Here is a 922746-nt window from a genome sequence, read left to right as displayed (position 1 = left end):
GAATTACTCTTACATTCAATTGCAGTCCTATTAGTATACCTCATTTATTTATAGCAGGTTATACGCAGCCCGATCGATGAACAGTGAAATCATACGAGGAGGGATAACATGGAATGGTTTGAAAAATTGTATGACGAGAGTGAATCCGTAAATGTACGGTTTGTAGGTTTTACTACAGATACAGTAAGATATGATTTTGGTATTGTTTACACAAATATGTTTTTTGGCAAGCCTTTAGTGGTTTGTATGCAAACGGGAAGGTCGGCTTTATTAGATTCAAATGATATGAGGAACTTGGAATATATCCGACAGGTTTTTCATATTAAGACCCTTAAAGAAGCGGAAGATCTTGCACTTTTCTTTGAAGAAGCGGTCCCGCATATTCCTGTTATCGAACAATATGATTAATGAGCACATTTTTTTAATGTGTTATACTAAATGTATTGACAAACTAAATGTGACATAATAATATATAGGTATAAACGTAAGCGCTTTCAAAATGTGAAGGGAGATGGATCGGATGGGTGTAATCATTTGCCAAACGTGTGAAACAACAATAGAGCATTTTGAAGAGGAAAAAGTAACAACTTTGTATTCAAACAAATGTCCACATTGCCAAGAACAGGCTAACTTAGAAAAGTAAAAAAGAAGACCCTGCAGGGTCTTCTTTTTTTGTGGAAATATCTGTTACTAACGGATAGCAACTTGCTCTTGAATAACTTTTAAATATTTTATTTCTGCATCTTCCGGTCCTTGAACAGGGAGACCTGCTTCAAGGTTTTCTTTTATATAATCCAAGTTTTCTTGAGTAATAATTTCACCTGGTATAAAAATCGGGATTCCAGGCGGGTATACCATAACAAACTCTGCAATAATTCTTCCTGCTGATTCTTCAAACGGCACACTTTCTGTATTTGCGTAGAAAGCGTCTCGTGGGGATAGTGCAAGAACTGGAATATCAGGTACGTGTACGGGAATCGATTTAATTTCATCATTTTTAGATGAACTTTTTTCTGCCGAAAGTTTTGTTAATGCTTCAATAAGAACCATCGTATCTTTTTCATGATCTGCAGTTGTGATTAAACATAAAATGTTATACAGATCTGATAGCTCAACTTCAATATTGTAATTTTTACGAAGCCACGTCTCTGCTTCATATCCTGTAATACCAAGATCTTTTACAGAAATTAATAGTTTGGATGGATCGTAATCAAATGTAGCAGATGTACCAAGCTTTTCTTCCCCTACACAATAAAGATTGGGAATTTCATTAATTTTCGCTCTTGTATCATTGGCTAATGAAATCGTTTTTTCGATTAGCGTATATCCCTCAGTCGCTAGTCGTCTTCTTGCCGCATCTAGTGACGCAAGCAGGATATAAGAAGTTGAAGTTGTTGTCATCATACTTAAAATCGTCTGGACACGTTCAGGAGAGACAAGTCCTTCTCTTACATTTAAAATGGAACTGCCTGTTAAAGATCCTCCTAATTTATGAACGCTTGTAGCAGCCATATCGGCACCTGCTTGCATTGCGGATAGTGGCATGTGATCATGAAAATGAATCAAAACACCATGCGCCTCATCAACAAGTACAGGTACATTGAATCGGTGTGCAATATCGACAATTCCTTTTAAGTCAGCTGCAAAACCAAAATAAGTAGGGTTGATCACGAGTACAGCTTTTGTGTCTGGATGTTGATTTAAGGCCTTTTCTACGCTGTCAGGTGTGATACCGTGTGAAATCCCTAACTCTGGATCGATTTCAGGATGAATAAAGATAGGTGTTGCACCTGAAAAAACGATTGCTGTCATAATAGACTTATGGACGTTTCTTGGCACTAAGATCTTGTCTCCTGGAGAAACAACTGACATAATCATCGTCATGATCGCTCCGCTAGTTCCTTGTACAGAGAAAAATGTGTGATCTGCACCAAAAGCTTGTGCTGCTAGAGCTTGAGCCTTTTTAATCATCCCTTTTGGGTGATGAAGGTCATCAAGGGGAGTAATGTTAATTAAATCAATTGATAAAGCATTAGGTCCAATAAAATCTTTGAATTCTTCGTCCATACCTTGGCCTTTTTTATGGCCTGGAATGTGAAACTGCAGTGGATTTTTGTTTGCGTGTTCACGCAAACCAGTAAATAAAGGAGTTTCATGTTGAGACAATTTATACTACACCTCATCTATAGTGAACTTAATTTAAAGGCTCATTTCTAAAACATTGTTGATAGGAGCACCTGAAACGGAAATCAACCACTTCCAAAAGCAACAAAATTTGTGAAAACAGATATTTTATAAAACAAAAGAAGTATAACAGAAAATGCATGAAGATGTAAGTAAATGATTTAATTTTCAGGGAGGAATAAAATTGAACACTAGACTAACAGCATTATTAAATATTGAACTTCCGATTATACAAGGCGGACTTGCATACTTAGCTTATTCGGAACTTGCTTCAGCCGTATCAAATGCAGGGGGGTTAGGTCAGATTACAGCGATGTCGTTGCCGGATCATCACTCATTAAGAGAAGAGATCCAGAAAACAAAGAGACTAACTTCACGTCCTTTTGGAGTAAACTTCGCAATTGGCCAGCATGGCAGATCTTATGAAGAAATGCTGGAAGTTGCGATTGATGAAGATGTTGATGTAATTAGTATAACTGGGGGAAATCCTACCCCTGTTCTAGACCGCCTTAAAGATACAAATATAAAAACGCTTGTCCTCGTTTCAAGTGTGCGCCAAGCAAAAAAAGCAGAAAAGTCAGGTGCAGATGCAGTCATGGCTGTAGGACAAGAAGGCGGCGGGCATATAGGCAAGGATGATACAGGTACGTTTGTGTTAGTTCCTCAAGTTGCTGAGAGTGTAACCATTCCCGTTATTGCCTCTGGAGGAATAGCTGATGGTAAAGGACTCATGGCTGCGTTGGCTCTTGGAGCAGAAGGAATTGAGATGGGAACAAGATTTATCGCAACAAAGGAATGTGTACATGCACATTCAGAATACAAAAGACTCGTTGTCGAAAGCTCTGAAATCGATACGGTTGTTATTAAAAGGGTTTTAGGAATGCCGGGCCGAACGTTGCGCACGGAGTTTGCCTTAAAGATTTTAGAAGAGGAAATGAAAGATGGGACTTACGAACATTTAAAGAACTATATAAGTGGAGAAGCAAACCAAAAGTTTATATATGAAGGAAAAGATGATGAAGGCTTTGGCTGGGCTGGACAAATTGTAGGCAGGATTAAGGATATTCCAAGCGTAGAAGAACTGTTTCAAAGAATAATAGCAGAATCAGAAACCCTTAAACAAAAATTAAACAACCTTTTCTAACACTTTTCTAACAATAAGGATACATACCCATACATTTATGTTGTACGGCAATATACTAGTGGTAAGAAGCAGCTAAACTTCTGCTTCCTGCCACTATTTTTATTACAGCTTTTTCTTTAAGTTATATAGGGGTAAGAGCGTTTTAAAGGTTTCAGTAATACGCTCGTACCAGTCATCAGCACTCATCTTTACAGCTTCGTCTTTTTCAATACGGACGCCACAAAGCAATTCTGCTTTTTTTACGGTACTAAGCCGGTTTGCCATTTCTTCTAATCGTTCCTTCTTGACTTCAAGATGAGTATAACTTTCTGGTTTCATATGATCATCTGACCAAACAAAATCATTAGGAATGTCCTTTTTAATCTTGTTTAGGTTCTTGAGGAAGACTTTTCCGTACGAACCTTTTATAGGTGCTTCGTAAATGAGAGCAAACCAGATGAAAACATGTGTTTCCCAAAGTCCGATCTGAAAATGTGGCAGCATTTTGTAACCTCTTTTATTAGGAGCAAAAGCAACCCATGTATCCTTTGGAGGATTTACAGTTCTTCTAGCATGCTTAGCAACATGGAAAAACATCTCTTCTCCAGTGAAAGCAGTCAGTTCCTCAGAATATCTATTACCGAGTGTCTCCAACTTAGGCCTGATTTGGCTGATGATTTGTTCCATACGATCATCAAGGCCAGGTGTTTGGAAAACGTTAAAATCTTGGGCTTTAAATCCATTGAATGTCATGAAAATTTTCCTCCTGATTATCAAGTGCTACAAAGAAGTTTATCATATCGAACTGTTTTTAAAAAAATGTTTGCAATAGATTCTGCAAAGAGCCGTTTCCATATACATGGCTACTTCATAAAATAAAGAAACGAATAATAAGAGAAAAGAAAGGATGTGCCGGTAAAATGAAACAAGTAATGAATACATTAAAAAGAACGGATGCAGAAAGAAGAATTCCAGTTTTGAAACTTGAGATTGATTATGAGTTAGCTACTTTGTTTGATGCTTTGAAGTTAAAAGATCAGAAGCAGATCAATGAATCTAAACGTAAGCTCGAACGATTAAGGCTGGAGCTCGTGAGATTAGAAGCATGATGCAAACGGATAGCGGATAACAAAAACGAATCCATCATGAACGGATGGTTCGTTTTTTTGTGAAGAAGATGAAATTGACTTATACTAGTAAGAAAGGTAAGGGGTGATAACGTGACTAATGAGGAAATTAAATCTATAGAAAAACATCTAAAGACATGGACACTTGAAGCAGCACAGTTACTTAAGGATTCTTTTGAGAACACGTTAACGATTACATATAAATCACATATCGCGGATCTAGTCACGGATATGGACAAAAGCATTGAAAAGTTTTTTATTGATAAGATACAGCATACCTATCCGACTCATAAAGTTCTTGGTGAAGAAGGGTATGGCGATCAGATAGAAGGAAAATCGGGTATCATTTGGATTATCGATCCTATCGATGGTACGACGAACTTTATTCACCAACAAGCCAATTTTGCGATTTCAATAGGTATTTATGAAAACGGGATCGGAAAATTAGGATTAATTTACGATGTTGAGGGAAATAACCTTTACTTTGCTAAAGAAGGTGAAGGGGCATACTTAAACGATAAAAAATTACCGAGATTAGAGAATGTTACATTATCTGAGGCAGTAGTAGGTGTGAACGCTACATGGGCGGGACCTAACAGACGCATCAACCATGAGAATGTACAGCAGATTATTAGAAAATCCAGAGGAACTCGATCGTATGGTTCAGCTGCAATTGAACTTGCGTATGTTGCATCCGGAAAATTAGATGCCTATATGACGTTAAGACTGTCACCATGGGATTTCGCGGCGGGATTAATACTTCTGCAAGAAGTGGGTGGAATTGTTAGTAGAACTGACGGAGAGACGATACAGCTTCTCGAACAAAACAGCATACTTGCCGCTAAACCTGGTTTGCATAAAGAAATCGTAGAGCAGTTAACTCAAAAGTTTTAAATCGAACCTTAAAAGTCATAGTTTTAAAAGGCTCGTTCTAAAAGATTGTTGCATTTTGATTGTTTTTTTATTCTCTTCTATGCAGTTGATTGAAGCGCAAGGTGCGAGACTCCTATGGGACGATCTGTCAGGTGGAGACTCCTAATGGCGCAAAGCGGCAGGAGGCTCACCGCACGCCCCATGGAAAGCGAGCAACCTGGAGCGGAAATCAACAACCAACAAAAACAACCGTATATACAAAAACAGCCTAATGAAAAGAGAACGTTCAATTAAGAACGCTCTCTTTGCTTTTTTTTAAGAGAAAATCCATATCCCATAAGCAGAAAAACAGAAACGATTGATATAAAAAAGATTAACCAGCTTTTCTCGCCGATAGCGATCCCAATGCCGCTAATTGCAAGTGCGGTTAAAAGTGCAATGATAAAAAAAATAATATTCATGATGACCTCCAAGCCAAAAACTTGTCTATACTGTATTAAGTGTACCGAATTTAGATAAAAAGAAAAAGCCTTTATGTAATTTTGTGATATAATAGTCGAGTTGAACAAAAAATGATAAGAAAAAGAGATAGGATATAAGGAGAGAATACATTTGAATAGAAGAGATGATTTACGCAATATAGCAATTATTGCCCACGTTGACCATGGTAAAACGACATTGGTGGACAAATTGCTTCATCAATCAGGAACATTCCGTGACAATGAACAAGTTAATGAACGTGCTATGGATTCCAATGCTTTAGAACGCGAGCGCGGAATTACAATCTTAGCTAAAAATACAGCAATTAACTATAACGAGAAACGCATTAATATCATGGACACTCCTGGACATGCCGATTTCGGTGGTGAAGTGGAACGTATCATGAAAATGGTTGATGGTGTTCTGCTTGTGGTTGATGCATACGAAGGATGTATGCCACAAACTCGTTTCGTATTGAAAAAAGCACTTGAGCAAAAGTTAACACCTATCGTAGTTGTAAATAAAATTGACCGTGATTTTGCACGTCCAGAAGAAGTTGTAGATGAAGTAATCGATCTATTTATTGAACTGGGTGCTGAAGAAGATCAATTAGAATTTCCTGTTGTATATGCATCAGCACTTAAAGGGACTGCTTCAATGGACCCGAGCAAGCAAGATGAAGATATGACAGCTCTGCTTGATACGATTATCGACACGATTCCTGCACCAGAAGATAACAGTGCTGAGCCGCTTCAGTTCCAAGTTACGATGCTTGATTACAACGACTATCTTGGACGTATCGGTATTGGCCGTGTATTCCGTGGAACGATTAAAGTAGGTCAGGCCGTTTCATTAATGAAGCTTGATGGATCAGTTAAAAAGTTCCGTGTTACAAAGCTGTTTGGTTTCTTAGGCCTAAAGCGTATTGAAATCAACGAAGCAAAAGCGGGAGATTTGATTGCTGTTTCTGGAATGGAAGAGATCAACGTTGGGGAAACAGTTTGTCCTGAAGGCCAAGAGGAAGCCCTTCCTGTTCTTCGTATCGATGAGCCAACTTTGAAGATGACTTTCTTAGTTAACAACTCACCGTTCGCTGGCCGTGAAGGTAAATATGTAACAAGCCGTAAAATTGAAGAGCGCTTAATGTCAGAGCTTGAAACAGACGTAAGTCTTCGTGTTGAAAACACGGATTCTCCAGATGTATGGACAGTTTCTGGCCGTGGTGAGCTTCACCTTTCAATCTTAATTGAGAACTTAAGACGTGAAGGATTTGAACTTCAAGTATCAAAACCTGAAGTTATCGTTCGTGAAATTGACGGCGTAAAATGTGAGCCGGTTGAACATGTTCAAATTGACATTCCAGAAGAGTACACTGGTGCTATCATGGAATCTTTAGGTGATCGTAAAGGTGAAATGAAAAATATGGTGAACAATGGTTCTGGACAAGTTCGTCTTGAATTCATGGTTCCTGCTCGCGGATTAATCGGATATACGACTGAATTCTTAACTCAAACTCGCGGTTACGGTATCCTAAACCATACGTTTGACAGCTATCAGCCGATGGTAGCAGGAAACGTTGGTGGACGTCGCCAAGGTGTATTGGTTTCAATGGAAAACGGAAAAGCATCTCAATACGGAATCATGGGTGTTGAAGACCGCGGTACGATCTTTATTGAGCCAGGAACAGAAGTATACATGGGTATGATCGTTGGGGAGCACACTCGTGAAAATGATATTACGGTTAACATCGTAAAAGTGAAGCAGATGACTAATATGCGTTCTGCGAATAAAGACCAAACAGTAAGCATGAAGAAACCTCGTATCATGTCTTTAGAAGAAGCGCTAGAATACTTGAACGATGACGAGTATTGTGAAGTAACACCTGAGAGCATTCGTCTTCGTAAGAAAGTTCTTGATAAGAACGAACGTGAAAGAGTAGAGAAGAAAAAGAAGCTTGCTCAAGGCTAAACGTATTTCTTAACGATCGGGAGTGGGAATCGTGGAGAAACAAGAAATTATGAAAGCGACAGGGGAAGATTCATCATCCATGGCATTGCTGCTAGGGATTGAAAACGACCCTGTCAGAGCTTTTCTGCTGTTATATTTAATCATTACAGTGCTTAGTATAATTGTTTTTAAGCTAGGATTCGCAAAAAAACTGCCGCCTTTAAAGTCCGCAGTGATCTATCTCTTTTTAATAATCGGATGTATGCCTCTTGCGTTCTTTGGAATCGGCTTGCCGGTAGCAGAGGGACTTATTGTAGCTGCACTCATCTTGATTATTTACAAAGTCAGATTGTATCAAAGCAAAAAAGAAAATAGCTGACAGGGGGTTTTGTAATGCAGCTTGTTGACGCTCTTTCAAATTGGTTGAGCATTAAGAAAGTACATGAAGAAAGACCCCATGACCTAGCAGCTAAAGAAACATTTGAATTTTTTAGTGAAATTTTAAATGAGGACCACCATGTAAACATTTCTTCTATTTCGACTTCTGGCCCGTATTATATCGTGCTGTTTGAAGTGGATGGTATGGAAAGGTCGGAAAAGTTTTTTATAGACGTAATTGATGCTTTATATGAAGGAATTCAAAATGAACCTAGGTTTAATGAGGAGTGCTGATTTATTCAGCACTCCTTTTTTGCACGATCAGAAAGTCCAACTTGTTCATTTCGAATAGGCTGACGCTAAGGCTAGGCGTCAGCCGTGTTTTTTTTATGCATCTGATTTACAAAGAAACCAATTAGGATAGCAAAAAGTATGTGTCCGATGAGCCATAGAAAAAAGGGCATAGTCAATGGGGGCTGGAAAGGCTTTGAGACTGCTATATAGTAAAGAGGAAAGAAGGTAAGTGACATTATTATATTTATGAAAAGAGAAAGTAAATAAGGGTGATTAAACACAACGCAAATTAAATCAACACATGCAATTAAAGCAATTGCAATGAAAATGTGTAAAACAAATTGCAATGGTTCGTTAAAGATGATGTAATCCGGAAGAGGCAAAAAATCAATGTTTAACAAAAAAGTATAAAGTTTTATCTTAAAGAATAATTCCGTAATGTAAAAAAAACAAGCCAGCAAGATGCCGGCAACTGTACCATAAAAAATCCAAGAAATTATTCTTTTACCATTACCAATCATTATTTGTGTCCGGGCTTCGGTATAAATTAAAATTACCTGTTGATTCACGCTGGGCAGTTTTCCTTGTTATTCGTTCTCTGCATGGATCGCACATGAACGTGTGTATAGGTCGGTTTCTTAATTTTTTTGCAAGTGAGCATTCGTTTTCAATGACTTCTATAGTATCGCATAATACGCATTTTACACGCATCGTATTTCACCTCTTTCAAACAGTATAACATAAAGAAATTGGAAAATTAAATGAATGAGGTGCAATATCGTTTAGTGATAATTATGATTACATAGGAAAACAAAAAACTCATGAAGGCCAATATCCTGCCTTCATGAGTATTACCTATTTTTTAATCAGCTTTCATTCAATCGCTGTGGCTGGTTTTTTTGAGACTTTTCCTGTTTCTGCTGTTGATTCTTAAGCTGCTTTTCTTCCTTTTTATTTAACTGGCTGTTGTTTGTTTCTGTTGGTGACGGCTTTTTCGTTTGAATGCTATGTGGAACTTGAGGCATTAAGCGTCCCACAATACCTGCTAACTCTTTCATGATTCCGCCGATTGGATGGCCTTGGCGAATCTGTCTACCCATCTGACGAAGCCTTTCAACAGTGTCAGGATCAGCTGTAACAACCGCGTTTTTGCCATTTGGATCATTCTTTAATGATTCTGCTACTGAGTACTTAATAGATCCTACACGTGAATTATCAAGCTTTCGATCAACATCTATCCCAACGACTGCATAAGGTCCTAGTACGACTGCAGTTGCGTCCTCAACCCCAGGGATACCCGTAGCTAATCCTACTAGGTGTTTAGAAATTTCTTGAGATCCTTTTGGCTGTTCAGGCTTTTTGCTGTTTGCTGTTTGATTTACTTTTGTTAGCCGTGGTGTGTTCTGATCAGTTTGTGCATTATCGTTCTTATCGTTCATGCATCCAAACAGTACGAAAAACGCACTAAGGACGGCAACAATACGTAATATTTTCATCGGTATCAATCCTTCCAAGTCATTTCCGTTATTTTTTGTACATTCTTCTAACTTTATTCCTTCGTACATACATTTTAATAGGCAGTCCATAAAAAACGCTAAATGAATAGAACTACATTAAGTCAGGAGGCTAAATGTTGAATAAACGATACGTCCTTGATACGAACGTGCTGTTGCAGGATCCTTATTCAATACAATCCTTTGGAGATAGTGAAGTGATCATTCCTGCAGTTGTTTTAGAAGAAGTGGATTCAAAAAAACGTTACATGGACGAAATTGGAAGAAATGCTCGCGAAGTATCACGTTTAATTGATCGTGTGAGACAAAACGGCCAGCTGCATAAAGGAGTTCCACTTGAGAATGGCGGTACACTTCGAGTAGAGCTCAACCATAAATCATTTAAAAGACTTCAGGAAACTTTTGTGGAACCTACAAACGATAATCGGATATTAGCTGTTACATTGAATTTAAAACAAGAAGAAGAGGAGAAAAAGAGCGGTATAAAAGTCATTTTGGTCTCGAAAGATGTTCTTGTCCGAGTAAAAGCTGATGCTCTAGGAATAGAAGCAGAAGACTTTTTAAGCGACAGAGTAATCGATAAGAATGATCAGACGTATACGGGCTATAAAGAAATTTATGTGCAAGGCGACCTTCTGAATAAGTTTTATGAAAAAAATGAGCTTCAGCTGATTGAACTCTCAGGACATTCATTTCACCCACACCAATTCGTCATTTTAAAAGACGTTTTCAGGTCTTCCGTTTCTGCATTAGGAAAAGTTGATGAAAATGGTAAAACACTAAAACCATTGAGATATGATTCTGAGCAGATCTGGGGAATACGAGCAAGAAATGTTCAGCAGAAAATGGCGTTCGAGTTGCTTCTTCGAAAAGATTTGCCTCTTGTTACGCTCATCGGAAAAGCGGGTACCGGAAAAACGCTGATCACGCTTGCTGCGGCACTTCTTCAGACTGAGGATTTAAAAGACTATATTAAGTTGTTTATCGCCCGTCCTATCGTACCTGTTGGGAAAGATATCGGTTATCTTCCAGGAGAAAAAGAAGAAAAGTTAAAGCCTTGGATGCAGCCGGTGTATGATAACTTAGAATATTTATTTAACACAAAAAAGTCTGGAGAATTGGAGAAGATCCTTGCAGGTATAGGCTCTATTCATGTTGAAGCGCTCACTTATATTCGCGGCAGAAGTTTGCCAGATCAATTTATTATTATTGATGAAGCACAAAATTTAACCAAACATGAAGTGAAAACGATTTTGACGAGGGTGGGTGAAGGCAGTAAGATCGTTTTGCTCGGTGATCCGCAGCAGATCGACCATCCTTATCTTGATGAGTTTACCAATGGATTAACATATGTCGTGGAAAAGTTTAAAGATCAAGCGCTAAGCGGACATGTTCGTTTAGAAAAGGGTGAGCGTTCGTCGCTTGCTCAGATTGCAGCTGATTTGCTATAAAAAAGAAAACAGCCCGTGAATGAGCTGTCAAATTTTCCGATTTATAAAATTGTGATGGCAGAAATATACTTGATGGGATTTTCTTTGTTTCGTCCATCGGCAAAATAAAAATGTACCGGTCCATCTTCTTTTAACGGCTTACCGTTATTTGAAAAAGCAAAATATCCGTTTTGTGCTTCCTTAAGTGTGATTTCAACGTTACCGTCCCCTGACTCAATGATAACTTTCTCTGCGTCAGGGTTCGGTTGTGCATTATAGATAAAATATGAGAGAGACATAGCGAAAGATCCTGTCAAAAGCGTTTCTTTTAACGTGGTTTTCGGTTTCTTTTTTTCTTGTTCAGAAGGTGGGATGGCACCTTCTTGTAACTCTCTATCCCAATGAGCAGAAACCTCTTTTAAATATTTTTCCTGTTCACTTTCCGTTGATTTATCTGATTCAAATAATGTGTTTAAATCCTCTTTTCTATCATCAAAAATCCAAACACTTGGATCTAATGTAAGGGGATAGTTTACTTTCCCTTTTAGGGCAACGATGAATTCCATAAAAACCTCCTTGAAAATTGAAAACGCTATTAAAAGCATAGCACGATTATATGAATACTGTAATATGTTGATTTTTTTTATGCAAACCTTTATATTTAAAGGTAGAAATCGTGGCGAACGGAGGGATGATCATTGTCAGCTGAGATGGCAACTGGACATCGGGAAAGGGCATTTGAACTCTTAAAAGCAGATGCAGATAAAATCCTGAAACTAATTGAAGTTCAAATGGAAAACTTAACAATGCCACAATGTCCCCTCTATGAGGAAGTATTGGATACGCAAATGTTTGGTTTATCCCGTGAGATAGATTTTGCAGTCCGTTTAAACTTGGTCGAAGAAGATGCAGGCAAGAAGTTATTAGAGTCGCTCGAAAAGCAGCTTACTGCTTTGCACGATGCATCAATGAAAAAATGATACACACCCAGTCCGATAATACACTTGGACTGGATTTTTTTATATGCATTTTATAAAAAGCTGTTGTCGTATCATTGTTGATTTGAAAGTAGTTGATTTCCGTTCCAGGTGCTCGCTTTCCGCGGGGCAGGCGGTGAGCCACATTCGTACGTTTCACGTATAAGTGTCTCACCTGCCCGCCTGTCCCGCAGGAGTCTCGCACCTTCCACTCCTATCAACTGTCAAAAGTAGAAAAAAATAAAAAATAAAAAAGCAACAATCCTTTAGTAAACTGTCTATTAAAAACCGTGCTTCTTCAAGTAAATCCTGCGAACTCGGCTTTTCTAGTTGCATTTCTCCAAGATGCTTCTTAGGTGGCAGGTAACTCACCTTACACTTCAATTAATTTTTAACACTATTAAGCAATAAATTTAAAAAACAACAGCCTATTCAAAAACAAGACTCACCCATCGAAACATTATAAGAAGCTGATCTTATAGAGTTGAATCAGAAATAAAAAAGGTTTCTGTGATACAATATCTAATAATTATAAAGATACAGACTTCGACAGAGAGGAGAAAGGTGAACAACGTGAAAAAAGCAGTAAGACCCTATGACTATTCTTTGATAGTAGCCGTACTATTATTGTGCAGTGCTGGATTAGTCATGATCTACAGCGCGAGTATAGGGGTAACAATCAATAAGTATGATTACAGCAGCAGTTTTTTCTTCACGAGACAGCTAATCTTTTTGCTTGCTGGATTAGGGCTTATGTATTTTACGATGAGATTCAATGTCCAAATCTATAAAAAGATGATGATGCCGATTGTCTTAGTATCAATCCTTGTGTTAGTTGCAGTATTATTGTTTGGCCGAGAAGTAAATAACGCTAAAAGCTGGCTTTACATAGGTCCAATTGGTATTCAGCCTGCGGAATTTATAAAATTAACTTTAGCCATCTATTTAGCTGCGATCTATTCAAAGAAACAAGGTAAGATGCAAGACTTTAAAAAAGGGGTCATACCGCCTTTAACCATTTTCGCGATAATGTTTCTATTGATACTCAGACAGCCCGATTTAGGTACAGGCATAATAGTATCAGGAGTTGCAGGCATTATTCTTTTCTGTTCTGGTATTAAGTTTAAACATATTTTCTCAATGGTTGCATTAGCCGGTATTGCTGGATTAGGGATATTTCTCCGATTAAGTGATGAACAGTTATCCCGTTTTGACGCTGCATATGCTCCGTTTAAAGATCCTGCAGGTGATGGTTACCAGCTTGTAAATGGCTATATTTCTATAGCTGCAGGTGGAATGACAGGCTCTGGGTTAGGTGAGAGTGTTCAAAAATACGGTTTTCTCCCTGAACCGCATACTGATTTTATTATCGCAATCATTGCTGAAGAACTAGGGTTTATCGGAGTGTTTTTAATCATTCTGTTATTGGGGTATATCGTGTTAAAAGGATTCTGGATTGGAATGCAAAGTAATGATACATACACAAGTCTATTAGCGTTCGGTATTTCTGGCATGATTGGCATCCAAACGGTTGTTAATCTTGGAGCCGCTGTAGGGCTGCTTCCTATTACAGGAGTACCACTGCCGTTTATTTCCTACGGGGGTTCATCCCTTCTTTTGTTTCTAACATCGATGGGGATTCTTATAAACATATCTGCAAAAGTAAATCTGAACAAAAAAGTACCTGACAGACAGCCTGAAGTAAATAAAAAGATAAGAGCTATTATGTAAAGGTAAAAGGAGAGGAACTTGTATGAGCAGAAAAATCAGCAAAGTCTTAGTAGCAAACAGAGGAGAAATCGCAATCCGAATTTTCAGAGCCTGTACAGAACTGGATATTCGAACAGTAGCTATTTACTCAAAGGAAGATACGGGTTCTTATCACCGCTATAAAGCGGATGAAGCTTATCTAGTTGGTGAAGGAAAAAAACCAATAGATGCCTATCTTGATATTGAGGGTATTATCGAAATTGCTAAAACAAACGGTGTTGACGGTATTCATCCAGGTTACGGTTTTCTATCCGAAAACAAAGAATTTGCTGAACGCTGCCGTGAAGAAGGTATTGTTTTTATCGGGCCAGATGAAAAACATCTAGATATGTTCGGAGATAAAGTAAAAGCAAGACAGACTGCCATTGATGCAAACATTCCAGTTATACCTGGAAGTGATGGTCCAGTAAACAGCCTGTCTGAAGTAAAAGATTTTGCAGACGAAAATGGTTTTCCAATCATTATTAAAGCTTCTATGGGTGGCGGTGGACGCGGAATGCGCATCGTCAGAAGTGAGAACTCGTTAGCAGAAAGCTATGACCGTGCCAAATCGGAGGCGAAAGCAGCGTTTGGCAAGGATGAAGTTTATGTTGAGAAATTTGTTGAGAACCCTAAACATATTGAGGTTCAAATCCTTGGAGATCATGAAGGGAACCTTGTCCATTTATATGAGCGCGATTGCTCTGTACAAAGAAGGCATCAAAAGGTTGTAGAAGTAGCGCCAAGTGTTTCTTTAACCGACGAACTGCGTCATGAGATTTGTGAATCAGCGGTCTCACTAATGGAGCATGTCGGTTATATCAATGCTGGAACAGTCGAGTATCTTGTTACACCAGACGGCAAATTTTATTTTATCGAAGTAAATCCCCGCGTTCAGGTTGAGCATACCATTACAGAGATGGTTACGGGGATTGATATTGTACAATCGCAAATTATGATTGCTCAAGGATTCTCCTTACACGGAAAAGAAATTGGAATTCCAAAGCAAGAAGATATTTATTGTCATGGGTATGCAATCCAATCTCGTGTAACGACAGAAGATCCATCTAATCAGTTTATGCCGGATACAGGGAAAATTATGGCTTACCGTTCTGGCGGAGGTTTTGGGGTGCGCTTGGATGCAGGAAACGGATTCCAGGGCGCAATTATCACGCCGTTTTATGATTCCTTGCTCGTAAAGGTTTCAACTTGGGCTTTGTCTTACGAACAAGCGGCATCCAAAATGCTGAGAAACTTAAAAGAATTCCGTATTCGTGGAATTAAAACGAATATTGCGTTCCTTGAAAACGTTGTAACACACCAAAAGTTTTTATCTGGAGACTATGATACTTCCTTTATTGATACAAGCAGTGAACTCTTTGTTTTTCCAAAGCGTAAGGACAGAGGAACGAAGATGCTTTCATATATTGGCGCTACGACAATCAATGGCTTCCCAGGGCTTCAAAAACAGGAAAAACCGTTCTTTGACAAGCCGCGTATTCCAAAGTTTAAACTTTCAGAACCGATTCCTAATGGTACTAAACAGCTATTGGATGCTGAAGGACCAGAAGCAGTAGCACGCTGGGTAAAAGATCAAAAGAAACTTTTACTTACCGACACGACTTTCCGAGATGGCCACCAATCATTGCTGGCGACGCGTGTTCGTACGAATGACCTTCTGCACATTGCTGAACCGACAGCGAGATTATGGCCGGATATGTTTTCTTTAGAGATGTGGGGAGGAGCGACTTTTGATGTATCTTATCGCTTCCTAAATGAAGATCCGTGGGACCGCCTTATTAAACTTAGAGAAAAAGCACCAAATGTACTATTCCAAATGCTTTTACGAGCATCAAATGCGGTAGGCTATAAAAACTATCCAGATAATGTAGTTGAAGAATTTGTTAAAAAGTCAGCAATGGCTGGTATCGATGTTTTCCGTATCTTTGACAGCCTAAACTGGGTTGAAGGTATGAAAGTAGCAATCAGAGCCGTTCGTGAAACAGGAAAGATTGCTGAAGCGGCGATTTGTTATACAGGAGATATATTAGATCCGAGCAGAACAAAGTATGATCTAAACTATTATGTGAATCTAGCGAAAGAGCTTGAAGCAGAAGGAGCTCATATCTTAGCCATTAAAGATATGGCGGGTCTATTAAAGCCACAGGCTGCTTATGATCTAGTATCTGCACTTAAGCAATCAATCGATATTCCAATTCATCTGCATACACATGACACGAGTGGGAATGGAATCTATACTTACGCCAAAGCTGCTGAAGCTGGCGTGGATATCGTGGATGTTGCTGTAAGTTCTATGGCTGGACAAACATCACAGCCAAGCGCTAACTCTCTGTATTATGCATTAGCAGGTAATGAGAGACAGCCAGACTTAAATATTGATCATGCAAAACAACTTTCTTCTTACTGGGAAGATATTAGAAAGTATTATTCAGGATTTGAAAGCGGAATGCCTGCTCCCGATCCAGAAGTTTACGAACATGAGATGCCAGGAGGACAGTTTAGTAACCTTCAGCAGCAAGCAAAAGCTGTTGGCCTTGGCGACCGTTGGGATGAAGTGAAACAAATGTATCGCAGAGTTAATGATATGTTCGGCGATGTGGTAAAAGTTACTCCTTCTTCAAAAGTGGTAGGAGATATGGCATTATACATGGTTCAAAATAACTTAACTGAAGATGATGTTTATGATCGAGGAGAATCACTAGATTTCCCTGACTCTGTTGTAGAATTCTTTCAAGGGTACCTGGGACAGCCGTATGAAGGTTTTCCAAGAGAACTGCAGCGTATTGTACTAAAAGGAAGAGAACCTCTGACAGTGAGGCCAGGAGAGCTTTTAGAAGCTGCTGATTTTAATGATATAAAAGAAACCTTGTTTCATAAGATCAACCGTCAAGTTACAAGTTTTGATGTATTGGCATATGCGTTATACCCAAAAGTGTTCTTAGATCGTGAAAAGATGTATTCACAATTTGGTGATATTTCTGTCCTCGACACTCCAACTTTCTTCTATGGAATGAAGCTTGGGGAGGAAATTGAAGTTGAAATTGAACAAGGTAAGACGCTGATTGTTAAACTAGTCTCAATCGGTGAGGCTCAAACTGACGGATCTCGAGTACTTTACTTTGAACTAAACGGTCAATCACGTGAAATTGTGGTAATTGATGAAAGTGCAAAAGTAACGGTATCTGCCAAACAAAAAGTAGATCACTCAAACCCTTCTCAAATTGGTGCAAGTATGCCTGGAACTGTGATTAAAGTTTTAGTTGAAAAAGGGGAAAAAGTAAAAAAAGGTGATCACCTTATGATCACAGAAGCAATGAAGATGGAAACGACGGTACAAGCTCCATTTGACGGAACAGTTAAAGAAATATCTGTTCAAAACGGAGAAGGTATTGCGGCTGGAGATCTTCTTATCGAATTAATCAAATAAGCTATGTTGCTCTTGGAAGTAGTTGGTTTTCGTTACAGGATGCTCGCTTTCCGCGGGGCGTGCGGTGAGCCACTTTGGTGCTTTGCACCTACAGTGTCTCACCTGTCACGCTGCACCCGCAGGAGTCTCGCACCTTCCACTCCAACCAACTTGCCACTGAAGCAAAACATCAAAATAAGCAACATTACCCTTTTGATAAGTGAATTAAGAAAAAAATAAAAAGACCAAGGTGCAATTGAAGCACCTTGGTCTTTTTTTATTTCCGATAAACAATTAATACTAAATAGCTCAACGTACCAAACAGGAAAGAGATGATCAAACCATGTGATAAAGCTACAAACAAGTTCAGGTTTGAAAGTACAATCATAATCCCTGATACAGCTTGCAATATGACAAATAACAAAGCAAACTGAAAACCTTTGTTCACCACTTTTTGATCACTGTAATGCTTTCTTGCATGATACCAAGAGATCGCAATCCACAAGAAGAGTACGATAGCAGCGATTCTATGCATCAAATGTATGCTAGCTTGTGATCCTAATGCTGCGAGTACTGAACCGTTACATAGAGGAAACTCAGGACCGCAGCCCATGCTCGAGCCGGTATGTCTTACAAGAGCTCCTGTGTATACAACAGCGTACAAATAAACAAATAACCAGTAGATATTCTTTTTAAACCCTGGTGATACCTTAGCAATAAAAGGCCGGTCCCGATCCTCGAATGAAAGAATCGCTAGCAGCAACACACTTGCAAACGAAACTAGTGAAAATCCAAAGTGAGAAGCAAGTACGGCTGATGACTGGCTCCAAATAACAGCTGCTGCTCCTAAAAGTCCTTGAAGGACAATGAAGAACACTGCAGAACCTGCTAGGATTTTAATTTCTTTTTTATGGGGTTCTCGTCTCCAAGCCCATATAGCCAGTATAATAACTAAGATTCCGAGCCAAGCAGAAACAAAACGGTGACTTACTTCAATTATGGTTTCAAGTTTAGGTGCTGTTGGCAATAGTTCTCCATAACAGAGTGGCCAAGAATTTCCGCAGCCATCACCGGAATCAGTTTTTGTTACAACAGCTCCCATGAGTAAAACGAGCAGCATACCAAAGGTAGTAATAATAGAATAGATTTGATAAGCTCTTTTCAATTCATTCACCTGCTTTTTTTGTCCTATAACCGTTCACAAATTTGTAATATTTTCAACTAGTAATGCAGACACCCCGATAGTACAAATAATATAAGAAGTTGTCTATATTAGTCGAAGTATACAAAGCACTTGTTTTGTTTTATAATGTTAGAGGACATTTTCTTTATATATCACTATCCTATCATATAGGTAAAACGTTCTACTTTACATATTGTGAACAGATAAAGACATTTTTTTACCGTTGATTTTAGAGTCAAGCCCATATAGAATGAATGAGGGCTTAAATAACAACAAAAGAAAGATTTGGAACATTTTACTCTAAAAAAGGAGGTGTATCTGTTGAGCAAGACTTCAACTTCATATGAAGCCGCTAACAAAGTAATGGAACCTGGACCGCTTTCAGAAGCGAACCCGACAGGCACCTGGAAAGATTTTTTGACCATTGCAAAACTTGGAATCGTTATGAGTAATCTAATCACGACATTTGCAGGATTTTTCTTGGCCTTAAAATATAATGATTTATTATTTTCAGAGAACATCGTTACCTTAATTCTTTGTGTATTAGGTGCAGCGTTAGTTATAGCAGGAGGCTGCTGTTTAAATAACTATATTGATAGAGATATTGATCAACTTATGGAAAGAACGATTGAACGTCCGACAGTGACTGGCAGAATCAATCCGAGTCAAGTATTATGGGTTGGTATTATTCTTTCCGCAATCGGAACAGTTATGCTTGCCATGACTACTCTAACCGCAGCTGTAATAGGACTGATTGGACTCTTTGTATATGTTGTTGTATATACGATGTGGCTAAAGCGCACCCACTCTATTAATACGGTTGTGGGAGGTATATCAGGAGCAGTTCCGCCGTTAATCGGCTGGGCCGCAGTAGACGCTAATCTGCACTGGGTTGCTTGGATCTTATTTTTAATCATGTTCTTATGGCAGCCGCCTCACTTCTTAGCTCTTGCTATGAAGCGCTGCGAGGATTATAGAAATGCTGGTATTCCTATGCTTCCGGTAGTATCCGGTTTTGCACTTACTAAACGTCAGATGATCTGGTATGTGGCGGCTTTGCTGCCAGTGTCTCTTTACCTGTTTGACTTTGGTGTTGTCTATTTAATCTTGGCTGCCGTGTTAGGAACGGGCTGGCTAATCTTAGCTCTTTCTGGGTTAAAGACAAAAGATGATATTAAGTGGGCTCGCATGATGTTCGTGTATTCTTTGAACTACATGACCATTATGTTTGTAGCCATGATTCTAGTAAACATATAGAAATCCTTACCGGAACAGCGCCTTAATTGTGCTGTTCCTGTAATTGCCTTTACATAAAAGGGCTTTCATAAAAGCTATTTAGCTATTTCCATTCAAATAAATATTTATTTGAAGTGAATAGAAAGAACATTCAGTCAAAACAGACTACAACGAGAAAGTGGGGTATATGTAGTGATGAAAAAATGGCTACAAAAAGGGCGTTTTCTTTCCTTATTTGCCATGTTGGCTCTTCTTTTGATGGGGTGCGGAGATCCGACTCTATCGGCTTTAATTCCGCAAGGTGAAGTTGCTGACAAACAGTTCCAGCTGATGCTGATATCTATTAGTATTATGATTCTGGTGCTAGTGGTAGTTTTCGTTCTTTATGCATTCGTATTATTGAAGTTTAGAAAGAAAAAAGGTGATAACTCAACACCTAAGCAAGTGGAAGGTAACCACATGCTTGAATTATTATGGACAGTTATTCCGATTCTTTTGCTTATCATCCTAGCTGTTCCAACTGTAATGAGAACGTTTGAATTCTCTGCAGATGCTAAACCAGCGTCAAAGAATGAGTTAAGCATTAAAGTTACTGGACACCAATATTGGTGGGAGTTTGAGTATCCGAAAGAAGAACTTATTACATCTCAGGAGTTAGTATTGCCTGCAGATACAAGAGTACATGTTGAATTATCATCTGCTGATGTTATTCACTCTTTCTGGATTCCTTCACTTGCTGGAAAAACAGATACAAACCCTGGAGACAAGAACAAGAACTATATGTGGTTTGAAACTGGAAGCAAGACAGATGTTGTGTATAAAGGGAAATGTGCTGAGCTTTGTGGTGCATCTCATGCATTAATGGATTTTAAAGTAAGAGTAGTTTCAAAAGAAGACTATAAGAATTGGGTTGCGGGCTTTAAAGCGGCTGACGACAAATCTTCTGCTAATGCTAACGGACAACAAGTCTTTGAAAAGAACTGTTTATCTTGTCACGCTGTTGGACAAAACGGTGGTAATACAGGCCCTAGCTTAACTGGTTTCGGGGATAAAGACCGTATTGCAGGGATCTTAGAACATGACAAAGATAATCTGAAAGAATGGATCAAGGATCCTCAAGAAGTAAAACCAGGCAACAGCATGCCTAAGGTTAACCTTTCTGATGAGGAAATTGATGCAGTTGCAGATTACTTGTTAGGTCTTAAATTGAAATAGTCTTAAGCATTGCAAAAAAGGAGGTTACACCGTGGCAACTCACGAAAGTCACAAAAAGAGAAGTGGGTTAATGGATTGGCTCACTACCGTTGACCATAAAAAGATCGGTATTTTGTATCTTTTAGCAGGCGGGTTCTTCTTCTTAATCGGAGGACTTGAAGCTGTTTTAATGCGTATTCAATTAATGGAACCAGACAGCAAGATATTTACTGGTGAACTTTATAATCAATTATTAACGATGCATGGAACGACGATGATTTTCTTGGCAGCCATGCCGATCATCTTCGGATTCATGAACGCAATTGTTCCATTACAATTAGGAGCTCGTGACGTAGCGTTTCCATACGTAAACGCAGTCGGTTTTTGGTTATTCTTCTTCGGTGGAGTTCTATTAAACCTTAGCTGGTTCTTAGGTGGAGCACCAGAAGCTGGATGGACAGCTTATGCACCTCTATCAACCGTAGCTGAAGATACTGGGGTAGATTTCTATGTACTTGGTCTTCAGATCGCTGGGGCAGGTACACTTGCAGGGGGGATTAACTTCCTTGTAACGATCATTAACATGCGTGCACCAGGTATGACGTTTATGCGTATGCCATTGTTCACTTGGGCTTCATTTGTTACATCTGGACTTATCTTATTCGCATTCCCTGCACTTACAGTTGGATTCTTCCTTCTAATGTTTGAACGTGTATTTGATGCTAATTTCTTTAATCCAGATATGGGTGGTAACATTTTAATCTGGGAACACATTTTCTGGATCTTTGGTCACCCTGAAGTTTATATCTTGATTCTACCTGCTTTTGGTATTATCTCTGAAGTTATTTCTACATTCTCAAATAAGCGCTTGTTCGGTTACAGCGCGATGGTATTTGCGACAGTTCTAATCGGATTCTTAGGGTTCATGGTTTGGGTTCACCACATGTTTACAGTTGGTTTAGGACCTGTAGCAAACTCTATTTTTGCCGTAGCAACAATGGCAATCGCAATACCGACTGGCGTAAAGATCTTTAACTGGATCTTCACGATGTGGGGCGGACAAATCCGCTTTTCAACAGCAATGCTTTTTGCAGTAGGATTCGTACCAACTTTTGTAATGGGTGGGGTAACCGGGGTTATGCTTTCTGTTCCTGCGGCTGACTATCAGTACCACGATAGTTACTTTGTAGTAGCTCACTTCCACTATGTAATCGTAGGTGGTCTGATTTTAGGTTTATTCTCAGGGTTATACTATTGGTACCCAAGAATGTTTAACCGAGTTTTAAATGAAACACTTGGAAAATGGAATTTCTGGCTGTTCTTTATCGGGTTCCACTTAACGTTCTTCCCGCAGCACTGGTTAGGACTAATGGGTATGCCTAGACGTGTTTATACATATATGTCTGGACAAGAACTTGACGGAGCAAACTTTGTAAGTACGATCGGTGCCATTCTAATGGGTGCTGGAACAATTGTACTTTTAATCAACATCATTATTTCAGCATCATCTAAATATGCAACAACGAAAGATCCTTGGGATGGCCGTACGTTAGAGTGGGCTATGCCAGTTCCAACACCAGAATACAACTTTGCACAAACGCCACTTGTTCGTGGTCTTGATGCTTTGTATGTTGAGAAAACAGCTGGTAATGGAGAAATGACACCTGCAGAACCTGTAGGAGAAATTCACATGCCGAACGGTTCAATTCTTCCGTTTATTTTATCTCTAGGCATGTTCATTTCTGGATTTGGCTTCATCTATGCGAACTGGATCGTAGCAGGTGCTGGTTTAGGACTTGTATTGATTACGATGTTCCTGCGTTCAATTATTGATGATCATGGTTACCATATTCATAAAGAAGAAGTTGAAGCAGACATTAAAGGGGGTAGAGCTTAATGAATGCTGGAGAACGTTTAACAGATGCTAATTTCCCTGCTCATCCTGAAAAAGCTACCCTTGAAGGTAAAAATAAGTTTTTAGGATTCTGGCTGTTCCTTGGTGGAGAGACTGTTCTATTCGCAACACTTTTCGGAACATATCTTGGTCTAAGAAATATGCATTTAGATGGTCCATCTGGGGCAGAATTATTCTCACTGCCATTAGTATTTTTAGCTACGATGCTGCTACTAACAAGCTCACTAACGAGTGTGTATGCAGTACTTTCATTAAAACAAAACAAAGTACGTTCTTTGCAAGGCTGGTTCCTCGTAACATTATTATTAGGTCTTGGATTCCTAGGTTTAGAAATTTATGAATTCATACATTATGTTCATGAAGGGCATACATTTACTAGCTCTGCATTCGGTTCTGCTTTCTATACACTAGTTGGTTTCCACGGAGCCCACGTATTATTTGGGATACTTTGGATCACAACATTGCTAGCGAGAAACTGGAACAGAGGCATTACCTTATCTAATGCACCTAAGTATTACTTGTTTGCTTTATATTGGCACTTTGTCGATGTTGTATGGGTATTCATCTTTACAGTTGTTTATCTAATGGGAAAGGTAGGTTAAACTCATGGCTAATCACCAACAGAACCCTGAAACTACCGTTCATCGTCACGAGGAGATTCAGCGTAAACTTGCCTTGAAAGAGGAGCGTAAGCATCATAACGTTTCTTTTATCATGATGATTCTTTTAACGATCGTTGCGTTTTTTGCGATCTGGAGTGACAAAATCAGCGATTCGTTTGCTGTATTGTTTATTCTTACACTGGCAGTTGTTCAAGTTTTCTTCCAGCTATATGTTTGGATGCACTTAAGCCACAAAGGACATGACTTCCCAATCTGGGGGATGGCGAGTGGAATACTCGTTGCAGCTATTACAGTAGCATCCTTAATGGGACTAATTTGGACATCGTAAGAAAGAAGGGCTGCATACTCGTATGCAGCCCTTTTTACATGTTACAAAATTACGAATTGTCACTATTATTCCATTACAAGTACCCAAAAGACTGGTATAGTAGTATCGGGTACTTTCTTAAAGGAGATGACAGACATGCACCATAATCACCATGTTCATCATACTAGTTTGAGCGATTATAGCTGGTACGAACTATATCCGCCTTTTATATATGTTTTGGCAATTGTTCTTGCTTTAGTTTACTTCCGATGGATCATACGAGGGAAAAACGGGGAGAACTTAGCATCTGGATGGCAAAAAGCAGCTATGACAGCTGCATTAGTATTAATGATTATTATTAAAGGTACACCTGTTCAGGTATTAGGGCACAATTACTTATTTAGTGTACATATGGTACAGATGGCTGTACTATATTTAATGATTGCTCCACTCATAATTCTTTCGGTTCCCGAAGTAAGATGGAGCAGCTGGTTGAGTAAGGAATCTTTTTTAACTCGTATTTTTCATTTTCTAACAAAACCTCTAATTGCGTTACTCGTTTTTAATACCGTATTTTCTTTGTATCATATACCACTAGTGTTCGATGCGGCTGTTTCAAACCCAGTGATCCATTATGTTTATCATGCATTACTGCTTTTAACTGCATTTACGATGTGGTGGCCAGTACTTTGTCCGGTAAAAGATCTTGATTCTTTGTCGGACATTAAAAAAATTGGTTATGTGTTTGCCAATGGTGTATTAATGACACCTGCATGTGCTCTCATCATGTTTGCTGATTTTCAGCTATATGAAACGTACAGAAACGTTCCACAGTTATATGCTACGATGACTCCTAAGGAAGATCAGCATGTAGGCGGTGTTACGATGAAAATCTTCCAAGAAGTAGTATATGCTTTTGTTCTTGGTCTCATCTTTTTTAGATGGGTTAAAAAGGAACGTATTCGTGATAAAGCTGACTTAGATATGATAAAAAGACAAAACAACCGATTGAATCCTGAATTGAAATAACCAGCGCTTGCTGGTTATTTTTTTAAGGTCTTTTCTAAAAGATTGATGCTTTTGGGTAAGTTTGTTCTTTCTCTTCATGGATTAGTTGATTGGAGTGTAGGGTGCGAGACTCCTGCGGGACAAGCGGTCAGGTGAGACCCTTAATGGCGCAAAGCGGCAAGGGGCTCACCGATTGCCCCGCGGAAAGCGAGCGCCTGAAACGGAAATCAACTCTTTCAGACCAACAAAATTTGCAAATCAGTCTTCTGAAAAAAAAGAAAAAACACTGTTCATGTAGAATAATAAATAGAAAGCCAAGTAAAGAAGGGGAAGAGAAAATATGAGAATCAGCGCCAGACAAGCAGCCAAAAAATTTATAGAGTCTCACTATCCGAACTGTGAAGTCGCCTATTTGGCTGGAAGTGTTGTTAGAGGAGAAGAAACGGAAAGCTCAGATTTAGATATTATTATTATTGATAGTTCGGTAGGTGAATCATATCGTGAATCACTTACAGAGTATGATTGGCCGATAGAAGTTTTCGTTCATAATATGTTTACATACAAAAACTACTTTAAACAAAATATAGATCGAGCAAGACCATCTCTTCCGCAAATGTGTGCAGAAGGTATTATTTTATGTGATAAAGGACAAGCTTCACGAATTAAAAATGAAGCACTTCAATTATTAAAAGCAGGACCTACTCCGTGGAAAACGGTTGAGATCGAACAAGCGCGCTATCATTTGACAGATCTTCTGAACGACCTAGAAGGCTCAACAAATGCTCTTGAAGATTTATTTATCGTTTCCAAGCTTGCAGACCGCACACATGAATTTGTATTGCGTGTTAACGGACATTGGATTGGCGAAGGGAAATGGATTCTTAGAGCTTTAAAAGAATTCAATGAAACATTTGCTGAACAATTTGCTTTTGTATTTGATGATTATTATTCAAGTCGTTCGAAAACAGGAGTTATCCAATTTGTTGATGAAGTAATCGCTCCATATGGTGGCCGTCTTTTTGAAGGGTACTCCTCTCATCCTACCAATCGCGCAGCAGAATAGAAAAAATCCCTCATCGCTGAGGGATTTTTTTATACGTGCAATTCGCTATGCAGCGCTTCAATTAATTTGTTGCATTGTTTTACAACGTGCTTAGGAAATTCTTCGTCATATTCAACACCATGTGGATAATAGTGTTTTCCTAAATATGGTGTACCAAGTTCAACCTTTGCGTGAGGTGTTTCTGTTTCTGCTTCAATAACATGACATGGGAATCGGAAATAATAAACATCACCATTTGTCATATCTTCAAATTTGTAATCGTATGTAATTCGGTCATAATCCCATTGGCCAGCACGGATCATTCCATGGCTATCCATCACATGTTCTAAAAGTGAGAATTCAATAACCTTCCCGTTTAAGCCGCTTTCTTCAAATTTCATTGTGAAACCTCCTAGGAATTCAATAAAGAAATAATAATCACTTCTTAATGATATTATGAAAGCGCTAAAGATGCAATCATTGTCAAAACGATGCATATTTGTTTTTCTTTCGTAAAGCATAAGGAAGAAGAAATTAGATTGAGCTGGAGGTAAAGAATTTGAAGAAAATAAGCGATATTATGACAAAAAATGTAGACTTTGTTACGCCACAAGACAATGTGTACGAAGTAGCTGTTAAGATGAAGAACGACAACGTAGGCGTTATCCCTGTCTGTGAAAACGATCAGGTAATAGGTGTAATCACAGACCGTGACATCGTAATTAGAGGGGTTGCTGAAAAGCGTCCTGGTTCAGCTAAGGTTACAGACGTTATGAGTGAACATTTATATACAGGGTCAGCAGACATGAGTGTTCAAGAAGCTGCTGAACTCATGGCAGATAAGCAAATAAGAAGATTACCTATCGTTGAAAATAATAAACTCATCGGTATTATCTCTTTAGGAGACTTATCCTTATCTAAGGAAAGTAATTCTGCTGCAGGCCATACGTTATCGGAAGTTTCCGATCAAAGAGATCAAATACAATAATTTAATTATGTACTACACGCAGCAGCTCCAATTGTATTTGGAGCTGCTATTTTTTATAAACCTATAATCCAAAGCGAATCTCTCTATGCTAAACTATGATTAGAAGAAACACATAGGGGGAACCATTATGCGAGGATTGGTTACTTTTTTCCTATCCGTACTTATTTTAATCGGAATATTTTTTTATGATCTGTTGCCGGAATTTTCTCTTCAAGAACAAAAACCTAAAACGAAAATTGAATACATAGAAGAGTCTGTGAAAATTCCAGATGATGCAGTGTCTAATTGGATAGGCAAAGATATAGCTGCATTTGAAAAACAGTGGGGTGAACCTGAAAGGATTGATCCATCAAGTTATGGATACGAATGGTATATCTATGGAAATAAAAGTCCAAAAGGGTACTTACAAGCAGGTGTGGAAAACGGAAAAGTAGTTACCTTGTTTGTCATTGGCTCTGAAGTCAATACAAATCCATTTACTATTGGTGAAGATTCAAACAAAATCATTCAGAAATACCCGATCGAAAGCGATATTACAATTAATGATGGAGAAGATTTTTTTAGATTTGAACTGTCTGAACAAGAGATTATGCTGAGACCTTTAATCAAAGTAGGAGAAAAAGTTTGGGTCCAGTTATATTTTGACAAGTTTACTAACAAATTATCAAGTGTCAGGTACACCACTTCAGATGTTCTATTAAGGCAAAGACCCTATTCAATCGTTTATCGCGGAGATCTGCCGCCTGTTCAGCCATTAACGGAAGAAAAGCAGAAGGAAGTGGATCAATCAGAGGAACAGCAAGTATTTGAGCTAACTAACATCATTAGACTTAAATACGATAAAAACCCGCTAGAGTGGGATGAATTAACGTCAGAAGTTGCTTTTCTGCACTCTAAGGATATGCTGACCCAACAATATTTTTCACATGAAAGTAAAGATGGCAGGACGTTATCTGATAGGCTGCAGGAAAAAGAAGTGAAATTTTTACAAGCGGGAGAAAACATAGCAGCAAACTACACGGATGCAGCAGCGGCTGTAGAAGGCTGGTTGAACAGCGAAGGCCACCGAAATACGATGTTAAATGATGAATATACTCACTTAGGTGTTGGGGTAGACAATAAATATTACACTCAAAATTTTTTAGTTCCGATGAAGTAATAAAAGAGCCTTAATAAAAGAGCTAACTCATAAAAAATGAGTAAAGCTCTTTTTTGTGTTGTTCTTATGTTCCTTCATTAACGATTATTCAGATAGTTTAAAGAACGTACCTGTAGCAGAAGCGATCAATACGTCTTTTTCGTTTCTAACTTTTCCATCCATCCGGACTAATTGTCTGCCGTTATGAACCACTTCAGCTCGGCAAATGAATGTTTCGCCAACTCCAGGTGTTAAAAAGTCTACTTTTAGCTCAACTGTAACTGCCCCTCTTTTATTACCTGGTACTAGACTCGCCATAGTGCCCATCGCTGTATCTAACAGAGTAGCAGTCAGCCCGCCATGCACGATCCCAATTGAATTATCTAAAAGGGGAGAATTAGGCATCTCCATCTCAAGTATATGTTCATTGATCCTTTTCGTTTTCAGCTGTAATAAAGAAGCAATATGTGTAAGACTTGTTTTTTCTCTTTTTGCCTGCAGACTGTTTAAAAATAGTTTCATGGCCTTTTGTTCTTGTTCTGTACTGTTCTCTATAAACTCGATCCACTCTTTTTTAATATCCAATGGTATATCCCTCAATCTTTTTTATTTATTGTACCTTTTTAGGCGGATGAGAATAAAGTAAACAGAATTAGCTTTGCAATTATTTTAAAAAATGGGCGCACCAAATTATGGGCACTTATGTATCATGTAGTAAAACATGATTCGTCAGTGGATGGCTGGGGGTGGATTCTGTGGTAAAGACTGATATTGAAAGTTTCAAGGAATTTGTGCATAAACATCCTGAATTAATTAGGGAAGTTCAAAAGAATAAAAGGCCCTGGAAGGAAGTTTATCAGGATTGGATTGTTTTAGGGGAAGAACACGAGAGCTGGAATCAGTATGCAAAAGAAAAAACAGAAGATAAAGCAAAAGATAAAAAACAAGAGGAACGTTCTCATACACAAAATGCAAGAACCGATCTCACTGTAGGAGATATTGTTGCTGGTTTGAGCAAACTTCAAATCACGGACGTACAAAAATATTTATCGCAATTTGGAAGTCTTATGGACGCCGTTCAAGAACTATTACAGCAATTTAACAATCAGTCTGACAGATCGAACCAGCTGCCGGAAAATAGAATGAACGATTATCCTTCTTACAAAGATTAAAAGGATGTGTGCGGTGTGCGAAGAGAATTATTAGAATATTTAAATACGAGGCCAGATCTTAAATATTACATTAGAGAAAAGCCTGAATGGTATAGAAAGCTGAGTCGAAACCCTTTTTCAGTTTCTGAACTGGAAGAGGGTGCAAAAGTATTTTATGGTCGCACATTCGGTCAGAGAGTTGATCGTTTTCATCAGCAGCTGCAAAACTTTGGGCTTCTTATGGAACTGATCTCAGTAATGGGCGAAGTGAAACAAGATGATGCTCCGTTCCCAAATGATTTTCAGCCCATTCAAGACCCATTAAATAATGGGGAATGACGGATAATATGATATAAAATGGAAAAAACTATCTCTAGAAGGAGTGGTTTTTTTCATGAACAAAAAGAAAAAAAGTATTTATACAATTGGGTTGTTTGCTCTTCTCACCGTGTCAGTAATTACTTTAAATAATAAACAAACAGATACGGAAGAAGCTGAAATGATACAACCTGAAGCTGTAGCGGCATCATCTCTTTATCCTCTGATGGATAAAGATTGGGCTGTAAATTATCATGTAAAGAATCAACGCATCTATATTGAAAACATTATTCCACGCTTTTCATTTCAAGGCAGTCTCACGAAGGCACCAGATAATCAAGATGGATACATTGCCGTTTTTATCAACAACAAATGGAGAATGAATGCCAATCAGTCAATGTTTATTTTGAATAAAATGAGTCCTGGCAAACATAAAATTACTTTACAGCTAAAGAAAAAAGATGGATCTGATTATGGTTTAAAGAAAAATATAGTGGTGCACATTCATTAACTCTTCTTAACTTAGAAGAGTTTTATTTTTTTGTAATAAACAGCTATGCTTTTAAGTCTAATCATTATCCGCTATAATAGATAAGAAACCTCATACCTAAAGGGAGGTGTGACGTATGAGTTTAGACCAAGTTGTTTTGCTGGAAGAATCCTTAACATTAGCTGAAATGGTTTCAAATTCCAGTGTTGCAATAGCATATAGAGAGTCGAAATATATTTTGGAGCAAGATGATGAGGCACAGAAATTGATTGCCCGTTTTGCCAAAATGAAAGAACAATATGATGAAGTACAGCGATTCGGAAAATACCATCCTGACTTTCATACTGTTTCTTCACAAGTTCGAACACTGAAAAGAGAACTTGATTTCCATGAAAAAATAGCTCAGTTCAAAAAATCAGAAAAAGAACTTGAGAATTTATTAATGGAGTGCAGCAGGATTATTGCTGACAGTGTGTCACAGCAGATTAAAGTTCCAACAGGTAATCCATTTTTTGATGAGAGTTCATGCAGTGGTGGTTGTGGTTCTGGCGGATCTTGTGGGTGTGCATAAGCGAATTAACTATCTTTAAATCGTATGCAATCAAAGCACAAGTTTCCGCAGCAGAACATTTTTTCTTGAGGAACTAAAAAACGCATACGGTAAACATAAAGATTTTCTTCTGACCTGACAAAATAGAGGTTCAGAGTGAGCCGTTTCCCTTTCATCGCTTTTACAGCATGTTTTTTTACAGTGTCTGTTGATTGATCGATTGACATATGTGAAGAAACACTTACATATAAGAAAGGGATTCCGGCCATTAATTTCTTTTCAGCAAAAATGATTGCAGGATCGAGTTTCATTCTGTTAATAAAATCTTCCCAAATGGTGTTTAAGTCCAAGATACATCACATCCTAATGAGTGATTTGTTGATGTTTGAATACAGTATAATAAAAGGGGCTTTAATTATGATAGGTAATCGTCGTGGACTCTCTGTTTTTCTTCATTCTTTAAAGTTTTCTAAACAGCTTAGACGCTACGGTAATGTTCATTATGTGTCAAGAAAGCTAAAATACGCTGTTCTTTATTGTGATGGCAGCAAAATAGATGAGATTGCAGCAAAGCTAGAATCTTTGCATTTCGTAAAAGAAGTAAAAAGGTCTCATAAACAAGAGATTAAAACAGAGTATGAAAGCAAGATTGTTGATAAAGCAAAAGAGTATGATTATAAGATGGGGATTTAAAAGACAGGCAGGCTTATTAAAAAGCTGCCTGTTTTTTAATGTCTGTTTTCACGCTCTGGTAAGTAGCTGATTTCAGCTCCTCAGTCTGCAAACAATTGTTGAAGGATCTTCTTCTGTCAGTATTTACATTTATGGTGTCTTCAAAAAAATTTATAAGTCTTTACCCATTTATCAAACAAATGAATTTATAACAAAGGCGGGATTAAGTAATTTAAGCGTAAAATGCCAATCAGATAGTGAAAGAAAAGTTCCGTTTCTGCAAAATCTGTTGAAGGTTTTACATCAAAAGTGATAATTTCCTTATTTAACTGAGCGGCTTTTGATTCAAATAATTCATACCGTTTTGAAGGGAAAGGCACTCCTTCTCTGCATATGTATAGTGGCTGGAATTTTCCTTCAGAAGCAGGTTGCATGACAGCAACGAGTGAAGCATATATTTTATCTTCTTTCTTTACTTTTAGACATAATAGCTGTGTAATTCGGTCTTTGTTCGATTCCATAATCTCAAGTAGTTCATAGAGATCTGAATAACCTTCACCTAACTCAATAAATCGCTGAATCATCGTTCATTCCCCTTTCTATACAACAATGTAGCATAATCCGAAACCGCTATAAAGACTTTTAAGCATCAAAAAAACCTGCAGCATTAACTGCAGGTTGCCTTTAAAACAAAATCACTTCTGTTTAAAGGCGATGGGAGAGGAGAAACCGGATGAAGAACTTATGGGGAGTAAGTCTTCTCCGCGGTTGGCAACAACATCGTTCGTTGATGTTGTTATAAGTAGTATGACCTCATTTAATTTGCCTTATACTTATAAAGAAAAGATTTGATTGTTTGAATACAGGAATACTTGTGATAGGATTAGTAATGGAAATCGGAAAAGAATTGAGTGAAGAACGTGAGAGTAATAGCAGGTGAATGTAAAGGTAGACCCCTTAAAGCTGTCCCAGGTACAAACACTCGCCCAACAACTGATAAGATCAAAGAGTCTATATTTAATATGATTGGTCCTTATTTCGATGGGGGAATCGGTTTGGATTTATACGGCGGCAGTGGCGGTCTTGGACTTGAGGCGTTAAGTCGAGGCATGGAGCACTTCATTTTTATCGATAAAGACCAGAAAGCCATACATACGATTAAAGAGAATATCAAACAATGCAACTATGATGAGAAAACAGAAGTCTTTCGTAATGATGCAAAAAGAGCATTGAAAGCGCTTAATAAAAGAGAACTTCAGTTTGATATGATATTTTTGGATCCTCCGTATGCTAAACAAATGTTAATGAAAGACATGGAGGAAATCGACAAGCTGCAGCTGCTTTCTGCTGAAGGAAGCATTGTAACTGAACATGGGAGTGATGTTAAACTTCCAGAACAGATTGGAAGTTTTCATCAGATCAGACAGGAAACGTACGGAAAAACAACAACCATAACGATTTTTAAACGTTATTAAGACAATTTATGAGGTGAAGATTATGCCAACGACTGCCGTATGTCCTGGTAGTTTTGACCCTGTTACACGAGGTCATTTGGACATTATTAAACGAGGCGCAACAGTTTTTGATGAAGTAATAGTTGTAGTAGCCAATAATCAAAGCAAAGATCCATTGTTCACGGTAGATGAGAGAATCGTACTCTTAAAAGAAGTGACTAAGCAGTTTCCTAACGTGAAAGTAGATTCGTTTAATGGACTATTGATTGATTACGTGAAAAATATAGGTGCTAATGTAATTCTCAGAGGACTTCGAGCTGTATCTGATTTTGAATATGAGATGAAAATTGCTTCCATCAACAAAAAGTTAGATGATGAAGTTGAAACATTCTTTATGATGACAAACAATCAATACTCGTTCTTAAGTTCAAGTATTGTGAAAGAAGCTGCGAAATATCATGCGAATGTGTCAGATCTTGTTCCCGAAGTTGTTGAAGAAGCTCTAAAAGAAAAATACAACAGCCCCCGTTAAATGCGGAGGCTGTTTTTTTTCATTAAACTCCGGTTCCATAAAAAGATAGACAGCAGTAAGAAGCCTAATGTTATATAGTGGCTGTGTGCCAGGGCGATCATGCCGTATTCTCCGAAGTTCTCACTTTTTTCTGTGAGAAAGGCAAATGCCGGAGCAGCACTGCTTTTAACGTGATACAAATAAGGGAATACTAAAAGACATATAAAAGCAGATAAAAACCCGTGCATGATTCTGGCAACAAAGAACGGTCTGAATTTAATATCTGTATCAGCCAAAATACTGGCGACTTGTGCTTGAACGGAAAGTCCGCTAAATGCCAGGATAAAACTTACAATAATGGCTTGCTGAAGTATGGACGATTGTGCAAGACTGGTTAGATTGCTGCCTAATGTAATTTCAAATATTCCTTTAATCAATGGTAAACTCAGTGTTTCCGATAGGGAGAACAGCAAAAAGAAATAATTAGTTATGCTTGAAAGCAGCTCTGCAACATGCAGAAGATCCATCATTTTACTCAGTACGGAAAATAGAATAATAAATCCTCCGATCATAAGCAGTGTTTTAGTGGACTGCTGAACGGCATCGCCAAGCAGTTGTCCGATTGGTCTATTATCTGCTAATCGGGCTTCATGCATATGTTTTAAAGCATTTTTCAATCCTTTTCCTCTATATCTATCTTCGTTTGTCTGTGAATCTTTTTTAAAACCGTGAAATCTCATGATAAGACCAACGAAAAAGTTACCTAAATAGTGGCTCACGGCAAGAACAATACCGAGTGCAGCATTATGAAAAAAACCAACTGCAATGGCACTGAACATGAATAACGGGTTCGAACAGTTTGTAAACGATACGAGACGCTCTGCTTCAATGGTTGTGATTTGTTTTTGATGCCATAATCGGGCTGTTAACTTTGCTCCAGCAGGAAATCCTGACGAGATTCCCATTGCCCAAACGAATCCCCCTGCACCTGGTACACGGAAGAGGGGACGCATAAGTGGTTCAAACAATACGCCTATCAGATGAACGACTCCAAGCCCCATCAATACCTCTGATAAGATAAAAAAAGGCATTAGAGAAGGAAATACGACGTCCCACCACATTTTCAGTCCGTTTACAGAAGCCATGTACGTTTCTTTTGGGTATATTATAATAGAAATCGCTATGATGATTGCAGAAGATGACATTATCAATGTTTTTAAATAAGCTTTATTCATAAAGGGGAGTACTCCTCTCACCAAATTCCACATTGCTTACTTGTCCTCATCCTTATTTATACGTATAGCCACACTCTTTAGACCATATGTTAAAAAAAGACGGTGCTTCTAAAGGAGGAGCAAAGGATGAAAGAACCGAAAATCGGACTTGCTCTTGGATCTGGCGGTGCCAGAGGATTCGCGCATCTGGGCGTAGTAAAGGCTTTACGAGAAGCTCAAATTCCTATCGATATGATTGCAGGAAGCAGTATGGGCGCTCTAGTTGGAGCAATGGTATGTATGGGTCATAGCGACGAAAATTTATACCGTATGGCTACGCTTTTTAAAAGAAAATATTATATGGACTACACCGTCCCTAAGATGGGTTTTATTACGGGGAAAAAGATTAAAGAATTAGTAAGGCTTCTTACAAAACAAAAACATATTGAACAAACAGATATACCATTGGCAATAGTGGCAACTGATTTATTGCTTGGTGAAAAGGTTGTTTTCAGAACTGGCCCGATTGCAGATGCTGTTCGTGCCAGCATTTCTATACCTGGCATACTAGTTCCTGAAAAAATTAATGGAAAACTGTTAGTGGATGGCGGAGTAATAGATCGTGTACCAGTATCAGTAGCAAGAGAGATGGGGGCAGATCTCGTAATCGCGGTCGATATTTCACATTTTAAAGCAGAACTGCAAGTTTCTTCAATCTTTGATGTTATTATTCAAAGTATCGATATCATGCAGCGTGAGATGGTTCGCTGGCATGAAATTTCTGCAGATATAATGATTCGGCCAATGGTAGAGCAGTTCAGTTCTACAGCTTTTAAAGATGTAAATGATATAATGGCAATTGGGGAAGAAGCTGGAAGAAAACAGGTGCCTAAAATCCTAGAAAAGATCAACAAGTGGAAGGAGTCATCGCATGACCATTGAAAAGGAAGGGAAAAGGAAAAACTTTTTCTCACAAAACAAATTTATCATTTTGTCTTTACTAATATTTGCATTCATTGCATTTTATCCACTCCCTTACTATATAACCTCTCCAGGGGATGCAAGGATTTTAGATCCCATCATTAGTGTGGATGGCGGAGATAAAGACGAGGGAGTGTTCATGCTTACTACCGTTTCAGTTGGAACAGCAAACATACCGCAATACATATGGGCAAAACTTAGCGACTATCGTGAGGTAATTCCTGCTGAAGAGATTAGAGCAGAAGATGAAACAGATGAAGAATACAATCAAAGACAATTGCAGATGATGGAGGATTCACAGCATGCTGCAACGGTCGTAGCTTTTCAACAGGCAGGGAAAAAGGTAGATATTCAATATCACGGTGTATACGTAACAGGAATCATGTCAGGAATGCCTGCTGAAAAAAAGCTGAAAGTCGGAGATAAGATAATTGCAGTTGACCGTAATCCCGTTATGGAAACTAAAAAGTTATTAGATGTGCTAGCTCCAAAAAAAGCAGGAGATCCTGTAGAATTAACGATTCTTCGGGGTGAAAAGAAAATGAATGTTAGTCTAAACATCGAACAGTTTCCGAAAAAGTATATTCAGGACGAGGGACCTAAAGCAGGGCTTGGCATTACTTCACCAGTAGCTGATGTATCAATCGAGACGGATCCGAAAGTTAAAATAGATACATCACAGATCGGGGGGCCATCCGCTGGTTTAATGTTCACACTAGAAATACTAGATCAGCTAATAGATGACGATTTGACACATGGCAAGAAAATTGCAGGTACCGGTACAATGGATTTGCAAAAGAACGTAGGTCCGATCGGCGGCATTCAGCAAAAAATTGTAGCAGCAGATGAAGCGGGTGCAGAGATTTTCTTCGCACCAGTCGAAGGGGATAACTATAAAGATGCTGTAAAAGCACAAAAAGATATTGGATCTAAAATGAAGATTGTTCCTGTAAAAACATTGGATGATGCTTTAAAGTACTTGGAGAAGTTATAAAAAGTTAAAAGAGTAAAGAAAAGGATGCATTAGACCGTGTGAGCGGCTTCTGCATCCTTTTTTTGATTTAGTTTAAGCTCGTTCAGCAGGATTTATCCGAGCTGAACGAGCGATTCTCAGCATTTACGAGCGATTCTCAGCATTTACGAGCGATTCTCAGCATTTACGAGCGATTCTCAGCATTTACGAGCGATTCTCAGCATTTACGAGCGATTCTCAGCATTTACGAGCGATTCTCAGCATTTACGAGCGATTCTCAGCATTTACGAGCGATTCTCAGCATTTACGAGCGATTCTCAGCTTTTCACGATTACAGGCGGTGTATTAAATTCCTCTTTTTCAGCGGATATCTTATTCACTAGGGAACCTTGTGCATACACGAGTGACGTTTTGGCTTCCATTCGGAGTCCTGGAAAGTCATGCTTTGAAACCGTCGTCACTAATGGAAGTTCCAATGATTTTTTTACTGAACTTAAATATTCTTGTCCTTTTTCAGTCATTCCTAAAACACGTATATAAGCAGGAGTTGATTCTAAAAGTTTCTGCATCTCCTCTTTTTGTATTTTATTCAATACATGAAGGCACGCCCGCTGCAATCTTGTCCAAGTGTAGCGTTTCGTCTTTAAAAGGGTCATAAATGTTTTAAAACTGTCAGATGACTTTATTGCTTCAATCATTCTGTATTCTAATCCTTCTTCAACTTCATAGTAGCCGTTTATTTCTGAAGGACTTGAAGATAATAATTGATAACGGAGTAAGGGGAAGAAACGCTCCCAATTTATTAATGTGCCTTTTTCTTGCTGATCTTCTACCATTAAATCATAAGTGAAATCAGGCATATAATTTTGAGCTTTACTCATATCTTCAGAAAATACCGCTTCTCGTATTGCAGTAGCACTCGCGATATTTCCCTTGCCTAGCACGACATCATGATAATCTGCGTTCTTTCTCTTTATAGTCAGCGGCTTAATATTGTTACCAAGCTCGCGGCTAGCACGAATGTACTCAAAGCCCAATATATTGTTCGGTTTACTAAGGTCGAGCGGTAGATGTGTATGAAGAGCTTTATATGCCTTTGCTGCGGCCGCAGGATAAGAGAAGCCATCAGAAATAAAGTTTCGGATGTTTGATTGATAAGCATCTTGTTGTGAGTCTAAAGAATCATGTGTTTTGTTAAATACACTTATATCCCCGGACTCACTGCCAAAACAAAAAGATTCTGCACCTAAAGCCTGGAGTAAAGAGATGCTGCCGTGAGCAAAACGTGGTGCATGACTTGTTGCAAATGCATAAGGCAGTTCGATAACAAGGTCAGCTCCTCCTAACAGCGCCATTTTTGTTCGTTTCCATTTTGATAGTAGAGCTGGTTCTCCGCGTTGAAGAAAATTCCCGCTCATTACAGCGATCACACAGTCAGCATTCGTAAGGTTTTTCGTTTCTTGCAGATGATAATAATGTCCATTATGAAACGGATTATATTCTACAACAACACCTGTTGCTTTCAACAGTTCCACTTCCTTTTAAGCGTTCGATTATACTTGTTTACATTGTACTAAAAAGAGTTTAGAATCAAAAGTGTCACTGTAAAGATATAATATTGACATTTTATATTTTGACCGATATAATTACTACTGTTGCCTTGAGGTGATAAAGACATGAAATGGTCACTACAAGAATTAAAAAATTTTTACCGTAAACCGTTAACGTTTGAACAAAATGTTGATGCGAGCGGAGTGATGGAAAAAGACCCGGAGATCAGAAGCGTTGATCCTGTTCACGTAGAAGGACATGCAGATGTAACTCAGCAAAAAGCCACTTTTTACTTAAACATAAAAGGAAAAATGGTGTTGCCATGTGCCAACACATTGGTAGATGTGGAATTTCCATTCTCGGTAAAAACAACGGAAATTTTTGTTTTCGATCCGAACTATACGGAATACGAAGATGAAGAAAGCCTTCACAAAGTTGAAGGACATTACGTTGACCTTCTCCCTGTCATCGAAGAGCATATTTTGCTTGAAAAACCGTTGAAAATTACGGCTGCTGATGTGACAGACAGTCCGGCTCCTAAAGAAGGAAAAGGATGGCAGAGGGTTACGGAAGAAGACATGAAAAACCGGGTTGACCCGCGTTTAGAAGGTCTAGCTAAATTTTTTGACGAAGACAAAAAGTGAAAGAATAGGTTATAATGATTCTTTCTAGAACCTTTAAGGAGGTGGATACAAAATGGCAGTACCTTTTCGCAGAACTTCTCAAACTCGCCAAGCGAAGCGTCGTACACACTACAAGCTTTCCATGCCTGGTATGGTAAAGTGTCCACAGTGCGGAGAATACAAGTTATCTCACCGCGTTTGCCGTGAGTGTGGATCTTACAAAGGAAAAGAAGTAGTAAGCAAGTAATGAAAAACAGGGAGCTATAGGCTTCCTGTTTTTTCATATACATAAAAATAGAAGCGCTTTCTTTGAATTGGAGGTGTATGAGTTGAGTGAACAGCCAGTATTATGGGAGAAAAGGAATGGAATTGGGTGGATTACCTTGAATCGGCCAGAAGTTAGAAATGCTATCAATTTTGAAGTGATGAAGCTTCTAACTGATTTTTTGAATGCAGCCAAGCAGGATAATGATGTGAAAGTCCTCGTCATCACAGGAGCGGGTACAAAAGCGTTCTGTTCTGGAGGAGATTTAAGTGCTTTCCATTCTCTTAAGACTGAAGAACAAGCATATGGAATGCTTTCTAAAATGGGAACTGTATTAGATGAACTGTTTTTCTTTCCAAAGCCTACCGTTGCTTTAATAAACGGATCGGCGGTTGGCGGCGGCTGTGAAATTGCCGCTGCATGTGATGTAAGACTTGCGCGAGCTGAAGCAAAAGTAGGATTTATCCAAGGTCGTTTAGGCATCACAACAGGTTGGGGAGGCGGAAGTTATTTGCTAGAGAGAATGGGGCAGACTGAAGCGATGGATCTTTTATATAGCTCTACCCCTGTTACAGCCAAGCAAGGAATGGACCGCGGATTTATTCAATACGTGATAAAAGGAAACAGCTTAAAAGAAACAGAGCGGTTTTTACAGCGATATATACAGCAGCCTCTCGGAGTGATCACCTCTTATAAATCATTGCAGCTTCAAAGATATGATGGAGCCAAAATCAAAAAAAGTGTACAGCTGGAAATTGAGCGATGTGCAAGACTGTGGGCTTCTGATGATCATCATAAAAGAGTAGAGGCGTTTTTAAATAAATAAGTTTTCCCTCATTTTAGTAGAATAAAAAGTCTATCTTTTCTAGCACTAGCATATTCTTATTACAAACCACTAAAATGGGGGGATCTAAATGACAAATTTGCGCCAGGATGCCTGGACAAAAGACGAAGATGCAATTCTTGCAGAAGTTACACTCCGGCATATACGAGAAGGCAGTACACAGCTAGTTGCTTTTGAAGAAGTAGGAGAGAAGTTAACAAGAACGCCAGCTGCTTGCGGATTCAGGTGGAACTCACTTATACGAAAACAATATGACAAAGCGATTGCAGAGGCAAAAAAAGTTCGAAAAGAACGCAATAAAAGAAAAGTGAAACAGCATCTTTCTACAATAGAAGAAAGTGTTGCAGCTCATCACAGCCATTCCAATAACAGCAATCCAAATGAGAAGCCACTTACATTAAATGAAATCATACTATTTTTACAGCAGCTTCAAATCGAAGAACCTTCGGCAAAAAACTTAGAAGCCGAAAACAGTGCGTTATTATCAAAGCTTCAGCAATTAAAGAAGGAAAACGGCAACTTAAAAAGCAAACTTAGTAAAGTAAATAAAGAATATGAGACAGTTAACAGGGATTATAAAGAAGTTTTGCAGATTATGGATAGAGCGAGGAAACTCGTAGAAGTACCAGTAAGAAATTAAAAAAGATGGCGATTTCGCCATCTTTTTTTAATGCTTTTATGCAAGGCGTTGTTCACTTACACCTGTAGGATACCAAACATAAGGATTCTGACCCCGATCGCGATCTTGATTATACGTTACAGCTTCAAAGCCCATCTTTTCCCAGAAACCGCCTGATTGCTGTCGGCCATTCGTTTTGATTGGAAGCTGGAATGTTTTTGCAAACTCTACTAATGCCTTACCAAGCCCTTTTGTTTGATGGTGGGGCAATACCTCTAGTTTCCAAAGCTCCAAATAATCCTGAGGAGGATCAAAATACTGATCGTAAGCAGCTTCAATTTGATATAAGCTCATGCGTGCCACTAGTTTATCACCATAGTAAATTCCGTAGAACGGAGATTCACTGTCGTTTTCAATCATATTTTCTTGAAGATCCTCGAGCATTGACAGCTCTTGAACACCATATTCTTTAAAATGTTTAAACTCTTCAAGCGTTTTATAGTTAACTAATAATTTTTTTACTTCATACTTTGACATCTTCTCTCCCCCAGTCATCCTGTACTTTTCTCTATAGTTATAGTATATACTAATTATGCAAAAAATTCTTTAAAAATAAAATATTCGTTTAGTTTACGCTTACAAAAAAGGATATTTGGCTTTTTTGTCGAAAAACGTAATGTTGACAACAAGGAAGGAGGATTAACATGAAAAAAATCTTAATTGCCAATCGTGGGGAAATTGCTCTTCGAATTATCCAAACGTGTAAAGAAATGAACATTGAAACAGTAGCTGTATATTCTGAAGCAGACAAAGACCTCCCTTTTGTAAAAGCTGCTGATGAGGCTGTACATATTGGTGAACCACCGGTTGCCAAATCCTATCTGCAGAGTGATGTTATCCTTGAGGTCGCACTCAAACATAAGGTAGACGCCATTCATCCAGGATATGGACTTTTATCTGAAAATGATGAGTTTGCCAGAAAGATAGAGGATGCGGGTATCACATTCATAGGTCCCTCACCTCAGACGATTGAGTGGATGGGCGATAAAATTATGGCAAGAAAAACGATGCAGCAAGCAGATGTTCCGATTGTTCCTGGAACGATTGAGCCTATAGAAGATGTAGAAGATGGGGTCAAACTCGCTGAACAGATCGGTTATCCTGTTATGCTTAAAGCCAGCAGCGGCGGTGGCGGAATTGGAATGGTAAAGTGCCTGAATAACGAAGATCTTCGCAAGCACTTTGTATCTTCACAGCAGCGTGCCAAAAATTACTTTGGTTCTGGCAGAATGTTTATTGAAAAATGTATCGAGAATGCAAGACATATAGAAGTTCAAATTATGGGTGATTCACATGGGAATATCGTTCATCTCTACGAGCGGGATTGCAGTGTTCAGCGCCGTAACCAAAAAGTAGTTGAAGAATCACCATCACCATTTTTGACACAAAGTCTACGCTCAAAAATTACGGAATCAGCGGTGAAAGCGGCTAAAGCAGTAAATTATGTAAATGCAGGAACGGTTGAATTTGTTGTTAGTGAAAACGGTGAGTTTTATTTTTTAGAAATGAACACTAGACTTCAAGTAGAACATCCTGTTACAGAAAGTATTACGGGTCTTGATTTAGTAAGATGGCAGATTCAAGTTGCACAAGGTGAAAAGCTGCCACTGACACAAAATGAGATTGTGAGCAAAGGTCATGCAGTGGAGTTTAGACTTTACGCTGAGGATCCAATAACTTTCTTTCCGTCACCTGGCAAAATCGAGGAACTTCTTTGGCCGCAAATGGACAATGTAAGAATAGATACAGGTTATGAAAGCGGAAATACGGTTACACCTTTTTATGATCCTATGATTGCTAAGATTATTGTAAGCGATTCCAATCGTGAGGGATGTATTAAACATGGTGTTGAATTCTTTGAAAAGCTTGAAATAAACGGGCTTAAAACAAATGCCCCACTTTTTCAAATGCTGTTAAAAGAAGAGGATTTTGTAAAAGGCGACTATACGACAAGCTATTTAAGCAAACGAACAGTAAGTAAATCGTAATTAGAAAAAGGAGAGAGAGAAATGAAAGAAATTACAGCATCTATGGCAGGTACAGTATGGCAAGTATTGGTAAGTGAAGGTGAAGAAGTAACTGCGGGTCAAACCGTTATTATCTTGGAGTCTATGAAAATGGAAATCCCAGTTGATGCTGCAGACGGCGGAACTGTAGAAAGTGTTAAATTTGCATCTGGAGATTTTGTTAATGAGGGCGATGTACTCGTTACATTAAAATAATAGCTCTGCACAAATTCTGAGCGAGCGCTCACTCTCTTAAAGGAGGTATATCATGGTTACAAAATTAGAAAACCAACTAAAAGAAAAAATCGAACAAATCGAAGCAGGCGGTGCACAGAAGTATCACGAGAAAAACAGTTCTCAAAATAAGATGTTTGTGCGTGATCGACTTAATCTGCTTTTTGATAACGGTGAATATACAGTAGAAGATGCTAAATTTGCGAACAACCAAGCGGGCGATCTTCCAGCAGATGGAGTTGTAACAGCAATCGGTAAACTTGGCGGAAAAACAGTTTGCGTAATGGCTAATGATTCGACTGTAAAAGCTGGCTCCTGGGGAGCGCGAACAGTGGAAAAAATTATCCGAATTCAGGAGACTGCTCAAAAGCTAAAAGTGCCGATGTTATATTTAGTTGACTCAGCAGGTGCTAGAATTACCGATCAGATTGATATGTTTCCAAACCGCCGTGGAGCAGGTAAGATTTTTTACAATCAAGTGAAAATGTCTGGCATGATTCCCCAAGTTTGTATTCTGTTCGGTCCATCAGCCGCTGGTGGAGCTTACATCCCGGCGTTTTGTGATATCGTAATCATGGTTGATCAGAATGCATCCATGTATTTAGGAAGCCCGCGTATGGCCGAAAAGGTAATCGGTGAAAAAGTAACACTGGAAGAAATGGGCGGAGCAAGAATGCATTGTTCAATAAGTGGATGCGGAGATCTTTTAGCTGCAAACGAAACAGAAGCGATTGAAGAAGCTAGACGTTACCTATCTTACTTCCCTAGCAACTACAAGCAGAAAGCTCCTGTTTCCGAAGCGCTTCCTCCTAAAGCAGGCAGAGAGTTAGAAGCGATTGTTCCAGAAAATCAAAACGTACCATTTGATATGTATGAGTTTATCGACGGTCTTATTGATGAAGGAAGTTTCTTTGAAATGAAAAAGTTATTCGCGCAAGAAATCGTAACTGGTTTTGGCCGTATTGACGGAAAGCCTGTAGGCATCATTGCAAACCAGCCTAAAGTAAAAGGCGGCGTATTGTTTGTTGATTCTGCTGATAAAGCAGCTCGTTTTATAACGCTTTGTGATGCTTTCTCAATTCCTCTCCTTTTCTTATCAGATGTTCCAGGCTTTATGATTGGAACGAAAGTAGAACGAGCTGGGATTATACGTCATGGAGCTAAACTGATCGCGGCTATGAGCGATGTAACCGTTCCAAAAATTTCAGTTATTGTTCGAAAAGCATATGGAGCAGGTCTTTATGCGATGGCTGGTCCTGCTTTTGAACCAGATTGCTGTATTGCGCTGCCAACGGCGCAAATTGCTGTTATGGGACCGGAAGCTGCAGTAAATGCAGTATACTCAAACAAGATAAATGAAATTGAAGATGTAAAAGAACGGATTCAATATGTTCAGCAAAAGCAGCAAGAATACAAAGAACACATTGATATTTATAAGCTTGCATCTGAAATGATCATTGACGATATCGTTTCACCTTCTTCATTGCGAGACGAACTTACGAATCGTTTTGCTTTCTATGAAAACAAAGAGATGATTTTTAGTGAGCGTAAACACCCTGTTTACCCAGTTTAAACGAAACCCTCCCGCAAGTACGGGAGGGTTTTTTGAATGTTTCATATATATGGTAATATCAAGATAATCAAACGGCTATGGGGGTTGCTATGAAGGTAAGTATAATTGGTGGCGGGGCAATAGGCTTGTTGGTCGCATATTTTTTAAAGATAAATAGAAAAGAACCTGTTATCTATACACGAAGCGCTGAACAGGCTGAAGAGCTAGTGAAGTTCGGACTCACCTACAAAAACTTACATGGTGTAAAATCAAACGTCAGAGTTGAAGCAAAGCCTATTGAAGAATTTAGCGGGAACGAACTGGTTTGTATAATCTCAGTTAAGCAAACAGCAATTAAAGATCTAAAGTGGCTAGAAGATTATAAAGAGATTTCGTACCTCTTTTTACAGAATGGTATCAGTCATCTTTCTTTTATAGACAAATTGCCTCACAAACAAGTATGTGTAGGTGTAGTGGAACATGGAGCTGTAAAAGAAAATCATACAACTGTTCATCATTTGGGAGAAGGAAGAATTAAGCTGGCTTCCTATCGAGGGGATTCTCATTATGAATGGAAGTCGCTGCTAAACTCAAATACTTCACCTGTAAATTTAGAAGAAGAATGGGAAACGATGGTGTATGAAAAATTAATTATGAATGCCTCTATAAATCCTTTATCAGCTATTTTAAGAATAACGAATGGGGAACTGCTCACGAATGAATATGCATTTTCTATAATGAAAAAGCTGTATGAAGAAGCTGTTACCGTTTTGAATTTAATCGATCGACGCGAAGACTTATGGAAGGAATTGCTAATCCTTTGCAGAAATACATCATTGAACCGCTCCTCGATGTTAAAGAGTGTGGAAAGCGGTCAGCAAACGGAAATAGACAGCATAACGGGTGAAATTATCAATCGAGGGATCAGCCTTAAGATTGACACCCCCTATTCTCGGTTTGTATATGAAGCTGTAAAAGCATTGGATTGGAGAGGATGAATGATTGATTAGTATATTAGGTGCGATTATTGCTACGTTAATAACCGTTCCTTACATCGTCTTTTTTCTTGTTAATAAGAGTATATATAAGCTTACGAAAAAGAAAAGTAAGGCCTTTAAGGCGGGTATTGACAGTACAACATTTTTTTTGTTTTTCACAATTGAAAGAATGACAGTTGAGATCTGGGGCCAATCTTATTATGAGATCCTTCTCTTATTATTTTTATCAGGCTGTTTATTGTTTACATATGTTATTTGGAAATATGAGTTTGACCTATCCATTGGCAAAATTTTAAGGCTTAATTGGCGTTTGCAGTTTCTTATTCTAACTATCGGCTATTTTTCATTAATGTCTTATGGTATCGTTTCACGGATTTTGGACATTTAGAGCAAATCTTTTTTTGTCATTAACATTTCTTTGCTATACTCGTTAAGGATGTAATTGATACGAAGAAAGGAAGTACATAAATGAGACTGGAGGAAATGCAGCTTCATACATCACCTTTTCTTGAAAGGTACTCCAACGGAGATTCGGAAGTTGTCCGTTTTTTTGATTATAAAGCACATCATGATAAACATGAATGGACGAAACGACAGCAGGAATTGAAGCGTTATTCATTTCCGAGGCAAGGACTAACAAACTATTTGTCTTCTTATAATGATAAAATAGGCTCTTCGTCTAAAACTTTGGACCATATACAAAAACTGAATTCACCTGAAAGTTTAGCTGTTGTTGGTGGACAGCAAGCAGGTCTCCTTACAGGACCGCTTTTAGTTATTTATAAGTGCATTAGTACAATTCAATTAGCAAAACAAGCTCAAAAAGAACTTAACGTGCCGGTTGTTCCGATATTTTGGATCGCGGGTGAAGATCATGATATGGATGAAATTAATCATGTAATGGTACCGAAGAATAACACGGCTAAAAAAATATCTTTAAAAGCAGCTTCATCTGTTAAATCTTCCGCATCAATGTGGGGTTGGAACAAAGAAGATGTTAAGCCGTGGCTAAAAGAAGTATTTCGTGCTTTTGGTGAGACGGCATATACGAGTGATTTTTTAGCTGAGACAGAACGAATATTAGAGAAGTCTGATTCTATTGTTACTTTTTTTGCTCAACTGCTTTCCAAGTGGTTTGCAGATGAAGGTTTAATTCTTTTAGATTCTGGCGACCCGGAATTCAAGAAACTTCAATCCCATATTTTAAAAGATATGATCATTAAAAACAGAGATATTGATGGAGCTTTTATTTCTCAAACGAACGAACTTAACAAAAGCGGATACCGTGATCCGATAGAAATTCAAAAAAACAATGCTCATTTGTTTTATACGAAAGATAATGAAAGAATCCTTTTATATCGTTCTGAAGATGGCTTTTCATCAAAAGAAAACGATTTTTCAATCTCTGAGGCAGAACTTTTAGAGGAAGCAGTGAATCATCCTGAGAAATTCAGCAACAATGTTGTAACACGTCCTTTGATGCAAGAATTTATGCTGCCCGTTCTATCCTTTGTTGCAGGCCCAGGTGAAATTGCCTATTGGGCGGTGCTAGGGAAGGTATTCCATCAATTTAATAGAAAAATGCCCATATTAACTCCAAGGCTGTCTTTTACGCTTGTAACGAATCGCATCCTCGAGTTGATGAATTCTAAAAAGTTAACAGTGAAACAGGTTTTAGAAAATGGAACAGATGATTTCAAAAGAGAATGGTTTGCTAGTAATAGACCGATTGAAACGAATGAATCCATTGAATCTGTCAAAGCAGAATTTACTTTCTCTTATGGAAAACTTCTAAAATTGGCAGAAGAAATTGATTCGAAACTCCTTCCTGTTGCAGATCATAATCTAAAGAGAATCCTTTCAGAAATCGACTATATCGAGCAGAAGATGGAACAGCGTGTTCGGAAAAAAGTTAAAGAGCCACTAGCTGAATTTGACGAGATCATGCTTCAATTAAAACCTACTGGGATCTTGCAAGAAAGAATTTGGAACATCTACCAATTCACGAATGAAATCGGGCCACAACTCATAAAACAACTTCTACAATACCCTTATGAATTCAATGGAAAACATAAAATCATCTACTTATAAATAATAGAAAATTTTTTAGAAAAAATCCTGTGGTACAGCAGGATTTTTTTTTTTGTACACGAATAATACTTGTAGTGGTGAAAAGTGGAGCGTTGTGGTAGATTTAGGGGAGAAAGTGGGGTGATCATATGTTCATGGGAGAGTATCAGCACAACATCGACGAAAAAGGACGTATGATCATCCCCTCCAAGTTTCGTGAAGAGCTAGGCACAGAGTTTATTTTGACTCGCGGGTTGGATCAATGTGTATTCGGCTATCCTTTAAGTGAGTGGAAAGTGATCGAAGAAAAACTTAAAAGCTTGCCATTTACAAAGAAGGATGCACGTGCATTTACACGTTTTTTCTTTTCTGGAGCTGCTGAATGTCAGCTTGATAAACAGGGAAGAGTGAATATTGCATCTCCACTCAGAGATTATGCAAAACTAGAAAAGGATTGCGTAGTCATAGGTGTCTCGAATAGAATTGAAATTTGGAGCAAATCGATTTGGGAAGAATACTTCTCAAAGTCAGAAGACTCTTTTGGAGAAATTGCAGAAAGTCTAATGGACTTCGATTTATAGCCCTTAAGTTTACAGCAGAAAGGAATTTTCCATGTTTGACCATATAACTGTTTTAAAACAAGAATCTGTAGATGGTTTGCACGTTAAACCAGATGGTATTTATGTTGATTGTACGATGGGTGGGGCAGGTCATAGTGCTCTAATTTTGTCTCAATTAGAAACTGGCCATTTATATGCCTTTGATCAAGATGACAAAGCTATTGAAAACGCGCGTAAGGTACTGAAGGAACATGAAGGTAAGTTTACGATTGTTCGCAGCAATTTCCGTTACATAAAAGAAGAGCTTGCTAACCGTGGCATACATAAGGTGGATGGAATCCTTTTTGACCTAGGTGTCTCATCCCCGCAACTAGATGAAGCGGATAGAGGATTTAGCTATCAGCATGATGCTGAACTTGATATGCGAATGGATCAGTCAAGTGAACTTACAGCAAAAGAAGTGGTAAATGAATGGTCGTTTAATGATTTGATGAAGATTATCTCGAGATATGGCGAAGAAAAATTCGCTAAACAGATCGCTCGGAAAATCGAAGCGGCAAGAGAGAAAAAAGAGATTCAAACAACTGGAGAACTTGTCGAAATAATAAAGGAAGCGATTCCTGCTCCTGCAAGGAGAACAGGCGGACATCCTGCAAAACGGACATTTCAAGCCATTCGTATTGCTGTAAATGATGAGTTGAACGCCTTTGAAGATGCACTTCAAGACTCTATTGAACTGTTAAATGTCGGTGGAAGGATTGCAGTCATCACGTTTCATTCGTTAGAAGATCGTGCGTGTAAAAATATACTCAAAAAGGCTAGTACAGGCCCGGAATTACCTCCAGGGCTACCGGTCATACCTGAAGAATTCAAACCTGAATTAAAGCTCATTACAAGAAAACCGATCGTACCTACAGAAAACGAGCTTGAAGAAAACAGAAGATCACGTTCTGCGAAATTGAGAATTGCTGAAAAACAAAAATAGAGAGGAGAGCTAAAGTGAGTAATTTAGCCTATCAAGTTCAGAATCAACAAATGCAACGACAGCCTGAAAGAAACCCAAAACCGGTTCAGCAGCCATCCCGTAAATTATTTACAAAAGGTGAAGTGATTTTATGGGGGGCTATGGGCGTTGTATTAGTAGCAGGATTAATTTGGCTCATTTCTCTATATGCTTCTGTCTATCAAGCATCTGCAGAAGTTGTGGCGACTCAAAATAAAATCTCAGCTGAAACAAAAATTGTTGAAGATTATCACCTGCAAGTGACAGAACTGAGCAATCCAGAACGAATCATGAAATTAGCGAAGGAACAAGGGTTCATCTTTGACGATAAGAATGTAAAAGTGGTCCAGGACTAAAAAGCAGGTGTTGTTATGAAATTAAAAAGAAAAAATGTTGGAGCAGGTATTCTTATGGTTTTGTTTACCGTGCTCTTTTTTGTATTAACGAGTAAGTTTTTTCTCGTAGCTTCTTCTCAATCAGCAGAAGGGGTGGATTTAATTGAATATGGAAAAAGGAAATGGATGAAAAGCGATGTTCTAGATGCAAAGCGTGGAACGATGTTCGATCGAAATGGTGAAGTCATCGCGCAGGATATCCCTTCCTATAGTGTTATAGCTATTCTGGATAAAAACTACCCAAACCACATTAAAGATCCAGAAGAAGCTGCAGAAAAATTATCTGAAGTCTTAGACACAGAGAAAGATGATCTAGAAGCTTTATTGAGCAAAGAGGGAAGATTTCAAGTAGAGATTCCATCTGGTAGAAAAGTATCTTACCGGAAAAAAGAACAGATCGAAAAGATGAAAATTCCAGGAATTGATTTTTTGAGAGAGTCTAGAAGATATTATCCTAATCAATCCTTTGCTGCTCATGTTCTAGGTTATACAGGTAACGGAGAAAACGGAGTTCAAGCAGGATTGATGGGACTTGAAAAATCGCTGGATAAATATTTGCAGGAAAAAGACGGAAAGATTACCTTTTTAGGGGATGCTTTTAGCCGAGCGATACCTGCTAATAAAGAATCGATTACGCCGCCAAAACATGGTCAGGATGTTTACTTAACTCTAGATGAAAAAATACAGCTCTATCTAGATGAGGCTATACAAGAAGCAGCTAAAAAATATAAGCCAGAAAAGATAACAGGAATCGTTGCGGATCCAAAAACGGGGCGAATTCTCGCAATGAGTAACTCCCCAAGTTTTAACCCAAACAAAAAGGATATTAAGAACTATACGAACTTTGCTGTATCTTATCCGTTTGAGCCAGGTTCAACGATGAAAATCTTTACTTTAGCTGCAGCAATACAAGAGGGGAAATATAACGGGAACGATGTTTTTCAATCTGGTTCATACAAGCTTCCGAATATCAGCAGACCTATTTATGATCATAATAGAAGAGGGTGGGGTACGATCACCTATAACGAAGGGGTTCAGAACTCTTCTAACGTTGCCTTTTCAAAGCTTGTACGTGAAAAACTAGGTTATGAGAAATATAGAAGCTATATCTCTAAATTTGGATTGGATCAAAAGACCAATATTGATCTTCCTAATGAAAAAAATGGCTCAATCCTTTATAACTATGAAATTGAAAAAGTGACAACCGCTTTTGGACAAGGAACAACGATTACACCGATTCAGCAGATTCAAGCGGCAACCGCAATTGCTAATAACGGAAAAATGATGAAGCCGTATGTAATCGACAAAATCATGGATCCTGAAACAAAAAAAACAGTTATGTCAAATGAACCTAAAGTTGCGGGCAATCCAATATCTGAACAAACTGCTAAACAAGTAAGAGATATATTGGAAACAGTTGTTACGGATGGAACAGGTAAGCCTTATATGATCGACGGTTATAGTGTCGCAGGAAAAACGGGAACTGCACAAATCGTAGGAAAAGATGGAAAGTATATCTCAGGCTGGGGAGAGAATGTTTTTTCTTTTCTTGGAATGGCACCAAAAGATGATCCGAAACTATTAGTATATGTGGCTGTTGAGCGGCCTAAGGTTGAATTCCCTGAAATGGGTTCAACGCCTGTTGCTAATATCTTTACGAGTGTTATGAAAAGCAGTCTTCAATACTTAAACATTCAGCCTGAAGCAAAAGATAAGAACAATTCTGTTAAAGCTAAAAAGTCTTACGGAAAAGAATTGCCTGATTATACAGGTCAATCTGCAAAAGAAGCAAAAACAGAGCTGGAAAAGCTGGGTATGGAAGTCTCTGTGATCGGTTCTGGAGATGAAATTACGAAGCAGGAACCATATGAAGGTGCTTATGTCATGAAAGGCGAACGGGTAATTCTGAGAACTTCAGGTGATGCAAAAATGCCTGATGTTAAAGACTGGTCTTACATGGATATTTTAAGGATCAGTAAACTTCTCGGTGTGAAAGAAACGATAACAGGCAGCGGATTTGCTGTTAAACAAAGCATCAAACCTGGAAATCCTGTTAAGGAAGGGGACTTCTTCGTAGTTCAGCTCGAACCGCCAATGGAAACTGAACCAGAAACAGAAGAGAATAAACAAGAAAGTGATAATACGTCCGAAGAGAATACAGAAGAAGATCTGCCAATAACTGACTAATTGTTCTAAGCGCTTGTGTACAAGCATATATTTGAAACGAACCATACAAGGGAGGTATTGTGTGTGCGAGTTTCAAATGTTACAGTACGCAGGCGCTTAATTTTTGTTCTTGTATTTGGACTAGCTTTCTTTTTTGTCATTTCTGTGAGACTCGGCTATGTTCAATTTGTATTAGGAAATATGCTGACTGACCAAGCCCTCGATTCTTGGAGCAGGGATATTCCTTTTGAACCAAAGAGAGGAAAAATCCTGGACCGGAATGATGTAGTACTAGCCACAAATATTAGTGCTCCAACTGTTTTTGTAGTTCCTAGACAAATAAAAGAACCGGATGATACGGCAGAAAAGCTGGCTGCCATGTTAAATATATCAAAGACAGAAGTTTATCAAAGGATCACCAAAAAAGCGTCTATCGTTAGGATAGATAATGGCGGCCGAAAAATCAGTAATGAAAAAGCCAAAGAAGTAGAGGCATTAAACCTTCCGGGTGTCTTTGTTGCAGAGGACAGCAAGCGCCATTATCCGTACGGCTCATATCTTTCGCACGTGCTAGGGTTTGCAGGTATCGACAGCCAAGGACTTACAGGACTTGAATTATATTATGATGAGCAGTTGAACGGTGAAAAAGGACATATATCATTCTTCTCTGATGCACGTGGACGGCGTATGCCTTCTCTATCTGATAAATATGAAAAACCAAAGGATGGTTATGATCTTAGGCTCACGACAGATTCTCGCGTACAAACCATTATTGAAAGAGAACTCGATATCGCACAAGCGACGTATAATCCTGATGGAGCAATAGCCATTGCTATGAATCCAAACACTGGGGAAATCCTTGGGATGAGCTCGAGGCCTGATTTTGACCCAGAAGAATATAAGCGTGTTTCACCTGAAGTGTATAACCGGAACCTGCCTGTTTGGGCACAATATGAACCAGGTTCTACATTTAAGATCATTACGCTGGCAGCAGCACTTGAAGAAGGAAAAGTGGACTTAGAGAAAGACCATTTCCATGATCCAGGATCGATTGAAGTAGCTGGAAGGAAGCTGAAGTGCTGGAAAGCAGGAGGGCATGGCAGTCAATCCTTTTTAGAAGGAGTACAAAACTCGTGCAACCCTGGATTTGTTATACTTGGACAGCGGTTAGGCAAAGATAAACTGTTTGATTATATAAAAGACTTTGGTTTTGGAGAAAAGACGGGTGTCGATTTAGCCGGTGAAGGAAGAGGGATTTTATTCTCTTTAGATCGTGTAGGACCACTTGAGCTAGCAACTACGGCATTTGGCCAAGGTGTATCGGTTACACCGATTCAGCAAGTAGCAGCAGTTTCTGCGGCCGTAAATGGTGGCTATTTATACGAACCATATATAGCTAAAGAACTTGTGGACCCTATAACAGGAAAAGTTGTCAGTAAGCAGACTCCTAAACTAAAAAGAAAAGTTATTTCTGAAGAAACATCTAAAGAAGTAAGACATGCTCTTGAAAGTGTAGTAGCACAGGGAACGGGGAAAAATGCATTTGTAGATGGTTACCGTGTTGGTGGAAAAACAGGTACTGCTCAAAAAGCTGAGGGCGGAGTTTATTTAAAGAACAATCATATCGTTTCATTTATCGGTATGGCTCCAGCCAATAACCCAGAGATCGTTGTATATGTAGCGATTGATAACCCTAAGGAAACCTTGCAGTTCGGTGGAATCGTAGCTGCTCCAATCGTTGGGAATATAATTGAAGACAGCCTATCTGCTATGGGAGTTAAGAAGCAGAAAGGTCAGATTGAAAAGGAAAAAACATGGCTTGATGCAACTGAAGTTGTCGTTCCAGATCTGGTTGGCAAAGAAACAAAAGATCTTACAAATCTATTGTACAATTTAAAAATTGAAACTTCCGGAAAAGGCAGTTACATCGTACAACAAGCTCCCCGAGCAGGAGTAAAGCTTGAAGCAGGAAAGACCATTCGTTTATTTTTGGGTGACAAAAAAGACGTGGAAGATTAAAATAAAGGATGGACACATAGCCAAGCGCGGAATCTTGCCTTGGCTTATTTTTCTTAAACGCTGTTTATTTTGTGGGTTTGTTTTCGTAAAACAGTGATGTTCTTGGAAGTGGTTGATTTCCGTTTCAGGTGCTCGCTTTCCGCGGGGCAGGCGGTGAGCCACATTCGTACGTTTCACGTTTAAGTGTCTCACCTGCCCACCTGTCCCGCAGGAGTCTCGCACCTTTCACTCCAATCAACTTGCATTAGAAGCGAAAGTACAGCATTCACCACACTCGTGCTAGAAAAATTGGCTGCAATGTTCTAAAGTAGATGGAACAAAAGAACCTTGGCAGTCAGTCCGCAAAATAGGAGCGGACATTATTAATAATGAAATGAAAACAGATCCATTTTAAAAGTACTTTTTAACGATGATTAGAGGAGAGATCAGGATTAATGGAATTAAAAGAACTGCTTACATATTTAGTGAACTATGAAATGGATATTGAAGCCAATCCTGAAATTACCTCCATTGAAATGGATTCCAGGAAAGCTGGGAAAGGCTGTCTTTTTGTTTGTATGGAAGGACTTACTTTCGACGGCCATGATTTTGCCCAAACCGTTGCCAATAATGGTGCAGCGGCCATTTTAGCTGAAAAAGATATTGAAGTTAACATTCCAGTGATAAAAGTTAAAAACTCAAAAAAAGCACTCGCTGTTTTAGCTGATGCCTTTTATGGCCATCCATCTCAAAAGATGCACTTAATCGGCATAACGGGGACGAACGGAAAGACAACAACCTCTCATTTAATTGAAAAAGTGTTTAGAGATGCTGGTAAGAGTACAGGCATGATCGGCACGATTGAGATGAGAATTAAAGACCGCAAATATAAAGTAGCGAATACTACACCTGATTCATTATTTTTGCAGAATGCTTTTAATGAGATGACAAAAGAAAAAGTAGATGTAGCTGTCATGGAAGTTTCTTCACATGCCCTTGATCAAGGAAGAGTATGGGGCTGTGATTTTAACATTGCAGTGTTTACAAACCTGACACAAGATCATTTGGACTACCATAAAAATATGGAAGAATACCAGTTTGCAAAAAGTCTTTTGTTCTCTCAAATGGGGAATACTTATCAAAAGAATGATCGAAAAGTGGCAGTTTTGAACAATGATGATCCTGCTTCAAAAATTTTCGAGAGAGTAACATCAGCACAAGTAATCTCTTATGGAATTGACAATGAGAGTGATGTTCGAGCGACAAATATAACGATTGGATCTCAAGGTACGACATTTACTCTAAGTACACCGGTTGGATCTAGAGAAGTTACACTTAAACTTATCGGTAAATTCTCTGTTTATAACGTACTTGCAGCTACTACAGCTTGTTTATTATCTGGGTTAGAACTTGATCAGATCCTTTCCACACTGCAGGAGGTATCCGGAGTTCCGGGAAGATTCGAGCCAGTCATTGCAGGGCAGGATTTTACAGTGATCGTCGATTACTCACACACACCGGATAGCTTGGAGAACGTGTTGAGAACCATTAAAGAATTTGCAAATGGAAAGATAACTGCTATTGTTGGCTGCGGCGGAGATCGTGACAAAACGAAACGTCCGATCATGGCAGGCATTGCTGCGAATTTAGCTGACAATGCTATTTTTACTAGCGATAATCCACGTACAGAAGATCCTCTCCAAATCTTAAAAGATATGGAAGAAGGTGCTGACGAAGGAAATTATGTAACGATTCCAGATCGTAAAAAAGCGATTGAATATGCAGTTGAACGTGCAAAAACAGATGATGTTATACTAATCGCAGGCAAGGGGCATGAAACTTATCAGATCATTGGTAAAGACGTGTTAGAATTTGACGATAGGGTCGTTGCGAAGGAAGCGATTGAGGCGGTGAAAAAATGAAATTAGACATTAAAGAACTGATCACATTAGCAGACCGGTCGACAGGGAAAAAAGATAATCTGTTACTAGACGGAGTTTCAAAAGATACACGGCAAAAAAGCGAAAATTCACTATATCTCCCTATTGCGGGGGAGCGTTTTGATGGTCATGATTTTTTGCTTGATGCCATTCAGCGAGGCTGTACGGCTACCATCTGGCAAGAAGGAAAAGAACTTCCTGCTGGATTACCAGAAGATTTTCCGGTTCTTTACACGAAGGATACAGTAGAGTTCTTACAGAGAATCTCAAAATTTTATTTGAAAAAGATTAATCCAGTTGTCGTTGCTGTAACAGGCAGCAATGGAAAGACCACAACAAAAGATATGATTGAATGTGTGTCTGCAACAAACTTCAAAACTTTTAAAACGCAAGGGAATTACAATAATCATATCGGAATGCCTCTAACGATTCTGGCTATGGAAGAGTCGACGGAAGTTTTAATTCTTGAAATGGGTATGAGCGATTATGGTGAAATCTCTTTGTTGAGCAAAATTGCAGAGCCAGATGTTGCGGTAATCACAAATATTGGTGAGAGTCACCTTGAACAGCTTGGGAGCCGCGAAGGTATTGCAAAAGCAAAGCTTGAGATCGCAGATGGATTAAAGCAAGGCGGGTTGTTCATCATCGATGGAGACGAACCGCTTCTTTCTCATGTTAAAGGTGAAAATGTACTGCAAGTTGGATTTGGAGACTCATCTACTTTAAAACTGTCCAATATAAAAACAGATGCGAAAGGTGTTTCCTTTACTTTAGAAGAAGGTACTACCGTTTACCGCATTCCTATGCTTGGCCGACATAATATAAAAAATGCTGCATATGCGATTGCAGTTGGGCATTACTTGAATATAGAAGAAAATAAAATCTTAGAGGGTCTAGAGAGTTTAAAAGTAACATCGATGAGACTTGAAATGAAAAGCGGTAAGAAGGAAACACTCCTTATCAACGATGCTTACAATGCAAGTCCTACAAGTATGATTGCTGCATTAGAAACGCTCTCAGAGTTAAAGGACTATTCTAAGAAAGTTGCAGTTCTTGGTGATATGTACGAACTAGGTTCTAACGAGGAAGAAATGCATAGAAAAATTGCAGATCATGTGGATGATTCAATTAACCATGTAATTTGTGTAGGGCAAAAAGGTGCATGGATTGCAGATGAATTGAATAAACAAAAGCGAAAGAATCTTGAGGTTGTTCAATGTCTGACAAAAGAAGAAGCTATAAATCCAATCGAAAGTTTGTTATCGAAAGACACTGCAATTCTTTTTAAAGCATCCAGAGGGATGGTACTTGAAACCCTTATATCTACATTTTTAGAAGAAGAACAGGAGTCGAAAAAATGATTGAGCAAGTCTTATTATTTACTTTAGTAGCATCCTTCTTACTAGCGGTACTGAGTTCACCTTTTTTTATCCCGTTTTTAAGAAGATTAAAATTTGGGCAGAGTATTCGTGATGAAGGCCCAAAATCCCATCAAAAGAAGCAAGGAACACCTACTATGGGTGGAATTGTAATCGTACTGGCGCTAGTGATAGCAACATATGCGATGACAGCGAAGTTTTTTGCTATTACAGCTGAAACTCACTTGCTTATCCTTGTAACATTAGGATATGGACTTATTGGATTCTTAGATGATTATATAAAAGTAGTGAAGAAGAGAAACTTAGGGTTAACTTCTAAGCAAAAACTGATTGGCCAGCTGATTATAGCTGCTCTTTTCTTCCTGGGTTTAAGGGTAATCGATTTCTCAACTGTAGTTTCCGTTCCAGGAACCGATTTTTCGTTGGACCTTGGCTGGTTCTATCCGGTATTGGTAGTTTTCATGCTGATCGGTGCGTCAAATGCGGTTAACCTTACAGATGGATTAGATGGCTTGCTTGCAGGTACAGCTGCCATTGCATTTGGAGCATTTGCAGTACTATCTTCAACTGTTCTTCAGTTCGAAGCGGCAATTTTTTCTGTTGCGGTAGTAGGAGCAGTGCTCGGGTTCTTAGTATTTAATGCGCATCCTGCAAAGGTATTTATGGGGGATACAGGATCTCTTGCACTTGGAGGAGCCATAAGTGCTGTTGCGATTTTAACAAAGTTGGAGATCTTGCTTGTTATTATTGGAGGAGTTTTCGTTATTGAAACACTCTCTGTCATGATTCAAGTAACTTCTTTTAAACTAACAGGTCGGCGTGTCTTTAAAATGAGTCCGCTTCACCATCATTATGAATTATCTGGCTGGAGTGAATGGCGCATCGTTGTAACGTTCTGGCTTGTAGGACTTGTATTTGCTGCATTAGGAATTTATTTAGAGGTGTGGGTTTAGATGAAAAACACTGAGTTCTTTAAGGGAAAGAATATATTAATTGTTGGATTAGCCAAAAGCGGTTTTGCTGCAGCAAAACTGCTTCATTCTTTTGGGGCGCATTTATTTGTAAATGATAAAAGCCCAAGAGAAGGAAATATTGAAGCCGAAAAACTGGAACAGCTTGGCATTGAAGTCGTTTGTGGAGCTCATCCACTAACATTGCTTGATAATAATCTGGATTTTATCGTGAAAAATCCAGGAATTCCGTATGAAAACCCATTGTTAGCTGAAGCAGTAAAGCGCAATATTCCAATCTATACAGAAGTGGAAATCGCCGGAATGATCGCAGATGCTTCTATTATTGCGATAACTGGATCGAATGGTAAGACAACAACAACTACACTAATTGGTGAGATGTTAAAAAATAGTGAAAAAACACCAATAGTTGCTGGGAATATTGGTACGGTATTTTCTGAAGTTGCTGCTGAATCAACACCAGACGATATTTTAGTAGCGGAACTATCCAGCTTTCAGCTAATGGGTACTGAACGATTTAAACCGGAAATCTCAGTCTTTCTGAATCTTTTTGAAGCACATCTAGATTATCATGGTTCCATAGACGAATATGGAAAAGCAAAAGCAAAGATAACTGAGAATCAGAATTCGGATGATTATACGATCTATAACGCTGATGATGAAAAAGTATCAGCGTTAATGAAGAGTTCTCGTGCTAAGCACATTCCTTTTTCCGTTACAAAGAAGTGTACAGAAGGGGTTTACATACAAGAAGATGCCCTTTATTTTCAAGAGCAAAAGGTTATTGAATTAAAAGACATCGTTCTTCCTGGTAAGCATAATCTTTCTAACATTATGGCTGCGGTGGGCGCTTCAATATTAGCAGGAGCTAAAACAGAACAGATTCGTCACGTTTTAACTACCTTCCCTGGAGTGAAACACAGGCTTCAATATGTTGATGAAAAAAACGGCAGGCGCTTTTACAATGACTCTAAAGCTACGAATATATTAGCAACAAATGCAGCACTATCAGCATTTCATAATCCTGTCATTCTATTGGCAGGTGGGCTTGACCGAGGAAATTCGTTTGACGATCTAATTCCTGCACTAAAAAATGTTAAGGCGATGGTTACATTTGGCCAGACAGCTGAAAAATTAGCTGATGCAGGAAAACAAGCAGGAATAGAAACAATTAAACGTGCTGATAATGTGGAAGAAGCTGTTCCCCTAGCTTACAGCCTTTCTCATGAAGAAGACGTTATATTGTTATCTCCCGCTTGTGCAAGCTGGGATCAATATAAGACTTTTGAACAAAGAGGGGACATGTTTATCAACTCCGTGCATAAACTTAAATAAGGTTTGTACAAAAAATAAGAGTTGAGGTGTTTCCCTTTGCCTGCAACGAGATCAACCCCTGATATTATTATGATTGTGGTCACGCTATTGCTGTTATCCATTGGAATCATAATGGTTTATAGCGCGAGTGCGGATTTAGGTCTATACAAATTTGATGATGCTTTCTTTTTTGCTAAACGGCAGTTGTTGTTTGCCGGTGTAGGGATTGCAGCAATGTTTTTTATTATGAATATCAACTATATGACATGGAGAGTCTGGTCTAAGATTCTATTAATCATTTGTTTCGTATTGTTGATCGCAGTCCTCATTCCAGGTGTAGGAATGGTGCGTGGTGGTGCAAGAAGCTGGATAGGTGTGGGAGCTTTCTCCATACAGCCTTCCGAATTTATGAAACTGGCCATGATTACTTTTTTAGCTAAATATTTATCAGAGCACCAAAAAAAGATCACATCTCTAAAACAAGGCTTGTTGCCTACACTAGGATTGGTGATGGTAGCTTTTGCTATGATCATGCTGCAGCCTGACTTGGGTACAGGGGCGGTTATGGTTGGAACAAGTATAGTTATGGTGTTTGTGGCTGGTGCGCGCATCTCTCATTTTGTAGGTATGGGTTTGATCGGTCTTATAGGGCTTGCCGGATTAATCATATCAGCTCCTTATCGGATTAAGAGGATTACTTCATTCCTTGATCCTTGGAGCGATCCTTTAGGAAGCGGCTTTCAGATTATCCAGTCTTTATATTCCCTTGGACCTGGCGGGCTGCTCGGTTTAGGCTTAGGTCAGAGCAGACAGAAGTTTGGGTATCTTCCTGAGCCTCAAACGGATTTTATTTTTGCCATACTTTCTGAGGAACTTGGATTTATCGGTGCTGTCTTTGTTCTAATTCTGTTCAGTCTGCTGCTATGGCGTGGAATAAGAATTGCATTAGGAGCTCCAGATCTATTCGGCAGTTTTTTAGCGATTGGAATCATTGGAATGGTAGCCATTCAAGTTATGATTAACATCGGAGTAGTCACAGGATTAATGCCAGTAACAGGAATAACATTACCATTTTTAAGTTATGGAGGTTCATCGCTAACATTGATGCTTGCATCTATCGGAGTAATCCTCAATATTAGCCGCTATTCAAGGTATTAATACTTGAGTTTCAGTGGAATTTCTCTTATTCTAAACATAGCGATTTAAAGACAATACCCTGTCAATTATGGCAGGGTATCTTCTTTTTATTTATTCTTTTCGCAAAAGCTGGTTGCTTGTGAAAGCAGTTGATTTCCGTTCCAGGTGCTTCGCTTTCCGCGGGGCGTCCGGTGAGCCCCCTGCCGCTTTGCGCCTATAGTGGTCTCACCTGACCGCTCGTCCCGCAGGAGTCTCACACCTTACACTACAATCAACTTTCAATGAAGAGGATGAGAAAACATAAATAAGTAAACAGCAATTTTATAGAAATTACTCTTCTATAAAAATGACAAAAAGAGTAACAAAAAGAGAAATTCATTCGAATACTACTTTGTCGATGTTTATGAACATTGAAAACATGGAAAAGATTAACGCATAGCATATAAATAGAATGATGCGTATGAATGTAGGGGGTTTTATTATGTATAGCCAATTAGCGGAAGTATTAAAAAATGAAGATCTAGGAACAGTTCTTGTTAATGAACCATTAAAAAATCATACCACTTTAAAAATAGGGGGTCCTGCCGATCTTTATTTTGAGCCTAAAGACATTGAAAGTCTTAAAAAAGCTTTAACTTATATTAAAGAAGCTAATGCTCCAATTCGTGCGATTGGAAGAGGATCAAACCTTTTAGTAGCTGACGGAGGCATCGAAGGAGTTGTTATCAAAGTAGGGGAGGGGCTTAACCACCTTGAAAAAAATGATAATAAAATAAAGGTCGGTGGAGGGTACTCCTTGATTACTCTTGCAACTCTAATGTCTCGTGAAGCATTTACCGGTCTTGAATTCGCAGCAGGTATACCTGGATCAGTCGGCGGTGCCGTATTTATGAATGCAGGTGCACATGGATCAGATATGTCAAGAATTCTTGAAAAAGCTTTAATTCTATTTCCTGACGGTGAATTAAAATGGCTTTCAAATGAGGAGCTTCGTTTTTCTTATCGTACATCCGTACTTCAAGAAACAGGCGGAATTTGTGTCGAAGCCGTACTCACCTTAGAAAAAGGTGAAAAAGAAACGATTATGTCAGAGCTTAAAAAGAATAAAGAATACAGAAAAAACACTCAGCCTTGGAATTTTCCATGCTGCGGAAGTGTGTTCCGTAATCCTTTGCCGAACTATGCGGGTCAGCTAATTGAAAAATCAGGACTAAAAGGAACACAAATTGGTGGAGCTCAAGTATCTGAGATGCATGCAAATTTCATCGTAAATACAGGAGATGCCAAAGCGAAAGACGTACTAGATCTAATTAGCTTTATTCAAAAAACAATAAAAGAAAAGCACGATGTTGAACTTGAAACAGAGGTTGAAATCATCGGCCGAAATGATTAGCAAAAAATTGGATAAATAGTGCTGAAATGGGCCATATCCGTGCTATAATACAAAGAACAAGAAAAAATTAACTTTTGACGTTTCAAAACGAACTATTTATTTCGTTTTCTTCTGATAGTTGGACTGTTATCAGTACCTTTAATGAAGACTTGGCGTCTCACTGCCAAGTTCTTTTATTTCTGTCGGCAGTTAATGATTTCTTGAACTATATTTATAAATCGGAGGAAGAGGATGGACAAGGTAAAGGTTGTCAAAATTGAGGACCGAATTCCGAAGCTGAAAGAACACCGTAAACAAAAAGCAAATCGCCGTCTTATATTTTACTTGTCCTTTTTCTTCCTGTTATTGATGGTCGTTGTTTATTTTCAATCTGATCTAAGTCATGTGAAAAAAATTACGGTCACAGGCAACTATTTTGTAACTGATAAAGAAATTTTGAAAAAAAGTAAGGTCTCTACAAAAACAAAATACTTAAATGTTTCAGGAGACGACATCGCTAAAAAGTTAGAAGGCATCGAAGAGATCAGTTCAGTTTCCATTGAAAAAAAGTTTTTTAACCATGTAGTAATCAAGGTTAGCGAATTTCAGCGGGTTGGTTATTTTAGAAAAGAAGATACATATTATCCGATGCTTCAAAATGGTAAGATGTTAGAACCTCTTAAAAAGAGTGAGAGACCTGTTAACGCACCGATTATCGTGAGCTGGGAAGATCCTGAACAGCTTGAAACGATGGCGCAGGAACTCCAAAAGCTTCCTGAGGGAATCATTCATCGAATATCCGAAATAACGCATACACCCGCATCAAATAATTCAAATCAACTAACATTGTTTATGACAGATGGAAACAAAGTTGTTACCTCAATTTCGAAGTTCTCTGAAAGGCTTTCTGCATATCCATCTTTAGTGGATGAGCTGAAGCCTGATGAAAAAGGTACGTTTTATTTAGGAATCAGTACACGCTTTGAAAGTTACAACCGAGCAGTTACGGAGGAAAGTAATGAGCAAAATTAGTGGGAAGCATCTTTTCCTGTCTTTAATCCTTCTAGTTACCGGGTTCATATTATCCTTCTCCTATCAAAGAGCACAGATTGAAAAACAAAACGTTGTTCAAAACAATGAATGGAAAAAAGAAGATTCATTGCGCAGCCAGATTCTTAGTCTACAAAAAACAAATCGTGAATTAGCAGTTGAACTTAAAGGACTGCAGCAGGATGTTCAGAAAAAAGAAAGCAAACTGGCTAATCAAGAGGAGATATCTTCTAAACTAGTTGAAGATTTAAAAGAGCTCAGAATGGTAGTTGGAAACGTGAAAGTGAAAGGGGAGGGAGTAGAAGTTACTCTCCAAGACTCCTCTTATATCCCGGAAGGGGCGAATCCTAATGATTATATCGTCCATGAAGAACATATAAGGAGTGTTATTGACGAACTGCACGTATCAGGTGCAGAAGCGATTGCGATAAACGGCCAGAGAATTTCTCATGACACCTATATTGCGTGTATCGGACCCGTTGTATCTGTTGATGGAAACCAATATCCTGCACCATTTGTCATTACCGCTATCGGTAATTCTTCGACTTTGGAAAAATCTTTAAATCTATATTTAGTCGATAAAATTGTCAATGATGGTGTAGAAGTTAGGGTGGAACAAGAGGGCGCGATTGAGATGGAGCCATTTATTACAGAAGAGGGATGAGTGAGTTGAAAGAAAGACAATTCATGTTCGCAACTATTGCCCTCATTATCGGTGGAATGCTGGCGATCCAATTTGAGACCACAAACAACCCTGTCGTTCGAGACACAAGAGATCTATGGGATTTAAGAGCTGATTTGGAAAAAGAAAAACAGCGTCAGCAGGAGCTTAATGAGGAACTTGAACGTTATAGTGAACTTTTAGATCAGTATCAAGGTGAAGGTAAGGATGAAAAAATCCAGGCAATGGAAAATGCAATGACAGATTTAAAAAAACAGGCTGGATTAACGACAGTTAGCGGACAAGGAATCGTAATAACGATCGAACCTTTTAATAACGAGCTAATTGGAGTAGATCGCCCTCTGCCGAAAATTGATCCTGATATGCTGAGAAGACTTGTTAATGAATTAAATAGATATGATGCGAAAGAAATCAGTATAGATGGGCAGCGTATCGTATCGAAAACACCGATCCGGGAAGTAAATGGAAACATTTATATAAACAATGAGCCTGTTTCTTCATTTCCTATCGAAATCAAAGTGCTGGCAAAAGACAATGAAAAACTTCATCAAAAAATCATTGCATCACCTGCTGTAGAAGAGTTTATACGAGAAAATTTTCTTGTGGAATCGTCTCCAGCAGCAAAAGTAATTCTGCCAGCTTTTGATAAAAGTATGAAAGTGAAGTTTATGAAACCGGCAAAGGAGGAAACTTAAGATGTGGTTACCGGTACTTGGACTATTGTTAGGCCTTCTATTGGGTTTCATGTCTGATATCCGGGTCCCTCCTGAATACTCAAACTATTTATCAATAGCTGTTTTGGCTGCATTAGATACACTATTTGGAGGTATACGTGCACACCTGCAAGGCAGTTTTGAAGATAAAGTGTTCATTACAGGTTTTTTCTTTAATATTTTACTGGCTGCCGGGCTCGCGTATTTAGGAGTACATCTCGGTATTGACCTGTATTTAGCTGCAATTTTTGCGTTTGGTGTAAGGTTGTTTAATAATATTGCTGTTATTCGGCGATTAATTATTTCAAAATGGTCAGATTCACGCAAAAAGGCCTAAAAAATTTGAAAAAACGGTAAAAAAAAAGAGGGATAACCCGTTGTTTGTGGAATTTATTCCATAATTAAGCGAAAATCAAGGAATTTCGTTCATCTAATATGAACGAAGAAGATTTAATGGATGAAAGGTTAGGAGGTGCCACAGAATGAACAGCAATGAAATTTATGTAAGTTTAGACATCGGTACATCCAATATTAAAGTGATCATTGGAGAAATGACCAGTGAATCCTTTAATGTTATTGGTGTTGGCCATGCAAAATCAGCTGGAATCAGAAAAGGTTCCATTGTAGATATTGATGAAACTGTTCGTTCCATAAGAAAGGCCGTTGAGCAGGCAGAAAGAATGTTAGGTATTCCAATTAATGCTGTAATAGTAGGTGTGAAAGGAAACCATATTCAACTTCAGCCTTGTCATGGTGTAGTAGCAGTATCAAGAGAAGACCGTGAAATTGGTGATGATGATATTGCTAGAGTAATAGAGGCAGCTCAGGTAATGTCTGTGCCTCCTGAAAGAGAAATTATAGATGTGATTCCTCGACAGTTCATTGTTGATGGAACAGATGAGATTATTGATCCGAGAGGCATGCTGGGTGTGCGCCTTGAGATGGAAGGAACGGTTATTACTGGTTCCAAGACAATCTTACATAATTTATTGCGTTGCGTAGAGCGAGCAGGACTTACAGTGGCGGATATTTGTTTAGAGCCATTGGCTACATCATCTATTGCACTTTCACGAGATGAGATGGAACTTGGCGTGGCATTGATTGATATTGGCGGGGGTTCAACAACGCTTTCCGTTTTTGACCAAGGTACAATGCAGCTTACATCTGTTCTTCCAATCGGCGGAGACTTTATCACAAAAGACATTTCTATTGGATTAAGGACTTCGGCTGAGGATGCAGAGAAAATTAAACTAAAACATGGACATTCATTTGTGGATTATGCATCAAAAGATGAGACATTTACCGTTTCACAAATTGGATCTTCACAAGACCAGGAAATCTCTCAATATGAACTTTCTTTAATTATTGAGGCCCGCATGGCTGAAATATTTGAGATGATCGACGATGAATTGCATCAGCGCGGATATTCCGAATTGCCAGGCGGTTTTGTTATAACAGGTGGGGTTGCTGCTATCCCAGGAGTGCTCGAACTCGCTCAAGATATTTTTCAGCAAAATGTAAGAGTTTCATTGCCGGATTATATCGGAGTTAGAGAACCGAAATTTACAGCTGGAGTTGGATTGATTCAATTCACTCACAAAAATATTAAAGTTCAAGGTAAAGAAGTTGCTTCTGCATTAGCTGAAAATGCTGGGGAACCTTTACCAAAGAAGAAACAACAATCCAGCCAAAAGCCGGCTCAAGAAAAACAGCCTGGTGGCATGAAATCAAAAGTCAAAGACTGGTTTGGTTTATTTTTCGAATAACATTAAGGAACTAGTCATTAGGAGGAACGCTCATGTTAGAGTTTGATATGAATATGGATCAATTGGCGACAATTAAAGTTATTGGTGTTGGCGGCGGCGGAAGCAACGCAGTTAACCGAATGATCGAGCATGGTGTACAAGGTGTAGAATTTATTTGTGTTAACACAGATGCTCAAGCACTAAATCTTTCAAAAGCACCTGTAAAAATGCAAATCGGAACAAAACTAACTCGAGGATTAGGCGCAGGCGCAAATCCTGATATCGGAAAGAAAGCTGCAGAAGAAAGCCGTGAGCAGATTGAAGAAGCACTTAGCGGTGCTGACATGGTTTTCGTTACTGCTGGAATGGGCGGCGGTACTGGAACAGGTGCAGCTCCTGTAGTAGCTGAGATTGCTAAAGATCTTGGAGCTCTTACAGTTGGTGTTGTTACTAGACCATTTACATTTGAAGGACGTAAACGTTCTACTCAAGCTGTTGGCGGAATCTCTGTTCTAAAAGAAAAAGTAGATACCCTTATCGTCATTCCAAATGATCGTTTGCTTGAAATCGTTGACAAAAATACGCCAATGTTAGAAGCTTTCCGTGAAGCAGATAACGTTCTTCGCCAAGGTGTACAAGGTATCTCAGATTTGATCGCTGTACCTGGATTAATCAACCTTGACTTTGCAGACGTAAAAACGATCATGACTGAACGTGGATCTGCACTTATGGGTATTGGGGTAGGTACAGGTGAAAACCGTGCCGCTGAAGCAGCTAAAAAAGCGATTTCATCTCCGCTTCTTGAAACTTCTATTGATGGAGCAAAAGGTGTATTGATGAATATTACTGGTGGAGCTAACTTGAGTCTTTATGAAGTTAACGAAGCAGCTGATATTGTTTCTTCTGCATCAGACCCTGAAGTAAACATGATCTTCGGTTCCGTAATTAATGAAGAGCTAAAAGATGAGATTTTAGTAACGGTAATTGCAACTGGTTTTGATGAAACCGAAAAAATGGTGAACAACCAACAGAGAGCTGAGCGTCCAAGAATGCAGCAATCTCCTGCATCTAGCCAATCTCACTCTTCACAAAGCCAATCACAGCCACAGAGCCAGTCTCAAGGGCAACAGCGTGAAGAGAGTCAGTCCGAATCAAGAAGCACTTCTTATTCAAACGCTGATTCAGATACGTTGGATATTCCAACATTCCTGCGTAACCGCAGCCGTAACAGAAGAAGATAAGTACAAAAAATAAAAGCATGTTCTCAATAATACGAGAGCATGCTTTTTTTGTCATTTTTAAAAGCTGTTTGCATATCATTGTTGCATTTGATAGTAGTTGATTTCCGCTCCAGGTTGCTCGCTTTCCACGGGGCGTACGGTGAGCCTCCTGCCGCTTTGCGTCTTTAGGAGTCTCCACCTGACCGCTCGTCCCGTAGGAGTCGGCACCCTTGCGCTCCAATCTACATGCAAATGAAGAGAATGAAAAAAGATTAAAACATTCAAAATCAATAAACCTCTAGAAACAGCCTATCAAAAGAATTATTGCTTTTTTCTTTTTCTACAACAGTGATAATTGACAAGTAGAATGTTGCTGCGTAGAGATTTATCAGATGCTTCATTGAACAGTTGATTGTAGTGGAAGGTGCGAGACTCCTGCGGGACAGGCGGGCAGGTGAGACACTTAAGATTGAAACGTACGAATGTGGCTCACCGCCTGCCCCGCGGAAAGCGAGCACCTGAAACGGAAATCAACCACTTTCAAGAGCAGCAAGGATTACAAAAAAAGCGTTTAATTTTGTCATATTCTTGTCCTTAAAGCGTATATCTAACATATAAGTTTTTTTGACAAAAAAAGAGAAAATAAGAACAATACTTCTCTCATAAACTGACAGACTTTCAAACAACCTATACGTTATACTAATTTCAAAATTAAGAAAGGAGAAAACCAATGACCCTATATTTGGACGTCATTTGGTTTCTTAATTTCTGCATTGATTATGTATTGATTTCTTTAACAGCGTATGTGCTTAAGCGCAATGCATCGAAAACAAGAATCCTTCTTGCTTCACTATTAGCCTCTTGTTATGTGTTTCTAGTGATCTACCCAGAACTTATGTTATTTTCTCAGCCGGTTTTAAAGTTTCTTTTCTCAATCGTGATCATGATTGTCGCATTCGGTTTTAAACGGTTTAAGTTTTTACTAAAGAATATTGCCATGTTTTATTTTGTTTCCTTTGTAACAGGCGGTGGGATTTTTGCTCTTCATTACTTTATGCAAAGTGATGCAGTGATTATGAATGGAGTTATTACAACAAAAAGCACAGGTATGGGTGATCCGATAAGCTGGCTATTTGTTGCTGCTGGTGTACCTGCTCTTATGTTTTTCTCTAAGAGAAGAGTAGATGACATTACTGTGGAAAAAATGGATTCCAACAGTTTTGTCTCTGTGAAGATCTCAATCGGAGAAGTCATTATAACTGCAAATGGACTTATTGATACCGGTAACAAATTATATGATCCTATTTCAAAAATGCCTGTAATGATACTTGATATGAATATTCATGGGAATTCATTCCCCGAAATTATCCAAACTGCGGCTCAGGATGTACTGTCAATGGACACCGGTGAAAACGAGCACCCTTGGCTCAACAGACTTAGAATCGTTCCATACCGGGCTGTGGGACATCAGCAATTTTTAGCTTGTCTAAAACCTGATCACATTGAAATTGAGAAAGATGGAACGTCGGTTGTTTCTCCGCAAAGTTTAATTGGATTAAGCTGGACTGAATTATCTAGTGAAGGTCAATTTGATGCGATTGTGCACCCAAAGATGTACCTGCAACATGTACAAGCGTCTTAGTATGAAGATAAGGTGAAAGGGGAGTTATTATGTTCAATAAGTGGCGTCTTAAATTAACGATGTATTGGTATAAGTTATTATTTAAACTTGGACTAAAGTCTGATGAGATCTATTATATCGGTGGAAATGAAGCATTACCACCGCCGTTAAGCAAAGAAGAAGAAGCAATTTTGCTAGAAAAACTGCCTTCTGGGGACCAAGCAGCTAAATCACTATTAATTGAACGAAACCTTCGCCTTGTTGTTTACATCGCACGCAAATTTGAGAATACAGGAATAAACATAGAAGATTTAATCAGTATTGGAACAATCGGACTTATTAAAGCGGTTAATACGTTTAACCCAGAAAAAAAGATTAAACTTGCCACATATGCCTCAAGATGTATAGAGAATGAAATATTGATGTACTTGCGCAGAAATAATAAAACACGTTCTGAAGTATCTTTTGACGAACCATTAAATGTTGATTGGGATGGAAACGAACTTTTGCTCTCGGATGTTTTAGGTACAGAAGACGATATCATTACGCGGCGTATTGAAGCAAATGTTGATCGCAAGCTTTTATTAAAGGCACTGTTTACACTAAATGATCGGGAAAAACAGATTATGGAACTGCGCTTTGGTTTATCTGGCGGAGAAGAAAAAACGCAAAAAGATGTAGCAGATATGCTCGGAATATCTCAATCCTATATTTCCAGACTCGAAAAAAGAATTATTAAGAGGCTACAAAAAGAATTTAATAAGATGGTTTAGACATTATTCTATATAGGATGTTAAATCATTAGGTGCTTTAGTTAAAATTTACAATTGCATAAATTTCCCTCCGTTCGGTGATACTTAATTTGAAATTAGCTCCCGGCAGGAGGGAAAAGACTTGACAAGAAATAAAGTTGAGATTTGCGGAGTTGACACATCAAAGCTTCCTGTTTTAAAAAATCCAGAGATGCGAATTCTTTTTGATAAGATGCATAAGGGTGACCCTGATGCACGCGAAACTTTGGTTAACGGAAACCTCAGACTCGTTCTGAGTGTAATTCAGCGATTCAACAACCGCGGAGAGCATGTTGATGATTTATTTCAAGTTGGTTGTATTGGACTTATGAAGTCTATCGACAATTTTGATCTAGGTCAGAATGTTAAGTTTTCTACCTATGCAGTGCCAATGATCATCGGTGAAATTCGCCGTTATCTTCGAGACAATAACCCGATTCGAGTTTCAAGAAGCTTAAGGGATATCGCTTATAAAGCACTGCAAGTTCGTGACCAGCTTATGAACAAATTATCTCGGGAACCAACAGCACAACAAATTGCAGAAGCACTTGATGTTCCAAAAGAAGAAGTAGTGTTTGCTCTTGATGCAATCCAAGATCCGGTTTCGCTTTTTGAACCGATCTATAACGATGGTGGAGATCCGATATTCGTAATGGACCAAATCAGTGATGATAAGGCAAAGGATATGCAATGGATTGAAGAAATCGCGTTAAAAGAAGGAATGCGGCGCTTGAACGATAGAGAAAAAATGATTCTTACTATGCGGTTTTTCCAAGGTAAAACACAAATGGAAGTAGCAGATGAAATTGGAATCTCGCAAGCACAAGTTTCAAGGCTCGAAAAAGCAGCAATCTCACAAATGAATAAAAATATTCAAAGCAGCTAAAACCCGTTTTATACGGGTTTTTATTTTTGGTCATAAACATGAAACAGCTTTGTCCTTCATATAATGAAAACAGAAAGGCGGGTTGTGACATGAACAAAATATCAGACTTTCAAGTTAAAGACGTAGTTAATGTGGCAAATGGGAAAAAACTTGGCCATATAGCTGACCTGGAAATCAATCTGAATACCGGAAAGATAGATGCGATCATTATCCCAGGAGCTGGGAAGATGCTTGGTTTTTTTGCAAGAGAAAATGATATTGTGATACCATGGCGAAATATCGTGAAAATCGGTGCGGATGTTATACTGGTCAGACATATGGAAGCAAGTGAATTAAATGAATACGTAAAAGAACCGTTTGATCAAATGAAATAAACGGTTCTTTTTTTCTTTCTCAACGGAAAATGTGTTAAAATAAAGATAAAACTTTCCAGGAGGAGTACATACATATGAACACGTTTAAACAATCTGGAAAGCATCTTGAGATCGTTAAATGGCAAGAACAAAATTCTAAAATTGTTGCAGGTTTTACAACGCGCGAAGGCGGGAATAGTTCAGAGCCCTTTTACTCAATGAACATGGGTTTTCATGTAAATGATAATCCAGACACGGTTCGGAAAAATCGAAAAAAGTTTGCAGAGTCAATCGGATTTCCTGTGGAAAACTGGGTAGGTTCAAAACAAGTTCATCGTGCTAAGATCGTGAAGGTATCTATGAATAAGCGTGGTCACGGCTCCTTAGATTTTGAAACAGCTATACCAGATACTGATGCTCTATATACGTCAGATGAAGATATCCTATTAACATCTCTTTATGCTGATTGTGTACCGCTCTATTTTTATGCGCCCAATGAACAGTTAGTCGGTCTTGCTCATGCTGGCTGGAAAGGAACAGTCGCAAAGATCGGACCAGAAATGGTTAAGATTTGGTGCGAAAAAGAGAATGTAGATGTTAAGACCATTCAGGCTGCAATCGGACCGTCCATTGGAGACTGCTGTTATGAAGTAGATGATAGAGTAATAAATGAAGTGATAACAGCTTTGAATGGAATGGACGATTGTACAATCTTTAAGAAAAATGAATTCGAAAAATATCAATTAAACTTAAAAAGTCTAAATGAAAAGCTACTTCTGCATGCGGGAGTGCTTCAAGAAAACATAATTATTTCTGATCAGTGCACGAGTTGTAAGAATGATATCTTTTTTTCACACCGTAAAGACATGGGTAAAACCGGAAGAATGATGAGTTATATAGGCAGGAAAGGAGATTTATCTGAATTTGGGAATCGCTGAAAATAGAAATCATATTATTAAAGAAATACAAACTGCCTGCGAGAAAAAAAACAGATCTCCAAAGGGCGTTAATTTAATCGCTGTTACGAAATATGTAAGTAACGAAACAACGAAAGAGGCTGCTTTAGCAGGTGTTGAACATATAGGAGAAAATAGAGTCGAAGGCCTTCTGACAAAGAAAGAATTCCTAGATGACTTATCTGTTAAATGGCACTTTATCGGAACTCTGCAAACAAGGAAAGTAAAAGATATTATTGAACATGTGGATTACATTCACTCACTAGATCGATTAAGTTTAGCGAGAGAGATTCAGAAACGAGCAGGAAGAACCATTTCATGTTTTGTTCAAGTAAATGTAGCTGAAGAAGACTCTAAACATGGTCTTGCAGTAAACGATGTGCTTCCTTTTGTCGATAAACTAAGAGACTACGATCGTATTACAGTTGCTGGCCTGATGACCATGGCTCCTTTCACGGATGATAAATCTTTAATTAGAAAGGTGTTTTCAACATTGAAGCAGCTTCAATTGGAGATACAGGAAAAAGAAATGCCGCACGCTCCTTGCACAGAGCTATCAATGGGAATGTCAAACGATTATTTAATTGCCGTTGAAGAAGGAGCAACTTTTATTCGAATTGGGACGAACTTAGTGGGAAAAGAATTTTAGGAGGTGGAATAAATGGGAATTAAAACGAAATTCAAGCGCTTTTTTGATCTTGAGACCGATTATGAGTATGAAAACGAGTATGAAGATGACTCAGTAGCTGAAGAAGAAGAGATTACACCTTCTCATACGAAAAAAGGGAAGCCGAACGTTGTAAGTCTTCAAAGCATTCAGCAACAGGTTAAAGTTGTTCTAGTAGAGCCTCGTGTTTATGCGGAAGCTCAAGACATTGCTGATCAATTAAAAAATCGAAGAGCAGTTGTTATGAATTTGCAAAGAATTCCGCATGATCAAGCAAAGCGAATCGTAGACTTTTTATCAGGAACTGTTTATGCGATTGGTGGGGATATTCAAAAGCTAGGACCAAACACATTTTTGTGCACACCAGAAAATGTTGATGTATCCGGTACAATTTCAGAAATGATGGACGAAGATTAAATCAGGCAGGTGAAGATTATTGAACATGATTTATGCAATTGAAGATGTTGTACTAACACTTATTCAAATCTACTATTACATGATAATAGGATACATACTTTTATCTTGGTTTCCAAATGCTCGTGAGTCATCAATTGGCCAAGTTATTGCAAGGCTTGTGGAACCATATTTATCTCCGTTCCGAAAGATTATTCCGCCGCTTGGCATGATTGACCTTTCGCCTATCGTAGCTTTAATGGCGCTGCACTTTGCCCGTTTTGGAGTAAGTGCGATAGCAGACATGATCGCTCGTTCGCTATAAGGCTGCCGTATGAGTATTTACCAGCATTATAGACCAGAAGAACATGAGTTTGTTGATCGTGTATTAAATTGGAAGTCAGAAGTGACAGAGCGATACAGCCCAAAGCTGACTGATTTCCTAGATCCGCGTGAACAAGAAATTATTAAAACGATCGTTGGTCATGATACGGATGTTCGCCTCTCTTTATGGGGAGGCTCTTCTTTTTCTGAACGAAAACGTGCGTTTTTGTATCCAGATTATTTGGATGCTAAAAACGAAGACTTCCAAATGGTTTGTTATGACATTGAGTATCCCTCAAAGTTTTCTTCCATTGAACATAGAGACGTTCTAGGTGCGTTAATGAACATCGGTGTAAAACGAGGAAAGTATGGCGATATTTTAATTTCAGGGGATAACGTTCAGTTTATATGTGCTGCTGAGATTGCAGGATTCATTGAACTCAATTTAACAAAGATAGGAAAAACAGGTGTAAAGCTTCTTCCTATCAAAGAAAACGAATTAATTGAATCGAAAACAGAATATGACGAAAGAAACGGTACTGTATCATCACTGCGGCTTGACGTCATCGTGGCTGAAATATATAACTTGTCACGTGCAAAAGCGTCTCCATTCATTCAGCAAGGACGTGTGAAATTGAACCATAAAGTTACTGAACAAGTGGCAGCTGAAGTTATGGAGGGAGACGAGCTTTCAGTACGAGGATTTGGCAGAAGCAAGCTGATTGCAATAGAAGGAACGACAAAAAAAGAAAAATGGCGTATTCGTTATGGATTATTAAAATAAATTCCCGCTAAAGAAGGAATTTTAGAAAATTTGTCGAAATTAGGTAAAAAATAATGCATCTATGGAGGTGGCCGTTGTGCCTTTAACACCATTGGATATCCACAACAAGGAATTCACAAGAGGTTTCAGAGGGTATAGTGAAGATGAGGTTAATGACTTTTTAGATCAAGTCATTAAAGATTATGAAGCAGTGATTCGTGAAAAGAAGGAATTAGAGGAAACGGTTGCAAACCTTGAAGAAAAAATCTCTTATTTTAAAAACATTGAGGAAACACTAAATAAGTCGATTCTAATTGCTCAAGAAACAGGTGAAGAAGTAAAAAGAACAGCGTCAAAAGAAGCGCGCTTAATTGTTAAAGAAGCCGAAAAGAACGCTGACAGAATCATTAATGAATCACTTTCTAAATCTAGAAAGATCTCAATGGAGATTGATGAACTGAAAAAACAGTCATCTGTTTACCGCACGCGATTCAGAATGCTGATTGAAGCACAGCTTGAGATGCTAAAGAATGATGATTGGGATTCTTTAAATGCTCCTGAAAATCTTGACAGCTACGAACTTCAGGAAGTAAAGACGGAAGCTTGACATTCATTTAAAAAATCGCATATACTTTTCTAAGATTAATATGTGACGAAGACGGGGACAGTAAAATACTTTCTTTCTATTAAAGCGAACTGGGAAATGGTGCGAGCCTGGTATAGTGAAGTATTTGAAGATCACCCCTGAGTTCTTGGACTGAAATATTTGCAGTAAGTTCAAGCGCCTCATCCACGCTACGGATGACTAAGCGGGTTTTGTGATTATATCATGAACCTATTAGGGTGGTACCGCGGGTTAACCTTCTCGTCCCTACTGTTCGTTCAGTAGGGCTGAGAAGGTTTTTTTGTTTTCCGTGCAGTTACTAGAAAACCAAGTCATCTGTCACGTTTTATCGTAATGAAGGAGGAAAAATGATGAATTATAAAGACACGCTACTAATGCCAAAAACAGAGTTTCCGATGCGTGGGAATCTTCCGCAAAGAGAACCTGTTGTTCAGGAAAAGTGGAAAGAACTAAACATTTATGAAATGGTGCTTGAAAATACAAAGGATTTGCCGCCATTTATCTTACACGACGGACCTCCGTATGCGAATGGCGATATCCACATCGGGCATGCTGAAAACAAAATTCTAAAAGATATCATTGTTCGTTTCAAATCCATGACTGGTCATTATGCACCATATGTTCCAGGCTGGGATACACACGGATTGCCAATTGAAACGGCACTTACAAAAAGCGGGAAAGTAAAACGCAAAGAGCTGACTGTTGCAGAATTTCGTAAGCTTTGTGAAGAATATGCTCTTAAACAAGTTGATCATCAGCGTGAACAGTTTAAACGTCTAGGCGTTCGCGGTGACTGGGAAAACCCTTATATCACACTTGATAAAGGCTATGAAGCAAGACAGATTGAAGTATTCGGCGAGATGGCGAAGAGAGACTTGATCTATAAAGGGCTAAAGCCTGTTTATTGGTCACCATCATCAGAGTCCGCATTGGCAGAGGCGGAAATTGAATATCAAGATAAGCGTTCAGCTTCTATCTATGTAGCTTTTGATGTGAAAGATGGTAAAAGAGTTTTAGATACAGATGAAAAACTCGTAATCTGGACAACAACGCCATGGACGATTCCAGCAAACTTAGGAATCTCCGTTCACCCTGATTTGGATTATGTTTCTGTTCAAACTGAGAATGGTAAATATGTTGTTGCGGAAGCACTTTTAGAATCTCTTACAAAAGAATTCGAATGGGAACAGGCTGAAGTTGTTAAACGTTTCAAAGGTGCGGAAATTGAAAATGCCGTAGCAAGCCACCCGTTATATGGACGTGATTCACTTGTAATGCTCGGTGACCATGTTACAACGGACGCAGGAACAGGCTGTGTTCACACAGCTCCTGGACACGGGGAAGATGATTTCCTAGTAGGTAAGCGCTACGGTCTTGAAGTGTTGTGCCCTGTTGATGACAGAGGTGTAATGACAAAAGAAGCTCCTGGATTCGAAGGTCTATTTTACGATGAGGCAAATAAACCGATTACCGAACAATTACAAGAAAAAGGTGCTTTGTTAAAGCTTTCATTTATCACACACTCGTATCCCCATGACTGGAGAACAAAAAAGCCGGTAATCTTCCGTGCAACTGCACAGTGGTTTGCGTCCATTAAAGGTATCCGTGAAGATATGCTTCGCGCGATCGAAGAAGTGAACTGGGTTCCTACTTGGGGTGAGACGCGTCTTCACAACATGATCAAAGACCGTGAAGATTGGTGTATTTCCCGTCAAAGAGCATGGGGTGTTCCAATCCCTGTATTCTATGGTGAAGATGGGGAAGCAATCCTTACTGAAGAAACGATTGCTCATGTTGTAGAATTGTTTAGAGAACACGGTTCAAATGTTTGGTTTGAAAGAGAAGCGAAAGATTTGCTGCCTGAAGGGTTTACATCTCCTCACAGTCCGAACGGCCGTTTCTCAAAAGAAACAGATATTATGGATGTATGGTTTGATTCTGGAACATCACATTGGGGTGTGCTAGAAGAGAGAGAAAACTTAGTTCGGCCTGCAGACCTTTATCTTGAAGGATCTGACCAATACCGTGGATGGTTTAATTCATCCCTTTCGACATCAGTTGCGATCACTGGAAAAGCTCCTTATAAAGCAGTTCTTAGCCATGGATTCGTTTTAGATGGTGAAGGACGTAAGATGAGTAAATCAATTGGCAATACGCTTGATCCGATAAAGGTTATGAAGCAGCTTGGAGCAGACATCATTCGTCTATGGGTATCTTCAGTTGACTATCAATCAGATGTGCGTGTATCCGATGACATCTTAAAACAAGTGGCAGAAGTATACCGTAAGATCAGAAACACACTTCGTTTCTTATTGGGTAATCTTCATGGTTTTGATCCAAAGCAGCATTCTGTTGCATTTGATGAAATGCCGGATCTTGAAAAGTACATGATGGTTAAGCTTGATAAAGTTGTAGCCAAAGTAAAAAAGGCATATGAAGAATATCAATTTATTACGGTATACAATACAATTCATAATTTCTGTACGATCGAGTTAAGTTCTTTCTATTTGGATATGGCAAAAGATACGCTTTATATCCAAGCTGAAGATGATCATAAACGCAGAAGTATCCAAACGGTGCTTTACGAAACGTTAATGGCACTAACAAAACTTTCTGCTCCAGTCCTTTCTCACACAGCTGACGAAGTATGGGAGTACATTCCAGGTGCAGAAGAAGCAAGTGTTCAATTAACAACGATGCCAGAAGTGAAAAACTATCAAGGTACAGAACAGCTTGAAAAAGACTGGGATGTATTTATGGATGTACGTGACGAAGTGTTAAAAGCATTAGAAGAAGCGAGAAGCCAAAAAACGATCGGCAAATCACTTACTGCTTCAATCACTCTTTATCCTACCGAAGCGTTAAAACCATGGCTTGAGTCGGTGGAAGACTTGAATAAGCTCTTTATCGTTTCTAAAGCTGTAGTTGGAGGAGTGAAAACTGAAGCTCCTGAATCGGCAGGACAGTATGACCATGTTGCTGTTTCTGTAACTTCTGCTGAAGGTGAAACATGTGAACGCTGCTGGGTTGTTTCTGAAGATGTAGGTAAGAATGAGAGCCATCCTACACTCTGTGCAAGCTGTGCTGATATTGTTGAGAAGCATTACGCTTAACAGCTGTTTTCGTATTCATTGCTGTTTTTGAAAGTGGTTGATTTCCGCTCCAGGTTGCTCGCTTTCCACGGGGCGTACGGTGAGCCTCCTGCCGCTTTGCGCCGTTAGGAGTCTCCACCTGACCGCTCGTCCCGTAGGAGTCGGCAACCTTGCGCTACAATCAACTTTTCAGTTAAGCGAATGAACAAAATTAGCAAAAGCTTCAACTCTTTAAAATAAAGGTAATATAATAAAAGAAAATCCCGCGATTTGCGGGATTTTTTCTTGTGGTGGAGTACTTCATTGGTGACATGCGCAAATTAAATTGTAGAACGTCCGATGGCTGTGCTACAATTCATAAAGACATTAATTTCTGTATCGGAGGAGTTCTATTGTTTTATTATCTTGTAGCTTTGTTAATCTTGGCAGTAGACCAGGTGACAAAGTGGGTAATCGTAAAGAAAATGGAATATGGAGAGTCTATTCCTGTTATTGATCAAGTATTCTACATAACCTCTCACCGAAACAGGGGAGCAGCTTTCGGTATTCTGCAAGATCAGCGATACTTTTTTATTATTATTACGGTCATCGTTGTTGGGGTAGTGGTTTATTATCTGCAAAAGCACGCACACGATACATTGCTTAAAACAGCACTCGCTCTAGTATTAGGTGGAGCTGTTGGGAATTTTATCGATCGTTTGCTTCGCGGTGAAGTTGTTGATTTTCTAAATGTTTATATTGGAAGCTATGATTTCCCTATATTTAATGTTGCGGACAGCGCACTCGTTGTGGGTGTAGGTCTTATTTTTATTCAAAGTTTTATGGAAAGCAAAAAGAAGGAGACAGAAAATGAATAAATTCGAGTATACGGTAACTCCTGAACAAGCAGGAAACCGTATTGATAAGGTTTTGTCTGAAGTTCAGGACGATTGGTCCCGTTCACAAATTCAAAGCTGGATCAAAGACAAAATTGTGTTATTGAGTAACAGTCCTGTAAAGTCTAACTATAAATGTGCAGCTGGTGATGTGATTGAAATTGAAATCCCTGAACCAGAAGTGCTTGATGCTGTTCCAGAAGAGATGAATCTTGATATCGTATACGAAGATTCAGATGTACTCGTTGTAAATAAACCCCGTGGGATGGTGGTCCACCCAGCTCCAGGACATTACAGCGGAACACTCGTGAACGGTCTTATGGCTCACTGTAAAGATCTATCTGGAATCAATGGTGTGTTGCGTCCTGGGATTGTCCACCGTATTGATAAAGATACGTCAGGATTATTAATGGTCGCTAAGAATGACATGGCTCACGAATCTCTTGTTAACCAGCTTAAAGCGAAAACAACAACTCGTGTTTATAAAGCGATTGTTCATGGAGTTATGCCGCACGATCAAGGTACGATCGATGCTCCGATCGGAAGAGATAAAAGTGATCGTCAAAAAATGACGGTTACAGATGAAAACAGCCGTGACGCTGTTACGCATTTTAATGTTATTAAACGATTTGCAAATTATACGTTTGTTGAGTGTCAGTTAGAAACAGGTAGAACACACCAAATCCGTGTTCACATGAAGTATATTGGGTTCCCTCTAGCTGGTGACCCGAAGTATGGTCCTTCAAAGACGCTTACAATTGAAGGCCAGGCACTTCATGCAGAAACACTTGGTTTTGATCATCCGCGAACAGGCGAATATATGGAGTTTAAACGTGAAATTCCAGCTGATATGAATGATCTTTTAGATTTATTAGAGAAAAGAAGTTGACAATCAACTAGGAGTTTGTAATAATCAATGTAACTTAAATAGTCCTTTAACTTTAGTCCCGTGAGGCTGAGAAGGAAACGTTATTAATGAGAATCCAACAGGGATTACTCTATCCTCTCGTCATGCGTGACGGGAGGATTTTTTTTGAAAGATAACGGTTAAAGGCACCGAGTTTTAAAAGGAGGGTATGTTATGTCAAAGACAGTATTAATGGATGACCAAGCAATCAGAAGAGCATTGACTCGAATCGCGCATGAGATCATTGAGCGGAATAAAGGAGTCAAAGACATCGTATTAGCTGGCATAAAGACCCGAGGTGAATTTCTTGCAAAACGCCTTGCTGAGCGTATCGAACAGATCGAAGGAAACGCCGTATCAGTAGGTGTAATTGATATCACATTATACAGAGACGATCTTAAGATCAAAACGGATGATTCTGAACCTGAAGTGAAAGGAACTGACATTCCGGTCGAAGTTTCTGACAAAAAGATTATCTTGGTGGATGATGTTCTATATACAGGAAGAACAGTTAGAGCTGGTATGGATGCCATCATGGATCTTGGACGAGCCTCGAATATACAGCTTGCAGTCCTTATCGACAGAGGTCATAGAGAATTGCCGATACGAGCTGATTATGTAGGAAAAAATGTTCCAACATCAAGCGAAGAAATTATATCAGCTTCTTTAATAGAAGTTGATGGCTTTGATGAAGTATCGATCTCAACAAACAAATAAATTCCCTTTAAATTCAGTCCAGAGAGGCTGGCAAGGGAGGTATAAATCATGTGCTCACAAGGTTCCTAGTGTGCACATGTGCCTCCGCGGCCTCTTTTGCTAAAAAGCAGAAGAGGTTTTTTATTGCAGAAAAGAGCGTCTTAAAAACAGGAGGTATTTCTAAATGGAAAACAACACAAAAGCAATATTAGATGTAAATGAAAAACCGTCACCGGTTCAATGGCTGACACTAAGCTTACAGCACTTATTTGCAATGTTCGGCGCAACGGTATTGGTACCGTTCTTAGTTGGACTGCATCCTGGAGTGGCACTCGTATCAAGCGGACTTGCAACAATTGCATACCTTTTGGTAACAAAAGGCCAGATTCCCGCCTACCTTGGATCAAGCTTTGCTTTTATCACACCGATCTTGACGGTTAAAGCTTTTGGCGGACCTGAAGCAGCAATGCTAGGAAGTTTTCTAGCGGGACTAGTATATGGGGTAGTCGCACTTTTAATAAAAGGGTTTGGCTTTAAATGGCTGATGAGAGTGCTGCCGCCGGTTGTCGTTGGTCCTGTCATTATCGTAATCGGATTAGGGCTGGCAAATGTAGCAGTAGGAATGGCGATGAACGACCCTGAAACACAGAAGTATAGCTTAAATCACTTTACGGTAGCACTTTTTACACTTGGAATTACAATCATATGCTCGATTTTCTTTAGAGGAATCTTAGGGATTATACCAATCTTAATCGGAATTATCGCAGGTTTTAGCTTTGCTTACTTCAGAGGTATTGTAGATTTTACGAAAGTGGCAGAAGCAAAATGGATTCAAGCACCAGACTTCTTCGTACCTTTTGTAAACTACACTCCCGACTTCTCATGGAGTATTGCTATGATCATGATGCCGGTTGCTGCGGTAACCATTGCAGAACACATCGGACATCAGCTCGTTCTATCTAAAGTAGTTGGCCGAAACTTTATTGAAAAACCAGGCCTTCATCGCTCGATTTTAGGCGATGGAATGGGAGTGGTTATCGGTTCTTTAATCGGCGGGCCGCCTGTAACAACTTATGGTGAAAACATCGGAGTGTTAGCAATAACTCGAGTTTACTCGGTTTTCGTAATAGGAGGAGCTGCTGTGACAGCGATCCTGTTCGGATTCTCTGGGAAAGTTACAGCAATGATCAGCACAATTCCAACAGCGGTAATGGGTGGAGTTTCCATTCTCTTGTTCGGAATCATCGCTTCATCAGGATTAAGAATGCTTGTAGATAACAATATAGACTTTGGAAACAAAAGAAACTTGATTATCTCATCTGTAATCTTAGTAACCGGAATTGGCGGAGCAGCTCTTAAGATCAATGCAAACTTTGAGATTGCTGGAATGGCTTTAGCAACACTGATCGGAATTGTTCTAAACTTGGTGCTGCCAGGGAGAGAAAACGAAGAAGATCTAATGAACAAAATGTTTAAAACAGATGGTAACGACACAGCTGCATAATACACCTTTTAAATAAGTACGAGAGACTTAAAAGGGTGACGACTTAAGAGGAACGGTTTTCTTCTTCTGTTAAGAGCACCCTGAAAAAACTTTCAGGGTGCTATTTTTATGTCAAAAGGAGAGTTTAGAATGAATCATTTGCTGTCAATGAACGAGCTGTCTATTGAAGACATTCAATACATTTTAAACAAAGCAGAAGAATTTAAAAGCGGAAAGCAAGATAAAATCTTCAACGATAAGATGATCGCGAATTTATTTTTTGAGCCAAGTACAAGAACAAGGTTCAGCTTTGAAGCTGCAGAACACAGACTTGGCATGAAACCTTTAAACGTGGAAGTAAACGGTTCTTCCGTTCAAAAAGGAGAAACACTCTACGACACGTTAAGAACGCTAGAGGAAATAGGAGTTGAAGCATTTGTTATCAGACATCCAGAAAACCGCTATTTCGATGGCTTAGCTGAAAAAATAAATGTTCCTATTATCAACGCAGGTGATGGCTGCGGAAATCATCCAACTCAATCTCTTTTAGATCTACTAACGATTCAACAAGAATTTATCGTTTTGCAAGGATTAACAGTCGTTATTGTAGGTGACATCCTGCACAGCAGGGTTGCACGCTCAAACGCAGAGGTACTTCGAAAAATGGGTGCGAAAGTCATGTTCTCAGGTCCTGAAGAATGGTTTGTTGATGAGTGGAAAGAAGACTTTATTCCGATGGATGAAGCAGTAGAAGCAGCAGATGCTTTAATGATGCTCAGAATACAGCATGAAAGACATAGCAGTTCCATGCTGCTAACAAAAGAAGAGTATCATCAACAATATGGTCTAACGCTGGAACGTGAAAAGAAGATGAAGTCTCACAGTATAATCATGCACCCTGCCCCGGTTAATAGAGGGATTGAAATTGCAGATGAGCTTGTAGAGTGTGAACGCTCGAGAATCTTTCAACAAGTACAAAACGGGGTTTTTATCCGGATGGCTGTTTTGAAATGGGCTTTAACAACAAATCAGGAGGCGGTAGATCATGGGTTACTTATTAAAAAACGCTAACGTTTTAGATGGAAGCAATAACTTTATTCATACGGATATTTTAATCGAAAATAACATGATTAAAAAAATTGAAAAAGACATCCCTGTTGAGGAACACCAAGTGCTTGAAGCAGAGGGGAAACTTGTTACTCCAGGATTTGTAGATCTTCATGTTCACTTAAGAGAGCCTGGCGGTGAGCATAAAGAGACGATTGCATCTGGAACGAAAGCAGCTGTTAAAGGCGGCTATACAACTCTTGCTGCAATGCCGAACACACGCCCTGTACCAGACAGTGCTGAGACTTTAGAACTTGTTCAGCAAAAAATTAAGCAGACAGCGAGCTGCAGAGTATTGCCTTACGCTTCGATCACAACAAGACAAATCGGCAGTGAATTAACAGATTTTGAAACACTTTTAAAAGGTGGGGCATTTGCTTTTACGGATGATGGAGTAGGCGTACAGTCAGCTGGAATGATGCTGAAAGCGATGAAAGAGGCGAGCCGGCTAGGAGCAGTAATTGTGGCACATTGTGAAGACAATACACTTCTTCCTAAAGGAGGAGCATTTCATGAAGGTGAGTTTGCTAAAAAAGAAGATTTGCCGGGAATTCCTTCAGTCAGTGAATCTGTTCACATCGCACGTGATGTACTGCTCGCTGAAGCGGCAGAGGCAAGATACCATGTTTGCCACGTGAGTACTCAAGAATCTGTACGCGTATTAAAGGATGCAAAACGCGCTGGAATAAAAGTGACAGCAGAAGTTACACCGCATCACTTAATCTTGAGTGACAAAGATATAAAGGCTAACGATACACATTATAAGATGAATCCGCCGCTAAGAAGTGAAGCTGATCGAGAAGCGTTAATCCAAGGATTAAAAGAAGGCACACTAGACTTTATCGCAACAGATCACGCGCCGCATAGTGCTGAAGAGAAAAGCCAGAATGTTGAACTTGCACCTTTTGGAATTGTAGGTCTTGAAACAGCTTTTCCTCTTCTTTACACAGAGCTTGTCGTAAAGAAGAAATTATTCACGCTGCAGGAGCTAGTTGATAACATGACGAAAAAACCGGCAGAAAGTTTTGACCTACCTTATGGATCACTTAAAGAAGGCGCACTTGCTGATATAACAATTTTAGATTTAGAAAAAGAAGAAGCGATCAACGCTGGTGAGTTCGTATCAAAAGGGAAGAATACACCGTTTGACGGCTGGATCTGCAAAGGATGGCCGGTTGCAACAATTTTTGATGGAAAGCTTGTTTATCACAGAGAGGAGAGCTTAGTATGAAACGCTACTTAATTTTAGAGGATGGAACAATTTTTAACGGATTGGCATTTGGTTCACAGCGTGAATCAAGCGGGGAAGTAGTATTTACGACAAGTATGACAGGATATCAGGAAGTCATGACAGATCCTTCTTATTGTGATCAAATCATCTGCTTTACGTATCCGCTAGTGGGCAACTATGGAATCAACCGTTCTGATTATGAGTCTATTCATCCGGCTACAAGCGGAATCATCGTAAACGAACATGCTGAGTTCCCAAATCACCATGAAGGGATGCAGTCATTAAGCAGCTGGCTGACGGCTAAGGATATTCCTGGACTGTATGGAATTGATACACGTAAGTTAACGAGAAAGATCCGTCAGTTTGGTACATTAAAAGGGAAAATGACGAATTCCATTGAAAATGCTGAAGAGATTATTAACGAATTGAACAGAACAGGATTAACAACTGATCAAGTGAAAAAAGTATCTACAAAATCTCCTTACCACTTGCCAAACAGCGGATATCGAGTTGTAGTTGTAGACTTTGGTGTGAAAAGCGGAATGCTGAGAGAACTTTCAAGACGTTTATGTGATGTAATCGTTGTACCTTACAACACAACGGCGGCTGATATAATCCGCCTGCAGCCTGACGGTGTTTTACTCAGCAACGGCCCTGGAGATCCAAAAGATGTACACTCAGGCATTACAATGATTCAAGAGCTTTTAAAGAACAACGTTCCGATTCTAGGAATCTGCTTGGGGCATCAACTTCTAGCTCTTGCTTCGGGCGCTGATACAGAAAAGCTGAAATTCGGACACAGAGGATCTAACCACCCAGTCAAAGATCTTGCAACTGGAAAAATAGCACTAACTTCTCAAAATCACGGATACGCGGTAAACGAAAGTTCGTTATTAAATACAGATTTAGTACTTACACATCAAGCAGTAAACGATGGAACAGTAGAAGGCTTGAAACATAAAGAAAAGCCGGCCTTTTCCATCCAATATCACCCAGAGGCATCACCAGGACCACAAGATTCAAATCCGATTTTTGATGATTTCATGAACATGATAAAAACAACTAAGAAAGAAGGTTTGATGCAATATGCCTAAACGTCAAGATATCCGAAAAATTCTAGTAATAGGTTCTGGACCAATCGTAATTGGACAAGCTGCTGAATTTGATTATGCAGGTACACAAGCTTGCCAAGCTTTAAAAGAAGAAGGATATGAAGTTGTTCTAGTTAACTCAAACCCAGCAACAATCATGACAGATCCCAATATGGCCGATAAGGTTTACATCGAACCCCTAACACTCGAGTTTGTTTCTCGAATCATCCGTCAAGAGCGGCCCGATGGCCTTCTGGCCACACTTGGAGGACAAACAGGTCTTAACATGGCAGTAGAGCTTTTTAATTCAGGGATTCTCGAGGAATACAACGTAGAGCTATTAGGAACAAAGCTTCCCTCGATTCAACAAGCGGAAGACCGTGACTTGTTCAGAAATTTAATGAGAGAGCTGAACGAGCCAGTACCTGAGAGTGCAATCGTTCACAACATGGAAGAAGCAAGAGCATTTGTTGAAGAAAATGGTTACCCTGTAATCATTCGTCCTGCCTTTACGCTCGGAGGAACAGGTGGCGGTATTGTAACAAACGAAGAAGAGTTTTTAGAAATTACGCCATCTGGTCTGCATGCAAGTCCGGTTGGACAAGTATTGATCGAGAAAAGCATCGCTGGATTCAAGGAAATCGAATATGAAGTAATGAGAGATAAAAACGACACGGCGATCGTCGTATGTAATATGGAAAACATTGATCCAGTCGGTATCCATACAGGTGATTCAATCGTAGTAGCACCGAGTCAGACATTAACAGATAGAGATTATCAGCTTTTACGAAACGCATCATTAAAAATTATAAGAGCCTTAAAAATTGAAGGAGGCTGTAACGTACAGCTCGCCTTAGACCCAGAAAGCGCACAATATTATGTGATTGAAGTAAATCCGCGTGTAAGCCGTTCATCTGCACTAGCTTCAAAAGCGACAGGATACCCGATCGCAAAATTAGCAGCAAAGATTGCAGTGGGCTACACACTTGATGAGGTTAAAAATCCAGTAACAGGTACAACATATGCTTGTTTTGAACCTGCACTTGACTATATTGTTTCAAAGATTCCTAGATGGCCATTTGACAAGTTTGAAGGTGCGAACCGTAAACTTGGTACACAGATGAAAGCAACTGGAGAAGTTATGGCAATCGGACGCAACTTTGAAGAATCTCTTTTAAAAGCTGTGCGGTCGCTTGAAATATCTGCTTTCCATCTAGATGTAAAAGAAAAAAATCTAACTAGATCAGAAGTTGAAGAAAAGATCCTGCGAGCAGATGATGAAAGACTTTTCTATATCGCAGAAGCTTTTAGAATGGGTATTTCAGTAGAAGAAATTCATGAATGGACGAAGATTGATCTGTTCTTCTTAGAAAAACTTTACGGAATCATCTTATTAGAAAAGCGTGTGAAAGAGCGTAAAAAGGATGCTGTTATCTTAAAGAAAGCAAAAGAAAAAGGATTCAGCGACCGATGGATTGCAGAAGCTTGGGAGATGGATGAATACGAGCTTTATCAATTCAGACTGAACGAAAGAATCAAACCTGTGTTCAAGATGGTCGATACGTGTGCAGCTGAGTTCGAATCGGCAACACCTTACTACTACGGAACATACGGTGAAGAAGATGAATCCATTATTACGGATAAAAAGAGTGTTGTCGTACTTGGATCGGGACCAATCAGAATCGGACAGGGAATTGAATTTGATTACGCTACAGTTCACACGGTTTGGGCGATTCAAGAAGCAGGATATGAAGCAATCATTATAAACAATAACCCAGAAACGGTTTCAACTGACTTCAGTATGTCAGACAAGCTTTATTTTGAACCACTGACGGTAGAAGACGTTATGCATGTCATTGAACATGAAAAGCCAGAAGGAGTCATCGTTCAGTTTGGAGGACAGACAGCCATCAATCTTTCTGAAGAGCTTGAAAGAAGAGGAATTAAGATTCTTGGAACATCCCTTGACAGCATGGATTTAGCTGAAGACAGAGAGCGTTTTGAAAAAGTGATGCAGCAGCTTAACATCCCGCAGCCAGCAGGAAAAACAGCATTCTCTGTAACGGACGCTGTAACGATCGCAAATTCAATCGGTTATCCTGTTCTTGTTCGTCCATCTTATGTGTTAGGTGGAAGAGCGATGGAAATCGTGTACCAAGAAAGCGAACTTCTTCAATACATGGAGAACGCAGCGAGAGTAAATCCTGATCATCCTGTATTGGTTGACAGATACCTTGAAGGTAAAGAGATTGAAGTAGATGCGATTTCAGACGGAAAAGATGTGTTCATCCCAGGAATGATGGAGCATATTGAACGCGCGGGTGTTCACTCAGGTGACTCAATCGCGGTTTATCCTCCGCAAACATTGCCTGAAAGTATCAAACAAAAGATTATCGACAGAACCATCTCAATCGCAAAAGGATTAAAAATCATCGGATTGTTAAACATCCAGTTCGTATGGCACAAAGAGGAAGTATATGTGCTTGAAGTGAATCCGCGCTCAAGCCGAACAGTGCCGTTCCTTAGCAAGATAACGGGGGTTCCGATGGCAAACGTAGCTACCAAAGTTATTTTAGGAGAGAGCTTAGAACGTCAAGGCTATGAAACGGGCTACCAGAAGGAAGCGGATGAGGTTTCGGTAAAAGTACCAGTGTTCTCCTTCGCTAAACTTCGCCGCGTAGATACGTATTTAGGACCTGAGATGAAGTCAACTGGGGAAGTAATGGGAAGAGATAAGAATCTTCAAAAAGCTCTTTACAAAGGTCTTATCGCCTCTGGCATGAAGATTCCTGCATATGGAACAGTACTCTTTACTGTCGCGGATAAAGATAAAGAAGAAGCACTTCATATGGTGAAGAGATTCTACGAGATCGGCTACTCGATCATGGCAACAGAAGGAACAGCAAGCATTATCGAAAAAGAAGGCATTCCAGTTGATGTAGTTGGAAAGATTGGTTCTGAAGGAAGAAACCTGCTTGAAGTGATCCGAAAAGGTGAAGCACAATTTGTTGTAAACACATTGACTAAAGGAAAGCTGCCAGCTAGAGACGGTTTTAGAATCCGAAGAGAATGTGCCGAAAATGGAGTAGTGTGTCTGACAAACCTGGATACTTCTGTCGCTCTTTTAGAAGTACTAGAATCCATTTCGTTCTCAAGCCATGCCCTATCTTCTTTCACTAAAAAAGAAAAGGTGCTCGTATGATGAAACACTTGTTAAAGGTTACGTCGAATACGGAGATTGCACGAAACATATTTGAAATGAAATTGACTGGCCCTGGTGTAGGAAGTATGACTGCACCTGGTCAGTTTCTCCATGTCAGTGTTGGAAATCATACTTCTAAACTACTGCGCCGTCCTCTATCCATCTGTGATGTAGATTTTGAGAGAGAAGAAGTAACTTTGTTATATCGAGCGCAAGGCGATGGCACGAAACAGCTTAGTGAAAAACAAACCGGTGAAGTAGTGGATGTTCTTGGTCCGCTTGGAAACGGATTTGATATGGATGAAGTTGATGGAAAAAGAAGTGCACTCCTAATAGGTGGAGGAATTGGTGTACCGCCGCTTTACTACCTTGGAAAACAGCTTAAAAATGTTGGAGTTGAAGTTACCTTCATCTTAGGTTATCAATCTTTTAAAGATAGCTTTTATGTAGATAAGTTTAAAGAAATCGGTGAAACGATTGTAACGACGGTAGATGGTTCTCTTGGTATAAAAGGATTTGTTACAGATGCGATGGAAAGATGCATGGAAGAGGAACCAGTTATTTATTCTGTTGGCCCAGCAGTAATGCTAAAAGCTGTGGAAGATAGAGCGGGTAGTTTAGACGGTTATCTTTCTTTAGAAGAAAGGATGGGCTGTGGCATCGGAGCGTGTTTTGCATGTGTATGTCCGACCGAAACAAGGAAATCAGGTTATGTAAAAATTTGCAGCGACGGACCAGTATTCAAGATGGGGGAGGTTGTTTTATGAGTCGGCTAAGTGTTTCATTGCCAGGATTAAATATGAAGAACCCCATTCTGCCTGCATCAGGTTGTTTTGGATTTGGAAAAGAATATTCAAAATGGTATGACTTAAGCCTTCTTGGCGGTATTACGATTAAAGCAGCTACGCTTGAGGGGCGTTTCGGAAACCCGACACCCCGAGTAGCCGAAACTGAAAGTGGCATGCTAAACGCCATTGGGCTACAAAATCCAGGAGTTGCAAACATCATTGAAAATGAACTTCCTGCGCTAAAACCATACAACATACCGATCTTAGCTAATATTGCAGGATCAACAGAAGAAGAATATATCGAAGTAACCAGACAAATTTCTTCTTCACCTCTTGTATCAGCGGTTGAGTTAAACATTTCCTGCCCGAATGTAAAAGAAGGCGGCATTCAGTTTGGAACACATTATAAGTCAGCTGCAGATCTAACACGAAAAGTAAAAAACGCATCACAAAAACCTGTGTACGTAAAACTTTCACCGAATGTATCAAACATCGTAGAGATGGCTCAAGCAGTGGAGGACGCAGGTGCAGACGGCCTTTCAATGATCAATACACTTGTCGGCATGAAACTGGACTGGAGAACGGGAAATCCTATCTTGGCGAACAAAACAGGTGGATTATCTGGTCCAGCCATCAAACCTGTAGCGATACGTATGATTTATGAAGTTAGTCAAAAAGTTTCACTTCCGATCATCGGCATGGGCGGTGTGAGTACTGCTGAAGATGTACTGGAAATGATGTCAGCGGGAGCTTCTGCTGTAGCGGTAGGAACCGCAAACTTCGTGAACCCGTATGTGTGTCCAGAAATTATCGAAAAGCTTCCATCATTACTGGATGAGATTGGTGTTGAACATATAAGCGAAATGACAGGAAGGAGTTTTAAGCAATGGAAAACCCCGTTATCATCGCGCTAGACTTTGAAAATGCCAAAAAAGCAAAGGTGTTTTTAGCAAATTTTGATGGTCAGTCTCCTTATGTAAAAGTCGGTATGGAACTTTTTTATGCAGAAGGTGCTTCCTTTGTCAGGTGGCTTAAAGAACAAAACTTTCGCGTTTTCCTAGATTTAAAGCTTCATGATATTCCTACGACTGTTCATAAAGCAATGAAAGTTCTCGGTGGACTGAATATTGATATGGTTAATGTGCATGCTGCGGGAGGAGTAGCGATGATGAAAGCCGCTAAGGAAGGTCTTCTTGCAGCAGGTGCTCATCATACGAAATTGATCGCTGTCACTCAACTGACGAGCACAACAGAAAAAGTGCTGAAAGAAGAATTATTGATCAAGGATATCGATCTGAACGACTGCGTGTCACACTATGCGAAACTTGCGAAGCATGCAGGTCTGGATGGTGTCGTGTGTTCGGTGCAAGAAGCTGCTTCTATCAAGAACGTATGCGGAGAAGACTTCCTTACAGTAACTCCTGGTATCAGACTTTCTGGATCCGAGACGCATGACCAGGCGAGAGTAGCAACACCAGGGGAAGCAGCTATAAAGAAATCGGATTATATGGTTGTCGGCCGAAGCATTACAGGAGCTGAAGAACCAGTGAGTACTTATGAAGAAATTTTCAATGAATGGAGAGAAAGCTATGAAAACAACAGTTTCCCGACACTTGCTTAATATCGAAGCCGTAACATTATCACCAGAAAAACCGTATACGTGGTCTTCAGGGTTAAAGTCTCCTATTTATTGCGACAACCGTCTCATCATCGCGTATCCAGAAATCCGAAAACAAGTTGCTGAAGAGCTTGCTGCGTTAATTCAAAATCACTATCCAGAAGTGGATTTAATCGCAGGAACCGCAACAGCGGGTATCCCGCATGCTGCGTTTGTAGCTGAACAAGTGAACCTGCCGATGTGCTATGTACGCTCAAGCGCAAAAGCTCACGGAAAAGCGAAACAAATCGAAGGATTAACAGAAAAAAGCAGAAAAGCGGTTGTTGTTGAAGATTTGATTTCTACAGGAAAAAGCTCTATCCAATCTGTACTTGCACTTCGTGAAGCGGGGATTGAAGTGTTAGGTGTTGTAGCGATCTTTAGCTACGGATTGAAAAAAGCAGATGACGCACTTGGTGAACTAGATATTCCTTTTCAAACGGTTACAAACTTTAGTACATTAATAGAGGAAGCACAAGAAAGCGGTAAGATTAGTGCACAGGGGCTTTCTTTATTAAAAGAATGGCAACAAGACCCAGAACATTGGGGAGCAGCCTCTTTTTCCAAATAGTATTCTAAGGAGACTACGATTTTGAGAAAAATGAACGGTGAGGAATTTGACGAACTTGTTTCTTTTTTTGATGCAATGGCACGTACAACATGGCTGAAAGAAATACACGACACGCTAAAAGAAACAACAGGGTCATGGGTTGAAAAAGAAGTTTTAGATGTAGGGTGTGGAACAGGCAGGCTTTTGCTGCGAGGGGCAGAGGACGCGAAAAAATTAGTTGGTGTCGATTTGTCATCTGAAATGGTGAAGGCGAGTATTCAGCAATTCTTTTACCATGAATTAAGTGGTAAAAGTGAATTTGTAGTAGCAGATGCAGAAGATCTGCCATTCAAAGATGAGACATTTGATTTAGCGTTATCCACCTGTGTCATGTTTTTATTGCCAGACCCAGCTAATGGGATACGGGAAGTGAATCGTATACTTAAGCAAGATGGTATGATCGCTATGCTTAATCCAAGTGAAAAGATGAGTCAGGAGACTGCTGCTTCTTACGGAAAGGAACAGGGAATCTCGGGCTTTGAAAGAACGGCTTTATTAAAATGGTCTAATGTAAGTACGAGAAGACACCGTTACACGGAGGATGAGATGACAGCATTGCTTCAAAACCTTCGTTTTACGGAGATCAAACATAAAGAAGTATTAGGCGGGCTTGCACTGATTACCACAGCAAAAAAAGAGCAGAACAGCTAAATCATGCTGTTCTGCTTTTTTGTTAGTCATTTTTGTAGTCCTTTAGGGTAGTTGATTTCCGTTCCAGGTGCTCGCTTTCCGCGGGGCAGGCGGTGAGCCCCTTGCCGCTTTGCGCCCTTAAGGGTCTCACCTGACCGCTTTTCCCGCAGGACAAGGAAGGCTTCGGCAGCGTCGCATCGCACGAAGAAAATGTGCTTTTCATTTTCGAGGAGTCTCCCACCTTTCACTTCAATCAACTTTTCAATGATGAAAAATCCAAATTCTTTTACATGCCACTCTCCGTTAGATAAAACCTAATTCTTTAAACGAAAAACAAGATCTTCATCTGGTGTCACATAAAGCGTTTGCTGATTATCATAAATAACAAACCCAGGCTTTGCTCCGTTTGGTTTTTTTACATGCTTGACTAGCGTATAGTCAACGGGTACTGAGCTGGAATTCTTAGCTTTGCTGAAAAATCCTGCTAATATTGCAGCTTCTTGTAATGCTGAGTCACTTGGAGATGATGAACGGATCAGCACATGTGAGCCTGGAATGTCTTTTGTATGAAGCCATGTTTCATTCGCACGTGACAGTTTGAACGTGAGATAATCATTTTGTTTATTGTTCTTTCCAACTAAGATTTCGGTTCCATCAGTTGAAACAAATTTCTCTGGCTGAGGCGTCTTGTTTTGTTTTTTCTTATTTTTACTTTGCCGGTGTTTTAAATAACCGCCTTCACCGAGCTCTTCTCGAATTTCTTCAACATCTTTCATGGATGCAGAATCCATCTGAACAATCAGTCTTTCAAAGTAAAGCAATTCATTCTTTGACTTTTCGATTTGATCTTTGATGATTGAAACAGACTTCTTCAGCTTTGCATATTTTTTGAAGTAGCTTTGCGCATTATCTGCAGGTGTTTTAAGCGGATCGAGAGTAATCTTAACCAATGGCTGGTCCTCTGAGAAATAATCCTCAACTTCTATTTCTTTATCGCCTTTTTTCGCTAAATACATATACGCAGTAAGCAGTTCACCTTTTCTTTGATACTCTTCTGCGTTGACCGTTTGCTGAAGTTCTTTTTCTAGCTTGCCGATCTTTTTTGTGATCTTGTCATACTCGTTGGACAAGTATTTTTCGAGATCATTTGCCTGCTGTTTAATGCGATCTCTGTCAGCTTTGCCATAGAAAAAGCGATCGAGCATTTTGCTTACCGTATCAAAAAGGCGAATCTCACCTGTAACATGACTTAAAGGAATGACAGAAAAGTATTCTTTCTTTTCATTTGTTATCATTTGAGGTTCGTAGTTTTGCTGGGATAGCTGCTTCATTACTTCAAAGAACGCGTCCGCAACTTCCTCTTTAACGGATAGACCAGCTCGGTAAACGATTTCTTTTGCGATCAAGGGAGAGAACCCACTGAATCTCGCTACAAACTGTTTATCTAATTTTCCTTCGTTCCAAGAAATCCTTGATATTAATTCATCTTTATTTGTAATGGCAAAAGGATCTGTCTTTTCCTGTGCAGGAGGCATCACGTACTGAAAACCTGGAAGAATGGTTCTGTGACGATTTTGAAAGCTCGGAATATGTTTTATGCTATCTACAATCTTTCCTGATTTTTCGTCAACTAAGATAATGTTGCTATGTCTGCCCATGACTTCAACGTATAGGACCTTTGTTGTTTCGTCCCCGATCTCATCACGGTTTTTTACAGTGATCGTAATAATTCTCTCCAAATCAAGCTGTTCAATTTTTTCAATAAAAGCTCCTTCTAAATGCTTTCTGAGCAGCATACAGAACATGGGTGGAGTATCCGGATTTTCATATGTGTGCTCTGTCAGATGCACTCTCGCAAAAGAGGGGTTGGCAGATAATAATAGCTTATGGTTCTTTCCGTTCGCACGGATAGTAAAAACAAGATCTGTCTTATGTGGCTGATATACTTTTGAAATTCTGCCTGACGTAAGTGTGTTCTGTAATTCTGTAGTTATTGCACGTGTCATTATTCCATCAAAACTCATGATTTGGTTCACCTCTTATTTCTGATTCATAGTATAGCATTTTTGCGGACATGCCTGCATATAAATGCTATTAACTAATCTTATTAGAGGTGGAAGCTATGAATTGGTACCAGCTGCCGCAAGACGAAATTGAATCCATACTGAACAGCAGGATGGAAGAAGGGCTCACAAAAAGCGAGCAAGAACGACGGTTAAAGCTAGATGGACCGAATCAGTTAGAAGAAGGTAAGAAGCAGTCTGCCATTTTAATGTTTCTCGCACAATTCAAGGATTTCATGGTTTTAGTATTACTGGCTGCCACGTTGCTTTCTGGTTTTTTAGGAGAATATTTAGACGCGATTGCCATCATCTTGATCGTTGTAATGAACGGAATTCTAGGGTTTATTCAAGAAAGAAAAGCTGAAAAGTCACTGGCTTCCCTAAAAGAACTCTCTGCACCGACTGCACAAGTTTTAAGAGAAGGTAAATGGGTGTCAATCGCCGCTAAAGATGTCGTCACAGGAGATGTAATCAAAGTAAGAAGCGGTGATAGAGTAGGAGCCGATATTCGATTATTAAAAACGTCAGGTTTGCAAATCGAGGAGTCCGCACTTACTGGGGAATCCGTGCCTGCCCAAAAGCATAACAATCTTATTTCTGCTGATGACCTGAACCTCGGTGATCAAGAGAATATGGCGTTTATGGGAACAATGGTCACGAGAGGAACAGGACAAGGTATCGTTGTTGCAACGGGTATGAAAACAGAAATGGGCAAGATCGCACATTTGATTCAAACTGCGGAAAACATTGCAACACCTCTTCAAATGAAGCTTGAACAACTTGGTAAAATCTTAATCGCACTTGCTCTACTTTTAACCGTACTTGTTGTACTAGCGGGTGTGATGCAAGGACATGATCTGTATAGCATGATTTTAGCTGGGGTATCACTTGCTGTTGCGGCTATTCCTGAAGGACTCCCGGCAATCGTTACAATTGCACTCGCACTTGGAGTACAAAAGATGATTCGGAAGCGCGCCATTGTCCGCAAGCTTCCTTCTGTAGAAACTTTAGGCTGTGCAACTGTTATCTGTTCTGATAAAACGGGTACGCTTACGCAAAATAAAATGACTGTAACGCGTGTTTGGTCTCAAGGCACACAATGGACTGTCGGTGAAGAAGGTTTTGAAGTTGTTGGAGCGAATATCCAAGAAAGTAATAAACGCGAAGATAAACTGACAGAGGTTTTGGCATATGCGGCACTATGTAATAATGCTTCCATTGAAGAAGGAAAGAAAGGTTCACTGCTGGAAATCGGTGATCCAACTGAGACGGCCTTACTTGTTAGTGCGCATAAAGCAGGCATTACTAAAGAGTCTTTGAGTGAACAATTTACGCATCAGCATGAGTTTCCTTTTGATTCTACACGTAAAATGATGAGTGTCGTTGTTCAAGATACAGATGGAAATCAGATGCTCGTTGTAAAGGGAGCACCAGATGTTTTACTTGAAAAAAGTGATTACATTGTGTGGGACGACAAAAAGCAATTAATGAAACAAGCACATAAAGAAAGAATTAAAGAAGCGATCTACGCTCTTGGAAGTCAGGCCCTCCGGACGATTGCCGTTGCGATTCGGCCGTTAAAAGAGGGAGAGTATTATTCGCAAGCCTCTTTTGCAGAAAGAAACCTTACTTTTATTGGGCTGCAAGGTATGATGGACCCACCGCGCCCTGAGGTTGAAGAGAGTATAAGAGATTGTCAGACTGCTGGAATCAAAACGGTTATGATAACAGGTGACCACGTTGTTACAGCTGCAAGTATAGCAAAAAAATTAAACATGCTGCCGGACGGCGGAAGAGTTATGGAAGGTGCGGAACTCGCCCAATTAAGTGATGAAGAGCTCGATAAAGTTTCTGAAGATGTTTATGTATACGCAAGGGTATCCCCTGAACATAAGTTGAAAATTGTAAAGTCTCTGCAGCGTAAAGGTCATGTTGTAGCGATGACAGGTGATGGGGTAAATGACGCTCCAGCGATAAAGTCAGCTAATATCGGTATTGCGATGGGAGTAACAGGAACAGATGTTGCCAAAGAAGCATCCTCCCTCGTTCTCGGAGACGACAACTTTGCTACGATTCGCTCTGCGATAGAAGAAGGAAGAAATATCTATGAAAACATCAGAAAGTTTATTCGTTATCTTCTTGCATCCAATGTCGGCGAAATTCTAGTCATGCTGTTTGCGATGATTATGGGATTGCCATTGCCATTAGTGCCAATCCAAATTCTATGGGTAAACTTAGTAACAGACGGATTACCTGCCATGGCCCTCGGTGTCGATCAGGCTGAAGAAGATGTTATGAGAAGAAAGCCAAGACAAGCAAAAGAAGGAGTCTTCTCAAGAGGGCTTGGCTGGAAAATCGTTTCTCGTGGATTTTTAATAGGGGCTGCCACCATTTTAGCGTTTTGGGTGACGTTAAAAGAAAATCCAGATCAACTAATCGTCGCACAGTCCGTCGCATTTGCCACGTTAGTTATGGCGCAATTGATACACGTATTCGATTGCCGAAGTGAACGTTCCGTTTTCCATAGAAATCCGTTCCAAAACGGATATCTGGTACTAGCGGTCATTTCATCCATTCTTTTACTGCTTGTTGTTATGTATGTAGAGCCATTGCAAGACATATTCCATACTGTCCCGCTTTCTGTGAGACAATGGCTGCTCGTCATGGGCATGGCGTCCATTCCAACATTTGCATTGGCAGGTTTTCAGTTGTTTAAAAGAGAAGCACGATAAAATATAAGCTGGCTCTCGTGAACGGGAGCCAGCTTCGTTTGTTTTATGCTAAATTTGGCAACATCGGTGCTCGTCCAGCGGCTGGCAAGCACGCTGGACGAGCGATTCCAGACTTTTATGAGCGATTCCAGACTTTTATGAGCGATTCCAGACTTTTATGAGCGATTCCAGACTTTTATGAGCGATTCCAGACTTTTATGAGCGATTCCAGACTTTTATGAGCGATTCCAGACTTTTATGAGCGATTCCAGACTTTTATGAGCGATTCCAGACTTTTATGAGCGATTCCAGACTTTTATGAGCGATTCCAGACTTTTATGAGCGATTCCAGACTTTTATGAGCGATTCCAGACTTTTATGAGCGATTCCAGACTTTTATGAGCGATTCCAGACTTTTATGAGCGATTCCAGACTTTTATGAGCGATTCCAGACTTTTATGAGCGATTCCAGACTTTTATGAGCGATTCCAGACTTTTATGAGCGATTCCAGACTTTTATGAGCGATTCCAGACTTTTATGAGCGATTCCAGACTTTTATGAGCGATTCCAGACTTTTATGAGCGATTCCAGACTTTTATGAGCGATTCCAGACTTTTATGAGCGATTCTCAAGGTTCAACGAATCTACAAACATTTTTTCAAGCTACAGGGTTCAGAATTCAAGTTTTCACGTTATTTCCTTAAAAAAAGGGAAATTTGTTTAGATTTCAGGATTTATGTGCTAAAATATAAGAACATGTGTACAGTTTTTCACAATATCGTACTACTAGCGTATGACCCGTTATTCCATTTGGCTAGAATAGTAGCAGGTTAGGGGCGTTTAGAGATGAAATTAATTAATATTGGGTACGGAAATATTGTTGCTGCTCACCGGATTATTGCGGTAGTCAGTCCTGAATCTGCACCGATCAAACGATTAATCACGGTTGCGCGAGAAAAGAACATGCTGATTGATGCTACATATGGCCGCAGAACGAGAGCGGTTGTAGTGACTGACAGTGATCATGTCATCTTGTCAGCTGTACAGCCAGAAACTGTAGCTCACAGACTGATGTCAGTTGATGAGGGCTCAGAAGAAAGTTAGGTTGTGGAGGTTTTTATGGAAAAAGAAAGAGGCATTCTGTTTGTACTTTCCGGTCCGTCTGGTGTTGGAAAAGGAACTGTATGTAAAGCGCTGCGAGAACAAAAGCTGGACATTCAATACTCCGTTTCAGCCACGACGAGAAAGCCGCGTGAAGGCGAACGGCATGGGGTAGAATACTTCTTTAAATCAAAAGAAGAGTTCCTAAATATGATCGAAAATAAAGAGCTGCTCGAGTGGGCAGAATATGTTGGCAACTATTATGGGACACCGATTGAATATGTGAACCAAACGCTTGATGAAGGCAAAGATGTTATTTTAGAGATTGAAGTTCAAGGTGCACTTCAAGTTAAAAACATTTTTCCAGAAGGAGTGTTTATCTTTTTAACACCTCCAAGTCTGGATGAATTAAGAAGTCGTATTGTTGGTCGCGGCACAGAAACAGAAGATTTGATCAACAATCGTATGTCTGTTGCCAAAGAAGAAATTGAACTCATGAGACACTATGATTATTCCGTTGTGAATGATGAGATTGACTCAGCTTGTAATCGAATTAAAGCGATCATTACTACTGAACATTGCCGAGTGGACAGAGTTCGTCCAAAATACGAAAAAATTTTAGGAGATGACCAATAATGCTATATCCATCCATCGACTCTCTTATGGAAAAAATAGATTCAAAATATTCCCTAGTAACACTTAGTTCTAAGCGTGCTAGAGAAATCCAGCAGTATGACAATCAGCAGATCACAAAGCCAGTATCACACAAGTTTGTTGGAAAAGCTCTTGAGGAAATTCAGTCTGGCATATTAACAAAAGTTGGAGAAACACCTGAAGATTAATAGAACAGCGAAAAAATATACAACCTTGACAAAAGGTTGTTATTTTTTTGTTTAGAACATGTTTCATTAAATTTTTTAATTACATAGTAATGCTGTAAAATAGATGTGGAATGTATAAGATAAGAGCGGCGGAAGGGGTTTATTATGGAAAAGAAAAAAATATTGCTTGCCGTATCAGGCGGAATTGCTGCATACAAGGCAGCTACTGTTGCAAGCAGATTATATCAAAGCGGATATGAAGTAAAAGTAATCTTGACTCAATCTGCTCAAAAATTCATTACACCACTTACCTTTCAAACGCTGACACGGCAAGAAGTTTATACAGATACGTTTGAAGAGAAAGAACCTGCCGTTGTAAGCCATATTGATCTTGCAGATTGGGCTGATCTTGTCATGATTGCTCCTGCGACGGCAAATGTTATTGGAAAACTGGCAAACGGCATCGCTGATGATATGCTTACCACCACTCTGCTCGCAACAAAAGCAGATGTGCTGATCGCACCTGCCATGAATGTGAACATGTTTAATCATCCAGCTGTAATGAGAAACATGGAGACGCTCTCCACATTTGGCTGGCGTTTCATCGAACCGAACGAAGGACTTCTTGCGTGCGGGTGGATCGGTAAAGGGAGACTTGCAGAACCAGAAGAATTAATTCAATCCGTTCATACTTATTTTCATGAAAAGAAAGTAGAGCATACAGCACCTTTAAAAGGAAAGAAAGTGCTTGTAACGGCTGGACCAACGAGAGAGGAACTCGATCCCGTTCGTTATTTTACAAATCATTCGTCTGGTAAGATGGGCTACGCAATCGCGGCTGTAGCTAAAGATTTGGGTGCTGACGTTACGCTCGTAACTGGACCTACATCGCTTTCCATTCCTGATGGTATCGCAGTTGAAAAGGTAACTTCAGCAAGAGAGATGTTTGACGCAGTGCTTTCGCGTTTCAGCGAACAAGATATAGTAATCAAATGTGCAGCAGTCGCTGATTATACGCCGACTATTGTTCATAACAATAAATTTAAGAAAAAGAACGATACGTGGACGATTGAACTGAAAAAAACGGACGATATTTTACAAGCGTTAGGCGAGAGGAAAGAACATCAAGTATTGATCGGTTTTGCAGCAGAAACAGAAAATCTTGAAAACTATGCAAAAGACAAGCTCACAAGAAAGAACTTGGATATGGTTGTTGGAAATGATGTTTCAAAAGAAGGATCAGGCTTTGGCAGTGACACGAATGAAATTATGATGATTAAAAAGGATGGTTCGATGAAAACTCTTCCGATCCTTTCTAAAGAAAAAGCGGCAAGAGAAATTTTTGAAGAAGTGATGGAATTGATGAATCGATGATAGCCGCTGTTGTGGTAGACGTTCCATCTGGAAGTGTGAATAAAACCTTTGACTACAAGGTTCCTCCTGAATGGGAGACTTGGGCAGAGCCCGGAATGAGGGTTATCGTTCCGTTTGGACCAAGAAAACTTCAAGGATTCATTCTGGAGTTGAAATCGTCATCATCAGTAAAAGGAATGAAAAACATTTCTGAAATTCTTGATCCGCTTCCTGTTCTAACTACTGAACTTATAGAGCTTGGCAGGTGGCTTGCTGAGAATACGCTAAGCTTTTATATTACGGCTTATCAAGCTATGCTGCCTGCAGCGATGAAAGCAACATATGAGAAGAGCTTTCAAGTGTTACAACCGGAAAAGTTGCCAGACACAATTGCACCACTTCTTTCAGCAAACAATGAAATCAATGTAAGTGATGTAACAAAAGAGAATCCGGATTTATTGCAAACGCTGCAGACTCTCGCAAAAGAGGGAGTACTTGATGTTGTTTATAAAGTTAAGAACAAAGCAAATAAAAAGAAAGTAAAGTTCGTTGTAATTGCTGACAAATCATCAGCAGAAGAAACATTGGAACAAAATCAAAAGAAAGCGGAAAAGCAAAAAGCGTTACTTTCAGAACTGCTCAACAGACCACCTGGAGAGTATCCTCTCCAAGAAATCTTAGCAGAAACAGGTGCTTCTCTTTCAACTGCCCAAACTCTTTTGAAAAAAGGAATTATTTCTATAGAAGAAAAAGAGGTTTATAGAGATCCGTTCCAAGGGCGAACCATGAAACGAACTGAGCCTCTTACTCTTACGGAAAACCAAGAAAATGCGATAAAGCCCATACTTGATTCTATCGAAAAAAACGAACACGAAACCGTGCTTCTGCATGGTGTTACCGGAAGCGGAAAGACTGAGGTCTATTTACAGTCCATTCAGTCTGTTCTCGATAAAGGGAAAGAAGCGATCGTACTTGTACCAGAGATCTCACTGACACCACAGATGGTAAACCGTTTTAAAGGACGATTCGGAAGTGCTGTCGCTGTGCTGCACAGCGGATTATCCATTGGTGAGAAATATGATGAATGGCGTAAAATTCTGCGAAAAGAAGTTTCTGTCGTTGTGGGAGCACGTTCTGCTATATTTGCACCCTTTCAAAATCTGGGCATTGTAATCATAGATGAAGAACATGAAACAAGCTATAAACAAGAGGATCATCCCCGCTATCATGCACGAGACGTAGCGATTTGGAGAGGGAAGTTTTACTCATGTCCGATTGTACTTGGAAGTGCGACACCAGCGCTAGAGACCTATGCAAGAGCTCAAAAGGGCCGTTATCAGTTAGCTGAACTGGCCAATCGTGTACATTCTAATCCGATGCCTGAAGTGACAATCGTTGATATGAGGGAAGAGCTGAAGAATGGAAATCGTTCCATGTTTTCACTTCCATTAATGGACAAGCTAAAGAACGGAATAGAAAAAGGTGAACAATCTGTATTGTTTCTTAATCGAAGAGGATATGCCTCTTTCATACTCTGCAGAGATTGCGGGTATGTAGCACAATGTCCGCACTGTGATATTTCATTAACCTATCATAAAAGATTCGGTGAATTAAAATGTCACTATTGCGGCTATAAAGAGAGTATACCGTCTGCTTGTCCATCTTGTACTTCAGAGCATATCCGATTCTTCGGAACAGGAACGCAAAAAGTAGAAGAAGAGCTCGCTAAAGTACTTCCTGAAGCTCGTGTCATACGGATGGATGTGGATACAACTTCAAAAAAAGGAAGCCACGAAAAGCTGTTAACAGCTTTTGAAAATGGTGAAGCTGATATTCTTCTTGGTACGCAGATGATTGCAAAAGGACTCGATTTTCCAAAGGTAACACTTGTAGGTGTACTTGCTGCTGACACGATGCTGCACCTGCCCGATTTCAGAGCTTCTGAAAAAACGTTTCAGCTTCTCACACAAGTTAGTGGACGTGCAGGCAGACATGAACTAGAAGGTAAAGTAATCGTGCAGGGGTATGATATACAGCATTACAGCATTCAGCTTGCATCAAAGCATGATTATCAAACCTTTTATAATCATGAGATGCAAACGAGAAAGCTTCACCAATACCCTCCGTTTTATTATTTAGGGTTATTGACGTTCAGCCATCTGGATTTGATGCAAGTCGTCGAAGCAAGTGAAAAAGCTGCGAGTTTTCTATCAAAACGGTTATCGCCTGAGAGCTTGCTATTAGGTCCTGTAACATCGCCTATCGCACGAGTGAAGGATAGATATCGCTACCAGGTCATGATAAAATACAAAAATGAGCCGGAGCTTAGAATTTGGTTTGAAGAAATTATTGCTCATTTTCAAAAAGACAAAGATATGAAAGATCTGCAAATAACGGGGGATTTAAACGCCCAAACACTTATGTAGCCAGTTAAGGAGATAATAATGACAATTCGTAAAATCGTTGAACATCCAGATCCAGTTTTAGAAACTGAATGTAAGATCGTTAATAGATTTGATAAAAATTTGAAGAAGTTAGTACAAGATATGTTTGATACGATGTATGATGCTGAAGGTGTTGGCCTTGCTGCACCACAAATTGGCATAGCAGAGAGAATAGCTGTTGTAGATGTTGGTGATGAAAAAGGACAAATCGTTCTAATCAACCCTGTTGTTAAGAAAACATCAGGCAGCCAAACAGGTCCTGAAGGCTGCTTGAGCTTCCCGGGACTTTTTGGTGATGTTGAACGTCCTTTTGAGGTTACGGTAACGGCTCAAGATGAAAGTGGAAAAGAATTTACTATTAAAGCAAATGATTTTCTTGCTCGAGCGATTCTACATGAAATCGATCATCTTCATGGCATATTATTCACCTCTAAAGTAATCGCCTATTACGAGAATGAGGAATTGGAGGGATAAAGACATGAAGGTTTTATTTATGGGAACACCAGACTTTTCCGTACCCGTTCTTCGTCAGCTAGTTGAAGATGGCTATGATGTGGTTGGAGTTGTAACTCAGCCAGACAAGCCAGTGGGGAGAAAAAAAGAGATTAAACAAACCCCTGTTAAAGAAGAAGCGCTTAAACATGGGATTTCTGTGTATCAGCCTATTAAACTCCGTGAAGACTATGAAGAAATCATTGCTCTTAATCCTGATTTAATCGTAACAGCTGCATATGGACAGATCCTGCCAAAAGCAATATTAGAAACACCTCAACATGGCTGTATCAATGTCCACGCGTCATTGCTTCCAAAATATCGTGGTGGTGCTCCGATTCATAAGAGTATTATCGATGGAAACGACAAAACAGGTATCACGATTATGTATATGGTTGAAAAATTAGACGCAGGTGATATACTTACCCAAGTTGAAGTTCCGATCGAAGAAAAGGATCATGTTGGTTCCATGCACGATAAATTGAGCGCTGCTGGAGCTAAATTATTGTCAGAAACGATTCCTCTCCTTGTAGGAGGTAAGCTTACACCAATCAAGCAAGCTGATGAAGAAGTATCATTTGCTTGGAATATTACTCGTGAGCAGGAAAAAATTGATTGGACATTAACAGGTGAACAAATTTATAACCATATCCGCGGACTTCATCCATGGCCTGTTGCCTACACGTTTTTAAATGGACAACCCTTAAAAGTGTGGTGGGGCGAAAAGCAAGAAACGTCTTCTGATGCAGAGCCTGGTACCGTAATCGGGGTTCAAGAAAAGGGTCTGCAGGTTGCGACAGGAAATAAGACGAGTATCATTATTACAGACTTGCAGCTCTCTGGAAAAAAGAGAATGTTAGCAAGTGATTATCTTAAAGGAGCAAGCATTGCAAAAGGCTTGAAATTAGGTGAGTAGAGTTGGAAAACAACATTCGGGCAATCGCCCTGGACGTTTTACTTAAAATAGAACAAAATCAGGCATACAGCAATTTGCAGCTAAACCAAACACTGCAAAACACATCCATAAAAAGTGTGGATAAAGGCCTGTTAACAAACATCGTTTATGGAACGATACAACGTAAAAATACGATTGATTTTTATTTAGAACAATTACTAAATAAGCCTATTAAGAAAAAAGATCGCTGGGTATTAACGCTGTTAAGGCTATCTATTTTTCAGATGCTATATTTAGATCGTGTTCCTGATCACGCCATCATTCATGAAGCGGTAGAAATTACGAAACAACGCGGCAATCAAGGGTTGGCAGGACTTGTAAACGGTATTCTGCGCAAATTACAGCGAGAAGGTACAGAGGCTATGGATAAAAAAGCGAGTGAGGGCTCTGAAAAAGAGGCGCTCGCATACAGCATGCCTCAATGGCTATACAATCGTTGGAGCGAACAGTTCGGTCAAGAAGATGCTAAGAATATGGCTGAATCGAATCTGCTTGCTTCACCGGTTACAGCAAGAGTGAACGTGAATAAAACAAAAAGGGAAGACGTTCTCCAGCTCCTTGAAGAAGAAGGAGTTTTGGCTGAGGAAGGAGAATTGTCTCCTGAGGGTATCATTATCAAGGAAGGTTATCTGCCAGGAACGGAAGTGTATAAAAACGGTCTTGTAACCATTCAAGATGAAAGCTCCATGCTTGTTGCCCGAGCGGTTGCTCCAGTTCCAGGTGAAAACATACTTGATACGTGCGCAGCACCTGGCGGAAAATCAACACATATGGCAGAAATGATGCAAGGACAAGGAAAGGTTGTTTCGCTTGATCTTCATGCACATAAAATTGATTTGATTAAAAAACAAGCTGATCGTCTCGGCCTTGAAAATATTGAGTCATCTGTATTGGATGCTCGTAAAGTTTCCGAAAAGTTTTCGGCTGGAACGTTTGATAGAGTTCTTGTAGATGCACCTTGCAGCGGATTTGGTGTCATCCGCAAAAAACCAGATTTAAAGTGGTCAAAATCAGAAGAAGATGTAATGAGACTAACAACCATCCAAAGAGATATTTTAGATTCAGCTTCAGACATGGTTAAAGAAGGCGGATTACTGGTCTACAGTACATGTACTGTAGATAAGGATGAAAACGATAGAGTTGCTGATTGGTTTTTATCGAACCACCCAGAATTCGAGTGGGATCCTCATTTTGCAGAAAAAATGCCAGAAACCGTGAAATCCTATATAATGGATGGAAGATCAGACCTTCAGATCATGCCTCATTATTTTAATAGTGATGGTTTTTATATTGCAGCATACAGAAAAAAGACAACAGGTGGTGAGAAACATGCTTAAACCTTTAACAGAGAAACAAACAAAGCCGAATATTAAGCCTTCTATCTTTTCAGTAGAGCTTCATGAGCTTGAAGCATGGCTGACTGATATTAGAGAGCCTAAGTTCAGAGGAAAGCAAATCTTTGAATGGCTTTATAAAAAACGTGTATCATCTTTTGAGGAAATGACAAATCTTCCTCTAGGTTTGCGTGAAAAACTTGAAAAAGATTATTATATAAAGCCTCTTAAAGAAGTGGTCCGTCAAGAATCATCTGACGGTACGATCAAATTCTTATTTGAGCTGCAAGACGGCTATTCAATCGAGACTGTGCTCATGAGACACGAATACGGAAATAGCATTTGTGTAACAACACAAGTAGGCTGCCGTTTAGGCTGTACTTTCTGTGCGTCAACATTAGGCGGATTAAAACGAAATCTTCAAGCAGGTGAAATTGTTGCGCAAGTCCTTCAAGTTCAACGAGCTTTGGATGAAACAGAAGAAAGAGTAAGTTCTGTCGTTGTAATGGGGATTGGAGAACCTTTCGACAACTACGAAGGACTTATGTCGTTCTTGAAAATTATTAATCATGATCAAGGATTAAACATCGGTGCACGACACATTACGATATCAACTAGTGGTGTTGTACCATATATTTACAAGTTTGCTGACGAAGGTATGCAGATTAACTTTGCGATTTCACTTCATGCACCAAACACAGAAACTAGAAGCCGTTTAATGCCTGTAAACAGAATGTATCCATTAAATGAATTGATGGATTCTATCCGTTACTACATTAAGAAAACGGGCCGCCGAGTTACGTTTGAATATGGTTTATTTGGAAAAGTAAACGATTCAGTTGACCATGCTAATGAACTGGCTGATCTTATTAAAGATATCAAGTGTCACGTAAATTTAATTCCAGTAAACTATGTACCTGAAAGAGATTATGTACGAACTCCAAAAACACAAATATTTAAGTTCTTAGAGACGTTAACCTCAAGAGGCATTAATGCCACCATCAGAAGAGAACAAGGACATGACATTGACGCAGCATGTGGCCAGCTGCGTGCGAAGGAACGTAAAGAAGAGACGAGGTGACGGGGAAATGCAAATTGCCTTTCAAACAGACGTTGGAATGGTAAGGAAGCATAATGAAGACAGCGGGGAAGTGTTCACAAAGGGTGAACACTTTCTTGCAGTTATCGCAGATGGTATGGGGGGACATAAAGCTGGAGATATAGCCAGTCAAGAAGCCCTTAACGTAATAAAAGAAGCCTGGGGTCAGTTTGAGGAAAACATGGGCAGCGTGAAAGGCTGGATCCAAAATGTTCTCCGAGATGCAAATAAACATATCTTTGATTTTTCTCAACAAAACCCTGAAACAAGAGGGATGGGAACTACCATTGTTGCTGCACTTGGAACGAACAGTGAGGTTACGGTTGCGCATATCGGGGACAGCCGCTGTTATTTGTATTCAAATGGTGAGCTCAAAAGAGTAACTGATGATCACTCACTCGTTCAAGAATTGGTTAAGTCTGGTCAGATTACAGAAGATGAAGCCGAGATCCACCCGCGAAGAAACATGATTATGAAAGCTGTGGGTACTGATGAGACCGTAGAAGCAGAAGTAAATCATATCATATGGAACAAAGGGGATTATCTGCTGCTTTGTTCAGACGGGCTATCCGATAAAGTATCCTTTAAGCGGATTCAGGAAGTTTTAGACTATACTGGTGAGACCGTAAATGATAAGGTAGAAAAATTAATCACGTGGGCAAAAGAGGCCGGTGGAGAAGATAACATTACTGCTATCCTTATACAGAATAGTTCTGACACAGAAACAAAAGGGGAAGCAATAACATGATAGGAAAAAGAGTCAGTGGCCGCTACAAGCTTTTAGAAGTCATTGGTGACGGCGGAATGGCCATCGTTTATCGAGCAAAAGATTTAATTCTAGACAGGGATGTAGCAGTAAAGGTTCTTCGTTCAGAGTTTAATAAAGACGAGGATTTTATCAGACGATTTAAAAGGGAAGCTGAATCAGCTACGAGTCTTGATCATCCGAACATTGTAAGTATTTATGATGTCGGAGAGGATGAAGAAATCTATTTTATTGTTATGGAATACGTGCAGGGAAAAACACTCAAACAATACATAAAAGAGCACGGAAAGATATCTGTAGAAGAATCGCTGCACATCATGAAGCAGATCGTTTCAGGAATGGCTGTAGCACATGACCATGGCATCATACACAGGGATATTAAGCCGCACAATATTTTAATAACGGAAAACGGCACAGCAAAGTTAACTGATTTTGGGATTGCTTTAGCTATTACATCTGCAACAATTACACATACAAACTCTATTCTAGGGTCCGTTCATTACTTTTCTCCCGAGCAGGCTAGAGGTGGCATTGCAAACGCTAAATCGGATATTTATTCCTTTGGAGCTGTACTCTATGAAATGGTAACTGGCAGGGTACCTTTCGTAGGAGATTCACCTGTTTCTGTTGCACTGAAGCATCTTCAAGAGAATGTGATTGAACCAAGAAGGCTGAATCCTGAAATTCCACAAAGTGTTGAAAATATTGTTTTAAAGTCTCTCGCTAAAAATCCGTTAAGAAGGTATGACAGTGCTGAAGAGCTGCTAAGAGATATGAACACAGCATTAGATCCTGACCGGATGTATGAACAAAAGTGGAATGAAGAAAGTGAAGAAGATGAAAGAACAAAGTACATTCCTCCTATCGTTCAGCCAATTGAAACACAAGAAATGAACAATGTAAAAGAAGAAGAAAAAATTCCGGAAAAAACCAAGAAAAAAAGAAACTGGTGGCTTATCGTTTTACTTTCACTTCTATTGTTAGGTGGAGCTGGTATTGCTGCTTTCACGATGATGCCTTCCATTTTTTACGTTGAAGAAGTAAGCGTTCCTGATGTAGCGGGAGAAGAATATGTAGATGCGTTTGATAAGCTAAGAGCAGAAGGGCTTGAAGTGAAACGTGAGGAAGTATTTGATCCTGAAATTGAGGAAGGTCTTGTTGTGAGACAGGATCCTTCACCAGGTACAAAAGTAAAGCAGCAAGCAATCGTTACGTTGTATGTATCAAAAGGCCCTGAAAAGGAAAATATGCCTGATGTAGAAGGGTATAATATTGATGATGCTAAAGAACTTTTAAATGATAATGGCTTTACAAAAATCAATGTTAATTACGAAGAATCAGAAACAGAACTCGAAGGGACAGTACTCACTCAAAGTCCTGACAGAGATGAAAAGGTCACACCGGCAGAAACAACCGTTACTTTAACTGTTAGTTCAGGAACTCCTACCGTTCAAGTAGAGAACCTAATTGGAGCAACAGAGCAAGATGTTAAAACTTTTGCGGATAATGCAGGTTTAACCGTTGAGTTTTCAAGTGAATTTTCTGATACCGTTGAAAAAGGAAGAGTAATCTCACAGAAGCCTACTCCATTTACCCAAGTCGAAAAAGGTGCGACCATATCCGTTGTCTTATCAGATGGTCCAGAAGAAACGGAGGAGGAGCCGCCAGCTGATGACGATCAACCTGCAGAAGATCGCACAGTTACGAAGGATATTGAAGTAAAGCCGGATAAAAAGGACAAAAGACAGCCTGTTACTGTAAAGATTGTATATTCGGATAAAAACGCTTCAAATGCGGTTTTTGTAGAAGAACAAATTACCGATACAAAAAAATATCAGCTACCTCTAACGATTGCTGAAGGGGGAACTGCTTCTTATGTTGTATATATCAACGGAAAAGAAAAGAACGCTGAGACAATTAAGTACGATGATGTTAAAACTGCCAATGGAAGAATGGAAGATGAGGAAGGGGACGATGGTGATTAAGCATGCCTGAAGGAAGAATTGTTAAAGCCCTCGCTGGTTTTTATTACGTTAAGGAAAATGGAAAATCAGAAGTTTTCCAATGCAGAGGCAGAGGAAACTTTCGCAAAAAGAAAGTGAATCCGTTGGTCGGTGACTGGGTAGAGTATGAATCAACCAACATTACAGATGGATACATTCTTGATGTGAAAGAACGGAAAAACGAACTTGTCCGTCCGCCAATTGCTAACGTAGACCAAGCAATCCTTGTTTTTTCAGCAACAGAACCAGATTTTAGCACGCTTTTATTAGACCGATTCCTCGTTCACATTGAAGCAAATGATATTCTGCCTGTGATCTGTATTTCAAAAATGGACCTTGTTCAACAATCAGAAGAAATGGATGAGATTCAGAAATATATTGAAATCTACAAACAGTTAGGATACGAGGTAATTCCGACCTCAACGAAAACAGATGATAGCTTGGATTTGTTTTATCCGTTGTTCAAAGACAAAGTAACGGTCTTTGCGGGACAGTCAGGTGTAGGTAAATCATCTTTATTAAATGCTATAAATCCAGAATTAATGCTTGAAACGAATGAGATCTCAACCCATTTAGGCAGAGGGAAGCATACGACACGGCATGTAGAATTAATTCTGTTTGGCAACGGATTAGTTGCGGATACACCCGGATTTAGTTCACTGGATTTTATGAATATCGAGGCGGAAGATTTATCGATGTATTTTCCAGAGATGGATGAACTGCGCGGTGATTGTAAATTTAGAGGATGTTCGCACACATCTGAACCAAAATGTGCTGTAAAAAAAGGTGTTGAAGACGGAGCTGTTCCGCAATTCCGATACGACCATTACGTAAGTTTTTTACAAGAAATAAAAGAACAAAAACGGAGGTACTAATGATTAAAATAGCTCCTTCCATTCTTTCGGCTGATTTTTCGAAGTTAGGCGAAGATATTAAAGCTGTAGAAGAAGCTGGTGCGGATTACATTCATGTAGACGTTATGGACGGTCATTTCGTTCCGAATATAACGATTGGACCGCTTGTCGTTCAAGCCATTCGCCCAGTTACTAAGCTCCCTTTAGATGTACATTTAATGATTGAAAATCCTGACCAATATATCGAAGCATTTGCACAAGCGGGTGCAGACATTATATCTGTTCATGTTGAAGCAACTCCGCACTTGCATCGAACGGTTCAATTTATAAAAAAACAAGGAGTAAAAGCGGGTGTGGTCATCAATCCAGCTACACCGGTTGAACTCATTAAACACATCATCCAAGATGTTGATCTTGTTTTACTCATGACCGTAAATCCGGGGTTTGGTGGGCAAGCATTTATTGAAAGTGTTGTTCCAAAAATCAGAGAAGTTGCCGACCTTGTGAAGACACACGGGTTAGACGTAGAGATCGAAGTGGACGGTGGAGTGAATCCGGAAACCGCACAACTCTGCATAGAAGCAGGTGCTAATGTATTAGTAGCCGGTTCTGCCATTTATGGAAAAAAAGATTTAAAGGATGCAATTCAATCCATCCGTGGTGTATAATTGAACCAAATAATAAAATAAGCAACCACAGGGGGAGTCCTTTAAAGGGCTGAGAGGGGAGTGTTCTCCCGACCCTTTGAACCTGAAGCTGGATCATACCTGCGTAGGGATGTGGAGTCGTATGACTTTTTGTATTCAAATGAGATGAATCCTAAAGCAACCGCGCTCACATGCCGGTTGCTTTTTTTATTTGCTTTTATTGCAATCAAGTGTGGTTGATGCTTTGTAGCTTTTGAAAGTGGTTGATTTCCGTTACAGGTGCTTCGCTTTCCGCGGGGCAGGCGGTGAGCCCCTTGCCGCTTTGCGCCCTAAGGGTCTCACCTGACCGCTTGTCCCGCAGGAGTCTCGCACCTTTCACTTCAATCAAATTGCATGAAGGCATGAAAAAAGATTTTTGAAAAAGAAAAAAAGGAGGATAAACAATGAAGAACAACAATATTTCTTTACTAACAGAAATAGCTATTATGTCTGCTCTGTCATTGATCTTAGGCATGATTAAATTTGCTGGTCCGTGGCCGCAAGGCGGGTCTGTATCTCTTGAGATGGTTCCAATCTTCTTGATGGCCTTTAGAAGAGGCTTTAAAGCAGGTGTATTTACTGGATTAGCGGTAGGCCTTCTTCAGCTTCTTGTTAACCCTTATGTAGTACACCCAGCTCAAATGATTCTAGACTATCCGTTAGCGTTTGCTCTAGCAGGTGTTGCAGGTGCGTTTGCGCCGTCATTGGCACAAAATAAATCGAAAAGAACGATTCTAATGGTTACGGGTATCTTTGTCGGCTGTTTATTAAGAACGATCTCGCACGTTTTATCAGGAGTTATCTTCTTTAGTGATTTAGCGGAAGAAATGAACATATGGCTTTATTCATTTATGTATAATGGTTCATTCATGATTGTTATTTTTGTAATAACGTCACTTGTGGTCATTCTTTTAACAAACACGGCTCCTAAATTATTGCATGCTGCACGAAGCGGATACACCCGAGCAGCATGAAAATAAGAATCGTTGCAGGTGGCCCTGAGCATTTGATACCTGATCTAAATGCCTACCATAGTTCACCTGAGTGTGTGTGGGTAGGTGTGGACAGGGGCACATTGTATCTGATAGAAAAACATATCATCCCAAATTATGCTTTTGGGGATTTTGATTCAGTTACAGATATTGAAAAAAGAAAGATTCTGCAAACTCAGATTAATATAAATCAATATCGTCCAGAAAAAGATGCTACAGATATGGAAATCGCTTTAGAATGGGCGTTGAAACAGAATCCAGAGGAAATCTTGTTGTTTGGTGCCTCTGGAGGAAGGCTGGATCATGAGCTGATGAACATACAGCTACTATATAAGAGCCGGCATAACTCAGCTTCTATAAAACTAATCGATATAAAAAATGAAATCTCACTTCACATGCCAGGCAGCTACAAAATTGATCATGATGAAAAATACCATTATATTTCTTTTCTTTCACAGACTGATGAGGTAAAAGGAATAACATTGGAAGGTTTTAAATACCCTTTAAGACATGCAGTTTTAAATGCTGGATCGTCATTATGCATCTCTAATGAGCTTGTAAATAAAAGTGGTACTTATTCTTTCGACTCCGGCATAATATTGATGGTAAAGAGCCGTGATTAAAAAAATTACGGAATACAGGCCCCAATGCACCTTTTTATAAAAAGGGGAATAAAGTATTTTATTGTTTAGCTCTTATCATTTTTTATGGGCCTGGAGGAGGGGTAAGATGAAATTTTATACCATTAAACTTCCTAGATTCTTAGGGGGATTCGTACGTGCCATCTTAGGTTCTTTTAAAAAAGGATAACAAACAAAAAAAGCGCCCAGTGCGCTTTTTTTGTTTGTGTACAGATCCTGCTGATGAATGTGGTTACTGTCGGCTTGTGCAAAAATACTGTCCACTTAGATATTATGTACGAAAAGACTCTTTTCTAAAGGCTGTTTTCTATAAGATTGTTGCCTTCAAATATTGTCTTCTATGAAGGTTGATTGGAGTGCAAGGTGCGAGACTCCTGCGGGACAGGTGGGCAGTCCGAAAAGTGGAAGTGGCTCGTTCAGCCCCGACAAGCAAAAGGTGAACGGCAAGGAAGGCGCACTTTGCCTTTTTGGCCGTTTAACTTTTGACCTCGAGGGGCTAGCCACTGCAACTAGACAGGTGAGACCCTTATGGCGCAAAGCGGCAAGGGGCTCACCGCCTGCCCCGCGGAAAGCGAGCACCTGGAACGGAAATCAACTACTTCCAAAAAAAAAACAGCAGCGGCAGCTGCTGTTTTTATTTATACACGTTCAACTTTACCTGATTTAAGGGCACGAGCAGAAACGTATACGCGCTTAGGCTTTCCGTCCACAAGAATACGAACCTTTTGGACATTAGCTCCCCAGCTTTTCTTTGATTTGTTCATTGCGTGAGAACGCTTGTTACCAGTTTTAGGTCCTTTTCCAGTAATAAAACATTTACGAGCCATAGTAGGTGAACCTCCTTTACAGCAAAAAAGCTTTGCATCAATTCAATCGTATGTTAAATACTAAATAATATTAGCATGACTTCAGAAGCAATGCAACATATTAGTGAAAGGTTTTCAAGTAAATTTCCTTGACAATACTATTTACATAGTGTGAAATGTAGTAGTCCTTTCAAAAAAGACTAATGTATAGTAAAATATTTGTTAGCCATTTAACAATTTAAAGGGGGATGTAAGCATGTCCATTGAAATGAAAACAACCTATGGTCAAATTGATATTTCTAATGAAGTGATTGCCACTATCGCAGGTGGAGCCGCAATCGATTGTTATGGAATTGTTGGCATGGCATCAAGAAAGCAATTAAAGGATGGAATAACTGAACTTTTAGGACGTGAAAATTTCTCCCGAGGGATCGTTGTTCGCCAAGAGGAAGATGAAGTACATATCGACATGTATATCATTGTAAGTTATGGAACAAAGATTTCTGAAGTGGCTCATAACGTTCAGAACAAAGTGAAATATACCCTGGATCAAATGCTTGGTTTAGCGGTTGACTCAGTGAATATCTATGTTCAGGGTGTCAGGGTGACAACCCCTTAGTTAGGAGGAAGTTTTGTGTCTTTAAAAGTATTAGACGGAAAAAAGTTTTCAAAAATGGTGCTCGAGGGCGCTTCAAACCTATCAAGAAACGCAGCAATGGTCGATGCACTGAATGTATTTCCTGTCCCTGACGGAGATACAGGAACAAACATGAACTTAACGATTACTTCTGGTGCAAAAGAAGTAGAAAAAAACACTTCTAATAGTATCGGGACCGTAGCAAGTGCTTTTGCTAAAGGGTTACTAATGGGAGCACGAGGAAACTCAGGAGTTATCCTATCTCAGCTATTTAGAGGCTTCTCTAAATCAATTGAAGGGAAAGACTCTATCTCAGCAGCTGAATTTGCTAATGCATTTGATAAAGGTGTAGAGACAGCTTATAAAGCAGTTATGAAACCAGTAGAGGGTACAATTTTAACTGTAGCGAAAGATGCAGCTAAAAAAGCAGTAAAAGAAGCTAAAAAATCAGATGACATTCTATACATCATGAAAGAACTTGTAAAAGAGTCCAAAGCTTCCTTAAACAGAACACCAGATCTTCTGCCTGTGTTAAAAGAAGTTGGCGTTGTAGACTCTGGCGGCCAAGGTTTAGTTACGGTTTATGAAGGGTTTTTAGCAGTGCTTGAAGGTAAAGAACTGCCGAAAGTTTCTGTGAATGCACCTTCTATGGGTGAGCTTGTTAACGCTGAACATCATAAAGCACAGATGCATATGAAAACTGAGGATATTCATTTCGGATATTGCACAGAATTTATGGTAAGATTCGAAGACCAGAAAGTTAAGAAGAATCCGTTCGACGAAATTAAGTTTCGTAATGAATTAAGTGAGCATGGTGATTCTCTTTTAGTGGTTGCAGATGATGACGTAGTTAAGGTTCATATTCATACGGAACAGCCAGGTAACATGCTCACATTAGCACACCGTTATGGCAGCTTAATTAACATTAAGATTGAAAACATGCGTGAACAGCATTCAGCGATCTTAGAGAGCGAAAATGAAGTGGTTCCTTCTTATTCACAACCTGTTTCTGAGAAAAAGAAGGAATATGGTATTGTTACGGTTGCAATGGGTGAGGGCATTGAAGAGATGTTTTCTTCAATGGGAGCGTCTGTCATACAAGGTGGACAAACTATGAATCCGAGTACGGAGGATATTGTTAAAGCCATTTCTGAGGTTAATGCTGAAAAGGTATTTATTCTTCCAAACAACTCAAACATTATTATGGCATCTGAACAGGCTGCAAGTGTGGTTGAGCAGGAAGTGGTAATTATCCGTACCAAAACCGTTCCACAAGGAATTGCTTCTATCCTAGCTTTCAATCCTTCTGCTGATATGAAGGAAAATGAGAAGAAGATGAATGAAGCGATCTCCTCAGTGAAATCTGGACAAGTAACCTATGCGGTTCGAGATACTTCAATTGATGGTGTTGAAATCGCAAAAGGTGATTTCATGGGAATCTCTGAAGGGAAAATTATCTCTTCAAAGACTGACAAACAAGAAGTGACGAAAGAACTTCTAACGAAGATGTTAGATGAAGATTCAGAGATCGTAACGATTATTTACGGTGAAGATAGTTCGGAAGAAGAAGCACAGGAACTTGCTGAGTTTATTGAAGAAAAGTTTCCAGATGCTGAAGCTGAGATTCATAACGGAAAACAGCCGATCTATTCATTCATTTTGTCAGTAGAGTAAAAATGAAAAGTATTCTCTCTTAAACTTAAAGTATGATAAAGTTAAGAGAGGATACTTATTTTATTGGGAAAAAACGCATTTGAAGGAGATCATCATGAAATATAAAAGTGTGTTTGATATTATCGGTCCCATCATGATTGGACCGTCTAGTTCGCATACAGCTGGTGCTGCAAGGATTGGAAGAGTTGCAAGGAGCCTGTTTGGGAGAAAACCAAAATATGCAACGATTTCTTTTTATGGCTCGTTTGCAAAAACCTATAGAGGTCACGGGACAGATGTAGCGATTGTAGGTGGAATTCTAGATTATGACACTTTCGACACTAGGATTGTGGATGCGCTTACAATCGCAAAACAAGAAGGAATCAAAGTAACGATGACTGCTGAAGATGCAGTTACAGATCATCCGAATACAGCTCGAGTCATCATTGGTGATGAGAACGACAAGATTGAAGTTGTTGGAATTTCAATCGGTGGCGGAAAAATTGAGATTACCGAATTGAACGGTTTCGCTTTAAGGCTGTCTGGAAATCATCCTGCTCTTCTAATTGTGCATAATGATAAATACGGAGCCATTGCAGGAGTCGCAAATATTTTAGCTAAGCATGAAATCAATATCGGTCATATGGAAGTATCGCGAAAAGAAAAAGGGAAAGAAGCACTGATGGTTATTGAAATCGATCAAAATGCCGATAACATCATCATTGATGAATTAAGTTCTCTCCCTATCGTTCAACAAGTAGTAAAGATACACGATTAAGAGGTGAGAAGAATGTTTCGTAATGTAGCTGAATTAATAGAATTAGCTGTATCAAAAAAATGTAAAATCTCTGAGATTATGATCCAGCAAGAAATGGATGTAACGGGCCGTTCAAGAGAAGAAGTTCTTGGATTCATGGACAGAAATTTAAAAGTTATGGAAGAAGCAGTATTGCGCGGTATTACAGAAGATGTGAAGTCTCATTCTGGTTTAACTGGTGGTGACGGTAAACTTCTTCAAACGTACATTAAATCAGGTAAATCACTTTCTGGTGAATTGATGCTTGATGCTGTGAGTAAAGCGATGGCTACAAACGAAGTGAATGCAGCGATGGGTACTATCTGTGCAACACCGACAGCCGGATCTGCAGGGGTTGTTCCTGGTACGTTGTTTGCACTAAAAGAAAAATTGAATCCAACACGTGAACAGATGATTGAATACTTGTTCGCCGCTGGAGCATTTGGCTTTGTTGTTGCAAACAATGCATCAATTTCTGGAGCTGCTGGAGGATGTCAAGCAGAAGTAGGATCAGCAACAGGTATGGCAGCCGCCGCGATCGTTGAACTAGCAGGAGGAACACCTTCTCAATCTGCTGAAGCAATGGCTATCGCTTTAAAGAACATGCTAGGGCTTGTATGTGATCCCGTAGCAGGCCTTGTAGAAGTTCCATGTGTGAAAAGAAACGCGATGGGTGCAAGCAACGCGATCGTTGCTGCTGATATGGCTCTTGCGGGTATTGTTAGCCGTATTCCATGTGACGAAGTAATCGATGCGATGTATAAAATTGGTCTGACGATGCCATCAGCACTCAGGGAGACTGCACAGGGCGGTTTAGCAGCTACTCCTACAGGAAGAGAGCTCGAGGCAAAAATCTTTGGCATACCGCTAAACGAGAAGTAAGAGATGCTGACTCAATCCATTACAACCGTTACGGGAATAGGGGAAAAGAAAGCGGAAGAATTAGCAAGCATGGGTATTCATTCTGTCGAAGATCTTTTAGAATATTTGCCTTATCGATATGAAGATTACCAAAAGAAAGATTTAGCAGAGATTGCGCACGATGAAAAAGCAACGATCGAAGGGAAGGTTCACTCAGAACCTTCTCTGCGTTATTTTCCGAAGAAAAAATCCAGACTATCTTTTAAAATGTTGATCGGGAAGTATTTAATTACGGCTACTATTTTTAACAGACCTTTCTTAAAGAATCAAATATCATTAGGTCAGACATTAACAGTAACCGGCAAGTGGGATCGCAATAAAATGACTCTAACTGTAAGTGATGTGCATTTTGGAGCATTTTCAGATGACCGAAAAATTGAACCTGTCTATTCAGTTAAAGGATCTCTTTATGGAAAGACGATGCGTAAAATAATCGATCAAGCGTTTCGTCAATTTTCAGGATTGATTGAGGATCCGATTCCCAAAGAACTGCGAGATACATACCGTCTGCCTGATAAAGAATCCGCTCTAAAAATGATGCACTTTCCTGAAAGCTTTCAAGTCTTAAAAGCCGGAAGAAGAAGACTTGCATATGAAGAGTTGTTACTTTTCCAATTAAAGATGCAGATCTTTCGAAAATGGAACAGGCAGCAGTCAGAAGGAGCATCGCTAAAGTTTGACAGGGAAGAAGTTGACGCGTTTACTCGTTCTTTGCCGTTTCAATTAACAGAGGCGCAGCAAAGAGTAGTAGAAGAAATTTTAAGAGATTTATCTGACACAAGCCGTATGAACAGACTCCTTCAAGGAGATGTAGGTTCAGGGAAAACAGTTGTTGCTGCCATTGCTCTTTATGCAGCGGTAACAGCTAACAAACAAGGGGCATTGATGGTGCCTACGGAAATTCTCGCTGAACAGCATTTTCAATCATTAAAAGAACTCTTCGCCCCTTTTGGAATTTCAATTGCCCTTTTAACTTCTTCTGTAAAAGGAAAACTTCGCAAAGAAACATTGAGTCTATTAAGCCAAGGTGAGATTCAGATCATGGTCGGTACGCATGCTCTTATACAGGACGAAGTGAATTTCAATAACTTGGGCCTTGTAATTACGGACGAACAGCATCGATTTGGAGTAAACCAAAGAAGGGTGCTGAGGGAAAAAGGAGAAAGCCCAGACGTGCTCTTTATGACGGCAACTCCCATACCGAGAACGCTTGCTATATCAGCGTTTGGAGATATGGATGTTTCAACGATTGATGTTATGCCGGCCGGGAGAAAGCCGATCATCACCCATTGGGCCAAACATGGAATGTTAGACCGCGTTCTTGATTTTATAAAAAAAGAAATCGAGAACGGAAGACAGGCATATGTCATTTGTCCTTTAATTGAGGAATCTGAAAAAGTCGATGTTCAAAATGCGATAGATGTTCATGCACAATTGAGCAGCTACTTTCAAACATATGATGTTGGTTTGATGCACGGCAGACTTCATCCATCGGAGAAAGATGAAGTGATGAGAAGGTTTGCGGCGAATGTCTGCCAAGTTCTTGTTTCAACTACCGTTGTTGAAGTTGGAGTCAATGTGCCTAATGCTACAGTCATGGTCATTTATGACGCGGAAAGATTTGGATTATCGCAGCTTCATCAGCTAAGAGGCCGGGTTGGCCGGGGCAGTGAACAATCTTATTGTGTTCTTATCGCTGACCCGAAAACGGAAGAAGGGCAAGAGCGAATGAGGATCATGACAGAAACGATAAACGGATTTGAGCTCTCGGAGAAAGATTTAGAGCTTCGAGGACCTGGAGATTTCTTTGGAAACAAACAAAGTGGTGTTCCCAACTTTAAAGTAGCAGATCTTGTTCACGATTATCGCATTCTTGAAACGGCTAGGAACGATGCTGCAAGGCTAGTAAATACAGATGAATTCTGGAACGATGATTCTTATGAGCCAATTAGAGAGATATTAACTAGGCAAGGTGTTCTTGATAAAGAAAGGCTAGATTAATCTTGAAAGAAAAGAACTGATACTATATACTACTATTAGTACCAGCTCTTAATAGCAGAAAGATAATGATGCAGGTACGCGTAATGCGATACCTGCTTTTCTACGCGCTGCATATGGACTCAACTATCTTTCTCATAAATGAGACCTTTGTATGGAAGAAGGAAAAAATTTATGAAAAAATCAAAAAAAGAGCGGCAAGAGCTGCTAAGAGAGACAATTAAAATAACTCCTTTTATTACAGATGAAGAATTGGCAGATAAATTCAGCGTCAGTGTTCAGACGATCAGGCTTGACCGCCTTGAGCTTTCAATCCCTGAACTCAGGGAAAGAATTAAGTCTGTTGCCGAAACAAAACTGGATGATGTTAAAGCTCTGCCGATTGAAGAGGTTATAGGAGAGATCATTGACCTTCAACTCGATGAATCAGCAATTTCAATTTTAGACATAAAAGAAGAGCATGTATTTTCACGTAATAAGATTGCAAGAGGACATCACGTGTTCGCCCAAGCCAATTCACTTGCTGTGGCGATCATTAATGATGAACTTGCACTGACTGCAAAGGCCAACATTCGTTTTTCTCGTACGGTTAGAGTAGGAGAAAGAATAATTGCCAAGGCTAGAGTAAGAGAAACGGGTTCAGAAAGAACGATTGTAGAAGTAAACAGTTATGTTGAAAAAGAGCTTGTTTTTAATGGCGAATTTACGATGTACAGATCAACACATGATACAAAGGAAGGAAGTTAATTCAGCATGAATATCGCGATAGATGCAATGGGCGGCGACAACGCACCACAGGAGATCGTTAAAGGTGCCTTGCTTGCTGTTGAACAATACCCAGAGCTCTCCATTACACTAGTAGGAGACCAGGATCAAATTAAAAAGTATTTGCCAGAGAATCACTCATTCAACATTATACATACGGTTGAAGTGATTGAAACATCTGAAGAACCTGTGCGTGCCGTTCGCCGCAAAAAGAATTCATCAATGGTTCTAGCTGCAAATGAAGTGAAAACTGGAAAAGCGGATGCATATATCTCTGCTGGCAATACAGGTGCTTTGATGGCAAGCGGATTATTTTACGTTGGGCGTATTAAAGGTATTGAAAGACCAGCGTTATCTCCTACACTGCCTACATTGGATGGTAATGGATTTTTGTTCTTAGATGTAGGAGCTAATATGGATGCGAAACCAGAACATCTTTTACAGTATGCACTGATGGGTTCGGTCTATTGGCAGCAAGTTAGAGGTGTTGAAAAGCCAAGAGTCGGTCTGTTAAACGTTGGAACAGAGAGCGAAAAAGGAAATGCTCTAACGAAAGCGGCATTTCCCTTATTGCAAGAAGCAGATATTAACTTTGTCGGAAATGTAGAATCAAGAGATTTATTAATGGGTGCAGCGGATGTAGTCGTTTGTGATGGTTTTGCTGGAAACTTAGTGCTTAAATCCATTGAAGGAACCGCGATCAGTATGTTTTCCATGATAAAAGACCAGCTTACATCAAGCCTCACATCTAAGCTTGCAGCAGGCGTACTAAAACCTAAACTTCGCGGAATTAAAGAAAAGCTTGATTATACGGAGTACGGCGGGGCAGGATTATTCGGTCTTGCAGCGCCAGTTATTAAAGCTCACGGTTCTTCAAATGCTAATGCAGTGTTAAATGCCATTAGGCAAACAAAGAACATGGTAGAGAAGAACGTTGTAAGCACAATTCAAAATCATATACAATCTGATAATCAAAAGGAGGAATAACGGATGGGTAAAATTGCCTTTCTTTTTCCTGGACAAGGTTCTCAATTTGTAGGTATGGGTAAATCGTTAATTCATCAAGAATCTTCAGCTAAAGCTATATTTGAGAAAGCAGACGAAAAGCTTGGTATGAACCTTTCAAAGATTATATTTGAAGGTCCAGAAGACATTTTAAAGAAAACAGAAAACACACAGCCTGCATTATTAACTGTTTCAACTGCTGTTCTAGAAGTGTTAAAGCAGCATGGAATTACACCTGATTTTGTAGCTGGACATAGCCTTGGTGAGTATTCGGCACTGGTTGCTGCAGGCAGTCTGTCTTTTGAAGACGCTGTATATGCTGTAAGAAATCGAGGTCTGTTAATGGAAGAAGCTGTTCCTGCGGGAGTAGGAACTATGGCTGCTGTAATTGGATTTGATCAAGAGCGTTTAGAAGCCATAACTGCAGAAGTTTCAACTGGAGACGAAAGCGTTCAAGTTGCGAATTTGAATTGCCCGGGACAGATTGTTATCTCCGGGACAGTAGGCGGGGTTGAAAAAGCGAGTGCTTTAGCAAAAGAAGAAGGAGCAAAAGTCATTCCACTTCAAGTAAGCGGCCCTTTTCACTCATCACTTATGAAACCTGCAGCTGAAAAATTCAAAGAAATCTTGGATCAGGTTGCAATTAACGATGCTAAAACACCTGTAATTGCAAATGTAACCGCGAAATCTATTACGTCTAAAGAAGATATTAAACATAAGCTGATCGAACAGCTGTATTCACCTGTGCGCTGGGAAGAAACAGTGAGAGAGCTAATGGAACAAGGTGTAGATACTTTTGTGGAGATCGGACCAGGAAAAGTATTGTCTGGGCTTGTGAAGAAGGTAAATAGAAGAGCAACTGTTATTGCAGTTGGTGACTTGGAAACGATTCAGTCTGCTGTAGAAAAACTGAAAGGAGAATCTGTCGATGCTGGAAAATAAATCAGTTTTAGTTACAGGTGCTTCCCGCGGGATAGGACGTGCGATTGCCCTTTATTTTGCAAGAAACGGAGCAAAAGTAGCTGTCAATTATTCTGGCAGTGAAGCGAAAGCAAACGAAGTAGTAGAAGAAATTAAAGCAAATGGGGGAACAGCATTTGCTATAAAAGCAGATATCTCTTCTTCTGATGATGTAACAAACATGGTTAAGACGGTTGTCAGTGAATTTGGAAGTCTTGACGTGCTTGTAAACAACGCAGGAATTACGAGAGATAATCTATTAATGAGAATGAAAGAAGAAGATTGGGATGCTGTTATAAACACAAACCTAAAAGGTGTGTTTCTAACAACAAAAGCAGTTACAAGACAGATGATGAAGCAAAGACAAGGACGCATCATCAACATTGCGTCAATTGTTGGAGTATCAGGAAACGCTGGTCAAGCGAATTATGTTGCCGCAAAAGCAGGTGTGATCGGTCTTACAAAAACGGCAGCTAAAGAACTTTCTTCTAGAGGAATTACAGTCAATGCGATCGCTCCGGGCTTCATTGAGACTGATATGACTGGAAAATTAGAAGAAGGTATTAAGGAAGATATGTTAAGAAACATTCCGCTTGCACGTTTTGGACAGCCGGATGATATTGCTGCAGCTGCTGCCTTTTTAGCAAGTGATGCAAGCTCATACATTACTGGCCAGACCCTTCATGTTGACGGCGGAATGGTGATGTAAATCCTAAGAAAGATGTCTTTTAAAAGACTCTAAATCCCTCTAGTTTTTTAAAGGGAAAAAGCATATACTAATGAAAGGAGGTGACACACAAAATGGCAGACGTTTTAGATAGAGTTTCAAAGATTGTTGTGGACCGTTTAGGTGTTGACGCATCTGAGGTTAAACCTGAAGCTTCCTTTAAAGAAGATCTAGGTGCTGACTCTCTTGATGTAGTAGAATTAGTAATGGAACTTGAAGATGAGTTCGAACTAGAAATTTCTGATGAAGATGCTGAGAAAATTGCAACTGTTGGTGACGTTGTAAATTACATAAACAGCAAACAATAAGTGTATGACGGATAAAGTCCCGTGTAAATTAGCGGGGCTTTCTTCCCTTTTAAGAGCAAAAAACAAATTTAAGCAAAATAGCCCTTTTACGAGATTTTTGGAGGAAGTTTATGAAAGGTTCAAAACAACATTCAACACAAAAGAAAACGGTGAAAAACCGGTTTAAATCCGCTTCCAAAAAGGGCATGGATGACAAGGTGCGCATTCAGAAAGTGGCCCCGGTTCAGGAGCGTTTAAGCATTAAATTTGAAAATGAAAAACTGTTAGCTCAAGCATTTACGCATTCATCATATGTGAATGAGCATCGAGGAAGAACATTCGAGGATAATGAAAGACTTGAATTTCTCGGTGATGCCGTTCTGGAATTGACCATTTCTCAATATCTATACAGCAAATTCACTAATATGAGTGAAGGAGAACTTACAAAATTAAGAGCAGCGATCGTCTGTGAACCATCCTTAGTTTTGTTTGCAAATGACCTTCATTTCGGGGATTTTGTATTATTGGGAAAAGGTGAAGAGAATACTGGAGGAAGATCTAGACCAGCTCTTTTAGCAGATGTATTTGAAGCATTCATCGGAGCTTTATACCTTGATCAAGGGCTCGAAAAAGTAAAAGAGTTTTTAAATCAGTATGTGGTGCCCCGAATAAACGAAGGTGCTTTTTCTCATGTGATGGATTTTAAAAGCCAGTTACAAGAATATGTTCAGCGTGAGGGATTAGGTCATATCGATTATAGAATCATTCAGGAAAAAGGACCGGCACATAACAGGGAGTTTGTGTCTGAAGTTAGATTAAATGAAGCTAGTTTTGGAATCGGATATGGAAGATCTAAAAAGGAAGCTGAACAGCACGCAGCACAGGAAGCTATTGAGAAAGTTTCTAAAAAAAGCTAAACAAAACCCCCTTTAAATTGGCCCTTTGCCGTTTAAGGGGGGTTCTGTTATTTTGTTTTAAGCGATGCGAGTTCTTCTACGATTCCTTCCATGTCTCGAATGCTGAAGGATGGCATCTTCATTACCATGTCATATAGTTCTTTGATCTCATCGTACTTTGATAATTCATAGTCTTCTGGTTGAATAAGTCCGCTGTTAACAAGCTGTAGTTTCTTTTTTAATCCTTCAATCATAAATGATAAGTTTTCATGATTATGAGTTGTCAAGTCCATGAATGGGGCTCCTTTATTTACACAAATTTTCATGTGAGATTTGAATCGATCACATGACAGGTTTCTAAACACACTTCATTTTAGCACACTGCAATCTTTGTGACTATGTGAGAGTGAATCTATGATAAAATATAAAGGTTAGAGAATGAAATACATATCTAAAAAAAATTAAAATCTGGTAAACATAAAGCTGGAATAAAGGGGGATTTAATGATGTTCCTCAAACGAATTGATGTAGCAGGATTTAAATCATTTGCAGAGCGGATACAAGTTGAATTTGTACAAGGGGTTACGGCTGTGGTCGGACCAAATGGAAGCGGCAAGAGCAACATTTCAGATGCTGTACGCTGGGTTCTTGGTGAGCAGTCAGCTAAGTCGCTGCGCGGTTCTAAAATGGAAGATATCATCTTCGCAGGAAGTGATAATCGCAAAGCCTTAAATGTAGCGGAAGTCACACTTACCTTAGATAACGAAGATCAGCATCTGCCGCTCGATTATAATGAAATATCTATTACAAGACGAGTGTTTCGTTCAGGTGACAGTGAATACTTAATTAATAAACAACAATGCCGTTTAAAAGATATTGTTGAGCTTTTTATGGATTCGGGGTTAGGAAGAGAAGCTTTTTCTATAATCGGACAAGGGCGTGTTGAAGAAATCTTAAGCAGCAAGTCTGATGAACGAAGAAAGATTTTTGAAGAAGCAGCGGGTGTATTAAAGTACAAATCCCGTAAGCAAAAAGCGGAGGCTAAACTTTCAGAAACGCAGGAGAATCTGAATCGTGTTGAAGATATACTTCATGAACTCGATACCCAAGTTGAACCTCTTAAAATTCAAGCTTCAATCGCAAAGGATTACCTCGAGAAAAAAGAAGAGCTTGAAGTCGTAGAAACTGCTGTGCTAGTTCAAGAAATTGAAGATCTGCACTCTCGGTGGGAAAAACAAAAGACTCTAGTAGCCGAACTGCAAAGACAAGAAGCTGACCTATCGGTAAAAGTAAAACAAGGTGAAACAACCATTGAACGAGCAAGGCTTGACATGCAAGCGATGGATGAATCAATAGACGAATTGCAAGGTGCCCTTCTTTTAGCTAGTGAAACCTTAGAAAAGCTTGAAGGAAAAAAAGAAGTCTTAAAAGAACGGAAAAAGAATTACGTTCAAAATAAAACTTCACTCTTAGAACAGATTCAGCAGCTAAAGACCAAAAAAGAAGATTTAAAAACACAGTTGGTTGCTGAAAATGAAACGTTGCAGATGAAAGAAAAAGAGTTGAAAAACGTTAAAAAGCAAGTGAAAGATGAAGAAAGCCGTCTATCTGTATTAGAAATGGATGTAGAAGCTGAACTTGAAAAACTAAAGAGTGATTATTTTGAGCGTCTAAATGAACAAACAACGATTAAAAATGAGATGCGTTATATTGAGGATCAAGCTAAGCTCCAAAGTTTTAAAAGCAATCGTCTCGATGAGGAAAACACAAAATTTTTAGAGCAAAGAGAAGAGCTAAAGGCAACTAAACAAGAAGCAGAAGCAGCATATAAAAAAGCGGAAAAAGATCTGAAATTAAAACAAGAAGAATACCAATCTTTAAAAACTGAAATCTCAGCAGAAGATCAAGAGAACCGTGGCCTTCAAGAGAAATTGTACCAAGCTTATCAGTTTATACAGCAGTTTAAATCTAAAAAAGAAATGCTCGAATCTATGCAAGATGAGTACGCTGGATTTATGCAAGGCGTTAAGGAAGTGCTGAAAGCCAAACAAACTAAATTAGCCGGAATCGAAGGTGCTGTGGCCGAACTTCTGACTGTACCGTCTGAAATAGAAACGGCAATTGAAACAGCACTAGGAGCTTCCATGCAGCATATCGTTGTGGATCACGAGCAGAATGCAATGAAAGCTATTCAATACTTAAAACAATCAAGAGCAGGAAGAGCGACATTCCTGCCATTAAATGTTATAAAAAGCCGTTACGTCTCAAGTGTTGATGTCCAGCAAGCAAGTTCTGTAGATTCATTCGTAGGCATCGCTTCAAACCTCGTTCAGTTTGATCAAAAGTATAATAATATCGTCGGTAACTTATTAGGAAACATTATTATTTCTAAAGATTTAGCGGGTGCCAACGCAATTGCAAAACAGGTGAACTACCGGTATCGAATTGTAACACTTGAAGGTGATGTAGTCTCTCCAGGTGGATCGATGTCTGGAGGTAGCTTAAAACAAAAAAGCAGTTCCTTATTAAGCAGGCAAAGAGAAGTAGATTCACTTACCGAAAAAATTACAACGATGGAAAAGCAAACGCTTCAGTTAGAAGAAAAAGTTTCTGAACTGCGAAATAAAATTTCAAAGAAAAAAGATAGGCTTGAAACACTTCAAACGGAAGGTGAGTTTTTAAGAGAACAAGAGCAAGAACTCAAATCTTCTTTAAGGGAAGTAGAAATTCAGGAAAAAAGCTTAAATGACAGGCTTCAGTTATATGACCGCGAAAAACACTCTTTTGAAACGGAGAAATCTGCTGCTGATACTAGGATTGTTGATCTGCAAAGTAAACTCGATGCTGCTGAAAAATCCGGAAAAGAACTTGAAGAAACAATTGCAGATCTAACTGAGAAAAAGAAGAGTAATCAGAGTTCAAAAGAAGAACTAAGAGAAACACTGACCTTATTAAAAATAAAGGCAGCCGAACTAGAACAGCAAGTTGTTAACCAAAGAGAAAAAAGCTCAAGGTTACAAGAAGAGTTTCAGAATGTTGAAAGTAGGAGCAAGGAAACAGAGGAAGACTATTGGCTTCTTGAAGAGGAAATGAATTCTAGCTCATCAGGGGAAGATTCTCTTGATGAACAAATCCAACAAAGAAGACATGAAAAAAATAACGCTGTTAAACTAATCGCTGAGAGAAGAAAAGAGCGAACAGAATCATTCCAATCAATTGAAAGTATGGAAATTGGATTAAAAGAAGCAAAGCGACAGTATAAACAGTTGAGTGATGGTCTACAAACCGAAGAAGTCAGCATTAATAGACTTGATGTTGAATTAGAATCAAGACTTACTCATCTTCGAGAAGAATATGAGCTTTCCTATGAAGGTGCAAAACAAAAACACAGGCTGGAAGTTCCGCTAGAAGATGCAAAGCGTAAAGTGAAATTAATAAAAATGGCTATCGAAGAGCTTGGTGTAGTGAACATTGGGGCGATCGAAGAATACGACAGAGTGAGCCAGCGTTTTGATTTTCTTACAGAACAAAGGAATGATTTAACGGAAGCGAAGGATACACTGTATGGTGTGATCTCCGAAATGGATGAAGAGATGAAAAACCGTTTTGAAGAAACATTCACTGCTATACGTTCTCACTTTGGTGTCATTTTTAAAGAGTTGTTTGGCGGAGGACGTGCTGATTTAGTATTAACACAGCCAGATGATATGCTTGCTACAGGTGTTGATATTATGGCACAGCCACCAGGCAAAAAGCTGCAGCAATTAGGGCTCCTCTCTGGTGGGGAACGTGCTTTAACGGCGATCGCATTGTTGTTTGCAATCCTTAAAGTAAGGCCGGTGCCTTTCTGTATTTTAGATGAAGTTGAGGCAGCACTTGATGATGCAAACGTAAACCGTTTTGCCAAATACCTGCGTGCTTTTAGCAAAGAAACGCAATTTATTGTCGTAACTCACCGTAAAGGTACAATGGAAGAAGCAGATGTACTGTATGGAGTGACCATGCAAGAGTCAGGTGTATCGAAACTTGTTTCAGTAAGGCTAGAAGAAACAAAAGAACTTGTAACATCATAGGAGGAAATTGACCGTGAGTTTTTTGAAACGTTTAAAAGAGAAATTTTCAAATCAGCAGGCGGATGAATCATCCGAGAAATTTAAAAGCGGACTTGAAAAAACAAGAAATTCTTTTTCATTTAAAGTAAATGATCTTCTAAAAAGGTTTAGAAAAGTGGATGAAGAGTTTTTCGAAGAATTAGAAGAAATTTTGATTGGGGCAGATGTTGGAGTTCATACTGTTCTTGATATCATTGATGAACTTAAAGATATTGCCCGCACACGTAATATTCAAAATCCGATGGAGCTGCGTTCAGCGATTTCTGAAAAATTAGCTGAAATGCTTCAAAAAGATGAGGGTGACAATAAACTTAACCTGCAGACAGATGGAATGACAGTTATTTTATTTGTTGGTGTTAATGGTGTTGGTAAGACGACAACGATCGGAAAACTTGCTCATCAGCTCAAAAGTGATGGTAAGAAAGTGATTTTAGCAGCAGGAGACACATTCCGTGCTGGTGCTATTGATCAGTTAGAAGTTTGGGGAGAACGTGCTGGAGTAGATGTGATTAAGCATCATGAAGGTGCAGATCCTGCTGCGGTAATTTATGACAGCATACAAGCGGCAAAGTCCCGTAAAGCCGATGTTCTGCTCTGTGATACTGCTGGAAGATTACAAAATAAAGTGAACTTAATGAACGAATTATCTAAAGTAAAACGTGTAATCGAACGTGAAATACCTGGAGCTCCACACGAAGTACTGTTAGTGGTGGATGCAACAACAGGACAGAACGCGATGAACCAGGCGAAAACATTTGGTCAATCCACAGACGTAACAGGTTTGGTTTTAACAAAACTTGATGGAACAGCAAAAGGCGGAATCGTTTTAGCCATACGCCATGAACTTGATATACCAGTTAAGTTTGTAGGTTTAGGTGAGAAAATTGATGATCTTCAAGAGTTTGACGCTGATCAGTTTGTTTATGGATTGTTTGCGGGAACGGAAGAGGAAGAAGCAGAGTAAAATGAAGCAGAGTAAAATCTGCTTTTTTTTGTTTGGTGCAGAAAACAGATTCAATTCCACCTTAGACAGACACATTTTTAGGACATGTCTGATAATCACATAAAAAAACTGCATGATCACATAAAAAAACGTATTAATCACATAAAGAATCGGGACAATGACATAAAAACAGGGCGCAATCATATATTTTTGTTTTTCCCCTGTATTTGGGATACTGACACTATGATGTTAAGAAAAAAACTTGACATCTAAATGCAAGGGTTGTATAGTATTCACGTAAAGGCATTTCACTTAACAAGGGTTGTGAGAAAATGCTCGATAAAACAATGAGAATTAATTATCTATTTGATTTTTATCAATCATTATTAACCCCTAAACAAATGAACTACATGGGTTTATACTATTTGGACGATTATTCTCTCGGTGAAATTGCTGAACAATATAATGTCAGCCGCCAGGCCGTTTATGATAATATTAAACGGACAGAGGCGATGCTGGAAGAATATGAAGAAAAGTTAGGGCTTTTTGCAAAGTTTCAGGAACGTGAACAGTTGCTGTCATCTTTAAGAGAGCTTCTGAAAACTGAACCTGATAACGTAATTGCAATTATCGATCGCCTTGAAAATATGGAATAGGAGGCGTTCAGTGAGATGGCATTTGAAGGTTTAGCCGACCGTCTTCAGAATACTTTACAAAAAATTCGTGGAAAAGGGAAAGTAAACGAAGCAGATGTAAAGGAAATGATGAGGGAAGTACGCCTTGCGCTTCTTGAGGCGGACGTTAACTTTAAAGTAGTAAAAGATTTTGTGAAAAAAGTATCTGAACGTGCAGTAGGCCAGGAAGTATTAAAGAGCCTGACGCCTGGGCAGCAAGTCGTTAAAGTTGTTAATGATGAGCTGACGACACTCATGGGCGGGGAACAAAGCAAGATTGCGGTTTCCAATCGTCCTCCTACCGTTATAATGATGGTTGGACTTCAGGGTGCAGGTAAAACAACGACAACAGGAAAGCTTGCGAATCATTTACGGAAGAAGCAGAATCGAAAACCGCTACTGGCTGCAGCTGACATTTACCGTCCTGCTGCAATCAAGCAATTAGAAACAGTAGGTAAACAATTAGATATACCTGTGTTTCAAATGGGTGACCAAGTCAGTCCCGTCAAAATTGCTGAATCAGCCATCGCAAAAGCAAAAGAAGATCATCACGATTATGTCATTATTGATACAGCAGGGCGTTTGCATATTGACGAAACGCTTATGGATGAATTAAAACAGGTGAAAGAAACAGCAAAACCTGATGAGATTTTTCTAGTTGTTGATGCAATGACTGGTCAAGATGCCGTGAATGTTGCTCAAAGTTTTAATGATGCGCTTGGAATCACAGGTGTGGTTTTAACCAAATTGGATGGAGATACACGCGGTGGTGCAGCACTTTCCATTAAAGCTGTAACAGGTCTTCCTATCAAATTTGTGGGTCTAGGTGAAAAGATGGATGCTATTGAGGCGTTTCATCCGGATCGTATGGCATCACGAATTTTAGGAATGGGTGACATGCTGACTTTAATCGAAAAGGCACAGTCTTCAGTCGATGAAGAGAAAGCTCGCGATCTTCAAAAGAAGATGCGTGATATGTCATTCACGTTTGATGATTTTCTCGATCAGATGGGACAAGTTAGAAATCTTGGTCCATTGGATGAAATACTTGGCATGCTTCCGGGCGCGAACAAAATGAAAGGTCTTAAAAACGTACAGATTGATGAAAAACAGATTGGTCACGTTGAAGCCATCATTCGTTCGATGACTCTTCATGAAAGAGAACAGCCTGAAATTATTAATGCCAGCCGTAAGCGCCGTATCGCTAAAGGTAGCGGACGCACGGTACAAGAAGTAAATCGCCTGATCAAACAGTTCGAGGACATGAAGAAAATGATGAAACAAATGTCCGGAATGATGAATGGCAAAAAGAAAAAAGGTGGATTCAAATTCCCTTTTATGTAAACTGAATTTTCAGGTTTACAAACCTGTCAATTTATACTATTATATTATTTTGTGTGAACTATTTTCGGAGGTGCAAGTTATAATGGCAGTAAAAATTCGTTTAAAGCGTATGGGTGCTAAAAGAGCTCCTTTTTATCGTGTAGTAGTAGCAGATTCTCGTTCTCCTCGTGATGGACGTTTCATCGAAGAGATCGGAACTTACAACCCAGTTGCTAACCCAGCTGAAGTTAAAATTAATGAAGAAAAAGCTCTTGAGTGGATGACAAACGGTGCGAAGCCATCTGACACAGTTCGCAACCTATTCTCAAAAGCTGGTCTTATGGAGAAATTCCATAACGCTAAAAACCAAAAATAATTTTGACGAAGGGGAACTGATATGACAGAGTTGATCGAATCGATTGTGAAGGCTCTAGTTGATCACCCAGAAGAAGTTAGCGTCAAAGAGGTTCAAGAAGGGCACCGCCTTGTATACCAATTATCTGTTAACCAGACTGATATGGGGAAAGTGATTGGAAAGCAAGGAAGAGTGGCTAAAGCGATTCGTACTGTTGTGAATGCAGCTGGTACAAATCAAAATAAAAGGATTTCAATCGAAATCGTTTAGAAAAAGGATGAGGGGAACCTCTTCCTTTTTTTCTTTTACTCATAACCTCTTGATTTAAAATATTGTTGATGTAAAGTGGTTTTGACCATTTTCTTCAGTGACAGGTTGATTGTAGTGGAAGCTGAGAGACTCTAGGCTAGGACAAGCGGTCAGGTGAGACCTTAACGGCGTAAAGCGGCAAGGGGCTCACCGCCTGCCCCGCGGAAAGCGAAACAGCTGGAACGAAAATCAACTACTTTCAAAAGCAACAAAGTTTGGGAAACATTCTAACAAAAAGTATACATATCGAGTTTTATGCTAAAATTTAGACTAGGCAGTAATGTGGATGAATTTGTACGAAGGTAGGTTTATCGTTATGGATAAAAATTGGCTTAATGTAGGTAAGATTGTAAATACACATGGAATAAGAGGGGAAGTTCGAGTCATTTCCAGGACTGATTTTCCTGAAGAACGCTACAAGATCGGTAATACGTTATACGTGGAAATGGGAACTGAGCATGTACCTGTAACGATTGAAACGCACAGAAAGCATAAGCAGTTTGATCTTTTGACGTTCGAGAATCTGCATAATATAAATGACGTAGAACGTTTTAAGGGGAATCTTCTTAAAGTACCTAAAGATCAATCTGTTTCTTTAGATGAAGGTGAGTTTTTTTACCACGATATTATAGGCTGTTCTGTTTTCACAGTTGAAGGCGAAGAGCTTGGGAAAGTGAAAGAAATCTTATCGCCTGGCGCAAACGATGTATGGGTCGTGAAAAGAAAAGGATTTGGTTCAGATATTCTAATTCCATATATTCCATCCGTCGTAAAAACAGTTGATATTAAGGAAGCAAAGATAATTATCGAACCATTGGAAGGGTTATTCTAATGAAGATTGATGTTCTTAGCCTTTTCCCTGATATGTTTTCAGGTGTTTTTGGGCAGTCCATCCTAAAAAAAGCTCAAGAAAAAAGTGCGGTCAAGTTTCAGGTCATCGATTTCCGTGAGTTTTCAACCAACAAGCATAGGAATGTCGATGATTACCCATATGGCGGCGGAGCAGGGATGGTATTAACTCCTCAGCCGTTATTTGATGCAGTAGAACGATTATCAAATCAATCACAAGCAAAACCGAGAATCATTTTGCTTTGTCCACAAGGAGAGCGTTTCTCTCAACGTAAAGCAGAAGAACTTGCTAAAGAAGATCATCTCATTTTCCTTTGCGGTCATTATGAAGGCTATGACGAACGTGTGAGAGAGTACTTGGTAACAGATGAGATTTCGATAGGTGATTATGTTTTGACCGGCGGAGAGCTGGGAGCGATGGTCGTGATCGATGCTGTTACGAGACTGCTTCCAGGTGTGCTTGGGAAAGAAGAGTCACATCTACAAGACTCATTTAGCACGGGTCTATTAGAACACCCTCAATACACAAGGCCGGCTGATTTTAGAGGCATGAAGGTACCAGATGTGCTTTTGTCTGGCAACCATAAAAATATTGAGAATTGGCGTAAAAAAGAGTCTCTAAAAAGAACATATAACAGGCGTCCTGATCTTTTAGAGAACAAGGAACTGTCCAAAGAAGAAGAAAAGTGGCTCCAAGACATAAAAGATAATAAAACAACTTGAACACTGTTTGAGTTATATGGTATTATATTGTTTGTGGCTTATGCCCGTTTAATCCGGTGTTCCGCTGCTTCAACTATATTAGCAAGAACATCCATGGGAAGGGAGGCAATAAACTATGCAACAGCTTATTGCAGATCTAGCGAAAGATCAATTAAAATCAGATTTACCAAAATTCCGTTCAGGTGACACTGTTCGTGTACACGTGAAAGTAATCGAGGGTACTCGTGAGCGTATTCAGCTTTTTGAAGGTGTAGTTATCAAGAAGCGTGGATCAGGAATTTCTGAAACGTTTACTGTTCGTAAAATTTCTTATGGTGTAGGAGTGGAGCGTGCGTTCCCTGTACATTCACCTAAGATTGCGAACCTTGAAGTAGTTCGTCGTGGTAAAGTTCGCCGTGCGAAGTTATACTACCTGCGTGCACTTCGTGGTAAAGCAGCTCGTATTAAAGAAATTCGCTAATAATTCTCGAAAGGAGCTTGACTTATTCAAGCTCCTTTTTCCATATTATAAGTAAGGAATTTCTACAGATGGTGAGGATTAAGAATGGCACGTACAAAAAACGAAACGTGGGAATGGATTAAAGCATTAGCGGCAGCCTTATTATTAGCAGGGATCATCAGATTTTTCCTGTTTGCACCAGTCGTGGTTGATGGACAATCCATGATGCCTAATCTGCATGATGGAGATCGATTAATAGTAAGCAAATTCTCTTATATCATTGGCGATCCAAAAAGATTTGATATTGTAGTCTTTCATGCAACTGAAGAAAAAGATTACATAAAACGAGTTATCGGTTTACCTGGAGACACGATCGAATCCAAAAACGATATACTCTATGTGAATGGTAAAAAAGTAAAAGAAGAATATTTAGAAGCGTATAAAAAGAAAACGAAAGACGGAAACTTCACTTATGATTTCACGTTGCTTGAGGTGACTGGCAAGAAAGAGGTACCTCAAGGTCAATTATTTGTTTTAGGTGATAATCGCCGTAACTCCAGTGACAGCCGAAATATTGGAACAGTGGATGACGATAATATATTAGGTAAAGCCTCATTCCGTTTCTGGCCGTTGTCGGATATTGGATTTGTAAAGTAGGGTGAGATAAACATGACCATTCAATGGTTTCCTGGACATATGGCTAAAGCGCGCCGGGAGATAACTGAAAAACTTAAAATGATCGATGTGGTATTTGAGCTAGTAGACGCTCGAATACCTCTTGCATCTAGAAACCCCATGATTGATGAAATTCTTGGACAGAAGCCGCGTATCGTTCTTTTAAATAAAGCAGATCTGGCTGATCAAAAAGTAACGGCAATGTGGGAGAGTTATTTTTCTGATAAAGGTATTCCATCTCTTGCGATTAACTCGAAGGATGGAAAAGGAATTAAAGCGATAGAACCGTTAGCACATGAACTCGTGAAAGAAAAATTTGATAAGATGAGAGCAAAAGGCATCGTTAAACCGAGAGCAGTAAGAGCTTTAATCGTTGGGATACCGAACGTAGGAAAGTCAACGATCATCAATCGTATGGCTGGTAAGAATATTGCTGTAACAGGAGATAAGCCTGGCGTAACAAAAAAGCAGCAGTGGATAAAAGCGGGTAAGACATTAGAATTATTGGATACCCCTGGAATACTATGGCCGAAATTTGAAGATCAGACGATAGGTTTGAAATTAGCGGTAACTGGTGCGATTAAAGAAACGCTTTTTGATTTTACAGAAGTGGTACTATTCGCCATTAAATATCTAAAAGAGCACTACGAAGAGCGCCTCGTTGAACGCTACAAATTGTCTGACATACCAGAGGATTCTATGCTTCTATTTGAAGAAATTGGTAAGAAACGCGGCTGTATGATGAGCGGCGGAGAAGTAGATCTTGAAAAGACAGCAGAAATCGTTCTGCGGGATCTTCGTGCAGAAAAATTAGGACGTTTATCTTATGAACGCCCTGATACTGTATAATCATATAGAAGAGTATAAACAGGCGCTGTTTTCTTAGTGCCTGTTTTCTTTAAGCAGATTTTTAAATTTAAAATGTATTGGTTAAGCTTTATTGCTTTTGAAAGTGGTTGATTTCCGTTTCAGATGCTTGCTTTCCGCGAGGCAGGCGGTGAGTCACATTTGTACGTTTCACTGTTAAGTGTCTCACCTGCCCGCCTGTCCCGCAGGAGTCTCGCAACTTCACTCCAATCAACTTGCAATGAAGAGAAAGAAAAAACCAAAACTCAAAAAGCCTAACGATACAATGGATTAACAGCCATCTTACTTGGACCCTGGAATAAATAACTTAAGCCTTTAAAGAAAAACAATCCAAACCGATACAAAATACATAAAGAGTGTGAAAAATATGAGATTATCTATAAAAGAATGGGAACAAAAATTAAAAAACTGTGAGCAAGCTGATATACCAGACTTGCTGAAGGTACTTTCAGATGATGAAAGACAGGGCGCGAAAAAAATGGTTGAAACCTATACAAAGCGATTAGCACTAGCTGAAGCAGAACAAAAAAGATTAGAAGTTATGTCTATTTACGAAACCCAATGCTATAAAAATGGTAAAACGTTAATTGCAGGCGTTGATGAGGTGGGAAGAGGTCCTTTGGCTGGACCTGTTGTTGCAGCGGCTGTGATTTTACCTAAAGACTATAAACTGACAGGAGTTAATGACTCCAAAAAGCTATCTGAGAAAAAGAGAGAAGCATTGTATGATGTAATTGTAAGAGATGCCATCTCGTACAGTGTAAACTTAGTTCAACCTGAAAAAATTGATGAAATCAATATTTATCAAGCCTCTAAGTTTGCCATGACGGAAGCGGTTAGTTCGTTAGATGTTATGCCTGATCAGCTGCTCATTGATGCAATGGAGGTACCTTTAGCAATAGATCAGTTGAAAATTATTAAGGGCGATGAAAAAAGCATTTCTATCGCGGCAGCTTCAATCGTTGCAAAAGTGACGAGAGACCGCTATATGATGAAATTGGATGAGAGATATCCCGAGTTCGGCTTTAAATCAAATATGGGGTATGGAACAAAGGAACATTTAGAGGCGCTAAAGCAATTTGGCCCAACAAGTATTCACCGAAAATCATTTAGCCCAGTAGGTGAACTTATTCAAATTACAGGAAGTGAGTAACCTGTTACAACTAAACAATATCATTAGTCAGCAGCTTCATTCGATAAGACCATCAGAAGGAACGCTTTCATTAAAAATTAATCAACTAATAACAGCTAAGGTTTTAGAGATATTCCCTGATCAAACAGCTAAAATCTTATACAATGGAGCAGCTTTGCATGCAAAATTAGAGGCTCCGCTAACAAAAGGGAATGAGTATTTATTTGAAGTTGCAGAAAAGAATGGAAACATCGTCTTGAAAAAGATTGATTCTGACCCAATGAAATCAACTTCAGAACAGATTTTACAAAAATGGAATCTTACAGCTACTGATATAAACAAAAAAGCAGTAGACTTTTCTGTATTAGAAAAAATACCACTTACAAAAGAAAATATAAAAGTCGTCGCAGAGCTCCTTAAACAGACCACCGAGCTGCCGCTGCCTGATAAGAAGGCAATTATACATCGAATGTTAGAGCTGCAGCTCCCGCCTAGAATAGAATCTATTCAAGCAGTATCAGCAAGTTTCAAAATGAGTTCAGCTTTTGAAGAAATGAAGCCACTTTATGACGCTTTGATCCCGTATAGCCATAAAGACAAAATGATTTTAAAAACAGTAGAGACCTTAAAAAATATGTACGGATTTGATAGTGAAGAAATTTTGTCTAAACCATCAATACTTATGGAAAGTCAGCAAAAAACCGAAGTGAAGACTGCATCAGAATCTCCTACTCAAAACAAGTTAACTTTAACTGACCAAAGGAACCTTCAAAATTCAGATACTAAAGAACTACATAATCCTTTTTTACCCACCAATAAAACCGAGACTATACCAATTTCATCAGAAATGAAACGAAATCCGTCTCAAGAGTTTATCCAGGCGCTAGAAAAATGGCTTCAGAAATCAGGTTTATTGCACGAAAAAAACATTCTTGTAGATCCTGTACAAGTTAAAGCTGGAGAATCGTTAAAGTCCCAACTTCTTTACCTTCAGCATCATGCTGATTCATTAAATCTGCCTGAAAGTGTTTTGGTTAAGACAGAAAAAGCTGTAGCGTTAGTAACGAGTCAGCAGCTGCAGAACGTACAGATCACCGAAAACTTGCAGCAGTATATATTGCAGATTCCCTTTGGGCAAAGCAATAACCCTAAAGAGATGACGATTACATGGGAAGGGAAAAAACAGGATGGAAAAGCGATAAATCCTGCTCATTGCAGAATGCTTTTCTGGCTGGAAATGCAGAACCTGAATGAAATAGCTGTAGATGTTCAAATTCAAAACAGGATTTTGTCTGTAAAAGTATTTAATGAGCATCCATTTCTTGAGAAACTTTCAGCGCCATTTTTGTCCTCTTTAAAAAAACGCATGAAAGAAATGGATTATACGTTATCTTCCGTTACTTTTGTTCAGCAGCAAAAAAAGATGAAAACAGCTGAAAAGCCTAACTTTTATAAAGGATTGGATTTGCGCGTATGAAAGAAAACAACAAAAAAGAAGCCGTTGCTTTAAAGTATAATCCTGAAGAGTCAAGTTCTCCTATTGTAATCGCTAAAGGAAAAGGTGAAACAGCTGATCGAATCGTTCAAAGAGCTTCAGATTACAACATTCCCATTCAGGAAGATCCTTCCCTAGTCCATTTATTATCTAAATTGGACATAGATCAGAGTATTCCTGAAGAGTTGTTTGAAGTTGTTGCAGAACTCTTTGCTTTTATTTATCAATTGGATAAAGAAGCTAAGAAATCTACATAATTATTTCTCTATGGGGCATTGCTAACATAAAAGGAGTGTGCACAATGCCAAGAAATAAATTAGTTGTGAAACAATCTGAACAGCTTGTCAACCAATTTAAAGAAGAGATGGCTGAAGAGTTTGGGTTATATCGCCCTGCAGTAGAAAAAGAAACGATAACACCTAAAATTATAAAAAAACATCAAAACGAGAAAAACAAATGAATTAAAGCATTTAAATCCTTGTTTCAAAAAGATAGAAAACACTAAAATCAAGTCCGCAGTCATGTGGTCTTGATTTTTATTATTGTCTGAAAATGCTGTATGCGCTTGCAATTTTCTGAAGAATAGTAGACATAAAGAGCTTGGTCTTATACAATGATAACGGTACTTTAAGTTTTCACCATGATAGGAGGATGGAGAGTAAATGAATATCCACGAATACCAAGGTAAAGAGATACTTAGAAAATATGGTGTGGCTGTTCCAAACGGGAAAGTAGCATTTACCGTTGAAGAAGCAGTAGAAGCTGCTAATGAACTGGGGAGCACTGTATCTGTCGTAAAAGCACAGATTCATGCAGGTGGCCGCGGTAAAGCAGGTGGCGTGAAAGTTGCCAAAAATATCGATGAAGTGCGTACATACGCGAATGAAATTTTAGGAAAAGTTCTTGTAACTCACCAAACAGGTCCAGAAGGTAAAGAAGTTAAGCGCTTACTTATCGAAGAGGGCTGTGATATTAAAAAGGAATATTACATCGGGCTAGTACTAGATCGTGCTACATCAAGCGTTGTAATGATGGGATCTGAAGAAGGCGGAACTGAAATTGAAGAAGTGGCTGAAAAGACACCTGAAAAAATCTTCAAAGAAGTGATCGATCCTGCTATTGGACTTCAGGCTTTCCAAGCAAGAAGACTTGCATACAACATCAATATCCCAACTGAACTAGTAGGTAAAGCAGTTAAGTTCATGCTTGGACTTTATACAGCTTTCGTTGATAAAGATTGCTCAATCGCTGAAATCAATCCATTAGTTGTAACAGGAGATGGAAACGTTATGGCTCTTGACGCTAAAATGAACTTCGATTCAAACGCATTATATCGTCATAAAGACATCTTAGAATATCGAGATCTTGAAGAAGAAGATGCAAAAGAAATCGAAGCTTCTAAATATGACTTAAGCTACATTTCTCTAGATGGAAATATCGGCTGTATGGTTAATGGTGCTGGTCTTGCAATGGCTACAATGGACATCATCAAGCATTACGGCGGTGATCCCGCTAACTTCCTTGATGTTGGGGGCGGTGCTACAACGGAGAAAGTTACAGAAGCATTCAAGATCATTCTATCTGATCAAAATGTTAAAGGGATCTTTGTTAACATCTTCGGCGGAATCATGAAATGTGACATCATCGCAAACGGTGTTGTTGAAGCAACAAAACAAGTTGGTCTTGAGCTGCCTTTAGTCGTTCGTCTTGAAGGTACGAATGTTGATCTAGGTAAGAAGATCCTTAAAGAATCAGGACTTAATATTACAGCTGCAGATTCAATGGCTGACGGTGCAGAGAAAATCGTCGCTTTAGTTAAGTAATAAAGAAAACATTGCAGGAAGGATGGGAGTTTAAAGCATGAGCATTTTTATTAATAAAGACACAAAAGTCATCGTTCAGGGTATCACAGGTTCCGTAGGACTTTTCCATACAAAACAAATGCTTGAATATGGTACAAAAATCGTAGGCGGAGTTACACCTGGTAAGGGCGGAACTGAAGTTGAAGGACTTCCTGTTTTCAACACAGTTACGGATGCTGTTAAAGAAACTGGAGCTAACGCTTCTGTTATTTATGTACCACCAGCATTTGCTGCAGAAGCAATTATCGAGGCTGTTGACGCAGAACTTGACCTAGCTATCTGTATTACAGAAGGCATCCCAGTAATGGATATGGTAAAAGTAAAGCGTTACATGGAAGGCAAAAAGACGCGCTTAGTCGGACCGAACTGCCCAGGGGTAATCACTCCTGAAGAGTGCAAAATTGGTATCATGCCTGGATATATCCATACAAAAGGTCATGTAGGAGTTGTTTCTCGTTCTGGAACATTAACATATGAAGCTGTTCATCAGCTTACAGAGCGTGGAATTGGCCAATCTACAGCAGTAGGGATCGGTGGAGACCCAGTTAACGGAACAGACTTCATTGACGTTCTGAAGGCATTTAACGAAGATGAGGACACATATGCTGTAATCATGATCGGAGAAATTGGCGGTACTGCTGAAGAGGAAGCTGCAGAGTGGGTAAAAGCCAACATGACAAAGCCTGTTGTAGGCTTTATCGGCGGACAAACAGCACCTCCTGGGAAGCGTATGGGCCATGCTGGTGCGATTATCTCTGGCGGTAAAGGTACTGCAGACGAGAAAATCAAAACAATGAAAGCTTGCGGAATTAAAGTTGCAGCAACACCTTCTGTAATGGGTGAAACTTTAGTAGAAGCATTAAAAGAAAACGATTTATACGATCGTTGTGTAACACATAAAGCAAAAGCTTAATTACAACTTTTACATCGTGAAAAGCTCCCAGACCGGGAGCTTTTTATTTACATAGCTTTTTATTACGCTCTTTTTAAAACAGTTTGTTGCTTTCCTTCTATGAATTTTGATTGAAGTGCAAGGTGCGTGCCTACCACATGTGAAGCTTCTTGTAAGGCATGCGACGAGGAAACTTACTGCGATAGCTTAACTTGTAAACGCAGGAGCAAGAATACTTCCTTGAAGCGGGCAGGTGAGACACTTAAAAGTGAAACGTACAAATGTGGATCCCCGCACGCCCCGCGGAAAGCGAGCAACCTGAAACGGAAATCACCACTTTCTAACAAAGATTGCGAATGAAACTTGATTCATGAGGAGGAATGAAGTTTGGATAAAGAACGCTTAATCTTTCTTCATCATTGCGAAGCACTTACTTGGAATCAGATGAGATCTATTTTAAAAGTTGATCCCCATTTAATTGAAATTTTTTCAATGGACGTTCGCAGATTGATGATGTCGTTTAGTTTAAGTGAACAAACGGCAAAGCGTTTATACGACCACATGAATCAGAAAAAAAGTACATATATAATGAAGAATTTAATGAAACATTCCATTTCTGCTGTAACAGTATTTGACGACGATTATCCCATTTACTTAAAAACAATTTATGATCCTCCATGGGTTCTTTATGGCCAAGGCGATTGGAGTACACTGAATCAGGTTAAAATGATTAGTGTAGTCGGCACTAGAAATCCTAGCAAACAAGGAAAACAAGCTTTGCAAAAAGTACTCGAGCCCTTGGTGAAGAATGGCTGGATCGTAATTAGCGGATTAGCTAAAGGGATTGATACGTTTGCCCACGAGCTTTGTATTCGTAGCGGATCAGAAACTGCAGCAGTTTTGGGATCAGGTATTATGCAGGTTTATCCGAAAGAAAATAAAGAGCTTGCTAAACAGATAAGTTTGCAGGGAATCGTCCTATCAGAGTTCTCTCCATCCGTTACACCAAAACGCTGGCATTTCCCGATGCGTAATCGTATAATTAGCGGTCTCAGCAGGGCAACTCTAGTTGCTGAAGCTCGAACACAAAGCGGTTCGTTAATAACGGCTGATCAAGCATTAGAGCAAGGAAGAGATGTTTTTGCAATTCCAGGATCCATTTTAGAAGAGTGCTCTGACGGTACAAATTTTTTAATACAAAATGGTGCAAAATTAGTTATGAACGCAGATGATATTTTAAATGAAGGATTCTAACCGTTTTCATTTAAAGGATGAAACAGTTTGACAAATGCAGATACATTATTTAATAATAGGGAAGATTTCACTAAACCCTTAAAGGGGGATAAACTGTAAATGGAAAAATACTTAGTCATTGTTGAGTCTCCCGCAAAAGCAAAGACGATAAAAAAATATCTAGGGAGCAAATATGACGTAAAAGCATCTATGGGACATGTTCGTGATCTGCCTAGAAGCCAGACTGGCGTAGATGTAGATGCAAACTATGAACCTAAATACATTACAATCCGAGGAAAAGGTCCAATATTAAAGGACTTGAAGTCAGCAGCTAAAAAAGCGAAACAAATATTTCTCGCAGCTGACCCGGATCGCGAAGGTGAAGCAATTGCCTGGCATTTGGCTCACAGCCTGGATATGGATTTAGATTCAGAGTGCCGTGTTGTTTTTAACGAAATTACGAAGAATGCTATTAAAGATTCATTTAAAAGACCTAGAAAGATTAACATGGATTTAGTTGATGCCCAACAAGCACGAAGAGTATTAGACAGGCTTGTAGGATACAAAGTCAGCCCTTTATTATGGAAGAAAATCAAAAAGGGTTTGAGTGCAGGACGGGTACAAACGGTTGCAGTTAGACTAATCGTAGAACGAGAAAAAGAAATAGAAGCATTTCAGCCAGAAGAATATTGGAGAATTAAAGGTATCTTCAGTGCCTCAGGTGAAGATTTCGAAGCTCAGTTCTATGGCGTAAACGGCAAGAAAAAAGAATTATCAAATGAAGAAGAAGTAAAAGAAATATTAAATACGATAAAAGGCAAACAGTTTTCCATTAATTCTGTACAGAAAAAAGAAAGACGCAGAAATCCTTCACCGCCATTTATCACATCTTCACTTCAGCAGGAAGCTGCAAGGAAATTGAATTTCAGAGCAAAGAAAACAATGATGCTCGCACAACAACTATACGAGGGTATGGATCTGGGAAAAGAAGGTACAGTTGGTTTAATTACCTACATGCGTACAGATTCGACGCGTATTTCGGATACGGCAAAAGCTGAAGCTGCTGAGTTCATTGAAAAAGAATTCGGCAAACAATTTGTGAATAGCACGAGAGCGGAGAAAAAAGCAGGGAAGAACGCTCAAGATGCCCATGAAGCCATCCGTCCAACATCAGTTATGTACCATCCACGTGATCTTAAAAATTACTTATCAAGAGATCAGCTTAGATTATACAAACTTATTTTTGAAAGGTTTTTAGCAAGTCAAATGGCATCTGCTGTACTTGATACGATGACAGTTGATTTAGAGAACAACGGTATTAATTTCCGTGCGACTGGTTCAAAAGTAAAGTTTCCTGGATTTATGAAAGTCTATGTAGAAGGAAACGATGATGGTAAGAAAGAAGAAGACCGCATCCTGCCTGATGTTCAGGAAGGAATGGAGGTTGAGAAGAAAGATCTCGATCCTTCTCAGCACTTTACACAGCCGCCTCCTCGCTATACAGAGGCACGACTTGTTCGTACGATGGAGGAACTTGGAATAGGACGTCCATCTACTTACGCACCAACACTTGATACCATTCAAAAGCGTGGATATGTGGCATTGGATGATAAGAAATTTGTTCCAACAGAGCTGGGTGGACTTGTACTTGAAATGACATTGGAATTCTTTCCTGAAGTTTTTAACGTTGAATTCACCGCTAAGATGGAAAGTGATTTGGATGAGGTTGAAGATGGAAAAGAAAACTGGATTGGTATCATTGACGAATTCTATAAAAACTTCGAAAAGAAGCTGAAAATTGCAGAAGAAGAGATGCAAAAGGTAGAAATCAAAGATGAACCAGCTGGTGAAGACTGCGAAAAATGTGGACATGAGATGGTATTTAAGATGGGCCGATTTGGCAAGTTTATGGCTTGTTCTAATTTTCCTGACTGCCGCAATACGAAACCGATCGTGAAAGATATTGGTGTGACGTGTCCAACATGTCACGAAGGATCGATCGTTGAACGGAAGAGTAAGAAGAAAAGGCTATTTTATGGATGTAACCGTTATCCTGAATGTGAATTTGTTTCTTGGGATAAACCTATTGCCAGAACGTGTCCAAAGTGTAATAGTATGTTAGTAGAAAAGAAAACGAAAAAAGGTAAGGTCGTACAGTGTGTATCTTGCGATTATGCCGAAGAGGAAGCAAAGTAAGGAGTTTTTCTTCATGAAACATCAACATGTTAATGTAATCGGAGCAGGTCTTGCTGGAAGTGAAGCAGCTTGGCAGATCGCAAGCCGAGGAATAAAAGTAAAATTATATGAGATGAGACCGGTTAGACAAACACCGGCTCATCATACGGAAAAGTTTGCAGAACTGGTTTGTTCCAATTCTCTTCGTGCCAATACACTTACAAATGCAGTTGGTGTTCTGAAAGAAGAGATGAGAAAATTAAATTCAGTTATTATCTCATCTGCAGATGATTGCGCTGTTCCAGCAGGAGGGGCTCTAGCGGTTGACCGTCATGAGTTTGCAGGTCTTGTAACAGAACGAGTGAAAAATCATCCGAATGTGGAAGTAATAACAGAAGAAGTTACAGAAATTCCTGAAGGTCCTACTATAATTGCAACAGGTCCTCTAACCTCTGATAACTTATCAAAAGCATTGAACTCATTGACGGGCGAAGAATACTTATATTTCTATGATGCTGCTGCTCCTATCATTGAAGTAGATAGCATTAATATGGATAAAGTTTATTTGAAATCCCGCTATGATAAAGGGGAAGCTGCTTATTTAAACTGCCCGATGACAGAAGAAGAGTTTGATCGTTTTTATGAAGCATTAATCTCTGCTGAGACCGTTCCTCTAAAAGAATTTGAAAAAGAAATCTTTTTTGAAGGATGCATGCCGGTTGAAGTAATGGCGAAGCGCGGAAAGAAAACTTTATTATTCGGTCCCATGAAGCCAGTAGGCCTTGAAGATCCGAAAACAGGTAAAATTCCTTACGCGGTTGTTCAATTACGACAAGATAACAGCGCGGGTACTCTATATAATATTGTAGGATTTCAAACACATTTAAAATGGGGACCCCAAAAAGAGCTGTTAAGACTTATTCCAGGGCTAGAAAATGCAGAGGTTGTAAGATATGGCGTTATGCATCGAAATACGTTCCTGAATTCACCTAGACTGTTAGATGAGACGTACCAATTAAAATCAAGAAAAGATCTGTTCTTTGCCGGTCAGATGACAGGTGTTGAAGGATACGTTGAAAGTGCGGCATCTGGATTAATTGCAGGTATTAATGCTGCGAAACTAGTAAAAGGCGAAGAGTTAGCAGTCTTCCCAAAAGAAACAGCAATCGGAAGTATGGCTTACTATATTACGACTGCTAATCCAGATAACTTCCAACCTATGAATGCTAACTTTGGGCTCTTGCCTCCGCTTGAAAGAAGAATTAAAAACAAGCAAGAACGAAACACAGCTTTAGCTGATAGAGCGTTGGAAACAATTCAGAATTTTATAACAAATTTGTGAACATGTATTGATTTAGCCCCTAAATTGTGTTACGATTTAGGGGCTTTGTGAGGTGTGTGAAATGAGGTCAGAACGCCAGCATGTGGCAGATTTTCTGAATTATTTAATGATCGAGAAGAACTGTTCACCTTATACGATTGAACACTATGAAAAAGATATTAATGATTTTACTTCTTTTTTGAAACAGCAAGCAATCGAAGGATTCGCTGCTGTTTCTTATGTTTTAGTGAGGCAATATTTAGTAACTCTTCATGAAAAGAAATACGCAAGAAGCACAGTAGCTAGGAAGATCTCAGCGATGCGAAGTCTCTATCGTTTTTTAAATCGTGAAAAAATCGTTGAAGAACATAATCCTTTCGCTATGGCATCATTGCCTAAAAAAGCAAAAATGCTTCCTCAATTTCTTTATGAAAAAGAGTTGGAGAGGCTTTTCAATGTGTCCGATGTTACAACACCAATGGGACAAAGAAACCAGGCGATACTCGAACTACTTTACGGAACTGGAATACGTGTCAGTGAATGCTGCAAAATGCAGCTGAAGGACCTTGATTTATCTGTAGAAGTTGCGCTCGTAAAAGGAAAAGGGAAAAAAGAAAGATATGTACCGATCGGATCTTTTGCAAGAGGGGCCCTTGAACGATATATCAACGACGGGCGGAAACAGCTGCTTGAAAAAACAGAAAATAAGTCAAATTCTCTTTTTTTAAACTATAAAGGGGAACCTTTAAGTACGAGAAGCGTAAGAAACATATTAAATAAACTAATTGAGGAATCGTCGCTTACCATACATATCAGCCCGCACGTTTTACGTCATACGTTTGCGACACATATGTTGAATGAAGGAGCAGATTTAAGAGCCGTTCAGGAACTCTTAGGCCATTCAAATTTATCCTCTACACAAGTTTATACACATGTCTCAAAAAGCCATTTGAAAAAAATTTATAATAATGCGCATCCTCGTGCATAAAAACAAAAAGGGAGGGATTTTTCAATGTCAACATTTCATGCTACTACAATATTTGCAATCCGGCACAACGGTAAAGCAGCAATGACGGGCGATGGCCAGGTTACTTTCGGAAATGCGGTTGTAATGAAGCATACAGCCAGAAAGGTCAGAAAGCTATATGGCGGAAAAGTACTTGCGGGATTTGCTGGATCTGTTGCTGATGCATTTACGCTGTATGAAAAATTTGAGAGCAAGTTAGAAGAGTTCAGCGGCAACTTACAGCGAGCTTCAGTCGAAATGGCTAAGGAATGGCGCACAGATCAAGTTTTGCGAAAACTTGAAGCGTTGCTTATTGTTATGAACCACGAACATATGCTTTTGATTTCTGGTACAGGAGAAGTTATTGAACCGGATGATGGAATCTTGGCGATCGGTTCTGGGGGTAATTATGCTCTTGCGGCTGGCCGGGCACTGAAGAATCACGCTCCTGAGCTTTCTGCAAAAGAAATAGCTCTTGCATCGTTAAAGACCGCTGGTGAGATTTGTGTTTACACGAACACAGAAATAGTTCTTGAAGAATTGTAAAAAAGTAAAGGAGCGGTTGCAATGAATAGTCAATTAACTCCAAGGCAGATTGTTGAGAAGTTAGATCAATATATTATAGGTCAAAAAGATGCAAAGAAAGCTGTGGCAGTTGCACTTCGTAACCGTTATAGAAGAAGTTTGCTCGATGACAAACTGCGTGATGAAGTTTCGCCTAAAAACATTCTAATGATTGGTCCTACAGGTGTTGGTAAGACAGAAATCGCTAGAAGGCTTGCGAAGCTTGCTCAAGCTCCTTTTATAAAAATTGAAGCTACGAAGTTCACTGAGGTTGGCTATGTAGGACGTGATGTCGATTCGATGGTCCGTGATCTTGTAGAAACTTCAGTAAGACTTGTAAAAGAATTAAGGATGAACGAAGTAAAGGACAAAGCGGAGCAGAACGCGAATAAGCGTCTAGTCGAGCTTCTTGTCCCAGGTAAAAAGACTGAAACAAGTTTCAAAAATCCACTTGAAATGTTCTTTGGCGGCGGGAATCAAGAACAAGAACAGAAACCGCAGCAAGACGATGCTGCTGATCTTCGACAAAAGCGCAATCAGATGGCGCAAAAGCTTGCTCTTGGCGAGATGGAAGATCACCTCGTTACGGTTGAAGTGGATGAACAAAATCCGTCTATGCTAGATATGTTCCAAGGCTCAGGTCTTGAGCAAGTAGGAATGAACATGCAAGACATGATTGGCGGACTTATGCCAAAGAAAAAGAAAAAACGCAAACTGACAGTTCGTGAAGCTCGTAAGGTTTTAACGCAAGATGAAGCAGCTAAATTAATTGATATGGATGATGTTACGAGTGAAGCAGTTTACAAGACAGAACAAACAGGTATTATATTTATAGATGAGATTGATAAGATAGCTGGAAAGAACCAAAACTCTGCGGATGTGAGCCGAGAAGGTGTTCAGAGAGATATCCTTCCGATCGTTGAAGGTTCAACAGTTATTACAAAATACGGATCAATTAAAACAGATCATATCTTGTTTATAGCTGCGGGTGCTTTTCATATCTCGAAGCCATCAGATCTGATTCCGGAGCTTCAAGGAAGATTTCCAATCCGAGTTGAATTAAATAACTTGTCTGTTGAAGATTTTACACGTATATTAATAGAGCCTGATAATGCGATAATCAAACAGTATAAAGCTCTATTGAGTACAGAAGGTATAAATGTTGAATTTTCTGACGATGCTATTGCTAAGATTGCAAGTATCGCATATGAAGTTAATCAAGACACTGATAATATTGGTGCTAGAAGACTTCATACCATATTAGAACGCTTGCTGGAAGATTTATCTTTTGAAGCGCCTGATATAAGTTTAGATCAAATAACCATTACACCCGAGTATGTAGAAGAAAAACTGGCTAACATCGCAAAGAACAAGGATCTGAGCCAATATATTTTATAGGATGCAGTAGGAGGAAGAAAGACAATGAATTTATTAAACAAAGCAAGAAGCATTAACTCAATGCTACAACAAACAGGTGGTAAACAAGTAAACTTTAAAGAGATGGCCGAAACACTTAGCACGGTAATAGAAGCTAATATTTTTGTAGTTAGCCGCCGCGGTAAACTTTTAGGTCTTGCTCTTAAACAAGAAATCGAAAACGAGCGCATGAAAAAAATGATTGAAGACCGTCAATTTCCTACAGATTACACAAAAAATCTTTTCAATATTACTGAATCTCTTTCAAATATTGATGTGGAAAGTGACTATACAGCATTTCCGGTCGAGAACAAAGATCTTTTCTCTACAGGTTTAACTACGATTGTTCCGATCGTTGGTGGAGGAGAAAGACTAGGTACTCTAATCCTTTCAAGACTATCTACTTCATTTGAGGAAGATGATTTAGTATTAGCGGAGTATGGAGCAACAGTAGTTGGAATGGAAATCCTTCGTGAGAAAGCTGAAGAAATCGAAGAAGAAGCTCGTAACAAAGCCGTTGTGCAGATGGCGATCAGTTCACTATCTTACAGTGAGCTAGAAGCAATCGAACATATTTTTGAAGAACTAGAAGGCAATGAAGGGCTTCTAGTAGCAAGTAAAATTGCAGACAGAGTTGGAATTACTCGTTCTGTTATCGTAAACGCTCTTCGAAAACTAGAGAGCGCTGGTGTAATCGAATCTCGTTCACTAGGTATGAAAGGGACGTACATTAAAGTATTAAACGATAAGTTCTTACTTGAACTTGAGAAACTAAAAACTTCATAATAAGTAGCATGAATAAACCAATCCCATTAGTAGTGGGGTTGGTTTTTTTGTTTGGCTGTTTTCGAATTCATTGTTGCTTTCGAGAGTAGTTGATTTCCGTTTTAGGCAGCTCGCTTTCCGCGGGGCAGGCGGTGAGCCACATTTGTACGTTTCACTTTTAAGTGTCTCACCTGCCCGCCTGTCCCGCAGGAGTCTCGCACCTTACACTACAACCAACTGTTCAAAGAAGACAATAAAAATAAAAGAAACAATCATTTAGAATAGAGCCTTTTTTTAGTAATTAATTGCTGGTAGAAAGAATTTTATATCCTTTTTAAGAGAGATTTATGTTTGTTCATGAAAATTTGTGCTCGTCAGCGGCATTTATGAACGCTACGAGCGCCATCAGAGAAATACGCGCGAAGTAATACATAAAGACCTTTTATATGAGATAAATTGTAAAAATATGTCGATGAATGCGAATGTAGTATAGTCGTCCCGCATCAAGCTTGAATATAGGGATTTTATTACTAGAAACGAATTTAGGCACAAAGTCACGGTCGAAATATAGTTCTTTCTATCGAAAAAAGTCATTTTGGGAAAAAATACATAGACACTTTTTGGATATATCACTTAAAATATGATAGTGAGGTAAGAATTTACAATAGTTGAAACATATATAGTAAAAAAGAGGGAAGTGATGAACTTGTTCTCTAGCCCTATCATGAAAAACCTGGAAATGGCATTAGATGGATCGGCATTAAAACAAAAAACCATTTCAAATAATTTGGCTAATGTGGACACTCCTGGATATAAAGCGAAAGAAACGGTTTTTAATCAGGAATTAAAAAGAAGTTTACAAGCACATCGAACAGATCAACGTCATTTTTCATTTAGTACTGGATCGTCATCTTCTTATTATGTAAAAGAAAAAGCGAATACAGTGATGAATCATAACGGCAACAATGTAGATGTAGATAAAGAAATGGCAGAGTTAGCGAAGAATCAACTCTATTATCAGACACTTGTGCAGCGTATTAACGGAAAATTCAATTCGATTAAGATGGTTGTTAAAGGCGGGAGATAGATATGGGAGTTTTTGATGCAATGAATGTTTCGGCATCCGGTTTAACCGCTCAACGGCTTAGAATGGATGTCGCTTCATCTAATATGGCTAATGTCGATTCGACACGAGGGACATTTAAAAATGGTAAGTGGGAGCCTTATCAGCGCAAAATGGTTGTATTAGGTTCAGGTGAGTCTAGTTTTAAAACCATGTTTAATAAAGCGGTAAATAAAGGAGAACTTTCGGGAGTTAAAGTAAATCAAGTAATAAATGATCAATCGCCATTCAAGACGGTTTATCAGCCTGATCATCCTGATGCGAACGAAGATGGATTCGTTCTTCTTCCGAATGTGGATCCACTTAAAGAAATGGTTGATTTAATGAGTGCTACTAGATCATACGAAGCAAATGTTACTGCATTAAACGCAGCAAAAGGAATGTACTTAAAAGCATTAGAAATTGGCCGTTAGGAGTGGTGAGACATGGATAAAATTTCAATCGGAGCGCTTCAGAGTATAAGTAATAGTACTCCAACAGCAAAAACGACACCTTTTGAAGCTCAAGAAGACTTTAAGAGCTATCTGAAAGGTGCTTTAGATACGTTAAGCGAAACACAAGCACAATCAAATAATGCTACACAAGCACTGATGAATGGGAATATGGACAACCTTCATCAGGTTATGATAACAGCTGAAAAAGCAAGTGTAACCATGCAAACGACTCTTGAAATCCGAAATAAAGTTGTTGAAGCCTACCAGGAAATCATGAGGATGCAAGTTTAATAATTAATACATATTTCGAAAGATGCATTCTGTTTTGGGGGTAGCTTTTAAAATTTTTATTGTGTTTATCGGGGGAAAAAATGAAAGAAAAATGGATACACATCACCAAGCAAATTACCGAGCGATTTAAAACACGTTCAAACACACAAAAAGGATTAATTCTCGCAGGAATATTCCTTTTTATCGCAGGATTTATTTTTCTAACGGTCATGATGTCAAGACCTACTCTCGTTCCATTGTACTCGAATCTTTCCCCTCAGGAAGCAGGGCAGATACAAGAGAACTTAAATAGTAAAGGTGTCGCTAATGAAGTTCGAGATGGCGGCAAGACGATCATGGTTCCTGAAGAACAGGTGAACAACGTTCAAGTGCAGCTTGCGGCTGAAGGATTGCCTGAAAGCGGGAATATCGATTTTTCGTATTTTGGAGAAAAATCTGGGTTTGGGATTACAGATAAGGAATTCGGAGTTCTTGAAAGAGAAGCTACTCAAACAGAGATTGCAAACTTGATAAAAAGCATTAATGGAGTTGAAGATGCAAGTGTGATGATCACACTGCCTGAAAGCAGTGTCTGGGTGAATCAAGAAGAAGAAAAAGCGTCTGCTTCTGTCGTTCTATCCTTAGGTGCTGGAGCCAAGTTGAATGAAGATCAAGTAAAAGCGCTTTATCATCTTGTTTCTAAAAGTGTGGCGAACCTGCCTATGGAGAATATCGTCATTACAGACCAATACTTTAATTATTACGATTTGAATTCAGTAAGTTCCACTTCATCAGCTTCTAAGTATGAAGAACAGCGTAAAATTAAGCAGGATGTTGAAAGAGATCTTCAGAGACGAGTTCAACAGATGCTATCAACCATTATGGGGCAAGGTAAAGTAGTGGCAACTGTTACGACAGACATTGATTTTACTGAAGAAAAACGTGAAGAAACCATTGTAGAGCCAGTCGATCAAGAGAATATGAAAGGCATCGAAGTGAGTGTCGAGCGAATTCGTGAAACATTTACGGGTGAGGGAGCTCCGGCAGGCGGTGTAGGAGGAACGGGTGATCAAGAAGTTCCAACTTATCCTGGATCTACAGCTGGATCAAACGGTGACTATGAAAAAGTTGAAGAGCGTATCAACAATGAAGTAAATAAAATTCGTAAAGAAATTGTTGAAAGTCCTTACCAGATTCGTGATTTAGGAATTCAAGTAATGGTTGAGCCACCAACGCCTGATAAGCCAGATTCTCTTCCGCAAGAACGTCTGGACGATATTGAACAAATTTTGAGTGCGATCGTTAGGACTAGCATCTCCAAAGATATAAACAATCAGTTGACGGAAGAACAGATTCAAGAAAAGATATTCGTTTCAGCGCAGCCATTTAATGGCAAACAAGAAGCTGCTCCAGTTTCGACTGGAATCCCATATTGGATTTATGTTGTAGGCGGTATTCTGCTGATCGTTATCATTCTACTAATCTTCTTGCTTTCTCGTAAAAAGAAGACAGAAACAGAAGGTACGATTGAAGACTTTGAGATGGAGACGCAAGAAACGTTCTACGTTCCAGATGTAAATAAAGAACAAGGGTCAGAAGGAACGGTACGAAAAGAACAGTTAGAAAAAATGGCAAAAGAAAAGCCAGAAGAATTCGCAAAACTTGTAAGAACATGGTTATCAGAAGAATAGGAGCTAACGAACGATGGCAAAAGGTATGAAAGAGCTGTCAGGTAAAGAGAAAGCAGCGATCCTCGTTATCTCTTTAGGCCCTGATGTAGCCGCACAAGTATATAAACATTTAAGCGAAGAAGAGATTGAAAGATTGACACTTCAAATCTCGCAAGTTAGAAAGGTAGATTCAACACTAAAAGAAGAAATCATTACACAGTTTCATCAGCTGGCGCTTGCTCAGGATTATATTACGCAAGGCGGCATAGGCTACGCGAAAACGGTATTAGAAAAAGCAGTTGGTAAAGATGAAGCAATGCAGATCATCAACCGTTTAACATCAACTCTTCAAGTAAGACCATTTGATTTTGCTCGAAAAGCGGACCCAGGACAGATTTTAAACTTCATTCAAAACGAACATCCGCAAACGATTGCTCTTATCTTGTCATATTTGGATTCATCTCAAGCAGGACAGATCTTATCTGAACTTCCACAAGAGATGCAAGCGGATATCGCAAAAAGGATCGCGTTAATGGATCGAACATCACCTGAAGTGATTAATGAAGTGGAACAAATCTTAGAGCGCAAACTTTCTGCTACCGTTACACAAGATTTTACACAAGCTGGCGGAGTAGAAGCGGTTGTTGAAGTACTAAACGGAGTTGACCGCAGTACAGAACGAACGATTCTTGACGCCCTTGAAATACAAGATCCAGAACTGGCAGAAGAGATCAAGAAAAGAATGTTTGTGTTTGAAGACATCGTTACACTTGATAATCGCGCTATTCAACGAGTGATTAGAGAAGTTCAAAACGAAGACTTGCTTCTTGCTCTTCGTGCCTCAAGTGAAGAGGTTAAAGAAGTTATGTTTAAAAATATGTCTCAGCGTATGGCAGAAAACTTTAAAGAAGAGATGGAATTTATGGGTCCTGTCAGACTTAGGGATGTAGAAGAAGCTCAATCCAGAATCGTTGGGACGATACGCAGACTTGAAGAAGCTGGGGAGCTCGTTATTGCTAGAGGCGGAGGAGATGATGTGATTGTCTAAAGTAATTAAATCTTTTCACAATCACAAAGAAAAAAGTGAAGCTGAAACAGGGCGAGTGGTAATCGGAATCCAATCGATTTCGCATTTATCTCAAGTTAATGATTGTTTGTTAGAAGAAGATGATGAAACAAAAATTAACAGGTTGAAAAATGAGGCACAAAAGATACTGGATGAAGCTAAAAAAGAGGCAGCTATCATTACAGCTGCAGCTGAAAGATATAGAGAAGAACAGCAAGAGATCATGTCCGAAGAAGAGGCGGCTTGGCGAGTAAAATTACAGCAAGAATTTGAAAAAGCTAAAGCAGAAGGTTATGAGGCTGGTTTTCAAAATGGTATGGAACAAGGTAAAGAAAATTGGCTTGCTCAACTAAATGATGTGAAGCGTTACATGGACCAATTGAGAAACGATTATAACAGTGTTTTGAATGAGGCAGAGCCACAGATGGTTGTACTTGCGATTAAAGCAGCAGAAAAAATTCTGGGTAAAAAGCTTCAAGAAACTCCAGAAACTTGGATCTCAATTGTAAAACAACTTGTAAAAGAAGCTCGGGAATTTGAAGAAATAAAGTTGTACGTTCCGGCACATTGGTTTGAACTCACTCAAGAATATCGTGAAGAATTAAAAAATATGCTTCAGTCGACCGCAACTCTTTTTATTTATCCAGATGAATCGTTAACAGATAACGGTGCAATAATCGAGTTTCCGTTTGGAAAGATTGATGCGACTCTTGATGTTCAGCTAAAAGAAATAAGAGAAAAGCTGCTTGAACAAATTGAGGTGACAGAACATGAACGTTGATCAGCTGATCGACTCACTTCAATCCATTGATTCATATAAACGGTATGGTAAAGTCATTCGGGTTGTTGGGCTGATGATCGAATCAAAAGGCCCCAAAACATCTATAGGTGATGTTTGTTATATCCATACAGGAAACACTAAAAAACTAAAAATAAAAGCCGAGGTTGTTGGCTTTCAGGAAGAAAATGTTTTATTGATGCCTTTTACATATGTAAAGGAAATTGCAGTAGGAAGTTTGGTAGAAGCTACTGATCGGCCATTAGAGATTAAAGTAGGTCACTCATTAATCGGAAAAGTGTTAGACGGGATGGGGTTGCCTTTAGACGGTTCTTCATTACCTCGGGGGTTGTTCCGCTTTCCATCTGAGAACGAGCCTCCAAACCCGATGGAACGCCCAAGAATTCATGAAAGTATACAGTTAGGAATACGGTCGATCGATAGTCTTTTAACAGTTGGTAAAGGTCAGCGAGTAGGCATATTCGCTGGAAGCGGTGTAGGGAAAAGTACACTTCTTGGTATGGTGGCAAGAAATTCAACGGCTGATCTTAACGTCATCGCCCTCATAGGGGAACGCGGCCGAGAAGTGCTTGATTTTATTGAAAGAGATCTTGGAGAAGAAGGACTGAAGCGTTCGATTGTGGTGGTCGCCACTTCTGATCAGCCTGCATTAATGCGGATAAAAGGTGCCCTGACAGCTACAAGCATCGCCGAATATTTCCGTGATCAAGGCAAGAACGTCATGCTGATGATGGATTCAGTAACTCGTGTTGCAATGGCTCAGAGGGAGATCGGACTTGCTGTAGGGGAACCTCCAACAACCAAAGGGTATACACCTAGTGTTTTTGCGGTACTTCCAAAATTACTTGAACGATCAGGGACGAACAAGTTTGGCACAATTACGGCATTCTACACCGTTCTCGTAGATGGAGACGATTTTAACGAGCCGATATCTGATACAGTTCGTGGAATTCTGGATGGGCATTTTATACTTGATCGAAACTTAGCGAATAAAGGTCAGTTTCCTGCAGTGAACATATTAAAAAGCATCAGCAGGGTGATGAATGACATTGTTCCAAAGGAGCATCGGCAAGCGGCAGAGCGTTTGCGCGAACTATTGTCTTCTTATGTAGAGGCAGAAGATTTGATAAGCATTGGTGCGTATAAAAGAGGTTCATCTAAATCAGTTGATGAAGCGATTCAAATGTACCCTAGTATTTTAACTTTTTTAAAGCAGCAAGTAGATGAAGATGTTAGTTATGAAGACGCCATACAACGGCTGTTGATCGAATTTGGAGGGGATGAACAGTAATGTCATTTCATTTCTCTATGGAAAAAGTATTAACCGTTAAACAAAAAGAGAAAGAATCGATAGAACAAGAGTTAGGAGAAGCTGTTCAAGCATTCGAAAGCGTTGCAGAAGAAATATACAGTCTTTTAAAACGAAAAGAAGACATTGAAAATCTTTCGAATCATCAGTTTCAACAAAGAATTGTCGTCAATGACCTGCAAAATACGCAGCGCTTCCTTTTATCCATGACAAACAAGATTAAAGAATTACAGCCAGTACTTCAAAGAGCAAGAGAAAGAATGCAAATCATACAGCAGAAATTGGTTCAGCAGACGATCGAAGTAAAAAAATATGAAAAGCTGAAAGAAAAACAATTAACTGCCTATAAGGTTGAAGTAACTTCTTATGAAAATAAGCAGAACGATGAATTTTCAGTTTTGCGTTTTGCGAAGTCGTAAAAATCAGGTGATCACATGAAACAAAACGAAAAATCAAGCAAATTGGTTTGGTTTCTATTAGTTATCTTTGTCCCTGCGGTATTTGCACTTACCGTTTTTGGAATTGTGCTTTCATTTATGGGAGTAGATGTTGTCGAAGAGGCGAAAAACAAGATACCTGTAATCAATAGTGCCTTTAAAGAAGATGATGAGGTTGCTGTTACAAGTAACGTACAAGAAAAACAATGGAAATCAAAGTTCGATGAACAAGAAGATTACATTAAGATGCTATCAGCGGATCTCCAAAAGAAAGAAAAGGAAGTCACAGACTTAAAAACCAATATTGCATTGTTAGAAAAGCAAGTGGAAGATGCTGAAGCGAGTGTAAAAGACGAAGAGAATACGCAGTTAAAAAAGCTTTATGAGGCGATGTCAGCAAAAGATGCAGCCGCTGTTATGACAGAGATGAACAACAATCAAGTAATCAGCATTCTTGCGCTGTTACAAGCTGAAACACAAGCTTCGATCCTTGCCAAACTTGATGCAAAACGGGCAGCGGAACTTACAGTGTTAATGGCAAACAATTCTCTTTAAAAAGGAGGTGAACAACATGCAAATGATGATATCACAGCCAGCTGTTTCAACTCAGTCTTCACCGCTCTCTTCTAATTCTCAAAAAGCAACCAGCGCATCTTCATTATTTTCTCAATTACTTACATCAACAGGTGTAATTAAAGAAGAAAACGGAGACGGGTTGGGTGGAATAATTTTAAATCTGTTATCAGAAGTGCCTGAACTAGATTGGGATGCAGAAGCTATTGATTCAGAAAATGTTCAGGCAATATTGAACGAGATGCCGCCCGAAATGAAAGAAATGCTTGAGAAACTGCTTCAGGAACAAATCGATCTTTCAGAAGTCGCTGTTAATCCAGCACAAGAGATGAAGTTAGCTTTATTGTTACAAGCAATAGTTAACGATCAAAACGGCACATTATCTCCTACTGGTCAAAAACAAGTATCAGCCATCATTGAAAAGTGGTTTCCAGGCGTGAAGCTCGATCAAAAAGATTCAATAACGAAACAAGTGGAACAAATTCTCGGGCAAGTAAAGAAGCTTTTGAACGATGAAAGTACTCAAGATAAAGCAGCTTTTCTAAAAGTGACAGAAACTTTAACTGCGGTTAAAAAAGCACAAAGTTATGCAGACCAAGCATTCCAGAGATATGTACCAACAAAGCAGACTGAACAAACGGTTTCATCCATTAAAGAACTTCAAACAGTACAAAGTCCGCTTACGCCACTTGAACAATGGACGTTGAAAGTTCCAGTTTCACAAGGAGAAGGACAAAAAGAGCAGTTCGTCCGTGACGTTCAGAGAATCATAACTAGTGGGAAAATCATTGTAAATGAAGCAGGGTTTACAAAGATGAATATTCGGTTAACTCCTGAACATCTTGGAACAATTGAAATTCAGCTTATTCAAAAGCATGGAGAAATTGCAGCAAAGATTATTGCTTCTAATCAAGGTGCCAAAGAGGCATTAGATGGACAGCTTACTCAATTAAAACAAGCTTTTTCCAGTCAAAACATTGAATTTGAAAAGGTAGAGGTATTTGTAAAGAGTGATGAGCAAAACTTCGAATTTCATGATCAAGGAAATCAGGGGTATGAAGATCAGCAACAGACTTCAGAGAGCGGCAAAGATGAAACTGAATTAGAGAATTTGTCCTTCGAAGAACAGTTGTCACAATTGGTATTAAACGAAAAGGTGTGATGAAGTTATGACAAAAGTATCTGAAGACCTCATGCTTTCAAGTTACCAAGCAAAAACGAAGCAAACAGGTTCAAATATTTTAGGAAAAGATGATTTTCTGAAAATCTTAATGACACAGCTTCAAAATCAAGATCCTTCGAGTCCTATGCAAGATCGTGAGTTTATCGCACAGATGGCAAGCTTTTCTTCTTTAGAACAGATGACGAATATGAATCAGACTATGCAGCAGTTCTTAACTTTTCAAACAGAAGCCTCGCTTTTGCAGCAGAGTCAGATGATCGGCAAACACGTTACCTATGAAACGGAAACGGTTAATGCAGAAGGAAACAAAAAGATAGAAGAAAAAGAAGCGGTTGTGAAATCGGTATTGTTTGAAAAAGGTTCTGTAAAGCTCGAATTGAGTGATGGAACGAAAATTACAAGTTTTCAAGTAATCAAGATATCAGACCAGGCTAATTAAGGAGTTGATACTATGGGCGAACGGATACACGCTCATCAAATGTACCAGCCGATCCTTTATCCAAAGCAAAGTCAGCAAAAAGATATAAGTCAATCTTTTAAGTCTTTATTCGATAAAGAACTTGTAAATCAGCTCACTGTAAGCAAACATGCTCAGAAAAGACTTCAAGATAGGAACATTACAATATCAGAATTCAGCTGGAACAAGATAAGTGAAAAGATCATGGAAGCAGGACAAAAAGGTATTAAAGATTCTCTAGTTATCATGAAAGATGTCACGCTTGTCGTAAATGCCCCAAATCAGACGGTGATTACAGCGTTAGATCGAAACGAAAGTACATCTCAGATCTTTACAAACATCAATGGTGCAATCGTCATAGACGAATAAAAACGAGCTGGACCTTTACAGGAGGCTCACAAAAACTGCCGAATGACAGACGCAGTTACTAAACCAAGTAAGGGAGATAAAACAAATGTTACGTTCTATGTATTCAGGAATCAGCGGTATGAAAAACTTTCAGGTGAAGCTTGATGTAATCGGTAATAACATTGCTAACGTTAATACATATGGCTTCAAGAAGGGCCGTACAACCTTTAAAGATTTAGTGAGTCAGCAGATTGCTGGTGCAGCGGCACCTGGTGCAGGTCGGGGTGGAGTTAATGCAAAACAAGTAGGATTGGGTTCACAGCTTGCTACTATTGATACAGTTCACACTCAAGGTAGCTTACAAAATACAAATAGACCATTAGACTTAGGTATCTCAGGAGATGGTTATTTTATCGTGGGTACAGGCACAACGAATGGTGCTCAACCTTATAACTTTTCGGCTACTCCAGAAATGAATTTTACAAGAGCAGGTAATTTTTATTTAGATCAAACGGGTAACTTAGTTAATTCAGACGGGATGTTTGTAATCGGGCATCCTTCTACTGCACCTACTGGAACACCACTTTCAAATACTGTTACTACAGGCTATGGAAAAATAGTAATTCCAACTAATGCAAAAAGTTTTAGTGTAGGTTCTGATGGAGTAGTAAGTTATGTAGATGCAAGTGGGGCTTTACTTAATGCGGGGCAAATTATGATGGCTAAGTTCCCGAATAATGAGGGTCTTGAAAAAGTAGGCTCTAATTTATATAAGAATACAGTCAACTCTGGTGATATGAATGGTGATAACGATAATACAGGATTTGAAGCAGTAGACATGTATACACCAGGAGCTGGTGGTGCTGGTACTATCGTTGCAGGAACTCTCGAAATGTCCAACGTCGATCTATCTGAAGAATTTACTGAGATGATCGTTGCGCAGCGTGGATTTCAAGCGAATACAAGAATCATAACAACATCGGATGAGATCCTTCAAGAACTGGTGAACCTAAAACGTTAATGTGAAGGGAGGAAGGGTTGAGCAGAGAGCTGCTTAGCCCTGAAACCAAATGATTTCTTTAACCCAGTTAAACGGTAACACGTTTACACTTAATGCCATTTATATTGAACAAATTCAGTCTTTTCCTGACACAACAATCACGTTAACGACGGGAAAGAAGTTTGTTGTTAAAGAAAGCGAAGAAGAGGTTGCTCAAAAGGTTGCCTCATTTTATAGAGGAATCACGCTGTTTCCAATAAACAATCAAAAGAAGGAGGGTCTGTAGTTGGGTAACAATAAAGTTATAACCATTATGCTTTCGATGCTTTTAGCTATAGGCCTTGTTGGTGCGGCAGGCTATTTTGGATTTAAACAATTCTCACCAAAAACGGAAGCTTCTGAACCGTCAGCTGAAGAACTGGATAAGCTCATGGTACAAACGGATGAGATGACAACCAATTTAGCAGATCAAGCTTACGTGAAGATTCAGTTCAAGATTCAGGCGGACAATAAAGATGCCAAACATGAGTTAGAAAAAAGATTGTTTCAAGTGAACAACTTAATCATCTATGAGATCTCAAACATGAAGACCGAAGAACTTTCAGGACAAAAAGGATTGGTTTCTCTAGAAGATAAGTTAAAGACTGAGATTAATAAGGTTATGCAAGATGGAAAAGTAGTCAGAGTCTACACAACTCAAAAAATCATACAGTAAGTCATTTGGCTCTTTTTAAAAGGTTGTTGCTTTTAAGTCATTGAATTCTCTTCGTTTGCAATTTGATTGGAACGGAAATCAACTACTTACAAGAGCAACAAAGTTTGCGAGAACAGCCATTCATTAAAAACGGCATGAAAAGAGGTGAGACTCTTGGTTGATGTTTTATCACAAAACGAAATTGATGCTCTTTTATCAGCTCTTTCTACAGGAGAGATGGACGCAGAGGAGCTTAAAAAGGAAGAGTCAGAGAATAAAGTTAAAGTTTACGATTTTAAGAGAGCTCTTCGTTTCTCTAAAGAACAAATTCGCAGTTTAACTCGTTTGCATGAAAATTTCGCAAGGCTTTTAACGACTTATTTTTCAGCACAGTTAAGAACATATGTACAGATTGGTGTAGCTTCTGTTGATCAGCTTCCATACGAAGAATTTATTCGTTCTGTACCAAAGATGACACTGTTAAATGTATTCGAAGCACAGCCTTTTGAAGGACGAATCTTAATGGAAGTCAATCCTAACATTGCATACGCCATGCTTGATCGAGTAATGGGTGGCAGCGGGGCCGGAATGAATAAGATTGAAAACCTGACAGAAATTGAAACGAGAATTATGAGTCAGTTGTTTGAAAACACGCTTGATAGTTTTAAAGAAGCATGGACAAGCGTTATTGAACTAGATCCTTTCATGGTCGATCTGGAAGTTAATCCGCAATTTTTGCAAATGGTCTCTCCAAATGAAACGGTAGTTGTTATCTCGTTAAACACTACAATCGGAGAAACGAGCGGCATGATTAACATTTGCCTTCCGCATGTTGTAATCGAACCAATCATCCCAAAACTCTCTGTTCATCATTGGATGCAAAATAAAAAGAAAACTAGAATACCAGGGGAAACTGAATTTATTGAACAAAAGCTAAAAAATGCACTTTTGCCCTTTAAGGTTGAGTTAGGATCTTCAGAAATGTCGATAGAAGAATTTTTGCATTTATCAATCGGTGATTGTATCGAACTGAATCAAAGAATTAATCAGCCACTTGTCATTAAAGTGGAGAACAACCCTAAGTTTTATGGCCAGCCCGGTAAAGTGAAGAAAAAGCTAGCCGTTCAAATTATAGAAACCATTAAGGAGGATGAGGATCAATGGTAAGTGGAGATATGCTTTCACAAGACGAAATTGATGCTTTGCTGAATGGTGGAAGTGCTTCCTCGTCCGGAGTGACCGAAACCGAAGATTATTTATCTTCTATTGAGCAAGATGCGTTAGGTGAGATTGGAAACATTTCTTTTGGCAGTGCTGCAACTGCGCTATCAACCCTTTTAAACCAAAAGGTAGAAATTACGACACCTACTGTAAGTGTAGTGAAAAGGACGGAATTAAAAGACGAGTTTCCAATTCCTCATGTCGCTGTTCAAGTAACTTACACTGAAGGAATTGAAGGAGCAAACTTACTTGTGATCCGAAAAACGGATGCACAGATCATTGCAGACTTGATGCTTGGCGGTGAAGGAACGAATCCTTCTCCTGATTTCGGTGAACTTCAGCTGAGTGCAGTAGGTGAAGCGATGAATCAGATGATGGGCTCTGCTTCTACGTCCATGTCGACGATTTTTAACAAAAAGGTCGATATTTCACCGCCTAAGATTGATTTTCTGGACGTTGAATCAAACACAAGCTTAATTCCAGATGAAGAGATATTAGTAAAAGTATCATTCAGGCTCAAAGTAGGTGAACTGATCGATTCAAATATCATGCAGTTAATCGATGCAGATTTCTCTAAGAATCTAGTACATAAACTTATGAATCCTGAACCTGTGATGCCGAATGAACCTGTTGCAGATTATGTTCCTCAGAAAGAAGATGCTGCACCAGCGCAACCTTACACTCATTATGAGGAACCGGTTCAGCGAGAAACAAGACCGATGCCTGCACCTTCCTATCAGCCGCAGATGAGGGATGTTTCCGTTCAGCCTGCAAGCTTTTCAGACTTTGGAGATTTTGAATCGAACCAAACGGAGACAAAGAATCTAGATATGCTGCTGGATATTCCGCTTCAAGTAACAGTTGAATTAGGAAGAACGAAGAAAACGATTAAGGATATCTTAGAAATGTCTCAAGGCTCGATTGTAGAGCTTGATAAATTAGCAGGTGAACCAGTAGATATTTTTGTTAATCAAAAAATGATCGCAAAAGGCGAGGTTGTTGTTATTGACGAGAATTTTGGAGTTCGTGTAACAGAGATTTTAAGCCAGCGTGATCGCTTAGAAAAATTGAAGTAACTAACGGAGGTAAGTGTAATGGGAGAGCGTATTTTAGTTGTAGATGATGCAGCATTTATGAGAATGATGATTAAAGATATTCTAGTCAAAAACGGTTTTGATGTTGTAGGTGAAGCGGCAGATGGTGCGCAAGCCATCGAGAAGTTTCAAGAGTTAAAACCTGACTTAGTAACAATGGATATTACAATGCCTGAGATGGATGGAATCTCAGCATTAAAAGAGATCAAAAAAACAAACCCCGATGCAAAGATCATTATGTGTTCAGCGATGGGTCAGCAAGCAATGGTAATTGATGCGATTCAAGCAGGAGCAAAAGACTTTATCGTAAAGCCATTTGCAGCTGATCGCGTTATTGAAGCGATTAAGAAGACTTTAGGCTAAGAAGTTCAATGTATAGATGGTTAATCAGTATTTTTGCAGCAGTTTGCCTTTCGTTTGTACCATACAGCGTACAAGCGGAAGGCAGCGGTTCAGGAAAAAGCGTCTGGGACTCAGTAAATGACTCTAGTCAAAAAAGCGACAAAGAACAAACACCGCAAGTAAATACAGCTAACACTTCTGATAGCGGAAGCACTTTTATGATGCTTGTTAAACTAGTTTTTATGCTCGGAGTCGTTCTAGCGATCTTGTTTTTTGTATTACGTTTTATCCAAAAAAAGTCAGTTCGTTTTCAAGTTGGAAAGAACCTGCAGTCTTTAGGCGGGATCGGTATTGGGCAGAATCGTTCTGTTCAGCTTATCAAAACTGGAAATTCAGTCTTGGTAGTGGGTGTTGGGGATACGGTGAATCTATTAAAAGAGATTACAGATGAAACCGAAGTTCAAATGATGCTCGATCAGTACCAGGCTCAAAACACGGCTCAAAACGTCTCAGCGATAACGAGTCATTTAAAATCAAAATGGTTAAAAAGTAAAGATGAAATTCGTGATGAAGGTGGAAGCAGTCAGACAGTTTCCTTTAAAAATATGCTGAATTCGATTGTAGAGGACAAGAAGGAACAACAAAGAGAAATTCAGAAAGCACTAGAGAAAGGGAAACATCATGAATGAATTTATTCCTGGTTTAGATTTGGATTTTATAAACAATAGCGATCCAGCCAATATGGAAACAACCATTCAGCTTTTGTTGCTCTTAACTGTGCTTTCGCTGGCTCCTAGTATTCTGATTCTCATGACATGTTTTACGAGAATCATCATTGTCTTATCTTTCGTCAGAACATCGCTCGCAACACAGCAGATGCCGCCGAACCAGGTACTAATTGGTATCGCCTTATTCTTAACTTTTTTTATTATGGCACCTGTTCTGCATGAAGTGAACAAAGAAGCTGTTCAGCCTTTAGTAAAAGGTGAGATTACTCAGGAGGAAGCTTTTGATAAAGGAAGTCTTCCGATTAAAGAATTTATGGCAAAGCACACAAGGCAGAAAGATCTCATGCTGTTTATGGAATATTCTGGAGCAAAAAAGCCCGAAAGTATTAAAGATATCCCTTTAACCACTCTAGTGCCAGCTTATGCGATCAGTGAATTAAAGACGGCGTTTCAAATTGGATTTATGATTTTTGTACCATTTTTGATTATTGATATGGTCGTTGCTTCTATTTTAATGGCTATGGGGATGATGATGCTGCCTCCTGTTATGATATCACTGCCATTTAAGATTTTATTATTTGTACTAGTGGATGGCTGGTACCTCATCGTCAAATCATTGCTATTAAGCTACTAGGGCAGGTGGAAAGATGGATTCTCAATTTGTAATATCTTTGGCTGAAAAAGGGGTATACATGACTTTGCTTTTATGCGGACCATTACTCGCATTAGCACTGGTTGTAGGTTTGATCGTCAGTATTTTTCAAGCCACCACACAGATTCAGGAACAGACACTCGCTTTTATTCCAAAGATCGTGGCGGTTTTAGTAGGACTCGTTTTTTTCGGACCTTGGATGCTGTCACAAATTTTAGGCTTCACATCAAATATCTTTCAAAATTTACACAATTACATAGGATTATAAAATGATAGAGTTCACTGCATTTCCTGCCTTTTTATTGATCTTAACTAGAGTATCGGCATTTTTTTTAACAATTCCTGTGTTTTCGAATAAAAATTTACCCGTAGTTCACAAAATTGGACTTTCGTTATTTTTATCATGGATCGTGCTGTATGCGATAAACCCAGATCCTGTTTCTATAAATGGTTTGTTTCTTCTGTTGATAATAAAAGAAGCGATGATTGGGCTATCAATCGGTTTTGTTGCAGCGATTGTGTTTTATGCGATCCAAGTGGCTGGTGGATTTATTGATTTGCAGATGGGTTTTGCTATCGCGAACGTCTTTGACCCGCAGACTGGTATTCAAACTCCGCTCATGGGTAGGTATCTATACACATTTGCGATTCTATTCTTACTAGCTACTGATGCCCATCATATGCTGTTAGACGGTATCTTCTATAGCTATAAGTTTCTGCCGCTGAATTCGGCCATTGCTAATTTTGGGAATGGTGGCATGACTAGATTTGTAATAAGTGTATTTTCTGGAATGTTTCTAGTTGCTCTGCAGATGGCAATTCCGATTGTAGGAACTTTATTTTTAGCGGACTTAGCACTCGGTATTGTAGCGAGAACGGTCCCGCAGATGAACATTTTTGTTATTGGACTTCCTGTAAAGATTTTAATCGCACTTGTTTTATTTTTAGTGATAATGCCAGCCTTCTTCGTATCTGTTCAATTGCTGGTCGATCAAATGCGAGACAGTATGATTAATTTAATGAAATTGTTAGGGGCTGCTTAAGCTGATGAAATACCCTTTTCACCTGCAATACTTTTCTCAAGAAAAAACAGAAAAAGCGACTCCTAAAAAAAGACAGGAAAGCCGTAAAAAAGGTCAGGTTGCTAAAAGTGCGGACATAAATGCAGCTCTTGTATTGTTTGTTTCCGTTATGTCTTTAGCTTTTATGGGGAGCTGGATTGGAGAGCGTTTGCTTCATCTCTTTTCATACAGTCTTGAAAAAAAGCTTTTATATGACGTAACAGAAACGAGCATTCCAAAGCTTTTCTGGGAACTCTCAATGGAAGTTGCCCTTATTCTAGCACCTGTGATGATTGCAGCAATGGCAGGTGGGGTACTAGCGAACTATTTGCAGGTTGGGTTTCTGTTTTCAACAGAAGCGATTCAGATGAAACTTGAACGGATCAACCCTTTATCAGGCTTTAAAAGAATCTACTCTGTTCGTGCGCTAGTTGAACTTTCGAAATCGCTTCTAAAAATTTTGTTCATAGGCGGCGTGACTTTCTTTGTTCTCTGGATGGAGCGGGATGTTTATTTAAGAATGAGTCTTGTAAGTATCGAGGCGTCACTTCCAGTTTTTGGAGGCTTGGCAATAAAAATGGGGTTAGCAGCTTCACTCGTTTTACTTTTTCTTGCGTTTCTTGATTATATGTATCAAAAATACGATTTTGAAAAGAACATTAGGATGTCTAAACAAGATATAAAAGATGAATACAAAAAATCCGAAGGTGATCCAAAGATAAAAGGAAAGATCAAGGAAAAACAAAGACAGATGGCTATGAGGAGAATGATGCAAGAAGTCCCTAAAGCGGATGTTATCATTACTAACCCTACACATTATGCGATCTGTTTAAAGTATGACGATGGCAATATGGATGCTCCCGTGGTTGTAGCCAAAGGAGTGGATCTCATTGCTCAAAGAATTAAAGAGATCGCAAAAGAACATAACGTAGCAGTTGTAGAGAACAAACCTCTAGCCAGAACGTTGTATGCACGAGTTGATATCGGTCATGTGATTCCAGAAGATCTTTTTAAAGCAGTAGCAGAAATATTAGCCTTTGTGTACCGAGTTAAGAAAAAAGCGTAAGGAATGAATAGGAGAGTTAACAGATGAAAGCTAGAGACATGAGTGTTTTAGCAGGGGTAATTTTAATAATTGCCATGCTCGTCATACCACTTCCAACCTTTATGTTGGATTTCTTAATCATAACAAATATATCTCTGGCACTTTTAATTATATTGATTGCCATGAATACTACACAGCCTCTCCAATTCTCTATATTCCCGTCATTGCTTTTGCTAGTGACACTTTTTAGACTTGGGCTAAACGTTTCGACAACAAGAAGTATCTTATCTACGGGCAATGCCGGAAACGTTGTACATACATTCGGTGAATTTGTAGTCGGTGGAAATATTTTAGTCGGTATTGTTGTATTCTTTATCCTGATTATCATTCAATTTATCGTTATAACGAAAGGATCAGAACGTGTATCTGAAGTAGCAGCAAGATTTACGCTCGATGCAATGCCTGGTAAGCAAATGAGTATCGATGCGGATCTTAACGCTGGTATGATTTCTGATCGGGAAGCGAAAGAAAGACGTGAAACAATTGAACGCGAGGCAGATTTTTATGGGGCGATGGACGGTGCGAGTAAATTCGTAAAAGGTGATGCAATCGCTGGTATTATTATCGTTTTAATCAACATGTTATTTGGAATTATAATTGGAATGCTTCAAATGGGGCTTAGTTTTGGTGAGAGTGCAGAATTGTTTACGAGAATGACCGTTGGTGATGGATTGGTTTCGCAAATACCAGCACTTATCATCTCAACTGCAACGGGAATAATCGTGACACGAGCAGCTTCAGAAGGAAATCTTGGTTTTGATATCAGCAAACAATTACTTGCCTATCCGATCATGCTTTTTGTGGCTGGCGGAACGATTATTATGCTCGGATTGTTCACACCAATCAATGACTTTTTCACGATTACGATCGGAGGAATTCTAGCAGTCGGGGGTTATCTGCTTTTAAAAGCAGAACGAGAACAAAAAGAAAAAGAAGAAGTGGTAGAAGAAGATATTCAGACTGAACAACTGAAGAGTCCTGAATCTGTCGTAAACCTTCTTCAAATCGATCCTATTGAGTTCGAATTTGGATACAGCTTAATACCGTTAGCAGATACCTCACAAGGCGGGGACTTGTTAGATAGAATCGTCATGATCAGAAGACAACTAGCTCTAGAGCTTGGCATGATTGTGCCGGTAGTCAGAATCAGAGACAACATACAGCTGCAGCCAAATGAATACAGAATCAAAATTAAAGGCAGTCAGGTCGCAAAAGGTGAGCTGTTGCTGGATCATTATTTGGCGATGAGCCCTGGAATTGAAGATGAAGAAGTACAAGGTATAGAAACGATGGAACCTGCTTTCGGTCTTCCTGCTATCTGGATCGGTGAAGAGATGAAAGAGCGCGCCGAATACTCAGGGTACACAGTGGTAGACCCGCCATCTGTAGTTTCAACACATCTAACAGAAGTAATTAAAAAGCACGCTCACGAATTGATCGGCAGACAGGAAACGAAACAGCTGGTAGATCATCTAAAAGAATCATACCCAGCAATAGTAGAGGAAGTTACCCCAGATGCGCTTACGATCGGTGAAGTTCAAAAAGTACTATCAAAACTCTTAAGAGAAAGAATATCCATTCGAAACTTAGCAGTTATTTTTGAAACATTAGCTGATTTTGCAAAAATGACAAAAGATACAGATTTATTAACCGAGTATGTAAGACAAGGTTTGTCCAGACAGATTTCTAAAAGTTACACAAATGAAAATGAACCATTGCATGTGATTACCTTGGGCGGGTCGGTCGAAAAAAAGATAGCCGACGCGGTTCAGCAAACAGAACACGGAAATTATCTTTCTCTTGATCCTCACGATTCACAGTCCATTTTTGACAGCATCACAAGAGAATTGGAATCTGGCAGAAGCTTCGACCAGTCAGTTGTACTGTTGTGTTCTCCTGCAGTAAGAATGTACGTGCGTCAGCTGATTGAAAGATATTTACCAGATGTGGCGGTATTATCGTATAACGAATTAGAACCTGAACTCGAAGTGAAAAGTGTAGGGGTGGTGAACATCTGATGAAAGTGAAGAAATATACAGCACAAAACTTGCCGGAAGCTATGAAACTAGTTAGAGCAGACCTTGGCAGCGGTGCTGTCATCTTAAATACAAGAGAAGTACAAGTTGGGGGACTATTCGGTTTTTTTACAAAAAAGCAATTTGAAATCTTTGCAGGATTAGATCAGGACATCGATTATCAGCAAACAAAAAAACAAACAAAAAATAGTGTGAGAGAACATCAGCAAGTTCCTATCCAGGATGAAGAGCTGACTCAAGAAATTCGTCACTTAAAGAAAATGGTTCACACACTTACGATACAAACGAAACAAACGGAAACCAACGCTCCTTTAGTCGAAGAATGGGAAACGTTCTTAAAAAATCAAGAGCTTGATACTTTGATACTTGACGAACTTGTTGCAGCTTTTTCGAGTAAATACGATGGTCTCGAAGGAGATGAAGCCAGTCAATACGATTGGCATACATGGATTACAAACTACTTAGGTGCCCGTATGAAGAAAAGTGAGTTTGGTGGATTTCATTATGAAACGAAATTCTTAAACTTAATTGGCCCTACTGGTGTTGGAAAAACAACAACCATCGCCAAGATCGGAGCTAAAGCTGTTCTAAAAGATGGTAAGAGAGTGGCGTTTATTACGACAGATACGTATCGAATTGCCGCGATCGACCAATTGAAAACATATGCAGAAATCCTAAACATTCCGTGTGAAGTGGCTTATACTGCAGATGATTTTAAGAAAGCAAAAGAAAAATTTAAAGATTTTGATCTTGTGCTGGTTGATTCTGCGGGCAGGAATTTCTTGAATCGCTTTTATATAGAAGAATTGCAGCGTATTGTCCATTTTGATAAAGACATGAAAAATTATCTCGTTCTATCGTTAACTTCAAAGTACAGAGATATGGAAACCATCTATAACCAGTTTAAAAGTTTGCCCGTCCACAAGGTGATTTTCACAAAGAAAGATGAAACTAAGACCTTTGGTGCATTGATGAATCTACCCATTTTAAATGGTGTGGGAATCGGATATGTTACAAACGGACAGAACGTTCCTGATGATATGTTTGAAGCAAAGGCGGATGAACTGATCCAAATGCTAATAAAGGAAAAAGCGAATCATGATTGATCAAGCTGCAAGTCTCAGAAAACAAATAACAATATCCACCAAAAGTGCAAGGGTGATTTCTGTTGTTAGTGGTAAAGGTGGAGTTGGCAAAACAAATGTAACCGTCAATTTGGCACTTTCCTTAATACAAATGAAAAAAAGAGTACTCGTATTGGATCTGGATGTTGGAATGGGGAACGTCGATCTGATTCTTGGCAGAAGATCGAATAAGCACATTATGGATATGCTCCAAAACCAGCTGTCAGTATGGGAGATCATTGAAGAAGGAAAAGATGGTCTTCATACAATCGCGGGTGGGAGAAATTTCGGCTCACTTGCACAGGTCACAGAGGATATGCTGAATCATTTTGTGAAGCAGCTTGAAGAGCTTGAAAAATTTTATGACTTTATTTTCTTAGACATGGGTGCTGGTGCAACAGAAACAGCTCTGAAATTTGTATTATCAAGTCATGAAATCTTAGTCGTTGCAACACCAGAAATCACTTCATTGACAGATGCCTATTCTATGATGAAGTTCATCTATATAGAAGATAAAAATCTTCCCTTTTACTTGGTCATCAATCGTTATGAAAACGAGAGAGAAGGAAGAGAAACTTTTAACAAATTAAAACATGTATGCCAGAAGTTTTTAGATAAAGAGCTGATCTGTCTTGGAAAGATACCATTAGACCAGAGTGTATTGGAATCTGTAAAGAAGCAAGTTCCATTTACAATTTACAAGCCAGCATCTTCAGCTTCAAAAGCTATTTCCGACCTAGCACAAGCTTACGTTGGGGCTGCTGCAGATCAAAGAGCATCTTATACATCTTTTATCATCAGGTTAAAGTCATTATTTTTTGAGAGGTAGAAGCTGCGTGAAACAAATCAAAGTGCTAATTGTAGACGATTCTGCCTTTATGAGAAAACTTATAAAAGAATTTTTAAGTGAAGATCCTAGAATCGTTGTTCTTGATACAGCTAGGAATGGACATGAGGCAATCGAAAAAACGGAAAAATTAAACCCAGATGTTATTACAATGGATGTAGAAATGCCCATTATAAATGGCATTGAAGCAGTTAAAAGTATAATGAGGAGTCATCCGGTGCCGATTATAATGCTTTCGAGCACAACAAAAGCCGGTGCTGAAAATACCATGTTAGCAATGGAAGCAGGAGCGATAGATTTTATTGCTAAGCCATCTGGTGCCATTTCCTTAGATCTGCACAAAGTAAGGGAAATCTTAATTGAAAAAGTAATCGCTTCATCTAAAGCAAATGTTGCTGCGAAACGTTCTAGAACTGAAAACAGACTTGTTACTAAAATCAGCAGGAAAACGATAAAAAAGAACGATCTTGAAAAACTCATCCTAATTGGTACATCAACGGGTGGTCCGAGGGCTTTACAAGAAGTGATTACGAAACTTCCAGCAGATTTAGACGCTCCAGTTGTTGTTGTTCAGCATATGCCAGCAGGATTTACTCACTCGTTAGCCAATCGGTTAAATTCTTTATCTCAAGTGCACGTTAAAGAAGCGGAACATAATGAAACATTGAAAAAAGGTACTGTATACATAGCGCCAGGCGGAATGCATATGAGAGTTAACGAAAAAATTGGACAGCTTTTTATAACACTAGATCGAGAAGCCCCAGTTGGAGGACACAGACCCGCTGTAAATGTACTTTTTAGTTCTGCTGCTAAACTAAAAAACTATCAAAAGATTGCAGTGATCATGACAGGCATGGGTTCAGATGGAACAAATGGCATTTTAGATCTCAAAAAAAATGGGGAAACGATCGTGATAACAGAAGCTGAAGAATCGTGCATCGTATACGGCATGCCTAAAGCTGCGGCTCTAACCAAAAAAGTAGATGAAGTGGTTCACCTGGAATCTATTGCACTAGCTATTCAGAACTATTTGTAAAATAGGAGGATTTATACGATGGAATTGACGCAATATCTTGACATATTCATTGATGAAAGCAAAGAACATCTACAAGCTATCAATCAACAGGTGCTGCTGCTGGAAAAATCACCAGAAGAGCTGTCGATCGTAAATGAAATATTCCGGTCTGCGCATACATTAAAAGGGATGTCTGCAACAATGGGATATGAAGATCTAGCTAGTTTAACGCATTGCATGGAAAACGTTCTTGATGCGATACGAAATAAAAAGATACCTGTAACACCTGCTGTACTAGATGTCCTTTTTGTATCGCTAGATCACTTAGAAGCGATGGTAGTTGAAATTTCTGAAGGCGGTAACGGTAAACGGGACGTGTCAGATACGGTAAGAGATCTAGAAGCATTAGAAAATGGTGAATCACCAACGCCTGCGTCAAATTCCAAGAGAAGTGATACTGAGAGTTCACAAAGATATGATCAGTACGAAAAACAGATCATTCTTCAATCACTAGAACAAGGTTTTCACGCCTATGAGCTGTCAATATCATTACGTGAAGATTGCATTCTAAAAGCAGCAAGAGTTTATATGGTTTTTGAAGTGATTGAGCAAATCGGTGAGATTATTAAAACTATGCCAGCTGTTGACATGCTTGAAGCAGAGCAGTTTGAAACGAGCTTTAACCTTTCCGTCCTCGCGAAAGAGTCAGCACAAGATATAAAAGAACGTATTTTAAAAGTTTCTGAGATCGAACTGGTAGAAGTGTCAGAGATTGCTGCACATAAATTGAATGCCTCATCTGCTGAAGAAAGTAAAGAGAACCAAGAATCAGAACTAGTTGCAAACAATGAAAATAAAAAAGAAGAAACACAACAAAATGCAAGTGCTGCTGGGTCGGGTAAAACAATCCGCGTAAATATTGAAAGACTTGATCAGCTTATGAATTTATTTGAGGAACTCGTAATCGATCGCGGACGTCTAGAAGAAATTTCGAAATCCTTGAGAAGTTCTGATTTAAACGAGACAGTTGAACGCATGTCTAGAGTATCAGGCGATCTTCAAAATATCATCTTAACGATGCGTATGGTACCTGTAGAACAAGTCTTTAACCGATTCCCAAGGATGGTTAGAGGGCTAGCAAAAGATTTAGGCAAGAAAGTAAACTTGGAAATTGTAGGAGCTGAAACAGAACTAGATCGAACTGTAATTGATGAAATCGGTGACCCGCTTGTACATTTGCTTAGAAACTCTATTGACCATGGAATTGAAAACCCTTCTGTAAGGTCATCCAATGGCAAGAATGATACGGGAACCATTTACTTAAGATCGTATCACAGCGGTAACCATGTGTTTATTGAGATTGAAGATGATGGAGCGGGTATCAATAAACAAAAAGTAATAGAAAAAGCATTAGAGAACGGAATCATCACGAAAGAAATGTCTGAAAATTTGAGCGATAAACAGTGTTTTGAATTGTTGTTCGCTTCTGGATTTTCAACGGCTGATGTAATATCCGATATTTCTGGCCGTGGAGTTGGACTGGATGTAGTTAAGAACAAGATCGAGTCGTTAGGCGGATCGATATCTGTAGATTCAACGGCTGGGTTTGGAACAATCTTCTCGATTCAGCTTCCGTTAACATTATCGATTATGTCAGTCATGCTTGTTGAAATTCAACAAGAAAAATATGCGATCCCGTTATCGTCCATTATTGAGACAGCCATTATTAAAAAAGAAGAGATTCTGTCCGCGCATAATCAAAAAGTTATTGATTTCCGTGGAAAAGTCGTGCCGCTCGTTAACATGAAAGAAATTTTTGAAGTTCCGTTAACAAATGAAAAGAGCCAGCACGTACCTGTAGTGGTCGTAAGAAAAGGGGACAAAATGGCAGCATTAGTTGTTGATTCGTTTATCGGACAGCAAGAAATCGTTTTAAAATCACTTGGCCAATATTTAACGTCCGTGTTCGCTATCTCAGGCGCAACGATTCTAGGAGACGGACAAGTAGCTTTAATTCTTGATTGCAATGCACTTATAAAATAATTCTTTTCAAAATGCTCTTTCATAATGGCTCTTATCAATTAGAGTGTTGCTTTTGGATTGGTTTTGTAAAAAAACTTCAATGAAAGTTGATTGGAGCGTAAGGTGCGAGACTCCTGCGGGACAAGCGGTCAGAATGAAAAGTGGAAGTGGCTCGTTCAGCCCCGACAAGCAAAAGATCAATGGGCTAGGAAGGCGCACTTTGCCTTCTTGACCATTTAACTTTTGACCTCGAGGGGCTAGCCACTGTAACTAGACAGGTGAGACCCTTAAAGGCGCAAAGCGGCAAGGGGCTCACCGCCTGCCCCGCGGAAAGCGAGCAACCTGAAGCGGAAATCAACCACTTTCAACAGCAAAAAAGAGATTGCTAAATTAATCAAAAAGGTGGTTAATCCAGATGACGAACGAAGAAAAAGTAATCATTTTTCAATTAAAAGACGAAGAATACGCGGTCCCTGTTCAGCACGTGAAATCAATAGAACGAATGCAGCACATTACGAGAATTCCTAGAACTGTAGATTTTGTTAAAGGTGTAATAAACCTTCGAGGTGTTGTAACTCCGATTATCGACTTGCGTTTGCGTTTTGATATTGAAGAAGAAATATATACAGACACAACACGAATCATTATTGTTTCGGTTGGTACGATAGAGGCTGGATTAATTGTGGATGCTGCCAATGATGTTATTGACCTTGATAAAGAATCGATCGAACCGCCGCCTGAAGTCGTAGGTGGTGTTGATGCTGAGTACATACAAGGTGTAGCGAAGATTGAAAAAAGACTGGTTATCCTGCTAAATCTTGTGAAAGTTTTGAATCCAGAAAAGCTCGATGTTCAAACTGCTAAGGAAAGTCTTAATTAAAATGGATTTTTCAAAGATTCAGCCTATCCATTTAGATATTTTGCGTGAGATAGGAAACATTGGAGCAGGTCATGCGGCTACAGCGTTATCCAAGATGCTGAACAAAGCGGTTGATATGAAAGTTCCTTCAGTGAATGTAATCTCATTTGAAGAAATATCTGAGATGGTTGGTGGAGCTGAGAATGTTGTAGCCTCTGTTTTCTTACGAATTGTTGGTGATGCTCCGGGATGTATGTTTTTTATGCTGCCGATTGAACAAGCTGAATTACTTCTTGAAGACCTGTTAGGAGGACAGACGGTACAGTTGGCAGGCGGTAATGTTTCAGAGATCTCACTCTCTGCGCTTCAGGAAGTTGGAAACATTCTTTCCGGTTCATATCTTACTTCGTTTTCTGATTTTACAGGTCTGAATTTGCAGCCTTCTGTACCTGCTACAAGTATTGACATGGCGGGTGCAATCTTAAGCTTTGGATTGTTTGAAATTTCAACGGTAAGTGATTATGCCATTGTAATAGATACTGCTTTTACGGATATTGAAAAACATGATGATGTTAAAGGACACTTTTTCTTACTGCCAGACCCTGAGTCATTCTCAAAAATTTTTCTAGCATTAGGAGTTCCGTTGGATGAGTGAAATTATAAAGGTGGGGATTGCAGATATAAATGTAGTCTCCCCTCCAGACACAATTAGAACAACTGGTCTTGGATCATGCGTAGGAGTTATATTATTTGATCAAAAAAATAAAATTGCAGGGATGGCACACATCATGCTCCCAGATTCATCTCTATCAAAAGCAACAGCATTAACTGAAGGTAAATACGCAGATACGGCTATTAAGAGTTTATATGAAATGTTAATAAAACTAGGTGCGAACGAGAATACGCTTAAAGCGAAAATCGCGGGCGGCGCGCAGATGTTTCAATTTTCGTCAGGCAATGAAATGATGCGAATCGGTCCACGAAATGTAGAACGTGTAAAAGAAGAGCTTTTCACTTTAGGAATCCCGCTAATTGCAAGTGATACAGGCGGATCTAATGGAAGAACGATTGAATTTGATCCGAATAACACTTTATTAACCATTAAAACGGTGAATGCGGGTACTAAAGTAATTTAATCAGAGGAGGATTACCATGACGGAGCCATCTTTAGTAGAAGAACAATCATGCTGGCATAAGTGGAACACAAGTCGTGATCGAGAAGCAGGTGATGAATTACTTCGTGCCTATTTACCTCTGGTCAATTATCATGTACAACGAATATCCGTTGGGCTTCCTAAAAGCGTCAATAAAGATGAACTCCGATCCCTTGGTATGCTGGGGTTGTATGATGCGCTAAAAAAGTTTGAGCCGGAACGTGATCTTAAATTTGATACATATGCTTCTTTCCGTATTAGAGGTGCGATCCTGGACGGCTTAAGAAGAGAAGACTGGCTGCCAAGAAGCCTGAGAGAAAAAACAAAAAAAGTAGAAGCGGCTATTGAACGCCTAGAACAAGAAAACTTACGCTCAGTTAGCGCAAAAGAAGTAGCAGAAGAATTAGGTTTCTCCGAGAATGAAGTAACTACAGTTATGTCAGAAAGCTTTCTAGCTAATGTTCTATCAATTGATGAAGAAAACAAAGAAACAGAAAGTCGTGAGAAAGTCAGTTATACCATTGAAGATAAAAAGGCAATCACTCCAGAAAACAGCTTGCTTCAGGAAGAACTTCATAGAGAGCTCGCTCTCGTGATTAAAGAGCTATCAGAAAAAGAACAGCTCGTTGTTAGTTTATTTTACTTTGAAGAATTAACGTTAACAGAAATCGGACAAGTACTCGGGCTATCAACATCAAGAATATCTCAAATACATTCGAAAGCATTATTTAGAATAAGACAGGTTCTGCAACGCTATATGTAAGGAGTAATGATATGGATCAATGGTTTCATATAAAACGCGAAGAAAAAGATACAGTCGCTCTTTTGTTTAAAAAAGGAGTTGTGATTCCTGAAGATCAAATCACCTTTTCTGCATTAGCAGCATGGATTGAATCCAAAGGGATTAAACATGGTGTGCGAAATGAAATATTAAACTTAATTGTTGAAAACCTAGGTACCTATTCTTTTCCTGCAGAAATCGCGAAAGGAAAACTGCCTATTGATGGTATACCCGCGCAACTTATTCCTGCTTGTTTATCAGAATGTGATGTGCAAGTTGAAGAACATAAAAAAGTTGATTTTAAACGCTTATTTACCATACCTACTGCTAACTTTGGAGAAATCGTTGCAAGAAAACAAGCAGCGACAGAAGGAATACCCGGAATTACGGTTTTTGGTGAGCTTCTGCCTGCGAAAAAAGGGAAGGATCTTCATATAAAAAATGGAGAGAATACGGTTTTTAATGCTGAGGATTTATGTGTGTATGCTTCAACGAGTGGAGAAGTAACGTATCATAAAAACCTTGTCAACATCTATCCTGTTTATAAAATTCAGGGTGACGTTTCATTAAAAACAGGCCATATTGATTTTGTAGGAAATGTACATATTACAGGTGATGTCCCTTCAGGATTTAAGATCTCCGCACAAGGTGATGTGCGTATTGAAGGGGTTGTAGAGGCAGCAGAAATTGTTTCACAGGGTAATATTGTCATTGGCGGCGGAGTACTTGGTCAAGGAAAAGGCTTAATTCGCTGTGTTGGAAACTTTACTTCTCTGTACATTAGTCAAGGAACCATTTATGCAGGAGAAAACATTGAAGTCGCCCAGACGATCATGCACAGCAACTGTGAAGCGGGTAAACATGTTATATGCTTAAATGGCAAAGGAAATATTTCAGGCGGAACATGTATTGCTGGAAGTGGAATTTCAGCAAATGAAATCGGAAATGAAACGTATTCCAAAACGTTAATATATATAAAAATGAATGAAAATAATGATCGGATCAAAATCAACTATGAACAAAAGATTCTAGAACTAGAGCAAAACCTTAAGAAGCTGAACCAATTAAAAACGGTAATGGAAGACAAAAAGATGGATAGTGCGACAATCGAGAAAATCGTTAATACAATTCATCAAACTAACATTCAGCTAACAGAACTGAATGAGGAAAAAACAGCAAATCAAAACTCTGTACGATCGATTGTTATGATTAAAGGAATATTACATCCGAATGTAGAGATTGGGATCGGCAAGTACAAAAGAACAGTTCAATCCCAGTTTCAATCGGCTAAAGTATTTATGGAAGAAAAAGAAATCGTTATTCATTCCTTATAAGAAATGGATGTGGATGCTGTGAGTTTGAAATTAATCGAACTTCAAGTTGCTATTCCAAGGACAGTCGATGCAGCAAAATCAGCTACTGAAACTTTAAATAGAGGGCTTCTTCAGCAAGAACATAAATCAGAAACGATACGTAAGAAAGAAAAAATGGAATCGAAACGTGTCAATAAGAGGGCATCAGCAGAAGAAAGTATATTACATACAAAAAGTCAGCAAGAAAAAAATACAACAAGTACCAGTCATCCATTTAAAGGACAGAAAATCGATTATTCGGGATAAGGTGAAAAGCGATGTATGGATTAATTCTCTTCAGTTTATTACTAAACGTTGTTTGTTTTTATTTTTTATTTGTTTTATGGAAAAAGCTTCAAGAGCGGACTATAACTCAGGATTCAAATGTAAGTGAAGATGTAGTAGAGCTTTTAGAGCTGTTTTCTCAAGAAATGAAAGAAGAAAACGCACGATTGCATCAAATGATTTTACAATTTTCAAAACAAAATCATAAGAAGCATGATTCGATTTCCATTCAAGAAGAAGCTGAAGACGTTCACACAGACTTAGTAGAGGATATCGACCATTTACATTCTGATGAAAACAATGCTCTAAATAAGGTGTTATTATTAGCTCGACAAGGGTATAATGCTGAGGAAATTGCGAAAATGCTTAACCGAGGAAAAGGAGAAGTAGAATTACTTTTAAAATTTTACGCTTAACACCTTAAAAAGACTTGCAGAAATGGCACGAATCGTGATATATTATTTCTCGGTGTTAATCACACACGTTTGCGGATTTGAGTAATGTGGTGCTGCTAAGTCAGTTATTGCTCAAAGGTGAAACAAACGGAGGAAAAAAACCTAGGAGGTGCCATTATGGCAGTAATTTCAATGAAACAATTGTTAGAAGCTGGTGTACACTTTGGTCATCAGACTCGCCGTTGGAATCCGAAGATGTCTCGTTACATTTTCACAGAAAGAAACGGTATCTACATCATCGATCTTCAAAAGACGGTAAAGAAAGTTGAAGAATGCTACAATGTTATGCGTAACATCGCAGCTGACGGCGGAAAGATTCTTTTCGTTGGAACAAAGAAACAAGCTCAAGATTCAGTTAAAGAAGAAGCTCAACGTTCTGACATGTACTACATCAACCAACGTTGGTTAGGTGGAACTTTAACAAACTTCGGTACAATCCGCAAGCGTATCAACCGCTTGAAAGATCTTGAGAAAATGCAAGAAGACGGTACTTTCGAAGTACTTCCTAAGAAAGAAGTTATTCTTCTTAAAAAGGAAATGGAACGCCTTGAAAAGTTCCTAGGCGGAATTAAAGACATGAACAAGCTTCCAGATGCATTATTCGTAGTTGACCCTCGTAAAGAGCGCATCGCGATTGCAGAAGCTCGTAAATTAAACATTCCGATCATCGCAATCGTTGATACGAACTGTGATCCGGATGAAGTTGATCACGTTATCCCTGGTAACGATGATGCAATTCGTGCAGTTAAACTTCTAACTGGTAAAATGGCAGATGCTATCATCGAAGCTAACCAAGGTGGAGAAGAAGTAGCAGAAGCAGCTGAAGAAGAAACTACTGCTTAATTAAATGGAAATGCTCAAGGGTGGTAGAGGGGATGACCCTTTATCACCTTTTTTATGTAAAGCACACTAAAGCACTACATATCCCATAAGGAGGCAAAACACATGGCTATTACAGCACAAATGGTTAAAGAATTGCGTGAGAAAACTGGCGCAGGTATGATGGATTGTAAGAAAGCATTAACTGAAACAGATGGTAACATGGAGGCGGCAATCGACTACCTTCGTGAAAAAGGGATCGCGAAAGCTGCTAAGAAAGCTGACCGTATCGCTGCTGAAGGCTTAACTTCAGTAATCGTTGACGGTAACAAAGCAGTAATTCTTGAAGTGAACTCTGAAACTGATTTCGTTGCAAAAAACGAAAACTTCAAAAACTTGATCGCTGAATTAGGTAACCACCTATTAGCTACTGAACCAGCTTCTGTTGAAGATGCACTAGCTTCTGACTTTAACGGAACAACAGTTAATGACTACATTAACGCTGCAATTGCGAAAATTGGAGAAAAACTTACTCTTCGCCGTTTTGAAATCTTGAAAAAAGACGAGAACGCTGCATTTGGTGCATACCTTCACATGGGTGGACGTATTGGAGTTCTTTCAGTTGTTGAAGGAACAACTGAAGAAGAAGTTGCGAAAGACGTGTCAATGCACGTTGCAGCTGTAAACCCTAAGTACATCTCTCGTGACGAAGTAAGTGAAGAAGAAGTAGCTCGTGAGCGTAAAGTATTGACTGAACAAGCACTTAACGAAGGCAAGCCTGAAAACATCGTAGCTAAAATGGTTGAAGGACGTCTTGGCAAATACTTTGAAGATATTTGCTTAAACGATCAATCTTTCATTAAAGATCCAGACCAAAAAGTTGGTAAATATGTAGCTTCCAAAGGTGCTACTGTTAAAGCCTTCGTTCGTTTTGAAGTTGGAGAAGGTCTTGAAAAGCGTGAAGACAACTTCGCAGAAGAAGTAATGTCTCAAGTGAAAAAGTAAGCACAGTTTTAAAAGAGGGGAGCACGTTGTGTTCCTCTTTTTTTACAGAAATAACCTGAGTTTCTTAATGGCTGGCTATACTTTCAAAATGTTATTGCTTAAGTGATTTGCAGAACATCATTGACAAGTTGATTGGAGTGGAGGGTACGAGACTCCTGCGGGACGAGCGGTCAGGTGAGACACTTAAAGGCGCAAAGCGGCAAGTGGCTCACTGGTCGCCCCGCGGAAAGCGAGTACCTGAAACGGAAATCAACCACTTTCAGAAAGCAACGAAGCTTTTCGTTAACTAGTTAACAGCTGTTAAACCAGGTAAATACATTTTTTTAGGTGATGGAGGGACAAATGACTACTTCAAAATATAAACGAGTCGTCTTGAAATTAAGTGGAGAAGCATTAGCAGGTGAACAAACTTCAGGAATTGATCCGAAAATCGTTCAATCTATTGCTGAGCAAGTAAAAGAAATTGTTGAATTAGACGTAGAAGTTGCTGTAGTTGTAGGCGGAGGAAACCTATGGCGTGGTAAAACGGGCAGTGAGATGGGAATGGACCGTGCATCAGCAGACTACATGGGTATGCTTGCTACTGTCATGAATTCATTAGCCCTTCAAGACAGTCTTGAAAACATCGGGGTTCAAACAAGAGTCCAAACATCTATAGAAATGCGTCAGGTTGCAGAACCTTATATCAGAAGAAAAGCCATTCGTCACCTTGAAAAAAAGCGTGTTGTCATATTTGCAGCAGGAACAGGTAATCCATATTTCTCTACAGATACTACAGCCGCACTAAGAGCAGCAGAAATTGAAGCAGAAGTTATCTTAATGGCGAAGAACAATGTGGATGGTGTGTATTCAGCAGATCCAAAACTTGATGAGAATGCTGTTAAATATACAACATTATCTTATCTTGATTTATTGAAAGACGGTTTGGCAGTTATGGATACGACCGCATCGTCTTTATGTATGGACAATGACATCCCGTTAGTTGTTTTCTCTATTATGGAAGAAGGAAACATCAAACGAGCAGTTGCTGGTGAAAAAATTGGGACGGTTATAAGGGGGAAAAACTAATGGCAAAAGAAGTTTTAACTCAAGCAGAAGAAAAAATGCAAAAAGCAATTGGAGCACTACGACGCGAATATTCAACGCTTCGCGCGGGAAGAGCAAATCCTTCGTTATTAGACAGAGTGCAAGTTGATTATTATGGAACTCCAACTCCTATCAATCAGTTAGCTGGTGTAACAACTCCAGAAGCAAGACTTTTAGTTATCCAGCCTTACGATAAAACAGCTATGGCTGATATTGAAAAGGCGATTCTGAAGTCTGATCTTGGTCTTACTCCTTCAAACGATGGTCAAGTTATCCGTATTGCGATTCCTGCATTAACAGAAGAACGCAGAAAAGAACTTGTTAAACTCGTTAAAAAGTTTGCAGAAGAAGCGAAAGTTGCCCTTCGCAACGTTCGCCGTGATGCAAATGATGATCTGAAGAAACTTGAAAAAGAAGCAGAGATTACAGAAGATGAGCTTCGCCGTTATAACGACGACGTTCAAAAACTTACAGATAAATATACTTCTGAAGTTGATTCTGTAAGTTCAGTTAAAGAAAAAGAAATCATGGAAGTATAAAGCTTTTCCATGTACAATTAAATATAAAAAGCCCTCTATAAAGGGGGCTTTTTTATTAGACTTATCACCACTGTTTATCATGAGTATACGATGAACGAATGAAGTCTAGAAGATGGAGGCTTATACATGCTTGACAAGCTTTTCTTTAAGAAAAAAAGTTCTGAAACAAATACATTTAACGAAGAAAACATACCATCCCATGTAGCCATTATTATGGATGGAAATGGACGGTGGGCAAGAAAAAGAGCCCTGCCGCGTATTGCAGGACACCATGAAGGTATGAAAACAGTTAGGAAAATAGTTAAGGAATCAAATAAAATTGGGATTAAAGTACTGACACTTTACGCTTTTTCAACTGAAAATTGGAAAAGACCTCGCGAGGAGGTAGATTTCTTAATGAAGCTTCCTGGTGAATTTTTAAATACTTTTCTTCCAGATTTGATTAAAGAGAACGTACAAGTGCGAATAATGGGTAAAAAGGAACTTTTGCCGCTTCATACTATTAAAGCTGTAGATGAAGCGATAAACAAAACAAAAAACAACACAGGGTTAATTTTGAATTTTGCTCTGAATTATGGCAGTCGTGATGAAATTACAGCGGCGGTGAAAACACTTGCTTCTGAAGTGAAACAAGGTAAGTTGGAGCTCTCAGAAATCGATGAATCAATGATTGAAAAGCACTTGATGACCCACGACCTTAAAGATCCAGATCTACTAATCAGGACTAGTGGTGAAGTGCGATTGAGTAACTTTATGCTATGGCAGCTTGCGTATTCTGAATTTTGGTTTACAGATGTGTTATGGCCGGATTTTTCTGAGGAGCATTTACGAGAAGCTGTATCACAATTTGCCGGACGAGGCAGACGGTATGGCGGTGTTTAATTAAGGAGGACTTATGAAACAACGGATTATAACAGGTGTAATCGCAGCCGTTTTATTTATAGGGATTACCCTTTACGGAAGCTGGCCGTTCTCACTTTTAATACTTTTACTCACAGGGATAGGCATGTATGAATTATTGCGGATGAAAGGAATGGCGTTTTCCTTCATTGGAGGAATTGGGCTTCTTTTAGCAGTCCTGATCGCGCTTCCTCAACAATGGATGGAAAATCTTGAACCCTTTACTAAAACAGATGCCATTATACTTGCAGTTCTTCTATTACTAGTAGTAACTGTCATACAAAAAAACAAAACAGACTATAACCATATTTCTTTTGTATTATTTAGTTCGATTTATGTGGGCTTTGGTTTTTTCTACTTAGAAGAAACGAGAATCTTAGAAAATGGCGTCCAGATTTTATTTTTGATTCTATTTATGATATGGGCGACTGATTCTGGTGCTTATTTTGTCGGCAAGTCAATGGGGAAACGTAAACTATGGCCTGTTATCTCACCGAACAAAACGATAGAAGGCGCTGTTGGAGGCATTTTCTTCAGCTTATTAGTAGGTGTTATCAGCTATGCTGTACATTTTGTTGAGATGTCATTGCTTCATATATTAGTTATTTCTGTTATAGTAGGTATTTTTGGTCAAATTGGAGACTTAGCAGAATCAGCATTTAAGCGTATATATGATGTGAAAGACTCAGGTACACTCCTTCCTGGACATGGTGGCATACTAGATCGATTAGACAGTGCACTATTCGTGTTCCCGTTGCTGCACGTACTTCATTTGTTAGGATAATGGTTGGAGGTATAGAATGAAATTAGTCAGTTTATTAGGTGCTACAGGTTCAATAGGCGTTCAAACATTAGACGTGATTGCCTCTCACCCTGAACAATTCAAATTAAGTGCTATGTCTGTTGGTAAAAATATTGAAGCTGCTGAAAAAATCATTCGAGAATTCAAACCTGAAATATGTGCGGTTCAAAACGAAGAAGACGCGAGAAAACTTCAAACAAATGTTGGATCATCAACTAAAATTGTTTCAGGTATGGAAGGGCTCATCGAAGCGGCAGTTTCAACTGATTCTTCTGTTGTAGTAAATGCAGTGATCGGCAGTGTTGGGTTACTGCCTACTTTAAAAGCGATTGAGGCAAAGAAGACGATTGCTTTAGCCAATAAAGAGACACTTGTTACAGCGGGTCATCTTGTTATGGAACAAGCAAAGAAACATAACGTTTCAGTCCTTCCAGTAGATTCCGAGCATTCTGCGATCTACCAATGTCTGAATGGTGAAGATACCAACCGTGTTGAAAAACTAATTTTAACAGCTTCAGGTGGAAGTTTTAGAGATAAAACACGTGAACAATTAAAAAACGTTACAGTGCAAGAAGCATTAAATCATCCAAATTGGTCTATGGGAGCGAAAATCACCATTGATTCAGCCACAATGATGAATAAAGGTTTGGAAGTCATTGAAGCTCACTGGTTATTTTCCTTTGATTATTCCAAAATAGACGTCATTTTACATAAGGAAAGCATCATACACTCTATGGTAGAGTTTGTTGATACAAGCATCATCGCTCATCTCGGACAACCTGATATGAGAGTGCCGATTCAATACGCGCTTACATATCCCGACAGACTTGAATTAATAAATGGGAAAAGGTTAAACTTATGGGAAGTTGGACGATTGCATTTTCAAAAAATGGATTACGATCGTTTCAGATGTTTGAAACTGGCATTTGATGCAGGGATTGCAGGAGGATTAATGCCAACTGTTTTAAATGCAGCGAATGAAAAAGCAGTCGAGTTATTTTTGAACGGTCATATTACGTTTCTTGAAATAGAAGAAATGATTGAACGTGCGATGCATGAGTTGTCAAATGTCAGTACACCTGACCTTCAGACAATACAAGAAACAGATACGAGGACTCGAAAGTTTGTGGAGTCACTACTAAGTAAAGGCAGGTAATGGAAATGAACACTGTGATAGCCATTATCATCATTTTAGGGGCTTTAATTTTCTTTCATGAACTAGGACATCTTTTGCTAGCCAAACGTGCTGGTATCTTGTGCCGTGAGTTTGCAATTGGATTCGGCCCAAAAGTGTTTGCCTTCAAAAAAGGCGAAACGGTCTATACAATTCGTCTTTTGCCTCTTGGAGGATTCGTGCGGATGGCTGGTGAAGATCCAGAAGGCATTGAGCTTAAAGCAGGTCACAGAATTGGTTTAATCTTTAATGGAGCAAATGAAGTTGAGAAGATCGTCGTAAATCACCGTGATAAATATCCGGTTCAAAAAACGATTACGATCGAAAAAGCCGATTTAGATCGAGAATTATATATAACAGGTTTTGAGAATGAAGAAACGGGTTCTGAAACTTATCAAGTAAAAGAAGATGCATTATTTGTTGCAGATCATCAAGAGATGCAGATCGCTCCTTATAACCGTCAGTTCGGATCAAAGACGATCATGCAAAGAACACTTGCCATCTTTGCTGGTCCAGCAATGAACTTTTTACTTGCGTTTATTATCCTTGTAGCGTTTTCACTAATGCAAGGAATCCCAACAAATGAGTCAAGACTGGGTACTCTTCAAGAGGGTGCTGCAGCAGAAAAAGCTGGTTTGCTGCAAGGCGATAAAATCATTGCAGTTCAAGGTGAAAAGATGGATGATTGGAAAGAACTCGTTTCAGTAATTCAGCAGAATCCTGGAGAGAAGCTCATGTTTACGATCAACCGAGACGGGGAAGAAAAGGTCGTTCCTGTCACGTTGGGTACACGTAAAGGTGCTGAAAATCAAAACGAAGGTTTTATTGGAGCACATCCATTTACAGAATCATCTTTTGTTGGTTCACTTGAATATGGTGCGAAACAAACATGGTTTATGACAACAGCTATATTTACGGGGCTTGGACAGCTTATTACAGGACAGCATGGAATTGACCAGTTATCTGGACCACTTGGAATCTATGAATACACGGATCAAGCGGCAAAAGCTGGTGTATACATGTTATTACAATGGGCTGCTATTCTTAGTATTAACTTAGGAATATTCAACCTGTTGCCGCTTCCTGCTCTTGACGGAGGGCGACTCCTCTTCTTAGGAGTTGAGGCATTGAGAGGTAAACCGATCGACCCTCAAAAAGAGGGAATGGTTCATTTTATCGGATTTGCTTTTCTTATGTTATTGATGCTTGTTGTTACTTGGAATGATATACAGAAGATATTTCTTGGTTAATTAGGGATTATTTGAGGAGTAGAGATTATGAGACAAAGTCAGTTGTTTATGCCAACATTACGGGAAGTTCCTGCAGATGCTGATGTGAAAAGTCATCAGCTGCTTTTAAGAGCTGGATTTATCCGACAAAATGCAGCAGGTATTTATTCGTTCTTGCCGCTGGGGAAAAAAGTGCTCCATAAAATAGAGAACATTGTAAGAGAAGAAATGAATCGTGCCGGATCTCAAGAGATGATGATGCCGGCACTTCAGCTTGCAGAACTTTGGCAAGAAAGCGGAAGATGGTACAGCTATGGACCAGAACTGATGAGATTAAAAGATCGTCACGAACGTGATTTTGCTCTTGGAGCAACACATGAGGAAGTCATTACAAGCATAATTCGTGATGAAGTAAAATCTTATAAAAAGCTTCCACTAAATCTTTATCAAATTCAAACAAAATTCAGGGACGAGAAGCGACCACGTTTCGGTCTTCTTAGAGGAAGAGAGTTTATTATGAAAGATGCGTACTCTTTCCATGATAAACAGGAAAGTCTTGATGAAACGTACGAGGCGATGAAAGATGCATACTCCGCAATCTTCAGCCGCTGCGGATTGAACTTCCGCGCTGTTTTAGCAGATTCAGGAGCGATTGGCGGTAAAGACAACCATGAGTTCATGGTTTTATCAGATATCGGCGAAGACTTAATCGCTTATTCAAATGAATCAGATTTTGCGGCGAATATTGAAATGGCTCCTGTATTACTTAACGAAAAAAGTTCTTCAGAAAGTCCTTTAGAACTTGAAAAAGTTGAAACGAAAAATGCCAAAACGATAGAAGAAGTTTCTGAGTTCCTTAAATTTCCTTCTTCAAAAATCATTAAATCGCTGCTTTATATAGCTGACGAACAACCTGTTTTAGTTTTAGTAAGGGGCGACCATGAAGTTAACGAAATCAAGCTTAAGAATGAACTTTCAGCTTCAGATGTTGTTTTAGCTTCTGTAGAGGAAACGAAAAAGTGGTTGAACACAGAGCATGGTTCAATCGGACCAGTTTCTGTATCTGAAAAAGTAAAAATTATCGCTGATCAGGCGGTGCCTTTCATGGCAAATGCGGTTTGCGGTGCGAATGAATCAGGTTACCATTTCTTGAATGTTAATCCGAAAAGAGATTTCGAATATAGCCAATCAGCTGACATTCGTTTTGTCGTAGAGGGTGACTTGTCGCCGGATGGCAAAGGAACAATCGTTTTTGCCAAAGGAATTGAAGTCGGTCATGTGTTTAAGCTTGGAAAAGTATATAGCGAGCCGATGAAAGCTTCTTACTTAGATGAAAACGGAAAGAACCAAATTATGTCAATGGGTTGCTACGGAATTGGTGTTTCTCGTACACTAGCAGCAGTTGCTGAAGAGAATAACGATGATAAAGGCTTAATCTGGCCGTTATCTTTAACTCCATTCGATATTCACTTGATTGCTGTAAACAGCAAGAATGCCGAACAAGCAGCACTTTCTGATGAACTGTACAACCTGATAAAGAACGATGGATTCGATTGCTTGTATGATGACCGTCCTGAGCGCGCAGGTGTTAAATTTGCTGACAGTGACTTAATTGGATTGCCGATTCGTGTTATGGTAGGTAAACGAGCTTCTGAAGGTATTGTTGAAGTAAAGATCCGTAAGAGCGGAGAATCTTTTGAAGTACCTGTTTCAGAACTTAGCAGTTTTATTAAACAAGAGTGGGATAAACTTAAGAATTAATAGCATTTTTCGAAAATCTTTGTTGTACTTGTAAGTGGGTAATTTCCGTTTCAGATGCTCGCTTTCCACGGGGCGTACGGTGAGCCTCCTGCGGCTTTGCGCCATTAGGAGTCTCCACCTGACCGCTCGTCCCGTAGGACAAGGAAGTCTTCGGCAGCGAGACATCGCACGAAGAAAATTTGAAGTGCAATTTTCGAGGAGTCTCGCATCTTACACTCCAATCAACTTGCAAAGAAGCATTTAAACCATTTAATTCTAAATTTCTACCAATTACGAAAATAATAAAACGATATTTTCTAAAGGATTGTTGTTTTCGAATGTTGTCTTCTATGATTAATGATTGTAGTGCAAGGTGCGAGACTCCTGCGGGACAGGCGGGCAGGTGAGACACTTAAGAGTGAAACGTCTAAATGTGGCTCACCGCCTGCCCCGCGGAAAGCGAGCAGCCTGGAACGGAAATCATTTACTCCCAAAAGCAACATCGTTTGCGAAAACAGCCAAATGGAAAGAGGAGGCACCTCTCGTACAAGAGGTGCCTTTCTCTTTGTACTTTTACGATAATCTGGAAAAATCAATGTGATGAAAACGCGGTAATATCAATCATTCGTATAGTATAATAAAAGGGTACAAACGTATGGAAACGTACGTTAGTTGAGCTATCAAAATCTTAATAAACCCCTTTAAAAGGAGGTTCTTATGAGCGGAAATGATCAGCAGATCAGACAAGAAAGGCTGTCGCTTCTTTTAGAACAATTAGGAATTCCTGATGAGATGAAAACCGGTTTTTCGGAAGGGACAATCGAAAAACTCACTATAGATAAAACGAATCGAAGCTGGCACTTTTCCATCGCAATCAATCGTCCGCTAACAGCAGAAGGTTATGCGTGGTTTAGTTCTAGTCTTCATCAAACCTTTCAACATATTGCAAAAGTGACTTTTTCACTGCAAACGAAAGAGAGCTATCAGTCAGAAGAACTTCTTGGCTATTGGCCGTTATGTAAAGAAAAGTTAGTTGAGACCACAGGTCCAAGTCTGTCTAGTATGCTTTCTATTCAAGACCCGATAGCGGATGGGAATTTTTTGTGCTTAACGGTTCGAAACGATGCAGAAGAAACTTTAGTACAGAGAAAACTATCTCCAGTTATTAAAGAGTTGTACAGTCAGTTCGGTTTTCATTCAGTAATGGTGAAGACGGAAATAAAACATTCTGAAGAAGATTATCAGAAATTTTTAGAACAGCGGAAACAAGAAGATCAGAATAAAGTGATGGAAGCGCTCGTTGAAAAAGAAAAGTCAGCTAATAAAGCAGATGGTCCTGCTACAAGAACAGATATAATGATTGGTTACTCAATTAAGGATGAACCGGTACCGATCCAAACAATTCAAGATGAAGAAAGACGTATTACGATACAAGGTTACGTGTTTCATGCTGAAACAAGAGAACTTCGAAGCGGCCGTACTTTACTGACATTTAAAATTACGGATTACACAGATTCACTATTAATTAAGATATTTTCTCGTGATAAAGAAGATATCCCAATTCTCCAAGGAATACAAAAGGGCATGTGGTTGAAGGTACGAGGCGGTATTCAAAATGATACCTTTGTCAGAGACCTCGTTATGATTGCAAACGATATTAATGAGATCAAGCCTGAGTACAGAAAAGACTTAGCTGAGGAAGATAAAAAACGTGTAGAACTCCATCTTCACACACCGATGAGTCAGATGGACGCGGTATCTTCTGTTTCCTCGCTTGTGGGACAAGCCAAAAAATGGGGACATCCTGCTGTTGCTATTACAGATCATGCTGGTGTGCAATCCTTTCCTGAAGCTTATAGTGCGGGCAAGAAAAACGGAATTAAAATTCTCTATGGACTTGAAGCCAATCTGGTAGATGATGGTGTTCCTATTGCATACAATGAAGCGCCTAGAAAACTTTCAGAAGAGACATACATTGTTTTTGACGTTGAGACTACGGGATTATCAGCGGTTTATAATAAAATTATTGAACTGGCAGCGGTGAAGGTAAGAGGCGGAGAAATTATTGATCGATTTGAAAGATTTGCGAATCCTCATGAATCTTTATCAGAGACGACAATCAATCTAACAGGAATCACAGATGATATGGTTGAGAACGCGCCTGAAATTGAAGAAGTACTTCGAGATTTCCACGCATTTATGGGTGATGATATTCTTGTTGCTCATAACGCAAGCTTTGACATGGGGTTCTTAAACGAAGGCTTGCGAAAAATAGGCTTAGGTGAAGCGAAGAATCCCGTGATCGATACACTCGAACTTGCCAGATTCTTACTGCCTCAGTTAAAGAATCATAGACTGAATACGCTCTGTAAAAGGTTTGACATTGAACTTACACAGCATCACCGTGCGATTTATGATGCAGAAGCGACAGGGTACCTTTTATGGAAGCTGTTAAAAGAGACGTTTGAAAAAGAAATCTTCTATCATGACCGCTTGAACGATAACATGGGTCAAGGCGGATTCCAGCGCTCACGGCCATTTCACTGCACGCTGCTGGCTGCAACTCAAGAAGGTCTGAAGAATCTATATAGACTCGTTTCAGAATCACATCTTTCGTACTTTTTTAGAACACCGCGTATTCCGCGTTCACGACTCAGTAAATTGCGAGAAGGTATTTTAGTCGGATCTGCATGTGACAAAGGTGAAGTTTTTGAAGGCATGATGCAAAAGCCGATAGAAGAAGTAGAAAAGATTGCAGAGTTTTATGATTATCTAGAAATTCAGCCGCCTAGTAACTATTATCACCTTATTGAAAGAGAACTTGTTGCTGATGAGATGAACTTAAGAGATATTCTTTCCAACATCGTTCAGTTAGGCGAGAAATTAAATAAACCGGTTGTAGCAACAGGAAACGTGCATTATTTAAATCCTGAAGATGCGATCTACAGAAAGATTTTAATTTCTTCACAAGGCGGAGCTAATCCGCTGAACAGACAAACGCTTCCTGAAGTTCATTTCCGGACAACGGATGAGATGATTGATTTGTTCTCCTTCTTAGGTGAAGAAAAAGCGGAAAAGGTAGTCTGTGAAAACACTAGATATATTGCAGACAGTATTGAAGAGATCAAGCCGATACCTGACGATCTTTATACACCGAAAATCGAAGGTGCGGATGATGAAGTTCGATCGATGAGTTACGACCGTGCAAGAAGTATATATGGTGAAAACCTTCCTGAAATCGTTGAGAAAAGACTGGAAAAAGAACTAAAGAGTATAATTGGACACGGTTTTGCAGTTATTTACTTGATATCTCATAAGCTCGTTAAAAAATCGTTGATCGATGGATATCTTGTAGGGTCACGTGGATCAGTAGGTTCGTCATTTGTTGCGACCATGACTGAGATTACAGAAGTTAATCCGCTGCCTCCGCATTATGTTTGTCCGAACTGCAAAGAGTCACACTTCTTTAATGATGGTACCGTCGGATCTGGTTATGATCTGCCTGATAAAGAGTGTCCTGAATGTAATGTTCTATATATAAAAGATGGACAAGATATTCCGTTTGAAACGTTCTTAGGATTTAAAGGAGACAAAGTACCCGATATTGACTTGAACTTCTCTGGCGAATATCAGCCAAGAGCACATAACTACACGAAAGAACTGTTTGGTGAAGAATATGTGTATCGAGCGGGTACGATTGGTACTGTTGCTGAAAAGACTGCCTATGGTTATGTTAAAGGTTACGCGGGTGACCATAACTTAACCATTCGTTCTGCAGAAGTAGACCGTCTCGTATCAGGCTGTACAGGGGTAAAAAGAACAACCGGACAGCATCCGGGCGGAATAATTGTAGTTCCTGATTATATGGATATTTATGATTTTTGTCCTGTTCAGTTTCCAGCTGATGATAGCTCATCAGAGTGGAAAACAACTCACTTTGATTTCCATTCTATTCACGATAACCTGTTAAAACTTGATATATTAGGCCACGATGATCCAACCGTTATCCGTATGCTGCAAGATTTAAGCGGAATCGATCCGAAGACCATTCCAGCTTCTGACCCTGAAGTAATGAAAATCTTCTCGGGACCAGAAGTGTTAGGTGTTACGGATGAACAGATCATGTGTAAGACAGGTACACTTGGAATACCAGAGTTTGGAACAAAGTTTGTAAGGCAGATGCTTGAAGAAACAAAGCCAAGCACATTTTCTGAGCTTGTTCAGATCTCAGGATTATCACACGGTACAGACGTTTGGCTGAACAACGCCAACGAACTGATCGCAAACGGAACGTGTGTACTAAAAGATGTTATCGGGTGCCGTGATGATATTATGGTCTACCTCATCTACAAAGGCCTTGATCCTTCACTAGCCTTTAAAATCATGGAAAGTGTACGTAAAGGTAAAGGTCTTCCTGATGAATGGATCGATGAGATGAAACAAAATGATGTTCCTGACTGGTATATTGGGTCATGTTTAAAGATTAAATACATGTTCCCGAAAGCCCATGCGGCTGCATACGTTTTAATGGCCGTTCGTATTGCTTATTTTAAAGTGCATTATCCGATCTGGTTCTATGCTGCTTACTTCACTGTAAGAGCTGATGATTTTGATGTAGAATCCATGATTCGAGGCTCAAAGGCACTTCGTACAAAGATTGAGGACATCTCGGCTAAAGGCCTAGATGCTTCTACAAAAGAAAAGAATCTTCAAACTGTGCTTGAGCTGGCGTTAGAGATGTGTGAAAGAGGACTCTCCTTCCAAAAAATCGATTTGTACCGTTCAAGTGCAACAGACTTTTTAGTTGAGGGCGATACGCTTATTCCGCCTTTTAATTCGATAGCGGGACTTGGGACGAATGCAGCACTTAACATTGTGAAAGCAAGAGAGCAAGGAGAATTTCTTTCAAAAGAAGATCTTCAGCAGCGAGCTAAGCTATCAAAGACGATTATTGAGTATTTAGATGACCAAGGTTGTCTGGAAGGATTGCCTGATGCAAACCAGCTTTCACTGTTCTAATACGGGCTTTTGAAGCATTCTGAAAGTTGCAGTATTTTACTGGTTATGGTATAGTATTTTTGGAAATACTGTTGAATGAATAACTGTCGACGAAAGAGTGGGGCTCCCCACTCTTTCGTTACGTTTTAAGGTCATTCAGTTAGAAGGAGGGCAGCAATGAGTCAGAAGATTACAGAGCTCACATCTGAGCTTGTAACCCCAATCGTTGAAAAACTAGGACTTGAACTTGTTGACGTTGAATTTGTTAAAGAGGGTAAAAACTGGTTTCTGCGTGTTTATATCGACTCCACGAGTGGCGTAGATATTGAAGAATGCGGGACAGTTAGTGAGCAATTAAGTGAAAAATTAGATGAACTTGATCCGATCGAACAGCCCTACTTTTTAGAAGTATCTTCTCCAGGTGTTGAGAGACCGCTAAAGAAACCTGAAGATGTTAAAAATGCTATCGGCAAAAATGTAAACATTAAACTTTATGAGCCCATTAACGGTGAAAAGGTATATGAAGGACTTTTAAAAGACTTTGACGGTGAAACGCTGTTCATGGAGATTAGAGTAAAAACGCAAGTGAAAAAGGTAGAGTTGCCGTATACAAAAGTGGCGAATGCCCGTCTTGCGGTTGTTTTTTAATGAAGAGGGGAGAAGAAAAATGAGTACCGAGCTTTTGGATGCACTTACATTGTTAGAAAAAGAAAAAGGGATAAGCAAAGATGTTATTATTGAAGCGATTGAAGCAGCCCTTATTTCTGCTTATAAGCGTAATTTTCATCAAGCGCAAAATGTTCGTGTTGATTTTAACAGAGACACTGGAAGTATCCGTGTATTTTCTAGAAAAAATGTGGTTGAAGAGGTTGAGGACGACCGTCAGGAAATCTCTGTCGCTGAAGCACAAGCGATTAACCCTGGGTATGAACTTGACGATATAGTAGAAGAAGAAGTTACACCAAAAGACTTTGGCCGTATCGCTGCGCAAACAGCTAAACAAGTTGTTACACAGCGTGTACGTGAAGCAGAACGCGGAATTATCTTCTCAGAATTTATTGACCGCGAAGAAGACATTATTACAGGAATTGTTCAAAGACAAGACCACCGCTATATGTATGTAAGCCTTGGCAGAGTAGAGGCATTATTGCCAGCTGCTGAACAGATGCCTGGTGAATCGCATACAACGAACGATCGCATCAAGGTGTATATCACAAAAGTTGAAAAGACTACTAAAGGTCCTCAAATTTTGGTTTCAAGAACTCACCCTGGTTTATTAAAACGTTTGTTCGAACTTGAAGTGCCTGAAATCTATGATGGTACTGTTGAGATCAAATCGATCGCACGTGAAGCTGGAGACCGTTCTAAGATTGCCGTACATGCTGCAGATCCAGAAGTGGATCCAGTAGGTTCTTGTGTCGGGCAAAAAGGTGCGCGTGTCCAAACAATCGTAAATGAACTGAACGGCGAAAAGATCGATATCGTTCGTTGGAGTGAAGATCCTGTTGTTTATGTGGCAAATTCACTAAGTCCTGCAAAAGTATTAGAAGTTCAAGTAAACGAAGAGGAAAAAATGACTACGGTAATCGTGCCAGACTATCAACTTTCCCTAGCAATTGGTAAAAGAGGTCAGAATGCTCGACTCGCAGCCAAGTTAACAGGTTGGAAGATTGATATTAAAAGTGAAACAGAAGCAGTAGAATCAGGCGTATATGATCCTGCAAACGCTCGAAATGATTTCTTCGACGATACTGATGAGGATGAAGAGTAAGAGAAGACGAGGTGGAGACAATGAAAACACGCAAAATTCCTATGAGAAAATGCGTAGCCTGTCAAGAAATGAAGGCTAAAAAAGAATTAACACGTATTGTCCGCTCGCCTGAAGGAGAAGTCTCTGTCGATACGTCAGGGAAGAAATCCGGAAGAGGAGCCTACCTTTGTCATGAAGCTGCTTGCATCGAACAAGCAAAAAAGAAAAAGGTTCTTGAGTCACATCTGAAAGCGAAAATTCCAGCTGACTTATATGAACAGCTAGAAAAAGGAAGTCATACATCTTGAAACCATCTCCTTGGGAAAACTTTCTTGGAATAGCAGTTCGAGCCGGCAAAGTCATTTCCGGTGAAGAACTAGTTGTTAAAAGCGTACAAAAGCAAAACGCAAAACTTGTTTTGCTGTCTAAAGATGCTTCTGAAAATACAAAGAAAAAAGTTACTGATAAGTGCCTCTTCTATAAAGTTGATCTTGTATGGATTGAAGATCGCAATATTTTGGGCAAGGCTATTGGTAAAGAGCAACGAGTTGTAGTTGCTGTAAATGATCAAGGATTTTCTAAGCGTTTGAAGGAACTTCTTGATCACTAACTCGGGGGTGAACATATGAGTAAAATCCGCGTATACGAATATGCGAAACAGAAAAATGTTCAAAGTAAAGACATTATTGAAAAGCTGAAAACGATGGATGTCCACGTAGCAAATCATATGTCTATGATTGATCAAGCAGCTCTTAAGAAACTGGACGAAGCATATCGTCCTAAAACAAACAAAGATCAAGCAAAGTCATCCAATCAAAATCAACTCCCTAAAACAGATATGAAAAATAGCAACTCTGGTAACGACACCAAATCTAATAAAAAGGAAGTTCAAAAAGAGAGTAATATGAAAATAAAAAAAGAGAACAATAACTCGTCACAAACTAAAGGACCAAAGTCCACAAATACAAACAGCCAAGGCAGCCAAGGCGGCCAAAACAAGAATAATAACAATCAGAACAGAAACAGCAATAATAACAGAAATCAAAACAACAATAACAGAAACAACAACAACAAAAATCAAAACAACAGAAACAAACAAAATAGAGGCGGAGGGAACCATCAGCAGCAAGCTCCACAGAAAAAGGTTCTTGAAACGCCAAGCAAAATTACTTTTACAGATTCACTTCAAGTAGGTGAACTTGCAAAAAAATTAAACAAAGATACTTCTGAAATCATTAAGAAGTTAATGGGTCTTGGTATCATGGCTACAATCAACCAAGAGCTTGATAAAGAAGCGATCGAACTGATTGCAGCTGACTATGATGTTGAGGTAGAAGAAGAAATCATCGTTGATGAAACAGAATTTGAAAACTACGAAGTGGTTGACGATGAAAAAGATCTTCAAGTACGTCCTCCGGTTGTTACGATCATGGGACACGTTGACCATGGTAAAACAACACTTCTTGATGCGATCCGCAACACGAAGGTAACGGCTGGTGAAGCTGGCGGAATTACTCAGCATATCGGTGCTTATCAGATCACAAACAACGGAAAACAAATTACGTTCCTTGATACTCCTGGACATGCTGCGTTTACAACAATGCGTGCTCGTGGTGCCCAAGTAACGGATATTACGATCCTTGTTGTAGCTGCTGATGATGGAGTTATGCCTCAGACAGTCGAAGCGATCAACCATGCTAAAGCTGCTGGAGTGCCGATCATTGTAGCTGTTAACAAAATGGATAAAGAAGCTGCTAATCCTGATCGTGTTATGCAGGAGCTTACTGAACATGGCCTTGTTTCTGAAGCTTGGGGCGGAGATACGATCTTTGTAAACGTATCTGCAATTAAAGGCGACGGAATCGATGACCTGCTTGAGATGATCAACCTTGTGTCAGAAGTTGAAGAATTAAAAGCAAATCCAAACCGTACTGCAGCAGGAACTGTTATCGAAGCACAGCTTGATAAAGGCCGTGGATCTGTAGCAACACTTCTTGTTCAGTCTGGTACATTAAACGTAGGTGATCCAATCGTAGTCGGACACACTTTCGGACGTGTACGTGCGATGGTGAACGATCTTGGACGCCGTGTTAAAACTGTTGGACCATCAACACCTGTTGAAATCACAGGATTAAACGATGTTCCACAAGCTGGAGATCAGTTCATGGTCTTTGCTGATGAGAAAAAAGCACGACAAGTTGGGGAATCACGCTTTAAAAAGCAACAAGATGCTCAACGTAAAGAATCTTCTAAACTGAATCTTGATGACCTCTTTAACCAGATTAAAGAAGGCGACATTAAAGAAATCAATGTCATCATCAAAGGTGATGTACAGGGATCTGTTGAGGCACTTGCTGGATCGCTTCAAAAGATTGATGTTGAAGGCGTTAAAGTTAAGATTATTCACTCTGGTGTTGGAGCAATCAACGAGTATGACATCATGCTCGCATCTGCTTCAAATGCTATCGTAATTGGTTTTAACGTTCGTCCAGATACAGGTGCGAAGCGTACTGCTGATGCTGAAAAAGTTGATGTTCGTCTGCACCGCATTATCTATAATGTAATCGAAGAAATCGAATCAGCGATGAAAGGAATGCTTGATCCTGAATTCGAAGAAAAAGTAATCGGTCAAGTAGAAGTACGTACAACATTTAAAGTATCAAAAGTAGGTACGATCGCTGGCTGTTACGTTACAGAAGGTAAGATCACAAGAGACTCAACAGTTCGCTTAATCCGTGATGGAGTAGTATCATACGAAGGCAAGATCGACGCATTGAAGCGTTTTAAAGATGATGCTAAAGAAGTTTCAGCTGGATATGAATGTGGGATTACGTTAGAAAAGTTCAATGATATTAAAGAAGGCGATATCATCGAAGCTTACATCATGGAAGAAATTAAAGTTAAATGATCGCCTTATTAACGGTTGAGTTTTTCATATATGAAGCACAGTCGTTAAAAGATAAGCGTTCAGTCGTCCAAAAAGCGGTAAATAGAGTTCGTCAACGCTTAAATGTAGCTGTTTCTGAAACGGATTTTCAAGATTTGTGGCAGCGCGCAGAGATAAGTATGGTTACCGTTTCTTCGGACAAAATAATAGCAGAAAAAGAATTGCAAAGAGCACTTGCGATTATTACATCTATTGCTGAATTAGAAGTTACTGATTCTAACATTGAGTGGCTATAAGGCAAGTGGCAAGAAACGGGGTGTAGTAAAAAATGGGCACAATCCGTTCCAATCGTATTGGGGAACAGATGAAAAAAGAGCTTAGTGACATTATAGGCCGAAAAATCAAAGACCCCCGCGTAGGTTTTGTGACCGTTACGGCGGTTGATGTAACAGGTGATTTGCAGCAGGCTACAGTATATGTCTCTGTGTTTGGTGATTCCGACCAAAAGGAACAAACACTAAGAAGCCTTGCGAAAGCAACAGGTTTCATTCGTACTGAAATCGGTAAACGAATTCGCATGCGAAAAACACCAGACATCTTTTTTAAATTTGATGAATCCTTAAATTATGGAAGCAAGATCGAAAGTCTTTTGTCTGATATTAAACGAGAAGACGAAGACAGCGAAGAGAATGAAGATCATCCGAAACCATAATAGCAAATGGATAGGCAATTATCATAATTGTCTATCCATTTTTTGCTTGAAACGATATAAAGTGATTGAAGGAGAAGCTGTATATGACTGCAAGACAAGGAATACTAGCATTAAAAAAACCTGCCGGAATGACTTCTCATGATTGTGTGGCTAAAATCCGCAGAATATTTTCAACAAAAAAAGTAGGTCACACCGGTACGTTAGATCCTGAAGTTACAGGTGTTTTGCCTATTTGTATCGGAAGAGCAACAAAAATCGCCGAGTACATGTCTGACTATGGCAAGGAGTATATCGGTGAAGTCAGCCTAGGCTTTTCTACTGAAACAGAAGATGCTCACGGTGAAAAAGTGACAGAAAAAACGGTGGAGGCAGACATTTCAGTTGCTGCTGTTAAAGAAATTTTAAAGTCACTGACAGGAGAAATTGAGCAGATCCCACCGATGTATTCAGCAGTAAAAGTGAACGGCAAAAAACTATATGAATACGCAAGACAAGGGATAACCGTTGATCGGCCAAAACGCAATGTGACGATATATGAACTGGAACTTTTGAACGAAGATGAAACGATTAAAAAAGATAACCCTATATTTTCTTTCCGGGTTAGATGTTCTAAAGGTACTTATGTAAGAACGCTCGCTGTAGAGATAGGTGAGAGACTGGGATATCCCGCACATATGTCATCTCTCGTAAGAACAGCTTCAGGACCTTTTTCAATGGATGATTGTGTAACGTTTGAACAGCTTGAAAGTGGAGAAAAACCTTTAGAAGACTATTTGTTTCCATTAGAAAAAGGGATATCTCATTTTCCAAAATGGACTGTAAAAGAAGAACTTCTTTTTAAAATTAAAAATGGTTCGGTACTTGAAGCACCAAAAGAGTTGGAACAAAGTCCGTTTGGTGTTTATAATGAAGAAGGAAAATGTCTAGCCATTTATGAATTACATCCTTCAAAACCAGGTTTGATTAAACCGGTTAAAGTGTTAGCCATTGATTAACGATAGAAGTTAGTAGGTGAGTTTTTGGAAACGATTGTTATTAGTCATCCGCATCACTTTCAACAAGATAGCCTTCCGCCAACCATTCTGGCATTAGGTTATTTTGACGGAATTCATGTTGGCCATCAGCGTGTAATCCGCACAGCTGTGGAACTGGCAAACAAAAACGGAGCTGTTCCAGCTGTAATGAGCTTTCATCCGCACCCTTCAGTTGTCTTAGGTAAAGCGGATCATAATTGGACGTATATCACTCCTTTAGAAGAAAAGAAAAAAGTTTTAGAAAATATGGGAGTTGAACGTTTTTATCTTGTGAAATTTGATCATGTTTTTGCCGCTCTGGATACAAAGGACTTTGTAGATCAGTATATTATTGGTTTAAATGTTCAGCATGTTGTAACCGGTTTTGATTTTTCTTATGGAAAGTATGGAAAAGGCAACGTAGAAACTTTAGTGAAAGAATCAAACGGCCAGTTTGGGCAAACCGTTATTGAAAAGATAGAAAAAGACGGGGAAAAAATCAGCTCTACACTGATTCGCCACTTTTTAAAAGAAGGACTGGTTGAGGAACTCGTCCCTTACCTTGGACGCAGATATAAACTCAACGGAACTGTTATTCACGGTGATAAACGCGGCCGTACGATAGGCTTTCCTACAGCAAATCTGGATACAGAAGAATATTCACTGCCAAAAGTGGGTGTGTATGCAGTAGAAGTATACATCGATAATGAGAAATATTTTGCGATGGCAAACGTAGGGTATAAACCTACTTTTAAGGATGATCAAAAAAAACCGTCTCTAGAAGTACATGTCTTTGACTTCAACAAAGAAATTTACGGAAAGAGCATTAGTGTTACGTGGTTAAAGAGAATTCGAGACGAAAAGAAATTTAATGGGATTGAGGAACTGATCGCTCAGTTACATGCAGATAAAAGCAAAACATACGAAATCATACATTCTCTGCAGTAAAAAAACTTGCATTTGTTCCGTAAAAAGTCTATGATAATACTTGTACATTTTAATGTACACATAACCGTTGCTTGGCAAATCGAGTCACCGACGTTTGCTCGGTAATTGGTGTTTCTAATATTAAGGAGGTGAAAAGGATGGCTATTACTCAAGAGCGTAAAAACGAACTAATCAGCGAGTATAAGGTACATGATACGGACACTGGATCTCCAGAGGTTCAAATCGCTATCCTTACTGAACAAATCAATGAGTTGAATGATCACTTGCGTACACACAAGAAAGATCACCACTCACGTCGTGGTCTATTGAAAATGGTTGGTAAGCGCCGTAACTTGTTAACGTACCTACGTAACAAGGACATCACGCGTTACCGCGAATTGATCGGAAGACTAGGATTACGTCGTTAATCCAACAAAAAGCGGGATTTAATCCCGCTTTTTTTATTGCAGACAATACACAATCGGACAAATCAGAAATATTTTATACAGGTTACTAAATTCTTTACAGTTTTTCTTTTTAGGAAGGACTGCGATAGGATATAATAGAACCATAAAATACTAGGATTTTTTAAGTGTTGAGAGGAGTACCAAGTAAAATGGATCAACAAAAACGAACATTTACAATGGACTGGGCGGGCAGAACGCTTACGTTTGAAATTGGAGAATTAGCAAAACAGGCAAATGGTGCTGTAATGGTCAGATATGGTGACACAGCAGTGCTTTCAACAGCTGTTGCTTCAAAACAGCCGAAAAATTTAAGTTTCTTTCCACTGACTGTAAACTACGAAGAACGTTTATACGCAGTAGGTAAAATCCCTGGCGGATTCATTAAACGTGAAGGACGTCCGAGTGAAAAGGCGGTTTTAGCAAGCCGTTTGATCGACCGTCCGATCCGTCCTTTATTTGCTGATGGCTTCCGTAACGAAGTACAAGTTGTCAGCACTGTAATGAGCGTTGATCAAAACTGCTCTTCTGAAATGGCTGCGATGATTGGATCATCTCTTTCTTTATCTATTTCAGATATTCCATTTGAAGGCCCGATTGCAGGGGTTACAGTTGGCCGAATTGATGGCAATTTTGTAATCAATCCTACAGTTGAGCAAAATGAAAAAAGTGATATTCAATTAGTAGTAGCAGGAACGAAGCACGCGATCAACATGGTTGAAGCTGGAGCTGAGGAAGTTTCAGAAGAAGTGATGCTTGAAGCAATCATGTTTGGACATGAAGAGATTAAGAAATTAATCGCTTTCCAGGAAGAGATCGTTGCTGAAATCGGCAAAGAAAAGATGGAAGTTGTTCTTCATGAACTTGATAAAGATGTTGAACAAGAAGTTCGTGAGTTTGTCGGAAACGACGTAAAAGAAGCAGTTAAAGTTGTTGAAAAGCACGCACGTCAAGAAGCTCTTGATGCGGTAAGTGCAAACGTAGCTGCTCGTTACGAAGATGATGAAGAGAAAGCAAGCGAAGCAAAAGAAGTTTTACATAAACTCATCAAAGAAGAAGTTAGACGCTTAATTTTAAAAGAAAAAGTGCGTCCTGACGGAAGAAAAACAGATGAAATTCGTAAACTTTCTTCAAAAGTAGGCATTTTAGCAAGAACTCATGGTTCTGGTCTATTCACACGTGGACAAACTCAAGCGCTAAGCATTTGTACATTGGGAGCACTTGGCGATGTTCAAGTTCTTGATGGTCTTGGCGTAGAAGAGTCTAAACGCTTTATGCACCAATATAACTTCCCTCCGTTCAGCGTAGGGGAAACAGGATTTATGCGCGGACCAGGAAGACGTGAGATCGGTCATGGTGCTTTAGGTGAACGTGCGTTAGAACAAGTAATTCCAAATGAAGAAGAATTCCCTTACACTATTCGTCTTGTTTCTGAAGTATTAGAATCTAACGGTTCTACATCACAAGCAAGTATTTGTGCAAGTACGCTCGCATTGATGGATGCTGGTGTACCGATTAAAGCACCTGTTGCTGGTATTGCTATGGGTCTGATTTCTGACGGTGAAGACGTAACCGTGTTAACTGATATTCAAGGTATGGAAGATCATCTTGGAGATATGGATTTTAAAGTTGCAGGTACTCCAAACGGTATTACTGCTCTTCAAATGGACATTAAAATTTCAGGTATAAACCGTGAAATCCTTCAAGAAGCTTTAACACAAGCAAAAGAAGGGCGTATGATCATTCTAAAATCTATGCTTGCAACACTTTCAGAATCTCGTACACAACTTTCTCAATATGCACCTAAGATTCTTACAATGAAGATCAACCCAGACAAGATCCGTGATGTAATCGGGCCAAGCGGGAAAATCATCAATAAGATCATTGAAGAAACTGGCGTTAAGATTGATATCGAGCAAGACGGTACAGTCTTCATCGCTTCAACTGACGAGTCTATGAACAAAAAAGCGAAGAAAATCATTGAAGATATTGTTCGTGAAGTTCAAGTTGGAGAGTACTACATGGGTAAAGTTAAACGAATTGAAAAGTTCGGTGCTTTCTTAGAGCTCTTTAGCGGTAAAGACGGATTAGTTCATATTTCTGAACTTGCTGAAGAACGTGTTGGTAAAGTTGAGGATATCCTTAAACTTGGTGATGAAATCCTTGTTAAAGTTATGGAGATCGATAACCAAGGCCGTGTAAACTTATCACGCAAAGTAGTTTTAAAAGAAGAAAAAGCGAAGAACGAACAGCAGCAGAACGTTTAACATTCCAAACTGAAAAAGACTGTACAAAGGTGCACACTTAACGTGTCACTTTTGGGCAGTCTTTTTTTGCTGTTTGGGTAAACTTTGTTGTTATTGGAAGGTGGTTGATTTCCGTTCCAGGTGCTCGCTTTCCGCGGGGCAGGCGGTGAGCCACATTCGTAACGTTTCACTTTTAAGTGTCTCACCTGCCCGCCTGTCCCGCAGGAGTCTCACACCTTGCACTCCAATCAACTATCATAGAAGACAAAATTTGAAAGCAACAATCTTTTAGAAAAAAGCATTTTTGTTTTATGTTGTTAACGCAAGCTTTTCCTGCGACTACTCCCATAAGCTACCGATGTGAGATTACTCGTTGCATAGCTTGCTATAGCTTTCCAAGTGGTAGGTACGCACCTTGCTCTCTAATCATTATCTCTATCTGTGGAAACCATCAGATTGATGTATATATGCAGTCTATGGGTTAAATATTACAAAAAGCTACTTCTATCAGCAAAAGTGTAGGAATACGTACCGGGAAACCAACCGCTTACTCGATAACCTCAATTTGTAGCTCAGACTTCAGTGTGTTTATTTAAATCGTTCTAACCTGTCCAAAAGGTACATACCTTGGTACAGGGAGGGAGTTACGTGAAAAATACTATTCATCACTGGTCCATTGTTGTTTTAATTCTTACTGCTACTGCATTTTCGGTGCATAATCCTTTTACGAGCACCTATATTGAAAGTATTAAAGCCCAAAGTACAGCCGTGTCTCAAATGGAATCAAATTCAATCTATCAGCAGATCAAAGATAAAGCCAAAGAACTAAACAGTCCTCCAAAAAATGCTGAAATCGATCCTGTCTGGAAAGCCACTCCCGGTTATAATGGACTTGTTGTTGACATGGAAGCATCGTTTAAAGCGATGAAGAAAGACAATAAATACGACGGCAGTAAGCTAGTTGTAAAACAGATAGAGCCAACCGTTCACCTGGATAATCTTCCCGCATCACCTATTTATAGAGGCAACCCTGAAAAACCTATGGTCACGCTTTTAGTGAATGTAGCATGGGGAAATGAATATCTTCCTGGAATGCTGCAAACGATGAAAAAGAATAATGTGAAATCAACATTCTTTCTAGACGGTTCTTGGGTGAAGAAAAATCCATCACTCGCTAAAATGATAGCGGAAGAAAAACATGAAATCGGGAATCATGCATACTCGCATCCTGATTTAAAAAAGATGACAAATGCTCGCATTATTGAAGAATTAAAACAAACGAATGAAGTAATACACGCAACGTTGGATCTGTCTCCAAAATGGTTTGCGCCTCCTAGTGGAAGCTATCGCAACGATGTCGTTCAGATTGCATCAGACCTTGATATGAAGACCATTCTTTGGTCGGTTGATACAGTTGATTGGCGAGGTCCAGAGCCTGATGAAATGGTTAAACGCGTACTTGGCAAAGTTCATCCTGGCGCAATGATTCTAATGCATCCAACTGAATCATCCTCAAAGGGGTTAGAGAAACTAATCAAAGGAATAAAAGAAAAAGGATATAGCATCGGAACAGTTTCTGATTTGATGGATGAAAAAAGGCTGCTGCCAAAAACCATCAAGTAAAGTTGTGCAGGAGTTGTGATAATGGTATATTGTTCCTATGATTATTGTGGAACAACTGACAGCTAGGGGGAAACAAGTTTGATTAAAAGACATACGTGTTCAAACGGCGTCCGAGTCGTTTTGGAAAATATTCCGACCGTTCGTTCTGTAGCGATCGGAGTTTGGATTGGTACGGGCTCAAGGTTTGAGAATACAAAAAACAACGGGATCTCTCATTTCCTAGAGCATATGTTCTTTAAAGGGACAAAAACTAGAAGTGCTAGAGAAATTGCCGAATCATTTGATAGCATAGGCGGCCAAGTTAATGCTTTTACTTCTAAAGAATATACGTGTTATTACGCAAAGGTTTTAGATACACATGCACCTTACGCATTAGAAGTATTAGCAGATATGTTTTTTAACTCTACCTTTGACGAAGGCGAGCTTTTAAAAGAAAAGAATGTTGTCTTAGAAGAAATCAAAATGTATGAAGATACTCCAGATGATATTGTTCATGACATGCTTAGTCGGGCAAGTTATCAAAACCATGAACTTGGTTTTCCGATTTTAGGTACAGAAGAGACGCTGAACACGTTTACAGGTAATACTTTACGTGATTATATGAACAGTCATTACGTTCCAGAGGAAGTAGTCATTTCAGTAGCTGGAAATATTGATGAATCATTCATACAACAAGCTGAGAAGTGGTTCGGAAATTATAAAACGAGCAGCATCATAAAGCCTGAAATACAATCTCCTGTTTTTCATCCTGAAAAGCTGGCACGAAAAAAAGAAACCGAACAAGCTCATTTATGTCTTGGCTTTCCTGGACTTTCACTTAAAGACAAGCGCAGCTACAGTTTAATTATTCTTAACAACGTATTTGGTTCGAGCATGTCAAGCCGGCTTTTTCAAGAAGTCAGAGAGCAAAGAGGCTTAGCTTATTCTGTATTCTCCTATCATTCCGCGTTTCAGGATAATGGAATCTTCACAATTTATGGTGGAACCGCACCGCATCAATTAGATGAATTGTATAATACAATTTTAAATATTGTTGATGATTTGAAAGAGAATGGAATTACAGATAAAGAATTGAAAAACTCGAAAGAACAGATTAAAGGAAACTTGATGCTGAGTCTAGAGAGCACGAACAGCAGAATGAGCCGAAACGGAAAACACGAGCTGATCTTAGGATATCACCGTACGTTAGATGATATGGTTGAATCAATCGATAACGTTTCAAAAGAAGATGTAAATTCATTAATAGAATCCATTTTCAGTGAAGGATGTTCTGCTTCATTAGTAAGTCCTCAAGGAGAACTTCCAAAAGGGCTTCAATAACATATCACTATACGTGAAAACCCGGAATTTCCGGGTTTTTTTGTTGTTTAAGCAAACTATTTTTTTAAGGGGTGAGGGTATAAGACTGCTCGGCATTTGTCGAGCTTATCAACTCGCGGATATATTAGGAAAACTCGCGGGATTATGACCAAAACTCGCGGAATTAACTCCTGATTTTCAGGAATTATTCTTAAAACTTCTAGAATTAAGGGCTGTAATACCCCCTTGGTAAAAACGGGAATAACTTTTGATACCCGAAAAAGCATTAGTTTTGTTCTGTTTGCGTGTAAATCGACTAGATGTGCGCGGAAATGATCCATTTGTGCGAGAACAAACTATATTCTGCGAGCAAACTCGATTCTACTACGAGAAAATCTTGTACTTATGCGCGAACGGGTAAGAACACGTACCGTATCCACATTAAAAAATGGTGAGCCAGCCGCTGCTGGCTCACCATTTTCTTACCTCAAAAAACTAGGTCTCTGATAAAGATATCTAGTATTCGTCAATTCTGACTTACTCTCTTCCCAATCTCAAAAATCTGATGTGGAAAACAAGCACCCTGTAGGGAGCGGACATCTATTGCTTTTAAGAGCAAACATGTTTACGAAAACTGCCTTTTAAAAAATGGGCTCCACGTTTTCATATTGCCCCAAACATAGGAGATGCTCATGAATATAATGGTGTTGATTGAAACCTATTGTTCGTGTCAATAGCATTTTATTTCTACTTGAAAGTAAGTTATGCCGTTGTGAAAAGCGTATCTTGTGTAACCAGATAGGCGGGGTATTCATATTATGATGAACGTGGATAGCAATCCCCTGCAATATAGGAACAACGGAGAAAGGGGAGAAAGAATGTTAACGGATTTGCATATCGCTGTTTTTGGCGGCGATGCGAGACAGCTAGAAGTTATTCGGAAATTAACAGAGCTAGATGCTTTACTTACACTTATTGGCTATGATCAACTCGATCATGGATTTACCGGAGCATCAAAGATGGATATAGACGAAGTTGATTTTTCAAAGTTAGATAGCATCATTTTGCCTGTAAGTGGAACCGGGTTGCAAGGGGAGATTGATACCATATTTTCTAATCGCAAAATGATTTTAACAGAAGATCATTTGAAAAAGACAAAAAGTCATTGCCACGTGTTTTCTGGAATCAGTAACCCGTATTTGGACGGTATTACGAAAAATAGCAATAGAAAGCTGACAAAATTGTTTGAGAGAGATGATGTGGCGATCTATAACAGCATTCCTACAGTTGAAGGTACGATCATGATGGTGATTCAGCATACAGACATTACTATCCATCAATCCAATACGGTTGTTTTAGGTTTCGGACGTGTAGGAATGAGTGTAGCACGCACGTTCCAAGCGTTAGGAGCACGTGTAAAAGTAGGAGCTAGAAAGTCAGAACATATGGCTAGAATTTCTGAAATGGGAATGATTCCGTTTCATCTAGATAACTTAAAGAATGAAGTATATGAGACAGATGTTTGCATTAATACCATACCAACACAAATCGTCAACGCAGATGTTATTTCGAAGTTTCCATCACATACACTGATTGTTGATTTGGCATCTAAACCTGGGGGGACTGATTTTAGGTATGCTGAAAAACGCGGGATCAAAGCTCTGCTTGCCCCAGGGTTACCGGGAATTGTCGCTCCTAAAACAGCGGGGAAAATCGTTGCCAATGTACTTTCGCAGCTGTTAATCAATGAATTTAAAAAGCGGAAGGGGTAGTTATCATGAATTTTAAAGGGAAGCATATCGGTTTTGGTCTAACAGGCTCCCATTGTACGTATGATGCCGTATTTCCACAGATTCAAAAACTAGTAGATCTAGGTGCTAACGTTTCTCCGTTCTTCACCCATACGGTTCAGCATACGACTACACGTTTTGGAACAGAAGGAGAATGGGTTGAAAAAATAAAGCTGATCACAGGCAACGATCCTGTTGATTCGATTGTAAAAGCAGAACCATTCGGACCGAAAACTCCACTGGACTGTATGGTAATTGCGCCACTTACAGGCAACTCGATAAGCAAGTTTGCAAATGCAATGACTGACTCCCCTGTGTTGATGGGAGCAAAAGCTACACTACGAAATCAAAAACCAGTAGTGCTTGGTATATCCACCAATGATGGTTTAGGATTGAACGGTGTGAATATTATGCGCTTGATGGCAACCAAAAACATTTACTTTATTCCATTCAGTCAAGATGATCCAGTAAAAAAGCAAAATTCCTTAGTGGCTCATATGGATACGCTGATTGAAACCATCGAATATGCACTCGAAGGTAAGCAGCTCCAGCCTGTACTTAGGGTGGCAGATTAAAACAGCAGAAGAAAATCCGTTCATAACGTCAAAGTTTATGATAAAATATGATAAATTATATGGATTATTTAGGAGAAACCGATTCTTGAGTTTCTCCTTCTGTTGTAACTTGCTTACCTTAAACAATAAAGGAGTTAATAAAGTATGAGCCAAAAATCATTTCATGTAGCTGTAGTAGGAGCAACTGGCGCAGTAGGCCAGCAGATGTTAAATACGTTAAGTGAAAAGAATTTTCCGATCAAGAAGCTGTCCCTTCTTGCCAGTAAAAGATCTGCAGGACAGGTCATCACATTTAATGGAGAGTCTCATACCATTCAAGAAGCAACACCAGAAGCTTTTGAAGGTGTGGATCTCGCTTTGTTTTCCGCAGGCGGTTCTGTGTCAAAAGCGCTTGCACATGAAGCGGTGAAAAGAGGAGCAATCGTTGTTGATAACACGAGTGCATTCAGAATGGATCCGAATGTACCGCTAGTTGTACCTGAAGTAAACGAACAAGATTTATTAAAACATAATGGAATCATTGCAAATCCTAACTGTTCAACGATTCAGATGGTTGTAGCACTGCAGCCTCTTCACGAAAAGTATGGACTTAAAAAGGTTATCGTTTCTACGTATCAAGCTGTTTCAGGAGCAGGAGCAAAAGCGGTTGAAGAATTAAAAGAACAATCTAGAGCAATTCTTAACGATGAACCTTTTGAAGCTTCGATCATGCCATGTGCATCTGATAAAAAACATTATCAAATCGCGTTTAATGCTGTTCCTCAAATTGATAAGTTTGAAGATAACGGGTATACATTTGAAGAATTAAAGATGATGAATGAAACAAAGAAAATCATGCATCTTGAGAACCTTGAGATTGCTGCAACTTGTGTAAGATTGCCAGTTGAAACAGGACACTCTGAATCTTTATATGCAGAGTTCGAGAAAGGCAATCCTTCTGTACAAGAGATAAGAGACCTTTTAATAGCAGCACCAGGAGTAACACTGCAAGATCAGCCTGAAGAGCAGATTTATCCAATGCCTGCATTAGCAGCTGGATTGCCTGACGTATTCGTAGGCAGAATCCGCAAAGACTTAGACCGTGATAATGCCTATCATATGTGGGTTGTGTCAGATAACTTATTAAAAGGAGCGGCTTTCAACTCAGTACAGATTGCAGAAAGCTTAATCAAATTAAATCTGCTTTAATTTTATAAAGAAGGTGCATTCATGAAGATTATCGTTCAAAAATTTGGGGGAACTTCTTTAAAAGATGATACGGGCCGCATTGAAGCAGTCCGTCATATAAAAAAGGCCGTTGATGAAGGTTATAAAGTAGTTTGTGTTGTTTCAGCGATGGGGCGTTTTGGTGATCCGTATGCTACAGACACTTTATTAAGTCTTTTAGATGACAAAAACAAAATATCAAATCGAGAACAAGATCTACTTTTATCTTGTGGAGAGATCATCTCTTCTGTCGTATTTTCAGGCTTGTTAAATGCTTCAGGATTATCTGCTGCTGCGTTGACTGGTCCCCAAGCGGGATTCAGGACAAATGACGACTTTTCTAATGCCAGAATTGTAGATATGAAAGTGGATCGGATAAAGTCTGAACTACAGAACAATCAAGTTGTGGTTGTTGCAGGGTTTCAAGGACAGTCCAAAACAGGAGACATCGCAACACTTGGAAGAGGCGGAAGCGACACAAGTGCTTCGGCATTGGGTGCGGCATTGGAAGCAGAGTTTATCGATATTTTTACCGATGTCGAGGGCGTTATGACAGCTGACCCTAGGCTTGTTAAAGACGCAAGGCCGCTTTCCGTCGTAACTTATGCTGAAATATGCAACATGGCTTATCAAGGTGCTAAAGTCATCCATCCGCGTGCAGTAGAGATTGCCATGCAAGCGAAGATACCGTTAAGAATTCGTTCTACGTACTCAGATCTTCCTGGAACGCTCGTTACTTCAGCAATGAAAGGCCCTGCTGGAAAAGACATCCAAGAATCCATCATTACGGGTATCGCACATGTGTCCAACATTACTCAAATTAAAGTATATGCCAACGATGGACAATATGATCTGCATACAAAAGTATTTAAAGCGATGGCTCAAGAACAGATTTCTGTCGATTTTATCAACATCAGTCCAAAAGGTGTTGTATATACAATCATGGAAGATAAAACCGATATGGCTCTTAGAAAATTAAAAGAGCTGGGTTATGAACCAGAAGTAAATCGTGAATGTGCCAAAGTATCTGCTGTAGGGGCAGGCATAGCGGGAACACCAGGTGTTACAGCTGCGATCGTTGAATCTCTATCAAGCAAGAACATTCAGATCTTGCAATCGGCCGACTCTCATACAACGATATGGGTACTCGTTAAAAAAGAAGACCTAATAGAATCGGTAAATGCACTTCATTCTACATTCCGATTAAATGAAGAAGGAATATCAGCAAATCTTCAAGAAATTGTTCAGCAGCAGTTTAATGAGTATTGAGGAGTGAACGAAATGAATTTTGGAAGTATTAGTACTGCGATGGTTACGCCTTTTGACAGCAAAGGCAACATCGATTTTGCACGGACGACAAAGCTTGTAAACCATCTGCTTAACAATGGGACTGACAGCATAGTAGTTGCAGGAACAACAGGTGAGTCACCTACATTAACAACAGAAGAAAAGATTGCGCTTTTTAAGCACGTACTAAAAGTAGTAGATGGCAGAGTACCAGTTATTGCAGGAACTGGAAGTAATAATACGAAAGCATCAATTGATCTTTCAAAGAAAGCTGAAGAAATCGGTGTAGATGCCATCATGATCGTTGCACCGTATTATAATAAACCAAGTCAAGAAGGTATTGTTGCGCATTATAAAGCGATCGCTAGTGCGGTTAGTCTTCCGATCATGGCTTATAACATTCCAGGAAGATCTGTTGTATCTTTTTCAGTAGACACAGTACTTCGTTTAGCTGAAGTACCAAACATTGTGGCATTAAAAGATGCAGGCGGTAACTTGGATACGATGAGTGAGATTATTGAAAGAACTCCTGATGACTTTTTGCTTTACTGCGGAGATGATGGATTAACACTTCCTTCTCTGGCAATAGGTAGTGCAGGAATTGTATCAGTGGCTTCTCATGTAATCGGCAATGAGATGAAGGCGATGATTCAAGCATTTCAGAATGGGGAAAACAAAGAAGCTGCAAAACTTCACCGTAAACTTCTGCCTGTAATGCACGAGCTCTTTAAAGCGCCAAGTCCTGCGCCAGTAAAGACTGCATTGCAATTAAAAGGTCTTGATGTTGGTGGTGTAAGACTTCCTTTATTGCCTTTAAACCAAACTGAAAGAGAAGCACTTTCCTTACGATTAAATAGTCTATAAAGAAGCAGACCGGTGTTCATTCCGGTCTGCTTTTTATTTTGTCTAGTTTCAGAGGTAACGTGTGTTCTTATCTGTTATAATTTAGGCGGTTAACGTGCATGAAAGCTGTTGTTACGCTCGAAGAACTTGAAAAAACAACCTATTTCGTAATAATTTCTGTTGAATTTTGATAACCAGAACAAAATAGCTGCAAAGAAGGTTCTCATGACGGACTTTAATCTATACTGGGTGGGGTATCCCTACCGATAATTCCTGAAAGTTTTGGAATAATACTAGAAATTTCGGACTTATTCCAGCGAGTTTTAGCTATAATCCGGCGAGTTTTGCACATATATCGGCGAGTTGCTAATGCTCGACAATTATCGACTAACCCTTTAGCCTTAAACATCAGTCAACAAGCATATCAGCTCATATTTAATGCATTCATCAAATACAAACATCCACTTTTTCTTTGAGTTCGATTAAGTGTCATAAATCTATAAGGAATACATACAACATGCAGAACTTTAAAATCTAAAAAAGTTGTTGTTTTTCAGGCACTTTTTGTTAGAGGCTCTTTCTAAAAGATTGTTCCTTTCCAAAACTCATTTTCTATTTGCTTTTGTGACAGTTGATTGGAGTGGAAGGTGCGAGACTCCTGCGGGACAGGCCGGCAGTCCGAAAAGTGGAAGTGGCTCGTTCAGCCCCGACAAGCAAAAGGTGAATGGGCTATCAAGACGCACTTTGTCTTGTGGACCATTTAACTTTTGACCTCGAGGGGCTAGCCACTGCAACTAGACAGGTGAGACACTTATACGTGAAACGTACGAATGTGGCTCACCGCCTGCCCCGCGGAAAGGGAGCACCTGGAACGGAAATCGACCACTTCCAATAACAAAAAAGTTTACACAAAACAACTATCCTTCGAGATCTTTAGTTTTAAAAGCAAGCAGCAAGCAGCTGAAATCATTTTGATACAGTCTTTATTTTTATTTGTCCTTTGCTCAGTCTTGTTTTGTATTCCTCACATACGGTATAATGATTTTAAGTGACGTGATCGGGTTAACATTTTTTTACATACAACATAGGAGGAATATACACATTGTCAAAACAAAATAAAGATAAAATTAAAGTTTTTGCCCTGGGCGGAGTAGGTGAAATCGGCAAAAACATGTATGTAGTGGACACGGGTGAGGAAATTTTTGTTATGGACTCAGGTCTAATGTTTCCACAGGAGGAAATGCTGGGAATTGATATTGTCATACCAGATGTAACTTACCTGAAGGAAAACCTGGAGCGAGTAACAGGAATCTTTTTAACACATGCTCATGAAGATCATATCGGAGGACTTCCCTACGTTTTAAGACAAGTTCCGGTTCCGGTTTATGGAACGCGATTAACATTAGGATTAGTAGAAGCAAAATTAAAAGAAGCAGGACTATTACGTTCAACTGAATTAAATATGATTGAAACGAACCAAAAGCTGTCATTCAATAGTGCAAAGGTGAGTTTCTTCCATGTTAATCATAGTATTCCAGATGCAGTAGGTATTGCAATTCACACGTCACAGGGAATAATTGCAAACACTGGTGATTTCAAGATTGACCATACACCTATTGATGGACAGCATACAGAATTCGGAAAGATTTCAGCACTGGCTGAAGAAGGCGTTCTCTGCTTGCTTTCAGACAGCACGAATGCTGAGCGTCCAGGTTCTACAGGACCAGAGGCGCAAGTTGGACAAGAGATTTTAGATGTCTTTCAAGCTGCTAAAGGCCGAATCATTATTGCATCGTTCGCATCTAATGTGCATCGTGTACAGCAAGTAATGAATGCTGCTGCAAAGACAAACAGAAAAGTAGCTGTAAACGGAAGAAGTATGGTGAAGGTTGTTGATATTGCTTCACAACTCGGATACCTGACTTTTGAAAAAGATTTGCTAATTACGATCGATCAAGCAAACGATTACAGCGATGAAAAAGTTGTTATACTTACAACAGGCAGTCAAGGTGAATCGATGGCTGCGCTGTCTAGAATGGCACAAAAATCACATAAACAAATCGCACTTCGACCAACTGATACTGTCGTTATTGCCGCTACCCCGATACCTGGTAATGAAACGTCAGTAGCTAAAATGGTAGACAAGTTGATGAGAACAGGTGCAGATGTTATTTTTGGACAGAAAAAAGTTCACGTTTCAGGCCACGGAAGCGCCGAAGAGCTTAAATTCATGCTTAGCATGATGAGACCTAAATATTTTATGCCTGTTCATGGTGAATATAAGATGCAAAAAGCTCATCAAAAATTAGCGATTGAAGTTGGCGTTGAAAAAGACAACATCTTTATTGTTGATAAAGGTGAAGTTGTTGAATTCGCGAATGGCAAAGCTCAAAAAACTGGAAAAGTACCGTCTGGTAATGTCTTAGTAGATGGGCTTGGAGTAGGCGATATCGGCAACATCGTTCTTCGTGACAGAAAGCTGTTATCACAAGATGGAATTCTAGTAGTCGTTGTAACGATCAGCAAAGATTCTCATCAGCTAATCTCTGGGCCAGAAATAATCTCAAGAGGTTTCGTCTATGTAAGAGAAAGTGAAGCACTCTTGCAAGAAGCGAATACGAAAGTTCGAGATGTGCTCGAAAAATGCATGAACGAAAACATGAAAGAATGGTCAAGCTTAAAATCTAACGTGAGAGATACGTTAAGTCAGTATTTGTTTGAAAAAACGAAAAGAAGACCAATGATCATGCCGATCATTATGGAAATTTAACTCGCTGTTTCAGCGGGTTTTTTTTATTTTTTTCTCATATGAATGGAAATAAGGCCCATACTAAGAAGAACCTAACTTAGAAGGGGTATGAATGAAATGGATCAGACACCAGAAACAGAAACACCGCAAACAGATGCACCACCTAAAAAAGATGAAAACAGCTCGGGACTTATACAGAAAATACAATCATTAGGACAAACGAATGTGCCGACAATGGAAGGGTCCAGCATTCATTGTTTAACGATTGTAGGTCAAATAGAAGGACATATGCAGCTGCCGCCTAACAACAAAGCGACAAAGTATGAACATTTAATTCCGCAATTAGTAGCGATCGAACAAAATCATAAGATTGAAGGACTTCTTGTAATACTGAATACGGTCGGCGGGGACGTCGAAGCAGGCCTTGCAATTTCAGAAATGATTGCATCCTTATCAAAACCAAGTGTATCGCTGGTTCTTGGCGGTGGGCATTCAATTGGTGTTCCAATTGCTGTAAGCGCAGATTATTCGTTTATAGCTCCAACTGCAACCATGACAATTCATCCTGTGCGTTTAACAGGTCTAGTAATCGGAGTTCCACAAACGTTTGAATACTTAGACAAGATGCAAGATCGGGTGATTTCATTTGTTACGAGCCATTCGAAGATCACCGAAGACCGTTTTAAAGAACTGATGTTTTCTAAAGGGAACCTAACACGAGATATTGGTACAAATGTTATAGGTACAGATGCTGTTAGTGATGGACTCATTAATGAGGTCGGCGGTGTTGGACAAGCGATAAAGAAACTGAACGAACTGATTGAGCAGCATAAACAAGACAATAATGATAACAACGGGTTAAAACAATGATCTGGTATACGATGCAGCCTTATGAATTGATGTTTCCGGAAGAAGGAAACGAACAAACCGCGCAGAATGTTATACTTTATAATAATGTACCTGTACTCGTAGAACGCATGGGTGATGAAACAAAGATCGTTCAAGTTATGAGCACAGATCCCTCTCATTTTTTATTAGAAGAATGTCAACCTGGAATGGTGCTGCGAAACTTTTAAAAGTCACCTTAGAAATATGCTATACTATTTTAAAGCAGCCTTCTTTTTGCAGGGCTGCTTTTCTTTCCATTTCTACATACATACAGACATAAAATTGCAAGCTTGTGAGGTGATTACATGGCAAAAAACAAAAAAAAGAAAGCAAAGAATAAAGGCAGATGGAAAGAGCAGCTGACATTTGAAATTGCAGGTCTTACGATATTAGCACTCGCTTCGCTCGGACTAGCTAAAATGGGTAATGTCGGAATGGCATTCGTTCATTTACTTCGTTTTTTTAGCGGAGAATGGTATGGGATTTTATTGTTAGGCTGTATCTTATTATCCTTTTATTTGATTTGGAAAAGAAGCTGGCCTGTATTGTTTTCAAAAAAACTAGCAGGTGTTTATATCTTGTTTTTTTCATTCTTAGTCCTAAGTCATCTGACTTTGTTTGAACATTTAACGAACGGCGGAGATTGGAAAGATGCTTCTGTTATTCGAAACACGTGGGATCTGTATTGGATGCAGCTTCAAGGTGAAACTTCTACGAATGATCTTGGCGGTGGTTTAGCTGGAGCTATAGGGTTTGCTCTATTTTATTTTTTGTTTGGAGCGGGTGGGACAAAGCTCGTTATCTTTTTTCTGATTATCGGCAGTCTTTTGTTGATTTCAGGAAAATCTCTTTCCGTTTTACTTCAAAAACTTGTAGATATTACAAGTTCATCTTCTGCAAAATTTAAAGAATTCGTTCAGGAAAAGAAACAATCTTTGGCTGAAGAGCGTACGAAAAAAGCAAAAGAAAAGAAAATTCTCAAACCGCCCACTATGGATGATGAAGATGAAACAGAAGAGATCATTATCTCAGAAGAACCTGTTATCGAAGACTTTACAAAAAGAGTTCATCAGACAGAAAGTGGTGTGCAACTAAAATTCGCTCCGCAAGTGTACGGTGATGCAGAAGAGACGAAAAGTACAGAAGACAAGGATAAAACTTATGATGAATCGGTTCCATCACCTCTTCCAGCTAATTTTGGTGATGAAGTCATTCAGAACGAACACTACCAGCTACCTACGATGAAACATTTAAGAACACCTCAAAACAGCGGCCAGCATAAAGATAAACAATATGCTGCGAGTAAGAGCAACGCTAAGAAGCTGGAAAAAACGTTTGAGAGCTTCGGTGTAAAAGCAAAGGTTCTTAAAGTACACTTAGGACCTGCTGTTACAAAGTATGAGGTTTATCCGGATGTTGGTGTAAAGGTAAGCAAGATTGTAAACTTATCAGACGATCTTGCATTAGCATTAGCAGCAAAAGATATTCGAATCGAAGCGCCGATTCCAGGAAAATCAGCAGTAGGAATAGAGGTTCCTAACCAGGAAATTTCTATGGTAACTCTAAGAGAAGTGCTTGAAGCTCCTCAATTTTCGGGTCAGCAGTCACCACTTGCTATCGGCCTTGGAAGAGATATTTCGGGTGAACCGATTATTGCAGATCTGTCCAGAATGCCCCATCTGCTTGTAGCTGGAGCAACCGGCAGCGGGAAGAGTGTGTGTGTTAATGGAATCATTACAAGTATTTTGATGAGAGCAAAACCTCATGAAGTAAAAATGATGATGATTGATCCAAAAATGGTAGAGTTAAATATGTATAATGGAATACCGCATCTTTTAGCACCAGTCGTAACTGAGCCAAAAAAGGCAGCTCAAGCTTTAAAAAGAGTGGTATCTGAAATGGAACGAAGATATGAACTGTTTTCTCATAGCGGCACACGGAACATAGAAGGCTACAATGAATCCATTCGTAAGCAAAACGCTAAAGGGGATGCCAAACAGCCATTTTTACCTTATATTGTCGTAATCGTCGATGAACTTGCTGATCTGATGATGGTCGCTTCAGGGGATGTTGAAGATGCGATTACACGCCTAGCCCAGATGGCTCGTGCAGCAGGTATCCATTTAATAATTGCCACTCAGCGGCCATCAGTAGATGTTATTACAGGTGTCATTAAAGCAAATATTCCATCGAGAATCGCGTTTAGTGTATCTTCTCAAACAGATTCTAGGACAATCCTTGATATGGGTGGTGCAGAGAAGTTGTTAGGCAGAGGGGATATGCTGTTCTTCCCATCAGGTGCTTCAAAACCTGTTCGTGTTCAGGGGGCGTTCCTTTCTGACGAGGAGGTAGAAGCTATTGTTGAACATTGTGTTACTCAGCAAAGAGCTCAATATCAAACAGAAATGATTCCGACAGAGGAAGCAGAACCTGCTGTAATGGAATCTGAAGATGAATTATTTGGAGATGCAGTTCGACTCGTCGTTGATATGCAAACGGCATCTGTCTCTATGCTGCAAAGAAGGTTTCGGATCGGATATTCAAGGGCAGCAAGGCTGATTGATTCGATGGAATCAAAAGGGATCGTCGGTCCATATGAAGGGTCGAAACCTCGTGAAGTATTGATATCAGCGATGCCGGACGAAAAAGAAGCATCCAGTTCATAGGAAAACGGGCTCTACGGGGCTCGTTTTCTTTTGTTTATGTCATATTTTTCTAATAATGTTAAATCCAAAGAATACCTATTAAAAATTTGTAAAATTAGTATTTATTTATAGAACTAAAAATGGTATAGTAATGTCGATTCTACTAATAATTTGTCATACGTCGAACAACTAGTTAAGGTGGTTTATGTAATGTCCATAAAAGCTGACCATCGCTTGTTATATATTAAAGTGATTGAAAAGTTAAAAAAAGATATTGAAGAAGGTATTTATAAAGAAGGAGAAAAACTTCCTTCAGAGTTTGAACTATCTAAACAGCTTGGGATTTCAAGGGCTACGTTGCGTGAGGCACTTCGTATTTTGGAAGATGAAAACGTACTCATTCGAAAACACGGTGTCGGTACATTTGTCAGAACGCGTGCTTTGTTCTCATCTGGGATTGAAGAATTATACAGCGTTACCGATATGATAGAAAGAGGCGGAAAGAAAGCGGGTACGATTTTTCTATCATCACAAATGACGGATGTAACAGATGAACTACTAAGTAAGTTTAATGATTCTTTACCAGATGGTCTTATGATGATGGAACGTGTTCGTACAGCAGATGGAGAACCTGTTGTATTCTGTAAGGATCATATGCCAGCACATTTGTTTCCGGCAAAAGGTCTGCATGATTATGAATCCTTTTTAGAGATGTTAGAAAAGGAAACGGGCAGACGCGTTATGTATGCGGTAACAAACATCGAACCGATCGGCTATCATGACCGCATCTCAGAAATTCTCGAAAGTGATGCACAAGTGCCGTTACTAATTTTAAGGCAGATGCACTATGATCAGTTTGATGAACCTGTACTCTATTCTTGCAACTACTTTAGATCTGATAAGTTTTTATTCTCTGTTTTAAGAAAGCGCTTATAATTAAAGTCTTTTTTAGGGGGTGATCGGTACTTTTTTGCAGCATTGGTTTTAGTCATTAAAATGAAAACATTTACAGGGGGAAAATGACTTGAAAAAGAAATTAGGATTGATGGTAACTGCAATGTTAACTGCCGGTACGATTCTTGCCGGATGTGGATCTTCTGATGAAGGGAAATCTTCTGGCGGAGGAGACAAAAAAGACTTTAAAGTAGCGATGGTAACTGATACTGGCGGTGTAGACGATAAGTCTTTCAACCAGTCAGCTTGGGAAGGTTTAACGAAGTTTGGTAAAGATAATAGCTTAGAAGAAAATAAAGGTTACAAATACTTACAATCAACGGCGCAAAGTGATTACAAGCCAAACTTGAACTCTTTAATCCGTCAAAAATACGATGTTGTTTTTGGAATCGGTTTCTTAATGGGAACAGATGTAGAAACAGTTGCTAAACAACAGCCCGATGCAAAACTTGCTATTGTTGATATGGTTGTAAAAGGTGACAACGTAGCAAACATTACGTTCTCAGAGCATGAAGGTTCATTCTTGGTAGGTCTAGTAGCTGGGATGCAATCAAAAACGAACAAAGTAGGTTTCGTTGGTGGTGTTAACAGTGAACTGATCAAGAAGTTTGAAAACGGATTTAAAGCGGGAGTATTAACTGCAAACCCTGATGCTGAAGTGATGGTTCAATATGCAGAAGACTTCAACAAAGCTGAAAAAGGACAGCAGATTGCTAACACGTTCTATCAGCAAGGCGCTGACATCATCTATCACGCAGCAGGCGGAACAGGTATGGGTGTGTTCACTGAAGCGAAAAACCGTAAGAAAAATGGTGAAGAAGTTTGGGTAATCGGTGTTGACCGTGATCAGCATGAAGAAGGTATGCCTGAGGATGTAACACTTACTTCGATGGTAAAACGTGTAGACCAAGCGGTTTATGAAGTTTCTGAGCAAGCTATGAACGGTGAATTCCCAGGTGGAAAGATCGTAGAATTTGGTCTTAAAGAAGACGGAGTAGGTATCGCTCCAACTCAAGATAACGTTGAGCCAGATGCACTTAAATCAGTTGAAGATTTCAAGAAAAAGATCATCGGCGGAGAAGTAAAAGTTCCTAAAACAGATGCTGAGTTTGAAGAGTTTAAAAAGAACTTAAAGTAATTCTATGAAGCTAGCTTAATATTAGGCCAGGACTTGGCAGAAGCCAAGTCCTTCCTTATGTACATAAGGGGGGAGAGCAAAAGATGGAATATGTAATTGATATGCGTAATATTCGTAAAGAATTTCCCGGAATCGTAGCGAACGATGACATAACGCTTCAAGTGAAAAAGGGTGAAATCCATGCCCTTCTTGGGGAGAACGGTGCAGGAAAATCAACGTTAATGAATGTTTTGTTCGGTCTTTACGAGCCAGAACAAGGGGAAATCTTTGTAAAAGGAAATAAAGTGGTGAACAATGATCCGAATATTGCCAACTCGCTTGGTATTGGGATGGTTCATCAGCACTTTATGCTCGTTGATAAATTTACTGTTACTGAAAATATCATTTTAGGAAAAGAACCTACAAAAGGCGGAAAAGTAGATTTACAGACTGCTGCTAAAGAAGTGAAGGCTCTTTCTGATCAATATGGTCTTCGAGTAGATCCTTACGCGAAGATTGAAGACATCTCTGTTGGTATGCAGCAGCGTGTTGAAATTTTGAAAACGCTTTATAGAGGTGCAGACATTCTTATTTTTGATGAGCCAACAGCCGTGTTGACTCCTCAAGAGATTATAGAGCTCATTCAAATCATGAAAAAGCTTGTTAGCGAAGGTAAATCGATTATTCTTATCACCCATAAACTGAAAGAAATTATGGAAGTTTGTGACCGCTGTACGGTTATAAGAAGAGGAAGAGGCGTAGGGACGGTAAACGTTAGCGATTCTAACCCGGATTCTTTGGCAGCAATGATGGTTGGTCGTGAAGTAAACTTTAAAGTTGAAAAAATTGATGCGGAGCCAAAAGAAGCAGTACTGACGATCAAAGATCTTGTCGTTCATGACAGCAGAAAAGTACCAGCTGTAAACGGATTAAACCTGACTGTACATGCTGGTGAAATCGTAGGAATCGCGGGTGTTGACGGGAACGGACAATCTGAATTGTTAGAAGCGATCACGGGTCTTCACAAAGTTCACGAGGGATCTATACATCTTCGCGATAAAGAGATAACGAATAAATCTCCTAGAAGTGTAACAGAGAACGGACTGAGCCATATTCCGCAAGACAGACACAAGCACGGACTTGTATTGGACTTTTCAGTTGGTGAGAACATGGTTCTTCAAACATACTACCAAAAGCCATATTCCAAATCAGGAATACTTAACTTTAAACCGATCTTTGATAAAGCGAAAAAGTTAATTGATGAGTACGATGTGCGAACGCCTGATGCGTATACTCCTGCAAGAGCTTTATCAGGGGGCAATCAGCAAAAAGCGATCATCGCAAGAGAAGTAGATCGTGATCCGGATTTTCTAATCGCAGCTCAGCCGACACGCGGTTTAGATGTTGGAGCCATCGAGTTTATCCATTCTAAACTGATCGAACAAAGAGACAATGGTAAAGCAGTACTGCTCGTCTCATTCGAGTTGGATGAGATCATCAACGTAAGTGACCGAATCGCTGTTATGTATGAAGGAAAGATCGTTGCGATCGTAAACCCGAAAGAAACAACAGAACAAGAACTTGGTTTACTGATGGCGGGAGGAAAGAGGGGTACAGTTCATGCAGAATAATATTAACAAAATGAAATTTCTAGTGCCTCTTATCTCTGTATTATTAGGACTGCTTATCGGTGGCATCATCATGCTAATTAGCGGTTATCCTCCAATTGAAGCTTATGCTGCATTGTTTGAAGGTATCTTTGGCGGCTCCTACTATATGGGTGAAACGATAAGACAGATGTCACCTCTTATTCTATCAGGACTGGCTGTAGCGTTTGCTTTTCGTACAGGATTGTTCAATATTGGTGTTGAAGGTCAGCTTTTAGTTGGCTGGCTGGCAGCTGTATACGTAGGAGTATTTGTTGATGCTCCGGCAATCATTCATATTCCCCTCGCTGTACTAGCTGCAGGTGTAGCTGGTGCATTATGGGGATCTGTTCCTGGTATCTTGAAAGCGCGTTTTAAAGTGCATGAAGTTATTACAACGATCATGATGAACTATATCGCACTTTATAGCACGAACGAAATTATCCGTAATTTTATGCTTGCCCCAGGTGAACGGACGGAGAACGTAAAAGAATCTGCTTCTTTAGCTTCACCGTTTCTGCAAGAGCTAACTGATAATTCTACACTTCACTTTGGAATTATCGTAGCAATCGTTGCAGCAGTTATTATGTGGTTCTTATTATGGAGAACAACTTTAGGTTATGAGCTTCGTGCAGTAGGATTCAACCAGCATGCATCTCAATACGCTGGAATTAATGTTTCTAAAAATATCGTCCTTTCCATGGCGATCTCAGGAGCATTTGCAGGAATTGCAGGAAGTATGGAAGGCTTAGGCACTTATCAATATATGACGATTAATGCTGGATTTACTGGAGTAGGATTTGACGGGATCGCCGTTGCACTTCTAGGTGCGAACAGTGCGATCGGTGTAATTTTAGGTGCTGCACTGTTCGGTGGATTAAAGATTGGTGCACTGAATATGCAAGCTATGGCAGGTGTTCCAACTGAACTTGTTGGAATTGTTATCGCTTTAATCATCTTCTTTGTTGCGTGCAGTTATCTTGTTCATTGGTTGATGAACCGTGTGAACAAAGGAGGTAAGATCTGATGAGTTTTATGGATATTCTAGCACTAATCATACCTGCTGCGATCGTGTCAGCTGCGCCTTTAATCTTTACCGCTCTTGGTGGTGTTTTTAGTGAACGTTCAGGAGTCGTAAATATCGGATTAGAAGGTCTTATGCTTTTTGGTGCATTTACAGGAGCCGTAACAATTTATTACGGTGAACAGTTTGGATTAGATGGAGCAGCACCATGGGTTAGTTTTATTGTTGCTATGATCGTAGGAGCACTTTTTGCATCTATTCATGCAGTCGCAAGTATCTCTTTAAAAGCAGATCAAGTTGTTAGTGGTGTAGCCATTAACTTTTTAGCTGCAGGTCTAGCGATCTTCTTGACGAAAAAGATCTTTAATGCAGGACAAACACCTGTTATTTCAGAACGTATCTCAAAAAGTGATATTCCATTCTTGTCAGATATTCCGATTATCGGAAAACTATTTTTCTCAAATGCTTATCTGACTTCTTATCTAGCAGTATTTGTAGCCTTAATCGTTTGGTATGTTCTTTACAAAACACCATTTGGTCTTCGTCTTCGATCTGTAGGAGAACACCCGATGGCTGCAGATACGATGGGGATCAACGTTAAAAAGATGCGTTATGTTGGGGTTTTATTAAGTGGAGCTCTTGCTGGACTCGGTGGAGCTGTTTATGTGGCTTCTATTTCAGGTAACTTCACGCACTCCACGATTACGGGGCAAGGTTTCATGGCACTTGCTGCCATGATCTTTGGTAAATGGCATCCACTTGGTGCTTTAGGAGCTGCTTTATTCTTCGGTCTCGCTCAAGCAATCAGTATCTCAGGAGCGCAGATTCCAGGCCTGCAAGACATTCCGAAAGTATTCTTGCTTATCGCTCCGTACGTTCTTACGATATTAGCTTTGGCTGGTCTAGTAGGACGTGCTGACGCACCTAAAGCATTAGGTACTCCTTACGAAAAAGGAAAACGATAATAAAAAAGTCTGCCGATAGGCGGACTTTTTTTCTTTTACAAGAAGGAATGTCATGCCACGTATCGAAAATGGGTAAACTAGGATATAGGCTATAATGAAAGGGGTACTTATTCAATGGGAATAGTTAACCATAAAAAAACAGATCTTCATGGTATGACTGTACATACGATTGAAACAAAAAAGTATAAGACGACTTCGTTTATTCTTCAAATTAAAGAAGCCATCAATGAGAAAAACGTAACAAAGAGGGCATTGTTGGCTTATGTATTGCAGAGCGGTACGAAAGATTTTCCATCTTCAAAAGAGCTTAGGAGTGCTCTTGATGACCTTTATGGAGCTACGCTTTCAGCGGATCTTTCAAAAAAAGGTGAAAATCAAGTGATCAGCATCCGAATGGAAGTTGCCAACGAAAAGTTTTTATCTAATTCCGAACCCGTTTTAGATAAAGCGTTTCATTTATTATCTCAAGTATTGTTAGCACCTGCAGTCGAAAATGGTGTTTTTAAAGAAGGTATTGTAAAGAAAGAAAAACGCAGCCTCAAACAGCAAATCGAATCCATCTATGATGACAAGATGAGGTATGCGAATAAACGCCTATTAGAAGAGATGTATGAATCTGAACCATATCGTTTAAACGTTTATGGTAATGAGAATGAAGTTGATGGTATTACACCAAAAGATTTATTTAATTATTATCAAGAAGTTGTACAAAGCGATAAAGTAGATCTTTATGTAATAGGCGACATTTCAACAGATGAAATGGTGGAAAAAGTAAAAAAGCACTTCCGTTTCTCTAAAGACCGTAATGAAAAAGAAGAGCAAGCTTCAGCAGCAAAAGACGAAAAAAGAATTTCAGATATAAAGGAAATCTTTGAAGAACAAGATGTGCAGCAAGGAAAGCTGCATATGGGTTACAGAACATATACCACTTATGGTGATCCAGACTATTTTGCTCTTCAAGTGTTTAACGGTATTTTCGGAGGATTCTCACACTCCAAATTATTTATGAACGTACGTGAAAAAGAAAGTCTCGCGTATTATGCAGCTTCCCGATTTGAAAGCCATAAAGGGGCTGTTTTCGTAATGAGCGGAATTGAAACAGGTAACTATGAAAAGGCTGTTAAGATCATTAAAGAACAGCATGAAGAGATCAAGAACGGTAACATAACTGATGCTGAATTCGATCAAACAAAAGCAATGATCAACAATCAGGTGCTAGAAACCATCGACCACCCGATCGGCTTATCTGAAGTACTGTACCATAACGTTGTTGCAGGTACGAATCGATCTATTGAAGAATGGATGGAAGGAATTAAGAGTGTAACGAAAGAGGACGTTGTGAAAGTAGCTGAAAAAGTAAAGCTCGATACCATTTTCTTTTTGAAAGGAGCAGCCACAAATGGGAATGAAAACGTTTGATCAATTAGATGAAACCCTCCATTTTGAAGAACTTCAGAATGGATTAAAAGTGTATGTGTTAGAAAAGAAAGGGTTCAATAAAACGTATGCTACCTTCACCACACATTATGGTTCGGTAGATAATCATTTTAAGCCGCTTGGTAAGAATGAAGACGTAAAAGTACCAGATGGCATTGCCCATTTTCTTGAACACAAGCTTTTTGAAAAAGAACATGGAGATGTATTCCAAGATTTCAGCAAGCAAGGTGCATCAGCAAACGCTTTTACGACCTTTAACAGAACAGCTTACCTTTTTTCAACTACAGGTGACGTGAAAAAGAACTTAACGACGCTGATCGACTTTGTTCAAGAGCCTTATTTTACAGAAAAAACCGTTGAGAAGGAAAAAGGAATCATCGGTCAAGAAATTAGAATGTACGATGATAACCCTGACTGGCGCGTTTACTTTGGCCTGATTGAAAACATGTATCATCATCATCCTGTTAAGATCGATATTGCAGGCACAGAAAAATCAATCGCTAAGATTACGAAGGATGACCTTTATGAATGCTATGAGACATTCTATCATCCGAGCAACATGATTTTATTTATCGTTGGGCCCGTGAATGCTGAAGATATTCTAAACTTTGTAAAAGACAACCAATCACAAAAAACATTCAAAGAAAAAGCTCCTATCGAGAGATTCTTTGATGAAGAACCTGCAACGGTTGCCAAAGAGAAAAAAGTAATCGAGATGACTGTTCAAACACCAAAGTGCTATATGGGATATAAGGAAGCAGCACCGAACAGAAAAGGCAAAGAACTCATGCGTCATGAGCTCAGTGTCAACCTGCTTTTAGAAATGATGTTTGGAAAAAGTTCACCGAATTACGAAACGTTGTATGAGGAAGGGTTGATCGATCAGACATTCTCTTTTGATTACACAGAAGAAAACGGATTTGGATTTAGTATGCTTGGCGGGGATACACAGTCTCCAGATGATTTCGTCGAAAGAATATCTAACATGGTAGAGTCTTTTAAAGAACAGCCAATTGCTGAAGATTCATTTGAACGTGCTCGTAAAAAGAAGATTGGTGCTTTTTTAAGATCGTTAAATTCTCCTGAATTCATCGCAAATCAATTTACTCGTTATGCTTTCAATGAGATGGATTTATTTGATGTAATCCCTGTATTTGAATCACTGAAAGTAAGTGATGTAGAAGAAGTTCTTCAGAATCACTTTAAAAAAGATGCGTTGACGGTTTGCCAAGTTCGAAAAAAGAAGTCATAATGATTTAAAAAACATCCTAGTGTTTAGGATGTTTTTTTTAGCAATGAGGGATTACCATTGAAAAAAGTACTTGTTACAGGAGCTACCGGGGCTATTGGAAATAAAATCAGTCATATGTTAGCTTCTCAAGGATTTCAGTTATTTTTACACTACCATTCAAATGAAGCAGCTGCCAAAAAGCTGCAAAACGAGTTAATAAAAACATACAATAGTCATGTTTCTATTGTTTCCGCCGATCTGTCTCACTCAGAAGGTCCACAATACTTGTTGTCACAAATTCAAGAACCGATCGATGTATTCGTCTATAATTGCGGTGCGTCTCATTACGGACTGCTTACAGACTTTACCGAACGGTCCATCGCAGAAACGATGCAGCTTCATCTTTTAAGTGCGATATCACTTTCGAAAGCGCTTATTCCTTCAATGATTCAAAAAAAATCAGGCAAGATCATTATGATTTCTTCTGTTTGGGGTGAAGTAGGTGCTGCCTGTGAGACAGTCTATTCTGCTGCTAAAGGCGGTCTGAATGCGTTCGTAAAGGCACTTTCAAAAGAAGTAGCACCTAGTCAGATCCAAGTTAACTGTGTTTCACCTGGAGTCATAGCAACTCCGATGCTGAATCAATTTTCAGAAGAAGAAAAACGCGAACTTGCAGAAGATATACCAGCAGGTCGCTTTGGTGAACCTGATGAAGTGGCACATGCGGTTGAGTTTTTAATAAGCAAAAAAGCAGATTACATATCTGGTCACATCCTCTCGATAAACGGATCGTGGTATACGTAAAAAAACATGTATAAAAAGGTTAAAACTAAGAGATATTAATGCTGTATCAACCTTGAAGGAGGAGACAGCATGTCAGTATTAGACAACTTTGGTCAATGGAAAGATTTCTTGGCAGAACGCTTAAATCACGCGGAGCACGAAGGTATGAACCACGATACGATCTCAAACTTAGCAACTGAGATCGGTGGGTACTTAGCGAACCACGTTGAACCAAAAAACGAAGAAGAAAAAGTTCTTGCCGATCTTTGGAAAGTGGCCGATGAAAATGAAAGACACGCCATTGCTAACATGATGGTCAAGTTAGTTCAAAACGACGGAAGCCGCTAATGGTGAAGGATGTTAAGATTTTTTTCTTAACATCCTTTTATTTTGCTTTCATAATAAATTGAAATCATTTATTATTAGTAACAAGAATAAATGTAGAATTTTGTTTCATTTTGAAAGAATAAGGAGATGAATTATGGGAGAGCAAGAATGGTATTTAGAGTATGAGATACATAAAAACCGGCCGGGTCTCCTAGGGGATATATCATCCTTATTGGGTATGCTTGGAATTAATATCATTACGATTAATGGTGTGGATAACGAGCGCCGTGGAATGCTTCTGATTATCGATAACGAAGAAAAGATTAACCGTCTGAAATCGATTTTAGATTCCATGGATAACATTACGGTAACCAAGTTCCGCAAACCAAAGCTTCGTGACAGGCTTGCTGTTAGACATGGTAGGTACATCGAACGCGATGCAGATGACAAAAAAACGTTTCGCTTTATTCGAGATGAGCTTGGTATATTGGTTGACTTTTTAGCTGAATTATATAAAGTTGAAGGACATAAATTAATCGGCGTAAGAGGTATGCCGCGTGTAGGAAAGACAGAAAGTATCGTTGCATCGAGTGTCTGTGCGAATAAGCGGTGGGTCTTTATTTCATCGACTTTATTGCGCCAAACTGTTAGAAACATGCTCGCAGACGATGAATACGACTCTGATCATGTTTTTATTATCGATGGTGCAGTTTCTGCACGCAACATGAACGATAAGCATTGGCAGCTCATACGAGAGATCATGAGACTTCCTGCAGCGAAAGTTGTGGAGCATCCTGATCTTTTTGTTCAGCAAACAGAATATACTCTTGATGATTTTGACTATATCATCGAGCTGAAAAGTCATCGTGATGAAGAAATTACATATGAAGCTCTGAAACAAGATCAAACAGGATTTGGAAATTTAGAATGACGTAAGTGGGTGGGAAGGTTGACAGAACTCGGTAAACTATTAAAAGAAAAACGTGAAGAAAAAGGAATGTCCCTTGAAGAACTTCAAACAGCAACTAAAATACAAAAGCGTTATTTAGTGGCGATTGAAGAAGGAAAATATGAGGTGCTTCCAGGGGCATTTTATGCTAGAGCCTTTATCAAAAACTATTGTGAAGCTGTAGGACTGCATTACGAGACGATTTTTGATGAATACTCACATGAGATACCAAAATCTGCAAAAGAACCAGCGACGGAATTTGAACCACGCTCAAAAAGAGATAGAGCTGGTGTTGCAGAAGACAGTCCTTTATTAAAGAGGCTGATTCCGATTATTCTAGCAGGTGTATTAATCGTGTTTGTCTTATTTATTGTATGGAAGTTTCTTCTTCCTGATGGGAATGATCAGGCTAAGAGCGGGAATGAAGCTCCAGGTGTTTTGGTAGACGAAGATAAGGACAAGCCAAAGAAAAAAGAAGACCCGAAAAAAGAAGATATAAAAAATGAGGAAAAAGAAGAACCTGCACAAAAAGAAGAACCGAAAAAACAAACGTTAACGAAACTGGAAACTAACGGTAAAGTAACAACTTATGAATTAAGTGATACAGATCAGATGGTCGTCGAGTTAACTGCATCAGGTCCAAGTTATGTAGGTATTCAAGATGATACGAAAAAAAGCTATTTCAATAATCAGCTGAAAAAAGGTCAGACAGAAACATTTGATCTTTCGTCAGCAAAAGAGGCAACACTAAATATTGGCGCATCTCACGTTACATCGATTAAGATAAACGGAGAAGCTTTCACTTATCCTGTACCACCTTCTGACCTTGTTCACCAAAAGATTGTGATCAAAAAGATTCAGTAAGGTTGCAGATATTGATTTTGACCGTATTTTGGAGGAATTGCAGTGAATTTACCAAACAAGATTACTATTTCTAGAATTTTTTTAATTCCGCTTTTTATGATCGTTCTTTTAGGCGGATTTGATTGGGGTACATGGGAGTTAGCAGGACAAAAACTGCCTGTCACTCATTTTGCAGCTGCTCTGATCTTTATATTTGCATCCAGCACAGACTGGGTAGATGGTTATTATGCACGTAAATACAATCTAGTAACAAACTTAGGGAAATTTTTAGATCCTCTTGCAGATAAACTTCTTGTGTCTGCTGCCCTTATTGGTTTAGTTGAACTAGGTTTTGCTCCTGCCTGGATGGTCATCGTAATTCTCAGCCGTGAATTTGCGGTAACAGGAATACGTGCTGTCGCTTCTGCAGAAGGCGAAGTAATCGCAGCAGGGCAGATGGGTAAGTTGAAGATGTGGATACAAATTATTGCAATATCCGCTCTATTGCTTCATAATTTACCGTTCGCATGGATCGGATTGCCGTTTGCAACTATTAGCTTATGGGCGGCAACATTGATTACTCTCTACTCTGGATGGGAGTATTTTGTAAACAGCAAACACATTTTATTAAAATCTAAGTAATGACAAAAAACAGGAGCAAAATACTCCTGTTTTTTTAATCGGTGTTGATAAAATGTTTAAAAAGGGGAACAAAATACTGCGTTTTTACAGATGTTACGGTTTGGAACTCTTGAAATCACAGATTAAAATTAGGGAGAGTGTATGAGATGAACGCAGAAATTATTGCAGTTGGAAGCGAGCTTTTATTAGGGCAGATCGTCAATACGAATGCTCAATTTATTTCTAAAGGACTTGCTGATATTGGCGTGAACGTTTTTTACCATACGGTGGCGGGGGACAATCAGAATCGCCTCACATCCGTCATTCAAACAGCAAAATCCCGTTCAAATCTGCTCATTTTTACTGGTGGTCTCGGTCCGACAAAAGATGATCTAACAAAAGAAACGGTTGCGAATGTCTTTCAAAAAGAATTGGTTCATGATGAAGTCTCATTAACTTACATAACCAACTATTTTCTGCAAACAAACAGAGAGATGACACCGAACAATAAGAAACAAGCTTTAATCATCAAAGACTCTACAATACTCCCAAATGACAACGGAATGGCACCAGGTATGGCATTTATACATGGAGACGTCACGTGTATTCTTTTGCCTGGTCCGCCGAGTGAAATGAGACCGATGTTTAACAAGTATGCAATCCCATATCTTCATTCCAGGTTAGATGTTCATACAAAATTGCATTCCCGTGTCTTAAGATTTTTTGGAATCGGTGAATCTGTATTAGAAACAAAGCTGCAAGATTTAATTGAGAAACAGAGTAATCCGACCATCGCACCCCTTGCTTCAGAACATGAAGTAACGATTCGTCTGACTGCTTCTCATTCTGATGAATCAACAGCAAGAAAGCTTCTGGACGATACAGAACAAGAAATTCTTAAGCGGGCAGGCTCCTATCTTTACGGTTATGATGATGATACTTTGGAGAGGCAAACGCTAAATACTCTTCAAAAGCATAATCTGACGGTCGCTTCAGCAGAAAGTTTAACAGGCGGACTGTTCAGCAAGGCCGTTACTGATTTGCCTGGTGCGTCTTCTGTTTATAGCGGAGGTGTTGTTGTATATGCAACCGCTCTAAAACAATCGATGCTTCGTTTACCTGATACAATTGTTGAAAAGCATGGTGTAGTTAGTATTGAATGTGCAAAATGGATGGCAGAAGAGATTAGAAAACAAACAAAAGCAGATTATGGTATTAGCTTTACAGGAGTCGCCGGTCCGGAAGAACAGGAAGAAAAGCCAGCAGGTACAGTTTTTATTGCAATATCTGATAAAGATCAAACTTCCTCCTTTTCTCTAAAACTAGCAGGTTCAAGAAAAAGTATCAGAGAAAAAACGGTTAAGTATGGATTTCGCTACTTGAATCAATTGGTCAAAGAAGATCAATAAAAAAATCGAATAAATGTTCGTAAAATGATTGGCAAATTGATAAAAAAGAGATATGATAGAGAAGTAGCAAAGAACAGAATTAATGAAATAAAAATACATGAAAAATGAATTAGAGGAGTGAATGGAATGAGCGATCGAAAAGCGGCTCTAGATATGGCTTTACGCCAAATTGAAAAGCAGTTCGGTAAAGGTTCTATTATGAAGTTGGGTGAACAGACTGAACAGCGAATCTCAACAGTTTCCAGTGGATCCATTACATTGGATATCGCACTTGGAATTGGCGGATATCCGCGCGGAAGAATTATCGAAGTATACGGTCCTGAATCTTCAGGTAAAACGACGGTAGCACTTCATGCCATTGCAGAAGTTCAGAGAAACGGCGGACAAGCTGCCTTTATTGATGCTGAGCATGCGCTTGATCCTGAATATGCACAAAAGCTAGGTGTAAATATTGATGAGCTATTATTGTCCCAGCCTGATACAGGAGAACAAGCATTGGAAATTGCTGAAGCGCTGGTAAGAAGCGGCGCCGTTGATATTTTAATTATCGATTCAGTTGCTGCGCTTGTTCCTAAAGCCGAGATCGAAGGAGAAATGGGAGACTCTCACGTTGGTCTTCAAGCTCGATTGATGTCTCAAGCACTGCGTAAACTTTCTGGTGCAATCAATAAGTCCAAAACCATCGCAGTGTTTATTAACCAAATCCGTGAAAAAGTTGGTGTGATGTTCGGGAACCCTGAAACAACTCCTGGGGGAAGAGCGTTAAAATTCTACTCTTCAGTACGTTTAGAAGTGCGCCGTGCTGAACAGCTGAAACAAGGTCAAGATGTTGTTGGTAATAAAACAAAGATTAAAGTTGTAAAAAACAAAGTTGCGCCTCCGTTTAGAACGGCTGAGGTTGATATTATGTATGGAGAAGGAATCTCGTACCAAGGTGAGATTCTGGATATCGGTTCAGATATCGACATCGTTCAAAAGAGCGGTGCGTGGTATTCTTACGAAGGCGAGCGTCTAGGTCAAGGACGTGAGAACTCTAAGCAATTTCTAAAAGAAAACCCTGAGATTGCATCCGCAATCGTTGCAGAGATTCGAAACTATTATCAGTTAGAGGGTAAAGTGACGGTTGAAGCAGAAGCTCCTTCACTAGAAGAAGAGTTTGAGCTAACAGAATAGTAATCAAGTTGAAGACTGGTCAATACGACCAGTCTTTTTTTCCTCCTTTCTTAAAGCTCTTTTCTAAAGGATTGTTGCTTATTAATCTTTTTTTGTTGTCTTCTTTGATCAGTTGGTTGTAGTGTAAGGTGCGAGACTCTTGCCCCTCGGAAAGCGAAGCACCTCGAACGAAAATCAACTACTTTCAAAAGCAATGATGAATAAGAGAACAGCCTTTCTAATGAGCAAACAGTTCCCAAGTTAGCAGAAATGACAGGCAAAATATGCTCCTTGCTATTTTTAAGTCAACCTATTATTATAGAAGATTGACTCTCTTGACAAGCATTGGGCACACCTATAAAATGGAGATATATTTTGATTTCTTATGAAATTAAAAGATATGTATAGAATTTGTACGACATGAATGGTGCACAGCACATGTAACACGATTGACGCCAAGAAATGCAGTATGAAAAGCAGAAAGCAAGAGGAGGTGGGAATATGCCAAGTTTAGCAGTATTCATCTCCAGTTTGCTTGTCTCACTAGGTGTCGGTGCTATTGTCGGATATCTTGTTAGGAAATCAATTGCTGAAGCGAAGATTTCAAGCGCAGAAAGAGCAGCTGCGCAAATTGTTGAAGATGCAAAGCGCGATGCTGACGCTAGCAAGAAAGAAGCGCTGTTAGAAGCAAAAGATGAAATCCATAAGCTACGTACCGAAGCTGAACGCGAAATTCGCGAACGTCGAAACGAGCTTCAAAAACAAGAACATCGATTGGTTCAAAAAGAAGAGATCCTAGACAGAAAAAGTGAAACTCTTGACAAAAAAGAGGAATCTTTAGAACGACGTGAGGAGTCTCTCACCAAAAAACAGCGACAAATTGAAGAGATTGAAAGCAAAGTGGAGGAATTGCTGAAAGAACAGCAGCGAGAGCTTGAGCGCATTTCCAGTATTACCAGGGATGAAGCCCGCCAAATTATCATGACTGAAACTGAGAACGAAATGACACATGAGTTGGCGATGATGGTAAAAGAAATGGAAAACCGTGCTAAAGAAGAAGCGGACAAGAAAGCAAAGGAAATTCTTTCACTAGCTATCCAACGCTGCGCAGCCGATCACGTAGCAGAAACTACTGTTTCTGTAGTTAACCTTCCTAACGATGAAATGAAGGGAAGAATTATTGGACGTGAAGGACGAAACATTAGGACTTTAGAAACGTTAACTGGAATCGATTTGATTATTGATGATACTCCGGAAGCCGTAATTCTGTCCGGTTTCGATCCAATCCGCCGTGAAATTGCGCGAATGGCACTGGACAAGCTTGTACAAGATGGAAGAATTCACCCTGCACGAATTGAAGAGATGGTTGAAAAATCCCGCAGAGAAGTGGATGAGTACATCCGCGAAGTTGGAGAACAGACTACTTTTGAAGTAGGTGTTCACGGACTTCATCCAGATTTAATCAAGATTCTTGGACGTCTAAAGTATCGTACAAGTTACGGTCAGAACGTATTGAAACACTCAACAGAGGTGGCTTACTTAGCTGGATTAATGGCAGCAGAAGTAGGAGAAGACGTTCATCTTGCAAGAAGAGCTGGATTGCTTCATGACATCGGTAAAGCAATTGACCATGAAGTGGAAGGCAGTCACGTTGACATTGGTGTTGAACTCGCTACAAAGTACAAAGAACACCCAGTAGTCATCAACAGTATAGCGTCTCACCACGGAGACACTGAAGCAACTTCAATCATCGCAACACTTGTTGCAGCAGCAGATGCTTTATCTGCCGCTAGACCAGGAGCACGTCGTGAAACTTTAGAAACGTATATTCGCAGACTTGAAAAACTAGAAGAGATTTCAGAATCATTTGATGGTGTTGAAAAATCATTCGCTATTCAAGCTGGACGCGAAATTCGTATCATGGTTAAACCAGACATGGTTGATGATGTAGCCTCATACAGACTTGCACGTGATATAACGAAGAAGATCGAAAGTGAATTGGATTATCCAGGTCACATCAAAGTTACGGTTATTCGTGAAACGAGAGCAGTTGAATACGCGAAATAAACTGATAAAGCGGTGGGATTCCCACCGCTTTTTATTATGGCCGCGAATAAGCAAACAAATTTTATCTCATATGATTTTAGCTAAATGTTCATTTTAAAAGGCTCTTTTCTAAAGGATTGTTGCTTAGGAAGCATTTTGTTCAATTCTCTACTATGATAAGTTGATTGGAGTGCAAGGTGCGAGACTGCTGCGGGACAGGCGGGCAGGTGAGACACTTAAAAGTGGAACGTCACGAATGTGGCTCACCGCCTGCCCCGCGGAAAGCGAGCACCTGGAACGGAAATTAACTACTTTCAAGAGCAACAAAGTTTGCGAAAACAGCCTTTTTAAAAGATTGTTGATAAGCTCTTTTTTTATTCTGTTCATTGATAAGTTGATTTAAGTAGAAGATACAAGTTTTCAAGGGGAAAGAGAAGTAAATTGAAACTCTAATGGTGCAAAGCGGCAGGACGCTAACCTTCACGCCCCGTTGAAAGCGAGTACTTTCAAGAACACCAATGTATGCGAAAACAGCCTTGCTTAATGCTGATAAAATCGCATTTTTACTTACAAATTTCGGTAACCTCTGAGAAGTGGTTGTTTTTTGCTGAAATAACCACTTTTTGGTTTGAATGACGTTTGTTAAGGGTACATGTATACCGGGGTTTATTCATAGGGCGCTGCTTTAAACAAATAAAGAGATAGAGAGACGACCCAGAAATTTGTTTCGGCAGGAATACAAGCCTTAATCAATGAATATAGTAGAACAGGTATCTATCCTGAAGGAGGTTCAAAACAATGGAAATATTAAAAGTTTCAGCAAAATCCAACCCCAACTCTGTAGCTGGTGCACTCGCTGGTGTTCTCCGGGAACGAGGAGGCGCTGAAATCCAAGCAATAGGAGCAGGTGCATTAAACCAAGCTGTTAAAGCAGTAGCTATCGCACGAGGTTTCGTAGCACCGAGCGGAGTCGACCTCATTTGTATACCAGCATTTACAGATATCTTAATTGATGGGGAAGAAAGAACGGCGATTAAATTAATAGTTGAACCGCGATAACAGATGAAACCTGTTTACTTATCTAGATAAGTAAACAGGTTTTTAGTTTATAGTAAGAGTCTTTGAATTATTATATAAGATGGAGCATGAGGAGGAAATCGAGTTACTTTACTCGAATTTATTAAATAGTTTCATGTTGTTTATAAGAACTTTTAATTTTTACCTTTTTTTGCAATAGTTTGAATTATACTAGTCGAATACTTGCATTTTTATGAAGTTAAGTCTAGAATTGTAGACGTTTAGTACATAATTAATTTAAACGTGTAAAAGCGTAAAAATCAGCATGAAACCATACTAAATTTAGTTATTGGTTAAAAAATTAACGTTTGGGTTACTGAAAGGGTGGAGTACATGATTGATCAACTTTCTTGGAAAGTTGGCGGACAGCAGGGTGAAGGAATTGATAGTACAGGTGAAATTTTTGCAATGGCACTCAACCGCCTAGGCTACTATCTGTATAGCTATCGACACTTTTCTTCCAGAATTAAAGGCGGTCATACCAACAATAAAATTCGTGTAAGTACGAGTGAAACCCGTTCGATTTCTGATGATCTTGATATTTTAATAGCATTCGATCAAGAAACGATTGATGTAAATGTTCATGAGCTTCGTGACGGAGGAGTAGTGATTGGAGATTCTAAATTTAATCCTACTGTTCCAGAGGACCTTAATGTTAGATTGTATGCGGTTCCATTTACAGAAATCGCGAGTGAACTTGGAACATCTCTCATGAAAAACATGGTGGCGATCGGTGCTACGAGTGCTGTATTAGGTTTGCCTGTTGAAAGCTACCTTGAAGTAGTAGAAGAGATCTTCTCACGTAAAGGTGCAAAAGTAGTAGAAAAGAATATGGAGGCTATTCAAAAAGGCGCAGATCATTTTAACGAATTATCTGGCGGGCAGATTGATGGTTTTCAATTAAATAAAGCAGATGGCAAAAAAAGAATGTTCATGATCGGAAACGATGCGATCGCTCTAGGTTTTGTTGCAGGTGGCGTGCGCTTTATGGCAGCATATCCGATCACTCCAGCGTCTGAGATCATGGAATACTTGATCAAGAAACTTCCGGAGTTCGGTGGAACCGTTATTCAAACAGAAGATGAGATCGCAGCATGTACGATGGCAATTGGAGCAAATTATGCCGGAGTAAGAACCATAACGTCTTCAGCAGGTCCTGGTCTATCCTTAATGATGGAAGCTCTTGGATTATCAGGGATGACTGAGGTACCTCTCGTTGTCGTTGATACACAGCGTGGCGGACCTTCAACAGGTCTTCCTACAAAACAAGAACAGTCAGACTTGATGGCGATGATCTATGGTACTCATGGAGAGATCCCTAAGGTTGTAATGGCACCAAGTACGGTGGAAGAAGCATTTTATGATGCAGTAGAAGCTTTGAATATTGCAGAAGAATATCAAATTCCAGTTATCTTATTAACAGATCTTCAGCTTTCTCTAGGTAAACAATCTGTAGAACCACTAGACTTCAGCCGCGTGGAAATTCGCCGCGGAAAGCTGGATCCAAACCAAGAACTTCCTGTTACGGAAGATAAGGATGGTTATTTTAAACGCTATGAAGTGACAGAAGATGGAATATCCCCTCGTGTTATTCCAGGCATGAAAAATGGCATCCACCATGTAACGGGTGTTGAGCACGATGAGACAGGTAAGCCTTCTGAAGTGGCAGCAAACCGTCAGAAACAGATGGATAAACGTCTTCGCAAGCTTCAAAGTTTGCGCTTCAACGTTCCAGTTGTTAAACAAGCTCCACATGAGGAAGCTGACATCCTGCTTGTCGGATTCAACTCAACAAGAGGGGTTATTGAAGAAGCGATCCCTCGTTTAGAGGCAGAAGGACTGAAGGTAAATCATGCACATATTCGTCTAATCCATCCGTTCCCTGCTGATGAAATGAAATCGATGATTGATCGTGCAAAGAACGTTATTGTCGTTGAGAATAACGCAACAGGTCAGCTTGCTAATATTCTTAAAATGAATGTTGGGCAGCATGAAAAGATTAAGAACTTATTGAAATATGATGGGAATCCTTTCTTACCATCAGAAGTTGTCATGAAATGCAAGGAGCTGATTTAATATGGCTACATTTAAAGATTTTCGTAACAGCATCAAGCCGAACTGGTGCCCAGGCTGTGGTGATTTTTCCGTACAAGCTGCCATTCAAAGGGCATCTGCCAATGTAGGTTTAGAACCAGATGATCTTGCTGTAATTTCAGGGATCGGATGTTCTGGACGTATCTCCGGTTATATTAAATCTTATGGATTCCATGGCATTCATGGACGTTCCCTTCCAATCGCACAAGGTGTTAAGATGGCCAACCGTGATCTGACTGTTATTGCTTCGGGTGGAGACGGTGATGGTTTTGCGATAGGTATGGGTCACACAGTGCATGCGATTAGAAGAAATATTGATATTACTTACATCGTTATGGACAATCAGATCTATGGTTTAACAAAAGGTCAAACATCTCCGCGTTCTGATGTTGGTTTTAAAACGAAGAGTACACCAGAAGGTTCAGTAGAATCTGCGATCGGCATCATGGAATTAGCCTTAACAGCTGGTGCTACATTCGTTGCTCAAAGTTTCTCCACTGACCTTAAAGAGTTAACGTCCATCATTGAAGCAGGAATCAATCATAAAGGATTCTCTCTGATCAACGTGTTTTCACCATGTGTTACATATAACAAAGTGAACACATATGATTGGTTTAAAGAACATCTGATTTCTTTAAGTACGATTGAAGATTATGATTCTTCTAACCGTATGATGGCGATGCAGACACTTATGGAGAATAAAGGTCTTGTTAAAGGAATCATCTATCAAGACAAGGTGAAGCCTTCATACCAAGATCTTGCTCATGGTTACAGCAAGGATGCTTTAGCAAAAGCTGATTTGAAAATGCCGGAAGAAAAGTTCAATCAATTGATGGCAGAATTTATGTAATATCAAGCTCTTCTCCTGATTTAGGAGAAGAGTTTTTTACTTATAGAAAAAAATTTTAAAATTTTTTTCAGTATCTGCGAATGTCCGTGTGATGTGGACAGTGCCCTTTACCTCACTATTTAATCCATGTAAAATAATTGTGGATATGATATTTTGTGTTTAGTGAGGAGTGTTTTCTGTGCAAGGAAAAATGAAAGCAATTGTTAAGCATCATGCGGGTTACGGAGCTAAATTGGAAACAGTAGATATTCCTGAGATTAACGAGAATGAAGTTTTGATCAAAGTAAAAGCAACTTCAATCTGCGGGACTGATGTCCATATTTATACATGGGATGAGTGGTCGCAAAGCCGTGTTAAACCTCCATATGTATTTGGTCATGAGTTTTCTGGAGTGGTTGAGAAAATCGGGGATGCTGTAACAAATGTTTCAGTTGGAGATCATGTTTCAGCTGAAACACATATTGTTTGTCATTCTTGTCCACAATGCTTAAAAGGACAGTTTCATATTTGTAAAAACACCAAGATTATCGGTGTAGATACTCATGGCTGTTTTGCAGAATATGTTGCGATGCCAGCAGAAAACATCTGGAGAAATGACCCTAAGATGCCTTTCGAACATGGTTCGATTCAAGAGCCGATGGGTAATGCGGTGCATACCGTTTTAGCGGGTGATGTTGCTGGTAAGACAGTTGCAGTCATCGGTTGCGGACCGATTGGTGTCATGGCGGTAAATGTAGCCAAAGCTGCAGGAGCAAGCCAAGTGATTGCGATCGATCTGAATGAATATCGTTTAGATCTTGCGAAAAAAGTTGGAGCGACAGAAGTAATCAATCCTAAAACCCAAGACCCTGTTGAAAAAGTTATGAACTTGACAGATGGCAATGGAGTAGATGTCGTATGCGAGATGAGTGGTCACCCTGTAGCAATCGATCAAGGATTTAAAATGATTACAAACGGCGGCCGGGTATCTATTTTGAGTCTTCCTGTAAAACCAGTTGAGATCGACCTAACGAATGACGTTGTGTTTAAAGGTGTAACGGTTCAAGGAATCACAGGAAGAAAGATGTACGAAACATGGCAGCAGGTATCAGGACTTTTACAGTCAGGCAGCATGCATCCAGAAACGATTATTACACACACTCTTCCACTCGAACAGTTTGAAGAAGGCTTTGATTTAATGATTAAAGGGAATTGCGGAAAAGTAGTTCTTATTCCTTAAATTTGAAAGGAGCTTGAAACGAATGAAAGGTTTTGAATACTTACAAGAAGAATTGGACCACATGAAAGATGAAGGTACGTTTAGAAAATTAGTACCTCTAGAATCAGAGCAAGGTTCCAAAGTTGTAATCAACGGAAAAGAAGTGATTCAGCTTTCTTCTAACAATTACTTGGGCCTTACGAGCCATCCTAAGATGAAAGAAGCAGCTTTAGAAGCTGTCGAGAAGTTTGGTGTTGGGACGGGTTCCGTTCGTACGATTGCTGGAACACTCTCTATGCACGAAGAATTTGAACAAAAACTTGCTGAATTTAAACATACTGAAGCGTGTCTTGTATTCCAATCAGGTTTTTCTACGAATCAAGGAATTCTTTCTGCGATTCTTACTGATCAAGACGTTGTAATTTCTGATGAGTTAAACCATGCATCTATCATTGACGGTATACGTCTAACAAAAGCGAAGCGCAGAATTTACAAGCATGTGGATCTTGAAGATTTAGAAGCAGCTTTAAAAGAAACACAAGAATTTAGAAAAAGAATCGTCGTAACAGATGGCGTGTTTTCAATGGACGGAAATATTGCACCGCTTCCTGGAATCGTGGAGCTTGCAGAAAAATATGACGCTCTCGTTATGGTAGATGACGCGCATGCAAGTGGTGTATTAGGAACAAACGGCCGTGGTACGATCGACCATTTTAACTTGAATGGCCGCGTTCACATCCAAGTTGGAACGTTAAGTAAAGCGATTGGTGTTCTTGGGGGATATATTGCAAGTACACAAACACTAAGAGACTACCTGATCCATAAAGGCCGTCCGTTCTTGTTTAGTACCTCGCACCCACCTGCAGTTATAGCAGCAAGTTCAGCAGCGATTGATGTATTAGAAGAAGAACCAGAGCATATGGAAAGACTGTGGGAAAACACGAAGTTCTTTAAAGCTGGATTGAAAGAACTTGGGTTTAATACAGGAGTAAGTGAAACACCAATTACACCAGTACTTGTTGGTGATGATGCCTTAGCACATAAACTATCAGATACGTTGTTAAAATACGGTGTTTTTGCTCAAGGAATCGCATTCCCAACTGTAGCAAAAGGGAAAGCGCGTGTCCGTACGATCGTAACGGCTCAGCACACGAAAGAAGAGCTTCAAACAGCGCTAGATGCGTTTAAAAAAGCAGGGAAAGAACTAGGAATTATATAATCTAACGATAAAGTTGACTTATTAAGGGCTTATGAGCTTTTTAAGTCAACTTTTTTAAGCTGTTTGTAATTTGTTTTGCATCATACAAAAGAAAACAGCAATATAGAGAAAGCGCAACTAGGAATTTACTGTAATATCATTATGTTAACAAATAGATTGCACGTTTTACTATAACCCATTATTTGATATAATGTTACAGTTAGATGATTCATTAGATTCAAAAATTGGAACGGATAAGTAAGCAGTAGAGGCAATAAGGAGTGAAGGTGTCTTGGATACTACGAAAGACAATCTTAAAGAAACTACGAACGATAAAAAAAGAGACTACTCACAATACTTTCAAACTACTTATGCTCCACCATCGTTAAAAGATGCAAAAAAGCGTGGTAAAGAGCAGATTCAAATACTTAAAGATTTTTCCATTCCGGAAAATTTGAAAGATATTGGTGTTGGAAAAAAGTTTTATATTCGTACGTATGGCTGTCAGATGAACGAGCACGATACAGAAGTTATGGCTGGTATTCTAAATGAAATGGGCTATGAGACTACACATTCTACAGAAGAAGCGGATATTATCCTTCTTAACACTTGTGCGATTCGTGAAAATGCTGAAAATAAAGTGTTCGGTGAACTTGGGCATTTAAAACATACGAAAGCAAATAACCCGAATCTTCTTTTAGGTGTATGCGGATGTATGTCCCAAGAGGAATCAGTTGTAAATCGAATTTTATCAACGTATCCTCAAGTAGATATGATCTTTGGTACACACAACATCCATCGACTTCCGCAAATTATTGAGAATGCATTATTCTCAAAAGAAATGGTAGTTGAGGTTTGGTCCAAAGAAGGGGATATCGTTGAGAATCTTCCGAGAAAGCGTAAAGGAAACGTTAAAGGCTGGGTAAACATTATGTACGGCTGCGATAAGTTTTGTACGTATTGTATCGTTCCATATACAAGAGGAAAAGAACGAAGCCGCCATCCACAAGATATTATTGAAGAAGTTAGACAGCTTGCTAGAGAAGGATATAAAGAAGTTACGCTGTTAGGTCAAAATGTTAACGCATACGGTAAGGATTTTGAGGATTTAGAATACGGACTTGGCGACTTGATGGACGAGATCCGCAAGATCGATATTCCTAGACTTCGCTTTACAACAAGCCATCCTCGTGATTTTGATGACAGGCTGATTGAAGTTCTTGCTAAAGGCGGAAACATTGTAGATCATGTGCATCTGCCTGTCCAACATGGAAACAGCGATATACTCAAATTAATGGCTCGTAAATATACACGTGAACACTATTTAGAGCTTGTAAACAAGATCAAAGCTGCAATGCCGAATGTAGCATTAACAACGGATATTATTGTCGGGTTCCCAAATGAGACCGAAGAGCAATTTGAAGAGACATTATCTCTTGTTAAAGAAGTTCAATATGATGCTGCTTACACGTTCATTTATTCACCCCGTGAAGGTACTCCAGCAGCAAAAATGCAAGACAATGTACCGATGGAAGTCAAACGAGAGCGCCTTCAGAGATTGAACGCGGTTCTAAACGATATTTCTTTAGAAAAAAATAAGGCTTACGTTGGAAAAGTAGTTGAAGTATTGGTTGAAGGTGAAAGTAAAAAGAATCCTGATGTACTCACGGGTCACACAGGTTCAAATAAAGTAGTAAACTTTAAAGCACCTAAGCACCTGATAGGTGAAATCGTTAAAGTTCGGATTACCGATGCTAAAACGTGGAATCTTGGCGGAGAATGGGTAGTAGAAAAATCAGAGGTGGTAAGCTAATGAGCACTTATACAAAAGAAGATATTTTAGGAAAAGCGAAAGAACTTGCAAAAATGATCGCTACGACTGACGAAGTGGAATTCTTTAAAAAAGCAGAAGCACAGATCAACACGAATGCAAACGTAGCTAGACTTATGGGGCAAATTAAGAACCTTCAAAAACAAGCTGTAAATCTTCAGCATTATCAAAAGCATGAAGCTTCAAGAGAAGTAGAGGGGAAAATTGATGCGCTCATGGCTGAACTAGACAGCATTCCAGTTGTTCAAGAGTTTAAACAGTCTCAAAGCGATGTAAACGACATTCTGCAGATGGTATCTCATACGATCTCAAACAAAGTGACGGATGAAATCATCGAATCTACTGGAGGCGACCTTTTAAAAGGAACGACAGGTTCTCAAGAAGGCTGCTCACCTGGCGGCTGCGGCTGTCACTAAAAATCTTTCATATTATAAGCACGGTGTCTCTCCTAGGCATCGTGTTTTTTATTTTAGGCTCAGTTTTACTTTTTTGTTGATACCACTAAAATCTCACTGCAATTTCCAAAGCTCTTTTTTTATGGATCGTTTCTATTGAATCACTTTTTCTTCATTCGAAAGTTGATTGGAGCGCAAGGTGCGAGACTCCTGGGGGATGAGTGGGCCAGGTGAGACTCCTAACAGCGCAAGCGGTAGGTAGGCTCACCGCACACCCCCCGGAAAGCGAGCACCTGGAGCGGAGATCAACCACTTCCAAGTGCAACAACGATCGCGTAAAATAATTTCACGTACCGTATATAAATAATATTTTTAGAACATTGGACAACAAGCGCCCATATACTTAGAGTAATTGTGATTATAAAATTATTCAAGCACAATAGGCATCAGCCCAGCATACTATGTATGGAGATTGGTAGAGGAGGGGTTCATGTATGTCAAGACGCGTTGAACAAGACCTGACTTACAGAGAAATCATCACGAAAGCGGTTTGCGGGAAAGGCAGAAAATTTTCTCAGGCCACACATACAATTGCACCGAGCCATCGGCCGAGCAGCATTTTAGGGTGCTGGATTATCAATCATGCTTATAAACCAAACCGAAACGGTGAAGCGGTGGACGTAGAAGGAAGCTATGACATCAATGTCTGGTATTCGTACAATGATAATACACGTACCGAAGTAGTGACCGAAACCATTCATTTCGTAGACAAAGTGGATCTTAGTGTGAGAGATAAGAATGCTTTGGGGAATCAATATGAAGTTACATGCCGAGCACTTCAAGAGCCAAATACGTTAGAAGCTACGATTTCTCCAAACGGAAGTAAAGTTATTGTCCAAGTAGAAAGAGAATTTGTATGTGAGATTATTGGAGAAACAAAAGTATGTGTGTATGTAAATCCGGATGGTTTTGACGATGACCACAAGAGGGATTGGGAATATGATGTAGAAGATGAAAATTTCGAAGATCTAGATCCTAATTTTTTAATCGGTGATTTGGAAGAATAACGAGCGGGGAGAAAGCTTCCCGTTTTTTTCATGCAGAGAAAACGATAGAACTTATAAATTATGATATAATAGCGACATTGAAATGTTATGAAAAAGGTGAAATTATGGCTCAATATACTCCAATGATTCAACAATATTTATCAATCAAGGCAGCTCACCAGGATGCCTTTTTATTTTTTCGTCTAGGCGATTTTTATGAAATGTTTTTTGATGATGCCGTTTATGCATCACAGATTCTTGAAATTACACTTACAAGCAGAGATGGTGGATCTAAGGACAGAATTCCGATGTGCGGTGTGCCTTATCATTCTTCTGCAGGTTATATTAAAACGCTAGTTGAGAATGGTCATAAAGTGGCGATCTGTGAACAAGTGGAAGACCCGAAGCAGGCTGTTGGGGTTGTAAAGCGTGAAGTGATTCAGATCATTACGCCAGGAACAGTTATAGATGATCATCTGTTGCATGACAGAGAAAATAACTATCTTGTTTCAATCGAAAAAGAGAAAGAGTCCTATGCTTATATCCTTTGTGATTTGTCTACCGGTGAGTTGAAAGGCTATACATATTCCGGAAATGATCTTTCTTTTATTCAACTACTGTTAAGTCATGGTGTTAAAGAAATAGTAGGTAACAAAGAGTTATCCGATGCATGGACGAGCATCGTAGCACAAACTGGACAAGCATCAATTTCCATTCAAGAAGAAAACAGACTTGAAGACCAGTTCAGTCATCTTGTCAAAACAATTACCCATCCAGCATTAATACGTGCTGCAGGAAGATTGTTTTGTTATTTAACACATACACAAAAACGCTCTTTTCAGCACATTAAAACGGTTGAATTTCAGCAGAACGATAAAAGAATGAAGCTAGATGCGTTCTCTAAACGCAATTTAGAACTAACTGAATCAATCCGGGCAAAAGGAAAAAAGGGTTCATTGCTTTGGCTGTTAGATGCTACGATGACCGCGATGGGTGCCAGGAAGTTAAAGCAGTGGGTAGAAGAACCCTTGTTTGTAAAAGAGACGATTGAGAAGCGCCTTCAACTTGTTGAGAATTTAATCGGTGAGTTCTTTGTTCGTGAAGAAATAAAAGAAAAATTAAAGTCTGTTTATGATATGGAGCGTCTTATTGCAAAAATTTCATACGGAAACGCTAGTCCAAGAGATTTAGTTCAATTAAAACGATCTCTTCTTAGTGTTCCTGTACTAAAAGAAAAGATAAAAGACATTCAAGGAGTATATGCTGCTGAGCTGCACGCGAAGATGAACGATCATAAGGCACTTGCAGACTATTTAGACTCTGCGATCCATGATGAAGCACCTATCAACATTAAAGAAGGCGGCTTAATTAAATCAGGTTATAATGAAAAGCTTGATGAATATAAAGACGCAAGCAGCAACGGCAAAGCGTGGATTGCTGCACTCGAACAGCAAGAGAAGGCAGCTTCCGGCATTAAGTCGTTAAAAATAGGATTCAATAAAATTTTCGGCTATTATATCGAGGTAACAAAATCTAACTTATCTCAAGTACCTGAGCGCTATGAACGAAAACAAACACTGGCGAATGCTGAGCGCTACGTTACACCTGAACTCAAAGAGAAAGAGCGGATTATTTTAGAAGCCGAAGAGAAGATTTCAGGACTTGAATACACACTCTTTTTAGAAGTTAGAGAACATGTGAAACAATATATTCCAGGGCTTCAAGAACTCGCTTCAGCCATTTCAGAACTGGATGTTATTCAGTCATTTGCAGCGATTAGTGAACAATATAGATATGTAAGACCAACTGTTTCTGAGGATGGAAAAGTAAATATTCTCGGAGGAAGACACCCTGTTGTCGAAAAAGTCATGGACGCGCAAGAATATGTTCCAAACGACATCTATTTAAATCATGAACGAAGCATGCTCCTGATCACTGGACCAAACATGGCTGGTAAGAGTACGTATATGCGTCAGCTTGCTTTAACATCTGTTATGATGCAGATCGGCTGCTTTGTTCCGGCTGAAAGTGCAGAGTTGCCTATGTTCGATCAGATCTTTACGCGAATTGGAGCTGCTGATGATTTAGTAGGTGGACAAAGTACGTTCATGGTCGAGATGCTTGAAACGAATTTTGCTTTAACGAGTGCAACAGAAAATAGTTTAATTCTATTAGATGAAATCGGTCGCGGAACATCTACGTATGATGGGATGGCTTTAGCACAATCAATCATTGAATTCATACACGAAAAGATATCAGCCAAGACACTATTTTCAACTCATTATCATGAACTGACCGTTTTAGAAAAATCACTGCCGTCTCTTAAGAACGTATTTGTTAGTGCAGTAGAGGAAAATGGAAGTTTAGTATTTTTGCATAAAGTAATTGATGGGCAAGCCGATAAAAGCTTTGGTATCCAAGTAGCTGAGCTAGCTGAACTGCCAACAGAGGTCATATCAAGAGCTAAGACCATTTTACAAACATATGAGAATCATGAAAAAAGAGAAACACTCCCTATTCAAGAGGTTTCAGCTTCAAAAGAAGATGAGATGGAAGAAAGTCAGCTGAGTCTTTTTGCAGTCAAAAGTGAGAATGTAAGAAAAAAAGATTCAAAAGAACTCGACATTATTAAAGAAATAAAGGATTTAAATGTATTAGAGATGACACCTCTTGATGCGATAAATGCTTTGTATAAACTTCAGAAAAAAGTAAAATAAAGGAGGCACTCTGTTATGGGCAAAATCGTCCAGTTAGATGAACATTTATCAAATAAGATTGCTGCTGGTGAAGTAGTTGAACGCCCAGCCTCTGTTGTGAAAGAACTTGTTGAAAATTCAATCGATGCGAATGCAACAAGAATCGAGATCGAAGTAGAAGAGGGCGGACTGTCACTGATTCGTGTGCTAGATAACGGAGACGGAATCGAGCCAGATGACTGTGTACTGGCTTTTAACCGCCATGCAACAAGCAAGATTAAAAGTGAGCAAGACTTAATCCAGATTAAAACGATGGGTTTTCGAGGAGAAGCATTGCCAAGTATCTCGTCAGTCGCTCAAGTGGAACTTAAATCTTCTACGGGGGAAGGTCCTGGTGCATATCTGTTCATTGAGAACGGAAAGATCAAGAATCAGCAGCAGACGAATAGCAGAAAAGGTACAGATCTCACGGTACGGAATTTGTTTTATAACACACCGGCTCGGTTAAAGCATGTTAAAACAATACAGACTGAATTGGGTACAATCAGTGATTTAGTAAACAGACTTGCCTTAGCGAATCCTAACATTTCTTTTCGTTTAAAACACAATGGCAAAGAGCTTCTGCATACATCAGGAAATGGCAATCTTCTGCAGATCATTGCTTCTGTATATGGCATTCAAACAGCAAAGAATATGATCCCTGTTTCTTTTTCGTCACTGGATTATGAAGTGTCAGGATATATTGCAAAACCTGAGATGAACCGTGCTTCACGCCAATATATGTCTCTTTTTATGAACGGAAGATATATTAAAAACTATGCAATCTCTAAAGCCATACAAAACGCCTATCACACGTTCTTGCCGATCGGACGTTTTCCAATATCCATTCTAGCCGTAAAAATGGATCCGACCATCATAGATGTGAACGTCCATCCATCTAAACATGAAGCGAGATTAAGCAAGGAAGCAGAACTCGTTCAATTGGTAGAAAACGAAGTAAGAAAAGTTATAAGAAATCAGCAGCTTATACCGGATGTCCAGTATAAGAAGAAAGAGCAAAAGCAAAAAGATATTGATGAGCAGTCTTCGTTTTCTTTTGATTATCGAACGAAAAAAGAAGACATAGAAACCGATCCTATCCTCGATATAATGCCGGCTAGAAACTTGAACACTACTCTTATTAGTCAAACAAATCCTACTCATGTGAAAGAAGCGGCTAAACTTTTAGATGAGAATAAAGAAGTGCCGATTCCAGCTAATGAGCCAGAGCCAGACTTAAATCAGCTTCAAAATCTTTCAAAAACAGAGGAAATGCAAGAAAAAATACCGGTTATGTATCCCATCGGACAGATGCACGGAACATACATTCTAGCTCAAAATGAAAACGGACTTTATATGATTGATCAGCATGCCGCACAAGAACGGATAAAGTACGAGTATTTCAGAAAAAAAGTAGTACAAGTAGATCGAGAAGTCCAGCTTTTAACGGTTCCTTATACGTTTGAATTTACAGCGAGTGAAGCAGCATTTCTAGAAAATCATATACAAGCCTTAAGTGAAGTCGGTCTGTTTCTTGAATCGTTTGGACAAAATACATTTATTGTAAGAGAGCATCCACAATGGTTTCCTAAGAGTTATGAAAAAGAAATCATGATGGATATTATGCAGCAGGTGCTCGAATATAGAAAGATTGACATTGAAAAACTTAGAGAAGAAGCGGCCATCATGATGTCTTGTAAAGGATCCATTAAAGCGAATCATCATTTAAGAAATGATGAAATCTTTGCATTGCTAGAGTCACTAAGAGCATCTGAAGATCCTTATACATGTCCGCATGGAAGACCGATTACGATTCACTTATCAACTTATGAACTCGAAAAAATGTTTAAGCGAGTCATGTAGGAGTCTATGATGAAAGAAAAATTAGTAGTGATTGTAGGGCCAACCGCTGTTGGAAAAACGAAAACAAGTATTGAACTGGCAAAAGCGATGAACGGTGAAATTATTAGCGGTGACTCCATGCAGGTCTATAAGGGGCTCGATATTGGAACGGCTAAGATCACTGAGGAAGAAAAAGAGGGAATCCCTCATTATCTAATCGATATAAAAGATCCTTCAGAGCCTTTTTCAGTTGCAGAGTTTCAAGTGTTAGCCAGAGAACGAATCTCGGAAATCAACAAAAGAGGTAAAATTCCGATCATTGTAGGAGGTACAGGTCTATACATTCGAGCTGTAACACACCATTATGAATTCTCGGAAGCCACTAAAAACATTGAAGTACGTAATCAGCTGCAAAAAAAAGCTGATACTGAAGGACGAGATGCTCTATATGCTGAATTGCTGAAAATTGATCCTGAGCGTGCGAAAGAAATTCACCCAAATAATGTGCAGCGTGTAATCAGAGCGCTTGAAATCTATTATGAAACAGGAAATGCGCCATCAACCCAACAGGGAAACCGAAAGAATGAGGATGAATCTCTCTACCAATTAGCTTTAGTAGGTTTGACGATGGATCGTGAACTGTTATATGAGCGAATTGATGAACGAGTAGATCTTATGGTTCAGCAAGGCGTTATTGAAGAAGCTAAAATGCTGTTTCAACAGGACATTACAAACAGTCTTGCAGCAAAAGCAATAGGATACAAAGAATTCTTTCCTTATCTTTCTGGTGAAAGTACATTAGAAGAATCGATCACACTTTTAAAACGTGACTCGAGAAGATATGCTAAGAGACAATTCACATGGTTCCGAAACCAAATGGATGTAGAATGGTTTTCGATGGATGAAGCTTCATTTCATAAAAAATTTACAGAAATTCGTCACTTTGTTGAAGGGAAATTAAAAATTTCCGAGAATGTATAAGGGTAATGCCCAAAGAGGAGGATCTGTTCACATGAAGCAATCAATCAATTTACAGGATCATTACTTAAACCAATTACGTCGCGAAACCATTTATGTGACCGTATATTTGCTGAATGGTTTTCAGCTTAAAGGTTTAGTGAAGGGGTTTGACAACTTTACTGTTGTACTAGAGGCAGATGGTAAGCAGCACCTCATTTACAAGCATGCCATTTCTACGTTCACCCCGCACCGAAATGTCGATTTATCTTCTGCAAATACGAATGAATAAAAAATACTCCCTAAGAGCCTGGATTTAAGGTTGTTAGGGAGTTTTTATATAGTTTTATGCTTTTAAAGTCTCGTCTAAGAATGTCTCATACCGATGTAGGGTAAGATGCGATTTTAAACCAAACCACAACTGTACTTCTTCTTCATCTTTTCCTTTTTTTAACAGATTTAATATGGAAGTCCTCCTTAAATGGTGAGAACTAATTCCTTTTCTTAAACCCGAGCGCTGAATTTCTTGTCTAAGCATTTTTTGAATGGCAATAACCGTAAGTGGTTTTGGTTCATAATTTGCATAATCAAATCGGAAAGTTCCCCTCTGATAATCAAAAGCTATAAAGAAGCGGTCAGAAGAATAACTCCTCGGTCTGATAGCTTCAGGAATATCTTCTTTGTAATCGTAAATGAAACGTTGTGTTTCATCATCAAGAGGAATCAAACGTGTTTCATTTTTATTCACAACAGTTAACTCATGTTGAGTAAAATGTACGTGTCTCATCTCAATGTTTGTTATTTCTTGCAATGTAAGGCCGTAATGATACAGAAGTGAAACGATCGCTTTGTTTCTTTTAATCAGCAAGTGCCTATATTTTTGTTGTTTTTCAGTTAAACCTTCATAAGAAGACAGTGTATGAAAGAGAATTTGAAACTCTTCCTCTGAAATAAAATCCTCTTCTGTAAAATGAGTGTCTTCTTTAAGCTTTTGTTCGATTTCAACAAAAGGATTGTATGTAATAAATCTGTTTGCATGCAGAAAGTGAAATAGACTTTTTATCACGGTAAACACTCTTTTAGTCGTTGCGGTCTTGTACTCCCTTTGTTCGGTAAGAAATAAAAAATATTCTTCTAAAGCAGCAGCATCTAATTGTTGGATCACTTTCAAGTCATCTGTTTTCTTAATTACGCGAACCCAAGCAAAAAAATCACAAAGATCATAATAATAACGTTTAACTGTACTATTTTTTCTGCCTTTACTCTGTAAATGGGCAATAAATGAATCGGCATATTCGGGTAAGTGTGGATATTCTTCCATAATTGCCTCCTATAACCTCTTTTTCCCATTATAACAAAGGCTTATTTTTTTGCATATTTCAAACAAGTCCTATGGAAACTATGTAAAAAAAGGATGATGAATATGCGAAAAGTAGGATTGCTGCTGTTATGTGCTATTTTTACTGTAAGTGCTTGTTCTGGAAAAACGGGATCGGGTGATGAAACGCTCGATACGAAGCAAGTTAAATACGATACTTCAGAACGCAAACCGAATACTCAGATTGATTCACCGCTTGTTGTCGAAAAGTCTGATGAAGTTCATCAATCAAAAGATTTAGTTCAACTTGCCGAGAAAGTAAATGGAGTCGATAAAGCGCACGTAATTGTGAGTGGTATTTACACTTTAGTGGGGATTGTTCCGTCAGTACCGGTGGAGCCAGGTGAAGAAAACGATTCATTACGAAAAGAAGTATATAAAGTATTAAAAGGCAATGCACACGGAAGAAATGCTGCGATCACAACTGATCCTGTAAAGATAAAAGAAATAAAAAAAATAGGAAGTATCGCAGCTCAGAGTAAAAATGACTCAAAAAGCGGTGTTTACAATGAAATGGGAATTTTAATCGGGAAAATTAAGCCGGTGAAAGGACATTCACAATCAACTAAAAGGCAAGATATGCACGAAAATATGAATCAGCATCGTGATGATTTATACGAGTAGTAAACGGATAGGATATTTCCTAAGGAAGCGCAGAAAATGACAATGGTAGACATTTTGTTAACATAATAAATTTTATGTAAATTAAAGGTGTTTTCCAAATATTGTTGCTTTCAAAATTTCTTCTTTGACAGTTGATTGTAGTGGAAGGTGTGAGACTCCTGCGGGACAGGCGGGCAGGTGAGACACTTAAGAGTGAAACGTACGAATGTGGCTCACCGCCTGCCCCGCGGAAAGCGAGCACCTGGAACGTAAATCAACTACTTCCAAAAAGCAACATCGTATGCGAAAATAGCCCAAAAAAAAGCATTTTCCTTAATGGAAAATGCTTTTAGCTGTTTTGAACGGGTTCAGATTCAGATGTATGGTAAATCGTAGAAGAAGGTTTGACTGAAGTTTTTAATTTCCCCGTTAACAATGATGCAATTGCGATTGCGATTATTGATATAAGTGCATTTTTAAATCCAAACATAACAACCGCAGATGATACGATGATAAAATCAGTCACGAACAATGAAACACCTCGGTTGATGTCCGACTTTTGCTCCAAGTAAAGAGCCAATATGTGAATTCCGCCTAAGGAAGCCCCAGAATTCAAGACGAAACTTACACCTATACCGATTAACGTGCCCGCAATTACAGAAGCTGCAATCGGAGAAATGAGAGGAAGAGTTAAATAATCCATCATATCTGAGATTGCCGAAATTAATAAGATGCATAGAAAGGTCGATAAAGAGAAAGTCCATCCTAGTTTTTTTATGGATAAAATAAAAAAGGGCAGATTTACGATTAAGAACAAGATGCCCCACGACCAGCTCGTCATAAATGAGCCGAGAGTAGCAATTCCAGCTGTTCCGCCGAACGTTAAAGCGTGAAGCGTTAACAGTTTTATGCCGATCGCTGTTAAGAATAATCCTGATAAGATCAAGATGATTTTTTGAAATTTAATATGCATGATTTTTTCTTCCATTCGTAAGTAAACTTATTTCACATTATTTAACATAACACGGAAATCTTGCATACTTGAGTATTTTTATTCGTCTGAAAATAGAAAACGGTTTCAATTATCTAATAATTATTCATATTTAAAAACAAAGCTTGTCTTTGTAGTAGATCTAAAGAGTTCAACATAAATTGATAACAGTGATCAAGAAAGAGTATAGGCATTTGTCACGGAAAATGATGTTGCTGCGTATAATGATTCGACTGGCAAAGTGAGGTGATCCCGCTTGAATGAACCTATTGCGATAAAAAAGCAAAGGCAGATTAACATTGTCTTAAACCAAGGAAATGAAAAAACGAAGATTGACGATGGAGCAACCCTTGCTGGAAAAGAAAAGGCATTGGAGCAGCATCATCCGCTGCTTCGAATGGAAAAAGATTTAAATCGTTTGGTTGGAATGGAAGACTTAAAATATCACGTAAAAGAAATCTATGCATGGCTTCATATTAATAAATGCCGTCAAGAATTGGGATTGAAGGCTGAAAAACAAGCACTTCATATGTTGTTTAAAGGGAATCCAGGAACAGGAAAGACAACGGTAGCTAGAAAGCTGGGCACCCTTTTTCATGAGATGAAAGTACTCTCAAAAGGGCATCTGATTGAGGCGGAAAGAGCCGATCTTGTGGGTGAATATATTGGCCATACTGCTCAAAAAACAAGAGAGTTGTTAAAGAAAGCAAGCGGGGGAATTCTGTTTATTGATGAAGCGTATTCTTTAGGACGCGGCGGGGAAAAAGATTTTGGGAAAGAAGCCATTGATACACTTGTGAAAGCGATGGAAGATCAACAGCATGATTTTATACTCATCCTCGCAGGATATCCAAAAGAGATGGAACGTTTTTTGAAACTAAACCCTGGTTTGCCATCAAGATTTCCAATCAAGATTTCTTTTCCTGACTATTCTGTTGAAGAATTAATGGAAATAGCGAAAAGGATGATAATCGAAAGAGAATATGTTCTTACGAGAGACTGTGAATGGAAATTAAAAGCTCATATTGAAAGAGTAAAGAATTCGAACCCCGGCTCATTCTCTAATGGGAGATACATTCGTAACATGATTGAAAAGGCAGTCAGAAGGCAATCGGTACGTCTTCTAAACGAAACGAGCCAAGATAAAAAAACATTGATGACGATACAAAGTGACGACCTTGTGCTAGAAGAACGTGATTCGATTTGATATGATGATAGGAGACTATGGAAAGCAGGGATCGCGAATTTGAACAATAACAAAGATTCAGTTCAGGAAAAAGCGATTCTCGTCGGCTGTCAGCTTCCACGGCAGAACGACGAGCGTTTTTTTTATTCGATGGAAGAATTAAAATCATTAACAAAAACAGCTCAAGGAACAGTCTGTGCTGTTATCACTCAAAAAAGAGATAGATACGACTCAGCCACCTTCATCGGTAAGGGTAAGGTAGAAGAAATCATCACGCTTGAAGAAGAACTTGAAGCAGACATTATCATTTTTAACAGTGAACTCTCACCATCTCAAGTACGAAATCTATCGCAGCATTTCAACGCTCGAGTGCTTGACCGAACACAGCTGATTCTCGATATCTTTGCACAGCGTGCGAAAACACGTGAAGGTAAACTTCAGGTGGAGCTTGCGCAACTTGAATATTTGCTTCCGAGGCTTTCAGGAATAGGAACAAGTCTCTCTAGATTAGGGGGCGGAATCGGAACAAGAGGTCCGGGTGAGACGAAACTCGAAAAAGACAGACGACACATTCGTTTTCGTATTCATGAGCTTAAACAGCAAATCAATTCAGTAGTAAGTCATAGAGAGAGGTATCGTGAGCGCCGCAAACATCAAGGGGCATTCCAAGCAGCTCTTGTTGGCTACACAAATGCTGGGAAGTCAACAATATTCAATAAATTAACGGAAGCTGATAGTTATGAAGAAGATCAGTTATTTGCAACTCTCGATCCGTTAACAAGAAAAGTTAAACTCAAAAGTGGGTTCCAGATGCTTCTTACTGATACAGTAGGTTTTATCCAAGACTTGCCAACTTCACTCATTGCTGCTTTCAGATCAACACTTGAAGAGGCGGCTGAAGCAAATCTACTCATTCATGTGATCGATGGATCAAGCGAGGATCGAGCACAGCATGAAAAAACGGTAAAACGCATATTAAATGAACTAAATGCAAGCCATATACCTATGTTAACGGTCTATAATAAGAAAGATCAGTTTGCAGATGACTTTATACCAGAAAACCCTTCGATCTCCATTTCGGCTTTATCTGGTGAAGACATATCACAATTACAAGAAACCATTGAAAAAGAAGTAGTGAAGCAGATGACTTTTTATCAGATCAAAGTACCTGCTCACGATGGTAAGCTTCTTTCACAACTGCGTGGAGAAACGATTCTTATAGAGCAAGAATTTAATAAAGAAGAACTGGTTTATGAATGTAAGGGATACGCGCTATCAAATTCTTCCATTCCATCCATCAGCACCAAAGGAGAATAACATGTATTCGCAGTTTCAAAATGAAAAGATTTTAGAACAAACAACACTAACGGTTTCTGAACGAATTAAAGACGTACATGCATCCATTGATAAAATGAGTGAGTTTAATCAGCTAAAGGTTTTAATGGCCTTTCAAAACAATCAAGTTGGAGACCATCACTTTCATCCTTCAACAGGCTATGGCTATGATGACAATGGGCGTGACACACTCGAAAAGGTTTATGCAGATGTTTTTAAAGCAGAAGCAGCAATCGTAAGACCTCAAATTATTTCAGGAACTCATGCTATCACATTAAGTTTGTTTGGGATGCTTCGACCTGGTGACGAATTACTTTATATGACCGGAAAACCTTATGACACCCTTGAAGAAATTGTTGGTATCAGGGGTACTGGAGAAGGCTCTTTAAAAGAATATGATATTTCTTATCAGCATGTTGATTTAACTCCTGACGGAAATATTGATTTTGAAAATGTACAAAGAGCTATATCGGACAAAACAAAAGTAATCGGAATTCAGCGATCAAAAGGATATGCGGATCGTCCTTCTTTTACTGTTGATGAAATTGAAGAGATGATTACCTTTGTCAAAGAAATCAAAAAAGATGTAATCGTTTTTGTTGACAACTGTTATGGAGAATTCGTCGAACAAAGAGAACCTATTGAAGCGGGAGCCGATATCATCGCAGGTTCATTGATTAAGAATCCAGGAGGCGGCCTAGCAAAGACTGGAGGTTACATCGCTGGAAATGAAAGTCTGATCAATAAAATCTCTTATCGTCTAACTTCACCAGGAATTGGAAGAGAAGCTGGTGCGTCTCTTTACAGTCTTCAAGAGATGTATCAAGGATTCTTTTTAGCTCCTCACGTCACAGCTCAAGCGTTAAAAGGTGCCGTGTTTACAGCTGCGTTCTTAGAAGAACTAGGTATGCAAACGCGTCCATCATGGAATGCAAAAAGAACAGATCTTATTCAGTCCGTAATCTTCGAAGACAAAGAGCGGATGATTAAATTTTGTCAGTCCATACAAAAAGCTTCTCCGATCAATTCATATGCTGTTCCATATCCGGATTATATGCCTGGCTACGAAGACGATGTTATTATGGCAGCAGGAACATTTATTCAAGGAGCAAGTATCGAGCTAACTGCTGATGGTCCGATTCGTCCGCCGTATATTGCGTTCGTACAAGGCGGATTAACGTATGAACATGTCAAAATTGCTGTTGTTTCAGCAGTAGATGAACTTTTAACTCATGGACTCATTAATAAACCATTATAGAAAAAGAGGCAGATTGCCTCTTTTTTTATTTGATGTCATTTTTTCTAACATTAAGATTGACATGTGAGCTTTTGTGACATAAGATATAAAAAGAAGTTGAAAGGAGGTAGGCAAAATGAACGATATGAATCGTCGGAACTTACCTTTGTTCCCAATCAGTATTGTAATGCAGCTGACTGAATTATCCGCAAGACAGATTCGTTATTATGAAGAAAACGATTTGATTCATCCTGCACGAACTGAAGGGAACCGTCGTTTGTTTTCATTTAACGATGTTGATAAACTTCTTGAGATTAAAGCACTCCTTGAACAAGGTGTTAACTTAGCCGGAATTAAAAGAGTGTTTGAGCTCAATGAACAAGCAGCAGAATTTATCAAGAACCAGCCAAATGTGCAAGCTGCTCAACAAATTTCCGAATCTGCGCTTCATCGCAGGTTAAAAAGGGAATTAATTCATGCTGGGCGGCACGGAAAGACGTCTTTAATTCAAGGAGAACTTTCCAGGTTTTTTCATTGATAAGTTCTAAATAATACTTAATGAGTGAACAATCGCCATAAAAGGCGTTTTATATTCAAAAGGAGGAGAAAGATTTGTCTAAGTATACTAAAGAAGATATCTTAAGAATGGTAAAAGAAGAAAACGTAAGATTTATTCGTTTGCAATTTACTGATTTATTGGGTGTAATCAAAAACGTTGAAATTCCAATCGGACAGCTTGAAAAAGCTTTAGAAAATAAAATGATGTTTGATGGTTCTTCAATCGAAGGATTTGTACGTATTGAAGAATCTGATATGAATCTTTTTCCTGATTTAGACACATTTATGATTTTCCCTTGGACATCAGAAAAAGGCAAAGTAGCACGTTTGATCTGTGATATCTACATGCCTGATGGAAATCCATTCGATGGAGATCCGCGCGGTATTTTAAAACGAGTATTAAAAGAGATGGAAGAGCTAGGATTCTCGGACTTCAACATCGGACCTGAGCCAGAATTCTTCTTATTTAAAAACGATGAGAAGGGTGAACCTACTCTAGAACTTAATGATAAAGGCGGATATTTTGACCTTGCTCCAACAGATCTAGGTGAAAACTGCCGTAGAGATATCGTATTAGAACTTGAAGACATGGGCTTTGAAATCGAAGCTTCTCACCATGAAGTAGCTCCTGGTCAGCACGAGATTGACTTTAAATATGCTGATGCAGTAAGTACATGTGATAACATTCAAACGTTTAAACTCGCTGTTAAAACGATTGCGCGCAAACATGGTCTTCACGCTACTTTCATGGCAAAACCTTTGTTTGGTGTAAACGGATCTGGAATGCATGCCAACATGTCTCTATTCAAAGATGGAGAAAACGTATTCTACGATGAGAAATCAGAAACTGGTTTAAGTGAAACAGCTATGCATTTCCTTGCAGGAATCTTAAAGCACGCTCAAGATTTTACAGCGATTACAAACCCTACTGTAAATTCTTATAAGCGTCTAGTTCCAGGTTACGAAGCACCTTGTTATGTTGCTTGGTCTATGCAAAACAGAAGCCCGCTTATTCGTATCCCGGCTTCTCGCGGAATCAGCACTCGTATCGAGGTAAGAAGCGTTGATCCAACTGCTAACCCGTACCTTGCGATGGCTGTACTTCTAGCTGCTGGTCTTGACGGAATTAAGAATAAATTAAATGCACCAAAACCAATCGACAGAAACATTTATGTAATGGATAAAGAAGAGCGTGAAGCTGAAGGCATCAAAGATCTTCCTGCAACACTTAAAGAAGCTCTAACTTTATTCGCTAAAAACGAAGTACTTACAAAAGCTCTTGGAGCACATGCTACTGAGCACTTCGTAGAAGCAAAAGAAATCGAGTGGGATATGTTCCGTACACAAGTTCACCCTTGGGAACGCGAACAATATATGAGCATGTACTAAAATTAAAACCCCTGATACCAATGGTGTCAGGGGTTTTTTTATTTGTGGGCGAATAATTTTTCTTTTTGAACTTCTTAATATTTGGGTTTCACCTATTTTTCTAATAGCCCTTAACTTCTTGTACACTTCTGCATATACAAGCAATACAGGAGTTAATTCAAAATGTAAGGGAGAAACAAATGAAGGTTCTAATAACAGGATGTGCAGGTTTCATTGGATTTCATGTGGCTCAACGTTTACTTTCAGATGGATTTAAGGTTATAGGAATCGATAATATCAATGACTATTATGATCAAAACCTAAAGAGGGCGAGGTTAAGTCAGCTTACGAAGTGTGATCATTTCGATTTTGTTTATGGTTCGATTGAGAACCGTTCGTTGGTTGAAGATATATTTATCGAACGCGGAGTAGATATCGTCATCCATTTAGCTGCACAAGCTGGAGTTCGCTACAGCATCGACCATCCTCATGTGTATATTGAGTCCAATATTGTCGGGTTTATGAATATATTGGAGGCCTCGCGCCGCCACAAAATTAAACATTTTCTATACGCTTCCTCTAGTTCTGTTTACGGGTTGAATGAGCAGAATAGTTTTTCTGTTGATGATCGGGTAGACCAGCCTATCAGTTTATATGCTGCCACAAAACGGTCGAATGAACTGATGGCATTCACATATAGCCATCTTTATGGATTACCAACGACGGGCTTGAGGTTTTTTACAGTTTATGGACCGTGGGGGAGACCGGATATGGCTTTATTCAAATTCACTCAATCAATTTTAAAAGATGAGCCGATCCAAGTATTTAATTACGGACGTATGGAACGAGATTTTACCTATGTTGACGATGTAGTAGAATCCATTAGACGATTAATGGATCGACCTCCTTCAGGAGAAAAAAACGCACCATTCGTGCTTCATAATATCGGGAATAACGGTCCTGTTTCATTGGAAAATTTCATAGGAGCTCTAGAGAAGCTGCTTGGTAAAAAAGCTATGAAAGAGTATTTACCTCTACAGCCAGGAGATGTACCCAAAACTTATGCGGAGACAGGTTCATTAATTAAATCAATCGGATTTACTCCTCAAACACCGGTCGAGAAAGGTGTAGCTGCTTTCGTGAAATGGTATATGGATTACTTTCAAAGTCTTCCTCGTCAAAGGATGGGGGTCGTTGGTCTTGGTTATGTAGGACTTCCTTTAGCTGTGGCATTGAGCGAACAATACGAAGTAGTAGGTTATGATACGAACTTAAGACGGGTGAAGGATTTACGGAAAGGAATAGATGTAAATAAAGATATTAGTTCTGAGAAACTAGCCACTTCTTTCATGTCATTTACTGAAGACCCCTCCTCTCTCTCTTCGTGTGAATTTATTTTCGTTACGGTTCCCACCCCTGTAAATTCTGACAATAAGCCTGATCTCAATCCGTTGCGTTCCGCCTCTGCTGTCATTGGTAATCATCTGTCAAATGGGTGTATCGTTATCTATGAATCAACAGTTTATCCAGGTGCGACAGAAGAAATTTGCATCCCTATTCTAGAAGAAAAGTCAGGGTTGAAAGAAGGTCGGGATTTTTTTGTCGGCTATTCACCAGAAAGAGTCAATCCAGGTGATCATGAACACACTCTGAAGAATGTTGTGAAAGTCGTTGCCGCTGAGAAACCTGAAATCCTTGAGAAAATTGCTTCTGTCTATCAAAAAGTAATCGAAAGAGTTCACAAAGTAGGTTCAATAAAAGTGGCCGAAGCTAGTAAGATTGTGGAAAACACTCAGAGAGATATCAATATCGCTTTTGTTAATGAACTTTCTATGCTATTCACAGGAATGGGAATAGATTCATCAGAAGTGTTTGAAGCAGCAAAAACAAAGTGGAATTTCTCTCCATTCAAGCCTGGATTAGTAGGCGGACACTGCATAAGTGTTGACCCGTATTATTTAATTTATAAGGCAGAAGAATTGAATTTCACCCCATCATTGATGAAAGAGGCAAGGAACACGAACGAACGGATGCCTATTTTTATCGCAAATTCTATCAGATCTTATCTACTCGACAGAGGAATTCCGTTGAAAGAGGCAAGAGTGACTGTACTAGGAGTAACTTTTAAAGAGGGAGTCTCAGATATTCGTAACTCCAAAGTCTTCTCTATCGTGGAAGTATTGAAAGAGAATGGGATTCAAGTTCAGGTATCGGACCCACTAGCTAACCAAAAAGATGTTGAGGATCATTATAACATGTCACTGGATTCTTTTGCGGATCTTGAGCGGAGTGATGTTGTCTTACTCGCAGTTCCTCATGAACCGTATAAAATCCTCACATGGAAAGTAATTGAAAACCTACTGAAAGATGGAAAAGGTGGAGTCTTTGACTTGAAAAGAGTTTTGGACCACACAACCTGCCCTGATTCGATCACTTACTGGGGAGGGTAATGTGTATCGGAATACCTCATTTGAAAAAGGTGGAAAAATGAAATTTAATAAGAAAGACTTCGTTTCAGCAGGGCTTTACTTTTCTTTAATAATAGCTTTTGTGATAGTTGGGATGAGTGTACTTGGGTATCCATCGGAGGAGAGTCTGTGGATAGCCGTTTTATATGCTTTTTCTATTACAGGATCAATTTTCTTTAGAACCGTATACCACCATTTGGGAGCTTTTAAGCATCTCCGGGACGAAAAAGAAATGACGAAAGCCTTGTTGATCTCTGTCATGCTTGTTGTCGTGGTGACAGCTGTGTCGAACTTAACAGGATTTTATATGGTATCACTGGAACAGCTGTTGGTTGGAGGAGGGGGAGCGATATTCGGATTGATTATCTCACGATTTCTTTACAAAGTGAAAGTGGCTCCGTCTTATCCATTGAATAAAAAGGGGAAGCGGACGTTGATCATAGGTGCAGGTGAGGCCGGTGGAATCGTGCTGAATGAACTGAAAAAAGAATCTGAGCAATCATTGCTACCTGTCTTGTTTCTGGATGATGATGATTCGAAACAAAAATTAAAGATTCAAAGCATTCCGGTATTAGGAAAAGTGGATGACTTGGATTGGATTATCCACAAGTATAAGATTGAAGTAGTTATCATAGCAATCCCTTCTGCACCGAAAAAACAAATTTTCCGAATTGTACGCCTTTGTAAAGAACATAAACTGGAAGTAAGAATTCTCCCTTTAATCCGGGATATTATTGATGGCAAAATCAATGCGCAATCTTTGAGAGAGGTCAAAGTTGAAGAGCTGCTAGGGAGAAATCCGATTCAGTTAAATTTCATGGGGATTTTGGAATACGTGAAAGGTAAGGTTGTCCTTGTATCAGGAGCAGGAGGATCGATCGGCTCAGAGATCTGTCGACAAGTCGCGACATTTGATCCAAGTACTCTAATATTATTAGGACACGGTGAAAACAGCATTTACGCCATCGAAAAAGAAATCCAACAAAGTTTCCCTCGATTGACCGTTCACGCAGTCATCGCAGATGTTCAAGACTTTCTTCGCTTGAAAAATGTATTCTCTAAGTATCAACCTCAAGTTGTATTTCATGCAGCTGCCCACAAGCATGTCCCTTTAATGGAAGCAAACCCGACAGAAGCTATAAAGAACAATATTTTTGGAACTAAGAATATGTCGGAATGTGCTGATCAGAGTGGTGTAGAACGATTTGTAATGATTTCGACGGATAAAGCGGTCAACCCTACAAGTGTTATGGGTACAACGAAGAGAGTTGCAGAAATGGTCGTTCAGAACCTAAACAAAACCAGCAAAACGGAATTTGTAATTGTAAGGTTCGGAAATGTACTCGGCAGCCGTGGGAGTGTCATTCCGTTGTTTAAGAAGCAGATTTTGGAAGGTGGTCCTGTTACCGTCACACATCCTGAGATGACCCGTTATTTTATGACGATTCCAGAGGCGGTTCAGCTGGTGCTTCAGTCCGGGGCACTAGCAAAGGACGGAGATGTGTTTGTTCTAGATATGGGGGAACCTGTGAAAATTTATGACCTGGCCAAAAACTTGATTACACTTTCAGGTCTCGTACCGGAGAAAGACATTGATATCGTATTTTCAGGAATGCGGCCAGGAGAGAAGCTTTATGAAGAGTTGATGACACATGAAGAAGAGAGTGTGTCGTCCAAACATTCGCTTATCTTTATTTCAAAGTCTATGCCTGTTGATGAGAACATAATGGTGGAGACTTTAGTGGAATTGTATGAGAATCTTTATGTTAATGAGTCGATAGAAAAAGAAGATCATTTGAAACAACTTCTTCGCAAATTGGTACCTACTTTTAAATTATAAAAGTATTTAACCCTCTATTATTCTCGGTCTTTCTGACATAGATATAAATCAAACGTACAAGTTCCTAAAGGCTAAGGTATTATAGCTCTTAGTCAAAGGCAAGTATGCGCCTTTGAAATGAATGGCTTCAGAGGATTGGGTGTCGTAAAGTAAAAGCCACGAATAGGCGAAATCTATAAAAGGATAGGGGAATATCTCCGAGAGTCCAAACCTATACAAAACCCTAAACGATTCCTAACCGTTTAGGGTTTTAACATTTAAAATGACAATTCTTACATCACTCTTAAATAAACAGCTGTATATGGAAGGTTAAGTACGGTGGAGGTTTAGTCACCTCCTCTTACTCAATGATGATTTTTTCCTGTACATATCGGACGTTTGTATGATCTGAAGAGGTGTATTCATCGAGTAGCTTTAAGCCTCCTGTGCCATTTGCGACACCGACCAATTGTTTAGGTTGACTGATGTTATCGACTACTATATCCCCTTCGAACCCGATAATCCCACCAGCAACAATTCTGATATGATCAACAAAGATTTCTCCTTGGATGTGTTGATAAAAATTCTTAGTGTGCTCATTCAAGTAAAGGACAGTGTGCGGAAAGGCTGTACGAACATCAAGTCGGTAGCACTGTAGGTTGTAATCTGCAGCCTTTTGAATAAATTCCGGTGTGAAATTATCAATCCCGCCATCGATGGCAAGGCCGTTTTTCTTCATGAAGTGAAGAGAAGAAGCAGGGATCACATTAGAGGCAGAGGTAAAAGCGATAAAGACATCCATTTTACTTGAAAGTTCGTGTGGGTCCTGAACCGATTTAATGAAGTTCTTGGATTGACGAGGTAGTAGATAATTTAATACTCTCACGATTTCTATTGTTTTTGATTGATTTCTTGAATCAAGATAAACTTTAGACCCTCGTTCAGCTAACCGCAAGGCCAGTTTTGTTCCTAGGTTACCTGCCCCGTAAATGAGAATTTTTTTGTCTTTTAGCTGATCCTCGAAATAATTCCGTAAAAACATATCGGCAGCTTCTAATGTGGTATCGTTAGGCTTATAAGTGTGAATCTTCGATTGATGAATATGTGTTTTTGCAAGCGTCATCAAGTCAATGTTTTTCTTTAACTCGATATCAATCAACAGGTAACGTACTTTGCCATCAAGATATTTCATACAGGTCTTCGCACTTTCAGGGTCCTCGATTAGAAAATTGATCGCTTGAAAACCGAGCGCTTGCCTTCTAGGAAGAACAGCAAAGGACTGCGAAGTACGGGCAGTCGTACCAATCGTTGCGATACGTTTGTTCATTTGGCATGTGAAACTTTCAATTTCTTTCTTGATCTTATTTTCAATACTCACACCAATCACCCTGTTTCATTATTGTTGTCAATGTATTGAAAAGAACTGATTGATCATTTTGATGATTCTTTTCTGATCTTTTGCACTTAGGTTCGATCCGGAGGGCAGACATATCCCTTGCTTAAATAATTCATCGCTTACGCTTTTGTTTTCTGTATGGGAATAATAGAGGTACTGTCGATAAAGGGGTTGCAGGTGCATTGGTTTCCATAACCGACGCGTCTCGATATTATGATTTTCAAATTCGTTGATGAATTGATCAGGTGTGGCTTGTGTGTGTTCGGGTTTTATGGTGAAGCACGACAACCAATGGGTCGGTTCACCATATGTAGCAACAGGCATGAATGATATGGCGTCAAGATGAGACAGTTCTTTCTGATAAGTTTCGAAAATTTTCCTTCTCGCTTTAACACGCTGGTCTAAGACTCTTAGTTGACCACGTCCGATGCCGGCAAGGATATTACTCATCCGGTAGTTATAGCCGACTTCGGTATGTTGATAGTGATTTGCTTTTTCTTTCGCCTGGGTAGACCACTTGCGGATTTTTTCTAACGCTTCAAGATCATCAGAGACAATCATTCCCCCATTTGAAGTGGTGATGATTTTATTTCCATTAAACGAATAAATACCAAAATGCCCGTAAGTTCCGCTAGCGTGGCCTTTATACGTTGTACCCAGTGATTCCGCAGCATCTTCGATGATTGGCACATTGTATTGAGTGCACAGGTCTCCGATTCTTTCCATGTCGGCATTTTGACCGTAAAGATGGACTACGATGACAGCTTTAGGTAGCTTGCCTTCTTGATCGGCTTCAATCAGTGCTCTTTCTAAGGCTTTTGGACTCATATTCCACGTTGCAGGGTCCGAATCGATAAAGACGGGGGTGGCTCCTTGATACAAAATGGGATTGGCGCTTGCGACAAATGTAAAGGAAGAGCAGAACACAGAATCGCCGGCTTGCACACCAATTGCTCGGAGAGCCAGATGAATCCCTGATGTTCCTGAACTTATCGCAACCGCTCCTTTAGAACCCGTATAGGCCGCTAATTCTTGCTCGAATAAAGTGATATGAGGCCCCACAGGTGCAATCCAGTTATTCTGAAATGCTTCTCGTACATACTTCATCTCTAAGTTTCCGATGTGAGGAGGAGACAAGTAAATACGTTTTGTCTGATGATTCATCATCATTCACTTCTCTTCCATTAATAATAAATGCACTCATAAAATTTTAATTAATTGTTCTTCAATCCCAGACTGTTTGATGATTCCATCCCACAGGTATCGCTCCATGTTCAAGGAGGAGGTGACTGGGGATTGGTAAGATGTGAGCTGTTGTTCAAGATTGGATAACCTCTCATCAACGGTAATCAATTGTATTTCATTTTTCTCCATGAAGGTTCGTACCCACTTATAATCCGTTGTAATTACATCCAATCCCATCGCAAGGTACTCAAGCAATTTCGTGGATGTTTGGAGGTTAAAGGGGTATTGATCGGGAATATAATTTATCCCGAAACTGGCTTTGGTTGCATACTTTGGAACATCTTCATAAGGAACTCTTCCGGAAAAGTGAATATTAGAGATACCTGAGAATTCTTGGTGGATCTCATCAGGTACATCTCCGATTAACAAAATCGATCGTTTCTTATTTTCATTTTTGAAATACCTTAAAAGAGTGGGGATCTTTCGAGCTTTCGTGATTGAGCCGATATAAACAAAATCGTACTCTTTATTTCCACTGGAACGGTGAAAAAAAATATCGTCCACACCCATATCCCGGTAGCAGTACTTGATGTTATCTTGGAAACCAAATCCTTCTTTAACTTGGCTGTTAAGAAACACGCGCAAGTCCGGTTTTACATTGAATGTCTTTTTTATCCAGTTCTTGCTGTGGGGAAATGCCCCTGTTGATAAAGATGGATACTCATGGATAAGGGGAAGACCGTTTACTTTACTGAAGTGGGTTCCCATGCTTTTCCAAACACCATCAAAATCATTAAGTAGATAATGTTTAAATTGTGAGGCATCGTGAAATTTGATGCCAAGCTCTGGTCTTTGATCAAAGTATTTAATCATTGCCCATATACCAGGGGAATAGGATTTCCCTGTAGGTTCGACTAAAATATTTTTCATAAACAAAGCCTCTCCATTCGTTGAGTTTATCTACATGTAAGGGTCGCCAATTCTCCTTTTCCTCACTACTCTTGCTGGAGTACCATAGGCAGTACAGTGGGACGGAATATCTTTCAAAACTGTTGCACCTGCACCAATGATTGAATGGGGGCCGATCGTTCGTTCATGGATTACGTTTGCACCTAGGGCGACTGCACTGCAAAAGGACACCACTACTGATCCACCAAGCGTACAACCTGGCCCTATGCTCACAAAGTCTTCTAATATACAGTCATGGTCTACGTTTGCTCCCGTATTAACAATACAATGGTTACCGATTATCGTATCGTTTGTGATGGTCGTTCCGGCCATCACAACCGTTCCGCTGCCGATCTTTGTGCTTGGACTGATATCAGAAGAAGGGTGAATCAGGGGAGGGAATTGGAACTCGGGTACTTCCCTAGAAATTCTTTCAACAAATTGTTTGCGAATCCAGTTGTCCCCTATGGCCACAAAGCCGAATGGGATTTTTTTCAATAATGTTCGATCCAATTTATTAGATAAAATCTGATAGCCTCTGATCCTTTTTGTGACCTTTAATCGCTCATCCACTACGCCTGCAATATCGTAATGACCGCATTGTTCAATCATGTCGATGATGACCTTAGCCTGTGATCCTCCTCCAAAAATTAGAATACGCTGTTTCATATTTCACCTGCTTTTAATCGGCTTTATCTAAACAATCATATGCGTGTGGGATAAGAATATGAAGCCGCGTTTTTCATTCGTATATTTTCAGCTCTTTATAAATCTTGTCTAACTCATCCATTACATGTTCTAGGGAGAAATGATTTTGTATTCGTTTTAATCCTTGTTCACCAAATTCATTAATATTGTCATTCTCGAGTAAATCGCGGCATCTCTCAGCCACAACCAAAGGAGATTTTATAGGAACGAGATACCCAGTTATCCCATCTAGCAGCAAATCCCGGTTACCTCGGATATCAGTTGCCACTACGGGTAATTCCATGCACATCATTTCCATTACCGACCGAGGAAGACCCTCTCTCAAAGATAGTAATATCCCTATATCACTTATCTCGAGCAGGAGGGGAATATCCTTTCTGAAGCCAAGACACTTTACATGTTCGGTCAATTTTTCTTTATGAATGACATCCTGAATGTCTTGCATAAGCTCCCCAGTTCCGATAAGGAGAAGAAGTACGTCTGGATGAGTCTTTCGCAGTTCAAGTATGGAAAGTACTGAATCTATCTGTCGCTTATTTGCATTGAACTCTGCAATGTGGACTAGAATCGTACGGTCTTCTCCAATACCGAGCGATTGCCTGAACTGCTGCTTTTGATCCGTTGTCAGTTGACCTTTTGAATAATGGGATAGATCTACACCTACACCGGGAACGTATCGGATCAAGTGTCTTGGAACAAGTTCATTTGCCGCTACCAGGTCTTCAGTATTCGTTACGATAATCAGCGATGTTTTAAAACCAGCTATCTTTTCTGCACATCTGTAGATGAAATTGGTCAACCAATTTCCGTTTTCATTGAAATGAAAACCGTGAGACATATAAATTGTAGTTTGTCTCCTTGTTGAAGCCATTCTGGATAAAAAGCTTGAGATGGGAGTATGTGCATGAAGGATATCATAGTGTTTCATGCATTTTCTTAATTGGAGGAAGGCTCGAATATTGTCAAAATGCCAAGGCTTTCGACTGAATGGAATAAAGTGTACCGTCACCCCAAGCTCTTCAAGATCCTTCATGTCATCTGAGGTGGCATTTGTTGCAACACCAACATCAAAACCGCGTTCTAGAAAGAACTTCAAATGAGGGATGAGAAAAGATTGAATTGTCAGTCCTATGGTTGATGTAAATAGGATTTTTTTTCTCACTTATTCTCATCCTTTCTTGACTTTCGACCAGCAGATTTTGCGTAGACTAGGGGAAGAAGCAGGGTCAAGGCAGCTAAACGGTAACGGTAAATAGAGCCAAGGTTAGGCAGGCTGAAAGAAACGGCGATGAAAACAGAGAAGGCGTAAATAAGCAGAAAGAGGCCTGTTTTATTGCCTAGGAACCATGATTTGTTTTTCCACATATAGACATATATAAAATACCAGCCGATCATCTCAAAGGCGGTTAAAAAGTAAATCATCTGTCCAAAGTTGAACCATTGCCATGGAAAGGGAGCTAGAATAGAAAAGGGAAGCTGTGCGATCCATTTTACTTCTGCTGGCACTGTGGTGAGAAAATGAATGGCTGATCCACCTTTAAGTGCAATATCATTCGTATGTTCTACCCCTTCTGTAGTCGTTGAATCTTCAAGCCGGTCGCGAATAACTTCCCCACTTGCAGCCGCTCCGAAGAAACCTATACAACATAGAATCAGAATCATATTTCTTAAGAATGAAGTTTTTCCCTTTAAAAATTGATAACCGATGATAGTAAGCATAGGAAGCGCTATCGCCAACAAAAATTGGGGCCTCATGTAACTAACTAAAATGATGCCGCAGAAGCCTAGAAAGATATCAATCCTATTAAATTTTCGTTGACTTATTCCTAGGATGAGAAAGGCAGCAAGGACCATGCCCAAATTCAAAAAAGAGTCTTTGAGTAATGACACAGACCAATAAATGGCGCTTGGGAATACGGACCATAGTAGAGATGCGATCACACCTGCTTTTACTCCGTTGATTCGTCGACCTAGTTCAAACAATAAAGGTACAACTAGAACGGAGGCACCTAGATTAAATAATTGAGGGATGATCATATCAACACCGAGAGTTTTATAAAGGAAAGCAACGAAATGTGCATAAGGCAGGTTGCCTTCTAGCGCCTGTATCCATGAAGCCGATCGGATTGCCTCGAGTGCTTCCCGATGATAGGCGTATGCATCCACATCACCTGGAAAGAAACCATCCAACCCAAGTTGATAAGAGTGCAGCTTCAAGTATAGAAAAATAATGATTCTGACGGATAGGGCCAAAACAAAAATTTGGATAACGATTGGGGGGTGCTTGAATAGAATCGAAATGAATGTCGAAAGCGTGAGAGTTAGTAGTACGATAAGGAAGTAGATGTTCATAGACATATTGTTAAAAGAGACAAGTAATCCGATGGTAGAAGAAAGAAATAGAATTCCAATCATCCAAGAAAAGACTTGTATTTTGGGGAGTGTGGTGTACACAGGCATCACCTTACTTTCCGTTCAATTTAGCCATTATCGATTGAAAGGTAGCAGTTGGCAGATTGAATAAAAATGGTAGGAATCTCGAAGCTACGAACAAGAAAAAGCTGTAAAGCAAGACATAACATGAAATCAAGAGTAAAACGTGTCCCTCAATGTGAGAAAGGAAGAATAGAGTTACGACCATGAAGAGGAAGGGAAGTATAATAGTCCCCGCCTGTTTAAAAAAAATTTTAGTAGATAGACTCATGTCTCTGAAACATAGCCACATCAACAGAAGCGGGTAAACCATATACGAGATGGAGGTAGCTAAGGCGATCCCTTCAATGTATAACCCCTGAAGCACAAAGCCTATATTTAGAAGGATGTTTACGATTACTACGATAATCAATAATTTTAACTGTAGCCATTGTTTATTAACGACATTCAAGTAATGTGAAAAAAGAGCAGCCCATAATAAGAAAAACAACCCCATTGTAACGATCTGGGCCGAACGGGTACCTTCATCATACTGAGGCATGTAGTTATTAATAAAAGAAGGAAGTCCTAAATAGATGACACCAAGAGTGAAAGGACTATAGTAAGATAAGTAGACAGTAGGATTCAAAATTAATTTCTTTAATGCCTTTTTGCTTTTAACCTTTCCGTAGGTGTAGCTAATCTTAGGATAGGCAACCTGATGAAGGACTTTAGGAAGCACCATTATTCCTTGATAGACAAACGCTGTAATTCCGTAAAAACCAACGGCAGTCGAATCAAAGAAATATAATATTATTAATCGATCGAGTGTTGTAAACACACTGAGAAAAATTGTAACCATGGTAATCGGGAAACCGATACTCATCATTTTTATTAACAATTTTTTGTCTAGTGTAAATGTTAACCTGAATTTGAGTCGGAATCGCGCATACGTAATGGCCAGAATATTTCCTAATACGACTCCTATAAACAATCCAAGCAATCCTAAGTACACTGAGAAAACGGTCATTAGAATATATTGGACACAACCAATGATGAACTGAATCATAGCGACGCCTTTGAATTCCTGCATAGTTAAAAAAATTGCATTGTGGTAAAGGGTCATATTTTGAATAGGGATTAACAGGAGCGCAATCACCGCAAATATTTTTGTTGCCAGTGGCATGTACATAAATAAAACTATAACCACGGCCACTATAGATAACACGCCAGACAAAGCCATCCAGGAAAAGACGACGTTCCGTATATGGGCTACTTGTTCATGTTTTTTTTGGCCCGTAAGGAGTGGTATGTCACGGTTGAAGCTGTCTAGAATACCTAAATGCATAACATATCCATAGGTCAAGACCAGCGAGAAAACTAGCCACATTCCATATTCTTCAGGACCGAGAATGTTACGTAGCCAGATCCCAGATAAGAAAGCGATTAACGCTGAAAGAGCTGAAGTCAAAAAGAGTACGTAACTGTCTTTAATGAGATACATAAGCGTTCTCCTTCAATGTCCAATCGCTAAACAGAAGTTCTAATACGTTTGACGTTGTGTATAAGGAGCGTGATCCATACAGAAACGATGAGAGAAGTGATAAAAGTAATTCCCATAATTAAGATCGGATTAGGTTTCACAGGATCTTGGGATACAGTCGCATCGCTCAACAATTTCACGTTGGATTGGCTCAGATTCATGAGCGAATCGATATTGTGATTGAATGCCTTAGCTAGGGCATCTGCAATTTGCTTACCTATTTGTGGGTCTTCGTGATAAACAATAATACTGAATACTTGAGAATCGTTTTTTGTGACTATCTTCACATCTTCTTTTTTGATAATGATGTTTTTATTATTGGCAGTATTCAGTTCGGATTGGGCGTATTTCAGAATGAGAGGGCTAAGGACGATATCCTGATAGGTAGGTACTAGCTTTATCGATTCGTCAATGGTGGTATTTAATCCAATGTTCTCTTCTTCCGAGTTTTTCTCAGTTCCACTGATCAGAACGTCCACTTTAGCTTCATAGATAGGTGTGAGGGCATAATAAGAAACTAAAGCACTGACTAAAACAGAAATTAAAGTAAATAGAACGATGATCCAACCTCTTTCCCAAATAACGGCTAAGAAACCCCATAAACTTAATGAACCTTTATTCATAGATTCTCTCCCTTTCTGAAAATAAGTAACTTAACTAAATCACGCTGTAAATTCTTCATTCGAAGGGGTGTTTTTTGGGATCCTTACACTTTTTATGCCCCTTAAACTGATCTCGCGTGACATGGCCGGGATGGTTGATTCCTTTTGACTTTAATGCTATCGGGATGGTTTTTATAAGAATCTTTATATCGAGCCAAAGAGATTGGTTATGGACATACCACAGGTCTAAAGCAAAGGTTTGATCCCAAGAGTTTTGGTTTCGTCCGTTCACTTGGGCCCATCCCGTCAATCCTGGTTTAACATTATGCCTTTTACGCTGGTTCGTTGTGTACAAAGGAAGATATTCCAACAATAATGGTCTAGGACCTACAAGACTCATGTCGCCCTTCAAAACGTTATACAACTGAGGGATTTCATCAATGCTGAACTTCCGAAGCCATTTTCCATAAGGAGTGAGCCGTTCCTTGTCTGGGAGAAGTTCTCCGTCAACTCCTGTGATCGATTTCATGGTCCTGAGTTTATAAAGGAGGAATGGCTTTTCATAAAGTCCCGGACGCCACTGTGTATATAGAACAGGGGGACCAAGCTTTAAACGAACACCAATCGATGCCAGTAGAAGCAAAGGTCCGAGAATCACGAGAAGTATAAAAGATCCTATAACATCCATTAAACGTTTCAGCTGCTGGTTGTTCATTTCGATGATTTCCTGTTTACATCTCTTATAGGCATAAAAGGTTCAGCAACTTCCACACCGATAAGATTCCCCCAGGAGGCAGCGGTGTAGGGACGTAAATCGAATTGATAATGGGAGATCGCCTTCTGCTTTTTTTTCAGTTGATTCGTGATTTCGAGATTGACGTTTGGAATAAACCGGTTCTGTGCCTGCGTTTCCCATTCTGTGGAAGAGCCTTCAATGACTACGAACACGTAGATATCTTTTGCTTCTAAGTGGTTGATATTGGCACCGCCTACTCCTAAAACTTCATCATCTAGATGAGATGCAAATACCGATGCTTTCATCGAATAACCTCCATCCTATATGGGTTCATTTCGCAGATGAACAAATATGACCCCAGATTAGAAAACAGACACCTAAACTACTCCGGAACGCGACTTCCATATGCTCCTTTTAGCAAATTGAGCATATGTCACCACCTACACCTTTTGTATATGACCCGATAGATAAAGTGTGAATGAATAGTTACACGCAACAAGTTCTTTGTTCATATATCATAGCGAGGAGGGATTGCATGAACATCATTCGGTGGATAAGCGTCATTGTATTAGCAGTCATCTTATGTCTGGTCATTTGGAAAGGAGCTAGTGAGAATCAAAGACTTTCGGAAAGTCTGGACATTAATAACATAACACCTGGTTCTCTTGCAGATCGGGTGACATATCCTTTACAATTAACCGATTCTGAGTGGGAAAACTTGACGGAATCGTATCAGTACTTTCATGAGCAAGGCATTTTGGTTGAAGATACATGGATAAAGAGATCTGATAACAAACAATTGTCTTTGACAGATGTCCTTGTCAGTCATCAGGAGATACAAAAGGGATTGCAAAAGTATATTCAGGAATTGCAAGAGAAGAACCTCAAACATACTGATCAAATCCACTCGTTGCGTATTGATCTTACTGAACTGCAGGAAAGGATCGGGATGAAGAATCAGTCCAAGGAAGCTGAAACTAAAGCTGAAACTAAAGCTGATGGTAAAGGGGAATAAACCCAAGACAACTTAGCCTTAAAAGCAATAAGACAAAGGACTGAAGCGCCCATTGGCCATCTGGTGCGTTTGTGGAAGAATAATAGGAATAATTTTTTACATTTCACATCTATTATTAATCTAAATTACCTCTATTTTTATTGGAACAAATTCAGACCAAAATCGGGCCAAATTAATAAAATAGATCTTTAAATTGAAATGGCAATAATATCAGCTTTTTTAAAAGGATAAAAAAGACGGGATATGTTCCGTACACAAGTTCACCCTTAGGAACGCGAACAGTATGTGAGAATGTATTAAAACGTGTAAACCCCTGATACCATTAGTGTCAGGGGTTTTTCTGTTTTGGTCCATATCGTAATATTAGTATCAATTTGTCTCTGCCAAAATGTGACCAAAAAATATTATATTTATATACTCTTCTGTTGTAATTTGAATGCTGATATGTCCTAAAAAATGCTTAACATATCTCTTCATATCAGCGACAGATTCATCGTTTATTCCAATTGGCAACTATTTAACCTATTTGATTGTGATCGGAGTTCCGTCAAACTTAGTGAATGAGAAACCACAAAATTTCTCATTATAGGTCTCCCTGTAGTCCTTAAGAATACTTATTGCGACGGCTTCACCAAGTTTCATCCCCTCAATCCCATCAGAACGCCAATGAACGCCGGCTGTATCACGGCCGAGGGAGATATTGGCGGCAAGTTTATTCAATTCTCCGCCTATTGTCAAAGGTTCTCCTGAATAAGGAAGCAATGAGAGGCCATCCGAACTGGCGGCGACTGGTTTTGGAATCTCAAACGATTCTCTAAAGAATGCCTTGAGAATAGTGGCTCCAGCCCCAGCGATGGCTGCGTGGCCAGCTGGATAAGCCGAATGGATTGGGCAGCCTTCAGGATAGGCCATAGGAAGCAGGTAGCTGCGGAACTTTTTAAATACCTTACAAATTACCTTGGAATTGAGAAGTTCTGAGTTTATCGGGTAGCATTGTGTACCTATCATATGGTTGTGGACGCGTCCTCCGAACTCCTCGGGACGTAATCTACGGTGGACAAGGACTTTTTGGAACCAGGCTGCCTCAAGTGCGGCCCGCCCCACTTTTGTAACTAAATCAAGAATATGTGGGGCCCCGAAGGTAATAAAACCACCTTGGGTTACAGATTTATGGTAGGGGTTGGATTCATCTAATGCTCCTATGCCGTAACTCAACAGAACTAAACAAGCGGAAAGCGGACCCTGGAAGGAAAAGTCCTGATGAACATATTCACCTAAGTCCCTTCCATTGCGGATATAGCGGGGTTTAGGGTCGAATAAAGGTGCCGCTGGAGTTGAGCCGTTCTGGATATCCAACCATTTTTCATATGAGGTCATATGATCAGATCCTGTCACAGTTGTACGATATCGTTGAACGATTGTTGTAGCACCATAGGGGATGTCTTTCAATAGAAATTGGGAGATATATGGACCTGTTAATTCACCAGGTGTGTCTCCGCGGAATAGTGTACCAGTTGTGACTTTGCTGTTTGCTTTCGGTCCGCGAAAATCAGAAAATGAGGATAAATCTGAAGCAGCTTCCAAGGTGAGTGGATTGGTGCCGTACTCAAGAAAAGGCACATCGCGGGTCAGCGCTTGCCAATATAGTTCAGCCATTTCACCAGCCTCCCAAGCACTGTTAAAGGAAGGAGGTACAGCGATACCTAAGTTGTGGCAATCAGTTCCCGCAAGATCAAATGCGTAAGCGGCTTGAGGATTTGCAAGCTTGACGTCACCGCCGAGAGGAATGGATTCAAAATGGCGTTTCTTACCTGTCTTTAAGGCCTTGATAAGTTGGCTATATGCCTGGAGGTCGACCTCACCAAGGGAATTATGTGGCAACCCCTTAGAAAAGCTGCCAATTTTAGTTGGATACAATTGTTCGTCACCATTACATGGATGTTTAGTGAGAGGAAGTTTCATTTGGGAAGCCGCTGCCTCAAGACGAACTTGAAATGCTTTCTTATTGCGCTCCGTTGTATTTAAAGGACCGATTAAACAGTTTTTTTTATTATCAGACCTGTCGTTTTTTGTCATCTAATCACCTATTTATTTTATTTTATTTTGATACTAGGAATAAATCCTACTTTCTTCGATGTTAATATCTTTTTTTAATCTATTCTTTAGCCCCCTAATCTCTTACATCAATTGTTTCATTATATTCATTTTTTTTATATGAGAATAGGTTGTTCACCAATGCGATTTACCCAAATTACTCTTGTTAGACCGTGTACCTTAAGCAGGCGGAAGAAAAAGCCTATTCATATTTCGTGAAGGAAATCGGAAGAGAATGAAGGAAAATGAAAATATACTTAAATTGATTTTTTTTATAAAAAAACAAGCCGTTCATTTGTATTTACAGCTTGTCTAATCGCAAATATTCAAACTTAATGAATACTTCTATATACGCTTCACTTTAAAGGTGATCTTATTTGTTTAGATTTGTATTTTAATCCAATTTTCAACAATGGAATAATTTTTATCAAGTCAATAATCTTAGATATTTTTGATCCTATTGATTTTCAATTGAAAAGTGATTAATGAAATAACCCCTGACATATTTGTTGTCAGGGGATTATTGTTTATGCATTATAAGTATGAAAATGTTCCATTAAATTGGCATAATCGAAACGATTTGCTGGATACGAACAAAAAAAGTGGAGTCGTTACCAGCACTTAAAGCAATGTGATCGGGTTGTACTTCGACTAGTACACCTCTTATCGTATCTTTAGTTGTTTCTACAACTAGATCTTTACCTACTACGGATCGCAGGCGATTCACAACGAAGGGATCTACTAATGTCATATATTGAGTGTTACCATTTTGGTTTCTTGATTGTTCATAAGGATTATAGTACATGATTCATTCCTCCTATATGGGTATCCGTACACCTTATTCATACAGATGGCGAGTGGTGAGAGGAACTAACGATGATGCCATAAAAAAAGAGAAGCAGCTTAACATGAAGCTGCTTCTCTTTATGTTTAATTTTAATTAGTGAATACTTCTATATACTCCGATTACTTTACCTAGTATCGTACAGCTTTGCAGTATAATCGGCTCCATCGAGGAATTCTCTGGCTGCAGACGAATGTGATTACTTTCTTTAAAGAACCGTTTTACCGTTGCTTCGTCTTCATCAGTCATAGCTACGATGATATCTCCGTTATTGGCAGTAGGCTGTTGTTTTACAACAACTAAGTCCTTATTAAAAATACCTGCTTCAATCATACTGTCTCCGACTACAGACAGCATAAACACATTCTCGTCACCTACAACATGTTCAGGCAATGGAAAATATTCTTCTACGTTCTCGATCGCACTTATTGGAAGCCCCGCTGTTACTTTACCGATTACAGGGATAGAGACTGAACGAACGGAAGGAATATTGTCTTCAAGGCCTAATACTTCAATCGCTCTAGGTTTTGTTGGATCTCTGCGAATAAGCCCTTTTTTTTCAAGTCTAGCTAAATGTCCGTGAACTGTAGAGCTTGAAGCAAGACCTACCGCTTCCCCAATTTCTCGAACGGAAGGGGGATATCCTTTTTGTGAAACTTCCTCTTTTATGAAAGCCAGGATATCCAATTGTCGTCTGGATAACTTAGTCATTTTAAGCACCTCACCGAATTTTTTATCTATAAAAAGTATAGCATGGGGAATAAAGAGATACAAACATAAGTTCGAAAAATTAGTTGACACCGAACAAACGTTCCAGTTATTATAATATCATAAGATGCGAACAAACGTTTGTCGGAAGGGGATATCACAATGAAACAAGGGACAATGCATGTTATTGTATTTTTAGGGTTGTTAGGTGGTATATTTTTTACGTTATCAAATCTTGCATCACAAGAAGCTCAATATATTGAAGTAACCATACAAGAGGGAGATTCACTTTGGAGTCTTTCCGAAGAATATAACGCCAAACACCATTATTCCAACTGGGAGTTTATACAATGGGTCGAAAAGAAGAACAGCGTAAATGCGTCAGCTGTATTTCCAGGGCAGAAAGTAATCATACCAGTAAATAAATAGACAAAGCGGGTTTTGGGCAAATGAAAGCTATTATATACTGTAGAGTAAGTACTGAAAAAGAAGAACAACTCACATCTATTGAAAGACAGGAAGCTGAATTAAAAAAGTTAGCAAAACAATTTGGTTTTGAAGTAATAGCATGTTTTAGTGAGAGGGCAAGCGGATATTCGCTTGATCGCGAAGAATTATTAAACGTGCTTGATTTGGCAAGAGACGGTGAAATTAACTGCCTCCTCATTCAAGATGATACTCGGCTAGGAAGAGGAAAGGCAAAGATGGCTATTCTCCATCAGTTAATGAAATACAATATTAAAGTTTATACACTGTCCAATAACGGAGAATACACGTTGACTGAAGCAGATGAAATGGTGCTGGAGATCGTCTCCACTGTGGAAGAGTATCAACGTAAGCTTCACAATATGAAAATAAGGCGCGGCATGAGAAAAGCGGTTAAAGATGGTTATAAACCGCAGAGGAATTTAAGTAACAACACAAGTGGCGGGCGAGACAAAAAAGAAGTGCCAATTTCTGAAATTGTTCGCTTAAAGAACATGAAACTGACTTTTCATGACATAGCATTAACGCTAAAAGGATTAGGTTTCAATGTATCAAAAGCCACCGTACATAGAAGATACAAAGAACACATGGAAAATACAGATAACTAGAAATTCCTTTCATACTGCTGTAGGATAGAATGAAGAATGCTGCAAAAGGAGTTTTTAAATCATGTTATCAAAAGATAAAATGCAAAGAATAAATGAACTGTCTAGAAAGTCAAAACAAACGGAATTGACATCAGCAGAAAAAGCAGAACAAAAAAAGTTAAGAGAAGAGTATTTACAAGTCTTCCGCAAGTCTTTCGTTCAAGATCTGCACGGTATGACTTTTGTAGACCCTAACGGTGATGATGTAACACCTGAAAAATTAAAAAGAAGTAAAGATAATAAAAAGAACCTTAAACAATAATATAGAATGCCTATTTACTTAACTGTAAATAGGCATTTTTTTCTGTTGCAATCTATACATATTAGTATATACTGTTATATAACAACTTTGAAAGGGGAGAATATTTTGACTTTTTCAATTACAAGTGCAGCTGCTAATCTTTATAAGGATATTAAATTAGATGCTAAAGAGGGTTTGAGACTCTTTGTGAAATATGCAGGAAGTGGAGACTCAGGAGGTTTTTCACTCGGTGTGACACCTGCAGTTCCTGAAGAAAACGATTATATCCAAGAAGTTGATGGCCTTCGTTTTTTTGTTCGATCTGAAGAAAAATGGTTTGTTGAAAATATGGAACTTGATTACGATGAGCAAACGGATTACTTTTCTTGTCATATCCCAGGAATCGCATAAAACTTGAAACCGTCTGTACTACAACAACAAGAATGTTGGAAAGTATCAGGCGGTTTTTGTATGTTTTCATAGGGGAATGGTAAAATAACAATAGCTTATAAAGTGTTTATCTTGTCTAAATGGACATGAACGTTTATTATGAAAGTCAAAACTGTTTAGTACATATGAAGGGATGATTTTTTTGTCACGTAATATTGATGAATTAGCAATTAATACGATAAGAACACTATCTATTGATAGTATTGAAAAGGCTAACTCAGGACATCCAGGTATGCCTATGGGTGCTGCTCCAATGGCCTATAGCCTTTGGGCAAAATTTATGAATCACAATCCAGCAAATCCTGAATGGTTCAACCGTGATCGTTTTGTTTTATCAGCAGGACACGGTTCTATGCTATTGTACAGTCTTCTTCACTTAAGTGGATATGGATTAACAATTGATGACCTTAAGAATTTTAGACAATGGGGAAGCAAGACTCCAGGGCATCCAGAATTCGGTCACACTGTTGGAGTTGAAGCAACTACAGGCCCACTTGGTCAAGGAATTGCAATGGCTGTTGGTATGGCTATGGCAGAGCGTCACTTAGCAGCAAAATATAACCGTGATGGACATGAAGTTATCGATCACTATACTTACTCCATTTGTGGTGACGGTGATCTAATGGAGGGTGTTTCAGCTGAAGCTGCTTCTTTAGCAGGTCATCTTGCATTAGGCAGAATGATTGTACTCTACGATTCAAACGATATCTCGTTAGATGGCGATCTTCATCATTCATTCTCTGAAAGTGTTAAACAAAGATTTGAAGCATACGGATGGCAGGTTCTTTATGTGGAAGATGGAACAAATTTAGAAGAGATTGAAAAAGCATTAGCAGAAGCTCGTGAAGAATTAAACAAACCAACACTGATCGAAGTGAAAACCATTATCGGTCATGGTTCACCGAATAAGTCAGGTAAATCAGCTTCTCACGGTGCACCACTTGGTAAAGACGAGATTTTATTAACGAAAGAAGCTTACAAATGGACGTTCGAACAAGATTTCCACGTTCCTGAAGAAGTTAAATCTCACTTTGAGCAGTTAAAAAGTGAAGGACAATCAAAAGAAGAAGAATGGAATAAGCAATTTAAAGCTTATAAAGAAGCATATCCAGAATTAGCTGAAGAGCTAGAGCAATCAATCAAAGGCAACTTGCCAGAAAACTGGGATAAAGATCTTCCTGAGTTCGATAAAGCAATCGCAACTCGTTCATCCTCGGGTAAAGCGATTAACGTTCTAGCTAAAAGTGTACCATCACTTTTCGGTGGATCCGCTGACTTAGCGGGCTCCAATAAAACGCTAATTGAAGGAGAAGCTAATTTCAGCCGCAATGACTACAGCGGACGCAACATCTGGTTCGGTGTTCGTGAATTTGCTATGGGGGCTGCACTAAACGGTATGGCACTTCATGGAGGTTTGAATGTATTCGGCGGAACATTCTTCGTGTTCTCTGATTATGTAAGACCTGCTATTCGTTTATCTGCTCTAATGGGACTTCCGGTTACTTACGTTTTAACACATGACAGCGTAATGGTTGGTGAGGATGGGCCAACACACGAACCAGTTGAACAGCTTGCATCACTTAGAGCTATGCCTAACCTTAACTTAATTCGTCCAGCAGATGGATATGAGTCAAATGCAGCTTGGAAAGTGGCATTAGAAAGCAAGGATAAGCCTACTGCTTTAGTGCTTAGCCGTCATGATCTTCCGATTTTGGCTAATACGAAAGAAAAGGCTTATGAAGGCGTTAAGCGTGGTGCTTATGTGGTTTCACCAGCTGATTCAGAAGCAGATGTGCTTTTACTTTCTGCAGGATCAGAAGTGAGTATTGCAGTTGCGGCACAAGAACTTCTGAAAAAAGAAGGAATTTCGGCTTCTGTCGTATCCATGCCTTCTTGGGAAAGCTTTGACAAGCAAGATAATCAATATAAAGAATCTGTTCTTCCAAAGCATGTTACGAAGCGTTTGGCGATTGAAATGGGAGCTTCACTTGGCTGGCATAAATATGTTGGTCTAGACGGAGAAACATTAACGATTGATACGTTTGGTGCATCAGCTCCTGGAGAAGTGATTCAAAAAGAATTCGGTTTTACTCCTGAAAATGTTGTAAAACGCGTAAAAAATATGTTAAATCAATAATTGCTTATTTTGAAAGAAGGTTTTCTATGTGGAAACCTTCTTTTCTTTCTGTTTCGACAAAAATAGTTGCTTTTTACTCTCCTTTTTAGACAAGCTTTTCTTAAACTTTTGTATATACTTTCTAGAAAGCAGTCGGAAAGGAGCTTATTCATGAGAGAATTTTTTATTTATTTAATAACAAAAGAAGTTGCTCATTCCTACTATGGTAAAGAAAATAAACTGTTTCAATTATTTTTTGAAGAACAGCGATCAACAGGAATCTCTAAAACGATTTTGCAAAAACAGGTGAGTTACATTACAACAATATTAGCAGTGTCTCAAATAGAGAAGCATTTTTGGGAAAGCTTGAGCGGTACGCACGATTGGAGAGTAGAAGGAGAAACCTACTCTTTGTCATGCAAAGATAGTACTGTACATCTGGAACTGTCTGATCAATACATACATCTATACAGCATCGGAAATTTCGAAGCGGAAACCATCATTTTTGAGGCTTTGCGTCATTACGAATCCTATTTTTTAGCTATGGATTATGGAGAAAGAAAATACGGATGGCTCTCTCCGTTTAAATTGAATATGGTATATGCCACTTAAATCTCTATCAAATCTTGTATGTGATGGTAAACTTGTAGTAAACTAGTTCTAGACAACATGAAGGAGGAAGTTTTAACAATGGGTACTGGTATGATAATCCTTGTGTGTGCACTTTCACTGATTGCAGGTGTTGCGATCGGATTTTTTATTGCCCGCAAGTATATGATGAGTTATTTACAAAAAAATCCACCGATTAATGAAAATATGTTGCGTGTGATGATGATGCAGATGGGTCAAAAGCCTTCTCAAAAGAAAATTAACCAAATGATGCAGGCTATGAACAAGCAAATGAAGTAAGTGTTGTACAAGCACCCTGATATGAATCGGGTGCTTGTTTTCGTTCTACTATAGCTATTGATAGCAGCAACTAAAGGATGATGGCCGTGAACAATTTAGAGACGATTTCCATTAATGACTTGGATTTAGATAAATATTTGCTTTTTGATGTAAGGTCTCCAAAAGAATATGAAGAATATCATCTTCCAGGAGCTATTAACCTTAGTATATTTACAAATGAACAAAGAGCAGAAATTGGAACGCTCTATAAGCAAGAGAGCAAAGAGGCAGCGATAGAGCGTGGACTTGAAGTTGTTGGTCCAAAGCTGCCTGCTCTTTTTCAAAAGATAAAAACAGAAAAGAAGAAAAACCCAGATAAAAAAGTGGTAATCTACTGTGCAAGAGGCGGTTTACGCTCCAAAAGCATCGCTCAAACGATGAACATGATCGGAATTCAATGTTTGCAGCTTGAAGGCGGAATTCGTTCGTATAGAAAACAGATCGAATCCTTTTTTGAAAGATTTATAAAGACTCCTCGAAAGATAATCGTACTTGAAGGCCACACTGGCACGATGAAAACGAAAATTTTAGAACAATTGCAAAGTGAGGGATACCCGGTCATAAATTTAGAAGAAATGGCTGGGCATAAAGGATCGATCTTTGGAAGAATAGGTGAACAGCCTTCTTCGCAGAAAAAGTTTGAATCAAATCTTTTTGAACGCCTCAAAGAATTAGAAACATCACAATCGCTTATCATCGAATCAGAAAGCAAAAGAATAGGAAGAGTTGTTGTTCCAGATTTTCTTTTAGAAGGAAAATACAGCGGGACACGTATTCATGTTGAGATTCCGTTTCACTTAAGAGTTCATTTTATTTGTAATGTGTACAAGCCACTTCTGCATAAAGATGAGATTGTTGAGGCTGTAAATAAGCTATCTAAAAGAATACCATTACCTGTTATGGAGGATTTGCAGCATCGTCTTCAAAATCAAAATTATGAAAAAGTGGTATCTTTATTGTTAGAAAACTATTACGATCCAAAATACGAATTCGCCGAACAAAAGTATGAGAGTGAATGTGTAAAATTATATGGAGATTCGTTTGAAGAGATTTATATAAAAGTAAAAGAACAAATAAAACGTCTAATCCTATAAAGAAGACCCATTTAGAGGGTCTTTTTTTGTGAAACTTTTTCCTTTTCGGAATTTTCATATATTGGTAAACTATACTTGTTTTTGATTTGCTTACAAGGGGGAACAGGTGTTGAAAGTTTTTCTGCAGTTAATGTGGTATTTCAAACAGGAGAAATGGCGTTATATAGGCGGTATTATCATGCTCGCCTTCGTTTCATTAGGTTTACTAGTACCTCCGAAAGTTGTTGGACTCATCGTCGATCATATAGAGAGAGAAACGATAACTGAAGGGCTATTGTGGCAATATGGTGGGCTTCTCATCGGTATCGCTATCGGAATATATGTCCTGCGCTACATATGGAGAATTTTGATCTTTGGTGCTGCAGTAAAACTTGCGATGCTTTTAAGAAACCGGTTATATGAGCATTTCACAAAGAAATCTCAAGCTTTTTATCATAAACGGCGTGTGGGGGACTTGATGGCTCATTCTACAAATGACCTTCAAGCGATTCAGCAAACAGCTGGGGATGGTGTTTTAACACTAGTTGATTCATTAATGATGGGTGGATTTACACTAATCGCTATGGCCACAACGATCAGCTGGAAACTGACACTGGTTAGTTTGTTGCCTTTACCGATTATGGCGTTGGCTACTAACAAATATGGAACGATGCTTCATAAACGGTTTCATAGTGCTCAAGAAGCATTCTCCACTTTGAATGATAAAGTGCAAGAGAGTATTTCTGGAACTAGAGTAATTAAGGCATTTGGTCAGGAAACAGATGATATTAAAAGTTTTGAAGATCTTTCAAAAGATGCAGTTAAGAAGAATATGGCGGTTGCACGGATCGATTCTTTATTCGATCCAACAATATCGCTAATTATCGGTTTATCATTCTTCTTGGCTGTAAGCTATGGTTCTATTCTCGTCACTCGAAATGAACTAACAATCGGAGAGCTCATTTCATTTACGAGTTATCTCGGATTGTTAATATGGCCGATGCTGGCTTTCGGATGGTTGTTTAATATTGTTGAACGGGGAAGAGCGTCATATGACCGAGTTGAATCACTGCTTGCTGTAAAAGAAGAAATCGAGGACTCGGGCACAATTGAATCCAGTCCACATGGTGATATCTCTTATCAGTTGAAAGAGTTCTCTTACGCTGAAAGTTCACCAATACTAAAGGAGATCACTTTTACGTTAAAACGAGGGCAAACACTGGGGATTGTCGGAAAGACAGGAAGCGGAAAAACTAGTCTTTGTAAGTTATTGCTGCGTGAATATAACTTAAATCATGGTGATATTTTAATAGATGGCCATGACATTAGTGATTACAAGTTGCATGCATTAAGAGGAGCAATCGGTTATGTTCCACAAGATCACTTTTTGTTTTCGGCGACCATTGCTGAAAATATAGCTTTTGCCAAAATTGACTCGCCTTTTTCAGAAGTGAAAGAAGCTGCAGAGCTCGCTGCCATTCATAAAGATATCTCTCAATTCAAGTATGGCTATGAAACGGTAGTAGGAGAGCGGGGAGTAACACTTTCGGGAGGGCAGAAACAAAGGATTTCAATAGCTAGGGCTTTACTTAGAAATCCTGAAATTTTAATTTTAGACGATTCACTTTCTGCGGTTGATGCCAAAACTGAAGAATCGATCCTTCAGCATTTAAAAGCGAAACGGCAAAATCAAACGACTATCATTACGGCACATCGTCTTTCTTCAATCGCTCATTGTGATTTAATCATTGTTCTGGAAAACGGCACGATCTGTCAAAGAGGAACTCATCACAGCTTAGTTAATGAAGAAGGATGGTACAAAGAAACATATGAAAGGCAAGCTTTAGAAACGTTGATTTCAGAAGGAGGTGTGATGAAATGAGTGCACCAGAACTAGAACACCCGCAAGATGAACTGCAGCAAATGAAACAATGGACAGTGTTCAAGAGATTAATGTCGTACACAACCCCGCATAAAAAGCGGTTAGCGCTAGCATTCTTCCTACTATTGATTGCAACAGCTGCTGAACTGACCGGACCAATCTTAGTTAAGACGTTCATTGATGATTACTTAACGCCTCGTAATTTTGAACAAAAAGCATTGCTGATTCTGGCATCTAGTTATATAGGATTAATCTTAATCTCAGCGGCTGTTAACTATATTCAATTTGTTTTATTTCAATCTGTAGCATTAGACATCATACAAACATTACGGATCCAAGTGTTTTCAAAGGTGCATTCATTGGGATTAAAGTTCTTTGATCGCACACCAGTTGGAAGTTTAGTTTCAAGAATTACAAACGATACAGAAGCAGTAAAGGACTTGTATGTTAGTGTGCTTTCCACTTTCGTTCAAAATATCGTATTTTTATTCGGGATTTTCGGATTTATGTTCTACTTAAATGTGAAACTCGCACTGTTTTGCTTATGTATTTTGCCGTTTATTGTAGCAATCATGTGGATGTATCGTAAATATAGTTCAAAATCGTTTTACGAGATGAGAGAAAAGCTCAGTCAGTTAAATGCAAAACTGAACGAGTCACTTCAGGGCATGTCAATCGTTCAGGCATTTAACCAAGAGAGACGTCTTAGAAAAGAGTTTGCGATCATTAATAATGAACACAACGACGCCCAGATTCGAAACATCAAATATAACGGTTTGTTATTACGCCCAGCAGTCGATCTCGTTTATATGCTCGCACTGTTGATGATTCTATCCTTTTTTGGCATCAAATCCTTCAATTCGCCAGTAGAGATTGGAGTAATCTATGCGTTCATAAACTATTTAGATCGATTTTTTGAACCAGTTAACATGATGATGATGCGTCTCTGAATATTTCAGCAAGCCATTGTTTCAGCCGGCCGGGTATTTACCGTCATGGATGAAAAAGAGTTCGCTCCGGTAAAAGAAGGAAATCAAGAACCCGCCATTCAAAATGGAAAGATTGAATTCAAAAATGTTACTTTTTCCTATGATGGTGAACAAGATGTACTCAAGAATATTTCCTTCACTGCACTTCCTGGGCAGACGGTCGCACTAGTCGGCCATACCGGAAGCGGGAAAAGTTCAATCATCAATTTGCTCATGCGTTTTTATGATGTGAAAAAAGGACAGATCCTTATTGATGATGTTCTCCTTGCACATTATGAAAATAAGGAACTTAGGGAAAAGGTAGGTCTCGTTCTTCAAGATCCATTTTTGTTTGTTGGAGATATCACCCAGAATATTAGGATGTACAATAAACATATTTCAGATGAAGATGTGAAGTCAGCTGCTCGATTTGTTCAAGCATCAACGTTTATCGAAAAATTGCCTGAGGGGTATCAGACAGAAATAGGAGAGAGAGGCGCTACGTTCTCTAGCGGACAAAGACAGCTGATCTCGTTTGCAAGAACAATGGCTTTTTCCCCAAAAATTTTAATTTTGGATGAAGCTACAGCAAATATTGATACAGAAACCGAAGAAGAGATTCAGCTAGCTCTTAATAAGATGAGAAGCGGCAGAACGACGATCGCCATCGCACACAGACTTTCTACGATTCAAGATGCTGAGCTCATTTTGGTACTGCATAAAGGCGAGATCGTAGAACGTGGTACACATCAAGAGCTCTTAAGAGAGAGGGGACTGTATCATAAGATGTTTCTTCTGCAGCACGGTAAGGATTCAATGGATGAAGTAGGCTAAAATGCAGGCAGTTCCTAATCAGAGGGAGCTGCCTTTTTGTGTTTTGTTATGGTGGTTTATTTACTATGTCCTTTTCTAAAGGATTGTTTCTACTAATTAATTTGTTTATTCCTTCACTGACAAGTTGATTGTAGTGTAAGGTGCATGCCTACCACCTGAAAAGCTTCTTCGCAAGGCATACGACGAGGAAAATCACTGCGTTAGCATTAACTTGTAGACGCAGGAGCAAGGGAACTTACTTGAAGCGGTCAGGTGAGACCCTTAAGGGCGCAAAGCGTCAAGGGGCTCACCGCACGCCCCGCGGAAAGCGAAGCAACCTGGAACGGAAATCAACTACTTTCAAGAGCATCAGAGTTTGCGAAAACAGCTTTTCTATTTGTCTCTTCTCTATTAAGTAATTTTGTTTTGCCTTCATCAAAATAAGGATTGGAGACAGAGAGTTTCCTATTTATTGTCTTTAATTTTTCGAATATATGAACTTATGTCATATGTCATTGACTTATTTGCAAATTATCCTATGATAAGATAGCATACACATACAAACTGAATAAAAAGGATGAGAGTACTTTGAAGAACTATGTATTACCATCAATGCTAATTGGAAGCATGTTACTCCTAACGGCATGTAAACCTGTTGAATGGGCTGAAAAACAATGGAATGCTGCATTTAAAAATGAAACCTCTGAAAAACAAGAAAAAAAGATTTCAAATGAAAAATCAACTCCAAAAACGAACGAAAACGAAACAGAACCTAACGAAGAACAACCTTCTCCTGAAGCTGATCTACCATGGCTTGAAGAAACGGTAACCGTATCCGGTGATGGACAAGCAGTTGTTCAGAATCTAGATGATCTATTAATTGTTGCGAACAAAGAAAGAAATTTACCTGAAGATTATGAACCAAAAGATTTGGTAAAACCTAATGTTCCGTTTCCGTTTAAAGAGGATCTTCCTAAAAAGAAATTAAGAAAAGAAGCAGCTCTTTCACTGGAAGTCTTGTTTAAGGCAGCTGAGGAGAACGGGTTAGAACTTCTTGCTCAATCTGGTTATCGATCTTATGACACTCAAGTGTCGATCTTTGCTTATAATGCTGAGCAAAGAGGAGAAGAAGTTGCAAATAAAACAAGTTCTAAGCCGGGACAAAGCGAGCATCAAACAGGTTTATCAATGGACGTTACTTCTCCAGAAGTGAATTATGAACTCGTGGAGGCATTCGGAGAAACAAAAGAAGGTAAATGGCTTGCTGAGAATGCGCATAAGTATGGATTTATCATTAGATACCTGAAAGGAAAAGAACATATTACTGGGTATCAGTATGAACCATGGCATTTAAGATACGTAGGTGTAGATCATGCAAAGAAAATTCATGCACAAGGAATTACACTTGAAGAATATTTGCAAAAACCATAAGTGATAGGATTTGGACAGCTTTTCACGAAGCTGTCTTTCTTTATGTTTGAACAATTTGGCTATTCCCATTAAGATAGAGAGAGAACTGTAAAAAAGGAGCTTCTGCTAAATGAACGATCTCAATATTTGGCTTGCGTTTGGGGCCGGACTGCTGTCTTTTATATCCCCTTGCTGCTTACCGTTATATCCTGCATTTTTATCTTACATTACAGGTATATCGGTTCAGGAACTAAAAGAAGAAAACGCTATGCTTAGAAAAAGAGCGCTTTTACATACGACATTCTTTTTAATAGGTTTTTCAATAATATTTCTTTTCTTAGGATTATCTACTACAATTATTGGAGATCTTTTTGTAGAATATCAAACGTTGCTGAGGCAAATTGGCGCAATCGTGATTATCTTTTTTGGACTCGTTGTAATGGGATTCATAACTCCAACATTTTTGATGAAAGATAAAAAAGTAAGATTTCAATCGCGACCTGCTGGGTATGCGGGTTCTGTACTAATAGGAATTGGGTTTGCAGCAGGATGGACACCTTGTATGGGACCAATTCTAGCTGGAGTCATTGCACTAGGAGTATCAAATCCAGCAGCTTCATTAACTTATATGGTTGCTTATGTTTTAGGATTTGCTGTTCCATTTTTTGTATTAAGCTTCTTTTTGGATAAACTAAAGTCAATTAAACGATTTAATCGTCAGTTTATGGTGGTAGGGGGTACCTTGATGGTAGTTATGGGGATCTTACTTTACTTTGACTGGTTGACCCAGCTAACATCATTTTTAACAAATCGAGTTTTTGGTGGATTTAAAGGTTTTTAAGATTACTTACGAAAGGGGATTTACATCATGCATACACGTTCTAACGACCTTATCTTAAAAACAACAACGAATATCATTGTTTTTGTTATTTTAGCTTTTTCTGTAAACATGTTATTTTCAGGGCATAATGCACCTGGTGGAGGTTTTATAGGAGGATTGATGGGAGCAGGCGCCATTCTTCTTTTATATGTTTCTTACGGACTACAGCCTGTAAATAGAATTCTGCCTATTAACTATACATATATGATTGCAGCTGGACTTTTAATAGCGATTCTTACTGGTGCGGGTTCATTTGTTTTAGGAGTACCATTTTTAAGCCAAAGTTTTGGCTACTTTTACCTTCCGATACTAGGAAAGACTGAACTTGCAACTGCTATGCTTTTTGATTTAGGTGTATATTTCACTGTAATAGGGGTTACTATGACAATCATCCTCTCTATTGCAGAAGATAAGATTGAGAAAGAAGTAGGGGAAGGGAACTAATCGTGTTTTTTATTGCGAGTACATGCTTTGCCATTATCATGGCTGTAATTGTTTTTAACTTTCGTATGAAAGAAACAAGAGAACCTGTAACAGCAAAGAGAATTATCATACCTCCTTTAGCTATGAGTACAGGATTTCTTCAGTTCGTAATACCGGCTTTTCACATTACATGGATTGAAGCAGGGGAGGCCTTTGTGGTGGGTCTTATGTTTTCAATCTTCCTCATCATGACAAGCAAATTCGAAATAAAAGGTGATCATGTATACCTTGTAAGATCGAAAGCCTTCATTTTTATTATAATCGGATTGTTTGCCATTCGTTTAGCATTGAAGTGGTATATCGGCTCGACGATATCCATCTTTGAAACGAGTTCGCTATTCTTTATCGTTGCTTTTGGTATGATTCTTCCATGGCGGCTAGCGATGCTGTTCTTGTTCATGAAAAAGAAAAATGAAATCGCATTATAAGTTCTAGTGAAAAGGAAACCCCTGAATCTATTCGATTCAGGGGTTCTTTATGCGAGCAATGATTGATAAGGCTCGATATCAATATTCTTCTTCTTTAATGTCTTAATAAGCCACTTATGATCCCGTTTTGGTGTTGCGATAATATATCCTCGAATGATCAAATCCTGCGACATAGAACTAGCATTCTCTTCTAATGCTAATTCTCCAATCTTTCCAGCGATCTTTTCCTTTGCGACATCACGAAAAAGTTCAGGAACCGGAGCAACTAGTTCATTTAAAAGCTTCTTTTGATCTTCATTCCATAAATGAATGGTTTGATTAATATAATGTTCCTGCCAATCTAAGATCGATTTTCCATCTTCTTTCGGAAGACGTTTTAAGAATTTGCGAAACATAAAATATCCACCGATTGCAAACATAGTGAATAAAAAAATGGACCACAGCACGATAAAAGTGATGAACCATCCAGACAATGCGTCCACCTCGTATGTATAAATTTTTGGCGGGACCATGTGGGAATCGAACCCACCGGAGACGGCACGCGCCTCCCAAAAGGTTTTGAAGACCCAGGCAAGCACCAGCTACACATCTGGCCCCATAAGAATCTCTTGCTCGCTATTGCATTATACATGATTTTATACCGATTGGACAAGACTCTAGACTTAATCGATCGGATAGGGGAGGGGAATGCTGTCGAATCATGTTGCCGGTATACTGGTACAGCAGCATTTCGTACTGTAACAGACCTTCGTCTATAACAGCGAAATAAACGCACTATAACAGTTTGATCTGTGGACAAGTGTGAATAACTTGTTCTGTGGATAACCTGTGGGTATACATGTATGAATAAATATACATTTACGTATGAAGGTTCGGGAAATAATTGTTGTGGGCTAAAAAAGCTATACCATTCTCTTTAAAAATGCATTATCCTTGTTTTTTACATGTGCATTACATAAAGTGTAAGAAGTATGTAAGTATAGGTGGTTAAAACATATGACAGTTAAATATTATACGATTGGTATGGCGGGTCATATCGATCACGGTAAAACAACACTTACGAAAGCTTTGAGTGGAGTTGACACAGATACACTTAAAGAAGAAAAAGAAAGAAAGATAACCATTGAGCCAGGTTTTGCACCATTTCCATTAACTGATGAAATAAATACCTCCATCGTCGATGTTCCTGGTCACGAAAAATTTATTCGGCAAATGATTGCTGGGGTTGCTGGAATCGATCTCGTTCTTCTAGTAATTGCTGCAGATGAAGGAGTTATGCCGCAAACACGTGAACATTTTGAAATTCTTTCTTACTTAGGTATTGAAACTGGTGTCATAGTTGTAACAAAGTCTGATCTGATAGACGAAGAAATGAGACTGCTAGTTGAAGAAGATATTGGAGAGCTTACAAGGTCAACTGCATTTGCAACGTTCCCCGTTCATTTTGTAGATAGCATCTCTATGTCTGGAATTGATGATCTAAAAAACGAGATTGGTCAACTCTTGCAAGGGACCCAAACGAGATCTTCACAAGGGCCGTTTCGTATGCCTATCGATCACATCTTTACTGTAAAAGGACAGGGAACCGTTGTACGTGGAACTGTTTACGAAGGAGAAGTCCGTGAAGGTGATGACCTAATCATAGAGCCTGGAAATGACAAAGTGAAAATCCGTAAATTGCAAGTACATAAACAAGATGTGAATTCTGCAAAAGCAGGGCAGCGAGCAGCTCTTAATCTTTCAGGAGGATCCAGAACAGCTTGGAAGAGAGGACATGTTTTATTATCACCTCATGTATTTTCGACAACAGATATGATCGATATCGTGCTATCAACAGGAAATGGGTGGGACGGTAAAATAAAACAGAGAGCACCGGTTAAGTTCTACACAGGAACATCTGAAGTTATGGGGAAACTTGTCTTTTTCGATCGAAATGAACTTGAAAACAATTCACATCAAATATTTTGCCAAGTTAGATTAGATGAAGAAATTGTAACGAAACGCGGGGACAAGTACATCATAAGGCGTCCTTCACCAGAAGAAACGATCGGAGGAGGTGAAGTTATCGACCCGAACGGTTCAATTTATAAATTTGGTACGAACACGATTGAACTTTTAAAAAGTAAATATGAAGGGACTCCTCAAGAGAGAGTTCTTCATACACTCGAAAAAGAAGGGTCGTTAACGGAGATCGATTTAAAGAAACTTACAGGATTTGAAGAACAGGATTTTAATGAAGCGATCTATCAACTTTTGGAACTTAATTCTATTCATCAAATACAAGGGTATTATTTTGCGGCATTAACTCTTGAGAGAGTGCAATCTGAATGGATCGATCGACTTAAACAGTTTCATGAAGAAAATCCTTTACGTCAAGGTATTCCGAAGGCAGAAGCTGTTCAATATTTAAAAGGAAAACTCCATCCAAAAGTGGTTAATGGTCTTATTGACCAATGGATTGAAACATCCATTATATCTGTTACAGATCAGTTTGTTCATTTGTCAGATTTCAAGCCTGATTTCCCACAAAAATGGTCAATGAGAATGTCACAAGTTCTAGAGCGTTTAGAGGAAATGAAACTAGAGCCGGATGATCTTCTATCGCTTTTCAAATCGCAGCAATTACCAGAAGAGCTGTATAACGATTATAAATATCATTTGATTAAAACGAATCACGCAGTGGTTCTTTTTGACGAAGTGCTGCTGAGCAAATCTGCTTTTGATACAGCTGTGGAACAGTTACGAAGCAAGACGAACGGAAGTTTCACTGTACAAGAAGCAAAAGTAGCTCTTGATACATCAAGGAAATTTCTAATTCCATTTTTGGAATGCTTGGATACCAATGGTTATACTATTAGAGATTCAAATGTAAGGAAATGGGTGTAACTTTGAGAGATACTAACATAAAAGTACTGTTCTTCACACCGTATTATTACCAAAATCGAGGCAATGCCACTACTGCGAGACGAATAGAACATGGGTTATCTCGTGAAGGTGAAGTTGAGATGAATATCTTTTCATATGAAGAGATGTCTTATGATTCCGTAGTAAGAGAGAGAATGGAGAAAGCTGACGTTTTCCACATTCTTCATTTTGCTCGATTTGTAAAGTGGGCTGAGAGAAATCAAGTGGAATTGGACAAGCCCTATATCGTAACGTCTGGCGGTACCGATCTAAACCATTCTTTGATAGAAAATGAACAAAGGTATCTTCCACTATTAAAAAAGGCAAAAGCAGTTACTGTTTTCACTCAAGATGCAAAATGGATGCTAGTCAATCAATATGGCTTAAACGATGATTTTGTTCATGTCATACCACAGAGTGTGTATTTGCCAGCTCATGATCGTTCTAGTGAACCTCTTCCATTACCGATCGGAACACCAAAACTGTTACTGCCTGCTGGGCTTAGACCAGTTAAGGATGTTTTATACGCACTAAAGAGCATCTTAAAATTAAAGTTAGATTTTCCCGAAATTACACTTTTAATTGCGGGGGCAAATTTAGATCATGATGTTTATACCCAAGTACAAGTAGCAGTAGAAAAGTATGAGTGGCTGCATTATCTGCCGGAAATCGATTTATCTCGAATGAAAGAACTTTATGAATGGACAGGTCTTGTGTTAAACACATCATTTACGGAAGGTCAGTCTACCTCGTTATTAGAAGCGATGAGTCTTCATAAACCTGTAATTGCCCGAAGTAATACTGGGAATTGCAGCATTATTCGTCATAATGAAAACGGAATGCTCTTTCAAAATCATGAAGAGTTATATCAATCTTTGAAAAAAGTGTTATTAGACGAAAAATTTTATAAACATCAATGTGCTAATGGGTATCAAACGATCATTGAGAACCACACTATTGAAAAAGAAGTAGTTTCATACTTAAACTTATACAAAATATAAAGGAGAGAATAAAATGAAAAAGTTAGGCTTGTTATTAATGGCACTTATCTTGGTCCTCACAGCTTGCGGAACGAAGAAAGAGGATACAAAAAATAATAAAGCAAATAAAGATGATGTGCTTACGATCGGAGTCATACCAGCTCAAACAGAAGGTGAAATGAAAGGTGCACTTGATAAACTTCAGAATCTCCTTAGTAAAAAAATGGACAGAGAAGTTAAGATTACATCGTATCCGGACTACAATGGTGTAGTTGAGGCAATGAACTACGATAAGATTGATATGGCTTACTTTGGTCCACTTACATATGTTGTGGCACATGAAGAGAGCGGTGCTAAAGCAATCGTCACTCAATTGATTAAAGGAGAACCGTTTTATTACTCTTACCTGATCACACATAAAGACAGTCAATATGAGAGTATTGATGATATGATTTCTGATGTAAAAAATGTTAAGTTTGCTTTTGGTGATCCATCTTCAACATCTGGCTCTTTAATTCCAAGCATTAAATTAAAAGATGAAGGCGTTTATAAGAGTGAATCAGAAAACGAATTTAATAACGTAAGATTTACAGGTTCACATGATGCAACTGCACTTGCCGTGCAGAATAAACAAGTAGACGTCGGAGCAATCGACAGCGCCATTTATGACAAACTGGTTGAGGAAGGTTCTATAGACGGTGATCAGTTTAAAGTTATCTGGAAGTCTGAGAAGCTATTCCAATATCCTTGGGCAGTTTCGAAAAATACAGATTCAAAAACAATGAAAGAGCTGCAAGATATCTTTTTAGATATAAAGGATAAAGAAATTTTAGATGCTTTTGGAGCAACAGGTTTTACAAAAGCGGATAATAAAGATTATGAGAGTATCCGAAAGGCAGCTATTAAAGAAGGTACGATTAAAGAATAGAGGGGAATAATGGTTTGGTTTAAGAGGAGCCAATTGTTTGTATTTTTGTGCTTGATTGTCGTTGTCGGTTTAAGCATGAGATTAACAGAATTTGATCTATCAAAATTTAAAGACTTTCAAAATATGAGTGACTTCCTGTCAAAATGGTTTCCGATGAACACGGAAAGTCTTCCATATTTATTTCAAGAAAGTTTATTAACGATCGCAATCGCATTTTTGGGGAGCTTGTTTGGTTTAATCATTGGGCTGCCGTTAAGTTTTTTGGCAGCACGAAATACAAGTAGTAATCGGATCGTTTATGTTACCACCCGGTTCTTTCTAAGCTTTATGAGGTCGGTTCCGGAATTTGTGTTTGGTTTAATCCTTTTAACAACATTGGGTCTTGGTCCTTTCCCAGCCGTAATCGCTATCGTGCTTCATAATATCGGTGTATTAGGCAAGCTGATATCAGAACTAATTGAAGCGGCTGATAAAGGCCCTATGGAAGCCATGAGAGCTGTAGGGGCAAAGAAGTTGATCGGAAACTTGTTTGCTATTCTGCCTCAAATATGGCCAAATGTCCTTTCTCAATTTTTCTATCGTTTTGAAGTAGCGATTCGAACTTCACTTATTTTAGGACTGATCGGTGGCGGTGGAATCGGTCAGCAGTTATTTATCCATTTTAAGACGTTTCAATATCAGCTTGTGTCTGTAGACGTTCTGCTCATTATGGTCATGGTTATCTTGGTAGATTATATTGGCGGAAAAATACGGGAAAAGGTTATTTAGGTGATGAAATGATTGAATTTGAAAATGTTACTGTTTTATATCCTGGTACAACTGAACCTGCATTACAAGATGTGAATATTTCTTTTCAACGAGGCGAATTCGTTTGTGTCTTAGGAAGAAGCGGTGCAGGAAAATCAACGTTTATCCGTTGTATCAATGGTCTTCAGCCAGTTTCAAAAGGAAGCATAAAATGGGAAGATAAATCCTTAACAGAGATGACAAACAAAGAAAATTTAGAGGTTCGGCGCAAAACAGGAATGATTTTTCAGCATTTTAACTTAATTCCAAGAATGAGCGTCGTTCAAAACATTTTAACGGGTTTGTTCGGTTATAAAAAATCTTACGAAAATCTGATTGGTCTATTCAACTCCACTGAAAGACAGCATGCTTTAGAGGCAATTCAACAAGTGGAACTTACGGTTGAACCAACAAGGAGAGTAGAAAATCTTAGCGGGGGCCAAAAGCAAAGGGTAGCAATCGCCAGGGCACTCGTTCAAAACCCAAAAGTTTTCTTAGGAGATGAACCTGTAGCAAGCTTGGATCCAGGTACTGCGGAGAGAATTTTTCATCTATTAAAAGAAACACATGTAAAGCGAAACCTCGTTTCAATCATAAATGTTCATGATGTAGTTCTTGCTAAGAAATTCGCAACAAGAATTATTGCATTAAAAAACGGAAAGCTTGTTTTTGACGGGATGCCGGAAAAGTTTGACGATCAAATGTATGCAGAGGTTTATAATTATTAAAAGGCTGTTTTCATATTCTATGTTGCAATGAAAGAGTTTAATTTCCGCTCCATGACTCGCTTTCCGCAGGGTGTGCGGTGAGCCCATTCACCGCTTTGCGTCATTGAATGGTCTCACCTGTCCCACTTATCCTGCAGGAGTCTCGTCATTCCGCTCCAATTAACGATTCGATGATGAAGCTCTTGAAAATCTACCTTTAGTAAAAATCTTTAAGAAAAGTTCTTTTTGAAGGATGGTTGCTATTTGGATTCTTCCTTTCTTCATTTGCAAGTTGATTGGAGCGAAAGGTGCGAGACTCCTACGGGACGAGCGGTCAGTTCGAAAAGTGGAAGTGGCTCGTTCAGCCCCGACAAGCAAAAGGTGAATGGGCTAGGAAGGTGTACTTTGCCTTCTGGACCATTTAGCTTTTGACCTCGAGGGGCTAGCCACTGCAACTAGACAGGTGGAGACTCCTATTGGCGCATAGCGGCAGGAGGCTCACCGTACGCCCCGTGGAAAGCGAGCAACCTGAAGCGGATATCAACTACTTACTAGAACTACAAAATTTGCGAAAATAGGGTTTAGAAAAGAGCCGAATAAAAAACTCCGGAACCTGTCCGGAGTTTTTTTCATTTGGCTATGATTGATTTTTCAGTTAACTCAGAAACACTTCCTACGATGCTGGCATCTTTGTTTCCATTAGACTGAAGTCTTTTTAAGTATTCAGCCGCTTCGTCTTCAGAAAGGCTGACTAACAAACCTCCGGATGTTACTGCATCACATAAAATCAATTGCTGCCATTCATCAAGATTTTCACTATAGATTACGTCATCTTGAATCCAACGATGGTTCGCTTTTGAGCCGCCTGGTACAATTCCAGCTTGTGCCAGTTCATTCGTTCCGGGAAGGAGTGGTACGGATTCAAAATCAATGTGAATGGAGATACCGCCAGTTCCTTTAGCCATTTCAGCAGCGTGGCCAAGGAGACCAAAACCAGTTACATCTGTAACCGCATTTGGAGAGAGTCCCTCCAAACATTCTGCAGCCGTTTTATTTAATGCGGCCATTGTTTCGCTAACAAGCTCAACCTGCTTCTCTGAAAGTTTGTCATTTTTAATGGCGGTCGTTTGTATTCCGACACCGATTGGTTTGGTTAACACAAGAACATCGCCAGGTCTTGCTCCAACATTCTTAAACACCTTTGAAGGGTGAACAAGCCCTGTTACAGATAATCCAAACTTCGGCTCCGAATCATCGATCGAATGGCCGCCTACAAGTACGGCACCTGATTCTTTTACTTTATCAGCAGCACCTTTAAGGATTTCAGCGAGCACTTCATGTCCAAGCGTCTTAATCGGAAAACCAACAATGTTCATTACGGTAGTTGGTCTTCCTCCCATCGCATAAACATCGCTAAGTGAATTTGCAGCTGCAATCTGTCCAAACATATATGGATCATCAACGATTGGTGTGAAGAAATCGACAGTTTGAATCATGGCTAAATCCTCTGTTAGTCTGTATACTCCTGCATCATCAGAAGTATCTAGGCCAACTAAAAGGTTTGGATCATTTTCACGTTTAGGTAAATGACGCAAAACTTGCGCCAGGTCTTCTGGACCGATTTTACAGCCTCAACCACCTTTAGATGACAGGTGGGTCAGCCGTACTTTATCTTTGCTAGTCATATGGGTTTAGCACCTCCTATTGAGTAGTATAAACATTTTTTTTGTTAATTGGCTAAGGATATACTAAAATAGTCTTAAAAAAGGAGGATGAATGATGAAAGTAAGTATCGAATTCTGCATGATGTGAAACTTTGCACCCAAAGCCGCGAGTCTCGCGGAAGACCTTTTTAGCCATTTTCGCACCTCTATTTCATCACTTGAACTGATTCCAAGCTCTGGCGGTGTTTTTGAAGTGTCTGTAAATGGGAATAAACTTTATTCAAAAAAAGAAACCGGTGAATTTCCGGATCATGATTTAATCATTGAAGAGTTAGAGAAATTAAAGGCTTAAACGAAGTAATCCTCCTTATAGGATGATCTTTATAGCCTTAAGGAGGAGCTTCACCATGTTAAAAAGAGACCTTTTAAGACAGCTGCCTGCTGTTCATGAAATTGTTAAAGATATCAGTTCTGAAGTGAATGGCAAACCTGAGAAGGAAATTACACGTGCTGTTCAAGATGCGATCAAACTCTGGCGTAAAAATATTCTTTCGGAACAAAATGACATTGACTTGAAAGCTGATATTCAAGAACTTATAAAGACTTCTGCTAGAAAAAATTTATGTAATCCTGGGAATCAGATTCGCTCAATCATTAATGCAAGTGGAATCGTTATACATACTAATTTGGGCCGATCCAGACTTAGTGATAAAAGTGTACAGCGTATGTCTGAGACAGCTCATATGTATTCAAACTTAGAATACAACCTTGAAAAAGGAATACGCGGATCAAGGCATGACCTTACTGAAAACCTTATACAGCGAGTAACAGGAGCAGAAGCAGCAATGGTCGTTAATAATAATGCTGCGGCTGTTTATCTTGTGCTGAAGGCACTTGCAAAAAACAAAGAAGTCATTGTTTCAAGAGGAGAGCTTGTTGAAATTGGGGGCTCATTTCGTGTTTCTTCTATTATGGAAGAAAGTGGTGCAATCTTAAGAGAAGTTGGAACAACCAATAAGACTCATTATTTTGATTATGAAAATGCATTATCAGATCGAACCGGTATGCTCATGAAAGTGCATACGAGTAATTTTAAAGTAATTGGATTTACAAAAGAAGTTCATTCTACTGAGCTATTAAAGTTAAAACAAAAAAATCCAGAACTCGTCATTTATGAGGACTTAGGCAGCGGAGCGCTTTTCCCATTCCATTCTCACGGCATTGGAGACGAACCTTTAGTTTCATCTGTTATCGGTTCAGGCATCGATGTTGTTTCGTTTAGCGGGGATAAATTATTGGGCGGACCACAAGCTGGAATTATTGCTGGTAAAAAAGAAATTATCGATACATTGAAAAAACATCAGCTTGCTAGGGTTTTAAGAGTTGATAAATTCACGATTGCCGCGTTAAACGAAACTTTAAATGCTTACTTAAATGGTGAACATATGACAATTCCAACAGTAAGGGATATTCTAAAAACATCGGAAGAAATTAAAGAAAAGGTGATGGAGTTAATGATAAAGGTTGAAAATCATTCATCACTCACAGTTAAAATCGTAGAAGAGTATTCTCAAGTAGGTGGAGGTACAATGCCAGATGTGAAGCTGCCTACTTATTGTATCGGACTGACACATCCAAAAGGCGCTGAATATTTGGCAAAAACTTTCCGTGATTTTCAAACACCAATAATTGTACGTATTAAAGAGGAAGAAGTGCTTCTTGATCTAAGAACGGTTACAGAAGAAGAAACGCTAACGATCTTGCATGCCATTGATTCTATTCAATAATCAAAGGGAAGGGACTGACACAATCGTGCCAGTCCCTTCATTTTTGTTAACTTACAAACGGAATTTTTAGCTTTGGCTCTTTATTAAAAAATTGGTGCTTTCTAATCTCTTTTCTTCTATGAGAGTTGAATGGAGTGGAAGGTGCGAGACTCCTGCGGGACAGGTGGGCAGGTGAGACACTTAAGAGTGAAACGTTACGAATGTGGCTCACCGCCTGCCCCGCGGAAAGCGAGCACCTGGAACGGAAATCAACCACTTCCAATAGCAACAAAGTTTGCGAAAACAGCCTTAGTTTTTTACTTTAGCGGCCCTCGCCATGGTTTTGTCCGGTGTGATTTCTTTGTTTTACCTTTTTAGATCCGCTCATCGGAGCAGGCTGTCCAGGATTTTCTCCCTTAGGAGCATTCTTTCTAATATCTTTAAACGTGTTATGCTCTCCCATAAAAAGTCCCCCTTATTGAATAATTATGATTTAAATTGGAAGGTTAAAGATATCAAACCAAAAAAGGAAGGTAACTATGCCCTATAACAAAGATAAACAACAAGCTTATCAAGCAGCAGAACAAGGCTACAACCACACGATTGATGTCTCAAAAAAACTTGATTCCTCAAGCGATGAATATGGTGTATATTACTCCCAGTTTATGACCGAGAACGAAAAGGCTTGTCAACAAATTGAAAATGCTCTTGAAACAGCTTCAGAACATCAGCAGCCTCAGTTAAAGAGCTACTTAATCGAACTTCAGCAGTTGCAAAGTCAGTTTCCCAAGCCTTAGTGGCGCTTTTTCGTCTTTTTATTGTTTTGACGTTCTGCTTCACTTAACTTCTCGTTAGGCAAGCTTAGCGCCTCATTTCCAAATTCGGTATTGTAACCTGCACCCTTTCCTTGTGCTTTGGCTGCATTCATACCAGGACGTGTGTGATTTGCTTTATTTCTTCCCATAATTGTTTCACCTCCGTTGGTTTTAGTTTGCTCAATTTAAAAAAGAAGAAGCACTCCAAAAAAAGGAGTGCTTCTTTACATTCAGCATTTATATTTTGAAAGTAACAGCCAAACACCTGATAACCCTAAAAGGCTGTAAATAACCTTCGTAACCGTGGTAGCGCTTCCAAAAACTGCTGTAACAAGGTTTAAATCAAAAAGACCGATGAACCCCCAGTTTAACGCTCCGATTAAAACGAGTAATGCGGCTAATTTTTTTAACCAATCCATCATGTTTCCCTCCGATCCATATCGACATGTTACTAAAGTGGAAAACAAAAGATATATAACGTAATTCAATATATGCATATGGGAAAATGAAGGTGATTTTTTAATTGATAAGAAAAACTTATGTCGATTGATAACGATTAACTATTTTACTTATGAAAGGGTTTTACGTATGATAATAGAGGGAAAAAAAGATTTTGTGTCCGGTACTCTGAAATTGAACACATTTTTTCGACAATTTTTCTCATAATCGTGTATGATTGTTACTGAAGGGAGAGAGTGGAACATGAAAAGAAATGATGTATTTAATGCCCGTTCTACTTTTGATGTTAACGGTAAGGAATATAGCTATTACCGTTTAGGAGCGTTAGAAGAAGCGGGAATTGGTAACGTATCAAAATTACCTTACTCTGTAAAAGTATTATTGGAATCGGTTTTAAGACAGTATGATGGAAAAGTAATTAACAAAGAACACGTTGAAAACCTTGCAAAGTGGGGGACAAGTGAACTAAAAGATATCGATGTTCCTTTCAAGCCTTCACGTGTTATCCTTCAAGACTTTACTGGAGTTCCGGCTGTTGTTGATTTAGCGTCTCTTCGTAAAGCAATGAAGGATATGGGTGGAGATCCTTCTCAGATCAATCCTGAAATTCCAGTTGATCTTGTTGTTGACCACTCTGTACAAGTTGATAAAGCAGGAACTGAAGATTCTCTTGCTTTTAACATGAATCTTGAATTTGCCCGTAACGAAGAACGTTACAAGCTTTTAAGCTGGGCGCAGTCTGCGTTCGATAATTACCGTGCAGTACCTCCTGCAACGGGTATCGTTCACCAAGTTAACCTGGAGTATTTGGCTCCAGTTGTTCTTACGAGCGAATCAGAAGGAGAGACAGTTGCTTTTCCTGATTCACTAGTAGGTACAGATTCTCATACAACAATGATCAACGGTCTTGGTGTATTAGGATGGGGTGTTGGTGGAATCGAAGCGGAAGCTGGTATGTTAGGGCAGCCTTCTTACTTCCCAGTTCCAGAAGTTATCGGTGTGAAACTTACAGGTACACTTCCAAACGGAACGACTGCAACTGACCTTGCTCTTAAAGTAACGCAAGTATTGCGTGAAAAGAAGGTAGTAGGAAAGTTTGTAGAATTCTTTGGTCCAGGACTTGCTGAGATGCCTCTAGCAGACCGTGCGACAGTATCAAACATGGCGCCTGAATATGGTGCAACTTGCGGATTCTTCCCAGTAGATGAGGAAGCTCTAAACTACATGAGACTGACTGGAAGAACAGAAGAACAAATTCAACTTGTAGAAGCATACTGCAAAGAAAACGGATTGTTCTACACTGCAGGAGATGCAGACCCAGAATTTACATCCGTTGTTGAAATAAATCTTTCAGAGATTGAGCCAAACTTGTCAGGACCTAAACGTCCACAAGATTTGATTCCTTTATCCCAGATGAAAGACAGCTTTAACAAAGCGCTTGTTGCTCCTCAAGGAAATGCAGGTTTTGGATTAACCGCTGATGAGATCAACAAGGAAGTAGTTGTTAAGCATCCAAACAACGAAACATCTACGATGAAAACAGGTGCTGTAGCAATTGCTGCAATTACAAGCTGTACAAATACATCCAACCCTTACGTAATGCTTGGTGCAGGATTAGTTGCTAAGAAAGCCGTAGAAAAAGGATTAAAAGTTCCTGGTTATGTGAAAACATCTTTAGCACCAGGATCAAAAGTAGTTACTCGTTATTTAGAAGAAGCAGGTTTGATGAGTTACATGGATCAGCTCGGCTTTAACCTTGTTGGTTACGGCTGTACGACATGTATCGGTAACTCAGGGCCATTAGCTCTTGAAGTTGAAAATGCAATCTCTAAAAACGACCTGACAGTAACATCTGTTCTTTCAGGTAACAGAAACTTTGAAGGCCGTATTCATCCGCTTGTAAAAGCAAACTATTTAGCTTCACCTCCATTAGTAGTGGCTTATGCACTAGCTGGAACAGTTAACTTTAACCTCCAATCTGATTCTTTTGGAACAGATAAAGATGGCAATGAAGTTTACTTTAAAGATATCTGGCCGACTACTGAAGAAATTAATGAAGCGATGAACAAAGCAGTTACTCCAGAATTGTTCAAAAAAGAATACGAGCGTGTATTCGATGAGAACGAACGCTGGAATGCACTGAAAACTTCTGCTGATCAGCTTTATGGTTTTGATGCTGCTTCAACATACATTCAAAACCCGCCATTCTTTGAAGAACTTTCTGCAGAACTTAAAGAGATCCAACCTCTTAGAGATCTGAAGTTAATCGCTAAGTTTGGTGATTCTGTAACAACTGACCATATTTCTCCAGCAGGAGCGATTGGCAAGGATACACCAGCTGGAAGATATCTTATTCAAAATGGTGTTGAGCCTCGTGACTTTAACTCATACGGTTCTAGACGTGGTAACCATGAAGTAATGATGCGCGGAACGTTTGCAAACATTCGTATCCGAAATGCTGTTGCACCTGGTACTGAAGGCGGCTGGACAACATACTGGCCAACTAACCAAGTAATGAGCATTTATGATGCTGCTATGAAATACAAAGAGAATGGTACTGGCCTGATGGTTATTGCAGGAAAAGACTACGGAATGGGATCTTCCCGTGACTGGGCTGCTAAAGGTACTACACTGCTTGGTATTCAAACAGTTCTAGCTGAAAGCTTTGAACGTATTCACCGCTCTAACCTTGTGTTGATGGGTGTTCTTCCGCTTCAATTTAAAGATGGAGAGAATGCGGAAACATTCGGACTTACAGGTAAAGAATCGTTTACAGTTTCAGTTGATGAAAATGTAAAACCTCGTGATCTTGTTCAAGTAACAGCAACATTTGAAGATGGATCTGAGAAAACGTTTGAAGTAATCGCTCGTTTTGATAGTGAAGTTGAAATCGAATACTACCGTCATGGCGGTATCCTTCCGATGGTACTTCGCAATAAACTGGCTCATTCATCTCAAACTCAAAACTAATACAAAAAACCCTTTGCCTTAATGGCAAAGGGTTTTTTTATGCGTTTTTTGTATGTCTTTCATCAATCTTTTTTTCAAGCTGTTCAATATATGTCTCATCTTTAAGCAGCTGTCTTTTGTTTTCATTAACAAGCTCTCTAAAGCTCATTTTTCTATTTTTCCTCATCATGACACCTCTTCATTTGAACTATTATCAATATGGCCAATCGAATATCAAAATAATCAGATTTCATAAAAATATTTGCTGTTTCTCTGATGAATAGATGATTTTGATTAATGGAAAAGTAAAAAGAAGACGAAAGGGGGTAAGACCTTTGAGTAATCCAAAACGCTTTCCAGAAGATTTTGTACCAAATCATATCGGCACACAGCCGCGTGAGAGCAACAGCAACAACGGAAAGAAAATGGCCAACAAGTCGCATGACCATGCTGATTATGTTCCTCCAAAAGGAAAATAAATAAACTTATGTAAATATTACCTCTCCAAAATTTCACGATTGACTCCCATATATGAAAGATTTTGTCGAAAAAATGTATGTAGTGAAAGAATTAGGAGGGGTACGTTTGATTACGGCATCTGTCAAACCATTACCTGTATCACATAATAAAGATGATCAGGATTATTTATACCGACAATTAGAGATTGAAATGCAGCGATTAGGACACCTTGTTCCGTTTCGTGAAGAGTTGAATTGGGAAAAAGAAATTACTACAATTGAAGTTGGTAATGAGGAAACCCTTGATAAATTGAAAAAAGCAGCAGCAAAAAATGATGGAGTATTTTTGTTTTACGCTAAGCTTTTTAAAGGTACGGTTTATCAGCACATCATTCTTCATCCAAATACGGAAGGGTTTTATTTGCCGTTTCGATTTGAAGAACCATTTCAAATCACAGTTAAGAATAAAAGATACTGGATCGGTTCATCGATAAGACTTGCTGAAGAGTTGGCTTGGCTGGAGATCACGATGAAAAACTCAGAGGACGAAAGTGTCGTTGAATATTGGAAATATCTAACGGAACTCTGTGAAACCAGCATTCAGAACATGAGTCCAATTTTACTCCAAAAAAATTAAGAATAAGATGATCTGTTTTTTGCACAAACTATGATGGTATTACTTCAACGAAAAAAGGAGAATTCATCATGCAAAAACCAAACAAAGACGACCGCAGCAACAACGTTGAACGCTTAGAGCAAATGGTTCAAAACACAGAGCAAAACATTTCAGAAGCTAACCAAACGATGGATAACACCGAACTTACTGCTAGTCAAAAAGAGCAGATCAAAGAAAAGAACCAGCACCGCCAAGAATCTATCGAACAGTTCCAAAATGAAATTCAGGAAGAAAAAGCCTATAGAGAAGGCAATGATCTACAATAATAGAAAGACCGGCATTTTGCTGGTCTTTTTTTGATTTTTCTACTAAAGTGTAAGGAAAAGATTAAAAGGGGTACTGAATACATATGAATTTTGTCAAAACAAGCGTTGATGTCAGATATGCAGAAACCGATCAAATGGGAGTTGTTTATCATGCCAACTATCTTGTTTGGTTTGAAATAGGCAGAACGAAACTCATTGAACATTTAGGATTTAAATATGCGGATATGGAAGCACAAGGAATTTTATCTCCTGTTACAGATATACAAGCTTCATATAAAAAGCCGTTAACATATGGGCAAAAAGCAATTATTAAAACCGCTATAAAAGAGTATTCGGGCATAAAGGTTGTCTATCTTTATGAAATTTATAATGAAGAAAATGTGCTATGTGTCACAGGAGAATCCACACATGTCTGTGTAAGAAAAGATAACTTCAGACCGATCTCAATAAAAAAATATTTTCCAGAATGGCATGAAGCATATTTGAAAGCGAGTATGGTCGACTGATGGCTTTTGGGATAAATCGTTCACAGCTAAAAGATTGGAAAGCAGAAGTTGAATCAGGGAATATAGCTTTTCTCACACACTTTTGGTATGATCCGCGTTTTCCAAATGAGAAAAGTGTTACAAAAGTAGGGTGCAGAGATATTCAAAAATTAGTACGTTGGGGAAAGCAATATGGCTTAAAAAAAGAGTGGATTCATGAAAGAGATGCTTATCCCCATTTTGATTTATTAGGGAATAAGCAAAAAGAGATTATGAAAGTAGAAGGGCGTAGCGAAGAACTGAAAAAGTTTTTATAATGTTAATTGGTATTGATTGTGTTATGAAAGTCATATTGAATTTCTCCGTTTTTTACAGAAACGGTTAAATCATTACCATCAAAAAACCATTCATCTTCTTCTTCAATAAAAAAGGTTTGTTCGTTCATGGTTAGTTCTGCTGCAGGGTGTTTAGGTGTATCTTTTGTTATGCCTAATGAAAAGCCGTCTTGTACGGTACTGCAGCCTCCAAGTCGCACAAAAAAGCGGATAGAATCATCCGGAGTTGCTTGGAGATCGTTTATGACATGTTTAGCAGTATCTTCATTCATATTAATTTTCAAATGTATTTCACTCCTTGAGATGCATTTTAGGTAATGATGTTATTGTGGCATATGCTAGTTGTATTCACAATCAAAACGATTATGTAAAAGTTCTTTGAAGTTATTGATGAGAAGGAACAGGATGAACTAAAAGCAAGAATTGATTTGATAATAAGATTTCTATCGATTCTGTTATGTGAAATAGGGGGCTTTGTCATGAAAATCCATTCTTTTTTTACAGATGCTAAATCTTTATATAGTGTTCAAGACATTACAACAAAAGAAACAGAAATAATATTTATTTTAGAGTCACCACATAAAGAAGAAATAAAAGCGGGTGTCCCTCTTGCAGGGCTTTCAGGACGATCGATGGCTAAAGAACTGTTTTTAGAAGAAGAAATACTTCCCATGGGCAAATTTTTAAAACAAGCCATTTTAAACAAAAAGAAAACCATATATGGTATTGTGAATGTTTGCCCGTTTCCTCTTCAACAAACCGCTTTTCCTGATTCAGTATTTGTTGATAAGTATAAGGATGAAATACAAATTGCAGAAGCAATAAGGATCAGTTCAGCTAAACTTTATAAAGATGAAAACAAAGCTGCCTTTGACAAATTGCTTGTAGAGAATTTTGAGTACAGGCTTTCATCACTAATAAAAGAGAATACCATCATCGTACCGTGTGGAAGGTTTGCTGAAAAATATGTGAACAAGCTTTCTATTAAAGATGATTTAACCATTCTCTGCGGAGTTCCTCACCCTTCCTATAATTCATGGTCAAGGGAACGATATCGTGGTGTTATACACGAATTAAGAGAAGAAGGAAAAAAACGAACCTCCTAAGTGGAGGTCCAAAAGATTAGGCTCTTTTCTATAAGATTGTTACTTTGGAAGCGTTTTGTTCAATTATCTTCTGTAAAAAGTTGATTGGAGTGGAAGGTGCGAGACTCCTGCGGGACAGGCTGGCAGGTGAGACACTTAAGAGTGAAACGTTCGAATGTGGCTCACCGCCTGCCCCGCGGAAAGCGAGCACCTGGAACGGAAATCAATCACTTTCAAGAGCAACAAAGTTTGCGAAAACAACCAAAGTTTAAAAGAAAAACACTGTAGCTCCATAAAGTACTGCGGTTATTCCTGCTGCAATAAGAGCGGGTTTCAATTTATATCTCGCATACGTGATAACGGAGAGATTGAGTATGCGGGCAATCGTATTCGTATCATCGCTTAATGGTGAAGCGAATGCTCCAAATGTGCCGCTTGCAAAAACAGCACCAATTACAAGAGGCAGAGATACGTCAGCGACACCTGCCATCGAAACACCGAGAGGCATTAATATCCCCCACGTTCCCCATGCAGAACCTATAAAATAAGAAACGGCACAGCCGAATATAAACAGCAACGGAACTATGACTGAAGCCGGAATCCAGCCGGCATATCGTGTGACGAATGCAGAAAAACCAAGCTCTTCTGTTACTGAAGATAAGCCCCAAACTACAGCTAACAATACAATCACACTCATCAGTTCATTCCCGCCAAAAATGAATCCGTTCAACAAGTCTCCTATTTTCATTTTTTGAAACCGCAGGAAAAGAAACGTGAAGATTGTCGTGAACAAAAGAGCAATTAACATCGCATCCATTACATCAGCAGATATAAAGGCTTCAAAAAAACCGCCTTGTGTTTTCTTATACCCATCCCACCAAGTTAAAAATAGAGTAAGGGACACGACTAAAAAGAGAGGTATGAGTAAGTTAAACGGTTTGTTAGGAAGTTCACGGTTAACCGCAGGATCACAGCTATGCCAATCATCTTCTTCTTTTTCACCCACTGCTTTAGGATCACTTTCTTCTGTCGATTTTGAGTGATGAAAAAAACTTAAGTAGATTCCTACAAGAATCATGACAAAAGAAAAAAAGTTAAAAGGTATACTTTGTATAAAAAGGGAATAGGGATCAGCTTTTATATTTTCATTTTTTAATGAAATGTCCACGATTGACGTCATGTAACCAACAAACGCAGTTGCGATTGGAATTAAAACAATGATTGGGGTTGCTGTTGTTTCAATAACGAAACCAAGCTCTTGAGTTGACATTTTAACTTTCTTTAAGAGTGCTCTCATGATAGGAGCAATCGTAACAAAACGAAAACTAGGGGCGGCAAAGGTACCTATCGTTGAAACATATGTTAAAAACAATGCCCCTCTTTTTGTTTGAATTCGGTTGGAAGCTTCTTCAACAAAACCTTTTATTCCTCCAGAAAGTTTTATCATTGAGATTAGACCTGAAAATGCATACAAAAATACTAAAATTTTTATATTTTTAGGATCGATCAGTCCTTTTACTAAAAAAGAAACCATCTTTTCAAGTCCGCCAACAAGTGTTGGATGCAGAAGATAAGATCCTGTTAATAAGCCTGCTATCAACCCTGGTAATACTTGTTTTGTCTTGATAGCAATGGGAATTACAACTAAAAACGGTATGACTGAAACCCAGTTTTGATCCATAATGGTCCTTCTTTCACACAAAGGTAATACTGTTAGCGTGCGATGGTTTCAAAAATTTATTCTTTCTTATGTATCGAAATGATGTTTCATCTAAAACTCCATTGGTTAAAATAATACCGTTCTGCCTAAAATAACACATGTTTAAAAGATGTGTTAGAGAAAGATTCAATACCACTTGCAATGGAAAGAGTTGCATTTATTATAGTTACGTGATAAGTTTAACAACGGAATATATATGGACGGAACAAGTTTGAATTACGGATAGCCTTGTAACTATTAACGTTTAATTTTTACGCATATTCACATGGCTAAGCATTTCCAGTCAATAAAACCCGCGGAAATGCTATTTTATGTGCAAATCATGATGTATTTTGAAAAAACAAATTGGCCGGCAACTTTTGCAATTTATTCGAATGCCGAGTCCACGAGGTTATCGTAAAACCTTTTTCGTCACAGAAAAGGAGATAGAACATTGACAACATTTCAAGAATTAGGACTTAGTCCTGAGTTGCTTCAATCCATCAACAATATGGGATTTGAGGAAGCAACACCGATTCAGCGTGACACCATTCCAACAGCACTTAAGGGGACTGACCTTATTGGCCAGGCACAAACAGGGACTGGTAAGACAGCTGCGTTTGGTATACCGCTAATCGAAAAAATGGATACTAGATCACGATTAGTTCAAGGAATCGTATTAGCTCCAACTCGTGAGTTAGCTGTTCAAGTAGCAGAAGAACTTAATAAAATCGGTCAATTTAAAGGAATCAAAACATTGCCGATCTATGGTGGACAATCCATTGTTCGACAAATCAAAGCATTAAAAAATGGTCCACACATCGTAGTAGGAACACCTGGACGTGTGCAAGACCATATCAATAGAAAAACATTGAAGCTTGATAGCGTTCATACAGTTGTGCTTGATGAAGCTGATGAAATGCTTAACATGGGATTTGTTGAAGACATTGAAAAGATCTTAGAAAACGTTCCAACAGAACGTCACACGATGCTTTTCTCTGCTACAATGCCTAAGCAAATTCAAAACTTAGCTGCAAAATTCATGAAGGACGTATTGCTTATTAAAGTAAAAGCGTCTGAAATGACTGTTAAGAACATTGAACAAGAATATGTTGAAGTGAAAGAACGTCAAAAGTTTGATGCGCTTTGCCGCTTCATGGATATTCACTCTCCAGAGCTTGCGATCGTTTTCGGACGTACGAAGCGTCGTGTAGATGAATTATCTGAAGCATTAAGCAAACGTGGATATTCAGCTGAAGGGATTCACGGTGACCTTCCGCAAGCAAAACGTGACAAAGTGTTACGTGCGTTTAAAAACAACACGATCGAAGTTCTTGTTGCAACTGACGTAGCTGCTCGTGGTCTTGACATCTCTGGTGTATCTCACGTTTATAACTTCGATATTCCTCAAGATCCAGAAAGCTATGTTCACCGTATTGGACGTACTGGTCGTGCAGGAAAAACAGGTTATGCCTTAACGTTTATCACGCCGCGTGAGATCGATCACCTATACACGATCGAAAAAATCACAAAGCGTAAAATGGTAAAACGTGCGATTCCTTCAGTATCAGAAGCAATGGAAGGACAACAGCAGATTACTCTTGAAAAGTTGATGGAAGTAGTTGAAGAAGATAACTTTAACGGTTATAAGCAAACAGCTGTCGAGTTACTAGAAGAAAACGATTCAGTAACGCTTTTAGCTGCAGCTCTTAAGCTTCTTACAAAAGAACCTGATACGACTCCAATCAATCTTACAGATGAGCCGCCACTATCAGTTAAAAAGAGACGTCCTAATAATCGTTTCTCTGATCGCAGACGTTCTGGAGGCCCTAAAAGAGAGGGTGGAGGCGGAAGAGACAATCGCCGTTCTGGATATTCTAAAGGTGAGCGCAGTGGTTCTCGTGATGGCGGAAACCGCAGCAGCAGCGGCAGCCGTGATCAATCATACCGTTCACAAAAACGTGTTCGTGAAGATTTTAAAAACAGATAAGTATAACGAAAGCAAGGGGAATCTACCCTTGCTTTTTTTGCTCTTTTTATGAAGATAATGAAACAGATTAAGCGATAAAATTAAAAGATTAAGCGGTTATTCATACATATTAGGTGTTAAATGAGAAATAAAGGCGATGCGACATTACTCCGGTTGCAACGCTCAAACATAAAAAAGAGTGTAAATGAACTTGGGAAGGATGACTTCATTGAAAAAGATTTTAATTATCTCTGATACTCATATGCCGAAAAAAGGTACAACAATTCCTGAACCTATCCTAAAAGTGCTAAAAAATGGTGTGGATTATATTTTACATGCAGGAGACTGGACGACGGAATCTTTATATGTAGAATTACAATCGTTTGCGCCTGTTTATGGAGTAAAGGGTAACGTGGATAATGGAACATGGAGCACCAAACTTCCTGAAAAAGTACTTTTGAAGCTAGAAGAAGTAAAGATTGCTATGGTCCACGGTCATCTTGGAAAAGGAAGGTCCACACCTGAGCGTGCTTTTAGAGCGTGCAAAGATGACGATGTGGATGTAATAATTTTCGGACACTCTCATATCCCATTTCATGAAGTAAAAGATAACAAGATCCTCTTTAACCCTGGTTCACCAACTGATAAAAGAAGAGAAAAGCAGTTCTCGTTTGGGCTTGCTGTTGTTGAACAATCAACGATAAAGCTCAACCACCATTATTTTTCCTGATGAATGACAACATATAAACGAGACATAATAATACAATCATAGCAATGGAGGAATAATAGCATGCCAAATGGGGACAGCTTTTCATTTACAGCAAAAAATGGTGAAGAAATCATCTTAAGACCCGTAAAAGAACAAGATGCAAAAGACATTACAGCACATGTTGAGGCAATCGTAAAAGCAGGAAGGTACCTCCAAAAAGAACAACCTCGTTCTGTTTCTGAAGAAATTGAATTTATTAATGAGGTCAAACAAAAAGAAGACATGTACACAGCTGTTGAGCGTAAAGGAAAAGTTGTAGGAATAGCGAGAGTCCTTAAAGGTGAACTTCAAATGAAAAAGCATACCGGTGTGTTCAGAACATGGATCCATCCTGATGCGCAAGGTCTTGGAATTGGAAAAGAATTATTGAATTATACACTCCGTTGGGGTCAGAGTAATAACTTACATAAAATTTGGCTTACCGTTTTTTCCGGCAACGAAAAGGCTGTAACGGTGTATGAAAAAGCAGGTTTTATAATAGAAGGAAGACAAAAGAATCAAGCTATCATCGATGGTGAAATGGAAGATGAGATTTTTATGGCTTACTTTTTTAATAAAATGAAAAAATAACTCAATCGGAATCCGGGTTAAAAAGATAATCAATGGTGAAATCGCTATCATATATATGGTAAAGTGGATAGTGATACAGTATTGAAGACAGGTGGATACGATGAAGTCAACTCAAAAAGAACTGCTATATACAGAAAAACAACGTTTGATCTCTTTATATGAAGAGTTCCATGAAATGAAACAACTAAAAGAAGAAGAACAACTGAGCAAACTTTTCCTTAAAGTAGCAAAGGAAGAGTTTGCTATAGCTTTTTGCGGCCATTTTTCTGCGGGAAAATCAAGTTTGATCAACGCCCTTTCTAAGACAGGAATACTTCCATCCTCTCCGATCCCAACGAGTGCTAACATTGTTAAAATGATACAGGGTGTTCCAAAGGCAGTCGTTCAATTGAAGAGTAAAGAAATAGTGACATTTAATGACCCTTACGATGTAAATGAGATTAAAGCTCTATGTAAAGATGCAGAGCTTGTGGAAGCGATAGAAATATATTATGAATCCCATGGTGATCGATCAAATATTGCTTATTATGATACACCAGGTATCGATTCTACAGATCCTCTTCATAAAAAAGCTACTGAAAATGTGGTGTACTTAGCGGATTTAATCTTTTATGTAATGGATTATAATCATATTCTTTCTGAAACTAATATTGAATTTATTCAATCATTGATTCATAGAGGAAAAGCTGTTCGACTTATTGTTAATCAAATTGATAAACATAGAGAAGATGAGCTTAGTTTTCATAACTTTAAAGAAAATGTGTTTAAAACGTTTCAAACATTTGGGATCTCAAAAGAGCATATCTTCTTTACGAGTGTAAAGAAGCCAAGTTTTTCACACAACGACCTTACCGCTCTAATGGCATACATTAAAAAGATAGAGATGAACAAGGATGCCTTGCTATTAGAGCAAATCAATCGTCAGCTGCAGCACTTTGTAAATGACTTTATTGAAAAGACAGATGATGACCAGCCTGCATTAGATGCGGTAAATGAAAAGTTAAAGCTCCTTTCTCATAGCCGTGATGAGCTTGTACGACAGCTATCAATGAATGAGCAGTCTGTAAAAGAAAAGATAGAAAACATTCGAAATCATATGGTCAACATACTAGATTCCGCTCAGCTGATGCCTTTTGAGACGAGAGAAAAGGCAGGATTGTTTATCGAGTCAGCTAAAAAAGACTTTAAAGTCGGTTTATTCTTTTCTAAGCAAAAAACAGAACAAGAGCGGAAAGAACGATTAATAGCTTTTCAAGAAAAACTTCAAGAATCGGTTGATGCGCATGTCAATTGGCATGCTATAACGTATATAAGTTCACTGCAAAAAGAGATGAGCGAAGATTTGCCAGATTGGCAGCCGATACAAGTAAATGAAGAGATATTGTATTCATTTGTACAATCTGGTTTGTCATCTCAAGGACAAGGACTTTTAAATTATTGCAATAGCATCTCTAACGAAATAAAAAAATTAGCACGGCAGCAAATTAGTGATTGTTTAACATTTACTTCTGAGCAATTGAACCATTCGAATAGGGAAGAGTTATTAAGTCTTCAAACAGAATTGAAACGAAATGAACAGGAAATCGTTAATCTGCAGAATGAAAAAGAAGTTGCAGAAACATGGGAAGATCAAAAATACGAATTAAATAAAATCCTTAATACTGACTTGCCAGGTCATCATTCTGTAAGTGAATTTGAAAAGATGTTTCTAGCAGAATATCATCCTATCTCAGTCGAATTTTTCAAAACTAAGTTTAATCAGCAAACAGAAGTTGAAGATGAAATAGGGCCTAATACTGCTGTTAATGTAACAAGTAAGATTTCACAATCTGCATCACTTCAAAAGGAAACAGAGAATCTTTCAAAGACAGCTGCCATTTTAAAGCCTTTGTCAGGACTCACTCATTTAGCGGAAGAGATGGAGACGCTTCAGCATCGATTTGAAAAACGGTCATTTACGATGGTTCTTTTTGGTGCATTTTCGGCTGGTAAATCTTCATTTGCGAATGCTCTATTCGGTGAAAATATTCTTCCATCTTCACCAAATCCGACAACGGCTGCAATAAATGAAATCAGGTTCCCAGATCAAGATAATCAGCATGGTTCAATCGTAATTCAAATGAAGAGCGAGGAAGAAGTTCTTCAAGAAATAAATATCCTTTTAGAAACATCACAACACGATATAACGTTCATAACAGAATCAAATGATGAAAAGATAAATTCTTATAGAGAAGGATTTGGATGGGCGAACAAGCATTTGGGGAAGACTCTTCATTCAGATCTAACTGACATAAGCACGTATGCAGCAGATGAGACGAAAGCTTGTTTTATTAAAAAAATTACAGTGTATTATAACTGTCCTTTAACAGAAAAAGGATTAGTTCTAGTAGACACACCAGGAGCAAATTCAATTCATTCCCGTCATACTGAAGTAGCTTTTGAGTATATGAAGCATGCAGACATTATTATTTACCTGACTTACTTTAATCACGCGTTTTCATATGCTGATCGAGAGTTTTTAATTCAGTTAGGAAGAATCAAAGATACCTTCACCTCAGATAAGATGTTTTTTGCCATTAATGCTTCTGATTTGGCAGATAATGAAGAGGATAAGAAGGACGTAGTGAATCACGTTAAAAGTAATCTTCTTACTTTTGGGATTCGAAACCCGAGATTGTTCCCGGTGTCGAGTAAAAACGAATTAATTCACTCTGAGCGTGCTAACAGTGGTTTTGGTCCTTTTACGTCGAGTTTGTACTCGTATATTGAGCATGATCTAGAGCATAGCATGATAAAGAGTGCACAGGCTTCAATTACACATGCCAGCCTTACCATACAAAATATCATTAACGAGACAAAGCTGCGCATGGAAAAAGAAGATGAGTATATAGAATCCTTGCAAATAAGAGAACGAACTCTTATTGATTATGGAAAGAGTCATGTCACAGTTTCAAGAAAACAATTTGACCAAGAGCAAAAGGAACTTCTTTATTATATTAAACAAAGAGTATTGATTCGTTATCATGATTTTTATAAAGAGACGATTCATCCTGCTGCTGTGCAAAGTTCTAAAGCAGCTCTATCAGACTGTATAAAAGAGCTTTTCGCCAAACTTTCACATGACTTGAATCAAGAATTTAAAGCTTGCTCATTAAGGTTAGATAATTGGATACAAAAAGGTTTAAAAGAGAAAGTAGAACACATGATTGATAAAGCTAACGACGAAGGAGTAAGTCTGCAGCAATCCGATCATACGAACTTATACAGCACACCTGCATTTTCTTTAGCTATAGAAAGTAAAGATGAAACAATGCAAAAGAAATGGTTATCATATTTTAAGAATCCAAAACAATTCTTTGAGCAGAACGGTTCGATGGATCTAAAGAATGATCTTGTAAATGAAGTAGACAAAAAAGTGGAGAACTGGCTGATAGAAGCGAATAAGAAGTTATCCGAACATTATGATGCTATACTGTTAAGCGCGGAAACGAATGCAAGACAGCAAATCATCAATCAATTGACTGCTTATTTCGAGGAATTAAAGAAGCCTGGAGATTTAGAAGAACGATTGCAGCAGATGCAAAACAGCTTGAAACAATTACAGGAGCTGTAAAGTGAGAGGCTGTTTTCGAAAAAACTTTGTTGTCTTATGGAAGTAGTTGATTTCCGTTACAGGTGCTTCGCTTTCCGCGGGGCAGGTGGTGAGCCACATTCATACGTTTCACGTATAAGTGTCTCACCTGCCCGCCTGTCCCGCAGGAGTCTCGCACCTTGCACTCCAATCAACTTGGCAATGAAGCAAAAGAACAAAAAAATCTCGAAGTATTAAATCTTTTTAGTATTCATTGTTTGTTTACCTTACTGCGGTGAGATGTCCAATTCAATCGAAGCATACAGAAATGAATATATAAGGACTTCGTGTGTGATGCCAATGCGAAGTCCTTGTTTTTTGATCATTTTCATCCACAAATTTTTTATACAGAAAAAAGGGCTTAAACAACCTCGTCAATGCGAGAATGATTTAAGCCCTTTTGGCATTTGATAAAAACATGTAGTGATTGGAGCGGATGGGTACTGACTCCTGCGGGGCTCACCGCCCGCCCCGCGGAAAGCATGTACCCTGGAGCGGAAATCACCGCACCCAACCAATTAGTAAAGGTCATTTTTGCCTCGCTTACCCGATGATACAGACTTTTATTTAGATCAATGTTGGTTTATTCATCGATTGAAACAATTCGACAGTTTTAAGATCAGAATCAGACGGATGTGTATACGTTTCTTTATACTTTTCAGGTCCTTTTCCTGTAATGATCACTACAGAGTTCTCAGGAGCTTCTTCTAAAGCAAAGAAAATCGCTTCTGTCCGATCAGGGATGATGTCAGGCCGGAGGGAACCTTTTGGAATAGCTTCTTGTGTTTCTTGAATGAGCTGATCTCGATCCACACCGTTTAAATCGTCCACAGTTAAAATGGTTTTCGTCGTATATTCTGAAGAAATGCTAATCATTTCACTGCGTTTAGTTAGATCTCGGTTGCCTCTGAATCCAAACACATGATATAGTGGCCGATTACCTGCTTTTTTGCTTGCTGCTTCAAGCACTTGAGATACACCATCAGGAGTATGTGCATAGTCAACAATAACTTCTGTCCCATTATGAAGGGTGATTTCTTCAAATCGTCCTGGAATTCCTTCAAAACTTTTTAAATGTTCGACAGAGCTTTTAATAGGTATTCCATAATCTAAGGCTGCAGCAATTGCAGCGGTTGTGTTTAACGCATTATATTCTCCCGGCAACGGTAAAGGTACGGTTACCTGAAGCGTTTCATGTACCAAATTAAATGAATTTTTTCCTACATCTTCAATATAGAAAGAGTCAGTTTTTTGCTTGCCGTAAGTCCAAACTTGAAGATCATTTTTTGAATTCAGTTCTTCTGTTAGACGTTTCCCATAATGACCTTCACTGCATATAATAGCTGTTCCTTTATTTTTTAAATAGGAAAACAATTTAGCTTTACAGAGATAGTACGATTCCATTGTTCCGTGATAGTCGAGGTGGTCATGAGTTAAGTTCAAGAAGATTGCTTGATCATAAGTAATTCCTTCAATTCTTTTTTGTTCGAGACCATGTGAACTAACTTCCATAACAACCGCATCATCATTGCTTTCGCTTAACATCTGCTGCAGAGTAACAGGGTCAGGGGTCGTATGTGTACTCTTCACTTTATTACCATTGATATAGTGATATACGGTACCGAAAAGAGCGGCAGAAGTACCATGTGAAACAAGTATGTGCTGTAATAAAAAAGAGGTAGTGGTTTTGCCGTTCGTACCAGTTATACCTGTCATTTTATGTTTTTTATATGGTTCATCATAAAAGTAAGAAGCGGCAAGACTCAATAATCGCTTCGTATCTTTAGCATAAAAATAATGACCTGGTCCGATATCCTCATCATACTCTCCGATAATGGCTGCTGCACCATTTTCGAATGCTTCTTGTATGTACTGATGGCCATCCGCTTGCACGCCAGAAATAGCAAAAAACAAGTATCCAGGTTTCACTTTTTTTGAATGAGAGGTAATCCCTGTGATGATAGGATCATCCTCAGTAGTAATTGAAATATGCAAGTGGCTTAATAAACCGTTTAACTTCACAAAAACGCATCCTTTGAATAAATTAATTTTAGTTTTTTTCTAATTCAAGTTTCTATACAGAGACTTTGAATTAACCGTAATATCTTTATGTTAACTTATTCGAAAAAACTGCCCAATTTGAGGGCAGTTTAAGTAAGAGAATTTATAAAGTTTTCGATTCCATCCATACCTTTTTTTAACTGCTCCATAGAGGCAGCGTAAGAAATTCGAATATACCCTTCTCCAAGAGTAGTGAAAGCATCACCGGGAACAACCGCAACTTCTTCATTTTGTAACAGCTTTAATGCAAATTCATAAGAAGATAATCCGAATTTTTTTACCGATACAAAAAGATAAAATGCTCCGTTCGGTTTTTCAAAGGAAATTCCCATCTTATTAAGCCTGCTGTAGCAAAAGTCTAAACGTTCTTTGTATGCTTCACGCATTTCTGATGCATCATCTTTACCATTGGTTAACGCCTCAATAGCAGCTGCCTGAGAAATGGTAGACGCGCAAGTGACATTATATTGATGAACTTTTAATACATGCTGCAACAGGTTTTGAGGACCGAACAAAAGTCCAATTCGCCAGCCTGTCATGCTGTGTGATTTGGACAGACCATTTATGACAAATGTTTTTTCCCTCATTCCTTCAAAGTGAGCAATCGATCGATGCTTGCCGTTGTACTTAAGTTCGCTATAGATTTCATCGGATAGTACAAAGATATCTTTCTCGCTCAAATATTCCGCGAGCTCCTTTAATTCATGATCTTCAAGTACAACCCCTGTGGGATTAGATGGGGAAGGTATGATAATGGCTTTTGTTTTGTCAGTGATATGTTTGTCGATCAATTCTGGAGTAACTTTAAATCCAGTCTGTGTTGTATCCATATATATAGTGTTCGCACCACATAAAGTGATTACGGGTTCATAACCAGGATAAACAGGAGCAGGAAGCAGAACATCATCATGATTACTTAAAATCGTGCGCAATGTAATATCAATCGCCTCGCTAGCTCCTGCTGTAACTATAACTTCACTTAATGGATCATATGTAAGCTCATATTTTTCTTTTACAAATTCAGAAGCGGCTTCTCTCAGTTCAAGATAACCAGCGTTATGAGAATAAACGGTTTGATTGTTATGTATAGCAGCTATAGCGGCCTCTTTGACGTGTAATGGAGTAGGAAAGTCCGGTTGGCCTAATGTTAAGGAGATGGCGTTCGGAAACTGAGCAACTTCATTAAAAAACTTGCGAATCCCTGATATTTGAATTGATTTAGCTTGATCGTTTAGTAAATGTTCCACAAAGAATACTTCCTTTCATTTTCCTCAAAAATTGCAAAAAGTACGTTCCCATAAGTGTATCTTTAATTGCTTTCTTCAGTCAATGGGTGTATTTTCTTGTATGGTTTTATGACTTTTTACAATACTAATGAGGTAATAGTACGGTAGTGGAGGAAATTATGGAAGCAAAGAAAAAGTTGGACTTACTTGCACTCGCATCCATTCCCCTTGTAATGACACTGGGGAATTCTATGCTTATACCCGTATTGCCTGAAATAGGAAAAGAACTTAATATTAGTTCGTTTAAGGTTTCGCTGATTATTACCGTTTATTCGATTGTTGCCATTCTTTTAATACCGATTGCAGGATATTTGTCCGACCGTTTTGGCCGAAAAAAAGTAATAATACCTAGCCTTTTTATTGCTGGAATCGGTGGATTGATCTCGGGTTGGGCTGCTTGGCAAGCCGATCAAGCGTTTACGTTTATTCTAATTGGCCGTTTCCTACAAGGGGTTGGTTCTTCTGGTGCGGCTCCTGTTGTTTTACCGTTAGTAGGAGATATGTTTAAAGATGAAGAAGAGGTAAGTTCAGGTTTAGGGTTGATTGAGACTTCAAATACGATCGGTAAAGTTTTAAGTCCGATATTGGGTGCGTTTTTAGCAACAATCATCTGGTTTTTACCTTTTTGGCTCATCCCGGTATTCTGTATTCTTTCTATTGTTTTAGTATTATTTTTAGTTAAAGTACCTAAAAAAGATCAAGAACAGCAGCCTTTTAAGGAATACATCAAAAACATAAAGAAAATTTTTCATAATGAAGGCAGATGGCTTTTCGCTATTTTTATAATCGGCGGCATCATTATGTTTGTATTGTTCGGCATTTTATTCTATCTGTCCACGATCTTAGAAGAAAAATATGGTGTAAAAGGGATTATGAAAGGCTTAGTAATCGCTTTGCCTCTACTTGCTTTATCAATTGCTTCATTTATTGCTGGAAAAAAGATCAAGCAGAATAAAGTAGTTATGAAATGGTGTACATTTTTATCTATGGTCCTTTTAGGAGGATCAGTATTTTTAATCACATTTACTGAGAACGTGTATTTTTTATTAGGTGCACTATTCATAGCTGGTATCGGTATAGGTGCTGCTTTGCCAAGTTTGGATGCACTTATCACAGAAGGAATTGAGAAAGAAGCAAGAGGTTCCATCACATCGATCTACAGCTCGATGAGATTTGTTGGTGTAGCATTAGGACCGCCTGTATATGCCATTTTAATGAAATCTTCTCATGAGCTCGTGTTTTACACATCAGCAGGAGTTAGTATCGTTGGAGCGATTGCTGCATTCTTTGCTATAAAACCAGAAAAAGAAAAGGGCGGGGGAGATGAGGGAAAGAAAGATCCTCAAATAAGCAAGAAGTTAAAACCGGCATTAGAATAACATAAAACAAAAAAACAGCGGAATGTCCGCTGTTTTTTATTTGGCTCTTTTCTGAAGGATTGCTTTGGAAGCATTCTGTTCAATTCTCTTCTATGTTAAGTTGATTGGAGTGTAAGGTGTGAGACTCCTGCGGGACAGGCGGGCAGGTGAGACACTTAAGAGTGAAACGTACAAATGTGGCTCACCGTCTGCCCCGCGGAAAGCGAGCACCTGGAACGGAAATCAACCACTTTCAAGAGCAACAAAGTTTGCGAAAACAGCCTTTTATTTTACTGTTCAATTAAGACGATTCTTGCAGGTGATGCATCCAATCCTCTGATTTTAAGAGGAGCAGCTACCATCAAGTATTCACCTTCAGGTACTTCTTTTAATTGGAGTCCTTCAATAATTATTACGTTGTTTTGAAAGAGCTGCTTATGAGTAGGATGATTCTCTTGCGCTCGCTCAACACCTAGTGCATCAATCCCAACTCCAGCAATACCAATCTCGGCCAAAACTTTAGCTGCATCACTGTTCACATAGATAAATTCAAAGTTAAATTCAGTGTCCCAAGAATTTTTTGTTTTAAAGAGAACAAAGTCATCTTTTTGAATATCTTTTCCAGCAAGATCTTCAGCAGATATGAACTCGCGTGAACTTGTAAGATCAATTACTTTTGCTTTTCGAACAAGTTTTTCGATCGCCAGTGTTTCGATCGTATCACCGCCAGGTACCATGTGCAGTGGTGCATCTACATGTGTACCAGTGTGAACATCCATTGCGATCCTTGTTTCTGTAACATGACCGTTTTGTGCAGTATTAAACTCAGGCTGTTTTTCAGGTTTGTTTTTATATACCGGCATACCTTCATAGATCGGTAAAGAAACATCATAAATCTTCATGGTTAACATTCCTCTCTAACTTTTGTAGGTTCCCACCAAGAATGGCCGTCTCTATTCAACAATTCATCTGCTTCAATAGGACCCATGCTGCCAGAAGGATATTGTGTAATTGATGAACCTGTACCATCCTGCCAAGCTTTTGTAATGCGGTCAATAAAGTCCCAGCTAAGAGCTACTTCATCCCAACGAGTAAAATAGGTTGAATTCCCAAGAAGACAATCATGGAGAAGCTTTTCATATGCTTCTGGAGAGTTCATCTCAGCAGTTGATTTATTGTTATATGTCATATCGATCGGCAACAGATCAGATGTGTCACCTTTTGGTTTAGCATTAAGAGTCAGGCTAACACCTTCATCAGGCTGAACGTGAATTCTTAAAAGATTTGGCTGATATTTTTCTGTCTTTGCATGATAAAGAGCCATTGGACCTTGCTTGAATTGAATAACGATTTCTGTAGACTTTACAGCCATTCGTTTTCCTGTACGAATATAGAAAGGTACGCCTGTCCAACGGAAATTATCGATAAACAGTTTAGCAGCTACAAATGTTTCTGTTTTTGACTCAGGAGCAACATTTTCTTCTTGCAGGTATCCTGGAACTTTTTCACCGTTCATCTTTCCATCAGAATATTGTGCGCGAATCACATTCTTTTGTACTTCTTCTTCATTAAAGAAACGCAACGAACGAAGCACTTTAACTTTTTCATCACGGATATGTTCAGGCTTTAGTTCACCTGGCGGCTCCATGGCAACCATCATAACCATTTGAAGCATGTGGTTTTGAACCATATCAAGGAGTGCACCTGATTTTTCGTAATAAGCTGCTCGATCTTCTACACCTAAAGTTTCACTAGATGTGATTTGAACAGAGTCGATGTACTTGTTGTTCCAGATGGATTCGAAAATCGCATTTCCAAAACGAATCACTTGAATGTTTTGGACCATCTCTTTACCGAGATAGTGGTCAATACGATAAATATCATCTTCATTAAAACTTTGTTGGATCTCTTCATTTAACTTCGTAGCAGAAGGGAGGTCATGACCGAATGGTTTTTCAATTACGATGCGCTGCCAGCCTTCTGTGTTTGTTATACCTTCTGATTTTAAGAAAGTTGGAATTGTTCCAAAGAAACTTGGAGCCATCGCTAAATAGTATAAGCGATTCCCATTCGTCTGATAATCTCTATCAAGCACGTTCAATAGTTCTTCTAATTCATGATAGCTCGGTTCACTTGTTACATCCATTTTTAAATAATAAAAATGAGAAGAGAATTTTTTCACGATGTCTCGATCTGCATTTGGTGCGTGTTCGTTAATAGCTGAAGCCACTTCAGCTTGAAATTCTTCGTGTGAATACTCTTTTCTAGAAACACCAACAACAGAAAAGTTCTCTTTCATATGCCCCTTTTGATACAATTGATAAAGAGCAGGAAATAGTTTTCGGTGAGCCAGGTCACCAGTCGCTCCAAATAATACAATGGACGCGTTTGGAATACTATGTATCATTTTGTACGTCACTTCTTTCTATCTTTTCTAATAGTTACAGCTTTCCCTAGATGAAGTTAAAATAACGTATTACTTCTTAAATAGGAGGTTTAAGTATGTCCAATTTTGTAAGACCGGAATGGGTAGACAAAAATCTTAACAGAGATGATATTGTAATCTTTGATTGCCGGTTTTCGTTAACAAATCCTTCAGAAGGATTTGAGCTGTATAAACAGGATCATATCGAAGGCGCATATTATGCGGATCTGAACCAACATCTATCAGCACCAGTTTCAACTCATGGCGGTCGTCATCCATTACCTTCCGTAAACATACTATCACAATTTTTAAGCCGTTGTGGGGTTGACTCTGAAAAAATTGTTGTCGCATATGATGACCAATCAGGTGCTATGGCCTCCAGACTTTGGTGGCTATTGAAATACCTAGGACATGACAACGTATATGTTATGCAAGGCGGCTACACACACTATAAAGAAAAAGGTCATAGCATCACAAGAAAAATGCCTATAGAGAAGCAATCACACTTTAAGTCCAAAATTAGGGAAGACATGCTTGTCATGAAGGAGGATATTATATCTGTCATTAAAAACAGAAATAAAATGCTGATAGACGCTCGGGAGCCTAACAGATATAAAGGCTTGATCGAACCGATTGATCATAAAGCAGGCCATATACCAACAGCTATTAATATTCCGTGGGAGAAGCATTTTCAAAAAGCCGGCTGGTGGAAAGAAAAAAAAGATCTGCAGGAAATGTATGCAGTTCATCTTCGTTCTGACGAAAAAGCAATCGTATACTGCGGATCTGGCGTAACAGCTTGTGTGAATATTCTTGCTATGAATGAGGCTAGTATCACAAATACTGCGCTATATGGAGGCAGTTGGAGCGATTGGATAAGTTATCGTGATAACCCAGTTGAAAAAGAGCAGCAAGAATAAAATTTCACGTACCGTAATTAAATTATAAATTTTAGGAGAAAAAAATGAAACAAAGCGATCTGCATACCCATTCCACTGCATCAGATGGTACTTTTAGTCCAGCAGAAAACATTAAAAGAGCCCTTGAAAAAGACCTTGGAGCCATTGCAATTACTGATCACGACACGGTAAGCGGTATAGAAGAAGCGATGCTTGAAGCAAGTAAACATCCAAATTTCGAATGTATTCCTGGTATCGAAATCAGTACATTGTATAAAGGACAAGATATTCATGTCCTAGGATATTATATCGATTATAAAGATGAAGAATTTCTTTCTGTTTTAACAAGCCTTACTTCTGTAAGAGACAAAAGAAATGAAATGATTCTTCAAAAACTAAATAAACTTGGAATCAATATTAACAAATCAGAATTAGAAGCAAAAAGGCACGGGGATGGAAATGTTGGAAGAGGACATATTGCGGAGATTCTAATGGAGAAGGGGATTGTTCACTCTCTTCCAGAAGCCTTCGACAAATATTTAGGAAAAGGTAAAGCAGCATATGCTACACCTGAGCGCATTTCACCAATAGATGCGATACAAATCATAAAAAAGGCAAAAGGTGTGCCTGTTTTAGCACATCCGGGCATTTATGGTGCTGACGAACTGATTCCTTTATTAAGTGAGAACGGATTGATTGGGATCGAGTGCTGTCACCCAGATCATTCATCACACCAAGTAAATCATTACAAAAAGTTAGCTGAAGAATATTCGTTAATAAAAACAGCAGGAAGCGATTTTCACGGTTTTCGAAACGGAGAAGTTTTTCATGGAGATCTTGGAAGCTGCAGTGTACCGCTCAGCACTATAGAGAAGTTAAAAAGTTTTTGCAAATAATCCTTGCCAGTCGGTTCATAACCTTATAAGATTCAATACGGAGTATATTGTTTTTTAGAGAGGAAGAACGGGTTTGACTTGGGATTTATTAAATATCATTGGGACGATAGCTTTTGCGATTTCAGGTGCTTTAGTTGCAATGGAAGAGGATTATGACATTCTCGGTGTTTTTATTTTAGGTTTAGTTACAGCATTCGGTGGTGGTGTTTTGAGGAATGTATTAATCGGACTTCCGGTTGACACCATATGGGAACAAGGCCTTTTGTTAAAATCAGCACTTGCTTCAATGGGCATTGTTTTCTTTATGCCAGAAACTTTTATACAATACTCAAAAAGAAGTCTTCATTTTTTTGATGCAATAGGGCTTTCTGCATTCGCCATTCAAGGTGCGATTGCTGCCACAAGCATGAACCATCCAATAAGTGCAGTGATTGTTGCTGCAATATTGACGGGTATCGGCGGAGGCATGATTCGCGACGTGCTGGCAGGACGAAAGCCAGTCGTATTGCGTGAAGAAATTTATGCAGTATGGGCTTTACTTGGCGGGTTGATTGTAGGTTTAAATATTGTAAACAGTACCGTTGAATATATGATTCTGTTCATTTGCTTAGTTGCTTTTAGAATGCTATCTCTTAAGTTAAGATGGAGACTTCCTCATAGAGCTCTATAACAAATAGCAACAACTTAATCAAATTCTAAAAACCGCCTGAAGGAAGGTGGTTTTTTTTATGCAGGAATTTACTCTTGATTTATGGAAGTTAAATTATGTGATAGAACAGGAGGCGAAAAAACGTGCAGACGACCTATTATGAAAATCATAAGGTACAACAACCCCATTTCACTGCAGATACTTGCTTTGATTATTATAACGAGCGGCTTCGTATCGATGACTATCGAGGAAGCGTGAATCATTTAGTTATATGGTTAGAAGAAGAAGTGATAAAGAACAACTTTAACAAGGTAATTGTTAAATCTCGTTATGAAGATACAGCTCTCTGGATTCAGCAAGGTTACATCTATGAGGGGGAATTTACAAAATACTTCAATGGTGCACCTGCTATTGCCATGTGTAAATACTTTACCAATGAAAGAAGAAACAGCCAATACTGGCTGGATGAAGATAACCTATTAAAAGGAGTTATGAAGCTGCCGCAAGGAGCCTCTCAAAGTCCATTTCCAGAAAAATACTCTCTCCGAATGGCTGATGTTCAAGATGCAAAGTCACTTGCAGAATTATATGGGGAGGTCTTTGAAGTTTATCCTACACCCATGGATAATCCGGAATATGTACTAAAAATGATTCAATCTGGAACACTGTTTTGTGTCGTTGAACATGAAAAGAAAATTGTAAGTGCTGCATCTGCTGATGTAAATTCAACGTATCATAATGCTGAGATTACGGATTGTGCGACTCTCTCTAACCATCGGAAATTTGGGCTGATGAAGCACTTAGTTGATCAGCTTGAGAAAGAATTATTTAATCGTAGTATCTATTGTTCTTATTCCATTGCACGTGCATTATCTTTTGGCATGAATGCTGTTTTTTATCAAAAAGGATATGTTTATAAAGGAAGGCTTGCTAACAATTGCAAGATCTTTGATAAATACGAAGATATGAATATTTGGGTAAAAGATCTATCAAGTTAGGTGCCGACTTTTCGGCACCTGATGACGAAAATTAAGCACTCTTGGTGGTGAGCGAAGATGATCACTGGTTCAATGGAAACAGCCGAAACGTTAAATGCCATTTTGAAAACAATTGATGAAGGCATCCATGTAGTCGATGCAGATGGTATAACTATCTTTTACAATTCGGTTGCAGCAACACTTGATGGATTAACACCTGATGAAGTTCATAATTGTCATGTACTCGAAGCGTTCCCCTCACTGACAACAGAAACCAGCACTTTATTAAAGGTCATTCAAACAGGAAAACCGATTTTTAATGAACACCAATCGTATACGAACCGAAAAGGCAAACAAATAGATACGGTGAACTCCACTTTACCGCTTTGGCTGAATGGAGAGTTGATAGGTGCGGTAGAAGTAGCAAAAGACCTTTCAAAAATAAAACAACTGTCTGAACAATTATTAGATTTGCAGTCAAAAATGAAAAGATTAAATAAATCACATAAGAACCAAACGTTTGCCAGTTACCACTTCTCAGATATTATCACGAATGATTCAACACTTGATCAAGTTAAGAAGCAGTGTGAAAAAGCCTCACAAACCCAATCACCGATTATGATTTACGGAGAAACCGGAACCGGAAAAGAGATGTTTGTTCAAGCGATCCACAACTCTTCTAAACGCAGTTCACAACCTTTTGTTGTTCAAAACTGTGCTGCGATTCCAGGACCGCTGCTCGAAGGTATATTGTTTGGTACTACGAAAGGTAGTTTTACTGGAGCCATTGATCGGCCAGGAGTTTTTGAGTTGGCAGATGGAGGCACTTTATTTTTGGACGAGCTTAATTCAATGCCCGTTGAGCTCCAAGCTAAGCTCCTGCGAGTCGTTCAAGAAGGAGTCGTTCAACGAGTTGGGAGCCATGTTACCCGCAAGATTGATGTTAGGATAATCTCTGCACTCAATGAAAAACCTGAAGAGTGTATGAATAAAGGCAGTTTAAGACACGATCTATTTTATAGATTGAATGTTGTTTATTTCGAACTTCCTCCTTTAAGGGAAAGAAAAAGGGACATTTCGTTTCTGATTCAATATTTTGTTACGCATTTTAATGCTGTCTTCCAAAAAAAAGTTGAAGGCATTACAGATGAGGCAGAACAAGTGCTCCAAAATTATTCTTGGCCCGGTAATGTACGCGAACTTAAACACGCCATCGAACATAGTATGAACTTTTCCGAAGATTACTCGTTGATCGGACTAGAATTGCTGCCAAAGCATGTTGCACCTTCAAATGCTACTATCCGTATAGAAAGTACACCTGATTTATCTACTGTTCCTCCATTAAGAAAGGCATTAGGGGATTATGAACAACAAATTATTCAGATGGCACTAAAACAAACATCTGGAAACATTCTTCAAGCAGCAAAAATTCTAGGAGTACCTAGGCAAACCCTTCAATATAAAATTAAACAAAGATAAACTGCCGATTTTTCGGCAGTTTATTCTTTTTTGATAGATCTTTTCTAAATGCTTTTTTTATAGAAGATTGTTGCTTTCAAACCTCTTTTATATTTCTTCCTTGACAGTTGATTGGAGTGCAAGGTGGGAGACTCCTGCGGGACAGGCGGGCAGGTGAGACACTTAAGAGTGAAACGTTACAAATGTGGCTCACCGCCTGCCCCGCGGAAAGGGAGCACCTGGAACGGAAATCAACACTTACAAAACAACAAAGTAAGACTTTTATAGAAGGTATAATGGCCCACATTCAACATACTTTGCATAAACTAGGGTATATCACTAAATTTCTGAAATTTCTGTAACTTGGCATGCATCTTGCAAGAGTTTGAAGTGTAGAAATAAAGGAGGTCGTTGACATGCCTGTAGTGAATGGATTATTTAAACCTAAGAAACATTGGAAAGAATTTGAGTTATGGAAAGATGTTACAGACGAGCAATGGAATGATTGGTTATGGCAGCTTACGAACACCATCAGAAATTTAAAGGACTTAAAGAGTATCATCAACCTGACACCTGAAGAAGAAGAGGGAGTCAAAATTTCGACGATGACAATCCCTTTAAATATAACACCTTATTATGCATGGCTAATGGATCAAGATGATCCAAGGTGTCCGATTCGTATGCAGTCAGTACCAATCGGCAAGGAAATTTTAAAGACGAAATACGATTTAGAAGATCCTTTACATGAGGATGAAGATTCTCCGGTTCCAGGATTAACACATCGTTATCCAGACCGCGTACTCTTTCTCGTAACCAATCAATGTTCAATGTATTGCCGTTATTGTACGAGAAGAAGGTTCTCTGGGCAGATTGGTATGGGTGTTCCAAAGAAACAGCTAGATGCAGCTATCAATTATATAAGAAACAATCCTCAAGTTAGAGACTGTTTAATCTCAGGTGGTGACGGATTACTAATTAATGACAACATCCTGGAATATATTTTAAAGAACCTAAGAGAAATCCCACATCTTGAAATCATTAGAATTGGTACACGTGCACCTGTCGTTTTCCCACAAAGAATTACAGAGAATTTATGCAATATTTTAAAGAAGTATCATCCGGTTTGGCTTAACACACATTTTAATACTTCATTAGAGATTACAGAAGAATCTAAAAGAGCATGTGAGATGCTTGCTAATGCCGGTGTTCCGGTAGGTAACCAGTCTGTAATTCTAGCTGGCATCAATGACAGTGTTCCGATTATGAAAAAGCTGATGCATGATCTTGTGAAAATTCGAGTTCGGCCTTATTACATCTACCAGTGCGATTTATCTGAGGGTATCGGGCATTTCCGAGCACCTGTTTCAAAAGGGTTGGAAATCATCGAAGGACTGCGTGGTCATACGTCCGGTTATGCTGTTCCGACTTTTGTAGTTGATGCTCCTGGAGGCGGAGGTAAGATTGCCGTTCAACCTAACTATTTAATCTCTCAATCACCAGAAAAAGTAGTTCTTAGAAATTTTGAGGGTGTTATCACTTCTTATCCAGAACCACAAAACTATCAAGCTGGCAGGGCTGATGCTTACTTCAATGAAGTTATGGGCACAGACCATATAAAGCCTGCCATCGGTGTTTCAGCTCTTATGCGAGATGAAGCTTTCAATCTCGTTCCACAAGGATTAAAACGTCTTGAAAGAAGAGAAGATTATGGATCTAATCCAGAGCATAGTTCTTTAAAAGATAAACGGGATAAACGAGATGAACTTAAAGAGAAAAAATTTAAGTTTGAACAGCAAAAAGACGAAGGAGTTTCACCGTCTCCTGAAGAACAAAAGAATGCATAGAAAGGAGGATAACATGAAGTGTTTATGGTGTGAAAGTGAAAAAGCAGAACAGACAGGTCTAACGGGTTATTGGGAACTTCCAGATGGTTCGAGAGCCGTTGAAATAACTGTAATCCCTTCTGTTTCCTGCTCTTCTTGCGGCATGGAATATCAAGAGGACCATGTTGTAGATGAAATTGAGGATCAGCTTATGTTGATTGATACGAAGAAAATAGATTCAACGATTTCGTATACTGATTTAATGAGCATACCAAGGTTTTTAAAGAAAAACTACTTTAAGATTTAACATCATATAGAGGAAGGAAATGTCTGATTTCATAATGGGCGTTTCCTTTTTAACCTCAGGAGGAAGGAGCCTTTTTTATGAGAAAATCACATCTCATCAAACCGGTTCTAGGAAACAACTATCCTGTTATCAGTCATGGTAAAGGAATCTATTTATATGATAAAGACGGCAAGCAATATATGGATGGATCTTCTGGAGCAATAACAGCAAATATCGGGCATGGTGTCCGTGAAATTGCAGAAGCGATGTGGAATCAGGCACAGCATGTTTCATTTGTATACAGATCACAGTTTACTAGTGATGCAGCAGAACACTTAGCAGAAAAAATAGCTCAATACGCTCCTGGAGATCTTAATTCCGTTTTCTTTGTGAATAGTGGTTCTGAAGCAACCGAGACAGCATTAAAGGTTGCTATTCAGTATTTTCAAGAACAAGGCAACATGACGAAAACAAAAGTCATATCCAGATGGACCAGTTATCACGGAATTACTTTAGGTGCTCTTTCCATGTCAGGTCATCAGTTAAGACGGCAGCGCTTCACTCCGCTTCTAGAAGACTTTCCTGCCGCACCTGCTCCATATTGCTATCAGTGTCCGTTAAAAGAGACTTATCCAGGATGCGGGGTAAAATGTGCAGATGATTTGGAGACGATTATTCAAGCGATAGGCCCTGATCAAATTGCTGCTTTTATTGCAGAACCAATCATCGGGGCATCAGGGGGAGCAATCGCACCGCCTGACGAATATTTTGCAAAGATCAGAGCTGTATGTAATAAATATGATATTTTATTTATCGCAGATGAAGTAATGACAGGTATGGGCAGAACAGGAAAGATGTTTGCTATGGAACACTGGAACATCATTCCTGACATCATAGCGTTAGGTAAGGGTATGAGTGCTGGATATACACCAATGGCAGCAACAATCGTATCAGATCGTATTATGAACGTGATTGAAGCAGGCAGCAAAGTAGTGATGAGCGGCCATACATTTAGCGCCAATCCTCAATCAGCAGCAGTTTGCTTAGCTGTTATTGATTATATGGAAAAAAACAAACTTCAGGAAAACGCAGCTGTTATGGGCCAGTATTTAATCACTCATCTGCAACGGCTGCAATGGAAATATCCGTTGATTGGTGATGTAAGAGGAAAAGGATTATTATGCGGTATTGAATTTGTTAAGGATCCAATTTCTAGAGAGCCTTTTGAGTTAAGCACGAAAGTAACCGACCGGCTCCTTTCCATCTGTTTTGAAAAAGGTTTACTCGTCTATCCAGCGGTCGGAGGTGTAACTGGATTCTCAGGTGACTCCATACTTGTTTCTCCACCGTTAACCGTTACGAAAGAACAGATTACCGACATGATAGATATCCTCGACCAATCGATTAGTGAACTAACTACCCAATTAATCACAGACGGATTATACATTACAGAAGCGACAAGTTGAAAGAGGTGTTGAAAGATGGTCCAGAGCGTAAATAAACAGATTTCACTAGAAAGCGCTTCTAACTATTTCTTTAATGGAATGTCGCTAATGGTTGGTGGGTTTGGAGGGGTTGGCGCTCCTCCTTCTCTCGTTAATTTAATTCTTGATAAAGGCATTCAAGATATTTTTCTTATCAGCAATGATACGGGGTTTCCTTGGATCGGTCCTGGGAAACTTATTACGGAAAAACGAGTAAAAAAACTGATTGCATCTCACATTGGCTCAAATCCAGAGGCAGGAAAACAAATGCAAGAAGGGCTTTTAGAGGTGGAGTTTGTACCACAAGGAACGCTTGCTGAAAAAATAAGAGCAGGCGGGATGGGGCTTGGCGGTATTTTAGTCGATGTAGGTTTAGGAACAGTCGTTGAAGCGAACAAAGAGAAGGTTTTTGTAAACAAAAAAGAATACATGATCGAAACCGCATTAACAGCTGATGTATCTATTGTTTATGCCAAAAAAGCCGATTTGTACGGAAACCTTATATATGACAAAAGTGCTCGGAATACAAACCCATTAGTAGCAACTGCAGGGCAGATTACAATTGCTGAGGTAGAAGAAATTGTTCCAGTCGGTTCACTTGATCCTGAAGAAATCATCACACCAGGTGTCTTTGTCGACTACATTATTCAAAGTAAAGGAGTGGACTGGAAATGGGTTTGGGAACTGAAACAAGGCAAAGAATCGCAAGAAGGGCAGCCCTCGAAATAAAGAATGGAATGACCGTGAACCTAGGCATCGGTATCCCAACACTCGTTGCTGACTACATCTCTAGCGATCTACATATCATGCTTCATACTGAGAATGGCATTCTAGGTATGGGTGGTTCACCTATAGCTGGTAATGAAGATGGAAACTTATCAAATGCAGGTGGCTATCCTGTTACGATACAGCCTGGTGCCTCTTATTTTGATAGTGCAACGGCATTTGGAATCATTAGAAAAGGACTGCTTGATGTAACCATTTTAGGCGCACTTGAAGTTAGTGAGCGAGGAGATATCGCAAACTGGATCGTACCTGGAAAACGTGTCCCTGGTATGGGTGGTGCGATTGATCTTGCACAAAAAGCAAAAAAAGTCATTATTTTAATGAACCACACAGATAAGAACGGTAATCCTAAAATTGTAAAGAACTGCTCTCTTCCTCTAACGGTTAAAGAAGGAGCAAACATGATCATAACTGAAAAAGCTGTTTTTCAATGTGAGAACGGAAAGCTGTACCTTCGTGAGATTATGAATCCTTATACGGTAGAAGATGTTATTCAAACTACAGGTGCTTCAATTGTTATTGATGAACAAGTATCCGTTTTTCAATGAATGTTAAGGGAGGTTTCACATGCTAGTTAAAGAAAAGCTCTCAAATTGGCTGATGAAAGAACAAGATAACGCCGTACGATTTTTACAAAAAACAGTGCAAGAAGCAAGTACTACTGGTAACGAAACAGGCGTACAGCACTTGATCGCACAAAAATTGAAGGATATTGGTCTTGAAGTTGATATGTGGTACCCAGATGGTGAAGAATTAGCAAATCATCCCAACTTTTGTGCAAGCCGAACAGATTTCAGTACAAGTCCTAATGTTGTTGGCATTTGGCGAGGAACAGGAAACGGGCGCTCACTCGTTCTTAACGGACATATTGATGTTGTCCCTGAAGGTGATCTGACACAATGGGATGAACATCCTTATAGCGGAAAAGTTATTGACGGTAAGCTCTATGGTCGAGGATCCACTGATATGAAAGGTGGAAATCTATCACTTCTGCTTGCTATTCAAGCATTAAAAGAAACAGGTGCTCAGCTAAAGGGTGATTTATTCTTTCATAGTGTCATAGAAGAAGAAAGCGGAGGTGCAGGAACGCTTGCGGCAGTACTGCGGGGTTATAAAGCAGATGCAGCCATCATTCCAGAGCCTACGAACATGAAGATTTTTCCTGCCCAGCAAGGTTCTATGTGGTTTCGGTTAACGATAAAAGGAAAGGCAGCTCACGGCGGTACTCGTTATGAAGGAGTCAGCGCGATTGAAAAAGCTGGTGTTGTTCTTTCGGCAATCAAAGACTTAGAATCGATTCGTAATAAGAGAATTACGGATTCATTATACAAAGATATCCCCATACCGGTTCCAATTAATATAGGAAAAATTACAGGAGGGAATTGGCCGTCATCTGTCCCAGATTCTGTTGAACTAGAAGGAAGAATCGGTGTTGCCCCTAACGAAACACTCGAAGAAGTAAAAGCAGAACTAGAAAGCTATTTATCTAACCTTTCAGATTCATGGTTAAAAGATCATCCGATCTCTATTGAATGGTTTGGAGCGCAATGGCTGCCTGGATTAATTGAGACCGATCATACACTAATGAACACCCTCTGCAAGAATTTTGAAGGTGTTACAGGAAATGCACCGATCATTGAAGCATCTCCATGGGGAACGGACGGAGGTCTTTTATCACATGTTGGTGATACTCCATCTATCGTGTTTGGTCCAGGTGTTACGGCAGTCGCTCATTACCCAAACGAATATATCGAGATTGCTAAGATTATGGAAGCTGCTGAAATTATTGCTCTAACGATTTATGACTGGTGCGGAGGCGAGAATATATGAAGAAATCAGAGGAGTTATTAAGACGAAAAGAATTAAACGTACCAAGAGGACCGTTTAATACCGTTTTGAACTTTGTAGATCACGCAAGTGGAAGCACGATGACAGATGTTGACGGAAAAGAGTATATTGATTTTGCTGGTGCAATCGGAACCTTAAATGTTGGCCATTGTCCGCCGAGAGTTGTTGAAGCATTAAAGAATCAAATAGAAAAATACATTCATCCATGTTTTCACGTAATGATGTATGAACCGTATGTGCAGCTTGCTGAAAAATTAAACGAAATTACACCAGGGGACCACCATAAGAAAACATTCTTTTTAAACAGCGGTGCTGAAGCTGTAGAAAACGCAGTAAAAATTGCAAGAAAATATACAGGCAGAAAAGCAATCATCTCCTTCGAGCGTGGATTTCATGGAAGAACACTTCTTGCCATGTCATTAACAAGCAAGGTAAAACCTTATAAATTTGAGTTCGGCCCATTCGCACCAGAAACATATAAGATGCCATACCCTTACTATTACAGAGATGATCGAAATACAGAAGAAACAGACGCCGCCATCTTAGAAAAATTTGAAGACTTCTTCTTAGGAGAAGTACCACCAGAGGAAATTGCAGCCATTATTTTTGAACCTGTCCAAGGGGAGGGTGGTTTTGTTATTCCCTCCAAAACTTTTGTAAAAGGCCTTCGTCAAATTTGTGATAAATATAATATTTTATTGATTGCAGACGAGATTCAAACAGGATTTGGCCGAACTGGAAAAATGTTTGCCATGGAACATTTTGATGTTGTGCCAGATTTAATGACCATGTCAAAATCAATTGCCGCGGGTCTTCCGATTTCAGCTGTTACAGGCAGGGCTGAGATTATGGATGCACCAGCCCCGGGAGAGATAGGTGGCACGTATGGAGGCAGCCCGCTTGGCTGTGTGGCAGCGTTAGAAGTAATAACTATGATAGAGGAAGAAAATTTATTAACACGAGCAAATGAGATTGGTGAAACCATTCTCCAAACGTTTACCAGATGGAAGTCTCAATATGATTTTATCGGTGATGTTCGTGGAATAGGCGCAATGTGTGCACTTGAAATTGTAAAAGACAAAAAATCAAAGACACCTGATTCAGACCGTGCAAAGAAAATTATTGCACTTTGTAACCAAAATGGGGTTGCTATAATGGGTGCTGGTCTATACAGCAACGTTATACGGATCCTATCCCCGCTAGTTATAACAAATGAACAGCTTCTTCAAGGATTAAAGATCATGGAGCAGCAACTCAATAAAATAAGTGAAGCAGTCTCCACTTAATCCTGAAACCTCGTCTTATAGGCGAGGTTTTTGAATTCAATTGAATAGAACTTACTATCTACCTAATAACTGGATATTTTTAATAAAAATTCAAAATATTATGCTAATATGGGAGTACAGGGTTAAAGGAGTTGTCATATTTGCAGACATTAAAAAAAGTGTTGATCGGTACAGCGCTGATCGGCGGTTTTGCCATCTATACACAATACGAAAAAACTGCAGAGCCTGCTTGGTCTGTTAATGCAGAACAGTTTACAGTGGTCAAATCATTACATGAAGGAATGAAAAGAGAATATACAAAGTTTGAAGAACTTGAAATGGTTGATCAATATGGATTTCTTAAAGACGCCAATAAAACAGTGGCATTAGAAGAAGCTTATCGAACATTAACAATTGATAAGATTTGGAACTTGGAAGGCCGTTTGTATTTCTTATACAGTGTAGACGTAAAAGAGAGGGATAAAGACGAATATGATGTACCCCGTCTATCTGTAAAAAATATGTTGTTTAAAACGAAGGAAGGCAAAGAAATCGTCCTCAGAGCAGGGGAGAATATGGGAAGTCCAGGTTCAAGAGACGAAGGATTTGTATACAAACACAGACTTTATCGCTCAATGATGCTTATTCCCGGACCAATAGAAGACGAGGAAATCGACTGGTCGATTTTAGGACAAACGAACACGATACAACTTAAGGATCTTGCCATTTCCTATAAAAATGCCGGATCAAAAGCAATAAATGATATTTCATTAAAGGTAACCTCCGACAATCCTTATACGAAAGTATTAAAATCTGAAGCTATTAATCAGACCATTCCTTATGACAATCAATACGTAAAGATTAAATCAATTGATGCTTTGTTGTACGAACAACGGCTTTCATTAGAGATTCCAAAGAATGCTGATGACTTAATAGGATTTTCAGTTGCATCAGACAATTCTCCACAAACTCAAACATTAGGCATTATAGGGACACCTAGTACAGGGTTTTACATGCCTTTATATGAGATGCCGTTTTTGGAGTCTGTAAAAAATGAAAAATCCATTACATTCAATTCATCGGTACATAAAGATAACCGCTCTTTTTCATGGAAAATTCCTAAAGAAGACATTCAAACTTTTCTTAAAAACAAAGATCAACCTGTTGTGAAGAATGAAGTAATTGCGAATTTGAATGAAACGAAGGTTATATATGAAGGATTAACCTTGTTGGATGGCATACCTAGAATTATGTTCAGTGTAACGACTACTTTCAATAATTCACCTGATGATCGAGGATTTATCCCTGAACGTTATTATAATGGAGATAAAGTACCGGAAGAATATGTTCGCCAATTTAAAAACAATTTGATCTCCATAGAAGATGAAATGAAAGCGAAAATAATAAACTTTGACATTCATCGCTCAGATACAGAAGACAAAAGAACGTATTATATAACGTTTTTGCACGAAGAGGATATCAAAAATGGGGAGTGGAACCCAATTATGATTCCGCAGCAAGATCTAACGTTAACATTATCTAATCTTACTTATGAGAAGCCGCTCTCAAAACCAGTCAAAATAAAATATAAGAATCCCATCAAAAAAAGCAAGTAAAGCAATTTATATCCAAAGGGGAAATTTCGTTTGAACCACAAGTGGAAGAAAATCATCATTGGAGCTGTTTTATTAATCGGGTTCGTTCTATATACACAATTCGAAAAGAGTGCAGAACCTGCATGGAAAGTAAATAACGAAAATTTCCACATGGTTTCTGACTGGAATGAATTGATGGACATGGAAAAAATAAAATATAAGGAATTGCGATTTGTTGACCACTTCAATCTTTTAAAGAAAAGCCAAATATCGCTTCCAATCCCTAATGAGCAGAGAAAGTTTCATATCGAGAATACATGGAGTCATGGGCACCAGATGTATATCTTGTATAGTGTAGATCTTTTAGAACGAGATAAAGATGAATTTGAGGTTCCAAGGCTTTCAGTAGAAAGGATTAAATTAACTTCAAAAAAAGGGAAGGATTTCGATCTTCCAGTAGACCTTTTTCCTGGCGAGACTTCTAATAACGGATGGGTTTATAAACATAAATTGTATCGCTCGATCATGATCCATCCTTTATTTGATAGCCTGCAGAATCAAGAAGATTGGGATGAGGTTTCGAGCAGTGAACGTTATGAACTATCAGATCTTTCATTAAGCTCAAAGAAAAACTTTACAAAGCTCAAACCGATTGCTTTTAAGGTGAATCCGCCAAATAACCTTTTAAAACCTGAAACCATTGCTTCAGTAAATTTAAATCAAACATTAAATATTCCTAAGCAAGTGCCATTGCAATTAAAGGATCTTGAATTCTTTCAAATTGGCTCTAGAATTTCCTTGTCTACTCATATAGATAAAGATCTTGTATCACTTGCTGGGAAAGTTAAAAAAAATGATATAGACTATCCCGTTGATTTTGAAATAAGCGGTGATCATTTGAGTGGCTATTTTTTACAAATGTACGCTGTTGAAAACGAGTTAGTAACCCAAGAAAAGGCTGATTCTTTAGAGCTGGTGCTGACGCATTTCGTTCAAAGAAAACGGGATAGCTATACCTTTTCGGTTTCAAGTTCTGACATAAACAAGTTTTTACTTAACCCAACAAAAGATATAGAAAAAAATGAAATAATCGCAAATGAGAATTCGTTAAACATTGTGTACAGAGGGTTATCAATGGAACAGGAAAATAAAGTAGTTGGAATTAAATTTACGCTCGATGATAATCAAGAAGGCATTGAAGATCATTATCTATACCCTCAGCCGTATTATCATTTTGGAGACGAACCTGGGGATGAACGGCATGTTCGTAACTTAGTATCTGTAAAAGACAATAAAGGAATGGAGCTTAAAAATTTCGATATCATGAATTATTATGAAGATGATAAACCTTCATTTTTAATCGTTTTTCATGATGGTCTTCCAAAAGAAAATCTTACAATTACTTTTTCAAATCTCTCTCATATAGAACCTTTGCAAAAACAGGTGGTTGTACCATTAAAACTTCCTGCTCCAAAAAATCAAAAATAGACTGCCGGACTGGCAGTCTTTTCTTATGCTCTAGGATTGCTCTGAGCACGCTTGATATACATTTCTTCTTCTCCAACAATTCCGCATGCACCGCATTGAATCAATCTTTCTGATCCTCGATATGGCAGGTGGAACATATCTAATTGTCCATCTTCATACTGCTGAACAACGTCACCTGTTGAAGGGTCCAGTTTTACCGAAACCGGATTTTGTTCAATAACATTAAAACGGGTACGATTGGTTTTGCAATTTGGACATAAATAAGGATTTGCCATTGTTTTGACCTCCTTTTTAGTCTTAAGTTAACCAACCTAGGAAGAATTATGTAAGTTTTATTTTCAAGTGAAAAAGCCATAGTAAGAACAAGGAGGGATAAAACATGGGCAAACAGAAAAAAGGCAACGCAAATGCACAGCGCAACAACAATGTAAAAGAAAATGGAACTGAAAATCAAACTGAATTTGCATCTTACGCTGAGATGGAAGTAGAAAAGATGCACCACGGCAAAAAAACAAAATGATTTTACTTCTTAACAATCAGGTAGTATAATAAAAATCTGCGATGTTAGTGACTTTTCCATGTCTTTAACCTATGTGCTAATGACGGGAATCCAATATGATCTGTCAGACAGTCATGCCTTGCATTCGACTTGGAAGGCTGTAACGGCAGCTGCGGATACCCACCTGAGAGATCAGGTTCCAAAGGCATATAAAGTCACGGCAGAGCGGACTTTACTTAAACGACAACAAGCGTATTTTACATCACATGTAAAATGCGCTTTTTTAAATAACATATAATTAGCGGGGGATTTAAAGAACATGGACATGGAGAAGAAAGAAGTACTGCTTTTGATAGATGGATTTAATTTGTTAAGCAGATGTTATTTTGCTACAGCATATGGAAAAGAAATGCATGACCTGCCACGGAACTCTAAAGGGCAATTTATTAATGCGATTCGCGTAACGATACAAAAACTGCTTATGCTTGTTCGTGAACATGAACCATCACATATCGTTGTTGCGTGGGATGTTAAACGTGACGAAACGCTCAGAAGAGAGAAATTTGCAGATTACAAAGGAACAAGGAACGAATTGCCTGACCCTCTTATTCAGCAATATGAGACACTCGTCCAGCTTTTTGATGACATTGGAATCACTCAAGTTACGATCCCAAGATATGAAGCTGATGACATTATTGGAACACTCGCTCATCGCTGGCGCAATGAACGTGACGGAGAATGCATCATTTACAGCAATGACCGCGATTTGCTGCAGCTTTTATGTGAAAAAACGTCACAGCTGATTACGGTAAAACGCGATGAACTGAAGTATACGCTGAATCATTTTCAAGAGGAGTACGGCATCACACCTAATCAATGGATTGATGTTAAGGCTCTCTTAGGTGATAAGAGTGATAACATTCCAGGTGTAGCAGGTGTTGGTGATAAAGCAGCATTACCACTCATACAGCAATATGGAGCGGTTGAATCTATTTATGAGAACTTTGAAAATTTAGATCCGAGGTATAAACGTTACCTTAAAAAACTTGAAGCTGGCCGAGAAATGGCTGTTTTAAGTAAAGACCTATGTACGATTTTTACGGATGTGCCTGATGTAATTGACAGAGATTTAGAGGAATGCAGATATATTTTAGACAAACAAATCGTTCGAAGCGCTTTGCAAGAACTTGAGATACAAATAAGAGTGGGTTAAGAAAGATCCCACTCTTTTTGTTTGCGTTTTATAAATAAATCATTAAATTTGATTTCAGACAGAATCATACCCAGCAATATAAAGAAACACCCCGTTAACGCTTTTGGTCCAAGACGTTCACCAAGCATGAGGAAGGCTGTTATGGCTGCAAAAACGGGTTCCATAGCAAAAATGAGAGCCACCCTTGCAGGAGTAGTAAACGATTGAAAATATGTTTGTGCTAAGAAAGCTAAAGCTGTTGCAAACAATGCAGTGATTACTAGTGCAGTGATTACTTCGGGTTGAAGCACCATTTTTGCTGCAAACATCTCTCGCCAATTCTCTGTGAATAAAGCTGTAAAAAAACTTAAGACAGAAACGGTTGCAAGCTGTATGACTGTTAAACACAAGGCATTGAATGATCCAGCGAACTTACCGGTAAAAACAATATGAAGAGCAAAAGAAACAGCACATAACAGTACATAAGCATCGCCGACATTTAATGTTAAACTGTTGTGTATAGTCAGTAAGTAGAGACCTGCAACAGCAAGTAACGAACTTATTCCGACTTGCCAATTCAGCTTGTGTTTCAACAAGATATAGCTAAAAAGCGGTACTAAAACCACACTTAAGCCTGTAATAAATCCAGCTTTAGATGATGTGGTATATAATAGTCCAACCGTTTGAAGGCCATAACCTAGGAACAACCAAAATCCGAGAATAACACCGCTTATCAAAAGATTTTTATTTTTAAAATGAATGAGTGATGACGAGTTAAACAAAAATAGAATAAGAACCAAGATAAGTGCCGCAAAACTAAAGCGTATCGTATTAAAGGAATAAGGCTCTAAAAAAGCAATAGCTTTTTGCACGATAACAAAAGTAGTTCCCCAGATCAGTGCAACCAGTAATAAATTGAAATCCGCAAACCAAGGTTTTTTAATCATTTGGCTGGCTCCTATTCATTTGAATGGCTTGCCTTGCCAATTCATCTGCTATCTTATTTTGTTTGGATGGTATCCACTTAATGAAAAACAGGTCGAGCTGTTGTGATAAGTTTAACGCTTTTTCTAATAGTTCAGTATAACGTTTATCTTTTGCGTATCTTTTATCGATCGCTCTTTCTACGGCTTGAGAATCTGTGCGAAAGGATACAATTCTCCAATCGTTTTCAATACATAACTCTAATCCATGAATAAGCGCATGATACTCAGCTTCATGGTTAGACATAACACCAATTGGAAAACGATGAGAATGAGTTGTGCCATTTCCGATTTTTACATATACGCCGGCTCCAGAAAGTCCCGGATCACCTGCACTCGCACCATCAATGTATATCTCTATCAAATGCGTCTCTCCTCTATATAAATATATACGTATTATAAAGTACTTTATAAAAAACAAAAAGGAGAATACTATGAACTTCTCAATAGAGTATATGTACAAACACCCTAAATCACCATTAAAGATTCGGTTTGTTTCTGATCCAATGTCATTGAACGAAGCTCTCTTTATTACAGCTGACCTTGAAAAAACAGGAAGAGTGTCTGAATTGATCTTTATCGATACGAAGGGTGTTTCTTGGACAAAGAAAGAGCTTTTGAAGCTAACAGAGGTAAAAAACGAAGAACCTAAGAACATCTCGATCTATTTTGATGGAGGGTATAAGGCAGAAACGGGAGCGAGCGGACAAGGAATTATCATTCGTTACTCTCAAAACGGCGTGAACTACCGCATCAAGAAAAACGCTAGTTTGACAAACCTTGAATCCAATAATGAAGCAGAATATGCTGCATTGTGGATCGCTGCACAAGAACTTGAAGAGCTTGGTGTACAGTATGAGGAAGTAATCATTCAAGGTGATTCAAAGGTAGTTATAGAGCAATTGAAAGGTGAATGGCCTTGTTATGAAACAAACCTCCAGAACTGGGCAGACAAGATCGAAACACTATTTAAGAAGCTTCAAGTCGAACCTGTTTATGAGTGGGTAGCAAGAAATAAAAATAAAGATGCAGATCAGCTGGTTACTCAAGCATTAAACGGAAAGATCATTCAAGCAAAGAAAGAAGTCATTGATAATCTTTAATAACTACTGGTACAATTTACTAGAATCTTTTGATTTTGGGGATGAGGTAAAAAATGGAAGAAAATATCCTAGATGATTATGTAGCTTTGCTGGCTTCTAAAGGGTTTCGTTTAAATGATGGTGATCTTCATTTTATTGATTTTGGCAGACATTATACCGATGCTACAGAATCACAAGTGAAGATTGCATTAGAAGTTACGCTCATACAGCAATTATCTTTTGATGGAAGTTACTTTATTGCACTTCTTGAATCTTTTGTAAAAGAGAAAATCACTTCAAAGAAACGCGCCTATGCTTTACTGAATCGATTAAAATCAAGCAGAGAAAAGAAACATTCTTGTACAGTGGGGTAAGCATGAAACATACGATGATCGATCAAACAGAGAATTTTGTAAAGAACAAGCTAAAAGACGAAAGCAGCGGACATGATTGGTATCACATATACCGTGTAAGAAATCTAGCTGAAAAAATTGCTGAAAAAGAAGGAGCGAACCATTTTGTATGTGTAATGGCTGCGTTGCTTCACGACATAGCTGATGAAAAAATTGCTGGAAGTGAAGAAGAAGGGTTAGAAGAAGTAAAGCAATGGCTAGAGTCTATATCCGTTGAAGATCATTACATAACTCATATTTTGTCCATTATTTCTACTATGTCTTTTAAAGGCGGTAATCAAACTGAGATGAATTCAATCGAGGGGAAGGTCGTTCAAGACGCTGACCGGCTGGATGCACTCGGAGCTATTGGAATCGGAAGAACGTTTGCATATTCAGGAGCAAAAGGACAATTGATGTACGACCCTGAGATTCCTGTTCGAGAAAAAATGACTAAAGAACAGTACCGAAATGAAAAAAGTACGGCCGTTAACCACTTTTATGAAAAACTATTAAAGTTAAAGCATGGAATGAACACATCTTACGCAAGAAAGCTTGCAGATGATCGTCATGTATTCTTAGAGAGCTTTTTGGATCAGTTTTTCGGTGAGTGGGAAGGGAAATTATAAGCTTTTACTTTTGAGTTCTGCTCGATTTAAGAAGAAACAGTCTTTTAATGACAACTATTCTATTCAATTTCACCAGTTTTCATCTTTTATTGACGAGTTTTTCAATTATATTGACAAGTTTTTCAATTATATTGACGAGTTGTTGATTTATTTTGACAAGAAAAAAAAGCCCCATTTCAGGGCTTTTTTTCACTTTTGTCTAGTATTAACACTCTTCAGCAGGACGTGGACCAGCATCCAAACCTTCAGATGTTACAGTAAGGATTGGCTTAATGGAAGCGTCTTCCGTAACACAGATTTGGCATGATAATCGAACATTGCCAGACAGACCTTTTGTAGCGATAATATTTGCTTCATTTTCTCCTATAGGACCTAAATCTCCGGATAAAACCTCAACGCGGCATGTTGTACACTTTGCTTTTCCTCCACAACGGTGGAGAATGTCGATTCCGTTATCCTCTAAAGCGTTTACAAGTTTCTTTCCGTTCTCAATCTGATATGTACCAAAGCCTTGAACGTCAATTTTTGCCATTATACTGCCTCCTAATAAATCTCTTAGTATATCTTTCCATACCTATTATACGATATCCTCTTACCAAGTAAACTAAACGATTAAAACTTGTAATAGAAAAACTCGTCGCATCACATACTTGTTTCATATACAATAGATAGTGGAGACAATTTTACATATGGAGGGTTAAATCAACATGCTAGAAAAGGTTACGTATAAAAGTGATATCGAGATTGCCCAATCAGCTAAAATGCTGCGAATTGAAGAAATTGTAGGACAACTAGGAATTGAAGAAGATGATTGGGAGCCTTACGGAAGATACAAAGGGAAACTCTCATTAGATCTTTTTCAAAAACTTCAAAGTGTTGAAGAGGGAAAAGTAGTCTTAGTTACAGCAATTAGTCCAACACCTGCAGGAGAAGGTAAATCTACGGTAACAGTTGGACTTGGACAAGCACTTAATCGTGTAGGAAAGAAAACGATTATCGCTTTGCGTGAACCATCATTAGGCCCTAGCATGGGGATTAAAGGCGGAGCAGCAGGTGGTGGTTATTCACAAGTCATGCCGATGGAAGATATCAATCTTCACTTTACTGGCGACCTGCATGCCATTACTACTGCGAACAATGCATTAGCCGCACTTATTGATAACCACATTCACCAAGGAAACGAGTTGAATATCGACCCGCGGCGCATCGTATGGAAGCGTGCATTAGATATGAACGACCGCGCTTTAAGAAAAATCGTGATCGGATTAGGCGGACCCGTTCAAGGCGTTCCTCGTGAAGACGGGTTTGATATAACCGTTGCATCTGAAGTTATGGCGATCTTCTGTTTAGCGAACGATCTAGAAGACTTAAAAGCACGACTTTCTAGAATGGTTGTAGCATTTGATTATGACAATCAGCCTGTTACTGCAGGGGATTTGAATGCTCATGGCGCGCTGACATTGCTATTAAAAGACGCAATTCGTCCAAATATCGTTCAAACATTGGAAAACACACCAGCTCTTGTTCATGGTGGTCCTTTTGCCAATATTGCTCATGGATGCAACAGTGTAATCGCAACAAAACTTGCATCTAAGTTAGGCGATATGGTTGTGACAGAAGCTGGATTCGGTGCTGATCTTGGAGCTGAGAAGTTCTTAGATATTAAAGCGAGATATGCTGGTATCAACCCAAGCGCAGTTGTTATTGTGGCTACAGTTAGAGCGCTTAAAATGCACGGTGGCTTAGCTAAAGAATATTTGAAAAATCCAGACGTTGGAGCACTTGAAAAAGGAATGCCAAACCTTGAGAAACACTTAGAAACATTAAAACACTTTGGTGTTCCAGTCGTTGTTGCCATCAATAAATTTGTTACAGACACAGATGAAGAAATTGCATTTATTAAAGAATGGTGTAAAGAAAAAGGCGTTGCCGCTGAAGAAGCTGATGTATGGGCTAAAGGCGGAGAAGGCGGAGAAGCGCTGGCAAAAAGAGTATTGGAGACGATTGAAACAGAAAAAAATTCATACAAACCATTGTATGAATTAAACGTTTCTTTACAAGAAAAAATAGAAACCATTTGTAAAAAAGTATACGGAGCTGGCGAAGTGCAATTCTCTCCAAAAGCACTAAAACAAATGAAGCAGTATAATGACTTTGGATGGAATGAACTGCCTGTCTGCATGGCAAAAACTCAATACTCATTCTCAGATGATCCGAAAAAGTTAGGACGTCCCGAAAACTTTACCATTACGATCAGAGAACTGAAACCTTCAATCGGGGCAGGATTCATAGTAGCTCTAACGGGGGATGTTATGACAATGCCAGGATTACCTAAAGTGCCGGCTGCAAACAACATGGACGTTTCAGAAGATGGAAAAGCAGTAGGACTATTTTAAGAAATAGTATAAATGATCCTTACAAACTGCTATACTTCTGTAGGAGGGATGCATATGAAACCATTACAACTTTCAGCAGACACTGCTGTTAAATTAGCAAAGGCATTAAACGTGCCATTGGAGCAGTTGATGCACATGCCACAGCACATCTTAGTAAAAAAACTGATGGAATTGGAAGCATCCAAAGAAAATAAGGATGAATAATTAAGAAAAGAAGGCGAAAACCTACTATGTAGGTTTTTTCTTTTTTCTTATGTATCTTTTAAAAAAAGGAATGAAAATATGGAATCAAAAAAACCAGGTTTAGTATACTCTCTTAAAGTACTAAGGAATTCAGATTTGGGCTATGTTCTTGATTTAGAAGATGGCAAGGAAGTCCTTTTGCACAAAGCAGAAGCCAAAAGCAAGCATGAAGAGGGAAGTTTAGTTGAAGTATTTTTGTATCAAGATCATGAAGGAAGACTTGCTGCTACGGAAACAATTCCAAAAGTACAGCTCGATTCATTGGCTTGGCTTGAAGTAGCAGGTGTAAACCGTAAGTTAGGTGTATTTCTTCACATAGGAATCAAAAAAGATGTGCTGTTATCAAAAGATGATCTGCCTGAATCATGGGACGAGTGGCCACATCTTGGAGACCGTTTATATTCCGGTTTAAAGCTGGATAAAAAGGGACGCCTCTTTGCTGACCTGGCAACAGAAGAAGAAATGGTTGAACAAGCAGAGGCAGCAACTGAAGAAGCATTTAATCAACAAACGTCTGGATATGTTTATAAGATAAACGAAGCTGGTGTCTTGCTGTTTACCGATTCTCAGCACATCGGATTTATTCATAACGACGAATTAAAAGTTAAGCCGCGTCTTGGTCAAAAGCTGGGAGCACGTGTCGCATTCGTTCGTGAAGATGGAAGAATCAACTTATCGATGCGAGCAAGAAAAGAGATTGCGTACAGTGAAGATTCTGAGCGTATTTATCAATATTTAAGAGAAAACAAAGGACAAATGCCTCTTACGGATAAATCTTCACCCGAAGAAATTAAAGAAACTTTCCAGATGAGCAAAGCTGCATTTAAGCGTGCGCTAGGAAAGCTTATGAAAGAAGAGAAGATCATTCAAGAAGACGGGAAAACATACCTTCAAATCTAATTCTTGCAAGAACCTGATTATTCAGGTTCCTTTTTTGTTTCATAAAACATTTGCCAGTGGATGAAGCATCAACCAACAAGGTTAATGTAATCAAATCATGAAAGAACATTGATTAGGAGGAGGGTATAAGTCTTTTTATTTTTGTCACTTTATGTCGACTCGCCGATATATGAGGAAAACTCGCCGGATTAAGGTCAAAACTCGCGGTAATAACGTTGAAATTTCCGGAATTATTTTAAAAATTTCTTGAATTAGCCCTCTGGATACCCTACTCGGTATAAGAGGTAACCTGTTGAAAGAGCCAAAACAACTACTTCAAGGTTTGCGAAAATAGCTCTTTTTTTATATGAGTTACAACAGTTCTCATTGGGTAAAATAGTTTTAGTGGAAAGGTGGGTTTTGTGTTGAAAAGAAATTTAGGTTTTTGGGTTTTAACGGCGCTTGTCGTCGGTAACATGGTAGGTTCAGGTATTTTTATGCTGCCTCGCTCACTTGCAGAGGTAGCAAGTCCATCTGGTGTTCTTTCCGCCTGGATAATTACGGGGTTTGGCGTCTTAATGACAGCGCTTGTATTCGGTAATTTATCATTAAGGAAACCTGAGTTAAATGGAGGACCTCAAAACTACGCTAAAGCGTTATTTAAGAAAGATTCCAATTCTTCATTGTTAGCAGGTTACCTTGTAAGCTGGGGATATTGGGTAGCAAACTGGTCTGGTAACGTTGCCATCATCACAACTTTTGCGAGTTATTTATCTACTTTTTTTCCTGTTATGACTAACGGAAATCCATTATTTAAGATTCTGGGAACAACAGTTACAACTGGAGGCGTGATTACGTTTGCCGTTTGCACAATCCTTCTTTGGAGCGTCCACTATTTAATTCTGAATGGAATTGAAGGAGCAGGAAAAGTAAATTTTGTTGCAACCGCTGCAAAAGTTTTAGGCTTTTTGCTCTTTATTCTTGCATGTCTCTATGCGTTCCAAGCTAGTAACCTTATTCCTTTTTATGAACCGATCGAAGGAGAAGGCGGTGTTCAAACTGGTTTTCTTTCACAAATCAACAATGCGGCAATTGCTACATTATGGGCTTTTGTCGGAGTAGAATCAGCTGTAGTTTTTTCAACTCGAGCCAAGAAAAAGAGTGATGTAAAAAAAGCAACAATACTTGGACTGATAATCGCACTTGCACTGTACTTAAGTATCACGCTATTGGTCATGGGAACATTGCCACAGAATGAACTGGTTGAATCTCAAAAACCATTAGTTGACGCATTAAAAACTGCCATAGGTCCATCGGGAAGTATGGTGATGGCCACATTAGGAGTCATATCACTATTTGGTGCAACGGTTGGATGGGTCTTATTATCTGCTGAAGTACCTTTTCAAGCCGCTAAACAACGAATGTTTATACCTCACTTTTTAAAAGAAAACAAAAAAGGCTCTCCTGTTTTTTCACTCTGGATTACAAACTTATGTACGCAAGCCTTCTTATTTTCTGTAATCTCTCAATCCATGGCATCAGCATTCGATTTTATGATTTTTATTGCGACATTAGCTTTCCTGGTTCCTTATATGGTCGCTTCTCTTTATCAATTGAAACTTGTAATAAAAGGGGAGACATATGAAGGTTCAAGAAGGAGCCGATCAACAGATGCAGTCATCGCTTCACTTGCAGCTATCTATTCGATTTGGGTAATCTATGCCGGAACAGCTGATATTAAGACCTTTTTATTTGGTATTGCTCTGCTTGCTTCAGGAATACTATTTTATCCTCTCGTTCCAAAACAAGCTGCTACAAAAGAAAAACCGGCTCAAAAATAGCCGGTTTTCTCCCTTTCATTATGCACCTTTACGCAATCCTGAACCTGTATTAGCTTTTACTAATATTTCGTTAAACTTGTCGGCATCAGAAGGTTTTGTTAGCATCGTGCCTACAATTGCTCCTAAGAAACCGAGCGGAATAGATACAATTCCAGGATTCGCGAGAGGGAAAATTGCTTCGCCCGTTAATATAGCTGCTCCTTCTATAGGAGACCAAACGCTTGGCGAAATTGTTACCAAAACTAGTGAGCTTATTAATCCAACAAGCATACCTGTTACGGCACCAGCTGTATTAAAGCGTTTCCAGAAGATCGTAAGCAGGATGATTGGAAGGTTCGCACTTGCCGCAACTGCAAAGGCAAGAGAGACCAAGAATGCAACGTTCAGTTTTTGTGCAAAAAGGGCTAAAATAATCGAGATAATAGCTACGCCAACAGAAGCCCATTTGGCTGCTTTCATTTGCTCTCTCTCTGTCGCATGACCTTTTCGTACGATATGTGTGTAAAAGTCATGTGCAAAAGCAGAAGCTGCTGATAGCACAAGTCCTGCTACAACCGCTAAAATGGTAGCAAAAGCGACAGCTGAAACAAAAGCAAATAAAAACTCCCCTCCAAGCACTTCAGCAAGCAATGGAGCGGCCATGTTTCCAGCTGCATTTGCTGCTACAATTTTATCTTGACCAACAAAAGCAGCAGCTCCAAAGCCTAAAAAGATCGTCATGATATAAAAAGCACCGATCAGCCATGTGGCATATACAACTGATTTCCTTGCAGTAGGTGCATCTTTTACAGTGAAGAATCGGATTAAAATATGAGGAAGGCCGGCTGTACCTAAAACGAGTGCTAAGTTTAATGAGATCGTATCAAGAGGATCTTTAAACTTGTTTCCTGGATTTAAAAAGGACTCACCAAGTGGAGTAGCATTTTTTACTTGGTTAAACATTTCTGTAAAACTGAATCCGAATTTTGCGAATACCATAACAGAAATAATAAATGTACCGAGCATTAATAAAATAGCTTTAACAATTTGCACCCATGAAGTAGCAGTCATTCCGCCAAAAACAACATAGACAGTCATTAAAACACCCACGATAAGGACGGAATATATGTAATCAATACCTAATAACAGTTTGATTAAGGCACCAGCACCAACTAATTGCGCAACCATATAAAAGGTTGATATCGCCATCGTATTAAGTGCAGCAACACCACGAACTTTTTTATCATTGAACCTTGCAGCAATCATATCCGCCATCGTATATTTACCTAGGTTACGAAGTGGCTCTGCGACCAAATATAGAACAACCAGATAGGCTACTAAAAAACCAATGCTATAGAAAAAGCCATCAAAGCCAGAAAGTGCAATTGTGCCCGCAATTCCTAGAAACGAAGCTGCTGACATATAGTCACCTGCGATAGCAAGTCCGTTCTGCATGCCAGTTAGGCCACCGTCAGCTGTGTAGAAATCACTTGTAGTTTTCGTTTTTTTAGATGCAAAATAAGTAATGACTAATGTTAAAGCGACAATTCCTAGAAACAAAGAAAACGCTGTACCATTCATGAGGAGGCCTCCTTGTCCATTTCTGTTACAACTTTTTCAGCAAGCTCATCGAATCGTTTTGCTCGCTTCGTATAGATCATACATAACGACCACGTCATTATAAATTGTGCAAATGCAAAGATCCATGCCCACGAGATATCACCTATGGCCCGTTGGTTCAATACATCTGTGTAAGCTGTTAAAAGGGGAAGGCTAAAGTAAAACAGTAAAAAAAATACGGTCATCGGCATAATAAAACGTTTTTTCTCTTCCATTAACTGCTTAAATTGACTGGATTCAACGATTTCGCTATACCTTGGGTGTTCAAATTTTTGCTGTTTTTTAGGTAACAAGTCATTTCCTCCTCAATATTTAATTTTGTGAAGTAAAAATTTCAAACCTCCTTTTTAACTGAATAGTTTATATTTTCAGATAATAACATTTTCTATTATAAACTGAAAAACTTAATCCTTCAAATGCAAACCTATCGAACTTTAGAAGGATTTAATTCCCCTGTTTGCGTATTATTAAGTAAGGGCAAAAACAGAAGAGAGGTGTGAACATCATGAGTGTTGTCTTAGTTAAACTAGGAATGTCAGCATTTTTCGGACTTATCATCGGAATTGAACGAGAACTGAAAAACAAACCAGTTGGACTTAAAACAAGTCTTGTTATCTCAATAAGCAGCTGTTTGCTCACAATCGTAAGCATTGAATCTGCTAAACAATTTTCACTTGTTTCAAGTCAGACCGTTATGGATCCGATGCGTCTAGCCGCACAGATTGTAAGTGGAATCGGTTTTCTAGGTGCTGGTGTTATTTTAAGGCGCAGCAACGATGTGATTTCAGGACTCACAACAGCCGCCATGATATGGGGAGCATCAGGTTTAGGAATTGCAGCAGGAGCAGGGTTTTATAAAGAAGCAGCAGCTGGTGCATTTTTAATATTGATCAGCGTAGAGCTTATTCCTTTAATCATGAAATGGATTGGTCCGAAAGCATTAAGACAAATTGATATTAAGTTAAAGTTAGTTGTAAATCCTGACACAAATATGAGTGATGTCATGAAAGAGATTAACGAGCTTAAAGTCAAAATCGTTAATGTGAGAATTAAAGATCTAGAAAACGACAACAAAAAGATGGAATTGTCAGCATCCATTTACGAAAAAAGGTATACTACAGACCTTTATGATGATGTGAAGAAGATTGAAGGAATACGCAGTGTTGAGATTGAAACACTTGGTTAAATGGAGGATGGAATGAAAGCATTAATTGTAATTGATTATACGAACGATTTTGTAGCCGATGAAGGTAAGCTGACATGCGGAAAGCCTGGTCAGATAATTGAAGAGAGAATTGTATCACTTACAAAAGAGTTTTTGAGAAATGAAGATTATGTGGTTTTTGCAGTAGATGTACATGAAGAAAACGACCAATATCATCCAGAAAGCAAGTTGTTCCCTCCACATAATATTCGAAACACTGAAGGCAGGGAGCTGTATGGAAAGCTAAATGATGTTTATACAAAAAACCGTGCAGATTTAGCAAAGCAAATTCACTGGTTAGATAAGACTCGCTATAGTGCTTTTGCGGGAACTAATCTAGAATTAAAATTGCGAGAAAGAAACATACAAGAATTGCACCTTACAGGAGTGTGTACAGATATATGTGTATTACATACTGCTGTTGACGCGTACAATAAAGGCTTTTCAATTATAGTTCATGAAGATGCTGTTCAAAGTTTTAGTCAGGCGGGACATGAATGGGCAATATCACATTTTAAAAATACATTAGCTGCCGAAGTAGTCAGCAGCAGTAATAATTTAGTGTAAAGTAAGGGATGACAGTTTAGACTGCCATCCCTTTTAATACCTTTTCAAGTTATAATCACTTGCGTTGTTTTTGTAATATTGCACAATAGCGCCAACATATTCCTTAAATGGAGGACAAGTAATTTCAGTTCCTTGCAGGTCCCTAACTAGCTGAGTCGTATCATATTGCGCATCATGAGAAAAGTAAGAGAGCGTTTCATAAGGTACGCCTAGCCATTTAGAAAGGATAGATATGGACAATAATCGTTCTGCAAACATTCTAGATAACGTCCAACTAGGTTTTTTACCAGTAAGCTCTTGGCATAATAAAGAATATGCTTCCTGAATAGAAGGTGAATCAGGACTAAGCATGTGGTACGTTTTTGATTCACCTCTAGGGTCGTGCATTAAGAATACGGAGGCTTTAATTATAAAATCGACGGGAACGAGATGAATTTTCGATGTTGACTTGCCGATATTAGGAATTGGAAGACGAGCTAAACGGTTTAAAAACTGCATCATAAAATAAGGACCGTCAAACTTAATGGTTTCACCTGTTATCGAATCACCTACAATAATTCCTGGCCTAATGATGGTGGTTGGTATCCTATCCATAGATGCTCTAACAATACTTTCTGCTTCATGCTTTGTTTGTTCGTAAAAATTACGAAAGCTTTGAGGCTTTCTAAAATCATTTTCAAGGATTTCCCCTTGCTCGTTACCTGATACATAAGCAGTGCTGTAATAACAAAATCGTTTTAAATCCTTGCATTTCTCTACAAAGGATAAGACGTTTTTAGTTCCGATAACATTACAGGAATAAGCAGGATCATACGGAATGGTTAAATCGTATAGAGCTGCTAAATGAACACAATGTGTAATATGATTTGCAAGGTGTTCGATTTCTGTATAAGACAAACCTAAATTTTCTTTAGTAATGTCACCTTCTATAAGTTGTATATTTTCATGATGATTTTCTAGTTTTTTTTCGGCTATTTGTCTTTCTTGTTTTAAGATTAATAAGTAAAAAGAAGAAGATGGATATTCTGTTTGCAGAGCCTTTACAAGTTTTGAGGCTATAAAACCTGGATAACCAGTGATAAAATAAGAATGCTTCACCCAAATACACCTACCAGTCCGAATTATTATTAAAAATTTGCTTTCAAGAAAAAGAAAGGGTCATTAAATAATGAATAGTGAAACAGTTATTATTGCAGGATCAAGTGGTTTAGTCGGTCAGGAAGTCGTAAAACAGCTCCTTAATGATCCTATGTGTCAAGAAATTATTATGCTCGTTAGAAAAGCGACAGACATAAAACATGAAAAAATAAAAGAAATCATATTCGATTTTTCAGCACCTGAATACCGCTTAGAAAACATTAAAGCTGATGCAATGTTTATCTGTATCGGTACGACGATGAAAAAAGCTAAATCAAAAAGTGCTTTTGAAGAAGTAGATCTGCATATTCCAGTTAAGTTAGGCAGACTTGCTCAAAAATTAAACATCAAACATCTTTCAGTTATTTCAGCCCTAGGAGCTAATGCCAAATCAACATTCTTTTATAATAGAGTTAAAGGGAAGATGGAGTCACAGTTGATCTCAATGAACCTTCCTCATCTCACAATTGTTAGGCCTTCTTTATTGATAGGGGTCCGTGATGAGTTCAGGCTTGGAGAAAGATTTGCTGAAAAGCTCTATAAAGCTTTACCATCTGTATACCCTAAAAAATATGAACCAATTGAAGCAAGTTCAGTAGCTAATACATTAATAAAAGAAAGTTTCAAACCTCATTATCAAAAAGTAAACATACTTGAAAATAAGAAGATTCATGAGATAAGCCGAAATAGTTAAAAAGATGGCTTGTTTACGCTATAATAACATTGTATGTAAATGATTCGTTTTCAGGAGGAATAAATTATGAATGCCTATGAAGAATATATGAAACAAATGGCTCAACCTATGAGAGATGAATTAACGCGCGCTGGTTTTGAAGAGTTAAAAACACCTGAAGAAGTTAATTATTTTATGCAGGAAACAGAAGGTACTGCATTAGTTGTGATTAATTCTGTATGTGGATGTGCTGCAGGTCTAGCTCGTCCAGTTGCAATTGCATCACAGAACCACTCTGTAAAGCCTGATCAATTTGTGACGGTGTTTGCCGGTCAGGATAAAGAAGCTACGGCTCAAATGAGAGAATTCTTTGGTGATATTCCGCCATCTTCTCCTTCAATGGCTGTATTAAAGGATGGAAAAGTCGTTCACTTTATACATCGCCATAACATTGAAAACCATGCACCAGAGGAGATTCTTGAGAATTTGCTCGGAGCATATGACGAGCATTGCTAAGGCTTTTTATTCAGTATAATTGGACTATTTAAAAAAAGAAAGAGAGAAGCATAATTTGCTTCTCTCTTTCTTTTTTTATAAATATAATGACTTAATGAGAAGAGGATGAAGATTCGTCGCAGTCGTCATCTTTACCGTGGAACGCTGTCGCTCCGATAATGATTAGCAGGATGAATAGAACAACAATAATTAGAAACCCGCAGCCATGTCCATAACCATAGCCTCCACCATATCCACCATGCAACGGCATGTTTGCTACCGGCTTCATATTAATGTTCATATTGTCACCATAAGGCATATTCATTTTCTTGTTTTCCATTTCAGTCCCTCCAAATATTTAAGTCTAGGTCAACGTCACATTACACCATATGACCGAACCACCTAAACGGACACGGACAAATGCGGAGTTTTTAGTGAAATCGCCTGTACTTTTTTAGGAGAAAAGCCTATTTTTAATTTTATTAGTATTAATTTGATAATTAAGCAAAGAAAATAAGTTGAAAAACCGCTTAGCAAAACAGATCGACTGGAATTTATGAACAAGGTAGCTTTTGATTTGAAAATGGTGCAGTTTCGAGTATCGAAACTGGTCGTAACATATACCTAGCTAGGTATTCAGCTAATGCATTCCAAAAGTTTAGGCACGTAATCCAAAAATTTTGGCCGTTTATCCACGAATTTCGGCTGTCAATCCAAAAGTTTTTGCTGTTTATCCACGAGTTTACAACCCTCGACATATTTCGCGACATTTTTCTCGTCACATTAACATGCACCGTTGAGACCAAAGCATTTGAAAAAGAAATCAACAACTTACACGTGCAACGAAATTCTCTAAAATAGCATAAAAAAAGATCGTCCTTATAATAAGAACGATCTTAAATCCATTTTACTTTTGGTTCTGTTTTTTTAGCGATTCTGACAATGTTTTGTCTGTGTCTAAAGATTAGAAAAAGTGTAAAGCCAATTAAGATGTAGGTTGTAATGGAGTCGCCAGAAAGCAAGAGGCTTAAAGCGATTGAACCGACACCAGCCATAATAGATGAAAGTGAAACGTATTTACTTAAGTATAGCGTTAAAAAGAAGGTAAGCAGAACGAGAACAAATAAAAGAGGTTCTGCAAATAATAAAACACCGCCAGAAGTTGCTACCGCTTTACCGCCTTTAAATTTCGCAAATACTGGGTAACAATGTCCAATTACAGCTGGTATTCCCGCAATAAGTGGATGAAGGTCAATATCCAGCAAAACAGGCAAGCTTGCAGCTAATGTACCTTTTAAAACATCTGCTGCTGAAACAATAAAACCCGCTTTCTTTCCTAAAGTCCTAAACGTGTTTGTACCGCCTAAATTCCCGCTTCCATGTTCTCTGATGTCAATGCCATAACCTAGTTTTCCTACTAACAGGGCAAAGGGGATTGAACCTAGCAAATAAGAAATAAGAAGAATTATAATAATTTCAGTCATATGAACACCCCTAAAAATAAGACTAGCTATTTCTTATTATAGGATATAACGTTTTAATTTCCCACAATTAGTTTATAGAGAACTTGGTTGCCGTATAGCCTTTTGCGTCTGTCTTAGTTGCGGTCATACTGATCGACCTAAACTTGTTGCCTATGGCGAAAATCTTCATGCAAACAAGTTATACTTTCTGAATGTGTAAAAAAACGGCACCCCATTAGGAAAGGGCGCCGCGGTTTTTATTCTTCTTATTCTTTGAAAATGGCATCCACCAATTCCAGTCTCCGAGAAGCTTCATTAAAGACGGAACGAAGATCATCCTGACGATGGTTGCATCTATAAAAATAGCGAGTGCAATAGCAATACCTATTTGCTTTACAGGCATTACATTGGTAAAAGCAAAGGATCCAGTTATCACAATCATAATTGCAGCGGCTGAAGTAATGATTTTTGAAGTAGAGGTTAATCCCGATAATGTAGCGTGGTCATTATCACCGCTCTCCTCATAGATTTCTTGTATTCTAGAGATTAAGAAAACCTCGTAATCCATACTCAGTCCGAATACGATTCCGAACGTAAAGACAGGTATCATCAATCCAATTTCAACTGGGTCCATCAGCACGCCGCTTTGGAATATCCAAACAAGAATTCCAAAGGTAGCTGCCAGACTAAGCATGTTCATAAAGATTGCCTTTATCGGTATGAATACAGAACGGAATGCAATCATTAGTATGAAAAGGGTAGTAATAAGTACAATCGCTAACCCATATGGTGCTTTTTCGATAATTTCATCAAATATCTCTTGATTAAACTTTGTTACACCACCGATAGTTAATGAAAGTCCATCATGTTCATCTTCCCATTTCTTAACGAATCGCTTGGCTTCATCACCTGTAACATCTACTGATAAATAAGCTCTGATTACTGCTGTTTCTTTATTGATAAACGGCTTTAATGCAGGGGATAACTGCTGCTTTCCTTGTTCTGTCTGCAACACATCGTAAAGCTCTGAACCATTAAGCTGGTTAGTATAATTAAAAATAGATTCTGTTTTGGTTACTTCTTTTTCATTTTCAAGATTCTTTACTAATTTTTCTAACGCAAGCAGAGATTCTTTATTTGTAGTGTATGAATCATTTGATTCCGCCACGATGAGCACCGGGTACAATTCATCTTCACCAAAGGTTTTTTCGAATTTTTCAAAGGCAGTTCTAGACTCATATTCTGGAGGAAGGGCCTCAGCTTCCGGAATTGAAAGTTTCATATCTTTAACGGGGGTTACGGATAACCCTAAAATACATGCTGCCGTAATCGCCATTATAACGGGTCGCTTCATAACAAAAGCCGCAAATGAATGCCAAACTGATTTTCCATTTTTTTTCGGTTTAAACAATTTTAACGCATTAACACGGTCACCAAGTACTGCTAAAATTGCTGGCAAAAATGTAATGGCATTCAGTACGGATAGAATAACAACAACCATACCGCCAATTGCAACTGTTTTAAAAATATCGATATTAATCAGCAGCATACCTGATAGACCTAAGAACACACAAAGACCTGAAAAGGCAATGGATCGACCTGCTGTTTGAACAGAGATTATGGTAGCTTTTTCGATTCCTTGATGAAGTTCTTCACGAAAACGATTTACAAGAAGCAGGGCAAAATCTATTCCTAATGCTAGACCGATCATAGGAACAACATTTAGTAAGAAAATACTTACGTTTGTTTCTTGACCATAAAAATAAAGAAGACCAAGGGAGCTTACAACAGAGATCACTCCGACTATAATCGGTAATCCTGCAGCTATTAAACCGCCGAACGCCAGTAGAAGAATAACTAGTGCTGCAGGTATCCCTATGGCTTCTGCTCTTGCTAAGTCGTGTTGACTTGCAGTGTTCATATCTTCAGCAATAACCGGCCCGCCTGTTAATGAAACTGAGATCTCCTTGTCTTCAGGCAATCGGTCTCTTATTTGTTCAATGGAAGTCTTTAAATCTCCGAAGCTCTTATCAAACTGAATGGTAGCAAACGATACACTATCTTTTATCGTTTTTTCGGGAGCAGCATAGGGACTTTGAACGCCAACTACGTCTTGAACATCACCCATTTGCTCAATAGAATTCAGTACAAAATCTTTATATTCTTGATCTTGAGGGTTATATTCTTCAGAATCAAAGACCAGCATCACAGAAGACTTAGGCTGTTCGAACTTTTCTTGAAAAATATTCTCTACTTTAGAAAAAGAGCCATCCATTTCAAAACCGCTTCCACTTAATATTGAAGGAAGTTTGACAGCAAAGAAGCCTAATACAATGGTAGTCAGTACCCAAAATGTTATAATAAGAACACGGAAACGATATGTAAATTTGCCTAAGGCTTGAAACGATAAACCTTTTTTCATGGTGGTGCCTCCTCATACATATATCTTCCCATATTTTAGGTTTGTTCCAAGATATATGCAAATAATAAGAAGCCTTTTTTGAATTTGATTTTACTTCCTTGTTCATTTAGTTGGAGCGAAATCAATCACTTTCAGAATCAACGAAGTTTGCAAGAACAACATTAATTTATAAACAGACAGGTGAATACATTGATTGTTACAACAGCCGGAAAAAATGCATTGCGGTTACAAAATAAAGCAGAAGAAGTTGCCCTATCAATAGGAGGGACATTCGTGGAGCGAGAAGGCCTCTCCATATCATCCTTAACCGAAAAGTACAATAAAGATGTACTCATGATCGGGGTCGATAAAATTTCGTATCATCCAAAAGACGGGGGCACACCTTTCTTTTTTCATCCTAATTCTTCAATGTTCCGTGTAAAGCAAATACTTAGAGGAGAAAAAGATGCCTTTATTGAAGCTAGCCAATTAAGTGAAGGTATGACTTTATTGGACTGTACATTAGGACTAGCTTCTGACTCTATAGTAGCTAGTTTAGTCACGGGAGAGAATGGCTCTGTAACGGGGATTGAGAGCAGTACCGCTATTTCATTTGTCGTTCGCAGCGGCCTTAAAGTATGGGAATCAAAACTGCCAGAGATGAATGCAGCCATGAGAAGAATTGAAGTTGTACAGAGTAATCATTACGAGTTTCTAAAAAAACAACCTGATAATCGCTATGATGTTGTTTATTTTGACCCTATGTTCGAATCAACCATCGCTTCTCCAGGTATACAAGGTTTAAAAAGCAGTGCTGATTACGGGGAACTTACTAAGAAAACGATTAATGAAGCATTAAGAGTATCTTCACAGCGTGTAGTGATGAAAGATAATCGAACAAGCACGAAATTTAAAGATTTGGGTTTTTCTGTAATTAAAAGGAATGCCAGTACTTTATATGGAGTAATTAATAAGCCCCTTTACTAAAGACTCTATTCTAAAAATGCAACAGAGTTTTCGGAAACAGCCTTAAAAAATTTAGAATGAGGTGTAATATGATTGACCTTAGAAGTGATACCCTTACACAACCAACAAAAAAAATGAGAGAAGCCATCTATAATGCATCAGTCGGGGATGATGTTTACGGTGAAGATCCCACGATTAATAGACTAGAAGAATTGACTGCTGAAATAACAGGAAAAGAAGATGCTTTATTTGTTACTAGCGGCACACAAGGCAATCAATTAGCCGTTCTTGCTCAAACATCGCCAGGCGATGAGATTATCGTTGAAGCAGAGTCTCATATCTTTTTTTATGAAGGGGGAGCCACTTCAGCTTTAGCTGGTGTTCAGCCAAGAGTCGTTCAAGGTATCAAAGGCGAAATGAACCCTAACACAGTGAAAAGTGCTATTCGTTCTGATGATATTCATTTTCCTGATACTTCTTTAATATGTCTTGAGAACACACACAACCGTTCTGGAGGATCTATTGTTTCTTTAGAGAACATGAGCGCTATATATGATATTGCTTCTAACGCGGGCATACCCGTTCATATCGATGGAGCACGTCTCTTTAATGCAGTGGTAGCATCAAAAAGGGATGTGAAAGATTTTACCCAATATTGTGATTCAGTACAGATTTGCTTATCGAAAGGTTTAGGGTCCCCTGTCGGTTCCTTATTAGCAGGCAAAAAAGAAGTCATTCAAAAAGCGAGAAAATGGAGAAAGCGACTTGGCGGGGGAATGAGACAAGCAGGTTTCCTTGCAGCAAGCGGTATCATCTCGATAACAGAAATGGTAGATCGCTTAGCTGAAGATCATGAAAAAGCATTAAAACTAGCTGATGCCATAGAAGAAATGGATAAGTTAACTCTTGTTAACAGGCCTGATACGAACATTGTTATTGTTAATACAGAAAAAACCTTGCAAACCAATGAAGAATTCTTAAGTAACCTGAAGAAAGAAGGCCTGCTCGCCGTCTCATTCGGGGAAGGACAAATTAGATTTACAACACACTATGATGTAAGTGCTGAAGACATCGAACTTGCGATTTCTGCAATACACCGTGTTATTTAAAAACAGGAATGAATGAGTATAGTGCTGTTTTTCACATACAATCTTGCTCTTAACAGTATTTGATTTTCGTTCTAGTTTGCTAGCTTCAAACCATTTGCAAATGGAGAGAAAAAGGCCTAAAGCAATAGTCATTTAGAAAAGAACCAAATAATCGTAAAAAACCGGGTGCTATTCCCGGTTTTTACTTTTAACTATTTAAATACAACAGTTATCCTTTTTTGTGAAGCTTGTTCAAACGCATATGCCAACTGAATAAGCTTTTTCTCTGAGAAAGCAACACCTGTGAACATGACACTTAGAGGCAATCCAGCTTCATCAAAGCCTGAAGGGACGGAAATAGAAGGGTAGCCTGCTTTTGCTGGAATTCCGTACCAAACATCGTTCGGGCTAATAATAGCATCAAGTTGATTTTCGTTCATCACGAGATCAATACCTTTGTTCTGTGTCTTTTCCAAATCGTTCATTCTAGATTGAAGATATTCTGTACTAGTTAAAGTTCCATCTGTTTCGTTGCTCTCGATTAGTAACTCTTGATTATACTTAAGGCAGTTATCTTTATGTTCATTATTTAACGCAATGACATCAGATAAGGTTGAAATACCAATTGCAGGGGAGACAGACTTTAAATAATGATTAAGACCTGATTTGAATTCATGTAAAAGAACAGTATAGTTAGATCCATCTTTTTCTAATGGAGAGATCTGATCTAAATAAATAATTTCTCCGCCTTGCGTTTTTATTAATTGTAGTACTTCATCAAACACAGACCTTTGTTTTTCATTCAGATCACGAATACAAAACTCATAGGTTACTCCAAACCTTTTTCCATTTAATGACGATTGTTCTAAACCATCTGTATATGAGGATTGCTCAGGTGCAATATGGGTGGCTGCATCTTGAGAATCTACGCCTGCTATTACTTCAAGCAGTATTGCTGCATCCTTAACGGTTCTTGCCATTGGGCCTGCTGTATCCTGACTGATCGAGATAGGTATGATTCCTGTTCTCGATACCAAACCGACAGTTGGTTTGATTCCAACAATATTGTTATTACCAGCAGGGCATAATATAGATCCTGATGTTTCTGTTCCAATTGCAAGAGTGGCAAAGTTACATGCAACAGCCGCAGCAGATCCAGAACTGGAACCACTTACATCAAGTACGCCTGGGCCGTAGGGATTTAGAACTTGTCCGCCTCTCGAGCTATATCCATTTGGCATATTATAGGCCATGAAGTTTGCCCATTCGGTCATATTGGCTTTCCCTAAAATAACAGCACCAGCTTCTCTCAGTTTCTGAACAATAAACGCATCTTTTTGAGCATAGTGGTTTTGAAGAGCTAATGACCCTGCGCTAGTATGCATCTGATCAGCAGTATCAATATTGTCCTTAATGATAACAGGGACCCCGTGCAAAGGACCGCGTATTTTCCCGTTTTGCCGCTCATGGTCTAATTTCCTTGCTATGAATAATGCACCAGGATTAACTTCAAGAACAGAGTTGATTTGTGGACCTTGTTTATCATATCTTGATATTCGATCTAAATAATATTTTACAAGGTCAAAAGAGTTTAATTCCCCATTTTCAAAATGCATATGTAGCTGATTAAGTGTTATTTCTTCAATTTGTAACACGTTTATTTGTGACATTTTGCCACATCCTCTCTTAATTGCTCAATACTTATTATATAAAACTGTCGCAAAAAAAGGAATTTTCAAAGTATTCCTAGAATAAATAAAAAAAGGCCCGCATCATGCAGACCTATAAAGGTAAAACGCGATTATTGTATTATTCTTCAATCGTAACTTTCATAGGTGACCATTCACCGATGATGCCTTGTCCGTGAAGAGAAGTACTGCCTTCTGGTGCTAAATCTTTTTCGGTCATAAGTCCAAGAGCAACTGTAAATTCATTAAATTTGATTGGAACATTTTTTTCATTTCTTACGATTGATCCGTTTACAGCGAAAGTTACTTCGTCTGCTTCACGGTTGTAAGTAATTCGATATTCGTTCCATTCTCTATCGTTAAAATCTTTTTCTTCTTTAAAAATACAAAAGTATCTCGTTTTGTCGGTTTCAGGCACTGAAACACCTGGGAACGGAAGTACTGCATAAACACTTGCAAATTGTTCGTTCCCAGCAAAAAAATCAAGCGCTGCGCCAGTTGTAAAGTCCAATAAATTCACAGATACAAAACCATCGTATAAATCGTTAGCATGAGTACCGATTGGGCGAGAGCGCATTTTCCATTGAAAGGAGATGGTTCCGTCTTCAGGCACTTTAATCGATTCATTCGAATAATACATGTGTTTTGCATTATCTAAAAATTGCACAGAAGGGTGTGATTTAGTGAAGGGGTTAACCCTGACATACAACTCATCATTTCTTACAATAACAACTGCCTCTGGCTCTCTGAATTCGTGGAAAGATCCATCTGGAAGTGGAAAGCCTCCGATTCTCCACGTATCTGATTCAGTTAATATGGTGAGGAAATTTCCTAATACTATTTCTTTTTGAAGTTTTTTCATTAAACACAGCTCCTAGTTAATTGCTTATAAAGTTATTTAATCAAATATAGGTTGATGAGGCAAATGCTGGCTTTTCTATTAATACCCGTCCATAAAAAAACTAGATTTCTAATATGGACAAGTATATTTCAGAAAAAACTGAATAATAATGGTATTAAGAGCTCGCAAATTAAAGGGAGGGTGTTCTCTATGAAAACGGTATCTCAAATTAATTTACGAAAAGAAAAGGAAAAGACGTTCTCAAGTGATGATAGAATCATGCTTTTTATCACGAAGTTTCACTTAAAAGCAAAAAGGGATAAATGGTTAACGTTACGTCTTTTATTAAGAAAAGGATCTGTTGATCTTGTAGAACAAATCTTGATTAGTTCAGAGTACAGAAGGGATTTTCCTGAGCTTCTTGAAGATGATACGGTAAGAGACTTCTATTTAGACTTAAAGAATCCAAAAAAAGAAATGTGTCTAACCATTTAACCTTTTGGGGAACCAAAAGGTTTTCTTCTTGTCATTTTTGTGTGCAAAGTTTTTATCATTTGATATAATACGGACATGAAGGTGAAGGAGAACGATGTGATGAAGCGTTATACATTAGAAGAAGCCAACCAATTGCTTCCTGTCCTCTCAAAAGAGTTTGACTCTCTCCATAATTTACAAAGAGAGTTTGATCTTTGGTACGAATCATTTCAACAAGTTGAACCTCAGTTAAATGCTGAAGAAAAAGCAGCTTGGGAAAAGCGAATTCAATTCATGGAACTTGAAGCAGAAATGTTTATTTCTAATATATTGTCTCACGGCGTGTGGTTTGAAGATGCATTTTCTTCCACGCTGCATTTCCCAGCTATCTTAAATGGGAAAAAAGGTGTATTCAAATGGCATCCTGAAGAACCTGTCATCACGATCTATGAAAGCTCTGAAGATTCTCGTCATTTGGTAAATTAAGGAACAGTTATTTAATTGATGTAAAAAACACTTGTATTATTTTAAGAAATTGTTTATGATATTATTCGTGACGTAAATTAGCGCCTATAGTGAAATGGATATCACACGAGATTTCGGCTCTCGTATTCTGGGTTCGAATCCTGGTGGGCGCGCCACTTCCAATTGAATATATTGATTATCGGTTAGTTCCGGTACTCACCACGGGGATGGCTATTGGGACCGGTGGTTTTTTATTTGGCGTCGCAAAAAATAAACTAACGTTGCAGGTTGGTGAATAATTGTGTCAGAAAAAATGAGAGTACTATTGTATTACAAGTATGTTCCGATCGATGATCCAGAAAGCTTTAAAGATGAACATTTAAAGTTTTGTAAGGACTTAGGTCTTCTAGGAAGAATTATTGTAGCACCTGAGGGTATAAACGGAACAGTGTCAGGTACGTATGAACAAACTCAAATCTACATGGATCACCTTAAAGCAGATCCGCGATTTGAAGATATTGTTTTTAAAATAGATGATATTGAACAACATGCATTTAAAAAAATGTTTGTTCGTCATAAACAGGAACTTGTAACTTGGCGTTTTGAAGAAGACGTAGATCCAAACCAATTATCTGGTAAACGTTTATCTCCAAGAGAATTTTACGAAGCGTTACAGGACGAAGATGTTATTGTAATTGACGGACGTAATGATTATGAATATGAAATTGGGCACTTTCGCGGTGCGATTCGTCCAGATGTTAAAGCATCTAGAGATTTCCCTAAATGGGTCCGCGAAAACATAAGCCAATTTAAAGATAAAAAAGTTTTAACGTACTGTACAGGTGGTATCCGCTGTGAAAAGTTCTCAGGCTTTCTTCTACAAGAAGGGTTTCAGGATGTATCACAGCTTGAAGGCGGAATCGTAACTTACGGTAAAGACGACGAAGTTCAAGGGAAGCTTTGGGATGGAAAACTCTACGTATTTGATGAGCGTATCTCAGTTCCGGTAAACCGCACAGATGAAGATGTAGTTATTGCTACATGTTATTATTGCGGAAAAACAGAAGATCGCTACGTGAACTGTGCAAATCCAGAATGTAACAAACAACATGTTTGTTGTACAGAGTGTGAAGTGAAGCATAAGCGTTCATGTACGAAAGAATGTTTAGAACATCCTCGTAACCGCTACGAGACAGAACGAAAAGAACAGCAAACCGTTTAATGGTAAAGCCAGTGATTATACTGGCTTTTTTTATTTTCCTGTTTTAAAGTTAACGGTAATGATGAATATCAAATGAGGTGGAAACAGATGAGTAATCGAGCAGATGAAATTTCTGAAAAAGTAATCAGTAATTATCAAAAAGACGAAGGTATGATGATTATTATTTACGCTCAATGGTGTGTAAATAATGGATTAGATCCAAAGGAAGTTTATCTTAAAGCTTATCCAGAACAAACGAATAACGAATATGTGATGCATATGTTAGAGCAGACTGTTCCATTAGAAGAGGCGGAGCACATTAGCAATGAAACATTGTTGCAAGTCTTATCCTTATTCGGTAATGAAGATCTTGCCTTTGTGGTATCAAAAGAAATAGATGTAAAGCTGGAGGCGAAAAATGACTGAAACAGAAAAGTTAGTACTCGCAAGCTATAAAACAGGGCAATATATAGGAAAAGCAGAAGATGAAAGAAATCAGATGGTACTAGTCCATGTTTTAGCGGTAAAGTCACACCCACGGCAAGGTGATCTGCATCATCCTAAACAAGCTGACGTTCCTTTTTTTCAAGAAAGAAGAGCATTAAGTTATGGTGAGAAAACATGGGTGCCCGTCCATACAGTGAAGGAGTATACCGGTGACCTTCCAGCTTATAAAGACTCATTAAAAAGTGCTCTGATTGGATACATAGAAAAATTAGAAGAAGACAATAGTGAATGGGCAAAGCGTTCTTTACAGTGCCTATATGAGCTTAAAAAAGATTATAAATTAGATTAAAAACGAACGGTAAGTGGAACAGTTAAGTACAAAGTAAAGGTGGCGATTAATTTGGTACTTCAACAACAGATCATTAAAGAATTACAAGTAGAACCTGAAATTAATGCAAAAAGTGAAATTCAAGCTAGAGTTCAATTTCTAAAAGATTATGTAAGGAAATCTGGTACAAAAGGTTATGTTCTAGGCATTAGCGGCGGACAAGACTCGAGCTTAGCTGGTAAATTAGCTCAGATAGCCATGAAAGAGCTGCGGGATGAAACCAATGAGGACTATAAATTCGTAGCTGTCAGACTTCCATATGGTGTTCAAAAAGATGAAGAAGATGCCCAACGCGCGCTAAAATTTATTGATCCAGATGTTTCTCTTACTGTAAATATAAAACCAGCAGTAGATGCTTCAGTAAACTCTTTTATGGAAGCAACGGATAAGGAGCTTACTAACTTTCTAAAAGGAAATACGAAGGCACGCGAAAGAATGAAAGTTCAGTATGATATTGCAGGAGCATACCAATGTCTTGTTATTGGTACCGATCATGCAGCTGAAGCAATCACAGGCTTTTTCACAAAACACGGTGATGGTGCTTGTGATATTGTACCTTTGTATGGATTAAATAAGAGACAGGGAAGAGAGCTGCTAAAAGAATTAGGTGCTGAAGAACGCATCTATTTAAAAGTTCCTACAGCTGATTTAGAAGACGATAAACCGCTAATCCCTGATGAAACAGCACTTGGAGTTACGTATGAAGAGATTGATGATTACTTAGAAGGAAAAGAAATCTCTGCTACTTCAAAAGAAAAAATTGAAAAGAGATACTTACAAACCATGCATAAAAGAAACCATCCTGCATCCATCCATGATACTTGGTGGAAGTAATATGAAGCACCTGGGAAAACCAGGTGTTTTTGTTTTGCAGCTTTTAGGTTATACTTGTTGTTGGAATAAAGGGAAGGGGATACATACCGTGAGTAAAACAGCAAAAATCATAATATCATTAGGAATTGTATTTTTAGCTTATTTCGTTTTTGATACGATTAATCGTGAAAATGCTCGAAAAGATCGTCTAAATGTGATTGACGATCATTTCAAAAAACCTTTCAAAATTGAAGAAGAGCTAAAAGAACAATATGATGAAGACTTCCTGATTGAAATGGACGACGAATTTTATATGGTAACGGTAAAAGACAATAAAGTCGTAAAAACCGTTAAACAATAATGTATGAGGCATGGCTCAAAAGCAAAGTAACTTTTGGAGCTAAGCCTCTTTTTTTATAGACTGTTTTCGTAATCTTTGTTGTTATGTAAGTGGTTGATTTCCGTTCCAGGTGCTCGCTTTCCGCGGGGCAGGCGGTGAGCCACATTCGTACGTTTCACTCTTAAGTGTCTCACCTGCCCGCCTGTCCCGCAGGAGTCTCGCACCTTACACTCCAATCAACTGTCATAGAAGAAATGAGGTTTGAAAGCAATAATCTTTTAGAAAAGAGCTTTTTATAAGATGAGAGAAGGCTAGCGCACGGGTTATCTATACTGGGAGAAGAAATATTTCTATTTGTTTGTGATGAACAACTTAAATTATATTTACATTAGTTACACAGACTCTAATAAAGATAAACCACCCCATGGCCAAGCATACTACTTCCTCAGTAGGACCATCTGCTTAAAAATCTTCATAAAACTTTTATACATAAAGTTCTTTTGGATGAATTTTCTTTACAATTCAAAATCATTAATAAACTTCTACTGTTCCTATGCTATGATTTTTCATGGCTTACATAACATTACAAAAAGGGGTTTGTTTTATGAAATGGAAAAAAAGTATTTCCGCGTTTGTTTTGATGACTTCTGTTTTCTCTTTCAACTCACACCATGAACAAGTTGGTGCTGCCGGAACAGTTGAAGGACCTGTTATCTCTGAAATTGCCTGGATGGGGACAACGATAGATGCGAATGATGAATGGATTGAACTTTACAATCCTACAGATCAAACTATTCAACTTGATGGATGGACGTTAAAATCAGCAGATGGCACTCCTTCTATTCAGCTTAGCGGTTCAATCAACCCGGGTGATACCTTTTTACTGGAACGAACTGACGATTCAACAGTACCTGGTGTTACAGCAGATCAAATTTTCACAGGCGCTCTATCAAACACAGGAGAAAGTCTTCAGCTTCTAGATTCATCAAATGGAATAAGTGATGCTGTTTCCAAGTGGTATGCAGGAGATGCTGCTTCTCGAGCAACAATGGAGAAGAAAAACCTCTCGACCAGCGGAGATGACATTCAGAACTGGAAAACAGCAACAGCTAGCTACGATGCAGGATTCGGAACACCCGGGAACATCCAGGGCACATCAAACGGACAAGCAGAACAATTGAACAATGTTAGTAATGATGTTGGAGCGATCAATGTTTATTTTAATAAAAGTGCCTTAACACAATTCGCGACACCTGGTAACGCGGCCAATTATAATATTAATCTTGAAAACAGATTGTTAAGTAGAATTAATTCAGCTACAAGTTCTATCGATATTGCAACATATGAGATCAACCTTCCTAACATCGTAAACGCATTAATAGAAAAAGCATCTGCAGGGGTTTCAGTACGAATGTTAGCTGACTCAAAACCATTATCTGATGCAGAACATGATGCTCGATATGAGCTTATGAAAATATATCTAGAAAAATTAGCAAGAGGAAAAGATGGTGTAGTGAATACAGCGGATGATGTACACATTTTTTCAGACTCTATTATTTTTGCTGTAGAAGACAAGGCTAAAAGAACAGAATATAACCTTCCTTCAGATGGATTCAACGATTTTACACAACGCACAGTTACTGTAGGCAGTCAAAGTCAGACTGGACACATGCTAGTGGACGGTGAGGAAAAAGAAACAAACGCTTATTATTCTCCTGATACTCAAATGCACAATAAGTTTGTTGTTGTTGACGGGCAATGGGTCTTTACAGGCAGTTGGAATTTCACAACGACCGGACTATATGGGACAGATGAAAACAGGTCAAATGGAATACTAGACGGTAATTCTAATCATTCAATCGAGCTTCATTCAAATGAACTTTCAAGTACTTACAAAACAGAGTTTGATGAAATGTGGGGAAGCGGAGGTACGCAGCCTAATGCAGCTGTATCAAACTTCGGATCGCGGAAAACAGATAATACACCTCACCAAGTTACAGTTGGCGGTAAGACTGTAGAAGTTTATTTTTCACCTGGAGACAACGCCGTTCCAAAGATGAATGAAACACTTGAACAATCTGCTCACCAAAATACGTATTTCAGCATTTTTGCTTGGTCAGATCAAGCTTTAGTTGACACACTTAAAGTGAAGTGGGAAGGTTCCCCTAACGATTTAGAAGGAACGAAAACGGGTTTTGATATAAAAGGTGTTTTTGATGATTCATTTTGGAACATGTGGTGGTCTGCTTCCATTGACATGACAGGCAGAACCGCTACACAAACGAGCACTAATAATCCGAACACACGCTGGAAAAATCCAGCTCCTGTATTTATGGATAAAGAATCCAGAAAGCTGCACCACAAATATTTTATCATTGATGCTGATACTTCAAGTGACCCGCTTGTTATCACAGGCTCTACAAACTGGAGTACAAACGGCAATGATGTAAATGACGAAAATGCGCTATGGATTCATGACTTAGCTCTAACAAATCAATTTAAACAAGAATTTATGGCAAGATATGAACAGGCTGGCGGAACAATTAATTAAATTCTTCGTTCTTAAAAGTGACTCTTGATGGGAGTCACTTTTTCATTTACAGTAGATGAAAGCTCAATTGTATACATATCATATATATGAGGTGGTAAAATCATGGAAAATTCATATGTTTTATATCACGATCAAATTATTAAAAGTGGTTCTATTCCAGTAGATCCTGAAGACAGAGGTTACCTTTTTGGTGACGGCATCTATGAAGTTGTTTTTGTCTATAACCGAAAACCTTTTGGATTTGATGAGCATTTTGAAAGGTTTGAGCAAAGCGCTCAAAAGTTAGAACTTTCTATGCCGTATGATATCACAATGTTTAAGCAATTAACGGATGAACTGATCAGCAAGAACAATGTTGTGAACGGAATGGTCTATATCCAAATGACTCGTGGAGTTGCACCGCGAAATCACCTATATGAACGGAATATGCAAAGTGTTGTTACTGGTTTTGCAAAACCTGTTTCATTAGATTCAATTGCTGCCTCGCAATCAAACGGAATTCAGACGTACTTGACAGAAGATATCAGATGGCTTCGCTGTGACATTAAAAGCTTAAACCTGCTTGGAAATGTAATGGCTAAACGGAAAGCAGCTGATTATGATTGCCAAGAAGCGATTCAGCATAGAGATGGAACAGTTACAGAAGGTTCCTCATCTAACGTGTTTATTGTTAAGGATGGTACACTTAAAACACATCCTGCAACGAACCTGATCTTAAATGGAATCACAAGACAACTCGTGTTAAAGATTGCACAGGAGATTGGAGTTCCTTTCTCAGAAGCAGCTTTTTCTGTTGAAGAACTACTGAATGCTGATGAAGTTTTTATCACAAGTACAACCATGGAAGTCACACCTGTTATTAAATTGTTAGGTACGAAGGATCAAACTTACCAAATTGGTCCTGTCACAACAAAACTTCAAAAAAACTTTAAGCAAGTAATTGAAAAGAAAACATCTGCATTAAAATCTTAGTAAATGAATCTCTAGAGGAAAACATGAAAACATTACTTAAATACTTTATTAATGGATTGTTGACGATCCTTCCGATTGTATTGGCCGTATATATCATCTATAAAATCTTTGGATTTCTCGATAGCATTCTTGGCAATTTATTAAAGGATGTCTTAAAAGAAGACTATATACCGGGAATCGGGCTTATTACAACCATTGTTCTGATCACCGTTCTAGGGTGGATGTCAACACAATATATCTCTGGGAAAATATTCAGACTCATTGATCGAATCTTAGAAAAAACGCCTTTTGTCAAAACCGTTTATACGGTAATCAAAGATACTATTCATTCTCTTTTTGGTGAAAAACGATCTTTTTCTACCGTTGTTCTTATCGAATATCCAGAGCTAAATATGAAAAGTGTGGGATTTATTACAACAGATGATGTAAGCAGCTTAAGTGATGAATTGTCAGACCACGTTGCTGTCTATATCCCCCAAACTTTTCAAATCGCTGGATTCACGTTCTTAGTTCCTAAAGATAAAGTCAAAGTTCTTGATATCAAACCAGAGGACGCTATGAAGTTTTTATTATCTGGCGGAGTCGCAACAAAATAAGGCTGAATTTAACACCCTTTATCCATAAAGGGTGTTTTTTAGTTTCACTCTTCATACATTGAGAATAAAGGGAGGGTGTTAAATTTGAATTCTTCTAAGAGGATACTAACAAAATTTACACTCATTCCAATCCATTTCTTACTTCAGCCCTTTTCTTTATTAAGTAGAAAAAAAGTGTTATGGGAGCTGAGTTCAGAGCAAAAAGTGCAGCTTCAATTTCAATGGAAACGAATTATGAAACACAGAAATAGCGTAAGAATCAGTTTTCAAAACAATAAAGAATTAATACAAAAAATCAAATACAAAACAAAATTAAAAAATAAGGACAACATTACAAGAACAACTGCATATTTATCATTTTTCAAGAAACATCCTGAAATACAATGGGCATTTTTAGCTCATATGGTTTCAAGGAATGCAGGTTACTTTATGACTGATCTAAAAGGAGAATTCTTGCCTCACATCCTTGACGGTGTATTTGCGGAGAATTTATATACAATGTTAGAAAAGGGAAACAGTATGATATTCGAAGACGCATACCCTCAATTGCTTTTGTATGAAGAAAGTAAGATGAAGGGAATGTCGTTATTTTACCTTTGTCATTTTTTTAATGTATCTCCATTTATGGAAGGGGTTTGGGAATTGTATTTTCAAGGAGATCATAGCCCGCTGCTACCCATCGCACAAATTATAAACGAACAAAGTCACATCGAAAACCACCTTGTCCAAACAGCGGAATATCAGCAGTTATTAAAGCATTTGACTTATCGTATCCAAGAATGGCTTCAGCTTTCTCAAATTTTGTTTCCTGTACTTCCGTTAAAGAATTCAGTTGGTAAGAATATGTACAATTTTGAAAGCCTTAACGCAAGAATTGAATTAGGCCAGAATTTATACCACATCCTCTTTCATCCTAAACATTTTCATAACACCTATACGTTTGCTCTTAAAACTCCTCACACTGGATCTCGAAACGATTATGACAGAAGTGTTTTCACTCTAAAGGATGATCCACATAAAAAGAAATATCCGATAGAAAAACTTTCTTTCTTTAAAACGAAAAAAAACCAAAAAATATACAGCCCACATCTTTATGATGTTTGGAAGCAAAATTATCATGGACCTTTTTTCAAGTCGAACTGGTTTTCAGAACAAGACTTCTCGATTGAAAAGATAAGGTTAGTAAAAATGAAATCCGTTCCAATCTCGTTGTCTTATTGGGCGGGACTTCACAAATTAGAATCTGCTTTTCTTTTGAAACACTATTATCGTCTAATCAAAAAAAAATAGAGGCCATTTATAATGGCTTCTATTTAAAGAAGGAAAGGATGTTGCCCATTTGCTGTGCAAGCCCCATAACTTGATTTGCTCCGCCCATCATTTTACCGAAGTTTAACCCAGATCCTTGGTTATTCTGAAACCCTCCCATTTGATTCCCTTGCCCTTGTTTTTGGTTAAAAGGCATACCTGGCATCATCGGATGCGGCATTCCTGGAGGCATCATAGGCATCATATAAGGCATGTATGGCTGTTGGTTAAATCCTTGTGAATATTGTTGCTGCGGCATTGGAACTGGAGTTGCAGGCGCATATGGCGGTCTGTCGGGTACTTGTTGGCTGTTTGCGTAACCCTTTGCAGTAGGAGTGGAAAAAGGATCGTATCCGCCGTATGGGAACATTCTCATAGATTTCTCTTTCAAAAAAAATCACCTCAAAATAGTTTCCATATATGTATATTCAACGAATTAAAAAGGGACATAACCCTTCCTAGGAAGTGATGAAAACGCCCTGTCCAAATTTTTCTCACATCATATTTTATAAGTAGAGGTGTGTTGCTGAAAAGGAGGATAAGGGATTTATGGTTAAATATAATGCTTCTTATGATTGGTTATTAACTGCAATCGGGGATTCCTTAACCGTTGGAGTAGGGGCACCCGTATTTGGAAAAGGCTATGTAGGAAGGTATGTAGGGTTCACTGAAGATATTTTTAATAAACAGATCCTAGTTAATAACTTTGCGGTTACCGGTACAACATCTGAAGAAATTCTCCTTTCCTTAAAAGACAAAGCAGTAAGGAATTCAATAAAAAATTCTAAAATTATCCTAATTACAGCAGGAGGGAACGATCTTATTCAAGCTGCATTTAAATATGTGTTTACACACAAAGAAGAACCTTTGTATCGTGCACTTGAAAAATGCAAAAGAAACTTAAAAAAAATCTTCAAGGTTATCTTTAAATTGAAAAAAGATGATAAAGAACCTTTTATCATTCGAATATGTACGCTTTATAATCCATATTTTAAATGGAGTAAAGCAATTGAATGGGTAAACTTGTTCAATAACCATATTAAAAGTTATGAGTCGTTGCCGAATGTTAGAGTGGCTGATCTTTATCAGGTTTTTAAAGGGAGAGAGAAAGAGCTTGTTTCCTTTGACAGTGTTCATCCGAACAAAAAAGGGTACCAAGTGATAGCTGTTTCATTGTTTGAGCTTGGTTTTAAAGAGATTGAATAAATTAAAACAGCACATGCCGTGAATGATCTGAACCCAAAAAGTTAGACACTAGGATTTTAGGCAGCCTCTGAGGTATGAGTTCGGTATTGAACCGGGCTCATGCCTTTTAATTTTGCCTTAATCCGTTTGTGGTTATAGTATTGAATGTAATTCTCCAGTTCAATCTTAAAATGTTCCATACTCTCAAACTCGTTTAGATAAAGCAATTCAGATTTCAATAAGCCAAAGAAGCTCTCCATGGCTGCGTTATCCAGGCAGTTCCCCTTGCGGGACATACTTGGGGTAATCCCGTGCTCTTTCAGTGCCTGCTGGTATTCCTTCATCTGGTAATGCCACCCCTGGTCGGAATGAAGGATGGGGGATTCTTCTTCGTTCAATCGTTCAAAGGCTTTATCGAGCATTTTTGAAACCAGGGAATATACAGGGCGGTGTTCCATATTGTAGGCGATAATTTCGCCGTTGTATAAATCAAGTACCGGTGAAAAGTAAAGCTTTTCACCGTGTAAGTGGATCTCCGTCACATCCGTTGCCCATTTCTCATTAGGACTTGAGGCGAAGAAATTGCGCTTAATCTTATCAGATGCAATACGGCCTGCCTGCCCACGGTAGGAACGGTATTTCTTCAGCCGTACGAGGCTTTTTAATCCGAGCTGCCCCATGATGCGGCGGACCGTTTTGTGATTAATGCCGATCCCCCTGTTGCGCAGCTCGAGGGTGATGCGGCGATACCCGTAACGCCCTTTGTGCTCGTGGTAGATTTCCGCGATGACCTCTTTGATCTCCTTGTATTTATCCGGCCGGTCCATTTGTTTGACCCAGTAGTAATACGTGCTGCGTGGCATCCCAGCTGCTCTTATTAGATCCCTCACCTTATGCTCTTGCCTTAACTCATGGATTATTTGCGCTTTGTCCTGTTCGGTGATTTTTCTCTTTCTTGAATTAAGGCTTGTAACTTTTTTAAGTAGGCATTTTCCGCACGCAGACGCTCATTCTCAGCCTTCAATGCCTGTTCAGACCCCTCAGGTGGTGCTGAATTCTTTGGTTCTTGTGGTTTCTTTTTCATAGTCGGACGCCCCTTTTTCTTTGGTTTGAGAGCGTCCGGCCCTTCCTCCTCCACCTTCCTTTTCCATGAGAGGATGTTTTGTGGCGAAGGAATCTTAAAAACAGCTGCCGTTTGCATAAGGGACGCTCCATTGTCGTTCATGTATTGAAGTACGTCCATTTTAAATTGAATATCGTAATTTGTATAGTTGGTTAGAAGTCCTTGTTCTCCGTTTGCCCTATATTGGTTTACCCAGTTACGGAGAGAGAAGAGACTTGTATTGAACTGAGAGGCGATCTCCCTCAATGAAGCCTTTCCTTCAAGGTAAGCAAGGACAGACTGTAATTTCAACTCAAATGAATACTTAGACATGAAAAAAACTGCACCTCCAATTGTTAGTGGTGTCTAACAATTGGGGGGCAGTTCAGAAAGCATGTGCTGTCTTACTTTTAGTTAAAGTGCAGGAACTTTTTCAAATTCTTTTCTTAACGTCTTTGAACGCTCCGCTGCATTTTCAACCGCTCTTTCAATGGCTATTCCGCCTCCATTTTCTGCAAGAGCTTCAAGACCTGCTGCAGTTGTGCCATTAGGTGAAGTAACTTTTTTACGAAGCTCTGCCGGAGAATCGTCAGACTCCATTACCATTTTGCTCGCACCATATAATGTTTGAGCTGCAATATCCCGCGCCAACTCACGATCTAAGCCATTTTCTACAGCTACATCTTCCATGTGTTCTAAAAGATAATAGAAGTAAGCAGGACCACTTCCTGCGATGCCTGTAAAAACATCCATCTGTTTTTCAGAAATAATTTTTGCTTTGCCGATGGCTTTCGATAATTCTTGAGCTAAATCCAAATCTTCATTTTTCACATACTTACCGGCACTAATACCTGTGATAGATTCACCAATCATACTTGACGTATTCGGCATTACACGAATGATAGGAAGAGGCTTTTCCAAGATTTCCTCGATGTAACGTGTTGATATTCCTGCAAGTACGGAAAGAATCACATGATGATCTTGAAGTGCGGGTCTTAATTGCTGCAGAACTGCTTCTGCTTGTTTTGGTTTTACCGCAAGAATAATCACATCTGTGTTGCTTAAAGATAATTCGTTAAAAGCAACCGTTTGAATGTTATATTTTTCATTCAGTTCAATTCTTCTATTTTCATTGGAATGGTTTGCAGCAGTAATTCGATCTGGAGAAATCCCCGCTTTGTTGATCAATCCTGATATCATTGCTTCTGCCATTGAACCTGCACCAATGAAAGCTACGTTTCTGTATTTTAACATGCAACCCCTCTTTCAAAATTTGTTTTTTCATACTAACTCATTTTCTCATATTAACGAATAAATGAAGCTTATTTTTGTTTATATGAAAACTTGCCACCATGAATCGTTGGTTGAAGTGCAAGGTGCGAGACTCCTGCGGTACGAGCGGTCAGGTGAGACTCCTTTGCCGCAAAGCGACAGGGGGCTCACCTGACGCCCCGCGGAAAGTGAGCATCCTGAAACGGAAATCAACACATCCAAAAACAGCATTGATTAGCAAGCCGCATTTATATAAAGTACTATGTTAACATGTTCACAAATAGATGCAAGTTTATATATCCATTATTACGTAATTGTAATATGATTTTTACATAAGAAAATAGGGGAGTGTGTATGATGAAATTTTATATCGCCTCGGGTTTTGCAAACAAATTATTAGTAAAACAAGTTGGAGCTGAAGTAAAAAAAACGCTGAACTGGGAGCTTACATATGATTGGACTCAAAACGATAAGGCAGAAACAAATGAGGATCTTGCTGTTATCGGTATGAACGAATTTAAAGGGGTTATGGATTCTGATGTAACCATCGTGATTTTACCGGGGGGAAAAGGCTGTCATACTGAAATGGGAGTAGCGCTGGGCAATAGAAAGCAGGTTGTTTTGTTCGATCCGGAAAATACGCTGCGTGATCTGTCCAAAGCAACAACGTTTTATTTTTTGCCACAAATTAAACATTGGGGTGGGTCAGTAGAAGAGCTGCTAACTCTATGCAGCTCTTCTAACCCTTATTGTGCTTCTTTATAAGATTGATTTTGAAAAGTCGTAATGGTCTTATCGGCAATTCTTGCGTATCCTTCATCATTGGGATGTATTGAATCATAAAGCCATTTATCCATATCTTCAGTTTGCAGAGCATCACTCACAGGAACAACAAGCGCTGGTTTATGAGCAAGAGCGGTCTCATATGCAATTAAGTTCCAATCATTGAGCAGCTTTTCGGTTGCTGGATAGTATTTTTGCTCTGAATTTACAACATTGTATAGTTCATTTAATACTAATATGGCATCAGGATTTTGCTCTCTAATCGTCTCAAAGATTTCGTTTAAATTTTTCTTATAGTCTGTTTTCACTTCGTCATAGCTTTGAATTGCTTTAATTGGACCTTCTTCTTTTGCTATTTGTACAAGATCATTTCCGCCAATATTGATTGATATAATATCAGCAGATTTAACAGATTGCTGAACTGCAGGTATTTCTAGCTGATTTAATAAGCCTTTGCTTGTAGCACCTGACACACCTTGATTCTCCAAAATGAACGTTTTGCCAGTTAAATTTTGAAGGTTTTCATTAACTTTGTTTGCGAAACCGCCTTCTTCTGAGCCTCTTCCTTGTGCGACTGAATCACCCAAAACTAAGTGATTAAACGTGGAATCTGGACTATCCTTTAAATAATCTAAGTACGTAATCTGTTTTAGTTTTGAATTATCATTTTTATCAATAACAGATTCTTTCTTGATCTGATTTATCTTATACTGAGGATAGTAGTACCATCCAGCTGTACCGATTACCATTAGCAAAAGAAGCAAGGATATGATATATCTTTTCTTCATTTTATCCTCCTCCTGAAATTTTTACTTGTAATAACAAATTATCAGTTATTGATAATAACATAAATATGCCTAGAAAGTGTAAGGTGAGAACTTGAATAACGATTCACTTAAAATACCAGTAATTATACCCTTGATTATAGGGATTATCGCCATTTCCTTTTCTTCTATTTTTGTTAAGTGGTCAGAAGCCCCAGTTTCTGTTCAAGGGATGTATCGCTTATTGTTTACATTATTATTAATGCTTCCTTTTGTTTGGAAACAATTTAATTTTCTCAAAAAGATCTCGTTTAAAGATGCAGCTTTACTATTTTCATCAGGAACCTTTTTAGCATTGCACTTTTTATTTTGGATGGGGTCATTAAAATTAACGACAGTTGCAAGTTCCACAATACTCCTTTCATTACAGCCTGTTTTTGTAATGATTGGTGCTTTCATCGTGTTTAAAGAAAAAACTTCGAAAGCAGCAATGATAGGTATGCTTGTTGCTATAATAGGCGCGATTATGATTGGTTGGGGTGACATCGGTATTTCAGCTCAGCATATCCAGGGTGATCTGCTTTCCATTTTAGGAACAATAGTTGTGGCTTTGCATATGCTGATCGGTCAAAAGCTCCTTAAGTCGATACCTGCAACTCTTTATAGCTTCACTGTGTTTTTAACAGCTGTGATTGTTTTTGTTGTTTATAATACTTTCTTAAACATACCCATGACTGGATATCCTGAAAAGGAATGGGGAATATTTTTATTGCTTGCCATCATACCAACTGTTTTCGGACATGTACTTTTTAATTGGCTTTTAAAATATGTCACAGCAGCAACGATATCAATGGCCATTCTTGGTGAGCCTGTTGGAGCAACGATGCTTGCTTACATATTGATTGGAGAAACATTAACAGTCTCCCAATGGATCGGTGGTGCCATCGTTTTAAGTGGATTATATTATTTCTTACAAAATACCCGTAAACAAAAAAGAGATAAACCCCCAGCTCCAATCAAGAAACCTGTAACGGTAGGTCCAATTGTCAAAAAAGGATAAGCTCTTCTATAAAAATTTGTTGCTTTAGAGGCATTTTGTGGGGTTCTCTTCATTGACAATTGGAACGGAAGGTTGAGAGACTCCTGCGGAACGAGCGGGCTGGTGAGATACTTAAAAGTAAAACGTCCAAATATTGCTCACCACCTTCACCGCAAAAAGCGAGACCTGGAACGGAAAGCAACCGCTTCAAAAGAAACAATGGTTTTGTAAGGCTCTTTTCAAAAAGATTGTTGCTTTCAATTTTGTCTTCTATGACCGTTGATTGTAGTGCAAGGTGCGAGACTCCTGCGGGACAGGCGGGCAGTCCGAAAAGTGAAAGTGACTCGTTCAGCCCCGACAAGCAAAAGGTGAATGGGCTAGCAAGGTGCACTTTGCCTTGTAGACAATTTAGCTTTTGACCTCGAGGGGCTAGTCACTTGCAACTAGACAAGTGAGACACTTAAAAGTGAAACGTCCAAATGTGGCTCACCGCCTGCCCCGCGGAAAGCGAGCACCTGGAACGGAAATCAACCACTTCTAAGCTTACGAAATCAACCGATTAATGCTTTTGATAAGAGCCTTTTTCTATGCATTTGATTCTCATTCTTATATGATGTAACAAACAGTTAATAAAGGAGATGGATTTCATGAGTAACTATGCGAAAGCAACTTTTGCTGGTGGGTGCTTTTGGTGTATGGTTACACCTTTTGAAGAATGGCCTGGCATCATAAAAGTTGAATCAGGCTATACAGGCGGTCATACAGAAAATCCTACGTACAAAGAAGTTTGCAGTGAGACAACAGGGCATTTCGAAGCTGTTCAGATTACATTTGATCCATCAGTCATCTCGTATGAAAAAATAGTATCTGTGTTTTGGAAGCAGATTGATCCGACTGATGCAGGAGGACAATTTTATGACAGAGGGGACTCCTATCGTACTGCAATTTTTTATCACGATGATGAACAAAAAGCAGTCGCAGAACAATCTAAGAAAGAATTAGATGAAAGTGGACGTTTTAGTAAACCAATTGCTACCTTAATTTTACCCGCTGATACTTTTTATGCCGCTGAAGAGTATCATCAAGATTATCACAAAAAGAACCCTTTTCATTACAAGCGCTATAGACAAGGGTCTGGCCGGGACGCTTTTATAAGATCGAATTGGGAAGATAAGGAACAAAAACAAGAAATCCTTAGAACATTAAGCCCTATGCAATATAACGTGACACAAAACGATGCAACAGAACCGCCGTTTCAGAACGAATTTTGGGATCATACTGGTGAAGGAATATACGTAGATATCGTTTCAGGGGAACCCTTATTCAGTTCTCTTGATAAGTTTGACAGCAGCTGTGGCTGGCCAAGTTTTACAAAACCCGTCCGTTCTTCAACCGTTGAAGAAAAAGAAGATCTGTCACATGGGATGATTCGTACAGAAGTAAGAAGTAAGGATGCCGATTCTCATTTAGGACATGTTTTTACGGATGGTCCCCGAGATCGCGGAGGATTGCGCTATTGCATCAATTCAGCTGCACTCCGTTTTATACCGAAAGAACAGTTAAAAGAAAAAGGATACGGTGAGTATCTAACTCTTTTTGAAAAGAAATAAACCAGCCGCTCGGCTGGTTTATTTTTGTTCTGAAGAGGAATAGGAATGTGATTGGATAAACTTTAACCTGACAAATAAGAATACGGCTCCAGCTGATAGACCTGATATAAGTCCAATCCAATAGCCATATGCTCCGAGTGTTGTAAAGTTAGCTAGATAATAGCCTACCGGCAGTCCAAGAACCCAATACGAAATAAAAGAAAGCATGAACGTTACATTCACATCTTTATAACCTCTTAATGCGCCTTGAATGGGTGCACCGAATGCATCAGCTAATTGAAAAAAAACAGCGTACCACAAAAATGAAGTCGTGAGTTTGATTACTTCTGGTTCGTTTGAATACATCCGAGCCACTTGGTCATCAAATGCGATAAGAAAGACCGAAAGAATTAATGCAAAACCTACGGCTGCAATGATTCCAATATAGCTATATTGTGCAGCGTCTTTAAATCGACCAGCCCCTACCTCAAATCCAACTGCAATGGTGAGAGCGAAAGAAATGCTCAACGGAAGCATATAGAGGAAGGACGCAAAATTGAGCGCAGCTTGGTGAGCGGCAATGGTAACCGTATTAAAATCACTCATTAGGAGAGTAACTGCTGCAAAAATACTTACTTCAAAAAAGATGGCAAGTCCGATCGGCACACCAATTTTTAATTGTTCCTTCCAAGCTTTTAATGAAGGGGTGTAAAACTTGCGAAATAGTTTATAACCTCTAAAAGGATTGAATTTAATAACAATGATTACGGTTATTAAAGCTGTTATCCAATACGTAATCGCGGAAGCAACACCTGCACCAATACCGCCTAATTCTGGGAATCCCGCTTTACCGAAGATCAACAGGTAATTAAAAACAGCATTTACAGGTAATCCAATAAGTGTAATAAACATCGTTATTCTTGTCTGACCAAGTGCATCTATAAAAGAACGCAATGCTCCGTATAAAAAAAGGGGTAGAATACCGCAAGCTAAAGCAATTAAATAGCCTCTTGCTACTTTCTCGACTTCTTGATCTAATGACATAGCTCCTAAAATTGGATTTAAAACCAATGAACCTAGTATGAGAACAATAATCGATACAACAACGGATAAGTATACAGCCTGCATGACGGATCTAGGCACACCTTTAGTATTTTTAGCTCCTTCAAGCTGTGAAACGATAGGAGTTAGTGCCATTAAGATTCCATTTAGCCCTGTAAATATAGGGACCCATAGACTTGATCCAATAGCGACACCTGCTAGTTGATCGGCTCCTGAACGCCCGCTCATTACCGTATCAAGAAAATTCATAGCATATAACCCTAACTGAGTGATTAAAACAGGAACGACTAATAATATGAAACTTTTATATTTATCTCTAAATGAATATGTCTGTATCATCTGCATACTTCCTTTATTGTTTAAACTGTCAATTCAAGACAATGCATTATATCATAAAACATATGTAATCCACGTAAAGGAGTAACTATGAGCGTACAATTTCTTTTTGAAGTTCAATCTGTTCTGCCAGGAGAGCAAGCAGAAGAAAAAATCGTGCTTGTTTCTACAGAACTTTTATATAAAAACAGCGGTGAAACAATCTTTACTGGCGTTATACCTGTAAGGGTATCAAATCATGGAGTTTTTGTTTCAGTATCTGCCATATCTGCAGCATTCACTTCCAAATACTTGCGCACAGAAACACTTTTCAGGTTAAAGCGATATATAAAACAAATGAGAGATTACTTGGATATTGATAAAAAGGAATAAGTTGACTTTTTTCTTTCACCCTCATATAATATGAAAAACTATATGACAGAATATTTATGAAAAAGAGAGTACTCTGTAAAAGTTGTCATAGCGAGCCAGGGTTGGTGAAAGCCTGGTACAACATTCAGACGAAGCGCACTTTGGAAATGTTTGCTTGAAATGATTAGTAGGGCGAACCGGGAACATCCCGTTAACAGATCAAGCGGCCTTTTTAAGGCAACGAGAGTGGTACCGCGGTAATCATCCGTCTCTTCTAGTAACTAGAAGAGGCGGTTTTTTTATTTTGGGAGGGAGAAAGAATGAACGGTAAAAAACAATTTGCCATTTTTCTAAAGAATAAACTGGTTGATGATCGATCGTTGGACCAAATTGAGAAATTAATTGAAAAGCCAAAACAAATCCATCAAGGTGATCTAGCTTTTCCTTGTTTTCAACTGGCAAAGATTCTTAAGAAATCCCCGAATGAAATCGCGAGCGAGCTTGCTACAGGAACTATTCCAGATCAGTTTGAGAAAGCAGAAGCAGCAGGCGGTTATTTAAATGTATTTCTTAATAAAAAAAGGGCAGTTTTAGAGCTTTTAACGAAGATATTACAAGATAAAGAGAATTATGCAGATCATGATTTCGGAAATGAGAAAACAATTGTTTTCGATCTTTCCTCTCCTAATATCGCAAAACCTTTTTCTATGGGCCATCTCCGCTCTACCGTGATTGGCTCCTCATTAGCATCGATCAGCGAGAAATGCGGATACAAAACAGTAAGAATCAACTATATCGGTGATTGGGGTACTCAGTTCGGAAAGTTAATCTGCGCTTACTTAAAATGGGGAGAAGAAGAAAAAGTACGAGCTAATCCGATTGAAGAATTAACAAAGCTCTATGTTCGTTTTCATGAAGAGGCAGAAAACGATCCTTCATTAAATGACGACGGAAGAATGTGGTTCAAGAAATTAGAAGACCATGATCCGCAAGCAACAGAATTATGGATATGGTTTAAAGATGCTTCATTAAAAGCCTTTCAAAAGATTTACGAACTTTTGGATGTACAGTTTGATTCATACAACGGTGAATCCTTTTTTAACGATAAGATGGAAGAAACGGTAGTAGAGCTTCAGAGAAAAAACTTGTTAGAAACGTCAGAAGGTGCTCAAATCGTTAGAATAGGGGACGATATTCCGCCGTGTCTAATTAAAAAGACAGATGGTGCAACTCTTTATGCGACACGTGACCTTACTGCTGCCATCTATAGAAAGAACACATACTCCTTCGATCAAGCCTTCTACGTGGTCGGTCATGAACAGTCATTACACTTTGAACAAGTGAAACGTGTCCTAAAAAAACTTGGCCATGATTGGGCAGATAACATGCACCATGTACCGTTTGGTCTAATCTTACAAGACGGTAAAAAGATGAGCACTCGTAAAGGGAGAACGGTACTTCTTGAAACAGTCCTTATGGAAGCGATACAGTTAGCTGAACAAAACATTCGAGAGAAGAACCCCGAACTCGAAGAACTAAAAACGGTGGCACAACAAGTTGGTGTAGGTGCAGTCATATTTCACGACCTTAAAAATGAAAAAGGAAACGACGTGGAATTTTCCCTTGAGCAAATGCTTAGATTTGAAGGTGATACAGGTCCTTATATCCAATATACAGCCACAAGAATTCAGACGTTATTAAACAAAGGAAACTTTGACGGGGAACTGCCAAAAGAAATTTCAATTGAGGAAGAAAGCTGGGATCTCATTTCTATCTTAAATGATTTTCCTGCAATGGTTGAACAGGCATTCAATCGAAAAGAACCTTCAGTCATTTCAAAATATTTGTTAAAGCTATCTCATAAATTTAATCAATATTATGCAAACAATAAAATTCTAAACAGTCCTGAAACATCCGAAAGATTGGCATTATGTGCGTCCGTCCAGATTGTTTTAAAAGAAGGTCTGCGATTATTAGGGATTCAAACACCAAATCGAATGTAAAAAATGGGTGACTCAGCTGTTTAAGTCGTGTTGCTGGCTAACCTTTTATGTTCCGTTATATAATCTTATAACTTCAACTTATATAAGGGAATCGGGGAACGAACTATGAAAACTGATGAACATACAAAGGGCATATGGTATGCAGCATTATCCTATTTAATCTGGGGTTTTCTGCCTCTTTACTGGAAGCCGCTCGATTTAGTTGGTTCAGGTGAAATTTTAGCACATCGTATCTTCTGGTCATTTTTACTAATGGTCGGTGTAATGATTCTATTAAAAAGGAAAAATACTTTACAAAAAGATTTAAGAGTACTCATTACCAATCGAAAACAATTTTTTTCCGTGTTAACTGCCTCCGTGTTGATTAGCGGAAATTGGGTGATGTATATTTGGGCTGTAAATACAAATCATGTAGTAGAAGCCAGTTTAGGTTACTACATTAACCCCCTTGTAAGTGTTGTGTTAGGCATGCTTGTACTAAAAGAAAAATTAAACAGTTGGCAAATTGTTTCGTTTGTTATTGCAGCATGCGGTGTTTTCCTACTGACATGGCAATATGGAGAATTTCCTTGGGTGGCGGTCTTTTTAGCTCTTTCTTTCGGCCTATATGGACTCGCAAAAAAATTAGGAAGTTTTGACTCGTTAACAGGATTAACATTTGAAACCATGTTTGTTGTTCCTTTTGCATTTATTTACTTAGTTTACCTTCAATGGAATGGTGAAGCTTCATTTGTTTCAGGAGGAACTTTAACAACATTTCTATTATGGGGAGCAGGACTCGTTACCGCCGTTCCACTGATTTGTTTTGCACAAGGTGTTAAACGTATTTCCATGACCATGATCGGTTTTCTGCAATACATTGCACCGACTATTATGCTCATTTTAGGTGTGTTCCTATATCATGAAACATTCAGCAGAATTCACGTTATTTCTTTTACTTTAATTTGGATTGCACTCCTTATATTTACACTCAGCAGAACAAAATGGGCAAATTATCTCATAAATCGTAAAAAACAAAATTCACTTTCTGCGAAAATATAGTATAATGGCAATGACCATTGCTTACAGTTGAAACCTTATCAATGATAAGGTTCTTTTCATTCATTGTTTGAGAGCGCTTTAAATAGGGAAATATCAAGGGCGAGAAATGATGAATCACCTGTTAACAGCAACAGCACAATACTTACAAAGGGAAGCAGGAGGGAACAAAAGATGAGTCATCAACGTTCCAAATCAGAAAATCCTTGGCAAGGACTGAGCGGTCCAAACCTGGCTTATGTCCTTGAACTATATGATCAATATAGCGTGGATCCGGAATCTGTTGACAGTTCATTCAAAGAGAGATTTGATGCTTGGGGTCCTCCAAGTGAGGGTTCTGAACCAAATCAACGTACTGCACAGAGTTTTGATGGAATGGATTTAGAGAAATTGGCAGCTGCATTAAAATTAGCAGAAAACATTCGCACATACGGTCACTTGGCAGCTAATTTATACCCAGTTGGAGAGTTTCCTAAAGACAACCACCATATTGACCCGAAAGAATTTAACTTATCAATTGAAGATTTGAAAGCGATACCACCTTCCTTTATTTGGAAAGAAGCGCCATCAAGCGTTAAAGATGGCTATCAAGCAATTCAAATGCTGCAGGAAGTGTATACGAAAAACATTGCTTATGAGTTCAGTCATGTACATGAGACTGAAGAACGCCAATGGTTAAATACCATGGTAGAAACTAGCCAGCACTATCCTAAATTTACAGCAGAAGATAAGAAGAATCTTTTAACGCGTCTTTCAGAAGTTGAAGGATTTGAGAAATTCCTTCATAAGACATTCGTCGGACAAAAGCGTTTCTCTATCGAAGGCGTTGACATGCTTGTGCCAATGCTTGACGAAGCTGCAAAAGAAGGATGCCGTGACGGAGCTGAACATGCTCTAATCGGTATGGCACACCGAGGACGTTTAAACGTACTTGCTCACGTTCTTGGAAAACCTTATGAATTAATTTTCTCTGAATTTCATCATTCTCCAAACAAAGAGCTGATTCCTTCTGAAGGTTCTAGAGGAATTAACTTTGGCTGGACAGGGGATGTAAAGTATCACTTAGGAGCAAGTCGATTGGTTGAAACTGATCAATCTCACAAAATTAAAATTTCACTTGCGAACAACCCAAGCCATCTAGAGTATGTAGATCCAGTTGTTGAAGGATATACAAGAGCGGCTCAAGAAACACGCGACAGCAAAGGATATCCTGTTCAAGATACGTCAAAAGCATTTGCAATTCTTATCCATGGAGATGCTGCTTTTCCTGGTGAAGGAATCGTTGCTGAGACTTTAAACTTAAGCCGACTAAGAGGTTATCAAACAGGCGGAACACTTCATATCATCGCAAATAACCTCGTTGGTTTTACAACGGATAGCGGAGATTCGCGTTCAACGAAGTATGCGAGTGACCTTGCAAAAGGCTTTGAAATTCCGATTATTCACGTGAATGCAGATGACCCTGAAGCATGTATTGCTGCTGTACATCTTGCATACGAATATCGTAAAAAATTCCAAAAAGACGTTCTTATCGACTTGATCGGTTACCGTCGATTCGGTCATAACGAGATGGATGATCCTTCTGCAACACAACCAAAATTGTATAAGCAAGTGAACAGCCATCCGACTGTTCGCGATGTTTACGCAAAACAGCTTGTTAAAGAAGGCGTTGTAACGGAAGAAGAAGTTAAAGGCATTGAGGAAGAAGTTTTAACTAAGCACCAAACCGAATACGAAAAAGTACACGGGCGCAAAGAAAAATTCAAACTGGAAGACACAAGACTTCCGGATCCGTTATCGAAAGCACTTCCTGATATCGATACCACAATTTCGGTAACCGACCTTCAGGAACTTACTGAGAACATGCTAAAGTTCCCAGAGGACTTCAATGTTTACCCTAAAATCAAAAGAATTCTAGAACGCAGACGCAAAGCGTTCCAAGGAGAAAAAATTGATTGGGGTATGGCGGAATCGTTAGCTTTCGCGTCCATTCTGAAAGATGGAACACCAATTCGTATCACAGGGCAAGACTCTGAACGTGGTACATTTGCGCAAAGACATCTTGTTTTAAATGATAGTGAAAGCGGTAAGAAGTTCTCTCCATTGCATGCGATGGATGAAATTAATGTTTCTTTTGCTATTCATAATAGTCCGTTATCAGAATCATCAGTAGTTGGTTTTGAATATGGCTATAACGTGTTTGCACCTGAAACGCTTGTCATTTGGGAAGCACAATACGGAGATTTCGCAAACGTTGCTCAAGTTCTGTTTGATCAGTTCTTATCAGCAGGCCGTGCGAAGTGGGGACAAAAATCTGGTATGGTCATGCTTCTTCCACACGGATATGAAGGCCAAGGACCAGAGCATTCAAGTGCACGCTTAGAAAGATTCCTTCAGCTTGGAGCGGAAAACAACTGGACAGTAGCAAACGTAAGTACTGCTGCACAATACTTCCACTTATTAAGACGCCAAGCGAAACTTCTTTCAATGGATGAGGTACGTCCGTTAGTAGTGATGACACCTAAGAGCTTGCTTCGTGATGCGAAGGTTGCCTCATTAGCGGAAGCATTTGAAAGCGACCACTTTATGCCATTGCTCGAACAGCCAGGACTTGGCAAAGAAAAAGACAAAGTGAAGAAAATCTTGCTTTGCTCTGGTAAGATTGCGATCGACCTAGAAAAAGCACTTGAGCAAGATCAAGTGGCAAGAACGGAAATGCATATCGTTCGAGTTGAACAAATCTATCCGTTCCCAGAAGAAGAGATGACCGCTCTGTTAAATGAGTATCCAAACGTTGAAGACCTGATCTGGGTTCAAGAAGAACCTAAGAACATGGGATCATGGCTATATATTGAACCTAAACTCCGTGCTGTTGCACCTAAAGAAGCACACGTTTCTTATATTGGTCGTCAAGAACGTTCGAGTACAGCTGGTGGGGAGCCAGACATCTACAAAAAAGAACAAGAACAAATCATCCAAACATCATTAGCACTAGACATACAATCGCGAGAGGGAGGCCGTGAACATGTTTGACGTTAAAGTTCCGGAATTAGCCGAATCTATTTCAGAAGGTACAGTAGCACAATGGCTTAAAAAAGAAGGCGACACAGTTGTTAAAGGCGAAGATTTAGTAGAGCTTGAAACAGATAAGGTAAATATTGAAATCAGTGCAGAACGTGATGGAGTCCTTAAAAATATCAAAGTTGAGCCAGGTGATACTGTAGCAGTTGGAGACATCATCGCTTCGATCGTTGAAGGTGGTGCTTCAGAATCTGCTGAACCAGCTGCAGAGGAAAAAGCAGAAGAGAAAACTGCTCCCGCTCAGAAGCAAGAACCAGTGGTAGAAAATGACGCGGCAGAAGAAGAAGTAAAAGCTTCAGACCGCCCGATTGCATCACCTGCAGCACGCAAGCTTGCTAGAGAAAAAGGCATCGATCTTTCTGAGGTTAATGCTCGCGATCCACTTGGACGAGTTCGCACAGAAGATGTGAAACGCCACGTAGAAGGCGGAAGCAGTGAAAAGGCTGCTCCGGCATCCAAGCCAGCTGCACAAGCATCTAAACCAGCTGCTTCTGTTGAACCGGTAAACCCTGAGAAACCTGTTGAGCGCGTGAAGATGTCCCGCAGACGTCAAACAATTGCTAAACGTTTAGTAGAAGCTCAACAAACGGCTGCAATGCTTACAACTTTTAATGAAGTCGATATGACTGCGATCAACGAAGTTCGTGCTCGCCGCAAGGACAAGTTCTATGAGCAAAACGGAGTTAAACTAGGATACATGTCATTCTTCACAAAAGCTGTTGTAGGCGCTTTGAAGAAATTCCCTGCAATCAACGCAGAAATCCAAGGCGATGAAATGGTTCTTAAGAAGTTTTACGATATCGGTATCGCTGTAGGCGCTGAAGAAGGACTAGTTGTTCCAGTTGTCCGCAACGCTGATCGCCTTAGCTTTGCTGGCATTGAAAAAGAGATCGGAAACTTAGCTGAAAAGGCACGTTCTAAGAAGTTATCATTAGAAGACCTTCAAGGCGGTTCATTCACAATCACGAACGGCGGTATCTTTGGATCAATGCTTTCTACACCAATTTTGAATGCACCACAAGTTGGTATCCTTGGAATGCACACAATCCAATGGAGACCAGTTGCAATCGATAAAGAGCGCATGGAAAACCGTCCGATGATGTACATCGCACTTTCCTATGACCACCGTATCGTTGATGGAAAAGAAGCGGTAAGCTTCTTAACAACAATTAAATCACTTCTCGAAGATCCAGAGTCACTTCTTTTAGAAGGTTAATGAGTTAATGATGGATATGGAACACCTCCTGCTGCTGCTGCTTCAGGGGGTGTTTTTTTGTGGTGAGGGGGATCACAAAAAGATGTTTGTAGGAGGGTTGGTTGCAGGGGTAGACGGTAGCCAATTTGCTTCGTTTGGAGTTGATGTTTGTCGAATCGCCTATATTTTTCTATAAACGCGATAATTAGGACTAAAAATCGCTTAATTTAGTTTCTAAATCGCTTAATTACCAATTAATATTAACTAATTTTCTCTATAAAGAATTAATTGTGAACAAACTATTATTTTCCGAATTCTTGTTAACCATAGAGTTCCTTTCACTAAAGGATTTTTTTGATATTTATCGAATTATGTAGAGAATGAATAAACAAGAGGTGATCGCTTGATTAAAAAACCGCGCACAAAGCCACTCAAGCTACTCAAATTGGAGGTGATTTTACAAAGATTAGTACTCAATCATCCTAATATTGGTGAACTTCAAATAGAGCTAGCCAAATACACAGCTGGACATAGGGGAGAAGCTTCATTAGCTTACCATTTGAATGATCTCGATGAAGATTCCTACGTAATCTTGCATGATTTAAGGCTTCCAAGAGATAAAGATAAGCAATATTACTTTCAAATTGATTGCGTGATCATTCATTTCTCATTTTGTGTGTTGCTAGAGGTTAAAAACCTGAAGGGAGACCTTTACTTTGACCATCAATTTGATCAAATGAGACGCACAATAAATGGGGAAGACGAAACATTTCCTGATCCAGTTAATCAAGTTGAGCAACAAAAAGATCATTTTAAAAAATGGTTAACTAGAAATCAGTTCCCGCTGATTCCACTTCATACCCTCGTTGTTATCACAAACCCTAAATCGTTTATTACAATATCTCCACGTTATGGAAATAAAGCAGCCCAAATTATACGCGCCAAACACCTGGCTAGGATCATTAACAATCTTCCCAAATTACAAAACCAACTTCTTACCAAGAAAGATATTTCAAAGATAACCACTAGAATGTTAAAGCAGCATCAACAACTTAACACCGACCTTTTGAAGACTTATCATATAAAAGATTCAGATATAATGACTGGGGTAGCTTGTCCATTCTGCAAACATTTGCCGATGGTCCGTAAAAAGGCTACATGGTATTGTTCAGCTTGCTTTAAAAAGTCTAAGAATGCACATATACAGGCTATACGAGATTATGCGATTTTGTTTAATGTAAACGTAAAAAACAAGACACTCAGGAATTTTTTGCACGTCCACTCCTCGACCAGCATGAAAAACCTCTTAAAATCCATGGATATCAATCCCAGCGGACCAACAAACTCAGCAACCTATCAACTTCCTTTTCCAAAATAAATCGTTTCACTACTTAACATAATATTATTCTAATCAAATAAAAGTTGAAGCTGGCAGTGGGGAAATTTTCATTGTCGCTTCATTTCTCAAACATTTGCACTTTACAAATAAATCATTTGCATTCATCAACCGTTAATCGATTATAATATTTGCATTTTGCAATTAGTGATCACTTGCCAAAAAAGATGGCCGCAACTTGCAGCCATCTAATAGGAAAGAGTAAATTATATAAGCTATTAACGTCATTTAAGGAATCAACAAAATCTTGCCGGTACTTTTTCTGCTCTCAAGATATTCATGTGCGGTAGCACCTTCACTTAAAGGGAAGGAAGTATCAGTTATTTTCACATGACCATTCTTAATCCATTCAAACAACTCACTCGAACGCTTTACACGTTCTTCATGAGAGGTGAGCACGTTCCATAAATCACCGCCAGTTAACGTCTTAGAAGTATCCATCAGCATACGAGGATCAATGGACACAGGATCACCGCCAGCCATTCCAAAGAAAACTACTGTTCCACCAATCCGTGTAACTTCAAAACTATCCATAATCGTAGAACCAACAGACTCATAAACAACGTCTACACCTTTACCGAAAGTTTCATCAAATACACTTTCTTTCCAACTATCGTTATATAAGAATACTGAATCTGCCCCTGCACCTAAAGCTACCTGGCGTTTTTCTTCTGAAGATGTCAAACCGATCACAGTTCCGCCTAATAGTTTGATGATTTGGATTAATAGCTGTCCAACACCGCCGGCAGCAGCATGTACTAATGCGATATCACCTTTTTTAATAGAAAAGCTGTCCCTTGTTAAATAATGGGCAGTCAATCCTTGTAATAAAAGCGAAGCTGCTGCTTCATAGGTTACACCTTCAGGAATGGGGATCGCTTTTTCGCTTGGTACAGCAACCAACTCTGCATTTGCTGCAGGAACATCTGCAAAGGCGATACGGTCACCAACAGATACATCATTTACATTAGAGCCTACTTTTTTTACGATTCCAGCACCTTCGTAACCAAGAATGTAAGGAGGCTGTCCTTCTAGATGATAATTTCCTTTTCTTCTATAAACATCTGCAAAGTTTAAGCCAATTGCTTTCATTTCTAACAAAATGTCACCTGACCCAATTACAGGTTCGCTTATTTCACGGTACTCTAGAACTTCTGGTCCGCCAAATTGATCAAATACAAGTGCTTTCATAGATAAAGTTCTCCATTCTAATATAATGTTCAATATCATAGTAACCGATATAATTATAGGAATACTAGGGAAGATGCTTAAAGAAATTGAATTTGACAGAAAACGTACTGCACATTATGATTTAACAAAAGAATTCCTATAAGGAGAGAAACATCATGATACATTTAGAGTGGGGTAACAGACCAACAATCCGAGAAATTAAATGTGTGCATACAGACGCAAAAAAGTATATGGTTAATCGTGCTTTAACAGCCGGTAAGACATACGAATTAAAAAACGAAACAGAAGAGTTTTATTTCGTGGTTGATAACACTGGTAAAGTTGGCGGATACTACAAGGAATATTTCGAAGGGTAAGACACTACAAGAAAAGCCTGACTCTATGAGCCAGGCTTTATCCTTTTTATGAATGGATTTTTTTCTTTTCTTTATTTAATAGTGCGTCCATGAATTCGTGGAATTCAGGGATGTTCATCTGTTGAGCTGAGTCAGATAACGCTACAGCAGGATCAGGGTGAACTTCAGCCATAACCGCATCAGCACCAATCGCCATAGCTGCTTTTGCAGCAGGGAGGAGAAGATCTTTTCTTCCTGTTGAATGGGTTACATCCACAACTACTGGAAGATGCGTTTCCTTCTTAAGAATAGGAACTGCTGAAATATCAAGTGTGTTGCGAGTCGCTCGCTCGTAAGTACGGATTCCACGTTCACAAAGAATAACTTGAGAGTTTCCTTGAGCTAGAATGTATTCAGCAGCGTACATGAACTCTTCAATCGTAGCTGCTAAGCCACGTTTAAGTAGTACAGGCTTGTTGACAGAGCCAGCAGCTTTTAATAGATCAAAGTTTTGCATGTTACGTGCGCCGATTTGAATTACATCAACATAGTCTAATGCCATCTCGATATCATTCGGATTTAGAATTTCACTCACTACCGCAAGCTGATGTTCGTCTGCTGCTTTACGCAGAATCTTTAATCCTTCTAGACCAAGCCCTTGGAAATCGTAAGGAGACGTACGCGGTTTGAACGCACCGCCTCGGATTAATGTTAATCCTTTTTCAGCAATTACTTCTGCAACTTGTTTTACTTGTTCGTAACTTTCAACCGCACACGGCCCCATGATGAAGTGGGGATTACCATCACCAATTTTTTCACCTTTAACATTAACAATCGTATCTTCAGGTTTCTTTTTACGAGATACAAGCAATGCTTTTCGGTTATCATCTTTTTGCAATTCTAAGCTTGCTTTGAAGATCTGTTTGAAAATATGCTGCACCGTAGATGTTTCGAACGGACCATCGTTGTGTGAAGCGATAAGATCTAATAGCTCTCTTTCTCTTACTGGGTCAAAGCGTTTAACACCTTGCATTTCCTTTAACTTCCCAATTTGTTGTGCAACATTTCCTCGTTCATTTAAAAGCTCTAAAATTTTTAAAGAGATATCATCCATCTGCTTTCGTAATACTTCTAATTCGTTTGACATGTGCGGTTCCTCCCCATATTTACACTCGTTTTTTTAGTTCCTATATCGCGGCCGCTCATAGGCTTATTTATAAACATAATCACATAGACACTTTCGCGCTTTAAAGCGTGTGTCTCATAAAGTATTGTTTGTAACTTTAAAGGGATTTCATAAGAATGTCAAGTACTTATCAGAAAAAAAGTTCAATTTAATTTTCGGCAGTTTTTTTGCTTCTTTGACATATAGATGAAGGTAATGTAAATTTTAAGAAAAATGAATGAATTTCCTTTACAATAGCGCTTCAACGTGCTAAAACTGTTTATAACTTTATAAAATCAATTGCAATGAGAGAACAACAGTAGTGGAATGGTTCCCTGTTATTAGAGAGCTGATGGTGGTGCAAATCAGTACACAGCCTTTCATGAATTACAATTCTTGAGCATGCTTTTTTACAAGAGCCGGATTATTTCCGTTATGACAATGAAGGTGGCAGAGCTTTAGTCTTTGCTGTCAGGGTGGTACCGCGATATCAATTCGTCCCTGCTTATTAGCAGGGATTTTTTTGTACATTAAAACAGGCAAACAGGAGGAATTATGAATGAGATATTTAACAGCGGGGGAATCCCACGGCCCTCAACTAACAACAATCATTGAAGGTGTACCAGCAGGTTTGCCTCTTTTGGCTGAAGACATAAACGAGGAGCTTGCAAGAAGACAGAAAGGACATGGAAGAGGCCGCCGCATGCAGATCGAAAAGGATCAAGTTCAGATCTTAAGCGGTGTACGCCATGGTGTAACACTCGGTTCACCGATCACGCTCGTTGTTGAAAACAAAGACTTTACCCATTGGACAAAAATTATGGGAGCTGAACCTCTTGAAGATGAAAACGCCGAAGTAAAACGTGTCATCTCAAGACCGCGGCCAGGACATGCCGATTTAAACGGCGCGATTAAATACAACCATCGAGATATGAGAAATGTTCTTGAACGTTCTTCAGCTCGAGAAACAACCGTAAGAGTTGCCGCAGGAGCCGTGGCAAAAAAGATTCTGAAAGAACTTGGCGTACAAATTGGCGGGCATGTTCTTGAAATTGGCGGAGTTAAAGCTGAGCAAACAACGTATGAAAACTTAAATGAACTTCGTGAAAAAACGGAAGTTTCTCCGGTACGATGTTTAGATGAAAACGCAGAAAAGATTATGATGGATGCGATCGACACAGCGAAAGAAAACGGTGATTCTATCGGTGGAGTAGTTGAAGTGATCGCTGAAGGAATGCCTGTTGGAGTAGGAAGCTACACACATTACGACAACAAGCTCGATGCCAAACTTGCAGCTGCCATCATGAGTATCAATGCGTTTAAAGGGGCTGAGATTGGCATCGGTTTTGAAGCAGCTAGAAAACCAGGAAGCGAAGTTCATGATGAGATCCTGTGGGATATTGAACATGGCTATACACGAAAAACAAATAACGCAGGCGGATTTGAAGGCGGAATGACGACAGGGATGCCAGTTGTGGTACGCGGTGTCATGAAGCCGATCCCAACACTATACAAGCCGCTCAACAGCGTTGATATTGAAACAAAAGAAGTATTTGCAGCAAGCATTGAACGCTCAGACAGCTGTGCTGTTCCTGCTGCAAGTGTAGTAGCTGAATCCGTCGTTGCCTGGGAACTTGCAAGTGCGCTCGTTCAGCAATTCGGCCAAGATAACATGGAAGTCATTAAGAATAATATCGTTCAGCACCAAGAGCGTGCAAGGGTGTTTTAAATGAACACCATACAAATTACAACACCTTCAAAAAACTATCCAGTTTTTATTGGTGAGAACGCCATTTGGAAGCTTAAGAGTGTGTTAGAAAACTTAAACCCCGCTCCTAAGAATCTTTTAATCATAACAGATGAGAATGTAGGAAAACTTTATTTAGATGAAGTACAACATGTTATTGGTGAATCTTTTTCTTGCGAGACAATTCAAATTCAAGCAGGAGATGACCAAAAATCATTTGAAAACTACATTGCTTGTCAAAGCTTTGCCCTGAGTAAAGGATTGGATCGTACATCAATTGTACTTGCACTTGGAGGGGGAATGATTGGTGATCTAGCTGGTTTTGTAGCTGGCACCTATATGAGAGGGATTCGTTTTATCCAGCTGCCAACTACAATTCTTGCCCATGATAGTGCTGTTGGTGGAAAGACTGGCATTAATCATCCAGAAGGAAAAAACATGATTGGAGTATTTCATCAGCCAGAAGCTGTAATCTATTCAACTGAGTTCCTAGCAACTTTACCTCAGCATGAAAAAAGATCTGGTTTTGCAGAGGTGATCAAACATGCATTAATTGCTGATGAAAGTTTGTATAAATCATTGTGTAAAAACGTTCAAACAATAGACGATTTAAACGGTGACTCTCTACTGCAAGCACTCATTAGAGGAATAGAGATTAAAAACGGAATTGTTTCACAAGATGAAAAAGAAAAAGGAATAAGAGCATTTTTGAACTTTGGTCATACACTTGGGCATGCCATAGAAGGTGAACTTCAATACAAAGGGATCACACATGGTGAGGCTGTTGCACATGGAATGGCTTTTGCACTTTCACTTAATGAAAATACTGTACAGATCGGAAATGAATTAAAGAAATGGCTGAAATCTTTAGGCTACCCATCATTACCAAAAACTTTATCCGTACCTTTACTAATCGAACGAATGAAGAAGGATAAAAAGGCTGAAAAAGGAAACATCCAAATGGTGCTGCTTAAAGAATTAGAAAAACCATATCTGTCCTCTTACCAAGCGGAAGAGTTAGAAATAAAACTAAGCGCTTTTTTGGAAGGGAATTAAAAAGGAGCATTTTATATGAGAAACGTCTTACTTATAGGAGTTGGATTGATTGGCGGTTCAATCGCTCTATCTATAAAAAATGAACATGATGCAACGATCTACGGGTATGACGTTTATACCGAGAGCAGTGAAACGGCTAAAAGACTAGGAGTAATAGACGTGGCTGTACATGCCGTTGAAGATGCAGCTGCCATCGCCGATCTTATCATTATCGCAACGCCGGTAGAAGAAACATTAAAAGTGATGAAGCGATTAACTTCAATCACCCCTGTCATTAAAGCTCTTGTGATGGACGTAGGCAGTACGAAGAACTCAATCATGACCAAGGCGGAAGAACTTGCGAATAAAGGACTTCGTTTTATTGGCGGACACCCAATGGCTGGATCTCACAAAACAGGGGTAGAGAGTGCAAAGGCGCACTTGTTGGAAAATGCTTTTTACTTTCTGACACCAAACTCTATCACATCAGATGTGGATATTGATGAAGTAAAAAATTGGCTAAAAGGAACGCGCGCTAAATTTTTAGTATCTGAACCTGACGAACATGATTTATTGACTGGGATTGTAAGTCATTTTCCACATCTTATCGCTTCAAGCCTCGTAAGAATCGCTCAAAATCATGCCGTTGATAAGCCTTTAATTCAACAGCTTGCAGCAGGCGGTTTTCGCGATATTACCCGTATTGCATCAAGCTCTCCAAAAATGTGGAGTGATATTGTAAGTCAGAATAAATCCCATCTTCTTAAACTATTGCACGAGTGGAAAGAAGAAATGGATGAAGTGATTCGTTTTGTAGAAAATGGAGATCAAACTGAACTATTTAATTATTTTGATGGTGCAAAATCGTTTCGTGATTCACTGCCTGTTCGTTCAAAAGGAGCGATTCATCCGTTTTCAGATCTATATGTCGATATCTTAGATCGTATCGGAGCATTATCACATATTACAGCTCTTTTAGCAGAGTCGAATATCAGTATAATTAACTTAAGCATTCTTGAAGTAAGAGAGGGACTAAATGGGGTTCTTCGTTTAAGTTTTCAAAATGATACTGACCGCGATCAAGCGCAAGAAATTTTAAAACATGAAGATTATTTAACTCATATTACGTTATAGAAGGAGGCACTTGTTATGGAAAAGCACTTAACATCTATTTCGGGATTAAAAGGAACAATTAAAGTGCCAGGTGACAAATCAATCTCTCATCGAGCTGTTATGTTTGGATCTATCGCGGATGGTAATACGACCATCAATGGTTTCCTGACAGGAGAAGATTGTTTAAGCACCATATCTTGTTTTAAAAAACTAGGCGTAAACATACAGCAAGATGGTGAAAAAGTAACAGTAGAGGGAAAAGGACTCACTGGTTTAAAGCCTCCTTCAGAAGATCTTTATGTAGGTAACTCTGGTACAACCATTCGTCTTATGCTCGGCATACTAGCTAACACACCATTTTCATCTACTCTAACAGGTGATGATTCTATTGCGAAAAGACCAATGAACCGGGTTACCCAGCCATTAAAGCAAATGGGAGCCATAATAGAGGGCAATGATTCAGGAAACAAAGTACCTCTTCAAATAAAGGGCGGAAAAACAAAAGGAATACACTACACTTCACCGATAGCAAGTGCACAAGTAAAGTCCGCTGTCATTCTAGCTGGTCTTGAAGGAGAAGGCACAACTTCTGTTAAAGAACCCGTTAAATCACGTGATCATACAGAACGAATGCTCGAGGCGTTTGGGGTTGAAGTGGAAAACAAAGGCTTAACGGTTTCCGTTGAAGGAGGACAGAAATTATCAGGCACCCACATAGAAGTGCCAGGTGATATATCTTCAGCCGCCTTTTTCTTAGTAGCTGGAGCCATCGTTCCTAACAGCGAAATCACCTTAAAAAGAGTTGGATTGAATCCAACGCGCACAGGAATATTAGAGGTTTTAAAAGCGATGGGCGCGAATGTAACGTATGAAAACATAAATGAAGAGGCATCAGAACCTTATGGAGACTTGATTATTAAAACGTCTTCTTTAAAGGGTACCATCATTGAAGGAAATCTCATTCCTCGTTTAATCGATGAGATTCCAATTATTGCGCTAGCTGCTACGCAAGCAGAAGGTCAAACCATTATACGAGATGCTCATGAGCTGAAAGTAAAAGAAACAGACCGTATCGAGACCGTGGTCAATGAGCTAAAAAAAATGGGCGCTGATATCGAAGCAACAGAAGACGGTATGATCATTAACGGAAAAACAGCTTTACATGGGGCTTCAGTACAAAGTTATGGTGATCATCGAATCGGGATGATGTTAAGTATAGCTTCTTGTATCTCTGAAGGTGAAACCAAATTAACGAATAGTGAAGCCATCGCCGTTTCATATCCTTCATTTTTTGAGCAGTTGAAGAGTCTTGCAAACTGATTTAAAGAAATAAAGAAATAATGTTTTTACAAGCTTTGTTGCTCTTGAAAGCAGTTGATTTCCGTTTCAGATGGTCGCTTTTATCGAATGCGCCAATAAGTGTCTCTTTGTCTTGCTAAGCCGCTAGCCCTAGGGTCAAACTTACAATATTATTAAAAGCTTCAATCTATCAGAAAGGCTCTTTTCTATCGGGTTGTTGTTTTTTCATTCATTCTCTCCTGTGCAAGTTGATTGTAGCGCAAGGTTGCCGACTCCTACGGGACGAGCGGGCAAGTGGAGACTCCTAACGGCGCAAAGCGGCAGGAGGCTCACCGTTCGCCCTGTGGAAAGCGAGCAACCTGGAGCGGAATTCAACAACTAACAAAAGCAACAATATATGCAGACAGTCACAAAAAAACGTTCCCCCATAAAAAAAGGGAACGTTTTTTGCGTGTTATTGTACGCTTGTGAAAGTTCTTAAATCTTCTATATCTGCGACTTTAAATCCATTTGCCTCCACTCGGTGAACAAGTTCATCGATCTCTTTGCGAGAAACACTTTCATTAAATGTAATAACTACGCGGCGCAGGAATTGTTTACCCGCATCTTGCGTGAATACACCTTCAATGTTGTACTCTTCATGAATGGCTGTGAACAGCTTTCTTAGTGATCCTTTTCCTTCTGTTGTAGATACGGTTAAGGAGTATCCGCCTTTTTTAATTCCATAAGAGTCCTCTAAAATGTCCATTACTTTAGAATGGGTGATAATTCCTAAAAAATTATGGTTATCATCAACTACTGCCATGAACGGCAGGCGTCGAATTGAAAACAGTACTTTAAAGTATGCTGTATTTTCGTGTATAAAAGCATCTTTTTCTTCTACAATTCTACTAACATGATCTTTAACTGAACCAATATTATCAATAATATAATCAGATGTCGTTTCTTTAAAGAGTAAGCCTACAAACTTTTCTTCTTTTTCATCCAACACAGGAATACAGCGATACCCGGATTGAATAATCGTATATCGAGCCTCGCTGATCGACATGTTTTCTGTTACATACGTTACTTTAGATTTTGTTAGATAGTTGGATTTTACTTTCATGTGACACACCCTTTTCAGAATAATATAAATATTTAAAACTATTTCGACAAAAAAAGCAAATACCCTCCTACATTTCCGGTCTACCTCAACTTTTTTCCTATTTGCACAATACGAACCATTGTCATATAATATTACTAGAATATTTACTAAATTCACAAAAAGGAGGTGTAAGGCATGCTTAAAGGTGTACAAATGTTTAACTGGTTGGTCGTTTTCCGCGCAATTACTTATGTAATTTCTAAAATTGGTGGAGTCTGTCCATTTTCAGTTAAAACAAATAATGTACATCAATAAGTAACCTTACCCTATCCTTTTTTAATTGACGGAAAACCCATGGGCAGGTATGTTGCTCATGGGTTTTTTTATGGAAAAAAGGACAGTGGCATTGAAATAAAAGGAGAATGAAAAAATGATAGTATGCACTGTTCAACATGTGAAAAAAATGTATGGCGGAAACGAGATACTAAAAAATATATCTTTTGAGATACACGAACAAGACCGAGTAGGAGTAGTCGGTCAGAACGGCTCAGGAAAAACGACTTTGTTCAAACTAGTAAGCAGTTTGGACCATCCCGATTCTGGTTCTATTTTTATAAAGAAAAACGTCGAGATCGGGTATTTGGCACAGTTGCCAGCTCATGATGAAAATATGACAGTCATTGATGTGATATCGTCAACCTTCCAAGAGATTAAAGAAATCGAAAATCAAATACAAAAAGTTAATATATCATTAAGTGATCCAAAACAAAGTCACCACCTGGAGAAAAACCTTAATAAATTATACCTTCTTCAGGAAAAATTCGAGGACCTTGGAGGCTATTCAATAGAGTCCAAAACAAATGGCGTTTTGACAGGATTAGGGCTTGCACATCTTTCGAACAATCCATTTTACCAGTTAAGCGGCGGGGAACAGACAAAGGTAGGATTAGCGTGTTTGTTATTAAAAGAACCTGAACTGCTTCTGTTAGATGAACCTACTAACCACTTAGACATTGAAACGATGAACTGGTTAGAAAACTATCTTCAAAAGTATAAAGGTGCAGTTATCATCATCAGCCATGATCGTTATTTCCTTGATAAAGTCACCGGAAAAACCATTGATATCGAAGACGGAGAATGCACAGTTTATTACCACAGCTATTCTGGTTTTGTAAAAGAAAAAGAAAATAACCTTCTGCTAGAATTCGAGAAATATCAAGAACAACAAAAGAAGGTAAAAAAGATAAAAGAGTCGATAAAGCAACTGCGCGAATGGGGAGCACGATCTGGAAATGAAAAATTCTTTCGAAGAGCCAGAAGCATGGAGAAAGCACTTGTTCGAATACAGAATATGAAGCGACCAAAGCTGGAACGTAAAAAAGCAGCATTCGAATTTTCTTTAAATAAAAGAAGCGGTCAAGATGTAGCATTAATCGAACAAGGAAATAAATCTGTTGATGGCCGTACCATTTTAAATAATATTGACCTGCAAATAAGATTTGGAGAGAAAGTTGCACTTGTCGGAAGAAACGGATCTGGGAAAACGACTTTAATACATGCATTGCAGTCCAATGATTTCTGCAGCGGTAGCGTGAAACTAGGATCATCCGTCTCAATAGGGTATTTATCTCAAAAGGGACTTACCGCAGATCCTAATCAAACCGTACTTGATATTTTTAGAGATAGAGTCGCAATGGAAGAAGGAGAAGCACGGCATCATCTTGCAAAATTTTTATTTTACGGAGCATCAGTTTATAAAAAAGCGTGTGATTTAAGCGGAGGGGAAAGAACTCGTTTACGGCTTGCTCAACTTGTATATGAAGGATTTAACTTTTTGATACTAGATGAACCTACTAATCATTTAGACATTGATTCCCGAGAAGCTTTAGAAGCAGCGTTAGAGGAATTTGAAGGAACAATTCTCTCTGTCTCGCATGACAGATACTTTATGAACAAACTGTTCGAACGAACGCTTTGGTTAGAACAAGGAATTTTAGACACTTATAATGGAAGTTTTGATTATGCACTTGAAAAGCGTATGGAAAATTAATTGAAAACAGGCTAATTTTTAGCCTGTTTTTTGTTTTTTGATTGCACACTTTGAGTATGGGTAATAATGGTTGTATAACGTGTATTAACAGGAGGTATTTTGTGAGTAACTACGAATATAATATGCCCCAGTTCCCAGAACCGATTTGGAGACAAAACGTAAACCTGCCGACATACTCCTCATTAAGCGGAGATCATGAGTCAGAAGTTGTTGTTGTTGGTGGTGGAATAAGTGGAATCACAACTGCATTACTACTTGCAAAAGAAGGGAAGCAAGTAACCTTAATAGAAGCAGGAAAAATTATAAACGGTACAACTGGCCATACAACAGCGAAAATTACTTCTCAGCATGATATCATTTATGATCGTTTGATTTCGCATTTAGGATTAGAACGAGCTTCTCAATATTATCGTTCTAACGAATTCGCAGGACAATTGATTCATGACCTTGTTAAAGAACATAACATTCATTGCAATTATGAACCACATGACGCCTATCTTTTTGCTAACACAGATCAAGGTGTCAAAAAGCTGAATAGTGAAGCTGAGGCTTATGAAAGATTAGACATTGATGGAGAACTGGTGGACCAGCTCCCATTTAATATTCCTCATAAAAAAGCACTCGTTATGAGGAATCAAGCACACTTTCATCCGATCAAATATTTGACCGGACTTTTAAAAGAGATGGAATCACTCGGTGTCACTATTTTTGAAAACACGACAGCTGAGGATATTACAGAAGATAAAGAAGACAAAAAAGCAGTGGTTCTGACAAGCGAGGGACATAAGGTAAAAGGAGATTATGTAGTATGCTGCACACATTTTCCGTTCTTCGATGGTTTAGGATTTTATTTTACAAGAATGATGGCGGATCGTTCATACGTATTAGCTGTAAAAACGAAAGATGAATTCCCACAAGGGATGTATATGGGTGTTGACGAAACTTCATTTTCTTATCGATCTATACTGCAAGATGGCGAAAAGATCGTGCTTCTGAGTGGAGAAAGTCATCAAACAGGACAGGGCATTCCAACTCATCAGCATTATGAAGCATTGTTAAAGGAAGCTAAAAAATCACTGAATCTGGATAGAGTGTTGTACCGGTGGTCTGCACAAGATTTGATCACACTTGACAAAGTTCCGTTTATTGGAAAACTGACTCACAAACATGACCGTATTTTTGTTGCTACAGGATATAAGAAATGGGGAATGACAACTGGAACACTCGCCGCACTAATCATAAGAGATTCCATCCTAGGCAAGGAAAATGAGTTTGCTGACCTGTATAAGCCGCAGCGGTTCCAGGCTGATCCGTCTGATATTAAACAGTTTGTCAAAGAAAACGCAGATGTTGCAAAACATTTTGTATCAGGGAAATTAGACAAACCGGCTAAACATCCAAGAAGCCTTAAGAAAGATGAAGGATGCGCGGTAACTCTTGATGGTGAAAGATGCGGTGCGTATCGTGATAAAAATGGGGAACTTCATATTGTGGATACGACCTGTACGCATCTAGGCTGTGAAACCGAGTGGAATAGCGGTGACAGAACATGGGATTGTCCATGTCATGGATCTCGTTTTTCATATGAAGGAGCCGTTGTTGAAGGACCCGCCAAAAAGCCGCTAAAACGGATTGAATTACCATAAATTAAATAATTAAAATGACTCATACAGAAGTGGTAGAGCCTGTATGGGTCATTTTTTTGCGTTTAGAAATTAGATTTTGTCAAAAATCAGATAAATTAATATTAATGTGAATATATTTGAATTAACGAGAAATTAATGGATTCATTACTAACGTATAATTCCTTTTTATTCAAATAGATCTTTATTTCATTATTAGAATGGATTGTAGTGTTAGGTGCCAGTCGACAATTAGGACGAGCGATTAGGTTAAAACAGCATAGATTATAAAACAAGATATTTTTCTTATATTTTCAAAAAAATAACAAGTAAAAATAATGATAATTTTTTGAATTTGGTATAAAATAAAGTGCTTGAAAGCGAGAGGGGGAACTATATATGAAGCTTTTAAGAGAGACACTAAAGCACTTTAAGCCTTATTGGAGGGGGCTAACTCTAGCTTTTATCTGTTCTTTAATCGGTGGAGCTTTTACCGTTATACCACCTATTTTAGCAGGTAAGCTTGTGGATGAAATACTTCCGAATGAAATGACCGATATGATCGGATGGTTAGTCGCAGGAGTTTTATTTTCGTTTTTATTTAAAGTCGTTTTTGAATCACTTCAGGAATTTATCCAAATTCAAATTGGTTTGGATGTCATTACGGATATGCAGATGCGAGCATTTGGACGTTTGCATAAAACACCGATGTCATTTTTCACGAACACGCCTCGCGGAGATATGCTCTATCGTCTTACTCATGATGTTGAGGCCGTGCAGAATTTAAACAACACGGTAGTACCTCGTTTCGTTCAGCAAGTAGTTAGTGCTGTTGCTGCGTTCATTGCTGTTTTTGCGCTTTATTGGCCAGTAGCGATCGTGATGTTCTGTGTGTTCGCAATCTATCTGTATCCATCATTTAAACTTGGAACAACTATGAGAAAAATGAGTGCTGTTCAGCGTGATATGCGTGCAGACATCTATCATCACCTTCAAGAAAGCATCGAATCAACGAGACTAGTTCGCACATTTCAAACACAAGAACGGGAAATACATACACAGGATAAAAAGCTCACAGATTGGAAGAATTACTCTATTCGTGCAGCTTTAATAGGAAAAGTGAACTGGCGTCTTGGCAACTTATTCAATATTGCAACACCAGGTGTCATCATGCTGGTCGGGGGGATTGCGGTTTGGAACAACACCATCACAGTCGGTACTCTTGTGGCTTGTCTTGGCTTTATCCCGACGATGTTTTTTCCAATTCGTTCTTTAGCTGAAAATGCACTTATCATTCAGCAAGCCATTCCAGCTCTGCAAAGAATCTATGAATATTTCGATCTGCCGGTAGAACATGAGGATCATCTTCCTAAGATGCAGCCAATACGAGGAGATATCGATGTTAATAATGTTTGGTTCCGTTATCCAGGCAATGAAGAATATGTCCTAAAAGGTGTGTCTTTGAATATGAAGGCTGGTCAGCATATTGGAATCGTTGGAACTAGCGGTGGCGGAAAATCAACGCTTATTCAATTGCTTCTCGGTCTGTATGAACCAGAAGCAGGTTCCATCCAGGTGGATCAGCAAAACTTGTTTAATTTTAACCGCAACTCTTTCCGGCAGCAGGTAGGAGTCGTATCACAAGAAACCTTCCTATTAAATAACACTTTGAGAATGAACTTATTGTATGGAAGAAAAAATGCAACACAGAAAGACTTAGATGCTGCGTGCGAAGCATCAGGACTTACTGAATTTATAAAAGAATTGCCAGAGGGTTATGAAACGATTGTCGGAGAACGCGGTCTAAAATTATCAGGTGGACAAAGACAGCGTGTTGCACTGGCAAGAGCTATTCTTCGCCATCCTGCACTATTAATCTTTGATGAGGCAACATCATCACTGGATGGAGAAACAGAAGAACGTGTTCAAGCTGCATTAGAAGATCTGATTCCTGGCAGAACAACAATAACCATTGCTCACAGACTAATAACGGTGAGAGATGCTGATCAGATCATCCTTCTAGATAAAGGAGTAGTCGCTGAAGTAGGTACTCATGATGAACTTCTTGCCCAAAGAGGTCAATATTACGAACTTTATATGGCGCAATACAGTGAATTAGAAAAGGAGAGAGCGATATGAGCCAAACTGCTATGAAACAAAAGAATCGTGATGGCAGACGCGTTCTTGCCTTTTTAAAACCGCATAAGAACTGGGTTTTCGCTGATGCTTTCGTCATTGCGATCTCCCAGGTATTCTCTGCTCTCATTCCAACCCTTGCGTTAGGATGGCTAGTGGATACAATACTACCTGGTGAATCGAATAAACTTCTATGGGGATTAATGTGGCTTCTTATCTTTGCAGCGGTAATGGATCTAATTTTAATGGTAATCGATGAATATTTTTGTCACCAAGTGGCCAAAACCGTAACAAACTGGCAAAAGTTAAGGCTATTTAAACATTTGCAAATTTTACCTTTCTCTTTTTATCAAAACAACCAGTCTGGTGAAATGATGGCACGTGTTTCTGATGATCCTGATACGCTTCATAACTTCCTTGCTTGGGAAGGTTCAACTTTTATGGCATCCGTTCAAGGAGTAATACTTTATAGCATTGTTTTACTTTGGATTCATCCCTTTTTGATGATAACGAGTGTCGTGTTAGGGGTCATCTTTTACTTAACGTCTAATGCTGTTGGACAAAGAACGCGTCAAGCATCAGCAAATGCCAGAAAAGAAGCGTCACGTTATCTCGAAAGACTTCGCGAATCCGTAACAGGCATACACCTTTCAAGAGTCTTAGGAGTTTCTGACGGCGAAGTATCCAGTGTTGCTGAAATTCGTAAATCTTTTATTAAAGAATCTCGATATGAATTAAAAGCAAGAATGCAATCCATAGTGGTTATTGGAAGCTACAATGGACTTGCACTAGCTGTCGTTTATGGACTTAGCGCTTATCTTATTTGGAACAATAAACTGACAACAGGAGAAATGCTGACTGCAGCGGGGCTTGTAGCTATTGCAGCAAACGAAATGCAAAGAATGTTAAGAAACTGGCTTTCTGTTAGAAGAACAGGACCTGCTTTGGATCGCTCTGAGCTTTTATTGAGCCAAAAAACATCAAGTGCTGAAACAGAAAAAGGAATGATTTTACCAGAAATAGAAGGTTCTATCGAATTAAGAGACGTGGCATTTGGTTATCCGGAAAAAGATGAAAAAGTTCTGAAAGGCTTATCATTTTCGGTTCAGCCAGGAGAAGCTATAGCACTTGTAGGACCGAGTGGATCAGGTAAGTCAACTATCGTTGATTTGCTGCTTCGACTCTATGAACCTGAAAAAGGAGCAATCTTCATAGACGGAAAAGATCTGTCTTCCATTGATGCAGGATGGCTGCGATCACAAATCGCAATCGTTTCACAAGACGTGCAGCTTCGCAACGGATCGCTTGCTGATAACTTGCGAATTGCTAAACCAGAAGCATCTGATGAGGAATTACTTAAAGCGCTTGAAGACAGCGGACTCGGTGAATTCGTTCAGTCACTTCCTGATGGTCTTAATACTCTTGTTGGAGAAAGAGGCAGTTTATTATCTGGCGGTCAAAAGCAAAGACTATCTTTAGCAAGGGCACTAGTAAAAGACGCTGCGATCCTTGTTCTTGATGAAGCAAGTTCTGCTCTAGACCCCATCACTGAAGTTCAAGTGAATGAAGCCATCAATAAAAGAAAATCGAAACAGACGGTATTTATTATCTCTCACAGACTATCCACCGTTTTAGCTGCGAATCGAATCATCGTGATCGAAAATGGGAAAATGATTGAGCAAGGTAAACACGAAGAATTGCTGCAGTCTGAAAATGGTGTATACAGCCGGCTGTTTAAGCGCGAAGCAGATATTGGAACACAAGCGTTCAGCAGTTAATCCTTTCGAGGCAATCTGACTTTAGGTTGCCTTTTTTTCATAAATTATCTCTGACTTGGGTATATATGAAACAAGGTATCCAAAAGGAGGTAATAACAAATGTCTGCAAAAATTAGAGCTTACCTGAATGTTCTAGCACTCGCAGCAGTAATCTTGGTAAATTATCTAGCAAACGCACTGCCGATAAACGGCAACACAACAGGTGAACTATCTGCAAAATATAACGTACTTATCACTCCCGCAGGATATGTGTTTTCCATATGGGGACTGATTTATTTGCTCCTAGGTCTTTGGGTAATCTATCAAGCGATTCCAAAGAATCAAAATAAACCCGTATTCCAAAGCATCGGTTTATGGTTTGTGCTCAACTGTATCCTTAATTGCACTTGGATTTTTGTTTGGCATTATGAGCAACTTGGCTTATCTTTACTCGTTATGATCGGCTTATTATTATCTCTGATCATCATTTATACTAGTATCCAAAAACAAGAAGACAAATCCGCTTTTATTAGACTGCCATTTTCAATTTATTTAGGATGGATAAGCGTTGCAACTATCGTAAATACTGCAGTAGTTTTAAAATACAGCGGATGGAACGGTTTTGGTCTTTCATCTGTCACGTGGACGATTATCATGCTTTTTGTCGGAACATTGTTAGCGATCATTTTCACAATACAAAACAGGGATTTAGTTTATCCACTCGTATTCGTATGGGCTTATATTGGAATCGGTGTAAGACATATGGGGAAAATCGACGTTCTTTCCAATACAAGCTTTGCATTAGCAGCTATGATTTTTTTAATCGTAATTTGGAGAGCGATCAAACACCAAAGCAGCATAGAGACGATGAAATGATGTGATGATTGTGTTTTGTTAATTAGGAATTTCTTCATAAGGAAATCTCCTACACACTAGCTTTAAAACTTCCTGGCAGAAGAACGAGTGAGCATTCTTAACTCTTTGTCAGCAGAAAGATTATGGATTTCTACTTCTAGTGCATATTTGAAATTTGCCTCCGTGAGCAGGGTTGATTGGAGCGCAAGGTGCGAGACTCCTGGGGGATCAGCGGGACAGGTGAGACACCTAAGAGCGAAGCGCCGAGGTGGCTCACCGCACGCCCCCCGGAAAGCGAGCACCTGGAGCGGAAATCAACCACTTTCAAGAGCAACGAAGTTAACAAAAACAGCCCTTAAATTACTCAAGACTTATATCTAAGAGGAGAATGAAACAATGGTTAAATTATCAATGCCGGTTGGCTTATTGATGGAATCAGCTATCGCTGGTGGAGTCACTGGGGAACGTTTAATAGAAGTAATCAAAACGAAGAACATTGAAGCACTTCGACACATAGGAAAAGAAGAGTCTAGCTGGGCTTACTTGTTTGAATTTGCAGAACAAAACTGGGATACCGTTGTTTCGGCAATACAAAATGGATATACGTTCAAATTCATCACTATTCGAGGATTGCTAAACTTGATAAAAACCAAGTATTCGTTAATTGAAACCGAAGACTTTTTGATGACTGATTTCGGCATAGATTTAAACCTTAAAGACGAGCAATTGGACTTTCTGCGATCTCGTATTCCTAATCAGTGGAATTTCACAAAACAAGAAAACGATAAATATAACATTCACGCTGCATTATCACAGCCAACACAAGTGGTATAAGAAAAAAGCGTCTTAGAGGCAGTAGTGTTTCCTCTTAAGACGCTTTTTTTATTCTTGAAAATGATTTATTGGCCTCAAGAATGTATTGATTCCGATTGCTTTACACACTGAAAAATAATGAAGAAGCATCAACAGAACCGAACCGGCGTTCATTCCAATGATAATTCCGTGCATACCAAACGAAGGCTGTGACCCCAGAGTATACATTAGAGCAAATGACAGAGTTGTCGCCCACACCGATTGAATAAATGCGGTCTTAATTAATCCTAGCCCGATTAAATAAGCTTGGAGCGGTATAAGAAAAAAAGTAAATAAAAAGCTAGGCCATAACAATTCTAGGTAAGTAGCTGCTGAAAGAGAATGAAAGAACGTGACAGTTAACTTTTCTGAGAATAGAAGAAAAATCGTAACGGCAGGAAAACCATATAACGCTGTAATCCCCATAACGCGAATCAGCAGCATTTTAAGTTTCTCCACATCTTTTTTTGCCGTTGCTTCTGAAACCGTCGGAATTAAGACGACTAATAGTGAATGAGCAATGAAAGCTGGGAAGAAACCGATTGTAATAGCAACTCCTGCTAACAAACCGAACTGTTCTGTTGCAGCTGCATCAGAAAGGCCTGTCATGGAGAGGGAGTACTTTATTAGAAAAGGTTGAACAGCGTTAGTAACGGCATGAAATAAACGTAAACCCGTCGTTGGTATTGTAACTGCCATAAGACTCTTGGTTACTTCTCCAGAACTTAAATGTTCATTCGTGTGTGACTGCATTCTCCTGTATTGAACGAGATAAGCTGTAAAAAGATAAAGAAAAACTACAAGTTCACTTCCAACGAAAGTAGCCAATGCTACAAGAATTGCGGTTTCTTTATCGAAAGAAAAGAGTTGATAGATCCCCGTTAACAAAATAAGCTGGGCAAGTTTTCGAAATAAATTTGAAAAAGCAAGTTTGCCCATTTGCTGTTTTCCCATAAAAAAACCTCTGGCGATTGAGGTAAGCGATATGAGAGGAATCAATAAGACCATCAACCACCTTACGAGAGGATGATAGTTATTGAATACAGGTATAAATGGAAGGATAATGACAGCTAGTACGATCATAGCAAGTGTAAGTAATAACGTTAATTTTGTAGCATGCTTTAACATGCTGTAATGTTGTTTGTCTTCTTTTTCGGCCACAAATTTTGAGATCGAAATAGGAAGTTCCAGACTTGCAATAATAATGATTAAGATGACAGTCGGAAAGATGGACATGTAATGTCCTAAGCCGAGTTCGCCTAGCTGCCTTGCTAAGACCATGTTTACGATAAACTCTAAGCTTTCACCTACTAATGCTGCTGCCGCTAAAAGTAATACTCCTCGAAAAAATATATTCATACATGGTGCATCTCCTTGTACACGTTGTCCTCCTATTCATATGCACTAAAAAATGAAACGAGACCTCAAAGGACTTTAAACTTAAAAAGAGAAAGATAAGAATATGGCATTGTAAGGAGAGAGTAGTGATGAAAATACATACAAAAGAAAATTCAGCTTATATAACAATAAAACCTTTAGCTGAACGTCAACGAATAATGGACGAATGGCTTTTAACAAGACTGAAGCAGTTATTGCCTGCTTTAATGAAGAAACATCAAACAGATATGTGGGTAACAATTGGAAAAGAATATCATGAAGATCCTATAGGCATAACCTTTTTCCCCTCAGCGATCGATAGCTCTAGAAGGCTGACGATTTTTGCCTTTGTAAAAGAAAAACAATCTGAAGTAATAAAAAGGTACGTGATTTCTTCTAATAAACAATTCGAACCTTTCTATAGCTGTTATCCCGCTCAAAAAGGGGAAGATTCATTCAGCGTCTTGAGAAAAATTATGGATATTTATCAACCTAATAACATTGCTGTAAATACATCTTCACATTACTCTTTCTGTGACGGATTAAGTCATTCTGTTTATAAGCAATTAAAAAGCTCGATCGGCAAAGCTCATTCATCTAACCTTGTATCTTCAGAAAACCTTAGTATTGATTGGCTGCAGACACGTATTTCAGCGGAGATCGAGACATACAAAGAATTAACAGAAATCACAAAGAAAATTGTTGAACAAACATTTTCTAATATACAAATAACTCCAAGTGTTACTTCTACACATGACATCGTCGCATGGATTAATCAGAGAGTATTAGACCTTGGATTAAGGACTTCCTTTTATCCAACAGTGGATATTCAACGAAGGGATGGATCTGCTGACAGAATAGAAGGAACGATATTGCAAGGTGACATTCTCCATTTAGATTTTGGCATCGAATATCTTGGTTTGTGTACAGACTTCCAACAATTAGCATATGTTTTAAAATCAGACGAATCGGAAGTTCCATTCGAATTAAAAAAAGCAATGAAGATTGCTAATTCGTTTGAAGATATTTTCTTTTCTGCATGTGAAGCTGGTATGACAGGTAACGATATCTTCCAAAGTGTTTTAAAAAAAGCAGCAGAACATGATATTTCTGCCATGCTTTATTCACACCCGATTGGATATCATTGTCACGGAGCCGGCCCTCTAATCGGATTATACGATAAACAAGAATCTATACCTGTAAGAGGAGATTTGCAGATTGAAGAAAATACATGCTACGCTTTGGAATTTAATATTAGACATTTTGTTCCTGAGTGGAACAAAGACATTCCAATCTATCTTGAAGAAACGGTATGTTTTAAGGACAATAAAATGCAATATTTGACGAATAGACAAAAAGAATTTTACCTCATTCATCCAAATTGTTAATAAGTAACATTTGAAATGTTTCACCGCCTCTAGTACAATGAGAAACTGTGTGTTTCAGCTTCTTGTATGAGGAGGAGATTTTGTGTTATTACTTGGGCAAGAACAAGAAAAGGAAACAAAACTTGATCGGAACGAACTTGAATTTCAGTTATTACGCATGCAGAACGACATGAAGCAAATTGCAAAAAATTATGACGTGATAGGTGTAGATCAAACAAAAGAAGATAATCTTGTTATTGTATATAAATCTGAGCAGCTTGATCAGTGCAAGATTATGATTAATGATTGTGAATCGAGATATGATGGCTGGGACTTTTCAATTGATGCTGTATACGAAGATGAAAATACGCTTCATATTGGGGATATCAAAGGACCTGCGAATAAAGGATACGGTTCCATCTGTATGCAATATTTAAAAGAAACGGCAACTGAAAAAAATATTCCCATCATAAAAGGTGATATTGCAGCAAGAGACTGGGGCCATGTTGAAAGACTCGTCCACTTTTATGAAAAGCATGATTTTGAAATTGAGCTGGATTCAGATAATAAGTGCGGAAAAATTGAATGGAAAGATTATTAAACAAAAGATGTGTATATAGATACGCGTCTTTTTTTTGTTCATTTCTGAGTAATCATTACACTATTCATAAAATAAACGAAGAAGCCTTTTGTTATGATCGAACTTTCCAATTAAATGATAATATACGATTATTCTATGTGTTCGCAGCGGCGATAAAAACAAAGCACTGCAAACCTGCTCATATACAGAGAGCAGGTTTTTTTTCGTTGACATATTAAACAAGGTGTTTTAAGATATAAATCGAAATGATTACGATTTAAAGGAGTTAAACATGATACATACACTTAAGAGAAGAGTACCTGTTACAGTATTAAGCGGTTATTTAGGAGCGGGAAAAACCACACTATTAAACCACGTTTTATCAAATAGGGACGGATTAAAAGTTGCCGTAATCGTTAATGACATGAGTGAGATCAATATAGATGCTTCACTAGTTAAGAACGAGACAAAGTTATCAAGAACAGACGAAAAGCTCGTTGAAATGACTAACGGCTGTATTTGCTGCACATTAAGGGAGGATCTCTTAATAGAAGTTGAACGTATCGTAAAAAATGGAGAAATTGACTATATTCTGATTGAATCTACTGGAATCAGTGAACCAATTCCTGTTGCACAAACTTTTACTTATTTAGATGAGGAATCAGGTGTTGATCTCGCTTCTTATTGTAAATTAGATACAATGGTCACAGTAGTTGACGGGAATCGTTTTTGGAACGACTTTGCTTCAGGAGAAAGTTTGTTAGATCGGAAAGAAGCTTTAGATGACCTCGACACAAGAGAAGTAGTAGACTTACTGATCGATCAGATTGAATTTTGTGATGTTCTTATTCTAAATAAATGTGATCTTTTAGAGGAGGATGATCGAGAAGAGCTAAAGAGAGTCCTAAAAAAACTACAGCCTCAAGCAAAATTAATTGAAACAGAATTCGGAAAAATCGAACCGAAAGAAATTCTTTCTACTGGCTTATTTGATTTTGAGCAAGCTAGTGAATCCGCTGGTTGGATGAAGGAACTCGAAAATGAACATATTCCTGAGACAGACGAGTATGGTATTTCCTCTTTTGTCTATCGAAAGAAAAGACCCTTTCACCCCGAAAGGCTATATAATTTTTTAGAAAATTGGCCATCAGAAATTGTTCGGGCAAAAGGTTTTATCTGGGTTGCCTCTAGAAATGATTGGGCTATACTCTTAAGCCAAGCAGGAACGAGTATCATTTTTCAGCCTGCTGGACAGTGGGTTGCAGCATTACCATTAAGTGAACAAGAAGAGCTGTTAGATGATGAAATGAATCAAAACCCAAACTGGGACAATGAATTTGGAGACCGAATTACAGAACTGGTTTTAATAGGTATTGATTATAATAAAGAAAAGATTATATTCGATTTAGATCAATGCCTTTTGAGTGATAAGGAGATGAGTGATCTTCAATGGGAAAACTTGAACGATCCATTACCCCTTTTCCCAGAAAGTGAATAACTGCAATAAAAACGAATCCAAGAATGGGTTCGTTTTTTGTTTAAGTTGTTTTCTAGAATATTGTGGCCGGCGGCGAGGAAGTCCACTTCGTTAATATTTTACTTGTATACGCAGGAGCACAAATGCTGTAATGAATGGAATGTCCATCTTCATGGTGGCCTACCGGAAAATGAGCATATTGAAACGAAAATCAACCACTTCCAAAAGCATCATATACGTGAAAACAATTTTGGTTTAATATGTGAACATTTAAGGGTAGTAAATGGGTAGTGCAGTATAAATAAGGGGAGATAAAGGATGACTGTTACTCACATAAAATCAAATAAACAAAACAGCTTATCGGAAAGATTTGAAATTTCCTTTAACCAGATCCACAAATGCTTAATAGACAAAGTAAAAGATACGAAAGATGACAGATTTAAAAACTTAGTAGAAACAGGCATGTCGAAACATTCTCTTATTCGTTCTTTTTATAATGAACTCATTCAGTTTGCTAAATTGAGGAACGCCATTGTTCATGAAAAGATAGATCATGATTATTACATTGCAGAACCTCATTTAGAAATCGTTGAGCGAATTGAAAAAATCGCAGGCTATTTTATGAAACCCGAAACGGCTTTAAATATTGCAACTAAGAAGGTGCAACATTTTAAAGAAAGTGACCGTCTTGAAGATGTGTTAAGCTGTATCAGAAAAACATCTTACTCTCGTTTTCCCATATATAATGAAAAAGGAGAGTACCTTTGGCTTTTAACAGCAACTTACCTTTTGAACTGGTTGACTGATCGCCTTGCTGATCAAGTAATTGACTTAAACAACGCAAAAATTTCAGACATTGCTGACAATGAAAATAAACAACTAGTTGCTTTTATTTCAAAAACCTCAAGTATTTTTAAAGCAGAAGAAATATTTGAGAACATCCATAGAGAAGGTAAAAAGCTTGAAGCCATCATTATCACCTTAAATGGAAGTGAAAATGAAAAGCCTTTAGGAATCGTAACCTCGTATGATCTTATTGAAATCGACTTAGATAACTAAGAGACTCCAATGAGGGAGGCTGCTGAAAAACCGGTTGAATTTTACCGGTTTTTTTTTAATCGAAACAAAGGCTTCGCATGAAAATTACTTGCGAAGTCTTTTTTTGCCCTTGCCTTATCTTTTTTAGTTCATTAACTTCAAAATTCTTTTTGATTTTTTCATACTTCTTGTAGGGATTGTAGAGGAAGGGCACTGACTCCTGCGGGACGAGTGGGGCAGGTGAGACCACTAAGGCCGTGTAGCGGCAGGGGGCTCACCGCCCGCCACGCGAAAAGCATGTAGCCTGGAGCGGAGATACCCGCATTCATTTTTTTAGAACCTTTTCAATGTCGTCTTCTGATTAGGACTTTTTGTTTAAGGAGATAACGATTAGGGAAACGAGAATTTGAGATGACTGAATGTTTTGTAAGTTAATTTCTTTATGAAAGGGTGAAGATCATTTGTCAGAGTTCACTATAAAAATTAATGGATCAGAAGCAAAAGCGATGAAAGATCAAACGATACTAAATTTACTCACTGATTCCCCTGATCAAGTTCCTCATGTTTGTTATCACCCTAGCCTTGGACCTATTGAAACTTGCGACACCTGTATCGTCAAAGTGAATGGAGAGTTTGTCAGAGCGTGTTCGACCAATTTAAAAGAAGGCGATGAAATTGATACAAATTCTGACGAAGTAAAAGAAGCCCAAGTTATAGGGATGGACCGAATCCTCTTTAACCATGAGCTTTATTGTACGGTTTGTGATTATAACAATGGTGGATGCGAAGTACATAATACGGTAAAAGAAATGAAGATTAACCATCAAAGCATCCCTTTTGACCATAAGCCATATGAAGTGGATAACTCTAATCCATTTTATAGATATGATCCTGATCAATGTATCTTATGCGGACGCTGTGTGGAGGCCTGTCAGGATGTTCAAGTAACAGAAACGCTCTCAATAGATTGGGAACGCGAAAGACCTCGAGTGATTTGGGACAAAGATGTTCCTATCAATGAATCTTCTTGTGTATCTTGCGGACATTGTTCAACAGTCTGCCCTTGTAATGCCATGATGGAGAAGGGCATGGAAGGTGAAGCAGGGTATATGACCGGGATCAACCGTGAGACTCTGCGCCCGATGATTGAGATAACGAAAAGTGTTGAAACTGGTTATGGATCCATATTAGCCATTTCAGACATGGAAGCGGCCATGAGAGAACAAAGAATCAAGAAAACGAAAACGGTCTGTACCTATTGCGGTGTCGGATGCAGCTTTGACGTTTGGACTAAAGGCAGAGAAATTCTAAAAGTAGATCCACAAATTGAGGCACCTGCAAACGGGATTTCAACTTGTATAAAAGGAAAATTCGGCTGGGATTTTGTTAATAGTGAAGAACGCTTAACAAAGCCATTAATCCGTGATGGAGACTTCTTTAGAGAAGCATCTTGGGATGAAGCATACAACCTAATCGCATCCAAGTTTACAGAGATTAAAGAGCAGTATGGGTCACAAGCATTAACATTTATTAGTTCATCTAAATGCACGAACGAAGAATCTTATTTGATGCAAAAATTAGCACGGGGAGTTATTGGAACTAACAATATTGATAACTGTTCACGCTACTGCCAGACCCCAGCCACCATGGGGCTGTTCCGTACTGTAGGACACGGGGGTGATTCTGGTTCAATTAAGGATATTGAAAAATCAGAACTCGTTATTGTAATTGGGTCGAACACATCAGAATCTCACCCTGTATTAGCAACACGTGTTAAGCGCTCTCATAAATTACACAACCAAAAACTAATTGTAGCTGACCTTAGAAAACATGAAATGGCTGATCGAGCCGATGTATTTATTCAACCACGTGCAGGATCTGATCTTGTGTGGCTTTCAGCAGTTACCAAATATATTTTAGATCAAGGCTGGGCTGATTACGAATTCTTGCAAAAACATGTTAACGGTTTAGACACGTTTAAAGAAAATCTTGAAAAGTTCACATTGGATTATGCTGAAAAAGCAACAGGACTTTCCAAAGATATCCTTATTCAATTAGCTGAAACGATCTCTCAATCAAAAAGTGTGTGTGTCCTTTGGGCGATGGGTGTTACACAGCATATGGGCGGAAGTGATACTAGTACAGCTATATCCAACATGCTATTAGTTACTGGAAATTATGGACGGCCAGGTGTAGGATCGTATCCGTTACGCGGACACAACAATGTTCAAGGAGCTAGTGATTTTGGAAGCATGCCAGATCGTCTTCCTTCTTATGAGAAAGTGGCTGACGAAAAGGTAAGATTCAAATATGAACAAGCATGGGGTGTGAAGATTCCTGAAGAACCAGGCCTTAACAATCACGAAATGGTTCAGGGAATACATGATGGAAATGTAAAAGCAATGTATTTAAAAGGAGAAGACATGGGAATTGTTGACTCAAACATCAACCACGTTCACGCTGCATACGAGAAACTAGACTTTTTTGTGGTTCAAGACTTGTTTTTAACAAGAACAGCTCAGTTTGCTGATGTCGTTCTTCCCGCTAGTCCAAGTCTTGAGAAGGAGGGCACATTCACGAACACGGAAAGAAGGATACAACGACTTTATCAGGTGATGGAACCACTAGGTGACTCCAAACCGGACTGGGAAATCATCCGCGACATTGCTAACCGACTGGGAGCCGGATGGGATTACACACATCCTAGTGACATTATGGCTGAAGCAGCTCAATTAGCACCGCTTTTTGCAGGGGTTTCTTACGAAAGATTAGAGGGATACAAAAGCCTTCAATGGCCTGTAGCAGAAGATGGCACAGATACTCCTATTCTTTTTACTGAAGGATTTCCATTTGAAGATAAAAAAGCCCGTTTGTTTCCGGTTGACTGGACACAGCCAAAGGAATTTGGAGAAGAATATGATATCCATGTAAATAATGGAAGATTATTAGAACACTTTCATGAAGGAAACATGACATATCAATCGAAGGGAATAACGTCAAAAACTCCAAATACTTTTTTAGAAGTCTCTCATGAACTAGCCATAGAAAGAGGACTGAAAGACGGTACGCTTGTGAGATTATCCTCTCCTTATGGAAGTGTTAAGGTTCATTGTTTGATAACTGATCGGGTAAAAGGAAAGGAGGTCTATCTCCCTATGAATGATAGTGGAGAAGCAGCTATCAATCTACTTACAAGCAGTTATTCTGATAAAGATACTGATACACCTGCATATAAAGAGACAAGTGCTAAACTAGAGATTTTAAAAGAAGAAGGTGTTAATCCACTTCCAAAGACAAACTACCGCTATGGCAATCCACAGCCGCAAGTGGGAGTTGGAGTTGAGAAAAAGTGGGCACGAAAGGATTATATCTTTCCAGGAGATGCTGTGAAAAAGGAGCGTAACCAACATGGCTAAGGCGATTAAGAACATTCATAAACTATCGATATCAGACGAAGAAAAACGTTCAAATGACCTGCGTGAGGTAGAAGATGCTCTCATCGAAAACAAGGCAGCCATTTTGCAGACACTGGAGATTATGAACCATATGCAAGACAAAGGGCTTCTCACACTTCTAAACGGGTTATTTGGTCAAGGAGATAAAGTACTAGATATTGCGGTTAAAACGATGGACAAGCCAGAAAACACCAATACAATGAAAAACCTTCTCTTGCTTCTTGGTACACTTGGCATGATCAATGTGAAGCAGCTTGAACCGTTCTTATTAAAGATCGATGCGGGAATTGCTCGAGTCGCAGAACACAAAGACACGGAAGAGAAAACCAGTTACTTTGATTTGGTTCGTTCATTAAAAGATCCAGAGATCAACAGAGCAGTCACGATACTCATGCAGTTTTTAAAAGGAATGGGACAAGAAACAGAGCCTTATGAAAAAACAACTCAAAATACGCCACAAAAACGTGTTAATCAAACTAAAGATAAAACGTTAGAGTAAATCCAACTAAAGGAGAAAAACGGATGGCTAAAAAAGTGAAGAACCGCTGGTTGATTGCTGCGGCAGCTGTAGGAATACACATTTCTATCGGATCCGTATATTCCTGGAGTGTATTTACAAATCCACTTCGGGAAGAACACAACTGGGGACTAAGTGAAATTTCATTAACATTTAGTATTGCGATTCTTTTTTTGGGACTTTCTGCAGCCTTTATGGGTCATTTTGTTGAAAGATTCGGTCCTAGAATTTCGGGAATGATAGCTTCGATCTGCTTTGGTGCCGGACTGATTGGAGCTGGGTTTGCTGATAGTATTGGTTCATTGTATATGCTTTACTTTTTCTATGGAGCTCTAGGAGGAATTGGACTTGGAATCGGCTATATCACACCTGTTTCCTCTCTTGTAAAATGGTTTCCTGACAGAAGAGGACTGGCAACTGGTCTCGCCATTATGGGGTTTGGTTTCGCTTCTCTTATAGCTAGTCCTGTTATTGCAAGACTCCTATCAAACATTGGAATCTCAAACACATTCTACTTATTAGGAGCTGTATACTTCACGATTATGTTTCTATCTTCTCTGTATCTTTCTCCGCCTCCAAAAGATTGGAAGCCAGAGGGAATGAGCGAAGAAAAGGTGAAGGACGAGAAACAAACAAAAGATCTTGCCCAATTAACCGCTAACGAAGCAGTTAGAACGATTCGTTTTTGGGCATTGTGGGCAATGCTTTTTATAAACGTGACATGCGGAATTGCTATTATTTCCGTAGCTTCACCTATGGCACAAGATATTGCTGGCTTAAGCGCTGCAGCTGCAGCAACTATGGTAGGCATTATGGGATTATTTAATGGTTTCGGTCGAATAGGATGGGCATCTGTGTCCGACTATATCGGTCGGCCAAATGTGTATACAACATTCTTTGCGCTGCAAACTGTAGCCTTTGTGTTGTTACCCAATGTTACTAACGCCTTTTTCTTTCAATTGTTAGTGTATGTCATCCTTACTTGTTATGGTGGTGGTTTCGCATCCATACCGGCTTATATCGGTGATCTATTTGGGACGAAGCAGCTCGGAGCTATTCACGGTTATATCCTAACAGCGTGGGCCGCAGCAGGTCTTGTCGGGCCGCTTGTTGTTTCATGGATACGCGAATCAACAAACAGCTATTCTTTAACGCTTTATATTTTCACAGGAGCATTTGTTATCGCACTTGCTATATCTTTACTTATTCGGATTAATATTCGCAACGTTCGAAAAGAGAGCAGCCAATCTCATGCTGCTAGTTAACGAGAACTTAAACAACCAACAGCATATGAGGCAGAGGGAAGAGAAGCCAGGCTTTATGCCGGGCTTTTTTCATTTGCAATAGGTGTTGATTAATAGATGATTTATAAAAAAACAGATGCTAATTAAGTAAAAAAGACCGATAATCACGGAAATTTTGATGATAATCACGGAAAAAATGGCATTAATCAAGGAAAAGTGATAACATCTGAATTCTTGTCCTTCCCAAAAGGACACTGCTTCTAAATCCACACAATAAAACCGATAGCTCCTAATTAAAAGGGAACTACCGGCTATAAAAAAAGATATTTTATTGATATTGCTCTAAAACCGAGAAGAATTTAATGACAAATTCATAAAATACATGTTCTGCTGGGGCTAATTCTCGGCTGCGCGGTGTAATAATTCCCACTGTCCGTTTTACGTCTGGGATATCAATCGGAATCTTAACCGTAAAACGTGGTTTCGTTTCATAAAAGGAACTATCGGGTAAGAGTGTAACACCCATACCAGCAGTAACTAATCCTTTTATCGCATCTAAGTCTTCACCTTCACACGCAATTTTAGGAACAAAGCCTGATTCTTTACAAGCATTAACAACAACATCACGTAAGATATACCCATCTGGGAATAGAACAAATTCATCATTTCGTAAATCGCTTAATAACAAACTTCTTTTTTCAGATAAATGATGCTGATCAGGCAGTAATGCCGATATTTTTTCGGTAAAAAGAATATGCCCTTCTAAATCAGGATCATTAGTTGGTACTGGTCCTAAAAACGCGAGGTCAATATCACCGTTTTTTACGCTTTCAGTTAAAAAGCGGTAAGATCCTTGCCTTAAATGAAAGGCAATATTGGGATGTTCCCGTTTAAAAGCAGACACAACAGTTGGGAGAAGATGGCCTGCTAAACTTGTTGGAAAACCAATCTTAATCGTACCTCTTTCAGGATCCAGATATTCATCAATTTGCTTTTTCGCATGTTCTATTGCTTTCATAGCTGTTTTTGCATGGGTAAGAAACAAACGCCCAACCGGCGAAAGTTTAATGTTTCTTCCTTCTCTTTCAAATAATTCAACACCTAACTCTGATTCTAAGTTTGCAATCTGACGGCTGACAGCAGATTGTGCTACATGAAGCGCCAAAGCTGCTTCAGATACGTGTTCGCGCTCAGCAACTTCAATAAAATACTGTAATTGTCTGATTTCCATTACATTGTCACAACCAATCATTCTCATTTTGAGATCGTTTTAATCTAAATTATATATTGTTTCGATTAATTATTAAACTTAAACTAAATGAAAGAAAGTTTCGAATATTCAAGTTGAAAATGTTAAGGGGGAGTTAAAAATGACCTACAGTCAATTTCCAGCACCACAAGGGTTATATAGTCCGAAAAACGAACATGATGCTTGTGGAATTGGTCTATATGCTCATCTAAAAGGGCATGCTACCCATCAGATTGTTAAAAAAGGACTTCATATGCTATGTCAGCTTGATCACCGCGGGGGACAAGGAAGCGATCCTTTAACAGGTGATGGAGCAGGCTTAATGACTAAAATACCGTATAAATTCTTTAATAAGGTAACGAATTTTGTTCTGCCTGAAAAAGGACGTTACGGAGTTGGAATGATCTTTTTCCCAAATGACAAAGACGCTCAAGAAAAACTAGAAAATCAGATTAATCTATTTATTGAACAAGAACAACAAACACTTTTAGGGTGGAGAGAAGTACCTGTATATACGGATTCTATTGGAAAGAAAGCTCAAGAGACTTGTCCTGTTATAAAACAAGTCTTCATTGCTTGTAATGATTCGATCACTGACGAGCTTATGTTTGAACGAAAACTGTTTGTTATTCGGAAACAAGCTGAACATTGGGCTAGACAAAACGGGCTGCAAACGTATTTTGCAAGTTTGTCTTCACAAACAATCGTTTATAAAGGACTTTTAACACCAGAACAAGTTGATACTTTTTATTTTGATTTACAAGATGAGGATTTTTTGTCCCCATTCGCTTTAGTGCATTCCCGTTTTAGCACAAATACATTTCCAACTTGGGAACGCGCTCACCCTAATCGTTATATCATTCATAACGGTGAAATCAATACGTTGCAAGGCAATATGAATTGGATGAAAGCTCGGGAAAAGCAGTTTGTATCTGAAGCTTTCGGAGAAGACATTCATAAGCTTCTTCCGATTTTAGATGCTGATGGGAGTGATTCATCCATATTGGATCAAGCATTTGAATTTTTTGTACTTGCAGGGAGAAAACCTTCTCATACCGCAATGATGCTAATTCCTGAACCTTGGAGTGAGAACCCCCATTTAGAGGCAGAAAGAAGAGCATTCTATGAATATCATAGCTGCTTGATGGAGCCATGGGATGGTCCAACAGCGATTTCGTTTACAAACGGAAAGCAGATTGGAGCGATTCTTGATCGAAATGGGCTGAGACCTGCAAGATATTACGTTACGAAAGATGACTATATTATCTTTTCTTCAGAAGTTGGTGTAATTGAAGTTGAAGAAGAGAATGTTTTGTATAAGGAACGATTAAGTCCCGGCAGAATGCTTCTAATCGATTTAGAGCAAGGACGAATCATTACTGACAATGAAATCAAAACAGAAATGGCAAGTGAACATCCTTATGATGTCTGGCTGACTAACGGACTTCATCATCTAAATGAAGAGGGCGAAGAACCGTCTGTTTCATTAGAGGATGTCAGGAGCAAACAAAAAGCTTTTGGCTATACGTATGAAGATATTCATAAGTACTTAATCCCTGTGATAACAGAGGGTAAGGATCCAATCGGTTCTATGGGTAACGACACACCACTCGCTGTATTATCCGATAATCCTCAATCCTTATTTAATTATTTTAAGCAATTGTTTGCACAAGTGACGAACCCGCCGATTGATGCTATACGAGAGAAAATTGTAACTTCAACAATGACATTGCTCGGAGCTGAAGGAAACCTTCTTCATCCTGGACCGCAAAATGCGAAAAGAATTCAGTTAGATTCACCAGTACTTACAACAAAAGAATTTTATCAGATTAAGAATTTTACGATCTCTGACTTTAAAACGGCTATTCTGCAAACTCTTTTTTCGGAAGATTTGGAAAATGGTTTGGAATCTTTATTTCAAAGTGCTGAAAAGGCTATATCTGATGGAGCAAGTCTATTGATCTTGTCTGATCGTGAAATGAGCGAAACCGAAACACCTATCCCTGTGTTGCTTGCTGTAAGTTCTTTACATCATCACCTTGTGAAAAAAGGATTACGAACGAGAGTAAGTTTAATTGTGGAATCTGGGGAAGTAAGGGAAGTTCATCATTTTGCAAGTTTAATTGGATATGGAGCTGATGCGATCTATCCATACTTAACTTACAGAACATTAGAAGAGGCGATTCAAGAAGAACATATTCAACTATCACTTACAAAAACGATCGCTAAATATAAAAAAGGAATTACAGACGGAATAGTAAAAGTGATGTCTAAGATGGGGATCTCAACTGTACAAAGTTATCGTGGTGCTCAGATTTTTGAAGCAGTAGGAATTGGTAAAGAAGTGATTGACCGTTACTTCCCTGCTACAGCTTCTCAGATCGATGGTATTACGTTAGCTGAGATTGAGAGAGAAGCAAGATTACGTCATCAGCAAGGATTCGAGCACACAATCGATGACACATTAGACTCAGGAAGTGACTTTCAATGGAGAAATAAAGGTGAACATCATGCCTTTAATCCAAAAACCATTCATACGTTACAATGGGCTTGCCGAAAAAATGATTATTCGTTATTTAAAACCTTCTCTAAATTGGCAGATGATGAGAGAACAACCTTCTTAAGAAACTTGTTCTCATTCAAACCAGAAACGAATCGGGTTCCGCTAGAAGAAGTGGAATCGGTTGAAGAGATCGTTAAACGATTTAAAACAGGAGCTATGTCATTTGGTTCACTTAGTCAAGAGGCACATGAATCACTCGCTATCGCAATGAATCGTCTAGGCGGAAAAAGCAACAGCGGAGAAGGCGGAGAAGATCCTGCTCGATTTGTTCCAGACGAACTTGGCAACAACCGAAGAAGCAGCATCAAACAAGTAGCCTCTGGAAGATTCGGTGTTAAAAGTCACTATTTAGTAAACGCGGATGAACTGCAGATAAAAATGGCACAAGGAGCTAAACCGGGTGAAGGCGGGCAGCTTCCGGGAAACAAGGTATATCCATGGGTAGCAGATGTCCGAGGATCAACTCCGGGAGTAGGATTGATTTCACCTCCACCACATCACGATATTTATTCGATTGAAGATATGGCTCAATTGATTCATGATCTAAAAAACGCTAACCGAGATGCAAGAATCAGTGTGAAACTCGTTGCAAAATCAGGTGTTGGTACGATTGCGGCGGGTGTTGCTAAAGGTGCAGCAGATGTCATCGTGATCAGCGGATATGACGGAGGAACTGGTGCTTCTCCAAAAACGAGTATCAAGCATACGGGACTGCCGTGGGAACTTGGGCTTGCTGAAACTCATCAGACGCTGATGCTAAATGGACTCCGTGAACGTGTAACCCTCGAGACGGATGGAAAACTGATGACAGGGAAAGATGTTGTTCTTGCCGCTCTATTGGGTGCTGAAGAATATGGGTTCGCAACTGCTCCACTTGTCGTTTTAGGTTGTGTGATGATGCGCGCTTGTCATTTGGATACATGTCCTGTAGGTGTTGCTACGCAGAATCCGGAACTTAGAAAAAAATTCATGGGTGACCCGGATCATGTGGTAAATTACATGCGGTTTGTAGCAGAGGAAATTCGAGAAATCATGTCAGAACTCGGCTTTAGAACAATGGAAGAAATGGTAGGACGTACGGATGTATTAACGGTAGGTGAGAAGGCAAGAAATCACTGGAAGGCAAAGCATCTTGATCTTTCAAGACTTCTTTATCAGCCTGAAGGCGTTCGTACACGACAGACTTCACAAAATCACAAGATTGAACAATCACTAGATATAAAGCAAATTCTGCCACAGCTGCGTCCTGCGTTAGAAGATCAGAAGCCTGTTTCATTAAATCTTTTAATTAAAAACACGAATCGCGTAACAGGAACAATCGCAGGAAGCGAGATTACTAAACGATATGGGGAAGAAGGACTTCCGGAAGATACTGTAACCCTTACTTTTACTGGATCAGCAGGTCAAAGTTTTGGCGCATTCATTCCACGAGGCATGACGATGTACCTGAATGGAGACAGCAATGACTACTTTGGTAAAGGGTTATCTGGAGGTAAGATGATTGTCGCTCCTCCAAAAACGTCTGAGTATCTTGCTGATGATAATACAATCGTAGGTAACGTAGCATTTTATGGTGCAACGAGCGGTGAAGCCTATATTAATGGCCTTGCAGGTGAAAGATTCGCAGTTAGAAACAGTGGTGCTAACATTGTTGTTGAAGGTATCGGTGACCATGGCTGTGAGTATATGACAGGCGGCCGAGTAGTTGTATTAGGTAATGTAGGAAAGAACTTCGCTGCTGGAATGAGCGGTGGTATTGCATATATCTACACACAACAACCTCTACTGTTTAAACGTTTATGCAACAAAGAAGGCATTGAATTTGAAAGATTGATTGATTTGGAAGAAACAGAGACTGTTAAACAACAAATCATTAATCATTACGCTTATACACAAAGTGAAAAAGCTGCAGCAATTCTACAAAACTGGAAAACGGCACAATCACATTTCGTAAAAGTGATTCCTAAAGATTACAAAGAAATGATTAAGAAAATTGACGAAGAGAAAAAAGCCGGATTCACGGAACAAGAAGCCATCATGAACGCATTTGAAGCTGGATCAGCTCCAAAAAAAGCATCAGGCAGACCAGGCCCGACAAAATTAATTCTGAAATGAGCTAAGATGAAAGGAGAGATTTAATATGGGTAAACCAACTGGATTTTTGGAATTCCCTCGTGAAGACACGATAGAGAGAAAACCTCTCCACCGTCTTAAAGATTGGAAAGAATATACCGAGAAACAACCTGAAGATATGTTAAAAAGACAAGGTGCAAGATGCATGGATTGCGGAACACCTTTTTGTCATATCGGGTTTGAAATCAACGGGGCAGCTGCAGGCTGCCCCATTAACAATCTGATTCCTGAGTGGAATGATCTTGTTTATCGCGGAAAATGGAAAGAAGCTCTCGAACGTCTCATGAAAACAAACAATTTCCCTGAGTTTACAGGACGGGTTTGCCCAGCTCCTTGTGAAGGTTCATGTACCGTCGAACTAGCTGGACCGGCTGTAACGATAAAAAATATAGAGAAGGCGATTATTGACAAAGGCTTTGAGAACGGCTGGATCCAACCTCGAATTCCTGTAAAAAGGACTGGAAAGAAAGTAGCGATTGTTGGTTCAGGGCCAGCTGGACTTGCTGCCGCTGATCAATTAAACCAAGCAGGTCATTCTGTAACTGTTTACGAACGAGATGATAGAGCAGGCGGATTGTTAACATATGGAATACCTAATATGAAGCTGGATAAAGATATCGTGGAAAGAAGGATATCATTATTAAGACAAGAAGGAATTGACTTTGTTTTAAATACTGAAGTGGGTAAAGATATAATGCCTGAAGAATTAAAGTCTCAATATGATTCCATTATTCTTTGTACAGGTGCTCAGAAACAGAGAGATTTGAACCTTGAAGGTAAAGATTCCCAAGGCGTTCACTTTGCGATGCACTATTTGACTCAGGCGACTAAAAGACTGTTGAACCTTGAAGTAAATGAGCCTTTGATTGATGCAGAAGGGAAGAACGTCATTGTAATAGGCGGTGGTGATACAGGTGCTGACTGTGTAGCTACGGCTCTTCGTCAAAAGTGTAAAAGCGTAGTTCAATTCGGTAAACATCCAAAACTGCCTAATGCAAGAAGCGATTCAAACATGTGGCCAGAGCAGCCTAACATATTTACAATGGACTATGCTTATGAAGAAGCTACCGCTCAATATGGGCATGATCCTAGAGAGTACTCTGTTCAAACAAAAAAAATTGTATCTGATACAGAAGGTAATTTAAAAGAACTTCATACCATTCAAATGAAGAGAACTTCAGATGATAAAGGTAATATTGTATTTGAAGAGATCCCTGGATCCGAAAAAGTATGGCCGGCAGATCTTGTTTTCATTGCAATAGGTTTTGAAGGTACCGAACAGCCAGTTTTAAAAAAATTTGGAGTAGAAACAAAGAACAATAAAGTAAATGCTAAGCACGGTGACTATAAAACGAATGTAGATGGAATATTTGCAGCAGGTGATTCAAGACGAGGTCAAAGTTTGATCGTTTGGGCAATTCAAGAAGGACGTGATTGTGCTCGTCAAGTGAATCTATCATTGATGGGAAGTACGGTTTTGCCTTAGAGCTTTTTTCCATGCTACAATAAACTCCAAAAGCCAAAAGCTGTTTTTATATGATAAAATAAGGCTTGGCTATCAAAAAATAATTTATGTATTTATAAGGAGTAGAAGCATGGAAAAAGTACTTATTTTTGGACACAAAAATCCAGATACTGACACGATTACTTCAGCAATCGTTTACGCTGATCTTAAGTCTAAATTAGGACAAAATGTAGAAGCAATCCGCCTAGGTGAAATTAATGGTGAAACAAAGTACGCTCTAGATTACTTTAAAGCTGACTCTCCGCGTTTAGTTGAACATGTTTCTGCTGAAACAAACTCGGTTATTTTAGTCGACCACAATGAACGTCAGCAAAGTGCAAACGACATCGACAAAGTTCGAGTACTAGAGGTCATTGATCATCACCGAATCGCAAACTTTGAAACAAGCGATCCTCTATACTACCGTGCAGAGCCTGTTGGATGTACGGCAACCATCCTGAACAAGATGTACAAAGAAAAAGGCGTTAAAGTAGAAACGAACATCGCTGGTCTGATGCTTTCTGCGATTATTTCTGATTCTCTTTTATTCAAATCACCAACTTGTACAGAAGAAGATGTTGAAGCAGCACGTGAGCTAGCTGAAATTGCAGGCGTAGATGCTGAAACTTACGGACTTGAAATGCTTAAAGCAGGTGCTGACTTAAGCGATAAGTCAGTTGATGAGCTTATCTCTTTAGATGCTAAAGAATTCAATATCGGACCTAGTAAAGTTGAAGTAGCACAAGTAAATACTGTTGATGCTAGTGATGTATTAAAGCATCAAGCTGAACTTGAAAGTGCGATTTCAAAAGTGATTGATGAAAAAGGCTTAGATCTATTCATGTTCGTTGTAACAGATATTTTAACGAATGATTCTACAGCTCTTACACTTGGTAAAAGAGCAGAATCCGTTGAAGATGCATACAATGTGAAATTAGAAAACAATACAGCGGTTCTTAAAGGCGTTGTTTCTCGTAAAAAGCAAATCGTACCAGTACTAACTGAGGCGATGAGCAAGTAATTGTTGGCTTTAAAGGGCAAAACCAATTTAGGTTTTAGCCTTTTTTTTTTTGATTTCCTGAATCTACTCGCTCACCGCACGCCGTCATGGAATAGAATTCAACCATTTCCAAGAGAGAGTCTAAAATTGTCCTCCCGAAGCAGACTTACTCAAAAACTGTTGACAATCAAAACTAGCCTGCTATTATTTAAAACATACAACCAACTAAATATTAAAAACCACTAGGGGTGCCTTTCATAAGGCTGAGATCGAAGTGTGACTTTGAGACTCTTAGAACCTGATCTGGATTATACCAGCGTAGGGAAGTGGTGTTGCGGAGACCTATATTCATACATAGAGTTTAATTCTCCATATACAACCACTTTCTCGCTGAAAGTGGTTTTTTTGTTGGGTTCTTTTCTAAAGGCTTTTTTTAAAGATTGTTGCTTTTGAGGGATTTCGTTCAAGCCTCTTCTTAGATAAGTTGATTTGAGTGTAAGGGTGCGTGCCCGCCACATGATAAGCTTCTTGCAAGGCATGCGACGAGGAAACTTACAACGGTAGCATTAACTTGTAGACGCAGGAGCAAGGAATCTTCCTTGAAGCGGTCAGGTGAGACCCTTTAGGGCGCAAAGCGGCAGGAGGCTCACCGTACGCCCCGCGGAAAGCGAAGCAACCTGGAGCGGAAATCAACCACTTTCAAAAGCAACAATGAATACGAAAACAGCCTTATTTTAAAAAACAAGGAGGATTCACATGAAAACATTCACCGAAACTTTACGAGAAAAAGCCAATCCAATTTGGGAAGCAAATCTCCATCATCCTTTTGTAAAAGGTATTGCAGAAGGAGACCTCTCTTTAGAATGCTTCAAATACTACGTATTGCAAGATTCCTATTATTTGTCTCATTTTGCTAGAGTTCAAGCAATAGGAGCTGCAAGGGCTGAAGATCTATACACCACTTCAAGAATGGCTGCTCACGCACAGGGTACGAATGATGCAGAGTTAGCACTTCACGAAACATTCATGAAACAGCTACAGGTTACCGAAGAAGAATTAGCGAACTTTGAACCCGCTCCAACCGCGTACCATTATACATCACATCTATACCGAGTAGCAGAGTCTGGTAGCTTAGGAGAAATTATTGCTGCTATCCTCCCATGTTATTGGATTTATCACGAGATCGGTGAACGCTTTAAAGATGCCACACCACTTGAACCGATTTATCAAGAGTGGATTTCAGCTTATGGTGGTGAGTGGTTTTCACAACTTGTCCAAGAACAAATTAACCGGTTGGATGATTTAGCAGAAATAGCAAGTGAACAGGAAAAGGATAAGATGACTCGCCATTTCTTAATCAGCTGTGAGTACGAATATTTATTCTGGGAAATGGCTTATACACTGGAAAAATGGCCAGTTGCATACGGCACAGCTGCAACAAAAGTTGGGAGGGAAACAAAAAATGTATAAAGGACTGAAGTTAACTGATATTCTAGTAACCATTGTTATATCCATTGGGTTCGGCATTATTTATAAAATGTGGGGACCTCTTTATTATGCGGTTAAGCCGCTCGGGCTTCATATTGATCAATTGATCTATGGAATGTGGTTTATGGCTGCAACCGTTGCCTTCTTGATCATTCGAAAACCAGGGGTTGCTTTTTTAGCAGAAATTGCCGCTTCCTCAGGAGAATTTCTAATGGGGTCTGAATTTGGGCTTGAAGTTTTATTATATGGTGTTGTTCAAGGACTATTTGCAGAATTAGTCCTTATGACTTTTCGCTATAAGCGGTTTGATTTATTTGTTATTTCTCTCGCAGCGATAAGCGCTTGTGCAGGCTCTTTCATTTTAGACTTTTATAAAGGTTATGTTGGTGATCTATCGACATGGAATCTTACACTATTTATTGTATTCAGGCTAATTGGCTCCATCATCTTTACTGGAATGTTAGCTGTTTCAATCGCTAAAGCACTAGAAGCAACAGGAGTGACCAAACTGGTTCGCCCTTCATCAAAGGAAGATTATGAGGCACTGGATCAATAAATGAGGTGGCTGAAATGGATACCGCAACATCTGTAAAACATTTAAGATTAAAGTTTCCAGGGGATGATGACTTGCTCTTTAAAGATATAAATTTATCGTTCCAAAAAGGAGAGAAAGTGCTTTTGCTCGGACCTTCTGGATGTGGAAAATCTACTCTCCTGCAAGTTCTTTCTGGAATTATTCCTCATTCTGTAGAAGTTCCTATTAAAAGCGAAGGTATACAGAACCCTGATAAATGGGGGTTTGTGTTTCAAGATCCTGAAACACAGTTTTGTATGCCGTATGTCGATGAAGAAATAGCATTCGTGTTGGAGAATTTACAAGTCCCAAGAGAAGATATGCCAAGCAGGATAGAGGAGTTATTGCATGAAGCAGGTTTACATTTGAATGATATCCATACACCGATTCAGAACCTTTCAGGCGGAATGAAACAGCGTTTAGCTATCGCATCGGTGTTAGCACTCGATCCCGATGTCATTTTTTTAGACGAACCTACTTCACTAATTGACGAAAGTGGTACTGAGCAAATTTGGGAAACTGTAAAAAAGATTGGCGAGGATAAAACGATAATTATAGTGGAGCACAAAATTGAACTGATCGTTGATTTTGTTGACCGTATAATCGTTTTTACTCCTGAAGGAAGAATTCTTGCTGATGGGGATTCTTCCACCATTTTTTCACAATACAAAGAGAAACTTAAACAGTATGGCATTTGGTATCCAGGTGCATGGAACGAATACAAAAAGGAAAGCTGTTCGACGATCCAGTGTATGCAACATAACAAATTGTATCTAGAAAGCTTTAAGGGGTATCGTAACAAGCAATTAAAAATATCGTTAGAAAGCACAACCGTTCATTCTGGAGAGTGGATAATGGTAGGAGGAGAGAACGGTGCAGGTAAGAGTACGCTATTATTATCGCTAATGCAGCTGATAAAAACATCTGGCACCTATCAAATGAACGATTTTACCATAACGAAAATTAATGATTTGTATGGCTTAGCTTATCTCGTTTTTCAAAACCCTGAATTTCAATTTTTAACAAATTCCGTATACGATGAAATGACATATGGATTAGCTATAGATCATGAAATTACAGCTAGAGCAGAAGAAATACTTACTACTTTCGGGCTAGCAACAAAAGAGAAGCATCACCCGTATCACCTTTCTATTGGTCAAAAGAGAAGGTTAAGTGTCGCTTCAGCATTCATACAACTTCCAAAGGTCCTATTGCTTGATGAACCAACATTTGGCCAAGATTCTATAAACACGTTTAGGATTCTAGAGTGGTTGGAAAACGAAAGGCAAAAAGGAACCATTATTATAATGGTGACACACGACTCCGAAATCGTTCAACATTTTGGAACAAGGCTATGGGAAGTGAAGAATGGAAAGGTAGTCACTGATTGCAAAATAAATGGGTCGTTGAGGTCTAAAGAGGAGCACTTATATGAATTCAGTCTTTAGAGGCAAAGGGACTTGGCTGCATAAAATTAATCCTTCATTAAAACTTCTAACGATGATGATTTTATTTGTTTTTGCAATCACTATTCATCAACTAAATTTTATGATCGGATTTTCAGTAGTTATATCTCTACTGTTTCTATTCGGTACAGGATACTCATATAAGCATATCCTTCTACTTTTGATTCCATTTTTACTTATATTTTTATCAACATCTTCGTCTATGATCCTGTTTGGGAAAGGAGAAACCACGTTATTTAAATGGGCGTACGTCCATATAACAGAAGAGAGTTTACTTCGGGGTATTCATTTAGGATTTAGAGCTTTATCATTTGCCATGCTGAGTTTAACGTTTGTCTTAACAACACAGCCTGTTAAACTGTTTTATTCATTAATGCAGCAGCTTAAACTTTCACCAAAGTACGCATATAGCTTTATGGCTGCTATTCGGTTAATTCCAATTTTGATAGAAGAATTCCAAACCATACGTAACGCCCAAAAAGTAAGAGGGGTTATAGGGTATAAGAATCCGTTGAAAAGATTGCAGCATCTTGTAATCCCTTTGTTATCACAAAGTATTCGGCGAGCACATCGAATTGCAGTTGCTATGGAAGCAAAAAGATTTGATTCAAGTAAAAAGCGAACCTTTTATTATGAAGTTGGGTTCTCAAAGTTCGATTCTCTTTTTGTGAGTTATTTTCTAATCATGTTTACGCTTGCGTACATTTTCTCCATGTACTTCCCATTATTTTCTACAGATGTTAGATTTTAAACAGACAAAGAAGCTGAATTTACATTTCAGCTTCTTTGTTTTAACAAGGTCATGTTGTCTTTTTGCTTTATTACAACAGCATAACGATCTTCTTTAATATTTTTGTATATGTAATAAGGCACCGTTAACTCTTTCCCCCCAGTAAATACAATTTTATAGCTCGGCTGTGTAACAAGTGAAGTACCTATATCTTTAGTCAGCTCAATTCTCTTTTTTTCAATCACGTGGCCACGATATTCAATAACCTCAAATTCTTTTTCAACATAACCAGACCAAGCGAAAAAAAGTAAAAATCCAGAAACAAAAGTGCATAGTATGGAAACCATTCTCATCATAAGATCACCTCTGTCTATTGTTAGTCAAAAGTCTAAAATTTATAGAAGAGGGAAATCACTTAAGAAGGGTTTACATTGAAATTATCTAATATAATTCAAGACCATTGTTTTTCTTTAAGGTCTTGAATTAACCGATTATGCCAGGAAGTTAGTAACAATAGGGCAATGAATGAACCGATTAGTGTAAGTGACATATCCCATTGTGCATCCCACATGTCACCTTGTGCACCAACAAAGTCTTTTGTTTCACGTTTAGCTATTTTTCCTGCAAGCCACTCTATGATTTCATAGCAAGCAGACACCGTTAAAGTCATACAAAAAGCGAGAAACTGAACCCATTTTCCAGATGTTAAAGGTGTTTTTAAAATTAAAATTTCACGAAAAACAATGACAACTAATCCTTTCAAAAAATGTCCAAACCGATCGTAATCATTTCTCTTTAAATCATATTGGTTTTGCAGAAAATCAAATAGGGGAACATCGTCATAAGTATAATGTCCACCAATAAAAGTGAGGATGGCCAATAACGCAATAATACAATACGAGAGAGACGTAAGCCTTATTTTATTATATTGAGAAATTACAATAATTAATATTATCACTGATGGGCCAACTTCTAGAATCCAAATGGGATAATGTGATGGTTTAATGATGGACCATATAAAAAATCCACTAACAAGTATAAGAAGGAAAACATGAAACCGATTTATCTTCAATAACAACACCTCGCATTCTGTGTATTAGTATTGATGATTATCCATACACGTATTCTTTCATTATAAGAATCCACTAATATATAAAGGACGTGAAAGAACAATGACAAGAAAAATAGCTGTAGCGATTCTGCATGGGATCGGTGACCAAACGGAGGATTTTTCAGATTTATTTTCTGAAGTTTTAACAAAAAGATTCTCCCAAAACATCAAGCCTTATTTTCCTACACCTGAAAAAGAACTGATTATTCAGCCCATTTATTGGGGAAGTGTGTTCAATGAAAAAGAAAATGTTTTGTGGCAAAAACTTAATCAAGAAACAGAATTGGATTTCAAGAAATTAAGGCAATTTGTCATTCACTTTTTTGGTGACGCAATTGCTTATCAGCCAACGGACCATCACAATCCCAATTACATAAAAGTCCACGAGGTATATGCAAGAGGATTAAAAATTTTAAGTGAAAAAGCTGGTGAGGATGCTCCGTTGTTTGTTGTTGCTCATAGCTTAGGGACAGTTATTACTAGCAATTACTTTTATGATTTGCAATTTATCTCTGATCGGATTCATGAAGATATAAAACAAACTATAAATGAAACACCATTAGAGAAAGGAGATACACTAACCGGATTCTATTCACTAGGCAGCCCGCTTGCTTTATGGAGTCTTCGATATGCTGATTTTGACGTTCCGATACAAGTCCCATCACCTCATTTAAAAAACTATTACCCCGTTCTTGATGGTAAGTGGATTAACATGTATGACAAAGATGATGTATTTGGTTATCCCTTAAAATCGTTAAATGAATCATACAAAAGGGCAGTTGCAGAAGATATTGAAGTGAATAGCGGAGATTTGATCAGCAGCTTCACACCAATTTCCCATAAACATTATTTCAAAACGAATGAAGTGATCAATGAGATAGGTGATACGTTAGCAGAAACCTGGAAACAATTAAATTTGACAACAAAAAGTAAATAACCATCACTCCCGTCCAAGAATACATTAAAGAATCTTAATATATGGACGGTTTTCTATGGATAATCAGCTAAAGCAGCAAGTGGGTACAGTCATACAAGCGATCGGAACCGTTATCTCAGCGATCGCAAACACACCGATATCTTTTTTGAGTGATTCATTTCAAGAGGATCTCGATTTAATAGGGAACACATTGCAAGCTGTGGGGAGTGGACTAGTTGCAGACGGACTGCAGCCCTGCTCTTTAAGCAGGATCGGGAATGAAGTTCAAGCGATCGGCAATACAACCGTTATTGCTGGTATGCTTTTACCATTAGAAGACAAAACATCTCAAATACTGAATATTAAAGGTAACTTACTTCAAGCAGTTGGCGCTGGGATAGAGCTAGGGGATGAGCTTGATGAAGAACCTTCAACAGGAGAAGCTTTATCTGTTATCTCTAATCTGCTGCAAGCTGCAGGAAACTCATTGCAGGCGCTTGGAGGGAAGTATGAACTGGATAACCCAAATGGCGATGATGCCTATAGTCAATCGTTAACAGTAGCTGGCAGTTGGATTCAGGCAGTGGGTGCAGTAATTTCGGCATTACCACAACAATGAAAAGGAGTATTTGTCATGGAAGATGTTCATACATTCATAAAAGAATTCATAAAAAAACATAACTTAGAAGCGTCACATATTGTTCTTTCAGAATCGTGCCATACCGTACAAGATGCCGCTAATGCGATAGGTGCTTACGGTCATGAATTTGTGAAGAATATTTGTATGATGGGTGCTGATAACCATTTGATCGTTGCCATAGTAAAAGGAGAAGATCGAGCAAGTACATCACGCGTTGCAAAAGCGCTGAACATAGAACGACCTCGACTAGCAACTGAAGAGGAAATAATATCCCTTACAGGATTTCCTCTTGGTGGAATTCCATCTTTTGGGTTTAAAGCAACGTTTTTAATTGACCCAAACGTAACAGAGCTTAATCACATTTATACAGGAGGAGGCTCACCTTATTCTTTAGTGAAAATAAATGTTAAAAGGATGATACAAGTTAACGGCGGACAAGTAGTTCGAATTAGAAAATGAGTGTTGTTTTAGGATTAAATTATTTCTAGGCCCTAATCAGACATTTATAGACCTTCAAAAAGAAATATGGTCCTACAAATATTTTTATAGTCCTTCAAAAAAATTTATAGTCCTTCAAATTCATTTAAAGGCTGTTCGACTTTTATGAGCTTTTATCGCCTCTTCTTATTTAGCGTTCCTCCTTACTTCATATGCAACCGCATCACCCATTTTAATAACGGTGGTACAGCAAAAAAGATAAATAATATCCTAAAGAGTTGATAACCTGTGATCATAGAAACATCTGCTCCTAATTCGTGTCCTATAATCCCCATTTGATCGGCTCCTCCAGGGGCGAGACTAAGGAAACTAGTTATGGAAGAAAAATGGTAGAGGTTAATAAGCAGAAAACTAAGAGCCAGTGCAATACTCACTAACAACATTCCACTAATCAGGGCTACTGGAATCATCCTTGCTTTCCTTTTTACCTTTTCCGGTTTTAACAACAACCCAATATATCCTCCTATTAATAATTGAGAAACATCAAGCATAGATCCTGGCAGTGAAGGACCTGTAATTCCGGAAACATTTAATATTGCGATTCCCAAGATCGGACCTAAAAGGTGGGCAGTTGGTAATTTTATTTTCTTTCCAATAAAGGCCATTAAAATGGAGAAAAGGGCATATATGATGATTTGAGGAAAAAAAGAACTTTGTGTACCTTCCATAAAAACATCTGGTACAGATTGAACCCCTTCTTTCGAAAATAATGGGCTAAATATGAGAAACGGTACAGCAAAGATTATAACAATGAGACGCGTTACTTGAAAAAACGTAACTGTTGTTATATCTATACCTTTTGTTTCTTCTGCAAACGTGATGATTTGTGATAAGCCACCAGGGATAGAGCTTGTTAGTGCAGTTGGGAAGTTTATGCTGGTTAATCGTGATATGATAAATGCCATACCAGCACAAATTATTAATAGAAGAATCGTCATGAACGCCATAGATGGAAGCTGTGAAATCATTAGTTGTAAGGTTTGTTTTGTAAAGGTTAATCCTATTGAATAACCAACTATGATTAAACCTGTATTTCTCAACACGATCGGCCAATACAGTTTTGTCCAACTCAATTGGTTTACTAGTAAAACAGCAGTCATGGAGCCTAACAGCCAAGGAATTGGCCAATTCATGATGGTGAAGATCAAACCGCCAATACTTGCCGAAATTAGTGTAAGTATTAGTTGAAAAAGCTTTCTCTTTTCATAACTTTTACATCTCATAATAAAACCTTCTTTTTGTATTCCTAATCGTTTAACTAGCTATCTTCTTTTTTTCCTCTATTGAAAACAATAACTTATTTATCCACTTCTTACATAATAAAAAGGACCTTTGGTAGATCGGACTTTGTATGAACGTGTAGATGAATGTGAAAACAAAGACATGGCCTCCAATAGCAAAGCCAATTACAAGTATGAGGCACTCAACCATTATTCTAACTCGGCTAATAGATAGTCCCGTTTTTTCTGAAATAGAAAGCATAAATCCATCTCTTGGACCAGCTCCAATTTCAGCGGCAGAATACATTCCTCCACCGATCCCCATCAGAATAATGCCAATAAACAAAAGCATAATATCAAAAAATAAATTGCTGGGAGGGGGAATTAAGTTAATAAACAAAAATAGATCAACAAACACTCCGACCAAAAAAGCATTTAAGAAAGTGCCAATGTTTATGTATTTCCTGTTAATTAAAAGTGTAGTTGATATCAATAGTAGACCTACGATAATATTCCACGTTCCAATCGTAAAACCGAACTTCTCAAACAATGAAATGTTAAGAACATCCCATGGACTAATTCCTAAATACTTCACTCCAATGGCCATTGCTATACCATAGCTAAAGATTAATAATCCTACAAAAAAGAAGAGAAGTTTAAGTCCGATCCTCATTTACTTTGCCTCTTTTCCAGAATAAGTCTATGAATATATAAGACTATAAAGCAATCCGTAACAAAAATAAACCAAGATGCAAGCTCTTTTCCAAAAAGATTGTTGCTTATTGGAGTCTAAGGTTGGTAGATTCTTTGGGATTAGCAACATGAGAGACATTAAAAAGCGAAATTTACAAATGTGGCTCACCGACTGCCCCGCGGAAAGCGAGCACCTGGAACGGAGATCAACCACTTCCAATAACAACAAAGTTTACGAACACAGCCTTTGAAAAAGAAGGAACTGTTTATTTTTGGCGAAATGTTAATGTCTAGAATAAAAAGTAAGGGAGTTTAAAGTATGAGATCTTTTGTTGAAGCAGACGAGAAATATCTTGATCAAATAACAAAAATGGGTATGGATTTGTGGCCTGACAATAATTCGGATGAGTTAAAGGAGGAATTCGCACAACTTCTTTCCTCCCATAAAGATAAAGTGCTGTTATGTCTAAATGATGATGAACCGATCGCATTTATTCATGTTTCGCTCAGAATTGACTATGTTGAAGGATCTCGATCTAGTCCTACAGGTTTTGTGGAAGGAATCTATGTAATACCTGAATATAGAAGGAAAGGGATTTCAAATAAACTAATAGCTGAAGGGGAGCGTTGGTTAAAAACTAAAGGATGCAAACAAATTGGTTCAGATATTGAGTTAACCAATGATACAAGCTATCACTTTCATACGAGTGTTGGTTTTATAGAAACAAATCGTTTGATCGCATTTATTAAAGATATAAATTAAGACTTTTTTTAAAACGCTCTTTTCTAACAGATTGTTGCTTTTACATTTTGTCTTCTATGATTGTTGATTGGAGTGTAAGATGCGAGGCGGGCAGGGAGACACTTAAGAGTGAAACGTTACGAATGTGGCTCACCGCCTGCCCCGCGGAAAGCGAGCACCTGAAACGGAAATCAACCACTTTCTAAATTAATAATCATTTAAAGGCACATCATAGTGTCTTTTTTTTATGGATAAAATTAGAGTATACAAAGTTTTTATTATGTGAAACCTGTTAATCGACTCTATTTTAATGATGGGGTGTTATGAGTGTTTCTTAAAAATGTTAATCCTTTTGAACGTAAATGTTTATATTTTTCATTTTTTGTTATCCTTTTATATTTATCTCCCTTACTCATTTTAGGTGAAAATGCACACATTCGTGTCCACGATAATCTTGATTCCAACCTTGCTTGGTACAAGGTACTTAAAGAGAGCGGTTTGCTGTTTGGAAATGTTAATTCAACAATTCCTCAAATTATTAACGGTCTCCCAAGAAACGCATTAGGAACAGAATTTAGCGGTATCGTTTGGCTGCATGCCATTTTCCCCACTATGACCGCTTATTTTATCAGCCAAGCGATCACTCGGATTTTCGCATTTATCGGCATGTATTTATTATTAAAACAACATTATTTGCCTGAGCAAAAGTACACTCTAATCACGATTGGCACAGCACTTGCATTCGCACTTACTCCATTCTGGCCTTCTGGAATGCTTAGTACACTTGGTATGCCCTTAGCATTGTGGGCTTTTCTAAATATCCGTAATGGAGAAAAAGCGTGGAGAAACTATTTGGTTCTCACATTGCTTCCGTTTTACTCAAGCTTTGTGCTCGGTTTTTTCTTCTTATTATTTGCCTTAGGAATCTTTTGGCTTATGGATGTTATCCGAGGAAAAGGGTGGAATTGGCGATTTTTCTTATCCATTGTCTTTATGACTTTCGTTTTTCTCCTCATTGAGTATAGACTTGTCTATTCGTTTATTTTTGATGATGAACCAAATACAAGAGACGAATATTTTCATGCACGATTACCCTTTTGGTGGGTAACGAGACTCACTTTTAAGAATTTTGTGCTCGGACATACTCATGTAATGACCGTTCATGGTTTATTTATACTTCTCGCAACCATTCTTGCATTATTTTTAGTCTTGTTTAAAAAACTATGGAAACAAGAGAAAGTTTTTGTTTTTTTATTTGTTTTTAATTTCGCATTATCTGCTTGGTACGCTTTTTGGTTTTATAAAGGGTGGCTGCCATTGACAGAACGTTTTCACTTTATGGACACGTTTAATTTTGCAAGGTTTCACTTTTTACGTCCACTCGTTATATACATGGGATTTGCTCTCGGTCTGAAGATAATTATGAATCATGGCAAGGTACTAAAAGCCGCCATTCCTTACTTTATCATTGGTCAAATTATCATTCTCTTTTTGTTTAACGATGAAATCATTTATAGAAAAAAGCCGAGCGTAAAAGAATTTTATGCAGAAGACTTGTTTCAGGAGATTGAAGAGTACATAGCAAAACCATTGGCGAGTTACCGTGTTGCTAGTATTGGCATTCATCCTGCAATTGCACAATATAACGGTTTTTATACTCTTGATACGTATAACAATTTCTACCCAATAACATACAAATACGCGTTTCGGGAAATAATGGAGAAAGAGCTCCAAAAAAACAAAAGACTTCGTAGGTATTATGATGAATGGGGAGGACGCTGCTACATATTTACCGATCAGCTCGGTAAGCATTATATGTTTAAAAAGAACTCAACAGAGAGGCTGAACAACCTCCAGCTTAATATTGAGCCTTTTAAAAAGTTAGGCGGAGAATACATATTTTCAGCTCTGCCAATCGATCATGCGGAGGATCTTGGATTGAAGCTAGAAAAGATTTTTGAATCGGATACAGCAGCGTGGAAAATTCATTTATATAAAGCGAGGTAAACAGCCAGGAGGGCACATATGAAACAACCGGTTTTAACGATTGTTGTTCCTTGTTACAACGAGGAGGAAGTATTGCCGGCAACAATTGATTGCTTGCATAAACTTTTGATTACAATGATAGCCGAGGAACAGATCTCAAGTGAAAGTAACTTGTTATTTGTTGATGATGGCAGCAAGGACCTAACATGGTCGATCATCCATAAAGGAAGTTTAACAGACAATCATATCAGAGGATTAAAGCTTTCTCGAAATGTTGGACATCAGAATGCTTTACTAGCTGGTCTTTTTACTGCAAAGGATACATCAGATTGTGTTTTATCCATTGATGCTGACCTTCAAGATGATATTCAAGTAATCCCGACTTTTGTTGATATGTTTAAAAAAGGGCATGACATCGTATATGGTGTGAGGAAAAAAAGAGATTGTGACACATTTTTTAAGCGCAGCAGCGCAGAGTTCTTTTATAAATTAATGAATAAAATGGGTGTTAGCCTTGTTTACAATCATGCAGACTTCCGATTAATGAGTAAACGAGCATTGCAAGAATTAGAAAAATTCGAGGAAGTCAATATGTTTTTACGAGGTATTGTGCCTTTAATCGGATATAAATCAACTTCTGTTTATTATGATCGAAAAGAACGTTTAGCAGGAGAGACAAAATACCCGCTGAAAAAGATGCTCTACTTTGCATTCGATGGTATTACCTCTTTTTCTGTAACCCCAATAAGGTTTGTTCTCATTACAGGTCTTGTTTCTTTCTTTGTCAGCCTTCTATTCGGTGTATATTTTTTCTCCCTAAAATTTATTGGGGACACCGAAACAGGGTGGACATCCCTTATTACATCCATATGGCTGATTGGAGGACTCCAATTAATAGGGATAGGGCTGATAGGTGAATATATAGGAAAAATTTACAAGGAGTCAAAGCGCCGGCCGAAGTATACCGTTGAAATTGATTCAAAAACCTTTACACAGCCGCTTCCATTAAAAAATACACAGAGAGTGAAAGATGAATCTTATAATCTCAACCTTCGAAAACTTCCTGAAACCAACTAACTCCTTTATCCGTTTTTTATTGGTTGGCATTGTTAATACAGGCATAGGTCTTTCCATCATTTTTCTCTTGATGAACGGAATTGGATTAAACTATTGGATCTCTACATTTATCGGCAACACTTGTGGTGCTGTAATAAGTTATATATTAAACCGTAATTTCACATTTAAAAGCAGCACTTCATTGGGAGTAAGTGGCCTACGCTTTGTGGCCATTATTGCAATTTCATATTTTGGTGCTTATGGTTTAAGTCATTTAATATGGTCCGGAATACTTAACGAAACAAGCCTCATACTCGTTACGAATAAAGAAGCTTCCGTATTTTTCGGAGCTTGTTTCTATACCCTAATGAACTATTACGGACAAAAATATTTTGTATTTAATAAAACGAGGTGACCATATAATGAAACGTAAATTTCTTCTGATACTAAGTGCTGCGTACGTCATATTTATGGCTTACCTTTGTTTTTATTATTTTACGAAAGGTGAAACACATAGTTATCAGGTTGCTTTTGGGGCAATATTTTGCGGACTTATTCCGTTATGTTTAATCCTTTTTACGAAAATAAAGTTTAATATGCCGATTATGCTATCCTATTTTGCCTTTTTATTTGCTTCACAATATTTAGGGTCAATTTTAGGATTTTATCATTTAGGCTGGTGGGATACCTTCTTACACCTATTAAGTGGCGCATTATTGGCGTTTGTGGCCATCGCTCTTTATGAACGAATGACACATCAACATACAAGGAATGATATTTCTTATTGGCTCGTATTCTTATTCGTACTTGCCTTTTCCGTTTTTGGAGGGGTTGTGTGGGAAATTTATGAATTCAGCATGGATCAATTTTTTAATATGACCTTACAAGGCGGAGGAAACTTTGATACGATGGTGGATTTACTTGCCGATACGGCAGGAGCAATCGTTATAGCTGCTATTGCAGCAGTTAAGACGAAAAAACGTTTTAAAATGAATTAAAAAAATAGAGATGATTTATACCACATGCTAATGCCGCATGTGGTTTTTTAACGTTTGATACATTCAAATGTTGTTAACCATTCTTTACAAACATGCAAAGCTCCTTTTACTATATCTTAATAACTTTTTAGTAAGGTAAAGAAATCACGTATAAAAGGAGGCATAAATGAAGAACGTAATATTTTCATCACAGAATAAGTTTATTAAGAGAACTTCTCATATCACATTAACAGCATTAATGATGCTTTCTATACCAGCTTTTACAGATGGTCATATATCAAAAATAAATACTGTTGAAGCAGAGACAAAATCACCATTTAAGGAGATTACAAATAAAAAAACTCGCCAAATACAAGAAGGTGCAACCTATTCTCGAATTGTATATGGAAAAGCAAATCAGAACGATGCGTACATGGTAAACGTAGATTTTCTTAATGAAAGAGAAGATGCCATTGAGCTTAAAGAAAAGCTTGCATCTGATGGTTACACTTCATTTATTAAAACCATTAAAGAAAGAGCGCAAGATGACCCAGAACAGAAACCCCTCGGTTATGTTGTAAGAATCGGTTCATATCAAGAAGAGTTGCAAGCTAAAGCTATTCAAGAAGACCTCGTATCAAAGGGTTACAAAGATTCAAAGGTTATTTTTACTGCGGAAGATGGAGAACCGACTACAGGACCGTATGCTGTCAATGTTATAGAGATTGATCCCAAAACCTTTAAAGGAAGTGTATCGCCAGTAATAGCTACTGAACAAATTCCTGGAAAAGAAACACTGACAAGTATGTCAAAAAGGTTAAATGCACTAGGCGGAATCAATGGTGGTTACTTTGTAATGGGCTCGAAAGATGGAACAGAAGGGGATCTTGCAGGCGTTTCAATGATAGATGGCGAGCTTACAAGCGAAGCGGTAAACGGCCGGACAAGCCTAATATTAAACGAGAAAAACCATGGAAGCATATCCACTGTGTCAACTAAGCTTACTATACAATCTTCAGATGGCAGCAATCGAGAAATAGATGGGCTTAACCGAGCACCAGGACTCATTAGAGGATGCGGTGGAATCGGTGATAAAGAATCTGATCAGCCAAAACATGACTTTACTTGTACCGATTCAAGTGAATTGATTCAGTATACATCACAATTCGGTTCAGATACGCCTATAGGTGAAGGTGCTGAAGCCGTAATGAACAGCAAGGGAATAGTCACTGAAATTAGAGAGTCACGTGGAGGCTCAATTCCACTTGGAAGCACTGTACTAGCTGGAACCGGAGAATCAGCCAATTGGATACTTAAAAATTTACAAACTCAAGAAAAAGTGAAAGTAAAGAAGAAGGTAATTGCAGATGATTCCACTCTCCCAATAGGAAAAGGAACTAACATCATTAATGGAGGACCTAGACTTTTAAAGGATGGAAAGATAACCATTCCTTCGACTGCAGAAGGATTCCACCAGCCTGATAACCCAGAGTTCTTTTATCAGTTCGGCCAAAAACGTCATCCTCGCACCGTTGCAGGTATAAAAGCTGACGGTTCTATACTTTTAGTGACAATCGATGGTAGAAAACCAGGAAAAAGTGTTGGAGCAAACTTTAAAGAAAGTGCACAGCTTTTGAAGTCTTTAGGTGCGGTTAACGCCGTGAACCTTGACGGAGGCGGTTCAACAACCATGACTATAAATCAGAAGATGGTAAGCTCACCTTCAGATGCCACTGGTGAACGTCCTGTTGGTGATGCGATTTTACTATTACCTAAAAAACGTTAAAAATAGAAGAACCTGAGGAGGATAAATGATGAAAAAAATGTTTTTCACAGTAGCTGTTGCTGTTTCAATTGTTTCTATTACAACTGCGTTTGCAAATCCAGATGGTCTTCAACAAAAGAAAAACGAAAACCAATCTGCAGAAAGTTTCAAGCAATTGTCCCGTGATACAGCTTGGGAGCAGAAAGAAAAAGTTGATTTGAAGTTTAATACCTATCATCCACAAGGAATGACAAAGATTGGGGATTTATATTACATGTCCTCAGTTGAGATCCTTGAAAAGCCTGTAAAATATGAAGAGCCTCGTGATGGTTACGACCGCACAACAGGAAAAGGAATAGGCCATCTGTTCGTTTTCAATCAACAAGGTGAGCTCTTAAAAGATATTAGACTCGGTGAAGGGGATATGTACCACCCTGGAGGTATTGCATTTGATGGTGAATCAATTTGGGTATCGGTCGCTGAGTACCGACCAAACAGTGAATCCATCATATATAAAGTTGACCCGAAAACGATGAAGCCCCAAGAAATGTTTAGAACCAATGATCATATCGGCGGAATATTGCGTGACGGTGAAAAAGGAAACTTAAAAGCTGTAAGCTGGGGTTCAAGAACATTTTATGAGTTTGATTCAAAAGGAAAGGTATTAAGCAAAGATAGTAATCCCAGTCACTTTATTGATTACCAGGACTGCGAAAGTGCAGGTAAAGACAATATGATTTGCAGCGGCATTACAGAATTGCCTCAGCAAGGAAGTAATAAAGGCAAATATGAATTAGGCGGATTGGCTTTATTAGATATGAAGACAATGGAAATTGAACATGAACTGCCAATCTCTCTTGTTTCATCACAGGGACATAATGTTACACGTAACCCTGTTTATCTTGAAAATACTGATGAAGCAATAAAGTTATATGCTTTTCCCGATGATGACACATCCTCGATGCTTGTTTACGAAACAAAATTGAATACAAAGTAAAAGAAAATTGATTGTATGAAAACACTTTGAGAGCATCAAAGTGTTTTTTTATAATGAATAAACGAAAATAACAAAAAATAAAAAATAATAACGGATACCTATTGACCTTCACGTTGCGTAAAGGTGTAAAGTGAGAATTGTCAGGAGGTGATCACATGGAATATACCATTCAGAAGCTTGGTTTACTAGCGGGAGTCAGCACCAGAACTTTACGGTATTATGATGAGATTGAAATTCTTAAGCCGGCAAGAATCAACTCGTCAGGATATCGTATATATGGCGAGGCTGAAGTGAATAGACTACAGCAAATTTTATTTTACAAAGAACTCGGGCTTCCATTAGATCAAATAAAGGATATCATAACATCACCAGCATTCAATGCAGCTGAAGCACTCCATGAACACCGTGAAAAACTCCTGAGCAAACGACAACAGTTAGACCGTCTAATCTCAAATGTGGATCAGACTATTGCAGCTAACGAAGGGAGAATTACGATGACTGATAAAGAGAAGTTTGAAGGATTTAAAAAGCAAATGATTGAAGAGAACGAACAAAAATATGGTAAAGAGATTCGTGAAAAATACGGAAATAATGCGGTCGATCAATCAAACGAAAAAGTGTTAAACATGACTCAGAGTGAGCACGATGAAGCAACAAAGCTTGCAGAGGAAATTCACACGACACTTGCTGAAGCCTTTAAAACAAGTGATCCTGCAGGAGATTTAGCTCAAAAAGCAGCTGATCTTCATAAACAATGGCTCATGTTATACTGGAACGAATATAGCAAAGAAGCCCACGCAGGCCTTGCACAGATGTATGTGGATGACGAACGGTTCACGGCGTATTATGATAAAGAAAAGCCAGGAACTGCTGAATTTCTAAGAGATGCTATCCACATATATACTGGTATGAAAAATTAATCATTAGCACGACCTATTCAAAGAGGAGATAACCATCAAAGGTTATCTTCTTTTTGTTTTATTCATCATTCATGTTAGTTTAAACTAAGAACAGAGAGTATGAAGGGATGACAAGTTATGACCGAAAAATTATATTATTCTTCACCATATACAGCCGAATGGGAAACAACCATCAAACAAACATATGAAAAGGACGGGCAATTTTTTGCTGTTTTAGAGGATACCGCATTTTATCCGACAGGCGGCGGCCAGCCGAATGATACTGGGACCATCAATGGCATAAATGTCTTAGATGTTTTTACTGAAAAGGATGAAGTAATTCACCAATTGGAAAGGCTGCCTGAAACAACTTCTGTTAATTGTAAGTTAGATTGGCATAGAAGGTTTGACCACATGCAGCATCATAGCGGGCAGCATCTGTTATCAGCTGTTTGTTATTCATTATATGATGAACGAACAATCAGTTTTCATCTAGGGACAGAATATGCAACAATTGATATTGAGATGGATACGCTGAATCAAAAACAAATGGATATGCTCGAAAAAGCAGTTAATGAAGAAATTTATAAAAATAGAAAAGTACATACTTTCTTTGTTACCGATGAAGAGCTTCAAAAATTACCATTATTGAAAATGCCTAAAGTTACAGAGAACATACGAATCGTTGAAATTGAGGGAATTGAGCATAATGCTTGTGGAGGCACACATGTCCGTTCAACTGCTGAAATTGGGATCATTAAACTATTTAAAGCCGAGAAACAAAAAGGTACGGTAAGGTTGTATTTCAAGTGCGGACAACGTGCACTTTCTGATTATAATAAGAGCTTGAAGATACTTAGATTGATATCTGCGAAGTTTAATACCGGCCGAAATGAGGTCTTAAATCGGATTGAGAAGTGGGAAGCTAATCATCTAGATATGGAAGCAGAAATGAAGCGTCTTAAAGAAGAAAACAATAATTATTTAGCAAGAGAACTTCTTACACATGCAAAAACCGATTTCCTTACGTATGTATTTGAAGGAAAATCGTTTGATGAAACAAAAGAACTTGCAATAAAAATAGCAAATGAAAATGATTTACTCATTTTATTTGCTGCAATACCAGATAATCGTATTATTTTAATGCATAACGGAACAATTAAAGTTTCGTGCGGCACGTTTTTTAAAGAAAACCTTAGCGCATTTAACGGAAAAGGCGGCGGAAGCGATAAATCCGCTCAAGCTGGTTTTTCTTCAATAGAAGACATGCATCGTTTTGTGGAGTTTGCTCGGGAGAACCTAACGAAGGATTAAATCAAAAGATATTGTAACAAAAAAGGAGTGAGGCAGTTGGCCACACTCCTCTTATTTTATATCAAGAAAATCGCAACAATCGTTGTAACAACTAAGCCAATGGTAACCGGCTTTAAGTTTCTTCTAGCTAGTTCAAATGGATCGACTCCACAAATAGCCGCAGCAGGAATTAATGCCCAAGGCACCAACGTTCCTCCGCCAACCCAAATGGCTGCAATTTGACCCAACGCTGTCAGAGTAGCGGCACCTGCACCAATTGCTGTTCCAAATATGTTCGCAACCGAACCGGCTAACGAAATCCCCGAAAAACCTGAACCATCTAGACCCGTAATGGCTCCTACAGCTGTTAAAGTTATGGCACCAATCTCCTTGCTTAATGGAACAACAGATGCAAGTGCTACGCCAAGATCGTTCACAATTCCGTGAGATGTTTTTGGAAGAAACTCTCCAATAATTTTAGCAAAACCTGAGTCACCAAGGTAAAAGAAAGCGGCAATTGGAATTACAGGACCAAACACTTTAAACCCAAACTGAAAACCATCAATTAAATAAGAAGTTGTTTTTTCTAGCCCCTTATTCTTATGACTCACCATCGTAATTAAAAGTAGAATAAAGACTGATGTCCCACCAATCAAAGCTGTTGCATCTCCGCCTTGTAAATTGAGAATGGACATGGCTGCGACATCAAGTGCAAACATTAAAGGAATAAACAGAGCAAAGAACCGCTTCTGTCCTTGTGACAACAGACTTAATTCTTGATCAGTTGTTTCCTTTACCGGTTCAGCCGTTACCCCTGTTCTGCTATTTAACTTTCCTGACTTTAAATCTCTTTTTAAAAAGTAAAACGCCGCTATTGTAGTAACTAACCCCATCACAAATACGAGCGGAATACTTGCATCGATGACTTCGCTTACCTGAAGTCCGGCAGCATCAGCCGTTAATTTTGGAGCGGCTTGAATGATGAAATCCCCTGAAAGAGCTATACCGTGACCAAACAAGTTCATGGCCATGGCTACTCCTAGAGCTGGCAGACCAACTCGAATAGCTACTGGAAGAAGTACTGCACCCATAAGAGCGACTGCCGGCGACGGCCAGAAAAACCACGAAATAATCATCATAAGAATCCCTATCGTCCAATAAGCAAGCGCCGGAGTACGAATAAGTTTTGAAAATGGCGAGATCATTACGTCATTAATTCCTGTCGTGGTTAATGTTCTGCTCATGGCAACGATGATAGAGATAACAAGGATCGTAGGAAGAAGCTCTGTTATCGCATATATAAAACTATTAAATATACTGCTGATCGACCCGCTTAATGAACCTGTTGCTGTAAGGGCAATTAAGAAAATACCGACTATACAAATTAAAGTAGTATCACGCCTCTTTACCATGAACCCGATAATTAAACCGATAAACACAACATAAATCCAATGCAGCGCTGTTAGTTCAACGCCCATCTATATTCCTCCCCTGTGAATGGGTGATTAGCCCTTTCGTAATGTAATACAGAATATGATGGGGAAGAAAAGGGGTGAGAGGAACTTTTACTGCTTTATGCTGCGTTTTATTTTTTGAAGAATATCATAAGTGAAATACGAAATTGTAAAGATAAAGAGGGTATAGCACAAATTCCATATGAAGTTCTCAGATAACCGTCCCAAATCCAAAAATTTAATGAATTTATTAAACACATCTAAGAAAAACACATGGATAATGTATATGCCTAAAGCATTGGCTCCTATTTTTGTTATATATAAACCTTTTCCTAACGATTTATAATGAAGGGCAAATAAAAATAAGAAGGCAGTTAAAAGAATCGTTGAGAAAAAGTATTCACCATGGCTACCTGACAAGACTTTATCTAATAGATAACCCTCCATTGCTTGAATAACTACACCGATAAGAGCTAGACCCAGAAATGTCCGTCCACTTATTTTCTTCAAGCCGCTAAATTTACTATTTAATGAAAACATAATGCCAAGTGTTGTATAAAACAAACCAAAAAACATGGCATCACGTGTACTGTTGATCGGAAATTTATTAAACATCGTGTATGCCTGTCCTAAAAGCCCTAGCAAGTTTAAACCAAAGCTAATCAAAAATAGCACAGTTATTTGTTTAAACTTAAAAAATATATAAATGGCGATTGTTGACCAAATTAACGCTGTTAAAAACCAAAGCTGATATCCGCTCGTTCCTTTTCCGTAATAAATAAGATTTAACAGCGTAAATTGTTCAAAGTATGACCTCAGTTTTTCCTGAACAGCTCCTCCCTCTAAAAGAACAAGGAGAACATCATAACTCGTGTAAAATATCAGCCACACTAAATAAAGCTTAACCAGCTTTATAATATAGCTTTTAAAATAATGAAAAGGATCCTCTTCATGTTTTATCTTTTGTGCAAAAAAGTAACCAGATGCCACAAAGAAGAAGGGTACGGCAAACCTAGCGGCATTATCGATAATAAAATAACCAGTAAACCCATCTAGAGGAAAAACGTGTATGACAACTACAGCAAAAATCGCGAAAAATTTTATGTAATCAATGGAATAAATGCGATCCATTTCTGTGCCACCTTTAAAAAATTATCTACTACTAACAGTATGAACATATCTTTGTCATTCCAAAAACCAATGCCTATTTTCCTTGTACTTTTACAACTGTATGGAGTGACACTAAACTGGAATTAATGTAAAATTATTACTGTTATAAAGTGCGTTATTGAAAAGAGGTAACATGAATGTTATCTCTTTTCTTTTTTTACATGGCTGTTTTCTTATTCATTGTTGCTTTTGAAAGTGGTTAATCTCCGTTCCAGCTGCTTCGCTTTCCGCGGGGCAGGCGGTGAGCCACATTCGTACGTTTCACGTATAAGTGTCTCACCTGCCCGCCTGTCCCGCAGGAGTCTTGCACCTTGCACTCCAATTAACTTGTCAAAGAAGCGAATAAACAAAATCATTAAAAACCAACAATCCATTATAAAACAGCCTATTACATACATTCCATAAAGGGAGAATTCTAGGGGGTTATACATTGAACCAATCCAGATTCATGAAAGATCTTAATGAGTTAAAAGATGGAGGTTATATAAAAAAGAAAGATTATTTAAATATCCTTAATGGCTATTACAGGTATAGAGATGACCTACAAAAAAATGAAACAAAAGAAGCAATGATACTGACAGAAGCAGTGAATCCAGGACTTGAACCTATTCCAGAACCAACACTCGAGCACGAACCTATACCTGAAAAACGTATAGCACCAGCGAAACCGAGAGTCGAAATCACTCCTGAACAAAGAAGAGAAAGAAATATCACAACACTCATGGCTGCTGGCGTGATTCTTCTTCTACTTGGAGGGCTAACACTTGCGACAAGCAATTGGGATGTTTTTAGTTCATTAACTAAAACGATACTTGTAGGTGGAATTGCTATTTTATTTGGAGGCTTAGGAGCGCTTTCTGAGAAAGTACTTCAAATACGAAAAACGGCTTTTACTTTCTTTGTTTTGTTTGCATTATTCATTCCCATTACGGTTCTTTCAGCAGGTTATTTTGAATTATTTGGTGAATGGCTGAGTTTTTACGGTGGTGGAAGATATGTTTTAGGGATTCTAACAACGGTAGTCTGTATCCCTATTTATTTTTGGTTCGGCACCTACTTTCAGTCAAAACTATTCAGCTGGTTTACTTTTATTACAAGTGCAATCGGGTATGGGTATCTAATATTGTCGTTCGGTCTGACAAAAGAAGCTTTTTACTTTATCTATGCTTTAGGTAATGTAGGGTTCATTGCTCTATATCACATTAAGAAAGAGAAAAACCAAACTATATTTTTAAAAACATTACCTGTGTTCATACAAGCGAATCTTATTCTATCAACCGTTCTCATTCTTATAATCTTTGAAAGTCAACTTTATCAAAGCTTCAACATCATTTTAACTGCTGTTTTGTATTTAGCGATGCGAATGGTTAACCAAAGAAAAGAATACGAGCTATTATTTATTGGTTTTATCACATATGGTTTATATCAACTCATACAGAATTCTATTTTAATTGAATATCGTTTGTTACTAGTCGTATTGGTCCCGCTTGTTTTGTTGCTTGTTGGTAGATTTTCAGACCAAAAGTTACGGATGTATTATCAACTTGCCAACGGCGCTATATCCATTCTTGCATTCTTATATATCACGGTTGAGGGAGTCTTATTATCTGTTGGAGAAGGTAGTGTATGGCTTCTATTAGGTTATCTCGTTCTAGCTGGAAATTTTACTTATTTGAGCTACAACTCTACATTTTCATTCTTTAAATACTTAGCTCCTTTTTACTTTTTTTGTACCTTTATGGAAGTGTATCATCTGATGGGTAATGGAAATGATGATTATTGGGGTATGGCTATTGGAGTATCTGCCGCTCTATCCTATACGATTGGTCAAATGGTTAAGACTTTAAACAGATCTAGTCTTATGGTTGGCGGGGGAGGAGTACTGTTAAGTTTTCTATTAACCTCACTAACTGAACAATATGGGCAAGCAAGTGTTGTTTCGATTATTTTAACCGTGATTTCTGTGCGTCATTTCTTAATCGGTACTGTGTATGAAAAACGAATCTCAGCCTGGCTGGTTCCTGCTTTTGTATTTTTTTCGACCTTCTTTTTAGGGATGAAGTTTTTACCAGAACCTACATTGTCACTCTCATTTACAACAGGAAGCACGGTGTTATTAGGAATCTATATTTGGCAGAAGAAGCAGAAGGAACTTGCTGCTGCATTTATTACAACCGTTGCCATTACTTCAATTTTGAATTTTTTAGCAGCATCTCTTCTAGGAGATTATACGTGGGTTAAATTGTTATCTTCTATACTTGTTATGATCGTGTTATGGTTTGTCACACAGCATTTCACATTTATTTTGGGATATACAGGCATTCAAATTGGATTGTTCTTTGCATTAAACTATACTGCAGATCTTCTTGGGCTTGAATTAGCAAAAGAAACAACGATTTACGTTTATATCCTGATTGCCTACATTCTATATATAAGTCAGGAAGTATTTCAGCGAATTGATAACAAGAGTGAATACCCTATAAAAGCTGTATCTCATCTAGTTATTTTATTAACGTTTATGTACTGCTTATTGATGACAACAGCAGCCATTCCATATGTCCTTATTGCATTTCTGTACGGTATTTATGTGTTCCGTGCTAAAAAGGAATATGAAATTAGATTTAATTTTTACGCTGGCTTAACACTGGCAGCTATTGGTTTTCATTATGCTATTAGAGAATGGCTATCAAACGAAGGTCCAGTGATCTACAGCATTCTTCTAGTAGGTCTTTACTTCTTATTGAACACAGAATGGAAGAGGCATTTGCAGTTTTATGTTGTTCCTTTTTCACTGATTTTCCTTGGAGAGTATATGACTAGCAGTGTTCTAAATGAGTTAAATCTCCTTTTACATGCTGCAACATTAGTAGGTTTTGTACTTTTTTATCAGTCATTAAAAGGTTACTGGAAATACGCTTCTGTTATTATTCTGGCATACTTGATGATTGATTTAGATGAATGGTTAATGTTAATCGGAAGACCTCAAGACCTTCAATCACTCATCTGGTTTACGGCAGGGATATTCGTTACCTTTGCAGGCATGTATTATTTTAAGAAGATTTTTTGTGAAACTCCATTTGTTCAATTTGACTTTTTCGCAGTATTTGGCGTTATTTATGTCTTAACCGGACTTACACGTTCTGAAAACCTGATTACAACACTCGGCCTAATTTTGCTAGCTGTACTTTTCTATGTGCATGCAAGACGATTCATGGAAATGCAAATCGGAAAAAGAATACTTCAAACCCTTTCAAGTTTGTTTGTACTGTTTGCTTATTATTCGTTCATTGATCAATTTGAAATACCAGCAATAATTCAAACAGAACTTAACGTGTTGCCCTGGATTTCCATAAGTTATGTGATTACAAGAAAAACATGGAAAGTGCCAGAGAGAACAGCTAATTTGATTCAATATTTCTTGCTCGGAATCATCGGCATAATCTTAATGATTGATGCGATGCAAAGCTATCAAATTATGGACGCCATCATACTTGGCACCTTATCGTTTATTAGTATTATTTACGGATTCATCTCCAAACAGAAGAGTTACTTCTTTACAGGATTAATCATTCTACTTTTAAATGTTTTGATCCAAACTCGTCCATATTGGGGAAATATGCCGTGGTGGGTCTACCTATTATTAACAGGGATATTACTAATCGGATTTGCCAGTTTCAATGAATATAAGAAGCAAAAAGGGATAGACTCTCCACCAATTAAGGATATAATTTTAAGTAAATGGAAAAATTGGTTTGGTGAGTGGAAGTAATGGCTCGTCAATAAGGAGGATCTTTCAGTGGAACTACAACAAAACAAATCCAAAATCTCCATGGGTATGCTTTTTCAGAACAGAGTAATAAGAACGATCCTTTTTTCAGTCTTCTTTTTACAGATTGGTATTTGGGTGCGTAATTATTCCATTCTTTTGTACGTTATTGAAAAAACGAACGAAAATCCAATCGCTGTATCATTAATATCAGTCGCAGAATTTGCTCCGATATTTTTGTTTTCTTTTATCGGCGGAACGTTTGCCGACAGATGGAAACCGAAGAAGACAATGATTTGGTGTGATTTATTAAGCGCGGTATCAATCTTTGTCGTATTATTAACGCTTTTATTTGGAAGCTGGAAAGTGATCTTTTTTGCAACGCTTGTTTCATCGATCCTTTCGCAATTCTCTCAGCCATCAGGAATGAAATTATTTAAAATACATGTTCCTGAAGAAATGGTACAGCTCGGGATGTCAATGTATCAAACACTCTTCGCCGTATTTATGATTCTCGGTCCTATTCTGGGTACGTACGTGTACCAGCAATTCGGAATCAACGCAGCGATTGGCATCATGGGAGTGGCTTTTGTACTGTCAGCGGTTATTCTTTTGTTGCTGCCACCGGATGAAGAAGTGGAGAAGAAGGAGGAAAAGCCTTCTATCTGGTTAGAGATGAAAGAAGGTTTCAGTTATGTTCTCACCAGACGATCATTGACTCTGCTTGGTGCCTGTTTTGCCGTAGCAGGATTAGCTTTAGGATTAACACAGCCTCTTACTGTTTTCTTAGTAACGGAACAGCTTGGACTTCCAAAAGAACAGCTGCAATGGCTCATGGCCGCTTTCGGTACCGGAATGATTTTAGGCGGAGGCGTAACGATCGGGATTGCAGGTAAAGTGAAGCCTCAGTTGCTCCTGTCTCTAGGTATGGGGGCAAGTGCAGTCGGATTTATGATCATGGGTGTTTCTGAACAATTCTGGTTAACTCTTTCTGCAGAATTCTTAAGCGGGTTATTCATGCCATGTGTGCATATCGGAATTAATACACTTATTTTGCAAAATACCGAATCAGCTTTTATTGGACGCGTAAATGGAATATTGAATCCATTATTCATGGGGGCTATGGTTTTAACGATGTCCATTAGTGGTTGGTTAAAAGATACGCTTTCACTTGTTGTCATGTTTGAGGCAGCGGCACTGTTGTTTGCACTAGGTATTTTAACAATGCTTCCACTGATGAAACAGAAGGCTGTCCCTGTGGCTAAAATGGAAAAAGCATAAAATTAAGATGACTCTTAAAGGCATATGGCTGCCTTTAAGAGTTTTTTTGTAATCGGTGATATTTGCATCATACGTGAAATGATATACCTTATTACTTACCAACCACTTAAAATTCTCCCTCTTACAAAGACTAATGAGTTCATCGTTTTTTATATGGTGTAAATGGGTAATATAGATATATTTACATCATAAATTCGGATTCATGAACGTCTAATCATAAGGGGAATCAATGATATGTCTATTTCACCAGATCAACGAATTACATTACACGGATTTAATAATCTCACAAAATCACTAAGCTTTAATTTGTATGATGTTTGCTATACGAAAACAAAAGAAGAGAGAGAGGCTTATATTGAATATATCGATGAACAGTATAATGCTGAAAGACTCACAAATATATTACAGACTGTCTCTGATACAATTGGAGCGCATGTCTTAAACGTTGCAAAACAAGATTATGTGCCTCAAGGGGCAAGTGTAACCGTGCTCGTTTCTGAAGGACCGATTGTAGAAGTACCGACTGATACTTTTGATGAAAATACAACAGCTATGCCGGAATCAGTTGTCATGCAGCTTGATAAAAGTCATCTAACGGTACATACATATCCAGAGTTTCATCCAGAAGAGGGAATCAGTACGTTTAGAGCGGACATCGATGTTTCGACTTGTGGAGAGATCTCACCGCTTAAAGCATTAAACCATCTAATCAACTCATTTGATATGGATATCGTAACGATGGATTACAGAGTAAGAGGGTTTACAAGGGATATTAAAGGCCAAAAGCTGTTTATCGATCATGATATAAACTCTATTCAAAATTATCTTTCTGAGGAAATTAAGAATACGTATGCGATGATTGATACGAACATCTATCAAGAAAATATCTTTCATACTAAATGCAGATTAAAAGAATTTGAGTTAAACAATTATTTGTTCGGTTATACAAAAGATGCATTGGATCATGACAGTCAAGAGCATATTACAAGGCTGTTGAAGGCAGAGATGGACGAGATCTTTTATGGAAGAAATATTAACAATTCGCACCGATAACACATACAAACTAACTGACCACTGGATCATTCCAGTGGTCTTTTTTCGTGAACATTATGAACAAAATGCTCTTTATGTTGTTAAACTTCCTTTTCCAGTTATACATGATAGGATAATAAAAAGATTTATGAAAGCGCTATCATTATAAGGGGGATACGAAATTGAAAAAAAGCAAATGGAAAAGTTGGATCGCAGCTGGCGTATTGTTAACATCACTTACCGCATGCAGCACTTCTGGATCAAGCGGTACAAATGAAGGGGCTTCTGATTACCCGAAAAAAGCAATAACAGTTGTTGCTCCATCTGGTGCAGGAGGTGGATGGGACTTAACCGCTCGAGCTTTAACTAAAGTGTTAGGCGAAACAAAGTTAGTCGATCAAACAATGACAGTTGAAAACAAGCCTGGTGGAGGTGGAGCTGTTTATTTAGCAGAATACGCGACACAGCACAAAAAAGACGACTATAAGCTTTATGTGAATTCACCGCCAATCTTGATCAACAATCTAAAAAAAGAAGGCAATAGTCCTTATGGGTACCAAGATACAACACCACTTGCCCAATTAACAAAAGACTTTGGAGCAATCGTTGTTAAGGCAGATTCAAAATATAACAATCTTAAAGATTTAATGGATGCAGTAAAAAAAGATCCTAAATCGGTAACAGCTGCCGGTGGATCTGCTCCAGGCTCTATGGATCATCTTGTAGCTGTGCTGCCTGCATTTAAATCAGACATTGATCCAAAAACCGTGAAATATGTTTCTTACGATGGTGGCGGGGAAGCAATTGCAGCTTTATTAGGCGGCAACGCAGATTATATCGCTACAGACGCATCTGCCGTTGGTGAATACTTAAAAGCAGGAAAAGTAAAAGTTCTTGGCGTTTCCTCAACAGAGAGATTAAAAGGAGATTTAGCAGATATTCCTACATTTAAAGAAGAAGGAATTGACGCAGAATTTACGATCTGGAGAGGTGTTTTCGGACCTAAAGAAATGTCAGACAGTGCTAAATCATATTGGGATAGTACGTTAAAGAAATTAAATGAGAGTAAAGAATGGCAAGCCGAGCTAGAGCGCAATGGCTGGGAATCGGAATTTAAAGACGGGAAAGAATTCGAGACCTTCTTAAAAGATCAGGAAAAACAAGTTGAAGATCTTTTGAAATCATTAGGAATGAATAAATAATTATGGGGATGGAGGAGTAATAGCTACTTCTCCATCTTTTCAAATATCTAGGATTATCAAAGGAGGCTAGTCAAATGCAGACTGGGAGATTTGATCGGTATGCGAGTGTCTTATTTGCATTACTTGGAGCGGCCTTTCTATTTGAAAGCCGCAACATAGCAGATAGTGCCTATGGCAGTGAAGTTGGACCAAATGTTTTTCCTTTTCTTTTAGGACTTATTCTTATTTTACTAAGTGTAAAACTTTTTATAGAATCTTTTAAAAACATTAAGCGGGATCAGAAAGGACAGAGTGGATTACAAATCAAAAGGTTTCTCATCATTTTAATAGCAAGTTTGTTGTACGCAGCATGGATTGAGTACTTGGGGTACATAATCAGTACTTTTGTATTTTTGTTCGTTTCTTTTCAAGCCATGGAAAAAAGCAGCTGGATAAAAAACGGATTTGTCGCTGCTAGTTTTTCCTTATGCGTCTATTATTTGTTTGTAGTGGTGTTAAAAGGCTCTTTGCCTGGTCTGCCAATATGGTTTAGTTAGGAGGAAGAATGATGGGTGTAATGGATTTTTTAATGCAAGGATTCCAAACAGCAATACAGCCACAGAATTTATTTTTCGCCTTTATTGGCGTATTAATCGGAACAGCTGTCGGCGTGCTGCCAGGCATCGGTCCGATGAGCGGGGTAGCCCTTCTGATTCCCGTTACGGCCACACTTACTAGCGGAATGGACCCTTCTGCAGCAGCAACCAGTTCGATTATCCTTTTAGCAGGCGTTTATTACGGTGCCATGTATGGCGGATCAACTACGTCCATCTTGTTAAACACACCTGGTGAATCTTCATCAGTAGTAACGACACTTGATGGCTATCAAATGGCCAAGCAAGGCAGAGCAGGTGCAGCCTTGTCCATTGCCGCAATCGGTTCTTTCTTTGCGGGTGTTGTATCCATCATAGGGTTAGTGTTACTTGCAGAGCCGCTTTCGGAGATGGCCTTAAAGTTTGGACCTGCAGAATACTTTTCTTTAATGCTTTTAGGACTAGCTGCTGTTAGCGGTCTTGCTGGTGGGTCGATTACAAAAGCATGGATGATGACGGTAACAGGTCTTTTACTCGCTACAATCGGCATCGATGCTGTTTCAGGTGTCGCTCGATTCACATATGATATTCCAGTCCTATTTGGGGGACTTGAATTCTTAACCGTAGCTGTAGGTTTATTTGCGTTAGGTGAGGTATTTAAGACCATCCTTCACAAAGAAGAGGATGGTGAGAAAGTTGCAAAAGTTGGTAGAGTTCTTCCAACAAAATCCGATCTCAAGGAAAGTGCAGCTCCGATTGCACGCGGATCTTTCTTAGGATTTTTTATAGGTGTCTTGCCTGGAGCAGGAGCAACACTGGCTTCCTTCTTTTCCTATATTGCTGAGAAAAAGTTAAGTAAAAACCCAGAGAAATTCGGAAAAGGAGCCATTGAAGGTGTAGCAGCCCCTGAGTCTGCCAACAATGCCGCTTCTGGAGGCGCTATGATTCCGCTCTTAACTCTTGGCATTCCAGGGTCTGGAACTACGGCAATCCTAATGGGTGCACTGATTATGTACAATGTTCAGCCAGGACCGTTATTATTCAGTGATCATCCGGATGTCGCTTGGGGATTGATCGCATCGATGTTTATTGGAAACTTGATGCTTCTCATTTTGAATATGCCGCTTGTAAAAGTTTTTGCGAAAATTATTGAAACACCTCAAAAGTTTTTATTGCCCATTATTATTGCTATATCGGTTTTTGGAGTCTATGCTGTGCAAGTTACGACATTTGATCTGTTTTTATTAATTGGTTTTGGAGTAGCAGGATATTTATTAGCACAAAATGATTATCCGCTTGCTCCTCTAGTTCTAGGTCTCGTTTTAGGACCAATGATTGAAAACAATATGCGCCGAGCATTGACTACTTCTAACGGTGACTTTTTTATTTTTATTGAACATCCAATTTCAGCATTTTTTATCGTATGCTCTGTATTGTGGATTTTAGTTCCTTTCATTCTACGATTAAAAGGAAAAAATGTTGTGATAAACGTTGAAGGATAAAAGAAGAGTGAAAGAGAAGACTTTCTATTTGGGAAAGTCTTTTCAATTTTTATGGAGGGAAACTATGAAACTGCAAACAAAATTAATCGTCATCAGCTGTTCCCTTATCTTTATTGTGATTACCATTTTAGCTGTTATTTTTCAAGTGATGTTTGAAGATACGATGAAGAAGCAGATTGGTGAAAGGGCGCTTAGTGTTTCATATGCTGTTAGTAATAATCCAATGGTGATTGACGCATTTGAAACAGAAAACCCTTCAGAAAGGATTCAGCCTTACGCGGAGCAAATTAGGAAAAAAACAGGAGCTCATTATGTTGTAGTAGGGAACAAAGAAGGAATCAGGTATTCCCATCCTGTAAGAGAAAGAATCGGAAAAAAGATGGTAGGAGGAGATAATGAGTCAGCATTGTCAGGTGAACCGAGTATTACTGAAGCCACGGGTTCGCTCGGTCCAGCCGTTAGAGGGAAATCACCCATTATCAACAGTGAGGGTGAAATAATAGGATTGGTGTCTGTTGGGTACTTAACTGATCGTATTAATGAAGATATGTGGCCGTATAAATTAAAGATTCTAATAATCGGTATTTTAACGCTACTGTTAGGTGTGATCGGTTCTGTTTTAATCGCAAAAGGTGTGAAACGAGCGACACATGGATTAGAACCAAAAGAGATCGGGTTATTATACAAAGAAAAGACTGCAATCTTAGAAGGAATTAGAGAAGGAGTTATTGCTGTCAATCGTGAAGGTGACATTACTCTAGCCAATCAAACTGCTCTGCAGATGTTAGAAACAAAAAGCGAAAATCTTGTTGGGAACAATGTACTACATTCCATTCCCAACTCGAGGTTAGTAGATGTGATGTCCTCTGGCAAAAGTGAATTTGATGAACAAATGAAATTAGGAAACACCAAAGTTGTAGCAAACCGTGTACCTATACTGGATGATAACGGTAAAGTTATGGGTGCTGTTGCAACGTTTAGAAACCGAAATGAACTTTATAGATTGAATGAAGAATTAGCTCAAGTAAAAGGCTATAGTGAAGGATTAAGAGCACAAACTCATGAATTCTCAAATAAATTATACTTAATTTCTGGTTTGATTCAGTTGGGTTCCTATAAAGAAGCACAAGATATTATAACGAAAGAAGCTAATGTACATCAGCATTTTACCCATATAATCATGAACCAGATTTCGGATCCTTATATCGGGGGGCTTTTAATCGGTAAGTTTAACCGATCGAAGGAGTTAAAAGTTGATTTATCGATTGATCCTGCAAGTCATTTTAAAGATATTCCCGATGAGATCGACAGACAATTATTAGTCACGATAATAGGGAACTTAATTGACAATGCTATGGAAGCAGTTGTCGAGAGCAAACACAGTGAGAGAGCTGTAAAGGTAAGTCTCACTGATTTTGGCAGCCAGCTCATATTAGAAGTCGAGGATTCAGGGGCAGGAATTCAAGATACAATCGCTAATAAACTATATCAAAAGGGATTTTCGACAAAAGGACAAGACCGTGGTTATGGCTTATATTTAATCAAGCAATCTGTTGAACTGTTAAACGGAGAACTTTTTTATGAAAGAACAAAAGCCAATACAACCCTATTTACGGTTATAATCCCGAAAGAATAGAGGTTAGAGCATCATGCATTCATGGGAAGTTTTTATCGTAGAAGACGACATCCGTATAGCTGAGATAAATCGAAAATTTGTAGAAAAGGTAGAAGGGTTTTCGGTGTGCGGAGTTGCTCTTACTGAAGAAGAAGCCAAAGAACAAATTGCCATCCTTCAACCTGATTTAGTTATATTAGATATTTATTTTCCAGATATGAATGGGTTAGACCTATTACGCTGGATTAGAAGTGAGTTTCGTGGAATTGAAGTGATCATGGTAACGGCAGCAACAGAAGTGAACACATTAAAACATGCACTGGCTGATGGAATTTTCGATTATATTGTAAAGCCCGTAATCTTTCAACGATTTAAAGATACGTTATTGCACTTTAATGAATATAAGATGTCTATTCATCAACTCTCAGCTGATAAAGAAGTTAATCAGAACGTAATCGATTCGATTATTAAACGTGATAAGTCAGAAGTCATACATCAATCTCTGCCAAAAGGAATTGATCCAATTACTTTAGATAAAGTCCTTTCCATGTTAAGTCAGCATAAAAAAGGGTTCACTGCTGACGACCTTGGACAGCTGATTGGAGCAAGCCGAACAACAGCAAGACGTTATTTAGAGTATTTGGTTTCTGAACAAAAGGTGAGAGCAGACATTACTTACGGAGGGGTAGGTCGCCCAGAAAGAATATATCAATACGGGCTTTAACAATTAGGTCAGTAACTTATAACCAATACGTTTTGTTGAGGTATTGCTTTCATTTGGTCTGTAATACTACTAAAATCCGCTGAGTTTGATGTATAATGTTTTACATAGATTCAAAGTTGAAAGAGAGTGAACAAAATGGGACGTAAGTGGAATAACATCAAAGAGAAAAAAGCATCAAAGGATGCAAATACAAGTCGTGTTTATGCTAAATTCGGACGCGAAATTTATGTAGCAGCAAAGCAGGGTGAACCTGATCCAGAATCCAATCAAAACCTAAAAGTTGTCTTAGAACGGGCAAAGACATATAGTGTACCGAAAGCCATTATTGACCGTGCAATTGAAAAAGCAAAGGGCGGTTCAGACGAAAATTACGATGAGCTTCGTTACGAAGGCTTCGGCCCTAATGGTTCCATGATAATCGTGGACACATTAACAAATAACGTTAACCGCACAGTGGCAGAGGTGCGGTCTGCATTTAAAAAGAATAACGGAAACATGGGTGTATCTGGAGCGGTTTCATTCATGTTTGACGCAACAGCTGTAATCGGCCTTGAAGGAAAGTCAGCTGATGAAGTATTAGAATTACTGATGGAAGCAGATTTAGATGTACGTGACGTGATTGAGGAAGATGATTCAGTCATCGTGTATGCAGAGCCCGACCAATTTCATGCTGTACAAGAAGCCTTCAAAAATGCAGATATTACCGAATTTACAGTAGCGGAACTTACGATGCTTGCTCAAAACGATGTGGAACTACCTGAAGATGCGCAAGTTCAGTTTGAGAAACTAATCGATGCACTAGAAGATTTGGAAGATGTTCAACAAGTGTATCACAACGTAGATTTAGGATAATTAAATAGGATAGAATAGGTAGAATAAGCAGATCCTTTATGGGGTCTGCTTTTTTTAATTGCAAAGCATTTTTTTGGCGATAAATAGTTAAATAAGGTCATTAAACTTCATAATTAGGCGATTTTAATATGGAATAAAGCGATTAACAACAAAAATTAAGCGATTATAAAAGACATATAGGCGATTCTTCAAATCTCGACAAATTTCTCCATTTGACTAATAGCACCCTTCACAAAAATCTTTCATACATCTTAATTCAAAGAAAAAAAAGCAACCGATTAATTCGATTGCTTTTTTATCCATAACATACATATTGTAATTGTTGTAAATCCAACAAACGCCAAAAGTGGAATCGTAATAAAACCCAGCCAGTTTATATATTGCCCAGAACAAGGTACGCCAGATGTACACATCTCAAACGCCTTTAAAGCTGGTATCTTTTGTAAAGCATAATGATAACCCGAAACCAAAATTCCCAGTATAGAAAGTGGAAGGACGTAGCGCGTTATCTTTTGATCTTGATAGTAAAAGGCTGCTCCAAGTAAGATGACTAACGGATACATGAGAATTCGCTGGTACCAGCAGAATGTACAAGGAACAAATTTCATTACTTCACTAAAAAATAGACTTCCTACTGTTGATACGATAGCTGCTAACCAGGCAATCAATAAAGGTTTATTTACCAACTTTATTTACTCTCCTTGGCAGCATCATCGACCATTTTCTTTAGATCTTCAATAGAAGATCCCTCGAATTTTTTACCATTAACAAACAATGTAGGTGTACCCGTTACACCTAAATCACCAACTAGAGCTTCATCCGTTTCAACAGCTTTTTTACTTTCGCTGTCCTCTATTTTCCCGCTGACTTTCTTAACGTTAGCTTGCGTTGTTACTTCACCTAGCGTCTTAACTAAGAATTTTTCTGTGAAAATGTCCTTACGCTCAAGGCTTTGATCTTCTGGCTGCTTTTCATAGAGCAGCTTATGAAACTTCCAAAACGTATCGTTTCCTAACTCTTTGTATACTGTCTCACCAAATAGAGCAGATCTTTTTGAATCAACATGAATAAAAGGATAATTCAAAAAGTAGAATTTTGCTTTGCCTGTTTGAATAAGTTCTTGGTCAATCAGCGGAAAAAACGACTCGTTAAAACTTTTACAGACGGGACACTTGTAATCTCCAAACTCTACAATATTAACCGTCGCATCATCACTGCCTAAGTAAGGCTGATTTTCATACGAGATGCTAGTATTAGAAGTGTCTTTATCATCGAGTGCACCACTAAACAAAAAGATGATTAATCCTAGCGTTACAATTCCAATCGTCCAAAAAAGCCAAACAGGGGACGAACTTGTTTTTTTCTTGCTTGAATTCACGTGACCATTTTTCTTTTTTTGTTTACCCATTGTTCACCTCATAGATTTTTTTACTAAATAAAAAGAAGTTACTAGTATCGTATACAATCTTGTTTGTTTTTACAATGAAGAAATATTGAACATTATTGATAGATTGCCATATACAACCTCCATTTTCGAGATGAAAACAGCGATGGAACATTATTCAAACACAATAAAATAATGGTAGAAAAAACCTGTATCCAAAAGAAGATAATGGAAGTATAATTTTCTAGATATTATATTAAAACACTTTTTGGGGGTCAGGGATGAAAAACGTATTAACACTTCTATTGGCTATCACACTTAGCCTAGGCTTATTACCAGTATCAGCGTTTGCAATTGAAGCAAATGACAAAGAATTTAAAGCCTTCTTACAAGAGATTGGTTGGACGTCTAAAGATTACGAAACTTACTTAAAAAGTAAAGATTGGACTTTAAGAGATTTTGATTTTGTCGATGAATTAGGGACACCTTTATCAGAAGAAGGTGTACAAGCTGTGTTGAAGGAGTTTGACTTAAGTCGTGAAAAACTTAACGAACTTTTGACTGAATACGGTGCTCTTGAAGAAGGACAAGATGTTCTAGAAGGAACGTATGTTATCTTTGAAGAAGACTTGTTTGAAGAAATTGATTTTATTATCGGCACACCTATAAACGATGAAAATCTTCAGCAGCTATTAAACGACTACAACCTCAAGTCTATCGATGAACTGGATGCATTATTAGCAGAAAATGATGATTCACGTGATAACTATGAATACATTGAAGATTTAGAGTCATCTGTAGACTATTATATTAACGGCGATGATTGGGAAGGTACTCCAATCAATGATGAGAATCTTCAACAATTATTAAACGATTACAACCTAAAATCCATTGAAGAACTTAAAGCATTATTAAAAGAAAACGATGATTCACTTGAAAACTATGAATATATTGAAGATCTTGAGTGGACGGTTGATTTTTATATAAACGGCGATGACTACATGGATGAAGAAATAGCAGATCTCTTTACACAGATTGATTTAACAGATGAAGAGATGGAAAAGCTTTTTGCTCATTTAGAAACACTAAATTGGGAAGATCCAGCTTTTCTTGATCAAATGATGCTGCTAGCTGACCGCATGATGGCTTTTGAAGATTTTGAAACAGCAGATGAACTTTCTGCTGAACAAGTTGCTGAACTGCTTTCGATCTTCTCTGAAATGAAGCAGCTCTTACAAATTGAAACAAAATATTATCTTGTTGTTGATGGACAAAAGCAACCCATTTCAATGGACACGTTGATGACGATGGATTCAACAAATGGAAATGACTTAATTATGGAAATCCTCAACTTGAATGGTGAATTATTAGCAGATATCCGTATCACTGCTGATATGTTTGGTTCTGAAATTATTCAAGAGACAGGTAAAGATATTCAAAAAGTTGAAGAAGTTGTTTCGGCACCTCCAACCAAAGCCAAACCACCTGTAAAAACAGTAAAAGGCGGAGAACTTCCTAAAACAGCTACCAACCACTTAGGGAACGTAGTGCTTGGACTAGGAATTGCGGCTGCTGGGATTTTACTATTTAGACGAATGAGAGTAAAAGGATTTTAAATGAAAAAGAGAAGTAAATCTCGGATTGTACTTCTGACAATATCCGTTGCTTTTATTATGTTTGGGATTTGGTTCAGCAGTACAAATGCCTTTACATTTATGAAAGGGTATCTGATATTCAAAACCGGACAGATTGAAGCTAAAGAGGATAATCAGCCTGTTGAACAAAAACAAGTTGTCCCTAAAAAGGAGAGTCTATATCCCGAGAGACCTGCAAAAGGCGACAACATCGGTAATCTTATTATCCCAAAGCTGGATGCTTCACTTCCAATCTTTCATGGAACAGATGAAGAAGAATTAGAAAAAGGTGTCGGCCACTTCGCTAAAAGTGTCTTGCCAGGCGAGAATGATAATTCTGTATTATCAGGACATCGTGATACCGTTTTTCGCAAACTTGGAGATGTTGGGAGAGGTGATCTCTTGATCGTTGAGACATCAGCTGGAACATTTACGTATAAAGTAAAAAATGTTCGAATCGTCGATAAAGATGACCGAACAGTAATTGTCCCAAAACCAAGAGCAACATTAACGGTCTCAACTTGCTACCCCTTTGATTTTATTGGAGCGTCGCCTGAACGATATATCCTTGTGGCAGATTTGATTTCACAAAAATAACCTATTGAAGAAACAGCAGAAGATTTGTATTCTGCTGTTTTTATTTTTGTTTTAGTAAGTTCGTCTCTTTGTTCGGTTTATCTTTTTTTGTTTAAAAAACCTCAAAAACAGGTATGATTACAAAATAATGCAAGAGGAAGCTTAAAGCATTACCATCTGATACATACTTAGAATAATCAACTAGAAAGCGGTGGTTGGAATTAAAAGAAAAAGTACTTTGGTTATTGTAGCAAGTTTATTGGTTTTATTTAGTATTAGTTTAGTGGTGTATTCCTTTAACTCTGAAGAAATGGAAGTCACTGCTCTTGGAGATTCATTAGCGTACGGTCTAGGAAACACTAGTGACAACGGTTATATTGGAGATGTAGAGAAACGTTACGAAGATGACTTAGATAAACAACTTGTTGTTCACGATTTTGGTGTACCAAACGATACAAGTACAGATTTACTTAAGCGATTAAGCAATCCGGAAATTGTAGATACAGCTAAAAAATCTGATTTTATTCTCATTAACATAGGAACCAACGACTTTTTAAAAAGTACGAATCATTTAACAAAGTTCAACAAAGAAGAGCTTGCTGCAAATGAGGAAATTTATAAAGAAAATCTAAATCAAATCATTCAAAAAATCCAAAAGAAAGACAATCCGAAAACAATCTATATTCTTGGCATTTATAATCCAAAGGTGAAATGGAGTGATATGTCCGATGTGAACGAAGCGGTTTTAAACTGGAACAGATCAACCATAGAAGTAACAAAAAAACACAAAAACACAGCATTTATCCGTACAGATGATTTATTTATCAATAAAAAGAAACAAGAGTATTTCTCTGATAAGCTCCACCCGAATGAAAAAGGTTATGCTTTGATTGGAAAAAGAGTTTACGAAACCATTAAGCAAAGTTCAAACGAGAAATAAGCACATTAAGGGTTTTCTTTTATAATTATTTCCCGTATAATCTGAATTAACTTCATAAGCTCGTATAATCGCAGGGATATGGCCTGCAAGTTTCTACCAAACCCCCGTTAAGGGTTTGACTACGAGTGACGCAAATTTTTCCAAACATCCTTACATTAAGGGTGTATTGGGTTATTTTTATTCCGTTTTCTATACCGGAGAATTGCTTCACTCGAACAGAGAGAAGCGTTTCTCCGGTTTTTTGTTTTTCAAAAATAGATTAAGAGGTGGACCAATGAATTTTTTAGAAAAGAAAATCTGTGATGAAGGTGTCGTCTTGTCCTCATCTGTACTAAAGGTTGACTCGTTTTTAAATCATCAGATCTACCCTGAATTTATGAAACAGATCGGCACGGAGATAGCGAACCGGTTTAAAGCAGAAGACATAACAAAGATAGTAACGATTGAGTCTTCTGGTATCGCACCAGCCGTATTTGCGGGATTAGAACTCGGAGTTCCAGTCGTTTTTGCACGCAAAAAGAAATCATTAACACTAACAGAAGGCTTGATCACATCTACCGTTTATTCATTTACAAAACAAGAGAAAAATGAAATTTCAATAGCAAAGAAATTCGTTGAATCTGGTGAGAAGGTTCTAATCATTGATGATTTCTTAGCACACGGAGAAGCGGCCCTCGGACTTGCCGATCTTGTCACAAAAGCGAATGCTCATATTGCGGGTTTTGGCATCGTCATTGAAAAATCATTTCAAGTCGGCCGACAAAAGCTTGAGGAAAAAGGGTACAGAGTAGAATCCATAGCTAGAGTGAAAGAGATGAGTACGAACGGAATTACCTTTATTCAAAGTGAGGTGATGTCATCATGAAGAAAGGAAAAGTATTCTCACTAGGAATTCAACATGTTCTAGCGATGTATGCTGGAGCGGTAATTGTTCCGTTGATCGTAGGCGGTGCACTTAAACTATCACCTGAACAGCTTGCCTACTTAGTTGCAATCGACCTTTTAACCTGTGGATTAGCAACACTTCTGCAAGTTTGGCAAAACCGTTTCTTTGGGGTTGGTTTACCTGTTGTATTAGGCTGTACGTTTACTGCAGTGGGACCAATGATTGCGATTGGCAGTCAATATGGAATGAGCGCGATTTATGGAGCTATTATAGCAGCTGGACTGTTCGTGGTGATTTTTGCAGGGGCTTTTGGAAAAATACTTAAGCTGTTTCCTCCAATTGTAACTGGATCTGTTGTTACCATTATCGGGATTACATTAATTCCAGTCGCTATAAAGGACATGGCAGGCGGGGCAGGGAGCACGAACTTTGGTTCAACGCAAAATCTCCTTCTTTCATTTGGGGTTCTCGGCTTCATTTTACTGCTTTTTCGTTTTTCTAAAGGATTCGTCAGATCTGTATCCATCCTGATCGGTCTGATTGCAGGAACCATTGCCTCTTCATTTATGGGATTAGTTGATTTTACTCCTGTTATGCAGGCTTCATGGGTTCATATGCCAAAGCCATTTTACTTTGGAGTTCCAACTTTTGAAGTCGGCGCAATCATTACGATGATCCTAGTTGCCATCGTAAGTTTGATTGAATCTACTGGTGTTTTTATGGCACTTGGTAAAATATGCGACCGCAATCTCACACCGAAAGATTTAACAAAAGGGTATAGAGGAGAAGGTCTTGCCATTATTCTTGGTGGTATCTTTAACGCTTTTCCTTATACAACATATTCTCAAAACGTCGGTCTTGTCCAGTTGTCGGGCGTAAAAACAAAACAAGTGATCTATGTTGCTGGAGGCATGTTAGTGTTTCTTGGCTTAATTCCTAAAGTGGCTGCACTTACGACTTTAATTCCAACACCTGTTATGGGCGGAGCAATGGTTGCGATGTTTGGTATGGTATTCGCTTCAGGCATTAAAATGCTAAGTGAAGTAAACCTAGCAAAGCAAGAAAACCTTTTAATCATCGCTTGTTCAGTCGGAATGGGACTAGGTGTAACGGTAGAACCAGAATTGTTCAGCAAACTTCCAGAAAGTGTACAAATCTTAACAGAGAACGGAATTGTAGCTGGAAGTATAATGGCTATCTTGTTGAATTTACTATTTAACGCAAAATCGAAAAAGGTAATCGTTCCTCAAATTCAAAAGAATCAAAAGCAAGCGGTATAATCATAAAAGCGGTTATCCTCACTGAACCCAGTTGATGATAGCCGCTTTTTATGTTTAATCTGATTTAATGTTTCTTTCTTTGTCTTTGTCTTTTTTGTAGTCATTTTTTTGTACATTTCTTCTGTGGCGAATGCACTTCGATCTTTCATTGGATTACGCAATCCCTCCCGAATCATTTTTTCTCTTAATTTCCTAGCTTTTGATTTTGCCATATTATCAACTCCTTCAGGAATAATATACCATATTTTATGCAAAACATATGTATTTTCTCCTAATAGAAAATAGGTCTTTCTCATTAAAATTTATTAATTTTATGTAATGTTTCTAATTTTTCCCTAGGCTCTCTATCTTTAACAAATAGCACATGGTATCATATTTTGGGACCTGAATCGTCAGTTTCAATTATTGTAAAGGGGTTTGAGGAAATGAAAACCAATCATAAAAAAGTAGTTTCTCTTACGTTAGCAATAAGTCTATTAAGTTCACCTTTAGCAGGAAATGCTATCGCTAAAATGCCTGCTAAAAATGTTGGTAAAGTAAACCTGAGAATCATGGAAACAACAGACATCCATACAAATCTACTTAACTTTGATTATTACAAGAATGCATCTTCAGAAACTGTAGGATTGGCCAAAACAGCTACCCTTGTAAAGCAAGCTCGTAAAGAAAACAAAAACTCAGTACTCGTTGATAATGGTGACCTGATTCAAGGAACGCCCCTTGGTACATACAAAGCAAAAATTGAACCTTTGAAAGAAGGGGAAGTTCACCCCGCTATTGCAGCTATGAATCTAATGGGCTATGATATGGCGACTCTAGGAAACCATGAATTCAACTATGGTTTAGATTTCTTAGATGAAACATATGACGATGCTAATTTTCCATATGTAAATGCAAACGTCTATGTAGATGACCATGATAATAACCCGAACAATGATGTTAACAAATATTCTCCTTATAAAATTGTAAAGAAAATGGTTAAAGATGAAAACGGCAGACCAAAACTTATTAAAATTGGTTATATCGGATTTGTACCTCCGCAAATTAACGAATGGGATAAATCTCATCTTGACGGAAAAGTCATCACAAAGAACATTATTGAAAGTGCCGAAAAGTTTGTTCCTGAAATGAAGAAAAAAGGAGCAGATATCATTATCGCACAAGCTCACTCTGGGTTTAACAGCAGTGAAGCAAATACAGAAGATGTGATCTACTCTCTAAGCAAAGTAAAGGGCATTAGCGCGATTACGTTCTCACACACACATAAAATTTTCCCAGCAGCAGATGAAAAATCACTAGATGCTTTATTTAAAGATGCTTACGGCAACGTACTTCCAGGAGTAGATAATGCCAAAGGAACAATTAACGGCGTACCAGCTGTACAAGCAGGTTATGGTGGAGGTTCACTTGGATTGATCGACCTAACTCTTCAAAAAGAAAAAGGAAGCTGGAAAGTCGTAGGATCTCAGTCTTCTGTAAGAAGCGCAAAAGATGTTAAACCTGATGATAAAGTAGTTGAAGCTGTTAAAGATACTCATGATGCTACCATTAAATACGTGAATACACCGATCGGTACAACAACAGATGACATCTATAGCTTCTTTGCACTTGTTCAAGATGATCCATCTGTACAGGTCGTTACGAACGCACAAAAATGGTATGTAGAAAAATATATCTCTTTAAATAAACCGGAATATAAAGACCTGCCGATCCTTTCAGTAGGAGCACCGTTTAAAGCCGGAAGAAATGGTGTTGGCGAATACACTGAAATTGAAAAAGGTCCACTTACAATCCGAAGCGCAGGCGACCTTTACTTATACGACAACACATTAAAAGCTCTGAAAGTAAAAGGATCTGTCGTAAAAGAATGGCTAGAGATGTCTGCTGGTAAATTCAAAACTATCGATCCTAATAAAACAGAAGAGCAACCGTTATTAGATGATACGTTCCCAGTATATAACTTTGACGTAATCGATGGAGTAAACTATCAGATTGATGTAACACAGCCTGCTAAATATGATATAAAAGGTACAGTTATTAACCCTAACAGCAGCAGGATTTTGAACCTCACATACAACGGACAAGCTGTGGACCCTAACCAAGACTTTGTTGTCGTTACAAACAATTATAGAGCTGGCGGAGGCGGAAACTTCCCAGGACTCAAAGGCAGCGAATATGTAGTTGATTCAGCGGATGAGAACCGTCAAATCTTAATGGATTACATCACAGAGATGAAAGAAATCACACCAACTGCTGATAACAACTGGTCGCTTGCACCAATTAGCGGCGATGTTAATGTAACCTTTACTTCTTCACCAAATGGTCAAAAGTATACAAGTGAAGAGAGCAAGATTAAATACCTAAACAGAACAGACGAAAAAGGATTTGGATTCTACCGCATTGATTTAAATTAAATCCGAAAAAGAGAGCCTTTCATGGTTCTCTTTTTTTCTTACTTACTAATGAAGGTATATCCTCAATAAAAACAGAAATATAAAATCTAGTGACACATCATTATTAATCGTGATATGATTAGAACGAACAAGTGTTCTTGTTACCGAAAAAATGAGACGATGAGGTGTATACATGATTGTAGCTGTGAATCCTTACCTGGTTACTAACGGAAATGGCCAAGAAGCAGTAAAATTTTATGTGAATGCATTGAACGCTGAATTAATTTCTTTGCAAACCTTTGGAGAAATGCCAGAAGATCCTAATCATCCACTACCTAGCGAAGCAAAGGATCGTGTGATGAACGCTCAGTTTAAAGCGGGGGATACCATCATGATGCTTTCTGATACGTTTCCTGGGATGCCTTACAATCTTGGAAATCAAGTAAGCATTGCGATTCATATCGATACAGTTGAAGAAGCACAGAATGTTTTTGAAAAGCTTTCAGAAGGTGGTAAAGTAACAATGCCTCTGCAAGAAACGTTCTGGAGCCCTTCATACGGCCAAGTTACAGATAAATACGGTGTTGAATGGCAAGTTTCAACGATTAAAGAAGATTAAATATATCTTGCAGACCCCTTCTTGTTATCAAGGAGGGGTCTTTGCGTTTTGTAAGAATATTTTGGGATAATTTTCAATATGTGTATTTATAATAAACTTGGGGTAATCAAAACCATTGACTAAAAATAGTAAAGATATTATAGTATTCACACAAAACATGTTTATAAGTTTAAACACTTAATTATATAATGTTGATAGGGAGGCATCTGTATTGAATCATTCAACATTCATTATAAAAGAAAAGTCAAAAGAAACCATTGATGAGCTGGTACAGGCTCAGAAGGCTTATTTCAGAAGCGGTATAACACGATCTTATGAATTTCGAATAAAAGCCCTAAACAATCTTTCAAAACTGATTCGTAACAACGAAGCAAAGATTCTGCATGCGTTAAAATCAGATTTAAACAAATCAGAAACTGAAGCATATACAACAGAAATCGGTTTTTTATTAGAAGAAATTCGCCATACACAAAAACATCTTAAAAAGTGGATGGAACCTAAGAAAGTGAAAACAGCAAAGACTCATTTTGGATCTAAAGGTTATACCATCTCAGAGCCCTATGGCGTTACGCTTATCATCGCTCCTTGGAACTATCCGTTTCAGCTGCAGCTATCGCCGTTAATTGGTGCAATAGCAGCGGGAAACACAGCTATACTAAAACCATCAGAACTAACTCCACGTACATCTAATTTAATCGATGCATTGATAAAAGAATTCTTTCACCCTGACTACATTGCTGTTGTAGAAGGAGGAGTTGAAACGACTAAAAATTTACTGGATCAGCCGTTAGACTATATCTTTTTTACAGGAAGTGTACCGGTAGGGAAAGTGATAATGGAAGCGGCAAGCAAGCGGCTTATTCCGATTACACTAGAACTTGGCGGAAAAAGTCCTTGTATTGTTGATGAAACAGCAGATATTAAGCTTGCTGCTAAACGAATAGCGTTTGGCAAGTTTACGAATACAGGCCAAACGTGCATTGCACCAGACTATTTGTACCTTCATAAAAACATACGCACAGAATTTATTGATACATTTAAAGAAGTCATTACAGATTTTTACGGAGAACATCCATTGCAAAATGAATCATACGGCAAGATTGTGAATGATCGTCATTTTAATCGTCTGAAAAACTATTTATCAGATGGCGAGATCCTTTTTGGTGGTCGTTATGACGAAACAAAAGAAAAAATCGAACCTACTCTTATGGTTCCTACAGATTCCTCTGTTCCAGTGATGAGCGACGAAATCTTTGGTCCAATCTTTCCTGTTTTGGAATACGAGGATCTGGAAGAAGTAATTGAATTTATTGTAAGTCGCCCTAAACCTCTGGCACTTTACTTGTTTACGACAAATAAGGAAATAGAAGAAAAAGTGGTAGGCAACATTTCATTTGGTGGCGGATCAATCAATGATACGTTGATGCACATCGCAACACCTTATCTCCCATTTGGAGGAGTAGGTGAGAGCGGGATGGGCAGTTATCATGGGGAATCCAGCTTTGTTGCATTTTCTCACAGCAAAAGTGTCTTAAACCAAACGAATAAATTCGACTTTAGTTTTCGTTATCCGAATGCGAAGAATGGTCTGAAGATGATTAAAAAGTTTATGAAGTAGTTCCAAGTATGAGGCGTTGTCACATTGTGATAGCGTCTCTTTTTATGCAAAAGTGCAATATCCAGTGAAAAGAGCCATATAGAATCATGCCATAAGTTACCTGCATTTTTACATAGGTAAAACTAGTTCTGCTGTTGACAACGCTTACACTCTTTAGTTTAATGGTGTTTAAGTTAATGATTAGAGTATGCAGGAAATTGGAGACAAGCATAAATCCTTATAGAGGAATTATGCTGTCTTTTTTTATTAATTAAAAACAGAAATGAGGGATATGTAGTGAACAAGTGGTTAAGTATACTTTACACCTTGATACTAAGTTCAGGTATCGTGATCAGTGGAAGTCAAACTACTGCTAAAGCACAAGAGTCATCAAGTGATGGATTTCTGACAGAACAAGGGATTCCGCCACCTGGAGCAAATGATTCATCTTGTAAGCCTTCTGCAGAGCACCCTGAACCTGTCGTCCTCGTACCGGGAACTTTCGAAACGATGGAAAGAAACTTTATAAATCTTGCACCCCTGTTAAAAGAAAAAGGATATTGTGTATTTTCCTTGAACTACGGTTATAACGGTGCTGTTCCTGCTTCGGGCCCAATCGAGGATTCGGCAGCAGAACTTAAAACTTTTATTGATAACGTTTTAAATTTAACTGGAGCAGAAAAAGTATCAATCGTCGGACATAGCCAAGGAGGAATGATGCCTCGTTATTATATGAAGAACCTGGGTGGAGCCGAAAAGGTAGAAGATTTGATTGGTCTTGTTCCATCTAATCATGGAACAGAAGGTGTAGCGGGTCTTACGGAGCTTACATCAACTGGAGCCGATCTTGCCTCTTGCAAAGCATGTCAGCAACAAGCTGCAGGGTCTGATTTTCTTTTAGCGCTGAATGAAGGGGACGAAACACCAGGAGATGTATCATACACGGTTGTCACAACACGTAATGATGAGATTGTTGTTCCTTTTACTTCAGCTTTTTTAAACGGAGAGAAAGAAAATGTAACAAATGTAACGATTCAGGATTACTATCCATATGATCAAATTGAACATCAGAACATTGCTCAAGATCCACTCGCTTTTAATTTTGTTTTCGATGCACTTGAACACAAAGGGCCCGCAGATCCCCAAAGAGCTGTCGGTATTTTTAAATAGAAGTTGTACTATGAAGAAAAGTATTAAATAAAAGGCGCTGTCACTTAGTGAGTTGCGTCTTTTTTATATAGAAAAATGCCAAAAACTCGCTATAGGAACAGATGTTCGGTATAATGTAAGTATACGAGTAAGGGAGTTGATTGGTATGCGAAAAAGCAAATGCACCATGAGTATCCCTGCAATAATTGAGAGTTTTAACAATGGTATGAGCAGCAATGAGATTGCGATAAAAGCGAATGTGTCATCCAGATATATCAATAAAGTACTGCAAAAGCATAATGTAGATCGTCAGCCGCATAGCAGTTGGTTAAGAAAGTATACGGTGAATGAAAATTATTTCAAGACGTGGTCAGCATCCATGGCATATGTTTTGGGATTTTTTGCAGCTGATGGATTTATGCCACAAGATTTACAAGTAATAAGTTTTTCACAAAAAGACCCTAAGATCCTCGAAGACATCAAAAAAGAACTCCAATCAAAACATCCAATCATAATAAATCCACGAACAGGCGTACATTTATTAAACATCTCAAGCAAGATTATGAAAGAAGATTTAATACACTTACATGGAATGATCCCTAAGAAGTCAACAACACTTGAGTTTCCGTATGTACCAGAGGAGTATTTAAGTCATTTTGTTAGGGGTTACTTTGATGGTGATGGGAATATTAACTTTGAAAAGAGAACGGTATCTTTTGTAGGTGGATCACTAAAATTCATGGAACACTTTAAGAAAAGATTAGAATTTTACTCTTTCGAACCTTTTATTGTAAGTAAGGAAAAGTATCATAGGCTATTTCTATCTGGCAGAAAAACTGTTTATAACTTTGGAAATTGGATTTATAGGGATAAAAACTTATATCTATTAAGAAAACATATAGAATTTAAAAGAGAAAAGCTATCGCCGGAACAATTAAATGACCGGCCAATTAAGATTACTAAAACTGCAGTAGAAGAAAGAAAAGAAAAATTACTTGATAATTATAAGTTAAAAGCAGATTTAACTGAAGCCTGTAAAAGTGCTAATATACAAATACAAACTTTTTATCGCTGGTTGAATAAAGATGAAGATTTCAAGCGACGATTTAACTCGATGGTAATGCAGATAAAAAAATAAAAAAGCAAACACAGATCGAAATTAAGCGATCTGTGTTTTTTTATGGATAACTCCGAAAGAAGAAGAAAGAGAGAGCACACAAATATAAAGTAAGTTTATTATTTATAATTAGGTGACATAATATCTATTCTCGGAAGCTATGTGAGAATAGAAGGAAAAGGTCTCAAAACCAAAGATTACTTAAGATAGTGAGACGAAAAATGAAAAAACGAATTATTTTACTTATCTTTTATCTAAAAATTATAAACCGCATATGTATTTATCATTTAAACGATTATGTATCATTTCAAAATTTCCTTTAAATTATCTGATCTACTTATGTAATAATTACTAATCGCTTTTGTTATTTGTTCATTTACTCCATACTGTTTTTTATTTAAATCATTCTCCCAGATACAATTACTTATTTTCATCTTACTAAGAACTTTATTGTGTTCTTGAATCCCAAAAACTCAAATACTCTATTTTTAATTATGTGTATATGTGTAAATGTTTACTACCATACGTTTCAAACCCACTCTTATCAAGTTCAAATGTGTACTCCAACTTCATCATTTGCACAATTTTCGATTCGTAGTATAATGTTATACATTAATTCCGATAAAATTAATAGGAAAAGGCGGGATAGTATGGCTCAATCTGCTTTAAATACAAAAATGAACAAATCATATAAAAGCCAGCCAACTACTGAAGTAACTGATTTAAGTCCTATGCAAAAACCATTAGTAGCATTAGGCGCATTAGCTGCCATTTTACTTCTTACAGCAATCGTTAGTGTTGCTGACTGGACTAAAGGAACTCTCTTTATTATAGGAATAATGCTTGGCTGTGCACTGCTTTATGCACGTTTTGGATTCACTTCAGCTTTTAGACGGCTCGTTTCTGTTGGAAATGTGCAAGGGCTGCAAGCACATATGGTGATGCTTGCAGTAGCATCCGTATTATTTGCTATTATTTTTAACACTGGTTTTAGCTTTACTGGTGCTGAACCAACCGGTAATGTATCACCAGTTGGTATAAGTATTTTAGTTGGTGCCTTTCTTTTCGGTATTGGAATGCAGTTTGGAAATGGATGCGCGTCAGGAACGCTTTATTCTTTAGGCGGCGGATCTTCATCTATGATATTAACGCTTATATCATTTATTGCAGGATCTGTACTTGGAGCTTACCACTTCACATTTTGGATGGGATTGCCTTCTCTTCCACCGCTTTCATTAAACCAAATTCCAGGAATCGGCTATATGGGTGCGTTAGTCATTCAATTAGGATTATTTGCTCTGATTTATTGGATTACCGTTCAAATTGCTAAAAAGAAAAAACCGCCTATGATGAAGCCGCTGCCGACTACCGTTGGGTGGAAAAAGGTACTTCGTGGTTCTTGGCCGTTATTTACAGCCGCAATCGTGCTCGCGTTGCTAAATGCATTAACGTTAGCGGTTAAAGGAAGTCCTTGGGGTATCACATCAGCGTTTGCGCTATGGGGCGGAAAAGTGATGATGGCATCAGGTGTTGACGTTTCTGCCTGGGGTTACTTTGATGGCAAGAACGGAGAAGCTCTTTCTAAAAGTGTTTTAACGGATGGCACAAGCGTAATGAATTTCGGTATTATTCTCGGTGCATTCATTTCAGCTGCTTTCCAAGGAACGTTTAAACCAGGAAAGATTAAACCAGGTATTGCTGGCGCTTCAATTATCGGTGGATTATTGATGGGCTATGGTGCTCGCTTGGCATTCGGCTGCAACATTGGTGCTTATTTTAGCGGAATTGCTTCATTTAGTCTTCACGGCTGGGTTTGGGCAGTTATGGCTATGTTAGGTACGTATTTAGCTCTGTTCGTGAGACCTATGTTTGGCCTAAGTAATCCAAAATCTACTGATTCAATATGCTAACAAAAAAGCTAATGGACATTGAATACGTCCATTAGCTTTCTTTATGTTTTAGATTCACAAGAAACCTGATACAGCAACTTTCCGATTTCACCCATAATCCTTCTTGATTCAGCACGATTAGGAACATTGTTACTTAATACAGAAACGGCATAGGTTTGACCAGGTAGATAAAATAATCCTACATTATGCTCGATCCCTGGTACATACCCTGTTTTATGAGCAAACTCCCAATTCGGAATCATTCCGATTACACCGTCTGCTTCTGGAAGAAGACTTGGCAGCAAGTCATTCATCTTCTGCTGCTTCATAATATGTATCATCTTTTTACAAGAATTCAATGAAACCACAGATCCTGCCACTATTTTCTTCAAAAATTCATTCATTTCATGAGCAGTTACGACATTCATCTTTCCAGGTTCTCTTGCAGCTTTAATTTGTAGTTTGTGATGTAAGTGACTTTGATTGAATCCCCATTCTTTCATATAAGAATTAATCTGATCTTGCCCTACTAAATCAATCAATATATTTGTCGCCGTGTTATCACTTTCAATAATCATTAATACGATTAAATCCTGAACGGTCCATTCTATACTAGATGTCAAATGCTTTATGATACCATCCCCAGGCACGATTTCTTCTTCTTTTACGCGAACTTTATCAGATAACGAACATTTCCCTTTCATAGCATGAGCAAATACGGCAGCCATAATGGGAACCTTGATAATGCTAGCTGAATAAAACAGCTCATTCGATTGATATTCAAAGCTTTCTTTTATTTCAAAATGATAGATCGAAACTCCATATGTTCCATTTCCTGAAGAGATCAACTTTCGTAAGGCTTGTTCATTTTGTTTTAGCATCCCCGCTTACCTTCTTTCATTATATAGGACAGATCTATTAATACTGGCTAACCCCTTTAAGTTCATTTGAGTATGCCCTTTTAAATAGTTCCAGATAGTCTTCTTTAGTAATTTCTCTCGCATTGCTTGATGTGGATCCATTCAAGTATGATGACTCAGCAAGATAATCGAAATCGTCCTGTTTCACTTCAGGTAAAGAGGAGAATGTTGGAATTGAAAGGTCTACTGCCAGCTGCTTCATTTCATCTACGAGACGTGCGGTTGCATCACGATCTGAATCGACCAGAGAAGCAATTCCAATCGTTCTCGCGATTACTGCGTGTTTTTCTAGTTCCGTCTTTGCATTATATTCAACGATATATGGCAAAAACATAGAATTGGCAACACCATGTGGAGTGTCATATAAACCGCCGATTGCCTCAGCCATGCAATGAACGGATGCTACATCAGCATGAGAGAAAGCCATGCCTGCAAGCGTTGAACCCACCATCATGTTGTACCTGGCTTCTTGATCATTCCCATCATTTACGGCTTTTCTTAAATAGGGATATATGTGTTTCATTGCTTGTAACGAAAGACCATCTGAGATTGGATTACTTCGTTTACAAGTAAAAGCTTCTATTGCATGTACTAAAGCATCCATTCCTGTTGATGCTGTTAAATGAGCAGGTAATCCGTAGGTAAGCTCAGGATCCACAATCGCTAAAACGGGTGCGATCTTGACGTCCTTAATCGTAAATTTTATCTTTTTTGCTGTATTCGTAATAACCGATGAACGGGTTACTTCTGCACCAGTTCCTGCAGTTGTTGGTACAACAATAATTGGAGTTACTTTTTTAGGTACGTTATCTCGCCCAGCGTAATCCTGTGGTTCACCACCTAGGCACTGTAAAATGGCTATCGCTTTTGCTGAATCGATAACAGATCCCCCGCCTAATGCCAATATCGCATTCGCACGAAAATCTTTCGCATCTTCACCACCATTTTTACAATCGATATCACGCGGATTTGGTTTTACTTTATTAAACTTTCGGGTTTCAAATCCTTGCTTTTCTAACATTTGAATAGCTTGATTTACGAACCCCGTTTGCTCAATACCAGGGTCTGTCACGATAAAGATTCGATTTCCCTCTAAAACTTCTTTTAAGTGTATCCCCATTTTTTTAAATTCACCATTTCCAGCTCGTATGATGGTAGGCAGATAAAAGTCTATGTTCTTCATAAACATAACTCCTCCTCTCTTTTTATCATCATATAGGATAAAGAAATGGATTCAAAACAAATTATCTTAATTGTATGAAAATTTTAAAAACATTAGAAACATACCCTAAAATTCAAGGAAAAACAATAGCACCTTTTATCAGGTGCTATTGTTCAACTTAACACATTAAAATACCTTGCTTCAGGATGTGCAAATACAATGGCAGAAACGGAAGCTTCAGGTTCCATCATGCAGCCATCTGTTAAATGAATACCGATATCCTCAGGCTGGATGAGTTTGAATAGCTTTTGCTGATCTTCAAGTTCGGGACATGCCGGATACCCAAAGGAGAACCGCTGCCCTTGATAGCGTGCGGAAAACCGTTCTCTCATCGTAAAATCAACTGAATCTGGAAAACCCCAGCGATCTCGCATCTGTTGGTGAACCAATTCTGCAAAACCTTCTGCTGTTTCTAAAGCTAATGCTTGAAGTGCGTGGCTTTCAAGAAAACGGCCTTCCTGTTTAAGTTCTAAAGCTAGCTCCCGTATTCCGGTTCCAGCTGTTACTGAGAAGAAACCTACGTAATCCATTTCCCCGCTTTCTTTTGATTTTAAGTAATCCGCTATACAAAGATATGGTTCTTTGTTTTGTCTCGGAAAATCAAAAGTCTCAATAACTCTTTGATGATCAAAAGGATCATAAATGAGTACAGAATCCCCATCACTTTGCGCTGGAAAGAATTGATACATCGCTGAAGGAGTGATTAAATTCTTTTCCTTCGCCTCTATTAACAGTGCGTCTACAACTGATTTAATTTGAAGGGTTTTCTCATCTCTTTCTTGGAGCAATCGTGATATTTTCCCTTTAATACCTAAATGATGTCCTAATAGCATCTGTAAATTGATATATGGCTGAATGTGAGACAATGAGTAATTTCTTAGAATATGTCTTTTGGTATCGATCGGAACGAAAACTGGAGCAGTCTGAGATACTTTTGACCGGATCCTTACAGCTGTTGCAACAGAGGAAGAACCTTCATAACTTTCTGCATCAGACACGACTCTTTTTTTCCTTTCTTGAAGTTCGACAGCCAGTTTATCGTAATCTTCTGGTGTTTGAATTTGGTTTGCAATTGAAAGTCCTTCCATTGCATCCTTCGCGTAAAGTACCATTCCTTCGTATTCTTTAGATATCTTTGTATCAGTGAACTTCCTTGATAGTGCTGCACCTCCAACAAGTATAGGTGTTGATATATTCGCTTCACGCATGTCATTTGCTGTTAAGACCATCTGCTGAGCGGATTTTACTAGCAAACCAGAGAGTCCGATAATGTTTGGTTTTTCTTTTTTAACTGCTTCGATTAAAGTTTGTGATGTTACTTTAATGCCTAGATCGACTACCTTAAACCCATTGTTGCTTAATATGATGTCTACCAGGTTTTTGCCGATATCATGAACGTCTCCTTTAACGGTGGCGAGCAGTACTTTTCCTTTTGATGCAGACTCATCACTTGTTTCCATGTGAGGCTCTAAGTAAGCTACAGATGCTTTCATTACCTCTGCACTTTGAAGGACTTCTGCAACGATTAACTGATTCTCGTTAAATAGGCGTCCTACTTCTTTCATTCCATCCATCAACGGCCCATTAATGATGGCTAAAGGTGTTGGATATTTTTCTAAAGCCCATTCTAAATCAGAAAGTAATCCTTCTTTTGTTCCTTCTAAAATGTAATATTGAAGCCGTTCTTCTAAGCTCATATCCGGCAGTTTTGATTTGATTTCTTTCTTCTTTCCTCTATAAAAGTCAGTAAAAAGAGATAAAGCTTCTTCAGTTGTACGGAATAATAGATTTTCTGCCATCTCAATCTCGTTAGGGGCGATTGAAGCAAAACGCTCTAACTTTTCTGTATTTACAATGGCATAATCCAGTCCCGCTTGTGTGCAATGATAAAGGTATACGGCATTTAACACTTCACGCCCTACAGGAGGCAAGCCAAACGAGACATTGCTGACTCCTAGAATGGTTAAGCACTCTGGAAAATGTTTCTTAATGGAGCGTATGCCTTCAACAGTGGCATTCGCCGATCCGATATATTGCTCATCACCTGTTCCAACTGGGAAAACGAGTGGATCAAATAGGATGTCTGAAGGAGAAACGTTATATTTATCAACTAAAAGGTCATACGATCTCTTTGCGATTTCCAGTTTTCGCTGTGCAGATACACCCATGCCTGTTTCATCGATCGTTCCGACAACTACTGCCGCTCCATATTTATGAAGAAGCGGGATCACCTTTTCAAATCGTTCTTCACCGTCTTCTAAGTTAATGGAATTAATGATGGCTTTTCCTTGTGAATATTTTAGGGCGAGTTCTAATACGTCTTCATCCGTTGAATCGATGACAAAAGGAATCTTCACTTTCTTAACCGCTTCTTTCATAAACTCTTCCATATCACTTAACTCATCGCGGTCAGGGTCAGCTAAACAAACATCGAGTACATGAGCGCCCCCTTTTACTTGAGCTCTTGCAATTTCAGCAGCTTCTTCAAACTTCCCTTCAGCAATGAGACGTTTAAACTTCCGGGAACCGATCACATTTGTTCTTTCTCCAACCATGATCGGTCTTAACGTTGGATCATCATATATAAAAGGTTCGATTCCAGAAACCATATGTGTTTCGTTTACTTGCACCTGTCGCGGGGAATAGTTTTTCATTACTTTTGCAAGTGCTTCTATATGAGCTGGCGTCGTTCCACAGCAGCCGCCAACAATGTTCAGCCACCCTTTTTCCGCGAATCCAGATAGTTTAGCAGCAAGAGATTCTGGTGTTTCATGATAGTTTCCTTCTTCATCAGGAAGTCCGGCGTTAGGATAACAGCTTACTGCTGTTGAAGACAAATGAGATAAGGAACGGATGTGATCCTGCATGAATTCAGGACCTGTTGCACAGTTTAATCCCACTGCAATTGGTTTCATATGCTTTAACGATATATAAAAAGCTTCAATCGACTGACCCGCAAGCGTAGTTCCCATCGGCTCGATCGTTCCAGACACCATGAGGGGAATCTCTTTGCCTGTTTGTTTCATTGCTTTCTCTATCCCTAGATAGCCCGCTTTTACATTCAACATATCTTGGCTTGTTTCCAAAAGAAGCAGATCCGCACCGCCATCAATCAACCCTCTTGCTTGTTCAGCATATGATTCACGTAAAGCATCGAACGTAGTACCCCCTGTAACACTGAGCGTTTTTGTTGTTGGACCGAGTGAGCCCGCAACAAAACGCGGCCATTCCTTTGTTGAAACAGCATTAGCTGCTTTTCTGGCAATGGAAGCTCCAAGCTTATTGATCTCATAAGCTCGATGTCCCAGTTTGTATTCATCGAGCACAAGATTCGTTCCACCGAATGTATTGGTTTCGATAATGTCAGCACCTGATTCAAGGTATTTATGGTGAATGGACAGGATAACATCAGGTCTTGTTACATTTAAATACTCATTACAGCCGTCATATTCTTCACCGCCAAAATCTTCTGGTGTAAGTTTTGCTTCTTGAAGCATCGTTCCCATAGCTCCATCCATGACTAAAATCTTTAACTTCAGTTGCTGTTCGATTGATGACTTAGGCATTCTGTGACCTCCTGGCTAGTAGTGATGGATGGTTCTCTTTCGCATAATGTGCTAATTCCACAGTTAGTTCATAACGCATGAATGGAGTGATCAAGTAGATGCCGTTAAAGAGTTCCATAGCTGTGTCTAATAATGATTTTGCGATCAGCAAACCTTCTTTCTGGGCTTGAGTAGGATCATCTTTAAACTTGCTCATGCGATCCCTCACAGAGTCAGAAAGCTTTATTCCTGGTACTTCGTGATGTAAAAACTCTGCGTTTTGTGATGAAGTTAGCGGCATGATGCCAATATAGATTGGTTGATCGATGTGTTTTGTTGCTTCATACGTTTCAATAAGTCTTTGCTCAGAAAAAACAGGCTGACTTATAAAGTAATCTGCGCCATAAGCAATTTTCTTTTCTAAACGATCGACGGCTTTGTCAATGGACCGGATATTCGGGTTGAAAGCAGCTCCGACCGTAAAAGAAGTTTTCTCTCCCAGCTCTTTTCCAGAAAGAGATGAACCCTGATTAAACTGTTTTATAAGTTTTATAAGTTCAAAAGATGTAACATCATATACGGACGAAGCACCTGGGAAATCTCCGACGCTTGCAGGATCTCCAGTAACTGCAAGTATGTCATGAATTCCATGTGTGTGAAGTCCCATCAAGTGAGACTGAAGACCAATTAAATTTCTGTCGCGGCACGTAATATGAACGAGCGGGCGAAGGTTCAGTTGCTTTTGAACAATTGATCCTAATGCAGAGTTACATACACGAGGTGAAGCAAGTGAATTGTCAGCGAGGGTAAGTGCATCGATTCCCGCTTCTTTTAAGGCTTTTGCTCCTTCCATAAAACGCGATGTGTCTAACTTGCGCGGGGGATCTAATTCAACAATGATGGATTGCTTTTTTTTAACTTCTTCACTAAGTGGCACGTAGTTAGGTTTTGATGCTGACTGAATAACCAATTTTCTTTTTACTTGCCTTACTTCTTTTTCTGTTACAGCCTCTAAGTCTTTAAGTTCTTGAGAGAAGGCACGAATATGAGCAGGTGTTGTACCACAACAGCCACCTAATAGACGAACACCTTGCTGTCTAAACATATGGGCACACTCTTTAAAATAATCAGCGTCTCCTTCATATATAAAACGGCCATCTGTATACGAAGGGAGCGACGCATTCGGAAACGCTGAAAGGAACGCGGAATTTGGCAATGCTACTTCCTCTAGCGTCTTTAGCATGTGATATGGCCCTAGACGGCAGTTTAAACCAACAACATCAGCTCCAATGTTCTCTAATCGGTTCAACGCTTCCGAGATCGGCGTACGGTCTTGCAAAAATCCGACTTCCTGCAATGACACTTGAGTAATAATAGGTAGAGAAGTTTCTTTTCTAGCAATCTCTAAAACCGTTTCAAGCTCTTGCAGGTCATAATACGTTTCTAACTGTATGCCGTCTACATTCTCCATTAATAAACAATATAACTGCTCGCGGAAACTGCGCTTGATTTCATCTAGTGAGATGCTATTAGGTTTAATACCACGTATTCCACCGATCGTACCCACAACATATTCATTTTGAGCTGCGTTTCTAGCAATTGAAACAGCCGCTTTATTAATCTCTTTTACATGATCTTGAAGGCCATAACGTTCGAGCTTCGAATAGTTCGCTGCATACGTATTGGTTTGAATGATGTCAGCTCCTGCATCTAGATAAGCACGATGAATGTTATAAATCTGGTCTGCTTGAGATAGATTTAACTCCTCATAACAAAAGTCAGATCCATAGGAATACAGAAGCGTACCCATCGCACCATCACCAATCAGTATCTTGTTTTGTTCTAAGTCTGTGATTAAACTCATGATAGCCTCCTATATAAAAAAATAAAAAAGCCTTCTATTAAAGAAGACTTTTTCTTATGCGCCGGGGTCTTCTTATCTTTACAAGTCCATAAGTGAACTCGCAGGAATTAGCACCATTTCAGCTTTGAAAAAGCTGCTGGTTGCTGAGGTATCATAGGGCCGCTCCCTCAACCTCTCTTGATAAGGTCTATTCTTTTGTTGTTTTACTAGCTAGGTTTCGATCAACTTTGTTCATTAGTGCCTGTTTATAGACATTTTGTTTTTCTTTATCATATAAAAAGCGGGAATCAGTTAGCTCTCTTAATAATGATCTTCGGCAAGCTTGCGGAAATTCCCTTTTTATAATTGCTCTGCATTCAAATAAAAAATCTAAATACGTTTCATAGTCTTCACTGTACGTTTGCTGCAGCTCTTTTTTTATTGATTTAGAAAGAATGGGACTAGCTCCTGAAGTAGAAACAGAAAGTACAAGCTTTCCTCTTTTTACAACACTCGGAACAATAAAGTTTCCTAATTCCATATGATCAGCCACATTTACGAGCTGATTCGGCTTTGCATGAGAAGCAATCCAAGAGTTAGTTTCTTTAGAGTTGGTTGCCGCAATGATTAGGAATGCTTCTTCCAAATCTACACGTTTCACTTCTCTTTCAATCCAAGTCAGCTTTTGTTCAAAATGCCATTCCTGAATCTCGTTAACAGCTGCTAGACTGATTACAGTAATTATAGCTTCTTCATTTAATAAATCTTTAATTTTACGATAAGCTACCAAACCCCCGCCTGCTACAATAACAGTTTTACCAGACAAGTTTACATGGATGGGATACATAGCATTCCTCGCTTTTTAAGAAAATGCATATTTCTTAGTCTCAAGTGTTTCATTGATACGTGTGAGTAAAACTTCTTTTAGGATCGGATGGTAGCCGAGCGTCTCACAAAGAGTTACGGTTTGTTTAGATTGTTGCTGATAATGGCTTATCGTACGTTTCATCCCGTTTATTAGTAGCCCTGAAAATAGAAGATACGGCACAACGATGACTTGGTCGTATAACTCGCGACTATTCCATAGAGCTTCCTCAAAGCTTGGGAATGAACCAGTTAGAAAACAAGCTTGAATACTAGGAATTCCGTAATGGTTTTGAACGTTAAACGCGATCTTCTCTAAGTCCCGCTTTACATCTGGATCGGTGCTGCCTCTGCCTACAAGGAGAATATGTGTATTTTTCTTTAGATTGATCGCACTGTTCATAATTCTCTCCCACAATAAATGCGGAATGGCTTCATGTACACCGAAGGGCCGCCCGTAAATCACTTCTACTCCTGGATATTTATTCTGCAAGTGGTGAAGTTCTTTCGGAATATCCATTTTTATATGATTAGCACTTAATAAGAAAACAGGAATAACAGAGATACTCGTCGCACCTTTTTGTATACACGTTTCAAACCCTTGACCTATAGATGGTTCAGCAAGCTCTAAAAAACAGATCTCTTTTATTGAAACATCAACTTGTGCCATACAAAGTCTCACAAATTTTTCCGCTTCCATTCGTCCTTTTTTTAGTCTTGTGCCATGACAGATAAAGAGCAATGCCTTCATTTACAAAGCCTCTCTTACTGCAGCAAGGTTGCTCGGTTCTTCATGCAGCTGTTCAAACCATTTCAGTTCACTGCGAAGACGAACAACTTCACCGACAATAATCATGCTCGGATTCTCAATTTGTTCTTTAACCACGATTTCCTCAATCGTATCCAGTGTACCTGTAACGGTTCGTTGACTTTCTAAAGATCCCCATTGAACAAGGGCAACTGGTGTTTCTTTGCTTTTTCCGTGTTTCGTCAACTGCTTGCAAATATAACCTAGGCTGCCCACTCCCATATAGATCGCTAATGTATCAATACCGTTCGCTAGACTCTCCCATTTCAGTTCATCTTCTTCACCTTTTTTACGATGACCTGTAACGATCGCAAAGCTTGAAGCGATGTTTCGATGTGTAACAGGAATACCTGCATAAGCTGGTGCTGCAATGCCTGATGTTATTCCAGGAATCACCTCAAACGGAATACGACTTTTTGCAAGCGTTTCTGCTTCTTCTCCCCCTCTACCAAACACAAATGGGTCTCCGCCTTTTAGCCGCGTAACTACTTTTCCTTTCAAAGCATGTTTGACTAAAAAGCTATTAATCGTTTCTTGTTTCATAAAATGGTAGTTTGGCAGTTTACCACAATATATTAAATCGCAATCCGGTTTTGCATAAGAGAGCAGTTCTTTGTTTACTAAGCGATCATATAAAATAACGTCTGCTTCTTCTATACAACGAAGACCTTTTACAGTTATCAATCCCGGATCACCCGGTCCAGCTCCGACAAGATATACTTTTCCCATCATCATCACTCCTTAAGGATTTAATATCGTTTCACGTTCATAAAGCACGAACCCGTTGCCCGTACGAATTCTTTTCTTTTCATAAAGAGAGATCTCGTCAACATCAGGCTGTTTCAAAAAATATTTCTCAAGTTCTATGTCAACTAATTGAAAAGCCTGTTCATCTGTAGAAGCGGCTATCACAACAGGAATAATCGTTGATTTTGAAATCACTTCAAATCTGTAAAGATACATGGCGAGACCCCCATTTTATGAGACTTTTTCTTCTAATTCTTCAGCAATCTGGTCAATATTACTTTGAAGCTGTTGTATACCAACTCGGTCTATATATTCAAAAAAGGTTTCTGATGGAAGTTTCGCAGCTTTAAAAGTTTTAAGAAAGCGCAGCAACACTTCATCAAGCAAATCCGCATGAAACTTTCCTTTTAGCTTTTCGTTAAACTTTCCTCCATCATCAAGTGTGCCTCCAACATAAATCTCAAAGGCTTGAACCATCTTTTTCTCTTTTGTTTTTAACAGTACGCCTTGTAGGCCAATATCTGCGATCTGACGCTGACCGCATGAGTTAGGGCAGCCTACCATATGAATTCTAACGGGAACGTCCAAGGCTATTCTTTGATCGAGAACTTCTGCGATTCGGCGCATCCGCTCTTTCGTTTCAACGAGCGCTAAATTGCAATACTCGATTCCAGTACAAGAAACGGAATGCCCAATAAAAGATAAGGGCTGTGTGGTGATGCGTTTGAAAATACCCTCTTGTAAAAGCAACTCGACGTTTTCGTGTTTAACGTTGGGAATAATCAAGTTTTGAGAATTTACCGTTCGAATTTCACCGTTTCCGTATTTCTTTGCAATTTCAGCAAGCTCTAATACTTCATCAGCATGAAGTCGTCCAACAGGTACGTTAAAACCGATATAACTTAACCCTTCTTGCTTTTGTGGATGAACACCATAGAAGTAGCCTCCGTTCCACTTTTTAAGCGCATCTTTTCCTTTAGAGTGAAGGGGTCCAGTGTATTCTAATAGTTTTTCTTTAAATTTTTCCGGTCCCCAATCCGCCATCAAAAATTTAAGGCGCGCAAGGTGACGCTTTTCCCGATATCCGTAGTCACGGAAAATCGTAGTAATCGCGATAGAAACCTCTTTTACTTGATGCGGTTCAATAAACACATCAAGCGGCTGTGCTAAGAATGGTCTAGATGATAGACCGCCGCCGATTTTTATATGAAATCCTGGAATCTCTTTATCTTTAACCTCTTTATAAGCGGGCGTAAATGCCACACAGTTAATTTCAGCATGAGCACTATTGTTCACATTTGAACTAATGGACATTTTGTATTTTCTCGGCAAGTTAGAGAAATCTTCATTATGCTGAAAGAACTCGTATACTTCTTTTACGATCTCTGTTGTATCGAATAGTTCATATGGATCGATGCCTGCAATTGGATTTCCCATAATGTTTCGCGTAATGTCTCCACATGCTCCAGCGCTCGATAACCCAACCGCTTCCAACCGATTAAAAATGTCAGGAATCTGTTCAATCGTCAGCCAATGAAACTGGATAGCTTGTCGCGTCGTTATATCAAAGACAGACCTGCCATAATCTTTGCAAATATGGGCAAGAGCTTTAACTTGTTCATAGTTTAAAATTCCTGAGGGAACATTAACCCTCATCATAAAGTATCCGTCTTCTTTAGGACGCTGCAGATAAAGGCCAGCCCACTTGAAACTATCCCATTCTTCTTTCGGAATAGAAGAAAAGCCATTTTGTGCGTAATGAGGAATATCTTCAAATATTTTCAAGCCATCTTTTACGAGCTTTTTTTGTTCTGTTTTATTGATTTTCGGATTATCTGCCCACGCTTTTTCATATGCCATCGTTTTCGATCTCCTTTATCGTTAGTTAAATCAACTTCCTGTTTTTTAAATAGTTTAAGATGATTTCAACACTCTCAATAACACCTTGTTCGTTTGTATGAATGGTAAGAGCAGGTGATATCGGTTCTTCGTAAGGTGAATCAATTCCAGTAAAGTCACGGATTTCACCTTTTCGCGCTTTGCTGTATAATCCCTTTGGATCCCTTTTCTCACATTCTTCAATTGGACAAGCAATAAAGATTTCAACAAACTCTTCTTCTGAAACAATTTCCTTTGCCTTCTCTCGATCTTGTATGAATGGCGAGATAAATGCTGTCAGCACAACGGTTCCATTATCTACAAACAGCTTGGAAACTTCAGAGATTCTGCGAATGTTTTCCGTTCTGTCCTCATCGGAAAAGGATAGATCACGGTTTAAACCATTACGTATGTTGTCTCCATCGAGTACATAGTTACGGATGTCACGATCGTACAGTTCTTTTGCAAGTGCATTAGCAATGGTTGACTTTCCAGAACCAGAGAGTCCAGTAAACCAAAGAACAAAACTGGAATGATTATTTTGTTTTCTTCTATCTTCTTTTGTAATCGAGCTATCATGCCAGATGATATTGTGTGGTTTGTTCATTTGAATCTCCTTTTCGCTCTTTTTCTTCCTGTTCTCTTAGCCCTTTTATTAAGACTTCTACTACTTCTTTACGGCTAAAAGTGCTAGGCGGCAGTTCACCATTACGAAGCAGCTCTCGTACCTTTGTTCCAGATAGAATCACATGATCTTCACTTGAGTGAGGACACGTTTTGGAAGAGGCCATTGCTTCACATTTTTTGCAGAAAAAGCTGTGTTCAAAGAAAAGTGTTTGTATTCCAATCTCATCCTCTGTAAACTGTGAAAAGATTTCTTGTGCTTCGTATGTCCCGTAATAATTACCTACTCCTGCATGATCACGGCCAACTATAAAATGTGTGCAGCCATAATTTTTTCTAACGAGAGCGTGGAAAATCGCTTCACGAGGACCTGCATAGCGCATGGCGGCTGGAAACACAGCTAGGAAGACACGATCACTCGGATAATAGTTTTTCAAAAGAACATGGTAGCTTTCCATTCGAACATCGGCTGGTATATCATCAGACTTTGTTTCACCCACGAGCGGGTTTAAGAAGAGACCATCCACTGTTTCAAGCGCTGTTTTTTGGATATATTCATGTGCACGGTGAACGGGATTTCTCGTTTGAAAACCAACAACGGTTTTCCAACCCAAATCCCTAAAAGTCTTTCTCGTATCACTAGGATCGAGATGATAGGCTTTACATTCTTTCTTCTCAGGACGTTTAACAAGCGTGATGTCTCCGCCTATATACACAGAAGGACGATCCAGCAATTTCTTTACACCAGGGTGATCGTAATCCGTAGTTTTGTAGACTTTCTCTGCTTCTATTTGCTTAATGGGAGAATAGATATCTCCAACCAGCAGGACACCGTAAGTATCTCCTTCGTACGTTAATCGAACTTCTTCACCTGTGCTGAGTCCTTCAGCTGTTTCACGATTAACGGGTAACGTGATCGGAAGACTCCAAACCGTACCATCACTTAGCCTGATATCATGAACAACAGATTGATAGTCTTCTTGATTTAAAAATCCTGTTAACGGACTATATGCTCCTATAGCTATTAATTCAAGATCACTAAGTGCTGTCGCATCGAGAGTGATTTCTTTTTGTATGTGGTGATATGATGTGTCAGGCTGATAACGATTAATCAGTTTTCCCCCGTGGGGCAGTATTGTACTCATACGTTCTCTCCTCCAGATCATCTTTTTATTGGCTTTGATGAAGTCCGCATTCTAGCTTCTCAGTCCCTGACCATCGTCCAGAACGAAGGTCATCTGCGGTTTTTGCTGTCTGTGTACATGGCTCGCATCCTATACTCGGATAGCCGTTATCGTGAAGTTTGTTATACGGCAAATCATTTTTGTGTGCGTAACGCCAAATGTCTTTCCAAGTCCAATGAATGAGCGGGCAAATCTTAATACTTTTAAATCGTACATCCCGGTTAATGAATTGCGTGTTTTGCCGGGTAGGAGACTGTTCACGGCGCAGTCCAGAGAGCCAGGCAGTCACTCCGTTTAGCTCCTCTTCTAAAGGAATTACTTTTCTAATCGCGCAGCAGTGATTCGGATTAACTTTCCATAGCTCATCACCATGTTTGTTTGCTTGTTCTTCTAGTGAGAGAGCTGGGGACTTCAGTTTGATGCGAAGTGAAGGGTATCTTTTCTTAGCTGCCTCGATGACTTCATACGTTTCTTGAAAATGAAGGTGCGTATCTAGAAACACGATTTGTGCATCTGGCTTCACTTGATGAACAAGATCAACTAGGACGCTTCCTTCTATACCAAAACTGCAAGCATAAACCAGCTCCTCGTTGTATGTTTCATAAGCCCACTTCAAAACATTTAGTGCGCCTTTTGTAGAGTTTTCACTATCAAAATCTTGAGTTTTGTCCTCCCATGTCTCGTATGTTAGCAATGCCTTACCTCCTTTTTGCCATCAAAAAAGCGGCTTTAACGTTTTTAGGGCTGTGCCCATTCGTTAAAACCGCCTCTAGTTTTCTAGTCAGCGCATTATTTAATTCTTACCTTCTCGTTTTTTTCAAGCTGAATTACTTTTCCATCTTGCACGATCAAAGTAATGGATCCAAATTTGATATTGCTCAGCATTTTTTGCAGCTGAGGAAGAAAATCGTTTGCACTATTTTCGTTCGCCACTCCACTGCCTCCCTTTTTAAATCAAATATCTCTTACAAAAACAAAAAAACCTTCCCATTTCGGAAAGATAGTGGAGGTAAACGTATTACCTTATCTTCCAAAATGTAAAAACATTCTGCTGGAGTTAGCACCTTACGATCGCAGGTTGCCGGGTTTCATCGGGCCAGATCCCTTCACCACTCTTGATAAGAGTTTAATTTTTAAAAATCATATCACATCTGAAGGGGATATCAAGACCTATTTTTTAATTTTTCTTTTTTTACAAAATATTTAAACAAACAGTTGACATTTTGTCTTTTTGGAACATATAGTAATAACTAAAATTTCATCCGCATCGCTGATCGGAAAACCGAAGGCTCTTAACATCACTTGTTAAGGGCCTTTTTATTTTGAGGAGGAAAAGTATGAAAAAGTTAATCGTATTAGCTTTAATCGGACTTGCTGCACAGTTGATTGATGGTTCACTTGGAATGGCATATGGAGTAACTTCAACATCTTTGTTATTAGTAGCAGGGATTGCCCCTGCGGCTGCCTCGGCATCTGTCCATCTAGCAGAAGTCGTTACAACGGCAGCATCAGGAATTTCTCACATTAAGTTTGGAAATGTTGATCGCCAGGTTGTACTTCGTTTAATCCTGCCTGGTTCTATCGGTGCTTTTATAGGAGCATGTTTTTTAAGCAGCCTTCCTGGAGATGTAGTAAAGCCCTATATTTCAATCTTTCTTATTTTGCTGGGTGTCTATATTCTGTATCGTTTTCTTTTTAAGCTTGGTGAAAAACGAGCAGCCGCGAGTAAGCCTTTTACAAAAAAACAACTTCTGCCGCTTGGTTTGTTAGCAGGATTTTTAGATGCTACAGGCGGTGGCGGATGGGGTCCTGTCACAACTCCAGTCCTTATGGCAAAGCAGGATATGAAAACAAGAAAAGTGATTGGTTCTGTCGATACGAGTGAGTTCGCTGTAGCAGTGTCTGCTTCCATCGGTTTCTTTATTTCGCTAGGCTGGGAACAAGTCGAATGGCTTTGGGTAGGAGCCCTAATGGCTGGCGGAGTAATTGCAGCTCCAATTGCAGCTTGGCTTGTCCGCTTGATCCCTTCACATATCTTAGGCGTTCTAGTGGGAGGATTAATCATCATCACCAATATTCGAACACTCCTTCTTACAGTTGGACTGTCTTCCGATACTATGTTCTCAATCTACTTTGTTCTTGCTGCCTTTTGGGCTGTTGGGATTATCTATGCTGTAAAAAGCAATCCTGAAAATAAAAATCCGAAATTTTTAAAAAATTCTGTTGACTATTGATTATGAGCTATGTATTATAAATCTTAATTCAATATTCAAATCTTCTTATCCAGAGAGGCGGAGGGACTGACCCTATGAAGCCCGGCAACCAGCGTACACGCATGGTGCTAATTTCAGCAGAACAATTAACGTTCTGAAAGATGAGACTTCGATCGTGTGAAATCATCGGGACCTCTTCTTTTGGAAGAGGTCTTTTTTGTTGGATAAGTTGAAACTGAATTTAAATTGAATGCTAAAAAATTTAAAATGCTGAGGAGAGATTTGAAAATGAGCGACCAAACTAAAAGCGAAGCAAGACAGTATGGATTTGAAACCATTTCACTGCATGAAGGACAAAAAGTAGATCCAACGACAGGTGCTCGAGCCGTTCCGATCTATCAAACCACATCCTATCAGTTCAACTCTACAGAACATGCGGCTAACTTATTTGCATTAAAAGAGTTCGGGAACATCTACACGCGTTTGATGAATCCGACGCAAGATGCATTTGAGCAAACAATCGCTAAACTTGAAGGTGGTGTTGGTGCACTTGCCCTTGCGTCTGGTCAGGCTGCCATCACAAATGCCATCTTCAATATCGCAGGTTCCGGTGATGAGATTGTTGCATCCACTTCCCTTTATGGCGGGACGTATAATCTTTTCTCTGTAACGCTTCCAAAACTCGGTATCCAAACAAATTTTGCTGAGATCGATAATCTTCAATCGCTTAAAGATGCGATTACGGAAAAAACAAAAGCAGTCTACATTGAGACGATCGGAAATCCCAAAATTGATGTAGCCGATATTCAAGCAATTGCTGACATTGCACATGATGCGGGAGTTCCACTTATTGTAGATAACACACTGGCTACTCCTTACCTATGCCGTCCGATCGAACATGGAGCAGATATCGTTGTTCACTCCGCAACGAAATTTATTGGCGGTCACGGAACATCAGTCGGTGGTGTAATCATAGACTCTGGAAAATTTGACTGGAGCAACGGTAAGTTTCCAGGTCTGACAGAGCCAGATCCAAGCTATAAAGGAATCGTGTACACGGAAGCATTCGGTCCGCTTGCGTATATTTTAAAAGCTCGCGTGCAGCTGCTGCGTGACTTAGGATCTTCCATAGCACCGTTCAACTCGTTCTTATTCATCCAAGGGCTAGAAACGCTAGCTCTTCGTATTGAAAGACACGTAGAAAATACATTAAAAGTAGCAAAGTTCTTAGAAAACCATCCATCCGTTGACTGGGTCAATTATGCGGGCTTACCGAGCAGTCCTTATTATGAACTCGCTCAAAAATACTTGCCAAAAGGAGCGGGTGCAATTCTTACGTTTGGTGTTAAAGGCGGTGTTGAGGAAGGTAAAAAATTAATTGAAAATGTCAGCATCTTCTCTCACCTTGCAAATGTTGGAGATTCTAAATCGCTGATTATCCATCCTGCGAGTACAACACACCAGCAATTATCAGAAGAAGAACAAAGAAAATCAGGTGTTTCACCCGAGTTAATTCGTCTTTCAATCGGTATAGAGACAGTGGATGACCTTATCTATGATCTTGATCACGCACTGAAAGCGATCGCTCTTTCCCCGAGTGGATTGTAATGTTAGAACAGCTCAGAGCATCTTTGCTCTGAGCTGTTTTAATTAAGAATAGTAGGTATACTTCTTTAACTATTATTATAAAACTACTTTTTACCATTCATCGGTCAACGGATTTTACGGTACGTGTTCTCCTATCTATTACACGTTCGCCGATAAAAGTGCTGTGACCACCTGTGAAGTAGTCGATTCCACCTGTACATTCTCCGTGACCACCTGTAAAGTAATCATTTTCACCGGTAGATCCAGCGTGACCACCTGAAACTCTAAAATCCATACCACCGAGAATCCTTCCTTTACAACCGTAGTACTTCTTTTCCCACGTTTACAATCATCATCTTCACCTAAAGCGAACTAGCATCCACATTTTGATTCATAACACTTAAAAATAAAGCGCTTGCATTTTCATAAGCATGTACTATAATACTTGTATACAAGTATACTCGTTCTATTAAAGGAGGTTATTTTATTGAACGAATCAAAGGATTCTCTTTATCCTGCAAAATGGTTATCTAAAGCCTCAACTGGTGAGCGTGTAACATGCGAGCTAAGAATGCGAATCATTTCCGGGCTGATTGAAAGCGGTACCATACTCTCTGAAAATAAATTAGCTGCTGAATATAATGTAAGCCGCTCACCTATTCGTGAAGCGTTAAAGGTTCTTGCAAGCGAAAATCTTATTCGATTAGAACGCATGGGTGCAGTTGTCACTGGAATAACAGAAAAAGAAGTTGAAGAAATATACGATGTACGATTGATGATCGAGACATTTGTTTTTGAACGTCTTGTTAAAAAGGACACTACGGAATTAGTGACAGAGCTCAACAAGATTTTAGAAATGATGCAAATTGCTATGAAATACAAAGACGCGGATGAGTTCGCCTTTCAGGATGTCTTATTTCATGAAACAATCATTCGCGCTATCGATCATTCCTACATTACGATGATCTGGAATAACACAAAACCAGTAATGGAAAGTTTCATTTTATTATCAATGCGCATGCATTTTAATGAAAAGTACGATGATCTTTCCCGTATCATGAAAAACCATGAACTTTATATCGATGCCATCTCTTCAAAAAACAGAGACGTCATGATTCAATCACTGCATCAAAACTTTGATGATGTACAAGGAAAAGTAGATGATCTATGGATGTCACAACAAATGCTATCAAGAGCAAGGGAGCAAGAAAAGGAGTAAACAAATGTTAGATATCGACGGTACACAGCAAAGAAAAAGCTATATGGTAGGAGTCGACATCGGTACCACAAGTACGAAGGCTGTTATGTTTAGTGAAAATGGTGAGGTGATTGCACAAGAAAATATCGGTTACCCGCTTCATACTCCTGATATTTCAACAGCTGTTCAAGATCCAGAACAAATTTTCCAAACAGTTTTGCAAACCCTTACAAATGTTGTAAATCAGTCAAAATGTTCACCTGAAGAGATTTTGTTTATCTCATTTAGCAGTGCCATGCATAGCGTTATTGCGATGGATCATAACGATCAGCCATTAACACCTTGCATTACATGGGCAGATAATCGAAGTGAAGCTTGGGCTAGGAAGATAAAAGAAGAACTGAATGGTCATGAAATATACAAAGTAACGGGTACACCGATTCATCCGATGAGTCCATTAAGCAAAATCTCATGGATTGTAAATGAACAACCTGAAATTGCTGCCAATGCTAAAAAATATATAGGAATTAAAGAGTACATTTTCAAAAAGTTGTTTAATGAATATGTTGTTGATCATTCTTTAGCTTCGGCGATGGGTTTAATGAACTTAAAAAAGTTGGATTGGGATGAAGAGGCCTTAAAAATCGCAGGTATCACACGTGATCAACTCTCTAACTTAGTCCCTACAACTGCTGTTTTCACAAATTGTCATTTAGATTTAGCGAAACAGATTGGTATAAATCCAGAGACACCATTTATTATTGGAGCCAGTGATGGTGTATTATCTAACCTTGGAGTCAATGCGATTGGCAAAGGTGAAATTGCTGTCACGATTGGTACAAGCGGTGCCATTCGAACTATTATTGACCAGCCGCAGACAGACGAAAAAGGCAGAATCTTTTGCTATGCTCTAACCGAAAACCATTGGGTAATCGGCGGGCCTGTTAACAATGGGGGCGTTGTCCTACGGTGGATTAGAGATGAATTTGCAGCATCGGAATTAGAAACAGCAAAACGATTAGGAATCGATCCTTACGAAATTCTAACCAAGATTGCTGAACGCGTGAGACCTGGTGCTGATGGATTGCTATTCCATCCTTACCTTGCTGGAGAACGTGCTCCATTATGGAATTCAGATGTACGAGGTTCATTTTTCGGACTAACCCTTTCTCATAAAAAAGAACATATGATACGAGCTGCCTTAGAAGGTGTGATCTACAATTTATACACTGTGTTCTTAGCATTAGTAGAATGCATGGATGAGCCTGTAACCCGTATCCAAGCAACTGGCGGGTTCGCACGTTCGGAGATTTGGCGTCAAATGATGTCAGACATATTTGATACAGAAGTGACTGTACCCGAAGTTTTTGAGAGTTCCTGTTTAGGAGCATGTATTTTAGGGTTATATGCTACAGGAAAAATAGAGTCATTTGAAGCCGCTTCTGAAATGATTGGCAGTACTTTTAAACACACACCTAATGCAGAAGCCGTAAAAGAGTATAGAGAATTATTACCGATCTTTATTAGTTTATCTAGAAAACTAGAAGAAGATTATACACGTATTGCAGTTTATCAAAGAAGCTTAAGCAATAAAGAAAAATAACATCAGGAGGATTTTATCATGCCCTTATTTATTGTAGCTTGTGGAATTTTAGCGTTATTGCTATTAATCATGTATTTCAAATTAAACACGTTTATTTCATTAATCATCGTTTCTTTTGGTGTCGCGTTAGCGCTTGGAATGCCGCTTGGCGAAATTGTTAAATCGATTGAGGCGGGATTAGGCGGAACACTCGGTCATCTGGCGTTAATCTTTGGTCTTGGTGCCATGTTAGGTAAATTAATTGCTGATGCCGGCGGTGCACAACGAATTGCCATTACTTTAATTGAGAAATTTGGAGAGAAAAAAATTCAATGGGCGATCGTTGTTGCTTCATTCATTATCGGTATTGCCCTATTTTTTGAAGTAGGTTTAGTATTATTGATTCCAATCGTATTCGCGATTTCAAAACAATTACGCGTTTCTATTCTTTATCTCGGTATTCCAATGGTAGCTGCTTTATCTGTTACTCATGGATTCTTGCCTCCTCACCCAGGACCAACCGTAATTGCGGGCGAATTTGGTGCTAACATTGGTGAAGTGCTGCTTTACGGTTTCATTATTGCGATTCCAACTGTTATTCTAGCAGGACCAGTATTTACGAAGATCGCTAAAAAAATTGTTCCGGATTCATTTAATAAAACCGGTAATATTGCATCATTAGGTGAACAAAAAGTATTTAAATTAGAAGACACACCTTCATTTGGTATCTCTGTATTTACGGCAATGCTTCCCGTTATCTTAATGTCTATCGCAACCATTATTACCTTGGTTCAAAACACAATGGGAATCGCGGATAGCAAAACATTTGAAATCGTACGTTTTGTAGGTGATGCTTCTACTTCCATGTTGATCTCATTATTAGTAGCCATCTATACAATGGGACTAGCAAGAAATATCCCGATCAAAACCGTTATGGATTCATGTACAACAGCGATTACACACATCGGTATGATGCTTCTAATTATTGGGGGCGGTGGTGCTTTCAAACAAGTTCTGATTAACGGTGGTGTTGGTAACTATGTAGCTGATTTATTTAAAGACACTACCTTTTCACCCATTCTACTTGCATGGATGATTGCAGCCATCCTTCGTATATCTTTAGGTTCTGCAACCGTTGCAGCTTTAACTACTGCAGGGCTCGTGATTCCATTGCTGGGCCAAACTGATGTTAATCTAGCGTTAGTTGTACTTGCAACAGGAGCTGGTAGTTTAATAGCCTCACATGTCAATGATGCAGGTTTCTGGATGTTCAAAGAATACTTTGGTTTAAGTATGAAAGAAACGTTTGCGACTTGGACGTTGCTAGAAACCATTATTTCAGTAGCCGGATTAGGATTTATCTTATTACTGAGTTTGTTTGTATAAGGATATTTGAAAGTAGTTGATTTCCGTTCCAGGTGCTCGCTTTCCGCGGGGCAGGCGGTGAGCCACATTCTTAACGTTTCACTTCTAAGTGTCTCACCTGCCCGCCTGTCCCGCAGGAGTCTCACACCTTGCACTCCGATCAACTAGTCAAAGAAGTAAATAAACAAAAAGATTTAAAAGCTACAATCCTTTAGTAAACAGCCTTGTATAGAAAATATTTTTAGCCCTATCAGATCATATTTCTGATAGGGCTTTTATTAAGCTAAAATTGCCTTCACTATAACTGCATATCAAATTCCTTCAATAAATCTTTGAAAGCAGGTCGTTCATTTCCATCTCTGCCTATAACATGGGTAGCTGTGATTAATGAATTTAACACAGCTTCTTCAACCGCTTCCCCAACTGCTCGAAATGCAATATCCATATCTTCTTCATGAATTGTTGGAATCGTTAAACAGTCAGCGGATTTATCATGTGGTATTTTAGTAGCGGTAGAAAAACCAATAACCACTTCCCCGCTTCCATGGGTTATGATTGATCCTGTTCTGGACAAACCTGCTACAGATCTTTTTATTATTCGGTTAAGCTGCCGTTCAGAAACAGTAAGATCGGTTGCCACAATAACCATCACTGAGCCCTTATCTTTTTCTTCCCACGACTTAAGAAGAGCCTCTTTCAATTCCAGACCGATAGCTCGTCCCTTTATCATCAGATCACTCAGAATACCAAAATTAGAAAGCACAAGTACACCGATTGTATAATCTCCATGATCTAATGGTATACGCCTTGATGACGTACCGATTCCACCTTTTAAAGAATAACAAAGCATACCTGTTCCAGCACCAACACTGCCTTCTAAAAACTCAGTTGAAGCATTTTGCAAAGCTTGAAATACATGTTCTTTTTTTACGTGTTGTCCTCTAATATCATTCAGCAGCATGTCATTACATTCTCCAACGATTGGGTTCACGGTACCCGTTGTTCTGCCAATCTCAGGGTTGTTCTCTAGCATATATTGAAAGAGTGCGTCAGCGGCTGTTCCGATACTTAACGTGTTGGTAAGGAGAATAGGTGTTTCAAGCACACCCAATTCCTCCATTTGAATGGTTCCCATCGTTTTCCCAAAACCATTAATAACATGGCTGGAAGCAATTAGTTTTTCTTTAAACGTATTTCCTTGGTGTGGCACGATTGCTGTTACACCTGTCTGCATATCCCCTTCACTTAACGTTACATGTCCGACAGTAACCCCCTCAACATCAGTTATTGAGTTCAAGGTCCCTGCTTCCATTCGTCCAATCACTACACCAAAATCTCGTAATCTCATTTGTTTATTCATATGACAGTTCACTCTCTTCATATTATCTGTAAACAGCTTACACTTAGTTCTAAAAATTTGCATACAAAAAGCCCAATTTCAATGAATTGGACTTTTGTTATCTTTCATCTTGTTTATTTATTGCTCCCCGTTTGTAAGTTTAAGAACTTTTAATCCTGTTCCCATATCTGAAGCATAGACATAGTTACCTGCTACATCAACACCCCAGATGTTTGATTTTTCAGGGATATATTTACCGAGTTCTACAGGATTGCTAGGGTCTGTAATATCAACTGAACGGACACCTCCGCCATAATGTGAAAGGTACAGCGTATTGCCATGTACTTTCGGATCGTGAACAGTGTTTGCAAACGTCACTCCATATTGAACATCGTCAACAAGTTCTGTTTTAAACTCACTTAATAGCTTAGGATTTGTCTTGTCCTTAATATCAAAAATACGTGTATAGCCGTAAGATTGTTCATAGCCTGCTTTTGTTGGATTATACACTTCACGCGTTTCGATCAACACATTTCCGCCTTTTGCAAGAGCAGCAGAGTGAGCAGATCCTTGCTGTGTTGAACTAAATGTAGTTCTTCCTAAATAAGTTGGGTTTTCTGGATTCTCCAAATCAAGTACGATTGTACCTAGGTCCCAGAAAGACAGATAAGCTGTTTTACCGTTTACATCAGCCATCGTACTGTGGTTGAATACAGCACGCTGCTTGCCATTCGAATCTGTCCAGTTATAGCCGTCAAAATCCTCAGGCACTTCTGGTAAGTCACGTGGATCAAACTGATAAATCGTTTGTGGTGAAGCTGGGTTGCTCACATCAACCATTTGGAAGTCCTTTTGCTCTCCATGTGTATAATAATCAGCGTATGGATTTGCAGTCAGAACATATGGTTTGCCACCTTGCTCGGTCAGATACAGTTCATGTGTTCCTGTAACACGTTTATCAAGCTCCCAGAAGCCAAGTTTTTTCGGCTGGTATGGATTTGTTACGTCATATAAAAGAAAACCTCCAACAGAGTTTTCTGCTTTGCGATTAAGCTGCTGAACGGATACAACGGCTAAATCACCTTTAAAGTGTTTCGTGTTCACACGTTTCACAATTACTTTTTCTTGCCATGTACCTGGAATATCATCTGCGAAAGCGGCTACTTCTTTAGGATTTGATGGATCCTTAACATCCCAAACACGAACGCCGCCTTCACCACCACTTTTCGTATGTGTGCCTGTATAGGCGAAACCATTATGTACATAAACGTCAGCTGTGTTATTCTGTTTGCCGTCTTTTTCTTTGATTTGAACAGCTGCTACTTCCCTCCAGTTAAAACTTTGAGATCCTTCAATCGTTGATTCAATGGCTTCATAACCAGGACCCGTTCCTTTTTCAATAATATCCGATCCTAATTCATCATGAGCTAAAACAAATGAACCGATACTCCCAATACTTAATGCAGTTGCAAGACTAAGACTTAATACAAATTTTCTGTTCATATGTACCTCCCAGTGATTTTAGTTCGCTACTGAATTAAATTATTACAAAATTCAGCAAATTAACCTAGAGTCAAAGGAAGGATTTAACAATTTGTGTTTTTTAGTATTTTTAAGTAGAAAGTTGCATCTCAACGTTTCAGAGGATGCTTAAAGAACTAGATTATTTAAAGATAATAGTTGCTAGGTATATGGCAATACCCCAAATAATGATTGCTGATCCTTTATTAATTAGACTTAAGATGGTTCCCCCAGTGTCTATTCTCCCAATGGTTCTTCCCGCTAATGCCAATCCTATAAACCAGATCCATGAAACTGCGACACAAGATAGTGTGAACATTAGCCTTTCAGATCCTGAATAGGCGAGTGAACTCGTACCTATCACACCAATGGTATCTAAAATAGCGTGCGGATTTAAAAGGGATACAGTTGCGGCGAAAATGACTTGCTGTTTCGGCTGCATGCTAGATTGAGAGGTTTCCGTGTTCGTTTTGCTAGACCAAATCGACCACCCCATATACAATAAAAAGAAAATACCAACAATCATCAATAACAATTTCAGCGTACTAAAAGCAGTAATAATAGCCGATATCCCTGTTACAGCTAACACAATTAATAGGGTGTCACAAACCCCAGCAGTTACTACAGCAGGAAGACTTCTCCAGAACGATGGTTGTTGAGCACCTTGGTTAAAAACGAAAACATTTTGTACGCCTAATGGCAAGATCAGTCCAAAAGCTAAAAGAATGCCATGAATTAGAGCATGAGACAATTGAAAATCAACTCCTTTTGAAGTGGAGGTAGTTAGATGTATACGAGTGAAATACGAAAGAAAAATCATGACCGAAAAAATGTGAATACGACACTAAGCCATTCACTGTACTCAGAAATCAAGGCTTTAGCAAAAAAACTGGATAAGCCAGCAAATGAACTTATTGAAGAAGGCATGGTCCATGTGTTGAATCAGTACAAGAAAACCAAAAAGTGAAGTTTGAAGCGCACAGGATGTATTCTGTGCGTTTTTTTATGTATTCGTTTAAATGATAAGTCTAGAAAAAATAAATCCTTATGTCCTATATTAGAGTACAGTCTTAAATTCAATTTATTTGGATAAAAAGAATAATAATTGATAAATAATGCTGGTTATTGGAAGTGATCTCCTTGAACACTTATATAGATGTTGTGGTACGTACCATTGTTGCTTTTATCGCCCTATATGTGGCAGCCAGAATACTAGGCAAACATACTGTCTCCAGAATGACGATCTTTGACTTTATCGCAGTTGTAACACTTGGGTCAGTTACAGCAAACCTCTCATTTGCGCTTGAAATCAAAGCTCGCTATATCTTTTTTAGTTTGTTTATTTTTGTTGTCTTGATCTACCTTTCTGCTTTTCTTTCATTAAAAAGTAAAAGAGCTCGAAAATTTGTAGCTGGTGATCCAACTGTCGTGATAGAAAATGGTAAGATATTAGAACACAACATGAAAAAAATGCGCTATACACTCGATTATTTGAATCAACAACTTAGGCAAAAAGATATCTTTTCTGTTGATGAAGTGGATTATGCTCTTGTTGAAAACAACGGGCTGCTATCGGTTAAGAAAAAAGAGCAGCACCTTAACGTTACACGTAAAGACTTAAATATGTACAAGCCTGAAGTTAAGCTCCCGATAGAGTTAATCATGGATGGTGAGATCTTACTTAATAATTTAAAAGAAAACAACATTTCTAAGGATTGGCTGCAAACAGAACTCACCAAGCGCAGCCTCTCAACCCAAAATGTTGTTTATGCGTTATTAACTAGCAACGATAAACTTTATATAGATACACATAATGATCAGCTTAAGTCCCCTTTGGATGTGGAATAAAAGCAGAAAAAAAACCTTGTAGGATTTACAAGGTTTCAAGACCTTTTTGACATATCAATTATTCTGATTGGGTTTCCTGAATCGTCACTGAAAATTGCATATCGACCTGGAGGGATATCGCATGGTTCTTTGACAAAAGAAAGCGTTTGATTATTTTCATTAAAATATTTATCAACACTATCAACTAAAAAAACGCTACCTGGCCCGTATACATGTTCCCCATTATCATCTTCGAGTAAGATTTGAGTATCCGCATTTGTCTTAAAAGCTACTGTATGATCTCCTTCTCTCCAAGCTTCTTCCATCCCTAACACATCACGGTAAAAAATCACGGCTTTCTTCATATCTTTTACTGGTTGAGAATGAAAAACTAATTTCATGTGACAACGCTCCTTATTCCATTTTTTAGAACATAAACGATTTATGTAAATCGTAAATCATTTACGTTAATGTGTCAACATGATATAATCTAATCATGAAGTCAAATATTCCAATTCCAGGTACAGTTAGAGAGAAAATATTAAACCAAGCGGTACAAGAGTTTGGTATGCACGGCTATGAAGGAGTAAATGTTCAACAACTTGCTAAGTCTATAGGCGTAACAACTGGAGCTCTTTATCATCATTTCGGTAATAAGATAGAACTGTATAAAGTTGTACGCGAAGAGATTGAAAGAAGAATAACAAGCAGAATGGAAGGTGCAGCAGAAGTTCATGACGATTCATTAACGTCACTTAAATCGGCAATGCTGGTAGGTTTTAATGCTGCTGTAAAACTAAATGTGTGCACACTACTAAGTGAGCCCGATTATAGCTCTAATCGAGACCTAGTAGCCATCCTGTTCAAAGAAATTTTAGGAGAGAACTTAGTAGAAGGAGTAGAAGTTCTTCTTTCTTCCGTGTGGCGGTCTGCCTTAAAAAATGTATCTCAAGGTATGTCACCCGAAGATGCAAAAATAGCGTTAAATTGGTTTAGCGAGAAGATGATCTAGATTAATAATCACGGTTAACTTTCCAATTTCCATTTATGCTATTTATCCTAATTACCTTATACAAAAAAGAGACTTATCTAAAGTCTCTTTTTAAGTTTACATAATATTTTTATGATATCCTACTTCCAGTTCTCGTTAATGAACGTGTCCCTACCAGACGTTTCACGTTCTTCTTTGTACGCTTTAGGATTCTTTTTGTAAAAATCTTGATGATACTCTTCTGCTTCATAAAACTCATTTGCTGGCAGAATTTCCGTTACGATCGGCTTTTTAAAGCGGCCGCTTTCTTCTATTTCCTTACGTGATTTCTCTGCTAGTTTCTTTTGTTCCTCTGTATGATAAAAGATTGCCGTACGATACTGACTTCCCCGATCGATAAACTGACCCTCATCATCAGTCGGATCAATTTGCGGCCAATACAGATCTAATAATTTTTGGTACGGGAAAAGCTCTGGATCGAATGTAATTTGTACGGCTTCGCGGTGCCCAGTTTTACCCGTTTTAATTTGTTCGTAAGATGGGTTTTCAATTTGTCCACCTGTATATCCAGATACAATACTATGAATCCCAGGCAGTTCATCAAATGGTTTAACCATGCACCAGAAACAACCGCCAGCAAATGTTGCAAGTTCTTTATTGCTCAAAATCCATTCCTCCTATGACAAAACTTCATTGTTAAAGTGATTTTAACGTGATTTTATAAAAAATAACAGTGATTCAACTTCCCTGTTCATAGGATAACCATTTCTGTACATACACTGTAATCACTATGTGGAAAAGTGCGGTGATGGTTATGGATTTCAGAAAACTTGAAAACGAAATATATAGACGGTGTAATGATCTGCTTTCTCTTCAAAAACCGGATGGGACTTGGCGTTTTTGCTTTGAAAACTCCGTGATTACGGATGCTTATATGCTCATCCTGTTAAGAACGATAGAATATAGAAACGAAAAATTGATTAGAGAAATCACAGAACGGATACTTTCCCAACAATCTCCAGATGGTTTATGGCGTGTCTATCCTGATGAGGAACCTGCGAATTTGTCTGCAACCATACAAGCCTATACGGCACTTCTTTATTCACAGCAGTATTGCGCAAATAATGATAAGCTCATTGCCGCGAAGGATTTTATTAAAGTTAATGGCGGCTTGAAAAAAGCCGATCTCCTGACAAAAGTCTTTCTCGCAATGAACGGATTGTACGAATGGCCAGATTTACCACTTGATCCAGCCATTCTATTTTCTCTTCCACTCACTTCTCCAATAAATCGATATGATATTAGCAGCTATGCCAGGGCTCATTTTGCACCTGTACTGTTGATGGTTGAAGAAAAGAAAAAGGTTAGATCCAAATTTACACCTGACCTATCGGATCTCATTGAAGAAGGAGACGAAGGTGCTCACATGCAGGATTGGGTGAACTTATTTTCTGTGTTAAACATTAGAGACTCTTATCTTCAATTGAAGAAAGAGAACATTTTGTCTTATATCCAAAACCATATTGAACCTGACGGAACTCTGCTAAGCTATAGTTTAACGACCATTTTTATGATTTATGGTCTCCTTTCCTCAGGTTTTAAACGCTCTTCAAAAGTTATCCAAAACGCTCTCACCGGCTTGTTAAACATGTTTTGTGAAGCAGATGGAAATCTGCACTTGCAAAACTCTCCTTCCACAACTTGGGACACGTCACTCATTTTATACACGCTGCTTGAAGCGGGTGTACCCATGACAGATACAAGAGTTATAAAGGGTTCACAATTTTTGTTATCACAGCAGCAAACAAAGTATGGGGATTGGACTGTTCATAATCCGGATGCTGCACCTGGTGGCTGGGGTTTCTCAGTAGGCAACACACAACACCCTGATATTGATGATACACAAGCTGCGCTTCGGACGATCACACGGTTTCAACCAACTCATTCCCTTTATCAATCAAGTTATGATCGCGGACTTGCCTGGCTTTTATCGATGCAGAACGATGATGGCGGATGGGCAGCATTCGAGAAGAACACGAATCGTTATTTAATTGGCAGTCTGCCGATTAAACATGCCAAAGATGCCTTAATCGATCCTTCCACCCCAGACATAACGGGAAGAACACTGGAGTTTTTGGGGAAATTTCAACGATTAAATCCAGATCACGCCTCTATAAAAAAAGGAGTGAACTGGCTTTTTGCAAGCCAAGAACAGGATGGCTCCTGGTATGGCCGCTGGGGTGTTTGTTATGTTTACGGAACGTGGGCCGCAGTTACGGGTCTGATGGCATGTGGGGTAAATTCTGAGACCAAAAAAATACAAAAAGCAAAGCAATGGTTATTCAATGTACAAAATGAAGATGGCGGTTGGGGAGAATCATGTGCTAGTGACAATCAAAGAAAATATGTAAAGTTAAACGCAAGTACACCATCTCAAACCGCATGGGCGCTTAATGCACTAACGGCAATCCATAGACAGCCTACTCTTGAGATGGAGAAGGCAGTTAGTTGGCTGATGACACATCGTGAACAAGAAAACTATCCGATTGGAGCCGGATTACCCGGCGCATTTTATATTCATTATCATAGTTATGATTACATTTGGCCACTATTGGCACTTACACATTATTATAAAAAGTATTACTCTGTTTGATCTTTATAGCCATGAAAAAGCACCTGTTTGAAGTGACAGGCGCATAAATCATTTAAGCCAATACATCATTTTTAAGTTGAATTTCTTTTAACTTTTGCTGCTGCTCATCTGGCCACCATGCTCCGCAATCATCTGAAACAACACATACGGCACATTTTTTAAGATCATAGACCATCATGCCACTGATAGGAGGAGAGTAGAGGTGCAGTGTTACTAAATCGCTTTCCTCTTCTGCTTTCATTTTATGAACACCTTTGTTAGGTGCGTAGAATAATTCCCCTAGTGTATGAACCTTTGTAAATAACTCTGAAGGCAAACCGTTTTCTTTGACTTCATAAACGGTGTTCAGAGAAGAACCATTAAGAACTTTGATCCACCCTTGGGAATTACCATGATCATGTGGCGCACATTCAATTTGCGACCAATTCATCACTAACAATTCCACTTCTTCATTCTGATACAGGAGTTTTCTATAGTATGGTTTTCCATTTGAGGATTTCAGATTCGATCTAATTTCCTCCAACCCAATATCTAGAGAAATAAGTGCCTCTCTAAGTTCTTTTTTTGAAGGATTGTTTAATGCATCCAACACGTTCATTGTCTTATGAAGCGTTTCCATTTCAACCAACTCCTTTAGGCAATTTCCTCTAAAGTCAGTAAAAACTACATACAAAACTACTTTCATATGTATGAACGCAGACTTGTCTCTTATGTGAGACTACTCTAAAACAACCTTGTAAGGGACTTATAATTTAATTTATCCTGCTGCAGCTTTGTTAAACTATTATCAAGGTGTTGAAGAAGTAATGTTTGCAGATTTTCTTTTTCTCCACTTTCAATGTGTTTAATCATTTTCTCATGTTCTAGGATATCTAGCTCTTCATCATCATTATCTCCATTAAAGACATCATAAAGTACCATATAAATCGTGATCTGACTCAAAATTTTCTCCATAAATTCAATTAAATAGCTGTTGCCACTTGCTTTTGCGAGTACAAGATGAAAAGCATTGTTTTTCTCTTGATAAGGAACGATGTTTCGTTCATAATAAGCATTTCTCATTTCAAAAAGGAGCTGTTTGAGTTGCTGGACTTCACCCTCTCCAATATTGGAGAATCCTTTCTGAATCGCCATTTCCTCAAGCACTTTTCTCATCTCAAATGCCTGGATCATTTCTTCGATCGTTGGCTGCACGATGAATGCTCCCTTATTAGGAACAACATTCACTAGCCCTTCTGATTCCAGCTTCATGATTGCGCTTCGAATTGGGGTCCTGCTTGCATTAACCTTCTCTGCAATGGCACTTTCAAACAACTGGTTACCAGGTGCAATTTGCCGATTCAAAATTGCGTTTTTTATTAAATGATAAACCTTTTGTTCTACGGTTTCTTTACGCATTTTTTATTAACCTGCCTATACATTCTTTTCCCCTATTCTAACATAGAGAATAAGTGTTACAAATATTTATCGAACAATATTGTAGAACAATCTTGTTCGAAGTATTTCCCTATGATATATTATCCTACGTATTCAGGTAGAACGGAGTGATAATATGAACCATACAGGAAAAGAGATTACACTAATCATTATAGGATCCCTGTTTTTTGCACTTGGCGTAAATTGGTTTGCCATCCCAAACGAATTAGGTGAAGGTGGCGTTACAGGTATCTCAATGACCCTTTATTACTTATTAGGCTGGTCACCAGGTCTGACAAACTTTATCATGAACGGTTTACTTTTAGCTATTGGTTATAAAGTTTTAAATAAAAGAGTGACCTGGTATACGATGATTGCCATCTTCTTTACCTCCCTCTTTATGCATTTAACAGAAGGCATGGGTAACCCCGTAGACATTATGCTCGGAACTGTTTTTGCAGGTGTTTTCATCGGGATTGGATTAGGGCTAGTGCTGCGTTCAGGCGGTACAACAGGAGGTTCGACCATTGTTGCCCGGATGCTGAATCAGCATTTCGGCTGGGGTGTTAGTACATCTATGTTTGTTTTTGATATTCTTGTCGTAATTGGATCTTCGTTTGTCATAGGGATTGAAAATACGATGTACACTGGAATATCCATTTATATTAGTACAAAAATTCTTGATTACTTAATTGATGGTTTCGATACGAGAAAAGCTGTCACGATTATTTCTGAAAGCACGGTAGAAATCGCTCAAAAAGTAAGCGATGAGATGGATCGCGGAGTTACCATTATTAATGCAAAAGGCCATTACTCGAATGAAGCAAAAGATATCCTTTATGTAGTAATCAATAAACAGGAGCTATTTTTGTTAAAGAAAATGATCCAACGTGTTGATGAAAAAGCGTTTGTCGTTGTCCACGATGTAAGAGATGTGTTTGGGGAAGGTTTTACATTTCCTAAGACGTAAGATGAACTTGAAGAAATGATAATAACAATATACGAAAAGTAGTTAAAGGGTCGATTCATTTTGAATCGACCCTTTTGCTATGCTACAAATGCATACTTACTGTTTATGATGTCCTCTGACCTCTACTCTGTCAAGGTATGTTCTACTTTATATTTAATCATTAGTAGAGTTTGAAACACTCCCCAACCTCTCCATAATCCTTCTCTTTTGATAAAGCATCGTTCCTGTTTCAGAAAGATCACTGATCATTGAACGGTTCGCAAACGCACCGAATATAATGCCAGCTACCGGAACCATCTGAAACAGCTTTTTCCAACCGAATGATTCGGTAAAGGTTAATGTTACTTCTCTCCATCCTTGTATTTGAGAAATGACTTCTCGTGACTTTTCATCGTCTTTTTCACTTATCTCAGAAAGTTCATTTAAGATTGCCTCTTTGCCAACATAATCTGACGTTGAGAATTGCAAACATTTTAAAATATATACTCTCTCTTGTTTATCATTGGGATCGTATCCATGTATAATCGCAATTTCTTGAAGTGTTTTTAAAGAGATAGCGAGGATAGCGGGAATATCTATGGCAAGTGTGAATATGCCTCCGATTCCTGTACTTGCTCCTTGAAGCGTTGCTGCACCTTTTCTTTTGTCTGCCAATTCTAATGAAACTTTCTTCATTTCTTCAACTGGAACGTCTTGAAGATCTGATAACTCGTTAATCGGACGGCCTGTCTTCTTTTCGAAAAACTGATAAACGGATTTTTTGTTTGATAGGTATTGTCCGCCATTTTGTATGTAGCCACCAATTTCATCAAGCAGTGTACCGATCTTGGTTTGAATAAATTTTGGTGTTACTTTATCGAGCAGCTTAAATGGCAAGCGTGTTATACGCTCCCAAAACCAGAGACCTTTTTGATCCTTTTCCCACTTCTCAATTTCTTTTAGTTCACGTAACAAATATTCTTTTGTCTCCATGTCAGTCCATCCATTCTTTATTTTCTTACACCTATTTACGATTACCAATTAACATAAGTTTCATTTCATTGAAAAACCGCCTAGGAAGAACTCCTAAGCGGTTTGTTGCGTTCGGCTTTTTATTGTTTCAATACTTTTAGTGACTCTCGTATAAACGCTGGAATATCGTCAGGTTGACGGCTTGTGACTAAGTTGCCCCCACATACTACAACTTCTTCATCCTTCACTGTTGCCCCTGCGTTTTTCAGATCCACGTGAATGGATTTGTAACCTGTGATATGTCTTCCGTTTAATACTTCGGCAGAAATCAACAACTGTGGCCCATGACAGATCGCGAGCACCGGCTTGCCTTCATCCGCAAAATGCTTCGTGAACTGAACAAACTTATCGTCGCCTCTTAAAATATCTGGTGAAAATCCACCTGGAATGAATAGAGCATCAAAGTCATCTGGTGATACTTCTGAAATGGCAGCATTTGTTGTCACTTGTGCTTCTTTTTGCTTGCCTTCGAGTGTAGCTCCTTTTTCTGAGCCGATCACGGTTACCTCATGGCCAGCTTCTCGAAACGCTTTTGCGGGTTCCGTGTATTCTACATCTTCAAACATGTTTGCTAATACCGTTGCAATTCTAGCCATTATTTAACCACTCCTCGTTTTTGTGTATACAATTGTTGTATTACCATTGAGGAAGGAAAGTAAACCCTTTTTTAAGTTCACGTCTTAAAATAATGAAACGATATAGAGATGAACCATGAGAACAGCGGCTATTAAACTAATAATGGATGCAATATTCGTTTCTGTTTTCGATCCTGTTTTTGTATATAGAGGAAAACGAAATCGAATAGGGAGGGGGTATAGAAGCTGTATACCTCTTGAAGTCGCGGCATCCAGTATCAAATGCGAGATCACCCCAACGACAAGGCCCATGCTTAAGCTATCTTCATAACGCCAATCAATCCATTTAGGTAGCATCATCAGGAGTAGAATCATAATCCAGCTGTGCGTAATGGTCCGGTGACCAAACGTTTTTGATATTGTTTTTGATAGAAAGCTAGTCTTCTTTCCTAAATACGAACCTGGATGACAAAGATCTGGCAGCAAACTCCCCAGAACAGCTGCTCCAAAAAAGGTCAGTTCATGCTGAATGGAATTAGGCGGCAGATCTGTTACGACTTTATAAATCGCACCTGCTGCCACTCCCCCAATTAGATGTGTGTTGCTTTTCATGTTATGTATCTCTCATTTCTCTAGTTGTTTTTCCATAATACCTAATCTAAAGTTTGTTGCTTTTTGCTTTTATATTCTCATCATTAGCAAGTTGATAGGAGTGGAAGGTGAGAGACTCCTGCGGGACAGGCGGGCAGGTGAGACACTTAAGAGTGAAACGTACGAATGTGGCTCACCGCCTGCCCCGCGGAAAGCGAGCACCTGGAACGGAAATCAACACCTTTCAAGAGCAATTAAAAAAGAAGAAAAAGAGCAGCATACGCTACTCTTTTGTTTGTTCAGTTGAAACCAACAACTTGATTCGAGTGATCAGACCTGTCTCACCAGTATCCACAACAAACGAACCATTGTTATATCGATCAGCTGGTTTGTAGTTTAAAGCTGAAATGGTTTCTTCTTTTCCTGATTTCGTCTCTAGCACAAAATGTGTTTCATCTTCAGATACAAGCTTCATACCTACGATGCGATGTGGGTTTGATTTTAATTCTCTGACCATCACAAGCCCTCGTTTTGCGCGTGATGTTTTATCAAACTCCGAAACCTTCATCTTTTTCAATGCGCCGCGCTGAGTGGCAATAATCACTTGCGCTTTCTCTGGATCTTCTGGAAGCGCAAATCCGCTTACCACATGGTCACCAGCTTTTAAATTGATTCCTTTTACGCCAGATGCCCTTTGGCCGACGATGGAAATTTCTTCTTCTGCAAACCATAACCCTAACCCAAAATGAGTGGTAATAAAGACATCCTGTTTTCCGTTCGTTAACGAAACGTCTACTACTTCATCTTCCGCTTTTAGCTTAACTGCCATCAGTGGACGGTTGTAGCGTGATGCTTTGTAAGCCTTGAGTTCTGTTTTCTTCGCCATACCCTGCTTTGTAAAGAAGATGAGGTATTGGTCTTCTGCAAAATCTTTGATCGGGTACGCTTTAATCAACTTCTCATCTTTATCCAGGCCAACAAGACTCGCTAAATGCTGCCCCATGTCCTTCCAGCGGATCTCAGGCATCTCGTATACTGGCAGATAGATGTAATTTCCTTTGTTCGTGAACATGAGAAGCGTTTCTGTCGTGTTCAGCTGTGACGCCATGAGCAGTGAATCCGTATCCTTCATGCCTGGTGGTTCGCCGTTTGATGCACTGTAAGAACGAACGCTTGAACGCTTAACATACCCATCTTCCGTAACGGTCACCATTACGTCTTCAGAAGGAATCATCACTTCCATGTCGATTTTAATCTCTTCAATTTCTGCTTCGATCACCGTGCGGCGAGGATCTGCATACTTTTTCTGTACCTCAGACAGCTCTTTTTTAATCACATTATATAATTTCTTCTCACTATCTAAAATTGAACGAAGATACGTAATCTTTTTAGCCAGTTCTTCTGCTTCAGATTGAAGCGTCGTAATATCCGTATTCGTTAAACGATAAAGCTGTAACGTAACGATTGCTTCAGCTTGTGGTTCTGTGAACTGAAACTTTTCGATAATGTTGTCTTTTGCGTTTCGCTTATCTTTAGAAGCACGGATGGTTTCAATCACTTCGTCTAGAATTGAAATGGCTTTGATCAAACCTTCAACGATGTGTGAACGTTCTTCTGCTTTTCTCAGATCATAAGCAGTACGGCGTGTAACCACTTCTTTTTGATGCTGAATATAAGAATGAAGAATGGCTTTTAATCCCATTAGCTTCGGTGTTTTGTTATGAATCGCAACCATGTTGTAGTTGTAAGAGACTTGAAGATCGGTATTCTTGAAGAAAAAGTTTAAAATTCCTTCTGCGTTACCGTCTTTCCGAAGCTCAATTACGATTCGTAATCCAGTACGATCCGTCTCATCACGAATCTCAGCGATACCATCTACCTTTTTATCTAAACGCAGCTCGTCCATACGTTTAACGAGGTTCGCTTTGTTCACTTCAAATGGTACTTCTGTGATAACAATCTGCTGGCGACCGCCTTTTAAGCTTTCAATCTCCGTCTTTGCACGAATGACAAAGCGGCCTTTTCCGGATTCAAACGCTTTTTTGATTCCGTCAAGTCCTTGTACGATTCCGCCTGTCGGGAAATCAGGACCTTTAATAACCGTCATTAATTCATCTAGAGAAACATCAGGGTTATCGATCTGCATCGTAACGGCATCAATTACTTCACCTAGATGATGTGGCGGAATATCTGTTGCATAACCAGCAGAGATACCCGTTGAACCATTTACAAGAAGGTTCGGGTAACGGCTTGGCAACACAACTGGTTCTTCTGTTGTATCATCAAAGTTTGGTGCGAATTCTACAGTCTCTTTATCGATATCACGCAATAGTTCAGACGCGATCGCAGAAAGCCTTGCTTCTGTATAACGCATCGCTGCTGCTGGATCTCCGTCGATACTACCATTGTTTCCGTGCATTTGAATCAGGACGTTTCTTACTTTCCAGTCCTGACTCATACGGACCATCGCTTCATAAACGGAAGAATCACCGTGCGGGTGATAGTTACCGATTACGTTACCGACCGTCTTTGCCGATTTTCTATATGGTTTTTCGTTCGTGTTTCCTTCTGCGAACATCGCGTATAAAATACGGCGCTGAACGGGTTTCAGGCCGTCTCTTGCATCAGGTAATGCACGCTCCTGAATGATGTATTTACTGTATCTTCCGAAGCGGTCGCCGATTACGTCTTCTAACGGCAGCTCTCTAAATTTCTCAAGCAGTGACAATCTTTAAACCTCCTCAGAATGCTGACAAGTTCTCGTTATCTAGTATGTTCGTTTCTTCGTTTATGCCGAACGCCACATGTTCTTCAATCCACTTACGGCGTGGTTCAACTTTATCTCCCATTAAGACAGATACACGTTTTTCGGCACGGGCAGCGTCATCTATACGTACACGGATCAGCGTACGTGTGTCAGGATCCATCGTTGTTTCCCATAGCTGGTCGGCGTTCATCTCGCCTAGACCTTTGTAGCGTTGAATGATGTAGCCTTTTCCGATCTTTTTCTGTGCTTCTCTTAGCTCGTCCTCATCCCATGCATACTCAATGACTTCTTTCTTTCCAGTTCCTTTGCTCACTTTGTATAGAGGAGGAAGTGCGATAAACACTTTTCCTTCTTCAATAAGCGGCTTCATGTAACGATAGAAGAACGTTAAAAGAAGAACCTGAATGTGCGCGCCATCTGTATCCGCATCGGTCATGATGACAATTTTATCGTAGTTCACATCTTTCAATGTAAAATCAGAGCCGACTCCAGCACCGATCGCATGAATGATTGTGTTGATTTCTTCATTTTTAAAAATATCTGCAAGCTTTGCTTTTTCCGTGTTGATTACTTTTCCACGAAGCGGCAAAATCGCTTGGAATTTACGGTCTCGTCCTTGTTTTGCTGAACCGCCCGCAGAGTCACCCTCTACCAGGTACAATTCATTACGCTCAGGATTCTTAGATGTAGCTGGAGTTAATTTACCGCTTAACATCGAATCTTTACGCTTGTTCTTCTTACCGTTACGCGCGTCTTCACGAGCCTTACGAGCTGCTTCACGAGCTTGTGCGGCTTTAATACTTTTACGGATGAGCATTTCACTTATTGCAGGATTCTCCTCAAGAAAATAAGCGAGCTTTCCAGCTACAACCGCATCAACGCTAGATCGGGCTTCACTCGTACCTAACTTACTCTTCGTCTGACCTTCAAACTGAAGAAATTCTTCAGGAATGCGTACGGAAACTACCGCCGTTAACCCTTCACGAATATCAGATCCATCTAGGTTCTTATCTTTCTCTTTCAACATGTTCGTTTTACGGGCATATTCGTTAATGCTTCTTGTAATTGCTGTTTTTGCACCAGATTCATGCGTTCCACCGTCTTTTGTACGAACGTTGTTTACGAAAGACAGTACGTTTTCTGCATAGCCATCATTGTATTGAAACGCAAAATCAACTTCAATCTCGTTTTGTGTTCCTTCAAAACTTACGACAGAGTGCAGAGAATCTTTATCTTCGTTCAAATATTTTACGAATGCTTCTAGACCTGTATCAAATTGAAACTCATCTTTTTCACCGTTACGGGCATCTTCAAGCACAATCTTGATGCCTTTTAACAAGAATGCTGCTTCTCTAAGACGTTCGCTTAATGTTTCATAGTTATAGTTGATCGTGGAAAACATCGTACGATCTGGTTTGAAATGGACGGTCGTTCCAGACTTGCGTGTGTTTCCGATCACTTCTAGAGTTGTAACGGGCTTACCGCCATTCTCAAAACGCTGGCGATATGTCTTACCATCACGATGGATGGTTACTTCAAGCCATTCTGATAGAGCATTTACAACAGAAGCACCTACTCCGTGAAGTCCTCCAGATGTCTTGTATCCGCCTTGTCCGAACTTACCTCCAGCGTGAAGGACGGTAAAAATAATCTCTGGTGTTGGTTTTCCGAGCTTATGCATACCAGTAGGCATTCCGCGGCCATCGTCTGATACCGAAACACTATTATCTTTGTGAATTTTCACATGTATGTAATCACCGAATCCGCCTAAAGCTTCATCAACGGCGTTATCTACAATTTCATAAACGAGGTGATGCAAACCTCTGGCATCCGTACTTCCAATATACATACCAGGACGCTTTCGAACGGCTTCTAAACCTTCAAGCACCTGTATGGCATCATCGTTATATTCCATAAATGACTTATTACTTGCCAAAATGTGTTGCTCCTTTCACGTTGCTGCAGTACTACTATAATAGCAGAACGTTTGTTTCTATACTACTGTTGTCTGTATATTCTCCTCTTATTTCTCGGTATATCGACCGAAAACCTTTAGCCTAAAAAAGAATATTGCTTATAAAAAGTGACAATGTAGTTAAGCATGGGAAAACCACCCGTATGATTGCGGGTGGTTCATTACTACCGTATCATAGCATGTTCCACTTTAATGCACTTATCCATAATATAAGGAATCGTCGCACTTTGCAAAATCTCTTCTGCTTCAGCGCTGTATAAACCAAGCTGTGCCCAGAAAAAACCTGCTTTTATTTTTACTGCTGAACGGGCAACCTCTGGGAGGAATTCACTGCGTCTGAACACGTTGACAATATCAACATGTCCCTCAATATCCTCAAGAGTAGCATATGCTTTTTGCCCTAAAACCTCAGTGACATTAGGATTCACGGGAATGATCTCATAGCCAGCATTCTGCATGTATTCTGAGACCATATAGGAAGTACGAAACGGCTGATCGGATAAACCGACTACAGCAATACGTTTTCTTAATTTTAACAGGTTCTGGATATCTTGTGTCGTTGAAGCTCCCATTTTTTCTTCCTCCTAATATCTTTTTATATAGTTTTAGACAAAATTCGTACAAATGAAACATTTTCATGAAAAAGCCGGCATTCTCGAGTTCGTTTCGAGAGCCGCCGGCTTATGGAAAATTATCCGTTTAAGCGGTAAATATCACTGTACTTTTTCTCAAAATAAGCGATTAGATGATCTGGATTCAATCCTTCACCTGTTACATCTTTTAGGATTTCAATCGGCTTCTTCATCTTCCCATACTGATGCACATTCTTCGTTAACCATTCTTTAATCGGCAGAAGGTTACCAGACTCCACAAGTGCGTCGAAGTCAGGAATGGCGTTCAGCATCGCATTTTTAAGCTGTGCCGCATAAATGTAGCCTAAAGCGTAAGACGGGAAGTAACCGAAACTTCCGCCTGACCAGTGAACGTCCTGAAGCACACCTTCCGCATCGTTTTTCGGAGTGACACCAATATATTCTTGCATTTTTTCGTTCCAGATACGCGGTAGGTCTTTCACTTCAATTTCATCGTTAAACAGACCTTTTTCAATTTCATAACGAACGATAACATGCAGCGGATATGTCATTTCATCTGCTTCAATACGGATAAGTGATGGCTCAACCACGTTGATTGAACGATAGAAATCTTCAAGCTCTACTCCGTTGAACTGTGCACCAGAAACGCTCTTTAACATAGCGTAATGATTCTTCCAGAAACCAAAGTGACGGCCAACAAAGTTTTCCCAGAACAGAGATTGAGACTCATGAATTCCCATCGATGTACCCGTTGCAAGAGGAGTTCCTACAAGCTCTTCAGAAATATTTTGCTCATAAAGTGCATGTCCGCCTTCATGGATCGTTCCGAAAACGGCCGTACGGAAGTCGTTCTCCATATACTTTGTTGTTACACGTACATCCCCAGGATTTAAACCGATCGCAAACGGATGAACCGTTTCATCCAAACGGCCAGAATCGAAATCATAGCCCATGTCTTTTAGAACATGCATACTGAATTCTTTTTGCTTATCTTTTGGGAAATGTTCGAACAAGAACTTCGTATCAGGCTGACCTGCTTCTGTAACTTTTTGAAGAAGAGGCACGATACGGTCACGCAGCTTAGTGAACGTCTCATCTAAGATCTCAACTGTTACGCCTGGCTCATACATATCTAAAAGCGTGTTGTATTTGTTGCCTTCATAGCCCCAATACTCAATAAACTTCTTGTTGAATTCAACTAGCTTTTCTAAGTAAGGCTGGAATAAGGAGAAATCCGAATTATTCTTTGCTTCTTCCCAGACTGTTTCAGCTTTTGATTGTAAAATCACATATTCTTTAAATTCAGCTGGAGGAATCTTCGCATTTCGCTCGTAATCCTTTTTCACTTCTTCTAACGTCTTTTTCGTAACGTCAGACAACGAATCCTGAACTTCTGGCTTTGAAAGTTCTTCGATATAATTTTTCATTTCCTCAGACGTAGACATAGCAAATACATCGGATGATAATGTTCCGATTACTTCAGAGCGTTGTTCTACACCTTTTTTAGGAGCCCCCGTACGAAGATCCCAATACATAAGACCGATCGCTTCGTTTACATGCACCATTTTTTTTACATAATCTAAGAATTCTTTTTCAACAGTTAATTTAGTTTGTGTCATTTCATTTCCATCCCTTCACGGTTTCATTAAAAACATACCGTTATAAGATTTCGTGACACAATAAAAAAGTCCTGCTGGTCGATTTTATTTTTTCTAAAAATCTTCCTTAAACATTTCAGCATATGTCGCAAATGATGGGTCGATATTGTTTATGTGTCCAATTGATTGATGAAGCACATTTTGTATTTCCTCTTTATGATAATCGGCTAGATGTGGCTGAAGGCTGTGAAATGCCTTTTTAATGCTGTCTAAATGACTGTATTGTGTGTACATAGTATTACCTGCCTTTGTTTATTCGTTAGGCATAGTATTTACAGGTCGTTATGTATATTAAACTGAGCCTTTTATCGCATATTGGTACTTTATTTTTGGATGTTTGATAATAGAATTAATAAAACTTGTACGGTACGTGAAATTATTAGGTGGATTGAGGAATAAATAGTAAAACAGGCCAGCTCTGTATGAGCCAGCCTGTAATTTATTATGAATTTATTGCAGCATTCCACGAATCTACGATTGCTGCTGTCTAGGTGGTCTCTTCCCGAAGTATTGGTAGTAATCCGTCTTCAGATCACCGTTGTACAATTTGCGTTTCTTTGTTGCTGAACGGCCGTAGTATTCTTCAAACTTTTCGTTTGAAGTAATCACATATACACTCCACGTGTCATATGGTTTCATCGCATGCCCAAGATCACGGTACATCTGTGCTACTTCATCTCTCTCACCTAATCGCTCTCCATAAGGTGGGTTCGTCACAAGGCAACCGTACTCTTTTCGTGTAGTAAAATCACGCACTTGCATCTGTTTAAACGTGATAAAATCTTCAAACCCGGCTTCGTTTGCATTGTTCTTGGACAGTTCAATCATCTTATGATCAATATCCGATCCTTGAATCTCAAGAGGCAAATCGTATTTTGCAACGTCTTGAGCTTCTCCTACTGCCTCATACCAAACCTTTTTATCGATCCAGTTCCATTTTTCAGAAGCAAATTCCCGATTTAATCCAGGCGCGATGTTTTGCCCGATCATCGCTGCCTCTATAGGAAGTGTTCCAGATCCACAGAAAGGATCAGCGAAAGGTTTGTCTGGTGTCCAGTTTGTCAGCATGATAAGCGCTGCTGCCATCGTTTCTTTAATCGGCGCACCACTATGCAGTTCACGGTAACCACGCTTATGAAGACCTGTACCACTCGTATCAAGCGTTAAAGTTGCGATATCTTTATGGATTGCAACTTCAATCCGATACAATGCACCGTCTTCGGGAAACCATGTTTTACGGTTGTAAGCCGTTTTTAAGTTATCGACTACTGCTTTCTTTACAATCGCCTGACAGTCAGATACGGAGAAAAGTTTTGATTTTACCGATCTTCCAATTACAGGGAATTCTCCATCCTCCGGGATAAATTCAGCCCATGGAAGTGCTTTTGTTTTTTCGAACAATTCATCAAATGTTTCTGCTGTAAATTCACCTACTACAAGTTTAACGCGGTCAGCTGTACGCAGCCATAGATTAGCTTTTACGAGTGTTTTCTCATCACCATCAAAATACACTTTTCCATTTTCAACTTTTACGTTTTCAAAACCTAGTGCGCGCACTTCATTTGCTACAAGGGCCTCTAATCCCATAGCAGCTGTCGCGAGCAGTCGTAATTGTGCCATATCATAAAACTCCTTACTTCTCTTGCATTTAGTGTTGTTAACAGTATACCCTTAATTCCAGACTCTTTTTTATGTAAAATAGAAAAAGCCCCGGTAAACGGGGCCCTCATTCAGCTTTAATTTAGGTACCAATAACGTTCTGTAAGCCATGTTCTGTTCCTTAGTACTGCAAACGGCTGGTAGCCTCGTACACCGGTGGTAATCATCTATCTACAAAAAGCCTTAGCTTTTTGTTCTCCCATTCGTTCAATTCCGAAGTGGGAAACTCCCCTACCATAATTTGGGTTTCTCGCTCGTGGGGTTTACCTCGTTCCACTCCCTCAGTTTCCATCGGGACTACGTCACTGTGGCACTTTCAAGGTATTAACACCATATCCAATGGACTTAGGTGCGTTCCCTGCCGTTAACCCAGTAAGCTCAAAAAGAGCAAACCAAGATACCCTGGCTTATTTTTTGGCCAGGCACGATCATTACGGTCATCTCAGATCCGTGCGAGCATGGACTTTCCTCTAAACTAGAAAATCTAGTCCAGCGATTACCCGAACGTTATTGATTTAGTTTTTAAAAGCAAGATTCATTATAGCATGCAAAACTCATAAAAACAAATGGATAATAACTGGAATCAATCGTATAATTTGCTGCCAAAAACATGTTTTTCCAAGTTAGACAAACGCTGAAGAATATCGGAGTTCGTCGTACTTGAAGTTACTGCAGGCATTCTGCGTGTCTGCTGATGATCAGAAGAATTTTGAGCATCTCTGCGCAGTCGATTGTTTTCTTGGACAACCGCATCGTACTCTTTTTGGAAGTTTTCATAATCCTTAATGATAAGATCTAAGAATTTGTCTACTTCGTCTTGATCATAGCCACGAAAGCCTTGTTTAAAGTCTTTTTCCAATATTTCTTTCGCCGTTAAATGAAAACGCTGTTCACTCATGTGAATCACCTCACACAAAGATTCTAAGATTTATTTTTTCATTACCTGACCTAAATGTCAATTTCTTTCTACTTTACTCTTACTTATTCATTGCGATTATATTGTTCTTCTTGAACAAGAACATCCAAGTCATAAGGAGTAATATAAAATATTTCGTACGAATTGTCCATTTCCTGCTTTTGTTTGGCTGCATCTAGATAATACTTCGGCGAACCATCCTTTTCTTCGTCGTAAAGAAGAAGAATAGCATCGCTTTTCTGCACCAGAAACTGATTCTTCACACGCAGCTGGCCAGGCGACTCATAAGGCTTCCGGCTTACAGAATCCACAAAATCTGCCTGAGCTAAAATTTCGTGATATTTTTCTTGTACATTTTCTTTCCAGCGTGCTTCTTGCTCTAAAAATGGTGTTAAAACGGCAAGCTTCAAATCAGCGTACTCCAGCTGCAGCTCAAACACCACTTCTGCAGCCCACATTTCCACACCAGGCTGGCCGCTGATGATGACCCATTCTAATCCTTCATCAAGTAAAGAAACGATTCTATTCTGTAGTGCTTTCTTTATGTAGTATACCCCTTCATGCTTATCACTAAAGATGCCTAGCTCATGGGCTTTGTAACCGCTTATGAGTAACGTTTGAAGCATTTAATAAACCCCCTATTAATGAAAACACCCGGCTTCATTCATAGCCGGGCTTTTCATTAAAAGTTTTGTGTTGAATGACTGATTTCATTGCCAATCATGAGCGTTAAACCGACTACAACAAAAAATAGAACGACAATCCACTGCTTCACGTACCATCTCTCCATAGCTTAAAATATATCATTTCCCTCTTTACTTTTTGGGTTATTTTGCGAAAACAATCGAACAACACAGAATATTGACGAAAACCACGTAGAAATATGAGGTTTCATGGCGTATTTTGCGCTTACCCGGGGAATAAAAAGAGGGGAAATTTATTTTTTCAAAAACATTTTCATGTCCTCTCTTATTCTACAAAAAACAAAGGCAATTGAGAAGAGATATTTTGAACTTATTCATAAATTTGACGAATTTTTACGAATATTGGATGATGCGTTGTTCTAATCGTTCGATCCTTTTTGCAAAAGCCCGTTTTTCCTGCTCTTCTTTCCTCTTTGTTAATCTTTTTTTACCCTTCCAGACGGTATATGCGGCAACTGCAAAATGGAGCGCTTTTTCATAATCTTTTTGTACGTGCTCATAATATTTAGAAAGCTCAACTGCAGGCTCTTCATCCAGCTCATTTTCCTGAAGCAATTCAAGCCAGTATTGAACAGAAATCTCTATTTTGTTCTGCTTTTTATATAGAGCAGCAAGCGATTTTTTTGATTGAGATTGCAGTGAAGTTCCCGTTTGAAGGACTTCATCGTAAAGGGATGAAGCAAATTCTATTTCATTTAATGATTCAAACCATCGAGCCGCTTCATACGTTTCCTTCTCTGTCCGGAAACTATTCCCTGTCACAACGCCAGACATATGTGTAAAGAGTGTAATTAACGATAATACATCCCACTCATTATGCTGAAAAACACCTTCTAAGAGCGACGGATCTCCTTCGTTGCAATATTGAAAATAAAGCATTGGAGCTAAAAATCCAGGAGTGTCGTGTATCCGATTTACGCCTAAAATCTCTTTTTCAACAACCGAAAGCTTTACTGCAGGAAGCGTCTCTTTCCAAAGCCTTCTTGCACCATGCAGCAGATCAAAGTGGCCGAACTCAGGCAATGACGGAACATAATCTCTGATTAGCGTATGACGTGTTTTTACTTGTGGCCAATCAAACGATTTTCCGTTATATGTCACAAGGTTTCGCAATTTCTTTACATGATTTAAAAAGTAATGATAAAGTGCCACTTCAGACCCTGGTCCCGGCAAGAAAAACTGATGAACCAAAACGTGATCTTCTTTTATTTGGCTCATTCCGAGCATAAAGATCGTATTTCCCGCTCCACCGCTTAAACCGGTTGTCTCTGTATCGAAAAATAACAGTTCAGAGACGTCCAGACCTTTAGCGTTGAGGGGATGATGCGCATTTACTTCCTGCCACTGTGCCACTGCATTCTTCACGTCAGAAAACGGATAGCGCCCCCAAACTTGATCGAGCGGATATTGCACTTTTCGAATGATGCAATAATCGTCTTCAAAAAAGTAAGGTTCGGCTCCAAACTTCTCCCAATATTCTGCATGATCAATTGCAGGATCTTTTGGAGTCTCAGTTGTCGTTTTTGTTTGAAGAGGTGGTGTCGAAACAGGGTTAACCATATGCTTTTTTAGCCGGTTCAATTTATTTTGAATCGACATGATGTGCCGCTCCTTTAATTTGAGATATCAGTTTCACAGCAAGCTCTTTGCTGTTATTTCCTTCTTCCAGCGTACCTGTACAAGACGGGCAGCCGTTTTCGCATGGACAGCGTTTTATCATGGCAAGTGCTTGTTCAAGTACCGTATCCCACGAGCCATACACTTTTTCACTTAGTCCGATACCGCCTGGATAACGATCATAGATAAAGATCGTTGGCAGCTGATTATGAACGGCTTTCACTTGTGGAACCACGTGTAAGTCATTTGCATCGCACATAACAAATAATGGTGCAACGTGGCGCAGCACGTGTGCAATCCCCAGTAGACCCGCTTCTAGCTTTTCTTCACTCAAGTCTTCATTTTGGAACGTTAACCACGTTGCGGAAGTATGAAGTTCCTCTTCAGGCAGATGAATCGGTCCAGATCCAATGTTATCATGAGTTTCGAATTTAATTTTTTTAAAGATTGTCGCTTTAGCGACGACCATAACATCGCCGTAGGCTTTAGCATTTTGTTCGTTTTTTGTTTCTTTGTCCACTTCCAGCACGTTTAATGAAACAGCAAGATTTGCATCAGTAAAATAGTCTACGTCCACTTCACGAACAAATGCTTTCTTCTCTTCATAATCGAGTTTTTCGACTTGATATTGTGTACCTTGATGGAGATAGATGGCTTCTTCATGAAGAAGGGTCATCGAACTAAACCGGTCCATCTCACCGATTACTTTTACATCAGCGACATTCGTTTGATCTATGATGACGACGTTTTCCTGGGATGCTGAACGCAGTGAGATGTTATGAGCTGGGAACGAATCGTTCATCCAATAAAAATGCTTTCCGCGTTTATGAAGGACTTGTTCATCCACTAGAAACTCTAAAACATCCTGTATCTCTTGATTGCCAAATTTATCGTTTTCTTGAAATGGCAGTTCATAAGCAGCACATTTCAGATGATCTACTAAAATAATTAAGTTGTCTGGATTCATTCGAGCCGATTCTGGTGAACGTTCAAAGAAGTAATCCGGGTTTTGTATAACATACTGGTCTAGTGGTGATGATGATGCTACCATTATGACCACACTTTCATCCTGACGGCGTCCTGCTCGTCCAGCCTGTTGCCACGCACTTGCAATCGAACCTGGATAGCCAGTCAAAATGCATGCATGAAGCTGACCGATATCGACACCAAGTTCCAATGCATTAGTCGAAACGACACCCATAACCTCTCCGTTTCGAAGTCCTTTTTCAATGGCTCGCCGCTGTTTAGGCAGATAGCCTCCACGGTAGCCTTGAATCGACTTCGTGCCAAACTCCTTTTTCACGAGCTCTTGTAAATAAGTAAGCAGAATCTCAACTCTTACACGGCTTCGCGCAAATACAATCGTTTGTATGTGGTTTTCTAAAAACAGTTTGGCGAGATTTCTGGCTTCCAGTGTTGCACTTCGCCTTACGTTAAGCGGTTTGTTTACGACTGGAGGATTATAAAACAGAAAATGCTTACGTCCAGCTGGGGCACCATTGTTATTGATCAGTGTCATTGGGTTTCCTGTAAGCTGTTCTGCTAACTCTTTTGGATTCGCTATGGTTGCAGAGGTGCAGATGAAGATCGGATCGCTTCCGTAAAACTTGCAGATGCGTTTTAATCGCCGGATTACATTTGCCACATGGCTTCCGAACACACCTCGATATGTATGCAGCTCATCTACAACGACATATTTTAAGTTCTCAAATAAAGAGACCCATTTCGTATGATGCGGTAGAACAGCAGCATGAAGCATATCAGGATTCGTCATGACGATGTTCCCCGCTTTTCTCACCACTTGGCGGATATTTGCTGGTGTATCGCCATCATACGTATAACTCTTAATATCTAGTTCCATCTCATCGATCAGTTCATTCATCTCTGATTTTTGATCTTGAGCTAGAGCTTTTGTAGGAAAAAGATATAGAGCACGAGATTCAGGATTGTTTGCTACCTCTTGCAGCACTGGCAAGTTGTAGCAAAGCGTTTTCCCTGAAGCCGTTGGTGTTACCGCTACAAAGCTTTCTTTTCTTAGCGCCGCTTCATACGCCGATAACTGATGAATATATAGTGAAGAAATCCCTCTTTTTTGAAGAGCAGATTGAATGTTTATATGCAAAGAGTCTGGCAGTGGAACCGAAACCGCTTTTTTTGGCTCGATCGTCTTCCAGTGCACAATTTGTTTTGATATATCAGGTTCACGTAAAACATCCATGACTTGCTGGATGGATTTTTTTCGAAACATGTCTACCACCTCATTATCTATTTTAACGAATATTTGTTCGTAATGAAACAGGGACTTAATCATATGATCAAGTCCAAAAAAGTTTACCTTTTTTTGTTGGATGATTTCTTCTCAGTTTACCGCAGATGAACAGCCAGAAGCAGTAAACTGCAAAAAAGTACAATCACATATCAAAATCTCACATACAATACAATAACAAAATGAAGCTGCAGGTGAATGGACAATGAAAGACGAATTACTGCCACCAAAGGATTTCTACTTTTCAACACTTGATTGGATAGGTATTACGGGGAACCAAGAACGTTTATATAAAATTTACCCGGAATTAAAAAATCCAGCTGTTGGAAGAGTAGAAGAATATAAAATAATTGAAGGAAAACCTGAATACAGCAATAAAGCCTTTGTAGCGAGTTTACCAGGTGGACGAGTTTTGTCTGACAGAGCAGTCATCTCACCAGACAATAAACTTCTATACGACCTCTCTGTTGAATGGATGACTCCACCCGAACAGCACTCCATTTTTAAAGAAAAATCTTTGCCTCCTATGACCCTAATTGATGAGACCGTAGCAATGCTAAATCATCCCGCAGGCTATAACTATTTTCATTGGTTGCTTGAAAATTTGGCACGTATTCATTTAATTGAACAAAGCAACATTAAGATCGATAAATATATAATTAATCACCGTTCACTCCCTTTTCAGCTTGAAACGCTTAGGGCATGTGGAATCACCAATGACCGAATTTTAGTCCCGCATGAAAAGTTCCATATTAAAGCTAAAAATTTAGTTGTCCCCTCTTATGTGAATTTGCCAAATGCTTGGTCGTGCAAATATGTTAGAGATTTGCTTTTATCTAAGTTTAGGGTAGAAAAAAAGCAGAAGTATGAACGGATTTATATTAGACGTAAGAATAGAAGAAAGGTTACTAATGAAAGAGAGATACTATCTGTTTTGGATAAGTACGGTTTTAATAGCATATTCCTCGAATCGATGCCGATACAAGAACAGATTGAAGTTTTTTATTCCGCAAGTATAGTTGTTGCTCCCCATGGTGCGGGGTTGGCAAACCTTGTTTTTTGCGATCCAGGAACGACGGTAATTGAATTATTTACACCTAGTTATATCGAACCGCACTATTGGTTAATCAGCAAGCTAATGAATTTAGACTATCGATTTATTTTAGGAAATAGAGAAAATCCAAATAGTTTTTGGTCCGGTTTTGATGACATGTCGATTGATAGCTCTGCACTTATTCATGAACTAGAAAAAGAATAACCTATCTTGAAAAATTAGCTCCATACCGAGTACTTATCATGTTTGCTAAAGAAGATTTCCGATCATACTGATGCACGATTGATGCAACTTTCCCATTCATGAGTAGGATCTGGTCCTTTTCGTTAATCACTAAATTATTTTCATCTTCCAAAGCTACTGTCATAATTGGGCCGGTTTTATTGTCTGAGAATGATACTGGTTTTATTTTTTCACTATAAACTATATAGTTGTGCACTGCTTGATCAGATAATGAAAAATATCCATTATAAAACAATGCGGCATTCATTTCTTTCAAATATTTGATTATTTGTTTAGACGGACCATATGTAGTACCTGAACATAGAATAGTTTTATTTTGTAAGGAATTATAAATATGATATCCAAATTTTGTTAATATCCATCTCGTATTATAGATTTCTTTGGATATCTCGCAGCATTCCTTAGCAACTGTAATGGAATCACGCTTCCAATCTTCTTTAAAAGGATCGGATTGGAAAAATACATCTCGGATATCAGTTAATAAAACGTCTTTATAATTACTTTCATTTTCTACCATGAATTTATAATATAGATAATAACGATAATCATTTATTGCAAAAATATATTCTAGCCCCACACGCTGAATAGGAATTAAATTAACTGCAATATTTAATTTTTTTATCATTTCTTGAGTTTCTTGATTAATATTTTCTATAAATAATGTAACCTCACCTGTGTAGCCGGTTTGTTCAAGAGACAAAAAAAACACTCCCATTTTATCCCAATCATAATCTGTAACAACTGCGAGAATAAGATTCTTTCTACTTCCATTACCCACTTTAGAGCCCTCCTCACACGAAATATCCAATTTTGACTATTACTATAAGGTATGAGAGACATGCATGGCTTATATCAAGTAATTAACGAAGACTGAATACCAAAATACACAAGTTAGCTTACACTTCTTAAACCTAACTTTTCTGTCAGCAATAGAATATTTGTTCGTAATGAAATAGTAGAAAACTTACAACTCTCGACATGATTTAATTAATAGGTATCTTTAAAAGCAAGAACAAAAAGGTGACCTGCAAAAAAGACAGCCTCTGTGAATGCTGTCTAAGATTTCTTTATGTTTGGCAATTTGGGCAATGAAAGGATTTGTGCGTAGTACTTTCTGCTCTTTTGATCTCAGCACCACAGCGATTACACGTTTCACCTTCCCTTTCATATACGAGTGTGTTGTTGTTATAACCTCCTGTCTTTATGTCTCCTTCATACATTGGAAAATCCATATAACCACCGTATTTAATAGCTCTTGTAAGAACCGGTTCCATAGATTCAAATAACTGTTTGATTTCTGTTACTGACAGGTCGCTTGCTTTTCGAAACGGACCTAGTTTTGCCTGAAAACAAATTTCGTCCGAATAACAGTTTCCAATTCCTGCAATGAACTTTTGATCTACCAATAAAGGTTTTAATGATCCTCTTTTAGTTTGTATGCGTTTTTCAAAGTCATTTATATTTAACTGTAATGGTTCTGGGCCTAGGTCTTGAAGTTTCTCGTCCAATTCTTCCTTACTTAATAAATGTAGATAACCTAATCGCAATCCTATAAAATTGAGCTGCAATTCTCCAAAAGAAAGAAGGATTTGTTTCGTTCGATCAGGGCTATTGTTTGTGTTCCCAAGAAACATCAAACCACCAAGCATAAGATGAAGCAGCAGATAATTTCCTGAGCTTAACTCGAAGATTAAGTGTTTCGCTCTTCTTTTTATAGAGGTGATGTTCTTCCCTAGAATGGCATCAGTAAAGCTTTGAGCTGATTGGTTGATCGATTTTTCTCTATTAATCTCTACGTTCGTTATTGGCTTATGTAAGATATTGTGACTCAAAAATTCTCGATACGTCTCCATCTCTGGCAGTTCCGGCATACTTTCAACTCCTTATCCTTTCATTAGTATTAAGCCGGTTTCTTATTTTATTTAAACAAAAAGGACAGCCACTAAGAGCCATCCTCTAAAAATTATATACTTGTACGCAGATCCCAAAGCTCTGGAAAGAAACGTTGATCTAATACTTTCTTTAAATAGTTCACGCCTGATGATCCACCTGTTCCCACTTTAAAGCCGATGATGCGTTCTACGGTTTTCATGTGGCGGAATCGCCACTGCTGCAGCCAGTCTTCAATATCTACGAGCTTTTCTGCCAATTCATAAAGATCCCAATACTTCTCTACGTTTCGGTACACTTCAAGCCATGCTGCTTCTACTGAGCTGTTATACTCGTAGCGTTTTGTAACATCGCGGTTAAGAACTTCTTCATCAATGTGAAGACCTGCTTTTGCTAACGCCTGGATTGATACATCATACAAACTTGGTGTATGAAGAGCTGCTGTTAGTTGTTCGTGAAGGTCTGCATCTTTTTTATAGATCTCCAAGATATGTGGAGTTTTATATCCAAGAGCAAATTCAATCATTCGATATTGATAGGATTGAAAGCCTGATGCTTGTCCAAGCTTATCACGGAACTCCATGTATTCTGCTGGTGTTAACGTTGAGAGTACATCCCACGATTCGATGATCTGAGATTGAATCTTTGAAACACGTGCGAGCATTTTAAAAGCAGAATGAAGGTTCCCGCTTTCGATAGAAGAAATTGCTGATCGTGTTTCGTGCAGAATAAGTTTCATCCATAATTCAGAAACTTGGTGGATAATGATAAACAACATTTCATCGTGATGACCGGAAAGCCTGTTCTGACCGGATAAAATTTTATCAAGGTTCAGATATTCTCCATACGTCATTTGATTAATAAAATCCGTGTGAATTCCTTTTTCTGTTTCTTTGCTGTCTAATTTTTTCTGTTCTGTCATTCTAATCCACTCCCCCGGATGAGTAACTTGTTTGGTATCGCTTTCATTATACATGATTTTTTGGAAGACTTTTTATAATTCTACAGAAAAAAGACTGTGCACCTACACAGCCTTTCATCCTATATGTTCTGTTCGAGTATCTGCTTAATCTTTAATAAATCTTTTTTGTTTGCTTTCTTCATCATAAACGACATAAAGGGAGTAACCAATGCTGAAAATCCGGTTGGAACACCTTTGTTGCGCAACGTCATTCGGGTTACCCCTTCCTTTTCCGTGTTCCAAGTATAAGTGGTCTCCATTGGAAAAGGCCCGTTCGCTGTTCTCATCACTAGTTTCTGTTCAGGAGCATGTTCTACTATTTCATAGACATATTCTAATTTTCTTCCAAGGAAAAAGGCGATAAATGCTATTTTCGAACCTAATTGCATAGGTTTCTCAGTGACCCATTCTACTGTATGGATGTTATCGTACCATTCAGGTGCATGATCTGGATCAGTTGCATATTGAGCTACTACATCTTTAGGGCGATTAATGGATATCTCTGTTTTTACATCAACCATAGTTAAGACTCCTACTTTTGCTCAATGAATTTTTTCAAATTCTCTTGCAGCAGTTCGTTCCAACCGTGACGATGCGCTTCTTCCCAATGTGGTTCAAGAATTCCGACTGCTTGGTGAGAAAGTTGCAGAATGGTCTTATCACCGTCTTCAATTAGTTTGTAAGAATACGAACTATTAACGGCGCCACTCATTCCTAATAAGCCATTCAATCGAATCTCATCGTTTCTTTTGAAATACGTAACAGTCCCCCAAAGTGCTCCTTCACCATTTCCCCAGTCTTCATAAAAACGCCCACCTAGTTGAGGTTCGAAAATTAACTGTGCACCCTTATCTCCTACTCTAAAATGCCACCAGCTGCCTATGTCCTCTGTTAATGCTTTAAATACTGTTTCTACCTTTCCATGTAACACAATATCTTGCTCGATTTGAAATGAGTCGATCTTGATTTCTTTTGTTTGTTCCATTTTATTTCCTTCCTTTTCTTCTACTAATTTTTTGATTGTAAGGAGTGAATTTGCATGCATCGCCTCATATTTACTAACCCACCTACTATACAGCTCTTGAAGTGGAATAACATTCAAGTAATTTACTCGCAGCCTACCTTTCCGGCGGACTAGAACGAGATTTACGTCAACCAATACCCCTAAGTGCTTCATGATGGCATACCTAGAAACATCATATTTCTCACTTAGTTCACCCGTCGTTAAAGGCTGGCTTTTTAAATGATCCAAAATACCAATGCGGATAGGATGAGATAATGCTTTAAATACCTCAACTAAATCTTCATTAACCATTGGCTAGATGTTTCACCTACTTTCAATTATAAATGTGACTAAAAGGTAACATATTTAACATGTGACTTAAAAGTAACATGTATAGTTAGAGTTGTCTATAAAAAAATAAAACCCGGAACGAATTCCGGGTTTTTCTTACAAGGAGGTTACTGATTAACGAAGTCCGCCTAGCGCTTGTGCTACAAGACGCTTAGTGATTTCGCCACCTACAGATCCGTTTGCACGAGAAGTTGTGTCTGGTCCAAGATGTACTCCGAACTCAGCAGCGATCTCTTGCTTCATTGCGTCAAGAGCTCCTTGTGCTCCAGGAACCACGATTTGGTTGCTGTTGTTACGTGCCATGCGATTTCCCTCCTTTGGGAGATAATATGTACGAAAAACTTTTTTGTTTTCCGTTAAAGGTAGTATGGGTTAATTTTGAAAACCTATTCATAGAAATATAAATTTTTTTCAAAAAAAAAACAAGAACTCGTCATAAGTCCTTGTTTTTCAGCTCTTTGCTCAACAAATCTTCTTCTATTAATTGTGCTCTCTTTAACTCTTTTGCAGAATGTTTCTTAAAAAAGACAACCGTTCTCCACGCAAAAATCGTAAAAATCGCAAGCGTTATAAAAGCCGGAATATACTCAAGTTTGTTTTCAGGAAACACAATTGGCAGCATCTCTTTGCACCCTTTCGGTAAACAATTACATTTTATTATACCAAAAAAGGACAAGTATTGTTAAGTTATAGAGCGGTATTTGTGTTGTTTCTGTTAACGCTGTCTCGATGTTCAATTGGTTTAGCAGTTAGCTTGCTGAAACAGAATACAAGAAATATGCCAAATGCAAAGCCTGCCAATATATCAGATGGATAATGGACTCCTACATACACGCGGCTTACACCCAAGAAGAATGGAAGAAGCACTCCAGTCCAAAGGATCCAACGCTTTTGGTATCGTTGATAAATAAGAACTGCTGCAAATAAATAAAACGTTATTCCTACCATGGCGTTCCCGCTTGGAAAACTGTAACCATCTTCCTCCATCAAACGCAAATCCATCGGACGCTCCCGCTCGATCATGTTTTTTACTAGCAAGTTAAGTCCATAAGAAACAACGATACTTCCAAACAGCAAAAAGCTGTTTCGCCATTGTTTCATTATGATAAGAACGATCGCGCCTAGTAGACAGAGTCCCGCGAGCACTTTCGCGTCTCCTATATGCGTGAAGGCTACTACAATTTCATTTAACCATTCCGATCTCAAGCCTAAAATAAATTTTCTAACAGTTAAATCAAATGATTTTACTAAACTGGATTCATAAAACGCAAAACTAACAAAAATCAACACACACAAACTCAGGACTATGTAACTTTTTTTCATGTTCACTCCCCCTCCAATTATTTTACGTTAAAACATCCACTAATAGGAATAAAATCCAATGAAACATGTCCTTTTCAACCTTTCTAAGAACAAAGCAAGTGAATTCTTAGCTTCAGAAACAAGTTACCTTTATACCTTAGGGGGTATAAAACTAAGGAATTCGAGAAATATTTTAAATAATCCTAGAAATTTCGGAGTTAATCCAGCGAGTTTTGGCTTAAATCCGGCGAATTCAGCACATATATCGGCGAGTCGACGTAACTCGACAAACCCAAACCATCTTATACCCCTCAAGCATAAGCAACAGCATTAACCATAGATTTAAGGTTACTAACCAAAAAAAAAGCCCTCCTTACAAAGGAGAACTTTGGCTTTCTGCTTCACATTCTTTTATATAACGATTCCATGGGTGTTCTTTGCAATCTTTGCTGCAAGAGCGCTTATGTTCATGCTCGCAATCTTCACACATCAATAGATGCGCGTTGCATTCTGGATTGCCGCATTTTACATAACGTTCTTCGAGATTTCCGCAATGATAACACTTTCCCACGACGGTTTCTTCACCGCTTCTGTTTACCGGCACAGATATACGCTCATCAAAGACATAGCATTTTCCGTCCCATAGCTTGCCTTTTGCTTCTTCATCATACCCGTAGGAGATGATTCCACCTTCAAGCTGTGATACGTCTTTAAATCCTTCTTTCACTAAAAATCCTGAGAATTTTTCACAGCGGATCCCTCCCGTGCAATAGGTCAGAACCTTTTTGTCTTTAAACTGACTAAAGTTTTCACGTACCCATTGAGGCAGCTCTCTAAATGTTTCCACGTCAGGTCTGATCGCATTTTTGAAATGGCCGAGGTCATATTCATATGTGTTTCGTGCATCAAGAATGACCACATCTTCTTGCTGCATCGCTTCAAGCCACTCTTTTGGAGAAAGATGCTTTCCTGTAAGCTTATTCGGGTTCACATCATCTTCAAGACTCAAATGGACAAGCTCTGGCCGCACACGGACCTTCATCTTCTTAAAGGCATGATCATTCGTTTGCTCTATTTTAAAAACCGTATCTGCAAAACGGGGATCTTCCTTCATCAACTGCATATACTTCTCTGTCTGTTCAACTGTTCCTGAAACAGTTCCATTTATTCCTTCGCGGGCGACAAGAATTCTGCCTTTTAATCCGATCTGTTTACAAAGAGCGAGATGTTCCTCTTTAAACTCTTCAGGATCGTCTATTGACACATATTTATAATATAACAATACTTGAAAGTCCATATATTCCACCTACTTATGCTTCTTAAAAAACTACCTTTCCTATAATAACAAATTATGAGAAAAAGAAAAATACAGGACGCATCCTGTATTTTAGATTTTATTAAAAGTATAGTTTCGCAATAGCGAAGCGGCGTCAATAGATTCTTCTTCTTCCGCTAAATGAAGTGCGGTCTTCCCATCACCTTTAACAAGAAAAGGGTCTGCTCCTCTTTCAATAAAATAGGAAATCATTTCGGGATCGTTGTGCTGTGCCGCTTGATGAAGGATCGTCCAGCCTCCGCTCTGCTGTTCGTTAATATCCGCTCCATGCGATAATAATAGACCGATCATTTCTTGACGGTTCTTCATATTTGCTGCAGCAGCATGAAGCGGGGTGTTTGCCATGTTGTTCCCTGACTTCACATGAACATCTGCTCCTTGTTCAAGAAGCAGTCTTACGATATCAATATGGCCAAAATGCGCGGCCAAATGAAGAGGTGACCACCCATCATTCAATGCATCTATTTGTACATTTCCTTTCTTTAACAAGTCCTCAATTTCTGTTATCTTTCCATCCATCGCTGCTTGGTGCAGACTCATATCATCACCCTTTCTAATTGTTGGTTCAAGACTACTTCTTCTAAACAACATAAAAACCCTTCAAGATACATTTATTTACAAAATTTTTCTGCGATTCCCAGTTGTTTACCGTGCAGAATTATGTGAACATTTAAATAGTGAAAGTCGTTGGGGGAACTGGATATTTGGGGGATATTATGCGTTTAAAAATACTATCTTTATCATTAGCAGCTTTTTTGATGATGGGTACAGCTGCTTATGCTTCAACACCTTATACGGTTCAGCAAAATGACACACTGTGGAAGATCTCACAAAGTAAAAATGTAAGCCTTTCTCATTTAATAGGGATGAACCGACTTACTAGTTATTCAATCTATCCTGGTCAAACGATTTACATTCCATCTTCTTCAAAGATTTATACCGTTAAAACAGGAGACACTCTTTATAAAATCGCTTCGGCGTCAAATGTTAGTTTATGGGCAATACAACAGGTAAATCCTCAGATTAAGCAAATCAATTGGCTTTATCCTGGACAAGTTTTAGACCTGCCAGCTTCTGCTGCACAAAAACCTGCAGCTCCAGCACCTACTACAGCTCAACCTTCAGTTGGTGCATTTGCTACTCAAGTTTCACAGCTCGTGAACCAAGAGCGTCAAAAAGCCGGCCTTGCCCCATTAACACTTGATGCTGAATTAAGCAATGTTGCTATGGCAAAAGCAAAAGACATGATCGCAAATAACTATTTCGATCATAATTCACCAACTTACGGATCTCCGTTTGCCATGATGCGCAGCTTTGGAATCGATTACACAGCTGCTGGTGAGAACATTGCTAAAGGACAAACTTCTCCTCAAGCCGTTATGACGGATTGGATGAACAGTCCTGGTCATCGCCAAAACATTTTAAGCTCTAATTATGACTCTATTGGAGTTGCTTATTACCAAGGAGCTTGGGTACAGTTATTCAAAAAATAAGGATCTTCCGCACGACTTCCACTAAAAAAGCATGCAGCTCATTAGCCGCATGCTTTTGTCTACATTTAAAAACCTTTATTCTCTAGAAAATCGACTGAAATAGTACATTGTTCAACTAACATATACTCCATGTAGATGTTTTGTTCACATGATGGTATATTTAAGTTAATTACCTTAATTACCCTATGGGAGAGAAATCATATGAAGTCTAAACTGTACAGCTGGATTCAAAAAAACAAACTGGAATTACAATGGTTCAGCAACGTTAGCGGATTTCCCGCTTACCGAGTAGAGAAGCTATTAAACGACCCCTTCTACAAACCAGATGGTACTACGATGCGGATTGTACTAAGTATTGTTAAAAAGAAAGATGATTCAGCAAAATTGAGTGACTTTTGGGATGTGTAATTAACTAAATCTTTTCTATTAATGGTTCAACGGTAACCCTTCCTGAAAAGAACGTTGCTCCGCCGCCCATGTCAGCGATACGGTCTGGAGTCAGCGAGTTGACCAGATGTTTTGTTTCTTTGTCTGCGCCCCAAAGACCTTGCGTAACTGCCACACCTGGAAGGACGTTGTTCCCAGCATCTGCTTTAAGTATACATTCCCCGCGTTCGTTCCAAACCCTAACCTGCTCTCCATTTTTTATTCCTAATGATTCAGCATCAGAACGATTCAAAACCACAACTGGCTCTTTTTCAAGCTCAACATGTTTGGATTGGTTCGCAAATGTTGAGTTCAAAAAGTTATGATTTGGACCCGCTATAAAAAGGAGGGGGTGTTCGGAATCTTTTGACAAAGGTATATAGGTCGGCAAAGGTGGATAACCGTCCTGTTTCATTTTTTCTGAATACAGTTCTATTTTTCCGCTCGGAGTCGGGAGTACGTCAGGAAATTCCGCTTCTGCTTTTAAATATTGATTTTTTGATAAGGTTTCATAGTTTATTTTCGTTATAAAAGGATTTAACGGATTAGTGAGTGCTTGATCAATTAACTCCTCGTCCGTCTCTATAAAAGCTGTATCGTCAAAATCCATAGCTTTCGCTAAAAGCCTGAACACATCTGTATTTGATTTAGCTTCCTCATAGGGCTCTATCACTGGCTGCTGAAGCTGAATGTAGTGATGCCAATATGATGTGTAAAAATCTGTATTTTCAAAGGAAGACGTGGCAGGCAAAACAATATCTGCATACCTCGCTGTTTCTGTTAAAAACAAATCATGTACAACCGTAAACAAGTCTTCTCGTTTTAATCCTTTTCGAACTTTATTACCAGCAGGTGCAACTACAGCAGGATTACTTCCATAAACATAAAGCGATTTTACTGGTGGATCAAGCGTAAGTAAGGCATCTCCCAGCACATTCATATTAATTTTCCGCGTTTGCTTGTTTTTCAGCAAGTCCGGGCGCTGCAAGGAATCCGTATTGTGGGCCAAGTAAGCGGAATTTCCTTTAATAGCCCCTCCCCCTTTTACTTGCCATTGTCCGGTTAAAGCTGGAAGACAGGAGATTGTTCTAACAAACATTCCTCCATTATCGTGGTGCTGCGGTCCGTTACCAATACGAATTAAGCTAGGTGAAGTCATTCCGTACATTCTTGCGAGTTGCACAATATCCTCTTCTGGTATGCCGGTAATGGCAGCTACAGACGTGGGATCATACTGTTTTACATGCTCACGAAGCTCCTCATGCCCTACCGTGAATTGCTCAAGAAATGAGGCGTTCACCATGTTTTCACCAAATAAAATATGCATCATTCCTAAAGCCAGAGCGGTATCCGTCCCAGGCAGAATCGGAATGAACCAATCTGCCAATCTAGCGGTTTGATTTTTATGAACATCAATTACAATGATCTTAGCTCCATTTCGCTTCCTGGCTTTTTGAGCGAGAGCGATTTGATGCATGTTCGTGCTCACCGCATTAATTCCCCAAAATATAAATAGCTTGGTATGAATAGTGTCCTCAGGATCAATTCCATAGCTGCCGCCCATTGTATATTTATAGCCGACAGCACCAGCAGAATTGCAGATACTCCTATCAAGCTGAGAGGCTCCCAAACGGTTAAAAAAGCGGCGATCCATACCTTCCGCACTAAGGTTCCCCATATTTCCATAAAAACTGTATGGAAGGATGCTTTCTGCACTGTCACTTTTCAGAAGTTCTTTCCAGCGAGTAGTAATCGTATCAATCGCTTCATCCCAGCTTATTCGAACAAACTCTCCATCGCCTTTTGCTCCAACGCGTTTCATAGGATATTTAAGTCGTTTTTCATCATAGATTCGTTCAGTCATATTACGAACTTTATTGCAAATATATCCTTTAGTCACAGGGTGGTTTGGGTCACCCTCGATCTTCGTAATTTTACCGTTCTTTTTATGCAGAAGCAGCCCGCATTGGTCGGGGCAGTCTAGTGAACAAACGGAAGGAAAAATACCATCAGGGCGATCAATAAAATTGGTCAAATTTTTGTTCTCCTTTCCTATCGTGTAGTGTCCTCATTCAAAGTGGCTGTTATGAATTGTCTGTCTGTTAATATATTATCTAATTCTATTTTATCATAGCGTTAGTTAGAGATAAGCTCACCTGTATAGGTTAAGAATTAAAACCATGTAAAAAAACGACCATTTCTGGTCGCTTCCTTAGAACTTTATTGTGTGGAACCACTTTGCTCTGCTGGTTTTTTTGCGGGAGCAAACCATCCGATAAGTGCAATCGCAATCAATACTCCATAGAAAATGATCGTCCAAACGGTACTGTGAGGAAAATGATGATCTAAAACTCCTATATCTTTGTGTGCAAGTGTAATTACAGCAAGCTTGACACCAACCCAAGCAACAATGGCATACGCAGTTGTTTCTAATGCAGGACGTTTATCAAGCAGCTGTACAAACCAGGTTGCAGCAAATTTAATTAAAATAAGACCCGCAATTCCTCCTAAAAGGACAACGATAAACTGTCCTCCATCCATGCCTCCGAAGTCATCTAGAGGTGAATCTGGAAGACCTAAGGCAAGAGCAACGGCTGCCAAAATCGAATCAATCGCAAAAGCAAGATCAGCTATAGCAATTTTTCCTACCGTTGGCCAAAAACTTTTGCCAGCAGACTCCTCTTCCACTTCTTCTTGAATGTTCTCATTTTCTTTTCCAAATTTCGCTTTAATGACATGCTTTAACCCTAAGTATAGAAGATAAGCTGCACCAATCGCTTGAATCTGCCAAACGTTTGCAATAAATGAGATTGCAAAAAGCGCACCAAATCTAAATACAAATGCCATTATGATTCCATAATTTATTGCTCTTTTTTTCTGTTCTTCAGGTAAATGTTTTGCAATAACAGCTAGTACGAGCGCATTGTCAGCTGATAACAAACCTTCCAACCCGATTAAAATTAACAATGCCCAAGCATACTCTAGCCATATAGACTCCATCTACATCTCTCCCTTATTTAATACTGCTAAACGATAAGTAATAGCTATAGAATTCCCCGTTTAGCCACAGGGTACTCCTAATAATAACGGTTTATCCCTATCTCAAAACGATTCCTATACTTATGCCAAACTCATCTATACATTAACTATACAACAAACACTGTAACAATGAATGTTACAGCGTTCATAGTTTGTACTCGATTAATCCTTTATAAGTGAAACACGGAATGGGTGAAGGTTACCCGTCATGATTTCACCTCTGATTGCTGGGTCGTTCTCCATTATTCTTAGCGCTTCTTCTTCATTCGTATTATGAAGGATGACTATACCAAATGAAGCATCAAGACATGGACCGGCTAGTACTAATTTCCCCTCTTCTAAAAGGTTTTGGAGGTATTGAAAATGGGATTGCAGAGTTTTCTGTTCAGCATCCGTTTGATTCTCCATAAAATGAGCCCTTACCGGTTTAATTTGATATAAGAATTCTGTAGTTTCCATACAATATCTCCCCTTTATAGAGATTGAGATTCTATAAATGATGGAAATATCCTTTTTGTTGTTTTTATCTTCTTTTTTTGCTTGTTTCCGATTTTAGATGAGCGGGCTTTGCGCTTTTTGGTGCAGCTAAACGTTTATCAGACGTTCTTGCTTTCTCAGAATCCTCTTTTATAATAACTTGTCCTTGTTCAAGAAATTGCTTTTGAAGAGGCACATTCATCTTAGCTGTCCATTTTTTTACGGAAGTTAATTCAGTTTTTGTTACAAGAGATACAACCGTTCCTTCTTTACCCATGCGGCCTGTTCTTCCAGAGCGATGAACATATTGTTTAACATCTTCAGGCATTTCAAAATGAACAACATGTGTAACATCTGGTATATCCAGTCCGCGCGTAGCCACATCCGTCGTTAAAAGAACAGGAATTTTTCCATTTTTAAAGTCATTTAATACTTTTTGTCTTTCTTGTTTTGTTGAATTTCCTGCTAAAACACCCAGTTTAATTTTTTTATACTCAAGCTTAGTAGCAAATTCATCCATCTTCATGGAACTATTGATAAATACCATCGCTTTAATTCCTGGCGTATGACGAATTAGCTTTCGCAAGTTATCAACTTTGTCACGGTAATCAGATACCATGAATGTATGCGTTACTTCACTCTTGACTGATTCTTTTTCAACTTTAACAACAACAGGATCTACCGCTAATTTTCTTGACCAGTCTTCTGTCTTATTATTAATAGTAGCTGACACAAAAACAAGCTGGCGGTCTTTTAATGTTGCAGCAATTACTTGTTCGACATCTCCATTGAAACCTGCTTCGATGATATGATCTGCCTCATCAATCACTATGGTTTTCACTTCATGTACTTTTAGTTTTTTGTTTTGGATCAATTCTTTGACACGGCCAGGTGTACCGACGATATATTGCGGCTTCTTTTTCAGTTTATCTAACTGGCGCTGCATGTTGGCTCCACCAATAAGAGAAGCACCGCTAAAACCACTGTTTTCTGTGAACTTTTGACAAACCTCATAAATCTGCATCGCTAGTTCTCGTGTGGGTGCCAAAAAGAGAACTTGAGCATTTTTTACTTCTGGGTTTAATTTCGAAAGAGCAGGCAAAGCATAGGCAAGCGTCTTACCAGTACCTGTTGGTGATTCAATGATCAAGTCCTTATTTTTTAATTGATCTGGTATTGATCGTTCTTGAATATCTGTTAATGCTGAAAAGCCGCTCTTGTTCCAAGCGTTTTGTATGAATTCCGGAAAATTATGTAGCGATTGTGTCATTTTTTATACCCCTTAAAATAGTCATTCATTTCGTTCATAGACGTTATTAATTGTTCTAGTACAAGTGAAATTCGTTCAGGTTCTTCTTCTTGTGCTGGCTTCTGTAATTGAATGGAGATCGTATCGCGAAATACATGTCTCGGCTCTCCATATATATAGGTAAGCTTTTGCTGAATGTCACCTTTTAAATCACCGTTTCCCCATTTTTTTAAAATAGACTGAATCTGCTTGCAGTCTGTTTCAATTTCGTATACGGGTGTTTGAATGCATACTGAGAGCTTGCTGCCCGCTCCGTCAGGATTGTCGTTCAGCTTCTCCATCGCCAGATCTTCGAGAGTTGACGTTAAGCTAATATTTCCTCTCATTAACTCTCCGATCGTTGAAACCACAAAATCGACAGAATAGTTCCTCTCCATGATTGCATGGTCCAATAAATCTTTACGGTTAACTATTTCAATTTCTCCTGAAAAATCAAGGTCATAAATTGCTCCTTCAAGCACAACCTTTAGATTATCATAAACGGATGGATGATACATCTTGTTCTCTCCCTATTTTTGAAAACGATATTTAATTACGGTACGTGAAATTTTTATGATTGTTGCTCAGGCATTTGTTCTTTCAGCTGGTTCAGAACATAGAGAACAGATTTTACCATTTCCGTTATGCGTTTATCTTTCATTTTCTTTTGAAAGACGTAGACTCCTAAATAGCCGATATTTTCTGCGGCTGTCTTGATTTGGATTGGATACAGATATTTAGGCTTATTCGCGATCACCCAATCCCTTGCAAGAGGTTCCCACTCTTTTACACGAAAGTGTATGCGATCGGCAAATGGTTTAACTTCTGTAAAAAAGTCCGCTTCTGTTTCTCTTGTTTTTGTTTCTGTTTTAAAAATATGAAACGCTTCATCTATATCCGCGATTAGTTCGTTCGTTAATTTATATAAATGGCTCATAAAAAAGTCCCTCCATTCTTTATATCCTACCAAAGAATGAAGAGACTTACACTTTTTGATTTTGATTTAGTGTTAATGAATATTCTCTGTAGCAATTGAAAGTGGTTGCTTTCCGCTCCAAATGCTCGCTTTCCGCGGGGCAGGCGGTGAGCCACATTTGTGACGTTTCACTCTTAAGTGTCTCACCTGCCCGCCTGTCCCGCAGGAGTCTCGCATCTTACACTCCAATCAACCATCATAGAAGAGGATATTTAAAAGCAACAATCTTTTAGAAAGAAGCGTTTTATAAAAACAGTTTTTACAATGTAAACAAACTCACGAACCAGTTCTTTTTTGGCTTTTCTTTTACGTATAGTCGCTCTTCTGGAAAATCATTTTTCAACAGGGCTACTTCCAGATCTTGAAGACGTGCTTCCATGTTCTCCATCTTTTTGATAAGCTCTTCCAATTCTGAAGCATGCTGCAGCATCTGATAAGATACAACTGCATCTGCTTTCTCTTCGACTTTTTTCTCTAAAGCTTCTATAGCAGCATTCAAGCGGTTGAACTTCTCTTCAAATTGGGTTGGCAGTTCAAATGATTGTTCTGTTGTTTGGATCGTTTGGATTTGAATGTCACTCATCAAAAGTCCGTTGTCTAGCTGCGTTTTAATTTCTTTTAACTGATCAATGTCTTCTTGTCTGAATAAATAGTGTCCGTGCTCATTCTTGTCACATTGAATGTTAAAATGCCTTACCCAGCGTTGTACTGTTGTCGGATTCACCCCAAGCTCCTCAGAGACAGTTTTGGTTTTCATCAACACCATTTCCATCATGAATCCCTCCCCGTTTTCTTATGCTAACTCATTTCGAGCCGTATCCTTCCTTCCCCTTCACACCTGACAAAACTAGTTTTCATTCGGCAAAGAAAGTGGAATACCTCGTAATCATTACAAATTCGACACTCAATTTGTTGATTGTTTGTATATTCAGTCGCAACAACTCCAAAACTAAGGACAGTTCAGGTGATACAAAAAGGAGGTGCCAACATGAACCAAGAAAGCAAACAGCAGCAACAGCAGAATCAGTATACGAATCAAGATGAAACGGGTACTCAGAAAAAGAATCAAAAAGAAAACACAGGCTATGGTGATAAAAAGCTTAACGGCCCAGATATTCCAAGCACGTAAATAGTCAAAAGACGGCTCTTTGTTGGCCGTCTTTTTTATGCATGCTGAATCCATTCTTTTAAAAGAATCCCTATTTTCAATTGTCTTTGCTTTTGTTTATACCAGTCAGTCAGACAAATCTTGTGTAGCGGTTTAACTGCTCCATAGAATTTTTCGGTATTCATGTTTTTTTTGTACCAGTCGACTCTGTTTGATGAATGATGCTTTATGACCGGAAATGCCACGCGTAAAAAAGGCGTTTCTCTTTTTTTCTTCGGGTATATAACCCTCTCAAAATCATGTCTGGATCCAGTATGTGTTACTTTATTCGAGAAGGACAAGATCTCTTCGCTCCATTTCGACTCAAAGAGGATGGTATATAAAATTTTGCCTGTTTCAATTCGGTTGCTTGTTTTTTTAAAACCATGTATAGAAATTCCGAATACATCTCCTGACTCGACAGGAAAAAGCACTGTGCTAAAATGCATATAGTCTTGTAAAAGAAACGGAACACTCGAAAATATTCTTCTTTTATAAAAACCATCTTTAATTACAGGCTTTTCAATTACATGCTGTTCGTTGATGATTAATGACGTACATATTCGCTTCAGATCTCTCTCTCTCCAAAATCGCTTCCATTCTACCTCCATGAATCTTGAAACGCCAAAACATTTTAACAAGTGAAAAAACGGTATTCTTTGTTGTTTCGAATATTCGTATAGCAAAAGCTGAGGAAACGCATCTTGAAAGATAAGCCAGTTCGCCCGCTCGTACGTTAAAAACAGATGCTTCCTTGTGTCAGCAGAAAGCATTCTTGGCAGCCAGTCCCCTTTAAGATCACACATACTGTATCCCGCGTTTCTTGAAACAAGGCTCGCGAGCATCGCCCATCTGATCTCAGGGTTTCTTTTATAAAATGAGGCATAACTTACGGTACGTGAAATATTATCACGATTTTGTGAATTCGTTTCACTTAGTATGTTGTGAACAATCTCCTCAATAGCCCTCTCCACGCTGTTCCTCCATGCATTTTGTCCTATTTTCTATCGTTTGCTTTCATGCTATAAAATATTTGTGTCACATAAGAAAAAAGAGTAAACTAATGGTTATGAAAGATGCATTTGGAAAAAGGAGGCATTAACATTTTGGAGAAAAAAGTAATTATATACACACAAGAAACATGCCCTCCATGTTTTGCAGAAAAAGAGTGGCTAAAAGCAAATGACATTCCTTTTGAAGAACGAGATATACGTAAAACCCCTGCGCATATGCAAGAAGTGATCGATCTGGGTGCTTCTGCTACACCTGTGACCGTTATTGAAACGACTGAAGGCAAAGAGGTCGTAATGGGCTTTCAAGAAGATGAACTTTCCCGACTATTAAAAAAGTAAACATCTAACGGCTATGTGTATCTTTTTCTTAATGCGCATAGCCATCTTTCGTTGTAAAGGAGATGAATCATGGGTACTTTCCATTATCCTAACGGTAAGAAAGTGACTTCTATCGTGAAAAAACAATCCTCATCTTCTATGAAAAAAGAGATTTCTTACAGCAATAGAGGAATGTCGTTAGAAGATGATATCAATCAAAGCAACGAGTATTATCTTCTAACCAATCAAGCGATCATCCATAAGAAACCTACTCCGGTTCAGATCGTAAATGTAGAATATCCAAAACGATCTGCCGCCGTCATCCGTGAAGCGTACTTCAAACTGGCTTCCACGACCGACTATAATGGGGTGTATAAAGGAAGATACATTGACTTTGAAGCAAAGGAGACGAAGAATAAAACGAGCTTTCCTCTAAAGAACTTTCATGAACACCAGCTCACCCATATGCAGCACATCTTGGATCATGGAGGCATCTCGTTTGTTATTCTCCGTTTCTCATCAACAGATGAGAGCTATTTATTCGACAGCTCTCACCTGATTCATTTTTGGAAAGAACAAAGTTTGGGAAGAAAATCCATTCCGAAGGGTGAAATTGAAGAAAAAGGACATTCTATTACTATCGGGTATCAGCCTCGGCTTAATTACTTACACGTAGTAGATTCAGTCTATTTTTAATCATCACCTTCATTGTTCATAAATTGTCAAAAGCCGTCGAATAATTGAACATGTTCATTTTTTTATGAAGTTGAAAGGTTGGTAAAGCTATGTCAAAAGATTACCGAAGCCGTATGGAACGCAGACAATCAAGTGATGGTTCCAAACCGGCAAATAAAACGAAAACCAAAAAACCTAGAGGTGGACGCAACTGGAAGAAGACCCTCCTGTTGCTTGCTGTTATTCTAGGAATTCTAGGACTACTAACTGTCGGTGTGATTGCCGCAACGTCACCGAAACTAGATCCTAAAAAACTTGAAACGCCCGTATCCTCAAAAATTATGGATATGAACGATAAAGAAGTGTCCCTTGTGGCAGGTGATGAAAAACGGATCCGTGTTAAGATCAACGAGATTCCAGAACCTGTACAAAATGCGTTCATCGCAACAGAAGACGTGCGATTCCGTCAGCATAGCGGTATTGATGTACGTCGTATCGCAGGGGCCGCGTTCGCCAACGTAAGAGAAGGCTTTGGAGCAGAAGGTGCGAGTACGATCTCTCAGCAGGTGATTAAGAACACCGTATTAACGAATGAAAAATCACTCACACGTAAGATTCGTGAAGCGTATCTTTCTGTACAGTTAGAACAGAAATATTCTAAAGATCAAATTCTAGAAATGTATCTGAACAAGATCTTTTTTGGGAATGGTGCATATGGAATTGCCACAGCAGCGAAAGTTTACTTCAACAAAGAAGTAGCGGACTTAGAAGTGCAAGAAGCAGCTCTATTAGCAGGTCTGCCTAAAGCACCAAGTTATTATGATCCTACTAGAAATCCAAAAGAAGCAGAACACCGACGCAACGTCGTGTTAAATCTGATGGCTCAACACAAATTCATTACAAAAGAAGAAGCAGAAAAAGCAAAGAGCATTCCGGTTAAAGATATGATTAAAGAAGGCGAATTAAAGACTGAAACTCGTCCTTATGATGCGTACATCAAACAAGTCATAGATGATCTGAAAGACATTGAAGGTCTAGAAGAAGCGGATATTTACTCTTCCGGGTTAAAGATATATACAAACCTTGACACAAAAGCTCAACAAGCAACTGAAGATGTTCTAAGAACGAAGTTAAGTGAAGAACATGAATTTCTGCAATCAGGTGTTACGTTAGTTGATACGAAGTCAAGCGCAATTCGTGCGGTTGGAAGCGGCCGTGGTGGTCAGTTAAGTAACTATTTCTCTTCAAAAATAAAACGTCAACCAGGATCTACCATTAAGCCGATTTTGGATTATGGTCCTGCGATTGAAAACAAAAAGTGGAACACGGGATACATCTTAAAAGATGAGCCTGTGGAACTAAAAGACATTACAATTAATAACTTTAACAAAAAAAATGTTGGAGACATCTCGATGCGTCAAGCACTTGTTGAATCCAAGAACACAACAGCTGTTCGTGCGTTCCAAGAAGTTGGGGCTGAAGAAGCAACTGATTTTGCAAATAAGCTAGGTTTTGATTTAGATCCAGACACAACGTATCCGTCCTATGCAATCGGTGGATTTAACGGTGGTATCTCCCCTCTTACTCTTGCAGGTGCGTATACTGCATTTGGTAACGGCGGTGTATATTCAAAACCAACAACGGTTCGTAAGGTAGAGTTCCCTGATGGACGTGTGATCGAAGTCGACTCAGAACCAAAAGCGGCAATGAAAGATTACACCGCTTATATGATCACAGATATGCTAAAAGATGTTATGGATAGAGGAACTGGCCGTGAAGCTAACGTAAGTGGATTGAACTTAGCTGGTAAAACGGGTACAACAAACTACTCAAAAGAAGATCGTGATAAATATGGTCTTCCAGAAGGTGCAACAAAAGATGCTTGGATGGCCGGCTACACACCAACTTATACAGCAGCCGTTTGGACGGGTTATGCTGAAAATAAAGATAAAGAAGGTAAAGGTCTCTATCTAAACGACAATGAAGCGGATTATTCTAAACAGATTTTCCGTGACATCATGAGCCAGCTCGATCATAAGAACACGGACTTCAAAAAACCGAAATCAGTAACAGAAGTTGCGATGGAAAAAGGAACAGGTAAACGTGCTAGTGAGTTTACACCGGATTCAGAAAAAATCATCGAACTATTTGTTAAGGGGACAGACCTTCCTGGCGTCAGTGATAAGTTTGAAAAACCATCAACCATAGAAGGTCTAGAAGCGAAGTTCAAAGAAAACAAAAATGAGATCGAAGTGAAATGGAAGTACGAGAAGAAACAAGGTGTAACGTTTAGAATTCTCGCGAGCTATAACGACGGACCTATGCAGGAACGTGCAACGATCAACGATACGAAATTTGTTGTTCCAACTCCTGCTCCAGGTAAATACACGTTCCAAGTAATAGCCGTCGACAGCGAAAACAACACGCAAAGCGAACCTGCCGAAACGTCTATTACGATAGAAGGTCCTGAAAGTGAAGAACCGCCTCCGGGTGAGGGTGAAGGCGAACCGGGGACTCCTCCAGGGCAAGAACCTGGTACAGAGCCGCCTAGTGAAGGTGAACCTGGCACTCCTCCTCCAAGTGAAGGCGAACCAGGGACTCCTCCAGGGCAAGAGCCTGGAACAGAGCCTCCTAGTCAAGGTGAACCTGGCACTCCTCCTCCAGGGCAAGATGGAGGCAGAGAACAAAATGGTGGAAACGGAGGAGGACTCCTCCCTCCATTCAACCAATAAACAAAAAAGATCCGTCAGCATAAGGCTGGCGGATCTTTTTTTGTCTAAGTTTTAAGAGCTGTTTTCAATCAAATTAAGGCGGGGAGAATTAAAACCTTGCTCACTTAATATTATAACGGTCAACTAAATAATTCCAAAATACAGGATATCCGAATGAAAGATTCCAGAAACTTACCCCTGCAAATCCGTACTGATCTACAACATCAAACTTTGCTTTCATACTCCTGAGATCCTCAAACCAAACGACATGCTCTTTTTTGTCTTTGTCCCAATATCGAAAGAACGGTGCTTCATCTTTTCGGCTGTACTTGATTGCAGCTTGCCTTTTTCCAGCTAGCTGTGTGGCTTGAACAGGATTTAGAGCTTTCGCAAACTCACCGCCAGGTTTATAAGGAAGTTTCCAGTCATAACCGTAAAGATTGATTCCCATCAAAATTTTCTTTGGATCGATCTCACTAACCGCATAGTCTAGCACTTTTTTTACAGAAGGAAGTGGACTTACTGCCATCGGCGGACCGCCGCTATATCCCCATTCGTAAGTCATAAGAATCACGTAATCCACAATCTCCCCGTGTGCTTTATAATCATGTGATTCGTACCATTCTCCTTGCTGAGTGGCAGAAATTTTCGGCGCTACCGCAGTCATCACGATATAGTTTTCTTTGTGCATCCTCTCTGTCAGTGTTCTTAAAAATTGATTATAAGCTTCTTTATTCTGCTTTCCGAGAAACTCAAAGTCAACGGAAATTCCCTGGTACCCTTTTTGTTTCATGATACGAAGGGACTCGTCTATTACTTTGTTCGTAATTTCTTTATTCGTCAGAATTGCCGTTCCAACTTCTTCACTGAACTCACCGTCTTTAATGTTTGTGATTGCCATGATTGGTCGAACATTTTTATTCTTTGCTTCTTTTAAGAACGCTGTGTCATTTAGTGGTTTAAACACACCTTTTTCATTCACTTCATAACTAAACATCGTAATATAACTTAATCCTTTTGCTGCTGCAGTAAAGTTTTCTTTTGCTTTTGGAACAGGCTCTGCAAACGCGTTCGTTATGATCGTCTTCTTACTTCTCTGTGGAACATTCAATTGGGTTCCAGCCTGTAAAGTCTCATCTGTTAAACCTGGATTCGCCTGCTGAAGCTGTGCGACGGATACTCCGATTCTTTTACCGATCTCTTCTAAAGAATCACCTGGCTGTACGGTATACGTAAATGGTGTTGGAATAAAAAGTGTTTGCCCCACAGAAAGAACATCTTTTTCTGTAAGTCTATTTACCGCGGCCAGCTCTTGCCAAGGCAATTTATAGTATTGTGAAAGCTTCCAAAGTGAATCCCCTCTTTTCACCACATGAATCTGCATGATACCCCTCCTAAAAAACGTCTCATGTCATCATCATATGTCCAAGAGCCTTGTCCTTATGTACTTCGTCTAAAAAGTATGACACTTTTCTTTTCCCATTCTGAAAATAACTCACTAAGCTGGATAAAAGATTGGTAATGATCTGGCTGCTCATTGATAAAAATAAGTCGATCTATCGCATTGACCGGCAGATGCTTAAATCCCTTCAAATGATCTTTCCAGTTTTTCAATTCTTGCTCCGTTGCCTTATGGCCGTTAACGACATACAAAACATATAAAAAACGGTTAAAGAAATATACCATTGGTTCTCTTGCACGTTTTCTGTCGCGATCTTTAAAGTAACGAGCGATTTCCTCTGAGTTCTCTTTCCATTCTAAAAATATCTCTTCTGGATTTTTATTTTGAGTCATTTTAACCCCTCCATGTTTATCTGCAAACTAAAAAGAGTTTATCTATCCCTTATCTAAATGTATTGTAACTCTTTAAAACAACGTATTCCAAGTTGATTGTCCATCCATTTCGTCTGCTTACATAAAAAGACTCAAAAAGACATGATGTCATTTTTGAGTCAGCTTTTTCTTCTCTTTTTGGTTCATCCGCTTCTTGCCTTCACGGCATATCGAAAGTAGCGGACATTCCGGACAGTTCGGGTTTTGGGCTTTGCAATGGTATCTGCCAAAGAAAATTAATCGGTGATGAGTGGCACCCCAAAGGGATTTTGGAATCTTCTTCATAAGTGTTTCTTCGACCTGGAGTACAGAATCCTTCAATTTGCAGATTCCAAGCCTTTTTGATACACGCTCAACATGAGTATCAACAGCAATTGCAGGTACGCCGTATGCTACAGATACAACAACGTTTGCCGTTTTTCTTCCTACACCAGGAAGTTTCGTCAGTTCATCACGATCTTTCGGGATTTCACCGCCGTATTCAGTTAAAACAAGTTCGCTCAGTTTTTGGATGTTCTTCGCTTTATTTCGATATAGTCCGATCGACCGGATATCATCTTGCAGCTCTTCTAAAGATACGTTCAGATAATCCTGTGGTGTTTTATATTTCGCAAATAGTTTCGGCGTAACTTTATTTACAAGTGCATCTGTACATTGAGCAGACAGAAGTACAGCGATTGTTAACTCGAACGGATTTGAGTGATTCAGCTCACAGTGAGCATCTGGAAACATGTCCTCTATCTGTTCTAAACAAAATTGAATCTGTGCTTTGTTTAACACGAAGCTTTTACCTCCTATTATAAAAAGAAAGACCTAAAAGGCCTTTTCATGTTTTAAGATTCCAACCAATTGTATGCGGGTCTTTTTAGCCCAGAGTCTTTTCGAGGCTGATCTTGTTGACCTGTTCGCTGCAGCTGTCTGACTCTGAACTTTTCACCATACATCTTTGCAGCTTCTGGACTTTTTATTCCGTTTTTCTTCCACTCGAACAAAATACGGTCGATATATCTGAAGTTTAGCTTTCCTGATAGAACGGACTCTTTAAGTGCTGAAAGAATCAATTGTGGCGATTGCTGATCTTCATCCATCCAAATTTTCAGGGTTTCAAGCTCCATAGGAGATAATGGACGTCCAAATTCTTTTTCAAATAGTACAAAAACATTCTGTTCTTGGTTTTCCTTATGAATCTCTTTTTGGATCTGCTCTTCTTCTTTTAAACTTTGAAGAAGTCTGTTCCATAAAGGCTGCAGGGTGTAGGCTTCAAAATAGACGCCTTTTTCTTTATCTTCGTATTGATCCATACCGAGAACGCCTCTACCGATCAACGAACGCAGCATGGAAGACACATCGTTACTGGATGCTGACATTCGTTCAGACAGCTCGACTGGCGTCGGAAAATAGTTTCCTGATTCTATAAAAACATGAAGCTGTATAAACAACATGCATTCGTTATCAGATAAACCGATCTGTTTGTATGTTTTTAAAAGCATGTTAGGAATACTGATCGACCCTTCAGCCATCCATCGTTCAAATAATGTACCGTTCATTTTTAAAACACCTCTATTTCTATTATAGCATATAAAACTAGCTTTTTTTATTTTGACTATACTGTTGAATGTTGAGAAAAAGTAGGTATGTAGTTCACGAGCAGTTGTTGGTGATGATGTCGAAATTTGCAGAATCGCCTTTATTGTTGTGGTTAAGACTTAATTAGATACGATTTAAACTTAATTTTTTTTTTTAAGACTTAATTGACAACGAAAATGACTTAATTCATCTTCAAAACGACTTAATTAGACTTTACCAGCCTAAAAAACACTTCTTAAAAACAATAAAAAAATCTCCCATAAAGGGAGATTTTTAAATCAAGGATATAGACGGTTCAATAGACGCGGGAATGGAATCGTTTCACGAACATGCTCCGCTCCTGAGATCCAAGCTACCGTACGCTCTAATCCAAGACCGAATCCTGAATGAGGAACGCTTCCGTATTTTCTAAGTTCTAGATACCATTTGTATGCATCGTCAGTTAATCCGTGCTCTTCATAACGCTGTTCCATAAGTGCAAGGTCATCAATACGCTGACTTCCACCGATTATTTCTCCGTATCCTTCAGGAGCGATCAGATCTGCACACAATACAACATCGTCACGGTTCGGGTCTGGCTTCATGTAGAACGCTTTAATGTCTTTTGGATAATTCGTGATGAATACCGGCTTGTCGAAGCTCTCAGCGATCGCTGTTTCGTGAGGCGCACCGAAGTCGTCTCCCCAATCAATATCATCAAAGCCTTTTTCCTTTAACATCTTAATTGCGTCGTCATATGAAACACGAGGGAAAGGAGCTTTAACATTTTCTAGTTTAGAGATATCGCGTCCAAGTGTCTTCAGTTCGTTTTCACAGCGTTTGATCACTGATTGAACGATATGTGAGATGAACTGTTCTTGAATCTCAAGAGATTCTTCGTGTTCAACGAAAGCCATCTCAGGCTCGATCATCCAGAATTCGATCAAGTGACGGCGAGTTTTTGATTTCTCTGCACGGAATGTCGGACCAAATGAATATACTTTTCCAAGTGCCATGGCTGCCGCTTCCATGTAAAGTTGTCCACTTTGTGAAAGATAAGCATCTTCTTCAAAGTATTTTGTGTGGAACAGTGATGTTGTTCCTTCAGCAGAGCTTCCAGTTAAAATCGGAGGATCTACTTTTACAAAGTCATTGTTGTAGAAGAATTCGTTCACAGCGTGGATGATCTCGTTACGGATCTTTAAGATTGCGTGCTGACGCTTAGAACGGATCCAAAGATGACGGTGGTCCATCAAAAATTCTGTTCCGTGTTCTTTCGGTGTGATCGGATAGTCAACAGCTTGATGAAGCACTTCAACATCTGTTACTTCAAGTTCCACACCAAGTGCAGATCGCTCGTCCTCTTTAACGGTTCCTGTAACGTAAAGGCTGGATTCTTGAGTAAGTCCTTTTGCTTTTGCAAAGATCTCTTCACCAACTTCACTCTTTACGACAACACCTTGAACAAATCCGGATCCATCGCGGAGCTGTAAGAAGGCGATCTTACCAGAAGAACGCTTATTTGAGAGCCACGCTCCTATCGTAACGGTTTTACCCACATGTTCATTTAGCTTTTTTATAGTCGTTTTCACTACATGTACCTCCACTGTACTAAATATCAATATCTACCAAAAAATTATGAATGAGAATTTTCTAAAAATCAATCATTACTTGCGGTTTGATTTAATAAAACGCTCGATTCGGTCTAACGCTTCCATGATCGTTTCAAGACTTGTCGCATAAGAAAGTCTCACGTTGTCAGGAGCACCAAATCCTGATCCTGGAACGAGGGCCACTTTTTCTTCTTCTAAAAGAGCTTCTACCCATTCATCCACTGAAGAGAACCCTGTCATTTTGACCGCTTCTGTAGCATTTGGGAACAGATAGAATGCACCGTTCGGTTTTACACACGTGATCCCAGGAATGGTGACCAAACGATCGTACACTTTGTTCATACGCTCTTCAAAAGCTTGACGCATTTCTTCAACAGGTTCCTGAGTGCCGTTATAAGCAGCAAGTGCACCATGTTGAGACGTTGTCGTCGGGTTCGATGTACTATGACTGTCTAAGTTCGTCATTGCTCTAATGATTTTGGAATCCCCTGCAGCAAAACCGATTCTCCATCCGGTCATCGCATGGGATTTAGATAGACCGTTGATGATGATGGTTTGTTTTTTCAGTTCAGGTGAAAGCTCTGCGATTGATGTATGCTTCACTCCGCCGTATACGAGTTTTTCATAGATTTCATCAGAAACGATCAAGATATCGTTCTCTAGACACACTTGACCGATCTCACGCAGCTCTTCCGCTGAATAAAGAGATCCTGTCGGGTTGCTTGGAGAATTTAGTACTAATGCTTTTGTTTGATTTGTGATCACTTTTTTCAGATCTTCTGCCGTGATCTTAAACTGGTTCTCTTCTTTACCTTCAAGATAAACAGGTGTCCCATCAGCCAACTTAACTTGTTCAGGGTAGCTCACCCAATAAGGAATCGGGATGATCACCTCGTCACCTTCATCTAAAATGGCTTGGAATAAAGAGTACAACGAATGTTTTGCTCCTGTACTTACGATGATCTCAGAAGGCTCATACGTTAATCCCTGATCTTGCTTTAGTTTGTTTGCGATTGCTTTCTTCAGAGAAAGAAGTCCGCCAGAAGCGGTATATTTCGTGTGCCCTTCTTTCATAGACTCATATGCAGCTTCAATAATATGTATTGGTGTATTAAAGTCGGGTTCACCAGCCCCAAGTGCGATTACATCGTGCCCTTCTGATTTTAATTGGTTTGCCTTTGCTGTGATTGCCAGAGTTGTTGAAGGAGTTAATGCCTCCACACGTTTTGCAAGTTTCATACTACTAAATCCCTCCACTTTTTATTATTGCTCAGCTTCTTTAAGACGATAGATTTCGTAACGTTTTCCCGTTTCAAAATATCCATAATAATAGGTGTAGCGACCTTGATCATCATAATAAACAACTTCCCACAATGGAATACCATCTTCCATACCTAAACGGCTGTCGATAATTTCCTTTGCATCATAGTTTGTTTTTACAAAATCAAGAATTTGTTTCTCTGATAACCCTTTTTTTGCGATCTCGGAAGTAACTTCTTTATCTTTTCCGACCCAAACGACCATATCTGTGCCGTTTTCGTTCTTGCCTTCTACTACATAATAAGTTTCATTCTTAAAAAAGTGTTCCACATTTGTAATCGAGACAAGATTTTTTTCTCTTTTTGCGATATCAACAGCTTCTGCTTCTTTCTTTGCAGGCTTGGCTTGCACGCCATTATAAAGATAATAGGCTTGCCAGCTTGCTAAGAGAAGGATTCCAATAATAACAAGTATCCACTTTTTTCCCATATTTAAGCCTTCCTATGTGCGATAGATCGTAAAAATCATCTTATTTTTATTTTCGTCATCTAACGCGAGACCAAACATCAAATCTTGGTGCTTTAATGTTTTGTTCAGTTCAGATACTACTTTGTACAAATCACTGGACTTGTCTACTTTTAGCGTCGAAAGAACTTCAATTTTACTTTCCACGGTTCTTCCTCCTCATACATTACAATCTTATCCCTGTTTACTATAGCAGAAATTCTATGAAAGTGGTACTTTAGAATCCGTGAAAAGGACGGAAAATGTCTTTGTTTAAAGCTGTTGTGATAAAGATGGATGTATTTTCAAATTTCGTTCAAAGTTTGATGAAAAACGTAATAAAAATACATACAAAAGATTAAAAAAAAGCTAGATTTGTTTTTTAAATTTGGAGGCAGCCTTTTTTTTGTTCATAAACTACTCTTACGTTATACCCATCTGGGTATTTAAGCTATTAATCCAAGATATTACATAATTAATTCTAGAAATATCGAGCTTAATTCAGCGAGATTTAACAATAATCCGGCGAGTTTTGCTCGTATATCGGCGAGTTGATAAATTTCGACAAAGTTCGAACTGAATATACTCCTACACCTGAAAACAACAACAAACATATTCAATTTTCTAAGCTCTAAACACGATCAAACCGACCAGATTTTTGTCTGATCGGTTTGAAAGGTAATTACATGATTCAATTAATCTATTTTTACGTTTACAGGGGTTATATCCAAAGATACATTTATAAAAGAATAATCATCTTTCTGACCGTCCGTATATCCCCAATAGCCCTCTGTTTCAGCCGTTTTTCTAAAGTTCAACTCAAATCCTTTACCGTCATTGAAACTGTAACTTTTTACACTCTCCGCTCCAGCATTATCTACTAGATTGTAAGAGATGAACTTGTTTAACACGCCGTGAGCACTCAAGACACCTGAATGAGGCGGTACTTTATGATCATAATACTCATAGCCTGTTGTGCTGTCTTTGCTATCGTTAATTGATATTTTCTTTGTTGCAAGATCGAGCTCATCGCCTTGATTGATCCACGATAGCTTAATATTCTTAAACTGACTCTGACCAAGGTCTGGACTTTTTACCTGTTTGGATAGATCAACTAAAGTTACCCCACCCCTGCCTACAACTTCTGCTTTTTTCTCTTCGTTGTATACGACTAGAGCTGTATCCTCATCAATGCCATATGAAAGTTTACCAGGATCGCCTTTTTCATCAGAGACCGCAATCAATCGGCCAAGACGCGCTTTGTTATCAAAGTGCTGATCCACAATACCATACTCAAAGAAACCAAGTCCTCGTTCCAAATAACCAGGCCCGCCTTCTTGCTGCAGCATTCCGTCATACGTTTCTGTAAACCCTGCTGCAAGTGTATCGTAACTTCCACCCCCGGCAATCATAACATCACTCATGATCGCAGCTCCGGCACTCGTGCCGCCAAGGACAGCTCCATTTCTATACGTCTCCCAGATGGCATCCAACGCTTTAGAATTGCTACCGTCCTCGTTCAATAACGAAGCTGTAATTTTGGTTTGATCTCCACCTACAAACCACACCGCATCTAACTGCTCTATTTTTTGAGCAAGTGCTTCACTGTTTTTATTTAGGTCTGCCCATTTGGACTCATCTTCAGGTGTTTTTTTGTCATTTGTGATGGAGAGCGGCAGAATTTCTATATGCTCTGCATGCATTCCATAACGAACGAGATCTTCTTTGAAGGTTTTTGAAGATGCTAAGCTTGAACTTGCGGCAGGAATAATTCCAACTCTTGAATCCTCTTTTTGTTTCGCAAGATTGATAAATTTCTCATAAACATCAGCGTTTGAACTGCCTAAAGATCCACCAGCAATCAAAAGTTTTCCTTTGACTGGCTGTGAACGGTCAATAACGGGTGCAATAAACTCTGAAGGCTTGTATGCTGAGAAGGCATTCTTATTTTCTGTAAAACTCACCTTTTTAGGTTCTACATCAAATGCGACGTTTGTAAACGAATAATCGTCTTTTTGTCCGTCTTTATAGCCCCAATAGCCCTTTGTATTCTCTGTTTTTCTAAACACAACCTGAAAACCATCACCAGCAGAATCATATAAATAACTCTTTACAGCATTCGTTGTTGCATTATCGACCAATGAATAAGCAATGTATTCTTTTAACCTGCCGTAAGAAGTAAACACGCCTGTCGCGTCGAGGGGTTTAAATTCGTAATATTCATATCCGTTCGTTACATCTTTATGGTCACTCACAATAAATTCTTTTGTTGATACATTTTGTTGATCACCTGAAACGAGATGGCTGATATAAACGTCTTTGAAATGAGCTTTTTTTGAATCGATGACTTTAGCCTTACTTACATCTATTACCGATACCCCGCTTCTTCCGACAACCTTCACTGTTTTTTCTTTGTTGTTTACAACAAGTGCGGTATCTTCATCCACGCCATAAGCATACTGTCCTGTTGCTTTTTCTTTTAGGGCTGTCATCACTAAACGGCCTAGGCGAGCACGTTCATCAAAATGCTGATCCACTATTCCGTACTTAAAGAACCCTAGACCTTTTTCAAGATAAACAGGTTCGTATTCTTCGCTAGAACCTGCCTTATCTTTCGTAACAAACTCATTGTTTAAAGCACCTAAGCTGTCACCACCTGTAATCATCACATCGCTCATAATGGCTGCCCCTGCACTCGTACCTCCGATAACACCTCCTTCACGATACACCTTCCATATGGCTTCTAACGCTTTCGTTTGATCTCCATTCGGTTTTACTAAAGTATCCGTGATCCGCAGCTGATCTCCTCCAACAAACCAGATCGCGCTTAAGTCTTCAATTCCGTCTGCTATACGGTCACTATTGGCGTTCTTCCTCCACTTGGATTCATCTTCTGGTGTACCGCTAAAATCACGATTAGCAAGAGGTACGATCTCAATCTGTTCTTCATCCACTCCATACGAAACCAAATCTTTTTTGAAACTTAGTGAAGATTTCAGAGAGCTGCTCGCTGCTGGTATAATACCAATCTTGGCATCTTTCTTACCGCCAGCCAGTTGAATAAACTCGTTATAAACCGCTTTGTTGCTGCTCCCTAAAGCTCCTCCAGCGATTACTAAATTTCCTTGAATGTCATCCCTTTTCTTCGCAAAGCTTACAGAAGATGTAGATAAGGTTAATCCTAGTGCAAGAGATAGTGTTGCAGCCATCCATTTTTTGTTCAAAATTGCATCTCTCCTTCATTATTTTAGATAGCCCTTTTTTAAAATTTGGTTAAAATGGAAGCTACCTATTATTTGAAAATTCTAATATATACATGCAAGTTGTGTGCCAAAACAGCAACAGCTTGTCCCATAACAATCAAAAGAAATTACACCCTGATTTGGTCATGATTAGGTTTAATAAAAAATCCAAAACACAACCAAATATACTGTTTTTCATGCCGTTCTTATTGACATCGTTCTTATATTCTTAGATCGTTTTAACCTCAAAAAAAGGTGCATTTCCATTGTGGAAATGCACCCAATCGTTAAAAAGTAAAATTCATATTGAATGTATTAAAAAGAAATCCTCTAATTCTCAATCACAATTTCTCCTTCACCTTTTGGAGTTTCGAAGCCTTTAAGGTAGGAAATTAAAGTCTCTTCTGTAATCGGGAAAGAATTTGCATCAAAACGTTGGCTTCTTATCTTAAGTCGCTCACGTAAGTCATCAGGGTGTACGTTCAAATAAACAAGCTTCCATTTACCGCCGGCTTTTTCAATAATTTGTTTATAGAGATTTCTCCTATCACGATCCCAAAAACTGAAGTCAATCACCACGTGTTGTTTTTCATGAATGAGTTCTATTAATCGGTTTCGCAATTTTCTTTCTGCATCCTTCTTAAAGTCCTCAATCTTTTCAAGTGGATAATCAATACCATAGCGACCATTTGTTGCCCATATCTCTTCATCAATCGAAAGACGTACAAAACCTTCTTTTTCTAGTTGTTGTGCGAATGTTGTTTTTCCAGAACCAGCCACTCCACACATCATTACGACTAAAGAGGTTAGATTATCACGTTCACGATATATCAGATCAAAGTTAAACTTTTCAAACATATAGATACCCCCTGATAGGTATAACATATACACTCCCTGCTGCATCTGTTTGTGGATTATAAGCCACAGAGATCTCTGTCTGAAATCGTTTTACATATTTTTCCTATTACCGATTTATTTTAGGTTAAACATCCCTTTTCCAGTATTCATATCTATTGGCAATGATGAATGTTCGTGTGTTATATACCAAGACTCATTTACTTTTTTTAAGCCAAATGTAAAACGGTTTGTTATTTGACGAAGTTTCTCTCCTGATTTTTCACTGTACGCAGCGAATGTGACAGCACAATAAACAAAAGCTACATTAGTATTTTCCTCAATAGTTAAATCCTTAAAATCTACTTTTAGTAAATCTTTGTCTTCACTCAATCCATTAAACCACTTCATTACATTTTCTCTCCATAAAGAAATACCCTTACACTCCCAGTTACCCCAGCAATCATATATATGTACATCAGAAGCATAGATAGATAGAAATTTTTCAACATCTTTTTCATAAACGGCACTTCTGTAATTTTCAAGTACATCCTGAACTGTACTAATACAAATCTTCATAAAGTCATCTCCTTTATAAAAAGTTAAGTTACTTTATTATTTCCATATTCAAACCTTTTTTCCTTCTTCAACTCTGCTACGAATAAGAGTATAAAAAATCTTATGGAATCAACAAAACAGCCATCTAATTCAAAAGGAACTAGGTGGCTGTTTGCATTACTATTTTCTATTTTGTAATCTTAACAAGCGTTCAAGAACCGATTTATTCCATCCATTCATCTAATTCTGAAACGAGTTCATCGATTGGCTTAATCGAAACCGGAAGCTTTGGCAGTGATTGAACAAACGACTTTCCATATCTCGTCTCTATTATTCTTCGATCAAAAACGAAAACGGCTCCTTTATCACGGCTGCTTCTAACTAATCGGCCAAAGCCTTGTTTGAAGCGGATGATCGCCTGTGGAAGCGATAAATCGTAGAAGGGATTACCGCCTTCTGCTTTTAGCTTCTCACTTTTTGCGGCCATCACGGGCTGATCGGGCGGAGTAAACGGCAGTCTGATGATTACGAGACAGGATAAATCATCACCTGGGATGTCGATTCCTTCCCAAAAACTGTTCGTTCCAAACAGAATGCTGTTATCAAAACGCTGAAAATTCTTTGTTAACCTTGCACGGCTGCCAGAGTCAACACCTTGTGCGATCAGAACGAACTCTTCAGAACCCATCATGTTCTTAAATGCTGCATGCGTCTCTTTTAACATCTCATAAGAAGTAAAAAGTACGAGCATACGACCCTTTGTCACTTTTGCGATCTCATAGAGAGATGATGAGATCTTAGAAACAAACGTTTTTTGATCAACTTCATTTATGAGCGGAATGTCTGTTGGCACCATCAGTTTAGCTTGTTGTTCATACTGAAAAGGTGAAGGCAGCTGAGCGCTTATTGGACCAAAGTCCAGAAGTCCGAGTCTTTCAGACAAATAGCGAAAACTGTTCTTAACACTCATCGTTGCAGAAGTCAGTACAACTGAACTTTTCTTGCCAAAGAATTTATCAGCTAAAATCTGGTCGATCTCTACTGGTTTTGCAAAGAGGGTGACTGCATGTCTCGGTCCTTTAGATTCAGCTTCCATCCAATAAACTTCTTCTGAAAGCGGACAAGACAATAGGTGGTGCAGATTTGTCATCTCGTCTTGCAGGTCGTTAAGTATACCTTCAAGATCCACTAAAAACCCTTTTTGTTGCACTGTTAAATGGTCTTCGTATTGATCAAGACTTTTTAATACTCGTTTCACCGGCTTTACAAGATCCGCAATAAACTGACGAGCTCTCTCTTCCATCTCTAAAACAGGTTCCCAGATCGCTGTTTCAATATCTTCTTTTGTATATCGAAGAGTAAGTCTCGTTAACTCTGTAGCTCGAGAAGATTTCGCTTTTCTTAAGCAAATGGATTTGATCTGCTTAAAGATTTCGTCCAGTTCATTTTTTATGTCTGAAAACAGAGTATCCCAGTTCGCAAGGTGATGCTCATACTTTGGAATTTCAAGCAAGTCACAGATCTCTCTGAACGTGTTCATCATTCCGTCCCCATCCGTTTGTGAAAGTCTGTCAAGCAGCTTAACGAATGAAAAATAATCCGTTTCCTTCCCAAAATGATCACTTACGACTTCTTCAACGTGATGTGCTTCATCTAACACTACTTCTTTATAAGCGGGCAGCAGCTGATTATCCGATTTTAAATCAGTAAACAGCAAAGCATGGTTCGTTATCACAAGATCTGATTCATGAGCCGCTCTGCGCTGCTTATGATAATAACATCTTGAGAACCAAGGACATCGGTGGTTCAAGCACGAATTGGCATCACTTTTGACCGTGTTCCAAAACAGCTTGCCTCCAGATGCCATCGAAAGCTCTTCAACATCACCTGTTTCAGTTTCAGTAAGCCAGATGATCAACTGTGCTTTTGTAAAGTTCATATCATAGTTATCATCATGGTTGTCCATTAAGGTATGTTCAAATTTTCTTAAACATAGATAATGGTTCCTTCCCTTAAGAAGTGTTGCTGTAAAATCAAATGGCATGATCCTTTTTAAAAGCGGAACATCTCGCTCTAAAAGCTGCTGCTGCAGCTGAACAGTATGTGTGGAAACGACAAGCGGGCGGTCTTTTTCCTTAGCATAACGGATACCTGGAATAAGATAGCCTAACGATTTACCAACACCCGTTCCTGCTTCAATGACAAGATGCTGACTCGTATGAAGCGCTTCGTCGACTAGTTCAACCATTCTTTGCTGACTTTTCCGAACTTCATAATGCTGCATATGCTGCTGAAGCTGATCCTGCACTTCCTCGTCTTTAAACTCTTTAAAATCACCATCTACCAATTGAACGGCATCTGATTTTCTCTTTAGTGCAAGTTTACGGTAGAAATCATATGTCTCTTCATCTGCCAAAAAAGCGGACTTTTCAGCGATCATATCTCCAACAATACTTTCTAAAGAACTTTGCAGCTTCTTTAAAAAGGGATTGAGCCGCTCGAGCGTTGCTAAAGGCAAGTTTTCAAGCTTTTCTAAAAGATGAATGAGAAGTCTTGCCGTCACCTCTGCATCACTGTCTGCTTGGTGAGGGTTAACATGTTCTAACCCGAGATAGTCAGCAAGCATGCCGAGCTGATAACCGTCTGCTCCTAACAGAAGGAGCCTCGACATCTCGACTGTGTCGATCAGCGGCATGGATAATCTGGAATAACCAGAACGGTCTAGCTCACCTTGCAGAAATGAATAATCAAACATAACATTATGAGCAACAAAATAAGCTCCTTCTAACATCTGAAGGAGCTTTGGTGCCACTTCTTCAAACAACGGGGCATCTTTTACCATTTCATCGTTGATGCCCGTCAATTGTTCAATAAATGGGGGGATGGGAACTCCTGGCTGGATGAACGTCGAAAATCTGTCCGTTATCTGCCCTTCCTCAACGGCGACCGCACCAATTTGAATAATTCGGTCTCCTTTTGCTGCTGAATTTCCTGTTGTTTCAAAATCGATAACGACATATCGCCGTGTCATAGCCTTTCACCTCATTCCCCTGTGGCTCGTTTATAACGAATTAATAAATAGTAGCCTCAGGTTCAACTCCGAGCATCTCATGTACTCGATTATTTTTATCCATAATCGCAACTTTCGGTACATGATGTCTTGCTTCGGTTTCATCATACATTCCGTAAGAGATAACAATAACAACATCCCCTTCTTGGACGAGACGTGCTGCAGCGCCATTCAGACACATCACACCAGAACCTCGTTTTCCAGGGATAATATAAGTTTCAAAACGTGCACCATTATTATTATTAACAATCTGCACTTTTTCGTTCGGAATCATATCAACAGCATCTAAAATATCTTCATCAATCGTGATGCTGCCAACATAGTTTAAGTTAGATTCAGTTACCGTTGCACGGTGGATTTTAGCTTTCATTAACGTACGGAACATGTTTCTTCCCCACTTTCTTGTCTCGTTAAAATGTTGTCTATGATGACATTATCGATCAAACGTGCTTTGCTGAATTTAACAGCGACCGCAATGATCAATTTTTTTGAATCTGGTGTTGGAGGAAGAAGTTCAGGATACGATAGAATTTTGCCATATTCAACAAAACCGCTCGTATGTTCCTCCAAGTATTTTATCATTTTTTGTTCGGCCTCACCACTATCACCTTCCAATAGCCAGTTCTTCGCTTTTAGCAGTGATTGATTTAGATGGCAAGCTTCTCTTCTTTCAGCTTCCGTTAAGTACACGTTTCTTGAACTCATCGCAAGGCCGTCTGACTCTCTCTTCGTCTCACAGCCTATAATTTTCACAGGAAAGTTGAAGTCATCTACAAGTCCTTGAACGACCGCAACCTGCTGAGCATCTTTCAGTCCAAAATAAGCAAAATCAGGTGAAACGATATGAAAAAGTTTGGTGAGTACTGTGGCCACTCCGTCGAAATGACCTACTCGGCTCTCTCCACAAAGGGCATCTACTCTTTTATTTACGGAAACCGTAACGACTGGCTCATCAGGATACATCTCATTCGTGTCTGGAAAGAAAAGTACGTCCGCACCAGCTTCTAATGCAAGCTGTTTATCTCGCTCAAGATCACGCGGATATCTGTCAAAGTCTTCGTTCGGCCCGAATTGAAGCGGGTTCACAAAGATGCTGACTACGATTACATCAGACTCTTTTTTCGCTTGTTTCATGAGCGAAAGATGGCCGTCATGCAAATAACCCATCGTAGGCACGAATCCTACTGTTTTGCCCGACTTTTTTTCTTCTGAAATAAAAGTCTGTATGTCTTTGATGCTGTTGATTAACTTCATGATTTAACTCCTCCGTACAATGAGTCGAGCGTTTCTGATTTCATATTAAAACTGTGGTTTTCTTCTGGAAACTGACCTACTTTTACTTCATCTTTATATTTTAATAGTCCTTCGACCATTACATCTTTCACGTTAGCATAGGTCTTCACAAACTTTGGCACGTGGTGAAACCCGTAGCCGATCATATCGTGATAGACGAGTACTTGCCCGTCTGTATGTTTACCTGCACCGATGCCGATTACAGGAATGGAAAGTTTTTTTGTTACAATCTCGGCAAGCTGCTGAGGAACACACTCTAATACGATGGCAAAAGCCCCTGCTTTTTCGAGCAAAAGACTTTCTTCTATAAGTCTCTCAGCTTCTTTTTCCTCTTTTGCTTGAACACCATAACCACCCATCACACCGACCATCTGCGGTGTGAGACCTAGATGTCCCATTACAGGAACTCCTGCATCTGTCAGCCGTTCAACCGTCTGAACGATCTGTTTGCCGCCTTCAACTTTAACAGCCGATGCACCGCTCTCTTGCAGCATCCGTCGTGCGTTGTTCAGTGTGTCATCGATCGAACCATGATAGGTCATAAAAGGCATATCCGTAACGATAAAGGTGTTCGGTGCACCGCGTTTTACCGCTTTTGTATGATGAATCATATCTTCCATCGTAACGGGAATCGTGGATTCATAGCCCAATACGACCATGCCAAGAGAATCTCCAACCAACAGAAGATCCATCTCCGCTTTTTCACAGATAACAGCCGTCGGATAATCATAAGCGGTTACCATCGTAATTTTTTCGCCGTCTCTTTTCATTTTGAGAAAGCTTTTCGTCGTTTTCATAGTTTAGCCTCCCTGTTTTTTGTTTAGGTTTTTTTCTGAAGACTATCCTCTAGCAAGTTGTTGCTTTTTTGTCTTTTGTTCTTTCTCATCATCGTCAAGTTGATTGAAGTGCAAGGTGCGAGACGGGACGAGTGGGACAGGTGAGACTCCTAAAAGCGCAACGCGCTAGGAGGCTCACCGCCCGCCCCGCGGAAAGCGAGCGCCTGGAACGGAAATCAACCACCTACAAGAACAGCCTGAGAAAAAAACCTTTAATAAACAGGGCCAGAAGTGCAAAAAACCTTCTTTCCAAAGAGGAAGAAGGCATAGGAAAACATCCTAGACTTTTGTTGTTTGCTCCCTCTGTCCCGGTCCTGATTTTGGATCTAGGCAGATATAGTATTTGTGGGTAAAACTAGACAAACTTAGTGCAGTTCCACACGGATACCGCCTACGATTTTATTTTATCACGTACTTATCTTAAGGAGAAGGAATTTCAATGTCTGCTGAATAGATCGAGTGTACCTGACCCATATCATCTTCTAAAAGCAGTACACCTTCTTCTGTAATTCCTTTTGCATATCCTGTTATAGAGCCTGATACAGACCTCGCCGTAATCCGCTTGCCTAAGCTGAATGCTCTTGCTTCCCATAACAGCTTGATCACACCAAATCCTTTTTCAAGATATTGATGATATAACATCTCAATCTCTTGCAGAAGAACACCGATTATTTCCGCTCGCTTGTACGTTTGTCCGCCTTCAATCGAAAGACTTGTTGCAATTTGAGCGATTTCATCAGAAAAATGCTTACTTTCCTGATTGACGTTCATCCCGATTCCTACGATAACCGAATGGATGGAATCCGCTTCTGCCTGAAGCTCTGTTAAGATGCCTGCAGTCTTTTTGCCATTGATTAAAATGTCGTTCGGCCATTTGATAGCCGCTTCAAGACCCGTAACTTTCTCGATCGCCTTTGAAGCTGCTACCGCGATCAGCAAAGTGAGCTGCGGCGCTTTTTGAAGAGGAATGTTAGGTTTTAGAATCAAGCTCATCCACACACCAGTCCCAGCTGGAGACTGCCAAGCTCTTCCTAATCTTCCTCTTCCACCTGTTTGTTCATCCGCAAGCACGATGCTTCCTTCAGCTGCTCCTTCTCTTGCTAGACTGTGAGCGATCTCTTGCGTACTTTTGACAGAGGATTTGTACGTGATTTTCTTTCCGAACGTTCCGTTGCCCGTATATAATGAAACTTCTTCTGCGGTAACTAGGTTTGGTGAAGTAACCAATCGGTATCCCCTCTTTTGTACCGCTTCTATCGTATAACCGCTTTTACGAAGTTCTGATATGTGCTTCCATATTGCCGTTCTGGAACAGCTGAGTTTATTACTGATCTCTTGACCAGATACAAACTCTCCTTCGTTTTCTGAAAGCATATGCAATAATGCTTCTTTCATTATGGCTCCCACCTTTTTACCCAATCCTTAAGCACAGATTCTGATAGGCTAAGATCTCCCTTAACGATTTTTTCTTCCATCTCGTGCAGGAGCTTGCCTAACCAGACACCTGGTGCTTTTTGTTTGATTTTCAGTATCTCTTCACCGTCTATCGGTAGATCTTTTCTAGATGTGATCGGAATCTCACTAGCTAGTTTTCTAAGATCTTGCTTTTCCTGTTCGTAAGGGACCTTTTCTATCGTACTCTTTAACGTCATACTCTCTAATGCCGTAGAAAGCCCCGTTCGATACAAATCGATCTTACTCCACGTTCTCACCTCAAAAGCAGATAAAAGCTCTTGAACTTTATTGATCGTGGTGTTTGGAAGCTTCCACCTTTTCAAGAATTCTCGTGAATCACGAACTTGTGATAAAAGGATGATGGCAGCCCAACGTTGATCCTCGGTATGAAGCAAGGTCCACTCTAACCCTAAGTAGCCATCAATCTTTTTTTCCTTCAATGGATAAGGCAGGTATTCCATTACAGCACTTTGTTTCATAAACTCAAGTGCTTGACCCGCCTGCACTCCTTGAAGCAGTTTGATGAACTCAATGGAAATACGTTCGGTTGAAATTTTTTTAAGCAAAGGGGCTTTTTTTTCGATTGCCTTCTTTGTTTCCGTTTCTATCTTCATGTCGTACACACTCATAAAACGGCATGCTCTCATAAGGCGGAGCGGATCCTCTGAGAATCTCAGATGAGGATTTCCAACTGTACGGATCTGTCCGAACTTAAGATCATCTCTTCCCCCAAAGTGATCAATCAAGTGAAATGACGTATCCATCGCCATCGCATTAAACGTAAAATCTCTTCTAGAGAGATCTTCTTGCAGATCATCAACAAACCATACTTTCGAAGGTCTTCGATAGTCTTCGTATTTGTCTTCTTTCCTGAAAGTCGTTATCTCATAAGACACATGATTATGTCTGACAATAACGGTTCCATGCTCTATTCCCACTGGAATGGTCTTTGGGAAAATTCTTTGAATCTCTTCAGGTCTTGCGCTCGTTGCAATATCAATATCTTTGATTGGCCGCTCTAAACAAAAATCACGCACACATCCGCCGACAAAATAAGCTTTAAACCCTGCTTCTTCTATTTTCTTTAAAACAGGCAAAGCTTCATGAAACATTTCGTTCATACGGAGCGATCCTCTACTAAAGAATAATAGATGTCTTCATAGATCGAGACGATCCTGTCAGATAAAAAGTTCTCTTTTACATGTCTTACCGAATTTTCTCTAAAAAGGTTCAGCTTTTCTTTGTCCTGTAAGAGCGCAACGGCTTTTTCTGCTACCATGTCTGGGTCTCCTACTTTCACCATATATCCTGTTTCACCATCAACGATTACTTCAGGGATACCGCCGATACTTGTCCCGATAACAGGTACACCACAAGCCATCGCTTCAAGCAGTACGAGTCCAAAGCTTTCTTTTTCTGATAAAAGAAGTTTCAGGTCACAAATGGAGAACAATTCTCCTACATTTTCTTGTTTACCTAAAAACAAGACGTCATCTTCTATATTCAGCTCTCGGACCAGCTCACAGGCAGTTGTTAGTTCGGGACCGTTGCCGATCAACAGAAGTTTTGACGAAAGCTGTTTTCGAATCAATGCAAACGATTTAATCACATCTTCAATTCTTTTAACTTTTCTGAAGTTCGAAATATGGACGATCACTTTCTCGTTTTCACTGATTCCGTATGTTTTTCTTAATTCAGAATCGTTGTTTCTTCTGTAATAAACTCTTTCATCTACGAAGTTATGTACAGGAATAATATCTTTATTGATGTTAAGCAGCTCTAACGTATCTGCTTTTAATTGGTGAGAAACAGATGTTACAACATCCGACTTCTCGATACCGAACTTAATCATCTCACTAAGAGATGGATCATATCCGAGTACCGTTATATCTGTTCCATGAAGGGTTGTGACAATTTTGATTTTATCGTTCAGCATCTGTTTAGCTAATACGGCACAAACCGCATGCGGAACAGCATAATGAACATGAAGCAAATCAAGCTTTTCTCTTTTCGCCACTTCTGCCATCTTGCTCGCAAGCGCAAGGTCATAAGGAGGATATTTAAACACAGAATAATGATTTACTTCCACCTCATGAAAGAAGACGTTCGGATAAAATTTACCTAATCGAAAAGGAATACTTGACGTAATAAAATGAATTTCATGCCCTTTTTCTGCTAAAAGTTTTCCTAGTTCAGTCGCAACCACTCCAGATCCGCCTACAGTCGGATAGCAAGTGATGCCTATTTTTAACGTCATGGCTTACTCCTTATAAATTGTTGGTTACATAAGTTTGTTCTGGTATGAAGCCTTCTGCATAAAATGCACCAGCTTCAATTCCAAAGAGCTTGTCACGGTTTTCCACTCGTTCGATATACCCGTTCGTAAGCGGAGTATCTACGCTGTCTGCTGTTTTAATAAACTGAGATGGATATGCTTTTAACGCATCAATCTTGGAAGAATACGAAGAGCTCACATCTACGAACAGGTGCGGTTTTTCCGTGCTATTAATTAAATAGTAAAAGATATTACTCACTTTATGAGCTGGCAAATTTCCAGGATCTTTAACATTTTTGATTCCAGCAGAAAAGACAGCTTCCTTCACAAGACGAGCACAGTTTCCATGATCCGGATGACGATCGATCCAATACGGCGCAAAAACATATTGAGGTTTATGCTCGCGAATCACAGAGACCAGTTTTAAAATATAATCATGCTGCAAATAAAGCCCGCGGTCTGGTAACTGCAAGTTCCTTCTTTTTGTTACACCTAAAAGTTCAGCTGCTTCTTTTGCTTCTTTTTTCCGGATATGAACTGTGCCATTGGATGATAGTTCTGCTTCTGTTAAATCACAGATCACTACTTCACGGCCTCTTTTTGTTTCTTGCTTGATCGTAGCTCCCATACCGATTTCTACGTCATCAGCATGTGCGCCAAAAGCAAGCCAGGTTTCAACGTTCATTTTTTCTCTGACTCTCTTTCATCTATAATTTTTCGCCAGTCAAGATCTCCACGTTCGAGCGAACGAATAAAAAGTTCTGCAGATGCAACGTTTGTCGCTAGTGGAATTTGATATACATCACATAAACGCATTAATGCTGATACATCTGGTTCATGCGGCTGTGCTGTAAGCGGATCTCTAAAAAAGAGAACAAGATCCAGATCATTTTCAGCAATTAATGCACCGATCTGCTGATCCCCACCTAATGGACCTGATTGAAACCTTTTAATATCGAGTCCTGTCGCTTCCTGAATCTTAGAGCCTGTCGTTCCTGTTGCAAACAAAGTATGATCTTTTAAGATTGGTGCATAAGCGACGGTAAAATTAATCATATCGTTTTTCTTCTTATCGTGTGCAATAAGAGCTATTTTCATAGTATCCCCTCTTATTCCATAATATTTTCAAGGCCATATACGAGGCCTTCTATGTTCATTACACTTTCAACAGCCAGTCTGACTCCAGGCATAAAAGAGGTTCTGTTTATCGAATCATGGCGTATCGTCAATACTTGCCCAACACCCCCGAAAATGACTTCTTGGTGTGCAACTAGACCTGGCAATCTTACACTATGAATCCTAATTCCTTCTAGTTCAGCGCCTCGTGCACCTTCCAGATCTTCTTTTTCATCAGGATGACCTTGTCTTTTTTCGTCACGTACTTCAGTAATAAGCTGTGCTGTTTTTAAGGCTGTTCCTGAAGGGGCGTCCAGCTTTTGATCATGATGCTTCTCAATGATCTCGATATCTGGCAGATACTTTGCTGCTTCTTTAGAGAACTTCATCATCAGAATCGCTCCAATCGCAAAGTTTGGAGCGATTATGGCACCCGTACTCTTTTCTTCAGCCAGCTTCGTTAAACGTTCTAGATCATCGTTTGTAAAACCAGTTGTTCCAATTACTGTACGAACTCCATGGTTTAATGCCAGCTCAAGGTGCTTCTTCCCGATGTCCGGGCGTGTTAAATCTACAACTACATCTGCCTCTATAGCTTGTATACAGTTTTCCATATCATCATAAACCGGAGCATCCATTGACCCAGGAGCTCCTGATAAGTCTTTTACTTGTAATCCATCATTTTTTGAGTCTACAGCTGCCACTAGTTCAAATTGAGGCGTTTCCTCGATCATCTTTAATGCTTCTTGTCCCATTTTCCCGCGTGGTCCAGCTAAAATAATTTTAATTTTTTTCATGAATCTTTCTCTCCTTCTTTTCGTGTCCATCTGTCTTTATCGCGCGTTTCAAATTTCTTCATTACCGTATTCAGCGCTTCGTCTAAATCTATATTTAATGAATTTGCAAGACAAATTAAAACAAAGAACATATCGCCGAGTTCTTCTTCAACGGTCTTACTATCTTCTGTGGATTTTTTTGGTTTCTCACCATAATGATGATTCACTTCACGAGCAAGCTCACCCAATTCTTCTGTTAATCTTGCAAGCATTGCTAACGGACTGAAATAGCCCTCTTTAAATTGTGATATGTATTGATCTACAACGTCCTGACTCTCTTTTAAGGTACGGTTGGCCATGATGTTGACACTCCTCATTCTATATTATTCTTCTTTATGTTATCGGTAATTTTTCTGTTTGACAAATTTCATGAAATTTTGATTATAATAGGAAGGCATGATTGTAAACTAACGTCGTATTTATAAGGAAAGTAGGCATTATATGAAATATCCAATCAAACTAAAAAATATTCTTTTTATCCTGTTTGGATCTGCTATCTTCTCGTTTGGAATTGTCCATTTTAACATGGCGAACAACTTAGCAGAAGGCGGTTTCACTGGGATCACTCTTATACTTTATTTTCTATTTTCTATTGACCCCTCATATTCTAACCTTGCATTAAACATTCCATTATTTTTTGTGGGATGGAGACTGCTCGGAAAGAATGCTTTTATCTACACGGTTATCGGAACGGTTGCCGTATCTGTATTTTTATTTATCTTCCAGCGTTTCACCTTCGTAACCATTGATCTTAAAGAAGATATGACGCTTGCTGCTCTTTTCGCAGGTGTATTTATCGGAGTCGGCCTGGGTATCATTTTTAGATTCGGTGGTACGACAGGCGGAGTTGATATTATCGCAAGGCTTGGTCATAAGTTCTTAGGCTGGAGCATGGGTAAGACGATGTTTATCTTTGACTTCGTAGTTATCGCGATCTCCCTTGTTTACTTAGATTACAAAGAAGCGATGTACACACTAGTTGCTGTATTTATCGGTGCACGCGTGATTGATTTTATGCAAGAAGGAGCTTATGCTGGTAAAGCGGTCATGATCTTCTCAGACAAAAATACGGAAATCGCAGCAGATATCATCAAAGAGTTAGACCGTGGTGCAACCATCTTAAACGGAAAAGGTTCCTTTACTGGCAATATCCGTGAAGTGCTGTACTGCGTAATCGCTAAGAATGAAATCGTTCGCATCAAGCAGGTTATTGAGCGTGTTGATCCACATGCTTTCGTTACGGTTAATGATGTACATGAAGTAATCGGCGAAGGTTTCACGCTCGATGCTGATAAAAATCCGATAGGCAGATAAAAAAAGCTCCCGATACTTAATCGGGAGCTTTACTGTTTCATAAAATTAGTCGTCTTGGTTCATCCCTAAGAACATGAAGATGAAACGTGCTAGTTCCAGTAACGCTACTAGAGCACCTGCAACATAAGTTAATGCAGCAGCGTTTAACACTTTACGTGCGCCGCGCTCTTCGTTATTACGAATTAATCCGGTTGAGACGATTTGGTCCATCGCGCGTGAGCTTGCATTAAATTCTACAGGCAATGTTACGAATTGGAACAGAACTGCTACTGACATGAAAATGATCCCTAGAAGAAACATGTTCATTGAACTTAACAGCATACCACCGAGTATTAAGAAAAACGAAAAGTTCGAACCAATATTTGCAACAGGAACTAAGGCATGTCTGAATCTTAAGAACGCATACCCTTCTGCATCTTGAATCGCATGCCCTACTTCATGGGCTGCAACAGCGGCACCTGCAATCGAACTTCCGTAATAGTTGTCTTCAGATAATCGAACTACTTTACTGCGAGGATCGTAATGATCGGAAAGCATTCCTCTAACAGGTTCAACCTGAACGCTGTAAAGTCCATTTTGATCTAAAATCTCTCTTGCAACTTCAGCACCCGTTTTCCCAGTGCTGTTTCCAACTTTCGAATATTTCTTGTACGTGCTTTTCACTCTCATCTGTGCCCAGATAGGAACAATAAGCAAAATTGCGAAGTAGATTAAGAATCCACCCATTGTTGGCATTCCTCCATATAAAAAGCTTTTGTTAATTATATTTTACGTTTTCAGCTCATTGTTTGTCAAAGAATACGCATGAAATCAGCGTTTATCTGGAACGCGCAAATCTTCTTGATCACCCTTATATTTTCTCCATCCTACGTAAATTAATGTTGAAGAAATTATTCCACCAATCGAGAATATAAGCCAAAATAACGAAGGCTCGGAATTATCCTTTTTAGCAAAGAATAGCGCTTCAAAATCGGCAGCTGCCGTTTCAAGCTTTTTCTGATGTGCCGTGTCTGTCATTATATGATTACGGTTAGCGTCAACATAAGAAACGTGTTCATCAAGCAGTTCCACTTCTTCAGCAGACAAATCGACCATTAACGCCGGTCTTACCGTTTCATAGCGTTCTAGCAGTAGATTGGCTGCCTGATGAAACGCAACAGAATCATCTTCGCTGACCCCTTTTTCCATCGTAATAAATGGTTCAAGCATCATCAGTCCAGTTTTTTTCCACAATGGCTCATAACTCGTCTGAAGGGCGTCTACTAATAATCTAACCTCAGTTAGTTTGTTTAATTTTTTCTCTTTGGACCACTCAGGATTTTGAAGAGATGATAGGGCATCAGCCAAAGTATTTTGAACAATACGCTGCTGTTCTGGCCGTAAGGATACGACATCTTCTATGTGCACAATGTTTTCTGTAGTAAACTTTAAGACGTTTGCCGCTTCTTCATATCGTTCTATTTTACCAAGCTCCCAGATCTCACTCGTTAGCTCATTAATTTCAGACCACTCTTTTACTTCTGTATGATTTGATGCAAATGCTGGCATAGAAAGTCCAAAAACCATACAAAGAACCATAAATGCCCATCCTAACCTTCTCATCCTTTGTCCCTCCTGTACCCTTATACTAAAACGTATGAGAGCTGGGACAAGGTTAGACCTATATTCGATGAATTAAGAACACCCGCTAAGGTCTTCTTATTTTCCATAAAATAAATACAGAAAGCGCAGAAAGCCAAAATGTTAAGTAACCGATTGTATTTTGATACGGAGAAAGGACGGGGTACCTTGGCATCATATCAAATACGTAATCGATAATCTCGTTATGAAACAGTACGAATGCAGCAAGTACAATGTGCCATCCTTTGATTTTGTAAAAAGGTGCATATAAAAGACCCTGAACCGCCATACCTAAATGAGAAAATATAAGCATGTAGTTAACGAAATCCAATGGTGTTCCGACAAATGCTCCTCCAAGATTCATGCCTACTGCCCAAATACCGTATTTAAATAGTGTCGCTACAGCGAGCGCCTCTATCCATCCTTGTTGTATCTTTGTTAAAAAACCGATGATTACAAATACAAAAAACAATGAAGCTGTCGGGCTATCAGGAACGAACGGCAAAAAATACCAAGGAGTTTCTTGAAGCTGATAAAGATACCAATAGTATCCATAGATCGTGCCAAAAATGTTGATCCATAGAAGAGTGATTAAAAACCAACGTTCCATAATGATTGTTCGTATCCATGACATGAACATAACTCCTTTTCTTTTCAGAAAAAAAGCCGACCCATACCGAGCCGGCTTCTAACTGTTACTTCTGTTCTAGTTTGGAGATGAATTCAGCTAATTGTTTCAGCTCATCATCAGAACCTTTAAACGCATTAGGCGGCATGCCTGGTGGCTTACCTTCTTTTGCGATTTTCATGATTTCTTCTGGCTTTAATCCTGTTCCAATCAATGATGGTCCAGATGCTCCGCCTGATAAGGTGTTACCGTGACAGCCTACACAGCTCTGCTGTTGGTAAATCTTATATCCAGGATCGTTTTCATCAAAACTTACATCGACAATCTTACCTTGAGTCTTTGCTTTCTCCCAATCGTGTGTCACAACGGATTCCCATGTTAAATATGTAACAGAAATCAAACCTAGTAACATTAATCCTGTTGCGATCGGACGTTTAGAAGGTCGTCGCTCTAAACCTGTATCCAGGAATGGCGCCAACATTAACGCACCAAATGCAAGACCCGGTATGATAACAGTACCGATAAGAACATAATCCCCTGCCGCATACTTGTACTTCAGAAGCTGGTATAAAAATAGGAAGTACCAGTCTGGTAGAGGAATATATCCAGCATCGGTAGGATCTGCTTTTTTCTCCAACGGAGATTCATGGACGATTGTCAGTACAAGGTATCCAATCAAGAATACAGCTCCTACCATCCATTCTTTTAAAAGAAAGTTTGGCCAGAACGCTTCCGTTTTCCCTGGAAACTCCGAATAGTCTTTAGGGATATTCGGCTTGCGCTCAGCAGGGACACGAGAGTCACCGACAAACTTCATTCCTTTACCGCGATGCATATATTTCCCTCCTTTGCTCTTATGAAACTTTAAATCTTATGTTTGTTTTTACAACGGTCCGGAAATACCTTGTTTACGGATCATTAAGAAGTGGGCACCCATTAGACCTAACAATGCTGCAGGAAGGAAGAATACGTGAATCGCAAAGAATCGCGTAAGCGTCTGTGCTCCGATAATCTCTCCGCCGGCAAGGAATGTTTTAGCGATAGGACCAACTACAGGAATCGTCATAGCAATCTCGATACCTACTTTAGTTGCGAATAGCGCTTTCATATCCCAAGGCAATAGATAACCTGTGAAACCTAAACCTAACATAACAAAGAAAATAAGTACTCCAACAACCCAGTTTAACTCTCTTGGCTTTTTATAAGCTCCCTGGAAAAATACGCGCAATGTATGTAGAAACATCATTACGATAACAAGGCTTGCGCCCCAATGGTGCATTCCGCGTACGATAACTCCAAATGCCACTTCATTTTGCAGGTAATATACGGATTCCCAAGCATTCACGATATCAGGCACATAGTACATGGTTAAGAACATACCTGAAAGAATTTGGATAACCGTGATGAAGAAGGTTAGTCCACCAAAACAGTAAACAAACGCAGAAAAATGATGTGCGGGGTTTACGTGTTCAGGTACTTCATGGTCTGCAACATCTCTCCAAAGCGGCGTAATATCCAGGCGCTCATCTACCCAGTCATAAATCTTTTGTAGCATTCATTACGCCCCCTTTCTTGGTTTTGCCTTTCCTAAATAAAGCTTTCCATCTTTCACCTGGCTGTCATATACATCCAGCGGTGCAAGAGGTGCCGTACCCTTAACGTTCGTTCCATCCTTTGTATAACGGCCTAAGTGGCAAGGACAGAAGAATTGGTTAGGGTGCGATGGATCTGTATTCCAGTCTACCGTACAACCTAGATGTTTACAGATCGGAGAAAGTGCTATGATATCACCATTCTTCGCTTTATAAACCCAGGCAGATTGAGTTACATCAGACTCGTACCAGCCATCTTTTTGTTTGATTTTAAAATCGAAACGCTTTGGTTCGTTCGCTAGTTCTTCAACGCTCGTAACCGCTACCATTTCTTGATCTGAACCCTCTTTTAAAATCGGATCAAGGGCGAAACGGACCATTGGCATAAGCATGCCGGCAGCCATAAATCCGCCAACGCCAGTTAATGTGTAGTTTAAGAACTGACGTCTTGAAATATCTTCCTTTGACATTGTTTTCCCCCCCTTATGCTGTAAATGACGGTCCATCCGGACTTTTACACACATATTACTAGGACATAAACATGATAGCTTATGTTGTCTTTTAATGTCAATATGACATGTGGTAAATATTACGAATTTATACTTCTTTGCCAATCGTTAAAAATAAGCTGAAATAAAGGTTTTACCTGTTCTTTTACAACTTCAAGCTTATAGTTTTCATCCATGTTATCAAGCGGCAGAGCCGGCACCCAAAAAAGTTGTCCACTTAAACGCTGTTCGAATTCCTTCCAATATACGTCCGAGGTCATCAAAAAGATGTGCTTAAAGTGTCCGGAATTTGTAACATGTTCTATAAAACTTGTTAATCTTTCTATAGCCGGCTCACTCTTTACATAAGTAAAATTAGGCGCTAAAAATAATCTGCCGTGCAGCTGGCGTTCCATTTCTCCGCAAAGAAGTTCTGTATACTCCGCCATCGTTACACTAGACTTGAAATCTTGTGTAAAACTTACAGGCGTTAATGGGATTAAGAGAGAGTCCACATACTCCCCAGACTTTAAGAATACATCTGCGTCTTTCGTTTTCCATTTCATGTTTTGAAGTTCTCCTTACTTGGTATGTACTGCTTTTATCGTACCATATTTCTTAAATCATAAGCGGATTGGTTTTTAAAATTGTGGTGGATAAAGAGGAGACGGTAAACTCTAGATGTGTCTAGGTGTCGTATTTTTCGTATGGCGCTCGTATTTTTCATATGGCGCTCGTATTTTTCATATGGCGCTCGTATTTTTCATATGGCGCTCGTATTTTTCATATGGCGCTCGTATTTTTCATATGGCGCTCGTATTTTTCATATGGCGCTCGTATTTTTCATATGGCGCTCGTATTTTTCATATGGCGCTCGTATTTTTCATATGGCGCTCGTATTTTTCATATGGCGCTCGTATTTTTCATATGGCGCTCGTCCAGCGTGCATAAATGCCGCTGGACGAGCACGAATCCTCAAATAGGGAGCACATATGCTCACCGTTAGAAAAAAACAAAAAAGGCGACTCTACAAGAGTCACCTTTACACGGCTATGACGGCTGTTTTTCTAAATTTTTAAGTTCGTTGGTCCATTTCGTAAAACTATCATAATCTTTTTGATCTAACGCTTCATCGATCTTAGCCATAATATCGTTCTTTCGGTAGGTTTCGATCGATTTTTCAAGAACCATTTCTGCCCAGATGCCGTATTTTTTGTCCATTGACATATTTTGAGGCAAATGAGGATTTTCTTCTAAAACAGAAGCATATTCTGGTGTTAACCGTGATGCATTAAAATTGAGTTCGAGATAGATTTCTTCTTCTTGGTTTAAGCGAATGTCATGAAATGATTTTTCGGCATCAGTTGTTAGAACATTTTGCTTGTAAAAACGGAAAGGAACTCCGTCTGTACATTGAGTTGACATGATTATAGCCTTAGGACAATACTCAGCCTTCTCTACAAAATGTACTTTCTCCATCAGTTGGTCGTCACTAACTAAATAGTTTAATAACCAAACACATTCGCGCTTCTTTAACTGATAATGATTAAGGAACCATTTGATAAAATCCTTTTTTTCAAGGACCGAAACGGTGCTGCTCATTGCAATCCCCCCATCATTCAAAAACACGTCTTTTGTATAATAATTTATATTCTCTCACAGGTTGTAAAATCCTTCTTTGCTTCAGAAAGTTTTAAAATTCTTCCAATCGATTTAAAACGTCTTCAATATCCACTCGTTCAGGGTTTTGGTTCAGCAGGTTAACCAAGATATTTTTGGCTTTCTTCTGCTCTCCCTCCTCAAGAAGAAAATAGGCATGTTCTTCTAAGAACACGGGATCTTCGGAAAAAAGTTCTGACGCTTTTTCATACCATTTAGCTGCTTCACTATAGTTTTCTGATTCTTTATTGGCGGTAGCAAGATGCCAATACATGAGCGGAATTTCCTCTTTTGTTTCAGCAAGCGGTTTGTATAGACTTAATAGATCCTCAAACCTTTCTTCCCTTATATATTGATCACCTAACCGTAATAACGGCTCAATACGAGTTGGATTGAGTTCGAGTGCTTGCTTGACCCACATTTCTCCCTGATCAGGGTTATGGAGCTTATAAGCTAACCTCGCAGCCTGCAAATATATATTTTCGTTATGTTCATCTCTCTTTAATCCTTCTGATATCACTTCATACGCTTCTGTCAAAGCACCTTCTTCTTCGTAAGCTTCAGATAGTACACTATAAAGCGTGGTATAGTCCGGATCCATATCTTTTAACTCTTCTAAACTTGAAATGGCCTCTTTAAATTCTCCTGCTTTAAAGGCAGTCACGCCATGGCCAAACAAGCTATATAGATCTTTGTGATGATCCAGGCCTTTTCTGTAAAAAGGAAGTGATTCTTCAAATTTCCCCGCACGGCTCAATGCTTCTGCATATCTAAGGGTCAAATCTTCAATTTCTGCTTTTTTGTCGATCGCTTTCTTTAGAAGAGGCAAACTTGAATCAAATTTACCTTGTCTCAAATGAAAATCACCTAGTGCGTAAGAAAGTACAGGATGATTTTCGTCTTTTTGGTGCGCCTCAGTCAGCTTACGCTCAGCTACTTCAGTCAATCCAAGACTTTCATACAGATCTGCTTGGAGGATGAGTGCTCTTAAATATTCATCATCATTTTCGTCTACTTGTTCTAAATACTCTATTGCCTTCTCGTCCATTCCCTCATCCAGACAGCATTCTGCTACTGAAACGAGCAGCTCACCATCACCAGGATATTTTTCAAGCAAAGCATTAAAAAGGCTCATTGCTTCTGAAGTATGTCCCCAGTTTAGATAAACTTCAGCGATCTCAAACTTTTCTGGATCTGTTGCTTTTTGTTTAAGTTTATTTAATAAAGTCATGCCTTTTTCTACGTCGCCGTGTTCTACGAGCCTAATGGCATCTTGGATATCGTTCAATGAAAAAACTCCCTTATCCCTAGTATTCTTGTGCTTATTATACACGAGAAATGAGAGATTCTCCAAAACGACGGGGCTTTATAACGATAATTTCTTTCCCATAACCTTGCTGTCTTTCCAGAAGATTTTCTGAGTAAACGATTGTTCCTCTCACGATCACACTCTTTAAAGTTTCATTCACTCCATCAGTAGCAAGGATACAGTAATCTGCATCACTTCCTGTAAACAATCCACCTTTGACCGGATAGATCCCAAGCATTTTTAAACTTGGTAATGGCAGCGGTTCATTCTCAATTATTTCGTTAAAAAGGGTTGGAATTTGAAATTTGGTTGCAAGTTCATTCCATTTTCTTTGCCATGTCTTTTTTAACTTCATATCAATATGAGATGGAAAAGAAGGGAAAATGACAGTTCCATAATCAAAATTCGCTTCTCTTATTCTTTCCCAAATAACGTGAGTTAATTGTTTAAAATCCATACAGATCAACTGAATGAATGGAATTTTCCTCTTTCGGCAAAAGCTCATGATCTGTGGTGAAATCTTTTCAGGAGACATGCTTAGACCAATGCAATAATCGATCGAACTTGACACAAGAAGATGACGTGTTCGTTTTAACTCTGTTTCCGCTTCATGCAGGTAGTTAATCTCTGCAGATGTTAATAATGTGGTGGTACCGCTTCGAACTCTTTCACCAAGACGCTGCTTTACCTTTTCGATAGGCAATCTATTCAATGACATTAGAGGACTGATATGCCCGGGTATCATCTTTAAACCTTGCATGGACATCTTCATAACATTCATTCTTAGAGGGCCCTGTGACACGTAGGAGATTTTTTGAGAGTCTACTAGATAGGAAAGCATAGTATCTGTACCGAGCGATTGCAGCGGGCGCTCAATAATATATCGCATAGCTCGCCTCCTTTTTTCTTCTTAAGACAAGCTATGATAAAAACGGGGAATTTATGTGAGAAAAAGTACTGAAAACAAAAAAAGTCCTGACATGTAAGCGCTGTCAGGAAAGTATAATATGGATAGGAGTGGAGAGAAACCATATTACATTCATTATAAATAGAGCTTATTTAAAATGCAACACTTTTTTGAAAATTATGAAAATAGCCCGAGTTCTATGCTAATGGACCTGGGCTATTTTCTTTTTATGTTAAGCTTTCTTGCACTTATCCTTATTTATTGACTTTTTGTACAACTGTATCAATATACGTTACTAAATGTTCAATGATCTCTCTGTTTTGTTCTTCTTCGCCAATTGTAATTCGAATCATTGTGGGAAAACCAAGGGCACTGCCTGAGCGAACGATATATCCTTTTCTTAATAGATAATCAAAAGCTTCATCTGCATTTGACTGGACGTCCAGCAAGATAAAGTTTGCTTCAGAAGGATAATACAGCAGCCCTTTTTGATTACAGAATGCATAAAAAAGTTCTAATCCTTCTCTATTTTTCTTTTTGCACTCGTTAATGAAGCCTCCATCACCAAGAGCTCCGATCGCTGCTGCTTGCGCAATTCGGGATGTATTGAACGGTTCTCTTGCCGGCTCAATAGATTGGATAATCGATGCTTCAGCTATTCCATAGCCAATTCGAAGCGCTGCAAGACCATGCGCTTTAGAGAAGGTTCTTAAGATTACTAGATTCGGAAAATCATTTAAATAATCGACTGTGTTTGGATAATCAGCAGCTGAAACGTATTCAAAATAAGCTTCGTCACTTACAACAATAACGTTTTGCGGCACTTTTTTCATAAAACTTACAAACTCAGCTTCAGGAATGTAGTTGCCAGTCGGGTTGTTCGGATTGCAAAGCCAGACGATTCTCGTATCATTATCAATTGCCTCAAGCATGCTATCTAAATCATGATTTCCTTCTATCAACTGAACTTCTCTCACTTCTGCTCCTTCAATAACAGCATTATGTCTGTACTGAGGGAAAGTCGGCGCCGCCATTACGGTATTCGTTTCAGGTGATAAATAAGCTCTGCACAGAATTTGTACGACTTCATCAGATCCATTACCAAAGATGAGCTGCTCTTGGTTTACTTGAAGATGAATTGCGAGCTTCTCTCTAAGCTCTGCAGAATATCCATCTGGATAAACATGAAGGTTTGAGAGCTCTTCAGCTATCTTTTCTTTTGCAAGAGCAGAACATCCATAGGGGTTCTCGTTTGATGCAAGCTTTACAATCTTCTCAAGGCCTAATTCTCGTTTTACTTCTTCAACTGGTTTACCTGGTTTGTAAGGTTTTAAAGATAACAACTGCTGTTTCGGCTGCATTTTTCCACTCCTTTTTAACGACTATAGACAGGTAGCAATGATTCAATAAATGCTTTAAACGTTTTGATCGCTTCCTCCCTGTTAGTTAGCAGCTCTTCTTCAAGTTCCTCAATCTTTTTAACGATCGCACTGCCTACGATAAATCCATCGCTGCTACCTTCAAACTGTTGGATTTGTTCTCGCTGTGACAGTCCGAACCCTACTAAGACGGGAACTTGGCTGTTTGCTTTCGCGGCTCGCAGAAATTCGTCCAGACCATCCCTAAACTCGCTTCTTATTCCGGTAACACCCAATGATGATATGCAATATAAAAAGCCATCTGCCTCTTTTGAGAGCTTTACAAGCTTTTCTTCACGTGTTGTCGGTGAAACAAGCGAAATAAGAGCAAGGTTATGCTGTGAACACATTTCTTGCAGATAACCGCTTTCCTCATACGGCAGATCTGGAACGAGAATACCGTCCACACCGTTTTCTTCTGCTAACTGCAGGAAGCGATTTTCTCCTAATTGTAACAAAAGATTATAATAAGTAAAGATAATAACTGGAATCTCTAAACCTCTTTCACGAAGCTTCGAAACAAGCGCTATTGTCTTTTCAAGATTAACCTTTTGTGCCAGACCGCGCATACCCGCTCTTTGAATGACAGGACCATCAGCCAAAGGATCAGAATAAGGAACACCAAGTTCCAGTGCCGCGGCACCGCACTCTTGTAGTGCTAATGACAATTCAATGGTAGCTTCTTCACTAGGGTCACCTGCCATGATGTACGGCACAAAGCGATAGTCTGACGAATTTTGAAAGACTTCCCATCTTTTATTCATTTTTTATTCGCCCCCTTCTTTGTCCATAAGTGTATGAACATCTTTGTCGCCTCGCCCTGACAAACATACAACAACAGCTTGATCTTTATTCATAGATTTAGCGAGCTTTAAACTATATGCTACAGCATGAGCACTCTCTAGAGCGCATAGAATACCTTCATTTATACATAAAAGCTTTAACGCTTCTAAAGCTTCTTTATCTGTTACAGCTTCATATTTTACTCTTTCTGTTTCATGAAGATAAGCATGCTCTGGACCTATTCCAGGATAATCAAGGCCTGCTGAGATGGAATATGGCTCAGTAATCTGTCCTTCACTCGTTTGAAGCAGTTTCGTCAGTGATCCATGAATAACACCATTTGAACCCTTTGATAGTGTAGCAGCATGTTGGTCCGTATCTACACCAAGACCTGCAGCTTCTACACCATATAAGGGAACTTCCTTCTCAATAAAAGGTGCGAACATTCCTATCGCATTACTCCCTCCGCCGACACAAGCTACAACAGCATCAGGAAGTTTGCCATCATGTTCTTGAGTAAACTGACTTTCCGTTTCATGACCGATTACTTGCTGAAACTGTTTTACCATTTTAGGATAAGGATATGGACCCACCGCTGAACCTATAAGATAGAACGTGTCTTCTACTGAAGCTACCCATTCTCTAATCGCTTCGTTCGTAGCATCTTTTAACGTTTGGCTTCCGCTAGTAACTTCAATCACTTCTGCCCCTAAAAGCTTCATCCGGAATACATTTAACGCTTGTCTTCGTATATCTTCTTTCCCCATATACACTTTGCAAGACAATCCATATTTAGCAGCCACTGTCGCTGCAGCAACACCATGCTGTCCCGCTCCAGTTTCAGCGATTATCTTCTTCTTTCCCATTCTTACTGCAAGAAGCGCTTGGCCGATCGCGTTATTTATCTTATGTGCACCTGTATGGTTAAGATCTTCTCGTTTTAAATAAATGGATGCACCACCATTGGAATCACTCAGACGGTCTGCTTTTGTAAGGGGAGTCGGTCTTCCAGAATAAATCGCTAGTTCTTTCTGAAACAGCTCATTAAATTCTTTATCTTTTATGGCTTCATCAAACGCTGCCTCAAGCTCTTCAAGTGCAAACATGATCGTCTCTGGTACGTACTTTCCGCCGAACACACCGTATCTTCCTCTATAATCAGGTACTGAAGCTGTTGTCATCTCATTATCATCCTTTCCAATTGTTCTATCCGTTTCACACTCTTTTTCCCGTTCTCTTCTATTCCGCCGCTCAAGTCTATTCCGTGGGGATTGTATCTTACTAGTTCAGAAACATTATCTGGTGAAATGCCTCCTGCTATGAAACACGTTGTTCCTACTTGTTCAGCTTTCTTCATCATGAGGGGAACATCTACCCAAGAGAAAGGAAAACCTGTCCCGCCGAATCGTCCTTTCGATACACTATCTACGATGATTGCATCAGAGGCATGTGCGTAAATTTCAATGTCTTCAAGAATTTGTTTATTATAAGGCAGTGCTTTATAGATTTTCTTGTTGAAACGTTTACTCAACTCTTCAATCATTTCTACCGATTCATCTCCATGACACTGAATGATATCTATAGGTGCTTCACTCAACACATCCGTAATTTGTTTCATTGAAGCATTTTGAAACACTCCGACGAGCTGTTTCGGATTTCCGTATTTTTCAATCCAGTTCTTCACATCAGATGCGTTTACTTTTCTTTTGCTCTCAGCAAAGATAAAACCAACCAAGTCAGCATTTGTTTTTATTAACAGGCTGTAGTCCTCTTCTGACTGACAGCCGCAATATTTAATTTGAACCGTCATGATAAAGCTCTCTGATTGTGTTTTCTATTGAGTCAGCTCTCATCAATGTCTCACCGATTAGCATACCGTTCACATTGTGATCCAACAGACTTTTTACATCTGAAGCCGTTTTAATGCCGCTCTCACTTATAACAAGCGTTTCTTCCTTAATAAATGATAGAAGAGAAAACGTATGCTCAATATCGGTTGTAAACGTCTTAAGATCTCGATTGTTGATTCCGATCATCGAAGGATCGCATACATCATAAACTTGAATAATCTCTTCTTTAGAATGAACTTCTACTAAACATTCTAAGCCGCATTCCGTTGCAAAAGCGTGCAGGTTCTTTAATTGATCACTTGTTAAACATGCCGCGATAAGTAAAATCGCATCTGCTCCGTGTTCGACACTTTCAATGATTTGCTTTTCGTCTATAATAAAATCCTTTCTTAACAGGGGAAGTGACACGTGATTACGTATGTCTTTTAAGTATTGAAGGTCTCCTTGAAAGAACTCTGTATCCGTTAAGACGGATAAGCAAGATGCTCCTGCTTTTTCATATTCCACAGCGATCTCTACAGGATTGAAATTTTCTTTTATGATTCCTTTAGATGGTGAAGCTTTTTTCACTTCGGCGATCAACGCTGGTCTGTTCAAAGAGTTTGCAATTTTATCAGCAAAAGGGCGATGATCTTTATCTGTAAAATCCAGCTCTCCTATTTTAAATGAAGGAAGAACCGCAACTTCTTTTTCTTTTTGTCTCAATATTTTAGTTAACATACACATTCGCCTCTTCTTTCGTCATTTCTTCAAGATGATAATATGCGGATTTGGATTGTAGACATTGTTTAATGATTTCCACTCCGTCTCGAATACTTAGAACCCGTTTTGACGCATACAAGGCTGCAGCTGCATTAAGGATGACGATATTACGAGCTGATTCGTTTCCTGCACCTTGAAGGATGGAACGGATGAGTTCAGCACTTTCTTGTTTATCTGTAACGGTTAAATCACTTAAATTCCCTCGATTTAATCCTGCTTCTTCAGGTGTGTAAAGAAACGACGTAATCGTGTTGTTCTCAACTAAAAACATCCTTGTTTCGCCTGTAATCGAACATTCATCCAAGCCTTCTTTCCCTGTAACAATCAATGCTCGTTTGATTCCGAGCTCCTTAATCACTTCAGCAAGCTTTTCAGCAACTTTCTCATTGCTAGCTCCAATCAACTGATATGCGGGTGACATCGGATTTAACAAAGGACCGATCGAATTAAAAATCGTTCGGAAAGGCAGTTGCCCCCTTAAAGAGGCTACTTTTTTTAGTGCCGGATGAAAATATGGAGCGTGTAAGAACGCTATATCGTGTTTCTTCAGCTGAGAATTCGCTTCAAATTGGTTACTGGAAGCTTGAATACCTAATGCCTCTAGCACATCTGAGCTTCCACTTTTTGATGTAACCGCTTTGTTGCCGTGTTTGGCTACTTTTACCCCTAAAGAAGCGAGTATGATACTTACTGCAGTAGAGATGTTAAAAGTCGATGCTCCATCACCGCCAGTACCGCAAGTATCCATCAGCTCATTTTGTTGGGAAGAATCTGCCGCTCTAGAGAGTTTTCTGATTGCTTTAACAAAACCAACAATCTCTGCTACAGTCTCACCGCGAAAGCTCATGATGCTTAAAACAGAACTTCCTTGAGCATCTGTTACTTCACCACTCGCCAATTTCTCCATAAAATAAAAAGCTTCATTTTCTGTTAATGTTTCGTGTTTCATTATTTTTTGAATGATATTTGAAATCATATGAACACCCCTTAATCGTTTTGGTTGTTTTGTCTACAAACAAAAACGTTCAAGGAGGAATCGGGAAGGATATAATCATATCTGCACCTCCGTTAATACGGAGAATGAGGAGGATATAAGAGGTCGATCTAATAGGGAACATGTACATACTTCTTATGAAGCATACAAAAAAGCCATGCAGAAATAACCCGCATGGCATATGTACATATCCATTCTCGGCTCTGCTCCACTCAAACTCTCTCAACTTGTCTCAACTATGCTCTAAACTCTAAACTAAATTGCTCTAACCTATGTGCTCTAAACTTATCAGTTACATTAAACCATTGCTGTAAATCTGTCAACAGATTTGTACGTAAAGATTTCCATTCAACTTAGTTTACGATAAAAGAAAGGTTCAACGGATTCTAGGTCGTATAACCCTGGATTGAAAATCTGCTCGGTACTTCCTACGAACAGGACACCGCCTTTTCGAAGGGCTTTGCTAAATTTTTGATAAAGAACGGCTTTTGCTTCCTCAGTAAAATAGATCATTACATTTCGGCAAACGATCAGATCAAAATCGGATTCAAAACGATCTGAAAGCAAGTTTTGCTTTTTGAAGGTTACGTGCTTTTTAATTGTATCTGAAACTCTTATACCAAGTTCCTCTTTCGTAGTATGTCGCACTTTTTTGTCGCTCGGCACATCTTTGATTGCTTTTTCGAAATAAAACCCTTTTTTCGCTTGCTCTAACACTTGCTGATCTAAGTCTGTTGCAAGTATCGAAAACCTAAATACGTTGTTTTTGTGATCTGATAACATCATCGACAGGCTATAGGGCTCTTCTCCTGTAGAGCAGGCTGCACTCCACACTTTTATTGATGACCTGTCTTCAAGTAATAAGGGAATGATTTTTTTCTCAAGCACATCCCACCGTGCAGGATTTCGGTAAAATTCAGAAACGTTGATCGTCATCCGGTCTAAAAACTCAAGAAGCAGTTCTGGGTCTTTTTTGAGTGCATGAAAATAATCAGAAAACGTACCAAACGAGCGTTTATCACGCAGCGCAATGAGTCTCCGCTTCATTTGTGCTTCCTTATACAATGAAAGATTTATCCCTGTTTGATCATATATGCTCTGTTTAAAGCCTTCATAGTCGCGATCCATATGTCTCTCTCCAATTCAACTGCCATGCAAATTTAATCTATATATGTATAGTATCGGATTTTATATTAAATTGTTGCGTTAAGTGGTGACACTTTTAAAATCTATTAGCATACGATTTGCTGAATTATGTCTGATGATGTCGACTCGCCGATATATAACTAAAACTCGCCGGATTATCCTTAAAATTCGCTGTATTAATCGTAATTCTCGCTGGAATATTGCAATAACTCGCCGGATTCATTTAAGATTTTTATTGTAGGAGCTTTGAAACTGCATAAGCTGCTACATCACAGTCTCAACTTTGTCCTGGAAAAACAAAAACCGGCACAATGGCCGGCTAAAACGCTTTCATTTTGTTATAAAATTAAATCCAAACTGCAACTGCTTTATCGTATGACACAAGTTCTTCTTCTTTAAAGAAAAGACCGATTTCACGGACAGCGCTTTCAGCTGAATCAGAACCATGAATAATGTTGTTGCTAACTTGTACAGCATAATCTCCGCGGATTGAACCAGGAGCAGCGTCAGCTGGGTTTGTTTTACCCATCATGTTACGAGCTGTTAGAATAACGTCTTTACCTTCCCAAACCATAGCAAATACTGGTCCAGAAGTAATAAAGTCAACAAGTTCTCCGAAGAACGGACGCTCTTTGTGCTCACCATAATGTTCTTTTGCAAGATCTTCAGAAATGTTCATTAGCTTAGCACCAACAAGCTGAAAACCTTTCTTTTCAAAACGGGATACGATTTCTCCGATTAACGCACGTTGAACACCATCAGGTTTTACCATTAAAAACGTTTTTTCCATGCATTCCCTCTCCTATCATCTATGTATATGTGGGACAAGTTCCCCAGAGAAATCGTACCAAAAATTTTAAAAATTAGCAATCACTCAAAATTTTCGACCAGCGATATAATCTGCTACTTTTAACAAACTATCCCTAGCATCCGTTTCAGGTAAGGAAGAAGCAGCTAGTTTTGCACGCTTCAAATATTTATCAGAAATCTGCGTTGCAAACTCAATACCGCCAAGACGTTTAATATCTTTTAAAAGTTCAGCAAGCAATGCTGCATCTTTTGTTTCGTAGTAAACATTTAATTTTTCCTTGATTTCTGGATATTGTCGCATAGTGAACAGTACAGGCAGCGTTAAGTTCCCTTGTTTCAAATCGCTTCCTGCTGGTTTGCCTAGCTGTTTCTCAGATGCTGTGAAATCTAAAATATCATCTGTAATTTGGAAGGCCATGCCTACACAGAAGCCAAATTCATATAATTTTTTCTGAAGAGAAACATCCGCCTTTGAAGTGATGGCGCCTAACTGACAGCTTAGTGCGATCAATAAAGCTGTTTTTCTTTTTATACGTTTAAAATACTTTCTTACATTTTGATCAGTATCATACTGTTCGTTAATCTGCTCAATCTCGCCAAGACACATCTCTTTCATACCTTGTGCAAGAATTTGATGAGCAAGAGGAATATTAATTTCTGACATTAGTTTCAAAGCGGATGCGAAGATAAAATCTCCTGTATACATGGCGATTTTATTATCATATTTTGCTTTGACGGTTTCTCTTCCCCGTCTCATATCAGCATCATCCACTACATCATCATGAACCAAGGAAGCCATATGAATCAGTTCAAGTGCCGCAGCTGGCTTTTTGATCTGCTGAATGTTATACGTCCCAAACTGAGCAGATAGCAGGACAAATACAGGGCGGATTCTCTTTCCCCCTGCTTTTAACAGCTCAGCGCCAGCCGTATGAATCAATGTCTGATCAGAACGAACAGATTGTACTAGCTGATCTTCAATTTGCTGCAAATCTTTTTTTAGAAATGAGTATAAGTCCTTTAACTTCACTTTTGTTTCACCCTATCGCCCGTTACTTATACGAATACTTTAAGATAGAGGGCATTGTCTTTAACAATCCGCACTCTACAGCTAGCTGAAAATAAAGGTTTAGTCCTTTTTCATGTTCGCCACTAAACTGATAATTTAACCCATTAAAATACGATTCCCAGAACTGAAAAGTCCCTCCATGCTTTGCCAGCACTCGCTCTATGACAGGAATAAATTTTTCTCTTTGGCAGCGTTCTTTGCTCTCGATCATACTTTTTCCAACATACGAAAGAAGCGATCCTTTTTCTGTTTCCATTTCATTTCGATAAGCCATGACGGCAAAAATCATAGGTAGCCCTGTCTGCTGATACCAGATCTCCCCAAGATCATAAACATGATAAGACCCTCTTTTTCGGTATGCTGAAATTGCATCATCCCCAATAAGAAGACAAGCATCGTAATTCTCTAGCATTTTTTCAAAATGAGGTGTTTCCACCTGATATGAAACTTCAACGGAATAAAAGCGATCTAATACGATCTTTAACAGTGCAACAGATGTTTCTGAGCTTGATGTTAATGCGATTTTTTTTCCGCTCAAGTCTTCGATTTTGCGTTTAGAAAATAAAAAGATAGAGTTCACTCTTCCGTAAGAAGACACGGAAAGATCTGGAACTAGACTGTAATGATCAGCATTCTTTCCAAAAGAAAAGGATGAAATGCCACCGATATCGACTAACTGGTTCTCCATCAACCTATTGATTTTAGACGGAACAGCATGTGTAATCGTTACCCCTTGATCCATCAGACGTTCTCTATCTAAATAATAATATAGGGGTATGATGTTCGTATAGCTGATTTCCCCGATGTTCATAATCTATCAGTCTCCCCAGCGTGTAAACAATTCGTGATGTACACCTAAGTTGTCCAAAACTTTTCCTACCAAAAAGTTTACAAGGTCATCCATTGACTTAGGTAAGTGATAAAATCCTGGCATGGCAGGAACAATCTTTCCTCCAGCTTCTGTTACTTTTAACATGTTTTCAAGATGTATTTTATGAAGCGGTGTTTCTCTAGGCACTAAAATCAGCTTACGGCTCTCTTTCAGCATAACATCAGCTGTGCGTTCTAATAGATTGCCAGAAGCACCATGTGCAATACCAGAGAGAGTGCCCATCGAACAAGGAATGATTACCATCCCATCGTTCTGATATGACCCGCTGGCGATTGGTGCATTAAAGTCACGCAATGTGTGGTAATGAAAACGTTCTTTGCCGTATAAAGCAAAATGTTCCTCTATACATTGTTCACGATTCTCCGTATCCCACAACAATTCTTCTCTAAACACTTGCCAGCCTGCTTCCGTTACGACAAGATGCAGTTTATGCCCGCTTTTCAAAATTTCTTGAGCAAGTCTAACGCCGTATACAGCGCCACTTGCCCCTGTAATCCCTATTGTAAATGTCTTCATAATAAAAGGTCCCCTATTGAAAAGATAAACATAACGACACTCAAGATACCATTCATCGTAAAAAACGCTACATCCAGTTTGGACAAGTCATGCGGCTTTACGAGTGAGTGTTCGTAAACCATGATTGCTCCAGAGATGAATACACCTAAGTAATAGATCCAACCCATCCCAGACACAACTCCGAGTGAAATAAAAGCTATAAAACTAGCAACATGCAGCCATCTAGCTGTCATCAATCCGTTCGCGATACCAAAAGCAGAAGGAATAGAGTATAGACCATGAGACTTATCATAGTCAGCATCTTGTGTCGCATAAATCACGTCAAACCCAGCTGTCCAGAACAATACACCAAAGAATAGCAAAAAGGCTTCTGGACTCAGTGTACCTGTAGCTCCAACCCAGCCACCAAGAGGTGCAATGGCGATCGTAACCCCTAAAACAATATGGCATAAATAAGTAAATCGCTTCGTATACGAATAAATAACTAGAAAAAAGACAGCCAACGGCAGCAGTTTCACGGATAGAGAATTCAATTGATAAGCACTGACGAACAAAAGTGCCAGTGAAGCAGCTATAAATACGAATACTTCGCCTCTGTTTAACAGCTTTGCCGGAATGGCCCTTGTTTTCGTTCTTGGATTCGCTCCATCAATCTCTGAATCTATCGCACGGTTAAGTGCCATTGCAGAACTTCTTGCACCAACCATGGCAAGCGTAATCCAGATCCATTCGATCAATGACGGCATAGTGCCTTCTTCTACAATGTTTCCCATGATTGCCCCTAAAAAAGCGAATGGCAAAGCAAAGATAGTATGCTCAAACTTAATCATTTCTAAAATTATTTTGAATTTATTCCACACACTGCAACGCTCTCTTCTATTGCTGTTTTTTCCCGGTATGCATGGCGGCAGCACCTAGTGCATACGATTTGACTTCAACGTTAGACAAACCTGCCTCTTTAAATAGTTCTTTAAGTTCTTCTTTTGTCAAAAATGCTTCTGTTGATTCTTGAAGCCATGCGTATTCTTGATAGCTTTTAGCGAATAATTTACCGAATACTGGCATGATGTAAGTAAAATAAAATTTAAAGAGCTGTTTAAAAACAGGTACGGTCGGATGAGAAGTTTCCAGACACACCACTCTTCCCCCTGGCTTTACAACCCGTGCCATCTCTTTGAGCGCCTGAAGGTAATCAGGAACATTTCTAAGGCCGAATCCAATCGTTACAAAATCAAACGAATTGTCTTCGAATGGCAACTCCATTGCGTTGCCATGAATAAATTTCACTTGAGGAGAGGAGCGTTTTTTCAGCTTTTCAATTCCTACATTAAGCATGTTCTGACTAAAGTCTAAGCCTATGACTTGCCCTTGTGTCCCAACCGCTTCAGCAAGAGCAAATGTCCATTCTCCCGTTCCGCAGCACACGTCCAAACAATGATCTCCAGGTTGTACTTTCATACGCTTCATCGTATCATTGCGCCATTTATTATGCTGTTTAAATGAGATTAAATCGTTCATATAATCGTACTGATCAGAGATCTTTTCAAATACAGAGTGAACCCGTTCTTCTTTGCTCAACATCGGATTAACCCTCTCCTAACATTAAGTCATTTTCACTGCCTGTTTCGATGCTGTATCCTTCTCTATGAAACATGAGAGGCATTTCAACATCTTTGTTTTTCAATTCTTTTTCACAAGCTTTCAAATAGTTCAATTGTTCCTCGCTTAACTGTCTTCTCATTTCTGTATTCTGATAACGTGACACAAGAAGATAACGTTTAATAAAAGGGATATATGTATGCAGACCAAATGATTCTGCTGCTTTTGTAAATAGTAGACTTTCAATTCTCTGCACGTTTTTCAAATATTCTACACTGCCGTTTAGCAGCCTGTCTTGTTGATGCAGATTTGCTTTATGTTCGTTAATACTCTGCACAGCACTCGATAATTGTGAAATCAAATCTAAATTTTCACAACGAGCTAACAGCAGATAGTATAGACTGCTAAAATAGTCACCAGATAAAACAACAAGCTGCCTTTTCTTCTTATCAGCTGTAACATTTTCGTCCAAGATAACATCATGGCGGTCCAATGCAGACTGAATTAAAAGAATTGAACTAAAATATTCCGCTTCTACAGCCTCATCAAGTTCAAGTTCACGAAGCAGACAGTAAGTGATAAATACCTTTGACTCACTAAAGACTGGAGGTTGAATATAACGTTCCACATAGCTGTGCTGCATCAATAAAAGTGTATGTTGTTTTAAGCGTTGAATTTGTTCCATGGTGTTCATCAAATCCCTCCAATGACACAGCAAAATTGTGCTTTCTTATTATACCATAGTCGCCAATATAGTAAGGTTTCAACCTCATCAAAAGACATAAAGAAAACTAGGCTTATGGCCTAGCACATCTTATCGGCGACCTTACCGCCAGTAATCCCTTACGATTCAGTATCTACTTCTCCATGTTTCGTATAGATAACAGCTTTGCCTCTAACCTTTACTGCTGAAGTATGTTCGGTAAACTGTGCGATCATCACTTCACCTTTATCAAGTTTTTCAGAATGATGAAATCTTGTTTCAGTACCACGTGTTAACCCAATTACATTCACACCGTTTTCTTTTGCTTTTATTACAAAAAAGTCAAATTCTGATTTCATGGGTAACCCTCCTTTAATTTCAGTTTCTGATTAAACTTAACACTTCTGCACGAGCCGCAGGATCTTTTTCAAAAACGCCTCGAACCGCTGAAGTCACTGTCATGGAACCAGGCTTCTTAACGCCTCGCATCGTCATACACATATGCTCAGCTTCTATCACAACGATCACCCCATGAGGTTCCAATGTCTCAAGTAAACTGTTCGCGATCGTTGAAGTAATTCTTTCCTGCAGCTGCGGACGCTTCGTAACAGCCTCTACCGCTCTTGCAAGTTTACTTAAACCTGTTACTTTTCCGCCCTTAGGTATGTAGCCGATGTGCGCTTTCCCAAAGAAAGGGACGAGATGATGCTCACACATTGAATAAAAAGGAATATCTTTAACAAGTACTAATTCTTCATGATCTTCCCCAAAAATGGTAGCAAAATGTTCTTTCGGATCTTGATTTAAACCTTGAAACACTTCTTCATACATTTTCGCTACACGTTTTGGTGTATCTATTAAACCCTCGCGCTCAGGATCTTCACCAATAGCTTCTAAAATCATTTTAACTGCTGTTTCAATTTTTTCTTTTTGAACTTCTGCCACGCTTTTTGTCCTCCAATTCCAATAACACAATAGAAAAATTTTAGCATACTGAAAGAAGAATAGCAAAAGGAGAAACCCCTTACACCAAGGGAGATATAGTTTTCTTTATGAGTAATCAGAAGTTGGCGGAAGACGAATACATTTACAGCTAATTTAAAAAAACTAGAGTTCTTTTAATCGAAGTACTTGTTCTTTAGAAAAAAATCGTATAAAAAAAGACCGTGAAAAACTTCACGGTCTTTAAGTTGCCCTATGTATCAATTATTTAACAGCGTCCTTAAGGGCTTTCCCTGGTTTGAAAGCAGGAACTTTGCTAGCAGAGATTTCGATCTCTTGACCAGTTTGTGGGTTGCGTCCTTTACGAGCCGCACGCTCACGTACTTCAAAGTTACCAAATCCGATAAGTTGTACCTTATCACCGCTTTGTAGAGTACCAGTGATTGCTTCGAAAACAGCGTCAACTGCTTTAGATGCATCTTTCTTAGAAAGCTCAGCTTGCTCAGATACTGCATTAATTAGATCAGTCTTGTTCATTCCATTCACCTCCTCTCAAGGATTCACTCACCTTATATCGGTCATGAAATACTTTCGTACAGTATTAATTTAATAGGTAATATACAGGATTTTACTAATTTTATCTGTGACAAGCCTTATATTATACGATTACATTCAAGAATTCAATCTTTTTTAGCTGTTTTTCGGTATTCAACCCTTAAAATTCCTTATTTTTTGACCTTTTTTTACAAAAAACGCCGTTCAGCGAGGTAAAAAAGTCTCTTCTCTACGGCAGGACAATTGTGCTATTTTCTTCAAGAAAACATAAACGCAAGAAGTGTTTTCGCATGTTTAATTAGTTTTGGTAGTGATGAATTTTTCGTTACATGATGCTCGCTTTCCGCCATTTGTGCAGAAAACAGTCTATAACAAGCAAGGCTCTTTTCTAAAAGATTGTTACTTTCAAACCTCATTTTTATTTTCTCCTGTGACAGTTGATTGGAGTGCAAGGTGCGAGACTCCTGCGGGACAGGCGGGCAGGTGAGACACTTAAGAGTGAAACGTACGAATGTGGCTCACCGCCTGCCCCGCGGAAAGCGAGCACCTGGAAAGGAAATCAACCACTTACAAAAACAACAAAGAATACGGAAACAGCCAAAGCAAAAAAAAAAAAGACTCCCGGTTATAGGAGTCTCAACGTTATAAAATAATGGCAATTAATCCGCCTGATCCTTCATTAATAATGCGTTCAAGCGTCTCTTTTAATTTATATCTAGCATTCTCTGGCATTAGTGAAATCTTGCCTTGGATTCCTTCTCTTACGATAGAATTAAGTGATCTTCCAAAGATATCAGAATTCCAGATGGATAGCGGATCTTCTTCAAAGTCTTGCATCAAATATCTAAGCATCTCTTCACTTTGTTTTTCCGTACCAATAATTGGTGCGAACTCTGATTCAACATCTACTTTAATCATATGAATGGATGGTGCAATTGCCTTAAGCCTAACGCCGAATCTAGATCCTTGTCGGATGATTTCTGGCTCATCAAGACTCATATCTGTGATGGCTGGCGCTGCAATTCCGTATCCTGTTTGTTTGACCATTCTTAGTGCATCTGCCACTTGATCATACTCCGTTTTAGCGTAAGCAAACTCTTGCATTAGCTGAAGCAGATGGTCTTTTCCTCGAATCTCTACCCCAACCACTTCTTTTAAAATCTGGTCGTACAAGTAATCTGGTGCAAAAAGATCAATTTCTGCAATCCCTTGACCCATTTCAATTCCTGCGAGTCTCGCATCGTCAATAAAGTCATAGTCTGCAAAGAAGCCAACCACTTTATCCACATCACGAAGACGCTTAATATCCTGAACTGTTTCTCTTACTGCTTCTTCATAGCTTTCACGCAGCCAATGGTTTTCGCGAAGCACCATGACCCAGCTAGGAAGATTCACATTGACCTCAAGCACCGGAAACTCGTATAATGCTTCTCTAAGAACATTGTTGATATCATGCTCCGTCATGCTTTCAACACTCATTGCAAGTACGGGTATATCGTATTTTTCACAAAGCTCGTTACGCAGCTTCTGTGTATCTGGATGATGCGGTTGTGTAGAGTTGATTAGCATAATAAACGGCTTTCCAACTTCTTTTAACTCTTCTACAACACGCTCTTCTGATTCCACATAATCATATCTTGGAATTTCTCCGATTGATCCATCCGTTGTGACGACCACTCCTAGTGTAGAGTGCTCTTGGATGACTTTTCTTGTGCCGATCTCTGCCGCTTCATGGAACGGAATCGGCTCATCATACCAAGGAGTATGAATCATTCTAGGGCCGTTTTCATCTTCGTACCCTTTAGCACTTGGTACAGCATAACCAACAGAGTCTACCAGACGGATGTTAACATCAAGCCCATCACCTACGTTGATTCTTACCGCGTTGTTTGGAACAAATTTGGGTTCAGTGGTCATAATGGTGCGTCCAGCTGCACTCTGCGGTAACTCATCCTGTGCACGTTGACGTTCTGCTTCGTTTTCAATGTTTGGCAGCACCACAAGCTCCATAAATTTCTTGATAAAAGTGGACTTACCCGTTCTTACTGCTCCTACTACGCCTAAGTAGATATCTCCGCCCGTCCTTTCGGCGATATCTTTGAAAATATCGATTTTTTCCATTCGTTTCCCTCCCGATCCAAATAAAGTTCCGGATGCTAGTCTTGGACAATATATCGTATGATTTTGTCCTATTGATTATGACAAAGGAACGGAAATTTTTATTGGATCCTTACATTTCTCTGTTGTATAGTTTCATAAAAACGGGAGGGCGCACTTCAGTGCCTACCGATGAAACTATAAAGCTTGTTTCGTTAAAAGGATTTCCAAAAAAAATCTCTCCGCCTTTTCTATGAATGTATTAGAAAAAGGGAGAGTTCATGCCTATTTTATTAAAAAAACAGGCTTATTGTTTTCAACTGTATAAGGAACCGAATAGATAGGCACAAAAAAGGAATGCATCGCTAGCAAATGACGGATATCTTCATGTTTATCTAACTCGTTCGAATAGCTTGAGATCGCAGATTTTAAATCTTTTCTGTAATCTATAAAAATCTTTGCATCACCGTTAACCATCAACGGGAGTTTCTTGCCTGTAAAAGGGCTCGTAACGTACGGGTCTTCCTTAAAACCTAACTTTTTATAATCGAGCGTGTGCCTGCCCTGCGCTTCTATTTTTTTAAACGGCGGATATTGATGTTCTGCCATATAGATGTTTAGTGCGACCTGTACATCTTGAACCTTGTCTGTTAAAACAAGATCTGCAAGCTTAACAGTCGGCTTCGTTTCAACATCAATTAAAACGTATTGAAAAGTTCCGCCCTTTTCAAAAGCATTCCCAGGGGGCTCCTGCATATATTTGGGGACTAGTTTATTAAAATCAATCAAGTATTTTTGGTAGATATCTGTATCAGCATCTTTTGTTTTAATCGGCAGCACACCTGTATCTTTCTGAAAACTTTCAACGGCTTGCTGAACTGCTGTAATCTGATCCTGATAAGGAACTCGATTTTGAGTTTTTCGTTCTTCGGGATATAAACACCCAGAAAGAGTTAACACCATTAGACATAGAGGAATCCACCATTTCTTTGTCATCTTGATTTCCTCCTTTATCCTTGAACAGGTCCGCTGAATACAACGATTATAATAAGAATACCTGCTACGACCATACAGACCCAGGCGAATAACGAAACAACCGTCTGAAATACCCCTGATAATTTTGATCTGCTGAACATGATAGAAAAAACAGCAATAAACATTAAACCGATGGCAGACAACGCCACCCACATTTTCAATAAACCTTCACTCATATGTATCCTCCTTGTCCACAGCGTACATTATAGCATAATTCTTGTTATTTCCTTTACTTTTTCAGGAACGTGTAGATGAATTTCTTCTAAGTTGAGAGGATTAACTGCCTTTTAGCAGGCCATCTGCAGAGACTCTTTGTTCGTATTCTTCATAATATGTTGCCAAACAACAGTCCACAAGAACATTAAGATTCCTAAACAGAAAAAAACACCCGGCTCCAGACCGAGTGTTCGACTAAATACTTCCTGCACTGTATGAACACTTCCATGATTTTGTTTGTGTCTAAACTTTTATTAACTAACCTATGTTCTACTTATTATCAAACATCTTAGATAATGTTGCCAGATCTAAAGGGATGTTGTTGTTTAAAACAGCCTGAACGATCTGATCTTCTTTTTGTTTCGTAACTGCTACCCCAGCCATAGAAGATACTTGGGAAATCAGCATTCGAATCGTGCGCTCGTCGCGAAGATTAGAGCCACTTACGGATTGGGCAAGTTTAAAAATATCATCCTTTTTTACACTTGTTTTCTTCTCAATCTTATCAAAAAATTGTTGTTCACGTTCCACCTGAAGTCCTCCTCCCACTTCCTTTTCACCCTATCCTATGCAAGTAAAAAAGAAGCGTGAAAGAAAAAAAGGCGATTGCCTAAAATTTTTTAGACATTCGCCTATTAATCTGTGTGTTTAGCTCTTTAATGAAGATACATCTTCTACTTCGTGTGTGCGAGAACGCTGCATCAGATCATCAACAGCTTGTTTTGCACCCTTACCGTTAAACAATACATCGTAAAGGACTTGAGTGATCGGCATCTCCACTTCTTCTCGCTTACTCAATTCGTAAGCTGCTTGAGTCGTTCTAACACCTTCAACTACCATGCCCATATTCTCAAGAACATCATCAAGCTTCATGCCTTTTCCGAGCATATTGCCTGCACGCCAGTTACGGCTATGTACACTTGTACATGTCACGATTAAGTCACCGATTCCCGTAAGGCCCGAAAAAGTAAGTGGGTTTGCACCCATATGTGTGCCAAGGCGAGCAATTTCCGCTAAACCTCTTGTAATTAAGGCAGCCTTTGCATTATCTCCATATCCTAGACCATCAGAAAGACCTGCTCCTAAAGCGATAATATTTTTTAAAGCTCCACCAAGTTCAACACCAATAACATCGGGATTCGTATACACACGGAAGTTTTGATTGATAAAAAGATCTTGAACTCTTTCTGCAGCTTGCATATTTGCAGAAGACACAGTAACCGTCGTTGGCTGCCTTAAAGAAACCTCTTCTGCATGACTAGGTCCTGAAAGAACCACCACCGATTCAAGAACAGACTCAGGCAGTTCTTCTTCAATAATTTCAGAAATTCGTTTATATGTACCAGGTTCGTTTCCTTTTGAAGCGTGTACAATTGTAACAGGAGATGCAAGGTTGTTTTTCAAAAGATTCAATACGTCTCTCATCGCTTTTGTAGGCGTAACAAGTACAATCGTATCAGCATCTTTCACGCATTCTTCCAATTGAGTGGTCGCTTTTATGTTCTCAGGCAACTCTACTCCTGGAAGATACTTTTCATTTCGATGTTCTTTATTAATTTCAACAACTTGTTCTTCTCTACGGCCCCACAAACGGACATCATGACCATTGTCAGCTAAAACGATGGCAAGAGCAGTACCCCAGCTCCCAGCACCTAAAACAGCAACATTATGCATACATGTCACACTCCACTATTAAATTTTGCGTTCGTTTCCTCTCCAGATCCTAGCCATATTTTCTCGATGTTTCCATATTGAAACGATCGAAATAGAGAAGCTTGCCAAAACAGCTTCAAGAGGCAAGTTAAATTGATACAGCATAAAAAACGGAGATAATACTAAAAAAACGATAGAACCCAATGAAACAAACCTGGAAACCCAAATCGTTAGGATTGCAATCAAACCTGCTAGTAAAGAAGGTAAAAATGCAACAGCAGCAAACACACCGATTGCCGTAGCCACTCCTTTCCCGCCTTTAAATCCGTAAAAGACGGGATAGTTGTGACCAATAACAGCCATTAAACCGCATAAAACAGCTAGTACTGGTGAATCTGTAAACCAAAAAACGGCTGACACGACCAATACACCTTTAAAGCAGTCTAATAGCAGGACAGCGATCGCAGGTCCTTTTCCAAGTACTCGTAACGTGTTGGTAGCACCTGCGTTACCACTGCCGTGATTTCTTATATCTTCATTTTTTAGAACTTTGGTCAGCAAATAACTAAAGCTAATACATCCTATCAAGTAGGAGAAAACGAAGAGAACGATCGTCATCATGAAACCTTAATCGTTTTTCTTTCTAGCAAATATTTTGATCGGTGTTCCAACAAAACCAAACGTTTCACGAATTCTATTTTCCAGAAAACGCTTATACGAGAAGTGGAATAATTCTGGATCGTTAACAAAGATAACAAAAGTAGGCGGTTTTGAAGCCACTTGTGTTGCATAGTTGATCTTCAGTCTCTTTCCGTTATCCATTGGTGCTGGGTTCATAGCTACTGCATCCATGATTACTTCGTTCAAGATATTTGTCTGAACTCTGAGCGAGTGATTTTCGGCAACTTGATTAATCACAGGATATAGCTGATGAAGTCGCTGTTTTGTTTTTGCCGATACGAAGACGATAGGTGCATATGATAAGTAGAGGAAATGGTCACGAATCTTCTGCTCAAACTTTTGCATCGTTTTATCATCTTTTTCAACAGCATCCCATTTGTTAACAACAATCACGACAGCTTTACCGGCTTCATGTGCGAAACCTGCAACCTTTTTATCTTGCTCGATGATTCCTTCTTCAGCATCGATAACCATAAGGACGACATCGGAACGTTCGATCGCTTTCATCGCACGCATAACACTGTATTTCTCAGTCGTTTCGTACACTTTTCCACGTTTGCGCATTCCTGCTGTATCGATAATTACATACTTCTGATCTTCACGTTCAAAGCTTGAATCAATTGCATCTCTTGTAGTTCCTGCAATATTACTTACAATAACGCGTTCTTTACCGAGAATAGCGTTTACGAGTGAAGATTTCCCTACGTTCGGTCTGCCGATTAATGAAAAATAGATCGTGTCGTCTTCTTTTTCTTCTGCAACCGTTTCTGGGAAATGGCTTACCACTTGATCTAAAAGATCTCCAAGCCCGATTCCGTGTGTTCCTGACACACCGATTGGCTCACCCATACCCAGGCTATAAAACTCATACAGAAGCTCTTTACGTTCAGGGTTATCAATCTTATTCACACCTAATACAACAGGCTTTTTTGAGCGGAACAGCATTTTGGCAACTTCTTCATCTGCCGCTGTAATTCCGTTCATGCCATCAACTAAAAAGAGAATGACATCTGCTTCTTCGATAGCAAGTTCTGCTTGTTCTTTCATCTGACTCATAAATGGTGCATCACTAATTTCTATTCCACCTGTATCGATAAGGTTGAATTCTGTATTCAGCCATTCTGCTGAACTGTAGATACGGTCACGCGTTACTCCTGGCATATCTTCAACAATAGAAATACGATCTCCCGCAATTCTGTTAAAAATAGTAGATTTCCCTACGTTTGGTCTCCCTACTATTGCTAAAACTGGTTTCGTCATGTAGACACTTCCCTTTTTCCTGATCAAGTCAATCATCAAGTTTTCTTTTATATGTTCCATCATTTTCTTGTAAATAGACAAGTCCACTTATTTTAGCAAATACTTTACACTTTAGACAACTCAATATCTTCTAAATCTGTTTTGCAGAAGTGACCTTATTAAAAGCTGTACGTCTTAACTTTTTGAACATATCTACCAATACTACCATAAATAAGAGCATCATAGAAGTTGAGACCAACAAATCCATCACGTATAGTGAGCCTATTTCTATCGTGGCACTGAGTTTATATATCAAAAACTGAAAAACTGTATCACCGATAAAAAGACCTATTATAGGAATATAGAAAAGATCTCTATACGTTTTGGTTAACAAGATAAGAAGAGAAGCAAGTACGATAATGATCATATATTTTTTTTCAAAAAATAATTTAACTGGGTCGTATAGAGCAAAAAGTTCTAACGACACGTAAGCTGTAGCAACAATAAAACAGCTTGTTACATAAAAAAATAGCTGATCGGTATGTTTAATCAAATAAATCAGCCCTATACACAAGAAGAATAAGAACGTGGCATTTATTTTTCCTAGTGAAAACGGAATGAAGGTGTCCGACAAGGTTATTCCCGTTAAAGTAATAAAAACAGAGTGATTTCTAACAGAACCCTTCTTGATGAGAAAGGTTGCAATAATCCAGCCCATCCACATGAACCAATAAAAAAGCGTACCATCATTCATGTAATTCACCTCGGTAGCATTATTGCCACCTTACGCCTTCTTTTAACCGTCGTTTAATCACATATAAAAAAACAGCCCTCGATTTTAAAATCGAGGGCTGAAAATAATAAGTTATTTATATCCTTTAAGCTGGTCGCCAATCATATCTGCTAATGAGAAACCTTTTTCTTCTTTAGGAAGATTTTCTTTTAAGTTTGCTTTTTCCTTCTCATCTTGAACAGCTTTCATGCTCAAGCTCATTCTTTTGTCTTGACTGTTTACATCTAGAACTTTTACAGATACTTGCTGACCTTCTTTTACAACTTCACTCGGGTTGCCAATATGTCGGTTTGCCATCTCAGAAATGTGAACGAGACCTTCAATGCCAGGAGCTACCTCTACAAATGCTCCAAATGTAACGATGCGTTTTACTGTACCTTCGATTACACTTCCTGCCTTAATAGAAGAACTTGCTTCTTCCCATGGTCCTGGCTGTGTTTCTTTTATTGATAAAGAAATTCGATCATTATCGCGATCAACGGAAAGAACTTTAACTTTAACGGTTTCACCTTCACTGAGAACATCGGAAGGATTATCTACTCGATTGTGCGATAACTGTGAAACGTGAACTAATCCATCAACGCCTCCGATATCAACGAAAGCTCCAAAGTCCGTTAAACGCTGCACTTTTCCTTCAATAATTTCACCTGGTGCCAAACGATCTAAGATTTCTTGTTTCTTGAAGCCCGCTTCTTCTTCCGTAACAGCACGATGAGATAAAATAACTCGTCCTTTTTCAGCATCCAATTCTACGATTTTAACAGAAAGAGTCTTACCTTTGTAATCAGAAAAATCTTCAACAAAGTGAGACTCAACCATAGAAGCTGGAATAAAAGCACGAACTCCAAGATCTACTACAAGCCCGCCTTTAACTACATCGTGAACAACAACTTCAAACGTTTCTTTTGAATCAAATTTTTCTTGCAGTTCACTCCACGATTTTTCGCTGTCTACTGCTTTTTTTGAAACAAGTAGCTTGTCCTCAGTGTTAGAGAGTACTTTAACAGTGATCTGATCTCCTTCATTCAACACATCACTAACCTTTTCAATAAAAAGACTTGAAACTTCATTAATGGGTAAAAATGCGTCTTGCTTTGCACTGATATCAACTAACGCGTGCTTGTCTTCTACTTTTAATACAGTACCTTTAATGATTTCACCTTTTTCAGCCATGGTAGCATTTGTTAAACTTGTGCTCATTTCCTCTGTCATGTTCGTGCCCTCCTCAAAAATTAGAAAAGTAATTTATTGAACTTTCGGTAATGAAAGAACATTAACATCGATCATGGAGCTGTTTTTTTAAGATGCAGTCAATTGAAAGTGATTGAATTCCGTTTCAGGTTGCTCGCTTTCCAGGGGGCGTGCGGTGAGCCACCTCGACACTTTGTGCCCTTAGGTGTCTCACCTGTCCCGCTGATCCCCTAGGAGTCTCGCAACCTTACACTCCATTCAATTTGCAAAGAAGTCTATAAAAACAACTCAAATGTAAATTCTTTAAAGATAAAAATAGAAATTCGGTTATTCATGCTCTTTTTTTAACTGACCTATATGTTTCATTATAAGCTCAGTGGCTTCTTTAGCGGAAGCTTTTTGCTCCCGAAAATGTGTAAAGTCTATCGGTTTACCGAATACAATTTTTAGATTTTTTCCCTTTTTGTATTCGCCGATGATTGCACATGGAACGATGTGTGCATCAGATTTCAGGGCAAAGAATCCGGCACCCGCTAATCCTTCTCCGATCTCACCCGTCTTGCTGCGTGTACCTTCCGGAAAAAGGCCGACTACTTTACCTTCTTTTAGAAGATTCATACCCGTCTTTAAGGCCGTCTTATCACTCATTCCACGTTTAACAGGAAAAGCGTTGATCTTCGGCAAAATATGTTTAAGCACGGGAACAGAAAAAAGTTCAGCCTTAGCCATAAAATGTACTTCTCTCGGTGAAGCCACTCCAACAAGAGGAGGATCATAATTATGGATATGATTCGTACAGAGCAGCACACCGCCTTTTTTTGGCATGTTTTCCGCTCCAATGATTTCAGGCTTATACGTTCCTTTGAAATACGTCCCGCACAGCCATTTACCGAAAGAATAAAGCTTCATATTAGAGTGCCCTTTCTTTTGCATAATGAAGGATGCTTGAAACTACCTCTTCGATTGACATACTCGTTGTATCCAGTTCAATGGCATCTTCTGCTTTTCTTAGTGGAGCAGCTTCCCTCTCACTATCACGTTTATCTCTTAAAGAAATCTCACTTTTTAACTGCTCAAAATCTGCTTCGAACCCTTTAGAAAGGTTCTCTTCATATCTTCTGCGCGCTCTTTCTTCAACAGAAGCGATTAAGAAAATTTTTAGCTCGGCATTCGGCATTACATGCGTACCTATGTCACGGCCATCCATCACAACACCGCCAGATTCCGCAAGCAGCTGTTGTCTTTTTACCATTTCAGTCCGAACTTCTTGCTGACGTGCTACAAAAGATACGTTATTCGTTACTTCACTCGTTCGGATTTCCTCTGATACATCTTTTCCATCAAGAAGAACCGCTTGTCCTTGATCTGTAATAACAAGTTTAATATCAGTTTCGTTTAAAACAGCTTCAAGCGCTGTTCCGTCGTTTAGATCGGCTCTATTTAAAAGAGCTTTATACGTTAATGCCCTGTACATGGCACCTGTGTCAATATAAATAAAAGAAAGACGCTCAGCTACTTGCTTGGCTACCGTACTTTTCCCAGCCCCTGCAGGGCCATCAATAGCAATTGATAATAATTTTTTCATGTTTCCTCCTACCCGATCCCTATGTGACAATGCATACATAGCAATAAAAAGCAGGTGAGTATCCCCTGCTTTTTTCTGTGTTAGAATCTGAAAACATCAGATTCTTTCTATATGTATCTTACCATATATGTTGTTTAACGGTCTATTGTTTCCAAAGCTGGTCCTTGATTGTTCTTAATAACTCCTTCGTAATAGATGATTTTATTCGTATACATCTTAAACGAAGGAATATCAAGTAGAATCTGTGCGGTTACTAATAGGATAAAATGAACAATAGCAAGCTGAATTAAAATTCGTTCAAATCGTCTCATGTAAATCCGTCACCTTCTTTTCGGGAATATTTTCCCCTAAAAGAGATTAATTATCCGTTATTAAAACTCAGGCTTTCCTTCTTCTTCATTAGAAGCTGCTGTTCAAAGCAAAATCGAATAATATACTGTCTGTCTTTTTGAGTAATTTGATCAAATTGAAGCGATGCTCTCTGACGGCCATTCATGTGACCATTCAGTATTCTTAGTACGTTACATGGCAAATCCAGATATACCTTCTCACCTGATTGCATCGGCAGAACAACTAGACAATCCAACTTATCTTCACTTTTTACAGAATGGTCTAACGGAAGAGAAAGAAGCATTCCTCCTGCACTAAAATCGAGTACTACAGAATTAAAAGGAGGATACGAATCGTTACTATTTACTACTGAAACATCAATCATGGTTTCAACTCTTACGAATTCTCTTCGCTGAATTTTTTGTATTTCTTCTTCTTTTGGAGAGGCAATCATCAATACAGGTATGTTCTCTATCTTTCTCCCCAATAGCTCTGTTCGAAAGGTGAAGACGTTCTTTTCTTTATCAACAAAGGATGCTTTGAACTGCGTTCCATCAAAAAAATACTCTGTGCGATTCGTCTTTTCATTACTTGGATAATCAATGTAAAGATGATCACCTTTAACATCATATACTTTACATCGATATTTATTTTTTTTGTCGGAAAACAAAGGCTCTAAAAATAATAGTTCACCTACTGAAATCATTAAACTTCCCCCAAATAAAGCTTTGTTATCTATCTACCTTATTATGACAGTTTAAAAATAAAAGAAAAAGCAAAATTTCAAACTTCGAAATTTTGCTTGATTGGAAAGCGAGCAACCTGTAAGTGGAAATTTAACGACATCTACGAAATTTTTAAATATCGTTATAGGATGGCTCAGCTTCTTTTAGTTTCTTCACTTCTTCTTCGTTTCCATTCTCTGCGTTGATGAATACACGGAACGTATCATCACCTAGCGTACCTAGGAATTCATAACAATATACTTCTTCGTTAATATCATTTCGAATTAACGCCCTGCTTATTTCTTTCACTTCAAATTTAGGATTTAGATTGGTTCTTGCTTCTTTTTCAGAGATCTTAAACACCGGAGTTCTCTTGTCTACGTGGGCAAGAAGGAAATCTGTGCCTTCATAACCCATGATATCACCATTATCTAAAGCAACTTTTATAGAAACCGTTTCTGGATAGATTCTAACATCATCCACAAGACGAGCATAAGTGAATACACCAATGTTATCGTATTGATCACTTGTTACCATTTCCATTTTGCTTTCCATGTGCTTTTCAAGGAAATCCTCTGCTTGCAGCATGGCTTCGTTTAAGGATATCTTCGTTTTCCCAACATTCCGGTCATAGAGTACATAAAGTGGATAGCCCCCCTTTTTTGTAAGGTCCATATATGTTGTACCTTTTGTTTCAGGGTTGTACAGCGTTAATGAATAAGCATCATACTTTGCTTCTTTTCCAGTACTTTCTACTGTGATCTTCACGTTCTTCTTTAGCTGGAAAAAGTCAATTGCTATCTTTTTCGCTTCTTCTTTCGTAATCTTCTTTCCTTTTAGCTGACTAAGATCACGATCTTTCATTTTCTGCATGTTTGACACTTCTGTTCCAAAATCAACATCTGAATATCCTTCAACAGATTTATCAACGGTCTTGAATCCGTCAATGATCGTGTTATCTTCAGGCTGCTTATTGGTAGCAAGAGCCATCTCTACGTCCATCCAGCGAAGGTTGTTCTTTTGAGCAAGAGATTCTGTTTTCCTTAATTCGTTTTGGATCTCTGTTGAATTGGCATACAATTCTTTTAAAGTATTATATTCTTTGTCACTAAGTGGATTCTTATCTAAATCTCGAACAGCTGCTCTATAACTGAATTCGCCCATCTTTGTTAAGAACTCTTCCGTTTTATTAAAAGGAAGCAGCGCTAACGGAAGCTGACCAACATCATTATGAGCTTCTGACGTTAGTCTCCATACTTGAGCTAAAGCCGGAGAAAGCTGATTTCTTGTATTCATCGCGATGGTTTCACCGATTTTGTCATGAAGTGAGTCCATATGGAAGTTCAAATCATGGAAAGCGCGCTGATAGTTGTTTTCAGCTTGAAGAAGTACAGCGTTTTTTTCCTGATGTTCACTGTAGCCCCAATAGCCTGTTCCTGCTACAGCAACGAACAACAGTACGATTAGGATTGTGCGTATCATATCATTTCACCCCTTTATTAGTTACAGAAAATATGCTTTCCAATTTTTTTGATTTGAGGACGTCCCCATATCCAGCCAGATGTAGCTGTATCCGGGTTAAAATAATATTCTGCTTCACCGGTTGGATCCCAACCGTTCAACGCGTCCATCACTGCTTTCTTCGCTTGCGCATTTGGCGTTAAATAGATCTGTCCATCGGCTACAGCCGTGAATGCTCCAGGTTCAAAAATAACTCCGGACACAGTATTAGGAAAAGTAGCACTTTCCACGCGGTTGATGATTACTGCAGCTACTGCTACTTGTCCGATGTATGGTTCACCTCTTGCTTCACCATAAACAGCATTAGCCATCAAGTTAACATCGTTTTGAGAATAGCCGTCTGGAATATTTTTTGCCGGCTTTACTTGAGCAGGTTTAGCTTTTGCTTTTGCTTGTCCTTGTCCTGCTCCTTTCGTACCTTTAGCCGCACCGCCTTTAGCTGTTCCACCTTTAGCTGTTCCACCTTTTGCAGCACCGCTTTTTGCACTCTTCTTTTCCCCGCCATAATATGAAAACTTCTTTCCTGAATCAATTTGCTTATTAACCCAAGCTTTATCATACTTTGAAGCATTGGCTAACTTATGTTTCGTGGTACCTCCTGCTAAACCATCAATAGGCAAACCAAATTCATATTGAAAGTTTCGCAAAGCCCAATAAGTTCTCCAACCAAAAACACCATCGATGTTACCAGTATAAAAACCTAAATATTGAAGCCTGGACTGCAGTTCTACTACATCTTCACCTGTTGCTCCTACTTGTATGACTTGGTTTGAAAATGCATGTGCATTATTCTGACCAAATCCAGCTAAAAGCCCAAAGCAAAGGGCTATTATAACTATTACTCCCTTTATGTAAGCTGAATTTCTTTTCATGAGAAAGTGAGCCTCCTGTAATTTAATCTCCATTTTCGTGTTATACAGATATCATTTGTAATCTGTTTAATTTTATTCAGCTTTCAAAGTCTAATTGTTCACAAAAATAAAAGAAGACCGGCTAGATACCGGTCTTCGCTTCAGCGTTTGTATAGGGGGTTATTGCACTATTAGCAAGTCTTACTTTACGAAGAGCAAACCACCACAAGAAAATCATAAATGGAAACATGTAAAAAAAGATGTATTTTGTACTCGATAGTAACAAGAAGTTAAACGTACCATGTAAAATAACGGGTAAGAATAAGGATAAGGAAAGGTAGATTATCTTCTTTCTGCCTGATGAAAACTTACCTTTACCAAGATAAAAACCCATGATCACACCAAAAAGGGCATGACCACTTACTGGAAGAAGCGCACGGACCAAGGCTTCCTCAATGCCGAACGTATAGAGATAAAAAATATTTTCTAATGATGCAAATCCTAATGACAGCGCTGTTGCATATACGATACCATCATATGGTTCATTAAACTCTTCATGTAGATAAGCTCCATAGAAAACTAAGAACCACTTAAAGAATTCTTCAAGAGTACCACTTACAAAAAAAGCATCCACAAAAGGGGTAACGTTCATCTCCTCTTTAAATCCAAACTGAATAACCATAATTGGAAAAACGAGAAGCACACCAAATATATATACTTTAACCACTAACGATAATGGTTCTGTTTCATATTTATCTTTTAGGTAAAAAAAGGATAATAGAGCAATAGCCGGAGCCACCGCTGCAGAAATTACAGCTAGCATGTCCTGCCTCTTTTCTACTGTTTTTTTATATCGTAACATGATATTTTAAGAAGTGGAATAGAGAACACTGAGAAATAAGGAGGGCTGCAGCCATGAAAAAGATTTTACTAATTCATACGGGCGGCACTATTGCAATGGAAGAAAACAAAGCAACAGGCGGCGTTAATACGAAAGAGATACACCCGTTAGAAGCAACCATTGCTGAGCTATCTGATATCGCAGAAATCACTGTGAAAAATTATGTTAATTTGCCATCTCCTCACATAACCCCTTCACATATGCTGGAGTTAGCAAATTTTATTGCTATTCAAACAGATTCAGAACAATATGATGGAATTGTTATTACGCACGGCACTGATACACTAGAAGAGACAGCGTATGTATTAGATCTTGTCCTTCAAACCTCAATACCAGTTATTGTTACAGGCGCTATGCGTTCAAGCAATGAGCACGGATCTGATGGACCGTACAACCTTATTTCATCTGTGAGAGTTGCTTGTGAGGAGCAATCATTAGGAAAAGGCGTACTCGTTGTTTTTAACGACGAGATACACGCTGCAAAAAACGTAACAAAGACACATACAAGTAACATTGCTACTTTTCAGAGTCCTCAATATGGACCGATCGGAATTGTTACAAAAAGAGGAGTTCTGTTTCATCATACACCACTGAAATCCAGTTCATTTCACGTTAAGAAATTTTCTAAAAATGTCATCTTACTAAAAGCATATGCAGGAATGGACGGCAGTTTGATAAAGGCCGCAACAAACGCTGCAGACGGAGTTGTCATTGAAGCTTTAGGACAAGGCAACTTGCCGCCTGCGACGGTTCCCGCGTTAAAAGAACTCATATCAAATGGAATACCTGTTGTACTCGTTTCAAGATGCTTTAACGGAATCGCACAAGATATATATTCCTATGAAGGCGGAGGAAAACATCTGAAAGAACTAGGTGCCATCTTCTCAAACGGTTTAAATGGACAAAAAGCACGTTTAAAGCTGATGATTGCACTAGAAAACACGAGTGACTGTGATCAACTGCAGCAGCTTTTCCTTGAATAGGACAAAAAAAGAAACCGATAACCCGAATTTAGGGATTACCGGTTTCTATTTCTTTCTTCAATCGTTTTAGCGATCATCTCACCGTGAAATCTTCCATTTTCAATAAAGATTTCATTTGCATTGTTACCTGCTGCAATAACACCTGCTATAAATAGCCCTTTAACGTTTGTCTCCATCGTTTCCTCGGAAAAACAAGGCCGCCCTGTTTCTTCCTGTATGCTTACTCCCATATTAGAAAGAAACTTATGATCAGGATGATAACCTGTCATAGCAAATACAGCATGAAACGGGTAATACTTCTCTTTCCCACTTTCATTCACATAAATGCCATCATCGGTAATTTTATTTACAGAAGCGTTAAATGTCATTTGAATATTGCCTGTTTTAACTCCAGCCTCAAATTCCGGAAGCACCCAAGGCTTTATACTTGGTGAATATTCACTGCCTCTATAAAAGACATGTGGACGAGCTCCTGCTTTTTCAAGTTCAAGGGCTGCATCTATCGCTGAATTTTTCCCGCCAATCACAGCTACATCAAGATCATAGAAAGGATGTCCCTCATTAAAATAATGAAAGACATGAGGAAGATCTTCTCCTTCAATGTTCATTAAATTAGGGTTGTCATAATAACCAGTTGCAATAATTACCCATTTCGCCTCATAGAACAATGTCTCTTTTTTTCTATTTATTGTTTGAATGGTAAATATACCATCTGACCTTTTTGTAACAGATTTCGCTTTTTCAAATGTGCGTACATGAAGCTTGTTTCTCTTTACGACTTCACGATAATACGTTAATGCATGAATCCTTTTAGGCTTTCTTTGTTCGTGCACAAAGGGAAAATCCCCAATTTCAAGTTTTTCGCTTGAGCTGAAAAACGTTTGATGGGTCGGATATTGATAAATGGTGTTCACAACATTGCCTTTTTCAATCACACAATACGATATGCCTTTCTTTTGCAGTGCAATAGCAGCTGCTAGCCCACAAGGTCCTCCACCGATAATACAGACTTCAATATTCACTTCTTCACCACTCCAAAAAACGCTAATATTCTTTTATTATCATGCCAAAAAAAATCTCCTATCATCAATGATAGGAGATTTAGTATGAGTTTGCAAAAATTTAAATCCAGCCTCTGAAGCGAGAAGCCTCAGCCATCTTACGAACACCAACCATATATGCAGCTAGTCTCATGTTTACTTTTCTGTTCATGGCAGTGGTATAAACCGTTTCAAACGACTTTACCATAACTTTTTCTAACTTTTCTTCTACTTCTTCTTCTGTCCAGTAATATCCTTGATTGTTCTGAACCCATTCAAAATAAGAAACCGTTACTCCACCAGCACTAGCTAAAACGTCTGGAACCAATAGAATTCCTCTTTCAGATAAAATTCTAGTCGCTTCAAGTGTTGTCGGTCCGTTTGCTGCTTCTACAACAATCGTAGCTTTGATCTGATGTGCATTTCTTTCAGTAATCTGGTTTTCAATGGCTGCCGGTACTAAAATATCGCAGTCAAGTTCTAGCAGCTCTTGATTAGTTATCGTATCTTTAAATAATTTCGTTACTGTTCCAAAACTGTCACGGCGTTCTAGCAGATAATCAATATCTAAGCCTTCTGGGTCATAAAGACCACCATAAGCATCTGAAATAGCGATTACTTTAGCGCCAGCATCGTGCATAAATTTAGCAAGGAAACTTCCTGCGTTACCAAATCCTTGTACAACTACACGAGCACCTTCAAGTTGGATGCCTTTTTTGGCTGCTGCCTCACGTATACAGATCGTAACACCTTTAGCTGTTGCTGTTTCACGTCCATGAGATCCACCTAAAACAAGTGGTTTTCCTGTGATGAAACCTGGCGAATCAAACTCTCTAATTCTGCTATATTCGTCCATCATCCATGCCATAATTTGTGAATTTGTAAATACATCTGGAGCGGGAATGTCTTTTGTAGGTCCAACCAGCTGACTGATTGCTCTTACGTATCCACGGCTTAATCTTTCAAGTTCTCTAAAAGACATTGTTCGCGGATCACAAATGATTCCGCCCTTACCACCGCCGTATGGCAGATCTACGATTCCAGCTTTTAAGCTCATCCAGATTGATAGCGCTTTAACTTCTGTTTCTGATACATTCGGATGAAAACGAACGCCGCCCTTGGTTGGACCAACAGCATCATTATGCTGGGCACGATATCCTGTAAAAATTTTTGTGCTTCCGTCATCCATTTTTACCGGAATTCGAACAGTCAACATACGAATCGGTTCTTTTAATAACTCATAAACTTCGGAAGAGTACCCTAATTTATCGAGCGCATCCGCGATAACGGATTGCGTGGATTGGAGCACATTGTCATTTTCATGATGATTGTCGGATTTTTGGTCTGTAGTATTTTGGGCTGTCATTTGTTTACCTCCCATATTCGTCACCTCTAGAGTTTAGTCAAGCTTCATCGTCAGTATACACCTTTGTATAAACAATGAGAAGAGAAATTTAGTGATTTTCGCCTAAAAAGTAAACGCTTTCTTAAGTCACGAACTGTTAAGAAAATATCTAATTTTCTGCCAATATACCTATAAAGCTTGTCTCTTGAATATTTTAAGTTTTCCCCGCCTGAAATATCAGGCGGGGAAATGATCAGACTTATTTCTTTAAAGATAGTTCGATCAATTTTTCAATCATGGATGGGTAATCCATACCTATTTCATTAGCAGCATCCGGAAACAGACTTGTCGGTGTCATACCTGGCAGCGTGTTTACTTCTAAAATGACAGGTTCTGATCCATCGTGAGGCACGATAAAATCAACACGTGAATAAACTTCACACCCAAGCACCTCATGAGCAAGAACAGCCCGTTTTTGCAATAGCGCTGTTGTTTTTTCGTCAAGTCGTGCAGGAACATAGTGGATACTACCACCTTCTGCGTATTTTGATTCATAATCATAATACGCATTTTTCGGTTCGATCTCGACAACAGGAAGAGCTTTATACTTACCGTGTTCCCCCATCACCGCAACGGTAACCTCTTTTCCACTTACAAATTGTTCTACAAGGATCGTATCATCATGTAAAAATGCTTCTGAGATTCCTTTCAGCAGTTCTTCATGATTTTGAGCGATCGTAAGCCCAATCGTAGATCCTTCTCTGTTTGGTTTAACAACTGCCGGAAAATCAAATGACAGTTCTAATTGATTCTCATCGTATGACTTGCGATAAAGAACTTTCTCTTTTGCAATATTGATACCAGCATCTTTAAAGAACTGCTTAGATTTTGCTTTATCCATAGCGATACCTGATGCTAATGCACCTGACCCTACGTAAGGGATCTCTAGCATATCTAAAAGCCCTTGTAATCTGCCGTCTTCACCAAATTTGCCATGAAGTCCTAGAAAGACAACATCTGCTTCTAGATCTAGCAGTTCATTTAGCCGCGAAGGATGGAAATCAATCCCCGTTACCTGATGCCCTTTGCTTTCAAGCGCAGAGATGATTTGTTTTCCTGTTGATAATGATACTTCGCGTTCAGCAGATACACCGCCGTATAAGACTGCAATTTTCATTTTAATGGTCACTCCTAGCCCAAAAGTTTTATGTATTTATTATATTCCCTGCCGTCATAACGGTTCAGAGGATGAAAAAATATTAATAATCATAACACGTTTACTCTCTAAATTCACAATGATATATACATGATAAAAATATATTCTGCCATCTGCTGATAAATGGATTGATTTAAAACAAGTACCTATCGATGGAGACTCAAAGTTTGTAAAAACAGCCTTTAAGAACAAAACTTTAAACGACGGCCATTAGATAAAAGTCAAAATAAATAAGGACGCAAAAATTTGCGCCCTCTCTTTTTCACTTGAAATAACGGTACAGTTCACTTATTGCCTCTGTTTTCATCAACTGTTTCCCATACTCAATCACTCTGTAGCTTGTAATTGTAGAGGAGCTGCCGAACTCAGCAAGAAGAGCTATGAATAGATCAAGGTCTACTGGTTTGACCTCATCTTCTTCAAACTTTAAGTAAAAGTGATTATTAAAAGAATACAGACTTCCACCCTTAATCTCTAGAGAGTGAAGACGTTTTGCGAGCAAAATAACATCTTCAAAAGATGAAAACTCATAAAAAATCTCATCGTTCTCATCTAAGGTAACCTGCATTTCTATATAATCTTCATCATATTCTTCTTCAAGTTCATACTCATTGATTCCTTTAGTAACAATAACAACCATACCTTGAGCTGGAAGTGAAAAGACCTCAACCGCAATAGGACCATCAGCTTTAAATCCCACTTCATCATCAGCTTCAGTCATCATATCACGGAAAAGCTGATGCACTTTCGGAATATCCTGCCATATTTCTTCCTTAGAAATACCACGTTCATTCAGGTCATCAAAAGTTAGGAAGATTTTTATCTTGTTATAGGTTAACCGTTCTACCCGCATCTCTGGTCCCCCTTACGATCGGCGCTATTATGTCTTAATCTCAATATATGAGTTTGTAAAAAGTTGGTGATAAACATCCAAGCAAATAATCCCAAAAGTTAATTATTTCTCAGATTCTGAGAAATCCAGTCGTCCCATTCTACTTTGGCACTCCCGATTAGAAAAGAATCATAATCTTCTTGAATATCTAAAGGTAATTGGCTGATAGCCGATCCTCCTACACCGAATGCGGTATTTGGAAACTGTTCTTTCAGTCCGTTTACCCATCTAAGTGTTTTCGTAGAATTATTTACAATCGTACACGAGAAAAACACCATTTTAGGCTCTACTTCTTTTATTACAACCTCAAAATCTTCTTTTGGTATGCCATGACCTAAGTATATAACTTCAAATCCTTTTCTTCTTAAAAACAGTGTAAACATTAGAAGACCCAATTCATGTTCTTCATCTAAGCCACATGCTGCAATTACCTTTGGCAGATAAGGATCGGATGGAAGCCATTGAATAAGTTGTCCAATTTTACTCCTTAAAAAGGATGAAGTAAAATGTTCGTGTGCTACTGTGATTTTCTGTTCTTCCCAAAGGTGTCCTACGCGTACTAATAATGTACCCAAAATATCAATTATGACTTTTTCCAAATTATACATACTAAACGCTTGACTCAAAAGATCGTTTGCTTTTTTTTCTTGAAACGTTAATAGAGCTTCTAATATCATGTTACTCATTTCAGCTGCTCGATCTGTATTTTCAGCTGCAAAAGGAGCCGCTTCTTTATAAAGTTCCCCATTTTGCGCAACATCAACCGCTTGACTGATCGTAAACCCCTGATTCACTTTATTCACTAGCCATTTTAATATGTATACTTGTTCGTCGGTGTATAATCTATGGCCAGCTTCGTTACGTTTAGGCTGAACAATAGAATAGCGTCTTTCCCAAGCTCTTAGTGTACCTGCTTGAATGCCAAGCATCTTAGAAACCGCTTTAATGTTATATTTCCCTTCACTAGGCATCCGTTCTTCCTCCAATAAATAGGTTAAGAAGAGTATATCTAATAAATCATTATACTGTAAACTTTTTACCTTGTAAGTGAAAGTAAATGTGTTTGACTTGGTGCACCTAGCCGCAAAGGCAAATGAGTAGCACCATAACCGTTACTCACTAAAAGAATGTGTGTATCCTCTCTGTACCAGCCACCTTTCTTAGCTATTCCGAAAGGTCCTAAGCGTATTTGACCTCCGTGTGTATGGCCGGAAATAACGAGCTGGATGCTGTGATGCGTTGTAATACTTTTTGATATATCAGGATTATGACTGATTAAGATTCTGCACTGAGACTGGCAATCATGTAATGCATCTTCTAAGGAAGAATAGCCTAAAGATATATCATTTATGCCAACGATTTCTATTTCTTCATTATTTTTTTTTATGCTGAAACTGGTGTTGTCTAGAATTCGAGCTCCCTGTTTAACAATCGTATCCGCAAGCTGTGCAGGTTCTACATCATAATCGTTATTTCCCCACACAAAGAAAACAGGTCCCAATTTTGAGAGCAGCTTTATGTTATCTTCTACCCTGTTCATCGGAACTCCTTTTTCAACAAGATCGCCTCCGATTATGACCAAATCTGCTTTTTTTGCTGCAAGAACAATTTCTTCAGATATTTTTCGTTTATGAACATCCGAAATAAAGAAAATTTTAAAGTTTTCAAAAGATCTCGGGAGCTTGTCAATCTTAACTGAATCAAATATGACACGATTTCGGTGTGCTTCAATATACATATATAGTAACAGGAGAAAAACTGCAGAGATAAATAAATATATAAAGATCATTATGGCCTCCTATAACGAGTCTAAATGATCATATCATACCATTCAAAACCGTCCTATGTGAAAGAATCCACATTAAATTTTTTGAATATTTAAAAAATGTGAGTTGAAAAAATTGTAAATTTGCCTTATGATTAATTTACATGATTAACCAAAATGATAGGAGAGGGAAAACATCATGACATTAACTAAATTAAAAAATAAGTCTCTCGTGACTGACCTAGATTTATCCTATAGTATGCGCCTTGGACTGCCGATCGAAGTTTATTGCCCTGAAAAACATGAAACTTTGGCCTTTGGCAGAATCGATCATTTTTGCGAAATGACAGTGGTTATTCAAGGTCAGCGCCACGATCGAGAATCTTGTTTATTTTTCGGTTGTCCTTGTAAGTAAAACCTTATTTGTGAAGAATATTGATGTTATATTCTTTTTTCATAAACTCAAAAACAACATGCCTCTGATCCCATTGATCCTCATCACTCCACCATTCTTCATTACGATCGATAAAATCTTTTCTGATCGCTTCGAAATCATCGTCAGCTTTTTTGTACTTCTTTTTCATCCAAATCATATAAAAGCTAGAGAAAATAAGAAAACCTGTACAAATCCATACCATTTCATCAGAAAACAATAAAGTTAAAGGATTTGCAAACATTGAGGCTGTGGGAAGTTTATAAAAATAAAGATATACGAAGGTAGCTAGCACAACAAAAATCATAGATAAACCCCATTGATTAATCGCTTTTTTCCATCTGTCTTTCTCTGCTTTTTTGTCCACAAGCTGCGCTAAAACCATACTTGTCAACTCATTGATAAAGGGCTTTATCTTCCAGTGATTCAATGCATTCATACGCATAACCTCCTGTAAAATAACTATGCCTATACAAGCAGATTCATGCTTTTTAATAAAAGGTTGTCTTCGCATACCAAGTTAGGAAAATAAAAAGCCAAATGCATCAATCCTTCAGAAAAGAACCTTTATAAGAAGTATTCTAAATACAGACAAAAAAAAGATAAAATAAAGACCGTCAGTTTTTCTGACGGTCTTTATTGTTCGATCTCCACTTGCTCGATCCCCTTTTTATCTTCACTATGTACAGGGATATATATATCTTTGGACCACAATTTATAAGTTAAGGTAATTCCAATCAAAAGTATAAATGCACATAAAAGAAGACGTGTAGCCAAAAATGTTGTTTTCCTTTTTACACTTTTGGCTTCTTTCTGCTTTTTTTGACTGTCCCTTCTTTTCCCGTGGACCTCACTCCTAGATGGCAAAGATTGAGTCTTTTGATTACCGTCAATTTGGCTATCGACCACTTTTTCCCTTAAGTTTTCTGCTTGATCATTCGTCATCCTGGTCCACACTCCATATCTCGCTGTCTTTGTTTTTGTTTTTGCTATGTCTGGCAATCCAGCAACCTGATATAAAATCAATTAAAAAATGTGCGAAAAAAGGAACCCAAATGTTTTCTGCCCATTCATATAGCATACCTAGCCAAAAACTAAGACCCGTAACTATGCTAAATAGAATGGGTTTTTTTATATATCTAACATGCAAAAACGCGAAAATAATACTTGTTAAAGTAAGGCCAATTAATGGTTGAAGAACTCCTCTAAATAACCATTCTTCAGAAAAAGCGATAATTCCTGTCAGAATTAGAATATGAGGATAAGAAAGTGAACTGAATATTTTTTCATTAATTCCGCCGTCATCTAAAGCATCAGAATGAAGCCGTTTTTTTAACTGTATTGATAAAAAAGGGAATAACAAACCTGTTCCTACAGCCACGGTCCACTCATTAGCAGAAAGAGAAAGCTTGTTAAAGTCCCAAGGAAAAGGAACATTAAATAGAAATGCTGCGCCTAATGCTGCTGCTATAAATAAACTCTGTGAAAGATAAACATTCATTATAAGCTCTTTATGTGTGATCTGATCGATCCAGTTGTTTTTTACAGGTTTGCTCATCCTTAATTGTACACTTCCTGTCTGAATAGTCGTTTTAGTTCATCTTCCCATCGTTCATATGAAGTGTTTAGTTGGTCATGATTTCCATAAAAGCAAGAGATTTCAGCTTTACAGTTGCTGCAGCACAAGTCAGTTTCTTCAGTTTCGTCTTCACCAAAATAATCCAGCAGTCCCTTTCGTTTGCAATCGATACTGTTTAACCACGTTTCAATCATTTGCAAAGATTTTACCTTTTCGGTTTTTCTTTGTTCGATTTTCTTTTTCAGTCTCAACTTTAACGATGCTTTTTCCTCGGTTGAAATGTCTGATCTGTTCAAAAGTCCATTTTTATTTAAGTGATATTCCATAAAGCGGTGGGCAGTTTCTGACAGCCCAGCCATTTGCAACTTTTCTGAAAAAGTATGTTGGTCCAGATGCTCGTAATCTGAAAATAAATAATCGACCTGTGTAGCATCAGGCAGTTCTTGATCAATAAAATGATACGGAATTTCAAGATCAGCAGGATGAAATAGCAGAATTGCTGCAGATTGTTTTGAATCCCTGCCCGCCCTTCCAATCTCTTGTATATAACCCTCAATTGTAGACGGGGTGTGAAAATGAATAACATAACGAATATCAGCTTTATTTATGCCCATTCCAAATGCATTTGTACAAACAATTAAATTCAACTGAGATTGAAGAAACTGCTTTTGAACAAGCAGCCTTTCATCGGGATCCATACCGCCATGATAATAAGAGACATCTTTCACTCCACGATCTTGCAATAGCATAACAAGCTGTTCGGCAGCATTCCTCGTATTTGTATATATAATTCCAGGTCCTTTTAATTTTTCTACAAGTTTCATAGCCCGCTCAAATTTTTGTTCATATTCATCAAAATACTCAACAAAGATAGATATGTTAGGACGATTCACACTATGAACATGTATCTTAGCATCATGCATGTCCAAATGCTGTAAAATATCGTTTCGGACCTTTGGTGTAGCCGTGGCCGTTAGAGCGAGACAAGTAGGATTTCCCATCTCCTTTTTCATAAGAGCCAAGTCTAAATAAAAGGGACGGAACTCATGACCCCACTGTGAGATACAGTGTGCCTCATCAACTACAAACAATGACCATTTTACCGACAATAATATGGAGCGAATAAAAGGGTTTTGGATAATCTCAGGGCTCACAAACACAAATTGGTAGTTTTTAATTTGTTTTAAGATTACTTGCTTCTCACCGTAATTTAAGAAACTGTTCAGAGCAACTGTTCTTTTAAAGCCCGTCTGTTTAAACTGATCTACTTGGTCTTGCATCAGAGATACGAGTGGGGATACAACGAGCGCCCTACCTTTTAATAGATGAGCTGCCATCTGATAAATTAGTGTTTTCCCTGTCCCTGTTGGCAGCATACCTAAAACATCGTGCCCTTCAAGCAGGTCCGATATGATCTCTCTTTGTCCAGGTCTAAACTTTGAAAAGTCATATAGTTCTTTAAGCGCTGCTTCCAGTTGCATGTTTTCCACCTTCTTTTGCCAATACCAGCCTTATCTGCAAATACGAAAGATGAGGAAATGCATCTTTAAACGGCCGGAGTTTATTTTCTTTCGTTGTATTGTAAAACTTCTTTATGCTCTGAATCTCTTCCTCATTAACATATGGATGAATGGAGAAGTCGGAAATCTCGCGAGCGAACTCCACAAGGTGATCTTCAATTGTACTGGCCTTAATGTTCCTCATTTCCATTATCTCTTGAAGTGTCTTTCCCTTGTTCAGCATTTCGTAAGTATGAGAAGCAGATTTTGTAAGTGCTGGAACGTCAGACAAGGAACAAAATAAAGAATGGAAGACGGGATATTGCTGTTTCTTCTCAGCAGCATTTTGAATAAATGCGTGCAGTACAGATCGGAAACGAAGAATCGCTTCTCTTTCACTGATGCCTGTTTCTCGTGCAGCTTGTTCAAAGGTATTTCCGATACGATTATAACCGGACAGCTTCCTTACAAAAATATCTGCACTTAGAGGGTCATGGATCAAGAGCAATCGCGACATCTCATGATATAAAGATTCAGCTTTTTCTTTTCTTTCTGTTTCAGATCTTGGAAATAAACTTTTAACTTTTTGAACGGCCAGGTGGTCTCTAACGATTGGGGAGTAATCTACATTGTCATATAGAGAGTTTGAGAGTGCTTGCACATATAAAGTTAGAATATGCCAGCAAGCAGACTCAATAGATGCATATTTTAAGCCGTTCAAATTATTTAAGAATGAAAGTCTTTCTTTTTCTTTTAAAAGGACTTGTTCCCCTGTTTTTGTGACCACGTATTCTTGGTCTCCATTTGAAACTATCCATTTTTCATTCAAAAGAATCTCTATTGTTTCTGTATATGCCGTATTCGTTATACCTTTTAATGCAGCGTAATAGTGTTCAATCCCAAACCATTGACTATCAGACAAAGACTGAGAGGTTTTCTTTCCTGTAACAATATAATAAATGCCTGAACCTTTTCGGCTGCCATTTACTTTATGAAATATATCTAATAAAACGACATGACAAATATCCATACTAAATCACCACACGATATCATATAATCTATCTTATCAGATTTAAGGAAATTTAAGAGTAAAAGTGTTATATTTTGAGGAAGGATGGGAATAAAAGATATGATGAGGTTATTAATTTTCTATTGAAAAGTAGAGGGATACTTATTACAATATGATTAGTAGACCCTTAATTTAAAATGGTTAAATATGTAAGCGGGTATTTTTTCAATTCCTTAGGAGGTATTCACTATGCCAAAGTATACGATTGTTGACAAAGAAACTTGTATCGCATGTGGAGCATGCGGAGCTGCAGCACCAGACATTTACGATTATGACGACGAAGGAATTGCGTTTGTAACTCTAGACGATAACCAAGGAATCGTTGAAATTCCGGATGTATTGTTAGAAGATATGCAAGACGCTTTTGAAGGCTGTCCTACAGACTCCATTAAAGTTTCTGAAGAGCCTTTTGATGGTGATGCATTAAAATACGAATAGTACCAAGTTTTCACCAAACCCTCTTTTCAGAGGGTTTTTTCTTTATTTTATTAAGGATGATTCTCATTGTCAATTAGTTTTCTAATAATGAAACCGCTATCATAAAAATCGTAGTTGTACCCTTCTTCAGAATGTGTTAAATTATCAAAATATTGATACTACTTATACAAAAATCAAGGGGTGGAACTGTGACAGCAACCATATTAGTATGTGATGGAATTACGAGCGATGGAGTTGAACCATTAGTAAAGCTTGAAGGCGTAGAACTTATCTTTGGAAAGCTAGAAGATTTCGAGCAACCTGAAAACATTCATGGCATCATGGTAAGAAGTGCAACGAAGATCACTGAAGCAGTCTTAGAAAAATTGCCTGAACTTCGGATTGTTGCTCGTGCTGGTGTGGGTGTTGATAACATCGATATTAATGCTGCTACTAAAAGGGGTGTTCTTGTCGTTAACGCACCTGAAGGAAACACCATTTCAACGGCTGAACACACTTGGGCAATGATGATGTCTTTAGTACGCAATATCCCCCAGGCTAATCAATCGGTTAAACAAGGTGAATGGAATCGTAAGAAGTATACCGGTCAAGAATTATACCAAAAAACACTCGGGATAATTGGTATGGGACGAATTGGTTCAGAACTTGCAAAGCGTGCGAAAAGCTTTTCCATGAATGTCCTTGTTTTTGATCCTTATTTTTCTGCTGAGAAGCAAAAAGAGCTATCTGTTACTTCCGTTGACCTTGACACACTTATTCAACAAAGTGACATTATGACCGTTCATACCCCACTTACAAAGGATACCCGTAAACTATTAAATTATGAGAATTTAAAACATGCAAAAAAAGGTGCATTTGTTCTAAACTGCGCACGTGGAGGCATCATTGACGAAGAAGCACTTCTCCATTATTTAGATAACGGTCACCTTTCTGGCTGTGCACTGGATGTGTTTGAACAAGAACCCCCAGTAAGCCGTTCATTGATTGATCATCCTAATGTCATTGTAACTCCGCATATTGCAGCTTCAACTGTACAGGCACAGAAAAATGTGGCATACATGGCAAGTGATGAAATTAGATCCTATCTCTTAAATCAGCCATTAAAACACGCTGTGAATTTCCCATCACTATCTAAAGACACCTATGAAAAACTGATTGCTTATTATGATTTTTCCAACCTTCTTGGTTCGTTTACAACTCAATTTTTCAAAGAACCTGTTTCAGAGATTTCTATAGGCTACGGAGGATCATTATCAGAAACTGATACGACTTCACTCACACGCAGCTTTCTTTGCGGATTTTTAAAAACGAGACTTGACCGGCCGGTTAACGATGTTAACAGTATGGTAGCAGCGAAAGAACAAGGCATAGTGGTTGGAGAAAAACATGGAACAGCTGACCATGGTTATCCAAACATCATTCATGTAAAAGTAACTGGCGTCAACAAGATATTTACGCTTTCTGCAACACTCGTTAAAGGGTTCGGCGGCCGTATTATTCAGCTAAACGGCTACACGGTAGACTTTGTTCCTCAAGGTTCACTTTTGTACATTGAACACAGAGACACTCCAGGAATCATCGGAAAAGTCGGGGCATTTTTAGGTGAAAGAAACATTAACATCGCTACGATGCACGTTGGAAGAAAATCAGCTGGCGGAGAAGCGATGATGGTTTTAACATTTGACACCCAGCTGCCGGAATCTACTCAAAAAGAGCTTGCAAGTATTGAAGATCTTCTTGTTTGTAAACCGTTAGACTTGTAAGTATAAAAGACAGGCTGTTTTCGTAAACTTTGTTGCTCATGAAAGTGGTTGATTTCCGTTTCAGATGCTCCCTTTCCGCGGGGCAGGTGGTGAGCCACATTCGTACGTTTCACTTTTAAGTGTCTCACCTGCCCGCCTGTCCCGCAGGAGTCTCGCATCTTACACTCCAATCAACAATCTTAGAAGACAACATTTGAAAGCAACAACCTTTTAGAAAAAAGTGTTTAGAAAAGAGCCAATAGAAAAAAGCTCTGCATTGAAATCATTCTAAAGCAGAGCTTTTTTGAGTTTTTGATTACGTTTTAAGAGTTTTACTTACCCTAATTCTACTTCTTTCCTCTCTCCGCCTCTAAACGTCATGAGTTTCGTGTATCCCGTCTCTTTGGCTAGCGTAATGGATGCTTCATAGTTTTCTCCAACCTGATGAGGTTCGTGAGCGTCTGACGAAAGTACGATCGGAATTCCTTTCTTGTAACAGAGTGAAAGGAGTTCGGGTTCAGGATACAGCCTCCCAACCGGTTTCCGAAGTCCAGCAGACGAGATCTCTACACATGTCTTTGAACGGCTTAAAGCATCTGTAACACGGTCATACTGTTCATATAAGAATTCTTGATCGGCAGGAACATAGTTAAAGATCTTCACAAGATCAAGATGCCCCACGATATCAAATAAGTTACTTTCAGCAAGCGTAACGATCTGATCATAATATACACGATACGTTTCATAGAGATCACGACGATCCCATTCTTTTCGGTACTCTGCCAAATCTATTCCAAAATCGTCTACCCAGTGAACAGATCCGATCACATAATCAAACGGATAAGATTTGATGAACGCAGCCATTTCCTCATGACTGCCTGGTGTATAGTCCATCTCAATAGACATTCTTACGTCCATTCCAAGTTGATCAGCTTGTTTAAACAAGTTCACATAATCGTCCATCTTGTAATAGCGTCTTTCTTCCATCCATGGTTTTGATACAATGTTCTTTGTTTCATAAAAATGATAAGCGTGTTCTGAAATTCCAAACTCTTGTATCCCTTTTTCTCTTGCTGTGTCTACAAATTGCTTTAGATAGTCGATTGTTAAAGTGCCTTTTTCCAGATGAGAATGGTAATCCGTTAACATATTAATCTCCTTTTTAAAAACGTTTTACCATATGTATCATGAATATCTGTTTCAATCAAGAGTTTATGCTCCTAATTTAACTCCAATAAATAATACGCTAAGGCACATCATTAAAAACATCACTGCAAAAAAACGGTTTAAATAGTCTCTCATTTTGTCCTCCTTTAGAAAAGTTAAATCAACTTTATCATCCTATTCAAATAAGACTTATTTTGAACCATTTTTTTGCAGAAAAAAAAGCTCCCTATTCAAAGGCAGCTTTCTTGTTCATATCTTTATTAATTTGATGCTCCATTACGTAAAGAAGCGGTTTATAAAGTACTACAAAGAATACCACATTTCCAATCGCATGATTAAGGTCAAACGGCAGCCCAGCTATATAATATGGCCAAAATTTTTGCATGATAATTCCGCCCATTATAACCGACATGATGAAACCGAATAAAAATCCGCAGAAACCAGCATATAAAGGTAAAATCATCCACGGTATGTTGTGACGGTATCGACCTATCAGGCCGCTCATCACGGCAATAAGACCCCAAGCAATCATCTGACCGAACGACCATAAGCCGTGGCCTAAAACTAGGTTTGTGGTTAGTGTACTCAAGATAGCAAGCAGCAGTCCGTGAATAGGACCTAGTACAAATGATGCCAAAATCAAAATCGTTGTGTTTGGCTGAACGTTTGGTATCATTGCAAACCAGATTCGCCCTACAGTTAAAAGAGCAGCTAACAAAGCAATGATCGTCATTCTTCTAATACTGAGATTATTCATATTTATGGAAGTCGAACTCTAAAGAATCTCCCGGCTTTAAAGTGATTTCCTTTGCGCCTTTCATTGCTTCCTCACCATTCACAGAAAAGAACCATGATGTTTTATCCTTTTCATTTCCCTCAATTCCTTCAATACTGCTTATAAATGCACCATCGAATTGAGTTTTGATATCAAAGTTATCTTGCATCACGTCCATAATTGTTGCACCTTTTGTTAAATCCACTTTCTTCTCTGTTACCTTTTCTTTTCCATTATCTTTAGTGATCTGAACCGTGACTTGTTCTTTTTTTGTTTCCTCTTGTTTTGGCTGATCCGTGTTTTCCTTTACTTCAGTCGTTCCACAGCCAACAAGTATCATGATCATTGTTGTAAATACTAAAAGTAGTTTTTTCATCATTTTACCTCTTTCTTGTCTTGAGTTAAGGTTTTTCTCAAATCATGTTGCTCTTGAAAGAGTTGATATCCGTTTCAGGTGCTTCGCTATCCGCAGGGCGTGCGGTGAGCCTCCTGCCGCAAAGCGCCATTAGGAGTCTCACCTGCCCCGCTCGTCCCGCTGGAGTCTCACACCTTCCTCTACAATCAACTTTTCAATAAAGATTCAGGAAAAAACCCATAAATTTAGTGAATTTACGTATAACTAAAAAAATCCCCTTCGTCTACGAAGGAGATTAATAGTATACAGGCAGAAAACAGCAGCCGGCTCTCCGGCACTGTTAAACACCCCCCTATCCTCGTAGGTCATGTCATGTAACAAACAGGCAGGTCTCCTGGCTCTTGATCATCGTCTCCTATCGCCTTCCCGTATTAACAGTGGCGAAACTATAGGATTCTCACAATTACAGTGGCGGGACCGCAACGGCATTTAACCGTTTTCCCTATTAAGCGTGTCCAATACTGGACTGCACCTGTTTAACACTTATGAATTTTTTGAAAACACAATTCTTATTATAACGTAATGGAGAAATTTGTGAAATCTTTTTTTATATCATTTTTTGTTCCTTATGAAACAAGATTAATCGGGGTGTATTGCTAATTTATTTCAACGTTCGCGGAATAACAAAGGAAAATGTCGTACCTTCATTATTTTTGCTGTGAACGCTGATTTGTCCTCCATGTGCTTCTACGATGTTTCTTGCTATGGCTAATCCTAGACCAGTACCACCGGATTTCCCTCTCGTTCTAGCTTTATCCCCTTTATAAAAACGTTCAAATACAAACGGTAAATCTTCTTCTTTGATCCCAGATCCATTATCGCTCACATAAAACTTAACGTTCTGTTGGCTCACACCAATCGACAGATTTACAAATCCACCTTGTGCCGTATGGCGAATCGCATTATCAATTAAATTGGTTAACACTTGTTCAATTCTATCCGGATCTACTTCTATTTGATCTTGATGGGAGTCCAGGTTACCGTCAATAGAAAGATTTAACTGAATATCTCTGTCTTTGGCAGGTCCTTGGAATTTACGCACGATTCTTTCTGCAAAAGGCACAATCGCAAGAGAGGCGTAGTGAAGTTTCATGTGTCCTGCTTCTAGTCTTGCGAGATCGAGCAGCTCGTTAACAAGCCTGCCCATTCGTTTTGATTCATCTAAAATAATGCCAGCAAGCTCTTTTTTCTCTTCTTCTGATTCTGCGATATCATCTACGATCGCTTCACTATATCCTTGCAGCATAGCAATCGGAGTTTTCAACTCGTGAGAAACATTGGCAACAAAATCTTCTCTTAACTTATCCATTCGGCGTTCTTCCGTCATATCACGAAGTACTGCGACGGCACCTCTAATAAGGGATTGATCATATAATGGTGTCATCACGACTACCCATGAGCGGCCTTGAATCGCAATCTCTGTCATCTGCTCACTCTCAAGTGAGACAACTTGCTGAAAAAGCTGTCTGACAGCTTCAGGAACATTTCCGTTCACTTCAGTCTTCATCCCTGATTCATAATAAAACGCTTGTAAAAAGCGATCGGCAGGAGGATTAGTAACTAAAATGTTCATCTTTCTGTCAAAGGTAATCACACCGTCCGCCATAGAACTTAACACACTTGTCAGCTGTTCTTTTTCTTGATTCAGCGCTGTGATGTTATTTTTCAATTGACGTCCCATACGATTGAACGTCATTCCAAGTTCACCGATTTCATCATGTGTTAAAATCGGCACTTTCATATCAAATTCACCTTTAGCTACAGACGTTGCAGCTTCTCGCATTCTTCTTAACGGCGCCGTAATCCGGGTTGATAGGAAAAACGCAAAAACTGTAGTTAAGATGATAGCTATACCAGCTGCTAAGAAAATCAAATATTTTGTGTGATTGGTTGTCTTTTTCACATTTTCAATCGACTGATAAACATATACTCCACCTTTAGTATTTCCGGCTTCGTACGGTTCCCCATAAATGATCATCGTCTGCTTGGACTCATCATTTTTGTTCACTACAGGAAAATCTCCATTCACGTAGATCTTCTTTCCGTTTTCCGTAACCGTAGAAAGTTTATCGTTTTGATTAAATACGGAAACTGGTATGTACGGTGCATTATCATACAAGTTTTGAGACATGAATGAATCCTGGTTTTCATCAATGATCATGATGGACATAGAATAAGCTTCAGCCATCTCACTCGTAATGCGGATTGCTTCTTCCCTATTCTCATCACTTTCCATAATGAGTACAAGCCGGTCTGCCATCTTAGTTAACTGTTCGCGTGCTTGGCTATCGTAAAACGTTTCAAAGAACTGAGTGAGCAAAATGGTTAATAAGGTTAGTACAACGGAGACTAACAATAAAATCGTTATCCAAAGCTTACCAACTACACTTCTCCAGATCATTCATTTCCCGCCTCAAATTTGTAGCCTACTCCCCAAACGGTTGCAATCATAGAAGCTGCATCAGGAGACACTTTATTTAGTTTTTCACGAAGTCTTTTTACATGTGTATCGACTGTTCTTAGATCACCAAAAAACTCATAATTCCATACATCTTTAAGCAATTGTTCACGTGCGTAGACTTTATCAGGTGTTTTTGCTAAGTAATAAAGCAATTCATACTCTTTAGGAGTTAGATTCACCTCTTTGCCTCCTGCTGTCACACGGTGTGCATCGTGATCAATCGTGAGGTGTTTAAATACCACTACATTTTTAGCCACAGTCTCTGTTTGAAGGAACTTAGTAGGTGAAGATCTTCTTAACAGTGCTTTTACACGTAAGATGACTTCCCTCGGGCTGAAAGGCTTTGCAATATAATCATCCGTGCCTGCTTCAAACCCTTGAATACGGTTAAGTTCTTCGCCTTTTGCTGTTAACATGATGACTGGTGTAGCTTTCTTTTCTCTTAACTTCTCACAAACTTCAATGCCATCCATCCCTGGGAGCATGAGGTCGAGCAAGATAAGATCAAAGTTAATAGATACAGCCATCTGAAGAGCATCCTCACCATTTTCAGCTTCATGCACTTCATAGTTTTCTCGTTCCAGATACATCGTTAATAGTTTGCGAATTCTTTCTTCATCATCAACAACCAGTATTTTAGCTTCTGTATCCATATTCAATCCTCCATATCTAATCATGATAAGCACGTCTTTATATCCTGCTTCTATCATACATGAAACAAAGCGCTGCAAACAAACAGGACACGTATATCTAATCTCTTTTTTCGTAAGCGTTAAACTTTGATGTTATTGGAAGTGATTGTTTTCCGTTCAAGGTGCTCGCTTTCCTTGGTGCAGGCGAAGACAAAAAAATAAAAAGATTTAAAAGCAACAATCCTGTAGAAAACAGCATTTAGAAAAAAGCCTTTCCTAAACATTTTGCTCCCTACAAAAAAGTCCCTCTTATAAAAGAGAGACTCTATTTTAACCTTTAAGCATACGAATGCAATCCGACAAGAACCAGGTTTACTGCAATCAAGTTAAACGTAATAATCCAAAATCCTAAAACGCATAGCCATGCGGACTTTTCGCCGTGCCATCCTCTTGAAAGTCTTAAGTGAAGAAAAGCCGCGTAGAACAAGAACGTAATTAATGCCCAAACTTCTTTAGGATCCCATCCCCAGAATCTCGACCAAGCCTGCTGCGCCCAGATCATCGCAAAGATAAGCGCACCTAGTGTAAAGATGGGAAAACCGATTGCTACCGCTCGATAACTAATCTCATCAAGAAGGTCAGGTTTTATCTTTACTTTAGACTGAAGAGCTGCAGCAATTCTTTTTCTTAAGATCAAGCGAAGCAAGCCATAAAGAACTGCACCGGCTAAAAGAGACCAGATGAATGTATTTAGCTTAACTGATGCCTCTACACCGTTCATCCAAGATGGTGTAGAAAACAAAGGTCCAAACGAGTTATCTAGGTGCTCACCATTACTAGGACCCGCAATAGCAGGCATATCATAGACTACCTTAACAGGCTGATTCTGTTCGTTCATCATCTCGAATGTTGTTTGATAGCCAGCACCTTTAAATCCGATTGAAACAAAAATGAATCCAACTACAGCGATTAAACTATAAAGGATAATTTCCAGCCACAGCGTCTTTTTTGATGCTACAGTTTGGTCTACCGTGCGAATTAAATAAATAAGTCCTGATACGAACGAAATGGCGAGAATTCCTTCTCCTAACGCTGCAGTCGTAACATGGATTTTTAGCCAGTCACTTTGAAGTGCAGGAATAAGGGGAGAAATATCTCTCGGAAACATACTCGCATATGCAATAACAAGAACTGCAACAGGCATTGCAAAAACACCTAAGCCATTCGTACGATAGATTACATATAAAATAATGAACGCAAGCACCATCATCATGCCAAAAAATGTTGTAAACTCAAACAGGTTGCTTACAGGTGCATGTCCACTTGCCATCCATCTTGTTATGAAATAGCCTAATTGAGCTGCAAAACCTATACACGAACTTATAAAACCGATTTTACCCCATTTTTTTGTGTGATTTTCTTCTTTGTTCTTTTTATCTGAAATAGACATTGCAAAAAATAGAGTAGAGAACAAATAAATAATAAATGCACTATATAATAGCGTACTGCTGATTTCAGCCATCATTAACCCTCCTGCTCGAACGGCATTACTTAGAATCAGATTCTTTTTCTTCTAGTGGTGTGAGGTTTGTCTTATTGGACAGGAACTCCACATCTTTTTTCAAGCCATACCAGTTTTTATTCGTATGAGCTGCTGCCCAAACTTCACCTTGATTCTGTTTAATCCAAATTCTTCTATAGTTCCAATACAAACCTTGCGTTACACCAATCATAAAAATAATGCCGCCAAGTGCAATAATCCATAGTGTGTGGTCTTTTCTAACTGTTAGTGCCGTTAAATCTTTCGTTTCAATACCCGCAAACGACATTTTGAACTGGTTTTCACCAGAATCTATATTTTTTTGAATACCTACAAACGCTTTTTCTCCTTCAGGTACCTTTGGAGAGTACATTGAAAAAACAAATGCTGGATTATCAGGCAAATTATTGACCGTAGAAGGCTGTTTTTGTTCGTTTAAAATAAAATTAGGAAAGTATTCTTCAATTTTAACTTTGTATCCATTTCCTAAATCATACTCGGTTTCTGGATCATGAAGATCAACCGTTAACTTGCCAAACTTTTTTCCTGTTGCCTTTTCTTCAAGTTCAAAGCTCATCTTGTAAAACTCATTTAATTTAAAATCCGTTTGATAGAGTGCAAAAGAATCAAATTTAAACGGTTCATTTACTCGGATCTCGCCGTCTTTTACTTTTACAAGTTCAGGGGCTGCTCCCGCGGTATGATTTTCTTTTGTCTTATAAAGCGTTACGTTGCTTTGATAGTTCTTAGCAACTTCTCCATCAACGGAACTAAGTGCACTATTAAACTTCTTTTCTTGTTTATCATACATCTCAAGAATAAATTCATTGTTCTCAAGGTAATACTGACCTTCATCACTGGCAGTACCTGGGATGGAAGCTTTTTCTCCCTCTCTCACCCACAAAATGTCGTCAACATACATGCCTGGAAAGAATCGAAGCATCGCACCTGTTAAAAAGATAATTAACCCAACATGGTTAACATAGGCACCCCAACGAGAAAATCGTCCTTTCTCAGCGAATAAGTTCCCATTTTCCTCACTTACTTTATAGCGAAGAGATTCGAGCGTATATTTGATTTCTTCAAGTTCAACATCATGGCTTTTTGAAAACAAACGCTGCTTCTTCATAAATTGGTCATGTCTTGTAACTCTTTGTGTCTTTAACGCTTTATAAAGCGGAATTCCACGATCAAGACTGGCAATAATAATAGAAAGTCCTAACATTCCTAATAAAAGAATAAACCACCAAGAACCATAAAGATTGTGAAACCCAAGCAGATAATAGATCAAACCTAGTGTTCCGTATTCGCTTTCATAATGGGTAGCAGGATCAACATTAGGAGGAATAAACGTTTCCTGTGGAAAGATTGTCCCGATTGCTGCAGCTACTAATATGATAACAATTAACCAAACCCCTACTTTTACAGACGAAAAGAAGTTCCATACCCGATCAACAAATGTTTGTTTATACGTTTGAGATCGTCTGGCGCTTCCTTCATACCTCATGCTTGATAAAACTTCAACATCTTGCTGCAGCGGTTTTCCGCATGCTTGGCAAAGACTAGTTCCGTATGGGTTGGAGTGGCCGCATTCACATGTTATCGATTGCATCTTATCACCCCGTTACGGCTTTATTTTTTCCATAAAGGAAATAATTTTTTTTTCTGATAATGACTCACTCGTCCGTTCGACCACTTTACCGTTCTTATCAATAAGAATAGTCGTTGGAATCGGTCCAATCCCATAAGCCTTTGTTACTTCTCTCTGTTTATCCATTGGAATAGGAAATGATAAGCGATATCGATCCGCAAAATTTTTAACAGGAACGTTTGTCTCACTAACGTTAACCGCAAGTATTTCTACGCCTTGCTCTTTATATTTTTCATATTGCCTTTGCATATACGGCATCTCGCGTTCACAAGGTTTGCACCATGTGCCCCAGAAATTTAAGAATACACCTTTTCCACGGTAATCTTTCAGTTCTACTTTTTCGCCATTTAGATCGGTAAGTACAAAATTAGGAGCCGAATCCCCTTTGCTTATGTATGTACCTGACTCTTCATTCATACTGTTGTAAATGGTATAACCGATTGCAACAACTAAAATGGCAAGCAAAGCAGAACGAAACCATAATCTGTTTTTTTTCAAGTCCATCCGCTCCTTTAAGCCGCTTCCATTTTACTATAACTTGAAAAAAAAGCCTATCTACGGCTTTTTTTTGACGTTTGTGTGACAGCGAGATTTCTCAGCTGCTTTATTTCATGTGGTGTTAATTCTCTAAAATCTCCAGGATTAAGCCCTTTAAGATCTAAAAAGCCGTACCTTTCACGTTTCAATTTCATTACAGGAGTGCCAATTGCTTCTAACATACGCTTAACTTGACGGTTTTTACCTTCATGTATGATCAGTTCCACAATAGCCGTTCCTTTTTTCTTATCAATAGACATTACTTTCACTCTTGCAGGGGCAGTCATTCCATCCTCTAATCGAATGCCTCTTTCAAGCTGCTTAATCTTTTCTCTTGGCGGAATGCCTTTTACTTTTGCAATGTACACTTTATCAAGCTGGTAACGCGGATGCATTAGTACGTTTGCAAATTCTCCGTCATTCGTCATAATGATCGCACCCGTTGTATCATAATCTAATCTTCCAACAGGAAATACACGCTGTTCAATGATGTCCTTAAAATAATCAGCGACTACTTTTCTTCCTTTATCGTCAGAAACGGCTGTAATCACACCAGAAGGTTTATACATCAAAAAATAAACGGGCTGTTCCCGTTGAATTTGAATTTCATTCACTTCAATCTTATCTTTTGTGCCCACTTTTGTGCCGAGCTCGGTCACTACATTTCCGTTCACTTTCACTTTGCCCTCACGAATTAGCTCCTCAGCTTTTCTTCTGGAAGTAATTCCGCTTTGAGCAATCACTTTTTGCAATCGTTCCATGATTTCACCTCATGTCTCATCATACCTTCATTATTCGTAATTCTCAACCTCAGTAAACGTAAAAAAGAGCCATAACGGCTCTTTTTTGTCGAATTATGAATAAAACAATAGAGAGATCACAGCGATAGAGGCTAAAAATCCGATCAGATCAGCTAATAATCCTACTTTTAATGCGTATTTCATCTTTTTAATACCTACCGCTCCAAAATAGACGGTCAATACATAAAACGTTGTATCCGTACTTCCTTGTATCGTAGAAGCGAGTCTTCCGATAAACGAATCAGGACCGTGTGTTGCGATTAAATCTGATGTCATCCCAAGAGCGCCTGTCCCTGAGATTGTCCTCATAAGCCCGAGCGGAACAACTTCTGCTGGAATATGAAACAATGAAAATAAGGGACGCATCGCCATCATGACATAATCCAAAGCTCCTGAAGCACGAAAAACAGAAATGGCAACAAGCATGCCAACTAAGAACGGAATAATGTTTATGGCGATTGAAAAACCTTCTTTACCTCCTTCTACAAACGTTTCATAAGTCGGAACTTTTTTATAAGTGCCATATAATAATATAAAACCGATTAAAAGCGGAATAAACCATATCGAAAACGATTGAACGAAGGACATCTATTTCCCTCCTTTTGGCAAGGAGCGGTAATAATAATATCTATCTATTAATATAGCACCGACCGTAGAAATTGCAGTTGCAATTAAAGTTGGAGCTACAATATCAGTTGGAGACTGTGAGTTGTAACTCATCCTTATTGCGATAATGGTTGTTGGAATGAGTGTAATGGATGATGTATTGATCGCAAGCAGCGTAATCATAGATCGGCTTGCTTCGTTTTTCCCGCCATTTAAAATCTTTAACTGTTCCATCGCTTTGATTCCCATTGGTGTTGCTGCGTTCCCGAGTCCAAGTAGATTCGCTGCCATATTGGAGAGAATATAACCTTGTGCCGGGTGATCTTTTGGAATATCAGGGAAAAGTCTTTTAACAATAGGACGAAAAAGAATAGCCAGCACATCCAGCAAGCCGCCTTTTTCAGCGATTTTCATAATGCCCAGCCAAAACACAAGAATACTGATCATCCCAAAACTGAGCGTAACGGCTTCTTTGGCACTCGTGAAAATGGCTTCGTTCACTTTATCCATTGTTCCGTTTATTCCAGCAACAATAAAACCGATCACCATCATTCCAACCCAAATATAATTCACCATAGGCGGTTTTGCTCCTTGGCAACAAAGAACAGCTTGTTCAGCATGTTCTTAAAAGATGACCAAAGGCTGTCTTGATCAGGTTTAATCAGGGTTTTTCCATCATAATAGAGCGGAAGATCAGCAATTCTCGTGTCCTTTAAGTCTATGAAATAGCGGCCAACAGGTTTAGGAACCTTTTCTTCTTCCCACTTCCCTGATTTCGGAAGCTTATATAAGTCGATGGAAGAAGAGATCTGTTTAATCTCTTCTTTTAACAATGGGTATGAAAATGTTCTTGCAGCCTCAACTTTACCTTTATAACCTTTATCTTTAATGCTCGAGATCTTACCTTCTTTAATTAGCTCTGTCATTTTAAATGAATGGAATCCCCACTCAAATAAATTGCGGTGATCTTCCCAATCGTCAGGATCGTTAAGTGTTACGGCAATCAGTTCCATGCCGTCCTTTTCAGCAGTTGAAACTAATGTCCTTTTCGCACGCTTTGTGTATCCTGTTTTGCCGCCAGTGGATTTGCTGTACAGTTTCAACATCTTGTTTTTGTTTCTCCATACTCTGTCCCATTTTTCACCGGTTTGTTCTGACCGGTAAACTTTTGTAGAAGAAACGTCCTTAAAGGTATCATTGTTCATCGCATATTTAGTCAGTAATGCCATATCATATGCGGTTGAATAATGATCTTCATGTGTATCAAGTCCATGAGGATTTCTAAAACGAGTATGTTTCATCCCAATCTCTTCCGCTTTTTGGTTCATCATATATGAAAAACCTTCTAAACTTCCGCCGACATGTTCAGCGATCGCAACCGCGGAGTCGTTTCCAGAGCGAAGCATCAACCCATAAACTAAGTCTTCGAGAGGGATTTTTTCACCTGGCTTTAAATAAAGTGAAGATCCTTCAGTTCGTGCTGCATGTTCTGTGATCGTAACTGTGTCGTGCATCTTCCCTGATTCTATCGCGATGATTGCAGTCATGATCTTTGTAATGCTCGCTATTCTCATCGGACGGTGTTCATTTCGCCCATACAGCACTCTTCCTGATGACTGTTCCATCAACACAGCAGCCTTTGCTGATACACCAGGTTCAGCTTTGGCTTGTTGCGGGAATACAGCAAAGATAAGCGTACATATAACAACGAGAAGTAATGGTTTTATAGTTTGTTTCATTTATAATCCCGCCCTTTAGGTGTTTTGTAAAAGTTTATGCAATCAAGGACAGGTTATGAATGGGATTTACTTCCGCAATCATTGACTAGGGAAGAAACGCTGTTTTTGACCGTGGCTGTTTTCGTAGTCTGTCAGTTCCATCAGTGCTTTTTCTTCAACAGGTATTCGCACTCTTAACATTAAAATATTTAATATTGTAAACAGAATCGCTGTATAATAAGCACCAAAAATTAGAGGAATAACTAAAAGCTCAAGAGAGACAACTGTATAATTCGGATGTCTCATAAACCGATATGGGCCTTTCGCTACCACTTTCGCTCCAGGAAGCAGCAATATCTTCGTATTCCAGTACACACCAAGAGATGATATTGCCCAAATCCGAATGACTTGAGCGATAAGAAACAGCACAAAAGGAATCAGCCACCAACTAGGCGGTTTTGCGTTTAGGAGATATACTTCTGAAAAGAAAGCTACAAAAAAGGACACATGCATCAAGACCATCCATTTATAATGGTCTTTTCCTGCTTCCACCGCTCCTTTATTTCGAAGTTTCTGTTCATTTGATTTTGCAATTCTAACTTCAGCCAGTCTTTGAATCACGAGAAAACTCCAAAAAAGAAGAAACCACACGATTTACTTCCTCCATTCCACTAATAGAAGTTCAGAGGAAAAACCAGGACCTAGTGCTGCCATTACTCCCAGATCTCCATCTTGCTTTTCTGTTTCCATAAACTTTTTTAACACGTAGAACACAGTTGCTGATGACATATTTCCATTTGTCATTAATACATCTCTTGAAATATCTGTTTTAGATAATGGAATTCCTAAAGCATCAACATAAGCTTCAAGTACTTTTTTTCCGCCAGGATGCGCAATAAAATGTTTAATTTGTTCACCAACAAGTTGATTTCTCTCCAAAAACTCGTCTACATTGGGTTTTAACCATGTTCGGATTACATTTGGAATATCTCTTGAAAACACAACATACAGTCCCGTATCTTTTACTTCCCACCCCATCACGTCTTCAGAATGCGGCTTTAAAGTAGACATCGTATCTTTTATATATGGTTTTACTTTTAACGACATACCCGTTTCAGATTCATCACCACAGATTAGTGCGCACGCAACACCATCAGCAAACAAAGATGTTCCAACTAAGTTACTCTTGGATAAATCTTCGTGCTGAAAGGTTAATGAGCATAGCTCAACACTTAATACAAGTACGTTGGACTTCGGATAAGCTTTGCAATAATCATAGGCTCTTGAAAAACCAGCTGCTCCACCAGCACAGCCTAACCCCCAAATGGGAATCCTTTTTGTATGAGATGAAAATGGAAGTATATTCATTATCCTTGCTTCAATACTTGGAGTAGAAAGTCCGGAACTCGATATAAAAAAAATAGCGTCAATATTTTCATATGATACGTTGAGGTTCTGATCTGACATGCACTTTTCTATACATTCTGCTCCTAGATTGGTGGCAAAATCTATGTATAAATCATTTTTCTCTTGAAAACTTCTTTTTTTCTTAAACCAATCGATAGGCATCGCAAAGTAACGAGACTCGATTTCACCATTTTGAAAAACCTTTAATAATCGCTCAATGTCTGAGAAAGCATCCTGAAATAAGTTTCTTGCAAATTCCATCGTTTCATCTTGGGAAAGTTTGTGTGGGGGATTTATCGTTTCGACTGCTGCTATTCTTGGCAAGTGATCTCTCTCCTTCTGCTGCATTTCCTTTTTTAGTAATTTACCCTTAAACAGCCTTTTAAAACGGAGACTTTTTTTAGAAGGATGATTCCGCTAACCTATGTTCTTTAAGGTAGTTGAATTCAGTATTTGTAATACTTCAAACCACTTCAACAGCAACAGTCTTTTAGAAAGGCTGTTTTCATATTCATTGTTGCTTTTGAAAGTAGTTGGTTTCCGTTCCAGGTGCTCGCTTTCCGCGGGGCAGGCGGTGAGCCACATTCCTACGTTTCACTCTTAAGTGTCTCACCTGCCCGCCTGTCCCGCAGGAGTCTCGCACCTTCCACTCCATTCAACTGTTCAAGGATGACAATAAAAAAGAAGCAACAAAATAAAAAAACAGCCAAAAAAATAATGGCTGTCCTACTTAGCTATTTTCCTTAACGCGTTCAGATGAGGTCTTAATATTCCTTCGTTAGAATGAACAAAAAGATTCCTAAATTCATCATAGTCGTTTATATAAACTCGTTTCCGCTTTAAATATGCGTGATTGCTGCTCAACGCAACAAGTGAAGCAATCTCACGTATTTTGTAAGTATCCAAGTATTCTTTCCAGAAGTCATGCTGCGTTAATTCCTCTTGAAGTTTTTCTTCAAAATATCGCACATAAAGCAGGTGAAAAGTTTGTGTTTTTCCGTTCAATTCATAAGTAGCTTCTGAACGGTTGAAAAAATCCTCTGATGTATTCGGCTTTTCTTTTTCTAACTCAATACCCTCAATATGCTGAATCAACAATGCATAACTCCCCCTTACTGATCTTCAGTAGTTAGTGATTCCTGAAACTTTGAAAAGAACAAGTCTGCTTCCTGTTCAACACTTTCTTCCTTTATGTTCTCAGGCAGCGGTGGCAGCTCCTTAATGTTCTGCAGACCAAAATGCTCTAGAAATGCTTTGGTTGTTCCATAAAGGATCGCTCTACCGGTACCCTCAGCTCTTCCAACTTCTTTTACAAGTCCTTTTGCAGATAATGTCTGTAAAGGCTTTTCTGTTTTTACACCTCTTACTTCTTCAATCTCAGACCTCGTAATCGGCTGTTTATAAGCAATGATTGCAAGTGTTTCAAGAGCAGCCTGTGAAAGTGTTGAATGTCCTGGTGTTTCGACAAGCCTTTCATAATAGACAGCATGATCCGGCTTTGTTACAAATTGAAGAGATCCCGCATATTCCACAATAGACATCCCTCTGTCTGATGACGAATAACTCTCCTTCAATTCTTCAATGATGGGATCCAAATCTTTGCTATCAATCTCCAGTACTTGAGCGATCTGTTTTCTATCAATTCCTTCGTCTCCACTGACAAAAAGCAAACCCTCGACAACTGCTTTTATTTCATTTCGTTCCAAATCGTATTACTCCTCTAACATCGTTATATATATTTCACTAAAATGATCTTGCTGTTCACAATTGATGGTTTTCACCTTCATTAGTTCTAAAATCGCAAGAAACGTAACAACCACGTGCTCTTTTGTACTTTTATCAAACAGCTCTGTAAACTTTTTTCGTCCTCCTACTGAAACAAGTGAACTTTTTATTTGTTCCATCCTTGTTTCGATAGGAATCTCTTGACGTTCAATCGTCGTTTGTCTCGGAGCACGGGTAACCTTCTCTTGAAAGACTTTTTGCATCGCCTGCAGCATATCATAAAGGGTTACATTCGTGACTTGTTTGGCAGTTTCTTCTTTTTCAAACTGACTCAAATCAAGCGGCTGTCTCGTATAGACTAAACTTCTTGCGGATTCTCTTTCTTTTAGCTCATCTGCAGCATGTTTATACTTTCTATACTCTACTAGCCTTCTAACAAGCTCATCTCTCGGATCTTCTTCCATCTCAAGTTCCATCTGGTTTTCAAACAGTTCTTCCTCATGCTTTGGCAGCAGCATCTTACTCTTAATCGCTAGCAGTGTAGCTGCCATCACTAAAAATTCACTTGCCACATCCAGTTTTAGTTCTTTCATCGTATGTATATATTGAAGGTATTGCTCAGTGATAATGGCTACTGGAATATCATAAATATCCACTTCGTAGGTTTGTATTAAATGAAGCAATAAATCAAGCGGACCTTCAAATCCATCAAGCTTCACACTATATTGCATAACATTTCCCCAGTTTTATCAGCGTTTTTGTATTATAAAATTATATCATATTTTGTTCGTGTCGCGGTTTGTTTTTATTCACACGGTGCATGTGGTAAACTTAAAATCGAGCTTATTAAGGGGTGTGGACGACTGTGATTTACCCAAAACCATGGATTGAATACTTAATACATTTTCATAGAGAACAAGATTATTTTGAATGCCATGAGGTTCTTGAGGAACATTGGAAAGCAGAAGGAATGAAAGGTGATCTGTGGCCGGGACTCATCCAACTTGCTGTCGCACTCTATCATCAGCGGCGAGGTAACATGAACGGCGCAAAAAAAATGATTACGAGCGGTTTACGAAAACTTGAAAAAGAAGAATCAGCTATAAAGGAACTTGGGATACAAACACAGCCCTTGTTTGAACTGATTAGGGAGAGAAAACAAAAAATTGAGCAACAGAAACCCTTTGAGCCGATATCTCTGCCCCTGACAACGGAATTATTACAAAAATGCTTATTTGAAGCAAATGCAACAGATGAAGATTGGTACTCACAAGCCATGACTGATGACAGCATCGTTCATAAGCACTCTTTAAGAGATCGAACCTCTGTTATTGATGAACGAAATAAACAAAAACTGAAGAAAAACAGAATTTTATAAAGGTTGACTCACACTATTTGTTGATTTGAGCTTTCATTCAGCCAATTTCATAATTAATTTGACGAGTTCATTGATTATTTTGACGAGTTTAATGATTAATTTGACTAATTTTAATCATATATTGACGAGTCGACATAAATATAAAAAAGCTCCGGATTATTTCCGGAGCTTTCTTCATTTTAGAAAATTATTCTTCCCAAACTTTAACTTCTTTCATTACATCGCCTTGTTTAATGCGAAGTACTGTTTCCATGCCTTCGGTAACTTGTCCGAAAACTGTGTGAACACCGTTCAAGTGCGGCTGTGGCTCATGTACGATAAAGAATTGGCTTCCGCCTGTATCACGGCCAGCATGTGCCATTGATAGAGAACCAGCTACGTGCTTATGCGGGTTTCCTTCTGTTTCACAAGGGATTGAATAACCAGGGCCTCCAGCTCCAGTTCCCGTAGGGTCTCCACCTTGAGCTACGAAACCAGGGATAACACGGTGGAAAGTTACACCGTTATAAAACCCTTCGTTTGCAAGTTTTTCAAAGTTTTCTACTGTTCCAGGTGCTTCTTCTTGGAACAAATCAAAAAGTATTTTTTCGCCATTTTCAAATTCAATCGAACCTTTTTTCATAAAAAACAGGCCTCCTTCAACTTCATTACAACTACCATTGTACGGTTAAATGACTGCTCCGTAAACTAATTTACACAAAAACATTTGTTTTTAATGGGACATCATTCTTAATGAGGTCTTCATATGTTTCCCGTTTCACTACAAGTTGTTCCTCGCCGTTCTCAACAAACACAACGGCAGGTCGTTGAATGCGGTTATAATTGCTCGCCATGCTGTATCCATATGCTCCGGTACATGATACTGCTAAATAATCGTTATCCGTTACTTTCGGCAGCTCGATATCCCAGATCAGCATATCTCCGCTCTCACAGCATTTCCCTGCGATGGATACGGTTTGTGCAGGCTTTTCGTTCATTTTGTTTGCAACATAAGCTTCATATTTTGCCTGATAGAGTGCAGGGCGAATGTTATCGGTCATTCCGCCGTCAACAGAAACATAATGTCTAACACCTTCAATCTCTTTTTGCGATCCGATCGAATAGATCGTTGTTCCTGCGTCACCTACAAGCGACCGGCCCGGTTCAATCCACAACTCAGGTAAACCTCTTCCTTCAAAACGGTTCATCTGTTTGCTCACTTCTTCAATCATAGCCGTGACATACTGTTCTGGTGCAAGCGGTGTGTCTTCAGAAGTATATTGAATACCAAAACCTCCACCAAGGTTAACGACTTCTGGAAAATAGTTGAAGCTCTCTTCCCATTTCTTAAAGTGCCCAAATAACTTCTCGATCGCTAAAGTAAAACCATCTGTTTCAAAGATTTGAGAACCGATATGACAATGAACCCCTAATACTTGAAAACCTTCATAATCAAGAACTTCCTGCAGCGCCTTATCAGCTTGGCCGTTCCCTAAATCAAAACCAAATTTAGAATCCTCCTGGCCTGTAATGATGTAATCATGTGTATGTGCTTCAATGCCTGGAGTGAGCCGCAATAAAACATTCACTTTTTTATTGAGTTTGCTGCTTAACATTTTTAGTAATGAGATCTCAAAAAAGTTGTCAACTACAATACATCCTACTCCAGCATTAAGTGCAAACTCTAACTCTTCATAGCTTTTATTGTTTCCATGAAAATGAATTCGTTCTGCGGGAAACTCTGCTTGAAGGGCAGTGTAAAGCTCTCCGCCTGAAACTACATCGAGACTTAATCCTTCTTGTTCGATCAGCTGAAACATGGCGATGGAGGAGAACGCTTTAGAGGCGTACGCGACTTGGTAGCCCACACCTTTTTCTTCGAATGCTCTCTTAAAACCTCTTGCTCTATTCTTTATCAAAGATACATCGTACAGATAAAGTGGTGTTCCGTATTTTTTTGCAAGTTCAACCGTATCTGTACCACCTATCCATAAATGATGATTTTGTCCGATCTGTGCTGTACCGTGTAAATTCACAAAAAATCCCCTCTCGTTGTTGATAGAGAATTCAATCCCGACAAATACAAAAGACAGCCGCAACTAAGGCAGGCTGTCATAACCGTACCCTCATGTCGGAATAGCTCTCCACTACTGCTGTAGTGACAGTCCGTTGCTTCTTCAGCAGCGGCCCAGCATAAAAAGAGATGGAGCTCTTTTTACACTTCGGCAAATTGACCTTTCAACATATTTCATCGTCATCCACAAACTCCATATGCTACTCATTCGTTTTGCGCCTCTACCTCATATGAGGCATATATAATTAGTTATGAATTTAACACAATTTTCAACAATCAGCAAGGGACAGATTAATTAGTTGGCTGTTTTTTTGTGTTTTGCGGATGCACGATGCTCGGTCGCACTTTAGAGAGCGGAACGGCTATCCGAACGACAATCTGCAGAAACGCTTTCGGATTAAACGGTAAGAGCGGCCATAAGTATGGTGTGTTCAAGTTCTTAATGGTTGCCATGTATAAAATCATAATCGTAAACCCGATTATAAACCCCGGGACTTTAAAGAGCATCACCATTGCAATTAAGAAGAGCCGCAGCACTTTATTGGCGATACTGAGCTCGTAGCTTGGAGTTGAAAACGATCCGATCGCAGCAATTGCTACATACAAGATAACTTCTGGAACGAACAAGCCAACGTCAATCGCAATCTGGCCGATCAATACTGCTGCGATCAGACCCATAGCAGTCGAAAGGGCACTAGGTGTATGAATGGCGGCAAGCCTCAAGATATCAATCCCAATTTCCGCAAAGATGATCTGTAAAAATAATGGGATGTTGGTTGTTTTATTTGGTCCAATAAAATCAATAAAAGGCGGCAGCAGCTCTTTTTCCATTGAAAACAAGAGCCACATCGGAACTAAAAAGACAGAAGCGAGCATCCCAGTAAAACGTGTCCATCTTAAAAAAGCACCGATAAATGGAGTTTGCCTAAACTCTTCTGCATGCTGCACATGATGAAAGAGTGTCGTAGGGGTAATAATAACGCTCGGTGATGTATCCGTGATAATCAATACATGCCCTTCCATTAAATGCTGAGCTGCAACGTCAGGCCGCTCTGTATACCGGACTAAGGGAAACGGATTCCAGCCTTGTTTAACAATAAATTCTTCGATCGTTTTATCCGCCATCGGTATCCCGTCGATCTCTATAGAGCTGATTTCTTTTCTTATCAGATCAACGAGCCCTGGATCTGCAACGTCCTGTATATAAGAAAGACATACATCGGTTTTAGACCTTTCTCCAACTTGCATAATTTCGTGTCTTAAACGCTCATCTCGAATACGTCTTCTTGTAAGAGCAGTGTTGATGATAATGTTCTCCGTATATCCGTCGCGAGCACCTCTTACAACTTTCTCGATATCCGGTTCTTCAGGAGACCTACCCGGGTAGCTCCTTACGTCAACAACAAAGGCTTCTTCCTCACCGTCAACAAAGATAACGATTAATCCCGACAGCATCCTGTCTACGGCTTCATCTAATGATTTTGTTAGCTCCACTTGCTGGTGAGCCAAATGATTATGTACAAGGTCTTTTACTTTGCCTGGTGACCTATGACCATGATCCATATCCATAAGCTCACGATAGATCATAATGATGAACTCACTGTCACAAAGACCTGTACAATAATAAAGCTGCAGTTCTTTTTTTAGAACAAAAATCTTTCTGACCCCAACATCGAAACTTACGCCGATGCCAAGACGTTCTTTTAAGAACTTTTCTGTGTCATGAATATTCTTACTGATCGGAGTCTTATTTTTGGCGTTTCCCACTTGATTCGCTCCTTTCTAAAATGAGTTTAATGGCTTTAACTGTAATCGGAGCCCCTTTTTCCACAGCATCGAAGCCTGACATTTTACCAATGTCTCCGATTCCAACCACAAAGGGAAGATTTAGTTCATCGAGTATATACACGGTATCGCCATTAATTCTTCCAGTTTCTAAATCTGGCAGCCCGCTCTTATCAATGCCAAACTCTGTGAGTTCACCATATCTGTCCATTGAGCAATGTACTTTCGTCCACTCAGCGAAATGAGTCTTTGAAGCCACAGCTACTGCACCGATAACATCTATGTCTTTTTGCTGATGAATGTATCTCATTGCATGTTCTCCAGGACCTTCTCCCTTAAAACCACAGTCATCGAACATCACAAGTACAGGATCATTAGGTGTTGTTCGGATCATTTCTACTAGTTCTTCTCCGCTCTTTTTGGATGGATTTCCCCATGATTGCGAAATACAGCGGCCGCCAACTTGTTTAGCAGCATGTTCTACAACCCGCAATGCATACAGATCTCCATCTGTTATGAAAATGACCCGTTTTTTCACCATAGAATCACCCCTTTGGTTCAAAAATGACTGCTACTAAAAAACCAAACAAAATGGCAGAAGAAATACCTGCAGATGTTAACTCAAAAATACCCATCGCTATTCCGATAAAACCATGTTCGTCAGCTGCTGCCATCGCACCATGAAGAAGTGAGTGACCAAAGCTTGTAATCGGAACGGTAGCACCCGCTCCTGCAAACTTGATTAAGTTATCATAGATTCCGAAAGCATCAAGACCTGCTCCTATCACTACAAACGAAGTGGTAACATGCGCTGGTGTTAATTTCAAAACATCCATCATCAATTGACCGACGACACAAATGGCGCCTCCTATTACAAATGCCCAGAAAAATTCCATCTTATTGTCCTCCTTCCGCCCGCTCTAAAACAACTCCGTGAGCAACCGTTGGAATACTTTCTTTTTGCTGAACCATAACAGGGTTTAAAAGTGCTCCTGTCGCTACCATAAGAACTTTCTTTAAATTCCCTTTTCGGATCTCATCCAGGATGTACCCATAAGTGACAACCGCAGAACATGCACAGCCGCTTCCTCCAGCAAACACCTGCTGACCGGAGCGATAAATCATCAGCCCGCAATCGCGATGATTATCAGAAACATCATAGCCCTGTTCTTTCAACAGCATTTTTACGATTGGCGCACCCACACCTGAAAGGTCTCCTGTAGCGATTAAGTCATACTCATTTGGTTCAACATTCATCTCTTTAAAATGAGCAGCGATTGTATCCGCTGCTGCAGGTGCCATCGCAGAACCCATATCAAAAGGGTCTTTTATTCCTAAGTCCACAACTTTTCCGACTGTTGCTGATGTAATCTTAATATCAGAAACCTCTTTACTGACAAGAGCCGCACCTGCACCTGTAACGGTAAACGTAGCCGTATCTGGTTTTTGTCCGCCATATTCAGTTGGGTATCTAAACTGTCTTTCGGCTGTTGCGTTGTGCGAACTAACGGCTGCCACAACTCTGTTTGCGTAACCGCCATCTACCAATGCTGCGCCTAACGCTAGAGACTCCATAGAAGTTGAGCAAGCTCCAAATACGCCTAAGAAGGGGATACCATTGCCTCGAGCTGTATAGTTGGACGAAACGATCTGGTTAAGCAGATCACCTGCCAATAAAAAATTGATATCTTCAGGCTTCATCTTTACTTTCTGTAAACAAGCATTGATCGCGTCTTCCATCAGCTGCCTTTCAGCAAGCTCCCAATTCTTTTGCCCGCAATGAAGGTTGTTATATGTTTTATCAAAGTAACTGCCTAATGGACCTTCACTTTCCATCGGACCAACGGCAGTTCCTGCTGCATTCAGATACACATTATTCGCAAATTTCCACGTCTGTCTTCCTAATAAATTCATGCTTTCACTCCTTATGTCAAATGCTGAAAGATGTAGCGGATCATCCCAAAAACGTAGGCAGACACAGCCCCGAAAACGATAACTGCTCCTGCAAGTTTAAACAGATTTGTAGCCACTCCAAGTACAAGACCTTCACTCTTATGTTCTAGTGCAGCACTCGTTACAGCATTCGCAAAACCAGTTACTGGCACTACTGAACCTGCTCCAGCAAACTGACCGATCTTATCATAAACACCTAATCCTGTTAAAAGAGCTGCAATTAAAATGAGCGTTGCAACGGTTGGATTGCCGGCCGTTTCTTGTGAGAAATTAAAAAATTCGATATAAAAGTTTTGAATCGCTTGACCAATCACACAGATTAACCCGCCGACTAAAAATGCTTTTAAACAATTTAAAACATAAGGAGGTTTAGGCTGAATCGGTTTGATTTTTTTTGCATATGCTTGCTGTTCTTCTTTTGTTGCCATAAATCACTCACATCCTTAGTGGTTAATGTAATACATCCAATGAAACAAAGATCCTGAAATTTTACCTAATACAATCGCCATTAATATGATGATGATCTTCTCACCGAATCCTACTCTTTTTGCAAGAATCGGAAGTACGTTCAAGACTTCAGTTAAAGCAGCTGCAAGCATCCCTACAAAAATTCCTGCAAATAGGCCGATTGGAACGAGGAAGAATGCTGGAAATGTAATTGAAGCGTTTCTTAAGTTCATCCAGCCGCCAATTACCGCTCCTAATATAATGCTTAATTCATAACCTCTGATGTACCGATATGTTTTTGAAAGCTGCATCAGTCTTGGAACGATTCCTAATACCGTTATCAGCGCAACGAGACCAGAACCAACTGTTATTCCTCCGCCAAATCCAATAAAAGCAACCAGTATGACTTTAATTCCCATTGATCTTTTTCTCGGTTTCTTTGTTTTCATGAACGATTACATATTGATCAAGGTCTTGTTGATAGTTGAACATCTCTACTTCTAACGGGCTTGGTTCTTCGTTAAGCCTTTTCCGGAACAGATGGTTAAAAAACAGAATCATTCCTAAGCCAAGTCCGAATGAATAAGGAACTTGAAGCAATAAAGGCTGTTCTTTATAATGCCCAGTTATCATAAAATAGATTTTTTGATGAACAAGCTGCATGCTGACATCTTCATGAAAATTCATAATCGCAAGCGCAGAACCAGTAAAGAGCAGCAGCCACACGAGTACAAAATAAACAGGTGCTAACTTTTTTTGTTTCATCTGAATCTCTAGAATCGATTGTGCAGGGCCGATTGTCTGAACATCTAACTCAGGCTTTTTCTGTTGAATCGTTCCGATCACACGCATGACATCTATAACAATCAAATGCTTATCTTCAGGGGTTACTTCATGGATAACATATCCCTTGATGTCTCTTTCTAACTCATCAGATGCAACAATCTGTGCAACCTCACCGATTGTAACCTTCTGATTCAAAAGGACCTGTACACGTTGACGCATACGCAGGTATACCGTTTTATCCAATTTCACTTCACCTCTTTCTTAAGCGCATTTGTGTTTAGTATGCGATACCGCAATTCTTATCATGCCTCACAACGAACACCATCCAAAAACTACCACAAAAAAAGATAAAATATAAAAAACTGGTTCCACAATCTTTGAGGTATTTGAAAGTGGTTGTTTTCCGTTCCAGGTACTCCCTTTCCGCGGGGCGTACGGTGAGCCTCCTGCCGCTTTGCGCCATTAGGAGTCTCCACCTGACCGCGCGTCCCGCAGGAGTCTCGTACCTTCCACTCCAATCAACCATATCAACGAAGATTTTAAGGTAAAGAAAGAACTTGAAATTCTTCTTAAGTCATCATTTGTGTGTTCCAAGAGAATAATTATTGGAAATGTTATCAAGGTATTAAAGGTATTAGTGGTTGAAGGTAAAAAATTTAATTTTGGAGGCAACTTAAGTGTTCAACAGCAACATTCTTTTAGAAATGTCTTAAATGAACGCTCTTTTCAAAAATCGTTGCTTTTGCATCTTGTCTTCTATGAATAATTGATTGGAGTGTAGGATGCGAGACTCCTGCGGGACAGGCGGGCAGGTGAGACACTTAAGAGTGAAACGTACGAATGTGGCTCACCGCCTGCCCCGCGGAAAGCGAGCATCTGAAACGGAGATCAACTACTTTCAAAAGCAACAATGAATACGAAAACAGCCTAAATAAAAAAAATACAAAACAAAAAAACCAGATAGGACGTTTAAGTCTCCATCTGGTTTTTCATAAATAATAGTATCTTCTTTTCGAGTCTCGACACTTGTACTTGAGAAATCGCAAGACGATCAGCAACTTCGGATTGGGTTTGATCTTTAAAATACCTCAAATATACAATTAGACGTTCTCTTTCATCGAGCTTATCCATGATATCCTTTAATGCGATCTTATCAAACCATTTGTTTTCAGAGTGGTCTGAGATTTGATCGAGTAAAGTGATAGGATCGCCATCATTTTCATACACCGTTTCGTGAATGGATTGTGGCGCTCTTACTGCATCTTGCGCCATGATCACATCTTCCACTGCAACCTCAAGATGTTCAGCCACTTCTGATATGGTTGGTGTACGCCCTAATGACTTGGATAACTCGTCTTTTGCTTTTCTTACTTTATTTCCTGTCTCTTTTAAAGAGCGGCTAACTTTCACAGTTCCATCGTCTCGAATGAAGCGCTGAATCTCCCCGATGATCATCGGTACTGCATAAGTTGAGAACCGTACATCATAGGAAAGATCAAATTTATCTACTGATTTTAATAATCCGATACTGCCGATTTGAAAAAGGTCATCAGCTTCATAACCTCTGTTTAAAAAGCGTTGAACCACAGACCAGACCAGCCTCATGTTTTTTTCTACAATCGTATCACGAGCTGACTGATCTCCTTCCTGACTCTGTTTGATCAATAACTTAATCTCTTCATCCTTAAGAAACGGTTCACTTTTGCTGCCTTTCACCTCGACATCCATAGACATACTCCCTTAATTACACATTGCTTTATTTTTGGTTAAGTATTTTGTCAAGTGAATCGTAGTTCCGTATGACGGTTCTGAGATGACTTCTACACTGTCCATAAAGTTTTCCATGATTGTAAAGCCCATACCTGAGCGCTCAAGCTCTGGCTTAGATGTATAAAGCGGCTGTCTTGCCTGATCCAAGTCACGGATTCCCATACCTTCATCACGGATTGTTAGATGAATCGTGTCCTCTTCAATGGCTGCTTCAATATAGACCATTCCTGTTGCTTTGTTTTCATATCCGTGAATAATGGCGTTCGTTACAGCTTCTGAAACAACGGTCTTGATCTCAGTCAGTTCATCTACCGTTGGATCAATTTGGGCAATAAAAGCTGCTACCGTAACACGAGCAAAGGATTCATTTTGACTTAATGCTGAAAATTGAATCTTCATTTCATTTCTCATTTTAAGCCACCCCCAAAGCCTGAAGGGCAAGCTCTTCATCTTCTTCAAGCCTGATAATCTTAAATAGTCCTGACATTTCAAAAAGTCTTTTTACCGCTGGTGATATGGCACATACTACCATCTCTCCATTTTGACTCTTGATCTGCTTATATCGTCCTAATATTACACCTAAGCCTGAACTATCCATGAAACTTAAACCTTCTAAATTTAATACAATATGATTTACCGTATGTTTTCTCAAATATTCTTCAACTTGTGACCGAAGCATGTCTGCTGTATGGTGATCAAGTTCTCCGTCTAAGCGGATACATAATACGGTGTGTTTAAGTTCCAGATTGACAGCTAATCCCACGCTATCCTCTCCTTCTTTTTTGGATAACGTGAAGTTTCTATAAAAATAGACGAATTCCTTCACTCCTGACAAAACTAGTGGGAATTCGCCTATAACTGTCAAGAATACTTCATAATCAGGAGGATTTTGACATTTGTCCTGCTGTTCGTTTGAAAAGTTTCCACCATGATGCTTTTTTCACTGTCTCTGAAGCTAGAACTGGACTTTCAGTGATCAGCTTATCCCCGCTATATATTTTTAGAGATCCGATCTGCTGTCCTTTTTTTACAGGTAGTTTCAAATCTTTATCCACATTTACTTCGGTTTTCACTTTTTTCGCTGTTTCACCTCTTTTTAATAAAAGGGAGATGTTTTCTGAAGTAACAACAGGCAGTTTAGATTTTTCTGCTTTTTGAACCTTTACTTCTTTTACTATTTCATGTCTGTCGTATAGCTTCTTAGTTGAAAACTGGGTAAAGGCATAATCGAGCATCGATGTAACTTGAGCATTTCTTTCTTTTGGAGAAGGAGCACCCATAACGACTGCAATTACCCTCATACCGTTCTTATTTGCTGTTGCAGTTAAACAATATTTTGCTTCATTCGTAAATCCAGTTTTCAAACCGTCTACACCCGGATAAAATTTAACAAGTCTGTTCGTGTTAACGAGCCAAAATTTCTTTTCTGATTCTTCTCTTAAATAATCTTCATAAAGTCCGGTGAACTTCGTAACTTCTTCATGTTTGAGAAGTTCCTTCCCCATGATTGCCATGTCGTGCGCTGACGTGTAATGTCCAGCTGCAGGAAGTCCTGTTGGATTCTTAAAGAACGTATCATTTAAACCAAGCTCTTTTGCTTTATCGTTCATCATGTTAACAAAAGACTCAGCTGATCCAGCAATATGTTCTGCCATTGCTACAGACGCATCATTGGCACTGCCGATCGCAATTCCTTTGACCATATCTTCTACACGCATCTCTTCACCAGGCTCAAGGAAAATCTGTGATCCTCCCATACTTGCTGCATAATCAGAGACACGAATCTTATCGTTCCAACTGATTTTCCCTTTATCAATGGCTTCCATGATAAGGATCATCGTCATGATTTTAGTCATACTTGCTGGCGGCAGCTTTTCATGACTATTTTTCTCAAACAGAACACTGCCACTATCTTGTTCCATTAAAATTGCCGAGTGGCTCTGTTCAGCAAGCTTCATCTTTTCTTTTTCTGCCGCCTCTGCTTTTGGGATAGAAAAAGCTGCTAGCAAACAAATACTAAGTAGACCTGAAATTACGCCTTTCATACAGTTCCCTCCATTCATATAGCTTTATTTTTTCCATAATTTTTCACTTTATACCGTTTCTTCCATCTAAAAAAGCTCTGTTCCCACATTTAATAGTAATCAAAAACGGCTGAAGTTTTGTTTTGTCTTTCTGTATATGAATATAATATGAATATAAGAATGGCATTTGTGGGCAGTTTGTAGCTTGAACGGTTGAAATCATAAACACCTTGGGGTATTCATTTTGCTGAATTGAGCGATTTTGGGAAAAATTAAGTTCATTCTAGAAATAATTAAGCGATTTTTAGCATTAATAAGGCGATTATTGACTTAATAAAGGCGATTCGCTATTTCTCGACAAACTCTCCTTTTCTTTCATGCCCCAAAAAACAGTTTTAAGGAGCTAAATTCAAAAAGAAGCTGGATTTTTCATTCAACTTCATCCTTTTGCCTATCGAAGAGTGAAAAGCTATCCAAACAAAAAAAGGTGACTCAGAAGTTTAATCCTCTTGAGTCACCCATAAAATTTAGAGTTATTGTTTGATTTCTTTATATACAAGCGGTGGTGCTTCTACTGCATCCTTTGAAATCGTATAAGCATCACGAATTCTCTTTTTAACATCTTCTACATTCTCTGTGTTGCTGTAGATCGTAACAAGAGAATCCCCTTTTGATACTGAATCCCCAACTTTTTTGTTAAGCATCAGACCAACAGCTAAATCAATTTCGGATTCTTTTGTTGCTCGTCCTGCACCTAAAATCATTGCTGCTGTACCGATCTCATCGGCAATGATCTCAGATACATATCCATCTTCTTCTGCAGCCAATTCAAATGTATGAGCTGCTTGTGGAAGATTTTCTGGATGGTCGACAACAGACTCATCTCCGCCTTGTGCTTTTAAGAACACTTTCAACGTTTCAAGAGCCTTACCAGAAGTAATCGCTTCTTTCAGCATCTCACGTGCTTGTTCAAGGGAATCTGCTTTTTTCGCGAGATACACCATGTGAGATCCTAGTGTTAAGCATAACTCTTCAAGGTCTTTAGGTCCGTTTCCGTTAAGTGTGTCTATCGCTTCCTTAATCTCAAGCGCATTTCCGATCGCAAGACCCAATGGCTGACTCATATCAGAAATTACAGCCATTGTATTTCGTCCAACTGCGTTCCCGATTTTCACCATTGCGTTTGCAAGCTCTTCTGCTTCTTCTGGTGTTTTCATAAATGCTCCAGCACCTGTTTTTACATCTAATACAATCGCATCTGCACCAGCTGCGATTTTCTTACTCATAATCGAGCTTGCAATCAGTGGGATCGAATTAACCGTAGCCGTTACATCACGAAGACCATATAGTTTTTTATCCGCAGGTGTAAGATTTCCGCTCTGACCAATAACAGCAAGCTTGTTTTTGTTTACTAAATCAATAAACTGCTGGTTGTCAATTTCAACGTGGAAACCAGGAACTGCTTCTAATTTGTCAATTGTTCCGCCAGTATGCCCAAGTCCTCTTCCTGACATTTTAGCTACAGGTACACCAAGAGCGGCAACTAGAGGAGCTAATACTAGAGTTGTTGTATCACCAACACCACCTGTTGAATGTTTATCAACTTTTATTCCTTCGATTGCTGAAAGATCGATTTGGTCACCTGATTCAACCATCGCCATTGTAAAATTAGCGCGTTCCTCAGTTGTCATGTCTTTAAAGTACACAGCCATGGCAAACGCAGACATCTGATAGTCTGGGATCTCGCCATTCGTATAGTTTTGGATAATATAATCTATTTCGGCTTTAGTTAGTTCTTTACCGTCACGCTTTTTTTGAATTAAATCAACCATTCTCATATTAACAACACCACTTTCTTATAACGATACTTCAAAACATTTTGTTTGTACTAATTGGATAAAACTTTGGTTTAGTGCGATTTTAAACTTAAATTTCTTTTACAATTCCTTTTACTAAAGAAAGAAAATTAGCTTTTACCATTTCTGTTGTTTCCATAACTTCATCGTGTGTTAAAGGCTGATCTAAGATACCTGCAGCCATATTGGAAATACATGAGATTCCAAGCACTTTCAAGCCCGCATGACGTGCGATGATTACTTCTGGGACCGTAGACATCCCTACAGCATCTGCACCTAGAACACGAAGCATTCTTACTTCAGCAGGTGTTTCATAAGAAGGCCCTGTGTTGCCGACATAAACGCCTTCTTTTAATGTGATGTTTAATTCTTTTGCTACGCCTCGAGCCACATCTTGAAGTGAAGCTGTATACGCTTCACTCATATCAGGGAAACGTACTCCGAATGTGCTATCATTTGCGCCAATTAACGGATTGACACCAAAATTGTTGATATGGTCTGTAATCAGCATTAAATCTCCGGCTTCAAAGTCCTTGTTTACGCCACCAGCTGCATTCGTAACTACAATTGTTTCTACTCCGATCAGTTTCATCACACGAACCGGGAAAGTTACTTTTTCCATTGAGTATCCTTCGTAATAATGAAAACGGCCTTGCATTGCAACAACTTGTTTACCAGCAAGCTCACCAATAACAAGCTGACCAGCATGTCCTTCTACTGTTGATACAGGAAATTCAGGAATCTCTGAATATGGAATAACAACTGGATTCTCAATTTCCTCCGCAAGGATTCCAAGTCCAGAACCTAGGATTAAGCCTATTTTTGGAGTTGAAGTAAGTTTTGATTGAATAAATTCAGCAGATGTCTGCAATTGTTTTGACATGTTATTTTCCCCCTTAACTTAAAGCTGATTTAAAAAGCTTTGACCGATTTCTGGTTTCTGTACATCGTAAATCTCTGCGATTGTTGCCCCAATGTCAGCAAACGTATTGCCTACATTCAGCAACTTACCTTCTTTGATGTTTTTGTGATAAACCATCAATGGTACATATTCACGTGTATGATCTGTTCCGTGATGAACGGGATCATTACCATGGTCCGCTGTAATGATAAGCAAATCATCATCTTTTAACTTTTCGAGAACTTCTGGCAAACGTGCATCAAATTCCTCTAGTGCCTCTCCATAGCCTTTTGGATCTCTTCTATGTCCAAACAGTGCATCAAAATCGACAAGGTTTAAGAAGTTAAGTCCAGTAAAATCCTCATCCATAGATTCAACAAGCTTGTCCATTCCATCCATGTTAGATTTCGTACGAATAGCCTTCGTTACGCCTTCACCATCAAAGATATCCGAGATTTTTCCTAGAGCGATGCTGTCGTAACCTTTATCTTCCAGCTCGTTCATAACCGTTCTTCCAAAAGGCTTAAGAGCATAGTCATGACGGTTAGACGTTCTTTCGAAAGATCCGGGCTCTCCTTTAAACGGACGAGCTATGATTCGGCCTAGCATGTACTTGCCTTCTCGTGTCATTTCTCTTGCTGTTTCGCAAATCTTATACAATTCTTCTAGCGGTACAACATCTTCGTGAGCTGCAATTTGTAATACTGAATCTGCAGACGTATATACAATTAATTTACCTGTTTTAACATGTTCTTCCCCAAGCTCTGAAATAATCTCTGTACCTGAAGCTGCTTTATTTCCTAGTATCCCTCTGCCCCACTTTTCAGTAAGCATATCAATCAGTTCATCTGGAAAACCGTCAGGGAACGTTTGGAAAGGTTCCTTTATATGAAGGCCCATGATCTCCCAATGTCCTGTCATCGTATCTTTTCCGTTTGAGAGTTCAGGAAGTTTTGCATAATGAGCAAGAGGATTCTCTGCCTGCTGTATCCCTTTCATCGTTGCATCAATATTTCCGAGTCCCAGTTTTTCCAAGTTAGGAACACTTAGCCCGTTCATTTTCTCTGCGATATGACCTAAAGTGTGGGCGCCTTTATCACCAAATTTTTCAGCGTCTGGCGCCTCACCGATCCCTACAGAATCCATTACGATTAAAAAAGTTCTCTTAAAGCGTGATTGTTTCATTTTTTCCTCCTGAAGTTCATAAATACACTTTATTTACTATTTCCTTTTAGTAGAAACAACAAACAAAACCTCAATGATGTCAGAAGTCTGACATCTAATTTTAAAAATAAAGCTCACGCCCTCGGATGGAAGGCGGAGTAAACATCTTTTAATCTTGTTTTCGTAACATGCGTATATATTTGTGTTGTTGAAATGTCAGCATGTCCTAACATTTCTTGTACGGCACGCAAGTCAGCTCCATTTTCTAAAAGGTGTGTAGCAAAGGAGTGCCGAAGCGTATGCGGTGTTAGTTCCTTTTCAATATGAGCTTTTCTTGCAAGCAGTTTTAGAATTTTCCAAAATCCCTGACGAGATAAACGATTACCATGATGATTCAAAAATAGAGCTTCTGTCTTCTTACCCTTTAACATGATTGAACGTCCATTATGTAAATATCGTTCGATCGCTGCCTGAGCCATCTTCCCAAGCGGGATGATTCTTTCTTTGTTCCCTTTTCCTACACAGCGGATGAAACCCATATCAAGATGTACATCTCCTAAATTAAGCTGTACGAGTTCTGAAACACGAATGCCAGTTGCATATAGAAGCTCTAGCATGGCTTTGTCACGCTGTGAGAACGGATCGTTCGAAGCTGGTGTATCCAACAATGCTTCGACTTCTTGAGTCGATAACACTTTCGGCAGTTTTCTTTCTGTTTTTGGTGTCTCAATATGTACAGAAGGATCTTGGCTTGATACCTTCTCTCTTAAAAGAAATTGGTGAAACGAACGAATAGATGCTATATTACGAGCAAGTGTCGTGGAAGCCTTACCATTTTCCTTTAAAAATAAAAGATATCCCATAATGTGATTACGGTCGATCTCATGAATGGTTTCAAGAGATTCCACTTTTTCTAAGTAACGTACATACTGAGTCAGATCTCTTTTATATGAATCAATTGTGTTTTTTGAGAGGGCTCGTTCTACAATAATATATTGAAGAAAATCCTGAACATGACCGTTCACTATACCCCTCCTTACTCACCTGTTTGGTAAAAATAGAAAAGCCTTTTCACAACGTTCGAATCCCTGTCAGAACTCAAATTGAAGACTTTAACCGCTTTCCCTTTAGGTTCGTCATATCTATGATAGTTTTCGTATTCCTGGTTGATCCAAAGCAAACCGAAATAAAAAACAAGCGTGCAGATCGAAAATGCAAAAAACACCTTTGTTGTATTCCAAACGATTCTCATCCAGGAAATCATCATGTCCACCCCTGTCCTCATATAGTACAGGTTATGCCCATATGTTCCCTGATTATACATAAAAGTTAAATCTACAAATCATACGTTACCCGATTCTCAAGATTTTGTAAATATTCTTTGCTTTATATTTTGTAAAAGCATTTAAAATAAAGTCTGTTTTTGAAAATCTTGTTGTTCTTGGAAGTAGTTGATTTCCGTTTCAGGTTGCTCGCTTTCCGCGGGGCGACCGGTGATCCCCTTGCCGCTTTGCGCCTTAAGGGTCTCACCTGACCGCTCGTCCCGCAGGAGTCTCGCACCTTTCACTCCAATCAATTTTTCAATGAAGAAAAAGTACATATGAAAGCAACGATTTTATAGAAAAAGCTTTTACGAAAGCATGTTTTCTAAATCTTCTTTGCTCTTATAAGAGGATCTCAATTACAGGATACTCCCTTTCCGCGGTACGAGTTTCAATCCACTTGTCATTGAAGAGAATAAAAAAATGAGACAAAACAAAAGGAAGCGCTACTCTTCGCTTCCTTCACTCTCTGTATCTTCTTTTGGATGACATCTGTGACAAATTCCGTGGAATGTCAGCCTGTGATCTTTAATTTTAAAATTCCAGCCTTCTTCAACAACTTTTTCCACATCGCCAAGAAGGTCTTCTTGTATTTCATCAACTGCTCCACACTCGATACAAACAAGGTGATGATGAAAGTGATCGGCACCTTCTGTTCTAAGATCGTAACGGGATACCCCATCACCAAAGTTAATTTTATCTACTACTTTAAGTTCGGTTAAGAGTTCCAGAGTACGGTAAACGGTCGCCAAACCAATTTCAGGCGCCTTTTCTTTTACGAGCAGATATACATCTTCCGCACTTAAATGATCTTCTTCGTTTTCGAGGAGGACTCTCACGGTCGCCTCACGCTGTGGAGTCAGCTTATAACTTTGTGAATGAAGCTGTTTTTTGATACGGTCGATTCTGCTTTCCATACCCTTTTCCTCCTTATGTATACACAAGACAATTATAAGCATGGAGAAAAAAGTTGTCAATTTAAAGTCATTTTAAATAACGATTTAAACTTATTATTAATAAATATTTATTATTAATTATTGAATCGACCATTTTATCACTTGTTCCATTAATGCCGGTGTAAAAAAGGCTTCCATTGTGGAGGCAAAAAGCACCAATATACCAACTCCTGCTACTAATAGCGTATATCTCATGAGCTGTGGCAAAAAAGGCATATGATGTCTCTTAAAAGCTAGCTGGCGGATCATCTTAATTGAAAAAGCAACAGCAGCTACTGTAACGATAATGAATGCAGGTATCAATAGTACGTTTTGTGGCAGAACAGAAACAAAAGAGAGCAAAAACCCATACCATCCCATCTGATTAACTAAAAATCCTACCGTAAATCCGATGACTACTCCTTTTAAGAACAACATCACTAAAATGACAGGCAGCCCTATAACAGATAACCCGAGAACCCACATTAGACCCATATATTTTAAGTAGTGGCCGAAACTCTGAAAAAACATATCCGATTTACTAGTAAAGCCACCTTCAGCTGCTTGAACAAAAAAACGAGATAAATACGTATAGAGGTCTTGTTTCTGATTTAAACTCAATGAATTAACGATAATTGCTCCGAAAATGACACCCATTAAAAATAAAACTCCAACAAACGCATACAACGTTTTATTTTCTTCCAGGTGACGATGCATATAATAGCGCACACTATCCATTATGTATGGCCTCCTCCACCGAAACTCTTAATTCTATTCTATGAATTCGGGGAGAAGGTATGTCTCATTTTTTATGAATTAATAGGATGTATTTTTAGAAATTTTTCCATATGTGCCGCCACCGCCAATTTGGATTGACAGCTCGCCGCTTCGAGCTGAAAGAATGTGGTCTGCTATTAAGGGTTTTACAACCTTTAGTAATTGTTCTCGTGTCACAGCGTGTATGATATCCATGTCTGTTCCGAATGCATCACGCAGTTTTGTCAATGTCTTCGGACCGAGGCCCGGAATAAATTCTAGCGGAATCTGGTGGATATATGGAGGCCGGTTTCTTTGTGCAGTCTCGTTGCCTTTAAGTTCGTTTATTCGGTCGTTTACTCCCTTTATAAACCTAGTACTTCCACACTCGCTGCAAGCCTTATTATTTGGTTGAAAAGCATGTAAGCAATTTTCACAAGCAGAATTATAGTATTTTCCAAGATACGGATTCAGACCGTAATTCGCGATAATTTCTCTGCCTTCTTTTTCATGTAGTGCACATTTAAATTCATCAAATGTTGCTTCTTGTAAAGAGAGCATCTGATATTCACGGGCTATCTTCTCTAGTGAATGAGCGTCTGAGTTTGTTAAAAACGTATACATTGAAAGTTCCTCTAATGTAGATGCCATTTCTGTATTGGAACTTAAACCCAGCTCCACCGCATCGATCAAGTTCGGATCAAACACCTCGTTTAAAGACATTTTCACTCCTTTTCCGTACAAACTTTTGAAAGGAGTAAATATATGCGCAGGAATGAACAATCCACTTAAGGATTTCACAAATTGCTGCAATTCAATTGCACTACCGTACATTCGCTGTGAGCTAAGATTAATATTTTTCATTCTGGAAGATAGCCACTGACTTAAATGTTCCATCGTCTCGATGCTCGGCATGTATACAAGAACATGAATCGGCCCTTGGCAATTTTCGTCATTAATTTCTATTTCAGCGCCAGGTATGAGGGTTAGTCCATCAATATCCAATCCCCCGCCATTCAATTCCTTAATCATACCCTCTCTTCTTAACTGCTTTAACTCTTCCAGTATTTCTGGCGCATGACAATCAATGATTCCTACTATATTCAAACCCTTTTTATTCTTGGCTTCATTTAGAATGTTTGAAAGCGTTAATGAGCGTGAACCTGTAATCTTTATTGGCTTTCCTGTTCTCGATGCACCGATATGAATATGCATATCGGCAAAAAACGGTGATAATTTACTTTTTAAAAGCACGCTTTAACTCCATATACATAACACTGTAGGCTGTTTTCGCATCATGAATTCTTTCATCTTTCATCATTTCTTTTGCTTCATCAACGCTGATCTCCATGACATTTAAAAATTCATCTTCATCCGTCATTTGGGCACCTTGTTTTACAAGTGTGTCTGTAAAATACAGATGGATCAATTCATCAGCAAATCCTGGAGATGTATAGAACGAACCGATTGATTCCATCGACTCACAGCTATAACCTGTCTCTTCCATCAATTCGCGTTGTGCACATTCTAATGGATCTTCCCCTTTTTCTAGTTTTCCCGCCGGTATCTCAATGATGGTCTTTTCAAGAGGCTTACGGAACTGTTCGACCATCAGCATCTTCCCTTCATTCGTAACAGCAAGCACAGCCACAGCACCAGGGTGTTTTACAATCTCTCTTTTTCCTGTTTTTTTATTTGGAAGCTCAACTTCTTCTACATATAAATCAATAATCTTGCCGCTGTAAATTTGTTCTTTGCTCAGCGTCTTCTCATATAGGTTTTCCATTTTTCACACTCCGATGGTCTATTTAACTTCTTTTCTACATAAAGTCTATCATACTTTGGAATACTGCATTTACTAGGATATGAAGGAGGTAATGCGGGTGAAGATCTACCTTCAGCCAAAAAGCATTACGTTAGTGGGAAAAGCGTGGCAGATTAAATACATGTTACGGAACTATATGAAACAGCACGAGCTCGTACAAGACTGGATTAATGCTTCCTCACCAAAAAAGTAAAGTCTGTATTAAGTAAGAATTAAACTGGTGCGAATGGATTCTTTCGCATCAGTTTTTTGTTATGGAAAATTCCGCATACAATTGCTTTTGGCTCATCGTTATTTTCATGTGCTGACTTTTTTCATTTTATGAATCAGTATGATACGTTTATTTCAGTTACATATCACAAAGAAAATATATTGAGGTGAGGATTTTGAATAAAAGACGATTAGGTTCATCTGACCTGTATGTCAGCGAACTTGGATTCGGCTGTATGTCACTCGCTCCTGAACTAGGTAATGAAAACGAAAAGATTCTTAGAACAGCACTTGAGCAAGGAATTAATTATTTTGACACTGCCGATTTATACGGTTTTGGGTGGAATGAAGAGTTTGTCGGCAAGACTTTAAAGGATGTACGACAAGATATCATTCTTGCTACAAAAGGCGGAAACGAATGGAATCAGTCTAAAGATGGCTGGAACTGGAATCCTTCAAAAAAACACATTAAGTCCGCATTTAAAGACAGTCTTAAACGTCTGCAAACGGATTATATTGATCTTTATCAGCTTCACGGAGGAACGATTGATGACCCTATGGATGAAACGATCGAGGCTTTTGAAGAACTAGTTTCTGAAGGACACGTTCGTTATTACGGTATTTCATCAATACGTCCGAACACGATTAAGTATTATGCTGAACACTCTAACATTCAAAGCGTCATGATGCAGTATAGTTTATTGGATCGACGCCCCGAGGAACTTTTCTCCTATTTAAAGGAACAAAATATAAGTGTAATCGCAAGAGGTCCTGTTGCTAAAGGGTGGCTTAGCGAGAAAGTGTTTGAGAAAAATCCAGAGGGCCATTATTTAAATGATACTGGATCTGATATTCAGCAAAAAGTAGAAAAAGCAAAACATATTTTGCGTGACAAAAATATTACACATGCAGCCCTTCAGTATGTTCTTAGTCAACCTGTTGTTGCAACCGCCACGGCTGGAGCAAGCTCAGTGGAACAGCTCCTAGAAAACATCAAGACTTTCGATCGTTCAGCTCTTACTAAGGAAGAGATTGCTACATTAAACACACTCTTCCCTGCGGAAATCTATGAAACACATCGTGCATAAAAGACAAAATAGTCCCATTCAGTTTGTGCTGAATGGGACTATTTCTTTTTGGCTGTTTTATAAAGGATTGTTGCTTCTTAAACTTTTGTTCATTTACTGCTTTGACAAGTTGATTGGAGTGCAAGGTGAGAGACTCTCGGCTAGGACAGGCGGGCAGTCCGAAAAGTGGAAGTGGCTCGCTCAGCCCCGACAAGCAAAAGGTGAATGGGCAATAAAGGCGCACTTTGCCTTTTTGACCATTTAACTTTTGACCTCGAGGGGCTAGCCACTGCAACTAGACAGGTGAGACACTTAAGAGTGAAGCATACAAATGTGGCTCACCGCCTGCCCCGCGGAAAGCGAGCACCTGGAACGGAAATCAACTACTTTCAATGCACCGATGAATTTGAAAACAGCCTTTTCTTTCTAAACAGATTTTAATAGCATCGCAATTCCTTGACCTCCGCCAATACAAAGGCTAGCTACTCCGTATTTTTCATTGCGGTGTCTCATTTCATAAGCGAGAGTTAACAATAGTCTTGCACCGCTCGCTCCAACTGGGTGGCCGAGTGCTATCGCACCGCCATTTACATTCGTTCGTTCACGATCCAGTTTTAATTCTTTTTCAACAGCTAAGTACTGAGCACTAAATGCTTCATTAATCTCAAATAAACCTATTTCATCAATAGAAAGGTTTGCTTTTTCAAGCAGCTTATTAATAGCTGGAACAGGTCCGATCCCCATGATGGATGGATCTACTCCCGTTACAGACCACGAGACAATTTCAACGAGTGGCTTTAAGCTTTTTTCTTTTACTGACTTTTCATGAGCAAGGATTAAAGACACTGCACCATCGTTAATTGACGATGAGTTACCTGCTGTAACTGTTCCGTCTTTTTGAAAAGAAGGTCTAAGTTGTCCGAGCAGAGATACAGAAGTCTCTGGTTTTATGCCTTCATCTTCAGTAAAAAGTGCACCGCTTTTTAATGGTACAGGGACGATTTCTTCTTTAAATCTGCCCTTTTCTCTTGCGTCCGCTGCTTTACGATGACTTAAACTCGCATATTCATCTTGTTCTTCTCTAGAAATGTTATATTTCTCAGCAAGGTTTTCAGCGGTTATTCCCATACCACAGCCAATGTACTCATCACTTAAGGTTTGAAGGAGCATATCTTCAAATGAAATTGCGCCAAACTTTTGATTATGAAATCTATGATGAAAGGAAACGTGTGGGGACTGTGACATATTTTCTATGCCCCCGCAAAGTGCGATTCCTTCTTCCTGATCTCGAAGATTCTGCATCGCCGAAACGACCGCCTGCAAGCCTGATCCGCATAAGCGGTTAACGAGCATTGCAGGAACATCTGAAGGTACACCTGCTTTTAAAGCGGTATGGCGTGCGACATAAGCTGCATTCTTACTAGAATGAATCACATTTCCGTAAACCACATCTGTGATGTCTGCACTAGTGATATTAGCTCGTTTAATCGCCTCAAGAGCAGTTATTTCACCTAGATGTGTCGGGTTTACATCAGTTAAAGATTTTCCATACGAACCAAACGGTGTTCTAGCACCATCGATTACATAGATCCCCATGTTTTTGCACCTCACATTTTAAAAAAGTAAAAAGCCAGCACAAATGATAATTCCACTTACAAAAAGAACGATCAAACAGAATCCCATAATATCTTTTGCTTTAAGTCCGGCAATTGCTAATGCAGGCAGCGCCCAAAAAGGTTGGATTAGATTAGTCCAAGCGTCACCCCATGCTACGGCCATCGCCGTTTTCGCTTGTGAAACGTCAAGTGCCTTAGCAGCATCCAATACAACATGAGCCTGCACAGCCCATTGTCCTCCGCCAGATGGAACAAAAACGTTGACGATTCCCGCACTTAAAAACGTAAACAATGGAAGAGTAGTCTCATTAGATATGGCTACAAACCATTCAGACATCTCAGTTACTAATCCTGAACCGACCATCATACCCATTATCCCAGCATAAAACGGAAACTGTATGATGATGCCGCTAGCCCCTTTTACAGCTTCTGCGACAGAATTAATATAGTTTCTCGGTGTTTTATGAAGCAGAATGCCTAAGAACAAGAAGATAAAGTTAACAAAGTTGATGTTTAAGTTAAAGCCGTTCGCTGCAAAAAAGTAGACCATGTAGGCAAGTCCAAGAATCCCAATAATCATGGACAGCCACATGCTGTTTTCAAGCTTTTCTGCTGGTGTATCCGCTTCTGATAGAGTGGCTGCTTCAACTCCGTCATCCAGAAGTGACGCATCAATTTGATAAGCTTCATCTTTATTCATCATAAGACGGTTTGTTAAAGGTAATAGAATAAAAAGAGCACCTATAATAAATAGATTAAAAGGGGCAAACAATGTTTCATTCGTTGAGATGACTCCCATTGTTTTCTCCATAAAATGTCCGGGGGTAGCAATCGTTAAAGGAATGGAACCTGATAAACCACCGTGCCAAACAACAAATCCGCTATAAGCACTTGCGATCAACAAACGATAATCTGTATTTTTCACTTGACGTGCTAATTCTTTAGAAAAGATAGCACCAATAACTAAACCGAACCCCCAGTTTATCCAGCTTGCTAATAGCGCCACCAACGTAACGCTGATGATGGCTTGCCCTGGTGTTTTAGCGTATGATGCGAGTTTTCTTAGCATTTTCTTAAAAAATGGCGAGCTCGCCAACACATACCCTGTAACTAATATGAGGACCATCTGCATGGAAAACTCAAGTAGTTTCCAGAAGCCGTCTCCCCAAAATGACACCATTTTTACAGGGGACTGACCGGTAACGATCAGCCCAAACAAAAAGACTACTCCTGTAAGTAAGATGACGAATATAAAAGGATCAGGTAAAAACCGCTGCATCAATTTATTAGAGGCGCGGGTCATTGCTCCAAACATAGAACGGCCTCCTCTTTATCAATATGCGTTTAGTTTTACATCATCACTAACAGTAAGCTTTGCTTCAGTTGAGTTCAGAACATCATCTACTGAGTACCCTTCAGCCACTTCTCTCAGGACAAGACCTTTATCAGAAACATCCATTACAGCACGGTCCGTTATAATTCGTTCCACGACGCCTTTACCCGTTAATGGAAGCTGACATTGTTTTAAAATTTTGCTTTCTCCTGCTTTGTTCACATGCTCCATGATGACGATGATTTTTTTTGCGCCGTGCACTAGATCCATCGCACCGCCCATCCCTTTTATCATCTTTCCTGGAATCATCCAGTTTGCAAGATCTCCACTCTCTGAAACTTCCATTCCACCGAGGATTGCGATATCAATATGACCGCCTCGGATCATTGCGAAAGACTCAGAACTGTCAAAGTATGAAGCTCCCTTAATAGCAGTTACCGTTTCTTTTCCTGCGTTAATCAGGTCAGGATCCACTTCATTTTCAAGAGGATATGGTCCAATTCCTAACAGTCCGTTCTCAGATTGCAGGACTACCTCTTTATTATCTGATATGAAATTTGCCACCATCGTAGGCATTCCGATTCCTAAGTTTACATAGAACCCTGATTCGATTTCTTTCTCGGCTCTTTTGGCAATTCTCTCTCTAATGTTCATTATGGTTTCCCTCCTCTTATCCTTGTTTTACTGTTAGGCGCTCAATGCGTTTTTCTTGTGTGCCAACAATCATCTTCTGTACGTATACACCTGGTGTATGTATGTAGTCGGGGTGCAATTCGCCGATTTCCACAAGCTCTTCTACTTCAGCGATCGTTACTCTTCCAGCTGCTGCAATCATCGGATTGAAGTTGCGCGCTGTTTTGTTATAAATGAGGTTCCCGGCTTTATCTCCTTTAGCCGCTCGAATTAAACTGAAGTCCGCTACGATTCCTTCTTCAAGCAAATATTCTTTTCCGTTAAATGTACGTGTTTCTTTTCCCTCAGCAATAGGCGTTCCTACTCCTGCCGGTGTGTAGAATGCTGGGATGCCTGCTCCGCCCGCTCTGATTCTTTCTGCCAGTGTACCTTGTGGAATCAAGTCTACTTCGATTTCCCCTGATAAAACTTGTCTTTCAAACTCTTTGTTCTCACCAACATAAGAACCTACCATTTTTTTAATCTGTTTATTTTTGAGTAAAAGACCAAGTCCCCAATCATCTACTCCACAATTGTTTGAGATCACTGTAAGGTCTTTTGTTCCTTTTTCAACTAATGCTAGGATTAAGTTTTCAGGAATTCCAACTAATCCAAATCCCCCTACTAATAGTGTAGATCCGTCTTTTATATCAGCTACAGCTTCAAGTGCTGAGTTCACAATAGGTTTCATGTTAATCTCTCCTCGTATAATACTTAATAAGTGTGTTGTTTCTATGACGTTAATTATTCTCTTCGTTTTCAAAGATCGAAGCTACACCTTGACCGCCGCCGATACAGAGTGTTGCAAGGCCTCTCTTTGAATTCCTGCGCTTCATCTCATGAAGCAGCGTTACCACAATTCTTGCACCGCTTGCTCCGATTGGATGGCCGAGTGCAATCGCTCCTCCGTTTACATTCAGCTTTTCTTTATCAAACTCCAGATCTTTGCCAACAGCGAGAGATTGGCTTGCAAATGCTTCATTTGCTTCGACAAGATCGAAATCCTTCATACTCAATTCTGTCTTCTTCAATACTTTCTTAACTGCTTCTACTGGGCCGATCCCCATCACTTCAGGTGCAACACCAGCACTAGCATTTGCTTTAACGACAGCAAGCGGTTTAAGTCCTAACTCTTCAGCTTTCTTTCTGCTCATCACAACAAGTGCGGCTGCACCGTCATTAATGCCAGAAGCATTCCCCGCTGTTACCATGCCGTCTTTTTTAAATGCTGGCCGTAACTTGCCTAACTTTTCAGCCGTCGAGCTTGGTTTTGGGTACTCATCTTTATCTATAATCACCGGATCTCCCTTGCGCTGAGGAATCTCCACTGGTGTGATCTCATCATCAAACTTTCCTTGTTCTTGTGCTTGAGCACATTTCCTTTGGCTTTCGGCTGCAAATTCGTCTAATTCTTCACGTGATAGAGAATGGGTTTCACATAAATTTTCTGCCGTAATCCCCATATGATAATCACCAAAAGCACACCATAGTCCATCTTGGATCATGGAATCTACCATAGGAGCGTTCCCCATACGCAGACCGTCTCTCGCCCCGTTTAATAGATAAGGAGCTTGGCTCATGTTTTCCATACCACCGCAAACGATAGTATCTGCTTCGTTCAGCCAGATGGATTGGCACGCTAAATGAATGGCCTTTAAGCCTGAACCACATACTTTATTGATCGTCATGCTAGATACCTCATTCGGTAACCCAGCTTTAATGGCAGCTTGTCGTGCAGGATTTTGTCCAAGTCCTGCTTGCAGAACATTCCCCATAATGACTTCATCTACGGAATCGTGTGGAATGCCCGCTTTTTTTAACGCGTCTTTAATAGCAATTGATCCCAGATCCGTTGCCGATACCGTTTTAAAACTTCCCATAAAACTTCCGATCGGTGTTCTGACAGCGCTTACAATCACAGCATCTCTCTCTCTTGAAACCATTCCTAGTCTCCTCCTTATTAAACGCAATAATATTTCTGAAAATTCCTTTTTATCATACCATAACATTTGAAATGTGTTGCAACAGACGATTTTTTTTAGTTAAAATAAAGAAAGGAAAACGCTTTCTAGAAAGGGGTTTTACATCAGTGGACTTACCTGAACGAGTCACACTTATCGAAGTTGGACCGCGGGATGGACTTCAAAACGAAAAGAATCTAATCCCCGTAAAAAACAAGATTGAATTCATTTCATTACTGAAGAATGCGGGGTTTCAAGAAATGGAGCTCACCTCATTTGTTTCGCCAAAATGGGTGCCTCAAATGCAAGACGCCTCCGTTGTTATTGAAAATTGCTTAGATGACCTGCGGAACTTTGTTCTGGCTCCTAACAAAAAGGGAATCGATTTAGCTACTGAATCAGGCGTGAAACATATCGCTGTGTTTGTTGGTGTAAGTGACGCATTCAATAAAAAAAATATCAACAAAACGACCGAAGAAAGTATGAATGAATTAAGACCTCTTATTGATGAATTGAAAAGGAAAGGGTATTTCGTAAGGGCTTGTATCTCTACAAGTTTCTATTGTCCTTTTGAAGGAAAAATCGATGAACACGATGTATTAAAAGTTTGCCTAGAATTTGAAGAAATGGGTGTAGATGAACTCAGTGTAGCTGACACGATCGGAATGGCTAATCCATCGGAGTGCTATGAATTGTTTACATTATTGAAGCATCATCTGCGTGCAACCACTCTGCTTACCGCTCATTTTCACGACACGCGTGGAATGGCACTTGCCAACATTTTTGCTAGTCTGCAAGCTGGGATTGACCGTTTTGATACTTCTGCCGGAGGGCTTGGCGGCTGCCCGTTTGCACCAGGCGCTTCTGGAAACGTTGCTTCTGAAGATGTAGTCTATATGCTATCTCAAATGGGCATTTCAACTGGTATTCACTTGGATAAACTGCTTGAAGCTGCAGCCTACATATCTCCGCTTCTTTCTAAGCCAGTTGCAAGCAAGCAATTTAACTTAGTAAGGAACGTTCCTCAGCATTAATATATGAAGGCCAATGAAAAGCAGGTTGAAATTCTCATGTTTTTTTCGTATTCATTGTCGCTATTGAAAGTAGTTGATTTCCGTTCCAGGTTGTACCCTGGAACGGAGATCACCGCACCAAACATTTTATAAAGAGACTTTTACAGTGCCCTCTTACACACCCGTGTTTTGTTTCGTTTTATCGTAATATTTCATTGAAGGATTTAACATTTCTGCAGGGCTTTTTAACGCGAAGTGATTGCCAGCTGTTACATCGATCGTCATTTTCTCATCAAAGAAAACTGCTTTGTTATATTCCATATAAAGGTCGGGACCATTCGTCTCGATTTTCGTGTCATTATCCTCTGTTTGATCAACTAGCCAAAGGGCCGCGACCCCACTCACAACACACCCACAACCTTCTGTATCATGCTTAAGTTTTAAGTACCCTCTTTTCCCTTGCACCTTTTTTTCTAACCGTTTTAATGCTGCATCTGTGAATACAATCTCCATGCTGTTTTAAGACTCACCTTTCTTCTTCAAAACTTTAATTGCCCAGTTACACCATGATAGCCAGCTTTCCATATAACGAATGCCGAATTCACTCGTCAAATACTCGCCAAGTTCATTTTTTTCATACGTTCCTTTTGGAAAGTTCTCCTCTTGCCATCTTTTCGTCATCATTAGGCCCATCTGATGGTGTTCTTTACTCTTCTCTAAAAAATCAATCGCTTTTTCTGTAGGAATAAAGTGAAACATAGATACTCTTAATAACAGATCGTCCTTCAGTTTCGGGACATTTACAGGCTTGTTCAGCATCCATTCAAGAAGCTGTTCAAACCCTTTATCGGTGATCGTATATATTTTTTTATCTGGATAATCACTCTGCTGAACCGTTTTAGATTGAGTTAGACCTTCTTCTTCCATTTTCAATAGTTCACGATAGATCTGGGTGTGGTGGGCTGTCCAAAAATGAATAACCGTTTCTTTAAATTGCTGTGTAAGCTCATATCCTGTTGCTTCATTTTTTGCCAATAAACCTAACAGCGCATACCTTAACGCCATTTGTTACCCTTCTTTCATACTGTACTGTTTTGCATTGTAACATATTTTTCACAAATTATTTATTCTTATTACTTGATAAAAATCTTATACACACATTATATTATAGATAAACATATGTGAAAATACACATATAAAAAACATACGTAGGAGAGGAATCAATGAACTGGCTAACGAAATTCAGTTTAAAAAACCCAGTAGCGATATTTATCTTTTCATTTTTGCTCATTGTTGGAGGGGTATTCTCGTTCACGAACTTAAAAGTGGATCTGCTTCCCAATGTTGAGTTTCCACAATTGACGGTTCAAACTGTCTATCCAGGAGCATCTCCTGAAGATGTAAACAAACAAGTAACAGACAAACTTGAAACTCAATTAAAGCAAGTAGAAGATGTAAAATCAGTAAAAAGTTCTTCCCTTGAAAGTGTTTCGATCATTAGTATGGACTTTCCTTTTACAGCGAATATGGATGATGTAGAGGATCAAGTAAAATCGGTCATTTCAGAAACAGATCTTCCAGATGATGTTGAACCTGAAGTAAGCCGCTTTTCATTTGGAACCATACCTATTTACAATATTTCTTTATTCCCTGAAAAAGAAGGAGAAAACATTCAAGCGTTTGTAAACGATGAATTGGTTTCAGAACTTAAAAAGATTCAAGGCGTTAACAACGTTTCTGTAGGCGGTGTAAAAGAAACATTCGTTTCTATTACATTAGATAAAGAAAAAGCCAAAGAAGCTGGAGTAACATTAAATTCAGTGAAAGAAGCGATCAACGGCCGTGCTATTTCATTCCCAGCAGGTACAGTAACAGATGACTCGATCACGGTTCCGGTTCGAGTTGAAGAAGCCGTAGACACGGTGGCTGAACTTAAAGAAATTACAATCTCCAGCAGCCAAGGAGCACCTGCTCAATCTCCTGGTGGAGCTGAAAATGCACCAGGTCCTGGTGCACCTGGTGGCGCTGGCGGTGGAGCACCTGGCGGACAAGGAGCGCCTGCTCAAACACAGGCTCCTCAAGCACCAGCCAGCTTAAAACTTGGTGACATTGCTGAAATTAAAGAAACAGATGATGTAAGTGAGATTACAAGATATAACCAAAAGGCTTCTCTATCTATGGCCGTCACGAAAAAGCAAGATGCAAACACGGTAGAAGTCGCTGAAAAAGTAATCGAAGTTCTTAACAAAAAGAAATACGATGATAAGTTAGATTACGCGATTGGATTCGGACAGGCGGAAGGCATCAAAGATTCCGTAAACACACTTGTTAAAGAGGGATTATTCGGTGCATTATTCGCTTCCCTAGCCGTTTTGATCTTCCTTAGAAACTTTAGAGCGACCATTATCGCAATTATCTCCATCCCGCTCTCATTGCTTGTTTCAGCTATCTTCTTAGACCGCCTTGATATCACCTTAAATATTATGACACTAGGCGGAATGGCTGTCGCAGTCGGGCGTGTTGTAGATGATAGCATCGTTGTTATTGAGAATATCTTTAGAAGGATCAGAAAAACAGATGGAGTCTATGACCGTGATGAACTGATTATCGACTCTACACGCGAGATCTTAAAAGCAATCGTGTCTTCCACGATTACAACCGTTGTTGTATTCTTGCCGCTCGGTTTAGTCGGCGGAGTAACGGGTGAGTTCTTCTTGCCATTCGCTTTAACGGTTGTGTTTGCGCTGTTAGCATCACTGATCGTTGCTGTTACAATTGTACCAATCCTAGCAAAATATGCATTTAAGAAAGTTAAACCAGAGAAAAATGATGGTCTGTTGCAGCGCGGTTATGAAAAACTAATTAAAGCTTCTCTGAACCATAAGATCCTTGTTCTCTTCACTTCATTTATTCTTTTAGGAGGATCCTTCTTCCTGGCAACAAAATTGGGAATGGTATTCCTTCCGAATGAAGAGCAGAAAACATTAACCGTTAACGTAGAATTGCCTGCGAGTACAAATGTCACAAAAACAAATGAAATCTCACTTGAGGTTGAAGATTATCTGGCTAAAAGAGACACGATAAAAGATGTTACAGCTGGTATTGGATCACGTGATTTCCAAACTGGCCTCAAACGTCAAAATGTTGCTAACTATTTTGTAAACCTTAAAAAAGAAGCAAACGTTGAAACAGAATTAAAAGAACTTGAAAAAGATATAAAAGCCATTACTGATGAAAAAGCAGAAGGAACCGTTATCAGCTTGCAAGAAGTTTCAAGCGGCGGACCTCCATCTAATAACGAAGTCAACATTGATTTATACTCAAACAACTTAGAAGATTTACAAAAGGCTGCAAGCCAGGTTGAAGAGTACATGAAGACTCTCGATTCGATCAAATATGTATCGAACAACTTTAAAGATACGCAAAAGCAATGGGCTGTTTCAATCGATACAGAAAAAGCAGCTGAAAAAGGCGTGTCAGGGTTTGCTGTTTTAGGAGCAGTTTCTGATGTAACGAAGCCTGTTGAAGTCGGTGAACTTACGTTAGATGGGAACCAAAAGAATGTAAAAGTTGAGTATGACGAATCTGTCAAATCTCTAGATGAAATTAAGGATCTTACTGTATTCGGTTCATCTGGCCCAGTAAAAATCTCAGACGTTGCTGATGTTTCTGAAAAAGAAACCGTAACAGGTATCCAGAAGCTTGATGGTAAGATATATGCTCAAGTCTCTGCACAAGTTAAAGGAGACAATGTTCAAAAGGTTACACAGGATGTTATCAAAGGCGTTGAAGATAATGTAGATCTTCCTGCTTCTGTGTCAACTGAAGGCGGCGGCGGAAGCGAAGAAACGATGGATACGTTTAAAGATCTCGGTCTTGCGATGCTTGTTGCTATCGGTCTCGTATACTTAACGATGCTGATTACCTTTGGTCGTGCTCGTATACCGTTTATCATCCTTTCTTCTCTCCTATTCGTTCCTGTCGGAGCAATCGGAGGACTATATTTAATCAATGAACCACTATCAGTAAGTGCGATGATTGGGATACTCATGCTGATTGGTATCGTTACAACGAATGCTATCGTATTAGTAGACCGTATCGGCCAGAACCGTGAAATTAAAGGGATGCCAGTACGTGAGGCTCTCTTAGAAGCAGGAAAAACCCGCTTACGGCCGATCTTAATGACAGCATTCGCGACCATTGCAGCATTAATTCCGCTTGCATTAACAACATCCTCTGGAACGCTGATTTCCAAAGGTCTAGCGATTGTTGTTATCGGAGGACTAACGACTTCTACTTTGTTAACATTGATTATCGTACCTGTCCTTTATGAATTATTCTTTAGAAGACAGGCAAAACGTGAAAAAGCTAAGATCACTTCATAAACTATAAAAAGAGTACTGCTCACCTCTTCTCGAGGCAGCGGTACTCTTTTTTTGCTGTTCATAAGCTTTTAAGCTTTTACTGTTTTTGAAAGTGGTTGATTTTCGTTACAGGTGCTTCACTTTCCGTGGGGCGTGCGGTGAGCCCCTTGCCGCTTTGCTCCTTTAAGAGTCTCACCTGACCGCATCAAAGTTCCTTGCTCCTGCGTCTACCTGTTCATGCTACCGCAGTGAGCTTCCTCGTCGCATGCCTTGCAAGAAGTTTCTCAGGTGGTAGGCACGCACCTTTCACTCCAATCAAAAGCTTCTCTTGGATACGAGACTTTTAGAACTTATATATCTAGATGCACAAAACAGTTTTTTATGCCAAAATACCTTATTTTATCCTTGAATTTGCACATTAGGACTAAAGACCCTGTTTTACCTGACTTGCTAATGGGAAATATATCAGCAATATCAAATTCAGGAGGCTGAAAAATTATGAAACAAATATGCTCAAGAAAAGTAAAAGTTACAGCAAAATATACAGTCAATAAAGCGATAGAAATTATGCAATCTGCTAAAAAAATTAACAGTCAGCTTTTTTTATCTAAAGACGGTATTACTGTCCACGCCTCTGGATTATCTCAGCTTGTTTCATTCTTCTTAACACTAAAAGAAGGAGATTCATTTCTTTATATCGTTGAAGGGGCTGATGCTGAGTCTGCCATGAGCATAATCTCACCGCAAGAAACTGTATCTCAATCGTTATAAGCCTACTTTTGCCTTCATTTTCTTTTTGAAGATTAGAGGTAAACCTACAATGACAAACAGCAAGGTTGTTCCGATCCACACCACTTCCTTGCTTCCCGATGTCATTGATGTCCCTAAATACGTATAAGCGATTGTACCTGGAATGATTCCAATTGCTGTCGCAATCGCATAGTCTTTAAACTTCACCTTTGTTAATGATGTTAAATAGCTGACAAGATCAAAATTTAAAACCGGCAACAATCTCAATATTAGGACATAACGAATCCCTTCTCTTTCTATCTTGCTGCGTACTTTTTCATATTTTTCATTTTTCCATTGTTTACTTTTCTTAAAACGGCCCAGGCGGTTGATCGCATAATAAGTTAGGAGTCCCCCTCCAAGCGATCCTAGGTAGGTATATAGACATCCCCAATAAAAACCGAATGATAGACCGCTTGTTATAGCAAAAATGGAAGATGGAAATAACACAAAAGGCCGCACTGAATAAAGGACAACGAAGATAAATGGAGCAATCCATCCCCACTGCATGATCCAATTTCTAAATTCTTCAGGACTGAATCCCTTATAATTTTTTTGCAGCCACAGAATGAACACAATCAATGCTACAGAAAACAAAGCAATGTATAGCCATTTTTTTGTTAATTTCATATTCCCTCCATATAAAGATTTCATTTAGTATGCATTTTTCCTTCTTCTGCACATATCCATACATAGTGTGATTGGCAAAGGAGGTTATCTATTGTGATAGTTAAGGCAACTGCACCTATTTATGCAGAGCGCGCAGCAAAACTTATTGAGCTAACAGGAAGCTTTACAGAATCTATCTATTTAAAAAAAGGGGATCGCACCGCTGATGGAAAAAGTTTTTTGGGCATTATTGCACTATCCATCTATCCAGACGATCCCGTTGAAATTATTTGTGATCCGCCTAGTACTCAACTAAAAGAAAGAATACTATCTTCTGGACTTTTCTCAAGCTGTAATTCATAAGGTTTACTATTTACTAGTTATCATTTTATTACAGCCGCTCATTTTTGGCTAATTTTCCCTTATGCGGCCACTTATCAAAGTGGTTTTGTATCATTTGTATAACAGCTTTATTGAAAAGCTAAAGCGGAAGCTAGCATTCTAAAACGAAATCAACCACTCCTAAGAACAATAAGGTTATATAAAAATCCATATAAGTAGCCGGGATTAATTCCTCGGCTTTTTTTCATTCACCTATTTATTAAATTGATTCTCATTTAAGAGGTGTCTTCCTAATCCATATCACTGTATTAAGCTTATTAATCAGTTAAATTATATATAAAAATGCACTTACTTCTATTAAAAATGAATTGGCGGTATACTAAAAAGAGGCATATAACTATTTTTATAAAAACGGATTTTTGAATAAGGTGGGTACAGAATGGAAGCTGCTCTACTAGGAAGTGTTTTATCTGCATTAGCAACCGGATTTGGTGCTTTGCCTGTTCTCTTCTGGTCACAGGTAACACACCGGTTCCGTGACATCTTGCTTGCCTTTACAGCAGGCATCATGGTCGCTGCATCTACTTTTAGCTTGATTCCTCAAGCTTTAAAATTATCAAACTTAACTGTGCTGACAATTGGGATTACACTCGGTACCTTAACACTATTGGTTTTAGAAAGATTCGTTCCGCATGTTGATCTCGATCATTCTAAAATCTTTAAAGGCATTGATTCAAAGGCTTTTCTTGTTATTGCTGCGATAACACTGCACAATTTACCTGAGGGACTTTCTGTTGGTGTCAGTTATGCGAGTGATAATACAGGACTGGGCGGTTTGATTGCATTCGCGATTGGTCTTCAGAACGCACCTGAGGGAATGCTTGTGGCACTTTTTTTGATTCATCAAAAGATGAACAGAATAAAAGCGTTCGTTATTGCAACGTTAACAGGTGCTGTTGAAATCGTCACCGCGATGCTTGGCTATCTTTTAACTTCGTATGTGGAGAACCTTGTGCCATATGGTCTTTCTTTTGCAGCCGGTGCTATGCTCTTTATCGTATACAAAGAGCTCATACCTGAAAGCCATGGAGACGGCCACGCGCGTTCTGCTACATTATCATTTATTGCGGGGCTATTGATCATGATCTACTTAACACAGATTTTCGGATGATAATAAAAGGCTGTTAAAAGACCTTTTTAAAATGGCGTAATTAAAAACTGGCCCTGCATCGGACCAGTTTTTTTATGCGTAATCAATATTCATAATTTCCGTGACTTTTAGGATATGCATCTTATCGGCCTCATCCATCACACGTAATTCCTTTTTGAATTCATCTACGTAATGAACCTGCCCCTTAAGCTCAGCACTTCTTCCTTTTTCAAAATACGTAAACTTTAATGTTTGATTCTCCTCCATCGCGACACAGATTGTCTCATTAAATTCTTCGTACTTTTGTTCATCTAGTTCGGGTTTTCGCTCGTAATCCAGACCGTCCTGATGTTCTCTTAACATTTTCACGTGTTCCGGCAGCATCATCGCCGTCCACTTAATAGTGCCTCTGTCACGAATCACTGTTCGCCCTCCTCCCTATGCCTTATGTCCGCCTAAAAGCCGGCTTCTGTATAAAGCTGTTCCTCCTTTTGTATAGGAAACAGCCCGCAAAAGAGAGTTGGAGCCGTGTTTTTGCCGAATATCGTCCATCACATAGCCAATTTTTCTTTTTTGTGGATGATCTAAAGAAAATAAAGTAAGCTGTGTTTCTGTATCTTCAGAGACGTTGGAAAGAGCGATTGAAATCTTGCGCACCGTCTCTCCCTGATAAAAAGTCCGAAGCAAATCCAGACAAACTTCATAGAGCTCCATCGTAATATTAGTTGGCTGATCGATTGATTTGGAACGGTGGAAGCCTCCTCCTCCTTCATCTTTGCTGTATCCTAATCCAAAGCTGATGGTCCTTCCTGCTTTTCTTGCCCGTCTAGCACGTCTTGCCACCTCTTCACACATCTCTAAAATGACATGTTTAATCTCGTTTAAATCTGTGTAATCTCGCAGTAAGATCTGGCTCTTTCCATAGCTGATCTGTCCTTGAAGAATAGGAGCTCCGATCTCAGACAGATCCACTCCCCATGCATGATAGTAGAGCTGATTTCCCATAACCCCAAACTTTTTCTCTAAAAGCTCCAGCGGATAGTGTGCCAGATCACCTACTTTTACAATCCCCATTCTGTTCAGCGTACGTTCCACCCGCGATCCGATACCCCACATCTGACTTAAAGGAGCTAGAGGCCATAGCTTCGTTTCTACATCTTCGTATCGCCATTCGGCTACGCCTTTTTTCTTTGCCTCTAGATCTAGACAAAGCTTTGACATGAGCATATTTGGACCGATTCCGATTGCACACGGTAATCCAAACTCTCGCCAGATGTCGCGGCGGATTCTTTCTGCGAGTTCTTGTGCGGTTCCCCATAATTTTTCTGTTCCATCGGCTTGAAGAAAACTTTCATCTACGCTGTATGTGTGTATGGACTCAGGCGGAACATAACGGTGCAGCAGTTTCGTGATCTCCATCGATCTCTCTAGAAAAAAAGCCATCTGTGCGTTTACGATGATGATGTCTTTATTTTTGGGGATTTCAAAAAGCCTGCTTCCTGTTCGGATACCAAAATCGGCTTTTAATCGCGGAGAAGCAGCAAGCACGACACTGCCTTGCCGTTCTGTATCCCCTACTACTGCCAAATGACACGTCAGCGGATTTAATCCTAAGCGCACAGCAGCACAGCTCGCATAAAAACTTTTCATATCCATACATAAGATGGTGCGCTTTGGCATTTCATCATAGTTCATTTGTCACAACTCCTTCGCCTTTTACGAACATCTGTTCCTTATATGTATACCCATTTTAACCGAATGTATGTTCTTATAACAATGGTAATTTTTTCAGCAAATTTTGCAGATTGACGTTTTTTACTCAAAAGTCTAGGATTTATAAGGAAAGACAGGTGGAAAAATGGACCGCTCTTTGTTAAGAAAAATGATTGTAAAAGCGTTGAAAGATTACTTATGGGAAGAAGAAGATTGCATATTAACAGATACTGAATGGAATGAGCTTGAGGAGAAGATCCTGGGGCAGATGAGCGAAGTGGATCAGAAAGAGGCTGTTTATACTATCATTCAAGACGTTGTTTATGAATTTTTTACAAATAAATAAACAGGTTCTGTATGAAAACAGAACCTGTGCTAAGTTAGGAGATTGAATCTGAGATCAATGTGGAGTTTCGGGTAGCAACCTCGAGTTTTAAGCTTCAATCCACATATTTTGGCCTTCAATCCACTAGTGCTCTTGATTCTCTTAATATGATGCTATACTTCCCACTCAATTAGTTAACATAATATAATTATAGTCGTCTACTTTTGACGAAACGATTTTCCGCCTAATGTTTCGATCAATTTTGGCATCACTTGGTACATTGTGCTCCCGACATTCATCCACCAAGGCAGATTAATCTCACGTACAGGACGTTCCAACGCCTTTACGATTTTTTCGGAAACATGGGAAGGCTGGAGCATCATTTTTTGAACATTTTTTACGTAATTTCCTGACTGGTCCGCAAGCGTAAAGAAATCTGTCGCTATTGGTCCCGGATTGATGGTTGTCACGTAGACCCCCTTATGAGCAACTTCGAGGCGCAACCCGTTTGAGAAACCTAGAACAGCATGTTTAGTAGCTGCATACACGCTTGATTTCGGTGTTGAGATCTTGCCGGCTTGTGAAGCGATATTCACGATGTGTCCGCTCCCTCTTTGAAGCATATGAGGTAGAAGTGCTCTCGTACACGCCATTAAACCGAGAACGTTCGTTGAAAACATACCCTCAATATTCTTCCAAGGTGACTCGGCAAATTCTTCGAAGATACCGTAGCCAGCGTTATTCACTAAAATATGTATGTGTGGATGTTCTTTTAAAATCTCCGAGAACACCTCATCCACGGTTTCTTGGTTTGACACATCCAGTATGTAGTATGGTGCCGTGATATTGGTTTCTTTTAAGATCGTTTCCTGTACTGCTTTTAGCTGATCTTCTCTTCTTGCAGTCAGGATGGGGATAGCCCCTTTTTTAGCAACATCCATAGCAAGGCGGGCACCAAGTCCCCCCGATGCTCCTGTGATCAAAACGACTTTTCCGTTCAGTGTATTCATCTTACAACTCCTGTTCTGCGATAATAAAAAGTTGCTTCCTCTTTATCTATTGACACTCTTCCTTCAGATTCAAGAAGGTCAAGGTGGCCTGCAACTTCCGAGACAACCAAACCCAGCTGCTTTTCATATAATTTAGGAAAAAGACGTGCACACAGCTCAAATACGGTCAAAGGCTCATCACTTAACAAATGTTCAAGAGCTTTTGCCCGCTCATTATGATCGAGAAGTCTTTTCCTGATTAAATCGTGAGCGTTCGTAAAAGGTTCGCCATGACCAGGATAAACCATTTCTAAATGTAACGCTAAAAGATGTTGAAGAGTCTCACGGTATTGAAGCAGCGTTTTAGGACGCTCGGTTCCACCCATTGGTGGCGGTTCTAAGAGAGCATTGGATGAAATATGCGGCAAAAGAACGTCACCGCCGATTAAGATTCCTTCACTTTCACTGTAAAGCGACAGATGGTCTGGCGCATGACCAGGCGTCTTTAAAAAGACAAATCCTTCATGACCAGGAACCGCATCCCCTGGTGCGGGAAGAATATCAGGAACGAATGGGTTTGAAAACGTTCGATATTTACGGAGCTTTACCAATTCGATTCTGCCTAGTGAATTGGGTACTCCAAAAGAATCATAAAGGTTCATATAAAACGATTCTGCCCACTCCGTAAATTCACGGTCCACGCTAACATAAGGAACAGCTTCTTGCAGCATGAGTGTAGGAACACCAAAATCCTGAATCTCTTTTGACAGTCCGGCATGGTCCGGGTGATAGTGTGTACAAATATATTGATCTAGATCTTTAAAAGTGAGTCCGTGTTCCTTTAGGGAAGAAATAAGAATTTCTCTGCTTTCTTCTGTTTTTGCACCGGAATCAACAAGTGTAACTGCATCACCTTTTAGGAGGACACAGTTGACAGGCCCTACATCAAATGGTGTAGGCAAAATGATCGGGATTATGGTTGCTTTTTTCGTCATCTTTTCCTCCAATTAAAATAACTAGTTGACATACATATAGAAATCATAGCATAATGTTTTTTAAAATATAAAAAGAAATGCCAATTATGGCCAATAAATAAATGCGTTGAAAGGGATTAGTAAGCTACTTCCCCCGTTTATAGAGAGTGGAATCCATAGGCTGCAAGATTTCACCGGAAAGGAATTGCCGAACCTGCCCTGGAGCAGTCTGGAGAAATCTGGCGCAGTTCTGCGATAAAGACATCTTGAGCGGGCAAGCAATAATGCCAACAAAGGTGGTACCACGGATCACTCCCATCCGTCCTTTAATTTAGGACTGGGAGTTTTTTTTATACTCAAAAATTGAGGAGGGATCGATCGTGGGAAAAGAAAAAATGGCTTTTATTGGTGCTGGTTCAATGGCTGAGGCCATCATGGAAGGATTAATCAAAACAAAAAAGTGGCGAGCAGATTTAATTACGATAAAAAACCGCAACAATACGAAACGAGTTAAAGAACTTGAAGATAAGTATGGTGTGATACCTGCCTCATCGATAGAAGAAGCAGTAGTGAATGCAGATATCATTATTCTTGCCGTAAAGCCAAAAGATGCGTATAGTGCGGTCGAAAGCATTAAACCGTTTGTTCAAAAGCATCAGCTCATCATTTCCGTAATGGCTGGCATCGCTTCAGAAACCCTTACAGAATGGACAAATCAAGAGAATCCAGTAATCAGAGCCATGCCAAATACATCAGCATCAATTGGATACTCAGCAACCGCACTTTCAGCTGGTATATACGCCACAAAAGCACATGTTGAAAAATCACTTGAACTGTTTAAAACGATCGGGACGGTTACACTCTTACCTGAGGACAAACTACATATCGTGACAGGTCTTTCAGGAAGCGGCCCTGCTTACATTTATTATATTGCTGAAGCTATGCAAAAAGCTGCTGAAGAATTAAACCTTTCTCAGGAAGAAGCGAAAACACTTATAACTCAAACCTTTCTCGGTGCAGCGCTTATGCTGAAACAAACAACAGAATCCCCAATCGAGCTTAGAAGAAAAGTCACTAGCCCCGGTGGCACGACTGAGGCTGGGATTTGCAAGCTTGATCAATATCACGTTCAAGATGCTTTTTTAGCTTGTATCAAAAAAGCGGTAATGCGCTCAGAAGAATTAGGAAAGATGAATGGATGATATGGATGATGTTAACGGTCTGTCTCTTGAAAGGAGATACTCTTAAAAACACGATTTGGGCTTAACGTTATCGTAACAACGACACCTTTTTCAGAAGAGCCTTTCTTGATCCACAGCTTAAACCTTTCGATATTATCTCCATTTTGTGTCAACGTTCGACCAACGTATAAATAATCTACAATATCGTAATCGGGGTAACGTTTACCTGTTTCAAAAACCGCAAGCCGGCCCCATTTAGCATAAGCGGGTTCCTGTGTGCCTGGATATGCAGCTGAAACTGCAATCGGAACGGAAGTGAACAAAAGAAAGCTTGTCAGAACTAAAGAACATAATTTGAAGGGAATTTTCATAAGTCATACACTCCTTTTTTATTATTTTGCTCCATTTTTCTAGATACTTCTGCGAAAATTGACGATTAGAAAAAATTGACAAGCCCTTGCCCTGGTCTTTATCATTTAATATAGAGAGCTAGATTTAGGGAGGGATTTATGTGGCAGAAGTAGAAATTTCCCAAAGATACCTTGAATTGCGCGTTCAGTTTGAAAAGTTCACAAAACGATCTCTTACTGAAAAAGAGCTTGTTTTTATCCATTGGCTGACAGAAAAAGGGGCCAGTGTCGAAGAACATAAAGCAGAAGAAAAGAAGAAGCGTTCCAGACGCAGAAAATAACTTGCCCTTCCTGATTATAGGAAGGGTTTCTTTCATTTCCAATATGTTTCATTATCACCTATACTGTCTATAATCTTAAATTTCTCTTGGAGGGTACTGTATATAATGACTTATATTTTTGCTCACAGAGGTTCTAGTAAACATTGTCCTGAGAACACAATGGCAGCCTTCAAAAAGGCATATGAAGATGGTGCAGACGGTATCGAACTAGATGTACAGCTTTCTAAAGACGGTATTCCTGTTATCATTCATGATGAAAAATTAGATCGTACCACAAATAAGAAAGGCCATATCATTGAATATACATATGAAGAGCTAACCAAGACAGATGCAGGAAGTTGGTTTTCAAAATCATTTAGCGGTGAGCATGTCCCCTCTCTGCAGGTATTTTTAGAGTGGATTTCCCCTCTTCCCATGCTGTTAAATATTGAATTAAAAAATAACATTATTGAGTATAACGGACTGGAAGAAAAAGTGCTGCAGCTATTGCATCATTATGGAATGGAAGAACGAACGGTTATCTCATCGTTTAATCACTACAGTTTAGTCAAGATCAGAAAGATGAACGCATATATCGAGACCGCTCCCCTCTATTCTTCTGGTTTATATGAACCATGGGAATATGTAAAAGCAGTCTGTTCACAAAGTGCTCATCCAAACTACAAATCACTGCATCCATACATCATGGAAGGCTTTAAACGAAATAATATTCCAGTACGTCCTTATACAGTTAACAGTCAAAAATGGATGAATTATTTTTTTGAATGGGGTACACAAGCCATTATCACAGACTATCCCCTCATTGCAAAACAACTGTTAAACAATCCATCAACAAAAACAAAGAGCAGATTTCTTCAAAAATGGTGGTAAAACGAATTACAATGAACGTGAAGGACGAGTGAACATTACTGCGTCAAAAGGAAAAAGGAGTTGTTTATTATTCAACCGTTATTGTTTCAACCGCTAACGATTCGTAACGTTACGTTAAAAAACCGTATCGTTATGTCACCTATGTGTATGTATTCTTGTTACGATCAAGATGGAATAGTAACACCATGGCATATTACTCATTACACCTCAAGAGCAATCGGTCAAACAGGCTTGATCATGACAGAGGCAGCCTCTGTAAGTCCTCAGGGACGAATCAGCCCGGAAGACTTAGGGATATGGGATGACAGCCATGTGGAAGGGTTGTCTCAGCTCGTGAAATCTATTCAGGATAATGGTTCAAAAGCCGCTATTCAGATTGCACATGCTGGACGAAAAGCGATGATTGACGGACCCATCATTGCCCCATCTGCCATAGCTTTTTCAGATAACATGAAAACACCGGAAGAAATGACTCTGCAGCAGATTGAAGAAACGGTGAATCAATTTAGGGCTGCTGCAAAAAGAGCGAAGACAGCAGGCTTCGATGTGCTCGAGATCCACGGGGCACACGGCTATCTGATTAATGAATTCCTTTCACCTCTATCCAATAGAAGAAGCGATTCTTATGGAGGAAGCCAGGAAAACCGCTACCGTTTCTTAAAAGAGATCATCGCCGCAATGAGACAAGAGTGGGATGGCCCATTATTTGTTAGGATTTCAGCAAATGATTATCACCCTGAAGGGAATACCCCAGAAGATTTCGTAACGTATGCGAAGTGGATGAAAGAAGATGGTGTTGACCTTGTTGACTGCAGTTCAGGAGCTGTTGTGCCAGCGAAAATCAACACATTCCCTGGCTATCAAGTTCCTTTTGCGGACAAAATTAAAAACGAAGCAGAAATCGCTACTGCTGCTGTAGGATTGATAACGACTGGCAGCCAGGCAGAAGAGATTCTGCAAAACAACCGTGCTGATCTCATTTTTATCGGCAGAGAATTCCTTAAAGATCCGTATTGGCCACGATCAGCGGCAGAGGACCTTGGAACGGAACTTCAAAGTCCAAAACAATATGAACGCGGCTGGTAACGCGTAGATAGGAAACTGGCTCTTCTGATAGAGCCAGTTTTTGTTTTATATAGATTGACTGACTATTTTTATGTGATGACACTCGTTTTTTATGTGATGAGGTTCATTTTTTATGTGATCACGGTCGATTTTTATGTGATGAACATCATATGAACTCCAAACCGTCTTACTCGAACATCTCTCTATCAATGGACTCTTCTATTAGCGAGTCCAACGAGCCATTTATATAATAAAACACATAAAAGCAGCCAAGTTCCGCCAGCAGCAAATCCCCCAAGAACATCTGTTGGGAAATGAACACCTAAATAAACCCTGCTAAAGCCCACTAAACCAATAAAAAGTGCGGTAAGAAAATAAATATATTTTCTATAAGCGCGCAAAAATGCATAGTTTTGAACGAGCAGATAAGAAAGTAATCCAAAAAAAGCGATGGAAATCATAGCGTGACCGCTCGGGAAGCTATACCCCGTTATTTCAATAACACGATCATACATAGGTCTGTCTCTCTCAAACCAATTCTTAAACCATTGATTTTCAAAACGAATTCCAAAAAGGCATACACCTAAAACAAATGGCTCTATCCATTTTTTTTCGCCGACGAGCCAGATCACAGCAAAAAAGATAAAAATTGCATACTGATAAGGCTTTGATGCTGAGTTTGTGAAAAATGTAAAAACATCAATTAAAACAGGCTGGTGAATGTCAGAAATGTTTTTCATCGCCCAGACATCAAATATTTCTACTCTGGACTGTTTATAAATAAATGCAAACATAATAAAAAGGCCAAGACAAACAGCAGTTAATACAACCGTTTTGATCAAGCTTTTTTTTGAGATCATAATATCCTCAGCTCCTGCTACTTATTTCCCCTTTTAATGATCCCTTCACCATGTTTCCTTTCGATGGATGATAATACATCATGAAGCAAAGCATCTTTTTCGTTCTTTTCTACAGAGAATAAATCAAGCTGATAAGTCGCATGTTCCTTTTCGACCACTTCTGTAGCAGTGATGCCCAAAAGACGGACTGGATCATGATTCCAGTGACGATGAAAGAGATCTAGAGCTGTTTTTTGTATTTCAACAGAATGCTGAGTAGCATTCGGAAGCATCTTACTTCTTGTGATTGTTTTTCTGTCACTGTATCGAATCGTGATTGCAAGTGTTAAGGCAACATACCCCTTTGTTTTTAATCGAGTTTCAACTTTTTCCGCTAATCGTTTAAAAACGGATTCTGCTTCTATTACAGAGAGTAAGTCTTCACTTAATGTTGTTGAACTCCCGATAGATCGATAATCACTGGCAGAACTAGGGTCTACAGGGCGGGGATCGATGCCATTTGCTCTTTCTTTCATTTTGATTCCGTTAATTCCAAAACGGTGCTTCAGCTCATAATCAATAGCTTCTGCTAAATCTTTAACTGTAAATATTCCGTATTTATTTAACTTTTCTTCTGTTTTCTTTCCGATTCCATGCATCTCACCTACTTGCAGCGGCCATAACTTTTCAGGAAGATCTCTCTTTCGAAGAACGGTGATACCCAGTGGTTTTTTCATATCTGAAGCTGTCTTTGCTAAAAATTTATTTGGTCCAATACCAATGGAACATGGTAAGTTCAGCTCGTTCTGCAGTCTTGTCTGAATCTCTTTTGCCAATTCAAGCGGATGTACGCAGTCTGTCACATCCATATACCCTTCATCGATAGAAACAGGCTCTACCCATTCTGTATATTCTTGTAAAAGCTGAAACATGCGTGATGAATATATTTTATATGTTCCAAAGTCTGGCGGAACAACAACAAGATTTGGACAAAGCTTTCTCGCTTGCCAAAGAGGCATCGTGGTTCTTACTCCTCTTTCTCTTGCCTCGTAGCTGCAAGTCACAATGATACCTTTACGTTCCTCCACATTTCCGGCTACAGCAACGGGCTTTCCTCGGAGATCAGGGTTCTCGGCCATTTCTACAGAAGCATAGAAGCTGTTCATGTCAACATGAAAGATGATTCTTCTTTTAGACACTGGTGACTGATGCACATGAACACTCCTTTTGAAATATTTCTATTAGTATATGTTAGCGGACAAGCTTTAAAAACAAAAGAAAAAGACAAGGTATCTACCTTGTCTCATGAAGCCGCTTTCCTGTATCTTCTACCCAATCCACAAATTCTTCACCATGAAAATGTTTATTTAAATCTTTATGTAATTGAATTAGCTCGCGATAAAACTCTCGCTTGCTTCCGTCTTCCAGCCATTTTTGAAGGAATCCGTAAATTTGGCAGTTGAAACTTGTTGATTCTTTATGTTTTTCCAATCCTTCTTCTGTTAAGTAAACATAGGAAATACGACGGTCTTCGTTCTTTTTCTCTAATCTAACAAAACCTTTGTCTTTTAACCGCTTTATAACCTGCATAACGGTTGATACATCCCACAATCCATAATAAGCGATCTTAGAAATCGTAATATCTTCTTCGAGAGATACAATCCATAAAATATGCTGCTCTGCTTGTGTTAATCCAATCGCTTTTGCTGATTTCTGCCAATCTTCTTCTAAAACTTTATACACACCACGCATATAATTTACCATCATATGCATGTCCGATAATTGACTCATCCCATTTCCTCCCCCGAAATAAGATTTCTTAAATTACCAATATTTTCATCTATATGATAAAAACATCTTACATAAATCATAAATACAATGTCAACTTTTAAGTGATAATTTATTGATAAAAGTATTAAAAACAGGCAACATGTCCTATAAAAGAACAAAAACTTGGCGAAAATCCGCCAAGTTTCGTCATAAGTTATTTCATTCGCTAGCTGCTACATCTATAACAGCTAGTACCATCTCTGCTGTTTTCGTCAGCTCTTCAATAGGCATTCTTTCGTTTGTTGTATGGATCTCTTCATAACCAACAGCTAAATTAACTGTTGGAATACCATGACCTGCAATAATGTTAGCATCACTTCCACCACCGCTATGAAGAAGTCTGTGTGGACGTCCAATCTTTTCCGCTGCCTTTTTCGCAATCTCAACAACGTGATCTCCATCACCAAATTTAAATCCAGGGTACATAACTTCAACTTTAACATCAGCACGTCCGCCAAGTTCAGCAGCAGCAGATTCATATGCATCTTTCATTTTAGCTGTTTGCACTTCCATTTTTTCATTGATTAATGAACGAGCTTCAGCTAAGACAAAAACTGTATCACAAACGATATTTGTCTGCTCTCCCGTTCCTCCACCATGGAAATGTCCGATGTTTGCCGTTGTTTCTTCATCAATCCTGCCAAGAGGCATACGAGCAATCGCTTTAGCAGCAATTGTAATAGCTGATACACCTTTTTCAGGAGCTACACCCGCGTGAGCTGATTTCCCATAGATTGTCGCTCGAACTTTAGCCTGTGTTGGAGCTGCAACGATAATATCTCCTACCGGTCCGTCACTGTCTAACGCAAAGCCGTATTTTGCTGTGATCTTTGACGCATCCATCGCTTTTGCGCCTACTAATCCTGATTCTTCTCCAACTGTAATAATAAACTGGATATCACCATGAGCTATGTTTTGCTCTTTCAATACTTTAATTGCTTCAAACATTGCAGCAAGTCCCGCTTTGTCATCTGCTCCAAGAATCGTTGTACCATCTGTTACTACATAACCATCTTTAATAGATGGTTTAACCCCAATACCAGGAGTGACTGTATCCATATGAGAAGTGAAATAGATCGTATCTACTCCCTCTTTGTTTCCTTTTAATGTACAAATTAAGTTTCCTGCGGCGTGGTCTGTTTTTGACTCCGCATCGTCTTCGTACACTTCTACACCAAGCTCTTCAAACTTCTTTTTAAGTACGATCGAAATTTCCTTTTCGTGTCGAGTTTCAGAATCAATCTGAACGAGCTCTAAAAATTCGTTTAACAAGCGGTCTGCATTTACCATTATGTATTTCCTCGTTTCTTATAGTGGTATATTTCCATGCTTTTTGTAAGGTCTGTCTTCCTTCTTGTTGCGCAGCATGTCAAGCGCTTGAATACACTTGATTCTTGTTTCTCGTGGATCAATCACATCATCGACCATGCCATTTGCAGCAGCGATGTACGGATTAGCAAACTTCGTGCGGTACTCTTCAATTTTAGCTGCTCGAGTCGCTTCAGGATCCTCGCTACGTTCAATCTCTTTTGCAAAGATAATATTAGCAGCACCTTGAGGCCCCATCACAGCAATTTCAGCGTTCGGCCATGCAAACACTAAATCAGCACCAATCGATTTACTGTTAAGCGCTACATAAGCACCGCCATAGGCTTTTCGAAGAATAATTGTTATTTTGGGAACAGTCGCTTCCGAGTATGCATAAAGAATTTTTGCTCCATGACGGATGATTCCGCCGTGCTCTTGTTTGACCCCAGGGAAGAATCCAGTTACATCTTCAAATGTGATGATCGGAATATTAAACGAATCACACAGTCGGATAAATCGAGATGCTTTATCCGAAGAATCAATATCCAGTCCCCCAGCCATGACTTTTGGCTGATTACATACTAATCCTATCACTTCACCCTTTATTCTTGCAAAACCTACAACTATATTTCTTGCAAATTGTGCATGAACCTCCATAAAAGAATCTTTATCTACAACTTCATTTATTACCGTTCTAACATCATAAGGTCTTGTTGAATCAAACGGAATAATCTCCGTAAGATCTGGACGGTCGTCTTTTTCATCTCCCCATGGCAAAACAGGTGTCTTCTCTTTATTATTCTGCGGAAGGTACGAGATTAATCTTCTAACTTCTTCTAGAACTTCAGATTCAGTAGGTGCTGTAAAATGTGCATTACCACTTCGCGATGCATGAACTTCTGCGCCACCCAAATCTTCTGATGATATTTTCTCACCAGTAACGGTTTCGATTACTTTTGGACCTGTAATAAACATCTGGCTCGTTTTTTCCACCATGAAAACAAAATCTGTAATTGCTGGTGAATAGACAGCTCCACCTGCACAAGGACCCATAATAACGGATATTTGTGGAATCACACCAGAATAGATGCTGTTTCTGTAAAAGATGTGTCCATAGCCATCCAACGACATAACACCCTCTTGAATACGTGCTCCGCCTGAATCGTTCAGACCAATAAAAGGTGTACCGTTTTTAGCAGCAAGGTCCATTACAGCAGCAATTTTTTTGGCATGCATCTCACCTAGCGCACCACCGAATACCGTGAAATCTTGTGCAAATAAATACACAGGACGACCATGGATCTTACCAAAACCCGTCACAACACCCTCGCCAGGTGCCTTCATTCCAGAAAGGCCGAAATCATGAGAGCGATGCTCCATAAAAGGATTGAGTTCAACAAACGTTCCCTCATCTAATAAAAGATCAATTCGCTCTCTGGCGGTCAGTTTCCCTCTCTCATGCTGTTTATCAATTCGGTCATCTCCACCGCCTAACTCGATCTCTGTCTTCTTTTCATACAGTTCATTAATTTTGTCATAGATGTCCATTTATTACGCTTCCTCCTTATTTTTCGTTTTTTCACAAAGCTCAAACAGCACTTTATGAGTGGAAGAAGGGTGTATAAATGCAACTGAAGCACCACCCGCACCAGGAACGGCAGCATCATGGATCATCTTGAGTCCATTCGCTTTCATTTCATTAATGCGTTCTTGGATGTTTGTCACACCTAAAGCAACGTGATGTACCCCCTGCCCCCGCTTTTCAATAAATTGAGCAACAGGACTATCAGGAGACATAGCTTCAAGTAATTCTAGCCTTGTTTCTCCAATCTTAATAAAAGCTACTTTTACTTTTTGAGAGGGAACTTCTTCAACAGCTTCAAGTGTCAAGCCGAGAACATTCACATAAAAAGGAAGAGTTTCATCCAGTGATTGAACAGCAATTCCGAGATGGTCAATACGTTCAGGCGCAACCGCAGCTGCTTTCTCAGTTATACCATCGCGTTCAAAAACGGCTTGCTCGATAAATTTAGCTGTTTCAATCGTTGGTGTCCCTGGTGTAAAAACTTTTTGAATGCCTTTCGATTCTAAGAACGGAATGTCTTCCCAAGGTATCACCCCGCCACCGACTACGATAATATCGTCTGCTCCTTTTTCATGAAGAAGACGCATCACTTCCGGAAACAGTTCATTATGAGCTCCTGAAAGGCATGACAAACCAATCGCGTCCACATCTTCTTGGACAGCCGCTGCTGCGATCTGTTCAGGAGTTTGTCTTAAACCTGTATAAATCACTTCCATACCATAATCTCTTAAAGCTTGTGAAACGACTAGAGCCCCTCGATCATGACCATCCAGTCCTGGTTTGGCTATTAAAACACGTATTGTTTTCGTCATCTCTCTCCACTCCTCTTCAGTCTTAGGCGCCTGTGTACTCTCCAAACTCTTCTCTTAATACACCGCATATTTCACCGATCGTACAGAATGATTTTACACACTCTACAATGATCGGCATTAAGTTGTCACTGCCTTTAGCGGCAGAACGCAACATTTCCAACTGAGCGCTCACTCGGTTTTGATCTCTCTTCGCTTTTAAGGCTTGCAGCTTTTCTTTCTGTCTTTCACCTAGCGTTGGATCTACTCTTAATAGTTCTGGCTGTGGTTCGTTCTCAATCGTAAACTTATTCATCCCCACAATGATTTCCTGGCCATTTTCGATCTTTTTTTGTGTTTCATAAGACGTATGATGAATTTCACGCTGCATGTAGCCTTGTTCAACCGCAGAAACAGCTCCACCCAGCTGTTTAATCTTTTCAATATATTCGTTTGCTTTCCGTTCTAACTCATCCGTTAAATGTTCTACGTAATATGACCCAGCAAGAGGATCTACTGTATCAGCTACACCCGTTTCATGAGCGAGAATCTGCTGCGTACGAAGTGCAATTCTTGCAGAATCTTCAGTTGGGAGTGCTAGTGCTTCATCTCTGGAGTTAGTGTGAAGACTTTGCGTACCTCCTAGAACTGCAGAAAGAGCTTGAGTCGTAACACGTACTATATTATTATCTGGCTGCTGTGCAGTCAGGGTTGATCCGCCAGTTTGCGTATGAAAACGGAGCTGCCATGATTTTGGATTTTTCGCGCCGTATTGTTCTTTCATAAGCTTTGCCCACATTCTTCTTGCCGCTCTAAATTTTGCGACTTCCTCAAAGAATTGATTATGTGCATTAAAGAAAAACGCTAAACGCGGTGCAAAATCATCAATGTTTAATCCCGCATCTATCGCTGCATCTACATATGCCAGTCCGTTTGCGATCGTGAAAGCGAGCTCCTGTGCTGCGTTAGACCCTGCTTCTCGAATATGGTAGCCAGAGATGCTGATCGTGTTCCATTTCGGCACATGTTCCTGACAATAGCCAAAAATATCCGTTATTAATCGCATGGATGGCTTTGGAGGAAAAATGTATGTACCGCGTGCAATGTACTCTTTTAGAATATCATTTTGTATCGTGCCTGAAAGTTTATCAGAATCCACGCCTTGCTTTTCAGCGACAGCGATATACATAGCAAGCAGGACAGAAGCAGGTGCATTAATCGTCATAGATGTACTTACTTTATCTAGTGGAATATCTTTTAAAAGCGCCTCCATGTCTTCAATCGAATCGATAGCTACTCCTACTTTTCCTACTTCACCTCGAGCCATTGGATGATCAGAGTCATATCCGATCTGAGTAGGAAGATCGAATGCAACAGATAGCCCCGTTTGGCCTTGATCCAGCAAATAGCGAAAACGCTTATTCGTCTCTTCAGCAGAACCAAATCCTGCGTATTGTCTCATCGTCCAAAATTTGGAACGATACATAGTTGATTGAGATCCTCGTGTAAATGGATACTCACCCGGCAGTCCTAATGAATCCATCTGATAATGCTCTTCTTCTGCACCATATAGTCTTTCAATTTCTATATCCGATGAGGTATGAAATCTTTCTTTTCGCTCTGGAAATCTATTCATTGATTGCTCTGTTTTTTCTTGCCAGTTCTTTAATCGCTGTTGTTTATCCATTAGAGGCCTCCTGTTAACAAAGAAAAATATTCTCAACATAACATCTTTCGTTTTGTAAGCGCTTTTTCCTGCTTGAATGCGCAAATTTTCGACGAAAAATGCAGAATGAATTTCTTGCCATTCTTGTTTCTGTGACTCAAACACGTTACAATTATGGTGGAAAAGTTATAGGAGGTAATGAATGTGTCTCAGAAAATGATGAAAACTGTGGTTTATATTATGATTATCTCGCTAGTGGTAAGCAGTCTTCTAACAGGGGTCGCTTTCTTTTTATAAAACTGTTTTCGCATACATTGTTGCTTTTGGAAGTGATTGATTTCCGTTCCAGATGCTCGCTTTCCGCGGGGCAGGCGGTGAGCCACATTCGTACGTTTCACGTATAAGTGTCTCACCTGCCCGCCTGTCCCGCAGGAGTCTCGCATCTTACACTCCAATCAATTGTCATAGAAGACAATGAAAATAAAATTTGTAAAGCAACAATCTTTTAGAAAAGAGCGTAAAAAAACATCATACTAAAGCATAAAAACCCCCTGCCTGAAGAAGGCTGGGGGTTTTACGTTGCTGTTATTTAATTAAATCCTCAAAGTTCTTGTCAGAGTGGACCACTTTAATCTTTGTGCCTATCTTTAATATGCTATAAAGTTCCTGCACGTCTTTTTCATACATTCTTATGCATCCAGCTGTAACAAACCTTCCAATGGCTGATGGATTGTTATTCCCATGAATCCCGAAAGTGCGTCCATCTGTATTCTGAGCATCAAAGCCGATCCATCGCGAACCGAGGGGGTTGGTCTTATCGCCTCCAGGTATATCTTTTTTGCGATAATAAGGATCTATTGCTTTTACGGTAATCGTGAATTCACCTTCTGGAGTTAGCTCTTTCGATTTTCCTGTTGCCACTTTATAAATTTCTTTTACTCTGCCTTCTTCAATTAATGCTAGACGGTTTGACGTTTTATTAACAATCACATATGGGTCACCAAGTGCTTCGGCATTCCCTAATGGCCATATTGGTGAAAATAACAAGATAAAAGCAATACTCAGTTTTACCATTCTTCATCACCCTGTCATTTTTTAATTAGTATTTGTCAATGAAGGGTGACTCATGAGCTGCATTGTTTTATTTTTTGGCTCTTTTCTAAAAGATTGTTGCTCTCAATGTTTATTTTTATTTTCTTTTATGACAGTTGATTGCAATGGAAGGTGCGTGCCTACCACTTGAAAAGCTTCTAAGCAAGGCATGCGACGAGGAAGCTCACCTCGATAGCAATTGCTTGTAGACGCAGGAGCAAGGATGCTTCCTTAAAGCGGGCAGCTGAGACACTTATACGTGAAACTTACAAATGTGGCTCACCGCCTGCCCCGCGGAAAGCTAAGCACTTGAAACGGAAATCAACTACCTACAAAAGCAACAAATGAATACGAAAACAGCTTATTTTTTAAACTTACTTTTAATCACTAAATAATCTTCTATATCCTGAAGCAGCTGGTACAGCTTAGAGCGAGTCTCAAATTCTTCTCGGTCCTTTGGAAGATGCATCTCTCTGAAATCTTGTCTCATTTTTTCTAGGTCATCCAGAAATAGTACTGCTGTATTTCCAGGATGGACTGCTGCACCCAAACGTTCAAAAAACTCACCTAATCTTTCGCATTGTACATAAGTTTTATCAATAGAAGAAATGATCGGAAGCATCCGCTGTATGATTTCAAACTGTTTTTCTCTCATTTTAAAATAATGGTAATATTGATTTTCATAACGAAGAAAATGGTTTTCAACGTCACGAAAAGCGAGACTTTTAGCGTTTGAGATAATATCAGCACATTCCGTGATCTCTTTCCCATCCCACTCGTGTTTATCATGAGCAAGATAAAGATGAAACTCATGAAAAATGATTTTATATCTCTTCTCAAGTTCTTTTTGCATATGTAACAGCGTCTTTTCCATTGATGGCATATACAGATTCATAACAAGTCCCATGCCTATACCAATCACAATAATACTGAATTCGTTGAGTACGATATCCCATGAGATCTTTTGAAGGGTATATAAGTGAAGAATAATAACAGAAGACGTGATAATTCCTTCTTTTAGATTAAGTGATACGAGTGTGGGAATGAACAGTATTAACAAAATGGTTAATGCGTAAAAATGATAGCCAACTAGTGAGAAGATGAGAGCAGCAAATACTATACCAAGCAAACATGCCGCAAATCGTTCCCAAGAACTAATGATCGATCGTTTCTTCGTAATCTTGATACAGAGGATAGTTAAGATACCGGCAGACGTAAAAAAGTCGAGCTTTAGCCACTCCGCGATCGCAATCGCCAGTCCAGCACCTATAGCGGTTTTTAACGTTCGGTAACCAATCGTAAATTTCATAGAATAGTAAGCCTTCTTTCGATTGTCTTTCAACATTTTATCCCATTATGCCATACTTTACTTAGGATTTCTCAAATAAAAAGGGACTCCATCTAAGAAGTCCCCGTAAACCATTATAGTACTTTTTCTAAAAAAGCTTTAGCTCTTTCCGTTTTAGGACTATCAAAGAACACAACTGGTTCTTCGTCCTCCACCAGCTTCCCATCGTCCATGAACAGCACTCGATCTGCTACTTCTTTTGCAAACCCCATCTCATGCGTAACGATGACCATTGTCATTCCAAGCTTCACTAAATTCTTCATAACTTGAAGTACCTCTTTTACCATCTCTGGATCTAACGCTGAAGTGGGTTCGTCAAATAGCATTACTTCTGGTTTCATAGCGAGTGCTCTTGCGATAGCAACACGCTGCTTTTGCCCGCCAGAGAGGTTAGATGGATAGCTGTTTGCTTTGTCACTAAGACCTACTGTGCTAAGGAGATCTAATGCCTCTTTTTCAGCTTCACTTTTTGAAACCTTCAAAACTTGTTGAGGAGCAAATGTGACATTCTCTAGTACGGTTAGATGCGGAAAAAGGTTGAAGTGCTGAAACACCATCCCTACCTTTTTACGAAGATGGAGCTCCATTGATTTTATGTCTTTTCCTTGTAACTTAATAGAACCTTCACTATGAGTTTCCAGCAGATTGATACAACGAAGGAACGTGGATTTTCCTGAACCGGACGGCCCGATTACAGCTATAACTTCACCTTTTTTTATCGTTGTTGAAATTCCTTTTAACACTTCATTGCTTCCAAAACTTTTTCTTAAACCTTGAACATCAATCACTTTTTGCAAGCCTCCTCTCCAACACACGTCCTGCGAGCGTCAACAGCATAACTAGTAGATAATAGATTACACCTGCTAATAAAAGCGGTTCAAAAAAACGATAATTGCTAGCACCGACGATCTGAGCTCGTCTCATAATATCAAGCGCGCCGATAACGGAAACAATAGCTGATTCTTTCGTCAATGTGATGAACTCGTTCATAAGCGCCGGCAAAATATTCTTAAATGCTTGAGGAAGTATAATTTTTACCATCATCGTGCGATACGGTACTCCTAACGCCATCGCCGCTTCTTTTTGACCTTTATCAACAGCGTTAATCCCTGCACGAATAATTTCTGAAACATAAGCGGCTGAATTTAGTCCGAATGTAAGAACCCCTGCGGTAAATGCACCAATATCCACACCTGTCAGCTGCGGAATCGCATAATAAATGATAAGCATTTGCAGAATTAAAGGCGTACCTCTGAACACTGAGGTGTATGCATCTGCAAACCATCTTAAAATCGTAATTTTTCCTATTTTAAAAAGGGAAAGCACTGTTCCCCACAAAAATCCAAATACTAACGATACTGCAACGAACTGCAACGTAACCCATATTCCGTATAGAATGTACGGAATAGAAGGCACGAGCTGGGCAAAATCCAAGTTCATGCCTACCACTCTCTTTCTTTACTGTTTTTTCACACCGAACCACTTTTCAACAAGCTTGTCCAATGTGCCATCTTCTTTCATCTTCTTTAACTCTTTGTTGAACTTCTCTGTTAGTTCACTTTCTTTTGGAAACGCAATGGCTGATCCTGCTGCATCCGTCTCTGGCAGCGCAAATGAAGATAATTCTTTGTTCTTCTTTAAAAACTCATACGCAACAGCATCTTCAATGATCGCAGCATCTACACGATTTGATTTCATCTCTTGAACCAACTCAGTTACTTTGTTTCGCTGCACCACTTCAAATTTGTGATCCTTTAAAAGCTTATCTGCTTCTTTTTCTTGAATAGATGCTAACTGAACACCTAGTTTCTTGCCTTCTAGATCATCTACGGTTTGAATGGATTTATCTTTTGTAACGATTAGTTGCTGAGCTGCATAATATTCATCTGAAAAATCCACCGTTTTCTTTCGCTCTTCGTTTGGCGTCATACCAGCAATTACAAAGTCAGCTTTTCCGCTGTCTAATGCTGGAATCAATCCGTTAAAGTCCATGTCTTTAATTTCAACCTTATATCCTAATTTTTTTGCAATGTGATTAGCTACATCAATATCAAAACCGACGATGTCTCCGCCTTTAGCTGTTTCTACAAATTCATATGGTGGATAATCAGCAGAAGTAGCCATCACTATAGTTTTTTCTGATGACTCGCTGCCTGTATCTGTAGAACTCTTTTCCTCAACCGCACCACATCCAGCTAACATTGCCAGTACTATGATAAAATAAATGCTAAAAAGATTACGTTTCATTTGTAGATCCCCCTGTACAAAGTGTTTATATTTATTCGTTAAAATGAATATTAACACACAAAAGTGCTAATTTAAGTATTTTAATAATTCTGAATGTATTTTTATTCAACGATAAGGAGATCATTGAATGGAATTTGGCGATAAAATACCTGATGTGACTTATAGAGAGCGAGATGCAGTCTATGCAGTTGTGCTTGATGAAGAGAAGAAAACAGCTATTATCATTCAAAATGGTAAGGGCTTCCTGCCTGGTGGAGGCTTAAAACTTGGAGAAGAACATATAACTTGTTTAAAACGAGAATGTATCGAGGAAACTGGTTATTCATTTCATGTAAGTCAATGGGTTGGTGAAGCAAAACAATATTTTATAAGCAGTCGAGGAGAATACATAATGAATAATGGGTATTTTTATACAGGAAGCTTTGGAGATTATGTAAAAATGCCCGTTGAAAAAGATCATGAACTTGTGTGGATGGAGTTTGATAAAGCAGAAAAGATATTATTTCATTCGTCTCACGCATGGGCTGTTAAAAAAGCAATTAGTAAAGACCGTGAGCGTGCGTAAATCTCCTTGAACGCTCGTAAATCCCTGCGAACGATCGTAAATCTCTACGAACGCTCGTAAATCCCCGCGAACGATCGTAAATCTCTGCGAACGATCGTAAATCCCCGCGAACGCTCGTAAATCCCCGCGAACGCTCGTAAATCCTCACGAACGCTCATAAACCTTCAAAATCTTAGAATTCACCTTCATTTTTATGATCTTAGAAAAAAAGCTGGCTCAAAATTTGAGCCAGCTTAACAACTTTCTTCCTACTTACAATAAGTTTCAAAAGCACTTCTTAACTTATTAACAACTTCCATCGGTTCGTGGCCTTCAATCTCATGACGTTCGACCATCATTTGAATCTCTCCATCTTTTAATAGGGCAAATGATGGGGATGAAGGCGGATAGCCTGTGAAATAAGAACGGGCTTTCTCTGTTGCCTCTTTATCTTGTCCGGCAAATACCGTAACAAGATGGTCCGGGCGAACATCTTGTTTTACCGAATATGAAGCCGAAGGGCGTGCGATTCCTCCAGCACAGCCACATACGGAATTGATCATGACAAGTGTTGTACCTTCTTTACGAAAAGCTTCTTCAACATCTTCTGGTTTGAAAAGCTGCGTATAGCCAGCCTCTACCATTTCTTTACGAGCCGTCTCTACTACATCATTAAAAAGATTAAATTGAAAGTTCATTTGTATTCAGCTCCTTTCTTTCTTATTGTACTCAATTATGGACATATAAAAAAGAAAAATGCCGTAACATATACGGCATTTTTCTTAGGGGGTTATGGGGTTTGGAGGTGTTGATAGTTATCTCTACCCGCAATAAAACCCATATAAACCTGAAAATCACATTTTTTAATAAATTGATGTGTTTTCTTTTGTCATGTTCTCTAAACGTGCTTTTACTGCCGCTAAGAAGCGACCGCATACGAGACCATCAAGAACTCGATGATCAAGAGAAAGACAAAGGTTAACCATATCTCGTACAGCAATCATGCCATTGTTCATAACAACCGGGCGCTTAACGATCGATTCTACAGAAAGGATAGCAGCTTGCGGATAGTTGATGATCGGCGTAGACATCACAGATCCGAAAGAGCCTGTGTTATTTACGGTGAACGTTCCGCCTTTCATGTCATCGCCAGCTAATTTATTCGTTCTTACTTTATCAGCTAGTTCTTTCACATCGCGTGCGATACCCTTGATAGACTTTTCGTCCGCATGTTTAATGACTGGAACATATAGTGCATCATCAGTTGCAACAGCAATTGAGATGTTGATGTCCTTTTTCTGAATGATCTTATCTCCTGCCCACATGGAGTTGATCTGCGGGAATTCTTTTAGTGATTCTACAACAGCCTTTATAAAGAAAGGCAAGAACGTAAGGTTGTACCCTTCTTTTGTTTTAAAATCACCTTTTACAGAATTACGATATTCTACTAAGTTTGTTACGTCCACTTCTACCATTGTCCAAGCATGAGGTGCTTCGTGCTTTGAACGGACCATATTTTGTGCGATCGCTTTGCGAATACCCGATACCGGAATTTCTATATCACCAGGCATTGTGTCAATCGCTACCGGCTTTAATGCTGGCGCTGATTGTTGAGGTTGAGCCGTAACTTGAGAATCAGATGAAACAGGTGATGCTGAAACTTCCTCTGTAGCTGGCTTGTTACCTTTTGTAGGAATCTGGCCAGAATCAATAATTTTTTGAAGATCTTTGCGAGTGATTCTTCCGCTTTGTCCTGATCCCTCTACTTGGTCCAGATCAATGCCGTGTTCAGATGCCATTCGTACTACTGCAGGTGAAAAACGTCCTTTTGCAGTACGATCAGCTTTTGCAGCAGGTGCAGCACTCGGACTTGGGGCGGCAGGAGCAGAACTTTTTTCTGCAGGCTTCTCTTCTTTTGAAGATGAAGCTGCTGATGCCTCTCCGCTGCCTTCTCCTTCTGTATCGATATAACAGATCAGCTCACCAACTGAAAGTGTATCGCCTTCTCCAGCAACTAATTCTTTGATTGTCCCGCTAAAAGATGATGGAACTTCTGCGTTTACTTTATCTGTCATAACTTCAGCTAATGGATCGTATTTTTTAACCGTATCTCCAGGCTGTACCAGCCATTTACTGATTGTGCCCTCAGTTACACTTTCTCCTAACTGAGGCATTGTAATTTTTTCTCTAGCCATTAAAGTCCCCTCCTATTGTTAAAATGCCGCAAGATCTCTCATGGCTTTTTCTACTTTGTCAGGATTCACCATAAAGTGCTTTTCCATTGTAGGTGCATAAGGCATCGCCGGTACATCTGGACCTGCCAGGCGTTGAACAGGTGCATCTAATTCAAACAGACAATTTTCAGCTATGATTGCTGAAACTTCACTCATGATGCTGCCTTCTTTGTTGTCTTCCGTAACAAGAAGCACTTTACCTGTTTTGGAAGCTGCTTCAATAATCGCTTCTTTATCCAACGGGTATACCGTACGAAGATCAAGAATATGAGCTGAGATTCCGTCTTTTTCTAACTTCTCAGCAGCTTGAAGAGCAAAGTGTACACAAAGTCCGTATGTAATAACGGTAATGTCGTCACCTTCGCGTTTTACATCGGCTTTCCCGATTGGTAATACATACTCTTCTTCTGGTACTTCACCTTTAATTAAACGGTAAGCACGCTTATGTTCAAAGAAAAGTACAGGATCTTCATCACGGATAGCTGCCTTTAATAGTCCCTTAACATCATAAGGCGTTGATGGCATAACAATCTTTAAACCTGGTACATTAGCAAACAATGCCTCAACGGATTGTGAGTGATATAAAGCACCATGTACACCGCCGCCATAAGGAGCACGAATCGTAATCGGACATGACCAATCGTTGTTTGAACGATAACGGATCTTTGCTGCTTCTGAAACAATCTGGTTTACCGCTGGCATGATAAAATCAGCAAACTGCATTTCTGCAATTGGACGCATACCGTACATGGCTGCTCCGATCCCAACTCCAGCAATTGCAGATTCTGCAAGCGGCGCATCAATTACTCTCTGTTCTCCGAATTCTTCAATCAATCCAGTCGTGGCACGGAAAACACCTCCGCGAACACCAACATCTTCTCCTACAACAAAAACCCGTTTATCACGCTGCATCTCTTCGCGAATTGCTTGAGTAACAGCATCAATATAAGAAATTACCGGCATCTCGTTTTCCCCCTTTACTCTGCGTATACATGAAGAAGTGCGCTCTCAGGATCAGCGTATTTTGCGTTCTCTGCATACTCTGTAGCTTCATCCACTTCTTTTTGAATTTCGTCAAAAATCTGTTTTTCTAGTTCCTCAGTTAAAATAGCATGTTCTTTCAAGTAAGCAGCAAATGTATGGATTGGATCTTTTGCCTTAGCTTCTTCTACCTCTTCACGCGTTCTGTATGCACGATCATCATCATCAGAAGAGTGAGGCGTTAAACGATAAGCTACAGTTTCAACCAATGTCGGACCTTCACCGCGTCTTCCGCGATCAGCCGCTTCTTTTACTGCTTCATAAACAGCTAAAGGATCATTTCCATCAACCGTTACACCTGGCATGCCATAACCGATTGCACGGTCAGAAACATTCACACACGCTAGTTGTTTAGAAATTGGAACTGAGATCGCATATTTATTGTTCTCACACATAAAGATAACAGGCAGTTTATGAACAGAAGCAAAGTTAGCACCCTCATGGAAATCTCCCTGGTTAGAAGAACCTTCACCAAACGTAGTAAACGTAACAAGATCTTTTCCTTCCATTCTGCCGCCAAGCGCGATACCTACAGCATGCGGAACTTGAGTTGTAACTGGAGAAGAACCTGTTACAATACGAAGCTTCTTAGAACCAAAGTGTCCAGGCATCTGACGGCCTCCGCTGTTTGGATCTTCAGCTTTTGCAAATCCTGATAGCATTAAATCTTTTGCTGTCATACCGAATTGAAGTACAACACCCATATCACGGTAGTATGGCAAGACAAAATCTTTTTCATTATCTAACGCCATTGCAGCACCAACTTGTGCAGCTTCCTGGCCTTGACATGAGATAACGAAAGGAATTTTACCTGCACGGTTTAAAAGCCACATACGCTCATCTATTTTTCTAGCTAAAAGCATTGTTTTAAACATGTGGATAACATCTTCATTTGTTAAACCTAATTGTTCATGACGTGTTTCTGCCATTTGTTTTACCTCCTTAGAAATGAATCGCTTTTCCTTCAACAGCTAATGCTGCTTCACCATATACTTCAGAGAGAGATGGATGCGGATGAATCGTATGCGCGATCTCCCATGGTGTTGCATCCAGAACTTTTGCTAATCCTGCTTCTGAAATCATATCTGTTACGTGAGGACCGATCATATGAACACCTAAAAGGTCATCAGTGTCTTTATTTGCAACGATCTTCACGAATCCATCACTTTCACCATACACAAGAGCTTTTCCGATCGCTTTAAATGGAAACTTTCCTACTTTAACGTTATATCCTTGGTCTTTTGCTTGTTTTTCAGTAAGACCTACACTTGCCATTTCTGGACTAGAATAGATACACTTTGAAATGTTGTCGTAGTTGATTGGTTCAGGTTTAAGGTTGCAAAGATGCTCTACAGCTGTAATACCTTCGTGTGAAGCAACATGTGCAAGCTGAAGTCCGCCAATGACATCGCCAATTGCATAAATATGACTCTCTGCCGTCTGGAAATATTCGTTCGTTTGAATGTATCCGTTTTCAACTTTTATGATTGTGTTTTCAATTCCAATACCTTCTGTGTTCGCCATACGTCCTACAGAAACAAGCATCTTCTCAGCACTGAACTGTTTTGTTTCTCCTTTATGTTCCGCGGAGATCATAACCCCTTCACCTTTTTCTAAAGTATCGGGAAGTACTTTTGCGCTTGTTACCAGTTTGATTCCTTTTTTCTTTAAAACACGTGCCGCTTCTTTCGAGATCTCTTCGTCTTCCGTAGGAACAATGCGGTCAGCATACTCTAAAACAGTAACTTCAACACCAAGATCATTTAGCATCGATGCCCACTCAATTCCGATAACACCGCCGCCAACAATAATGATGGATGCTGGCAATGTTTCCATTTCAAGCGCTTCATCACTTGACATAACATGATTACCGTCAATTTCTAAACCTGGCAGTGAACGAGGTCTTGAACCTGTGGCAACGATTACATTTTGCGGAATTAAAATTTCGTTCTCCGTTCCATCATTAAACTCCACAGAAATCGTACCAGGCATTGGAGAAAAAATCGATGGTCCAAGAATTCTGCCGGTACCTTCGTATACTTCAATCTTGCCTTTTTTCATTAAACTCTGTACACCCATGTGTAGCTGATTTACAATAGATTGTTTGCGCTCTTGCATTTTAGAAAAGTTTAAGCCTAATCCTTCGATCTCTACACCAAAGTTGGCAGCATTTTTAGCCGTTTTATAAACTTCAGCACTTCTCAGCAAAGCCTTGCTAGGTATACAACCTCTATGTAAGCAAGTGCCTCCAAGTTTTCCTTTTTCAACAACTGCTACTGTTTTTCCTAATTGAGCAGCTCGGATGGCGGCAACATAGCCGCCCGTTCCTCCGCCCAATATGACCAAATCAAAGTCTTTTGACATCGCTCATATCTCCTTTTGCTGCTAGTTAATCAAGTGGCACCCTAGCAATAGTCTTTTCTCCCGGATAAACCTTTGCTGATTCTTCATCTCTTAATACACGAAGGCCACCTTCTGCTAACGCTTGAAGCTCATTCTCCCCTGGCTGAATAATACAGTCAGAGATCCATTCAACACGATCTGTTATCTTCTTTACAAATTCCTTGCCAAAAGCAAGACCGCCTGTAAGAATGATCGCGTCTACTTGTCCATGCAATACAGTGCTGGCGGAACCGATTTCTTTTGCGACTTGGTACGCCATTGCATCATAGATAAGCTCTGCTTTTTTATCACCGTTCTCGATCTTTTCTTCTACTGTTCTTGCATCATTAGTTCCTAAATAGGCAACAAGTCCGCCCTGACCAACAAGTTTCTTCATTACCTCATCTGCGTAATATTCACCAGAGAAGCAAAGAGATACTAAGTCTCCAATCGGAACGGTACCGGCGCGCTCTGGTGAAAATGGCCCTTCACCATGAAGTCCATTATTTACGTCGATCACGCGTCCTTCCTTGTGGATACCTACTGTGATACCTCCACCCATGTGTACAACTATTAGACGGAGAGATTCATAAGATTTATTTAGCATCTTGGCAACACGTCTTGCTACAGCCTTTTGGTTCAGTGCATGAAATATACTTTTTCTTTCTATTTCAGGGACACCTGAGATTCGCGCAATCTCATCCATTTCATCTACAACAACTGGGTCTACGATGAAAGAAGGAATATTCAGTCCTTCAGCTATCTCATAAGCAAGAATACCACCTAAGTTAGAGGCATGTTCACCTGAGTAACCTGTCTTTAAATCCTGAAGCATTGGTTCGTTAACGCTGTATGTGCCACCTTCGATCGGTCTTAATAAACCACCGCGGCCAACAACACAGCTGAGCTTTGAAATATTTATTCCTTCATAGTCCAATGCTTCTAATATGGTTTCTTTTCTAAATGAATATTGATCAATGACAGACTCAAACTGATGAATTGTTTCTGTTTCATGACGTATCGTTTTTTCAAATACAGGCCTTTCGTTGTCGAATATACCAATCTTGGTAGAGGTTGAGCCCGGATTAATCACTAGTATGCGAAATTCTTTTTGATGCACGTTTCAAACCTCCATTGATATGAACTCTTAGCGAGTACGGTTAGACAGAATGTGTCTTTCGTTTAATAAGAACTGACTTCTTGACATTCTCATGCGTTCGATACGCTCTTCAGCAAGGCGGTCTGCAGCAAGGTATGTTGGAATGTTATCTCGTTTTGAGATTTCAATAACACTAGCGATGTTGTCATAGATTGTTTCAACTTTCTTCATCGCACGGTCACGGTTATATCCGTTAAGCTCATCAGCCACGTTGATTACCCCACCAGCGTTAATTACGTAATCGGGAGCGTAAACGATTCCCATTTCGTGAAGAGCATCTCCATGACGTGTTTCTTTAAGCTGGTTATTTGCAGCCCCTGCTACAACTTTCGCTTTAATTTTAGAGATCGTGTCGTCGTTAATAATCGCACCTAGAGCACATGGAGCAAAGATGTCACAATCCACACTATAAATATCGTCAATCTCTACTGCTCTTGCACCAAAATCTTCAACAGCACGCTGAACAGCTTCTTTATTAATATCTGTAACAATCAGTGACGCTCCTTCTTCGTGAAGGTGTTTACAAAGTGTATAAGCTACATGACCAACACCTTGGACAGCAATCACCTTTCCTTCTAAGGAATCTGTTCCAAACGCTTCCATAGCTGCTGCTTTCATACCGCGGTATACTCCGTATGCTGTTACAGGAGATGGGTTGCCGCTTGATCCAAACGCTGGAGATACACCCGTTACGAATGGTGTTTCTTGATAGATAAGATCCATGTCTTCAACAGTAGTACCCACGTCTTCAGCTGTAATGTAGCGTCCGTTCAGTCCTTGGATATAACGTCCGAACGCTCTAAACATTTCTTCGTTCTTGTCTTTTTTCGGATCCCCGATAATAACTGTTTTTCCACCGCCAAGATTTAATCCAGCAGCAGCGTTTTTATATGTCATTCCTCTTGCAAGTCTTAAAGCATCTTCAATTGCTGCATCTTCTGTTTCATATGTCCACATTCTTGTTCCGCCTAGTGCAGGTCCGAGTGTTGTATCGTGAATACAGATGATTGCTTTTAATCCTGATTGTTTGTCTTGGCAAATTACCATTTGTTCGTAATCGTAAGTTTCCATATATTTAAAAATTTCCATTTTGTATTCCTCCTAAAGTTTGTTATCAGTGATGACAGATTTTACAGCTAAGGCAATGGAATAATATTTACTTTCAGCTGAATCTGCTCTGGAAGTAAGAACAATCGGCGCTTTAGCACCGCAAATAACAGCTCCAACTTTTGCTCGAGCAAAATAGATCAGGGATTTATAGAGTACATTTCCAGTTTCGATGGTTGGAACTAAAAGGATGTCAGCATCTCCTGCTACTTTACCTGTAATTCCTTTGTGTGCTGCAGCTTCCTTAGAAATTGCGTTATCAAGCGCTAATGGACCTTCAACAATTCCACCTTTTATTTGCTCCCTAAGGCTCATAACGGTGAGGCTTGCTGCATCCAGTGTCGCTTGCATCGCAGGATTAACATTTTCTACTGCGGCCAATACAGCTGCTTTCGGTACTTCAATACCCGTTTGTGCAGCAAAGTCAATGGCATTTTGCAGGATTTGTGCTTTTTGATTAAGGTCTGGTTCTATGTTCATAGCAGCGTCCGTAATGAAGATCAATTTTTCAAACCCTTCAACTTCAAATGCTGCTACATGAGATAAAACCTTACCCGTTCTAAGACCAATTTCTTTATGAAGAACAGCTTTTAAGAGTGCAGAGGTTGAAACAAGTCCCTTCATGAGAATATCTGCTTCACCATCATGAACAGCTTTTACCGCACTAAAAGCAGCGGTGGCTGTGTCTGTTGAAACAACTTTTATTCCATTTAGAGATTCATCTGCATTTCTTTTAAGCCAGTCAGATATTTTTTCACCGTTTCCAAACAAAATAAAATGGGCTAAGCCCTCTTTATATGCTTTTAGTACGCTTTCCAAAACCTCTTGATCGCCAGCTTCTGCCACTGCGATGACTGGTTTCACTTGCTGTTTTTTGGCTTGGCTCACCAAGTTTTGCAAACGCATGCTATCCCCCCTTGTTTACCACGGTATAGTTAATGCAATTTTCATGCCAACTATTTTCCGGGTCAATTAATGGATTATCAACACAATATATGCATTTTTTTGCACGTAGTATGCAATTAATTGCATGAAATTATTTGCGTGGTTTTTCATCAAGACCATATTTTTCTAATTTATAATAAAAGTTGCGCAATGAAATGCCTAGTGCCTTGGCAGTTTTTGTCTTGTTGCCATTAAATCTCTCTATAGCTTCTGTTAAAATGCTTTTTTCAAACTCATCAATTTGTTGAGCGAGGGTTTTCGTTTCTTCTCCCGTAATGAAATTATCAATAGTAGATTCTGATTTCGCCTTCGTCTGCTCAAGAGACAAAAGGGAGATATGGCTCCTGTTGATCTGAGAATCTGTATGGCTCATATGGATAATAGCCCTGCCTAACACATTCTCAAGCTCCCTAACATTTCCCGGCCAATGATAGGCTAATAAGAACTTCTCTGCATCTTTGCTTATAACATCAATGTTTCTTCCGTAATCTTGATTCAGCTTCTGCAGAAGGTGATTAGCAAGCAGTATAATATCCTGGTTTCTCGCTCTTAGCGGTGGAATATAGATCGGCATTCTATTCAGCCTATAGTACAAATCCTGTCTGAATGTACCATCGGCAATCATTTTTTCGAGATTAACGTTCGTAGCAGCAATTACCCGGACATTGATAGGAATTGCTTTAGTGCCTCCCACACGCCTTATTTCATTTTCTTGCAGAACACGCAAAAGTTTGGCTTGAGTGTTTTGAGATAGCTCACCAACTTCATCTAAAAAGATACTTCCCCCGTTCGCTTCCTCAAACAGCCCTCTTTTCCCGCCTCTTAACGCACCAGAGAACGCCCCCTCCTCATAACCAAAAAGCTCACTTTCCAACAGTGATTCTGAAAGGGCGGCACAATTCACACGAACAAACTTGTTAAATTTTCTGCTGCTCGCATTATGGATCGCATGAGCAAAAAGTTCTTTTCCCGTACCTGATTCTCCTCGAAGCAATACAGTTGCGGGAGTTGAAGCTGCCAATTTCGCTTGATCCATTGCGAAGTTCATTTCCTCTGACTTACCAATAATATCTTCAAATGAATATTTTGCTTCTAGCGTCCGAATAATTTGTCTAGCACGGTTCAGTTCTTCTGTAAGCCCCTTGATTTCTGAAACATCATGAATGACCCCGACGCTTCCTTTTAGAAGACCATCAACAATAACTGGAGCTACATTCACAATGACATCTTTCCTGTTTGGTCCTACTCGTAAACGAGCGCCTCTTACCGGCTTCCTTGTTTTAAGGACTTGCATATGGATACTTTCACCTTCGGAAATATCAGTTGTAGCAGGCTTACCGATTACTTGTTCAGCAGTATAACCTGTAAGTTTTGTATAGGCGGGATTGATCATAATTCCTTTCCCTTGTTCATCAACAACCGATATGGCTTCTTCTGAAGACTGAATAATGGATCTCAACATACTTTGTATACTTTTAAGGTTCGTTACTTCCTCTGCCAAATCTACAATTTCAGTGATATCTTTAAAAACGGCAAAGGCTCCAAGTTTACGTCCTTCATGACTTAGGAGGGGCGTTCTTGTTGTAAATATTTTTGTTCCGTTTGCCAATATCTGTTCCTGATTCACTTCTTCTATTCCCGAATCCATTACTCTTGGCAGCTGGCTGTTTGGCATCACTTCAAGGATCGACTTTCCAACTGCATCTTCCTTAGATATTCCCGTCATTTTTTCAGCACTTTTATTAAAAATTGTAATCATTAAATGTTGATCGATTACGATCATGCCATCATGCGTATTATCTAAAATACTTCTGAGCTGCTGCAGGTGACTTAAATCTTTTACGGCTATTTCCTTATCGTTTAGAAGTAATAACATAACTTCAAATTGACTAACAGGTAATTTCCCTGCGTCTGGATACTTGAACTCATATAAACGATTTGCACTTTCTTTACAAGAAGGAGAATAAATAATAAGATCTACACTTACATCAGGTGCAGAAGAATATGTAAATACCGGGACATTTTCAAATGGGGATGACATCGGATGAAGCTGATCCTGCAGGGTACCCACAAGTTCAAACACTTCAGATTGATCGATTCGGCTCATCAGCTGAAGTCCTTCTTCACGCTCGGTCACTAAAACTACCCTTTGCAACAATTATCACTCCATTTTTTGTCTAATTGCACTGCGTGCAATTTTTTTCACACATTAATCATACCTTAGCATGAAAGGGTTTGCAAACTTAAATGTCGTCGACAAAGATTTGAAGTTTATGTACAATAATAAAAGTAAAGGAGTGGGGATCTTCATGAGCAGATACGCAGCATTAGTAATTGTATTAATCCCTGGAATCATGGCCGTTATGGGCATAAAATGGATGAGAGACACTTTGTTTGGAGTATTACAAACTCCTTTCCCTGTTTTATGGCTACAATTTATCACAGGGCTTTTAAGTTTTATTTTGGGATTAGCTTTTGTAGGAGGATTCATCTTTTACAGAGATCGCAAAAGAAATAAAGTACAATTGAAATATAGAAAAAAATGACCAGATTCCTACTAGGAAGCTGGTTATTTTGTTTTTAAACTTTGCTGATAGTTGAAGGCACCAAAAAAATATTACTATCTCATTTGTTGTTCAAACAAAAACACCTTCACTTTAATTAAATAAAGGTGAAGGTGTTTAACTCATTGCTATTTAATTAATTCGGTAAGCATTTATGCCATCGCCTTATGTTCGATACGAAGTTTATCAGCGACCATCGCGATGAACTCTGAATTCGTAGGCTTCGCTTTAGACATTGAAACGGTATAGCCAAATAACGATGAGATGCTGTCGATGTTTCCACGGCTCCATGCTACTTCAATCGCATGGCGGATCGCGCGTTCAACACGGCTTGAAGTGGTATTGAATTTTTTTGCAATATCCGGATAAAGAACTTTTGTAATTGATCCTAAAAGTTCAATATCATTATAAACCATTGAAATCGCTTCTCTTAAGTACATATAGCCTTTAATATGAGCCGGAACACCAATTTCATGAATAATGCTCGTAATGCTTGCATCAAGGTTGCGCGGCTTGTTGATTGTTGTTTGGAAATTGTTTCGAATATTGCTGGATGCGCGTTGGACAGTTGATTTTTCAGATCCGCAAATTTGTCGGATTTGACTAGCAAGATTGTCCATATCAAATGGTTTTAAGATAAAGTAGGAAGCACCTAAGTCTACTGCCTTTTTCGTAACATCTTCCTGGCCAAATGCCGTTAACATGATAACGTTCGGTTGAGGCAGATCATCACTTGATCGGATCTTTTCAAGTACAGCTAACCCATCTAAATGCGGCATAATAATATCAAGAACTAATACATCAGGATTTTTATTTTCTAAAACGGATAAACATTCTTGCCCGTTGTAGGCAACCCCAATTACCTCCATATCATCTTGACTTGAAAGATATTCCCTCAAAAGACTAATTAACTCACGATTATCATCAGCTAGACAAACTTTAATTTTTTGCACCATTATTTCCTCCCCATCCAACAATTTCTTGTTTTTCCCAATGTAACATTTCAACAATAAATGTTAAATCCCTTTATTTTGTTTTAAATTTTTTAAAATTATTTTGTTTTAGTAGCAAATAAAGCTATTTTCTTCAATTTACTTAGAATTTCGACAGTTATTGTATGTAATCATATATTTTTGTCGAATTTTCTTTATACCCTTTCATTATACAAAATATTCTTGCGATTGTCTAAATTATCTAAAAAAAACAGGCAAGTAAATTAACTCGCCTGTTTTGTTTCTTTATAAATATTGATTCCTGCTTCATCAAGCATCCATTCAATATGAACGCCATAACCTGATGTTGGATCGTTAACAAAAACATGTGTTACCGCACCGATGATTCTGCCATTTTGAATAATTGGGCTCCCGCTCATACCTTGAACGATTCCACCTGTTATTTTTAACAGCTCAGGATCCGTGATCTTAATAACCATACCTTTAGTAGCAGGGAACTTTTGTGGAACAGAACTTACGACATCTACGTTAAATTCGCGCACTTTAGACCCCTCCACTACAGTCAGGATTTTAGCCGGTCCTTCTTTTACTTGATCAGATAGAGCGATTGGCAACGGCTTGTTCCAGTCGCCATTTGAAAGTTTGTCATTTAATTTACCAAATATCCCAAAGGGACTATTTTTGGATATATCCCCTAAAATTCTTTGGTCATTTGAGAAACGTGCTAATTTTTCTCCAGGATGTCCGTTTGAACCTTTTTCGATAGAAGTAACCGTCGATCCAAGTATTTCACCGTTATTTACCTTTATCGGCTTCTTCGTATCCATATCAGAAATAACATGACCTAACGCACCATACTTAAACGATGCTGGATCATAAAAAGTTAAAGTTCCAACTCCTGCTGCTGAATCTCGAATATATAGTCCGATTCGATAAGACTGATCGTTTTTGTCCTGCAGAGGATTAAGTGATTTATGAAGTGTTTTACCGTCTCTTATTATCGTTACATCTAACGGTTTTCGAGACTCCCCAGATTGTTTAACGAATGGGCTGACATCACCCATTTTCTTAATATTTTTTCCGTTGATTTTGGTAATAATATCTCCTACCTGAATATCGGCAATTTCACCGGGAGATTGTTTTCCTGCAGTTGTATTAACTAGATGATGCCCAACGATAAGGACTCCTAGTGTATTCAGCTTAACACCTATGGATTGTCCGCCTGGTACAACCTTTAAATCAGACAATACTTTTACATTCATCTTCTTTATGGGAAAACTTGCTGCTTCAAGAGTTGCCACGCTATCACCGTTTGTTTTGGCTTGTATCGAAACGACTTTTTGGCTTTCCATTGCAGTAGTATAAATATTTGTTTCTTCCTGTTGGATGGTTGTCCCCGCAGGAAGAGATTGTAATACATGTTGTCCTTCAAAAAAGGTAATCGATTTAGGCATTGTTACATATTCACGCACAGGAGACAAAAAACCGATTCCCACTAAACTTCCAAGGAGAATAACGCCGATCGTTCGCCGCAGTAAATCCTTATACATCATACACTCTCCTCGCTCCTAGCTCACACCCTCACCATGGCTGTACCTTTAATTTAGCCTATGGACCGTGAGTTTATAACCGATAAAAAAGAAAAAGCTATTCCTTAAATGGATAGCTTTTTCATGAATAAAGTTTATGATGACTTTTTAATGGACTCTGCTAGTTCCAATAATTCTTTAGCATGCTGTTTGGTCAGATCTGTGATCTCTACTCCAGAAATCATTCTGCCTATTTCATTTACTTTTTCATCCGTTTTTAATGTTAGTACCTTTGTAACTGTTCTTCCTTGCAAAGTATCTTTTGAAATGTGCAGATGTGTGTCTGACATCGCAGCAACTTGAGGAAGGTGGCTGATACAAAGCACTTGTGATCCGATTGAAACACGGTAGATCTTTTCTGCTATCGCTTGTGCGACTCGCCCTGAAACTCCTGTATCCACTTCATCAAAAATAATGGCAGTGATTCCCTGGTTTTCAGAGAAAATAGTCTTAAGAGCTAATATGATCCTAGATAACTCCCCGCCGGAAGCAACTTTAGACAAAGGTTTAAGCGGCTCACCAGGGTTTGGAGATATATAAAACTCAACAGAATCCATTCCCGTTTTTAAGAACTGACTTTCTTCTGTTCGTTTCATAACGACTTCAAACTTTGTTTTTTCCATGTACAACTCTTTTAGCTGCTGCTGTATGGCATTTTTCAAAATTTTCGCAGTCTCTGTTCGTTTCTTTGTAAGCTTTTTACCGGAAATCTCTAGTTTAGAAATAATCTTATCTTGTTTCTTTTTTAATGCTTCAAGGTGATTATCTTTATTTTGAATGAGTTCAAGCTCATTTTTAATTTTTTCACCGTAACTTATAATTTCTTTTACTGAAGATCCATATTTGCGTTTAAGTTTACTTATTTCATCTAAACGTGCTTCGATGCTGTTAAGCCTTTCGGGGTTATACTCTAGTGAGTCAAACATATCCCGAATTTTATAGGTGAGTTCTTCAAGAACATAGAAACTGCTGCCGAATTGCTCTTCATCAGCTTTTAACGACTCATCTAATGCTGCTACTTGAGAAAAATCGGTTAATGCACTGGAAATCAATTCAAGCGCTTTTCCTTCACCATATAAATTATGATAGGCATCTTGGAGAGAACCGTGAATTTTCTCGAAGTTCGATAACATATTCTTTTCTTCTTCAAGTTTGATATCTTCATCTGGGATTAAATTTGCACCAGATATCTCTTCGAATTGATATTTCAATAAATCGATTCTTTGAGCAATCTCTTGTTCGTTTCTTGATAGCTCAGAAAGCTGTTTATTGATGTCTTTATACTCTTTAAACCAAATTTCGTAAGCACTCAATTCTTTCTTAAAATCCTTGTCTCCAAAACTGTCGAGCAGGAAAAGATGTTTATCAGGCTGCATGAGATACTGAGTTTCATGCTGTCCATGAATGTCTACTAGTGCCTGTCCGATCTCTTTAAGAACCGAAAGTGTAACAAGCTTCCCGTTTACTCTGCAAATGCTTTTACCGTTTTCCGTTATATCTCTTTTGAGAACAACCATTTCATCATCTTCTGAAACCGAAATTCCAAATTCCTCGCATTTACCGTATACGCGATGACCAGGATGAATATGAAACAATCCTTCAATCTCTGCTTTTTGAGTACCATAACGAACAAACTCAGTAGAGCCTCTTCCTCCGATTAATAGCCCGATCGCATCAATAATGATTGACTTACCAGCCCCAGTTTCACCAGTCAAGACCGTTAGTCCCTTCTTAAATGAGACAGTTAAGGAATCAATAATAGCAAAATTACGGATACTTAATTCTGCTAGCAACTACATCACACCTTACTATAAAAATTACAGCATATCTAAAAAGCGCTGCGATACATCTGCACTGCTATCTTTAGAACGACAAATGATCAGGATCGTATCATCCCCGCATATCGTTCCCATTAAATCTTCCCAATCCAACTTATCGATTAACGCTCCAATTGCATTTGCGTTACCCGGCAGGGTCTTCATAATAATTAAATGGTCTGCGTAATCAATGCTTATAAAACTGTCTGTAAGTGTTCTTTTTAACTTTTGAAGAGGATTGAACCTCTGATCAGCCGGAAGACTGTATTTGTAACGTCCGTCGTTCATAGGCACTTTAACAAGATGCAATTCTTTAATATCACGGGAAACGGTTGCTTGCGTCACATTAAAGTTTGCTTTTTTAAGAAGTTCAACTAAGTCATCTTGTGTTTCAATATCATGATTGCTGATCATTTCACGTATTTTAATATGTCGTTGTCCTTTATTCACTGGCAATTCCACCTCAATTTACACTTCACATTCTGACTTTATCTTATACTATTGTGCATAAGATGTAAATTTTTCATGAATGAAAATAATAGGCTCTTTTCTTTGGCTCTTGAAAGTGGTTGATTTCCGCTCCAGGTTGCACGCTTTCCACGTGGCGTACGGTGAGCCTCCTGCCGCTTTGCGCCATTAGAAGTCTCCACCTGTCTAGCTACAGCGGCTAGCCCCTCGAGGTCAAAAGTTAAATAGACAACAAGGCAAAGTGCGCCTTGCTAGCCCATTCACCTTTTGCTGGTCGGGGCTGAACAAGCCACTTCCACTTTTCGGACTGACCGCTCTTCCCGTAGGACAAGGAATGCTCCGGCAGCAAGACATCGCACGAAGAAAAATTGAAGTTTATTTTTCGAGGAGTTGGCAACATTAAGCTACAACCAACTTGGAAGTGAAGAAAATAAGGAAAACATCCATACCCAACCATCCTTTAGAAAGCAGCCCTTTCTTAAAGATTATTGTTTTGCTAAATGGTATGTACTCGAGTAAATGCACACCTTGAAGAGCTTCTTGCAAGGTATGCATAATTTGAAGCATTGAAGCAAACTTCAGAAGCATTGGCTTGTGTTAAATAACAACAAAAAAAGAGCGGAGAAATTATTCCCGCTCTTTCTTTAATGTATCATGTGCTTCTTTAACAACCTCACCAATTTTTTCAGAAGTAATGGTTAAAGAATCTTCGTTATTCACTTTTCCAAGCATCAAAAACTCAATGTTGCCGTCTCCGCCTGTTATCGGTGAAAATGATAACCCCACGGGATTTATGCCTGTTTTACGAGCAAAATCAATAATCTCTTCGATTACTCTAGCATGAACTTTAGAATCTCTTACGATTCCCTTCTTGCCTACTTCTTCTCTGCCAGCTTCAAATTGAGGCTTAATTAATGCGATCACTTCACCCTCGGGCATTAACTGAACGAGAACAGGAAGTATGATACGCAGCGATATAAACGAAACGTCTATCGTCGCAAAATCCGGCACGCCATGTTCAAGCTGATCAGTTGTCACGTACCGAAAGTTTGTTCTTTCCATTACCGCTACCCTCGGATCATTTCTAAGCTTCCAAGCCAACTGATTGTAGCCTACATCAATAGCATATATAAAGGATGCACCGTTTTGAAGAGCACAATCTGTAAAACCACCTGTTGATGCTCCAATATCCATTCCAATTTTATCTTTCACGTCAAAAGAAAAAACGTTTAGCGCCTTCTCTAGCTTAAGCCCGCCTCTTCCGACATATGGAATTACATCACCTTTAACTTGCAAAGGTGCATCTTGTTCAATTTTTTCTCCTGGCTTATCCATCCGGTTCGTTCCAGAATACACAAGACCTGCCATAACAGATCTTTTTGCTTTTTCTCTTGTTTCACAAAGTCCCCGGTTAACAAGCAAAACATCTACACGTTCTTTTTTCATGTAAGAAGACCCTTTTCTGCCTTTCTCTTAACAAGCGCTTTAACACGGTTTACTAAATCAGGTGTCGTGATTCCTATTTCTTCAAGAAGCTTTGTAACACTTCCATGCTCAATAAAACAATCAGGTATCCCCATTCGATCCACGATCACATTTGCATGGTTATCTGAGGCATGTTCTAAAACAGCACTTCCAAAACCGCCTTGAAGGACAGCCTCTTCTAGAGTAAGAATCGGCATGTTCTGTGCATAAAGCTCATTCAGCATTTTTGAATCTAAAGGCTTTATAAAGCGCGCGTTAATCACACGGGCAGACACCCCTGATTTTGCGAGGATTTCCCAAGCTTCGAGTGCCATAGGAATCGTTGTTCCAAAAGTAAGGATCGCAACATCGTCTCCTTCTTTTAGAACTTCCCAAGACCCAATCGGAATATTTTCAAACTCATCATCCATTGGAACACCTGAACCGTTTCCTCTAGGAAATCTAATCGCAATAGGACCGTCATCATATTGAAGGGCAGAATGTACCATATGCTGCAGCTCGTTTTCGTCCTTACCCATCATTAGGACCATGTTCGGGATATGGCGTAAGAACGCGATATCAAACACACCTTGATGCGTTTCTCCATCTGCACCCACTAGTCCAGATCTGTCGATTGTAAAAACGACATTCAGATTCTGTCTCGCAACGTCATGAACCACTTGGTCGTAGCCGCGCTGCAAGAATGTAGAATAAATGGAAAGCACCGGCTTCATATTTTGTGTCGCGAGTCCTGCAGCCATCGTTGTTGCATGCTGTTCGGCAATCCCAACATCAAACAAGCGATCAGGAAAAACCTTTCCATAATCCACAAGCTTAGATCCAATCGTCATTGCAGGAGTAATTACGGCGATTCTGTCATCTTTATGGGATAATTTCTCCAAGGTCTTGCTTACTACACCACTGTAAGATGGACCTTGCTGCTGTGGTTTAATTTGTTCACCCGATTCAATCTTATACGGACCTACACCGTGCCAGCTGTCTTTTTTATCACTTTCTGCAGGTTCATATCCCTTACCTTTTTTCGTAAGTACATGAACGATTACAGGACCGTTTGTCTTTTTTGCGTAACTTAAATTCTCGATTAAATCTTCAACATCATGACCGTCAACAGGGCCTAAGTAGGTATATCCTAGTTCTTCAAAGAACATGCCAGATACTAATAAATATTTTAAGCTGTCTTTAACCCGCTCTGCTGTTGCAGCTAATTTCCCGCCAAATGCAGGAATCTTACGGATAAGTGACTCTAACTCATCTTTTGCTTTATTGTATTTTCTAGCTGTTCGCATACGACCAAGAACGTTATGAAGAGCTCCTACATTCGGCGCGATAGACATTTCGTTGTCGTTAAGAATAACGATTAAATCTTTCTTTTCATGACCGATATGATTGAGCGCTTCCAAAGCCATTCCGCCTGTTAAAGCGCCATCGCCAATTACAGCTATCACTTTATCATCCGTTTTTTTCAAATCTCGAGCTATTGCCATTCCCATTGCAGCTGAAAGTGACGTCGAGCTGTGACCTGTTTCCCAAACATCATGTTCACTTTCTATCCTTTTTGGAAATCCGCATAATCCTTTGTATTGGCGAAGTGTATCGAACTGCGACGCTCTTCCTGTAAGGATTTTATGAACATATGCCTGGTGTCCTACATCCCAAATAAATTTGTCTTTAGGGCTTTCAAACACTTTGTGCATAGCAAGGGTCAGTTCAACTACACCTAAATTAGGACCTAAATGGCCTCCTCTAACTGAAAGTTTTTCAATTAGAAAAGAGCGGATTTCATCAGCTAATTGATTTAATTGTTCAGTCTCATATGTTTTTAAAAAATGAGGATCTTGAATATCTTCCAGGTTCATGGAATATGCCTCTCTTTCCATTAACGCCTTTTCTTCTCTCTTTTAGCAGGCGATAGCAGTTTAATTCTTAATTTTTCCTCTAAAAAATATAATAAACGCCCAACCTGAAAAATAATAAAGGTTGAGTGGTTGATCGCATATGATTTTCCGAGAGCTTTGCCTCCGACAGTAAGAGCAGCTACTACACTCGTGAAGATAATTGAGATCAGATACTCTAAGTTCGTTCCTGATTTATTCCCCATAGAGAGTGTAAGTTCTACTACTACTGCAGCAGATGCTGTTCCGCTAACAATACCGGAAATGTCTCCTATCACATCATTACAAAAATTCGCTACACGATCCGCGTTCCTTGTAATGATTATAGCATGTCTTGCACCAGGAACCCTCTCTGATGCCATCGCATGGAATGGAACTTCTTTCGCAGCTGTAGAAGCAACACCTACAATATCAAAGAGTACGCCTGTTAAAACAATTAAAAAGACGATTCCCATACCGATAGCCCAAGAAACTCCGTTTAATAAAAAGGAGGATACAACTGTAAAAATAGCCGCTAACACAAGAGTGATAACGGCAATGCTTGTACTCCATTTGAGTGTTTTAGAAAAGGAATGCTTCATGCATAACTCCTTCTTTTTTGGTCACTTTATGTAATAGGGAGTGGTCACCTTATTAAGTAAAGACTGCGGCTTAGGTCCAGTAGGTTTTCCCAGAAGAGTACGAAATGTCGCCATATTCGCGGTTTCCCTTTACTCTCTTCTTAACGCTGTCACCAAACGTTAGACTAGATTACCACTTAGTCCGCACTATAATCCCTAAAAGGTGTCAGAAATAGAACAGTCTAGGAGTTTTCCTCAACAGCCTCGCGCACATTCCCTAGCCTCTTTTGCAGAGAAGATTTCATATGGTATAAAGCTCAAAATCAGCGGCCAACCGATACAGGCTTTTCACACCATAATCCCCTCAAACTCCACTCAAGGCAGGCTACGCTGCTCGCCTCACTTTTCCTGAAATCAAGAAAAGCAGCAAAGCAGGTTCAAACCCCATTTCGCAGTAAGGTCTTTTGAACACAAACCGCAAATATGGGGGCCTCCGCGGAAGAAGGGTCATCGCCCACATGCCATTGTGGATCGCCCTTCAACCTTAACTCCCAGCGTTGACCCAAGGCTGGGCGCCTCAAGCCAATACAAGGAACTTCATCGATGTGCCCTTTGGCGGATTTTTAGGCCCGCCTTCAGGAACGGGGGGCTGACTAGAATACTGCACCACTCCAAAGCAAATAATATCATATCATACTTCCAATTGCTCAACAATCTATTAGTGGTTTCTTTTTATAATGTAGTCAGCAATGGACGCTAATATGCCTGTATTTCCATTGGTTCTGCCTAAATGTTCCAAAGAAATATGTATATGTTTTTCCATTTCTTTCTTTGCTCCATCCAGACCTAGAATTTTAGGATATGTCGTTTTTAAATTGGCTTCATCACTTCCAACAGGTTTACCTAAATCATCTTGATTACCCGTTACATCAAGAATGTCATCCTGGATCTGAAATGCGATTCCAATATGGCGTGCATAACTTTGCAAATGCATAAGGTCAATCTCTGAAGTGTTCGCGGCAATCCCGCCAAATAAGACGGAGCACTCAAGCATTTTACCCGTCTTTTTTTCATGGATGCTTTCCAACTCAGACAAAGTAAGATCTTTATCTTCTCCCTCAAGGTCCTCAACTTGACCACCGACCATTCCTGCTGCTCCAGCAGCCTTTGAAAGGACCGCGACCATCTTAACCTTTTGTTCATGAGTCAGTAATGTATTATTTATAATTAAGGTGAAGCTTTCTGTTAAAAGAGCGTCTCCCGCTAGAATCGCTTGAGCTTCTCCAAACACTTTATGGCTCGTGAGTTTACCTCTTCTATAATCATCATTGTCCATCGATGGGAGATCATCGTGAATTAATGAATACGTATGTACAAATTCTATGGCACATACAGCATCTAAAAATTGAAGAGGATCTTTTTCAAAAGATTCTATGACAGCTAGCGCAAGAATAGGTCTTATTCTCTTGCCTCCAGCAGAAATTGAATACAACATTGACTTCTTTAGAGTTGAAGGAGCCTGAAGCTGATTCAAGTAATCAACCATCTGTCCCTCAACCAATTTCTTTTTATCACGAAGATATTGTTCAAACGCTATCAATGATCTTCCCCCTGAATCACAAAAGGTTCTTCTCTTCCATCTTCATGCATGATCTTATCCATTTTCTTCTCAACATTTTTCAGCTTTGTATGACATAACTTTGAAAGCTTCATACCTTGCTGATACAAATCAATGCTTTCTTCTAACGGTACATCACCCTGCTCAAGCTTTTCTACAATTTCTTCAAGCTGTACCATCGCTTCTTCAAATGTAAGTTTGCCCGCTTTTTCACTCATTCGTTAAAGACGCCTCCGTTCCCGTGATGTGACAATCAATCTGTCCATCTTTTAACTTAATCGTTAACGCATCTCCTGCTTTCACTTGTTTAACAGACTTAACGAGTTCTTTCTTTCCTTGTTTGTACGTCAAACTATATCCCCGCTCCATTATGGCAAGTGGATTTAGAGATGATAGCCTTGAAATCTTATTAGAGAATTCCTTTTGGTGCTGTCTAACATGTCGGTTTGTTTCTTTTATCAATAACTTATGTAAAGAAACAACTCGTTCGTTCGCTTTGTGCAGCTGTCCTGCAGGTGAGAACAATGATAGTTGACGCTTCATTTTTGTCAGCTCATTCTGATGCTGAACTACAAAACCTTCAACTGTTCTTTTTAATTTATCCATGTTTCTATCAAGTTCCTGCTCTTTTTGCTTAACAAGCTGAGTAGGGTATTTGAATGCATACGATTTTTGCAGGCGGGACAAATGCTGTTGATGCCCTGCCAGATAATCTTTCATAACTCTCTTAAGCCTTACACTTCTTTGAAAAAGTCTATCGCCAAGTTCATTGAGGTGGGGTACGGCCATCTCAGCAGCCGCTGTTGGCGTAGGCGCTCTTAAATCTGCCACAAAGTCAGATATTGTAAAATCCGTTTCATGTCCTACCGCTGAAATGACAGGCAATTTGGAAGAAAAGATTGCTCGAGCAACGATCTCTTCGTTAAAAGCCCATAATTCTTCAATCGATCCTCCGCCGCGTCCGACAATCAGCAAATCCGCTTTATTTGCCTCGTTAGCTTGTTCTATCGCTCGTGAGATAGCTGGAGCTGCACCGGGACCCTGAACAAGAACAGGATATAAAGTGATAGCAGCTAAAGGAAAACGGCGTTTAATCGTTGTGGCGATATCCCTAACAGCAGCACCTGTCGGAGAAGTGATCACAGCAATCTCTGATGGAAACTTTGGCAGCGGCTTTTTTTGTGATGAATCAAAAAGTCCTTCTTGTTCAAGCTTGGTTTTTAGATTCTCATAAGCTTGAAACAAGTTGCCAACTCCGTCTTGTTGCATCGTTTTCACATAGAGCTGATATTGTCCTTGTGGTTCATACACTGAGAATGATCCTTGAATTAAAACATTCATTCCTTCCTCAGGCTTGAAATTCAAATATCTGTTATTGCCTGCAAACATAACCGCTGAAACTCTGCTGTTTGCATCTTTTAGGGTAAAATACAAATGCCCTCTGCTATGCAGTTTCACATTTGATAATTCACCTTTTACCCAAACATCTTGCAAATTACCATCATTTTCAAATAATCGCTTTATATACCGGGTTACAGCCGATATTGGGACATACCGATTGTTGTTTTGCATTAAAGAACTTCCTTTAGCTTCTTTCTCCATTTGGAAGCAAGCACCGTATTGTTCATCAGCATCGTGATCGTCATAGGACCCACGCCCCCTGGAACTGGTGTGATATGTTTTGCTTTTGGTTTAATTGCGTCATAGTCCACATCTCCACACAATTTTCCGTTTTCCTTGCGATTTACGCCTACATCAATAACAACTGCACCTGCTTTTACCATATCTTCTGTAATAAGATTTGGTTTTCCTACTGCAGCTATTAAAATATCAGCTTGTAATGTTTGTTCTCGAAGATTATTTGTTCTTGAGTGACAAAACGTGACAGTCGCATTTTCTTGTAAAAACAGTTGCCCTGCAGGTTTCCCGACAAGGTTGCTTCTTCCTACAACGACAACATGCTTACCAGCAATTTCTTCACCTGTTTGTTTTACCATCTCTAAAATACCTAATGGTGTACAAGGAATAAAAGCGTGTTCGTCACCGGCATGCATTCGGCCAATATTAATCGGGTGAAAACCGTCTACATCTTTTTCAGGTAGGATTGTTTCAATTACTTTTGATTCACTAATATGTGAAGGAAGGGGGAGTTGTACAAGGATCCCATCAATTTGTTCATCATTGTTAAACGTTTGAATATATTCTAATAATTCTTCTTCAGAAATAGATTCAGGAAGTTCAGATAATACAGAGTGCATTCCGAGTTCTTTACACGTTCTTTCTTTTGCAAGAACATATGAACGAGACGCTGGGTGATCGCCTACTAGAATAACAGCTAAACCTGGAACAGTACCTTCTTGTTTTAGGTCTTGGATCTCTTTTGCAAGTTGTTCTCTAATCTCTCTTGCAATTTGTTTTCCATCTAACACAGCCATTCTAAATCCCCCTCAAAAAGTAGTTATTAATTATTGTTAAGATCTTTAACTATTTTTCCTAGGACACCATTTACGAAACGTCCTGCTTCTTCACCGCCAAATATTTTAGCTGTTTCAATCGCTTCATTCAACGTTACGTTCTTAGGGATCTCTTCCATATAGAGCCATTCATACGCAGCCATTTGCAGAACTACACGCTCCACATTTGCTAGTCTTGAAAAACTCCATTTTTCAAGGTAAGGCGTTAGAAAACGCTCAATTTCCTCTTTATTTTCTACCGTACCGTAAACCATTTTCGTTAAAAATTCATCAGATGGTTCACCTTCTAATACGTGTTCCATAGCTTCATTAGCTGATATGTCACTTACTTCAATTTGAAAAAGCGATTGAAATGCCTTTTCTCTGGCAAGTCTGCGTTTCATAATCCGACTTCCTTTCTATTTGCGAACAATTTCTATCTAGCATAATACCATATTGTGAGGAGTGGTTACAATCCGAACAATGGACTTACAAACCCTTCCGAACATTCAGTTTTTTTCACTAAAAGTATTGTCCAAATGGTAAAGGCTGATTTATATAAAAGAATGTAGCTGTAAAGTCGTTCTTTTCTTTCTCTTCATTGACAAGTTGATTAGAGTGTAAGGTGTGAGACTCCTGCGGGACAGGTGGGCAGGTGAGACACTTAAGAGTGAAACGTACGAATGTGGCTCACCGCCTGCCCCGCGGAAAGCGAAGCACCTGAAACGGAAATCAACCACTTTCAAAAGCAATAAAGTTTGCGAAAACAGCCAAAAGAAAAAAGATCAAAGGGAAGGTTACTCACCTCACCCTTTGACCTTTTTTAATAGTCTACTTCTGGTGCTTCATTCTGTTTTTCTTTTGAATCAAATTGAACACCAACTACGAAAACGTTGATATCCGTTGCTTCTAGTGCTGTCATATCTAGAAGCGCTTGTCTAATATAATCTTGAATCTTTTGAGCAACGTCTGGAATGGCAACACCGTATTTCATTGATACGTAAACATCAATTGAAATACCAGTTTCAGAAAGTTCAACTTTCACACCTTTTCCGTGTGTTTTCTTTCCAAGGCGCTCTACAACTCCGCTTGCAAAGCTTCCTCTCATGGATGCTACACCTTCAACGTCTGAAGCTGCAATACTTGCAATGACTTCAATGACTTCAGGTGAGATCTCTACTTTCCCTAGTTCTGATGAGTAACTTTCCATTTCAAATGATAGTTCATTCATCTCTAACACCTCCGCACTTATTCGCTTTTTGAAGTTAAATCATGATTTTCCAAAAACTTTGTATTAAAGTCACCATTCACAAATGTCTCATGGTTTAACAGACGCAGGTGGAACGGAATGGTCGTATGAACACCCTCGATGACAAATTCACTTAATGCACGTTTCATACGGTCTATTGCTTCTTGTCTTGTATTTCCATATGTGATTACTTTTGCGATCATAGAATCGTAAAATGGTGGAATTGTATAGCCTGGATATACAGCAGAATCAACCCTGACACCTAGTCCGCCTGGAGGAAGATACATCTCGATCTTACCGGCTGAAGGCATAAAGTTCTTTTCAGGGTTCTCCGCATTTATTCTGCACTCAATGGACCACCCATTAAATTCAATGTCTTCCTGTTTGTATCTTAATCTTTCACCAGAAGCCACTTTAATCTGCTCTTTTATAAGATCGATGCCTGTAACCATCTCTGTTACAGGGTGTTCTACTTGGATGCGTGTGTTCATCTCCATAAAATAGAACTCACCTGTATTGTGGTCAAAAATAAATTCAACTGTACCAGCGCCAGAGTATTGAACAGCTTCAGCAGCTTTTACAGCAGCATCTCCCATCTCTTGGCGTTTTGATGGAGAAATAGCTGGAGAAGGCGTCTCCTCCAGAAGCTTTTGAAGGCGTCTTTGGATGCTGCAATCTCTTTCACCTAAGTGAATAACATTCCCATAGTTATCTGCAAGAACCTGTATCTCTACATGGCGGAAATCTTCAATGTACTTTTCAATATAAACACCCGGGTTGCCAAAGGCGGTTGCTGCTTCTTGCTGAGTAATTGCGATGCCTTTTAAAAGTTCTGTTTCATTTTTGGCTACACGGATTCCTTTACCTCCACCGCCTGCTGTTGCTTTAATAATTACAGGATACCCAATTTTATTGCTGAGTTCAATGGCGTCTTCCTTGTCCCTGATGATCCCTTCAGAACCTGGTACGATAGGAACTCCTGCATCTGCCATTGTTGCTCTGGCAACATCTTTAATACCCATTTTGTTGATCGCTTCAGCACTCGGGCCTACAAATGTCACGTTGCATTCTCTGCATAATTCTGCAAAGTCAGCATTCTCAGCCAAGAATCCATATCCCGGATGGATGGCCTCTGAACCAGTCAGTGTCGCAACACTCATAATGTTTGTGAAGTTTAAGTAACTGTCCTTTGAAGCAGTCGGTCCGATACAATAAGCTTCATCTGCCAAACGGACATGCAAGGCATCTTTGTCAGCTTCTGAATAAACGGCTACTGTTTCAACACCAAGTTCTTTGCATGCTCGAATAATCCGTACTGCAATTTCACCACGGTTTGCTACTAATAGCTTTTTAATCATAGACATACCCTCCTATTCTGCTTTCACAAGGAACAGAGGTTGTCCGTATTCTACTAATTGTCCGTTTTCAACTAATACTTTAACAATCTCACCATTCACTTCAGATTCGATTTCGTTAAATAGTTTCATGGCTTCGATAATACAAACGATGCTGTCTTTTGATACTTGATCTCCTGGTTTAACGAAAGCTTCCTCATCTGGTGAAGACGCAGCATAAAACGTTCCTACCATAGGTGAGACTACTTTATGTAAGTTAGCATCATCATCTGCAGTCTTTGTTTCTTGTTTTACTTCAGTGTTTTCTTTTGCAGGTTCTGCTGCTGGAACTTGTTCTCTTGCTGGTGGTGCTTGAGTAACTACAGGCTGAGCTTGTGCTTCCTCTGCATGATAAGCAACTGCTGTTCCATCGTTCTTTTTAAGGACGATTTTAGATCCGTCATTTTCGTATTTAAATTCGTTAATGCTTGATTTGTCAATTAGCTTAATCAGTTCACGGATTTCTTGTATTTTTAGCATGAGGTCTCTACTCCTTTTAACAATTCTATCCAGTTTAGATTTTTTAGTTAGCACCTTCTATTGTGACTAGGTCTTAACACATGTAATATACCATATTTCTCATTTTAAGGATACATTAGAATCAAGTACAAGTTAATAGTACACGATTCTCATTCATATTGTAAGCGTTTACGGCATGTGTTGTCTGTTATTTCTATCATTACCTGTCACAATCAAGTCCAAACCAGCTAAACTTTTAGGGTTTTATAAAATATATCATGAAACTCTGCAAAAATAAAAAAAGCTGGTCATCAAAAACAAACAAAAAGCCGGAGTCCCCGGCTTTTTGTTTGTTAGCTCATTTCTACAAGCATGCTGATGAAGATCCTTCAAAGTAACGAAGCTTGAGAACACAGCTTTTATTTAGATGCGTGATATTCAACGGCTACAGTCTTGCTGTTTCCTAAGTGTTCATTGGCTACGTTCATAATCTCTACAACTTCTTTTTTGGAAAGTTTATCAGCTTTTACGATTACTTTAATCTGATTGTTCATCGTACTTACAAGTGCATCATCAAAGCCCATCGACTTGATCAATGTCTCTACTGTTGATTCTTGCATCGTGAGTGACTGAAGCTCAGTCATTTTTGCCCAAGCATCCGCTTGAACTTCAGCTGATGCATCTTCTGAACCTGCAACTGCTACATAATCTGCACTCATCTCATCACGAACTTCATCTCGCTCTAAACGAAGTGCCGTAAACAAATCATCATTCGCTACACCTGAAACAGTCGCATCTTTACCTGATTTCTTGCCTGCTTCAAGATAGGCTAGGTCATCTGTTGCACCAGGAGCTGTAATATAATAGACCGATAGAACAATAATTAAGCTAAGCATGGTTAAAAGCCAAACCGTTTGTTTTTTCAATAACATTTGTTTATTCCCCCTCAGGATTTTTTGGTCCTACAAAGATCTGGTCACTTCCAATATCAAAAATCTTCTTCACAAGCTCGATAATCATCGCCTTAGTCTGAATGCTCTCAGCACCCTGTGCTAACACAGCCACTCCTTTTATCTTAGGTTTTTCTGTTGTCACGATAATTGGCTCTTCTCTTCCATCATTTGAAATGATAACGACTTTTTCATCTATCTTTTGATCTTCTATCGTTCTGGTGCCTCCATTTTTATCATTTTCTAGCGTTGTTTGACTTTGGGTGCTGTCATCTGTTACAAACTCTTTTTTTTCTGTTGTGGAAAGCTCTACCCAGACTGATACTTTTCCTACACCTTGCATCTGTTCTAATAAATCTTTTAGCTCGTTGGAATAACGATCTTCATATGTCTTAATATTCTTATCTGTCACTTCCTTGGCTTGTTTAAAAACTGCTTGGGTTTTCGGTTCTGTTTCCATGCCTATTCCATTTAATGCGCTTTTTTGAGCAGGGGAGTCTATCATTTTACTAATAAACATAAGAGAAATTCCCAATAGAAGTAATACTAGTAAGTACTTTTGTTTATTCCCTGCTTTATCACTAAGCTGCAGCCGTTTTTTTATCTGTTCCCAAAATGAATGTTTCATTGGGATAAATCCTCTCCCCCTTCCATTTGCACCTCAACTTGCTGTGAATCTAGCTGCCACTGGCTGGCCAAGAAATACACAATCTCATCAGGAACTTCTTGGTGTTCAAGGTCTTCCTGTTTTTGTGGATGAGCGATACTAACATTCACTTCTGAAACATCTGAAATTCCTGCTTGTTCATGATGTTTGGCCAGTACCACTTTTGCACCAGTAATATCTTCAGGCTTTAACGGCTCTGTACCCATTTCCGTTTGGATTTGAAGATCGACAATTTCTAATTCATACGTCTTTTTCAACTCCTCCTGAACTTGTTTTTTCATTGGGACAGCCATTTGCTCTAATATATATGCACGTTGTGCGGATTGTATTTCACTTTTATTCTCTTCTATTGAATTTTTTATTTCATTTTCCTTTGCAGCGGCTGGTAGATCCATGGCCATGAATACTTGATCCAGATCAGAATTTATAAGTTTGAATAATGGTGAGAGCATAGCTAGAAGTATAAGTAATCCTACGACCATCTTGATGTAACTCTGAAACTGGTTGCCTGGCAATAAGAGTTCTATGACGCCCGCTAATAAGACAAGAATAATAATGTTTGTGATCCATTCTGTTAAAAACGCCATAATCCCACCTCCTATCGAACCATTAGCGTTACATTGCCCGCTGCAATAATAATCGTAATTGCAAGAAAGAACATGATAGAGACAGTCATAAGTGCAGCAAAGATAAACATGACACTTTTACCGATGATACTTAACGATTCTACGATCGGGCCGCCACCTAACGGCTGTAATAGGGCTGCTGCCATGCTGTATATGAAAGCGAGAATAAGTACTTTTATTGCTGGGAAGATAGCTAGTAAGAGTAATAATAGAGCTCCAATAATACCAACAGAATTTTTCAGTAAGATAGATGCACTCATTACTGTGTCAGTTGCATCCGTAAACATACGTCCTACGACCGGTATAAAATTGCCTGTAATAAATTTTGCAGTCTTAATCGTTATTCCATCGGCAACAGCTGCAGTAGCTCCTTGAACACTCATCACACCGAGGAAGACTGTGAAAAAAAAGGCCAAAGCACCCATGCTGATATTTCTTAACAATTTCGCGAGCTGCGTCACTTTGTGATGTTCAGACATGGTGGAAACGATACTTAATAAAGCTGATAAAAAAAGAAGGGGCAGAACAAAGTTTTTAATCAAAAGCCCGCTTGTGTTTACTAAAAATAAAATGACTGGATGAAAGAATGCCACTGAAGCAATACTTCCTACTGTTGCCATCAAAGCAAGAAGAAGGGGAATGAGTGCAATCATGAAGCTAAGCATATTATCGATTGCTTCTGTTGCATATGAGATCGCAACGTGAAAACTATTTAGTGCTAAAATAATCAAAACCATATAGACAATGCCATATGCTACTTTTGAGATAGCTGAACGATCAAAAGCATTCTGTATAGATTGGAGGAGCATACTGAATACGGTTAATAATATTAGGGTTCCTAACAACTCCCCATGAACGGCAAGCTCATGAAACATAAATTTCAAAAGGCCCATCATATAACCTTTGAGGGAGAAATCCTTCTCTCCTTTTACAAATTCTAGAAACGTTCCTTTTTGACTTTCCGGCAAAAAACCACCATATTCACTAGAGATGCTATCCCAATATTGTTTAATTTCATCAAGCTGCATGGATGAGACTTGTTGATCTACCATTTTTGAAGTGATCGAGCTCGCAGATGCAGATTCTGAGTTACCGAATAGCATAAAAGAGAAGATTACTAGCATAATTAGACTTGTCCGCTTCAACTTTGTCTGCATCTTTACAACCCGCTTTCTTATTTGGGAATAAGCGTCAGCACGGTTTCAATAATAACCGTCAATATCGGTATAGCCATCACAAGGATCAGAATCTTACCTCCGAGTTCAATCTTGGAAGCAATAGCTCCTTGCCCTGCATCACGTGTAATCTGTGCTCCAAATTCTGCGATATAAGCGATACCAATAATCTTTAGTAACGTTTCTACATAGACCATGTTGACGTTTGCATTAATGGCAAGCCGTTGAAGCATCGTTAATACCTGTCCAATCTTATCGATCAAGAACAAGAAGATTCCTGCTCCGACCATGAGTGTAACCAAAAAAGCGAAATTCGCTTTTTGTTCTTTAAGGACTAAAGCTAAGAAAGCAGCGACCAGTCCAAAACCAACAATTTGGATAATTTCCAATCTACCCCCTCCTTAATTCTGAAACAAAAAGACTCCTTTTACTTTTTGAAACAAGTCATCTAATAAAGTAATAACCATAAATAGAGCAACAACAAATCCTAAAAGCGTTACCCAGTGCGCATAATCCTCTTTACCAATCATCTTTAAAACGGTATGAAGCATCGCGACAATTATTCCTAATCCTGCAATCTGAAACACTGCGTTTACATCCAATCCCATTAGTGAGACCTCCTGTTACATTAAGAGAATAACGATTAAAAGCCCCATTAACACCCCAAGACTTTTGCACATTTTTTCATAGCGTTCTTGTATGTCTCTTGCTTCTTTTTCCTCACGGGTAAGGTGGGCGAGTGTTAACTGTATCTGCTTTTGCTGATGCTCTTTGTCATGTCTGCCAAGCGTTGATCCAAACTGGCGAAGCACTTCTATTTCTCCGGCCTTAAAGGACGTTTCCTTTGCCAATACAGCCAGTTGACTCTCCCATGCTTCTTGAACAGAGAGTTCACCTTCAATCAAAGAATCAGAAATCGTAAGAAAAAAAGTAGATAAAGGCTCTTTTAAAGGTTTTCCTATATGCTGAAAGGCTTCATGAAGAGGTGTTGACCCATACATGATCTCTGCCTCAAGTGCTTGAAGAGTGACTTTTAGTTCTCTTAATTTCTTTGGTCTTTCTCTTACACGCTTTGCCCACTCAAATCCAAATATTGTGGTTGCAGAAAGAATAGCGATCGCACCGATCCAACTCATCATGCTGCACCAACCGGCGACCGATAGATTTCATTGAAAGCCCCGTCATAAATCCTTTGTATCGTACCAGGTCCTTTATCACGGCTTAAAATTACATATCTTTGAAACAGCGAAAGACCAGACAAGGGTTTCATCACAGGCCTTTTGAGCGCATCTTCTAAACTGCTTCCATGGGCAGTGAAAATCATCTGTACACCAGCGTGCATAGCCTCTAAAATAGCCTCACCGTCTTCTTTTCTCCCAATTTCATCCACGATTAAAACTTGCGGGCTCATCGAACGTATAAGCATCATCATACCTTCCGCTTTTGGACAGGCATCAAGTACATCCACTCTTTGTCCAAGTGAATGTTGGGGAATCCCTTTAATGGAACCAGCTATTTCAGAACGTTCATCAACGATCCCAACTTTAAAAGAAGGAATATTTTTTTTGTTTGCGCCACAACTGACTAGCCTTGCAATATCCCTTAAAAGGGTAGTTTTCCCGGTTTGCGGAGGACCGATCAGCAATGTATTCAGCCAATTTTTTTGAAACAGGTAGGGAAGAAGCGGTTCAGCAATTCCTATTTTCTCTCTCGCAATCCTTACATTAAATGAACTGATATCTTTTATAGCTTTAACAGATCCATGCTCCGTGATCACCTTACCTGCTAGTCCTACGCGATGACCTCCAGAGATCGTGATATAGCCCCGCTTCAGCTCTTCTTCTAGCGCGTATAGAGAATGCTGACTTAAACGATTGAGCAATACTTGGGATTCTTCTGCCAGGATCGGTTTTTCTAACGGATAGACCGGCTTACCCGAACATAAAATTTCTAACGGCTGCCCGATTCTAACTCTTATTTCCTCAACTGATTGAAGGATAGGAGCTGGCAGATTTCTTAAAGTATGCTGAATTTCTTCCGGAAAAAGTCTAAAAATGGTTTCCATAACCGTTTCTCCTTTAAAAGGCTAGTACTATAAACGTATGGCTTATCCCTACGCTTTATGCCAATAAAGGGAGGTTTAGTAGTACTGTCGTTAAAAATGAAGTGAGTTTCAGGGATAAGTTGATTAAAGAGGAAAGTAAATGAAGTTTTATAGAAATAAATCACCACATTTATATACTTTTTTGAACGTTAACGGGGTTTGTAATAAGCATATTCAACTTTCGGAGCGAAACGATGGACACACTGAGCGAAACTGTAGCTAATTGGAGCGGAAAATGGGGTCCACTGTGCGGAATGGAAGGAGTTAGGAGCGAAACACCGTCCAGTTTGAGCGAACGTGTAACAAATACAAGAACACGTACCGTAAAATTCATAACAAAAAAGCCTCATCCCGATTAAAGAATCAGAATGAGGCTTTACTAATTATTTAATTATGCACGTGATACATATGCTGCATTTCTTGTATCGATGATCAGCTTGTCTCCTTGGTTAACAAAGAAAGGAACTTGAACGATCAATCCTGTTTCAAGGGTAGCTGGTTTTGTTCCGCCTGAAGCTGTATCACCTTTGATTCCTGGCTCAGTCTCAGCAACTACTAATTCTACTGTGTTCGGCAGTTCAACACCGATCGTTTCACCTTGATACGTCATGATGTGTACTGTCATGTTTTCAAGCAAGTACTTCAATTCATACTCAATTTGAGAAGCTTGGAGCTCAATTTGCTCATATGATTCGTTATCCATGAACGTATGCGTATCTCCTGATGCATATAGGTATTGCATCTTACGGTTTTCGATATGTGCTTTTGCAACTTTCTCTCCGCCACGGAACGTTTTTTCCTGGATACCGCCTGTACGAAGGTTACGAAGTTTAGAACGAACAAATGCCGCTCCTTTTCCCGGTTTTACATGTTGGAATTCAAGAACTTGCCAAATCCCTCCATCTACTTCAATCGTTAATCCTGTTTTAAAATCGTTTACTGAAATCATGTTATTATCCTCCTGAATCGTTTAACTGATTGTTAAAAGCGTTTTTGTTGAGTGAGTTAGTGATTCATTACCGTCTTTCGTGATAAGTGCATCGTCTTCAATACGAACTCCACCTATTCCTGAAACATAAATTCCAGGTTCTACAGTAACAAGCATCCCAGGCTCAAGAATTGTATCAGACTTCATAGATAAAGCAGGTCCTTCATGAACATCTAAGCCTATTCCATGGCCCGTTGAATGTCCAAAATTGTCACCAAATCCTTTTGAAGTTATATAATCCCGTGTTAACGCATCTGCTTCCTTGCCCGTTATTCCAGGCTTAATGCCTTTCATTCCAAGCATTTGTGCTTCATAAACAACTTGATAGATCTCTTTAAGCTCATCTGAAACATTACCGATCGCAACCGTCCGAGTAATATCAGAACAATAACCTTTGTAGTATGCACCAAAATCCAAGGTTACTAATTCACCAGTCTCGATCTTTTTATCTGAAGCAACACCGTGTGGAAGGGCTGAACGATAGCCTGAAGCCACAATAATATCAAATGATGATGAAGCTGCTCCATTTTTTCTCATAAAAAATTCTAGTTCATTAGAAACTTCACGTTCTGTAAGACCTGGGCGAATAAACTCTATGATATGTGAAAAAGCGGCATCGGCAATGCTTGCTGCATCCTTTACTATCTTAATCTCTGATTCATCCTTTATCAAGCGCAACTTTTCCACAAGCCCCGTTACAGGTACGAGTTCGGTCTCCTGTGAATCTAATTGTTTCTCATATGTACGGTAAGAAGAATATGTAACATGATCTTGTTCAAAACCAAGCTTCTGGATTGAAAGTTCTTTCGTTAACTTTGCCACCTCTTCTGGAATCGGAGCGGTATGCATGACGACTCGATAACCCTCTGCCTGTTCAGCTGCCTGTGTCTTATAGCGGAAGTCCGTAACCAAAATGGCTTCTTCCTTTGTAATTAAAAGTACACCTGAACTGCCCTTAAACCCACTTAAGTAAAAGCGGTTTGAAGAAGAAGTGACTAGCAATGCATCAATATCAAACGTTTCAAACAACTCTCTCGCTTTTTCAACACGTCTCATATTGCATCCCCCTTAAATTGATTGTTAAAAGCATGCAGCGCTAATTTATAACTATCAAAACCAAAACCTGAAATCTGTCCGATCGTAACTGGGGCAATAACAGAGTCACGCCGAAATTCCTCCCGAGCATGAACATTGGACAAATGGACTTCTATAACTGGGACATCCACACTGGCAATTGCGTCCCTAATCGCATAACTATAATGAGTATAAGCTCCTGCGTTTAAGACAATACCCTGGAATTGACCAGCAGCACCATGAATTAAATCAATGATATCGCCTTCATTGTTGCTTTGATTAAAGGATACTCCCATTAGAAGTTTTTCTGATAACTCTTCTAGTTCGTTTTCTAAGTCGTCTAATGTTTTTGCACCATAAATGCCAGGCTCCCGTTTTCCCAATCTGTTTAAATTCGGTCCATTAATGATAAGTAAATTTCTGTTGTTCATCGGAAACACCTAGCCTTTGCATAAAAAAATAGAATGTTCATAAAACATTCTATCATAGGGGCTGATCATTTGAATAGTTACGAACTTTGTGCAGATTCCTTATTCCCTTGTGCCTGACCATACCGCTCACTGTATTCAAATGAAATCGAATATCCCACAAAAACACCATATAAGATGTATATACAAAGCGTAGTTGTAATCGTGTTTTTACCTATCGTATTCATAGGTTCTAATCCAGGAAATATCGGATGAAGCAGATAGAATACAATTGCCCACAATGCCACTCCATATATGATTCCAGCCCACATTGACTTGACCTTTGCAAAAGCATAACGATATGCAATCGCTACAAGGATTGATAGTAAAGCGACAATCAGAATACTGATCAGCTGCCCAAGCCATTGAGACTTCCATTTCCCGAGTGCCCACGGTGCTAAGACGAGTGCAGGACCTACTTTTGAAAAATTTAAGTAGTATGCAATAAAACCAAATGAAGCCCATATTAGACCCCCAAAAAAACCAACACCTATCACTCTGCTCATAAACGAGGATTGAGACTCTTGTTTGTCTTGCTCTAATTTTGAATCGCTCATATACGACCACCTCCAACATTTCTAGTATGTCCACAAAATTAACGCCCAAACTTCTCAACATTCATCAATCATAATCCGTGTAAAACATGTATAAAATGGGAAAAATACAATCATCCCATGTGGAGGAATATCCAGCTTTACTGTAGAATAGAAAGTACCTACAAAACTTTAGGCTGGGGGTTCAACATGACAAAAGAGAAAAAGCCCGCATACGGCGGTCAAGCCGTACTTGAAGGGGTTATGTTTGCCGGTAAGCACACATACGTTACGGCAATACGGAGAAACGATGATTCCATCGAGTATTTCGAACTGAAAAAGAAACCTTCTCCTGTTTTAACTAAATTAAAGAAGATTCCTTTTTTACGAGGATTTATAGCGATAATCGAAGCGAGCATGAATGGCACACAGCACTTAAACTTTTCAGCTGAACGGTTCGGTGTAGAACCTGGTGAAGAAGAGAAAGTAGAAGAAGAAAAACCATCTAAATTTGCCTTTTTCTTTTCTTTAGCGATTATCGGTGTTCTATCTTTTCTATTTGGTAAGTTTGTATTTACACTTGTACCTGTGTTTTTAGCAGAAGCATTTCGCTTTATCGTACCTGGACACCTAGGTCAAAATCTTCTAGAAGGTTTATTCAAGTTTATCTTTTTATTAAGCTACATCTATTTTGTATCGTTGACACCAGCGATTAAAAGGGTATTTATGTATCATGGTGCAGAACACAAAGTCATCAATACTTACGAAGCAGGCGATGAACTAACGATTGAAAACGTGAAACGCCATTCTAGACTTCATTACCGTTGCGGCAGCAGTTTTATCTTATTTACCGTAATCGTAGGAATGTTTATCTATTACTTCTTCCCATCTGATCCGCTTTGGCTAAGAATTTTATGCAGACTTGCGCTTATTCCTGTCGTTTTAGGGGTATCTTTTGAAGTATTACAATTTACGAATAAATTAAGAGATGTTCCTGTTCTCCGTTACCTCGGATACCCGGGACTATGGCTTCAGTTATTAACAACAAAAGAACCTGATGAAAAACAAATAGAAGTTTCTATTCTTTCTTTTAATGAAATGTTACGTCGTGACGCATCCTATGAAAGTGAAAAAAACGCTAGTCAAATCGTTTAATCATAAGGAGGTGAACCTGTTGCAACAGAATAGCAGAAAATTGCATCCCATCATTTGGTTCGTTATTTCACTGGCTGTTGTAGGAATTCTTTATCAATTGATCACTTCACCTCGCCAATTATTTACAACCATTCTGATCGGAGCAGCAGTGGTCGCCGTGTTTTACTTTATCTTTCGGAGAACCTCATCGGGTGTAAACGGCAAATATAGAAAAGCAGTCAAACAGTCGCAAAAGCGGTATGGCTCCAATCAGAAACCGCCGAAAGCATCTCCGCTGTTTCCTAACAAAAAGGCTGCAAAAAGTTCCGCTCAGAAAAAGAGAACACGTGAACATCATTTAACCGTAATCGAAGGTAAAAAGAACAAGAAAAAAAATCGAGCCTCCTTTTAGGATTAGGCTCGATTTTTGTATGATGGATGCGCTGGATGAGGATACCTCTTACCTGTAATCCAGTTTTGCAAAAAGTGCTCTGCTCGGTCATGACCGAATGTATATAATTCATTTTTTGCTTCTGACGAAAGCTGGAAATCTATTACCGAAACATGTTTAACCGGCATAAATATTATATCTCTTGCATCGTGTGAATCAATATAACGGTTATCGTGTGCTTGCATCATCGTCTCAAATAAGGCTTTAAACAACTGTACGGCATTCTTCACATTATGTGTTGGTATATGATCATTAATATACGAACTTAACTGAAACCCTAATACAGGGCGGATTGGAACGCGATCTCTTCTTTGGAACAGCCACATCGGAAAGTTGCTAAGCACTCCTCCATCAACAATATAGCTTTTCTGTCCAACTCGATTAAACAACTTAATGGGATAAAAAAAATAAGGCAGGCTGCAGCTCATTCTTACTGCTCGAGCAATAGGAAAACGTTCAGGCAGCAGCCCATATTCTTCTAAATCGTCTGGCAAAACAATCAATCTTCCTCTTGTAATATCAGAGGCAATAATCTTTAAGCTTCCATAAGGAATATCCGCAAACGTAACAATTCCCCTTGCAGCTAAAAGGGACGCCACCCAGTTTTCCAAATAATCCCCTTTAAACAATCCTAGTTTCCAATATAACTTTAACCAGTTCATAAAAGGAATAGGCACAATGGTTTTACTCGTATCAAGAAATTTTCGAAAGTCCAATTGATCAATGAGCTCTTTCATTTCTCCTGCCGAATAACCCGCCTTAATTAAAGCTGCCATCAACGCACCCGCACTCGTTCCAGCTACCCTCTCAAAAGTAAGCCCCCGATTTTCAGCCGCTTCAACAGCTCCAATCAAAGAAAGTGCCTTGATGCCTCCACCAGAAAAAACACCATCAATCCGCATAAACATCTCCTCCACTACTATCCTAATCAGCAGAAGATGTCCCATATTACCGATTTATGAAAATAAAATTTATATAATAACCTTTACCGTCCATATTTCAAAAATACTGTCGGGTTTTCTCAATTTACTGTCCACTTTTAGAAAAATACTGGCCGCTTTTCACGTTTTACTGTCCACTTCTTACAATTTACTGTCCGCTTGCCAGCTATAAACCTGTAGTAGGCGCACAAAAAAACAACCATATAAATTATGATTGTTCTTGTTCTTCATTCTTCGCTTGTACTTCTCGTAATTGCTTTAGTCGGCTCTCGTCTTCCTCAAAGAACTGCACAAGATCTCCAATTCGGTCTATCGCGTTCCAGCTTAAGTGATGCTCGATCCCCTCAACATCTTGATAGATGTTTTCTTGGTCTACACCGATAACCTTTAAAAATTCTTCAAGTAATTCATGTCTGTAAACTAATCGCTTACCTAGCTTTTTACCGTTAGGCGTTAAAACGAATCCTCTGTATTTTTCATAAACGACATACTTGCCTTTGTCGAGTTTCTGAATCATCTTGGTCACAGAAGAGGGATGCACTTCTAGGTTTTCAGCAAGATCTGATACCCTGGCATAGCCTTTCTCTTCGATTAAGGCGTAAATGCGTTCTATATAGTCTTCCATACTTGGGGTTGGCGGCAAAATGTTCCCTCCCTATATACTAAACCAGCTTGGTCTCTATAAAAAGGATACTATAGAATGGTGAGCGTGACAAGGGAACCTATTAACTACTCCATCACGTAAAATACTCGATCTTTGCTGAAGGAAACATCGTATGAATGTAATTTTCAACGGTTTCCCGCAATCTTGTTGCTTGATCATCTTGATAGACATATTTACCGATTCCATAACGTCCCCACTTGTATTTACGCTCTTCTTCGTTCATTTCAAGCTTAGATTTAGGATAGTTTTTTTCAATAACTCGTTTTGCAGGTTTCGTAAAACGGTGTTGTATAAGTTCAAACGTCAGGTCGTTTGTTAAATGCTTCGGAATTTTCGCTTCTAAAATGTCAAAAAGCTCTTTATATCCTTCTTCCCAGTCTTTATGAAGATAAAGTGGAGCCACAATAAATCCTAACGGGTATCCAGCTTCCGCTACTCGTATAGCTGCATTAATACGTTCTTCGAGCGGACTAGTGCCGAGTTCGAAGTTTTTAATTACATAATTCGAATTCACACTAAATCGAAATCGTGTTCTTCCTTGATGTTTAGCATCGAGTAAGTGATCAACATGATGGTACTTTGTCGTAAAACGAAGTCTGCCTAAGTCGGTTGCACCAAAAAATTCAATCGCTCTTTTTAAATTATGTGTTAAATGATCAATTCCAACGATATCTGATGTACATGATGCTTCAAAGCGAGTAACTTCAGGTGCTCGCTCTTGCATATACTTTTCGGCTTGAGCAAAGATTTCATCCGTGTTCACATATGTTCGTAAATAAGGCTTACTGCCAAGAGTCGTCTGTAAGTAACAATAATGACAATGACCCATGCATCCCGTCGCTAAAGGAATTGCGTATTCTGCAGAAGGCTTGGACGAATCAAACTTCAAAGTCTTTCTGATTCCGACTACAAGCGTTGATTTTGCGGTTCTATACTTTTGAAAATCATTGTCACCTGGCAGATCACGGATTTGATTATGCGAAGTCGTTTCTCTGATCTCCACTTCCAACTTGCTGAATCGGTCGAACAGTTCTTTTCCTAACGGATATTCAAGTGCACGCGGTTCAAAATAGATCAACTGCGGCATAAACGGTTTATTGGCACCAGCCATAGCACTACACCCCACAATTTTTTTCACAAATGATGGAGTTAGTATGTGCTATTCGGTCCAAAAGAAAAAGGAAGGAACATTTCCAGTTCCTTCCCCGTGCAAATTTTAAAGTCCGCATTTTAATTGTGCATTACAATTTGTACATGTATTGCAGCCGCCGATTTCTTTTACCTTTCCTTTTCGGCAAACTGGGCAAGTATTGCCTACTTCGTTTCCGATTGTTACATCTGTTGAACGAAGATCTGTAATCGTATCTAAAATAACGACTTTGCTTTTTTCTTCTTCCATACCAAGATCGATTTCGGTCTGTTCAAATGTCTCTTCTGCTTTTAGTGTAAGAACTTGTGAGTCACGGCTTCCGTCAACGTAAACTGTTCCGCCTTTCGCTCCGCCCTTGTAAAGACGTTCGTAAACCTTTTGAACTTGATCAACCGTGTATCCTTTTGGCGCGTTAACCGTTTTAGAGATCGAGCTGTCTACCCAGCGCTGGATCACACATTGTGTATCTGCATGCGCTTCTGGTGCAAGCTCCATCGCGGCAACAAACCACTCAGGAAGCTCGTTCTCGTTTGCATCAGGATTGCAGTCCAAATATTCTTTTACAATATCCGCTTTTACTTCAATAAACTTCCCTAAACGACCGCTTCGGAAGTAGGAGAATGAGAAGTATGGCTCAAGGCCAGTTGATACTCCAACCATGGTTCCTGTGGATCCAGTTGGCGCGACTGTTAACAAGTGAGAGTTACGAATGCCGTATTTTAAGATATCTTCACGAACATCTTCCGTAAGCTTTTTCATGTAACCTGTTTCAATAAAACGATTTCTTAGCGTTTCAGTTTCCGTTTCTGATGCACCTTCTAAGAACGGGAAGCTACCCTTCTCTTTTGCAAGTTCGATTGAAGTGCGGTAAGCCGTAACAGCTATCGTTTCAAAGATCTTGTCTACAAGTTGGTTTCCTTCTTCTGATCCATATACTGTTTCACAATAGATAAGAAGGTCATGAAGTCCCATTACTCCTAATCCCACACGACGCTCACCTAACGCTTGAACGCGGTTTGGTTCCAAGAAGTATGGTGTTGCATCAATAACGTTGTCTTGCATGCGTACGCCAACTTCAACCGTTTGTTTCAGCTTTTCAAAATCGACTGTTTTGTTTTCTTTGTCTGCCATGTTGCCAAGGTTTACAGCAGCAAGGTTGCAGACACTGTATGGTGCAAGTGGTTGTTCCAGTTTTTTGTTATCACAAAGGCTTTTTATCCTTTGTTTCTGGAGGTTCGTTTCCCTCATCCCTAGTTAAGGTACGACCAGTCGTTTCTGGTCCAGCTCAGCATATCTTTTCACTATTTTTATAATAGTGCTGCGGCCTCGTGGGAGAATTATATTCTGAATTGCTCAGTTTCATCCCCTATGCGTTGCCCCTGACTGAACTTTTACACTCAGTCTTCGGTTCGGATTAGGATTCTCACCCTTCCCGCTTAGTTCCGCAGTTTTTAACGTGAGGCAAATCAAGCCACCTTACCACACGGATTCGTAGCTACAACTTTTTGTCCATATGCTGTAGCGTTTGTCATGTCATTGGCGTTATCAATAAAGAAAATTCCTGGCTCAGCTGAGTATGTGGCACAAATATTGATCAGGTTCCAAAGTTCACGAGCTTGGATGCGTTTGTATACTCGAATACCATAGCCTTTCTCTTCCCAAACCCTAACATCTCCGACCTCATGCCACTCGTTGTTGTAGGCTTCCATCTCTTCAGGCGTGTATGCCTCAACACTTGGAAAGCGTAATAGATACTCAGTGTCACTTTCTACTGCTTCCATAAATTCTTTAGTGATCGTAACTGAGATATTCGCTCCAGTTAAGAACTCAGAATTATGAACACTGTAAGTCCCACCATCGCGAAGCATTGTTTCAGCATCGCGTAATACGTCTGAGTCAAATCCACCTGTACCTGGGATATCCTTATATCTTAGAATCCCTTCGTACATCGCTTTTTGAGCTGGTGTCAGTGGTGTGAATTTTAATTTATCTTGTGCAACTTGTTTAATTTTTTCGTCATTTGTATTTTCAATTAAGTAACGCAAAATTCTAGGATTTTGCATTTTTGAAATAATGAAATCAATAATGTCAGGGTGCCAGTCCGCCAGCATGATCATCTGGGCCCCTCTGCGACTTCCGCCCTGCTCAACCAAGTGCGTCAGCTTCGCGATATCATCCAGCCAGGATACAGAGCCTGATGATTTTCCGTTTACCCCTCTAGCGAGTGCGTTTTTCGGTCGAAGAGTAGATCCGTTCGTTCCTACACCGCCGCCTCTGCTCATGATCTCCATCACTTGCTTACGGTGATCTGAGATGCCTTCACGCGAATCTTTTACATATGGCATCACGTAACAGTTGAAATACGTTACATCCGTTTCTGCACCTGCTCCATATAAAACACGTCCTGCAGGAACAAAGTTCATTTCAGAGAGTTCTTTGTAAAATTTCTCGAATGATTCTTGGCGCTTCTCTTCTGTCGTTTCTACAGATGCTAAGCCCGTCGCATTTCTCAGAGCGATTTGCTCATAAAATACTTCTAGGGGCTTGTCCATTACATCTAGTGAACGAGTGATCAAGCCTGTTTCGGCTTCTTCCGGTTTTTCTAGCACCGCTTTAAATTCGTCTTCAACGAGTACGACGGCATTTTTGTCATCCCAGTTGACCGATTGAATGTATCCAAGTCCTCTTGCTGGAAACTTTGGATCTTCTTTTACGGTTAAAACAACAAAATCACCCGGTTTTAACGTTTTCTTTTCTGTGTCTTTAAAGCTGTAGCGATCGAGCATAACCAATCGAGAAACACCTTTATGAGTTGTTTTCATTGTAGAAGTTACGGGGTGCACTTGTGGAAACTGAGCTATATCACTGTTGAGAGCGTCAATATCAATACCCTTTTTAACAGTTGCGACTGTGTCCATATTTCTCCTCCTCTATTAAAATCACATACGATGCATATCTATATCTTGTATGTATAAGTTCTACCCTTATACTATATATACGTAAACCTCGTGTCAAAGAAAAAAAATTGTCAAACTTAAAATCATGAGGATATTACAGCAAATTGAAGATTGCACACTATTTTTTATGATTTTATTAAATATTTGGCTGAAAATTAGATTTGTATTTATTGGAAGTTACAGAAAGCTTTAAAACACGTGTTTTTCTTAAAATCCTGCTCTATCACAAAAAAAATTAATATCTTGACTTCTAATGTTTTTACACACTTTACCAAAAGAAAAAATCGAGACCTCTAAGGAGGTTTCGATTTTTCTGTTATTAACGTCTAAATGTCCATTCATCATTACGATAGCGAGTCTCAGCAATGTGTTCTACTTCAGCCCACTGCTCATTTGAAAGAGTATATGGAACAAGATTAATATTCAAGCCGTTTTCAAAACCCTTTTTAAAGGCGATTTTTGCATCTTCAATCGTTACAGGGTCTGAAAGCAATGAGTTGATGGCAACTGCCTTCTTTTTAAAAGCAGACTGCATTCTCTCGCGCAGTCGATCGCTTGAGTATTTAAAAAGGTCAAAGAGTTTATCTTCATCTAGATCCAACAAAATGGATCCATGCTGCAAAATCACACCTTTTTGCCTTGTTTGAGCACTTCCTGCCACTTTTCTGCCTTCAACGACTAACTCATACCAGGAAGGGGCATCAAAACAAACGGCAGATCGAGGATTTTTCAACCCTTCTCGCTCTTCTTCTGTTTTTGGAACAGCGAAGTAAGCATCCAAACCTAAACCTTGAAATCCTTCTTTAATTCCTTCAGAGATTACCCGATAAGCTTCTGTTACACTTTGAGGCATATCCTTATGCGATTCAGATACGATTACACTATATGTCAACTCCTGATCATGAAGAACCCCGCGTCCTCCAGTTGGGCGTCTAACAAAGCCTAAATCATATTTTTTAACCGCATCAAGGTTAATCTCTTTTTCTACTTTTTGAAAGTAACCGATGGATAGTGTCGCTGGATCCCACCCGTAAAAGCGGATAACGGGAGGGATTTTACCTTCACTGTGCCAAGTAAGAAGCGCTTCATCCATCGCCATATTTATTGCCGGTTCGCAATTTCCAGAATCAATATAATACCAGTTTTCTTTTTCCACGTTTTTCGTCTCCCTGCCATTCATTCGTAACTAGTGTACCAAATTCGGAGTATGTGTCAAAACAATCGCTTAAAGTTAGATTTTTCTTTTGCCTATATAGCGATCCACCGCTATAATTGTGGTAGATTGTTTAAAGGAGTGCAAGCGTTATGGGATGGATAGTTTTAGCAGGTATCGTGGTAGCTTTATTGGCCTATGTGATTGGTATGGGTCTATACCAAAAGAGATTTTTAAAGACATTAAACGAAGAAGAGTTCAAGGCAGGTTATCGTAAGGCTCAATTGATTGATGTCCGTGAACCTGAAGAGTTTAAAAAGGGTCATATTTTAGGAGCCCGCAACATTCCCTTATCTCAAATGAGACAAAGATTGAAGGAAGTTCGTAACGACCAGCCTGTTTATTTATATTGCGAGAGCGGATTCAGAAGTGCTCGTGCAGCCAACTTCCTTAAGAAGAAGAAGTACGGCCAACTGCATCATTTACATGGCGGGTTCAGAAAATGGACAGGCCGAGTAAAATCAAATTAACACATATAAAAGCAGCCCATTCAAAAAAACGGGCTGCTTTTTTTGTATTTTATACTTGTTTGCTGTACTTTAAGATTGGCTTTCTAGCTGCTGTTGCTTCATCCAATCTTTTTACAACTGTTGTGTGAGGTGCTTCTTGAACGATTTCAGGTGTTTCTTCTGCTTCTTTTGAAATCTGAATCATCTTTTCAATAAATTCATCAAGAGTTTCTTTAGACTCAGTTTCAGTCGGCTCGATCATAATTGCTTCTTCTACACTTAATGGGAAGTAAATGGTTGGCGGGTGATAGCCAAAGTCTAAAAGACGTTTTGCAATATCGAGTGTTCTTACACCTAACTTCTTCTGACGGCGTCCAGATAATACGAACTCGTGTTTACAGTGCTGTGTAAACGGCAGATCAAAATGAGGCTCCAGACGGCGCATCATATAGTTTGCGTTCAACACTGCATTTTCAGACACTTGGCGCAATCCATCAGGCCCCATCGTCATGATGTACGTAAACGCACGAACGTTAATCCCAAAGTTACCGTAGAAAGGTTTAACACGTCCGATTGATTGCGGACGATTGTACTCAAATTTGTAAACATCGTTTTCTTTGACAAGTACTGGTTTTGGCAAGAATGGGATTAAATCCGCTTTCACTCCGACTGGTCCTGATCCAGGTCCTCCGCCACCATGTGGTCCTGTAAATGTTTTATGCAGATTCAAGTGAACAACATCAAAGCCCATATCCCCAGGTCTAGCAAAACCTAAGATCGCGTTCGCATTCGCACCATCATAATAAAGCTTGCCGCCAGCTTCATGGACAATCTTTGCCATCTCTAAAATATGTTCTTCAAAAAGTCCTAATGTATTTGGATTTGTAAGCATAAGGGCAGCAACATCTTGATCGACTACTCGTTTTAAGTCTTCTAAATCAACAAGACCGCGCTCATCCGATTTTACGGTAATCGATTCGAAACCTGCAACGGTCGCAGATGCTGGGTTCGTTCCGTGAGCTGAATCTGGAACGATAACTTTCGTTCGATTAAAGTCTCCGTTTGCTTCATGATAAGCACGGATCATCATAAGACCTGTCCACTCACCATGTGCACCAGCTGCCGGCTGAAGCGTTACTTCATCCATACCTGTAATCTCAGCTAGAGATGTTTGCAAGCGGTACATCATTTCCATTGCACCTTGTACCGTCTCTTCATCTTGGAGAGGATGAATATGGGCAAAACCAGGAAAACGTGCAACATCTTCATTGATTTTTGGATTGTATTTCATTGTACATGAACCAAGGGGATAAAAACCAGAATCAACTCCATGGTTACGATTGGATAATGCTGTATAATGACGGACGATTTGAAGCTCAGAAACTTCAGGAAGGTCAGCTTCTTCTGTACGCAAATAATCAGATGGAATAATTGACTCCACATTTACTTCTGGAACGTCAAGTTCAGGAATGCTGTATCCCACTCGACCTGGCTTTGACAATTCAAAAATTAGTGACTGATGTTCTGTACGCATGCTAATCCCTCCAATACATTTGCAAGCTGATCGATTTCTTCTTTTGTTCTCACTTCAGTAACAGCTAAAAGCATATGATTTTTTAGTTCTGAATACGATAGACCTAAATCATAGCCTCCAATTATTCCTGATTCTAATAACTTTTGATTCACTTCTTTTGCAGAACACTTTAATTCAATGACAAATTCGTTAAAGAACGGTCCATTAAAAGCTGTTTTAAAGCCTTTTTCTTCAAGCACTTTTTTTGCATAGTGTGCTTTCTGGATATTTTGGTGAGCCACTTCTTTAACACCTTGCTTTCCAAGAGCTGTCATGGCAATGGATGCAGCAAGAGCATTTAGCGCTTGGTTTGAACAAATGTTACTTGTTGCTTTATCACGTCTGATGTGCTGTTCTCTCGCTTGAAGCGTTAATACAAAGCCGCGCTTTCCGTCTTCATCAAGTGTTTGACCTACTAGTCGACCAGGAACTTTACGCATTAGTTTAGTTGTTACAGCAAAATATCCACAGTGAGGACCGCCAAATCCTTGAGCGATACCAAATGGCTGTGCGTCACCTACGACGATATCTGCACCAAATTTCCCTGGAGGAGTGAGGGCACCTAAAGCTAGCGGGTTTGAAGAAACAACAAACATTCCTTTCGCTCCATGAACGATTTCTTCAATCTCTTTTAACGGTTCAATCTGTCCGAAGAAGTTTGGATATTGCACGATTACACATGCCGTTTCTTCATCCACTTCAGCACGCAAAGCGTTAAGTGAAGTCATTCCATCTTCCATTTCAACTTCTACTACTTGTAGATGCTGTCCTTTAGCATAAGTCTTCAGTACATCACGAGATTCTGGATGAACGGACTTGGATACAACGATTTTCTTTCTGCGAGTTTGCGCTGCAGATAGAAGACCCGCTTCAGCAAGTGCAGTTCCGCCATCATACATGGAAGAGTTGGCAACATCCATACCGGTTAATTCACAGATCATCGTTTGGAATTCGAAGATCGCTTGAAGTTCACCTTGTGAGATTTCAGGCTGATATGGCGTATATGCTGTGTAAAACTCAGAGCGAAGAAGCATATGATTTACGATCGATGGAGTATAGTGATCATACACACCAGCTCCTAAGAATGATGCATGTTCTTTTGTATTTTTATTTAACGCAGCCAAACGGCCCATTTCTTTCACGAGCTCAGGCTCAGACAAAGCTTCCTCAATTTGTAAACGTCCTTTAAAGCGAACTTCTTCTGGAATATCTTGAAAAAGATCTTCTGTCGTTTCAATTCCAATCGTTTCAAGCATTTCCTTTTTATCTTGGGCTGTCATTGGCAAATAGCGGAATGTCATGGTTTCTCCTCCTTAAAAACTCTATTTTCCTCGTTTATAAAATGGTGAAGCAACAACTTTTGCTTTTAAGCGTTTTTGGCGAATCTGTACTTCCACTTCAGTACCTAGCTCTGTAAAGTCCTTTTCAAGCAAAGCAAGGCCTAAATTTTTCTTTAATGTTGGCGATTGTGTCCCGGTTGTAACTTCTCCAATCTTCACATCGCCCTTATATACTTCATAATGAGACCGCGGGATACCTTTATCGATCATCTCAATGCCGACAAGCTTCCTTGGCGCTCCATTTTTCTTTTGTTCTGCCAGTACTTCTTTGCCGATAAAATCTGCTTCTTTATCTGTTTTCACTGCGAATCCGATACCAGCTTCTATTGGAGTGATCTCTTTTGTAAGTTCTTGACCGTATAGAGCAAGTTTAGCTTCAAAGCGTAAAGTGTCGCGCGCCCCGAGTCCAGCCGGGCGCAAGCCGTCTTCATGGCCCGCTTCAAGCAAAGATCTCCACAGCTTTTCTGCATGTTCAGTTTTTAAATAAATTTCAAAGCCATCTTCTCCCGTATAGCCTGTTCGAGAAACAAGGGCGGAGATTCCAGCTAGTGATACATCTTCTTTAAAACGGAAGAATCCGATCTCAGAAAGATCTGTATCTGTTAGCTTCTGTAAAATTTCTTCTGCTTTAGGTCCTTGGATTGCAAGCTGTGCATATTCAGGAGAAACATTTACAAGTTCTACACCTTCTGGCTTTTTGCTGTTTAGCCATTCGAAATCTTTTTCAATATTAGAGGCATTCACAACGAGCAAGTAATCGTTTTCATCTCTTTTATAAATTAAAAGATCATCCACTGTACCGCCGTTTTCATAGCACATAGCCGTATATTGAGCCTGGCCGTTTTGAAGTTTAGAAACATCATTGGTCATCGTATATTGCAGGAACGATAATGCATTCGGTCCTCGTACATCAAATTCTCCCATGTGAGATACATCGAATAAACCTGCTTTTGTTCTAACAGCCTCGTGTTCCTCTTTAATGCTTGAGAACTGAACAGGCAATTCCCAACCACCAAAATCAATTACTTTTCCACCGTGTTCTTTGTATGTTTCGAATAGCGGTGTTCGTAACAATGTAGCCATGTGAATTCCTCCTTTTTCATACTTAAAAATTTTCGGACTTTTCTGGACAAAAAAAGGACAGAAAGACCCCTTAAAATGGGATCCTCTGTCCTGCAACCTGTAAGTTTCTCAAAATATCATTGAGTTTCTTCGTTGGTGGCTTTCATCTATTAAAAAGCACTCTCCAGAGATGCGTCTAGCAAGAGTCTTTTTGCCTGAGAGTTTCACAATTGTTTGCTCCTTCGGCGCCGCTAACGCAGTCTCTCCTCTTACTTTCATTCGCGAGTATGTTATTGTCCAAGGTCGCACATACTATTACTATGTTTACTACATTATTATCCTATCATTTTTACAAATGGAATGGCAACGAACTTTTTTAAAGAAAGGAAATCCGTTATGAAAATCGACGTTCAGTTTCAGCGAGATTGGCACGATGACTTTTTTAAGCGCGTGGAAGAAGATGGACCTTGGGCCAATTGGGAATTGTATAACTTAGCATTAGAGGCAGAACATCACCTGGCAATTCCTGATTTTCTAGGACTTCAAGCTCCAGATCATCTGCCACAGATGACTTTTCTGCCTCATCAGCTGGACGTTGCAACAACCGTTATAGAACAGATGAACGGAAAAGCAATTTTGGCAGATGAAGTTGGACTAGGAAAAACGATTGAAGCAGGATTAATATTAAAAGAATACATGATTAGACGACTGGCAAAAAAGATTCTAATTCTTGTTCCAGCTTCACTTGTTATTCAATGGACAAATGAATTGAATCAAAAGTTCTTTATACCTGCTATTGCACAGAAAAAAGCTTACGTCTGGGAACAATGCGACGTTGTTGTGTCTTCGATTGATACTGCCAAGCGTGCTCCCCACCGTGATATCGTGCTAAATCAGGATTATGATCTTGTTATTATAGATGAAGCACACAAACTCAAAAACAAAAAAACAAAAAACTATGAATTTGTACAGCTGTTAAAAAAGAAGTTCTGCTTGTTGTTAACAGCCACTCCCGTACAAAATAGAGTTGAGGAGATTTTTAATCTCGTATCTTTATTAAAACCTGGGCATCTAGGAAACAGAGAGAACTTTGATAAAGATTTTAAAGAAGATAAATCTTCGCTGAAAAATGAAGAAAAGCTCAAACAGCTTGTTAACAAGGTTATGGTTCGTAACAGAAGAGAAGAAACGGGTCTAAAATGGCCGAAGCGGCTCGTCAAAACGATACCTATTACATTATCAAAAACCGAACGTGACCTTTACGATGAAATCTCCAAACTAAAGCGTGATCCATACTTTGAGAGAAGTAAGTTCTCTATCGTTACATTGCAGCGTGAAGCATGCAGTTCACGTGAAGCTGTTTTTTTAACACTCAAAAATATGCTGCAAAAAGAAGTTCCTACTACCTTGATGGAAAACAGAATCGTGGAATTGATGAAGAAAATTGAGTTGGTCGAACAAAACTCCAAAGCATTAAAAGCTTTAGAACTGATTCAATCCATTGATTCTAAGGTCATCATTTTTACAGAGTATCGTGCTACTCAATTGTATTTACAGTGGTTTTTGCAGCAGCATGGCATCTCTTCTGTTCCGTTTAGAGGCGGATTTAAAAGAAGTAAAAAAGATTGGATGACTCATCTCTTTAAAACACGTGCTCAAGTATTGATTGCAACTGAAGCAGGTGGAGAAGGAATTAACCTTCAATTCTGTCAGCACATCATAAACTATGATCTGCCATGGAACCCCATGCGGATTGAGCAGCGTATCGGACGTATCCACCGTATCGGTCAGCAAGGTGATGTTCATATCTACAACTTTGCCACTCAAAACACAATTGAAGAGCACATTTTAAACCTGCTATACAACAAAATTAATCTATTTGAAAGTGTTATCGGAGAGCTAGATGAGATCTTAACAAAATTTGAGATTAAAAATATTGAACGTCATATTGCAGATATCATGAACACGTCTGATAGTGAAGGTGAGATTCGAGTGAAGATGGACAATCTTGCTTCCTTAATCAACCTCGACGGCGGAATAAAACAGAAAGGATGGGAAGAGCATGCAGCAGCACGAGATACATCGCTTTCTTGAACGATATTTTGATGCAAATGAATGCCGAATCTTAGAAAAGAACTTTAGTTATATGAAAGTTCAATTGACCACAGAACTAGACAAAGTTTTAATGAATCGCCCGTTCTACTGGCATTATCTTGAGAAAACCGGCGGTACACCAAATCCGATGACGTTGACACTCGTAACAGGACAACAGCAAGCACCTGATGGGAAAGGTGAATTTATCCATTTTGGATCACCACGGCTGCACCAAATATTCGGCTCAACGAAAAAGCTTGCATCTTTTATTCGCCTATATGAGTCTGTTCCCCAACAAGGTGCACAAGTGCCGCTGCAGCCATGGCTCTGTCTAAACGTTAAAGTAACCTATCAATGCGATCAAAAGAAAGATCGAGTGCTTTCTTATGGGATTCAATTGATCAATGGAACGATTGAAGATCAATTTCATACGCGTCTTCAAAAAATGTTATTAACGAAACGAATACCAGACTTTTGTTATACACTTTCTCCATTTATTAAGCCTCAGAGTGCAATTAAAAGATTGGAGAACAAAATCCAAGAAGTGATTGATGCAGATGACCACACTTGGGCAGAAGATGCGAGGAACCGTTGGAAAGAAGATCAGGATTTATTGGAGAGCTTTTATGAGGATTCTCTTACAAAACCAGATGCCTATCATGTAGAGAAAGAAGCACTCCGTACACAATACGAACCGAAAATTATCGTAGAGATCATTAACGGGGGACTCTTTTACCTTGCATGAAACATCAGAATAAAAATAAGAGCCAGGTTCTGTACCCGGCTCTTCCTTTTTCCAGCCAATCCCTATTTTCTTCTTTTTTTTCGAAATGCTAATCCAAGACCCATCGGAACAACACCAAACAAATAGGTGAGCAAAGGCTCTCTTTCATTTTTTTTAGAAATTCGTCTTTCCTTTCTTACCCCTTTTGGTTCATCTAAATATTTTACAATTTTTTGCGTGAGAAATTTAATAACGTCAGTACCTGCAGCCATTGACAAAACTCCTTTTAAATAACAATCACTTCTTAGTTTTGTCCAATTGCTCCGTATTTAAACGATTTAACTTCTCGAGGATTTGATGACATACTTCTTCAGTCGTGAAATGATCAGTGACGATTTCGATATCACTTTTCTCATAATACTTGCTTCTTTCATGAAAAAGAGCTTGAACTTCTTCTTTCGTTCGAGTTAATAATATTGGTCGTTTGTTTCTTTCGTTTTCTTTCATCAGTCTATTCCATAGAACAGGAAAACTTGTTTTTAAATAGATGACGATTCCTTTACTTTTCATATAAGACAGATTTTCTTCCCTTACGACTGCTCCGCCTCCAGTCATTACTACAGCATGCTCGAGCGGCAGTTGTCGAATGGCAAGAGATTCATAATTTCTGAATGCTTCTTCACCTTCATTGTGGAAGATTTCTTTTATGGTCTTTCCTCTAAGTTTTTCAACGGTCGAATCAACATCATAAGGTGGAACTTCTAACTGCTTAGAGAGCTGTTTACCTACAGATGTTTTTCCACAACCCATAAATCCGACTAAGTATATGGTGTTCAAAATTTAACCCTCCACCCATTTTGTGACGCTCTTCTGCTTTACATTATAATACACTTTCACTCTTCTTGTATGCTGGCGAGCTGTGACTGAGTCAATATTAAATACAACTTCCTCTTCTGAGATTTTTAAGGCAACTATTTTAATAAGACCTTCGTTCACATTCAATATGTGCTCTGAAGGGAAGTAAACAACCTCACCTATCCATTCAGAAGCGCGATCAACGGCTTGCTGTAACAGACGAACCTGAATCATTTGTTCTTCTTGCAAATAAACAAACTCTCGTTCAGTAAATACATTCTCTGTAACAAAACTAAAGAAGATCAGCATCATAAAACAAATTATTACAACAAGCGGATATACGAATCCCTTCTCACCCATTATTTCAACCTCCGAAATACACGCATTAGTTCTTTTCCTTTGGTATCAATAACAGTAACTTTCAAGGATGTATCAGACTGCTTTTCAATCAGCATCTCTTGAATATTTTGTACCCACACCTCATGTCCTAATCCATTCACTTGTTTACGGATAAGAGAATGATATTTTGTAAAACTTAGCACATCACCTGTCGTTTGAGTAATGTACAACCCGTTATTTCTTATTTCTACAGATTTCCCTTCCCTCACTTCCTTTCCTAGCATGGAAAGAAATACGCTTGTTTCTTCAAGTTGGATTGATGGAGGATGTTTCTGTATGGGGGAGAGCAGCAACGGAACAAGTGAGGCAAGTATTAGCATAACTCCAAGTGAAATAATGGCTTCGACAAAGGTATGACCATCTTTATGAAGAATCCGTTTAGTAAGAACTTGCACAGGTTGTGTACTCTTTATGGTTAGAACCATTAAACGTAATACATATTTCATACTCATCTGTAACACCTTTTCTTGTTTTTAACTCATATCGTATCCCATCTTGACTCCACTCTTTTTCTGTAGCTTCCTCTTGACCTTCACTATTTTTAGCAGCAGCTAGATCTACTTCTGTCATAGCATACAAGAGTTCTTTAGAGGCTTTTTGTTCTTGATAGGCCACATAGATGAACGGTAAACAAATAGAACACACTGCGGAAATCAGTAAAACACCCAACATAGCTTCGAGTAACAGATATCCCTTATTGTTTCGTAACATAAAACTTTCCTTTACCAATCTGGAAAACCATCTTATACGTACCATTTGCAGAATGAATGTAGAGTGTTCCTGCTCGACTTATATTTCCGTATTGATTAAACTGAACTCTTAATAACATGGAAAAGCTTTCAAAACGTATGTGTTCTGGAAAAGCTCGTTTTAAAGGCTTTTTTAAAGCGTTGCCACTTACTTCATAAACGTGTTTTTCATTATCAATTGATAAAACATACATACGATTTTCATTAATCGCTTTTTGCTGCATATGAACGATGTCTTTTTGGAAGGATCGTAAAAAATATTCGGTTTCCCTATTTTTCCGAAACGAATCAAACGCAGGATAAGCGATTGCACCAATTGTCGCAATTATCATTAGTACGATCATCATTTCAATTAAACTAAACCCTTGTTGGTTCCATGCCTTATGTTTCTGATTACTCACTGCTCACACTAACGATTCCCTCGCTATCTATGACCAGCGGTCTTTTGTCAGGACACACTTTTGTATCAATGTACTTGTTATCAAATAAATCTTCTATTGTAGGAAGTACATTTTTCTCTGCTTCATAAGCTCCCACTTGTCCCTGTACTAAATCGATTGTTGCCTCACAGCCTAATGACTTTACAAGGCTGTTATTCTTCGTCATGCTCGGGAGCGCGATTAGCATGAGTACCGAAATAATAAGCAGAACAATCATCATTTCAATCAGTGTAAATCCTTGTTCATTCTTCATTCATAATCCTCCTTATAATGCTTCCATCAGTTTGAACATGGGCAATAACATAGAGGCAAACATGAGCAATACAAAGCCACCTATCACAGCAAACAATATGGGTTGTATTTTCTGCAATGCGGAGTAAATCATTTCTTCTAATTCACTAAAAATCCACTCTCCATAAGAAGTCAATTCAGCACCTAACTCTCCATGCGCCTGACCGTATCGAACAATCTCCGCTAATTCCTTAGTGAAATATGGTTTTAACAGCAAAAGATCAGGCAGTAACTTTCCATTTAGCAATCCTTTTTGAAGCCGTTGACTTTCTTCTTTATAGAAGCCTTTGTTTAAATGCATTTCCATCACAACTAATGCGTCAGACACCGGCAAACCACTTTTTAACATCGTCCCGAAATTAACACTAAAAAAGTGCGAGTTGCTTAAGCGTAAAAATCTCTTGCATAGCGGAAATTTCATTAATAAACTCATTTGTGTAGAATATTTAGCTTTCTTTTTAATGAAGTAAATGATGATCCAAGAGATCAAGCTAAGCACAAGAATAACAAAGCCTATTATCGGTATCATGCCTAAAAATGAAAGCATCCACGTTGTAAAAGTCGGAGTTTTAACATCTAATGAAGAAAAAAGAAGTGAAAATTGAGGAAATAAAAATTGATAAAACAGAATGCCTATCCATATTGTTAGAAATAACAAAAACAAGGGATACCTGAGTGCTTTGATCAGTCGCGCGTTCCATTCTGCTTTCTTTTTCATGAAGGTGCCGTTTTCGATTAAACTTTTCGTTAAATTTCCGTTAGTACTATTAATTGATAAGGAACTCATTACTTCTTTGGGTAACTGAAGCGGTGTAAATACATCTTGGATCGAACCACCTGAAGCAAGAATTTCAAGCATATCATCTAGCAATACCAGCTTTTTTGGGGGAAGTTGTGCCTTTAAGAGTTCAATGCTCTTTTGAATAGAATAGCCCTGATCTAACAAATAACCTAGTTTATAAAGAAAAATTCCTTGAGAAGCTCGTTTCCAGCCTCTAATCTTCAACTTAGGTCTCCCCTCCCATCCATTTTTCATAACTTTCCTTCGTAATAAATCCCGCTGACAATGCATGGTTAAAGTAATGAGAAAGGTTTTTATATATTGGCTTAACATGATTACCTTTGTTTAAAGCAAATTCTAACTCTTGATTACACAGCATTTCATAGATCCCGGCTCTCCTGAAGGTTCTAGCTTTAAAACAATAATCGTAACAATCATCCCCGCAAAAACGACATGGAATGGAAATAAGCCTTTGTGAAACTACACCCATTAAAGTTTGATTTAGTTCCCCCTCTTGAACACCGAACTCTCTAAGGCGTTCAATACAACCTATACAATCAGCTGCATGCATCGTTGACAATACAAGGTGGCCAGTTAAAGAAGCACGGATAACGAGTCTAGCCGTGGACTCATCCCTAATTTCACCAATCATAATCACATCAGGATCATGACGTAATAAAGATCTGAAACCTTCGCCATACGTTATACCAGCCTTTTCATTGATCTCCATTTGTAAAAAGGAGTCTACTTTACGTTCAACAGGATCTTCAAGGGTAACGACTTGCCGTTTATAGTGTTTTTGAAGGTAATGAAGCAATGAGTAAAGGATTGTTGTTTTACCTGATCCAGTAGGTCCTGTGAAAAGTAATAATCCGCTAGATCTTTTGATTAGGGAGATTAATTTTTGCAACACTTGAGGAAAAAGAGATAATTCATAAAGAGATAAGGTTTCTTGCTGAGGAAGTAAACGAATAACAAGAGATTCATTAAAAGCAGAAGGTATGGAAGAAAAACGAAGGTGCACATATACATTATTTAGCATGACATCCATTGCGCCACTTTGAGGTTTACGCTGTTCACCAATATCCATTCTTGCAGAGTATTTAAAATGAGCAATAACTCGGGTGTATTCTTCTTGGGTAAGTGTTTTAAATTCAATAAGCCGATCATCTATTCGAAATTGAACGATACCCCCTCTTTTGATTGGTATAAAATGAATGTCTGACGCCTTCTGTATTGAAGCCTCATGAAGGATGTTGGTGCCTAATATTTTTATCGGCAAGCATTATCAGCCTCCTTTTCTTTTGCTTTATAAAGTTTTCTTCCATCAAACGACAAATTCCTGCATTTTTTTATAAAAAGAACGCATATAAATTTCGACACGGCTCATACTATTATTGTTGCATTGGGCTATAGCCAAGCGGTAAGGCAACGGACTTTGACTCCGTCATGCGTTGGTTCGAATCCAGCTAGCCCAGCCAAAAAAATAACACTCTTCAGATAAAGAGTGTTACGTTCAGGACACATGACTTGAAATGTGTTCTTTTTCTTTTGTTGCACATAATTTCTTCATGTCTCCGGGACTATATCCTGCAATCAGCTGTTTACCATCAGTTACTAAAGGCCGTTTTAAGAGCTTTGGATTTTTTGTTAATAATTTTAGAAGTTCATTTGTTGAAAGGTCATAAATATCAACATCTAGAGATTTGAATGATTGGCTTCTTTTTGCCAAAATATCTTCTGTTCCGTACTTTGTTAGCTTTAACAGTTCTCTTAGCTCTTCAACAGATGGTGTTTCTTTAAAAAGATGTCTTTCATCAAAAGATACTTTATTTTGTTTAAGCCACATTTTAGCCTTTCGACACGAAGTGCAGCTGGGATAAGTGTAGAATGTAATTGAACTCATAAGACTCACTCCTTTTGGTTTACATTACCTTTAAAAGAGGCATAATAAACCAAAAAAAGCCTATTTTATTTAATTATCTTTTAATTGTGTATTTATCCGCTTACAATTGTCATTTACAAGAGAGTGGAAACTCATATATAATACTAAAGGATACGAGTATTAGCGAAAAAAGGAGGGGATACATATGTCAAGAATGTATAAAGTTTTAGGCTTTTGGACTGGAATCATTGGTGTCATGGCTTATCTTGGCGATATGCAAGACATGGCGTTATTGTTCTTAGGACAAACAATTATGTTCGTTTCATTAGGTTATTTGAACTTATCTGAGCGTATGTATATTTATATCTTTGGTGCTTATTTAACTGTTTTCTTTGTTGGATTTACATACTGGTCAACGTTTATGATGACTCCAGGAGCTGGCGGGGGTCACTAAGAAGTTCTCAACTGCAACAATAGAAAAGCGGTCCGTGTTACACGAGGCCATTGAAAAACCGGTTGAATTTATAGACTAACCTAGGTAGATGGGACACAATAAAACACCTTCGAAATGATACACTTATTAAAAGTGAAAAATCGGAGGTGTTTTTGCATGGGCAAAAACGTTTATTCAAAAGAAACAAAGTGGGCTGTTGTTAAAGATAAAATGAGTGGTCAATTTTCCAACGAAGAAATCATGGATAAGTATGGAATCAAAAATGTGTCCCAAATTAAAACGTGGATGAGATGGTATCGAGATAATGAAGTACATCGGTTCGATCAACCTATCGGTAAGCAATACTCTAATGGTCTTGGACCTAACTCCCTTAGTGAAGAGGAAAAGAAAGAACGTCAATTTAATCACTACAAACAGGAGAATGAAATATTAAAAAAGTATTTGGAGATCGAAAAGGAGCTGAAAAAGAAGTAGTTCTCCGTTTGGTAAAGAAATTAAGAAAAAAATACACCGTTAGAGCTATTCTATCTGCTTTAAATGTTCCAAAATCAACCTACTATCGATGGTTAGCAGCTCCATCTAAAGGGTTATCTGAATCCGAGAAGGCTATTATCTCTCTTTGTGAAGAGACGAAATACCGGTATGGTCATAGGAAAATTAAGCATCTACTAAAGCGTCGATATCAAATGAGTTTGAATCGAAATTCTGTCCAACGCATTATGCAAAAGCATCATCTACAGTGCCGTGTAAAGCCAAAGAGAAAATGGAAATCTCAAGGACAAGCCATCATTGTCGCACCAAATCTTTTACAGAGAGATTTTTCAGCCATTTTACCCAATCAAAAATGGGTAACCGATATTACGTATATTCAATATGGTTCAAGCACATTGTATCTTTCAACTATTATGGATCTATTCAATAATCAAATTGTGGCGTACAAGCTCTATACGCATCAACAAGCACCTCTGGTGACGGATACTTTAAAAGCTGCCTTAGAATCACGAGGAAACCCCAAAGGGGTTATTATTCACAGTGATCAAGGAAGTGTGTATACATCTTATGCGTATCAGCAGTTAATAAAAGAAAGTAAATTAATTAGCAGTATGTCCAGAAGGGGAAATTGTTGGGATAACGCCGTTATTGAATCTTTCCATTCAAATCTAAAATCTGAAGAATTCCAATATGTGAAGTTTAATTCTATAACCGTAGATAAAGTGAAGGAAAAAGTAGATCAATACATGAAATATTATAATGAAGAGCGAATTCAAGAAAAATTAGGCTACCACACCCCGATTGAAATTGGTAGTATGGCAGCCTAACAGGTGTTTTATTATTGTCCCAAATGACTAAGTCAGTCTATTTAACCGGTTTTTTTAATCTTAGAAAAAAACAAGGGCTCCGCATGAAATTACTTGCGGAGCCCTTGTTTTTTGACCTTGCCTTTTCCTTTTTTATTCCATTAACTTCAAAATTCTTTTGTCTCTGTTTGAGTTCACTGTTCATCGCTTCAACTTTGTACCGTTCTTTTGCCTTACTTATAAAGATTTCACTGTTTTTAACGGCCTTTTGTACTATATGTATGTTAGATTTAATGCTTACCGAATAAGTCTTACTTTTCGCTCCAAGTTTATAACACTCTTCTTGAATGGACCTTAGCTTTTGTTTCTAAATCATCAGTTATCATCCACACGTATTTGATTCTTTTTTTATACCGAAAAGAAAAAAGATCAATCCAACTCGATAATAGCTGGTTTGATCCTTTTTTCATACTTACATGTTGGGATTGGAGCGTAAGGGTACTGACTCCTGCGGGACGAGTGGGACAGGTGAGACCCATAAAGGCGCGAAGCGGCATGGGGCTCACCGCCCGCCCCGCGGAAAGCATGTACCCTGGAGCGGAGATCCCCGCATTCAATTTTTTTATAGGGACTTTTTCATAAGCCCCGTTCTACACGGTAAGCTTTTTTTGTTGTTGTATGACTTGGAATCCATTCGCTAGGGTGCTGTCGAGTAAAAAGGAACGAATAGCGCGATTTCTTTTATGTTCGTATGAAAACGGGTCAGGATTATGAGTATCCTGTAAAAGTAACAATAAGCCTTCTTTGAGCAAGAAGTCACCTTGATTCATAATCTCAAGCGTTTCAACCCTATATTGATAACCCGTCTTCTGTACTTGCTCCCAATCTATGTGATATGTAATATCCATTTTCCCAGGATATGCTAAAGGATCGTTCTGCATTTGATGACGGTAATAACCTCGAATACTTCCCTCTTTCAAGTAAGCATTATTCCATTCATCGCCACTGAGCCCATAATCAACAAAATATAAGCAAGATTCATTATCTGTCCATTCATATAATTCCTTTAACCATTGCAACATTTGAAAAGAGACTTCTAATTCATTCTGTTTGTTTCGACTCTCAAAGATTTCATCTAAAGTTTGAAGCAAGGATCGATTCTCGACCTTTTTATACTCGAAGGAAAGTTCTCGATCTTTACTTTTTAAGGTAACACCTTTTTCATACCAGCCTTCTTTTTTGGACTTAAAGATCCGAAGCGGAAAAGCATCAAGAACTTCATTTGCAAAAATGATGCCTCTAAAGGATGGATATTCTTGTTTAAGTTCTTCAAAAGAACTTAAAATCGTTACAGATGTATCTACTAACGCTTCTTCTAGCAATTTTCTGTGAAAGGGACTTCGTTCTACAATTATATACTTTATAGGAGCTGTATGGTTGTTATTCCAAGCGGTTTGAATTTGCTGAGCGAAATGACCATTGCCTCCTCCAAATTCTACTACTACAGGGTCTAAGTTATTATGAGTAATTTTCTTTACAAAGAAATCAGCCCAAACGGTTGCAAATACATCTGACACGAAACTTGACGTATAAAAGTCACCATTTCTTCCGATTTTCTTGTTATCGTTCATGTAATAACCCTTTGTAGGATGATATAGAGCGTACTCCATATATTCCTCCATTGTTAACCATTTGGTCTCTTCAAGTTTCTTATAAAGCAGAGACGTTAGCGACATTATTAGAAACCGCCTAAAAATGGATTTGAGTCCATTTCCATTCCAATCGTAGTTTCAGGACCATGACCTGATAAAACAATCGTTTCTTCTGGCAGATTCATTAATTTTTCATGAATGCTCTTTAATAGGATGTCTTGGTTTCCCCCGAAAAGATCCGTTCTACCGATACTGCCTGCAAATAATGCATCGCCTGAGAAAACTGCACTAGCACCTTTTAAATAAAAAGAAATACTGCCCGGTGAGTGTCCCGGAGTTGAAAGAATTTCAAAAGAAAAGCTGCCAATCTTCAAGGTATTGTCTTGATCGGATAATAGATGACTTGCAGCTTTTGCTGTAATGCTTTGACCAAAATGATTTGAACCATTCTTTTTTGTGTTGCTCAGCCAGTCTGACTCTTTTTTATGAATATATAGTGGTATTTGATATTTATCACGAACATCATCTACCGCCCCGATATGATCAAAATGAGCATGCGTTAAAAGAATAGCCAATGGCTTAACTTTTAGTGACTCAATTGCTTGAATGATCTTCTTGCTTTCGCTGCCAGGATCGATGACAATTGCTTCATTGTTAGTGTTATATATAATATATGTATTTTCTTGAACAGGTCCTACCGTTAGCTTTTTCCACTTCATCATTAGTCCTCCAATTGCAAGTTATTTCTTTCTATCTTACACTAAAATAGTCATAATTACGGAGGAAATGCATGAAAGTATATTATGGATACGAAAATATTGAGAACGCTGACATTATTGTCTATGATCAACATGAGGATTTCTTTATTGCGACAGATGCTATTGTAGATTTTCCTGATACTATTCCTTTACTCCACATCAACCCTATACAGACAACACTTCTATATGAGGATTATGGCTTCAGATCCGATTCACAACAACATTACATTTATATGGATATGGTTTGTGCATTTTCTATCATTGACTGCGATGAACAAGAAAAAGAAATGTTTCTCCTTCAAGTGGAAGAAGAATTAATCGCTGTTTGCGAGGAAGAAAAAAGAATTTATATTTTAGATAAACATCATCAACCTCTCATTAAAAAATGGTGCTTCTGCTTATAAACTAGCCGTGGAATTCATTTTGTTCTAAATGTTCACTCGACAAACCAGAATAAAACAAGTAAAATAATACAAGGTTGTACCTGTGTGAAAGCGTTATACATAGGATTGGTATTACTCCAGAGCAAGGGGGCACAGAATAATGGGATTAGCCATTATATTCGGCTTAGTAGCTATTTTAGCTGCATTGGGACTATTGCGTTCGTTAAAAATTAAAAATTTAATGGCTGCAGGCTTTGCCTTTTTAACGTTTGCAGTTTTTGGCTGGTTTACAGTCATGACTGTACTGGACGTATTAGTAGGCAGCGGCGGTTCTACAGGCCATTAAGAACTCAAAAAACCATCAGAATTCATATTCTGATGGTTTTTTCTTTCGCTCACCGCACCCCCCTCAGAAAGTGAGTCTTATGGAGCGAAAAAGTTTATTACATATATAAGCCTGCAAGCATTATGCCTCTTGTATCCTCATAGATCTTATCAAACTGCCTCAATGGTAACGGATTAACCCCTATCCCAAGTTCGATCGTAAATCCAGGTTTTCTATATTCCTGAATGTACCAGTCCTTATATCCTGCATAGCTATCTACATATCTGATTGCTTTATATCCGCTTACCCTTTCAAATTCCTTGGCAATTTCTTCAGATAAAGGCATAGGCTCCTCACCCTCAAAACCCCAGTAGAGTTCTTTTCCTTGAGTATGAAGAGCGATCACTCGATCAAATTGATACTTTTCTGTTACCTCAGCCATTACTATCGCTTCAGGCTCGCTTAATGGGGTTGTTCCTGGATAATCTCTTGGAGCTGGAGCTTTCGGCTTTCTCACTTGTTCAAGCTCCCATCTTGCGGGAAATTGATTATTCAAGTCTACCCCGCGAATATTTGCTTTCCATCCAGAGAAATCCTTGCTTCCTTTATTTAATTTTAACACAAGCTCTTTATACGCAGAGTCCTCAGGCGGACCATTCAATACAAGATCTACACCATCAGGATCTACCATAGGAACGGCTAAAAGAGTTGTATCTCTATAAAGCTTAGAAGGTTTATTCCCATTTAAATCAGTTTCACTCGTTAGCGCATAAGCATATTCATTGATGAATTTCATTAATACACCTGAAGTGATCCATTCGTTACCATGAAAAGATCCATTAATATGAACTTTCTTTTTCCCATTACCGATTATTAGCATATCTATCGATTTACCAAGTACAGATTTGCCGATTTCCTGCTTTTTAATAAACGGATAAGTATTTAGCAGCATTTTGATGTCATGCTTTAAAGCAGCCGTATCGTATTTTCGCTGTCCATTAATTAATGGAAAAGATATTCTTTTAGGAATATTTATAATGTCTTTTGTAAAGATTTCTTTCGGATTTACATTTTGATTAAATAAATATAAAGCATCCAGTGGTAAATCAAATTTCTCTGCTATTGAAAAGAATGTATCTCCATTTTTAATCTTGTATTTCTCAACCTTTAAACCGGGTATTTGAATTCTTTCACCTGCTTGCATATTTGCACTAGAAATATTCGGATTAGAGTCTTTAATCAACACGTAAGGGATAGATAAGAGTCGAGAATAATACCACAGTGAATCGCCGTTACGCATGATAATTTCCAAACAGAGCCCTCCCTATAAAACGTTCCTCTTAAAGATGTATGTTTACCCTTTTCAGATATGCAAAAAAAAGCACTTAGCCGTGGCTAAGTGCTTTTCTTATTTACTGTTTCTGTTTTTCTTTGTTTTCTTTATCTAATGCTTTATCTTTAGCCTTATCTTTATCATAGAATCTCAACAAGTCACCATAAATGATGCGATCAGAGATATCTAGTTCAGTTTTAGCACGTTCACTGTATGGTTCACAACCATTGTTTTCACCTTCAACAGGTTGACCAGTTGCTTTGTCATAACACTTACCATCTGTGAACACATTATCTTTGGTGATATACGAATTATCACGCAGTACAGCGAAATCTTCGTGGTCCTTAGAGAATAAATCTGAACCTAGTTGAATGTCGCCTTTTGTATCAATTCCAAGCAAGTGCAGAATCGTTGGTTTTAAATCAACTTGCCCACCAACTGAATTCATTACCTTGCCCTTTTCACCAGGCATGTGGATGATCAACGGTACTTTCTGCAATTGAGTTGATTCAAAAGGAGTAATTTCTTTACCTAAGAATTGTCCCATTGCGTCATTATGATTTTCAGAAATTCCGTAATGATCTCCATACATAATAAAGATTGAATCTTCGTATAGTCCTGCTTCCTTAACGTCAGCAAAGAATTCTTTTAATGCTTCGTCTGTGTAACGAACCGTTGTAAAGTAACGGTTAACTGTTCCATCGTTCGAAGTCCATTCTGGAATCATTTCATCTTCCTCTTCCAATGTAAACGGGAAGTGATTCGTTAACGTAATATATTTCGTGTAGAATGGCTTGTTCATAGCTTGCATTTCTTTTAAGTGCGGAATGGACTGTTTAAAGAAATCTTTGTCTTTTAAGCCCCAGCCAATTGAATTTTCAGGTGTTACTTCAAAATCCTTTAATGAATAATAACGGTCATAACCGAAATTATCATACATGATATCACGGTTCCAGAAACTCTTGTTATTCGCATGCTGTACTGAAGAATAGTAGCCTTGCTCTTTCAATATTTCTGGAGTTGCATTGTATTGGTTTTGTGAGTGAGTAAAGAATACTGCTCCACTTGGAAGCGGATATAACGAGTTATCTAATAAGAACTCAGAGTCAGATGTTTTACCTTGCCCTGTTTGGTGATAAAAGTTAGGGAAATAGTAACTGTCTTCAATTAAATCATTCATAAACGGTGTAATTTCTTTTCCATTTACTGATTCATTAATAACAAAGTTTTGAGTTGATTCAACTGAGATGACAAATACATTCTTGCCTTTTGCTTTACCGAACATTTCAGGGTTCGGCTCTTTGTAATTAGCACGTGAATAGTTCTCGATATCAGTGATCTCACTTCCATCTGCAAAAGCACGCTGCGCCTTTGCTTTAGACTGAATAATGGAATCATAAATGTGATAGTTGTAAGAACCGATGTTTTTAATTAGCATCTCACGGTCAAATGTACGGGTTAATAATTGTGGACGCTCAGTTTCAGCAATCCCTACATTGACGATAAAAAACACGATAGCCGCAGCAAATGTAATCGTAATTTGCTTGCGTGAAGCACGAGCAGGACGGTAATCTGCACGTCTCATGAAATAAGCCAAAATAACAATATCGATAAACACTAATAAGTCGGTTGGCTGAATCAATTCAAAAACACTATTACCTAAATCTCCCATATTACTTGTTTGAAACAAGACGGGAATCGTAATAAAGTCGTTAAAGAATCTGTAGAATACCATGTTGGCATACATAACAAAACTCATAATCGCACTGACAGCTACAATCATCCGTCTATGTGCTCTTCCTTTAAAATAAAGGGTAAGCCCTAAAAATAGAATAACGGAACTAATCGGATTAATAAAAAGGATCAATTCCTGGACTTTGTTGTCCATTGGTAATTCGAAAGCTGTTTTATAAACGACATATGTTTTTATCCATAATAAAGCAATTGCTATAAAGAAAAATTTATAATCAGCAAAAGCTTGTTTCATTTTTTCTTTCATATGTTCTCTGACCTCCTCAATCAAAAAGAACTCTTGTGTTCCTGCACGTTTTATTTTTTCCTTATTAACTACTCTCTGTTATATACGGTAAGCATCCAATGGAAATGTAAATCAGTCTTTACAAATTTACAAAACCTTAATCAAAGGATTACATAAAGAGTATATTAAATGGTTTTACACAAGAATTCAATACCCTAACGTACTATTTCAAGATTCTGACAATAGGACAACAAAACTATTTTAGTTTTACCCTTTTTTAAAGCTCATAAACCATTAGACGAACTTACCCCAAAAAAGTTTCAAAAAAAAATCTGTTATCACAACCTTTAGAAGGGCTGTTCTCTAAAAGATTGTTTTCTTTTGGAGGAAGGTGTGATCCGCTGAGATTTTAATCATTTCCATGCGTATCATCGGAAAAACAGCCAAATAAAAAGAACCACTAATTGTGGCTCAATTTATAAATGAATATTAAAGGTTGTGTTTTGCAAGCCATGCTCCGCCTATTACCCCTGCATCGTTGCCTAAAGTGGCTACTTTTAATTCAGCGCCTTCTGCAACCCTTGGAAGAGCAAAATGTTTAAACTTCTCTTGAAGTCTCTCCATGAGGGTGTTACCCGCTTTAGAAACGCCACCGCCAATTACGATCTTTCCTGGGTTGATACTGTTCGAGAGATTGGCTATCACAAGGCCTAAATGGAAAGTAACTTCGTCTAACGTTTCAATAGCGACTTGATCTCCCTTATCTGCCGCGGCAGCAACATCTTTAGCTTTAATTTCCCCGTTTTGCTCTAAAATGTTATAAAGAGATGAAGTTGTATCTTTTAAAGCTTTTTCTTTTGATATTCTTGCAATTCCTGTTGCTGAAGCAATGGTTTCAATACAGCCCGTTCTGCCACAGTTACATGGTGCGCCGCCGTCTGGTATTGAAGTAATATGCCCAATTTCTCCTGCCATTCCGTTCGTACCATGCATGATATGGCCGTTAACAATGATTCCGCCGCCAACACCTGTACCGAGCGTTACCATTAGTAAGTTTCCTTCTCCATCTCCAGCACCACGCCACATTTCACCGATTGCAGCAATGTTTGCGTCGTTATCAACGATAACAGACAGACCTGTTGCTTTTTCAAGTTCTTCTTTTAGCGGGTAATCTCTCCAGCCGATATTAACCGCATGGTAGATAAACCCTGTTTTCATATCAATAAAGCCAGGGGCACCCATGCCAATTGCCGCAAGTTTTTCTTTTGGTTCAGAAAGCTCATTTAGTTTGGTCTGTATAGATCGAGCGATGTCAAGCACAATATTCTTTCCATCTTGCTCAATATTTGTAGGAATCTCCCATTTCTCTACGATATGGCCGTCCAAAGTTATGAACGCTATTTTAATTGTTGTTCCACCAAGGTCAACGCCAACCAACCATTTTTCCATCTTGTCTCATCCTTTATTGAAATTTATTGTGTGCAGCTCGGATAATGAGTATCGCTGTTTTGTATTCGTTTACATCAATTAATTTTTGATTGTAAAGTTCTCGTACTTCTTCTTGTATTAATTCTAAATCTGCTACAGGATTTCCCGTATATATAATTGTTCCAAACCTTTTTAACAGCTGCTGAACATCATACATTGTTTTCATGAATATCACCTTTGTCATTATAACAAAAAATATAGGGATGAATGCAAGCCTTTGCACAGAAATAATGCATAAAAAAACAGCTGATTAATTTCAGCTGTTTTAAACATACTCATCGATCAGGGTCTTTTGGATGCAATACAACGGGTCTTCTGTTTTTAAGAGGCATTGGTATTCTAAAAATAACATCTCTGATGGCTTTGAAGTTAAACGGTATAAATGGCCATAAATAAGGGATATGGAAAGATTTAAAGGATACAAAGAACAATATGGCTAGCGTTAAGCCAACAATATAACCTGGAACTCCTAAAAGCGCAGTAAGCGATAACAAAGCGAGTCTTAACAAACGATTGGCAAGACTCAGCTCGTATGTTGGAGTTGCAAATGTACCGATGGCAGCAACTGCAATATAAAGAACGACTTCATTTACAAACAATCCTGCTTCAATGGCTACCTGTCCAATTACAATGGCAGAAACGAGCCCAAGACCTGTCGAAACAGAAGTGGGTGTATGTATGGTAGCCATCCGAAGCATATCCATACCTAACTCAATGATCACAAATTGCATAAATAAAGGTACAACCCCAATTTCTTCTGGTCCAATAAAAGAAAGAGAAACTGGGAGCAGCTCTTTATGTACAGAAAATAAATACCAAAGAGGCAATAGAAAAATTGAGATCCACACAGCTAAGAAACGTACAAATCTTAAATAAGCACCGACAACTGGTTTTTGCCTATATTCTTCAGCATGCTGTAGATGATGCCAGAAAGTTGTTGGAGTTATTAATACAGATGGAGAGCCATCTACGAATACAAGAACATGTCCTTCGAATAAATGCACAGCTGCTGTATCAGGACGCTCTGTATACCTTACTAAAGGATAAGGGTTCAGGTGTCTGCCGCATATGAATTCTTCTACCGTCTTCTCCCCCATCGGCAGTCCGTCGGTATCAATCATTTTCAAAGAATCTTTTATTCTCTCTACAATATGCGGGTCGGCAATATCTTCAATGTAGGAAATACAAATATCTGTTTTTGATCGCCTTCCGATACTCATATATTCCATACGCAGCGATCGATCACGTACTCTTCTCCTTGTTAATGCAGTGTTAAAAACAATTGTTTCAACAAATCCGTCCCTTGCACCTCTAACAACCCGTTCAACATCTGGTTCTTCTGGTCCACGAACGGGATACGTCCTTGCATCAATCTGCAGAATTTCTGATACCCCTTCTACAATCAAAACAGTAGGACCGCTTAGTACCCAATCAATTCCTTGGTTTAGATCGTCAGACGTAGAAATCTCTATATACGGTAAATACGTTTTCATCAACTTTAATAAAGGATCTGGTTCTAATTGGCCGGGTTCGAGATCTGCTAAAAGCTTCATTAAATAGTGAAGGATGTCGTCTTTAACAAATCCATCGACCATAAATAAAGCCATCCTTCTGCCGGCATATTCTAAGTCTAAGTGAATGCAATCAAAACTGACATCAACACCAAGCTGTTTCTTCATATAATGTACGTTTTCATCAAAGTTTGGTGAAAGAGGTTGTTTTTTTGGCAGATATGTCATTTTTCATCACTCCTCTGCCTATCATCCTTCACCAACTCCTTTTAATTCATACCTCATCAAAAAGAAAAAGCTCTTCTCTATAAGATTGTTGCTATTGTTCATTCTTCTCATTAATTTTCAAGTTGCACCTACCACCTTTGAAGCTTCTTGCAAGGCATGCGACAAGGAATCTCACGGATTCTGAAGAGAATTTTGTAATTGTCTTCATTTGCAAGTTGATTGAAGCCCAAGATGCGAGACTCCCGGCTAGGACGAGCGGTCAGGTGAGACCCTTTAGGGCACAAAGGGTTAAGGGGCTCACCGCACGGCCCGCACAAAGCGAAGCACTTGGAGCGGAAATCAACCACTTAACTTACATCAGCATCAAAGTTTAAGAAAACAGCCAAAGAAAAAACCCTAGCAATGGCTAGGGTTTAGTATGTTACACAAGCGGTGATTGCAAATATACATTTATGAGATCAGCTGTTTGCTTCAATGACTTAACATGAGTACGCTCAAATGCATGAGAAGCATCAATCCCAGGACCGATTAACCCATGTACAATGTCCGCTCCCGCGCGGATCGCAGCAGTTGCGTCTGACCCATAATAAGGATATATATCTACCTTGTACCCAATGTTGTGTTTTTCAGCTAAAGCGACAAGATGTTTTCTTAAAGCAAAATGATATGGACCGCCAGAATCTTTTGCACAGATACTTACGGTAAATTCATCTGTTGCTTGCCCATCACCAATTGCTCCCATGTCCACTGCTAAATACTCAACGGTTTCTTTTGGAATGTTAGAATTACCGCCAAACCCGATTTCTTCATTATTACTGATCAGAAAATGGGTCGTGTAAGGCAATGTTACAAAAGATTGCTTAATCTGTTTAATGATGTGCATAAGAATTGCAACACTTGCTTTGTCGTCGAGGTGGCGCGATTTCACAAATCCGCTTTCAGACTCTTCAAACCTTGGCGCAAAAGAAATAAAATCTCCTACAGAGATTCCCGCTTCTTCAGCATCTTTCTTGGAATGAAATTCTTGATCGACTCTAACAACCATGTTCTTTTCATCACGCTTTAATTCGTTCATCCCTTTATAAACGTGTGCTGCTGTTTGATGCATCATAACAGTACCGGTAAACACTTTTCCAGAATTCGTATGAATCGAGCAATATTCACCTTCTATCGTGTTCCAATAAAAACCGCCGATTAAATCTAGTTTCAAGCGACCATCATTTTTAATTTCTTTAACCATAGCACCGAGAGTATCCACATGTGCAGTCAGGAGCCGGTGTTTTGTATCATCCTCACCTTTGATAGTTGCAATAACAGCACCTTTATTGCTCATCGTAAATGAAACATCGTTTTCTTCAAAAAATGATTTCATATAGTTTATTGCAGCTTCTGTATTTCCTGAAGGACTTGGAATATGTACGAGATCTTTAATGAAGCCCACTATTTCATTCGTTTGAATTTCCATACCTTTTCTCCTCTCGTTTCCACTCCTGCGTTTTCTGCTACTCCGTCTTCTATTTTTTAAAATTCTGCATAGAATTTAGGAACAAGTTTGTCCTATAGGAGGCCTAACGTATGAAGTGGAAAATTTCAATCTATCTGCTGATTATTATACTTGTAATAGGAATCATCTACCAGCCGTTTGTTAAAAAAGAAGCTCGTGAAAGTATTACATTCTTTCCTTTAGACAGCTCATTCTCCTTTTCAAAGGCAACAACAGACCTTTCATTCGTAAAAGGTACACCGACAAGCTACGAATTACTTTGGAAAGTAAATTCTGAGACATCTGAACGGGTTTATCTGCGGCAGGACATCGCTATGATCTTTGAAAACGGAAAGTTAATCAACAAAATGACTGAATGGAAAACATCTGCAAAATCAATTGATTTGGAAAAAGACATTAAAAGTACAGATCCTGGACTTTGGGAGGCCATCTCTTATCATCAAGGAGAAATTCATTTAAACGAAGAAAAGTATCGCTCTGTTCAGCAAATGAGCCATGATTTTTTGTATACATCTGTGATTGGCCAATCTTATTCTGGATTTCAAACCCCTAATAACGCACTAGAGAGAAGAGCAAAAAATGCATTAGATGAAAAAACGAATCAATACCTACAAGGAACACTTACACAAGCAGCAAATTATTATCAGATCGATCTTAATAACTATAATGTGATCTCATTAGAATCTTTAACAGATTACAATGTTAAATCCCTGCCTGGTTTTTCTCAAGCAAAGAGCCAAGAGATAATAGGAAAGCTTTGGGAAGGATTATACAAAAACTACTTTTTAGGAATCACGACAAAGAACGGACAAAAAATAAGTCCGATCGGAAGTTCTATGCCATTCATTTTAATCAGTAAAGATAAAAAGTATTTATTCGTACTGCTTCAAACCGCTAATGGAGAGAATATCCAGCTGATTCAATACATTTCTTAATGACTTCAATCAAATCACTGCTTGATGTGCAATTGTAAATGGAGGAGTGGTTAACAGCCGCGGGCTGCTTGAGCGGGTTCCACCATATGGCAGTCCAACCAGCTTGTACTGCAGGCACAATATCTAAATCAAAAGCATCTCCAACATAGTGATAAACTTCAGCATCCGTACAGTTTTTGACAAAATGGAAGATATCGGGATTTGGTTTTGCAACATTTATTTCGGATGATATATAAATGTTCATCTCTGGTATATGTAATTTTAAATTTTTTATTTTTTCCCTCTGAATTATCGAATCACCGTTTGAAATAATTCCAATTAAGACTCCTAGCTGGTCTAATCGCTGAAAGATTTCTTTTATCCATACAAAGGGTTCCACTTCAGAAGGAACACTTTTTTCAAAAACTTTTTGATAATACTGGATCTGTGCATCACAAAAGCTCTTTAAACCTATTGCCTTAAATGAAGAAAGCAGCCGTTTTCTTTGGTATTCTTGACGTGATATCACTTCCTTTTCATAAGCTGACCAAAACAAATCACAATATGCCTTATAATAAGTGAACCACTTTTCCACCATTGGGGTATCGTTCCATTTGTTATTCGTAATTGTATGAAATGCAAACAAAGAAGCCTTCTTAAAGGAGGCTTCATAATCAAACATTGTATTATCTAAATCAAAAAAGAAAGCAGCTTTTTTAGCAGATTGCATATCTAAATAAGTTCGTCCATCATTTTAGAGCGCAATCCTGGAAAAGACATGGCGCTTCCTACTAAGAACCTTCGGATTAGCGGTTGACCAAGAGCCATATTCATCATGCGATATCTCATTCTGTAGCCAAGCATAATAGCAAGGAATAACAAAAAACTTTTAATCACAAACCCTTTCATATAAAAACCTCCTTGCTACTACTTTCTGTTTTATTTTCGCATTTTATTCGTCATTGGTCCTGACAATATACCTCTAATCATTTTTTCTCGTACATTTATTAATCCGTCAAATTCAAAAGCTCTTCTTTTGTATTTACATTGTGAAAAAAGCACTCTTCATCTTCGCTAATTTCTATATAATGGGTGTTTTTACGTTTCAGTAAGCTTAAGACCTTGTACGTCTGATTCCTTAAGCATGTTTCTATATCAGGGAAGCATGTTCGTTTATATACACCGTTAAGCGGATATACTTTCCCTTCCCAAAGCGGAACAACACAATCATACTCTGGATGATCCATAGCAATTTTTAGCCATTTTTCATACATGCTGCTGCTCATTCTCGGCATGTCACAAGGTGAGACCAAATAATAATCGGCTTTTATTTGCATCATTGCGCTATAGATGCCTGCTAAAGGACCATTTCCTTTAAAAGAATCGATATCTGTAATGATTTCGGCATTGTAATTAATATTGTAAGGTTGTAATGCTTGTATCCATTCCTCCCTGACCACAGCTATAAGGTTATCTGAAAGAGGAGCGATGGAATTCATTGAATGCTCAAAAAAAGTTTTGTTATTCCATTCCGCAAACACTTTTGGACTTCCAAACCTCCGAGACTTACCCCCTGCTATAACGACACCTACACAGCTCATAGGTTTATCCATATATATAGCCCCCCCGCAATCATTCCACCGATTAGAGTTGAAGTGAAATTCACAAGATTGTTTGACACCCAAGAAACCCCATATATCCTTGTTGTTTTCTTTCCACAGTGCACTCGGCTCTCTGTTTCCTTTTTACACATTGAGCAAAAGAACTTTTGTTCAAACCAGGCCCCAAATACGGTGTCAGCTAGGTTGCCAACGAAACCAGAAATAGCAATACAAAGCGCAACAAGAAATGACGTGTCAAAAAGAATATAAAAACTAAAACCGATCAAAAGGGCACCTAGAGCAGCCGCAAAAGTACCTAAACTTGAGATCGCTCCAGACAGCCCGCGATCTACAGTCTTCCACTCTTTTATATGGAATGGTTTCTTTTTTGATAGAACACCGATTTCAGAAGCCCACGTATCAGCTGTGGCTGTCGCAAAAGCTGCAGTGTACATAATGAGCCAAACAGGATTCGGTATTGCCGTGTGACATGCTGCAGCGATTAGAGCAGCACCTCCATTAGCCAGCACTTGTCCAGCTGATCTTCCCTTTTTTTCTTCAGAATGCAGTGCTTTTTCGTCTCGCTTTAAATCTCTTTTCCATTTTGTTAATAACGTAGAAGTTATAAAAAATACACCTAATATAACCAGCCCTTGCCAGTCAAACGCTTTAAAAATGATAAATCCCAATATGAAAGCTGTTATACTTCCCGGAACCGTCAGCCATTTAAGTATTGCAGATAAAAGTGAAAGCAGAGCAATCCCGCCTAAAATGATTTCCATTAAATAAAACGTCCATCTTCCGTAATGATGTGATCAACTGGAATATCAAATTCTTCGTGCGGAAGTGTATCTGTCGTTTGAAAGGAGTATGCAAGTGAAATTTTTAATCCTTGATACGTTTGCAAATAACGATCATAATAACCACCGCCGTATCCGATCCTATATCCTCTCCTATCAAACACTAGTCCAGGAACGATGATCAAATCTATTTGGTCAGAAGTAATAAGCTGAGTCGCATCCATTCTAGGTTCAAATAAATCCATGTAAACATTTTCAAGTTCGTCATATGAACGCATTTCTCTAAATTGCATTTGTTTTTCTGCAGAATAACACTTAGGAACACCGACTTTCTTTCCTTCTTCCCATGCCTTTTTAATAATAAAGGACGTATCTAATTCAAATTTTCTTGCAACGGTAATTCCGACACTTTGTGCTTTATTCCATTCTTCGGTTTCAAATAGAAGATTAGAGATCGCCTTGCTTTTTTTTCTTCTTTCATCCTCTTTTGTCAAAAGCAACATTTGTTTTATTTTTTTTCGCCATTCAGATTTATTCATCTATAAAACACCTCTAATAAAGTGATGTATTTATCATATCACGCAGCTATGTATGTATTGAAATTTTTGAGTATGAAAAAACGCCTGATCCCTCATTTACATGGGTATCAGGCGTTTCTAAGTGAAATTACTTCGTTTCACGGTGAACTGTGTATTTCTTTAAACGCGGGCTGTATTTTTTAAGCTCTAAACGGTCTGGATTCGTACGCTTGTTTTTAGTAGTGATGTAGTTACGATCACCAGTTTCAGTACAAGCTAAAGTAATGTTTACACGCATTGTTGTTTCCCTCCACATCTTTACCAAAGTACATAATCATGGTTACTAACAGTCATTATTCTCTATTAAACCATACCATAACATGATAACAAATTCTTTTCTAACGAGCAAGTGAGTTTTGCGAAAGTTTCTCGTAGACTTTCGTATATTCTTTCAAAACGTCTACATATGTGGCATGTGACCATGTTAAAGGCGCAACTGACAATGCTTCACCAGTAAACGGATGAAGCTGTTCAGGTAATACACCTGTTGAAAAGCTATGCTGCTGTACCCAGCGCAATATTTCATGAGGTCGTTCTAGGTCAGAAATAGACTTAGCGTATTGAATATGCCACTTTGCCAGCCAGAGTGTGCAGATAAGCCAAGGATTCCCTGGAGCTCTTGCCATATCATGCGTTTGCTGAAAGTAATAATCATTTGTATATCTTGCAATTCCGCCTACACCTGACTTAATGCTTAACTCTTCATTCATCTGGTGCATCGTTCGAACAACTCGCTCATCATCAGCTGGATAAACACCAAATGCAAAGAGAGCATACATACTGGATTCCATGGTAAAGTCTTTCTTATACGCATTATCATCTAATAAGTAGATGCCTCTTAAAAATCTGCCTGCTCCTTCATCGTACAAATGTTTTTCCATTCCTGCTTTTATACGATCCGCACCATTTTTATACCGTTCTGCACGATCATCTTCACCAAATAATGTTGCGAATGAATGAGCTGCCATGAGTCCGCCATAAACACTGCTAGCTGTAAAGGTAAAGATTCCTCTTCTTTCTTCCCATAAATCATACGATGGCATAGGAAGATCTAATTCATCCTGCATATATTGAAGCAAAAATCTCGCACTTGGCCTAACAAGTGATCGATAAAGAGACTGTGCAAACTCAATATCTCCTGTTTCTTTGTAATGCTCCCAAAACGCCCACAGAACAAGAGCGGTTTCATCTTCCTGAATCGGCAGCTGACTAGCACCATCTTTGTTAATCATAGGGTGCCAAGATGATCCAATCGATCCATCAGGGTTATATTTATGATGAAGATAGCCTTCTTTTGTTAAAACATCTGCACACCGACGATAAAAGTTTTTCACCATGCCGTGAAAACCAGCCTTAGCAACAGCTGCTGCTATTAAGGCACCATCCCTTGGCCACATATAGCTATAATGGTCACGATTATAATGCTGAATATCGGAATCATTAGCAGCTATGATATATCCGTTCTCGTTCGTTTGAGTACGTATGATGAGTAAACTGCGGTTATATAGATTCAGTAGTTCATCAGATAGGTTGCATGGGTTAACTTTCGTTTTATTCACCCATCTCCGCCAATAAACGTCGATTTTATCTAAGGTTAAAGAAGGTCCGATCTCCATGAGATAATCATATAGCGAAAACACTTCTTCTCTGCTTTTGCCAACAGTTAACGCATAATATGCGTCACCTTTTCCATGAGGAGGAACAATTCCTTCCACAGAAAAAGTACTATCTACTGACCCCTGTGCGATCGGGTTCACATGTAGATGCCCATCCTCAGCATCTTTCCATGTTCCTTCTGCACTTAAGAATCGTTTGACACCTGTCGTATACTGGTCAATCCCTTTTTGGTCGAAAGAAGCAGTAAACAAAAAGTACCGATTCTTTTTATAGTGGATGATCACTGATTTTTCTGGATCATAATAGGCAGTGTCTCCAACTTCATTTTCATAAATCGATAGATCCTGATGAAAAAAGAGTTTAATCTTTTTTTCCTCATACGACTCATTGTGAACAGTAATCCTGCGCATAAACATGTTTTCTCTTTGATGAACGGCATCTTCTATTTTAAGGGTCACGCCTTCTTTATTGTTTCTAGCATATGAAAGAGTTACAAGTGAATCATCGTGATATCCTGGCTCAATAATCCATTCTTTTGAGGAAAGCCAAGAAAAGGAGCCATTAATACTGGCTCCTAAGCGGTTAACATGCCCCTGCACATGATTTTGCTGACCGACGTAAGGATAATAGATGTCTCTGATCTGCAAATGCTCATCTAAATTGATTAATAAATTTCCGTTACCTAAAACCAAATGTCTTGGCATACATTACACCTGCTGATACAACTGAATTTTTTCGATATATTGCGATGCAGCTTGTTTCGCTTGTTCAGGGTCTTTGTTCTGTGAATAAACCGTAAATACAGGCTGTTCAACATCTGGCAATATTAGCGTCCAGCCACCCTCAGGATGAAAGACTTTGATACCATCGAGCAACTCTACATTATTATCTCGTATGTCCTCCATCAGTCTTCGCATCACTCTTCCCTTCTTGTCTTTTGGACACGGTACATATTCTCTTAACATATGCACATCTGGCAGCATCTTTACCAGTTCAGATAGGGTGATCTTTTGCATAGCCATAATTTCTAAAATATGAACAAAAGCATATTGAGCATCATATTGGTAATTTAGAACACCTTTTCCAACTTCCATAATCGATCTAGGGTTGGCTTTCGTTCTAATTAATTTCCCCTTTAAGCGTTCAGCAATAGAGTCTAGCGCTGAAGATCCGTAAACCGGAATCGCCATCTCTTTTTGTTTGCCTTGTGAAAATGCTGTAAATACATATAGAGCAAGCATCGTCTCTTCATCAAGCACTTCACCTGTCTCTGTAATGAGACGTAATGTTTCTCCCGCTTCTCCAATCAGAACACCGATGTTGGCATTCGTTACTCTTACAAAGGATGCCATTTCCTCAGGCTTTGTTTGATATGGAGCCGTTAAGATCTCGCAGTTAAGGCGATTATATAGGTTAGGAATAAAGTTTAAATAGGGTTGATGATTGTAATTGACCACTACACGAAACTTGGCTTCTTGAATTCCTTTTTCTTGTATTTCTTCTAAAAGAGCAGATATATAGTCTTCGTGTTTGTTCGCTTGAACTGCACCTTTTCCGATTCGGTCAAATGAAGCACGTCGATAATCTTCCTGCCAATACGCATTTTCGATTTTTCTTTCAAGATCAGAGTGAATCGGAAGCCCTTTATTATCATAAAACTCGATCATCAGCTGCTTTTCTCCTGTAGGATTGGAGAACCTTACATATACTCCACCTTCTAAACGTTCTTCTTCAATCGAAAAACGAACAACAGGTGCAACTGTAGGACTGATATCCAGGGTATGCACCCCTGATGAATGAAGACCTTGGATGAAGGACTGCTTGATCATAACTGAAAAATCATGGGAGTCACTAGCAATGATAATCTGTGATCCATAAGGCAGAACAGCTCCATATGCTGAAGCCAGTCGAGCAATGTAATCAGGTGTAATTTCCACATTAGCAATGCCAGATACACCTCGAGAGCCGAACAAAGATTTAGTCGCCTTTTTTCCCCATACGATAGAAGTATGAACGAGGGCTTCTTCGAAAATTTCTTTTTCAGGCCAAATTTTCACATCTGGTTTAAGTGTTGCGTTTCTTCCGATTGTACAATGATTACCAACAACCGCATGTTCAAATACAGAAGCATCTTTTTCTACTTTCGTACCGTTTGCAATTGTAGCTCCTCTTAATTCACACTGATCACCTACAAATACATCATTCCATAAGACGGTTTTCTTTAATGAACTTCCGGTGCTGACAACACTGTTTTTTCCAACAACAGATAATTTCCCGATATGCGCACCCTTCCTGATCACTGCTCCATCCGCGATACTGACAGGTGCATCAATGACTGCGCCGTCTTCGATAAAGACATTTTCACCAACCCAAACTCCTGGTTCATGTTCTTTTCCTGAAAACGGAAGATTAACAAGACCGTTTAACATGTCGTAATGAGATTGGCGGTACTGCTGCAGACTTCCAATATCAGACCAGTAGCCTTCTGCTTGGTACCCAAAAAGGTTTTTGTCTTCTTTCATAAGTAAAGGAAACAGATCTTTACTAAAATCAACTGGAACATCTTTTTCGATATAGTTAAACACTTCCGGCTCTAATACATAAATCCCCGTATTTACCGTATCACTGAATACTTCATTCCAGCTTGGCTTTTCAAGAAAGCGTATAATCTTTCCTTCTTGATTCGTCATGATCACGCCATATTCCAGTGGGGAATCTACTTGTTTCATGAAGATCGTAGCCAACGAATTGTTTTCTTCATGAAAATGAATCCCTTTAGCAAGATCAAAATCAGTTAAAGCATCACCGCTGATTACAATAAAACGCTCATCTAAAAATTCTTCAGCATTTTTGATCGAACCTGCTGTTCCGAGCGGGGAGTCTTCTACAAAGTAATGAAGGTTTACACCAAAGTCACGGCCGTTGCCAAAATAGTTTTTAATTGCATCCGGCAGATAATGTACCGTAACGGCAATATCTGTAATACCAAATTTCTTTAGTAGTTCAATTCCATATTCCATAACAGGTTTATGAAGCATTGGCACCATTGGTTTAGGCATATTGCATGTAAGAGGTCTTAAGCGTGTTCCTTTTCCGCCTGCCATAATTACACCCTTCATTACACGATTCCTCCCACTTTTGATGTATTTTTTTTATGAAACATTGCATATAATTCAGCTGTCTTTTCTGCAATAGAATTCCAACTGAATACAGTTCTTGCGATTTCTTCACCATTTAGGGCAATCTCTTTGCAGCGATCACGATTAGATAGAATAAATTCAACTGCCCAAACAATACTATGAGGATCATTTGGATATACCTTTAAACCAGTTTTCTCATGATCAATAATCTCTCTTAATCCACCAGTGTCTGAAACAATGGTTAGCTTTCCGGACGCCATGCCTTCAAGAGCTACAATGCCGAACGGTTCATAATGACTTGGGAACAAAGCAGCATCTGCTTTCGCGAACCATTCATTTCTTTCTTCATCACTAACGAATCCAGCAAGATGAACAAATTCCGATAAATGTTTCTGCCTTATCATTTCATTTAGTTCATCAAACAAAGGCCCTTTTCCAGCAATAACGAATTTTACGCGCTTTCCATTGTTTCTTAAAATCTCTGCTGCTTCGATGATCGTTTGAAATCCTTTTTCTTTTACAAGCCTTCCAACCGAGAATAAAAGAAGTTCTTGATCGTTATCGTTTTGATTTTCTATGGCTGATTCAGACTCATAAACAATCTGCTCAGGATCTATTCCATTTGGCAGAATCGTGATCTTTTCTTCTGGAATGCTAAAAACATCGGTTAATTCAGTTTTCATATATTTGCTGCACACAATAAGGCTGTCCGATCCATCCATAAGTTCCCATTCTTTTTGGTTGATCTCATACTGAAGCGGTGATGTAATCCCGTTATTCCTTCCGTGCTCAGTTGCATGAATCGTAGTGATAAGAGGAATATTAAGTTCCTTCTTTATGGCGAGAGCGGCAACTGAAACGAGCCAATCATGTGCGTGTATACAATCAAAATCAAACTTTTTAGCAAGACAATTCGCTTGTTCAACCATCGCCATATTCAAACTTCCGGTCCAATGGAAGAACGATTCAAAGTTCGGCTGTTTGCCTGCAACTCTGTAGACATGAACACCATTATTGACTTCATGTTCTGGATAACCCTCAACCGAAGAAGTCACAACATAAACCTCTGAACCTTGTTCTACCAACTTTCTAGATAGATCAAATACGTGTCTTGCTAATCCGCCTACTACCATCGGAGGAAATTCCCAAGATAGCATTAAGATTTTCTTTCCGTTGCCTTTTTTCTTGCTGTAGTGAGCTTCCACATATTCATCATGCGGGTTTTTAAAGAATTGCCAGAGATCTGTCATAAGAAAAGGAAATTCATTTTCGTAAGCAGAAATTTCTTCCGGATAGAAGTTTTGATTATAGATCGAATTATTCAGTTCATGAAACCTTTCAATGTGCTGCTGAAAACGGTTCTTAGCATACTGTGATGCACTATCGCCTTCAACAATAAAAGCCCAGTCTGAACTAGCAGCAAGCATCCATTCTCTTACCATTTGATTCGCGTAGCGTTCAACGACAATGTTTCCTTTACCATTTGAAAGATGAGCGGCAAGCTGAACTAGCTTTCTTTCGCAGTGATGAAGGTGTCTATACATCCAAGCGTTGGTCTCGTTTAGCCATACTTCTCCTGTTTGATTTTTTCCCCATGTTGAAAAACAAGGTCTAACGGTTTCTAAGTCTTGATAGTGTCTGTTTAAAAATTCTTGAGGTGTAATCCACGTGATGTCTTGGTCAGTTGAAACTTTCATTGATTGAAGTAAAAATTCCGGTCCTTCAAACCACCAGTGTCCAAATAGTTCTGCATCAAATGGTGCAGTTATAAGCTGAGGAGGATAAGATTGTTTGTTGGTATGTAGATAATCTGTAATTCGATGACAAAAATCAAATGCATGTTGCTGCAATTTATTTAAAGCCCAATCCCTTTTGTACCAATCTTTATTTTCTGTTTTCCCTGTTATACGCCAATACTTTAAACCAGTATCAATCCTTATACCATCAGGATGTATAAAGCTCTTAATGTACTCATGGTCACGCTCATAAGCTACATCACGATAGAACTCACGATAGTCATAATCACCAGGGTAACCAACTGATGAGTTCCAAATTGTTTCAGAGATACATTGATTTCTTGAGAACAATGCCACTCCATGAGGAGAATAAACGGGCGCACCAATTCCTTTAGAAGGTGCGGGCTTGCTTCTTAACAACGTTTCCTCATCAACAAATGTGTAGCGAACCCCAGCTTCAGCTAACACTTTATCTACTCCAGGAGAGTATGCGCATTCTGGAAGCCAAAACCCTTTAGGCTTTTCATTAAAATACTTTTCAAACGTATGAATACCAGAAAGGATCTGAGCTTTAATACCTTGCTCTGTTTCAACGTAAGGAAGGAAGGCGTGAGTAGCAGCAGATGTAATACAAGTTACCTTCCCTTGATCCATAAACTGTTTATACGCATTTGTAATCTTACAGTCGTGTTTTTGGTACGTTTCCATGATTTTTTTATAACGTTCTTCATAAAACTGAATAACATCTTGCTCTTCCGTTCGAGTCGATTGTTTTTTTTCTTTCTGAACAAGTTTCATCGTTAGATCTAAATGTTCTAAATAGCGCTTCTGAATCACAGGATCGTTTAGTAGTTCAAGAAGTGGCGGTGAAAATGATAGAGTCCAAGACAAGTATTCGGGCTGTTCTTCGAGTACCCACAATAACGGGATGTATGTCTCAGTAAGTGCCTCAAATACCCATCTTTCCTCTAAACGGTTTGCTTCTTTATGCCTCACATAAGGAAGGTGAGCGTGCAAGACCAGTGAAAAATACCCGTTAGACATGTTTTACTCTCCTATCTAATTTTTTGATAGTACGAATAGGTTGAAAAGTTCTCCAGCCATTCAGGCTCGTTAACATCCTGATGTTTCCATCGTTCTATCTTTTCATCATGTATACTGTTATAAGGATCAGGACTTGTTTCAGCGGGATTTGAACGCAGCAGTGTAAAAAAACTTCCATCAAAAGTGCGCGTTCCGATGTCCACAATAAACGTTCTCCCTGGTTCTAAAGATTGAAGAAACCAATTATTAGTCATGGGAGGAAGCTCCACTTCAAATGTACGGTGTGCATTATGTCCAAAAAATTCAATGTCAGTTACATCATAAATCTTCAAAACGGAAGGAAGTTCTTCCCATTTTGTGCGAAAATGGTGTTCTGCCATCTGTTTGATGGATTCTGTGAAACTCCAATAGGCATACAAACTATCAGATGTTCTTGGCATGAGACACACATTATCTTCTTCGTATTCATATGGCATCGTCCACTTTTCCTTCTCTTTAACAGCTACGGCTTCAGGAGAAAGTTCATGATTCGATGGTGTTTGCTGCTGGCGGTATTTATACCAGCGGTATTGAACCTTTCCTAAAGACATGTTCATTCTTTGTGCGATCTCTTGTAACGTAAGACCTTTTTCCTTTAATTTCACAATATCTTCGATCAAGTTCATCACCTCATCCTATTCAATTATTCTAGTAAACTAAGTTTTATACCTCATTTTTATTAATCGTATCACTGGATATTTTTATATACAATGTGTCAAAAAAGTCGAAAAATGACGCTTCCATGCCCCACTTGTGATTTCCGTATATGTAAAGTTTTTGAAATCGGTTTCTCCGTCAGATTATTCTGTTAAATTGACAAATCAGGACAAAAAACGCCAATGATTCAAGGTAATACCTATCTACTTCAATCATGTCCTGTATGAAAATAGTCGAATTGTAGCAATTTTTGTAAACATTTGCGAAAAAACCTATACCACGGGTAAATACTATGTTATAAAAGTAAAGTGTATAGCTTTATTTTAGGGAGGATTTTATGGAGTTTGCTATTTTTGGATTGTTACTTGTAGGTGTTATTCTTTTGATTCTTTCCTTTAGAAAAAATCGCGAAAACTCAGTTGAAACACAGCTGGAAAATTTCACGATTCAGCTAATGAAAGAAATCTATCAAGTTAAAAAGAAATTAAAAGTTCTTGAAGACGAAATGATGATTAACGATAAGAACTAAATTTGTGAGGGGAAATGGGTATGACAAGCAAAAACCTTCGCGGATTTTCAGCAGGTATTATTCTTTCAACTGGTATTTTAGCTGGTTTTTATTATACGGCTGATACAGATACAAAATCTGTTTTAACAGATGAAACGGTATCTCAATATCTTTCTGAAAAAGGCGAAATAGCAATTTCAAAAGACGAATTTACTGCATTAAAAGAAACACAAACTGCCGTTGCAGCTCCTGCAGCCAAAGAAGAACCAAAGACTGCTCCTGTAAAGGAAGAGGAAGAAAAAGTTTTTCAAATGACTTTGACAATCACTCAAGGAATGACAACAGGTGAAGTTTGTGATCTTTTACAAAAAGGGAATATTATTAAAGACAGCAAAGAATTTTTGAAATATCTACGTACAAACAACTTAGAAGGTGCAGTAAGGGCTGAATCTCATCAAGTAAACAGCAAGATGAACTTTGACGAAATCGCTAAAGAGATTACAAGTTCATAATTGTACATAAAAAAGAGCAAGCGCATCATGACGCTTGCTCTTTCTTTTATGCGTTTTTCTAAAGGATGAAGTGCAATAAGTGAAACTGTCTTTAATCATTCAAACCGTATCTTTTCCCTTTAACCAGGAAGATAATGCTTTCTGCAATATTTGTTGCATGATCAGCTGTACGCTCAATGTATCTGCATACAAACAACAATTGGCTAATTTGTGAAAGGTGATCAGGATTTTTGGTCATTAACTCTAGAAGCTCTTTAATAATTTTCCCATACGTTTCATCAACAAAGTCATCCATATCAGCAAGTTCTTTTGCAAGTGCAACGTCTTCTTCCACGTAAGCTTTTGTAGCTGCAGTCAGCATCTTTATAGCATGATGCGCCATTTTAGGAAGTTCTTCGAGGGGTTTAATCAGTTCCTGCTTGCCGATTCGAATCGTTGATTTTGCAATATTTACTGCAAAATCAGCCATTCTTTCAATGTCAGATGAAATCTTAATAGCAGCGATGATTCTTCTTAAATCTGACGCTACAGGAGCTTGTTTTGCGATTAAAAGAATGGCCATATCATTGATCTCATCTTCTAACACATTTATTCTATTGTCATTTTCAATAACTTCTAATGCTTTATCTAAATCTTGAGTTTTTAGAGCTTCTACAGATTCAAGCAAAGCTTCTTCTGTCAGCTTTGAAATCTGAATAATAGCATTTTTCATTTCTTCTAATTGAAGCTGAAAATTTTCACGAACAACCATTTATCCCACTCCTATTCGCTTTTATTAACCAAAACGTCCTGTAATATAATCTTCTGTTCGCTTATCAGATGGATTCGAGAACAATGTGCTGGTATCTGTGTACTCTACAACTTCCCCATTAAGGAAGAATGCTGTACGATCCGAAATACGAGCTGCTTGCTGCATGTTATGAGTAACAATAACAATGCTATAATCCTTTTTCAATTCTTGAACAAGCTCTTCTACTTTTAATGTCGAGATTGGATCAAGTGCAGATGTTGGTTCATCCATCAAGATTACGTCGGGTTCAATTGCAAGACAGCGTGCAATACATAGACGCTGCTGCTGGCCTCCGGATAAACCATAAGCATTCTCATTCAGACGGTCTTTCACTTCATCCCAAATTGCTGCGCCTTTTAAGCTTTTTTCAACAACTTCATCTAATACTTTTTTGTTCTTGATCCCGTGAATACGCGGTCCATAAGCTACATTATCATAGATTGATTTAGGGAACGGATTCGGCTTTTGAAATACCATACCTACTTGTGTACGAAGTTCTTCAACACCGTATTTAGGATCAAAAATATTTTTATCTCTATAAACAATTTCCCCGGACATACGAACGATCGGAATCATTTCAACCATTCTGTTCAACGTTTTAATAAACGTAGATTTCCCGCATCCTGATGGTCCAATAATCGCAGTAACCTGCTTTTCAGGGATATCGAATTTAATATCTTTTAATGCATGATCTTGACCATACCATAAGTTTAAGTTGTTTATATTAAAGACAGGTGTGAAATCCTGATCTTTTTCTCCCTTTTGTACCAATTGCTTATTAATTGTGATGTCCATGTTTTTTGTCCTCCTTCTCTCTGTTAGAAGCGTTTATGAAACTTATTTCGAATAAATACCGCAATGGAATTCATAATCAGCAAGATGATCATCAAGATAATGATTCCGCTCGCTGCGAGCATATGGAAATCTTCTTGTGGTCTGCTCGTCCAGTTGTAAAGCTGAATAGGAAGCACCGTAAACTGCGAGAATAAATTTTCTGGCACAAAAGCAACATATGCTAATGCTCCTAACACTAATAATGGAGCTGTTTCCCCAACTGCACGAGATAGAGCCAAGATTGTTCCAGTCAAAATACCAGGTAGCGCAGCAGGAAACACAATTCTTCTAATGGTTTGCCACTTTGTTGCGCCCATTCCAAATGAAGCCTCACGAATTTCCCTCGGAACTGTTCTGATCGCTTCTTGAGAAGCAACTACAATAACAGGAAGAATCAATAAACTCATCGTTAATCCACCAGCCAGCACACTCGATCCGAGTCCAGCTAAACGAACAAAGATTGTAAGTCCCAACAACCCAAATACAATGGATGGAACACCAGCTAAGTTAGAAATATTAATCTGAACAAATTTTGTGAATGCATTTTTCTTCGCATACTCTTCAAGATAGATAGCCGTTCCAACACCAAGGATAAATGAAACAGGTGCCGTAACCGCCATGATCCAGATCGTTCCTAGCAGCGCTGCCCAAATACCTGCACGTTCAGGCATTCTAGATGCGAAGTTAGTAATAAAATCTAAACTTAAATAAGGTAATCCTTCAGATAAAATTCTATAGATCAAAACACCTAGTACAAGCAGGGAGAAGCATGTTGCAAGTATAAACAGGAATTTAGCAAAGCCGTTCGCTGCTATTCTGCTCCCCATTTTCTTTTTAACAGACTCTTTATTAATTAAACCCATTAATATTCCTCCCTAAACTTGCGGGAAATAAATTGAGCAAGCAAATTCATGATTAACGTAAATACAAACAACGTCATACCTACAGCATAGATACTGTAATAAATCGTAGTTCCATATCCTGTATCACCTTGACTGACTTGTACGATGTAAGCAGTCATCGTTTGAATGGATTCCGTCACATTAATATCGGCAGTCGGTCTAGAACCACCTGCAATGGTTACGATCATTGTTTCACCAATTGCTCTTGAGATTCCTAGAACAAACGAAGCAATCACTCCAGATAGTGCAGCAGGCAATACAACTTTAATGGCAACTTCAAAACGTGTTGCACCTAAAGCCATAGCACCTTCTCTCATAGAGTTTGGCACAGCATTCATCGCATCCTCTGATAATGATGCAATCATAGGTATAATCATAATACCCACAACAATTCCGGGGCTTAAAGCATTAAAGATTGAAATGCCGCCTGGAATAATTTTATCTAATAAAGGTGTTACAAACGTGAGTGCAAAGAATCCGTAAACAATTGTAGGGATTCCAGCTAAAACTTCAAGAATTGGTTTAATGATCTTTCGAGTTTTTGCTGATGCATACTCACTTAAATATATAGCTACAGCAAGACCTACAGGGATTGCAACAACCATGGCAATGGCAGTAATCGTCAATGTACCCATAACTAGTGCAAGAATCCCGTAGTCTGCATTTTCGTCAGAAGTAAAAGGGAACCAGCGAGTATTCGTTAAAAACTCAAATATTGAAATTCGGCTAAAAAACGTAACAGTTTCTGTTAATAAAGTAAAAACAATGCCTAACGTTGTAAAAATAGATATAATTGCACAAATCAAAAAGATTTTTGGAACTACCTTTTCCATTACCGCCGATTGACTTCTTGAAGATTTATTCTCCTGAATCATAGAGCGGATTGATTTTTGGTTTGTTTTATCTCTGGACACCAACAAGACCTCCTATAATTCGACAATACTAAACAGGTGAAAGGTGAGGAGATATCCCGCTCCTCACCCTTTATTATTTTCCTAAGTTATTCCATAAGAAATTCTTATTTACCTGCAAGCTCATCAAGCTTTTTCATTTGCTCTTCGTACTTTTCTTTCGGAAGTGATACATATCCGATTGAATCAGATGATGCAAGCTCACCTGCGTTCTCAAGAGCAAACTTCATGTACTCATAAACTGCTTCGTTTTCTTTTAGAGATTTGTTGTTTACATAAGTGAACAACGGACGAGAAAGTGGAGCGTATTCACCAGATTCAATTGTTTTAGGTGTTGGTTCTACAGGACCGTTTCCACCATCAATCGGAACAGCTTTTACTTTATCTTTATTTGCTTGGTAGTATGCATAACCGAAGAATCCAATAGCATTTTTAGAACCTGTTACACCTTGAACTAATACGTTGTCATCTTCAGATAATTGAGCATCACGGCGCATTGGTTTTTCTTCAAGGATTACTTCATCAAAATAATCGTATGTTCCAGAGTCTGTACCTGGAGCATAAATTTCGATTTTTTCTTTAGGCCATCCTTCACGTACATCAGCCCAAGTTTTTGCAGCCTCTTCTTCAAGGAAGATCTTTTTAAGCTCATCTAGTGTTAAGTGATCAATGAAATCATTTTCTTTTGGTACTACTACTGACAAACCGTCTTTTGCTAGTTCGAACTCAGTGAATTCAATACCTTTATCTGCAGCAGCTGTTTTTTCTTCATCTTTAATCGGACGTGAAGCATTAGCTAGGTCAAGTTCTCCACGAACGAACTTTTCAAATCCACCACCTGAACCCGAAACTCCAACAGGTGCTTGAACATCAGGATTTGCAGCTTGGAACTCTTCAGAAACAGCTTCCATAATTGGGAATACTGTGGATGATCCATCGATTTTGATTTTACCGCTTAGATCTCCGCCGCCAGCAGCTCCATCTTCACTCTTGTTTCCACATGCTGCAGCGAAAACTAGGATTAGTGACATTACCGCTAAAAGGTACACAGACTTCATTTTCTTCATCTTGATAGGTCCCCCTAAATATGATTTTCGTCTTTTCATGTTAGAGAAATTCTTCTCAGGTCATGATCCCTTTTTTAAGAGCTTGTTTCTTTCTTACATGTTCTACAATAAACCTTGAATGTGAACTGCGTTTTAATGAATTGTAAAGGTATTGTTAAGACTGATTCATCGACGAATATGTTCTTAGTCTTTACTAAGACTATCTATCTATACAAAAAAGAATCACGTATTTTAACGTGATTCTTCATCTTGAGCTCTATCTTTTGTATCCGGTTTAGCCGGAATGCCTTCTTTTTTCATTGAGAAATACGCATCCAGTGCCCCTTCAGCTATTTCACTGTTCGTATTCCCTTCTTTTATGTTTGGAACAACGACTGCAAATGCTACCTCTGGATTTTCGTATGGTGCATATCCAATCAGTGTCTTATTAACAATACCTGTAGCCTTATCAATTTCGGCTGTACCTGTTTTTCCTGCTGGATTATAATCCTTGTTTTTGAACTTCCATGCAGCTGTACCGCCGTTGCCGTGCATAACTTCATAAAATCCTTTTTGTACAACTGCGATTTCACTTGGCTTCATTTCGATCCTATTTAAAATATTTGGTTCAAATCGATAAAGAAGCTTTCCTAACTTGTTAGGATCTACGGATGGTTCTCTTACCTCTTTTAAAAGATGCGGCTGCATTCTAAGGCCACCGTTAGCAATAGTAGAAACATACTGTGCCATCTGCATCGGAGTATATGTGTCAAATTGACCGATGGAGAAGAACATGGCTTGTGATAATTCATTGCTCATCCCTGTGTTATAACCAGTCGCCTCTGAGGGAAGATCTATTCCAGTTGGTACACCAAGACCAAATTGACTGTATGAGTTTCTTAATATATTAAATGCTTCTTGGACCTTGTTCTCGTTAAAGCGCTTGTTAGAATAGTCATATCCCGCTAAACGCATAGCAATGTGCCACATATATACGTTTGAAGATCTTTCTAAAGCTTCAACAGCGTCGACCGGCCCCATGTTTTCATGCGATTTTAAAGGACGGCTGTCACCAAAAGTTAACGGTGCATCATTAATGATCGTATTTGGCTCGATGACTCCTTCTTTGAGGCCAGTTAAAACAGTTGCTCCTTTAACAGTTGACCCCATAGCATATGAGTCATAAACATTGCCAAAAGGTATGTCTGTAAACTTCCCTGTTTTTCTGTCGTATTTTTTAGCCGCCATGGATAATATTTCACCGGTATTCGGATTCATCATGACAACATACGCACTGTTTAACTTGTTGTTGTCGTATGCAAACTTGCCCCGAATAGCATCTTTTAATTTTTCTTCGATGACTTTTTCAACTTCTTGCTGAAGATTCATGTCTACAGTCAGAATAAGATCGCTTCCTCTTGCACCATCTTCCTCTACCGGATCTCCAACTGGATTACCCTTTTTATCTGTAACATATTTAATTTTCGACTTTGTTCCACGTAGAAGTGATTCGTATTGTTCTTCAAGAAAACTCGTGCCGACCATATCGTTACGGTCATTACCACGTGCTGTGTAATAATCCATTCTCGATTTCGGTATTTGCTTTACTTGACCGAAGATATCACGAAAAGAATTACCATAAGGATATGATCGTTCAGCATCAGGTTTTATATCCACACCTTCTAGTTCAGGTAAATGCTCACTGATCAACGCAATTTCTTTTTCGGTAGCTCCAACCTTAATTCTTTGGGGAGAAAGCGTATAACCCCTGTCCATTTCACTTTTAATCGCAAGAACTTCAAGCTCTTTATTTGTAAAGGAGTCAATATCTTCTTGAGTTACTTTTTGAAGCATAAGATTATAAAGCTCTTCTGGGGGAGTATCCTTCTTCTCTTCCTTAGATAATCTTGATTCTACTTCCTTTTCGTTTAGAAAAATAAAATAATCTTTTTTATCTCGTTCGGTTAGTTCTTCAAAATCTTTATCTATAAGATCCGCTAGCTTTAAGGCTAATTTGTATCTTTGCTCAGCATCAGCTTCCTGAGTTCTTGTATATGTAATAGAGAAAACTGGATCATTATCCACTACTACCCGGTAGTTCGCATCAAACATTTTACCTCGTGGAGCATCCAATTTCGTTGTTACATTCTCTGTTAAGTAAGCATCGCGCTTATATTCTTCACCTTTTACGATCTGCACATAACCAAGTCTGAGAACCAACACTGAAAAGAGAAAGAACGCCGATAAAAAAAGGGCATTGATTCGAATTGGTACATGGTTTTTCTTTTTATTGTCGTTTGTTTTCATAATATTGTAAATCTCCCTCTAAAACAGCACAGACACCTTTCTAAAAAGGTGTCTAAAGCGAACCGGTAATTATATCTGCATAATAATAGTATCCTTACAAAGGCAATTATGTCAAAAGATAATTATTGTTTGTTAGGATTGTTTCCGTCTTGCTGTGTTTCTGCAAGCTCAATTGTTTTTTGAGAGCTGTTTTTTGAGAAAGAAACTTTTCTTAAGCAAAAATAAATTAAAAAGTGTCCGGCACCTAAAATGGGCAGCAATAAAGGGATACCCTTTTCTTGTGATAAAAGATTTACCACGATGATAAACGTAATGATTGAAATGATCCTTCCTGCATTCAGATACATTTCACGAACAACAATATACTCAATTCTTTTTTCATGAATACCCCTACATTTTCCGATAATATCATACGTTAATGAGACATATGGAACTAATAACAGCGGATAAGCAATCGAAACAGATACCCCGTATACGACGAGGAGTGTAAATGAAACGGGGAAAAGCAGCATAAACGGCGAAATAAAGAGCAACAATCCTCCAATAAATATCGCTCTCATTCTATTCCTAGGTGTTAAATAATGCGAGACACAATAATACCCAACAAAAGATACTAAGGACTGAACAAACCCGTAAGTTCCAAGAGCGAATTCACTTTTAGAAGCTGTATATACCCATATTACAATTAAAAAAACAAATGTTCCTTCACGAAATCCCTGAAAAAAATGTGCTCTTAGCAACTGCAGCCAAGCTTTGTCTTTTTTACGTTCCTGTAAAACCTCTCTTATACCAAACCTGCCATCTGCTTTTCTTCGTTTTAAAAAAAAACTTATAGCAACTGCCACAAAAAACAAGACCATTGAAACGGTGAAAATTGTTTCGTATCCTGCATGTTTGTCCATCCTAGTAATGATATACCCTGCACTGAGTGGACCAATCATTCCTGAAAGGGAATTCAGTACGCCTAGATATCCGTTAAAAAAATCACGGGTCTCCGGTTCGGTAACTTCCAATGTCAGCACGTTAAAAGCGAGCCAGTAAAATCCTAAACCAAATCCTAACATAGCCCCTAGTAAAATGATGTAGTTACTCGCCAACGATCCCATGTAAAGGACGCCTATATAAAATAAAGCAAGTATTAAAACACCTATTCTCAGTACGATAACGCGGTCAATTTTTTTGGCAAACCATCCCGCTAAATAAAACGCTATCGGCTGCATGACAACAATAGAAAGATTATAAAAAGCGATATCTGTAATTTTCCCAGATTGCTTCCACAAAAAAATGTTAACAAACGTATTTGAAAGAGCTGTACTTAAGGTAAATAATCCGCCCACAAATAGCAATAAGAACAAATCTCTAGGGTATTGGTCGGTATCCATGAATTTTTTTAATCTCATGTTTTCGCCCCCTTACATATCGTCGTTAGTGTCTTTCAAGACGATAGGGGCTATTCACTTTTTCATAAATTGGTTTTTATTGTATAAAGGGGTATGATGATATGTTTGAGTATTGGATATTTGATTCTGTAGATATAGACCTTTTCTATGACTCCGATGTAAAACTAGAAGACAGCGCGAAGTTGCAAAAAGATTTTATTTGGTATTTTCAATCAAAAAATGTATTTGTTATTCAATCGTTTGTTCCATTCGGTGACGGTAATCTAGCTCTTGATGAACTATTAGTAAGGTTAGCAGATCATTATGAAATACATGACAAAGGCATAATAAAAAGCCACTGGCAAGCCAGCAGCTTTCATTAATTATTTTGCTTCGTTATAACGCTTTTCAACTTCATCCCAGTTTACAACGTTCCAAAATGCAGCGATGTAATCAGGACGTTTGTTTTGATAATTTAAGTAGTAAGCATGCTCCCAAACATCTAGTCCTAGGATCGGTGTTTTACCTTCCATAACAGGTGTATCTTGGTTTGGCGTGCTTGTAACTTCAAGCTCTCCATTGTTTACAACTAACCATGCCCAGCCAGAGCCAAATCTTGTTTTACCAGCGTTCGCAAACTCTTCTTTAAATGCATCTAGGCTTCCGAATTTGCTGTTGATTTTGTCAGCAAGTTCTCCAGATGGTGCGTTAGCTCCGCCTGGTGCGATTACTTCCCAGAAAAGACTATGGTTAGCGTGCCCACCACCATTGTTTCTAACAGCATTTTGGATACTTTGCGGAAGAGAATCAAGGTTTGAAAGAAGATCTTCCAAGCTCTTGTTTTCAAATTCAGCTTGCCCCTCAAGAGCAGCATTTAAATTATCAACATATGTTTTGTGATGGCGACCGTGGTGGATCTCCATTGTTTCTTTGTCGATATGCGGTTCAAGTGCGTTTGTTTCATAAGGTAATGCAGGCAGTTCAAATTTAGCCATGTTCATTTCCTCCTTATAATATGTAGAGTTTTATATGTTCATTTTCAAGGTAACTTGAAAAGTGAAACCATTTAATCAACTTACTTGTTTAGAAAGTATTCAACATGTTTACCTTATCAAATTTATAGCGAACTTTCAATTTTTAAACACTGTACCCTTTCTAACAATAAAAAAACCTTACGCCACGCCGTAAGGTTAATATGTATAGTATGGTGGCTCGAGACGGAATCGAACCGCCGACACGAGGATTTTCAGTCCTCTGCTCTACCGACTGAGCTATCGAGCCAAAAATTTTTCAAAACCAAAATTTTTGGTCTTATTTAATTACTGTGTCTCTTCCTCTACACGTTCCCTTCTAGGGTGTATCCGTCGAGACAACTCGCAGCATACTCGTGCTGTAACGCTCGTAGCTATCGAGCCAAAAAGAAGATATTTATAATTTTATTTACTACAAAATATGTAATGGAGGAGGTAGAGGGATTCGAACCCCCGCGGGTCGTTAAACCCCTGTCGGTTTTCAAGACCGATCCCTTCAGCCGGACTTGGGTATACCTCCTCGATTATATGGTGGACCCTGTAGGACTCGAACCTACGACCAATCGGTTATGAGCCGACCGCTCTGACCAACTGAGCTAAGGGTCCAAAGATAAAACTTATGTACATGTTATGGGGCGGACGAGGGGAATCGAACCCCCGAATGTCGGAACCACAATCCGATGCGTTAACCACTTCGCCACGACCGCCATCGTGATTAATTAATAAAACATTTTGGTAGCGGCGGAGGGAGTCGAACCCACGACCTCACGGGTATGAACCGTACGCTCTAGCCAGCTGAGCTACACCGCCAAAATGGCTCCACAGGTAGGACTCGAACCTACGACCGATCGGTTAACAGCCGATAGCTCTACCACTGAGCTACTGTGGAATAACGTCTTAACTTTGTTAAGGACAAGAACTACTATATCACGTTGTCGTAATTAATGTCAATAACATTTTTGAAATGAATTTGCGCGAACACATGTACTTTTTAGAACAAAAATAATATAACACGCCCGACAGCAATAAGCAATGAAGATTTATAACACTTGATAATAAAAATATCCGATCATTAAAGCCTGTGTAAAGACTTTAATCAGAGTTGTTCCTACGAAAGCAAGCACAGTACCAATACCTACAGAAACGGCTGACTTCAATCCTTTTCTTTGGAATAGAAGTTCTGCAATTACAGCACCTAAAAACGGTCCAATCAGTATTCCGGCAACAGGTATTACAAAAGGTCCGACTATCAATCCGATCGTACTTCCCCATAAAGCCGCTTTAGATCCTCCTTTTTTCTTAACCGCATAAGCATTCCCTATGTAGTCAACAACAAACAAACTGATAAACAATAGGATTTGCACAGTAAGAAATAAAGGCGTGAACGGCTCAAATGAAAAAGCAAATCCATAAATTAAAAAACCGGCAGCTAAAAATAATACACCAGGTAAAATCGGATAGATTAACGCAATAAAACTGATTACTAACGCTAAACCAATTAAAAACCAATATAAATAGTCCACTTCTGTCTCCTTTCTCGTAAAAGACCAAATAAATAACCAGGAGGAAATTCCCCCTGGCTTCATTTTACTTCTCTAGTACAGCTTCTGCAATGTTAACAGCGTGGTCCCCTATTCTTTCTAGGTTACTTACGATATCAACAAAAACAATACCTGCATTTCCGTCGCATAGTCCTTCGTTCATACGCATAATGTGCTGTTTGCGAAGTGTACGCTCCATTTTATCGATTTTATCTTCTAATCCAAGCACTTCTTTAGCCAGTTCAATGTTTCCTTCTTCTAATGCTTTAACGGCCTTGTCGACTGTTGAAACGGTAAGAGTAAACATTTCATCTAAGTCTTTTTTAGCCGTGTCTGTCAAACGAACATTATTACGCAGTTGATAATCAACAAGTTCAATAATATTTTCCATATGGTCCCCAATACGTTCAATGTCACGAGAGGTGTCTAGCAGCATTGAGTGTTCATTTGATTCTTGAGGTGTTAACGGATGTGCAGACAGTTTTACAAGATAAGATGTTATCTGGCGATCTAAATTATTGATTGCTTCTTCATATTGAAGAGCAAGATCAGAATTCTTTTTATCTTTTTCATTTAAATAAGCGATGGCTTCTTTTAATCCCGCCTGAGAATAGTTAGCCATACGAATAATTTCTTGCTTAGCTTGTCTAATTGCTAGAGAAGGTGAACTCTCTAAAACGATTTCGTCAAGATGTTTTGCCTTGTACTCAATCAATACATCTTCACCCTTAATAAGTTTTGTAACAATAAAGGCTAATAACCCAATGAACCAAAACTGTATCAGAACGTTCGTGACATTGAAGGTACCATGTGCAAATGCAATTTGCATAGCCGGTTCCAAGTTAAACTTTGCAGATAAGAATTCAATATAGTGTCTGAACGGAACAAGAACGATCAAAAAGATAACTGTTCCAAGCAAGTTAAAGATTACATGAGTAAGCGCAGCGCGTCTTGCTGCAACTGTAGTACCGATAGCTGCTAAGATTGCCGTAATCGTAGTACCAATATTATCACCAAACAATACAGGCAGTGCGGCTTTAAGATCAATCATATTTTGAGAATACAGCTCTTGTAAAATACCAATCGTTGCACTTGAAGACTGCACAATAACAGTAAATAACGTTCCAATTACAACTCCAAGGATTGGGTTGTCACTCATGGAAACCGTCAGCTCTTGAAATGCTTCAAGGCTGCGCAATGGTTTCATTCCGTCACCCATTAGTTCAAGACCTAAGAATAACGCACCAAAACCAAACGTAATCTGTCCAAAATAGTTATACTTCGGATTTTTAAAGAAAAAGATTAAGATGGATCCAACTGCTATGATCGGCAATGCATACTCACCTACATCGATACCGATGATAAAGGACGTAACTGTTGTACCAATGTTTGCCCCCATGATAACACCGATCGCTTGCCTTAGAGTTAAGAATCCAGCATTAACAAGTCCAACTGTTAACACAGTCGTACCTGAACTACTTTGAATTAATACTGTTACAAATATCCCTGCTAAAACTCCCATAAAAGGATTTGTTGTTAATTTATCAAGTATTTCTCGTAATCGGTCTCCTGCTGAATTTTGAAGTCCATCTCCCATGTACTTAATCCCAAATAAGAAGATCCCCAGTCCTCCGATGAATTGAAATAACATTTCTTGATAATTCAATGTTTACAGCTCCTTATTAACTATCATTTATCAACCTTTGCCATTATCTCTATTTGTATAGTTTGTGTAAATAAAAAAGGGGAATTTGTAACATTTCCTTTACAATTGAATCTTATTGTCGAAAGGTCTGGGTTCATGTAAACTATTTATGGTCAGTAAATAAAGGGGATTCTTTAATGAAATTACATATTCGTTTTGTTAAAAGTTTATTTTCCATAATGTCGATTGCTCAATTTAGATTATTAGGTGTAGGGAGTACTATTCTTTATGTTCTATCCCTAACCTTATTATGTATTGTGCCTGTATTAATCATTTTCTTATTAAGTCTTTTGTCAGGTAATCAATCCTTGTCCAATTTTGAAAGCTTTGGCTTAAATCCAGATCAAATGCAAAATTTTGCTACCTCACTAGATGGAATATACCCTATCATTATAGCCGTAATCTATGCGGTGATGTATGTCCTGTTCTCAGGCATACTATTTTCAGGTGTTTCCATAATAGCTGGTATTGCAATTCCTGCAGCAAAAATTTTGGGCAGAAAACTTACGTATAGACATCTATGGGTCATATCTTGTTATTCAATTACCCTTCCTTCTGTCTTGATCACAATTCTTTTTACTTTAAATATTCATGTTCCTCACTCTTTTATTTGGTTTTGGCTATTATCATTTATAATTTGCATCCTAGCTATTACTAAGACACCTTCGAAAAAAAATAAAAAAAGCGGCCTGTGAGCCGCTTTTTTTCTGTCTATTTAAAGAGTGATTTAATCGCCTCTATCAGTGCGATAAGAAAGTCGATTATTTTCTGAATAAAAGATTGTGTCTCTTCCTTGTTTAAGAAGTCTCCAAGGTTTTCACTAATGTTCTTAAGATCGCTCTGAACTTGATCCCAATCAATATTTAGATCTTTCATCTTATTAAATAGCGCAATAAGCCCGTTCAATTCATCTTGAGTCAGTTCGATTCCCATATCTTTTGCAACTTTTTCGATTAACGCCCTCAAATCTTCTTCTGACTGTACCGGATTCTTTGCGATTTCCTCTTTAACACGAGTCATTAATTCTGTTGCTTCTTTTGTACCGATTCTTTCTCCTAATTTAGCTGTTTTAACCATTTCTTCATTAGCTACTTGTTTTTGCGCTTCTGGAATCTCAATCTGAGCTGTTGTTTCGTATGCTTTAAGAATACCTGTTAACGCTGCTGTACCAGACACTTCAAAAGGTGCTGTAACATAAATCTCTGCATCTGTAACACCAGCAGTCGTTAATGCATTCATATACATTTCTTCTGTTACCCAATTAATATTGTTGGTTTCAACAGATAAACCTTGATCTTTTTCACCAATTGTAATCTTAGATGACGAGATCGCTTTTGATCCAATTTGAGCTTTTGATATATATTCACCTAGATATTGGTGTTCTTCTTCATTTGTAACTTGTACTGTCTCTACATCAGCAGATACATCCATCTCTTTTAATAAACTGTTCTTTTGTTCTTCAGTTAAGTTTTGTCCAAGTGTAACGATGACATCCCCAGGTGCTGCGTCTGCAAACATTTTTAAAGGGGCAATAAATAATGCTGCAGCCATTATAGATAGCAGGGCGAGCACTTTTGCTTTTTTCATAAATTTCACCTCTCCAATCAGTACATCTAAAAAGATACGCAGAAATGTATTTTTTTCTGTCCTTCCTGCCTTTCCATTTTACACCAATGGTTATCCAGAAGTCACTTTAAACTTGTCATATTAAAGATGGACAAGCATATAGTCTTATATGTGAAATTATGCGAAAGGAGAGGGAATTCATGAAACGTTTCCTGAGAGCCTGTGCGATTATGCTTATTTTATATGTGGTTGCTTATGATTTAAAAATTGGTACACTCCCTCAATCTACACCTGCAAATGCTAATGCGGAGATAAAAACAGAAAAAAAGCAAAAAAAATCTTACGAAACATATGAGGTTAAGCCAGGTGAAACCTTAATCTCAGTTGTTGAGAAGCTTAATACGAATGGAAATTATTCTATCGTTACCATGATAAAAGATTTTAAATCATTGAATCCTGGAGTGAACCCAGAAAATATTCAATTAGGAAAATCATATAAATTTCCGCTATATAATAAAGTGGATAGATAACATTACTTGTCAAAACAAAATAATCCCTGCTAAAATGAACTGATGATAGGACAGACTAATACTGTCAATTTGAAAAAAGGAGCGATTCACCAAATGAGTGAAATCACCCACCGTTCTAAAACAAGACCTGTAAAAGTAGGACCATTAACAATAGGTGGTACAGACCAGGTTATTGTTCAGAGTATGACAACAACGAAGACACATGATGTAGAAGCCACAGTAGCTGAAATAAAGCGTCTAGAAGAAGCAGGCTGTCAGGTCGTACGTGTAGCATGTCCAGACATGCGCGCTGCTGAAGCGATAGCAGATATAAAGAAAAGAATTAATATTCCGCTTGTAGTGGACATTCATTTTGATTATAAACTCGCTCTTAAGGCTATCGAAGGCGGAGCTGACAAAATCAGAATTAATCCTGGAAACATCGGGCGCCGCGAAAAGGTAGAAGCCGTAGTTAAAGCAGCTAAAGCTAAAGGGATTCCAATTCGAATAGGTGTTAACGCAGGTTCTCTTGAAAAGAAATATCTTGAAAAATACGGATATCCTACTGCAGATGGTATGGTGGAAAGCGCACTTCACCATATTCAAATTCTAGAGGAACTTGATTTTCATGATATTATCGTTTCAATGAAAGCCTCAGATGTTAATTTAGCGATAGAAGCTTATGAAAAAGCTTCAAAAGCATTTGACTATCCGCTGCACCTTGGTATTACAGAATCAGGTACACTTTTTGCTGGTACTGTTAAGAGTGCCGCTGGCCTTGGAGCAATTCTTCATAAAGGCATCGGTAATACTTTACGTATTTCGTTAAGTGCGGACCCGGTTGAAGAAGTTAAAGTGGCTCGTGAGCTCTTGAAATCATTCGGACTTTTATCTGACGCAGCTACCTTGATCTCCTGTCCAACTTGCGGCCGAATTGAAATTGACTTAATTTCAATAGCTAATGAAGTAGAAGAATATATCTCTAATGTACGTGCTCCTATCAAAGTAGCTGTTCTAGGCTGCGCAGTAAACGGGCCTGGTGAGGCTCGTGAAGCTGATATTGGTATAGCTGGGGCTCGTGGAGAAGGATTGTTATTCCGACACGGAGAAATTGTACGAAAGATTCCTGAAGATCAATTGTTAGATGAACTGAAGAAAGAAGTAGATATTTTAGCAAAAGCTCATGAAGAAAAGTTAAAAGCTGAAGCAGCTGCACAAAAAATATAAAGTACGTAAGCTCCCGTTTTGGGAGCTTTTTTTAATTAAAGGATTGGCTGGCGTGCCGTATTTTCTGCGGAAATTCAGCAAGCATGAGCGGTGGTCTGGCATTGATTGAAAAAATGCCTTTTAGCTGATCACTTTTACATGGGAAGTCACGTGGAACAAACAATTTACATACATGTTCATCCCATTTATAAAAAAAAGCTCATTGATTTTAATTTCACGTTATTTTATATAATTTCACGTTATTTGAATTTATTTCACATTAATCTCTATAATTTCACGTTAAACGTAATAATTTCACGTTAACCATATTATCCCAGTAAACTTCAACTTTTTTTCATATAAAAAAGAAGAAGCCTCAGCTTCTCCTTTGCTCCTTCTTCCTTTAAAAGAACGGTGCAAAAAATAACGAAATGATTATCGATACGATACCAATTCCGATCGCCCAATTCCCAAGCGAATGTGCACCTTGTCTTCTGGCAATAAAACCAACGATAATACCTGCTGCTCCAAATAACACGGGTAGTATGAACAGTGATAAGACAGAAAGAATAATCGCGATGACTCCAGCCGCTTTTCCTCCTGCTCTTTCACGATTTACTTCGTGTTCATGTCCGTGATCTTTTTCTCTATCCGCATAACGAGGACGCTCGTTTTCAGGTAGTGTCATATCACTTCTTACAGGAACGGGTACAGCTTCAGCCGCCATCTCTTCACGAAATCCAGCTTCGTTTATATTACGTTCATCTCTTTCGTATGCCATGATGATTCCCCCTCTTTTAGTCTTAAGGAGCGTTCTTATTATGGCTTTAAAAGAGATATTTCATAGATGTTAAGTTATGGGCATAAGAAAAGAGGCCACATAAATGGCCCCCTCGTTTAGTGCTTTGGTTTAAATGTATGACAACACGTTTCAGCTGGATCATAGGCAGCATCTTTATGAGCGGCATCTCCATGGAGGTTACCATCAGCGCTCATATCAACAGACATATTCGCATGCTTATCGATTTCAACAAGAATGGCATCTGCTGCACAGTTATTGCCTTCACCCCAATAGGTACAATTCGAAACATTACATTTTACTTCAGGCATAAAAAAACCTCCTTTCTCTTTAGCTTGGCTAAATAAAAGGAGGAACATACTTGTTTACACACAAAAAAATTTAATCTCTGCAGTCCGTACAATAGCCGTAGATCTCAAATTTATGACCTGTCACGTCAAACCCGTTTAGTTCACTGTTCAGAACTTCCATCGGGCAAGTGTGAATCGATTTCGTGCTGCCACAGGTGAGACAGATTAAATGGTGATGGTGTTCATTGTGTGCACACGTAAACCGAAACTTTTTTTCGCCTTCCCATTCGGTATCTTCAAGCAATTCTAGATCAACGAAGGTCGTTAAATTTCGATAAATCGTATCAAAACTAAGACCAGGATATTTTTCTTTTAGCCCTTCTTGTACATCTTTTGCAGAAAGATATCTTTTTTCCTCTGCGAATAAAGAAATAAGATCTTTTCTCTTTTCTGTATACTTATAGCCATTCTCTTTCAGAATCTCCATTGCTTTATCTATCGTTATGGCAAATTTCACAAGTGACCCACCTTTCTGGAACCTGTAAATTTTTTATAAAGAATACTTAAGCATAAAATAACAACAAGGCATAAAACAATGGTTCCTCCTGAAGCAAGATCGAGATAGTAGGAAAGAAACATGCCAGAAATTACGGCAGCCTCTCCGAAAAGAACGGAAAGCCAGATTGCCTGTTTGAAACCTTTTGCGATTCGGATACTTGCCGCTACCGGCAGCGTCATAAGAGCAGAAACCAAAAGAATACCGACTATTTTCATCGATGCTGCAATAACTAAAGCGGTAATGGCCATAAAAGCAATTAAGATCCAGCTGCTTCGTATTCCAGATAGTTTCCCTTGCTCTTCATCAAAGGATAGGACGAACAATTCTTTGTACATAAAGAATACAAATAGAAGGACAACAATAAGAATAGCAAAAACAGTCCATACATCCGACTTCTTAACTGCGATAATACTTCCAAATAAGTAATTGAACAGATCAGTATTGAATCCATCTGCCATTGAAATAAAAATAACACTTAGGCCTATTCCTGCTGACATGATAATTGGTATAGCTAGTTCTTCGTAATGTTTGTATACTTTTCTAAGCTGTTCTATAAAAATGGCTCCACCTACCGAAAAAGCCATTCCTAGATATATGGGATTAGCTGCAGCAAAGAATGAAGACCACTTTCCTAACAACAAGTTAGCTGCAATTCCCGCTAAAGTAATGTGAGAAAGTGCATCTGCAATTAAAGCTTGCCTCCTCACAACGATAAAGACTCCTAACACTGGTGCAAGCAGTCCGACCATTATCCCTGTAAAGAAGGCGTTTTGTAAAAATTCGTATTTTAAAAACGGTAACATTCATTCATCCCCTTACTTCTGTTCATGGTCATGGTGGAGAACATGAACATGATGTCCATAAAAAGCAGACATGTTTTCAGAAGAACTCTCCTCAAATTCTTTTGTATTTCCATGAAAGTGAACCTGTTTGTTCAAGCAGGCTACATCTGTTACATAATTCGTCATAACCCCTACATCATGTGTAACCAATACAAGCGTCATGTTGTTATCAAGATGCAGATCTTTTAACATCTTATAAAAAGATTCTGAAGACTCTGTATCAACACCAACAGTCGGTTCATCCAGGATCAAAAGCTCAGGATCGCTTACTAACGCCCGCGCGATAAAAATTCGCTGCTGCTGACCACCAGAGAGTTCACCTATATTCTGATGCGCAAAATTATCCATATTCACTGATTTTAAAGCATCCCATACTTTCTTTTTATCCGCTGCCTTTAAAAAACGGAACAAACCAACCTTACCGAAAAGCCCCATAGATACGACTTCAAATGCTGTTGCAGGAAAAGCAGTGTTAAAACTGTTTGCTTTTTGGGAAACGTAGCCGATCTTTTCCCAATCATTAAATTTATTTACTTTTTCTCCAAATAGATAAACTTGCCCTTGCTGAGGCTTTTGGAGACCTAATATACATTTAATCAGTGTAGATTTACCTGAACCATTCGGACCAACAAGCCCTAAAAAAGATCCTTTTTTGATTTCCATCGTTACATGTTGAAGTACATTTTTATCACCATAATGGAACGATAAATCATCTACACGAATGGCTATAGAATTTGCATTGTTCTCCATGACTAACCTCCGTGAGAATGAATAATAAGTAGTAATGAGTACGATTTAGACTGTCTCATAGTATACACGAAATATGAACAAAGTAAAACAACATGCCTAAGTGACATGCTGTGAAATGGATGAAGTTCGAATCTTACTTAGCCCCTTTTAATAGGCTCTCAACCGTTCGTTCTAAATCTTTACATTTAACAATTTGATCGGCCTCTTTTAAATATTTCTGATCAAGTGTAGTTTCTACAGCTAAACAATAAGCGCCTGCACTTTTCGCAGATTGAATGCCAAGTGGTGCGTTTTCAATGACCAGCCACTCAGACGGGTCGAAAGGATGCTGATCCATGGCTAATAAATAGGGTTCTGGCGCAGGCTTTCCTTCTTTCACATCATCACCGGTAATGATCGTATTAAAAGTGATTTGAAGTTTCCCTAAGACTTCATTGACGAATTCTTTTCTGCTTCCTGTTACCAAAGCGATCGGAATATGAAGATTTTGCAGGCTTTTAAGCGTAGAAACCGTTTCTTCTATAAACTCATATTGGGCATTCTCTTTAAAGTAGTTTCTCTTTTGTACATATATATCTTCAATGATTTCCTCAGAAGCATCTACATTAAAAACTTCAAATACATCTTTAATGGTCTTCTTACCTGGCATTCCTTCTCTCAAATAAAAAACATGCTCATCATGATCATAGCCTTTTTTATTAAATGCATGACGCCATGCTTCAACATGGTAACGCATCGTGTCTACAACCACACCATCCATATCAAAACAAACTGCTTTAATTTTCATACAAAAACCACCTTAACCTCGAACTTACATCTTACTATTATAAAACAAAGTCAGTAAAAACAAAAAAGAAGCTGAAGATTCCTCAGCTTCCTTTATATTCTTATTTTAATCCTTCAATAACAGTTTTAGTGTTCCATTCCATCATTTTTTTGTACGTGTCTCCATCTTCACCAGGTTTCCCTAATGAGTCAGTAAACACTTTTCCTGTAATAGGAATACCTGTTTCTTTTGATACAGTTTCCATACTTCTAGCGTCGACGCTTGTTTCTACAAACAACGAAGGAACGTTTCTTTCTTTAAGCAAATCGACTAAACTTTTGATCTGTTGTGGAGAACCTTGGTTTTCTGAGTTGATCTCCCAAACATATGCCGTATCCACATTGTAGGCTTCTCCAAAATACTTAAATGCCCCTTCACTCGTAACAAGTACTCGTTTTTCATCTGGAATCTTATTTAACTCTGAAACGGTCTTGTCATGCAGAGCTTTTAATTCACCAATGTATTTTTCAGCATTGCTTTTATAGTACTCTTTGTTTTCTGGATCCTCTTTCATAAGAGCATCTCGAATGTTTTCCACATAGATTATGCCGTTCTCAATATTAAGCCATGCATGCGGATCATATTGTTTTTCAAGTCCTTTAGATTCTAAGTGAATGGCTTTAACACCTTCACTTACACGGTACACAGGCGCATCTTCCCCATCTTTATTAGAGGTTTTTAATAATTTATTAAACCACGAATTTCCCTCTTCTAGGTTTAATCCGTTATAAAAGATAACATCTGCGTCAGTTGTTTTTAAAACATCTTCTGGTAACGGATCATATTCATGTGGATTCGAACCGATCGGCGCCAAGCTATGAACGTCGACTTTGTCTCCACCAACATTTTTAACTAAGTCAAAAATGATAGAGTAAGTCGCTACGACTTCCACCTTTTCTGAATCATCCTTGCCAGAGCTGCAGCCTGCTGCAGCCATTATTAATGAACCAGCCAAAATGAGACTTGCTATTCTTTTAAACATGTAACCATCCTCCCTACTTTTCCATCAGCTCTAGTCTGTTTTTTCTTGATTTGTGCGCCTTCCATATTAACCCTTGAGATGGCGAGAAGAAGAACGCAAGGGCAAAAAGAAAGGCTGATACTAAAACGATCGTGGCACCTGATGCCAGGTTGTAAGTAAAGCTGAAATATAAACCGAATACTGACGAAACAACTCCAATTAATGCAGATAAATAAATCATCACCGACAAGCGGTTTGTTAAAAGATATGCCGTTGCTGCAGGAGTAATTAGCATGGCAACGACAAGAACGATTCCAACGGTCTGCAGAGAAGCAACCGTAACCATTGTTAATACAGCCATCAGCGCATAGTGTATCCATTTATTCGGAAGTCCGTAGCTTTGAGCCATTGTTGGATCGAAGGTTGAAACGAGCAGTTCTTTATAAAACAGAACAACTAGCCCGATCACTAATAAGCCGATTCCAAGCGTGATCCACATATCACTCATCCTTACAGCAAGAACATTACCAAAGAGAATATGATATAAATCTGCAGAACTTTTCATCATCGTGATGATTACAATACCCACAGCAAACATGCTTGTGAACATGATTCCAATCGCCATATCATGTTTAATTCTGCTGTTTTGGCTTACATATCCGATCCCGATTGCTGTCAGCACACCTGTAATAACTGCTCCAAAGAAAAAGTTAATGCCTAGCATATAGCTGATTGCGACTCCTGGTAATACTGCGTGAGAAATCGCATCACCCATTAGAGCCATGCCTCTTAAAATGATGAAGCATCCTACGATTCCGCATATTATCCCTACTACAACTGAAGTAAAGAGTGCTTTCTGTAAAAACTCATATTGCAGCAGCGCTTGAAAAAATTCAAAAATACTCATGTTGTCACATTCACCCCTTTAGGCTGCAGAAATGAAAACTGATTTGCATAAGCTTTTGTGATCACCTCTGGCTGAAGAACTTCTTCAGATGCTCCGTAATGAATCATGTTTTTGTTCAGCAGTAGCAAGTGGTCAAAGTAGGACTCCGCTTTGCTTAAATCGTGATGCACGACTAGAATCGTTTTTCCTTCTTTTTTCAAATCCCTCAATATATGAATGATTGTTTCTTCACTTGCGACATCAATACCAACAAACGGTTCATCAAGGAAAAACAACTCTGCTTTTTGTGCAAGTGCTCGGGCAAGGAATACCCTTTGCTGCTGTCCTCCTGAAAGCTCTCCGATCTGCCGGTTACCGAACGCTTCCATACCTACTGTCTTTAAACATTCATAAGCCCATTCTCTATCACTTTTAGATGGACGCTTAAATAGTCCTAATTTTGGATACGTCCCAAGAAGCACTACATCAAATACAGTGATAGGAAAATCCCAATCGATATCTGACCGCTGCGGAACATAGGCGATTTTTTTCTTCCACTTTTTCAGCGGCTCTCCAAAAACCTGGATCTCACCTTTATCTTTAGCGATTAAGTTTAATGCAGCTTTCATCATGCTGGATTTACCCGCTCCATTTGGTCCTATGATGCCGACTAAACTTCCTCTTTCCACTGAAAAAGAGATATCTTTAACAACTTGATTCCCTAGATAGGAAACGTATAAGTGTTCAATCTTTAATGCACGTTCCATTGAAAAAAGACCTCCTTTTTCACCCGGTAACTTTTTTTGCCTAAGAGCAACTTTTAGTTAAAAAAATAGTTCCTTCACAATGTATGAAACAAAAAGAAGGATAGTGATTATTTTTGCACAAGAAAATGTTTCCTTCAGGCAACTTTTTTACTTAAGTCAAATTATATAGGGTGGACACAAGATTGTAAATGATTTTTTCTAGCCATATTTCTACATTTGCTATATAATCAACTCTGGCAGTAAACTGCTGGGTGGGAGAGGGTTGTTTTACAGTATTAAGGAAGGAACAAAATGGAACAAAATCAAGTTTCACTAAAAAAAGAAGTACTCGCAGGGATTACCTCATTCTTCACTATCGCTTATATTATTGTCGTTAATCCACTGATATTAGCGGATGCTGGAATGCCATATGAGGGTGTAGTGCTTGCTACAATTCTTACTTCTGTTGTTGGATGTTTAATCATGGGGCTATATGCGAATGCTCCAATCATTCTGACACCGGGCATGGGTGTTAATGCGTTTTTCACGTACACTATCGTCCAAGGTATGAACCTAAGCTGGCAAGAAGCTCTTGCAGCAGTCGTTATGTCTGGTATTTTCTTTTTAATCGCAGCTTCAACACCGTTAAAAGATATACTTTCTAAAAGTATTCCTCAATCATTAAAACACAGTATTACAGTTGGAATCGGGTTGTTTTTAACGTTCATAGGACTACAAAAGGGTGGAATCATTGAAGCTAGCTCTGCTACTTTCGTGAAGTTAGGGCATTTAGATCATCCTGACGCAATCCTTACAGTTGTAGGTTTGGCTGTTACACTAGCCCTGTTCTTAAAGAACGTGAAGGGAAGCTTTTTAATCGGTATTGCTTTAACCACTCTTATTGGCTTTTTTATGGGCCATACACAAGAAGTTAAAGGAATGTCTGATGGGTTTTCTTTTAAACCGTTTGGAGAATTGCTATTCGCTTTTGATTTTTCAGGCATTACGGAGCTTTCCTTTTGGATTGCGACATTTTCCTTGACCATGATTATCACTTTTGAAAACATGGGATTGTTATATGGACTGTTGCCTGATCAAAAGAAATTCCCAAAAGCCTTTCAAGCCAATGCTGCTTCATCCATCGTTTCTGGTCTCTTCGGAACAAGTCCGACGATCTCAACGGTAGAGAGCGCATCTGGTATTCAAGAGGGCGGCAGAACGGGGATCACAAGTATTACAGTTGCTGTATTGTTTATCGGTTCTATTTTTGCAGCGCCTTTTATCGCTTATATTCCAGATGGAGCAATTGCTCCAATCTTAATCATTATTGGCGGCTTGATGGTACAGCAGATTCAGCATATCCCTTTTGCTGATTTTACAGAGATGTTTCCATCTTTTCTAATCATCGCGCTGATCCCATTAACGTACAGCATTGTGGATGGTCTTGCATTTGGATTTATCGCATATCCACTTGTTAAATGGATGTCTGGGCAGAAGAAACAAGTTACGGCGCCAATGTATGTTATCGCCTTTTTATTCTTTATGAATTTTATCCTTCATACAATCGTATAAAAATATAAACAAAAAGACTTTGGACAACTTCCAAAGTCTTTTTTAAACGTTCTTTTCTAAAAGATTGTTGCTTTCAAATTTTGTCTTCTATGATTGTTGATTGGAGTGTAAGGTGCGAGACTCCTGCGGGACAGGCTGGCAGTCGGAAAAGTGGAAGTGGCTCGTTCAGCCCCGACAAGCAAAAGGTGAATGGGCTAGCAAGGCGCACTTTGCCTTGGTCCATTTAACTTTTGACCTCGAGGGGCTAGCCACTGCAACTAGACAGGTGAGACACTTAAGAGTGAAACGTACGAATGTCGCTCACCGCCTGCCCCGCGGAAAGCGAGCAACCTGGAACGGAAATCAATCACTTCCAAAAACAACAAAGTTTGCGAAAACAGCCTTTTTAAAAGCTGTTTTCGCAAATAATATTACTCTTAGAAGTAGCTGAATTCAGCTTCAACGAAATATATAAAGTAACACTCTCCTAGAAAAGAGTCTTTTTTTTAGCACTTTCTCCTCTTAGGACTCATACAATGAGAAAGTCGGGAGGTGGTTGCTTAATGAATCCAATTATTGTTCATTTTGTAAATCAAAAACTTAATTCGATCAGTCCGAATGAACTGATCACACTAGCCGCGCAATATCAACTTCCAATATCTCAAAAAGAAGCCGTACAAATCGTAAACATTCTGCGAAGGCAGACCATCGATATTAAAAACCTTGGGCAGCGCAAGAGAATCATTGACACTATTGCAAAAGAAGTCAGTCCTGAAAAAGCGAACTATATCCAATACTTAATTCAGACTTATATTGATAGGTAATACAAAAAAGCCGCACAAACTTTGCGGCTTTTTGTTATAAATTGATCCATTTTTCTGTGTGTCGCACAAACTTATGCGTTTAACAGTTTATTCTGAAGTTCTGGGTCAAACGTCTTTGCTTTAATCATCTCGATCTCAAGTTGATAAGGCGGTTTTTTGTTATTTTTATCAGTACCTACATAAGGTGTTTCAAGGATTTTAGGAATATCCTTGAATTGATCATGATGTACGATATAGCTTAATGCATCAAATCCAATATGTCCGAAGCCTATGTTTTCGTGTCTGTCTTTTGCAGCTCCGGTAACATTTTTACTGTCGTTAATGTGAAATACTTTTATTCGATCCATGCCGACTATTTTATCAAACTGATTCATAACTCCGTCAAAATCGTTTACGATGTCATAGCCTGCATCATGTGTATGGCACGTATCAAAGCAAACAGAAAGCTTTTCATTCAGTGTAACGCCATCAATTATCTGTGCAAGCTCTTCAAACGTTTTTCCGCATTCAGATCCTTTTCCAGCCATTGTCTCTAGTGCGATTTGAACATTTTGCTCTTTTGTCAGCACTTCATTAAGACCTTCGATGATCTTTTTGATACCGACCTCAGAACCTTCACCAACATGTGCACCAGGATGCAGCACGATCTGTTTCGCACCAAGTGCATCTGTTCGTTCGATCTCTCTTCTTAAAAAATCAACACCGAGCTCAAAGGTTTCAGGTTTAACTGCATTTCCGATATTGATGATGTACGGAGCATGAACGACAATATCAACGATGCCGTTCTCGATCATGTGCCTCGTTCCGGCTTCAATATTAAGGTCTTCAATTTTTTTTCGTCTCGTGTTTTGGGGTGCACCTGTATAGATCATAAATGTGTTGGCACCATATGAAACAGCTTCTTCACTAGCAGCGAGAAGCATTTTTTTACCGCTCATTGAAACGTGAGATCCTAGTTTAATCATATTTTCCCCTCTTCCCTAACAAACTATCTGATGTTTCTTCTTTTCTTCTTCATTAATTTCTTTTTCTGCTCGTCCATTTTCTTCTTATAACCTGGTTTTACTTTACGAGGTTTTGGTACATACACGCCGTCTTGCTCTTTTGATCCTGTGCTTTTCTTACTCGGTTTTACAGGTACCCATTCACCATTCTTATACTGTTCTAAGTGGAAAACAATTTTTTTCTCTTTAAGTTTTTGAACAGAATGCTGATCTGTCTGTTCATAAAGAGAAGCACAGATTCCTGACATTCCTGCACGGCCTGTTCTGCCCGCTCTATGAATGTAGAAATCAAGATCTTTCGGAAATTCATAATTAATGATGTGGCTGACACCTTTAATATCAATTCCGCGTGCTGCAAGATCTGTTGCAACTAAAAATTGAAATTCCGCTTTTTGAACGCGTTTCATGATGCTCTTTCTTGTTCGTGGCGGTATGTCACCATGCAAACGTTCAACACTCATTCCTTCTGCACTCATAGCGTCCGCGATTTCATCAACTGCTTTTTTGGTGTTAGCAAAAATAATCGCAAAATAAGGATTATAATTTCTCGCTGTTTTTATCAACATGGGAAGCTTATCATTATGCTTTGCTTGAATAAGAACATGCTTGATGTCTTTTGCCGTAATATGCTGAGGCTCTACGTGCACGTGCTTAGGGTTCTGCATATATTTTTTCAAGAAAGGCTGCAATTTTTCCGGTACAGTTGCAGAGAACACCATCATCTGAAGTTCGTTAGCCATACGAGATGCAATCAAGTCCACATCTTCAATAAAGCCCATATCAAGCATCTGATCCGCTTCATCTACTACGAGCATGTTAGCTGTGAAAACAACTAGCTCTTGCGCGTTTACAAGATCTTTAATACGCCCTGGAGTACCGATTACAAGTTGAGGAACAGTTTTCAATTTTTCTGCCATTCTCTTTCTGTCAGTTCCGCCAACGATTGCTTTTGCACGGATTTGTTTCTCTTCTGGCATATGTTCAGAGATCTTAAGAAACTCATTGTAGATCTGTTGAGCCAATTCACGAGTTGGAGCTGTAATAACAGCTTGTACTTCATCTTTTGTTACATCAATTCTGTGCATAAGAGGCAGCAAGAATGCAAATGTCTTTCCTGACCCTGTTTGTGACTGTCCGATCATGTCTTGTCCATTAATAATTCCAGGTATAACACGTTCTTGTATATCAGTTGGTCTTTCAAATCCAATACTGCTTAACGCAGTTTGGAGCGATTCGTTTATTTTTAACCGTTCAAACGGAGATTTCATACGCTCACCTTTTCTTTTTCAATATAAATTCATTCACTTTTAGTATTATAGAGTAAGTTTTGCTTTTCCGCCAACCATCCTTAAGATTAGGAAGAAAACAGGGATAAATATCACACATGTTTTTCTAATTTCATATTCTGTATATGAGCGTATTATTTTGGAAAGGAGGGGGAATTATGCAGCCATTTTATAGATATCCGAATCAACCTCAGCATCCGATGCAGCCGTTTCAAGTAAATCCTCATATGCACAACATGCATGGAATGCCTGGAATGAACCACATGCCTCGTCAGATGGGGTCAGTAGATCGATTTTTAGGAACGATTGGAAGCGGCGGCAGTGTGGCAGGCAGTACGAGTGTCTTTACAATGCTGAACAATGTTCAAAAGGTACTAAAAGTTGCTGAAACGATGGGTCCTATGATCAAACAATACGGTCCTGCAATGAGAAATCTGCCATCCATCATGACAGCTCTTAAAGATTTTCAGAGCGGATCGAACAAAAAGGCGGACAACGATACTGAGGCAGATACCTCCGAAAAAGCGGAAATGAACGTTGAGAAAAATGAAGTTAAAGAAAATACTGAGTCAAAGAAAAAAGAAAAGAAAGAAAAAGAAAAATCAGATTCTGAAGAAAAAATAGCTGTAGCAGGTCCTAAATCTTCAAAAGCTTCCATACAGCCCAACGAAGCGCCCAAAGGCAAGATGACTTCACCGGGAACGAAATCCATACCATCTGCGCCAAAGACAAATGTGCCAAAAGGCTTTAGATTGCAAGGACCTAAGTTATATGTATAAGTATAGTGTTTGAGTTCTAATGATCTCTCCTATATAATAAAAGACATACAGAAGTAAATCTCCCAAGACAGCATAGATCTCTGTGCTGTCTTTTATATGAATAAAGGAGAGATCCAAACATGGAAATAGTAAAAATATCTCCGAGAGGGTATTGTTACGGCGTGGTTGATGCAATGGTTATGGCTCGGCAAGCTGCGAATGATCCCACTCTCCCAAGACCTATCTATATTCTTGGTATGATTGTTCACAACAAACATGTAACAGATGCCTTTGAAGAAGAAGGAATCATTACGCTCGACGGAAATAACCGCTTAGATATCATCCGCAATATTGATTCAGGTACAGTAATCTATACGGCTCATGGGGTTTCACCAGAAGTGAGACGGATTGCTCACGAGAAGGGTCTATACGAAATAGATGCAACCTGTCCAGATGTAACAAAAACACATGATCTTATACGAGAAAAAGAAAAAGAAGGCTATGAAATCATCTATATCGGAAAAAAAGGCCATCCTGAGCCAGAAGGTGCGATCGGCATAGCCCCACACATTGTTCACCTAGTTGAAAATATTGATGATTTAGAAGCACTAAATGTTCAAAGCGATAAGATTCTTATTACGAATCAAACCACAATGAGTCAATGGGATGTAGCTGAACTTATTAAACGCTTGCTCATGAAGTACCCTTCTGCAGAGGTTCATAAAGAAATCTGTTTAGCGACTCAAGTAAGACAGGAAGCTGTTGCGAACCAAGCTGGGGATTGTGACCTTGTTCTAGTGGTCGGTGACCCTAGAAGCAATAACTCAAACCGCTTGGCACAAGTTTCAGAAGAAATTGCGGGTACAACTGCTTATCGAATCTCAGATGTATCAGAGATCGATCTAGCATGGTTAGAAGGTGTTAAAAAGGTTGGCATCACTTCTGGTGCTTCTACTCCTACACCAATAACTAAAGAAGTTATTGATTTTCTTAAAAATTATGACGGTACGAATGAGGAAACGTGGAAAAAAGAACGTAAAGTTACATTAAACCGCATTCTTCCAAAAGTAAAAGAAAAAAAATAAGAAAAAAAGCAAAGCTGACAAAAAGATCAGCTTTGCTTTTTTTATCGTCCTACTAAAAGAATTCTACATAAACGTAAAAGGATCGGTTATCAGATTTGATTCTACAACAACAGTCTCATATTTACCGGACGTAAGCTTGTTCTCCAAAACGTTTTTTAGTTCACGTTTCATAATTTGTTCAATATGATGTCCTGCATCAATAATTGTCAGGCCATCTTCTTGTGCATCATGTGCATTGTGATAATAAATATCACCTGTCACTAAAACATCCGCCCCTTTATGAAGTGCTGGATAAATATATTTGTTTCCATCTCCGCCAACAACGGCTACTCTTTTTATAAAAGACTTGTTCCCCTTAATAACACGAACATTTGAAATCTGAAAGACCTTTTTTACATGATCTACAAATTCTTGAAGACTCATCTCTTTAGGCAGCTTTCCGATTTTGCCTATTCCGAGCTCGTTTCCTTTATTCAATAGCGGATAAAGATCGAAGGCTACCTCTTCGTATGGATGAGCTTTTTTCATGGCTGCAATCACAGCTTTTTGAATGGATTCCGGCAGGATTGACTCAATCTTAACTTCTTCAGTCCGCTCTAATTGACCCTGTTTTCCAATGTATGGCGCAGTCCCTTCCAGCGGAGTAAATGTACCAAGCCCCTTAGAAGTGAACGTACAATGACTGTAGTTGCCAATATGGCCTGCCCCTGCATTGCCAATCGCTTTCCTCACCTGCTCCTCATGTGAAACGGGTACAAAGACAGATAATTTTACAAGTTGATCTTCATAAGTAGTTGAAAGCACTTCGGTTTGTGTTAACTGCAATTGATTCGCCAGCCACTCATTCACACCTAAAGCGGTAACATCAAGGTTAGTATGGGCAGCATATACCGTGATATCGTTCTTGATTAGCTTTTCGATCACTCTTCCTTTTGAAGTACTTGTGTCTATTTTCTTTAAAGGACGGTATAGCAATGGGTGATGTGCAATGATTAAATCTACATCACCTTCAATCGCTTCATCTACAACACTTTCTAAAACATCTAGAGCAATCATTACTTTTTTTACAGGCTTATCTAGTGTTCCAACCTGCAATCCAATCGGGTCGCCCTCCATTGCCATCTTTTTTGGTGCAAAGCTTTCTAAGAGAGAAATAATATATTGCCCGCTTGCCGCTTTACTCAAAGAATCCACTCCTCTGCTAGTCTTAGATTTTTTTCAATTTCTTTTCTTTTATCTTCTGATGCTGTTCCTTGACTGTTTTCCATCTGATTCAAAATTGTTTTCCATTGCTTGACTTCTCCAGTCCATTTTTCTTTAAACGCTTCGTTTTGATTTTTCAATAAAAAGGGTCCGAATAAAATCTCTGCATCCATGTTGCTCGTGTACGGCTGGTTCCCTGCTCGATCAGCAATAAGAATTTCATAAATTTTTCCGTCTTCTTTTAGAATTTCTTCTTCTGATAGCACCCAATCTTGTTTTAATAGCCAGTTCCTAACGGTTTTAGAACCAATATTAGGCTGAAGAATGAGACGTTCAGTCTTTCCTAGCTTCTCTTTTCCTTTTTCAAGAATAGATGTTATAAGAGAACCTCCCATACCGCATATGGTTACGACTTCTGCTTCACCTGTTTCCAGAACCGAAAGGCCATCACCTTTTCTCACTTCGATCATATCGTTTAATCCGTCTAATGTTACCTGCTCTTTTGCAGATAAGAATGGTCCATCTGTGATCTCTCCAGCAATTCCTTTTTTTATAACTTTTTTCAACCCCAAAAAGCAAGGCAAATAAGCATGATCAGAACCGATATCCGCTAAAATTGAGTTTTGTGGTACATACGATGCTACTCTTTCAAGCCGTTTCGATAATTTTTCAGAATTCATATTTCATCACCGTTTCATTAGTTTGTTCACTTTAGTATTCGTAACTTGTTTGATTTTTTGCAAATAAAAAAACTTCTTGTTATAGAAACAAGAAGCTCTTCTTATTTTATTTTTTTTCTGCTAACCAATCAACTAGTATTTTCGCTTCTTCACCTTTTACTAGCCCTGCTGGCATTCCAGATCCTTTACCGTTTTTAACGATATCTGCAATTTCTTCTGCCTTATACTGTCCGCCAATCTTTTCAAGTGCAGGACCAACGTTACCTTCTAAATTTTGTCCATGACAAGAAGAACAGTTCTGCTTATAGATTGCTTCTGGATCCATAGCAGCCTTTTCTTTATCCTGACTAGCCGTATGAATTTTGTTAATACCATATCCGCCCATTGTAAGCATAAGAACAATTCCAATAACTCCAATAATGGCAAAAGGAATGAGTGGATTACGTTTCATGCAAATTCCTCCTTCATCTGTACAGGTACATTTGTTGTCGTCTTGATAAACTTAATATGTATTGGTTTACAATCCATAACCTATTGTACTGTAAAAGCGTTTACTTGGGAAGTACAAACTCTATTTTTCCCAGTTTTGTCACAGTATTAACGATTTAAACTTATCTTTATCTTCGTACTGCAACTCTGAGCTTCTTTGATATAAAAAAAACAGCCACACAACAGGTGGCTATTCATGGGTAACAGACAAAGCCTCGATTGCTTGTTCTCTTAACTTAAACTTTTGTACTTTACCAGAAGCAGTCATAGGATACTGTTCGAGAAAGATGTAGTATTCAGGAATCTTAAAGTGAGCGATTTTCCCTTTACAAAAATCTCTTAATTCTTTTTCAGAAAGAGTGTGCCCTTCTTTCAGCTGAATACACGCTGCTACTTTTTCACCAAACTTTTTATCTGGTACTCCGATGACTTGAACATCTAAAATGGAAGGATGAGAATAAATAAACTCTTCTACCTCTCTTGGATATACGTTTTCACCGCCACGGATGATCATATCTTTTAAGCGGCCTGTAATCCTAAAATAACCTTCTCCATCCACCGTTGCCAAATCCCCAGTATGAAGCCACCCTTCGCTATCAATGGCTTCATTAGTAGCTTCAGGCATTTTGTAATAGCCTTTCATCACATGATAGCCTCTCGTACAAAGTTCGCCCTGCTCCCCTGCTTTCACTTCTTTATTTGTAACAGGGTCTATCACTTTCGCTTCCACTTGTTCATGTTTTTTACCGACCGTTTCAACTCTTCTTTCAATCGGGTCATCTGTTCTCGTTTGTGTGATAACAGGTGATGCCTCTGTCTGGCCATATGCAATCGTAATTTCAGACATACCCATTTTTCCGATCACGTTTTTCATTACTTCAATCGGACATGGTGATCCTGCCATGATGCCCGTACGCAGTGTGCTTAAATCGTATGAATCAAAGTTTGGAAGGTTGAGTTCTGCAATAAACATCGTCGGAACTCCATGCAAACCTGTGCATTTTTCCTTTTCTACCGTTTCTAATACTTCTTGTGGATCAAACTGTACGATTGGTACCATCGTTGCTCCAACAGAAACAGCAGCGAGCGTTCCAAGAACACATCCAAAACAATGGAAAAAAGGAACAGGAATGCATAACCGATCAGCATTTGTGAGATTCATGCTATCAGCAATCTGCCTAGCGTTATTCACAATGTTGTAGTGTGTCAGCATTACACCTTTAGGAAACCCTGTCGTACCTGATGTGTATTGCATATTGATTACATCATCATAGTGAAGAGACGCCTCTCTTTCCTGAAGGGCTTCATCTGATATCACATCCCCTGCTTCTAAAATATCTTGGAACGCTTCATAAGATGAAGAATCTGACCCCAGTAAAACAAAGTGTTTTAGCAATGGGAATTCATCCGGTCTGCCTTTAACAGAGTCAACCATTTCCTTATATGAAGTGGAACGGAATTCTTCTATAAAGAAAAGTGCCTTTGCGTCAGATTGTTTTAATAAATAATCGAGTTCTGAAAGCTGATAGTTCGTATTTACAGTTACTAAAACAGCCCCTGCTCTTGCTGATCCAAATTGAAGAAGAAGCCATTCCGGTACATTTGTAGCCCATACAGCAATGTGATCTCCTTTTTCAATTCCCATTGCCATCAAGCCTTTGGCAACTTTAGTCGTTAATTCATAAAATTCCTTATAGGTGTAGCGAACTCCAAGTTTACTGTAAACCATAGCTTCTTGATCTTTAAAATTTAAAGCTTGTTTCTTCAAACAATCTCCTATAGTTACTTTCATTAACTCAGCCATAATTCACCCCATCACCTGATATTATGAACGTTAGCAACCAATCTCTCTAGCGATAACAATACGTTGTACTTCTGAAGTACCTTCTCCGATCTCTAGAAGCTTTGCATCTCTAAAATAACGTTCTACATGATAATCTCTCATGTACCCGTTACCACCATGAATTTGAACAGATTCAGAACAAATCTGCATGCACGCTTCAGACGCATATAATTTTGCCATTGAAGCTTCTTTAGAGAACTTTTTACCCTGGTCTTTTAACCAAGCTGCTTTATATACCATCATTCTTGCAAGCTCAATCTTCATAGCCATATCTGCAAGTTTAAACTGAATAGCTTGAAACTTAGAAATCGACCTTCCAAACTGTTTACGTTCTTTTGCATACGCAAGAGCCTTCTCATAAGCCGCCTGTGCAATTCCGACTGCCATAGCGCCTATTCCTATTCTTCCGCCATCCAACGTCACCAGGAACTGTTTAAAGCCATCTCCGCGCTTCCCTAGCAAGTTTTCTTCTGGAACTGTTACATCTTCCATAAAAAGTTCAGTTGTATTAGAAGAATGAAGGCCCATTTTTTCATAATTATCAATAACTCGGAAACCTTTAGCATCTGTTGGAACGATAATCGCAGAGATTTCCTTATCACTGCCATTTCTGTTCGTAATAGCGGTTAACGCTAAATGCTTTGCATAGCTTGCATTCGTAATGTAGCATTTACTGCCATTAATAACCCATTCTCCGTTATTCAGTACCGCAGATGTTTCCGTACCTCCAGCATCTGATCCCGCATTCGGTTCAGTTAATCCGAATGCCCCAAAAGATTCACCCGTACAGATCGGTGTTAGATACTTCTCTTTTTGTTCATGAGTACCAAATAAATTTAATGGAGCTCCACCTAAAGAAACGTGTGCAGAATATGTAATTCCTGTAGATCCGCATGCACGGCTTAGTTCTTCAACAGCAATCGCAAAACTAATCGTGTCAGCGCCGCCCCCTCCATATTCTTCTGGAAAAGGAAGACCCATCATGCCAAGCTTAGAAAGTTTTTGGAAAATTTCTAGTGGAAATTCTTTATTTTTATCTCTTGCTTCAGCACCTGGTGCTACAACTTCATCTGCAAATTCCCTCATCATCTTTTGAATCATTAACTGCTCTTCCGTTAATGTAAAATTCATGGCTGCATCCCACCCTTTAATAATTTTAGCATCAATATTGTATGCGCTTACATATTTATTATAGATATAAAGGCCGAATTTTTACAAGATTTAAAGAATTTTAAATTTAATATACAGCAGAATGAGTAAGCAAAAAATAGAATTTGGCAGAAAAAAGCCGCAGGAAATAGTTTTTTGGGCAGTTTGCATTGAAGTGGAATAATCAGTAAAATAAAAGAAATAAAAAAAGCCTGCCCGCTATGGGGCAAACTTTCTATTCTAAGAAATCTTTTAATCGTTTACTTCTGCTTGGATGGCGGAGTTTACGGAGAGCTTTGGCTTCAATTTGACGAATACGTTCACGTGTTACGCCAAATACTTTACCTACTTCTTCAAGAGTGCGAGTGCGTCCGTCATCAAGACCAAAACGTAAGCGAAGAACATTTTCTTCTCGATCTGTTAACGTATCTAGGACATCCTCAAGTTGTTCTTTTAATAGTTCGTATGCAGCAGCTTCAGAAGGTGCAAGTGCATCCTGATCTTCAATAAAATCACCAAGATGTGAGTCGTCCTCTTCACCAATAGGCGTTTCCAATGAAACCGGCTCTTGTGCGATCTTAAGGATTTCACGGACCTTTTCAGGTGTCAGTTCCATTTCAGCTCCGATTTCTTCTGGAGATGGTTCTCGGCCTAAATCTTGAAGAAGCTGGCGCTGAACGCGAATTAATTTATTGATCGTCTCGACCATATGAACAGGAATACGGATTGTACGGGCTTGGTCTGCAATTGCACGTGTAATTGCTTGACGAATCCACCACGTAGCATACGTACTGAATTTAAATCCTTTGTCATAGTCGAATTTTTCAACAGCTTTAATCAGACCCATGTTTCCTTCTTGAATAAGATCCAGGAACAGCATACCCCGGCCAACGTATCGTTTCGCAATACTAACAACTAGACGCAAGTTAGCTTCTGCAAGACGGCGTTTTGCTTCTTCATCACCGTTTTCAATACGCTTAGCGAGTTCGATCTCTTCATCTGCTGAAAGCAAGTCCACACGTCCGATTTCTTTTAAATACATACGAACTGGATCGTTAATCTTAACTCCTGGTGGCACACTTAAATCATTCAGATCGAATTCTTCTTCCTCTTTTTCCATTTCAAACTTAGGATCTTCTTCATCGTCGGAATCATCAGATGCTTCGGCAACTTCAACACCTTGCTCTTCCAAGTAATGATAGAACTCGTCCATCTGATCTGAATCTTGTTCAAACGGAGCTAGCTTACTTGTAATTTCTGTATATGTGAGCCGTCCTCGCTTTTTACCGGCTTCAACTAATTGTTCTTTAACTTGATCGATGGTTAATTCGCCTTCCGTCCCTTGACGGTTTGGTTTCTCAGCCATTCGATCCCCTCCTTCCAAAACTTCAACCATCCTACATCCCGATTATTTAAGAGATCTTTTCATTCTCATAATTTCTTGGGCAATTTGGGCTGCCAGTTTTATTTCATTCCTTCTTATCGCGTCTTCTTGCTGCTTCTCTTTTTCTTGTATTTCCCGCAATAAAGGATAACTAGAAATAATACGAATATAATCTGCGAGCTCTATTTCATTCAATTCCTCACTGATTGTGAGCATCGCCAATTCTGAAGCTAATTTTCTTAACTTGTCATCGTCAATACGCTGCATGAACAACCCTACATTGGGTTTATTTCCTTCTTCATAAAAGGCATATAAGTATGCGGCGATTGCATTATGTTCTTCTACATTAAAGCCCGAGTCCAACTTTTCCTGAATTAAAAAAGCTGCGTCCTCACTCTTTAGCATGTGAGCAAGAACAATTCGTTCAGCATTCAGATTTCTCGGCAACAATGACTTCTGCAAAAGTGTTTGTATTCTAAAATTATTATCCCGCTTTTTAGGGCCGTTATCCTTAGACCTTTGCAGTTGCTTGAAAGTCTGAGTTTGTTGCTGCTTTAATGCATCTAAAGACAGATTAAATTCAGAAGCGATTTGCCGAAGATAATGATCTCGTTCCACCGCTTTTGGCAGACGGGCTATTTCCTTGATAATCTCTTCGATATAGATCATCCGTTCTCCTTCATCACGAAGGTTTTTGCCCCGTCTGTAGTATTGTATTTTAAATGCCATCACGGTCAGGCTAGCCCCTATTATATCTTTTAGAAACGATTCGTTTCCATATTTTGAAATATAGTCATCGGGGTCCATTCCATCTGGCATTTGTGAAATCTTCACGGCACAGCCTTGTTTCGTTAAAATTTCAGATGCACGAAACGCTGCCTCTACTCCTGCACGGTCAGAATCATAGCAGATTGTGACTGATTGAACATTTCGTTTCAAAATAGAAGCATGATCCTCGGTAAGCGATGTACCTAATGTTGCAACACCATTTGTAACTCCTGCTCTGAAAGCTGCAATCGTATCTACATATCCCTCAAAAATGACAGCATGCTGCTTCTGTCTCATCTCAGCACGTGACAAGTTTAATCCGTAGAGCGTTTTTCCTTTTTGAAAGATTTTAGACTCAGGACTGTTTAAATATTTCGGCTCGTCCTCTCCGTCTAACACCCTTCCTCCAAAAGCCACGACTAAACCTGTGCGATCCCAGATTGGAAACATGATCCGATTCCTAAAACGATCATATGGCTTCCCATCTGATTGTCTTTTTCCAATCAGTCCAACTTTTTCAGCTGTATTCAGATCCATACCTCGTTTTTGAAGAAACTGTGAAGCTGTTTCCCATGAATCTGGTGCAAAGCCAATTTGGAAGCGTTCGATGGATTCTCTTGTAAATCCTCTGTTTTCCAAATATTCCAATGCTGGTCTGCCCTGTTTTGTGTGGAGTAAGCAATGATGATACAATTTAGCCAATAACTCATGAACATCAGCCATTGTCCTTTTTTCGTCAGTACTTTTTTCGGAGAAATTTTGCTGATGAATTTGAGGCAATTCAATGGCACTTTTTTTTCCAAGTTGAGTTACCGCTTCAATAAAAGAGTACCCTTCAATGTTCATCAAAAAAGAAAAAACATTGCCTCCTGCTCCACACCCGAAACAATGGTAGATCTGCTTTTCAGGCGAAACAGAAAAGGAAGGCGACTTTTCCCCGTGAAACGGGCAAAGGCCAAAATAATTTCTGCCTTGTTTTTTTAGAGGAACATAATCACTAATCACATCTACTATATCGTTTGATGACCTGACTTTCTCTATTAAATCCTCAGGTATTCGTTCCATATTACCACCACAGAATCTCTGTTTCTTTAGACACTAGATATATATTCGTGGCACAACTCTATTTTCCTTCAACATTCGACAGGATTTCGCAAAAAACTGTGCAGAACCTTTCAGTGTCCTCCTTTTTAAATTTTGCAGGTCCCTTTGAATGCTTGCCTGAACGTCTTGCTTTTGCAGACATATAACGTTCATGCAGTACTCTTTCCATTTCATTCTCTTGAAATTGTTTCCCTCTTGGGGTAATCACGTAAACCCCTTTTGAAAGAAGAAGACTAGCCAATGCATGATCTTGGGTAACAACAAGATCATTTTGCTTAGAATGATTATGTATGTACAGATCAACTTCCTCAGGACTTGCATCAACCAAAATCCAGCGCCCAGGCTGGTCAGTGCTGCTTGCGTGTGCATACGAAGTGACGAAGATAGGTTCAAAGTTAAACATGTTAGAGAACTTATTAATCTCTTCTTTTATAACAACGGGGCAAGCATCTGCATCAACAAATACATTTCCAATTAATTTTTCCATATTCTTATGTTCTACCTTAACAGTGATTCTCCTTCATATAAGAGCATTTGTCGAAAAAAAGCATAGTCAATGTATCACTATTTTGGACAAACTTATAAATTTTAATCACAATGTAATATTATAATAAAAGTCGGCCTAATTTACCAGTAAAAAGAATAAAAAAGAAAGCTGTAAAAACTTTGTTATTATTGGAAGTGGTTGATTTCCGTTCCTTTCTCCTTTCAACTGTCATAAAAGTAATTAAAAATGAGATTTGAAAACAACAATCTATCCCAAAATAAAAAGCGCAATCATCTGCGCTTTTTATGATAGACCCCATTGTTTTTATATAAGTATAGAGGAAGTTTACGATACGTTATTTATTTATAAGACTTTCCCTGAAACAGATTGTAGATTACATTAGCAGATTCCTCTACCGCTTTATTGGAAACCTCTACTACTCTGCATCCAATTCGATCTACGACTTTGTTAAAATAAACAAGCTCTTGCTTGATTCTTTCCATGTTAGCGTAGTTTGCCTCTGAATTTAACCCCAGTGCTTTTAAACGCTCACGACGAATGTCGTTTAGCTTTTCAGGTGTGATCTTAAGGCCGAAGCATTTATTAGGCGATACCTTGAATAATTCTTCGGGCGGTTCTACTTCAGGAACGATCGGCACATTAGCAACCTTCAATCGTTTATGTGCTAAATATTGTGATAGAGGTGTTTTTGAGGTTCTAGAAACACCTATTAAAACGACATCTGCTTTTAAAATACCTCGCGGGTCTCTTCCATCATCATACTTTACAGCAAATTCTATCGCTTCAACTTTTCTAAAGTAGTCATCATCAAGTTTGTGTACAACACCCGGTTCATATCTAGGAACTTGATTTAATCTTGATTGCAGCTGGTCCATCATCGGTCCCATAATATCCACAGTCGGGATGTTGAGTGATGCAGCTTGTTTTGCAAGGTAGTTGCTTATTTCAGGTACCACAAGTGTAAAAGCAATAATACCATTATGGTCTTTCGCTAAAGAGACCACTTCATCAATCGTTTCTTTATCTTCTACATAAGGTACACGTTTAATCTCAATCCCGGTTGAATTAAACTGGCTAGCAGCTGCTTTTACAACCAACTCTGCCGTTTCACCAACTGAATCGGAAACGACGTATACAATTGGACGTCCTTTCATGTTGGCCTCCCCATTTCATTATAGTAATTCGTCATGCGCTAGTTCGACAAAAGCCTTAGTGATATTGGTCTTTGTTATTCTGCCAACAACTTCAAGACCGCTTTCTTCGTTCGAACGCTTAACTACTGGAAGACAGTCGATTTGCTTTCCAATCAAAATGTGAGCGATATCTAACAAGTAATCCTCTTTAAAACAATACGTTATATTAGGCATTCTTGTCATGATAATGTTTATTGGAATGCTGTTTATTTCTTGTTTCCCCATACTTGCTCTCAATAAATCTTTTCGTGAAGCGACCCCTGCCAGATGTCCGTTTTTATTAATAATAAATAGTGTTCCGACGTCTTCTAAAAACATTGTGCAAATCGCTTCGTAAACAGTAGCTGAGTCCTGAACAACCACTGGAATAGAAGTAAACTCAGCAACTTTAATCTTTTTTACCTTTTCGGTTAACAATTGTGAACCCGTCTTACCTGTATAAAAATACCCTACTCTTGGTCTTGCATCCAGGTACCCTGCCATCGTTAAAATAGCTAGATCTGGTCTCAAAGTCGCTCTTGTTAAGTCCAGCTGATCTGCAATTTGCTCTCCGGTTATTGGTCCATTATCTTTAACAATCTCTATAATTTTTTGCTGCCTCTTATTTAGTTCGATTGTTTACACCACCTTTTGCCGCATCCAATGTGTTATACTTATTTTCATTATTATAACCTATTAAAGGAAGAATGCGAACTAAAAAAACTGCAAAGATTTAGGGCTTCACAGTTTTTCAAGATAGATCATCTAATTGTTTAAGGAATTTCTTCGATTTTAAAAACACACCTGAATATTCATCCATGTATGCATCAAATAACATCCTAAGTTCTTTTTTCGTTTCTTTTTTTAAAGATACATTGCCAAGTCTAGCTAAATCTAAGTAGTAAAACATATTTAAAAGTTTAGCTGTACCTTTAGAAATGTTCATTCGATAAGGGTCTTTATAAGAACACCTTTCACAAAGAAAACCACCTTCTCGAATAGAAAAAGAAAAATCCCCTTCTGTCGAGTGACAAGATACACATTTGGTTAACTCAGGTACAATTCCAGCTATTTTCATCATTTTCATTTCAAATAAAAAGGTAATCACTTCTGGGTCAATACCGTGATTGATATATTCCAGCGATTGTTTAATCCATCCAAAAAGGTCTGGCCTCAGATCATCTTCAGATGTATGTCTATCTAACAATTCTGCTAAATAAGCAGCATAAGCGGTCTTAACTAAATCTTCTCTTATTTTGCGAAAAGAAGACAACGCCTCACCCTGCTGCAGTGTTCCAAGCCCTCTTCCTTTTTGAAAAACAAAAATTCCGTATGTAAAAAGCTGCGTAATGGATGTGAAGCGGCTTTTTGGTTTTTTAGCCCCTCTAGCCATTACGCCGATTTTCCCTAATTCTTTTGTATACAAAGTTATAATTGTATTGGATTCGCCATACGGAACGGTTTTAATGACTATTCCTTCGACTTTATAAAGCAAGGTAAATCACCACCCTCTCGTCAAGAAGGCACCGTAGTTACGATTAATGAAATGGAGGTTCCTCAAGAGACTCTTCATAAGGAATAACTGCTGATAATGCTGTTATTTCATGGTCTAGCTCTTTGTATAACAAATAGGTATCAATACTGCCCGTTTCACAGAATACTTTCCAAGTAAATTCTTTCATGTTTGGACACACCTTTCTATTTGTTTTTCTCCTGTTATAACTAGGTTCACCTTAATTGTTTTTTTCATGTGAAGGAAATTTTAACAGTTTTTTTATTTAACCTGTTGAAAGTGGTTGATTTCCGTTCCAGATGCTCGCTTTCCGCGGGGCGGGCGGTGAGCCCCCTCGCCGCAACGCGCCTTTGAGGGGTCTCACCTGTCCCACTCATCCCGCAGGAGTCTCCCATCCTCCTCTCCAATCAACCTGTCAATGAAGAAAATGAATAAACACAATAACAACCTTTTAGAGAAAATACTAAAGTTTTAGTACTCATCCTCGTTAAAACCAAATTCTACTAGCTGTTTTTGCTTGTTTCTCCAGTCGGCTTGTACTTTAACGTACAATTCTAAAAAGACGCGGGATCCTAACAGTGTTTCGATGTCTGTTCTTGCTCTTTTTCCGATCTCTTTAAGCATCTTTCCTTGTTTACCGATGATGATTCCTTTTTGAGAAGAACGTTCTACGATAATCGTAGCATTTACAAACACAACATTCTTTTCTTCACGCACTTTCATCTCTTCGATGACAACAGCCACTGAATGCGGGATTTCTTCTCGAGTAAGATGAAGAACTTTTTCCCGAATCAGCTCTGCAGTAATGAACCGTTCAGGATGATCAGTAACCTGGTCTTCAGGATAAAATTGCGGCCCCTCTTCCATGTAGGAAACGATCTGTTCTAAAAGAGTATCAACATTATTGCCGTTTAAAGCAGAAATCGGCACTACTTCAGCAACGTCTAATTTATTTCTGTACATATCAATCAGCGGAAGCAATTGATCAGGATGGACTTTATCAATTTTATTAACAACTAAGAAAATAGGATTCTTTACATGCTCAAGTCTATCGATAATAAATTGATCTCCACGGCCATACCCTTCTTCAGCATTGATCACAAAGAGGATCAGATCCACTTCATTTAACGTCTGCTGAGCGGTTCTCGTCATAAAATCCCCTAGCTTGTGCTTAGGTTTATGAATACCTGGTGTATCAATAAAAATAACTTGCGCTTCATCTGTTGTGTAAACAGCTTGAATCTTATTTCTTGTTGTTTGAGGCTTATCGCTCATAATGGCAATTTTCTGGCCGATCACTTGATTTAACAGTGTGGATTTTCCAACGTTCGGTCTTCCAATGATCGTAACAAATCCAGATTTATAACTTTCTTTATTCATTTAAATCCTCCGGCGAAAAAGCACCTGGCAATAAATCTTTTACTAAGATTTCTTGAACGTCACCTTTTAAGTTTGTTAAATATACTGGCATTTCCGGCGGGCAAAGCTCTGAGATCACCTGGCGGCATGCTCCACATGGCGGCACTGGACGCTTTGTGTCTGCCACTACAGCGATTGCACTAAATTTCTTATCGCCTTCTGTATACGCTTTAAATAGTGCCGTTCTTTCAGCACAACAAGTGAGGCTGTATGCAGCGTTCTCAATGTTTGCACCCATATATACTTTACCTTCAGACGTTAGAAGTGCTGCACCTACTTGAAATTTAGAGTAGGGAACGTAAGCCTTTTCACGTGCTAGTTTCGCTTGATCCATCAATTGTTCTTTGTTCATTACACATTCACCTTCTTAACAATTATTGCTTCATATTGTTTATGCTGTTCATAAGCGGTTCAATAAAGAGCAGTATACCGATTATAACAGCAAATATTGAAAAAACCAAAACTGCTCCTGCAGCAGCATCTTTCGCCTTCTTCGCAAGGAGATGATATTCTGGTGTGATTAAGTCCACTGTGTTTTCTATCGCAGTGTTGATCAACTCGAGTGCTAAAACCAGACCGATTACAATCAATAAAATGATTAATTTTAATGAAGAAAAATCAAGTGCAATCGCTGTAGTGATAACGATTACACTTATAAAGGTGTGAATCCGAAAATTTTGCTCTGTTTTAAACGTTGTAAATATGCCTGCAAATGCAAACATAAAACTTGAGAACAACTTTCTCCATGAAATCATCTGCTTAATCCGTATTGCTCCAATATTTCTTCTTGTCTGCCAAACATTCTCTTTTCATCTTCTTCGTTCATATGGTCATAACCTAACAAATGCAGAAAACCGTGTACAGCAAGGAAGCCCATTTCTCTATCTAAAGAGTGTCCATACTCTTCAGCCTGTTGTTTAGCAACATCTAAGCAGATAATAATGTCTCCTAGAAACCTCGTCTCTTCTCCGCCTATAATTTCTGTCTCATCTTCACCCATCTCTTCCATGGCAAAAGAAATCACATCTGTTACGCTGTCTTTTTGGCGATACTCACTATTAATTTCTTGAATTCTTTCTTTGGTTACAATGGTTACAGATACTTCCGCTTGGCCTGTTTCTTCCATTTCAGCCGCTTTTTCAAGTACCTTTGTTAAAAGTTCCTGAAATTCTGTACTGTTTTCATCAATTTCGTTTAAATACTCTACATGTAGTATCATTGTTTTTCCACCTTTTTCGTTTCTTCTGGATACTCAATTCTGGAATGGAAAATTCCTTTCAATGTTTCGGTCAATGTCTTAGCTACCGTATCCAGTTCTTTAAGGGTAATGTCACATTCGTCAAACTGTCCATCCTCAAGTCTATCATTTATTATCTTTCGAATGATTCCGTCGATTTTAACTGGTGTCGGTTTCGATAATGATCGAACAGCCGCTTCAACAGCATCAGATATACCGATAATTGCAACTTCTTTTGTTTGTGCTTTTGGCCCAGGATATCGAAAGTCTGATTCTGCGACTTCCTTATCTGTTAGCTTAGCTGCTTTATGATAAAAGAATTTTAACAAAGTCGTTCCGTGATGCTGTTCAGCTATGTCAATAATCTCTTTCGGTATTTTTTCTGCTCTAAGCATATCAGCCCCGTCGTAGGGATGCGCCGTTATTATCGTCTTACTTAATTGTGGAGCAATCTTGTCATGCGGATTCTCCATATTCATTTGATTCTCTATAAAAAAATGGGGGCGTTTCGTTTTTCCGACATCGTGATAATATGAACCCACTCTTGCAAGAAGTCCATTAGCACCAATAGATTCACAAGCTGCTTCAGAAAGATTGGCTACCATGATGCTATGGTGATAAGTACCCGGTGCTTCCATCAGCACTTTTCGCAATATAGGATGATTTGGATTAGATAGTTCGATAAGTTTTGTTACTGACAATATGTTAAAAGAAGACTCTATAACAGGTAACAACCCTAGCGTAAGTACAGCTGAGACAAAACCAGAAATGGCTGCACAGCCAAGATCTAATCCTATTTGCAGTGATGTGAACTTTCCGTTCTGCAACAATAGAACACTCGCTACAGTTAGGATGGCAATAAATGATACAAAAAATCCAGCTTGAAGGATTTTCGAACGCTGCTGTGTTTTGCCTAGAAACACAATTCCAGAAATTCCGTTAAATAAAACATACATGCTCATGATAAAGTTAAAGTTTCCTGCTGTTTGTTCGTTAAAGATTAAAGCTGCACTAAAAGCAAAGATAATCGTAGAAACAACTGCGAGCTCTTCATTAAAGAGCATCTTGATCATCATCGCACCTGCAGCAACAGGAACGGCATACATGAGACTTGTTAAACCAAGGTTGGTACTGATACTTAATACTTTCATCACGACGAGGGTAAGCGTGAACAATAAGGCGTAGATTGTTACATATTTTCTAAAATGCTCCTTCTCGCGCTCTTCTTTCATAAAATAATACAAACCAGCCATTACGATCAACACAAAGAGGAACAAACCATAATACGGATACGTTTTCATTTCCTGATCCAGTAATCCAACCTTTTTGAGCCTATCAAAGATTTCAGGTGTGATTACCGACCCACTTTTAACTAGGACTTCTCCTTCTCTAATCACAACCTCTTCAACTTTATCACTTGCTTCTTTTCGTTTTTGTCTTGTTTTCTCAGTATCAAGCGTTCTATTCGCAATAATAAAACTTCTAGTGATTTCTTCTGTAGCATTCCTTAAAGAATAAGACAGATTGCTGTTTTCACGGATCAGTTGAACAGCTTCATTTCTAGCCTCTTCTACCTCTTCAACCATGATAGGATTGGATAATACCTTGTTCACAACATCCGGACCTAAATTTTTCATATTGTTTAATTCTGTTACACTCGCTTGAGCCAAAGCAGTATATGTCTCATCAGATATTTCAGATTTGTCTATTGAATCTTTTATCTGTTCCAGCTTCTGATCCATGGATAGCGGAGCTTCGTCATCCTTTTTTTCCTCTTCTGACTTATTAATGGTTATAACTAGATCAAATAGATCTTTCAAGGCTTCTGCTTGAAGTAAAGCGAGATCTTTATTAAAGGTATATTCATTCTTAACACTCTCTTCAGCCAGCCTTTTCCTCGCTTCCGTCTGATCTTCAAGCGGAATCGTAATAGGAGATTGGATATCCCTAGGAGCACGCTCATAAACATTGACGTCCACTACATTGGGAGTAACATTGCTGACTAAAAGGGAAAACAAAATGATGCCCATAACAATAAAGGATACTGTTGCTACACTTAAACGAAAGTAATTGGACAAAAGATGCCTGATATTGGACAAGCGATACCACTCCTTAAACTTGTACATCCTGTTCTAATCTTAGCAAAAATTGTACAAATATGGTACTTTTCAAACGAAAAAGATAAAAGTAATCCTTTTCTTAAAGAGCAGGTTTCGTATTTATTCTTGGTTGAAAGTGGTTGATTTCCGTTCCAGGTGCTCGCTTTCCGCGGGGCAGGCGGTGAGCCACATTCGTACGTTTTACTCTTAAGTGTCTCACCTGCCCGCCTGTCCCGCAGGAGTCTCCCACCTTCCACTACAACCAACTATTCAAAGAAGACAAGAAAAAAAGATTTAAAAGCAACAATCATTTCAGATTTATCGTTAATAAAAATGGTATCCCTACCATCAAAAGTATTGGACTAGTTGAATTCCCGCATCGTTCCAATTTTCAGCGCGTTGTATTCTTCTCTATAGCATCTTATCCAATTCTTACACCACATAAAAAAGCCTCTATAAAAATAGAGGCCTTAGTCTTCGTATGTTTCATATGCTTCGATGATTCGTTGTACTAGCGGATGACGTACAACATCCAATTGTTTTAAGTATATAAAATCAATGCCCTTTACGCTCTCGAGCCTTTTTTCGGTTACTTTCAACCCAGATTCTTTTCCACGCGGAAGATCGATCTGTGTTAAGTCACCTGTAATAACCATCTTAGAGCCAAAGCCAAGACGCGTTATAAACATTTTCATTTGTTCTGGTGTTGTGTTTTGCGCTTCGTCTAAGATAACAAAGCTTTCATCAAGTGTCCGGCCTCTCATGTACGCTAATGGGGCAATTTCAATCGTCCCGCGCTCAATCAGCCTTTCAGTATGTTCAGCCCCTAGAAGGTCATGCAGCGCATCGTAAAGAGGCCGCAGATAAGGATCCACTTTTTCTTTTAAATCCCCCGGCAAAAAACCAAGGCTCTCTCCTGCTTCAACAGCAGGGCGAGTAAGTACAATCTTTTTCATTTTACCTTCTTTTAAAGCGTTAACTGCCATAACTACAGCAAGATAGGTCTTACCAGTACCAGCAGGACCAATACCAAATACAAGGTCGCGCTTTCTCATGGATTGAACGTAATGCCGCTGACCAAGAGTTTTTACACGAATTGGTTTTCCTTTTGCAGTAACCGCAATATCTTCTTCATAAAGCTCACTTAATTCATCCAGCATATTTTTTTCAGCAAGCTGAACAGCATAAACAATGTCTCTTTCTGAAATCTTGATTCCTTTACGCACCAATTTCAGCAAGACGAACAGAGTCTCTTCAACCATTTCTGCTTTAGCGAGTTCACCTGAAACTAAAATGTCTTCTCCTCTGGTAACAATACTCACGTTGAGCTTGTCTTCAATCACTTTCAAGAAAGCATCGTTCGGCCCAAAAAGGGAAGCTGCTTCAGTCGTATTTTCGAGTTGTAATGAATTAAGTCTTTTCGTTTCTGACAAACTACTCATTCTCCTTGTTGGATAGGTATAGGTTGTTCAGATGCAATATTTTCAATTACTTGGTAGAGCATCGTTAATTTAACTTTACCATTCGAGACGTTTTGTTGCCAAACTTTTTCACCTTTAATTTTTGCATCTTCAGGCAATTTCTTTCCTAATTCTTTCTTTGCCATCTTCTTACCAACTTCGATGGCTTCTGCTTTCGTGTAGGAGCGCTTGACTCCATCCGTTTCCCTGATTTCTTTTTTTATATAAGAAAAGGGCATCTTCCATTTCGCTAAGTAAAGAGGGCTTTCATTTAGTGTTTCCGTTTTGTCTTTAAATTCTCCATCAGAAAATCCGTATATCGGAAGATTTAAACCAAACAAGGATACATAATGTCTGTTTTTATATTCTCCTGTGTACGTTTGAAAAGAAGTATTTAAAGGAACTTCCACCTCTGTTTGATACCATACTTCTCCCCAGATCTTCCCTTTTGCACTTACGAGCTGTGGTTTTTTTTCTTTTCCTATAAGCCCAGAAACTAATAAGGACCCCTTCTTAACATAATCATTCACACCAACGATGGGTTGTCCTTTTTCAACGAATACAGAATGAATTACAGCTTCTTTCGTTGCGACAAGATGTCTTGGGCCGGTAATCGGTTTTGTTTCAGGTATCTCCTTTTCAACTACTTCCAAGCGATATGAGGTACCATGTTGAGTAACACCGATCCATGTGACATTGTCCATTTTTTCTGTTAATTCCCGCTGAATCTCTCTAACGTTAGGCAATAGAAAAATAAATTTCCCCTTCGTCACTCCTATTTCAACAGCGGCTTTTCTTAACTCATATTCAGTCTTAGGATTTGCCCCCGTAACATTTATATTCCAAATCATATTAGATAATAAAAAAAGCACAAAGATAAAAGAGGCCATCCCTAGGATAAAACCATTTCTTTTCCACATTCTATTCAATAGAAAAGGTGTACCCTTCTTTTCTTTTATTCTAATTCTTAATTTGTTTTCTTTTAGAATGACTTTTGCTTTTCTTACATCAGATAAGGATATGGAGACGAGTACGCGGCTATGATCAAGAGGCTGAATATCCCATATCTGTATTCCAGATTGTATGCAAGTATTTATAAAAGAGCTAGAATCTTGTCCAATAATTTCAACCCTTATATAGCCTTTTATGTGATTCCAATTGGTTTTCATCTTGTCCCTCCCTATTCATCAACACGTTATTCATTTTTAAAATCAACTGAAGATATCGTACCTTCAAGTAAGATTTCTTCCGATAAGATGGTTTTAATGACAAATTCACTTCCTTTAATAACGAGAGTCCCTTGTTTTAATTTGAGTGTAAGCTGTTCATTCGAAAAAGCTTTTACACCTCTGTGGTTTTCAATATATATGTGTAATTGTCCAATCATCGTGATTCGGGGTAAATCCATCACTACATCTGCTGGTAGTTCAAGGTTCTGCATCATCCATTTGTTTACTTGCTGCCGCAATTTTCCCATAAAAAAACCCCCTCTCTCCATTTTTATGAGAGCAGGGGGTAAACTATCACTATTTCATTGTTTCGTTTCGCTGTTTTCGCATGGCTGCGCTGAAAGTAATGATAAGAATAGAGAAAGCCAGTGGCAGCATTTCTTTAGAAAAAAACTAATGCAAAAGAGTCATTTGTTTAGATACTCTATCGCTTTTGCATAGCTTTAGGTTTAGAAAGAATTTCAGACCAGATAATCGCTTTTTGGAGTTCTTGCTGATCTACTTTAAAGCTGCTCAGAATTTCTTCTTCTTTATCTTGGTAACGGTTCGATCGATTATTAAAATCGGCACTTTTTTGACGTTTAGGCGTCTGCCTTTCGTATTTCTTGCCTCCAACCTCTGCAGCTTTACTTTCAGCGATTTCTTGATGTTCAACCTGTGCTGGACTGCCAAAAGGAGAGACGGTTTGTTTTGGTTGTTCCGCTGCACGTCTATCAGGCACAGGTCTCGAGGTATTCTGAGTTTCTTTCATCCTTTTAAAGAAGCTAAATATCCCACCTGCAACCAGAATAACAAAAAAGATATTCGCAAACAGCAGTTCAAGAATCGCTTCAAAGATGTTCATCTTTAAATCTTCCGTCCTTTATCATCGTTGTTCTCTTTATCTGTATTAGAGGACTTGCTGATGGATTCACGCATCGTTGTGTCTGCCATAATGTTCTTCATGTTCATATAATCCATAAAGCCCATGTTTCCTGATCTAAGCGCTTCTGCTAAAGCCATAGGAACCTCTGCTTCTGCTTCCACAACTTTTGCTCTCATCTCCTGAACTCTTGCCTTCATCTCTTGTTCATTAGCAACGGCCATGGCACGTCTCTCTTCGGCTTTTGCTTGAGCAATATTCTTATCAGCCATAGCTTGATCTGTTTGAAGTTCAGCCCCAATGTTTTTACCGATATCAATATCCGCAATATCAATGGATAGAATTTCGAAAGCTGTGCCTGCGTCCAGTCCTTTTGATAATACCGTTTGAGAAATTAAATCTGGATTTTCAAGAACTTTTTTATGCGTTTCAGATGAACCGATTGTACTTACGATCCCCTCACCAACACGGGCGATAATTGTTTCTTCTCCAGCTCCCCCTACAAGGCGGTCGATGTTTGCACGAACCGTGATTCTAGCTTTTGCTTTAACTTCAATTCCATCTAAAGCCACACCGGCAATGAAAGGAGTTTCTATTACTTTTGGGTTAACACTCATCTGAACGGCTTCAAGTACATCACGTCCTGCCAAGTCGATTGCTGCGGCTCTTTCAAAGCTCAGTTCTATATTTGCACGGTGTGCAGCAATTAATGCGTTAACGACGCGGTCTACGTTCCCTCCAGCCAGGTAATGACTCTCAAGCTGATTGGTACTCAAGCCTAATCCAGCTTTTACAGCTTTGATTAATGGGTTAACTACGCGATTCGGAATAACCCTTCTTAATCTCATCCCTACTAAAGTAAAGATTCCCACTCTAACACCTGCAGCTAATGCTGAGATCCATAGCATTACTGGGACAAAAGTAAATAATACTGCTAAACCAATAACAATGAGTCCGATAATTACAATACTTGCGATAGAACCGAATTCTAACATTCACACACACTCCATTCATTCATTATTTTCAACTGATCTGACAACGACACGTCCTCCACTAACTTTTACAATCTTTACTAGTTGACCTTTTTCAATATAAGAGCCTTCTGTAACAACATCGAGATATTCCTCATCAACCTTCACACTGCCTGATGGTCTCAATGGTGTAGCTGTTACACCTGTTCTGCCAGTTAGATCTATACGCTCTTGATGGGAGAGGTAACCTTTTTCAGAACTGGTTGAATCAAAAAGAACTAACCGTTTCAAAGGCCCATTGTATCCAAAAGATTTAATAAAAAAGTAAGACCCTATAATTGTTACAACAATTGCGATTGCAATCGCGATCAGAATTCCAGATAGCGAACCGCCAGCGAGTATCAACCCCGTTAACATTGCTGCCACCCCCAGTATGCCCATAATTCCTCCAGGCAGAAATAACTCCAATATGATCAGAACTAATCCGACACCAAACAATATAATGGCTTCCCAGCCAGCAAGACCTGCAATCATGTGGCCATAAAAAAACAACATTAATGATAGCGCTCCGATTGAGCCTGCAAGCCCGAATCCTGGTGTATATAGCTCTAAAACGAGGCCTAGGCTTCCTAATGAAAGTAAGATCGGTACAACTACTGGATTTGTAACGAACCGGGCTATCTTATCAGCAAATGTAGGATTGGATTCTAAAACTTTAGCATCTTCTAAGTTTAAGTACGATAAAAGCTCCTGCCTGTCTTGAGCAATTTTCTCAGCGTAACCAACCTTTAAAGCTTCACTAGCTGTTAACGTTAGCAAATCTCCTTTTTTTACATTCAAAGCTGATATCTCGATGTCTGGATCTACCATTGCTTCAGCATACAATGGATCTCTGTCATTCAGCTCGGCTGCTGCTAGCATTTCTGCCTTCCATGCAGATTCTGCTTTTTGACCTGCCGCATTACCTTGGCCATCGATAACAGCTGCTGATCCAATGGTAGTAGAAGGCTTCATGACAATTTGATCGGCATTAAGAGCTATATAAGCTCCTGCAGAAAAAGCATTCTTCACGACATAAGCCGTAATCGGAATCTCTGTTTCCCGCATGACTTTTGCTATATGTAATGCGGCGTCTACTCTGCCTCCTGGTGTGTAGATTTCAAGTACAATATGATCAGTACCATCTTCTTCTGCTTTTTTAATACTTCGTTCTAAAAAAGCTTCGAGACCTCTCTCAACCTCATGTTCAACTGGAATAAAAGTTACAGTCTTCCCTTTTCCAGCAGAGAAAACATGCTGTGTAGAAATCAAACCGTATATCCCCCATAAAAGACAAAGCATATATATGAATAAACGGGTTTTTTTCACAAGAACCCCCCCTTCATTTTTATTTTACGTTATTTTGTGGGAAAAGTTTCAAAAAATAAGAAAACGCTCTGTATAGTATACAGAGCGTTTGTCAATTCAATTATGATAATTGTTGCTGCACAATACGGTTAACGAGTCCGCCATCGGCTTTCCCTTTAACTTTCGGCATAAGAGCACCCATAACTTTACCCATATCAGCTTTTGAAGCAGCACCTGTTTCAGAAATCGTTTGAGCAACGATTTCTTGCAGTTCTTCTTCTGTAAGCTGTTTTGGTAAGTATGGCGTAAGAACAGCAATTTCATCTTGAAGACCAGCGACTAAATCATCGCGGCCAGCTTTTTCGAATTCTTGGAGGGAGTCTTTTCTTTGTTTCATTTCGCGTACAAGAACGGTAAGCTCTTCTTCCTCATTTAATTCGCGTCCTAGCTTGATGGCTTCATTTTGAAGTGATGCCTTAAGCATACGAATAACAGAAAGCTTTTGCTTGTTCTTGTCCTTCATCGCTTGTTTCATATCTTGATTTAAATCGTTAAGAAGACTCATATTTCTTACTTACACCCCGCTTAGAACTTACGCTTTCTTGCTGCCTCAGCCTTCTTCTTACGCTTTACGCTTGGCTTTTCATAATGCTTGCGCTTTTTAACTTCAGCCAATGTTCCATCTTTGGAAACGGATCTTTTAAAACGACGAAGAGCATCATCAATGGATTCATTCTTGCGAATACGTGTTTCTGCCATTTGTATTTCCCTCCCTCCAGACCACCCTTACATAAAGTAAAGATGCGTCACATATCTTTTGCCATTATAATATATCCTTGCAATACGGTCAACTTAATTTAAACAAGTTGGTCGGAGAGAGCAGGTAATTATTTAAAAACAGATATTAATAGTCTGAAGTGGATGTTCCGCCTTCAACAATTGCGATTCCTGCACTAGCACCAATACGAGTCGCACCAGCTTCGATCATAGCTAAAGCTGTTTCACGGTCACGTACAGCACCAGATGCTTTTACACCAATGTTTGGTCCAACTGTTTCACGCATTAACTTAACATCTTCAACAGTCGCTCCGCCAGTTGAAAATCCAGTAGATGTTTTAACGAAGTCAATACCAGCTTTTACAGCAATTTCACATGCTTTAACTTTTTCTTCATTCGTTAAAAGAGACGTTTCAATAATAATTTTAGTAAGTGCCTTGCCTTTAGCTGCTTCAACTACTGCACGAACATCTTGTTCAACTAGTTCATAGTTTCCATCTTTTAAAGCACCAATGTTAATAACCATATCAACTTCAGTAGCACCATTTTCAATCGCATTCTTTGTTTCAAATGCCTTTACTTCTGGTGTATTTGCACCTAATGGGAAACCAATTACCGTACAAACGGCAACATCTGAATCCTTTAATTGTTCAAATGCTGTATAAACCCAAGTCGGATTAACACATACAGAAAAGAAATTATATTTTTTAGCTTCTTCACAAAGAGTTAAGATCTCTTGCTTTGAAGTATCTGCTTTTAATGCTGTGTGGTCAATCATTCTTGCAACGTTTAAATTGCTCATTTCAACAAACCCTTTCTTAAATAAAAAATTAAACACCGTTAGTATCATATCAAATAATTCGACATAAATCGAGTTGCTTCAAATTTTAAATAATAATTCGGTGTTTTTGTAAACATTGTTTGTTTTTTCTCTTCATTAGCAAGCTGGAGCGGAAATTAGCTATTATCAAGAGCAACATTGTATGCGAAAACAACCTAAAAGGCTCTTTTCTAGAAGATTGTTGCTTTTAAACATCATTTTTCTTCTATGACAGTTGATTGGAGTGGAAGGTGGGAGACTCCTGCGGGACAGGCGGGCAGGTGAGACACTTAAAAGTAAAACGTTCGAATGTGGCTCACCGCCTGCCCCGCGGAAAGCGAGCACCTGGAACGGAAATCAACGTCTTTCAATAGCATCAAAGTTTACGAAAACAGCCACCTAAAAAAACACCCTGGCATGAACTCCAGGATGTTAGCTTGAAACAGCTTGCTTCAGGATTTCTTCCATTTCTTGTTTTACAAATACACCTTTATTATAAGGATACCCAGCTTCAGTAATTTTCACTTTCACTAATTTACCGATCATCTCTTCGCTGCCTTCAAATACAACTTTTAGATAATTTGGCGTATATCCTACAAATAAATTGCTTCCAGCTTCTTCTTTAAAAGCTTCTTCTGGAATAACTTCAACAACTGTATCTTCATAGTTCGAAGCATATTCTTTCGCTAATTGATCGGATAATGCGATCAGCTTGTGAACACGTTCATTCTTAACATCTTCTGGAACCTGATTCTCCATCTTAGCAGCTGGGGTACCGGTACGTTTCGAGTAAGGAAATACATGAAGTTCCATAAATTTATGGTTCTCAATGAATCGATACGTCTCCATAAACTCTTCTTCTGTCTCTCCTGGGAACCCAACTATAACATCCGATGTGATCGCCAGACCCGGAAGCGCCTCTTTCAAACGATCTAATCTTTCTCCAAACATTTCCATCGAATACTTTCTTCTCATTCTTTGCAGAACTGAATTAGAACCAGATTGAAGCGGTATGTGAAGATGGGGAACCACTTTGTCAGATCTGCCCATTACCTCAATCACTTCATCAGAAATCTGACTAGCCTCAATAGAAGAAATACGTATACGTTTAAGCCCCGAAATATTTTTATCTAAATCATCAAGCAGTTTTGCAAAAGAATAATCTTTCATATCCTCACCGTAACCTGCTGTATGGATTCCAGTAAGAACAATTTCTTTGTATCCTGCATCAACGAGCTGCTGTGCTTGAGAAAGAACATCTTCTGGTTTTCGAGAACGAAGAAGACCTCTTGCCCAAGGAATAATACAAAATGTGCAGAAATTATTGCAGCCTTCTTGAATCTTTAATGATGCTCTTGTTCGATCAGTAAAAGCTGGCACATCTAATTCTTCATATACTCGTGCCTTCATAATGTTAGAGACACCATTAATCGGCATACGTTCCTCTTTGTATTGTTGGATATAGGAAAGCATTTTAGAACGATCTTGTGTACCTACAACAACATCTACGCCCGGGATAGCCATAATTTCGGCTGGTGAAGTCTGAGCATAGCAACCTGTAACACAAATAACCCCATCAGGATTTTTACGGATGGCTCTTCTGATTACTTGTCTGCTTTTTTTATCACCAGTGTTTGTAACTGTACATGTATTAATCACATAGACGTCTGCTGTATTGTCAAAATCAGCTCGTTCGTATCCTTCAGCTTGAAAAAGCTGCCAGATTGCTTCTGTTTCGTAATGATTTACTTTACAACCTAATGTATGAAATGCAACGGATGGCATATTAATCACCCCTTTAATTCAAAATGATAAGAAATGGCAGATAACATATATAATGGCGCTGTTTCTGTCCTTAAGATTCTGGGACCAAGCCCGCATAATACAAATCCGCGTTCACTAAGAGAAATCGCTTCTTTTTGACTGATTCCTCCCTCAGGTCCAATGACACAGAGGATGGAATCTCCCTTAGCTGCTGTTTTTAAAACAGAAGCAAAACGTGATGATTCGTGTTGTTTAGCTTCTTCTTCAAACGCAACGATTTTTATATTATACTGTTCTGCCATTTTAAGCAAATCAGAAAAAGAACCTGGCTTCAGAATCTCTGGAACCCTGCTTCTATGAGACTGTTCTGCAGCTTCTTTTGCAATTTTTTCTAAACGGTCTTGTTTCTTCAAAGCTTTTTTTTCATCCCATTTTACGACTGAACGCTCAGCTGTATATGGGAAAAAGGATACTGCTCCAAGTTCTGTGCCTTTTTGGACAATATACTCGAGCTTATCTCCCTTTGGAAGTCCCTGTGCAATGGTAACAAACACAGGCATCTCAGTTTCTGTCTCAACATCTTTAACTACTTGTACCTCAACTACGTTACCATCAAGCTCCACGATTTCACACAAAGAGGTACGACCGTTGTTATCCGAACAGATGATGTGATCTCCATCTTGCATTCTCATCACTTTTAAGATGTGTTTCGCATCTTCGCCTGTTATTAGCACGCGGTTATCTCTCCAGTTTTCTGACGGAACAAAGTACCTTTGCATGAAGCGCACTTCCTATCTTCTTATTTCTGATTTTGAGCAACGATCGCTACCCAATCTTCCATTTCTAAAACTTCTACGATGGTAAAGCCTTGTTGTTCTAACTTTTCTTTCACATCGCGTTTTTTACCTTGTATAATACCTGATGTAATAAAGTATCCGCCCGGCTTCAATACTTTTGCTGTATCTTCGACAAATAATAGAATGATTTCAGCCAAAAGGTTTCCTACAACAAGATCGACTGGACCATCAATGCCTTTTAAGAGATCATTCTGGTCTACATGGACTTTTGTATGAACCTTATTCAGCTTCACATTTAAACGGGCAGAGTTCACTGCTACTTCATCAAGGTCATAAGCTTCAACTTGTTTTGCACCTAACATAGCAGACGCGATACTTAAAACTCCTGATCCTGTTCCAACATCAGTAACAGAATCGCCTTCTTTGATATATTTTTCGATAGCCTGTAAGCTCATAACAGTTGTAGGGTGTGTTCCCGTACCAAAAGCCATCCCAGGATCTAATTCGATTATAAGTTCATCAGAATTTACAGGCTTGTAGTCTTCCCAAGTAGGGGTAATTGTAATTCTCTTTGAGATTTTTACCGGCTTATAATATTTTTTCCAAGCAGTTGCCCATTCTTCTTCATTCACTTCTGAAATAGATATCGTGTTTGCCCCAATATCAATATCGTACTTAACAAGATTCGTAATCGCTTGTTTGATCTCTTCGACCGTTTCACCTAAAAAACTATTTACAGGTAAGTACGCTTTTAAAATAACGCCTTCAGAAGGATAATCAGATGGATTCAGCTGATAGATTTCGCCAAATACGGATTGACGCTCTTTAGAGAGGTCATCAACATCCTCAATCACAACTCCGCTTGCTCCTGCCTCATGTAAAATATTCGATACTGGTTCAACAGCTTCCTGAGTAGTGTGGATGCTAATCTCTGACCATTTCATCATATCAACTCCGTTAGTTAGTTTGGCTTATAGATATTTTAAATAGACTGTTTTCGTAAAACTTTGTTGCTATTGAAAGTAGTTGATTTCCGCTCCAGGTGTTCGCTTTCCGCGGGGTGTGCGGTGAGCCTCCTAGCGCTCTGCGCTGTTAGGAGTCTCACCTGCCCCACTCATCCCGCAGGAGTCTCTCACCTTACGCTCCAATCAACTTGTCAATGATGAGAATAATACAAAGTAATACCTTAAGCAACTTTTAGAAAGAGCATTTAAATTAAAAAAGAACAATTAAATGCATCCGAGTAAGTTAATAAGTTACTCGAATGCTGAGTTTGTTTAGTCGCCTTTGAACGCGCGCTTTACTTTATCGAAAAATCCATCTTGTTGTTCATCTGGCAGGCTTCCGCTGATCTCTGAGAAGTCACGCAGCAGCTGTTTTTGTTTCTCGGTAAGATTTTTAGGTGTTATGACTTTTACTTGAATATGCTGGTCACCTTGACCTCTTCCATGAACGTTTTTCACACCTTTTCCTCTTAAGCGGAAATGAGTTCCTGTTTGTGTTCCTGCTGGAATCTTCAGCTTAACTTTCCCGTACAAGGTTGGGACTTCTATTTCATCTCCCAGAGCTGCTTGAGAAAACGTCAATGGCATCTCGCACAGGATATCATCTCCATCGCGCTCGAAGAACTCATGATCTGCTACTTGGAACACCACATAAAGATCACCTGCAGGTCCGCCGTTCACGCCTGGTTCTCCGTGTCCAGACATACGGATCTGCTGACCATTATCAACACCAGCAGGTACTTTAACTGAGATTTTCTTGTTTTTGCGTACTTTTCCTGCACCATGGCATGTATTACATTTTTCTTTAATAATCTTTCCTTTACCACTGCAATGGTTACATACTCTTCTGTTTACAATTCGGCCAAAAGGTGTATTTTGTTCAACATTCAGCTGGCCGCTGCCATTACAATGTGAGCACGTTTCCGGTTTTGTTCCAGGCTTTGCACCTGATCCGTGACAAGTAGCACACGACTCTTCTGTAGGAATCTGAATATCGGTTTCCTTTCCGAACACAGCTTCTTCAAAAGAAAGACGCAGTCCGTACTGAAGGTCATTACCTTGGCGAGGAGCATTTGGATTTCGTCTTCCTCCGCCACCACCGAAAAACATATCAAATATATCGCCAAAGCCGTCAAAACCAGCTCCGCCTCCACCGAATCCTTGATTTGGATCCGTATGGCCAAATTGATCATAGTGAGCTTTCTTTTGAGGGTCGCTCAGCGTTTCATATGCATCTTTTACTTCTTTAAATTTTGTTTCCGCATCTGCCTCTTTATTTACATCTGGGTGATACTTTCTGGCAAGTTTACGGTATGCTTTTTTCACCTCATCACCTGAGGCGTTCTTATCTAATCCAAGTACTTCGTAATAATCTCGTTTACTCATATAGGACACTCCCGATTTCTCACATAAAAGTTATCTTACCATTGAATACCACCTGACTCAAGACGAAAACTGCAAAGGTTTTGTTACGGTCTTAAGTCCGATGTTCTCATCGTCAACTCAGAAAAAAAGTCAAAGTCAAGATGACCTGACTTTGACTTTTATCTGCTAAAAATTACTTTTTATCGTCGTTTACTTCTTCATAATCAGCGTCAACGATGTTGTCATCATTCTTCGTTGATTGTCCTTCTGCATCGCCTTGTTGAGCTTGAGCTTGTTGAGCTGCTTGCTCATAAAGTTTAACAGAAAGCTGTTGAACGATTTCGCTCAATGCGTCCTTTTCTTTCTTAATCGCTTCAATATCGTCACCTTCAAGGGCCTTTTTCAAGCTCTCTTTAGCTTCTTCAGCTTTCTTCACTTCAGCTTCGTCTACTTTACCTTCAAGGTCTTTCAACGTTTTATCAACTGTGAATACAAGCTGATCCGCTTCATTTCTAGTGTCGATCTCTTCACGTTTCTTCTTATCCGCTTCAGCATTTTCTTCAGCGTCTTTTACCATGCGATCGATCTCTTCGTCAGAAAGTCCTGTAGAAGATTTAATCGTGATGGATTGCTCTTTATTCGTTCCTAGATCTTTTGCACGTACGTTTACAATCCCGTTCGCATCGATGTCAAAGCTTACTTCGATTTGAGGCACTCCACGCGGTGCTGGTGGGATTTCAGATAACTGGAATCTTCCAAGCGTTTTATTGTGCGCTGCCATCTCACGCTCTCCTTGAAGAACATGGATATCAACAGATGTTTGGTTGTCAACAGCCGTTGAAAATACTTGGGATTTTGAAGTTGGGATCGTAGTGTTACGATCGATCAATCTCGTAAATACTCCACCCATTGTTTCAATACCTAATGAAAGTGGTGTTACATCTAGAAGAACAACATCCTTTACATCACCAGCAAGCACTCCACCTTGAATAGCTGCACCTAGTGCTACAACTTCATCAGGGTTTACACCTTTATGAGGCTCTTTACCCGTGAACTTCTTGATCGCTTCTTGTACAGCAGGGATACGAGTAGATCCACCAACAAGAATTACTTTATCAAGATCAGAAGGTGACATTCCAGCATCTTGAAGTGCTCGGCGAGTAGGTCCCATAGTGCGCTCAACTAAGTCTGAAGAAAGATCTTCAAATTTTGCTCGAGATAAGTTTAACTCTAAGTGCTTAGGTCCAGAAGCGTCCGCAGTAATAAACGGCAATGAGATTTGAGTAGATGTTACACCAGAAAGATCTTTCTTCGCTTTCTCAGCTGCATCCTTCAAACGCTGAAGTGCCATCTTATCTTGAGAAAGATCAATACCGTTCTCTTTCTTGAATTCGCTAACTAAGTGGTCGATGATAACTTGGTCAAAATCATCTCCACCAAGCTTGTTATCTCCAGAAGTAGCTTTTACTTCAAAGAAACCATCGCCTAGTTCAAGGATTGATACGTCAAACGTACCACCACCAAGGTCAAATACTAGGATCGTTTGGTCTTCGTCTTTTTCAAGACCGTAAGCTAAAGCAGCTGCAGTAGGCTCGTTTACGATACGCTCAACTTGAAGTCCTGCGATTTGTCCAGCATCTTTAGTTGCTTGACGCTGTGCATCATTGAAATAAGCAGGCACTGTAATAACCGCTTTTTCAACCTTTTCTCCAAGGTAGTCTTCTGCGTGAGACTTTAATTTTTGCAAGATGATCGCGGAGATCTCTTGTGGAGTGTAATCTTTACCTTCAACCGTTTCTTTATGGTCAGTTCCCATATAACGTTTGATCGACATGATTGTATTCGGATTCGTTACAGCCTGACGCTTTGCAACTTCCCCAACTGAACGGTCTCCGTCTTTGAATGCTACTACTGATGGTGTTGTACGGTTTCCTTCCGGATTAGGAATTACAACCGCTTCTCCACCTTCCATAACAGCCACACAAGAGTTTGTTGTACCTAAGTCAATACCGATGATTTTACTCATGTTTTTTCCCTCCATCATTCATATGTAGTTCTTAAGCGTTTACTTTTACCATTGCTGGTCGAATTACTCGATCTTTTAACAAATAACCTTTTTGCAATTCCTCAATAACCGTGTTGGATTCAAATTCAGAATCCTCTACTTGCATTACAGCTTGGTGCAAGTTCGGGTCAAATGTTTGACCAACTGACGGAATTTCTGTCAATCCCTCTTGTTTCAGAGCATCTGCCAACTGACGATAAACCATTTCCATCCCTTGGATTAGCGTTTTGGTTTGCTCGTTCGTAGCTTCAGTCTTCAAAGCACGCTCAAAGTTATCGAGTGCAGGTAATAACTGTTCTAAAAGACTTTGAGATTTATATTTAAGGCTCGCTGCCTGTTCTTCTCTTGTACGGCGACGGAAATTATCGTAATCCGCTTGCAAACGAAGATTCTTTTGACTAGCTTCCTCAAGTTTTGCTTCTAATTCTGAGATACGTAGCTGTTCTTCACTAAGAGTTTCCTCGGTTGAAGATTCTGCTGATTCTTCAACAACTTCTTCAGTTTCCGCCACTTCTTCATTCACATCTGTCTGTGATTGATCTTGAGTGATATCCTCTTTGTTCATGCTTTCACCTCCCTAAACTAATACAATTAATTAGAAAAACCGTTTAATCGATTTGTCATTTCCTTGGATAACGAATCTAGCAGCGAAATAACTTTCTTGTATTCCATTCTCGTTGGACCGATCAATGAAATGGTTCCTATATGTTTGCCATGCATGGTATAGGAAGCATTTATCACACTGCAGTTTTTCATGGCTTCATGCTCATTCTCTGTACCAATCCGAATTGTTAGACCCTTATCAGTAGAGGAAACAAGCTTTTCCATTAGATCACGCGTTTCCAAAAAGTCGAGAAGCGGTCTAACCTTATCAAGATCACGGAATTCCGGTTGAGAAAGCATGTTTGTTTTCCCGCCATAAAAAAGCTTTTCTTTCTTGCTCCATAATAAAAGCTGATCAAGGAAAACTCCCATGTTTTGATAATCTCGGAGATGTTTTTTAAACACAGTTGAAAGTTCTTTTTGAATACGTGTGTTCAGCTCTATCAATCTAACCCCTGCAAGTCTTTCGTTCAAAATATTAACGAGCTTCTCAAGTTCAGACGGTTCAATTGTTTCAGGCAGAACGATCTGTCTGTTTTCAACATGTCCGGTGTTCGTTACGAAAATAGCAACAGCCATCTGAGACGATATCGGAATGATCTGCATGTGCTTGAGCTTCATGTCTAGGGCGTTAGGCCCTAAAACAACAGATGTATAATTGGTCAAATCTGATAGAATTTTAGCAGATTGATCAAATAACGCTTCTGCCTCCTGAACTTTTTCTGTGAATAAAAGTTCTGAATGTCCAATCTCACTTTCCTTCATGAAAAGAGAAGGTAGAAGGTGATCTACATAAAAACGATAACCTTTTTCAGACGGTATTCTACCAGATGATGTATGGGTTTTTTCTAAGAATCCAAGATCCTCCAAATCCGCAAGTTCATTTCGAATGGTTGCGGGACTGTAGGTAATGTCCTCTCGCTTAGAAATTGTACGGGAACCTACAGGCTCAACATGCTTAATATAGTCATCTATTAAAACACGCAGAATAAAGAGTTGACGTTCCGTTAACATACCATCACCCCATTTGTTAGCACTCTTAAAGAGCGAGTGCTAAATCTATAATATAAGTTACCAAAAGGTACTCTTCGTTGTCAATCTAAAACTACACCAATAAATTCTTGAAAGACTTCGTTGCCTAAAGGTCTTCCATCCTTTGTTAAAAGAAGAGTGTCTTCCCTCTGTTCCAGCCAACCTTTTTGAATGAGTCTTTGAATGGGTTCTTTATAAATATCAAACATGGATCTGCCATAACGATTCATAAACGTCTTATCAGAAACACCTTCTTCTTTACGAAGACCCATGAACATTTCTTCTTCCATCTTTTCAGCTATAGGTACTTGATGTTCTTCGATATAAGGAAAACCTTGTTCCTCGATTAAGTTCATATATTGTTTTAATGGACCCGCATTTCTTCTTCTCGTCCCCTCAACATAACTATGGGCTCCTGCACCAATCCCAAAATATTCGTTATTATTCCAGTATTGGAGATTATGTTTGCTCTCAAACCCAGGAATTGCAAAATTGCTGATCTCATATTGCTTGAATCCTTTTTTATCAAGAGTCTCAATTAAATATTCATACATTGCGGCTTCAAGCTCTTGCTCTGGCAAGACGAGCTTACCTTTTTGGGCTAGATTATAAAATACAGTTTTCTTTTCAATCTGCAATGAATAAGACGATATGTGCGGAACATCAAGTGCCAGTGCCTCGTCTACTGACTTCTTGAACATATCCATCGTTTGTCCTGGCAAACCAAACATCAAATCAATCGACATATTGTGAATTCCTGCAGCTTTAGCTTCAGCAACAGTTGAATACACATCTTCTCTGTTATGTGTCCGACCTAATTTTTTTAACAAAGAGGATTGAAACGCCTGCACGCCGATACTCAGCCTGTTAACCCCATTATCTTTTAAAACTGCGATTTTTTCTTTTGTTGTTTGTTCTGGATTTGCCTCAACTGTGAATTCTTTTAAGTATTTGTTTCCAAACACTTCGTTTACATCATTTAAGAAGGTGTTCAATTGATCTTCACTTAGAGAAGTAGGCGTTCCCCCTCCTACGAAAATCGTCTCCATTTCATAGTTCTTAAACCTGGACGTCGTATTCAGCATCTCTTTTTTCATAGACGCTAAATATTCATCTACTGGCTGCTGATGAATAAAAATCTTATTAAAATCACAATAGTTACAAATTTGAACACAGAATGGGATATGAAGGTATGCCGCTTTAAGCACGATGTTCACCGCCTTTTATTCTCATAAATTAGGAAAGACCGCTAAAATTGCCTTCGCGGTCTTAAAACAGCTTTTATTTGTTGTTGTTTGTATCATCCATACGAAGAACGGCCATAAACGCTTCTTGAGGTACATCTACTCGACCGATTGTCTTCATACGCTTTTTACCTTCTTTTTGTTTATCTAATAGCTTACGTTTACGCGAGATATCCCCGCCGTAACACTTAGCTAAAACGTTCTTTCTTAATGCCTTAATGTTTGAACGAGCGACAATCTTCTGACCAATTGCAGCTTGTATTGGCACTTCAAACTGTTGACGCGGAATCAATTCTTTTAGCTTTTCAACTACTACTTTACCGCGCTCATACGCGAAGTCTTTATGAACAATAACAGACAAGGCATCAATCTTTTCATTGTTCAGCAATATTTCCATCTTAACCAGCTTTGATGGTTTATAACCAATCAACTCATAATCAAGAGATGCGTACCCTTTTGTACTAGATTTTAACTGATCAAAGAAATCATAAACGATCTCAGAAAGCGGAATCTCGTAAAGAACGTTTACGCGATTGTTTTCTAAATAATCCATCGTCATGAAGATGCCGCGTTTCTTTTGGCAGATCTCCATAATTGTCCCAACATAATCGTTAGGTGTCATGATTGAAGCTTTAACATATGGTTCTTCAACGACAGAAATCTTCTGTGCTTCAGGCATATTAGCAGGGTTATCGACGATTATTTTTTCACCGTCCGTCATCGTAACGTTATAAATAACGCTTGGTGCTGTTGCGATAAGGTCAATATTAAATTCACGTTCAATACGTTCTTGAATGATCTCCATATGAAGAAGTCCTAAGAATCCACACCGGAATCCAAATCCAAGGGCTTGAGAAGTCTCAGGCTCATATTGAAGAGCAGAATCATTTAACACAAGTCGTTCTAACGCTTCACGCAGGTCGTTATATTTTGCAGTGTCTACTGGATATAGTCCGCAATATACCATTGGGTTCATCTTTCTATAACCAGGTAGAGGTTCAGATGCGCCTTTAACTGCACTTGTTATCGTATCCCCGACTTGAGTATCCCCAACGTTTTTGATAGAAGCTGTTAAGAAACCAACATCACCAACTGTTAAAAAGTCTTTTTGAACCGCTTTAGGAGTGAATACTCCGAGTTCAAGCACCTCAAACTCTTTTCCAGTTGCCATCATTCTAATTTTATCGCCGACCTTAACTGTACCTTCAGCCACACGAATATACGTTACTACGCCTCTATATGGATCATAAAGGGAGTCAAAGATAAGCGCTTTAAGAGGTCCCTCAGGATCACCTGGAGGAGCTGGTACTTTTGCTACAATCTGTTCTAGAATATCTTGAATACCAATACCTGCTTTCGCTGAAGCAAGTACTGCTTCTGAAGCATCCAGTCCGATAACATCTTCAATCTCTTGGCGTACTCTTTCTGGCTCAGCACTCGGAAGATCGATCTTGTTGATAACTGGCAAGATCTCAAGATCATTCTCAAGAGCCAAGTATACGTTTGCTAACGTTTGCGCTTCAATACCCTGAGCGGCATCTACAATAAGCAAAGCTCCCTCACAAGCTGCTAAGCTTCTAGAAACCTCGTATGTAAAGTCTACGTGTCCCGGGGTATCAATCAAGTGGAACGTATAAATCTCACCATCTTTTGCTTTATATTGAAGCTGAACGGCATTTAATTTAATCGTAATTCCACGTTCACGTTCTAGATCCATTGAGTCTAACAACTGTTCTTTCATCTCACGCTGTGTTAGAGCACTTGTTTCTTCCAAAATTCTGTCAGCTAATGTAGATTTCCCATGGTCAATATGAGCAATGATGGAAAAGTTTCGTATCTTAGCTTGTCTTTTTAATTTTTCTTCTCTATTCATTATACGTTCACTCCTACAATTTTAGGAAAAGTCACTAGCTTTGATTATAGCAATACAAGGTACCTGTTTCAATGACAACCTAATAAAATTACAATAAGCACCTCTTCGGATACCAAAATATATTTAAAAACTCGTAAGGAAATAGAACGAATAAGTCTCTCTGGGCATCAAACAAAACGCTCTTTTCTAAAAGATTGTTGCTTTCAAATGTAGTCTTCTATGATTGTTGATTGGAGTGCAAGGTGCGTGCCTACTACCTGAAAAGCTTCTAAGCAAGGCATGCGACGAGGAAGCTCACCTCGGTAGCATTTGCTTGTAGACGCAGGAGCAAGGATATTTCTTAAAACGGGCAGGTGAGACACTTAAGAGTGAAACGTACAAATGTGGCTCACCGCCTGCCCCGCGGAAAGGGAGCAGCCTGGAACGGAAATCAATCACTTTCAAAAGCAACAAAGTTTGCAAAAACTGCAAAAAAAAGGAACCCCTAAAGGAGAGAATCCTTCATGGTTCTTATGGCGAAAAGACTGCTAACATCTCCTGTATGATGATACCGAAAACAGAGATCATGACACTAAAAGCTGAAGAAATCCATGATGTAAGATTTTGACCCAGTGCAGAAAACACATTAAAAGAATCAATTTTATTTAACGTTTCTTGTTTTGTTTTAATATCATGACTCGTTACGGTCTCAGCTTCTGTTGTTTTAGATTGATTTTGTGATGTTGATGATAAAGATTTAATACTCTTTAGAGATGGCGTCTTTAATTCATCCATTTCAAAATGCGCTTTTTGAATACCAAATAAGACCCCAAATAAAAGTATAATTACCAGTCCGAAACACTTTAACATAAATTTTGCCATGATTTTTCCTCCACGTGGGGATATACAATTTAAATTTATGCACAAGCTTGTCCAAACATGACTATAAAACTTAATGTGTATAGGATGATGTGTTCCCTTGATCGATTCCACCGTGAAGAGCGGTGTTTAATCCATTGGCAAGAACGTTCGCCATATCTTCTATAAACACATCCACTTCCTTTGGCGTAACCATTAAATTATGTCCAAGTGGTGCTAAAACTTCACGAATCAACCGAAGCTTTTCGTCGTCCTCTAACACGCCGACAATACCTAAAAACGATTTACGGTGACCTTCTTCAGGCATGTCATCATCGGTTAATACTTTCTTTTCTCCAAACGTCATACCAGCAGGCAAAAGAGATTTGGAAGGTTTGTCTTTCTCGTTCATCTCCCGCCCGAAGTGTTTTAAGATAAAATCAATCGTATCACTTGTAATGGTTGCTGCATCAACAACGGTTGGGATACCTATAGATATAACCGGAATACCTAGTGTTTCTTTGCTCAGTTCTTTACGTTTGTTGCCAACGCCTGAACCCGGATGAATCCCAGTATTAGAAACTTGAATCGTAGCGTTTACCCTCTCAATTGATCGTGATGCTAAAGCATCGATTGCGATTACAAAATCAGGGTTCACCCTTTTTACGATGCCATCAATAATATCGCTTGTTTCAATTCCTGTAATACCCATTACTCCCGGAGAGATCGCACATACGGGTCTGAATCCTTCTTCAACGTTTTCAGGAGCTAATTCAAAAAGGTGCTTCGTGATTGTTAAGTTTTCAACAACAAGAGGACCTAGTGAGTCTGGTGTTACATTCCAGTTGCCTAGACCCACGACTAAGCAAGTATCATCTTTTTTTACACCTTGTTCATTTAAAAACTGATTAAAATCGTGTGCAAAAACTTCTTGAACTCTTTCTTGGAGCTTTGAATCTTTTTCACGAATTCCTTGAACTTCAAAAGTTATATATACCCCCGCTTTTTTACCTGTTGTTTCTGCACCCTTTTCATCGATTTCAACTCGTACACACTTGATACCATCTCTGTCTTTTTCATGTATAATGACGCCCTCAAGAGTACTCTTATTAACGGCCGCATCTTCTTTTACCAGCATATCGTGAGCTTCAATCGCCAAATCAGTTCGAACTGAATAGGCTTGTAGATCTAAATCTTTACCCATAATCTACCACCATCCTTTATCATGTATTTTTGCCGCAACTCTTCCTTTTCATTCTTGTATTGCATTTAAAGGGCGATTTTGATAGAATACTTTGTGTCCTATTTTTTGCAACGGAAAGTAATTTTGTTGCTCATGGTTCATTTAGGGAGGTGAATGGATTGGCTAATATTAAATCAGCGATTAAACGTGTAAAAACGAACGAAAAGCGTCGTGCTCACAACGCTTCACTTAAGTCTGGCATGCGTACTGCTATCAAAAACTTTGAAGTGCTAGCAGCTTCAAACAATGCAGAAGGTGCTCAAGCAGCTTTTGTTACTGCTTCTAAGAAGATTGACAAAGCAGCAAACAAAGGACTTATCCACAAAAATGCAGCTTCTCGCCAAAAGTCTCGTCTTGCTAAGGCTTTAAACGGTGTTAACGCATAAATTGAAGGATGAAACCCGAAAAACGGCCTTACACCAATAGGTCGTTTTTTTATTTTGCCTAAAAATCATTTAATTTTTGAGCCAGCTCTAACCTGATATGAGCTGGTTTTTGTCTGACTTTAGGCAGAAAGTACAAAAGACCCCTTTTCATCTGATGAAAAGGGGTCTCCCTACATAGAAAAGGCTGGCATTTACGTTTAGTATAATGGCAGTCTTTAATTAGCATTTCGGGCAAGGGCGAATTTGTGAGGCGTTGTTTTGTTTGTCGATTGTCGAAAAGCCTATAAAAAGTTTTGAGGGACTATAAAATTTGTGGAGGGCCTATAAAGTTTTTTGAGGGCCTATAAAATAATTTGAAGGACTATAACACTTTTTAAGGGCCCATAAATTAATTTTACGGCTTTTAAAAGTTGCTCAAGGTCCATGCCCGTAGCTAATTTTAGGCACCATCCGTGCCTTACATATGATCATTGTGCAAAAGAATGTGGCTCTTTATTCAGATTTAGAGCCTTACGTGGAATTGTAGCTTCTAGCGTCTTATGAACCTTGTGAAAGTTTTACAATCTCCATTTCCAGTAAAAGCGTCTTATCCATCTGACCTGTTTTTAATTTATAATCCGTTTCCGCAAATTCATTCAGACAGTTCCTTAGAAATTCTTCATGAAATCGATTAGCATGCTTTGAAGCCAACTTTACTGCGTAAGGATGCAATTTTAGGGAAGAAGCAATCTGTTTCTCGCCATATCCTTTCTTTTGCAGCTCTTTTACTCCGTTAATCATTCGAAATTGCCTCGTAATTAATGCGTGAATCTGTATGGGCTCCTGATTCTGTTTCATAAGATCATAAAAACTTCTTAGCGCTTGTTCTGTCTTTTTATGAACAACGTGATCCACAAGCCCAAACACATCATCTTCAAGTGTTCTAGCAACTAATGAATCCACTGTTTCCTTTGTAATAACCCCATTCTCACCTACAAAGAGAGCCATTTTCTCCATCTCTTTTGCCAATACTGCCATATGTGTACCCAGTCTTGAAAGAAGAAGCTGAATGGCTTCACCATCGATTGAAACCCCTAAATTCACCGTCTCTTTTTGTAGCCATTTTTCTGCAGTATCATTGCTAAGCTGGGAAACTTGAATGACTTCTGCTTGTGTTTTTAGCTGTTTGACGATCTTTTTGCGTTCATCCAGCTTTTCATAGGGTACTGCAATAATTAAAATTGTATAATCAGCAGGGTTTTGTATGTAATGTTCAAATACTTTATAGTCGTGTTCTATTTTTGTCTTTTCTTTGGCAGCAGTTAAAAATGCAGCATTTTTCATGACTACAACTCGACGGTCTCCTAAAAAAGGCATCGTCTCTGCATCTTCAATCACTTCCTGAACGGAGATCTCATCCAGGTTATGTACGCTCAAGTTAAAGTCCTTCTCGTCAGGAGACAAGAGGCTTGTTATGGTTTGGATAGCATCTTCTGCTAAATAAAGCTCTGTTCCCCAAATGAGATAGATCGGAGACATCTCTTTATTTTTAATTCTCTTTTTTAATGATTCAACTGTTAGCACCTTTTTCACCTCTCCTTATAATCCTATGGTGAACTAACGGCATTTGCAAGCAAAAGAAGGAACAGAGCAATATGCCTGTTCCTTCATTTATGATAAACACTAACACCTAAACGAGCCTATCGTTTACGGTTAGCTTTAATTAGGATATCCTATGCATTTTTATATTATTGGTGACAACGAATCTCATCTCTGGTAAGTTTTTGATAAAAGGAATAAAAGAAAGCATTTTCAGTATGGATTTTTCAAAAATGATAACGTATACTAAAAATGGATTAGGAGGGTTGTCACATGAACCATTTTGAGAAAGATGTACAGAGCAAGCGTAACGACCTTATAGATTCCGGCATGGGCTTTGTCGTATCATTTGGATTCTTCACAGTTATTTTCGCCATCGGAGTCATTCTAAAAGCAATTGCATAATACATAAAAAAGGACCGAATCGCGAATTGCATTCGGTCCTTTTTTATTGTGATGTTCTTATTTCCAAACTCTCTTTTCCTACTTCAAATGATATATCACCATGTTGGTCCGTTCGGTAGATCTCGATTCTTTCGTGTTTCAACCGTTCTACAACCTCATGAGCAGGATGGCCATAGATATTATTTTTCCCCGCCGAGATAATCGCATATTGCGGTGATAGTTTTTTTAGAAAGTCATCAGTAGACGAAGTCGCACTTCCATGGTGGCCGATTTTGAGAACGTCTGCATGCAGATCATTAAAATTGTACATGATTTCAGCTTCTCCTTCTTTTTCAAGATCACCTGTAAAAAGGAAACGCTGATTAAAAAGATTAACCCATAAAACAATAGAGCCGTTGTTAGAGGAGTAAGGACTGGAACCCGGATGCAATACGTAAAAGAAAGTCTGATCGGTTCCCCATTGCATACCTTTACTTAACCTGATTAGTTCGATATCTTTCGCTTGAGCAGCTATCTGAATCGTTTCTTCTAGCTCATTATCACTTTGATTAACCGGCAAATAAACAGTGTTAACTTTGAAATTTTCTAGTAAAAATGTTGCCCCGCCAGCATGATCCATATCTCCATGGCTAATGATCATCCCGTCTATTTCCCTTATTCCCTTAGCTTTTAAGAAAGGAAGTACAACTTCTTTCGTAACATCATACTCTTCTTCTCGTTTTTCCCAGTCCTCTTTATCAAAAGAAATTGTTCCGCCTGTATCAATTAAATAGACAGCTTTTCTATAAGGTAATTCTATTAAAATACTGTCTCCTTGACCAACGTTTAAAAAGGTTACAGTCGCCTTTGAATTGAAATAAGGGATAAAGGTGTGTATCAAAATTATAAGCAAAAAGGGTATGGCTAATTGTAATTGAAATCGCTTATTTACCTCCCATTTATAAAAAAAATAAAATATAGATATAAAATAAAATACAAATAACCACGTAGCTGGACGACCAAGAACGATACTTCCTTTTAATGATTGAGCATAAGTAAGGAGGGTTACTGAAAATTCGAAGACAAATTCAATGAAAAATGAAACGTGTGAAATTACCCCAGGTACACTAAAAGCAAGAACAAGCGCAACAAAAGAAATAGGGAACAGCACTAAAGATACAAATGGTATGTAGATCATGTTAAAAGGTATAGACCATATTGAAAACTCGTAAAAATGATAGAGAATGATAGGAAAAGAAAATAAAGAACACATAAAAGATGTCATGATCAGCAAACTGATGTAGGATCTGCCTTGGAATAATGAGATTGAGGTAATTAAGACGAAGGTCATTAAAAAGGAAAGCTGAAACCCTAGTTCAAAGCTATAAGAGGGATGATATACCAGCATTCCTATGCAAACACCTGACAGAAGAGTCGCTGGGCTAACCTTTTTTCTGAACATCATGACCAGCATCACAATTATCCCCATCAAACCAGCTCGAAGGATAGAACTCTCTCCTCCGGTTAATACAATGTAAACCGGCAAGAAAAAAATGATGATTAAGTAGGCGAATTCTTTCACAATACCCACTCGTACAAAGAAGAAATATAAAATAAATGAAACGATACCAACATTAAATCCTGATACAGCTAAAAGATGTGTCAAGCCCAGCCTCTGATAGGCTTGAAGAGTTCCTGATTCTATGCCATCCCTATAGCCAAAAAGAAGTGCATTCATTAGACCGGCCGTGTTTTTTGAAAATTGACTTTCGATTTGTTGAATCGCCCTGCTTCTCAATAATTTTATCTTATCTTGAAAATCTAGCTTATTCTTCATCTGACAATAATCAAGATTAAAATCCCTAGTCTCAAGGATCCAATAAATATCCTTATTTTTTAAGTACTCGGGATAATTCATTCCGTAAAAATGACTTTTTTGTTCAGGTTCTTTCAGGTTTCCTTTTAGCATGCATGTCATATTAATTTCTAGATTGCTCAGTTGTACTTTTTCAATTGAAGATTTCATTTTGTGTTGAACAACTATAGTTTCGTTGTTTGTTTCATAATAAAAACGGAGCATCTTTCCGTCAATTTTGGGGATGGTGCTGATTTGACCAGTAAATATCATTTGATCATGAGGTATTTTAGATTTGCTGTGCTTCAAATCATATTGAGAATAAATAAAAAAGAGTGGGAGGAAACAGAGGATAAGAAGGGATTTTCTTTTAATCTGAATAACTATTACGATAACCAGAAAAGCAGTACCTGCAATTCCGGTTACCGTTTGATATTTCGAAAGCCAAATTCCACATAGCGCAACAAGTGCACTTAAGACGGCGTATCGAGGATTCATGCTTCGTTCGTGATAAAGGCTGCAGGAGGGGTTTTCATTTCAACTTTTTCTACAATCACACCCGCTTCTTTAAACTGTTCAATGCTGTACGGATGGTTTTTGTAATCTTCACCATAATAGATCTTTTTTATACCGCTTTGGATAATAGATCTGCAGCAATGCAAACAAGGAAAATGGGTTACATACATCTCAGCACCTTCAGTCGGCACTCCGAACTTTGCGCATTGCAAAAGAGCGTTCATTTCAGCATGTATCGTCCTTACACAGTGGCCATCAATAACGTAACAACCTTCGTCAATACAGTGCACTCCACCTGAGATAGAACCGTTATATCCACCCGCGATAATCCGTTTATCTCTAACAATTGTTGCGCCCACCGCTAGCCTCGTACAGGTACTCCGCAGAGCAAGCAACTGACTTTGTGCCATATAATATTCATTCCAGGAAATTCGCTGCAACACCAACCGCCTCCTCTATTTTGTATAACACTAGTGTAGACCCCGTTATTTATAGGGTCAATAAAAACCATTACTGAAAACTGATTTTATCTTTCCATTGTTCGATCGTCTTTTCTCCAATACCCCTAACTTCCATTAATTGTTCTATTGAAGTAAATGGTCCATGTTCTTCTCGATATGTGATGATACTTTGTGCTTTGGCAGGACCTACGCCGTTTAACGTCTGCAGCAAGGCTTCATCAGCAGAATTAATGTTTATTAAACCGCTAGTTTGAGACCCATTGCTTCCTTCTTCCCTCTGAACTTCATATTCCTCTCCTTTTGAAGCAACATAAACAATCATCTCATCAGATATTTTCATAGCCTGATTAACGGAACGAAGCTCTGCTTGCTCTTGGAAACCGCCCGCCTTTTGAATAGCATGCATCACGCGGTCTCCATCTCTCATTTTATATACACCAGGATTCTTAACACTTCCTTGAACATCGACCATAATATCTTGTACTTCTTTATTCTCATCTATTTCCTCTTGCTTAGGCGTGTCAGAAATCTTTATTTCGGGTTCATTATGTGCAGGTATTTGAGATGTTATCGGAATATTTTCCTCGCTTTTGAAATAATTGAATAAAGATAAACTTATTACGAGTAGAAAGACGATACCTATGCCAATGATTCCATTCAGATGTTCTTTAATTTTCTCCATTATTTCACCTACTTAGATAAGCTTGAACTACGCAAAAATCATATTCAAAACATCGTGTGCATAGATTTTAAGGTAGAGGAAGGAGGTTCAGGTATGAAGGTTGGAATTATCGGAACCGGAAATATGGGAAGCGTTCTTGCTTCTTCTTTTATCGAATCTTCAGCCGTTTCACCATCTAGGCTGATGGTTACTAACCGCACCCTGTCGAAAGCGGAGAGGCTGCAGAACGCCTATCCTAAAATGAGAATCGGAAAAACACCTGAAGAAGTTTTTCGTTTTGCTGAAATTGTATTTATCTGTGTAAAACCACATGAATTTTATTCGCTGCTGTCTACCAACAAAAACAATATTTCTAAACATCAGTTAGTCGTGTCGATCACAAGTCCTATTTCCTGTGAACAGCTTGAAGATGTAGTAGAATGCAATGTTGCCAGAGCCATCCCGAGCATCAATAACCGAGCATTATCCGGATCATCTCTCCTATCTTTCGGAAAAAATTGTCACTCTGATTATAGGGAGAAACTCCTTTCATTGATGGCCTATATTTCTACGCCGCTTGTTATTGATGAGAATATAACTCGGATCTCCTCGGATATCGCTAGCTGCGGTCCTGCATTTATAGGCTACGTCCTGCAATGTTTCATTAACTCTGCGGTTAATCAAACAGACATAACAAAAGCTCAAGCAACTCAGCTTGCTAGCGACATGATCATCGGCATGGGAAAATTACTAGAAAAAGATATTTACACATTGCCTACACTCATACAGAAAGTGTGTGTAAAGGGTGGTATTACAGGAGAAGGAATAAAGATTTTAAGCAACGAGGTTGACGAAGTGTTTGATCATGTTATTAAACGGACACATGAAAAATACTATGAAGAGTGTGAAAAAGTGAGTCAGCAGTTTGAAGTGAAGGAAGAACTCAAATAAGGTTTATTGTTATTATAAACAATCAAATGGAAAAAAGCCGGAATGAATTTCCCGGCTTTTTATAGTTCATCAAACCCATTTTCATCAGATACCTTAGTGTATTGTCTCGATTTCTGCTCAAAAAAATCACTTTTTCCAGCATTCACATCAGAGTATGCTTTAATCCAAGAAAGAGGGTTTTTATTATGCTGTGGATATATCTTTTCAAACCCGAGCTCATTTAGACGTTTATTTGCCATAAACTTAATATACGCTTCTAAATCAGAAGCATGGATGCCATCGAACGAATTCCCAATAATATAATTGCTCCACTTAATTTCCAGCTCAGCAGCTTTTTTGAAAGTACTCTTAGCAAACACCTCAAGTTCTTCGTCTTTCAAGTGCGGATATTCAGCTAAGACTGCTTTAAATACTTGGCAGAATAAATAAACGTGCAGCTGTTCATCTCTATTAATATAGTTAATCATCGTTGAAGTAGAGACCATCTTTTGATTTCTAGCTAGATTATAGAAAAAACTGAATCCCGAATAAAAATTTAATCCTTCTAAAATCACATCGTAAATAATAGACTTTAAAAATGTTTCAGGGCTGGGGTGATGAAGAAACTCCTCATAGCCTTGCACAATAAAATCGTTGCGTTCTCTTAGAACAGCGTCTGTCTTCCAATACTCGAATATTTCATCTTGCTTCGCCTTAGGAACCAAAGAAGACAATACGTATGAATACGACTGATTATGAATGACTTCTTGAAAGGATAGAGTCGCCATGAGTGCAGCTAGACTCGAATCTGTTAAAAAGGCTGCTACTCTGCTTGAATAATCGGTTTGTACACTATCTAAAAAAGCTAACAATCCAATAATTTTATTAAAGGTATCTTGCTCTTTTTCAGATAGATTTACATATTGTTTGCTGTCGCTAGACATATTGATCTCAAAAGGCGTCCAAAAATTAGATAACATATTTTTATACAGCGGATATGCCCATTTGTATCTGACGTCGTCCCAGTTCAGTATATTAGAGCTTCTTCCATTGATAATACCCGTAGAAGCGTTAGGCGCTTCCACATCATAGATTTTTCTCTTCTGCAGATGTTCGGCAGCTTTAACTTTCACAGCTTTCACATCCTTCCAGCTCAATTGATGTAGATCTCGTATAATAGGTAGTCTTCAACCCTTTTTGGAAGCTCAACATGTGCAGATGAAGCAGCTCTTTCGCTTTTATATTGTGATTAACATAAAGGTTAAACGAAATGGATTGATCCACATGTCTTTGTCTTACAGCATTCTGCTCGATACTCCAAGTTTGATCAATAAGAAAAGCAGATTTATAGAACCACGTTGTCTCAGTACTCAGATCGGGTGCTGTTACTGGAATCTTATAATTCTTTTTTTCTTCTGAATAAAACTTTTTAAAGATCGGATCAACACTAGGCGTTGAATTTGCAATAATTGACGTAGAAGAATTTGGAGCAACAGCAATAAGATATCCATTTCTTAAGCCGTGCATTCTTACTCTTTCTTTTAAGCACTTCCACTCTTCAGAAGAATACCCTCGCTTTAAAAAATAGTCTCCATTCGCCCAGTCTGACCCATCAAATGCGGGATACTTTCCTTTTTCTTTTGCGAGCTCACAACTAGCACTTATTACATAGTAATTGATTATTTCATAAAGTTTGTCTGCATAAGATACTGCTTCATCACTTTCCCATTTGATCCCCTCTTTTGCAAGAAGATGATGCCATCCGAATGTTCCTACCCCTATCGCTCTGTATTTTTGATTAGTAAGCATTGCTTGAGGAACATCAATACGGTTAAGATCGATCACATTATCGAGCATTCTGATCTGAATATCAATTACTCTTTTTAACACATTATCTTGAATTACCTTAGCGAGAGAAAGCGACGATAAGTTACATACCACAAAATCTCCTGGTGTTTTTCTGATAATAATTTCTCCATCTTCAGTCTCTTCAGAAGAAACGACGGTTGCGGACATGTTTTGCATAATCTCTGTACACAGGTTAGAAGCATAGATCATTCCTAGATGAGGATTGGGATTTAAACGGTTTACCGTATCGCGATAAAACATAAAAGGAGTTCCCGTCTCTAGCTGAGATTTCATGATACGTTTCATGATTTCAATTGCCGGTACACATTTTTTAGAAAGTCTATCGTCTTCAAGACACTCCGTATATTTTTCTCTGAAGCTTCCCAAGCCCTTTGTTTCGTCAAAGAAATCCTCCAATGAGTATCCCTTTACCTTTCTTATTTCATGGGGATCAAACAGATGCCACTCTCCCCGTTTCTCAACTTGTTCCATGAATAGATCCGGAAGACATACTCCTGTAAACAGGTCATGTGTTCTCATTCGCTCATCACCATTATTTAACTTTGCATCTAAAAATTCTAAAATATCTTTATGCCATATATCTAGGTAAACGGCAATCGCTCCTTGCCTTTGTCCTAGTTGATCAACAGAAACTGCAGTATTGTTTAACTGCTTCATCCATGGGATAACACCTGATGAATTGCCTTTAAATCCTTTAATATCTGAGCCTCTCGCACGAATCTTACCAAGATAGATTCCTAGTCCTCCACCGCCTTTAGAGACGGTTGCTGCATCGGTATTCGAATCAAAAATCCCTCTAAGACTGTCGTCGATCGTATCAATAAAGCATGAGCTAAGCTGGCCAAAACTTTTACCTGCATTAGCTAGGGTCGGGGTTGCGACCGTCATATATAAATTAGAAAGTGCCCAATAAGCTTCTTTCACTTGTTGAAGCCTATTCGTTTTATCCTCGTCTCTCATTAAATACAAGGCAATCAGCATCCACCGTTCTTGAGGCAGTTCATAAATCTCATTATCAAACCCTTTTGCCAAATATCGGTCAGCCAGCGTTTTCAACCCTATGTATGTAAAAAGCTTATCTTTAGCTGGATCTATCATTTTTTCAGCTTCTTCAATTTCTTGCTCATTATAAGAGGTTAGGATCGTATAATCGTAGATATTCAAGCCCACTAATTTTTGAATTAATCCACACAGATTTGAATAGGGGGGATTCTCTAATTCTCCTCTGTTACGTCTTACTTCTTCATATAGCTGCTTCAAATAAATCTGTGCCGCTACAAACGTCCAATCAGGTTCTTCTGCAGTTAAACCATTTAATGCTTCCATCACTAATTGTCTGTATAGAGATGCAGAATCGTTTGTCTCAGTTTCACTTTCTAGTTTTTCAGCTCTTTCTAAAAATGCCTTCGCTTCTATTCCTGGGAAATTCTCGACACATTCTCTTAACCACTCCCCGAGTAAAGAGTTTGCAGCTGTCATTTTCATTGTTCAAACACTCCTTAAATCATAATAAAAACCCCCTTCCATCAGGAAGAGGGTGAAAGAAACGTGTGATTGCTGCAAGAATACCTTTATACAGTCACTGTTCTTTCTCCCAATCCCCGAGGAAAAGAAAATAGGAGTATTTCAGGCAGGTCTACTGGCTTTTGCTTCTTCCTACTTTGGGCCTTCCCATACAGCAGCCATAATACTTATAGCTAATCTGTACAGTGGCTATTCCATTTCGTCCACAATTACAGTTGCGGGGACAGCTTCGGTTTCTCACCGAATTCCCTTTTAAGCCGGAAACTTCCGGCACCTGAATTCTCCATATATAGGTTTGTATCATTACTCTGACACTAAATATAGTAAATGTCAATTAAATCTATAAAATTATTATTTTTTTATTGAGCCACATAACCGCCATCAATCACAATAGCCTGCCCTGTAACACCCTTTGCATTTTCACTAGAAAGAAACAGGGTATAATCGGCAATTTCTTGAACATCAAGCAAGCGTTTTTGAGGAACAAGCGGGTAGATCACTTCTTCCAAAACTTTTTCAAGTTCAACGTTTCTAGTTTTCGCTAGATCCTCAAGCTGTCCTCTTACAAGGGGTGTATCTACATATCCAGGACAAACAGCATTAACAGTAATACCATGTGGTGCACCTTCTAAAGCTGCTACTTTAGTTAATCCGATTACTCCATGCTTTGCACTATTATAAGCGGATTTTCCAGCAAAACCGACTAATCCATTTATTGATGCCATGTTGATTATGCGTCCGAACCCTTGTTTTTTCATGATCGGAAACACATGTTTTGTAGCAATAAAAGGAGCAGTAAGCATTACAGAAATCAACTGCTGAAACTTTTCAGTAGGAAACTCTTCTAGTGGTGATACGTATTGTAATCCAGCGTTGTTGATCAGGATATCAATCCGATTATAATGTTGATGAGCTTGATCCAATGCGTTTGTTATGTCTTCCTCTTTTGTAACATTGCACCCTAGCCCGATAGCATCATGACCATCACGTACCAAAACTTCAGCTGACTCTTTTGCCTTCTCATTATTAAGGTCACTGATTACGACCTTTGCACCTTGTTCGGCAAACGCTTTAGCTAATTGCAGCCCGATCCCGCTTGCAGCTCCAGTAATAAAAACAACTTTTTTTTCTACGAAGGATCTCATGTATGACTACTCCTTTTCTTTCATAATTCTTATACGATACCAAGACCATAGTAAAGTCCAATAATGACAAATACAGCTACTGTTTTAATAATTGTCATTGCGAAAATATCAATATAAGCCTGTTTATGAGTTAATCCTGTAACAGCTAACAGTGTAATTACGGCTCCATTGTGAGGAAGAGTATCCATCCCGCCGCTCGCCATAGAAGCAACACGGTGAAGGACTTCTGGATCAATGCCTAATTTATTCGCTTGTGCGATATATGTTTCACTCATTGTTGCGAGCGCTATACTCATACCGCCTGAGGCTGATCCTGTAATCCCAGCTAAAGTTGTAGTAGTAACTGCTTCATTTATTAACGGATCTTTAATTGTATTTGACATGGCTGTATTCACTGCCGTAAAACCTGGAAGTGCTGCGATTACTCCCCCAAACCCATACTCTGATGCTGTATTTAGAGTGGCAAGCAAAGCACCGCCGATCGATAAGTTGATACCTTTATTAAAGTTGTTTTTAATTCTTTTAAATGAGAACAGAAGTACCGTAATGATACCAATGATCAATGCACCTTCAACTGCCCAAACTGCAGCAAGTGTCGGAATCTGGATCGCGGGTACATTCTTCATACCAATGGCAGAAAAGTCAAAAGTTGTTCCGTAATACTTAGGAATAAGAACCGTGAACCATTTGTTGAAGACTCCTACCAAAATGAGTGGAAGGATCGCAATAAATGCGTTCGGAAGGTTTTCAGACTCAATTTTTTCAGGCTCGTTGCTGTGACCCGTCCCATAGCCTTCTCCCTTTGCTGCCGCTTGTCTTCGTCTCCATTCCAAGTAAACCATACCAATAATAAAGACAAACATTCCCCCAATAAAGCCAAGCCACGGCGCTGCCCAAGTTGTCGTTCCAAAGAATGACGTTGGGATGATATTCTGAATCTGAGGACTGCCTGGAAAAGCATCCATCGTAAAAGTAAAAGCACCTAACGCGATGGTTCCAGGTATGAGTCTTTTTGGAATATTTGCCAGTCTAAAGAGTTCTGCTGCGAACGGATAAAGAGCAAAAGCAACTACGAATAATGATACGCCTCCGTATGTTAGAATGGCTCCAACGAGCACAATAGCAAGCATCGCTCGCGATGGTCCGATCAGTTTAATAACAAACTGCGTAATGGATTTTGCAAACCCTGACATCTCAATAACCTTTCCGAATATTGCTCCTAATAAGAAGACTGGAAAGTATAGCTTAATGAATCCAACCATCTTCTCCATAAAAACCCCAGAGAAAAACGGAAGTACATGTCCTGGTTCTGTTAGCAGCACAGCAAAAAGTGCTGCAATCGGTGCAAATAAGATAACACTAAATCCTCTATACGCTACAAACATTAAGAAAAATAATGCCAATAAAATAATAATAATATCCATTTCTATTCCCCCATTTCTTACGTTCTCGTATACTTTGAAGCGCTTTCATTTTACTGTGGCATCAGCACCTTTCCGTATAAACTACACCCCGTAATGTAATGCAAGTTCCATGCCAACTTGAAAATTCCTTTATTCAGGTCACAATAAAGAATTTTTTCCGAAAAAGCGGAACATTAAGCTAATAAAGTTTCTTGCAAAAATAAATATTGCTATAAAGAATGTTTTCAAAGCTACTAATCTATTCATTTTATTAACATTATGAATAATTCCGAAAAAACGGAAAGTGATTCCGTTTTTCCGGAAGATGAGTGCGAATTAACGAATATTGTACTTTTTGATTTTATCGTACAAATTTGTCTTCCCTATACCTAGTTGTTTAGCAACTCCCTTAATATCACCATTCATCTTCTCTAGATAATAAGAGATAACGTTCCTTTCTGTTTCTTGCACATGTTCTTTAAGTGTCATTACCGTTTTATGTACACCTAATTTTTCTTTTAGAAAATCCGGAAAAGAATCAATCGTCAATCGATCACTCAGTGTAAGCTGAATAGCTGCTTCTACAAAATTTTTAAGTTCTCTAGCATTTCCAGGCCATTCATATTCTAGAAAAGCTTCTTTAACATCATCATCAATACTGAGGATTCTTTTACCTGTCACTTTGCAATTCATAACTATAAAATTTTCTGCCAAGGGCCAAATATCTTCTTTTCGTTCACGAAGTGGAGGTACCTTAATCTGCAGTACATTAATACGATAGAATAGATCTTCCCGAAATTTGTTTTCCATAATTAGCTTTTCAAGAGGACGGTTTGTGGCTGCGATCACTCTAACGTTTACCTTCTGAGTATGTACAGCACCAACAGGCTCTACCTCTTTCTCTTGAAGTACACGTAGCAGCTTGATCTGCATACTTTGAGGGAGATCACCAATTTCATCTAAAAATAATGTTCCTCCATCTGCAACCTGAAACTTTCCTAATTTCCCTCCTTTTTTTGCTCCCGTAAAAGCGCCTTCTGAATAACCGAATAATTCCGACTCAAATAAATGCTCAGGTACCGCGCCACAATTGAGCTTTATGAACGGTTTTGCACTTCTTTCGCTTAACTGATGAATGCTATGGGCCAGTAATTCCTTACCCGTTCCGCTTTCACCCCGAATCAATACAGATAAATCACCACTAGCAATGTTTTTTACATGTTTTTTTATTTTTTCAACTTCAGCAGATGTTCCAGCAAAATCATTTAATGTATAAGATGCTCCATTGATTTCTTCCCACTCATTTTTATAAAAATTCAGCTCATGAAGCAAAGCTTTAATATGAGAGTTCATCTTTTTCCATTGTTCAGTGTCTCTAAAGATCACTGTTCCGACTGCGCCTATTATTTTCCCCTCATTAAAGATGGGAATTCTATTAGCAATCATGTAGTTGCCTCGAATGAATTGCAGATCAGCAATTTCTACCTTACCCTGTAAAACCGCTTTGTCCATTCTTGTATTTTCAATAACATTTGTTACATGTTTGCCAATAACTTCTTGAGGATCCTCACCTAAGAACTTACAATATGTCTTATTCATATAACGGACGATGCCTTCATGATCAACGACTACAATCCATTCGTAAGCGCTATCAATAATCGTCTCTAAAATGTTGTTTTTAAATAACGGATCTTGAACTAGCAAAATATCCACCCTATTTCTGTAAGAAACTAATACTCTTTAATGGTATTGTAACGTTTCCTACAATAAAAGACAGCACATAGGCTGTCTTTTTAAACTTTTATCTTTTTAGCAGTTTTTAAAAGATTGCTACTTTTGAGGCATTCATCTTCATTGACAAGTTGATTGTAGTGGAAGGATGCGAGACTCCTGGGGGATTAGTGGGACAGGTGAGACTCCTAAAAGTGCAAAGCGCTTAGGAGGCTCTCCGCACCCCCCGGAAAGCGAACATCCTGGAACGGAAACAACCACTTTCAAGAGCAACAAGAATTGTGAAAACAGCCTACCCTTTCCTTGCAACGAATAAAATACGTTCACTTTCATCTGATGGATCTTCATGTTTAAAATCAGCTGAAACATTTAATAGGTCGTAGCCGCATTCTAGTAACCATTTTGTATAATCTTCTACTGAGAATGTTCGCTGCATATGAAGTTCGTCATATCGATCATACTTGGTTCCGTTTTGAATAAAAAAGGATAAATCATGTTCCACACTATTTTCATATTCACCTTGATAGCACTGCCATATGTAAGAGAGCTTCTCTTCGTTACTTCCGAAGGTTTGTCCTATAAAGATTTCGTTGATCTTATGTATAGAATGAACATCGAACAGCAGAAGTCCTCCAGCTGTAAGATGATTTCCTGCTGAAAGAAAGGTACGTTTTACATCTTCTTCTGTTAAAATGTAGTTAAGCGAATCACATAGTATCGTCACACAGTCGAAGGAGCCTAATCCTTCTAAATCCCTCATATCCTGTTGAAAGAGAGCGATTGAAACTTTTTCAGCTTCTGCTTTTTCTCTAGCGACCATTAGCATGTCTGATGAAAGATCCACTCCAGTTACATTAAAGCCCTCTTTTGCTAAGAGTATAGTCAATGAGCCGGTTCCGCAGCCTATGTCTAAAAAACGTGATCCATCCTTAAGATACTTTGATACAGACGCTTTGACAAAAGAAAGCCAATCCGAATAAGGAGCATCCTCCATTAATTCATCATAAAGGTATGCAAATTGCTGGTAGCTCATTTATAAGTTCTGTTGAGGGGCAAGGATAGCATCTACATCAACTTTGTTAGCATCTCCCCAAAGTTTTTCTAAATTATAGTAACTGCGGTCATCACGATGAAATACATGAACGACGATATTAGCTAAGTCAATCAATACCCAGCGAGCATGATCGTAGCCTTCCATGCGGCGAATTTGAATATCATTTTCTAAAGCAACATCCTTCAGTTCCTTAGAAATAGCCTGAACTTGTTTTTCTGAATTACCGTGACAGATAACAAAGTAATCCGCAACCAGTGAGATTCCTTCCATATCCAAAACAGCTATGTTTTCTGCTCTCTTATCATCTGCCGTTCTGACTACCAATTCCATAAGTTCTTTTACGTTCATCCAGTGCACTCCTCCTAAAATTATTGTTTGATTTCTTGAAGCAATCCGTTATACGTTTCAAACGTGAGTGGGTAGATTTTTTGATTCTGTTTCATTAAAAATCCAATCGTATTCTTAACTGCCATTAAACAGGCCTGATTCAAATTTACCTGCGCCAGCTCTCTAACAGCTTCAACGCCGGGAAATTGACGGTTAGGTTCAATATAATCAGCTAGAAAAATCACTTTTTCGAGTATTGTCATATTTTCTTTACCCGTTGTATGATAATAAATCGCATTTAAGATTTCCGGATCTGCAATTCCTACTTCTTTTTTAACTAAAAATGCGCCAACTGGTGCATGCAATACTTCACTGCCATATAGAAGAAGTTCTTGAGGAAGTCCCTCATTTCGAACGATCTCTCTCATTTCATCCTTTGGACGGAATTTAGCGTAATCATGAAAGATCGCAGCAGTTTCAGCTTTCTTTGGGTCCGCGCCAAATTTATTCGCTAAAAGGATACTCGTTTCTTCTACTCCTAACGTATGAATAAAGCGGTGGTCAGTAAGCTGCTTCTTAACAATTTCAAGTGCTTCAGTTCGTTCCATAAAGATGGTTCTCCTTAACATATTTCCATACCTCATCCGAGACATAATAGCGGATGTTCCCCCCAGATCTTGATCTTGAACGTATGAAAGAAGAAGAGATCTCAATAATAGGTATTTCTACATGTTTTACCGAATACCTTTCCCAATGTTGGTCAATGGGGTATCCTGCACGTCCGACACCTGCAAATTGAACAAGATTTTTTAATTCATCAATTTCATGCCAGCTGCTTAACGAATGAACCATATCTCCACCCATAATGAAAGTGAATTTTATATGCGGATATTTATGGGTGAGAATTCGTATCGTATCAATAGTATATGAAGGACCACTTCTCTCAAACTCAAGTAAAGAAAGGGAAAATTGATTATTGTTACCAATTGCTCTTCTTACCATTTCAATACGCTGATCATCTGGTACTTCGACGTCTTTCTCTTTGTGAGGTGGTTTAGATGAAGGCATCCACCACACTTCATCTAAATTCAACTGTACCAATGCTTCTTCGGCAATGAGCAAGTGTCCGATGTGCGGCGGATTGAAAGTTCCACCAAAAAGTCCGATCTGCTTTTCCATTCTTTTTTTCACTCCTTAAGGGAGTTCAATGCGTTTCTGATTAACGGATTCTTTGTATAGCACGATTGTACTGCCGATTACTTGTACCAATTGAGCCTTAGATCCACTAGATAATTCTGATGCTACTGTATCTTTATCTTCATCACAGTTTTGCAAAACACTTACTTTAATTAACTCTCTAGCTTCTAATGCTTCTTCTACTTGCTTGACTAAATTTGAATTTACCCCACCTTTACCAACTTGAAAAATGGGTTGAATATGATGGGCCTTGGAACGCAAAAAGCGTTTTTGTTTACCTGTAAGCATAGTTACCTCCTAAGTTGTTCAATAACAATTTGTTTCATTTTATTTGTGTCAGGAAAAATACCTGTCCATTTTTCAAAAGCCATTGCTCCTTGCATGACGAGCATTGAAACACCATTATCTGTAACAGCACCTCTAGCTTTTGCTTCTTCTAACCATTTCGTGACAAGAGGGTTGTATACAATGTCACATACAACTGCCTCTTCCTTCAAATGAGCTAGCTTTAAAGGGACAGAATCCATCTCAGGGTACATCCCTGCGTTAGTCGTATTTATCAGTACGTCAAACCGTTCAAGATCTTTCTCTGCCCTTTGTAAAGACAACCCTTCTATACGCTCATCTTTTAGGTCGTTTAATAAAGATTGAAGCCGTCCCTCTGAACGATTAGCAATAGCTAACTGTTTTGGGTTTTCTTTTTTTAATGCGTAACAAATCGAACGTGCAGCACCACCTGCACCAATTAGCAATACATTAAGTTCTGAAAGAGGTTTACTGATTTTATCCTTTAAACTTCGTAAAAAGCCTTTACCGTCTGTATTATATCCAATCAATTTACCGCCGTTGTTTACGACGGTATTGACAGCACCAATCTCTCTCGCTTCTTCATCAATCTCATCCAAAAAAGGAAGAATGGATACTTTATGTGGAATGGTTACATTACATCCAGCGTAGTTGCTTTCTTTAAGCTTATTAATAAAAACTTCTAAATCCTCTGACTTCACTCTTTGTTTTTCATATATTCCAGAGATGCCCGTATGCTTAAAAGCTTCATTATGCATAACCGGTGACAAAGAATGTTCTATTGGATCTCCGATTACAAGTGCTTTTATCATTATGAAAGGTCCTCCTTAAATTAAGGATTTACGAACAGTGACCGCTACACCTTCAGGAGCATGAAAAACAACTTTTGCTCTTGCTTCCGGAAACGTAACCCAACCTAGTCCTGAGATTACAACGTCAGTTTTACTTTCTTTAATCATGAATTCATAGCGTTTAAGCTTAGGGAAGTTCGTAACGTCTTCTGGTGGAGCTAGCATATCACCCAAGTGGTTTTCATAAAGCTCGTCTGCTTTTTCTGTTTTGGTTCGATGGATGTTTAGATGGTTAGAGAAATGACAGACAAAGGATTGTTTTCCGCCTTTTACATAATCCATTCTCGCAAGTCCGCCAAAGAACAACGTCTGCATTTCGTTTAGTTGAAACACCATCGGCTTTATCTCTTTTTTCGGCATGATGATATTCAGTTCTTTTTTAGAAACATAATGTGCCATCTGATGGTGATTTATGATTCCTGGAGTATCATACATGTGACTTCTTCCATCAAGCGGAATATCAATGAGATCAAGAGTTGTGCCCGGGAAATGAGAAGTTGTAATAAAATCAGCAGCATCTTCTCCATACTGCTTAATCAATCGGTTAATAAATGTAGATTTCCCTGTATTCGTACAACCTACAACATATACATCTTTTCCTTGACGGTAATGATCGATAGCTTCTGCTAATTCTTCAATTCCGTAACCCTTTTCTGCTGAAATCAACTGGACATCAATTGGCTTTAATCCCAGTTCTTTCGCTTCTTTCTTCATCCAATGAATGACTTTATTAGGGTTTACTGATTTTGGCAGCAAATCAAGTTTGTTCCCTACAAGAAGTATGGGATTTTTGCCTGCATATCGATGTAACCCAGGCAGCCAGCTTCCACTAAAATCAAAGATATCTACAATTTTTACGACAAGCGCATCTTCATCACCAATACTAGAGACAATTTTACGATAATCATCATCTGTTAAACTAACGTCATGAATCTCATTATAGTGTTTTAAACGAAAACAGCGCTGACAGATAGGCAGCTCTTTCGTTAGTGCTGAAAGAGGTGCGTATCCGAGCGCTTCTTTGTCCTCTGTTTGTATGGAGACTCCGCAGCCCACACATTTTATTTGTTCCAAACTTATTCCTCCCAATGCAACATGCCTTTTCTTTTCATCCAAGACAATATAATGCGTTCAATCTTTCTGTTAAACCTTGTCCAGAACCCGTCACTGCTAGCAACAGGTACAACTAGAATGGTGTGAAGCCCAAGTCGGTTTCCACCTAATACGTCAGTAAGAAGCTGATCACCAATTACAACAACTTCCTCATTTTTTAACTTCATATCCTTTAGAGCTCTTTTAAAAGCTTTTGTCATAGGCTTTCTTGCACTATAGATAAACGGGATCCCCACAGGGTCTGAGAAACTTTTCACTCTATGCTGTGTGTTATTCGATACGATGGTAATCAAGATTCCTTTTTCTTTAATAGAAGTAAACCATTTAATTAATTCGGGAGTTGCTTCAGGTCTATCCCATTCCACTAGCGTATTATCTAAATCTGTGATAATCCCTTTAACTCCTCGTTCAACTAACATTTCCGGTGTAATGTCCAATATATTTTGAACATGCTGATCCGGCAAAAAATGTTTTAACATTTCAAGCACCTCTTCACATTTCCTTATGAACGTTTCTATTTTACCAGTAATGAAAGGAAGTACAAACGATTTTTCTACATTTCCCGATTTTAGGGTATTTTCGTGACGTTTGCTATTAGTAAGAATTCAAATATGAAATACAGAACATTATTTTTGTTCATACGCTCCCTGGACAAGATGATTGTTTTGTATGTGGTACACCACACCTAAAAGGATTACTTTCAAGAGCAACTTCTAAAAGATTTTTTTAAGAAATTCTTTTTTCTTGTTCTTCATTGAAAAGTTGAAAGCGAACAACCTGGCGGAAATCACTACTTTTAAAGCTCAACATAATATCCGAAAACAGCCTAAAGAAAAGAGCATTATTTAAAATAATAAAAAAGTTTTCGACAAATTGTTCCCCTACCCAACAATGTGGATAATCTTATACACATTATTCACCTTGGTATCAGTTATCTTTCTTTAAGATGTTAACATTTTACCCACAACTTATCCACCAAACACTGTGGATAAACGAACGGTTGTTCCTTTTTACAATACATGGTAAGCTTCAAATACATAAAAGCAAGTACATAAAACATCAACCTAACATTTTATGACTTTTATACGAATTTAGAATAGCTGTTCCATCATTTTTTATAAAAAACAGGAGGTGACCATGCCGCTTCGTGAGGGCTATATTATGGAAAAACTTTCGGACGACCTGTTGATTGAATCCTACTTAAAGGCAAGAGAACTGAAACTTAGCAAAGACTTTATTTTACTTATAAAAAAAGAGATTGACAGAAGATCACTTCATGCTAGATTACAGCAAGTTTTAATGTAGAGCGTATACGTACGCTCTATTTTTTTGTGGCTAGCATCTTCTCTGCTTTTCGGTAATCCCCTGGTGAAAAGGTAATTTCAACAGGAATTCTCCATTTTTCTTCCCAGAACTGCTTATACTTCTTACTCAATGCTTCTGCTTCTTTATGATGATAAGCTTTTACTTTTATCGCGACTACATATTTTTCTTGATCTTTTAACACAATCGCATGTTTGATATGTTTGTCTTTTGTTATTTCTCTTTTCATTTCTTCGGCAAGCGACGAAGCGTTAAAAACACCTGTATCGGAAAAACTTATGTGTTTCCTATAATATTCTCTTGGCTGAAAACCAGGGCTACCTTCTTCTTTTTTATATACAGAATCATTTAAACATCCTGTTAATTGAAACAAAATTAAAAGTAATCCGTATATATGAAATAGTCTCATTATCATTCACCTCTCAAATAGGTTAGGTATTTTTTGGGAAGGATATTCAAGAGTTAATAAATCTAATGTGAACGAGAGAGTTTCTGCTTAGTAAACTATTTGCTAAAACGGAAAGGTTTTGCTTACAATGTAATGGACTATCATGATTATTATTGGGTTTTAAGGAGGTTTACCGGTATTTATGTTACATATTTACATACTTGTACCTTTTTTAGCAGCACTGTTGATCGGGCTTGTCGCTAAAAAAGAAAGCCGGATACATACTGGCTGGTTTGTATTTCCTGTTCCAGCCGTACTGTTTATTCTGTTTTGTTCGAAATTGCCTGTATTAGCTGAAGGGAAAATTGTTCAAAGCGTCGCTAACTGGATTCCATCGCTTGATATTCAATTGAGCTTTTACTTGGACGGGCTTAGCATGCTTTTTTCCTTATTGATAACTGGGATTGGTTCATTGGTGGTTCTTTATTCCATCTTTTACTTATCGAAAAAAGAACAACTCGTCCATTTTTATGTGTATTTACTCTTATTTATGGGATCGATGTTAGGAGTCGTTCTATCTGACAACGTATTCGTACTCTATACCTTCTGGGAATTCACGAGTATCTCATCATTTCTATTAATCGGTTTTTGGTTCTACCGTGAACGTTCAACATATGGTGCACAAAAATCGATGCTGGTCACGGTCTTTGGAGGACTATCGATGCTTGGTGCTCTTATTCTCCTTTCCATAACAGCAGAGACTAACAGCATTCGAGAGATGATTGCAAATCGATCTGACATCATTGAGAGCGATTTGTTTATTCCCATTATGCTTTTGCTGCTGATTGGAGCTTTTACTAAATCAGCACAGTTTCCGTTTCACAGCTGGCTTCCTGATGCAATGGAAGCACCAACACCTGTCAGTGCGTACCTTCACTCGGCAACGATGGTTAAAGCGGGAATCTATTTAGTCGCAAGATTCTCACTCATTTTTAGCGGTTCGGATATATTTTTTATTATCGTTACAGGTGCCGGGCTAATCACGCTCTGTGTTGGGTCTTTTCTCGCGTCACGCCAAACCGATTTAAAAGGAATTCTTGCTTATTCTACAATCAGTCAGCTCGGTATGATCATGTCTATGCTAGGCTTTGGCACTGGAGTTGCTACTCTAGCTGCTATCTTCCATATCTTTAATCACGCCACTTTTAAAGGCAGCCTGTTTATGATTGCAGGTATTGTAGATCATGAGACAGGAACAAGAGATATTAGGAGACTTGGCGGACTATACACGTTTATGCCTATCTCTGCTACTCTTGCCTTTTTTGGGGCGTTTTCTATGGCGGGAATACCACTTCCCATCTTCAACGGCTTTCTAAGTAAGGAGATGTTTTTTGACGCCTCCTTGAAACTAGAACAAACGAGTGGATTTGCTGCAATGTTTGCCCAATGGATTCCCATTTTTGCAGTAGCTGGGAGTATTTTTACTTTTGTTTATTCCATGTATCTTGTTTTTGGTACTTTTACAGGGAAAGCAAAGCTTGATCAGTTAGAGAAACAGCCTCATGAGGCACCAATCGGCATGCTTATATCACCGATTGTACTTATTGGATTAGTAGTATTGATTGGATTATTGCCAAATTTAATCAACGAGCCCCTTCTTGCACCAGCTGTTGCTTCTGTCACGGGAGATTTTGCTCTTATACACCTTAAATTTTGGCACGGTTTGAATGGACCGCTTTATATGTCACTTATTGTTGTAATACTAGGTATTTTACTTTCTCTGACATTAAAAAAATGGCAACCGGTCTATAACAGGGTACCTGGGAAATTTTCAACGGACCGTTTATATCAAGCATTAGTAAATGGGTTATTGAGGTTTTCGAATATCTTTACAAAATCTTATATGACGGGGTCATTGCGTTTATACACATCCATCATCCTTGTATTTTTGGTCATTTCAACATCAGCCTTTATCTTCATTACAGACGGATTTAAAATTTCTTTTGATGACTTAGCGCCAGTCACTTGGCCTGAGGTGTTAATTGGATCTGTAATGGCTGTTGCTGCGATTGCAACCATTTGGATGAACCAGCGCATTGCTGCAATCATTGTAATCGGGGTCGTAGGGTATGGACTTTCTTTGCTGTTCGTATTCTTCCGGGCACCTGACTTGGCATTAACACAGCTAATCGTTGAAACAATTACTGTAGCATTGTTCTTGCTATGCTTTGCTCATTTGCCAAAGTTAAAAAAGTCGGATAAAAAGAGTTCTGAAAAACTTGTGGATTTTGTAATTGCTGCTTCGACAGGAGCTTTGCTTACCATTGTAGCGATCTCTTCACATAGCTCACAATACTTTGACAGCATTGCAAAATATTTCGTCGATAACTCTTATAAACTCGGCGGAGGAGATAATATCGTAAACGTCATCCTTGTTGATTTCCGTGGATTGGATACTTTATTTGAAATAGCAGTACTTGGTCTAGCTGCTTTGGGCATTTTCGCCATGATAAAATACCGGGATAAAGGAGACATGAATCACTAATGGAAATTCTTATGTCTATACTTGCCGGAACTTTATTTGCAGCCGGCGTTTATCTTATACTTCAAAAACAACTATTAAAAATTGTACTAGGCACAGCGCTTTTATCACATGGGGCACACCTGTTTATTTTAACGATGGGAAAATTGAACCGTGGTGCACCTCCCATTTTAGAAAAGGGGATCAAAGTATATACTGATCCTCTTCCTCAAGCGCTAATACTGACATCTATTGTTATAAGTTTTGGGGTAACGAGCTTTCTTCTTGTTCTAGCTTATCGTACCTATCAAAGCAATAAGACGGATATGATGGATCAGCTAAGGGGAACGGATGATGAGTAATTTAGTATTTTTGCCAATTTTTATACCTTTATTTTTCGGTGTTTTGCTCGTGTTTTTTAATAAGAAACAAAAGCTAACGATCAATACTTCTTTTCTTGTAGTTTTTCTAAACTTAGGGATATCTATCTTTCTAAGTTATTATGTTTTTACAAAAGGTCCGCTTGTTTTAGAAACCGGTGGATGGAAAGCACCATATGGAATTGTTCTTGTTGCTGACCAGTTATCGGTCATTATGATACTTGCTGTCAATGTAATTGCGGCAACTGCAGCTATTTTTGCATTATCATCAGTTACCGAGAAGATGATACACCACTACTTTTATCCTTTGTTCTTATTATTGGTTGCAGGAGTATGTGGTGCATTCTTAACAGGTGATCTTTTCAACCTATTCGTATTTTTCGAGGTACTTTTGATGGCCTCCTATGGATTGATTATCATCGGGGGTTCCAAGCATCAATTCCGGGAATCTGTAAAGTATATCTTGCTAAATTTGTTTTCGTCTATTTTATTTGTAACAACGGTAGCCTTTCTATACTCTGTTACCGGGACAGTTAATATGGCACAACTTGGAGAACGTGTTGCCGAAGTTGAACAGCAAGGAATCTTAACCGGTATTGCGATTTTATTATTCATCGTTTTCGCAACTAAAGGAGCATTATTTCCTTTGTATTTTTGGCTTCCTAAGTCATACATTGTTCCTTCACCGATTGTTTCTGCACTATTCGGAGCCCTGTTAACAAAAGTTGGCGTTTATTCCATGCTAAGAGTATTTACACTCATTTTTTCTCACAAACTTGAGCTGACTCATACCTTTTTCATTTGGATAGCCACTCTAACTATGTTAATAGGAGTTATTGGAGCACTATCCACATCGAATGTAAAACTAATCATCGCCTATAATATCATGCCTGCCATAGGGTTTATGCTGCTTGGAATCGGAACGTTCTCAGCTGAATCAATTGCCGGTACGATCTATTATTTAGTACACGACATGGCAATCAAGGCTGCGCTATTTTTCTTGGTGGGATTACTTGCTTGGCATGCTGGAACATCAAACCTTCACAAGATGGGCGGATATATTAAAACAGCACCATTTATGGGCTGGATGTTTTTTATCGCATCTCTTGTTTTAGCAGGAATACCGCCGTTCAGCGGATTTATCGGTAAATACCTTCTTTTAAGAGGCGCAATGGACGAGGGTCACTATATCGCTGCTGGGGCCGGATTGTTATCTAGTTTGTTAATCTTATTTTCAGTAATCCGCATTTTCATAGGTGCTTTCTGGGGAGAGTTAAAAGAAGAGCCTCAACAAAAAGTGAAATCTTCAGGACTAACGGCTTCTGCTGTACTGCTGGCTATCTCTATTGTTTTAGGGGTTGGTGCGGAATGGTTTTATCCATATATTCAGGCCGCGGCAGACAGCCTAATTGATCCGCAAATCTATATTGATTATGTATTAAAGGAGTAATCCCATGACATTTCAACTTATTCTAAATTTGCTGATCGGCGTTATTTGGATGTTTTTATCTGAGAGCTACTCTTTCGCAAGTTTTTTAGTTGGATTTGTGATTGGGGCTGCTCTTCTGTTTTTATTAAACCGATTCATTCCAGATTCTTACTATTTCAAACATGTAAAAGCGATTGGATTTTTGATCTTTCTGTTCATTAAAGAGCTGATTTTATCAAACATAGAAGTACTAAAGTGGATATACAAACCTCGGCTTGATTTTCAACCAGGAATTTTAGCGCTCCCTATTGATGTAAAGAAGAATTGGGAAATTACGCTGCTCGCAAACTTGATCACTCTTACACCAGGTACTCTTTCTGTTGATGTTTCTAAAGATCAAAGATTCATCTATATACATGCCCTAGATTTACCTGATGTAAATGAAACAATCGTTTCAATTAAGGATTCATTCGAAAAAGCAATAAGGGAGGTAACACGATGACAAATTGGTTCTCCATTGTTGTCTATATATGTTTATTCGTCACTACCATCTCTATCCTGCTTCTCCTTTATAGAGCAGTAGTTGGTCCATCCAATCCAGATCGTGTTGTAGCACTCGATACAATAGGAATTAACTTAATTGCGATCACTGGGCTAATGGCTATAATTTTAGATACGGTCCAATTGAACGATATCATCTTGCTGATTGGAATATTAACTTTTATTGCAACGGTTGCAGTTGCAAAATTCTTAGAAAAGGGTGTTATCATTGATCAAGATCGTGATTAGCTTTTTCCTTATCATCGGCACCTTTATCATTTTTTCCGGTACACTTGGCGTTCTTCGATTTCCAGATGTGTATTCAAGACTTCATGCAGCCAGTAAAGCTTCGACTCTAGGTGTGTCAGGAATTCTTATTGGGTCGTTTATATACGTATTAGCTGAGATGAATTTGTTCAGTGGAAAACTAATTCTTGGAATCCTCTTCGTACTTATGACAGCTCCTGTAGCAGGTCATATGATCTCTAGAGCTGCGTATCGGACAGGAGTTCCACTGTCTGATAAAACAGTTTTTAATGAACTCGAAAAGAATCATAGGTCCAACGGTCAATAACTAGAATCAACTTCTCTCAGACATATATTAAAAACATTGGGTATATAATTTTAAGCAACGGACATTGTTGGTAAAATGGGCGGCAGGAATTACTATATTCATCTGCCGCTTTCATTTATTGTTCTAGCTTGCTACCCTTTGAGGAGTGATTATATGTTCATGCTTGAGAGAGAGAGGATTGATTCAACGTTAAAGAAAGTGAAGGGGCAAACAGCCAACTTCTTAACGTTAATCAATTTATCACTAGGTGTTTTAGCTTTATTACTTATGATTTCAGGAGACTTGAAAATTGGATTTATCTTGATCTTTTTGGCAGGTTTGTTCGACCGTTTTGATGGGATGGTCGCTAGAATGCTAAATATTGAATCAGAGTTTGGAAAGCAATTAGATTCACTTTGTGATTTAATCTCATTCGGTATTGCACCAGCCTTTTTAATCTATCAAGTTGTTCTTTATCAGTTTGGCGTACCTGGTATGCTATTTACCATCATTTTTATTGTTTGCGGTGCCATACGTCTTGCCCGCTTCAATATTACCGAGTTTACCGGTTCCTTTGTGGGTGTGCCCATTACCGTAGCAGGCTGTTTAATGGCTGCTGGATATTTGACAGTACATGTAGTACCAGGTTTTCTATATATGTTCCTTACCTTTGGGTTATCTATCTTGATGATAAGCAATATCTCCATTGAAAAGAGATAAATATCTTTTCTCTAATAGTGGAGTGCTGTGAATTAGAAAAAGCTTGGTGTTTTGCCAAGCTTTTTTTATATTTCACAAAGCCTTTCTTCTAGTATTCTGTGTGGTAAATACACTAGTAAGATGAACTTTCGAAAAACATGCTGCAATCACGGAATTTTTGGGTGGAATCACGGAAATAAGCGGTATAATCACGAAAAAAATACGCTACATCACGGAAAAAAATCAATCCGCTTAAATGTGTACTCTTCAAATAGACAAACCTTCACAAAAAAATGGCAGCTCCCATAACGGAAACTGCCAGTATACTTCAAACCAGTCATATTACTCTTCAGTTAGTGCCAAAAATTCCTCTACATCTGCTGCTGCTAATTCAATTCCTTTTAACCAGAAATCTTGTTTTGTTACATCAATGCCTAAATGCTTTTGTGCGAGCTCTTCCACTTGCATCTTCCCTGTGTCTTGAAGAAGTGCAATATACTTTTCCTCAAACGACGGCCCTTCTTCTTTTGCTTTTGCATAAATACCTGCAGAGAATAAATAGCCGAACGTATATGGGAAGTTGTAAAACGGAACATCGGTAATATAGAAATGAAGCTTAGACGCCCAGAAGTATGGGTGATACTCTTCAAGCGCATCGTTAAACGCTTCTTTTTGAGCTTCTTCCATTAGTTCGCATAAACGTTCAACAGACAGCTGACCAGATTTTCTTTCTTCATACATTCTTGTTTCAAACAAGAAACGCGCATGTATGTTCATAAAGAACGCTACAGATCTTTGTGCTTTGTCTTCAAGAAGGGCAATTTTTTCCTCTTTTGTTTTTGCATTTGATACTGCTGCATCTGCAACGATCATCTCAGCGAATGTAGAAGCTGTTTCCGCTACATTCATCGCATAATTTGTTGCATAGTAAGGCATTTCTTTTAATACATCCGAATGAAAAGCATGACCTAATTCATGTGCAAGCGTAGAAACATTGCTTGGTGTTCCTGAGAATGTCATAAAGATACGTGTTTCTTTTTTAGTAGGAAAACCTGTACAAAATCCACCTGGTCTTTTACCTGAACGATCTTCCGCTTCAATCCAGCCATCCAAAAATGCTTTTTCTGAGAAATCTGCCATTTTAGGTGCTAATGTACGGAAATGTTCAACAATAAACTGAGCAGCTTCATCATAGCTCATTTTGCTGTTTGCTGAAGACAATGGTGCATCTACATCATACCAGCTTAATTTCTCAAGATTTAAAAGTTTGGCTTTACGGTCAAGATACTTTACGAAGATGTCTTTTTTAGATGTAATTGCATCCCACATTGCTGTAAGCGTTTCTTCCTTCATACGATTGATCGCAAGAGGTTCTTTTAACGTTTCTTCCCATCCTCTATGCTTATAGATTTCATTTCTAAAGCCTGCGATGTGATTAATAGACGCAGCACAAAATTCTCCTTCATGATCCCAAGCTTCAACAAACTTTTTGAACGTATCTTTTCGGACTTGACGATCAGGACTTGAGAATTTGTTTTCTGCCTGGCCAACTGATAATTCTTCTTCTTTACCATCTATCTCTACTTTAATGTTAATTCTGCCCACTACTAGATCATAAAGAGTTGACCATGCATGGTAACCGTCAACTGCTAAATCATTGATTAAAGATTCTTCTGAAATGCCAAGCTTTTCTTTTGCTTTTGCTCTTCTCTCGTTTAAAGAGAACGCAATATGTTCATATTCAGGAAGGCTCATAAGATCTTCCCATGCATCTTCAGAGATATCCATCAACTTTTGATCGATTACTGAACCTACATTAGAGAAGGCTGCGTAAACAGATTCTAATCTTCCACGAAGAGCCATCGCCTTCTTATCTTTTACATCTTGAGCAATTAAACAGCCGATAAAAGCTCCTGCAGTTGATAATCGCTCAGAAAAGTTTTGAAGCTCTTCAATAAGATTTAAAAAGTTTTCGTTTGAAAAAGTGAAGGATTCTGCTTTTTTAGCTAATTCCTTCGCTTCTTCTTCCGTCCACTTTATTTCAGCTAATAATTCTTTGGATTCACTTCCACCAGGAAAAACGGAATCAAGTTCCCATGTTTGCCTTAAGTCTTGTAATAACATTATTTCTCCCCCATTATGTACGTATTTCCACTCTTTTCTTATTATAAAAAATATTCAAACAAAAATCGACTATGAAGTTTATTTTTGTGTGTTTATTTTTCTATATGGCTGATTTCGTACTCATTGTTGCTAATGAAAGTAGTTGATTTCCGTTCCAGGTGCTCGCTTTCCTCCGGGCAGGCGGTGAGCCACATTCGAACGTTTCACTCTTAAGTGTCTCACCTGCCCGCCTGTCCCGCAGGACAAGGAAGGCTACGGCAGCGACACATCGCACGAAGAAAATTTGAAGTTTAATTTTCGAGGAGTCTCCCACCTTACACTCCAATCAACTTGTCAAAGAATCAATAAACAAAATAATTTAAAAGCAATAATCCTTTAGAAAAGAGCCAACAAAAAAAAGCCCTCCCAAAAAGGAGAGCTATTACATTATTCAGCTATTGCGGCATAAACAAAATAGGCTAACATGACGACGAATGATCCATATAAAACAGCTTCTTGCATAAGAACGCCTCCTGGTTTTTTTACCTATTCTATTCCCTGTTTTATTCATTTAAACACAGTACATTTTTTATTTTTCTTAACGCACTTGTTTACCTAAGTTTGCTTTTGCTTGCTGTATTAATTCTTTTACCATTCTTCCGCCAATCTGCCCGCCTACACGGCCTGCATCTTTAGAAGTAATCGTTCCGTTATATCCTTTTTCTAACGATACTCCCATATCTCTTGCCACTTCATATTTGACATCATCTGGTGACTGGTCAGACACTTTATATCCTGCTTCTCTCATCACTTTCGCTTTAAGCCGATCAAGACCTTCTCTAGCTTCAGGTACAATAGGCTGTCTTTTTCTGCGTGCCATCTATAAAAACTCCTTTTTTTCTTTAGTTTGCCCGAAGCCCAAAATAAAAAGGCTGTAAATGTTACCAGCCTTGAACACCTTTGTTTTACCGTTCTGATTGCTGACGGCTTCTATAGAACTCATGAAACAGCTTCATAAGCGCTCTTTTTTCGATTCGTGAAACATAACTCCTAGAAATCCCAAGCTGTTTTGCGATCTCGCGCTGTGTTTTTTCTTTTTGAAGATCCAGGCCAAAACGTCCAACAATGACTTCTTTTTCCCGGTCATCCAATACATGAATATAATCGTAAATTTTCTTTTTTTGCATCTTTAATTGAATGGCATCTACTACATCTTCTGTTTCCGCTTTCAATACATCGATCAACGTGATCTCATTGCCTTCTTTATCCGTTCCGATCGGATCATGAAGCGAAACATCTTTTTTTGTCTTCTTCAAAGCTCTTAAGTGCATCAATATCTCATTTTCTATACAACGAGCTGCATAAGTCGCAAGCTTCGTTCCTTTTCCCCTGGAATAACTCTCGATCGCTTTAATCAGGCCGATGGTACCGATGGAGATAAGATCCTCAGTGTCCTCTCCTGTGTTTTCAAATTTTTTGACGATATGCGCCACAAGCCGTAAGTTGTGCTCGATCAGCATAGCCCTCGCGTGTTCGTTTCCTTCTGCCATCTCTTTTAAGTACTGCTTCTCTTCATTTTCAGACAGGGGCTGGGGAAAGGCATTGTTTTTAACGTATGACACAAACAGCATAACTTCTTTAAAGAAATAGGCCAACACACCTACTAATGACATAACAGCACCTCCAAGACGTTCTGTATTCCCTTATGTTTATGCGAAGCTGGGCTTGGGTGTGTCTGTACATACAAAATCAAACGAAACCTTTTTATTTTTTATCACGTACTAGAAATAAATGGTTTAAATACACGATGATCCATACTATAATTGAGCATGGAATGAGGTGAAATTGTGAATAAAACGAAAAAACTTATCGCCGGTGTATCCTCTGCCTCAGTAGCTGTTATGCTTTCTGGATGCAATGATTATTCAGCAGAAGATCTTCCACCAGAACCAACTGATACTGAATGCCAAGATTGGGAATGGGATGCAGATGATGGCGTTTATGAATGTGATGACACGAATTCCCGCTATTTTGGCAGTTATTTTTATGGTGGAAAATATTACAAAGGAAAAAGCAGCTTGTTAAAAAGCTCAGCTTATAAGTCATACAAAAGCAGTTCCAGTTTTAAAGGCGGTGGATCTGGTTTTGGAGGCAGCAAGGGATTTGGCGGATAAATCATGAGGAGTTGTGAAGATGGAAAACTTATTTCTTAATTTTGCCCTATATGCGGCTACGGGGCTTGCATTATTATTTGTCGGCTTTATCATATTTGAACTTACTACAAAAACGAAAGAACTACAGTTAATCAGTAAAGGTAACTGTGCGGCTGCTCTATCACTTGGCGGGAGACTTTTTGGTCTTGCCTTTGTAATTGGATCTTCCATTGCAAATTCATTGAGCATTATTGATTTGCTCATCTGGGGATCAGTTGGAATTATCGCTCAAATCGTAGCATTGTTTGTTGCAGAACACTTAGCCATTCGTTCGAGCATCTCAAAAGCGATTGACGCTGACAACAAAGCTGTCGGACTGCTCGTTATGTTTCTAAGCGTTTCTGTTGGCTGGGTTATCGCTCAATGTCTTACATATTAAAAAAAGCATGTGGCATTTTGCCGCATGCTTAAATTTTTTCACCTACATACATAACATAAACAGCACGGTCTTCGTCAATTTCCGCTAAATCGCGTAAGTACTGCCCTTTACCTGGAATATCAACGACATCTTTTAATAAATAGCGCATAACATCCCAGTGGCTGTTTAATGCTTGAACATGCAGGATCGGCATATCGCCTGTTTCGTTGTACTTTCTAAACTCTAAAAATATTCCTCTTCCTTTGTAACTCGGTTCTTCTGCAAAGCTTCTAACAGGACCGACTTCTTTTACGATTAAGATTTCTTCGCTGCCCTTCATTTCGTTGGATTGAAGTTCGTACTCCCTTTGTCCAGAAACAAAAAATTCACAAAGCTGCCTCGCATACTTTTCATCGTTATGCATGTTTTCAGGTATCTTATAGGTTAAGAAAGGTTCATAACTCTCTTGTTTTTCTATGTAATAAGTAAGTTCCATTATTTTCATCCTCTTTATTCTTTGTTATGTTTATAATACCAGTTTATTGTTTTGAATGTATGTTCGGAGGTATTGATCAGTATGAGTTATACGGAAGACAGAAGATTTTTTTATAAACAGCTACCCGAATTTTGGGCGGACATGTACGGACAGGAATATGCGTTATACAACCCGTATAAAATCTCTGAAGACGTACCAAAAGCCATAAAAAATCTTGGTGAAAAAGCAGGGCGTATTCTATTTAAGACTGCCTCATTATTGCAATCAGAGAGTATAGAGGATGATACATTAAAGCTGCTAGGCTTTCCAGAATCCATTCTTCCCTTTCTTCGCTATCAAACACCATTAGCCAAAACAGTGATCGGAAGAATCGACTCTATCGAAACACCTTCTGGACATAAGATTATGGAGTTCAACAGTGATACTCCTACCTTTATCTATGAATGCTTTAAAGTCAACGGATTAATTAGTAAACATTTTGGATGCAGTGATTCGAATGAAGGTATGGAAGAACAATTAAAACAAGCTGTTCGTTCTGCTATCTTAACCGCTTATCGTCAATTAAAAACATCACATGCACCCCATATTGTTTTTACAGCACATGATGAGAATACAGAAGATAAACAAACGGTGCTTTATTTAAAAGAGTTATCTGGCTTTCCTTCACAATTTGTACCTTTGGATGAATTAGTTATTAAAAAGGATGTAGGATTGTTTGATCAGCAAGGCAAAAAAATCGATGTATTATATAGACAGACGTTTCCGATCGAACTTCTTATTCAAGATAAAGATAGTGAGACTAATGAAGAAATTGGACTTCAGCTTACTCAGCTTGTTATTCAAAACAAACTGGCAATTGTTAATCCTCCTTCTGCATTTCTCCTACAAAGCAAAGCTGTTCTCGCTGTTATCTGGGGTCTTCATGAAGAACAATCGCCATTCTTTACAAAAGAAGAACATGAATGGATCAAACATTATTTTCTTCCTACCTATTTAGAGCCTGATATTTTCCTAAATAATAAAGAAAAATTTGTGCAAAAACCAGTGTTTGGGCGTGAGGGAGATACGGTCCGAGTATTTGACGAGAATGGCAGCTTGATTGCTAAAGATCAGCATAATACTTATGAGAACTATGTAAGTATTTATCAAAAGCATGTGCCGCTTCCTAAAATGAAATTTGAATCTCAGCAAGGTGTACAAGAAGGCCATCGAATGACAGGTACCTTTTTAATTAACGGAAAGCCAAGCGCTTTTGGGTATCGTATCGGCAACGCAATAACAGATAATCTATCTTATTTCCTACCTGCTTGTTTAAAGAAATAGCGCCTAACCTTCTTTAAGGCAGGCGCTTGTTCTATTTGTCTTATAGCCAAGAAGATACATTATAAGAAGCCTTTTCTTTGGCACGATCATAAAGAGATTTTACTTCTTCATCATGAGCATGTAACTCTTTGGATCGGCTGTTTGTTTTTATAGAAAAGGTTATCGTTACAAAAAACAGGTGCAGTGTAAACATAATAAATTCACTCCTCAATTCCATTTATCTTTTTCCTTAGGTCGAATCTTTCTCCGTTAAAAGCCATGTAAGCAGCGTAATCCCAACCATTATCATTTCCATCTCCTCCTTTAGATTTATAAAAAAACACCGCAGATTAATCTCTGCGGTGTTGTATAAGCGCACAAAAAACCGCAGGCATTCGACCCGCGGTGTCTTTTAAACAAATTTAAACAGACATAATGCTCCAGAGGGCGGTCGAACGTATAGTATTCAATTGATTGATCATTTTCAATTTCATCATTTTGTTCAACCTCCTTTTGTTTTTTACTTTACTTAGCAAATAATACACAAATTACCAACTGTTGTAAAGAGATAATTTCTAAGCCTGTATAAGGATATGCTGAAACAGAAAAAAGTTTACAAAAATACGATAAATATCTTAAAAATAGGTATTTGCTGTGCAAGATATTTATGTGTACACTTTCACAAACTTTTACTATAATAAGGAGTGTAAAGGGGGAAACACAAATGATACATCCTAAGGTCATCTTTGCTTCAACTCGGCCTTTTTCACTCACTGCTTCAGTCATACCCGTCATGTTCGGGACGATTTTAGCGCTGCAATGGACAAGCATTCATTGGACTACTTTTTTATTAACACTTCTTGGTGCTATATTTTTACAATGTGGAACAAACCTTGTTAACGACTACTTTGATCATGTAAAGGGTGCAGATATCCCTGGTTCATTGAGTCCTTCCGGCGTCATTGACCGAAATGAGATGACACCTCGTCAGGTTTATATAACTGGTCTGATCTTCTTTGGCCTCAGCATAATTGTTGGACTTATCTTAACTGCCTTAACAGGCCCTGTTGTACTTTATATTGGTATACCATCCTTATTAGTAGGATATTTTTATACAGCTACTCGATATGCCCTTGCTTATAACGGCTTGGGTGAAATAGCCTCAGGAAGCACATTAGGAATACTTGCTGTTGTAGGTTCTTTTTACACACAAACATTAACATTAAATCTTGAAATATTCCTTGCTGCAATTCCTAATGCCCTTCTTGTAATGGCCATTCTTCATGCAAACAATTTACGCGACTTTGATACTGATAAACAGATCGGTAAAACGACCGTCGCTGGATTAATCGGGAGAAAAGCATCTAGAATAGAGTATTACATCTTAATGCTTGGTGCATATGTCAGCTTAGCTGCACTTATTATAATGGATATTTTACCTTTATGGAGTCTTATAGCTGCCATTACGCTGCCAATCGCATTAAAAGGTCTTAAGATTGCGATATCTACATGGGATAGCAAAGAATTAAACAAAGCACTTGGTTTAACAGCTCTGCTTCATATGGCTTTTGGGATTCTTCTATGTGTTGGTACACTAACAGGAATTCTTCTATAACATAAAAAAATTGTCCGCCTATTTAAAGGCGGACAATTTTTTTTAACCTTTTCCTGCTTGAAATCCTGGATACAGCGTCATTCCACCGTCAGCGATCAGTGTTAACCCGGTTACATAGCTTGCTTGATTGGATGTTAGCCATACAGCCGTTGCTGCGATCTCTTCAGGTTCACCAATATACCCCATTGGAATAAGCTTAAGAACCCCTTCTTTTTGCTTTGGATCAGCAAATTTTTCTGCATTGATTGGCGTATTAATAGCACCCGGGGCAATACTGTTGATTCTTATTTTTTTAGGAGCATATTCAAGTGCCAGGGTTTGTGTCATTAATTTTATACCTCCCTTACTTGCTGCATAATGAACAAAGTGCGGCCAAGGGATAATCTCATGAACACTCGACATGTTGATTATGGCACCTTGAATATCATTGTTTAAAAAGTAATCAATCGCTTCTCTGCAACCTAAAAATTGTCCAGTTAAATTCGTAGAGATTACCTTATTCCAATCCTCTAACTTCAGTTCATGTGAAGGCACTTCATTCTCAATCCCTGCATTATTGATCATAATATGAAGTGATCCAAACTCTTCAGTTGCTTTATTAATAAGTTGTTTAATGTCCTCTTCTTTCGTTACATCCCCCTGAACGGATATCGCATTTCCGCCGCTTTTTTTAATGTCATTTATCATTTCATCTGTTTCTTTTACTTGTTTTTCAGAGTAATAATTAATAACCACATTCGCTTTTTCTTGTCCAAACCGTAACGCACATGCTTTACCAATTCCTGTTGCTGCTCCGGTAATAATGACTGTTTTTCCATTTAAATCTGGGTACATTGTACATCAGCTCCTCTATGATTTAGTGAACCCTAACATGACACCGCCTGCTATGATAAGCATACATCCTGAGATCACCCAAATGATTTCTTTTTTGCTTCTTTTTTCACCTAATAGGAAAATACCGCCTAGTGTTGAGATGATGATACCGGTTTGCGAAAGCGAGAAGCTTGTGGCTATTCCGATAAGAGGCAAAGCAAGCAGGAGTGTCAGATTACCCGTACTCCATATCAGTCCTGTTAGAATATTTTTGAGTGAATATTTATTGAATGGTTTATGTTTTAGTGATAAGACAAGTGCTCCTAGAAACATCCCAACTGCCTGTGGTAGGATAGCCTGCCAGCCATTTACTTCAAACCATCTGATGATTACCACATATGTAACGTATCCTACTGTAGAAATCAAAAGAAATGTGATTCCTTTTTTAAAGTTCTGTTTGTCTTTTTGATCGCCCTGCTTGCTTCTTCTCGACGTTAAAAGAGCTCCAGCTACAATCGCTGAGATTGCAATTACCCCTATAATAATTTCCGTCGTCGTTTTCCACTCGTGAAACACGATGACACCAAATAAAGTTGTTCCAAATAACTGCATACCTGTTGATAAAGGTACGATTTTAGAAACTCCTAAATAATCAACACTTGCAAATTGGTTACGCTGGCCGATGACCCAAAAGATACCTGAAACGACCCCTATCGCGATAACTGACATGTTTAGATCAGGTTGTACGATAAAGAAAGCAACAACCGAAAACAACAAGGCTCCTAATGTCATCCCAAATGTTTGACTGTGAAAATCACCGCCGAGCTTTTCACTCACTAATACGATGCTTCCCCAGCAAACTGCTGTAATAAGTGCCCATATGATACCCAAGTACTCCACTTCTTTCTCTCTATAGATTGTTAAAACTTAGTATGGCCTTTGGTGGCCATTCCGTATCCATTCCCTTAATTTCATTTCATAAAAACAAAAATACCGCCCTTTTTAAAGGACGGTACGTGAAATTTTTATTTTAAGTTTATTCGCTCAGTTCTTGTAATTGTGTTTTGCACTTTCTAACGATATTGTACATAAGTGCAGTGAAACCTAAACACATGGTAGAAGCAATACCTAACGTGATAGATTGGATAAAGTTTTTGTCTTCAACAGGAAGTACTAATCCTAAATAAAAGAACGTGCTAACAGCCAACAAAATAAACCCGAAACGCTGGTAGTCAGCCATCTTCTTTTGTAATTGTTCAGCTTTGTTTTTCATAGCAGTCTCTACCTCCTAACCTCTACTAAAAGGATAACATAGGTAAGACAGCGACCTACCAAGCAGTTTTTGACAAAAACGTGAAAAAACTTTGTCTAAAATGTGATAATAAAAACTCAATGCGTTTGATCCTGACTGTGAAGTGAGCAATAGTAACATTTACTTTTTAAGCAGTACAAAAGCCGGTGCTGTTTCGCCTCTAAGAACTGGTTTCCACTAATACTAGGTGGGGTATCCATAGTGCTAATTCAAGAAAATATTGAAATAATCCCAGAAATTTTAGAGTTAATCCCGCGAGTTTTGTCTATAATACGGCGAGTTTTGCTTATATATCAGCGAGTCGACATAACTCGACAGACCTGACATGTCCTATACCCCCCATCCTAACAAGAAAGACTCTACACACTCATCTAAGCTATCACCTCATTCTCGTAATACTCTTTTAAAAAACAGTAAAAAAGAACAAGCACCTGCTAAGGCACTTGTTCTTCCAATATGTCATTAACTTAATGCATTTTTAAGATCTTCAATCAAATCCTCTGCATCTTCAATACCAACAGAGATTCTGATTAAGCCATCTGTAATGCCGAGTTCTGCTCTACGCTCAGCCGGAATTGACGCGTGAGTCATTCGTGCAGGAACGGAGATAAGACTTTCAACTGCGCCTAAACTTTCTGCTAGAGTGAAGTACTTTACTTTTTTCAGTACAGCATTGGCATTTTCAAGAGATCCAACATCAAATGAAACCATTCCCCCAAAACCGCCAGCTTGCTTTTTAGCAATTTCGTGCTGCGGGTGGTCTTCAAGTCCTGGGTAATAAATTTTTTCGACTGATGAATGCTCCTTTAAAAACTCAACAATTTTTTTAGTATTGATCTCATGAGCTTCCATACGTAAACCTAGTGTCTTGATACCGCGTATTAATAGCCATGAATCTTGAGGTCCTAAAACGCCGCCAGTAGAATTTTGTACAAAATGAAGATCTTCCCCTAGCTTTTCGTCATTTACAACAACTAGGCCTGCTACAACGTCACTGTGGCCGCCAATATATTTCGTTGCAGAATGAAGAACGATATCTGCCCCTAATTCGATTGGGTTTTGCCAATACGGTGTGTTGAACGTATTATCCACCATGAATAAAAGGTTTTTAGATTTTGCCCATGATGCTACAGCTTCAATATCAGTAACTTTTAGCAGTGGGTTTGTCGGTGTTTCAACATAAACGGCTTTTGTGTTTGGCTTCAGAGCCGCTTCAATCTGATCGATATCAGTTGTATCCACAAAAGTTGAGTCAATCCCAAGGCGATTTAATACTTTACTCATCACACGATACGTTCCACCATAAACATCATCCGTTAAAATAACGTGATCGCCAGAATCAAATAGCATCATGACAGCAGTGATCGCAGCCATGCCAGAGCCAAACGCAAATCCGCGCTTGCCGCCTTCTAAGTCTTTAATCAGCTCTTCAAGTGCATGCCTTGTAGGATTTCCAGTTCTAGAGTATTCAAAACCGCTATGAACTCCTACATCTTCTTGTTTATACGTGCTTACTTGGTAGATCGGAAAAGACACAGCTCCTGTGGTTTTATCAGAAGGAATGCCTCCGTGGATTAGTTTTGTTTTACGTTTCATATCAGATGCCTCCTTCATAAATTTTCTTGCTTAAATATCGTTCAGAACTGTCCGCAAATATGGTGACAATGTTTTGCCCTGACTGTGCCGATTGTGCTTCGATCAATGCAGCGTGAAGTGCTGCTCCTGAGGAACTTCCAACGAGCAACCCTTCCTTTTTAGCCAGCTCAGCTACCCGCTGAAAAGCATCAACATCATCAACGGTATGAATGCTGTTGAAATAGGCAGTATCCATATATTCTGGCAAAAACTCCATCCCAATTCCTTCAGTCTTATGCGGACCAGATTGCCCTCCGTTAAGAATGGATCCTTCTGGTTCAACAATTACCGTTTTTATTGTTTTGTTCTTTTCTTTCAAATAGCGAGCCGTTCCCATGAATGTTCCGCCCGTACCCGCACCGGCCACAAAAACATCTACATTTCCATCAAGGTCATTCCAAATCTCAGGGCCTAAAGTTTTAAAGTACGTGTTCGGATTATCAGGGTTTGAGAATTGAGACGGAGAAAAAGAGTTCGGAATCTCATTTAAGAGCTGGTTTGTTTTCTTAATAGCACCTTTAATACCTTCTGCTGTGGGTGTATGAATAATTTTAGCGCCTAACGCTTTCATAAGCTCTTGTTTCTCAATACTAAATTTTTCCGGAATAACAAAAATGACGTTAATTCCTTTATTGATTGCTGCAAGAGCAAGGCCAATCCCTGTATTACCTGCTGTAGGCTCTATGATGGTTCCGCCTTTAACCAGCTGCCCCTTAGCTAAAGCAGAATCTAAAAGTTCCACCCCAAGACGGTCTTTCACACTTCCACCAGGGTTCATAAATTCTAACTTCGCAAAAAGACGTACACCTTCCGGAAGGGGAAATTGAGTAATTTCCAACAGAGGCGTATTGCCGATCAATTCGTGCACGTTTTTATAAAATTTCATTTCAATCGTCCTCTATTCTGAAAAAACAATATGCCACTCGTCTTTTTTAGCAAGCATCTTGCGTGCGATATCTTTCGCACCTTCAAGACTATGATTAGTTGCCCAGCCACATTGCACTTCGTTACATGCCGGTACTTCTGTAGCTTCTAAAACGTCATTTAAGGTCTTTTCAAGCACCTCTAAAATCTCATCATAGTTATCGTGGTTGATAACAGAAAGATAGAAGCCAGTCTGACAACCCATAGGGCTGATATCAACAACTGTTGAATGATGGTTGCGAATATTTTCTGCCATCAAGTGCTCGATGGAATGAAGTCCTTCCATCGGCATATGGTCTTTGTTAGGCTGGCAAAATCGGATATCGTATTTGTGGATCACATCTCCGTTTGCTCCTGTTGTTGTACCCGCTAAACGGATATATGGTGCAACAACTTTTGTATGGTCAAGGTTAAAGCTTTCTACATTCATTTTTTTTGTCATAATGATTTCAGCTCCTCTACGATTTGTTGTACTAGTTCTGCTGAGTTCTTAGATGCCGTTTTTAAGAATTGATCATAAGAAACGCGCGCATCCTTCCCTGCAATGTCCGATAAAGAACGGATGATAACAAAAGGAACAGAAAACTGATAGCACGTTTGGGCAATCGCTGCCGCTTCCATTTCAGCAGCATATAAAGCTGGAAACTTTGTTCTAATGTCCTCTACCCGTGCATGGTCACTCATAAACGAATCACCCGAAGCAATCAATCCTTTTGCAACTTGGATGTTTTGTACACGCTCTCCAGCTCTTACAGCCGCCTCAACAAGCTTTTGGTCAGGCAGGTAATTAGGCGGCATCTGAGGCACTTGGCCATGCTCATAACCGAAAATTGTAGCATCCACATCATGATGACGAACATCTGTTGAGATAACTACATCTCCAACATTTAAATCTGAGTGGAATCCGCCTGCAGATCCTGTGTTTAAGATAACGTCTGGACTGTACAGCTGAATCAATAACGTTGTACCGATTGCTGCATTTACTTTTCCAATTCCAGATTTTAAAAGAACAACTTCTTGATCGTTCAACATACCTTTATAAAATTCACAACCTGCAAGTTGTTTCTCTTCAAGCCCTATAAGCTGCTCACGTAATAGAACAACTTCTTCTTCCATTGCACCTATAATTCCGATTCTTTTCATGTTATTCTCCAATGTCTATTTTTTTACCGCTTCCATCAGCCAGACGTATTCATTCAGCTTTTCAAACGAAACGTCAAAGTCATAATTTTTAAAAATATCTTCTAAGACACCAAGGGTTGTATAATATTCTGTCTGCAAATCTTTTAATAAGTTAAGGTAGCCTTGTGATTTAACTTTTTCATGACGTTCTTTTTTATCGACTTCGTGAAGATAAGCGGTATCTGCAAAGACAATTTTACCATCTTTTTTAAGCAACTGGCTATACTGTCCGATTGCCTTATCTTTTTCATCATCCGTAAGATGGTGAAAGGCATACGTACTAACGACTGTATCAATTTCCTGATCAAATGTTGGGAAAGATAAAAAATCACCATCGTAGAGCTTTAAATCTGGATTTCGCTTAACCGCTTTTTCCCGCATTCCTTTTGATGGCTCAATACCGATAACTGTTTTTCCGCTCTTAAGAAGCTTCTCGCTCAAATTACCAGTACCTACCCCAAACTCTAATACAACATTTCCAGAACGTTGCACTACAGCTTCTAATATTTCATCGTATTTATGAAAAACTTCCTTATATTCCTGATCATCTCCTGAAACAGTTTCGTCATAAGAAGAAGACCACTCATCAAAAAGATCAATAAATTCTCGTCCCATTTTTTCCACTCCACGTTTTAAATTATATAATTCCTATCAATATACTATGAATTAAAATCTTACAGGTTCCAAATTAGCATAATTTCTATAATTTTTCAAATGTAATATCTCTGTAGATTGGTGAGAATTACAATTATATGAAGAAATAGGAAGAGAGTTATAAAGAGGCGTGGCGGATCTCTGAAAAATATTTCTAATTATTTCTTTCAGTTTTTTTGCTTCCAGAAATGTTGTTTTGATTGAGATGCGTGCCTATCCCATGAAAAGCTTCTAGCAGGCACACGACGAGGAAGCTCACTACGGAAGTTTTCACTTGTAGACGCAAGAGTACGCCTACCACCTGGAAAATAAACTAAAGTTAACCACAATGTTTTGCAAAGCTCATTTCTAAAAGATTGTTGCAATCAAATTTTGTCTTCTATGATCGTTGATTGGAGTGTAAGATGCGAGACTCCTGCGGGACAGGCGGGCAGGTGAGACACTTATACGTGAAACGTACGAATGTGGCTCACCGCCTGCCCCGAGGAAAGCGAGCATCTGAAACGGAATTCAACCACTTTCAAGAATAACTATGTTTTTGCGAGGCAGTTTTCAAAAAATTGTTTCAATCTAATTTCGTCTTCTATGACCGTTGATTGGAGTGTAAGATGCGAGACTCCTGCGGGACAGTCGGGCAGGTGAGACACTTAAGAGTGAAACGTACAAATGTGGCTCACCGCCTGCCCCGCGGAAAGCGAGCATCTGGAGCGGAAATCAACCACTTCCAAGGGCGCCAAAGTCTTCGCAAAAAAAAACAACCTGCCATTTTAACAGGTTGTTTGTCATTTTATTGAACTGGTGTTACACTCGTTGGCTGCCATCCTTTTTCAGGAATCCATTGCAGCATAACATCATACTTCGTTCCATCAGCTTTGGATTGAACGGTTCCTTTTGAAAGATCAGGACCACCACCGTTGCCTAGCCAGAAAATAGTCATCTGATCTTGAGGAATATTTGTTGCATAAGAAAGGGCTTGAACCATCTCGTTCCAGTCTTGCGATCCATCGTCATAAGATTTTTGATGCGGCTCCGTTTGTGAAGTTCCAATTGGTTCCCATGGACCTTCTGGACCACCGCCAGCAGGTTGTTCTGAACCTGAATCTGTTTCTTGGTTTTCTGCTTCTTCCTCAGTATCTTCTTTATTCGCAGAATCTTCTTGCTTGCTGTCAGAATCATCCTTTTCCATTTCTATTGAATTATTATTATTGGATTCTTTTTTGTCAGCTGTTTGTTCCGTTTCGTTTGTTGTAGCTGTTTCGTTTTCATCGCCTGAGAAAAGATTAAATGCAACAACAACAATCAGCAAAACAACTAACCCGATTGCTATGTTTAAAAAACGATTTTGTTTTCGTTTTTCTAGTCTTGTTTCATAACGTTGGTTTCGTTTCATAATATCCTCCTCAGTAAAATTACTTTTTTTATTTTACCATGAGGATGATGTCTGCGAACACTATTAACTATCTATCTTTGTATTATTTATGTTCACTTTTGTTTGCATCGTTCATAATTTCATTTGCTATGTCCGCAAAAACAGGAATCGTTCTATTGGTCTTATCATGTTTCAGGTCAACTACTACTAAAGCGAATCGTGGTTGTTCAGCCGGAAAATATCCCGCGAACCATTTGTTATTCAAGCTGTTTCCTTCCCCCTTTTCTGCAGTCCCGGACTTGCCTGCAACCTGAAAGGGAAGTGCCTGCAAAGCATGACCTGTACCACTTTCATTTTTTACGACATTTAACAGAAGAGATTGAAGTCTCATCATTGTATACGAAGAAAGCTTTTGATCTCCTGCCGTATGATCCTCAAATTCAATTAACTCTGTTCCGTTGGCGAAATTAACACTTTTCGCCGCCTTCACTTCATACCTTTCCCCGCCCCGTGCAATCGTCGCCATCATATTCGCCACTGCAAGGGGAGTGATTTTTACATCAAGCTGACCGATCGCTGTTTGCGAAACGGCTAATGAAGATTGATAGTGGGAATGCTTCTTTTTCGAGCTATATATTTGTCCAATCTCTTCTTGATAAAAGTGTGTAAAGGAATTAAGATGATACACTTCTCCTTGCCAACCATTATAGTGAAGTAGTCCCATCTTTTCTGCGTACTTCTCTATAAAATCAGGATTCGTCCTAATCATTTCATTCGCAAGCTCACCGAATGTTTTATTGCAGCTTTGTGCAAAGCTATCTTCAACATTAAGATTACCTAATTGTCTTTCGTCTTTTTCACCATATATATTAAGGCTGCAATCGTATTTTTTCACATTTTGAACCCTATTCTCTTCAATGGCGGCAGCTGCCGTTACAATCTTAAAGACAGAACCTGGAATTTGCTGAGACGTCATATTATTTCCATGGTTAAAAATTGTCTTGCTCGTAAACAATGGTCTGCTTGCCATAGATAAGAGCTCGTTTGATTCAATATCTAATAGAACAGCACCACCATCTTTAATACCATGGACATCCAGTGCATTCTCTACTGTTTCCTGCATCTTTTTATCAATTGTCGTCTTGACGTACAAAGGATAGAGAGGATTGGTCTGGGAACGATATTTGACGTCAAGACCTAATAGAGGATGACCTTGTCTATCGACGTGATAGATATATTGTGTCTCCCCTTCAGATATTAAAAATGGATCGAACGTATACTGCATCCCGTTCTTGCCCGTTTTTGTGGATGTAGTCACCGTTCCCTTTTCTAATTTATCACCGTATTTTCTCTTTATTAAATCAGGATCTTGACCTACAGCACCGATGATATGATTTGCAAATGGAATTGGCTTTCTTCTTGTAACGAGCTGGGCGTATAGACCTGGAATCTCAAGCTTATTAATGTCATTCATTTGGTCAAGACTCAGTTCTTTTTGAAGCGAGAGCGCTGAAGGCTTCTTAAGTTGTCCAATCATTTTTGCAACATCTTCGGCAGGGATCTGCAGTATATTACCGATTGTTGCCACTGGCCAATTACTTGTAAAAAGATTAGGAAAAACAACTACTTGTGGTTTAACATCTGTTGACAACAGTTCTCCGTTTCGATCCAGAAAATAACCCCTGCCGTCATTTATGGTAAATCGGTGTGTACGCTGATCAACACTTTCTTGTATAAGGTTAACTTTATTCTTTGAAAATGATTTTGTTGAAATCAATTGTATATCCATTAAGCGATAAATCAAAAATAAGATAAGTGAAAGAAAACAAATAGCCAGTCCTATTGTTCTTTTTTTAGATAACAAATACATTTCACCACCTTATCCACATTTTCACCTACTCTTGTTGTTCCTAATCAAGGGTCAAAAAAAGAAGACTTGCAAAAATTCGCAAGTCTTCTTTAACTTTACACTTTATTTAACTTCTAAAATAACAACGCTGATTTCTCCACCTGGTGTTTGAACAGAAACTTTATCTCCTGGCTTTTTACCTAACAAACTTTTTGCCATTGGAGAGTCGTTTGAAATTTTCCCTTCAAACGGATCAGCTTCTGCACTACCTACGATAACATATGTTTCTTCGTCTCCATCTGGAAGCTCTTGAAACTTAACTGTTTTCCCGATGGAAACGTTATCAGATTGGTCTTTATTGTCTTCAATAATCACCGAATCACGAATCATCTTTTCTAATTGAACGATACGAGCTTCAACAAAAGCCTGCTCGTCCTTTGCTGCATCATACTCAGAGTTCTCAGAAAGATCCCCGAAGCTTCTCGCTACTTTAATGCGCTCAACAACTTCTTTTCTTCGTTCTGTTTTTAAAAATTCTAATTCGTTTTCTAGCTTTTGCTTACCCTCTAAGGTCATATAGTGTTTTTTCTCGTCTGCCATAATATTCACTCCTTCAATAATCAGTACCCTTGTTACGTTATATGATAATTCGGGCAGGGTATGTATAAAAATAGGACAATAGTTGATTGCCAAGCAGCTTAGAGCTGTGATTTGTCCGTGTATACCGAAAAAATGAGGATGATGTTCCTCATTTTTCCAATAATGCTTTGTCTTCCAATATGGTCTTTATCTTTGTCACCATTAAGTCGATCGCAACAAGGTTTTGACCGCCTTCTGGAATAATGATATCTGCATATCTTTTCGTTGGTTCAATAAATTGATTATGCATCGGCCGCACTACGGAAGTATATTGATCAATTACGGATTCTAATGTTCTGCCACGATCACGAGTGTCACGAACCATTCTTCTAATAATTCGAACATCTGCATCTGTGTCAACAAATAGCTTGATATCCATCAAATCACGTAAACGCTCGTCTTCTAGAATTAGAATACCTTCCAATATAATGACATCTTTAGCATCAACTGGGATAATTTTATCACTTCTTGTATGTGCTGTATAGTCATACACTGGTTTTTCAATGGATTCGTACTCTAATAACGAGGAAATATGTTTGATCAACAGATCATTATCAAAAGCAAGAGGATGATCATAATTGGTATTCAATCTCTCTTCCATAGATTTCTCAGATTGATCTCTATAATAAGCATCTTGTTCAATAATGAGTATGGATTGATCAGCAAACTGCCTGTAAATTTCTTTTGCTACTGTTGTTTTACCTGATCCAGATCCACCTGCAACCCCAATTACAATCGGTTTTTGTGCCATTGTTATTACTCCTCCAAACTCCTGTACCCTTAAGAATTTCGAATGCTGACCATCATACCATCACCAACCGGCAAGATTGAAGATTGATAATCAGGATGCTGCATCATGTATTCATTAAAACTTCTAATTTTTTTTACTAGAGAACGAAGTCTTCTACTCTCTAGACCGCTTTCATCCGCTACATACCCTCTAAAGAGAACATTATCTGTAACGATGATGCCGTCTGCTGACAGCATAGTGGAATAGTGATCAAAGAAGTTTTGATATTGTCCTTTAGCTGCATCTATAAAAATAAAGTCATATGGGGCATAGTCTTCTACTTGGCTTTGCAATTCATTCGCATCACCAAATAATAAGGTAATCCTGCTTTCAAGATGAAGAGCTTTAACGTTATCTTTTGCTATATTGTACCGTTCTTCATCTCTTTCAATACTAATAATTTCAGCTGTTTCACAAGCAAGGGCCATTCGAATGGCTGAATACCCAATGGCTGTGCCCACTTCTAGTATACGTTTTGGTTTTCTTAGCCTTACATATGAAAGAAGTGCTTCTATTCCTACTAGATCCATAATCGGCACATTATGCTCTTTGGCGTATTGCTCCATTTCTAGAACTTGATCAGAGCGCGTTGGAATTATTTTTTCAATGTATTGGTTTACTTCATTTGAGACCAAAGTAACACGCCTCCTTCACACTAACCGGTATATTGTAACATAATCTTTATTTGAAGGCGAGAGTCCTATCATTTTTTCATATTTTCCATGTCCGTTAGCACTTTACAGGTGATTTCACAAAAGGCAATAAAATAATGTCACAACACATTCTTTTTGAAAGTTGCTTTAAATTTTTTCTTCTTTGAATAGTTGGTTGTAGTGTAAGGTGTGAGACTCCTGCGGGACAGGCGGGCAGTCCGAAAAGTGGAAGTGGCTCGTTCAGCCTCGACAAGCAAAAGGTGAATGGATTGGAAGGCGCACTTTGCCTTCTGAGCCATTTAACTTTTGACCTCGAGAGGCTAGCCACTGCAACTAGACAGGTGAGACACTTAAGAGTGAAACGTACGAATGTGGCTCACCGCCTGCCCCGCGGAAAGCGAGCACCTGAAACGGAAACCAACTACTTTCAAAAACAACAAAGAGAATACGAAAAAGGACTTTTAAAAAAACAGAAAGAGAATACGCGTAAACGTACTCTCTTAAAAGTTATTGTTTATCTTTTTCCTGCCAAACTTTCCATTCATCTCTGTATTTTTTATATACCGCATTATGTTCACTTAAGGTTTTCGTGTAGATCACTTCACCATTAGGCCTTGCGTAGAAAAAGAGTTCTTCCATCTTAACTGGATTTAATGCAGCTTCGATCGCCTTTTCACCTGGAGAGGTGATCGGACCGATTGGAATCCCTTTATACCTGTAAGTATTATAAGGAGAATCAAACTCAAGATGTTCGTATAAAACTTGTACATCGAAATCTTTCCTTGCATATTTAACGGTTGGATCAGAATCTAATTTCATATCTTTACTGATACGATTATAAAATACCCCTGCGATTTTTTTTCGATCCTCATCACGTTGAGACTCTTCTTCGATAAGAGAGGAAAGCGTGATCACTTCAAAAAGTGAATATCCGCTATTTTTAATTTCAGCTTCATGTTTTTTTAAGATAATAAATGATTGTTCAACCATCTTGTCGATAATATCAGTTATTTCGGGTTTTTTAACTTCAAAATCATAAGTTGCAGGGAATAAGAACCCTTCAAGTGGATAATAAAGTCCTTCTTTCGTTATTTCATCCGGCAATAAAGGATATTTTTGCTTCAGCTCGTTCAGATAGGTTTTATCAGTCATCTTCTTTAAGATATCAGCTTGATCGTACCCTGTAGCCTTGCTGATTAATCCTGCAATCTGTGGGACGTTATATCCTTCCGGGATGGTAAGCGTAAGTTCAGGTTTTTTGAACAGCTTTCCTTCTTTAAGTGCAGAAATCACTTCTGAAAGACTCATCGAAGGTGACAGTTCATAGATGCCTGCTTGGAAGTTCCCTTCTCCCTTAACTCGAGTGTAGAGTCTGAAAAAGTCACCGCTGTTAATGATACCTTTATCTTCTAGTTCTTTCCCAATGTCTGCAGAAGTTGAGCCAATTGGAATTTCAATCGTCATGTTCTTTTTGTTATCAGCGTCTAGAGGGCCAGTATTTTTAGTAAAATAAAAATACGCTCCTGCCGCCGTTGCCATGATGATTGCCAAAAAGAGAGCGAGAATGGATAGTACGATGGTTTTTGTCCGTTTTTTACTTTTATTTTCATTTATGTAATTCCCAGATGACTGGAGATGTAACATTGTGTTTCCCCCTTCCACCTGTTTAATTATACGTTTGCTAGCAGAAATTGTCGAGATTGGCCGTAAATTGGAATAAAAAAAGGAAGATGGTATCATAACCATCTTCCTATCTCTTAACCAATATTATTCAGTTTCGAACTCGTCATCTTGGAATGTATTTAACATTTCTTCGATCATATCCCATTCTTCGTCTGTCTCCAGAGGGAACAATGCTAGATCATCCTCTTCTTCTCCCTTTTCTTCATAACGGAAAGGAAAAACTTCTACTTCATCTGTATCGTCATCTTCCGAATCAGCTACAGGAATTGTTACCATGTATGATTTACCTGTTTGGTCAACATCAAATTTGAATAATACTTCAAATAGATTTTCGTCACCGTTTTCGTCAGGAATAATAATGCGTTCGCGTTCTTCTTTAGCCATGATTGGCTCACCTCTACTTTTCTTATTGTTGGCTGTCCAAATAACCTTGCAGAATGATCGAAGCAGCAAGCTTATCGATCACTAGCTTTCGTTTCTTCCTGCTTACGTCAGCTGAAATCAAAGTTCTTTCAGCAGCCATAGTTGTTAGTCTTTCATCCCATAGGATAACCGAAATACCTGTAAGGTTTTCAATATCTTTGGCAAAGTTTTGACAAGCCTCGCCGCTGGGACCGATCGAACCGTTCATATTTTTAGGAAGGCCGACCACAATTTTGCTGATATCATGAAGCTTAATCAGCTCTTGAATTCGTTCATAGTCTTGTTCAGGTTGATTAGGACGGCGCCGGATCGTTTCGACTCCTTGTGCTGTCCATCCCAGTGCATCTGAAACAGCAACACCTATCGTCTTCGTTCCGACATCCAGTCCAAGAGTTTTTGTCATTAACGGCTTCCTTCTTTTTGAGTTGAGAGATACGATTTAACAAGCTCTTCAATAAGCTCGTCTCGCTCAAGTTTTCTGATCATACTTCTCGCATCATTATGACGAGGAATATAAGCTGGATCGCCTGAGAGCAAATAACCTACGATTTGATTAATCGGGTTGTATCCTTTATCCTGCAGGGCGTCATAAACAGAAAACAGGACAGTTTCAACATTCGTTTTATAAGCATCATCTTCGTTGAAGTTAAACTTCATCGTTTTGTCCATGGAACTCACTAGCGAACACCTCTTTCTGAAGATCTCCCTTATGGGACAAATTAGTTTCTATCTCTATTGTACATGAAAGAGGAAAGCTTAGGAAACCGTTTTAATCATTTCAACTGCAGAATCTATTCCTTCTTGCAGCTTTTCTGGATCTTTTCCGCCTGCTTGAGCCATATCAGGACGGCCTCCGCCGCCTCCGCCGCAGCGAACTGCAACTTCTTTTACAAGATTACCCGCATGGTACCCTTTTGATACTAAATCTTTTGTCACTCCAGCTACAATATTCACTTTTCCAGCATTTTCTGCCCCTAAAATGACAACTCCGCTTTGGAGTTTATTCTTTAAGTCATCCACAATTGTGCGAAGTCCGTTCATATCCATACCGTTAACTTTCTTCGCGATTACAGAAACGCCATTAATTGTCTGAACTTCATCAACAAGACTGCCTGCTTCCATGTTTCCAATTTTCGCAGCAAGAGATTCTTTTTCTTTTTGCAGTTCACGAATCTGTTCGTTTAGTGCATCAATACGCTGAGGAACATCTTTTAAGTTTGTTTTTAATTTTGAAGCTGTGTCTTTCAAGAGTTGAACTTGACCGTTCATCAGGCGGTATGCATTTTCTCCTGTAACAGCTTCAATACGGCGAGTTCCCGCTCCAATTCCTGATTCTGAAACGATCTTAAACAATCCGATCTCTGCCGTATTGTTCACGTGGCACCCACCGCAAAGTTCTAAGCTATAGTCTCCCACTTTTACAACACGAACAGTCTCACCATATTTTTCGCCAAATAAAGCCATTGCTCCCATAGCCTTTGCTTCATTGATGTTTTTAACCATCTTATCTACAGGAATGTTAGCCCAAACCTTTTCATTAACAATCTCCTCGATCTTTTCAAGCTCTTCTGGAGAAATACTTCCGAAATGTGTAAAGTCAAATCGCAGACGTCCTTCTTGAACAAGTGATCCTGCTTGGTTAACATGCGTTCCTAATACATCTTTTAATGCTTGATGAAGCAGATGTGTAGCGGTATGATTCTTAACAATTTTTGCACGAGTTTCTGGATCAACCTGAACCGTAACTTCTATGTTATTTTCAAGAACACCTTTGTTAACGACTACCGTGTGAAGGTTTTGTCCGTTTGGAGCCTTTTGAACATCTTTTACTTTAAGTTCCAGTTCTTTACCTGTAATGGTACCTTGGTCAGCTATCTGACCACCGCTTTCTGCGTAGAAAGGTGTAACATCCAATATAACTTGAGCTTCTTCTCCTGCTGCTACCATTGCAACACGCTCACCGTTTTGAAGGACTTCAAGAATTTTAGCTTCTCCTGATAAGTGATCATACCCAGAGAATTCACTTTTTACTGTAATGTCAGAAAGTACTCCGCCTTGTACTTGCATGCTGTCCACTTCTTGCCTTGCAGCACGTGCACGTTCACGCTGTGCTTTCATCTCATTTTCAAAACCTTCTAAATCGACATCCATTCCATTTTCAGCTACATACTCTTGAGTAAGCTCGAACGGAAAACCAAACGTATCATATAGTTTAAATGCGTCTTTTCCAGAGATAACAGATTTTCCTTCAGCCTTCTCTTTAGCCATTACGTCTTCTAAGATAGCAAGACCTTCATTGATCGTTTCATGGAATCTTTCTTCTTCTGTCTTCACGACTTTTTGGATAAAAGGAACTTTCTCTTTTACTTCCGGATAAAAATCAACCATGATATCAGCAACTGTCGGCACTAATTCGTACATGAACGGTTTATTAATATTGATCTTTTTTGCAAAACGGATAGCTCTTCTGATCAATCGTCGAAGGATATATCCTCTTCCTTCATTCGAAGGAAGTGCGCTGTCACCAATCGCAAAACTAACTGTACGTACGTGGTCTGCGATAACTTTAAACGCCGTATCTGTTTCTGTATTTAAACCGTAAGACGTATCTGAAAGTTTCTCTGTTTCCTTGATGATCGGCATGAAAAGGTCGGTCTCAAAGTTTGTTTTTGTATCTTGAATAACAGAAACCATTCTTTCAAGGCCCATTCCTGTATCAATGTTTTTCTTAGGAAGCGGCGTGTACGTTCCATCTGGATTGTGGTTGAACTGGGAAAACACAAGGTTCCACACTTCAAGATATCGATCGTTCTCACCGCCTGGATATAGTTCAGGATCAGATGTATCGTTACCATAAGATTCACCGCGGTCATAGAAGATCTCAGTGTTTGGTCCACTAGGGCCCTCACCGATATCCCAGAAGTTCCCCTCTAAACGAATGATGCGCTCTTCTGGCAATCCCACTTGCTTCGTCCAAATGTCAAACGCTTCATCATCCTCAGGGTGAATTGTTACGGAAAGCTTTTCAGGATCAAAGCCGATCCAATCTTCACTCGTTAAAAACTCCCATGCCCAAAGGATTGCTTCTACTTTGAAATAATCACCGATAGAGAAATTTCCAAGCATCTCAAAGAACGTATGATGTCTTGCTGTTATACCTACATTCTCGATATCGTTCGTACGAATGGATTTTTGCGCGTTTGTAATACGAGGATTCTCAGGAATTACCCGGCCATCAAAGTATTTTTTAAGTGTCGCAACACCACTGTTAATCCAAAGTAATGTTGGATCTTCATGTGGAACAAGTGATGCACTCGGCTCCACACGGTGGCCCTTTTCCTGGAAAAAATCAAGAAACATTTGTCTGACTTGAGCTGAAGTCAAATTTTTCATGGTATTCATTCTCCTTTTACTTTTTTAGATCGATAAGAGTTAGATAAAACAAAAAAACTCCCATCCCTGTAAAAAAACAGGGACGAGAGTTTTGAATTCACGCGGTACCACCCTGGTTATATGCATTTGAAAGCATATCACCTTGATTAAGCCTTAACGCGGCATAACGGCAGATTTTTCTTCTGCACTCCAGAGTAGCTTTCCGTTTTCCTTCTTCCTAAAACATCTTTCAGCCGGTGGATGTTTCTCTCTTTTGGAAGGTCTAAAACGTACTTATCTCTTTCAGCGATTTTTTTATCTTCTAGCGTTAGTATACGTTTATTTATTCTGACTTGTCAATCGGATGTCTGAGCCGATGTTCCCTAATATGAATGACAACCACTTTAATCACACTAAAAATAGGAACGGCAAGAATCATTCCGGGCACTCCTGCAAGCTCTCCTCCAAGCAATAGAGAAAAGATAATAAAAACGGGATGGATATGAAGATTTCGTCCTACGATAAAAGGGCCTAAAATATTGCCTTCGATGAACTGTAAAACAAGCATGATTCCAACAGTTATCCAGACCATCTTCCAAGATATCGTTAAGGCAATCAGGATGACTGGAATGGCACCTAAGATCGGACCGAAGTACGGAATGATGTCTGTTATCGCAATAACAAGACCTAATAGGATGGGATATGGCATACCCACAAACCACAGAGCTACCATCGCTGCTGCCCCTAAAATGGCTCCAACAAATAACTGCCCTCTTATATACCCTCCAAGGGATTGATCGATATCTTTTATCAAGTTCTTGCCTTCATTTCGGTATTTTCTTGGCGTAATAAACCAAAGTGCTTTTTTTAGTTTCTCAAAATCATTTAGAAAATAAAACACTAAAAATGGAACAACGATAATCACAAAGAAGTAATCTACAATTTTCCGCAAAGAAAAGATTGCATTGGTCAAAATATTTTGAGCGTTAGTCTCCATTTTCCCAATGTAATTTTCGATTTTTAAATGAACAGAATGTGGAAGTGCCGAAGTTCCTTTATCAACTTTATATAAAAGGTCTTTGTAATCTTCTGCAAGGGCAGGCACATTTTCTAACAGCTGTTTCATCTGCACAATAAAATAAGGAAACCCTTTAACAGCTGCGTACCCTAATCCTCCAAAGAACAAGAGATAGATGCTTAAGATCGCAACAAATCGAGGCAGCCCTTTTTCATGCACGTATTCAACGACAGGATGCAGCAGATATGTAATAAGAGCAGCTAGAAAAAAGGGCAGGAATATTCCTTTTATAGCTTTCCATAATGGTTCGTACAGAGGGTAAAGTTTCATTAAAAGAAACAAACATAAAAACAATAATAAAGAAAGGGTCAGTCTGTAAACCCACTTCATTCTACTGTCTCTTGTCATACACTCACCCTTTTCTTTAAAAAACCCCGTCCTTGTTTGAGACGGGGCTTACGTACTTTAATAAATAGCTTTTGCGACTCTTTTGCGGATTCTTTTTACCCGTCTTGATGTCCAAAGATCACCGATATCGGAAAAATTGTAGTTCATTTTAGACATTCTAGACATCCTCTTGTTTCTCATCGCATATGTTGCCGCTCCAATACCAAGTGCGAAAAGAGAACTCATCGTCCTGCTCATGCTGTATCACCTCGACATTAGAGTTTTTACAATTATGATGTGCTTTCTCTATAAGTCAGATCTTGATCTTCAAATAAATCATCTAGTGAAGTTAGAGAGCCGTCTTCTTCCACTTGATGAAGGGACAGTCTTCCTTTAACAATGGAAAGCTCAATAAAACAGTTCCAGCAATAATACTGGTTTACACCGATTTTCCCAATATCTTTTCTACTGCAGTTCGGACATTCCACTTGCTCTCGCTCCTTTAAAATTTTACTTTTACAAGGGTGTCCCGAATACAGAGAAAATATACGCAATTATTGGTTTTGAAGAATCATGACTCATAGAAATAAAAAAGAAATGTCCGACGAGATGACATATTACATCTCCCGAACATTTCTAGTTTGTTTCGTTTAGAAGGGTCTCATTCATTAAATCTTTTTCCAGCAGCGTTTCTTGAAGACGAAGTTTCAATCCTGAGAATCTTTCCAATTCATCTGAGCGCTGAACTGCCCAATTAAAAGCTTCTTGTTCCCCACATAGAATTAAGTACTCTTTACTTCTTGTTATTGCTGTATAAAGCAAGTTGCGCTTTAACATCCTATAATAGCTCTTTAAAACCGGAAGAACCACGATCGGATATTCACTTCCCTGTGACTTATGAATCGAACAGCAAAAAGCATGTGTGAAATGATTAAATTCACTTCTTTTATACGTTACTTCGATTTCGTCAAAGCTGATTACAATCTGGTCTTCTTTTTCCGTATTCTCTCTGGCATAAATAACAGCTACGATCTCACCAATGTCACCATTGAAAACCTGATCCTCTGGCTGATTGACAAGCTGAAGAACTTTATCTCCTTTTCGGTAAAAAACATCAGCTACTTGCAGTTGACGCTGTTTTGGTTTCTCAGGATTAAAAAGGCGCTGAAGCTCAACATTCAATCGGTCGATACCCACTGACCCTTTATACATAGGAGCTAATACTTGAATATCTCTTGAAGTGTATCCTTTTTTTATCGCATTTTCACAAACTTGAAGAATCGCTTGAAAAACTTGTTCACCAGAACATGGAAAAAACCGTCTGTCGCTTTGAGGAATCAAGAGATCATCAGGTACTTTTCCATTTTTCATTTCATGAGCTAATCGTATAATGGATGACCCTTCAGCTTGCCTGTAAATATCCACTAATCGTGTATGTGGAATATGTTCGGATTGAAGCAGGTCTTTTAATACTTGACCTGGCCCAACAGATGGCAGCTGATCTTCATCACCTACAAAAATAATCTGGATATGCTGCGGCAGTGCTTTCGATAAGGAATGAGCAAGCCAAATATCGACCATCGACATTTCATCAACGATCAATAGCTTCCCTTCTATGGGTTCATCTTCATTCTTTTCAAAATTCCCGCCGCCTTTCCACCCTAATAAACGGTGGATTGTATGCGCCGGTATTCCTGTTGATTCAGTCATACGCTTTGCAGCACGGCCTGTTGGCGCAACGAGTAAAACAGGGAAAGGTTCTTTTTTTCCTCTGTAATCATCAGGGTTCAAACTCACACCATGAATTTCGCTATAAAGTTCAACGATTCCCTTGATAACGGTGGTCTTACCCGTTCCTGGCCCACCAGTGAGCACCATTAATGAAGAGGTTAGTGCCTTTTTAATAGCCTCTTTTTGACTGTTTGCATATTTCATGTTGAGTCTTTTTTCAAGAGCTGATAGCTTAGATTCCAATTTTTCATCTTTAATGTGATAATCGTTTTGCTGAGTATGTAATAATTGATTCATCTTTTGAGCAAATCCACGCTCTGCGAAATATAGGGTTGGCAAATATACAACATTTTCTTTTACAATCAAACGCTGTTCGGTCTCCATATCTTGAATCTCTCTAAAAATACTCATCTCATCGACAGTGTTCTTTCCATCTGCTAAAAGCTTTCTCACACCCTCTAACAGTTCTTCCATCGGCAAATACGAGTGCCCGAGATCTGTACCTTGATCACGAAGCACGAACAGACAAGCAGCTTGTATTCGTTTTGGATGATTGACTTGCATACCATTTCCCTTTGCGATTTCATCAGCACGATGAAATCCAATTCCAGAAACATCTTCAATCAAGCGATAAGGCTCTTTTTTGATGACAGTAACCGACTCATCCTGATACGTTTGAAAAATCTTCATAGCGAGCTGAGGACCAATTCCATAGGGCTGGACCGCCATCATCACTTGATCTAATCCTCTGTTCTGCAAAAGTGATTCCTGTAAGTTTTTAGCCTGTTCTTCTGTTAACTTTGGAATTTGGCTAATGTATTCCGGAGACTCCAACAGTTTGGTGATCGCATCATTGCCCATTACTTCAACAATATGTTCTGCCGTCTTCTTTCCGATTCCTTTAAACAAATCACTGGAGAGATATTGAACCATTGCTTCTTTTGATTGCGGCATCTCTTTCTGAAAAAATTCGACTTCATATTGCTTACCGTATTTCGGATGATCTTTAAATTTGCCATAAAATAAATACAGTTCATCTTCTCGTAAAGGCGGAAGAATTCCCGTAACCATGACTTCTTTTTCGTTATAATTTTCATTTGTCTCTTTCACCCTAATTCGTGCAACGGTGTAGAGGCTTTCCGATTGATGATAAACAGTAGCAATCAACGTACCTTTTATAAATCGGGACGTTTCTTGTGTTTCATCGTCGTCTAAATGAAAGGAAGGCTGCTGTGCCATAAAGCACCCCCTTTAATGGTTTGTATTCTTACTTTCGATATTTCTTTTTCCGTTCCCTGCTAAATAATGGTCAGGTTGAATGTCGAGCGCTTTTTTAAAGGCTTGAAGTGCTTCATCGTTTCGGTCAAAATAACTAAGTGTAACGCCTAAGTTGTACCATGCATCTGCATGGTTTTTATCAACCTGTACAACTTTTTCAAACGTGTTTAAAGCTGATTGGATATCACCAGTTCTCGCTAGACACAGACCAAACTGAAACAGTGCTTCTTGATCTTCGTTGTTAAGTTCCGTCGCTCTCATCAAGTATGGAAAAGCCAGCTTGTTCTCACCGAGCGAAACGAAAGACATACCTGTCATGAAGTGAGTATCGCTATCTTGCATACCGCCTTTTATGGCTTCTTGAAATAGTTTTGCCGCTTTGGCAAATTCCTCTAAATGATAGCAAGCAATACCCGCACCATACAATGCTGCTGCAGCACTTTCATCAAGCGACAAGGCTTTATCAAAAAATTGAATTGCCTTTTCATGTTCATGAACTGCAGAAAGCAGATTTCCAAAGTTAATATAATGAACTGGATTTTGAGGATCGGCTTCAATCATTGCTTCGAGGCTTTTTGCCGCTTCCTCAAACTTCCCTTTTTTTAAATATTCAAGACCTTTTGAAGGTTCCATCTGTATTCCCCCACTTTTGATTTCCTTCAAAAGTATAACAAATCGTGCTGGATGACGCATAGTTTTTCTGGATGCTTTGGCGTGATGGGTTTAGAAAAATCTCTGGAATCGCTTATAAATCTCTGGAATCGCTCATAAATCTCTGGAATCGCTTATAAATCTCTGGAATCGCTCATAAATCTCTGGAATCGCTCATAAATCTCTGAATCGCTCATAAATCTCTGGAATCGCTCATAAATCTCTGGAATCGCTCATAAATCTCTGGAATCGCTCATAAATCTCTGGAATCGCTCATAAATCTCTGGAATCGCTCATAAATCTCTGGAATCGCTCATAAATCTCTGGAATCGCTCATAAATCTCTGGAATCGCTCATAAATCTCTGGAATCGCTCATAAATCTCTGGAATCGCTCATAAATCTCTGGAATCGCTCATAAATCTCTGGAATCGCTCATAAATCTCTGGAATCGCTCATAAATCTCTGGAATCGCTCATAAATCTCTGGAATCGCTCATGCAGCGAGCATAGTTATGCCGCTGCACGAGCACCACCAACAATTTGCTTATAAAAAGAAAGTCTAATGCCCTTCAAATCCTTAATAACGCAAAAAAACTGGCTAAGAAAGGTCATTATGCCTTATGAGCCAGTTTTTTTATCATTCTTATAAATACGTGATTGGTTTATCGTTCTTGTACACTGTATCGATCGTTGCGCCGCCTAAGCAAACATCGCCGTCATAAAACACAACAGCTTGTCCGGGAGTAATCGCGCGCTGTGGTTCATCAAAAACAACATGAAGAGCTTCGTCTTCCATCACATGAACAGTTACCCCCATGTCAGGCTGGCGGTATCTGAACTTCGCTGTACATTTGAATTCAGAAGGTACAGGTTTATCCGAAACAAAACTCGGTTTTACTGCCTTCAAGCTATCTGAGTAAAGTTTGTCATTATGGAATCCTTGTTCAACGTACAGCACATTGTCTTTCAAATTCTTCCCGACAACAAACCATGGATCTCCGCTTCCACCAATACCGAGGCCGTGACGCTGCCCAATCGTATGGTACATTAATCCATCGTGCTTGCCCTTCACTTCGCCTTCAAACGTTTGCATCTCACCAGGCTTTGCAGGCAAGTACTGACTTAAGAATTCTTTGAAGTCTCTTTCACCAATAAAACAAATGCCAGTGGAATCTTTTTTCTTGGCAGTGGCAAGTCCCGCTTCCTCAGCAATCTTGCGAATCTCAGGCTTCTTTAACTCACCGATCGGGAACAAAACTCTTTTAAGCTGATCTTGTGAAAGCTGGTTAAGGAAATACGTTTGGTCCTTATTTTCATCAACACCGCGAAGCATTTTTACTTCACCATCTATTTCAGCCACACGTGCGTAATGGCCTGTCGCTACATAATCTGCACCTAAATTCATGGCGTGCTCAAGGAATGCTTTGAATTTGATCTCCTTGTTGCACATTACATCAGGATTAGGCGTTCTTCCTGCTTTATATTCTTCCAAAAAGTACGTGAATACCTTGTCCCAGTATTCTTTTTCAAAATTCACCGCGTAATATGGAATGCCGATCTGGTTACAGACCGCTATCACATCGTTGTAATCTTCTGTTGCTGTGCAGACGCCGTTTTCATCGGTATCATCCCAGTTTTTCATAAAGATTCCGATAACGTCATAGCCTTGCTCTTTTAATAAAAGTGCGGCAACTGAAGAATCAACACCGCCGCTCATTCCAATAACTACTCGTGTATCTTGAGGTGCCTTTTTGTTTAATTCCGTTTGCATACTGTCCACCTCATTTCTTTCATATGACAAACATTGTAACTTATTTTGTTAAACGTTTCACGATTTTTGCTGTCTCGATAGCCGCATACTCAATATCTTCCAGATTATTGCCGTATCCGAAGCTGAATCGAACCGATGACTTTGTCCGTTCAACTTCTCCAAACATCGCTGCTAATACATGCGAAGGCTCATGCGAACCTGCTGTACAAGCCGATCCGCTTGATGCAGCTATTCCCGCTAAATCTAGATTAACTAGAAGAACTTCTGTTTTTACTCCAGAAAAACTAACGTTGAGTATATGTGGAAGTGTACTTTTCTCACTTCCGTTTACGACATAAGAAATTCCCTCTTGATCCCAGATCTTTTTCATTGTTTCCTTATATTCTTGATATTGCGCGTAACGATCTTTGCGCTCTGCTTCAGCAAGAACAGCTGCTTTATGAAGAGCTCGGATTCCTGCTACGTTTTCTGTTCCTGCACGGCGTTTTCGCTCTTGCTCTCCTCCGAAACCTTGTGGAATAAATGGAGTGCCTTCTTTTACATAAAGAAAACCAGTGCCTTTTGGACTGTTGATTTTATGACCAGAAGCACTCAAGAGATCAATGCTCAATTTCTTAACGTCAATTGATACAAGCCCATATGCCTGAACAGCGTCCGTATGAAAAATGATCCCATTTTCTTTTAATACGTTGCCGATCGACTCAATATCCTGCAATGTACCTGTTTCGTTGTTACAAAACATAATAGAAGCTAAAATCGTATCATTTCTTATTTCTTCCTGCAGCTCCTCAAGAGAGATTTGTCCGTTTTCATCAACCCGTAAGTAGGTCACTTCAAAGCCTCTCTTTTCAAGTTCATGAAAAGTATGAAGAACTGCATGGTGTTCAATATGAGTTGTTATAAGATGTTTCCCTTTACCTTGCAAAGCAGAAGCGACACCTAAGATTGCAAGGTTATCACTTTCGGTACCACCGCTTGTAAAAATGATTTCATTTCTGGACGCACCAATCGATTCTGCAATGGCCGCTCTTGCATCATCAAGTACTTTACGAACTCGTCTGCCGAATTGATGAATACTTGAAGGATTTCCAAAATGTTCGGTAAGATACGGAATCATCTCTTCAACCACTTCAGGATGTACAGGAGATGTTGCAGCGTGATCTAAATATACGTTTTTCATTACTCCATTCCTTCCTATATATAAAACATGTAAGCGTCCTGTCCGCCCTCGTCTTCATAATTCGCTAAATCTTCGAGTGTTGTAGAATCTAATACGTCTTTTACTGCATCACGGATTTTAATCCATAGGTTGCGTTTAGCCGGTTCTTCATCGTCCATTACTTCTACCGGAGAGATCGGTCCTTCGAGAACTCGAATGATGTCTCCAGCTGTAATCGTTGAAGCTTCTTTAGCTAAAATATAACCTCCGTAAGCACCTCTTATACTCTTAACAAGACCTGCATTTCTGAGAGGTGCAATAAGCTGCTCCAGATAGTGTTCAGAAAGACTATATTCTTTTGCGATTAATTTTAACGCGATAGGACCCTCACCTGATCTCTTTGCTAATGCCATCATGATGGTTAATCCGTACCGGCCCTTTGTTGATATTTTCAAATTGTTCACTCCGTTCTAATACAAACTTCACTAACTTTTGGCAATACGGAAGGGTTCTGCCTACGATTGCTCCAATTGTTACACAAAAAATAATGGTTCCGAATGAAATCGGTCCTTTTAACATCCATCCAAAGAAAAGAACGATGAGTTCCATAAATAGACGAATGTTTGAAACTTTCATACCTGATCTCTCGGTAAGAGCGAGCATTAAACTATCTCTCGGTCCAGCTCCGCACTCTGATGAAATATAGAGTCCGATGCCAAAGCCTAATATCAGGATTCCAATTATAAGGAAAAGCCATTTTCCAACCCACGTTATAGGATCATGGAAAAAAGGCAGCCATAAATAAAAATCAATAAACAAGCCAACAGACACCATATTTAAAAAAGCACCTGACTGAGGCATCTTTTTGGTTAATAATGATGTTGCAAAAATAACGAAAAAGCCCATAATGATCGACCACGTTCCAATCGATAACCCGAACTGTGAAAACAAACCGATATGAAGTACATCCCATGGAGCGCTTCCTAAGTTCGCCTTGATCATAAGAGCTATTCCGAAGGCCATAATAAACAGTCCCACAAAAAACACAGACCACTGAAACAAAAATTTGTTCCATCTTGAATGTTTTTGGTCTTTCACTATGCAAAATCCTTCCTTATTAAGTTGTCTGATCTTACTACTTTTCATAAATCTAAAGCTTATTATAGCATGAAATGATTTCACCTTGCATGACGTACTGTTGTATAGTATTGTCATATGACGACTAGAACAAGTGTACGGAAGGGTGAAATATCAATGGACTTGTTTTCTTATAAAGACGAAAGCTCTCACTCCTTAAAAAGACCTCTTGCTAACCGCATGTTAAGGCGGGCAATCGAAGCGGATCAGCTTACTCCCATGATCTTTTTCGGTCCTCCTGGAACAGGCAAGACCACTTTAGCTAAAATTATCGCGAACTCAACATCAGCATGGTTTGAGCAGTTAAATGCCGTTACTTCTGGAGTGGCAGACTTAAAAGTGATCATGGGAGCAGCAAGAGAACGGCTTTTGTTAGAGGAAAAGAAGACGGTGCTCTTTATCGATGAAATTCACCGCTTCAACAAAAGTCAGCAGGACGCTCTTCTTCCTTATGTAGAAGATGGCAGTGTTATTTTAATAGGTGCCACAACAGAAAGTCCGATGTTCGAGATCAATCCCGCTCTCTTATCAAGATCACGATTGTTTCGCTTTGAACCGCTAACTGACGAGCATATCGCGAAAGTCATCGTTCAAGCTCTTTCCGATAAAGAAAGAGGATATGGTAAGCATCCGATTAACATGGAAAAAGATGCTCAAGATCATATCGTTTCTATTGCGAACGGTGATGCAAGAACAGCACTTAATGCCGTAGAACTTGCTGTGTTGACCACAAAACCAGATAAGGATGGCACCATCAATATCACACTTGAGATCGCTGAAGAATCCATACAGCAAAGAGTGCTTCAATATGATAAAAAAGGAGACAACCACTATGATACAGTCTCTGCTTTTATCAAAAGCATCCGCGGTTCTGATCCAGATGCCGCTCTCTACTGGCTTGCTAAAATGATCTATGCCGGAGAAGATCCGCGATTTATTGCACGCCGTCTGCTTGTGCATGCCGCTGAAGATATCGGATTAGCTGACCCTAACGCATTGTTGGTTGCCCACGCTGCAAGTTATGCGGCAGATTTTACAGGAATGCCTGAAGCGCGTATCCCGCTTGCGGAAGCAACACTTTATTTAGCAACTGCTCCAAAAAGCAATAAAGTGATAACAGGAATCGATAAGGCACTTGACGCTGTAAAAAAAGAAAAAACTGGCCTTGTTCCAATCCACCTGCGTGATGCTCATTATAAAGGGGCAAAAGAATTGAAGCACGGTGAAGACTATAAATATCCTCATCACTTTGAAGATGGATATGTACCGCAGGAATATTTGCCGCGTCATCTGCAAGGCAAGACTTTTTATGAACCTACTGAACGCGGTTTTGAAAAAAATATCAAAAAACGTCTCGACTACTTCAATGAACGAAAGAAAAAAGGACAGTAAATCTATGAGACTTTTAACGGTTTTCTTATTCTGACTGCATTATGAGCTGTTCTAACTTATCAAACTAGCAAAATTTCTCTGCTTCTGTGTATAGGATTCTCTCTCATTGGTAAACATGTAAATAGTAAATGAATATTTTTGTAGCTAAGGAGAGGATTACCGTGTCAAAAATCAGACAGGACGCATGGTCAGAAGAAGACGATCTATTGCTGGCCGAAACGGTTTTGCGCCATGTCCGTGAAGGCAGTACGCAGTTGCATGCTTTTGAAGAGGTTGGAGATAAATTAGAACGAACGAGTGCAGCCGTTGGCTTTCGATGGAATGCAATCGTTAGAAAAAAATACGAACAAGCTTTAAAGATTGCTAAAAAGCAAAGAAAAGAGCGTCAGCGTGCGTTGGCAAGATCGCAGCAACAGCAGCCTAAGCCTACAGCAAAGCCTGTTCAGCCAATTCAGCAGGTTCAAACACCACAGATGCATGATGATGAAACCTATCATCCTGAAGAGTTTTTTAAGACACCATATACGTATGATAATAACACTGCAGCTTCAACGTCTGCAGCAACACCTGCAGCTCATACTCCAGCGAGCTATGTTCAGCAGCAAGCAGCTGAAGCACCGCCAGTTTCTGAAGTTTCTAATACACATGCAGCATCGCCAGTTTCGTACTCTAATCGCCAGCCACAACCTAGTAATAGAGATGGAGTTACATTAGATGAAGTGATAGATTTCCTAACCGGATTAAAACGAAACGGAATGGCAAGCGGTAAACTCGTTCAGGAAAATATGGAACTGCGATTGCAGATGAACGAATTGATGCAGCAAAATAAAGTGATGAAAGAACAGCTTGCCGTTCTTGAAAAAGAGCATCAAACGGTTCAGGAAGATTATCAAGCTCTTATTCAAATAATGGATCGAGCAAGAAAAATGGTGCTGTTCCAAGATGAGGAAACAAATCCAAACGTAAGCTTCCGTATGGATAAGAACGGAAATCTGGAGAAACTAGCAAAATAACGTTTAAATGACTCACAAGGGTGCAACTCAGCCCGGGTGAGTCGTTTTTTTCGTTGGAGTTTGTGGATATTTATTGAAAATCGGATAAAAAATTTTATACGCGGAATTATTGAAGCTATAAGCGGAATTAATTGCAATTACCTTGGAATTAATCGAGATTACCCCTTAAAGAAATGAGATGTCCATTACACATGAACTCTTTCTATCAGTGTCCGTCTTAAAAGAATGATGATTCACCTTTTAGTAATTAAAAGTATTTAGTTAACTAAAATCTCCCAAACAAATACAAAAAAGGCCCTGATCCAACTGAAACAGAACCTTTTCCACTAGCATTTATCGAATTCTTTCAATCTTAATGTTATTTTTCTCAATAATTTTATTGATCACATATCCAGCCATATACAGTCCTGATACGGACGGAACAAACGCGTTGGAAGAAGGCGGCATTTTAGCTTTACGAATGCCAGGCGCGTTCTCAGGTACAATCTCTTTGCGGATTTCTTCGCGAATTTGTACTGGTTTTTCATCTGAGAAAACAACCGGAATTCCTTTTGTAATCCCTTCTTTTCTTAAACGCTGACGGATAACCTTAGCAATTGGGTCATAACTTGTCTTTGAAATGTCAACAATTTGAAGACGCGTCGGATCTAGTTTGTTCGCAACACCCATGCTTGAGATGATAGGGATGTTGCGGTTCAAACATTCCTTCATGAGATGTATTTTATAGGAGATCGTATCTGATGCATCAACTACAAAATCCAGTCCATATTCAAAGATCTGTTCATACGTTTCTTCTGTATAGAACATCTTAAGAGCGATAACTTCACAATCAGGGTTAATAAGTGCGATTCTTTCTTTCATCAGATCTACTTTTGGTTGACCAACAGTCGTAACTAGAGCATGTATTTGACGATTCACATTTGTGATATCAACGTCATCTTTATCGATAAGGATCAAACGGCCGACTCCTGAACGCGCAAGAGCTTCAGCTGAAAAAGAACCTACTCCGCCGATTCCTAGAACAGCAACAGTTGAGTTTTTCAGAACATCGATTCCATCTTTTCCGATCGCAAGTTCATTTCTTGAAAATTGATAAAGCATACTAACGAAATCTCCTTTCAGCGTGCACATATATAAAGAAAATGCATCTTTATCAGCATATCCACTTTTGGAAACAAAATCAATATGCTTACTTGGTTTTTTTCGCACAAAAAAATGAGCCCCAAAAATGCCGTTTTCCCTTAGTTTTGAACCTGCTCTCGCAGGTGGGTGTCCTGTTTCGCATTTTGTCCGTCCCCTATCTCTCAGGGCATGGACGCTGTGAGAAAACACAAACTCCCTAGTACTTAATGTTGGCTCAAAACTTTCGGGTTGTTAACGGTCACCATAGGACCCATCGCTTAAATTCATACTATCATACGAAGATATCAAATACAAGACAAAATGTGTCTCCGTAAAAAACAATTCGTATTTTTCTAAATATTCATTTACTTGGTCTCTTGCTTCATTTTAACCGATAAGTGAAGTTCATCTAATTGCTTATCATTCACCTTTGATGGTGCGTTGGTCAGCAAGCATGAAGCAGAAGCAGTTTTCGGAAATGCAATCGTATCTCTTAAATTAGTTCTGCCAGCTAATAGCATTACCATACGATCCAGCCCTAGAGCAATTCCGCCATGCGGAGGTGTTCCATATTCAAAAGCTTCTAAAAGGAAGCCAAACTCTTCACGTGCCGCTTCCTCAGTGAACCCTAATGTTTTAAACATTTTTTCTTGAACATCACGCTGATAGATACGCTGTGATCCGCCGCCTAACTCATAACCGTTAAGAACTAAATCATATGCTTGAGCTCTTACTTCAGCAGGGTTCGAATCCATTAAATGAAGATCTTCTGTCTTTGGCATTGTAAATGGATGGTGAAGAGCAACAAAGCGATCTGCATCTTCATCGTACTCCACAAGCGGGAAATCAACGACCCATAAGAAATTGAATTTTGATTGATCAATAAGATCCAGGTCTTTCGCTAATTTTTGTCTGAGAGCACCTAAGCTGTCTGCTACTACTGAAGGCTTATCTGCTACGAATAAAAGCAAATCTCCTTCTTCTGCATGAAGGGCACTTGTAAGGTTTGCTGCATCTTCTTCGTTAAAGAATTTAGAGATCGGCCCTTTTAAGCCTTCTGCCTCAACCTTCATCCAAGCTAGACCTTTTGCTCCGTATACTGCTGTAAATTCAGTAAGTCCGTCGATGTCTTTTCTGGAATAGCTCGCTGCTTTTCCTTTAACGTTGATCGCTTTAACTTGCCCGCCGTTCTCAACTGCTGCAGCAAATACTTTAAAACCTGACTCCTTCACAATTTCAGAAACGTTAATGAGCTCTAAACCAAAACGAGTGTCGGGCTTATCTGAACCATAGCGGTCCATAGCTTCTTTGTATGTCATTCTTGGGAATGGCTTTGGAATCTCAACACCTTTTACTTTTTCCAATAACCCAGTCATCATCTCTTCCATCATAGATAAAAGTGGTTCCTGACCCATAAAAGAAGTTTCGATATCGACTTGTGTGAATTCCGGCTGGCGGTCTGCACGCAAGTCCTCATCTCTAAAACAGCGAACGATTTGATAGTATTTTTCAAAACCAGAAACCATTAAAAGCTGCTTAAATAATTGTGGAGACTGCGGAAGTGCATAAAATTCTCCTGGATGCACACGACTCGGCACAAGATAATCACGTGCTCCCTCAGGTGTGCTCTTCGTAAGCATCGGTGTTTCCATTTCCATAAATTCATCATTCTCAAGGAAGTTACGGATATAGCGAGTTACCTCATGTCTCATCTTCATCGTTTCTTGCATAACCGGACGACGCAAGTCTAGGTAACGGTATTTCAAACGTACGTCTTCTGTAATATCCATATCTTCGCTAATGGAGAAAGGAGGTGTTTTTGCGCTGTTCAATATTTTAATGTCTTCACCAGAGATTTCGATCTTACCCGTAGCCATAACTTGGTTAACTGTACTTGGATCACGTTCGATTACAGTACCAGTTACAGTAAGAACATACTCACTTCTTACTTTTTCAGCTGTTTCTAGAGCTTCTGCTGATACTTCAGGTGAAAAGACGATCTGTACAACTCCAGAACGATCACGAAGATCAATGAAGATCAAACCGCCTAAGTCACGTCTTTTTTGTACCCAGCCAGTAATTGTTACTTTTTCACCGATAATTTGTTCAGTAATCTTACCACATTGATGTGTGCGATATTCCATAAGATGTGTCCTCCTTATTTCCCTTGCTTGATAAAAGTGCTCAATTCTTCGATCACTACTTCTTGTTGATCGCCAGAATCCATATTTTTAACGTTGATGATTCCTTTTGTCAGCTCTTCTTCACCCAATATGGCAACAAATTTAGCCTTCAATCGGTCAGCGGCTTTGAACTGTGCTTTCATCTTTTTATCTAAGTAGTCTTTGTCACTCTTTATGCCGTTCTGACGAAGCTGGCTTAAGATTGAAACGGACTTTTGTTTTGCTTCATCACCTAGCGCAACAATATAACAGTCAAGCTCATCTTCAGTTTCTAGCGTGACGCCTTCTGCTTCCAGTGCTAACAAAAGTCGCTCTAAGCTCATCGCAAATCCGATACTTGGAGTAGCAGGACCGCCTAAGTCTTCAACTAGACCGTTATATCTGCCTCCGCCGCTAAGTGTTGTTATAGCGCCAAAGCCTTCTGCTTCACTCATGATTTCAAACGCGGTGTGGTTGTAGTAATCTAAACCTCTAACTAGCGTTGGGTCTATCACATACTCAATGTTCATTCCATCTAAGCTTGACTTAACGTCTTCAAAGTACGCTTTTGACTCTTCGTTTAAGTGTTCCAAAATTGAAGGAGCATTCTTCATAAGCTTGTGATCACGGTCTTTTTTACAATCCAGAATTCGAAGCGGATTCTTCAATACTCGGTTCTGACAATCTGAACAGAATTCATCGATTCTAGGTTCAAAATGTGCGATCAGTGCTTCTTTATGAGACTTGCGGCTTTCAGCATCTCCCAATGTATTCAATACGAGACGAAGCTTTTTCAAACCAAGCTCTTTATATACCGTCATCGCAAGTGAGATTACTTCTGCATCAATGGCAGGATCTGCTGAACCCATCGCTTCAATACCAAACTGTACAAATTGACGATAGCGCCCTGCTTGCGGTCTTTCATAACGGAACATAGGCTGAATGTAAAATAATTTCACTGGCTGTCCGGGAAGACCGAACATTTTATTTTCAACGTAAGATCGAGTAACAGGTGCTGTGCCTTCTGGACGAAGGGTTAAGCTGCGGTCACCGCGATCATTAAATGTGTACATTTCTTTTTGTACGATATCTGTTGAGTCTCCAACACCTCTTTGAAACAAATCAGTATGCTCAAAGATCGGTGTGCGGATCTCTTTATAGTTAAATCGCGCTGATACTTCTTTCGCTTTTTGTTCGACCAGCTGCCACTTTTCGACTTCTCCTGGGAGTATATCTTTCGTTCCCCTTGGAATGTTAATACTCATTTTCTTTCATCCTCCCGCTTTTTCATGTTCGTTAAAATCAAAGGCAGTTTTCGTGTACTTTGTTGTCTTATGAAAGTGGTTGATTTCCGCTCCAGATGCTCGCTTTCCGCGGGGTGTGCGGTGAGCATCTTTCGTACGTTTCACTTTTATGTGCCTCACCTGTCACGCTTCAAGGAAGTATCTTGTTCCTGCGTCTACAAGTTTATGCTTAACGCAGTGAGCTTCCTCGTAACATGCCTTGCGAGATGTTTCTCAAGTGGTAGGCACGCACCTTGCGCTCCAATCAACTTGTCAAAGAAGTGAATCGAACACAATGCCTTTAATGCACAATATGTTAGAAAACACTCAAATAAAAAAATCCCGTCCCTTATGAAATCTGTAATTTCATAAGGGACGGGATTTCCCCGCGGTGCCACCCTGCTTCGAAGCTAAAAAGCTTCCTCATTATGCAAGTAACGATTGCCCACGTGTAACTCTACTGAGGTTGATAATAACCGTTCGAATTAAAACCTATGAAGTGTCTTTCACTTTATCATCAGGGAGAAATACTTCCAGCCGTGGTATTTCCTCTCTAACCCTGTGGGGTAAAGGTACTTTTCTTCGTCATCAGTTTTACATTTTGGAATTGTAGACTATCATACTTTTCATTAGGGTATGATGTCAATAGTTTTCGCGTTTTATTTTTTTCTTTAATTGATTTACTTGGTACAAGTTTAATCCAAACTCTTCTGCGAGTTCCATATTGTTCGATGATTTTTCAAGAGAAAGAAAATCATGAAAGCTTAGATTCTTCCAACCAGGAATCCCTTCAATACCTTTTCGGTTCTGCCTCATAAAAACCCCTCCGCCTTTTTTGGTTTAGTCTTTCCATAAAGGCGGAGGTTTCATTCATTTGTATTTACATTTTAGAATCTAAGATCAAGGTTACAGGACCATCATTTGTAAACGTTACATCCATCATCGCTCCAAAAACACCTGTTTCCACATGAACGCCTAAATGACTAAGCTTATTGTTAAAATATTCATACATGTTAATCGCATGATCAGGTTTAGCGGCTTCCATGAAATTCGGCCGTCTTCCCTTTTTCGTATCACCATACAAAGTAAATTGAGAAATGGAAAGTATGCTGCCGGCGATATCCTTGAGTGATAGGTTCATTTTTTCATTTTCATCTTCAAAGATACGGAGATTCACAATTTTTTCTGCTAAATAATCTGCATCTTTCTCTGTATCGTCATGGGTAACACCAACTAATAGCACAAGGCCGCTATCAATTTTGCCCTTCACTTCAGAATCAACTATAACCTCTGCATTTTTAGCACGCTGCAATACTACCTTCATTACAAGATCACTTCCCTTAAAGCCTATTGCATAAGCCGTCTTACGGCATAAATATCAGGAATACGTTTAATTCGCTCTACAACTTTTTGCAGATGGCTAACATTGTGAATTGAAATAGACATGCTGATTGTAGCCATTTTATTTCGATCTGACTTACCACTAACCGCTGTGATATTTGTCTTTGTTTCTGCAACTGCCTGCAGAACCTCATTAAGAAGACCGCGTCGGTCAAAGCCGTTAATTTCAATGTCCACATTGTAATTTTTAGGCTGTTCCAAATTGCCTTCCCACTCAACAGGCAACAAACGTACCTGAGCATCTTCGTTATGAACATTCACACAATCTTCTCGGTGAACAGAGACACCGCGCCCTTTTGTAATGTAACCTACAATGTCATCTCCAGGTACTGGATTACAGCATTTAGATAAACGAATCAGCATATTATCAATGCCTTTTACGACGATGCCAGAATCTGTTCGTTTTTTTGGTTCGGGCTTTTCAGCAGAATCCCTGATCGCGTCGAGGAGTTCTGAATTATCCGGATCCTGCTCTTTTTTACGGCGTACTTTATCTGTTAGACGTGTAGCGATTTGAGCGGCAGTAATACCGTTATATCCGACTGCTGCATACATGTCTTCTTCGCCTGCAAAGTTATACTTTTGAGCTACATATTGAAGATTTTCAGTTGTGAATATGTCTTTAAGCTCGTAACCGCGATTCTTAATCTCTTTTTCAACGAGCTCTTTACCTTTAGCAACGTTCTCTTCTCTTCTTTCACGCTTAAACCATTGACGAATTTTATTTTTCGCATGAGAACTTTGAGTAATTTTCAGCCAATCTTGACTTGGCCCATAAGAATGCTTACTCGTTAAAATCTCAATGATATCTCCAGTTTTCAAGCGATAATCTAATGTGACCATCTTCCCGTTCACCTTAGCTCCAATACACCTATTCCCAATTTCAGTATGAATACGGTAGGCAAAATCGATTGGAACGGAACCTGAAGGCAGTTCATATACATCTCCTTTTGGCGTGAAAACAAACACCATATCAGAGAAAAGGTCGACTTTTAATGATTCCATAAATTCTTCGGCATCTACAACATCATTTTGCCACTCAAGAATTTCACGGAACCACGTCAGTTTATTTTCAAAAGTACTTACAGGTGCTTTCGTAGCACCTTCTTTATAAGCCCAGTGTGCAGCAATCCCGTATTCCGCTACACGGTGCATATCAGCCGTTCTGATCTGGACTTCAAGCGGATCTCCTTTTGGACCGATAACGGTCGTATGAAGGGACTGGTACATATTTGCTTTAGGCATGGCAATATAATCTTTAAAGCGACCTGGCATAGGTTTATATGCAGTGTGGATAATCCCTAATGCAGCATAGCAATCTTTAATATTTTGAACGATAATTCGAACGGCAAGCAGGTCATATATCTCGTTAAACTGCTTGCCTTGCTTAGCCATTTTCCGATAGATGCTGTAAATATGTTTCGGTCTTCCAGAAATATCTACCTGAATGTTAACTTCTTTTAACTTGCTCTTCATTTCATCCATCACTAGATGAACATACTCTTCCCGTTCAGCGCGTTTTTGCTGCATTAAGTTAACGATTCTGTAGTATTGCTGTGGATTTAGGTACCTTAAAGAAACATCTTCAAGCTCCCACTTAATGGTTGAAATCCCAAGACGATGGGCAAGCGGAGCGAAGATTTCGAGCGTTTCATTCGCTTTTTGAATCTGTTTTTCTTTTGGCATATGTTTCAGTGTACGCATGTTGTGAAGACGGTCAGCAAGCTTGATCAAAATACATCTGATATCTTGTGCCATCGCAACAAACATTTTGCGGTGGTTCTCAGCCTGTTGTTCCTCTTTTGACTTGAACTTGATCTTCTTCAGTTTTGTAACACCATCAACAAGCATAGCCACTTCTTCATTAAACTGGTTGGATATATCCTTAAGAGTAATAGAGGTGTCTTCAACTACATCGTGAAGAAACCCTGCAGCTACAGTTACAGGATCCATTTGCAGGTTAACAAGGATGGCTGCTACTTCAACAGGATGATGAATATAGGGCTCTCCCGATTTACGGAATTGTCCCTCATGTGCACTTTTTGCGTATTCATAGGCCTTCGTAATAAAGCCGATGTCGTCTTTAGACAGATAGCTTTCCGCTTTTTGCAATACTTGCTCAATCGTCATGGAATCACCTTACGTTGTCATTGTATATTGCTTCTATTATCGTTAAATTGAACCCTCATGTAAAGCGAAAAACGAAATTTGTCGAATGAATGGGCAGTTTTTGTGACAGGATTGTAAAAAAAGGCTGTTTTCTCACTCCATGTTTTTGAGTGTAGTTGATTTCCGCTCCAGGCGCTTCGCTTTCCGCGGGGCAGGCGGTGAGCCCCTTGCCGCATTGCGCCCTTAAGGGTCTCACCTGACCGCTTGTCCCGCAGGAGTCTCGCGCCTTCCACTCCAAACAACTTATCAGTGGTGAGAATACAATAATTTAAGCACAATGTTTAAAAAAACAACCTTTTAGAAAAGAACTAAAAAAGAGCCCCTTTAATAGGAACTCTCTCATCTGTTTAGTATTGAGTTAAAGTGAAGATATCATAACCTGAAAGTTTCTTGCGGCCATCTAAGTAAGTAAGTTCGATCATGAATGCGATACCTACAACTACTCCGCCAAGTTCTTCAACAAGCTTAATCGTTGCTTCAATTGTTCCGCCTGTTGCAAGTAAATCGTCTGTGATCAAGACTCTTTGTCCTGGTTTGATCGCGTCTTTATGCATCGTTAAAACATCTTTACCATATTCAAGACCGTAATCGACCTTAATTACTTCACGAGGAAGTTTTCCTTCTTTTCGAACCGGAACAAATCCTAGTCCAAGAGTGTAAGCTACAGGACATCCTACGATAAATCCGCGTGCTTCAGGTCCAACAATTACATCGACCTGTTTTTCTTTAGCGTACACAGCAATATCATCCATTGCTTGTTTATATACTGCACCATCAGACATAAGTGAAGTGATATCTTTAAAACGAATGCCTTCGATTGGAAAATCTTCTACTACTGAAATAAACGGCTTATAATCCATGAATCTTTGCCTCCTGAAAATTACAAACTGGCTTTTGGCCGGGTTTGTTCTGTAAACCAGCTTTTTAAAGAATGATAAGAAGAATAAACGAGCTGATTTTCTATGTCTGCTTGTTCAAACTTTTTCTGATATGTTTCAGAACTTTCTAATTCTCTTTTGCTAGGTTCTTTATTAATGAAAATAACACCATCGTCTATTGTAACAAAATCCAGCTCAAAAAACACCTTTGACATAAAATCTATTGTTTCTTTTGACCAGCCCTTCCATTTCGCGAGTTCTGCACCATCTTTACGAACATTAAACGTTTTTCGTTTGGCTAAAAATCCATAAAACCATTTAAAGTGTTCTCTTGTTGGCAGCGTAGTAAAAAAGTGTTCTGTGTTTTGGTGGAACACCGCATAAATCCGAGATGGTTCTCCGATCGTTTCCAGCCATTCTGAAAAACGAACAAGAGAGGAAGGGACATCTAAGAACACTAAATATTTATCTTTAAAATAATCTTTCGGAAGTGTAGAAAGCTCATCTTCTCCGATCACGTGTTCAGTTAATCCCTCTAGTCCCGCAAGTTTTAATGTATCTTTTTCAAACGCGATAAAACATGTTTTGGAGTATGGCAGACCAATCAACCTTTTACCAGCGTCTTTTAGACCACGGTAGTCAAAAAGCTGAAAATGATTTACAGAAAGATCTTCAAGAAGAAGTTGAGGTTTTCGATAACCGTTCCATTCGTTTAATTGAATTTGACCGACTAATGAAAGCAAGGAGTAAGGAGTCATCTCATCAAATAAACTTCCTTTTTGAAAACCAATACAATCTAATACAGACATCTCACCATTTCCTACCTGTAATTTTAGGTGGTTTGACTGACTACCAATCCTTTTCATCTCGCGTATAGGCACTTCTTCAATCAATACACGAGGTGATGGATTTCCTACACCAAAAGGAGCTAAAGTACTTAGCATCTCAACTGTTTCCAGTGAAACCTCGCCTAGACTAGCACTAAGGTCAATAGAAGTAACCGGAAGATAATCTTCTGGTTGTAAACAATTTTTCGCTTGCTTAATGAGCCTCTTTCTCAGCTCATCCACATCATGCATCGACAATGTCATACCTGCTGCCATCGGGTGACCTCCGAAATGAGGCAGGATATCTCTTGATTCGGACAGATTCTCAAACATATCGAAACCTTTTATGCTTCTGGCCGATCCTTTTGCCGTTTCCTTTTCATGATCCAAACAAAGCACGATGGTTGGCCGGTAAAATTTTTCTACCAATCGGGAGGCTACTATTCCGATAACCCCCGGGTTCCAACCTTCTTTCGCAAGAACTAGCACTTCATTTTCGTCAGGCGGAAAACTCTCTTCAACCATAGTGATTGCTTCTTTCGTGATCTCATTAACGATCCCTTGACGCTCTTTGTTAACCGAATCGATCTCTTCAGACAGCATGGCAGATTCTTCACGGTCGTTTGAGGTAAACAACTCTACAACTGGCATCGCTGATCCAAGCCTGCCTGCTGCGTTTACTCTCGGTCCGATCGCAAACCCTACATCTTCTGCTGAAAGTTCTTTTTCGTAAAGTCCTGCTACTTTTAACAGCTCTTGCAAACCTATCTTATCTGTTTTTGAGAGTGCTTCTATTCCAAGTTTCGCGATCACTCTATTTTCATCAACAAGTGGTACAAGGTCTGCAATTGTTCCTATACACGCAAAATCAAGCAAGTGCAGCAAAGGTTTTCCGTGAAGCGCATGCGCTACTTTAAAAGCGACTCCTACACCCGCTAGACCGGAAAAAGGATATGTGCAGCCAGGTTTTTTAGGATTAATGATGCTATAAGCATCTGGTAATACAGGCGGCGCTTCATGATGATCGGTAATGATAAAATCAAGCCCGATCTCTTTAGCAACAGCTGCCTCATGTACAGCAGAAATTCCCGTATCAACAGTTACTACAAGTGAATAGCCGTCTTCTTTCGCTTTTCTGAGAGCGGGTTCATTAGGTCCGTATCCCTCTGTGAATCGATTCGGAATATAATAATCAAACTGTGCCCCTAATTCTTTCAGCGCATAATACATAACCGTTGTACTGCTGACACCGTCTGCATCATAGTCTCCAAAAATCAATATCTTTTCTTCAGATTCTATCGCTTTATGTATCCGTTCAACACTTTCTTTCATGCCATCCATCAAGAAAGGATCGTGAAACTGATTCGTATCTATTTTTAAAAATGCTTGTGCTTCTTCTATTGTCTCAATCCCTCTAACGATTAGCAAATTTGCTATAAGCAGAGGTACGTCTAATTCTTGGGACAACCATTTTGCCTTTTCTTCAGAAGGTTTTTGGATTTCCCACCTTGTTCTAGGCTCCAGCATAAAAAATCACCTCTTAACCTATTCATTATACAAAACAGGATAAGAGGTGACAATTTATGAATGAAATTTATCTTTAGATTTCTGGTTCTGCTTCAACAGGTCGTGTCTTTTTCGATTTCATCTGTCGTGATTTCATTACGTACCACAACTGAGAGGCGATAAAGATTGATGAGTAAGCACCAAAAGTAAGACCAATTAACAAGGCAATGGAGAAGTTTCTGATTGAATCTGCTCCAAAAATCAAGAGAGCAACTGCTGCGATGATTACCGTCAGTACAGTATTGATGGATCGACCTAACGTTTCACGAATACTTCTATTAACGATTTCAGCTAGCTTTTCTTGTGTTTTTACTTTTTCAAGTTTCATGTTTTCACGAATACGGTCAAATGTAACAATCGTATCGTTGATGGAATAACCAACAATGGTCAAAACAGCTGCGATGAACGGTAGATCAACTTCAATTCTTAAGATGCTAAAGATTGCAATGATCATAAACGCATCGTGCAGTAACGCGACAACGGATGCAACAGCCATGGACCACTCGAAACGGAATGCTACATAGATAATAATACCAACTGAAGCAATAAGAACTGCAAATAGGGCGTTTTGTGCAAGCTCACGGCCAACAGTCGGTGTTACAGTACTTATACTTGGTGTTTCCCCATATTTATCTTCAAAATGGGTGTTTATCTTTGCCACTTCGTCTTTTGATAATGCTCCCTTAAATGCAACATTTGCTTGATCATTATTTCCGGCTAATACAACCGATTCTGGATCTAGACCAAGTGACTTAAACTCTTCTTCAACACCTTCATTTGTTAACGTTTCAGTCGCTTGAATATTAACACGTGAACCACTATCAAAATCAATACCAAGTTTCAGACCGATTGTAAGCAAAAATACAATTCCAACAATCGTAAGGAGAGTTGAGATGATGAAATAAAGGTTTCTGTTTTTTACAAAGTCGTAATTAAAGCTCACGGATGTCACTCTCCTTTACACCAAACAACCCTGGCTTTTTATCCATCACACGTGACTGTACCCATAGTCCAAGGAATAGTCTTGTTCCGAAAACGGCTGTGATGAAACTTGCCAGTACCGAAATGATTAAAACCAATGCAAAACCTTTTACTGAACTCGTCCCATAAGCGAATAAAACAGCTGCTGCAAGAATCGTTGTAATGTTTGCATCAAAGATCGTTGTAAATGAACGGCGGTTCCCCGCTTTAAAAGCACTTAAAACGGATTTTCCGCTTCTCAATTCCTCTTTTATACGTTCATAAGTAATAATGTTAGCGTCAACTGCCATACCCACACCTAGAATAAGTGCTGCGATACCAGGCAATGTTAAAACGCCGTTCATTAAATAGAAAATGGCTAAAATCAACCAAATATAGATGGATAGAGTTAATACAGCAATGATTCCTGGGATACGGTAGAAGATCAGCATGAATAAAAAGATTGCTGCAATACCGATAAAGCCAGCAAATACTGTTTCATTTAATGCTTTTTCACCGAATTTTGCTCCAACAGATGTAGAATATACTTCATCAAGCTTAACTGGCAAAGCTCCTGCATTTAAGATGCTTGCAAGACTTTGTGCTTCCTCTACTGAGAAAGATCCCTCGATCATAACGTCGCTTTGCGAAAGCACTTGATTAACGGCAGGAGCAGAAATATATTTGGGCTCCTTACCAGCTAATTCTTTTTGCTGTTCTTTCTTAAACGAATCACCTTTTTCAAAATCTAACCAAATAACAAGAACATTTTCACCAGGAGGCATGTTCACGATTTGTTCAGTAACTTGTTTGAACTTATCAGCATCTTTAAGTTCAAGTGTTACTATTGGATTATTCGTTTGTTGCGCAAATGACTGTTTTGCAGCATTTCCTTTTAAATCAGATCCATCAAGCAACACTTTGTCATTTACATCACGAAACGTAAGTTCTGCTTGTGTAGACAATAGTTCACGCGCTTTATTTTGATCAGACACTCCAGCAAGTTGAACACGGATACGATTGTTGCCTTCGATCTGAATGTCAGGTTCAGACACACCTAACACGTTGATACGGCTGTTTAACGCTTCTACCGTGCTCTTTAACGTTTCTTCCGTTATTTTTTGACCTTTTTTTACAGGTTCAACTTCATAAAGCACTTCAAAACCGCCTTGGAGATCAAGTCCAAGCTTTGTTTCTTTTACGATTTTTTCTGTCGTAAGCCCAATAAGTGCGGCAAACATTAGAAGTACGACAAAAAAGATGACGATCTTACTTCTCTTTACCACTTTAAGAAACCTCCTTCATGCTGCACCAAAAAGACAACACTATGTATAAGTACGAATACTAATCCTTCCCATTATAGCGATTGTTGTTTTTTTCTGTCAATTTGTCCTGTGATTGTTCATAAATAAAACATAAACAAAGTGAAGCATCTGCTTCACTTTTGATATCACTATTCTTTATAAGATTGAATCGTTAGCCATGTCATAAAATCATTCAGTGAAAGTGCTAAAATTTGATCGACTAGCGCATGCAGACGAGGCTCGATCTTTTTTTTCTTTAACCTAGCCTGTACACATTCCCATATTTCCTCTTCTGTAACACTTTCATACCCCATGTAATGAAATTCTTCCTTTTTGCTCTGTACGGCTGGCTTCACTTCTTTTTTCCAATGAGTAAAATGAGTATCCTCCATCATTCTTCTCTCCTTTCAATATGAAACAAGCTGTCATGACCTTTCACACATCGTGCATATAGTGATATATGAGATTGTCCAAGAAAGGACAGGTTAAAATGACAAAACAAACACTTGTACAAGGAACGATTCTGCTTATTTTAGCAGGTCTTGTAACTCGGATACTTGGTTTCGTTAACCGAATTGTAATGGCACGCGTAATGGGACCTGAAGGTGTTGGACTCTATATGATGGCAGTCCCAACGTTTTTATTGGCCGTTACGCTGACAAGACTGGGTCTTCCGA

At 38.9% G+C, this 922746-nt stretch carries 960 protein-coding genes, 9 tRNA genes, 3 other RNA genes, 5 pseudogenes, 10 riboswitches and 5 other annotated features (1 of these 992 cut by a window edge); of the genes and pseudogenes, 485 read left to right on the top strand and 492 right to left on the bottom strand.

The annotated features are described in order from the left end of the window. Nucleotides 1-108 precede the first annotated feature (108 nt). Nucleotides 109-408: a DUF3055 domain-containing protein gene (locus QUF49_RS11895; protein ID WP_289495832.1), complete on the top strand. Its 300-nt coding sequence runs from the start codon at nucleotides 109-111 to the stop codon at nucleotides 406-408. A gap of 112 nt (nucleotides 409-520) precedes the next feature. Beyond that, on the top strand, nucleotides 521-643 hold the full coding sequence (locus QUF49_RS11890) for a GapA-binding peptide SR1P (RefSeq protein WP_289495831.1): 123 nt from the start codon (nucleotides 521-523) through the stop codon (nucleotides 641-643). A gap of 47 nt (nucleotides 644-690) precedes the next feature. Here QUF49_RS11890 and QUF49_RS11885 read toward each other — a convergent pair whose 3' ends face one another. Beyond that, nucleotides 691-2166: an aminotransferase class I/II-fold pyridoxal phosphate-dependent enzyme gene (locus tag QUF49_RS11885; protein ID WP_289495830.1), complete on the bottom strand. Its 1476-nt coding sequence runs from the start codon at nucleotides 2164-2166 to the stop codon at nucleotides 691-693. A gap of 196 nt (nucleotides 2167-2362) precedes the next feature. Between QUF49_RS11885 and QUF49_RS11880 the strand changes: the two genes are divergently transcribed. Next, nucleotides 2363-3328: an NAD(P)H-dependent flavin oxidoreductase gene (locus QUF49_RS11880; RefSeq protein WP_289497644.1), complete on the top strand. Its 966-nt coding sequence runs from the start codon at nucleotides 2363-2365 to the stop codon at nucleotides 3326-3328. A gap of 102 nt (nucleotides 3329-3430) precedes the next feature. On the opposite strand, the gene QUF49_RS11875 is transcribed toward QUF49_RS11880, so the two are convergent. Beyond that, nucleotides 3431-4060, bottom strand: a complete 630-nt coding sequence (locus tag QUF49_RS11875; protein ID WP_289495829.1) for a YktB family protein — start codon at nucleotides 4058-4060, stop codon at nucleotides 3431-3433. 167 nt (nucleotides 4061-4227) lie between these two features. Between QUF49_RS11875 and QUF49_RS11870 the strand changes: the two genes are divergently transcribed. From QUF49_RS11870 to QUF49_RS11860, 3 genes are all read left to right on the top strand, one after another. Beyond that, complete coding sequence (locus tag QUF49_RS11870) at nucleotides 4228-4416, top strand: hypothetical protein (RefSeq protein WP_066245840.1); 189 nt, start codon at nucleotides 4228-4230, stop codon at nucleotides 4414-4416. A gap of 111 nt (nucleotides 4417-4527) precedes the next feature. After that, nucleotides 4528-5328: an inositol monophosphatase family protein gene (locus tag QUF49_RS11865; RefSeq protein ID WP_289495828.1), complete on the top strand. Its 801-nt coding sequence runs from the start codon at nucleotides 4528-4530 to the stop codon at nucleotides 5326-5328. Nucleotides 5329-5429: 101 nt separating this feature from the next. Continuing rightward, nucleotides 5430-5579, top strand: a complete 150-nt coding sequence (locus tag QUF49_RS11860) for a hypothetical protein (protein ID WP_289495827.1) — start codon at nucleotides 5430-5432, stop codon at nucleotides 5577-5579. An 18-nt stretch (nucleotides 5580-5597) separates the two neighbouring features. Here QUF49_RS11860 and QUF49_RS11855 read toward each other — a convergent pair whose 3' ends face one another. Further along, nucleotides 5598-5768: a DUF5325 family protein gene (locus tag QUF49_RS11855; RefSeq protein ID WP_289495826.1), complete on the bottom strand. Its 171-nt coding sequence runs from the start codon at nucleotides 5766-5768 to the stop codon at nucleotides 5598-5600. Between the two features lie 151 nt (nucleotides 5769-5919). Here QUF49_RS11855 and typA point away from each other — a divergent pair, with 151 nt between their 5' ends. The 3 genes from typA (at nucleotide 5920) to QUF49_RS11840 (ending at nucleotide 8406) form a co-directional block, all read left to right on the top strand. Then, nucleotides 5920-7755 carry a translational GTPase TypA gene (typA, locus tag QUF49_RS11850; protein ID WP_197194509.1) on the top strand — a complete coding sequence of 612 codons (1836 nt, stop codon included), beginning with the start codon at nucleotides 5920-5922 and terminating at the stop codon, nucleotides 7753-7755. A gap of 79 nt (nucleotides 7756-7834) precedes the next feature. Beyond that, on the top strand, nucleotides 7835-8113 hold the full coding sequence (locus tag QUF49_RS11845) for a YlaH-like family protein (protein WP_289497643.1): 279 nt from the start codon (nucleotides 7835-7837) through the stop codon (nucleotides 8111-8113). A gap of 14 nt (nucleotides 8114-8127) precedes the next feature. Then, complete coding sequence (locus QUF49_RS11840) at nucleotides 8128-8406, top strand: hypothetical protein (RefSeq protein WP_289495825.1); 279 nt, start codon at nucleotides 8128-8130, stop codon at nucleotides 8404-8406. 71 nt (nucleotides 8407-8477) lie between these two features. On the opposite strand, the gene QUF49_RS11835 is transcribed toward QUF49_RS11840, so the two are convergent. The 3 genes from QUF49_RS11835 to QUF49_RS11825 all read right to left on the bottom strand — a co-directional run bounded on the left by QUF49_RS11835 (nucleotide 8478) and on the right by QUF49_RS11825 (nucleotide 9902). After that, nucleotides 8478-8975, bottom strand: coding sequence for a hypothetical protein (locus tag QUF49_RS11835; RefSeq protein ID WP_289497722.1), 498 nt, complete (start codon nucleotides 8973-8975; stop codon nucleotides 8478-8480). Next, on the bottom strand, nucleotides 8917-9117 hold the full coding sequence (locus QUF49_RS11830) for a YlaI family protein (protein ID WP_289495824.1): 201 nt from the start codon (nucleotides 9115-9117) through the stop codon (nucleotides 8917-8919). The genes QUF49_RS11835 and QUF49_RS11830 overlap by 59 nt, the downstream gene beginning before the upstream one ends. A gap of 155 nt (nucleotides 9118-9272) precedes the next feature. Continuing rightward, entirely contained in the window at nucleotides 9273-9902 is a 630-nt protein-coding gene (locus tag QUF49_RS11825) for a YhcN/YlaJ family sporulation lipoprotein (RefSeq protein WP_289497642.1), read from the bottom strand. A gap of 134 nt (nucleotides 9903-10036) precedes the next feature. On the opposite strand from QUF49_RS11825, the gene QUF49_RS11820 reads away from it, so the two are divergent. Continuing rightward, nucleotides 10037-11371 (top strand): PhoH family protein, encoded by a 1335-nt coding sequence (locus tag QUF49_RS11820; RefSeq protein ID WP_289495823.1) that lies wholly within the window; start codon nucleotides 10037-10039, stop codon nucleotides 11369-11371. A gap of 41 nt (nucleotides 11372-11412) precedes the next feature. On the opposite strand, the gene QUF49_RS11815 is transcribed toward QUF49_RS11820, so the two are convergent. Then, entirely contained in the window at nucleotides 11413-11916 is a 504-nt protein-coding gene (locus QUF49_RS11815) for a peptidyl-prolyl cis-trans isomerase (protein WP_289495822.1), read from the bottom strand. 144 nt (nucleotides 11917-12060) lie between these two features. Between QUF49_RS11815 and QUF49_RS11810 the strand changes: the two genes are divergently transcribed. Continuing rightward, nucleotides 12061-12330 (top strand): YlaN family protein, encoded by a 270-nt coding sequence (locus tag QUF49_RS11810; RefSeq protein ID WP_373869433.1) that lies wholly within the window; start codon nucleotides 12061-12063, stop codon nucleotides 12328-12330. Here QUF49_RS11810 and QUF49_RS11805 read toward each other — a convergent pair. Further along, on the bottom strand, nucleotides 12296-12532 hold the full coding sequence (locus QUF49_RS11805; protein ID WP_289495821.1) for a hypothetical protein: 237 nt from the start codon (nucleotides 12530-12532) through the stop codon (nucleotides 12296-12298). The genes QUF49_RS11810 and QUF49_RS11805 overlap by 35 nt on opposite strands. A gap of 359 nt (nucleotides 12533-12891) precedes the next feature. Here QUF49_RS11805 and ftsW point away from each other — a divergent pair, with 359 nt between their 5' ends. Further along, nucleotides 12892-14058, top strand: coding sequence for a putative lipid II flippase FtsW (ftsW, locus tag QUF49_RS11800; RefSeq protein ID WP_289495820.1), 1167 nt, complete (start codon nucleotides 12892-12894; stop codon nucleotides 14056-14058). A gap of 22 nt (nucleotides 14059-14080) precedes the next feature. Then, nucleotides 14081-17524, top strand: a complete 3444-nt coding sequence (gene pyc / locus QUF49_RS11795; protein ID WP_289495819.1) for a pyruvate carboxylase — start codon at nucleotides 14081-14083, stop codon at nucleotides 17522-17524. Nucleotides 17525-17780: 256 nt separating this feature from the next. Here pyc and QUF49_RS11790 read toward each other — a convergent pair whose 3' ends face one another. Then, nucleotides 17781-18668 (bottom strand): COX15/CtaA family protein, encoded by an 888-nt coding sequence (locus tag QUF49_RS11790; protein WP_289495818.1) that lies wholly within the window; start codon nucleotides 18666-18668, stop codon nucleotides 17781-17783. A gap of 381 nt (nucleotides 18669-19049) precedes the next feature. Here QUF49_RS11790 and cyoE point away from each other — a divergent pair, with 381 nt between their 5' ends. The 8 genes from cyoE to QUF49_RS11750 all read left to right on the top strand — a co-directional run bounded on the left by cyoE (nucleotide 19050) and on the right by QUF49_RS11750 (nucleotide 26032). Next, nucleotides 19050-19943, top strand: coding sequence for a heme o synthase (cyoE, locus tag QUF49_RS11785; RefSeq protein WP_289497641.1), 894 nt, complete (start codon nucleotides 19050-19052; stop codon nucleotides 19941-19943). A gap of 174 nt (nucleotides 19944-20117) precedes the next feature. Continuing rightward, nucleotides 20118-21137: a cytochrome c oxidase subunit II gene (coxB, locus tag QUF49_RS11780; RefSeq protein ID WP_289497640.1), complete on the top strand. Its 1020-nt coding sequence runs from the start codon at nucleotides 20118-20120 to the stop codon at nucleotides 21135-21137. Between the two features lie 31 nt (nucleotides 21138-21168). Next, the gene (gene ctaD, locus QUF49_RS11775) at nucleotides 21169-23013 is read left to right on the top strand and encodes a cytochrome c oxidase subunit I (RefSeq protein ID WP_289495817.1); all 1845 of its coding nucleotides are present in this window, start codon (nucleotides 21169-21171) and stop codon (nucleotides 23011-23013) included. Then, entirely contained in the window at nucleotides 23013-23633 is a 621-nt protein-coding gene (locus QUF49_RS11770; protein ID WP_144700988.1) for a cytochrome c oxidase subunit 3, read from the top strand. The genes ctaD and QUF49_RS11770 overlap by 1 nt, the downstream gene beginning before the upstream one ends. Nucleotides 23634-23637: 4 nt before the next feature. Continuing rightward, nucleotides 23638-23982, top strand: coding sequence for a cytochrome C oxidase subunit IV family protein (locus tag QUF49_RS11765; RefSeq protein ID WP_289495816.1), 345 nt, complete (start codon nucleotides 23638-23640; stop codon nucleotides 23980-23982). Nucleotides 23983-24117: 135 nt separating this feature from the next. Continuing rightward, nucleotides 24118-24990: a cytochrome c oxidase assembly protein gene (locus QUF49_RS11760; protein ID WP_289495815.1), complete on the top strand. Its 873-nt coding sequence runs from the start codon at nucleotides 24118-24120 to the stop codon at nucleotides 24988-24990. Nucleotides 24991-25091: 101 nt separating this feature from the next. After that, nucleotides 25092-25313, top strand: coding sequence for a hypothetical protein (locus tag QUF49_RS11755; RefSeq protein ID WP_289495814.1), 222 nt, complete (start codon nucleotides 25092-25094; stop codon nucleotides 25311-25313). Then, a complete protein-coding gene (locus QUF49_RS11750; protein WP_353958304.1) occupies nucleotides 25310-26032 on the top strand; it encodes a nucleotidyltransferase domain-containing protein in 723 nt (240 codons plus the stop codon). Before QUF49_RS11755 ends, QUF49_RS11750 begins: the two co-directional genes overlap by 4 nt. 29 nt (nucleotides 26033-26061) lie before the next feature. Here the strand turns inward: QUF49_RS11750 and QUF49_RS11745 are convergent, their stop codons facing one another. Further along, complete coding sequence (locus QUF49_RS11745; protein ID WP_289495813.1) at nucleotides 26062-26412, bottom strand: YugN family protein; 351 nt, start codon at nucleotides 26410-26412, stop codon at nucleotides 26062-26064. A gap of 158 nt (nucleotides 26413-26570) precedes the next feature. On the opposite strand from QUF49_RS11745, the gene QUF49_RS11740 reads away from it, so the two are divergent. Together QUF49_RS11740 and QUF49_RS11735 are read left to right on the top strand one after the other, a co-directional pair. Further along, nucleotides 26571-26999: a CBS domain-containing protein gene (locus tag QUF49_RS11740; protein ID WP_289495812.1), complete on the top strand. Its 429-nt coding sequence runs from the start codon at nucleotides 26571-26573 to the stop codon at nucleotides 26997-26999. 127 nt (nucleotides 27000-27126) lie between these two features. Beyond that, a complete protein-coding gene (locus QUF49_RS11735; protein WP_289495811.1) occupies nucleotides 27127-28158 on the top strand; it encodes a CAP domain-containing protein in 1032 nt (343 codons plus the stop codon). Nucleotides 28159-28242: 84 nt separating this feature from the next. Here the strand turns inward: QUF49_RS11735 and QUF49_RS11730 are convergent, their stop codons facing one another. Continuing rightward, a complete protein-coding gene (locus QUF49_RS11730; protein WP_289495810.1) occupies nucleotides 28243-28722 on the bottom strand; it encodes a PaaI family thioesterase in 480 nt (159 codons plus the stop codon). Between the two features lie 170 nt (nucleotides 28723-28892). On the opposite strand from QUF49_RS11730, the gene ylbD reads away from it, so the two are divergent. The 4 genes from ylbD (at nucleotide 28893) to QUF49_RS11710 (ending at nucleotide 30667) form a co-directional block, all read left to right on the top strand. Next, on the top strand, nucleotides 28893-29309 hold the full coding sequence (gene ylbD / locus QUF49_RS11725) for a spore coat protein YlbD (RefSeq protein ID WP_289495809.1): 417 nt from the start codon (nucleotides 28893-28895) through the stop codon (nucleotides 29307-29309). 15 nt (nucleotides 29310-29324) lie between these two features. Next, complete coding sequence (locus tag QUF49_RS11720; RefSeq protein ID WP_289495808.1) at nucleotides 29325-29627, top strand: YlbE-like family protein; 303 nt, start codon at nucleotides 29325-29327, stop codon at nucleotides 29625-29627. A 55-nt stretch (nucleotides 29628-29682) separates the two neighbouring features. Beyond that, nucleotides 29683-30117, top strand: coding sequence for a hypothetical protein (locus QUF49_RS11715; RefSeq protein WP_289495807.1), 435 nt, complete (start codon nucleotides 29683-29685; stop codon nucleotides 30115-30117). Between the two features lie 115 nt (nucleotides 30118-30232). Then, the gene (locus tag QUF49_RS11710) at nucleotides 30233-30667 is read left to right on the top strand and encodes a YlbF family regulator (RefSeq protein ID WP_289495806.1); all 435 of its coding nucleotides are present in this window, start codon (nucleotides 30233-30235) and stop codon (nucleotides 30665-30667) included. A gap of 5 nt (nucleotides 30668-30672) precedes the next feature. On the opposite strand, the gene QUF49_RS11705 is transcribed toward QUF49_RS11710, so the two are convergent. After that, on the bottom strand, nucleotides 30673-30996 hold the full coding sequence (locus tag QUF49_RS11705) for a hypothetical protein (RefSeq protein WP_289495805.1): 324 nt from the start codon (nucleotides 30994-30996) through the stop codon (nucleotides 30673-30675). A 67-nt stretch (nucleotides 30997-31063) separates the two neighbouring features. Between QUF49_RS11705 and QUF49_RS11700 the strand changes: the two genes are divergently transcribed. Further along, nucleotides 31064-31339, top strand: coding sequence for a YlbG family protein (locus QUF49_RS11700; RefSeq protein WP_289495804.1), 276 nt, complete (start codon nucleotides 31064-31066; stop codon nucleotides 31337-31339). 185 nt (nucleotides 31340-31524) lie between these two features. Here QUF49_RS11700 and QUF49_RS11695 read toward each other — a convergent pair whose 3' ends face one another. Continuing rightward, a complete protein-coding gene (locus QUF49_RS11695; protein ID WP_289495803.1) occupies nucleotides 31525-31902 on the bottom strand; it encodes a DUF7147 family protein in 378 nt (125 codons plus the stop codon). Between the two features lie 336 nt (nucleotides 31903-32238). Here QUF49_RS11695 and rsmD point away from each other — a divergent pair, with 336 nt between their 5' ends. Together rsmD and coaD are read left to right on the top strand one after the other, a co-directional pair. Further along, nucleotides 32239-32793, top strand: coding sequence for a 16S rRNA (guanine(966)-N(2))-methyltransferase RsmD (rsmD, locus tag QUF49_RS11690; RefSeq protein ID WP_289495802.1), 555 nt, complete (start codon nucleotides 32239-32241; stop codon nucleotides 32791-32793). A gap of 22 nt (nucleotides 32794-32815) precedes the next feature. Next, nucleotides 32816-33304: a pantetheine-phosphate adenylyltransferase gene (gene coaD, locus QUF49_RS11685; protein ID WP_066393400.1), complete on the top strand. Its 489-nt coding sequence runs from the start codon at nucleotides 32816-32818 to the stop codon at nucleotides 33302-33304. On the opposite strand, the gene ylbJ is transcribed toward coaD, so the two are convergent. Next, nucleotides 33301-34518, bottom strand: a complete 1218-nt coding sequence (gene ylbJ / locus QUF49_RS11680; RefSeq protein WP_289495801.1) for a sporulation integral membrane protein YlbJ — start codon at nucleotides 34516-34518, stop codon at nucleotides 33301-33303. The two genes, coaD and ylbJ, sit on opposite strands and share 4 nt — an antisense overlap. Nucleotides 34519-34644: 126 nt before the next feature. Here ylbJ and QUF49_RS11675 point away from each other — a divergent pair, with 126 nt between their 5' ends. Together QUF49_RS11675 and QUF49_RS11670 are read left to right on the top strand one after the other, a co-directional pair. Beyond that, nucleotides 34645-35439: a patatin-like phospholipase family protein gene (locus QUF49_RS11675; RefSeq protein ID WP_289495800.1), complete on the top strand. Its 795-nt coding sequence runs from the start codon at nucleotides 34645-34647 to the stop codon at nucleotides 35437-35439. After that, nucleotides 35429-36472 carry a SepM family pheromone-processing serine protease gene (locus QUF49_RS11670; protein WP_289495799.1) on the top strand — a complete coding sequence of 348 codons (1044 nt, stop codon included), beginning with the start codon at nucleotides 35429-35431 and terminating at the stop codon, nucleotides 36470-36472. The genes QUF49_RS11675 and QUF49_RS11670 overlap by 11 nt, the downstream gene beginning before the upstream one ends. A gap of 296 nt (nucleotides 36473-36768) precedes the next feature. On the opposite strand, the gene QUF49_RS11665 is transcribed toward QUF49_RS11670, so the two are convergent. Further along, nucleotides 36769-37977, bottom strand: a complete 1209-nt coding sequence (locus QUF49_RS11665) for a nucleotidyltransferase (RefSeq protein ID WP_289495798.1) — start codon at nucleotides 37975-37977, stop codon at nucleotides 36769-36771. A gap of 150 nt (nucleotides 37978-38127) precedes the next feature. Here QUF49_RS11665 and QUF49_RS11660 point away from each other — a divergent pair, with 150 nt between their 5' ends. The 4 genes from QUF49_RS11660 to QUF49_RS11645 all read left to right on the top strand — a co-directional run bounded on the left by QUF49_RS11660 (nucleotide 38128) and on the right by QUF49_RS11645 (nucleotide 40374). Continuing rightward, nucleotides 38128-38646, top strand: coding sequence for a YceD family protein (locus QUF49_RS11660; protein ID WP_289495797.1), 519 nt, complete (start codon nucleotides 38128-38130; stop codon nucleotides 38644-38646). A gap of 52 nt (nucleotides 38647-38698) precedes the next feature. Next, nucleotides 38699-38872: a 50S ribosomal protein L32 gene (rpmF, locus tag QUF49_RS11655; protein WP_066240492.1), complete on the top strand. Its 174-nt coding sequence runs from the start codon at nucleotides 38699-38701 to the stop codon at nucleotides 38870-38872. Nucleotides 38873-38954: 82 nt separating this feature from the next. Beyond that, nucleotides 38955-39716 (top strand): enoyl-CoA hydratase/isomerase family protein, encoded by a 762-nt coding sequence (locus tag QUF49_RS11650; protein ID WP_289495796.1) that lies wholly within the window; start codon nucleotides 38955-38957, stop codon nucleotides 39714-39716. An 88-nt stretch (nucleotides 39717-39804) separates the two neighbouring features. Further along, the gene (locus QUF49_RS11645) at nucleotides 39805-40374 is read left to right on the top strand and encodes an RsfA family transcriptional regulator (protein WP_289495795.1); all 570 of its coding nucleotides are present in this window, start codon (nucleotides 39805-39807) and stop codon (nucleotides 40372-40374) included. Between the two features lie 36 nt (nucleotides 40375-40410). On the opposite strand, the gene QUF49_RS11640 is transcribed toward QUF49_RS11645, so the two are convergent. Further along, on the bottom strand, nucleotides 40411-40890 hold the full coding sequence (locus QUF49_RS11640) for an N-acetyltransferase (protein ID WP_289495794.1): 480 nt from the start codon (nucleotides 40888-40890) through the stop codon (nucleotides 40411-40413). A 167-nt stretch (nucleotides 40891-41057) separates the two neighbouring features. Here QUF49_RS11640 and QUF49_RS11635 point away from each other — a divergent pair, with 167 nt between their 5' ends. From QUF49_RS11635 to QUF49_RS11585, 11 genes are all read left to right on the top strand, one after another. Next, nucleotides 41058-42401 carry an acetyl-CoA carboxylase biotin carboxylase subunit gene (locus QUF49_RS11635; RefSeq protein WP_289495793.1) on the top strand — a complete coding sequence of 448 codons (1344 nt, stop codon included), beginning with the start codon at nucleotides 41058-41060 and terminating at the stop codon, nucleotides 42399-42401. A gap of 21 nt (nucleotides 42402-42422) precedes the next feature. Then, nucleotides 42423-42635, top strand: a complete 213-nt coding sequence (locus tag QUF49_RS11630) for an acetyl-CoA carboxylase biotin carboxyl carrier protein subunit (protein ID WP_289495792.1) — start codon at nucleotides 42423-42425, stop codon at nucleotides 42633-42635. A 52-nt stretch (nucleotides 42636-42687) separates the two neighbouring features. After that, the gene (locus tag QUF49_RS11625; protein WP_289495791.1) at nucleotides 42688-44226 is read left to right on the top strand and encodes an acyl-CoA carboxylase subunit beta; all 1539 of its coding nucleotides are present in this window, start codon (nucleotides 42688-42690) and stop codon (nucleotides 44224-44226) included. Nucleotides 44227-44315: 89 nt separating this feature from the next. Beyond that, a complete protein-coding gene (locus QUF49_RS11620) occupies nucleotides 44316-45203 on the top strand; it encodes a ketopantoate reductase family protein (protein ID WP_289495790.1) in 888 nt (295 codons plus the stop codon). Between the two features lie 4 nt (nucleotides 45204-45207). Then, entirely contained in the window at nucleotides 45208-45591 is a 384-nt protein-coding gene (locus QUF49_RS11615; protein ID WP_289495789.1) for a DUF3397 domain-containing protein, read from the top strand. A gap of 80 nt (nucleotides 45592-45671) precedes the next feature. Further along, the gene (gene bshC / locus QUF49_RS11610) at nucleotides 45672-47294 is read left to right on the top strand and encodes a bacillithiol biosynthesis cysteine-adding enzyme BshC (RefSeq protein WP_289495788.1); all 1623 of its coding nucleotides are present in this window, start codon (nucleotides 45672-45674) and stop codon (nucleotides 47292-47294) included. A gap of 128 nt (nucleotides 47295-47422) precedes the next feature. Beyond that, nucleotides 47423-47854 carry a division/cell wall cluster transcriptional repressor MraZ gene (gene mraZ, locus QUF49_RS11605; protein WP_289495787.1) on the top strand — a complete coding sequence of 144 codons (432 nt, stop codon included), beginning with the start codon at nucleotides 47423-47425 and terminating at the stop codon, nucleotides 47852-47854. A gap of 31 nt (nucleotides 47855-47885) precedes the next feature. Beyond that, a complete protein-coding gene (gene rsmH, locus QUF49_RS11600; protein WP_289495786.1) occupies nucleotides 47886-48818 on the top strand; it encodes a 16S rRNA (cytosine(1402)-N(4))-methyltransferase RsmH in 933 nt (310 codons plus the stop codon). A 14-nt stretch (nucleotides 48819-48832) separates the two neighbouring features. Further along, nucleotides 48833-49192 (top strand): cell division protein FtsL, encoded by a 360-nt coding sequence (gene ftsL, locus QUF49_RS11595; RefSeq protein WP_289495785.1) that lies wholly within the window; start codon nucleotides 48833-48835, stop codon nucleotides 49190-49192. 15 nt (nucleotides 49193-49207) lie between these two features. Beyond that, nucleotides 49208-51418 carry a penicillin-binding protein gene (locus QUF49_RS11590; RefSeq protein WP_289495784.1) on the top strand — a complete coding sequence of 737 codons (2211 nt, stop codon included), beginning with the start codon at nucleotides 49208-49210 and terminating at the stop codon, nucleotides 51416-51418. A 63-nt stretch (nucleotides 51419-51481) separates the two neighbouring features. Further along, nucleotides 51482-53416, top strand: coding sequence for a stage V sporulation protein D (locus tag QUF49_RS11585; protein ID WP_289495783.1), 1935 nt, complete (start codon nucleotides 51482-51484; stop codon nucleotides 53414-53416). Here QUF49_RS11585 and QUF49_RS11580 read toward each other — a convergent pair. Further along, complete coding sequence (locus QUF49_RS11580) at nucleotides 53381-53638, bottom strand: hypothetical protein (RefSeq protein WP_289495782.1); 258 nt, start codon at nucleotides 53636-53638, stop codon at nucleotides 53381-53383. The genes QUF49_RS11585 and QUF49_RS11580 overlap by 36 nt on opposite strands. Before the next feature lie 212 nt (nucleotides 53639-53850). Between QUF49_RS11580 and QUF49_RS11575 the strand changes: the two genes are divergently transcribed. The 5 genes from QUF49_RS11575 (at nucleotide 53851) to spoVE (ending at nucleotide 60157) form a co-directional block, all read left to right on the top strand. Next, the gene (locus tag QUF49_RS11575) at nucleotides 53851-55317 is read left to right on the top strand and encodes a UDP-N-acetylmuramoyl-L-alanyl-D-glutamate--2,6-diaminopimelate ligase (RefSeq protein ID WP_289495781.1); all 1467 of its coding nucleotides are present in this window, start codon (nucleotides 53851-53853) and stop codon (nucleotides 55315-55317) included. Then, entirely contained in the window at nucleotides 55314-56696 is a 1383-nt protein-coding gene (locus QUF49_RS11570) for a UDP-N-acetylmuramoyl-tripeptide--D-alanyl-D-alanine ligase (protein ID WP_289495780.1), read from the top strand. Before QUF49_RS11575 ends, QUF49_RS11570 begins: the two co-directional genes overlap by 4 nt. Continuing rightward, nucleotides 56693-57667: a phospho-N-acetylmuramoyl-pentapeptide-transferase gene (mraY, locus tag QUF49_RS11565; protein WP_289495779.1), complete on the top strand. Its 975-nt coding sequence runs from the start codon at nucleotides 56693-56695 to the stop codon at nucleotides 57665-57667. The genes QUF49_RS11570 and mraY overlap by 4 nt, the downstream gene beginning before the upstream one ends. Beyond that, on the top strand, nucleotides 57668-59020 hold the full coding sequence (gene murD, locus QUF49_RS11560) for a UDP-N-acetylmuramoyl-L-alanine--D-glutamate ligase (RefSeq protein WP_289495778.1): 1353 nt from the start codon (nucleotides 57668-57670) through the stop codon (nucleotides 59018-59020). A 69-nt stretch (nucleotides 59021-59089) separates the two neighbouring features. Beyond that, nucleotides 59090-60157 carry a stage V sporulation protein E gene (spoVE, locus tag QUF49_RS11555; protein ID WP_394605744.1) on the top strand — a complete coding sequence of 356 codons (1068 nt, stop codon included), beginning with the start codon at nucleotides 59090-59092 and terminating at the stop codon, nucleotides 60155-60157. An 86-nt stretch (nucleotides 60158-60243) separates the two neighbouring features. Here spoVE and QUF49_RS11550 read toward each other — a convergent pair whose 3' ends face one another. Next, a complete protein-coding gene (locus tag QUF49_RS11550; protein ID WP_289495776.1) occupies nucleotides 60244-60393 on the bottom strand; it encodes a hypothetical protein in 150 nt (49 codons plus the stop codon). A 224-nt stretch (nucleotides 60394-60617) separates the two neighbouring features. On the opposite strand from QUF49_RS11550, the gene murB reads away from it, so the two are divergent. The 19 genes from murB (at nucleotide 60618) to ileS (ending at nucleotide 77410) form a co-directional block, all read left to right on the top strand. Next, a complete protein-coding gene (gene murB, locus QUF49_RS11545) occupies nucleotides 60618-61529 on the top strand; it encodes a UDP-N-acetylmuramate dehydrogenase (RefSeq protein ID WP_289495775.1) in 912 nt (303 codons plus the stop codon). A gap of 231 nt (nucleotides 61530-61760) precedes the next feature. Further along, nucleotides 61761-62540, top strand: a complete 780-nt coding sequence (locus QUF49_RS11540) for a cell division protein FtsQ/DivIB (protein ID WP_289495774.1) — start codon at nucleotides 61761-61763, stop codon at nucleotides 62538-62540. Beyond that, the gene (locus QUF49_RS11535; protein ID WP_289495773.1) at nucleotides 62527-63222 is read left to right on the top strand and encodes a DUF881 domain-containing protein; all 696 of its coding nucleotides are present in this window, start codon (nucleotides 62527-62529) and stop codon (nucleotides 63220-63222) included. Before QUF49_RS11540 ends, QUF49_RS11535 begins: the two co-directional genes overlap by 14 nt. Nucleotides 63223-63227: 5 nt before the next feature. After that, nucleotides 63228-63935 carry a DUF881 domain-containing protein gene (locus QUF49_RS11530; RefSeq protein WP_289495772.1) on the top strand — a complete coding sequence of 236 codons (708 nt, stop codon included), beginning with the start codon at nucleotides 63228-63230 and terminating at the stop codon, nucleotides 63933-63935. A 1-nt stretch (nucleotide 63936) separates the two neighbouring features. Continuing rightward, nucleotides 63937-64290, top strand: coding sequence for a small basic family protein (locus tag QUF49_RS11525; protein WP_066240553.1), 354 nt, complete (start codon nucleotides 63937-63939; stop codon nucleotides 64288-64290). A gap of 145 nt (nucleotides 64291-64435) precedes the next feature. Next, nucleotides 64436-65719 (top strand): cell division protein FtsA, encoded by a 1284-nt coding sequence (ftsA, locus tag QUF49_RS11520; RefSeq protein WP_066240556.1) that lies wholly within the window; start codon nucleotides 64436-64438, stop codon nucleotides 65717-65719. Between the two features lie 32 nt (nucleotides 65720-65751). Next, nucleotides 65752-66939 carry a cell division protein FtsZ gene (ftsZ, locus tag QUF49_RS11515; RefSeq protein ID WP_289495771.1) on the top strand — a complete coding sequence of 396 codons (1188 nt, stop codon included), beginning with the start codon at nucleotides 65752-65754 and terminating at the stop codon, nucleotides 66937-66939. Between the two features lie 403 nt (nucleotides 66940-67342). Beyond that, nucleotides 67343-67516 carry a hypothetical protein gene (locus QUF49_RS11510; protein ID WP_289495770.1) on the top strand — a complete coding sequence of 58 codons (174 nt, stop codon included), beginning with the start codon at nucleotides 67343-67345 and terminating at the stop codon, nucleotides 67514-67516. Nucleotides 67517-67648: 132 nt separating this feature from the next. Then, nucleotides 67649-68560: a sigma-E processing peptidase SpoIIGA gene (gene spoIIGA / locus QUF49_RS11505; protein ID WP_289495769.1), complete on the top strand. Its 912-nt coding sequence runs from the start codon at nucleotides 67649-67651 to the stop codon at nucleotides 68558-68560. A gap of 29 nt (nucleotides 68561-68589) precedes the next feature. After that, on the top strand, nucleotides 68590-69312 hold the full coding sequence (gene sigE, locus QUF49_RS11500; protein ID WP_066240564.1) for an RNA polymerase sporulation sigma factor SigE: 723 nt from the start codon (nucleotides 68590-68592) through the stop codon (nucleotides 69310-69312). A gap of 121 nt (nucleotides 69313-69433) precedes the next feature. Next, the gene (gene sigG, locus QUF49_RS11495; protein WP_066240567.1) at nucleotides 69434-70216 is read left to right on the top strand and encodes an RNA polymerase sporulation sigma factor SigG; all 783 of its coding nucleotides are present in this window, start codon (nucleotides 69434-69436) and stop codon (nucleotides 70214-70216) included. A gap of 89 nt (nucleotides 70217-70305) precedes the next feature. Continuing rightward, nucleotides 70306-70590 carry a YlmC/YmxH family sporulation protein gene (locus QUF49_RS11490; RefSeq protein WP_066240570.1) on the top strand — a complete coding sequence of 95 codons (285 nt, stop codon included), beginning with the start codon at nucleotides 70306-70308 and terminating at the stop codon, nucleotides 70588-70590. A gap of 74 nt (nucleotides 70591-70664) precedes the next feature. Further along, nucleotides 70665-71507, top strand: a complete 843-nt coding sequence (gene pgeF / locus QUF49_RS11485) for a peptidoglycan editing factor PgeF (RefSeq protein ID WP_289495768.1) — start codon at nucleotides 70665-70667, stop codon at nucleotides 71505-71507. Further along, a complete protein-coding gene (locus QUF49_RS11480; RefSeq protein ID WP_425590464.1) occupies nucleotides 71494-72174 on the top strand; it encodes a YggS family pyridoxal phosphate-dependent enzyme in 681 nt (226 codons plus the stop codon). Before pgeF ends, QUF49_RS11480 begins: the two co-directional genes overlap by 14 nt. 12 nt (nucleotides 72175-72186) lie before the next feature. Beyond that, nucleotides 72187-72609 carry a cell division protein SepF gene (locus QUF49_RS11475; protein ID WP_289495767.1) on the top strand — a complete coding sequence of 141 codons (423 nt, stop codon included), beginning with the start codon at nucleotides 72187-72189 and terminating at the stop codon, nucleotides 72607-72609. Nucleotides 72610-72634: 25 nt separating this feature from the next. Then, nucleotides 72635-72910 (top strand): YggT family protein, encoded by a 276-nt coding sequence (locus tag QUF49_RS11470; protein WP_394605743.1) that lies wholly within the window; start codon nucleotides 72635-72637, stop codon nucleotides 72908-72910. 9 nt (nucleotides 72911-72919) lie between these two features. Continuing rightward, on the top strand, nucleotides 72920-73693 hold the full coding sequence (locus QUF49_RS11465) for an RNA-binding protein (RefSeq protein ID WP_289495766.1): 774 nt from the start codon (nucleotides 72920-72922) through the stop codon (nucleotides 73691-73693). Between the two features lie 76 nt (nucleotides 73694-73769). Beyond that, on the top strand, nucleotides 73770-74279 hold the full coding sequence (locus QUF49_RS11460; protein WP_289495765.1) for a DivIVA domain-containing protein: 510 nt from the start codon (nucleotides 73770-73772) through the stop codon (nucleotides 74277-74279). Nucleotides 74280-74318: 39 nt separating this feature from the next. Then, nucleotides 74319-74548 (top strand) — a binding site (T-box leader). Between the two features lie 99 nt (nucleotides 74549-74647). Further along, entirely contained in the window at nucleotides 74648-77410 is a 2763-nt protein-coding gene (gene ileS / locus QUF49_RS11455; protein ID WP_289495764.1) for an isoleucine--tRNA ligase, read from the top strand. Here ileS and QUF49_RS11450 read toward each other — a convergent pair. Beyond that, nucleotides 77361-77528 (bottom strand): hypothetical protein, encoded by a 168-nt coding sequence (locus QUF49_RS11450; protein ID WP_289495763.1) that lies wholly within the window; start codon nucleotides 77526-77528, stop codon nucleotides 77361-77363. The two genes, ileS and QUF49_RS11450, sit on opposite strands and share 50 nt — an antisense overlap. A gap of 253 nt (nucleotides 77529-77781) precedes the next feature. On the opposite strand from QUF49_RS11450, the gene lspA reads away from it, so the two are divergent. The 13 genes from lspA to QUF49_RS11385 all read left to right on the top strand — a co-directional run bounded on the left by lspA (nucleotide 77782) and on the right by QUF49_RS11385 (nucleotide 91687). Then, the gene (gene lspA / locus QUF49_RS11445) at nucleotides 77782-78246 is read left to right on the top strand and encodes a signal peptidase II (protein ID WP_289497636.1); all 465 of its coding nucleotides are present in this window, start codon (nucleotides 77782-77784) and stop codon (nucleotides 78244-78246) included. Beyond that, nucleotides 78239-79153 carry an RluA family pseudouridine synthase gene (locus QUF49_RS11440; RefSeq protein WP_289495762.1) on the top strand — a complete coding sequence of 305 codons (915 nt, stop codon included), beginning with the start codon at nucleotides 78239-78241 and terminating at the stop codon, nucleotides 79151-79153. Before lspA ends, QUF49_RS11440 begins: the two co-directional genes overlap by 8 nt. 192 nt (nucleotides 79154-79345) lie before the next feature. Further along, on the top strand, nucleotides 79346-79888 hold the full coding sequence (gene pyrR / locus QUF49_RS11435; protein WP_066240591.1) for a bifunctional pyr operon transcriptional regulator/uracil phosphoribosyltransferase PyrR: 543 nt from the start codon (nucleotides 79346-79348) through the stop codon (nucleotides 79886-79888). Nucleotides 79889-80051: 163 nt separating this feature from the next. Then, a complete protein-coding gene (locus QUF49_RS11430; RefSeq protein ID WP_289495761.1) occupies nucleotides 80052-81371 on the top strand; it encodes a solute carrier family 23 protein in 1320 nt (439 codons plus the stop codon). Between the two features lie 129 nt (nucleotides 81372-81500). Then, complete coding sequence (locus tag QUF49_RS11425) at nucleotides 81501-82421, top strand: aspartate carbamoyltransferase catalytic subunit (RefSeq protein WP_289495760.1); 921 nt, start codon at nucleotides 81501-81503, stop codon at nucleotides 82419-82421. After that, on the top strand, nucleotides 82396-83688 hold the full coding sequence (locus QUF49_RS11420; protein WP_289495759.1) for a dihydroorotase: 1293 nt from the start codon (nucleotides 82396-82398) through the stop codon (nucleotides 83686-83688). The genes QUF49_RS11425 and QUF49_RS11420 overlap by 26 nt, the downstream gene beginning before the upstream one ends. Continuing rightward, nucleotides 83685-84782 (top strand): carbamoyl phosphate synthase small subunit, encoded by a 1098-nt coding sequence (locus QUF49_RS11415; RefSeq protein ID WP_289495758.1) that lies wholly within the window; start codon nucleotides 83685-83687, stop codon nucleotides 84780-84782. Before QUF49_RS11420 ends, QUF49_RS11415 begins: the two co-directional genes overlap by 4 nt. Continuing rightward, a complete protein-coding gene (carB, locus tag QUF49_RS11410; protein WP_289495757.1) occupies nucleotides 84775-87981 on the top strand; it encodes a carbamoyl-phosphate synthase large subunit in 3207 nt (1068 codons plus the stop codon). Before QUF49_RS11415 ends, carB begins: the two co-directional genes overlap by 8 nt. Further along, on the top strand, nucleotides 87978-88748 hold the full coding sequence (locus QUF49_RS11405; protein WP_289495756.1) for a dihydroorotate dehydrogenase electron transfer subunit: 771 nt from the start codon (nucleotides 87978-87980) through the stop codon (nucleotides 88746-88748). Before carB ends, QUF49_RS11405 begins: the two co-directional genes overlap by 4 nt. Continuing rightward, the gene (locus QUF49_RS11400; RefSeq protein WP_289495755.1) at nucleotides 88745-89683 is read left to right on the top strand and encodes a dihydroorotate dehydrogenase; all 939 of its coding nucleotides are present in this window, start codon (nucleotides 88745-88747) and stop codon (nucleotides 89681-89683) included. Before QUF49_RS11405 ends, QUF49_RS11400 begins: the two co-directional genes overlap by 4 nt. Further along, entirely contained in the window at nucleotides 89656-90390 is a 735-nt protein-coding gene (gene pyrF / locus QUF49_RS11395) for an orotidine-5'-phosphate decarboxylase (RefSeq protein ID WP_289495754.1), read from the top strand. Before QUF49_RS11400 ends, pyrF begins: the two co-directional genes overlap by 28 nt. Next, nucleotides 90359-90997 carry an orotate phosphoribosyltransferase gene (pyrE, locus tag QUF49_RS11390; RefSeq protein WP_289495753.1) on the top strand — a complete coding sequence of 213 codons (639 nt, stop codon included), beginning with the start codon at nucleotides 90359-90361 and terminating at the stop codon, nucleotides 90995-90997. The genes pyrF and pyrE overlap by 32 nt, the downstream gene beginning before the upstream one ends. A 30-nt stretch (nucleotides 90998-91027) precedes the next feature. After that, nucleotides 91028-91687, top strand: coding sequence for a class I SAM-dependent methyltransferase (locus QUF49_RS11385; RefSeq protein WP_289497635.1), 660 nt, complete (start codon nucleotides 91028-91030; stop codon nucleotides 91685-91687). A 26-nt stretch (nucleotides 91688-91713) separates the two neighbouring features. On the opposite strand, the gene QUF49_RS11380 is transcribed toward QUF49_RS11385, so the two are convergent. Together QUF49_RS11380 and QUF49_RS11375 are read right to left on the bottom strand one after the other, a co-directional pair. Then, nucleotides 91714-91923: a hypothetical protein gene (locus tag QUF49_RS11380; RefSeq protein ID WP_289495752.1), complete on the bottom strand. Its 210-nt coding sequence runs from the start codon at nucleotides 91921-91923 to the stop codon at nucleotides 91714-91716. Between the two features lie 57 nt (nucleotides 91924-91980). After that, nucleotides 91981-93690: an Rqc2 family fibronectin-binding protein gene (locus QUF49_RS11375; protein WP_289495751.1), complete on the bottom strand. Its 1710-nt coding sequence runs from the start codon at nucleotides 93688-93690 to the stop codon at nucleotides 91981-91983. A 98-nt stretch (nucleotides 93691-93788) separates the two neighbouring features. Between QUF49_RS11375 and QUF49_RS11370 the strand changes: the two genes are divergently transcribed. The 15 genes from QUF49_RS11370 to rpe all read left to right on the top strand — a co-directional run bounded on the left by QUF49_RS11370 (nucleotide 93789) and on the right by rpe (nucleotide 110331). Continuing rightward, nucleotides 93789-96461 carry a calcium-translocating P-type ATPase, SERCA-type gene (locus QUF49_RS11370; RefSeq protein ID WP_289495750.1) on the top strand — a complete coding sequence of 891 codons (2673 nt, stop codon included), beginning with the start codon at nucleotides 93789-93791 and terminating at the stop codon, nucleotides 96459-96461. Nucleotides 96462-96499: 38 nt separating this feature from the next. After that, nucleotides 96500-96622: a hypothetical protein gene (locus QUF49_RS11365; protein WP_289495749.1), complete on the top strand. Its 123-nt coding sequence runs from the start codon at nucleotides 96500-96502 to the stop codon at nucleotides 96620-96622. 665 nt (nucleotides 96623-97287) lie between these two features. Next, on the top strand, nucleotides 97288-97545 hold the full coding sequence (gene remA, locus QUF49_RS11360) for an extracellular matrix/biofilm regulator RemA (RefSeq protein WP_066240628.1): 258 nt from the start codon (nucleotides 97288-97290) through the stop codon (nucleotides 97543-97545). 15 nt (nucleotides 97546-97560) lie between these two features. After that, the gene (gene gmk, locus QUF49_RS11355; RefSeq protein WP_289495748.1) at nucleotides 97561-98178 is read left to right on the top strand and encodes a guanylate kinase; all 618 of its coding nucleotides are present in this window, start codon (nucleotides 97561-97563) and stop codon (nucleotides 98176-98178) included. Further along, nucleotides 98178-98384, top strand: coding sequence for a DNA-directed RNA polymerase subunit omega (rpoZ, locus tag QUF49_RS11350; RefSeq protein WP_289495747.1), 207 nt, complete (start codon nucleotides 98178-98180; stop codon nucleotides 98382-98384). Before gmk ends, rpoZ begins: the two co-directional genes overlap by 1 nt. A gap of 141 nt (nucleotides 98385-98525) precedes the next feature. Continuing rightward, on the top strand, nucleotides 98526-99737 hold the full coding sequence (gene coaBC / locus QUF49_RS11345; RefSeq protein ID WP_289497634.1) for a bifunctional phosphopantothenoylcysteine decarboxylase/phosphopantothenate--cysteine ligase CoaBC: 1212 nt from the start codon (nucleotides 98526-98528) through the stop codon (nucleotides 99735-99737). After that, complete coding sequence (gene priA / locus QUF49_RS11340; protein WP_289495746.1) at nucleotides 99734-102142, top strand: primosomal protein N'; 2409 nt, start codon at nucleotides 99734-99736, stop codon at nucleotides 102140-102142. Before coaBC ends, priA begins: the two co-directional genes overlap by 4 nt. An 18-nt stretch (nucleotides 102143-102160) precedes the next feature. Next, the gene (gene def, locus QUF49_RS11335) at nucleotides 102161-102634 is read left to right on the top strand and encodes a peptide deformylase (RefSeq protein WP_289495745.1); all 474 of its coding nucleotides are present in this window, start codon (nucleotides 102161-102163) and stop codon (nucleotides 102632-102634) included. 4 nt (nucleotides 102635-102638) lie between these two features. After that, nucleotides 102639-103568 (top strand): methionyl-tRNA formyltransferase, encoded by a 930-nt coding sequence (fmt, locus tag QUF49_RS11330; protein ID WP_289495744.1) that lies wholly within the window; start codon nucleotides 102639-102641, stop codon nucleotides 103566-103568. Between the two features lie 2 nt (nucleotides 103569-103570). Continuing rightward, nucleotides 103571-104944 (top strand): 16S rRNA (cytosine(967)-C(5))-methyltransferase RsmB, encoded by a 1374-nt coding sequence (gene rsmB / locus QUF49_RS11325; RefSeq protein WP_289495743.1) that lies wholly within the window; start codon nucleotides 103571-103573, stop codon nucleotides 104942-104944. After that, nucleotides 104937-106022 (top strand): 23S rRNA (adenine(2503)-C(2))-methyltransferase RlmN, encoded by a 1086-nt coding sequence (gene rlmN, locus QUF49_RS11320; RefSeq protein WP_289495742.1) that lies wholly within the window; start codon nucleotides 104937-104939, stop codon nucleotides 106020-106022. The genes rsmB and rlmN overlap by 8 nt, the downstream gene beginning before the upstream one ends. 7 nt (nucleotides 106023-106029) lie before the next feature. Next, nucleotides 106030-106788 carry a Stp1/IreP family PP2C-type Ser/Thr phosphatase gene (locus QUF49_RS11315; RefSeq protein WP_289495741.1) on the top strand — a complete coding sequence of 253 codons (759 nt, stop codon included), beginning with the start codon at nucleotides 106030-106032 and terminating at the stop codon, nucleotides 106786-106788. Further along, the gene (pknB, locus tag QUF49_RS11310; RefSeq protein WP_289495740.1) at nucleotides 106785-108791 is read left to right on the top strand and encodes a Stk1 family PASTA domain-containing Ser/Thr kinase; all 2007 of its coding nucleotides are present in this window, start codon (nucleotides 106785-106787) and stop codon (nucleotides 108789-108791) included. Before QUF49_RS11315 ends, pknB begins: the two co-directional genes overlap by 4 nt. A gap of 2 nt (nucleotides 108792-108793) precedes the next feature. After that, on the top strand, nucleotides 108794-109684 hold the full coding sequence (gene rsgA, locus QUF49_RS11305; protein WP_289495739.1) for a ribosome small subunit-dependent GTPase A: 891 nt from the start codon (nucleotides 108794-108796) through the stop codon (nucleotides 109682-109684). Then, on the top strand, nucleotides 109684-110331 hold the full coding sequence (rpe, locus tag QUF49_RS11300) for a ribulose-phosphate 3-epimerase (protein WP_289495738.1): 648 nt from the start codon (nucleotides 109684-109686) through the stop codon (nucleotides 110329-110331). Before rsgA ends, rpe begins: the two co-directional genes overlap by 1 nt. A gap of 20 nt (nucleotides 110332-110351) precedes the next feature. Then, a riboswitch (TPP riboswitch) is annotated at nucleotides 110352-110458 on the top strand. A 78-nt stretch (nucleotides 110459-110536) separates the two neighbouring features. On the opposite strand, the gene QUF49_RS11295 is transcribed toward rpe, so the two are convergent. Then, nucleotides 110537-110713, bottom strand: coding sequence for a hypothetical protein (locus QUF49_RS11295; RefSeq protein ID WP_289495737.1), 177 nt, complete (start codon nucleotides 110711-110713; stop codon nucleotides 110537-110539). 40 nt (nucleotides 110714-110753) lie between these two features. Here QUF49_RS11295 and thiT point away from each other — a divergent pair, with 40 nt between their 5' ends. From thiT to QUF49_RS11270, 5 genes are all read left to right on the top strand, one after another. Then, nucleotides 110754-111323 (top strand): energy-coupled thiamine transporter ThiT, encoded by a 570-nt coding sequence (thiT, locus tag QUF49_RS11290; RefSeq protein ID WP_289495736.1) that lies wholly within the window; start codon nucleotides 110754-110756, stop codon nucleotides 111321-111323. After that, nucleotides 111320-111964, top strand: coding sequence for a thiamine diphosphokinase (locus QUF49_RS11285; RefSeq protein WP_289495735.1), 645 nt, complete (start codon nucleotides 111320-111322; stop codon nucleotides 111962-111964). The genes thiT and QUF49_RS11285 overlap by 4 nt, the downstream gene beginning before the upstream one ends. A 106-nt stretch (nucleotides 111965-112070) precedes the next feature. Then, nucleotides 112071-112151 (top strand): stage V sporulation protein SpoVM, encoded by an 81-nt coding sequence (gene spoVM / locus QUF49_RS11280; RefSeq protein ID WP_066240671.1) that lies wholly within the window; start codon nucleotides 112071-112073, stop codon nucleotides 112149-112151. Between the two features lie 194 nt (nucleotides 112152-112345). After that, nucleotides 112346-112468, top strand: coding sequence for a hypothetical protein (locus QUF49_RS11275; protein ID WP_289495734.1), 123 nt, complete (start codon nucleotides 112346-112348; stop codon nucleotides 112466-112468). A 31-nt stretch (nucleotides 112469-112499) separates the two neighbouring features. After that, on the top strand, nucleotides 112500-112649 hold the full coding sequence (locus QUF49_RS11270; RefSeq protein WP_289495733.1) for a hypothetical protein: 150 nt from the start codon (nucleotides 112500-112502) through the stop codon (nucleotides 112647-112649). Here QUF49_RS11270 and rpmB read toward each other — a convergent pair. After that, nucleotides 112621-112809, bottom strand: a complete 189-nt coding sequence (gene rpmB, locus QUF49_RS11265) for a 50S ribosomal protein L28 (protein WP_066240673.1) — start codon at nucleotides 112807-112809, stop codon at nucleotides 112621-112623. The genes QUF49_RS11270 and rpmB overlap by 29 nt on opposite strands. A gap of 235 nt (nucleotides 112810-113044) precedes the next feature. On the opposite strand from rpmB, the gene QUF49_RS11260 reads away from it, so the two are divergent. From QUF49_RS11260 to rnc, 11 genes are all read left to right on the top strand, one after another. After that, a complete protein-coding gene (locus QUF49_RS11260) occupies nucleotides 113045-113407 on the top strand; it encodes an Asp23/Gls24 family envelope stress response protein (RefSeq protein WP_066240675.1) in 363 nt (120 codons plus the stop codon). A 15-nt stretch (nucleotides 113408-113422) separates the two neighbouring features. Further along, nucleotides 113423-115099, top strand: coding sequence for a DAK2 domain-containing protein (locus QUF49_RS11255; protein ID WP_289495732.1), 1677 nt, complete (start codon nucleotides 113423-113425; stop codon nucleotides 115097-115099). A 94-nt stretch (nucleotides 115100-115193) separates the two neighbouring features. After that, on the top strand, nucleotides 115194-115856 hold the full coding sequence (gene sdaAB, locus QUF49_RS11250; protein ID WP_289495731.1) for an L-serine ammonia-lyase, iron-sulfur-dependent subunit beta: 663 nt from the start codon (nucleotides 115194-115196) through the stop codon (nucleotides 115854-115856). A 12-nt stretch (nucleotides 115857-115868) separates the two neighbouring features. Further along, a complete protein-coding gene (gene sdaAA, locus QUF49_RS11245; protein WP_289495730.1) occupies nucleotides 115869-116756 on the top strand; it encodes an L-serine ammonia-lyase, iron-sulfur-dependent, subunit alpha in 888 nt (295 codons plus the stop codon). 3 nt (nucleotides 116757-116759) lie between these two features. Continuing rightward, entirely contained in the window at nucleotides 116760-118796 is a 2037-nt protein-coding gene (gene recG / locus QUF49_RS11240) for an ATP-dependent DNA helicase RecG (protein ID WP_289495729.1), read from the top strand. A 171-nt stretch (nucleotides 118797-118967) separates the two neighbouring features. Beyond that, complete coding sequence (fapR, locus tag QUF49_RS11235) at nucleotides 118968-119540, top strand: transcription factor FapR (RefSeq protein WP_289495728.1); 573 nt, start codon at nucleotides 118968-118970, stop codon at nucleotides 119538-119540. 6 nt (nucleotides 119541-119546) lie between these two features. After that, nucleotides 119547-120545: a phosphate acyltransferase PlsX gene (gene plsX, locus QUF49_RS11230; RefSeq protein WP_289495727.1), complete on the top strand. Its 999-nt coding sequence runs from the start codon at nucleotides 119547-119549 to the stop codon at nucleotides 120543-120545. 3 nt (nucleotides 120546-120548) lie between these two features. Continuing rightward, on the top strand, nucleotides 120549-121505 hold the full coding sequence (gene fabD / locus QUF49_RS11225; RefSeq protein WP_289495726.1) for an ACP S-malonyltransferase: 957 nt from the start codon (nucleotides 120549-120551) through the stop codon (nucleotides 121503-121505). Continuing rightward, nucleotides 121492-122232 carry a 3-oxoacyl-[acyl-carrier-protein] reductase gene (gene fabG / locus QUF49_RS11220; RefSeq protein WP_289495725.1) on the top strand — a complete coding sequence of 247 codons (741 nt, stop codon included), beginning with the start codon at nucleotides 121492-121494 and terminating at the stop codon, nucleotides 122230-122232. The genes fabD and fabG overlap by 14 nt, the downstream gene beginning before the upstream one ends. Before the next feature lie 92 nt (nucleotides 122233-122324). Continuing rightward, entirely contained in the window at nucleotides 122325-122558 is a 234-nt protein-coding gene (gene acpP / locus QUF49_RS11215; protein ID WP_066240701.1) for an acyl carrier protein, read from the top strand. 185 nt (nucleotides 122559-122743) lie between these two features. Beyond that, entirely contained in the window at nucleotides 122744-123454 is a 711-nt protein-coding gene (rnc, locus tag QUF49_RS11210; RefSeq protein WP_289497633.1) for a ribonuclease III, read from the top strand. Nucleotides 123455-123501: 47 nt separating this feature from the next. On the opposite strand, the gene QUF49_RS11205 is transcribed toward rnc, so the two are convergent. Beyond that, nucleotides 123502-123726, bottom strand: a complete 225-nt coding sequence (locus QUF49_RS11205) for a DUF1128 domain-containing protein (protein ID WP_289495724.1) — start codon at nucleotides 123724-123726, stop codon at nucleotides 123502-123504. Nucleotides 123727-123939: 213 nt separating this feature from the next. Here QUF49_RS11205 and smc point away from each other — a divergent pair, with 213 nt between their 5' ends. The 11 genes from smc (at nucleotide 123940) to ylqF (ending at nucleotide 134684) form a co-directional block, all read left to right on the top strand. Continuing rightward, complete coding sequence (gene smc / locus QUF49_RS11200; protein WP_289497632.1) at nucleotides 123940-127506, top strand: chromosome segregation protein SMC; 3567 nt, start codon at nucleotides 123940-123942, stop codon at nucleotides 127504-127506. Between the two features lie 13 nt (nucleotides 127507-127519). Continuing rightward, the gene (gene ftsY, locus QUF49_RS11195; protein WP_066240710.1) at nucleotides 127520-128509 is read left to right on the top strand and encodes a signal recognition particle-docking protein FtsY; all 990 of its coding nucleotides are present in this window, start codon (nucleotides 127520-127522) and stop codon (nucleotides 128507-128509) included. Between the two features lie 311 nt (nucleotides 128510-128820). Continuing rightward, a complete protein-coding gene (locus tag QUF49_RS11190; protein ID WP_289495723.1) occupies nucleotides 128821-129144 on the top strand; it encodes a putative DNA-binding protein in 324 nt (107 codons plus the stop codon). Between the two features lie 15 nt (nucleotides 129145-129159). Next, a complete protein-coding gene (ffh, locus tag QUF49_RS11185; protein ID WP_289495722.1) occupies nucleotides 129160-130506 on the top strand; it encodes a signal recognition particle protein in 1347 nt (448 codons plus the stop codon). An 82-nt stretch (nucleotides 130507-130588) separates the two neighbouring features. Then, on the top strand, nucleotides 130589-130861 hold the full coding sequence (rpsP, locus tag QUF49_RS11180; RefSeq protein ID WP_289495721.1) for a 30S ribosomal protein S16: 273 nt from the start codon (nucleotides 130589-130591) through the stop codon (nucleotides 130859-130861). A 21-nt stretch (nucleotides 130862-130882) separates the two neighbouring features. Beyond that, complete coding sequence (locus QUF49_RS11175) at nucleotides 130883-131110, top strand: KH domain-containing protein (RefSeq protein WP_066240722.1); 228 nt, start codon at nucleotides 130883-130885, stop codon at nucleotides 131108-131110. Between the two features lie 325 nt (nucleotides 131111-131435). Beyond that, nucleotides 131436-131981: a ribosome maturation factor RimM gene (gene rimM, locus QUF49_RS11170; protein WP_394605143.1), complete on the top strand. Its 546-nt coding sequence runs from the start codon at nucleotides 131436-131438 to the stop codon at nucleotides 131979-131981. Then, complete coding sequence (gene trmD, locus QUF49_RS11165) at nucleotides 131981-132721, top strand: tRNA (guanosine(37)-N1)-methyltransferase TrmD (RefSeq protein ID WP_289495720.1); 741 nt, start codon at nucleotides 131981-131983, stop codon at nucleotides 132719-132721. Before rimM ends, trmD begins: the two co-directional genes overlap by 1 nt. A 115-nt stretch (nucleotides 132722-132836) precedes the next feature. Then, entirely contained in the window at nucleotides 132837-133181 is a 345-nt protein-coding gene (rplS, locus tag QUF49_RS11160) for a 50S ribosomal protein L19 (protein WP_066289359.1), read from the top strand. An 84-nt stretch (nucleotides 133182-133265) separates the two neighbouring features. Further along, complete coding sequence (lepB, locus tag QUF49_RS11155) at nucleotides 133266-133817, top strand: signal peptidase I (RefSeq protein WP_289495719.1); 552 nt, start codon at nucleotides 133266-133268, stop codon at nucleotides 133815-133817. 12 nt (nucleotides 133818-133829) lie between these two features. After that, nucleotides 133830-134684: a ribosome biogenesis GTPase YlqF gene (gene ylqF / locus QUF49_RS11150; RefSeq protein WP_289495718.1), complete on the top strand. Its 855-nt coding sequence runs from the start codon at nucleotides 133830-133832 to the stop codon at nucleotides 134682-134684. Nucleotides 134685-134772: 88 nt separating this feature from the next. On the opposite strand, the gene QUF49_RS11145 is transcribed toward ylqF, so the two are convergent. Then, entirely contained in the window at nucleotides 134773-134901 is a 129-nt protein-coding gene (locus tag QUF49_RS11145) for a hypothetical protein (protein ID WP_289495717.1), read from the bottom strand. A 168-nt stretch (nucleotides 134902-135069) separates the two neighbouring features. On the opposite strand from QUF49_RS11145, the gene QUF49_RS11140 reads away from it, so the two are divergent. The 58 genes from QUF49_RS11140 (at nucleotide 135070) to QUF49_RS10855 (ending at nucleotide 187374) form a co-directional block, all read left to right on the top strand. Further along, a complete protein-coding gene (locus QUF49_RS11140) occupies nucleotides 135070-135855 on the top strand; it encodes a ribonuclease HII (protein WP_289495716.1) in 786 nt (261 codons plus the stop codon). Next, a complete protein-coding gene (locus tag QUF49_RS11135; protein WP_289495715.1) occupies nucleotides 135824-137311 on the top strand; it encodes a hypothetical protein in 1488 nt (495 codons plus the stop codon). Before QUF49_RS11140 ends, QUF49_RS11135 begins: the two co-directional genes overlap by 32 nt. Continuing rightward, entirely contained in the window at nucleotides 137308-137586 is a 279-nt protein-coding gene (locus QUF49_RS11130) for an EscU/YscU/HrcU family type III secretion system export apparatus switch protein (RefSeq protein WP_289495714.1), read from the top strand. The genes QUF49_RS11135 and QUF49_RS11130 overlap by 4 nt, the downstream gene beginning before the upstream one ends. A gap of 44 nt (nucleotides 137587-137630) precedes the next feature. After that, nucleotides 137631-137789, top strand: coding sequence for a small, acid-soluble spore protein, alpha/beta type (locus tag QUF49_RS11125; RefSeq protein WP_289495713.1), 159 nt, complete (start codon nucleotides 137631-137633; stop codon nucleotides 137787-137789). Nucleotides 137790-137991: 202 nt separating this feature from the next. Continuing rightward, nucleotides 137992-139152: an ADP-forming succinate--CoA ligase subunit beta gene (sucC, locus tag QUF49_RS11120; RefSeq protein ID WP_289495712.1), complete on the top strand. Its 1161-nt coding sequence runs from the start codon at nucleotides 137992-137994 to the stop codon at nucleotides 139150-139152. 37 nt (nucleotides 139153-139189) lie between these two features. Continuing rightward, the gene (sucD, locus tag QUF49_RS11115) at nucleotides 139190-140104 is read left to right on the top strand and encodes a succinate--CoA ligase subunit alpha (protein WP_289495711.1); all 915 of its coding nucleotides are present in this window, start codon (nucleotides 139190-139192) and stop codon (nucleotides 140102-140104) included. Nucleotides 140105-140470: 366 nt separating this feature from the next. Further along, nucleotides 140471-141337, top strand: coding sequence for a DNA-processing protein DprA (gene dprA, locus QUF49_RS11110; protein ID WP_289495710.1), 867 nt, complete (start codon nucleotides 140471-140473; stop codon nucleotides 141335-141337). A 99-nt stretch (nucleotides 141338-141436) separates the two neighbouring features. Next, nucleotides 141437-143512 (top strand): type I DNA topoisomerase, encoded by a 2076-nt coding sequence (topA, locus tag QUF49_RS11105; RefSeq protein WP_289495709.1) that lies wholly within the window; start codon nucleotides 141437-141439, stop codon nucleotides 143510-143512. Nucleotides 143513-143525: 13 nt separating this feature from the next. Further along, nucleotides 143526-144833: an FADH(2)-oxidizing methylenetetrahydrofolate--tRNA-(uracil(54)-C(5))-methyltransferase TrmFO gene (trmFO, locus tag QUF49_RS11100; protein ID WP_289495708.1), complete on the top strand. Its 1308-nt coding sequence runs from the start codon at nucleotides 143526-143528 to the stop codon at nucleotides 144831-144833. A 61-nt stretch (nucleotides 144834-144894) separates the two neighbouring features. Continuing rightward, nucleotides 144895-145800: a tyrosine recombinase XerC gene (gene xerC, locus QUF49_RS11095; RefSeq protein ID WP_289495707.1), complete on the top strand. Its 906-nt coding sequence runs from the start codon at nucleotides 144895-144897 to the stop codon at nucleotides 145798-145800. Between the two features lie 24 nt (nucleotides 145801-145824). Continuing rightward, nucleotides 145825-146364 carry an ATP-dependent protease subunit HslV gene (gene hslV / locus QUF49_RS11090; protein WP_289495706.1) on the top strand — a complete coding sequence of 180 codons (540 nt, stop codon included), beginning with the start codon at nucleotides 145825-145827 and terminating at the stop codon, nucleotides 146362-146364. 21 nt (nucleotides 146365-146385) lie between these two features. Further along, nucleotides 146386-147780, top strand: coding sequence for an HslU--HslV peptidase ATPase subunit (gene hslU, locus QUF49_RS11085; protein ID WP_289495705.1), 1395 nt, complete (start codon nucleotides 146386-146388; stop codon nucleotides 147778-147780). Between the two features lie 24 nt (nucleotides 147781-147804). After that, on the top strand, nucleotides 147805-148584 hold the full coding sequence (gene codY / locus QUF49_RS11080) for a GTP-sensing pleiotropic transcriptional regulator CodY (RefSeq protein WP_066240763.1): 780 nt from the start codon (nucleotides 147805-147807) through the stop codon (nucleotides 148582-148584). A 679-nt stretch (nucleotides 148585-149263) separates the two neighbouring features. Next, entirely contained in the window at nucleotides 149264-149650 is a 387-nt protein-coding gene (gene flgB / locus QUF49_RS11075; protein ID WP_289495704.1) for a flagellar basal body rod protein FlgB, read from the top strand. 2 nt (nucleotides 149651-149652) lie between these two features. Then, nucleotides 149653-150099 (top strand): flagellar basal body rod protein FlgC, encoded by a 447-nt coding sequence (gene flgC / locus QUF49_RS11070; RefSeq protein ID WP_289495703.1) that lies wholly within the window; start codon nucleotides 149653-149655, stop codon nucleotides 150097-150099. A 12-nt stretch (nucleotides 150100-150111) separates the two neighbouring features. After that, nucleotides 150112-150411: a flagellar hook-basal body complex protein FliE gene (gene fliE / locus QUF49_RS11065; RefSeq protein WP_289495702.1), complete on the top strand. Its 300-nt coding sequence runs from the start codon at nucleotides 150112-150114 to the stop codon at nucleotides 150409-150411. 80 nt (nucleotides 150412-150491) lie between these two features. Beyond that, nucleotides 150492-152081: a flagellar basal-body MS-ring/collar protein FliF gene (fliF, locus tag QUF49_RS11060; RefSeq protein WP_289495701.1), complete on the top strand. Its 1590-nt coding sequence runs from the start codon at nucleotides 150492-150494 to the stop codon at nucleotides 152079-152081. 13 nt (nucleotides 152082-152094) lie between these two features. Then, nucleotides 152095-153108, top strand: a complete 1014-nt coding sequence (fliG, locus tag QUF49_RS11055; protein ID WP_066240774.1) for a flagellar motor switch protein FliG — start codon at nucleotides 152095-152097, stop codon at nucleotides 153106-153108. Continuing rightward, nucleotides 153101-153907: a flagellar assembly protein FliH gene (fliH, locus tag QUF49_RS11050; RefSeq protein WP_289495700.1), complete on the top strand. Its 807-nt coding sequence runs from the start codon at nucleotides 153101-153103 to the stop codon at nucleotides 153905-153907. Before fliG ends, fliH begins: the two co-directional genes overlap by 8 nt. Next, complete coding sequence (fliI, locus tag QUF49_RS11045) at nucleotides 153897-155216, top strand: flagellar protein export ATPase FliI (RefSeq protein WP_289495699.1); 1320 nt, start codon at nucleotides 153897-153899, stop codon at nucleotides 155214-155216. Before fliH ends, fliI begins: the two co-directional genes overlap by 11 nt. Continuing rightward, the gene (gene fliJ / locus QUF49_RS11040) at nucleotides 155216-155653 is read left to right on the top strand and encodes a flagellar export protein FliJ (protein WP_289495698.1); all 438 of its coding nucleotides are present in this window, start codon (nucleotides 155216-155218) and stop codon (nucleotides 155651-155653) included. Before fliI ends, fliJ begins: the two co-directional genes overlap by 1 nt. 15 nt (nucleotides 155654-155668) lie before the next feature. Beyond that, nucleotides 155669-156226 (top strand): MotE family protein, encoded by a 558-nt coding sequence (locus QUF49_RS11035; RefSeq protein WP_289495697.1) that lies wholly within the window; start codon nucleotides 155669-155671, stop codon nucleotides 156224-156226. A 16-nt stretch (nucleotides 156227-156242) separates the two neighbouring features. Continuing rightward, nucleotides 156243-157406 carry a flagellar hook-length control protein FliK gene (locus QUF49_RS11030; RefSeq protein ID WP_289495696.1) on the top strand — a complete coding sequence of 388 codons (1164 nt, stop codon included), beginning with the start codon at nucleotides 156243-156245 and terminating at the stop codon, nucleotides 157404-157406. Between the two features lie 7 nt (nucleotides 157407-157413). Then, on the top strand, nucleotides 157414-157866 hold the full coding sequence (gene flgD / locus QUF49_RS11025) for a flagellar hook assembly protein FlgD (protein WP_289495695.1): 453 nt from the start codon (nucleotides 157414-157416) through the stop codon (nucleotides 157864-157866). A gap of 12 nt (nucleotides 157867-157878) precedes the next feature. Continuing rightward, on the top strand, nucleotides 157879-158253 hold the full coding sequence (locus tag QUF49_RS11020; RefSeq protein WP_289495694.1) for a TIGR02530 family flagellar biosynthesis protein: 375 nt from the start codon (nucleotides 157879-157881) through the stop codon (nucleotides 158251-158253). Between the two features lie 85 nt (nucleotides 158254-158338). Beyond that, nucleotides 158339-159253 carry a flagellar basal body rod protein FlgG gene (gene flgG, locus QUF49_RS11015; RefSeq protein WP_289495693.1) on the top strand — a complete coding sequence of 305 codons (915 nt, stop codon included), beginning with the start codon at nucleotides 158339-158341 and terminating at the stop codon, nucleotides 159251-159253. 49 nt (nucleotides 159254-159302) lie between these two features. Continuing rightward, nucleotides 159303-159518, top strand: coding sequence for a flagellar FlbD family protein (locus QUF49_RS11010; protein WP_289495692.1), 216 nt, complete (start codon nucleotides 159303-159305; stop codon nucleotides 159516-159518). Next, entirely contained in the window at nucleotides 159519-159947 is a 429-nt protein-coding gene (gene fliL, locus QUF49_RS11005; RefSeq protein ID WP_289495691.1) for a flagellar basal body-associated protein FliL, read from the top strand. A 153-nt stretch (nucleotides 159948-160100) separates the two neighbouring features. Next, nucleotides 160101-161093, top strand: a complete 993-nt coding sequence (gene fliM, locus QUF49_RS11000; protein WP_289495690.1) for a flagellar motor switch protein FliM — start codon at nucleotides 160101-160103, stop codon at nucleotides 161091-161093. After that, complete coding sequence (gene fliY, locus QUF49_RS10995) at nucleotides 161087-162223, top strand: flagellar motor switch phosphatase FliY (RefSeq protein ID WP_289495689.1); 1137 nt, start codon at nucleotides 161087-161089, stop codon at nucleotides 162221-162223. Before fliM ends, fliY begins: the two co-directional genes overlap by 7 nt. A gap of 18 nt (nucleotides 162224-162241) precedes the next feature. Next, nucleotides 162242-162604: a response regulator gene (locus QUF49_RS10990; protein WP_197127729.1), complete on the top strand. Its 363-nt coding sequence runs from the start codon at nucleotides 162242-162244 to the stop codon at nucleotides 162602-162604. A gap of 8 nt (nucleotides 162605-162612) precedes the next feature. Next, the gene (locus QUF49_RS10985; RefSeq protein WP_289495688.1) at nucleotides 162613-163272 is read left to right on the top strand and encodes a flagellar biosynthetic protein FliO; all 660 of its coding nucleotides are present in this window, start codon (nucleotides 162613-162615) and stop codon (nucleotides 163270-163272) included. After that, nucleotides 163265-163945: a flagellar type III secretion system pore protein FliP gene (fliP, locus tag QUF49_RS10980; protein WP_289495687.1), complete on the top strand. Its 681-nt coding sequence runs from the start codon at nucleotides 163265-163267 to the stop codon at nucleotides 163943-163945. Before QUF49_RS10985 ends, fliP begins: the two co-directional genes overlap by 8 nt. A 13-nt stretch (nucleotides 163946-163958) precedes the next feature. Next, on the top strand, nucleotides 163959-164231 hold the full coding sequence (gene fliQ, locus QUF49_RS10975) for a flagellar biosynthesis protein FliQ (RefSeq protein ID WP_289495686.1): 273 nt from the start codon (nucleotides 163959-163961) through the stop codon (nucleotides 164229-164231). Nucleotide 164232: 1 nt separating this feature from the next. Beyond that, entirely contained in the window at nucleotides 164233-165006 is a 774-nt protein-coding gene (fliR, locus tag QUF49_RS10970) for a flagellar biosynthetic protein FliR (RefSeq protein ID WP_289495685.1), read from the top strand. A gap of 4 nt (nucleotides 165007-165010) precedes the next feature. Continuing rightward, nucleotides 165011-166090 carry a flagellar biosynthesis protein FlhB gene (flhB, locus tag QUF49_RS10965; RefSeq protein ID WP_289495684.1) on the top strand — a complete coding sequence of 360 codons (1080 nt, stop codon included), beginning with the start codon at nucleotides 165011-165013 and terminating at the stop codon, nucleotides 166088-166090. Nucleotides 166091-166113: 23 nt separating this feature from the next. After that, a complete protein-coding gene (flhA, locus tag QUF49_RS10960) occupies nucleotides 166114-168147 on the top strand; it encodes a flagellar biosynthesis protein FlhA (RefSeq protein WP_289495683.1) in 2034 nt (677 codons plus the stop codon). After that, nucleotides 168147-169271, top strand: coding sequence for a flagellar biosynthesis protein FlhF (gene flhF / locus QUF49_RS10955; RefSeq protein ID WP_289495682.1), 1125 nt, complete (start codon nucleotides 168147-168149; stop codon nucleotides 169269-169271). The genes flhA and flhF overlap by 1 nt, the downstream gene beginning before the upstream one ends. Continuing rightward, entirely contained in the window at nucleotides 169264-170118 is an 855-nt protein-coding gene (locus QUF49_RS10950; RefSeq protein WP_289495681.1) for a MinD/ParA family protein, read from the top strand. Before flhF ends, QUF49_RS10950 begins: the two co-directional genes overlap by 8 nt. Nucleotides 170119-170125: 7 nt before the next feature. Beyond that, nucleotides 170126-171172 (top strand): protein-glutamate methylesterase/protein-glutamine glutaminase, encoded by a 1047-nt coding sequence (locus tag QUF49_RS10945; protein ID WP_289495680.1) that lies wholly within the window; start codon nucleotides 170126-170128, stop codon nucleotides 171170-171172. Nucleotides 171173-171190: 18 nt separating this feature from the next. Next, nucleotides 171191-173194 carry a chemotaxis protein CheA gene (locus QUF49_RS10940; RefSeq protein WP_289495679.1) on the top strand — a complete coding sequence of 668 codons (2004 nt, stop codon included), beginning with the start codon at nucleotides 171191-171193 and terminating at the stop codon, nucleotides 173192-173194. Nucleotides 173195-173588: 394 nt separating this feature from the next. Next, on the top strand, nucleotides 173589-174053 hold the full coding sequence (locus tag QUF49_RS10935; protein ID WP_289495678.1) for a chemotaxis protein CheW: 465 nt from the start codon (nucleotides 173589-173591) through the stop codon (nucleotides 174051-174053). Between the two features lies 1 nt (nucleotide 174054). Continuing rightward, the gene (locus QUF49_RS10930) at nucleotides 174055-174687 is read left to right on the top strand and encodes a chemotaxis protein CheC (RefSeq protein ID WP_289495677.1); all 633 of its coding nucleotides are present in this window, start codon (nucleotides 174055-174057) and stop codon (nucleotides 174685-174687) included. Next, entirely contained in the window at nucleotides 174680-175168 is a 489-nt protein-coding gene (locus QUF49_RS10925; RefSeq protein ID WP_289495676.1) for a chemotaxis protein CheD, read from the top strand. The genes QUF49_RS10930 and QUF49_RS10925 overlap by 8 nt, the downstream gene beginning before the upstream one ends. A 16-nt stretch (nucleotides 175169-175184) precedes the next feature. Further along, complete coding sequence (locus QUF49_RS10920) at nucleotides 175185-175949, top strand: FliA/WhiG family RNA polymerase sigma factor (RefSeq protein ID WP_289495675.1); 765 nt, start codon at nucleotides 175185-175187, stop codon at nucleotides 175947-175949. An 11-nt stretch (nucleotides 175950-175960) separates the two neighbouring features. Then, nucleotides 175961-177301 (top strand): DUF342 domain-containing protein, encoded by a 1341-nt coding sequence (locus tag QUF49_RS10915; protein WP_289495674.1) that lies wholly within the window; start codon nucleotides 175961-175963, stop codon nucleotides 177299-177301. A 24-nt stretch (nucleotides 177302-177325) separates the two neighbouring features. Then, nucleotides 177326-177586: a hypothetical protein gene (locus QUF49_RS10910; RefSeq protein WP_289495673.1), complete on the top strand. Its 261-nt coding sequence runs from the start codon at nucleotides 177326-177328 to the stop codon at nucleotides 177584-177586. 11 nt (nucleotides 177587-177597) lie between these two features. Then, a complete protein-coding gene (locus tag QUF49_RS10905) occupies nucleotides 177598-178020 on the top strand; it encodes a DUF6115 domain-containing protein (protein ID WP_289495672.1) in 423 nt (140 codons plus the stop codon). A 156-nt stretch (nucleotides 178021-178176) separates the two neighbouring features. Beyond that, a complete protein-coding gene (gene rpsB, locus QUF49_RS10900; protein WP_066393720.1) occupies nucleotides 178177-178902 on the top strand; it encodes a 30S ribosomal protein S2 in 726 nt (241 codons plus the stop codon). A 102-nt stretch (nucleotides 178903-179004) separates the two neighbouring features. Beyond that, the gene (tsf, locus tag QUF49_RS10895) at nucleotides 179005-179883 is read left to right on the top strand and encodes a translation elongation factor Ts (RefSeq protein WP_289495671.1); all 879 of its coding nucleotides are present in this window, start codon (nucleotides 179005-179007) and stop codon (nucleotides 179881-179883) included. 128 nt (nucleotides 179884-180011) lie between these two features. Continuing rightward, nucleotides 180012-180173, top strand: coding sequence for a hypothetical protein (locus tag QUF49_RS10890; RefSeq protein ID WP_289495670.1), 162 nt, complete (start codon nucleotides 180012-180014; stop codon nucleotides 180171-180173). Between the two features lie 52 nt (nucleotides 180174-180225). Then, a complete protein-coding gene (pyrH, locus tag QUF49_RS10885; RefSeq protein ID WP_066240860.1) occupies nucleotides 180226-180951 on the top strand; it encodes a UMP kinase in 726 nt (241 codons plus the stop codon). After that, nucleotides 180951-181508 carry a ribosome recycling factor gene (gene frr / locus QUF49_RS10880; protein ID WP_289495669.1) on the top strand — a complete coding sequence of 186 codons (558 nt, stop codon included), beginning with the start codon at nucleotides 180951-180953 and terminating at the stop codon, nucleotides 181506-181508. The genes pyrH and frr overlap by 1 nt, the downstream gene beginning before the upstream one ends. Before the next feature lie 126 nt (nucleotides 181509-181634). Further along, nucleotides 181635-182390, top strand: a complete 756-nt coding sequence (locus QUF49_RS10875; protein ID WP_289495668.1) for an isoprenyl transferase — start codon at nucleotides 181635-181637, stop codon at nucleotides 182388-182390. 13 nt (nucleotides 182391-182403) lie between these two features. After that, entirely contained in the window at nucleotides 182404-183192 is a 789-nt protein-coding gene (locus QUF49_RS10870; RefSeq protein ID WP_289495667.1) for a phosphatidate cytidylyltransferase, read from the top strand. A 16-nt stretch (nucleotides 183193-183208) separates the two neighbouring features. Then, a complete protein-coding gene (gene dxr / locus QUF49_RS10865) occupies nucleotides 183209-184366 on the top strand; it encodes a 1-deoxy-D-xylulose-5-phosphate reductoisomerase (protein ID WP_289495666.1) in 1158 nt (385 codons plus the stop codon). 5 nt (nucleotides 184367-184371) lie between these two features. Then, complete coding sequence (gene rseP, locus QUF49_RS10860; RefSeq protein WP_289495665.1) at nucleotides 184372-185634, top strand: RIP metalloprotease RseP; 1263 nt, start codon at nucleotides 184372-184374, stop codon at nucleotides 185632-185634. Between the two features lie 27 nt (nucleotides 185635-185661). Beyond that, nucleotides 185662-187374 carry a proline--tRNA ligase gene (locus tag QUF49_RS10855; protein ID WP_289495664.1) on the top strand — a complete coding sequence of 571 codons (1713 nt, stop codon included), beginning with the start codon at nucleotides 185662-185664 and terminating at the stop codon, nucleotides 187372-187374. Here QUF49_RS10855 and QUF49_RS10850 read toward each other — a convergent pair. After that, nucleotides 187364-187492 carry a hypothetical protein gene (locus QUF49_RS10850; RefSeq protein ID WP_289495663.1) on the bottom strand — a complete coding sequence of 43 codons (129 nt, stop codon included), beginning with the start codon at nucleotides 187490-187492 and terminating at the stop codon, nucleotides 187364-187366. The genes QUF49_RS10855 and QUF49_RS10850 overlap by 11 nt on opposite strands. Before the next feature lie 234 nt (nucleotides 187493-187726). Here QUF49_RS10850 and QUF49_RS10845 point away from each other — a divergent pair, with 234 nt between their 5' ends. The 13 genes from QUF49_RS10845 (at nucleotide 187727) to pnp (ending at nucleotide 202371) form a co-directional block, all read left to right on the top strand. Beyond that, the gene (locus tag QUF49_RS10845) at nucleotides 187727-187954 is read left to right on the top strand and encodes a hypothetical protein (RefSeq protein ID WP_289495662.1); all 228 of its coding nucleotides are present in this window, start codon (nucleotides 187727-187729) and stop codon (nucleotides 187952-187954) included. A 116-nt stretch (nucleotides 187955-188070) separates the two neighbouring features. After that, complete coding sequence (locus tag QUF49_RS10840) at nucleotides 188071-192372, top strand: PolC-type DNA polymerase III (RefSeq protein ID WP_289495661.1); 4302 nt, start codon at nucleotides 188071-188073, stop codon at nucleotides 192370-192372. A 156-nt stretch (nucleotides 192373-192528) separates the two neighbouring features. Then, nucleotides 192529-192999: a ribosome maturation factor RimP gene (gene rimP / locus QUF49_RS10835; protein ID WP_289495660.1), complete on the top strand. Its 471-nt coding sequence runs from the start codon at nucleotides 192529-192531 to the stop codon at nucleotides 192997-192999. A gap of 19 nt (nucleotides 193000-193018) precedes the next feature. Then, entirely contained in the window at nucleotides 193019-194122 is a 1104-nt protein-coding gene (gene nusA, locus QUF49_RS10830; protein ID WP_289495659.1) for a transcription termination factor NusA, read from the top strand. A 20-nt stretch (nucleotides 194123-194142) separates the two neighbouring features. Continuing rightward, nucleotides 194143-194409, top strand: a complete 267-nt coding sequence (rnpM, locus tag QUF49_RS10825; RefSeq protein ID WP_289495658.1) for an RNase P modulator RnpM — start codon at nucleotides 194143-194145, stop codon at nucleotides 194407-194409. After that, nucleotides 194406-194711, top strand: coding sequence for a YlxQ family RNA-binding protein (locus QUF49_RS10820; RefSeq protein ID WP_289495657.1), 306 nt, complete (start codon nucleotides 194406-194408; stop codon nucleotides 194709-194711). Before rnpM ends, QUF49_RS10820 begins: the two co-directional genes overlap by 4 nt. Before the next feature lie 15 nt (nucleotides 194712-194726). Next, nucleotides 194727-197009, top strand: coding sequence for a translation initiation factor IF-2 (infB, locus tag QUF49_RS10815; RefSeq protein WP_289495656.1), 2283 nt, complete (start codon nucleotides 194727-194729; stop codon nucleotides 197007-197009). Continuing rightward, nucleotides 197006-197284 (top strand): DUF503 domain-containing protein, encoded by a 279-nt coding sequence (locus tag QUF49_RS10810; protein ID WP_289495655.1) that lies wholly within the window; start codon nucleotides 197006-197008, stop codon nucleotides 197282-197284. Before infB ends, QUF49_RS10810 begins: the two co-directional genes overlap by 4 nt. A gap of 32 nt (nucleotides 197285-197316) precedes the next feature. Continuing rightward, nucleotides 197317-197700, top strand: coding sequence for a 30S ribosome-binding factor RbfA (gene rbfA / locus QUF49_RS10805; RefSeq protein WP_066240910.1), 384 nt, complete (start codon nucleotides 197317-197319; stop codon nucleotides 197698-197700). Nucleotides 197701-197783: 83 nt separating this feature from the next. Next, nucleotides 197784-198695, top strand: a complete 912-nt coding sequence (truB, locus tag QUF49_RS10800; protein ID WP_289495654.1) for a tRNA pseudouridine(55) synthase TruB — start codon at nucleotides 197784-197786, stop codon at nucleotides 198693-198695. Between the two features lie 24 nt (nucleotides 198696-198719). After that, nucleotides 198720-199661 carry a riboflavin biosynthesis protein RibF gene (ribF, locus tag QUF49_RS10795; protein WP_289495653.1) on the top strand — a complete coding sequence of 314 codons (942 nt, stop codon included), beginning with the start codon at nucleotides 198720-198722 and terminating at the stop codon, nucleotides 199659-199661. A gap of 137 nt (nucleotides 199662-199798) precedes the next feature. Further along, nucleotides 199799-200068, top strand: coding sequence for a 30S ribosomal protein S15 (rpsO, locus tag QUF49_RS10790; protein WP_066240919.1), 270 nt, complete (start codon nucleotides 199799-199801; stop codon nucleotides 200066-200068). Between the two features lie 188 nt (nucleotides 200069-200256). Then, a complete protein-coding gene (gene pnp / locus QUF49_RS10785; RefSeq protein ID WP_289495652.1) occupies nucleotides 200257-202371 on the top strand; it encodes a polyribonucleotide nucleotidyltransferase in 2115 nt (704 codons plus the stop codon). Between the two features lie 90 nt (nucleotides 202372-202461). Here pnp and QUF49_RS10780 read toward each other — a convergent pair whose 3' ends face one another. Beyond that, nucleotides 202462-202602 carry a hypothetical protein gene (locus tag QUF49_RS10780; RefSeq protein ID WP_289495651.1) on the bottom strand — a complete coding sequence of 47 codons (141 nt, stop codon included), beginning with the start codon at nucleotides 202600-202602 and terminating at the stop codon, nucleotides 202462-202464. Between the two features lie 396 nt (nucleotides 202603-202998). Between QUF49_RS10780 and QUF49_RS10775 the strand changes: the two genes are divergently transcribed. The 38 genes from QUF49_RS10775 to hfq all read left to right on the top strand — a co-directional run bounded on the left by QUF49_RS10775 (nucleotide 202999) and on the right by hfq (nucleotide 249274). Next, nucleotides 202999-203973, top strand: a complete 975-nt coding sequence (locus tag QUF49_RS10775) for a polysaccharide deacetylase family protein (RefSeq protein WP_289495650.1) — start codon at nucleotides 202999-203001, stop codon at nucleotides 203971-203973. Nucleotides 203974-204051: 78 nt separating this feature from the next. Next, the gene (locus tag QUF49_RS10770; RefSeq protein WP_289495649.1) at nucleotides 204052-205293 is read left to right on the top strand and encodes a M16 family metallopeptidase; all 1242 of its coding nucleotides are present in this window, start codon (nucleotides 204052-204054) and stop codon (nucleotides 205291-205293) included. An 857-nt stretch (nucleotides 205294-206150) separates the two neighbouring features. Beyond that, on the top strand, nucleotides 206151-207044 hold the full coding sequence (dpaA, locus tag QUF49_RS10765; RefSeq protein ID WP_289497630.1) for a dipicolinic acid synthetase subunit A: 894 nt from the start codon (nucleotides 206151-206153) through the stop codon (nucleotides 207042-207044). A gap of 5 nt (nucleotides 207045-207049) precedes the next feature. Then, a complete protein-coding gene (dpaB, locus tag QUF49_RS10760) occupies nucleotides 207050-207637 on the top strand; it encodes a dipicolinate synthase subunit B (RefSeq protein WP_289495648.1) in 588 nt (195 codons plus the stop codon). A gap of 144 nt (nucleotides 207638-207781) precedes the next feature. After that, nucleotides 207782-208825: an aspartate-semialdehyde dehydrogenase gene (asd, locus tag QUF49_RS10755; RefSeq protein WP_289495647.1), complete on the top strand. Its 1044-nt coding sequence runs from the start codon at nucleotides 207782-207784 to the stop codon at nucleotides 208823-208825. A gap of 21 nt (nucleotides 208826-208846) precedes the next feature. Then, the gene (gene dapG, locus QUF49_RS10750) at nucleotides 208847-210112 is read left to right on the top strand and encodes an aspartate kinase (RefSeq protein WP_289495646.1); all 1266 of its coding nucleotides are present in this window, start codon (nucleotides 208847-208849) and stop codon (nucleotides 210110-210112) included. A 12-nt stretch (nucleotides 210113-210124) separates the two neighbouring features. Continuing rightward, the gene (gene dapA, locus QUF49_RS10745) at nucleotides 210125-210994 is read left to right on the top strand and encodes a 4-hydroxy-tetrahydrodipicolinate synthase (protein WP_289495645.1); all 870 of its coding nucleotides are present in this window, start codon (nucleotides 210125-210127) and stop codon (nucleotides 210992-210994) included. A 1081-nt stretch (nucleotides 210995-212075) separates the two neighbouring features. Beyond that, complete coding sequence (locus QUF49_RS10740; protein ID WP_289495644.1) at nucleotides 212076-213743, top strand: ribonuclease J; 1668 nt, start codon at nucleotides 212076-212078, stop codon at nucleotides 213741-213743. Between the two features lie 96 nt (nucleotides 213744-213839). Next, entirely contained in the window at nucleotides 213840-214592 is a 753-nt protein-coding gene (locus QUF49_RS10735) for a ClpP family protease (RefSeq protein ID WP_289495643.1), read from the top strand. Further along, nucleotides 214589-214798, top strand: a complete 210-nt coding sequence (locus QUF49_RS10730; RefSeq protein ID WP_289495642.1) for a YlzJ-like family protein — start codon at nucleotides 214589-214591, stop codon at nucleotides 214796-214798. Before QUF49_RS10735 ends, QUF49_RS10730 begins: the two co-directional genes overlap by 4 nt. Before the next feature lie 117 nt (nucleotides 214799-214915). Further along, entirely contained in the window at nucleotides 214916-217276 is a 2361-nt protein-coding gene (locus tag QUF49_RS10725; RefSeq protein ID WP_289495641.1) for a DNA translocase FtsK, read from the top strand. 189 nt (nucleotides 217277-217465) lie between these two features. Beyond that, a complete protein-coding gene (locus QUF49_RS10720; protein ID WP_289495640.1) occupies nucleotides 217466-218191 on the top strand; it encodes a GntR family transcriptional regulator in 726 nt (241 codons plus the stop codon). 88 nt (nucleotides 218192-218279) lie between these two features. Then, nucleotides 218280-219347, top strand: coding sequence for a BMP family lipoprotein (locus tag QUF49_RS10715; protein ID WP_289495639.1), 1068 nt, complete (start codon nucleotides 218280-218282; stop codon nucleotides 219345-219347). Nucleotides 219348-219430: 83 nt separating this feature from the next. Further along, nucleotides 219431-220957 carry an ABC transporter ATP-binding protein gene (locus QUF49_RS10710; protein WP_289495638.1) on the top strand — a complete coding sequence of 509 codons (1527 nt, stop codon included), beginning with the start codon at nucleotides 219431-219433 and terminating at the stop codon, nucleotides 220955-220957. Beyond that, nucleotides 220947-221999, top strand: coding sequence for an ABC transporter permease (locus QUF49_RS10705; RefSeq protein ID WP_289495637.1), 1053 nt, complete (start codon nucleotides 220947-220949; stop codon nucleotides 221997-221999). The genes QUF49_RS10710 and QUF49_RS10705 overlap by 11 nt, the downstream gene beginning before the upstream one ends. Further along, on the top strand, nucleotides 221999-222961 hold the full coding sequence (locus QUF49_RS10700) for an ABC transporter permease (RefSeq protein ID WP_289495636.1): 963 nt from the start codon (nucleotides 221999-222001) through the stop codon (nucleotides 222959-222961). Before QUF49_RS10705 ends, QUF49_RS10700 begins: the two co-directional genes overlap by 1 nt. Before the next feature lie 120 nt (nucleotides 222962-223081). After that, nucleotides 223082-224380 (top strand): EF-P 5-aminopentanol modification-associated protein YfmF, encoded by a 1299-nt coding sequence (gene yfmF / locus QUF49_RS10695; RefSeq protein ID WP_289497629.1) that lies wholly within the window; start codon nucleotides 223082-223084, stop codon nucleotides 224378-224380. Continuing rightward, nucleotides 224361-225650 carry an EF-P 5-aminopentanol modification-associated protein YfmH gene (gene yfmH / locus QUF49_RS10690; protein WP_289495635.1) on the top strand — a complete coding sequence of 430 codons (1290 nt, stop codon included), beginning with the start codon at nucleotides 224361-224363 and terminating at the stop codon, nucleotides 225648-225650. Before yfmF ends, yfmH begins: the two co-directional genes overlap by 20 nt. A gap of 57 nt (nucleotides 225651-225707) precedes the next feature. After that, nucleotides 225708-226433, top strand: a complete 726-nt coding sequence (ymfI, locus tag QUF49_RS10685) for an elongation factor P 5-aminopentanone reductase (RefSeq protein WP_289495634.1) — start codon at nucleotides 225708-225710, stop codon at nucleotides 226431-226433. Nucleotides 226434-226502: 69 nt separating this feature from the next. Next, complete coding sequence (locus QUF49_RS10680; RefSeq protein ID WP_066393818.1) at nucleotides 226503-226760, top strand: DUF3243 domain-containing protein; 258 nt, start codon at nucleotides 226503-226505, stop codon at nucleotides 226758-226760. 133 nt (nucleotides 226761-226893) lie between these two features. Beyond that, the gene (locus QUF49_RS10675; protein WP_066240975.1) at nucleotides 226894-227670 is read left to right on the top strand and encodes a DUF3388 domain-containing protein; all 777 of its coding nucleotides are present in this window, start codon (nucleotides 226894-226896) and stop codon (nucleotides 227668-227670) included. 18 nt (nucleotides 227671-227688) lie between these two features. Further along, nucleotides 227689-228552, top strand: a complete 864-nt coding sequence (locus QUF49_RS10670; protein ID WP_289495633.1) for a helix-turn-helix domain-containing protein — start codon at nucleotides 227689-227691, stop codon at nucleotides 228550-228552. Nucleotides 228553-228594: 42 nt separating this feature from the next. After that, a complete protein-coding gene (gene pgsA, locus QUF49_RS10665; RefSeq protein WP_289495632.1) occupies nucleotides 228595-229173 on the top strand; it encodes a CDP-diacylglycerol--glycerol-3-phosphate 3-phosphatidyltransferase in 579 nt (192 codons plus the stop codon). A gap of 146 nt (nucleotides 229174-229319) precedes the next feature. Then, nucleotides 229320-230561, top strand: a complete 1242-nt coding sequence (locus QUF49_RS10660) for a competence/damage-inducible protein A (RefSeq protein WP_289495631.1) — start codon at nucleotides 229320-229322, stop codon at nucleotides 230559-230561. A gap of 126 nt (nucleotides 230562-230687) precedes the next feature. After that, on the top strand, nucleotides 230688-231734 hold the full coding sequence (recA, locus tag QUF49_RS10655) for a recombinase RecA (RefSeq protein ID WP_289495630.1): 1047 nt from the start codon (nucleotides 230688-230690) through the stop codon (nucleotides 231732-231734). Between the two features lie 480 nt (nucleotides 231735-232214). Next, nucleotides 232215-233780 carry a ribonuclease Y gene (rny, locus tag QUF49_RS10650; protein ID WP_289495629.1) on the top strand — a complete coding sequence of 522 codons (1566 nt, stop codon included), beginning with the start codon at nucleotides 232215-232217 and terminating at the stop codon, nucleotides 233778-233780. A gap of 777 nt (nucleotides 233781-234557) precedes the next feature. After that, the gene (gene spoVS, locus QUF49_RS10645) at nucleotides 234558-234818 is read left to right on the top strand and encodes a stage V sporulation protein SpoVS (RefSeq protein WP_010193268.1); all 261 of its coding nucleotides are present in this window, start codon (nucleotides 234558-234560) and stop codon (nucleotides 234816-234818) included. A 351-nt stretch (nucleotides 234819-235169) separates the two neighbouring features. Then, entirely contained in the window at nucleotides 235170-236912 is a 1743-nt protein-coding gene (locus QUF49_RS10640; protein ID WP_289495628.1) for a 2-oxoacid:acceptor oxidoreductase subunit alpha, read from the top strand. Nucleotide 236913: 1 nt separating this feature from the next. Beyond that, on the top strand, nucleotides 236914-237780 hold the full coding sequence (locus QUF49_RS10635; RefSeq protein ID WP_289495627.1) for a 2-oxoacid:ferredoxin oxidoreductase subunit beta: 867 nt from the start codon (nucleotides 236914-236916) through the stop codon (nucleotides 237778-237780). A 178-nt stretch (nucleotides 237781-237958) separates the two neighbouring features. Beyond that, the gene (gene tdh / locus QUF49_RS10630) at nucleotides 237959-238999 is read left to right on the top strand and encodes an L-threonine 3-dehydrogenase (protein WP_289495626.1); all 1041 of its coding nucleotides are present in this window, start codon (nucleotides 237959-237961) and stop codon (nucleotides 238997-238999) included. A gap of 22 nt (nucleotides 239000-239021) precedes the next feature. Next, nucleotides 239022-240197: a glycine C-acetyltransferase gene (locus tag QUF49_RS10625; RefSeq protein WP_289495625.1), complete on the top strand. Its 1176-nt coding sequence runs from the start codon at nucleotides 239022-239024 to the stop codon at nucleotides 240195-240197. 271 nt (nucleotides 240198-240468) lie between these two features. Continuing rightward, nucleotides 240469-241989 carry a tRNA (N6-isopentenyl adenosine(37)-C2)-methylthiotransferase MiaB gene (gene miaB / locus QUF49_RS10620; RefSeq protein ID WP_289495624.1) on the top strand — a complete coding sequence of 507 codons (1521 nt, stop codon included), beginning with the start codon at nucleotides 240469-240471 and terminating at the stop codon, nucleotides 241987-241989. Further along, the gene (locus QUF49_RS10615) at nucleotides 241989-242423 is read left to right on the top strand and encodes a RicAFT regulatory complex protein RicA family protein (RefSeq protein ID WP_289495623.1); all 435 of its coding nucleotides are present in this window, start codon (nucleotides 241989-241991) and stop codon (nucleotides 242421-242423) included. The genes miaB and QUF49_RS10615 overlap by 1 nt, the downstream gene beginning before the upstream one ends. A gap of 473 nt (nucleotides 242424-242896) precedes the next feature. Next, nucleotides 242897-243469 (top strand): outer spore coat protein CotE, encoded by a 573-nt coding sequence (gene cotE, locus QUF49_RS10610; protein WP_289495622.1) that lies wholly within the window; start codon nucleotides 242897-242899, stop codon nucleotides 243467-243469. 104 nt (nucleotides 243470-243573) lie between these two features. Next, nucleotides 243574-246165, top strand: coding sequence for a DNA mismatch repair protein MutS (gene mutS, locus QUF49_RS10605; protein WP_289495621.1), 2592 nt, complete (start codon nucleotides 243574-243576; stop codon nucleotides 246163-246165). A 15-nt stretch (nucleotides 246166-246180) separates the two neighbouring features. Further along, on the top strand, nucleotides 246181-248046 hold the full coding sequence (gene mutL / locus QUF49_RS10600; protein WP_289495620.1) for a DNA mismatch repair endonuclease MutL: 1866 nt from the start codon (nucleotides 246181-246183) through the stop codon (nucleotides 248044-248046). A 9-nt stretch (nucleotides 248047-248055) separates the two neighbouring features. Further along, the gene (gene miaA, locus QUF49_RS10595; protein WP_289495619.1) at nucleotides 248056-249006 is read left to right on the top strand and encodes a tRNA (adenosine(37)-N6)-dimethylallyltransferase MiaA; all 951 of its coding nucleotides are present in this window, start codon (nucleotides 248056-248058) and stop codon (nucleotides 249004-249006) included. Between the two features lie 31 nt (nucleotides 249007-249037). Continuing rightward, a complete protein-coding gene (hfq, locus tag QUF49_RS10590; protein ID WP_289495618.1) occupies nucleotides 249038-249274 on the top strand; it encodes an RNA chaperone Hfq in 237 nt (78 codons plus the stop codon). Between the two features lie 54 nt (nucleotides 249275-249328). Here the strand turns inward: hfq and QUF49_RS10585 are convergent, their stop codons facing one another. Continuing rightward, the gene (locus QUF49_RS10585) at nucleotides 249329-250303 is read right to left on the bottom strand and encodes a tyrosine-type recombinase/integrase (RefSeq protein ID WP_289495617.1); all 975 of its coding nucleotides are present in this window, start codon (nucleotides 250301-250303) and stop codon (nucleotides 249329-249331) included. Between the two features lie 102 nt (nucleotides 250304-250405). Here QUF49_RS10585 and QUF49_RS10580 point away from each other — a divergent pair, with 102 nt between their 5' ends. Beyond that, the gene (locus QUF49_RS10580; protein ID WP_289495616.1) at nucleotides 250406-250984 is read left to right on the top strand and encodes a YhcN/YlaJ family sporulation lipoprotein; all 579 of its coding nucleotides are present in this window, start codon (nucleotides 250406-250408) and stop codon (nucleotides 250982-250984) included. Between the two features lie 131 nt (nucleotides 250985-251115). Continuing rightward, a complete protein-coding gene (locus QUF49_RS10575; RefSeq protein WP_289495615.1) occupies nucleotides 251116-251316 on the top strand; it encodes a hypothetical protein in 201 nt (66 codons plus the stop codon). Here the strand turns inward: QUF49_RS10575 and QUF49_RS10570 are convergent. Continuing rightward, complete coding sequence (locus tag QUF49_RS10570) at nucleotides 251313-251936, bottom strand: YitT family protein (RefSeq protein WP_289495614.1); 624 nt, start codon at nucleotides 251934-251936, stop codon at nucleotides 251313-251315. The genes QUF49_RS10575 and QUF49_RS10570 overlap by 4 nt on opposite strands. Before the next feature lie 274 nt (nucleotides 251937-252210). Here QUF49_RS10570 and spoVK point away from each other — a divergent pair, with 274 nt between their 5' ends. The 7 genes from spoVK to QUF49_RS10530 all read left to right on the top strand — a co-directional run bounded on the left by spoVK (nucleotide 252211) and on the right by QUF49_RS10530 (nucleotide 261946). Further along, entirely contained in the window at nucleotides 252211-253161 is a 951-nt protein-coding gene (gene spoVK, locus QUF49_RS10565; RefSeq protein ID WP_289495613.1) for a stage V sporulation protein K, read from the top strand. A gap of 39 nt (nucleotides 253162-253200) precedes the next feature. Then, complete coding sequence (gene hflX / locus QUF49_RS10560) at nucleotides 253201-254457, top strand: GTPase HflX (RefSeq protein WP_289495612.1); 1257 nt, start codon at nucleotides 253201-253203, stop codon at nucleotides 254455-254457. Nucleotide 254458: 1 nt separating this feature from the next. Next, a complete protein-coding gene (locus tag QUF49_RS10555) occupies nucleotides 254459-255733 on the top strand; it encodes an aminotransferase class I/II-fold pyridoxal phosphate-dependent enzyme (RefSeq protein WP_289495611.1) in 1275 nt (424 codons plus the stop codon). A gap of 115 nt (nucleotides 255734-255848) precedes the next feature. Next, entirely contained in the window at nucleotides 255849-256250 is a 402-nt protein-coding gene (locus QUF49_RS10550) for a MerR family transcriptional regulator (protein WP_289495610.1), read from the top strand. Nucleotides 256251-256324: 74 nt separating this feature from the next. Continuing rightward, nucleotides 256325-257659 (top strand): type I glutamate--ammonia ligase, encoded by a 1335-nt coding sequence (gene glnA / locus QUF49_RS10545; protein WP_289495609.1) that lies wholly within the window; start codon nucleotides 256325-256327, stop codon nucleotides 257657-257659. A 179-nt stretch (nucleotides 257660-257838) separates the two neighbouring features. Then, a complete protein-coding gene (locus QUF49_RS20805) occupies nucleotides 257839-260088 on the top strand; it encodes a nucleotide sugar dehydrogenase (protein WP_353958303.1) in 2250 nt (749 codons plus the stop codon). 1 nt (nucleotide 260089) lies between these two features. Further along, a complete protein-coding gene (locus QUF49_RS10530; RefSeq protein WP_289495608.1) occupies nucleotides 260090-261946 on the top strand; it encodes a polysaccharide biosynthesis protein in 1857 nt (618 codons plus the stop codon). Nucleotides 261947-262286: 340 nt separating this feature from the next. Here QUF49_RS10530 and QUF49_RS10525 read toward each other — a convergent pair whose 3' ends face one another. The 10 genes from QUF49_RS10525 to QUF49_RS10480 all read right to left on the bottom strand — a co-directional run bounded on the left by QUF49_RS10525 (nucleotide 262287) and on the right by QUF49_RS10480 (nucleotide 271760). Then, nucleotides 262287-263303, bottom strand: coding sequence for a hypothetical protein (locus QUF49_RS10525; protein ID WP_289495607.1), 1017 nt, complete (start codon nucleotides 263301-263303; stop codon nucleotides 262287-262289). 27 nt (nucleotides 263304-263330) lie between these two features. Further along, on the bottom strand, nucleotides 263331-264488 hold the full coding sequence (locus QUF49_RS10520) for a DegT/DnrJ/EryC1/StrS family aminotransferase (RefSeq protein WP_425590497.1): 1158 nt from the start codon (nucleotides 264486-264488) through the stop codon (nucleotides 263331-263333). A 33-nt stretch (nucleotides 264489-264521) separates the two neighbouring features. Further along, nucleotides 264522-265436, bottom strand: coding sequence for a glycosyltransferase (locus tag QUF49_RS10515; protein ID WP_289495605.1), 915 nt, complete (start codon nucleotides 265434-265436; stop codon nucleotides 264522-264524). A 30-nt stretch (nucleotides 265437-265466) separates the two neighbouring features. Then, nucleotides 265467-266123 (bottom strand): acetyltransferase, encoded by a 657-nt coding sequence (locus QUF49_RS10510; protein WP_289495604.1) that lies wholly within the window; start codon nucleotides 266121-266123, stop codon nucleotides 265467-265469. A gap of 73 nt (nucleotides 266124-266196) precedes the next feature. Beyond that, nucleotides 266197-267324 (bottom strand): glycosyltransferase family 4 protein, encoded by a 1128-nt coding sequence (locus tag QUF49_RS10505; RefSeq protein WP_289495603.1) that lies wholly within the window; start codon nucleotides 267322-267324, stop codon nucleotides 266197-266199. Next, nucleotides 267321-268520, bottom strand: coding sequence for a hypothetical protein (locus tag QUF49_RS10500; RefSeq protein WP_289495602.1), 1200 nt, complete (start codon nucleotides 268518-268520; stop codon nucleotides 267321-267323). Before QUF49_RS10500 ends, QUF49_RS10505 begins: the two co-directional genes overlap by 4 nt. Before the next feature lie 106 nt (nucleotides 268521-268626). Continuing rightward, nucleotides 268627-270078, bottom strand: a complete 1452-nt coding sequence (locus QUF49_RS10495) for an oligosaccharide flippase family protein (protein ID WP_289495601.1) — start codon at nucleotides 270076-270078, stop codon at nucleotides 268627-268629. Between the two features lie 26 nt (nucleotides 270079-270104). Next, on the bottom strand, nucleotides 270105-270740 hold the full coding sequence (locus QUF49_RS10490; protein WP_289495600.1) for a YveK family protein: 636 nt from the start codon (nucleotides 270738-270740) through the stop codon (nucleotides 270105-270107). Nucleotides 270741-270795: 55 nt separating this feature from the next. Continuing rightward, on the bottom strand, nucleotides 270796-271419 hold the full coding sequence (locus QUF49_RS10485; RefSeq protein ID WP_289497627.1) for a sugar transferase: 624 nt from the start codon (nucleotides 271417-271419) through the stop codon (nucleotides 270796-270798). 11 nt (nucleotides 271420-271430) lie between these two features. Beyond that, a complete protein-coding gene (locus QUF49_RS10480; protein ID WP_289495599.1) occupies nucleotides 271431-271760 on the bottom strand; it encodes a hypothetical protein in 330 nt (109 codons plus the stop codon). A gap of 230 nt (nucleotides 271761-271990) precedes the next feature. Between QUF49_RS10480 and QUF49_RS10475 the strand changes: the two genes are divergently transcribed. After that, entirely contained in the window at nucleotides 271991-272470 is a 480-nt protein-coding gene (locus QUF49_RS10475; RefSeq protein ID WP_289495598.1) for a hypothetical protein, read from the top strand. Between the two features lie 522 nt (nucleotides 272471-272992). Here QUF49_RS10475 and QUF49_RS10470 read toward each other — a convergent pair. From QUF49_RS10470 to lexA, 3 genes are all read right to left on the bottom strand, one after another. Then, nucleotides 272993-274546 (bottom strand): vanadium-dependent haloperoxidase, encoded by a 1554-nt coding sequence (locus QUF49_RS10470; RefSeq protein WP_289495597.1) that lies wholly within the window; start codon nucleotides 274544-274546, stop codon nucleotides 272993-272995. A gap of 574 nt (nucleotides 274547-275120) precedes the next feature. Beyond that, nucleotides 275121-275369: a YuzF family protein gene (locus QUF49_RS10465; protein ID WP_289495596.1), complete on the bottom strand. Its 249-nt coding sequence runs from the start codon at nucleotides 275367-275369 to the stop codon at nucleotides 275121-275123. A 135-nt stretch (nucleotides 275370-275504) separates the two neighbouring features. After that, a complete protein-coding gene (lexA, locus tag QUF49_RS10460; RefSeq protein WP_289495595.1) occupies nucleotides 275505-276119 on the bottom strand; it encodes a transcriptional repressor LexA in 615 nt (204 codons plus the stop codon). Nucleotides 276120-276278: 159 nt separating this feature from the next. Here lexA and yneA point away from each other — a divergent pair, with 159 nt between their 5' ends. From yneA to QUF49_RS10385, 15 genes and pseudogenes are all read left to right on the top strand, one after another. After that, nucleotides 276279-276545, top strand: coding sequence for a cell division suppressor protein YneA (gene yneA, locus QUF49_RS10455; protein ID WP_066241054.1), 267 nt, complete (start codon nucleotides 276279-276281; stop codon nucleotides 276543-276545). Between the two features lie 20 nt (nucleotides 276546-276565). Next, nucleotides 276566-277210, top strand: a complete 645-nt coding sequence (locus QUF49_RS10450; protein WP_289495594.1) for a YneB family resolvase-like protein — start codon at nucleotides 276566-276568, stop codon at nucleotides 277208-277210. Nucleotides 277211-277271: 61 nt separating this feature from the next. Next, nucleotides 277272-277511 (top strand): DUF896 domain-containing protein, encoded by a 240-nt coding sequence (locus QUF49_RS10445; protein WP_066241060.1) that lies wholly within the window; start codon nucleotides 277272-277274, stop codon nucleotides 277509-277511. Nucleotides 277512-277616: 105 nt separating this feature from the next. Continuing rightward, nucleotides 277617-277901, top strand: coding sequence for a HesB/YadR/YfhF family protein (locus QUF49_RS10440; RefSeq protein WP_289495593.1), 285 nt, complete (start codon nucleotides 277617-277619; stop codon nucleotides 277899-277901). A gap of 172 nt (nucleotides 277902-278073) precedes the next feature. Next, nucleotides 278074-280077 carry a transketolase gene (gene tkt / locus QUF49_RS10435; RefSeq protein WP_425590463.1) on the top strand — a complete coding sequence of 668 codons (2004 nt, stop codon included), beginning with the start codon at nucleotides 278074-278076 and terminating at the stop codon, nucleotides 280075-280077. A gap of 150 nt (nucleotides 280078-280227) precedes the next feature. Next, nucleotides 280228-280668, top strand: a complete 441-nt coding sequence (gene sirA, locus QUF49_RS10430; protein ID WP_289495591.1) for a sporulation inhibitor of replication protein SirA — start codon at nucleotides 280228-280230, stop codon at nucleotides 280666-280668. Nucleotides 280669-280746: 78 nt separating this feature from the next. Then, entirely contained in the window at nucleotides 280747-280965 is a 219-nt protein-coding gene (locus QUF49_RS10425; RefSeq protein ID WP_066241071.1) for a YneF family protein, read from the top strand. Nucleotides 280966-281042: 77 nt separating this feature from the next. Continuing rightward, nucleotides 281043-282098 (top strand): tRNA 2-selenouridine(34) synthase MnmH, encoded by a 1056-nt coding sequence (gene mnmH, locus QUF49_RS10420; RefSeq protein WP_289495590.1) that lies wholly within the window; start codon nucleotides 281043-281045, stop codon nucleotides 282096-282098. A 109-nt stretch (nucleotides 282099-282207) separates the two neighbouring features. Continuing rightward, a complete protein-coding gene (locus QUF49_RS10415; protein ID WP_289497626.1) occupies nucleotides 282208-283959 on the top strand; it encodes an ABC transporter transmembrane domain-containing protein in 1752 nt (583 codons plus the stop codon). 41 nt (nucleotides 283960-284000) lie between these two features. After that, a pseudogene (locus tag QUF49_RS10410) lies at nucleotides 284001-285761 on the top strand (ABC transporter ATP-binding protein). Nucleotides 285762-285901: 140 nt separating this feature from the next. Continuing rightward, on the top strand, nucleotides 285902-286159 hold the full coding sequence (locus QUF49_RS10405) for a hypothetical protein (protein ID WP_289495589.1): 258 nt from the start codon (nucleotides 285902-285904) through the stop codon (nucleotides 286157-286159). A 169-nt stretch (nucleotides 286160-286328) separates the two neighbouring features. After that, nucleotides 286329-287171, top strand: coding sequence for a M15 family metallopeptidase (locus QUF49_RS10400; RefSeq protein ID WP_289495588.1), 843 nt, complete (start codon nucleotides 286329-286331; stop codon nucleotides 287169-287171). 109 nt (nucleotides 287172-287280) lie between these two features. Next, a complete protein-coding gene (locus QUF49_RS10395) occupies nucleotides 287281-287991 on the top strand; it encodes a cytochrome c biogenesis CcdA family protein (RefSeq protein WP_289495587.1) in 711 nt (236 codons plus the stop codon). A 27-nt stretch (nucleotides 287992-288018) separates the two neighbouring features. Further along, nucleotides 288019-288474: a Na(+)/H(+) antiporter subunit B gene (locus QUF49_RS10390; protein ID WP_289495586.1), complete on the top strand. Its 456-nt coding sequence runs from the start codon at nucleotides 288019-288021 to the stop codon at nucleotides 288472-288474. Nucleotides 288475-288476: 2 nt separating this feature from the next. Beyond that, nucleotides 288477-288941 carry a CcdC family protein gene (locus tag QUF49_RS10385; RefSeq protein ID WP_289495585.1) on the top strand — a complete coding sequence of 155 codons (465 nt, stop codon included), beginning with the start codon at nucleotides 288477-288479 and terminating at the stop codon, nucleotides 288939-288941. Nucleotides 288942-288988: 47 nt separating this feature from the next. On the opposite strand, the gene QUF49_RS10380 is transcribed toward QUF49_RS10385, so the two are convergent. Together QUF49_RS10380 and QUF49_RS10375 are read right to left on the bottom strand one after the other, a co-directional pair. Continuing rightward, nucleotides 288989-289453 (bottom strand): DUF2621 domain-containing protein, encoded by a 465-nt coding sequence (locus QUF49_RS10380; protein WP_289495584.1) that lies wholly within the window; start codon nucleotides 289451-289453, stop codon nucleotides 288989-288991. Next, nucleotides 289442-289538: transfer RNA gene (locus QUF49_RS10375), tRNA-Sec, on the bottom strand. Before QUF49_RS10375 ends, QUF49_RS10380 begins: the two co-directional genes overlap by 12 nt. A gap of 399 nt (nucleotides 289539-289937) precedes the next feature. On the opposite strand from QUF49_RS10375, the gene selB reads away from it, so the two are divergent. From selB to phnC, 5 genes are read left to right on the top strand one after another with little or no spacing between them, the layout of a single operon-like run. Next, nucleotides 289938-291827, top strand: coding sequence for a selenocysteine-specific translation elongation factor (gene selB, locus QUF49_RS10370; protein ID WP_289495583.1), 1890 nt, complete (start codon nucleotides 289938-289940; stop codon nucleotides 291825-291827). Nucleotides 291828-291829: 2 nt separating this feature from the next. After that, complete coding sequence (locus QUF49_RS10365; RefSeq protein WP_289495582.1) at nucleotides 291830-292846, top strand: glycosyltransferase; 1017 nt, start codon at nucleotides 291830-291832, stop codon at nucleotides 292844-292846. A gap of 13 nt (nucleotides 292847-292859) precedes the next feature. After that, nucleotides 292860-293753, top strand: a complete 894-nt coding sequence (phnD, locus tag QUF49_RS10360; RefSeq protein ID WP_289495581.1) for a phosphate/phosphite/phosphonate ABC transporter substrate-binding protein — start codon at nucleotides 292860-292862, stop codon at nucleotides 293751-293753. A 9-nt stretch (nucleotides 293754-293762) separates the two neighbouring features. Next, nucleotides 293763-294521, top strand: coding sequence for a phosphonate ABC transporter, permease protein PhnE (gene phnE / locus QUF49_RS10355; RefSeq protein ID WP_289495580.1), 759 nt, complete (start codon nucleotides 293763-293765; stop codon nucleotides 294519-294521). An 8-nt stretch (nucleotides 294522-294529) separates the two neighbouring features. Beyond that, the gene (gene phnC, locus QUF49_RS10350; RefSeq protein WP_289495579.1) at nucleotides 294530-295267 is read left to right on the top strand and encodes a phosphonate ABC transporter ATP-binding protein; all 738 of its coding nucleotides are present in this window, start codon (nucleotides 294530-294532) and stop codon (nucleotides 295265-295267) included. Nucleotides 295268-295875: 608 nt separating this feature from the next. Here phnC and selD read toward each other — a convergent pair. Then, on the bottom strand, nucleotides 295876-296931 hold the full coding sequence (gene selD / locus QUF49_RS10345; protein WP_289495578.1) for a selenide, water dikinase SelD: 1056 nt from the start codon (nucleotides 296929-296931) through the stop codon (nucleotides 295876-295878). A 94-nt stretch (nucleotides 296932-297025) separates the two neighbouring features. Here selD and QUF49_RS10340 point away from each other — a divergent pair, with 94 nt between their 5' ends. From QUF49_RS10340 to QUF49_RS10330, 3 genes are all read left to right on the top strand, one after another. Further along, nucleotides 297026-297262, top strand: coding sequence for an Rdx family protein (locus QUF49_RS10340; protein WP_425590496.1), 237 nt, complete (start codon nucleotides 297026-297028; stop codon nucleotides 297260-297262). A gap of 55 nt (nucleotides 297263-297317) precedes the next feature. After that, nucleotides 297318-298697 carry an L-seryl-tRNA(Sec) selenium transferase gene (selA, locus tag QUF49_RS10335; protein WP_289495577.1) on the top strand — a complete coding sequence of 460 codons (1380 nt, stop codon included), beginning with the start codon at nucleotides 297318-297320 and terminating at the stop codon, nucleotides 298695-298697. 141 nt (nucleotides 298698-298838) lie between these two features. Further along, the gene (locus tag QUF49_RS10330) at nucleotides 298839-299054 is read left to right on the top strand and encodes a hypothetical protein (RefSeq protein ID WP_289495576.1); all 216 of its coding nucleotides are present in this window, start codon (nucleotides 298839-298841) and stop codon (nucleotides 299052-299054) included. Here QUF49_RS10330 and QUF49_RS10325 read toward each other — a convergent pair. Continuing rightward, a complete protein-coding gene (locus QUF49_RS10325) occupies nucleotides 298999-299139 on the bottom strand; it encodes a small acid-soluble spore protein P (RefSeq protein ID WP_289495575.1) in 141 nt (46 codons plus the stop codon). The genes QUF49_RS10330 and QUF49_RS10325 overlap by 56 nt on opposite strands. A 76-nt stretch (nucleotides 299140-299215) precedes the next feature. On the opposite strand from QUF49_RS10325, the gene QUF49_RS10320 reads away from it, so the two are divergent. Further along, entirely contained in the window at nucleotides 299216-299473 is a 258-nt protein-coding gene (locus QUF49_RS10320) for a hypothetical protein (RefSeq protein ID WP_289495574.1), read from the top strand. On the opposite strand, the gene sspO is transcribed toward QUF49_RS10320, so the two are convergent. Beyond that, nucleotides 299470-299640, bottom strand: a complete 171-nt coding sequence (gene sspO / locus QUF49_RS10315) for a small acid-soluble spore protein O (RefSeq protein WP_066241155.1) — start codon at nucleotides 299638-299640, stop codon at nucleotides 299470-299472. The genes QUF49_RS10320 and sspO overlap by 4 nt on opposite strands. An 81-nt stretch (nucleotides 299641-299721) precedes the next feature. Further along, the gene (locus tag QUF49_RS10310) at nucleotides 299722-299913 is read right to left on the bottom strand and encodes a DUF378 domain-containing protein (protein ID WP_289495573.1); all 192 of its coding nucleotides are present in this window, start codon (nucleotides 299911-299913) and stop codon (nucleotides 299722-299724) included. Between the two features lie 280 nt (nucleotides 299914-300193). On the opposite strand from QUF49_RS10310, the gene acnA reads away from it, so the two are divergent. Continuing rightward, nucleotides 300194-302920 (top strand): aconitate hydratase AcnA, encoded by a 2727-nt coding sequence (gene acnA / locus QUF49_RS10305; RefSeq protein WP_289495572.1) that lies wholly within the window; start codon nucleotides 300194-300196, stop codon nucleotides 302918-302920. 37 nt (nucleotides 302921-302957) lie between these two features. Here the strand turns inward: acnA and QUF49_RS10300 are convergent, their stop codons facing one another. Continuing rightward, on the bottom strand, nucleotides 302958-303086 hold the full coding sequence (locus tag QUF49_RS10300) for an FbpB family small basic protein (RefSeq protein WP_082820674.1): 129 nt from the start codon (nucleotides 303084-303086) through the stop codon (nucleotides 302958-302960). A gap of 148 nt (nucleotides 303087-303234) precedes the next feature. On the opposite strand from QUF49_RS10300, the gene QUF49_RS10295 reads away from it, so the two are divergent. The 5 genes from QUF49_RS10295 to QUF49_RS10275 all read left to right on the top strand — a co-directional run bounded on the left by QUF49_RS10295 (nucleotide 303235) and on the right by QUF49_RS10275 (nucleotide 305101). After that, complete coding sequence (locus QUF49_RS10295) at nucleotides 303235-303378, top strand: acid-soluble spore protein N (protein WP_066241162.1); 144 nt, start codon at nucleotides 303235-303237, stop codon at nucleotides 303376-303378. A 106-nt stretch (nucleotides 303379-303484) separates the two neighbouring features. Next, the gene (locus tag QUF49_RS10290) at nucleotides 303485-303994 is read left to right on the top strand and encodes a hypothetical protein (RefSeq protein ID WP_289495571.1); all 510 of its coding nucleotides are present in this window, start codon (nucleotides 303485-303487) and stop codon (nucleotides 303992-303994) included. Between the two features lie 68 nt (nucleotides 303995-304062). Then, nucleotides 304063-304299 (top strand): small acid-soluble spore protein Tlp, encoded by a 237-nt coding sequence (gene tlp / locus QUF49_RS10285; protein ID WP_289495570.1) that lies wholly within the window; start codon nucleotides 304063-304065, stop codon nucleotides 304297-304299. Nucleotides 304300-304382: 83 nt separating this feature from the next. Then, a complete protein-coding gene (locus QUF49_RS10280) occupies nucleotides 304383-304805 on the top strand; it encodes an acyl-CoA thioesterase (RefSeq protein ID WP_289495569.1) in 423 nt (140 codons plus the stop codon). Beyond that, on the top strand, nucleotides 304805-305101 hold the full coding sequence (locus tag QUF49_RS10275; RefSeq protein ID WP_289495568.1) for a hypothetical protein: 297 nt from the start codon (nucleotides 304805-304807) through the stop codon (nucleotides 305099-305101). Before QUF49_RS10280 ends, QUF49_RS10275 begins: the two co-directional genes overlap by 1 nt. A 2-nt stretch (nucleotides 305102-305103) precedes the next feature. On the opposite strand, the gene QUF49_RS10270 is transcribed toward QUF49_RS10275, so the two are convergent. After that, entirely contained in the window at nucleotides 305104-305391 is a 288-nt protein-coding gene (locus QUF49_RS10270; RefSeq protein WP_394603916.1) for a HesB/YadR/YfhF family protein, read from the bottom strand. A gap of 207 nt (nucleotides 305392-305598) precedes the next feature. Here QUF49_RS10270 and QUF49_RS10265 point away from each other — a divergent pair, with 207 nt between their 5' ends. Together QUF49_RS10265 and QUF49_RS10260 are read left to right on the top strand one after the other, a co-directional pair. Further along, nucleotides 305599-306225 (top strand): uracil-DNA glycosylase family protein, encoded by a 627-nt coding sequence (locus QUF49_RS10265; protein ID WP_289495566.1) that lies wholly within the window; start codon nucleotides 305599-305601, stop codon nucleotides 306223-306225. A gap of 96 nt (nucleotides 306226-306321) precedes the next feature. After that, on the top strand, nucleotides 306322-306492 hold the full coding sequence (locus tag QUF49_RS10260; protein ID WP_289495565.1) for a hypothetical protein: 171 nt from the start codon (nucleotides 306322-306324) through the stop codon (nucleotides 306490-306492). Here the strand turns inward: QUF49_RS10260 and QUF49_RS10255 are convergent. Continuing rightward, nucleotides 306473-307885 carry a Na+/H+ antiporter NhaC family protein gene (locus QUF49_RS10255; protein ID WP_289495564.1) on the bottom strand — a complete coding sequence of 471 codons (1413 nt, stop codon included), beginning with the start codon at nucleotides 307883-307885 and terminating at the stop codon, nucleotides 306473-306475. The two genes, QUF49_RS10260 and QUF49_RS10255, sit on opposite strands and share 20 nt — an antisense overlap. A gap of 472 nt (nucleotides 307886-308357) precedes the next feature. Between QUF49_RS10255 and QUF49_RS10250 the strand changes: the two genes are divergently transcribed. The 4 genes from QUF49_RS10250 to QUF49_RS10235 all read left to right on the top strand — a co-directional run bounded on the left by QUF49_RS10250 (nucleotide 308358) and on the right by QUF49_RS10235 (nucleotide 314824). Next, entirely contained in the window at nucleotides 308358-309893 is a 1536-nt protein-coding gene (locus QUF49_RS10250) for a DEAD/DEAH box helicase (RefSeq protein WP_289495563.1), read from the top strand. 208 nt (nucleotides 309894-310101) lie between these two features. Next, nucleotides 310102-310602, top strand: a complete 501-nt coding sequence (locus QUF49_RS10245; protein ID WP_289495562.1) for a metallophosphoesterase family protein — start codon at nucleotides 310102-310104, stop codon at nucleotides 310600-310602. Between the two features lie 60 nt (nucleotides 310603-310662). Further along, a complete protein-coding gene (locus QUF49_RS10240; protein WP_289495561.1) occupies nucleotides 310663-311211 on the top strand; it encodes a GNAT family N-acetyltransferase in 549 nt (182 codons plus the stop codon). Between the two features lie 100 nt (nucleotides 311212-311311). Continuing rightward, nucleotides 311312-314824 carry a dynamin family protein gene (locus QUF49_RS10235; protein WP_289495560.1) on the top strand — a complete coding sequence of 1171 codons (3513 nt, stop codon included), beginning with the start codon at nucleotides 311312-311314 and terminating at the stop codon, nucleotides 314822-314824. A gap of 34 nt (nucleotides 314825-314858) precedes the next feature. Here the strand turns inward: QUF49_RS10235 and QUF49_RS10230 are convergent, their stop codons facing one another. From QUF49_RS10230 to QUF49_RS10220, 3 genes are all read right to left on the bottom strand, one after another. Then, nucleotides 314859-314981, bottom strand: coding sequence for a hypothetical protein (locus QUF49_RS10230; protein WP_289495559.1), 123 nt, complete (start codon nucleotides 314979-314981; stop codon nucleotides 314859-314861). A 428-nt stretch (nucleotides 314982-315409) separates the two neighbouring features. After that, nucleotides 315410-316864 carry a UDP-N-acetylmuramoyl-L-alanyl-D-glutamate--2,6-diaminopimelate ligase gene (locus QUF49_RS10225; protein WP_289495558.1) on the bottom strand — a complete coding sequence of 485 codons (1455 nt, stop codon included), beginning with the start codon at nucleotides 316862-316864 and terminating at the stop codon, nucleotides 315410-315412. 128 nt (nucleotides 316865-316992) lie between these two features. Continuing rightward, nucleotides 316993-318150 carry an aminotransferase A gene (locus QUF49_RS10220; protein ID WP_289495557.1) on the bottom strand — a complete coding sequence of 386 codons (1158 nt, stop codon included), beginning with the start codon at nucleotides 318148-318150 and terminating at the stop codon, nucleotides 316993-316995. 158 nt (nucleotides 318151-318308) lie between these two features. On the opposite strand from QUF49_RS10220, the gene QUF49_RS10215 reads away from it, so the two are divergent. After that, entirely contained in the window at nucleotides 318309-319568 is a 1260-nt protein-coding gene (locus tag QUF49_RS10215) for an MFS transporter (protein WP_289495556.1), read from the top strand. A 146-nt stretch (nucleotides 319569-319714) separates the two neighbouring features. Continuing rightward, nucleotides 319715-319852, top strand: a complete 138-nt coding sequence (locus QUF49_RS10210; RefSeq protein WP_289495555.1) for a hypothetical protein — start codon at nucleotides 319715-319717, stop codon at nucleotides 319850-319852. Here QUF49_RS10210 and QUF49_RS10205 read toward each other — a convergent pair. Together QUF49_RS10205 and zwf are read right to left on the bottom strand one after the other, a co-directional pair. Beyond that, nucleotides 319838-320449 carry a cyclase family protein gene (locus QUF49_RS10205; RefSeq protein ID WP_289495554.1) on the bottom strand — a complete coding sequence of 204 codons (612 nt, stop codon included), beginning with the start codon at nucleotides 320447-320449 and terminating at the stop codon, nucleotides 319838-319840. The genes QUF49_RS10210 and QUF49_RS10205 overlap by 15 nt on opposite strands. Before the next feature lie 2 nt (nucleotides 320450-320451). Continuing rightward, a complete protein-coding gene (gene zwf, locus QUF49_RS10200) occupies nucleotides 320452-321954 on the bottom strand; it encodes a glucose-6-phosphate dehydrogenase (RefSeq protein WP_289495553.1) in 1503 nt (500 codons plus the stop codon). A gap of 95 nt (nucleotides 321955-322049) precedes the next feature. Here zwf and QUF49_RS10195 point away from each other — a divergent pair, with 95 nt between their 5' ends. The 15 genes from QUF49_RS10195 (at nucleotide 322050) to QUF49_RS10125 (ending at nucleotide 337426) form a co-directional block, all read left to right on the top strand. Next, nucleotides 322050-322892 carry a sulfurtransferase gene (locus tag QUF49_RS10195; protein ID WP_289495552.1) on the top strand — a complete coding sequence of 281 codons (843 nt, stop codon included), beginning with the start codon at nucleotides 322050-322052 and terminating at the stop codon, nucleotides 322890-322892. 44 nt (nucleotides 322893-322936) lie between these two features. After that, the gene (locus QUF49_RS10190) at nucleotides 322937-323767 is read left to right on the top strand and encodes a PHP domain-containing protein (protein WP_289495551.1); all 831 of its coding nucleotides are present in this window, start codon (nucleotides 322937-322939) and stop codon (nucleotides 323765-323767) included. Between the two features lie 73 nt (nucleotides 323768-323840). Beyond that, on the top strand, nucleotides 323841-324437 hold the full coding sequence (locus QUF49_RS10185) for a trimeric intracellular cation channel family protein (RefSeq protein WP_289495550.1): 597 nt from the start codon (nucleotides 323841-323843) through the stop codon (nucleotides 324435-324437). Nucleotides 324438-324559: 122 nt separating this feature from the next. Next, entirely contained in the window at nucleotides 324560-325414 is an 855-nt protein-coding gene (ablB, locus tag QUF49_RS10180) for a putative beta-lysine N-acetyltransferase (RefSeq protein WP_289495549.1), read from the top strand. Nucleotides 325415-325471: 57 nt separating this feature from the next. Further along, entirely contained in the window at nucleotides 325472-326872 is a 1401-nt protein-coding gene (locus QUF49_RS10175) for a sigma-54 interaction domain-containing protein (protein ID WP_289495548.1), read from the top strand. A gap of 123 nt (nucleotides 326873-326995) precedes the next feature. Further along, complete coding sequence (locus QUF49_RS10170; RefSeq protein WP_289495547.1) at nucleotides 326996-327139, top strand: hypothetical protein; 144 nt, start codon at nucleotides 326996-326998, stop codon at nucleotides 327137-327139. Nucleotides 327140-327267: 128 nt separating this feature from the next. Further along, nucleotides 327268-328695: a lysine 2,3-aminomutase gene (gene ablA / locus QUF49_RS10165; RefSeq protein ID WP_289495546.1), complete on the top strand. Its 1428-nt coding sequence runs from the start codon at nucleotides 327268-327270 to the stop codon at nucleotides 328693-328695. A gap of 13 nt (nucleotides 328696-328708) precedes the next feature. Beyond that, nucleotides 328709-328981, top strand: a complete 273-nt coding sequence (locus QUF49_RS10160) for a YokU family protein (RefSeq protein WP_289495545.1) — start codon at nucleotides 328709-328711, stop codon at nucleotides 328979-328981. Nucleotides 328982-329058: 77 nt separating this feature from the next. Next, a complete protein-coding gene (locus QUF49_RS10155; RefSeq protein ID WP_289495544.1) occupies nucleotides 329059-330426 on the top strand; it encodes an aspartate aminotransferase family protein in 1368 nt (455 codons plus the stop codon). A gap of 15 nt (nucleotides 330427-330441) precedes the next feature. Continuing rightward, the gene (locus QUF49_RS10150; RefSeq protein ID WP_289495543.1) at nucleotides 330442-331173 is read left to right on the top strand and encodes a CoA transferase subunit A; all 732 of its coding nucleotides are present in this window, start codon (nucleotides 330442-330444) and stop codon (nucleotides 331171-331173) included. Then, complete coding sequence (locus QUF49_RS10145; RefSeq protein WP_289495542.1) at nucleotides 331116-331778, top strand: 3-oxoacid CoA-transferase subunit B; 663 nt, start codon at nucleotides 331116-331118, stop codon at nucleotides 331776-331778. Before QUF49_RS10150 ends, QUF49_RS10145 begins: the two co-directional genes overlap by 58 nt. A gap of 19 nt (nucleotides 331779-331797) precedes the next feature. Then, nucleotides 331798-333060 (top strand): peptidase, encoded by a 1263-nt coding sequence (locus tag QUF49_RS10140; protein WP_289495541.1) that lies wholly within the window; start codon nucleotides 331798-331800, stop codon nucleotides 333058-333060. Beyond that, nucleotides 333057-334364, top strand: coding sequence for a 4-aminobutyrate--2-oxoglutarate transaminase (gene gabT, locus QUF49_RS10135; protein WP_289495540.1), 1308 nt, complete (start codon nucleotides 333057-333059; stop codon nucleotides 334362-334364). The genes QUF49_RS10140 and gabT overlap by 4 nt, the downstream gene beginning before the upstream one ends. Nucleotides 334365-334504: 140 nt before the next feature. Further along, nucleotides 334505-335959: a hypothetical protein gene (locus QUF49_RS10130; protein WP_289495539.1), complete on the top strand. Its 1455-nt coding sequence runs from the start codon at nucleotides 334505-334507 to the stop codon at nucleotides 335957-335959. A gap of 30 nt (nucleotides 335960-335989) precedes the next feature. Further along, entirely contained in the window at nucleotides 335990-337426 is a 1437-nt protein-coding gene (locus QUF49_RS10125) for a hypothetical protein (RefSeq protein WP_289495538.1), read from the top strand. A 23-nt stretch (nucleotides 337427-337449) separates the two neighbouring features. Here QUF49_RS10125 and QUF49_RS10120 read toward each other — a convergent pair whose 3' ends face one another. Beyond that, nucleotides 337450-337701, bottom strand: coding sequence for a DNA alkylation repair protein (locus tag QUF49_RS10120; protein WP_289495537.1), 252 nt, complete (start codon nucleotides 337699-337701; stop codon nucleotides 337450-337452). A 104-nt stretch (nucleotides 337702-337805) separates the two neighbouring features. Between QUF49_RS10120 and QUF49_RS10115 the strand changes: the two genes are divergently transcribed. The 3 genes from QUF49_RS10115 (at nucleotide 337806) to QUF49_RS10105 (ending at nucleotide 339138) form a co-directional block, all read left to right on the top strand. Further along, a complete protein-coding gene (locus tag QUF49_RS10115; protein ID WP_289495536.1) occupies nucleotides 337806-337946 on the top strand; it encodes a hypothetical protein in 141 nt (46 codons plus the stop codon). Between the two features lie 30 nt (nucleotides 337947-337976). Beyond that, nucleotides 337977-338161, top strand: a non-coding RNA gene (gene ssrS, locus QUF49_RS10110) — 6S RNA. Between the two features lie 83 nt (nucleotides 338162-338244). Continuing rightward, complete coding sequence (locus QUF49_RS10105) at nucleotides 338245-339138, top strand: 5'-3' exonuclease (protein ID WP_425590462.1); 894 nt, start codon at nucleotides 338245-338247, stop codon at nucleotides 339136-339138. Here QUF49_RS10105 and QUF49_RS10100 read toward each other — a convergent pair. Beyond that, nucleotides 339135-340064, bottom strand: a complete 930-nt coding sequence (locus QUF49_RS10100; protein WP_289495535.1) for a DMT family transporter — start codon at nucleotides 340062-340064, stop codon at nucleotides 339135-339137. The genes QUF49_RS10105 and QUF49_RS10100 overlap by 4 nt on opposite strands. After that, nucleotides 340057-340464, bottom strand: coding sequence for a reverse transcriptase-like protein (locus QUF49_RS10095; protein WP_289495534.1), 408 nt, complete (start codon nucleotides 340462-340464; stop codon nucleotides 340057-340059). Before QUF49_RS10095 ends, QUF49_RS10100 begins: the two co-directional genes overlap by 8 nt. 70 nt (nucleotides 340465-340534) lie before the next feature. Between QUF49_RS10095 and QUF49_RS10090 the strand changes: the two genes are divergently transcribed. Genes QUF49_RS10090 through QUF49_RS10080 form a run of 3 tightly spaced genes read left to right on the top strand, consistent with a single transcriptional unit; the run spans nucleotide 340535 to nucleotide 342203 of the window. Then, a complete protein-coding gene (locus QUF49_RS10090; RefSeq protein WP_289495533.1) occupies nucleotides 340535-341203 on the top strand; it encodes a reverse transcriptase-like protein in 669 nt (222 codons plus the stop codon). 53 nt (nucleotides 341204-341256) lie between these two features. Continuing rightward, nucleotides 341257-341556: a DUF6123 family protein gene (locus tag QUF49_RS10085; protein WP_289495532.1), complete on the top strand. Its 300-nt coding sequence runs from the start codon at nucleotides 341257-341259 to the stop codon at nucleotides 341554-341556. A 2-nt stretch (nucleotides 341557-341558) separates the two neighbouring features. Then, a complete protein-coding gene (locus tag QUF49_RS10080) occupies nucleotides 341559-342203 on the top strand; it encodes an HD domain-containing protein (protein WP_289495531.1) in 645 nt (214 codons plus the stop codon). Nucleotides 342204-342408: 205 nt separating this feature from the next. Here the strand turns inward: QUF49_RS10080 and QUF49_RS10075 are convergent, their stop codons facing one another. After that, a complete protein-coding gene (locus QUF49_RS10075; protein WP_289495530.1) occupies nucleotides 342409-342735 on the bottom strand; it encodes a 2Fe-2S iron-sulfur cluster-binding protein in 327 nt (108 codons plus the stop codon). Between the two features lie 175 nt (nucleotides 342736-342910). On the opposite strand from QUF49_RS10075, the gene QUF49_RS10070 reads away from it, so the two are divergent. From QUF49_RS10070 to QUF49_RS10055, 4 genes are all read left to right on the top strand, one after another. Then, on the top strand, nucleotides 342911-344599 hold the full coding sequence (locus QUF49_RS10070) for a formate--tetrahydrofolate ligase (RefSeq protein ID WP_289495529.1): 1689 nt from the start codon (nucleotides 342911-342913) through the stop codon (nucleotides 344597-344599). A 54-nt stretch (nucleotides 344600-344653) separates the two neighbouring features. Further along, a complete protein-coding gene (locus tag QUF49_RS10065) occupies nucleotides 344654-344803 on the top strand; it encodes a YycC family protein (RefSeq protein WP_082861366.1) in 150 nt (49 codons plus the stop codon). Between the two features lie 78 nt (nucleotides 344804-344881). Then, nucleotides 344882-345742: a CvfB family protein gene (locus QUF49_RS10060; RefSeq protein ID WP_289495528.1), complete on the top strand. Its 861-nt coding sequence runs from the start codon at nucleotides 344882-344884 to the stop codon at nucleotides 345740-345742. Nucleotides 345743-346143: 401 nt separating this feature from the next. Further along, the gene (locus QUF49_RS10055; RefSeq protein ID WP_289495527.1) at nucleotides 346144-347562 is read left to right on the top strand and encodes an amino acid permease; all 1419 of its coding nucleotides are present in this window, start codon (nucleotides 346144-346146) and stop codon (nucleotides 347560-347562) included. 18 nt (nucleotides 347563-347580) lie between these two features. Here QUF49_RS10055 and QUF49_RS10050 read toward each other — a convergent pair whose 3' ends face one another. Both QUF49_RS10050 and QUF49_RS10045 read right to left on the bottom strand, forming a co-directional pair. Further along, nucleotides 347581-349122, bottom strand: coding sequence for a solute symporter family protein (locus tag QUF49_RS10050; protein ID WP_289495526.1), 1542 nt, complete (start codon nucleotides 349120-349122; stop codon nucleotides 347581-347583). Beyond that, entirely contained in the window at nucleotides 349119-349454 is a 336-nt protein-coding gene (locus QUF49_RS10045) for a DUF485 domain-containing protein (protein ID WP_289495525.1), read from the bottom strand. Before QUF49_RS10045 ends, QUF49_RS10050 begins: the two co-directional genes overlap by 4 nt. Before the next feature lie 212 nt (nucleotides 349455-349666). Between QUF49_RS10045 and QUF49_RS10040 the strand changes: the two genes are divergently transcribed. Both QUF49_RS10040 and QUF49_RS10035 read left to right on the top strand, forming a co-directional pair. After that, on the top strand, nucleotides 349667-350347 hold the full coding sequence (locus QUF49_RS10040) for an MgtC/SapB family protein (protein ID WP_289495524.1): 681 nt from the start codon (nucleotides 349667-349669) through the stop codon (nucleotides 350345-350347). Nucleotides 350348-350359: 12 nt separating this feature from the next. Continuing rightward, nucleotides 350360-350932 (top strand): cysteine hydrolase family protein, encoded by a 573-nt coding sequence (locus QUF49_RS10035; RefSeq protein ID WP_289495523.1) that lies wholly within the window; start codon nucleotides 350360-350362, stop codon nucleotides 350930-350932. A 33-nt stretch (nucleotides 350933-350965) separates the two neighbouring features. On the opposite strand, the gene QUF49_RS10030 is transcribed toward QUF49_RS10035, so the two are convergent. Next, nucleotides 350966-352030, bottom strand: coding sequence for an SDR family oxidoreductase (locus tag QUF49_RS10030; protein WP_289495522.1), 1065 nt, complete (start codon nucleotides 352028-352030; stop codon nucleotides 350966-350968). A 70-nt stretch (nucleotides 352031-352100) separates the two neighbouring features. On the opposite strand from QUF49_RS10030, the gene QUF49_RS10025 reads away from it, so the two are divergent. Beyond that, nucleotides 352101-352763, top strand: coding sequence for an NAD(P)H-binding protein (locus tag QUF49_RS10025; protein ID WP_289495521.1), 663 nt, complete (start codon nucleotides 352101-352103; stop codon nucleotides 352761-352763). Between the two features lie 63 nt (nucleotides 352764-352826). Then, the gene (locus QUF49_RS10020; RefSeq protein WP_066241289.1) at nucleotides 352827-353258 is read left to right on the top strand and encodes a BrxA/BrxB family bacilliredoxin; all 432 of its coding nucleotides are present in this window, start codon (nucleotides 352827-352829) and stop codon (nucleotides 353256-353258) included. Between the two features lie 91 nt (nucleotides 353259-353349). Here QUF49_RS10020 and QUF49_RS10015 read toward each other — a convergent pair whose 3' ends face one another. The 3 genes from QUF49_RS10015 to QUF49_RS10005 form a co-directional block, all read right to left on the bottom strand. Further along, nucleotides 353350-353508 (bottom strand): YjcZ family sporulation protein, encoded by a 159-nt coding sequence (locus tag QUF49_RS10015; protein WP_289497624.1) that lies wholly within the window; start codon nucleotides 353506-353508, stop codon nucleotides 353350-353352. Between the two features lie 625 nt (nucleotides 353509-354133). Beyond that, complete coding sequence (gene plsY / locus QUF49_RS10010; RefSeq protein WP_289495520.1) at nucleotides 354134-354721, bottom strand: glycerol-3-phosphate 1-O-acyltransferase PlsY; 588 nt, start codon at nucleotides 354719-354721, stop codon at nucleotides 354134-354136. Nucleotides 354722-354935: 214 nt separating this feature from the next. After that, the gene (locus QUF49_RS10005; RefSeq protein ID WP_289495519.1) at nucleotides 354936-357122 is read right to left on the bottom strand and encodes an MMPL family transporter; all 2187 of its coding nucleotides are present in this window, start codon (nucleotides 357120-357122) and stop codon (nucleotides 354936-354938) included. Nucleotides 357123-357395: 273 nt separating this feature from the next. Here QUF49_RS10005 and QUF49_RS10000 point away from each other — a divergent pair, with 273 nt between their 5' ends. Both QUF49_RS10000 and ltaE read left to right on the top strand, forming a co-directional pair. After that, nucleotides 357396-358088 (top strand): class I SAM-dependent methyltransferase, encoded by a 693-nt coding sequence (locus tag QUF49_RS10000; protein WP_289495518.1) that lies wholly within the window; start codon nucleotides 357396-357398, stop codon nucleotides 358086-358088. A 68-nt stretch (nucleotides 358089-358156) separates the two neighbouring features. Beyond that, complete coding sequence (gene ltaE / locus QUF49_RS09995) at nucleotides 358157-359176, top strand: low-specificity L-threonine aldolase (protein ID WP_289495517.1); 1020 nt, start codon at nucleotides 358157-358159, stop codon at nucleotides 359174-359176. Between the two features lie 191 nt (nucleotides 359177-359367). Here ltaE and QUF49_RS09990 read toward each other — a convergent pair whose 3' ends face one another. Together QUF49_RS09990 and QUF49_RS09985 are read right to left on the bottom strand one after the other, a co-directional pair. Next, entirely contained in the window at nucleotides 359368-360825 is a 1458-nt protein-coding gene (locus QUF49_RS09990) for an amidase family protein (RefSeq protein WP_289495516.1), read from the bottom strand. A gap of 139 nt (nucleotides 360826-360964) precedes the next feature. Then, the gene (locus QUF49_RS09985; RefSeq protein WP_289495515.1) at nucleotides 360965-361705 is read right to left on the bottom strand and encodes a DUF6081 family protein; all 741 of its coding nucleotides are present in this window, start codon (nucleotides 361703-361705) and stop codon (nucleotides 360965-360967) included. A 189-nt stretch (nucleotides 361706-361894) separates the two neighbouring features. Between QUF49_RS09985 and QUF49_RS09980 the strand changes: the two genes are divergently transcribed. The 8 genes from QUF49_RS09980 (at nucleotide 361895) to QUF49_RS09945 (ending at nucleotide 365833) form a co-directional block, all read left to right on the top strand. Further along, the gene (locus tag QUF49_RS09980; protein ID WP_289495514.1) at nucleotides 361895-362179 is read left to right on the top strand and encodes a hypothetical protein; all 285 of its coding nucleotides are present in this window, start codon (nucleotides 361895-361897) and stop codon (nucleotides 362177-362179) included. A 99-nt stretch (nucleotides 362180-362278) separates the two neighbouring features. Further along, a complete protein-coding gene (locus tag QUF49_RS09975; RefSeq protein ID WP_289495513.1) occupies nucleotides 362279-362644 on the top strand; it encodes a DUF2203 domain-containing protein in 366 nt (121 codons plus the stop codon). Nucleotides 362645-362724: 80 nt separating this feature from the next. Beyond that, a tRNA-Arg gene (locus QUF49_RS09970) sits at nucleotides 362725-362799 on the top strand. 137 nt (nucleotides 362800-362936) lie between these two features. Further along, nucleotides 362937-363845, top strand: coding sequence for a rhodanese-related sulfurtransferase (locus QUF49_RS09965; RefSeq protein ID WP_289497623.1), 909 nt, complete (start codon nucleotides 362937-362939; stop codon nucleotides 363843-363845). Nucleotides 363846-363932: 87 nt separating this feature from the next. Further along, a complete protein-coding gene (locus QUF49_RS09960; RefSeq protein ID WP_289495512.1) occupies nucleotides 363933-364250 on the top strand; it encodes a hypothetical protein in 318 nt (105 codons plus the stop codon). Further along, nucleotides 364243-364620 carry a kinase-associated lipoprotein B gene (locus QUF49_RS09955; RefSeq protein ID WP_289495511.1) on the top strand — a complete coding sequence of 126 codons (378 nt, stop codon included), beginning with the start codon at nucleotides 364243-364245 and terminating at the stop codon, nucleotides 364618-364620. Before QUF49_RS09960 ends, QUF49_RS09955 begins: the two co-directional genes overlap by 8 nt. A gap of 51 nt (nucleotides 364621-364671) precedes the next feature. Next, nucleotides 364672-365493 carry an ammonia-dependent NAD(+) synthetase gene (gene nadE / locus QUF49_RS09950; protein WP_289495510.1) on the top strand — a complete coding sequence of 274 codons (822 nt, stop codon included), beginning with the start codon at nucleotides 364672-364674 and terminating at the stop codon, nucleotides 365491-365493. An 88-nt stretch (nucleotides 365494-365581) separates the two neighbouring features. Then, nucleotides 365582-365833 (top strand): hypothetical protein, encoded by a 252-nt coding sequence (locus tag QUF49_RS09945; RefSeq protein ID WP_289495509.1) that lies wholly within the window; start codon nucleotides 365582-365584, stop codon nucleotides 365831-365833. Nucleotides 365834-365886: 53 nt separating this feature from the next. Here QUF49_RS09945 and QUF49_RS09940 read toward each other — a convergent pair whose 3' ends face one another. Then, nucleotides 365887-366036, bottom strand: a complete 150-nt coding sequence (locus tag QUF49_RS09940) for a hypothetical protein (RefSeq protein ID WP_289495508.1) — start codon at nucleotides 366034-366036, stop codon at nucleotides 365887-365889. Nucleotides 366037-366416: 380 nt separating this feature from the next. Between QUF49_RS09940 and QUF49_RS09935 the strand changes: the two genes are divergently transcribed. The 4 genes from QUF49_RS09935 (at nucleotide 366417) to QUF49_RS09920 (ending at nucleotide 371221) form a co-directional block, all read left to right on the top strand. Further along, nucleotides 366417-368363, top strand: coding sequence for a phospholipase D-like domain-containing protein (locus QUF49_RS09935; RefSeq protein WP_289495507.1), 1947 nt, complete (start codon nucleotides 366417-366419; stop codon nucleotides 368361-368363). 102 nt (nucleotides 368364-368465) lie between these two features. Further along, nucleotides 368466-369335: a D-amino-acid transaminase gene (gene dat / locus QUF49_RS09930; RefSeq protein WP_289495506.1), complete on the top strand. Its 870-nt coding sequence runs from the start codon at nucleotides 368466-368468 to the stop codon at nucleotides 369333-369335. Nucleotides 369336-369358: 23 nt separating this feature from the next. Beyond that, on the top strand, nucleotides 369359-369931 hold the full coding sequence (locus tag QUF49_RS09925; RefSeq protein WP_289495505.1) for a DUF502 domain-containing protein: 573 nt from the start codon (nucleotides 369359-369361) through the stop codon (nucleotides 369929-369931). An 84-nt stretch (nucleotides 369932-370015) separates the two neighbouring features. After that, entirely contained in the window at nucleotides 370016-371221 is a 1206-nt protein-coding gene (locus QUF49_RS09920; protein WP_289495504.1) for a DUF2515 family protein, read from the top strand. A 19-nt stretch (nucleotides 371222-371240) separates the two neighbouring features. Here the strand turns inward: QUF49_RS09920 and QUF49_RS09915 are convergent, their stop codons facing one another. Further along, a complete protein-coding gene (locus QUF49_RS09915) occupies nucleotides 371241-371630 on the bottom strand; it encodes a hypothetical protein (protein WP_289495503.1) in 390 nt (129 codons plus the stop codon). A 158-nt stretch (nucleotides 371631-371788) separates the two neighbouring features. On the opposite strand from QUF49_RS09915, the gene QUF49_RS09910 reads away from it, so the two are divergent. Further along, complete coding sequence (locus tag QUF49_RS09910; protein WP_289495502.1) at nucleotides 371789-372445, top strand: GDSL-type esterase/lipase family protein; 657 nt, start codon at nucleotides 371789-371791, stop codon at nucleotides 372443-372445. A gap of 56 nt (nucleotides 372446-372501) precedes the next feature. Here the strand turns inward: QUF49_RS09910 and QUF49_RS09905 are convergent. Both QUF49_RS09905 and proC (QUF49_RS09900) read right to left on the bottom strand, forming a co-directional pair. Beyond that, nucleotides 372502-373859 (bottom strand): IS3 family transposase gene (locus QUF49_RS09905; RefSeq protein WP_289495501.1). Its coding sequence is split into 2 segments (ribosomal slippage): nucleotides 372502-373391 and nucleotides 373391-373859, totalling 1359 coding nucleotides; the frame shifts between segments, so codons are not numbered across the junction. Between the two features lie 81 nt (nucleotides 373860-373940). Next, on the bottom strand, nucleotides 373941-374780 hold the full coding sequence (proC, locus tag QUF49_RS09900; RefSeq protein WP_289495500.1) for a pyrroline-5-carboxylate reductase: 840 nt from the start codon (nucleotides 374778-374780) through the stop codon (nucleotides 373941-373943). 122 nt (nucleotides 374781-374902) lie between these two features. Between proC (QUF49_RS09900) and QUF49_RS09895 the strand changes: the two genes are divergently transcribed. Both QUF49_RS09895 and QUF49_RS09890 read left to right on the top strand, forming a co-directional pair. Then, complete coding sequence (locus QUF49_RS09895) at nucleotides 374903-375067, top strand: hypothetical protein (protein ID WP_289495499.1); 165 nt, start codon at nucleotides 374903-374905, stop codon at nucleotides 375065-375067. Nucleotides 375068-375152: 85 nt separating this feature from the next. Next, on the top strand, nucleotides 375153-375563 hold the full coding sequence (locus QUF49_RS09890; RefSeq protein WP_289495498.1) for a group-specific protein: 411 nt from the start codon (nucleotides 375153-375155) through the stop codon (nucleotides 375561-375563). Here the strand turns inward: QUF49_RS09890 and QUF49_RS09885 are convergent. Continuing rightward, nucleotides 375545-376369, bottom strand: coding sequence for a GDSL-type esterase/lipase family protein (locus tag QUF49_RS09885; protein ID WP_289495497.1), 825 nt, complete (start codon nucleotides 376367-376369; stop codon nucleotides 375545-375547). The two genes, QUF49_RS09890 and QUF49_RS09885, sit on opposite strands and share 19 nt — an antisense overlap. A gap of 91 nt (nucleotides 376370-376460) precedes the next feature. Between QUF49_RS09885 and QUF49_RS09880 the strand changes: the two genes are divergently transcribed. The 3 genes from QUF49_RS09880 to msrA (QUF49_RS09870) all read left to right on the top strand — a co-directional run bounded on the left by QUF49_RS09880 (nucleotide 376461) and on the right by msrA (QUF49_RS09870) (nucleotide 378994). Next, nucleotides 376461-377405 (top strand): DMT family transporter, encoded by a 945-nt coding sequence (locus QUF49_RS09880; RefSeq protein WP_425590461.1) that lies wholly within the window; start codon nucleotides 376461-376463, stop codon nucleotides 377403-377405. Between the two features lie 72 nt (nucleotides 377406-377477). Then, entirely contained in the window at nucleotides 377478-377615 is a 138-nt protein-coding gene (locus tag QUF49_RS09875; protein WP_289495495.1) for a hypothetical protein, read from the top strand. 416 nt (nucleotides 377616-378031) lie between these two features. Beyond that, on the top strand, nucleotides 378032-378994 hold the full coding sequence (gene msrA, locus QUF49_RS09870; RefSeq protein ID WP_289495494.1) for a peptide-methionine (S)-S-oxide reductase MsrA: 963 nt from the start codon (nucleotides 378032-378034) through the stop codon (nucleotides 378992-378994). An 18-nt stretch (nucleotides 378995-379012) separates the two neighbouring features. On the opposite strand, the gene QUF49_RS09865 is transcribed toward msrA (QUF49_RS09870), so the two are convergent. Beyond that, nucleotides 379013-380374: an MATE family efflux transporter gene (locus QUF49_RS09865; protein WP_289495493.1), complete on the bottom strand. Its 1362-nt coding sequence runs from the start codon at nucleotides 380372-380374 to the stop codon at nucleotides 379013-379015. Nucleotides 380375-380461: 87 nt separating this feature from the next. Here QUF49_RS09865 and QUF49_RS09860 point away from each other — a divergent pair, with 87 nt between their 5' ends. The 7 genes from QUF49_RS09860 (at nucleotide 380462) to QUF49_RS09830 (ending at nucleotide 389417) form a co-directional block, all read left to right on the top strand. Beyond that, nucleotides 380462-380743 (top strand): hypothetical protein, encoded by a 282-nt coding sequence (locus QUF49_RS09860; protein WP_289495492.1) that lies wholly within the window; start codon nucleotides 380462-380464, stop codon nucleotides 380741-380743. A 47-nt stretch (nucleotides 380744-380790) separates the two neighbouring features. Then, nucleotides 380791-380998, top strand: a binding site (T-box leader). Between the two features lie 44 nt (nucleotides 380999-381042). Next, nucleotides 381043-382725, top strand: coding sequence for an arginine--tRNA ligase (gene argS, locus QUF49_RS09855; RefSeq protein WP_289495491.1), 1683 nt, complete (start codon nucleotides 381043-381045; stop codon nucleotides 382723-382725). Between the two features lie 105 nt (nucleotides 382726-382830). Continuing rightward, nucleotides 382831-383766: an EamA family transporter RarD gene (rarD, locus tag QUF49_RS09850; RefSeq protein WP_289495490.1), complete on the top strand. Its 936-nt coding sequence runs from the start codon at nucleotides 382831-382833 to the stop codon at nucleotides 383764-383766. A 171-nt stretch (nucleotides 383767-383937) separates the two neighbouring features. Next, complete coding sequence (locus QUF49_RS09845; RefSeq protein ID WP_289495489.1) at nucleotides 383938-386796, top strand: 2-oxoglutarate dehydrogenase E1 component; 2859 nt, start codon at nucleotides 383938-383940, stop codon at nucleotides 386794-386796. Beyond that, nucleotides 386789-388060, top strand: coding sequence for a 2-oxoglutarate dehydrogenase complex dihydrolipoyllysine-residue succinyltransferase (odhB, locus tag QUF49_RS09840; protein ID WP_289495488.1), 1272 nt, complete (start codon nucleotides 386789-386791; stop codon nucleotides 388058-388060). Before QUF49_RS09845 ends, odhB begins: the two co-directional genes overlap by 8 nt. Nucleotides 388061-388067: 7 nt before the next feature. Continuing rightward, nucleotides 388068-388235: a hypothetical protein gene (locus QUF49_RS09835; RefSeq protein ID WP_289495487.1), complete on the top strand. Its 168-nt coding sequence runs from the start codon at nucleotides 388068-388070 to the stop codon at nucleotides 388233-388235. A 207-nt stretch (nucleotides 388236-388442) separates the two neighbouring features. Next, nucleotides 388443-389417, top strand: a complete 975-nt coding sequence (locus QUF49_RS09830) for a nuclease-related domain-containing protein (RefSeq protein WP_289495486.1) — start codon at nucleotides 388443-388445, stop codon at nucleotides 389415-389417. 246 nt (nucleotides 389418-389663) lie between these two features. Here QUF49_RS09830 and QUF49_RS09825 read toward each other — a convergent pair whose 3' ends face one another. Further along, on the bottom strand, nucleotides 389664-390626 hold the full coding sequence (locus QUF49_RS09825) for a quinone oxidoreductase family protein (protein WP_289495485.1): 963 nt from the start codon (nucleotides 390624-390626) through the stop codon (nucleotides 389664-389666). A gap of 155 nt (nucleotides 390627-390781) precedes the next feature. On the opposite strand from QUF49_RS09825, the gene QUF49_RS09820 reads away from it, so the two are divergent. Then, nucleotides 390782-390982 carry a DUF6501 family protein gene (locus QUF49_RS09820; RefSeq protein WP_066241381.1) on the top strand — a complete coding sequence of 67 codons (201 nt, stop codon included), beginning with the start codon at nucleotides 390782-390784 and terminating at the stop codon, nucleotides 390980-390982. Between the two features lie 46 nt (nucleotides 390983-391028). Here QUF49_RS09820 and QUF49_RS09815 read toward each other — a convergent pair whose 3' ends face one another. Beyond that, entirely contained in the window at nucleotides 391029-392108 is a 1080-nt protein-coding gene (locus QUF49_RS09815; protein ID WP_289495484.1) for a bifunctional 3-deoxy-7-phosphoheptulonate synthase/chorismate mutase, read from the bottom strand. A 314-nt stretch (nucleotides 392109-392422) separates the two neighbouring features. Continuing rightward, nucleotides 392423-392632 (top strand) — a binding site (T-box leader). Nucleotides 392633-392685: 53 nt separating this feature from the next. Here QUF49_RS09815 and aroC point away from each other — a divergent pair. From aroC to aroA, 4 genes are read left to right on the top strand one after another with little or no spacing between them, the layout of a single operon-like run. Beyond that, the gene (gene aroC / locus QUF49_RS09810) at nucleotides 392686-393855 is read left to right on the top strand and encodes a chorismate synthase (protein ID WP_289495483.1); all 1170 of its coding nucleotides are present in this window, start codon (nucleotides 392686-392688) and stop codon (nucleotides 393853-393855) included. Then, nucleotides 393856-394929 carry a 3-dehydroquinate synthase gene (aroB, locus tag QUF49_RS09805; RefSeq protein ID WP_289495482.1) on the top strand — a complete coding sequence of 358 codons (1074 nt, stop codon included), beginning with the start codon at nucleotides 393856-393858 and terminating at the stop codon, nucleotides 394927-394929. A 15-nt stretch (nucleotides 394930-394944) separates the two neighbouring features. Beyond that, nucleotides 394945-396042 carry a prephenate dehydrogenase gene (locus QUF49_RS09800; protein ID WP_289495481.1) on the top strand — a complete coding sequence of 366 codons (1098 nt, stop codon included), beginning with the start codon at nucleotides 394945-394947 and terminating at the stop codon, nucleotides 396040-396042. A 15-nt stretch (nucleotides 396043-396057) separates the two neighbouring features. Beyond that, nucleotides 396058-397341 (top strand): 3-phosphoshikimate 1-carboxyvinyltransferase, encoded by a 1284-nt coding sequence (aroA, locus tag QUF49_RS09795; protein WP_289495480.1) that lies wholly within the window; start codon nucleotides 396058-396060, stop codon nucleotides 397339-397341. 433 nt (nucleotides 397342-397774) lie between these two features. On the opposite strand, the gene cbpA is transcribed toward aroA, so the two are convergent. Next, nucleotides 397775-398425: a cyclic di-AMP binding protein CbpA gene (cbpA, locus tag QUF49_RS09790; protein ID WP_289495479.1), complete on the bottom strand. Its 651-nt coding sequence runs from the start codon at nucleotides 398423-398425 to the stop codon at nucleotides 397775-397777. Nucleotides 398426-398834: 409 nt separating this feature from the next. Between cbpA and abc-f the strand changes: the two genes are divergently transcribed. The 6 genes from abc-f to QUF49_RS09760 all read left to right on the top strand — a co-directional run bounded on the left by abc-f (nucleotide 398835) and on the right by QUF49_RS09760 (nucleotide 407658). Next, on the top strand, nucleotides 398835-400454 hold the full coding sequence (gene abc-f / locus QUF49_RS09785; RefSeq protein ID WP_289495478.1) for a ribosomal protection-like ABC-F family protein: 1620 nt from the start codon (nucleotides 398835-398837) through the stop codon (nucleotides 400452-400454). 122 nt (nucleotides 400455-400576) lie between these two features. After that, nucleotides 400577-402100, top strand: a complete 1524-nt coding sequence (locus tag QUF49_RS09780; RefSeq protein ID WP_425590495.1) for an FAD-dependent oxidoreductase — start codon at nucleotides 400577-400579, stop codon at nucleotides 402098-402100. A 375-nt stretch (nucleotides 402101-402475) separates the two neighbouring features. Further along, on the top strand, nucleotides 402476-404215 hold the full coding sequence (locus QUF49_RS09775) for an ABC transporter ATP-binding protein (protein ID WP_289495476.1): 1740 nt from the start codon (nucleotides 402476-402478) through the stop codon (nucleotides 404213-404215). Beyond that, nucleotides 404212-405990, top strand: coding sequence for an ABC transporter ATP-binding protein (locus QUF49_RS09770; protein ID WP_289495475.1), 1779 nt, complete (start codon nucleotides 404212-404214; stop codon nucleotides 405988-405990). Before QUF49_RS09775 ends, QUF49_RS09770 begins: the two co-directional genes overlap by 4 nt. 99 nt (nucleotides 405991-406089) lie before the next feature. Continuing rightward, nucleotides 406090-406845 (top strand): TspO/MBR family protein, encoded by a 756-nt coding sequence (locus QUF49_RS09765; protein ID WP_289495474.1) that lies wholly within the window; start codon nucleotides 406090-406092, stop codon nucleotides 406843-406845. Nucleotides 406846-407220: 375 nt separating this feature from the next. Further along, entirely contained in the window at nucleotides 407221-407658 is a 438-nt protein-coding gene (locus tag QUF49_RS09760; RefSeq protein WP_289495473.1) for a hypothetical protein, read from the top strand. Between the two features lie 48 nt (nucleotides 407659-407706). Here QUF49_RS09760 and QUF49_RS09755 read toward each other — a convergent pair whose 3' ends face one another. After that, on the bottom strand, nucleotides 407707-409035 hold the full coding sequence (locus QUF49_RS09755) for an oligosaccharide flippase family protein (protein WP_289495472.1): 1329 nt from the start codon (nucleotides 409033-409035) through the stop codon (nucleotides 407707-407709). A gap of 128 nt (nucleotides 409036-409163) precedes the next feature. Here QUF49_RS09755 and QUF49_RS09750 point away from each other — a divergent pair, with 128 nt between their 5' ends. From QUF49_RS09750 to QUF49_RS09720, 7 genes are all read left to right on the top strand, one after another. Continuing rightward, nucleotides 409164-410441: a M24 family metallopeptidase gene (locus QUF49_RS09750; RefSeq protein ID WP_289495471.1), complete on the top strand. Its 1278-nt coding sequence runs from the start codon at nucleotides 409164-409166 to the stop codon at nucleotides 410439-410441. Between the two features lie 82 nt (nucleotides 410442-410523). Beyond that, entirely contained in the window at nucleotides 410524-411021 is a 498-nt protein-coding gene (locus QUF49_RS09745; protein ID WP_289495470.1) for a hypothetical protein, read from the top strand. A gap of 271 nt (nucleotides 411022-411292) precedes the next feature. Then, the gene (locus tag QUF49_RS09740; RefSeq protein WP_289495469.1) at nucleotides 411293-412498 is read left to right on the top strand and encodes a GTP-binding protein; all 1206 of its coding nucleotides are present in this window, start codon (nucleotides 411293-411295) and stop codon (nucleotides 412496-412498) included. A gap of 297 nt (nucleotides 412499-412795) precedes the next feature. Beyond that, nucleotides 412796-413536, top strand: coding sequence for a CBS domain-containing protein (locus QUF49_RS09735; RefSeq protein ID WP_289495468.1), 741 nt, complete (start codon nucleotides 412796-412798; stop codon nucleotides 413534-413536). 440 nt (nucleotides 413537-413976) lie between these two features. Then, a complete protein-coding gene (gene fdhF, locus QUF49_RS09730) occupies nucleotides 413977-416931 on the top strand; it encodes a formate dehydrogenase subunit alpha (RefSeq protein ID WP_289495467.1) in 2955 nt (984 codons plus the stop codon). Further along, nucleotides 416924-417469 (top strand): DUF1641 domain-containing protein, encoded by a 546-nt coding sequence (locus QUF49_RS09725; RefSeq protein ID WP_289495466.1) that lies wholly within the window; start codon nucleotides 416924-416926, stop codon nucleotides 417467-417469. Before fdhF ends, QUF49_RS09725 begins: the two co-directional genes overlap by 8 nt. A 23-nt stretch (nucleotides 417470-417492) precedes the next feature. After that, entirely contained in the window at nucleotides 417493-418752 is a 1260-nt protein-coding gene (locus QUF49_RS09720; protein ID WP_289495465.1) for an L-lactate MFS transporter, read from the top strand. Between the two features lie 307 nt (nucleotides 418753-419059). Here the strand turns inward: QUF49_RS09720 and QUF49_RS09715 are convergent, their stop codons facing one another. After that, complete coding sequence (locus QUF49_RS09715) at nucleotides 419060-419962, bottom strand: LysR family transcriptional regulator (RefSeq protein WP_289495464.1); 903 nt, start codon at nucleotides 419960-419962, stop codon at nucleotides 419060-419062. A 139-nt stretch (nucleotides 419963-420101) separates the two neighbouring features. On the opposite strand from QUF49_RS09715, the gene gltB reads away from it, so the two are divergent. From gltB to QUF49_RS09680, 7 genes are all read left to right on the top strand, one after another. Beyond that, complete coding sequence (gltB, locus tag QUF49_RS09710) at nucleotides 420102-424658, top strand: glutamate synthase large subunit (RefSeq protein ID WP_289495463.1); 4557 nt, start codon at nucleotides 420102-420104, stop codon at nucleotides 424656-424658. 25 nt (nucleotides 424659-424683) lie between these two features. Beyond that, entirely contained in the window at nucleotides 424684-426162 is a 1479-nt protein-coding gene (locus QUF49_RS09705) for a glutamate synthase subunit beta (protein ID WP_289495462.1), read from the top strand. 109 nt (nucleotides 426163-426271) lie between these two features. Continuing rightward, nucleotides 426272-427201: a manganese-dependent inorganic pyrophosphatase gene (locus tag QUF49_RS09700; RefSeq protein ID WP_289495461.1), complete on the top strand. Its 930-nt coding sequence runs from the start codon at nucleotides 426272-426274 to the stop codon at nucleotides 427199-427201. Between the two features lie 213 nt (nucleotides 427202-427414). After that, nucleotides 427415-427522: riboswitch (TPP riboswitch) on the top strand. 414 nt (nucleotides 427523-427936) lie between these two features. Then, nucleotides 427937-428650 carry a thiaminase II gene (gene tenA, locus QUF49_RS09695; protein WP_289495460.1) on the top strand — a complete coding sequence of 238 codons (714 nt, stop codon included), beginning with the start codon at nucleotides 427937-427939 and terminating at the stop codon, nucleotides 428648-428650. After that, entirely contained in the window at nucleotides 428643-429224 is a 582-nt protein-coding gene (locus tag QUF49_RS09690) for an ECF transporter S component (RefSeq protein ID WP_289495459.1), read from the top strand. Before tenA ends, QUF49_RS09690 begins: the two co-directional genes overlap by 8 nt. A 14-nt stretch (nucleotides 429225-429238) precedes the next feature. Further along, nucleotides 429239-430690 carry an ABC transporter ATP-binding protein gene (locus QUF49_RS09685; protein WP_289495458.1) on the top strand — a complete coding sequence of 484 codons (1452 nt, stop codon included), beginning with the start codon at nucleotides 429239-429241 and terminating at the stop codon, nucleotides 430688-430690. Continuing rightward, the gene (locus QUF49_RS09680; RefSeq protein WP_289495457.1) at nucleotides 430674-431459 is read left to right on the top strand and encodes an energy-coupling factor transporter transmembrane component T family protein; all 786 of its coding nucleotides are present in this window, start codon (nucleotides 430674-430676) and stop codon (nucleotides 431457-431459) included. Before QUF49_RS09685 ends, QUF49_RS09680 begins: the two co-directional genes overlap by 17 nt. Before the next feature lie 26 nt (nucleotides 431460-431485). On the opposite strand, the gene QUF49_RS09675 is transcribed toward QUF49_RS09680, so the two are convergent. After that, on the bottom strand, nucleotides 431486-431794 hold the full coding sequence (locus QUF49_RS09675; protein WP_289495456.1) for a hypothetical protein: 309 nt from the start codon (nucleotides 431792-431794) through the stop codon (nucleotides 431486-431488). Nucleotides 431795-431889: 95 nt separating this feature from the next. After that, a complete protein-coding gene (locus QUF49_RS09670; protein WP_289495455.1) occupies nucleotides 431890-432510 on the bottom strand; it encodes a DUF2238 domain-containing protein in 621 nt (206 codons plus the stop codon). A 100-nt stretch (nucleotides 432511-432610) separates the two neighbouring features. Between QUF49_RS09670 and QUF49_RS09665 the strand changes: the two genes are divergently transcribed. The 3 genes from QUF49_RS09665 to QUF49_RS09655 are packed head-to-tail and all read left to right on the top strand — an operon-like array spanning nucleotide 432611 to nucleotide 434564. Continuing rightward, nucleotides 432611-433486 carry a chemotaxis protein gene (locus QUF49_RS09665; RefSeq protein WP_289495454.1) on the top strand — a complete coding sequence of 292 codons (876 nt, stop codon included), beginning with the start codon at nucleotides 432611-432613 and terminating at the stop codon, nucleotides 433484-433486. A gap of 55 nt (nucleotides 433487-433541) precedes the next feature. Then, the gene (locus tag QUF49_RS09660; RefSeq protein ID WP_289495453.1) at nucleotides 433542-434084 is read left to right on the top strand and encodes a DUF6944 family repetitive protein; all 543 of its coding nucleotides are present in this window, start codon (nucleotides 433542-433544) and stop codon (nucleotides 434082-434084) included. A 15-nt stretch (nucleotides 434085-434099) separates the two neighbouring features. Beyond that, a complete protein-coding gene (locus QUF49_RS09655) occupies nucleotides 434100-434564 on the top strand; it encodes an aminoacyl-tRNA deacylase (protein ID WP_289495452.1) in 465 nt (154 codons plus the stop codon). Nucleotides 434565-434746: 182 nt separating this feature from the next. Here the strand turns inward: QUF49_RS09655 and QUF49_RS09650 are convergent, their stop codons facing one another. Both QUF49_RS09650 and QUF49_RS09645 read right to left on the bottom strand, forming a co-directional pair. Then, nucleotides 434747-435826 carry an AbrB family transcriptional regulator gene (locus QUF49_RS09650; protein ID WP_289495451.1) on the bottom strand — a complete coding sequence of 360 codons (1080 nt, stop codon included), beginning with the start codon at nucleotides 435824-435826 and terminating at the stop codon, nucleotides 434747-434749. Between the two features lie 31 nt (nucleotides 435827-435857). Beyond that, nucleotides 435858-436496: a YczE/YyaS/YitT family protein gene (locus QUF49_RS09645; protein WP_289495450.1), complete on the bottom strand. Its 639-nt coding sequence runs from the start codon at nucleotides 436494-436496 to the stop codon at nucleotides 435858-435860. A gap of 339 nt (nucleotides 436497-436835) precedes the next feature. Here QUF49_RS09645 and aac(6') point away from each other — a divergent pair, with 339 nt between their 5' ends. From aac(6') to QUF49_RS09600, 9 genes are all read left to right on the top strand, one after another. Further along, a complete protein-coding gene (aac(6'), locus tag QUF49_RS09640) occupies nucleotides 436836-437279 on the top strand; it encodes an aminoglycoside 6'-N-acetyltransferase (RefSeq protein WP_289495449.1) in 444 nt (147 codons plus the stop codon). Nucleotides 437280-437585: 306 nt separating this feature from the next. Continuing rightward, nucleotides 437586-439265: a DUF6044 family protein gene (locus QUF49_RS09635; RefSeq protein ID WP_289495448.1), complete on the top strand. Its 1680-nt coding sequence runs from the start codon at nucleotides 437586-437588 to the stop codon at nucleotides 439263-439265. 18 nt (nucleotides 439266-439283) lie between these two features. Continuing rightward, the gene (locus QUF49_RS09630; RefSeq protein WP_289495447.1) at nucleotides 439284-440321 is read left to right on the top strand and encodes a glycosyltransferase family 2 protein; all 1038 of its coding nucleotides are present in this window, start codon (nucleotides 439284-439286) and stop codon (nucleotides 440319-440321) included. 19 nt (nucleotides 440322-440340) lie between these two features. Then, nucleotides 440341-440715, top strand: coding sequence for a GtrA family protein (locus QUF49_RS09625; RefSeq protein ID WP_289495446.1), 375 nt, complete (start codon nucleotides 440341-440343; stop codon nucleotides 440713-440715). A 7-nt stretch (nucleotides 440716-440722) separates the two neighbouring features. Next, complete coding sequence (locus tag QUF49_RS09620) at nucleotides 440723-441298, top strand: hypothetical protein (RefSeq protein ID WP_289495445.1); 576 nt, start codon at nucleotides 440723-440725, stop codon at nucleotides 441296-441298. Nucleotides 441299-441464: 166 nt separating this feature from the next. Beyond that, nucleotides 441465-443063 (top strand): phosphodiester glycosidase family protein, encoded by a 1599-nt coding sequence (locus tag QUF49_RS09615; protein ID WP_289495444.1) that lies wholly within the window; start codon nucleotides 441465-441467, stop codon nucleotides 443061-443063. A gap of 28 nt (nucleotides 443064-443091) precedes the next feature. Further along, nucleotides 443092-444039 (top strand): DUF6454 family protein, encoded by a 948-nt coding sequence (locus QUF49_RS09610; protein ID WP_289495443.1) that lies wholly within the window; start codon nucleotides 443092-443094, stop codon nucleotides 444037-444039. Between the two features lie 155 nt (nucleotides 444040-444194). After that, nucleotides 444195-444959 (top strand): MerR family transcriptional regulator, encoded by a 765-nt coding sequence (locus QUF49_RS09605; RefSeq protein WP_289495442.1) that lies wholly within the window; start codon nucleotides 444195-444197, stop codon nucleotides 444957-444959. A 117-nt stretch (nucleotides 444960-445076) separates the two neighbouring features. Beyond that, entirely contained in the window at nucleotides 445077-446252 is a 1176-nt protein-coding gene (locus QUF49_RS09600) for an alanyl-tRNA editing protein (RefSeq protein ID WP_289495441.1), read from the top strand. 56 nt (nucleotides 446253-446308) lie between these two features. Here QUF49_RS09600 and QUF49_RS09595 read toward each other — a convergent pair whose 3' ends face one another. Together QUF49_RS09595 and QUF49_RS09590 are read right to left on the bottom strand one after the other, a co-directional pair. After that, entirely contained in the window at nucleotides 446309-447709 is a 1401-nt protein-coding gene (locus QUF49_RS09595; protein ID WP_289495440.1) for a hypothetical protein, read from the bottom strand. A gap of 87 nt (nucleotides 447710-447796) precedes the next feature. Further along, a complete protein-coding gene (locus tag QUF49_RS09590) occupies nucleotides 447797-448816 on the bottom strand; it encodes an acyltransferase (protein WP_289495439.1) in 1020 nt (339 codons plus the stop codon). Nucleotides 448817-449285: 469 nt separating this feature from the next. Between QUF49_RS09590 and QUF49_RS09585 the strand changes: the two genes are divergently transcribed. From QUF49_RS09585 to QUF49_RS09545, 9 genes are all read left to right on the top strand, one after another. Further along, nucleotides 449286-452624 carry a hypothetical protein gene (locus QUF49_RS09585; protein WP_289495438.1) on the top strand — a complete coding sequence of 1113 codons (3339 nt, stop codon included), beginning with the start codon at nucleotides 449286-449288 and terminating at the stop codon, nucleotides 452622-452624. A 60-nt stretch (nucleotides 452625-452684) separates the two neighbouring features. Then, the gene (locus tag QUF49_RS09580) at nucleotides 452685-453902 is read left to right on the top strand and encodes an MFS transporter (RefSeq protein WP_289497622.1); all 1218 of its coding nucleotides are present in this window, start codon (nucleotides 452685-452687) and stop codon (nucleotides 453900-453902) included. 234 nt (nucleotides 453903-454136) lie between these two features. Further along, nucleotides 454137-454955 (top strand): adenosylmethionine decarboxylase, encoded by an 819-nt coding sequence (gene speD / locus QUF49_RS09575; protein ID WP_289495437.1) that lies wholly within the window; start codon nucleotides 454137-454139, stop codon nucleotides 454953-454955. Between the two features lie 161 nt (nucleotides 454956-455116). After that, nucleotides 455117-456136, top strand: a complete 1020-nt coding sequence (locus QUF49_RS09570; protein WP_289495436.1) for a Bug family tripartite tricarboxylate transporter substrate binding protein — start codon at nucleotides 455117-455119, stop codon at nucleotides 456134-456136. Nucleotides 456137-456210: 74 nt separating this feature from the next. Then, on the top strand, nucleotides 456211-456672 hold the full coding sequence (locus tag QUF49_RS09565; protein ID WP_289495435.1) for a tripartite tricarboxylate transporter TctB family protein: 462 nt from the start codon (nucleotides 456211-456213) through the stop codon (nucleotides 456670-456672). An 11-nt stretch (nucleotides 456673-456683) separates the two neighbouring features. After that, complete coding sequence (locus tag QUF49_RS09560; protein ID WP_289495434.1) at nucleotides 456684-458210, top strand: tripartite tricarboxylate transporter permease; 1527 nt, start codon at nucleotides 456684-456686, stop codon at nucleotides 458208-458210. Nucleotides 458211-458274: 64 nt separating this feature from the next. Further along, a complete protein-coding gene (locus tag QUF49_RS09555; RefSeq protein ID WP_289495433.1) occupies nucleotides 458275-459846 on the top strand; it encodes an ATP-binding protein in 1572 nt (523 codons plus the stop codon). Between the two features lie 13 nt (nucleotides 459847-459859). After that, nucleotides 459860-460549, top strand: a complete 690-nt coding sequence (locus QUF49_RS09550; protein ID WP_289495432.1) for a response regulator — start codon at nucleotides 459860-459862, stop codon at nucleotides 460547-460549. Between the two features lie 135 nt (nucleotides 460550-460684). Beyond that, nucleotides 460685-461401 carry a YebC/PmpR family DNA-binding transcriptional regulator gene (locus tag QUF49_RS09545; RefSeq protein WP_289495431.1) on the top strand — a complete coding sequence of 239 codons (717 nt, stop codon included), beginning with the start codon at nucleotides 460685-460687 and terminating at the stop codon, nucleotides 461399-461401. Nucleotides 461402-461679: 278 nt separating this feature from the next. Here QUF49_RS09545 and QUF49_RS09540 read toward each other — a convergent pair whose 3' ends face one another. Together QUF49_RS09540 and QUF49_RS09535 are read right to left on the bottom strand one after the other, a co-directional pair. Further along, nucleotides 461680-462087, bottom strand: coding sequence for a disulfide oxidoreductase (locus QUF49_RS09540; protein ID WP_289495430.1), 408 nt, complete (start codon nucleotides 462085-462087; stop codon nucleotides 461680-461682). Between the two features lie 2 nt (nucleotides 462088-462089). Next, nucleotides 462090-462809 (bottom strand): DsbA family protein, encoded by a 720-nt coding sequence (locus QUF49_RS09535; protein ID WP_289495429.1) that lies wholly within the window; start codon nucleotides 462807-462809, stop codon nucleotides 462090-462092. Between the two features lie 257 nt (nucleotides 462810-463066). Here QUF49_RS09535 and QUF49_RS09530 point away from each other — a divergent pair, with 257 nt between their 5' ends. From QUF49_RS09530 to QUF49_RS09510, 5 genes are all read left to right on the top strand, one after another. Continuing rightward, nucleotides 463067-464401, top strand: a complete 1335-nt coding sequence (locus QUF49_RS09530; protein ID WP_289495428.1) for a processed acidic surface protein — start codon at nucleotides 463067-463069, stop codon at nucleotides 464399-464401. Then, nucleotides 464402-465016: a class D sortase gene (locus tag QUF49_RS09525; RefSeq protein ID WP_425590460.1), complete on the top strand. Its 615-nt coding sequence runs from the start codon at nucleotides 464402-464404 to the stop codon at nucleotides 465014-465016. 190 nt (nucleotides 465017-465206) lie between these two features. Continuing rightward, nucleotides 465207-465935 carry a GDSL-type esterase/lipase family protein gene (locus QUF49_RS09520; protein WP_289495427.1) on the top strand — a complete coding sequence of 243 codons (729 nt, stop codon included), beginning with the start codon at nucleotides 465207-465209 and terminating at the stop codon, nucleotides 465933-465935. Between the two features lie 40 nt (nucleotides 465936-465975). Further along, a riboswitch (purine riboswitch) is annotated at nucleotides 465976-466077 on the top strand. A gap of 132 nt (nucleotides 466078-466209) precedes the next feature. Next, nucleotides 466210-466800, top strand: coding sequence for a xanthine phosphoribosyltransferase (locus QUF49_RS09515; protein WP_289495426.1), 591 nt, complete (start codon nucleotides 466210-466212; stop codon nucleotides 466798-466800). Then, nucleotides 466797-468101, top strand: a complete 1305-nt coding sequence (locus QUF49_RS09510; RefSeq protein WP_289495425.1) for a nucleobase:cation symporter-2 family protein — start codon at nucleotides 466797-466799, stop codon at nucleotides 468099-468101. Before QUF49_RS09515 ends, QUF49_RS09510 begins: the two co-directional genes overlap by 4 nt. Here the strand turns inward: QUF49_RS09510 and QUF49_RS09505 are convergent. Beyond that, nucleotides 468083-468313, bottom strand: a complete 231-nt coding sequence (locus QUF49_RS09505) for a hypothetical protein (protein WP_289495424.1) — start codon at nucleotides 468311-468313, stop codon at nucleotides 468083-468085. The genes QUF49_RS09510 and QUF49_RS09505 overlap by 19 nt on opposite strands. A 213-nt stretch (nucleotides 468314-468526) precedes the next feature. On the opposite strand from QUF49_RS09505, the gene QUF49_RS09500 reads away from it, so the two are divergent. From QUF49_RS09500 to QUF49_RS09475, 6 genes are all read left to right on the top strand, one after another. Next, the gene (locus QUF49_RS09500) at nucleotides 468527-470515 is read left to right on the top strand and encodes a bifunctional 2',3'-cyclic-nucleotide 2'-phosphodiesterase/3'-nucleotidase (protein ID WP_289495423.1); all 1989 of its coding nucleotides are present in this window, start codon (nucleotides 468527-468529) and stop codon (nucleotides 470513-470515) included. Between the two features lie 172 nt (nucleotides 470516-470687). Further along, nucleotides 470688-471113, top strand: coding sequence for a VOC family protein (locus tag QUF49_RS09495; RefSeq protein ID WP_289495422.1), 426 nt, complete (start codon nucleotides 470688-470690; stop codon nucleotides 471111-471113). A 211-nt stretch (nucleotides 471114-471324) separates the two neighbouring features. Continuing rightward, the gene (locus QUF49_RS09490; protein ID WP_425590459.1) at nucleotides 471325-472731 is read left to right on the top strand and encodes an aldehyde dehydrogenase; all 1407 of its coding nucleotides are present in this window, start codon (nucleotides 471325-471327) and stop codon (nucleotides 472729-472731) included. A gap of 276 nt (nucleotides 472732-473007) precedes the next feature. Further along, nucleotides 473008-473880: an esterase/lipase family protein gene (locus QUF49_RS09485; protein WP_289495421.1), complete on the top strand. Its 873-nt coding sequence runs from the start codon at nucleotides 473008-473010 to the stop codon at nucleotides 473878-473880. Nucleotides 473881-474025: 145 nt separating this feature from the next. Next, a complete protein-coding gene (locus tag QUF49_RS09480) occupies nucleotides 474026-474997 on the top strand; it encodes an endonuclease (protein ID WP_289495420.1) in 972 nt (323 codons plus the stop codon). Nucleotides 474998-475626: 629 nt separating this feature from the next. Beyond that, the gene (locus QUF49_RS09475) at nucleotides 475627-476886 is read left to right on the top strand and encodes a YeeE/YedE family protein (protein ID WP_289495419.1); all 1260 of its coding nucleotides are present in this window, start codon (nucleotides 475627-475629) and stop codon (nucleotides 476884-476886) included. A gap of 41 nt (nucleotides 476887-476927) precedes the next feature. Here the strand turns inward: QUF49_RS09475 and QUF49_RS09470 are convergent, their stop codons facing one another. From QUF49_RS09470 to QUF49_RS09410, 13 genes are all read right to left on the bottom strand, one after another. Beyond that, a complete protein-coding gene (locus QUF49_RS09470; RefSeq protein ID WP_289495418.1) occupies nucleotides 476928-477746 on the bottom strand; it encodes a serine hydrolase in 819 nt (272 codons plus the stop codon). Nucleotides 477747-477783: 37 nt separating this feature from the next. After that, nucleotides 477784-478968 (bottom strand): iron-containing alcohol dehydrogenase, encoded by a 1185-nt coding sequence (locus tag QUF49_RS09465; RefSeq protein ID WP_289495417.1) that lies wholly within the window; start codon nucleotides 478966-478968, stop codon nucleotides 477784-477786. Between the two features lie 152 nt (nucleotides 478969-479120). Then, on the bottom strand, nucleotides 479121-482573 hold the full coding sequence (gene metH / locus QUF49_RS09460) for a methionine synthase (RefSeq protein ID WP_289495416.1): 3453 nt from the start codon (nucleotides 482571-482573) through the stop codon (nucleotides 479121-479123). Further along, a complete protein-coding gene (locus QUF49_RS09455) occupies nucleotides 482566-484416 on the bottom strand; it encodes a bifunctional homocysteine S-methyltransferase/methylenetetrahydrofolate reductase (RefSeq protein WP_289495415.1) in 1851 nt (616 codons plus the stop codon). The genes metH and QUF49_RS09455 overlap by 8 nt, the downstream gene beginning before the upstream one ends. A 69-nt stretch (nucleotides 484417-484485) precedes the next feature. After that, nucleotides 484486-484603: riboswitch (SAM riboswitch) on the bottom strand. Continuing rightward, complete coding sequence (locus tag QUF49_RS09450) at nucleotides 484604-485242, bottom strand: precorrin-2 dehydrogenase/sirohydrochlorin ferrochelatase family protein (RefSeq protein WP_289495414.1); 639 nt, start codon at nucleotides 485240-485242, stop codon at nucleotides 484604-484606. A gap of 15 nt (nucleotides 485243-485257) precedes the next feature. Continuing rightward, nucleotides 485258-486010: a sirohydrochlorin chelatase gene (locus QUF49_RS09445; protein WP_289495413.1), complete on the bottom strand. Its 753-nt coding sequence runs from the start codon at nucleotides 486008-486010 to the stop codon at nucleotides 485258-485260. Beyond that, nucleotides 486011-486796, bottom strand: coding sequence for a uroporphyrinogen-III C-methyltransferase (gene cobA, locus QUF49_RS09440; protein WP_289495412.1), 786 nt, complete (start codon nucleotides 486794-486796; stop codon nucleotides 486011-486013). Between the two features lie 12 nt (nucleotides 486797-486808). Continuing rightward, nucleotides 486809-487030, bottom strand: a complete 222-nt coding sequence (locus QUF49_RS09435) for a DUF3906 family protein (RefSeq protein WP_289495411.1) — start codon at nucleotides 487028-487030, stop codon at nucleotides 486809-486811. 15 nt (nucleotides 487031-487045) lie between these two features. After that, nucleotides 487046-488674 (bottom strand): nitrite/sulfite reductase, encoded by a 1629-nt coding sequence (locus QUF49_RS09430; RefSeq protein WP_289495410.1) that lies wholly within the window; start codon nucleotides 488672-488674, stop codon nucleotides 487046-487048. Nucleotides 488675-488699: 25 nt separating this feature from the next. Next, on the bottom strand, nucleotides 488700-489299 hold the full coding sequence (gene cysC / locus QUF49_RS09425; protein WP_289495409.1) for an adenylyl-sulfate kinase: 600 nt from the start codon (nucleotides 489297-489299) through the stop codon (nucleotides 488700-488702). Beyond that, on the bottom strand, nucleotides 489268-490461 hold the full coding sequence (gene sat, locus QUF49_RS09420) for a sulfate adenylyltransferase (RefSeq protein WP_289495408.1): 1194 nt from the start codon (nucleotides 490459-490461) through the stop codon (nucleotides 489268-489270). Before sat ends, cysC begins: the two co-directional genes overlap by 32 nt. A 25-nt stretch (nucleotides 490462-490486) precedes the next feature. After that, entirely contained in the window at nucleotides 490487-491194 is a 708-nt protein-coding gene (locus QUF49_RS09415) for a phosphoadenylyl-sulfate reductase (RefSeq protein WP_289495407.1), read from the bottom strand. A 95-nt stretch (nucleotides 491195-491289) separates the two neighbouring features. Continuing rightward, nucleotides 491290-491394, bottom strand: a complete 105-nt coding sequence (locus tag QUF49_RS09410; protein ID WP_394603912.1) for a DUF2292 domain-containing protein — start codon at nucleotides 491392-491394, stop codon at nucleotides 491290-491292. A 126-nt stretch (nucleotides 491395-491520) separates the two neighbouring features. Continuing rightward, nucleotides 491521-491625: riboswitch (SAM riboswitch) on the bottom strand. A 212-nt stretch (nucleotides 491626-491837) separates the two neighbouring features. Here QUF49_RS09410 and QUF49_RS09405 point away from each other — a divergent pair. Both QUF49_RS09405 and QUF49_RS09400 read left to right on the top strand, forming a co-directional pair. Next, nucleotides 491838-492734 (top strand): sulfite exporter TauE/SafE family protein, encoded by an 897-nt coding sequence (locus QUF49_RS09405; protein WP_289495405.1) that lies wholly within the window; start codon nucleotides 491838-491840, stop codon nucleotides 492732-492734. A 42-nt stretch (nucleotides 492735-492776) separates the two neighbouring features. Beyond that, a riboswitch (SAM riboswitch) is annotated at nucleotides 492777-492881 on the top strand. A gap of 120 nt (nucleotides 492882-493001) precedes the next feature. After that, nucleotides 493002-494321, top strand: coding sequence for a homocysteine synthase (locus QUF49_RS09400; protein WP_289495404.1), 1320 nt, complete (start codon nucleotides 493002-493004; stop codon nucleotides 494319-494321). A 97-nt stretch (nucleotides 494322-494418) separates the two neighbouring features. Here the strand turns inward: QUF49_RS09400 and QUF49_RS09395 are convergent, their stop codons facing one another. Next, nucleotides 494419-494595 (bottom strand): hypothetical protein, encoded by a 177-nt coding sequence (locus QUF49_RS09395; protein WP_289495403.1) that lies wholly within the window; start codon nucleotides 494593-494595, stop codon nucleotides 494419-494421. 192 nt (nucleotides 494596-494787) lie between these two features. Between QUF49_RS09395 and QUF49_RS09390 the strand changes: the two genes are divergently transcribed. From QUF49_RS09390 to QUF49_RS09380, 3 genes are read left to right on the top strand one after another with little or no spacing between them, the layout of a single operon-like run. Then, the gene (locus QUF49_RS09390; protein WP_289495402.1) at nucleotides 494788-495519 is read left to right on the top strand and encodes a GntR family transcriptional regulator; all 732 of its coding nucleotides are present in this window, start codon (nucleotides 494788-494790) and stop codon (nucleotides 495517-495519) included. A 43-nt stretch (nucleotides 495520-495562) separates the two neighbouring features. After that, complete coding sequence (gene gntK / locus QUF49_RS09385) at nucleotides 495563-497101, top strand: gluconokinase (protein ID WP_289497619.1); 1539 nt, start codon at nucleotides 495563-495565, stop codon at nucleotides 497099-497101. Between the two features lie 18 nt (nucleotides 497102-497119). Next, a complete protein-coding gene (locus QUF49_RS09380) occupies nucleotides 497120-498466 on the top strand; it encodes a GntP family permease (RefSeq protein WP_289495401.1) in 1347 nt (448 codons plus the stop codon). A 277-nt stretch (nucleotides 498467-498743) separates the two neighbouring features. On the opposite strand, the gene QUF49_RS09375 is transcribed toward QUF49_RS09380, so the two are convergent. The 3 genes from QUF49_RS09375 to QUF49_RS09365 form a co-directional block, all read right to left on the bottom strand. Beyond that, complete coding sequence (locus QUF49_RS09375) at nucleotides 498744-499805, bottom strand: P1 family peptidase (RefSeq protein WP_289495400.1); 1062 nt, start codon at nucleotides 499803-499805, stop codon at nucleotides 498744-498746. A 117-nt stretch (nucleotides 499806-499922) separates the two neighbouring features. Then, nucleotides 499923-501287 (bottom strand): LVIVD repeat-containing protein, encoded by a 1365-nt coding sequence (locus tag QUF49_RS09370; RefSeq protein WP_289495399.1) that lies wholly within the window; start codon nucleotides 501285-501287, stop codon nucleotides 499923-499925. A gap of 160 nt (nucleotides 501288-501447) precedes the next feature. Then, a complete protein-coding gene (locus QUF49_RS09365; RefSeq protein WP_289495398.1) occupies nucleotides 501448-502056 on the bottom strand; it encodes a LysE/ArgO family amino acid transporter in 609 nt (202 codons plus the stop codon). A gap of 36 nt (nucleotides 502057-502092) precedes the next feature. Between QUF49_RS09365 and QUF49_RS09360 the strand changes: the two genes are divergently transcribed. Continuing rightward, nucleotides 502093-502272 carry a hypothetical protein gene (locus tag QUF49_RS09360; protein ID WP_289495397.1) on the top strand — a complete coding sequence of 60 codons (180 nt, stop codon included), beginning with the start codon at nucleotides 502093-502095 and terminating at the stop codon, nucleotides 502270-502272. 173 nt (nucleotides 502273-502445) lie between these two features. Continuing rightward, on the top strand, nucleotides 502446-503153 hold the full coding sequence (locus QUF49_RS09355) for a DUF421 domain-containing protein (RefSeq protein WP_289495396.1): 708 nt from the start codon (nucleotides 502446-502448) through the stop codon (nucleotides 503151-503153). A gap of 35 nt (nucleotides 503154-503188) precedes the next feature. Here the strand turns inward: QUF49_RS09355 and QUF49_RS09350 are convergent, their stop codons facing one another. Then, nucleotides 503189-503533 carry a VOC family protein gene (locus QUF49_RS09350; RefSeq protein ID WP_289495395.1) on the bottom strand — a complete coding sequence of 115 codons (345 nt, stop codon included), beginning with the start codon at nucleotides 503531-503533 and terminating at the stop codon, nucleotides 503189-503191. 95 nt (nucleotides 503534-503628) lie between these two features. Between QUF49_RS09350 and QUF49_RS09345 the strand changes: the two genes are divergently transcribed. After that, the gene (locus QUF49_RS09345; RefSeq protein WP_289495394.1) at nucleotides 503629-504144 is read left to right on the top strand and encodes a TetR/AcrR family transcriptional regulator; all 516 of its coding nucleotides are present in this window, start codon (nucleotides 503629-503631) and stop codon (nucleotides 504142-504144) included. Between the two features lie 119 nt (nucleotides 504145-504263). On the opposite strand, the gene msrA (QUF49_RS09340) is transcribed toward QUF49_RS09345, so the two are convergent. Then, complete coding sequence (gene msrA / locus QUF49_RS09340; protein WP_289495393.1) at nucleotides 504264-504788, bottom strand: peptide-methionine (S)-S-oxide reductase MsrA; 525 nt, start codon at nucleotides 504786-504788, stop codon at nucleotides 504264-504266. A gap of 125 nt (nucleotides 504789-504913) precedes the next feature. On the opposite strand from msrA (QUF49_RS09340), the gene QUF49_RS09335 reads away from it, so the two are divergent. Next, the gene (locus tag QUF49_RS09335) at nucleotides 504914-506776 is read left to right on the top strand and encodes a terpene cyclase/mutase family protein (RefSeq protein ID WP_353958301.1); all 1863 of its coding nucleotides are present in this window, start codon (nucleotides 504914-504916) and stop codon (nucleotides 506774-506776) included. Between the two features lie 52 nt (nucleotides 506777-506828). Here the strand turns inward: QUF49_RS09335 and QUF49_RS09330 are convergent, their stop codons facing one another. Together QUF49_RS09330 and QUF49_RS09325 are read right to left on the bottom strand one after the other, a co-directional pair. After that, nucleotides 506829-507395: a cysteine dioxygenase gene (locus QUF49_RS09330; RefSeq protein WP_289495391.1), complete on the bottom strand. Its 567-nt coding sequence runs from the start codon at nucleotides 507393-507395 to the stop codon at nucleotides 506829-506831. 104 nt (nucleotides 507396-507499) lie between these two features. Further along, entirely contained in the window at nucleotides 507500-508174 is a 675-nt protein-coding gene (locus tag QUF49_RS09325) for a GntR family transcriptional regulator (protein WP_289495390.1), read from the bottom strand. A gap of 154 nt (nucleotides 508175-508328) precedes the next feature. Between QUF49_RS09325 and QUF49_RS09320 the strand changes: the two genes are divergently transcribed. Next, a complete protein-coding gene (locus QUF49_RS09320; RefSeq protein ID WP_289495389.1) occupies nucleotides 508329-509162 on the top strand; it encodes a YitT family protein in 834 nt (277 codons plus the stop codon). Between the two features lie 153 nt (nucleotides 509163-509315). Here the strand turns inward: QUF49_RS09320 and QUF49_RS09315 are convergent, their stop codons facing one another. The 3 genes from QUF49_RS09315 to QUF49_RS09305 all read right to left on the bottom strand — a co-directional run bounded on the left by QUF49_RS09315 (nucleotide 509316) and on the right by QUF49_RS09305 (nucleotide 511360). Continuing rightward, entirely contained in the window at nucleotides 509316-510134 is an 819-nt protein-coding gene (locus tag QUF49_RS09315) for an EcsC family protein (protein WP_289495388.1), read from the bottom strand. Between the two features lie 119 nt (nucleotides 510135-510253). After that, complete coding sequence (locus QUF49_RS09310) at nucleotides 510254-510769, bottom strand: type 1 glutamine amidotransferase domain-containing protein (RefSeq protein ID WP_425590458.1); 516 nt, start codon at nucleotides 510767-510769, stop codon at nucleotides 510254-510256. An 84-nt stretch (nucleotides 510770-510853) separates the two neighbouring features. Continuing rightward, complete coding sequence (locus QUF49_RS09305; RefSeq protein WP_289495387.1) at nucleotides 510854-511360, bottom strand: metal-dependent hydrolase; 507 nt, start codon at nucleotides 511358-511360, stop codon at nucleotides 510854-510856. Nucleotides 511361-511467: 107 nt separating this feature from the next. Here QUF49_RS09305 and QUF49_RS09300 point away from each other — a divergent pair, with 107 nt between their 5' ends. Continuing rightward, nucleotides 511468-511734, top strand: a complete 267-nt coding sequence (locus QUF49_RS09300; RefSeq protein ID WP_289495386.1) for a hypothetical protein — start codon at nucleotides 511468-511470, stop codon at nucleotides 511732-511734. Here QUF49_RS09300 and parC read toward each other — a convergent pair. The 11 genes from parC to QUF49_RS09245 all read right to left on the bottom strand — a co-directional run bounded on the left by parC (nucleotide 511623) and on the right by QUF49_RS09245 (nucleotide 525476). Next, entirely contained in the window at nucleotides 511623-514067 is a 2445-nt protein-coding gene (gene parC / locus QUF49_RS09295; RefSeq protein WP_289495385.1) for a DNA topoisomerase IV subunit A, read from the bottom strand. The two genes, QUF49_RS09300 and parC, sit on opposite strands and share 112 nt — an antisense overlap. A gap of 13 nt (nucleotides 514068-514080) precedes the next feature. Next, nucleotides 514081-516021, bottom strand: a complete 1941-nt coding sequence (parE, locus tag QUF49_RS09290) for a DNA topoisomerase IV subunit B (protein WP_394603909.1) — start codon at nucleotides 516019-516021, stop codon at nucleotides 514081-514083. 224 nt (nucleotides 516022-516245) lie between these two features. Then, the gene (locus QUF49_RS09285) at nucleotides 516246-516653 is read right to left on the bottom strand and encodes a CoA-binding protein (RefSeq protein WP_289495383.1); all 408 of its coding nucleotides are present in this window, start codon (nucleotides 516651-516653) and stop codon (nucleotides 516246-516248) included. 119 nt (nucleotides 516654-516772) lie between these two features. Then, nucleotides 516773-518293 (bottom strand): carboxypeptidase M32, encoded by a 1521-nt coding sequence (locus QUF49_RS09280; RefSeq protein ID WP_289495382.1) that lies wholly within the window; start codon nucleotides 518291-518293, stop codon nucleotides 516773-516775. Between the two features lie 93 nt (nucleotides 518294-518386). Then, nucleotides 518387-518566: a hypothetical protein gene (locus tag QUF49_RS09275; RefSeq protein ID WP_289495381.1), complete on the bottom strand. Its 180-nt coding sequence runs from the start codon at nucleotides 518564-518566 to the stop codon at nucleotides 518387-518389. Nucleotides 518567-518803: 237 nt separating this feature from the next. Further along, on the bottom strand, nucleotides 518804-519952 hold the full coding sequence (locus QUF49_RS09270) for a THUMP domain-containing class I SAM-dependent RNA methyltransferase (RefSeq protein ID WP_289495380.1): 1149 nt from the start codon (nucleotides 519950-519952) through the stop codon (nucleotides 518804-518806). 137 nt (nucleotides 519953-520089) lie between these two features. Beyond that, nucleotides 520090-520499: RNase P RNA component class B (gene rnpB, locus QUF49_RS09265), an RNA gene on the bottom strand. Nucleotides 520500-520574: 75 nt separating this feature from the next. After that, nucleotides 520575-520889 (bottom strand): cell division regulator GpsB, encoded by a 315-nt coding sequence (gene gpsB / locus QUF49_RS09260; protein WP_289495379.1) that lies wholly within the window; start codon nucleotides 520887-520889, stop codon nucleotides 520575-520577. A gap of 83 nt (nucleotides 520890-520972) precedes the next feature. After that, nucleotides 520973-521533 carry a DUF1273 domain-containing protein gene (locus QUF49_RS09255; protein ID WP_289495378.1) on the bottom strand — a complete coding sequence of 187 codons (561 nt, stop codon included), beginning with the start codon at nucleotides 521531-521533 and terminating at the stop codon, nucleotides 520973-520975. Nucleotides 521534-521944: 411 nt separating this feature from the next. Continuing rightward, nucleotides 521945-523210, bottom strand: a complete 1266-nt coding sequence (locus QUF49_RS09250) for a ribonuclease H-like domain-containing protein (protein ID WP_289495377.1) — start codon at nucleotides 523208-523210, stop codon at nucleotides 521945-521947. Next, nucleotides 523194-525476 (bottom strand): DEAD/DEAH box helicase, encoded by a 2283-nt coding sequence (locus QUF49_RS09245; RefSeq protein WP_289495376.1) that lies wholly within the window; start codon nucleotides 525474-525476, stop codon nucleotides 523194-523196. Before QUF49_RS09245 ends, QUF49_RS09250 begins: the two co-directional genes overlap by 17 nt. A gap of 223 nt (nucleotides 525477-525699) precedes the next feature. Between QUF49_RS09245 and QUF49_RS09240 the strand changes: the two genes are divergently transcribed. Further along, nucleotides 525700-526752: a glycosyltransferase family 61 protein gene (locus QUF49_RS09240; RefSeq protein ID WP_289495375.1), complete on the top strand. Its 1053-nt coding sequence runs from the start codon at nucleotides 525700-525702 to the stop codon at nucleotides 526750-526752. 1 nt (nucleotide 526753) lies between these two features. Here QUF49_RS09240 and QUF49_RS09235 read toward each other — a convergent pair whose 3' ends face one another. The 10 genes from QUF49_RS09235 to QUF49_RS09190 form a co-directional block, all read right to left on the bottom strand. Further along, nucleotides 526754-527569 (bottom strand): hypothetical protein, encoded by an 816-nt coding sequence (locus QUF49_RS09235; protein WP_289495374.1) that lies wholly within the window; start codon nucleotides 527567-527569, stop codon nucleotides 526754-526756. A gap of 289 nt (nucleotides 527570-527858) precedes the next feature. Next, entirely contained in the window at nucleotides 527859-528662 is an 804-nt protein-coding gene (gene mutM, locus QUF49_RS09230; RefSeq protein WP_289495373.1) for a DNA-formamidopyrimidine glycosylase, read from the bottom strand. 92 nt (nucleotides 528663-528754) lie between these two features. Beyond that, nucleotides 528755-529603 (bottom strand): tryptophan 2,3-dioxygenase, encoded by an 849-nt coding sequence (kynA, locus tag QUF49_RS09225; RefSeq protein ID WP_289495372.1) that lies wholly within the window; start codon nucleotides 529601-529603, stop codon nucleotides 528755-528757. Between the two features lie 119 nt (nucleotides 529604-529722). Then, a complete protein-coding gene (locus QUF49_RS09220) occupies nucleotides 529723-530163 on the bottom strand; it encodes an SRPBCC family protein (RefSeq protein ID WP_289495371.1) in 441 nt (146 codons plus the stop codon). A gap of 11 nt (nucleotides 530164-530174) precedes the next feature. Next, entirely contained in the window at nucleotides 530175-530957 is a 783-nt protein-coding gene (locus QUF49_RS09215; protein ID WP_289495370.1) for a metalloregulator ArsR/SmtB family transcription factor, read from the bottom strand. Nucleotides 530958-531110: 153 nt separating this feature from the next. Next, a complete protein-coding gene (locus tag QUF49_RS09210; RefSeq protein WP_066395381.1) occupies nucleotides 531111-531299 on the bottom strand; it encodes an alpha/beta-type small acid-soluble spore protein in 189 nt (62 codons plus the stop codon). Nucleotides 531300-531429: 130 nt separating this feature from the next. Further along, complete coding sequence (locus tag QUF49_RS09205; protein WP_289495369.1) at nucleotides 531430-531618, bottom strand: hypothetical protein; 189 nt, start codon at nucleotides 531616-531618, stop codon at nucleotides 531430-531432. 65 nt (nucleotides 531619-531683) lie between these two features. Further along, entirely contained in the window at nucleotides 531684-532319 is a 636-nt protein-coding gene (locus tag QUF49_RS09200) for a phosphatase PAP2 family protein (protein ID WP_289495368.1), read from the bottom strand. Nucleotides 532320-532671: 352 nt separating this feature from the next. Next, nucleotides 532672-533595, bottom strand: coding sequence for a rhodanese-related sulfurtransferase (locus QUF49_RS09195; protein WP_289495367.1), 924 nt, complete (start codon nucleotides 533593-533595; stop codon nucleotides 532672-532674). A gap of 90 nt (nucleotides 533596-533685) precedes the next feature. Then, the gene (locus QUF49_RS09190) at nucleotides 533686-534222 is read right to left on the bottom strand and encodes an ankyrin repeat domain-containing protein (RefSeq protein ID WP_289495366.1); all 537 of its coding nucleotides are present in this window, start codon (nucleotides 534220-534222) and stop codon (nucleotides 533686-533688) included. A 128-nt stretch (nucleotides 534223-534350) separates the two neighbouring features. On the opposite strand from QUF49_RS09190, the gene QUF49_RS09185 reads away from it, so the two are divergent. Further along, nucleotides 534351-535127, top strand: coding sequence for a LysM peptidoglycan-binding domain-containing protein (locus tag QUF49_RS09185; RefSeq protein ID WP_289495365.1), 777 nt, complete (start codon nucleotides 534351-534353; stop codon nucleotides 535125-535127). A gap of 201 nt (nucleotides 535128-535328) precedes the next feature. Next, the gene (locus QUF49_RS09180; RefSeq protein WP_289495364.1) at nucleotides 535329-535535 is read left to right on the top strand and encodes a hypothetical protein; all 207 of its coding nucleotides are present in this window, start codon (nucleotides 535329-535331) and stop codon (nucleotides 535533-535535) included. Between the two features lie 4 nt (nucleotides 535536-535539). Here the strand turns inward: QUF49_RS09180 and QUF49_RS09175 are convergent, their stop codons facing one another. The 8 genes from QUF49_RS09175 to racA all read right to left on the bottom strand — a co-directional run bounded on the left by QUF49_RS09175 (nucleotide 535540) and on the right by racA (nucleotide 542108). Then, on the bottom strand, nucleotides 535540-537588 hold the full coding sequence (locus QUF49_RS09175; protein WP_289495363.1) for a molybdopterin-containing oxidoreductase family protein: 2049 nt from the start codon (nucleotides 537586-537588) through the stop codon (nucleotides 535540-535542). Nucleotides 537589-537773: 185 nt separating this feature from the next. Continuing rightward, entirely contained in the window at nucleotides 537774-538553 is a 780-nt protein-coding gene (locus QUF49_RS09170; RefSeq protein ID WP_289495362.1) for a TerC family protein, read from the bottom strand. A 201-nt stretch (nucleotides 538554-538754) separates the two neighbouring features. Further along, nucleotides 538755-539051 (bottom strand): YciI family protein, encoded by a 297-nt coding sequence (locus QUF49_RS09165; protein ID WP_289495361.1) that lies wholly within the window; start codon nucleotides 539049-539051, stop codon nucleotides 538755-538757. A gap of 64 nt (nucleotides 539052-539115) precedes the next feature. Further along, complete coding sequence (locus tag QUF49_RS09160) at nucleotides 539116-540339, bottom strand: DEAD/DEAH box helicase (protein WP_289495360.1); 1224 nt, start codon at nucleotides 540337-540339, stop codon at nucleotides 539116-539118. Next, complete coding sequence (locus tag QUF49_RS09155) at nucleotides 540336-540875, bottom strand: hypothetical protein (protein ID WP_289495359.1); 540 nt, start codon at nucleotides 540873-540875, stop codon at nucleotides 540336-540338. The genes QUF49_RS09160 and QUF49_RS09155 overlap by 4 nt, the downstream gene beginning before the upstream one ends. Nucleotides 540876-540928: 53 nt before the next feature. Then, nucleotides 540929-541294, bottom strand: a complete 366-nt coding sequence (locus tag QUF49_RS09150; protein WP_289495358.1) for a YppE family protein — start codon at nucleotides 541292-541294, stop codon at nucleotides 540929-540931. A gap of 72 nt (nucleotides 541295-541366) precedes the next feature. Further along, a complete protein-coding gene (locus tag QUF49_RS09145) occupies nucleotides 541367-541510 on the bottom strand; it encodes a hypothetical protein (protein ID WP_289495357.1) in 144 nt (47 codons plus the stop codon). Between the two features lie 82 nt (nucleotides 541511-541592). After that, nucleotides 541593-542108 (bottom strand): chromosome-anchoring protein RacA, encoded by a 516-nt coding sequence (racA, locus tag QUF49_RS09140; protein WP_289495356.1) that lies wholly within the window; start codon nucleotides 542106-542108, stop codon nucleotides 541593-541595. Nucleotides 542109-542321: 213 nt separating this feature from the next. Between racA and QUF49_RS09135 the strand changes: the two genes are divergently transcribed. Beyond that, entirely contained in the window at nucleotides 542322-542462 is a 141-nt protein-coding gene (locus QUF49_RS09135) for a hypothetical protein (protein WP_289495355.1), read from the top strand. Nucleotides 542463-542497: 35 nt separating this feature from the next. On the opposite strand, the gene QUF49_RS09130 is transcribed toward QUF49_RS09135, so the two are convergent. Continuing rightward, nucleotides 542498-543454: a DUF2515 family protein gene (locus tag QUF49_RS09130; RefSeq protein WP_289495354.1), complete on the bottom strand. Its 957-nt coding sequence runs from the start codon at nucleotides 543452-543454 to the stop codon at nucleotides 542498-542500. A 132-nt stretch (nucleotides 543455-543586) separates the two neighbouring features. Here QUF49_RS09130 and QUF49_RS09125 point away from each other — a divergent pair, with 132 nt between their 5' ends. The 3 genes from QUF49_RS09125 (at nucleotide 543587) to QUF49_RS09115 (ending at nucleotide 547218) form a co-directional block, all read left to right on the top strand. Beyond that, complete coding sequence (locus QUF49_RS09125; protein WP_289495353.1) at nucleotides 543587-543832, top strand: glutaredoxin family protein; 246 nt, start codon at nucleotides 543587-543589, stop codon at nucleotides 543830-543832. A 69-nt stretch (nucleotides 543833-543901) separates the two neighbouring features. After that, nucleotides 543902-544507, top strand: coding sequence for a Holliday junction resolvase RecU (gene recU, locus QUF49_RS09120; RefSeq protein ID WP_289495352.1), 606 nt, complete (start codon nucleotides 543902-543904; stop codon nucleotides 544505-544507). An 89-nt stretch (nucleotides 544508-544596) separates the two neighbouring features. Then, on the top strand, nucleotides 544597-547218 hold the full coding sequence (locus QUF49_RS09115; protein ID WP_289495351.1) for a transglycosylase domain-containing protein: 2622 nt from the start codon (nucleotides 544597-544599) through the stop codon (nucleotides 547216-547218). A gap of 100 nt (nucleotides 547219-547318) precedes the next feature. Here the strand turns inward: QUF49_RS09115 and QUF49_RS09110 are convergent, their stop codons facing one another. From QUF49_RS09110 to QUF49_RS09005, 22 genes are all read right to left on the bottom strand, one after another. After that, entirely contained in the window at nucleotides 547319-548581 is a 1263-nt protein-coding gene (locus QUF49_RS09110) for a glycosyl hydrolase family 18 protein (RefSeq protein WP_289495350.1), read from the bottom strand. A 56-nt stretch (nucleotides 548582-548637) separates the two neighbouring features. Next, nucleotides 548638-548991, bottom strand: a complete 354-nt coding sequence (locus QUF49_RS09105) for a YpoC family protein (protein WP_289495349.1) — start codon at nucleotides 548989-548991, stop codon at nucleotides 548638-548640. A gap of 147 nt (nucleotides 548992-549138) precedes the next feature. After that, entirely contained in the window at nucleotides 549139-549810 is a 672-nt protein-coding gene (nth, locus tag QUF49_RS09100; protein WP_289495348.1) for an endonuclease III, read from the bottom strand. Between the two features lie 53 nt (nucleotides 549811-549863). Next, complete coding sequence (locus QUF49_RS09095; protein ID WP_289495347.1) at nucleotides 549864-550577, bottom strand: DnaD domain-containing protein; 714 nt, start codon at nucleotides 550575-550577, stop codon at nucleotides 549864-549866. A 318-nt stretch (nucleotides 550578-550895) separates the two neighbouring features. Continuing rightward, complete coding sequence (gene asnS / locus QUF49_RS09090; RefSeq protein WP_289495346.1) at nucleotides 550896-552188, bottom strand: asparagine--tRNA ligase; 1293 nt, start codon at nucleotides 552186-552188, stop codon at nucleotides 550896-550898. 75 nt (nucleotides 552189-552263) lie between these two features. After that, the gene (locus QUF49_RS09085) at nucleotides 552264-553448 is read right to left on the bottom strand and encodes a pyridoxal phosphate-dependent aminotransferase (RefSeq protein WP_289495345.1); all 1185 of its coding nucleotides are present in this window, start codon (nucleotides 553446-553448) and stop codon (nucleotides 552264-552266) included. Between the two features lie 24 nt (nucleotides 553449-553472). Continuing rightward, nucleotides 553473-553958 (bottom strand): DUF5590 domain-containing protein, encoded by a 486-nt coding sequence (locus QUF49_RS09080; protein WP_289495344.1) that lies wholly within the window; start codon nucleotides 553956-553958, stop codon nucleotides 553473-553475. Between the two features lie 12 nt (nucleotides 553959-553970). After that, nucleotides 553971-554141 carry a YpmA family protein gene (locus tag QUF49_RS09075; protein ID WP_082820684.1) on the bottom strand — a complete coding sequence of 57 codons (171 nt, stop codon included), beginning with the start codon at nucleotides 554139-554141 and terminating at the stop codon, nucleotides 553971-553973. A gap of 527 nt (nucleotides 554142-554668) precedes the next feature. Further along, nucleotides 554669-557197 (bottom strand): cyanophycinase, encoded by a 2529-nt coding sequence (locus tag QUF49_RS09070; RefSeq protein ID WP_289495343.1) that lies wholly within the window; start codon nucleotides 557195-557197, stop codon nucleotides 554669-554671. 348 nt (nucleotides 557198-557545) lie between these two features. After that, the gene (locus tag QUF49_RS09065; RefSeq protein WP_289495342.1) at nucleotides 557546-558073 is read right to left on the bottom strand and encodes an AAA family ATPase; all 528 of its coding nucleotides are present in this window, start codon (nucleotides 558071-558073) and stop codon (nucleotides 557546-557548) included. 114 nt (nucleotides 558074-558187) lie between these two features. After that, the gene (locus QUF49_RS09060) at nucleotides 558188-558628 is read right to left on the bottom strand and encodes a YybH family protein (RefSeq protein ID WP_289495341.1); all 441 of its coding nucleotides are present in this window, start codon (nucleotides 558626-558628) and stop codon (nucleotides 558188-558190) included. A gap of 202 nt (nucleotides 558629-558830) precedes the next feature. Continuing rightward, nucleotides 558831-561638, bottom strand: coding sequence for an ATP-dependent DNA helicase DinG (gene dinG / locus QUF49_RS09055; protein ID WP_289495340.1), 2808 nt, complete (start codon nucleotides 561636-561638; stop codon nucleotides 558831-558833). A gap of 40 nt (nucleotides 561639-561678) precedes the next feature. Beyond that, nucleotides 561679-562062, bottom strand: coding sequence for an aspartate 1-decarboxylase (gene panD, locus QUF49_RS09050; RefSeq protein ID WP_289495339.1), 384 nt, complete (start codon nucleotides 562060-562062; stop codon nucleotides 561679-561681). Beyond that, nucleotides 562047-562931 (bottom strand): pantoate--beta-alanine ligase, encoded by an 885-nt coding sequence (panC, locus tag QUF49_RS09045; RefSeq protein WP_289495338.1) that lies wholly within the window; start codon nucleotides 562929-562931, stop codon nucleotides 562047-562049. The genes panD and panC overlap by 16 nt, the downstream gene beginning before the upstream one ends. Beyond that, complete coding sequence (panB, locus tag QUF49_RS09040) at nucleotides 562928-563767, bottom strand: 3-methyl-2-oxobutanoate hydroxymethyltransferase (protein ID WP_289495337.1); 840 nt, start codon at nucleotides 563765-563767, stop codon at nucleotides 562928-562930. Before panB ends, panC begins: the two co-directional genes overlap by 4 nt. Nucleotides 563768-564226: 459 nt before the next feature. Next, nucleotides 564227-565213, bottom strand: coding sequence for a biotin--[acetyl-CoA-carboxylase] ligase (locus QUF49_RS09035; RefSeq protein WP_289495336.1), 987 nt, complete (start codon nucleotides 565211-565213; stop codon nucleotides 564227-564229). Next, on the bottom strand, nucleotides 565201-566382 hold the full coding sequence (locus QUF49_RS09030) for a CCA tRNA nucleotidyltransferase (protein ID WP_289495335.1): 1182 nt from the start codon (nucleotides 566380-566382) through the stop codon (nucleotides 565201-565203). The genes QUF49_RS09035 and QUF49_RS09030 overlap by 13 nt, the downstream gene beginning before the upstream one ends. Continuing rightward, nucleotides 566379-567518 (bottom strand): N-acetyl-alpha-D-glucosaminyl L-malate synthase BshA, encoded by a 1140-nt coding sequence (gene bshA / locus QUF49_RS09025; RefSeq protein ID WP_289495334.1) that lies wholly within the window; start codon nucleotides 567516-567518, stop codon nucleotides 566379-566381. The genes QUF49_RS09030 and bshA overlap by 4 nt, the downstream gene beginning before the upstream one ends. A gap of 10 nt (nucleotides 567519-567528) precedes the next feature. Further along, nucleotides 567529-568221 (bottom strand): bacillithiol biosynthesis deacetylase BshB1, encoded by a 693-nt coding sequence (bshB1, locus tag QUF49_RS09020; protein ID WP_289495333.1) that lies wholly within the window; start codon nucleotides 568219-568221, stop codon nucleotides 567529-567531. Next, nucleotides 568218-568634, bottom strand: a complete 417-nt coding sequence (gene mgsA, locus QUF49_RS09015) for a methylglyoxal synthase (RefSeq protein ID WP_289495332.1) — start codon at nucleotides 568632-568634, stop codon at nucleotides 568218-568220. Before mgsA ends, bshB1 begins: the two co-directional genes overlap by 4 nt. Nucleotides 568635-568645: 11 nt before the next feature. Beyond that, nucleotides 568646-569449, bottom strand: a complete 804-nt coding sequence (dapB, locus tag QUF49_RS09010; RefSeq protein WP_289495331.1) for a 4-hydroxy-tetrahydrodipicolinate reductase — start codon at nucleotides 569447-569449, stop codon at nucleotides 568646-568648. Then, nucleotides 569446-569787, bottom strand: a complete 342-nt coding sequence (locus QUF49_RS09005; RefSeq protein WP_289495330.1) for a nucleotide pyrophosphohydrolase — start codon at nucleotides 569785-569787, stop codon at nucleotides 569446-569448. The genes dapB and QUF49_RS09005 overlap by 4 nt, the downstream gene beginning before the upstream one ends. Nucleotides 569788-569929: 142 nt before the next feature. Here QUF49_RS09005 and QUF49_RS09000 point away from each other — a divergent pair, with 142 nt between their 5' ends. Next, nucleotides 569930-570802: a YitT family protein gene (locus QUF49_RS09000; RefSeq protein ID WP_289495329.1), complete on the top strand. Its 873-nt coding sequence runs from the start codon at nucleotides 569930-569932 to the stop codon at nucleotides 570800-570802. 45 nt (nucleotides 570803-570847) lie between these two features. Here the strand turns inward: QUF49_RS09000 and QUF49_RS08995 are convergent, their stop codons facing one another. The 28 genes from QUF49_RS08995 to QUF49_RS08860 form a co-directional block, all read right to left on the bottom strand. Then, nucleotides 570848-571528 (bottom strand): zinc metallopeptidase, encoded by a 681-nt coding sequence (locus QUF49_RS08995; RefSeq protein WP_289495328.1) that lies wholly within the window; start codon nucleotides 571526-571528, stop codon nucleotides 570848-570850. 84 nt (nucleotides 571529-571612) lie between these two features. Then, the gene (locus QUF49_RS08990; protein ID WP_289495327.1) at nucleotides 571613-572404 is read right to left on the bottom strand and encodes a sporulation protein YpjB; all 792 of its coding nucleotides are present in this window, start codon (nucleotides 572402-572404) and stop codon (nucleotides 571613-571615) included. Nucleotides 572405-572489: 85 nt separating this feature from the next. After that, the gene (locus QUF49_RS08985; protein ID WP_289495326.1) at nucleotides 572490-573056 is read right to left on the bottom strand and encodes a DUF1405 domain-containing protein; all 567 of its coding nucleotides are present in this window, start codon (nucleotides 573054-573056) and stop codon (nucleotides 572490-572492) included. Nucleotides 573057-573117: 61 nt separating this feature from the next. Then, nucleotides 573118-573885 carry a menaquinol-cytochrome c reductase cytochrome b/c subunit gene (locus QUF49_RS08980; RefSeq protein WP_289495325.1) on the bottom strand — a complete coding sequence of 256 codons (768 nt, stop codon included), beginning with the start codon at nucleotides 573883-573885 and terminating at the stop codon, nucleotides 573118-573120. 48 nt (nucleotides 573886-573933) lie between these two features. Further along, nucleotides 573934-574605, bottom strand: coding sequence for a menaquinol-cytochrome c reductase cytochrome b subunit (gene qcrB, locus QUF49_RS08975; protein ID WP_066241815.1), 672 nt, complete (start codon nucleotides 574603-574605; stop codon nucleotides 573934-573936). Nucleotides 574606-574608: 3 nt separating this feature from the next. Then, nucleotides 574609-575112, bottom strand: coding sequence for a ubiquinol-cytochrome c reductase iron-sulfur subunit (locus QUF49_RS08970; protein WP_289495324.1), 504 nt, complete (start codon nucleotides 575110-575112; stop codon nucleotides 574609-574611). 119 nt (nucleotides 575113-575231) lie between these two features. Continuing rightward, the gene (locus QUF49_RS08965; RefSeq protein ID WP_289495323.1) at nucleotides 575232-575696 is read right to left on the bottom strand and encodes a YpiF family protein; all 465 of its coding nucleotides are present in this window, start codon (nucleotides 575694-575696) and stop codon (nucleotides 575232-575234) included. A gap of 484 nt (nucleotides 575697-576180) precedes the next feature. Next, nucleotides 576181-576732 (bottom strand): ReoY family proteolytic degradation factor, encoded by a 552-nt coding sequence (locus QUF49_RS08960; protein ID WP_289495322.1) that lies wholly within the window; start codon nucleotides 576730-576732, stop codon nucleotides 576181-576183. A 91-nt stretch (nucleotides 576733-576823) separates the two neighbouring features. Further along, nucleotides 576824-578077, bottom strand: coding sequence for a tetratricopeptide repeat protein (locus QUF49_RS08955; protein WP_289495321.1), 1254 nt, complete (start codon nucleotides 578075-578077; stop codon nucleotides 576824-576826). 37 nt (nucleotides 578078-578114) lie between these two features. Continuing rightward, nucleotides 578115-578987, bottom strand: a complete 873-nt coding sequence (locus QUF49_RS08950; RefSeq protein ID WP_289495320.1) for a hypothetical protein — start codon at nucleotides 578985-578987, stop codon at nucleotides 578115-578117. Between the two features lie 272 nt (nucleotides 578988-579259). Next, nucleotides 579260-580366 carry a histidinol-phosphate transaminase gene (gene hisC / locus QUF49_RS08945; protein ID WP_289495319.1) on the bottom strand — a complete coding sequence of 369 codons (1107 nt, stop codon included), beginning with the start codon at nucleotides 580364-580366 and terminating at the stop codon, nucleotides 579260-579262. 14 nt (nucleotides 580367-580380) lie between these two features. Next, entirely contained in the window at nucleotides 580381-581187 is an 807-nt protein-coding gene (trpA, locus tag QUF49_RS08940) for a tryptophan synthase subunit alpha (protein WP_289495318.1), read from the bottom strand. Nucleotides 581188-581190: 3 nt separating this feature from the next. Beyond that, nucleotides 581191-582387, bottom strand: coding sequence for a tryptophan synthase subunit beta (gene trpB, locus QUF49_RS08935; protein WP_289495317.1), 1197 nt, complete (start codon nucleotides 582385-582387; stop codon nucleotides 581191-581193). Further along, a complete protein-coding gene (locus QUF49_RS08930) occupies nucleotides 582384-583016 on the bottom strand; it encodes a phosphoribosylanthranilate isomerase (protein WP_289495316.1) in 633 nt (210 codons plus the stop codon). The genes trpB and QUF49_RS08930 overlap by 4 nt, the downstream gene beginning before the upstream one ends. Beyond that, nucleotides 583000-583776 carry an indole-3-glycerol phosphate synthase TrpC gene (gene trpC / locus QUF49_RS08925; protein ID WP_289495315.1) on the bottom strand — a complete coding sequence of 259 codons (777 nt, stop codon included), beginning with the start codon at nucleotides 583774-583776 and terminating at the stop codon, nucleotides 583000-583002. The genes QUF49_RS08930 and trpC overlap by 17 nt, the downstream gene beginning before the upstream one ends. Next, a complete protein-coding gene (trpD, locus tag QUF49_RS08920; protein WP_289495314.1) occupies nucleotides 583766-584794 on the bottom strand; it encodes an anthranilate phosphoribosyltransferase in 1029 nt (342 codons plus the stop codon). Before trpD ends, trpC begins: the two co-directional genes overlap by 11 nt. Nucleotides 584795-585160: 366 nt before the next feature. After that, on the bottom strand, nucleotides 585161-585940 hold the full coding sequence (locus QUF49_RS08915; RefSeq protein WP_289495313.1) for a CheR family methyltransferase: 780 nt from the start codon (nucleotides 585938-585940) through the stop codon (nucleotides 585161-585163). A gap of 364 nt (nucleotides 585941-586304) precedes the next feature. Then, entirely contained in the window at nucleotides 586305-586748 is a 444-nt protein-coding gene (gene ndk, locus QUF49_RS08910) for a nucleoside-diphosphate kinase (protein ID WP_066241851.1), read from the bottom strand. A gap of 84 nt (nucleotides 586749-586832) precedes the next feature. After that, nucleotides 586833-587798: a polyprenyl synthetase family protein gene (locus QUF49_RS08905; RefSeq protein WP_289495312.1), complete on the bottom strand. Its 966-nt coding sequence runs from the start codon at nucleotides 587796-587798 to the stop codon at nucleotides 586833-586835. Between the two features lie 22 nt (nucleotides 587799-587820). After that, nucleotides 587821-588648 (bottom strand): menaquinone biosynthetic enzyme MqnA/MqnD family protein, encoded by an 828-nt coding sequence (locus tag QUF49_RS08900; protein ID WP_289495311.1) that lies wholly within the window; start codon nucleotides 588646-588648, stop codon nucleotides 587821-587823. A gap of 6 nt (nucleotides 588649-588654) precedes the next feature. Beyond that, nucleotides 588655-589245: a UbiX family flavin prenyltransferase gene (locus QUF49_RS08895; RefSeq protein WP_289495310.1), complete on the bottom strand. Its 591-nt coding sequence runs from the start codon at nucleotides 589243-589245 to the stop codon at nucleotides 588655-588657. Next, entirely contained in the window at nucleotides 589242-590075 is an 834-nt protein-coding gene (locus QUF49_RS08890) for a UbiA-like polyprenyltransferase (RefSeq protein ID WP_289497617.1), read from the bottom strand. Before QUF49_RS08890 ends, QUF49_RS08895 begins: the two co-directional genes overlap by 4 nt. Nucleotides 590076-590121: 46 nt before the next feature. Next, a complete protein-coding gene (locus tag QUF49_RS08885; RefSeq protein ID WP_289495309.1) occupies nucleotides 590122-590826 on the bottom strand; it encodes a demethylmenaquinone methyltransferase in 705 nt (234 codons plus the stop codon). A 4-nt stretch (nucleotides 590827-590830) separates the two neighbouring features. Further along, complete coding sequence (locus QUF49_RS08880; RefSeq protein WP_289495308.1) at nucleotides 590831-591538, bottom strand: heptaprenyl diphosphate synthase component 1; 708 nt, start codon at nucleotides 591536-591538, stop codon at nucleotides 590831-590833. Nucleotides 591539-591687: 149 nt separating this feature from the next. Next, nucleotides 591688-591906, bottom strand: coding sequence for a trp RNA-binding attenuation protein MtrB (mtrB, locus tag QUF49_RS08875; RefSeq protein ID WP_066241872.1), 219 nt, complete (start codon nucleotides 591904-591906; stop codon nucleotides 591688-591690). Nucleotides 591907-591925: 19 nt separating this feature from the next. Next, the gene (gene folE / locus QUF49_RS08870; protein ID WP_289495307.1) at nucleotides 591926-592492 is read right to left on the bottom strand and encodes a GTP cyclohydrolase I FolE; all 567 of its coding nucleotides are present in this window, start codon (nucleotides 592490-592492) and stop codon (nucleotides 591926-591928) included. A 261-nt stretch (nucleotides 592493-592753) separates the two neighbouring features. Next, complete coding sequence (locus QUF49_RS08865) at nucleotides 592754-593026, bottom strand: HU family DNA-binding protein (RefSeq protein ID WP_066241877.1); 273 nt, start codon at nucleotides 593024-593026, stop codon at nucleotides 592754-592756. 275 nt (nucleotides 593027-593301) lie between these two features. Continuing rightward, entirely contained in the window at nucleotides 593302-593460 is a 159-nt protein-coding gene (locus QUF49_RS08860) for a hypothetical protein (protein ID WP_289495306.1), read from the bottom strand. Between the two features lie 37 nt (nucleotides 593461-593497). Here QUF49_RS08860 and QUF49_RS08855 point away from each other — a divergent pair, with 37 nt between their 5' ends. Then, the gene (locus QUF49_RS08855; RefSeq protein WP_289495305.1) at nucleotides 593498-593692 is read left to right on the top strand and encodes a hypothetical protein; all 195 of its coding nucleotides are present in this window, start codon (nucleotides 593498-593500) and stop codon (nucleotides 593690-593692) included. Here QUF49_RS08855 and spoIVA read toward each other — a convergent pair. The 16 genes from spoIVA to prsW all read right to left on the bottom strand — a co-directional run bounded on the left by spoIVA (nucleotide 593687) and on the right by prsW (nucleotide 607784). Beyond that, nucleotides 593687-595165, bottom strand: coding sequence for a stage IV sporulation protein A (gene spoIVA / locus QUF49_RS08850; RefSeq protein ID WP_066241881.1), 1479 nt, complete (start codon nucleotides 595163-595165; stop codon nucleotides 593687-593689). The genes QUF49_RS08855 and spoIVA overlap by 6 nt on opposite strands. 261 nt (nucleotides 595166-595426) lie before the next feature. Further along, entirely contained in the window at nucleotides 595427-596137 is a 711-nt protein-coding gene (locus tag QUF49_RS08845; protein WP_289495304.1) for a hypothetical protein, read from the bottom strand. 14 nt (nucleotides 596138-596151) lie between these two features. Further along, entirely contained in the window at nucleotides 596152-596352 is a 201-nt protein-coding gene (locus tag QUF49_RS08840; RefSeq protein ID WP_289495303.1) for a DUF2768 domain-containing protein, read from the bottom strand. 310 nt (nucleotides 596353-596662) lie between these two features. Further along, a complete protein-coding gene (locus tag QUF49_RS08835; RefSeq protein ID WP_066241889.1) occupies nucleotides 596663-596923 on the bottom strand; it encodes a stage VI sporulation protein F in 261 nt (86 codons plus the stop codon). Between the two features lie 117 nt (nucleotides 596924-597040). After that, a complete protein-coding gene (locus tag QUF49_RS08830) occupies nucleotides 597041-598066 on the bottom strand; it encodes an NAD(P)H-dependent glycerol-3-phosphate dehydrogenase (RefSeq protein WP_289495302.1) in 1026 nt (341 codons plus the stop codon). A gap of 18 nt (nucleotides 598067-598084) precedes the next feature. Beyond that, nucleotides 598085-598666, bottom strand: coding sequence for a glycerol-3-phosphate 1-O-acyltransferase PlsY (gene plsY / locus QUF49_RS08825; RefSeq protein WP_289495301.1), 582 nt, complete (start codon nucleotides 598664-598666; stop codon nucleotides 598085-598087). A 6-nt stretch (nucleotides 598667-598672) separates the two neighbouring features. Further along, entirely contained in the window at nucleotides 598673-599986 is a 1314-nt protein-coding gene (der, locus tag QUF49_RS08820) for a ribosome biogenesis GTPase Der (protein ID WP_198767641.1), read from the bottom strand. A 130-nt stretch (nucleotides 599987-600116) separates the two neighbouring features. Further along, a complete protein-coding gene (locus QUF49_RS08815) occupies nucleotides 600117-600719 on the bottom strand; it encodes a YphA family membrane protein (protein ID WP_289495300.1) in 603 nt (200 codons plus the stop codon). 111 nt (nucleotides 600720-600830) lie between these two features. Next, complete coding sequence (gene rpsA / locus QUF49_RS08810; protein ID WP_289495299.1) at nucleotides 600831-601970, bottom strand: 30S ribosomal protein S1; 1140 nt, start codon at nucleotides 601968-601970, stop codon at nucleotides 600831-600833. A gap of 306 nt (nucleotides 601971-602276) precedes the next feature. After that, nucleotides 602277-602858, bottom strand: coding sequence for a lysophospholipid acyltransferase family protein (locus tag QUF49_RS08805; protein WP_289495298.1), 582 nt, complete (start codon nucleotides 602856-602858; stop codon nucleotides 602277-602279). 1 nt (nucleotide 602859) lies between these two features. Then, nucleotides 602860-603534: a (d)CMP kinase gene (gene cmk, locus QUF49_RS08800; RefSeq protein ID WP_289495297.1), complete on the bottom strand. Its 675-nt coding sequence runs from the start codon at nucleotides 603532-603534 to the stop codon at nucleotides 602860-602862. A 134-nt stretch (nucleotides 603535-603668) separates the two neighbouring features. Further along, entirely contained in the window at nucleotides 603669-603845 is a 177-nt protein-coding gene (locus tag QUF49_RS08795; RefSeq protein WP_289495296.1) for a DUF5359 family protein, read from the bottom strand. Nucleotides 603846-603895: 50 nt separating this feature from the next. After that, nucleotides 603896-604570, bottom strand: coding sequence for a flagellar brake protein (locus tag QUF49_RS08790; protein ID WP_289495295.1), 675 nt, complete (start codon nucleotides 604568-604570; stop codon nucleotides 603896-603898). Between the two features lie 151 nt (nucleotides 604571-604721). Continuing rightward, nucleotides 604722-606071 carry a germination protein YpeB gene (ypeB, locus tag QUF49_RS08785; protein WP_289495294.1) on the bottom strand — a complete coding sequence of 450 codons (1350 nt, stop codon included), beginning with the start codon at nucleotides 606069-606071 and terminating at the stop codon, nucleotides 604722-604724. Between the two features lie 17 nt (nucleotides 606072-606088). Next, complete coding sequence (sleB, locus tag QUF49_RS08780; protein WP_289495293.1) at nucleotides 606089-606982, bottom strand: spore cortex-lytic enzyme; 894 nt, start codon at nucleotides 606980-606982, stop codon at nucleotides 606089-606091. Between the two features lie 121 nt (nucleotides 606983-607103). Next, the gene (gene prsW, locus QUF49_RS08775) at nucleotides 607104-607784 is read right to left on the bottom strand and encodes a glutamic-type intramembrane protease PrsW (RefSeq protein ID WP_289497616.1); all 681 of its coding nucleotides are present in this window, start codon (nucleotides 607782-607784) and stop codon (nucleotides 607104-607106) included. Nucleotides 607785-607876: 92 nt separating this feature from the next. Here prsW and QUF49_RS08770 point away from each other — a divergent pair, with 92 nt between their 5' ends. After that, entirely contained in the window at nucleotides 607877-608845 is a 969-nt protein-coding gene (locus QUF49_RS08770; RefSeq protein WP_289495292.1) for an asparaginase, read from the top strand. A gap of 35 nt (nucleotides 608846-608880) precedes the next feature. Here QUF49_RS08770 and QUF49_RS08765 read toward each other — a convergent pair whose 3' ends face one another. The 6 genes from QUF49_RS08765 to QUF49_RS08740 form a co-directional block, all read right to left on the bottom strand. After that, complete coding sequence (locus QUF49_RS08765; RefSeq protein WP_289495291.1) at nucleotides 608881-609867, bottom strand: YpdA family putative bacillithiol disulfide reductase; 987 nt, start codon at nucleotides 609865-609867, stop codon at nucleotides 608881-608883. Between the two features lie 100 nt (nucleotides 609868-609967). Continuing rightward, complete coding sequence (locus QUF49_RS08760; protein ID WP_289495290.1) at nucleotides 609968-611251, bottom strand: Glu/Leu/Phe/Val family dehydrogenase; 1284 nt, start codon at nucleotides 611249-611251, stop codon at nucleotides 609968-609970. A gap of 238 nt (nucleotides 611252-611489) precedes the next feature. Beyond that, a complete protein-coding gene (locus QUF49_RS08755) occupies nucleotides 611490-612407 on the bottom strand; it encodes a D-alanine--D-alanine ligase family protein (protein ID WP_289495288.1) in 918 nt (305 codons plus the stop codon). A 301-nt stretch (nucleotides 612408-612708) separates the two neighbouring features. Continuing rightward, on the bottom strand, nucleotides 612709-613299 hold the full coding sequence (locus QUF49_RS08750; RefSeq protein WP_289495287.1) for a genetic competence negative regulator: 591 nt from the start codon (nucleotides 613297-613299) through the stop codon (nucleotides 612709-612711). Nucleotides 613300-613397: 98 nt separating this feature from the next. After that, complete coding sequence (locus tag QUF49_RS08745) at nucleotides 613398-614309, bottom strand: MerR family transcriptional regulator (protein ID WP_289495286.1); 912 nt, start codon at nucleotides 614307-614309, stop codon at nucleotides 613398-613400. Nucleotides 614310-614374: 65 nt separating this feature from the next. Continuing rightward, nucleotides 614375-615127: a metallophosphoesterase gene (locus QUF49_RS08740; protein ID WP_289495284.1), complete on the bottom strand. Its 753-nt coding sequence runs from the start codon at nucleotides 615125-615127 to the stop codon at nucleotides 614375-614377. A gap of 175 nt (nucleotides 615128-615302) precedes the next feature. Between QUF49_RS08740 and QUF49_RS08735 the strand changes: the two genes are divergently transcribed. After that, a complete protein-coding gene (locus tag QUF49_RS08735; RefSeq protein WP_289495283.1) occupies nucleotides 615303-615518 on the top strand; it encodes a hypothetical protein in 216 nt (71 codons plus the stop codon). 4 nt (nucleotides 615519-615522) lie between these two features. On the opposite strand, the gene QUF49_RS08730 is transcribed toward QUF49_RS08735, so the two are convergent. The 5 genes from QUF49_RS08730 to QUF49_RS08710 all read right to left on the bottom strand — a co-directional run bounded on the left by QUF49_RS08730 (nucleotide 615523) and on the right by QUF49_RS08710 (nucleotide 619644). Beyond that, nucleotides 615523-615975 (bottom strand): DUF2663 family protein, encoded by a 453-nt coding sequence (locus tag QUF49_RS08730; protein ID WP_289495282.1) that lies wholly within the window; start codon nucleotides 615973-615975, stop codon nucleotides 615523-615525. 197 nt (nucleotides 615976-616172) lie between these two features. Next, entirely contained in the window at nucleotides 616173-616481 is a 309-nt protein-coding gene (locus tag QUF49_RS08725; RefSeq protein ID WP_289495281.1) for a hypothetical protein, read from the bottom strand. Further along, complete coding sequence (locus QUF49_RS08720; protein ID WP_289495280.1) at nucleotides 616471-617094, bottom strand: CPBP family intramembrane glutamic endopeptidase; 624 nt, start codon at nucleotides 617092-617094, stop codon at nucleotides 616471-616473. Before QUF49_RS08720 ends, QUF49_RS08725 begins: the two co-directional genes overlap by 11 nt. A gap of 2 nt (nucleotides 617095-617096) precedes the next feature. Then, nucleotides 617097-618596: a RecQ family ATP-dependent DNA helicase gene (locus QUF49_RS08715; RefSeq protein ID WP_289495279.1), complete on the bottom strand. Its 1500-nt coding sequence runs from the start codon at nucleotides 618594-618596 to the stop codon at nucleotides 617097-617099. Further along, entirely contained in the window at nucleotides 618574-619644 is a 1071-nt protein-coding gene (locus tag QUF49_RS08710; RefSeq protein WP_289495278.1) for a helix-turn-helix domain-containing protein, read from the bottom strand. The genes QUF49_RS08715 and QUF49_RS08710 overlap by 23 nt, the downstream gene beginning before the upstream one ends. Before the next feature lie 228 nt (nucleotides 619645-619872). Here QUF49_RS08710 and QUF49_RS08705 point away from each other — a divergent pair, with 228 nt between their 5' ends. After that, on the top strand, nucleotides 619873-620121 hold the full coding sequence (locus tag QUF49_RS08705) for a ferredoxin (RefSeq protein ID WP_289495277.1): 249 nt from the start codon (nucleotides 619873-619875) through the stop codon (nucleotides 620119-620121). A gap of 188 nt (nucleotides 620122-620309) precedes the next feature. Next, nucleotides 620310-621884, top strand: coding sequence for a phosphoglycerate dehydrogenase (gene serA / locus QUF49_RS08700; protein WP_289495276.1), 1575 nt, complete (start codon nucleotides 620310-620312; stop codon nucleotides 621882-621884). Here the strand turns inward: serA and QUF49_RS08695 are convergent. From QUF49_RS08695 to QUF49_RS08605, 19 genes are all read right to left on the bottom strand, one after another. Further along, complete coding sequence (locus QUF49_RS08695; protein ID WP_289495275.1) at nucleotides 621827-622042, bottom strand: hypothetical protein; 216 nt, start codon at nucleotides 622040-622042, stop codon at nucleotides 621827-621829. The genes serA and QUF49_RS08695 overlap by 58 nt on opposite strands. A 157-nt stretch (nucleotides 622043-622199) precedes the next feature. Next, nucleotides 622200-623012 (bottom strand): histidinol-phosphatase, encoded by an 813-nt coding sequence (locus QUF49_RS08690; RefSeq protein WP_289495274.1) that lies wholly within the window; start codon nucleotides 623010-623012, stop codon nucleotides 622200-622202. Between the two features lie 244 nt (nucleotides 623013-623256). After that, nucleotides 623257-623787: an ECF transporter S component gene (locus QUF49_RS08685; RefSeq protein WP_289495273.1), complete on the bottom strand. Its 531-nt coding sequence runs from the start codon at nucleotides 623785-623787 to the stop codon at nucleotides 623257-623259. After that, the gene (locus QUF49_RS08680) at nucleotides 623780-624181 is read right to left on the bottom strand and encodes a DUF4430 domain-containing protein (RefSeq protein ID WP_289495272.1); all 402 of its coding nucleotides are present in this window, start codon (nucleotides 624179-624181) and stop codon (nucleotides 623780-623782) included. The genes QUF49_RS08685 and QUF49_RS08680 overlap by 8 nt, the downstream gene beginning before the upstream one ends. 346 nt (nucleotides 624182-624527) lie before the next feature. After that, nucleotides 624528-624711, bottom strand: a riboswitch (cobalamin riboswitch). A 110-nt stretch (nucleotides 624712-624821) separates the two neighbouring features. Continuing rightward, nucleotides 624822-626621, bottom strand: coding sequence for an ATP-binding protein (locus QUF49_RS08675; RefSeq protein WP_289495271.1), 1800 nt, complete (start codon nucleotides 626619-626621; stop codon nucleotides 624822-624824). Then, nucleotides 626618-627334: a response regulator transcription factor gene (locus tag QUF49_RS08670; protein WP_066241957.1), complete on the bottom strand. Its 717-nt coding sequence runs from the start codon at nucleotides 627332-627334 to the stop codon at nucleotides 626618-626620. Before QUF49_RS08670 ends, QUF49_RS08675 begins: the two co-directional genes overlap by 4 nt. A 316-nt stretch (nucleotides 627335-627650) precedes the next feature. Then, nucleotides 627651-628835, bottom strand: coding sequence for a c-type cytochrome biogenesis protein CcsB (gene ccsB / locus QUF49_RS08665; RefSeq protein WP_289495270.1), 1185 nt, complete (start codon nucleotides 628833-628835; stop codon nucleotides 627651-627653). A gap of 25 nt (nucleotides 628836-628860) precedes the next feature. Continuing rightward, a complete protein-coding gene (gene resB, locus QUF49_RS08660; protein ID WP_289495269.1) occupies nucleotides 628861-630465 on the bottom strand; it encodes a cytochrome c biogenesis protein ResB in 1605 nt (534 codons plus the stop codon). 12 nt (nucleotides 630466-630477) lie between these two features. Continuing rightward, complete coding sequence (resA, locus tag QUF49_RS08655) at nucleotides 630478-631008, bottom strand: thiol-disulfide oxidoreductase ResA (protein WP_289495268.1); 531 nt, start codon at nucleotides 631006-631008, stop codon at nucleotides 630478-630480. Between the two features lie 47 nt (nucleotides 631009-631055). After that, entirely contained in the window at nucleotides 631056-631802 is a 747-nt protein-coding gene (locus tag QUF49_RS08650; protein ID WP_289495267.1) for a pseudouridine synthase, read from the bottom strand. A 93-nt stretch (nucleotides 631803-631895) separates the two neighbouring features. Then, nucleotides 631896-632429: a spore maturation protein gene (locus tag QUF49_RS08645; RefSeq protein WP_289495266.1), complete on the bottom strand. Its 534-nt coding sequence runs from the start codon at nucleotides 632427-632429 to the stop codon at nucleotides 631896-631898. Further along, nucleotides 632430-633023 carry a nucleoside recognition domain-containing protein gene (locus QUF49_RS08640; RefSeq protein WP_289495265.1) on the bottom strand — a complete coding sequence of 198 codons (594 nt, stop codon included), beginning with the start codon at nucleotides 633021-633023 and terminating at the stop codon, nucleotides 632430-632432. Then, nucleotides 633017-634186, bottom strand: a complete 1170-nt coding sequence (locus QUF49_RS08635) for a D-alanyl-D-alanine carboxypeptidase family protein (RefSeq protein WP_289495264.1) — start codon at nucleotides 634184-634186, stop codon at nucleotides 633017-633019. Before QUF49_RS08635 ends, QUF49_RS08640 begins: the two co-directional genes overlap by 7 nt. A gap of 78 nt (nucleotides 634187-634264) precedes the next feature. Next, the gene (locus tag QUF49_RS08630; protein ID WP_289495263.1) at nucleotides 634265-634786 is read right to left on the bottom strand and encodes an isoprenylcysteine carboxyl methyltransferase family protein; all 522 of its coding nucleotides are present in this window, start codon (nucleotides 634784-634786) and stop codon (nucleotides 634265-634267) included. Between the two features lie 33 nt (nucleotides 634787-634819). Next, the gene (locus QUF49_RS08625; protein WP_289495262.1) at nucleotides 634820-635896 is read right to left on the bottom strand and encodes a type III polyketide synthase; all 1077 of its coding nucleotides are present in this window, start codon (nucleotides 635894-635896) and stop codon (nucleotides 634820-634822) included. A gap of 187 nt (nucleotides 635897-636083) precedes the next feature. Further along, on the bottom strand, nucleotides 636084-636215 hold the full coding sequence (locus tag QUF49_RS08620; protein ID WP_289495261.1) for a hypothetical protein: 132 nt from the start codon (nucleotides 636213-636215) through the stop codon (nucleotides 636084-636086). A gap of 83 nt (nucleotides 636216-636298) precedes the next feature. After that, a complete protein-coding gene (locus QUF49_RS08615) occupies nucleotides 636299-636670 on the bottom strand; it encodes a hypothetical protein (protein ID WP_289495260.1) in 372 nt (123 codons plus the stop codon). 14 nt (nucleotides 636671-636684) lie between these two features. Next, the gene (gene scpB / locus QUF49_RS08610) at nucleotides 636685-637278 is read right to left on the bottom strand and encodes an SMC-Scp complex subunit ScpB (protein WP_289495259.1); all 594 of its coding nucleotides are present in this window, start codon (nucleotides 637276-637278) and stop codon (nucleotides 636685-636687) included. A gap of 6 nt (nucleotides 637279-637284) precedes the next feature. Beyond that, nucleotides 637285-638028 carry a segregation/condensation protein A gene (locus QUF49_RS08605; protein ID WP_289495258.1) on the bottom strand — a complete coding sequence of 248 codons (744 nt, stop codon included), beginning with the start codon at nucleotides 638026-638028 and terminating at the stop codon, nucleotides 637285-637287. 134 nt (nucleotides 638029-638162) lie between these two features. Here QUF49_RS08605 and QUF49_RS08600 point away from each other — a divergent pair, with 134 nt between their 5' ends. Next, nucleotides 638163-638675 carry a DUF309 domain-containing protein gene (locus QUF49_RS08600; protein WP_289495257.1) on the top strand — a complete coding sequence of 171 codons (513 nt, stop codon included), beginning with the start codon at nucleotides 638163-638165 and terminating at the stop codon, nucleotides 638673-638675. A 187-nt stretch (nucleotides 638676-638862) separates the two neighbouring features. On the opposite strand, the gene QUF49_RS08595 is transcribed toward QUF49_RS08600, so the two are convergent. The 10 genes from QUF49_RS08595 to QUF49_RS08550 all read right to left on the bottom strand — a co-directional run bounded on the left by QUF49_RS08595 (nucleotide 638863) and on the right by QUF49_RS08550 (nucleotide 646217). Then, nucleotides 638863-639297, bottom strand: coding sequence for a peptidylprolyl isomerase (locus QUF49_RS08595; protein ID WP_289495256.1), 435 nt, complete (start codon nucleotides 639295-639297; stop codon nucleotides 638863-638865). 70 nt (nucleotides 639298-639367) lie between these two features. Then, nucleotides 639368-640690 carry a diaminopimelate decarboxylase gene (gene lysA, locus QUF49_RS08590; protein ID WP_289495255.1) on the bottom strand — a complete coding sequence of 441 codons (1323 nt, stop codon included), beginning with the start codon at nucleotides 640688-640690 and terminating at the stop codon, nucleotides 639368-639370. Nucleotides 640691-640783: 93 nt separating this feature from the next. Then, nucleotides 640784-640960, bottom strand: a riboswitch (Lysine riboswitch). Nucleotides 640961-641019: 59 nt separating this feature from the next. Then, nucleotides 641020-642495 carry a spore germination protein gene (locus QUF49_RS08585; RefSeq protein WP_289495254.1) on the bottom strand — a complete coding sequence of 492 codons (1476 nt, stop codon included), beginning with the start codon at nucleotides 642493-642495 and terminating at the stop codon, nucleotides 641020-641022. Beyond that, nucleotides 642476-643054 carry a stage V sporulation protein AE gene (locus QUF49_RS08580; protein ID WP_289495253.1) on the bottom strand — a complete coding sequence of 193 codons (579 nt, stop codon included), beginning with the start codon at nucleotides 643052-643054 and terminating at the stop codon, nucleotides 642476-642478. Before QUF49_RS08580 ends, QUF49_RS08585 begins: the two co-directional genes overlap by 20 nt. 4 nt (nucleotides 643055-643058) lie before the next feature. Continuing rightward, a complete protein-coding gene (gene spoVAE / locus QUF49_RS08575) occupies nucleotides 643059-643409 on the bottom strand; it encodes a stage V sporulation protein AE (protein WP_289495252.1) in 351 nt (116 codons plus the stop codon). Nucleotide 643410: 1 nt separating this feature from the next. Further along, nucleotides 643411-644427: a stage V sporulation protein AD gene (gene spoVAD / locus QUF49_RS08570; RefSeq protein WP_289495251.1), complete on the bottom strand. Its 1017-nt coding sequence runs from the start codon at nucleotides 644425-644427 to the stop codon at nucleotides 643411-643413. 11 nt (nucleotides 644428-644438) lie between these two features. After that, entirely contained in the window at nucleotides 644439-644894 is a 456-nt protein-coding gene (gene spoVAC, locus QUF49_RS08565) for a stage V sporulation protein AC (RefSeq protein ID WP_289495250.1), read from the bottom strand. Between the two features lie 15 nt (nucleotides 644895-644909). Next, complete coding sequence (locus tag QUF49_RS08560) at nucleotides 644910-645332, bottom strand: stage V sporulation protein AB (RefSeq protein WP_289495249.1); 423 nt, start codon at nucleotides 645330-645332, stop codon at nucleotides 644910-644912. Further along, entirely contained in the window at nucleotides 645322-645942 is a 621-nt protein-coding gene (locus QUF49_RS08555) for a stage V sporulation protein AA (protein WP_289497615.1), read from the bottom strand. The genes QUF49_RS08560 and QUF49_RS08555 overlap by 11 nt, the downstream gene beginning before the upstream one ends. Nucleotides 645943-646031: 89 nt before the next feature. Next, entirely contained in the window at nucleotides 646032-646217 is a 186-nt protein-coding gene (locus QUF49_RS08550) for a hypothetical protein (protein ID WP_289495248.1), read from the bottom strand. 264 nt (nucleotides 646218-646481) lie between these two features. On the opposite strand from QUF49_RS08550, the gene QUF49_RS08545 reads away from it, so the two are divergent. Next, nucleotides 646482-646613 (top strand): hypothetical protein, encoded by a 132-nt coding sequence (locus QUF49_RS08545; protein WP_289495247.1) that lies wholly within the window; start codon nucleotides 646482-646484, stop codon nucleotides 646611-646613. Nucleotides 646614-646668: 55 nt separating this feature from the next. On the opposite strand, the gene sigF is transcribed toward QUF49_RS08545, so the two are convergent. From sigF to QUF49_RS08475, 14 genes are all read right to left on the bottom strand, one after another. Then, a complete protein-coding gene (gene sigF / locus QUF49_RS08540; protein WP_289495246.1) occupies nucleotides 646669-647427 on the bottom strand; it encodes an RNA polymerase sporulation sigma factor SigF in 759 nt (252 codons plus the stop codon). 12 nt (nucleotides 647428-647439) lie between these two features. Further along, on the bottom strand, nucleotides 647440-647880 hold the full coding sequence (gene spoIIAB / locus QUF49_RS08535; protein WP_198767686.1) for an anti-sigma F factor: 441 nt from the start codon (nucleotides 647878-647880) through the stop codon (nucleotides 647440-647442). Between the two features lies 1 nt (nucleotide 647881). After that, nucleotides 647882-648232 carry an anti-sigma F factor antagonist gene (gene spoIIAA, locus QUF49_RS08530; protein WP_066242024.1) on the bottom strand — a complete coding sequence of 117 codons (351 nt, stop codon included), beginning with the start codon at nucleotides 648230-648232 and terminating at the stop codon, nucleotides 647882-647884. A 115-nt stretch (nucleotides 648233-648347) separates the two neighbouring features. Continuing rightward, a complete protein-coding gene (locus QUF49_RS08525) occupies nucleotides 648348-649514 on the bottom strand; it encodes a D-alanyl-D-alanine carboxypeptidase family protein (protein WP_289495245.1) in 1167 nt (388 codons plus the stop codon). Between the two features lie 512 nt (nucleotides 649515-650026). Then, nucleotides 650027-651331 carry a pyrimidine-nucleoside phosphorylase gene (locus QUF49_RS08520; protein ID WP_289495244.1) on the bottom strand — a complete coding sequence of 435 codons (1305 nt, stop codon included), beginning with the start codon at nucleotides 651329-651331 and terminating at the stop codon, nucleotides 650027-650029. An 88-nt stretch (nucleotides 651332-651419) separates the two neighbouring features. Next, a complete protein-coding gene (locus QUF49_RS08515) occupies nucleotides 651420-652232 on the bottom strand; it encodes a purine-nucleoside phosphorylase (protein WP_289495243.1) in 813 nt (270 codons plus the stop codon). A gap of 18 nt (nucleotides 652233-652250) precedes the next feature. After that, a complete protein-coding gene (gene deoB, locus QUF49_RS08510; RefSeq protein WP_289495242.1) occupies nucleotides 652251-653435 on the bottom strand; it encodes a phosphopentomutase in 1185 nt (394 codons plus the stop codon). Between the two features lie 113 nt (nucleotides 653436-653548). Then, on the bottom strand, nucleotides 653549-654439 hold the full coding sequence (gene xerD / locus QUF49_RS08505; RefSeq protein WP_289495241.1) for a site-specific tyrosine recombinase XerD: 891 nt from the start codon (nucleotides 654437-654439) through the stop codon (nucleotides 653549-653551). 11 nt (nucleotides 654440-654450) lie between these two features. Next, nucleotides 654451-654681, bottom strand: coding sequence for a YqzK family protein (locus QUF49_RS08500; protein WP_353958300.1), 231 nt, complete (start codon nucleotides 654679-654681; stop codon nucleotides 654451-654453). Between the two features lie 138 nt (nucleotides 654682-654819). Continuing rightward, nucleotides 654820-654990, bottom strand: a complete 171-nt coding sequence (locus QUF49_RS08495) for a hypothetical protein (protein WP_289495240.1) — start codon at nucleotides 654988-654990, stop codon at nucleotides 654820-654822. Nucleotides 654991-655182: 192 nt separating this feature from the next. Next, on the bottom strand, nucleotides 655183-655653 hold the full coding sequence (locus tag QUF49_RS08490) for a Fur family transcriptional regulator (RefSeq protein ID WP_289495239.1): 471 nt from the start codon (nucleotides 655651-655653) through the stop codon (nucleotides 655183-655185). A 117-nt stretch (nucleotides 655654-655770) separates the two neighbouring features. Beyond that, nucleotides 655771-656409: a stage II sporulation protein M gene (gene spoIIM, locus QUF49_RS08485; protein ID WP_289495238.1), complete on the bottom strand. Its 639-nt coding sequence runs from the start codon at nucleotides 656407-656409 to the stop codon at nucleotides 655771-655773. A gap of 78 nt (nucleotides 656410-656487) precedes the next feature. After that, the gene (locus QUF49_RS08480) at nucleotides 656488-657642 is read right to left on the bottom strand and encodes an endonuclease Q family protein (RefSeq protein ID WP_289497613.1); all 1155 of its coding nucleotides are present in this window, start codon (nucleotides 657640-657642) and stop codon (nucleotides 656488-656490) included. A gap of 22 nt (nucleotides 657643-657664) precedes the next feature. After that, entirely contained in the window at nucleotides 657665-658213 is a 549-nt protein-coding gene (locus tag QUF49_RS08475) for an NUDIX hydrolase (RefSeq protein ID WP_289495237.1), read from the bottom strand. 97 nt (nucleotides 658214-658310) lie between these two features. Here QUF49_RS08475 and mciZ point away from each other — a divergent pair, with 97 nt between their 5' ends. From mciZ to QUF49_RS08455, 4 genes are all read left to right on the top strand, one after another. Continuing rightward, nucleotides 658311-658445, top strand: coding sequence for a Z-ring formation inhibitor MciZ (gene mciZ / locus QUF49_RS08470; RefSeq protein WP_289495236.1), 135 nt, complete (start codon nucleotides 658311-658313; stop codon nucleotides 658443-658445). A 193-nt stretch (nucleotides 658446-658638) separates the two neighbouring features. Further along, nucleotides 658639-659550 carry an aldo/keto reductase gene (locus QUF49_RS08465; protein ID WP_289495235.1) on the top strand — a complete coding sequence of 304 codons (912 nt, stop codon included), beginning with the start codon at nucleotides 658639-658641 and terminating at the stop codon, nucleotides 659548-659550. A gap of 109 nt (nucleotides 659551-659659) precedes the next feature. Next, nucleotides 659660-659794 carry a hypothetical protein gene (locus QUF49_RS08460; RefSeq protein ID WP_289495234.1) on the top strand — a complete coding sequence of 45 codons (135 nt, stop codon included), beginning with the start codon at nucleotides 659660-659662 and terminating at the stop codon, nucleotides 659792-659794. A 38-nt stretch (nucleotides 659795-659832) separates the two neighbouring features. Beyond that, nucleotides 659833-659970 carry a hypothetical protein gene (locus QUF49_RS08455; protein ID WP_289495233.1) on the top strand — a complete coding sequence of 46 codons (138 nt, stop codon included), beginning with the start codon at nucleotides 659833-659835 and terminating at the stop codon, nucleotides 659968-659970. Here QUF49_RS08455 and QUF49_RS08450 read toward each other — a convergent pair. The 5 genes from QUF49_RS08450 to QUF49_RS08430 are packed head-to-tail and all read right to left on the bottom strand — an operon-like array spanning nucleotide 659956 to nucleotide 665093. Beyond that, nucleotides 659956-661125: a thiolase family protein gene (locus tag QUF49_RS08450; RefSeq protein WP_289495232.1), complete on the bottom strand. Its 1170-nt coding sequence runs from the start codon at nucleotides 661123-661125 to the stop codon at nucleotides 659956-659958. The two genes, QUF49_RS08455 and QUF49_RS08450, sit on opposite strands and share 15 nt — an antisense overlap. An 18-nt stretch (nucleotides 661126-661143) precedes the next feature. Continuing rightward, nucleotides 661144-662460, bottom strand: coding sequence for a short-chain fatty acid transporter (locus QUF49_RS08445; protein WP_289495231.1), 1317 nt, complete (start codon nucleotides 662458-662460; stop codon nucleotides 661144-661146). Nucleotides 662461-662478: 18 nt separating this feature from the next. After that, nucleotides 662479-663132 carry a CoA transferase subunit B gene (locus QUF49_RS08440; protein WP_289495230.1) on the bottom strand — a complete coding sequence of 218 codons (654 nt, stop codon included), beginning with the start codon at nucleotides 663130-663132 and terminating at the stop codon, nucleotides 662479-662481. Nucleotides 663133-663148: 16 nt separating this feature from the next. After that, complete coding sequence (locus QUF49_RS08435; RefSeq protein ID WP_289495229.1) at nucleotides 663149-663841, bottom strand: CoA transferase subunit A; 693 nt, start codon at nucleotides 663839-663841, stop codon at nucleotides 663149-663151. A 49-nt stretch (nucleotides 663842-663890) separates the two neighbouring features. Further along, a complete protein-coding gene (locus QUF49_RS08430) occupies nucleotides 663891-665093 on the bottom strand; it encodes an acetyl-CoA C-acetyltransferase (RefSeq protein WP_289495228.1) in 1203 nt (400 codons plus the stop codon). Nucleotides 665094-665239: 146 nt separating this feature from the next. Between QUF49_RS08430 and QUF49_RS08425 the strand changes: the two genes are divergently transcribed. Beyond that, entirely contained in the window at nucleotides 665240-666145 is a 906-nt protein-coding gene (locus QUF49_RS08425; RefSeq protein WP_289495227.1) for a hydroxymethylglutaryl-CoA lyase, read from the top strand. Nucleotides 666146-666298: 153 nt separating this feature from the next. Here QUF49_RS08425 and QUF49_RS08420 read toward each other — a convergent pair whose 3' ends face one another. Further along, the gene (locus tag QUF49_RS08420; RefSeq protein WP_289495226.1) at nucleotides 666299-666637 is read right to left on the bottom strand and encodes an iron-sulfur cluster biosynthesis family protein; all 339 of its coding nucleotides are present in this window, start codon (nucleotides 666635-666637) and stop codon (nucleotides 666299-666301) included. A gap of 6 nt (nucleotides 666638-666643) precedes the next feature. Then, nucleotides 666644-667189: a PadR family transcriptional regulator gene (locus QUF49_RS08415; protein WP_289495225.1), complete on the bottom strand. Its 546-nt coding sequence runs from the start codon at nucleotides 667187-667189 to the stop codon at nucleotides 666644-666646. Between the two features lie 158 nt (nucleotides 667190-667347). Here QUF49_RS08415 and QUF49_RS08410 point away from each other — a divergent pair, with 158 nt between their 5' ends. Both QUF49_RS08410 and QUF49_RS08405 read left to right on the top strand, forming a co-directional pair. Further along, the gene (locus QUF49_RS08410) at nucleotides 667348-670509 is read left to right on the top strand and encodes an efflux RND transporter permease subunit (protein WP_289495224.1); all 3162 of its coding nucleotides are present in this window, start codon (nucleotides 667348-667350) and stop codon (nucleotides 670507-670509) included. Nucleotides 670510-670986: 477 nt separating this feature from the next. Beyond that, nucleotides 670987-671259 (top strand): HPr family phosphocarrier protein, encoded by a 273-nt coding sequence (locus QUF49_RS08405; RefSeq protein WP_289495223.1) that lies wholly within the window; start codon nucleotides 670987-670989, stop codon nucleotides 671257-671259. On the opposite strand, the gene QUF49_RS08400 is transcribed toward QUF49_RS08405, so the two are convergent. Beyond that, entirely contained in the window at nucleotides 671254-671907 is a 654-nt protein-coding gene (locus QUF49_RS08400; protein WP_289495222.1) for a TVP38/TMEM64 family protein, read from the bottom strand. The genes QUF49_RS08405 and QUF49_RS08400 overlap by 6 nt on opposite strands. Nucleotides 671908-672000: 93 nt before the next feature. Here QUF49_RS08400 and QUF49_RS08395 point away from each other — a divergent pair, with 93 nt between their 5' ends. Together QUF49_RS08395 and QUF49_RS08390 are read left to right on the top strand one after the other, a co-directional pair. After that, the gene (locus QUF49_RS08395; protein WP_289495221.1) at nucleotides 672001-672249 is read left to right on the top strand and encodes an HPr family phosphocarrier protein; all 249 of its coding nucleotides are present in this window, start codon (nucleotides 672001-672003) and stop codon (nucleotides 672247-672249) included. 418 nt (nucleotides 672250-672667) lie between these two features. Next, nucleotides 672668-673399, top strand: a complete 732-nt coding sequence (locus QUF49_RS08390; protein WP_289495220.1) for a ZIP family metal transporter — start codon at nucleotides 672668-672670, stop codon at nucleotides 673397-673399. A 72-nt stretch (nucleotides 673400-673471) separates the two neighbouring features. Here the strand turns inward: QUF49_RS08390 and QUF49_RS08385 are convergent, their stop codons facing one another. Beyond that, on the bottom strand, nucleotides 673472-673801 hold the full coding sequence (locus QUF49_RS08385) for a YolD-like family protein (RefSeq protein WP_289495219.1): 330 nt from the start codon (nucleotides 673799-673801) through the stop codon (nucleotides 673472-673474). Between the two features lie 15 nt (nucleotides 673802-673816). Continuing rightward, the gene (locus QUF49_RS08380) at nucleotides 673817-675073 is read right to left on the bottom strand and encodes a DNA polymerase thumb domain-containing protein (protein WP_289495218.1); all 1257 of its coding nucleotides are present in this window, start codon (nucleotides 675071-675073) and stop codon (nucleotides 673817-673819) included. A gap of 163 nt (nucleotides 675074-675236) precedes the next feature. On the opposite strand from QUF49_RS08380, the gene QUF49_RS08375 reads away from it, so the two are divergent. Then, the gene (locus QUF49_RS08375) at nucleotides 675237-675437 is read left to right on the top strand and encodes a YqzH family protein (protein ID WP_289495217.1); all 201 of its coding nucleotides are present in this window, start codon (nucleotides 675237-675239) and stop codon (nucleotides 675435-675437) included. Between the two features lie 197 nt (nucleotides 675438-675634). Here QUF49_RS08375 and QUF49_RS08370 read toward each other — a convergent pair whose 3' ends face one another. Beyond that, nucleotides 675635-676426: an SDR family NAD(P)-dependent oxidoreductase gene (locus QUF49_RS08370; protein ID WP_289495216.1), complete on the bottom strand. Its 792-nt coding sequence runs from the start codon at nucleotides 676424-676426 to the stop codon at nucleotides 675635-675637. Continuing rightward, nucleotides 676423-677400 carry an MBL fold metallo-hydrolase gene (locus QUF49_RS08365; protein ID WP_289495215.1) on the bottom strand — a complete coding sequence of 326 codons (978 nt, stop codon included), beginning with the start codon at nucleotides 677398-677400 and terminating at the stop codon, nucleotides 676423-676425. The genes QUF49_RS08370 and QUF49_RS08365 overlap by 4 nt, the downstream gene beginning before the upstream one ends. Nucleotides 677401-677756: 356 nt before the next feature. On the opposite strand from QUF49_RS08365, the gene proC (QUF49_RS08360) reads away from it, so the two are divergent. After that, on the top strand, nucleotides 677757-678581 hold the full coding sequence (proC, locus tag QUF49_RS08360; protein ID WP_289497612.1) for a pyrroline-5-carboxylate reductase: 825 nt from the start codon (nucleotides 677757-677759) through the stop codon (nucleotides 678579-678581). An 11-nt stretch (nucleotides 678582-678592) separates the two neighbouring features. On the opposite strand, the gene QUF49_RS08355 is transcribed toward proC (QUF49_RS08360), so the two are convergent. Beyond that, complete coding sequence (locus tag QUF49_RS08355; RefSeq protein ID WP_289495214.1) at nucleotides 678593-678931, bottom strand: DUF3889 domain-containing protein; 339 nt, start codon at nucleotides 678929-678931, stop codon at nucleotides 678593-678595. Nucleotides 678932-679071: 140 nt separating this feature from the next. Between QUF49_RS08355 and QUF49_RS08350 the strand changes: the two genes are divergently transcribed. The 3 genes from QUF49_RS08350 to namA all read left to right on the top strand — a co-directional run bounded on the left by QUF49_RS08350 (nucleotide 679072) and on the right by namA (nucleotide 681207). Continuing rightward, entirely contained in the window at nucleotides 679072-679251 is a 180-nt protein-coding gene (locus QUF49_RS08350; protein WP_289495213.1) for a hypothetical protein, read from the top strand. Between the two features lie 105 nt (nucleotides 679252-679356). Further along, a complete protein-coding gene (locus QUF49_RS08345; RefSeq protein WP_289495212.1) occupies nucleotides 679357-680121 on the top strand; it encodes a glycerophosphodiester phosphodiesterase in 765 nt (254 codons plus the stop codon). Between the two features lie 69 nt (nucleotides 680122-680190). Further along, on the top strand, nucleotides 680191-681207 hold the full coding sequence (namA, locus tag QUF49_RS08340; protein ID WP_289497611.1) for an NADPH dehydrogenase NamA: 1017 nt from the start codon (nucleotides 680191-680193) through the stop codon (nucleotides 681205-681207). A 185-nt stretch (nucleotides 681208-681392) separates the two neighbouring features. Here the strand turns inward: namA and QUF49_RS08335 are convergent, their stop codons facing one another. From QUF49_RS08335 to QUF49_RS08305, 7 genes are all read right to left on the bottom strand, one after another. Continuing rightward, the gene (locus tag QUF49_RS08335) at nucleotides 681393-682046 is read right to left on the bottom strand and encodes a phosphatase PAP2 family protein (RefSeq protein WP_289495211.1); all 654 of its coding nucleotides are present in this window, start codon (nucleotides 682044-682046) and stop codon (nucleotides 681393-681395) included. Nucleotides 682047-682063: 17 nt separating this feature from the next. Continuing rightward, a complete protein-coding gene (locus tag QUF49_RS08330; RefSeq protein ID WP_289495210.1) occupies nucleotides 682064-683239 on the bottom strand; it encodes a DNA polymerase IV in 1176 nt (391 codons plus the stop codon). 79 nt (nucleotides 683240-683318) lie between these two features. Beyond that, nucleotides 683319-683816: a MarR family transcriptional regulator gene (locus QUF49_RS08325; RefSeq protein WP_289495209.1), complete on the bottom strand. Its 498-nt coding sequence runs from the start codon at nucleotides 683814-683816 to the stop codon at nucleotides 683319-683321. 198 nt (nucleotides 683817-684014) lie between these two features. Continuing rightward, the gene (locus QUF49_RS08320) at nucleotides 684015-685145 is read right to left on the bottom strand and encodes a M20/M25/M40 family metallo-hydrolase (protein ID WP_289495208.1); all 1131 of its coding nucleotides are present in this window, start codon (nucleotides 685143-685145) and stop codon (nucleotides 684015-684017) included. An 18-nt stretch (nucleotides 685146-685163) separates the two neighbouring features. Beyond that, nucleotides 685164-686711 carry an acyl-CoA carboxylase subunit beta gene (locus tag QUF49_RS08315; RefSeq protein ID WP_289495207.1) on the bottom strand — a complete coding sequence of 516 codons (1548 nt, stop codon included), beginning with the start codon at nucleotides 686709-686711 and terminating at the stop codon, nucleotides 685164-685166. A 3-nt stretch (nucleotides 686712-686714) separates the two neighbouring features. Further along, nucleotides 686715-687560: a methylmalonyl-CoA epimerase gene (gene mce, locus QUF49_RS08310; RefSeq protein WP_289495206.1), complete on the bottom strand. Its 846-nt coding sequence runs from the start codon at nucleotides 687558-687560 to the stop codon at nucleotides 686715-686717. Nucleotides 687561-687582: 22 nt separating this feature from the next. Next, a complete protein-coding gene (locus QUF49_RS08305) occupies nucleotides 687583-689223 on the bottom strand; it encodes an acyl-CoA mutase large subunit family protein (protein WP_289495205.1) in 1641 nt (546 codons plus the stop codon). A 177-nt stretch (nucleotides 689224-689400) separates the two neighbouring features. Between QUF49_RS08305 and prli42 the strand changes: the two genes are divergently transcribed. Further along, a complete protein-coding gene (prli42, locus tag QUF49_RS20800; protein WP_197468167.1) occupies nucleotides 689401-689499 on the top strand; it encodes a stressosome-associated protein Prli42 in 99 nt (32 codons plus the stop codon). A gap of 288 nt (nucleotides 689500-689787) precedes the next feature. Here prli42 and QUF49_RS08295 read toward each other — a convergent pair whose 3' ends face one another. The 5 genes from QUF49_RS08295 to QUF49_RS08275 all read right to left on the bottom strand — a co-directional run bounded on the left by QUF49_RS08295 (nucleotide 689788) and on the right by QUF49_RS08275 (nucleotide 693889). Continuing rightward, on the bottom strand, nucleotides 689788-690276 hold the full coding sequence (locus tag QUF49_RS08295) for a L,D-transpeptidase (protein ID WP_289495204.1): 489 nt from the start codon (nucleotides 690274-690276) through the stop codon (nucleotides 689788-689790). Nucleotides 690277-690655: 379 nt separating this feature from the next. Next, nucleotides 690656-691603, bottom strand: a complete 948-nt coding sequence (locus tag QUF49_RS08290) for an aromatic acid exporter family protein (protein ID WP_289495203.1) — start codon at nucleotides 691601-691603, stop codon at nucleotides 690656-690658. 113 nt (nucleotides 691604-691716) lie between these two features. Next, nucleotides 691717-692430 (bottom strand): amino acid ABC transporter ATP-binding protein, encoded by a 714-nt coding sequence (locus QUF49_RS08285; RefSeq protein ID WP_289497610.1) that lies wholly within the window; start codon nucleotides 692428-692430, stop codon nucleotides 691717-691719. Then, the gene (locus QUF49_RS08280; protein ID WP_289495202.1) at nucleotides 692423-693082 is read right to left on the bottom strand and encodes an amino acid ABC transporter permease; all 660 of its coding nucleotides are present in this window, start codon (nucleotides 693080-693082) and stop codon (nucleotides 692423-692425) included. Before QUF49_RS08280 ends, QUF49_RS08285 begins: the two co-directional genes overlap by 8 nt. An 18-nt stretch (nucleotides 693083-693100) precedes the next feature. Then, a complete protein-coding gene (locus QUF49_RS08275) occupies nucleotides 693101-693889 on the bottom strand; it encodes a transporter substrate-binding domain-containing protein (RefSeq protein WP_289495201.1) in 789 nt (262 codons plus the stop codon). Between the two features lie 127 nt (nucleotides 693890-694016). Here QUF49_RS08275 and QUF49_RS08270 point away from each other — a divergent pair, with 127 nt between their 5' ends. Further along, entirely contained in the window at nucleotides 694017-694454 is a 438-nt protein-coding gene (locus QUF49_RS08270) for an NUDIX domain-containing protein (protein ID WP_289495200.1), read from the top strand. 248 nt (nucleotides 694455-694702) lie between these two features. Here QUF49_RS08270 and QUF49_RS08265 read toward each other — a convergent pair whose 3' ends face one another. From QUF49_RS08265 to QUF49_RS08225, 9 genes are all read right to left on the bottom strand, one after another. Further along, a complete protein-coding gene (locus QUF49_RS08265; RefSeq protein WP_289495199.1) occupies nucleotides 694703-695131 on the bottom strand; it encodes a BrxA/BrxB family bacilliredoxin in 429 nt (142 codons plus the stop codon). A 165-nt stretch (nucleotides 695132-695296) separates the two neighbouring features. Next, nucleotides 695297-696628: a dihydrolipoamide acetyltransferase family protein gene (locus tag QUF49_RS08260; protein WP_289495198.1), complete on the bottom strand. Its 1332-nt coding sequence runs from the start codon at nucleotides 696626-696628 to the stop codon at nucleotides 695297-695299. 18 nt (nucleotides 696629-696646) lie between these two features. Beyond that, a complete protein-coding gene (locus QUF49_RS08255) occupies nucleotides 696647-697630 on the bottom strand; it encodes an alpha-ketoacid dehydrogenase subunit beta (protein WP_066242168.1) in 984 nt (327 codons plus the stop codon). A gap of 14 nt (nucleotides 697631-697644) precedes the next feature. Beyond that, on the bottom strand, nucleotides 697645-698637 hold the full coding sequence (locus QUF49_RS08250; RefSeq protein WP_289495197.1) for a thiamine pyrophosphate-dependent dehydrogenase E1 component subunit alpha: 993 nt from the start codon (nucleotides 698635-698637) through the stop codon (nucleotides 697645-697647). A 13-nt stretch (nucleotides 698638-698650) separates the two neighbouring features. Beyond that, on the bottom strand, nucleotides 698651-700072 hold the full coding sequence (gene lpdA / locus QUF49_RS08245; protein ID WP_289495196.1) for a dihydrolipoyl dehydrogenase: 1422 nt from the start codon (nucleotides 700070-700072) through the stop codon (nucleotides 698651-698653). Nucleotides 700073-700097: 25 nt separating this feature from the next. After that, complete coding sequence (gene buk / locus QUF49_RS08240; protein WP_289495195.1) at nucleotides 700098-701210, bottom strand: butyrate kinase; 1113 nt, start codon at nucleotides 701208-701210, stop codon at nucleotides 700098-700100. 27 nt (nucleotides 701211-701237) lie between these two features. Then, complete coding sequence (bcd, locus tag QUF49_RS08235; RefSeq protein ID WP_289495194.1) at nucleotides 701238-702338, bottom strand: branched-chain amino acid dehydrogenase; 1101 nt, start codon at nucleotides 702336-702338, stop codon at nucleotides 701238-701240. 12 nt (nucleotides 702339-702350) lie between these two features. Then, entirely contained in the window at nucleotides 702351-703262 is a 912-nt protein-coding gene (gene yqiS, locus QUF49_RS08230) for a phosphate butyryltransferase (RefSeq protein ID WP_289495193.1), read from the bottom strand. 130 nt (nucleotides 703263-703392) lie between these two features. Continuing rightward, entirely contained in the window at nucleotides 703393-705456 is a 2064-nt protein-coding gene (locus QUF49_RS08225) for a sigma-54 interaction domain-containing protein (RefSeq protein ID WP_289495192.1), read from the bottom strand. A 154-nt stretch (nucleotides 705457-705610) separates the two neighbouring features. Here QUF49_RS08225 and QUF49_RS08220 point away from each other — a divergent pair, with 154 nt between their 5' ends. Beyond that, the gene (locus QUF49_RS08220; protein WP_289495191.1) at nucleotides 705611-705847 is read left to right on the top strand and encodes a DUF2627 domain-containing protein; all 237 of its coding nucleotides are present in this window, start codon (nucleotides 705611-705613) and stop codon (nucleotides 705845-705847) included. Nucleotides 705848-706017: 170 nt separating this feature from the next. On the opposite strand, the gene spo0A is transcribed toward QUF49_RS08220, so the two are convergent. From spo0A to QUF49_RS08085, 27 genes are all read right to left on the bottom strand, one after another. Next, nucleotides 706018-706818 (bottom strand): sporulation transcription factor Spo0A, encoded by an 801-nt coding sequence (gene spo0A / locus QUF49_RS08215; protein WP_289495190.1) that lies wholly within the window; start codon nucleotides 706816-706818, stop codon nucleotides 706018-706020. A gap of 263 nt (nucleotides 706819-707081) precedes the next feature. Continuing rightward, nucleotides 707082-708368: a SpoIVB peptidase gene (spoIVB, locus tag QUF49_RS08210; RefSeq protein ID WP_289495189.1), complete on the bottom strand. Its 1287-nt coding sequence runs from the start codon at nucleotides 708366-708368 to the stop codon at nucleotides 707082-707084. Between the two features lie 134 nt (nucleotides 708369-708502). After that, on the bottom strand, nucleotides 708503-710200 hold the full coding sequence (recN, locus tag QUF49_RS08205) for a DNA repair protein RecN (protein ID WP_289495188.1): 1698 nt from the start codon (nucleotides 710198-710200) through the stop codon (nucleotides 708503-708505). A gap of 24 nt (nucleotides 710201-710224) precedes the next feature. Further along, a complete protein-coding gene (gene ahrC, locus QUF49_RS08200; RefSeq protein WP_289495187.1) occupies nucleotides 710225-710674 on the bottom strand; it encodes a transcriptional regulator AhrC/ArgR in 450 nt (149 codons plus the stop codon). 645 nt (nucleotides 710675-711319) lie between these two features. Next, on the bottom strand, nucleotides 711320-712138 hold the full coding sequence (locus QUF49_RS08195; RefSeq protein WP_289495186.1) for a TlyA family RNA methyltransferase: 819 nt from the start codon (nucleotides 712136-712138) through the stop codon (nucleotides 711320-711322). Further along, nucleotides 712135-714033: a 1-deoxy-D-xylulose-5-phosphate synthase gene (dxs, locus tag QUF49_RS08190; RefSeq protein WP_289495185.1), complete on the bottom strand. Its 1899-nt coding sequence runs from the start codon at nucleotides 714031-714033 to the stop codon at nucleotides 712135-712137. Before dxs ends, QUF49_RS08195 begins: the two co-directional genes overlap by 4 nt. A gap of 20 nt (nucleotides 714034-714053) precedes the next feature. Then, entirely contained in the window at nucleotides 714054-714650 is a 597-nt protein-coding gene (locus QUF49_RS08185; RefSeq protein WP_289495184.1) for a hypothetical protein, read from the bottom strand. A 697-nt stretch (nucleotides 714651-715347) separates the two neighbouring features. Next, the gene (locus QUF49_RS08180) at nucleotides 715348-716229 is read right to left on the bottom strand and encodes a polyprenyl synthetase family protein (RefSeq protein ID WP_289495183.1); all 882 of its coding nucleotides are present in this window, start codon (nucleotides 716227-716229) and stop codon (nucleotides 715348-715350) included. After that, the gene (locus QUF49_RS08175) at nucleotides 716226-716465 is read right to left on the bottom strand and encodes an exodeoxyribonuclease VII small subunit (RefSeq protein ID WP_289495182.1); all 240 of its coding nucleotides are present in this window, start codon (nucleotides 716463-716465) and stop codon (nucleotides 716226-716228) included. The genes QUF49_RS08180 and QUF49_RS08175 overlap by 4 nt, the downstream gene beginning before the upstream one ends. Continuing rightward, nucleotides 716458-717849 carry an exodeoxyribonuclease VII large subunit gene (gene xseA / locus QUF49_RS08170; protein WP_289495181.1) on the bottom strand — a complete coding sequence of 464 codons (1392 nt, stop codon included), beginning with the start codon at nucleotides 717847-717849 and terminating at the stop codon, nucleotides 716458-716460. Before xseA ends, QUF49_RS08175 begins: the two co-directional genes overlap by 8 nt. After that, nucleotides 717819-718682 (bottom strand): bifunctional methylenetetrahydrofolate dehydrogenase/methenyltetrahydrofolate cyclohydrolase FolD, encoded by an 864-nt coding sequence (folD, locus tag QUF49_RS08165; protein WP_289495180.1) that lies wholly within the window; start codon nucleotides 718680-718682, stop codon nucleotides 717819-717821. Before folD ends, xseA begins: the two co-directional genes overlap by 31 nt. 26 nt (nucleotides 718683-718708) lie before the next feature. After that, entirely contained in the window at nucleotides 718709-719104 is a 396-nt protein-coding gene (gene nusB, locus QUF49_RS08160; RefSeq protein WP_289495179.1) for a transcription antitermination factor NusB, read from the bottom strand. Between the two features lie 419 nt (nucleotides 719105-719523). Beyond that, nucleotides 719524-719931 (bottom strand): Asp23/Gls24 family envelope stress response protein, encoded by a 408-nt coding sequence (locus QUF49_RS08155; RefSeq protein WP_066242213.1) that lies wholly within the window; start codon nucleotides 719929-719931, stop codon nucleotides 719524-719526. A gap of 17 nt (nucleotides 719932-719948) precedes the next feature. Next, nucleotides 719949-721307, bottom strand: coding sequence for an acetyl-CoA carboxylase biotin carboxylase subunit (gene accC, locus QUF49_RS08150; RefSeq protein WP_289495178.1), 1359 nt, complete (start codon nucleotides 721305-721307; stop codon nucleotides 719949-719951). Between the two features lie 12 nt (nucleotides 721308-721319). After that, nucleotides 721320-721823 carry an acetyl-CoA carboxylase biotin carboxyl carrier protein gene (gene accB / locus QUF49_RS08145; protein ID WP_289495177.1) on the bottom strand — a complete coding sequence of 168 codons (504 nt, stop codon included), beginning with the start codon at nucleotides 721821-721823 and terminating at the stop codon, nucleotides 721320-721322. A gap of 398 nt (nucleotides 721824-722221) precedes the next feature. Beyond that, on the bottom strand, nucleotides 722222-722734 hold the full coding sequence (locus QUF49_RS08140; protein WP_289495176.1) for a SpoIIIAH-like family protein: 513 nt from the start codon (nucleotides 722732-722734) through the stop codon (nucleotides 722222-722224). 4 nt (nucleotides 722735-722738) lie between these two features. Next, nucleotides 722739-723380, bottom strand: a complete 642-nt coding sequence (gene spoIIIAG, locus QUF49_RS08135; RefSeq protein ID WP_289495175.1) for a stage III sporulation protein AG — start codon at nucleotides 723378-723380, stop codon at nucleotides 722739-722741. Continuing rightward, on the bottom strand, nucleotides 723377-724006 hold the full coding sequence (gene spoIIIAF / locus QUF49_RS08130; protein WP_289495174.1) for a stage III sporulation protein AF: 630 nt from the start codon (nucleotides 724004-724006) through the stop codon (nucleotides 723377-723379). The genes spoIIIAG and spoIIIAF overlap by 4 nt, the downstream gene beginning before the upstream one ends. Before the next feature lie 11 nt (nucleotides 724007-724017). Next, on the bottom strand, nucleotides 724018-725202 hold the full coding sequence (gene spoIIIAE / locus QUF49_RS08125; protein WP_289495173.1) for a stage III sporulation protein AE: 1185 nt from the start codon (nucleotides 725200-725202) through the stop codon (nucleotides 724018-724020). 17 nt (nucleotides 725203-725219) lie between these two features. After that, on the bottom strand, nucleotides 725220-725609 hold the full coding sequence (gene spoIIIAD, locus QUF49_RS08120; protein ID WP_066242234.1) for a stage III sporulation protein AD: 390 nt from the start codon (nucleotides 725607-725609) through the stop codon (nucleotides 725220-725222). A 12-nt stretch (nucleotides 725610-725621) separates the two neighbouring features. Further along, nucleotides 725622-725828 carry a stage III sporulation protein AC gene (gene spoIIIAC / locus QUF49_RS08115; RefSeq protein WP_066290831.1) on the bottom strand — a complete coding sequence of 69 codons (207 nt, stop codon included), beginning with the start codon at nucleotides 725826-725828 and terminating at the stop codon, nucleotides 725622-725624. Nucleotides 725829-725843: 15 nt separating this feature from the next. Beyond that, nucleotides 725844-726359 (bottom strand): stage III sporulation protein SpoIIIAB, encoded by a 516-nt coding sequence (spoIIIAB, locus tag QUF49_RS08110; protein ID WP_289495172.1) that lies wholly within the window; start codon nucleotides 726357-726359, stop codon nucleotides 725844-725846. Continuing rightward, nucleotides 726356-727285, bottom strand: a complete 930-nt coding sequence (gene spoIIIAA / locus QUF49_RS08105) for a stage III sporulation protein AA (RefSeq protein WP_289495171.1) — start codon at nucleotides 727283-727285, stop codon at nucleotides 726356-726358. Before spoIIIAA ends, spoIIIAB begins: the two co-directional genes overlap by 4 nt. Before the next feature lie 430 nt (nucleotides 727286-727715). Beyond that, nucleotides 727716-728273, bottom strand: coding sequence for an elongation factor P (gene efp, locus QUF49_RS08100; protein ID WP_198767749.1), 558 nt, complete (start codon nucleotides 728271-728273; stop codon nucleotides 727716-727718). Nucleotides 728274-728294: 21 nt separating this feature from the next. Further along, nucleotides 728295-729368, bottom strand: coding sequence for a M24 family metallopeptidase (locus QUF49_RS08095; protein ID WP_289495170.1), 1074 nt, complete (start codon nucleotides 729366-729368; stop codon nucleotides 728295-728297). Beyond that, on the bottom strand, nucleotides 729365-729817 hold the full coding sequence (gene aroQ, locus QUF49_RS08090; protein WP_289495169.1) for a type II 3-dehydroquinate dehydratase: 453 nt from the start codon (nucleotides 729815-729817) through the stop codon (nucleotides 729365-729367). Before aroQ ends, QUF49_RS08095 begins: the two co-directional genes overlap by 4 nt. 77 nt (nucleotides 729818-729894) lie before the next feature. Beyond that, complete coding sequence (locus QUF49_RS08085) at nucleotides 729895-730410, bottom strand: YqhR family membrane protein (RefSeq protein ID WP_289495168.1); 516 nt, start codon at nucleotides 730408-730410, stop codon at nucleotides 729895-729897. Between the two features lie 186 nt (nucleotides 730411-730596). Here QUF49_RS08085 and QUF49_RS08080 point away from each other — a divergent pair, with 186 nt between their 5' ends. Then, nucleotides 730597-731541 (top strand): DUF1385 domain-containing protein, encoded by a 945-nt coding sequence (locus tag QUF49_RS08080; RefSeq protein WP_289495167.1) that lies wholly within the window; start codon nucleotides 730597-730599, stop codon nucleotides 731539-731541. 19 nt (nucleotides 731542-731560) lie between these two features. Next, nucleotides 731561-731932: an SA1362 family protein gene (locus QUF49_RS08075; RefSeq protein WP_289495166.1), complete on the top strand. Its 372-nt coding sequence runs from the start codon at nucleotides 731561-731563 to the stop codon at nucleotides 731930-731932. 2 nt (nucleotides 731933-731934) lie between these two features. Here QUF49_RS08075 and QUF49_RS08070 read toward each other — a convergent pair whose 3' ends face one another. From QUF49_RS08070 to QUF49_RS08045, 6 genes and pseudogenes are all read right to left on the bottom strand, one after another. Next, nucleotides 731935-732873: a patatin-like phospholipase family protein gene (locus QUF49_RS08070; protein WP_289495165.1), complete on the bottom strand. Its 939-nt coding sequence runs from the start codon at nucleotides 732871-732873 to the stop codon at nucleotides 731935-731937. 247 nt (nucleotides 732874-733120) lie between these two features. Beyond that, nucleotides 733121-733537: a transcriptional regulator MntR gene (gene mntR, locus QUF49_RS08065; RefSeq protein ID WP_289497609.1), complete on the bottom strand. Its 417-nt coding sequence runs from the start codon at nucleotides 733535-733537 to the stop codon at nucleotides 733121-733123. Nucleotides 733538-733649: 112 nt separating this feature from the next. Continuing rightward, on the bottom strand, nucleotides 733650-734687 hold the full coding sequence (gene splB, locus QUF49_RS08060) for a spore photoproduct lyase (RefSeq protein WP_289495164.1): 1038 nt from the start codon (nucleotides 734685-734687) through the stop codon (nucleotides 733650-733652). A gap of 105 nt (nucleotides 734688-734792) precedes the next feature. After that, nucleotides 734793-735914, bottom strand: a pseudogene (locus tag QUF49_RS08055) (vitamin B12-dependent ribonucleotide reductase); the annotation flags it as partial. 290 nt (nucleotides 735915-736204) lie between these two features. Further along, nucleotides 736205-737644, bottom strand: a pseudogene (locus QUF49_RS08050) (vitamin B12-dependent ribonucleotide reductase); the annotation flags it as partial. Nucleotides 737645-738002: 358 nt separating this feature from the next. Then, nucleotides 738003-738839, bottom strand: coding sequence for a lipoate--protein ligase family protein (locus QUF49_RS08045; RefSeq protein WP_289495163.1), 837 nt, complete (start codon nucleotides 738837-738839; stop codon nucleotides 738003-738005). A 149-nt stretch (nucleotides 738840-738988) separates the two neighbouring features. On the opposite strand from QUF49_RS08045, the gene QUF49_RS08040 reads away from it, so the two are divergent. Further along, entirely contained in the window at nucleotides 738989-739366 is a 378-nt protein-coding gene (locus QUF49_RS08040) for a rhodanese-like domain-containing protein (protein WP_289495162.1), read from the top strand. Nucleotides 739367-739415: 49 nt separating this feature from the next. On the opposite strand, the gene gcvPB is transcribed toward QUF49_RS08040, so the two are convergent. Genes gcvPB through gcvT form a run of 3 tightly spaced genes read right to left on the bottom strand, consistent with a single transcriptional unit; the run spans nucleotide 739416 to nucleotide 743341 of the window. Continuing rightward, the gene (gene gcvPB / locus QUF49_RS08035; RefSeq protein ID WP_289495161.1) at nucleotides 739416-740879 is read right to left on the bottom strand and encodes an aminomethyl-transferring glycine dehydrogenase subunit GcvPB; all 1464 of its coding nucleotides are present in this window, start codon (nucleotides 740877-740879) and stop codon (nucleotides 739416-739418) included. Then, nucleotides 740855-742219, bottom strand: a complete 1365-nt coding sequence (gene gcvPA, locus QUF49_RS08030) for an aminomethyl-transferring glycine dehydrogenase subunit GcvPA (RefSeq protein WP_289495160.1) — start codon at nucleotides 742217-742219, stop codon at nucleotides 740855-740857. Before gcvPA ends, gcvPB begins: the two co-directional genes overlap by 25 nt. Nucleotides 742220-742240: 21 nt before the next feature. Further along, complete coding sequence (gene gcvT, locus QUF49_RS08025) at nucleotides 742241-743341, bottom strand: glycine cleavage system aminomethyltransferase GcvT (RefSeq protein WP_289495159.1); 1101 nt, start codon at nucleotides 743339-743341, stop codon at nucleotides 742241-742243. A 172-nt stretch (nucleotides 743342-743513) separates the two neighbouring features. Next, nucleotides 743514-743599: riboswitch (glycine riboswitch) on the bottom strand. 117 nt (nucleotides 743600-743716) lie between these two features. Between gcvT and QUF49_RS08020 the strand changes: the two genes are divergently transcribed. Next, complete coding sequence (locus tag QUF49_RS08020; RefSeq protein WP_289497608.1) at nucleotides 743717-745414, top strand: DEAD/DEAH box helicase; 1698 nt, start codon at nucleotides 743717-743719, stop codon at nucleotides 745412-745414. Continuing rightward, nucleotides 745383-746159, top strand: coding sequence for a YqhG family protein (locus QUF49_RS08015; RefSeq protein ID WP_289495158.1), 777 nt, complete (start codon nucleotides 745383-745385; stop codon nucleotides 746157-746159). The genes QUF49_RS08020 and QUF49_RS08015 overlap by 32 nt, the downstream gene beginning before the upstream one ends. Before the next feature lie 62 nt (nucleotides 746160-746221). On the opposite strand, the gene QUF49_RS08010 is transcribed toward QUF49_RS08015, so the two are convergent. From QUF49_RS08010 to comGA, 9 genes are read right to left on the bottom strand one after another with little or no spacing between them, the layout of a single operon-like run. Next, nucleotides 746222-746410, bottom strand: a complete 189-nt coding sequence (locus tag QUF49_RS08010) for a YqzE family protein (protein WP_289495157.1) — start codon at nucleotides 746408-746410, stop codon at nucleotides 746222-746224. Nucleotides 746411-746435: 25 nt separating this feature from the next. Beyond that, complete coding sequence (locus QUF49_RS08005) at nucleotides 746436-746975, bottom strand: shikimate kinase (protein WP_289495156.1); 540 nt, start codon at nucleotides 746973-746975, stop codon at nucleotides 746436-746438. Between the two features lie 3 nt (nucleotides 746976-746978). Further along, complete coding sequence (comGG, locus tag QUF49_RS08000) at nucleotides 746979-747353, bottom strand: competence type IV pilus minor pilin ComGG (RefSeq protein WP_289495155.1); 375 nt, start codon at nucleotides 747351-747353, stop codon at nucleotides 746979-746981. Next, nucleotides 747353-747844 (bottom strand): ComGF family competence protein, encoded by a 492-nt coding sequence (locus QUF49_RS07995; RefSeq protein WP_289495154.1) that lies wholly within the window; start codon nucleotides 747842-747844, stop codon nucleotides 747353-747355. Before QUF49_RS07995 ends, comGG begins: the two co-directional genes overlap by 1 nt. After that, nucleotides 747771-748103, bottom strand: a complete 333-nt coding sequence (locus QUF49_RS07990) for a hypothetical protein (RefSeq protein WP_289495153.1) — start codon at nucleotides 748101-748103, stop codon at nucleotides 747771-747773. The genes QUF49_RS07995 and QUF49_RS07990 overlap by 74 nt, the downstream gene beginning before the upstream one ends. Next, a complete protein-coding gene (comGD, locus tag QUF49_RS07985) occupies nucleotides 748087-748542 on the bottom strand; it encodes a competence type IV pilus minor pilin ComGD (protein WP_289495152.1) in 456 nt (151 codons plus the stop codon). Before comGD ends, QUF49_RS07990 begins: the two co-directional genes overlap by 17 nt. After that, on the bottom strand, nucleotides 748535-748834 hold the full coding sequence (gene comGC, locus QUF49_RS07980; protein ID WP_289495151.1) for a competence type IV pilus major pilin ComGC: 300 nt from the start codon (nucleotides 748832-748834) through the stop codon (nucleotides 748535-748537). The genes comGD and comGC overlap by 8 nt, the downstream gene beginning before the upstream one ends. A 12-nt stretch (nucleotides 748835-748846) precedes the next feature. Continuing rightward, entirely contained in the window at nucleotides 748847-749986 is a 1140-nt protein-coding gene (gene comGB / locus QUF49_RS07975) for a competence type IV pilus assembly protein ComGB (RefSeq protein WP_289495150.1), read from the bottom strand. Further along, the gene (gene comGA, locus QUF49_RS07970; protein WP_289495149.1) at nucleotides 749880-750935 is read right to left on the bottom strand and encodes a competence type IV pilus ATPase ComGA; all 1056 of its coding nucleotides are present in this window, start codon (nucleotides 750933-750935) and stop codon (nucleotides 749880-749882) included. Before comGA ends, comGB begins: the two co-directional genes overlap by 107 nt. Before the next feature lie 124 nt (nucleotides 750936-751059). On the opposite strand from comGA, the gene QUF49_RS07965 reads away from it, so the two are divergent. Beyond that, nucleotides 751060-751134 (top strand) — tRNA-Gln (locus tag QUF49_RS07965). Between the two features lie 35 nt (nucleotides 751135-751169). Here the strand turns inward: QUF49_RS07965 and QUF49_RS07960 are convergent. Continuing rightward, complete coding sequence (locus tag QUF49_RS07960) at nucleotides 751170-751559, bottom strand: Spx/MgsR family RNA polymerase-binding regulatory protein (protein WP_289495148.1); 390 nt, start codon at nucleotides 751557-751559, stop codon at nucleotides 751170-751172. Nucleotides 751560-751743: 184 nt separating this feature from the next. On the opposite strand from QUF49_RS07960, the gene QUF49_RS07955 reads away from it, so the two are divergent. Together QUF49_RS07955 and QUF49_RS07950 are read left to right on the top strand one after the other, a co-directional pair. Continuing rightward, nucleotides 751744-751992 (top strand): DUF2626 domain-containing protein, encoded by a 249-nt coding sequence (locus QUF49_RS07955; RefSeq protein WP_066242314.1) that lies wholly within the window; start codon nucleotides 751744-751746, stop codon nucleotides 751990-751992. A 156-nt stretch (nucleotides 751993-752148) separates the two neighbouring features. Continuing rightward, a protein-coding gene (locus QUF49_RS07950; RefSeq protein WP_289495147.1) for an IS3 family transposase occupies nucleotides 752149-753311 on the top strand; the annotation gives its coding sequence in 2 pieces (ribosomal slippage) (nucleotides 752149-752425 and nucleotides 752425-753311; 1164 coding nt in all). Between the two features lie 160 nt (nucleotides 753312-753471). Here the strand turns inward: QUF49_RS07950 and QUF49_RS07945 are convergent. The 3 genes and pseudogenes from QUF49_RS07945 to QUF49_RS07935 form a co-directional block, all read right to left on the bottom strand. Next, nucleotides 753472-753657, bottom strand: a pseudogene (locus QUF49_RS07945) (IS5/IS1182 family transposase); the annotation flags it as partial. A 283-nt stretch (nucleotides 753658-753940) separates the two neighbouring features. Next, on the bottom strand, nucleotides 753941-755026 hold the full coding sequence (locus QUF49_RS07940; RefSeq protein ID WP_289495146.1) for an SAM-dependent methyltransferase: 1086 nt from the start codon (nucleotides 755024-755026) through the stop codon (nucleotides 753941-753943). A 2-nt stretch (nucleotides 755027-755028) separates the two neighbouring features. Beyond that, complete coding sequence (locus QUF49_RS07935; protein ID WP_289495145.1) at nucleotides 755029-755661, bottom strand: MBL fold metallo-hydrolase; 633 nt, start codon at nucleotides 755659-755661, stop codon at nucleotides 755029-755031. 71 nt (nucleotides 755662-755732) lie between these two features. Here QUF49_RS07935 and QUF49_RS07930 point away from each other — a divergent pair, with 71 nt between their 5' ends. After that, the gene (locus QUF49_RS07930) at nucleotides 755733-756104 is read left to right on the top strand and encodes a hypothetical protein (protein ID WP_289495144.1); all 372 of its coding nucleotides are present in this window, start codon (nucleotides 755733-755735) and stop codon (nucleotides 756102-756104) included. Nucleotides 756105-756243: 139 nt separating this feature from the next. Then, nucleotides 756244-756429, top strand: coding sequence for a DUF2759 domain-containing protein (locus tag QUF49_RS07925; RefSeq protein WP_066242324.1), 186 nt, complete (start codon nucleotides 756244-756246; stop codon nucleotides 756427-756429). 97 nt (nucleotides 756430-756526) lie between these two features. Here the strand turns inward: QUF49_RS07925 and QUF49_RS07920 are convergent, their stop codons facing one another. The 5 genes from QUF49_RS07920 to QUF49_RS07900 form a co-directional block, all read right to left on the bottom strand. Then, complete coding sequence (locus QUF49_RS07920; protein ID WP_289495143.1) at nucleotides 756527-757720, bottom strand: M14 family metallopeptidase; 1194 nt, start codon at nucleotides 757718-757720, stop codon at nucleotides 756527-756529. 100 nt (nucleotides 757721-757820) lie between these two features. Further along, nucleotides 757821-759740, bottom strand: coding sequence for an LTA synthase family protein (locus QUF49_RS07915; protein ID WP_289495142.1), 1920 nt, complete (start codon nucleotides 759738-759740; stop codon nucleotides 757821-757823). Between the two features lie 468 nt (nucleotides 759741-760208). After that, the gene (locus tag QUF49_RS07910; RefSeq protein WP_289495141.1) at nucleotides 760209-761168 is read right to left on the bottom strand and encodes an ROK family glucokinase; all 960 of its coding nucleotides are present in this window, start codon (nucleotides 761166-761168) and stop codon (nucleotides 760209-760211) included. A gap of 13 nt (nucleotides 761169-761181) precedes the next feature. Further along, nucleotides 761182-761373: a YqgQ family protein gene (locus tag QUF49_RS07905; protein ID WP_289495140.1), complete on the bottom strand. Its 192-nt coding sequence runs from the start codon at nucleotides 761371-761373 to the stop codon at nucleotides 761182-761184. 109 nt (nucleotides 761374-761482) lie between these two features. After that, the gene (locus tag QUF49_RS07900) at nucleotides 761483-762946 is read right to left on the bottom strand and encodes a spore germination protein (RefSeq protein ID WP_289495139.1); all 1464 of its coding nucleotides are present in this window, start codon (nucleotides 762944-762946) and stop codon (nucleotides 761483-761485) included. 215 nt (nucleotides 762947-763161) lie between these two features. Here QUF49_RS07900 and QUF49_RS07895 point away from each other — a divergent pair, with 215 nt between their 5' ends. Next, entirely contained in the window at nucleotides 763162-763320 is a 159-nt protein-coding gene (locus QUF49_RS07895) for a hypothetical protein (RefSeq protein ID WP_289495138.1), read from the top strand. A gap of 47 nt (nucleotides 763321-763367) precedes the next feature. Here QUF49_RS07895 and QUF49_RS07890 read toward each other — a convergent pair whose 3' ends face one another. Continuing rightward, a complete protein-coding gene (locus QUF49_RS07890; RefSeq protein WP_289495137.1) occupies nucleotides 763368-764411 on the bottom strand; it encodes a M42 family metallopeptidase in 1044 nt (347 codons plus the stop codon). A 110-nt stretch (nucleotides 764412-764521) separates the two neighbouring features. On the opposite strand from QUF49_RS07890, the gene QUF49_RS07885 reads away from it, so the two are divergent. Further along, nucleotides 764522-765385 (top strand): hypothetical protein, encoded by an 864-nt coding sequence (locus tag QUF49_RS07885; protein WP_289495136.1) that lies wholly within the window; start codon nucleotides 764522-764524, stop codon nucleotides 765383-765385. Here QUF49_RS07885 and QUF49_RS07880 read toward each other — a convergent pair. The 10 genes from QUF49_RS07880 to QUF49_RS07835 all read right to left on the bottom strand — a co-directional run bounded on the left by QUF49_RS07880 (nucleotide 765345) and on the right by QUF49_RS07835 (nucleotide 776545). Beyond that, nucleotides 765345-766094 (bottom strand): HAD family hydrolase, encoded by a 750-nt coding sequence (locus tag QUF49_RS07880; protein WP_289495135.1) that lies wholly within the window; start codon nucleotides 766092-766094, stop codon nucleotides 765345-765347. The two genes, QUF49_RS07885 and QUF49_RS07880, sit on opposite strands and share 41 nt — an antisense overlap. Nucleotides 766095-766096: 2 nt before the next feature. Then, complete coding sequence (locus QUF49_RS07875) at nucleotides 766097-766273, bottom strand: hypothetical protein (protein WP_289495134.1); 177 nt, start codon at nucleotides 766271-766273, stop codon at nucleotides 766097-766099. Nucleotides 766274-766371: 98 nt separating this feature from the next. Beyond that, on the bottom strand, nucleotides 766372-766977 hold the full coding sequence (locus tag QUF49_RS07870) for a molybdenum cofactor guanylyltransferase (RefSeq protein WP_289495133.1): 606 nt from the start codon (nucleotides 766975-766977) through the stop codon (nucleotides 766372-766374). After that, nucleotides 766962-767747 carry a DUF92 domain-containing protein gene (locus tag QUF49_RS07865; protein ID WP_289495132.1) on the bottom strand — a complete coding sequence of 262 codons (786 nt, stop codon included), beginning with the start codon at nucleotides 767745-767747 and terminating at the stop codon, nucleotides 766962-766964. Before QUF49_RS07865 ends, QUF49_RS07870 begins: the two co-directional genes overlap by 16 nt. After that, nucleotides 767747-768304 (bottom strand): 5-formyltetrahydrofolate cyclo-ligase, encoded by a 558-nt coding sequence (locus tag QUF49_RS07860; RefSeq protein WP_289495131.1) that lies wholly within the window; start codon nucleotides 768302-768304, stop codon nucleotides 767747-767749. The genes QUF49_RS07865 and QUF49_RS07860 overlap by 1 nt, the downstream gene beginning before the upstream one ends. A 127-nt stretch (nucleotides 768305-768431) precedes the next feature. Further along, the gene (gene rpmG, locus QUF49_RS07855) at nucleotides 768432-768581 is read right to left on the bottom strand and encodes a 50S ribosomal protein L33 (protein ID WP_066242361.1); all 150 of its coding nucleotides are present in this window, start codon (nucleotides 768579-768581) and stop codon (nucleotides 768432-768434) included. A gap of 100 nt (nucleotides 768582-768681) precedes the next feature. Then, nucleotides 768682-770664 carry a glycoside hydrolase family 15 protein gene (locus QUF49_RS07850; protein ID WP_289495130.1) on the bottom strand — a complete coding sequence of 661 codons (1983 nt, stop codon included), beginning with the start codon at nucleotides 770662-770664 and terminating at the stop codon, nucleotides 768682-768684. Nucleotides 770665-770667: 3 nt separating this feature from the next. Then, the gene (locus QUF49_RS07845; RefSeq protein ID WP_289495129.1) at nucleotides 770668-773079 is read right to left on the bottom strand and encodes a sugar phosphate nucleotidyltransferase; all 2412 of its coding nucleotides are present in this window, start codon (nucleotides 773077-773079) and stop codon (nucleotides 770668-770670) included. Beyond that, complete coding sequence (locus QUF49_RS07840; RefSeq protein WP_289495128.1) at nucleotides 773079-775880, bottom strand: 1,4-alpha-glucan branching protein domain-containing protein; 2802 nt, start codon at nucleotides 775878-775880, stop codon at nucleotides 773079-773081. The genes QUF49_RS07845 and QUF49_RS07840 overlap by 1 nt, the downstream gene beginning before the upstream one ends. A gap of 11 nt (nucleotides 775881-775891) precedes the next feature. Then, nucleotides 775892-776545 carry a DUF4912 domain-containing protein gene (locus QUF49_RS07835; protein WP_289495127.1) on the bottom strand — a complete coding sequence of 218 codons (654 nt, stop codon included), beginning with the start codon at nucleotides 776543-776545 and terminating at the stop codon, nucleotides 775892-775894. Between the two features lie 368 nt (nucleotides 776546-776913). Between QUF49_RS07835 and QUF49_RS07830 the strand changes: the two genes are divergently transcribed. Next, a complete protein-coding gene (locus tag QUF49_RS07830; protein WP_066242378.1) occupies nucleotides 776914-777105 on the top strand; it encodes a hypothetical protein in 192 nt (63 codons plus the stop codon). Between the two features lie 20 nt (nucleotides 777106-777125). Further along, complete coding sequence (locus QUF49_RS07825) at nucleotides 777126-777596, top strand: hypothetical protein (RefSeq protein WP_289495126.1); 471 nt, start codon at nucleotides 777126-777128, stop codon at nucleotides 777594-777596. Nucleotides 777597-777687: 91 nt separating this feature from the next. On the opposite strand, the gene phoU is transcribed toward QUF49_RS07825, so the two are convergent. From phoU to QUF49_RS07790, 7 genes are all read right to left on the bottom strand, one after another. Then, nucleotides 777688-778347 (bottom strand): phosphate signaling complex protein PhoU, encoded by a 660-nt coding sequence (phoU, locus tag QUF49_RS07820; RefSeq protein WP_289495125.1) that lies wholly within the window; start codon nucleotides 778345-778347, stop codon nucleotides 777688-777690. 24 nt (nucleotides 778348-778371) lie between these two features. Then, nucleotides 778372-779157, bottom strand: a complete 786-nt coding sequence (gene pstB / locus QUF49_RS07815; RefSeq protein WP_425590494.1) for a phosphate ABC transporter ATP-binding protein PstB — start codon at nucleotides 779155-779157, stop codon at nucleotides 778372-778374. Between the two features lie 47 nt (nucleotides 779158-779204). Continuing rightward, entirely contained in the window at nucleotides 779205-780083 is an 879-nt protein-coding gene (gene pstA / locus QUF49_RS07810) for a phosphate ABC transporter permease PstA (protein WP_289495123.1), read from the bottom strand. Beyond that, nucleotides 780083-781039, bottom strand: a complete 957-nt coding sequence (pstC, locus tag QUF49_RS07805) for a phosphate ABC transporter permease subunit PstC (protein WP_394602941.1) — start codon at nucleotides 781037-781039, stop codon at nucleotides 780083-780085. The genes pstA and pstC overlap by 1 nt, the downstream gene beginning before the upstream one ends. Before the next feature lie 101 nt (nucleotides 781040-781140). Next, nucleotides 781141-782100 carry a PstS family phosphate ABC transporter substrate-binding protein gene (locus QUF49_RS07800; RefSeq protein ID WP_289495122.1) on the bottom strand — a complete coding sequence of 320 codons (960 nt, stop codon included), beginning with the start codon at nucleotides 782098-782100 and terminating at the stop codon, nucleotides 781141-781143. Between the two features lie 231 nt (nucleotides 782101-782331). After that, nucleotides 782332-784386: a penicillin-binding transpeptidase domain-containing protein gene (locus QUF49_RS07795; protein ID WP_289495121.1), complete on the bottom strand. Its 2055-nt coding sequence runs from the start codon at nucleotides 784384-784386 to the stop codon at nucleotides 782332-782334. A 122-nt stretch (nucleotides 784387-784508) separates the two neighbouring features. After that, nucleotides 784509-785786 carry an MFS transporter gene (locus tag QUF49_RS07790; RefSeq protein ID WP_289495120.1) on the bottom strand — a complete coding sequence of 426 codons (1278 nt, stop codon included), beginning with the start codon at nucleotides 785784-785786 and terminating at the stop codon, nucleotides 784509-784511. Between the two features lie 101 nt (nucleotides 785787-785887). On the opposite strand from QUF49_RS07790, the gene QUF49_RS07785 reads away from it, so the two are divergent. Beyond that, entirely contained in the window at nucleotides 785888-786148 is a 261-nt protein-coding gene (locus QUF49_RS07785; protein WP_289495119.1) for a hypothetical protein, read from the top strand. Here QUF49_RS07785 and QUF49_RS07780 read toward each other — a convergent pair whose 3' ends face one another. From QUF49_RS07780 to QUF49_RS07740, 9 genes are all read right to left on the bottom strand, one after another. Then, nucleotides 786149-786760: a superoxide dismutase gene (locus QUF49_RS07780; RefSeq protein ID WP_289495118.1), complete on the bottom strand. Its 612-nt coding sequence runs from the start codon at nucleotides 786758-786760 to the stop codon at nucleotides 786149-786151. Between the two features lie 210 nt (nucleotides 786761-786970). Continuing rightward, nucleotides 786971-787046 (bottom strand) — tRNA-Phe (locus tag QUF49_RS07775). A 177-nt stretch (nucleotides 787047-787223) separates the two neighbouring features. Further along, nucleotides 787224-787316: transfer RNA gene (locus QUF49_RS07770), tRNA-Ser, on the bottom strand. Nucleotides 787317-787325: 9 nt separating this feature from the next. Continuing rightward, nucleotides 787326-787402, bottom strand: a tRNA-Ile gene (locus QUF49_RS07765). A 25-nt stretch (nucleotides 787403-787427) separates the two neighbouring features. Continuing rightward, nucleotides 787428-787503, bottom strand: a tRNA-His gene (locus QUF49_RS07760). Between the two features lie 26 nt (nucleotides 787504-787529). Beyond that, nucleotides 787530-787606: transfer RNA gene (locus QUF49_RS07755), tRNA-Met, on the bottom strand. Between the two features lie 4 nt (nucleotides 787607-787610). Next, nucleotides 787611-787685: transfer RNA gene (locus QUF49_RS07750), tRNA-Asn, on the bottom strand. 151 nt (nucleotides 787686-787836) lie between these two features. Continuing rightward, nucleotides 787837-788319, bottom strand: a complete 483-nt coding sequence (locus QUF49_RS07745) for a DUF456 domain-containing protein (RefSeq protein ID WP_289495117.1) — start codon at nucleotides 788317-788319, stop codon at nucleotides 787837-787839. Between the two features lie 64 nt (nucleotides 788320-788383). Next, on the bottom strand, nucleotides 788384-789988 hold the full coding sequence (locus QUF49_RS07740; protein WP_289497606.1) for a Na/Pi cotransporter family protein: 1605 nt from the start codon (nucleotides 789986-789988) through the stop codon (nucleotides 788384-788386). A gap of 191 nt (nucleotides 789989-790179) precedes the next feature. Here QUF49_RS07740 and QUF49_RS07735 point away from each other — a divergent pair, with 191 nt between their 5' ends. After that, a complete protein-coding gene (locus QUF49_RS07735) occupies nucleotides 790180-790737 on the top strand; it encodes a DUF1189 family protein (RefSeq protein ID WP_289495116.1) in 558 nt (185 codons plus the stop codon). 16 nt (nucleotides 790738-790753) lie between these two features. Here QUF49_RS07735 and QUF49_RS07730 read toward each other — a convergent pair whose 3' ends face one another. Further along, the gene (locus tag QUF49_RS07730) at nucleotides 790754-791629 is read right to left on the bottom strand and encodes a DUF1002 domain-containing protein (protein WP_394602934.1); all 876 of its coding nucleotides are present in this window, start codon (nucleotides 791627-791629) and stop codon (nucleotides 790754-790756) included. Between the two features lie 179 nt (nucleotides 791630-791808). On the opposite strand from QUF49_RS07730, the gene QUF49_RS07725 reads away from it, so the two are divergent. Beyond that, nucleotides 791809-792138 (top strand): LysM peptidoglycan-binding domain-containing protein, encoded by a 330-nt coding sequence (locus QUF49_RS07725; RefSeq protein WP_289495115.1) that lies wholly within the window; start codon nucleotides 791809-791811, stop codon nucleotides 792136-792138. Between the two features lie 93 nt (nucleotides 792139-792231). Beyond that, on the top strand, nucleotides 792232-793344 hold the full coding sequence (gene ispG, locus QUF49_RS07720) for a flavodoxin-dependent (E)-4-hydroxy-3-methylbut-2-enyl-diphosphate synthase (protein ID WP_289495114.1): 1113 nt from the start codon (nucleotides 792232-792234) through the stop codon (nucleotides 793342-793344). Nucleotides 793345-793726: 382 nt separating this feature from the next. Here the strand turns inward: ispG and QUF49_RS07715 are convergent, their stop codons facing one another. The 9 genes from QUF49_RS07715 to QUF49_RS07675 all read right to left on the bottom strand — a co-directional run bounded on the left by QUF49_RS07715 (nucleotide 793727) and on the right by QUF49_RS07675 (nucleotide 800003). Next, nucleotides 793727-794104 (bottom strand): DUF4190 domain-containing protein, encoded by a 378-nt coding sequence (locus QUF49_RS07715; RefSeq protein ID WP_289495113.1) that lies wholly within the window; start codon nucleotides 794102-794104, stop codon nucleotides 793727-793729. A 116-nt stretch (nucleotides 794105-794220) separates the two neighbouring features. Beyond that, nucleotides 794221-794433 (bottom strand): DUF1540 domain-containing protein, encoded by a 213-nt coding sequence (locus tag QUF49_RS07710; RefSeq protein ID WP_289495112.1) that lies wholly within the window; start codon nucleotides 794431-794433, stop codon nucleotides 794221-794223. Nucleotides 794434-794503: 70 nt separating this feature from the next. Continuing rightward, nucleotides 794504-794917: a Fur family transcriptional regulator gene (locus QUF49_RS07705; RefSeq protein WP_289497604.1), complete on the bottom strand. Its 414-nt coding sequence runs from the start codon at nucleotides 794915-794917 to the stop codon at nucleotides 794504-794506. 8 nt (nucleotides 794918-794925) lie between these two features. Further along, nucleotides 794926-795774, bottom strand: coding sequence for a metal ABC transporter permease (locus QUF49_RS07700; protein WP_289495111.1), 849 nt, complete (start codon nucleotides 795772-795774; stop codon nucleotides 794926-794928). A 12-nt stretch (nucleotides 795775-795786) separates the two neighbouring features. Further along, nucleotides 795787-796563 (bottom strand): metal ABC transporter ATP-binding protein, encoded by a 777-nt coding sequence (locus QUF49_RS07695; protein WP_289495110.1) that lies wholly within the window; start codon nucleotides 796561-796563, stop codon nucleotides 795787-795789. 133 nt (nucleotides 796564-796696) lie between these two features. Then, nucleotides 796697-797350 (bottom strand): HAD family hydrolase, encoded by a 654-nt coding sequence (locus QUF49_RS07690; RefSeq protein WP_289495109.1) that lies wholly within the window; start codon nucleotides 797348-797350, stop codon nucleotides 796697-796699. A 100-nt stretch (nucleotides 797351-797450) separates the two neighbouring features. Next, nucleotides 797451-798371 (bottom strand): metal ABC transporter solute-binding protein, Zn/Mn family, encoded by a 921-nt coding sequence (locus tag QUF49_RS07685; RefSeq protein WP_425590457.1) that lies wholly within the window; start codon nucleotides 798369-798371, stop codon nucleotides 797451-797453. Between the two features lie 13 nt (nucleotides 798372-798384). Continuing rightward, nucleotides 798385-799257, bottom strand: a complete 873-nt coding sequence (locus QUF49_RS07680; RefSeq protein ID WP_289495108.1) for a metal ABC transporter permease — start codon at nucleotides 799255-799257, stop codon at nucleotides 798385-798387. Continuing rightward, complete coding sequence (locus tag QUF49_RS07675; protein WP_289495107.1) at nucleotides 799254-800003, bottom strand: metal ABC transporter ATP-binding protein; 750 nt, start codon at nucleotides 800001-800003, stop codon at nucleotides 799254-799256. Before QUF49_RS07675 ends, QUF49_RS07680 begins: the two co-directional genes overlap by 4 nt. Before the next feature lie 291 nt (nucleotides 800004-800294). Here QUF49_RS07675 and QUF49_RS07670 point away from each other — a divergent pair, with 291 nt between their 5' ends. The 3 genes from QUF49_RS07670 to QUF49_RS07660 all read left to right on the top strand — a co-directional run bounded on the left by QUF49_RS07670 (nucleotide 800295) and on the right by QUF49_RS07660 (nucleotide 802357). Next, nucleotides 800295-801554 (top strand): NCS2 family permease, encoded by a 1260-nt coding sequence (locus tag QUF49_RS07670; protein WP_289495106.1) that lies wholly within the window; start codon nucleotides 800295-800297, stop codon nucleotides 801552-801554. 112 nt (nucleotides 801555-801666) lie between these two features. After that, the gene (locus QUF49_RS07665) at nucleotides 801667-801984 is read left to right on the top strand and encodes a hypothetical protein (RefSeq protein WP_289495105.1); all 318 of its coding nucleotides are present in this window, start codon (nucleotides 801667-801669) and stop codon (nucleotides 801982-801984) included. A gap of 112 nt (nucleotides 801985-802096) precedes the next feature. Next, on the top strand, nucleotides 802097-802357 hold the full coding sequence (locus tag QUF49_RS07660) for a DUF2624 family protein (RefSeq protein ID WP_289495104.1): 261 nt from the start codon (nucleotides 802097-802099) through the stop codon (nucleotides 802355-802357). Nucleotides 802358-802428: 71 nt separating this feature from the next. Here the strand turns inward: QUF49_RS07660 and QUF49_RS07655 are convergent, their stop codons facing one another. Then, nucleotides 802429-803322, bottom strand: coding sequence for a deoxyribonuclease IV (locus tag QUF49_RS07655; protein WP_289495103.1), 894 nt, complete (start codon nucleotides 803320-803322; stop codon nucleotides 802429-802431). A gap of 23 nt (nucleotides 803323-803345) precedes the next feature. Next, entirely contained in the window at nucleotides 803346-804629 is a 1284-nt protein-coding gene (locus QUF49_RS07650; RefSeq protein ID WP_289495102.1) for a DEAD/DEAH box helicase, read from the bottom strand. 176 nt (nucleotides 804630-804805) lie between these two features. Between QUF49_RS07650 and vrrA the strand changes: the two genes are divergently transcribed. Next, a complete protein-coding gene (gene vrrA, locus QUF49_RS07645; protein ID WP_289495101.1) occupies nucleotides 804806-805426 on the top strand; it encodes a VrrA/YqfQ family protein in 621 nt (206 codons plus the stop codon). 119 nt (nucleotides 805427-805545) lie between these two features. Next, nucleotides 805546-806490 carry a 4-hydroxy-3-methylbut-2-enyl diphosphate reductase gene (locus QUF49_RS07640; RefSeq protein WP_289495100.1) on the top strand — a complete coding sequence of 315 codons (945 nt, stop codon included), beginning with the start codon at nucleotides 805546-805548 and terminating at the stop codon, nucleotides 806488-806490. Between the two features lie 63 nt (nucleotides 806491-806553). On the opposite strand, the gene QUF49_RS07635 is transcribed toward QUF49_RS07640, so the two are convergent. The 28 genes from QUF49_RS07635 to deoC all read right to left on the bottom strand — a co-directional run bounded on the left by QUF49_RS07635 (nucleotide 806554) and on the right by deoC (nucleotide 830506). Then, the gene (locus QUF49_RS07635; protein WP_289495099.1) at nucleotides 806554-807675 is read right to left on the bottom strand and encodes a Nif3-like dinuclear metal center hexameric protein; all 1122 of its coding nucleotides are present in this window, start codon (nucleotides 807673-807675) and stop codon (nucleotides 806554-806556) included. Next, the gene (locus tag QUF49_RS07630; RefSeq protein WP_289495098.1) at nucleotides 807672-808373 is read right to left on the bottom strand and encodes a tRNA (adenine(22)-N(1))-methyltransferase; all 702 of its coding nucleotides are present in this window, start codon (nucleotides 808371-808373) and stop codon (nucleotides 807672-807674) included. The genes QUF49_RS07635 and QUF49_RS07630 overlap by 4 nt, the downstream gene beginning before the upstream one ends. Before the next feature lie 106 nt (nucleotides 808374-808479). After that, nucleotides 808480-808824, bottom strand: a complete 345-nt coding sequence (cccA, locus tag QUF49_RS07625; RefSeq protein WP_289495097.1) for a cytochrome c550 — start codon at nucleotides 808822-808824, stop codon at nucleotides 808480-808482. 228 nt (nucleotides 808825-809052) lie between these two features. Further along, on the bottom strand, nucleotides 809053-810666 hold the full coding sequence (locus tag QUF49_RS07620; protein ID WP_289495096.1) for an AMP-binding protein: 1614 nt from the start codon (nucleotides 810664-810666) through the stop codon (nucleotides 809053-809055). A gap of 30 nt (nucleotides 810667-810696) precedes the next feature. Then, complete coding sequence (locus QUF49_RS07615; protein WP_289495095.1) at nucleotides 810697-811836, bottom strand: acyl-CoA dehydrogenase family protein; 1140 nt, start codon at nucleotides 811834-811836, stop codon at nucleotides 810697-810699. Nucleotides 811837-812089: 253 nt separating this feature from the next. Further along, the gene (gene rpoD / locus QUF49_RS07610) at nucleotides 812090-813220 is read right to left on the bottom strand and encodes an RNA polymerase sigma factor RpoD (protein WP_289495094.1); all 1131 of its coding nucleotides are present in this window, start codon (nucleotides 813218-813220) and stop codon (nucleotides 812090-812092) included. Between the two features lie 42 nt (nucleotides 813221-813262). Then, nucleotides 813263-815071 carry a DNA primase gene (dnaG, locus tag QUF49_RS07605; protein WP_289495093.1) on the bottom strand — a complete coding sequence of 603 codons (1809 nt, stop codon included), beginning with the start codon at nucleotides 815069-815071 and terminating at the stop codon, nucleotides 813263-813265. Between the two features lie 58 nt (nucleotides 815072-815129). Beyond that, nucleotides 815130-815597, bottom strand: a complete 468-nt coding sequence (locus QUF49_RS07600) for a YaiI/YqxD family protein (protein WP_289495092.1) — start codon at nucleotides 815595-815597, stop codon at nucleotides 815130-815132. Nucleotides 815598-815956: 359 nt separating this feature from the next. After that, nucleotides 815957-816772: a pyruvate, water dikinase regulatory protein gene (locus QUF49_RS07595; protein WP_289495091.1), complete on the bottom strand. Its 816-nt coding sequence runs from the start codon at nucleotides 816770-816772 to the stop codon at nucleotides 815957-815959. An 18-nt stretch (nucleotides 816773-816790) separates the two neighbouring features. Further along, complete coding sequence (locus tag QUF49_RS07590) at nucleotides 816791-817426, bottom strand: helix-turn-helix transcriptional regulator (RefSeq protein WP_197468127.1); 636 nt, start codon at nucleotides 817424-817426, stop codon at nucleotides 816791-816793. A 115-nt stretch (nucleotides 817427-817541) separates the two neighbouring features. After that, nucleotides 817542-818285 carry a DNA repair protein RecO gene (gene recO, locus QUF49_RS07585; RefSeq protein ID WP_289495090.1) on the bottom strand — a complete coding sequence of 248 codons (744 nt, stop codon included), beginning with the start codon at nucleotides 818283-818285 and terminating at the stop codon, nucleotides 817542-817544. A gap of 43 nt (nucleotides 818286-818328) precedes the next feature. Continuing rightward, on the bottom strand, nucleotides 818329-818472 hold the full coding sequence (locus QUF49_RS07580) for a YqzL family protein (protein ID WP_082861442.1): 144 nt from the start codon (nucleotides 818470-818472) through the stop codon (nucleotides 818329-818331). A gap of 64 nt (nucleotides 818473-818536) precedes the next feature. Further along, nucleotides 818537-818698 carry a hypothetical protein gene (locus tag QUF49_RS07575; protein WP_289495089.1) on the bottom strand — a complete coding sequence of 54 codons (162 nt, stop codon included), beginning with the start codon at nucleotides 818696-818698 and terminating at the stop codon, nucleotides 818537-818539. 76 nt (nucleotides 818699-818774) lie between these two features. Further along, entirely contained in the window at nucleotides 818775-819683 is a 909-nt protein-coding gene (era, locus tag QUF49_RS07570; protein ID WP_289495088.1) for a GTPase Era, read from the bottom strand. Beyond that, nucleotides 819676-820074: a cytidine deaminase gene (locus QUF49_RS07565; RefSeq protein WP_289495087.1), complete on the bottom strand. Its 399-nt coding sequence runs from the start codon at nucleotides 820072-820074 to the stop codon at nucleotides 819676-819678. Before QUF49_RS07565 ends, era begins: the two co-directional genes overlap by 8 nt. Before the next feature lie 22 nt (nucleotides 820075-820096). Then, entirely contained in the window at nucleotides 820097-820444 is a 348-nt protein-coding gene (locus QUF49_RS07560) for a diacylglycerol kinase family protein (protein ID WP_289495086.1), read from the bottom strand. Nucleotides 820445-820473: 29 nt separating this feature from the next. Then, a complete protein-coding gene (gene ybeY / locus QUF49_RS07555; protein WP_289495085.1) occupies nucleotides 820474-820941 on the bottom strand; it encodes an rRNA maturation RNase YbeY in 468 nt (155 codons plus the stop codon). Next, nucleotides 820938-823058 carry an HD family phosphohydrolase gene (locus QUF49_RS07550; RefSeq protein ID WP_289495084.1) on the bottom strand — a complete coding sequence of 707 codons (2121 nt, stop codon included), beginning with the start codon at nucleotides 823056-823058 and terminating at the stop codon, nucleotides 820938-820940. Before QUF49_RS07550 ends, ybeY begins: the two co-directional genes overlap by 4 nt. A gap of 100 nt (nucleotides 823059-823158) precedes the next feature. Next, nucleotides 823159-823308, bottom strand: coding sequence for a hypothetical protein (locus tag QUF49_RS07545; RefSeq protein ID WP_289495083.1), 150 nt, complete (start codon nucleotides 823306-823308; stop codon nucleotides 823159-823161). A 220-nt stretch (nucleotides 823309-823528) separates the two neighbouring features. Next, a complete protein-coding gene (locus QUF49_RS07540) occupies nucleotides 823529-824491 on the bottom strand; it encodes a PhoH family protein (protein ID WP_066237625.1) in 963 nt (320 codons plus the stop codon). Between the two features lie 5 nt (nucleotides 824492-824496). Beyond that, a complete protein-coding gene (yqfD, locus tag QUF49_RS07535) occupies nucleotides 824497-825687 on the bottom strand; it encodes a sporulation protein YqfD (protein WP_289495082.1) in 1191 nt (396 codons plus the stop codon). 26 nt (nucleotides 825688-825713) lie between these two features. Beyond that, nucleotides 825714-825995 (bottom strand): sporulation protein YqfC, encoded by a 282-nt coding sequence (yqfC, locus tag QUF49_RS07530; RefSeq protein WP_289495081.1) that lies wholly within the window; start codon nucleotides 825993-825995, stop codon nucleotides 825714-825716. A 176-nt stretch (nucleotides 825996-826171) separates the two neighbouring features. After that, complete coding sequence (locus tag QUF49_RS07525; protein ID WP_289495080.1) at nucleotides 826172-826591, bottom strand: hypothetical protein; 420 nt, start codon at nucleotides 826589-826591, stop codon at nucleotides 826172-826174. A 2-nt stretch (nucleotides 826592-826593) separates the two neighbouring features. Continuing rightward, the gene (gene floA / locus QUF49_RS07520; protein WP_289495079.1) at nucleotides 826594-827604 is read right to left on the bottom strand and encodes a flotillin-like protein FloA; all 1011 of its coding nucleotides are present in this window, start codon (nucleotides 827602-827604) and stop codon (nucleotides 826594-826596) included. A gap of 15 nt (nucleotides 827605-827619) precedes the next feature. Next, nucleotides 827620-828921, bottom strand: a complete 1302-nt coding sequence (locus QUF49_RS07515; protein WP_425590493.1) for an NfeD family protein — start codon at nucleotides 828919-828921, stop codon at nucleotides 827620-827622. 127 nt (nucleotides 828922-829048) lie between these two features. Beyond that, entirely contained in the window at nucleotides 829049-829492 is a 444-nt protein-coding gene (locus QUF49_RS07510; RefSeq protein WP_289495077.1) for a GatB/YqeY domain-containing protein, read from the bottom strand. A 20-nt stretch (nucleotides 829493-829512) separates the two neighbouring features. After that, nucleotides 829513-829686 carry a 30S ribosomal protein S21 gene (rpsU, locus tag QUF49_RS07505; protein WP_066237650.1) on the bottom strand — a complete coding sequence of 58 codons (174 nt, stop codon included), beginning with the start codon at nucleotides 829684-829686 and terminating at the stop codon, nucleotides 829513-829515. A gap of 145 nt (nucleotides 829687-829831) precedes the next feature. Next, nucleotides 829832-830506, bottom strand: coding sequence for a deoxyribose-phosphate aldolase (deoC, locus tag QUF49_RS07500; RefSeq protein ID WP_289495076.1), 675 nt, complete (start codon nucleotides 830504-830506; stop codon nucleotides 829832-829834). Between the two features lie 269 nt (nucleotides 830507-830775). On the opposite strand from deoC, the gene QUF49_RS07495 reads away from it, so the two are divergent. Continuing rightward, nucleotides 830776-830898, top strand: a complete 123-nt coding sequence (locus QUF49_RS07495; protein WP_289495075.1) for a hypothetical protein — start codon at nucleotides 830776-830778, stop codon at nucleotides 830896-830898. 58 nt (nucleotides 830899-830956) lie between these two features. Here QUF49_RS07495 and mtaB read toward each other — a convergent pair whose 3' ends face one another. From mtaB to lepA, 9 genes are all read right to left on the bottom strand, one after another. Then, nucleotides 830957-832309, bottom strand: coding sequence for a tRNA (N(6)-L-threonylcarbamoyladenosine(37)-C(2))-methylthiotransferase MtaB (mtaB, locus tag QUF49_RS07490; protein ID WP_289495074.1), 1353 nt, complete (start codon nucleotides 832307-832309; stop codon nucleotides 830957-830959). 5 nt (nucleotides 832310-832314) lie between these two features. Next, a complete protein-coding gene (locus QUF49_RS07485) occupies nucleotides 832315-833067 on the bottom strand; it encodes a 16S rRNA (uracil(1498)-N(3))-methyltransferase (RefSeq protein WP_289495073.1) in 753 nt (250 codons plus the stop codon). A 20-nt stretch (nucleotides 833068-833087) separates the two neighbouring features. Next, nucleotides 833088-834029, bottom strand: a complete 942-nt coding sequence (gene prmA, locus QUF49_RS07480) for a 50S ribosomal protein L11 methyltransferase (RefSeq protein ID WP_289497602.1) — start codon at nucleotides 834027-834029, stop codon at nucleotides 833088-833090. Between the two features lie 333 nt (nucleotides 834030-834362). Further along, nucleotides 834363-835475 carry a molecular chaperone DnaJ gene (gene dnaJ / locus QUF49_RS07475; protein ID WP_289495072.1) on the bottom strand — a complete coding sequence of 371 codons (1113 nt, stop codon included), beginning with the start codon at nucleotides 835473-835475 and terminating at the stop codon, nucleotides 834363-834365. Nucleotides 835476-835647: 172 nt separating this feature from the next. Next, nucleotides 835648-837480 carry a molecular chaperone DnaK gene (gene dnaK / locus QUF49_RS07470; protein WP_289495071.1) on the bottom strand — a complete coding sequence of 611 codons (1833 nt, stop codon included), beginning with the start codon at nucleotides 837478-837480 and terminating at the stop codon, nucleotides 835648-835650. Between the two features lie 31 nt (nucleotides 837481-837511). After that, nucleotides 837512-838084, bottom strand: a complete 573-nt coding sequence (grpE, locus tag QUF49_RS07465; RefSeq protein ID WP_289495070.1) for a nucleotide exchange factor GrpE — start codon at nucleotides 838082-838084, stop codon at nucleotides 837512-837514. Between the two features lie 26 nt (nucleotides 838085-838110). Next, nucleotides 838111-839136, bottom strand: a complete 1026-nt coding sequence (gene hrcA / locus QUF49_RS07460; protein WP_289495069.1) for a heat-inducible transcriptional repressor HrcA — start codon at nucleotides 839134-839136, stop codon at nucleotides 838111-838113. Nucleotides 839137-839216: 80 nt separating this feature from the next. Further along, nucleotides 839217-840362, bottom strand: a complete 1146-nt coding sequence (gene hemW, locus QUF49_RS07455; protein WP_289495068.1) for a radical SAM family heme chaperone HemW — start codon at nucleotides 840360-840362, stop codon at nucleotides 839217-839219. A gap of 73 nt (nucleotides 840363-840435) precedes the next feature. Beyond that, nucleotides 840436-842271, bottom strand: coding sequence for a translation elongation factor 4 (gene lepA / locus QUF49_RS07450; protein ID WP_394602900.1), 1836 nt, complete (start codon nucleotides 842269-842271; stop codon nucleotides 840436-840438). Between the two features lie 353 nt (nucleotides 842272-842624). Here lepA and QUF49_RS07445 point away from each other — a divergent pair, with 353 nt between their 5' ends. Beyond that, nucleotides 842625-842759 (top strand): hypothetical protein, encoded by a 135-nt coding sequence (locus QUF49_RS07445; RefSeq protein ID WP_289495067.1) that lies wholly within the window; start codon nucleotides 842625-842627, stop codon nucleotides 842757-842759. 22 nt (nucleotides 842760-842781) lie between these two features. Here QUF49_RS07445 and QUF49_RS07440 read toward each other — a convergent pair whose 3' ends face one another. Then, nucleotides 842782-843132: a DUF3679 domain-containing protein gene (locus tag QUF49_RS07440; RefSeq protein ID WP_289495066.1), complete on the bottom strand. Its 351-nt coding sequence runs from the start codon at nucleotides 843130-843132 to the stop codon at nucleotides 842782-842784. 70 nt (nucleotides 843133-843202) lie between these two features. After that, nucleotides 843203-844312 (bottom strand): GPR endopeptidase, encoded by a 1110-nt coding sequence (gpr, locus tag QUF49_RS07435; protein ID WP_289495065.1) that lies wholly within the window; start codon nucleotides 844310-844312, stop codon nucleotides 843203-843205. 158 nt (nucleotides 844313-844470) lie between these two features. Here gpr and rpsT point away from each other — a divergent pair, with 158 nt between their 5' ends. Next, nucleotides 844471-844737 (top strand): 30S ribosomal protein S20, encoded by a 267-nt coding sequence (gene rpsT, locus QUF49_RS07430; RefSeq protein WP_066237684.1) that lies wholly within the window; start codon nucleotides 844471-844473, stop codon nucleotides 844735-844737. A gap of 537 nt (nucleotides 844738-845274) precedes the next feature. Here rpsT and holA read toward each other — a convergent pair. Further along, on the bottom strand, nucleotides 845275-846300 hold the full coding sequence (gene holA / locus QUF49_RS07425; RefSeq protein WP_289495064.1) for a DNA polymerase III subunit delta: 1026 nt from the start codon (nucleotides 846298-846300) through the stop codon (nucleotides 845275-845277). Between the two features lie 288 nt (nucleotides 846301-846588). Between holA and QUF49_RS07420 the strand changes: the two genes are divergently transcribed. Continuing rightward, nucleotides 846589-846720, top strand: a complete 132-nt coding sequence (locus QUF49_RS07420) for a YqzM family protein (protein WP_082820577.1) — start codon at nucleotides 846589-846591, stop codon at nucleotides 846718-846720. Nucleotides 846721-846763: 43 nt separating this feature from the next. Here QUF49_RS07420 and QUF49_RS07415 read toward each other — a convergent pair whose 3' ends face one another. The 3 genes from QUF49_RS07415 to QUF49_RS07405 all read right to left on the bottom strand — a co-directional run bounded on the left by QUF49_RS07415 (nucleotide 846764) and on the right by QUF49_RS07405 (nucleotide 850213). Beyond that, nucleotides 846764-849052, bottom strand: a complete 2289-nt coding sequence (locus QUF49_RS07415; protein WP_289495063.1) for a DNA internalization-related competence protein ComEC/Rec2 — start codon at nucleotides 849050-849052, stop codon at nucleotides 846764-846766. Beyond that, nucleotides 849049-849510, bottom strand: coding sequence for a ComE operon protein 2 (locus QUF49_RS07410; protein WP_289495062.1), 462 nt, complete (start codon nucleotides 849508-849510; stop codon nucleotides 849049-849051). The genes QUF49_RS07415 and QUF49_RS07410 overlap by 4 nt, the downstream gene beginning before the upstream one ends. A 70-nt stretch (nucleotides 849511-849580) precedes the next feature. Then, entirely contained in the window at nucleotides 849581-850213 is a 633-nt protein-coding gene (locus QUF49_RS07405) for a helix-hairpin-helix domain-containing protein (protein WP_289495061.1), read from the bottom strand. Between the two features lie 93 nt (nucleotides 850214-850306). On the opposite strand from QUF49_RS07405, the gene comER reads away from it, so the two are divergent. Further along, entirely contained in the window at nucleotides 850307-851143 is an 837-nt protein-coding gene (gene comER, locus QUF49_RS07400) for a late competence protein ComER (RefSeq protein ID WP_289495060.1), read from the top strand. A gap of 59 nt (nucleotides 851144-851202) precedes the next feature. Here comER and QUF49_RS07395 read toward each other — a convergent pair whose 3' ends face one another. From QUF49_RS07395 to QUF49_RS07375, 5 genes are all read right to left on the bottom strand, one after another. After that, nucleotides 851203-852255: a ribonucleotide-diphosphate reductase subunit beta gene (locus tag QUF49_RS07395; protein WP_289495059.1), complete on the bottom strand. Its 1053-nt coding sequence runs from the start codon at nucleotides 852253-852255 to the stop codon at nucleotides 851203-851205. After that, nucleotides 852245-854476, bottom strand: coding sequence for a ribonucleoside-diphosphate reductase subunit alpha (locus QUF49_RS07390; protein ID WP_289495058.1), 2232 nt, complete (start codon nucleotides 854474-854476; stop codon nucleotides 852245-852247). The genes QUF49_RS07395 and QUF49_RS07390 overlap by 11 nt, the downstream gene beginning before the upstream one ends. 126 nt (nucleotides 854477-854602) lie before the next feature. Further along, nucleotides 854603-854808: riboswitch (cobalamin riboswitch) on the bottom strand. Between the two features lie 66 nt (nucleotides 854809-854874). Beyond that, nucleotides 854875-855660 (bottom strand): 3-hydroxybutyrate dehydrogenase, encoded by a 786-nt coding sequence (locus QUF49_RS07385; protein ID WP_289495057.1) that lies wholly within the window; start codon nucleotides 855658-855660, stop codon nucleotides 854875-854877. Nucleotides 855661-855689: 29 nt separating this feature from the next. Further along, nucleotides 855690-857084, bottom strand: a complete 1395-nt coding sequence (locus tag QUF49_RS07380; RefSeq protein WP_289495056.1) for a GntP family permease — start codon at nucleotides 857082-857084, stop codon at nucleotides 855690-855692. 315 nt (nucleotides 857085-857399) lie between these two features. Continuing rightward, the gene (locus QUF49_RS07375; protein WP_289495055.1) at nucleotides 857400-858767 is read right to left on the bottom strand and encodes a sigma-54 interaction domain-containing protein; all 1368 of its coding nucleotides are present in this window, start codon (nucleotides 858765-858767) and stop codon (nucleotides 857400-857402) included. A 175-nt stretch (nucleotides 858768-858942) separates the two neighbouring features. On the opposite strand from QUF49_RS07375, the gene QUF49_RS07370 reads away from it, so the two are divergent. Further along, nucleotides 858943-859110 (top strand): hypothetical protein, encoded by a 168-nt coding sequence (locus QUF49_RS07370; protein WP_289495054.1) that lies wholly within the window; start codon nucleotides 858943-858945, stop codon nucleotides 859108-859110. On the opposite strand, the gene QUF49_RS07365 is transcribed toward QUF49_RS07370, so the two are convergent. Genes QUF49_RS07365 through QUF49_RS07330 form a run of 8 tightly spaced genes read right to left on the bottom strand, consistent with a single transcriptional unit; the run spans nucleotide 859087 to nucleotide 864130 of the window. Continuing rightward, the gene (locus QUF49_RS07365) at nucleotides 859087-859827 is read right to left on the bottom strand and encodes a class I SAM-dependent DNA methyltransferase (protein ID WP_289495053.1); all 741 of its coding nucleotides are present in this window, start codon (nucleotides 859825-859827) and stop codon (nucleotides 859087-859089) included. The genes QUF49_RS07370 and QUF49_RS07365 overlap by 24 nt on opposite strands. Next, entirely contained in the window at nucleotides 859828-860196 is a 369-nt protein-coding gene (rsfS, locus tag QUF49_RS07360; RefSeq protein WP_066237716.1) for a ribosome silencing factor, read from the bottom strand. Between the two features lie 20 nt (nucleotides 860197-860216). Then, nucleotides 860217-860783 carry a bis(5'-nucleosyl)-tetraphosphatase (symmetrical) YqeK gene (yqeK, locus tag QUF49_RS07355; protein ID WP_289495052.1) on the bottom strand — a complete coding sequence of 189 codons (567 nt, stop codon included), beginning with the start codon at nucleotides 860781-860783 and terminating at the stop codon, nucleotides 860217-860219. Next, the gene (locus QUF49_RS07350) at nucleotides 860770-861354 is read right to left on the bottom strand and encodes a nicotinate-nucleotide adenylyltransferase (RefSeq protein WP_289495051.1); all 585 of its coding nucleotides are present in this window, start codon (nucleotides 861352-861354) and stop codon (nucleotides 860770-860772) included. The genes yqeK and QUF49_RS07350 overlap by 14 nt, the downstream gene beginning before the upstream one ends. A 15-nt stretch (nucleotides 861355-861369) precedes the next feature. Further along, the gene (yhbY, locus tag QUF49_RS07345; protein WP_289495050.1) at nucleotides 861370-861660 is read right to left on the bottom strand and encodes a ribosome assembly RNA-binding protein YhbY; all 291 of its coding nucleotides are present in this window, start codon (nucleotides 861658-861660) and stop codon (nucleotides 861370-861372) included. 2 nt (nucleotides 861661-861662) lie between these two features. Beyond that, the gene (gene aroE, locus QUF49_RS07340) at nucleotides 861663-862490 is read right to left on the bottom strand and encodes a shikimate dehydrogenase (RefSeq protein ID WP_289495049.1); all 828 of its coding nucleotides are present in this window, start codon (nucleotides 862488-862490) and stop codon (nucleotides 861663-861665) included. Nucleotides 862491-862505: 15 nt separating this feature from the next. Then, nucleotides 862506-863609, bottom strand: a complete 1104-nt coding sequence (gene yqeH / locus QUF49_RS07335; RefSeq protein WP_289497600.1) for a ribosome biogenesis GTPase YqeH — start codon at nucleotides 863607-863609, stop codon at nucleotides 862506-862508. Continuing rightward, the gene (locus QUF49_RS07330) at nucleotides 863606-864130 is read right to left on the bottom strand and encodes a YqeG family HAD IIIA-type phosphatase (protein WP_289495048.1); all 525 of its coding nucleotides are present in this window, start codon (nucleotides 864128-864130) and stop codon (nucleotides 863606-863608) included. The genes yqeH and QUF49_RS07330 overlap by 4 nt, the downstream gene beginning before the upstream one ends. Before the next feature lie 673 nt (nucleotides 864131-864803). Between QUF49_RS07330 and QUF49_RS07325 the strand changes: the two genes are divergently transcribed. Then, nucleotides 864804-864947, top strand: coding sequence for a sporulation histidine kinase inhibitor Sda (locus tag QUF49_RS07325; RefSeq protein ID WP_197133330.1), 144 nt, complete (start codon nucleotides 864804-864806; stop codon nucleotides 864945-864947). Nucleotides 864948-864963: 16 nt separating this feature from the next. Here the strand turns inward: QUF49_RS07325 and QUF49_RS07320 are convergent, their stop codons facing one another. Next, nucleotides 864964-865374, bottom strand: coding sequence for a hypothetical protein (locus tag QUF49_RS07320; RefSeq protein ID WP_289495047.1), 411 nt, complete (start codon nucleotides 865372-865374; stop codon nucleotides 864964-864966). A 181-nt stretch (nucleotides 865375-865555) separates the two neighbouring features. Here QUF49_RS07320 and QUF49_RS07315 point away from each other — a divergent pair, with 181 nt between their 5' ends. The 7 genes from QUF49_RS07315 to pssA all read left to right on the top strand — a co-directional run bounded on the left by QUF49_RS07315 (nucleotide 865556) and on the right by pssA (nucleotide 871496). Then, the gene (locus tag QUF49_RS07315) at nucleotides 865556-867898 is read left to right on the top strand and encodes a Na+/H+ antiporter subunit A (protein ID WP_289495046.1); all 2343 of its coding nucleotides are present in this window, start codon (nucleotides 865556-865558) and stop codon (nucleotides 867896-867898) included. Next, the gene (locus tag QUF49_RS07310; protein ID WP_289495045.1) at nucleotides 867898-868236 is read left to right on the top strand and encodes a Na(+)/H(+) antiporter subunit C; all 339 of its coding nucleotides are present in this window, start codon (nucleotides 867898-867900) and stop codon (nucleotides 868234-868236) included. Before QUF49_RS07315 ends, QUF49_RS07310 begins: the two co-directional genes overlap by 1 nt. Then, nucleotides 868229-869704 (top strand): Na+/H+ antiporter subunit D, encoded by a 1476-nt coding sequence (locus tag QUF49_RS07305; RefSeq protein WP_289495044.1) that lies wholly within the window; start codon nucleotides 868229-868231, stop codon nucleotides 869702-869704. Before QUF49_RS07310 ends, QUF49_RS07305 begins: the two co-directional genes overlap by 8 nt. A 4-nt stretch (nucleotides 869705-869708) precedes the next feature. Beyond that, nucleotides 869709-870185, top strand: a complete 477-nt coding sequence (locus QUF49_RS07300) for a Na+/H+ antiporter subunit E (protein ID WP_289495043.1) — start codon at nucleotides 869709-869711, stop codon at nucleotides 870183-870185. After that, entirely contained in the window at nucleotides 870182-870472 is a 291-nt protein-coding gene (locus QUF49_RS07295; RefSeq protein ID WP_289495042.1) for a Na(+)/H(+) antiporter subunit F1, read from the top strand. Before QUF49_RS07300 ends, QUF49_RS07295 begins: the two co-directional genes overlap by 4 nt. Then, entirely contained in the window at nucleotides 870444-870797 is a 354-nt protein-coding gene (gene mnhG, locus QUF49_RS07290) for a monovalent cation/H(+) antiporter subunit G (RefSeq protein WP_066237757.1), read from the top strand. The genes QUF49_RS07295 and mnhG overlap by 29 nt, the downstream gene beginning before the upstream one ends. Nucleotides 870798-870950: 153 nt before the next feature. Continuing rightward, on the top strand, nucleotides 870951-871496 hold the full coding sequence (gene pssA / locus QUF49_RS07285; RefSeq protein ID WP_289495041.1) for a CDP-diacylglycerol--serine O-phosphatidyltransferase: 546 nt from the start codon (nucleotides 870951-870953) through the stop codon (nucleotides 871494-871496). 321 nt (nucleotides 871497-871817) lie between these two features. Here pssA and QUF49_RS07280 read toward each other — a convergent pair whose 3' ends face one another. The 4 genes from QUF49_RS07280 to sigK form a co-directional block, all read right to left on the bottom strand. After that, nucleotides 871818-873599, bottom strand: a complete 1782-nt coding sequence (locus QUF49_RS07280; RefSeq protein ID WP_289495040.1) for a M3 family oligoendopeptidase — start codon at nucleotides 873597-873599, stop codon at nucleotides 871818-871820. 100 nt (nucleotides 873600-873699) lie between these two features. Continuing rightward, on the bottom strand, nucleotides 873700-873912 hold the full coding sequence (locus tag QUF49_RS07275) for a hypothetical protein (protein WP_289495039.1): 213 nt from the start codon (nucleotides 873910-873912) through the stop codon (nucleotides 873700-873702). Nucleotides 873913-874176: 264 nt separating this feature from the next. Then, the gene (locus QUF49_RS07270) at nucleotides 874177-874458 is read right to left on the bottom strand and encodes an alpha/beta-type small acid-soluble spore protein (protein WP_066237769.1); all 282 of its coding nucleotides are present in this window, start codon (nucleotides 874456-874458) and stop codon (nucleotides 874177-874179) included. An 85-nt stretch (nucleotides 874459-874543) separates the two neighbouring features. Continuing rightward, nucleotides 874544-875251: an RNA polymerase sporulation sigma factor SigK gene (sigK, locus tag QUF49_RS07265; RefSeq protein ID WP_066237772.1), complete on the bottom strand. Its 708-nt coding sequence runs from the start codon at nucleotides 875249-875251 to the stop codon at nucleotides 874544-874546. A 174-nt stretch (nucleotides 875252-875425) separates the two neighbouring features. On the opposite strand from sigK, the gene QUF49_RS07260 reads away from it, so the two are divergent. Both QUF49_RS07260 and QUF49_RS07255 read left to right on the top strand, forming a co-directional pair. Then, on the top strand, nucleotides 875426-875752 hold the full coding sequence (locus tag QUF49_RS07260; protein WP_289495038.1) for an aminotransferase yhxA: 327 nt from the start codon (nucleotides 875426-875428) through the stop codon (nucleotides 875750-875752). Nucleotides 875753-875771: 19 nt separating this feature from the next. Continuing rightward, nucleotides 875772-876170, top strand: a complete 399-nt coding sequence (locus QUF49_RS07255) for a DUF350 domain-containing protein (RefSeq protein WP_289495037.1) — start codon at nucleotides 875772-875774, stop codon at nucleotides 876168-876170. 28 nt (nucleotides 876171-876198) lie between these two features. Here QUF49_RS07255 and QUF49_RS07250 read toward each other — a convergent pair whose 3' ends face one another. Continuing rightward, nucleotides 876199-876645 carry an RNA helicase gene (locus tag QUF49_RS07250; protein ID WP_289495036.1) on the bottom strand — a complete coding sequence of 149 codons (447 nt, stop codon included), beginning with the start codon at nucleotides 876643-876645 and terminating at the stop codon, nucleotides 876199-876201. Between the two features lie 81 nt (nucleotides 876646-876726). Between QUF49_RS07250 and QUF49_RS07245 the strand changes: the two genes are divergently transcribed. After that, complete coding sequence (locus QUF49_RS07245; RefSeq protein ID WP_289495035.1) at nucleotides 876727-877968, top strand: glutathionylspermidine synthase family protein; 1242 nt, start codon at nucleotides 876727-876729, stop codon at nucleotides 877966-877968. A 40-nt stretch (nucleotides 877969-878008) separates the two neighbouring features. Here QUF49_RS07245 and QUF49_RS07240 read toward each other — a convergent pair whose 3' ends face one another. After that, the gene (locus QUF49_RS07240) at nucleotides 878009-878161 is read right to left on the bottom strand and encodes a YrzI family small protein (protein ID WP_289495033.1); all 153 of its coding nucleotides are present in this window, start codon (nucleotides 878159-878161) and stop codon (nucleotides 878009-878011) included. Nucleotides 878162-878671: 510 nt separating this feature from the next. On the opposite strand from QUF49_RS07240, the gene menA reads away from it, so the two are divergent. Beyond that, nucleotides 878672-879562, top strand: coding sequence for a 1,4-dihydroxy-2-naphthoate octaprenyltransferase (menA, locus tag QUF49_RS07235; protein ID WP_289495032.1), 891 nt, complete (start codon nucleotides 878672-878674; stop codon nucleotides 879560-879562). Between the two features lie 42 nt (nucleotides 879563-879604). Here the strand turns inward: menA and QUF49_RS07230 are convergent, their stop codons facing one another. The 8 genes from QUF49_RS07230 to QUF49_RS07195 form a co-directional block, all read right to left on the bottom strand. Further along, entirely contained in the window at nucleotides 879605-880396 is a 792-nt protein-coding gene (locus QUF49_RS07230; RefSeq protein ID WP_289495031.1) for a glucose-1-dehydrogenase, read from the bottom strand. A 15-nt stretch (nucleotides 880397-880411) separates the two neighbouring features. Then, nucleotides 880412-881266 carry a GRP family sugar transporter gene (locus QUF49_RS07225; protein WP_289495030.1) on the bottom strand — a complete coding sequence of 285 codons (855 nt, stop codon included), beginning with the start codon at nucleotides 881264-881266 and terminating at the stop codon, nucleotides 880412-880414. A gap of 145 nt (nucleotides 881267-881411) precedes the next feature. Continuing rightward, nucleotides 881412-881648 carry a YrhC family protein gene (locus tag QUF49_RS07220; protein WP_289495029.1) on the bottom strand — a complete coding sequence of 79 codons (237 nt, stop codon included), beginning with the start codon at nucleotides 881646-881648 and terminating at the stop codon, nucleotides 881412-881414. A 501-nt stretch (nucleotides 881649-882149) separates the two neighbouring features. Further along, nucleotides 882150-883283 (bottom strand): bifunctional cystathionine gamma-lyase/homocysteine desulfhydrase, encoded by a 1134-nt coding sequence (locus QUF49_RS07215; protein ID WP_289495028.1) that lies wholly within the window; start codon nucleotides 883281-883283, stop codon nucleotides 882150-882152. Between the two features lies 1 nt (nucleotide 883284). After that, nucleotides 883285-884208 carry a PLP-dependent cysteine synthase family protein gene (locus tag QUF49_RS07210; protein ID WP_289495027.1) on the bottom strand — a complete coding sequence of 308 codons (924 nt, stop codon included), beginning with the start codon at nucleotides 884206-884208 and terminating at the stop codon, nucleotides 883285-883287. A gap of 12 nt (nucleotides 884209-884220) precedes the next feature. Then, complete coding sequence (locus QUF49_RS07205; protein WP_289495026.1) at nucleotides 884221-884688, bottom strand: S-ribosylhomocysteine lyase; 468 nt, start codon at nucleotides 884686-884688, stop codon at nucleotides 884221-884223. Next, nucleotides 884685-885389, bottom strand: a complete 705-nt coding sequence (mtnN, locus tag QUF49_RS07200) for a 5'-methylthioadenosine/S-adenosylhomocysteine nucleosidase (protein ID WP_289495025.1) — start codon at nucleotides 885387-885389, stop codon at nucleotides 884685-884687. Before mtnN ends, QUF49_RS07205 begins: the two co-directional genes overlap by 4 nt. Before the next feature lie 15 nt (nucleotides 885390-885404). Continuing rightward, nucleotides 885405-886043, bottom strand: a complete 639-nt coding sequence (locus QUF49_RS07195) for a class I SAM-dependent methyltransferase (RefSeq protein ID WP_289495024.1) — start codon at nucleotides 886041-886043, stop codon at nucleotides 885405-885407. Between the two features lie 443 nt (nucleotides 886044-886486). On the opposite strand from QUF49_RS07195, the gene QUF49_RS07190 reads away from it, so the two are divergent. Together QUF49_RS07190 and QUF49_RS07185 are read left to right on the top strand one after the other, a co-directional pair. After that, nucleotides 886487-886612, top strand: coding sequence for a hypothetical protein (locus tag QUF49_RS07190; protein WP_289495023.1), 126 nt, complete (start codon nucleotides 886487-886489; stop codon nucleotides 886610-886612). Between the two features lie 78 nt (nucleotides 886613-886690). After that, on the top strand, nucleotides 886691-886876 hold the full coding sequence (locus tag QUF49_RS07185) for a hypothetical protein (protein ID WP_289495022.1): 186 nt from the start codon (nucleotides 886691-886693) through the stop codon (nucleotides 886874-886876). Here QUF49_RS07185 and QUF49_RS07180 read toward each other — a convergent pair. The 19 genes from QUF49_RS07180 to QUF49_RS07090 all read right to left on the bottom strand — a co-directional run bounded on the left by QUF49_RS07180 (nucleotide 886870) and on the right by QUF49_RS07090 (nucleotide 905953). Next, nucleotides 886870-887472, bottom strand: coding sequence for a YrrS family protein (locus QUF49_RS07180; protein WP_289495021.1), 603 nt, complete (start codon nucleotides 887470-887472; stop codon nucleotides 886870-886872). The two genes, QUF49_RS07185 and QUF49_RS07180, sit on opposite strands and share 7 nt — an antisense overlap. Nucleotides 887473-887554: 82 nt before the next feature. After that, nucleotides 887555-889228: a peptidoglycan D,D-transpeptidase FtsI family protein gene (locus tag QUF49_RS07175; RefSeq protein WP_289495020.1), complete on the bottom strand. Its 1674-nt coding sequence runs from the start codon at nucleotides 889226-889228 to the stop codon at nucleotides 887555-887557. 195 nt (nucleotides 889229-889423) lie between these two features. After that, a complete protein-coding gene (greA, locus tag QUF49_RS07170) occupies nucleotides 889424-889900 on the bottom strand; it encodes a transcription elongation factor GreA (RefSeq protein WP_066291237.1) in 477 nt (158 codons plus the stop codon). 148 nt (nucleotides 889901-890048) lie between these two features. Next, nucleotides 890049-890690: a uridine kinase gene (gene udk, locus QUF49_RS07165; protein ID WP_289495019.1), complete on the bottom strand. Its 642-nt coding sequence runs from the start codon at nucleotides 890688-890690 to the stop codon at nucleotides 890049-890051. A gap of 29 nt (nucleotides 890691-890719) precedes the next feature. Beyond that, the gene (locus tag QUF49_RS07160; protein ID WP_289495018.1) at nucleotides 890720-891364 is read right to left on the bottom strand and encodes an O-methyltransferase; all 645 of its coding nucleotides are present in this window, start codon (nucleotides 891362-891364) and stop codon (nucleotides 890720-890722) included. 525 nt (nucleotides 891365-891889) lie between these two features. Then, nucleotides 891890-893026 (bottom strand): endolytic transglycosylase MltG, encoded by a 1137-nt coding sequence (gene mltG / locus QUF49_RS07155; RefSeq protein ID WP_289495017.1) that lies wholly within the window; start codon nucleotides 893024-893026, stop codon nucleotides 891890-891892. A gap of 123 nt (nucleotides 893027-893149) precedes the next feature. After that, nucleotides 893150-893449 carry a DUF1292 domain-containing protein gene (locus QUF49_RS07150; protein ID WP_289495016.1) on the bottom strand — a complete coding sequence of 100 codons (300 nt, stop codon included), beginning with the start codon at nucleotides 893447-893449 and terminating at the stop codon, nucleotides 893150-893152. A gap of 22 nt (nucleotides 893450-893471) precedes the next feature. Further along, nucleotides 893472-893891, bottom strand: coding sequence for a Holliday junction resolvase RuvX (gene ruvX / locus QUF49_RS07145; protein WP_289495015.1), 420 nt, complete (start codon nucleotides 893889-893891; stop codon nucleotides 893472-893474). Beyond that, complete coding sequence (locus QUF49_RS07140; protein WP_066240205.1) at nucleotides 893891-894166, bottom strand: IreB family regulatory phosphoprotein; 276 nt, start codon at nucleotides 894164-894166, stop codon at nucleotides 893891-893893. Before QUF49_RS07140 ends, ruvX begins: the two co-directional genes overlap by 1 nt. Before the next feature lie 78 nt (nucleotides 894167-894244). Next, nucleotides 894245-896881 carry an alanine--tRNA ligase gene (gene alaS / locus QUF49_RS07135; protein WP_289495014.1) on the bottom strand — a complete coding sequence of 879 codons (2637 nt, stop codon included), beginning with the start codon at nucleotides 896879-896881 and terminating at the stop codon, nucleotides 894245-894247. A 75-nt stretch (nucleotides 896882-896956) separates the two neighbouring features. Further along, nucleotides 896957-897176 (bottom strand) — a binding site (T-box leader). A gap of 27 nt (nucleotides 897177-897203) precedes the next feature. Then, nucleotides 897204-898268, bottom strand: a complete 1065-nt coding sequence (locus tag QUF49_RS07130; protein WP_289495013.1) for an AI-2E family transporter — start codon at nucleotides 898266-898268, stop codon at nucleotides 897204-897206. Between the two features lie 75 nt (nucleotides 898269-898343). Next, nucleotides 898344-898523, bottom strand: coding sequence for a DUF3918 domain-containing protein (locus QUF49_RS07125; RefSeq protein ID WP_289495012.1), 180 nt, complete (start codon nucleotides 898521-898523; stop codon nucleotides 898344-898346). A 32-nt stretch (nucleotides 898524-898555) separates the two neighbouring features. Further along, nucleotides 898556-898753, bottom strand: coding sequence for a hypothetical protein (locus tag QUF49_RS07120; RefSeq protein ID WP_066240196.1), 198 nt, complete (start codon nucleotides 898751-898753; stop codon nucleotides 898556-898558). A gap of 148 nt (nucleotides 898754-898901) precedes the next feature. Further along, entirely contained in the window at nucleotides 898902-901235 is a 2334-nt protein-coding gene (gene recD2 / locus QUF49_RS07115) for an SF1B family DNA helicase RecD2 (protein WP_289495011.1), read from the bottom strand. A 12-nt stretch (nucleotides 901236-901247) separates the two neighbouring features. Continuing rightward, nucleotides 901248-901907: a tetratricopeptide repeat protein gene (locus tag QUF49_RS07110; RefSeq protein WP_289495010.1), complete on the bottom strand. Its 660-nt coding sequence runs from the start codon at nucleotides 901905-901907 to the stop codon at nucleotides 901248-901250. A 661-nt stretch (nucleotides 901908-902568) separates the two neighbouring features. Continuing rightward, on the bottom strand, nucleotides 902569-903696 hold the full coding sequence (gene mnmA, locus QUF49_RS07105) for a tRNA 2-thiouridine(34) synthase MnmA (protein WP_289495009.1): 1128 nt from the start codon (nucleotides 903694-903696) through the stop codon (nucleotides 902569-902571). Nucleotides 903697-903736: 40 nt separating this feature from the next. After that, on the bottom strand, nucleotides 903737-904876 hold the full coding sequence (locus QUF49_RS07100; protein ID WP_289495008.1) for a cysteine desulfurase family protein: 1140 nt from the start codon (nucleotides 904874-904876) through the stop codon (nucleotides 903737-903739). Nucleotides 904877-904890: 14 nt separating this feature from the next. Beyond that, complete coding sequence (cymR, locus tag QUF49_RS07095) at nucleotides 904891-905310, bottom strand: cysteine metabolism transcriptional regulator CymR (RefSeq protein WP_066239593.1); 420 nt, start codon at nucleotides 905308-905310, stop codon at nucleotides 904891-904893. Further along, nucleotides 905243-905953 (bottom strand): YczE/YyaS/YitT family protein, encoded by a 711-nt coding sequence (locus tag QUF49_RS07090; protein WP_425590456.1) that lies wholly within the window; start codon nucleotides 905951-905953, stop codon nucleotides 905243-905245. The genes cymR and QUF49_RS07090 overlap by 68 nt, the downstream gene beginning before the upstream one ends. A gap of 156 nt (nucleotides 905954-906109) precedes the next feature. Here QUF49_RS07090 and QUF49_RS07085 point away from each other — a divergent pair, with 156 nt between their 5' ends. Together QUF49_RS07085 and QUF49_RS07080 are read left to right on the top strand one after the other, a co-directional pair. Beyond that, a complete protein-coding gene (locus tag QUF49_RS07085; protein WP_289495007.1) occupies nucleotides 906110-907384 on the top strand; it encodes a replication-associated recombination protein A in 1275 nt (424 codons plus the stop codon). Nucleotides 907385-907545: 161 nt separating this feature from the next. Next, nucleotides 907546-908397, top strand: a complete 852-nt coding sequence (locus QUF49_RS07080; RefSeq protein WP_289495006.1) for an RsfA family transcriptional regulator — start codon at nucleotides 907546-907548, stop codon at nucleotides 908395-908397. Between the two features lie 333 nt (nucleotides 908398-908730). On the opposite strand, the gene QUF49_RS07075 is transcribed toward QUF49_RS07080, so the two are convergent. The 13 genes and pseudogenes from QUF49_RS07075 to QUF49_RS07015 all read right to left on the bottom strand — a co-directional run bounded on the left by QUF49_RS07075 (nucleotide 908731) and on the right by QUF49_RS07015 (nucleotide 922464). Beyond that, nucleotides 908731-909498, bottom strand: a complete 768-nt coding sequence (locus QUF49_RS07075; protein WP_289497598.1) for a tRNA threonylcarbamoyladenosine dehydratase — start codon at nucleotides 909496-909498, stop codon at nucleotides 908731-908733. A gap of 114 nt (nucleotides 909499-909612) precedes the next feature. Then, nucleotides 909613-909793, bottom strand: a non-coding RNA gene (gene ssrS / locus QUF49_RS07070) — 6S RNA. A 91-nt stretch (nucleotides 909794-909884) separates the two neighbouring features. After that, nucleotides 909885-911663: an aspartate--tRNA ligase gene (gene aspS, locus QUF49_RS07065; RefSeq protein WP_289495005.1), complete on the bottom strand. Its 1779-nt coding sequence runs from the start codon at nucleotides 911661-911663 to the stop codon at nucleotides 909885-909887. A 14-nt stretch (nucleotides 911664-911677) separates the two neighbouring features. After that, nucleotides 911678-912946, bottom strand: a complete 1269-nt coding sequence (gene hisS / locus QUF49_RS07060) for a histidine--tRNA ligase (RefSeq protein WP_289495004.1) — start codon at nucleotides 912944-912946, stop codon at nucleotides 911678-911680. Between the two features lie 6 nt (nucleotides 912947-912952). Further along, entirely contained in the window at nucleotides 912953-913090 is a 138-nt protein-coding gene (locus QUF49_RS07055; protein WP_289495003.1) for a hypothetical protein, read from the bottom strand. Between the two features lie 242 nt (nucleotides 913091-913332). Further along, nucleotides 913333-913562: a binding site (T-box leader), on the bottom strand. 44 nt (nucleotides 913563-913606) lie between these two features. After that, nucleotides 913607-913780, bottom strand: a complete 174-nt coding sequence (locus QUF49_RS07050; RefSeq protein ID WP_289495002.1) for a hypothetical protein — start codon at nucleotides 913778-913780, stop codon at nucleotides 913607-913609. A gap of 64 nt (nucleotides 913781-913844) precedes the next feature. Next, a complete protein-coding gene (gene dtd / locus QUF49_RS07045) occupies nucleotides 913845-914288 on the bottom strand; it encodes a D-aminoacyl-tRNA deacylase (protein WP_289495001.1) in 444 nt (147 codons plus the stop codon). 23 nt (nucleotides 914289-914311) lie between these two features. Further along, on the bottom strand, nucleotides 914312-916495 hold the full coding sequence (locus QUF49_RS07040) for a RelA/SpoT family protein (RefSeq protein ID WP_289495000.1): 2184 nt from the start codon (nucleotides 916493-916495) through the stop codon (nucleotides 914312-914314). A gap of 17 nt (nucleotides 916496-916512) precedes the next feature. Further along, nucleotides 916513-916776 carry a hypothetical protein gene (locus tag QUF49_RS07035; RefSeq protein ID WP_289494999.1) on the bottom strand — a complete coding sequence of 88 codons (264 nt, stop codon included), beginning with the start codon at nucleotides 916774-916776 and terminating at the stop codon, nucleotides 916513-916515. A 105-nt stretch (nucleotides 916777-916881) separates the two neighbouring features. Then, nucleotides 916882-917394 (bottom strand): adenine phosphoribosyltransferase, encoded by a 513-nt coding sequence (locus QUF49_RS07030; protein ID WP_289494998.1) that lies wholly within the window; start codon nucleotides 917392-917394, stop codon nucleotides 916882-916884. A gap of 20 nt (nucleotides 917395-917414) precedes the next feature. After that, entirely contained in the window at nucleotides 917415-919766 is a 2352-nt protein-coding gene (gene recJ / locus QUF49_RS07025; protein WP_289494997.1) for a single-stranded-DNA-specific exonuclease RecJ, read from the bottom strand. 73 nt (nucleotides 919767-919839) lie between these two features. Beyond that, a pseudogene (gene secDF / locus QUF49_RS07020) lies at nucleotides 919840-922051 on the bottom strand (protein translocase subunit SecDF). 167 nt (nucleotides 922052-922218) lie between these two features. After that, nucleotides 922219-922464, bottom strand: a complete 246-nt coding sequence (locus QUF49_RS07015) for a post-transcriptional regulator (RefSeq protein ID WP_289494996.1) — start codon at nucleotides 922462-922464, stop codon at nucleotides 922219-922221. A 95-nt stretch (nucleotides 922465-922559) separates the two neighbouring features. Between QUF49_RS07015 and spoVB the strand changes: the two genes are divergently transcribed. Continuing rightward, nucleotides 922560-922746, top strand: the 5' end (the start) of a protein-coding gene (spoVB, locus tag QUF49_RS07010; protein WP_289494995.1) for a stage V sporulation protein B. Its footprint extends 1364 nt past the window's final position; 187 of the gene's 1551 nt are visible here — the first part of the coding sequence; the start codon lies at nucleotides 922560-922562; the stop codon falls past the right edge of the window.

The organism is Fictibacillus sp. b24 (assembly GCF_030348825.1).
GTDB lineage: Bacteria > Bacillota > Bacilli > Bacillales > Fictibacillaceae > Fictibacillus.
The sequence above is the reverse complement of the archived record's forward strand: the minus strand, read 5'-3'. Positions and strand labels throughout refer to the sequence as shown.

What these genes read in the sequence shown, in the direction of transcription:
- QUF49_RS11895 (WP_289495832.1), top strand. Translation starts at nt 109, where the DNA reads ATGGAATGGTTTGAAAAATTGTATGACGAGAGTGAATCCGTAAATGTA.
- QUF49_RS11890 (WP_289495831.1), top strand. Translation starts at nt 521, where the DNA reads ATGGGTGTAATCATTTGCCAAACGTGTGAAACAACAATAGAGCATTTT.
- QUF49_RS11875 (WP_289495829.1), bottom strand. Translation starts at nt 4,060, where the DNA reads ATGACATTCAATGGATTTAAAGCCCAAGATTTTAACGTTTTCCAAACA.
- QUF49_RS11870 (WP_066245840.1), top strand. Translation starts at nt 4,228, where the DNA reads ATGAAACAAGTAATGAATACATTAAAAAGAACGGATGCAGAAAGAAGA.
- QUF49_RS11855 (WP_289495826.1), bottom strand. Translation starts at nt 5,768, where the DNA reads ATGAATATTATTTTTTTTATCATTGCACTTTTAACCGCACTTGCAATT.
- QUF49_RS11845 (WP_289497643.1), top strand. Translation starts at nt 7,835, where the DNA reads ATGGCATTGCTGCTAGGGATTGAAAACGACCCTGTCAGAGCTTTTCTG.
- QUF49_RS11840 (WP_289495825.1), top strand. Translation starts at nt 8,128, where the DNA reads ATGCAGCTTGTTGACGCTCTTTCAAATTGGTTGAGCATTAAGAAAGTA.
- QUF49_RS11830 (WP_289495824.1), bottom strand. Translation starts at nt 9,117, where the DNA reads ATGCGTGTAAAATGCGTATTATGCGATACTATAGAAGTCATTGAAAAC.
- QUF49_RS11825 (WP_289497642.1), bottom strand. Translation starts at nt 9,902, where the DNA reads ATGAAAATATTACGTATTGTTGCCGTCCTTAGTGCGTTTTTCGTACTG.
- QUF49_RS11820 (WP_289495823.1), top strand. Translation starts at nt 10,037, where the DNA reads ATGTTGAATAAACGATACGTCCTTGATACGAACGTGCTGTTGCAGGAT.
- QUF49_RS11815 (WP_289495822.1), bottom strand. Translation starts at nt 11,916, where the DNA reads ATGGAATTCATCGTTGCCCTAAAAGGGAAAGTAAACTATCCCCTTACA.
- QUF49_RS11810 (WP_373869433.1), top strand. Translation starts at nt 12,061, where the DNA reads ATGGCAACTGGACATCGGGAAAGGGCATTTGAACTCTTAAAAGCAGAT.
- pyc (WP_289495819.1), top strand. Translation starts at nt 14,081, where the DNA reads ATGAGCAGAAAAATCAGCAAAGTCTTAGTAGCAAACAGAGGAGAAATC.
- cyoE (WP_289497641.1), top strand. Translation starts at nt 19,050, where the DNA reads ATGGAACCTGGACCGCTTTCAGAAGCGAACCCGACAGGCACCTGGAAA.
- coxB (WP_289497640.1), top strand. Translation starts at nt 20,118, where the DNA reads ATGAAAAAATGGCTACAAAAAGGGCGTTTTCTTTCCTTATTTGCCATG.
- QUF49_RS11770 (WP_144700988.1), top strand. Translation starts at nt 23,013, where the DNA reads ATGAATGCTGGAGAACGTTTAACAGATGCTAATTTCCCTGCTCATCCT.
- QUF49_RS11765 (WP_289495816.1), top strand. Translation starts at nt 23,638, where the DNA reads ATGGCTAATCACCAACAGAACCCTGAAACTACCGTTCATCGTCACGAG.
- QUF49_RS11760 (WP_289495815.1), top strand. Translation starts at nt 24,118, where the DNA reads ATGCACCATAATCACCATGTTCATCATACTAGTTTGAGCGATTATAGC.
- QUF49_RS11750 (WP_353958304.1), top strand. Translation starts at nt 25,310, where the DNA reads ATGAGAATCAGCGCCAGACAAGCAGCCAAAAAATTTATAGAGTCTCAC.
- QUF49_RS11745 (WP_289495813.1), bottom strand. Translation starts at nt 26,412, where the DNA reads ATGAAATTTGAAGAAAGCGGCTTAAACGGGAAGGTTATTGAATTCTCA.
- QUF49_RS11735 (WP_289495811.1), top strand. Translation starts at nt 27,127, where the DNA reads ATGCGAGGATTGGTTACTTTTTTCCTATCCGTACTTATTTTAATCGGA.
- QUF49_RS11715 (WP_289495807.1), top strand. Translation starts at nt 29,683, where the DNA reads ATGAACAAAAAGAAAAAAAGTATTTATACAATTGGGTTGTTTGCTCTT.
- QUF49_RS11710 (WP_289495806.1), top strand. Translation starts at nt 30,233, where the DNA reads ATGAGTTTAGACCAAGTTGTTTTGCTGGAAGAATCCTTAACATTAGCT.
- QUF49_RS11700 (WP_289495804.1), top strand. Translation starts at nt 31,064, where the DNA reads ATGATAGGTAATCGTCGTGGACTCTCTGTTTTTCTTCATTCTTTAAAG.
- QUF49_RS11695 (WP_289495803.1), bottom strand. Translation starts at nt 31,902, where the DNA reads ATGATTCAGCGATTTATTGAGTTAGGTGAAGGTTATTCAGATCTCTAT.
- coaD (WP_066393400.1), top strand. Translation starts at nt 32,816, where the DNA reads ATGCCAACGACTGCCGTATGTCCTGGTAGTTTTGACCCTGTTACACGA.
- ylbJ (WP_289495801.1), bottom strand. Translation starts at nt 34,518, where the DNA reads ATGAATAAAGCTTATTTAAAAACATTGATAATGTCATCTTCTGCAATC.
- QUF49_RS11675 (WP_289495800.1), top strand. Translation starts at nt 34,645, where the DNA reads ATGAAAGAACCGAAAATCGGACTTGCTCTTGGATCTGGCGGTGCCAGA.
- QUF49_RS11670 (WP_289495799.1), top strand. Translation starts at nt 35,429, where the DNA reads ATGACCATTGAAAAGGAAGGGAAAAGGAAAAACTTTTTCTCACAAAAC.
- QUF49_RS11660 (WP_289495797.1), top strand. Translation starts at nt 38,128, where the DNA reads ATGAAATGGTCACTACAAGAATTAAAAAATTTTTACCGTAAACCGTTA.
- rpmF (WP_066240492.1), top strand. Translation starts at nt 38,699, where the DNA reads ATGGCAGTACCTTTTCGCAGAACTTCTCAAACTCGCCAAGCGAAGCGT.
- QUF49_RS11645 (WP_289495795.1), top strand. Translation starts at nt 39,805, where the DNA reads ATGACAAATTTGCGCCAGGATGCCTGGACAAAAGACGAAGATGCAATT.
- QUF49_RS11640 (WP_289495794.1), bottom strand. Translation starts at nt 40,890, where the DNA reads ATGTCAAAGTATGAAGTAAAAAAATTATTAGTTAACTATAAAACGCTT.
- QUF49_RS11635 (WP_289495793.1), top strand. Translation starts at nt 41,058, where the DNA reads ATGAAAAAAATCTTAATTGCCAATCGTGGGGAAATTGCTCTTCGAATT.
- QUF49_RS11630 (WP_289495792.1), top strand. Translation starts at nt 42,423, where the DNA reads ATGAAAGAAATTACAGCATCTATGGCAGGTACAGTATGGCAAGTATTG.
- QUF49_RS11625 (WP_289495791.1), top strand. Translation starts at nt 42,688, where the DNA reads ATGGTTACAAAATTAGAAAACCAACTAAAAGAAAAAATCGAACAAATC.
- QUF49_RS11620 (WP_289495790.1), top strand. Translation starts at nt 44,316, where the DNA reads ATGAAGGTAAGTATAATTGGTGGCGGGGCAATAGGCTTGTTGGTCGCA.
- bshC (WP_289495788.1), top strand. Translation starts at nt 45,672, where the DNA reads ATGAGACTGGAGGAAATGCAGCTTCATACATCACCTTTTCTTGAAAGG.
- mraZ (WP_289495787.1), top strand. Translation starts at nt 47,423, where the DNA reads ATGTTCATGGGAGAGTATCAGCACAACATCGACGAAAAAGGACGTATG.
- rsmH (WP_289495786.1), top strand. Translation starts at nt 47,886, where the DNA reads ATGTTTGACCATATAACTGTTTTAAAACAAGAATCTGTAGATGGTTTG.
- QUF49_RS11590 (WP_289495784.1), top strand. Translation starts at nt 49,208, where the DNA reads ATGAAATTAAAAAGAAAAAATGTTGGAGCAGGTATTCTTATGGTTTTG.
- QUF49_RS11575 (WP_289495781.1), top strand. Translation starts at nt 53,851, where the DNA reads ATGGAATTAAAAGAACTGCTTACATATTTAGTGAACTATGAAATGGAT.
- QUF49_RS11570 (WP_289495780.1), top strand. Translation starts at nt 55,314, where the DNA reads ATGAAATTAGACATTAAAGAACTGATCACATTAGCAGACCGGTCGACA.
- mraY (WP_289495779.1), top strand. Translation starts at nt 56,693, where the DNA reads ATGATTGAGCAAGTCTTATTATTTACTTTAGTAGCATCCTTCTTACTA.
- murD (WP_289495778.1), top strand. Translation starts at nt 57,668, where the DNA reads ATGAAAAACACTGAGTTCTTTAAGGGAAAGAATATATTAATTGTTGGA.
- spoVE (WP_394605744.1), top strand. Translation starts at nt 59,090, where the DNA reads ATGATTGTGGTCACGCTATTGCTGTTATCCATTGGAATCATAATGGTT.
- murB (WP_289495775.1), top strand. Translation starts at nt 60,618, where the DNA reads ATGTATAGCCAATTAGCGGAAGTATTAAAAAATGAAGATCTAGGAACA.
- QUF49_RS11540 (WP_289495774.1), top strand. Translation starts at nt 61,761, where the DNA reads ATGGACAAGGTAAAGGTTGTCAAAATTGAGGACCGAATTCCGAAGCTG.
- QUF49_RS11535 (WP_289495773.1), top strand. Translation starts at nt 62,527, where the DNA reads ATGAGCAAAATTAGTGGGAAGCATCTTTTCCTGTCTTTAATCCTTCTA.
- QUF49_RS11525 (WP_066240553.1), top strand. Translation starts at nt 63,937, where the DNA reads ATGTGGTTACCGGTACTTGGACTATTGTTAGGCCTTCTATTGGGTTTC.
- ftsA (WP_066240556.1), top strand. Translation starts at nt 64,436, where the DNA reads ATGAACAGCAATGAAATTTATGTAAGTTTAGACATCGGTACATCCAAT.
- ftsZ (WP_289495771.1), top strand. Translation starts at nt 65,752, where the DNA reads ATGTTAGAGTTTGATATGAATATGGATCAATTGGCGACAATTAAAGTT.
- spoIIGA (WP_289495769.1), top strand. Translation starts at nt 67,649, where the DNA reads ATGACCCTATATTTGGACGTCATTTGGTTTCTTAATTTCTGCATTGAT.
- sigE (WP_066240564.1), top strand. Translation starts at nt 68,590, where the DNA reads ATGTTCAATAAGTGGCGTCTTAAATTAACGATGTATTGGTATAAGTTA.
- QUF49_RS11490 (WP_066240570.1), top strand. Translation starts at nt 70,306, where the DNA reads ATGAACAAAATATCAGACTTTCAAGTTAAAGACGTAGTTAATGTGGCA.
- pgeF (WP_289495768.1), top strand. Translation starts at nt 70,665, where the DNA reads ATGAACACGTTTAAACAATCTGGAAAGCATCTTGAGATCGTTAAATGG.
- QUF49_RS11475 (WP_289495767.1), top strand. Translation starts at nt 72,187, where the DNA reads ATGGGAATTAAAACGAAATTCAAGCGCTTTTTTGATCTTGAGACCGAT.
- QUF49_RS11470 (WP_394605743.1), top strand. Translation starts at nt 72,635, where the DNA reads ATGATTTATGCAATTGAAGATGTTGTACTAACACTTATTCAAATCTAC.
- QUF49_RS11465 (WP_289495766.1), top strand. Translation starts at nt 72,920, where the DNA reads ATGAGTATTTACCAGCATTATAGACCAGAAGAACATGAGTTTGTTGAT.
- ileS (WP_289495764.1), top strand. Translation starts at nt 74,648, where the DNA reads ATGAATTATAAAGACACGCTACTAATGCCAAAAACAGAGTTTCCGATG.
- QUF49_RS11440 (WP_289495762.1), top strand. Translation starts at nt 78,239, where the DNA reads ATGAATAAATTCGAGTATACGGTAACTCCTGAACAAGCAGGAAACCGT.
- pyrR (WP_066240591.1), top strand. Translation starts at nt 79,346, where the DNA reads ATGTCAAAGACAGTATTAATGGATGACCAAGCAATCAGAAGAGCATTG.
- QUF49_RS11430 (WP_289495761.1), top strand. Translation starts at nt 80,052, where the DNA reads ATGGAAAACAACACAAAAGCAATATTAGATGTAAATGAAAAACCGTCA.
- QUF49_RS11425 (WP_289495760.1), top strand. Translation starts at nt 81,501, where the DNA reads ATGAATCATTTGCTGTCAATGAACGAGCTGTCTATTGAAGACATTCAA.
- QUF49_RS11420 (WP_289495759.1), top strand. Translation starts at nt 82,396, where the DNA reads ATGGGTTACTTATTAAAAAACGCTAACGTTTTAGATGGAAGCAATAAC.
- QUF49_RS11415 (WP_289495758.1), top strand. Translation starts at nt 83,685, where the DNA reads ATGAAACGCTACTTAATTTTAGAGGATGGAACAATTTTTAACGGATTG.
- carB (WP_289495757.1), top strand. Translation starts at nt 84,775, where the DNA reads ATGCCTAAACGTCAAGATATCCGAAAAATTCTAGTAATAGGTTCTGGA.
- QUF49_RS11405 (WP_289495756.1), top strand. Translation starts at nt 87,978, where the DNA reads ATGATGAAACACTTGTTAAAGGTTACGTCGAATACGGAGATTGCACGA.
- QUF49_RS11400 (WP_289495755.1), top strand. Translation starts at nt 88,745, where the DNA reads ATGAGTCGGCTAAGTGTTTCATTGCCAGGATTAAATATGAAGAACCCC.
- pyrF (WP_289495754.1), top strand. Translation starts at nt 89,656, where the DNA reads ATGGAAAACCCCGTTATCATCGCGCTAGACTTTGAAAATGCCAAAAAA.
- pyrE (WP_289495753.1), top strand. Translation starts at nt 90,359, where the DNA reads ATGAAAACAACAGTTTCCCGACACTTGCTTAATATCGAAGCCGTAACA.
- QUF49_RS11385 (WP_289497635.1), top strand. Translation starts at nt 91,028, where the DNA reads ATGAACGGTGAGGAATTTGACGAACTTGTTTCTTTTTTTGATGCAATG.
- QUF49_RS11375 (WP_289495751.1), bottom strand. Translation starts at nt 93,690, where the DNA reads ATGAGTTTTGATGGAATAATGACACGTGCAATAACTACAGAATTACAG.
- QUF49_RS11370 (WP_289495750.1), top strand. Translation starts at nt 93,789, where the DNA reads ATGAATTGGTACCAGCTGCCGCAAGACGAAATTGAATCCATACTGAAC.
- remA (WP_066240628.1), top strand. Translation starts at nt 97,288, where the DNA reads ATGAAATTAATTAATATTGGGTACGGAAATATTGTTGCTGCTCACCGG.
- gmk (WP_289495748.1), top strand. Translation starts at nt 97,561, where the DNA reads ATGGAAAAAGAAAGAGGCATTCTGTTTGTACTTTCCGGTCCGTCTGGT.
- rpoZ (WP_289495747.1), top strand. Translation starts at nt 98,178, where the DNA reads ATGCTATATCCATCCATCGACTCTCTTATGGAAAAAATAGATTCAAAA.
- priA (WP_289495746.1), top strand. Translation starts at nt 99,734, where the DNA reads ATGATAGCCGCTGTTGTGGTAGACGTTCCATCTGGAAGTGTGAATAAA.
- def (WP_289495745.1), top strand. Translation starts at nt 102,161, where the DNA reads ATGACAATTCGTAAAATCGTTGAACATCCAGATCCAGTTTTAGAAACT.
- fmt (WP_289495744.1), top strand. Translation starts at nt 102,639, where the DNA reads ATGAAGGTTTTATTTATGGGAACACCAGACTTTTCCGTACCCGTTCTT.
- rlmN (WP_289495742.1), top strand. Translation starts at nt 104,937, where the DNA reads ATGCTTAAACCTTTAACAGAGAAACAAACAAAGCCGAATATTAAGCCT.
- QUF49_RS11315 (WP_289495741.1), top strand. Translation starts at nt 106,030, where the DNA reads ATGCAAATTGCCTTTCAAACAGACGTTGGAATGGTAAGGAAGCATAAT.
- pknB (WP_289495740.1), top strand. Translation starts at nt 106,785, where the DNA reads ATGATAGGAAAAAGAGTCAGTGGCCGCTACAAGCTTTTAGAAGTCATT.
- rsgA (WP_289495739.1), top strand. Translation starts at nt 108,794, where the DNA reads ATGCCTGAAGGAAGAATTGTTAAAGCCCTCGCTGGTTTTTATTACGTT.
- rpe (WP_289495738.1), top strand. Translation starts at nt 109,684, where the DNA reads ATGATTAAAATAGCTCCTTCCATTCTTTCGGCTGATTTTTCGAAGTTA.
- QUF49_RS11295 (WP_289495737.1), bottom strand. Translation starts at nt 110,713, where the DNA reads ATGCCTTCATGCAATTTGATTGAAGTGAAAGGTGCGAGACTCCTGCGG.
- thiT (WP_289495736.1), top strand. Translation starts at nt 110,754, where the DNA reads ATGAAGAACAACAATATTTCTTTACTAACAGAAATAGCTATTATGTCT.
- QUF49_RS11285 (WP_289495735.1), top strand. Translation starts at nt 111,320, where the DNA reads ATGAAAATAAGAATCGTTGCAGGTGGCCCTGAGCATTTGATACCTGAT.
- spoVM (WP_066240671.1), top strand. Translation starts at nt 112,071, where the DNA reads ATGAAATTTTATACCATTAAACTTCCTAGATTCTTAGGGGGATTCGTA.
- rpmB (WP_066240673.1), bottom strand. Translation starts at nt 112,809, where the DNA reads ATGGCTCGTAAATGTTTTATTACTGGAAAAGGACCTAAAACTGGTAAC.
- QUF49_RS11260 (WP_066240675.1), top strand. Translation starts at nt 113,045, where the DNA reads ATGTCCATTGAAATGAAAACAACCTATGGTCAAATTGATATTTCTAAT.
- sdaAB (WP_289495731.1), top strand. Translation starts at nt 115,194, where the DNA reads ATGAAATATAAAAGTGTGTTTGATATTATCGGTCCCATCATGATTGGA.
- sdaAA (WP_289495730.1), top strand. Translation starts at nt 115,869, where the DNA reads ATGTTTCGTAATGTAGCTGAATTAATAGAATTAGCTGTATCAAAAAAA.
- recG (WP_289495729.1), top strand. Translation starts at nt 116,760, where the DNA reads ATGCTGACTCAATCCATTACAACCGTTACGGGAATAGGGGAAAAGAAA.
- fapR (WP_289495728.1), top strand. Translation starts at nt 118,968, where the DNA reads ATGAAAAAATCAAAAAAAGAGCGGCAAGAGCTGCTAAGAGAGACAATT.
- plsX (WP_289495727.1), top strand. Translation starts at nt 119,547, where the DNA reads ATGAATATCGCGATAGATGCAATGGGCGGCGACAACGCACCACAGGAG.
- fabD (WP_289495726.1), top strand. Translation starts at nt 120,549, where the DNA reads ATGGGTAAAATTGCCTTTCTTTTTCCTGGACAAGGTTCTCAATTTGTA.
- fabG (WP_289495725.1), top strand. Translation starts at nt 121,492, where the DNA reads ATGCTGGAAAATAAATCAGTTTTAGTTACAGGTGCTTCCCGCGGGATA.
- acpP (WP_066240701.1), top strand. Translation starts at nt 122,325, where the DNA reads ATGGCAGACGTTTTAGATAGAGTTTCAAAGATTGTTGTGGACCGTTTA.
- rnc (WP_289497633.1), top strand. Translation starts at nt 122,744, where the DNA reads ATGGATGACAAGGTGCGCATTCAGAAAGTGGCCCCGGTTCAGGAGCGT.
- QUF49_RS11205 (WP_289495724.1), bottom strand. Translation starts at nt 123,726, where the DNA reads ATGGACTTGACAACTCATAATCATGAAAACTTATCATTTATGATTGAA.
- smc (WP_289497632.1), top strand. Translation starts at nt 123,940, where the DNA reads ATGTTCCTCAAACGAATTGATGTAGCAGGATTTAAATCATTTGCAGAG.
- QUF49_RS11190 (WP_289495723.1), top strand. Translation starts at nt 128,821, where the DNA reads ATGCTCGATAAAACAATGAGAATTAATTATCTATTTGATTTTTATCAA.
- ffh (WP_289495722.1), top strand. Translation starts at nt 129,160, where the DNA reads ATGGCATTTGAAGGTTTAGCCGACCGTCTTCAGAATACTTTACAAAAA.
- rpsP (WP_289495721.1), top strand. Translation starts at nt 130,589, where the DNA reads ATGGCAGTAAAAATTCGTTTAAAGCGTATGGGTGCTAAAAGAGCTCCT.
- QUF49_RS11175 (WP_066240722.1), top strand. Translation starts at nt 130,883, where the DNA reads ATGACAGAGTTGATCGAATCGATTGTGAAGGCTCTAGTTGATCACCCA.
- rimM (WP_394605143.1), top strand. Translation starts at nt 131,436, where the DNA reads ATGAATTTGTACGAAGGTAGGTTTATCGTTATGGATAAAAATTGGCTT.
- trmD (WP_289495720.1), top strand. Translation starts at nt 131,981, where the DNA reads ATGAAGATTGATGTTCTTAGCCTTTTCCCTGATATGTTTTCAGGTGTT.
- rplS (WP_066289359.1), top strand. Translation starts at nt 132,837, where the DNA reads ATGCAACAGCTTATTGCAGATCTAGCGAAAGATCAATTAAAATCAGAT.
- lepB (WP_289495719.1), top strand. Translation starts at nt 133,266, where the DNA reads ATGGCACGTACAAAAAACGAAACGTGGGAATGGATTAAAGCATTAGCG.
- ylqF (WP_289495718.1), top strand. Translation starts at nt 133,830, where the DNA reads ATGACCATTCAATGGTTTCCTGGACATATGGCTAAAGCGCGCCGGGAG.
- QUF49_RS11140 (WP_289495716.1), top strand. Translation starts at nt 135,070, where the DNA reads ATGAGATTATCTATAAAAGAATGGGAACAAAAATTAAAAAACTGTGAG.
- QUF49_RS11130 (WP_289495714.1), top strand. Translation starts at nt 137,308, where the DNA reads ATGAAAGAAAACAACAAAAAAGAAGCCGTTGCTTTAAAGTATAATCCT.
- QUF49_RS11125 (WP_289495713.1), top strand. Translation starts at nt 137,631, where the DNA reads ATGCCAAGAAATAAATTAGTTGTGAAACAATCTGAACAGCTTGTCAAC.
- sucC (WP_289495712.1), top strand. Translation starts at nt 137,992, where the DNA reads ATGAATATCCACGAATACCAAGGTAAAGAGATACTTAGAAAATATGGT.
- sucD (WP_289495711.1), top strand. Translation starts at nt 139,190, where the DNA reads ATGAGCATTTTTATTAATAAAGACACAAAAGTCATCGTTCAGGGTATC.
- topA (WP_289495709.1), top strand. Translation starts at nt 141,437, where the DNA reads ATGGAAAAATACTTAGTCATTGTTGAGTCTCCCGCAAAAGCAAAGACG.
- trmFO (WP_289495708.1), top strand. Translation starts at nt 143,526, where the DNA reads ATGAAACATCAACATGTTAATGTAATCGGAGCAGGTCTTGCTGGAAGT.
- xerC (WP_289495707.1), top strand. Translation starts at nt 144,895, where the DNA reads ATGAGGTCAGAACGCCAGCATGTGGCAGATTTTCTGAATTATTTAATG.
- hslV (WP_289495706.1), top strand. Translation starts at nt 145,825, where the DNA reads ATGTCAACATTTCATGCTACTACAATATTTGCAATCCGGCACAACGGT.
- hslU (WP_289495705.1), top strand. Translation starts at nt 146,386, where the DNA reads ATGAATAGTCAATTAACTCCAAGGCAGATTGTTGAGAAGTTAGATCAA.
- codY (WP_066240763.1), top strand. Translation starts at nt 147,805, where the DNA reads ATGAATTTATTAAACAAAGCAAGAAGCATTAACTCAATGCTACAACAA.
- flgB (WP_289495704.1), top strand. Translation starts at nt 149,264, where the DNA reads ATGAACTTGTTCTCTAGCCCTATCATGAAAAACCTGGAAATGGCATTA.
- flgC (WP_289495703.1), top strand. Translation starts at nt 149,653, where the DNA reads ATGGGAGTTTTTGATGCAATGAATGTTTCGGCATCCGGTTTAACCGCT.
- fliE (WP_289495702.1), top strand. Translation starts at nt 150,112, where the DNA reads ATGGATAAAATTTCAATCGGAGCGCTTCAGAGTATAAGTAATAGTACT.
- fliF (WP_289495701.1), top strand. Translation starts at nt 150,492, where the DNA reads ATGAAAGAAAAATGGATACACATCACCAAGCAAATTACCGAGCGATTT.
- fliG (WP_066240774.1), top strand. Translation starts at nt 152,095, where the DNA reads ATGGCAAAAGGTATGAAAGAGCTGTCAGGTAAAGAGAAAGCAGCGATC.
- fliI (WP_289495699.1), top strand. Translation starts at nt 153,897, where the DNA reads ATGAACGTTGATCAGCTGATCGACTCACTTCAATCCATTGATTCATAT.
- fliJ (WP_289495698.1), top strand. Translation starts at nt 155,216, where the DNA reads ATGTCATTTCATTTCTCTATGGAAAAAGTATTAACCGTTAAACAAAAA.
- QUF49_RS11035 (WP_289495697.1), top strand. Translation starts at nt 155,669, where the DNA reads ATGAAACAAAACGAAAAATCAAGCAAATTGGTTTGGTTTCTATTAGTT.
- QUF49_RS11030 (WP_289495696.1), top strand. Translation starts at nt 156,243, where the DNA reads ATGCAAATGATGATATCACAGCCAGCTGTTTCAACTCAGTCTTCACCG.
- flgD (WP_289495695.1), top strand. Translation starts at nt 157,414, where the DNA reads ATGACAAAAGTATCTGAAGACCTCATGCTTTCAAGTTACCAAGCAAAA.
- QUF49_RS11020 (WP_289495694.1), top strand. Translation starts at nt 157,879, where the DNA reads ATGGGCGAACGGATACACGCTCATCAAATGTACCAGCCGATCCTTTAT.
- flgG (WP_289495693.1), top strand. Translation starts at nt 158,339, where the DNA reads ATGTTACGTTCTATGTATTCAGGAATCAGCGGTATGAAAAACTTTCAG.
- QUF49_RS11010 (WP_289495692.1), top strand. Translation starts at nt 159,303, where the DNA reads ATGATTTCTTTAACCCAGTTAAACGGTAACACGTTTACACTTAATGCC.
- fliY (WP_289495689.1), top strand. Translation starts at nt 161,087, where the DNA reads ATGGTAAGTGGAGATATGCTTTCACAAGACGAAATTGATGCTTTGCTG.
- QUF49_RS10990 (WP_197127729.1), top strand. Translation starts at nt 162,242, where the DNA reads ATGGGAGAGCGTATTTTAGTTGTAGATGATGCAGCATTTATGAGAATG.
- QUF49_RS10985 (WP_289495688.1), top strand. Translation starts at nt 162,613, where the DNA reads ATGTATAGATGGTTAATCAGTATTTTTGCAGCAGTTTGCCTTTCGTTT.
- fliP (WP_289495687.1), top strand. Translation starts at nt 163,265, where the DNA reads ATGAATGAATTTATTCCTGGTTTAGATTTGGATTTTATAAACAATAGC.
- fliQ (WP_289495686.1), top strand. Translation starts at nt 163,959, where the DNA reads ATGGATTCTCAATTTGTAATATCTTTGGCTGAAAAAGGGGTATACATG.
- fliR (WP_289495685.1), top strand. Translation starts at nt 164,233, where the DNA reads ATGATAGAGTTCACTGCATTTCCTGCCTTTTTATTGATCTTAACTAGA.
- flhB (WP_289495684.1), top strand. Translation starts at nt 165,011, where the DNA reads ATGAAATACCCTTTTCACCTGCAATACTTTTCTCAAGAAAAAACAGAA.
- flhA (WP_289495683.1), top strand. Translation starts at nt 166,114, where the DNA reads ATGAAAGCTAGAGACATGAGTGTTTTAGCAGGGGTAATTTTAATAATT.
- flhF (WP_289495682.1), top strand. Translation starts at nt 168,147, where the DNA reads ATGAAAGTGAAGAAATATACAGCACAAAACTTGCCGGAAGCTATGAAA.
- QUF49_RS10950 (WP_289495681.1), top strand. Translation starts at nt 169,264, where the DNA reads ATGATTGATCAAGCTGCAAGTCTCAGAAAACAAATAACAATATCCACC.
- QUF49_RS10940 (WP_289495679.1), top strand. Translation starts at nt 171,191, where the DNA reads ATGGAATTGACGCAATATCTTGACATATTCATTGATGAAAGCAAAGAA.
- QUF49_RS10935 (WP_289495678.1), top strand. Translation starts at nt 173,589, where the DNA reads ATGACGAACGAAGAAAAAGTAATCATTTTTCAATTAAAAGACGAAGAA.
- QUF49_RS10930 (WP_289495677.1), top strand. Translation starts at nt 174,055, where the DNA reads ATGGATTTTTCAAAGATTCAGCCTATCCATTTAGATATTTTGCGTGAG.
- QUF49_RS10925 (WP_289495676.1), top strand. Translation starts at nt 174,680, where the DNA reads ATGAGTGAAATTATAAAGGTGGGGATTGCAGATATAAATGTAGTCTCC.
- QUF49_RS10920 (WP_289495675.1), top strand. Translation starts at nt 175,185, where the DNA reads ATGACGGAGCCATCTTTAGTAGAAGAACAATCATGCTGGCATAAGTGG.
- QUF49_RS10915 (WP_289495674.1), top strand. Translation starts at nt 175,961, where the DNA reads ATGGATCAATGGTTTCATATAAAACGCGAAGAAAAAGATACAGTCGCT.
- QUF49_RS10905 (WP_289495672.1), top strand. Translation starts at nt 177,598, where the DNA reads ATGTATGGATTAATTCTCTTCAGTTTATTACTAAACGTTGTTTGTTTT.
- rpsB (WP_066393720.1), top strand. Translation starts at nt 178,177, where the DNA reads ATGGCAGTAATTTCAATGAAACAATTGTTAGAAGCTGGTGTACACTTT.
- tsf (WP_289495671.1), top strand. Translation starts at nt 179,005, where the DNA reads ATGGCTATTACAGCACAAATGGTTAAAGAATTGCGTGAGAAAACTGGC.
- pyrH (WP_066240860.1), top strand. Translation starts at nt 180,226, where the DNA reads ATGACTACTTCAAAATATAAACGAGTCGTCTTGAAATTAAGTGGAGAA.
- frr (WP_289495669.1), top strand. Translation starts at nt 180,951, where the DNA reads ATGGCAAAAGAAGTTTTAACTCAAGCAGAAGAAAAAATGCAAAAAGCA.
- QUF49_RS10875 (WP_289495668.1), top strand. Translation starts at nt 181,635, where the DNA reads ATGCTTGACAAGCTTTTCTTTAAGAAAAAAAGTTCTGAAACAAATACA.
- QUF49_RS10870 (WP_289495667.1), top strand. Translation starts at nt 182,404, where the DNA reads ATGAAACAACGGATTATAACAGGTGTAATCGCAGCCGTTTTATTTATA.
- dxr (WP_289495666.1), top strand. Translation starts at nt 183,209, where the DNA reads ATGAAATTAGTCAGTTTATTAGGTGCTACAGGTTCAATAGGCGTTCAA.
- rseP (WP_289495665.1), top strand. Translation starts at nt 184,372, where the DNA reads ATGAACACTGTGATAGCCATTATCATCATTTTAGGGGCTTTAATTTTC.
- QUF49_RS10855 (WP_289495664.1), top strand. Translation starts at nt 185,662, where the DNA reads ATGAGACAAAGTCAGTTGTTTATGCCAACATTACGGGAAGTTCCTGCA.
- QUF49_RS10840 (WP_289495661.1), top strand. Translation starts at nt 188,071, where the DNA reads ATGAGCGGAAATGATCAGCAGATCAGACAAGAAAGGCTGTCGCTTCTT.
- rimP (WP_289495660.1), top strand. Translation starts at nt 192,529, where the DNA reads ATGAGTCAGAAGATTACAGAGCTCACATCTGAGCTTGTAACCCCAATC.
- nusA (WP_289495659.1), top strand. Translation starts at nt 193,019, where the DNA reads ATGAGTACCGAGCTTTTGGATGCACTTACATTGTTAGAAAAAGAAAAA.
- rnpM (WP_289495658.1), top strand. Translation starts at nt 194,143, where the DNA reads ATGAAAACACGCAAAATTCCTATGAGAAAATGCGTAGCCTGTCAAGAA.
- infB (WP_289495656.1), top strand. Translation starts at nt 194,727, where the DNA reads ATGAGTAAAATCCGCGTATACGAATATGCGAAACAGAAAAATGTTCAA.
- QUF49_RS10810 (WP_289495655.1), top strand. Translation starts at nt 197,006, where the DNA reads ATGATCGCCTTATTAACGGTTGAGTTTTTCATATATGAAGCACAGTCG.
- rbfA (WP_066240910.1), top strand. Translation starts at nt 197,317, where the DNA reads ATGGGCACAATCCGTTCCAATCGTATTGGGGAACAGATGAAAAAAGAG.
- truB (WP_289495654.1), top strand. Translation starts at nt 197,784, where the DNA reads ATGACTGCAAGACAAGGAATACTAGCATTAAAAAAACCTGCCGGAATG.
- rpsO (WP_066240919.1), top strand. Translation starts at nt 199,799, where the DNA reads ATGGCTATTACTCAAGAGCGTAAAAACGAACTAATCAGCGAGTATAAG.
- pnp (WP_289495652.1), top strand. Translation starts at nt 200,257, where the DNA reads ATGGATCAACAAAAACGAACATTTACAATGGACTGGGCGGGCAGAACG.
- dpaA (WP_289497630.1), top strand. Translation starts at nt 206,151, where the DNA reads ATGTTAACGGATTTGCATATCGCTGTTTTTGGCGGCGATGCGAGACAG.
- dpaB (WP_289495648.1), top strand. Translation starts at nt 207,050, where the DNA reads ATGAATTTTAAAGGGAAGCATATCGGTTTTGGTCTAACAGGCTCCCAT.
- asd (WP_289495647.1), top strand. Translation starts at nt 207,782, where the DNA reads ATGAGCCAAAAATCATTTCATGTAGCTGTAGTAGGAGCAACTGGCGCA.
- dapG (WP_289495646.1), top strand. Translation starts at nt 208,847, where the DNA reads ATGAAGATTATCGTTCAAAAATTTGGGGGAACTTCTTTAAAAGATGAT.
- dapA (WP_289495645.1), top strand. Translation starts at nt 210,125, where the DNA reads ATGAATTTTGGAAGTATTAGTACTGCGATGGTTACGCCTTTTGACAGC.
- QUF49_RS10735 (WP_289495643.1), top strand. Translation starts at nt 213,840, where the DNA reads ATGGATCAGACACCAGAAACAGAAACACCGCAAACAGATGCACCACCT.
- QUF49_RS10730 (WP_289495642.1), top strand. Translation starts at nt 214,589, where the DNA reads ATGATCTGGTATACGATGCAGCCTTATGAATTGATGTTTCCGGAAGAA.
- QUF49_RS10725 (WP_289495641.1), top strand. Translation starts at nt 214,916, where the DNA reads ATGGCAAAAAACAAAAAAAAGAAAGCAAAGAATAAAGGCAGATGGAAA.
- QUF49_RS10720 (WP_289495640.1), top strand. Translation starts at nt 217,466, where the DNA reads ATGTCCATAAAAGCTGACCATCGCTTGTTATATATTAAAGTGATTGAA.
- QUF49_RS10710 (WP_289495638.1), top strand. Translation starts at nt 219,431, where the DNA reads ATGGAATATGTAATTGATATGCGTAATATTCGTAAAGAATTTCCCGGA.
- QUF49_RS10705 (WP_289495637.1), top strand. Translation starts at nt 220,947, where the DNA reads ATGCAGAATAATATTAACAAAATGAAATTTCTAGTGCCTCTTATCTCT.
- QUF49_RS10700 (WP_289495636.1), top strand. Translation starts at nt 221,999, where the DNA reads ATGAGTTTTATGGATATTCTAGCACTAATCATACCTGCTGCGATCGTG.
- yfmH (WP_289495635.1), top strand. Translation starts at nt 224,361, where the DNA reads ATGGGAATGAAAACGTTTGATCAATTAGATGAAACCCTCCATTTTGAA.
- QUF49_RS10680 (WP_066393818.1), top strand. Translation starts at nt 226,503, where the DNA reads ATGTCAGTATTAGACAACTTTGGTCAATGGAAAGATTTCTTGGCAGAA.
- QUF49_RS10675 (WP_066240975.1), top strand. Translation starts at nt 226,894, where the DNA reads ATGGGAGAGCAAGAATGGTATTTAGAGTATGAGATACATAAAAACCGG.
- QUF49_RS10660 (WP_289495631.1), top strand. Translation starts at nt 229,320, where the DNA reads ATGAACGCAGAAATTATTGCAGTTGGAAGCGAGCTTTTATTAGGGCAG.
- recA (WP_289495630.1), top strand. Translation starts at nt 230,688, where the DNA reads ATGAGCGATCGAAAAGCGGCTCTAGATATGGCTTTACGCCAAATTGAA.
- rny (WP_289495629.1), top strand. Translation starts at nt 232,215, where the DNA reads ATGCCAAGTTTAGCAGTATTCATCTCCAGTTTGCTTGTCTCACTAGGT.
- spoVS (WP_010193268.1), top strand. Translation starts at nt 234,558, where the DNA reads ATGGAAATATTAAAAGTTTCAGCAAAATCCAACCCCAACTCTGTAGCT.
- QUF49_RS10640 (WP_289495628.1), top strand. Translation starts at nt 235,170, where the DNA reads ATGATTGATCAACTTTCTTGGAAAGTTGGCGGACAGCAGGGTGAAGGA.
- QUF49_RS10635 (WP_289495627.1), top strand. Translation starts at nt 236,914, where the DNA reads ATGGCTACATTTAAAGATTTTCGTAACAGCATCAAGCCGAACTGGTGC.
- QUF49_RS10625 (WP_289495625.1), top strand. Translation starts at nt 239,022, where the DNA reads ATGAAAGGTTTTGAATACTTACAAGAAGAATTGGACCACATGAAAGAT.
- QUF49_RS10615 (WP_289495623.1), top strand. Translation starts at nt 241,989, where the DNA reads ATGAGCACTTATACAAAAGAAGATATTTTAGGAAAAGCGAAAGAACTT.
- cotE (WP_289495622.1), top strand. Translation starts at nt 242,897, where the DNA reads ATGTCAAGACGCGTTGAACAAGACCTGACTTACAGAGAAATCATCACG.
- mutS (WP_289495621.1), top strand. Translation starts at nt 243,574, where the DNA reads ATGGCTCAATATACTCCAATGATTCAACAATATTTATCAATCAAGGCA.
- mutL (WP_289495620.1), top strand. Translation starts at nt 246,181, where the DNA reads ATGGGCAAAATCGTCCAGTTAGATGAACATTTATCAAATAAGATTGCT.
- miaA (WP_289495619.1), top strand. Translation starts at nt 248,056, where the DNA reads ATGAAAGAAAAATTAGTAGTGATTGTAGGGCCAACCGCTGTTGGAAAA.
- hfq (WP_289495618.1), top strand. Translation starts at nt 249,038, where the DNA reads ATGAAGCAATCAATCAATTTACAGGATCATTACTTAAACCAATTACGT.
- QUF49_RS10585 (WP_289495617.1), bottom strand. Translation starts at nt 250,303, where the DNA reads ATGGAAGAATATCCACACTTACCCGAATATGCCGATTCATTTATTGCC.
- QUF49_RS10580 (WP_289495616.1), top strand. Translation starts at nt 250,406, where the DNA reads ATGCGAAAAGTAGGATTGCTGCTGTTATGTGCTATTTTTACTGTAAGT.
- QUF49_RS10570 (WP_289495614.1), bottom strand. Translation starts at nt 251,936, where the DNA reads ATGCATATTAAATTTCAAAAAATCATCTTGATCTTATCAGGATTATTC.
- QUF49_RS10555 (WP_289495611.1), top strand. Translation starts at nt 254,459, where the DNA reads ATGTATTCGCAGTTTCAAAATGAAAAGATTTTAGAACAAACAACACTA.
- QUF49_RS10550 (WP_289495610.1), top strand. Translation starts at nt 255,849, where the DNA reads ATGAACGATATGAATCGTCGGAACTTACCTTTGTTCCCAATCAGTATT.
- QUF49_RS20805 (WP_353958303.1), top strand. Translation starts at nt 257,839, where the DNA reads ATGAAGGTTCTAATAACAGGATGTGCAGGTTTCATTGGATTTCATGTG.
- QUF49_RS10520 (WP_425590497.1), bottom strand. Translation starts at nt 264,488, where the DNA reads ATGATGAATCATCAGACAAAACGTATTTACTTGTCTCCTCCTCACATC.
- QUF49_RS10515 (WP_289495605.1), bottom strand. Translation starts at nt 265,436, where the DNA reads ATGAAAAATATTTTAGTCGAACCTACAGGGAAATCCTATTCCCCTGGT.
- QUF49_RS10510 (WP_289495604.1), bottom strand. Translation starts at nt 266,123, where the DNA reads ATGAAACAGCGTATTCTAATTTTTGGAGGAGGATCACAGGCTAAGGTC.
- QUF49_RS10500 (WP_289495602.1), bottom strand. Translation starts at nt 268,520, where the DNA reads ATGTCTATGAACATCTACTTCCTTATCGTACTACTAACTCTCACGCTT.
- QUF49_RS10495 (WP_289495601.1), bottom strand. Translation starts at nt 270,078, where the DNA reads ATGTATCTCATTAAAGACAGTTACGTACTCTTTTTGACTTCAGCTCTT.
- QUF49_RS10490 (WP_289495600.1), bottom strand. Translation starts at nt 270,740, where the DNA reads ATGAATAAAGGTTCATTAAGTTTATGGGGTTTCTTAGCCGTTATTTGG.
- QUF49_RS10480 (WP_289495599.1), bottom strand. Translation starts at nt 271,760, where the DNA reads ATGAAAGCATCGGTATTTGCATCTCATCTAGATGATGAAGTTTTAGGA.
- QUF49_RS10475 (WP_289495598.1), top strand. Translation starts at nt 271,991, where the DNA reads ATGAACATCATTCGGTGGATAAGCGTCATTGTATTAGCAGTCATCTTA.
- QUF49_RS10470 (WP_289495597.1), bottom strand. Translation starts at nt 274,546, where the DNA reads ATGACAAAAAACGACAGGTCTGATAATAAAAAAAACTGTTTAATCGGT.
- QUF49_RS10465 (WP_289495596.1), bottom strand. Translation starts at nt 275,369, where the DNA reads ATGTACTATAATCCTTATGAACAATCAAGAAACCAAAATGGTAACACT.
- lexA (WP_289495595.1), bottom strand. Translation starts at nt 276,119, where the DNA reads ATGACTAAGTTATCCAGACGACAATTGGATATCCTGGCTTTCATAAAA.
- yneA (WP_066241054.1), top strand. Translation starts at nt 276,279, where the DNA reads ATGAAACAAGGGACAATGCATGTTATTGTATTTTTAGGGTTGTTAGGT.
- QUF49_RS10450 (WP_289495594.1), top strand. Translation starts at nt 276,566, where the DNA reads ATGAAAGCTATTATATACTGTAGAGTAAGTACTGAAAAAGAAGAACAA.
- QUF49_RS10445 (WP_066241060.1), top strand. Translation starts at nt 277,272, where the DNA reads ATGTTATCAAAAGATAAAATGCAAAGAATAAATGAACTGTCTAGAAAG.
- tkt (WP_425590463.1), top strand. Translation starts at nt 278,074, where the DNA reads ATGATTTTTTTGTCACGTAATATTGATGAATTAGCAATTAATACGATA.
- sirA (WP_289495591.1), top strand. Translation starts at nt 280,228, where the DNA reads ATGAGAGAATTTTTTATTTATTTAATAACAAAAGAAGTTGCTCATTCC.
- QUF49_RS10425 (WP_066241071.1), top strand. Translation starts at nt 280,747, where the DNA reads ATGGGTACTGGTATGATAATCCTTGTGTGTGCACTTTCACTGATTGCA.
- mnmH (WP_289495590.1), top strand. Translation starts at nt 281,043, where the DNA reads ATGATGGCCGTGAACAATTTAGAGACGATTTCCATTAATGACTTGGAT.
- QUF49_RS10395 (WP_289495587.1), top strand. Translation starts at nt 287,281, where the DNA reads ATGAACGATCTCAATATTTGGCTTGCGTTTGGGGCCGGACTGCTGTCT.
- QUF49_RS10390 (WP_289495586.1), top strand. Translation starts at nt 288,019, where the DNA reads ATGCATACACGTTCTAACGACCTTATCTTAAAAACAACAACGAATATC.
- QUF49_RS10380 (WP_289495584.1), bottom strand. Translation starts at nt 289,453, where the DNA reads ATGGTCCCGCCAAAAATTTATACATACGAGGTGGACGCATTGTCTGGA.
- selB (WP_289495583.1), top strand. Translation starts at nt 289,938, where the DNA reads ATGACAGTTAAATATTATACGATTGGTATGGCGGGTCATATCGATCAC.
- phnD (WP_289495581.1), top strand. Translation starts at nt 292,860, where the DNA reads ATGAAAAAGTTAGGCTTGTTATTAATGGCACTTATCTTGGTCCTCACA.
- phnE (WP_289495580.1), top strand. Translation starts at nt 293,763, where the DNA reads ATGGTTTGGTTTAAGAGGAGCCAATTGTTTGTATTTTTGTGCTTGATT.
- phnC (WP_289495579.1), top strand. Translation starts at nt 294,530, where the DNA reads ATGATTGAATTTGAAAATGTTACTGTTTTATATCCTGGTACAACTGAA.
- selA (WP_289495577.1), top strand. Translation starts at nt 297,318, where the DNA reads ATGTTAAAAAGAGACCTTTTAAGACAGCTGCCTGCTGTTCATGAAATT.
- QUF49_RS10325 (WP_289495575.1), bottom strand. Translation starts at nt 299,139, where the DNA reads ATGGGAGAGCATAACACGTTTAAAGATATTAGAAAGAATGCTCCTAAG.
- QUF49_RS10320 (WP_289495574.1), top strand. Translation starts at nt 299,216, where the DNA reads ATGCCCTATAACAAAGATAAACAACAAGCTTATCAAGCAGCAGAACAA.
- sspO (WP_066241155.1), bottom strand. Translation starts at nt 299,640, where the DNA reads ATGGGAAGAAATAAAGCAAATCACACACGTCCTGGTATGAATGCAGCC.
- QUF49_RS10310 (WP_289495573.1), bottom strand. Translation starts at nt 299,913, where the DNA reads ATGATGGATTGGTTAAAAAAATTAGCCGCATTACTCGTTTTAATCGGA.
- acnA (WP_289495572.1), top strand. Translation starts at nt 300,194, where the DNA reads ATGAAAAGAAATGATGTATTTAATGCCCGTTCTACTTTTGATGTTAAC.
- QUF49_RS10300 (WP_082820674.1), bottom strand. Translation starts at nt 303,086, where the DNA reads ATGAGGAAAAATAGAAAAATGAGCTTTAGAGAGCTTGTTAATGAAAAC.
- tlp (WP_289495570.1), top strand. Translation starts at nt 304,063, where the DNA reads ATGCAAAAACCAAACAAAGACGACCGCAGCAACAACGTTGAACGCTTA.
- QUF49_RS10280 (WP_289495569.1), top strand. Translation starts at nt 304,383, where the DNA reads ATGAATTTTGTCAAAACAAGCGTTGATGTCAGATATGCAGAAACCGAT.
- QUF49_RS10275 (WP_289495568.1), top strand. Translation starts at nt 304,805, where the DNA reads ATGGCTTTTGGGATAAATCGTTCACAGCTAAAAGATTGGAAAGCAGAA.
- QUF49_RS10270 (WP_394603916.1), bottom strand. Translation starts at nt 305,391, where the DNA reads ATGAATGAAGATACTGCTAAACATGTCATAAACGATCTCCAAGCAACT.
- QUF49_RS10265 (WP_289495566.1), top strand. Translation starts at nt 305,599, where the DNA reads ATGAAAATCCATTCTTTTTTTACAGATGCTAAATCTTTATATAGTGTT.
- QUF49_RS10255 (WP_289495564.1), bottom strand. Translation starts at nt 307,885, where the DNA reads ATGGATCAAAACTGGGTTTCAGTCATACCGTTTTTAGTTGTAATTCCC.
- QUF49_RS10240 (WP_289495561.1), top strand. Translation starts at nt 310,663, where the DNA reads ATGCCAAATGGGGACAGCTTTTCATTTACAGCAAAAAATGGTGAAGAA.
- QUF49_RS10235 (WP_289495560.1), top strand. Translation starts at nt 311,312, where the DNA reads ATGAAGTCAACTCAAAAAGAACTGCTATATACAGAAAAACAACGTTTG.
- QUF49_RS10215 (WP_289495556.1), top strand. Translation starts at nt 318,309, where the DNA reads ATGGAAGCAAAGAAAAAGTTGGACTTACTTGCACTCGCATCCATTCCC.
- QUF49_RS10205 (WP_289495554.1), bottom strand. Translation starts at nt 320,449, where the DNA reads ATGAAGATTTATGATGTTTCTTTACCGATCTATGAAGGTATGCCGGTA.
- zwf (WP_289495553.1), bottom strand. Translation starts at nt 321,954, where the DNA reads ATGATACATAGTATTCCAAACGCGTCCATTGTATTATTTGGAGCGACT.
- QUF49_RS10195 (WP_289495552.1), top strand. Translation starts at nt 322,050, where the DNA reads ATGTCCAATTTTGTAAGACCGGAATGGGTAGACAAAAATCTTAACAGA.
- QUF49_RS10190 (WP_289495551.1), top strand. Translation starts at nt 322,937, where the DNA reads ATGAAACAAAGCGATCTGCATACCCATTCCACTGCATCAGATGGTACT.
- QUF49_RS10175 (WP_289495548.1), top strand. Translation starts at nt 325,472, where the DNA reads ATGATCACTGGTTCAATGGAAACAGCCGAAACGTTAAATGCCATTTTG.
- ablA (WP_289495546.1), top strand. Translation starts at nt 327,268, where the DNA reads ATGCCTGTAGTGAATGGATTATTTAAACCTAAGAAACATTGGAAAGAA.
- QUF49_RS10160 (WP_289495545.1), top strand. Translation starts at nt 328,709, where the DNA reads ATGAAGTGTTTATGGTGTGAAAGTGAAAAAGCAGAACAGACAGGTCTA.
- QUF49_RS10155 (WP_289495544.1), top strand. Translation starts at nt 329,059, where the DNA reads ATGAGAAAATCACATCTCATCAAACCGGTTCTAGGAAACAACTATCCT.
- QUF49_RS10150 (WP_289495543.1), top strand. Translation starts at nt 330,442, where the DNA reads ATGGTCCAGAGCGTAAATAAACAGATTTCACTAGAAAGCGCTTCTAAC.
- QUF49_RS10145 (WP_289495542.1), top strand. Translation starts at nt 331,116, where the DNA reads ATGGGTTTGGGAACTGAAACAAGGCAAAGAATCGCAAGAAGGGCAGCC.
- QUF49_RS10140 (WP_289495541.1), top strand. Translation starts at nt 331,798, where the DNA reads ATGCTAGTTAAAGAAAAGCTCTCAAATTGGCTGATGAAAGAACAAGAT.
- gabT (WP_289495540.1), top strand. Translation starts at nt 333,057, where the DNA reads ATGAAGAAATCAGAGGAGTTATTAAGACGAAAAGAATTAAACGTACCA.
- QUF49_RS10120 (WP_289495537.1), bottom strand. Translation starts at nt 337,701, where the DNA reads ATGGCAAATCCTTATTTATGTCCAAATTGCAAAACCAATCGTACCCGT.
- QUF49_RS10115 (WP_289495536.1), top strand. Translation starts at nt 337,806, where the DNA reads ATGGGCAAACAGAAAAAAGGCAACGCAAATGCACAGCGCAACAACAAT.
- QUF49_RS10105 (WP_425590462.1), top strand. Translation starts at nt 338,245, where the DNA reads ATGGACATGGAGAAGAAAGAAGTACTGCTTTTGATAGATGGATTTAAT.
- QUF49_RS10100 (WP_289495535.1), bottom strand. Translation starts at nt 340,064, where the DNA reads ATGATTAAAAAACCTTGGTTTGCGGATTTCAATTTATTACTGGTTGCA.
- QUF49_RS10090 (WP_289495533.1), top strand. Translation starts at nt 340,535, where the DNA reads ATGAACTTCTCAATAGAGTATATGTACAAACACCCTAAATCACCATTA.
- QUF49_RS10085 (WP_289495532.1), top strand. Translation starts at nt 341,257, where the DNA reads ATGGAAGAAAATATCCTAGATGATTATGTAGCTTTGCTGGCTTCTAAA.
- QUF49_RS10080 (WP_289495531.1), top strand. Translation starts at nt 341,559, where the DNA reads ATGAAACATACGATGATCGATCAAACAGAGAATTTTGTAAAGAACAAG.
- QUF49_RS10075 (WP_289495530.1), bottom strand. Translation starts at nt 342,735, where the DNA reads ATGGCAAAAATTGACGTTCAAGGCTTTGGTACATATCAGATTGAGAAC.
- QUF49_RS10070 (WP_289495529.1), top strand. Translation starts at nt 342,911, where the DNA reads ATGCTAGAAAAGGTTACGTATAAAAGTGATATCGAGATTGCCCAATCA.
- QUF49_RS10065 (WP_082861366.1), top strand. Translation starts at nt 344,654, where the DNA reads ATGAAACCATTACAACTTTCAGCAGACACTGCTGTTAAATTAGCAAAG.
- QUF49_RS10060 (WP_289495528.1), top strand. Translation starts at nt 344,882, where the DNA reads ATGGAATCAAAAAAACCAGGTTTAGTATACTCTCTTAAAGTACTAAGG.
- QUF49_RS10050 (WP_289495526.1), bottom strand. Translation starts at nt 349,122, where the DNA reads ATGAATGGTACAGCGTTTTCTTTGTTTCTAGGAATTGTCGCTTTAACA.
- QUF49_RS10040 (WP_289495524.1), top strand. Translation starts at nt 349,667, where the DNA reads ATGAGTGTTGTCTTAGTTAAACTAGGAATGTCAGCATTTTTCGGACTT.
- QUF49_RS10035 (WP_289495523.1), top strand. Translation starts at nt 350,360, where the DNA reads ATGAAAGCATTAATTGTAATTGATTATACGAACGATTTTGTAGCCGAT.
- QUF49_RS10025 (WP_289495521.1), top strand. Translation starts at nt 352,101, where the DNA reads ATGAATAGTGAAACAGTTATTATTGCAGGATCAAGTGGTTTAGTCGGT.
- QUF49_RS10015 (WP_289497624.1), bottom strand. Translation starts at nt 353,508, where the DNA reads ATGCCGTTGCATGGTGGATATGGTGGAGGCTATGGTTATGGACATGGC.
- plsY (WP_289495520.1), bottom strand. Translation starts at nt 354,721, where the DNA reads ATGACTGAAATTATTATAATTCTTCTTATTTCTTATTTGCTAGGTTCA.
- QUF49_RS10005 (WP_289495519.1), bottom strand. Translation starts at nt 357,122, where the DNA reads ATGAAAAAAGGTTTATCGTTTCAAGCCTTAGGCAAATTTACATATCGT.
- ltaE (WP_289495517.1), top strand. Translation starts at nt 358,157, where the DNA reads ATGATTGACCTTAGAAGTGATACCCTTACACAACCAACAAAAAAAATG.
- QUF49_RS09990 (WP_289495516.1), bottom strand. Translation starts at nt 360,825, where the DNA reads ATGTCACAAATAAACGTGTTACAAATTGAAGAAATAACACTTAATCAG.
- QUF49_RS09985 (WP_289495515.1), bottom strand. Translation starts at nt 361,705, where the DNA reads ATGAAAAAACTTCAAAAAGAAATAGTATTAGGAAATTTCCTCACCATA.
- QUF49_RS09980 (WP_289495514.1), top strand. Translation starts at nt 361,895, where the DNA reads ATGAAAACGGTATCTCAAATTAATTTACGAAAAGAAAAGGAAAAGACG.
- QUF49_RS09975 (WP_289495513.1), top strand. Translation starts at nt 362,279, where the DNA reads ATGAAGCGTTATACATTAGAAGAAGCCAACCAATTGCTTCCTGTCCTC.
- QUF49_RS09965 (WP_289497623.1), top strand. Translation starts at nt 362,937, where the DNA reads ATGAGAGTACTATTGTATTACAAGTATGTTCCGATCGATGATCCAGAA.
- QUF49_RS09960 (WP_289495512.1), top strand. Translation starts at nt 363,933, where the DNA reads ATGAGTAATCGAGCAGATGAAATTTCTGAAAAAGTAATCAGTAATTAT.
- QUF49_RS09955 (WP_289495511.1), top strand. Translation starts at nt 364,243, where the DNA reads ATGACTGAAACAGAAAAGTTAGTACTCGCAAGCTATAAAACAGGGCAA.
- QUF49_RS09935 (WP_289495507.1), top strand. Translation starts at nt 366,417, where the DNA reads ATGAAATGGAAAAAAAGTATTTCCGCGTTTGTTTTGATGACTTCTGTT.
- dat (WP_289495506.1), top strand. Translation starts at nt 368,466, where the DNA reads ATGGAAAATTCATATGTTTTATATCACGATCAAATTATTAAAAGTGGT.
- QUF49_RS09925 (WP_289495505.1), top strand. Translation starts at nt 369,359, where the DNA reads ATGAAAACATTACTTAAATACTTTATTAATGGATTGTTGACGATCCTT.
- QUF49_RS09910 (WP_289495502.1), top strand. Translation starts at nt 371,789, where the DNA reads ATGGTTAAATATAATGCTTCTTATGATTGGTTATTAACTGCAATCGGG.
- proC (WP_289495500.1), bottom strand. Translation starts at nt 374,780, where the DNA reads ATGTTAAAATACAGAAACGTAGCTTTCATTGGTGCAGGTTCAATGGCA.
- QUF49_RS09890 (WP_289495498.1), top strand. Translation starts at nt 375,153, where the DNA reads ATGATGAAATTTTATATCGCCTCGGGTTTTGCAAACAAATTATTAGTA.
- QUF49_RS09885 (WP_289495497.1), bottom strand. Translation starts at nt 376,369, where the DNA reads ATGAAGAAAAGATATATCATATCCTTGCTTCTTTTGCTAATGGTAATC.
- msrA (WP_289495494.1), top strand. Translation starts at nt 378,032, where the DNA reads ATGAGTAACTATGCGAAAGCAACTTTTGCTGGTGGGTGCTTTTGGTGT.
- QUF49_RS09865 (WP_289495493.1), bottom strand. Translation starts at nt 380,374, where the DNA reads ATGATACAGACATATTCATTTAGAGATAAATATAAAAGTTTCATATTA.
- QUF49_RS09860 (WP_289495492.1), top strand. Translation starts at nt 380,462, where the DNA reads ATGAGCGTACAATTTCTTTTTGAAGTTCAATCTGTTCTGCCAGGAGAG.
- argS (WP_289495491.1), top strand. Translation starts at nt 381,043, where the DNA reads ATGAACGGTAAAAAACAATTTGCCATTTTTCTAAAGAATAAACTGGTT.
- rarD (WP_289495490.1), top strand. Translation starts at nt 382,831, where the DNA reads ATGAAAACTGATGAACATACAAAGGGCATATGGTATGCAGCATTATCC.
- QUF49_RS09845 (WP_289495489.1), top strand. Translation starts at nt 383,938, where the DNA reads ATGAGTCATCAACGTTCCAAATCAGAAAATCCTTGGCAAGGACTGAGC.
- odhB (WP_289495488.1), top strand. Translation starts at nt 386,789, where the DNA reads ATGTTTGACGTTAAAGTTCCGGAATTAGCCGAATCTATTTCAGAAGGT.
- QUF49_RS09835 (WP_289495487.1), top strand. Translation starts at nt 388,068, where the DNA reads ATGATGGATATGGAACACCTCCTGCTGCTGCTGCTTCAGGGGGTGTTT.
- QUF49_RS09825 (WP_289495485.1), bottom strand. Translation starts at nt 390,626, where the DNA reads ATGAAAGCACTTGTATTTGATCAATTTGGCGGACCAGAAGTTCTAGAG.
- QUF49_RS09820 (WP_066241381.1), top strand. Translation starts at nt 390,782, where the DNA reads ATGATACATTTAGAGTGGGGTAACAGACCAACAATCCGAGAAATTAAA.
- QUF49_RS09815 (WP_289495484.1), bottom strand. Translation starts at nt 392,108, where the DNA reads ATGTCAAACGAATTAGAAGTATTACGAAAGCAGATGGATGATATCTCT.
- aroC (WP_289495483.1), top strand. Translation starts at nt 392,686, where the DNA reads ATGAGATATTTAACAGCGGGGGAATCCCACGGCCCTCAACTAACAACA.
- aroB (WP_289495482.1), top strand. Translation starts at nt 393,856, where the DNA reads ATGAACACCATACAAATTACAACACCTTCAAAAAACTATCCAGTTTTT.
- QUF49_RS09800 (WP_289495481.1), top strand. Translation starts at nt 394,945, where the DNA reads ATGAGAAACGTCTTACTTATAGGAGTTGGATTGATTGGCGGTTCAATC.
- aroA (WP_289495480.1), top strand. Translation starts at nt 396,058, where the DNA reads ATGGAAAAGCACTTAACATCTATTTCGGGATTAAAAGGAACAATTAAA.
- cbpA (WP_289495479.1), bottom strand. Translation starts at nt 398,425, where the DNA reads ATGAAAGTAAAATCCAACTATCTAACAAAATCTAAAGTAACGTATGTA.
- abc-f (WP_289495478.1), top strand. Translation starts at nt 398,835, where the DNA reads ATGATAGTATGCACTGTTCAACATGTGAAAAAAATGTATGGCGGAAAC.
- QUF49_RS09780 (WP_425590495.1), top strand. Translation starts at nt 400,577, where the DNA reads ATGCCCCAGTTCCCAGAACCGATTTGGAGACAAAACGTAAACCTGCCG.
- QUF49_RS09775 (WP_289495476.1), top strand. Translation starts at nt 402,476, where the DNA reads ATGAAGCTTTTAAGAGAGACACTAAAGCACTTTAAGCCTTATTGGAGG.
- QUF49_RS09770 (WP_289495475.1), top strand. Translation starts at nt 404,212, where the DNA reads ATGAGCCAAACTGCTATGAAACAAAAGAATCGTGATGGCAGACGCGTT.
- QUF49_RS09765 (WP_289495474.1), top strand. Translation starts at nt 406,090, where the DNA reads ATGTCTGCAAAAATTAGAGCTTACCTGAATGTTCTAGCACTCGCAGCA.
- QUF49_RS09760 (WP_289495473.1), top strand. Translation starts at nt 407,221, where the DNA reads ATGGTTAAATTATCAATGCCGGTTGGCTTATTGATGGAATCAGCTATC.
- QUF49_RS09755 (WP_289495472.1), bottom strand. Translation starts at nt 409,035, where the DNA reads ATGAATATATTTTTTCGAGGAGTATTACTTTTAGCGGCAGCAGCATTA.
- QUF49_RS09750 (WP_289495471.1), top strand. Translation starts at nt 409,164, where the DNA reads ATGAAAATACATACAAAAGAAAATTCAGCTTATATAACAATAAAACCT.
- QUF49_RS09740 (WP_289495469.1), top strand. Translation starts at nt 411,293, where the DNA reads ATGATACATACACTTAAGAGAAGAGTACCTGTTACAGTATTAAGCGGT.
- QUF49_RS09735 (WP_289495468.1), top strand. Translation starts at nt 412,796, where the DNA reads ATGACTGTTACTCACATAAAATCAAATAAACAAAACAGCTTATCGGAA.
- QUF49_RS09725 (WP_289495466.1), top strand. Translation starts at nt 416,924, where the DNA reads ATGGCTAAGGCGATTAAGAACATTCATAAACTATCGATATCAGACGAA.
- QUF49_RS09720 (WP_289495465.1), top strand. Translation starts at nt 417,493, where the DNA reads ATGGCTAAAAAAGTGAAGAACCGCTGGTTGATTGCTGCGGCAGCTGTA.
- QUF49_RS09715 (WP_289495464.1), bottom strand. Translation starts at nt 419,962, where the DNA reads ATGGAAATCAGACAATTACAGTATTTTATTGAAGTTGCTGAGCGCGAA.
- gltB (WP_289495463.1), top strand. Translation starts at nt 420,102, where the DNA reads ATGACCTACAGTCAATTTCCAGCACCACAAGGGTTATATAGTCCGAAA.
- QUF49_RS09705 (WP_289495462.1), top strand. Translation starts at nt 424,684, where the DNA reads ATGGGTAAACCAACTGGATTTTTGGAATTCCCTCGTGAAGACACGATA.
- QUF49_RS09700 (WP_289495461.1), top strand. Translation starts at nt 426,272, where the DNA reads ATGGAAAAAGTACTTATTTTTGGACACAAAAATCCAGATACTGACACG.
- tenA (WP_289495460.1), top strand. Translation starts at nt 427,937, where the DNA reads ATGAAAACATTCACCGAAACTTTACGAGAAAAAGCCAATCCAATTTGG.
- QUF49_RS09690 (WP_289495459.1), top strand. Translation starts at nt 428,643, where the DNA reads ATGTATAAAGGACTGAAGTTAACTGATATTCTAGTAACCATTGTTATA.
- QUF49_RS09685 (WP_289495458.1), top strand. Translation starts at nt 429,239, where the DNA reads ATGGATACCGCAACATCTGTAAAACATTTAAGATTAAAGTTTCCAGGG.
- QUF49_RS09680 (WP_289495457.1), top strand. Translation starts at nt 430,674, where the DNA reads ATGAATTCAGTCTTTAGAGGCAAAGGGACTTGGCTGCATAAAATTAAT.
- QUF49_RS09675 (WP_289495456.1), bottom strand. Translation starts at nt 431,794, where the DNA reads ATGATGAGAATGGTTTCCATACTATGCACTTTTGTTTCTGGATTTTTA.
- QUF49_RS09665 (WP_289495454.1), top strand. Translation starts at nt 432,611, where the DNA reads ATGACAAGAAAAATAGCTGTAGCGATTCTGCATGGGATCGGTGACCAA.
- QUF49_RS09660 (WP_289495453.1), top strand. Translation starts at nt 433,542, where the DNA reads ATGGATAATCAGCTAAAGCAGCAAGTGGGTACAGTCATACAAGCGATC.
- QUF49_RS09655 (WP_289495452.1), top strand. Translation starts at nt 434,100, where the DNA reads ATGGAAGATGTTCATACATTCATAAAAGAATTCATAAAAAAACATAAC.
- QUF49_RS09650 (WP_289495451.1), bottom strand. Translation starts at nt 435,826, where the DNA reads ATGAGATGTAAAAGTTATGAAAAGAGAAAGCTTTTTCAACTAATACTT.
- QUF49_RS09645 (WP_289495450.1), bottom strand. Translation starts at nt 436,496, where the DNA reads ATGAGGATCGGACTTAAACTTCTCTTCTTTTTTGTAGGATTATTAATC.
- QUF49_RS09630 (WP_289495447.1), top strand. Translation starts at nt 439,284, where the DNA reads ATGAAACAACCGGTTTTAACGATTGTTGTTCCTTGTTACAACGAGGAG.
- QUF49_RS09620 (WP_289495445.1), top strand. Translation starts at nt 440,723, where the DNA reads ATGAAACGTAAATTTCTTCTGATACTAAGTGCTGCGTACGTCATATTT.
- QUF49_RS09615 (WP_289495444.1), top strand. Translation starts at nt 441,465, where the DNA reads ATGAAGAACGTAATATTTTCATCACAGAATAAGTTTATTAAGAGAACT.
- QUF49_RS09610 (WP_289495443.1), top strand. Translation starts at nt 443,092, where the DNA reads ATGAAAAAAATGTTTTTCACAGTAGCTGTTGCTGTTTCAATTGTTTCT.
- QUF49_RS09605 (WP_289495442.1), top strand. Translation starts at nt 444,195, where the DNA reads ATGGAATATACCATTCAGAAGCTTGGTTTACTAGCGGGAGTCAGCACC.
- QUF49_RS09600 (WP_289495441.1), top strand. Translation starts at nt 445,077, where the DNA reads ATGACCGAAAAATTATATTATTCTTCACCATATACAGCCGAATGGGAA.
- QUF49_RS09595 (WP_289495440.1), bottom strand. Translation starts at nt 447,709, where the DNA reads ATGGGCGTTGAACTAACAGCGCTGCATTGGATTTATGTTGTGTTTATC.
- QUF49_RS09590 (WP_289495439.1), bottom strand. Translation starts at nt 448,816, where the DNA reads ATGGATCGCATTTATTCCATTGATTACATAAAATTTTTCGCGATTTTT.
- QUF49_RS09580 (WP_289497622.1), top strand. Translation starts at nt 452,685, where the DNA reads ATGGGTATGCTTTTTCAGAACAGAGTAATAAGAACGATCCTTTTTTCA.
- speD (WP_289495437.1), top strand. Translation starts at nt 454,137, where the DNA reads ATGTCTATTTCACCAGATCAACGAATTACATTACACGGATTTAATAAT.
- QUF49_RS09565 (WP_289495435.1), top strand. Translation starts at nt 456,211, where the DNA reads ATGCAGACTGGGAGATTTGATCGGTATGCGAGTGTCTTATTTGCATTA.
- QUF49_RS09560 (WP_289495434.1), top strand. Translation starts at nt 456,684, where the DNA reads ATGGGTGTAATGGATTTTTTAATGCAAGGATTCCAAACAGCAATACAG.
- QUF49_RS09555 (WP_289495433.1), top strand. Translation starts at nt 458,275, where the DNA reads ATGAAACTGCAAACAAAATTAATCGTCATCAGCTGTTCCCTTATCTTT.
- QUF49_RS09550 (WP_289495432.1), top strand. Translation starts at nt 459,860, where the DNA reads ATGCATTCATGGGAAGTTTTTATCGTAGAAGACGACATCCGTATAGCT.
- QUF49_RS09545 (WP_289495431.1), top strand. Translation starts at nt 460,685, where the DNA reads ATGGGACGTAAGTGGAATAACATCAAAGAGAAAAAAGCATCAAAGGAT.
- QUF49_RS09535 (WP_289495429.1), bottom strand. Translation starts at nt 462,809, where the DNA reads ATGGGTAAACAAAAAAAGAAAAATGGTCACGTGAATTCAAGCAAGAAA.
- QUF49_RS09530 (WP_289495428.1), top strand. Translation starts at nt 463,067, where the DNA reads ATGAAAAACGTATTAACACTTCTATTGGCTATCACACTTAGCCTAGGC.
- QUF49_RS09525 (WP_425590460.1), top strand. Translation starts at nt 464,402, where the DNA reads ATGAAAAAGAGAAGTAAATCTCGGATTGTACTTCTGACAATATCCGTT.
- QUF49_RS09515 (WP_289495426.1), top strand. Translation starts at nt 466,210, where the DNA reads ATGAATTTTTTAGAAAAGAAAATCTGTGATGAAGGTGTCGTCTTGTCC.
- QUF49_RS09510 (WP_289495425.1), top strand. Translation starts at nt 466,797, where the DNA reads ATGAAGAAAGGAAAAGTATTCTCACTAGGAATTCAACATGTTCTAGCG.
- QUF49_RS09505 (WP_289495424.1), bottom strand. Translation starts at nt 468,313, where the DNA reads ATGGCAAAATCAAAAGCTAGGAAATTAAGAGAAAAAATGATTCGGGAG.
- QUF49_RS09500 (WP_289495423.1), top strand. Translation starts at nt 468,527, where the DNA reads ATGAAAACCAATCATAAAAAAGTAGTTTCTCTTACGTTAGCAATAAGT.
- QUF49_RS09495 (WP_289495422.1), top strand. Translation starts at nt 470,688, where the DNA reads ATGATTGTAGCTGTGAATCCTTACCTGGTTACTAACGGAAATGGCCAA.
- QUF49_RS09480 (WP_289495420.1), top strand. Translation starts at nt 474,026, where the DNA reads ATGCGAAAAAGCAAATGCACCATGAGTATCCCTGCAATAATTGAGAGT.
- QUF49_RS09475 (WP_289495419.1), top strand. Translation starts at nt 475,627, where the DNA reads ATGGCTCAATCTGCTTTAAATACAAAAATGAACAAATCATATAAAAGC.
- QUF49_RS09470 (WP_289495418.1), bottom strand. Translation starts at nt 477,746, where the DNA reads ATGCTAAAACAAAATGAACAAGCCTTACGAAAGTTGATCTCTTCAGGA.
- QUF49_RS09465 (WP_289495417.1), bottom strand. Translation starts at nt 478,968, where the DNA reads ATGAAGAACATAGACTTTTATCTGCCTACCATCATACGAGCTGGAAAT.
- metH (WP_289495416.1), bottom strand. Translation starts at nt 482,573, where the DNA reads ATGCCTAAGTCATCAATCGAACAGCAACTGAAGTTAAAGATTTTAGTC.
- QUF49_RS09455 (WP_289495415.1), bottom strand. Translation starts at nt 484,416, where the DNA reads ATGAGTTTAATCACAGACTTAGAACAAAACAAGATACTGATTGGTGAT.
- QUF49_RS09450 (WP_289495414.1), bottom strand. Translation starts at nt 485,242, where the DNA reads ATGTATCCCATCCATGTAAACTTGTCTGGTAAAACTGTTATTGTAGCA.
- QUF49_RS09445 (WP_289495413.1), bottom strand. Translation starts at nt 486,010, where the DNA reads ATGAAGGCATTGCTCTTTATCTGTCATGGCACAAGACTAAAAAAAGGA.
- cobA (WP_289495412.1), bottom strand. Translation starts at nt 486,796, where the DNA reads ATGGGAAAAGTATATCTTGTCGGAGCTGGACCGGGTGATCCGGGATTG.
- QUF49_RS09435 (WP_289495411.1), bottom strand. Translation starts at nt 487,030, where the DNA reads ATGTATCTTTACAGATTTGAAGTGATTTCAAAATCAACGATTATTCCT.
- QUF49_RS09430 (WP_289495410.1), bottom strand. Translation starts at nt 488,674, where the DNA reads ATGGCATATGAAAAAGCGTGGGCAGATAATCCGAAAATCAATAAAACA.
- cysC (WP_289495409.1), bottom strand. Translation starts at nt 489,299, where the DNA reads ATGAACAAACCACACAATATCATCTGGCATGATAGCTCGATTACAAAA.
- sat (WP_289495408.1), bottom strand. Translation starts at nt 490,461, where the DNA reads ATGAGTACAATACTGCCCCACGGGGGAAAACTGATTAATCGTTATCAG.
- QUF49_RS09405 (WP_289495405.1), top strand. Translation starts at nt 491,838, where the DNA reads ATGAAAAAGTTAATCGTATTAGCTTTAATCGGACTTGCTGCACAGTTG.
- QUF49_RS09400 (WP_289495404.1), top strand. Translation starts at nt 493,002, where the DNA reads ATGAGCGACCAAACTAAAAGCGAAGCAAGACAGTATGGATTTGAAACC.
- QUF49_RS09395 (WP_289495403.1), bottom strand. Translation starts at nt 494,595, where the DNA reads ATGGATTTTAGAGTTTCAGGTGGTCACGCTGGATCTACCGGTGAAAAT.
- gntK (WP_289497619.1), top strand. Translation starts at nt 495,563, where the DNA reads ATGGTAGGAGTCGACATCGGTACCACAAGTACGAAGGCTGTTATGTTT.
- QUF49_RS09380 (WP_289495401.1), top strand. Translation starts at nt 497,120, where the DNA reads ATGCCCTTATTTATTGTAGCTTGTGGAATTTTAGCGTTATTGCTATTA.
- QUF49_RS09375 (WP_289495400.1), bottom strand. Translation starts at nt 499,805, where the DNA reads ATGAATAAACAAATGAGATTACGAGATTTTGGTGTAGTGATTGGACGA.
- QUF49_RS09370 (WP_289495399.1), bottom strand. Translation starts at nt 501,287, where the DNA reads ATGAACAGAAAATTTGTATTAAGTCTTAGTCTTGCAACTGCATTAAGT.
- QUF49_RS09360 (WP_289495397.1), top strand. Translation starts at nt 502,093, where the DNA reads ATGTATACGAGTGAAATACGAAAGAAAAATCATGACCGAAAAAATGTG.
- QUF49_RS09350 (WP_289495395.1), bottom strand. Translation starts at nt 503,533, where the DNA reads ATGAAATTAGTTTTTCATTCTCAACCAGTAAAAGATATGAAGAAAGCC.
- QUF49_RS09345 (WP_289495394.1), top strand. Translation starts at nt 503,629, where the DNA reads ATGAAGTCAAATATTCCAATTCCAGGTACAGTTAGAGAGAAAATATTA.
- QUF49_RS09335 (WP_353958301.1), top strand. Translation starts at nt 504,914, where the DNA reads ATGTGGAAAAGTGCGGTGATGGTTATGGATTTCAGAAAACTTGAAAAC.
- QUF49_RS09330 (WP_289495391.1), bottom strand. Translation starts at nt 507,395, where the DNA reads ATGGAAACGCTTCATAAGACAATGAACGTGTTGGATGCATTAAACAAT.
- QUF49_RS09325 (WP_289495390.1), bottom strand. Translation starts at nt 508,174, where the DNA reads ATGCGTAAAGAAACCGTAGAACAAAAGGTTTATCATTTAATAAAAAAC.
- QUF49_RS09320 (WP_289495389.1), top strand. Translation starts at nt 508,329, where the DNA reads ATGAACCATACAGGAAAAGAGATTACACTAATCATTATAGGATCCCTG.
- QUF49_RS09315 (WP_289495388.1), bottom strand. Translation starts at nt 510,134, where the DNA reads ATGGAGACAAAAGAATATTTGTTACGTGAACTAAAAGAAATTGAGAAG.
- QUF49_RS09310 (WP_425590458.1), bottom strand. Translation starts at nt 510,769, where the DNA reads ATGGCTAGAATTGCAACGGTATTAGCAAACATGTTTGAAGATGTAGAA.
- QUF49_RS09305 (WP_289495387.1), bottom strand. Translation starts at nt 511,360, where the DNA reads ATGAAAAGCAACACACATCTAATTGGGGGAGTGGCAGCAGGTGCGATT.
- parE (WP_394603909.1), bottom strand. Translation starts at nt 516,021, where the DNA reads ATGGAATATAACGATGATGCCATACAGGTGCTTGAAGGTTTAGAAGCC.
- QUF49_RS09285 (WP_289495383.1), bottom strand. Translation starts at nt 516,653, where the DNA reads ATGGGAGCTTCAACGACACAAGATATCCAGAACCTGTTAAAATTAAGA.
- QUF49_RS09280 (WP_289495382.1), bottom strand. Translation starts at nt 518,293, where the DNA reads ATGACACAAACTAAATTAACTGTTGAAAAAGAATTCTTAGATTATGTA.
- QUF49_RS09275 (WP_289495381.1), bottom strand. Translation starts at nt 518,566, where the DNA reads ATGTACACACAATACAGTCATTTAGACAGCATTAAAAAGGCATTTCAC.
- QUF49_RS09270 (WP_289495380.1), bottom strand. Translation starts at nt 519,952, where the DNA reads ATGGCACAATTACGACTGCTCGCGACAGCTGCTATGGGATTAGAGGCC.
- gpsB (WP_289495379.1), bottom strand. Translation starts at nt 520,889, where the DNA reads ATGAGTGAACAGCGTTTTCATTTAACGGCGAAAGAAATATTGGAAAAA.
- QUF49_RS09255 (WP_289495378.1), bottom strand. Translation starts at nt 521,533, where the DNA reads ATGCTTCAAACGTTACTCATAAGCGGTTACAAAGCCCATGAGCTAGGC.
- QUF49_RS09250 (WP_289495377.1), bottom strand. Translation starts at nt 523,210, where the DNA reads ATGTCGATTCAAAATAAATTGAACCGGCTAAAAAAGCATATGGTTAAC.
- QUF49_RS09245 (WP_289495376.1), bottom strand. Translation starts at nt 525,476, where the DNA reads ATGTTTCGAAAAAAATCCATCCAGCAAGTCATGGATGTTTTACGTGAA.
- QUF49_RS09240 (WP_289495375.1), top strand. Translation starts at nt 525,700, where the DNA reads ATGAAAGACGAATTACTGCCACCAAAGGATTTCTACTTTTCAACACTT.
- mutM (WP_289495373.1), bottom strand. Translation starts at nt 528,662, where the DNA reads ATGCCGGAACTGCCAGAGATGGAGACGTATCGAGAATTTTTGAGTCAC.
- kynA (WP_289495372.1), bottom strand. Translation starts at nt 529,603, where the DNA reads ATGACAGAACAGAAAAAATTAGACAGCAAAGAAACAGAAAAAGGAATT.
- QUF49_RS09220 (WP_289495371.1), bottom strand. Translation starts at nt 530,163, where the DNA reads ATGGTTGATGTAAAAACAGAGATATCCATTAATCGCCCTAAAGATGTA.
- QUF49_RS09215 (WP_289495370.1), bottom strand. Translation starts at nt 530,957, where the DNA reads ATGGTTAATGAAGATTTAGTTGAGGTATTTAAAGCATTATCTCATCCT.
- QUF49_RS09210 (WP_066395381.1), bottom strand. Translation starts at nt 531,299, where the DNA reads ATGGCACGTAACAACAGCAACCAAATCGTGGTTCCTGGAGCACAAGGA.
- QUF49_RS09205 (WP_289495369.1), bottom strand. Translation starts at nt 531,618, where the DNA reads ATGCTGCCAATTGTGTTTCCTGAAAACAAACTTGAGTATATTCCGGCT.
- QUF49_RS09200 (WP_289495368.1), bottom strand. Translation starts at nt 532,319, where the DNA reads ATGAAAAAAAGTTACATAGTCCTGAGTTTGTGTGTGTTGATTTTTGTT.
- QUF49_RS09195 (WP_289495367.1), bottom strand. Translation starts at nt 533,595, where the DNA reads ATGGACTTTCAAGTATTGTTATATTATAAATATGTGTCAATAGACGAT.
- QUF49_RS09185 (WP_289495365.1), top strand. Translation starts at nt 534,351, where the DNA reads ATGCGTTTAAAAATACTATCTTTATCATTAGCAGCTTTTTTGATGATG.
- QUF49_RS09180 (WP_289495364.1), top strand. Translation starts at nt 535,329, where the DNA reads ATGAAGTCTAAACTGTACAGCTGGATTCAAAAAAACAAACTGGAATTA.
- QUF49_RS09170 (WP_289495362.1), bottom strand. Translation starts at nt 538,553, where the DNA reads ATGGAGTCTATATGGCTAGAGTATGCTTGGGCATTGTTAATTTTAATC.
- QUF49_RS09165 (WP_289495361.1), bottom strand. Translation starts at nt 539,051, where the DNA reads ATGGAAACTACAGAATTCTTATATCAAATTAAACCGGTAAGGGCTCAT.
- QUF49_RS09160 (WP_289495360.1), bottom strand. Translation starts at nt 540,339, where the DNA reads ATGACACAATCGCTACATAATTTTCCGGAATTCATACAAAACGCTTGG.
- QUF49_RS09155 (WP_289495359.1), bottom strand. Translation starts at nt 540,875, where the DNA reads ATGTATCATCCATCCGTTTATGATAATCTAAAGGTTGTGCTTGAAGGA.
- QUF49_RS09150 (WP_289495358.1), bottom strand. Translation starts at nt 541,294, where the DNA reads ATGAGCCATTTATATAAATTAACGAACGAACTAATCGCGGATATAGAT.
- QUF49_RS09145 (WP_289495357.1), bottom strand. Translation starts at nt 541,510, where the DNA reads ATGCGAGACTCCTGCGGGACAGGCGGGCAGGTGAGACACTTAAGAGTG.
- racA (WP_289495356.1), bottom strand. Translation starts at nt 542,108, where the DNA reads ATGATGGAAATGGTGTTGATGAAAACCAAAACTGTCTCTGAGGAGCTT.
- QUF49_RS09135 (WP_289495355.1), top strand. Translation starts at nt 542,322, where the DNA reads ATGAACCAAGAAAGCAAACAGCAGCAACAGCAGAATCAGTATACGAAT.
- recU (WP_289495352.1), top strand. Translation starts at nt 543,902, where the DNA reads ATGGGTACTTTCCATTATCCTAACGGTAAGAAAGTGACTTCTATCGTG.
- QUF49_RS09115 (WP_289495351.1), top strand. Translation starts at nt 544,597, where the DNA reads ATGTCAAAAGATTACCGAAGCCGTATGGAACGCAGACAATCAAGTGAT.
- QUF49_RS09110 (WP_289495350.1), bottom strand. Translation starts at nt 548,581, where the DNA reads ATGCAGATTCATGTGGTGAAAAGAGGGGATTCACTTTGGAAGCTTTCA.
- QUF49_RS09105 (WP_289495349.1), bottom strand. Translation starts at nt 548,991, where the DNA reads ATGACTCAAAATAAAAATCCAGAAGAGATATTTTTAGAATGGAAAGAG.
- QUF49_RS09095 (WP_289495347.1), bottom strand. Translation starts at nt 550,577, where the DNA reads ATGAACGGTACATTATTTGAACGATGGATGGCTGAAGGGTCGATCAGT.
- QUF49_RS09085 (WP_289495345.1), bottom strand. Translation starts at nt 553,448, where the DNA reads ATGAAACTTGCAAAACGTGTGGAGGCATTAACTCCTTCAACAACTCTG.
- QUF49_RS09080 (WP_289495344.1), bottom strand. Translation starts at nt 553,958, where the DNA reads ATGGGAAAAAAGTGGATACTTGTTATTATTGGAATCCTTCTCTTAGCA.
- QUF49_RS09065 (WP_289495342.1), bottom strand. Translation starts at nt 558,073, where the DNA reads ATGTTTGAAAAGTTTAACTTTGATCTGATATATCGTGAACGTGATAAT.
- QUF49_RS09060 (WP_289495341.1), bottom strand. Translation starts at nt 558,628, where the DNA reads ATGAAGATTTGTATTAGTACAGTTCAGGATGTACTTGAAAATTACAGA.
- dinG (WP_289495340.1), bottom strand. Translation starts at nt 561,638, where the DNA reads ATGACACGGCGATATGTCGTTATCGATTTTGAAACAACAGGAAATTCA.
- panD (WP_289495339.1), bottom strand. Translation starts at nt 562,062, where the DNA reads ATGTTCCGTACGTTAATGAAAGCTAAAATCCACCGTGCAACGGTAACT.
- panC (WP_289495338.1), bottom strand. Translation starts at nt 562,931, where the DNA reads ATGAAGTTAATCAACAGCATCAAAGACATACAGACTTTTATTTCAGAA.
- panB (WP_289495337.1), bottom strand. Translation starts at nt 563,767, where the DNA reads ATGAAAACGACGAAAAGCTTTCTCAAAATGAAAAGAGACGGCGAAAAA.
- QUF49_RS09030 (WP_289495335.1), bottom strand. Translation starts at nt 566,382, where the DNA reads ATGAACGAAATGTTTCATGAAGCTTTGCCTGTTTTAAAGAAAATAGAA.
- bshA (WP_289495334.1), bottom strand. Translation starts at nt 567,518, where the DNA reads ATGACGTTAAAAATAGGCATCACTTGCTATCCGACTGTAGGCGGATCT.
- bshB1 (WP_289495333.1), bottom strand. Translation starts at nt 568,221, where the DNA reads ATGAACGTTGAAACCTGGCTTGCTTTTGGCGCACATGCTGATGACGTA.
- mgsA (WP_289495332.1), bottom strand. Translation starts at nt 568,634, where the DNA reads ATGAAAATAGCTCTTATTGCACACGATAAGAAGAAAAACGATATGATT.
- dapB (WP_289495331.1), bottom strand. Translation starts at nt 569,449, where the DNA reads ATGAAAAAAATTAAAATTATTTTAGCTGGACCACGCGGGAAAATGGGA.
- QUF49_RS09005 (WP_289495330.1), bottom strand. Translation starts at nt 569,787, where the DNA reads ATGGCCAACCGTACCTTAAAAGAGAGTCAGGACGTTGTAGATCAATAC.
- QUF49_RS09000 (WP_289495329.1), top strand. Translation starts at nt 569,930, where the DNA reads ATGAAATATCCAATCAAACTAAAAAATATTCTTTTTATCCTGTTTGGA.
- QUF49_RS08995 (WP_289495328.1), bottom strand. Translation starts at nt 571,528, where the DNA reads ATGGGTGGATTCTTAATCTACTTCGCAATTTTGCTTATTGTTCCTATC.
- QUF49_RS08990 (WP_289495327.1), bottom strand. Translation starts at nt 572,404, where the DNA reads ATGAGAAGGTTAGGATGGGCATTTATGGTTCTTTGTATGGTTTTTGGA.
- QUF49_RS08985 (WP_289495326.1), bottom strand. Translation starts at nt 573,056, where the DNA reads ATGTCATGGATACGAACAATCATTATGGAACGTTGGTTTTTAATCACT.
- QUF49_RS08980 (WP_289495325.1), bottom strand. Translation starts at nt 573,885, where the DNA reads ATGCATCGCGGTAAAGGAATGAAGTTTGTCGGTGACTCTCGTGTCCCT.
- qcrB (WP_066241815.1), bottom strand. Translation starts at nt 574,605, where the DNA reads ATGCTACAAAAGATTTATGACTGGGTAGATGAGCGCCTGGATATTACG.
- QUF49_RS08970 (WP_289495324.1), bottom strand. Translation starts at nt 575,112, where the DNA reads ATGTCAAAGGAAGATATTTCAAGACGTCAGTTCTTAAACTACACATTA.
- QUF49_RS08965 (WP_289495323.1), bottom strand. Translation starts at nt 575,696, where the DNA reads ATGAAATGGAAAACGAAAGACGCAGATGTATTCTTAAAGTCTGGGGAG.
- QUF49_RS08960 (WP_289495322.1), bottom strand. Translation starts at nt 576,732, where the DNA reads ATGAGCAGCACCGTTTCGGTCCTTGAAAAAAAGGATTTTATCAAATGG.
- QUF49_RS08950 (WP_289495320.1), bottom strand. Translation starts at nt 578,987, where the DNA reads ATGCGATATATTATTGAGCGCCCGCTGCAATCGCTCGGTACAGATACT.
- hisC (WP_289495319.1), bottom strand. Translation starts at nt 580,366, where the DNA reads ATGCAGCCGAAACAGCAGTTGTTATCTTTAAAACCTTACAAACCAGGT.
- trpA (WP_289495318.1), bottom strand. Translation starts at nt 581,187, where the DNA reads ATGAATAAAAGATGGGAAGTCTTTCAAAATTCGTCAGACTATCGCTTT.
- trpB (WP_289495317.1), bottom strand. Translation starts at nt 582,387, where the DNA reads ATGACAACAGCTTCAGTACCTGATTATAGAGGAAGATACGGTGTGTTC.
- QUF49_RS08930 (WP_289495316.1), bottom strand. Translation starts at nt 583,016, where the DNA reads ATGACGGTTCAAATTAAATATTGCGGCTGTCAGTCAGAAGAGGACTAC.
- trpC (WP_289495315.1), bottom strand. Translation starts at nt 583,776, where the DNA reads ATGTTAACTAAAATATTGAGACAAAAAGAAAAAGAAGTTGCGGTTCTT.
- trpD (WP_289495314.1), bottom strand. Translation starts at nt 584,794, where the DNA reads ATGATTTCAAATATCATTCAAAAAATAATGAAACACGAAACATTAACA.
- QUF49_RS08915 (WP_289495313.1), bottom strand. Translation starts at nt 585,940, where the DNA reads ATGGATCGCGACTATGAAGGCTTTAAACAGAGCATATATGATCAAACA.
- ndk (WP_066241851.1), bottom strand. Translation starts at nt 586,748, where the DNA reads ATGGAAAAAACGTTTTTAATGGTAAAACCTGATGGTGTTCAACGTGCG.
- QUF49_RS08900 (WP_289495311.1), bottom strand. Translation starts at nt 588,648, where the DNA reads ATGAACATCGGGGAAATCAGCTATACGAACATCATACCCCTATATTAT.
- QUF49_RS08895 (WP_289495310.1), bottom strand. Translation starts at nt 589,245, where the DNA reads ATGAAGACATTTACAATAGGGATTACAGGGGCAAGTGGCGCTGTATAC.
- QUF49_RS08890 (WP_289497617.1), bottom strand. Translation starts at nt 590,075, where the DNA reads ATGATTAAGTTTGAGCATACTATCTTTGCTTTGCCATTCGCTTTTTTA.
- QUF49_RS08885 (WP_289495309.1), bottom strand. Translation starts at nt 590,826, where the DNA reads ATGTTGAGCAAAGAAGAACGGGTTCACTCTGTATTTGAAAAGATCTCT.
- QUF49_RS08880 (WP_289495308.1), bottom strand. Translation starts at nt 591,538, where the DNA reads ATGAACACCATGGAACAAATTCAACGCTTAAAACAACATACACTTTTA.
- mtrB (WP_066241872.1), bottom strand. Translation starts at nt 591,906, where the DNA reads ATGAAATCAGAATTTGACTTTTTTGTAATAAAAGCAAAAGAAAACGGT.
- QUF49_RS08865 (WP_066241877.1), bottom strand. Translation starts at nt 593,026, where the DNA reads ATGAACAAGACTGATCTAATTAATGCAGTATCTGAGCAAGCTGAGCTT.
- QUF49_RS08860 (WP_289495306.1), bottom strand. Translation starts at nt 593,460, where the DNA reads ATGAGGTTTGAAAGTAACAATCTTTTAGAAAAGAGCCTTGCTTGTTAT.
- spoIVA (WP_066241881.1), bottom strand. Translation starts at nt 595,165, where the DNA reads ATGGAAAAAATCGATATTTTCAAAGATATCGCCGAAAGGACGGGCGGA.
- QUF49_RS08845 (WP_289495304.1), bottom strand. Translation starts at nt 596,137, where the DNA reads ATGACAAAGAAATGGTGGATTCCTCTATGTCTAATGGTGTTAACTCTT.
- QUF49_RS08840 (WP_289495303.1), bottom strand. Translation starts at nt 596,352, where the DNA reads ATGAGTGAAGGTTTATTGAAAATGTGGGTGGCGTTGTCTGCCATCGGT.
- QUF49_RS08830 (WP_289495302.1), bottom strand. Translation starts at nt 598,066, where the DNA reads ATGCATAATGTTGCTGTTTTAGGTGCTGGGAGCTGGGGTACTGCTCTT.
- plsY (WP_289495301.1), bottom strand. Translation starts at nt 598,666, where the DNA reads ATGATGACGATCGTTCTCTTCGTTTTCTCCTACTTGATAGGATGTATT.
- der (WP_198767641.1), bottom strand. Translation starts at nt 599,986, where the DNA reads ATGACGAAACCAGTTTTAGCAATAGTAGGGAGACCAAACGTAGGGAAA.
- QUF49_RS08815 (WP_289495300.1), bottom strand. Translation starts at nt 600,719, where the DNA reads ATGAATGATGGTACGCTTTTTTATTGGTTCATGTGGATGGGCTGGATT.
- rpsA (WP_289495299.1), bottom strand. Translation starts at nt 601,970, where the DNA reads ATGACAGAGGAAATGAGCACAAGTTTAACAAATGCTACCATGGCTGAA.
- QUF49_RS08805 (WP_289495298.1), bottom strand. Translation starts at nt 602,858, where the DNA reads ATGAAGCTTTATTCTTTCGGTAAATGGCTGTGCGGGACGTATTTCAAA.
- cmk (WP_289495297.1), bottom strand. Translation starts at nt 603,534, where the DNA reads ATGAAAAAATTATTATCAATTGCTATTGATGGCCCTGCAGGGGCTGGG.
- QUF49_RS08795 (WP_289495296.1), bottom strand. Translation starts at nt 603,845, where the DNA reads ATGAGACGATTTGAACGAATTTTAATTCAGCTTGCTATTGTTCATTTT.
- QUF49_RS08790 (WP_289495295.1), bottom strand. Translation starts at nt 604,570, where the DNA reads ATGATTTCAGTAGGTGAACTATTATTTTTAGAGCCTTTGTTTTCCGAC.
- ypeB (WP_289495294.1), bottom strand. Translation starts at nt 606,071, where the DNA reads ATGATACGCACAATCCTAATCGTACTGTTGTTCGTTGCTGTAGCAGGA.
- sleB (WP_289495293.1), bottom strand. Translation starts at nt 606,982, where the DNA reads ATGAAAAGAAATTCAGCTTACATAAAGGGAGTAATAGTTATAATAGCC.
- prsW (WP_289497616.1), bottom strand. Translation starts at nt 607,784, where the DNA reads ATGCTAGCTGTAATTTCTGCAGCGGTGGCTCCGGCTATTGCTCTATTA.
- QUF49_RS08770 (WP_289495292.1), top strand. Translation starts at nt 607,877, where the DNA reads ATGAAAAAGATTTTACTAATTCATACGGGCGGCACTATTGCAATGGAA.
- QUF49_RS08760 (WP_289495290.1), bottom strand. Translation starts at nt 611,251, where the DNA reads ATGACAGCCCAAAATACTACAGACCAAAAATCCGACAATCATCATGAA.
- QUF49_RS08755 (WP_289495288.1), bottom strand. Translation starts at nt 612,407, where the DNA reads ATGAAAATTGCAGTCTTATACGGCGGTGTATCTGCTGAACGCGAAGTA.
- QUF49_RS08750 (WP_289495287.1), bottom strand. Translation starts at nt 613,299, where the DNA reads ATGCGGGTAGAACGGTTAACCTATAACAAGATAAAAATCTTCCTAACT.
- QUF49_RS08745 (WP_289495286.1), bottom strand. Translation starts at nt 614,309, where the DNA reads ATGCCTAGTGAAGGGAAATATAACATTAAAGCGGTTTCTAAGATGCTT.
- QUF49_RS08740 (WP_289495284.1), bottom strand. Translation starts at nt 615,127, where the DNA reads ATGATCTTTATATATTTATTTATCTCTGCAGTTTTTCTCCTGTTACTA.
- QUF49_RS08735 (WP_289495283.1), top strand. Translation starts at nt 615,303, where the DNA reads ATGACATTAACTAAATTAAAAAATAAGTCTCTCGTGACTGACCTAGAT.
- QUF49_RS08730 (WP_289495282.1), bottom strand. Translation starts at nt 615,975, where the DNA reads ATGAATGCATTGAATCACTGGAAGATAAAGCCCTTTATCAATGAGTTG.
- QUF49_RS08725 (WP_289495281.1), bottom strand. Translation starts at nt 616,481, where the DNA reads ATGACGAATGATCAAGCAGAAAACTTAAGGGAAAAAGTGGTCGATAGC.
- QUF49_RS08720 (WP_289495280.1), bottom strand. Translation starts at nt 617,094, where the DNA reads ATGAGCAAACCTGTAAAAAACAACTGGATCGATCAGATCACACATAAA.
- QUF49_RS08715 (WP_289495279.1), bottom strand. Translation starts at nt 618,596, where the DNA reads ATGCAACTGGAAGCAGCGCTTAAAGAACTATATGACTTTTCAAAGTTT.
- QUF49_RS08710 (WP_289495278.1), bottom strand. Translation starts at nt 619,644, where the DNA reads ATGGATATTTGTCATGTCGTTTTATTAGATATATTTCATAAAGTAAAT.
- QUF49_RS08705 (WP_289495277.1), top strand. Translation starts at nt 619,873, where the DNA reads ATGCCAAAGTATACGATTGTTGACAAAGAAACTTGTATCGCATGTGGA.
- QUF49_RS08695 (WP_289495275.1), bottom strand. Translation starts at nt 622,042, where the DNA reads ATGCGAGACTCCTGCGGGACAGGCGGGCAGGTGAGACACTTAAAAGTG.
- QUF49_RS08690 (WP_289495274.1), bottom strand. Translation starts at nt 623,012, where the DNA reads ATGTTAACGGATTACCATTCTCATCTGGAAAAAGGCACTTTAACAATC.
- QUF49_RS08685 (WP_289495273.1), bottom strand. Translation starts at nt 623,787, where the DNA reads ATGAATAATCTCAGTATTAGAAGAATGACGATCATTGCTTTGTTAGCT.
- QUF49_RS08680 (WP_289495272.1), bottom strand. Translation starts at nt 624,181, where the DNA reads ATGAAAAAACTACTTTTAGTATTTACAACAATGATCATGATACTTGTT.
- QUF49_RS08675 (WP_289495271.1), bottom strand. Translation starts at nt 626,621, where the DNA reads ATGATCTGGAGAAGTGTAGTTGGTAAGCTTTGGATAACGATTTTATTG.
- QUF49_RS08670 (WP_066241957.1), bottom strand. Translation starts at nt 627,334, where the DNA reads ATGGATACAGAAGCTAAAATACTGGTTGTTGATGATGAAGAAAGAATT.
- ccsB (WP_289495270.1), bottom strand. Translation starts at nt 628,835, where the DNA reads ATGGCTGAAATCAGCAGTACGCTATTATATAGTGCATTTATTATTTAT.
- resB (WP_289495269.1), bottom strand. Translation starts at nt 630,465, where the DNA reads ATGCAATCGATAACATGTGAATGCGGCCACTCCAACCCATACGGAACT.
- resA (WP_289495268.1), bottom strand. Translation starts at nt 631,008, where the DNA reads ATGGACTTGAAAAAAAACAGATTATGGTTTCGTTCTGCTTTGCTTGCC.
- QUF49_RS08650 (WP_289495267.1), bottom strand. Translation starts at nt 631,802, where the DNA reads ATGGAACGATTGCAAAAAGTGATTGCTCAAAGCGGAATTACTTCCAGA.
- QUF49_RS08645 (WP_289495266.1), bottom strand. Translation starts at nt 632,429, where the DNA reads ATGTCCTTCGTTCAATCGTTTTCGATATGGTTTATTCCGCTTTTAATC.
- QUF49_RS08640 (WP_289495265.1), bottom strand. Translation starts at nt 633,023, where the DNA reads ATGGTGAATTATATTTGGGTTGGAATGATGGTGATCGGTTTTATTGTT.
- QUF49_RS08635 (WP_289495264.1), bottom strand. Translation starts at nt 634,186, where the DNA reads ATGAAACAAACTATAAAACCATTACTTCTCGTTGTTATATGTACGCTT.
- QUF49_RS08605 (WP_289495258.1), bottom strand. Translation starts at nt 638,028, where the DNA reads ATGCAATATAGTGTGAAGCTTGATGGATTTGAAGGTCCGCTTGATTTA.
- QUF49_RS08595 (WP_289495256.1), bottom strand. Translation starts at nt 639,297, where the DNA reads ATGAAAAAAGGTTCGATTGAATTTGAAAATGGCGAAAAAATACTTTTT.
- QUF49_RS08580 (WP_289495253.1), bottom strand. Translation starts at nt 643,054, where the DNA reads ATGGTGAAAAAACGGGTCATTTTCATAACAGATGGAGATCTGTATGCA.
- spoVAE (WP_289495252.1), bottom strand. Translation starts at nt 643,409, where the DNA reads ATGGAATTTTTCTGGGCATTTGTAATAGGAGGCGCCATTTGTGTCGTC.
- spoVAD (WP_289495251.1), bottom strand. Translation starts at nt 644,427, where the DNA reads ATGAATTTATTAGGAAGACAGACGTGGAAATTTGCGAATAATGTGTAT.
- spoVAC (WP_289495250.1), bottom strand. Translation starts at nt 644,894, where the DNA reads ATGGCAACAAAAGAAGAACAGCAAGCATATGCAAAAAAAATCAAACCG.
- QUF49_RS08560 (WP_289495249.1), bottom strand. Translation starts at nt 645,332, where the DNA reads ATGGGAATTAAAGTCATACTGGTTGCTTTTATTGGATTTGGCGGAGGA.
- QUF49_RS08545 (WP_289495247.1), top strand. Translation starts at nt 646,482, where the DNA reads ATGCGAGACTCCTGCGGGACAGGCGGGCAGGTGAGACACTTAAGAGTG.
- sigF (WP_289495246.1), bottom strand. Translation starts at nt 647,427, where the DNA reads ATGGATGTCGAGGTGAAAGGCAGCAAAAGTGAACCGTTTCTTAAGGAT.
- spoIIAB (WP_198767686.1), bottom strand. Translation starts at nt 647,880, where the DNA reads ATGAGAAATGAAATGAAGATTCAATTTTCAGCATTAAGTCAAAATGAA.
- QUF49_RS08525 (WP_289495245.1), bottom strand. Translation starts at nt 649,514, where the DNA reads ATGAAAGGCGTAATTTCAGGTCTACTTAGTATTTGTTTGCTAGCAGCT.
- QUF49_RS08520 (WP_289495244.1), bottom strand. Translation starts at nt 651,331, where the DNA reads ATGAGAATGGTTGATTTAATTCAAAAAAAGCGTGACGGTAAAGAACTA.
- QUF49_RS08515 (WP_289495243.1), bottom strand. Translation starts at nt 652,232, where the DNA reads ATGTCAAAACAATTGCAGACATCTGCTGAATTTATTCAATCAAAACTT.
- deoB (WP_289495242.1), bottom strand. Translation starts at nt 653,435, where the DNA reads ATGAAACAATCACGCTTTAAGAGAACTTTTTTAATCGTAATGGATTCT.
- QUF49_RS08500 (WP_353958300.1), bottom strand. Translation starts at nt 654,681, where the DNA reads ATGATGATTTCCTGGATGAGAATCGTTTGGAATACAACAAAGGTGTTT.
- QUF49_RS08490 (WP_289495239.1), bottom strand. Translation starts at nt 655,653, where the DNA reads ATGGAAAGCAGAATCGACCGTATCAAAAAACAGCTTCATTCACAAAGT.
- spoIIM (WP_289495238.1), bottom strand. Translation starts at nt 656,409, where the DNA reads ATGGATAGTGTGCGCTATTATATGCATCGTCACCTGGAAGAAAATAAA.
- QUF49_RS08480 (WP_289497613.1), bottom strand. Translation starts at nt 657,642, where the DNA reads ATGCATATTCATATCGGTGCATCGAGAACAGGAAAGCCAATAAAGATT.
- QUF49_RS08475 (WP_289495237.1), bottom strand. Translation starts at nt 658,213, where the DNA reads ATGGAAAACCTATATGAGAAGACGCTGAGCAAAGAACAAATTTACAGC.
- QUF49_RS08450 (WP_289495232.1), bottom strand. Translation starts at nt 661,125, where the DNA reads ATGGGGATCTATGTAATCGATGGTGCTAGAACACCGTTTGGTTCGTAT.
- QUF49_RS08445 (WP_289495231.1), bottom strand. Translation starts at nt 662,460, where the DNA reads ATGTTTGGAGCAATGACCCGCGCCTCTAATAAATTGATGCAGCGGTTT.
- QUF49_RS08440 (WP_289495230.1), bottom strand. Translation starts at nt 663,132, where the DNA reads ATGAACATTAGAGAGAGAATTGCCAAAAGAGCCGAGAAAGAAATCGAA.
- QUF49_RS08435 (WP_289495229.1), bottom strand. Translation starts at nt 663,841, where the DNA reads ATGAAACCTATTGTGAACTCAGCACTTGAAGCTGTAGCTGATATAAAA.
- QUF49_RS08430 (WP_289495228.1), bottom strand. Translation starts at nt 665,093, where the DNA reads ATGGTTTCAAGAGAGAGAGATGCTGTGATTGTAAGCGCTGTCAGAACA.
- QUF49_RS08420 (WP_289495226.1), bottom strand. Translation starts at nt 666,637, where the DNA reads ATGGAGATTGTATTCACAGATGCAGCATTAAAACGGTTAGAAAAAAAG.
- QUF49_RS08415 (WP_289495225.1), bottom strand. Translation starts at nt 667,189, where the DNA reads ATGGCGTTAAGGTATGCGCTGTTAGGTTTATTGGCAAAAAATGAAGCA.
- QUF49_RS08410 (WP_289495224.1), top strand. Translation starts at nt 667,348, where the DNA reads ATGAACTGGCTAACGAAATTCAGTTTAAAAAACCCAGTAGCGATATTT.
- QUF49_RS08405 (WP_289495223.1), top strand. Translation starts at nt 670,987, where the DNA reads ATGAAACAAATATGCTCAAGAAAAGTAAAAGTTACAGCAAAATATACA.
- QUF49_RS08400 (WP_289495222.1), bottom strand. Translation starts at nt 671,907, where the DNA reads ATGAAATTAACAAAAAAATGGCTATACATTGCTTTGTTTTCTGTAGCA.
- QUF49_RS08390 (WP_289495220.1), top strand. Translation starts at nt 672,668, where the DNA reads ATGGAAGCTGCTCTACTAGGAAGTGTTTTATCTGCATTAGCAACCGGA.
- QUF49_RS08380 (WP_289495218.1), bottom strand. Translation starts at nt 675,073, where the DNA reads ATGAACTATGATGAAATGCCAAAGCGCACCATCTTATGTATGGATATG.
- QUF49_RS08375 (WP_289495217.1), top strand. Translation starts at nt 675,237, where the DNA reads ATGGACCGCTCTTTGTTAAGAAAAATGATTGTAAAAGCGTTGAAAGAT.
- QUF49_RS08370 (WP_289495216.1), bottom strand. Translation starts at nt 676,426, where the DNA reads ATGAATACACTGAACGGAAAAGTCGTTTTGATCACAGGAGCATCGGGG.
- QUF49_RS08365 (WP_289495215.1), bottom strand. Translation starts at nt 677,400, where the DNA reads ATGACGAAAAAAGCAACCATAATCCCGATCATTTTGCCTACACCATTT.
- QUF49_RS08355 (WP_289495214.1), bottom strand. Translation starts at nt 678,931, where the DNA reads ATGAAAATTCCCTTCAAATTATGTTCTTTAGTTCTGACAAGCTTTCTT.
- QUF49_RS08345 (WP_289495212.1), top strand. Translation starts at nt 679,357, where the DNA reads ATGACTTATATTTTTGCTCACAGAGGTTCTAGTAAACATTGTCCTGAG.
- QUF49_RS08335 (WP_289495211.1), bottom strand. Translation starts at nt 682,046, where the DNA reads ATGATCTCAAAAAAAAGCTTGATCAAAACGGTTGTATTAACTGCTGTT.
- QUF49_RS08325 (WP_289495209.1), bottom strand. Translation starts at nt 683,816, where the DNA reads ATGAGTCAATTATCGGACATGCATATGATGGTAAATTATATGCGTGGT.
- QUF49_RS08320 (WP_289495208.1), bottom strand. Translation starts at nt 685,145, where the DNA reads ATGGTAAATGCAGACCGCTTGTTAAACGAATTTTTAGAGCTCGTTCAG.
- QUF49_RS08315 (WP_289495207.1), bottom strand. Translation starts at nt 686,711, where the DNA reads ATGGACATCTATGACAAAATTAATGAACTGTATGAAAAGAAGACAGAG.
- mce (WP_289495206.1), bottom strand. Translation starts at nt 687,560, where the DNA reads ATGACGAAAACAATACGTGTTTTAATAGCCAAACCAGGACTGGATGGT.
- QUF49_RS08305 (WP_289495205.1), bottom strand. Translation starts at nt 689,223, where the DNA reads ATGGATAAACAACAGCGATTAAAGAACTGGCAAGAAAAAACAGAGCAA.
- prli42 (WP_197468167.1), top strand. Translation starts at nt 689,401, where the DNA reads ATGAATGTGTCTCAGAAAATGATGAAAACTGTGGTTTATATTATGATT.
- QUF49_RS08295 (WP_289495204.1), bottom strand. Translation starts at nt 690,276, where the DNA reads ATGGTAAAACTGAGTATTGCTTTTATCTTGTTATTTTCACCAATATGG.
- QUF49_RS08290 (WP_289495203.1), bottom strand. Translation starts at nt 691,603, where the DNA reads ATGAAATTTACGATTGGTTACCGAACGTTAAAAACCGCTATAGGTGCT.
- QUF49_RS08280 (WP_289495202.1), bottom strand. Translation starts at nt 693,082, where the DNA reads ATGAACTTGGATTTTGCCCAGCTCGTGCCTTCTATTCCGTACATTCTA.
- QUF49_RS08275 (WP_289495201.1), bottom strand. Translation starts at nt 693,889, where the DNA reads ATGAAACGTAATCTTTTTAGCATTTATTTTATCATAGTACTGGCAATG.
- QUF49_RS08270 (WP_289495200.1), top strand. Translation starts at nt 694,017, where the DNA reads ATGGAATTTGGCGATAAAATACCTGATGTGACTTATAGAGAGCGAGAT.
- QUF49_RS08265 (WP_289495199.1), bottom strand. Translation starts at nt 695,131, where the DNA reads ATGAACTTTCAATTTAATCTTTTTAATGATGTAGTAGAGACGGCTCGT.
- QUF49_RS08260 (WP_289495198.1), bottom strand. Translation starts at nt 696,628, where the DNA reads ATGGCTAGAGAAAAAATTACAATGCCTCAGTTAGGAGAAAGTGTAACT.
- QUF49_RS08255 (WP_066242168.1), bottom strand. Translation starts at nt 697,630, where the DNA reads ATGCCGGTAATTTCTTATATTGATGCTGTTACTCAAGCAATTCGCGAA.
- QUF49_RS08250 (WP_289495197.1), bottom strand. Translation starts at nt 698,637, where the DNA reads ATGGCAGAAACACGTCATGAACAATTAGGTTTAACAAATGAAGATGTT.
- lpdA (WP_289495196.1), bottom strand. Translation starts at nt 700,072, where the DNA reads ATGTCAAAAGACTTTGATTTGGTCATATTGGGCGGAGGAACGGGCGGC.
- bcd (WP_289495194.1), bottom strand. Translation starts at nt 702,338, where the DNA reads ATGGAAATTTTTAAATATATGGAAACTTACGATTACGAACAAATGGTA.
- yqiS (WP_289495193.1), bottom strand. Translation starts at nt 703,262, where the DNA reads ATGCGTTTGCAAAACTTGGTGAGCCAAGCCAAAAAACAGCAAGTGAAA.
- QUF49_RS08220 (WP_289495191.1), top strand. Translation starts at nt 705,611, where the DNA reads ATGAGCAGATACGCAGCATTAGTAATTGTATTAATCCCTGGAATCATG.
- spoIVB (WP_289495189.1), bottom strand. Translation starts at nt 708,368, where the DNA reads ATGTATAAGGATTTACTGCGGCGAACGATCGGCGTTATTCTCCTTGGA.
- QUF49_RS08195 (WP_289495186.1), bottom strand. Translation starts at nt 712,138, where the DNA reads ATGAAAAAAGAACGTGTAGATGTTTTGCTTGTTAACCGGGGACTTTGT.
- dxs (WP_289495185.1), bottom strand. Translation starts at nt 714,033, where the DNA reads ATGAACCTGGAAGATATTCAAGATCCTCATTTTTTAAAAACATATGAG.
- QUF49_RS08185 (WP_289495184.1), bottom strand. Translation starts at nt 714,650, where the DNA reads ATGAAGCATTCCTTTTCTAAAACACTCAAATGGAGTACAAGCATTGCC.
- QUF49_RS08175 (WP_289495182.1), bottom strand. Translation starts at nt 716,465, where the DNA reads ATGAGTGAAAAAGCGGGCAAACTTACATTTGAAGAAGCGATGGTACAG.
- xseA (WP_289495181.1), bottom strand. Translation starts at nt 717,849, where the DNA reads ATGGAGAAAGAAGCTAAAGGAAGTTCTTTAATGCAAAACAACAATCGG.
- folD (WP_289495180.1), bottom strand. Translation starts at nt 718,682, where the DNA reads ATGGCTGTGTTAGATGGAAAACAAATTGCAAGAGAGATTAGAGAACAA.
- nusB (WP_289495179.1), bottom strand. Translation starts at nt 719,104, where the DNA reads ATGAAACGCAGACTTGCCAGAGAAAAGGCATTTCAATCGCTTTTTCAA.
- QUF49_RS08155 (WP_066242213.1), bottom strand. Translation starts at nt 719,931, where the DNA reads ATGAATGAACTATCATTTGAAATGGAAAGTTACTCATCAGAACTAGGG.
- accC (WP_289495178.1), bottom strand. Translation starts at nt 721,307, where the DNA reads ATGATTAAAAAGCTATTAGTAGCAAACCGTGGTGAAATTGCAGTACGG.
- accB (WP_289495177.1), bottom strand. Translation starts at nt 721,823, where the DNA reads ATGCTAAAAATACAAGAAATCCGTGAACTGATTAAGCTAATTGACAAA.
- QUF49_RS08140 (WP_289495176.1), bottom strand. Translation starts at nt 722,734, where the DNA reads ATGTTATTGAAAAAACAAACGGTTTGGCTTTTAACCATGCTTAGCTTA.
- spoIIIAG (WP_289495175.1), bottom strand. Translation starts at nt 723,380, where the DNA reads ATGAAACATTCATTTTGGGAACAGATAAAAAAACGGCTGCAGCTTAGT.
- spoIIIAF (WP_289495174.1), bottom strand. Translation starts at nt 724,006, where the DNA reads ATGGCGTTTTTAACAGAATGGATCACAAACATTATTATTCTTGTCTTA.
- spoIIIAE (WP_289495173.1), bottom strand. Translation starts at nt 725,202, where the DNA reads ATGCAGACAAAGTTGAAGCGGACAAGTCTAATTATGCTAGTAATCTTC.
- spoIIIAC (WP_066290831.1), bottom strand. Translation starts at nt 725,828, where the DNA reads ATGGGATTGGATGTAAACGCAGTGTTTCAGATTGCAGGATTAGGAATA.
- spoIIIAB (WP_289495172.1), bottom strand. Translation starts at nt 726,359, where the DNA reads ATGATGAGTTGGATCGGTGCGATCGCTATTCTTTCTGCAACCACAATA.
- spoIIIAA (WP_289495171.1), bottom strand. Translation starts at nt 727,285, where the DNA reads ATGGAAACCATTTTTAGACTTTTTCCGGAAGAAATTCAGCATACTTTA.
- efp (WP_198767749.1), bottom strand. Translation starts at nt 728,273, where the DNA reads ATGATTTCAGTAAACGATTTTAAAACAGGATTAACGATTGAAGTAGAT.
- QUF49_RS08095 (WP_289495170.1), bottom strand. Translation starts at nt 729,368, where the DNA reads ATGAGACGTGTTGAAAAAGCGAGAGAGTTGTTTGAAACGTTTGATATT.
- aroQ (WP_289495169.1), bottom strand. Translation starts at nt 729,817, where the DNA reads ATGAACAACAGAAATTTACTTATCATTAATGGACCGAATTTAAACAGA.
- QUF49_RS08085 (WP_289495168.1), bottom strand. Translation starts at nt 730,410, where the DNA reads ATGAGCGATTCAAAATTAGAGCAAGACAAACAAGAGTCTCAATCCTCG.
- QUF49_RS08080 (WP_289495167.1), top strand. Translation starts at nt 730,597, where the DNA reads ATGACAAAAGAGAAAAAGCCCGCATACGGCGGTCAAGCCGTACTTGAA.
- QUF49_RS08070 (WP_289495165.1), bottom strand. Translation starts at nt 732,873, where the DNA reads ATGCGGATTGATGGTGTTTTTTCTGGTGGAGGCATCAAGGCACTTTCT.
- mntR (WP_289497609.1), bottom strand. Translation starts at nt 733,537, where the DNA reads ATGGAAGACTATATAGAACGCATTTACGCCTTAATCGAAGAGAAAGGC.
- splB (WP_289495164.1), bottom strand. Translation starts at nt 734,687, where the DNA reads ATGGCTGGTGCCAATAAACCGTTTATGCCGCAGTTGATCTATTTTGAA.
- QUF49_RS08040 (WP_289495162.1), top strand. Translation starts at nt 738,989, where the DNA reads ATGGGATGGATAGTTTTAGCAGGTATCGTGGTAGCTTTATTGGCCTAT.
- gcvPB (WP_289495161.1), bottom strand. Translation starts at nt 740,879, where the DNA reads ATGCGTACAGAACATCAGTCACTAATTTTTGAATTGTCAAAGCCAGGT.
- gcvPA (WP_289495160.1), bottom strand. Translation starts at nt 742,219, where the DNA reads ATGACATTCCGCTATTTGCCAATGACAGCCCAAGATAAAAAGGAAATG.
- gcvT (WP_289495159.1), bottom strand. Translation starts at nt 743,341, where the DNA reads ATGGCTACATTGTTACGAACACCGCTATTCGAAACATACAAAGAACAC.
- QUF49_RS08020 (WP_289497608.1), top strand. Translation starts at nt 743,717, where the DNA reads ATGAAAATCGACGTTCAGTTTCAGCGAGATTGGCACGATGACTTTTTT.
- QUF49_RS08015 (WP_289495158.1), top strand. Translation starts at nt 745,383, where the DNA reads ATGCAGCAGCACGAGATACATCGCTTTCTTGAACGATATTTTGATGCA.
- QUF49_RS08010 (WP_289495157.1), bottom strand. Translation starts at nt 746,410, where the DNA reads ATGGCTGCAGGTACTGACGTTATTAAATTTCTCACGCAAAAAATTGTA.
- comGG (WP_289495155.1), bottom strand. Translation starts at nt 747,353, where the DNA reads ATGGGTGAGAAGGGATTCGTATATCCGCTTGTTGTAATAATTTGTTTT.
- QUF49_RS07995 (WP_289495154.1), bottom strand. Translation starts at nt 747,844, where the DNA reads ATGAGTATGAAATATGTATTACGTTTAATGGTTCTAACCATAAAGAGT.
- QUF49_RS07990 (WP_289495153.1), bottom strand. Translation starts at nt 748,103, where the DNA reads ATGTTACGAAACAATAAGGGATATCTGTTACTCGAAGCTATGTTGGGT.
- comGC (WP_289495151.1), bottom strand. Translation starts at nt 748,834, where the DNA reads ATGAAGAATGAACAAGGATTTACACTGATTGAAATGATGATTGTTCTG.
- comGB (WP_289495150.1), bottom strand. Translation starts at nt 749,986, where the DNA reads ATGTTAAGCCAATATATAAAAACCTTTCTCATTACTTTAACCATGCAT.
- QUF49_RS07960 (WP_289495148.1), bottom strand. Translation starts at nt 751,559, where the DNA reads ATGAGTTCAATTACATTCTACACTTATCCCAGCTGCACTTCGTGTCGA.
- QUF49_RS07955 (WP_066242314.1), top strand. Translation starts at nt 751,744, where the DNA reads ATGTCAAGAATGTATAAAGTTTTAGGCTTTTGGACTGGAATCATTGGT.
- QUF49_RS07940 (WP_289495146.1), bottom strand. Translation starts at nt 755,026, where the DNA reads ATGTCGCTAACGTCTCTGCTTTATAAGAAACTTGAAGAGACCAAATGG.
- QUF49_RS07935 (WP_289495145.1), bottom strand. Translation starts at nt 755,661, where the DNA reads ATGAAGTGGAAAAAGCTAACGGTAGGACCTGTTCAAGAAAATACATAT.
- QUF49_RS07930 (WP_289495144.1), top strand. Translation starts at nt 755,733, where the DNA reads ATGAAAGTATATTATGGATACGAAAATATTGAGAACGCTGACATTATT.
- QUF49_RS07925 (WP_066242324.1), top strand. Translation starts at nt 756,244, where the DNA reads ATGGGATTAGCCATTATATTCGGCTTAGTAGCTATTTTAGCTGCATTG.
- QUF49_RS07915 (WP_289495142.1), bottom strand. Translation starts at nt 759,740, where the DNA reads ATGAAAGAAAAAATGAAACAAGCTTTTGCTGATTATAAATTTTTCTTT.
- QUF49_RS07910 (WP_289495141.1), bottom strand. Translation starts at nt 761,168, where the DNA reads ATGGAAAAATGGTTGGTTGGCGTTGACCTTGGTGGAACAACAATTAAA.
- QUF49_RS07905 (WP_289495140.1), bottom strand. Translation starts at nt 761,373, where the DNA reads ATGAAAACAATGTATGATGTTCAGCAGCTGTTAAAAAGGTTTGGAACA.
- QUF49_RS07900 (WP_289495139.1), bottom strand. Translation starts at nt 762,946, where the DNA reads ATGACATATCTGCCAAAAAAACAACCTCTTTCACCAAACTTTGATGAA.
- QUF49_RS07890 (WP_289495137.1), bottom strand. Translation starts at nt 764,411, where the DNA reads ATGGAAATTCAAACGAATGAAATAGTGGGCTTCATTAAAGATCTCGTA.
- QUF49_RS07885 (WP_289495136.1), top strand. Translation starts at nt 764,522, where the DNA reads ATGAAGTGGAAAATTTCAATCTATCTGCTGATTATTATACTTGTAATA.
- QUF49_RS07880 (WP_289495135.1), bottom strand. Translation starts at nt 766,094, where the DNA reads ATGCAATCTGCTAAAAAAGCTGCTTTCTTTTTTGATTTAGATAATACA.
- QUF49_RS07875 (WP_289495134.1), bottom strand. Translation starts at nt 766,273, where the DNA reads ATGAAAGGGTTTGTGATTAAAAGTTTTTTGTTATTCCTTGCTATTATG.
- QUF49_RS07870 (WP_289495133.1), bottom strand. Translation starts at nt 766,977, where the DNA reads ATGGATAAACCTATGAGCTGTGTAGGTGTCGTTATAGCAGGGGGTAAG.
- QUF49_RS07865 (WP_289495132.1), bottom strand. Translation starts at nt 767,747, where the DNA reads ATGGAAATCATTTTAGGCGGGATTGCTCTGCTTTCACTTTTATCTGCA.
- QUF49_RS07860 (WP_289495131.1), bottom strand. Translation starts at nt 768,304, where the DNA reads ATGAATAAATCTGAATGGCGAAAAAAAATAAAACAAATGTTGCTTTTG.
- rpmG (WP_066242361.1), bottom strand. Translation starts at nt 768,581, where the DNA reads ATGCGTGTAAACATTACTTTAGCTTGTACTGAAACTGGTGATCGTAAC.
- QUF49_RS07850 (WP_289495130.1), bottom strand. Translation starts at nt 770,664, where the DNA reads ATGCCAAGACATTTGGTTTTAGGTAACGGAAATTTATTAATCAATTTA.
- QUF49_RS07845 (WP_289495129.1), bottom strand. Translation starts at nt 773,079, where the DNA reads ATGAAGGGTGTAATTATGGCAGGCGGAAAAGGAACACGCTTAAGACCT.
- QUF49_RS07840 (WP_289495128.1), bottom strand. Translation starts at nt 775,880, where the DNA reads ATGTCTAACGGGTATTTTTCACTGGTCTTGCACGCTCACCTTCCTTAT.
- QUF49_RS07835 (WP_289495127.1), bottom strand. Translation starts at nt 776,545, where the DNA reads ATGAACTTGATCGAAGATATTGTGAAATTAAAGGAAAAAGGTCTTACG.
- QUF49_RS07830 (WP_066242378.1), top strand. Translation starts at nt 776,914, where the DNA reads ATGGAGTTTGCTATTTTTGGATTGTTACTTGTAGGTGTTATTCTTTTG.
- QUF49_RS07825 (WP_289495126.1), top strand. Translation starts at nt 777,126, where the DNA reads ATGACAAGCAAAAACCTTCGCGGATTTTCAGCAGGTATTATTCTTTCA.
- phoU (WP_289495125.1), bottom strand. Translation starts at nt 778,347, where the DNA reads ATGGTTGTTCGTGAAAATTTTCAGCTTCAATTAGAAGAAATGAAAAAT.
- pstA (WP_289495123.1), bottom strand. Translation starts at nt 780,083, where the DNA reads ATGGGTTTAATTAATAAAGAGTCTGTTAAAAAGAAAATGGGGAGCAGA.
- QUF49_RS07800 (WP_289495122.1), bottom strand. Translation starts at nt 782,100, where the DNA reads ATGAAGAAAATGAAGTCTGTGTACCTTTTAGCGGTAATGTCACTAATC.
- QUF49_RS07795 (WP_289495121.1), bottom strand. Translation starts at nt 784,386, where the DNA reads ATGAAAACAAACGACAATAAAAAGAAAAACCATGTACCAATTCGAATC.
- QUF49_RS07790 (WP_289495120.1), bottom strand. Translation starts at nt 785,786, where the DNA reads ATGAGATTAAAAAAATTCATGGATACCGACCAATACCCTAGAGATTTG.
- QUF49_RS07785 (WP_289495119.1), top strand. Translation starts at nt 785,888, where the DNA reads ATGTTTGAGTATTGGATATTTGATTCTGTAGATATAGACCTTTTCTAT.
- QUF49_RS07780 (WP_289495118.1), bottom strand. Translation starts at nt 786,760, where the DNA reads ATGGCTAAATTTGAACTGCCTGCATTACCTTATGAAACAAACGCACTT.
- QUF49_RS07740 (WP_289497606.1), bottom strand. Translation starts at nt 789,988, where the DNA reads ATGTTATTTCAATTCATCGGAGGACTGGGGATCTTCTTATTTGGGATT.
- QUF49_RS07735 (WP_289495116.1), top strand. Translation starts at nt 790,180, where the DNA reads ATGAAATTACATATTCGTTTTGTTAAAAGTTTATTTTCCATAATGTCG.
- QUF49_RS07730 (WP_394602934.1), bottom strand. Translation starts at nt 791,629, where the DNA reads ATGAAAAAAGCAAAAGTGCTCGCCCTGCTATCTATAATGGCTGCAGCA.
- QUF49_RS07725 (WP_289495115.1), top strand. Translation starts at nt 791,809, where the DNA reads ATGAAACGTTTCCTGAGAGCCTGTGCGATTATGCTTATTTTATATGTG.
- ispG (WP_289495114.1), top strand. Translation starts at nt 792,232, where the DNA reads ATGAGTGAAATCACCCACCGTTCTAAAACAAGACCTGTAAAAGTAGGA.
- QUF49_RS07715 (WP_289495113.1), bottom strand. Translation starts at nt 794,104, where the DNA reads ATGGCATACGAAAGAGATGAACGTAATATAAACGAAGCTGGATTTCGT.
- QUF49_RS07710 (WP_289495112.1), bottom strand. Translation starts at nt 794,433, where the DNA reads ATGCCTGAAGTAAAATGTAATGTTTCGAATTGTACCTATTGGGGTGAA.
- QUF49_RS07700 (WP_289495111.1), bottom strand. Translation starts at nt 795,774, where the DNA reads ATGTTACCGTTTTTAAAATACGAATTTTTACAAAACGCCTTCTTTACA.
- QUF49_RS07695 (WP_289495110.1), bottom strand. Translation starts at nt 796,563, where the DNA reads ATGGAGAACAATGCAAATTCTATAGCCATTCGTGTAGATGATTTATCG.
- QUF49_RS07690 (WP_289495109.1), bottom strand. Translation starts at nt 797,350, where the DNA reads ATGAAAATTAAAGCAGTTTGTTTTGATATGGATGGTGTGGTTGTAGAC.
- QUF49_RS07685 (WP_425590457.1), bottom strand. Translation starts at nt 798,371, where the DNA reads ATGTTTAAAAGAATAGCAAGTCTCATTTTGGCTGGTTCATTAATAATG.
- QUF49_RS07680 (WP_289495108.1), bottom strand. Translation starts at nt 799,257, where the DNA reads ATGAGTATTTTTGAATTTTTTCAAGCGCTGCTGCAATATGAGTTTTTA.
- QUF49_RS07675 (WP_289495107.1), bottom strand. Translation starts at nt 800,003, where the DNA reads ATGGAACGTGCATTAAAGATTGAACACTTATACGTTTCCTATCTAGGG.
- QUF49_RS07670 (WP_289495106.1), top strand. Translation starts at nt 800,295, where the DNA reads ATGGAACAAAATCAAGTTTCACTAAAAAAAGAAGTACTCGCAGGGATT.
- QUF49_RS07660 (WP_289495104.1), top strand. Translation starts at nt 802,097, where the DNA reads ATGAATCCAATTATTGTTCATTTTGTAAATCAAAAACTTAATTCGATC.
- QUF49_RS07655 (WP_289495103.1), bottom strand. Translation starts at nt 803,322, where the DNA reads ATGATTAAACTAGGATCTCACGTTTCAATGAGCGGTAAAAAAATGCTT.
- QUF49_RS07650 (WP_289495102.1), bottom strand. Translation starts at nt 804,629, where the DNA reads ATGAAATCTCCGTTTGAACGGTTAAAAATAAACGAATCGCTCCAAACT.
- vrrA (WP_289495101.1), top strand. Translation starts at nt 804,806, where the DNA reads ATGCAGCCATTTTATAGATATCCGAATCAACCTCAGCATCCGATGCAG.
- QUF49_RS07640 (WP_289495100.1), top strand. Translation starts at nt 805,546, where the DNA reads ATGGAAATAGTAAAAATATCTCCGAGAGGGTATTGTTACGGCGTGGTT.
- QUF49_RS07630 (WP_289495098.1), bottom strand. Translation starts at nt 808,373, where the DNA reads ATGAATTCTGAAAAATTATCGAAACGGCTTGAAAGAGTAGCATCGTAT.
- cccA (WP_289495097.1), bottom strand. Translation starts at nt 808,824, where the DNA reads ATGAAACGTAATCCACTCATTCCTTTTGCCATTATTGGAGTTATTGGA.
- QUF49_RS07620 (WP_289495096.1), bottom strand. Translation starts at nt 810,666, where the DNA reads ATGGCTGAGTTAATGAAAGTAACTATAGGAGATTGTTTGAAGAAACAA.
- QUF49_RS07615 (WP_289495095.1), bottom strand. Translation starts at nt 811,836, where the DNA reads ATGAATTTTACATTAACGGAAGAGCAGTTAATGATTCAAAAGATGATG.
- rpoD (WP_289495094.1), bottom strand. Translation starts at nt 813,220, where the DNA reads ATGGCTGAGAAACCAAACCGTCAAGGGACGGAAGGCGAATTAACCATC.
- dnaG (WP_289495093.1), bottom strand. Translation starts at nt 815,071, where the DNA reads ATGGAACGAATACCTGAGGATTTAATAGAGAAAGTCAGGTCATCAAAC.
- QUF49_RS07600 (WP_289495092.1), bottom strand. Translation starts at nt 815,597, where the DNA reads ATGGAAAAATTAATTGGAAATGTATTTGTTGATGCAGATGCTTGCCCC.
- QUF49_RS07595 (WP_289495091.1), bottom strand. Translation starts at nt 816,772, where the DNA reads ATGAAAGGACGTCCAATTGTATACGTCGTTTCCGATTCAGTTGGTGAA.
- QUF49_RS07580 (WP_082861442.1), bottom strand. Translation starts at nt 818,472, where the DNA reads ATGAAAGAATTTACTTGGAAAGTATTCTGTGAAACGGGCAGTATTGAT.
- QUF49_RS07575 (WP_289495089.1), bottom strand. Translation starts at nt 818,698, where the DNA reads ATGGGAGACTCCTGCGGGATGAGTGGGACAGGTGAGACCCCTCAAAGG.
- era (WP_289495088.1), bottom strand. Translation starts at nt 819,683, where the DNA reads ATGAATAAAGAAAGTTATAAATCTGGATTTGTTACGATCATTGGAAGA.
- QUF49_RS07565 (WP_289495087.1), bottom strand. Translation starts at nt 820,074, where the DNA reads ATGAACAAAGAACAATTGATGGATCAAGCGAAACTAGCACGTGAAAAG.
- QUF49_RS07560 (WP_289495086.1), bottom strand. Translation starts at nt 820,444, where the DNA reads ATGTTTGCATTTGCAGGCATATTTACAACGTTTAAAACAGAGCAAAAT.
- ybeY (WP_289495085.1), bottom strand. Translation starts at nt 820,941, where the DNA reads ATGATACTACATGTAGAGTATTTAAACGAAATTGATGAAAACAGTACA.
- yqfD (WP_289495082.1), bottom strand. Translation starts at nt 825,687, where the DNA reads ATGAAAACCAATTGGAATCACATAAAAGGCTATATAAGGGTTGAAATT.
- yqfC (WP_289495081.1), bottom strand. Translation starts at nt 825,995, where the DNA reads ATGGGAAAATTGCGGCAGCAAGTAAACAAATGGATGATGCAGAACCTT.
- QUF49_RS07525 (WP_289495080.1), bottom strand. Translation starts at nt 826,591, where the DNA reads ATGAACATCTTTGAAGCGATTCTTGAACTGCTGTTTGCGAATATCTTT.
- floA (WP_289495079.1), bottom strand. Translation starts at nt 827,604, where the DNA reads ATGTTAGAATTCGGTTCTATCGCAAGTATTGTAATTATCGGACTCATT.
- QUF49_RS07515 (WP_425590493.1), bottom strand. Translation starts at nt 828,921, where the DNA reads ATGCTTTGTCTTTTATGGGGGATATACGGTTTGATTTCTACACAGCAT.
- QUF49_RS07510 (WP_289495077.1), bottom strand. Translation starts at nt 829,492, where the DNA reads ATGAGTCTTCTTAACGATTTAAATCAAGATATGAAACAAGCGATGAAG.
- rpsU (WP_066237650.1), bottom strand. Translation starts at nt 829,686, where the DNA reads ATGGCAGAAACACGTATTCGCAAGAATGAATCCATTGATGATGCTCTT.
- deoC (WP_289495076.1), bottom strand. Translation starts at nt 830,506, where the DNA reads ATGAGCAATTTAAACGTTGCAAGAATGATTGACCACACAGCATTAAAA.
- mtaB (WP_289495074.1), bottom strand. Translation starts at nt 832,309, where the DNA reads ATGCCATCCGTTGCATTTCATACATTAGGTTGTAAAGTAAATCATTAC.
- QUF49_RS07485 (WP_289495073.1), bottom strand. Translation starts at nt 833,067, where the DNA reads ATGCAAAGGTACTTTGTTCCGTCAGAAAACTGGAGAGATAACCGCGTG.
- prmA (WP_289497602.1), bottom strand. Translation starts at nt 834,029, where the DNA reads ATGAAATGGTCAGAGATTAGCATCCACACTACTCAGGAAGCTGTTGAA.
- dnaJ (WP_289495072.1), bottom strand. Translation starts at nt 835,475, where the DNA reads ATGAGTAAACGAGATTATTACGAAGTACTTGGATTAGATAAGAACGCC.
- dnaK (WP_289495071.1), bottom strand. Translation starts at nt 837,480, where the DNA reads ATGAGTAAAATCATCGGTATTGACTTAGGTACAACAAACTCTTGTGTG.
- grpE (WP_289495070.1), bottom strand. Translation starts at nt 838,084, where the DNA reads ATGAACAAAGAGGATATCACTCAAGATCAATCACAGACAGATGTGAAT.
- hrcA (WP_289495069.1), bottom strand. Translation starts at nt 839,136, where the DNA reads ATGTTAACGGAACGTCAACTCTTTATTCTGCGTGTTTTAATAGATGAC.
- lepA (WP_394602900.1), bottom strand. Translation starts at nt 842,271, where the DNA reads ATGAATAGAGAAGAAAAATTAAAAAGACAAGCTAAGATACGAAACTTT.
- QUF49_RS07440 (WP_289495066.1), bottom strand. Translation starts at nt 843,132, where the DNA reads ATGGCAAAATTTATGTTAAAGTGTTTCGGACTGGTAATTATACTTTTA.
- gpr (WP_289495065.1), bottom strand. Translation starts at nt 844,312, where the DNA reads ATGGGTAAAGATTTAGATCTACAAGCCTATTCAGTTCGAACTGATTTG.
- QUF49_RS07420 (WP_082820577.1), top strand. Translation starts at nt 846,589, where the DNA reads ATGAACCATTTTGAGAAAGATGTACAGAGCAAGCGTAACGACCTTATA.
- QUF49_RS07415 (WP_289495063.1), bottom strand. Translation starts at nt 849,052, where the DNA reads ATGAATCCTCGATACGCCGTCTTAAGTGCACTTGTTGCGCTATGTGGA.
- QUF49_RS07405 (WP_289495061.1), bottom strand. Translation starts at nt 850,213, where the DNA reads ATGGAGAAAATTAAAGAACATCTGAATGGAATCATTGGCATAGGTATC.
- comER (WP_289495060.1), top strand. Translation starts at nt 850,307, where the DNA reads ATGAAGGTTGGAATTATCGGAACCGGAAATATGGGAAGCGTTCTTGCT.
- QUF49_RS07390 (WP_289495058.1), bottom strand. Translation starts at nt 854,476, where the DNA reads ATGAAAATGACAGCTGCAAACTCTTTACTCGGGGAGTGGTTAAGAGAA.
- QUF49_RS07385 (WP_289495057.1), bottom strand. Translation starts at nt 855,660, where the DNA reads ATGAGATCCTTCGTAGAAAAAAAAGTTGTTTTTATTACTGGAGCTGCA.
- QUF49_RS07380 (WP_289495056.1), bottom strand. Translation starts at nt 857,084, where the DNA reads ATGGATATTATTATTATTTTATTGGCATTATTTTTCTTAATGTTTGTA.
- QUF49_RS07370 (WP_289495054.1), top strand. Translation starts at nt 858,943, where the DNA reads ATGCGAGACTCCTGGGGGATTAGTGGGACAGGTGAGACTCCTAAAAGT.
- QUF49_RS07365 (WP_289495053.1), bottom strand. Translation starts at nt 859,827, where the DNA reads ATGAGCTACCAGCAATTTGCATACCTTTATGATGAATTAATGGAGGAT.
- rsfS (WP_066237716.1), bottom strand. Translation starts at nt 860,196, where the DNA reads ATGAACGTAAAAGAACTTATGGAATTGGTAGTCAGAACGGCAGATGAT.
- yqeK (WP_289495052.1), bottom strand. Translation starts at nt 860,783, where the DNA reads ATGGAACGAACTGAAGCACTTGAAATTGTTAAGAAGCAGCTTACTGAC.
- QUF49_RS07350 (WP_289495051.1), bottom strand. Translation starts at nt 861,354, where the DNA reads ATGGAAAAGCAGATCGGACTTTTTGGTGGAACTTTCAATCCGCCGCAC.
- yhbY (WP_289495050.1), bottom strand. Translation starts at nt 861,660, where the DNA reads ATGCTTACAGGTAAACAAAAACGCTTTTTGCGTTCCAAGGCCCATCAT.
- aroE (WP_289495049.1), bottom strand. Translation starts at nt 862,490, where the DNA reads ATGATAAAAGCACTTGTAATCGGAGATCCAATAGAACATTCTTTGTCA.
- QUF49_RS07325 (WP_197133330.1), top strand. Translation starts at nt 864,804, where the DNA reads ATGGAAAAACTTTCGGACGACCTGTTGATTGAATCCTACTTAAAGGCA.
- QUF49_RS07320 (WP_289495047.1), bottom strand. Translation starts at nt 865,374, where the DNA reads ATGAGACTATTTCATATATACGGATTACTTTTAATTTTGTTTCAATTA.
- QUF49_RS07315 (WP_289495046.1), top strand. Translation starts at nt 865,556, where the DNA reads ATGTTACATATTTACATACTTGTACCTTTTTTAGCAGCACTGTTGATC.
- QUF49_RS07310 (WP_289495045.1), top strand. Translation starts at nt 867,898, where the DNA reads ATGGAAATTCTTATGTCTATACTTGCCGGAACTTTATTTGCAGCCGGC.
- QUF49_RS07305 (WP_289495044.1), top strand. Translation starts at nt 868,229, where the DNA reads ATGAGTAATTTAGTATTTTTGCCAATTTTTATACCTTTATTTTTCGGT.
- QUF49_RS07300 (WP_289495043.1), top strand. Translation starts at nt 869,709, where the DNA reads ATGACATTTCAACTTATTCTAAATTTGCTGATCGGCGTTATTTGGATG.
- QUF49_RS07295 (WP_289495042.1), top strand. Translation starts at nt 870,182, where the DNA reads ATGACAAATTGGTTCTCCATTGTTGTCTATATATGTTTATTCGTCACT.
- pssA (WP_289495041.1), top strand. Translation starts at nt 870,951, where the DNA reads ATGTTCATGCTTGAGAGAGAGAGGATTGATTCAACGTTAAAGAAAGTG.
- QUF49_RS07280 (WP_289495040.1), bottom strand. Translation starts at nt 873,599, where the DNA reads ATGTTATTACAAGACTTAAGGCAAACATGGGAACTTGATTCCGTTTTT.
- QUF49_RS07270 (WP_066237769.1), bottom strand. Translation starts at nt 874,458, where the DNA reads ATGGCACGCAGAAAAAGACAGCCTATTGTACCTGAAGCTAGAGAAGGT.
- sigK (WP_066237772.1), bottom strand. Translation starts at nt 875,251, where the DNA reads ATGTCATTAGTAGGTGTGTTGGCCTATTTCTTTAAAGAAGTTATGCTG.
- QUF49_RS07255 (WP_289495037.1), top strand. Translation starts at nt 875,772, where the DNA reads ATGGAAAACTTATTTCTTAATTTTGCCCTATATGCGGCTACGGGGCTT.
- QUF49_RS07250 (WP_289495036.1), bottom strand. Translation starts at nt 876,645, where the DNA reads ATGGAACTTACTTATTACATAGAAAAACAAGAGAGTTATGAACCTTTC.
- QUF49_RS07245 (WP_289495035.1), top strand. Translation starts at nt 876,727, where the DNA reads ATGAGTTATACGGAAGACAGAAGATTTTTTTATAAACAGCTACCCGAA.
- QUF49_RS07240 (WP_289495033.1), bottom strand. Translation starts at nt 878,161, where the DNA reads ATGTTTACACTGCACCTGTTTTTTGTAACGATAACCTTTTCTATAAAA.
- menA (WP_289495032.1), top strand. Translation starts at nt 878,672, where the DNA reads ATGATACATCCTAAGGTCATCTTTGCTTCAACTCGGCCTTTTTCACTC.
- QUF49_RS07230 (WP_289495031.1), bottom strand. Translation starts at nt 880,396, where the DNA reads ATGTACCCAGATTTAAATGGAAAAACAGTCATTATTACCGGAGCAGCA.
- QUF49_RS07220 (WP_289495029.1), bottom strand. Translation starts at nt 881,648, where the DNA reads ATGAAAAACAAAGCTGAACAATTACAAAAGAAGATGGCTGACTACCAG.
- QUF49_RS07215 (WP_289495028.1), bottom strand. Translation starts at nt 883,283, where the DNA reads ATGAAACGTAAAACAAAACTAATCCACGGAGGCATTCCTTCTGATAAA.
- QUF49_RS07210 (WP_289495027.1), bottom strand. Translation starts at nt 884,208, where the DNA reads ATGAAATTTTATAAAAACGTGCACGAATTGATCGGCAATACGCCTCTG.
- QUF49_RS07205 (WP_289495026.1), bottom strand. Translation starts at nt 884,688, where the DNA reads ATGACAAAAAAAATGAATGTAGAAAGCTTTAACCTTGACCATACAAAA.
- mtnN (WP_289495025.1), bottom strand. Translation starts at nt 885,389, where the DNA reads ATGAAAAGAATCGGAATTATAGGTGCAATGGAAGAAGAAGTTGTTCTA.
- QUF49_RS07195 (WP_289495024.1), bottom strand. Translation starts at nt 886,043, where the DNA reads ATGGGACGAGAATTTATTGATCTTTTTGATGAGTGGTCTTCTTCTTAT.
- QUF49_RS07190 (WP_289495023.1), top strand. Translation starts at nt 886,487, where the DNA reads ATGCGAGACTCCTGCGGGACAGGCGGGCAGGTGAGACACTTATACGTG.
- QUF49_RS07185 (WP_289495022.1), top strand. Translation starts at nt 886,691, where the DNA reads ATGCGAGACTCCTGCGGGACAGTCGGGCAGGTGAGACACTTAAGAGTG.
- QUF49_RS07180 (WP_289495021.1), bottom strand. Translation starts at nt 887,472, where the DNA reads ATGAAACGAAACCAACGTTATGAAACAAGACTAGAAAAACGAAAACAA.
- greA (WP_066291237.1), bottom strand. Translation starts at nt 889,900, where the DNA reads ATGGCAGACGAGAAAAAACACTATATGACCTTAGAGGGTAAGCAAAAG.
- udk (WP_289495019.1), bottom strand. Translation starts at nt 890,690, where the DNA reads ATGGCACAAAAACCGATTGTAATTGGGGTTGCAGGTGGATCTGGATCA.
- mltG (WP_289495017.1), bottom strand. Translation starts at nt 893,026, where the DNA reads ATGTTACATCTCCAGTCATCTGGGAATTACATAAATGAAAATAAAAGT.
- QUF49_RS07150 (WP_289495016.1), bottom strand. Translation starts at nt 893,449, where the DNA reads ATGGCTAAAGAAGAACGCGAACGCATTATTATTCCTGACGAAAACGGT.
- ruvX (WP_289495015.1), bottom strand. Translation starts at nt 893,891, where the DNA reads ATGACAAAAACTCTTGGACTGGATGTCGGAACGAAGACGATAGGTGTT.
- alaS (WP_289495014.1), bottom strand. Translation starts at nt 896,881, where the DNA reads ATGAAAAATTTGACTTCAGCTCAAGTCAGACAAATGTTTCTTGATTTT.
- QUF49_RS07130 (WP_289495013.1), bottom strand. Translation starts at nt 898,268, where the DNA reads ATGAAGTGGGTTTACAGACTGACCCTTTCTTTATTATTGTTTTTATGT.
- QUF49_RS07125 (WP_289495012.1), bottom strand. Translation starts at nt 898,523, where the DNA reads ATGAGCAGGACGATGAGTTCTCTTTTCGCACTTGGTATTGGAGCGGCA.
- recD2 (WP_289495011.1), bottom strand. Translation starts at nt 901,235, where the DNA reads ATGGCACAGCAGCCTTCCTTTCATTTAGACGACGATGAAACACAAGAA.
- QUF49_RS07110 (WP_289495010.1), bottom strand. Translation starts at nt 901,907, where the DNA reads ATGGAACCTTCAAAAGGTCTTGAATATTTAAAAAAAGGGAAGTTTGAG.
- mnmA (WP_289495009.1), bottom strand. Translation starts at nt 903,696, where the DNA reads ATGCAAACGGAATTAAACAAAAAGGCACCTCAAGATACACGAGTAGTT.
- QUF49_RS07100 (WP_289495008.1), bottom strand. Translation starts at nt 904,876, where the DNA reads ATGAAAAACGTATATTTAGATCACGCTGCAACATCTCCTGTACATCCT.
- QUF49_RS07085 (WP_289495007.1), top strand. Translation starts at nt 906,110, where the DNA reads ATGGACTTGTTTTCTTATAAAGACGAAAGCTCTCACTCCTTAAAAAGA.
- QUF49_RS07075 (WP_289497598.1), bottom strand. Translation starts at nt 909,498, where the DNA reads ATGCTTTATCAATTTTCAAGAAATGAACTTGCGATCGGAAAAGATGGA.
- aspS (WP_289495005.1), bottom strand. Translation starts at nt 911,663, where the DNA reads ATGGAATATCGCACACATCAATGTGGTAAGATTACTGAACAAATTATC.
- hisS (WP_289495004.1), bottom strand. Translation starts at nt 912,946, where the DNA reads ATGAGTATTAACATTCCAAGGGGAACGAAAGATATACTCCCAGGAGAA.
- QUF49_RS07050 (WP_289495002.1), bottom strand. Translation starts at nt 913,780, where the DNA reads ATGAGGCAGAACCGAAAAGGTATTGAAGGGATTCCTGGTTGGAAGAAT.
- dtd (WP_289495001.1), bottom strand. Translation starts at nt 914,288, where the DNA reads ATGAAGGTAGTATTGCAGCGTGCTAAAAATGCAGAGGTTATAGTTGAT.
- QUF49_RS07040 (WP_289495000.1), bottom strand. Translation starts at nt 916,495, where the DNA reads ATGACGATTGAGCAAGTATTGCAAAAAGCGGAAAGCTATCTGTCTAAA.
- QUF49_RS07030 (WP_289494998.1), bottom strand. Translation starts at nt 917,394, where the DNA reads ATGGATTATAAGCCGTTTATTTCAGTAGTAGAAGATTTTCCAATCGAA.
- recJ (WP_289494997.1), bottom strand. Translation starts at nt 919,766, where the DNA reads ATGCTGGAGCCTAGAACAAGGTGGGAAATCCAAAAACCTTCTGAAGAA.
- QUF49_RS07015 (WP_289494996.1), bottom strand. Translation starts at nt 922,464, where the DNA reads ATGATGGAGGATACTCATTTTACTCATTGGAAAAAAGAAGTGAAGCCA.